This window comes from Streptomyces sp. L2 (genome assembly GCF_004124325.1).
Classification (GTDB): domain Bacteria; phylum Actinomycetota; class Actinomycetes; order Streptomycetales; family Streptomycetaceae; genus Streptomyces.
Window position 1 is genome coordinate 4322568 of record NZ_QBDT01000001.1, and the last position, 920586, is coordinate 5243153.

The window sequence follows — 920586 nt, forward strand, 5'->3', positions numbered from 1 at the left end:
ACACGCCACCGGCGCGAGCCGCGCACGACCACGACCGGCTCCGCCGGCATGGTCACGTGCGCGTACAGGGCACGCCTGAGGACCTCGGCCATCCGGGCGTCGCCCTTGACGATCGCGGCGGTCGCCTCGTCCGTGCCGCCCACCTCCACGTGCGCGACCAGGTCGTCGACGGTGGCCTGCCGCACGGTCAGCTCGCCCAGCGCGGGCAGGACCTGCTCGATGTAGTGCAGGAATGACTTGTTCGGCCCGATGACCAGCGTGCCGGTGCGGGCGAGCCGCTCCCGGTGCGCGTACAGCAGGTACGCCACCCGGTGCAGGCCGACCGCCGTCTTCCCGGTGCCGGGCCCTCCCTGCACGCAGACCGTGCCGGACAGGCCGGAGCGGACGATCTCGTCCTGCTCGGGCTGGATGGTGGCCACGATGTCCCGCATCGGGCCGACGCGCGGCCGCTCGATCTCCTGCTGGAGTAGCTTGCTGGTGGTGGCCGCCTCGGCCGGGTCGGACAGGTGCTCGTCCTCGTAGGCGGTGAGGTCGCCGCCGGTGTAGCCGAAGCGGCGGCGCAGCGCGATGTCCAGCGGGTCCTTCTTGGACGCCCGGTAGAACGGCTGGGAGACGGGCGCGCGCCAGTCGATGACCATGGGGTCGCCGTCGGCGTCGTGCACGTGCCGGCGCCCGATGTAGAACCTCTCCCCGTACGCCCCTTCCGCCTGCTCGGCGCCCGGTGCGTGCAGGTAGTCGAGGCGGCCGAAGAAGAGCGGGGTGTCGCTGAGGTCGGCGAGCGCCTTGATGCGGTCGTCGATCTGGCGGGCCAGGACCTCGGCGTTGACCCAGTTCGCGGTGACGTCCCTGATGTCCAGCGACTCGACGTCCTCACGCATGGCCCGCAGCGCGGAGCGGGACGCGGAGAGGTGGGAGCGTTCGCGCAGGAGGGGGTTGTCGTCGCCGTCCGCGAGGGGCGTGGCGACGGGGTCGTGGGCGGGCGTGGACAAGGGGGTGCCTCCGGTGACCTGCTGGCCTGTGGGCCTGCTGCGTGGGTTGCGTCGGTACGTCGGTGCCGTCCGGTTTCCGTCCGGGCGGCCGCGCTCCGCGGTGCGGGAGGCGGGCAAGAGAGGAGATTCTAGGTGGTGGGGCAGGATAGGGACCAATGGATTTACCGGCCGCCGGCCCTGTCCCCGTCCCGGCCCCCGTCCCTCACCGTCCCGGCGCCGTCCCCTAGGGGGTGGAGGCCCCCGGAGTAGGGGCCGGAGTCCACCCAGGGGTCTACTCGGAGGCCTCCGTGATTGGACCCGTGGGCCGATTCCGGATCGGTGTCCCAAGTCGGACCATGGGGACATGAGCGCAGCAACCATCTCTCCAGCCCCTGTCCGACCCCCCACCGGTGCCACGGCCGTGGACGGCCCCCACCGCCACCCGCTGGGCAACGCGCTGCGTGCCGTCAAGGTGTTCGCGGAGGCCGCCTTCGGCGTCGTGATCCTCGGTGAGTACGGCGAGGAAGCGGGCATACGCCGTAAGTGAGCGGGCTCGCGTGAGCCGGCCGTTGAGCGGTCTGCTCAGCCGTCGGCGAGGATCTCGTCGGCGTCCATGATCCGGTACGCGTAGCCCTGTTCGGCCAGGAACCGCTGGCGGTGCGCGGCGAAGTCCTGGTCGATGGTGTCCCGGGCGACCACCGAGTAGAAGTGGGCCTGGTGACCGTCGGCTTTGGGGCGCAGGACGCGGCCGAGGCGCTGTGCCTCCTCCTGGCGCGAGCCGAACGTGCCAGACACCTGGATGGCGACCGTGGCCTCCGGCAGGTCGATGGAGAAGTTCGCCACCTTCGACACCACGAGCACACTGATCTCGCCCTCACGGAACGCGTCGAACAGCTTCTCGCGCTGCGCGTTGGACGTCTCGCCCTTGATCACCGGCGCGTTCAGATGCTCGCCCAGCTCGTCCAGCTGGTCGATGTACTGGCCGATGACGAGGATCTGCTGGCCGGCGAACCGGCGCACCAGCGCCTCCGTGACCTTCCGCTTGGTCGCCGTCGTCGCACAGAAGCGGTACTTCTCCTCCGTCTCGGCGGTGGCGTAGGCGAGCCGCTCGGATTCGGTGAGGTTGACGCGGACCTCGACGCAGTCGGCGGGCGCGATGTAGCCCTGCGCCTCGATCTCCTTCCACGGCGCGTCGAACCGCTTGGGGCCGATGAGGGAGAACACGTCCGACTCGCGGCCGTCCTCGCGCACCAGCGTCGCGGTGAGACCGAGCCGGCGGCGGGCCTGCAGATCGGCGGTGAACTTGAAGACGGGAGCGGGCAGCAGATGGACCTCGTCGTAGACGATCAGACCCCAGTCGCGGGAGTCGAAGAGCTCCAGGTGCGGGTAGACGCCCTTCCGCCGGGTCGTCAGCACCTGGTAGGTGGCGATGGTGACCGGCCGGATCTCCTTGCGCGTCCCGCTGTACTCGCCGATCTCGTCCTCGGTCAGCGAGGTCCGCTTCACCAGCTCGTGCTTCCACTGCCGGGCGGAGACGGTGTTGGTGACGAGGATCAGCGTGGTCGACTTGGCCTGCGCCATGGAGCCGGCACCGACCAGCGTCTTCCCGGCGCCGCAGGGCAGTACGACGACGCCGCTGCCGCCGTGCCAGAAGTTCTCCACGGCCTGCTTCTGGTACGGCCGCAGCGCCCAGCCGTCCTCGGCCAGTTCGATGGGGTGCGCCTCGCCGTCCACGTACCCGGCGAGGTCCTCGGCCGGCCAGCCCAGCTTCAACAGGGTCTGCTTGATCTGCCCGCGTTCGGAGGGGTGCACGGCGACGGTGTCCGCGTCGATCCGGGCGCCGACCAGCGGGGCGATCCGCTTGGACTTCAGTACCTCCTCCAGCACCGGCCGGTCGGTGGTGGTGAGCACCAGTCCGTGCGCGGGGTGCTTGGACAGGGCCAGCCTGCCGTAGCGGTCCATGGTCTCGGCGATGTCGACGAGCAGCGCGTGCGGCACCGGGTAGCGGCTGTACTCCACCAGCGCGTCGACGACCTGTTCGGCGTCGTGCCCGGCGGCCCGCGCGTTCCACAGGCCCAGCGGGGTGACCCGGTAGGTGTGGATGTGCTCGGGCGCCCGCTCCAGTTCGGCGAAGGGCGCGATGGCCCGACGGCAGTCGTCGGCCCGCTCGTGGTCGACTTCCAGGAGCAGCGTCTTGTCGGACTGGACGATCAGCGGACCATTCACCTGCGTAATCCTTCCGCACGGCCTGAGACAGCGGCCAAACGTCCAGTGTGCCCTAAACCCCGGCGATCACGGGCAGGTCCGGGGTCCGGTCATCGGGCAGGTGCGGGTCCCGGTCATCGGGCAGGTGCGGGTCCCGGTCATGGGGCAGGTCCGGGTTCGGGTCATGGGGAGGCCGGGGAGGCCTCAGTCCTCCGCCAGTTCCGCGACGCCCGTGACGCGGTGCAGCGGGTACGTCCGCACCTCGTCCGCCGTGTGGTCGTACGCCGTCACGAAGCCGCCCTCGACCCGGATCGGCGCGATGACGCGCTGGCTGGCCGTGCCCTCGGCGTTGACGTAGCCGATCCACAGAGCCTCGCCGGTCAGGACGGCGGCCTGCATGGTGGCGAGCGTCTCCGCGGAGGAGGTGCGGGGCAGTTCCCCGCCGGCGAGCGGTGCACCGGCCCCGGCCGGCTTGCGGGGGGTGGTGGCGGCCAGGTCGCCGGCCCGGATCGCGCGGATCGCCGCCGCGAGCAGCGTGGTGTCGGGCGGCGGCGGGCCGTCCGGTACCGGCTCGGGCGCGGAGCGCGGCGGGGTGCGGTGCGCGTGGGCGCGGGTGATCACGACGTCGCCCTCGGCGGACTCGGCGGCCGGCGCGAACCCCATGGCGCGCAGCCCCTCCAGCAGCGCGGCCGGGTCGGACTGGGTGGCCAGCACCGTCGGGGCGAGCCGGCGCAGCCGCAGACCGGCGGCCCGTTTGTCGGCGAGGATCTCGTTCAGCAGGGCGTCGTCGTCACAGCGGACGTACGCCGAGGCGGTGCCCACCCGCAGGTGGCCGTGCTTGCGGGCCACGTCGTCGATCAGATACGCCAGCGGCTGCGGGACGGGCGTCCGCGAGTGCTCGGTGAGGAAGGCATGCAGGTCGGCGGCGGTCTGTCCGGCGTCCAGGGCGCGGCGGACCGAGGCCGGGGTGAAGCGGTACACCGTCGCGCCGCCCTTGGACTCGACGTTCGCGAGCACCCCCAGCATGTCGGCGAGCGGCCGCCGCAGCGGGCCGGGGGCCACCGCGGTCAGGTCCGCCTGCAACAGGACGTGGTCCAGCGGCTCGGGCAACAGGGGCGCGAGCAGCCGGGCGGCGGCGGCACCGGCGACGGCCTGCTCGGGCGGGGAGAGGGGGGCCGGGGGGTCGGTGCTGGTCGCGGGGGCGGGCGTGGCCGTGGCCGCCTGATGATGGACGGGGAGCTTGTCGCCGGGGCCGCCGTCGGCCTGTGTCCCTGCGGGCGCCGATGCCGGAACCTTGCCGGGGGCCGGCGCCCTGCCCGGGGCCGTGTCGGCGGGCGGTGTTCCGACGGAGTCCGGGGTGGTGTCGGTCGAGGCCGGTACGACGACGGCACTGCCCGGGGTTGCCGTCCGGCCGGGTGCCGAGGCCGGTGCCGGGGTGCCCAGGAGGGCGCGGCCCTGGGTGGACAGGGCGCCTCGGCCGGTCACGCCGAGGAGTTCCGCTTCCGAGAGGGTCCAGCGGGCGAGGCGGGAGCGCAGGTCGTCGTCGGTGCGGGGGCCGCGCAGCGGGCGTTCCCAGCGGAGCCGGGCCAGCACCGTGTCGGCCGCGGGGGCGGCGCCCTCGGGGAGCGCGGCGAGCAGGGCCAGCACCCGGTGGCGTACCTCCGGCGCGGCGGAGCGGTCCAGGCCCGGGCCCAGCGCGGACAGCGCGCGGTCCTTGGCGTCCCGGCCGCCCACCAGCCCGGCGGTCCGTGTCGCCGTGAGCCAGGCCGTCGCCAGCCGGGACCAGCGTTCGGCGGGGGGCTCTTCCAGCCACTCGTCGTAGGCGGGGGTGGCGGCGAACCGCTCGTCGGCCTCGCCGTCGGAGGCGAGGAGACCGGCGGCGTAGGCCAGTTCGACCCAGAAGGCGGCGACCGGTTCGGGCACGTCCAGGGCGACCGCCGTCCGCTTCAGGTCCCGCACGCTCAGCCCGCCGGCCCGCAGCACGGCCGGACCGCCCTCGTCCCAGTCCTTCAGCAGTTCCTCGACCGTGGCCAGCGCGGTGTACGCCTGCCCGGCGGCGGTGGCGTCCACGATCTGCGGGCGGTACGTGGCGGCGGCGTCCACGGCCGGCGGCAGCGGCTCCGGCTCGCGGTGGGCGCGGCCCGCGCGCAGGTGCAGGGCGACCTCGCGGGGCAGTACGACGGTGCCGGGCGCGGTCGGCAGCAGCAGGCCGCGGTCCAGCAGCCAGCGCAGATGGGCGGCCGGTTCGGGGGTGACGTGCCCGTACGGCGGCCCCCACACCAGCCGTTCCAGCACCTCGGCGGACGCCTCGGGGGCGGCCTTGAGCAGGGCGGCCATCTTCTTGCGGTGGGTGAACAGGGCGGTCAGCGCGGTGACGGCGGAGACCGAGTCGTGGGTCGTGGGCAGCCCGGCGGTGGTGACGATGTCCTGGATCCGGCCCGGCGACATGCCCGAGGTGGCCTCCTGGACGGTGGGGCCGAGGCCGGTCGGGGAGGGGTGCTGCGCGGACGGGGCGAGGAGTTCGCGGGCCGTGCGGACGAGGTGCAGGCGGTCGTCGCCGCCCCACACCAGGGCCTGTTCGCGCAGGGTGGCGAGGGCGTGCGGGAGCGCGGCGGTGGTCGCCTCGTCACCGGCGTCGCCCGCCATCAGACCGAGCAGCGCCTGGTACGACGCCGGGTCCGGGGCCACGGCCAGGGCCTCCGCGGTCTGCAGGGCGAAGCGGTCCAGCCGTTCGAGTGAGCGGAGCACGGAGGCGCGGGTGCCGGCGCGGGTGGCGAGCTGGGTGAGGTCGGTGGGGACGGGGGTGATGAGGTCGGGGCGGCTGCGCAGGAGTGCGGCCAGGGAGGCGTCGCCGCGTTCGCGGAGTGACTCCGCGAGCGAGCGGGGGGCTGCCGCCGGCTTCTCCTCGGTACTCATCCGAGTCACGGTACCGGGTGTCTCTGACGGTTTGGCCGAGACTGCCGTCCAGCGGGCGGTGCGGGGGCCGAGCGGGGGTGGGTCGGGTGCCCCGGTGCTGTCATCGTGCCGCCGCGCCCACCCGTGCCGCCCTTGCGGCACGCCTGCCCGCGGTTGGGGGGGCTGGGGGCGGCAGCCCCCGGGGGTACGGCAGCTCCGGGGGCCCTTCGGTTGGCGGTACCTTCGTGCAGGGACAACGCCGCACCCCCGGAGGGGCTTCGTGGGGATCGAGAGTGACCAAGTCGTCTACGAGTACCTGAGCCGTGTCGGCGACATCGCCCAGCAGCGGCAGTTGCCGTCGGGCACGCGGATGCGCCTCGTCTCGGAACTGCGCAACGAGATCGACCGCCGGCGCGCCAAGACTCCCGTGGACAGCCCCGCCGCCGTGCGCCGCATCATCGCCCGCCTGGGCAGCCCCGCCGAGGTGGTCGAGGCCGCCGGAGGAACCCCGGCCGCCCCGCAGCCGCCGGCCGCCTCCGTACCCGTACAACCGGAGCCCCGGCGCCGGGACCGGGCGGAACCGGAGCCCGAGGAGCGGCCCAAGGGGCTGCGCAGGGTCGTCCCGCGTCCGCGTCCCGAGGGACCGAAGGCCTCCGCCGTCCCCCCGGACGCCGCCTCCCCGCCCCACCTGGCGCCCGCGCACGAACTCGGGGACAGCGTCACGCAGCCCGACTGGATGGGGGTCCCCCCGGCCGAGCGGATTCGAGGCTGGGGGAGGGGGGAGGGCAGCCCGTTCGGACCCGGAGAGATGGACGCCGTACCGGGGTTCGTCGGGGGTGTGGAGATCCCCGAGCTGCTCAAGCGCCCCCCGAAGGAGACGGAACCCGAGGCGGGGGAGGGCGGGCCGCAGGAGGAAACGGGGCCGGGCGCCCTGGACGCCACGGACAGCCCCGCCCCCGCACGGCAGCGCAGTCGCCGGCTCCTGCCCCGCCCCGCGACCGGCTGGAGCAACCCCCTCCTGCTGCTCGCCGCGGCCGCGCTGGTCGCGGGCGCGGTGCTCGGGAACTGGTTGGCGCTGATTCTCGGCTGGCTGATCGCCTACGGCTCCCGTCGGCTGAGCCCCGCCGAGACCAAGTGGGCCGTGCTCGTCCTGCCCGGCGCCGCGCTCGCCGCCGGGCTGGTGTGGCTGTGGGGCCGCGACAACGGCCGCTGGGGCACCCCCATCGCCCAGGGCCACATGGGCGACGCGGTCTCCGCGACCTGGCCGTGGGTAGTCCGGGGCGCCGCCATCGCCTCGGCCCTCTACCTGACCTGGCGCTCCCAACGACGCAGCTGACGCGGGGCGCGGCGCATCCAATCACCCGGCGCTGAAGAGCGACGGTCTGACGCACGGCGGTCCCGACCGCCCGGCGTCGAAGCGCGATGGGATTGACGTCCGGGGGGCCAAGCCGCCCGGTGCCCGAGCGCTGCGGGCCGATGCACCGCGGATCAAGGCCCCCCGGCGTCAAACCGCGGCGAAGCCGAAGCGCGCCAGATCCAGGTGCCCCCGGCGTCCAAGCGCGGCGGGGCCGGCGGCGCTTGCCCGCGGTGGATTCAAGCCACCGGCGTCCTCGGGGTGCCGGAGGCCGTTCGGGTACCCGGCACAATGAGGGCCATGACCTCGCTGCTCACCGTCGGTTTCGACCTCGACATGACCCTCATCGACTCCCGGCCCGGCATTCGCGCCTGCTATCTGGCGATGTCGGAGCGGACGGGGACGTACATCGACGCCGACGCGGCGGTGACCCGGCTCGGGCCGCCGCTCGCGCTGGAGCTGGCGAACTGGTTCCCGCAGGAGGTGATCCCCGCGATGAGCGACCTGTACCGGGAGATATACCCGACGATGGCCATCGAGCCGACGCCCGCGATGGCCGGCGCCCGGGAGGCGATCGCGGCGGTGCGGGCGGCCGGCGGGCGGGCGCTCGTCGTCACGGCGAAGTACGAGTCCAACGCCAAGCTGCACCTGGCCCACCTCGGCATCGAGCCCGACGCGGTCGTGGGCGGCCTGTGGGCCGAGCGGAAGGCGGAGGCCCTGCGGGACTACGACGCGAGCGTGTACGTCGGCGACCACGTGGGCGACGTACGCGGGGCCCGCGCGGCAGGCGCGCTGTCGGTGGCCGTGGCCACCGGCCCGTGCGACGCGGAGGAGCTGCGCGCGGCCGGCGCGGACGTCGTCCTGGACGACCTCGGCGCCTTCCCGTCCTGGCTGGCCGGCTACCGGGAGGCGGAGCCGGCGGCCTCGCGCGCCTGACGCCGCCCCGCCGCGACCGACCGCAGCACACCCGCGCCGGCGACGAGGAACCCGACGGCCATGAGCATGCTCAGCCCGTACATGTACGTCGGGAACGGCGACGCACCGAGGAACAGCGGGAACACCGTGACGAGGGTGGCCACCGCCCCGGCGAAGAAGACGAGGGCACCGGCGCGGATCAGCCCGTCACCGGGCCCGGCGGAATCCGTCTGGGTTTTGTCACTCACCCGACCAGGGTAGTTCCCAGCGCGAGGGAACAAACCGGGGGACGTCTTGTCACCCGCCCGAAGACCATTAGCCTTGGTAGCGGCGGGCGGCGGGTCATGGTCGACCCGCTTCACTGCTATCAAGAGCCCGTCAAGCAGCCATTCCGAGCAGTTTTCCGACGAGTACGAGGACGAGGACAGACGTGCCCACCGGCAAGGTCAAGTGGTTCAACAGTGAGAAGGGCTTCGGCTTTCTCTCCCGTGACGACGGCGCTGACGTCTTCGTCCATTCCTCGGTTCTCCCCGCCGGAGTCGAAGCGCTCAAGCCGGGACAGCGGGTGGAGTTCGGTGTCGTCGCCGGTCAGCGCGGCGACCAGGCGCTGTCGGTGACCATCCTCGACCCCACCCCGTCGGTCGCCGCGGCGCAGCGGAAGAAGCCGGACGAGCTGGCCTCCATCGTGCAGGACCTGACGACCCTCCTCGAGAACATCACGCCGATGCTGGAGAAGGGCCGCTACCCCGAGAAGACCTCCGGGAAGAAGATCGCCGGTCTGCTGCGCGCCGTGGCCGACCAGCTGGACGTCTGATCGGGGCCGAATTCAGGGGAACGCGAGCGCGTCGGGGCCGACGGGCGGTACGAGTCCCTCGGCCGCCGCGCGCGTGAGCAGCCCGCGGATCGCCGCGTAGCCGTCCTCGCCGAGGTCCGAGGTGAACTCGTTGACGTACAGCCCGATGTGCTGGTCGGCGACGGCCGGGTCCATCTCCTGGGCGTGCTCCATGACGTAGGGCCGGGAGGCCTCGGGGTCGTCCCAGGCGGCGCGCACGGAGGCGCGGACGGAGTCCGCGAGCCGCCGCAGCGTGTCCGCGCCCAGCGACCGCTGGGCGATGATCGCGCCCAGCGGGATGGGCAGCCCGGTGGTGTCCTCCCAGTGTTCGCCCATGTCGGCGAGCTTGTGCAGCCCGTAGTTCTGGTACGTGAACCGGGCCTCGTGGATGACGAGTCCCGCGTCCACCTTGCCGTCCCGCACGGCCGGCATGATCTCGTGGAACGGCATGACGACGATCTCGCCCACGCCGCCCGGCAGGGTGTCCGCCGCCCACAGCCGGAACAGCAGGTAGGCGGTCGACTTCTCGCTCGGCACGGCGACCGTACGGCCCGTGAGGTCGGCGCCCGCCTCCCGGGTCAGCACCAGCGGCCCGCAGCCCCGCCCCAGCGCGCCGCCGCACGGCAGCAGGGTGTAGGTGCCGAGGACGTACGGCAGCACGGCGTACGACACCTTCAGCACGTCGAACTCGCCGCGCTCGGCCATGCCGTTGGTGATGTCGATGTCGGCGAAGGTCACGTTTAGCGCGGGCGCGCCGGGGACCCGGCCGTGGGCGAGGGCGTCGAAGACGAAGGTGTCGTTCGGGCAGGGGGAGTACGCGGTCCGCAGGGACCGCTGCCGCTCGCTGTTGTGCTCAGTGGTCGTCATGCCGTGTCCCAACTCTCCAGTACCGGTGCCAGCTTCCCGAAGCCGGCGGTGAGTGCGGCGAGGGCGTCGCCGATCCGCCAGGCGTCCCGGTCGCGCGGGCCCACCGGGTTCGACACCGCGCGGATCTCCAGCACGGGCACGTGGTGCAGGGCGGCCGCCTCGGCGACGCCGAAGCCCTCCATCCCCTCGGCGAGGGCCCCCGGGTGCCGGTCGCGCAGTGCGGCGGCGCGGGTGGCGGTGCCGGTCACGGTGGAGACGGTGAGGACGGTGCCGACCCGCGCCCCGGTGGCCCGCGACACGGCTCGTACGAGTGATTCCGGGGGCCGGTGGGTGACGCTGCCGAAGCCCAGCTCGGTCACGGGCAGGAACCCGTCGGCGGTCTCCGCGCCAAGGTCGGCCACGGTGACGGCGTCGGCGACGACCAGGGTCCCGAGCGGGGCCGCGGGCAGGAAGCCCCCGCCGATCCCGGCCGACACGACCAGGTCGTACGGCTCCCCGCGCAGCGCCCCCGCGGTCAGCGCACCGCCCACCGAGGCCCCGGCGAGCGCGGCCCCGACACCGGCGGCGACCAGATCGACGACCAGGCCGGCGGGGTCCGCCCCGCCCGGTGCCAGCCGGTCCAGCCGCGCCCCGGGGACGCCGACCTCCTCGGCCGGCCCCGCGAACCCCGCGGCCACCGCGTCCCGCTCGACGGGAACGGCGGTGGCCACCAGGATTCGTACCGGAACGCCGCTGATCAGGAGGCCTTCTTGAACTTGAAGGACCACACGCCCTTGGCGGTCTTCTCGCCCATCTTGATGGACACGACGTTGGTGCTGCCGCCGGTGCCGTACTGGGAGTTGAAGAACGCGCTGCCCGGGATCGTGCGGTAGGTCTTCTTGCTGTAGTCGGTGAACTGCTGACCGTTCACCAGGACCGCCCAGCCGCTGTCCGCGATCTTCGGGTCCACGCCGAAGCGGACCGTCTCGTCCGTGTCCACCTTGATCGACTTCGCGTCGGTCTTCTTGGCGCACTTCGTGAGCGACTTGGTGTCCAGCACCTTGCCGTCGTTGTAGCACATGGCCTCGGAGTGCACCGAGTCCTTGCCGACCGTGATCGTCGCGATCGGCGTCGGCTTGTCGCAGGCAGTCAGGACGAGCAGTCCGGCGGTAACGGCGCCGGCGGCAGCGACGGCGCGGCGGCGTCGCGGTGCGGATTGCAGCGTGGTCATGGCCGAAGGCTATCTGGCACCCCGAGCCGTCCGGCCACGTGGGGTACGGCGTGCCCGGTTCGTTACGCCACTCGCGCCCGGGCCTTGCCGCTGTGCCGGGCGGAGTCGAGCAGGCCGCGCAGCGTGCTCAGCCAGCCGGCGCCGACGATCGCGGCGGCCATCGCCAGGCCGAGGGTGCCGTTGAGCGGCATGACGATGCCGACGGCGCCGCCGAGCACCCACGCGACCTGCAGCATCGTCTCGGAGCGGGCGAACGCCGAGGTGCGCACCTGTTCGGGCACGTCCCGCTGGATCAGGGCGTCCAGCGACAGCTTGGCCAGCGCCTGCGCGAACCCGGCGACGGCGGCGAGGCAGGCGACGAGGAAGGCGCCGAAGAACAGGGCGGCGACGATCGCCGTACCGAGGGCCACGGCGACCACGGTGACGATGATGATCTCCGGGGCGCGGGATCTCAGCCAGGCGCCCACGGCGGTGCCGAGCGCGTTGCCGGCGCCCGCGGCGACGCCCACTATCCCGAGGGAGACGGCCGCGCTGGCGCCGGTCAGCGGGTGCTCGCGCAGGAGGAAGGCGAGGAAGAAGATCAGGAATCCGGAGAGGCAGCGCAGGGCGGCGTTGGCGCCGAGGGCGTGCGTGACGGCGGGGCCGACGGTGCGCAGCCCGGGCCGCTTGCCCTGCGGTTTCCCCTTGGCGTCGGCCTTCTCTTGTACCTGCTGGATCCGGCGCGGTCGGTGGAGGTGCTCCTCGTCCCGCGCCAGCAGGGCCCCCTCCTCGCCCTTGGCGGAGTCCACCTTGGGGGGCAGGGAGAACGAGAGGAACGTTCCCGCCACGAAGATCACGAAGGCGCCGTAGAGGGGCCAGGGGTCGCCGATGGCGTGCAGTCCGGCGCCGATCGGGGCGGCGACTCCGGTGGCCAGGAGGCCGGCGAGGGTGACCCGGGAGTTGGCCTTCACCAGGCTGATGGCGGGCGGCAGCAGGCGGGGCACGACGGCGCTGCGGACGACGCCGTACGCCTTGGAGGCCACCAGCACGCCGAGCGCGGCCGGATACAGCTCCAGGCCGCCGCTCGCCACGGCCCCCGAGATGATCAGCGCGAGCAGGGCGCGGGCCAGCATCGCGGCGGCCATGGCGGCGCGGCGGCCATGCGGCAGCCGGTCCAGCAGGGGGCCGATGACGGGGGCGAGGACGGTGAAGGGGGCCATCGTGATGGCGAGGTAGAGGGCGACCCGGCCGCGGGCCTCGTCCGTCGGCACCGAGAAGAACACGGTGGAGGCGAGGGCCACCGTGACCATGACGTCACCGGCGCCGTTCACGGCGTGCAGCTCGATCAGCTTGGCGAGCCCCGACTCGCCGGCGCCGTGCGCGTGCGTGGCCTTGCGGATGCCGCGGACGGTTCCGCGGACCGGAAGGTGCAGGGCATGCCCGACCGCGCGGACGGCACCGCCGACCCGGCCCGAACCGCCACCACCCCGCACACTCCCCCTGTCCCCGGCAGCCACGACGTTCATAGTGCCCCGAGAGGCCCCCTCATAGTGCGGTTTGCACGGAGGCGAGTCGCCCCGGGCTCCGTCCACACCCCCCCGTCCACCCCCGGACGAGCCCGCAGACGAAATCCGCACCGGCGGGGCAGCGCCCCGTCACGGGCGCGGGGCTGTATCAACATGCGGCTCCGCCGCGTGAGCGCGACAAGCCACAACGCACCCGCAGCCTCCCGGCCCGTCCCCGCACTGGCGGTCTTCCGGCCCGTCCCCGCGCTGGCGGTCTTCCGGCCCGTCCCCGCGCTGGCGGTCTTCCGGCCCGTCCCCGCGCTGGCGGTCTTCCGGCCCGTCCCCGCGCTGGCGGTCTTCCGGCCCGTCCCCGCGCTGGCGGTCTTCCGGCCCGTCCCCGCGCTGGCGGTCTTCCGGCCCGTCCCCGCGCTGGCGGCCTTGCGGCCCGTCCCCGCGCTGGCGGCCTTGCGGCCCGTCCCCGCGCTGGCGGCCTTGCGGTCCGTCCCCGCGCTGGCGGCCTTCCGGCCCGTCCCCGCGCTGGCGGTCTTGCGGCCCGTCCCCGCGCTGGCGGTCTTGCGGCCCGTCCCCGCGCTGGCGGTCTTGCGGCCCGTCCCCGCGCTGGCGGTCTTGCGGCCCGTCCCCGCGCTGGCGGTCTTGCGGCCCGTCCCCGCGCTGGCGGTCTTGCGGCCCGTCCCCGCGCTGGCGGTCTTGCGGCCCGTCCCCGCGCTGGCGGTCTTGCGGCCCGTCCCCGCACTGGCGGCCTTCCGGCCCGTCCCCGCACCCGTGGCCGGACCGGGGTGTGCTCCGGGCGCGCCGCAGGCGGGGTCCGCCCCGGGCAACACGGCTGTTCCGGGCCTCACTTCGTGGCCGGCCGAGCCGGATGGGCGGGCGGGAAAATCCGTCCCGACGCGGCCCACCCCCTCGCCGGTGTAGGCCAACCGCCGCCGACCGGGTAGCGTGCGTATCTCAGCCATAACGCAGAATGGATGGCAGAGGTGCGCCCGAGCGCGATCGGACGCGGACGTCGATGCGGCCCACAGGTCCGCTCCGTCCGCTCCACCGCCGGAGGCAGCTGGCCTCATTGAGACGGCGTAGGAGAGAAGCGATACCTGTGAGCGCAGCGACAACGCGAAGCCGCACCCCCGACCGTCTGTGCGCCGAGGCCGTCGACCTCGCCCGAGCCGCCGCCGAGGAGGCCGCCGCGCCCGGCGTGGTCGGCGAGCACGCCGGCCTCGTCTCGGAGGGTGACCGTGTTGTCACGCACTTCTTCGAGTGCAAGGAGATGGGCTACCGGGGCTGGCGCTGGGCGGCGACCGTGGCCCGCGCCTCCCGCGCCAAGGTGGTCACCCTCGACGAGGTGGTCCTGCTCCCCGGTTCCGACGCCCTCCTCGCCCCCGAGTGGGTGCCCTGGAGCGAGCGGCTGCGTCCCGGCGACATGGGCCCCGGCGACCTGCTCCCCACGGACCAGGAAGACCTCCGCCTGGAGCCCGGCTACACCGCGGAGGAGGTCCCGCCGCCGAACTCGGCCGTCTCCCCGGTCTCGCACGAGATGGCGGACCTGGCGGAGGCCGAGGACGCCGACGTCACCCCCGGCACCCCCGCGGCCCAGCCCACCGTGCCCAGCCGCGGCTCGATCGCGTCGGTGGCCGAGGAACTCGGCATGCGCCGCGCCCGCGTCCTGTCCCGCTACGGCCTGCACACCGCGGCCGACCGCTGGGAGGAGTCGTACGGCGCGAAGACGCCCATGGCCCAGGCGGCCCCCGCGTCCTGCGTGAGCTGCGGCTTCCTCAGCCCGATCGGCGGCTCCCTCGGCCAGGCCTTCGGCGTCTGCGCCAACGAGTTCTCCCCGGCCGACGGCCGCGTGGTCTCCCTCGCCTACGGCTGCGGCGGCCACTCCGAGGCCGCGGTCATGCCGAAGCCGCCCCAGCCGGCCCCGCCGGTCATCGACGAGACCCGCGTCGACCCCTTCCCCCTCCGCCCCGCCCGCGACTCGGGCTCGGTCCCGGAGGCGGGCGACGAGGCGACGGCGGACCTGGGCCACTCGTAGCGGAGGGATTTCACTCGTACCGGGGCAGACCCTTGGTCGAGACGGTCCATTCCGCGATGGTGACGTCCTCGCCGTACACGAAGTCCTTGCGGGTCGCGTAGCGCGGCCCGTCAGGGGTGGGGTGGATGTCGGTGAGGACGGCACCGGTGCCGGTCCGGGGATCGAAGATCGCGTACACGGGGACGCCCATCAGGGGATAGTCGCGCACCTTGCCCACCCAGTCGTTGTCCGGGTTGGTCCGGGACACCACTTCGACGGCCGCGATCAGGGTGCGGGGATCGAAGGTGCCGGGCACTTCCATGTCGTGCATGGCGATGACCATGATGTCCGGCCTGCGCATGATGCGTTCGGACTCGTTCTCGACATCGGGCTCTCCCGTGTGGGCCACGATCTCCTCAGGCATCCCGGTTTCGAGCCGTTTGCGCAGGTAGAGAGTGGTCAGTTCGTGTGGGCCGACAGGCGCCATCATGTCGTGGACGATCCCTTCCTTGGTGATCTCGAATTTCCCGGGCACGGTGTCGTCCGTGGACTGGACGAAGTCACGCATGGCCCGGTACCGGTGGGCGCCGCCCTGTGCGTTCTCGGGTGCGATGGTCATGGCGCTCGCTCCTCGTCTGTGCCCGGGGGCAAGGATCGTCGCCTTCATGCTAGGCGTCGTTCTGGAGCCGGGACCGGCACTCACGGCAGCGTCCCGGTGTGGGCGAGCGGAAGGGGCGCTCGCAGTCCTCGCAGGTGACGAAGGGGTGGATGACCTTGGGCGGAGGCGCCGGGGGCCGGAACGGGGGCGGTGGCGGCAGCTGCTCGGCGAGTCGGTGGGCCAGCAGGGCCGCCGGGCGGCAGATGGGTTCCTCGGGCAGGCCCGAGGTCAGGGCGTGCCGTACGGCCGACGGGCTGACCTCCCGCTCCAGCCAGGCGGCGACGCCGGGGGCCAGGTGGGCGGTGTCAGTCTCCGAGAGCAGCAACCGCCGGTCATGTGTGCGCAGCTCCGTGAGCAGTTCGACGGCCTGCTGAAGGAGGGCGGGAGCGGGGTACGCCGGACGCGGCACCGGCGGCAGGGCGGTCTTCTTCTTGCGCGGCGGCCCCGGTTGCTCCCGCCGCTTCCGCTTCGCCGACGCGTCCCCGGACGGGACGGCGCTACGGCCGCCGTGCCCCGGCTGATTGCAGGAGATCGTGCGGGAGACGATGCGGCCGTCCGCCGCCCGTTTCCGCTCCCGCCGCAGGTATCCCTCCGCCTCCAGCTCCCGCAGCGCGGCGGCGATCCGGGTGGCCCCCTCGGGGAAGCGGACGGTGAGGCTCTTGATGTCGACACTGGCACCGGCCGGAAGCGACTGGATGTGCACTCCTCCGAGGCCGATGGCGAGCGCCGAGAGCCTCGGGTGCTGGGCCAGGTGGTTGCCGATCACCGTGAACCGGGTGGTGTGCCGGGCGTTGTCGTGGACCAGCCCGCCGGAGCGGGGCCGCTGCCCCCGGTTCGGGTGGTTGTTGCCGCCAACTCGGGACTGGGCGCGCGAGGGCGCGCTAGGGTTCTGCGTATCCATCGGGAAGCTGTTCTCTTCCTGGGTGGTCAGGCCCTCGCACTGGGATTGCCCGTCCCGGCGGGGGCCGAACTATTTCTGGTGGTCTGTCGCGCTGAGCGTAGAGCCCACAACCGGTCGCCGCGCCAGCCAAGTTGGCAACATTCACCCACCCGAGTGATCACCCGTTCCCGGCGTCAGACGTGGTCAAACGCGTGGGCGGGAGGGGTGGGGCTTGGTGAGGTTCTTTCCCCCATCGTTCCTTTGGCAAAGAACGCACGCGTCACCGTGGCACGGAATTCCGCGTCACGGTGCCCGTGTGGGGCCCGGTGCGGAATGATGCCCCGGAGGTGGTTGACAGGGTGTCAACCCGGGCATCGTGCCCGGGCGGACGCGCAGACGTCGACGGGGGTGCGGTGTGCGAGTGGTGCTGACGGTGCATGACGACGCCGGATCGGAATCCGGTGGTGCCGCGCTGCGGAACTGGCTGACGGACGTGCCCGGGCTCAAGGGCAGGGTCGAGCGGGAGACGCGGGACGCGGTGCCCGCGGACGCCATGGGTGCGGCGGTCGACGCGCTGGTGGCCGTCCTGGAGCCGGGTGGTGTCGCGGCGGTGTTCGCCGGTGCGCTGGTGGCCTGGGTGCAGTCCCGGCGCGGTGACTGCACCGTCCGGGTGACGCGACCCGACGGCACCAGGATCGTCATCTCGTCCCGGCAGGCCCGGACGATGAGCCCGCAGGAGGCCGCCGAGCTGGCGGAGCGACTGGCCGGCGGGCCCGCGGGCGGTGACACCCCGGGCGCACCGGAGTCCGGGGAGTGACGGCGGACGGCCTCGCGGCGGGTGGCGCCCGCGCCGTCCTCTTCGGCACCGGCGGCCACGCTCCGGGTTCGGAGCTCCAGGACCTGCCCGCGGTCGACACGACACTCGACGACCTGCGGCGCACGCTGGTCACCGTGTGCGGCATGCGCCCCGGCCAGGTCACCCGCCTTCCCGCGGACGCCGGCCCGGCCGAGGTCGTCGCCGCCGTCGAGGAGGCCACCGCCGGGGCCGCCGACGGCCCCGTGCTGTTCTGCTACGTCGGGCACGGCCTCCTCGGTCCGGGAGACGAGCTGTACCTCGCCACCCACGCCACCCGGTCCACCCGGCACATCGCGCAGACCGTCTCCTACCGCACGCTCCGCGACCTGCTGAGCGAGTCACCCCGGGGCAGCCTCGTCGTCCTCGACTGCTGCTTCTCCGGACGCGCCGACACCCCGCCCGCCGGCGGCGGCACCCGCGGCCCCTTCGCCACCGCCCGCCCGCAGGGCAGCTTCCTGCTCACCTCCGCCTCGCACTACGCGCTCTCCTTCGCCCCGGAAGGGGAACGCCACACCCTGTTCACCGGGCGCCTGCTGCGCCTGCTCGACGAGGGCGACCCGGCCGGGCCGCCCCTGCTGACCGCCGACCGGCTGCACGCGGCCCTGGACCGCGCGTTCGCCGACGACCCCCGGGTCAGCCCCGCCCGCCGCAGCGACGGCACGCTGGGCTCGCTCGTCGTCGCCCGCAACCGCGCCTACCAGGCCGATCCATCCCGGCCCGAGGACACCGAACCGCCCGCGGACGTGACCTGCCCGTATCCGGGGATGGAGCCGTTCCACACCCAGGACAGCGGCTACTTCTTCGGCCGCGACCGGCTCGCCGACCGCCTGGCCGCCATGCTGACCGATACCGAGCAGTACGACGGGTACGACGGGCCCGTCATGCTCGTCGGCGCCTCCGGAGCCGGCAAGTCCTCCCTGCTGCGCGCCGGGCTGCTGGCCCGCCCCGGGACGGGCCCCGCGCTGCTCGTGCCCGCACCGGGCAGCCGTCCGATGCGCACCCTGGCCGAGGCGTGGGCACGCGCCACCGGGCGGAAGCCGCACAAGGTCCGGGCCGCCCTCGACCACGGCGAGTTCCCCGCGCCCCGGCACGGGCACGCCCCCTGCCGGCTGCTCGTCATCGACCAGTTCGAGGAGGTGTTCACCCGGTGCCGGGACACCCGCGAACGAGACGCCTTCATCACCCTCCTCACCGACGGCGCCGCACCCGGCCGTCGGCCCCGGATCGTGCTCGGCCTGCGCGCCGACCACTACGGCAACTGCCTCGACCACCCCGGCCTCGAACAGGCCCTCACCCACGCCCAGCTCACCGTCCCACCGCTGCGCGAGGAGGAGTTGCGCGCCGCCGTCGAAGGCCCGGCCGCCGCCGCCGGACTCACCGTCGAACCCGGACTGACCAGCCGGCTGCTCCAGGACCTCAAGGAAGGCCGCTCACCCGACGACGTCGGCACGCTGCCGTTCCTCGCCCACGCCCTGCGCGAGACCTGGCGCCTGCGCAGCGGAGCCCGGCTCACCCTCGCCGGCTACCAGGCCACCGGCGGTATCTGGCAGTCCGTCGCGGTCACCACCGAGGACCTCTACGGCTCCCTCGACGGCCAGGGGCAGGCGACGATGCGCGAGTTGCTGCTGCGCCTGGTGTTCCTGCCCCCGGACGGCGGTGCACCCGTGGTCCGCCACCAGGTGCCGCTCGCCGAACTGCCCCCGGGCGCCGAGGACATCCGCGACCGGCTGCTGGCCAAGCGGCTGCTGACCGTGGACCAGGACACCATGCAGATCGCCCACGAGTCGCTGCTGCGGGCCTGGCCCCGGCTGAGGCAGTGGACCGAGGAGAACACCGCCACGCTGATGCTGCGCCAGCGGCTCGGCGCGGACGCGGCCGAGTGGCACGCGGCGGGCCGCGACGCGACGTACCTCTACCGGGGCAGCCGCCTGCAAGCGGCCACGGACCTCGCACAGAGCCATCAACTACCCCCGGCCGAGACAGAGTTCATCAAGGCCGCACAGAAGGTGGCCGAGCAGGAGTCGCGGCGTGAGCGGCGCCGGGTCCAGGTGCTGCGCCGCTTCCTCACCGGCATCGCCGTGACCCTGTGCGTCGCGCTGGTGGCGGCCGTCCTCGCCGTACGGGAGCAGCGTGAGGCCAAGGCGCAGCAGCGCGCGGCCGTCGCCCGTGCCCTGGTGGCCGAGGCCGGCAATCTCAAGGCCGACGATCCGCGTACGTCGCTGCGGCTGGGCCTCGCCGCCCAGGCCCTCGACCCCGGCGCCGAGACCAGCCGGGCCCTGTTCACCACGCTGGCGGACAATCCGTTCCGGGGGGCGTCGAAGCTGACACGTTCGCAGGCGTTCCTGCACTCCTCGGTGTTCTCCGCGAGCGGACGGATGCTGGCCGTCGAGCAGGGCAGCCCCACGAGCGCGCTCGCCCTGTGGAACACCGGCGGCCCCTCCGTCGCGCACGCACCTGTGGCGAGGCTGGCGTGCCGGGGACGCAACGGCGTGTTCCCGGAGGCGTCCTTCGGCGGACCGCACGACCGGATGCTCGCGTCCCCGTGCGGCGACACCGACCTGAAGGTGTGGGACGTGGGTGACGTGCACCGGGGTGCGACACCCCCGCTCCTGGCCACACTGCGGGTGAAGGAGCTGGCCCACGGTCCGGAGGCGGTGTCCTTCAGCCGGGACGGGCGCCTGCTCGCCGCCGTCGGCTCGTCGGACTCCGGCCCGTCCGGCGTGCTGGTGCTCTGGGACCTCGCGGATCCGCGCCACCCCCGGGGGCTGAGTGTCGTCAAGGACCCCGACAGCCTGATGGACGCCGACGCGGTGAGGTTCAGCCCGGACGGCCGGCACCTCGTCACGGTCGGCCGAGACCTGCGCGTGTGGGACGTCTCCGACCCGGCCGCCCCACGCCCCGAAGGGGCCGTGGAGGACACCCGGGGCGTGGTCGCCCTCAGCCCGGACGGTGACCTGATCGCGACGGGTGACGCGTCCAACGACCGGGCGGTCAGACTGATCGACGTCAACTCGCCGGGGCACCCCAAGGTGGTCGGCGAGCAGTCCTCCGCCCACACGGACGGCATCTACTCGCTCGCCTTCTCCCCCGACGGCCGGACCCTGGCCAGCGCGGGGACGGACAGCCGCGTCGTCCTCTGGGACGTCGGCAGACCGAAGACCTTGTCCTCCGCCCACATTCTCACCGGGCACACCTGGGGTGTCGACGCGGTGGCGTTCGCGCCCGACGGCCGCTCGCTGGTGTCGGCGAGCAGCATCGGCAACGACGTCGTCCGGTGGGACATGGACGTCGTGAGCCAGCCGAACATCCTGAAGGGAATACCGTCGGCACGCAGGCTGGCGCTGGCGCCGAACGGCACGCTCCTCGCGGCGGCGACGAGAGGCCCGGTCCGCCTGTGGGACCTGTCCGAGCCCGCGGCACCCCGAAAGCTCGCCACGCTGACCGAGGTCCGGGACGGGAAGGCCGTCTCCGACAGCCTTGTCATCGACATCGCCTTCAACGCGGACGGCACCTTGCTCGCCGCTGTCACCGACGACGATCAGATCACGCTCTGGGACACCACCCACCCCACCCGCCCCCGCATCGTCGGCACGCTGGGGACGCACGTGAACGCGTTCAGCACCTCACTCGCCTTCGCTCCTCACAAGCCGTTGCTGGCCGTCGGGGTGCTGCGACGGATCCGCGTGTGGGACCTCGCCGATCCCACCCGCCCCCGCGAGAAGGCCGATACGGGAAGCACCCTGACGCCCAACACGGGCGAGGGCATCTCCTTCACGCCGGACGGAAAGCACATCCTCATACCCGGCCCACCCACCCTCTGGGACTACTCGTCGGGCGAGCGGAGAGAACTCCCCCGGCGGAGCCCGATCTCGTACTCGGCCGTCGCCGTGCCCTCCGCTCACGGAGACTTGGTGGCCGCCGCTCCGGGCATGGTCGGGGTAGGAGCCACCTGGTCGGGCGTGCAGTTGTGGAACGTCCGGGACACGCGCCGGCCGCGCGCCGCGGGCGAGGCGGAGGTGGCCGGCCCCCACCACCCGGAGTTCAACCAGCTGGCCTTCACCCCGGACGGTTCGCTGCTCGCCGGCGCCACCGAGGACGGGGCCGTACGGCTGTGGGGCGTCGGCGATCCCGAACGGCCCTACCTGGCGAAGTCGTTCCCGATCTTCGGAGACACGGTCGACGACGTGGTCATGAGCGGACCGCACGGCCGGTACATGGTCACCGCGAGCAAGGGGGTCGCCGCCGTCTGGGACCTGGGGGACATTCCGGAGATCGCCGCCGATCCCGTCGCCATGGCGTGCCGGGTCGCCGGCGGCGGCTTCGGCCCCGACGACTGGAAGAAGGAGGTGCCGGACATCCCCTACCGCCGGACCTGCCCGCAGGGCTGAACGACGTGGCATGCGCCTCCCGCCGCGCCACCCGCAGCGCCTCCCGCCGTCGAAGCGGAGCGGCGGAGCGGTACCTTCGTCCCACCAGGGATGAGGAGAATGAACGTGAGCAAGTTCGTGCGGCCCGCGGCCGAGGGCGCCGACCCCTTCGGTACGGCTCGGCTGCGTCGCGGGGTTCTCGACGCCTGGGCGACCAGCCCGGCCCGGTTCCGGGAGGACGCCAACGCCGAGGAGGACCTGGTCCTCGGCGGCTACCGGGACCGCCTCGTCGTGGAACTGGCGCAGAACGCCGCCGACGCGGCCGCCCGCGCGCACATGCCGGGCCGGCTCCGCCTCACCCTGCGCGACGGCGTGCTGGTCGCCGCCAACACCGGCGCCGGTCTGGACGCGGCCGGTGTCGAGTCGCTGTCCACGCTGCGGGCCTCCGCGAAGCGGGACGCGCAGGGCACCCAGGGTGCCGTGGGCCGGTTCGGGGTCGGGTTCGCCGCCGTCCTCGCCGTCACCGACGAACCCGCCGTCGTCGGGCGGCACGGCGGGGTGCGCTGGTCGCTCGGGGAGGCGCGGACGCTGGCCGCCGAGACCGCCCGGCACAGCCCCGGCCTCGGCGACGAGATCCGCCGCCGCGACGGACACGTGCCGCTGCTCCGGCTGCCGTTCGCCGCCGAGGGCTCCGCCCCGGAGCCGTACGACACCGTGGTCATCCTGCCGCTGCGGGACGCGGCTGCCGCCGACCTCGCCGAGCGGCTCCTGGAGGGCGTCGATGACGCCCTGCTGCTGGCCCTGCCGGGCCTGGAGGACGTCGTCGTCGAGATCGGCGACGCGGCGCCCCGGACCCTGCGGCGGCGCACCGAGGGCGCCTTCACCGTCGTGGAGGACTCGCGGGAGGGCACCACCCGGTGGCGTACGGCCCTGGCGCACGGGCCGCTCACCGGCGACCTGCTCGCCGACCGGCCCGTCGAGGAACGGCTGCGGCCGCACTGGTCGGTGACCTGGGCCGTACCGGCGGACGAGTCGGGAGCCCCGGTGCGGCCCCGCACCGCGCCCGTCGTGCACGCGCCCACCCCCAGCGACGAACCCCTCGGCGTGCCCGGACTGCTCATCGCCTCGTTCCCGCTGGACACCACCCGGCGGCATGCCGCGCCCGGCCCGCTGACCGACTTCCTGGTGCAGCGCGCGGCCGACGCCTACGCCGAACTCCTCGCCGCGTGGCGGCCCGTCACCGAGGGCGCCGTAGGACTCGTGCCCGGGCCGCTCGGGAAGGGCGAGCTGGACGGGGCACTGCGGCAGGCCATCCTGGAGCGGCTGCCCCGCACCGCGTTCCTGCCGCCGGCCGTCCAGCCGGCGGAGCAGGGCGCGCGGGACGAGCACGACGAGCAGGACGAGCAGGACAGCGGTCTGCCGGAAGCCCTGCGGCCGCGTGACGCCGAGATCGTGGAGGGGGCCGGGGCCGAGACCGTACGGGTGCTCGCCGAGGTGCTGCCCACGCTGCTGCCCGCCGGGCTGGAGCGGCGGGCCGAACTGCGCACCCTCGGGGTCGCCCGGCTGCCCCTCGCCGACGCCGTCGACCGGCTCGCCGGGCTGGAGAAGGACCCCGACTGGTGGTGGCGGCTGTACGACAGTCTCGCCGGCATCGACCCCGACCGGCTCTCCGGGCTGCCCGTGCCGCTGGCTGGGGGTACCTCCCAGGCTTTCGGCTCTGGGGGAGGGCGGACCACCATCGGGCCCCGGCAGGTGCTGCTGCCCGCGCCGGACGCGGCCCGCACCGACCCCGAGGTGCTGGCCCGGCTGGGCCTGAAGGTGGCCCACGAGGACGCGGCGCACCCGCTGCTGGAGAAGCTGGGCGCGCTGCCCGCCTCCCCGCGCGCGGTCCTCACCACCCCGCAGGTGCGCGCGGCCGTGGCGGCCTCGCTGGACGACGAGGGCGGCGCGCTGTGGGACGAGGACGCGCCGGACGCCGAGGAACTGGCCGACACCGTCCTCGCGTTGGTGCGGGACGCCGGTCTGGAGCCCGGTGACGAGCCGTGGCTCGGCGCGCTCGCGCTGCCCGACGAGGACGGCGAACTCGCGCCAGCCGGGGAGCTGGTGTTCCCCGGCAGCGCCTTCGCCCGCGTCATCCGCGACGGCGAACTGGCGGCCGTGGACGGCGAGCTGGCGGACAAGTGGGGCGAGCAGCCCCTGACCGCGTGCGGGGTCCTCGCGGACTTCGCACTGGTCCGCGCCACGGACGTCGTCCTCGACCCCGACGAACTGGAGCCCCGCGACGGGGACTTCGCCGAACCGGACGACGCCGGACTGCTGGACGCCGTCGACGTGTGGAGCGAGGACATCCTCGACCGCTTCCCGGACAGCCCGGTGCCCCCGGTGGCGACCGAACTGGTCGCCGTGCGGGACCTGGACCTCGTCGACGACGACCACTGGCCCGAGGCCCTCGCCCTGCTCGCCCGCCCGCCGCTGCGCGACGCGCTCACCCAGCCGGTGCGCGTCCTGCTGCACGACGGCACGCACGAGGTCGTACGGCCGTACACCGCCTGGTGGCTGCGCGGGCACCCGGTGCTCGACGGCCGCCGGCCCGCCGGTCTCCTCGCGGCCGGCGGCGACCCGCTGCTGCACGGGCTGTACGACGAGGCCGACGCCACCGGGTTCGAGGACGAGCAGGTCCTGCGGGCGCTGGGGGTACGGACCTCGGTGGCCGCGCTGCTGGACGAGCCGGGCGGCGCCGCCGAACTGCTCGACCGGCTCGCCGATCCGGAGCGGGCGGTAGGCCCCGCCCAACTGCACGGCCTCTACGGCGCGCTGGCGGACCTGGACCCCGAGCAGGTGACCCTGCCGGAGGAGCTGCGGGCCGTCGTCGACGGACGGGTGACGGTCGTGGACGCGGCCGACGCCGTCGTCGTCGACTCGCCCGACCTGCTGCCGTTCACCTCCGGTGTCCCGCTGCTGCCGGTCCGCCCGTCCCGGGCCGCCGAACTGGCCGAGCTGTTCCAGGTACGGCGGCTGAGCGAGTCCGTCACCGGCGAGGTGCACTCCGAGGGCGCCGAGCACGACGTACCGGAACCGGTGCGGGTGCTGCTGGGGGCGCGCACCCCGCGGACGTACGTCGAACACGAGGAACTCGTCGTCGACGGCGTGGAGATCGACTGGCGGCTCACCGACGACGGGGTGCTGCACGCGGCCACGCTGGAAGGCGTCGCCGCCGGCCTCGCCTGGGCGGCCGGCCAGTGGCCCCGCCGCTTCGAGGTCGCCGCGCTCCTGGAGGACCCGTCCAGGACCCAGGAACTGGCGCGCGACCGCTGGTTCGACTGACGGCGCCGCCGATCCCTCACGTCTGTGTCATGGGCGCGTAAACCAGCGTCAAAATCTGGCCCGCGGGGGCGGCTCGCCGTACAACCCGGTCCCCGCCGTCGTGTATCTGATCGGTGAGTCAACCGACTCACCGATCACTTCTCCCTCCTAGGGAACGCAACATGCGCATACGAGCCACTGTGGCCGCCGTTTCCGGCGCCCTGGCCCTTTCCGCCCTCGCCGTGCCGGCCGCACAGGCCACCGGGACCAGCGGAACGCCGTACACCCTGAACGCCGGCTTCTCCCAACTGAAGATCGCCTCGGCAGTCAAGGTCGGCACCACCAACGTGGTCCACACCACGTACACGTACACCCTGACGCACGGCGCCGACGTCGACATCAAGGCGGACGACTTCTTCAGCGACGCCTACCTCTACCGCGGTTCGCTGGACGACCCGACCAAGACGCTGGAGGGCGACGACTTCGCCACCTGTACGGCCACCACGTCGACCACCGCCACCTGCAAGGGCACCGTCGACCTCCACCCGGCCGACGGCGAGCTGAAGAACGCCGACGCCGGCACCTGGACCCTCGCTGCCGAGGCATTCGCCTTCAACGGGCAGGACCCGAGCAACCCCGACATGAGCAAGGTCGGCTTCAAGGACCAGGGAGGCATGGGCACCACCAAGGTGCAGCGCTTCTCACAGCTGACCGTCAACGCCTCGCCCGAGCCGGTCTACGCGGGCAAGACCCTCACCGTCACCGGCAAGCTCTCCCGTGCCAACTGGGAGGACAACCACTACCACGGCTACACCAAGCAGCCGGTCAAGCTCCAGTTCCGCAAGGCGGGTACGACCACGTACACCACCGTCAAGACGGTCTACACCGACGCGTACGGCGTCGCGAAGACCACGACGACCGCCCACTACGACGGCTACTGGCGCTACAGCTTCGCCGGCACGACCACGACCCCGGCGGTCAACGCCACGGGCGACTACGTGGACGTGAAGTAGGAGACGCGTTCCCCGTGCCCCGTAAGGGGCGCGGGGAAGTGCCGGTGTGCGGCTCCGCCGCGCGGGCGCGACCGGCCACGACGGACCCGCGGCCGAGCGGCGACCCTGTCTCGTCGGCTGGTGCCCAGCGCTAAGCGGATGCGCGGCGGTCCACCCACCTCCACGTGAGGTCCAGGGTGGCCGCCGCCACCGCCGCCACCGCGACCGCCGTCCACGGCATCGTGACGCCCACCAGCCGCAGCGCGAAGAAGCTCTGCAGGGCCGGTACGGCGAGCACGACGAGGAACGCGCCGAACATCGCGGCGACCAGCGCGACGCGCCACCAGGTGTAGGGGCGGGCGACGATCGCCAGCACCCACATCGAGATCAGGAACAGGGTGAGTGTCGCCGCGCTGGTCTCCGCGTCCAGGGAGCCGGGGCCGGTGTAGAAGTGGCGGGCGATCAGGTACATCACGAAGGTCGCCACCCCGGCCACCAGCCCGCCCGGCACCGCGTACCGCATCACCCGGCGCACGAAGTGCGGCCGCGCCCGCTCCGCGTTGGGCGCCAGCGCCAGGAAGAACGCCGGGACGCCGATCGTCAGCGTCGACAGCAGCGTCAGATGCCGGGGCAGGAACGGGTACGGCACCTGCCAGCACACCACCAGCACCGCCAGCAGCACCGAGTACACCGTCTTGACCAGGAACAGCGTCGCCACCCGCGTGATGTTGCCGATCACCCGGCGGCCCTCGGCGACCACCGACGGCAGCGTGGCGAAGCTGTTGTCCAGCAGCACGATCTGCGCCACCGCCCGCGTCGCCTCCGAACCCGAGCCCATCGAGACCCCGATGTCCGCGTCCTTCAGCGCCAGGACGTCGTTCACCCCGTCCCCGGTCATCGCGACCGTGTGCCCGCGCGACTGCAGCGCGCCCACCATGTCCCGCTTCTGCCGCGGGGTGACCCGGCCGAAGACGGTCGCCTCCTCCAGCGCGCCCGCCATGCCCTCGCGGTCGGCGGGCAGCCGGCGCGCGTCCACCGCCGCACCCGCGAGCCCCAGCTTCTCGGCGACCGCGCCGACGGACACCGCGTTGTCCCCGGAGACGACCTTGGCGCGGACGTTCTGCTCGGCGAAGTAGCGCAGGGTGTCGGCCGCGTCCGGGCGCAGCCGCTGCTCCAGTACGACGAGGGCGGCCGGGCGGGCGCCGCGCTGCGGCTCGGTGTCGTCGAGGTCGCGGGTGGCGCGGGCCAGGAGCAGGACCCGCAGCCCCTGCTCGTTGAGGCGCTCGGTCTCGGCGAGGGCCGGGTCGCCGCCGTGGTCACCGCGGTCGCTGGCGCTGTCACCCTCGCTGTCGCCGTCGCCGCCGAGCAGCACGTCCGGGGCGCCCAGCAGCCACGTGCTGGTCTCGCCGTCGCCCTCGCTGAACGTGGCGCCGCTGTACTTGCGGGCCGAGGAGAATGGCAGTGACTCCACGCACCGCCACTCCTCACTGTCCGGGTAGGCGTCGATGATGGCCTGGAGGGAGGCGTTGGGGCGTGGGTCGGACTCGCCGAGGGCGCCGAGCACGGTACGGACGTACGCCTCGTCGCTGTCGCCCAGGGTGTGCAGCGCGGTGACGTCCATGCCGCCCTCGGTGAGCGTGCCCGTCTTGTCCAGGCATACGGTGTCGACGCGGGCCAGGCCCTCGATCGCCGGGAGCTCCTGCACGAGGCACTGCTTGCGGCCCAGCCGGATCACCCCGATCGCGAAGGCGACCGAGGTCAGCAGCACCAGGCCCTCCGGGACCATGGGGATGATGCCGCCGACGGTGCGGGCGACCGCGTCCTTCGCGGCGTGGTGCTGGGCCACGAGCTGGGTGGCGACCAGACCGAGAGCGGCCGGGACCATCATCCAGGTGACGTACTTCAGGATCGTGGAGATGCCGGTGCGCAGCTCGGAGTGGACCAGCGTGAACCGGGACGCCTCCTCGGCGAGCTGGGCGGCGTAGGCCTCGCGGCCCACCTTGGTCGCGGTGAACGCGCCGGCGCCGGCGACGACGAAGCTGCCGGACATGACCGAGTCGCCGGGGTGTTTGACGACGGGGTCGGCCTCACCGGTCAGCAGTGACTCGTCGATCTCCAGACCGTCGGCCTCGGCGCACACGCCGTCCACGACGACCTTGTCGCCGGGGCCGATCTCGACGAGGTCGTCCAGCACGATCCCGCTGGTCGGCACCTCGGTGGCGGTGCCGTCCCGGCGGACCGTCGGCCGGGCCTCACCGATGACGGCGAGCGAGTCCAGGGTCTGCTTGGCCCGCCACTCCTGGACGATGCCGATGCCGGTGTTGGCGAGGATCACGAAGCCGAAGAGGCTGTCCTGGATGGGGGCGACGAGGAAGGTGATGATCCACAGGACGCCGATGATGGCGTTGAACCGGGTGAAGACGTTGGCCCGGACGATGTCCGTGAGGGAACGGCTGCTGCGCACCGGTACGTCGTTCACCTGGCCGCGTGCGACGCGCTGCGCTACCTCGGCGCCGGTCAGCCCCGCCGCCCGGCGCTCGGGCAGGGCGACCGGATGCACGGGGTCCAGCTCGGCCCCCGCGTCAATGTGGGCCATGCCTCGACGGTACGTGCGAACCCCCCCACCCGCCCACCCGGCAAAACCCCGGCCCACCCCGCTCGCCGCGCTCAGAGCTGCGGGCATGCGTGCCTCCCCCTGTGCCTTGAGGGCCTGGGGGGACCCCCAGGGCGGCACGGGTGGGCCCAGCGGAGGTGCGCTTTCAGCGGGCGGCGCCTCGGACTTCGCTGCGGCCGGCGGCGCCCCTTTCAGCGGGCGGGGTTTCCAGCGGGCCACGCAAAGACAGGGCTACTCAGCAGGCTCCCGAGGCGCAGACTCGGCCTCGCTCAGCGCGGCGTCCCTCTTGATCGCCGCGTCCCTCTTGCGGACGTACCAGATGCCGATGAGCCCCAGGCCCGCCCCGGCGAGGCAGGTCCACAGCCACCACAGGTGGTCGTGGGAGTCGAACCAGCCGTAGAAGGGGAGCTGGACCAGGAAGAGGACGAACCACAGGATCGTGCCACCGGTGATGGTGGCGACCACGGGCCCCTCCAGGGGTTCCGGCGCCTCGTGCTTCGCGGTCCACTTAGCCATGGAGCACAGCTTACGAGGCGGTCCCCGGCCACGGTGAGCCGCTGCCCGGCACCAAGCCGCACCAGGCCCCACCCCAGCCCCACCGGGCTCTACGCGCGGAGATAGCGATCTAGCCCTCATACGTTCATACTGAAACCGTTTGTCTAGGGCCAACTTCTGGCCAACTTCTGTCCGACTTTCTTTCGTCAGAAACTCCAACGGGGCTCGGGGGACCCCCGCTGGTGATGAGGTCCCGCATGTCCTCCACCTCGGCACCCGCCAAGGTCCCCACCCCCGGGAAGCCGGGCGGCGCCACCGGCTCCGGCGCCGTCGACCGCTACTTCCGCATCTCCGAGCGCGGCAGCTCCCTCGCCCGCGAGATCCGGGGCGGCTTCGCCACCTTCTTCGCGATGGCGTACATCATCGTGCTGAACCCGATCATCCTCGGCAGTGCGAAGGACATGTACGGGCACCACCTCGACCATGGTCAGCTGGTCACGGCCACCGCCGTCACCGCCGCCTTCACCACCCTCCTGATGGGCGTCATCGGCAACGTCCCGATCGCCCTCGCCGCCGGCCTCGGCGTCAACACGGTCGTCGCGCTCCAGCTCGCGCCCCGCATGTCCTGGCCGGACGCCATGGGCATGGTCGTCCTCGCCGGCTTCGTCGTCATGCTCCTGGTGGCCACCGGTCTGCGCGAGCGCGTGATGAACGCCGTGCCGTACAGCCTGCGCAAGGCGATCTCGATCGGCATCGGCCTCTTCATCATGCTGATCGGCCTCGTCGACTCCGGCTTCGTCAGCCGCATCCCGGACATCGCCCAGACCACCGTCCCGCTCCAGCTCGGCGCCGACGGTCACCTCAACGGCTGGCCGGTCCTCGTCTTCGTGCTCGGCTCCCTGCTCACCCTCGCGCTGATCGTGCGCAAGGTGTCCGGCGCCATCCTGATCTCCATCGTGTCGATGACCGTCCTCGCGGTGATCATCAACGCGGTCGCCAAGGTGCCCTCCTGGGGCCTGACCACCCCGAAGTGGCCCGGCAACCCGGTCGCCTCGCCCGACTTCGGGCTGATCGGCCAGGTCAGCCTGTTCGGCGGCTTCCACAAGGTCGGCATCCTGACCGGCGTCCTCTTCGTCTTCACCGTCCTGCTGTCCTGCTTCTTCGACGCCATGGGCACGATCATGGGCGTCAGCGACGAGGCCAAGCTGACCGACGCCGAGGGCCAGATGCCCGGCATCGGCAAGGTCCTCTTCATCGACGGCGTCGCGGTCGCGGTCGGCGGCGCCAGCTCCTCCTCGGCCACCACCTGCTTCGTGGAGTCCACGGCAGGCGTCGGCGAGGGGGCCAGGACCGGCCTCGCGAACGTCGTCACCGGCGCCCTGTTCGGCCTGGCGCTGTTCCTCACCCCGGTCGCCACGATGGTCCCGTCCCAGGCGGCCACCCCGGCGCTGCTCGCGGTCGGCTTCCTGATCCTGGCCGGCTCGGTCCGGGAGATCGACTGGACCGACTACACGCTGGCCGTCCCGGCCTTCGTGACCATGCTGATGATGCCGTTCACCTACTCGATCACCAACGGCATCGGCATGGGCTTCATCACCTTCGTGGTACTGCGCCTCGCGGCCGGCCGGGCGCGGGACATCCCGGTGCCGATGTACATCGTCTCGGCGGTGTTCACCTTCTACTACCTGATGCCGGCGTTCGGCCTCACCTGAGCCCGGCCGGTAGCCCTGCCGGTCACCCGACCCCGTAGAACCGCTCCGTCTCCTCCACGGCGGTCTGGAACCGCTCGTCGAAGTCATCGCGAACGAGCGTCCGGACGACATAGTCCTGGACGCTCATTCCCCTTTTGGCCGCATGGCGCCGGAGCCTTTCGAGCAGCTCCCCGTCTATCCGCAGGCTGAGCACGCTGGTCCCCATGCAGACGAGGGTCCCGGCACGCCCCGGCTCCGTGTGTCACGTTCCGCGCGGAGATCACCCATATGGGTGATGCGGCGCTTGAGTGGCCCGGATCACGGGCATTCTGGCGCGTTCCAGTGGTCTTTAGCGAGAGTAATGAGTTACGCTAAAGACCATGCCGGACCTTTCCCATGGCGACGACGCGGCCGCCGTGAACTCCCTCCGCTCCGCCGTGATGCGGTTGTCCCGTCGGCTCAAGCACCAGCGGGTCGACGAGTCGCTGAGCCCCACCGAGATGTCGGTGCTGGGCACCCTCTCCCGCTGCGGCCAGGCCACCCCCGGTGAGCTGGCCCGCAAGGAGCACGTGCAGCCGCCGTCGATGACCCGCATCGTCGCGCTGCTGGAGGCCAAGGGACTGGTCCGTCTGGAGCCGCATCCCGACGACCGGCGCCAGAAGGTCGTCACCCGGACCGAACAGGCCGAGGCGATGCTGGAGGAGAGCCGCCGCAAGCGCAACGCCTTCCTGGCCGGCCTCGTCGCCGACCTTGACGAGGACGAGTGGGCCAAACTGCGCGCCGCCGCCCCCGTCCTGGAGAAGCTCGCACATCTGTAAGAAGCACATCTGTAAGAAGCACGTCGAACGAGTCGACGCACCCAGAACACCAGGGAGGCGCATTTTCTTGAGTACGGGATCCGGAGCAGCTTCCGCCCCCGCACCGACCCCTACTACCCCCACCGCCCGCAAGTCCTCGATGTTCAGCTCGCTGAAGGTCCGGAACTACCGCCTGTTCTTCATAGGCCAGGTCGTGTCCAACACCGGCACCTGGATGCAGCGCATCGCCCAGGACTGGCTGGTGCTCAGCCTCACCGGCTCCTCCGCGGCCGTGGGCATCACCACGGCCCTGCAGTTCCTGCCGATGCTGCTGTTCGGCCTCTACGGCGGCGTCCTCGTCGACCGGCTGCCCAAGCGGCCCACCCTGCTCGTCACCCAGTCGTCCATGGCCCTCACCGGCCTGGCCCTCGCCGCCCTGACCCTGACCGGCCACGTCCAGGTCTGGCACGTGTACGTCGCCGCCTTCGCCGTCGGCCTCGCCACGGTCGTGGACAACCCGGCCCGCCAGTCCTTCGTCACCGAGATGGTCGGGACGGCGCAGCTGCAGAACGCGGTCAGCCTGAACTCGGCGAACTTCCAGTCCGCCCGCCTGGTCGGCCCGGCCGTCGCCGGTCTCCTGATCACCGGCGTGGGCACCGGTTGGGCGTTCCTCCTCAACGGCCTGTCCTTCGTCGCGCCCATCACCGGCCTGCTGCTGATGCGCGCGCGTGAACTGCACGTCATCGAGCGCGCGCCGCGGAGCAAGGGACAGCTGCGGGAGGGCCTGCGCTACGTCGCCGGGCGCCCCGACCTGATCTGGCCCATCGTCCTCGTCGGGTTCATCGGCACCTTCGGCTTCAACTTCCCGGTGTGGCTGTCCGCCTACGCCGACGACGTCTTCCACGCCGGCGCCGGCGCCTACAGCCTCTTCAACACGCTGATGGCCGTCGGCTCCCTGATCGGCGCCCTGCTCGCCGCCCGGCGCGGCACGGCCCGGATGCGGCTGCTGATCGCGGCCGCGGCGACCTTCGGCCTGCTGGAGGTCGTGGCCGCGCTGACCCCGTCGTACTGGCTGTTCGCGCTGTTCATGGTGCCGCTCGGGGTGTTCGGCATGACGGTCAACGTCACCGCGAACACCGCCGTGCAGATGTCCACCGACCCGGCCATGCGGGGGCGTGTGATGGCCCTGTTCATGATGGTCTTCGTCGGCGGTACGCCGCTGGGCGCGCCGCTCGTCGGCTGGGTCACCGACACCTACGGCGCCCACGTCGGCTTCGCCCTCGGCGGCATCGTCTCCGCCGCGGCCGCCGCCGCCATCGGCCTGGCCCTGGTCCGCATCGGCGGCCTCAAGGTCTCGGTCGGCTGGCACCGCGGCTACCCGCGCGTGCGGTTCGTCCCCAGGGAGCGGGAGCTGGCGACGGCGTAGTCGCGCCGCTACCGGAACCGGTAGCCGCGCCGTTGGCGCACCCGGCGGGCCAGCACCTGGCCCGGCCACTCGTCCGCACCGTGCAGGAAGGACTCGGTGCGGGTGAAGCCGTTGCGTTCGTAGAAGGCGACCAGCTTGCCATCGTCGCCCGCGTAGCAGTCGACGCGGAGCAGGGACACCCCGGCCCGCCGGGTCTCCTCGGCGGCGTGGGCGAGCAGCGCGGCTCCCGCGCCGTGGCCCTTGAAGCGGCGGTCGGAGGCGAGCAGGTGGATGTACCGCTCGGGCTCGTCGGCGCGGGCCAGGTAGGCGCCGGGGGCGTCGGTGAGGGTGAGGGTGGCGGCCGGGACGCCGTCCACCTCCGCGATGTACGGGGTGCCCTGGGCGACGTACCGCTCGACCATCGCCACCGCCTTCGGGTCCGTGGACCAGGGCTCGGTGCCCCACTGCCGGGTCCTGCCCTGTGCGACCAGCCATTCCACGGAGCTGTCCAGCATCCGGAGGACCGACGGAGCGTCTTCGGGGCCGCCTGCGCGGATCGTGAGCGTCATGCCGCTCATCCTGCCCACGCTCGTCGCGGCCTGGCCACGGCATTTCCGCCCGAACCGGCGGGGACGGTTCTGGGACAGTGACCGCATGAGACTCTTCGCCGCCGTGCTGCCCCCGGAAGGCATCACGGACGAACTCGCCGTCCAGGTCGCCCGGTTGAGGGAGCTGCCGGGGGCGGACCGGCTGCGGTGGACCGGTCGGCCCGGCTGGCACCTCACCCTCGCCTTCTACGGCGAGGTCGACGACGACCTCCTCCCCGCCCTCTCGGACCGCCTGGCCCGCGCGGCGCACCGCACCGCCCCCTTCCCGCTCGCCCTCTCCGGCGGCGGCCAGTTCGGCCACGGCAAGGCCCTCTGGACGGGCGCCGCCGGCGACGTGGAGGCACTGCGCGTGCTGGCCGGCCGCGCGGAGGCGGCGGCCCGCAAGGCCGGCCTCGCGCGGGACGAGCACCGCCGCTACAAGGCCCACCTGACCCTGGCCCGCGGCCGCGGCACGCTCGACACCCGGCCGTACCTCGACGCCCTCGCCGGCTTCCGCGGCGCCCAGTGGACCGTGTCCGAGCTGGCGCTGGTCCGCAGCCGGCTGCCGAGGTCCGGGGTGCCGGGGGAACAGCCCCGCTACGAGACGGTCGGCCGCTGGCCGTTCGAGGCGGCCGGTTAGGCTCGACGACGTGGACCCGAAGACCCGGAACCTGATCATGGCCGTCGTGCTGGTGCTGATGTTCGCGGTGGTGGCGGTGGCGGCGGCCCTGGGAAGGTGACCGGCCACCGCCCCGGCACGCCCCGCGGCGCCCGCCGGCGTGCCCCGCACCCCGCGGCTCGGCGAGCGAGCCGCTACCAGGCGAAGGCCTCCGGCGACGGACCCGGCCCCGGGAAGATCTCGTCCAGGCCGGCCAGCAGCTCCTCGCTCAGCTCCAGCTCGGCCGCCCGCAGCGCGGAGGCGAGTTGCCCGGCCGTGCGCGGGCCGACGATCGGGCCGGTCACGCCGGGCCGGGTGAGCAGCCAGGCCAGCGCGACCTCGCCGGGCTCCAGACCGTGCTTGTCGAGCAGGTCCTCGTACGCCTGGATCCGCGACCGTGCGGCCGGGTCGGCGAGGGTGTCGGCGGCCCGCCCGGAGGCGCGGCGCCCGCCCCGCACCTCCTTCTTGAGGATTCCGCCGAGCAGGCCCCCGTGCAGGGGCGACCACGGGATGACGCCGAGGCCGTAGTCCTGGGCGGCCGGGATGACCTCCATCTCGGCGCGCCGCTCGTACAGGTTGTAGAGGCACTGCTCGCTGACGAGCCCGATGGTGCCGGCCCGCCGGGCCGCGGCCTCGTTCGCCTGGGCGATCTTGTAGCCGGGGAAGTTGCTGGACCCCACGTAGAGGATCTTGCCCTGCTGCACGAGGACGTCGATCGCCTGCCAGATCTCGTCGAACGGCGTGCTGCGGTCGACGTGGTGGAACTGGTAGATGTCGATGTGGTCGGTCCGGAGCCGCTTGAGGCTGGCGTCGACGGCCCGGCGGATGTTCAGCGCGGAGAGCTTGTCGTGGTTGGGCCAGGCGTCGGTACTGGCGGCCATGTTCGCGTACACCTTGGTCGCGAGCACGACCTTGTCCCGCCGCCCCGGGTCCCCCGCGAACCAGTTGCCGATGATCGACTCGGTACGGCCCTTGTTCTCACCCCAGCCGTACACGTTCGCCGTGTCGAAGTAGTTGATGCCGGCGTCCAGCGCCGCGTCCATGATCGAGTGCGAGTCGGCTTCGTCGGTCTGCGGGCCGAAGTTCATGGTGCCGAGGACGAGTCGGCTGACCTTGAGTCCGGTGCGTCCTAGCTGCGTGTACTCCATGTCTCCCTAGCCAACGGCGTGGAGTGCGCTCGAAGCAAGCGATTACGGCGGCCCGGGGCGGACGATCCGATCGGCCGGGCGGCGGAAGGCGGTGCGGTAGGCGGTGGGGCGCCTGCCGGTGTGGGCGGTGAACAGGGCGGAGAAGGTGCCGGGGTCCTTGTAGCCGACGGCGGCGGCGATGGCGGCGACCGTGCGGTCCGTGGTCTCCAGCAGGTGGCGGGCCCGGCGGACGCGGGACCCCTGGAGGTAGCGCAGCGGGGTCTGGCCGGTCTCGGTGGTGAAGCGGCGCAGCAGGGTGCGGGTGCTGACGCCGAAGGCGGCCGAGAGGGCGGGGAGGTCGTAGGGGGCGGCCAGATGCTGGTCGAGCCGGCGCATGACCTGGTGGGAGAACGCGGCGCCGGGGCGGGGGAGCAGTCGCGCGTCCACGTAGGGGGTCTGGGAGGAGCGGGCGTCGTCGACGAGGGCCACGCGTGCCGTGGTGCGGGCCACGGCCGGGCCGCTGTGCCGGCGGATCAGGTCGAGGGCGAAGTCGTACATGGCGCTGAAGGCGGCCGTCGTCGTCACGCCGTCGTCCGTGACCACCAGGCGGTCCGGCCGGACGCGCGTGTGGGGGTGCAGGCGGGCCAGTTCGGGGGCGAACAGCCAGGCGGTGGTGGCCTCGCGGTGTCGGAGCAGGCCCGCCTCCCCGGCGAGGAACGCGCCCACGCAGATGGCGACGGTGGCGTTCCCCGTGGCCGCGTGGGCACGGATCGCCTCGGTCTCGGGGCGGAGGGCGGCCAATGCCGCCGGTATGTCGGTGGCGGGGAGGAGTGCGAAGCCGGGGACGATGAGGACGTCCACCTCACGCAGGGGCCTGACGGCGAGGGCCGTACCGCCGGACGCGGTCACGCGGCGGCGCGGGGAGACGACCGAGACCTCGTAGCCGGGGTGGTCCGGGCCGGCGATGTGCGTGGCCATGATGAGGAGGTCGGGGACGCCGAACACCTCCGAGGCGAAGCAGCCGGGGTAGGCGAGGACGCCGATCCGGAGTGCGGTCACGGGTGCCCCCTGGGGTGACGGTGGCGGCGGGACACCCCGAAGGGTGGTGGCGAGATTACCCCGGAGGGTGGCGATCCCGCCTCTCGTCGGGGGGTGGTCCGGGCCGTCACCGTAGGGCGCATGAGGCCCATGAGCGCTGCCGCTGACGACCGTCGTCCCGCCGACGGTGACCCCGCCGACCGTCATCCCGCCGACGACCCCATCACCGACTTCGTACGCTGGGAGGTGACGGTGAATGGGGTGGCGAAGGGCGTCCACGTAGCCGGGACCGGGCCCGCCGTCGTGCTGATGCCGGAGATGCCGGGCATCAGCCCGGACGTGCTCCGGCTGGCGCGCTGGGTCCGGGACGCGGGGTTCCGGGTGTACGTGCCGTCGCTGTTCGGGACCGACGGGGGGTATCCCACGGCCGAGCGGGGGGAGGTGGTGGTGCGGCGGGCGTGCGTGAGCGCGGAGTTCCGGGCGTTCGCCGGGGGCGGGACGAGTCCGGTGACGGCGTGGCTGCGGGGGCTCGCGCGGCAGGCGCACGCCGAGTGCGGCGGGCCGGGGGTCGGGGCGATCGGGCTGTGCTTCACGGGGAACTTCGCCCTCACGATGGCGCTGGAACCCGCCGTCATCGCCCCCGTGGTCAACCACCCCTCACTGCCGCTGGACGACCCGGCCGGGCTGGAGTTGAGCGCGGAGGACGCCGCCGCCGTACGGGAGCGGGTGGACCGGGACGGGCTGACGGTCCTCGCCTACCGCTTCGCGGGGGACCGCTGGTGCACCGGGCAGCGGTTCGCCGCGTACCGGTCCCTGCTGGGCGGGGCCTTCGACGGCCGCGTGCTGCCCGACGGCGCCGCGAACACCGATCCGCCGCCGTTCTTCCGGGACACGGTCGGCACTCCGCACAGCGTCGTCACCGCGCACTTCGTCGACGGGGAGGGGCATCCGACGGTGCGGGCGAGGGACGAGATCCTGGGGTTCCTGGCGGAGCGGCTGCGGCCCGAGTCCGCCGGGGCCTGAGGGCGGTCAGTCGTGAGGGAACTCGTCGGTCTTGAGAATGAGGCCCACGACGGTATGGGTGAGGTCCAGGTCGCTGCCGAAGGGGACCGTGGTCTCGATCTCGTAGTCGCCCTCTTTGGGCTGGGTGTAGATGTGGCACCGGCGCTGGTAGGGGTCGGCGATGACGAAGACGGGGACTTCGGCCGTGGCGTATGCGGTCTTCTTGGGGCCGTAGTCGTTGGCTGCCGTCCCCTTGGAGATGACCTCGGCGACGAACTCGACGTCCTGGTACCGCCAGTGTCCCGTCTCCGTCTTCTCGGCGCCCTCGACCATGACGGTCACGTCCGTCGCGAAGCCGTTGAGGTGGCCCGGGTAGTCGAGGCGGACGTCGGACTTGATGCGCTTGCGGGGGTACTTGGGCCGCAACTGCTCGACGATGTCCAGGATGATCTCCCAGTGGGTGTCCCGCTGCGGCGACATGTATACGGTCCCCTCGACGATCTCGACCTTGTATCCCTCGGGGACGGGCATCTTCTCGAGCCGGTCGAACATCTCGTCGAGCATGTTCTCGGTGTCGCTCTCGGCCATCGCGATCCTGTCTTCAAGGACGGTCATCGTGGCGCTCCTCCCCGGCCGCTCTGTGGACGAGTGCGACCGCGCTGTTCAACGATACGCACCGTGACCAAGAGACGCCGGAATTCGGCCAATACTGACAATCTGTTCAGGCCGCGTACGGATGTCCGATGTCCCAGGCCTCCCACATCGCCCCCGCGAAGGCCGCCGCGATCCGGTGCTCGCCGCTCGCGTTGGGATGCGTCCCGTCGTAGGTGTCGGTGTCGATGTCGTACGACTCCGGCGGCGAGGCCAGCAGCAGCGGCGAGCGGGGTTCGTCCAGGTCCGCGACCGTCTTGGCGAGCAGGTCGTTGAACTGCTCGACCTGGGCGGCGAAGGGCGCGTCCGTCAGGGCGCGGATGTTGGGGATCACCGGGAGCAGCACCATGCGGACGCGGGGCCGGGCCTCGCGGGCGGCGGCGACGAAGGCGCGGACGTTCGCCGCCGTCTGCTCGGCGTTGGTGTAGAAGCCCAGGTCGATCAGGCCGAGGGAGACCAGGAGCACGTCGGGCCGGTGCCGCCGTACCGCCTCGCCGATCAGCGGAGTCATCTGCTGCCAGCCCTCGCCCCAGCCGGCCAGGTGGGCGCGGGGAAAGTTTGGATCGGCGTAGGCGTACGAGGTCGGGGCCTCGGCGGACTTGTCGTACAGCTCCTCGCGCGGGCCGACGAACGTGAAGGGGCCGCCGTACGTCTCGCACAGGTGCCGCCACAGCCGGTAACGCCAGGTGTGTTCGCCCGCGCTCCCGATCGTCATGGAGTCACCTACGGGCATGAACCTGAGCATCCGCTCATGATGGTCGATCCCGGCGGCGGGTGGGGTGTGAGGCCCACCACGTCGGGCGCCGTGTCCCGGTGTCCTCGATGACAGGCTGGGCCGGGATGGCAGGCTGGGGGCATGCGCCGACCGTTCGCCCTGCTCGCCGGGGCCCTGCTAGCGGGTGCCTGCGCGCTGCCCGCCTCCGCCGCCGACGGCGGTGCCGGTGACCAGGGTTTCACGATCAAGGATCCGAGGATCACCGAGTCCAGCGGCCTGGCCGCGTCCCGTCTGCACCCCGGGATCTACTGGACGCACAACGACAGTGACGACGGGCCGTACATCTACGCCGTGGACAGCCGGACCGGGAAGACGGTCGCCCGGGTGACGCTGCGCGGCATCGGCGCCCCGCGTGACGTCGAGGCGATCTCCATCGGCCCGCACAACGAGATCTACGTCGGCGACATCGGCGACAACCTCGGCGGCACCTGGCCGTACGTATGGATCTACCGGCTGCCCGAGCCGAAGGAGCTGAAGGACCAGACGGTCACGGCCACGCAGTACGTCGTCAAGTACTCCAACGGCCCCCGGGACGCCGAGTCGTTGCTCGTCCACCCGAAGACCGGGCGCGTCTACATCATCGACAAGAAGCAGGACGGCGGCCACCTGTACGAGGGCCCGGCGCACCTGTCCGCCTCCGGCACGAATGTCTTCCACCCGGTCGCCCCCGTCGACCTGTGGGCCACCGACGCCGCCTTCTCCCCCGACGGCCGACAGCTCGCCGTACGCGGCTACTTCGGCGGCATCTACTACGACTGGAACGGCGGCAAGATCAAGCGCGAGGGCCGGCTCAACGTCCCCTTGCAGGGCCAGGGCGAGTCGGTCACCTACTCCATCGACGGCACCAAACTCCTGTACGGCAGCGAGGGCACCGACAGCCCGGTCGAGGCACAGACCGCACCGGGCGGCGGCTCGCCGACCTCTGCCAAGTCCCCCTCTTCCGGCGGAAGTTCGACCACATCGGGTGACAGCACCCCTGGCCTGAAGGTGGGCGCGATCGTCGTACTCCTGGGCGTGGCGGCCTTCTTCGGACTGCGGAGGGCGCGGCGGCGCGGGTGAGCATGACGGGCAGAGCGATGACACGGCGATGTGCGGCACCCATGCGGCATGGGGCATCTCCTTTCCCGAGTACCGCTCGATCGAGCCGCTGGACACCGACCTCACCGAGATCAGGCCGTTGGAACGGAGAGTCGACACGAGATCGGTCTGGGGAAAACCCCGGCCTGTGCCCTGTGGAGGCAACTGATGGCCGCATACACCCCGAACTTCCCCGGCGCCGGCACCGTGATGGAGGAAGCGTGGCTCCGGGTCCGCGCGGAGGACGCGCGGCGGGACGCGCCGAGGGCCGTGCTCAGGGTGAGGCTGAAGCCATCTTCCGTGTTCTCCGTGCGCGAGGTGTCGCGGTCTCCGAGTCAGTCCGCGAGCGGGTCATGGGCTGTGCCGACCTGGACGTACTGGGGACCTGGCTCGATCGCTCCGTGGCCGTGACGACGGCTGAGGAGCTGTTCGCCGGGGAGTGAGACGCACGGCGGGCCGGCCCGGTCTCTCCCGGGACGGCCCGCCGTCGTTCGCGTCCTCGCGGACGCGGTTACAGCTTCTCGATGACGTAGTCGACGCACTTCGTGAGTGCCTCGACGTCCGCGGGGTCGATCGCGGGGAACATGGCGATGCGGAGCTGGTTGCGGCCGAGCTTGCGGTAGGGCTCGGTGTCGACGATGCCGTTGGCGCGCAGAGCCTTGGCGACGGCGGCCGCGTCGATCTCGTCGGCGAAGTCGATCGTGCCGATGACCTGGGAGCGCTTGGTCGGGTCGGTGACGAACGGGGTGGCGTACTTGCTGTCCTCGGCCCAGGTGTAGAGGCGGGTGGAGGAGTCCTTCGTGCGGGCGGTGGAGAAGGACAGGCCGCCCTGTCCGTTCAGCCACTCCAACTGCTGGTTGAGCAGGAAGAGGGTGGCGAGGGCCGGGGTGTTGTACGTCTGGTTCTTGCGGGAGTTGTCGATCGCCGTCGGGAGCGAGAAGAACTCCGGGATGTGCCGGTTGGAGGCGTGGATGCGTTCGGCGCGCTCGATCGCGGCGGGGGAGAAGACGCCGATCCACAGGCCGCCGTCGGAGGCGAAGGACTTCTGCGGGGCGAAGTAGTAGACGTCGGTCTCGGAGATGTCGACCGGGAGGCCGCCGGCGCCGGAGGTGGCGTCCACCAGGACGAGGGCGCCCTCGTCGGCGCCCGCGACCCGCTTGATGGGCATCGCGACACCGGTCGAGGTCTCGTTGTGGGTGAGGGCGTAGACGTCGACGCCCGTCTCGGCCTTCGCCTCGGGGTGGGTGCCGGGGTCGGAGGCGATCACGGTGGGCTCGGCCAGCCAGGGGGCGAGCTTGGAGGCCTTGGCGAACTTGGAGGAGAACTCGCCGAAGGTGAGGTGCTGGGACTTGTTCTCGATCAGTCCGTGGGTGGCGATGTCCCAGAAGGCGGTGGAGCCGCCGTTGCCGAGGACGACCTCGTAGCCGTCGGGCAGGGAGAACAGGGAGCTGATGCCCTCGCGGACCTGGCCGACCAGGTTCTTGACCGGGGCCTGGCGGTGCGAGGTGCCGAGCAGGGAGCTGCCGGTCGCGGCGAGGGCGTCCAGCGCCTCGGTGCGCACCTTGGAGGGGCCTGCGCCGAAGCGTCCGTCGGCGGGCTTGATGTCAGCGGGAATCTCGATATCGGCCACGAAAGCGAGGTTAGCGGGTGCGGGGAACGCGCGTGGAGGGCTGTCCGTCGGATGAGACGGGATCTTGGGGTGGTGAACTTGTGCGGTTGTACGACGATACGGGCGGCCCTGTGGACAACTTTCGGTGACTGTCCGTGATCGGATGCATCCTGGACGCATGACGGATCTCACGACGGGTCTCACGACGGGTCTCACCGCTGGTCTCACGGATCCCGCGACGGATCTCGCGGATCTCGCGGGCCTCGAAGCAGAGCTGCGCGCCGCCGTCCGGGGCGAGGTCGGCTTCGACACCACCTCCCGGGCGCTCGTGACCATGGACGCCTCCAACTACCGGCGCGTCCCGGCCGGGGCCGTCGCACCACGGGACGCCGACGACGTGGCCGCCGTGCTGGAGGTGTGCCGGGCGCGCGGCGTGCCCGTGGTCCCGCGGGGCGGCGGCACGTCGATCGCCGGGCAGGCGACCGGCACCGGCGTGGTCCTGGACTTCACCCGGCACCTGAACCGGCTCCTCGACCTGGACCCCGGCACCCGTACGGCCGTCGTGCAGCCGGGGCTCGTCCTGGACCACCTCCAGGAGGCCGCCGCACCGCACGGGCTGCGGTTCGGCCCCGATCCGTCCACCCACAGCCGCTGCACGCTCGGCGGAATGATCGGCAACAACTCGTGCGGCTCCCACTCGGTGGCCTGGGGCACGACCGCCGACAGCGTGCGCGAACTGACCGTCGTCACCGCGCGCGGCCAGTGGCTCCGGCCCGGCCGGGACTGGGTCGGGGCACCAGAGGGGCTGCGCGCGCTGGTGGAGGCCGACCTGGCCCGGCTGCGCACCGGCTTCCCCGAACTGCCCCGCCGCATCTCCGGATACGCGCTGGACGCCCTGCTCCCCGAGAAGCATGCCGACGTCGCCCGCTCCTTCTGCGGCTCCGAGGGCACCCTCGGCGTGCTCACGGAAGCGGTCGTGGACCTCGTGGAGGCCCCCCGCGCGCGGGCCCTGGCCGTGCTGGGCTACGGCGACGAGAGCGCCGCCGCCGAGGCCGCCGCCGGACTCCTGGAGCACGGGCCGCTGACCGTGGAGGGCATGGCCGCCGACCTCGTGCGCTCCCCGGCCGGGCTGCCCAGGGGCGGCGCCTGGCTGTTCGTCGAGACGGGCGGACGGACCCGGGGCGAGGCACGCGCGCGTGCGGAGACGGTGGTGCGGGCCGCAGACGTCGTCGACTCCCTCGTGGTGACCGACCCCGGCCGGCAGCGGGCGCTGTGGCGGATCCGGGAGGACGCGAGCGGTACGGCGACCCGCATGCCCGACGGGAGTGAGGCCTGGCCCGGCTGGGAGGACTGCGCGGTGCCGCCCGCCCGGCTCGGCGCCTACCTGCGGGACTTCCGCGCCCTGCTCACCGACCACGGCCTGCGCGGCACTCCGTACGGCCACTTCGGCGACGGCTGCATCCACGTCCGCATCGACTTCGACCTCCTCACCCCGGCCGGCGTCGGCCGGTTCCGCAGGTTCTCCGAGGAACTGGCCGACCTGGTGGTGGCCCACGGCGGCTCACTGTCCGGGGAGCACGGGGACGGGCAGGCCCGCGCCGAACTGCTGCCCCGGATGTACGGCGCGGAGACGGTCGCGCTGTTCGAGCGGGCCAAGGCCGTCTGGGACCCCGACGACCTGCTCAACCCCGGCATGCTGGTCCGCCCCGCACCCCTCGACACCGGCCTCCGCTTCTCCGTGCTCCCGAGCCGCCCGGTCGACGTGGCCTTCGGCTACCCGGCCGACGGCGGCGACTTCCGAGCAGCCGTCCGCCGCTGCGTCGGCGTCGCCAAGTGCCGTACGACGACGGCGTCCGGGCCGGCCGTCATGTGCCCCTCCTTCCGGGCGACGGGCGAGGAGCAGCACTCCACGCGCGGGCGGGCCCGGCTGCTGCACGAGATGCTCGCGGGCGAGATCGTCACCGACGGCTGGCGCTCCACGGAGGTACGGGACGCCCTGGACCTGTGCCTGTCGTGCAAGGGCTGCCGCTCGGACTGCCCCGTCGGCGTCGACATGGCCACCTATAAGGCGGAGTTCCTGCACCACCACTACGCCGGCCGGCGCCGCCCCGCCGCCCACTACGCCATGGGATGGCTGCCCCTGTGGCTGCGCTGGGTCGCCCGCACCCACACCGCGCCTCTCGTCAACTACCTCAGCGCCATACGGCCGTTGGCCCGCACGGCGAAACGGCTCGGCGGTATCGCCCCCCAGCGGGAGATCCCCCGGCTGGCACCGGAGACGTTCACGGGGTGGTGGCGGGAACGCGTGCGCCGCAGGCGGGGCGGAGTGGGAGAGCTGGGCGGTGCGGGAGAACAGGGCGGTGCGGGAGAGCAGGGAAGGGCCGGAAAGTCCGGCGGTGCTGGAGAGCGGGGAGGTGCCGGGCAGTCAGGCGCGGCTGGACAGTCAGGTGCTGCCGGACAGTCTGGCGGTGCCGGGGGGCGGGCCGGTGCTGTGGAGCCCGGCGGTGCCGGAGAGCAGGCCGGTGCCGGACAGCCCGGCGGGGGACGGGACCGGGTGGTCCTGTGGCCCGACACCTTCACCGACCACCTGGCACCGTCGGTTGGCCGGGCGGCCGTCACCGTCCTGGAGGACGCCGGACTTGAGGTCGCCGTCGCACCGGCCAAGGTCTGCTGCGGCCTGACCTACGTCTCCACCGGCCAGCTCGACCGCGCCCGCGCCGTGCACCGCCGCACCCTGGACCTGATGGAACCGGCCCTGCGCACCGGCCTCCCGGTCGTGGTCCTGGAGCCGAGCTGTGCGGCGGCCCTCCGCACCGACCTATTGGAACTCCTCCCCGACGACCCGCGTGCCGGGCAACTGGCCTCCGCGGTCCTCACCTTCGCCGAGGCCCTGCGCCGACACGCCCCCGACTGGACCCCGCCCGCAGTGAACCGCCCGGTCACCGGCCAGACCCACTGCCACCAGCACGCGGTCCTCGGCGACACCGCAGACCGCGAACTGCGCGAGTCCGCCGGCCTCACCGGCGACCTGAGCGGCGGCTGCTGCGGCCTCGCGGGCAACTTCGGTTTCGAGAAGGGTCACTTCGAGGTGTCCCAGACCTGCGCGGAGGAACAGCTGCTGCCCGCGGTGCGGGACGCGGAGGACGGGACGGTGGTCCTGGCGGACGGCTTCTCCTGCCGCACCCAGCTGGAACAGCTCGCCGGGGTGCGCGGACGGCACCTGGCGGAGGTCCTGGCCGAGGCCCTCGACACCGAAAGATCGGGCGGCGGAGGGGAGCCTGGGTGAGCGGAGAACTGGCGGGGGCAGGGTGGGCTGGCGTTTCCTGGGGCAGCGCGCGAGCGGGAACCGGCGGCAGGGTGGGCCGGCGTTCCCGGGTCGGCCCGCGAGCGGGGAACCGGTGGGGCAGGCTGGTCCGGCGTTCTCGGGTCGGCTCGCGAGCGGGGAACCGGCGGGGCAGGGTGGGCCGGCGCTTCCAAGCCAGCCGCCACCCGCCCCCGACCCGATCAGCGGCCGGAGTCGGTGCCGGCCAGGGCGCGGTGTTCGGCCGGGCTGACCCCGCGGACCCGTTTGAACGCCGCGCTGAGCGCGAAGGCGCTGCCGTAGCCGACGTGACGGGCGACCGTGGTGAGGGTGGCGTCGGGCTCGGCCAGCAGGTCGGCGGCGAGAGCGAGGCGCCAGCCCGTGAGGTACGCCATCGGCGGCTCGCCGACCAGCTCGGTGAAGCGACGGGCGAGGGCGGCACGCGAGGCGCCCACCTCCGCGGCGAGATCGGCGACCGTCCAGGGCCGGCCCGGATCGGAGTGGAGCAGCGTCAGCGCGGGACCCACCACCGGGTCGCCGTGGGCCCGGTACCAGGCGGGTGCCTCGGAAGCGGACCGGGACAGCCACGTCCGCAGGGCGGTGATCAGCAGGAGGTCGAGCAGCCGGTCGAGGACCACCTGCTGTCCGGGCTCGTCGCGGCGCAACTCCGCCTCCAGCAGGGGCAGCAGAGGCGAGCGCCACTCCCCGGCCGTCAGCAGCAGCACGGTCGGCAGGGTGCGCAGGAGCCGTCCGCTGACCTCGCCGGGCAGCTGGTAGGTGCCGCTGATCAGCACGTGCTCGGCGTCGGGGCGTTCTCCCCACATGCGGACGCCCTGGTGCAGCTCCGCGCAGAGTTCGCCGCCGGCCGGGTCGGTCGACACCTGCCCGGGGTGGATCACCACCTGCGGTTCCCGGGCGGGGTCGTCCGCGACCAGGTACGGATCGGGGCCGCGCACGATGGCGAGGTCCCCGGGGCCGAGCCGCACGGCCGGCCGGTGATCGGGCACGATCCAGCCCTCGCCCCGGACCATCGTCAGCACGGTCAGCGGCGCCTCGTCCTGGATGCGTATAGCCCAGGGCGGGTCGAACATCGAGCGGAGCAGGAAGGCCCCGCGGGCGCGGGGACCTGTCAGGAGTGCGCCGAGTGCGTCCACACCCGGCAGCGTAGATCGTCGTGGACGGTCGCGTATGCGGCCGAGCGTCTCGACGATGGCCCGGGATCCGGCCGCTCGGTTGACTGAGGGCACACCACAGAAACGGGGGAATGCCGACATGCCCGCTCTTCGCACGGCCGTACTGTTCGGGGCGACGCTCACCACCGGACTCGGCGCCGGACTGTTCTACTCGTACTCGTGCTCGGTCATGCCGGGGCTGGCCCGCGCCGACGACCGGAGCTTCATCGAGGTGATGCAGCGGATCAACGTGGCCATCCTCAACGGCTGGTTCATGCTGTCCTTCCTGGGCGCGCTCGTGCTGATCGGCGTCGCCGGGGTGCTGGAGCTGCGCGGCGGCAGCCGTACGGTGCTGCTGTGGATCGGCGCGGCGGCGGTGTTCCAGCTGGCCATGCTGGTCATCACCGGGGCGGTCAGCGTGCCGCTCAACGACCGGCTGGCGGCGGCCGGTGCGCCGGGCCACATCGCCGATCCCGCCGCCGTCCGGGCGGCCTTCGAGGACACCTGGGTCCGCTGGAACCTGATCCGCGCCCTCACCTGCACGGCCGCGTTCGGCTGCATCGCCTGGGCCCTGCGGCTCTCGGCCCGCATACCGGAGGCGGGCTGAGCACGGGCTGCTGAGCCCGAGCCGAGCCCGAGCCGAGCCCGAGCTGGGCACGGGCTGAGCGCCGCAGCCCGCGCCGAGTGCACGGACACCCGGGTGCCACGGCAGGGAACGCGGGGGAGGGCGGGTGTTCGTAGGGTGGGGACGAGCCGCGATCCACAAGGAGCACAAGGAGCGAGCCTGCATGTCCCTCACCCTGCGGACCATCACCCGTGCCGAGCACCTCGCCTTCGTGGCGGCCCGCCCCTCCGCCAGCCATATGCAGGTGCCGTCCTGGGGGGACGTGAAGCCCGACTGGACGGCGGAGAGCCTCGGGTGGTTCGACGCGGAAGGCCGGCTGGTGGGCGTCGGGCTGGTCCTGCTGCGGCCGCTGCCGAAGGTGAAGCGGTACCTCGCCTACCTGCCGGAGGGCCCCGTCATCGACTGGCGCGCCCCCGACCTGGAGCAGTGGCTGACGCCGATGCTGGCCCACCTCAAGGCGCGCGGCGCGTTCTCGGTGAAGATGGGCCCGCCCGTGGTCGCCCGGCGCTGGAGCCCGGACGCGGTCAAGGCGGCCATCGCCGACCCGGGCCTGCGCCGGCTGGGGGACGCGGAGCCCACCTCGCACGAGCCGGGCGCCGCCGAACTGGCCGGCCGGCTGCGCGCCATGGGCTGGCGGCAGTCCGAGCCGGGCGGCGAGGACGGGTTCGCCGCCGGGCAGCCCCGGTACGTGTGCCAGGTGCCGTACGCCGGGCGGTCGCTGGAGGACATCCACCGGGGGCTCAACCAGCAGTGGCGGCGCAACATCAAGAAGGCGGAGAAGGCGGGCGTCAAGATCGTCCGCGGCGGCTACGAGGACCTCCCGGTGTTCTACGGCCTCTACAGCGAGACCGCGGAACGGGACAGGTTCATCCCGCGCCCGCTGCCGTACTTCCAGCGCATGTGGACCGCGCTCACCGCCGAACACCCCGACCGCATGCGCCTCTACCTCGCCCACCACGACGGCGAGGTGCTCGCCGCGGCCACCATGCTCGTCGTCGGCGGTCACGTCTGGTACTCCTACGGCGCCTCCACCAGCCGCAGGCGCGAGGCGCAGCCGAACAACGCCATGCAGTGGCGCATGATGTGCGACGCCCACGAACTCGGCGCGCACGTCTACGACTTCCGGGGCATCACCGACACCCTGGAGGAGTCCAACCACCTGCTCGGCCTGCTCCGCTTCAAGGTGGGCGCGGGCGGCGAGGCCGTCGAGTACCTGGGGGAGTGGGATTTTCCGCTGAACCGCCTCCTGCACAAGGCCCTCGACCTCTACATGGCCCGCCGCTGACCCACGTCCCACCCATCCGCCGTCCCGCACCCCGCCGTCTCGCCAACCCCGCCGTCTCGCCAACCCCGCCGTCTCGCCAACCCTCCGTCTCGCCATCCAGAACAGTCGCATAAGCGGTTCACACTCCTGACCTAGTCCATTACCCTGGACTCGGCAGTACATCGAGATGAACAAGATCGTCACCCGAGCCAGCCCCAGGACCGCCCGTGAGCACCGCCAGCACCTCCCGTGCCACCGCCCCTTCGACCACGGCGGCGGCTCCCGGCGAGCCCGGGCCGGGCCGGTTCGGATCGTTCGGACCCGTCGGGCTGGTGCTGGGCGGCTGTGTCTCGGTCCAGTTCGGCGGCGCGCTCGCGGTGACGCTGATGCCGCGCGCCGGCGCGCTCGGCGTGGTCACGCTGCGGCTCCTCGCGGCGGCCGTCGTACTGCTCCTGGTCTGCCGCCCCCGGCTGCGCGGCCACTCGCGCACCGACTGGGGCACGGTGATCGTCTTCGGCATCACCATGGGTGCGATGAACGGCCTGTTCTACGAGGCGGTCGACCGCATCCCGCTGGGCCCGGCCGTGACGCTGGAGGTCCTCGGCCCGCTCACCCTCTCCGTCCTGGCCTCGCGCCGCGCGATCAACGTGCTCTGGGCGGGGCTCGCCCTCGCCGGCGTCTTCCTGCTGGGCGGGGGCGGCTTCGACGGCCTGGACCCGGTGGGCGTCGCCTTCGCGCTGGGCGCCGGCGCGATGTGGGGGGCGTACATCGTGTTCAGCGCGCGCACCGGCCGCCGCTTCCCCCAGGCGGACGGCCTGGCGCTGGCCATGGCGGTGGCCGCCCTCCTCTTCCTGCCCCTGGGTATCGCCGACGCGGGCTCCCGCCTGCTGGACCCGACGACCGTCGCCCTCGGCTCGGCCGTGGCCGTGCTCTCCTCGGTCCTGCCCTACACCCTCGAACTCCTCGCCCTGCGCCGACTGCCCGCCTCCACCTTCGCCGTCATGATGAGCCTGGAACCGGCCATCGCCGCCACGGCCGGCTTCCTGGTCCTCGGCCAGTCCCTCTCCCTCCCGCAGGCGGCCGCGATCTCCCTGGTCATCGCCGCCAGCATCGGCGCGATCCGCACCCAGGTGGGCCGGCGCGGGAGCGTCGACCCGATGGTCACCGACTGAGAGCGGCGCGGTCCCGGACCGCACCCCACCGGCGCGGTCGCGGACGCAACCCCACCGGCGTGGTTACCAGCCGCATCCCTCCGGCGCGGTCGCGGACGCAACCCCACCGGCGTGGTTACCGGCCGCATCCCACCGGCGCAGCCGCCGCCGCACCCCGCCGACGCCGTCACCGGCCGCACCCCACCGACCCGGCCTGGCAGAAAATCATGCAAGCATGCTTGATTGTTTCTGCTTCCGCTGCCATGCTCCCCCCATGTCCGAGCCGACGCCCGTCATCGACGACCTGCGCGAGGAAAGCGACGCACTCGACCACCTCGTGGCCGCCCTGAGCGAGGAGCGCTGGGCCCTGCCGACGCCCGCGCCCCGCTGGACCGTCGCCCACCAGATCGCCCACCTGCACTGGACGGACCGCAGCGCCCTGCTCGCCGTCACCGACCCGGCCGGATTCGGCGAGGTCGTCGAGAAGGCGCTCAAGGCGCCCGACACCTTCGTCGACGAGGCGGCCGACGAGGGCGCCCGCCTCGCGCCCGGCGAACTGCTGGCACGCTGGCGGGAGGGGCGGGCCGCGCTGGACCGGGCGCTGCGGGCGGCCCCGCGCGGCGCCCGCTTCCCCTGGTTCGGGCCGCCCATGTCGGCCGCCTCCATGGCCACCGGCCGGCTCATGGAGACCTGGGCCCACGGCCAGGACGTGGCGGACACCCTGGGCGTGGTCCGCGCGCCCACCGACCGGCTGCGGCACATCGTCCGCATCGGGGTGCGCGCCCGGGACTTCGCCTTCGGGGCGCGGGGGCTTCCCGTGCCGGGGGAGGAGTTCCGGGTCGAGGTCACCTCCCCCTCGGGCGAGCTGTGGTCCCACGGCCCCGAGGACTCCCCGCAGCGCGTCACCGGCCCCACGCTCGACTTCTGCCTCCTCGTCACCCAGCGCGCCCACCGCGCCGACCTCGCCGTGCGGGCCGAGGGCCCCGACGCCGACCGCTGGCTCGACATCGCCCAGGCCTTCGCGGGCCCGCCCGGCACCGGCCGCCCGCCGAGAGGCTCGAAGGAGGACCGCGCGTGAGCGTGCTGCGGATCGGCAACTTCTCCGGCTTCTACGGCGACCGCTCCGACGCCCTGCGCGAGATGCTCACCGGCGGCGAACTCGACGTCCTCACCGGCGACTACCTCGCCGAACTCACCATGCTGATCCTCGCCCGCGACCGGCTGAAGGACCCCGCCGCCGGATACGCCCGCACCTTCCCACGCCAGCTGGAGGACTGCCTCGGCCTCGCCCACGAACGCGGGGTCCGCATCGTCACCAACGCGGGCGGCCTCAACCCGGCCGGACTGGCCGACGCCGTACGGCAACTGGCGGGGCGGCTGGGCATCCCGGTGCGCGTCGCGCACGTCGAGGGCGACGACCTGACCGCCGCCCACCCCGGTGCGCTGGCCGCCCACGCCTACCTCGGCGGCTTCGGCATCGCCGCGTGCCTGCGGGCCGGCGCCGACATCGTGATCACCGGCCGCGTCACGGACGCCGCCCTGGTCACCGGGACCGCCGCCGCCCACTTCGGCTGGGGACCAGGCGACCACGACCGGCTCGCCGGTGCCGTCGTCGCCGGGCACGTGCTGGAGTGCGGGACGCAGGCGACCGGCGGGAACTACGCGTTCTTCGGCGACGGTGACGTGCGCCGGCCCGGCTTCCCGCTCGCCGAGATCCACGCCGACGGCAGCAGCGTCATCACCAAGCACCCCGGCACCGGCGGCTTCGTCGACACCGGCACCGTCACCGCCCAGCTGCTCTACGAGACGTCCGGCGCCCGCTACCTCGGCCCCGACGCCACCGCCCGGCTGGACACCGTACGGCTGAGCCAGGACGGCCCGGACCGGGTGCGGATCGAAGGCGTGCAGGGGGAGGCGCCGCCCGGCACGCTCAAGGTCGGGCTCAACCGGCTCGGCGGCTTCCGGGGCGAGGTCGCCTTCGTCCTCACCGGGCTCGACATCGAGGCCAAGGCGGCCCTCGTGCGCGAGCAGATGACCGACGCGCTCGCCAAGTCGCCGCCCGCCGAGGTGCGCTGGGACCTCGTCCGCACCGACCGCGCCGACGCCGGCACCGAGGAGACGGCCAGCGCCCTGCTGCGGCTCGTCGTACGCGACCCCGACCAGCGTGCCGTCGGGCGGGCGATCGGCGAAGCCGCCGTCGAACTGGCCCTGGCCGGCTACCCAGGCTTCCACGTCCTGGCCCCGCCCGGGAAGGGCGCGCCGTACGGCGTCTTCGAGGCCGCGTACGTCCCGCAGGACGCCGTCGAGCACGTGGCGGTCCTGCACGACGGGCGCCGTGTCCCGGTGGCACCGCCGCAGGACACCCGGCCCCCGGACGCCGTACGGCAACCCCCGCTCCCCGAGCCGCTGCCGGCCGGTCCCACCCGCCGGGCGCCCCTCGGTCTCGTCGCCGGAGCGCGCAGCGGCGACAAGGGCGGGGACGCCAACGTCGGCGTGTGGGCGCGGACGGACGACGCGTGGCGCTGGCTCGCCCACGAGCTGACCGTGGACCGGTTCCGGGAGCTGATCCCCGAGGCCCGCGAACTGCCCGTCACCCGGCATCCACTGCCCAACCTGCGCGCCCTGAACTTCGTCGTGGAAGGCATCCTCGGCGCGGGCGTCGCCGCACAACACCGGTTCGACCCGCAGGCCAAGGCCCTCGGCGAATGGCTGCGCTCCCGCCACCTGGACATCCCGGAGGCCCTGTTGTGACCGTCCTGACCTCCGCCCTCGACACGGGCGGCCCCGACTACCGGGCCCACCGCGAGGCCATGCTCGCCAAGCTCGCCGACCTGGACGCCGAGCACGCGAAGGCGCTCGCGGGCGGCGGCCCCAAGTACGTCGAACGGCACCGGGGGCGCGGCAAGCTGCTCGCCCGCGAACGGATCGAACTGCTCCTCGACCCGGACACGCCGTTCCTGGAGCTGTCCCCGCTGGCCGCCTGGGGCAGCGACTACACCGTGGGCGCCTCCCTCGTCACCGGCATCGGCGTCGTGGAGGGCGTGGAGTGCCTGATCACCGCAAACGACCCGACCGTGCGCGGCGGAGCCAGCAACCCGTGGTCGCTGAAGAAGGCGCTGCGCGCCAACGACATCGCGCTCGCCAACCGGCTGCCCTGCATCAGCCTCGTCGAGTCCGGAGGCGCCGATCTGCCCTCCCAGAAGGAGATCTTCATCCCCGGGGGCGCCATCTTCCGCGACCTGACCCGGCTCTCGGCGGCCGGCATCCCCACCGTGGCCGTCGTCTTCGGCAACTCCACCGCCGGCGGGGCCTACATCCCCGGCATGTCCGACCACGTGATCATGGTCAAGGAGCGGGCCAAGGTGTTCCTCGGCGGGCCGCCGCTGGTGAAGATGGCGACCGGTGAGGAGAGCGACGACGAGTCGCTGGGCGGCGCGGAGATGCACGCGCGCGTGTCGGGCCTCGCCGACTACTTCGCCGCCGACGAACCGGACGCGCTCCGGCAGGCGCGCCGCGTCGTCGCCCGCCTCAACCACCGCAAGGCCCATGCCGATCCCCCCTTCGCAGAGCCACCCAAATACGACAACGAGGAGCTTCTCGGGATCGTTCCCGGCGATCTGAAGATCCCCTTCGACCCCCGCGAGGTCATCGCGCGCATCGTCGACGGCTCCGACTTCGACGAGTTCAAACCGCTGTACGGCATGAGTCTCGCCACCGGCTGGGCCCGCCTGCACGGCTACCCGGTCGGCATCCTCGCCAACGCCCAGGGCGTGTTGTTCAGCGCCGAGTCGCAGAAGGCCGCCCAGTTCATCCAGCTCGCCAACCAGCGCGACATCCCGCTGCTGTTCCTGCACAACACCACCGGCTACATGGTCGGCCGCGAGTACGAGCAGGGCGGCATCATCAAACACGGCGCCATGATGATCAACGCGGTCAGCAACAGCCGGGTTCCACACCTGTCCGTCCTCATGGGCGCCTCGTACGGCGCCGGGCACTACGGCATGTGCGGCCGCGCCTACCACCCGCGCTTCCTGTTCGCCTGGCCCAGCGCCAAGTCCGCCGTCATGGGCCCGCAACAGCTCGCCGGCGTCCTCTCCATCGTCGCCCGCCAGTCCGCCGCCGCGAAGGGACAGCCCTACGACGACGACGCGGACGCCGCCCTGCGCGCGATGGTGGAGCAGCAGATCGAGTCCGAGTCGCTGCCCATGTTCCTGTCCGGGCGGCTCTACGACGACGGCGTCATCGACCCGCGCGACACCCGCACCGTCCTCGGCATGTGCCTGTCCGCGATCCACACCGCCCCCTACGAGGGCGCCCGCGGCGGCTTCGGCGTCTTCCGGATGTGAGGCCCATGATCACCACCGTTCTCGTCGCCAACCGTGGCGAAATCGCCTGCCGTATCGCCCGCACCTGCGCCGAGCTGGGAATCCGGACGGTCGCCGTGCACTCCGACGCGGACGCCGGCGCCCTCCACACGCGCCTGGCCGACACCGCCGTACGACTGCCCGGGGTGACCCCCGCCGAGACGTACCTGCGCGGCGACCTCGTCGTGAAGGCCGCCCTCGCCGCCGGCGCGGACGCCGTCCACCCCGGCTACGGCTTCCTGTCCGAGAACCCCGACTTCGCCCGCGCCGTCCAGGACGCCGGCCTGACCTGGATCGGCCCGCCCCCGCAGGCGATCGAGGCCATGGCGTCCAAGACCCGCGCCAAGGAGCTGATGGGCGTGCAGCCCCTGCGCGAGGTCACCGAGGCGGACCTGCCCGTGCTGGTCAAGGCGGCCGCGGGCGGCGGCGGACGCGGGATGCGAATCGTACGGTGGCTCGCCGACCTGGACGCCGAACTGGCGGCCGCCCGCGCCGAGGCCGCCAGCGCCTTCGGCGACGGTGAGGTGTTCGTCGAGCCCTACATCGAGGACGGCCGCCACGTCGAGGTGCAGATCCTCGCCGACACCCACGGCACCGTCTGGACCCTCGGCACCCGCGACTGCTCCCTGCAGCGCCGCCACCAGAAGGTCGTCGAGGAAGCCCCCGCACCGGGTTTGACTTCCCAACTCACCGCGCAACTCCTCCGGCTCGCGGAACGCGCCGCCCGCTCCGTCTCCTACGTCGGCGCCGGCACCGTCGAGTTCCTCGTCGCCGGCGACCAGGCCCACTTCCTGGAGATGAACACCCGCCTCCAGGTCGAACACCCCGTCACGGAAGCGGTCTTCGGGCTCGACCTGGTCGCCGAACAGATCCGCGTCGCCGAGGGCCACGCCCTGCCCGTCACACCCCCACGCGCGCGTGGCCACGCCGTGGAGGCCCGGCTCTACGCCGAGGACCCCGCCCACGACTGGGCCCCGCAGACCGGCACCCTGCACCGCCTCGCCGTCCCCGACGGCGTCCGCCTCGACACCGGCTACACCGACGGCGATCGCATCGGCGTCCACTACGACCCCATGCTCGCCAAGATCGTCACGCACGCGCCCACGCGCGCGGAGGCGATCCGCACACTGGCGGGCGCCCTGACCGCCGCCGAGATCCACGGCCCCGTCACCAACCGCGACCTCCTCGTCCGCTCCCTGCGCCACGACGAGTTCACGACCGGCCGCATGGACACCGGCTTCTACGACCGTCACCTCACCGACCTGACCACCCCGGCCCCCGACCCGTACGCCCCGCTCGCCGCCGCCCTCGCCGACGCCCACGGCCGCTCCCGCTTCGGCGCCTGGCGCAACGTTCCGTCACAGCCGCAGACCAAGCGCTACGCGATGGCCGGCGAGGAGCACGAGGCCCACTACCAGCACACCAGGCAGGGCCTCACCGCCGACGGAGTACGCGTGGTGCACACCGACGCGCGCACGGTCGTCCTCGACGTGGACGGCGTGGAACGCCGCTACACGGTCTCGGCCTACGGCGACGAGATCCACGTCAACACCACCCGTCTCACCGCCCTGCCCCGCTTCCCCGACCCCACCACCCAACTCGCCCCGGGCTCCCTCCTCGCCCCCATGCCGGGCACGGTCGTCCGCATCGCCGACGACCTGGAACCAGGCTCCCCGGTCCAGGCCGGCCAGCCCCTGATCTGGCTGGAGGCCATGAAAATGCAACACCGCATCACAGCACCGACGACGGGCACACTCAGTGCCCTCCCGGTGACCCCGGGACAGCAAGTGGAGATGGGCGCCCTCCTGGCGGTGGTCGAGACAGACGCCCCCTAGGGGCGCGGGGAACTGCGCGACAAGCCACAACGGACCGAACCCCTCCACACGGCCGAACGCCCCCCTCTCTTAGGAGCCCCATGACTCCCGTCATCGAACCCGAAGAACACAAAGCTCTCCGCACCGCGGTCGCCGCCCTCGGCAACCGCTACGGCCGCGCCTACATGACCCGCACCATCGCCGAAGGCAACCCCCTCACCGAACTCTGGTCCGAGGCCGGCAAACTCGGCTACCTCGGCGTCAACCTCCCGGAGGAACACGGCGGCGGAGGCGGCGGCATCACCGAACTCTCCATCGTCCTCGAAGAACTCGGCGCCGCCGGCTCCCCCCTCCTCATGCTCATCGTCTCCCCGGCCATCTGCGGCACGGTGATCGCCCGCTTCGGCACCGAGGAGCAGAAGCGGACCTGGCTGCCCGGCCTCGCCGACGGCACCCGGACCATGGCCTTCGGCATCACCGAACCCGACGCCGGCTCCAACAGCCACCGCATCACCACCACTGCCCGCAGGGACGGCGCCGACTGGCTCCTCACCGGCCGCAAGGTGTTCGTCTCCGGGGTGGACCAGGCGGACGCCACCCTCATCGTCGGCCGCACCGAGGACGCCCGCACCGGCACCCTCAAGCCCTGCCTGTTCATCGTCCCGAGGGACGCCGAGGGCTTCTCACGGCGGCCCATCGACATGGAACTCACCGCCGCCGAAAAGCAGTTCGAGCTGGTCCTGGACGACGTACGGCTGCCCGCCGAGGCGCTCGTCGGCGACGAGGACGCCGGACTGCTCCAGCTGTTCGCCGGGCTCAACCCCGAGCGGATCATGACGGCCGCGTTCGCGATCGGCATGGGCCGCTACGCCCTCGCGAAGGCCGTCGAGTACGCCCGCGACCGTACCGTCTGGAAGGCCCCCATCGGCGCCCACCAGGCCATCGCCCATCCCCTCGCCCAGGCGCACATCGACCTGGAACTGGCCCGGCTGATGATGCAGAAGGCCGCCCACCTGTACGACGCCGGGGACGACGTCGGCGCGGGCGAGGCCGCCAACATGGCCAAGTACGCGGCCGGCGAGGCCTGTGTGAAGGCCGTCGACCAGGCCGTGCACACCCTCGGCGGCAACGGCCTCACCCGCGAATTCGGCCTCGCCTCTCTGATAACGGCCTCGCGCGTGGCTCGTATCGCACCGGTCAGCCGGGAGATGATTCTCAACTACGTCTCCCACCAGACCCTGGGCCTGCCCAAGTCGTACTGAGCCCGCACCGCCTGAGCCACCAACAGGCGACCGACCGCGACCGCACTGGAGGAACCGTGTTCCGCAGCGAGTACGCAGACGTTCCGCCCGTAGACCTGCCCATCCACGAGGCCGTGCTGGGCCGGGCGGCCGAGTTCGGGGAGCTGCCCGCCCTGATCGACGGCACGGACGGCACCACCCTCACGTACGAGCAGGTGGACCGGTTCCACCGGCGGCTGGCCGCCGCCCTCGCCGACGCCGGTGTCCGCAAGGGCGACGTCCTCGCCCTGCACAGCCCCAACACGATCGCCTTCCCGACCGCCTTCTACGCCGCCACGCGCGCGGGTGCCTCCGTGACCACCGTGCACCCCCTGGCCACCCCCGAGGAGTTCGCCAAGCAGCTCCGCGACAGCCGCGCCCGCTGGATCGTCACCGTCTCACCGCTGCTGGACTCCGCCCGCCGGGCCGCCGAACTCGCGGGCGGCGTCCAGGAGATCCTCGTCTGCGACAGCGCCCCCGGACACCGCTCGCTGATCGACATGCTGGCCTCGGCCGCCCCCGAACCCCGCGTGGACATCGACCCGGCCGAGGACATCGCCGCGCTGCCCTACTCGTCCGGGACCACCGGCGTGCCCAAGGGCGTGATGCTCACCCACCGGCAGATCGCCACCAACCTGGCCCAGCTCGACAGCGTCGTCCCGGCCGGCCCCGGCGACCGCATCCTCGCCGTCCTGCCGTTCTTCCACATCTACGGCCTGACCGCGCTGATGAACGCCCCGCTCCGCAAGGGCGCCACCGTCGTCGTGCTGCCCCGCTTCGACCTGGAGAAGTTCCTCGCCGCCATCCAGAACCACCGCATCACCGGCCTCTACGTCGCCCCGCCCATCGTCCTCGCCCTCGCCAAGCACCCGGCGGTCACCCAGTACGACCTGTCGTCCCTGAAGTACGTCATCAGCGCCGCCGCCCCGCTGGACGCCGCCCTCGCCCGCGCCTGCGCCGAACGCCTCGGCCTGCCCCCGCTCGGCCAGGCCTACGGCATGACGGAACTGTCCCCCGGCACCCACGTCGTCCCCCTCGACGCCCTCCACGAGGCACCCGCCGGCACCGTCGGCAAGCTCATCGCCGGCACCGAGATGCGGATCGTCTCCCTCGACGACCCCGGCAAGGACCTCGGCACCGGCGAGTCCGGCGAGATCCTCATCCGCGGCCCCCAGGTCATGAAGGGCTACCTCGGCCGCCCCGACGCCACCGCCGCCATGATCGACCCCGACGGCTGGCTGCACACCGGGGACGTCGGCCACACCGACCCCGACGGCTGGCTCTTCGTCGTCGACCGGGTCAAGGAACTCATCAAGTACAAGGGCTTCCAGGTGGCCCCCGCCGAACTCGAAGCCCTCCTGCTCACCCACCCCGGCATCGCCGACACCGCCGTCATCGGCGCCCGCGACGAGAACGGCAACGAGATCCCGCACGCCTTCGTCGTCCGCCGCACCGACACCACCGGCACCGAACTCACCGAGAACGAGATCATGCTCTACGTCGCCGAACGCGTCGCCCCCTACAAACGCGTCCGCAAGGTCACCTTCATCGACACCGTCCCCCGCGCGGTCTCCGGCAAGATCCTGCGCCGGCAGCTCAGGGAGCGCCCATGACCACCCTCATCGGCCGCACGCGCGCGCGTGCCGTCGACACCCTCAGCCTCGACGCCACCGGCACCCGCAACGCCCTCTCCGCCGCCCTCGTCACCGAACTCGCCGCCGCGCTCACCGACTGCGCCAAGGACCCGGACGTACGGGCCGTCGTCCTCACCCACACCGGCACCACCTTCTGCGCCGGCGCCGACCTGCGCGACCCGCCGCACCCCGACGCGCTGGTCGGCCTGCTGCGCCAGATCGTCGAACTCCCCAAGCCCGTCGTCGCCCGCGTCACCGGACACGTCCGCGCCGGCGGCCTCGGCCTCCTCGCCGCCTGCGACATCACGGCCGCCGCCACCACCGCCACCTTCGCCTTCACCGAGGTCCGCATCGGCGTCGCCCCCGCCGTGATCTCCCTGCCCGTCGTCCCGCGCGCCGACCCCCGCGCGCTGGCCCGCTACTACCTCACCGGCGAACGCTTCGACGCCGCCGAAGCCGTACGCCTCGGCCTGCTCACCACCACCGCCGACGACGTCGACGAAGCCCTCGCCCCCGTCCTCGACGGCCTGCGCCGCTCCTCACCCCAGGGCCTCGCCGAGACGAAACGGCTGCTCACGGCTAGGGTGCTGGAGACATTCGACCGGGACGCGGCCCACCTGACCGCGCTCTCGGCCCAGCTGTTCGCCTCCGCCCAGGCCAGGGAGGGGATGACAGCGTTCCTCGAACGACGGGAAGCGGCGTGGGTGGTGGCGTGAGTACGGCGGAACGCGACCGGGTTCCCAAACAGGACCGCAGCCGGGCCACCCGGCAGCGGCTCCTCGAAGCCGCCGTGGCCTGCCTCGCCGAACACGGCTGGGCGGGCTCCACGGTCACCGTCGTCGCCGAACGCGCCGGCGTCTCCCGCGGTGCCGCCCAGCACCACTTCCCCACCCGCGAGGACCTCTTCACCGCGGCCGTCGAATACGTCGCCGAGGAACGCTCCACCGCCCTGCGCGACCTCTTCCCCGACAGCCCCGGCGGCCCCGCCGACCGGCACGCCGTCCTCGCCGCCCTCGTCGACCTCTACACCGGCCCCCTCTTTCGCGCCGCGCTCCACCTCTGGGTCGCCGCCTCCAACGAGGACCAGCTCCGCACCCGCGTCACCGAACTGGAGGCCCGCGTCGGCCGCGAGACCCACCGCATCGCCGTGGAACTCCTCGGCGCCGACGAGACCCGTCCCGGCGCCCGCGAAACCGTGCAGGGCTTCCTCGACATGGCCCGCGGCCTCGGCCTCGCCAACCTCCTCACCGACGACACCACCCGCCGCGAACGCGTGGTGGCCCAGTGGGCGGCCCTGCTGGACGAGGCTCTCGGCTGACCCGCCCGCCGGGGCACCAGCCGGTGTGAACGGGACCACACGCATCCGACGCGCACCGCAGTACGCTGTCCGCATGCTTCCGATGCTCGTCCGCCGCCGCCACGTGGACTACGTGCGCGTCACGAGCATGGCCTGTCGGCGTCACACCGCCTGACCAGCCCCCTCGCATCTTTCTGCCTGCTTGACTTCCTTCCGGCACCGGGGGCCGCCCACCCCTCGCGGCCCACCCGTGCCCCGTAGACCCCGCGGACGCACCCCATGACGACGCACCTCGCGACGAACCCGTCGTACACCCAGCTCCCGATCATCGACCTGTCGGCCGCCGACCGCGGGCCCCAGGCCCGCGCGCTGCTCCACGCGCAGCTGCACAGCGCCGCCCACGACGTCGGCTTCTTCCAGCTCATCGGGCACGGCGTGACCCAGGCCCGCACCCAGGCGCTGCTCACCGCCATGCGCGCCTTCTTCGCCCTCCCCGAGGCCGACCGGCTCGCCCTGGACAACACCAACTCACCGCACTTCCGCGGCTACACCCGCACCGGCGACGAACGCACCGCCGGCGCCCGCGACTGGCGCGACCAGCTCGACATAGGCGCCGAACGCCCCGCCCACGTCCCCGCCCCCGGCGAACCCCCCTACTGGTGGCTGCAGGGCCCCAACCAGTGGCCCGCCGCCCTGCCCGAGCTGCGCACCGCAGCCCTCGACTGGATCGCCGAGCTCAGCGCCGTCGCCGAGCGCCTCCTGCACGAACTCCTGACGGCCATCGGCGCCCCCGCCGACTTCTACGACCCCGTCTTCGGCGCCCACGCCCACCCGCACCTCAAGCTCGTCCGCTACCCCGGCAGCGCGGGCGACGGCACCGACCAGGGCGTCGGCGCCCACAAGGACTACGGCTTCCTCACCCTGCTGCTCCAGGACACCGTCGGCGGCCTCCAGGTGCAGCGCGAGGACGGCCGCTTCCACGACGTCCCGCCGATCGACGGCGCCTTCGTCGTCAACCTCGGCGAACTCCTCGAAGTCGCCACCAACGGCTACCTCCTGGCCACCAACCACCGCGTGGTCAGCCCGCCCGGAGCCACCGAACGCTTCTCCGTCCCCTTCTTCTACAACCCCCGCCTCGACGCCCGGGTCCGGCCCCTGCCCTTCCCGCACGCCGCCACGGCCCCGGGCATCACCGACGATCCCGCCAACCCCCTGTACGCCGAGTACGGCTACAACGAGCTGAAGGGCAAGCTCCGCGCCCACCCCCTGGGCGCGGAACGCCATCACGCGGACTTGCTGACACCGGCCTGAGAAGCCGTGGGCCGGGGCGGTGTCCCTCTCAGTGCGCGATGTCCGCGTAGCCCTCGACGTCCTGCGGGCTGCGCGGACCCGGGCCCACGTACCGCGCCGAGGGCCGCACCAGGCGGCCCGTCCGCTTCTGCTCCAGGATGTGCGCCGACCAGCCCGCCGTACGGGCGCACGTGAACATCGAGGTGAACATGTGCGCCGGCACCTGGGCGAAGTCCAGCATGATCGCGGCCCAGAACTCCACGTTGGTGGCCAGCACCCGGTCGGGCCGCCGGTTGTGCAGCTCCTCCAGCGCCGCCTTCTCCAGCGCCTCCGCGATCTCGAAGCGGGGCGCGCCCAGCTCACGGGCCGTACGCCGCAGCACGCGCGCGCGGGGGTCCTCGGCCCTGTACACCCGGTGGCCGAAGCCCATGAGCCGCTCGCCGCGGTCCAGGGCCTGCCTGACGTAGCCTTCCGCGTCCCCGGTCCGCTCGATCTCCTCGATCATGTGCAGCACGCGCGAGGGGGCGCCGCCGTGCAGCGGACCGGACATCGCGCCGACCGCACCGGACAGCGCGGCGGCGACGTCCGCGCCCGTGGAGGCGATGACCCGGGCGGTGAACGTCGAGGCGTTCATACCGTGCTCGGCGGCCGACGACCAGTAGGCGTCCACGGCGGCCACGTGCTTCGGGTCCGGCTCGCCGCGCCAGCGGATCATGAACCGCTCGGTGATGGACTGCGCCTTGTCGATCTCCCGCTGCGGCACCATCGGCAGGCCCTGCCCGCGCGCGGACTGGGCGACGTACGACAGCGCCATCACGGCGGCGCGGGCCAGGTCCTCGCGGGCCTGCTCGACGTCGATGTCGAGCAGCGGTTTCAGGCCCCACACCGGGGCGAGCATGGCCAGCGCCGACTGCACGTCCACCCGGATGTCACCGGAGTGCACCGGGATCGGGAACGGCTCGGCGGGCGGCAGGCCGGGGTTGAAGGCGCCGTCGACGAGCAGCCCCCACACGTTGCCGAACGAGACGTGACCGACCAGGTCCTCGATGTCGACGCCCCGGTAGCGCAGGGCGCCGCCCTCCTTGTCCGGTTCGGCGATCTCCGTCTCGAACGCGATGACTCCTTCGAGCCCGGGTACGAAGTCGGACATCTGGCGGCTCCTCGTGATCAGTGGGCGGCGGTCACCCCGGTGATGCCCGGATCAGCCGGTGGTCACCCCACCGCGGGGGGAACCAGCACGATAACCCTCAGTGCCACTTTTGGGGAGACCACACGACACTCAGTGCCACCTACGTTCGATACGGCAGGATGACGCCGTGACCGACCGCGAACCGAGCCCCGACCCCGTGGTGGACCCCGCCGCCATGCGCAAGCAGTACCGCGCCCAGGGCCTGGACGAGCACGATCTCGCCGCCCACCCCATGGACCAGTTCGGCCGCTGGTTCGAGGAGGCCGCGCGGGCCGCCCTGCACGGAACGCTGTACGAGCCCAACGCCATGGTCGTCTCCACGGCCGACGCGACCGGCCGCCCCAGCACCCGCACGGTCCTGATGAAGCAGTTCGACACGGACGGCTTCGTCTTCTACACCAACTACGGCTCCCGCAAGGCCCTCGACCTGGCCGCCAACCCGTACGTCTCGCTGCTCTTCCCCTGGCACCCGGTCGCCCGCCAGGTCATCGTCACCGGCACCGCCCGCCGTACCGGACGCGACGAGACCGCCGCGTACTTCCGCACCCGCCCGCACGGCTCCCAGCTCGGCGCCTGGGCCAGCGCCCAGTCCTCGGTGATCGCCTCCCGCGCCGAACTCGACGCCGCCCACGCCGCGCTCGCCGCCCGCTACCCGGAGGGCGAGCAGGTCCCGGTCCCGCCGCACTGGGGCGGCTTCCGCATCGCCCCCGACACGGTCGAGTTCTGGCAGGGCCGCGAGAACCGCCTCCACGACCGCCTCCGCTACACGTCCCGCCCGGACGGCTCCTGGCAGGTGGAACGGCTCAGCCCCTGACCTCGCGCGGCATCTCAGGAACGCAGACGACCCGCGAGCTCGGGTTCCTCCGCCTTGCGGCGGGGGAGCCGGCCGGACGATACCGGCGAGCTCGCGGGTCGGGTGACTGCGTTGGATTCGGCCGGCTGCGTGCTTGGTACTCACGCTGGTCCGGCACCGCACTTCGTGTGGTGGCAGGCCGCTAGCCCGCAGCCACCTCGCGCGTCCGGGTGTAACTCATTAACCCGATCACCTCCCTTCGTACGTAGGACACAGCCTAAGAAGCGGTCGAGGGGGGTTCAACTGTTTTTCTTCATTGACGCGACGCGTGGCCGCCCTGTTCGCTGCCCGGTATGAACGATCTTCGAATCGAGCCCGTCGACGGCGACGTGATGCTGGAGGAGTGGCGGCACGTGCACAACGTGGTCGTGCCGCCCGCCGCCATGTCGCTGGAGGACGCGCGGGAGCGGGTGGGGCGGAACCGGATGGAGAACGCGTACCTGGGGGAGGTGCTCGTCGGGTGTTCCACCGTGCGGCCGCCGGTGGGGGCGGACGCGGTGGCGACGGTCATCGCGCGCGTGCTGCCCGAGTATCGGGGGCGGGGGTTCGGGCGGATCGTCTATGAGCGTGCACTCGCCCACGCGCGCGTGCTGGGCGCCGAGGTGATCGAGACCTGTGTCCTCGCGGCGAACCGGGAAGGGCTGCGGTTCGCGGAGCGGTTCGGGTTCGTGGAGGCCGACCGGTATGTGCTCGACGGCGAGAGCGACGAGTGGGTGGATCTGCGGCTGGCTCCCGCGCCGGTCAACTGACGGCGGCTGCCCGGAGCGGGTGAACGCCGGGCCGCGCGGGGGACAAGATTCCTTCAATCTTGCGGGAACATGGTGTGGGCTGTGTCACGTTCCAGTTGAATGAGGACCAGTGAGCGAAACACGCGCCGTACGTGCGCGGACGCAGCCTCCAGGGGGTCCAGGTGAGTGCTTCCCGGCGGAGTGGGACCACCGACGAGCTGGGGCCGGACGAGCCCGAGCCGGAGCGTCCCGAGGGCTCCGGCGCCATGGACGACAGCAGCGACCCCGGCGGGTCCGATCTGCTCGCCGCGCTGCTCGACGGCATGGACGCGGCCCTGTGCGCCTTCGACGCGGACGGGGTCGTCACCCACTGGAACCGCGAGGCCGAGCGGATCCTCGGCTGGAGCGCCACGGAGGCCGTCGGGCGGCACGGGTTCGCCGGGTGGGCGGTGCGCAGCGCCGACGCCGAGGAGGTCGAGACGCGGCTGATGGCCGCCATGCACGCGCCGGGCCGCCAGGTGCACGAGTTCGCGCTGGTGACGAAGGACGGCGGGCGGGTGCTCGTACGGACGCAGTCGGCGGCCGTGCGCGGGCCGGAGGGCAAGCCGGCGGGCGTGTACTGCGCCTTCAGCGAGGTGCACGCGCAGATCGACCTGGAACGGTCGATCGCGCTGAGCGAAGCCCTGTTCGAGGACGCGTCCTGGGGTGTCGTCCTGGTCGACGCGGATCTGCGGCCGGCCGTGGTCAACGCGTTCGCGGCACGGGCCCTGGGCATCGGGCGTACGGCCGTCCTCGGACGGCCGCTCGGTGAGCTGCTCGCGCGGGGCGTGGAGGAGCTGGAGAGCGCGTTCACACATGTCCTCGCGGAGGGCGCGCCGCCCGCGCCGGCCGAGATGTGGGTGGCGGTGCGTACGGCGGAGGGGGAGAAGCGGCGCTGCTGGCGCAGTGGCTTCCTGCGGCTGGCCTCGCCGCTCGCCGAGGAACCCGTGCCGCTCGGGGTGGGCTGGCTGTTCCAGGACGTGACCGACGCGAAGCAGGCGGAGCAGGAGGCGGCGCTGATCCGGTTCCGCAGCAATCAGCTGCACCGGGCCGCGCGGGCCGCCGCCGAGTGCGAGGACCCGGCGGAGGCGGCCACCGTTCATCTCGACTTCGCGCTCGCCGGGTTCGCCGACCACGCGCTGCTGGACCGGGTGGCCGCGCCCCCGCGCGCGGAGACCTCGGCCGGTGGTGAGGACGCGGGGGCGGTGCGGCTGGTGCGGATCGCCGCGACGCCCGCCGGCGCGCCGGGTCCGAGTCTGCTCAGCGGGGCCGCCGGGCTGCCCGCGCGGTACGAGGAGGGGCATCCGGCGTTGAGCTGCGTCGACCGGGCCGGCACCGTGCGGGCCGACGCGGGTTCGGTGCCGGCCGAGCGGGCACGGGAGTGGGCGCTGGCCCGGCAGTGGCCGCCGGACGCGGTGCACGTGCTGTGCGCGGTGCTGCGCAGCCGGGGCCGGACGCTGGGCGTGCTGACGTTCGTACGGGGGGCCGGGCGCAGCCGGTTCGAGCGGGCGGACGCGGCGTACGCGGAGGACGTGGCGGTACGGGTCGCGGCGGCGCTGGACCTGGCCGGGGTGGTCGGGGAGTAGGCCCGGCGGCCCGTTCGCGGCGGGGCCGGGCGGTCAGTGCCGGTAGAAGATCCGGTCGCCGTACTCCCGCATGACGCGGCTGTTCCACTCGTGGCCGCCGTCGACGTTGCCGGAGCGCAGCAGCGGTGGCTCGATGCCGCGGTCGGCCAGGGTGGCGGCGGCGGTGGCCGTCATCGCCTGCATCAGGGCGCTGGTGACGACCGTGGAGGCGGGGGCGAACGGCGCCGGGATCGTGTCGAGGGTCAGTTCGGCGTCGCCGACCGCGATCTTCGAGTCCAGGACGATGTCGCAGTGGTCCTTCAGGAACGTGCCCGAGGAATGCCGGGACGTGGTCTCCGAGGCGTACACGACCGAGGTCACACCGATGACCTTCACGCCGCGGGCGCGGGCGCCGAGGGCCATCTCGACGGGGAGGGCGTTGCGGCCGGAGAGGGAGATGATCACGAGGGCGTCGCCGGCGCGGAGGGGGGACGTGTCGAGGACGGCGCTCGCGAGGCCGTCGACGCGTTCGAGGGCGGAGCCGAGGGTGGCGGGGATGACGTCGACGCCGACGACGCCGGGGACGGCGAGGAGGTTCATGAGGGCGAGGCCGCCGGCGCGGTAGACGACGTCCTGGGCGGGGAGGGAGGAGTGGCCGGCGCCGAAGGCGAAGAGGCGGCCGCCGGCGGCGACGGTGTCGGCGAGGAGGGTGCCGGCCGCGGTGATGGCCTCCGCGTCCTCCTCGCGGACGCGGTGCAGGAGGTTGATGGCGGCGTCGAAGAACAGGTCGGCCGGCGTGCCGTCGCTCATGCGGAGCCCCTTCGCAGCGGTTGTGTCGTGGATCACCGTGAGGTCTGGACCACTGTGGTGTCAATACGGAGTCCGGGCGCGGTGTGCCGACTTGGTCACCGCCCGCTGCACCCGCCCGGGGGTGGCCGCACTCACCGGCGCTCGCGGGGTGCCGCCGCGCCCACCCGTGCCGCCCTGCGGCACGATTGCCCGCGGCTGGCAGGGCATGAGTGCCAGCGCAGCTCGGCTGGGGTGCAACCCCCCAGGGGCGCGGGGCGTTGTCGATACGCGGCTCCGCCGCGTGGGCGCGACGAGCCACAACGCACCCGCAGTCGAACTCGGCGCCGCACCCACCCCGTTTTCGCGGTGCCCCCCACTTGTCAGTGGGATCCGGCAGAATTGGTGGCAGGGCCAGCGCACGCGCCGGGTGAGGTTTCCGGCAGAGGTAATCGAGGGGCACGTATGTCCGGACTGATCGACACCACGGAGATGTATCTCCGCACCATCCTCGAACTCGAAGAGGAAGGCGTCGTCCCCATGCGCGCCCGCATCGCGGAGCGGCTCGACCAGAGCGGGCCGACGGTGAGCCAGACGGTCGCGCGGATGGAGCGGGACGGTCTGGTGTCCGTCGCCAGCGACCGCCACCTGGAGCTGACCGACGAGGGCCGCCGGCTGGCGACGCGCGTGATGCGCAAGCACCGGCTGGCCGAGTGCCTCCTCGTCGACGTGATCGGCCTGGAGTGGGAGCAGGTGCACGCGGAGGCCTGCCGCTGGGAGCACGTGATGAGCGAGGCCGTCGAGCGGCGGGTGCTGGAGCTGCTGCGGCACCCGACCGAGTCGCCGTACGGCAACCCGATCCCCGGGCTCGAGGAGCTGGGCGAGAAGGACGGCGCCGACCCGTTCCTGGACGCGGGCATGGTCTCGCTGGCCGACCTGGACCCGGGCTCCGACGGCAAGACGGTCGTCGTACGCCGGATCGGCGAGCCGATCCAGACGGACGCCCAGCTGATGTACACGCTGCGGCGGGCGGGCGTGCAGCCCGGCTCCGTGGTGAGTGTGACGGAGTCGGCCGGCGGGGTGCTGGTCGGCAGCGGCGGCGAGGCGGCCGAGCTGGAGGCGGACGTCGCCTCGCACGTGTTCGTCGCCAAGCGCTGACGGAGAGGGCCCCGGCACCTTGCGGCGCCGGGGCCTGTCCTCCCCTGTGCTGACCCGGAGCCCCGAGCTCTCAGGGTCATCCCCTCGGACCGGTTTCCCCGAGCGGTCCGCCTCCCGATGAAGAACTCCCCTCGGTGGCGGCGATCATTCCTCGGGCGGTGTCACCCGAAGGAGGGGTGTTGTCTCCGGATACAGCATTTTCGAATGCACATTCGATACTCTGCGGCGGTAGGCGGTAGGCGGTAGGCGGAGCGAGGGGGGCAAGGCCATGGCACGGCGGATCAACGTGACGGGAGCGGGCGGGGTGACCCTGGCCGCCTGGGAGTTCGCGGACCCCCCGAAGGCCGACCCACCCCCGCCCGCGGACGCCCGCCCGGCCGAGCCCCTCACCCCGGACGCCTGTTCGGTTCCGCCCGGCACGAAACCCTTGCCCTCGCCCCGGGCCGCACCCCCACTACCCGGCACGGCCCCCACACCGCCCGCGACCGCCGCGTCCGCCACCCCCGGTGTCCTGTTACTGCACGGCCTGATGGGTCGCGCCTCGCACTGGGCGTCCGCCGCCCGCTGGCTCTCCGCGCGCCACCGCGCCGTCGCGCTCGACCAGCGCGGCCACGGCCAGAGCGACAAGCCCCCGCAGGCCGCGTACACCCGCGAGGCCTACGTCGAGGACGCCGAGGCCGCGCTCGAACAGCTCGGTCTCGCCCCCGCCGTCCTCGTCGGCCACGCCATGGGCGCGCTGACCGCCTGGCAGCTCGCCGCGAGGCGCCCGGACCTGGTGTCCGGCCTTGTCATCTGCGACATGCGGGCCTCCGCGCTCGGCGCGGCCTCGCAGCGCGAGTGGGCCGACTGGTTCCGCTCCTGGCCCGTCCCCTTCGCCACGCTCGCCGACGTCCGCAAGTGGTTCGGCGAGGACGACCCCTGGGTGGAGCGCCCCCACCCGTCCCGCGGCGCCTTCTACGCCGAGGTCATGCACGAGTGTGCCGACGGCTGGCGCCCCGTCTTCGACCCCGACCAGATGCTCAGGACCCGCGAGACCTGGGTCCACGACGCCCATTGGGAGGAACTCGCCCAGGTCCGCTGCCCCACCCTGGTGGTCCGCGGCCTGGACGGCGAACTGGGCCGCGCGGAGGCCCAGGAGATGGTCCGCGTCCTGCCCCACGGCGAGTACGCGGAGATCGCCGACGCCGGCCACCTCATCCACTACGACCAGCCCACGGCCTGGCGCGCCGCGATCGAACCGTTCCTGAACCGCGTCCTGGTCCCCTGACCAGCGACCGACCACAGAAGGGCCCCGCCATGACCACCGCCGCCCAGGAAGCCTTCCTGAAGTCCTTCCACGCCGAGCGCCCGGCGGTGACGGCCGAGGCGTTCGCCGGCGCCCGGACCACCGACGGCCGGGCCTCCAGCTACGAACTCCTCGCCGAACGCGTCGCCGCCCACCGCGTCCTGGACCTCGGCTGCGGCGACGGCCACCTCCTCCACCTGCTGGCCCGCACCCCGGGCCGTACCCTCGCCGGCGCCGACATCTCCCCCCAGGCACTCGCCCTCGCCCGCCGGCGCCCGGAGGTCATACAGGCGGGTGCGGTGCTGGTGGAGGCCCGCGCCCAGCAACTCCCCTTCGCCGACGGCGCCTTCGACGCGGTCGCCTCCCACATGGCGCTGATGCTGATGGGGGACGTCGAGCAGGTCGCCGCCGAGATCGCGCGCGTGCTGGTGCCCGGCGGCGTGCTGGCGTTCGTCGTCGGCGCGGGCGGGCGGGGAACGGCGTACGAGGTGTTCCGCGAGCTGCTGGGGGAGGCGCTGGAACGCACCCCCGCCGAACGCCGGATACCCGTTCTCGGTGACCGCCGCACCCGCGACCGGGACGCCATGAGCGGACTGCTCGCCGCGGCCGGGTTCGACCCGGCACCGGACTGGGAGACGCTCACCCTCGACATCGGCGGACCGCCCGAGCGCGTCTGGACGGCCCTGTCCGGCCTGTACGCCCTCGCCGCCCTGGACGCCGGAACCCTCGCCGGCCTCCGCGCGGCCTTCCTCGCCCGGACCGGCGGACCGGACGACGACCTGCCCTGCCACTTCGGCATCCACCTCGCCACCGCCACGAATCGCTGACCGCTCGGGACCGCCGGGAATCGCTGACCGCTCGGGACCGCCGCGAAACGCTGACTCACCGTCGCGACCGCCGCGAAACGCTGACTCGCCCTCGGGACCGCCGCGAAACGCTGACTCGCCCTCGCGACCGCCGCGAAACCCTGGCTCGCCCTCGCGACGTCCGCGAAACGCTGACCCGCCCTCGCGACCGCCAGGAAACGCCGGCCCACGGCTGACCCGCGGCCGCCCTACCCCTTGCTGACCGCCGTGAGGATCTCCGGGAGCCGGGCCGCCGTACGGGGCGCGGCGAGGCGCAGGCCCGCCAGCGTGACCGCCGTGCCGTACACCGCGCCCACCGGCAGCAGCAGCCAGGTCCACGCGTCGCCGCCCGCGCTGACGTTGAGCGCGACGGCCAGGGCGATGACGGGGGCGCACAGCAGGGCGGCCGCGACCATGCCGCCGAAGATGGAGATCCACGCCAGCCCGGCCTGCCCGGCGGCCACGTTGCGGTGGCCCTCCTGCGGGATGGAGTACGGGAAGCGGGCCGAGGTCCACGCGCCGGTCGCCAGCATCGCCCCGAGCAGCGCGAAGGACAGCCCGAGCACCTCGGGCAGCCGCGCCCAGCCGCCGAGCAGCGCGGTCGTCACGACGGTGACGAGAGCGGCGTACGGCAGGGTGATCAGCAGCAACGCCAGGGCCCGGCCGCGCAGTTCGGCGTAGGCGTCCCGGGGTGAGGAGATCGTCAGGGCCACCATCCAGAAGGCGGAGGTGTCCTGTCCGAACTGGTTGTACATCTGGATGCCGAGCATGCCGGCCGCGAAGCACGCGAAGTACACCGACCCGGTGCCCTGCACCGCGTTGAACACGGGCACGATCAGCCCGATGGCCAGCGACGTCACCCACGCGGCCTTCGTCTTGGGGTCGCGCCAGATGTAGCGCAGGGCGCGTTCCATGACCGTGCCCGTGCGTCCGCCGGGCAGCAGACGGCCCAGCCCGGCGGAGGAGCGGTCCCGGGTGCCGGCGTCGGCAGCCTGCAGGGTGGAGCCGTCCGGCGCCGTCATCAGCCGGGTCAGACTGCGCGCCCACACGGCGATCAGCAGCGCCAACACGGCCAGCGACAGCAGCAGTTGCCCGGCCGCCACGCCGTACGCCCCCTCGCTCACCGACCACACCGCACCCACCGCCGACGCCGGCGGCAGCCAACGCACCACGTCCGCGGCCGGCCCCAGCTGCCCGAGCCCGGCCGAACCGAGCCGCTGGGCACCGAAGTTGACCAGCTGCGCCCCGACCGCGATCACCAGCCCGCTGAGCACCGCCAGATCGCGGCCCTTGCGGCTGGTCAGCAGCCGCACGTTCGCCGCGGCCACCGCCCGCGCCAGCGCCACGCACACCAGCAGCCCCAGGAGGACCGCGACCACCGTCACGGCGTACGCCGCCGCGCCGTGCGCCACCGACAGCGCGCACCCCGTCAGCAGCAGCACGGTGAACACCGGGCCGATGCCGACCAGGGAGGCCGCGAGCAGGGCCCGGACCAGCGGCCGGGGCCGCAGCGGCAGCATCACCAGCCGGGTCGGGTCCAGCGTCTCGTCGCCGGTCGGGAAGAACAGCGGCATGACCGCCCAGCCCGCCGCCAGCACGGCCGTGCCGAGGACGGCGACCGCGTCGGCGTGCGCGTGCCCGCGCAGCGCGATCAGGCCCAGCAGTTGCAGTGCGGCGACGAGGAGCGCGACGACCGCGGAGGCGACGAACGCGGCCCGCCGGCCCGTGGACTGCCGCAGCCCGTTCCTGAGCAGCGACAGCTTCAGCCGTATGAACGTGGAGGTCAGGTTGGTCATCGGGCAGCCCCGCCGCCCAGCCAGTCCAGGTCGGACCCGGCGTCCCGGCCCCGGGCGCCCACGAGTTCCAGGAACGCGGCCTGCAGTGTGGGATGCTCCCCGCGCACCTCGGCGAGCTCACCGGTCGCCCGGATCCGGCCCGCCGCCAGCACCGCCACCCAGTCGCACAGCGACTCGACCAGCTCCATCACGTGCGAGGAGAACACGACGGTGGCCCCGGAGGCGGTGTACCGCTCCAGCACGCCCCGGATGGTCTGCGCGGAGACGGGGTCGACGCCCTCGAACGGCTCGTCCAGGAAGAGGACCTCCGGGTTGTGCAGGAGAGCGGCCGCGAGCCCGATCTTCTTGCGCATGCCGGTGGAGTAGTCGACCACCAGCTTGTGCTGGGCGCCGGCCAGGTCGAGCACGTCCAGCAGCTGTGTGGCCCGCTTGTCGACCTCGTCACCGGGCAGTCCCCGCAGCCGCCCCGAGTACGCGAGCAGCTCCCGCCCCGACAGCCGCTCGAACAGCCTGAGCCCCTCGGGCAGCACCCCGATCCGCGCCTTGACGGCCACCGGATCCCGCCACACATCGTGCCCGACCACCTCGACCGATCCACCGTCCGGCCGCAACAACCCGGTCACCATGGACAGAGTCGTCGTCTTCCCCGCCCCATTGGGCCCCACCAGCCCGACGAACTTCCCAGCGGGCAGATCGAGATCAATCCCCCCAACGGCAACCTGCTCCCCGAACCGCTTCCACAACCCCCGCACCCGCACCGCAACATCGGTCATGCATGAAGGCTACGACCACACCGGCGCCCCGAAAGGGGCGCGGGGCTGTGCCTGATATGCGGCTTCGCCGCGTGGGCGCGAGCAACCACAACGCACCCGCACTCGCCAGTGCACCCAAGCCACGCACACGAACAGGCGACGGCTACCGATCCCTCCCGCACGCATACGCCAACGGCGAGATCAACTCCTCCGCATCCGGCAACCACCGATTCGCCGGAGTAGGCCGGCAGGCCCACTGCACGGCCCCCCGCGAAGCGAACCGCGTAGGAGGCGCGGCCACATACCCCCCCTCCCCCAACGGCACGAGATCCAGCGAAGCGACCGACCACCCCAGCTTCCGCACCAGCTCGGGCACCTTCACGGAAGCCCCCGGCAGCACGAAGAACTGCATCCGCCGGTCCGGCGTGAGCGTCACCGGCCCCAGCGTCAGCTCCATCCGCTCCATCCGGGCCAGCGCCAGGAACCCCGCGCTCTCCGGGACGGACAACGCGTCGAACGTCCGCCCCGTCGGCAGCAGGATCGACGCCGTGGGCTGCTTCTGCCACATGCGGCGGGCCACCGTCGCACTGCCGGTCGCCTGCGCGGCCCAGTCGGGGCGCGTGGGGTGCGCACCCGGCGCAGGACAGGTCGCGTCGCCGCAGGAGCAGTGCTGCACCCCGTCGACGGCTTCCAGCCAGGTGCCCGGGAACACGTCCCAGTGGCGCTCCTCGGCATAGCGCACGGCGGTTTCCAGCAGCGATTCGCCGCGCTGCTGCGGAATCTGAGCGGTTTCGGCGCCCGCGATCGTCTCTTCCACGCTCAACTCAACTCCCGCACCCACCTCCGGTTACGGTCCCGGCGCGCGCGGGGGAGGAGCATCGATCCCGCACCAGGGGCGCATGGGTGCACGGCCGGGGGCGCGCGGGGGGAAGCGGGCCCTGAGGTGGGTAGCCAGGGGTGGGGTCGGCGACAGCCTTTACCCCGGCAAACCGCATATGTCAGGCATTGACGCTATGTCAGCTGGGCAGTGATCTTCACGGCCGGAACCCTTCCGGCTGGATCTTTTCGCTCCAGGGGTTCGCAGGGGGTAGCACATGGCCGCAAGGCCTCTCGTGGCGAGGCAGCCCAACGAACGGCTGCAGGCGCTCATCCAGGAAGCGGGGTGCTCGAACGCCGGGCTGGCCCGGCGGGTCAACATGTGCGGGTCCGAGCACGGACTCGACCTGCGCTACGACAAGACGTCCGTGGCCCGCTGGCTGCGCGGCCAGCAGCCGCGGGGCCGGGCCCCCGCGATCATCGCGGAGGCGCTCGGGCGCAAGCTCGGCCGTACGGTCACGATCGACGAGATCGGCATGGCCAACGGCAAGAACCTAGCCTCGGGAGTGGGTCTCCAGTTCTCGCCGACGGTACTGGGGGCCATCGAGCAGGTCTGCGAGCTGTGGCGCAGCGACGTGGGGCGCCGGGACTTCCTGTCCGGCTCCTCCGTCGCCGCCTCCGCGCTGGTCGAACCCAGCCGCGACTGGCTGATCTCCGTGCCGGACGCCCAGGTGGCCCGGCAGGCGGGCCCGCGCGTGGGCCGCTCCGACGTGGCCGCCGTCCGCGCCATGACCCAGGCGCTCACCGGCCTCGACCACACCTACGGCAGCGGGCACGTCCGGCCCGTCGTCGTGCACTACCTCAACAGCGTCGTCTCCGGGCTGCTCGCGGGGTCGTACCGGGAGGCCGTCGGCCGGGAACTCTTCGCCGCCGTCGCCCGGTTGACCGAGCTGGCCGGCTACATGGCGGTGGACACCGGGCAACCGGGCCTGGCCCAGCGGTACTACATCCAGTCCCTGCGCCTCGCCCAGGCCGCCGGCGACCGTGGCTACGGCGGCTACGTCCTCGCCGCCTCCATGAGCCACCTCGCCGCCCAGCTCGGAAACCCGCGCGAGATCGCCCAGTTGGCGCGCGCGGCGCAGGAAGGGGCACGCGAGCGGGTCACCCCGCGCGTGGAGGCCATGTTCCACGCCGCCGAGGCCCGCGGGCACGCGCTGCTCGGCGACACCCGCGCCACCCAGGCCGCCTCCGGGCAGGCGCTGGCGGCGATGGAGCGGGCCGACGCGGCGAGCGGCGACGACCCGGTGTGGATCGCCCACTTCGACGAGGCCTACCTGGCCGACGAGTTGGCGCACTGCCACCGTGACCTGGGGCAGGCCGAGGCGGCGGCGCGGTGCGCCGAGCAGTCGCTGGCCGGACACCCCGAGTCCCGGGCCCGGCGCCGGGCGATCGGCTACGTGCTGCTCGCCACGGCCCAGGTGCAGCAGCGGGAGATCGAACAGGCCTGCTCCACCGGGATGAAGGCGGTCGAGCTGCTCGGCGGCCTGCGCTCCAACCGGGGCGCCGAGTACCTCGAAGACCTCCAGCAGCGCCTGGAGCCCTTCCGGGAGGAGGCGGTGGTACGGGAGTTCGGGGCACGGCTGGATCTTCAGCAGGCGGCCTGAACGACCACCCGAGGACCACCTCTGAAAGAGCCCCGCGGGCGCGAGATCGCGAAAGGTGCCGTAAACAGCGCATCGCGGGGCGGTTTTGTTACCGCGGTCACAGGGAAGAAGGTCGCGCCCAGTGCTGCGTGGCAACGGGCTCCGGGGACCCGGTAGCGTGAGCCGACGATTCCGAAGGTCCCCCATTCGTAGGAGTCCCGGTGACGCAGAGTGGACAGGGCGAGGAGCCCTCGGCGCGGCCCGCGCACGAAGGCATCGTGCTGCCCTCGGACGGAGGGGAGCCGTTGCTGCCGGGCATGTCCGCCGCGCCCGCGCCCGCTCCCGCCGCACCCGCCGGCGGGCAGGCCTGGGGCGGCCCCTGGGGCCCCGGGCAGCAGTCCCCGCAGCCCCAGCCGGGCCAGGGCTGGCCCCCGGCGGCCGCCCAGCAGTGGTCCCAGCCGGAACCCCCGCACACCACCGGCCCCGGCCCCCTGCCCCCCGAGGGCGCCCCGGCACCGCAGTACGACAGCCAGCCGTACGCCGGCGGCCGGCCGTACGGCGCCGCGGCCCCCGGCCACGAACTCCCGACCGGTACCGGCAACGGCACGGGCCCGCAGCCCTACGGCACCGGCGGCGACGCTCCCTCGTACGGTGCGCCCCAGCCGCAGCCCTCCTACGGCGCCCCCGACCCGTACCAGCAGCAGTACGCGCCCCACGGGCAGCACACGGGCGCGCAGGCCGCTCCGCTGCCGCAGGCCGCGCCCGGGATACCGGGGGCCCCGCCGGGCCCGGCCGGTGCCGGGAACGAGGCCGCGACCCAGTACCTCCCGCCCGTGCCACCCGTACAGACGGGCCCGGCGGGCCACGCCGCGGACGAGGGCGCGACCCAGTACCTGCCTCCGGTCCCCGCCGGTTTCGCGCCGATGCCGGCGCCCGGCGCCGGTGCCGGGCCCGCCGACGAGGGCGCCACCCAGTACATCCCCCCGGTCGCGCCGGGCGCGATGCCGCCCGCGTCCGCCGGGGACGTGAACGGCTACCCCGGCCAGGGCGTGCCGCCCCAGCACGGCGCGGGTCCGGCGCACCCGGACTCGCAGGCCACCCAGTACATCCCGCCGGTGGCCGGTGACCGGCAGCAGCCGCCGGCCGGGTTCGAGAACCTCTTCCGCAGCGAGCCGGGCGGTCCGGGACAGCCGGGTGGTCCGGGTCTCGGTGAGGGTCCGGCCGGGGCCACGCAGCAGCTGCCGGTGCAGCCCGCCGCCGGCTACCCGGGCGCCGGCCCGGCGCAGGTGCCGTACCGCCCGGTGAACGACGACGACGTCGACCAGGGCGGCCGCCGGGGCGGTCGTACCGGATCGCGGGTGCCGTTGATCGCGGCCATCGGCGTCGCCATCGCCGTGCTCGGCATCGGTGCCGGGGCGATGCTCAGCGGCGGCGGGGGCGACAAGCAGAGCGACGACAACAAGCCCGTCGCCGACTCCAGCCCGACCGCGGCCCAGAACTCGGCCTCGCCCGCCGCCGACCCCGGCAAGCAGCAGGCGATCGCCCTCGACAAGCTGCTCGCCGACAGCGGCAGCAGCCGGGCGTCGGTGATCAAGGCGGTGGCCGACGTGAAGGGGTGCGACAACCTGAGCCAGGCCTCCTCCGACCTGCGTGACGCGGCCAGGCAGCGCGGCGATCTGGTGACCCGGCTGGGCAAGCTGTCCGTGGACAAGCTGCCCGACCACGCGGCCCTGACCACCGCCCTGACCAAGGCCTGGCGGGCCTCCGCTGCCGCCGACAACCACTACGCGGCCTGGGCGCAGCAGGTCGGCGGCAAGAAGGGCTGCCACAAGGGGCACGCCCGTCCCACCGGCCAGACGCAGGCGGGCAACCGGGAGAGCGGTGTGGCCAGCGGGCAGAAGGTGAAGGCGTCCGCGCTGTGGAACACCATCGCGAAGAAGTACGGGCTGACCGAGCGGCAGCCGACCCAGCTCTGACGCGGGCGCGCCCGCGGGAGTAGGCCGGGGGTCAGCCCAGGTCGGCGCTGCGCAGGACCGCCGTCGTGTCGGTGGCCGTGTGGTCGTCGCGTGCGGCGACCAGGCGGCCGTCCCGGACCACCTGGAGGGTCACCTCGGCGTTGGCCAGGCGGGAGAGGCCGATCGTGGCGAGCCGGCCCTCGAAGGGCCAGCTCAGGGTGGGGGTGAGGCCGCCGGTGGAGACCTTCAGGCCGTCGTCCAGGGTGTGCCGCACGGCGGCGGCGGTCACGTCCCCCGAGCCGATCCGCTCCAGGACGGCCCGCAGCACGGTGTAGGCGATCCAGGTCGTCTGCACGCCCGCGTCGCCGGCGTCGACGCGGTTGTCGCCGAACGCCTCCTCGCTGATCACCTTCTTCATCGGGTCCCAGCGGGCGTCCGACGTCACCGGGTACCAGCCGGCGACGTACGCCCCCTCGTACGGCCCTGACGCCCCGCCCGTCGCGTTGATCACCGTCTGGTCGACGCTGCCGAGCACGGTCGCCGTCCGCACCGCGCGGGAACCCCGCCGCGGTCCGGCGGAGGCGTCGTCGCGGGAGGCGTCGTCGCGGGAGGCGTCGTCGCGGGCCCGCCGGAACGAGTCCATGAAGGTGTCGGTGTGGTCCCCGAGCGCGGGCACGACACAGCCGGCCTTCCCCAGCCCCGCGTCCGCGTCCGCGTGCCGCATCGCCCGCCGCGCCTGGCCGTCGTACTCGGTGGCGTCCTCGGCGGCGAGCTGGTCGGCCGCCGGGGCGTGCCCGCCCGCCTTCAGGCCGGCGTCGAGCAGCGGGGGCAGTTCGTCGCCCGCGATGCTGTCGGGACGGACCAGGGAGACCGGGCCGCAGGTGTCCGCGAGGGCCCGGCCAAGGCCCGCCAGCAGGGCGGGCTGACCGCCGTTGACGGGGTAGGAGTACATGTTGGTGAACTCGTCGTTGGTGACGCCGTAGCCGCCGAGGTAGGCGATGCCGGCGGACTCCAGCGGCGCCATGTAGGAGTCGGCGTACTGGCTGTACGACCCGACGACCGCGACCGCGCCCTCGCGCACCGCCCGCCGGGCACAGGCCGCCGCGCCCACGCTGTTGTCGTGGTCGTTGCAGGTCAGCACCCGCAGCCGATGTCCGGCGACGCCGCCGTGGGCGTTGACCCAGCGGGCGTAGGCGAGGGCGACGGCGGGCATGCCGGGCTTGTTGGTGGCGTCGGTGCCCTGCGGGGCCCAGGTCATGACGGTGACCGGGGCGCCGTCCCCGGAGCCCCCCGTGGCACCGAGGACGGTTCCGCACCCGGCGGTCAGCGACAGGCACGCTGCGAGCGCGCCCGCCGAGAGCGCGGCCCTGCGGACGCGCCGGGGAAGGGAGGGAAGGAACGTGCGCGTGCTGCGGGGGCGTCGCCTGCCGGTCATGGACACGGACGATCCCGCACCGGCTTCAACCCGGGGGTGACCGTGGGTCGACGCGAGGTGACAGCGAGGTGAATTACGGGGGCCGGTGCGGGCCTGGCGGTGCGGAACGTACGATCGATGACCGTGCAAGGTTCGGAGAACTCTTCCCGTCGTGGCCGTCGCTCCTCCACCATGGGCGGCATGCCTGTGAACGACATGCCGTGGTGGCGCTGGCGCAGCAACGTGCGCTCGGCGCTGCACATGCTCTCCGATCCGGCGTTCCAGCGGGACGTCTGGCTGGCCGGCGCCGACGGGTTCGGCGACGTCACCGACGCCGTGTACCGGCTGGTGGAGGACACCTGGCTGGACAACTGGTCCGCCGAGAAATACGTCGGCACGATCTTCCGGGACTCGCAGGAGGCGGCCCTCGTCGACACCGCCGTGCTGCGCGTGCTGCGGATCATGCACCAGGTCGGGCCGGACGCGCCGGTCGCCGCCTACCTCGAACACCAGGCGTGGCCCGAGGCGGTGCAGGCCGCCCGCGACGCCCATGTGCGGATGGCGGCGAGCGACGGGGAGGACCCGGACACGGCGCCGCGGAACCTGGAGGTCCTGCGGATCATGACGCGGTCCGCGTAGCCCGTCTGGAACGGCGGTTCGGGCGGGCGTCCGTCCTGCGGGACGGGCGGTCGTGGCCGTGGGCCCGTGTGGGACCCTGTGGTGCATGAACGAGCAGTCCACGTCAGCCGCGGCCGCCGCCGATCAGTACGTCCTCACCCTGTCCTGCCCGGACAAACAGGGCATCGTGCACGCCGTGTCGAGCTACCTGTTCATGACCGGCTGCAACATCGAGGACAGCCAGCAGTTCGGCGACCACGACACCGGTCTGTTCTTCATGCGGGTGCACTTCTCGGCGGAGGCGCCGGTGACCGTGGACAAGCTGCGGGCGAGCTTCGCGGCGATCGGTGACTCGTTCCACATGGACTGGCAGATCCACCGGGCCGACGAGCGGATGCGGATCGTCCTCATGGTCAGCAAGTTCGGGCACTGCCTGAACGACCTGCTGTTCCGGGCGCGGATCGGGGCGCTGCCGGTGGAGATCGCGGCGGTGGTGTCGAACCACACCGAGTTCGAGGAGCTGGTGGGGTCGTACAACGTGCCGTTCCACCACATCCCGGTGACGAGGGAGACCAAGGCGGACGCCGAGGCCCGGCTGCTGGAGATCGTCCGCGAGGAGCGGGTCGAACTGGTGGTGCTGGCGCGGTACATGCAGGTCCTCTCCGACGACCTGTGCAAGGCGCTGAGCGGGCGGATCATCAACATCCACCATTCGTTCCTGCCGAGCTTCAAGGGGGCGAAGCCGTATCACCAGGCGCATGCGCGGGGTGTGAAGCTGATCGGCGCCACCGCGCACTACGTCACCGCGGATCTCGACGAGGGGCCGATCATCGAGCAGGAGGTCGAGCGGGTGGGACACGACGTCACGCCGGACCAGCTGGTCGCGATCGGCCGTGACGTGGAGTGCCAGGCGCTGGCGCGCGCCGTGAAGTGGCACGCGGAGCGAAGGATTCTGCTCAACGGGCGCCGGACTGTGGTCTTCGCCTGAGGAGGCGGGACTTCCCGCCGCCGGCGACTGCGGGTGCGTGGTGGCTGGTCGCGCAGTTCCCCGCGCCCCTTACGGGGCGCTGTGCTTCCGCGGCGTTTTTGCCTGCGGGCGCCTGGTGGCTTGTCGCGCCCGCGCGGCGGAGCCGCACATCGATACAGTCCCGCGCCACTGGGGGGTTGTCGTGCCGTGGGCTGCCTGGCGCCCCCAGGCGACCGCGCGTGTCGTCCCACCCAGCCGCGGGCATGCGTGCCGCCAGGGGCGGCACGGGTGGGCGCGGCGGCACCTTGGCAGCGCCTGGAAGTTGAATGTGCCCCCGGCCCACTGTGGCAGCGGTGCGTTACATGCGGCTCAGCGCTGCCGCCGCGCAGAGCACGTCCCTGATGGCTGTGGCGTCGCCGTCCTGGCCGGCCGCGGCGTCGTCAGGCGGGATTCGGCCCGCGGCCAGGCGGCAGAACTCGATGTCGTCCAGGGCGACATGGGCCACGGTGACCTCGGCGGAGCCGGCCGCGGCGGGGGAGTCGAGGGGGATCAGCCACTCCCCGCCGCCCGCGCCCTCGATCTCCAGCCGCAGGCTCCGCCCCGGACGCCCCGCGGACACGAGGTGTGGGGCCGCCCCGGGCGCGGACAGTCCTGCCCGGCGCCGCTCGGCGAGCGCGGCCGGCAGCATGCGGGCGGCCAGGTCGATCATCCGGTGCAGGTGCGCCGGCGCGGGCGCCTCGTAGGGATAGTCCACCGCCTCCGCGATGTCCTCCGCGTGCACCCAGCACTCGAAGGCCCGGTCGACCATCGCGTCGTACAGCGGCAGCTCGAACTCGCCGTACGGCACCGTCAGTCCGCCGGCTCCGCTGCCGGTGAACGACACGGTCCGTACGAGGCCGTGGCTCTGCTCCCGCCAGGGTGCCCGCACCGAGGCGGTCGGCGGGAAGCGGGACCCCTCCCAGAACGCCTCGGTCCGCGCGGCCGGTCCCGCCTTCTCCGCCGCTCCGGCGACCTCCGTCAGCGGGTCGTCAAGTCCCAGCGCGACCGCGACCAGTCCGTCCACGGACAGCAGGTGGGCGATCACCCCGGCCACGGTGGTACGGCGGCTCGTCGCGGCCCCGCCCTCGAACCACCGCAACCGCACCGGCGCGTGCCACTCCGCGTCCCCGAAGTCCTGCAGCAGCGCGTCCAGTCGGGCGGTCTCGGCGTCGTACGGCGCCGCCCACTCGGGCACGGGGACGTGCGGCGGCCGGCGGTCCAGGCAGCTCTCCAGGACCCGGGCCCGCAGGGAGGGGTCCAGATCGAGGCTCTCGGGCCCGCGCAGCAGGCCCACCGCCTCCCGCAGCCGCAGCGCCTCCTCCGCGCAGGCCCCGCAGTCGCCCAGGTGGTCCTCCACGGCCGCCGTCTCCGCCGCCGAGCAGGCGGCCAGCGCCCAGGCGCCCAGCAGCGATTTCAGGACATCGTGCGAGAGGTCGAGCGGCACGGGCACCAGGTCTCCCGGGTCGGGCAGCGGCAGCCCACCGTCCTCGACGGAGGCCCGGGGCGTGGGTATGCGGGGCGGCCGGGGCGGCTCGCCGCCACCGGGCACGTGCGGTACGCCGCCCGAAGCGCCCCCATTTCCCCCGATTTCGCCGATGTCACCCGTTTCCTCCGAGAAGTCCCGTTCGGCGCCCGTGTTCTCGCTCACGCCGTACCCCCGTACCCCGGCGGTGTCCCGGTGTCGTGGGCGGTGGACAGGAGTTGCAGGCCGAGGCGGAGCCGGCGGCGGGCCTCCTCCTCGGTGACGCCGAGGTCGGCGGCGGTCTGGCGGTAGTCGCGCCGCTGGACGTACGCCAGTTCCAACGCGGCCCGCAGCGGGGCCGGCATGGAGTGGACGATGTAGTCGGCGCGGGCGGCGACCGAAGCGCGGCGCACGGTGCTCTCCAGTTCCTCAGCGTCGGCGTGCCCCGGCGGCAGTGCGGCGGTCGCGGTGGCCCGCAGCCGCTGTACGGCGAGCCGGTGGGTCACCGCGGCCACCCAGGAGCGCAGCGGGCCGTGCTTGGGGTCGTAGGTGTCGGGGTGTTCCCAGACGTGCGCGAAGACCTCGCGGGTGACGCCGTCGGCCGCCTGCTCGTCGTCGAGGACGCGGTGGGCGAGGCTGTGCACGAGCGAGGCGAACCGGTCGTACAGCTCGCCGAGGGCGGCCGCCTCGCCGCGCGCGAGCCGCTGCTGCATCTTGCGGTCCCAGCGGGGTGGTGCGTCCTTCGCCGGCATGTGACCCTCCCCTCGTCCTGTCCAGCCTGTCGGCACCGTCACCCCGAATGTAGTCGGCACGTCTGACAGTGCACGCCCCCATGTGTCAGTGTGCGCCCCCCGAAGCGCCGCAGGTGATAGTGCCCCCTCCACACAACCTTCACACAACAGGTGCGAACTTGCTGTGCATCTCTGATCGAACAGGATCGGTAGTGACCGAAACAAGACCCATGTCGATCGTCAACGGTTTGTCCTCCGGGGTTTCAGGGAACGGCCGCTGGGCAGCCGCGCGAAAAGAAGCGTAGGAACTGCTTCCGTTTCCGGACGGTTCCGGTTCCCGAGATCCGGCGAGCGGAGGGGCATGGCCGTGGCATTCAACGTGACCGGCGTCGACGGGGGCGAGTGGGCCGTGCTCCGGGTGTCGGGGGAACTGGACCTGATGACCTCGCCGGTGCTGCGCCAGCACGTGCACGACGTGGTCGCCGAGGGGCACCACCAACTCGTCGTGGACCTGTCCGACGTGTTCTTCTGCGACTCCAGCGGCGTCGGCGTGCTCATCGCCGCCCGCCGCCTCATCCGCTCCTGCCAGGGCCGGCTGCGGCTGATCCTGCCCGACCGGGGCGCGGACGACGGCTCGCACGTGAACCGGGTCCTCGGCGCGCTCGGCGTGCGTCGGCTGTTCGACGTCCACCCCGACATCGACTCCGCCACCGCCGACGAGATCGACCCCCTTTCGGCCTGATCCGCCCTGGACGTCAGCTGATCACCTCCACCCCGTCGCCGCGGCCCCGGCGGCGAGGTGGAGGCGTTCGTCACGGCCGGGGACCCGGTCCGGCTCGGCGGCCGGCTCGCCCTCGGAGCGGCCTACCCAGTCCACCTGGCCAGGGGCTCGCGTACAGCGCCTCCCGAAGGTGAGCCGGCCGGCCACGGGCCCCGTGGGCTCACCTCGTGAAGGTGAAGTACTTCCAAGCGCCGTGCGTCGTGGAGTTCACGTAGTCGCCGGACGAGTTGTTGACGTACGACGAGCGGACCCGGAAGCGCCAGCCGACGTCCTGGCCGTGGTCGCCGTTGATGCGGACCTTCGAGACCCCGTTTGAACCGAGCCTGAAGTAGGCGGAGTTGCCCGCGTACCAGTGGCCCTTGTAGTACACCTCCAGCTCCAGCCTCTGCGACCGGCCGAAGTAGTACGCCATCTTCGTCGTGATCAGCGGGTCCTTGGTCTTGTGGAAGAAGTAGTACCGGTGGCCCCACGTGGATCGGGCCTTGTAGTGGCCGCTGACCGAGGTGGATACGCTGACCCGGGCGCCGGCGGTGCTGGAGACCGACGCCGGCTTGTAGCGGGAGTCGCCCGCGAACTTGGCGGTGACCTTGGTGTCCCGCTTCATGTCCAGGGTGACCGACAGGTCGCCGTGGGAGTTGACCTTCCCGGTCTTCACACGCTTCTTCGGCTTGTCGGATCCGTAGGGGTCGGCCCAGATCTCCACCGTACGGTTCTTGTACGTCTTGCCCAGGTGGGCCGTGAACCTCACGTCCTTCCCGTAGGAGTAGACCTTGCCGTTGTTGCTCACCGACAGCTTCACCTTGGCGCGGGAGACGTCGACGGAGTCGGCGGCCTTCGCGGAGGTGTGGGCGGCGTCGCCCCCATACGTCACCGTGTACCGGACCTTGCCGCCGGCCGGCGGGGTGTCGGTGAAACTGAACGAGCCGCCACCGCCCAGGTGCTTGGTACCGAGGGACTTGCCCTTCGGGGACTCCATGTCGGTGCGGGTCACCTTCAGCGGGGTTCCCGCGGGCAGGGCCAGCCCGGAGGTGAGCTTGCCGGTGACCTTGAGGGACTTGGCGCGGGTGGCCTTCGCCGGCCCGTTGACCGTGAGGGTAGTGATGTACTTGCGGGGCTCGTCGACGCGGTGCAGGTCCATGGAGTCGCCGTAGCCGGTCTGCACGTAGAGCCGACTGCCGTCCGCGGACCAGCTCATCGCGTGCGCGCCGCCGCTCGGCATCCATTCGTGGGAGATGTTGCGGACGCTGGGCTTGCCGGGGCCGCCCGTGAAGACGTACGTGTCACCCATGTCGTCGGTGTCGAGGACGGTGGCCGCGACGGTGCCGTCCGGGGCGATGCTGACCGTCTCCGGCTGGTCCTTGACCGGGTAGGTGCGCACCTCGGTCAGGTCGGAGAGGCGGTATTCGGTGAGGGCGCGGTTGCCGGGGCCGGCGACGACGACGTTCTGCCCGTCGGGCGTGAGAGCCGCGTCCTGATAGAAGCCGCCCTTGTCAGCGCTGACCCGGATCGCCGGGGTGCCGGAGGACACGTCGTACACGATGATCGGGCCGGAGCTGATGCCCGCGTCCAGCGCGAGCAGCGTGCCCGGGTTGGCGGGATCCGCGTACAGCCTGGGCGGACTGGCGAAGTCGTGGTCCCCGGCCAGGTCCAGGGTGACCTTCGGGGCCTCGCCGGTCAGGTCGACCACACCGAGGCCCGAGTCCCACTGGTCGCCGTACCCGAACCAGATCCTGCCGTCGGCGTAGGCGAGGCGGGAGGGGGCGGTGCCGGCGCCGGTCGGGTACTCGGCGGTCTGCTTGAGATGCGCGGCGTCGAAGGCGACGATCTTGTCGGCGCCGGTGACCGCCGCGTACAGGGTGCTGCCGTCCGGGCTCAGCTCCAGGTCGCCGACCTGCGGCAGGCCGGTGAGGGTGGCGACCGTCCGGCCCGCGGCGTCGGTGACGACGATCTGGCCGTTGTAGCTGTCGGCCAGGAAGACGTGGGCGCCGTCCACCACGGTGTCGCCGGCGGCCCGCAGCGCGATCGGCCGGTCGACGTCGGCGTACGACGGCGCGGCGAGCGCCATCGAGCCGATGAGAGCGGCCAGTGCCGTGGCCGCGGGAATGCTGCGCATACGCACGCTGATTCGAACCCCCCGGAACGAATGAAACGAAATGAAACGAAAGGCAAAAGGAAATGCGGGAGCCACCGGGCACGGCATCGTGGGACCACCTGTGCAGGATTGGTGAACCTCGTGTGCCCCGTGTGGCGAGTGCACACAGCGTAGGTCATGTCACTGACAACAGGGTCATGACTTTCGCGTGCACCGGCGTGGGCCGGCGGTCGGCATCAGCGGCCGTGCCGCGTCACTGGCCTGAAAGCAGTTCCCTGAGGCGGTACTTGAGGACCTTGCGCAGGGTGTCGTTGCGGGGGAGTTCAGGCAGGACTTCGACGCGTTCGGGGAGCTTGTGTACCGAAAGGCCCAGCGAGCGCAGGTGGGCGACGATGCCCGGGAGCGTCAACTCCGCGGTGCCCGGACGCTGTTCCACCACCGCGCAGACCAGTTCCCCGCGTTCGGCGTCCGGCAGGCCGATCACCGCCGCGTCGGCCACCGACGGGTGCGTGGCGAGGAGGTCCTCGATCTCCTTCGCCGAGATGTTCTCGCCCTTGCGGATGATCACGTCCTTGCGGCGCCCGGTGAGCACCAGGTGCCCCGAGGCGGTCAGGTGGCCCAGGTCGCCGGTGCGCAGGAAGCCCTGCTCGTCGAAGGCGGCCGCCGACTGGCCGGGGTCGAGGTAGCCCCGGCAGACGGCCTCCCCCCGCAGCCGGACCTCGCCGTCGACGATCCGTATCTCCATGCCCTCGGGGGGCCGGCCCTCGGTGGCCGCCAGGTTCGCGGGGGTGTCCTCCGGGTCGCCCATGGTGATCATCGGGACCTCGGTCATGCCGTAGCCGTGGGTGAGCTGGACGCCCATCTCGCGGACGACAGCGTGGTACAGCTCGGGCGGCTTGGGGGCGCCGCCGCCGGCCAGCAGCCGTAGCGTCGGGACGACCTTGGCGCCCGGCTGCTTGCGCTGCTCGGTGAGGAACATCGAGTAGAACGCCGTGGAGCCGCCGGCCACCGTCACGCCGTGCCGCCGGTAGCCGTCGAGCGCGCCGGGCAGGGCGAAGTGCTCGAACAGGGCGGCCGGGAAGCCGTAGAGGAGCAGCATCACCGTGTAGTCGAGGCCGCCTATGTGGGCGTACGGGAACGCGATCGAGCCCACGTCGTCGGCCGTCAGGCGCAGCGCGTGCGCGAGGCAGGAGCCGCCCGCGATCAGTGAACGGTCGGTGTGCAGGACGCCCTTGGGGTCGGATGTGGTGCCCGAGGTCCAGTAGATCCAGCGGACCGGGGTGCCGTCGGCGGGCGGGGCGGGCAGGACGGCGGGGTCGCCGTCCGGGAGGTCGTCGTACGCCTCGAACACCCCGCGCGCGCCGAGCCGGCGGGCCATCTCCGTGTGGTCGTGGCCGCGCCAGACGCCCGGTACGGCGAAGTACTCCGCCTTGGCCTCGCGCAGCGCGAAGCCGACCTCGCGGTCCCGGTAGAAGGGGATGACGGGGGACTGTACGGCGCCCAGGCGGGCCAGCGCGAAGGACAGCAGGACCGTCTCGACGCGGGTGGGCAGCTGCCAGGCGACGACCGTGCCGGGGCGCACGCCCATGCCGTACAGGCCGGCCGCGACCCGCTCGGACCGGTCGCGCAGCTCCCCGAAGGTGAGCGTGCGGTCGTCCTGGAGGAGGACCGGGCGGTCGGGGGTGAGGCGGGCGCGGCGGGCGACCAGGTCCCACAGGGTGGGTGCGGAACCCAGGGAGTGCGGGGTCTCGTTCACGGGTGCCCCCTGCGTGGCTGACGACTGCTTGGCTGACGACTCGTCAGGTGCCATGCTATCTGACGGACCATCAGATGAGCAGGGTCCGGTCGCCACCCGAACCGGACACCTGCCGCGCCTGTCCGGCGGAGGGGACCCATGGCTACCGAACTGCCCCGCATCATCAGCGTCGACGATCACGTCATCGAGCCCGCCCACCTCTTCGACACCTGGCTGCCGGCCCGGTACCGGGACCGCGGGCCCCGCCCGCTGACCGCCGGGATCGGCGAACTCGCCTACGTCGGCGGGAAGTACCAGATCACCATGGACCCGGACGGCCCGCCGACGGACTGGTGGCTCTACGAGGACCTCAGGTTCCCGTACAAGCGCAACATCGCCGCCGTCGGCTTCGACCGGGACGAGATGACCCTGGAGGGCATCACCCGCGACCAGATGCGGCCCGGCTGCTGGGACCCCGCCGAGCGGCTCAAGGACATGGACCTCAACCACGTCGAGGCCAGCCTCTGCTTCCCCACCTTCCCGCGCTTCTGCGGCCAGACCTTCGCCGAGGCCCACGACAAGGAGGTCGCGCTCGCCTGCGTGCGCGCCTACAACGACTGGATGGTCGAGGAGTGGTGCGGCGACAGCGGCGGCCGGCTGATCCCGCTCTGCCTCATCCCGCTCTGGGACGTGGACCTGGCCGTCGCCGAGATCCGGCGCAACGCCGCGCGCGGGGTACGGGCGGTCACCTTCTCCGAGATCCCCACCCACCTCGGGCTGCCGTCCATCCACTCCGGGTACTGGGACCCGTTCTTCGCGGCCTGCGAGGAGACCGGAACCGTCGTCAACATGCACATCGGCAGCAGCTCGCAGATGCCCGCCGCCTCCCCGGACGCCCCGCCCGCCGTCCAGGCCTCGCTGAGCTTCAACAACGCCATGGCCTCCATGATGGACTTCCTGTTCAGCGGCGTCCTGGTGAAGTTCCCGGCGCTCAAGCTCGCCTACTCCGAAGGCCAGATGGGCTGGATCCCGTACGCGCTGGAACGCGCCGACGACGTCTGGCGGGAACACCGCGCCTGGGGCGGCGTCCGGGACCTGATCCCGGAACCGCCGTCGACGTACTACTACCGGCAGATCTTCTGCTGCTTCTTCCGCGACAAACACGGCGTCGCCTCGCTCGACGTCGTCGGCCGGGACAACGCCACCTTCGAGACCGACTACCCGCACGTCGACTCGACCTTCCCGCACACCAAGGACGTCGCCCTCGACCACGTGAAGGGCCTCGACGACGAGACGGTCCACAAGCTCATGCGGGGCAACGCCATCCGCATGCTGGACCTGGATCTCGACCGGGACCTCGACCGGGGCCTCGACACCTGATGGACCTCTCGTACACGCCGGCGGAAGAGGAGTTCCGGGCCCGGCTCGCCAAGTGGCTCGGCACGACGCTGCCCACCCTGCCGCCGAAGCCGTCTCCCGACGACTGGCCCGCGCGCAGGGCGTACGACACCGGCTGGCAGCGCATGCTGTACGACGCCGGGTACGGCGAGGTCCACTGGGACGCCTCCCCGACCCTGCGCCTCATCTTCCTGGAGGAGACCGAGAAGGCCGGCGCGCCCTACGTGGGCGCCAACTTCGTCGGCCTGCTGCACGCCGGACCCACCATCGCCGCCGAGGGCACCCCCGGCCAGCGGGAGCGCTGGCTGGGCCCGATCCTGCGCGGGGACGAGGTGTGGTGCCAGGGGTTCAGCGAACCCGGCGCCGGCTCCGACCTGGCCGCGCTGCGCACGCGCGCGTGGCGCGACGGCGACCACTACGTGGTCAGCGGGTCCAAGATCTGGACCTCGCACGCCGAGGTCGCCGACTGGTGCGAACTGCTGGTCCGCACCGACCCCGACGCCCCCAAGCACCGGGGCATCACCTGGCTCGCGATGCCCATGGACGCCGACGGCATCACCGTACGGCCCCTGCGCACGCTCGCCGGGTCCGCCGAGTTCGCCGAGGTGTTCCTGGACGAGGTGCGGGTGCCGGTCGCCAACCGGGTCGGCGCGGAGAACGACGGCTGGCGCGTCACCATGGTGACGCTGTCGTTCGAACGCGGCACCGCCTTCGTCGGCGAGGTCGTCGCCTGCCGCCGGGTGCTGGCCGAACTCGCCCGCACGGCACGCGACAACGGCCGCTGGGACGACCCCGGGCTGCGCCGCCGGCTCGGCCGCCTCAACGCCGAGTTCCGGGCGCTGTGGCGGCTCACCCAGTGGAACGTGAGCGAGGCCGAGGCGAGCGGCTCGGTGCCCGGAGTCGGCGGTTCGGTCTTCAAACTGAGGTACTCGCACGCCCGCCAGGAGCTGTACGACACCGCCGCCGACGTCCTCGGCACCGGCTGCCTGGACCTGGACCGCCCCTGGGTCGCCGACCGGCTCTCCTCGCTGTCGTACACCATCGCCGCGGGCACCTCGCAGATCCAGCGCAACATCGTCGCCGAGCGCATCCTCGGCCTGCCCAAGGGGCGGTGACCCGTGCGGTTCCGACTGACCGACGACCAGCGGGCGCTGAAGCAGGGCGTACGGGACGTACTCGCCCGGCTGTTCGGCCCCGGGGAACTCCGCGCGGCGGCCGACGCGGTGGGCCCGCCCCGCCTCGACCGGACCCGCTGGCGCGCCCTCGGCGAGGCAGGCCTGTTCGCCCTCTGCCTTCCCGAACGGGCCGGCGGCATCGGCCTGGGCCTCCCCGAAGCGGTCCTCGCCTTCGAGGAAGTCGGCCGCTCGCTCCTCCCCGGCCCCACCGTCGCCACCCACCTGGCCGCGGCCACGGTCCCCGGGGCCGCCACCGGAGAAACCGTCGTCACCTCGGTCGACGGCGACCTGGTGGAATGGCTGGAGGAGTCGGACGTCATACACGGAGACACGACCGGAGCCACGCCTCTACGCTCCATGGACCCACTCACGCCCTTGCACCGGAGGTACGTAGCTGCGGGCAGTCGTGCCGCTGGGGCGGCACGGGTGGGCGCAGCGGCACCTCTTCAGCGTGGGCAAGCGACCCCACCCCCGCCCAGCACCGACACCGCCGCACCGCATACCGACGGCACCGGCACCACCTCACCCCGCGTCGCAGACCTCCTCACCGCCGCCGAACAACTCGGCACCGCCCTCCGCGTCTGCGAACTCGCCGTGCAACACGCCCGGACCCGAGAACAGTTCGGCACCCCGATCGGCGCCTTCCAAGCCGTCAAACACCTCTGCGCCGACATGCTGGTCCGCGCCGAGACAGCCCGCGCCGCCGTCTACGCCGCCGCCCTCACCGCCACCCCGGAGGACATCGCCGCCGCCCGCCTCCTCGCCGACGAGGCCGCCGTACGCGGCGCCCGCGACTGCCTCCAGGTGCACGGCGGCATGGGCTTCACCTGGGAGGCGGACGTCCACCTCCACCTGAAGCGGGCCTGGGTGCGCGCCGCGCGCGGCGGCGGCAGCGCGGAGCACGAGGAGCTGCTGGCCGCCGATCTGCTGACCTGAGCGGCGCGCGATGTCGCCGATCGTGGCAACGCCGGAATCACGGAGCGTCGATACCGGGTTGTGTCCTCGACGTGACTCGTCACGGGCGGTCGCCGGGCGGCCCCTCCGGTACCTTGTCCGGTGTGCGAGTGGTTCCGAGCCAGTGCCGTGCCGGAGGCGCCCCGGGGGCCTCTCCGGGCCGTACGGTGCGCGCCGCTGCTCGCGGGGCGGTAAGGGCTTGCGCCACCGCCTGTTCGACTCCTCCGCTTGAGCGTCGCACAGTATGCCGTACGGGTACTCCTTCGCGCTGGAATATGCCTGAAGCGCTTGTTGGAGTGACTGTACGTCAACCATGCTGTCTCTCAAGGGAATCACGTTCCGTGACCCCTGCGCTGGCTGTTGTTCTGGTCATGCAGAAAATGGCTACGATCGTGGCCCTCGTCGTGATGCTCGTCGCGGCCTCTGCTGCGGCGTTCGCACGGCGTGCGGTCATGTGTCCGCCGGTTCGGATGGTGTGAGCGGTGCAGGTGCTTCAAGTGCAGCTGGAGATCCGGCCCGACCCCGCGGAGGTGGGGCGGGCCCGCAGGTGGGTCCGTTCCCGGCTCGCCGGATGGGGCGCGGGGGACGATGAACCCGTGGCCGAGACCCTGGTCCTGCTCGTCTCCGAACTGGTGACCAACGCCGTGGTGCACACCGGCCGTCCGGCCGTGCTGCGCCTCTCCCTGCCGGGAGCGGCGGCGGACCTCGGGGACGCGGCCGCCACGGCCACCGTCCGCCTGGAGGTCGCCGACACCAGCACCCGCGCGCCCGTCCCGCGCTGCGTCGGCGGCGACGCCACCGGCGGCCGGGGCCTCGCGCTCGTCGACTGCCTCGCCGACCGCTGGGGCTGGAGCTCCGACGACGCCGGCAAGAGCATCTGGTGCGAACTCGACCGGTGCGACGCCGCCGGGGAGGGCGCGGCGGTGGCGTACGGGGGCGGACGGTCCGCGTACGAGGATCTGGCGTACGAGGCGGTGTGACCGCCCGGTGCGGTGGTGCGCCGGGTGGTGCACCCGTGCGCGGGTCCTGCAAAAGGGATGTAAGTGATGAATCGCTCCACCCGTGTTGACGCCCGGTGACTGCTTGAACACGCTTGTGGGCAACGATTCGCCGCGAGGGGACGACGAGGGCAGGGGCCGAGGGGGGACGCCCTCGTCGAGAGTGGGTCGAGTCGGATGGCGGCGCGTGACGCATGCGTGGGGGCGTGTGCGTGGGGGGCGCGCCGCCAACCCGGCCGCGGGACGGGGTCGTTCAGAAAACGGCCACCGGGGCGACCGGAGTTCCAGTGGCTCCGACGAACGGCTCGGGCATCGCCGACAGCAGGAACGCGTACCGCCCCTCTTCTCCACAGGCTGTGGACAACTCTTCGAGGTTCCAGTTCTGGCCCTGGAGCATCCCCATCTCCACCAGGTCCAGGGCGTGCACCGGCAGCCACAGGTTCTCGATCTCCGGAGGGAAGATCTCGAACGTGAGGGTGTCGTTGGCGACCGCCGCCACATCGCGCGCGTGGAACCACTCCGGGCAGCGCACCGACAGCCCCGGCGACGGATAGCCGTACCCGTGCTTGTCCCCGGCCAGATACACCCGCACCTGGCCGGTCCGCACCAGCACGACGTCCCCGGCGCGCACCCGCACCCCGCCGAACTCCTCCGCCGCCGCCAGGTCCTCCGGCGTGACGGCGTGCCCGCCCGCCAGCCGGTCCACGCCCCGCGCTCGGGCCACGTCCAGCAGCACCCCGCGCGAGACGACGTGCCGCGCCTTGTCGATCCCGGCGAACTCCGCGCCCCCGTGCGCGGTGACGGTGCCGGCCGGGCGGCCGTTGTAGAGCCGCCCCGAGTGCGAGACATGCGTCAGCGCGTCCCAGTGGGTGCCGGCCTGCAGCCCCATGGTCACCACGTCGTCGCTGCACGCGACCGTGCCGGGGCCGAAGAGCTCCTGGTTGACCTGCACCATCGCGTGCAGCGGATTGACCCGCCCCGGGATCATCCCGGTCTGCACGCCGTCCTGCTTCAGCGGCAGCGCGAGGGGGACGCGGCGGCCGGTGCGCACGGTCGCTGCGGCCTCCCGCACCACCGCGTCCGTGATCAGGTTCAGGGTGCCGATCTCGTCGTCCGCCCCCCAACGCCCCCAGTTGTTCACCCGCTTGGCGATGTCGTGGAACTCGTCCGGCAGTGACATCCGGTGCCTCCCCGGGGCTTGTGTCCGACCGTCCGGCGCGCCATAAAATCTAACGGACCGTCAGAAACCGCGGGAAGGGGCCGGACGTGGGGAACTTCTTGGCAGGCAGGGTCGTCGCCGTGACGGGCGCCGGGCGGGGCATCGGCCGGGCGGTCGCGCGGGCGGCCGCCGCCGAGGGAGCGAAGGTCGTCGTCAACGACTACGGGGTCGCCGCCGACGGCACCGCGCCGGCGAGCGAGGTCGCCGACGCCGTCGTCAAGGAGATCGAGGCGGCCGGCGGGGAGGCGGTCGCCGTCGCCGACGACATCTCCACCATGGCGGGCGGGCGGCGGGTCGTGGACACCGCGCTCGAACGGTACGGGCGGATCGACGGGGCCGTGTGCGTCGCGGGCATCCTGCGCGAGCGGATGCTGTTCAACATGACCGAGGAGGAGTGGGATCCGGTGATCGCCACCCACCTCAAGGGCACCTTCACCGTCTTCCGCGCCGCGGCTGCCGTCATGCGCCGGCAGCGGTCGGGCACCCTGATCGGCTTCACCAGCGGCAACCATCAGGGGTCCGTCTCCCAGGCCAACTACAGCGCGGCCAAGGGCGGCGTCATCTCGCTCGTCCGCAGTGCGGCGCTGGGGCTGAACAAGTACGGGGTGACCGCGAACGCGGTCGCGCCCGTCGCCCGTACGCGGATGTCGGCGGGGGTGCCGATGGAGCTGAAGGAGATCGGTGAGCCGGAGGACGTGGCCGCGCTGGTCGTCTACCTCCTGTCCGGGGAGGCTGCCGCGCAGGGCATCACCGGGCAGGTCTACACCGTCGCCGGGCCGAAGATCGCGGTCTGGGCCCAGCCGAGGGAACTGCGTTCGGCTCACGTGGAGGGGGGGTGGACTCCGGCCCGGGTGGGGGAGGTGCTGGGGGGGAGCGTGGGGGCGGATCCCATGCCGATGCTGTCGCAACTGGCGGCGATGGAATCCGCGGCGCGCGGCGCGGCTCGACCGAACGCCTGATGACTCGGGCCGCGTTGTGGTCTGGCGAGCGCGGGTGCGTGGTGGTTTTTCGCGCAGTTCCCCGGCGCCCCTGGGGGTGGTGGCGGTGGTGGGGCACGTGCGGGTGCGTGGGGGCTTGTCGCGCAGTTCCCCGCGCCCCTGACGGGGCACTGGCCCCGGGGTCGGCTTCCCAGCCGCCCCAGCCGCGGGCATGCGTGCTGCTAGGGGCGGCACGGGTGGGCGCGGCGGCACCCTGTCAGCGCCGGTGAGCGGACCCACGCCCGGCCCGCTGTCCTTTCGGTAGCGATTGAGGTGGCTCGTATGGAGTTTGCGTTCAGTGGAGCGGACGAGGAGTTCAGGGGTGAAACCCGCGCCTGGCTCGGTGAGCACGGCACACCACGGGTCGACCGCCGGAGTTGGGAACGCACCCTCGGGAAAGGGGGGTGGATCGGGCTGGGGTGGGGTGAGGAGGGGTACGGGAACCGGGTCGTCGGGCTGACGCAGCAGGTCGTGTGGGCCGAGGAGTACGCGCGGGCCCAAGCGCCGCCCCGCTCCGGGCACATCGGAGAGAAACTGCTCGCGCCCACCCTCATCGCCCACGGCACCCAGGAGCAGAAGTCCCGCTTCCTTCCACCCATCGCCGCGGGCGAGGAACTCTGGTGCCAGGGCTACAGCGAACCCGGCGCCGGATCCGACCTCGCCGGCATCCGCACCACGGCGGTCCGGGACGGCACAGGCTCCGGCTACCGCATCAGCGGCCAGAAGATCTGGACCTCCCTCGCCCACGAGGCCGACTGGTGCTTCGTCCTCGCCCGCACCGACCCGGACTCCCGCCGCCACCACGGTCTGAGCTTCCTCCTCGTGCCCATGGACCAGCCCGGCCGGATCGACGTACGGCCCATCCGCCAGCTGACCGGCACCAGCGAGTTCAACGAGGTCTTCTTCGACGGGGCACACGCGCGTGCCGCGCACCTCGTCGGCGGCGAGGGCAACGGCTGGGCCGTCGCGATGAGCCTCCTCGGCTTCGAACGCGGCGTCTCCACCCTGGCCCAGCAGATCGGCTTCGCCGAGGAGCTGGCCCAGGTCGTGCGCACGGCCGTACGCACCGGAGCCGCCGACGACCCCGTCGTACGCGCCGCGCTCGTGCGCCAGTGGGCCGGACTCCGCGTCATGCGCTGGAACGCGCTGCGCACCCTCGGCGGTGACGCGGACCCGGCCGCGCCCAGCGTCGCCAAGCTGCTGTGGGGCAACTGGCACCAGCGGCTCGGCGAGCTGGCCGTACGGGTGCGGGGCGCCGAGGCGGCCGTAGGACCGAAGGACTGGTCGGCGGAGGCGCCGTACGAGGTCGACGCGGACCAGTACCTGTTCCTGTTCTCCCGGGCCGACACCATCTACGGCGGCTCGGACCAGGTGCAGCGCACAATCGTCGCCGAGCGGGTGCTCGGTCTGCCGAGGGAACCGAAGGGGGCCGTGTGATGCGTGGCGTGGTGTTCGACGGCGAGCGGGTCCAGGTGGTCGACGACCTGGACGTACGGGAGCCGGGGCCGGGCGAGGTGCTGGTCGCGATCGCGGCGGCCGGGCTGTGCCACAGCGACCTGTCGGTGGTGGACGGCACCATCCCGTTCCCGGCGCCCGTGGTGCTCGGCCACGAGGGCGCCGGGGTGGTGGAGGCGGTCGGCGCCGGCGTCGGCCATGTGGCGCCCGGCGACCACGTGGCCCTGTCCACGCTCGCCAACTGCGGCACCTGCCCGGAGTGCGACCGGGGCCGGCCGACCATGTGCCGGCAGGCGATCGGCCGGCCCGGCAGACCCTTCTCCCGGGCCGGCCGCCCGGTCCACCAGTTTGCCTCGAACTCGGCGTTCGCGGAACGCACGGTCGTCAAGGCGGTGCAGGCGGTACCGATCCCGAAGGACATCCCGCTGACCTCCGCCGCGCTGATCGGCTGCGGGGTGCTGACCGGGGTCGGCGCGGTGCTGAACCGGGCGCGGGTGGACCGCGGGGACAGCGTCGTCGTCATCGGGACGGGCGGCATCGGGCTGAACGTCCTCCAGGGCGCGCGGCTCGCGGGCGCCCTCCGGATCGTCGCCGTGGACGCCAACCCGGCCAAGGAGACGGTGGCCCGGCGGTTCGGCGCGACCGACTTCCTGACCTCGGCGGACGGCGTACGGGAGCTGCTGCCCACGGGCGCGGACCACGTCTTCGAGTGCGTGGGCCGCACCGAGCTGATCCGGCAGGCCGTCGACCTCCTCGACCGGCACGGCCAGGCCGTCCTCCTCGGCGTGCCCCCGGCCACGGCCGAGGCGTCCTTCCTGGTCTCCTCCATGTACCTGGACAAGTCCATCCTGGGCTGCCGCTACGGCTCCTCGCGCCCCCAGCGGGACATCGCCCTGTACGCCGGGCTGTACCGCCGAGGGCGCCTGCTGCTGGACGAGCTGGTGACCGAGACCTATCCGGTGGAGGACTTCGAGAAGGCCCGCGCGGACGCGGAGGCGGGCCGGGTGGCGCGCGGGGTGCTCACCTTCTGAGCGCATCCTGCCCCCGGCCTCCGTCCCCCCGTGCTCACATCCGCAGCGCGGTCGTCCGGAACGTCCGACGGTACGCCGTCGGCGTCACCCCGAGCGCCTGCTGCAGGTGCTGCCGCATCGACTGGGCCGTACCGAAGCCCGCTTCCTGGGCCACCTGGTCCACCGAGAGGTCGGTGGACTCCAGCAGGTGCCGGGCCCGTTCGACCCGCTGCCGGGTGAGCCACTGGCCGGGGCTGACGCCGGCCTCCTCGCGGAAGCGCCGGGTGAACGTGCGCACCGACATGGCCTCCTGCTCGGCCATGTCGCGCAGCTGGATCGGCTCGTGCAGCCGGCCGAGCGCCCAGGCGCGGGCCGCGGCGGTCGTGGCGAGCTGGGGGTCGGGGACCGGGCGGTGGATGTACTGGGCCTGGCCGCCGTCGCGGTGCGGCGGCACGACCGTGTGCCGGGCCACGTCGTTGGCGACGGCCGTGCCGTGGTCGCCGCGCACCATGTGCAGGCACAGGTCGATCCCGGCGGCCACCCCGGCCGAGGTCAGCACGTCACCGTCGTCGATGAACAGCACGTCCGCGTCGACCCGGACCTTCGGGAACAGCCGCTGGAAGCGGTCGGCGTCGGCCCAGTGCGTGGCCGCCGGGCGGCCGTCCAGGAGACCGGCGGCGGCGACGACGTACACGCCGGTGCAGATGGAGGCCAGCCGGGTGCCGGGCCGGATCAGGGCGAGCGCGGCGGCCAGCTCCCCGGTGAGCCTGCCCTCGTCGTAGACCGGCCCCATCTCGTACGACGCCGGGACGATCACGGTGTCGGCGGTGGCCAGGGCCTCCGGGCCGTGGGCCACGTGGATGGCGAAGTCGGCGTCCGTCTCGACCGGGCCGGGCGGCCGTACCGAGCAGGTCACGACCTCGTACAGCGGCCGGCCGTCCGCGTCCCTCGGGCGGCCGAAGATGCGGTGCGGGATGCCCAGCTCGAAGGGGAGCAGGCCGTCCAGGGCGAGGACGACGACGCGGTGCGGACGGTGCTTCCGGCCGGAAGAGGTCATGGCCCGATCCTAGCGAATGCTGTCCCTCGGGCCACTCGTTCGGAGGGTGCGGCTACCGCACCCTTTATGACGTGACTCAGACAAGCGAAGCCGCCGTCTCCCCCACCCGGCGCGGCCGGGCGCCCCTCGGGCGCCGGCGCGTGCACCGGGCCTGGTTCGTCGCCGCCATCACCTTCGTCACGATCATCGGCGCGGCGGCCTTCCGCTCCCTGCCGGGACTGCTCATCGACCCTTTGCACGGGGAGTTCGGCTGGTCGCGCGGCACGATCGGCGCGGCCGTCTCCATCAACCTCGCCCTGTACGGCCTCACCGCGCCGTTCGCGGCGGCGCTGATGGACCGCTTCGGCATCCGCCGCGTGGTCGCCGTCGCGCTGACCGTGATCGCGCTCGGCTCGGGCCTGACGGTGTGGATGACGGCGGCCTGGCAACTGCTGCTGTGCTGGGGCCTGCTGGTGGGCCTGGGCTCGGGCTCGATGGCCCTCGCCTTCGCCGCCACGGTCACCAACCGCTGGTTCACCGAGCGCCGGGGCCTGGTCACCGGCATCCTCACCGCGGCCTCCGCCTCCGGCCAGCTGATCTTCCTGCCGCTGCTGTCCTGGATGGTGGAGCACCACGGCTGGCGTCCGGCGGCCGTCACCGTGGCCCTGGCCGCGCTCGCCGTCGTCCCGTTCGTCTGGATCCTGCTGCGCGACCATCCGGCCGACGTCGGTCTGAAGCCGTACGGCGCCGAGGAGTTCGTGCCGAAGCCGCCGCCGGTGACCGGCGCCGCCCGCCGCACGGTCACCGTCCTCGGCTCCGCCGTGCGCACCGGGCCGTTCTGGCTGCTCGCCGGGACCTTCGCGATCTGCGGCGCCTCCACCAACGGCCTCGTCCAGACCCACTTCGTGCCGGCCGCCCACGACCACGGCATGCCGGTCACGGCGGCGGCCTCGCTGCTCGCGGTCATCGGTGTCTTCGACGTGGTCGGCACGGTCGCCTCCGGCTGGTTCACCGACCGCTTCGAGTCGCGCCGTCTGCTGGCCGTCTACTACGCCCTGCGCGGTGTCTCGCTCCTCTTCCTGCCCATGCTCCTGGCCCCCTCGGTCCACCCGCCGATGCTCTTCTTCATCGTCTTCTACGGCCTGGACTGGGTGGCCACCGTCCCGCCCACCCTGGCGCTGTGCCGGGAGCACTACGGCGAGGACAGCGCCATCGTGTTCGGCTGGGTCCTGGCCTCCCACCAGATCGGCGCGGCCGTCATCGCCTACCTCGGCGGCGTGGCCCGCGACGTCTTCGGCTCCTACGACGTCGTCTGGTACGCGTCCGGCACGCTGTGCGCGGCGGCGGCCCTGATGGCCCTGGTGATCAGGCGGACGACGCCACCGAAGCCCGTCCTGGCCGTCTCCTGAGGCCCGCGGGCACCCGTCTCCTGAGGCCCGCGGGAACCCGTCTCGGGCGGCACGCCGGCACCCGTCTCCTGAGGCCCGCGGGCACCCGTCTCGGGCGGCACGCGGGCACCCGTCTCCTGAGGCCCGCGGGCACCCGTCTCCTGAGGCCCGCGGGCACCCGTCTCCTGAGGCCCGCGGGCACCCGTCTCCTGAGGCCTGCGGGCACCCGTCTCCTGAGGCCTGCGGGCACCCGTCTCCTGAGGCCTGCGGGCACCCGTCTCCTGAGGCCTGCGGGCACCCGTCTCCTGAGGCCCGCGGGCACCCGTCTCCTGAGGCCCGCGGGCACCCGTCTCCTGAGGCCCGCGGGCACCCGTCTCGGGCGGCACGCCGGCACCCGTCTCCTGAGGCCCGCGGGCGCCCGTCTCCTGAGGCCCGCCGGCGCCCGCTCAGGCGCCGGACAGTCCGGTGAACCGCCCCCGGTGGAACACCAGCGGTGCGCCCTCCGCGTCGGCGTCGCCGAGGGCGTGCACCCGGCCGACGACGACGAGGTGGTCGCCGCCGGTGTGCACAGCGTGGACGGCGCAGTCCACCCAGGCGACGGCGCCGGCCAGCCGCGGCGCCCCGGAGACGGGCGCCGCGTCGTAGGCGACCCCGGCGAACTTGTCCGCGCCGCTCACCGCGAAGGCCCGGCACAACTCGCCCTGCCCGGCGCCGAGTACGTTGACGCAGAAGACGCCCGCGGCGGCGATGCGCGGCCAGGTCGAGGACGTACGGCCCACCATGAAGCAGATTAGGGGCGGATCGAGGGAGAGCGACGAGAAGGACTGACAGGCGAAGCCGGCCGGCGAGGGCGCGTCCCCGGTGCCGGGCGCGGTGACGACCGTCACGCCGGTCGCGAAGTTCCCGAGGACCCGGCGGAACTCGGCCGCCTCCACCGGCGCCCGCTCGTCCGCGCCGACACACCGCAACTCGGGCCGCGCCAACGCCTCCACCGGCCCCGCCGCCGGAGCCGACCTCAGATACCGGACAGCGGCGGCCGCCGCCCCTGCGTGACCCATCATCCCTCCATTGAAGTTGACGAACCGTCAGATGGGAAGAGCGGTGCCCGTCGCGGTGGGTGTCCGGCCAAGTACGGTTACGGAGTTCCGATGTCCGTGCCGCACGCTGGAGAAGTCCTCATGACCGTGATTCCCGAGTCCCACACCGACCTGCTCGAACGGCCCCTCTTCGGCCACCTCGGCACCCTGCGCCCGGACGGCGCCGTGCAGGTCAACCCGGTCTGGTTCCGCTGGGACGGCGAACTGCTGTGGTTCACCACGGAGAAGCGGCGCCACAAGTACCGCAATATCGTGAAGAACCCGCAGGCCACCCTCTCCGTCAACGACCCCGACAAGCCGTACCGCTACCTGGAGGTGCGCGGCACGATCGAGGAGATCGTCGACGACCCCTCCACCGACGGCTTCTTCACGCTCGCCGAGCGCTACGGCATGACCTTCGAGCGCCCCATCCCCGACGCCCCGCACCGCGTCCTGCTGGGCCTGCGCCCGCGGCACGCCACCTTCCAGTGACCCTGACCCCGCCGGTCACCGACGGCCTCACCGGCCGGTAAAGCCGGGGCTCCTGCGCTCCACGAAGGCCCGCAGTCCCTCCCCGGCGTCCCCGGTCGTCATGTTGATCTCCTGGGCGGCGGCCTCGGCGGCGAAGGCGCCGGCCCGGTCGCCGTCGAGGGAGGCGTTGACGAGCTGCTTGGTCAGCGCCAGGGCCCGGGTCGGCCCGGCGGCCAGACGAGCCGCCCACGCGCGGGACGTCTTCGCCAGATCGGCGTCCGGCACGACCCGGTTGACCAGGCCCAGGCGCTCCGCCTCCGCCGCCGGCAGCGCGTCCCCGAAGAGCATCAGCTCCTTCGCGCGCTGCGGGCCGGTCAGCCTGGGCAGCAGATAGGCCCCGCCGCCGTCCGGCACCAGCCCGCGCCGCACGAACACCTCGATGAACCGGGCCGACTCGGCGGCCAGCACCAGGTCGCAGGCGAGCGCGAGATGCGCGCCGAGCCCGGCCGCCGTGCCGTTCACGGCGGCGAGCACCGGCTTCTCGCAGTCCAGCACGGCCGAGACCAGCCGCTGGGCGCCCAGCCGGATCGTCCGGGCCACGTCCCCGGCGACCCGCTCCCCACCGCCTCCCGGGCCGCGCAGGTCGGCGCCCGCGCAGAACCCGCGCCCGGTCCCGGTGAGGACAACGGCCCGCACGTCCGGGTCCGCCGACGCCTGCTCCAGCAGCGCGGTCAACCGGTCCCGCAGCGCCGGCGTGAGCGCGTTCAGGGCTTCGGGACGGTCGAGGGTGAGGTACGCGACCTGGTCCCGCACCTCGTGCCGTACGGCACCGGCGGCGTGCTCCTCGCCGCTCACCGGCACATCACCAGCGCGTCCAGCGCCACCGCGCCCTGCCCCTGGGGCAGCACCAGCAGCGGGTTGATGTCCAGCTCCGCGATCCGGTCGCCCAGTTCCAGGGCCATGCGCTGCACCCGCAGCACGACCTCCACCAGGGCGTCCAGGTCGGCGGGGGGCCGCCCTCGCACCCCGTCGAGGAGGGCCCGGCCGCGCAGCTCGGCGCACATGTCCCGGGCCTGCCGCTCCCCGAACGGCGGCACGCGTACGGCGGTGTCGCGCAGCACCTCCACCAGCACCCCGCCCAGCCCCATCGTGACGGTCGGCCCGAACAGGTCGTCGTGGGTGACGCCGACGACCATCTCCACGCCCTGCTCGACCATCTGGCAGACCAGCACGCCGTCCAGCGGGACACCCTCGTAGCGGGCGATGTCGGTCAGCTCGCGGTAGGCGTCCCGGACCTGGCTGGCCGAGGTCAGGCCGATCTTCACCAGGCCCAGCTCGGTCTTGTGGGCGATCCGCGCGCCGGACGCCTTCATCACCACCGGGTAGCCGACCTGGGCGGCGGCCCGGACTGCGGCCGCCGCGCTGGTCACCAGCTGCTCGCGCGGCACCCGGATGCCGTAGGCGCGCAGCAGTTGCTTGGCCGCGTGTTCGCTGAGCTGCTGACCGGGCCGGATCAGTGCCTCCGCCTTGCGGTAGGAGGGGGAGAGGGCGCGCGGGGCCTCGTCGAAGGGGGAGCGGTAGTCGGCGGTGAAGCGGTGGTGGGCGAGCCAGGCGCCGACGGCGGTCAGGCAGTTGCCGACGGTGCGGAAGGTGGCCACCCGGGAGGAGCCCAGCAGGACGTCCCGGTACGCCGGCTCGGTGCCGACCGGCGATCCCCACACCACGCACACCAGCTTGTCGGTCTGCTCGGCCGCGTCCACCAGGTCCCGGACCAGCTTGTCGCTGAGCGGCGGGAAGGGGCCGGTGACCGGGCAGATCAGCACCCCGACCTCCGGGTCGGCGAGGATCGCGTCGATGATCTTCCGGCCGCGTTCGTCGCCGACCGGGTGGCCGCCGTTGTCGACCGGGTTGGCGACGCTCAGGTACTCGGGTATCCACTGGTGCAGCTCGGCCTGCTTCGGCTCCGAGAGCCGGGGGAGCCGCAGCCCCGCCCCGGCGGCCAGGTCGGCGACGTGGGCGCCGGTGCCGCCGGAGATGGAGTACACGACGACGCCCTCGGCGAGCGGCGCTCGCGCCCGCGCCAGCAGGGCGGCGGTGTCCTGGAGTTCGTCGAGGCCGTCGACGCGGACGACGCCGTACTGGCGCATGGCCGCGTCCACGACGTCGTCGGCGCCGGTGAGCTTGCCGGTGTGCGAGGCGGCCGTACGGGACCCGGCCTCGGTCCGGCCCACCTTCACCGCGACCACCGGCACCTTGCGGCGGGCGGCGCGGTCGGCGGCCAGCAGGAACGCGCGGCCGTCCTTCAGGCCCTCCACATAGGCGGCGATGGCACCGGTCTCCGGCTGCTCGGCGAAGTAGGAGATGAAGTCGGCGGTCTCCAGATCGGCCTCGTTGCCGGTCGGCGCCCAGTGCGAGAGGCGGATGCCCAGCTCCTGGAGGGCGAACACGGGCCGGCCCTGGTGCCCGGACTGGGTGATCAGCGCGATCGCCGGCCCGTCGAGGTCGTCCCGGAACCGCTCGAAGGCGTTGAGGTTGGTGTTCGGGCCGAGCAGCCGCAGCCCCGACCGCCGTACCGCCTCGGCGAGCCGCCGCTGGGCCTCGGCGCCCGCCGCGCCGGTCTCCGCGAACCCGGAGGCGAACGCGACCGCGAACTTCACCTTCGCCTCGGCGAGTTCCTCGATCACGGGCAGTGGATCGGCCACCAGCAGGACGGCCAGGTCGACCTGTTCGGGCAGTTCGGCGACCGACGGCCGGCACGGGATCCCGAACACCGACGGCCTGCTCGGGTGGACCGGGTGCACCCGGACCCCCACCCGCTCGGCCCAGGCCAGCAGTTGCCGCGTGATGCCCGTGTTGGGCCGCCCCTCGGTGTCGGAGGCGCCGATCACGGCGAGGGACTCGGGCCGGAAGAACCGCGCCAGATCGGGTACGTCCGCGTACAGGGGGCGTCCGCTGACGTCGAGGTCGTCGGCGTCGTCCGCGCGGCCGTGCACGACCGGTCCGGTCCGCTGCTCGCCGCAGGCGATGACCCGGGCCCGGCGGGCGTCGGTGGTGAGGGTGCCGTGGGTTGATCCAAGCATCGTTCCGCCCCGCCCTCTCGTGGTGGCAAATAGCTGACGCTCTGTCAGGTTACTTGAATTGACGGAGCGTCAGGAATGGGCTGGAACGGCAAAGTTACGACGACTACTGCTTCGTAGGGTCGAATGGGCAGGCGTGCGCACGCCGGTGTACGCGGACCGGCGTGTGACGGACGGGTGTACGCGGACGTGCCTGTGACGGACCGGTCTAAGCGGACCGGCGTGTGACGGACCGGTCTGCGCGGACCGGTCTGCACGGACCGGTCTGCACGGACCGGGCTACGCAGACTGGTGTGTGCGGACCGGTGTACGCAGGCCGGTGTACGGCTACCGCAGCCGGCGGGCCACCGCCTTGGCGATCCGCTCCGCGTCGAGCGCCAGCTCCCGGAACATCCCGCTGATGGGGTTGGTGAACCCGGTGAAGTACAGGCCGGGGGCCTCGGCCGGCGTCCGCTTCCCGTGTGCCACGGGCCGCCCGCGCTCGTCCAGTACGCCCAGGTGCCCGACGACCGGCTCCAGCGCCCGGACGTAGCCCGTCGCCGCGATCACCGCGTCCGGCGAGATCCGGCTCCCGTCCGTGAGGACCACCTTCCCGTCCTCGAACGACTCCACGGCGGCCGTGACCTCCACCGCCCCCGTGCGCACGGCGTCGATGATCCCCACGTCCTGCACCGGGATCGCGCCCGCCCGGGCCCGGGTGAGGCAGCCCTCGGTGGGCCGGGGAAGACCCTGGGCCGACAGATCCGGCACGCTGAGCCGGGCCAGCGCCCCGGCGAGCCGGTCGGCCAGACCCACCGGCACCCGCCGGATCAGCACCCCCGAGTACTGGGCGGCCCACCCGAAGGTCGAGCGGCGCACGATGTGCGGGGCCGTCCGCACGGCCAGCCGCACCCGCGCCGCCCCGCCCGCCACCAGGTCCACGGCGATCTCGGCGCCGGTGTTCCCGGCCCCGACGACCAGCACGTCCCGGCCCGCGTACGGCTCGGCGTCGCGGTAGTCACCGGCGTGCCGGAACTCACCGCCGTAGCCCTCCAGGCCCGGCCAGTCGGGGACGCGCGGGGTGTGGTTGTAGCCGGTGGCGACGACGACCGCGCTGCCGGTCAGCCGCCGTCCGCCGGAGGCGTGCAGCAGCCAGCCCTCGCCGTCCGCCGCCCGCTCGACGCGGAACACCTCCACGCCGGTGACGATCTCCAGCTCATGGTGCTCGGCGTACTTCTCCAGGTACCGCACCACGTCGTCCCGGGCCACCCAGCGCCCGAACCGGCGCGGGATCGCCAGCCCCGGCAGGGCGGACAGACGGCGGGTGGTGTGCAGCCGCAGCCGGTCGTAGTGCCCGCGCCAGGAGGCGCCCACCGCGTCGGACTTCTCCAGCACCACGGCCCGTATCCCGCGCGCCCGCAGCGCGTACGCGGCGGCCAGGCCACCGGGACCGGCACCGATGACGTACACCGGGCGGTCGTCGGTGGTCGGCGGGAGGAGCGCGGCGGAGGGACGGGAGACGGCCATGAGCGCGAGCGTAATCACATGCCCCGTTGATGGGTCTCGGTCAAGACCGGAATTGGTTGCGGATTGATCACGGCTGTGGAAGGTGTGCGCGCGGCCGGTGTCGCACCCGGGCCGGATGTGAGGGAAACCGTGCAGCCCCCTCGGCAAGGAGCGGCGAACTGACGTAGCGTCAGATTCATGCATGCGATCTGGCTCGACGGTGCACAGTGGCTCGCCGTGCTGCGGATCGGCCTCGGCCTGTGGTGGCTGGAGAGCTGGCGGCACAAGGACAAGAAGGCCTGGTTCGAGCGCGGGACCGGCATCGCGTGGGCGGCGGGCGTGGCCGCGGAACACCGCTGGGAAGCGGTCCGGGCCGGCTTCGACACGGTCGTGAAACCCCACCCGAAGGTGATGGCGTACGTCGTCGTCAACGCCGAACTCGCCCTCGGACTCGGCCTGGTCCTCGGCTTCCTGACCCCCGTGGCCCTGATCGCCGGGCTGCTGCTGAACGCCCTCTACTTCACCCTCATGATCCACGACTGGGCGGAGCAGGGCCAGAACACCATGATGGCGCTGATCTCCGCCGTCGCGTTCTTCGGCATGTCTTGGCAGGTGTGGTCGCTGGACGCGGCGGCGGGGTGGTTCGCGTGACCACCGCCCGCCACGACCTCCCCGAACCGGATGCCTTCACCCGCCCCTACTGGGACGCGGCCGCACAGGGCCGGCTCCTGCTGCGCCGCTGCGCGGCCTGCGCCCGCGCCCACCACTACCCGCGCGAGTTCTGCCCTCACTGCTGGAGCGAGGACGTCACCTGGGAGCGGGCGAGCGGCCGGGCCACCCTCTATACGTGGTCCACGGTCCACCGCAACGACCTGCCGCCCTTCGGCTCCCGCACCCCGTACGTGGCCGCCGTCGTGGACCTGGCCGAGGGGCCGCGCATGATGACGGAGCTGGTGGACTGCGGTGAGCCTCTGGCCGGAATGGAGCTGGAGGTGGCGTTCCGGGACGGAAATCCGGTGTTCAGACCGGCGAGCCGAGCGCGATCATGAGCGGATGGACGCTGACCGCCCCGCCGGCCCCGCTGACGCCCCTGACGCCGATGACTGGCAACTGACGGACGACCTGGACGACTTCCTGGGCCGCGCCGGGGACTTCCTGAGCTCCCGGCCCGCCCTGCACACCGTGCCCCTCACGGTGACGGACGCCCTGCGCCGCCGTGGTACGGGGATGTACGGCGACGAGCCTCCCCAGTACGGCATCCTCGGCGAACACACCGGCGGGGTGCGGGGCGTGTGGTTCCGGACACCGCCGTTCCCCGTCAACATCACCCCGCTCACGGCCGCCGACGCGGAGGCGCTGGCGGCCCACCTGGCCGAGCGCGGCCTGCCGGTCCCCGACGTCATGGCCGAGCGGGACACGGCGGAGGCCTTCGCCAAGGAGTGGGAGCGCCTGACCGGGGCGACGGCCGAGCTGCGGGAGCGCGAACGCCTGTACCGCCTCACCGAGCTGACGCCCCCGCGCCCCGCACCGGAGGGCCGCCCTCGCGTCGCCGGCCCCGCCGACCGGGACCTGCTCATCCGCTGGCACACGGAGTTCAAGGAAGCCGCGGGCCTGCGAGCGGGACAGCCCGCCGAGCAGTGGGCCGACGCCCGCATCGCCTACGGCGGCATCACCCTGTGGGAGACCCCCGACGGCACGCCCGTCTCCATGGCCGGGGCCACGCCGGAGATCGCCGGCCAGGTCCGCCTGGCCCCCGTCTACACCCTGGCCCACCTCAGGGGACGCGGATACGCGGGCGCGGTGACAGCCGCGGTGAGCGCGGCGGCCGTGGCGTCCGGGGTCACCGAGGTGCTCCTCTTCACCGACCTGGCCAACCCGACCAGCAACGCCCTGTACCAGCGCCTCGGCTACCGGGAGGTGGCCGACTTCGCGGTGTACGGGTTCGGGGAGTGAGGGGGCGGGGGCGCTACGGCCCCTGCGGGCTCGCCGCGGCCGCCGGCGGGTTCGCCAGGCCGCCAGAGGGTTTCGCCACGGCCACCGGCAGGTCCGCTACGGCCGCCTGGGTCCGCTACGGCCACAGCAGCCGCCGGTGCCAGTCCTCCCCCCTCCGCACGTACTCCAGCCGTACGTGGCGTCGCTCGGCGTCCCCCTGGAAGAACTCCACCGTCTCCGGGCGCAGCCGGTAGAGCGTCCACGTCGGGGACGGTTCCTGCGGGTTCCGCCGGGCTTGCTGCCAGGCGGCCTCCGACGTGCGGCGCAGCTCCTCCAGGGAGGGCAGCACCTCGCTCTGCCTGCCGGTCAGGGCCGCCGCCAGCGCGCCCGTCGACCGGGCGTGCAGGTCCGCCTGGCTCTCCGGTGAGGGCGCGGCGGTGACCGGGCCCCGCAGCCGGACCTGCCGGGCCAGCGCCGGCCAGTAGAAGACCAGGGCGGCGCGGGGGTGGGCGGCCAGGGCGCGTCCCTTGCGGCTCGTGGAGTGGGTCGCGAAGGACCAGCCCGACTCGTCGGCGCCGTGCAGCATCACGATCCGCACGTCCGGGTCGCCGTCCTCGTCGGTCGTGGCCAGGGACATGGTGTGCGGCTCCGGCTGCCCCGCGGCCACCGCCTCCGCGAACCATCTCGTGAACAGGCCGAGCGGCGCGTTCGGTGCCGTGTCCGGGTCGAACGGGCGCAGCTCGGTCACCTCGGGCGACCAGACCCGCAGTGTCCTCAGCAGTTCGTGGAGATCGGTGTGTGCCATGGGGGGAGTATCACCCGGCCCCCTGCCCCCGCCCCCGGTCCCGGTCGGGTGAGCGCGCAGCCGAGGATGCCGCGTCTCGTGGGGCCCTCAGTCCCGGCCCAGCACCACCGTCCCCGAGGAGCAGAACCAGCCCCCCGTACCGGAGGCCACGCCCAGGCGGGGCAACTCGCCGTCCCGCGCCCGCACTTGACGTTCACCGCCGTCGCCCCGCAGCTGCCTGACCGCCTCCACCAGCAAGAACAGGCCGCGCATGCCCGGGTGCTGGGCCGACAGTCCGCCCCCGTCCGTGTTCACCGGCAGCTCGCCGTCCCGCACCAGCAGCCGCCCCTTCTCGACGAAAGCCCCGCCCTCGCCCTTGGCGCAGAAGCCCAGGTCCTCCAGCGTCACCAGGGTCATGTAGGTGAAGGCGTCGTAGATCTCGGCGAAGTCCATCTCGGCCGGGCGCACCCCGGCCCGCTCGAAGGCGAGGCGGCCGCTGACCGCCGCCGGGGACACGGTGAAGTCGGGCCACTCCGACATGGCCGCGTGGGAGACGTGCTCGCCGGTGCCGAGGATCCAGACGGGGGCGGTGCGGCAGTCCCGTACGTACTCCTCGGCCGCCAGCAGGACCGCCGCCCCGCCGTCGGAGCGGAGGCAGCAGTGCAGCTTGGTGAACGGGTCGGCGATCATCGGCCCGGACAGGACGTCGTCGACCGTGACGGGCTCGCGGAACATGGCCTCGGGGTTCAGCGCCGCGTTGGCCCTGGCCTGTACGGCGATCTGGGCCAACTGTGCGACGGTCGTACCGTGTTCGATCATGTGGCGGCGGGCCGCCATCGCGTACTTGGCGATCAGGGTGTGGCCGTAGGGGACCTCGAACTGGAGGGGGCCGCGGGCGCCGAAGGACAGGTTGCCCGTCCTGCGGCCGGCCTTGATGTCCGCGCGCGCCGTCGAGCCGTAGACCAGCAGGACGGCGTTCGCGTGACCGGCGGCTATCGCGTCCGCCGCGTGCGCCGCCATGACCTCCCAGGTGGAGCCGCCGACCGAGGTGGAGTCCACCCAGGTGGGGCGCAGACCCAGGTACTCGGCCACCTCCACCGGGGCGAGCGTGCCCAGGCCGGCGGAGGCGAGGCCGTCGACCAGCGAGCGGTCCAGACCGGCGTCCGCGAGGGCCCGGCGGGCCGCCTGGGCGTGCAGGGTGTACGGGGTCGCGTCGTCCACCCGGCCGCAGTCGGAGAGGGCTGCACCCACCACCGCGACCTTTCGGCTCCCTCGGCTCATGGATCTGACGGTACATCAGATCTGGCGCGCCGCGTACCTCTGGGCATCCCTGCTCCCCGCCCCTAATATGACGGACCGTCAGATCAGGAGAGGACGGTACAGCCATGGACACGCGCCTCACCGCCGAGCAGGACGAGATCCGCCGTACCCTGCGCGAACTGCTGAGTGAACGCTGCGGGGCCGGGGAACTGCGGGCCGCCCTCGACACCCCGGCCGGCCACGACCCCGACCTGTGGGCGGCCCTCGCAGGCCGGCTCGGACTGCCGGGGCTCGCGCTCCCCGAGGCGTACGGCGGTGTCGGCTGCTCGGTCACCGAACTCGCCCTCGCCTGCGAGGAGGTGGGGCGCGCGCTCGTGCCCAGCCCGCTGTTCGCCACCGCCGTCCTCGCCGCCCCGCTGATCCTCGCCCTCGGCACCGAGGCCCAGCGGGCCGGACTGCTGCCCCGGCTGGCCGCCGGCACCCTCACCGCGGCCCTCGCCGTCCCCGGGCCGGCCGTCACCACCGCCCTCGCCCTGACGGGCGGGAACGGCGGGACCTGGGCCGGCGGCGGCCGGGCGGGAGGAGTCCAGGCCCGCCGGGGAACGGACGGCTGGCGGCTGTACGGGCAGGCCGACCAGGTACTGGACGGGCACAGCGCCGGCCTGCTCGTCGTCGCCGCGCACACCGGCGGGTTCGCCCGCTCGCGGACGCTGCTCTTCCTGGTGGCGGGGGACGCGCAGGGGGTCGTACGGACCCGGCAGACGGCACTCGACGCGACGCGCCCGCAGGGCCGGGTCCAACTGCGTGATGCGGCGGCGGAGTTGCTGGGAGAAACGGACGCCGACGCCGACGCCGACGCCGACGCCGACGCCGACGGTGACGTGCTGCGCGCGCTGGCCGCCGTGGGGGACACCGCCGCCGCCGTGCTCGCCGCCGAGGCCGTCGGGGCCGCCGACCGGGTGCTGGAGCGGACCGTGGAGTACGTCGGTCAGCGGGAGCAGTTCGGGCGGCCCGTCGGATCGTTCCAGGCCGTCAAGCACCGGCTGGCCGATGTGTACGTGGCCGTGCAGGCGGCCCGGTCGGCCGCCTGCTACGCGGCCTGGGCCGTCGCCCAGGGGGAGACCGTCGGCGGGCTCGCGCTCGCGCAGGCGCTGGAGGCGCTGCGGTGCGCGGCCGGGGAGGCGATCCAGCTGCACGGGGGCATCGGGTTCACCTGGGAGCACGAGGCCCACCTGTACTTCAAGCGCGCCGCCGGGGACGAGCTGCTCTTCGGGCCGGTGCACCGGCTGCGCGACCGGGCCGCCGAACGGGCCGGGCTGTTCACCCGCGAGGAGGTGGCGGTATGACGGGCGCCGTCGGTGTGCGGTTCGTGCAGAAGGTGTCGTCCACCCGGGGGTTCGCGAAGGTCGCCCCGCATGTGGTGCCCGCCCTGGACCGGGCCGTCCACCGGCTCACCCGGGGCCGGGTCCTGCTCAGCGCGCACATGCTGCCCGGGGTGATCCTCACCTCCACCGGCGCCCGCAGCGGGCAGCCCCGCCGGACCCCGCTGGCCTGCATGCCGGAGGACGGGGGCCGCGGCTGGCTGCTGGTCGGCTCCAACTTCGGCCGGACCGGCCACCCCGCCTGGACCCACAACCTGCTGGCCCACCCGGACGCCTCGATCAGCTGGAAGGGCGCCGACATCCCGGTCACGGCCCGGCCGCTGACGGGGGAGGAACGGGCGGCGGCCTGGCGGGCCCTGCTCGCGTTCTGGCCGCCGTACGCCATCTACCAGGCCCGGGTGGAGCGCGAGATCCGGGTGTTCCGGCTCACCCGGCGGTAGTGCCCTGACCTCCCGGTCGGTCTAGGTCCTGTCGTCAAATTCCCGCCGTCCGCCCGGAGGGCGGGCCCCGCGCCCGCCGCGATGGGGCACCTCCCGCGCGAGCGAAGCCGAGCGTGGGGGGAGGCTGATGTCGCCGTAGGCGCGTGCTCTGGGGGCCCCGGCCGGAGGCGGGGGGAGCGTGCATGGCGTCGCGGGGCTGGGGGCACTTCCCGGCCGAAGGCTGGGGGAGGGAATGTGACGACAGGGCCTAGAGGCGTTCCACCAGCAGCATCGCCCCGATGCCCAGCATGGCCGCCCCCGAGGTGCGGGTGACCGCGCGGGCCGCCGCGGGGCGGGCGGCGAGCAGGGCGCGCGCGAGGAGCCCGACGGTCAGGTAGACGGCGGCGCAGCAGGCCATGTGGAGCAGGCCGAGGGCCGCCGTCTGAGCGGGCACGGGCAGGTGGTGGCCGCGCAGGGTCAGGAACTGGGGGAGCACGGAGAAGTAGAGCAGCAGGCCCTTGGGGTTGAGGCCGCTGATCGTCGCGCCCCGCAGGAAGGGCCGGTCCTCGACCGGCTCGGCACCCCCGGGATCCCGGTCGGCCGCGGCGGCCGGGACCGCCGGGCGGCGCAGCACGCTCCAGCCCAGCCACAGCAGGTATCCGGCGCCCGCCACGGTCAGCGCGGTCAGCAGCCGGGGCGAGCCCGCCACCAGGACGGCGAGGCCCGCGGTCGCCAGGACCGTGTGGAGGGCGTAACCCGAGACCAGACCCGCCACCGCGCGCGGCACCGGGCTGCCGCGCAGGGCGGTCGCGATGACGTACGCCCAGTCGGCGCCCGGCACGCACACCAGCAGCAGGTCGAGCGCGAGGAAGGAGAGGAGGTGTGCCGAGTCCATACCGGCGACATTAGGCGTGAATGGCCCGAAAGTGTTGCCTAAGTTTGCTTCTGGGCGGCCTATGTGGGGGAAGATCTACCCCATGGACGACGTGGACCGGAAAATCCTTGCCGAGCTGCAGCAGGACGGGCGACTGACCGTGACCGAGCTGGCCGCGCGCGTGCGCCTGAGCGTCTCGCCCTGCCACCGCCGGCTGCGCGAGCTGGAGCGGTCCGGGGCGATCGAGGGCTACCGCGCGGTGGTGGACCCGACGGCGCTCGGCCTGAACTTCGAGGCGCTGGTCTTCGTCTCCATGCGCCAGGAGGACCGGGACACGGTCGCCGACTTCGAGCGGGCGGTCGGCGAGCTGGAGCACGTGCTGGACGCCCAGCGGCTCTTCGGTGAGCCCGACTACCTGCTGCGCGTCGCCACCGCCGACCTCACCGCCTTCCAGCGGCTGTACGACGACCGGCTGGCGACCCTGCCGGGCGTGCAGCGGCTCACCTCGACCCTGGTGATGAAACACGTCGTACGGGACCGGCCGCTGCCGGCGGGACGGCAGCCCTGAGCGCGGGCGAACCGGAGACGCGGCAGGCGGCGGTCCACTCGCGTGAACCACCGCCTGCCAGACAGGACTTGACTCCGGAGAACCGGAACGGGGAGGGAGGGAGGGGAAGAGGGGCCGGAGGCCTACCTCGTCGGCTTCTTGCCCGTCACGCCCAGGTGGACCAGCAGCGCCAGGTTGGGCTTGAGTTCGGCCTGCTTCACACCCCAGGAGGAGAAGCCCTTCTGGTGCGAGGCGACCGCCGCGAGCATCGCGACCAGCGAGCCGGCCACCGCCGCCGGGTTCACGTCCTTGTCGACCCTGCCCTTGGACTGCAGGTCCGCGATGGAGTCGGCGAGGGAGTTGTTCACCGAGTTCAGGATCTTCATCCGGATCTTGTAGAACCGTTTGTCCCCCTCGGCGGCACCGAGGTCGACCACGCGCAGGATCGCGTCGTTCTTGCGCCAGAACTCCAGGAACCCGTCCACGAGTTCCTGCGCGGTCTGCCAGCCCGCCTTGCCGGTCCACGTCCGGCCCGCCAGCAGCTCGGTCAACCCGGCGCCCTCGGCGGCCATTTGCTCGGCGATCTCCAGGACGGCGCCCTCGACGTCCGGGAAGTACTGGTAGAAGGTCGCGGGCGAAGTACCCGCCTTCCGGGCGACATCGATGACCTTGACGTCCCGGTAGGGGGAGGAGCTGAGCATCTCGCTGAGGCAGTCGAGCAGCTTCTGCCGGGTCGCCTGCCCACGCCGGCCGGCCACGCGGCCGTCGACGGTACGCACTTGTCCTGTCATGTCGTCAGCTTACCGAGGGGTGATCGGAGCGCTATTCGGCCGACTGCAAATGGGGTGCACGGGGGTATTGGGGGTGGTATGCCTGGTCTGCGGGGTGCGCGCGGCCCGGTTACTTTGACGACATGGCCGAAAACAGGGCATCGGGGAACGAAGAGGGGCAAGCGGCGACCGAGCCGGGCACCGGCACGCCGGCCGAGCCGGGCACGGAGACGCCCGCCGAGCCGTGTACGGAGGCGTCCGCCGGGTCGTCCACGGAGGCGCCCGCCGAGCCGTGTACGGAGGCGTCCGCCGGGTCGTCCACGGAGGCGTCCGCCGAGCCGTGTACGGAGGCGTCCGCCGGGTCGTCCACGGACGCGTCCGCCGAGCCGTGTACGGAGGCGTCCGCCGGGTCGTCCACGGACGCGTCCGCCGAGCCGTGTACGGAGGCGTCCGCCGGGTCGTCCACGGAGGCGCCCGCCGAGCCGTGTACGGAGGCGTCCGCCGGGTCGTCCACGGAGGCGCCCGCCGGGCCGCGTACGGAGGCGTCCGCCGGGCCGTCCGCCGCGACTCCCGCCGAGGCGTACCCCGAGGGTGTCCCCTGTTGGGTGGACGCCCAGCTCGCCGACGTGGAGGCGGGCCGGCGGTTCTACGGCGACCTCTTCGGCTGGTCCTTCGAGGAGGCGTACGGCACGTCCGTGTGGGCCCTGCTGGACGGTGAGCCCGTCGCCGCGCTCGCCCCCAAGACGGACGGCCGTATGCCCACCGTCTGGACCGTGTCCTTCGCGACGCCGGACGCGGCCGCCCTGAGCCGGCGGATCACCGCGGCCGGCGGACAGCTCGTGATCCCGCCGACACCGGTGGGCGAGCTGGGCACCGCCGTCCTCGCCACCGATCCCGAGGGCGCCGTGTTCGGCCTGTGGCAGGCGGGCGGCCACCCCGGATTCGGCCGCCGCCGCGAGGTGGGCACCTTCGTCTGGGCCGAGCTGTACACCCGGGACACCGCCGCGGCCAACGCCTTCTACGGCGACCTCTTCCACGACGCCCTCTTCGGCGAGGGCGCCCGGCCCGACTTCGGCCGCGCCGACGTCACGGACGTCTACCCGCCCGAGATGCCCCCGCACTTCCTCGCCCACTTCCGGGTCGCCGACCTCGACGAGGCCCTCGGTGCCGTCCAGCGGCTCGGCGGCCGGGTGCAGTCTCCGCCCTTCGAGACGTCGTACGGACTGGTGGCCGTCGTCACCGACAATCAGGGAGCATCGTTCGCACTCCTGCGACGGTGAGCGCGCGGGCGGCGGTGACGCACACCACCGCACCGGCGGTGCTATGACCGTATCCGTCCGGAGACACCCCGATTAATCACCGGGTTCGCAACCGGCGCCCCGGCCAGGAAGAATCGGGGTGCGTGCCGCCGGGGCGGTGCGGTGGTGAGACGCTGCACTCCGCTCGCGTACATATGTGGGTGGCGCGGCTCGTACGGGGAGGTGGCAGGCAAGTGGTGGATCAGCTGACGCAGCACGATCCGCGGCGGATCGGGCCGTTCGAGGTGCTGGGCCGGCTGGGCGCCGGCGGCATGGGGCTGGTCTATCTCGCACGCTCGGCATCCGGCCGGCGCGTGGCGATCAAGACGGTCCGCACCGAGCTGGCCGAGGACCAGCTGTTCCGCGTCCGCTTCACCCGCGAGGTGGAGGCGGCCCGCGCGGTCTCCGGGTTCTACACCGCGGCCGTGGTCGACGCCGACCCGCGCGCCGCCGTGCCCTGGCTCGCCACCGCGTACGTGCCCGCGCCCTCCCTCGAAGAGATAGTGAACGACTGCGGGCCGCTCCCGGCCCAGGCCGTGCGCTGGCTCGCGGCGGGCGTCGCCGAGGCCCTGCAGTCCATCCACGGCGCCGGCCTGGTCCACCGCGACCTCAAGCCGTCGAACGTGCTCGTCGTCGAGGACGGCCCCAGGGTCATCGACTTCGGCATCGCCTCCGGCGTGTCGAACACCCGTCTGACGATGACGAACGTCGCCGTCGGCACCCCCGCCTACATGTCGCCCGAGCAGGCCAAGGACTCCCGCAGCGTCACCGGCGCCAGCGACGTCTTCTCCCTCGGCTCCATGCTGGTCTTCGCCGCCACCGGACACCCGCCCTTCCACGGCGCCAACCCGGTCGAGACGGTGTTCATGCTGCTCCGCGAGGGCCCCGACCTCACCGGCCTGCCCGACGAACTGCGCCCGCTCATCGAGGTCTGCATGCAGATGGAGGCCACCGGACGCCCCAGCCCGGCCGACCTCCAGGCCCAGCTCGCCCCGCACCTCTTCGGCTCCGGCACCGACGACAGCGGCACCGCCTCCGCGTGGCTGCCCGAGAAGGCCGTCGCCCTCATCGAGGCCCGCCGCGGCGGCCGCCCCGCCGTGCGGCCCGCCCCGGCCGGCCCCACCGGCCCGCGCAGCGCCGGCCGGAACCCCGTCCCGCCGCCACCGTCGTACGACCCCGCCCCCGTCGGCGCCCCCGACACCGGGCCCGTCCACCTGGCCGGCGCCAAGGTGCCGATCGGCCCCGGCCCGCGCGTCGCCGACGCCCGCGCCGCCGCCGTCAAGGCACCCCCGCCGGAAGCCGGACTGGTCGCCAGCTGGTCCCGGCCCCGCCCCGGTGTGGGCGGCGCCGACCCGGCCGTGGCCGCGCCGCCGCCCCCGGAGACGGCGAGCGGCTGGCGCCCCTGGCGGTTCCGCATGTCCAACGACGTCTGGGGCACCCCGGCCGTCGACGGCGACCTCGTCTACGTCACCTCCTTCGAGGTGCACGCCCTGGACGTGGCCACCGGCCGGCGCCGCTTCAAGACCCGGGACGTCGCCTGGTCGATGGCGGTCGCGGACGGCCGTATCCACGCCTCCGACGGCCCCACCCTGTTCGCCCTGGACGCCCGCGAGGGCGGCGACCTGTGGCGGCTGAACACCGACGGCTGGGTGTACTCCCTGCAGGCCGACCGCGGCACCGTCGTCACCGGCACCCGGGGCGGCGGCGTCCAGGCCTGGGAGGCGTCCGGCGGACAGAAACTGTGGGAGATCAGCGGCTGCCAGACCGACTTCGAGTCCCCGGAGGCCGGTCCCGCCGTCCACGACGGCACCGTCTACGTCTGGCAGGACGCCCGGCTGCGCGCCCTGGAGGCCCGCACCGGCGAGGAGCGCTGGTCGTACCCCATCGGCGACGCGGCCTCCTGCGGCGGCGTCCCGGTACGCATCACCCCGGCCCCCGACGGCTACGTCTACGTCGCCGCCGGCACCCGGGCCCTCGCCGTCGACGTGGCCAGCGGCAGGGTGCGCTGGCACTTCGAGGCCCCCGCGGTCTTCCTGTGCCCGCCCACCTTCGCCCCCGGCCCGGCCGTGACCGGTGGCGGCATCTACCTCGCCGACTACCTCGGCACCGTCTACGCCCTCGACGCCACCGACGGCCGCGACCGCTGGCGCATCGCCACCGAGTCCCGCGCCTCGATCGAACCGGTGCTGGTGGCCGCCGGCCACGTCCACGTCGGCAGCGGCAAGGGCCTCTACACCCTGGACGCCGTCACCGGCACCCCCAAGTGGCGCTTCCAGGCCGGCGGAGACGTCGTCGGCGCCCCCTCGGTCGCCGAGGGCCGCATCCACTTCGGCTCCACCGACCACCTCCTCTACACCCTCAAGGCCGACGACGGCCGGCTCCGCTGGAAGCTCGCCACGGGCGGCGAGATCACCGGCTCGCCCGTCGTCCGGGACGGGGTCGTGTACGCGTGCAGCAAGGACCGCTGCGTGTACGCCCTGGACGCGGAGAAGGGCACGGGCACGGCACGCACGGCGTGACGCGGGGCCGGGGGGAGGCCGTACGACCGGCCTCCCCCCACCCCGGCCGGGCCGCGTACCCGATGGTCGCCGCGCGGTGACATGGCCGTGACACCCCGCCGCTAGCCTTCCCACATGCAACGACGTGGTCAGACTCTCAAGCTCGCAGCGGTGTCATCCCTGGTCGTCCTCGCCCTGACCGGCTTCACGAGCCGCCACCACAGCCACGGGCACGGCGGAGGCGGCTGCAGCAGCTCCCACCAGGACCACGACACCGTGACGCACCACCACTACTACGACGACGATGACGACGACGACTACACCGGCGGGAGCACCTCCTCCGGCACCGGCGGCTACGCCACCACCACACCGGTGCCGACCGCGACCGCCACGACCACGGACGTCACCGCGCAACTGATCAGCTGCGCCACGAAGAAGGCCCCGTACGCCACCGTCGAGGTCACCAACGCGGGCTCCACCGGCGGTGACTACACCGTGCACGTCGACTTCGACAACGCACAAGGAACGACCGTCGCCGAGAACGACGCCACCGTCACCGTGCCCGCCTACGACTCCGCCCGCGTGCGCGTGAAGCTCTCCGACACGGCCGGCGTCAGCACGGCCGGGCTCGCCGCGAAGGTCGACCACTGCGCGCTCGACCCGGAGGTACGGCCGGCCACCTGACCCTCGCCCGGTACGGCAGGTTGATGGTCACCGCGTCCGTCGCCGGGTCCGTCACCGGGTCCGTTCACCGCGTCCGGAAGCCGCCGCCCCGCCGCCGTCCGGCGAACAACTCTGCCTGCCGCTCGGCCGGCAGGTTCCCCAGCGCGATGAGCGCCGGGGCCTCGGCGAACCCCCGCTCCCGGGCCGCCCCCTTCGCGGCCCACAGCGCCCGCACGGTCCCCTGCACCCCCTCCGCCGGATACCCGGCGATCACCTCCGCGCAGCCGACCGCCGCCGCCAACGCACCGCCCGCCTCGGTCACTTCCGACACCAGCCCCACCTGATGCGCCCGCTCGGCCGTCATCCGCTCGGCGGTGCCCATCAGCACCATGCGGGCGACCTCCCCGTACGGCATCCGCTGGGCCATCAGCACCGACTCGTAGGCGGTGACCATGCCGTAGGTGGTGTGCGGATCGAAGAACGTGGCGGTGCTGTCGGCGACGACGAAGTCCGACTCCCCGAGGAGATAGAACGCGCCGCCGCAGGCCATCCCGCGCACGGCGGCCACCACCGGCTTCCACAGCCCGCACGCCTTCGGCCCGATCCCGAGCAGCGGATCGTCCGGCATGTACGGCGACGACGGCTGCGGCACGACCACGTCCCGGTCGATCCCCGTACAGAAGGCCCGCTCACCGGCGCCGGTGAGCACGACGGCCCGCACCCGGTCGTCGAACCGCAACGCGCCCCAGACCTCGCCGAGTTCGCGGACCATCTCCAGATCGACGGCGTTGAGCCGCCCGGGCCGGTCCAGGGTGACGACGGCGACACCGGAGTCCTCGTCGGCGTCCAGGCCAACCGTCTTCACGACAGCACCCATTGCGGCGTCCCGTCCGCGAACACCACATGCACCCGCGCCCCGATCCGGACCCGCTCCGGACCAACGGAGTCGAGCCCGGCCCCGGCCCGCTCCACCAGGTTCCCCACGAGCCGGATCCGGGGCGCGTCCTCCAGCTCCACGACGACCACGTGGTACGGCGCCTGCTCCGCGTACGCGGGCAGCAGCGGCGGATGCGGCACGACGTACGACCACACCCGGCCCCGCCCCGAGACCGGCCGCCACTCGCTCGCGAAGGACTGGCAGTGCGGGCAGCACGGCCGGGGCGGGAAGCGGGCCTCGCCGCAGTCGGCGCAGGTCTGGACGCGCAGTTCGCCCTGGGCGGCGTACTCCCAGAAGGGCGCGCCGTCGGCGTCGGTGACGGGCTTCAGCATGCGGCTCAGCTCCTCAGCAGCAGGGCGGAGGTGGGCACACCCTCGCCGGCGGTGACCAGACAGGTGGCGGCGTCCGGAACCTGCGCGGTACTCGTGCCGCGCAGTTGCTTCACGCCCTCGTTGATCAGGTTGAAGCCGTGCACGTACGCCTCGGACAGCCCGCCGCCCCCGGTATTGAGGGGCAGCCGGCCCCCGATCTCCAGCGCCCCCTGCTCGGTGAACGCCCCGCCCTCGCCCCGGCCGCAGAAGCCGTACCCCTCCAGGGAGAGCGGTATGAGGGCGGTGAAGGCGTCGTAGATCTGGGCCACGTCGACGTCGTCCGGGGTGAGGTCGGCGTGCTTCCACAGGTGCCGGGCGGCGGTCCAGGCGGGGCCGGTGAGGGGGTCGTCGTTCCAGTAGTTGACCATGCCGTGGTGCTGGGCGGGCAGCCCCTGGGCGGCGGAGTGGACGTACACGGGCCGCTGCCGGCAGTCCCGCGCCCGCTCCCGGCTGACGATCACGCAGGCCAGCGCGCCGTCAGTCTCCAGGCAGTTGTCGAAGAGGCAGAGCGGCTCGCTGATCCACCGGGAGGTCATGTACATCTCGCGGGTGAGCGGCCGTTCGTACATCACCGCCGCCGGGTTCTGGTTGGCGCGGTTGCGGCAGGCGAGGGCGACGTTGAAGAGGTGGTCGCGGGTGGCGCCGTACTCGTGCATGTAGCGGCGGGCCAGCATCGCTATCTCGTCGGCGGGCCGCAGCAGCCCGAACGGCCGAGTCCACTGTCCCGGAGTGGGCAGCTGCACCGCCGTGTTGGTCCACGGGCGGGCTCCGCTGCCCCGCTTCCGGGACCGCCAGGCGACCCCGACCGTGGCCTGCCCGGCGGCGATGGCCGCGGCGAGGTGGGCGACGGTGGCACACGAACCGCCGCCCCCGTAGCCGACCTTGCTGAAGAACGTGAGATCCCCGAACCCGACCGCCTTGGCCAGTTCGACCTCGTCCGTCTCCTCCATCGTGTAGGAGGCCAGGGCGTCGACCTCGCCGGGCGCGATCCCCGCGTCGTCCAGGGCGGCGAGCACGGCACGGCAGGCCAGGGCCCTCTCGTCCTCGGCCAGTCGCCTGGCGAACGCTGTCTGTCCGATCCCGACGATCGCGGTGGCGTCTTTGAGCCCCGGTCCGGCCATGGGTGCACCTGCCTTCCTCTCCTGACAGGCCGTCAGGTTACAGCTAATCTGACGGTCAGTCAGCTACACCGGAGGGGGCTGCGATGAACGACTGGGGCACCATCCCGGGCCTGGTACGGCACTCGGCCGAGCGGTACGGGGACGCCGAGGCGGTGGTCGACGGCCGCACGAGGATCACCTACGCCGAACTCGGCGCCCGCGTCGAACGCGCCACCGCGGCCTGCCTCGCCCACGGCGTACGGCTCGGCGACCGCGTCGCCGTCTGGGCCCCCAACTCCCTCGACTGGATCACCGCCGCCCTGGGCGCGGTCTGTGCCGGCGCCGTCCTCGTCCCGCTCAACACCCGCTTCAAGGGCGCCGAGGCGACCGACGTGCTGCGCAGGAGCGGGGCGCGGCTGCTGTTCGTGACGGGGACGTTCCTGGGCACGTCGTACGTGGCGGCGCTGCGGAGGGCGGCGGCGGGTTCACCGCAGGACCCCGGCGGACCGGGCCGCCCGCTGCCCGGACTCCCGGCCCTGGAACAGGTGGTGGTCCTCTCGGACGACGCCCCGCGGAACTTCCTCACCTGGAAGGACTTCCTGGCGGCGGGCGAGGGAGTCGAACCCGCCGAGGTACTGAGCCGCACCGGGTCCCTCACGCCGGACTCCCTCTCCGACATCATCTTCACCTCGGGCACGACCGGCCGCCCCAAGGGGGCGATGATCACGCACGGCCAGACGCTCAGGGCGTACGACATCTGGGCCGAGCTGGCGGGGCTGCGCGCCGACGACCGCTACCTCATCGTGAACCCGTTCTTCCACACCTTCGGCTACAAGGCGGGCGTCCTGGCCTGCCTGATGCGCGGGGCGACGATGATCCCGCAGCCGGTGTTCGACGTGGAGACGGCACTGGCGAACATCGCCGCCGAACGCGTCTCGGTCCTCCCCGGCCCCCCGACCCTCCACCAGTCCCTTCTGGACCACCCCTCCCGCGACGCCCACGACCTCTCGGCCCTGCGCCTGGTGGTGACCGGCGCCGCGGTCGTCCCGCTCCACCTGGTGGAACGCCTCCGCCACGAACTCGGTGTCGATACCGTCCTCACCGCCTACGGCCTCTCCGAGGCGAGCGGCATCGTCACGATGTGCCGGCGCGGCGACCCCGCGAAGGTGATCGCCTCCACGTCGGGCCGAGCGATCCCGGGCACGGAGCTACGCCTGGTCGACGGGGCAGGCCTTCCGGTACCCCCCGGCACCCCCGGCGAGATCCTCACCCGGGGCTTCACCGTCATGCGCGGCTACTACGAGGACGCCCCCGCGACAGCCGAGGTCGTCACCCCGGACGGCTGGCTGCACACCGGCGACGTCGGCGTCCTGGACGACGCGGGCAACCTGCGCGTCACCGACCGGATCAAGGACATGTTCATCGTCGGCGGCTTCAACGCCTACCCGGCGGAGATAGAGCAACTCCTCAGCACCCACCCCGACGTGGCCGACGTAGCGGTGGTGGGCATCCCCGACCCCCGCCTCGGCGAAGTGGCCAAGGCCTACGTCGTCCGCCGCCCCGGCTCCCTCCTCACCGCCCCCGACCTCACCGCCTGGTCCCGCCGCGAAATGGCCAACTACAAGGTCCCGAGAGCAGTGGAATTCGTCCCGGCCCTCCCGAGAAACGCGAGCGGCAAGGTCCTCAAGGGCGAGCTGAGGGGTGGGAGGGGAGGGGCGGTGAGGTGGGGAGGGTGAGGGAGCGGGCGCTGAGTTGAGGGGTGGCGGGGGTTGGTGCTGGGCGAGGGGGTTGCAGAAGAGGGTGTTGTGAGGTTGCCGTGGGGCCGCCCGCTTCTTCGGCCAGTGTCGGGCTTCCGCGAGGTGAGTCAAGGGCGCTGCGCGTCGGCTTCGCCGAGGACCCTCCGGGCCCCCCTTGACACACCTCGCTCCAGCCCGGGGGGAGAAGCGAGCGGGCAGCCCGGGAAAAGTGGCCGGCTGAGCGGCGTCCTCCCTTGGGCACGCTGCGTTCCGGACCGGGGAGGGGTGCGCGCTCGCGCCTCGCAACGACGCCGGGCGGGTTTGGCGGCTTGCGGTGGGTTGGGGGCGCCCTCCCCGTACTGGGGGCACGCCGGGCGAGCTAAGCGGCTTGCGGTGGGTTGGGGGCGCCCTCTCGGACTGGGGGCACGCCGGGTGGGCTAAGCGGCTTGCGGCGGGTGGGGCGGGCTCCCCCCTCGCAACGACGCCGGGTCGGCTTAGCGGCTTGCGGTGAGTGGGGGCAGAGTCGGTGGCCGCCAAAGCCTCGTCTCGGGGGCCGCTCCGCAGCAGGTCGGCGACGGTCCGGGTGGGGGAGGTGAGCCGCAGTCCCTGCCGCTCCACGACGTCCCGGTCGCCGAGTGCCACGCGGTGGACGTGTATGCCCTTGCCGAGGCGGCGGACGGTGAGCCCGGGGTCGGTGAACTCAAGCGGCGCGGCGCGGTGGTCGCCGAGTATCTCGATGCGCCAGAGTGTGGCCGCGGACCGGTGGCTGACGACGAGGCGGGGCTCGCGGAGCTGCTCGGCGCGGAGTCGGGTCAGTAGGGTCGGCTCGCGGCCCGGCTCGGCCCAGGCGCCGCACCGCAGCTGCGTCCAGCCGTCGGCCCGCAGGGCACGGGAGAGGCCGCGCCGGGGCCAGCCGGCGGCCACGGCGTGTGCGGTGAGGAGGACGCCCCCGTCGGCCAGTCTCCTCAAGTCCCTTGGGTCCACCCCGGCAAGATCGCAGAGTCCGTGAGCCGGCGCTCCCCCTGTGGACAACGGACGGTGGGGCCGGTCGCGACACAGCTCGGCCGCGGCGGCTCCCCCTCCGCGCCGCCGCGGCCGATCCCCCGTCGTTCGTGGAAGTGCGTGGACGTGCTACGCCTTCTCGGTGCCGGCGTGGTTCTCCAGGGTCTTGACGATGTTCTCCTGGAGGAGACCGGCGTGGTTCTCGAGCGGCTTTATGGTCCCGCCGTCCGTGGTGCCGCCGGCGTGGTTCTCCAGCGGGTCGACGGTGGAGCCGTCGTCCGGGCTGCCGGCGTGGTTCTCCAGCGTGCTGATCTTGTGCTTCGGCGAGGTCTCGCTCATCGTCGGCAACTTCCTTCGCGTCGTAAGGTGATGGGCCCGCCCGGCGACTCCCCCGAGGGCCTCCGGACGGGCGTCAAGGCCGTTCACCCTAACGGTGGGGCCGAGTGCCGGGACCGTCTGCCCCCCGACGCGACGGACCGGCACTGATGAGAATGACGGGCGGCGATAAACAAACAATGAACGGCGCCCTCCGGTGACCGTCAGGCCGCGGTGGCGGGGCGCAGCAGCGCCCTCACCTGCTCGGCCTCGGCCGCCCCGAACTTCTCGTGCACGCTCAGGGCCTCGCTCCAGCAGGCCCGGGCCCGGTCGGTCTGTCCGAGCCGGTCGAGGGCCTGGCCCAGCACGGTGAGGACGTTGGCCCGCATCCAGTCGCCCCCGATGACCTGGAGGGCCAGTGCCTGTTCGGCGTGGCGGGCCGCCTGCGCCGCCTGCCCGGCGCCGAGATGGGCCTCGGAGATGCGGAAGTTGGCCGTGCCCTCCCAGAGCCGCTGCCGGTTCTCCTGGAACAGCCGCAGGGCCTCGTGGAGTTGTTCGAGGGCCTCCGGTCGCCGGCCGGCGGCGCTCAGCGCGATGCCGAGGGCGAGCCGGGCGTTGGCGACCCGCAGGGTCAGGCCGAGCTGGTCGTATATCGCCAGGCCCCGCCTCGCCAGTTCGACGGCGCTGGTCAGCCGCCCGAGTTTGACGTGGATCCGGGACAGGTTGCACAGCGCGCTGGCCTCGCCCGGCAGGTTGCCGTCCGCGCGGTAGTTGGCGATGGCCTCCTGGAGGTGCCGTTCGCCGTCGTCGTTGCGCCCCTGGTAGAGGGCGATGATCCCGCGGTCGTTGGGAGCCCAGCAGCAGGGCGCGAGGTCTCCCGCCTCCTGTGCGCACAGGATGGCCAGCCGGGCCTCCTCGTCGGCCTGGGCGAACCTGTCGGAGACCAGGAGCGCGTTGGTCAGCGCGGTGCGTGCGCGGCCCTCGGCGCGGCGGTCGCCGGCCTCCTCGGCGGTGTCCCGCAGGGCGATCGCGGTGCTCTCGTACTGGTGGGAGTTGGCCCCGGACTCGGTGAGGTCCTTGGCGACCCACAGCAGGTCCACGGCCCGGCGCAGCATGCCGTGCCCCGCGCCTTGGCGCACGCAGGCCAGGAGGCAGTCGCCCTCCGCGTACAGCCAGTCCACGGCGGCCTTGGGGCCGGTGAAGGCCAGCCCCGGGTACTCGGTGCCCTCCAGGTGGTCCACCAGGCGGTCACCAGGTCGTTCGATCGCGTACACCCCCGCCGCCGTAGCCAGGTAGAAGTCCAGCAGTCGCGACAGTGCCGCGCCGCGCTCGCTGGGGGGCTGTTCGTCGCGTTCTGCGCAGGAGCGGGCGTAGAGGCGGACGAGGTCGTGGAAGCGGTAGCGGCCGGGGGCGGCGGACTCCAGGAGGGAGGTGTCGACGAGGGACTCCAGGAGGTCCTCGGTGTCCTCCGGGGGGAGGTCGAGGACGGCCGCGGCGGCGGCGAGGGACATGTCGGGGCCGTCGGCGAGGCCCAGCAGGCGGAAGGCGCGGGCCTGGGCCGGCTCCAGCTGGCCGTAGCCGAGTTCGAAGGTGGCCTTGACGGCGAGGTCGCCGGCCTGGAGTTCGTCGAGGCGGCGGCGTTCGTCGGCGAGCTTGGCGGCGAGGACGGAGACGGTCCAGGTGCGGCGGGCCGCGAGGCGGGAGGCGGCGATGCGGATGGCGAGGGGGAGGAAGCCGCAGGCGGCGACGACGTCGAGGGCGGCCTCGCGCTCGGCGGCGACCCGCTCCTCGCCGACGATCTTCGTGAAGAGGGCCAGCGCCTCGTCGGGGGACATCACGTCCAGGTCGACCAGGTGGGCGCCGGCCAGGTCCACCATGCGCACGCGGGAGGTGACCAGGGCCGCGCAGCCCTCCATGCCGGGCAGCAGGGGCCGTACCTGGGCGGCGTCCTTGGCGTTGTCCAGCAGGACCAGGACCCGGCGGCCGTCGAGGACCGAGCGGTACAGGGCGGCCCGCTCCTCCAGGGAGTCGGGTATCGCGGAGTCCGCGGTGCCGAGGGCGCGCAGGAACGAGCCGAGGACCGTCTCCGGTTCGGCGGGGCGGTGGCCCGCGCCCTGGAGGTCGACGTAAAGCTGGCCGTCGGGGAAGGCGGTGCGGGCCCGGTGGGCGACGTGCACGGCGAGGGTCGTCTTGCCGACGCCGCCGATCCCGGCGAGCGCGGACACGGCCATCACGCGGCCCTCCGCCTCGGAGGCCGACGCCAGCACCTCGCTCAGCTCGTCCACGACGGCGCTGCGGCCGGTGAAGTCGGGTACGGAGGCGGGGAGCTGGGCCGGGCGGACGGGGACCCGGGCGGGCTCCGCGACGGGCGCCGCGGGTGCGGCGAGGGCGGGGTCGGCCTGGAGGATGCGCTGCTGGAGTTCGCTCAGTCCGGGGCGCGGGTCGACGCCCAGCTCCTCGGCGAGCAGGCGGCGGGTGTCGGCGTAGACGGCGAGGGCCTCGGCCTGGCGGCCGCTGCGGTACAGCGCCAGCATGAGGAGTTCGCGCAGGCGCTCGCGCAGCGGCTGCGCGGCGGTCAGCGCCGTCAGTTCGGAGACCGCCTCGGCGTGGCAGCCCTGCTCCAGGTCCATGTCGAGGCGGGATTCGAGGAGCTGGAGCCGCCATTCCTCCAGGCGGACCCGCTGGGCGTCGGCGTACGGCCCGGGTATGCCGGCCAGGGCCTCGCCGTCCCACAGGCCGAGCGCACGGTTCAGCAGCTCCCGGGCGTGGGTCAGGTCCCCGGCGCCCCGCGCCTTCTCCGCCCCGGCCGCCAGCTCCTGCGCCGCCGCCAGGTCCAGCGCGTCCTCGCCGAGACCCCGGACCGCGTAGCCCCCGGACTCGCTGACCAGGACGCCGGGATCGAGCACCTTGCGCAGCCGGGAGGCGTACGTCCGCACCGCGGCCAGCGCCTGGGAGGGCGGCTCGGTGCCCCATAGGGCGTCGATCAGCTCGGCCGCCGTGGCCGTACGGCCCTCGCGCAGCAGCAGGGCGGCGAGCAGGGCACGCTGCTGGGGGGAGCCGGTGTTCAGCGCCTCCTCGCCGTGCCAGGCCCGCACCGGACCGAGCACGCTGAAGCGCGCCGCCACCGGATCCGTGGCGTTCACGGATCCGGGACGCCGCTGCTCCGGCACTCGCGGCCCATCGTCCATGCGTTCGCCCCCCTGGGTGTCACGAACAACTCCGCCAGTTTGCCTTGTTCACGGCGGTTGCGTCAGCCGTGCGAGACACCGATCACAGCCAGGCACACGGGAGTCCACAAGGCCCTCACACGCTCTCCGCACCCGCGGGGGCGGCCGGGAGGGCCGAACCCGCTAGCTGACGCCCCGTCAGATCAGCGCTACCGTGAGCGTCATGGACACCGACACCACCGGCACGGCCGACAGCTCCGCCTTCCCGCTGATCATCTCCGTCGACGACCACACCGTCGAGCCCGCCACCGTGTGGCAGGACCGGCTGCCGAAGAAGTACCTGGACACCGGGCCCCGCACGGTCCGCGCCCCGGTCCGGGAAATGACCTTCCTCGGCGGGCACTTCAGGCCCGTCATGGGCGACCCGGGCAGCACCGGTGACGGCCCCGTCGGCGACTGGTGGGTCTACGAGGACCTGCACCGCCCCCTCACCCGCCTCGACACCGCCGTCGGCTACAGCAGGGACGAGATCAAGCTGGAGGTCATCACCTACGAGCAGATGCGCCCGGGCTCGTACGACGTGCCGCGGCGCCTCGCCGACATGGACGTCAACCACGTCCAGTCCGCGCTCTGCTTCCCCACCTTCCCCCGGTTCTGCGGCCAGACCTTCACCGAGGCCCGGGACAAGGAGCTCGCGCTGCTGTGCGTGCGCGCCTACAACGACTGGATGGTGGAGGAGTGGTGCGGCCCCGAGGCGCGCGGCCGGCTCATCCCGCTCACCCTGATCCCCCTCTGGGACGCGGAGCTGGCCGCGGCCGAGGTCCGGCGCAACGCCGCGCGCGGGGTCCGGGCCGTCGCCTTCTCCGAGATACCCCCGCACCTGGGCCTGCCGTCCGTCCACGGCGACGACTGGGACCCCTTCCTCGCCGCCTGCGCCGAGACCGGCACGGTCGTCGCCATGCACATCGGCTCCAGCAGCCGCATGCCCAGCACCTCCCCGGACGCCCCGCCCGCCGTCGGCTCCACCATCACCTTCGCCAACTGCTGCTTCTCGATGGTCGACTGGCTGATGAGCGGCAAGTTCGAGCGCTTCCCGGGTCTGAAGGTGATGTACGCGGAGGGCCAGATCGGTTGGATCCCCTACATCCTGGAGCGCGCGGACGTGGTGTGGGAGGAGAACCGGGGCTGGGGCGGGGTCGCCGACAAGGTGCACCGGCCGCCGTCCGAGCTGTTCACCGACCATGTCTACGGCTGCTTCTTCGACGACGCCTTCGGGCTGCGCAACCTCGACGCGATCGGCGTCGGGAACGTCCTCTACGAGACCGACTACCCGCACTCCGACTCCACCTGGCCCAAGTCCCGCGAGGTCGGCGAGGCGCAGATGGGGCACCTGCCGGCGGACGTGGTGGAGCGGATCGTCCGGGGCAACGCCATCGACCTGCTCGGTCTCACCGAGGACGGCCTCTGGCAGGGGTCCCGGTGAGCCTGGCGTACGGCATCCAGCTGCCCGTGCAGTCCCAGAGCACCCTCTACACGGAGGGCTGGGAGGCCGCCGCCGGGGCCGCCGACCTGGTCGAGGTGGCCCGCGCCGTGGACCGGGCCGGCTTCGCCTACCTCGCGGTCTGCGACCACGTGGCCGTCCCGCGCCGGCTCGCCCCCGCGATGAGCACGGTCTGGTACGACCCCGTCGCCACCCTCGCCCACCTCGCGGCCGTGACCGGCCGGGTGCGGCTGCTCAGCCATGTGGCCGTCGTCGCCCTGCGGCACCCCCTCCTCACCGCCAAGCAGTACGCCACCCTCGACCACCTCTCCGGCGGCCGCCTGATCCTCGGGGTCGGGGCGGGGCACGTGCGCGAGGAGTTCGAGGTGCTCGGCGTCGACTTCGAGCGGCGCGGGGCCCTGCTGGACGAGACGATCGACGCGCTGCGCGCCGCCCTCGGAGAGGAGGAGTTCCCCGAACACCACGGGGACTTCTTCGACTTCGCCGGCCTCGGGCAGCGGCCCCGGCCCACGCAGACCGCCGTACCGGTGTGGGTGGGCGGTTCGTCCCCCGCGGCCGTGCGCCGGGCCGCGCTGAAGGGCGACGGCTGGCTGCCGCAGGGGGACCCGCGGGACCGGCTGCCCGGACAGATCGCGAAGCTGCGCGCGCTCCGCGAGGAGGCCGGCGTCAAGGAGCCCCTCACCGTCGGTGCGATCACCGAGCCCCTGTACGTCGGCACCGCCGGCTGGGACGTCGGGCGGCGCACCCTCACCGGGCCGCCGGAGGAGATCGCCGAGTCGCTGCGGGCGTACCGCGCGATGGGCGTGGACCAGATCCAGGTGCGGTTCCTCAGCCGGAGCCGTGACGAACTCATCGACCAGATCGCCGCGTTCGGGGCCGCAGTCGCACCCGAACTGGACTGAGGAGTCAGCATGGGCAAGTTGGACGGGCGGGTCGTCCTCATCACCGGGGCGGCACGCGGGCAGGGCGAGCAGGAGGCGCGGCTGTTCCGGCAGGAGGGCGCGCGGGTCGTCGTGGCGGACGTGCTGGACGACCTGGGGGAGGCGCTGGCCAAGGAGATCGGCGCGCTCTACATCCACCTCGACGTGGGCACGGAGGACGGCTGGCGGGAGGCCGTCGCGGCCGTCAAGGGGGGTTACGGCCGGATCGACGGGCTGGTCAACAACGCCGGCATCCTGCGCTTCAACGCCCTCGTCGACACCCCGCTGGACGAGTTCATGCAGGTCGTCCAGGTCAACCAGGTCGGCTGCTTCCTCGGGATGAAGACGGTGGCGCCCGAGATGGAGGACGGCGGCACGATCGTCAACACCGCCTCCTACACGGCGGTCACCGGGATGCCGGCCGTCGGCACCTACGCCGCGACCAAGCATGCCGTGCTCGGGCTGACCAGGGTCGCCGCGATGGAGCTGGCGGGCCGCCGCATCCGGGTCAACGCCGTGTGCCCGGGGGCCATCGACACCCCCATGTCCAACCCGGCCCGCCTCGACCCGGACGCCGACCCGGAGGAGATGAGCCGGGCCCTGGACCAGCTGTACCGCAAGCTCGTGCCGCTCGGCCGGGTCGGACAGCCGGAGGAGGTGGCCCGGCTCGCCCTGTTCCTCACCTCGGAGGACTCCTCGTACATCACCGGGCAGCCGTTCGTGATCGACGGGGGGTGGCTGGCGGGGGTCAGTGTCATCTGACTTCCAGTCAGCTATTGACGGTGACGGCGGCCGGTGCGACAGTCGGCCGACAGGCTGAATCTGACGGTACGTCAGAAACGCTGCTCGGAACGTCGAAACCCTCACTCGGGACGGTGAACCGCCTTGGAATTCGGGCTCTTTGTACAGGGATACGTGGGCAAGCGCGCCGAGACCGACCCGCTCGCCGAGCACAAGGCACTGATGGAGGAGACCGAGTACGTCATCCAGGCGGACAAGTCCGGCTTCAAGTACGCCTGGGCCTCCGAGCACCACTTCCTGGAGGAGTACTCGCACCTCTCCGCCAACGACGTCTTCCTCGGCTACCTCGCCCACGCCACCGAACGCATCCACCTCGGCTCCGGCATCTTCAACCCCCTCGCCCAGGTCAACCACCCCGTGAAGGTCGCCGAGAAGGTCGCCATGCTCGACCACCTCAGCGAGGGCCGCTTCGAGTTCGGCAGCGGGCGCGGCGCCGGCTCGCACGAGATCCTCGGGTTCCTCCCGGGCATCACCGACATGAACTACACCAAGGAGATCTGGGAAGAGACCATCGCCGAGTTCCCCAAGATGTGGCTCCAGGACGAGTACGCGGGCTTCCAGGGCAAGCACTGGCAGCTCCCGCCGAGGAAGGTCCTGCCCAAGCCGTACGGCAAGTCCCACCCCGCGATGTGGTACGCCGCCGGGTCCCCGCCCTCGTACGCCATGGCCGCGAAGAAGGGGCTCGGCGTCCTCGGCTTCAGCATCCAGAAGGTCTCCGACATGGAGTGGGTGCTGGAGCAGTACAAGACGGCCGTCGTCGACGCGGAGCCCGTCGGGGACTTCGTCAACGACAACGTCATGGTGACGACGACCGCGATCTGCGCGCCGACGCACGACGAGGCGATCGAGATCGCGGTCAACGGGGGGCTGCACTACCTGCCGTCGCTGGTCTTCCGGTACCACGACACGTTTCCTCGTCCCGAGGGGTTCCCGGTGTGGCCGGAGACGCTGCCGCAGTACACGCCGGAGTTCGTGGAGCTGCTCATCGAGGAGGAGCTGCTGATCTGCGGGGATCCTGACGAGGTGTTGCGGCAGTGCAAGAGGTGGGAGCAGGCCGGGGCGGATCAGTTGTCGTTCGGGTTGCCTGTAGGGGTGCCGAAGGAGGAGACGTTGCAGACGATTCGGTTGATCGGGGAGAAGGTTATTCCGGAGATCGATACGGATCCTGTGCATCGGACGTCCCGGTTCCGGGCGGCTGTGTGAGCACCGTTGCGGGGTGCGGGTGCGTTGTGGCTTGTCGCGCCCACGCGGCGGAGCCGCTCATCAGACACAGACCCGCGCCCCTTCAAGTCGGCCTTCGCACCGGAGTTGAGAGGGAGCTCCATGCTTGATCACCTCATCAGGGGCGTCACTGTCGTGGACGGCACCGGGACTACCCGCTACACCGCCGACGTCGGCATACGCGATGGCAGGATCGCCGCCATAGGGGAGATCGATGAGGACTCGCGGACCAGTGAGGACGCCCGTGGGCTCGTGCTCGCGCCCGGGTTCGTCGATCCGCATACGCATTACGACGCGCAGCTCTTCTGGGATCCGTATGCCACCCCCTCGCTCAATCACGGGGTGACCACGGTGGCCGCCGGAAACTGCGGGTTCACGCTGGCGCCGCTCAACCCGTCCCGGCCGGAGGACGCTGACTACACGCGGCGGATGCTGGCCCGGGTGGAGGGGATGTCGCTGGTGGCGCTGGAGGAGGGGGCGCCGTGGAGCTGGCGGTCGTTCGGGGAGTATCTGGACGCCCTGGAGGGGCGGATCGCCGTCAACGCCGGGTTCATGGTGGGGCACTGTGCGCTGCGACGGTATGTGATGGGCGAGGAGGCGGTGGGCGGGCAGCCCAGCGAGGAGCAGCTCGGGGAGATGCTGGGCCTGCTGCACGAGGCGATGGACGCCGGGGCCTGGGGGCTGTCCACCACCCAGTCGAGCACGCACGCGGACGGGGACGGGCGGCCCGTGGCCTCGCGGCATGCCCGGCCCGAGGAGCTGCTGGCGCTGTCGAGGGCCGTCGGGGAGCACGAGGGGACGCAGATCGAGGCGATCGTCGCCGGCTGTCTGGACCAGTTCAGCGACGACGAGATCGATCTGCTGGTGGAGATGAGCGTGGCGGCCGGGCGGCCGCTGAACTGGAACGTGCTGACCGTCGACGCCGCCGTACCGGAGCGGGTGCCCCGGCAGCTGAGCGCGAGTGAGCGGGCCCGGAAGGCCGGGGGCCGGGTGGTGGCGCTCACCATGCCGATCCTGACGCCGATGAACATGTCGCTCGGCACGTTCTGCGCGCTGAACCTCATTCCGGGCTGGGGCGAGGTGCTCGGGCTGCCCGTGCCCGAGCGGATCGCCCGCCTGCGGGACCCCGAGGTGCGGGCGGAGATGCTGCGCCGGGCCCGGTCCAAGGAGGCCGGGGTCTTCCGGCGGCTCGCGGACTTCGGGCGGTACGTCATCGGGGACACCTACAGCGAGGCCAACCAGGGGCTGACCGGCCGGGTGGTGCGGGACATCGCCGCCGAGCGCGGGCAGGACCCGTTCGCCTGCCTGGTGGAGATCTGCGCGGCCGACGACCTGCGCACGGTGCTGTGGCCGATGCCGACCGACAACGACCCCGGATCGTGGGCGCTGCGCGCCGAGACCTGGCAGCACGAGGACGTGCTCCTCGGCGGCTCCGACGCCGGCGCGCATCTGGACCGGATGTGCGGGGCGCCGTACACCACGCGGTTCCTCGGGGACTGTCTGCGCGGCCGGAGGCTGGTGGGGCCGGAACAGGCGGTGAAGATGCTGACGGACGACCCGGCGCGGCTGTTCGGGCTGCGTGAGCGCGGCCGGATCCAGGAGGGCTGGCATGCCGATCTGGTGCTGTTCGACCCGGAGCGGATCGACGCCGGCCAGGCCACCCTGGTGCACGACCTGCCGGGCGACAGCCCCCGGCTGGACGCGAAGGCGCTCGGCGTGCGGGCCGTCTGGGTCAACGGGGTCGAGGCGATCCGGGACGACGTGGTGAGCGGGGCCGTGCCGGGCCGCGTGCTGCGCTCGGGCCGCGACACCAGGACGGTGAGCACCAGGTGAGAGAGGACCGGAGCGACGGGCAGCGGCTGTTCGTCGGCGGGGAGTGGGTGGAGCCGGACGCCGGGCACTACGCGGTGACGGACCCGGCGACCGAGGAGACCGTCGGCTGGGCGCCCGAGGCCTCACCGGAGCAGGCACGGACGGCGTGCGCGGCGGCCCGGGAGGCGTTCGAGGACTGGTCGCGGACCCGGCCGGAGGAGCGGGCCGCGCTCCTGGGCCGGGCGGCGCGGATCATCCGCGAGAACCTGGTGCCGTACGCCGACCTCGCGCGCGCGGAGACCGGCGCGACGACCGGGACCGCGCGGGCGATGCAGGTCGGGGTGGCCGCGGCCCGGTTCCGCCGGTACGCCACCGTGGAGCCCGTCGAGTGGGCGATCGCGCCGCAGATCAACGAGGCCGGTCCGATGGGGCGGGCCGCGGTGATGGGCGCGCTGGCGGTACGGCAGCCCGTCGGTGTGGTCACCTGCGTCACCTCGTACAACAACCCGTGGGCCAACCCGGCCGGGAAGATGGCCCCGGCGCTGGCGATGGGCAACACGGTGGTGGTGAAGCCCGCCCCGCAGGACCCGCTGTCCGTGTACCGGATGGCCGAGGCGCTGGAGGCGGCCGGGGTGCCGCCGGGCGTCGTGAACGTCGTCTCCGCGCGGTCCGTGGCGGTCGGGGAGGCGGTGGTCGCGTCGGACGACGTCGACATGGTCAGCTTCACCGGGTCCACGGCCGTGGGGCGGCGCATCGCCGAGGTGTGCGGGCGGGACATGCGCCGCCAGCTGATGGAGCTGGGCGGCAAGGGCGCGGCCCTGGTCTTCGACGACGCCGACCTCGCCTCGGCGGTCGCCGGCATCGGCACGACGTTCTCCTTCTACAGCGGCCAGATCTGCACGGCCCCGACCCGGGTGCTGGCCCAACGGGGAATCTACGACCGCCTTGTCGACCAACTCGCGGCATACGCAGGCCGGTTGAAGGTCGGCGACCCCGGGGCTGCGGACACGGTCGTCGGACCGGTGATCTCACATGAGCACCGGGCGCGCGTGGAGTCCTACGTCGAACTCGGGCGGAAGGAGGGCGCGACGGTGGTGGCCGGCGGCGAACGGCCGCCGCTGGACCGGGGCTTCTACGTGGCGCCGACCCTGCTGGCCGACTGCGCCAACGACATGCGGGTGGCCCGCGAGGAGATCTTCGGGCCGGTCGTCGCGGTGATCCCCTTCGACGAGGAGGACGAGGGAGTGGCCCTCGCCAACGACAGCGACTACGGCCTCATCGACTACGTCTGGTCCGGCGACGTCGCCCGCGCCTTCCGCGTCGCCCGCCGCCTGCGCGCCGGCGGCGTCGGCATCAACACCGTCGGCCGCAACATGGAGGCACCCTTCGGCGGCTTCAAGAAGAGCGGAGTAGGCCGAGACGTGGGCTCCTACGCCCTGCACGCGTACAGCGAGGTCCAGTCGCTGGTGTGGCCGGGCTGAGCTGTTGAACGAGGCTCGGCGCCGCCAACCAAGGGGCGCGGGGCTTGTGTCGATGTGCGGCTCCGCCGCGTGGGCGCGACAAGCCACAACGAGCCCGCACCCGGCACTGAACAGACCCCCCCGAGCTCGACCCCGCCCCGGCCGACCCGGCGGAAGCCCAACCGTATGCTCAAGGGATGACGACCTCCGTGACCTCCGGAACCGGGCCGAGTGAGAACTCCATGCGTCGTGCCCTGAAGCGGGCCCGGGACGGTGTCGCCCTCGATGTGTCCGAGGCGGCCGTGCTGCTCCAGGCCCGCGGCGAGGCCCTGACCGACCTGGCCGCGTCGGCCGCGCGGGTGCGGGACGCCGGCCTGGAGGAGGCCGGCCGGCCCGGCGTCATCACCTACTCCAAGAGCGTGTTCGTCCCGCTCACCCGGCTGTGCCGGGACAAGTGCCACTACTGCACGTTCGTCACCGTCCCCGGCAAACTGAAGCGAGCCGGCCACGGGATGTTCATGTCCCCCGACGAGGTGCTGGACATCGCCCGCAAGGGCGCCCGGCTCGGCTGCAAGGAAGCCCTCATCACCCTCGGCGACAAGCCCGAGGACCGCTGGCCGGAAGCGCGCGAGTGGCTGCACGCGCACGGCTACGACGACACCATCGCCTACGTCCGCGCCGTCTCCATCCGCATCCTGGAGGAGACCGGCCTGCTGCCGCACCTCAACCCGGGCGTGCTGACCTGGACCGACTTCCAGCGGCTCAAGCCCGTCGCCCCGTCCATGGGCATGATGCTGGAGACGACGGCGACCCGCCTGTGGTCGGAGCCCGGCGGGCCCCACCACGGCTCCCCCGACAAGGAACCGGCCGTCCGGCTGCGGGTGCTGGAGGACGCCGGACGCTCCTCGGTGCCGTTCACCTCCGGTCTGCTCATCGGCATCGGCGAGACGTACGAGGAGCGCGCCGAGTCCCTGTTCGCGCTCCGCAAGGTCGCCCGCGCCCACCACGGCATCCAGGAACTGATCATCCAGAACTTCCGCGCCAAGCCGGACACTGCGATGCGCGGCATGCCCGACGCCGAACTCGACGAACTGGTCGCCACGGTCGCCGTCGCCCGGCACATCATGGGCCCCAGCGCCTGCCTCCAGGCCCCGCCCAACCTCGTCGACGGAGAGTACGCCCGCCTCATCGGCGCCGGCATCGACGACTGGGGCGGCGTGTCCCCCCTCACCATCGACCACGTCAACCCCGAGCGGCCGTGGCCACGGATCGAACAACTCGCCGCCCAGTCGGCCGCCGTCGGCTTCGAACTGCGCGAACGCCTCTGTGTGTACCCGGAGTTGGTCCGCCGCGGCGAACCCTGGCTCGACCCGCGCCTGCGCCCGCACGTGGACGCCCTCGCCGACCCGGAGACGGGACTGGCGCGCGAGGACGCCGTGGTCGAGGGCCACCCCTGGCAGGAACCGGAGGAGGCGTTCGTCCCCTCCGGCCGCACCGACCTGCACCGCACCATCGACACCGAGGGCCGTACGACCGACCGGCGGGACGACTTCGACGAGGTGTACGGCGACTGGGACGCCCTGCGCGAGGCGGCGGCGCCCGGCATGGTCCCGGAACGCATCGACACCGACGTACGGCAGGCGCTGCGCACGGCCGCCGACGACCCGACCCGGCTCACCGACGCCGAGGCGCTCGCCCTGCTGCACGCGGACGGCCCGGCGCTGGACGCGCTGTGCCAAGTGGCGGACGACGTACGGAAGTCGGCGGTCGGTGACGACGTCACCTACATCGTGACCCGCAACATCAACTTCACGAACGTCTGCTACACCGGCTGCCGGTTCTGCGCCTTCGCCCAGCGCCGCACGGACGCGGACGCCTACACGCTCTCCCTGGAGCAGGTCGCCGACCGCGCCCAGCAGGCGTGGGACGTCGGCGCGGTCGAGGTGTGCATGCAGGGCGGTATCCACCCCGACCTGCCGGGGACGGCGTACTTCGACATCGCGCGCGCGGTGAAGGAACGCGTCCCCGGGATGCATGTGCACGCCTTCTCCCCGATGGAGGTCGTCAACGGCGCGACCCGGACGGGCATGCCGATCCGGGAGTGGCTGGCCGCGGCGAAGGAGGCCGGCCTGGACTCCGTCCCGGGCACGGCGGCGGAGATCCTGGACGACGAGGTCCGCTGGGTGCTGACCAAGGGCAAACTGCCGACGGCCACCTGGACCGAGGTGATCGAGACGGCCCACGAGCTGGGCATCCGCTCCTCCTCGACGATGATGTACGGCCACGTCGACCAGCCCCGCCACTGGCTGGGCCACCTGCGCACCCTGGCCGGCATCCAGGAGCGCACCGGCGGTTTCACCGAGTTCGTGACGCTGCCGTTCATCCACACCAACGCCCCGGTGTACCTGGCCGGGATCGCCCGCCCGGGCCCCACCACCCGGGACAACCGGGCGGTGACGGCGATGGCCCGCCTCCTCCTGCACCCGCACATCCCCAACATCCAGACAAGCTGGGTCAAACTGGGCACGGAGGGGGCGGCGGAGATGCTCCGCTCCGGGGCGAACGATCTGGGCGGCACGCTGATGGAGGAGACGATCTCCCGCATGGCGGGCTCCTCCTACGGCTCGTACAAGTCGGTCCGCGACCTGGTCGCCGTGGCGGAGGCGGCCGGCCGCCCGGCGCGGCCCCGCACCACGCTGTACGGCGAGGTCCCCGAGGAGCGCCGGCGGGCGGCCGAGGCGTCCGACGGCCACCTGCCGGAACTGCTGCCGGTCCTGGACTGAGCAGCCCGCCTGTCCGGGACCGAGTGCGCCCGTCCTGGACTGAGCCCCGGCCCGGAACCGCGGCCGTACCGCCGGACTGAGTACGATGATCCGACCCCCGTGCTGAGGGGACCCGTAGCGGAGGAGATGCGTACCCGTGCCTGCCCGACTGCCCTCCTGGGTCTGGGTCTCCGGCCTGACGGCGGGGGCCACCGCGGCCGTCGTCGCCCTCGCCGTGCAGGCGGACAACGGCCCGCATCCCACGGCCGCGGTGAGCAAGCCCCGCCCCTCGGCGTCCGCGCCGGCGTCCCACAAGCCGTCCGGCCATCCCAAGCCGTCCCTGCCCGCGCTGCCGGACCTGTCCGGTACCGGCCGCCGGATCGTCTACTCGGTCGCCCTGGACCGGGTGTGGCTGGTGGACGCGACGGGCAGGACGATGCGCACGTTCAAGGTGTGGCCGGGCACGGTCGACCCCAGTCCCGGCCGCTACTCGGTGCTGTACCGCAAGGACGCCACCACCGGCTCGGACGGCGTCTCCGTCGAGCACATCCTGTACTTCACCGCGCGGTCCGGCGTGAACATAGGCTTCTCCAACGCCGTCGACGGCTCCTCGCCGCCGCCCGCCAAGGGCAAGCCGACCGGCGGCATCCGCCTGGGCAAGAAGGACGGCGCCGCCCTGTGGGCCTTCGGCGACACCGGGACCCGGGTGACGGTCGTCAAATAGCGTCCCGCCGGCTCACCGGCAACTGGTCGACGATCAGGACGACCCCGCTCATCAGGAAGATCCGGGTGGCCGCCTGCAGCCCGTTCCAGTCCTTCGACTGCCACATCGCGAACCACTCCCCGCCGATCGCGACGAACCCGGCGCCGAACAGCAGCATCAGCATCAGCAGGCCGTACGTGGAGACGCGCCGGGCCAGGTCGTACGACCGCCGGGCCCACAGGCAGGTGCCCGCGACGAGCACCAGCGCCGCCACCGACTCCCACACGATGATCGCGACGTAGGCGGCGTCCTGCACCCCCGTGTCCGTGATCGCCCGCCCCATCAGGTCGTCGTCCTTGAACGTCGTGTCCATCGCCAGCACATGCCGGACGAACGCCTGGTTCGTTCCGAAATCGGTGATGTTCCCGATGGCGACGAGTGTGATGTACAGCGCGAGCACGCCGGTGAGCACGCCGGCGGCGAGCGGCAGGGCGGTACGCGGCGCGGGCGTGGTGGCGGGGGCCGGGGTCTGGGTCATGGCTTGTTGCTGCCCGCCGGGTCGGGATTCTGACGTCGGGATCACGCCAGTCTCGGGCGGGATCCGGGCCCGGCGCGATAACGGGAAATGAGCGATCCCTGCGGAATTGCCCACCTGAACGGGCCGTTCCCGGTCGATTACAGTGCTGAGCGTCGTACGGGTGCACGGTCCGGGAGGAGGTTCGCGTGAGTGGCACGTCCGGCGCTGTCTGGGGCCGCGCCGAGCAGCAGGACTTCCGCAGCCGGGTGCGGGGCGCCCTGCTCGGCGCGGCCGTCGGGGACGCCCTCGGCGGACCGGCCGACGCGCTCGACCTGGAGGAGATCCGGGCCGCCTACGGCGCGGAGGGCCTCCTCGACCTCGCCTTCGCCCACGGCCGGCGCGGCGCCGTCACCCACCACACCCAGCTCACCCTGTTCACCGTGGACGGGCTGATCCGGGCCCAGGTGCGCCGCGACACCGGCGCCTGGCACCCGCCGACCGATCTGCACCGGGCGTACCGGCGGTGGGCGGCGACCCAGCGGGACTGGGGCCCCGACGAGCGGCGCGAGGACGACGGCTGGCTCGCCCGCGAGGAGTGGCTCTACGCCCGCCGCGACCCGAGCCGGGCGCTGCTCATCGGCTTCGGTGACGAGGTCATGGGCACGCTGGAGGCGCCCAAGAACCCGGGTGAGCTGGGGCCGGAGGCCGTCGCCCGGTCCGCGCCCTTCGGGCTGCTGGTCGGCTGGGAGCCGGAACTGGTGGCCCAGCTGGCCGTGGAGTGCGCGGCGCAGACGCACGGGCATCCGCTGGCCTACCTGTCGGCGGGCGCGTACGCCGTGATCATGCACGCGCTGGCGCGCGGGGAGAGCCTGGACGCCGCCGTGCAGCGGTCACTGGCGCTGCTCGCCGCCCGGCCCGGGCACCAGCCGGTGTCGGACGCGCTCCAGCACGCGCTGGGTGCGGTACGGCAGGGGATGCCGAGCCCCGCCCGGGTGGAGGAGCTGGCCGGCGACGGTACCGCTGACGGGCTACTGGCGGCGTCCGTGTACTGCGCGCTGGTGGGGGAGGACGTACGGCACGGGCTGTGCCTCGCGGTGAACCAGGGTGGGCCCTCCGCGGCGGCGGGTGCGCTCACCGGGGGGCTGCTGGGTGCCCTGCACGGCGAGACGGCCCTCCCGCCGGCGTGGCTCGCCGAGCTGGAAGGCCGCCCGACGATCCTCGAACTCGCCGACGACTTCGCCATGGAAATGACCCAGGGCCCGGCCCTGCACGGCCCGGCGGGCTCCTCCCCGGGCTGGCTGGCTCGGTACCCCCGGGCATAGCCCCGCCGGACGGGGCCGGGCACGGCCTCACTCACCGGCGCTGCGGCGGGCCGGGCCTGGATCCGCTCACCCGCGCTTACAGCGTGCCCCCGCGCCCACCCGTGCCGCCCTGCGGCACGCCTGCCCGCGGCGAGAAGGGGCCAGCCGCAAAGCCGCCGGGACTAACAGCGCCCCGTAAGGGGCGCGGGGAACTGCGCGACAAGCCACAGCGCACCCGCACTCGGCAAGGCGCCGGCACTCACTCGCGCACCCGCACCCGGCGACGGACCCTCAGCTCAACGGCGCCGCGCCCTCGCTCACCCCCGCCGCCGCCGCCACCGCCACCGCATCCCCGTCCGTGTTGACCTTCTCGATGACCGCCAGCCGCGCAGGCGTGTCCTCGGGCTTCACGTAGCCGATCAGGATGTACAGGATCAGGGAGACGGCCAGCGGGACGGACACCTGGTACTCCAGCGGGACGCCCCCGTCGACCTGCCAGTTGATGGGGTAGTTGACGAGCCAGAAGGCCAGCAGCCCCAGCCCCCAACTGGTGAGCGCGGCCGTGGGCCCGGACCGGCGGAACGGCCGCAGCAGACCCAGCATCATCGGGATCGCGATCGGCCCCATCAGACCGGCCACCCACTTGATGACCACCGTGATGATGTCCTTGAACGTGGGGGAGTCGACCTGCGTCGCCACCGCCATCGACAGCGCCAGGAACAGCACCGTCGTCACGCGCGCGGCGACCAGCCCGGACCGCTCGCCCCACGCCCGCGCCCGCCGCGACATCACCGGCGCCACGTCCCGCGTGAACACCGCCGCGATCGCGTTGGCGTCGGAGGAGCACATGGCCATGGTGTGCGAGAAGAACCCGACGACGACCAGCCCCAACAGCCCGTGCGGCAGCAGCTGTTCGGTCATCAGCGCGTAGGAGTCGGAGCCGTCCGGCTTGGCCGCGTGGACCAGCAGCGGGGACACCCACATCGGGAAGAACAGGACGACCGGCCAGACCAGCCACAGCACCGCCGACAGCCGGGCTCCGCGCTCCGCCTCCCGGGCGCTGCCCGTCGCCATGTAGCGCTGGGCCTGGTTGAGCATGCCGCCGTTGTACTCGAACAGCTTGATGAAGAGGAAGGCGAGCAGGAACACCGTGCCGTAGGGCCCGATCAGCGGCTTGCCGTGGCCGTGCAGGGCGGGCTCGTCCCACGCGCCGAAGAAGCCGATGTGCTTGTCGTTCAGCTTCAGCACGACCGCGACGAACATCGACACACCGGCCAGCAACTGGATGACGAACTGCCCCAGTTCGGTCAGCGCGTCCGCCCACAGGCCGCCGATCGTGCAGTACACGGCGGTGATCACACCGGTGATGAGGATGCCCTGGTTCAGCGAGATTCCGGTGAACACCGACAACAGGGTCGATATCGCGGCCCACTTGGCGCCGACGTCCACGATCTTCAGCAGCATCCCGGACCAGGCGAGCGCCTGCTGCGTGGTCAGGTCGTACCGGTTCTTGAGGTATTCGAGCGGCGACGCCACGTGCAGCCGTGAGCGCAGCCGGTTGATGCGCGGCGCGAACAGCCTGGAGCCGATGGCGACGCCGACGGCGATGGGGAGGGACCAGGTGACGAACGATGTGACACCGTAGGTGTAGGCGATGCCCGCGTACCCGGTGAACATCACCGCGCTGTAGCCCGACATGTGGTGCGAGATGCCGGAGAGCCACCACGGCATCTTGCCGCCGGCCGTGAAGAAGTCGCTGACATCGTCCACGCGCTTGTGCGACCAGACACCGATCGCGACCATCACACCGAAATAGCCGATCAGCACGGCCCAGTCGAGACTGTTCATGTGCCCGATCGTGGGTCTCGGCACATGAACACGACAAGCAAGAGTAGAGTCAAGTGACGGTAAAATCGTTCTGAGAGATGATCCTCGTTCATATACAGGAACGAGCGCAGTGTCTGCCCCGCACCCTCACCGCATCAGCTCCCCCGCGTTGACCAGCAACGACTGCCCCGTCACGGCCCGCGCCCGGTCCGACGCCAGGAACACCGCCGCGTCCGCCACATCCCCGTCCGTCGCCAGCTCCGGCAGTGCCATCCGCTCCGTCAGCCGCCCCAGCACCTCCGCCTCCGGCACCCCCTCCGTCTGCGCGGTGAACCGCACGAACGCCTGCACCGGCGGCCCCCACATCCAGCCCGGCAGCACCGTGTTCACGCGGATCCGGTACGGCCCCAGCTCCCGCGCCAGCGAGTACATCGCGCTCGTCAGCGCCCCCTTCGACGCCGCGTACGCGGCCTGACGCACCTGCGAGGGCGCCGCGACGGCCGACTGCGTCCCGATGAACACCACCGACCCGCCCCCGCCCTCCTTCAGTGCCGGCAGACAGGCCCGCGTCATCCGCAGCGTCCCCAGCAGGTTCACGTCGATGACCGACTGCCAGGTCGCGAAGTCCGCGTCCTCGACCCCGCCGAAGTAGGAGTCCCACGCCGCCACCTGTACCAGCGCGTCGATCCCGCCGAACCGCTCCCGGGCCAGCGCGGCCAGCGCCCCGCACTGCCCCTCGTCGGTGATGTCCGTCGCCCGGTACGCCGTACGCGCGCCGCCCGGATCGATCTCGGCCGCGCTCTTCGCGAGGTTCGCCTCGGTGCGCGCCCCCAGCACCGCGTTCCCGCCGTCCCGTACGACCGCCGCCGCCACCTGGTGACCCAGCCCGGCCCCGACCCCGGAGACGACGACGGTCTTGCCCGTGAGCAGTGACATGGAGTGCGGTGACATGGGACCTCCCGAACCCTGGCGCTTCATCTGACGGAGCGTCAGAGTATGGGCGAGCGCAGGAAAGGGGAACCGCATGAGCGACGACACCCGCAGCGAGCTGTACGCCGACCTGGCCGCCGTCGGCCCGTACGGCGTCCGCCCCGGACACGCCCTGATCACCCTGGTCGAACCGCACCCGGGCCACGAGTACGCGTACAACCGCTGGTACGAGGACGACCACTACTACGCCGGCGCGATGGCCATGCCCTGGATGTACGCCGGCCGCCGCTGGGTCGCCACCCGCGAACTCCAGCTCCTGCGCTACCCGGAGAAGTCCGCGGTCGCCCAGCCCGTCACGACCGGCTGCTACCTCTCCACGTACTGGATCACCGCCGGCCGCTACGACGACCACATGAAGTGGACGGTGGCCATCAACAAGCGCCTCAACCGGGACGCCCGCGTCTACCACGATCGCACCCACGTCTTCACCGCGTTCCAGGACCACGCGCTGACCGTCTACCGCGACGGCGCGGCCGGCCCCCGGGACAACCACGCCCTCGACCACCCCTACGCGGGCCTGGTGCTGGAGGTCGTCGACACCGAGTCCGCCGAGCAGCGCGACCGGCTCCTGCGGTGGCTGCACACCCGCCACCTCCCGGCGCGCCTGGCGGGCTCCCCGGCTGCCATGGCGACCGTCTTCCGCCCCACCCCCCTGCCCGGCGACCGCATGACCTACGTCAAACAGGTCGAGGGCGTCGGCACCCGGCTGACCCTGCTGTGGTTCCTGGAGAGCGACCCGAGGGAGTGCTGGGAGGAGCACTTCACCGGCCTGGACGGCGAGCTGGCCGCCACCGGCCTCGGCACGCTCCAGCTCATGGCCCCGTTCGTCCCGACCGTCCCGGGCACGGACCGGTACGTGACGGAGCTGCGCGGCTGAGCCGCGCGGCTCGGAGCGGATCCTGCTACTTCAGCTCGTCGGGACACGGTGTGCCCCGGTGCAGCTGGTACGGCGCGGCCAGCCGGTACGTCCCCGCCTTCGGCGCGAGCAGCATCGTCCACTTGTCGCCCTTGGCGTCCTCGGGCGTCTCGGCCAGACATCCGTTGACGTTGACGTACGTGTTCCCCTGCACCCGCTGCGGCGGCTTCAGGCTCTTGCCGTGCTCGTCGACGATGCTGAGCCACGGCGAGTACGGGATCCGGATCAGGATCCGCCCCGGCTTGCGCACGTCCAGTGTCATCTCGCCCTGCTCGGCCCGGTCCACCACCGTGTCGGGCTCGGCGAGCGGCGTCGGGTCGGTCACCTGGAACAGCTGCCAGTTGGCGTCGCCCCAGACCTGCTTCAGATACGGCATCCCGCGCTGCACCAGCGCCCGCTCGCGCTGGGCGCCGGTCGGGTCCGGCTCGCCCTTGGGCAGCACCACGAAGTGCACGGCCCAGCGCTGGAGCCACTCGTGGTAGTTCGCCGAGTTGAGGGTGTCGTCGTAGAAGAGGGGGTTGCGCTCCATGTCGGCCTGCCGGTTCCAGCCGCGGGCCAGGTTGACGTACGGCGCGAGCGCGGAGGCCTCGCGGTGCGAGCGCGCCGGGACCACCTCGACGCGCCCCCGCTCGGCGCCGCTCTTCTGCAGCTCGTGGACCAGCGGTGCCAGCTCCCGGGCCCAGGAGGCGGCCGGGGCGGAGTGGATGATGTCGTCGACGGACTTCACGCCGATCCAGCCGACGAAGCCCCAGAAGGCCAGCACGGCCACGTACCACTTGCGCGAGCGCGGCACCGTGTACGGCAGCACCGCGATCAGCGTCGCGCCCGCGAACAGCATCGGCAGCCGGGAGATGTTCGTGCCGATCTGGGAGCTGATCAGCCACACCAGGACGACGCCCACGCTGTAGACGGCGGCCGTCCACCGTACGGTGACCCATTCCTTCGGTACGAGGAACAGGCACAGCAGGCCGTACAGCAGCGGCAGGATCACCGAGCCGATCGTCATCGGCTGGGTGCCCGAGAACGGGAACAGCCACCACGACACGGCGACCACCGCAGCCGGGGCGAGACCCAGCGACCATGCGCCCGGCCGTCGCTTCTGCAGGAACAGGGCCACCGCGACCAGACCCACGAACAGCCCCGCGACCGGCGAGGCCATGGTGGCGAGCGCGGCCAGCGGGGCGGCGACCAGGCCCTTCGCCCAGCGCTTGTACCGCCACCGGTGCGGCCAGCAGAACACGGCGGCGACCGAGCCGAGGGCGAACATCGTGCCCAGGCCGAAGGTCACACGGCCGGACAGGGCGTTGCAGAGGAAGCCGAAGACGCCGGCGAGCGAGGCCCACAGGGGGTTCTTCACCGGTCGGCAGCGGATCAGGATCAGCGTCAGCAGGCCCGCCGAGACGGTCCCGGCGATCATCATCGTCGTACGGACACCGAGGAGCGACATCAGGTACGGGGAGACGACGCTGTACGACACCGGGTGCATGCCGCCGTACCAGGCGAGGTTGTACGCCGAGTCCGGGTGCCGGCCGACGAACTCCGCCCAGGCGTCCTGGGCGGCGAGGTCCCCGCCGCTGTTCGCGAACGTGAAGAACCAGACGATGTGCAGGACGCCCGACAGGGCGGTGACGGACAGCGCGGGGTGCACCAGCATCCGGCGGCGGAGGGGTTCGAGGGCGGCGAGGAACCGGGCACGCCTGCCCGGGCCCGGACGGGCGCCGTCCCCGGCGCCGGCGGTGACGCCTGCCGTGGCGGTCGGCGTGGCGCCGGGCCGGTCGGCGGTCCGGACCGTGGTCTGATGCGTGGTCCGGGCCGTGGTCCGGTCCGTGGTCCGGTTCTCGGCCGTGCGGGCGCCTGTGCCCGCGTCCCTGTCCGCGTCAGGCGCGGACAGGCTTATTCGCGGGCCGGATCCCGGGCCCGGTTCGGCGTCGTCGGCGCGTGTCGGCTCCGCTGTGGCCACCTGAAGGCACTCCCCGTGTCCCGTCTTCTGTTCTCGGCCGGGTTCCTCGGTGTTCCCGGCCGCTTCATGTCCAGTTCGCGGCCCTGTCCCCCCGACCGGCGAGCTGCCCCGATTCGTGACGCTAGCACGCACCCCGCCGCGGGGCTCCGTCGGCGGGGTGCGGTGGGGGCGGACCGGGCGGTCAGCCCAGGCGGGTCAGCTTGGCCGGGAAGCCCGGCTCGGTCAGGTCCTTCTCCAGGGCCACCGGCACCTGCACGGCACCGGCCGAGCCGTCGCCCACGGTGAGGTGGCCCACCTTGGTCCCGGCCTTCGCGGTGTGCGGCACGTCACCGGCGGTGAAGGACAGCTTCACCTTCAGGCCCGCCCAGCCGGCCGCGCTCACGTCCTGGGTGGCGACGACGGGCGTCCGGCCCCCGACACCGTCGTCCACGTACCCGACGACGGTGCCCTTCTTGATGATCGTCGCCGACTTCAGGGCGCCCTGCCCGGCCCGGATCAGCTTGTCCGCCGCGTTCGTCGCGCCCACGAGGATGGAGTGGTGCACCGGGTCCGGGGGCTGGCGCAGCACGGCGCCGATGACGGTCCGGGTCTCGCCGCCGACCTGCTGCTTCGCCGCGAAGACCAGGTTGCCCTGGGCGGAGGTGGTGGTGCCGGTCTTGATGCCGACGACGTTGTTCCGGCCGACCAGCGTGTTCCAGTTGGAGTGGTTGACGCCCTTGTAGTCGTCGTACGACATCATCGCCGCGACCTCGCGGAAGGCGGGCTCGGTCATCGCGGTCTTGGCCAGCTTCACCTGGTCCACGGCCGTGCTGACCGTGGTGTTCGTCAGACCGGACGGGTCGGTGTACGTCGTGTTGGTCATGCCCAGGTCCTTGGCGGTGGCGTTCATCTTCGCCACGAACGCCTTCTCGGAGTGGGCGTCCCAGCGGGCGAGGAGGCGGGCCACGTTGTTCGCGGACGCGATGAGGATGCCCTCCAGAGCCTCGCGCTCGCTGATCTGGTCACCGGCGGTGACGTGGACCGTGGACTCCTGACCCGCCTCCGACTGGTCCTCGGCCGCCTGGTCGATCTTGATCATCGGGCCCTTCGCGCCGCTCTTGAGCGGGTGGTCGCGCAGGATGATGTACGCGGTCATGACCTTGGCGACGCTGGCGATCGGCACGGGCTTCTGCGTGCCGGACGAGCCGAAGCTGCCGATGCCCTGGACGTCGAGCGCGGCCTGTCCCGTGTCCGGCCAGGGGATGTCGGGCTTGCTGCCGTCGAAGGTGTAGCTGTCCTCGGCGGTGAGGTCGAGGGTGGGCTGCGGCAGCGGGCGGAGGGTCTGTACGACCGCGAAGATGATCGCCAGGAGGAGGACCAGGGGGGTCCAGATCTTGATCCGGCGGACGATCGTGCGGACCGGGGTCTCCGGGGGCGGCGGCGTGTTCGTCAGCTCGGCCAGGAGGTCGAGCGGGGGCTTCGGGGGCAGCGGCTGCTGGGTCGTGCGCTCCGGGCCCACGTGGGGGGTGGGGGTGGTGGGGGCGGGGATGTCCGGCTTCAGCTCGACGAACTTGGAGGGGGCGCCGAGTTTGAGCATCGTCGTCGGCTGGTCGGGCTGGGGCTTCTTGGGGCGGAGGGTCTGGAAGACGGCGGTCGGCTGGTCGATCCCGTCCCGGGGGGTCGGGGGGGCCGCGGGTCCCTGCGGGGCGTCCGCCGGTTGCGCCTCGGCTTCGCCTTCGGCGTCCTCGTTCTCGCCCGCACCACCCGTGCGGGTCTCGTCGTCGGCTGACGGTGGCCCCTGTGGGGTGTCCTCGCCGTCGGCGGCTTGCGGGGCGTCGTCCGCCGGTTGCGCGTCGGCTTCGCCTTCGGCGTCCTCGTTCTCGCCCGCACCACCCGTGCGGGTCTCGTCGTCGGCTGACCGTGGCCCCTGTGGGGCGTCCTCGCCGTCGGCGGCGTGCGGGGCGTCGTCCGCCGGTGCCGCCTCGGCTTCGCCTTCGGCGTCCTCGTTCCCGCCCGCACCACCCGTGCGGGTCTCGTCGTCGGCTGACGGTGGCCCCTGTGGGGCGTCCTCGCCGTCGGCGGCGTGCGGGGCGTCGTCGTCCTCCGGTTCCGGCTTTGTGTCCGGGGTCGCGGGCTCCGCGGGGGCCTTCTCGGTCTCGTCCTCCTTGGCTGCCTCCGCGGAAGCGGGCTCGGCCTCGTCGGTCGTTTCCTCAGCGGCAGCGTCCTGCTTCGCGGAGCTGCGGACCCAGGCCGAGACTGCCTCGCGGAGGTCGGCGTCGTCGTCGGCGGACTTGGTGTCGCGGATCGAGAGGATCTTCGTCGAGGTGTCCGGGGTGCCCTCGGCGGAGTCCCGTTCGCGGGACACCGCCAGCCGGGGATCACGTGCCTCGGGAACCGATGGCCCGCTCCCCGGCGTCGGTTCTGCCGACGACTCGCGCTGCTTCGACCTGTCGGGGGACTCGCCCGCCACCGATGCCTCCTCCACCGCACGCCCCTGCGTGCGCGTCTGACCAACCGACCCACCGGACAGCACCGCACCGCCACTGTCCGAACCATGTACCAGTGTCCTGTGTGCGGGCTTGTCCCACGCGGTAGACGAGAACGACATACCTACCGGTTCCACTACGAACCGGTCACGCACCCTCGACAGATGAATGTGAGAGGGGTCACCCTGTCATTCATCCACGCGGGGAGGCATGGATGGGCAGGAGCCGCAGAACAATTCCGGAGGAGCTTCTGTTGCTCGCACTGGACCCGACCACGGGTACCACTGCGCAGCCGCAGTCGCTCGACCTCGGTCTGGCCGGAGCACAGCTAGTGGAGCTGGCGCTGGCCGGACGGATAGCCCCAGACGGGGATCGTATCGCCGTGGTGGTGCCACGGCCGACAGGAGATCCGACCCTGGACTGCGCGTTGGAGCTGCTGCGAAGGCGCGGCGCTCCGGTACGGGCCGTCCACTGGATCGGCGGGCCCCGGCTGGGGCTCCGGCAGACCTATCTGTCGCATCTGGAGCGGTGCGGCATGGTGCACGCCGTGGCCGGCCAGATGTGCGGGGTGCTGCCGACGACGCGCTACCAGGCGACGGACAACGCCATCAGCCGGGAGATCAGGGCCCGGCTGGACTCGGCGATCCGCACCGGCGTGCCGCCGGACCCGCGGACCGCGGCGCTGGCCGCGCTCGCGCACGCCGTCGGGCTCGGCAAGCACCTGTACCCGGGGAACGAGGGACGCTCGTCCCGCTCCCGGCTGCGGGACCTCATCCGGCACGACCCGATGGGCGGGCTGGTCGCGCACGCCGTGATGGACGTGCAGAACGGCGCCGGTGCCCAGACACGCCGAGGCGCCGCCTCGGCGGGCCGCCCGGCAGGGCCCGGCGGCCGCACCGCCGAACCCGCGCGCGGGGTGCCGATGCAGCCGCACCGGGGGTCGTCGCCCATAGCGGCCCGCGTCGTGGCCCACTGAGCGGCCCGGCCCCAGGCCCGCACCGCAGCCGTCCGTTCGAGCGGGGCGGCGGGACACGCATGGTCCCGCCGCCCCGCTCGACCGCGCCCGCACCCGGGGCCGACCGGGAACATCCGTGCCCGAACTGACGCGTACGCGCCGCATATCCACCGTTTCCCAGCGGTAGGAAGCACCTTGGTGGCAGTCTGCTCAACAGCAGATACGGAAAGTGTCAAGACAGCCATGCAGCCGGAGGTGCACGTCCCGTGGCGTCCAATGTCAACCCCACCGTCAGGCGACGCCGGCTGGGCCAGGAGCTGCGCAGGCTCCGCGAGCTCAAGGGCATGACGGCCGAGGAAGTGGCGGAACGACTGCTGGTGTCGCAGTCGAAGATCAGTCGGCTGGAGAACGGCCGCAGAAGCATCAGCCAGCGCGATGTGCGCGACCTGTGCGGGGTGTACGAGGTCGAGGACCAGCGGATCGTCGACTCCCTGATGGAGATGGCGCGCGACTCCCGGCAACAGGGCTGGTGGCACGCGTTCGGCGACATCCCGTACAGCGTCTACATCGGCCTGGAGACGGACGCGGAGTCCCTGCGGGTGTACGAACCGCAGCTGGTGACCGGCCTGTTGCAGACCAAGGCGTACGCGGAGGCCCTGGTGCAGGGCGCGTTGCCGGAGACGTCGGCGGCCGACATCGAGAAGCGCGTCAACGTGCGCATGCGCCGACAGGAACGTATCACCGCCGAGAACAACCCCCTTCGGCTCTGGGTCGTGCTCGACGAGGCCGCGCTGCGCCGCATCGTCGGCAGCAAGCTGGTGATGCGCGAGCAGCTGGAGCACCTCATCGAGATGTCCCAGCTGCCCCATGTCACCGTGCAGGTGCTGCCGTTCGAGGTGGGCGCGCATCCCGGGCTCAACGGGCAGTACGCGATCCTGGAGTTCTCCGACGCGGCCGACTCCAGCGTGGTCTACCTGGAGGGCGTCACCAGCGACCTGTACCTGGAGAAGGCGCAGGACGTGCAGAAGTACGCCGTGATGTACGAGCACTTGCGGGCACAGTCCCTCAATGTGGAGCAATCCCGGCAATACATCGCGAGGGTGGCCAAAGAGTACGCCGAGTAGGAGCGGTAAGGGTCCTGGGGCGTGTGGCGCCGGATCGTACACTGGCGTATCGCTCCCACGGAAGGCTCACCTGGAATATGCCATCCAGTTGAGTGAACGACTACTCCAGCGGAGGAAGTTGCCCGGTAGCGTCGATCACGCCAATCAGCCGACACGGTTGGCGTGAATCGCACCACCGCAACTCGCAACAGGAGTGGACATGGCACTGCTTCAGGGCGCCACCGAGACGTGGACGAAGTCCTCCTACTCCGCAGGGAACGGAGCCTGCGTCGAGGTCAAGTCGCCCACCACGGCTGAACTCGCCGTACGCGACTCCAAGGTCCCCCAGGGTCCGAACCTGGCCTTCCCGGCCGACGCCTGGAACGCCTTCGTGACCTCGGTCAAGGCCTAGGGGGCTCTCCCTGACCCACCGCCGTAGACACGCAGGACCGACAACTGCACCACAACCGCACAGGCATCACCCCAGAGCCCTCTCGACCAGTCGCCGTCCTTGCCGAGAGGGCTCCGGCGTTGCCGCCGGTACTCCGCTACTTCGTCCGCTTCACCGGGAACGCCACGTCACACACCGAGTCCTCGGCCCCCGCCGACGTCCAGTCGGCGAAGTAGACCTCCCGGCACGGACCGTCGTACTCCAGGCCCTCCCCGCCCATCCACTGCTCCACCGCCTCGAACGCGGCGAGGATCTGCGGCTGCGCCACCTGCGCCTTGGTGATCCGGGTGTACGCCAGCCTGCGCGCCGGCTCCACCCGCACCCTGGCCCCCCGCGGCCCCCCGTGCCGCTCCACCCAGGCGCGCGCCGCCGCCTCGTCCGCCACGGGCACGCACGACTCGGCGGGCCCGTCGCTCTCCATCGATACCTCGGAGTGGTAGACGACGAACGGCGGCCCGGCCATGCCCCCGCACTCCCGCGCGGCCTCCTCCAGCCGCCCCAGCGACGCGTCGATCCACGCGGGCAACTCGTCCGCCAGCGTGTGCCGCGACTCGCTGATCACCACCTGCGCCGGTACGTCCACCGTCTCGACCACGAACTCGCCGTACATCTCGGGGCTCCTCCCTGACAGTCGTCCACGGAGGTACGCGGCGAGCGCACGCTGCCCGGCCACCCTGGCCTCCACGTCCGCCCAGTAGGCGGCGAGCAGGCGGGCGGCCTCGGGGCCCCCTAGGCCCTGTCGTCAAATTCCCGCCTGCCCCGCGACGCCATGCACGCACTCTCGCCGCGCCGGGCCCTGACCCAAGTACGTCCAGTACGAGGATCAGGGCCCGGCGCGCCGAGAGCACGCACCTGACGCCGCGGGGCCCGCCCTCCGGGCGGACGGCGGGAATTTGACGACAGGACCTAGGCCGCGACCACCTCGGCGATCCGGGCGAGCGGCATGTCCAGCTGCCGCAGCAGAGCCACGAGCCGGGCACGCGCCACCTGGCCGGCGCGGTAGTAGCGGTAGCCGCTGGCCGCGTCGACGTGCGCGGGCGCCAGCAGACCGAGCCGGTCGTACAGCCGCAGGGCCTTGGCCGACAGCCGGGCCCGCGCCGCGAACGCGCCGATGGTGAGCAGGTCCTCGTCCACCGTGTCATCCTCCGTCACCGGACGGTTCCGCCGCCCGGTGACGAGAACGCTCGGCCCTGACCCAGGGACAAGGTCAACCGGCCGGCCGTCAGCCCGCCGGGTCAGCCGAGCTGGGCCTCGATCGCCGTGACGATTTCGGCGGACTCCGGTTCGGTCTGCGGGGAGAACCGGGCGACGACCGTGCCGTCGCGGCCGATCAGGAACTTCTCGAAGTTCCAGCGGATGTCCCCGCTGTGCCCCTCGGCGTCGGCGAACCCGACGAGCCGCCGGTACAGCTCGTGCCGGCCCTCGCCGTTCACCTCGGCCTTCTCGGTCAGCGGGAACGTCACGCCGTACGTCGCCGAACAGAACTCGGCGATCTCCTCGGCGCCGCCCGGCTCCTGCCCGGCGAACTGGTTGCAGGGGACGCCGAGCACGGTGAAGCCCTTCGCGGCGTAGCGGGCCTGGAGCTTCTCCAGGCCCGTGTACTGGGGGGTGAGGCCGCACTTGGACGCGACGTTCACGAGGAGGATCGCCTGGCCGGCGTATTGGGCGAGGTCTGCCGGGCCGCCCTGGAGGGAGTTGATCTGGACTCCGTCCAGGACGGGGGTGTTGTGGTCGGTGTGGTCGGTGTTCGTCATGTGCGGATGGTAGGCGCAGTGGGGTGGGGGCCGGTGCGGTGGCTCTTCGGCTGCGGCGCCGTTGTGGCTGGTCGCGCCCACGCGGCGGAGCCGCACATCGATACAGCCCCGCGCCCCTTGGGCGCGGATCAGCTGGCGTCTGTTGCAGGGTGCTCGGGGGAGAGGGCCGGAGTCTCCTCGGCCGGTGGCAGGGCCTCTGTGGCGATCTTGGTCAGGGCTTCCATCGCCGCGGTCATCGGGGTCTTCGTGCTGGTCGGCTCCGCGGGCTTGTCCAGGTTCTCCAGGTCGGCGTCGATGCGCTTTGTGGCGCGGTCGAAGTAGCGGAGGAGTTCTACGGGGAAGGGCATCACGAGGGTGGAGTTCTTCTCGGCGGCCACCTCGACGACGGTCTGGAGCAGCCTGAGCTGCATCGCCTCGGGGGAGTCGGACATGATCCGCGAGGCGTTGGCGAGCTGCTGCGCCGCCTGGAACTCGCCGTCGGCGGTGATGACGCGCGCCCGCCGCTCCCGTTCCGCCTCCGCCTGCCGGGACATGGACCGCTTCAGCGACTCGGGCAGCTGGACGTCCTTGATCTCGACGCGGTCGATGTGGACGCCCCACCCGGCGGCCGGGCTGTCGATCATCAGGGCGAGTCCCTCGTGCAGCCGCTCCCGGTCGGTCAGCAGGTCGTCCAGGTCGCTCTTGCCGATGATGGACCGCAGGGAGGACTGGGCGACCTGGCCGACGGCGAAGACGTAGTCCTGCACCTCGATGGCGGCGCGGGCCGGGTCGGTCACCCGGAAGTAGACGACGGCGTCGACCTTCACGGACACGTTGTCCTTGGTGATGCCCTCCTGCGTGGGCACCGGCATGGTCATCACCTGGGTGTTGACCTTGCGCATCCGGTCGGCGAACGGAATGAGGAAGGTGATGCCCGGCTGCCGGTAGCCCGGCAGCGCCTTGCCCCACCGGAACACGACCCCGCGCTCGACCTGGTTCACGACCCGCATCCCGCTCCGCAGCACGAGCAGCACGAGTACGGCCGCGATCACGACTGCGATGACAGCGCCTTCCATGGCACTCCATTCTCCAACGCGATGTCGGTCCGGTTCCGGACCGGCTCCGGACCCGCTTCTGACGGGTTCCGGACAAGGAGAAGGACACCGGCGCGGGGGCTTTGGATGCGAGGGCCGGCGTCAGGAATCCGTAAAGACGCCGGGCAGGATGACGGACCAACCTCCACGTCCCACCGGCCGTCTTCCCCATCGTCGTAGCGGCGTATGACCGTACGGCCGTATCGCCGTGCCAGCCGTGCCCGTCGAGTCGTCGGGGGAGCAGGAGACGTGGGAGAGCGGACACCTGGACCGGGGGCCACGGACGGCCCGCCGGAGGAGCACGAGACCGTCCGCCGCCGTGCCCTGCGGCTCGTCCGGCTGTCGTATCGGCTGCTGCTGTCCCTGCTGCCGTTCCTGTTTCCCGCCTGGACCGTTCTGAGTGTCTGGACCGCGGGCGACCGCGTGTCCTGGTTCGCGTCGATGGCCACTCTGACGGCCTTCTTCGTGGTGCTGGAGGGCCTGGGCGCACCGGCGCAGCACCCGCGCCTGGTCCGCCGTACGGTGGAGGGCGTGGGCCTGGCGGCCGTCCTCTCGGTGTGCCGCCTGCCGTCCCTCAGGGCGGGCCACGACCTGTCGTACCCGCTGGTCTCGCTGGTGCTCCTGGCGGTCGCGCTCGCCGCCGTCGCCCGGGCCCGGCTGCACCGCTGGGGCGCTCCGTTGTCGCGGCCGCTCCGCTTTCCGCTGGAGGGCACCTGGTACGTCGTCCATGGCGGGGGCCGCCTGATCAACCACCACGCCCCCTTCCCCGAGCAGCGCGGCGCCGTGGACCTGACGGGCCTGGGCCGCTACGGCACCCGCAGCGCCCGCGACCGCGCCGACGTGACGGCGTACGCCGCCTACGGGCGCCCGGTGTTCGCTCCCTGCCGGGGGCGTGTCGTCTCCGCCGGCGACGGCATCGAGGACCAGCGTCCGGGCGCCGTCCGCCGCCAACCCCTGTACGGCAACCACGTGTTCATCGACACCGGGCGGGAGATCGTCAAGCTGGCCCATCTGCGGCCGGGTTCGCTGAGGGTGCGCGCGGGCGACGAGGTCGAGGCGGGCCAACTCCTCGGCGAGGTGGGCAACAGCGGCAACTCCACCGAGCCCCACCTGCACCTGCACGCCGAACGCGACGGCGTGGGGCTGGACCTGGCGTTCAGTGACGTGCCGGGCCGGCTGTACCGGGGCCGGACGGTTCGAACGACACGGATGACTCGAACGGCCCGCCGGCGGGCGTCGGCCCGTCCCTGAGCCTGCTACGCGCGTATCCTCTCTTACCTGCATATTCGAGCGGAGAGTCACAGAAATGTTCTGGAAAGGTAATGGGGTCCGTAAATCCCCCAGAACCGGTCGCCCGGATTGCAGAGTGTGCGTGCGCGGTCATCCGGCCGCCACCCGCACAACGCACCACCGCCCGGTTGGCGGCGCTTCGGTGTCCGCAGCCACGTGGTGCTCTGGACCTCTGTAGGAGTTCCTCGTGACCGTTTCCGCTTCTGTGCGTCGCATGACCGCCGTCGCCGCCGTGGCGGCCGCCGCCATGGCCGTCACGGCCCTGCCGGCCGCGGCTGCCGGCCACCCGACGGCCCGGCCGCACCACAGCACCGTCCGCATCAGCGGCGTACACGCCGACTCCGGTCGCGGCGTCCGCGCCCTGAACCAGGAGTGGGTGGCCATCACCAACGACTCGCGGCGTGCGGTCAACCTCAGCGGCTGGAAGCTCTCCGACCGTGCCGGCCACACCTACACCTTCCACCACTACACCCTGGGCGGTCACGCCACGGTCCGCGTCCACACCGGCTACGGCCGCGACACCCGCCGTGACCTCTTCCAGGACCGCCGCAAGGCGGTCTGGGACAGCCGCGACACCGCGACCCTGCGCAACGAGCACGGCCGCTTCGTCGCCGATGCCTCCTGGGGCCACGACCGTCGCCACCACTGATCTGACCGCCCCCGGCGGCCACGTTTCCTGACACCACGCCCGAGGCCCACGACTCCGACCTGCTCGGAGTCGTGGGCCTCGGCCTTTGACCAGCCGCTGTCCGCCGGACAGCCGCTGATGTCCGCCCGGCCTAGGCCCTGTCGTCACATTCCCTCCCCCAGCCTTCGGCCGGGAGGTGCCCCCAGCCCCGCGACGCCATGCACGCTCCCCCCGCCTCCGGCCGGGAGGTGCCCCCACTCGCCGCACCGGGCCCTGACCCAAGTACGTCCAGTACGAGGATCAGGGCCCGGCACTCCCCCAGCCTCCGGCCGGGGGGACCCCCAGAGCACGCACCTACGGCGACATCGGCCTCCCCCGCGCTCGGCTTCGCTCGCGCGGGAGGTGCCCCCGTCGGAGGGCGGGCGCGAGGCCCGCCCTCCGGGCGGACGGCGGGAATTTGACGACAGGCCCTAGTCGACGTCCACCGGACCGTCGTCCGACTTGCGGCCCTTGGCGCCCGGCAGCTGGAGCATGCTGCCGTTGCTCTTGTTCTCCTCGGGGCGGTGACCGTCGGAGTCCGGGCCGCTCAGGTTCTGCCGCACCGAGTCGAGGATGGTCAGGCCCTGCGACACCAGGCCGGCGGCGATCTCGCCGAGGCCGTCCGCGCCGTTGAGGACGTTGACGTTGGCGCCCGCGAGGCCGCCGGCGGCCTCCTTGACGATCTGCGGGAGCTGGTCGATCAGCATCCGGTCGAGCGCCACCCGGTCGTACGACGCCGCCGCCTCCGCCTGGATCTTCATCCGCTGCGCCTCGGCGGCCGCGAGGATCCTGACCCGCTCGGCCTCGGCCTCCGCCGGCTTCACCACCTCGGCCACCAGCTGCTGCTGACGCAGCTTGGCCTGGCGCTGGGCCAGTTCCGTCTGGGCGGCCAGCACCTCCTGCTGGGCGTGGGCCTGCGCCAGCGGTCCGGCCTGCGCGGCCTGCGCCTGGGCGCGGTCCACCTCGGCCGAGTACTCCGCCTGGACGATGGCGGTCTGCCGGGCGTACTCCGCCTGGTTGCGCGCCGCGGCCTGCTCCGCCTCGACCGAGGCCTGGGTGGCCTGCGCCTGGGCGATCTGCGCCTGCCGCTGGATGGCCGCCTTGTGGGGTGCGGACATCGCGTCGATGTAGCCGGTGTCGCCGTCGTCGATCGACTGGATCTGCAGCGAGTCGACGATCAGGCCGATCTTCGCCATCTCCGTCTTGGAGGTGTCCAGGACCTCCGCGGCCAGCTTCTGCCGCTCGGTGACGATCTCCTCGACCGTCATCGAGCCGATGATGGCCCGCAGATGGCCGGCGAAGATCCGGCCGGTGAGCACCGACATCTGGTCCTGGTCGGAGAGGAACCGCTGGCCCGCGTTGATGATGCTCTCGTGGTCGTTGCCGACCTTGAAGGCGATGACCGCGCGGACGTGCAACGCGATGCCCTGCTTGGTCACACAGGTCTCGGTGACCTCGGACTCGCACATGGACAGGGTGAGGAAGCGGACCTTGCGGAAGACCGGGAGCACGAACTTGCCGTGCCCCGTCACCACCCGGAACGGCGCGCCCCCCAGTCCCCGCCTACCCCCCGAGATCAACATCGCCTCGTCGGGGGCGGGGACGCGATAACCGAACATGCTCGTACTCCTCAGCCGGCGCCGGCGGTGTTCTCGCCGAGCGCGTCCAATGGATCCACCCACTCGATGACGCCGACCTCCCGGCATCCACGAGATTCGATCACGAGGACCGCCGCGCCCAGGGGCAGGGGGTCCTCCGACCAGGCGAGGAAGGTCTCGGAGCCGCCCCTGACCCGCACCAGGACCTCGCCGGGGCCCGCGGATCCGCGGGTTCCGACGAGCAGCTTCCCCGTGCAGCCGATCACGGCCTCGTCCTGCGGCATCACCGGCCGTCCTCCTCGTCCTGGCCCCAGGTTTCCGACGATAGACCCACTCCGCCCCCCGACCAACGGGCAGGATCCCCTGGCCTGATCCGCGGGGGCGCGGCGATTCCCGGGACGAACGCCAGGGCGGTCAGGAGCGGGGATCTTCCCTGCTCCTGACCGCCCTGAGGTGGGGGTCTTCCATGGGGGGTGTTGCGAAGGGCGGTGAATGCCCTCAGTCGTACGTCAGTTGCAGAAGTTGAGGAGGTCGAGGAGGCCGTTGCCGCACTGGAAGTGCTCGCCGTCCCCGTCGCCGCCGCCGTGGCCGAGCGCCGGGGCGGCGGCCTTGGTGGTGACGTGGGTGACGGGCGTCGCCGCGACCGCGGAGGTGGCCGTCGCCAGGCCCGCGGCACAGGCGATGCCCAGGGCGGCGCTCACCACGAACGCGCGCGAGACACGGGAAACGGACTTCTTGGTGTGAGGTGTAGTGATCATGTGCTCACCCTGCACGCCTCCGCGACCCGCTGCCCGCCGAGCGCATCCGAGCGGGTGAGCACCCCGGGCGGGGGCCGTCGAAGTCCGTCGGCGCCGGGCGATGCCGCACGCCCAACTCGCCGTATTCAAAGGAGAATTGACGTGGCGCGACGGGCCGTACCCCACTCGCACCCGATCGGCGGCGCTCGGCCGAGGGAACGGTTCGGCGCCCGCCCGCGTCGTCCTTCTCCACAGCACGGAGGCTGTACCGGGGAGAGGACGGACGGGTGCGGACGAGTGACTTCGCCAAGTGGACCGCGCGGTTCGAGGACGAGCGCGAGCGCAGGCGCGAGCAGGGGGACCCGGACTGGGGGCGGGGCGCGGCGCTGCATCCGGCGGTGTGGGCCGGCATCCAGCGCTTCCAGGTCGGCGAGGACGGCGACGGGGCCAACCTCGTCGGGAAGGCGGACGCGGCCGGCGACCCCGACTACGCGCGGGCGGTCCGCCTCTTCGTGGCCGAGGAACAGAACCACGCCCGGCTGCTCGCCCGGCTCCTGGCAGCGGGCGGCGTACCGACCCTGACGGGCCACTGGAGCGACACCGTCTTCGTACGGCTGCGGCGGCTCATGGGCCTGCGGCTGGAACTGCTGGTGCTGATGATCGCGGAAGTGGTGGCCCTGCGGTACTACCGGGCCCTGCGCGACGGCACCGACGACATCCTCACCACGGAGGTGGCCGGACGCATCCTGGCCGACGAGGAGCGCCACGTGCCGTTCCACTGCGAGCGGCTGCACGCCTCGCTGGCGGAACTGCCCCGCGCGACGCGCCGCCCGGTGATGCTGCTGTGGCGGCTCCTCCTGCTCGCGGTCACCGCCGTCGTCGCCGTGGACCACGGCCCGGCGCTCCGCCGGCTCACCGTCGGCCGCGCGCGGTTCGTCGCCGACGTCATGGCCTCGTCCCGCGCCGTCGTCACCGCCGTACTGACGCCCCGTCCGGACGCGTGGACGAGCGCGGGCTGACAGCGGGAGGAGTGGGAGGGCGCGGGGTGCTCAGTCAGTCCGCCTGAGGGCGGGCCAGGCCGTGGTCGTAGGCGAAGATGACCGCCTGGATGCGGTCCCGGGCGCCGATCTTGGACAGGACGCGGCCGACATGCGTCTTCACCGTGGATTCCGACAGGACGAAACGGCCGGCGATCTCGCCGTTGGACCAGCCCTTGCCGATGGCGACGAGGATCTCGTGTTCGCGCTCGGTCAGGGAGGCCAGCCGCGGGTCCTCGGCGGAGCCGGCCGCACGGGCCGGCACGAGCCGCGCGAACTCGTGCAGCAGCCGGCGGGTGAGGGCGGGAGCGATCACCGCGTCGCCGCCCGCCACGGCACGGATGCCCGCGAGGAGTTCCTCGGGACGGGCGTCCTTGAGCAGGAAGCCGCTGGCCCCGGCGCGCAGGGCCGCGTGGACGTACTCGTCGAGGTCGAAGGTGGTCAGGACGAGGACCCGGGAGCGGTCACCGGCGGCGACGATGCGGCGGGTCGCCTCGATGCCGTCCATGCCGGGCATGCGTACGTCCATGAGGACGACGTCGGGACGCAGCTCGGCGGTCTTGCGGACGGCCTCCGTGCCGTGCGCGGCCTCGCCGACCACGTCCGTCTCGGGCACGGAGTCGAGGAGCATGCGGAAGCCGTAGCGCTGGAGCGGCTGGTCGTCCACGACGAGGACGGTGGTCATCGGCAGGCCCCGTTACCGGCCCCGGCCCCGTCCCGGTCCCTGGCCCCGGCCCCGTCCACGGCCCCGTCCCGGTCCGTGGCCCCGGCCCTGGCCCCGACCCGGTCCCTGTCCCCGTCCCGGTCCCTGGCCCTGTCCCCGTCCCGGTCCCGGTCCCGGTCCCGGTCCCTGGCCCCGACTCGGTCCCTGGCCCCGGCCCGGTCCCGGTCCCTGGCCCCGTCCCGGTCCCTGGCCCCGTCCCGGTCCCTGGCCCCGGCCTGGTCCCGGTCCCTGGCCCCGTCCCCGGCCCCGTCCCGGTCCGTGGCCCCGACTCGGTCCCTGGCCCCGGCCTGGTCCCGGTCCCTGGCCCCGTCCCCGGCCCCGTCCCGGTCCGTGGCCCCGACTCGGTCCCTGGCCCCGACTCGGTCCCTGGCCCCGACTCGGTCCCGGTCTCCGGCCCCGTCCCCAACCCCGGCCCCGGCCCCGTCCAGGTCCCCTTTCCCGGCTCCGTCCTCGGGAGTGAGATCGAGGGTGGCCCGCACCGTCCAGCCGGTGCCGGCGGGGCCCGCGCTGACGTGACCGCCGTAGAGCGCCGCGCGTTCTCTCATGCCCACCAGACCGTGTCCTTCCTCGTTCGCCGTACCGGCACGGACGCCCGGCTCGGGCGGCCCGGAATCCTGGACGGTGATGGTCAGCCGGCTGTCCTCGGCGACGATCGCCAGGTTCGCACGCGCCCCCGCGCCCGCGTGTTTGAGGGTGTTCGTCAGCGCCTCCTGCACGATCCGGTAGACCGTGAGCTGCACCCCGCTGTCGAGGGCGTCGACCTCGCCGGCGCTGCGGTAGACCACGTCCAGACCGGCCGCGCGTACCCCCTCGCACAGCGCGTCGACGTCCACCAGGCCCGGCTGCGGGGCCAGTTCGGGCTCGGTCCGCGGGCCGTCCGGCTCACGCAGGACGCCGAGCACCCGCCGTAGTTCGCTCAGCGCCTGACGGCCGGTGTCCCCGATGAGGCCGAGGGCCTCCTTCCCGCGCTCCGGGGCGGCGGCGGTGGCGTAGGCGCCCGCGTCGGCGAGGGTGATGATGACGGCCAGGTTGTGGCCGACGATGTCGTGCATCTCGCGGGCCACCCGCGCCCGCTCGGCCGCGACGGCGAGCCGCCCCCGCTGGTCGCGCTCCGTCTCCAGCCGGGCCGCGCGGTCCCGCAGCCCGGCCAGCTGGGCCCGCCGGATGCGGATCATCAGACCGAGCGCGAGGGCCGCAGTCGCCGTACTGAGCAGGAAGAACAGCGCGTCCCAGACCGACACGGCCGCCGAGACCCGCGCCGCGACCAGGCCCAGCGCGCCCGCCGTGGCCGCGCAGCCCCACGGCAGCTGCCGTAGCGGCGCGTGCAGGGCCAGGCTGTACAGGGCGACGAAGAGCGCGACGTCCGCACGGAGGGCGGCGCCCACGGACCACTGGACGACGAACACAGCCGTGACGGCGCCGAACGCGGCCGCGGGCGCCCGCCGCCGCCACAGCAGCGGCAGCACCAGACCGGCCTGCAGGAGCAGCATGCCGGCCGCGGGCAGCCGGGTGAACACCAGGCGGAGGCGGCGCGGCCCGTCGCCGTCCCCGTCCCCGCTGATCGCGCCGACCGCCTGCAGCAGGTCCGGCAGGCAGAACAGCAGGAAGACCAGCACCACCACCGCGGTGTCCAGCACCCAGGGACGGGCCCGGTCGGCATGCCGGAGCCGCTGGCCGGCCCGGCCCAGCCGGGCGACCAGCGGCCCCATCCCGCCGAGATCGTCCATGGTCGTGGTCATCGCGGTCGTGGTCATCGTGGTCATCTTGGTCGTGGGCATCGCACTCACCCGCCCATGATGCGCGCGGCCGCCGGGGCGGACGCGCTCAGACGTCGCTGCGCAGCAGCCGGTACGCCGCCCCGGCCAGCGCCAGTGCCGCCCAGGCGAGGAAGACCAGCAGACCGGCGGAGGGCGACAGGCTGGTCGAGTCGTGGGTCAGCGCGAAGACCGACTCGCCCGCGTTGCTCGGCAGGTAGGGGTCGATGTCCCCCCGCCACGAGGTGGGCAGCAGGGAGACGAGTCCGGGCACCAGCATGAGGGAGGCGACCAGGACCGAGATGCCTCCGGCGACCGACCGCAGCAGCGCGCCGAGGGCGGTGCCGATCACCCCGACCAGGCCGAGGTAGAGTCCGGCGCCCAGCAGGCTGCGTACGACACCGGCGTGACCGAGGCCCATGGCGGCGGGCGTGCCCGACACGACCTGGCCGCCGACGAGGAAGGCGGCGAACGCGCCGACGGTCCCGACCACCAGCGCGATCACGCCGAACACCGCCGCCTTGGACCACAGCACGGGCAGCCTGCGCGGTACGGCCGCGAGGGACGAGCGGATCATGCCGGTGGAGTACTCGCCCGCCGTGACCAGCACACCGAGCACGCCGAGCGCGAGCTGGGCGAAGTTCGTGCCGAACAGGGACAGGCTCACGGCCGTCGCGCCGGCGAAGTCGTGGTCCAGGTGGCGGCCCGAGTCGAGGCTCGACTTGTAGTGACTCGCGGCGATGACGCCGAACGCGACGAGGAAGAGCAGGCCGAGGCCGAGGGTGATCCAGGTGGAACGCAGGGACCACAGCTTGGCCCACTCCGAGGCGAGCACGCGCCGGCCGGTCACCCGGTAGGCGGGCCGGGCCGCCGGGGCGGCCGGGGCGGTTCCGGGGGTCCCGGGAGTTCCAGGGCTCTGGGGCGTTGCGGTGAGGGTGCTCATGCGGCGCTCCCAGGGGTCGTTGCGACAGTGGCCGTTTCGGCGTAGGCGTCGGCGTCGGCGTTGGTGTGGGTGGACCCGTGGTACTCGACGGCCTCCCGGGTCAGCTCCATGAACGCCTCCTCCAGCGACACCGCCTTGGTGGTCAGCTCGAACAACGGGATGCCGTGCTCGGCGGCCTTCAGCCCGATCTCCCGGGCGGACATCCCGGTGACCTGCAACTCCTCCGTGCCGATACGGCCGGTGATGTCGACGCCGGGCCCGGCCAGCACGTCCCGCAGCCGCGCGGGGTCGTCGGTGGAGACCTTCACGGAGTCGCCGCCGGCCTCGCGCACGAGGTCCCGTACGGTCGTGTCGGCCAGCAGCCGCCCGCGCCCCACGATGATCAGGTGATCGGCGACCAGGGACACCTCGCTCATCAGGTGCGAGGAGACGAACACCGTGCGCCCCTCCGCCGCGAGGGAGGTGAGCAGGTTCCGGATCCAGAGGACGCCCTCGGGGTCGAGGCCGTTGACGGGTTCGTCCAGCATCACGGTCTGCGGATCGCCGAGCAGGGCCGCCGCGATCCCCAGCCGCTGACCCATGCCGAGCGAGAACGCACCGGCCCGCTTCTTCGCGACGCTGCCCAGCCCGGCGAGGTCGACCACCTCGTCGACCCGGCGGCGCGGAATGCCGTGGGTCAGCGCGAGCGCGCGGAGATGGTTGTAGGCCGAGCGGCCCGGGTGGATCGACTTGGCCTCCAGCAGCGCCCCGACCTCCTGCAGCGGCGCCTGGTGGCGGGCGTAACGGCGTCCGTTCACCGTGACGGCCCCGTGGGTCGGCGCGTCCAGTCCGACGATCATGCGCATCGTCGTGGACTTGCCGGCGCCGTTGGGCCCCAGGAAGCCGGTCACCGTGCCCGGCTTCACGATGAAGTCCAGACCGTCGACGGCTGTCTTCTCCCCGTACCTCTTGGTGAGCCGCTGTGCCTCGATCATGGGCGTTCTCTCTCTTCGGACTCCGGCGCCCGAACCGCCTGACGCCTCCTCACTCACGCTAGGCGCGGCATCCCCCGGATCCGGTGGCACCGGGGGCTGAACGGCGGAGTCCGGGTGGTACCGCGGTACTACGACCCGGTGCGCGGTCAAGGAAAGAAAGCGAGCCGGCGGCCCCCGCCCCGACCGCCCGACACGCCATCTGACCAGCCACGCGACCCATTTCACCGGTCCTCTTGCCTTGCCCTGCCACGGTCGGAGACAGCGGCCGTCGCCGACGGCCGTCTCACGGCAAGGAGCGGGTCGCCAGCGTCGGCCGGCTCATCGCACAGGAGCGGGCCGCCACCGACGGCCGGCTCATCGCACAGGAGTGATCGGCTTGCAGCAACCTGAGGTCCTCACCGGCGTGAACGGCGTGAACGGCGTGAACGGCGCGAGTACGGTCGAGGGGACCCAGGCCCCGGCCCAGGCCCCGGCCAGATCGGTGATGAAGAAACTGCCCGAGGTCACCCTGGCGTTCTGGGTCATGAAGATCGCCGCCACGACCCTGGGCGAGACGGCGGGCGACCTCTTCTCGCAGACGCTGAAGCTCGGCTACTTCCTCACCACGGTCGCCCTGTTCCTGGTCTTCGTGGTGACGCTGGTGGTCCAGCTGCGCTCGTCCCGCTACCACCCGTTCTTCTACTGGACCGTGATCCTTTCGACCTCCATGGCCGGCACCACCATGTCCGACTTCATGAACCGCGACGCCAGCGCGGCCTACCTCACCCCGGGCGCGACAAAGCTCGGCTGGGGCCCACAAGGCCTGGGCCTGGGCTACCCGGCCGGCGCGGCGATCCTCGTCTCGCTCCTCCTGGCGATCTTCCTGGCCTGGAAGCTGAGCGGGCTGACGTTCCAGATCCAGGACATCGTCACGTTCCGGGGCGAGGCCTTCTTCTGGTCCGCGATCCTCGTCTCCAACACCCTGGGCACCTCCATGGGCGACTTCCTCTCGGACAGCTCCGGCCTGGGCTACGGCGGCGGCGCCCTGCTGGTCACCGCCGCACTCGCCGCGCTGCTGGCCCTGACGAGGGTGCCCGCCGTCCCCAACGTGCTCCTGTTCTGGATCGCCTTCGTCCTCACCCGCCCCCTGGGCGCCACCGCGGGCGACCTCCTCACCAAGCCGGCCGTCAAGGGCGGCCTGAACCTGGGGACGACCGGCTCGTCCGCCGTCCTCCTCGCAGTCCTGCTCGGCCTGATGGCCCACGCCCACGTACGGGAGTCGCGTGAGAGCCACCGGCTAACGTGACCTCATGGCGAGTCAGATCATCACCATAATCGGCGTCCTGCTGGGCGCGATCACCTCGTTCATCGCCACGACCCTGGCCGAACGCGCCAAGTTCCGCCAGGGCATGGCCACCCGGTGGGACGAGCGCAAACTCGACACCTACGTCGAGTACGTCGCCTGCGTCAAGGAAGCGTCCCGCGCCGCCTGGCGCGTAATCGAAGCTCGCGAACGCGGCGAGGACCCTGCCGAGGCGCTCGTGGAGATGGAGACGCTGGAGGCCCGCCGCTCGGTACTGTTCGAAGGGCTGGTCCTGCTGGCGGAGGACACGGCCGCGTCGGCGGCCGCCCACGCCAACGAGCGCCTCTGGGCCCTGCTCCGCTGCGCCCGGGAACCGGCCGCCACCCCCGCGGCCCGCCGCACCGAGCTCGGCCCCGCACTCATCGAGGCACTGAACACCCTGCACAGAGCGGCCCGGTCCGATCTGGCGATCAACAGGCCATCATTGTCAGGGCGATGAGGTGATCCCGCTGCGGAAGCCATGAGCCCGGAGAAGACGAAGCGCCCACCCCAGCCTTCCCGATGTGCCGACACCGCAGACCCAGTTGAGCCCGTCCGCTGCCGCAATCCCGGTCGCGGCGCGGACGACGCCAAAGACGATCTCTCCGCGGCGCAACCCTCCAGCGGGTCCGGCAGCCGTCTCAGGTGCTGTTCGCGCCGCCGAAGCGGAGCAAGCGGTCCCGCCCCGGGGCGGGACCGCTTGCTCCGCCGGACACGTCTCGGCCGGCATTCGTCCCGGACACCCCGGGGCCATCAGAGTGTGAACACGCTTATGCGTAAGCACGCCTTTGGTGTTCGCTGATCCAGCGGGCAGCGAGGAGGCCGGAGGCCGCGGTGAGGACGGCGGCGGCGATGACGGTGGCGTTCAGGCCGAAGGTGTCGGCGAGGACGCCGGCCACCAGGGCGCCCGCCGCGTAGCCGACGTCGCGCCAGAAGCGGTAGGTGCCGAGGGCGTTGGCGCGCCAGGCGGGGTGGGCGTGGTCGGAGACGGACGCGATCAGGGCCGGGTAGACCATGGCGGTGCCGATGCCGAGGAACACCGCGGAGAGGATTCCGGCGAGCAGGGGGCGGCCGAGGAGGGCGAGGGCGAGGACGAAACCGACGGCCTGGACGAGCATGCCGGACACGATGAGGGGTTTGCGTCCGACGCGGTCGGAGAGATGCCCGGTGTAGGTCTGCCCGAGGCCCCACAGGATCGGGTAGAGGCCCTTGATGAGACCGACGGCGGCCAGACCGAGGCCGTGATCGGTGAAGAGCAGGGGGAAAACGCCCCAGGTCAGACCGTCGTTGAGGTTGTTGACGAGTCCGGCCTGGCTGGCGCCGCGCAGGGAGCGGTCGTGCCAGGAGGTGCGGGCGAAGGTGGCCTTCAGGCCGGTGTCCTCGCCGGTGCTCAGGGGCTCGCTGTGCTGGGCGACTTCGAGAGCGACGTGGGCGGCGGTGTCGCGGACCACGAGGCACAGGGCGAGCCCGGCGGCGACGAAGACCACGCCGATGAGCTCCGGGACGGGGCGCAGGCCGTGGGTGGTGGCGAGGTAGCCGGTGAGGACGGCGGTGGCGCCCACGGCGGTGTAGCCGGCGGCTTCGTTGAGGCCGGTCGCCAAGCCTCGGCGAGCGGGGCCCACGAGGTCGATCTTCATGTTGACGGTCATCGACCAGGTCAGGCCCTGGTTGAGGCCGAGCAGGACGTTCGCGGCGACGATCAGGCCCCATGAGGGCGCCCAGGCCAGAGCGAAGGGGACGGGGATGCCGATCAGCCAGCCGGTGACGAGGAGCTGCTTGCGGCGGAACCGAGCGGTCAGCGCACCTGCGGCGAGGTTGGTCAGTGCCTTGCTGACGCCGAAGGCGATGATGAAGGAGAAGACGGCCAGGTCGCTGGTCAGGCCGAAGACGCGGCCGCCGATCAGGGGGACGGTGGTGCGTTCGAGGCCGACGAGGCCGCCGACGCAGATGTTGACCACGACGAGCAGGGTGAACTGGAGCCGGTTCTCCCGCAGACCCAGTCGGACGGGACGCCCGGCCGCGTCGGACGGTGCCGTGATCCCTGGTGGGGTGTTCACGCGACCCTGCCCTCGCCCTCGCCCTCGCCCTCGCCCTCGCCCTCGGTGCCCTCAGAGCCCTCAGCGCCCTCGGTGAGCCGCTGACCGTGGGCGGTGGCGTAGTCGGCCGGTCCGCCGTCGAGGACGGCGATACCGGTGTGGCCCGCGCGTTCCAGGAGGCTGGCGGCGGTCATGGCGCGCTCCCCGTGGCCGCAGGCCACGACCGGCCCCACGGGGGCTTCGGCGGCGCGATCGGCGAGGTCGCCGAGTTCGATGTGGACAGCGCCGGGGACGTGCCCGGCGGCGAACTCGGCTTCCTGTCGTACGTCGAGGTAGGGGCCGTCGCCGATGCGGTCGGCGGTGGCGAACGTGGTCGTGGATCGCTGGTTGCCGTCGGCCGGCCAGGCGGCCATGCCTCCGGCGAGGTGCCCCGCGAGACGCTCGTAGCCGATCTTGTACGCCTGCCAGACGATCTCGTTCAGGTCCTGGTCGTGGTCGGCGACGAAGACGAGCGGGGCGGTGTCGGGCAAAAGCCAGCCCAGCCAGGTGGCGAACTGGTCGCGAAGCGGGATGGACAGGGAGCCGGGGATGTGGCCGGCCGCGTAGTCGGCCGCCGGGCGCACGTCGACCACGTGACCGCCGTCGGCGAGCAGGGCCTTGACCTGACCGACGTCGAGGGCGGGCAACGGCCGGGTGGAGGTGAGAACGGCGGCGCCCCGCCGGTTCACCTCGGCGAGCCGGTCGAAGTAGGCGGGGTAGCTGCCCAGGCCGGCCAGCAGCCGTCCTACGAAGGTGTCCTCGTCCGGGGCGGCCAGCAGTGAGTTGGCCTTCCGCTGCTCGCCCACGGTGGAGGTGCGTTCGGCGCCGGGCGGGGCCGAGCAGAAGGAGCCTGCTCCGTGGGTGGGCCACACCCGGGTCTCGTCGGGCAGGGCGGCCAGCCGCCGCAACGAGCGGTACTGGGCGCGGGCGAGATCCTCGGTGCGCTCGGCGCCGAGCAGATCGGTGCGGGCGGCGGAATTCACGATCAGCGAGCCTCCGGTGAAGACGCCCAGTTCGCGGTGGTCGTCCAGGAGGAGGAAGGCGAGGTGCTCGTCCGTGTGGCCGGGGGTGGCCAGGGCACGCAGGGTCAGTCCGCCCAGGTCCACCTCGTCCCCCTCGGCCAGACCGCGGTGTGAGAAGGCGCGCCGCCCGGCGGCGGAGGCCAGGACGGTTGCTCCCTGGTCGTGCGCGAGCTGGAGGGCGCCGGAGAGGAAGTCCGCGTGCAGGTGCGTATCCGCCGCGTACGCCACCACGAGCCCGCGCCGCTCGGCGGCTACCCGCAGGTCGCGCAGGTCGCGGCTCGCATCCACGGCCAGGGCGCGGCCGTCGCCGAGGTCGACGAGGTAGGCACTGTTGCCCAGTCCGTTGTCGACCAGAGGTATCAGGTGATCGTCGGCGAAGCCCATCGGTCCTCCAGGGGGCGGATGCGGGAGGGCGTGTGGTCACGGCCTCCGGCTCCATCTACACTATTCCATGGATCTATGGAGGATGGCATGGCGGGAAACGGCAGGGCGGATGCGAAGACGCGGCTGTACGACGCGTTCGCGGCCAGCGGCAAGGCGCTGGCCAGCGGAAAACGCCTGGAGCTGCTCGACCTCCTGGCGCAGGGCGAGCGCACGGTGGACGCCCTGGCCAAGGCGGCGGGACTGAACCTGACGACGGCCTCGGCGCACCTGCAGACCCTCAAGCAGGCCGGGTTCGTCGCCACCCGCCGTGAGGGGGTGCGCATCCACTACCGGCTCGCCGGGGACGACGTGGCGCGGCTGTTCGCGCTGCTCCGCAAGGTCGCCGAGCGCCATCAGGCCGCCGTGCCCGCGGCGCGGGACGCCTACCTGGGCGACGACGGCACGGCCGAGGTCGGCCGCGAGGAACTGCGCGCCCGTGCGGCGGCGGGTGACGTGGTGGTGCTGGACGTGCGGCCGGCGGAGGAGTACCGGGCCGGGCACATCCCGGGGGCGGTCTCCATCCCGGTCGGGGAACTGGCCGACCGCATCGACGAGTTGCCCGAACAGACGGAGATCGTCGTCTACTGCCGAGGTGAGTACTGCGTGCTGGCCTACGACGCCGTACGGCTGCTGACCGATCGGGGGCGCCGGGCCATCCGCCTCGACGACGGCATGCTGGAGTGGCGCCTGGCCGAACTGACCGTCGATCCCGGGGATCCGGAGTGAGGCAGGGCGGGGCGCGTACGTCCGGAGCCGGGCGCTTGTCTCATCTCCGGGGACGGGCGTGTACGTCCGGAGCCGGAGACGTACGTCCGGACCCGGACGACGGGTCGGCCCACCTGGACCACACGCCCCGTCGATCCGCGGGTGGCCGACGTGATACGGCCGCCGCACCTGACGGACTTCTTCGGCCTCGCCGACGACCGTGCAGGCGACCTCGCCCCACCCTGTCCCCGGCAGTCACCTGACCGTCTGCCCGCCACCCGCTGCTCGCCGCCCACCACCCGTCAGCCGTCACCCGCCAGCCACCCGCCCACCCCCCGCCCGCCTCACGGCAACGCGGCCGGCCCTGGCCGCCCCTGACCATGGGAAGAGACATGACCAGCACCGCACCGTCCAGTACGACGGGCGCCATACCCGACGCCGCCCAAGCACAGCGCCGCATTCTGCGTGTCCTGGTCGCCTCCCAGATCCTCAGCGGAGCAGGTCTCGCCGCCGGCGTCACCGTCGGCGCCCTGCTGGCCCAGGACATGCTCGGCACGACCAGCCTCGCCGGGCTGCCCAGCGCCCTGTTCACCGCCGGGTCGGCGCTCACCGCGGTGGCCGTCGGCCGCGTCTCCCAGGCCCGGGGCCGCAGACCGGGCCTGGCCGCCGGCTATCTCACGGGAGCCATCGGCAGCGTCGGCGTCATCACCGCAGCCGTCCTGGACAACCCGGTCCTGCTGTTTCTCGCCTTGTTCGTCTACGGCGCGGGCACCGCCACCAACCTTCAGGCCCGGTACGCCGGAGCCGACCTCGCCGACCCCGCCCACCGCGCCCGCGCCGTTTCCACCGTCCTGGTCGCCACCACCCTCGGCGGCGTCGCGGGACCCAACCTCGCAGCCCCGGCCGGCCACCTCGCCGACGGCCTCGGCATCCCCAGCCTGGCAGGCCCGTTCCTGCTGTCCGGCGCCGCCTACGCCCTCGCCGCCCTCGTCCTGGCGACCTGCCTGCGCCCCGACCCGCTGCTGGTGGCCCGCAGCCTCGCCGCCACCGAGCAGAGCGCCACCACCGCCGACACAACCGCGTCCGCGCAGGCGGGTCGTGGCGGTGTCGTTCTGGGCGCGCTCGTCATGGTCCTCACCCAGCTGGTCATGGTCGCGATCATGACGATGACCCCGGTCCACATGCGCGACCACGGTCATGGCACCGCCGCCTCCGGCCTGGTCATCGCCGTCCACATCGGGGCCATGTACCTGCCGTCACCGCTGACCGGCTGGCTCGTCGACCGCTTCGGCCGCTTGAAGGTCGCCGCTGCCTCCGGCCTCACCCTCCTGGCCGCCGGCATCGTCGCCGCCGACGCACCAGGTGACTCCGTGGCGGTCCTCGCGCTCGCCCTGGCCCTGCTGGGCCTCGGCTGGAACTTCGGACTCGTGTCGGGCACGGCGATCATCACCGACACCGTGCCGCTCGCCACCCGTGCGAAGACCCAGGGCATGGTCGATGTGTCCATCGCGATCGCCGGCGCCGCCGGCGGCATCTCCTCCGGGATCGTGGTCGCCGCGACGAGCTACCCCGTCCTCGCCCTCACCGGCGGCGTCCTCGCCCTCGCCGTCCTGCCGGCCGTCGCAGCCACCGCCTATCGCCGATGAGTGCACGAGGCCCGGGGGAGAAGTCTCACCTCACCCAGCACCCCGGACGTCACCGGCGAAGCCATTCCCAGGAGCGCGCAGCGGCACTGGACCGCTTTGCATCGGGCGCCTGCTGGCAGACTCGGAACCTGCTGGAGCAGCCGTGGGAGACGAACGCGCGCACCGGTTCGCGCGACGAGGACGGTGGACATGACGAACGACCTGCGCATCCGCATCGACGCCACCGACCTGCCCGGCCTCGTCTGCCCGCCGGTGGCCTGCGCCGACGGCGCTGCGCAGGCCTACCGCAACATTCACGTCGCCGTACAACGCCGCGCCCGCCCCGGCGAACTCCTCGACCCCCAGCCGGGAAACGCCACCGCGGCGACCTGGACACTGCCGTGCACCGCGACCGCCGCGCCCAACGGCATCGACGTCAAGGGCCCGTACATCCAAGGCCGTTCCGGCGAACGCTTCATCTACCTCTCCTGGGGCACCGTCGAGGACACCGGCGCCTTCACCATGTTCCGCCGCGCCAAACTGCTCCTCGGCGCCGTACCCACCGACGTACTCGACGCCGCGACGCACACCGGTCTGCTCGTCGGACGCCTCGGCCTCACCGACGCGAACGGCAACCCGCTGTGCGCCCGCGTCGTCCCCCCGGCCATCACCTGGACCGCCGAACCCACGGGCTGAAGTCCATGCTCAGAAGCGTGCAGCGAGCCATGTGATCCGGCTCGTGTATCGGGCCATCCGCTCACGCATCGCTCACGCATCGCTCACGCGCTGCCGAGTGCAGAGCAGCGCCTGGTCAGACCTGCCCGAGGTCGATCTCCACCGGGAACGGGGCCACGACCTTGAGGACGCCGGTGAACACGTCTCCGTCCCGGTAGGTCTTCGTCGCGGGGTCGAGAACGTAGGTGTACACGAGAGGAACACCTGTCGCGGCCTGCTCGATCCGCCAGTAGAAGCCGATGCCTGCCTTGGCGTACTGGTCGACCTTCACGATCCGGTCGGTGGTCTCCGAGCCCGGCGACACCACCTCCGCGACCAGCAGTACGTGCTCGGGGCGGGTGGGGGTGACGTCGACCGTGTCCGCGCGGTACACGACGACGTCCGGGTGCCGATTGGTGAGCGGGACGTCCTGAAGCCTGACGTCGAAGTCCGTGTCGGCGTTCCACTCCGGGCCCGCGGTGGCATCCAAGGCGTTCGCCAGAATCCGAGCGAGCCGGTTGTGCCGCTTGGACGCGCTCGGACTCACGACGATCATCCCGTCCACGATCTCGATGCCGGCGCACTGCTCCGCGGACCAGGAGTCGTACTCCTCCGCCGTGATCTGCTCATGCATCCACGCCGGGGCCACCATCTCGGCCGTCATGAAGCACCTCCCGGACACTGGGCCGCGGGCCCGATCCCGCTGGGTTCAGCGTACTGTCTGTCGTCCGTCCGGCACGCCTGTCCCGCTCCGTATCCCCCCGGTCGCCGCCCTCCGACCAGCGCGCCCACGGCAAGAGTGAGGAACCGGCACGAGGGCCTCGTCACCAGGGGGCCCAACCGGATCTCGTCCCGTTCGGTACAACGTCTGCCGCCCGAGCGGATCGGGCGCCATGGGGGAGATCAACTTCCCGCCCCGCTCATGCAATCGGCTCCTGGAAGAGGGAGCCGAGGCCGAACATCGAGCCTCCCTGGGAAAGAAACCCAGGTGGCAGAGTGACGCGTTGTGCCCCCGGCAGGATTCGAACCTGCGACACCCGCTTTAGGAGAGCGGTGCTCTATCCCCTGAGCTACGAAGGCGGGGATCTGTCGGAAAGCGTGTCTAAAACCCAGCCCTGGTGAGCTGTGGGTTGCAGGCCTGCTGCCGACAGGTCGGGTGGGCCGTTTGGGTCCACCGCGGTCAGTGTAGCGGGTGGACCGGGATCCGCATCGTAGACATGATCCGGTCGCTCCTGCGCCGGTGGGCGAGGGGCGGGGCGGGCTGGGCTGGCAGCGCGTGAGCCGGAGGGCGGGGGCTGTCAGGGGGTGACGGGTTCCGGTTTGTGCAGGGCTCTGGTGACGGAGTTGCTCAGCCAGGCGTAGCCGATGTAGATGAGGAGGGCGCCTTTGGCTCCGTAGGCGGGGACTCGTTTGTGTGGGTAGCTCTGGTCGAACCGTGAGTGAGTCGATTCGCTGTCCTGGCGGAAGCCTTTGAGGCGGCGGCCTGCGGGTGTGTCCGGCGGGACCTGGCGGAGGTGTTCGGTGCGGTTGAAGCGCTTCCTGCCTGTGGTGGGGTCGATCTGGCGGTCGTCTTCGGTTTCGTCGACGCGGATGTGGAGGGTGTGGTCCTTGATGCCACAGGGGATGGTGAGGCGGTGGTAGAAGCGGGTCCGCTTTCCCTGCCGGTACTCGAGTTCTTCGACGGGGAGCGGGGTGTAGTGCGTCTGTCCGTCGATGGTGATGCGGCGCTCGCAGACTCGGGCCTCGGCGACGTAGAGGTCGTGTGTGCAGATCCCCTTCTGGTAGCGCTGCAGGGACTGGGGCTTGAGCCCTGAGTGCTGTGGGGTGAAGACGACCAGTCCCTCGGCGATCAGCGGGGCGCGGTGTTTGCCGCGTAGCGCGGCGTCGTAGGTGGCGGCCCTCAGTCCTGGTGCGCGGGTCAGGATGTACTTGACCATGTCGACGAAGGCGGCGCCCTCGCCCTCCCGGTCGGGGTCCTCTGCCTGGCTTCTGTGGCGGATGGATTCCAGGGCGAGGATGACGCGGCTGTGGGCTTTGTCGGCGAGGCGGACACCGACGGAGAGGAACTTGTTGCCGTAGACCTGCTTGTCACCGCCTTCTACGGTGATGCCGGCGTCGGGGTCAACGCGGTGGGTCCGGATTTCCCCGGTCGTCTTGTCGGCGGTTTCGTGTTCGGTGTGAGACGAGGGCGGGGCGGCGACGGTGGCGTCACCGTGCAGGACCTGCTGGCGCTCGGGGTAGATGCGGCTGACGCGTTTCGCGGACTGTTGCATCATTCCGTGGTCGAGAGCCTGTTGGATCCACAGGTCGCGGCTGGTGTCGCGGACGCGCGCGTTGGCGGGTTTGAGGTGCTTGCCGAAGTAGTGGTTCCAGTTGCTGCGGGAGGGGCCGACCGGTTTGAGGGCGTCGGCGGCCTCGTCGCCCTGGTGCCTGCGTACGGCGCGGCGGACCGTGTCCCACCACAGGGGCCGCTGGAGGTGGCTGGCGGTGGAGCGGGCAGACCCGAACAGGGAGATCGCACAGAGGAAGATCAAATAGATGACGGGAGGGTAGTGGGCGGGGCGTCCGACGTCGCTGGGGCCGGGTAGGGCTGCGGCGGCGGTGTAGAGGTCGGGGTTGTTCACGAGGTACTCGAACCGTTCGTCCTGGGTGAGGGCGGGGGCCTCGGGACCTTTGGGCGGCGGACGGTCCGTTGCGGCTCCGAAGGCGTCGTCGGGGATGGCGCCGTAGAGGTACTCGGTCTGGTCGCGTTGCTGCTTGGTTTTGGGCGCGGCTGTCCTTCTGCGCGGGCTCATCGGGCGGTGTCCTCGTTCCTCCACGCGAGACCGGCCAGACCGGCGGCGGCATCGAGGGAGGACAGGCCCAGGCGGCGGGCGACCTCGGAGAGTTGTCCCGTCTCGTGCAGGATCTGGCGGGCGACGTAGCGGGTGATGTCCCGGGGTTCGACCTTGCGCTTGGGCGTGGCCAGTCCGGCGTTGCGGGCGATGTCGTTGAAGCCGGCGCCGACACTGGCCTGGGCGCCGTACCGCGAGGACTTCGTGCTGGTGACCAACCGGTGCGGGCCGCACCCGGAGCGGTCCAGGCGGGCGGCACGCAGGCCCAGGACGTAGACGCCCCATTCGGTGAGGCGGCAGGTCCGGGGGTGGGTGCGGGTTGCACCGGCCGTGCTGACGCGGGCGTGCGCCAGGTCGAGGTCGGTGGTGTCGGCGGCGGCGGTCTCCGCGCTGTGCAACCCGGCGAGCAGCAGTGCGAGAAGAGCGGCGTGCCGGGTGGCGGGCATGCCGCGTTCGGCGTGGAACTGCAGGCTTTCGATGTCCCGCGCCGTGAGGCTGGCGCCGGGGCTGCGGGGACCGCGCTTGATCGGCGGGGAGTCGAGCAGCGGTGCGGCCTTCGTCATGCCCAGGGACCGGGCGTGGGCGAAGAAGGACGCGATCGCGGAACGGCGCTGGCGGCGGGTGCTGCCCGCCGGGTTCAGGGTGATGTTGTTACGGCGGTCGCGTCCGGGGGCGGCGATGAACGCGTGCGCCAGATCCTTGCTGACGTCGTCCATACGGCTGATGCCATGCGCTACGGCGTAGCGGTGCAGGCGCTCGCTGACCTGCATGTAAAGATCGGCGGTCTCGACGCTCATCCGGCCCGCGGCGGCCTCGTGCAGCCACAGACGGCTGACTTCCAGCAGTGCCTCTTTGATCGTCGCGCTATCCACGGCGGTCTGCCCGGACGAGCGGGTTCCGGACGGGTGAATCGCACGCGCCGCCGGCGGCGGCCACGCTACGGTAGGCGGTGTTCCTCGCCTTGTGTGAGGGCATGCCGAAGCCCCTTCCTGCGCGGCTGTGCCGCGCCGGTCGTGGTGACGGTGGGTCCGGCGGCGCCAACCCGGCCAAGGGATAGCGGGCGCCGCCGGACTGTTTGTTTCGGGAGCCTTATGAGACAGGGCGCCCCCGAAGCTTCGCGGTGAGTTGGTGCACGGCCCGCAAGTGACCGTGCAGAGCGACCACTTCCTGTTCGGTGAGGCGGGTCAGATCCGCCAGCAGCACCGGCGGCAGCAGCAGGGCGAGCAGATCGTCGTCGCCGCCGTAGGCGGATCGGGGCTGCTCGCCTGCCGCGGTTGCACGGCGCGGCGGCGGGACCGCTGAGGTCCCGGGCGTCTCCGGGGTCTTCGGCTCGGCAACGGGCGGGCAGACAGTTTCCGGTCCCGTCCGGCGGCCGATGCTTGAGGCGGGGCCGTCCGCCGTGGCGTCACTGGTGAGCGGGGACCGGGGCTCGAGGGTGACCGGGGCCGTGGGGTCAGCCGCGTCGGCCACGGGGGCAGGCGGCAGCACGTCCTGCAGGTGGGCGGCGCCCTCGTACCAGCTCAGGAATCCATCTCCGTCACGGACGATCATGCCCACGACGACGAGCAGGTCCAGGAGGACGTGTCTTGGCCGGGGACTCTCACATCGGTTATAGGCGGGGACGGATGCACTGACTTCATGCGAGCAACGCCGCGATGTCGCGAGCCGCTTCGCGTGCCGGGCGGCTGGCGCCGATGAGGGTGGCGGATGCCGGGCCGGTCCAGTCGCCGTAGCCGAGCAGGTGCAGGCGCGGCTCGTCCGCCGCGCGGGTGCCGTGTACGGCGATGTGGCCTTGGTGGTCTCGGAGTCGGAGCGGTGCCAGGTGGGTGAGGGCGGGGCGGAATCCGGTGCACCAGATGACCGTGTCGGCGTTCGCGTGGGTGCCGTCGGCCCATTGGACGCCCTTGTGGGTGAGCCGGGTGAACATCGGCTTGGCGTCGAGGAGTCCGGCGGCCCTGGCGGCGCAGGTGGTAGCCGGCGGCGAGCCCTGCCTGTCCGCCGCCGATCACGATGACGTCTGTGCGCCGGTCGGTCGACATGCCCCTGCCCACCCGTCAGCTTTCCAGGTCAGCGGTCGCCGACTGCCCGAAGGCCGTGAACTTGCGGCGCCAGGCGAGCGAGACGTAGACGAGGGCGACCAGGACCGGGACCTCGATGAGCGGGCCGACGACGCCCGAGAGGGCCTGGCCGCTGGTGACGCCGAAGGTGGCGATGGCGACCGCGATGGCGAGTTCGAAGTTGTTGCCGGCGGCGGTGAAGGCGAGCGTGGCGGTGCGGTCGTAGGCCAGACCGATCGCCTTGCCGAGGGCGAAGACGCCGAACCACATCACGGCGAAGTACGCCAGGAGCGGCAGCGCGATGCGGGCGACGTCCAGCGGTCGCGAGGTGATCGTCTTCCCCTGCAGGGCGAAGAGGACGACGATCGTGAAGAGCAGGCCGTACAGCGCCCACGGGCCGATCTTCGGGAGGAAGTTCGCCTCGTACGACGTGCGGCCCAGCTTCCGTTCGCCGATGCGGCGGGTGAGGAATCCGGCGATCAGCGGGACGCCGAGGAAGATGACGACGTTCAGCGCGATCTTCCACATCGAGATGTGCAGCTTCTGGCCGTCGCCCAGGTGCAGCCAGCCGGGCAGCAGGTCGAGGTAGAACCAGCCGAGCAGGCCGAACGCGAGGACCTGGAACACCGAGTTGAGGGCGACCAGCACGGCGGCCGCCTCTCGGTCGCCGCAGGCCAGGTCGTTCCAGATGATGACCATGGCGATGCAGCGGGCCAGGCCGACGATGATCAGGCCGGTGCGGTATTCGGGCAGGTCCGGGAGGAAGATCCAGGCCAGCGTGAACATGACCGCCGGGCCGACCAGCCAGTTGATGACGAGCGACGAGACCATGAGCTTCTTGTCGCTGGTGACGGCGTCGAGCCGGTCGTAGCGGACCTTGGCCAGGACCGGGTACATCATGATCAGCAGGCCGACGGCGATGGGCAGCGAGATGCCGCCGATCTCGACCTTCGCCAGCGCGTCGCCGAGACCGGGGATCGCGCGGCCGAGACCGAGGCCGAGGGCCATGGCGGCGAGGATCCACACGGCGAGGAAGCGGTCGAGCGTCGACAGCTTGGCGACGACCGACGACTCCTCAGCGGTCGCGGGTGCTTCGGTGCGGGTCACGGGCAGGACCTCTTGTTGTCGGCGGCGCTACGGGCGGACTCGGCCAGGGCGGCGAACTGGCCGGCGAGCGAGGCGATGACGTCCGGGCACAGCTTGTAGTACGTGTACCGGCCGCACGGCTCGGTCTCCACGACCCCGGCCTCGCGCAGCACCCGCAGGTGGTTGGAGAGGTTGGTCTGCTTCGCACCCGTCTCCTCCACCAGGTGCGTGGTGCACAGCGTCTCTTGGGCGAGCAGGGTGACGATCTGGAGCCTGAGGGGGTCTGCCAGAACCCGGATCAGATCAGTATCGACTGACGTCAGCATGGGCTGATACTCTCACATCATTCGTGGCTGACACCAGTCGGAGCTGACTTGTAGGCCCGGCCTGACGTGCTTCGCCGCTTCGCACCTCGCACCTCGTCCCGTCCCTCAGAAGGAAGAACGCCCGTGTCCTCCCGCCCGCTCGCCTCGGTGCTGTTCGTCTGCGTTCACAACGCCGGACGTTCGCAGATGGCCGCCGGATTCCTGCACCATCTCGCGGGTGACCGGATCGAGGTCCGCTCCGCCGGCTCCCTCCCCGGTGACCAGGTCAACCCCGCCGCCGTCGACGCCATGAACGAAGTGGGCATCGACATCTCCCGGGCCGTACCGAAGATCCTGACTGCCGAGGCCGTCCAGGCGTCCGACTACGTCATCACCATGGGCTGCGGCGACGCCTGCCCGTACTTCCCCGGAAAGACCTATCTCGACTGGCAGTTGGCCGATCCGGCCGGCCAGGGGCTGGACGCGGTGCGCCCGATCCGGGACGAGATCAGGGCGCTCATCGAGGGACTCATCGCCGAGATCGACGTGAAGAACCACAAGAAGCAGAGCAACCAGAAGAAGCTGGAGAGCTGAGCGCACATGACGAGCACCACGACAGGCGCCGAGGACGTGCGCGAGGTCATCATCATCGGCTCCGGGCCTGCTGGTTACACGGCGGCCCTTTACACCGCCCGTGCGCAGCTCAGGCCCCTGCTGTTCGGCAGTTCCATATTCGTCGGCGGTTCGCTCACCACGACCACCGAGGTCGAGAACTTCCCCGGCTTCCCAGGCGGCATCGACGGCCCCGACCTGATGGACAACATGAGGGCGCAGGCGGAGAGGTTCGGCGCCGAGCTGGTCGACGACGACATCGTCTCCGTGGACCTGACCGATGACATCAAGCTGCTGACGGACTCCAGCGGGACCGTGCACCGCGCCAAGGCCGTGATCATCGCCACCGGCTCCGGCTACCGCAAGCTCGACCTGCCGGGCGAGCAGGAGCTGTCCGGGCGCGGTGTGTCCTGGTGCGCCACGTGCGACGGGTTCTTCTTCCGTGACCGTGACATCGTCGTGGTCGGCGGCGGTGACACCGCCATGGAGGAGGCCACTTTCCTCACCCGCTTCGCCCGCTCCGTCACCGTCGTCCACCGCCGCTCCGCCCTGCGCGCCTCCAAGGCCATGCAGAACCGGGCCTTCGCCGACGAGAAGATCTACTTCGCCTTCGACAGCGAGATCGCCGAGATCAAGGACAGCGGCGGGATGCTGGCCGGCGTCGTCCTGCGTGACGTCCACACGGGCGCGATGCGTGACCTCGACGACGTGACGGGGTTGTTCATCGCCATCGGCCACGACCCGCGCACCGAGCTGTTCGCCGGCCAGCTGGAGCTGGACGGTGAGGGCTACCTCAAGACGCAGGCACCGACGACCCGTACGAGCCTGCCGGGCGTCTTCGGCGCCGGCGACGTGGTGGACCACATCTACCGGCAGGCCATCACCGCGGCCGGCTCCGGCTGCGCCGCTGCGCTGGACGCCGAGCGGTACCTGGCGGCGCTGGCCGACGTGCCCGCACAGGAGGACCTCGCGCCCGTCGGCTGACGGCCGCCGACGGCGCGGGTGCGGCACTTCGGCGCCGGTCACAACAGCCCCGGGCCCGGGCCGTCGTGTTTGCTTCACGACGGGCCGGGCCCGGCTCACCTGCTGCGTCTTGCGGTCGGCCTGCTGTGCTCAGGCGGCAGACTCGGCCAGTGCCAGTGTCTCCGGCAGCTCCAGTCGTACGGTGCGGTCGCACAGCCGCTCCACCTGTCCCGGGTCGTGGGAGACGAGGAGGACCGTGCGGTTGCCGCGCAGGGCTGCCACCGACTCCTCGACCGTGTCCCGGCTGCGTTCGTCCAGGGCGCTGGTGGGTTCGTCCAGCAGGAGAGCCGCCGGTTCCAGGGCCAGGGCGCGGGCCAGGCACAGCCGCTGGCGCTGCCCGGTGGAGAGGGAATGGGCGGAGTCGTCCAGCCGGTTGTGGACCTCGCTCCACAACCCCGCCTCGCGCAGCGCCTGTTCCATGCGGTCACGCAGGTCCGATTGGGAGGCGCGGACCAGGTGCCGGAGGCCGAAGAGGGCGTTGTCCATGATGCTTCCGCCGAAGACCACGGGTGTCTGCGGCACCAGGACCACCGTGCTTCGCAGGCCCGCGTCGCCCTTGCCGTAGCGGATGGCCCGTCCCTGGACCTCCACCTCGCCCTCGCGCTTCAGGCCGTGCGGCAGCAGGTCGACCAGGGCGCGCAGCACCGTGGACTTGCCGGCGCCGGAGGGACCGCACAGGCCCGTGGTGGAACCGGCCGGCAGCTCGAAGCTGACCGGACCGACCAGCGTTTTGCGGCCGTCGAGAACCCGCAGGTCGCGGATCGCTATCACGTTGTCCATCGTGCTCCTTCGAAGCGGTTGCGCAGGGCCACGGCCAGGCTGAGGAGTGCCGCGGTGATGAGGACCAGCACCAGGGCGCTGCCCCATGCCTGGTTCACGGCCTCCGGGGCGCCCGAGTCCTGGGACAGGGTGAAGATGTGCGTCGGCAGCGTCTGCACCGGCGAGTCGACGATCCCGCTGGGCAGCGCGGGCGCCCCGTAGAACACCGTCGCGGTGAAGAGCAGGGGGGCCGTCTCTCCCGCCGCGCGGGCCAGACCCAGCAGCAGACCCGTGAGCGTGGCCGGCCAGGTGTAGGGGATGACCACGGAGCGGATGTACTGGGAGCGGGTCAGGCCGAGGGCCAGGGCGCTCTCGGTGAGTTCCGCCGGCATGCTCCGGATGCGGCCCGCCGTGGTCAGCGCGATGACCGGTACGACCACGGGGACCAGCACGATGGCACCGGCCAGCCAGGAGCGGTCCCAGCCCATGGCCGTGCAGAAGAGGACGTATCCGGCCAGGCCCAGGAGGATGGTGGGGGTGCCGCCGACGGCGACCGTGATGGTCTCCATCACCCGTGCCGTCTTCGCGGTGGCGTGGACCCCCATCAGGATGCCCGCTCCGTAACCCAGGGGCAGTGCGATCAGGGCAGTGGTGGCCAGGAGCAGCAGGGTGCCGAGGATCTGGTCGCTCACACCGCCGCCGGCCGCGCCGGTGGAGGAGGTGAACCAGAAGGCCGGGTTGAACCCGGAGCTGCCCCGTGTCACGAGGATGGTGAGCATCCCGATGAGGAGCGTGCCCGGCAGCAGCAGGGCTCCCAGCCTGACCAGGGTCGCGAGCCGGTCCCGTTCGGTGCGCAGCCGGGCGCTGGGCCGGCGGGTGCGCTTGACCGCCTGGCCGTGCGTTCTGCGGGTGCCCCACACCGTGACCGCGCCCACCAGGGCGAACAGGATGATGCCGAGCGCGCAGAGCGCCGCGAAGTGCGGACCGGACGTTCCCGCGAGCGTGGGCTCGGGGCCGGCCAGTTTCGTGGTCAGGGTCTGACCGGGGTGCACCAGCGAGGAGACGAAGTCGCCGAACGAGCGCGGAAGCCGCCCGTCGGCCCGGCCGATCACGAGGAACACCGCGATCGCCTCGCCGAGGGACCTGGCCAGACCGAGCAGGACGGCGTTGCGCATGCCCGACCGGGCCTGCGGCAGCACCGCGGACCGTACGACTTCACGGCGGGTCAGACCCAGCGAGTAGGCCGCTTCCCGGTAGCGGCCGGGAACGGCGGCCAGGGCGTCCACGCTGACCGCGACGATCGTCGGCATGATCATCACGGCGAGGACGATGCCGGCGGCGAGCAGGCTGTCACCGCCCGGCACATCGCCCAGCGAACTGACGAACGGCCGGATCACCATGATCCCGATGAGGCCGTAGACGATGGACGGCACGGCGGCGAGGAGTTCGACGCTCAGCCGCAGAGGACGGGACAGGTGGGGCGGAAGGTACTCCGACAGCGCGATGGCCGCCGACCAGCCGACGGGGACGGCCAGGACGAGCGCGAGGACGCAGACGACGGCCGAGCCATAGATCATGGCCAGGGCGCCGAAGTCGCCGGTCGTCGGGCTCCAGACGGATTCACCGAGCAGGGAGGCCCAGTCGACGTGACCGCCGGCGAGACCAGTGGCGAGGTATCCGATCAGCACCGCCAGGGCTAGGGCCACGGAGAACGCCCCGGTGTACACCCACCCCCAGACCCATCTCGCCCGGCCGGGCCGGCCGCCCTCGACGGGCGGCCGCGGCGCAGCGGGTGCGGGCGCCTCGGCGCGGCGCTCCAGAGTGAGGCTCACGGTCAGAGCCCCATCTGCTTGCGGGTCAGGTAGCCGTGCTTGGGCAGCAGCTTCTGGCCCTGCGGGGAGAGGACGTAGTCGATGTACTTCTTCGCCTCGCCCTTCGCCTTGCCGTTGGTGATCATGAAGAGCGGGCGAGTCATCGGGTACTTGTCGGAGGCGATGTTCTTGATGGTCGGGGCGATGCCGTCCAGCGGTACCGCCACCAGGTCGTCGTGACCGGCGATGAAGCCGGTCGACAGCGGGGCGACGGAACCCTTGGTGGACTCCAGCTTGTTACGGGTCTCCAGGTTGCCGCCGACGATGGCGTAGTTGCCGGACTGCGGGGGCGCCGGGGCGTGGCCGTTCGCACCGTAGAGGTACTTGTCGAGCGCCTCGCGGGTGCCGCGGCCGGGCTCCTTGTCGTAGACGAAGACGGCCAGGTCCGGGCCGCCGACCTGCTTCCAGTTGGTGATCTTCCCTTCGAACAGGCCCTTCACCTGCTCCTTGTCCAGGCTCTTGACGCCGCCGTCGAAGACCTGCTTGGTGATGATGACGCCGACCGCGTCCGCGCCGATCTGCGTCGGCTGGAAGTCGGTGTTCGGGAACTGCTTGCGGTCCGCGTCGGCGACGGGCTTGGAGCTCAGGGCCACGTCGATCTGGCCCTGGCCGAGCTGGGAGATGCCGCCGGCGGAACCGCCCTGCGTCGCGACCGTGATCTTCTGGCCCTTGGCCTTCAGGGCCGCGGCGGCGTCCGACGCGACCGGGGCGACGGTGGTCGAACCGCTGGCTTCCAGCGCGTTGGAGTCGGCCTTGGCGGTGCCCGCGCAGCCCGTCAGCATGGACGAGAGGAGCAGCGCGGCGGACGCGGCGACGCCGCCCTGCACGAGCTTGCGCGTGCGCGGGTGCGGGGTGTGGCGGGGTTCGGTGGAGACGACAGACATGGGTGTGCCTTTGCTGGTGATGGTGGGATGAGAGAGAGCCGAGGGCTGGTCGACCGCCCTTGCGATCAAGAGTCTGCTCAGTGGAGGACCCGTACAGAAGGGGTTCCGGGTGGCAACAACCGCACGCGGCACCCACCTGCCTCGAAGTCCGGCCGAACACTCGAAGTCCGGCCGAACAACCGTCGAGAACCGTCTGAACAACAGGCCAACAAGCTGTGAACAGGCTGGTCGGCGGGAGCGAACGGTCCGGCGGCGGACCTAGGGTGATCACATGCCCGTAGAACAGGTGACCGGTCACTCCTCGGGGCGTCTGCCTCTCATCGACGAGGATCCGACCTGCGGGCCGCCCCTGGAGGTGGACCCGCTGCCCAGGGAACGGGCCGAGGCCCTCGCCAGGAACCTGAAGTGCGTCGTCGATCCGACCCGGCTGCAGATCCTCAGCGTTCTGCTCATGGCACCCGACGGTGAGGCGTGTGTCTGCGATCTGACGCCGCTTCTGGGGCTCGCCCAGCCCACCGTCAGCTACCACATGAAGCTCCTGGTGAAGGCCGGCCTGGTGAGCCGCCGCAAGCGCGGCACGTGGGCCTGGTACGCGGTCACGCCCCAACGCAGGGCCACTCTCCACGCGTTGATCTGGGGCGGGGACGAAGTCTCGGAGGCGAACGCGGCGGAGAGCACGGCTGAGAGCGCGGCGCCGCACGCGGCGGGGAACGCGTAGAGCCCCGTGCGGGCCATGGGAATCCATGGCCCGCACAGGGCTCGGCACAAGCGCGGCGGGGTCTTCGATGCGGGTGTCAGACGGTGACCGCCGCGTGCGCGATCACCTCCGCCGTGAACGCCTTGATCAGCTGGTGGACCTTGCCGGGCTCGGAGACCAGCTCCGGCTGGAAGAGCGTGCCGATGAAGAACGGGTGCCCGGGGACCTCGGCCGCTCGCGGGGCACCCTCCGTGTCCCAGCCGCTGAACAGCACCCCGGCACGGGCGAGTTGATCGACGAAGGTCGCATTGAGGCCGTACTTGCAGTGGTAGGTCTCCGTGGTGAGCTCGGCGCCGTCGTAGACGGCCGCGAGCCGGCTGCCCGCCGTGAGCAGCAGGGGTGCCTGTTCACCCGCCAGGCAGCAGGTGAGCGGCACGATCAGCGGGGTGGACGCCTCGGGGTCGTACTGGACGTCGTCGGCGTCGGTGAGACCGACGACGGTGCGGGCGTACTCGATCAGCGCGTGCTGGAAGCCGCCGCAGGTGCCCAGGTAGGGGATGCCGTTCTCGCGGGCGTGGCGTACGGCGGCCAGGACGCCGTTCTTGTTCTCGTACGGCGAGCCGGGGACGACCCAGATGCCGTCGAACCCGTCGAACGACGCCGCGCCGGTGATCGTCTCGGTGGGCACCCACTCGGTGTCCACGTCGAGTTCGGCGCGGAAGCGGTCGAGCCGGGCGTGCGCCGGGGACTTGCCGTGGTCCCCGATCAGGGCCACGCGTGGGCGCGGGCCGGTGGCGGTGGTCATGCGGTGTGCTCCTGGGAGGGGTCGAGGGCGCGTCCGAGCCGGACGAAGCCGTGCGGGTGGAGGTGGGCGACGAGGCGGCCGTCGCGCCGGTCGGTGGTGGAGGCGCCGCCGAGGAACAGCAGCGGTCCGTCGCCGTGCGGCAGGAGGGACTCGGGGAGCACCTCCTGCGGTTCGGCCGTGATGTTGGTGACGGTCAGTACGTGAACCGAGCCGTCGCGGCTGCTGCGGACCTCCGCCGTCAGGGCCGGTCCGGCGTCCAGTTCGCGGCGGGTGGCCTCGGCGGCGAAGGCGCCGGCGAACAGGGCGCCGCCGGGCGTGGTGGTTGTTGTAGGGCTGGGGGCGAGGGTCACAGCAAGCTCCGTCCGGTCATGGCGGGGCCGGCCGGGCGGCCCAGCAGGGCGAGCACGGTGGGGGCGATGTCCGCGAGGCTGCCGCCGTCCCGGAGGGTGCCGGGCAGCAGCTGTCCGGGGGCGGGGACCACGGCTGCCGGTACCGGGTTGGTGGTGTGGCCGCCGTACGCCAGCGGTGTGCCGTCGGGGCCCGGCTTGGACATCCGCTCGGCGTTCCCGTGGTCTCCGACGAGGAGCACCCAGCGTCCGGTGGCCGCGGCGGCGGTCAGGATCCGGTCGACCTGGCCGTCGGTGTGCTCGGCGGCTCGGACGGTCGCGTCGTGGTCGCCGGTGTGGCCGACCACGTCGATGTTGGCCAGGTTGGCCACCACCAGGGCGACGTCGTCCCGGCCGGCAGCCCGGGCGACCGCGTCGGTGACGAGGGCGAGGTTCATCTCGGGCCGTGCCGTGTAGTCGGGCGCCTCGTCCGCGAGGATCCGGACGTGCTCCTCGACCTCGCGGCGGCGGTCGTCGCGCCCGTTCAGGTAGTAGGTGACGTGCTCGAACTTCTCCTGCTCGGCGATCCGCACGGACCTCAGCCCCGCTTGCTCCAGCTGGTCCGCGAGTCCGCCGGAGGCGTCGGCGCGGCCCACCAGGGCGGGGATGGCGGCGGTGGTGTCGTACTGGGTCAGGGAGAGGACGCGTACGTCGCTGTCGGCCAGGTGCAGGACCAGGTCGTCGGCGAGCTGCTGGATGCGGTCGCTGCGGAAGTTGGTGAACAGGACGGCGTCGCCGTCGCGCACGGTCGTCAGCGGTTCGCCCGCCGCGTCGGTGAGTACGGTGGGGGTCACCCAGACGTCGCCGTCGCCGGCGCCCGCCAGGACCTGCCCGTGGTCGCGGGCCCGCGCTCCCCGGCCGTCGGCGACGGCCAGGGTGACCTTGGCGGTCAGCTCCAGGTCGCCGCTCTTGTCGAGGGCGTAGCCACGGCCGGAGACAGTGGCCAGCCGGCCCACGCCGGTGTCGGCGCAGAACTCCTCGACCCGGCGCAGGTAGTGGCCGGCCGTCCGGTCGGCGACGTCCCGGCCGTCGGTGACGGCGTGCACCCAGACCTTCCGGACGCCACGGGCGGCGGCGATCGACAGCAGTTCGTGGAGATGGTCGACATGGGCGTGGATCTGCCCGTCGGAGACCAGTCCGATCAGGTGCAGGGCGCCGCCCTGGGCCGCGAGCGCGTCGAGCGTCTCGGTCAGGCGCGGGTTGCCGCGCAGGACTCCGGTGTCGATCTGGCGCTGCACGAGGACGCTGTCGTAGTCCAGCGGCCGGCCGGCCCCGATGACCATGTGGCCGATCTCGGAGTTGCCGACGGTGCCGGGCAGCAGTCCGACGTGCTCACCGGACGCCTCGACCAGGGTGGCGGGGTGCTTGGCCCGGATGCCGTCGAGGACCGGGGTGCGGGCGGCGGCCAGGGCGTTGCCGGGGCCGGGCTCGGCGTGCCCCCATCCGTCGAGGACGAGCAGGATGCCGGGGGTGCCGGGGGTGGCTTCGCTCATCGCAGGGTGTCCAGGGTCTGCCAGAAGGCCGGGAAGGACTTGGCGACGCAGCCCGGGTCCTTGATGACGACGCCGGGGGTGCGCAGGCCCATCACCGCGAACGTCATGGCGATGCGGTGGTCGTCGTAGGTGTCGATGACCGCGGCGTGCGGTGTGCCGCCGTGGATGGTCATGGCGTCGTCGTACTCGTCGACCGTGATGCCCATCTTGCGCAGTTCGGTGGTGACGGCCGCGATGCGGTCGCACTCCTTGACCCGGAGGCTGGCGATGTTGGTGATGCGGGTCGGGCCCTCGGCGAAGGCGGCCACGGCGGCGAGCGAGGGGACGACGTCCGGCATGGCCTCCATGTCGACCTCGATGCCGTGCAGGTCCCCGCCCTTGACCGTGACGGTGTCCTCGGTCACCTCGGTCCGCGCGCCCATCCGGCCGAGCACCTCGACCAGGCCGACGTCGCCCTGGTGGGAGGTGGAGCCGATGCCCGGAATGGTGACCCGGCCACCGAGGATCGCGGCGGCCGCGATGAAGTACGACAGGCCCGAGGCGTCCGGCTCGACGATCGCGTGGCCGCCCTTGAAGGACTGCCCGGCCGGCACCTTGAACCAGCGGTAGCCGTCGCGTTCGACGGTGATGCCGTGCTCGGCGAGGGTGGCCAGGGTCATCTCGACGTACGGCTTGGAGACCAGCTCGTCGACGATCTCGATCTCGGTGTCCTGCTTCGCGAGCACGGAGCTGATCAGCAGCGAGGAGGTGTACTGCGAGGAGACCGCCCCGGAGATCCTCGTCCGGCCGCCGGCGAAGTTGCCCCCGGTGACACGGATCGGCGGGGAGCCGTTGCCGCGCACCGCGACCGCGTCGACGCCGAGGGCGGGCAGCGCGGCGAGCAGGTCGCCGAACGGCCGCTCCTGCATGCGGGTGTTGCCGGTGATGGTGGTGGTGCCCTCGGCGAGACCCGCCATGGAGATCAGGAACCGCAGGGGCGTGCCGGCGCCGCCGACGAAAATGTCCTCCTGCGGGGCCGTCATCGGCTTGCCGGTCGGGGTGAAGGTGATGCGGTGCGCGTCGTGGTCGATGTCGGCGCGGACATGACCGAAGGACTCGACGGCCCGGCTGAAGTAGACGGTGTCGTCGGAGACGAGGGCGCCGTCGATCACGCCCTCCTTGCCGGACAGGGCCGCGATGGCGATCTGCCGGTTCGTGTAGCTCTTGGAGCCGAGGACCTTCACGTCGTGGTCGATGCCGGCCAGCGTCTCGACGGTGAGCTCGCCGGCATTCAGGCGGGGGTCGTTGTTGCCGCTCATGAGGTGGATCTCCTCGCGAAGTGTGTGATCTGCGTCACGCGGGAACGGGGCCCGAGCCGGACGGGGCGTCGGGAAGCTGGGGGGTGGCGACGATGCGCCAGTGGGCCAGTGGAGGGCTCGAATTCAGTGCGCGCAGGCAGATTTCCCATGCGGCGGAAATCGCTGCGGAAGGGCTGCGTGTGCGGTGAAAGAAAGTCAGTTCGATGCGACCGGGCACGGCTTGAGCGTGGACATGCTCAAGGTCGTCGCTGGGCTTTGCAGACGCCCACACGATGTCGGTGACCGCGGCGGCCTCCAGTCTTCTGTGTGTGGCGGCGTCGGTCGCGACGAGGGTGGCGGTGGCCATGAGCATGGGCCCTCCCGGCCGGGCGGCGAGTCCTGGTACGGACCACACGTGCTGGTCGGCTTCGGCCTGGGTGACCTCGCCGTACAACCCGGTGTGACGGCATTTGGGGCCGCAGCCGTGCCCCCCGGCGGGCGAGAAGCCCAGGGCGATGGCGGCGGCCCTGTTGGCCAGGCGCAGGAGGCTGCGCGCAGCGGACATGGCTGTCCTCCGTGTGGTGGGTGGATGGGTTCCCTTGAGAAAAGGGGGTGGGTAGGGGGTGACTGGGGGCGGAATCCGTGGTGGTGGATTCCCGAACACCCTGTGATCACCAGTCTGGTGAGTCCGCCCGTACGGCGGAAGGGATATCCGCTGGCATGAACCGCGCACGGCAACCACCTGCCTGGGAGCGGCAATTTCCGGCCGCCCGGCGGTCCGCGCGAGGGGCGTGATCAAGCCTGCCCACACTGTGAGCGAGCCTTGTCGCAGAGTCACTGACCTGCAAAGATCGGCGCTCGCCAATGGGATGCCGAGCGTGTCTCGGCCATTGAGACGCTGACCGGGGGGTTCGCTGTGCTGGCGAGTTTGGGGCTCAACGCGGACGCGGAGGCTGTCTATCGGCTGATGCTCACACACCAGGACTGGGGGGTCACCGAGATCGCGTGCCACCTGTCCCGATCCGAGACGGAGGTACGCGAGGCGCTTGACCAGCTGGCCGAGCTCAACCTCCTGCGGCGCTCACTCCGGGCCCCGGGCGGGGTCCGACCGGTCAGCCCCAACCTGGGCTTCCAGCTTCTGCTCCAGCGCCAGCAGGCGGAGCTGCTCGCCCAGCAGCAGCAGTTCGCGGAGTCCCAGGCCGCCATCAGCAAACTGCTCGACGAGTACTCCGAGTTGCGCACCGGTGAGCGACACGGCGTGGAGTACCTCAAGGGCATCGACGCGATCCAGGCCCGCTTGGAGGAGCTGGCGCACCGCAGCACGAGCGAGTGCCTGTCCTTCATGCCGGGCGGTGCGCAGTCCGCGGCGAGCCTGGAGGCGAGCCGGCCCCTCGACGCGGACCTGATGCGGCGCGGCGTGCGCATGCTGACCGTCTACCTGGACAGCGTCCGCAACGACCCGGCCACGGTCGAATACGCGTACTGGCTGCACGACAACGGCGGCGAGGTGCGCACCGTGCCCGCTCTGCCGTTGCGCATGGTCCTCTTCGACCGCGAGGTCGCCCTGCTGCCGATCGACCCGGACAACACCAAGAAGGGTGCCGTGCAGTTGACCGGCCCTGGTGTGATGTCCGCTCTGGCGGCCCTGTTCGAGCAGGTCTGGGAGTGCGCGGCGCCGATCGGCAGCTCCCGCGACCGGGACGAGGCCGGCCTGACCGCGCAGGAGCGGGAGGTGCTGCGCCAGCTCACCTCGGGCGCCACCGACGAGATCGCGGCGAAGAAGCTCGGCATCGGACTGCGCACGGAGCGCCGGATCGTCTCCGAACTGATGGGCCGCCTGGGGGCACGCAGCCGGTTCGAGGCGGGGGTGCTCGCGGCCAGGGCAGGCTGGACCGACTGACCACCGTTCCACGGCGAAGGGCCGGCCCCCGGACCCCGCCAACGCGGCCGGTCCGGTGCGCGTGGGCGCACCGGACCGGCTCGTCGGGGCTGTGGAGTTGTGGCTCGGGCGGCAAGGGTCAGCCGCAGCAGCCGCCTTCGGGCTGCAGGGGCTTGATCGGCTCGTAGGCGGTGCCGCCCATCAGCTTCGCCTTCAGGCGGCCGATCGCGGTCGCCGGCTCCTCCTCGGCGCTCGCGCCCAGAGCCTCACGCCGCGCCTGCCCGAAGGCGGCGTGCAACTCCGCGACCGTCGGACGCAGTTCGGTGTCGGTCACCAGGACGACGGAACGGATCTGCCGTGGCCCGAAGCCGCGCAGCCGCTTGGCCTCGTCGACACCCGGACCGGCCTCGATGGACGTGATCCCCTCGGCGTAGGCCTCGCGCAGCGGCCGGTCGAGCACGATCTCGAAGTACACGCCGCTGCGCTCACCCAGGGCCTCGTAGTCGAACCCGGCCCACTTCACGAAGAGCCGCTTGCCCTGCTTGACGGTCACCGCGACCCCGGCCAGCAGGTCGTCCTTGTGCACGAGGTACGCGCGGACATCCGCACCGCCCTCGACCAGCGCGGTGAGAAGGGCGCCGATGTGCGCCTCGTCCTCGCCGCCGCCGTACTTCTGCCGGTTCTGCTTGATGAGTTCGGAGATACGGCCGATCAGCGGGCGCAGTTCCTCGCGGTCCTTGCGCTCGATGCGGGTCCCGGAGTTCGCCGCGCGATCCCTGTCCTCCTTGACCCGGCGCCGCTTGCGGGCGGGCAGCGAGGCCAGGTAGGCCTCGTAGCTGTCGTGCTGGAGTTCGAGGACGTTGTTCTGGCCGTGGAAGGCGATGTCACCTCCGTACGCCTGCAGCGCGAGGGCGAGCACGTCGCTGTACGCGTTTTCGTGCAGCCACGGCGCGGTGATCGAGCGGATGCCGGCCTCGACGGCGGCCGGGACGATCCGGTCGACGAGGTCGGCGACGAGCAGCGGGTCCTCGACGGACGCGGCCGCCTCGGAGCGGTAGCCGAGCGGCGAACCCAGCAGGAGGGAGGGGAAGAAGACGTCGGTGCCGAGCGCCTCGACCGTGTCGTTGGTGGAGTCGCAGCACGAGGTGGCCGAGCAGCAGGCGACGGCGCCGGACTTCGGCTGCCAGCCCAGGTAGGTACGGGGGTCGGCGTCCACGATCGGGGCGGCGTCGAAGACGTACCCCGGCAGGAAGGCGAGGTCTCCCTCGCCGCGGTCGGCGATCGTGTGCCAGGGCTTGGCGCCCTCCAGGCTGTCCGCGGTGGCCTTGAGCCAGTGCGCCTGCACGTAGGGACTGGGTTCGGTGGCCTGCGGGATCCCGCCGAGCGCCGCCACTGCCTCGTCCAGGGAGAGGCCGGTGCGGACCTCGGCCGGGGCGGCCTGCTCCTCCTGCGTCCCGCAGCAGCCGCTCTCGACGGCCGGCTCGGGGTTCGCGGTGCCGCAGCAGCTGGACTCGGCCGCCGGCGCCGTTTCCTCAGCCTTGGTGCCGCAGCAGGAGGATGCGGAGGCTTCCACGGGCCGGGGCTCGTCCGACTTGCTGCCGCAGCAGGCGGCGGCCGGTTCTTCGGTGCTTCCCTTGACCGGTTCGACCGGCCCGGCGGCCGAGCAGCATCCGGTGGAGGTGGTCTCGACGACCGGGAGGGCCGCGACGGGCGCCTCTTCGGCCGTGCTGCAGCAGGCGGCGGTGGTCATGGGGTGCTCTCCTTGTGGGTCAGCGGGGGTTCAGCGGCTGGTGCTCGGGGTGTCGTGTGCGGGAACGGCGGAGGGAGTCTCAGTCCCAGCCGGCGCCGGTGGTGGAGGGGGCGGCGGTGGCCGAGTCCCAGCCGGCGCCGTCGGTGGAGGAGGTGGCGACGGGCGAGTCCCAGCCGGCACCCGTGGTGGAGTCGGCGGCCACGGTGTCCCAGCCGGCGCCGTCGGACGGGGCGGTGGCGGTGGCCGAGCCGGAACCGGTGCCGTCGGTGGTCAGCGGAGCCACGTCCCAGCCGGCGCCGGCGAGCGAGGGACGGATGTCCGCGCCGAGGGCCGAGCCCGTGCCGAGTCCGATCACGGTGACCAGCGCGGCGGTGGCAAGACGCATCGAGGTACGCGAAAAAGACATGACTCTCCCCTGGCGATGACTGTGGTTCTTTGTGAACCGGCGGCCTCGGTGGCCTCCTCCGGTGGTCCCGGTGGCTTGTCGCCCTCCCGGTGTTCATGAGTCTGTCCGAGGTCACCCAGGGTGTGGAAGAGATCACGGGTGGCAGGAAATGCCTCCGGCACCCACCTGCCTGGGTGGCCGAAGGGCCGGTTCAGTCCGCGGCAACGCGCAGCGTGAACCGGCCCTTCGGCCGCGGGCGTTGGTCAGACGGCGACAGGCTGTCCGGCCGGGTCGAGCGCCTGGCAGAGCACGCTCATGCTCTCGGGCACGATCCGGTAGTAGGTCTGCCGGCCGCGCCGTTCACGGTCCAGGAAGCCCGCCTCGTAGAGCACCTTCAGGTGGTGCGTGACGGTCGGCTGGGCCAGGCCCAGCGGTTCGGTCAGATCGCAGGTGCATGCTTCGCCGCCGGGCTGGGTGCGGATGAGCCCGAGCAGACGGAGGCGGGTGGCGTCCGCGACCACCTTCAGGGCGGTGGCGAGGTCGTCGGCGGCCTCGGGAGTGAGGGGACCGGCGAGCACGGGGGAGCAGCACAGCTCCGAGATCGGCGTAGGCATATCTGATTCAACGACGTCCATCTATGAATTGTTCCACCAAACTCATTGACAGTCATCTATGAGTCGGGCAGTCTCTAATCCATCGACAGCCGTCTATGAATTGCTGGAGCCCTCCGTGATGGACAACGTCCTCGACGTCCTGTGGCGCACTGCCCAGGACGTCGGCAACTCCCTCTCCGCCAACTGGCCGTTCCTGCTGATCAGCGTGATCGTGGCCTCGGCCCTCCCGGTGTACGTGGGTGCCGACCGCCTCTCGTCGTGGATGCGCCGCAGGACCGTGGTCGCCGTCGTCGGCGCGATCATCCTGGCGACGTTCACGCCCTTCTGCTCCTGCGGCACGACGGCCGTCGTCCTCGGAGCCCTCGCGTCCAGCGTGCCGTGGACTCCCGTGGTGAGCTTCATGGTCTCCTCGCCGCTGACCAGCCCTGAGGAGTACGTCTATTCGACCGGCCTGTTCGGCTTCAACTTCGCCACCACCTTCTTCGTGGCCGCGATCGTGATCGGCCTCCTGGCGGGCGTCATCACCTGGCTCGTCGAGAAGACCGGCTGGCTGAAGGGCCAGGCGCGGCTCACGGCCAACCAGGCGGAGGAGAAGCAGTCCGAGAGCTGCTGCGGCGGCGACGAGACCGAGGGCCCCGTCGGCGGCGTCTCGGTGGGCGGTGTCACCGACGGCGGCGTCCCGTCCGGCGGCGGTCTGGCCCGTACGGCCCTCCTGACCCGCCCGGTCACTTCCGCACCCGCGCCGTCCCCCGCTCCGGTCGGCATCGTCGAACGCTGGAAGCTCGACGAGTTCGGCAAGGAGCTGATGACCACCAGCAAGCGCCTCGCCCTGTACTTCCTCGGCTTCGCCACCCTCGGATTCCTGGTCATCAACGCGATCCCGACCCACTACCTCACGAGCCTGCTGGGTGAGGGCAACGTCTTCGCGGTGCCGATCGCGGCACTGATCGGCATCCCCGTCTACCTGAACTCGGACGGCTCGCTCCCCCTGGTCGCCACCCTGATGCAGGGCGGCATGGGCCCCGGCCCGGCCCTCGCCTTCCTGATGACCGGTGCGGGCACCAGCGTCGGCGCCATCAGCGGCATGCTCCTCATCGCCCGCTGGCGCGTGGTCGCCCTCGTCGTCGGCATCCTCTTCGGCGGCGCGGTCGTCCTCGGCTACATCGCCCCCCTCTGGCTCTGACGCCGCGAGGCGCCTGACAGGCAACGCAACGCACAGACGGCAACGGCCCGCTCCCCGCAAGGGGGCGGGCCGCAGTCGCGCCCGGAGATCACTCGCAGCCGGACGTCCGGACCCTCGTCCGCATGCCGTCGAGCGGCCCCATCAGGTACTCGATGCGCTCCGGACGGACGTAGTAGTAGACCTCGGTCGCGCGCCGCTCCGAGGCAAGGATGCCAGCCTCCCTCAGCTTGCGCAGATGGTGGCTGATGGTCGGGCCCGTGAGGTCGAACTCCGCCGCGATCTCCCCCATGCAGACCTCGCCCGCAGGGCAGCAGGCCACAATGCTGGCGATCCGCAGCCGCACCGGATCCGCCAGCGCCTTGAACACGGCGGACAACTCCTCGGCCTGGTCGGGCGTGATGGGCGCGGAACAGCAGGATCCGGGCGGGCGGGATCCGGGCGGGGCGACGTCCGTGGTCAAGGGCTCGATCATGGCGCCCAATGTGACCGATGGCCGTGCGTTCCGTCCAGAGGCGGCGTGGCCGAGCACGTCGGTTCGCCACGTGAGTGCCGGGCGCAGGTGTCACCGCATAGACGCGTCGTGAGTTCCATCGCGGGGGCCACGAACCGTTGGTGAACAGGCTCCAGTACGCGCTCGGTCGGGCGATGTCAGTGGTGCTCCGTAGCCTGGTGAGGCAGGTACCACAGGGAGGGAAGCCCATGAGTGCCAGTTCTTACAGGAGCCAGCTGGACCGCAAAATGAGCGATCGGGCTGCGGCCGAGAAGAAGGTCGGCGAGTTCCGGACGAAGGAGGCCGATCGACGCGGCAAGGCCACCAGGGAGCGGTTGGCCGCGGACAAGACGAGCACGCCCAGCACCAAGGCGAGCAGACTGCGCTCAGCGCAGAGGTACGAGGACGAGGCCAACAAGGCAAGTCGTGACGCTGGCACTTGGAGCACCAAGGTCGGCAAGCTCAGCGAGGAGATCTCCGACCTGTCGGCGAAGCTGGCCAAGGCCGAGGCGGCGGAGCGAACGGCTGCCGAGAAGGCCCGCCAGCGCGCGTGGCAGCAGACCGAACGCCGTGCCGCGGCCGAACAGCGGAAGATCGAGAGCCGCCTGTCGGCGACAGAGGGGCAGGTGCACACGGTGCTGAGGAAACTGCGGGCCCCCAAGCCGGAAATGCTCCGGGTGCTTCTCCTGGGCGCCGCTTCCGACGGAAGCCTGCGCATCGGCCGTGAGCAGGAGCGGATCCGTACGATCGTGCAGCGGGCGACTCACCGGGATCTGGTCGAGCTGGAAGCCCACCCGGCTGCGACAGCGGACACCCTCCTCGACGCCCTTCCCCGGTTCCGTCCTCACATCGTCCACTTCTCCGGACACAGCGGGGAGGACCTGCTGGAGTTCGAGCAGGACGTCGACGGCTTCCACGACAGCGCCCTCGTCAGCGCCGGCGCCTTCGCCCGGGCCATCGCAGCCGTGGACGAGAAGCCGCTGCTCGTCATACTCAACTCCTGCCACTCCGCCGCGCAGGCGGAGGGTCTCGTCGAAATCGTCCCCTTCGCGATCGGCATGGCCGACTCCATCGGCGACATCGACGCCATCACGTACGCGGCACGGTTCTACGCCGCCATTGCCGAAGGACAGTCCGTCCAGGGCGCGCATCTGCTCGGCCGGGCGGCGGTCGAGATGAACGGGCTGCCGGATCACGAAGTACCCGTCCTCACCTGCACCCCGGACGTCGACGCCGGTGCGACGCAGTTGGTGACGCCGCCTCCGGCCTCGGAGACCGCGTAACTATCAGGAATGATGGTGCGCGACACGGATGCCCGGAGACTGGTGTGACTGGGCGCGTTGATTGGCCAGATGAGCCTGAGCTGATGGATCCTTGCGAGTAGTGAAGCGCCGTGCGACTTCGGCTGGCCAAGGTATACGGAAGTCAGGAGAGGATCTCCCCGTACTGAGCCAGCAGCGCCCGCAGCTGAAGCGCTTTGCCGTCGCTGAGGCCCTGGAGACGGTTCTTGTTGTTGCGCTTCCACCTGGCGAGCGCCTTCTCCTGCTCGTCGCCGAGAGTCAGGCTCGGCCGTATATGCCCCTGCGCCGACCCGAAATCCGCCAGCTGCTGGAGCATCGATGCCCACTGGTCTCCGCGTTGGTTCCAGGTCCATCCCGGCAACGCCTCGAGTTCGGCCTCCTGAGCGGCCGACAGCACACCGCGGCGGGTACGCCAGGAGTTCAACCACATGCCGACGGGGCAGCCTTTCCACTCATCGCGCTGTTTGATCTGCGAGACAGAGCGGCCGGTGGCGGCGCAGAACTGCCGGATCATTGCGACCTTCGTGTCGTGTGCGTCCTGGTAGGGGTCCCAGGACCAACCAGGCACCCTTTCCAAGGCCTCAAGCTGATCGCCAGGCAAGTCTTCTCCGCGGGCGATCAACTCTGCACGCCGTTCACGGAGATTGTTCGCCCAGACGGTCGCATCGCGGCGGGAGAGCACTTGCTCACGCTCGCTCAGGTTCGTCAGTTCGGCCCACCGCAGATAGCGGTCGTAGCCGGCCCAGAAGCCAGCCTCGTGCGCGGTCTGGGCCGACCAGCTGGCGATCGTCGCGATGCGCTCGGCCCGGTCACTTCGAAGGCGGTCGGTGCGCTGCAGATCCCGCTGCTTGCGACACCAACGCCCCAGACTCCGCCCAGCTACGCGGACCTCGTCCGAGGGGTAGCAGTCGCCGACGTCGGCCGCGTAGTCAACCAGGCCCTCAAACATGGAGTCCCACGCATCGTTCTGCGCCGAGTACTCCAGCCTTCGTGCTGCCTGCTCACCAAGGCGCGTGCGGATCCACATGCGGGCCGTCTCTTCCGCCTGCGGCGCGTTCAGGGCACGGTAGTGCTCGGCCATGGCCGGGGTCAGCAGGCCCAATATCGCCAGGTGGTCGAGGATGTCGGCTGCGGCGGCCTCCGGCTCGGCGAGAAATCCGACCTGCACGTCGAAGGTCGGGTCGAGGAGGTCGAGCGGTGCCTCCCTGATACGCACCACGGTCCAGCCGGCGTCGCGCAGCCGCCGGGACTTCGCGATGTCCGTAGCGCGCGACTTCTCGGTCCCATGGAAGTAGGACCCGTCGAACTCGAGAACCAGGCGGAGTCCTTCGGTATCTATCAGCATGTCAACCCGCTCGACCTGTCCGGTATGAACGGCATCACGGTCGACGTCGATCGGAAGGACGGTACTGAGTTCGGCCTTCAACCGCAGTTCCTGCGCCGATGTCTGGCGCAGGCGGCAGGTCGGGCAGCCGGTGCCGTAGCGCTTACGGAACCCTCCCGTACGGTTGTTCACCACGGCCTTCCACGGCTCGTGCTCGTCAGGGAAGTCCGGGCAGTTCCACCACACTCTCCGGTTGGCCCCGACAGTCAGCTCGTCCGCTGCGATGCCGGACCGATCGACGTTCAGCGTCGCGGCCAACTCCGGTTTCACCGTCGACAATCTGTTCGCATCCGTGATCGGGAATGCCCCCACCGCAACTTCCTTCCCCCAGGGTCGTCGAGGCCACCGTAGGTGCTACCCCTCGACACTCGGGCTGGGATAGTCGGGGCGCACTGGTCCATCCCGCTCAGTTGCCGTACGTGACGAGCAGGATGAAGCCGACGCCGAAAACCGCGAACAACAGCAGGCAGCCGAGCATCTGCCGACCCTGCGCCTCCGCTCGCGCGGCCTCATACCGCGCGATGCCTCGGGCCACTCCTCGCGCGATCTTCTCGTCGTCGTCCACGTCCGCCCCTGTATTGTCCGGCCGTATGTTGTGGCACCAAATTCAACCGGCAGTCGCTCGCGGGGTGCAAGCGTGATCACGCTGCAGGCCGTCCGGCCGGATGGTCACGAGGCGGCTGATTCGGAGCTGTGCTCAACTGGCCAAGTCAGCCGCTCACTGGCCCACTGAAGCGTTCAGTCACAACAGGAAGCCGTCGCGGTCACCCCAACTCATTGACGAGCATCTATGTGTTGCGTCATACTCCACTCATAGATGCTCATCTATGAGTGGAGGCGAGTCATGTCATCTCTCCGTACCTCGTTCCGCCGGCTCCTCAGCACGCGCCGGTCGGCGTACGTGGCCGGCGTTCAGTTCTGCGACGGCTGCGCGGGGGTGACCGACCGCGTCACCCGAGCGGCGGCCCACCACAGCAGCCAGAAGGTCAAGCTGACCTCCCGCACCATCCACATCTGACCGTGAGGACCCCCGTGAACCCGCTCCGCCCCGCCGCGCGCGCCGCCGCCGTCCCGCCCTCGGCGACCGCCGCGCTCGACGCCCACGCCAAGGCCCTCGCCGCCGCCGGAGCCCCGGTCATCAACCTCACCAGCGGCGAACCGGCGTTCGCCACCGTGGAACCCGCGGCCCGCGCGGCGGAGCAGGCCATAGCCGAGGACTTCACGCGCTACACCCCCGCCGCCGGCATCCCCGCCCTTCGTACCGCGATCGCCGCCCGTCTCAACCGCTACGGCACCGAGTGCGAAGCAGCGGAGGTCGTCGTCACCGCGGGCGCCAAGCAGGCCCTCCACTACGCGTTCACCGCCCTCCTCGAACCGGGCGACGAGGTTCTCGTCCCGGCCCCGTACTGGGTCAGCTACCCACACCTGATCACCCTGGCCGGCGGCAAGCCCGTACCGGTCCAGCCCGAAACCGGCAACGGCCTGAAGGTCACCCCGGAGCAACTGCGCGCCGCCGTCACCAGCCGCACGCGGGTCCTCCTCCTGAACAGCCCGGCCAACCCCTCGGGCGTCGTCTACAGCCGCATCGAACTGGCGGCCCTGGCCGAGGTCGCGGCCGACCACGACCTCGCCATCATCAGCGACGAGATCTGCGACCACTGGGTCTTCGGCGACGCACGGTTCGCCTCCGTCGCCTCCCTCGGACCCGAGATCGCGTCCCGCACCGTCACCATCGGCGGCGTCTCGAAGACCTTCGCGATGACCGGCTGGCGCATCGGATGGCTGGCCGCCCCCACCGAACTGACCACCGCCGTAGCCGCCCTGCAGAGTCACACCGCGTCAGCACCGTCCTCCATCTCCCAACGGGCAGCACTCGGCGCGCTGTCCGCTGACCTGGGAGCCGAGCTGGAGCGCCGCCGCGCCGAGCTGGACGCCCGGCGCCTCACCACCATCAAGGCCCTCGACGACACCCCCGGCCTGCAGGTCGCCGGCACCCCCGAGGGCGCCTTCTTCCTCCTCGCCGATGTCACCGGGCTGTACGGCAAGACCTACGGCGACCGTTCCATCACCTCCGCCGCCGACTTCGCCGAACTCCTCCTGGCCGAGGCCAACGTGGCAGTCGTCCCAGGCACCGATTTCGCCGCACCCAACCACGTCCGGATCTCCTACACAGTGCCGCCCGAGCTACTGAGAGAGGCGCTCGATCGCCTGGCCGACTTTGTCTCCGCCCTGAACTGACCGATGCGGCGAGCACCCGGCCGACGGATCGAGTGGAGGAGCGAGCCGCCCGCCCCATGGGTTAGTGCGTCACTAGGCCAGGCGGGTGAGTCATGAGCTTCTGCTGTCGCCCGAGCCGGATATGCGTGCGCCTGGCTCCCGGCTTCAGCCGCAGGAGCGACGACGTGCTTGACCTGCGGCGAAGGGACCGCGTTTTGAAATCGCGCCTCAGCCGTTTTGAGGGCTGCGGGGTGTCCTGCGCTGACATGCGCGAAGGTGGTTTTCGACAGATCCCACGAAGGCGGGGATCTGTCGGAAAACGTGTCTGGAACCCAGGCCCGGTGAGCTGTGGGTCGCAGGTCTGTCGCCGACAGGTTGTGTGGGCCGATTGGGTCCACCGCGGTCAGTGTAGCGGGTGGGCGGGGGCACGCATCGTAGACACCTGACGGAACCCTTTGAGGCGGGGCAGGGCCTGGCCGAGGGGTTCGGTGCGGTGAAGTGGTTCCTCGCTGCCTCAGTTCGGTCGGCGCCTGGCGGTGGCGCTGCCTTCGTCGGTTGGCCGGGTGGCGGACCCCGTGCCCTCGGCGAGTCCCGATCCCGCCGCCGGTACGGCCGCGAGGGCCGAGATCGCCGCGAGGGTGGTGAAGAGGGCTGGGTAGCCGCCGAGTTGCAGTGCGAGGGCGGCTCCGGCGAACGGGGCTACCGCGGAGGCGGCGGTGGCCGGTGCCCCCAGGAGGGCGGAGAGGTGGGCGTAGTGGGTGGTTCCCCAGCGGTCGCTGACGGCTGTGGCCTGGAGCAGGGGGAGGTTGCCGCGTACTGCTCCGGCGGCGACGGCGACGCCGAGGAGGAGGGGGAAGGGGCCGGGGGTCAGGGCGAGGGCCATGGTGGTGGCTCCGCCCAGGGCGATCAGGGTGACGGTGCGGGTGGTGACGCCGGTATGGCCGGCGAGGGTGGCGTACAGGGTGCGGCCCAGTGTCTGGCCCGCGCCTCCCAGGCCGAGGGCCCACGCGGCGGCTGCGGGGCTCGTGCCACGGCTGATCAGGAGCGGCACGAGGGCGATGACGACGGCGTACATGGCGAAGCTGTTCAGCGTGAGTGCGGCCGTGAGCATCAGGAAGGACCGGCTGCGGACCACGCGTCCGGGTGCGGTGGACGGGCCGGCGGACAGTGCGGGTGCGGGAGGCCAGGGTGCTCGCAGGGCGAAGGCGTGGGCCGGGACGGTCACGAGCGCCAGGATCAGTGCCAGGACCGTGTAGGTGGCGCGCCAGCCCAGGTGGCCGGCGAGTGCGGCGGTCAGCGGGGCGAAGGCGGTGGAGGCGAGTCCGCCCGCGAACGTGACGGTGGTCAGGGCTCGTACGCGCTGCTCGCCCCACCAGCGGGTGAGGGCGGCGAAGGCGGGCTGGTAGAAGGTGGCGGCCATGGAGACCCCGGCCAGCAGCCAGGCCGCCGTGAAGACCGGCAGGGTGGAGGCGTGGGCGACGGCCAGTACGGCCACGACGCCGATCAGGGAGCCCGCCGTCATCACGGCGCGTGGTCCTCGCCGGTCGATGACGCGGCCGACGAGGACGCCGGTGAGCGCCGAGACCAGGAGCGCGCCGGAGAAGGCGGCCGTCGTGGCGGTCGCCGGCCAGCCCGTGCCGGCGGTGATCCGCGGGTTCAGGACGGGGAAGGCGTAGTAGACGATTCCCCAGCCGGTGATCTGGGTGGCGCAGAGGGCTGGCAGGGCGGCGCGCGGCCGTGATCGGTCCCCCGCGCCGATCACGGCCCCGCCGGTCCGGAGATCCTTCATCGGCAGGGGCTGTTCAGCAGCCGCCGGTGGACGCCGGGGCCTGCGTGTCCGCGCCGATCTGGAGGACCGCCGGTGCGCCGCAGCAGCCGCCCGCTGCGCCGCTCTGGGTGGCGTCGGGGGTCTCGTAGAGGCCGGCGCCGCCGCACACGCCGGTTTCGGGGAGGGTCAGTTCCACGCGTTCGGCGGACTCGTGGTCGCCCGCGATCGCCGCGGTGATGGAGCGGGCCTGCTCGTAGCCGGTCAGGGCGAGGAACGTGGGGGCGCGGCCGTAGGACTTCATGCCGGCCAGGTGGACGCCCTGCTCGGGGTGGGCGAGTTCCTTGACGCCGTGCGGGTAGACCGTGCCGCAGGAGTGGACGTTGGGGTCGATGAGCGGGGCGAGCGCGGTCGGGGCCTGGAGGCGTTCGTCGAGGCCGAGGCGGAGCTCGGAGAGGAAGGAGAGGTCCGGGCGGAAGCCGGTCAGGACGATGACCTCGTCGACCGGGTCGAGGCGTCGGCCGTCCTCCGCGCGGAGGACCAGGCTGTCGCCGTCGGTGTCCACGGCCTGGGTGCGGAAGCCGGTGACCGCGCTCGCGTGGCCGGCCTCGACGGCAGCCTTCGCGCGCAGGCCGAGGGCCCCGCGGGCGGGAAGCTGGTCGGCCTCGCCGCCGCCGTAGGTCGAGCCGGTGATGCCGCGGCGCAGGATCCACACCGCGTGCGTGCCCGGCTCCCGCTCCGCCAGGTCGGCGAGGTACGCGAGGGCGGTGAAGGCGGAGGCCCCGGATCCGACGACGGCGGTGCGCCGGCCGGCGTAGCGGGCGCGCACAGCGGGGTCGGTGAGGTCGGGGACACGGTAGGAGATGTGGTCGGCGGCCGCCTTCTCCCCTACGGCGGGCAGGCCGTCGGCGCCCATCGGGCTCGGCGTGGACCAGGTGCCGGAGGCGTCGATGACGGCACGGGCGGCGATGCGCGCCTCCTGGCCGTCCGACGACTCCACGTGCACCGTGAAGGGCTGCTCGTCCCGGCCGGCGTCGACGACGCGGTCACGCCCCGCGCGGGCCACACCGGTCACCCTCGCGCCGTAGCGGACCTTGTCGCCCAGGGTGTCGGCCAGCGGCTGGAGGTACCGCTCGGCCCAGTCGCCACCCGTGGGGTACGCGGCACCGTCGGGCCGGGTCCAGCCGGTCGGAGCCAGCAGCTTCTCGGCGGCCGGGTCGATGACCTCCGCCCACGGCGAGAACAGCCGCACATGCGCCCACTCCCGTACGGCGGCACCGGCCGACGCACCTGCCTCCAGGACCAGCGGTTCGATACCGCGCTCGACGAGACGGGCGGCGGCGGCCAGCCCGATGGGGCCCGCACCGATGACGACAACAGGCAGCTGGTCGGTCCTGGCACTCACGGCATTCCCCTTTACTTCGACGATCGTCGATGGCTTGTGGGGTCAGCATGGCACCTGATTTGATAGACGTCAACATAGACGTTCATCGAATTATTGACACTCGCGTGAGGGGCGGCCGGCCGCGCCTGGGCGTTTTGATTCGATGTATGTCAACGTAGACGTATGTCGAACTCGAAGGCGCTGCCGCTGATCGAACCGGACTACGACGCCGCGGTGCCCTGTTGCCCGCCCCTCACCGAGCGGGCGTTCACGGCGGAGGAGGCCGAGACCGCCGCCCGGATGTTCAAGGCGCTCGGTGACCCCGTGCGGCTGCGGTTGTTCTCGGCGGTGGCCTCGCACGAGGGCGGCGAGGCGTGCGTGTGCGACATCTCCGACGTGGGCGTGTCCCAGCCGACCGTCTCCCACCACCTGAAGAAGCTCCGGGAGGCCGGCCTGCTCACCTCCGAGCGGCGCGGCACCTGGGTGTACTACCGCGTGGAGCCGTCCGTCCTGGCCGCGATGGGCCGGCTGCTGACGCTCGGCCCGACCGCGGCTTGAGCAGGGCGACGGCCTTCAGCTGAACAGGGCGACGGCCTTCACCCGAGCAGCGCCGTGATGTCGCGAGCCGCCTCGCGTGGGGCGGCCGGTGCCGATGAGGGTGGCGGACGCCGGGCCGGTCCAGTCGCCGTAGCCGAGCAGGTGCAGGCGCGGCTCGTCGGCCGAAGCCGTCATGTCCTGTGTACCGTCAGCCTTCCCGTGGCGCGGTCACCGGCTGCCGGGTGTCGGTGAATCTGCGCCGCCGGGCGAGGGAGACGTAGACGAGGGCGACCAGGACCGGGGCCTCGATGAGCGGGCCGACGACGCCCGAGAGGGCCTGGCCGCTGGTGACGCCGAAGGTGGCGATGGCGACGGCGATGGCGACGGCGAGTTCGAAGTCGCTGCCGGCGGCGGTGAAGGCGAGCGTGGCGGTGCGGTCGTGGGCCAGACCGATCGCCTTGCCGAGGGCGAAGACGCCGAACCACATCACGGCGAAGTACGCCAGCAGCGGGAGCGCGATGCGGGCGACGTCCAGCGGTCGCGAGGTGATCGTCTTCCCCTGCAGGGCGAAGAGGACGACGATCGCGGAGAGCAGGCCGTACAGCGCCCACGGGCCGATCTTCGAAAGGAAGGCCGTCTCGTACGACGTCCGGCCCAGCTTCCTTTCGCCGATGCGCCGGGTCAGGAAGCCCGCGAGCAGCGGGACACCGAGGAAGACGACGACGTTCGCCGCGGTCTTCCGACCGGTCTCCGCCTTGCCTGACCGGCTGTGCCCTTGAGGGTTGCTGAACAAGCGGGCCGGCGTGGGTCACTCTGGGGTGGTGCGCGCAAGTACCCGCTTGGCTGCGGCGATCCGCTCGGCGAGCCGCTGTGTGAAGCGGGTGAGTGCGGGGGTCGTGGCCGCGATGTACTGCTTGTCGTAGCCGCTCTGGACGGCGACGGCGGTTCCCATGAAGTTCGTGGATCGCTTGCAGGCCATGTCGGTGGTCGCGGTGTCGATCTCGGCTTTGCTGTGTGTCACGGAGCTGTTGGCGCTCGTCGCCTGGGTGCGCCAGCGTGAGTCCATGTAGGCGTCCGCGGGCGTCGCGTACGTGAAGCCGTGCGCCTTCATGCAGGCGCTCCATGCCCGGTCGGCTTCCACCACGCGCGGATCGTCCAGTGGCTCCTTGGGGCCCCCTCCCGGAAGCGCCGACGGGTCGGCTCCGAGGAGGGACGACGCTCCGGCCGTGTCGAGGCCCTCCTTCAGGCAGCCGCCTCGGGGTACGGCCTTGCCGTGAAAGACGGTGATCGTGGCACCGGTGTCGTCCCGGCCGAAGTAGACCCGCCGAACCGCAGTCGGTATCGCCGCCCGGGACCGGGGTACGGCGACGGCGTCGTAGCCCTTGGCCGCGATCTGGTCCGGGGCGGCGAAGTAGCCGTAGAGCGCGGACCGTACGTCTCGGCGTGCCGGGTCGCCCGGTGCCGGTTCCGGGCCGGGTGTCTGCGAGATGCCGAACCTTTTCAGGCACTTGACGCTCGACACGTAGGCGGCCCGCTCGACGATCTCGGTCTGTGCGGGGGTGGGGAGGTATGCGTCGATCGGCCGCACGACCTGGTCGACACGGGTGATGGCGGTGATCCTTCCGGTCGGTGGCAGTGTCGGCCGGCCGGCCGCCGTCGCGCCGCAGCCCGCGAGAGTGGTGACCAGTGTGGTGGTGGCCAGCGCCCGGGAGAGCTTCATTCGGGTCCTTCCAAGGAAAAGCGTCCGCCGCCGCGTTGCGAGCACACGGCGGCGGACGCCGGGTTCACGGACCGGGCCGGTCGGCGGTCACGTCCAGTTGGGGTTGTCGATCTCCAGCGCGAAGGTCATGTTGTTGTCGCCCAAGTAGGGGCTCCACTGACCAGGCCTCAGCTTGAGCGGCCCGTTCACGTTGTAGAAGCAGGCCCAGTTCCAGTTCGTGTGCTCGTAGACGGCGTGGGAGATCTGGTTCACGCCGAAGAGCTGGTGAGTGGTCTTGTAGCCGATGGAACCGGCGGCGCAGTAGTTCGTGCCGCCGGAGGTGACCACGGTGAGTCCGTTGGTCGGGCAGCCCGTGGCGCCGATCGCGTGGGCGGGCGCGGCCATCGCCACGCCGGCGCCTGCAAGGGCGAGGGCCGAGACGGCGATTCCGGCCTTCCTGCGGATACTCACACCGCCGGGGCGGGGGCTGGTCATGGAGCGAGGCATGTGGATGTTCCTTTCGTCGAGTCTCCGGTGCCGTGCCGTGCCGTGCCGTGCCGTGCCGTGCCGGTGCGCGGAAGCGCCGTTGTCGCGACTGGTGCGCCGCGTGGACGGGCGGCCGGCGTGCGGAGAAGGATGAGAGCTGGGCGAGCCGCTGTGACACTCGGCGTCGCGTCCGTGGTGCGTGCCCATCGTTACGGGCGGGACCGGACGCGGGCAGCTTTTACCCGGTACACGCAAAAGCCCTGATCAGGGCGTCAAGACCACTGGGGGCGACTTTGATACGCATTCATCTCGGGTCCGAGGGGTTAGGCAACGTGCGGCTCTGTGCCGTCCCCGACTTCGACGCCGAACTGTCGGCGGCGGGGGTGGCCCAAGCCCGGCGCGGGCGGCCCGATGAGCCGTTGGCGCAGCTGTACTCCCGAAGCACCCGCCCGGATCTCGCCGAAGGCGTCGGCCCGCAGTACCTGTCCCATTTGTTCGCCCGACGCTCTCCCATGCCCTTCACCAAGGCGCTCGCCGAAGGGGACGACCGGGCCCATGGCGTCCTGGCCGAGATCACCGGCCATCTGCGCAGCGTGGCTGTCGACGCGCGGCGTACGGGCATCAGTTCGGCGGTCTCGGCTCGGGTGGCTGACCTGTCGCACCTCTACGTCGGCAGGGGAGCCTCGGCGATGCTCCACCGACTCGGACACCGCATCAGGCTCCGACACGGCGTCCTGGAGGTGCCCACGGTCTTCGACGCCGACATGGAACTCGGCGACCGCGCCCTCCGGATCCAGGCGGTGGCGCTCGGCAGGCAGGTGGTGCTGGCCGAGCCGGCCCTCGACCACCTGACCGTCCGGATTCCGGCAGGAGCACCTCCGCAGCCCCATTCGGACCAACTGCTCGCTCTTCGTGCCCTGTTGGGTACCGGCCGGGCGGAGGCGCTTGAGGCCGTCGTCGTGTCCGGAGGCATCACAGGGCAGCAACTCGCCTCGCGGCTCGGCGTGTCGAACGCCGCGGCCAGTCGGTCCGCAGCGGTGCTACGCCGTACCGGTCTGATCCGGAGCCTGCGCATGGGCCAGTCCGTCAGGCACGTCGCGACCCCCCTGGGATATCACCTGGCACAGTCGGGGGCGGCGACGGGCCGGTGACCTTAGGAGGGGTATCGGCCCGCGGTTCCCGATCCCACCCATGAGGTCGAGAAGAACACGGCCTGGTCACGGCCATCCCTGTCCACGACCTAACCCCGCGTCACCCGGACCCGGTAGTTGCCGTCCATGTCGATGCCCAGGACCCGGACGGTCACCTTGTGCCGTACGTCCCTGAAGGACTCGCCCGGGGTGAAGGGGGCGTCGGAGAGTTCGGCCTGGACGTTGGGGCTGCGGGTGCAGCCGCCGCTGTTGGGGTGGGAGTCGTAGACCTTGACCGGGCCGCGGCCGGTGTCGACCGTGGAGTCGACCTTGTAGATGAGGATGCCCGGCCGGCACACGTCCTCGTCGTTGCCGCTCTGGGTGCGCAGTTCCAGGGCGTAGCCGGTGCGCCCGTCCAGCGGGACGAAGACGAGTTTGCCGCCGCCCGGCCGGGAGAGCGGGGTCAGGGTGTACTCGGTGGAGCCGGAGCGGGCGGCGCAGGCGACCTGGGAGGCGTCCAGCCAGCCGAGTTTCCACTTGTGCCAGGCGAGCATGTCGTTGTCGGCGCCCCAGTCCTCGCTCATGATGTCCCAGTGGCCGACGGAGCCGCCGCCCGCCTGGGTGTAGAGGTCGGGCAGGCCGAAGACGTGGCCGTTCTCGTGGGGCAGGACGCGGTAGCCGGTCTTGGCGTAGGAGCCGGAGCCGTCGTCCTGGCGGGAGTAGACGAAGGACGCGTTGGCGATGGGCACGCCGTCGGCGACCGGGGCCTCGCTGTTGCCCGCGAAGGTCACGGACAGGACCGTGTCGAGTGCGGAGGGGCCCGCGTTGGGCGTGACGAGCACGTTCAGCAGGTCGTACGAGCGGAAGTCCACCCTGGGATCGGCGGCGGCCACGATGTCCTGGACCAGCTGCCGGTACCCGGGGTCGAAGGGGGCGCCGCGCTCTATGCCGTAGGACCGGAAGGGTCTGGGCATGCGCAGCCAGGTGGGGATGGGGGTCTCGGGGCGGTAGTCGAGACGGCCGTACGACGCGGTCGCGAACCACTTGCGGGTCTGCGGGAAGAACTCGTGGAAGCGGTTGAGGGCGCTGCCCCGGCCCGGCGCGTCGGAGAAGTCGATCATCAGGGTGAGGGCGTGGACGGTCCCGGTGGAGGGGGCGTAGCCGCCCGGCGTGGGGATGCCCTCCGTCATCTGCACGCCGAGACCGCCGTTGATCATGCAGGAGGCGAGCGCGGGGGTGCGGGCCTGGCCGACGGGTCCCGCGGTGGACGGCGTCGCCAGGTGGCCGGTGCCGGCCGCGGTGCTCAGCGCGAAGGTCAGGGCGGTCACGAGGGCGAGGGCGGCCACACGGCGTGGGCGTATGAGACGGCGGTGCGGCTGCGGCTGCATGCATGGACCCTTCGCTCCACGGCAGCCGCCGGTCTCCGACTGCACCCATGCGCTCACCCTGTGTCGCGGGGGCGGGAGGCGCGCGCTGGAGGCGACCGATCGTGGGATTTACAGCCCGCAGGGGTGTGAAATAGGGGCGAAGTGGGGTGAGTCGGACGCCCGGAGGGCCGCTGGGTGCGCTGTGAGCCAGGTCACCGGAAATCTTTCCCGAGATGGGAAACAAACGGGGAGCCGTTCCCCGTTTAGCACTGTGTCCGAACGAAACGGGGAGAGCCTCCCCGGATCGTCACCAGCTTCGAGAAGGTCGCCGGCTGCAGCCGGTCGCCGGTCACCATCAGCCCAGCAGTCGAGGAGTCCGCCGTGCAGACCGCCACCCCCGTACAGCGCAAGGTGCCCCGGCCCCGCGCCGACGCCCTGCGCAACCGGGAGCGGATCGTCACCGCCGCCCAGGAGATGTTCGTCGAGCACGGCGCGGGGGTGCCGCTCGATGAGATCGCCCGCAGGGCCGGCGTCGGCAACGCCACGCTGTACCGGAACTTCCCCGACCGCGACGCCCTGGTCCGCGAGGTGGTCTGCACCGTCATGGACCGTACGTCCGAGGCGGCCGAGCGGGCCCTCGCGGAGGGGGACGCCTTCGCGGCGCTGGAACGCTTCGCGCACTCCGCCGCCGACGAGCGGATCAGCGCGCTGTGCCCGATGGTGTCCAGCACCTTCGACCAGCACCACCCCGACCTGGAAGCGGCCCGAACCCGGGTCGAACACCTCGTCGAGGAGGTCATGACCCGCGCCAAGTCGGCCGGCCAGCTCCGCCCCGATGTGGGCGTCGGTGACCTGCTGATAGGCGTCGCGCAGATCAGCCGGCCCCCGGCCGGCACGGACTGCCTGGTCGCCGACCGCTTCGTCCACCGTCATCTGCAGCTGTTCCTGGACGGGCTGCGGGCCCCGGCCCACACCGTCCTTCCGGGTACGGCCATCACCTTGGAGGAACTGCGTCAGTGCTGACCACGCGGACCGGCGGCCACTGAACCGCCCGGTCCGGCGGTCACCGAACCGAGTCCGGCCGCGGAACCGAGTCCGGTCACCGAATCGAGTCCGGCCGCGACCGACCGCGTCGTAGCCGATGAGTTCGGGGGACGGCACCAGTCTCCCCCTGTGCACGTGCCGCGCCCGGCGCCCACCGCCTCACTGACCCCTGCCCTCACCCGAACCTGCCCTCACCTGCTCTTTTCCGTCACGAAGTCCCGAAGTGGGTACCACCATGTCCGAAACAGCCCTCAAGGCTCCCGGCGTCACCGCCAACAGCGGTGACGCGAACCGCTGGAAAGCGCTCGTCTTCATCGCGCTCGCCCAGCTGATGGTCGTCCTCGACGCCACCATCGTGAACATCGCCCTGCCCTCCGCCCAGCAGGACCTCGGCATATCCGACGGCAACCGGCAGTGGGTCATCACGGCCTACGCCCTCGCCTTCGGCGGCCTGCTCCTGTTCGGCGGCCGGATCGCCGACCTGTGGGGCCGCAAGCGCGCCTTCGTCACCGGTCTGACCGGCTTCGCCGCGGCCTCCGCGCTCGGCGGCGCCGCCACCACCGGCGCGATGATGTTCGGCGCCCGCGCCCTCCAGGGTGTCTTCGGCGCCCTGCTCGCCCCGGCCGCGCTGTCCCTGCTCGCCGTGATGTTCACGGACGCCAAGGAGCGCGCCAAGGCCTTCGGCATCTACGGCGCGATCGCCGGCGGCGGCGGCGCCGTCGGCCTGATCCTCGGCGGCTTCCTCACCGAGTACCTGGACTGGCGCTGGACCTTCTTCGTGAACGTGCCGTTCGCGATCGTCGCCGCGCTCGGCGCCTACTTCGTCATCCGCGAGCCCAAGGGCGGCCGCAACCGCTCCCCGCTCGACATCCCCGGCGTGATCCTGTCCACCCTCGGCCTGGTCGCCCTGGTCTACGGCTTCACCCGCGCCGCGTCCGACGGCTGGGGCGACACCCTGACCGTCTCGATGTTCGTCGCCTCGGTGGTGCTGCTGCTCGCGTTCGTGCTGGTCGAGTCCCGGGTCAAGGCCCCGCTGCTGCCGCTGCGCGTGGTCCGCGACCGCAACCGCGGCGGTGTCTACCTCTCGCTCGGCCTCGCCATCATCGGCATGTTCGGCCTGTTCCTCTTCCTGACCTACTACCTGCAGATCGTGAAGGGCTACTCGCCGGTCAAGACCGGGTTCGCGTTCCTGCCGATGATCGTCGGCATGATCACGGGCTCCACCCAGATCGGTGCCCGCCTGATGACCCGGACCCCGGCCCGGCTGCTCATGGGCCCCGGCTTCCTGGTCGCCGGCATCGGCATGCTGCTGCTGACGCAGATGGAGATCGGTTCGTCGTACGCCGCGCTGCTGCTGCCCGCGATGCTGCTGCTCGGCCTCGGCATGGGTACGGCGTTCATGCCGGCCATGTCCCTGGCCACCACCGGAGTCGAGCCCCGGGACGCCGGTGTCGCCTCCGCGATGGTCAACACCTCGCAGCAGGTGGGCGGCGCGATCGGCACCGCCCTGCTGAACACGATCGCCGCGTCCGCGAAGACGTCGTACATCAAGGACCACATCGCCGGCGCCGCCTCCAAGCCGCAGCAGCAGCTGGTCGGGCTGCAGGGCATGGTGCACGGCTACACCACGGCGATCTGGTTCGCCGTCGGCATCCTCGGCCTGGCCGCGCTGATCGCCTTCACCTTCGTCAACGCCGGCCGCCCCGGCTCCACCACGGTGGCCACGGGCGACGGCCAGGGCGTCGAGGACGAGGTGCCGGTGCCGGTGGTGGCCCACTGACCGCCGGTGGTGCCCCACTGACCGGGCGTACGGCGACGGCTTAGCGGAGCCAGGGCAGGTCCGCACCCGCTTCGTTGGGCTGGAGGCCCTCGGCGACGATCTCCATGATCTCGCCGAGGGCTTTCTGCTGTTCCGGCGTCAGCCGCTCGAACATCGCCTGCCGTACGGCGGTCACATGGCCCGGCGCGGTGCGCCGCAGCACCTCCAGACCCTCCTCGGTGAGCACGGCGAACTGGCCCCGCTTGTCGCCCGGGCAGTCCTCGCGGCGCACCCAGCCGTTCTTCTCCAGGCGCGCGACGGCGTGCGACAGCCGGGAGCGGGTGATCTTCGACCTCATCGCCAGCTCGGTCATCCGCAGCCGGCGGCGCGGCGCCTCGGCGAGGGTGACGAGGAGGCCGTAGTAGATGTGCGGCATGCCCGCGTCCCGCTGGAGCTGCCGGTCGAGGTGGTCCTCCAGCAGGGTCGTGGCGTGCAGATAGGCGCGCCAGACGCGCTGTTCGTCGTCGGTGAGCCAGCGGTGCCGGTCGGCGGGGCCCGTTGCCGTGTTCATGGGATCCACTGTACGGGGCGGGTTCTTGAAACTTGAACTAGTTGCGGGCGGGGCGTACGGTGGAGAGGAAAGCTTGAGAGTTAAAGGACTTTTCCTGGGGAGCCGCCGCCATGTCGTCCGTCGCCGTCGAGGAACACCGCCCCGTCACCCCGGAGCGCATGCCCGCCCTGTACCTCAGCCACGGCGCCCCGCCGCTCGCCGACGACCCCGTCTGGCCCGGCCAGCTCGCCGCCTGGGCCGCCGGCCTGCCCCGCCCCCGGGCGATCCTCATGGTCTCCGCCCACTGGGAGGAGGCCCCGCTCGCCCTAGGCGCCACCGAAACCGTGCCCCTCGTGTACGACTTCTGGGGCTTCCCCGAGCACTACTACCGGGTCCGCTACGACGCCCCCGGCGCACCGGAGCTGGCCGACTCCGTCCGCAAGCTGCTGCGCGCCCCCGGCACCCCCGTCCAGGACATCCCCGACCGGGGCCTCGACCACGGCGCCTACGTCCCGCTCGTCGAGATGTTCCCGGCCGCCGACATCCCCGTCCTGCAGATCTCCATGCCCACGCTCGACCCCGCCCGCCTGATGGACATCGGCCGCAGGCTCGCCCCGCTGCGCGACGAGGGCGTGCTGATCGTCGGCTCCGGGTTCTTCACCCACAACCTGGCCGCCCTGCGCCACACCGGCGGCGGCGTCCCGAGCTGGTCCGCCGAGTTCGACGACTGGGGGCGGCGGGCGCTGGAGCACCGCGACTGGGACACCCTGCTGGACTTCATGGACAAGGCCCCGGCCGGCCGCTACGCCCACCCGCGCACCGAGCACTTCGCCCCGCTGTTCGTGACCATGGGCGCGGCCGAGGCCGCCGGCGAACTCGCCGACCAGAGGTCCGTGATCGACGGGTTCTGGATGGGGCTGGCGAAGCGGTCGGTGCAGTTCGGCTGAGAGGACGGTTGGGGACGGGTGAGGGCACGGTCCGCCGGCGCGGCAACCTTCCGGGGGAGTGGGCCGTCTACCGGGGTGGGAGAGCCGAGCAGCACAGTGGCGTGATGGGCGTCTCTTTCCGGCGGTGCCCACGGAGATCCGCGAGGGCGGCGGGGCGGGCGCGAATCACCGCCTGACCTGCGCTTCCGTACGGTCGGTGACCGAGCGCAGCCGACGTGGGGCGACAGGGTACTGCAAGATCAGAAAAATCGAGGGGCGGGTTGGGAATTCTGTCCGGATTCTAGTCGTTGTTTCCATCGGATGCAGGGCACTCGGTCAGAGTTCCGGCAGACAGACCGGAGACCGCCCCCGAAGTGCCGAGCGTTCGTCAGGATCACCCGCCAGTCCACCATCGCAAGGGAGCACGCATGGCAACCCGTGCCGTCGCCCGTCGTCAGTCCGCCACCGGCGAGACAGGCGGCTCGGCAGGCAGTGTTCGCGCCCACGCCGGCGAGATCGCCGACCGCGACCTGGTCGGCATGTACCTCGACGAGATCGCGCGTACACCGCTGCTGGACGCCGCCAAGGAGGTCGAGCTGTCCCAGACCATCGAGGCGGGCGTGTTCGCGCGGCAGGTTCTCGAAGGTGACGAGGAGACCAGGGCGGAAGCCTCCCGCGAGGAGCTGGAGGCGCTGGTCGCCGAGGGCGAGCGGGCCAAGGACGTCTTCATCCGCTCCAACCTCCGCCTCGTCGTGGCGGTGGCCCGGCGCTACCCGCGCAGCGGCCTGCCCCTGCTCGACCTGATCCAGGAGGGCAACGCGGGCCTGGTCCGCGCCGTCGAGAAGTTCGACTACCGCAAGGGCTTCAAGTTCTCGACGTACGCCACCTGGTGGATCCGTCAGGCCATCACCCGCTCCATCGCCGACCAGTCGCGCACGATCCGGCTCCCCGTCCACCTGGTGGAGGAGTTGGGCCGTATCCGCCGTGTCCAGCGGGAGTTCAACCGGGAGCACGGCCGGGAGCCGGAGCCGGCGGAGATCGCCGCCGAGCTGGGCTCGAACCCGGAGCGCGTCATCGACGTGCTCGACTGGGCCCGTGACCCGGTCTCGCTGAACATGTCCGTGGACGACGACGGCGACACGCAGTTCGGCGACCTGCTGGAGGACACCTCGGCGGTGTCTCCCGAGCAGTCGGTGCTCACGCTGCTGCGCAGCGAGGAACTGGACGACCTGATCGGCCGCCTCGACCAGCGCACGGCCTCCATCATCAAGATGCGGTACGGCATCGAGGACGGCCGGGAGCGCACGCTGACCGAGGTCGGCAAGGAGCACGGCCTCACCCGCGAGCGCATCCGCCAGATCGAGAAGCACGCCCTGCTGGAGCTGAAGAAGCTGGCCCGCGACACGGGGTTCGACGCGGCGGCGTAGGCGGTTCGCGGACCGGTCCGGTGCGGGGTGTCCGTTGGGACGGCCGGGTCCGGTCCTGGCCTACTCGGACGGATGCGGCCCTCGCTCACGCGCCGGGTGCGGTTCTGGCTTCGGGCGCGGTCCTCGCCCATGGGATCGGGTGCGGTCCTCGCCCACGCGGACGCGTGACTCGGGGAGTTCTTCGCCGTAGCAGCACAAGTGGATTGTGCCGTACCGGCGTACGCCGGGTGGCGAAAGACGGCGCAAACATGGCGTGGTACCGCCGCTTCAAGGCCGGGGTCCGGGGGAAAAACCCTCCAGGGCCCCGGAGTTGGGCCCTCACAGCACTCCCAGGACCGCACTCCCCCCACGGTTCACCAGCCTGACCCCAGCCCGCACCTCTGGTTCGACACCCCCACGCAGTACCGCACGCCCGGCCACATGGTGAAAGCCACGTCCCGACGCACATCCCCCCCGGCGTCGGGACCTCCCAGAGCCGGGCTTCGGCGCCTACCCCCCCCGGGCGCCGGAGCCCGGCTGTTCTTCGTGGGGGGGCGTGGACGCTCCTGCTCGCCGAGGCCGAGTGCCGAGTGCCGAATACGGCGGGCCACCCCGTACCTGAACGCCGGGGTGGCACCGCCGGATGCCAGATTCTGCCACATCGGCACAGCGTCTCCACCAGGCCCGGTGTCACCCGGCCGCCCGGCTCAGCCGTGCCCCCAACGCCCTTACCGAGTCGACGAGTTCGGTCGGTGACCGGACCGTGAACTCGTACCCCGTCATCGCCAGCCGCACCGCCAGCCACTCCACGGGGTCACCGGAGGTCCCGTGCAGCACGCAGCCGTCGGCGCCGTCCGCCTCCGGGGTGCCGAGCCAGCCCGGGACCCGTGCCGCGACCGACTCCACCGGTGCGGCGAACCGCACCTCGAACGCGTACGTCTCCTGCCGGCGATGGATGGACTGCCGGAGGAACTCCGCCGCGCTGCCCGTCGGCAGCTCCCGGGGCGTGAACCGGGCCCCGGTCGCGAACGGTTCGCTGACCCGGTCCACGCGGAACGTGCGCCAATCCTCGCGGTCGAGGTCGTACGCGACGAGGTACCAGCGGCGGCCCGTCGACACCAGCCGGTACGGCTCGGTCAGCCGGCGCGACTCGCTGCCGTCCTTCGCCCGGTAGGCGAACCGGAGCCGCTCCCCGCCGGCCACCGTGGACGCCATGACGGTCAGCGTCTCGGGCGCGATGGTCGCCCCGTCGCCGCTGGTCAGCGGGGTGGTCGCGGCCTGGAGTGTGGAGACCCGGTGGCGCAGCCGGGCCGGCAGCACCTGCTCCAGCTTGGCGAGCGCCCGCACCGAGGCCTCGTCGACGCCCTCCAGGGCGTGTCCGGCGCCGGCGCGCAGGCCGACGGCGATGGCCACGGCCTCCTCGTCGTCCAGCACGAGCGGTGGCATCGCCTTGCCCGCGACCAGCCGGTACCCGCCGTCGGCGCCCATCGTGGCCTGCACGGGATAGCCCAGTTCGCGCAGCCGGTCGACGTCCCGCCGCACGGTACGGCGGGACACCCCGAGCCGGTCGGCCAGCTCGCCGCCGGGCCACTCGCGCGGGGTCTGGAGGAGGGAGAGGAGCTGCAGCAGCCGTGCCGGAGTGTCCGTCGTCATGTCATCGAGGATGCCCCATATCTAGGACATGATCTGACCTACTGGGGTTCTAGCTTGTTCTCATGACCCCGAACGACAGCCACAACAGCTCGCGCCCGGCAGCCACCGCGCTTCCCGCACCCGCGGCGCTTCCCACACCCGCGGCCGACCGGAGGCGGTGGTTCGCGCTGGCCATCGTCATGACGGCGGCCTTCATGGACCTCGTCGACGTGACGATCGTCAACATCGCGATCCCCTCGATCCAGAAGGACGCGGGCGCGAGCTTCAGCCAGATCCAGTGGATCACCGCGGGATACGCGCTGGCGTTCGCCGCCGGACTGATCACCGGCGGGCGGCTGGGCGACATCCACGGCCGCCGCCGGCTGTTCCTGATCGGCATAGGCGGCTTCACCGTCGCCTCCGCGCTGTGCGGCTTCGCCGCGAACCCGGAGATGCTGGTCGCGTCCCGCATCCTCCAGGGCGCCATGGCCGCGCTGATGGTGCCGCAGGTGCTGTCGATCGTGCACGCCACCTTCCCGCCGCACGAGCGCGGCAAGGTGTTCGGCATGTTCGGCGCGATCATCGGCCTCGGCGCGGTCTCCGGACCGCTGCTCGGCGCGCTGCTGACGGAGTGGAACCTGTTCGGGCTCGAATGGCGGCCGATCTTCCTGATCAACCTGCCGGTCGGCGTCGTCGCCTTCCTCCTCGGCCGCCGCTTCATCACCGAGTCCAAGGCCCCCAAGGCCCTCAAGCTGGACCTGGTCGGCGTGGCCCTGGTGACGCTGGGCCTGCTGATGCTGCTCTACCCGCTCACCCGCGGCCGCGAGCTGCACTGGCCGCTGTGGGGATACCTCTCGATGGGCGGCGCGGTCGTGGTGTTCGCGGCGCTGGTGGCGTACGAGCGGCGCAAGGCCGGCCGGGACGGCTCCCCGCTGATCGAACTGTCCCTGTTCCGGGTCAAGAGCTTCGCCGCCGGCATCGCCGTACAGACCGTCTTCGGTGTCGCGCTCGGCGTCTTCTTCCTGGTGTGGACGCTGTACATGCAGATCGGCCTCGGCTGGTCCCCGCTGCGCGCCGGACTGACCGGGGTGCCGTTCTCGATCGCGGTGTCGACGGCGGCCGGGATGAGCGTGCAGAAGCTGGTGCCGAGGTTCGGCCGGAAGGTGCTCCAGGCGGGCGCGCTGGTGATGGCGGCGGGCGTCCTCGTCTACATCTGGGAGGCGCACCGGTACGGCCAGTCCATCGCCTCCTGGCAGATGGCGCTGCCGCTGGTCGTGATGGGCGCCGGGATGGGCCTGATCGTCGCCCCGCTGACCGACGCGGTGCTCTCCGAGGTGCCGCGCGAGCACGCCGGGTCCGCGTCCGGGCTGATCAACACCGTGCAGCAGATGGGCAACGCGCTCGGCCTCGGCCTGGTGTCGGTGGTGTTCTTCGGGAGCGTCGGTGAACGGCTCACCCGCGACCAGGTCGGACCGGCCTTCGTGCACGCCTTCCAGCACGCCCTGTGGTGGGTGGCAGCGATCATGGGCGTCATCTTCCTGCTGATGTCCGCGCTGCCGAAGCGTCCGGCGCAGCACGTGGAGGGCGGGGCGGCCGAGGAGCCCGCCTCCGCCGGGGCGGAGGAGCGGGAGCGGGAACTGGTGTCCTGAGCGGGGGATTCGCGGGGCCCGTGGCCCGGCACCGAGCGGCGGTGCCGGGCTTCGCGCTGTCCGGCACCGAGCGGCGGTGCCGGACTTCGTGCTGTCCGCGGGCCGGATCCCTTCCGGGCGGGGGCCGGGGAGGGGAGTCTGATCGTGCCCGGTTCGTTTCCGAACCTGTTTACTTTCCGGGCCGACGGGCGTAGCCTCCGGGAAAACCACACGTTCGGGCATGAGGCGGAGGCAAACGGACATGTACGCACCGGAGCGGCAGCAGGAGATCCTCCGGATCGCCCGTGACGGCGGCCGGGTGGACGTGCTGTCGCTGGCCGCGGAGTTCCAGGTGACGGCGGAGACCATCCGCCGCGACCTGAAGGCCCTGGACCGCGCCGGTCTCGTCCGCCGGGTGCACGGCGGCGCCATCCCGGTCGGCCGTCTCGACTTCGAGCCGGACCTCGCCGAGCGCGAGGGCACCGCCGCCGACGAGAAGGACCGCATCGCCAAGGCGGCCCTCGCCGAGCTGCCCGCCGAGGGCACGATGGTCCTCGACGCCGGTACGACGGTGGCGCGGCTGTCCGCGGCCATCCCGCTGGAGGCCTCCCTCACCGTCGTCACGCACAGCCTGCCGATCGCCGCCCGCCTCGCCGACCACCCCGGTATCCAGCTCCATCTCGTCGGGGGGCGCGTACGGCACCGTACGCGCGCCGCCGTGGACGCGTGGGCGCTCCGCGCGTACGGCGAGATCCGCGCCGACGTCCTGTTCGTCGCCGCCAACGGCTTCTCCGCCGAGCACGGTCTGACCACGCCCGACCTCGCCGAGGCCGCGGTCAAGCGGGCCGCGATCGCCGCCGCCCGCCGCGTGGTGCTCCTCGCCGACTCCACCAAGCACGGCCAGGAGCACTTCGCCCGCTTCGGTGACCTGAGCGACGTGGACCTGCTGATCACCGACAGCGGGCTGAGCCCGGAAGACGCCGCCGTCATCGAGCGCGGCGGCACGGAAGTAGTGCGCGCATGATTCTCACCGTCACCCCCAACCCGTCCCTCGACCGCACCTACGAGGTCCCCTCCCTGGAGCGCGGCGAGGTCGTCCGCGCCACCGGGGAGCGCGTCGACCCCGGAGGCAAGGGCGTGAACGTGTCGCGCGCCGTCGCGGCGGCCGGGCGGCGCACGGTGGCCGTCCTGCCGCTCGGCGGGGCACCGGGCGCACTCGTCGCCGGCCTGCTCGACGCCCAGGGCATCGAGGTCGCCCCCGTCCCGGTCGCCGGGGCCACCCGCTCCAACATCGCCCTCGCGGAGGCCGACGGAGTCCTCACGAAGATCAACGCGCCCGGCCCGGAACTCACCCCGGCCGAGCAGGAACGGCTCCTGGAGACCGTGCGCGAGCAGTCGCCCGACGCCGACTGGATCGCCTGCTGCGGCAGCCTGCCCCGGGGGCTCGCCCCGGCCTGGTACGCCGATGTCGTCACCCGGGCGCACGCCGGGGGCGCACGCATCGCGCTGGACACGTCGGGGCGTGCGCTCCTGGAGGCGCTGCGCGCCCGGCCCGACGTGGTGAAGCCCAACGCCGGGGAGCTCGCGGAGGCCGTCGGGCGCACCCTGGCCACCGTGGGCGACGCTGTGAAGGCGGCCGAGGAACTGCGCGGAATGGGCGCGCGTGCGGTGCTGGCCAGCCTCGGCGCCGACGGGCAGCTGCTCGTGGACGAGGCGGGCGTCTGGTTCGGCAGCGCGCGCGTGGACGCCGTACGCAGCAACGTGGGCGCCGGCGACGCGGCGCTGGCCGGCTTCCTCATCGCCGGCGGCAGCGGCCCCGAGGCACTCGCCTCCGCAGTGGCCCACGGCGCCGCCGCCGTCCGGCTCCCCGGCAGCGTCATGCCCACCCCGGCCGACCTGGACCCGGCCGCGGTCACCGTCACGGCGGACATCCCCGCCGACCGCGAACTGACGGAGCCGGCGCCGTGAACGGGCGCGATGTGGTGGCGGGAGGCACCGGCGGTGTGGATCCCCGCGCCTTCCGGGGGCCGGTCACCGGTGCCGTGAGCGGCCTGGCGTGTCATGGGGTGCGTGCGGGCGTCGTGGGCGGCCTTGTGTCACTGGCACGTCCGCGCGGCGCGAGCGGCTTCGCGATGAATGGGGCGCGTGCGCGCGTTCCGGGTGCGCCTGTGTCCGAGTGGGCGCGTCCGGACGTCGCCGCGGGCGGGTTCGCGTCCGAAGGGGTGCGGGCCGGTGGCGGCGGCGGACTCCCGGTTCCGGCGGCGCGTCCTGGTCTTGGGAGCGTCTTCTGGTGTCGTGCGGCGCGTCCCGGGATCAGGCGGCTCGGTGGCAACGCCGGGGCTCCTCGGCCGGACGTCCCCTCCCCACCGGACGTCCCCTCACCACCGGACCCGGAACGGCGAGGCTCCTCGATACTCGCCGCACCGGCGGGCCCGCAGGGCACCCCGAGCCGCCCCGCCCGCCCCAGGAGGCGGGGTCTGCCCGGCCCCGCCTCCGGCCACCCGCCGGGTCACTCCCCGCTCCACCCCGCTGTTCCGCCGAGCACCCCCGTCCCCACCCCCGCCCACTCCACTCTCCGGGCGACACGCGTGCAGAGGAGCCCGCGATGAGCGACATGATCACCGCGGACCTGGTCGATCTCGACCTGTCCGCCGACACCAAGGAAGCGGCGGCGCGCGCCCTCGCCGAGCGCATGGTGAGCCTGCGCCGGGTCACCGACCTGGAGGGCTTCCTCGCCGACGTGGCCGCCCGTGAGGCCCAGATGCCGACCGGCCTCGACGGCGGCATCGGCATCCCCCACTGCCGCAGCACCCACGTCACCGAGCCGACGCTCGCCTTCGGACGCAGCGCCCTCGGCGTCGACTTCGGTGCGGCGGACGGCCCGGCCGACCTCATCTTCCTGATCGCGGCCCCCGCGGGCGCCGACGACGCCCACCTGACCATCCTGTCCTCCCTCGCCCGCCAGCTGATGAACACCGAGTTCACGGCAGCCCTGCGTTCCGTGGCCGACGCGGCCGCGGCCGCGGCGCTGATCCGCGGCGAGCAGGCGCCCCCGGCGGCGGGTGCGGCGGATCCGGGTGCCGCGAGCGCCTCCCCCGACTCCGCTGCGGCACCGGTGGCGGCCTCCGCCGGCGCCGCAGCGGACAACCCGGCCGCGGCTACCGGGCCCGCGGCGGGCGGTACGGCTCCTGCCGCCGGTCCCGCTGTGGACGGCAGGGCCCCTGCCACCGGGCCCGCGGCGGACGGCGCGGCCCCCGCGGCAGGCGTCGGCGGGGCGTCCGGGCGGCCCTTCCGGATCGTCGCCGTCACCTCCTGCCCCACCGGGATCGCCCACACCTACATGGCGGCCGAGTCCCTGGAGAACGCCGGGCGGGAGGTGGGCGTCGAGCTGGTCGTGGAGACGCAGGGCTCGGCCGGCTTCACCCGGCTCGACCCGGCGGTGATCCAGGCGGCGGACGCCGTGATCTTCGCGCACGACGTCCCCGTACGGGACAAGGACCGCTTCGCCGGCAAGCCGACCGTTGACGCCGGTGTGAAGGCGGGCATCAACCGGCCCGCCGAACTCATCGAAGAGGTCCGCGGGAAGGCGGCGCGCGGCGAGGTGACCTCCGGCGCCGCCCCCACCCCGGTGGACCGGGCGGGCGACGCCTCCGAGGGCTACGGCACCAAGCTCCGCACCTGGCTGATGTCCGGCGTGAGCTACATGGTCCCGTTCGTCGCGGCCGGCGGTCTCCTCATCGCCCTCGGCTTCGCGATCGGCGGCTACGAGATCAAGTCCGCGCCGTCCGTCCTGCACCACTTCGTGTGGACCCAGTCCGACAGCTGGGGCGCCCTGCTCTTCCAGATCGGCGGCGTCGCCTTCGGCTTCCTCGTCCCGGTCCTGGCCGGCTACATCGCCTACGGTATGGCCGACCGGCCCGGCCTCGTCCCCGGCTTCGTCGGCGGTGCGATCGCCCTCACCATCAACGCCGGGTTCCTGGGCGGGCTCACGGCCGGCCTGATCGCCGGTGGCGTGGTGATGGCCATCCAGAAGGTCCGCGTCCCGGCGGCCATGCGCGGCATCATGCCGGTGGTGGTGATCCCGCTGATCTCCTCGGCGGTGGTCGGCTTCCTGATGTTCGTCGTCATCGGCAAGCCCATCGCCACCGGACAGAAGGGCATGACCGACTGGCTGAACGGCCTCACCGGCACCAACGCCGTCCTGCTCGGCGCCCTGCTCGGCCTGATGATGTGCTTCGACCTGGGCGGCCCGGTCAACAAGGTGGCCTACACCTTCGCCACGGCCGGTATCGCGGTGTCCGACCCCAGCGACTCCGCGATGAAGATCATGGCCGCGGTGATGGCGGCCGGCATGGTCCCGCCGCTGGCGATGGCCCTGGCCACCACCGTGCGCGGCAGGCTGTTCACCCACACCGAGCGGGAGAACGGCAAGGCCGCCTGGATCCTGGGCGCCTCCTTCATCTCGGAGGGCGCGATCCCGTTCGCGGCGGCCGACCCGTTGCGGGTCATCCCGTCCTCCATGGTCGGCGGCGCGCTCACCGGCGCCCTGTCGATGGCCTTCGGCGCAACGCTGCGCGCCCCGCACGGCGGTGTCTTCGTGGTGCCGTTGATCGGCAACCCGTTCCTCTACCTGCTCGCCATCGCCGCCGGCATGTGTGTCACGGCGGGACTGGTGGTCGTCCTCAAGGGCATGCGCGGGGTGCCGCGGGAAGCAGTGGCCGGCGACGCGGCCGTGGACTCCGGGGCGGCGGCGAGGGAGGCCCAGCAGCCGGTCGCGGCCTGACCCGGGCCGGCCCGCCTCTTGTCCCTTTGGCGTGCTGTGAGTTGTTCACGGCACCTGCGAGATACGTCACGGTCCGGGACCAAAGTCCCGGGCCGTGGTGTGTACTGGGGGCTATGCCTGAGCATGTCTCGACTCTCCAGCTGGCCGGCGTGGTCTTTCTCGCCGTCGCGTCCCTGGCCTGGCTGATCGGGCTGACCCGCCTGGTCCGCCAGCTGTGCCGTCCCGGCGTCGAGTCCGCGGCGGGGTACCGCGCCGGTGCGCTCATGGGCCTGCCCCACCAGCGGCAGGCGGGGCCGCCGAGAGAGGTGGTCGAACTGACTCCGGCCGAGCAGGACGCGTTCGCTGGATTGGTTCGGCGGCTCGGGCACGGTTAGTTTTTGGGCGGCGGAGTGGTCCAGGGGGCTTGAGGTCGTTCTTCGGCCGCGGGTGCGTCGTGGCTGGTCGCGCCCGCGCGGCGGAGCCGCAGATCGACACAGCCCCGCGCCCTTTCGGGGCGCGTCGCCCTGGCCCCCTTCGGGGCGCGGGCCGTTTCTGCCTCGGTCAGGGCTGGCGGGTCGCTCGGTGTTCCATTGCTGTGCGGGCTGCCGTTTCTGTGGTGTAGACCTCGCACATGTGGCGGCCGTCGGGGGTGGCCGTGTGCTCGACCTCCCACAGGGAGACCTCGCTGCCGTCGGGGAGCAGGAAGGCGTGCTCGTACAGGGCGAGGCTCAGGTTAGTGTGGCCGGTGCGGGCCGGGCGGCCGAACGCCTGGGTGATCTGGTGGCCCGCCGCGGTGGCCAGCAGGGCCGCCGTCTCGCGGTCCGGCCGGTCCGTGTTCTCCGCCCGGCGCAGCAGCCGGCGCACGTGGTCCGCCGAGTCCTCCGGCGCGTACACGTGCCGGGGCTCGGGGATCGCCGACAGCTGCGTGAGGGCCGGGAGCTCGAAGTCCGGTGTGTGCGGGGGCAGCCCGAGCCGGCTCGTGGCCGTGTGCAGCTCCTCCTCGTCGACGTACACCTCGTGCTCGGTGCCGCCGCCCGGGGCGGTGTTGTGGACCAGCTCCCACAGGGTGACCGCCGAGCCGTCGGCGAGCAGCCAGGTGTGCCGGTACGTCTCCCGGTGCAGGCCCGCGCTGTGGTGAGCGGAGTGCAGCGAACTGTCGTGCGCCAGCGCGCAGTCCAGCCGTCGCAGCACCTCGTCGGGCAGCTCGAAGGAGTTCAGGGCCCGGCCGAGCAGTCGCGCGAGGTGCTCCTCCGGAGACTCCGGCGACTCGGCGGGTTCGTACGCTGCCGTCTCGTACGGAACGCTCAAGGTTTCTCCCGGCATCGCTGCATGTCACCTTGTGGGTGCATACCGTAGCCCCTCGGTCGGACATCGTGCTCGGGAACCGGGAAAACGTCTGCCCGGAAAACGCGCGGGCCGCGCGAGGAGTTCCCGCGCGACCCGGCCCCGCCGTCAAACCCTGCCGGTCAGGTGGCACTTCCGGCGACCCAGGCGCTCCAGGACATGTTCCAGCCGTTGAGGCCGTTGTCCGGGTCCACCGTCTTGTCGTGGGAGTTCTTCACGACGACGACGTCCCCGATGAGCGAGTTGTCGTAGAACCACTTGGCGTTGGTGGCGCCCTGGCCGCCCTTCACGTCCGCCATGCCGACGCAGCCGTGGCTGGTGCCCTCACGGCCGAAGGGCGGATTGCTCCGGCTGTACCAGTAATTGCCGTGGATGAACGTGCCGGACCGCGTCAGGCGCATCGCGTGCGGCACGTCGGGGATGTCGTACTCGCCGCCGAGGTTGACCGTCCTGCTGTCCATCCGGGTCTGCTGGAACTTCTCGGAGATCACCATCTGCCCGTTGTACGTCGTGTGCTGCGGGCTGCCCGTGGAGACGGGCACGGTCTTGATCGTCCTGCCGTCCCGGACCACCGTCATGGTCTGGGTGCTGACGTCGACCGTGGACACCTGCGAGCGTCCGACGGTGAAGGACACCGTCTTCTTCTGCACGCCGGTGACGCCCTTCGCGCCTTGCACGCCCTCCAGGTCGATGTTCACCGTGACCTTGGAGCCGGCCTTCCAGTAGTGCTCGGGACGGAAGTCCAGCCGGTTGTTCCCGAACCAGTGGCCCACCACCTGCTGGCCGCTGCTGGAGTCGACCGTGATGTGCGACTGCACGGCCTTCTTGTCGGTGATCGCCTTGTCGAAGTCGAACCGCACCGGCATGCCCACGCCGACGGTCGTGCCGTTGTCCGGAGTGAACGTGCCGATGAAGCTGTTCGCCCGGGTGACGGTGGTGAAGATGGAGTTGGCGGCGGCGGTGAGCCCGTGCGCGTCCTTCGCGGTCGCCGCGATCTGGTACTTCGTGCCGCGCTCCAGCTGGGCCTTCGGCTTCCAGCTGGTGCCGTCCGCCGATATCGCCCCCGCCACGGCCTGTCCCGACCCGGCGACCGTCATCTTCACATCGGTCAGCTTGCCGCCGCTGACCTTCACACCGGTCGCGTTGATGGACGCGTTGGTCGCCCCGTCCTCGGACGAGATGACGATCTTCGCCGTCGACGTCTTCGGGGTGCTCTCCTTGTGACTGCCGGTGGCCTTGCCGTCGTCGCTGGCGCTGGCGTTGCCGCCACAGGCGGTCAGGGTGAGGGCGCCGACCATCAGGGCGGCACAGGCCACCAGTGTGCGCCGCGCTGCGGTGTCCGGCGTTGTCACGGGCTGCTCCAGGTTGGTGTGATGTGCGTGGTCCGTCCAGGCGTCAGGAGAGAGGGCCGGGACACCGGGGCAGGTTCCCGCCGGTGACCGTCAGCGCCCTGACGTGACAGAACCGCGACAATTCACGGTCTGGAGCCGTACAACTCGCCGTACGACGGCCACACTCCACCGGGTCCGTCCACCGGCTCGGCCGCCCGGACCGCCTGGACGATCGCGCGGGTCACCAGGTCCGCGCCGGCCGCGAGGATCTCGTTGAGGGCCAGGGGGTGGCCGTCGAGCGGGAGGTCACCGGTCGCCAGGGCGAACACGGTGTCGCCGTCGTGCAGGAGGTGCACCGGTCGTACGGCGCGGGCGATGCCGTCGTGTGCCGTGCCCGCCAGTTTCTGCGCCTGCGCCTTGGACAGGTCCGCGTCGGTCGCGACCACCGCGAGCGTGGTGTTGAGCGGTGGCGGCGCGTTCCGGGCGGCGGCCTCGTCGAGCCGCCGCCGCGCGGCCTCGTGCACCGCCGCCCGCGGGTACTCCACCCGTCCCTGGAAGAACTCCCCGTACAGGGCGCCCGTTTCGGGGTCCAGGACCGACCCGGCGGCGTTGGCCACGACCAGGGCGGCCACGGTGATCCCCGAGCCGAGCAGCGTGCTCGCGCTGCCCACCCCGCCCTTGAGCCGCCCCGCCACGGCTCCCGTGCCGGCGCCCACGCAGCCCTCCCGCACCGGCGCGCCGGGCTCGCTCGCCGCGGCCGCCTCCACCGCCGCACGCCCCAGCGCGGCATCCGGACGGGCGCCGAAGTCCCCGCCCCGGCCGAGGTCGAAGACGCACGCGGCGGGCACCACCGGCACGACGTGCGCCGGGTCCGCGCCGACCGGCACCCCGCGCCCCCGCTCCTCCAGCCAGGCCATCACCCCGGACGCAGCGTCCAGTCCGTACGCGCTGCCCCCGGTCAGCACCACCGCGTCCACGCGTCGCACCACGTTGCGCGGGTCGAGCGCGTCGGTCTCCTTGGTGCCGGGACCGCCGCCGCGCACGTCCACCGAGGCCACCGCGCCGCCCTCCGGGGCGAGGACCACGGTCGTGCCGGTGAGCCAGCCGTCCCCACGGCGATCGGCGTGTCCCACGCGCAGCCCGGCCACATCCGTCAATGCGTCCACTGTCATGGGGGCCAGTCTGGCGCAGCGGCGACGGACGACGGCGGCTCCGTGGCGGGCCGCCGCTCCACGGCTTGCCGGCGTCGCCCGGACCCGCGGACCCCGTCGGGTCAGGCCGCCGGTGTGGTGGGCAGGGTCCGGTCCCGGGAGGCCATGCGGGCCGTCAGGGTGGTGCCGGTCGCGACCGCCGCGGCCGACACGAGGCCCGCCGCGAGGACCGCCCAGGTGCCGAGGAAGGTGCAGCAGATCACCAGCAGCGCCGTGCCCGGCAGCACCAGCTGCTGGGCGATGCCCACCTTGAAGTGCCGTGAGTGCAGCACCCACACGGTCAGCAGGTACAGCGCCGTCGGCAGGGTCACCGCGGCCGAGGCGGACAGCGTGGAGATGTGCGCGGCGCCGACCGCCTGCTCCACCGCCACCTCCAGGCCCGCCCCGATCGCCGCGGCCGACGCGAAGATCAGGTAGTGGCCGTAGCCCCACAGGAACGCCTGTCCGTTGGAGCGCAGGTGCCCGTGGATCGGCACCACGAAGTAGATCCACCACGCGGCGAACACGATCAGCAGCCCGCCCGCCGCGATCGGCAGCAGTTCGCCCAGCGCGTCGTGGTCGTCCACCGCGGACTTCACGGCGACCGTGGCCCCGGCGACGCTCTCCCCGAGCACGATGATCGTGAACAGGCCGTACCGCTCGGCGATGTGGTGCGGGTGCCAGGGCGTCTCCTGGGCCCGCTCGGCGAACACCGGCACCGCCAGCTCCACGATCACCATCACCAGGAACGCCCAGGGCCGGGCCGGTTCCGGCAGCAGCACCAGGCCCAGCCAGCCGACCTGGCACAGCAGCACCCCGGCCGCGTACCTGAGCGCCACGGTCCGTTCCGCGCCGGCCGCCGACCTCGCGGCCCTCAGCCACTGCGCTGCCATCGCCACGCGCATGATCAGGTAGCCCAGCCAGACCAGCAGGAAGTCGTGGTGGTCGAACGCACGGGACACCCCGGCCGCCAGCACCAGTACGCCGGCGATCTGCACCAGGGTGACGACCCGGTAGAGCGCGTCGTCGTTGTCGTACGCCGACGCGAACCAGGTGAAGTTGACCCACGCCCACCAGATGGAGAAGAACACCATCGCGTAGTTGAGGATCCCCGCCCCCGCGTGGCCCTCGGCGACGGCGTGCACCAGCTGCACACCCGCCTGGGCGATCGCCACGACGAAGCACAGGTCGAAGAAGAGCTCCAGCGGGGACGAGACGCGGTGCGGCTCGTCGCGCCCGCGTGCGGTCAGTCGGCGCAGGGGTCCCTGGCGCTGGGGTGCGCTCGGTGAGGCGGAGGCTGCAGCGGAACTCGACGTCATGCCCCCAGGACAGCAGAAATCCGGGCCGAAATCCTGTTGCCAGATTCACAAGTGCACAAGCGGATGGGCTGTCCTGGACCCCCGGTCGGCGGTCCCGTGCCCCCGGTGGGCCGGAGGGAGGGCCGTACCCTGGAGGCATGAGTACCGCCCCCGAGCCCGCGCCCCGCGACCCGAAGGCCGCGCTGATCTTCGACGACCCGCTGAACCAGCAGTCGTCGGACGACACCGACCGCGGGTGGGGCGAGCGCGGGGACGCCGACAGCGCGGCCGACCTGAAGCGCTTCCTCGACGAGAAGCCGCCCCACCACCTCTGAGCGACCGCCCGGAGAGCGCTCAGCGGGCGTCGTGCCGGGGACCCCGCTGGTTGATGATCGCGTCGTGCTGCCCGCCGCGCTGGGCGACCAGCGCGTCCCGGATCTCCTTGAGGACCTCCAGCTCGGTCACCTCGACGCCCTCCTCCGTCGCCGGAACGCCCTCGCGGGCCTTGCGGCGGGCCTCCTGCCGGGCCAGGTACTTCGCCATCGGCAGGACCATCAGGAAGTAGACCACCGACGCGGTCACCAGGAACGTCAGCGTCGCGCCGAGCACGGAGCCCCACATCAGCTGGATGCCGTGCGTCCCCTTGCACGAGCTGCTGAGACACGTGCTGTAGTTGTCCAGGTTCTGCGTGCCGACCGCGCCGACCAGCGGGTTGATGAGTCCCTTCACCACCGAGTTCACGATGTTCGTGAACGCGGCGCCGATGACCACCGCGACCGCCAGATCGACGACGTTGCCGCGCATCAGGAAGGCCTTGAAGCCCTGCAAGACGCTCGGTTCCGTCTTCTCCTTCTTCGCGCTCACCTCGGGGACTCTCCTCGTATCGACAGGGTGTGGAACAAAGCGCTCCGCAACATACGGCACCGAGCGGCCGTCGTGTCCAATCCTGTAGCTCGATCGTGGGGCCGATCGTGGGGCCGATCGTGGGGCCGATCGTGGGACCGGTCGTGGGAGCGATCGGGAGGCTGATCGCGGGTCCGGCCGGGGGGCCGTCGAGCGGACGGGGCCGTGGGGTCGGGGTCAGCACAGGGTCACCGCCAGCCGCGCCGTCGCGCTCGCGCCCACCAGACGGGCCGCCGCACCGCGCGGCACCGACAGCACGACCAGCGCGCCGTCCCCCTCCGTGTCCGCCAGGGGCTCGGGGACCTGCGCCACCCGCACCCCGCGCGCGAGCACCCGCGCCCGGCCTCCGGTCGCCGGGTCCTCCGCCGCGATCACATCCACCCGGTCGCCGGGGCGCAGCAGCCGGACGGTCGCCGCGTCCGCGATCCGCACCGGCGCCGTCACCATCCGTGCGCCGGCGGTAGCGACGGCCGCTCCCGGAGGGCCGGGCCGCTGTGCGGGCCGGGCCAGGGGACGCCCACGGGCATGCTCGGCAGGGTGCGGGTCCGCGGCGGTCCGCGGCCCGGCCGCCACCAGCGCCGCCGCGGTCACGACGAGGCCGGCCGCCACGGCCCGCCCGCGCCGCCGTACGAGGCGTTGCAGCCGGTACCGCCCGCCGCGCACCCGCACGGGCGCGAAGTCCGGGACCTCGCGGGTCGCGGGCGCGTCCGTGCCGAGCGGACGCGGGAGGCGGACCGGCGGCCCGGCGGGCGAGTGCGGCAAGGCTGAGGAGGACCAGGACGGGGAGGAGAGCGAGGAGAGCGAGGGGACGGAGGGGACGGAGGAGAGGGAGGAGGGCGAGGACATGACGGGCATGGGGGTCACCGCCTGCGACGAGGGATCCGGTTGGCCCTGCCACGATGACGCCTCGCGCCGAAGTCCGCCGGAGCCCGTGGACTACCGACGGGTTGTGGACAACTCGCTCACCCGAACGCGGAGTTCCGCCCTCGCAACGCCCAACACCCCTCAGGGCAGCTCGAACCCAGGATCCATCCCGCCGAGCGAGTCCACGCACAGGCAGTCCCGCGCCGCCGTCTCCGGCAGGGCCGCCACCGCGTCGAAGAGAACACCCCGCAGCCGGTCCACGTTGGCGGCGAAGACGCGCAGCACCTCCTCGTGGGAGACGCCCTCGCCGGTCTCGGCGCCCGCGTCGAGGTCGGTCACCAGGGTCAGCGAGGTGTAGCAGAGCTGGAGCTCACGGGCGAGGGCCGCTTCCGGGTGGCCGGTCATGCCCACCACCGACCAGCCCTGCGCCTGGTGCCACAGCGATTCGGCGCGGGTCGAGAAGCGCGGCCCCTCGACCACGACCAGCGTGCCGCCGTCCACCGCCTCCCAGTCCCGGCCCCGGGCCGCCTTCAGCGCGGCGGCGCGGCCGTTCGGGCAGTACGGGTCGGCCATGGACACGTGCACCACGTTCGGCAGGCCGCCGCCGGGCAGCGGCAGCCCGTCGAAGTAGGTCTGCTCGCGGGATTTCGTACGGTCGACCATCTGGTCCGGCACCAGCAGCGTGCCCGGCCCGTACTCGGCGCGCAGGCCGCCCACGGCGCACGGGCCGAGGACCTGGCGGACGCCGACGGAGCGCAGCGCCCACAGGTTGGCCCGGTAGTTGATGCGGTGCGGCGGCAGATGGTGGCCGCGGCCGTGCCGGGGCAGGAAGGCGACCCGCCGGCCGGCGATCTCGCCGAGGAAGAGGGAGTCGCTGGGCGGCCCGTAGGGGGTGTCCACCCGGACCTCGGTCACGTCGTCGAGGAACGAGTAGAAACCCGAGCCGCCGATTACGCCGATCTCTGCGTTCGCCATGACAAGCACATTAGACGAGCGTGCGAGCCCGCGAGACGCCCCCACGGGGACGCGGGAGGCCGGTGCCGGGAGACCGGCGCCGGAAGACCGGTGCCGGGCTGGCCGGTGCCCCAGACCGGTGCCGGACAACGCCGAAGACCCTGCCGTCGTACGACGGCAGGGTCCCCGGAAAAGATCTCAGGCGGCCGAGCTGCTCGCGGAACCCGTCGAGGAGGAGGACGACGAGGACGTCGACGAGGAAGACGTCGAAGAGGAGGAGGACGAGGCCGACGAGGACGACTTGGCGTCGGACGACGACGAGCTCGACGCGGCCGGCTTCGACGCCGAGCTGCTGCTCGACGAGGAGCCGCGGGAGTCGTTGCGGTAGAAGCCGGAGCCCTTGAAGACGATGCCGACCGCGGAGAACACCTTCTTCAGGCGTCCCTGGCAGCTGGGGCACTCGGTCAGGGCGTCGTCGGTGAACTTCTGCACCGCCTCAAGGCCCTCGCCGCACGCGGTGCACTGGTACTGGTAGGTCGGCACTGTCTTCCTCCTGGCACTCTCACTCAATGAGTGCTAACGACGGTCCATAGTGACGTATTCCGTGGGATCAGTCCACTGTCACCGGCACGCGGTGACCGACGCCACGTGCGACGGTGCGGTTCCGCGCGCGGGGCGCGAGCCGCGAGCGCAGCGCCAGCAGGGTCGCCAGCGCCAGGACCGTGCCGCCCATCGGCACCAGGAACCCGGCACCGCCCCACAGCCGGTCCTCCAGCTGGCCGGCGACGGTGACGGCGGCGGCCTGGCCCAGCGCGACGGCACCGGTCAGCCAGGTGAACGCCTCGGTGCGGGCGCCGGCCGGGACCAGCCCCTCGACCAGGGTGTAGCCGGTGATCAGCGCCGGGGCGATGCACATGCCGACCAGGAGGCCGAGCCCCGCCAGCAGCAGCGCGGAGTGCGCCGTCCACAGGGCGGACGCGGTGAGCGCGAGCGCGACGTAGCCGATCACCAGGCGCCGCTGCGGGGCGACCTTCCAGGCGATGGCTCCGCAGGCGATGCCGGACAGCATGTTGCCGGCGGCGAAGGTGCCGTACAGGACGCCGTTCAGGCCGGGCTCGCCGATCGACTCGGTGAAGGCCGCCAGGGCGACCTGCATGCCGCCGAAGACCGAGCCGATGCCCAGGAAGGTCACGGCCAGCACGCGCACGCCCGGGATGCGCAGCGCGGAGACGTGCTCCGCGCGCGCGTGGCCGGCCGGGGGCGTCACCGACGGCTGCGTGCCCTTCTGGGCGGCGAACAGCAGGCCGCCGACGAGGGTCAGCCCGGCCTCGGTGACCAGGCCGGCGGCCGGGGTGACGGAGGTGCACAGGGCGGTGGCCAGCAGCGGGCCGAAGACGAAGGTCAGCTCGTCGGTGACGGACTCGAACGCGGCGGCGGTGGTCATCAGCGGCGAGTTCCGCAGCTTCACCCCCCAGCGGGCCCGCACCATGGGGCTGATCTGCGGCACCGAGGCGCCGGTCGGGACGGCCGCGACGAACAGTGCCCACAGGGGTGCGTGCGCGAGGGCGAGCGCCGTCAGCGTCAGCCCGGACAGGGTGTGCACCAGGACGCCGGGGAGCAGGACGGCGCGCTGCCCGTAGCGGTCGGCGAGACGGCCGCTGTACGGCGCGAACAGGGCCATGGCCACGCCGGTGACGGCCGCGGCGGCGCCGGCGGCGCCGTACGAGCCGGTGGTGTGCTGGACGAGCAGCACGATGGAGATGGTGAGCATCGCGAACGGCTGGCGTGCCGCGAAGCCGGGGAGCAGGAACGTCCAGGCGCCGCGGGTGCGCAGCAGCCGGCCGTATCCCGGTCGGGGCGGAGCGGGCGAGTTCGCCGCCTGCTCGCTGGTGACCGTGGACGCCACGGCCCGTGCCTTTCTTCGGCCTGGTAGCGCGCCCGTCGTGGGGGCGCCGAAAGCTGTCCTCTCGCGCGGAACTGCGGTAGATACCGGAGCCTCTGCGATAAGGGTGTCCCGGCCGCCATACGGTCGCGCCAGCTCTGCGTCAGGCGGAGTTGGTTCGATCAGTGTGCCTTTATCCTACAGGGATCAAGGGCTTGTGTGCCTGTGAAAGCGAGCACGTCAGGGACGTATGCCTGGGATTGAGCGGCTCCCTAGGGGCGTGTTGGGGCGCATTTAAACCGAAATGAACCCCTGCGGCCGCTAGCGCGTCCCGTTCGTGCCCAGCCAGCCCGCCAGCTTGCCGCCGTGGGCGACCGCCCGCAGCCGGCGTTCCGCCGCGTCGCGGACCGGGTCGGTGGCGACCACGAGGAGTTCGTCCCCGTGCCGCAGCACCGTCGACGGCAGCGGAACGAACGATTCTCCTCCGCGCACGACGAGGGTGACCGCGGAGCCGGCGGGCAGCCGCAGTTCGGCCACCTCGACGCCGTGCATCCGCGAGCCCTCGGGGATGGAGATGGACAGCAGGTGCCCGCTGAGCCGCTCCAGGGGCGCCGACTCGATGCCGAGGTCGGCCGCCTCGCCCTTCTCGCCGAGCCGCAGGGTCCGCGCCAGCCAGGGCAGGGTCGGCCCCTGGAGCAGCGTGTAGACGACGACCAGGACGAAGACGATGTTGAAGATGCGGTGGCTGCCCGCGACGCCGTTCACCATCGGGATCGTCGCCAGGATGATGGGCACCGCGCCCCGCAGTCCCGCCCAGGACATCAGCGCCTGCTCCGCCCACGGCACCCGGAACGGCGCGAGGCTGAACACCACGCTCAGCGGGCGGGCCACCATGGTGAGCACAAGGCCGGTCACCAGGGCGGGCCAGACGTCGTCGCCCAGTTCGTGCGGGGTGACCAGCAGACCGAGCAGGACGAACATGCCGATCTGGGCGATCCAGCCCAGCCCCTCGGCGAAGCCGCGCGTGGCCGGCCAGTGCGGGAGCTTGGCGTTGCCGAGCATCATCGAGGCCAGGTAGACGGCCAGGAAGCCGCTGCCGTGCGCCAGGGAGCCGGCCGCGTAGGCGGTGACGGCGATCGCCATGACGGCGATCGGGTAGAGACCGGAGGCCGGCAGGGCCACGTGCTTCAGCCCCCAGGAGCCGAACCAGCCGACCGCGAGCCCGATCGCGGCGCCGATGGCCAGCTCCAGGGCTATCTCGCCCAGCAGGACGTACCAGTGGTCGACCGGGCCGGCCGTGGAGAAGGCGACGACCAGGATGACCACCGGGGCGTCGTTGAAGCCGGACTCCGCCTCCAGCGTGCCCGTCACGCGCGCGGGGAGGGGGATCCTGCGCAGCACCGAGAACACCGCCGCCGCGTCCGTGGAGGACACCACGGCCCCGATGATGAGGGCCTGCCGCCACTCCAGCCCCACCAGCAGATGCGCGCCCGCCGCCGTGACCCCGACGCTCACCGCGACGCCCGCCGTGGCCAGCACGGAGGCGGACGGCAGCACCGGCCGGACCTCTTTCCACTTGGTGCCCAGACCGCCCTCGGCGAGGATCACGACCAGGGCCGCGTATCCCATGACCTGGGTCAGTTCGGCGTTGTCGAAGTGGATGTGCCCCACGCCGTCCTGGCCCATGAGGATGCCGATGCCCAGGTAGACGAGCAGGCTGGGGAGCCCGCTGCGGGACGAGAGCCGTACGGCCGCCACGGCGACGAGCAGGACGATTGAGCCGACGAGCAGAAGCTGGTTGAGGTGGTGAACAGTCAGCGGCGCTTCCTCCCCTGAGTACTTTCACGGCAGTGCTGGCGCGGTCCCGGTACGTGCGTGCGCGGTCCCGTTACTTCGTTACCTTACCTAACTCTTGACGCTTTCTTGACGCTCGGCCGGGCAAGATCGAACGTCCGTGCGTGCTTGTTCCCGACTCCGCGTCAAGTGGCACGGAGCCCTGCGCCTATGGTTGCTCCAGCACTCCAGTACCGCCTGCCGCTCGCGTTAGGACAGCAAGGACAGCGATGCCCCCCAACACCACCGCCACAACGGGTGACAAGCCCGGCAAGTCCGGCAGGAAGAAGGGGCGAAAAGCCCGACTCGTCGTGCTGGTGCTGGTCCTGGCCATCATCGGCGGCATCGCCTACGGGGCGTACTGGTCGATCAGCACCGTCCGCGCCTCCTTCCCGCAGACCACGGGAACCATCACGCTCGACGGCCTGTCAGGCCCGGTCGACGTGAAGCGGGACGGCTACGGCATCCCGCAGATCTACGCCTCCTCGCCCCAGGACCTCTTCATGGCGCAGGGGTACGTCCAGGCGCAGGACAGGTTCTACGAGATGGACGTGCGCCGCCACATGACCTCCGGGCGCCTGTCGGAGATGTTCGGCAAGAGCCAGGTCAAGAACGACGAGTTCCTGCGGACCCTCGGCTGGGACCGGGTGGCGAAGAAGGAGTACGACACCAAGCTGTCGGCCTCCACCAAGAAGTACCTCCAGGCGTACGCCAAGGGAGTCAACGCCTACCTGCACGGCAGGAGCGGCAAGGACATCTCCCTGGAGTACGCGGCCCTCGGGTTCACCAACGACTACAAGCCGGTCCAGTGGACCCCGGTCGACTCGGTCTCCTGGCTCAAGGCCATGGCCTGGGACCTGCGGGGCAACATGCAGGACGAGATCGACCGCGCCCTGATGACCAGCCGTCTCGGCCCGCAGCAGATCGCCGACCTGTACCCGGAGTACCCGTACGGCCGGAACAAGCCGATCGTGCGCGAGGGCCAGTACGACACGCTGACCAAGAGCTTCCAGCAGGGCGGCTCGCAGAGCGGCTCCCAAGGCACGTCGGGCACGACCGGCACGGCGAACGGCTCCGGCACGGGCGGCTCCGGCACCTCCGGCTCGGCCCTCACGTCCCAGCTGACCAGCCTCAACAAGGTCCTCGACAACGTCCCCACCGCCGTCGGCGTCAACGGCCACGGCATCGGCTCGAACTCCTGGGTCGTCGCCGGCAACTACACGATCACCGGCAAGCCCCTGCTCGCCAACGACCCGCACCTCTCCCCGTCGCTGCCGTCCGTCTGGTACCAGATGGGCCTGCACTGCCGCACGGTCTCCAGCGCCTGCCCGTACGACGTCACCGGCTACACCTTCGCCGGCATGCCCGGCGTGGTCATCGGCCACAACGCCGACATCGCCTGGGGCATGACCAACTCCGGGGTCGACGTCACCGACCTCTACCTGGAGAAGCTCACCGGCGACGGCTACCTGTACGACGGCAAGGTGCGCCCGTTCACCAACCGCGAGGAGACCATCGAGGTCGCCGGCGGCAAGGCCAAGAAGATCGTCGTCCGCCAGACCGCCGACGGCATGCCGCTGCTGTCGGACCGCGACGACGAACTCGTCGAGGTCGGCAAGAAGGCGAGCGTCGCGTCCGCCGCCCCCGACCGCGGGGACGGCTACGGCATCGCCCTGCGCTGGACCGCCCTCGACGCCGGCACCACCATGGACGCCGTCTTCGCGATGGACCGGGCGACCGACTGGAAGGACTTCCGCGCCGCCGCCGCCCTGTTCGACGTGCCCTCGCAGAACCTGGTGTACGCGGACAAGAAGAACATCGGCTACACCCTGCCGGGCAAGATCCCCACGCGCTCCGCGTCGGACGACGGCTCCATCCCCGCGCCGGGCTGGGACAAGAAGTACCGCTGGACCGGCTTCATCCACGAGGACGAACTGCCGTACGAGTTCAACCCGAAGCAGGGGTACATCGTCACCGCCAACCAGGCCGTGATCGACAAGGACAAGTACCCGTACACCCTCACCACCGACTGGGGCTACGGCACCCGCAGCCAGCGCATCACCGACCTGATCGAGTCCAAGATCAAGGACGGCGGCAGGATCTCGCCCGACGACATGCGGCAGATGCAGCTGGACAACAGCAGCGAGATCGCCAGAATGCTGACGCCCTACCTGCTGAAGATCGACCTGAAGGACCCCGACGTCCGCCAGGCGCAGAAGCTCCTGGAGGGCTGGGACTACACCCAGACCTCCGACTCCGCGGCCGCCGCCTACTTCAACGCCGTCTGGCGCAACATCCTCAAGCTCGCCTTCGGCAACAAGCTGCCCAAGGAGCTGCGGGTCAAGGGCCAGTGCCTATGGGTCGACAAGATCGACAGCACCGGACCGCTGGACGACGACACCAAGGTGCGCGAGTGCGGCGAGCGCGACGCCGACCAGGCCCAGCCCGACGGCGGCGACCGCTGGTTCGAGGTGGTCCGCGACCTGCTGGACAAGCCGGACAGCGACTGGTGGAAGACCCCCGCCTCGCGCGCCAACGCCCGCCCCGGCGCCGTCAACCGCGACCAGCTCTTCGCCCGCGCCATGATCGACGCCCGCTGGGAGCTGACCGCCAAGCTCGGCAAGGACATCGACACCTGGAGCTGGGGCCGGCTGCACCGGCTGTTCCTGAAGAACCAGACCCTCGGCACCGAGGGCCCCGGAATCCTGCAGTACGTCCTCAACCGCGGCCCCTGGAAGCTCGGCGGCGGCGAGGCCGCGGTCGACGCGACCGGCTGGAACGCGGCCGGCGGCTACGGCGTGGAATGGGTGCCGTCGATGCGGATGGTCGTCAACATGGCCGACCTCGACAAGTCGAAGTGGATCAACCTGACCGGCGCCTCCGGGCACGCGTACAGCGCCCACTACACCGACCAGACCGACAAATGGGTCAAGGGTGAGCTGCTGCCCTGGTCGTTCTCGACGAAGGCGGTCGACGACAGCACGAGCGACACGCTGGTTCTCAAGCCCTGAGGCCCGGCCCCGCCCGGCACACGGCCCCTCCACGCGCGCGTGGAGGGGCCGTTCGTCCTCCCTACGGGATGCAGGGCGTCACGCGCGGAAGCGGCGCACGCCCGACGGCGTCACCACGGCGTGCACGGGGCGGTCGTGCGCCTCGGCCGGCACCCGGTCGACGACCTCCGTGTCGTAGAGCAGCACCACCAGGGCCGGATGCGCGCCCGCGCGGTCCAGGCGGGCCAGGACACGGTCGTACGACCCTCCGCCGCGGCCCAGCCGCATCCCGCGCCCGTCCACCGCGAGACCGGGCAGCAGCACGCAGTCCGCCGATGTCACGGCGTCCGGGCCGAGACGCTCGCCCGACGGCTCGAACAGCGCCATTTTTCCGCCATGCTGAATCCGCGCCAGCGAGTCCGGACCGCCGTACTCGCCCCAGTCCAGGTCGTTGTCCGGCAGCAGCGCGGGCAGCAGGACCCGCGCGCCCCGCGCGCGGAGCGCGTCCAGCAGCGCGCGCGTGGGGGGTTCGCTCCCGACGGAGACGTACGCCGCCACCGTGCGCGCACGCGCCAGTTCGGGCAGGTCCCGCGCGCGTTCCGCCAGCGTGCGGCCCGTCCCCGCGACGACATCCGCCGTCAACCCGTTCCTCACCGCGAGGAACTCGCGCCGCAACCTCCGCTTGTCAGGCTCGGCCGTCCGTCCGACGTTTTCCACAGGCCGTTCTCTTACCCTTCTCAATATGCTCAGATGAGGGCTCTCTCATCAGAACCACAGATTCCCAGCAAACACACCGGATAAGGTTGCGGGCATGACTCAGTCCCCCCACCCCAGGATCAGCAAGGCTGTCATTCCCGCGGCAGGCCTCGGCACCCGGTTCCTGCCCGCGACCAAGGCCACTCCCAAGGAGATGCTGCCGGTCGTGGACAAGCCGGCGATCCAGTACGTGGTCGAGGAGGCCGTGGCGGCCGGACTGGACGACGTCCTCATGGTCACCGGGCGGAACAAGCGCCCCCTGGAGGACCACTTCGACCGCAACTACGAGCTGGAATCTGCGCTCGGCAGGAAGGGCGACGCCGCGCGGCTCGCGAAGGTGCAGGAGTCCAGCGATCTCGCCACGATGCACTACGTGCGCCAGGGTGACCCCCGGGGGCTCGGCCACGCCGTGCTGTGCGCCGCCCCGCACGTCGGGCAGGAGCCCTTCGCCGTCCTGCTGGGCGACGACCTGATCGACCCCAGGGACCCCCTGCTCCAGCGCATGATCGATGTTCAGGAGCAGCACGGCGGCAGCGTGATCGCGCTCATGGAGGTCGCCCCCGAGCAGATCCACCTCTACGGCTGTGCCGCCGTGGACGGCATGGTCGACAACGACGTCGTCAGGGTGACGGGCCTGGTCGAGAAGCCGGACGCGGCGGACGCCCCGTCGAACTACGCGGTCATCGGCCGCTATGTGCTGGACGCGGGCATCTTCGACGTGCTGCGCAAGACCGAGCCGGGCCGCGGCGGCGAGATCCAGCTCACCGACGCCCTCCAGCAGATCGCCCAGGAGGACAAGGCGGGCGGCCCGGTGCACGGCGTCGTCTTCAAGGGCCGGCGCTACGACACCGGGGACCGGGGCGACTATCTGCGTGCCATTGTCAGACTCGCGTGCGAACGTGAAGACCTGGGCCCGGACTTCCGTGCCTGGCTTCGCAGTTACGTAGCCGAGGAGATGTAGCACGTTGAGCAGCACCGCGACCCGTTCCGCCGGCCAGGACCACCTGTGGTCGGTGGACGAGCACCTGGAGGACATCCTCAGCACCGTCCGCCCCCTCGACCCGATCGAGCTGCAGCTGCTCGACGCCCAGGGCTGCGTCCTGGTCGAGGACGTCACGGTGCCGCTCTCCCTGCCGCCCTTCGACAACAGCTCCATGGACGGCTACGCGGTGCGGGTCACGGACGTCGCGGGGGCCAGTGAGGAGTACCCGGCCGTCCTGGAGGTCGTCGGGGACGTCGCGGCGGGCGCGGCCGACCTCGTCCGGGTCGGCCCTGGCCAGGCCGCCCGGATCATGACCGGCGCCCCGCTGCCCCCGGGCGCCGAGGCCGTCGTACCCGTCGAGTGGACCGACGGCGGGCTCGGCGAGGGGCCGGTCAGCGGGATGCGGGCGCGCAGCCTGTCACCCGAGGGCGCCGAGGGCCAGGTGCGGGTGCACCGCCCCGCGGAGGCACGCGCGCACGTGCGTGCCAAGGGCAGCGACGTCAAGGCCGGCGCCCTCGCGCTGGAGGCCGGGACGGTCCTCGGCCCGCCGCAGATCGCGCTGCTCTCCGCGATCGGCCGCGGCACGGTGCGGGTGCGCCCGCGCCCGCGCGTGGTCGTCATGTCCACCGGCAGCGAGCTCGTCCAGCCCGGCGAGTCCCTGGCCACCGGGCAGATCTACGACTCCAACAGCTTCGCCCTGACCGCCGCCGCCCGGGACGCGGGAGCCATCGCCTACCGGGTGGGTGCCGTCGCCGACGACGCCGACACCCTGCGCTCCACCATCGAGGACCAACTCGTCCGCGCCGACCTGATGGTGACCACGGGCGGCGTGAGTGTCGGGGCGTACGACGTCGTCAAGGAGGCGCTGTCCCACGTCGGGGACGAGGACGAGCCGGGTGCGGGCGTGGAGTTCCGCAAGCTCGCCATGCAGCCCGGCAAGCCGCAGGGCTTCGGCTCCGTCGGCCCCGAGCACACCCCGCTGCTGGCCCTGCCCGGCAACCCGGTGTCGTCGTACGTGTCCTTCGAGCTGTTCGTCCGGCCCGCGATCCGCACCCTGATGGGCCTGCCGGACGTACAAAGGCCGACGACCCGGGCGACGCTCGCCGGGGACAAGTCCCTGACCTCGCCGAAGGGCCGCAGACAGTTCCTGCGGGGCAGCTTCGCCGACGGTGCGGTGACCCCGGTCGGCGGCGCCGGCTCCCACCTGATCGCGGCCCTCGCGCAGGCCGACGCGCTGATCGTCGTACCCGAGGACACCGAGTCGGTGGAGCCGGGCGCCGAGGTCGAGGTGGTCCTGCTCGGCTGAGCGGCCCGGCTTGGCGGTACCGTGTCGCGCACAGAGCAGGTCCGTGCACCGCACCGCGACGGGCCAGGACCGGGAGCGCCACACAGCATGACTGAGCCTTCCCGGGGGGAGACCCCCGGAGCCCCTGCGCAGGACCGACTGACGCACATCGACGACGCGGGCGCGGCCCGCATGGTCGACGTGTCCGGCAAGGACGTCACCGCGCGCACCGCCCGCGCGAGCGGCCGGGTCCTCGTCTCGCCCCGGGTGGTCGAGCTGCTGCGCGGCGAGGGGATGCCCAAGGGCGACGCCCTGGCCACCGCGCGCATCGCGGGCATCATGGGGGCCAAGCGGACACCGGATCTGATCCCGCTGTGCCACCCGTTGTCGGTGTCCGGTGTGAAACTGGACCTGTCGGTCGCGGACGACGCCGTGGAGATCCGGGCCACTGTGAAGACGACGGACCGTACGGGCGTCGAGATGGAGGCCCTCACCGCGGTGAGCGTCGCCGCGCTCACCGTGATCGACATGGTCAAGGCGGTCGACAAGGGAGCGGTCATCACGGACGTACGGGTGGAGGAGAAGACGGGCGGCAAGTCGGGCGACTGGAGCCGGGCATGACACAGGACGCGTCGGCCGGGGGCACGGACCGCCGCGCCCTGGTGGTGACGGCCTCCAACCGGGCCGCCGCCGGGGTCTACGAGGACCGCGGCGGCCCGCTGATCGCCGACGCCCTGAAGCGCTTCGGGTTCGCCGTGGACGGCCCCCGGGTCGTGCCCGACGGCGACCCCGTGGAGGCCGCCCTGCGCGCCGCCGTGGAGGCGGGCTACGACGTGGTCGTCACCACCGGCGGCACGGGCATCTCGCCCACCGACCGCACCCCGGAGGCCACCTGCGCGGTCCTGGACCGGGAGGTGCCGGGCATCGCGGAGGCGATCCGCGCGTACGGCCGCGACAAGGTGCCGACCGCCGCGCTCTCCCGGGGCCTGGCCGGGGTGGCCGGCGGCACGCTGATCGTCAACCTGCCCGGGTCCACCGGCGGGGTCCGCGACGGCCTCGCCGTCCTGGAGCCGCTGCTGGTCCATGCCGTCGAGCAGATCCGCGGCGGGGACCACCCCGGGCCCGGCACCGGGGGTGCGAGCTGAACACCCCCTCCTGGCCGGTCGTGCTGGCGGACGCGGGAGTCGTCCTCCGGCCGATAAGGCTGCGCGACCAGCGGGTCTGGCGCGAGGTGAACCGGCGCAACCGGGACTGGCTGCGCCCCTGGGAGGCGACGATCCCGCCGCCCACGCCGAGCGGGCCGATCGCGCACCGGCCGACCTACCGCCAGATGGTCCGCCACCTGCGCTCGGAGGCCAACTCCGGCCGGATGCTGCCCTTCGTCATCGAGTACGAGGGGCGGCTGGTCGGCCAGTTGACGGTCGCCGGGATCACCTGGGGGTCGATGTGCTCCGGGCACGTCGGCTACTGGGTGGACGAGTCGGTGGCCGGGCGCGGGGTGATGCCGACGGCCGTCGCGCTCGCCGTGGACCACTGTTTCCGTGCCGTCGGGCTGCACCGCATCGAGGTCTGCATTCGCCCCGAGAACCGGCCGAGCCGCCGGGTGGTGGAGAAACTCGGATTCCGCGAGGAGGGGCTGCGGCCGCGCTATCTGCACATCGACGGTGCCTGGCGCGACCACATGGTCTTCGCGCTCACCGCGGAAGAGGTGCCCGACGGTTTGCTCACCCGCTGGCAGCGGGCACGCTCCGAGAGGGCCGCGCGGCATACGAGCGGCAGGGCACCGGGCAATCCCGAGCAGCTCAAGTGACCCCGCTCTCGAATTGAATATGCGTTCGAAATTGATCGCCTGATGACCGTCTCTTGGCATTGAATTCGCGGGTTCGGGCAGTCCGCTGATCGCATCGGTCGCAAAAAAAGTTCGAAATATCAGCCAGATCGTGCGACACACCGGCCCAATTGGCAGATGGCCTCACGCAAACCCCTCTACCGTGTGAGGCGTGAGCAGCAGCGGCCTCATCTACGCAGTAATCGTCGGGGCCTGGGCCGCCTACTTGGTGCCGATGTGGCTCCGTAGGCAGGACGAGCTGAACGAGGCCCGTCCGACGGAACGCTTCAGCACCGCCATCCGGCTGCTGTCCGGACGGGCGGGTATGGAGCGCCGGTACGCCAAGGACCTGCGGACGCGCTCCGCCCAGGAGGGGGAGCCGGATTCCGGCGAACCGGGCGCGGTCACCGACTCGGTGGACGTCCGGGCCTTCGCCATGCGCCCGACCCGCCGTCAGGTACGGGCGGACGCGGACCTGCCTCCGGTTCGCCGTCAGGCGCGGGCGGACACGGATCTGCCTCCGGTTCGCCGTCAGGCGCGGGCGGACACGGATCTGCCTCCGGTTCGCCGTCAGGCGCGGGCGGACACGGATCTGCCTCCGGTTCGCCGTCAGGCGCGGGCGGACACGGATCTGCCTCCGGCTCGCCGTCAGGCGCGGGCGGACACCGACCCCAAGGGGTCCGCGCGCCCGGAGCCGGCCCAGGACGAGACCGGCGCCCCGGCGCCGGCGGCCCCTCAAGCCCCGTCCGTCCCGGCGCAGCAGCGCGGGCCGACCCCGCGGCGCGCGCCCTCGGCGCAGTCGGCGGCAGCACGCGCCCGGCGCTCGAAGGTGCTCGCGCGCCGTCGGCGTACCACCGTGCTGCTCTTCCTCGGCTTCACGGTCGGCGCGGTCGTCGCCGCCGTCGGCGGACTCGCCTTCCTCTGGGCGCCCGGCGTCCCCGCCGCCCTGCTCAGCGCGTACATCGTCTACCTGCGCTCCCAGGAGCGCCGCCGCTTCGCCTACCAGATGGACCGCCGCCGCGCCGAGGTCGCGGCCCAGCGGCTGCGCGAGCGCCAGCCGCGCCGGCGCACGGCCGCGGCCGCGGCCGTCGAGGCGGAACTCGGCGCCGACGAACCGGACGAGGGCCCAGCCACCGAGACCCACCACACCGGCACCGGCATGTCCGCGCTCGCCGCCGACCGCCGCGCCCTCGTCGAGCAGACCGACCACGCCGAGTGGGTCGACCAGCAGCGCGAGCGGCAGCGCCGGCCCGGCCACGGCGACAGCTGGGACCCGGTACCGGTGCCGCTGCCGACGTACGTGACCGCGCCGGTCGCCCCGCGCGCCACCTCCGACGTCGACCTCGGCGCGCCCGGCACCTGGAGCTCGGCCCGCTCCAGCGCGGTCATCCCGGAACAGGACGCGGCGGCGCCGCCCGCGGCAGAGCAGCCCGCCGCCTCCGCCGCCGAGGACCGCCCGGCGGACGGCCTCCCGCACGCCCGCACCCGCCCTCGCGGCGGCGCCTCCTCCGCGTCCCCGGCCGCCTCGGCCCGCCGCTCACGCGAGCGCGGCCGTACCCCCCTCTTCGACCAGTACGAGGACGGCGACCGCCCCCGCGCCGCCAACGAGTGACCCCGGTCACGGCCCCCGCATCCCGCCCCTGACCAGTCCGCCAACGGATTTCCGAGCACTGTCCCCGGGATGCTAGAGTTTCACTCGTTGCAAGGGCCTGTGGCGCAGTCCGGTAGCGCACCTCGTTCGCATCGAGGGGGCCAGGGGTTCAAATCCCCTCAGGTCCACGCACATGAGATCCCGTCCGATCGCAAGATCGGGCGGGATCTTCGTATGTCGAGGTCTTCGTATGTCGGGGGCTTTGCATGTCGGGATCTTCGGAGGTGCCGGGGATCGTCACGACACGGTGGCCGGGCTCTCCGGGGCGGGTTCCTCGGGTGCCGGGTGGTTCGGGGTGCTGGTCGTGGTGGCGGTGCGCAGGGCCGCTTCGACTCGGCGGTTGTTGGTCATGGATGCCGTGACGGCCGTCATCGCGAGGAGGAGGCCGGCGGCGGTGTAGAGCGGTGTGCGGATGTCGTAGCCGGTGGCCAGCCAGCCGCCGAGGAAGGCCCCGAGGGGGGCGGCGCACATGGCCAGCATGCGGGAGGTGGAGGCGACCCGGCCCATGAGGTGGGGCGGGACGACGGCCTGCCGGAGGGAGGGGCCGAGCACCATCGTGGCGCCCATGGCGGCTCCGCAGACGGCGAGCGCCAGCCCGGCCGCGTACGGGTTCGGGGCAGCGGCGAGGCCCAGGATGGCGAGCCCCTCGACGGCGGCCGTGCAGGTCAGTGCCGTGCCGGTGCCGAGTCGTCGGCCGAGCCGGGAGGCGATGCCCGCGCCGAGCAGGCCGCCGGTGGCCTCCGCCGTGAGGAGCAGGCCGAAGCCGTAGGTGTCGATGCCGAGGCGGTCGTGCGCGAAGAGGGCGAGGACGGTCTCCACCGCGAGGAAGGCGATGTTCCCGACCGCCGGGCGGAGCGCGAGCCCGAGCAGCAGCCGGTCCCGGAAGACGTACGAGGCCCCGGCGCGCGCCTGCCGGAGCAGCGACTCCCGGACCTCCGGCACGGGCCGGGGGGTGGCGGGAAGCGACCGTACGAGTAGCGCGGAGAGCAGGAACGACACCGCGTCGGTGAGCAGCGGAACCGACCGTCCGAGTGCGAGCAGCGCACTGCCCGCGGGTGGCCCCGCGAAGCCGGACATGGCGGTCTGGGCTCCGCGCAGACGCGAGTTGGCCCGCTCCAGGAGCTCGGGGTCGCGGCCGAGCAGCTCCGGCAGATAGGCCGTGGCGGCCGTGTCGAAGAAGAGTCCACCGAGGCCGAGCAGGAAGGCGACGGCCGTGAGCAGCGGAATGCTCAGGCCGTCGAGCGCCGCGGCCGCCGCGGGTATCGCGAGCAGCACCGCACGCGCCGCGTCCATGACCCACATCGTGCGCCGGCGGTCCCAGCGGTCCACCAGTGCGCCGCCGAGCACCCCGAAGAGCAGCCACGGCAGCGTCCCGGCGGCCGTGACGACGGCGAGCGCCATGGGATCCCGCGTCAGCGCCAGCGCGAGCAGCGGCAGCGCGGCGTGCGACACCCCGTCACCGAGTGAGGACACCGTCTGCGCGGTCCACAGGCGTGCGAACCCGGTCGGCAACTTCCCGGGAGTGGAGGTCACTTGGCGTCCCCCTCGGTCCGCCCGCGCGATGCCGGGTGGAACAGCGCGAAGACGAGTGACGTGTCCGGCAGGGACGGATCGGACAGCTCCCGGTACTCGTCCGCCAGCGCGTGCAGCCGGGCCTTCAGCTCCGCGAACTGCTCGTCGGTGAGCCGCAGATGCGCCATCCGTACGAGCCGGTCGGCATCCGCCAGCGACTCCTCCAGGTCCGCGACCGCGTGCCGCATCAGCACGTCCGGCCCGCCCTCGCCCGGGTCCGGCAGCACGATGGACCGCGCGGCCATCGCGTAGTACCGCTCGGTGACACCCCGCACCTTCCGCGTCCGTACGACCTTCACCAGGCCGGCCCGCTCCAGCAGCCGCACGTGGTAGCTGGAACTCCCCTTCGCGAGGCCCACGCGCTCGGCGATCTGCGTGATCGTCGCCGGCTCGAAACGCAGCACGGCCATGATCCGGTGGCGCGTCAGATTGGAGACGGCGCGCAGTTGTTCGTCCGTCGTGACGTGAAACGTCTCGGGGGGATCAGGGAGATCCGGGAGATCAGGGAGATCGTCGGTCGGCATGCGAGTAATGGTCAACGATTCTTGACCATTGCGCAAGGGGATGGGCGCGAGTCGCGCGACCGGCACGGCGAGGCCCCCGCCGGGCCGGTCGGCCGGACGGGGGCTTCACCGGTGGTGGGGTGTCAGGGGTTGATCGTGCCCAGGAACTCGGTCGCCGAGGTGAGGAACGTGTTCTTGGACGGGGTGGCGAAGAGGATGTCCAGGTGGGTCATCGACTCGTCCGTGGTGACGTCCACGCGGGGGATGCGGGTGTCGGAGGCCAGGTCGCGGGCGGCCTGGCCGGCCGTGCCGTGGGTGAGGTCGGACTGGAAGACGTAGAGCGGGATGTCGATGTCCTTGGTGTGGAACAGGCGCAGGCCCTGGGCGCGGGCCACCGCGTCGTCGGTGAAGGCGGCGCCGGCGAAGTAGTCGAGGGCCAGGCGGTTGGGGGAGTACCACTCCCAGGCCGCGAGCTGCGGGTCGGCGAACGCGCGGGCGACCGAGGCGAGCGGGGTCTTGCCGTCGTCGACCCAGTCGCCCTGGTCGTCGAGGTGGCCGGAGTGCACGGAGTAGCCGGGCAGCGGGGCGTGCTGGTCCACCATCCAGCCGAGCAGCCCGGCGTTGGTGACGGGCCGGTCGGGGCGGTGGGCGGCGGGCACCTTGTCGGCGAGGACGGACGGGCCGTGCGGGTCCTGCAGGGCCCACTTGGCGGCCAGCTGGTACCACAGGGCGGCGCCCTCGGGGGAGTCGCCGAAGCCGGTGTAGACGCTGGTGGCGTTGTCGAAGACGGCGCCGTCGGTGATCTGCTGCCGCCAGGTGTCCTCCTGGTCCTTGGTGAGGCTGAAGTCGATGCCGGCGCCGCTGAGCGCGTTGCGCACGCCGCCGTCGATGACCATCAGGCCGGACAGGTCCCGGTAGCCGGGGGTGCCGTCGAAGTCCCAGGCCGCGTAGTCGAGTACGGCGGTGGCGCCCAGCGAGTGACCCCCCAGGATCACCTTGCGGCGGCCGTCGTCGGAGGCCCGCTTCACCACCCGGCGGACGTCGTTCAGCTCGGTCGCCAGGCCCCAGTCGGCCTCGTACGAGGCGGTGGCGGAGGTCTGGGCGCGGTAGCGGCCGGAGAGGTAGTAGTCGGTCGCGGAGGCCGCGTCGCCCTTGAAGCCGCTGAGGTCGGCCAGGCCCTGTTCGCGGCGGTCGATCACCCACACCTGGAGTCCGGGCACGGTGCGGGACAGGTGCTCGGCGTCCTGGCGCAGGCCGCCCGCTGCCTCGCCCCGGCCGGGGATCAGCACCAGGACCCGGCCGGCGTCGGCGGGGCCGACCTCCAGCACGTGCAGTTCCTTGGTGCTCTTGGGGCCGGGGGCGGGGCTGGCGGGGACGGTGACGACCTTCTCGTGCCAGCGGCCGTGCGAGGCGGCGGTGGCGTGCGGGGTGGCCGAGGCGGTCTGGGCCGACAGGGCGACCAGGAGGGAGGCGGCAGCCGTCACGGTGGCGGTGCGCAGACGGGAGGTGCGCTGGGCGGGCATGGTTCCTCGTTCCGTTCCGGGGTGGGCGGGTTGGGCAGGGCGGGGTGGGGGTGACGGGAGTGTTCCCGGCGACGGCTGTGCCGCCTCCTGCTCCGTGGCTTGATCCTGTCAGTTATCAGAGGTCTTATGCAAGAGGTCTGATACAACTGAGGGTATGGATTCCGCACGGAGAGCACAGTCGTCCCCGAGTGGGACCGGAGCCCCCCACAGCCCCGTCACCCGCGTCCCCCGGAGCCGCCGGAACCGCCGCCCGGCGGCCCCGCTAGGCCGCCTTCACCGGGTCCAGACCCAGCCGGTCGAAGACCTGCTTCGCCACCGCCAGCGCGGCGTTCGCGCGCGGGTGCCCGACGATCAGACTGAGGTGGAACATCGTCTCCACGATCTCCCGCGGCGAGGTGCCGAGCGACAGCGCGGCCTCCAGGTGCCGCTCCAGCTGCCCGTCCAGACCGCCCAGCGAGGTCAGCGCGATGACGTTCACGACTTCGCGGCGCCGCTGGTCGATCGCCTCACGGCCGTACACGTCACCGAAGCAGGCCTCGACCAGGTACCGCGAGTAGTCGGGGCTGAGGGTGTCGAGGTAGGCCACCGTCTGCTCGGTCGCCTCGGCGCCGTAGGCGTTGGTGAGCAGTTCGATGCCGCGGTCGTAGCGGGCGGTGCCGGACTGGGCGGGCTGGTCGGCCTGCGGGGCCTGGGCGGTCGCGGTGGTCTCGGTCGTCTGCGTGGTCATGGGGTCGTCCTCCTGGGTGCGGTGACGCGTGCGTCGGGCAAGGGCAAGGGCAAGCGCATGGGGAAGGGAGCTGTGGTGGAGCCTGCGGACGGTCTCGCCGTACGGCCGTCCGGTGCCGGCTGCGAGACCAAGCCTGCCCGGAGGGGTAGGGGTTCAGGGAGTACCCCGGTCTGCCTGGGAACCCCTCGCCCGGTCATCGCCGACCTGGTTCTCGCAGGCCCCCCTTCAGCCATGTCGGACCGGGTGGGAGTCGACTCATGATGAACTTCATGGACCGAGGCCGAGAACTCTCCGAATTCCTGCGCACCCGGCGCGAACGCCTGCAGCCGGAGGACGTCGGGCTGCCCCGCACCGGCCGGCGCCGCGCCGCCGGGCTGCGCCGCTCGGAGGTGGCCCAGCTCTCCGGCGTGAGCGTCGACTACTACGTGCGCATCGAGCAGGGCAGGGGCCGTAACCCCTCCCCGGAGGTGCTCACCGCGATCGGCCGGGCGCTCCGCCTCGACGAGCACGAACTGCGCCACCTGCTCACCCTGGCCGACGCCCCGGTCCCCGCCCCGCGCGGGCGGCAGCGGACCGAGGAACGGGTACGGCCCGGTGTGCAGCGGCTGCTGGAGGCGCTGTCGCAGACGACGCCCGCGCTGGTACTGGGCCACCGGATGGACGTGCTCGCCTTCAACCCCCTGGCCGCCGCCCTGCTCAAGGACGTCGGCGCTCTCGTGCCCGGCCGGCGGAACATGCTGCGGACCGTCTTCCTCGATCCGCGCTCGCGCACGTTCTACCGGGAGTGGGACCGCATCGCCCGTGAGTCCATCGCCCGGCTGCGGGTGATCTGCGGCGCCTACCCCGACGATCCGCAACTCGCCGCCCTCGTCGGTGAACTCGCCGTCAAGAGCGAGGAGTTCCGGCAGCTGTGGTCGCGCTACGACGTGAGCGGAAAGCTGTTCGGCCGCAAGGAGTTCCAGCACTCGGACGTCGGCCCGCTCACCCTCGACTTCGAGGCGCTCACCCTCCCCGACGGCGCCGACCAGCAACTGGTCACGTACACGGCGGAGCCGGGCAGCGACTCGGCCCAGGGGCTGCGGCTGCTCGCCGTGGTCGCCGCCGAGCTGGTGGTGGACGTGCGCGAGGAGCGGGGGGAGCGGGAGGAGCGGGAGGTGGCGGGCGGCTGAGGGCGGTGCCCCGGCCGAGCGCGGTACGACGAGACCGGCGCCGGTGGACCTGGTAAGTCCACCGGCGCCGGTCTCGTCGTACGGCGTCGTCGTGCGCGTCGTGCGCGTCGTCCGCTCAGACGGTGATCTCCTCCTTCTCGCTCACCGCCGGCTGCTCGGCCACCGCGACCGTGGGCTGCGGGCGCGGGCGCAGCAGGCGGGCGATCGGGGCGGCGCTGAGCAGGCAGATGCCGCTGAGCACCCACAGGGTCAGGTGCAGGGCGCCGGTGTAGCCGCCGGCGAGGAAGGAGGTGAAGGCGTCGCGGTCCGCGCGCGGGGCGAGGGACAGCGCGCCGGACAGGTCGCCGCCGACCAGCTTGTCGGCGAGGCTGCCGCTGTCCGCCGTGGTGAAGCGGCCGGCGCCGGACGAGAGCCGGTTGCCGGTGGAGGTGACCAGGAAGGCGCTCATGATGACGATCGCCAGGGTCTCCCCGGAGAGCCGCATGGTGTTGAACATGCCCGCGGCCATGCCGGCCCGCTCCGGCTCCACCGACGACACGGCGGCCGCGTCGAGCAGTCCGGCGGAGACGCCCATGCCGCTGCCGATGAGCAGCAGCGGGCCCGCGAGGACGGCGGTGGAGACGCCCGGGTGGATCACGGTGAGCCACGCGGTGCCGCCCGCCATCAGCAGCAGGCTCAGGCCGAGCAGCACCCGGGCCGGGATCCGCTGGGCCAGGTGGCCGGCGACGGCGGGGAGCAGCAGCACCGGCAGGGTGAGCGCCATCATCGTCACACCGACGCGGGTGGTGCTGTAGCCGCCGGCGGTGACGAACCAGGACGGCAGCAGGACCAGCAGGCTGACGAAGCCGAAGGCGAGGACGACCGGCATCAGGCAGACGGCGACGAAGGAGCGGTTGCGGAACAGGGTGAGGTCGAACATCGGGTCCCGGCGCCGGCGCTCCACGACGGCGAACGCGGCCAGCAGGACGACGCTGCCGACGATCATCGCGGGTACGACGCCGCCGCTCAGCCAGCCGGTCTGCGGACCCTCGACCAGGGCGAAGGTAAGCAGGAACAGGGCGCCGGTGAAGGTGAGGGTGCCGGGCCAGTCGACGCGGCCGCCCGCGGGTGCCTGGTGCTCGCCCGGCATCAGCGGGATGGCGAGCATCGCGACGGCGGTCACGGCGAGGTGGGACAGGAACACGCCGCGCCAGCCGAAGCCGCTGACGAGGAGGCCGGCTGTGGACGGGCCGAGGGCGAGTCCGGCGCCGAAGGCTGAGCCGAGGATGCCGAACGCCCGGCCGAGGGCGGGGCCTTCGAACACGGTGGCCAGCATGGCGCTGCCGGAGGTGAGGACGGCGGCGGCGCCGACGCCGGCCAGGGCGCGGGCGGCGTCGAGCAGGTAGATGTTTCCGGCGAGTGCGCTGATCAGGGAGCAGAGGGCGAACAGGGCGGTGCCGAAGGTGAACATGCGGCGGCGGCCGAAGCGGTCGGCGAGGGAGCCGGTGGCGAGCATGAACGCGCCGAAGGTGAGGTTGTAGGCGTTGACGACCCACTGGAGGGTGGCGAGGGAGGGGGTGAGGGCGTGGCCTATGCCGGGGAGGGCTACGGAGGAGCCGGTGAGGGAGGCGGGGAGGATGCCTCCGGCCAGGCAGACTGAGGTGAGGATCAGTCCCTTGCGCATGTGGTTGCTCCTTGTTCGGGGTCGGGTGCGCCTAGGGGGGGGATGGGGGTGTGCTGGGTGCGCGGGTGCGGGTGTGTGGTGGGTTTTTGCGCAGTTCCCCGCGCCCTTTGGGGGTGCCCCGTGGGCGGTGTCTGCGGGTGCGGGGGCGTCGTGGTTGCTCGCGCAGTTCCCCGCGCCCCTTTGGGGCGCTGGCCCCTGGGGCGTCGTTTGCGGGTGCGGGTGCGGGTGCGTCGTGGTTGCTCGCGCCCGCGCGGCGGAGCCGCATATCGATACAGTCCCGCGCCCCTTGGGGGGCGCGTTGGGGCGGGTCGGGGTCAGTCCGTTTCTGGTTGGGCTACTGACCAGGCGAAGGGGTCCTGGTCGGCCGGGTCCTCGGAGGGCGGGGCCGGATGGGGCTGGAAGGCGTGGGTTATCAGGGTCGTCAGGGAGGCGGGGGAGCAGCCGCCTGGGCCGGTTTGGCGGACGAAGCGGACCTGGGCGTCATAGGGGGCCGGTTCGTCCAGGAGGAGCGGGGGGCGCAGGGGGGCCGGGGTGCGGGCGATGACGAGGTCGGAGTCGTCGAAGAAGCGGAGGCCGCGGGCGCGCAGGTCCTCGGGGAGCCAGTCGAGTTGGGGGATGCCCAGTTCCCCTATGCCGCCGGTGCCCTCGGGGAACGTGGCCAGGGAGCGCAGCTCGGGCGGGGCCTGGGACATCTCCTCCTGGGTGACGGTGACACCGGCCTCGCGTTCACCGAGCACGATCAGGACGGGGTCGCCGCGGTCGAACCGGGCGGTGATCTCCCTCAGCTCCTCAGGACTGGGCCACAGCCCCGTCGGCGTCCACTGGGTCAGGCTCTGCCACTGCCACTTCAGGCGGGGCGCGCCCTCGAAGACGACGAGCGCGTTGCCGACGGCAAGGGTGGTGGACTGCTGCATGGCGCTTGCCTTTCTGTCGCTGCTGGTGTGCGGGCCTGTGCTGTGCGTGCCGTCCACGCCCGCAGGGCCCACGGGGGGAGCGTGGGCCCTGCGGGGTGGGGCGCCCCGGGGGAGGGGGCGGGTCAGACGAGTTCCTTGTCCTTCGCCGGGGCCTCGGCGGCGTCCTGGGCGGAGGTGACCACGGCGGAGGCGGTGGCCGGCTTCTTCTCCCGCAGGAGGGCGAAGATGCCCACCGCGCCCACCGCGCAGACCGCGGCCAGCAGCCACAGCGCGGAGTGCAGGGCGCTGGTGTAGCCGCCGGAGGCGAAGGTCTCGAAGGCGCCGCGGGCGCCGGAGCCGACCTTGCCGGCCTCGCTCGGCAGTGTGCCCTGGACCAGGGTGTTGGCGAGGGAGGACGCGGAGCCGTCGTAGGCGCCGGAGAACCGGCCGATGCCGCCGGAGACCTCGTTCTGCGTGAAGGAGACCAGCAGCGAGCCCATCGCGGCGATGGCGACGACCTCACCGGCCAGGCGCATGGTGTTGAACATGCCCGCGGCCATGCCGGCCCGCTCGGCCTCGACGGTGGAGACGGCCGCGCCGTCCAGGATGCCCAGCGAGATGCCGAAGCCGACGCCGATGGTGATCAGCGGGCCGGCGAGCAGCGCCATGGAGGCGTGCGGCGCGATGACCGTCAGCCAGGCCGCGCCGATGGCGGTGACCAGCAGGGACAGGGTCATCAGGGCGCGGTTGGACAGGTACTTGGTGAGGGTGCCGGCGATCATCGGCAGGAACAGGGTGGGCACGGTCAGGAAGAGCAGGATCAGACCGGCCGTGGAGGCGGACACGCCGTCCACCGACATGAAGTACGACGGCAGGAACATCAGGACGGCGGTGAAGCCGAAGGCGAGGACCACCGGGACCAGCGAGACGGACACGAAGCGCGGGTTGGCGAACAGCGTGATGTCGAACATCGGGCGGGCCTGGCGCTTCTCGACCACCGCGAAGGCGGCCAGCAGGACGGCGCAGCCGATCAGCGAGCCGATGATGACCGGGTTGCCCCAGCCCCACTGCGGGCCCTGCACCAGCGCGAGGATGAACAGGAACAGGCTCGCGGTGAAGGTGAGCGTGCCGGGCCAGTCCACCTTGCCGGCCTCGCCGGCCTTGGACTCCTTGATGTGACGTACGAGGAAGAGGAGTACGGCGGTGCCGACGGCCGCGTGGCTGAGGAACATGCCGCGCCAGCCGAGGGTGTTGACCTCGAAGCCGGAGAGCACCGGGCCGAAGGAGATGCCCACGCCGAAGGCCGTGCCGAGGACGGCGAACGCCTTGGCCCTGGCCTGGCCCTGGAAGGTCTGGGCGAGGATCGCGGAGCCCGCGGTGAGCACGCCCGCCGCGCCGACGCCGGCGACGGCCCGCAGGATGTCGAGGACGAGGACGTTGGGGGAGAAGGCCGCGAGCAGCGCGGTCAGCGTGAAGATGATGAGCCCGCCGCGGAACATCCGCTTGCGGCCGAAGAGGTCGGCGAGCGAGCCGGCCGCCAGCATCAGGCTGGCGAAGGTGAGGTCGTAGCCGTTGACGACCCACTGGGCGGCGGGCAGCGAGCTGCCGAGGTCGTCGCTGATGCCGGGCAGCGCCACGGAGGCGCCGGTGAGGGAGATGGGGAGCAGGGCGCCGGCGAAGACAACGGCGGCGAGAACGGCTCCCGTACGGGTGCGGGGTGTGCGCTCCGTGGAGGCGCGAGTGGACATGGGAAGGCACTCCTTCGTAGCTCTGCGAGAGGGATCTGTCGATCTCGTCCAGCCGAGGCCGGTACGAGGAGTCTGGCATGTATCAGTGTTCTGATGCAAGCAAGTAGGCGATATTCGGGTTCGAGTGTCCGTCGAGCAGGGCTCTTTGCATAAGGCGTATACGTATTTGCATCAGAGTTCTGATACTGTGGGCCGGTCCCCGCGGCCGAGCGAAGGAGGCATCATGGCCGTGACCGTCATCGGACTCGCCGGCCGGTTCCCGCTGTACGGGGCCGAGCGGTTCGACGCGGAGTTCTTCGGGGTACGGGCCGCGCGGGCCCGGACCCTCGACCCCCAGCACCGGGCGCTGCTGACCTGTCTGTGGCAGGCCCTGGACAGCGCCGGACCACCCCTGGGGCCCGCCGTACGCGTCGGCGTCTTCGTCGCCGCCGCCCCGAGCGGGTACCTGGAGCACCGGCTGGCCAAGGACCCGGTGCTCGGCGCGCGCGGGCTCGATCCCCGGCTGCTGCTCGACAACGACCGCGACTACCTGGCGACCCGGGCCGGCCTGTGGCTGACCGGGCGCGGCGCACGCGTGACCGTCGAGCACAGCGCTCCGGACGCCCTCGCCGCACTGCGCGCCGCACGCGCCGCCCTGGAGGCCGGCGAATGCGACCTCGCGGTGACCGGCGCGGTCCGCATCGACATCGCACCCGACGGAACGCCGTCGTCGGCGCCTTCGCCTTCGCCCTCGTCGGCGTCGGTGCCCGTGACCGCGCCTGTGACTGCGCCCGGTCACGCCGACGGCTGCGGTGTCGTGCTCCTGCAACGCGAGGAGGACGCCCGCCGCGAGGGCGCACCCCTGCTGGCCCTCCTCCGCGAGCAGCTGCCGCACACCCTGCACGGCACCGACACCGGCGCCGACACCAGCACCGGCAGCGACGCCGGGGAGCGGGACGTGGCGGCCGGGATGGCGCGCCTGCTGGCCGAGGTAGCCGGGCTGGAGCGCGGGGAGCGCACCGAGGCCCGCCTCGTGCGCCTCGCGCCCCCCGCGCCGCCCCGGCCCAGCACTCCCGCCGGGCCCTGGCGGTTCGTGCTGTCGGCCCGGGAGCACGGGCTGTTGCGGCGGGCCGCCGAGGAACTGATCGGGGTGCTGCGGGCGCGGCCCGGGATCCGGGCCGACGATCTCGCCCGCACGCTGGCCGAACGAGAACGGCAGCGCGTCGCCGTCGAGTTCACGGCCCGCGACCTGGGTGAAGTGCGCGCGGCACTCACGGAGTTCCTCATCACCGGAACCGTGGAGGCCGACCCCGCACAGGGCACCCCCGACCCCGTCGCGCTGCGGCACGCCCGGCGCGTCACCCTCCCCCCGCGGCCACTCGACGAGACCCGGTACTGGGCCAGCCCCCTGCCGCTGCCCACCGGACCGCGACCCGCGCCCGAGGACGCGCCCATCGAGGTCCTGCGCACCCTGCGCACCCAGCTGGGAGACGGCGACCTCGGCATGCACGACGAGTTCGAAGCGGTCGGCGGCGATCCGGCACTCGCCGCCCAGGCCGCGGCCGCCCTCTCCGCCCGCTTCTCGGCCCCCCTCACCGGCCCCGACGTGCTCACCCTCGGCTCCGCCGCCCGGATCGCCGCCCACCTCGAACCCGACGCGCCCCGCGTGCCGCGCCGCGTGTCCGTGCTCACCCGGCTGCGGGCCGGCACCCCGGGCCGGGACGTCTTCCTCGTCCACCCGGCCGGCGGGAACGTCTTCTGCTACCACAACCTGCTGCGCCACAGCCGGGAACCGGGCACCGTGTGGGGCCTCGGCTTCCCCGTCGACCGGCTGCGCGAGCTGCGCACCGTGCCGGCGCTCACCCGGGCCTACGTGCAGGCGATCCGCCGGGTCCGGCCGCGCGGACCGTACCTGCTGGGCGGCTACTCCTTCGGCGGCGTCGTCGCCTTCGAGATGGCCCGCACCCTCCAGGCGCAGGGCGAGCGTGTCGACAACTTGCTGCTGATGGACGTACCGCAGCCGGTGACCCGCCCGCCGGCCGGTGAACGGGAGTTCCTGGCCGCCGTACCCGAACTCGCGCGCTGCGTCCTGAACCTGGAGCCCGCCGCCGTGGAGCCGCCCGCCGACTTCGACGCGGCCGTCGAACTGCTGCGGCGCCCCGAGTGGAGCGAGACCGTCGCCGAGGAGTACCGCAGGGTGCTGCGGATCCTCTGGCTCAACTACCGTGCGCTGTCCGGGTACCGCTGGCGCGACGACGGCGCGCTGCGGGCGCCGGCCACCCTGCTGCGGGCCGGGGAACCGACCCCGGCGCCGCTGCGCGGGCTGGGCGTGGAGACCGGGCGCACCGACCTGTGGGCCGAGCGGTTCGAACCGGCCCCGCGCCTGCTGGACGTGCCCGGCGACCACTACAGCATGTTCCACGACGCCGCCCACCTGCGCACGCTCGCCGCCCGCTTCGACGAGGCGCTGGCGCTGCGGCCGGTGGCGGTTTCCCCGGTCCGATGAGCGACACCCCGGCCCGCCCCGCCCCACGTGAGCATCCGACTTATCCCACCCCATAAAACGCAGGAGGCAGCAGATGACGTACGGCAGTGGCAGCGACGGTGGTGAGCGGGTCGCCCTGGTCTTTCCCGGGCAGGGCGCCCAGCGGCCCGCGATGGGCGAGCCCTGGCGGGACACCCCGTACTGGGGCGTGGTCGAGTCCTTGTCCGAGGCCGTCGGACGGGACCTCGCGGCGCTGCTCACGACGGCGGACGCGGAGGAGCTGCGCCGCACGGACAACGCCCAACTCGCCACGTTCACCCTGGAGATGGTCGTCCTCGCGGCGGTCCGGGACCGGGCCGGCGAGCTGCCCGTCGCCCGCACCGCCGGGCACAGCCTCGGCGAGTACAGCGCCCTGGTCGCGGCCGGGGTGCTCGGGGCCGAGGAGGCCGGGCGGGTGGTGGCCGAGCGGGGTGCCGCGATGGCGGACGCGGCGCGGCGGGCCCCCGGCACCATGGCGGTCCTGCTCGGCGGCGACACCGACGGGCTGCGCGCGCTGGTCGAGGAGGAGCGGGCGGCGGGCCGCCAGGTCTGGGTGGCCAACCTCAACGCGCCCGGCCAGACGGTGATCTCCGGGACGGTGGAGGGCGTGGACGCGGTCGCCGCGCGCGCCGGTGAGCAGGGGGCGCGGGTCGCCCGGATCCCCGTCGGCGGCGCCTTCCACAGCCCCCTGATGGACTCCGCCCAGCCCCGGCTGGCGGCGGCCTGGGCCGCGGTGACTCCGGGACCGGGCCGCGTGCCGGTGGTCACCAACGTCGACGGCACCGCGCACCGGGGACCCGACGTGGACTGGCGTGACCTGGCCGTACGGCAGCTGACGGCGCCCGTGCGGTGGGAGCACACGGTCCGCACCCTGGCCGACGCCGGGTGCACCCGCTTCGTCGAACTCGGTCCGGGCCAGGTGCTGACCGGGCTGGCTCGTCGTATCGCGCCCGCGGTGTCCACGGTGTCTGTATCCACTCCGGATCAACTCACCGCCGTGGGGAGAGAATTGGTCTCGGCCTGACCGTGCGCGGGGCCGGTTTCCCGCGACACGAAGGCGCCCCCGGTACGGCATCCGTACCGGGGGCGCCCGCATGTCGTCCGAGGCCGTCATACGGCGAGTCGCCGGCCCCCGTGCGTCCGTATGTGCCGGAGCAGTACGGGGTCGTCGCCGACCGCGACCGGGTGGCCGACCTGGGCCAGCAGGGGCAGGTCGGAGGAGTGGTCGCCGTAGGCGTGGCAGGCGGCGGGGGAGAGGCCGAGGCGGCCCATCAGGGAGCGGGCGGCGGTGCCCTTGGCGTCGCCGATCATCGGGGTCGCCAGCCGGCCGGTGTAGTGGCCGTCGGCGATCTCGGGCTCCGAGCAGAGCACGGTGTGGGCGCCGAGGGCGCGGGCCAGCGGGTCGAGGCAGGGCCGGAAGGAACCCGAGACCAGCACGGTGTGGTGTCCGGCCGCGAGGTGCCGGCGGAACGCCTCGACACCGGCCCGCTGCCAGAAGCCGGGCCGCGCGGACTCCGCCGCGAACCACTCCCGGCCGTGCCGCGCCACCTCCTCCGCCCGGTCCCCGGCGAACAGCCGGTAGAAGCGCCGATTGGACTCCTCCCGGGTGACCCCCTGCGCGGGCAGCCCGGCGAACTCCGCCGCCACCCCCTCGTACCGCCCGGACGGCTGCCCGGTCGCCGCCCAGTAGTACGCCAGGAAGCGGAACATGCTCTTGACGGTGACGAGGGTCTCATCGACGTCGAAGAAGGCACCGACGGGGGTGCCGGGTTCGCCAGGGCCGGGTTGGGGCGGGGGCGCCGATGCGGGTGCGGGCGCGGGTGGGGAGTAGAGCGCGGCCGCGGGCGCGGTGGGGGATGCGGTTGCCGAGGCGGCGAGGGACGCCGGTGCGGCGTCGGCGACCGAGGTGGTCGCGGCCGGGGCAGTGACGACAGGCGTAGTGGCCGACGCCCACGAGCTGATGGGAGCCGGACCGCCGACGCGTGCCGGCCTGTTGGCGGGCGTCGGCCTGCCGGTGGGAGTCGGCGCGTGGACCGGCGTCGGGGCGTGCACCGCCGCCGGCACTTCGGTGGGCTTCGGCACGTGGACCGGCGTAGGTGCATGAACCGGTGCGGACGTACCGGCTGCCGCAGAGTTCGCGGGCACAGGTGTAGGCATGGCTGGGTCCTCCTGGCGTTGGTGTGGGCTGGGCGGACTGACGCGCGCGGGTTCAGTGGCCCGTCGCGGGGTGGGAAGTGTGGCGCGGGTTCAGCGGCCGGGCGCCGGGCGGGAAGGTGGTTGCGGGTTCAGCGGCCCGTCGCGGGACGGAGAGTCTGGCGCGGGTTCAGCGGCCCGTTGCGGGGCGGGAAGTGTGGCGCGGGTTCAGCGGCCCGTTGCGGGGTGGGAAGTGTGGCGCGGGTTCAGCGGCCCGTTGCGGGGTGGGAAGTGCGGCGCGGGTTCAGCGGCCCGTCGCGGGGTGGGAAGTGTGGCGCGGGTTCAGCGGCCCGTTGCGGGGTGGGAAGTGCGGCGCGGGTTCAGCGGCCCGGCGCCGGGCGGGAAGGTGGTTGCGGGTTCAGCGGCCCGTCGCGGGCCGGGGAGTCGGGGACGGGTTCGGGTGCCCTTCGCTCGGCGGAGACACCGGGGCGGCTCAGTGGCCCATGCCGAGGCCGCCGTCGACCGGGAGGATCGCGCCGGTGACGTAGCCGGCGCGGTCGCTCGCGAGGTAGCGGACCGCCTCCGCGACGTCCTCGGGGTCGGCGAGGCGGCCCAGCGGCACCTGGGCGGTGATGCCCGACAGGAACTCCTCGGAGAGCGCGGCGGTCATGTCGGTGCGGGCGTACCCGGGGGCGACGACGTTCGCGGTGATGCCGCGCGGGCCCAGCTCGCGGGCGAGGGAGCGGGCGAGGCCGACCAGACCCGCCTTGGAGGCCGCGTAGTTGGCCTGGCCGGCGTTGCCGCGCAGCCCGTTGACGGAGGAGATGAAGACGATACGGCCGCCCCGCGTGCGCAGCATCGAGCGCGCGGCGCGGCGGGCCACCCGGAAGGCGCCGGAGAGGTTGGTCTCCAGCACGGAGTCGAACTGCTCGTCGGCCATGGCCAGCGAGAGTCCGTCCTTGGTGATGCCGGCACTGGCGACGAGGACCTGCACGGGCCCGTGCGCCTCCTCCGCCTCCTTGAACGCGGCCTCGACGGACGCGCTGTCGGTGACGTCGCAGTGCACGCCGAGCAGGCCCTCGGGGGCCGGCCCGCTGCGGTGGGTGACGGCGACGCGGTCGCCGTCGGCGGCCAGGGCGCGGGCGATGGCCAGGCCCAGGCCGCGGTTTCCGCCGGTCACGAGGACGGAGCGGGACATGTCTGCCTCCAGTGGAGTCGGTGGGGCGGGGGTGTGCGGTCGGTGTGTGACGGGCCGGATTGGCGGAAACCTTGCGCCGCCCGGCTCTCGTGTGTAGCGTACTGCATCGAATCAGGGTTCTGATACAAATTCGAGGGCGGATATTCCGGCCGGATGTATGTCATCGGCGGACCGCCCGACACGGAACCCTCGGACCTGCAACGTCACCGGATGCGCGAGGAGTTGCCATGCCGCCCCTGACCGAGGGCACGGTCGACCAGCTGACCGGCATCGACGACCTGGAGTACCTGCGGACCGTCGACCGCACCCTGCTGCACCGCTGGGCGCTGAGCGAGGTCTTCCTCACCGACGCCCGGCGCGTCGACGACACCCGGTTCCTGGCCGCCGCCCAGCTGCCGCCGACGCACCCCTACTACACCGACCACCTGGTCCACGACGGCCGCGTGCCGGACCCGCTGCTGCTGATCGAGTGCTGCCGGCAGGCCGAGACGTACGCCGCCCACGTCTTCCACGACGTCCCCCGCGACGCCAAGTTCATCCTGCGCTCCTGGTCCTGGCGCGGCCTCGGCCCGGCGGCCGTGCTGCCGCCCGGACCGGCCCGCCTCGCCGTCCAGGTGTCCACCGTCCGGCCCCAGTACCGCGGCAGCGAACTGCGCGGCCTGGAGTACCACATGGACCTCTGGCTCGGCGGCGCCCCCGTCGGCGCCGTGCGGCTGGAGGCGAGCTATCTGTCGGCGCCGATGTACGAGGCCGCGCGCAGCCACGTCCGCGGCCGCACCCCGGCGCCCCGCTCCGACACGCACGTGGCGCCGGACGCCGGCCCCGAGGTCGCCCCGCACCTGGTGGGCCGTACCGACCCGCGCAACGTCGTGCTCGGCGACGCCCGGACCGACGGCCGGGGCGGCGCGACCGCCCGGCTGCGGGTGCCGGCCGACCACCCCAGCATGTTCGACCACCCGCTGGACCACGTGCCCGGCATGGTGCTGATGGAAGCCGCCCGCCAGCTCGCCCTGTTCACGGCGAACGACCGCCGCGGCTCCCTGTCCCGGCAGGCCGTCACCGCCTTCTCCGCCACCTTCACCACCTACGTCGAACTGGACGCGCCGGTCTCCCTGGAGGCCGTCCCGGTCGACGCGGACCCGGCCGGCGGCACCGCCGTACGCGTGTCGGTACGGCAGAACGGCGTCGAGGCCGCCGCCGTCACCGTCGAACTGGGCGACGCGCTGCCCGCCGGGGAGTGAGCGGCATGGACCTGCGTGACGGCATCGGCATCCGGGCGGTGACGACCTGGCTGCCGCACGAGCGGTCCACCGCGGCCGACGCCCTCGCCGAGGGCCTGCTCTCCCCGGACGACCTGGCCAAGCTCGGCACCCGCGAGCTGCCCGTCTCCGGACTCGCCCCGCCCGAGATGGCGGTGCGCGCGGCCCGGCAGACCCTGGGCGCGGCCGGCGCCGACGCCGACGGGATCGACGTATTGGTGCACTCCTGGCTCTATCACCAGGGCCACGACTTCTGGTCGCCGCCGCACCACATCGCCGACCGGCTCGGCGCCTGCCGTGCGGTGCCCTTCGGGGTGCAGCAGATGTGCAACGGCGGCGCCCTGGCCCTGCAGACCGCGGCCGCCTGGCTGCTCGCCGGGAAGGGTGGGGAACAGGCCCTCGTCACCACCGCCGACCGGTTCGCCGAGCCCGCGTTCCGACGCTGGAACGGCGACTACGGCGTGGTCTACGGCGACGCCGCCACCGCCGTCCTGCTGCACCGCGAGCCGCGCCCGGACGACGCCCTGCACCTGCGGGCGCTGGCCACGGCCGCCGCACCGGACCTGGAGACCGTGCACCGCGGTGAGGACGAGTTCAGCCCCGCGCCGCTGACGCACACGCCGTACGTGGACGTGCGCCGGACCAAGAAGGCCTTCCTCGCGGAGCACGGCCCCGACCGGCTCACCGAGGCCACCCTGCGGTCGGTGCGCTCACTGGTGCGGCGCGTGCTGGACGCGGCCGGACTGGCCCCGGGCGACCCGCGGCTGCGGTACGTCGCACTGCCCCGGCTCGGCCAGACCGCCCTCGACACCGCCTACCGCCCCGCCCTCACCGACGTGGCGCACGCCGACACCCTCGACCTGGCCCCCGACACCGGCCACCTGGGGACCGGCGACGGCGCCGCCAACCTGGCCACCCTCGCCGAGGGCCGGCTCCTCGACCCCGGCCGCTACGCCCTGGTGATCAGCGGCGGCGGCGGCTTCACCTGGTCAGCCCTGCTGGTCCAGGCCCCGCCCCGGCCGGCCGGACCCGCCGACTCCGCAACAGCTGACCCGACCACCACCGCCGACACGACAAGGACGCAACCGATGCACGAGCACACCGGACACGGCCGCCAGGAGGGCCGCCGTGGATAGGCCGACCGCCGGCAGGGCCGCCGTCATCGCCGGGCTCGGGGCCTACGTTCCCGAACGCGTCGTCACCAACGACATGCTGGCCGAGCACCTGGACACCTCCGACGAGTGGATCCGGACCCGGACCGGCATCTCCACCCGGCACGTGGTGGAGCCCGGCACCGCCACCTCCGACCTGGCCGTCGAGGCGGGCGCGCGGGCGCTGAAGTCGGCCGGCGGCCTCACCCCGGACGTGCTGGTGCTGGCCACGACGACACCGGACCGGCCGTGCCCCGGCACCGCCCCGGACGTCGCCGCCCGGCTCGGCCTCGGCCGCATCCCCGCCTTCGACGTCTCCGCCGTGTGCACCGGCTTCCTCTACGCCCTCGCCACCGGCGCCGGTTTTATCGCCTCCGGGCTGGCCGAACGCGTCCTGGTGGTGGCCGCCGAGGCGTTCACCACCATCCTGAACCCGGCCGACCGCACCACCAGCGTCATCTTCGGCGACGGCGCCGGAGCGGTGCTGCTGCGGGCCGGGGACCCGGCCGAGCCGGGCGCCGTCAAGGCGCTCGACCTCGGCAGCGACGGCACGGGCCGGGACCTGATCACCGTCCCGGCCGGCGGCTCCGCGCAACGCTCCACCGGGCTCCCGGCCAAGCCGGCGGACACGTACTTCCAGATGGACGGCAAGCCGGTGTTCATGAACGCCGTCCTGCACATGACGGCCTCGTCGAAGAAGGTCCTTGACGAGATCGGCTGGCAGGTGTCCGACGTGGACGCCTTCGTCGGCCACCAGGCCAACCTGCGCATCCTGCACGCCGTCGCCGACCGGCTCAAGATCCCCCGCGAGAAGGCCGTGGTCAACGTCGACCGCGTCGCCAACACCGCGGGTGCCTCCATCCCGCTCGCCCTCGCCGACGCGGCCGCCGACGGCACGCTGCGGCCCGGCGACCGGGTCCTGATGACCGCCTTCGGCGGCGGGCTCACCTGGGGCTCGACCGCCGTCGAGTGGCCCGGCATCGAGGCCGGCTGACCCCACGACGGCCCGCGGCCTCCTCCCCCCACGAACACCGCCCGCACCGGGCACCGCCCCCTCGGGGCACCGCCAGAACACCCGGCACCACCACCCCACCAGTTGAGGAGATCACCATGAGCGCCACCCACGACCGCGTCGTGTCCATCCTGACCTCGAAGTTCGGCGTCGCGGCCGACCAGCTGCGCGGCGACACCCAGCTCGGCGACCTGCGCTTCGACTCGCTGGCCCTGCTGGAACTCGCCCTCACGATCAGCGAGGAGTTCGGGATATTCGTCGCTCACGACGAGCTCTCGCTGACCCACACGCTGACGGACGCCGTGAAGGTCGTCGAGGAGAAGGGTGTGACGGTCTGATGGCCGCCCTGGACAAGGCCCGCGCACGCACGGACACCCGCGGCCACACACCCCGCTTCGACGTCGCCGTCACCGGACTCGGACTCATCACCCCGGCGGGCATCGGCGTCGAGGCGAACTGGGAGCGCGTCTGCTCCGGCGTCTCGGCCGCCGCGGCCGACCCGACCCTCGGCGGCGGACCGGTCCGGATCTCCTGCCGGGTGCCCGGGTTCGACCCGATGGAGCTGCTCGGCCGGGAGAACGCCTGGCGGCTGGACCGGTTCGTCCAGCTCGCCATGGTCGCCGCCCGGCAGGCCGTCGACGACGCCGGCCTCGACCGCGGCACCTGGGACGGGGCCCGCGTCGGCGTCGTCCTCGGCAACTCCCTCGGCGGCACCGGCACGTTCGAGCAGCAGCACCGCCGCCTGGTGGACCACGGGCCGCAGCGCGTCTCGCCGCTGCTGATCCCTATGTCGATGATGAACATGGTCTCCGGCTACGTCGCCATCGACCTCGGGGCCCGCGGCCCCAACCTGGTCACGGCCACCGCCTGCGCGTCCGGGGCCACCGCCATCGGCATCGCCCGGGAACTGCTGCGCTCGCACGCCTGCGACATCGTCATCGCCGGTGCCAGCGAGTCGGCGCTGTCCCCGACCGTGATGGCCGGGCTCAACCAGATGGGCGCCCTGTCGGGGAGGCAGGACGACCCGCTGCGGGCCTCCCGCCCCTTCGACGCCGACCGGGACGGCTTCGTCGCCGCCGAGGGCGCCGGCGTCCTCGTCCTGGAACGGGTCGAGGACGCCCGGGCCCGTGGCGCCCGGATCCGCGCCAACATCAGCGGATACGGCTCCTCCGCGGACGCCTACCACGCCACCGCGCCCGATCCGTCCGGCGTCGGTGTCTCCCAGGCCGTCAACGCGGCCCTGGACGACGCCGGCCTCGGCGCCTCGGACGTCGCGCACATCAACGCGCACGGCACCTCCACCAAGCTCAACGACGAGACGGAGGCCAAGGTCGTGCACCGGCTGTTCGGCGAGAACCCGGCGGTGACCTCCACCAAGGGCGTCACCGGGCACACCCTCGGCGCGGCCGGCGCGATCGAGGCGGCGTACACGGTGCTGGCGGTCGAACGCGGCACGGTGCCGCCGACGGCCAACCTCACCAAGGCCGACGACGTGGTGCGCATCGACGTCGTACGCGACCGGGCGCGCACGCGGCGGATCGAGGTCGCCACGAGCAACTCGTTCGGCTTCGGCGGCCACAACGCGGTCCTGGTGGTGACCGCGGCCTGACGCTTTGACCACCACCGCCTGAACCGGTCGTGGCGGGCCGGAGAGCACACTCCCGGTCCGCCACGGCCCCCACTGCTCCGCCCCGGATCCTCTCGTCCATTCCCCCGCCAACGGATCCGGGGCGGTCTTTCGTGCGTTCTCCCAGACAGATTCACCGGCCCCCTGCTCACCACGAGGAACCCCATGACACCCACCCCCTCCACCACCCCCTTCGGCCCCGCGGTCGGCCCCGTCGGGCTCGGCTGCATGGGCATGAGCTGGCTCTACCGGGAGGACGAGCGCGACGACACCGCCTCCGCCGCCGTGCTCCACGAGGCACTCGGCCTGGGCGTGAACCTCCTGGACACCGCCGACATCTACGGGGACGGCCACAACGAGGAACTGGTCGGCCGGGCGCTCGCCGGCCGCCGTGAGGAGGCGTTCGTCGCCACCAAGGGCGGCCTCGTCGTGGACGACCTGGCCGGCCGGCGCCTCCACCGCGACGGCTCACCCGCCCATCTGCGTACGGCACTGGAGGCGAGCCTGCGCCGGCTCGGCACCGAGAGCGTCGACCTGTACTACCTGCACCGGCCCGACCCGGACGTGCCCCTGCTGGAGAGCTGGGGCGCGCTCGCCGAACTCGTCGCCGAGGGCAAGGCGCGCCGGATCGGGCTGTCCGAGGTCGGCCCCGAGGAGGCGGCCGCCGCGCACGCCGTGCACCCGGTCGCCGCGATCCAGTCGGAGCTGTCGCTGTGGACGCGGGACGCGCTGGAGAACGGCACGGTGGAGTGGTGCGCGCGCAACGGTGCCGCGTTCGTGCCGTTCGCCCCGCTCGGGCGCGGCTTCCTGACCGGCACCATCACCGGCGCCGACTTCGACGCCACCGACTTCCGCGCGCACAACGGGCGGTTCACCGCCGACGCGGTCGACGCCAACGGGGCCATCGTCGGCCGGGTCCGCGAGGTCGCCGACCGGCACGGGGCGACCTGCGCCCAGGTCGCCCTCGCCTGGACCCTGGCCCAGGGCCCGCACGTCCTGCCGATCCCGGGCACCAAGAAGCCGGCCTACCTGCGCGAGAACGCGGCGGCGGCCGGGCTGACGCTGAGCGCGCAGGACGTACGCCTGCTGAACGGGCTGCCGGCCGCGGTTGGCGCCCGGTACTGATCCGCACGCGCGAGGGGCGGGCCCCGGACCGGTCGACGCCGGTCGGGGCCCGCCCCTTCGCGTGTCTGCAACACCCTTTAGGCGGCCACCGGCACCCGCTCCCCGTCCCGGGCCGGCGCCGGGGCGAGCCGGGTCAGGGCCGCGAGGATCTCGTGGGCGTCGGCCGCCCGGCGGGCCAGGGCTATGTGCTGGTCGGGGCGGACCAGGAGCAGCAGCGGGCCACGGCCGAGCGGACGCGGGCGCGGACGGCCGTACGCGGCGGGGGCCGGGGCCGTGTCGGTCAGGTCCTGCCGAGTGGTGTCCAGGTACCGCACCCCGACGAGGCCGGTGAGCCGCTCGGCGGAGCGGACCGCGCGGGCCGTGGCGGCCGGCAGCGGACGGCCGTCGCTCACGACGAGCAGCGTGTAGCGGTCGTCGTCCAGGGCCGTGCGCAGCGGGCGGCGGCGGGCGGTGCGCGCGTCCCACACCTCGCGGTCCGTGAGCAGGCCCCCGTCGGCGTGGCCCCCGATACGGCGGCGGGGGCCGGTCCGGTCGCCGTAGACCAGGCGCAGGCCCGCCAGCCAGGGTACGTAGGCGAGGTCGGCGATCCGGGCGGCGGAGCCGAGGCGGACGAGCAGGTCGCGCAGCGCCGTCTGGTACGGCTTGCGCACCATCCACAGCTTGGTCTGCACGTCGGCCTGGCGTACGACGGCCTCGGCGACCTGGTGGCGTTCGGCGGCGGCGGTGTCTAGGAGGCCGGGTGCGGCCGCGCCGCGCAGCACGAGGGCGAGCTTCCAGGCGAGGTTGTGGGCGTCGCCGACACCGGTGTTGAGTCCCTGCCCGCCGGCGGGGGAGTGGATGTGGGCGGCGTCGCCGAGGAGGAACACCCGGCCCTCGCGGGTGCGTTCGGCGCGGCGGGCGTGAACGGAGAAGGCGCTGATCCACACCGGGTCGCTCAACGTCAGGCCACCGGGGCCGCGTTCGTCGACCAGGCGCTGCACCTGCTCCAGGGTGATGTGGTCGCGGTCGAGGTCGGCGGGCGCCGAAGTGAACACACGGAACCGGCCGTTGGGGAGTCCACAGGTGACCAGGACGCCCTGGGGGGAGCAGTAGTAGTGGCTGGTGTCGTGTTCGAGTGGGCCCTCCATGTCGATGTCGGCGACGACGAACGTGGCCGGGTACGTCGCCCCGTCGAAGGGGATGCCGAGCAGCTCGCGCACCCGGCTGGAGGCGCCGTCGCAGCCGACCGCGTACGCGAACTCCTCGGTGTGCGAGGCTCCGTCGGGGCCGCGCAGCACGGCCCGTACGCCGGTGTCGTCCTGTTCGACGCCGAGCAGCTCGGTGGACCAGGCGACCGTGCCGCCCGCGTCCGTCAGCGCGTCGTGCAGCAGCGCCTCGACGTCCGGCTGCGGCAGGATGACCGGCTTGGTACGGGGGCGGAAGCGCAGGGTGCCGACGGGGGCGCCGGAGGAGTAGTAGCGGAACGCGTTCAGCGGCATGCCGCGGGCGGCGATGTGCGCGTCACCGCCGAGGCGCCGCAGGATCTCCAGCGTGCGCGGCCACACGAGCAGGGCCTTGCTGAGCGGGGATGCGCCGGCGGCCTTGTCGACGATCCGCACCGGGACACCGCGACGCAGCAGCTCGGTGGCGGTGGTGAGGCCGACCGGGCCGGCGCCGACGACCAGGACGGGCTTGCTGATCTCGGACACGACTGTCTCCTGACATCACTCGAATACCTATCCTGATTTATATCAGTGTTCTGATAGTCGGGCGAGGGTGCGGGCGGGACGGGGACGGGGATGGCAGCAAGCTGCCGCCACCCGGCAGCTTCCTGGCGGCCCGTACGGCCGTCCGGGGCCCCGCCGAGGAGCAGTCTGGACAAGGCCACCCCGCCCACCGGCTGACCCGCAGCCTCGTCGAGTCATCGAAGGGACCACCGACATGAGCACCGCACCCACGGGCACCGACGCCCTGCTGAACCCCGGCGACGCCGTCCCCACCGTCCTGGTCATGGGCACGGGCCGCCGCCAGTTCCGTGAGTACGCCCTGGCCGCCCTGGCCGAGCGGGCGCTGCTCGTCGCCGTGGACCTCCAGGTCCCCAGCTGGCAGTCCCGCTACGTCGAGGACTTCGCCACCACCACGCCGGCCGTCACCGCGCAGCTCGCGGCCGGCCGGGACCTCGCCCGCCAGTACCCCGTGGACGGCGTCGTCTGCCTCGACGAGCGGTTCGCCGAGGCCGCCGCCGTCCTCGCCGAGGACCTGGCGCTGCCCGGCCCCGGCTCCGCCCTGGTGCGCACCGCCCAGGACCGGCTGCGGGTGCGCGAACTGCTCAACGCGGCCGGCGTCGGCGTCGTCCGCGCCCGCCCGGCGACCGGCGTGCGGGCCGCCGAGGAGGCCGCCGCCGAGCTGGGCCTGCCCGTCACCGTCCGCGCCCGGCACCGCGGCGCGGGCGCCGCCGGCCACCGCGTCGACCGGCTCGACGAGGTCGAGCAGGCCTTCCTCGCCGCCGTCGCCGGCGCCCCGCTCGGCACCGGGGCCGGCGTGACGGGCCGCACCGGTGAGGCCATCGTCGAGGAGTGCCTGGAGGGCCCCGAACTGGTCGTCTGCTCCACGGTGAGCGCGGGCCGGGTGCGGATCTGGTTCACCGCCCGGCGCGACGGCGAGCTGACCGCCGTACGGGAGACCAAGAGCTACGTCGTCGACGCCACCGATCCCCTCGACCCCGAGGTGTCCGACGTGGTGGTCCGGGCGCACCGCGCGCTCGGCATCCTGCACGGCGTGACCCACCTCGACCTGGTGCTGACCGCCGACGGCCCCCGCGTCACCCAGGTCGGCACCTGGGTCCCCGGCGACCTGCTGCCGCTCATCGGCTACATGGCGACCGGCGCCGACCTGCCCACCGCGGCCGTCGAACTCGCCCTCGGCCAGGAGGTCGGCGAGCGCATCCTGCACCGCCGCTCGGCCGGCGTGCGCTTCGTCCGCCCCGTCGACGGCTCCGGCGTGCGCGACGGCGTCCTGCACCACGCCGGCGGCACCGGGCTGACCCGCGTCGTCTCCGAGTCGGAGACGGAACTGTCCGCCCCGGCCGGCGAGCTGACCCCGATCGCCGTCCTGACGGCCACCGCCGCCGACGGCCCCGGCTGCGCGGCGGTCCTGCACGCGGCGACGGAGGCCGCGGCGGCCGTCCCCGCGCCGGCCCAGGGCGCCGTACCGCTCCGAGCGGGCCGATGACTCCCGTGAGGGGGGCCTTGGCGAGCCGCACCCCGCTCGCCTACAGTCAAGATCCACTACTCAACGGTGAGAGCCCTCATGACCGCACGGACCCTGGACATCACCCTCAGCACCGAGGACCCCGACGCCGCCGCACGCGCCGCCCTGAGCGTCGCCCGGCTGATGGCCTACCTGCCCGCGTCCTGCGAGGTCGACTACACGGTGACCGACCACCACCTCGCCCTCACCATCAGCACCCCGGCCCAGCACGCCGACCACCCCACGGTGGAGCAGGCAGTATCCCGCTCCTTGAAGGACCCAGCATTGGGAGCCTGGCGTCGCACCTGAAAACCCGGGCTCCTGCAGCGCCCCGTAAGGGGCGCGGGGAACTGCGCGACCAGCCACGACGGCGCAGCACCTGAAACATGACCTATCGGGGCAGGGCCCCCCTCAGGGGCACGGGGAACTGCGCAAAACCCACAACGCACCCGCACCCGACAACGCACCCCCGCCGCCCCCTACCTCTCCAACACCTCCACCGCCCGCTCCAACAGCCCATGCAACTGCCCCCGCTCCCGAACCCCGAACCCCTCGGCCAACCGCTGCTCCACCCCCTGCACCCGCCCGTCCGCCTTCTTCAGCACCGCCCGCCCCGACCGGCTCAGCCGAGTCACCAGCACCTTGGCGTGAATCTCGGACGGCTCCCGCTCCACCCACCCCTTCTGCTCCAGATTCCCCAGAATCGTGGCCATCGTCTGCGGCGTCACCCCGCACAGCCGCGCCAGCTGCGCCCCCGACAGCCCACTGGACTGGGACAGCCCGAGCAGGGTGGCGTGCTGCGGCACGGTCAGGTCGAACTCCCTGAGCGCCTCGCTCTTGTGCGCGGCCAGCAACTGCTCCGCCCGCTTGATCAGCTGCCCCAGCGACCAGTCCGTCCGGTCCACCGACTTGCCAGTGCTCGCACTCACCACAATCTCCGTATCCCTGTCAGCCCTTTGATTCTTGCGTGACCCATCATGGCACGACGAAAGGCAGAACATGACCCTCCTGGCGGAGAACCCCCCGGTCCGCACCGACCTGGCGCCCACCGACCCGGCCCCCACAGACCTGCTCACCGCCTCGGCACCCCCGGAGTCGACGGCCCCCTCACCCCCCTCACCCCCCTCACCCCCCGCGCCCCCGTCCCCGCCCACCATGGCCGAGCGCCGCGCCGAACTCGCCGAGCTGCGCCGCCGTGTCGCCCGGGGCCCCAGCGCCCGCGCGACCGAGGCGCAGCACGCCAAGGGCAAGCTGACGGCACCCGAGCGCCTCGCCCTCCTCTTCGACGAGGGCACCTTCACGGAGATCGAGCCCCTGCGCCGGCACCGCGCCACCGGTTTCGGCCTGGAGGCGAAAAGGCCGCACACCGACGGTGTCCTGATCGGCTGGGGCAAGGTGTACGGCCGTACCGTCTTCTCCTACGCCCACGACTTCCGGATCTTCGGCGGCGCCCTGGGCGAGGCCCACGCCGCCAAGATCCACAAGGTGATGGATCTCGCGGAGGCGGCGGGCGCGCCCCTGGTGGGCCTGTGCGACGGGGCCGGAGCCCGTATCCAGGAGGGCGTGACGGCCCTCGCAGGCTATGGCGGCATCTTCCAGCGAAACGTCCGCAACTCCGGGGTTATCCCCCAGATCTCGGTGATGCTGGGCCCTTGCGCGGGCGGCGCCGCCTACTCCCCGGCGCTCACCGACTTCGTGTTCATGGTGCGCGGCATCGCCCAGATGTTCATCACCGGCCCCGATGTCGTCCAGGCGGTCACCGGCGAGCGCATCACCCAGGACGCCCTCGGCGGTGCCGACGCCCACGCCACGGTCTCGGGTGTCGCCGGCTTCGCGTACGACACGGAGGAGGAGTGCCTCGACGACGTACGCCACCTGCTGTCCCTGCTCCCGGCCAACAACCGCGAACTGCCCCCGGCCGTCGTCCCGGACGACCTCCCCGACCGCCCCACGGACCGGCTCGCCGACCTGGTCCCGGCCGACCCCAGCCGGGCGTACGACATCCGGCCGGTGATCGAGGAGATCGTCGACGACGGGGATTACTTCGAGGTGCACGAGCGGTGGGCCACCAACGTGGTCTGCGCCCTGGCCCGCCTCGACGGCCACGTCGTCGGCATCGTCGCCAACCAGCCTCTCGCCCAGGCCGGCGTGCTCGACATCCACGCCAGCGAGAAGGCGGCCCGCTTCGTCGCCACGTGCGACGCCTTCAACGTCCCCCTCGTCACCCTGGTCGACGTACCCGGCTTCCTGCCCGGCGTGGACCAGGAGCACGGAGGCATCATCCGGCACGGCGCGAAACTCCTGTACGCCTACTGCAACGCCACCGTGCCCCGCGTCCAGGTCATCCTCCGCAAGGCCTACGGCGGCGCCTACATCGTCATGGACTCCCGCTCCATCGGCTGCGACGTGTCCTTCGCCTGGCCCACCAACGAGATCGCGGTGATGGGCGCGGAGGGCGCCGCGAACGTCGTCTTCCGCCGGGAGATCGCCGCCTCCGACGACCCGGACGCCGAGCGCGCCCGCCTGGTCGAGGCGTACAGGAGCGAGCTGATGCACCCGTACTACGCGGCCGAGCGCGGCCTCGTCGACGACGTCATCGACCCCGCCGAGACCCGCGCGCGCCTCGTCGACGCCCTCGCGGTGCTGCGCGCCAAGCACGCCCCGCTGCCGGGCCGCAAGCACGGGAACCAGCCCCAGTGAGCGCGGTCCCGGCCGGCCGTCCTCTCCTGGACGCCGAAGCCGTCCTCAGGATCGTCCGTGGCCGCCCCGACGCCCATGAACTCGCCGCCCTGACCGCGCTGTTGCTGTCCCGGCCACCCCAGCCGGACCGCGCCCCGCCGCCCCGGAGCCCGGCACCCTGGTCCCGCGCACCCGAGACCGCGCCGGTGTGGCGCCGGCACCCCCGGCCCACCTGGCACAGCCCGTCGTGACCGGACGGCCCCGGCCCCGCCCGATGGGATCATGTGCCCATGGGCAGGGACACGGAGCCGGGAATCGAGACGATCGCCGTACCGCCGGGATGGGTGACCCTGTCGGACCGGCGGACGGACCGCAGGTGGTCCGTCGAGGTCGGGCCGTTCCGCCTCGGACGGTTCCAGGTCACCCAGGCACTGTACGAACAACTCACCGGCGAGCGGCCGGGAAGCGCCCACGGGGACGGGCTGCCCGTCGAGGGCGTCTCCTGGTGGGACGCCGTCCGGTTCTGCAACGCCCTTTCGGAGCGGGCCCGGTTCACACCCGCCTACCGCTTCCCGGCCGGGGACGAGACCGTCGAGTGGGACCGGTCGGCCGACGGCTACCGCCTGCCGACCGAGGCCGAGTGGGAGCACGCCTGCCGCTCCGGCACGACCGGCCCCCGCTACGGCCCGCTCGACGAGATCGCCTGGCACCGCGCCAACTCGCAGGACAGGGTCCACGAGGTGGGCGGCAGACAGCCGAACCCGTGGGGCCTGTACGACATGCTCGGCAACGTCTGGGAGTGGTGCTGGGACCTCTACGACCCCGACGTCTACGGCACCTACCGCGTCCTGCGCGGCGGCGGCTGGTTCGACGAACACTGGAGCTGCCGAGCCTCCGTACGCCGCCGCAGCCACCCCACGTTCCGAGTCGACGACGTGGGCTTCCGCGTCGCCCGGTCGGCTGGGCGCTGACCGCCCGCCGCCGGGAGATCTACACAGGGCTCGGCGCGTCGCGGTCGTCCTCGACGTGGATGACACGCAGTTCGGTGCCGTCCCGGTCGCGCTTGCCGCGCCCGTACATCCCGACGGCTGTCTGCGACCGATCACCGGGCTCGCCGGGTGCGACGTAGGTGAGGACGTCACGATGGTGCCCGGTGACGACCCAGCCCTCGGCCGCGCTGGGCTCGATCACTCCGAAGTCCCCCGCCGGCGACCCCACACGCACCGGTCCGAACGCCGTACGTCGACGAGCATCTCGGTGTCCATGGCGATCATCCTGCCCCAAGGCACTGACAGCGCCCCGGGAGTCGGGACCACGGTTCACAGCCAGCCTCGCTCCTTGGCGATGACCGCTGCCTGGAAGCGGTTGGAGGCGCCGAGGCGGGTCATGAGGTCGGCGACGTAGCGGCGGAAGGTGCGCAGGGAGACGCCCATGCGGCGGGCGCCGACCTCGTCCTTCTCCACCTCGCACAGCACGCGCAGCACCTCGCGTTCGGCCTCGCTCAGCGTCTCCTGCGCGGCGCCGGCCCCGCTCACGCAGCGGGCGCCCGCCCAGACCTGTTCGAAGAGGTTCACCATGCCCTGGACGACCCCGGCCTGCCGTACGACGAGGGCGCCGCGGGCGCTGTCGGCGGGGTCGACGGGGAGGACGGCGAGACTGCCGTCGTAGATGATGAGGCGTTCCACGGACTGGTCGGTGTAGCGGACCTGCGCGCCCTGGGCCACGATCTCGCGCAGGTAGGCCAGGGTCAGCGGGTCCTCCACGGCCTCCCGGCTGACGATCGTGCGCAGGGTCAGCCCGCGCCGCAGGCAGCGCAGGTCCAGCGGGCGGCACGCGGCGATCATCTCCGGCTCGAACGCGCCGCCCGGCTGCAGGCCCAGCACCTCGTTGTGGGCGAAGAAGGCCAGGTCGTCCAGGCGTTCACGGATCTCCCGCAGGCCGGTCAGCCGCTCGATGTCCAGCGGGGTGTCCCGGGCGCTGCCCTGCCGGAAGCTCTCGGCGAGGGCACTGATGCTGCCCCGGGCGGAGGAGACGCGGCGCAGTTCGTCGTTCAGCTCGGCGAACCGCTGCTCGACGAGCCGTTCGATGCCGATGACCGGATCGACCGCCTTGAGCGAGCCGTCCTCGTCGGCGCGCAGCAGCCCGAACTCCGTCAGCCGGCCCAGGACGGCCTGTGCCTGGTCCGGCTCGGTGCCGAGCGCCTCGGCCGTGGACTCGGCGGTGCTGCGCGGATGCTTGAGGCAGCACTCGTAGGCACGTACGTCCTCGGTGCTCAGTCCGAGGCAGGACAGATCCAACATGGCTTCGTTCTCCCCCTGGGGCCGGCCCGTGGGGCGGACCGGACCAGAAATATACGTTCTGGAAGGAATGTTTTGACGCCGCGTCGTGATGCGGTGCGCCGTGCTCCGGTGGCGCGTGCGGTGGGGGGTGCGGTGGCGTGCGGGTGCGGGCGGAGTCAGGTGCGGGCGGACTCGGGTGCGGTATACGTGGCGACGGGCCGCCGCTCGGGGTGCAGGACGTCGCGCAGGGTGTTCCAGATCTTCTCCAGCCACTCCACCGGGCTGATGCCGGCCGCCGAGAGGGTGGCGGACTGCACGGCGGAGACGAGGGCGAGCAGCACTTCCACGACATCCGAGGCGGGGCAGCAGGGGTTGATCTCTCCCTCGCGCCGGGCCAGTTCGACCAGGTCGGTCATGTGGCCCTGGATGTCCAGCAGCAGGTTCTCCTGTCGGTCGCCCGCCAGTAGCCGCTCCTCCACGAGCCGGAACGCCGCCCGCAGCCGGATGCCCTCGTGCAGTTCCCGGGCCAGGGTGCGGACGACCGTGCCGAGCCGGGTCATCGGTGAGTCCCCGGAGGCCTCGGCCTTCGCCGCCGCCGACTGCCAGAACTCCCGCCCGGACTCGACCAGCGCGTCGGCGAGGTCGTCCTTCGACGAGAAGTGGCCGTACAGCGCGCCCTTCGTCATGCCGATGCGGTCGGCGACCGCGTTCATCGTCGTGTGGGCGTAACCGTGCGCCGCGAACTCCAGCGCGGCGGCGTCCAGCACGTGCTGCCGGGTGCGACGGGCGCGCTCCTGCTTCACGACTTTGGCCATGGCCCACCTTCTGTCATCGTCCAGGCTGTGCCCACAAAGATACCATCCCGAAGGAATGTTTCTAAGCCCTGCGGCTGGTCCGGAGAGCACGGGTTCCGGCCGGTTCCGCGGGCCCGCCTCCTCCCTCCCGTCGGCGTGGGGCGGGGAGGGGAGGGGGAGGCGGGCCGGTGTCCGTCAGCGGTGCGGACCGCCGATGTGGTGCGGACCGCCCAAGTGGTGCGGACCGCCGGCGCGCGGCAACGGGCCCGGGGCGTACGGCAGTACGTCCCACCCCTCGTCCCGCGCCCGCCGGGCCAGCTCCGGGTCACGCGCGACGACCGCCGGGTGCCCGACCGAGCGCAGCATGGGCAGGTCGCTCACGTGGTCGCCGTAGGCGTGGCAGCCGGTGGGGTCCATGCCCCACGCGGTGAGCACGCGCCGCACGGCGAGCGCCTTGGCCGGTCCGATCAGCGGGGCGTCCACCTCACCGGTGAGGACGCCGCCGACGACCGTCTGCCGGGCGCACAGCACCAGGTCGGCCCCGAAGTCCCGGGCCGGACCGGCCAGCAGGGCCCCCGCCGAGCCCGACACCAGGACCACGGCGTCGCCGCGCCCCCGGTGCCGGCGCAGGGCCGTCACGGTGGCGGGCACGGCCGTCCGCGCACCGCTCCGCGCGCGGGCGTACCACTCGTCGGCCACCTCCTCGAACCGGGCGAGCGGAACCCCGGCGAACAGCCGGTAGTACGCCCGGTTCGCCTCGGCACGCGGTAACCCGTCCCGCATCCGGTGCAGCAACGCCCGGAACTCGTCGGCGCGTTGGCTTCCCTCCGGTGTCCGCTCCCACAGGGCCCAGAAGCCGACCAGCGACTTCACGCCGAGCAAGGTCTCGTCCACGTCGAAGAAGGCGGCCCGCCGGGCACCGGCGGGCGCCGGCGGAAGCGCGTCGGAGTCCGGGGAGTCGGGGGCAGGCGTGTGAGCCCCGACTCCGGCGGCAGGCGCGGTGGCTGTGCCGTTCACGCGCGCTCCCCGGCCGGTCCGGAGTGAGGGTGCGGGGTGGTCGCCCCAGCCGGCGCGGTCGTCCCGGTCATCCCGGTCGGGGTGGTCGTCCCGGTCCGCGCGAGCCCCGGCGTCTCCGCCAGGACCGCTCGCGTGTACGTCGCCGACGCCGCCTCGAAGTCGAGGGTCGCGTGGCTCGCCGCCGCCGTCACATCGCGCCAGCGCCGCTGGAGCGGGTGGTCCTCGGACTGGACCGCCGTACCGGACGCCGCCAGCAGGCGGTCCACGGCGGAACGGCACAGGCGGATCGCGGTCGCGCCGTCCCGGATGTTCTCGGCCACCGCGAGCGGCGCCGGATGCCCCCGGTCGGCCCGCCAGGCGGCCTTCTCCAGCAGCAGGTCGGCCATGTGGACGTCCGCTCCCGCACACGTCAACACGTCTTGCACGGAAGCGAGTTCATGCCGGGGGCGGCCGTCGGGCAGCGGTCGGCCGGCGAGGTCCGCGGTGAAGTCGCGCAGCGCGCCGCGGGCCGCGCCGAGCGCCGGGGCGACGAACTGGAGCGCGGCCACCATCGCGGCCGGCACCCGGTGGCAGCGCTCCGGGCCGGTCGGCCGGCCCAGGTCGGCCAGGGTGAAGGTGCGGTGCGCCGGGACGAACACCCCTTCCACGCCGACGCTGTTGCTACCGGTGCCGCGCAGCCCGAGCGTGCGCCACGTGTCGTACACCGTGCACCGCTCGCGCGGCACCGCGAACACCCGGTGCTCCCGGCCGCCCTCGGCGCCGGTCGAGCAGGCGAGCAGGACCCAGTCGGCGTGGTCGACGCCGCTCGCGTACCGCCAGCGGCCGGTCAGCCGCCAGCCGCCCGGCACGTCGGCCGCCTCGCCGGACGGCGGGAAGATCGCGGCCGCGACCAGCACGTCGGGGCCCGCGCCCCACAGGTCCGCCTGCCCTTCCTCGGGCAGGTAGGAGGCGAGCCGGCCGTGTGCGGCGTACAGGGCGGCGCACCAGGCCGTCGCCGCGCACTCCTCGCCGACGGCGGCCGTGGCGGCCAGCGCCGTGGCGAACGTGCCCGCGCTGCCGCCCCGGCGCCGGGGCACGAAGTGCCGGGCGAAGCCGGACTGACGTATGGACTCGGCGAGTTCGGGCGTCAGCCGGCGGCTCTCGTCGAGCGTGGGCGCGCTCGTGCGGGCCAGTTCACGCAGGGCGGCGAGACCGCCCGGCAGGTCCATCGGGGTCCGGGGCGCGGCCGGACCGGCGCCCCACGGGGCGCGCGGCTGCGGCACCCGCGCCTGCAACCGGACCGGCTGAACCTGCGGCCGGGGATGGTCCGCCGGGCGTCTCTCCTCCATCCAGGTCGTCACGCCGCACCGCCCGCGGACGTGAGGGTGCGGGGCCGGTGTCCGGAGACGGGCAGGGCCCGGCCGGTCAGGCGGCCGGTCGCCAGCGAGCGGCCGTCCTGCGTGGCGGCCACCTCGAACGCGCGCTCCCCGTCAGCGGTCTCGGCACCGCCGGCCCGCGTGGCGTCCACCGTGGCCGGCGCGTCGAGTTCGGCGAAGCTGTGGAAGGCGAGAAGGCCGGAGGTCAGCGCCCACAGCCGGGGTGCCGGGTCCGGCGCCCCCTGCCGGCTGCTGGCCAGCGCGGTCGCCTGCCGGAACGCCTCGACCAGGGCCATGCCCGGGACGTGGTCCAGCGCGTGGTCGAAGAAGACCAGGTGCGAGTCGTCCAGCTGCAACTGCCAGCGGTCGCCGTCTCCCGGCGGCGCGGCCAGCAGGACGTTCGCCTCGTGCCTGCGCCCGACGGCCGCCGGGAGCACCGGCACCGCCGACGGGGCCAGGGTGCTCCGGTCGGCGCCGGTCCCCGACATCACCGGCGCCCCACCGCGCCGCCTGCGCAGCGTGTCGTAGCGACGGCGGTCCACGGCCTGCCAGGTCAGCGTGGCCGTACCGCGCCGGACGCCGCCGATGGAGACGACCGCCTCCAGCGAGGCCGCTAGCCGGCGCGCGTCCCGCGCCTGGACGTCGACGCTGACGTCCAGGGTCACGGCGAGCGGGGCGGCGCTGGGCCGCGGCGGCTGCGGGTCGTCGATGACGAAGCCGGTGTCGATCAGGATGAACTGGTTGCCGTGCGGGACACCGTAGAAGCGGTGGGAGAGGTAGATGCTGATCTGGCGTACCGTCTCGATCCACAGCAGCGGGTCACCGCAGCCGTCCGCGCCCGGCTGGAAGAACACGTGGTCGCGGGGCCACTGGGCCGCGACGGCGAACCGGTCCCGGTCGCGGTCGCGGGCGAGTACGTCGGTGAGGAAGACCTCGGCGACGGCCTGCTTGTGGACCAGGTTCCTGGGTACACAGCTGTCGAAGGACAACTCCCGGTCAGGGCCTTGGAGTTCGTTCTCGCCGAGTGCGTCGGCCGCGACGGGCGCGGCCGGTATGCCGGCGAGCTGTATCGGCTGGTGCGTTGCGTGCATGTTTACGTCCCCCCAGAACGTCAGCGGCATGCAGAAGCCTTTGCCGGAGCGGGCGTTGGAGCGCCGCGCTCATCGGCGGATCGAAAATATACCGCCGGGAAGGTATATTGCAATGACAGTTCGGTCGGAGGTCTCGTCCCACCCGGCCACACCGGCGTCCGGCCCGTATCCCGCGGCCGGGCGGCACGTACGAGAGAGGCAGCCGCCATGGCAGCGTCGTCGACGCCCGCATCCTGGGCGAAGCCCGCGGAGTCCGCGGTGGCCCGCGGTCCCGAACCCCGTCAGGACCGGGCCATCAGGACCCGCAACCTCGTCCTGCTCAAGGCCGCCGAGCTGTTCGCCGAGCACGGCTTCAAGGACACCTCGATGAAGGACGTGGCCGAGCGGGCCGGGATGACCAAGGGCGCCGTCTACCACCACTACCCGTCCAAGGAGTCCCTCGCGGTGGCGGTCGTCGAGGCCCACTACGGCCGCTGGCCCACCCTGCTGGAGGAAGCCCAGCGCCGGGGGCTCGGGCCCATGGACACGCTGGTGGCGATGTTCGACGGGTGCGCGGAGGCGTTCCACGGGGACACCATCGTGCAGGGCGGGGCGCGGCTGCAGATCGAGCGGTCCCTGATCGACGTGCCGCTGCCGACGCCGTACGTCGGCTGGACGGAGCTGGCGACCGACCTGTTCGGCAAGGCCGCGCAGGCCGGCGAACTGCGCGAGGGCGTCGACCCGGGGTCGGCGGCCCGCACCCTGGTGGCCGCCTTCTTCGGTCTCCAGCACATCTCCGACACCCTCACCCGCCGCCGGGACCTGCTCGAACGCTGGGCGGAGATGCGGGAGTTGCTGCTTTACGCCGTCCGTGCCTGAGCTGCCGGCGCCCGGTACGGCTGCTGCGCCCGCACCGGCTCACGATGACCCGTACCCCCCGAGAGGACGTCCCGGACCATGATCGTCGGAGTCGGCATCGACGTGGCCGACACAGCGCGCTTCGAGGAGTCGCTGGGCCGTACGCCGGGCCTGCTGACCCGCGTCTTCACGCCCGCCGAACGGCTCACCCCGCACGGCGAGCCGCGCGGCCCCGCCTCGCTCGCCGCGCGCTTCGCCGCCAAGGAGGCGGTGTCCAAGGCCCTCGGGGCGCCTCCCGGGCTGCTCTGGACGGACGCGGAGGTGCTCACCGACGACACCGGCCGGCCCCGGCTCGCCGTCCGCGGCACCGTCGCCGCCCGCGCCGCGGAACTCGGCGTCACCGGCTGGCACCTCTCGCTCAGCCACGACGCGGGTATCGCCTCGGCGGTGGTGATAGCGGAGGGCTGAACTCCACGAGGCGCTGACGCGGTGCTGACGCGGTGCCGACGCCGGACCGACTGACGCCGGACTGACCCGTCGCTGACACGATGCTGACGCGGGCGTGCAGCAAGGTGGCGGCGGAGCGAACGATTCCGGCCATGCGGTGGTGAGAGATTCATGGCGTCGGGGAGAACGCCCCGGCCGCCGGGGCAACCCGGACCCACCCCTGCCGAACCCCAGTCGAACCGGAGTCATCGCCATGTCCGTTCGTGCCAAGCAGAACGTCGCCGCCGCGCTCATCGGTCTCGTCGCCGCCACCGCCGTGGCCACCACCGCACACTTCCAGCCGTCCCTCGCGTCCCACTTGAGCGGCGCCTCCGCCACGGCGACCCCGGACAGCAACGGCTGGCAGCTCACCCCCGACAGCAACGGCTGGCAGACCCTCGCCGACGGCAACGGCTGGCAGACGGCGCCGGGCGCCAGCAACGGCTGGCAGGCCACCCCGGCCGCCGGCAACGGCTGGCAGTGAGCGCTCGCCCTGGCTCCCTTGCCGAGGCCGAGGGTCCGTCTACGCGTCAAGCTCTGGCCGACAGCGGCACGGCCGTCGCGCGCACCACGAGTGGATGGGCTGGGCACGCCGCTGACGCCGGAGCGCACGGCAAGGGACATGACCCTTCACCGAATCCGGCACCTGGTCCGAAGCGAGCCCAGGCCGCCCACGAGCAGGGGCTCGGGTCCAGGACCCGTGCGGGCTCACTCCCGCCCGATGGGATCATGTGCCCGTGGGGGGCGGGGCCGGGGAGCGGGACATGCCTTCCGCGGTCCCTACCGGATCTTCCCTACAGCCCCTTCGCGAAGCAGCGGCTGTCCTCGTGGAAGCGGTAGTACCCGAACTTCACGCAGGGCTCGTAGCCGCAGGACTCGTACAGGGCGATGGCCTCCGGCTGTTTGGTGCCGGTCTCCAGGACCATGCGGGCCCGGCCCGCCGCGCGGGCGTCCTCCTCCAGTGCGGCCAGCATCCGCCGGGCGAGACCCCGGCCGCGCATGTCGGCGACGACGTACATGCGCTTCAGCTCGGCGTCGCCGTCCTCGTTGCCCTCGTCGTTCGCGTCCTGCCGGCGCCAGCCGCCCGTGGCGACGGGCCGGTCGGCCTCGTCGTAGGCGATCAGATACGTCCCGTTCGGCGCCTGGAAGTCCGACGGGTCCAGCTCGGTGGCGTCGCCGCCGTCGCCGTACCGCTCGTGGTACTCGGCCTGTACCTCGTCGTTGAGCTTGACGGCGTCGGGGTGGTCGAAGGGGACACGGCGAAAGTTCACGCCGTTCATCGTACGTATCCGTGGGCACTGCCTTCTCCGGGGCCGGGTGGCCGCCGTGCCCCCGCTTCCCGAGGGAGAAGGGAGACACGGCGGGCGGCCGGCTACCGCTTCCTGTGGCGTGCGCAGCGGGGGCAGCGGCAGGGTGGCCACGACAGTGGGTCCAGAAGCCAGTCAGGAGCGCCGTCGCCGTCGTAGGAGCGTTCCTCGGTTCTGCCGACCTGACGCCCGTCAGTGGTGATCCGGTAGGTGCTGATCGTCAGGCGGGACGTGCCCGGTTCGGGCGGGATTCCGGCGTTCACGCCTCGCCTCCCCCGGGCCGGTGACACGGGCAGCCGCAGCGGGCTGTCAACAGCGGGCGCGTGGAGTCGAACTTCGCGCGCCCGGGTGAGGCGCGCATCAGGCGGCCCTCCTCGCGCCGATCACGTGCCGGTCCAGGTCGATGCCGAAGTCGGCGGCGATGACGAGGGTGAGCCGCCGGCGACGCTGCCGTGCGCGTTCTCGTGCGTGCTCGCAAGCGAGGACGTAGGGGCGTACGAGGGCTGCCGCCGTACCGTCGAGCGGGGTGTCCGCGCCGTAGGGGGAGCGCGGGAGGGAGAGCATGGCGGTACCGGCGTGGACGTCGGCGGCGTACGGGGTGTGGGCGCGGGTGGTTGCTCGTCGCTGCCCGGTACCGGGCAGCAGCAGGTTCAGCGCCCATAGAAGGAACGCGTGGATAATGCTCACTGTCGTCAGCTCCTCTGAAGCTGGTGGCCATGCCCCCGGGCCGTTCCAGCGGCCGCGGGGGTCCTTGCTTTCACGCTAGCCCTCTGCGGGAGCCCTTGTCTACCTATGTATAGGAGACTGCCCTGTATGTAGGTGGACAAGCGTGCCTGTCCCTGGATGCATACGGTCAGGTGTATGGGTGAGATCGACTACGGCTCGTACATCCCGCCGTACCAGCAGATCGCGGCGGAGATCATTGCTGACATCAAGCGTGGGGTGCTTCAGCCGGGCCGGGCGATTCCGTCCGAACCTCAGCTCGTGCAGCGCTATGGCGTAGCCCGCGCGACGGCCCGCCGCGCCGTGGCCTACCTCCGTGACCAAGGGTACGTATTCACGATCGCGCATCGGGGCAGTTACGTTTCCCTCGACCTCGACGAGCGTGGCCTGCTCGGAGACTCGGCGAAGGGCGACTAGCCCGCGCTTCACCGCCCTGTGTCCAGGGGGCGGCTTCCCCGGCCGGTATCGTGCCCGGGTGCTGACTGTGACCTCTGTGAACGTGAATGGGCTGCGGGCCGCCGCGAAGAAGGGCTTCGTGGAGTGGCTGGCGACGACGCAGGCCGGCGTGGTGTGCCTGCAGGAGGTCCGCGCGGAGCCGCACCAGCTGCCCGAGGGCGTGCGGCAGCCCGACGGCTGGCACGTCGTGCACGCGCCCGCCGCCGCCAAGGGCCGGGCCGGCGTCTCCCTCTACACCCGCCGCGAGCCCGACCGCGTCCGGGTAGGCTTCGGCTCGCCTGAGTTCGACGGCAGCGGCCGCTACGTCGAGGCCGACCTGCCGGGTGTGACGGTCGCCTCCCTCTACCTGCCCTCCGGCGAGGTCGGCACCGAGCGGCAGGACGAGAAGGTCCGCTTCATGGACGCCTTCCTCGTCCACCTGAAGGAGCTGCGCGCACGCGCCGCCGCCGACGGCCGCGAGGTCGTGGTCTGCGGCGACTGGAACATCGCCCACCAGCAGGCCGACCTGAAGAACTGGCGCGGCAACACCAAGAACTCCGGGTTCCTCCCCGAGGAGCGCGCCTGGCTGAGCCGCGTCCTCGACCCCGCGGACGGCGGCTACGTCGACGTCGTACGCGCCCTGCACCCGGACACGGAGGGGCCGTACACGTGGTGGTCGTACCGGGGGCGCGCCTTCGACAACGACGCGGGTTGGCGGATCGACCTCGCCGTGGCGACCCCCGGGCTCGCCGGCCGGGCGGTGAAGGCGGTCGTCGAGCGGGCCGCCACGCATGCCGAGCGCTGGTCGGACCACGCTCCGGTGACGGTCGTCTACGACCGGCCTTGAGGCCCCGGGATTCAGTCCCGCTTGCTCAGGCGGCGGTCCAGGGCCAGGGAGATCTCCGCCTCGACCACGCTGCGGGCCAGGGGGCGCAGGCGTTGGAGGTCCTCCTCGGGGGAGTGGCGGAGAATGAGGTCGGCGAAGAGGGCGGCCATCGCGTCGGCGTGTTCGCGGACGCGGGCGCCGGCCGTGAGGACCTCGGCGAGCGGGATGCCCTCGCGGACGAGTGCGGAGGAGACGTCCAGCAGGCGGCGGCTGATGTGGACGATCTCGTCGCCGTCGGTGCCCAGGTACCCCAGCTCCATCGCGGCGGCCAGGTTCTCCGGGGTGACCTCGCCCTCGAAGCGGGCGGCGAGTTCCTCGGGGGTGAGGCGGACCGGCTCCTCCTCGGTGGGGGTGCCGACGCCGAGCAGGTCGGCGACGTCGCGGCCCTGGTCGAGGGCCTCCGCCAGCTCGGCGATGCCGTTCAGGGTGTGGCCGCGCTCCAGCAGGGCGGCGATGGTGCGCAGGCGGGCCAGGTGATGCTCGTCGTACCAGGCGATACGGCCCTCGCGGCGGGGCGGCGGGATCAGCTTGCGCTCGCGGTAGAAGCGCAGGGTGCGCACGGTGATGCCGGCCAGGCGGGCCAGTTCCTCCATGCGGTACTCGCGCCGGGCCTCGGGACGTCCTGCCTCTTCTGCCACGCCCGAAGCCTATGTTGTACCGCCGGTAACTTCTGTGCCGCACCCCCTACCGCTCGGTACGCCGCTGCTCTACAGTCCCATTGCGCCAGTGTTCACTGGCAGAGTCCTAGTGAGGCGTGGAGGCTTCGGCATGGCCCAGCACGAGCATGTACGGGTGGCGGTGATCGGGTCCGGATTCGGCGGGCTGGGAGCCGCCGTGCGGCTGCGCCGCGAGGGGATCACCGACTTCGTCGTCCTGGAGCGGGCCGACAGCGTCGGCGGCACCTGGCGTGACAACAGCTACCCCGGGTGCGCCTGCGACGTACCCTCCCACCTGTACTCCTTCTCCTTCGCGCCCAACCCCGAGTGGCCCCGCACGTTCTCCGGGCAGCGGCACATCCGCGCCTACCTGGAGCACGTCGCCGACGTCTTCGGGCTGCGCCCGCACATCCGCTTCGACTCCGAGGTCAAGCTGATGCGCTGGGACGCCGAGCAGCTGCGCTGGGAGATCGAGACCGCGAGCGGGTCCCTCACCGCCGATGTCGTCGTCTCCGCGACCGGGCCGCTGTCCGATCCGAAGGTCCCCGAGATCCCCGGCCTGGACTCCTTCCCCGGCAAGGTGTTCCACTCCGCCCGCTGGGACCACGACTACGACCTCGCCGGCAAGCGCGTCGCCATGGTCGGCACCGGCGCCTCCGCCATCCAGATCGTGCCCGCCATCCAGCCCGAGGTCGGCCGCCTCACCCTCTTCCAGCGCACCCCGCCCTGGGTGATGCCCCGCGCGGACCGCGCCATCAGCGGCGGCGAGCGGTGGCTGCACCGCACGGTGCCCTTCACCACCCAGGCCCGGCGCGGACTGCTCTGGGGCATCCGCGAACTCCAGGTGCAGGCGTTCACCAAGCGCCCCGACGAACTCGGCCTCATCGAGAAGCTCGCCCTGCGCAACATGGGCCGCGCGATCAAGGACCCGGCCCTGCGCGCCAAGCTGACCCCGGACTACCGCATCGGCTGCAAGCGGATCCTGCTCTCCAGCACCTACTACCCGGCGCTGGCCAGGCCCAACGTGGACGTCGTCGCGAGCGGGCTCAGCGAGATCCGCGGCTCGACCGTCGTCGCCGCCGACGGCACCGAGGCCGAGGTCGACGCGATCATCTTCGGCACCGGCTTCCACGTCACGGACATGCCGATCGCCGAGCGCGTGGTCGGCGCCGACGACAGCACCCTCGCCGAGTCCTGGAAGGGCGGCATGCAGGCGCTGCGCGGCGCCTCGGCCGCCGGGTTCCCGAACTGGATGACGATCATCGGGCCCAACACCGGCCTCGGGAACTCCTCCATGATCCTGATGATCGAGTCCCAGCTGAACTACATGGCCGACTATCTGCGGCAACTGGACGTTCTCGGCGGTCGTACGGCCCTCGATGCCCGGCCGGCGGCCGTCGAGGACTGGAACCACCGGGTGCAGGAGCGGATGAAGCGGACCGTGTGGAACACCGGCGGCTGCACCAGCTGGTACCTCGACGCCAGCGGCCGCAACACCACCATCTGGCCCGGTACGACGACGGAGTTCCGGCGCGCGACCCGGAGGGTGGACCTGGCGGAGTACGAGGTGATCCGGCGGCCCGCCGAGCAGCCGAAGCCGAAGTCGAAGCCGAGTGCCAAGGCGAGTGTGAAGAAGGCCGAGTCGAAGAGCGAGGCCGCCGCATGAGCAGGAGCAGCAGCAGCCGTACCGCATCCGTCACCAGCGGTCCCTACGCCCCGCCCACCCCCGCCCGGGTCCTGACCGTCGAGTCCGTCGACGGCGCCCGGCTGCACGTCGAGGAGCACGGACCCGACGACGCGCCCCCGGTCGTCCTCTCCCACGGCTGGACCTGTTCCACCGCGTTCTGGGCCGCGCAGATCAGGGGCCTGGCGGCCGACCACCGGGTCATCGCCTACGACCAGCGGGGCCACGGACGCAGCCCCGTGAGCCACGCCTGCACCACCGAGGCCCTGGCCGACGACCTGGAGGCCGTGCTCGCCGCGACCCTCACCCCCGGCGAGAAGGCCCTGGTCGTCGGGCACTCCATGGGCGGCATGACCGTCATGGCCGCCGCCGAACGCCCCCTGTTCCGGTCCCACGCCGCCGCCGTCCTGCTGTGCAGCACCGGCAGTTCGCGGCTGGTCGCCGAGTCCCGGGTCGTCCCGCTGCCGGCCGGGCGGGCGCGCACCTGGATCACCGAGCGCATCCTCGGCTCGCGCGCCCCGCTCGGCCCGGTCACGCCCGTCGCACTGCGCGTCCTGAAGTACGGGACCATGGGCGCGGGTTCGGCCCCGCACATGGTGGAGGCCTGCGCGCGGATCGTGCACGCCTGCCCGCGCGCCGCGCGCCACGCCTGGTCGCGGGTGCTCTCCGCGCTCGATCTCGACCACGGCGTACGGGAGTTGCGCGTGCCGACGGCGATCGTGCACGGCGCGGTCGACCGGCTGACGCCCCCGGTGCACGCCCGCGCCCTGGCCGCCGCGCTGCCCCAGTGCGTCGGCCTGACCGAGCTGACCGGCGTCGGCCACATGACGCCGGTCGAGGCTCCCGAGAAGGTGACCGGCCGGATCCGGGAACTCGTCACCACATACGTCACGGGGGGCACCCCCGCGCAGATCAAGGAGGGCGCATGAGCACGGTCAGCCTCGAAGGGCAGGTCGCCGTCGTCACCGGAGCGGCCCGCGGAGTCGGCGAACTGCTGGCACGCAAGCTCTCCGCTCGCGGCGCGAAGGTGGCGCTGGTCGGACTGGAGGAGGAGCAGCTCAAGGAGGTCTCCGGGCGGCTGCACAGCGACAGCGCGTACTGGTACGCCGACGTCACCGAGCACGAGGCGATGAGCCGGGTCGCGGCCGAGGTCAAGGAGCGGTTCGGGAAGGTCGACATCGTCGTCGCCAACGCCGGTGTGGCGACCGGCGGCCCGTTCATCGACTCCGACCCGCAGGCCTGGCGGCGGGTCATCGAGGTCAACCTGATCGGCTCGGCGGTGACCGCGCGCGCGTTCCTGCCGGTGCTGGTGGAGAGCCGGGGCTACCTGCTCCAGATCGCCTCGCTCGCCGCGATCACGCCGGCGCCGATGATGACGGCGTACTGCGCGTCCAAGTCGGGCGTGGAGGCGTACGCGCACAGCCTGCGCGCCGAGGTCGGATACCAGGGTGTGCGGGTGGGCGTCGGCTATCTGTCGTGGACCGACACCGACATGGTGCGCGGGGCCGACCAGGACGACGTCATGAAGGAACTCCGGCAGCGGCTGCCGTGGCCGTCCAACAAGACGTACCCGCTGGGGCCGGCCGTCGACCGGATCGTCGCCGGGATCGAGCGCCGCTCCGCGCACGTGTACGGGCAGTGGTGGCTGCGCGGGATGCAGGGCGTGCGCGGGTACCTGCCGGGGCTCATCGGAACGGTCGGCCAGCGTGAGATGCGGCGGTTCGGGTCCCGTTTGCAGGGGATGCGTTCCGGGCTCGTCGGCGCAGGTGGGGCGGCGGATGAGGCGGCACGGGCTACGGACCGTGACTGATCGAAATGCGTAGCGTGGTGGGCCGTGTGAATCTGGTCGAGGCCCCACGGAGGGGCCGATTCCCCACCCTCACCCACTACGGGAGTGAACCCACATGGGTATGAAGGACAAGTCCAACGAGTGGCAGAACCAGGCCGAGGACGAGATGGGCGAGGCCCGTGAGCGTCTTGGCCAGGAGGGCCGGCAGCGGGGCCAGCAGCAGGGGCAGCAGCGGGGCCAGCAGGGTCAGGAGCAGGGCCGTCCTGGTCAGCAGCCGCCTGAGCGGGGTCGCGAGGGTATGCGTGACATGGACGACACGGCGGAGCAGGAGATGGGGGAGCGGTTCGACCGCGACTACGACGTGTAGGTCGCTTGGCTCTGCCGAGTGAACTGGCGTGGGGCGCCCTTCTTTTGAGGGGTGCCCTGCGTTGTTGTCGCGGGGTGCGGTGCGTTGATTCGTGCGGGTGCGTCGTGGCTTGTCGCGCAGTTCCCCGCGCCCCTGGGGAGTGGCCCCGCCCCATGTTGGAAGCGTCCCGGACGCCTGGGGGTGCGGTGTGTGGTGTGTGTGCGGGTGCGTTGTGGCTTGTCGCGCAGTTCCCCGCGCCCCTAGGACTGGCGCGGCGGGAGTTCCGGGCGGGAGCGGTTGGGGACGTTGGTGTAGTCGGGGGGTGTGGCCGCGGGGGTGGTCTGGAGGAGTTCCAGGGCTAGTTGGACCGCGTCGTCGAGTTGGGCGTAGCGGCCCTCGGCCCAGTCGAGGGGGGTGCGGAGGGCTTCGAGGTCGGGGGTGACGCCGTGGTTCTCGACGGACCAGCCGTAGGCGTCGAACCAGGCCGCGTTCATGGGGACAGTGATGACCGTGCCGTCGCCGAGGCGGTGGCGGCCGGTCATTCCGACGACGCCGCCCCAGGTGCGCTGGCCGACCACCGGGCCGAGTTTGAGCAGCTTGAACGCGGCGGTGATCATGTCGCCGTCGGAGGAGGTCGCCTCGTCGGCGAGGGCCACCACCGGGCCCCGGGGGGCGTTGGAGGTGTACGACACCGGTTCCGCGTCCCGGGTGAGGTCCCAGCCGAGGATGGTCCGGGTCAGCTTCTCGATGACGAGTTCGCTGATGTGCCCGCCGGCGTTGCCGCGCACGTCGACGATCAGGGCGGGCCGGGAGACTTCGAGGCGCAGGTCGCGGTTGAACTGGGCCCAGCCCGAGCCGCCCATGTCGGGGATGTGCAGGTAGCCGCACTTGCCGTCGCTCAACTCCCGTACCACTCCCCGGCGTTTGGCCACCCAGTCCTGGTAGCGCAGCGGCCGTTCGTCGATGAGCGGGACGACCGCGACCCGCCGGGCCCGCCCGGTCTCGCCGGCCGGGGCGAACGTCAGCTCCGTGGTCGTACCGCCGGAGCCGGCCAGGAGCGGGTACGGTCCGGTGGCCGGGTCGACGGGGCGGCCGTCGACGTGGGTGAGGACGGCGCCCTCGCGGATGCCGGTGCCGGCCAGCGGTGAGCGGGCCTTGGAGTCGGAGGAGTCGCCGGGCAGGATGCGCTTGACCGTCCAACGGCCTTCGCGGCAGGCCAGGTTGGCGCCGAGCAGGCCCTGCCAGCGCTGGTAGTGGGGCGGGCCCTCGTTGCGGCGGGCGGCGGTGACGTAGGCGTGCGAGGTGCCCAGTTCGCCGAGGACCTCGCGCAGCAGGTCGGCGAACTCGTCCGGGGAGGCGACCCGTTCGACCAGCGGGCGGTACTGGTCGAGGATCGCGTCCCAGTCGATGCCGCACATCCCGGGGTCCCAGAAGTAGGCCCGGATGAGCCTGCCCGCCTCGTCGTAGGACTGGCGCCACTCGGCGGCCGGGTCGACCCGGTGGATGATCCGGCGCAGGTCGATCCAGACGGTGGAGTCGCCGTCGCCGGGCTCGGCCGACGGCACCGCGCGCAGTTCGCCCTCGTCGACGACGACGAGCCGGCTGGCGTCGCCGCTCACCGCGAACCAGTCGAGGTGGTCGACGAGTTCGGACTTCTTCGCCTTGGCGATGTTGAAGTACTCCAGGGTGGGGCGTCCGCTGATGTCGGCGGGGTTGGCGAAGGTCTCGCCGAGCGCCCCGGAGATCGGCCAGCGCAGCCAGACCAGGCCGCCGCCCGCGACCGGGCAGAGCCGCGAGTACTTGGAGGCGACGACGGGGAAGGGGGTGACCCTGTTCTCCAGGCCCTCCACCTCCACGGTCACCGTGCCCGCCTCGCCGGTGTCCTCGTCCTGGAGCGGGTCGAGCCCCCCGGCGGCCGGACGGCCCTCGGGGTTGAGCGCGAACGGGGACGGGGTCGCCGAGGACAGCGGGACCAGGTAGGGGCGGCAGCCGAGCGGGAAGGAGAGGTCGCCGGTGTGGACGTCGTACACCGGGTCGAAGCCGCGCCAGGACAGGAAGGCGAGGTAGCGGCCGTCGCGGGTGAAGACGGGGTTCTCGTCCTCGAAGCGGCCGTTGGTGACGTCGACGATGTGCCGGTCCTTGATGCGGGCCAGCTTGATCTGGCGCAGCGAGCGGCCGATGAACGGGTGCGACCAGGTCAGCCAGGAGCCGTCGGGGGAGAAGGCGAGGTCGCGGACGGGGCCGTTGGCGGACCGGATGAGTTCGGTGACCGTCCCGTCGGCCGCCCCCGCCGCCCCCGCCGCCCCCGCCGTCTCCGCCTCCGTATCAGGGGCCGCCGGCTCCTCCTCGGCCGTCGCGCCCGTGTCGATCAGCAGCAGGCGGCCGTCGTGGGAGGCGACGGCGAGGCGTTCGCCGACGGGGTCGCTGATCATCTCCAGGACCCGGCCCAGCTGCCCCGAGGCCAGCCGGCGGGGGGCGCGGGCGCCGGTGGCGCGGGGGAGGTGGGCGATCTCGATCGCGTCGTCGCCCTCGGCGTCGGTGACGTACGCGACCTGCCCGGTGGTGCCCAGCATCTCCGGGAGGCGGACCCGGACGCCGGGGGTGTCGAAGAGGGTGCGGGCGGGGCCGTCGCGGTGGGTGAGCCAGTACAGGCCGTTGCGTACGACGACGGCGCTGGCCCGCCCGGTCTCGTCGACGGAGATGCCGTCCACGTGCTGCGCGGCCGGCACCTGGTAGGTGCGCCGGCCCGCGCGCTGCCCGCCGAGCCGGATGTCGAGCTTGCGCGGCCGGGCACCGGCGGACAGGTCGTCGACCAGCCACAGGTCGCCGGCGCACTGGTAGACCACCCGGGTGCCGTCGCTCGCGGCGTGCCGGGCGTAGAAGGCGTCGTGGTCGGTGTGGCGGCGCAGGCCGGTGCCGTCGTAGGCGCAGGAGTAGAGGTTGCCGACGCCCTCGTGGTCGGAGAGGAAGGCGATCCGGCCGCCGACGAACATGGGCGAGTGCAGGTGCCCGCCGAGGTCGGGCAGCAGCCGCCGGCCGTGCAGCCACAGCCGGCCCATGGCGCCGCCCCGGTACCGCTTCCAGGCGGCCGGTTCGTGCGGTGGGGTGCCGGTGAGCAGCAGGGTCTGGTGGCTGCCGTCGAGGTCGGCGACCTGGAGATCGCAGACGGGGCCCCAGGGCAGTTTGCGGCCGGGGTCGCCGTCGCTGCCGACCTTGTAGGCCCAGGTGAAGTAGGAGAACGGCTCGCCGTGCGAGGCGACGGCCAGGATCTCGCTGTGCCCGTCCTCGTCGGGCGGGGTCCAGCCGCAGACCTGGGTGTCGGTGCTTCCCCAGTACGTCAGCTGCCGCGCGGGCCCGCCGTCGACGTCGACGAGGTGGATCTCGGGGACGAGGCTGCGCCAGGTCGTGTACGCGATCCGGCGGCCGTCGGGCGAGAAGCGGGGGTGGCCCGCCTTGGTGCGGTCGACGGTGAGCCGCCAGGCGCGGCCGGGGGCGTCGAGGGGGGCCAGCCAGAGGTCGTCCTCGGCCACGAAGCACAGCAGGTCGCCGTTGAGGTGGGGCAGGCGCAGATAGCTCACCTCCCCATGCTTTTCCGGGTGGCGGGGGCCAGCAACTTATGCGGGTCTGACACTCGTGACCGACGACACGTACGAAACGGTTTCGTTTCGTAGCGGGCTGCGGTACATTCATCATGTACGGAACCGGGAAGGGAGAGGCGGATGACCGAGGTCGCCACCGGGCGCCGCAGTCGCATCACGCCCGAGCGCGAGGCCGAGCTGTACGCGGCCGTGCTCGACCTGCTCCGGGAAGTCGGCTACGACGCCCTCACCATGGACGCCGTCGCCGCCCGCACCCGCTCCAGCAAGGCCACGCTCTACCGCCAGTGGGGCGGCAAGGCGCAGCTGGTCGTCCGGGCGCTGCGGCACATGAAGCGGGGCCACGCCGACGAGATCGACACCGGCTCCCTGCGCGGCGACCTGCACGCCCTCGTGGCGCAGGAGGACGACTGCGCGATGGAGCAGAACTCCGCGCTCATGCGGGGCGTCGCCATGGCGATGCACCACAACGACGACCTGCGCCAGGCCTTCCGTGAGCAGATCATCGACCCCGAGATGGGCGGCTTCCGCCAGGTCCTGCGGCGGGCGGTCGACCGGGGCGAGGTCCGCCCCGACTGCCCGGCGCTGGACTTCATGGTGCACATGATGGTCGGCGGTTTCGCCACCCGGTCGCTGCTCGACGACCAGCCGCCCACCCAGCGGTTCCTCATCTCGTACATCGACGCCGTCGTCCTCCCCGCCCTCGGCGTCCCCGCCTCGTAGAGTCCTTCCCCGAGAAGGCCTCTCCCCAGTTCCCCAGCAAGCCCACCACCTGACGTCACCGCTCACGTCGCCGGGCTGATCACCCCTGCCCAGAAGAACCCCACGACCTGACCGGGAGTACGCCCTCGTGGCCACGTTCCTCTACAAACTCGGCCGGCTCGCCTTCAGGCGACGGCACTTCGTCGCGCTGCTGTGGGTCGCGCTGCTCACCCTGGCCGGGGTGGGCGCCGCCACCGCGCCGACCGCCGGCAACACGTCCTTCTCCATCCCCGGCACGGAGGCCCAGAAGGCCTTCGACCTGCTGGAACAGCGCTTCCCGGGGGCCAGCGCCGACGGCGCCACCGCACGGGTCGTCTTCAAGGCGCCGAGCGGCGAGAAGATGACCGACCACGCCAACAAGGCGGCCGTCGAGAAGACCGTGAAGGAGCTGAAGGCCGGCTCCGAGGTCGTCTCCGTCGCCGACCCCTACGCCGGGCACGCCGTCAGCAAGGACGGCACCATCGCCTACGCCTCGGTGAAGTACAAGGTCTCCGGCATGGAGCTGAAGGACTCCTCCCGCGACGCCCTGAAGGACGCGGCGCAGGACGCCCGGCACGACGGGCTCACCGTGGAGGTCGGCGGCGACGCGCTGAACGCCACGCCCGAGACCGGCTCCAGCGAGGTCATCGGCATCGCGATCGCCGCCGTCGTCCTCGTCATCACCTTCGGCTCACTGATCGCGGCCGGACTGCCGCTGCTGACCGCGCTCATCGGCGTCGGCATCGGCGTCTCCACCATCACCGCGCTCGCCAAGGTCCTGGACCTGGGCTCGACCACGTCCACCCTGGCCTCGATGATCGGCCTGGCCGTCGGCATCGACTACGCCCTGTTCATCGTCTCCCGCTACCGCGCCGAACTCGCCGAGGGCCGCGAACGCGAGGAGGCGGCCGGGCGCGCCGTCGGCACCGCCGGCTCCGCCGTGGTGTTCGCCGGGCTCACCGTCGTCATCGCCCTCGTCGGCCTGTCCGTCGTCAACATCCCGATGCTGACCAAGATGGGCATCGCCGCCGCCGGCACGGTCGCCGTCGCCGTGCTCATCGCGCTCACCCTGATCCCGGCGCTCCTCGGCTACGTGGGCCGCAGGGTCAAGCCGGCCGGTGAGAAGAGCAGACTGCTCGGCGGCGGCCGGGCGCCCAAGCGGCCGGGCAGGCCCAACATGGGCACCCGCTGGGCGAGCTTCGTGGTCCGCCGCCCGGTCGCCGTCCTCCTGCTGGGCGTCCTCGGCCTCGGCGCCGCCGCCGTGCCCGCCGCCTCCCTCGAACTGGGCCTGCCCGACGACGGCTCCCAGCCGGTCTCCACCACCCAGCGCCGCGCCTACGACCTCCTCTCCGACGGCTTCGGACCCGGCTTCAACGGGCCCCTGATGGTCGTCGTCGACGCCAAGGACAGCGCCCACCCCAAGGCGGACTTCACCAAGGTCCGCGACGAGATCAAGGGCCTCGGGGACGTCGTCAGCGTCACCCCGCCGGCGTCGAACAAGGCGGGCGACACCGCGACCATCACCGTCGTACCGAAGTCCAAGCCGTCCTCCACCACCACCGAGGACCTGGTCCACTCGATCCGCGACAAGGGCCGGGACATCGCGGCCACGACCGACTCCGAGGTCCTCGTCACCGGCTCCACGGCGATGAACATCGACGTCTCCCAGCGCCTGAACGACGCCCTGCTGCCCTACCTGGCGCTGGTCGTCGGCCTGGCCTTCCTCCTGCTCATCGTGGTCTTCCGCTCCGTCCTCGTCCCGCTGAAGGCGGCCCTCGGCTTCCTGCTCAGTGTGCTCGCGGCCCTCGGTGCCGTCGTCGCGGTCTTCCAGTGGGGCTGGCTGTCGGGCCTGATGAACGTCGAGCAGACCGGCCCGGTGATGTCGATGATGCCGATCTTCATGGTCGGCGTGGTCTTCGGACTCGCCATGGACTACGAGGTGTTCCTCGTGACCCGCATGCGGGAGGCGTACGTCCACGGCGAGAAGCCGACCCAGGCCGTCGTGACCGGCTTCCGGCACGGTGCCCGGGTGGTCACCGCGGCCGCCGTCATCATGATCGCCGTGTTCTCCGGCTTCATCGGCTCCAGCGAGGCCATGGTCAAGATGATCGGCTTCGGCCTCGCCATCGCGGTCTTCTTCGACGCGTTCATCGTCCGCATGGCCATAGTCCCGGCCGTCCTCGCCCTCCTCGGCAAGCGGGCCTGGTGGCTGCCGAAGTGGCTGGACCGCGCCCTGCCCAACGTCGACGTCGAGGGCGAGGGGCTGCGCGTCCCGGGCCCGGCCGACGGTCAGGACAGCGGCTCCGGCTCGGGCTCGGACTCCGGCGGGGAGCGGGAGCTCGTGCGGGCCTGACCGGTTCCGCCACACCTGTGGGGCGAGCGCGTGCGGCGCTCGCCCCACAGGCGTGTCCGCACACCGATCCCGCAGGTCGAGACGGGCTCAAGGGCAGCTCCGGGGGGCGGTCCTAGCGTCGGGGAGCCAGCCGCCGTATGCGAGGAGACCGCACGAGATGCGCATCCTGTTCTCAACCTACGCCGCGCGCCCCCACGTCTATCCGCTCGTGCCGACCGCATGGTCCGCGATCGCGGCGGGCCACGAGGTGCGGATCGCCAGTACGCCCGCGCTCGCCGACGCCGCCGAGCGCACCGGAATCCCCTCCGTCACGGTGGGCCGGGACATCGACGCGGCCGCGTGGTACGCCCGGGACGTCTTCCGGCCCCGGAAGGCGCACCAGGACGAGCCGGACGACGCCGCCTGGGTGCGGGTCACCGACCAGCTCGCCCTCAAGCAGTTCAGCGTCGCCGAACACATGGTCGACGGGCTGCTGGAGTACGCCCGCGCCTGGCGGCCCGACGTCATCGTGCACGACCCGGTGACCTTCGCCGGGCCGATCGTCGCCCAGGTGCTCGGCATCCCCAGCGTCTCCCACCTCTACGGCATGGCCCGCCTGCTGCGCCTGGAGATCGCCGACCGCACCGGCACCGAGCCCAACCCCGAGTACCTGCGCCTCTTCGAACGGCACGGGGTGGAACCCCGCGTGGACCCCACGCTGTGGATCGACCCCTGCCCGCCCAGCCTGCGCTGGCCCGGACAGCGCGACATCGCCCGGCAGCAGATCCGGTACGTCCCCTACAACGGCCCCGGCGCCGAGCCCGACTGGCTGCTGCGCCCCGCGCGCCGCCCCCGGGTCTGCGTCACCTGGGGCACCTCGCAGCAGAAGAAGATGGGCGTCGGCGTCATCGAGACGTTCGGGCGGGTCGTACGGGCCGTGGCCGACCTCGACGTGGAGGTGCTGCTCACCGTCGGCGCCACCGAACAGGACCACCTGCGCCACCTCGGGGAACTCCCCGAGAACGTGCGGCCCGTCGGCTGGGTGCCGCTGAGCATGCTCCTCGACGGCTGCGACGCCATCGTGCACACCGGCGGCACCGGCGTGATGATGACGGCCGCCGCGCAGGGCGTGCCGCAGGTCGGCATCACCAAGATCCCCGAGGGACGGTTCAACGTCGACCGGCTCGAAGCCGTCGGCGCCGGCCTGCAGATCGACCAGGACCTCTTCGACGCCGGCCGCGAGGACGGCGGACGGGCCGGGTCCGACGCCGTGCGCGAGGCGGTCGCCCGGATCCTGGACGAGCCGGGCCCGCGCAAGGGCGCCGCCGCCCTGCGCGCCGACATCGAGGCCCAGCCGCTGCCGGCGAGCGTCGTACCGGTCATCGAGGGACTGACGTCCGATGCCCGCGGCTGAGACGGCGCCGGCCTTGGCTGAGACGGTGCCGGCCCCGGCGGGGATGGCGCCTGTCCCGGCGGGGATGGTGCCGGCCACGGCTGCGACGGTGCCGGCCACGGCCGAGACGGCGACGGCCCCGGTCGGGAGGACGCCCGCCCCCGGGGCCGTACGCGAGGCGCTCGCCCTGTCCGCGCTGGCCGAGGACAGCGCGGTCATGCCCAACGCCGCCTTCGAGCGGTGGTTCGCCGAACGGCAGGCCCGTGAGGGGTTCACCGTGCGGCGGATCCCGCTGGAGGCGATGGACGGCTGGCACTTCGCGCCGGACACCGGGGACCTGCGGCACGACAGCGGCCACTTCTTCGCCGTCGAGGGACTGCGGGTGCGCACCGGCGACGGCGGGCCCGGCGCATGCTGGGAACAGCCGGTGATCAGCCAGCGGGAGATCGGCGTCCTCGGCTTCCTCGTCGCCGAGTTCGACGGCGTGTGGCACTTCCTGGTGCAGGCGAAGACCGAACCGGGCAACGTCAACACCGTCCACCTCGCACCCACCGTGCAGGCCACCCGGTCCAACCTGATGGGCGTCCACCAGGGGCGCGGACCGCACCACGCCGAGCACTTCGTCGCGCCGTCGGCCGGCCGGGTCCTCGTGGACAGCCTGCAGTCCGAGCGGGGCTCCTGGTTCCTGCGCAAGCGCAACCGGCACATGGTCGTCGTCGCCGACCCGCGCGACGTCGCCGGCCACGAGGACTTCTGCTGGCTCACCCTCGGCCAGATCCGCCGGCTGCTCGGACGCGACAACCTCGTGTCGATGGAGGCGAGTTCCGTGCTGGCCTGCCTGTCGTACGAGGTGGACGAGGCGGCCGCCCGGGACCGCTACGGCGCCGCCCTGCTGCGCTCGCTCGCCCCCGCCGCCCCCACCGTGCACAGCACAGCCGAGCTCGTCAGCGCCGTCAACGAGATCAAGGCCCGCACCCGCGTCGAGCAGCAGAGCATCCCGCTGGCCGAGGTCGGCGGGGGCTGGCGGCGGGCCGACGGCGCCCTCGGCCGGGCCGACGGACGGTACTTCGGCATCACCGGCGCCGAGGTGTGGGCGGCCAGCCGCGAAGTCGGCCACTGGGCCCAGCCGTTGCTGGTCCCGGCGCCGGGCGGCGTCTGCGCCCTGCTGACCCGGGTCGTCGACGGTGTCCTCCACGTGCTGCTGCACGCCCGCAGCGAGGCCGGACTGCTCGACGTGGTGGAGCTGTGCCCCACCGTGCAGTGCACCCCCTCCAACCACCTGCACCGGCCCGAGCGGCAGCGCCCCCGCTTCCTGCGCGAGGTGCTCGGCGCACCGCCCTCGCGGGTGCGGTACGACGTGATGGTCTCGGAGGAGGGCGCCCGCTTCGACCGGGCCGAGAACCGCTACCTCGTCGTCGAGACGCCGGACGACCTCGGCGACGTACCCGACGACTACGTGTGGGTCTCCCTCGCCCAGGCCGGTGAACTCCTCGGCCGCGGCTACTTCCTGAACATGCAGGCCCGCACGCTGCTGGCCGCCCTGCACGCCGTCTGGTGACCCCAGCCCCCCACGACCTTCGACCTCGCCCCTCTGCCGCGGAAGGACCGACCACCGCCATGCGCGCACTCCTCGTCACCTGGGCCGCCCCCGGGCACCTCTTTCCCATGGTGCCGCTGGCCTGGGCCCTCACGGCCGCGGGCCACGACGTGCGGATCGCGGCGCCGCCCGCCTGCACGGACGCGATCGTCGCGGCCGGGCTGCCGGCCGTCGCCGTCGGCCGGCCCGTCGACCTCAAGTCGGCCGGGAACAGGGAGGACTTCAAGGCCTGGTACGAGGGCACCTGGCCGGCCGGCTGGGCGACCCGCCCGGAGCTGCTGAACGACGCCCAGGCGCGCACCCTGCGCGCCGCGACCACCCGGCAGACACTCGTCGCCGACGCCATGCTCGACGACCTCGTCGCGTTCACCGGCACCTGGCGGCCCGACCTCGTCGTCCACGACCCGCTGTGCCTGGCCGGCCCGGTGATCGCCGCCGTGTGCGGGGTGCCGAGCCTCGCCCACGGGTGGGAGGTCGGCACGGTCACCGGCACCGACCGCGACCCCCGGAGCGGCGAACAACTCCCGGAGTATCTACGCCTGTTCGAGAAGTACGGGGTGGAGCCGCGGCCCGCGACCGGCACCCTCATCGACCCCGCGCCGCCCAGCACCTCGCTCGGCGACTCCCTGCCCGTGCGCCGCGTCCCGGTGCGCCACGTCCCCTACAACGGGCCCGGCGCCGTACCCCCCGCCCCCACCGGACCGCGCACGGCACCCCGCATCGTCTTCACCACCGGGGTCGCCCTCAGCCGCACCGACACCGCCGCCGTCACCCGGGCCCTCGCCGACATGCTGGAGACGACCCGCGGCATGGACGCCGACATCGTCCTCGCCGTCGGCGCCGGACAGCGGGCCCTGCTGCCCCCACTGCCGGACCGGGTCGAGGTCGCCGAGGCCGTACCCATGCATCTGCTGCTCGCGGGGGCGGACGCGGTCGTGCACCACGGCGGCGCCGGGACCGCCCTGGCCGCCGTGCACTGCGGCGTCCCCCAACTGGTGTTGCCGCGCTCCCCGATCTACTCGGAGACCGGCCACCGGATCGCCGCGAGCGGCGCCGGCACCGTCCTCGTCGGCGACGACCAGCACCCCGTGACAGCGGCCCCGGCGCTGGCCGGCCTGCTGGGCGACGGTCCGCACCGCACCGCCCTCACCGCGCTGCGCGCCGAACTCGACGCCCTGCCCAGCCCCGCCGAAGTCGCCCTCCACATCGAGGACCTGCTCCGCATCCCCGCCGCCGTATGACGACCTCCCCTCCTCCTCCGCACCGAAAGACAGGTCCCGGCATGAACGCCACCTCGTATCTGATCGCCGCCGCGGGCATCCCCAACTACGGCGACGAGGCCATCGCCGCGGGCTGGCTGCGGCACCTCGCCCGCACCGCCCCCGACCGGAACGTCGTCCTCGACTGCGTCGACCCCGCACGCGCCCGGCGCACACTCGGCGGTCTGCACCCGCGCGCCACGTTCACCGACACCCTGTGGCGGCTCTCCCGCGCCCCCGGCCGCCCCGGCCCCGCCGAGGCGGTGGCCCGGGTCGAGCGAGCCGTCCTCGCCGCCGACGCCGAACAGGACCCAGGGCTACGGCAGTTGCTCGCCGCCGACGTCGTCCACCTGCTCGGCGGCGGCTACGTCAACGGGCTCTGCCCCCAGCACCTCGGCCTCGTCGCCGGGGCCGGCGCGGCCGTCCGCCGCTCGGGCGGGCGCGCCGCGCTCACCGGACTCGGCCTGTGGCCCGCCTTCGACGACGACGGCAGCGCGCTGCGGCACGCCGTGGAACCGTTCACCGTGCTCGACGTGCGCGACGAGGTCTCCCTGCGGGCGCTGGCCCGCACCGACGCCCGCTGCACCGGCGACGACCTCTTCCTCGACGCCGGGCCGCAGCTGTACCGGACGGACGGGGAGGAGCTGCCGCCGGTGATGGTCTGCGCGCAGACCGTGGAACTCCTCGACCTCGCCGTCAAGACCGTCGAGGCGTGGGGGGAGGGCGGCGGCGACGGCGAGCGGATCGGCCTCGTCGAGTGCGACCCCGGCGACGACCACGAGGTGTTCGCCGAGGCCGCCCGGCGCTGGCCCGCCGCCCGCACCTACAGCGCCGCATCACTGCTGACGGACGGGTTCCCGGCCACCGCCGGGCAGACCTGGATCACCTCCCGCTTCCACCCGCACCTGGTCGCCGCCGCAGCCGGAGCCGCCGGTGTCGCCCTCGACCACGGGCCCGCCGGGTACTACGCCGTCAAGCACCGCTCCCTCGTCGAGTGCGGCTCCGGCTGGCGGATCAGCGGGGGCGCCGACATCCCGGAACGACCCGAGGGCAAGGGCTTCTCCCCGGCCCGCCAGGAGGAACTGCGCACCATCAAGCAGCGCATCGCAGCGGAGATCCACTCGTGACAGCCGTTTCCGACCACGCTTCCGTGACAGCCGCCGTTCCCGCCGATGCCGGCCTGACGGGCGCGGCCGACGCCGGGGCCGGGCTGGAGCGGCGGCTCGGGGACCCCTGGGACCAGGCGAACCCGTACGGATTCCGGGCGCTGCTCCAGGCGGAGGAGCGGTCCGAACTCCTCGGCCCGGCCGAGGAGGCGCTCACCGCGTCCGGTTTCGGCGCGCACCTGGTGCCGGCCGCCCTCGGCGGGCGACTGACCCGCGCCGACGAACTGGCGCGGGCGGTGCGGCCCGTGTTCCGCCGGGACCTGGCGCTCGGGTTCGGGCACGGCATCACGTCCCTGTTCGCCGCGTCCGCCGTATGGGCGGCCGGGTCCCAGGCGCAGCGCGCCCACCTGGCCGGCCTGCTGTGCGGCGGCGGCCGCGTGGCCATCGTGCACCACAACCTCGCCCACGGCAGCGCCGTCCTGCGCGGCGAACTCGCCGCGCGACCACACCGATCAGGCGGGTACACCCTGAGCGGGCGCAAGGACATGGTGATCAACGCCGAACGCGCCGACGCCCTCGTCGTCTACGCCCGCACCGCCGACGCCCCGGCCCCCGGCCGCGGCAGCCACTCCGTGCTCCTCGTCGACCCGGCGGCGCTCCCGGAGGGCGCCGTGCGCGCTCTGCCCCGCAAGGTCACCGGAGGCATGCGCGGCTGCCACTTCTCGGGCTTCGACTTCGACGACTGCCCGGTCCCGGACGACGCCCTGATCGGCGCCGAGGGCGACGGCGTCCGGCTCGCCCTGCGCACCTTCCAGCTCAACCGCGCCCTCATCCCGGCCGCCGCGATCGCCTCCGTCGACACCGCGCTGCGCGGCGCCGTACGGGCCCAACTAGGCCGTGGCCGCGAAGACTTCGGACGGCACGGTCCGCTGCTCGCCGGGGTCTTCGCGGACCTGCTGGCCTGCGACGCGTTCGCCTCCGCGACGCTGCGTTCGCTCCACCTGCTCCCGGACAGCGCCCACCTGGCCGCCGCGGCGGTCAAGTACCTGGTGCCCGAACTGCTGCGGGACGACGTCGAGGCCCTCACCACGGTGCTCGCCGCCGACAGCACGGACCCGGCGCTGCCGCTCACCCGGGCGCTGACCGCGAAGCTGCTGCGCGACCTGCCGGCCGCCGGCCTCGGCCACGCGGGCACCGCCGCCTGCCAGGCCGTCATCGCGCCCCAGCTCCCGCTGCTCGCCCGCACGTCCTGGTTCCGGGCGGCCGAACCGCCCGACGCCGTACTGCGGCCGGGGGGCGAGCTGCCCCCGCTCGACCTGGGCGCCCTCGCCGTGGCCGGCGGCGACGACTTCCTCGCCGCCGCCCTGAACGCCACCGCGGGACGGCTGCGCGACCGCCGCGACCAGGGGGCCTACGAGCGGACGCTCGCCGCGTACGCGCGCGGCTTCACCGCCGAACTCTGGGCGCTGCACGACCGCTGCGCCGCCCTGCCGGCCGGCGCCCGGCCCGACCTGAGCAGCCCCGAGTGGTGCGCGCTCGTCGACCGGTACGCGCTGCTCTCGGCGGCCGGCGCGGTGGTCGCCCTGTGGGAACGCCGCCGTGACGACGGCACGTTCACCGGCGACCCGGCCTGGGCCCTGCTCGCCCTGAGCAGGCTCGCGGGCCGCCTCGGACTCGACCTGCCGGAACCACCGGAAGGTTGCGTGGCCCGGGTGCTGGCGGAGGTGGTGGCGCGGCTCCGTGCGGGGACCGGCTACGACCTGCACCGCACGCCCCTGGCGGAAGGAGAGGACCTCCCATGACCGACACTGCCCTGACCGATGTTGCGATCACTGACGCTGCCATCACCGACACCGGCAGCACCGGCACCACCGCGCCCGCCCTCACGGTGGGCGAGCCCCTGTACGTCCCCGGCATCGAGGGCCCCTGGGCCCCCGTCCGGCAGGCCCTTCGCTGGCACGGGCACGCGGTCGTGCACGGGCACTGGCAGCGCTGGCTGCCCGCCGCCCTCGCCGACCCCGATCTGCGCAATCTGCTGGGCGGCCGGGACTGGGAGCGGTTCAGCGGGCTGACCGACCCCACGGCCCGTTCCCGGTTCGCCGCGTCCCGGCTGCTGGTGCGGCACGCGGTCGGCGCGGCCCTGAGCGTCGACCCGGGGTCCGTCGAGCTGAGCTACAAACCGGGCGGTCGGCCCTACATTCGCGGCTGCGGTCAGATCGAGCTGAGCCTCAGCCACACCCGGGACCTGATCGTCGTCGCCCTCAGCGGGCGCGGCCGGATCGGCGTCGACACCGAACTGTCCGACCGGCGCGTCCGCTACGCCGCCGTCGAGCGCAGCCTGTGCAGCCCGGCCGAACGCGCCCGGCTGGCCCACCTGGACGAGGCCGCCCGCAACCGGGAACTCCTGCGCATCTGGACCCTCAAGGAGGCCTACACCAAGGCGCTCGGGCAGGGCATGCGGCTCGGCTTCCACCAGTTCGGCTTCGGCTCCGACGGCGAGCTGTGCGGCCCCGACGGCCGGCCGGCCGGCCACGGCGAATGGGGATTCGGCACGCACTGGCTGCCCGACGGCTATCTCATCAGCGTGGCCCGCCAGGACGCCGGACTCGGCGACAGCGGCGGGGTCGACGGCGCCGACACCGGCGTCGCCACGATGCTCGACGAGGGGTTCATGGGCGAGATCGTGGAACTGCTCGGACCGGCGAACCGCCCGGCGCACGGCGGGGCGACCTGAGCGGCGACCTGCGCGGCGACCTGAGCGCCGAACGGCCCGGCGAACGGCCCGGCCGACGGCTCGGCGGCGAACTTCCCGCGAGATGGCGGGCCCGTGCGGACGCAGGTGCATAATCGGATCCCTGAACGCCGTCCACATGGCCGAGAATGACTCCTCGGCTCCATCGCGCCGAGTGGGGGACTCGACATGATCCGCATTCTCATCGCCGAAGACATGCACATGCTGCGTCGTGCCCTGGTCTCTCTGCTCGAACTGGAGGACGACCTGGAGGTCGTCGCCGAGCTGGCCTCCGGGGCGGAGATCGTGCCGACGGCGCAGAAGCTGCGGCCGGACGTCGCGGTCCTGGACATCGACCTGCCCGGCACCGACGGCATCACGGCGGCCGAGGCCCTGCACTCGACCGTGCCCGACTGCAGGGTGCTGATCCTCACCAGCCTGGGCCGCCCGGGCAACCTGCGCCGGGCCCTGTCCGCGCACGCCTCCGGCTTCATGCTGAAGGACGCCGAGCCGGAGCAGCTGTCCGAGGCGGTGCGCAAGGTGGCGGCCGGGGAGCGGGTGATCGACCCGCAGCTCGCGCTGTCCGCCCTGGACGCGGGGGCGTCGCCGCTGACCGAGCGGGAGGCGGAGGTGCTGCGGCTCGCCGCCGACGGCGAGGAGCCCGCCCAGATCGCGCACAAGCTGTACCTGTCGGCGGGCACGGTCCGCAACTATCTGACGACGGTCGTGACCAAGCTCGGCGCCCGCAACCGCGTCGACGCGATCCGTATCGCCCGGGACTCCGGCTGGCTGTGACCTCACGCCGCGACCGCCTCGCGGCCGAGGTCCAGGTCGAGACCGAGGTCGTCGGCGTCGTCCCGGGCGGGCGCGTGCCGCGCGTCGTGCGGCACCCGCGCCGTGAGGGTGAACGTTCCGCCGCTGTGCGCGACGTCCAGGGTGCCGCCGAGCCGGCGCAGCCGGGTGGTGAGGTTGCCGATCCCGGAACCGGCGTCGTCCGGGCGCGGATCGCCCATGGCCGCACCGTCGTTGGCCAGGCACAGCACGACGGTGCCGTCCGCGCCGTTCGAGCCGTCCGCCGTGGAGATGCGGCACTCCTGCGGCTGGCTGTGCCGCAGCGCGTTCGTCAGGGCCTCGCGCAGCACGGTCGCCAGCACCGTGTCGGCGGCGGGGCTCAGCGGGGCCGTGTGGCCGAGGCCGAGGCTCGCGCGGATTCCGGCCGCCGTCAGCATCGAACGGGCCGAACTCGCCTCGTCCGCCAGTGACATGGGGCGGTAGCCGCGAGCCACCGTCCGTACGTCGGCGAGCGCCTGCCGGCTCGTCGTCAGCACGTCCCCGATCTCCGCGCGCGCCTGCTCCGGCCGGCGCACGGCGAGCCGCTTCGCCAGCTCGCACTTCAGCGTGATCGTCGACAGGCTGTACCCCAGCAGGTCGTGCAGGTCCCGCGCGAAGCGCAGCCGCTCACTGACGACGGCGAGCCTGGCCTGCTCGGCCCGGGTCCGATGCGCCTCCTCGACGAGGTCCCGCAGGCGGGAGAGGCCGTAGACGACGAGGCCGGTCATGGCGGTCATGAAGAGCTGGTAGGAGAACTGGGCGATGTCGTGGAGGCCGAGTTCGTAGAGGATCACCTGGTTGCCGAGGACGACGCCTGTGTACGTCAGCCAGGAGAGGGGTCTGGGGAGGACGAGCAGGGCGGTGCCGGCGGCCAGGCCGGCCGCGTCGGCCCAGGCGTCCCCGTAGTACGCGTAGGGCACGAAGGCAAGCAGCAACTGGACCACTAGCAGTACGCGCCGCAGCGCGCTGCTCTTGGCCGCCGCGGAGAAGATCTGCCAGGCCAGTAGCAGCACGCCGGCGGTGACGATGGCGGCCGCGAGCGCGAGGCGGCCGCCGGTGACACCGCTGCCGGAAGTGTTGGTGACGCCCTGCATGAGATAGAAGGCCAAAATCGCGATGGTCAGGGCCGAGGCGGTCCGCACGGCGGGCACGGTCGCACGGGTGACGCTCCACAGGCCGGTGCCGGCCGGGCGCTCCACGAGACCGGGGTCCGAGGCAGCGGGGACCCGGACGACGAGATGGAACCAGTCACCCCTGCGGCGCGCGACGAGCGTGCCGGAAAGACGTTCGACGCGGTCGGCCAGGACGGCGAGGGTACCCGCGTCCTCCCTGCCGTGGTCCTGCTCAGCGCGCACGCCGTCGTTGAGGATTTTGAGAGTGATGGTGCCGCCGCCGTCGGATACGGCCAGGGAGATGGTGCAACGCTCCGCCACGCTGTGCCGCAGCACGTTGGTGAGGCCCTCGCGCAACACCGACGCCAGCGCGGTCTCGGTCGCAGGCGCCAGCCGCGGGAGTTCGCTCAGGCGCAGGTTCGCGGTGATGCCGTCCGCGGTGAGTACTGAGCGTGCCGACTCCAGGGCCTCGGTGAGCGAAAGGGGCCGGTAGCTGCGAGCCACGGAGCGGACGTCGGACAATGCCTTGCGGCTGGTGGCGAGCATTTCGGTGATCTCGTCGCGGGCCTCTTGGGGGCGGTCCGGAAGGAGCCGTGCCGAGAGCTCGGACTTCAGGGTGATGGTGGAGAGGCTGATCCCGAGCAGGTCGTCAAGATCGCGGGCGAAGCGCAAGCGTTCGGCCGAGACGGCTTGACGGGCGAGGTCGACACGGGCGCGGTGGACGGCGGCGATAAGACCGCTGTACCGGGAGAAGCCGTAGAGGATCGTGGCGTTGAGGGCCATCTCCGCCGCGTCGTACCACAAGTCGCCGCCATCACCCACGAGTACGACCACCCACAGGTTGCCGGCGATCGCCAGTGTGCTTACTGGCCAGGCGACGGCCGGGGACAGCATCAGGAGGGCCGACGCGGCGAAGAGTTGGGGCATGCCGAGGAACGCCTGACCGAAGAGGAGGTCGGGTGCGAAGGAGAGGACGGCCTGCACGGTCAGCGTCACGTACCGGGCCCCGTAGGGCAGCCGGAACAGGTCAGGGAAGGAATGGCACAGCTGGAGGCAGAAGAGCATGACGAAGCAGGCTCCGGCGAACAGGAGGCGGCCTGCAGGAGGATGCTCGTCGAGGACGAACGTCATGTCGATGGCGCAGAACCCGAAGGCCAGCGCGGCGGTGCCGGCCATCGACAGACGTACCGGCGTGTCCTCACGCACCGTCCGGATCAGATCCGCGGCCCTGTCGGCCGTGGTCGTGCGGCTCAAAGTTCCCCCCGCATGTGCTCTTCGAGCGGACTGGTCACTCCGCCCAGGCTGTGCCAGCCTAGCTGGGCACTTTGCCGAGTTGAATTACTGGAATCGGCCTTGACCTGTGGTTTAGAGTCCCACAACAGAAACTTTGCTGCATGCAAATAGGCCACCGCGGCGCTTGCCACCGGCGTGGTGGGCAGCGCGTCGCGATGGCGGAGGCGGGCGAGTAAGGCCAGGGCGTGCGGACCGTGGAACTGCGCGCGATAGCGCGAGGCCGCCGATTCCAGGGACGCGCCGTAGGGGCGGCGGAGCGCTGTGCCCACGAGCCTGAGCGATTGTCCTGGCACGCCGTCCAGCGGTCGCGGGACGAGTCTGGCGTCCGGGCGGACGGGAACGAAGGAGAGCAGCGGCCTGCCGCCCGCGTCGAGGGTGCGTACCGTCATACCGCCCAGCTTCTGCAGATCCGCGACGAGCTGACGGGCCGTGGTGCCGGGCTTGGCCTCCGGGGTGTCGTACTCCGGGAAGTCGGGCACCACGTTGCGCAGTGTGACGGCGCCGAGTTGCATCCGTCGTACCGCCTCGCGCAGCAGCTTGCCGGGTGCGTCGATGTGCAGCCGCTGCCCTGGCCGGCTCAGGACCAGAGGGCCGCCGGGGCCGGTGCCGAGGTCGACCTCGACATCCTCCAGCAGGGACCAGTACTCGGCGAGTTGCGGAGCGCCGAGGCTGCTGATGCTCATGGTGACCTCCTTCCGGAGCTGGACGGTGGACGATTGCCCGGTGGGCTCAGAGGAACAAGGGGTACGGGTTGAGGTCGTCGTAGGCGGTCGGCCGGGCGAGCAGTCCCCGGGCCACCGGCGCGTCGTAGAGCCGGCCGGGGGCGAACCGCGGCCAGTGCGGGCGCAGGCCCGGCACCACCACCTTCACCACCGGCAGGCCCACGTCCGGCCGGGTCTGGTCGAGGACGAGCATCTCCAGGCCGTGGCCGCCGAGCAGGTCGCGCAGCGCCTCCACGTCGTCGAGCAGGTCGGCGCGGGGGGCGTAGGCGTGGGTGCCGGGGGCGGTGACCGGGCGGGCCGGGTCCGCGGTGACGTACGGCTGGTTCCCGGTGGTCGCGGAGCGCAGCCAGTCCAGGGTGAGCGGGTCGCGTACGTCGTATCCGGTGCCGTCGGGAGCGGCGAGGGCCACCGGGGGCAGCAGCTGGTTCAGCTCGGTCAGCGCGCGCCGTAGCGCGACGCGCGGGTCGAGGTGGGCGCCGAAGCCGAACATCAGGTCCTGCGCGGGCTTGTCGGTGCGCCGCGAGACCGCCGCGAACACCGGCACGCCCAGGTCGCTGGTGAGGTCGAGCGCCCACACGTCCCGGTTCAACGAGGCGTGCACCGAACGCATTTCGCGCGTCCAGTCGTCAGCGAACGCGTCCAGGTCGACGCCGGGCATGCGCAACCGGTTGTACCACCACTGCGCCACCGCGTCCCGCTCGATCAGCTCCAGCGTGCCCTGGAGCACGGCGTCCTCCAGGGTGCCGCCGGCCGCGGCGCCGTTGGAGGTGCCCATGCAGTAGGCGGCGCCCTCGCGCTGCGGGACGTCGTAGTAGAGGAACGCGGTCGGCAGCAGCTTGTGCCGCCGCTCGGTCAGCGACCACACCGGCGTCCAGTCGATCTCGGCGTCCTCGGGCAGCGGGTCGCAGATCTGCTGCGCGGGGGCGTGCGTCGCGTTCCACTCGGCGCGGTGGGCGAACTGCCGTGGGTCGTAGAGCTGTACGGCGTCCGGGTGGATCGCGTCCGCGCCGAGCGAGCGGTAACTGCCGTGCACGGTCGGCTCGTCACCCTGGAAGTAGCCGGAGCAGCGTTCCAGTGCCTCCGCGAGCGCACCCGTGCGGGCCTGAAGAGCGGTGGTGCCCTTGCCGCCGCAGGTGGTGCGCAGGCCGGCCCGCAGCCCGACGGTTCCGCCGTTCGGCGCGGCGACCGGATTGAGCCCCGCGTGGAAGGAGTTGAGGAAGGCGGGGCCGCGGGAGTCCTGTTGTATGTCCTTGACCAGTCCGGTGACGTCGTCCACCAAATGGCCGTAGCGCGCCTGAAGTTGCTCGGGCGTGAGGGCGCGGTGACCGCCGCCGGTGGTATCCGTCTTCGTGCGTTTTTGCAGCCCCAGGGGCGCCGTCACGCGCGCGGCGACCAGGTTGGGGTCGCCGCATGACGGGCACTGAGGGCGGCGCGGCACCGGATGATGCGCGGCCTCCATCGTCAGCGTGTTCAGAATCCACAGGGATCGCTGCCCGGGGTGCCGATGACCGGCAAGCCATTTGGCGGCCTCCAGTGCGGCCAGGCCGAGGCCCGATCGACTCGCGGCGGGCAGTGCACAGTCGGGACGCGACAGTGGGCCGGTGCGCCCGAGCGCACGCTGGATGTGTGCCTCGATCTGCCGACCGCGCCAGAGCCGGTCCGCGAGACAGGACCAGCAGGCGCGCTCCGGCACACCTAGGAAGGGCCCCACACGAACTTCCGTGCCGTGGACGAGAATGGGGAGCCAGGGGCGCCCGGCCGCGCGGTGCTCCTCGTCCACGGCCCGCAACTCCGGGTCGAGGTAGTCGTCGCACAGGACGACGCTGAGATCGGCGGCCGCTGCGGTCTCCGCGTCGCTCACCCTCAGCCCCGCGTCCGCGAGAGCCAGGTGCAGGGAGCTCCGCGTCGCCGCGGAGGAGGCGGTGCCCACGGCCAGGACACGCACGGTGGCCGTGGCGCGCGCCCGGGCAGCCTGCACACCGTCCACGCCGGCCGATTCCCAGTACGCCACCTCAGCCTGGCAGCATCGGGCAGCCTCAGGAACGCGGCTCGTCACGAGCCCGGCTGTGCGGAGCCGGTCGACGAGCCTGCGCGTCTGCTCGGCACCCAGGGCGCCCTCCGTCTGGCGGACCAGCTCGGCCATGTCCCGTGTCCCGTCGAGGAGCGGGGCGAGCCGGGCGATGTGCTGGCCGTGCAGAGCCGTGGCCTTTGATCCGGCGAGGACGTAGACGGCCTCACCCGGTACGTGTTCCACCCGCAGGTGCGGGCGGAACCCCAGCAGTACGGTGTCGCTTCCCCCTGAGGCGTTCATGGTCAGGCGGTCACATCCGCGGCCGCCGACTGTGCTGCGGGCAGCACGCTCACCGTGCAGCCGCAGCTCACGGCTTCTGCACGGGCCAGTGCCGCCGGGTCCAGTGTCAGCTCCTCTATGACGAGGTCGTCGCATATCCAACTCGCGGCGTTCTGAATCAAGTTCATCGCTGTCCCCCATCGAGTGATGCAGCTGTGTATGCCGCCGCGTTGCCCCGCGGCGACTGACTCGATCCTGTCGATCCGCCCCGCCCGGCGGCCAGTGCCGCCGTCACGAGGCGCACATGAAAAATTCACGCTTCGAAGCGGGGAAACCTCACCCCTGGTTCGGGATGACCGCACTGTCGAAACGACGCAGGTCAGGGGAGTCTCGATGACGCAGTGGACCCGGACCGAACCGCTCGGTCCGCCCGGCAGCCCGCCGGCCCACTGCGTAACGGGAGGAACCGATGGACATCAAGCTCTTGGGGCCGCTCAGCGCACACCTGGGCGGGGTCTCGATCGTGCCGAGCGCGGGCAAGCCCCGGCAGATCCTCGCGCTGCTCGCCGGCTGTGCGGGCCAGGTGCTGCCGGTGCCCACGCTGATGGAGGAGATCTGGGGCGCCGACATGCCGCGCAGCGCGTCGACCACCCTGCAGACGTACATCCTGCAGCTGCGCCGCAAGCTCACCGAGGCGCTCGGCCCCGACGCCGACCGTACGGCCAAGGACATCCTGGCCACCGAGTACGGCGGGTACACGCTGCGGGTCGCCCCCGAGTCCGTCGACGTCCACGCCTACGACCAGCTGGTGTCCCGCAGCCGCACCGCCGCCGACCGGGGTGACGCGGCGGCCGTCGCCGACCTGTGCCAGCAGGCGCTCGCCCTGTGGAGCGGGCCCGCCCTGGTCGACGTCAAGGTGGGGCCGATGCTGGAGGTGGAGCTGGTCCGGCTGGAGGAGAGCCGGCTCGCGACCCTGGAGCGGCGCATCGACGCCGAGCTGGCCCTCGGCCGGCACAGCGCGCTCGTCGCGGAGCTGCGGGCGCTGATCGCCCGGCACCCGCTGCACGAGGGGCTGCACGCGCAGTGCATGCTCGCGCTGCACCGCTCGGGGCGCCGCGGCCAGGCCCTCGACGTCTTCCAGGACCTGCGCAACCACCTCGTCGACGAACTGGGTGTGGACCCCTCCGACCGGCTGCAGCGGCTGCACCGGGCGGTGCTCAACGGCGACCCGGCCCTGGACCTGGCCGGCCGGGAGGAGCGGCACGCCCCTTTCCTGGAGCGGCTCGCGGTCTGACCCGGAAGCGGACTCTTCTGGCCCGCCCGCCGGTGTCCGGCGGTGGCCGGGTGCCCCGACCCGGGCCGGGCGATGGCGGCGTGCCCGGACCCCTTCCGGGTGGTGGTCGGGTGCCCCGACCCGGGCCGGGCGATGGCGGCGTGCCCGGACCCCTTCCGGGTGGTGGTCGGGTGCCGCGATCCGTGCTGGGTGGTGGTCGGGTGCCTCGACCTGTGCTGTGCGACGGCTGGATGCCGCGACCTGGGCTGGGCGATGGCGGCGTGCCCGGACCCCTGCTGGGTGGTGGTCGGGTGCCTGGATCCGGGCTGGGCGACGGCTGGATGCCGCGACCTGGGCTGGGCGATGGCGGCGTGCCCGGACCCCTGCCGGGCGATGACTGGATGCCTCGGCCCGTGACCGGCGATGGCCGGGTGCCGCGATCCGTGCTGGGTGGTGGCCGGGTGCCGGGACCCCTGCCGGGTGATGGCCGACCGCTCAGGAAGCCCCGCCGGGCACGGCGCCGCACGGGACAGGCCGTCCGGCGTGCCTGCCGCGGCGTGCTCCGCGTGCCGGTGTCCAGGGATGGCCGGGTACCCCGGCCGGCCCCGTCGGCCGACAACCGCCGGCCCGTGTCCAGTGGCGCCGTGGCCGGTCTCGATCACGGATCGAGCGGCCGCGGCGATGGTTGCCCCATCAACGGCCGCGTTCCGCCCCGCCCAGCGGTGGACGGGCCAACAGGACTGTGTCCGTGGGGAGTTCACTGTGACTGTGACCGTGACAGAAGCGGCGCCAGCGGCAGCACCGGCAGGTGCGGCGAAGGCGCCCCGGATCATCGACCTGTCCCAGGCGGTCGACGCCGCGGCCTGGGAGCCGGACCCGATCGTGCACGAGGTGATGACGCCCGCGGAGGGCGCCCGGCACATGGCCGACGAGATGAAGCTGCACTTCGGCCTCGACTTCGATCCGGCCGACCTGCCCGGCGGTGAGCTGCTGTCCCTGGACACGCTCACCCTCACCAGCCACACCGGGACGCACGTCGACGCCCCCTCGCACTACGGCTCGCGCGGCGACTACGGCACCCCCCGGCACATCGACGCGATGCCGCTCGACTGGTTCCACCGGCCCGGACTGCTGCTGGACGTGCGGGACGTGGGCACCGGAGTGATCGGCAGGGAGCGCATCGAGCGCGCCCTCGACGAGGCGGGCCGTACGCCGGACCCGCTCGACATCGTCATCCTGCGCACCGGCGCCGACCGGCACGCGGGCACCGCACGCTACTTCACCGACTTCGCCGGCCTCGACGGCCCCGCCACCGACCACCTGCTCGACCTCGGCGTCCGCGTCATCGGCACCGACGCCTGGAGCCTGGACGCACCGTTCGGCGACATGATCCGGCGCTTCCAGGAGAGCGGCGACCGCTCCGTCCTGTGGCCCGCCCACTTCGCCGGCCGGCGCCGCGAGTACTGCCAGATCGAGCGCCTGACCAACCTGGACGCCCTGCCGGGACCGAGCGGCTTCACCGTCACCTGCTTCCCCGTGAAGATCGCGGGGGCAGGGGCCGGCTGGACCCGGGCCGTCGCCCTGGTGGACGCGTGACCGGCGAGGCGCGCCCGCCCTGGCTGGTCTGCTTCCACCACGCGGGCGCCGGCATCTCCTGCTTCGCCCCCTGGCAGGGCGTCGTCGGCGACGCCGCCGAGGTCGTGCCGGTGCTGCTGCCCGGCCGGGAGACCCGTATCCGCGAGGCCCGCATCACCGACCCCGGTGAACTGGTCGCCGAACTGGAAGGGCTGCTGGGCCCGCTGCTGGAGGACCGGCCCTACCTGCTGTACGGGCACAGCCTCGGCGGTCTCGTCGCCTACACCTTCGCCCGGGCCCGCGAACGCGCCGGGCTGGCCGGGCCCGCCCTGGTCGCCGTCGGCGCCGTACAGCCGCCGCACCTGCGCTCCCCGGTGCTGCGCTCGGCGGAACTGCCCGACCGGGAGCTGCTGCGCGTCCTCGTCGCCTACGGGGCGCTGCCGCCGCAGGCCGCGGCGGGCGGGCACGTGTGGGAGCGGCGGGTGCTGCCCGCGCTCCGCGACGACCTGCGGCTGGCCGCCGCGCTGTGCGAGACCGAACAGACCCCGCTGCGGGCGCCGATGCTGGCGCTCGCCGCCCGCAACGACCCGATCTCGCCGCTCGTCGGCATGGCCGAGTGGGCGGACTACGCGCCCGCCGGGTTCGGGCTGCGCACCGTCGCCGGCGACCACTTCTTCGTCCGGGGCAAGGAGGCACCGCGCACCCTGCGGGCAGCCGCGCTCGGCCTGCGTCAGACCGACGGTCGGCAGCAGGCCCACTCTCCGTGCGCGGCGGACGGCACGCACCGGGGGGACGGCACGCTCCGGGCGGACGGCCTGCACCTGGCGGAAGGCACGCACCTGGCGGAAGGCACGCACCTGGCGGAAGGCACGCACCTGGCGGAAGGCACGCACCTGGCGGAAGGCACGCATCAGGCAGACGGTACGCACCATGCCGACCGTCCCCAGTCGGAGGCTCTCCAGACGGCGGCGGTCCTCCAACCAGCCGTTCTCCGGGCCGGGTTGAGCCGGGCGCGAGAGGCGGGCGGCACAGTCGGGACAGCGGTGAACGGTCCCACCGCGGCCGTCCTGCCCAGACAGCGGACCGAAGAACTCAAGTGCACGAGCGAGAGGTGACAGGGCGATGCAGCTGACCAGGAAGCGCGACCGCGCCATGCGGTCCGGGGCGCGGCGGTGGGCCGGGAGGCAGCGATGACACGGCGCGTGGTCATCACCGGCATCGGAGTGGTGGCACCCGGCGGAGTGGGCACCAAGGAGTTCTGGTCCCTGCTCACCGAGGGCCGCACCGCGACCCGGGCCATCTCCCTCTTCGACGCCGCCCAGTTCCGGTCCAGGATCGCCGCCGAGGCCGACTTCGACCCGTGGGCGGCCGGGCTGAACGCCCGCGAGATCCGCCGCATGGACCGGGCCGCCCAGTTCGCCGTGGTCAGCGCCCGCGAGGCGCTCGCCGACAGCGGCATCGACCTGTCCGGCGCCGACCCGGTGCGCACCGGCGTCACCATCGGCAGCGCGGTCGGCGCCACCACCGGCCTGGACACCGAGTACCGGATCGTCAGCGGCGACGGCGCCGACTGGCACGTCGACCACCGGTACGCCGTTCCCCACCTGTTCGACTACTACGTGCCGGCGTCCTTCGCCAAGGAGGTCGCCTGGACCGCCGGCGCCCAGGGGCCCACCGCCGTCGTCTCCACCGGCTGCACCTCCGGCCTCGACGCGGTCGGCCACGCCGTGGAACTCATCCGCGAGGGCAGCGCCGACACGATGATCGCCGGTGCCACCGAGGCGCCGATCTCACCGATCTCCGTCGCCTGCTTCGACGCCATCAAGGCGACCTCGCCGCGCAACGACGACCCGGCGCACGCCTCCCGCCCGTTCGACGCCAGCCGCAACGGCTTCGTCCTCGGCGAGGGCAGCGCCGTCTTCGTCCTGGAGGAGCGCGAGCAGGCCCTCGCCCGCGGCGCCCACATCTACGCGGAGATCTCCGGGTTCGCCTCGCGCAGCAACGCGTACCACATGACCGGGCTGCGCCCCGACGGCAAGGAGATGGCGGAGGCGATCCGCGTCGCCCTCGACGAGGCCCGCCTCGACGCCACCGCCGTCGACTACATCAACGCGCACGGCTCCGGCACCAAGCAGAACGACCGGCACGAGACCGCCGCGTTCAAGCGAAGCCTCGGCGAGCACGCCTACCGCACGCCCGTCAGCTCCATCAAGTCGATGATCGGGCACTCGCTCGGTGCCATCGGCTCCCTGGAGATCGCGGCCTGCGCCCTCGCCATCGAGCACGGCGTGCTGCCGCCCACCGCCAACCTGCACGACCCCGACCCCGAGTGCGACCTGGACTACATCCCGCTGACCGCCCGCGAGCAGCGCACCGACACCGTGCTGACGGTGGGCAGCGGATTCGGCGGGTTCCAGAGCGCGATGGTCCTCACCGGCCCGGAACGGAAGGCAGCATGAGTACGTCAACGGACCTCCTTCAGCGGCCCGCCGAGGCGCCGGTCACCGGCTCCGTCTTCACCGGCATCGGCGTCGCCGCCCCCAACGGGCTCGGCACCGAGGCCTGGTGGGCGGCCACCCTCGCCGGGCAGAGCGGCATCGGACCGGTCACCCGGTTCGACGCCTCCGGCTACCCGGCCACCCTGGCCGGCGAGGTCCCCGGCTTCGAGGCGGCCGAGCACATCCCGTCCCGGCTGATGCCGCAGACCGACCACATGACACGGCTCGCCCTGACCGCCGCCCAGGAGGCCATCGACGACGCCGGCGTCACCCCGAAGGAACTCCCCGAGTTCGCCGCGGGCGTGGTCACCGCCAGCTCGGCCGGCGGCTTCGAGTTCGGGCAGCGCGAGCTGGAGGCGCTGTGGAGCAAGGGCGGCAAGTACGTCTCCGCCTACCAGTCCTTCGCCTGGTTCTACGCCGTCAACAGCGGCCAGATCTCCATCCGGCACGGCATGCGCGGCCCCAGCGGCGTCCTCGTCACCGAGCAGGCCGGCGGCCTCGACGCCATCGGCCAGGCCCGGCGGCAGCTGCGCAAGGGCAGCGGCCTCATCGTCACCGGCGGTGTCGACGGCGCGATCTGCCCCTGGGGCTGGACCGCCCAGCTGGCCGGCGGCCGGCTCAGCACCGGCACCGACCCCGCCTGCGCGTACGTCCCCTTCGACGAGCGGGCCGGCGGCCACGTGCCCGGTGAGGGCGGCGCCCTGCTCGTCCTGGAGGAGGAGAATGCGGCCCGCGAGCGCGGCGCCCGGATCTACGGGCGGCTCACCGGATACGCTGCGACCTTCGACCCGGCACCCGACAGCGGCGCGCCCTCCACCCTGCACCGTGCGATCGAACTCGCGCTCGCCGACGCCGGGTTGGCGCCCGGTGACGTCGACGTCGTGTTCGCCGACGCGGCCGGGGTGCCCGAGCTGGACCGTGCGGAGGCCGACGCGCTCGCCGCCGTCTTCGCCTCCGAGGCCGTACCGGTCACCGTGCCCAAGACCATGACGGGCCGGCTCGCCGCGGGCGGCGCCTCGCTCGACGTGGCCGCCGCGCTGCTCGCCCTGCGCGACGGCGTGATCCCGCCCACCGTGGGCACCACCCGCCCGGCCGACGGCATCCGCCTCGACCTGGTCACCGAGGCCAGGCCGGCGCCCCTGCGCAACGCCCTGGTGGTGGCGCGCGGACAGGGCGGGTTCAACGCGGCCCTGGTGGTCTCTGCGGCCTGATGCCCGCGGCACCTCCCCCCGGTCCCCTTCACGTCCCCTTTCACCGACCCCACGACCCACGAGAACGCGAAGAAAGGCACTGCCATGACGCTGAACGAACTGACCGCCCTGCTCCGTGAGTGCGCCGGCGAGGCCGAGGGCGTCGACCTCGACGGCGACGTCCTCGACGTCCCGCTCGCCGAACTCGGCTACGACTCCCTCGCCGTGCTCCAGACCACCGGTCACATCGAGCGCGAGTACGACATACAGCTCTCCGACGACACCCTCGCCGAGGCGGACACCCCGCGTCTGCTGCTGGCGTACATCAACGAGAGCCTGGCCGGCAGCCGTACGCAGGTCGCCGCCTGACGCCCACGCGGACCGGCCCCCCGACACGGCGCCCCGGCACGACAGCCTCCCCGCTGCCCGTGCCGGGGCGCCGTGACCTTTCTGTCCTCCTACGACAGCTTTCCCGACTGCCTTCCCGACTGCCTTCACGACATCCTTCACGACAGCCTTCTGAGACGGAGCCCGAATGCGCGTCCTGCTCGTGGTGACCCCCGTCAACAGTCACCTGCTTCCCATCGTGCCGCTGGCCTGGGCCCTGTCCGCCGCGGGCCACCAGGTGCTGCTGTGCGGCGAACCCGTCGCCGTGGCGACCGCGCGGGCGGCCGGCCTGCACGCGGTGGAGGTCGACGCCCCGCCTCCCGCCCCTCCCGCGCCGCCGGCGCCCCGGCCGAAGCAGGCGCCCTCCCGGGCCGCCGCGCCCGGTCCGGGCTGGCAGCCCGACTGGGACAAGCTGGCGGCGAACTGGCAGCGCAGGGTGGGCCGCGTCATCGACGGCTACCTGGCGCTGGCCCGCGACTTCCGGCCCGACGTGGTCGTGTCCGACCCGCTGGAGTTCTCCGGGCCGATCGTCGCGGGCGCCCTCGGCGTGCCGTGCGTGGTGCACCGCTGGGGCCCCGACCTGCTCACGACCCAGGCCCGCGAGCCCGCCCGCCGCGCCCTGAAGTCCCTCGCGGAACAGGTGGGTTCACTCGGCGGACTGCCCGACCCCGCCCTGCTGCTCGACCCCTGCCCGCCGAGCCTCGTCGCCCCCGGCACCGACCCCGGTCGGCCGGTGCGCTTCGTGGCGTACAACGGGCCGGGCGGCTACCCCGGCCGGCGTGCGGCGGCGACCGGGCAGACGGTCTGCGTCTCGTACAGCACCCGGACGGTCGACGAGTGCGGCCTCGACGGCATCGCGGCCCTCGCGGAGGCGTTCGACGGCCTCGACGGCGTACACGCCCTGATCACGCTCACCCCCGAGCACGCGGCCGCCCTCGGCCCGGTCCCCGCGAACGTCGAGGTCGTCGACCCCGCCCCGCTGTCCCTGCTCCTCGACGGCTGCACGGCCCTGATCCACCACGGCGGCGCCGGCACCGGCCTCACCGCCCTCGCCCACGGCCTCCCCCAACTGGTCCTGCCCCAGGCACTGCCCGCCCTCGACGTGTACGGCGAACGGCTCGCCGCGCGCGGGGCGGGGATGCGGGTCGCCCTGGACGGGCAGTCGGACTCTGGGGTGCTGCGGGAGGCGGTGACGTCCCTGCTGGGTGATCCGGGGTTCGCGTCGGCGGCGCGGGATGTGGCGACCGAGATCGCGTCGATGCCGTTGCCGGCGCGCATGGTCCCGCAGATCGAGGAACTGGCGCGGCGCTGAGCCCCGCCAGGGGCGCGGCGAACGGCGCGAGCACCCCACGACGGCGGTCGTTTGGCCACGGCCTGGGCCCCTGCAAGGGGCGCGGGGAACCGCGCGAGCAACCGGCGACGGCCGTGGGCCCGAGACGATTGCCCAGCCCGGCAGACGCGACCGTACCGGGGTTGCAGCTCAGGCACATGATGGACGTGCCCGGCGTCGGGTGCCGCCTTGCCCACCCTGCCGCCCCAGGCGGCAGACTGCCCAAGGCGGGGGCGGGTTGCCCAAGGCTGGGGGCGGGCGTCGGCCCCGAGGCGGGGGCGGGTTGCCCAAGGCTGGGGGCGGGCGACGGCCCCGAGGCGGGGGCGGGTTGCCCGAGGCCGGTCGGGGTTTGGCACGGGGAGAGGGCCACCGGAAGTGAATCCGGTGGCCCTCAGTGGGGTGCGGGGACGCTACGCCGCCAGGTCGTCCCGGGAGATCAGGCGGTGGCGGACCAGCCAGCGGCCGTTCTCGCGGACCAGTTCGTCCTCGCAGGTGGTGGACGCCTTGATGAAGGGGGCCTGGCCCCGGGGCGTCTCGATGACCAGGGCGTAGGAGCGGGCCCGTACGACCTCGCCGCGGGCCTCGTCGACCGCGACCATGCCCATCCAGTGCCGGCGCTGGATGCCGTCCCGCTCGTACTGGGCGACGACCTGGCCGGCGACGGCGGCGATGGTGTCCCGGCCGACGGTCGGCTCCGGCTTGGCGTTGGCCGCGAAGACGCCGTCCTCGGTGAACGTCGCCGCCCACTCCTCGACCCGCCCGGAGTCGAGCAGCTGCATCTGCTGCGCGTAGAACTGCTGCACCTGCTGGTACAGCTCGGCGAAGCCGGCGCCCTGCGCGTACTCCGTCTCCGTCACGGTCATGGCGGTTCCTCCTGATGGGCCTGGGGTGTCGCCGCCGACTCTGGGCCGCTCCCCTCGCGCCCCGCTCGACACGGGACGGAGCACCACCCGTCCCCGCTCCTTCCAGCACCGCTCCATCGCATCCCGAGTCCACCCCTGCACCGTGGCGCCGTCCGGGTCCGGACCTGCAACAGCGACACCACCAGCGTTAGGGGAGCGCCCGAGATGGCGAACAACGAGCAGAAAGTCGCCCTGGTCACCGGGGCCACCAGCGGAATCGGCCTGGCGGCGGCCCGGGCCCTCGGCGCCGCCGGACACGCGGTGTTCGTGTGCGCCCGCACCGCCGAGAGCGTCGAACTGACCGTCAAGGAACTGCGCGCCGAGGGCTACGAGGCGAACGGCACCACCGCGGACGTACGCGACCCGGAGTCCGTGCGCGCGCTGGTGGCCGCGGCCGTCGGGACGTACGGGCGGATCGACGTCCTCGTCAACAACGCGGGCCGTTCGGGCGGCGGCGTCACCGCCGACCTCGACGACGAGCTGTGGGACGACGTGATCGCCACCAACCTCACCTCCGTGTTCCTGCTGACCCGCGCGTTCCTGCGCGAGGGCGGGGCGCGCGAGCGCGGCTGGGGCCGCGTCATCAACGTGGCGTCCACGGCCGGCAAGCAGGGCGTCGTCCTCGGCGCCCCGTACTCCGCCTCCAAGCACGGCGTCGTCGGGTTCACCAAGGCGCTCGGCAACGAGCTGGCGCCGACCGGCATCACCGTCAACGCGGTCTGCCCCGGCTACGTCGAGACGCCGATGGCCCAGCGCGTCCGCCAGGGCTACGCGGCCGCCTACGACACCAGCGAGGACGCGATCCTGCAGAAGTTCCAGGCGAAGATCCCGCTCGGCCGCTACTCGACCCCGGAGGAGGTCGCGGGCCTGATCGGCTACCTCGCCACCGACACCGCCGCCTCCATCACCGCGCAGGCCCTCAACGTCTGCGGCGGCCTCGGCAACTTCTGATCCACCCGCCGCTCCCGCCAACCCCGAACCCCGTCATCAGATCAACGCAGATCAACGCAGATCAACGCATATCAACGCAGATTCACGCTTGGAGGCGTTCGCCATGGCAGTACCGGTCCAGCAGCCGGTGACGTACGAGACCACGCACGCGGTCGAGGTGGCCGCCGACGCGGAGGCGGTGTACGCGGTCGTCGCGGACGCCCGCTCCTGGCCGCTGCGGTTCCTTCCCAACGTCCACGTGGAGCACCTGGAGGAGTCCGACGGCTTCGAGCGCATCCGCATCTGGGCCACCGCCAACGGCGCGGTCAAGTCCTGGACCTCGGTGCGCACCCTCGACCCGGAGGCGCTGCGCGTCACCTTCCGCCAGGAGGTGTCCACGCCGCCGGTGGCCGCGATGGGCGGCGAGTGGATCGTCACTCGGCTCGCTCCCGGCCGCTCCCGGCTGGAACTCAGGCACGACTTCAGCGCCGTCGACGACGCCCCCGAGAACGTCGAGTGGATACGGGCCGCCCTCGACCGCAACAGCGGCCAGGAACTGGACAACATCCGCCAGGTCGCCGAACTGGGCGGCCGGCTCGCCGAGTTGGAGTTCTCGTTCACCGACACCGTGCACATCGAGGGCGACGGCACCGACGTCTTCGACTTCCTGAACCGCGCCGACCTGTGGCCCGAGCGGCTGCCGCACGTCGCCGCCCTCGACCTCACCGAGGACGAGCCGGGCGTGCAGGTGATGCGCATGGACACCAGCACCAAGGACGGCTCCGTGCACACCACTGAGTCGATCCGCGTCTGCTTCCCCGACGCGGCGGGCGGCCGCATCGTCTACAAGCAGACCACCGTGCCACTGCTGATGACCGCCCACACCGGGGCCTGGACCATCAAGGCGTCCGGCACCGGCGTCGACGTCTCCTCGCGGCACGACGTGCGGCTGCGCACCGACACCGTCGAGCGGATCCTCGGCGAGGGCGCCACCGTCGCGGACGCCCGCGCCTACGTCCACAAGGCGCTCAGCACCAACAGCACCGCCACCATGAACCTCGCCCGCGCGTACGCGGAGGAACGCCGTGGCTGACGTGGAACTCACCGTGCCCACCCGGGTCGACGGGCTGCTCGCCGAGACGGCCCGCCGGTACCCGGACCGGACCGCGCTGATCGCCGAGGGCACCGGGACCACGTTCGGCGCCCTGGAGCAGCGCACCCGGGCCGTCGCCGCCGCGCTGCGGGACCTGCTGCCGCAGCCCGGCGAGCGGATCGCCGTCGCCGCCGTCCTGCACCCGGACTTCCCCGTCGCCTACTACGCGACGATGCGCGCCGGGCACGTGGCGGCCGTCGTCAACCCGCTGCTGCGCGAGGAGGGCCTCCTCCACGTGCTCGGCACCTGCGAGGCACGCGTGGCGTTCGTCGACGCCGCGCTGTACGCGCGGATCGGCGCCCTGCGCGACCGCCTGCCGCACCTGGAGCGCGTCGTCCTCATCGGCGGCGCGTCCCCCGCCGGCCCGGCCGACACCACGCTGGAGGCGCTCGCCGAGACCGCGCCGGCCGGCACCCCGTACGAGGGCGGCGACGACGTCGCCTGCCTGCACTTCACCAGCGGCACCACCGGACTGCCCAAGGCGGTCCGGCTCACCCACCGCAACCTCACGGTGAACGCCGCGCAGATCACGTACGCGCACCGCCTGGACGCGGCCTCGGTCACCCTCAACCACCTGCCGACGTACCACCCGATGCACCTCAACTCGGCCGTCCACGCGGGCGCTCCGCAGATCCTCTTCGCGGGCCCCGACCCGGCCGAGGCGCTGGCCGCCGCCGACCGCTACGGCGCCACCCACTACTACAGCCTCCCCGTCCGCCTGGCCCGCCTCGCCGACGCCGCCGAGCCCGCGGGGCCCGCCCCGCGCGCCCTGCGGTACGTCGCCTCGGGCGGCTCCGCGCTGCCCCCGCACGCCGCGGCACGGCTCGGCGAACGGCTCGGCGTGCCCGTCTTCCAGGGCTACGGCCTCGCCGAGACCTCCCCGCTCACCCACAGCGACGACGCCGACGCCCCCGTGCACGGCAGCGTCGGCCGCCCCGTCCTCGGTACCGAGTGCCGGATCGTCGACGTCGACACGCGTGCCGTGCTGGCGCCGGGCGAGGCCGGCGAGGTGGAGGTGCGCGGGCCGCAGGTGATGGCCGGCTACCTGGGCGGCGGCGGGGTCGGCGCGGACGGCTGGTTCGCCACCGGCGACGTCGGCCGCGTCGACACCGGCGGGCGGCTGTTCCTCGTCGACCGCCTCAAGGACGTCTTCAAGTGCGACAACTTCCTCGTCGCCCCCTCCGACGTGGAGCGCGCCCTGCTCGACCACCCGGCGGTCGCCGAGGCCGTCGTCGTCGACCTGCCGCACCCGTACTCGTCGGCGGTCGCGGGCGCCCTGCTCGTGCTGGCCGACCCGGCGGCGACGCCCGAGGCCGTCCTCGCCGACGTCAACCCCCGGCTCCCGTACTACCAGCGGGTCCAGGACGCCGTCGCCGTCCCCGCGATCCCGCGCAACGGCAACGGCAAGATCCAGCGCCGCGACCTGCGCACCCGGCTCCTCGACCTGACACGGGGTCCGTCCTCGCAGCCCCGGCCCACCCCGAACGGAAAGGCTCCCGCCATGGCCCCCGAGTTCACCGTCGTCAACACCTTCACCCTCAAGGACCCCGCCGAGGCGGCCCACTTCGAGGAGCACTTCGGCTCCCACGTCCAGTGGATGCGCGCCCAGGGCGGCTTCCGCGCCCACCAGGCCGTCCGCGACCTGGACACCCCGGGGACGTACGTCAACATCGGCTGGTGGGCGACCCCGCAGGACTTCAAGGCCGTCCTCGGCTCGGAGACCTTCCAGGCGCACGCCGCCGAGTTCCACCGGATCGTCGACGTCGAGGCCGATCCCTCCATGGGCGTCCTGCGGGTCGCCGAGAACGAGGGCGGCCAGGCCCAGTACGTCACCGTCGCCGACGTCACCGGCGACGCGGGCGAGTTCGAGACCGCCTACCGCGCCTACGCCGAGGCCGCCCGCGCCCTCGACGGCTTCGCCTGGCTCGACCTGGCCCGCTCCCTGCCCCGCCCCGGCCGCTACACCGCCGTCGAGAGCTGGCGCGACGCGGACGCCGCCCGGCGCGCCCGTGAACTGCCCGAGTACGCGGCGCTGGCCGCGCTCACCACCTCGCGCACGGTGACGGCGGCCCCCGTCATCGGCACCCGATGAGCACCGCGGGGCCAGGAGCCGTCCCCGCCGCCGACGCACCGGACACCGACGTCTGCGTGGTCGGCGGCGGCCCCGCCGGCCTGGTCCTCGCCCTGCTCCTGCTGAAGTCCGGGGTGCGGGTCACCCTGGTCGAGCGCTCCCGGGCGCACCACCGGGAGTTCCGGGGCGAGATCCTCCAGCCCGGCGCCATGCGGCTGCTCGACGAGCTCGGTGTGCTCGCCGGGGCGCGGGCCCGCGGCTGCCACGAGCACGACCGGTTCCGGCTCGTCGAGGGTGAACGCGTCCTGCTCGACATCGACTACCGCACCCTGCCCGCCCCCTACGACCACCTGCTGAGCATCCCGCAGCCCCACCTCCTGGACGAACTCGTCCTGCACTGCGCCAAGTTCGACGCCTTCACCCACCTCGAAGGACATCGGGCGAGCGCCCTGCTGCACGGCCCCGGCGGGGAGATCACCGGGGTGTGCGCCGACGGACCCGAGGGCCGGCGCGAGATCCGCGCGCACGTCACCGTCGCCGCCGACGGCCGCTTCTCCAAGCTGCGCCGGCTCGCCGGCATCGAGGCGGGCCGCAGCGACGTGTTCGACCTGGACGTGCTGTGGTTCAAACTGTCCGTCCCGGACAGCGCGCCCGGGCGCCGTGACGTGCGCGTCTTCCGGCACGGCGCGAGCCCCGTCCTCGCCTACGACTCCTACCCCGACAAGGTGCAGATCGGCTGGACCCTGCCGCACGGCGGCTACGCCGACCTCGCGGGCCGGGGCGTCGAGCACCTCAAGGACCAACTGGCCGCGGCGGCACCGCCGTACGCGGAGCTGATCCGCGAGCAGATCACCTCCTTCAAGGACGTGAGCCTGCTCGACGTGTTCTCCGGCCGCGCCGACCGGTGGGCGGTCGACGGCCTCGTCTGCATCGGCGACGCCGCCCACACCCACAGCCCGATCGGCGCCCAGGGCATCAACCTGGCCGTGCAGGACGCCGTCGCCCTGCACCCGCTGCTGATCACCGCCCTGGCCGAGGGGGACGCGAGCGCCGCGTTCCTCGGCACGTTCGAGGCGCGCCGGGCACCGGACATCGCGGCCGTCATGCGCACCCAGCGCGTGCAGAGCGCGGCCATGCTCGGCCGGGGCGTCGTCGCCACCCGCGTCCGCCCCGCGCTCGCCGCGCTGCTGCGGCGCACCCCGCTGTACGGCAAGGTGCTGCGGCACATCGCGTACGGCAATCCGGACATCCGGGTGGCGAAGGAGCTGTTCACGGACGGCGCCTGAGCGCCCACGACGACGGAGGGCCGGACCCCGACCTGGGGTCCGGCCCTCCGTCGTGTGCGTCACACCAGCCGGGCGAGGTCCCGGGCCACCTGCCCCGGCGACGGCATCGCGGCGATCGCGCCGGCGAGTCCACCGGCGGCCGAGCCGTAGGACGGGTCGTCCAGCAACTTCCGTACGGCAGCGGCCACCTGCCCCGGGTCGTCCTGGTCGGCGGCCTCCGTCAGCGTCAGGCCCGCGGCCGCCGAGGCCAGCGCGTCGCCGTGCGGGAACTGGTCCATGATCTGCGGCAGCACCAGCTGGGGCAGGCCCGCGTCGGTCGCCGTGAACAGCGTGCCGGCGCCGCCGTGGTGGACGACGGCCGCGCAGCTGTCGAGCAGCGGGCGCAGCGGAACCGGGTCGATGAGGCGCACGTTGGGCGGCAGCCCGGTGAGTGATTCCCGCAGCCGGCCCGGCACGGTCGCCAGGGCTTCGGTGTCCGGCAGGTCGGCGAAGGCGCGCAGGACGTGGACGAGCAGCGGCAGGCCGCCGAGGTCGAGGGTGCTGGTGCCGAGCGAGACGACGACCCGGCGCCGGTCCGCGGCGGGCCCGTCGTACAGCCAGTCCGGCAGGACCGCGGGCCCGTTGGAGGGGACGTAGCGGATGGGGGAGCCCGGCGAGGTGTCCGGCAGCCGCAGCGCGGCGGGGGAGGGGTCGAGCACGACGTCCGGGTCGGGCAGGCCGGGCAGGCCCAGGCGCCGGCACAGCGGGCCCAGCGCCTCGCGTGCGGCGGCCCGGGCGCCCGTGGTGAACGGGTCCAGGCCCCAGCGGTGGTGGACGACCGGGACGCCGAGCACACCGCCGACGATCAGCGACGAGTACTCCATCATGTCGGCGACGATCAGGTCCGGGCGGTAGCGGCGGGCGAACGCCAGGTGCTCCTCCACCAGGTACTTGGCGTGCATCTGCCACACCTTCGCGCCGCCCGCGAGCCCGGCCGCGTCGGGCCGCGGGCGCACCTCGCGGGGCCGTTTGCCCGGCGGCAGTCCGCCGGAGAGCAGGTCCTCCACGTGGTACGGGTCGCCGATCGACACCGTGTGCAGACCCGCCGTCAGCGCGGTGTCCACGACGTCGGGCTGTACGGCGGCGACCACCTCGTGCCCCTCGCCGCGCAACGCCCAGGCGAGCGGCAGGAGCGGGGAGAAGTGGGTGGGGACCGGGGTGTTGAGCATGAGGACGCGCATGGGGCCTCCTGTCGGCCGGGCGTGGGAAGGGGTGGGTGCGGGCATGGGCGACGCCCCGCGCGGAGGGGGGCCGGGCGGGGCGTCGCGGGCTGGCGGTGCGGGGTCAGGCCGCCTGAACGGCCGGTTCCGTACGGTCGTGCGGTGCGGCGGAGCCGACGGGCTGCTCCGCGGCCCCCGAGGCGTCCCCGGCCGGCGCGTCGGCGCTGTCGGCATCGTCGGCGCCGTCGGACGCGTCGAAGGCGACGTCCGGCATCGCGAGCGCGAGCAGCAGGCCGAGCACCATCACACCGGCCGCGACCAGGAACGTCGTGGACGTGGCGGACGCGTACACCTGGTTCCGGGCGTGTCCCGGACCCGGCATGCCGCCGGGAGCGAGCGCGGTGAGCCGGTGCGACAGCACCTCGCCCAGGAGGGCCGTACCGAAGGCGCTGCCCAGCGTCATGAAGAACCGGGTGCCCGAGGTGACCACCCCGAGCCGGTCCTCCGGTGCCGCGGCCTGCGCCGTCTGCAGCACCACCTGGACCACGCCGCCGAGGCCGAAGCCGAGCGGGATCAGCAGCAGGCCCACCGTCAGGCTCGTGGTGTCCGCGCGGATCAGACCGAACAGGGCGAGCGCGACCACCGCGACGGAGGCGTTGACGACGAGCACCGGCTTGAACCGGCCGAATCGGGGGATCAGCCGCCCCGACACCATCATCACCACGAGCACCCCGATCGCCATCGGGGCCAGCCGGATGCCGGAGGCCTGCGCGCTCACGCCGCGGGCGACCTGGAGATAGGTGACCACGAACACCGGCACGGCGAGCACGGTGAAACCGCCGACGAACTGCAGGGGCGCCGCCACCCGGAACACCGGGTCGGTGAACAGGGACATCGGCAGGATCGGGTCGGCGGCCCGCGTCTGCCACCAGCAGAACACCACGACGAGCAGCACCGCGGCCGCGCCCAGCGTGAGGATCACCGGCGACGTCCAGGCGTAGGTGCCGCCGCCCCAGCGGGCCAGCAGCAGCAGCGCCGTCGCACCGGCGGTGACCAGGGCGGCGCCGAGCACGTCGACCCGCTGCTCACCGCGCTCGCGCTCCGGCATCCGCAGGCCGAACACCGTGCCCACGATGGTCATCAGGCCGAGCGGCAGGTTGACGTAGAAGATCCAGCGCCACGACAGGTACTGGCACAGGAACCCGCCGAGCAGCGGTCCGGCGACGATGCCGAGGGCGACCAGGCCACCGCCGAGGCCGGCGCCCGAGGTGCGGCTCCGGGCGGGCAGCAGGGTCGCGATGATGATCAGCGTGACCGACATCAGGCCGCCGCCGCCCAGCCCCTGCACCGCGCGGAAGGCGATCAACTCGCCCATGGACTGGGCGAGTCCGCAGGCCGAGCTGCCGAGCAGGAAGACACAGACGGCGAACAGGTAGACCGGCTTGGGCCCGTACAGGTCGCAGAACTTGCCGTACAGCGGCTGGCTCGCGGTGGCCGCGAGGACGTACGCGGTGACGAGCCACGGCAGCCGGTCCAGGCCGTGGGCCGGATCGAGGTGCCGGGTGATCTGCCAGGCGGCGCTCGTGACGATGTTCTCGTCGAGGAACGACAGCAGCATGGCGGCGAGGGCGCCCGCGACGAACAGGCGGACTTGCTTGCCGTTCATACCGGGCCGCCCGGCGGGCAGGCGGGATGGGTCCAGGTCATGCGGGAGTCCTCCGTGGGGTGTGCTGCGAGGCCGGCCGCTCCAGTACAGCGACGAGACGGCCGGGCTCCTCGTCGGCGGACAGCAGGTGCGGCACGGGCAGGGCGCTCAGCCCGGCCCGCCGGCACAGGCCGCCGAGGAAGAACGCGGCGACCCCGCGCAGCGAGTCGCCGAGCGCGTCGGCGGCCGGGTCGGGATCGCGCTGGTGCGCGACGGGGACGCCCAGCGCCCCCGCCACGACGAGCGACGCGTACTCCAGGCGGGAGCCGACGATCAGGTCGGGCCGCCAGTCGCGGGCCGTCTCCAGGTAGCGGGGGGTCAGGTAACGGGCGTGCCCCACCAGGGGTTTGGGGTCGGTGGCCAGGTCGGGATGGTCCTCGGGGTGGAACCGGCCGCCGACGACGGCCAGTTCGAGCCCGGCCGCCTCGGCGACCTCCCGCACGTCCGGCTGCCCGGCCACCAGGACCTGATGGCCGGCGCCCCGCAGGGCCCGCGCGAGCGGCACCAGCCGCGCCAGGTGCGCGGGCACCGGTGTGGTGGTCATCAGGACACGCATGGCGGTTACCGCTTGTTGCGGCGCACGAGCTTGACGGCGCCCGCGAGGATGAACACGACGACGAGGGCGATGCCGGTGTGCACGAAGTTGATGCCCATGAGATCTCTCCTGTGGGGGGTGTCGGACGATTCGGCCGGGTCGGACGATTCGGTCGGGTTGTTCGGGTTGTTGGGTCGGTCCGGACGGTCGGTGGGTCAGGCGTGGGCGGCCGGGGCGGCGCCGTACCGGGTGAGGGTCTCCCAGAGCGCGGCCGGCGTCGCGAACGTGGCGCTGTTCAGGGCCGCTTCGGGCAGCTCGACGCCGTACTCCTCCTCCAGCGAGACGAGCAATTCGACGGTCGCCAGGGAGTCCAGGCCCGCCTTCTTCAGTTCGAGGCCGGGGGCGAGCCGCGTGTCGCGGGCGGTGCCGGGCAGGACGGCGGCCAGCAGCCGCTCGAAGCGGGCGTCCCAGGCCGGTGCGGCGGTGGTGGTCATGACGTCTCCTGGTCGGTCGGTTCGGGGGCCGCGGCGCGGGCGCGCAGCAGCTGCCGGTCGGTCTTGCCGTTGGGGGTCAGCGGGAGCGCGGCCAGCACCCGGCACTCGCCGGGCACCTTGGCGTCCTCCAGCCGTTCGGCCAGCCGCTCCGCCAGCTCGGCGGGGGACAGCCGGGTCACGGCGAACAGCGTCAGGTCGAAGCCGTCGCCGGGCGGTACCGCGCAGGCCGCCTCGACGCCGGGCACGTCCAGTGCGGCACTCTCGATCTCCAGGACGCTCATCCGGTTGCCGCGCCGCTTGAACAGGTCGTCGCGGCGGCCCTGGAAGTACAGGTGCCCGTCGGTGTCGAGGTGCCCGTAGTCGCCGGTGTGCAGGGTGACCTCGCCGGTCACCGGGTCGGGGCGGAAGCGCTGCGCGGTGATCTCCGGGGCCTGCCAGTAGCCGGCCATGACGTGCGGTCCGCGCACCGCGATCTCGCCGACCTCGCCGGCCGGCAGGGCCCGCCCGTCCTCGTCGAGGATCAGCACCTCGGTGCCCGGCAGCGCGGGGCCCACCGAACCGGGCTTCGCGAGGTCGCCGTCCGGTTCCAGGACGGTGATGCGCTTGCACTCGGTGGTGCCGAACATCGGCGACACCCGGGCGTGCGGGAAGGTGCGGCGCAGGGCGGCGATGACCGGCTGGGTCAGCGCCGCGCCGGTGTTGGTGAACAGCCGCACCGGCAGCGGGTCGGCGCCCTTGTCGCGTCCGGCCAGCCGCAGCAGCATCTCGGCGAGCGAGGGCACCACCGGTACGACGGTCACGCCGTGCTCGCGCAGGGTGCCCAGCAGCTTCAACTGGCGCCGCGGGGACGTCAGGACGACCTGGGCGCGGGCCAGCACGGACAGGAAGATCTGGTAGAGGCCGTAGTCGAAGGAGAGGGGGATCGCCACCAGCACGACGTCGTCGGCGCGGTACCGCAGCACCTCGGCGATGGCGCGGGCCGCGAACACGCACGGCGCGTGCGGACTGACCACCGCCTTGGGCGCGGACGTCGAGCCGGACGTGTAGATCAGCAGGGCGAGGTCGTCGGGGGAGGGATCCTGGTCCCGGGTGGGGGCTTCGGCCGGGTCCAGGCCGGCGTGGACCTCCTCCAGGTCGTGCACCGGCCGGTCGGTCAGCTCAGCGAGCAGCGCCAGGTCCTCGCCGCGCCCGAGGAGCAGCACCGGGGCGCTGTCGGCGACCACCGACGACAGATGGAACCGCTTCATCGCCGGGTTCACCGGCACGCACACAGCGCCGTGCCGCAGGATGCCGAACAGGGCCGCCACGAACGCGCGGGTGTTGCCCGCCCGCACCAGCACCCGCTCCCCGCGCCGCACCCCGCGCGCCGTGAGCCAGGCGGCGAACGCCCGGCTGTGCGCGTCGAGTTCGGCGTACGTCCAGCCGCCGGTCTCGTCCCGGACGGCGGGCGCCGACGGGCACTCGGCGACGGCCGCGGCGAGCAGGCCGGGCAGCGTGCCGGACGCCTCGCCCCCGGCTGCGGCGCCTGCGGTGACTGCGGTGGTCTGCGGCTCCAGGGCGGTCACCACTGGGGCACCTCCGTGATCTCCAGGACGGCCGCCGTGCAGGTGTAGCCCGCACCGCCGCCGAACAGCATGACGTGGTCGCCGGGCGCGACCGCCCGGGTGTCGATCAGATGGGCGAGGCCCGCGGCCCAGTCGCCGCCGCCGACATGGCCGGTGGTGCGCCCGTACGACCAGGTGGTCTGCTCCTCGGTGACGCCGAGCAGGTGGTGCACCTGGTGGTCGCCCTTGCGGCGGCCCGTCGCGGGCGTGACGACCTTCGCCAGATCGGCCGTGGTCAGCCCGGCGTCGGCGAGCGCCTCCTTCTTGGCCCGCAGCATCGTCCGGGCGATCCGCATGGTCAGCTCGGCCTCGTCGTGCCGGGCGGCGTACGCGGCCGAGCGTGCCGTCAGGTCGACCGGGGTCCCGGCTGCCGGGGACGCCGTACGGAACGGTTCGTCGCCCCGCGTCAGGCCCTCCAGCGAGTTGTCCGCCGCGGTGGCCGTGGCGAGCAGCCGGGCGAAACCGCCGCGCCGGGACACGACGACCGCGGTGCCGCCGTCGCCGTACGCGCTCATGTCGTGCAGACCCCAGCGGTTGACCGCGGGCCCGCTCCACCGGTCGGCGGTCGTCAGCATCACCGCGCTGCCGCCGCGCAGCCCCGACGTGAGATGGGCGGCGGCCAGCTCGATGCCGCTCACCCCGATGTTGCAGCGCTGCTGCACGTCCATCGCCGGCACGTGCCGGCCCACGGTGCGCTGCGCGATGTAACTGGCGGCCGGCCAGATGTCCAGGCCCTGGAACCAGAGGCTGCCGTGCAGCAGCAGACTGAACTCGGACGGGTCGACACCCGACCGCTTCAGTGCCGTCTCCGCGGCGAACACGGCCATGTCGGGCGGCGCCACGTCCTCGCTGCGCAGCACGGACGCGTAGTCGAAGGTCTCGTACCGCTCCTTCGTGTACCGGCCCTCGCGCACCGCGTCCGCCGCTTGGACGGGCTCGGGCAGCCAGGTGCCCACCGCGGCGACGTGCATGTCGTCCCAGCGCATGAACTCTCCTCCCGTTGGCTGTTGGCCGTTGGCCGTCCCGCAGGACTGCAACGGGAGTGTCGCGGCACCCGCTCGAACCGCCCTTGAGCCGTTCCGCACGGGTGTACGGCCCGATCTGCGGTCCAGCGGCCGTCGAGGTGACGGCGCCACGGTGGGCGCATCCGTTCCACGGGCCACCGGCGGCCCTTCCAGAGGGAGGCAATCTGTGAACGCGAGCCACCGGCGCCCGGGTGGGCCGCTCGACTTCGGCGTGTTCTTCTTCGCGGCGCTCGGCGACCGGGTCCGCGAGACCTACGACCTCATGCTCGACTGCGCCCGCCGCGCCGACGCGCTCGGCCTGGGGTTCGTCTCCACGCCCGAGCGCCACTTCCACCGCTTCGGCGGCGCCTTCCCGAACCCCGCCGTCACCTCCGCCGCGATCGCCGCGGTCACCGAGCGCGTGCAGATCAGGGCGGGCAGCGTCGTCACCCCGCTGCACCCCACCGCCCGGGTCGCCGAGGACTTCGCGATGGTCGACGGCCTGTCCGGCGGCCGCGCGGCGATCTCGGTCGGCTCCGGCTGGAACGTCAACGACTTCGTGCTCGCCCCGCAGGAGTACCACGGCCGGCGCGCCCGCATGATCAGCGACGTGCACGCCCTGCGCGAGGCCTGGCGCACCGGTGTCTGGCACGGCACCGACCCGTTCGGCAAGGACGTCGACATCGACATCTACCCGCGGCCCGTCCAGCGCGAGCTGGAGATCTGGGTCACCGCCTCCCGCAGCGAGGACACCTTCAGGGAGGCGGGCCGGATGGGCTGCAACGTGCTGACCCACCTGGAGAACCAGGACCCGGAGTCCCTCACCGAGAAGGTCGCCCTCTACCGGGAGGCGCGCGCCGCCTCATCGGTCCCCGGCCGCGGCAAGGTCACCGTGATGATGCACACCTACCTCGCCGACGACGCCGAGGAGGCGCGCAGCACCGGCGGGGCCTGGCTGCGCGACTACCTGCTCACCGCGATCGACCTGGAGTCCCGCGCGGTCAGCGCCGGCGGCCGGATGAGCGGGGGGAAGCAGGGGCGTGCGGTGCTGGCCGGTGACGCCGCTCAGCGCAAGTTGGCCGACCTCGGCGTCAACCGGTATCTCGACGGCAACTCGTTGATCGGGTCCGTGGAGGAGGCGGCGGTGACGGCGGAGAGGGTTCGGGCGGCCGGGGCCGATGAGATTGCGTGTCTTGTCGACTTCGTGGGGGAGCCGCAGCAGGTTCTCGCGTCGCTGGAGCATGTCGGGGCGTTGCAGGCGCGGTTCGCTGGGGCGCTGGCCTCGGCTGCGTGATGCGGCAGAGGGTGCCCCGTTCTGCCGTTGCGCGGCTGCGGGCCGTGGGGGCTTCTCGCGCCCACGCGGCGGAGCCGCAAATCGACACGGCCCCGCGCCCCTCACGGGGCGCTGCCCTCGGCCCGGTTTTCTGGCTAGGAAAGGAAGTTCAGCATGCCGACCATTCTTGCCGTGTCCGGTAGTCCATCGGTCGGGTCGTTCACCCATGAGGTGCTCGGGCTGGCCGCCGACGGTCTGGTGGCGGCCGGGTGCCGGGTGGAGACTCTTGTCGTGCGGGAGTTGCCGGCCGCCGCGCTGCTCGGTGGGGACACCGGTGATCCGGAGTTGCGGGACGCGCTGCGGCGGGTCGCCGCCGCCGATGCCGTGGTCGTGGCGACCCCCGTGTACAAGGCCGCGTACTCCGGTCTGCTGAAGGCGTTCCTCGACGTGCTGCCGCAGTACGCGCTGCGCGGCAAGCCGGTGCTGCCGCTGGCGTCCGGCGGGTCGATGGCCCACGCCCTCGCCCTGGACTACGGGCTGCGCCCGGTCCTCGCCTCCATGCGGCCCGCCGCCATCACCGACGCCGTGTTCGTGCCGGCCGACACCGCGCACACCGACCCGGTGACCGGCGCCCGCCGCCCCGGCCCCGCCGCGCTGGAACGCCTCGACGAGGCCGTGGCCCAGCTGACCGCGCTGCTCGCCGCGCCCGCCCCGCGCGTCCCGCTGACGGTCGCTGCCTGAGATGCGCTCAGACCCGCTTGAGACTCCCGCACTGAAACCCCCCGCACTGAAACCCATCCACTCCCCACAAGAGGAGCCCCGATGAAGGCACTTGTGCTGGCCGGAGGAACGGGCACCCGGTTGCGCCCCTTCAGCCACTCCATGCCCAAACAGCTCATCCCCATCGCCAACAAGCCGGTCCTGGAGCACGTCCTGTCCGGCATCAAGGACCTCGGCGTCACCGAGATCGGTCTGATCGTCGGCGACCGCGAACCCGACATCGTCGACGCGCTCGGCGACGGCGCCGGACTCGGCCTGTCCCTGACGTATCTGCGGCAGGACGCGCCGCGCGGCCTCGCGCACGCGGTGCAGGTCGCCCGCGGCTTCCTCGGCGACGACGACTTCGTGATGTACCTGGGCGACAACATGCTGCCCGACGGCGTCGTGGAGGCCGCCGAGCAGTTCCGTACGCACCGGCCCGCCGCGCAGGTCGTCGTGCAGAAGGTCGCCGACCCGCGCGCCTTCGGCGTCGCCGAGCTGGACGCCGAGGGGAGGGTGACCCGCCTCGTGGAGAAGCCGCAGGAACCGCGCAGCGACCTCGCCATGATCGGCGTCTACTTCTTCACCTCCGCCGTCCACGAGGCGGTGGACTCCATCGAGCCCAGCGCCCGCGGCGAACTGGAGATCACCGACGCCGTGCAGTGGCTGGTCGCCCGCGGCTCGGAGGTGCGCGCCACCGAGTACACCGGCTACTGGAAGGACACCGGCCGCGTCGAGGACGTCCTGGACTGCAACCGGCAGCTCCTGGACCAGCTCGTGCGCAGCGTCGACGGAGAGGTCGACGAGGAGAGCGTCCTGATCGGCCCGGTCTCGGTCGCGCCAGGCGCCCGGATCGTCCGCTCCTTCATCGAGGGGCCGGCGGTCATCGGACCGGGCAGTGTCATCGAGGACAGCAACGTCGGCCCGCACACCTCCATCGGCGGCGACGTCACCCTCAGTTCCACCCACATCTCGTACTCCATCGCCCTCGACGGCGCCTCGGTCAGCGGGGTGCACGCCGTGCACGGCTCGGTCATCGGCCGCTCGGCCGCCGTCAGCAGCGGCGACCTGGTCACGCGCCGGCACCGTCTGGTCGTCGGCGATCACACCCGGATAGAGGTCGCGGCATGAAGATCCTGGTCACCGGCGGCGCCGGTTTCATCGGCTCGCACTACGTGCGCACGCTCCTGAACGACGGCTACGACGGCTACGACGGCTACGACGCACCCGAGGCGGACGGCGGCACGCCCGACGCCTACGCCGGCGCCGACGTCACCGTCCTCGACAAGCTGACCTACGCGGGCAACCGGGAGAACCTGCCGGCCGCCCACCCCCGGCTCACCTTCGTCCGCGGCGACATCTGCGACGCGGCGCTCCTGGACGACCTGCTGCCGGGCCACGACGCCGTCGTGCACTTCGCGGCCGAGTCCCACGTGGACCGCTCCGTCGCCTCCGGCGCCGAGTTCGTCCGGACGAACGTGCTGGGCACCCAGACCCTGCTGGAGGCCTGCCTGCGGGCCGGCGTCCAGCGGTTCGTGCACGTCTCCACGGACGAGGTGTACGGCTCCATCGACGAGGGCTCGTGGACCGAGACCTGGCCGCTGGCCCCCAACTCGCCGTACGCCGCCTCCAAGGCGTCCTCCGACCTGGTGGCCCGCGCCTACTGGCGGACCCACGGCCTGAACGTCTCCATCACCCGCTGCTCCAACAACTACGGCCCCTACCAGCACCCCGAGAAGCTCATCCCGCTGTTCGTCACCAACCTCCTCGAAGGCGAGAGCGTCCCGCTGTACGGGGAGGGCGCCAACATCCGGGAGTGGCTGCACGTGGACGACCACTGCCGGGCCATCCACCTCGTCCTGAACCGGGGCCGGGCCGGCGAGATCTACAACGTCGGCGGCGGCAACGAGCGCACCAACCGGCAGATCACCGAGCAGCTGCTCGAACTGACCGGCAGCGACTGGTCCAGCGTCCGCCGCGTCGCCGACCGCAAGGGCCACGACCTGCGCTACTCCCTCGACGAGTCGAAGATCCGCGACGAGCTGGGCTACGCCCCCCGCATCCCCTTCGAGCAAGGCATCGCCGAGACCGTCGCCTGGTACCGGGACAACCCCGGCTGGTGGAAGGCCGTCAAGTCGGCGTCGGCCACGGCGCCTTCCCAGCCCGCGCGGACACAGGAGCCGGTGGCATGAGCGGAACCGACACCGGCACGACCACCCTCGACGTCCTGATCGTCGGGGCCGGCCCCGTCGGCCTCACCGCCGCCCACGAACTGGCCCGGCACGGCCTCACCGTCCGGCTGGTCGACGCCGCGCACGGCCCCGCCGTCACCTCCCGGGCGCTCGCCACGCACGCCCGCACCCTGGAGACGTACGACCAGATGGGCGTGATCGACGAGCTGCTGCCGCGCGGCCGGCGCGTCGAGCACTTCACGCTGCACCAGCACGGCCGCCGCCTCATCCGCTTCGACACCGACTACAGCCGGCTGCCCACCCGCTTCCCGTACACCCTCATGGTCGACCAGGCCGTCACCGAGGACGTGCTGCGCACGGCGGCCGAGCGGCGCGGCGTCCCGGTCGAGTGGGACACCCGGCTGACCGGGTTCGAGGACACCGGCGACGGTGTGACGGCCACGCTCCGGCATGAGAGCGGTGAGACCGAGACCGTGCGGGCCAGTTGGCTGCTCGGCACCGACGGCGGCCACTCCACCGTGCGCAAGCAGCTCGGTCTGCGACTGGTCGGCGACTCCAGCGAGACCTGGCTGATCGCCGACGCCGTCGTCCACACCGACCTGCCGGCCGACAGCATCCACTGGATGCGCACCCGGGAGGGCACGGTGATGCTGGTGCCGTTCCCCGACGAGGGCAAGTGGCGCCTGCTCGACACCCGGGACGCGACGTACGACGGCGACGACGAGGCCGTCGCCCGCCGGTTCGCCCGCAAGATCAGCGCGGGCACCGGCCGTACGGTCACCGTCGAACCACCGAGCTGGGTGTCGGTGTTCACGATCCAGCAGCGCATGATCCCGACCATGCGCTCGGGCCGCTGCTTCGTCGCCGGCGACGCCGCTCACGTGCACAGCCCCGCCTCCGGACAGGGCATGAACACCGGTGTGCAGGACGCCTACAACCTCGCCTGGAAGCTCGCCCTGGTCCAACGGGGCGCGTCCGAGGAGGCGTTGCTGGACACCTACAGCGCCGAGCGGGTCCCGGTCGGCGCGGGCCTGCTCGCCTCCACCCGGTTCGCCACGATCCTCGTACAGCTCAAGAACCGCTACGCGGCGGCCGCGCTGCGGGCCATGTTCACCGTCGTACGCACCGTCCGCCCGCTCAAGTCGAAGATCGAACGCAAGATCATGGGCGGCATGTCGGCCCTCGACCTGCGCTACGAGGACTCCCCGCTCACCACCCCGGACACCACGGCGTCCACCGCCGTCCCGGCCGGTTCGCGCGCCTCCCGGGTCACGGCCGGACGGTACGACGGCTCGGCGGCCTGGCGCGCGTTCCTCGCGGAACTGCGCACCCCCGAACCCACCCTGCTGTGCGCGGCCCGTCCCCAGGACGGACCGGCCCTGCACGCCCTCCAGGACGCCTACGGCCCGGTCCTCAACGTCCGTACCGCCGCCGAACTGTACGACCACAAGGGCGACTTGAGGGAGGACCTCGGTCTCGCCGACGGCGCCTGGCTGCTGCTTCGCCCCGACGGCTACGTGGCCGCGACCGGCGACGACGTCACGGGCACCGCCCCGCGCGAGGCCCTGCACCGCCTGGGACTGAGGGCGACCGCCCCGGCGGCCCGGACCGAAGCCGACGCCCCCGACGCCGACGCTCCGGAGGCCGACCCCGCCGAGCCCGCCGACCCCGCCGTAGACCCCGTCGCCGCCCTCGCCACCCTCGCCGCAGGGGCTGCCGCGTGCGCCGACATGGCCACCGCGGCGGCCGTCGCCATGGCGGTGCGGGCGCTGTCCCCGCCGGCCGCGCGGACCGCGACGATCCCCGCGCCGCGGCGGCCCGCTCGGGCCACGACCTGAGCGGCCTCCGCCTTCCGCCGCCGCGACCCACCACCGCCCCGGCCCGCCGCCGCACCCGCCCTCGCACCCGCCCCGTGACCACCGTCTCCTCGCAGATCAGGACCGAGCCATGCACATCGTGGGAAACGGGTTTCTCGCCCGGAACCTAGCCCCTCTGGCCGCCCGGCACCCCGACACCGTCGTCCTGGCGGCCGGGGTGTCCTGGGCCGACGGAACCTCGGACGCCGACTTCCGCCGCGAGCTCGACCTCGTCCTCACCTGGGCCCGCAGATGCGCGGCGGACGGGCGCCGCCTGGTGTTCTTCTCCACCGCGTCCACCGGCATGTACGGGCGGGTCGCCGGCCCCGGCCGCGAGGACGTCCCCGTCGAGCCCTGCACCCCGTACGGCCGGCACAAACTCCACCTGGAGGAGCGGCTCGCCGCGTCCGGGGCGGACTGTCTCGTGCTCCGCCTGGGACACCTGGTCGGCCCCGGGCAGCCCGCCCACCAGCTCCTGCCGATGCTGGCTCGGCAGGTGGCCGAGGGCCGGGTCCGGGTCCACCGGGGCGCGAGCCGCGATCTGATCGCCGTGGCCGACGCGGTGACCGTCGTCGACCGGCTCCTCGCGGGCGGTCTGCGCGGCGAGACGGTCAACGTGGCCTCGGGCAACGCCGTCCCCGTCGAGCGGATCGTGGACTGGCTGGAGCGGCGCCTCGGCGTGCGGGCCCACCGCGAACTCCACGACACGGGCGGCCAGCACACCATCTCCACCGACAAGCTGCGCCGGCTGGTGCCGGAGGTCGCCGACCTCGGCTTCGGCACCGACGGCTACCACCTGCGGGCCCTGGAGTCGTTCCCGCTGGACGTGCCCCCGGCGGCTCCGGCGGCCCCGGCGGACGGCCTCCCGGGCTCAAGCGCGACTCAAGTACCGGTGGGGACCCTTGGCAGTACGACATGAAGGAGAACCCTGACATGACCCCCCACGCCGGCCCGCAAGCGAGTCCTCCGTTGAACTCTCCCGCCACCCCGCAGTCCAGTGCCCCCCGGCCGAGCGCGCCGGGCTCCGCGCTGCGCCCCCTGCTCATCGACGTGGCCGTCCCCCTCGTTCTCTACTACGTGCTGAACAAGGGCGCCCACCTGAACACGGTGGACTCCCTCGTGCTCAGCGGTGCCGTGCCCGCCGTGCGGACGGTGTACGGCCTGGTGCGCGACCGCCGGGTCAACGGGCTGGCCCTGCTCATGCTGGTCGTCACCCTCGTCGGCGCCGCGATCAGCCTGATCAGCGGCGACGCCCGGCTGATGCTGGCCAAGGAGTCCCTGGGCACCGGCCTGATCGGCGGGTCCATCCTGGTGTCCGCTTTCACCTCGCAGCCGCTGATGGCGAGCGCGATGCGCCCGTTCATGACGAAGGGCAAGCCGGAGCGCGAGGCGGCCTGGGAGCACCTGCGCGCGACCGAGCCCAGGTTCCGCGCCGGCATCACCCGCACCACGCAACTGTGGGGCGCGGGCCTGCTCGCCGACTGCGTCCTGCGCGTCGTCGGCGCCTACACCCTGCCCGTGCACACCATGGTGTGGATGTCGACGGTCATCCTGGTCGGCGCGATCGCCGTCCTGATGCTCGGCACCGGCAAGACGTCCGACGAGGCCGAGAAGCTCCTGGAGGCCGAGGTCGCCCGGCGGCAGGACACGGCATGACGCTCCCCGCGCGGGGCGCGGGTCCGGTGGTGGTGCTCGGCGGCACGGGGTTCGCCGGGCGCCACTGTCGTACGGCCCTGGAGGCGAACGGCGTCCCCACCGTGGACGTCTCCCGCTCCACCCCCGGCCCCCACCGCCTGGACCTCGCCGACGTCACCCCCGGCACGCTCGCCGGGCTGCTGCACGAGACCGGCGCCGCCGCAGTCGTCAACGCGGCCGGCGCCGTCTGGGCGTGCGGCGACGACGCCATGCACGCCCTGAACGCCCGCCTGCCCGCCGTGCTCGCCGAGGCGGTCACCCAGCTGCCGCCCGGACTACGGCCCCCGGTCGTCCAGTTGGGCACGGTCTACGAATACGGTCCCGCGCCCGACGGTATGCCGGAGCAGACCGAGGACACACCGTGCCGGCCCGTCGGCACCTACGGCGTCACCAAGCTGCGCGGCACCCGTGCCCTGCTCGGCGCCGCCGACGCCGCACGGTTCGGCGCCGTCGTCCTGCGCGTGTCCAACATGCTCGGCCCCGGCGCCCCCACCGCCAGCCTGCCCGGCCTCGTCGCCGCCCACCTCGCCGACGCGGCCCGCGACCCGGACGGCCCCGCCCCGCTGCACCTCGCCCCGCTCACCGCCCACCGCGACTACATCGACGTACGCGACGTCGCCGACGCCGCGCTCGCCGCCCTGGACCACGCCCGGCACCACCCCGGCGGCCGGGTGTTCAACATCGGCAGCGGCGGCACCGTGCCCGTCCGCGGGCTCGTGCGGCGCATGGTCGAACGCTCCGGGCTGCCCGTGGAACTGGTCGAGGAGGGCAGGGCCGCCCTGTCCCGCGGCGACGCAGGACGGCAGCGGCTGTCCGTGCGGGCCGCCGCCCGCGACCTCGGCCGGCGGCCCCGCCGCACCCTCGACGAGAGCATCGACGACCTGCTGCGGCAGGCGTCCGGCGGCACGCTCCCGCGCACCCCGATCGGGGATCGAGGAGCGTTCGAGCAGGGCCGAGCAGGATCCGACGTGACGACGGGCGCGGAATCCGTGCCGAACCGATCACGGAGGTGACGGAGAGATGAGCGACCACCGAGAGCTCGTGCTCGACGCGGTGCGCAAGTACCACCAGGACCAGCAGGAGGCCCGCCCGTTCGTGCCGGGCACCACCGAGATCTGGCCGTCGGGCGCCGTGCTCGACGAGGACGACCGGGTGGCGCTCGTGGAGGCCGCGCTCGATCTGCGGATCGCGGCCGGCACCAGCTCCCGCAAGTTCGAGTCGCGGTTCGCCCGCCGCCTGAAGCGGCGCAAGGCGCACCTGACCAACTCGGGGTCCTCCGCCAACCTGCTGGCGCTGACCGCCCTGACCTCGCCCCACCTGGAGGAGCGCAGGCTGCGCCCCGGCGACGAGGTCATCACCGTGGCGGCGGGCTTCCCGACCACGGTCAACCCGATCCTGCAGAACGGCCTCGTGCCCGTCTTCGTCGACGTCGACCTGAAGACGTACAACACGACCGCCGACCGGGTCGCCGCCGCCATCGGCCCCAAGACGAAGGCGATCATCATCGCCCACGCCCTCGGCAACCCCTTCCCGGTCGCCGAGATAGCCCAACTCGCCGAAGAGCACGACCTGTTCCTCATCGAGGACAACTGCGACGCCGTCGGCTCCCTCTACAACGGGCAGCTCACCGGCACCTTCGGCGACCTGGCCACCGTCAGCTTCTACCCGGCGCACCACCTGACGATGGGCGAGGGCGGCTGCGTCCTCACCTCGAACCTGGCGCTCGCCCGGATCGTGGAGTCGCTGCGCGACTGGGGCCGGGACTGCTGGTGCGAGCCGGGCGAGTCCAACAAGTGCCTCAAGCGGTTCCGCTACCAGATGGGCACGCTGCCCGCCGGGTACGACCACAAGTACATTTTCTCGCACGTCGGTTACAACCTGAAGGCCACCGACCTCCAGGCCGCGCTCGGGCTGACCCAGCTGGACAAGCTGGACTCGTTCATCGACGCCCGCAAGAGCAACTGGCAGCGGCTGCGCGACGGCCTGCTGGACGTGCCGCACCTGATCCTCCCGGAGGCCACCCCGGGCAGCGACCCGAGCTGGTTCGGCTTCGTGCTCACCGTCGAACCCAGCGCGCCCTTCAGCCGGGCCGAGCTGGTCGGCTTCCTGGAGGACCGCAAGATCGGCACCCGTCGGCTGTTCGCCGGGAACCTCACCCGCCAGCCGGCCTACGTCGACCAGCCGCACCGCGTCGTCGGCTCCCTGACCAACAGCGACATCATCACGGAGCACACGTTCTGGGTGGGCATCTACCCGGGGCTCACCGAGGAGATGGTCGACTACATAGCCGCCTCCGTCCGCGAGTTCGTCGCCTCCCGGCTCTGACCAAGCGGGCACGTCCCGCACCGTCACCTCAGCCCCGTCCCGTCCCGAAAGGACCCCCCGTCTCATGGACCTCGGACTGAGCGGCCGCGCCGTCCTGGTCACCGGCGCCACCGGAGGCATCGGCCGTGCCACGGCCCGCGCCTTCGCCCGGGAGGGCGCCCGAGTCGCCGTGGCGCACCACACCGACCGGGAGGGCGCCGAGAAGCTCGCCGCCGAACTCGGCGCCCACGACGACCGGGCGTTCGCGCTGCCCTACGACCTCGCCGACCCCGAGGCGCCGCGCACCGCGACCGCCGCCGTCGAGCGCCGCTGGGGCGCACTCGACGTCCTCGTCGTCAACGCCGTCCGCTACGGCGCCCGCCGCGCCCCCGGCACCCACTTCGAGGACGTCCCCGAGGACGAATGGCGCCCGGTCGTCGAGGGCAACCTGACGCCCGCGCTGCGGACCGTGCAGCACGCCGTCGCCGGCATGCGGCGGCGCGGCTTCGGCCGCATCGTCCTGATGTCCTCGCACAACGCGCTCGGCGGCAACCGCGGCCAGGAGTTCTACGGCGCCGCCAAGGCCGCCCTGCACGGCCTCACCCGCAGCCTGATGTGGGACCTGGCCGACAGCGGCGTCCTGGTGAACGTCGTCTGCCCCGGGCTCACCACCACCGACCGCGTGCTGGCCGCGCTCCCCGAGACGGTCCGCGAACGCGAACGCACCGCGACCCCCACCGGTCGCCTGACCACCCCGGAAGAAGTGGCGGACGCCGTCGTGTTCCTGAGTTCCCCGGCCAACGGCAACATCACCGGCGAGGCCCTCACGGTGGGAGGCGGCCGATGACCGCGCCCGCAGCCGCCGTACCCGCTGTCCCGGCGCCCACCGAGCCGGCGCCCGCTGCCCTCACGCCCACCGTCCCCCGTGCCGACCGGGACCTGCCGGACCGGTTCGCCCGGTCGGCCGCCGCCGCCGAAGGCGTCCAGCTGGCCACCGCCGACGTCCCGCACTGGATCCGGCGGCGCGAGCGGGCCGGGAGGTTCAGCGTCGAACGCGTCCCCTTCGACGCCCTCGACGGCTGGACGTTCGCCCCGGACAGCGGCGACCTCGTGCACCGCAGCGGACGCTTCTTCTCCGTCACCGGAGTCCACGCCACCAGCGACAGCGGCCCGTACCGCGACTGGCAGCAGCCCCTCATCGACCAGCCCGAGGTCGGCGTACTCGGCATCCTCGTCAAGGAGTTCGACGGCGTCCTGCACTTCCTGATGCAGGCCAAGATGGAGCCCGGCAACCCCGCCTCCCAGCTCGTCCAGCTCTCCCCGACCGTGCAGGCCACCCGCTCCAACTACACCCAGGCCCACCAGGGCCGGAGCGTCCGCTACATCGAGTACTTCCTGGACCCCGCGCGCGGCCGCGTCCTCACCGACGTCCTGCAGTCCGAACACGGCTCCTGGTTCTGGCGCAAGACCAACCGCAACATGATCGTCGAGGCCGTCGGCGACGTCGAACTCCACGACGACTTCTGCTGGCTCACCCTCGGCCAGCTGGCGCGGCTCCTCCACCTCGACAACGTCGTGAACATGGACGCCCGCACGGTCCTCGCCACCGCCCCCAGCCCCTACGCCCACGACCGCGCCCCGCACTCCGACACCGAGCTGGTCTCCTGGTTCACCGAGCGCCGCGCCCGCCGTGACCTGGCCACCCGCCGCGTCCCCCTCGCCACCCTGCCCGACTGGCACCGCACCCTCGACCGGGTGGGCCGGGACGACGGCCGGTTCTTCGACGTCGTCGGCGTCCGCGTGCGCGCCGCCAGCCGCGAGGTCACCCAGTGGACCCAGCCCCTGATCGCCCCGGCCGGACGCGGAGTCTGCGCCTTCCTCACCCGCACCGTCGACGGTGTGCCGCACGTCCTGGTCAGCGCCCGCGCCGAGGCCGGCCTGTGCGACACCGTCGAGCTGGGACCGACCGTGCAGTGCACCCCCGGAAACCACGACGAGCCACCGCCGTTCCTCACCGAGGTGCTGACGGCCCCGCCCGAGCGCGTCCGGTACTCCGCCGTGCACGCCGAGGAGGGCGGCCGCTTCCTCGAAGCCGAGGCCCGCTACCTCCTGGTGGAGACCGACGACCCGCTCACCCCGGAACCGGACGGCTTCCTGTGGGCCGGTCCCGCCCAGCTCAGTGACCTCGTCCGGCACGGCCACTACCTCAACGTCCAGGCCCGCACCCTGCTGGCCTGCCTCAACGCCCTGGCCGCCGTGCCGCGAGAAGGAGGGCACGACCGTGCCGCATGAGACCGACGATCGCATGGTCGACATCAGTGACCGCCCGGTGCGTTTCGGGGTGCTGGGCAGTGCCGACATCGCGCGCCGCCGGATGCTCCCGGCCTTCGCCGCCGGTGCCGGCTCCGCGCTCACGGCGGTCGCCAGCCGCGACCTCGGCCGGGCCCGTGAGTGCGCCGCGCCCTACCCGGGCTGCACCCCCGTCGGCGGCTACGAGGAACTCCTCGCCCGCGACGACGTCGACGCCGTCTACGTACCGCTGCCCCTGGCCCTGCACGCCCAGTGGGCCGAGGCGGCGCTGCGCGCCGGCAAGCACGTCCTCGCCGAGAAGCCGCTGGCCGCCGACCCCGCCACCGCCCGCCGCCTGATGACGCTCGCGGCCGACCGCGGACTGGTGCTGATGGAGAACGTCATGTTCGTCCACCACCCCCAGCACGCCGCCGTCCGCAAACTGGTCGCCGACGGCGAGATCGGCACCCTGCGCTCGGTCAGCGCCTCCTTCGCCATCCCCGAACTGCCCCGCGCCGACATCCGCTACCGCGCCGACCTCGGCGGCGGCGCCCTGCGGGAGGTCGGCCTCTACCCGGTGCGGGCCGCCCTGCACCTCCTCGGCGGCGGTCTGCGCGTCGCCGGCGCGGCCCTGCACCGCGACGAGGGACACGACGTGGAGACCTCCGGCGCCGCCCTGCTCCAGGCCCCCGACGGGGTGATCGCCGAGGTCACCTTCGGCATCGGGCACGCCTACCGCTCCGCCTACGAACTGTGGGGCAGCCGGGGCCGCATCCGCGTCGAGAACGCCTTCACCCCGCCCGCCGACCACCACCCGGTGCTCCTCGTCGAGCACGCCACCGGCACCGCACCCGTCGTCCTCGACGCGCACGACCAGGTCGCCGCGACCGTCGCCGAGTTCGTCACGGCCGTGCGCACCCACGCGGGCCCCGTCGACGCCGACGTGGTCCTGGAACAGGCCGGACTCCTCGCCGCCATCGCGGAGTTCGCCCCCGCACCGGAAGGAAGCTGAACAGGCCCATGAGCATCCTGGACGACCGCCCCCGCACCGCCCCCGCCGCCTTCCTCGCGTCCCCCGTGCCGCCCTCGCCGCCGGCGCCTCCCACGCCGCCCTCGCCTCCGGCACGTCCCACGCCGCCGAGTCCGCCCCGTGCACCCGATATCCACGAACTGACGGAGCAGCTCAACGAGTTGCGTGAGAAGGTCCGCGGCGGGCCCGGTGAGCGCGCCACCGAGGTCCAGCACGCCAAGGGCAAACTCACCGCCCGCGAACGCCTGGAACTCCTCTTCGACGAGGGCACGTTCACCGAACTCGAAGCGCTGCGCCGGCATCGCGCCACCGGTTTCGGGCTGGAGGCGAAGAAGCCGCACACCGACGGTGTCCTGATCGGCTGGGGCAAGGTGTACGGCCGTACCGTCTTCGCCTACGCCCACGACTTCCGGATCTTCGGCGGCGCCCTGGGCGAGGCCCACGCCGCCAAGATCCACAAGGTGATGGATCTCGCGGAGGCGGCGGGCGCGCCCCTGGTGGGCCTGTGCGACGGGGCCGGAGCCCGTATCCAGGAGGGCGTGACCGCGCTCGCCGGCTATGGCGGCATCTTCCAGCGAAACGTCCGCAACTCCGGAGTGATCCCCCAGATCTCCGTCATGCTGGGCCCCTGCGCGGGCGGCGCCGCCTACTCCCCGGCGCTCACCGACTTCGTGTTCATGGTGCGCGGCACCTCGCAGATGTTCATCACCGGCCCCGACGTCGTCCAGGCCGTCACCGGCGAGCAGATCAGCCACGAGGGGCTGGGCGGCGCCGACACCCACGCCACCGTCTCGGGTGTCGCCGGCTTCGCCTACGACACGGAGGAGGAGTGCCTCGACGACGTACGCCACCTGCTGTCCCTGCTCCCGGCCAACAACCGCGAACTGCCGCCCCGGGCACCGGCCGACGACCCGGCCGACCGGCTCGGCGAGGCCCTCCTCGACCTCGTCCCCGCCGACGGCAACCGCTCCTACGACATGCGCCGGGTCATCGAAGAGGTCGTCGACGACGGGGACTTCTTCGAGGTGCACGAGCAGTGGGCGCCGAACCTGGTGTGCGCCCTGGCCCGCCTCGACGGCCACGTCGTCGGCATCGTCGCCAACCAGCCCGCCGCCCTGGCCGGGGTGCTCGACATCCACGCCTCGGAGAAGGGAGCGCGGTTCGTCCAGTTCTGCGACTCGTTCAACATTCCGCTGGTCACCCTGGTCGACGTACCCGGGTTCCTGCCGGGCGTGGACCAGGAGCACGGCGGCGTCATCCGGCACGGTGCGAAGCTGCTGTACGCCTACTGCAACGCCACCGTGCCCCGCGTGCAGGTCATCCTCCGCAAGGCCTACGGGGGCGCGTACATCGTGATGGACTCGCGTTCCATCGGCTGCGACGTGTCCTTCGCCTGGCCCACCAACGAGATCGCGGTGATGGGCGCGGAGGGGGCCGCGGGCGTGGTCTTCCGGCGGGAGATCGCCGCCTCCGACGATCCCGAGCGCACCCGGGCCGAGCGGATCGCCGAGTACCGGCGCGAGCTGATGCACCCGTACTACGCGGCCGAGCGCGGCCTCGTCGACGACGTCATCGACCCGGCGGAGACCCGACCGCGTCTGATCGCTGCCCTGGAGATGCTGCGCGCCAAGCACGCCCCGGTCCCCAGCCGCAAGCACGGGAACCAGCCGACATGATCAGGGTCGTGAGGGGAAACCCCGACGCGGCGGAACTGGCGGCGCTCACCGTGGTCCTGACCCGGCTGACGGCCCCTGCCGGGGCCGGGCCGGACGACCTTCAGCCGCCCGCCGGCCCGCGCTGGCCGAGCGACGGCCGCGCCCCGGCGGGCGCGGGGGCCTGGGCGACGGCAGCGCCCCCGAGCTGGCGGGACGAGGTTTGAGGCGGGACGCGGCCTGAGGGCGGCCGGCACCGGTGTCCGCACTGCGGACAAACCCGTTCGCCTGTGCCGTGCACCGACCGATAGCGTGCGTGCCATGGCGACGAGGTCCGAGAAGAACGGAGCCAGCGATTCCGGGGTGCACCCCCGGTTCGCCGAGGCTCTCCAAGGGCTGGGCATCGGGGACCTGACAGCGCGGGTACGGCGGTTTCCGGACGGTACGCGTACCGCCGTGGAGGCCGCCGCCGCCGTCGGCTGCGAGCTGAGCCAGATCTGCAAGTCGCTGATCTTCGCCGCCGACGGCGTGCCGGTGCTCGTGCTGATGGACGGCGCGTCCCGGGTCGACGTGGAGCGGGTCAGGGAGGAACTGGCGGCCGGCAAGGTGACCCGGGCCGACGCCGGGATCGTCCGGGAGACCACCGGGTACGCCATCGGAGGCGTCCCGCCCTTCGGGCACCGCACCCGCACCCGGGTCCTCGCCGACCGCTCCCTCCTCGCGCACGACGTGGTCTGGGCGGCGGCCGGAACGCCCTACGCGGTCTTCCCGATCGAGCCCGGGGAACTGGTCCGGCACGCCGGCGCCACCGTGGTGGACCTGCGCGAGAGGACCGCGTGACCCCGCTCGTCGCCACCGCGGTCCTGTTCGCCGCCGTCACGCACGCCAGCTGGAACGCCATCGCCCACCGGATCACCGACAAGCTCGTCGGCTTCACCCTGATATCCGGCGGCGGGCTGCTGATCGGCCTGGCCCTGGCCGTCTTCGTCCCGTTTCCGGCGGGCGGCGCCTGGCCCTACCTCCTGACCTCCTCCTGCGTCCACGTCGCCTACTACGCCCTGCTGATGACGTCCTTCCGGCTCGGCGACTTCGGGCAGGCCTATCCCATCGCCCGCGGCACCGCGCCCCTGGTGGTCACCGTGCTCGCCGCCGTCTTCGCCCACGAGGTGCCCGGCGTCTGGGCGGCCGCCGGCATCGCGGTCTCCTGCGTCGGCCTGACCGGCGTCAGCCTCTGGGGCATGCGGGGCCGCCGCCCGAACTGGCCCGCGATCGGCGCCGCCGCCGCGACCGGCCTCACCATCGCCACCTACACGGTGATCGACGGCCTCGGCGTCCGCGTCTCCCACACCCCGCTCGGCTACATCGCCTGGCTGATGGCCGTCCAGGGCGTGGTCATCCCGGCCTACATGTACGCCCGGAGGCGCGGCGAGATGATCCGTCAACTCCGCCCCTATGTTTGGCTCGGCCTCTTCGGTGCCGCCCTGTCCGTCACTGCCTACGCCCTCGTCCTGTGGGCCCAGACCCGCGCCGAACTCGCCCCGATCGCCGCCCTGCGCGAATCCTCCATCATCGTCGGCGCGGCCATCGGCGCCGTCTTCTTCAAGGAACGCTTCGGCGCCCCTCGGATAGCGGCGGCGGGGTTGCTGGTTGTGGGCATCGGGCTGATGCTGCACGCCGGGTAGGGACTGTTTCTCAACGTAGGGACTGTTCCTCACCCACGTATTCCTCACCCACGCCACGAAGTGACCGTGGGGCCACTCGCGCCAGCCCGGGGAAGAAGCGAGCGAGCGGCCCGGAAAGCCGGGGGCTCCGACCGGGGTTTGCGGTCGACTGTGGGCTGCGTCCGCTTCGTTGGTTGGCGGGCGCGTCCGCGCTTCACATGCACGCCGGGAGGGGTTGGCGGCTTGCGGTGGGTGGGGGTGGTGGGGGGCGTGGGGCGGGGGCTGCGGCCCTGAAGGGGGTGTTGGATGGTTTGGGCGCTTGTGGAGGCTGTGGGCGGCTGTGTGCTGGTGATGGCGTGGCCCAAAGCTTCCAATGGGGCTCGTTGCGGGGCGGGGGGTGGGGTCAGGGGCGTTCGAGGAGACGCGCCAGCTGGGCCGTGTCCCGTAGGTATCGCTCGTAGGGGAAGTCGGCGGCGAGTAGGGCTTCGCGTAGTTCGTCGTAGAGGGGCTTTCCGCTGTCGTGGAACGTTTTGCGGCCCGCGTCGGTGATGCGGACCAGGCGGCGCCGGGCGTGCTCCGGGTCGGGGCGGACCTGTACCAGGCCGGCCGCCTCCAGGGGGCGTAGCGCCCGGCTGATCGCGGGGTCGGACACCGAGAGTGCCTGTGCCAGTTGGTGCTGGGTCACGGGCTGGATGTCCTCCAGCGTTCCCAGCAGGCGCATCTGGCTGTAGCTCAGGCCGTCGGCACCCTCGCGGCGCTGTCTTGTGGCCTCGCCCAGCAGGAACACCACGCGATGCAGAAGGTCAGCCAGTCCGTCGTCCATGGTCTGAGCATACCCGAGTGTTGCGCAGTTAATATTAACCATGCAAGACTCGGGGTATGGACACGATTTCTTACGTCTCGCAGTCCGCCTTTCCGCTGGTGTGGATCCTGGTGGCCGTCGTCGGCGCGTTCGTCCGCACCCGGCACAGTCCCTCCCGTCGGGCGGCCCTGGAGACCTGGCAGCGGTGGTGGGCCGTCGCCGCGCTCGGGTGCGGGAGTCTCTGGCTTACGGTCGCCTTCATCGCTGTGCCGGACGTGATGGCCACCGCGATCGGTTTCGAGCGGACTCCGTTCGAGTTCGAGATCGCCTTCGCCAATCTCGGGCTCGCCGTCATGGGCTTTCGGGCTGCCTCTGGGTCGGCCACGCCCCGTGAGCGCGTCACCGTCGGGCTCGGGGCCGGCATGTTCCTCTGGGGCGCCGTGATCGGGCACTTCGTCCAGTGGTTCGGGCATGGCGACCATGCGCCGGGCAACGGGGGCGGGGTTCTCGTCTGCGATGTGCTCTTCCCCGCCGTCATGATCCTTCTGGCCCGGCGTTCGGAGCGGCTGGCCTCGGGGCACGCGAAGAGCGGGCACGAGGCGGGTCCTCGTACGAAGATGGCCCCGGAGACGACAGCAGGGAGCAGCGCATGACCGACCAGCCCACCGTCAGTGTTCTCGGTACCGGCATCATGGGCGCCGCCATGGCCCGGAACCTGTGCCGGGCCGGGATGTCCGTCCAGGTGTGGAACCGGACCCGGGAGAAGGCCGAGCCGCTGGCCGCCGACGGGGCGCGCGTCGCCGGGACGCCCGCCGAGGCCGTCGAGGGTGCCGACGTGGTGCTGACGATGCTCTACGACGGGCACACGGTGATGGGTGTCATGCGGGAGGCCGTGCCCGGGCTGCGGCCGGGGACGGTGTGGGCGCAGAGTACGACCGCGGGGACCGAGCTGGCCGGTGATCTCGCCGCCTTCGCCCGTGAGCACGGGCTCGTGTTCTACGACGCCCCTGTTCTCGGTACCCGGCAGCCCGCCGAGGACGGAAAGCTCACCGTGCTGGCCGCCGGGCCGGACGCCGGGCGGGAGACGGTCGCGCCCGTGTTCGACGCCGTCGGGGCCAAGACGTTGTGGACCGGTGACGACGGGGGAGCGGGCAGCGCCAGCCGGCTGAAGCTCGTCGCCAACAGCTGGGTGCTGGCGGCCACCGCCGCGACCGGTGAGGTGCTGGCGCTGGCCAAGGCGCTCGGCGTCGATCCCGAGAGGTTCTTCGAGCTGATCGGGGGTGGGCCGCTCGACATGGGGTACCTGCGCGCCAAGTCCGCGCTGGTGCTGGAGGACCGGCTGACCCCGGCGCAGTTCGCCGTGGGGACCGCCGAGAAGGACGCCCGGCTCATCGTCGAGGCCGGTGAGCGGGGTGGCGTACGGCTCGACGTCGCGGCGGCCGCTGCCGAGCGGTTCGCGCGCGCTGCCGCGCTCGGGCACGGTGACGAGGACATGGTCGCCGCCTACTTCGCCAGCTTCGAGAACGAGGACGAGCACTGAGTCGTAGACGAGCACAGTCGTAGAGGAGAAGTACTTTGTCCAAACCGCCGCTGCCTGCCGAGGCCGTCGCCATGCTGGGCCGGGCCAACCCCTGTGTGATGGCCACCGTCCGCTCCGACGGGGCGCCCGTGTCCACCGCCACCTGGTACCTGTGGGAGGACGGGCGGGTGCTGGTCAACCTGGACGCCGGGCGGGTGCGGCTGAAGCATCTGCGGCGGGATCCGCGCGTCACGCTGACGGTGCTCTCCGGGGACAGCTGGTACCACCACGTCACCCTGATCGGGCGGGTCGGTGAGATCTACGACGACTCGGATCTCGCCGACATCGACCGGCTCTCCCGGCATTACACCGGCGAGCCGTATCCGCAGCGGAAACGGCCCCGGGTCAGTGCCTGGGTGGACGTGGAGCGCTGGCACGGCTGGGGCGAGTTCAAGGACCGGGGCGCCGGCTCGTCGACGTGAGGGGCGTGTCCTCCTCGACGTGACGTCCGCCGTGCCTGGGAGCACCCTGGAACCGAGGGATTCCAGGGATTTCCGGAGGTGTTCGTCATGATGCACACCGCTGTGGGATGGCACATCGAGCTGGAGTTCGAGGAGGATGCCGGGCACACGCGCGCGGTCGCGATGGTGCGCCTGGGCGACGGCACCGAGGTCCGCGCGCACGGCCGTGCCACCCGGCACAGCGTGGACGCCAACCAGCCCCGGGTCGGTGAGGAGATCGCGGGCGCCCGCGCCCTCAACGAGCTGGCCATGCGATTGCTCACCAAGGCCCACGACGAGATCGACGCGGATTCCGGGCGGACCTCGCACCCGATCCACGTCTGACACGTCCGACTCTCGTCTGATACGTCAGACCTCGCGAAGGTCAGGGCAGTACCCCGCGCACCGCCCGCACCAGTGCCTGCGCGCGCGGGTCCGCCGTCACGCTCTTGCGGAACCCGTTGGTGACGTAGCCGAACGCGATGCCGCTCTCCGGGTCGGCGAACCCGAGGGCGCCGCCCCGGCCGGGGTGCCCGAAGGAGCCCGGGGAGAGCAGCGGGGACGCGCTGCCGTGCAGCATGTAGCCGAGGCCGAAGCGGGTCCCCACGACCAGGACCCGGTCCGGCCCGGCGGACTGCTCCGCGCGGGCGAGGTCCACCGTGTCCGGGGTGAAGAGGCGCGCTCCGCCGTCCACTTCGCCGATGAGGGAGGCGTAGACGCGGGCCAGGCCGTCGGCGGTGGCGATGCCGTTGGAGGCGGGCAGGACGGCGGCGCGGTGCGCGGGCGCGTTCTCGTCGGGCGCCGGGGTGATCGCGGCGAACGCGCGGCGGGTGAGGGAGCCGGGGTCGGCGTAGGCCTCGGAGACCGCCCGCTTGGGGCGCGTCCTCAGGGCTCCGGCCGCCTCCGGGCCTTCCAGGGGACCGACGCGGCCCACGTGTGCCTGCTCCGACTCCGGCAGGCCGAGCCAGAGGTCCGCGCCGAGCGGCCCGGCGATCTCCGCCGCGATCCACTCGCCCATGTCCCGCCCGGTGATCCGGCGGACCAGTTCGCCGGTGAGCCAGCCGTAGGTGTGGGCGTGGTAGCCGTGGTCCGTGCCCGGCTCCCAGAACGGGGCCTGAGCGGCCACGGCGGCTGCCGCGAGGTCCGGGTCGGCGGCCTCCGCCGGGGTCAGCGGCCGGTCCAGCGCGGGTATGCCGGCGCGGTGCGCGAGCAGGTGCCGTACGAGGGTGTGCTCCTTGCCGGCCGCCTTGTACTCGGGCCAGTAGGCGCCCACCGGGGCGTCCAGGTCCAGCTCGCCGCGCTGGTGCAGCAGCAGGAGTACGGCGGCGGCGACGCCCTTGGTCGCGGAGCGGACGATCTGCGCGGTGCCGCGCTCCCAGGGGGCCGGACCGTCGACGTCCCGGGTGCCCGCCCACAGGTCGACGACCCGGTGCCCGTCCCGGTACACGGCGACGGCGGCGCCCCGCTCGCCGAGGAGCGTGAAGTTCGCGGCGAACGCCTCCGCGACCGGCTCGAAGCCCTCGGCCACCGTGCCGCGCACGGCCACGTCTGCGTCCACGTCCACTGCCCCTCCATGCGCCTGCGACAGTGTGTGCAACACCGGGCAGAAGCCTGCGATTCCTCAGGCCCCCATGATGACGGACGTCGGATCGAAGCCGAACGGCAGCTCCAGTCGGTGGGCCCGCATCAGCTCCGCGTCGGACAGCAGCCCGCCCGTGGGCCCGTCGGCGGCGATGACGCCCTCGCTGAGGACCAGCGCGCGCGGGCACAGCTCCAGGGCGTACGGCAGGTCGTGCGTGACCATGAGGACGGTGACGTCGAGGGAGCGCAGGATGTCGGCCAGTTCCCGCCGGGAGGCCGGGTCCAGGTTGGAGGAGGGCTCGTCCAGGACCAGGATCTCCGGCTCCATCGCGAGGACCGTGGCGACGGCGACCCGGCGGCGCTGCCCGAAGGACAGGTGGTGCGGGGGCCGGTCGGCGAAGTCCGCCATGCCGACCAGCTCCAGGGCGTGCCGGACGCGCTCCTCCAGCGCGGCCCCCTTGATCCCGGCCGCCGCCGGGCCGAACGCCACGTCCTCACGGACCGTCGGCATGAACAGCTGGTCGTCGGGGTCCTGGAAGACGATGCCGACCTTCTGCCGGATCTCGGCCATGTGCCGCTTGCCGACGGGCAGCCCGGCCACCGTCACCGTCCCGGCGCCGCCGCCCAGGATGCCGTTGAGGTGCAGTACCAGGGTCGTCTTCCCGGCGCCGTTCGGGCCGAGCAGCGCGACCCGTTCGCCGCGCTCGATTCTGAAGTCCACGCCGAACAGGGCCTGATGCCCGTCGGGGTAGGCGAAGGCGAGGCCGGAGACCTCCAGCGAAGCGGTCACAGCATCCATCCCAGCAGGCAGACGACGAGGGCGGCGGCGGGCAGGGCGAGGGCGTACGACCACTGCGCCCGGGACGCGGTCACCTCGTCGATCACGGGCATCGAACCGGCGTAGCCCCGGCTCACCATGGCCAGGTGCACCCGTTCCCCGCGTTCGTAGGAGCGGATGAACAGGGCGCCGGCCGACTTCGCCAGCACCCCCCAGTGGCGGACGCCGCGCGCCTCGAAGCCCCGGGACTCGCGGGCGATCCGCATCCGGCGCATCTCGTCGGTGATGACGTCGCCGTAGCGGATCATGAAGGAGGCGATCTGCACGAGCAGCGGGGGGAGCTTCAGCCGCTGGAGTCCCAGCAGCAGTTCGCGCAGTTCGGTGGTGGCGGCCAGCAGCACGGACGCGGCGACCCCCAGGGTGCCCTTGGCGAGCACGTTCCAGGCGCCCCACAGTCCGTTGACACTCAGGGACAGCCCCAGCACGTGCACCCGGTCGCCCTCGGCGACGAACGGCATGAGGACGGCGAACGCCACGAACGGGATCTCGATCAGCAGCCGCTTGAGCAGGAAGGCAGCGGGCACGCGCGAGAGCCGGGCGACGCCGGCGAGCAGGACGGCGTACAGGGCGAACGCCCACATCGCCTCGCGTGGCGTCGACACCACGACGACCACGAAGACGAACACGGCGGCCAGTTTGGTGTGCGGCGGCAGACCGTGCACGGGCGAGTGCCCGCGCCGGTACAGCCGGTGCGCGTGTCCGGCCCCCACCTCAGGCGGCCTCGGCGGGTTCGCCGGTCCGGCGCCGGCGGGAGACCGCCCAGAACACCGTGCTGCCCGCGACGACCGTGACGCCGACGCCGATCACGCCCGCGAGGCCGCCGGACAGCCGGGCGTCGGCGATGTCCTTCACGCCGTAGCCGGCCAGGGGGGAGTCCTCGGAGGCGTGCGCCCGCTCCTTCTGGTCGATGCCCTTGTCGTGGGCGACCTTCTCCAGCCCGTCCGGGTTGGCGGAGGCGTAGAAGCTGACGAATCCGGCGAGCAGCAGGGAGGTGAGCAGGCCCGCCGCCCACAGCCGGCGCCGCGAGGTGCGGGCGGCGACGGGCGCGGTGCCGGTCGCCGGGTCGGCGGGCGCGTCCACCAGCTCGCCGTTCACCCGCAGCTTGAGCCGCTGGTGCAGCCCGCGCGCGCCGTGCACCAGGTCTGGCCGTACGGCGATGACGGCGCCCACCGTGAGCGCGGTGATCACGGCCTCGCCGATGCCGATCAGCACGTGGACGCCGATCATCGCGGTCGCCACCTTGCCGAGGGAGACGTCGGTGGTGCCGCCGACCGCGTAGATGAGGGTGAAGGCGACGGCGGCGGCCGGCACCGACACCAGCGCGGCGACGAAGGAGGCGACAGTCACCGACCGCCGGCCCCGGGGCAGCACCGCGAGGAGCGCGCGGAAGACGGCGTACGACACCACGGTGGTGACGAGCGCCATGTCGGTGATGTTCACGCCGAGCGCGGTCAGCCCGCCGTCGGCGAACAGCACCCCCTGCATGAGCAGCACCACCGACACGCACAGCACACCGGTGTACGGGCCGACGAGGATCGCGGCCAGCGCCCCGCCGAGCAGATGGCCGCTCGTGCCTGCGGCGACCGGGAAGTTGAGCATCTGGACGGCGAAGATGAACGCGGCCACGAGCCCGGCCAGCGGGGCCGTGCGCTCGTCGAGTTCCCGCCGGGCGCCGCGCAGGCTCACCGCGAGGGCGCCGGCGGCGACCACTCCGGTGACCGCGGACGTGGGGGCGTCGATGAATCCGTCAGGTACATGCACCCGACGATTTTAGGGCCTTGTTGCGAATGCTTTGCAAGAGAGAGGGAGTCTCACCGCTCGCGGAGGCATGAGCCGCGGAATATGGGACATTGGATGGGAAGCGGATGCACAGCTTTCGCATCGGTCACACAGCGTGAGAGGGCGGTCCGATGTCGGTAGTCGAACAGTACGCGCGCGCCCATATCGTCACGGACGAGGAGGACCCGGGAACCGTACCGGTGGTGCTCCGGTACGACCCAGACAGCGATCCACGCTCGGTCCGGGTCGGCCTGCCCGGTCCGCACGAGTGGACCTTCTCACGCACCCTGCTCGAACGGGGGCTGCGGGCCCCGGCCGCCAGCGGGGACGTGCGGGTCTGGCCGTGCGGACGCGTCCAGGCCGTCCTCGAATTCCATTCGGACGACGGTGTCGAGGTCGTGCAGTTCGAGTCGAAGGCCCTGATCAGATTCCTCCGCCGGACCTACACCGCCGAACCCGTGCACACCTGACCGAGCGCTCGCGGGCCGGGGCGTGGTTCAGCCGCCACCGGCCGGGCTCCGCTCAGCCGCCCATCTTGAGCAGCGCCGCCACCATCGGACCGGCCGTGTCGCCGCCGTGACCGCCCGCCTGCACCACACCGGCGGCGGCGAGATCACCCCGGTAGGCCGTGAACCAGCCGTTCGGCTTCTTCTGCCCGTCGACCTCCGCCGACCCCGTCTTCGCACCGGAGTCCGGGCCGAGGCCCGCCATCGGCTTCGCCGCCGTGCCGTACGCCGCCGTGTACCGCATGACCTCCTTCAACTGGCTCTGCGTCTTCGCCGACATCGTGCGCGCGGCCTTCGCCAGCGTGCGGTGGTCCACGTCCGGCGACACCAGGTACGGCTGGTGGAAGACACCCGACGCCACCGTCGCCGACACCGACGCCATGTTCAGCGGGTTCATCCGCACCCCGCCCTGCCCGATCAGCGAGGCACCCATCTGCGCCCCGCTCTGCACCGGCACCGAGCCGTCGAAGGACGGCACCCCGATGGACCAGTTGTTCATCCCGAGGCCGTAGACCTGCTGCGCCTCCTTCGTCAGGTCGCTGTTCGACAGCTTCGGCGCGAAGTCGATGAACGCGTTGTTGCAGGACGCCCCAAAGCTCAGCTTGAACGAGCCGTGCTTGATCTCGGAGTCCGCGTCGTTGTGGAACGTCCAGCCGGCCAGCTTGTACGTCTTGGGGCAGGGGTGCTCGGCCTCCGGCGTGACCAGCCCCTTCTCGAACAGCATCGTCGACGTCACGATCTTCATCGTGGAGCCGGGCGCCAGGGAGCCCTGGAAGCCGACGTTGAAACCGTGGCCGTGGTTCGCGACGGCCAGGATCTCCCCGGTCGACGGGCGCACCACGACCACCGACGAGCGGTCCTGCTTCGCCACCTGCTGCTCGGCCGCCGCCTGGTAGACCGGGCTGAGCGTCGTCTGCACGGTGCCCGGCGTGCCCTTGCTCAGCTCCACCAGCGTCTTGTCGGACAGCTTGGCCGCCTTCGACGCCTTGCCGCGCACCACGCGCAGCTCCACGCCCGCCTTGCCGCCGGCCTTCTTGCCGTACTTCTCCCGCAGCCCGTCCAGGACCGTGCCCAGCGACGGGTACTTGGCCGCCGTCAGCTCCCCGCCGTGCCGGTCCAGCGCCTTGACCGGCGGGGTGCCGGACTCGCCGGTGACGAGCGTGTCGCCGTCCTTCAGCTCGGGGTGGACGACGGAGGCGTGCCAGTCGACCAGCGGCCTGCCGTCGCTCGCGCGCCGCACCACGGTGAGGGAACTGCCGTACGCCAGCGGCTTGCTGTGCCCCTGGTACGACACCGTCGCCCGGACGGAGAACGGCACCTTCGCGCCGGCCGCGGGCTTCGCGGTGACGGTGACGTCCTTGATGTGGGCGTCCTTGGTATAGCCGGTGAGCAGGGCCTGGGCGGCGGCGGTGTCGTCGGTGGCGGCGGCCGCGTCGGCGGCCTTGCCCTGCTGCCAGGCGGTGAGGAAGCGGGTGGAGGCCGTGCGGATCTCGGAGGCCGTCAACGGGCCGGTCTTCACGGCCCGGTGACCGGCCGTGGTCGCCGTCCGCGCGTCGGCCGCGGCCCCGCCGTCGTACAGCAGGTAGGCGCCGAGCCCGGCGCCCACCGCGACCACGGCGGTCATTGCGCCGAGTACGGCGGGTCTGTTCGTCCGTCGCTCGGCGACGCGCCTTCTCTTGCCCACAGCCTCAGTTCCTCCGCACCTTCCCCAGGCCCCCCGCCACCTTCACACACACCCCAACGACGGCCCTCACCCTAAGGTCCCTGCCCTCCTGGGTGACGTCAGCCGGCGGTCCGTAGCACGCTTGCGACAATCAGAACCCGCGCTCAGTACGCCGGACGGCGTGGCCCGGCCCGAGCGCGTCGCGGGGACACCCCCTACACCCACGTATCCAGCCACATCCGCGACCGTGCCGGGTGTTGACGGGCGTGGGCGTCCGTGGCGGGATCACCGGCAGGTGATCAACGGGGATCAGACAGGTCCTAGGCGAACGTGCTCGCCGGGGCTGGATAGAGTGGCCCGAGCGGAGGGGAACGGCCCACCCTCTGACTGCGGATCTAATGGGCCCGCTATCAAATTACCGGACTCGATAGTTGCGCCGTCTGGTGAGGTATTCTGTCCAGCCAAACCTGTACCTGAAGCCATATCCGCGAGCGCCCGGAGAATAGGGGTCCGAATATCCGAGTGCAGCGGCCAGGCGAAGGCGAACATTCCGCCTGGGTGAGCGTGTCCTACTCACCCAGGCTGAACTCATTCCCTTGCCTAGTGCATGTTAGGGAAATATAACGTTCCCGAAGATTTGGTTAGATTGGTTGGTGGCGTGATTTATGAAGGCATTCTGATGACCGCTCCCCGATACGACGGTGTTGCTTGAGAACAAGATTACACCGTTTCCGTCGAGCTGTGCGCCGATTGTGGGAGATGAGATGTCGTTACCCGTGATGGTCACCTTGGCGCCGCCGTTGACATGGAGTCCGATTCCGCTGTTCCGCACCTGAATTTCGGACCCTGAAATCGTCACATAGTAAGCGCTGTGGATGTCGACTGCCGATCCGACGTTCGAGCGGAAGTGACCGCCTGACACGTTGATCCAACTGTCTCCGTCGATCCAGAGAGCGGTGATGAGGCTCTGGTTGGTCGTGTTCGTAAGGGTAACCAGGGTCTTGTCTTGGCTGACGATGCCGAGATTGCAGAAGTCCGTGGTGAGGCCGTCGATCGTCCCCCAGGTACGGCCCTGGTCGGTCCCTGACAGGAGAACCCCCCAATCCGCACCAAAGATGAAAGCACCGCTCATGTGGAACGCGTCGAGGTGGTTGAGCGCGATGCCGACGCCGCCATTCTGTAAAAATGACCCTTTGTAAAGGTTGTTAGGCGTCCAGACTTCCACATTTGAGATCGTCGTTACATCCCATCCGGTATCGATACGCATGCCCAGCTTGGCGACCGCCGAGATGAACACGTCCTGGATCACCGCGCGCCCCGTGTTGTCGGCAGCCGATTGGATTCCGATCCAAGCGTGCGCGATCTTCACGTCGCTCACTCGGGTTCCCACCCCGTTGAGGAGGATGGTTGTGGCGTACTGTGTGGGTGTGGCGGAGCCTTCGTCCTGTACGTAGTCGAATACCAGGCCGCTCACTGCGCCACCTTCTAGGAGGCTGATCGCGCTGCGTGAGGGGTTTGTCGCGAGGATGGTCGGTAGCGAATCCCAGTCGGAGGTGTAGCTTCCGTTGGGCTGCCCGAACATCAGCTGCTTTGTCAGTGTCAGGGTGTCGGTGATCTTGTAGGTTCCATACGGGACGTAGACCGGGGCCCTCCGGGCGGTCGACTGCGCGATAGCGCACTTGAAGGCGTTGGTGTCATCGGTGGTGCCGTCACCGACGGCACCACAGTCCCGGACGTTCTCGACCTCTATACCGGTTTTGACGACCTTCCCCTTGCGCACAGTGAGCTGCTTGGGAGGCCCTGCCGGCATGGTGATCGCGGTGCGCTCCGCCCCTTTGGCTGCGGCTGCTGGCGATATTCCGCCAAACCCGTTGAGGCCGCAGGCTATGAGTATGAGAGCCAGTAATCGACCAAGCTGTCGACACATGCGTCTTCCTTCTCTCGTTCAGCAGTAGCGCGTAGAGTGGCTGCTATACCGGAATAAGTGAGCAAGTCAAGCCGACCCGATGTCAGGCAAACTATCCCACAACGCAGCAAAGACGGACTTCACGCGCAACGCAATCGGACGTTAAGAAAGACTGCTTTTCTGTCGACCGTATGACGTCAGTCTCTCAAACGGGACCCATCTTTCACCCGGACGGGTCAAGAGCGTCGTCGAGCGGATCCTGTGCGCGATCACACTGGTAGAGGCTGGAGGGCACCTCGGGGGCCGTCTTCGGGCCGTCCGATGGGGGCCAACGACGACCTCATGGGGTGAGGGGGTCCTACCCCCGCTCTGACGGCATCAGCCCAGCTAGACCCACGTATCCAGCCACATCCGCGACCGCCACTGGTCGATCGGGATGGCCGTTCCCGTGTACAGCGGCCAGAAGTAGACGAAGTCTGCGTGATCCGGCCCTGTAGCGCCCCGACCAGGGCGTTAACCTCTGGCCGGGGCCGGATCAGGCGGCTTGGGCCGTCTCTGGGCCGTGATCTTGAGGATTCGACGCCAGATAGAGGCTGTCGACGGCCTTTCGGGTGCGCCCTTCACCGCTCGGCATGAGGTGCGTGCAGGTCCGGAGCGTGAACCCCGGAGCGCTACCGCACCGCTCGGCGGGAGGCCGGCGAAAGCCGTGGCGCCTTTGAGACCGAGATCAAGCGACTCGGGGGCACCCCGCGCGTGGAAACGGCGATCCGTCGCGACACCGCACCCGCCTACGTCGCTGAGCTTCTCGACATCACGACCTCCGACCAGACCGTCATCCGCGCCCGGCACATGTACGACGGTGAGCGCCTGGTGCAGCTCGCCGACTCGTACGTCCCTGTGGACGTGGCGGAGGCCGCCGGGGTCGAGAACCCCGACCCTGGTCTCGGCGGCATCATCAGCCGGATGCGCGACGCGGGGTTCGAGCAGACCGAAGCAATTGAAGAGATCACGCAGTACCCGGCAACCTCGGTCGAAGCAGAGGCGTTCGGGGTCGAGGTCGGCAGCCAACTGCTTCAGATCACGCACACCGGTTACACGAAGACCGGTCGTGCGGTTGAGGTCACCGTTCCCGCCCGTGCTCCAGCAGGCCGGCGGGGCGCTTACCTCAGGCTCCAGGTGGCAAAGGCAGCGGAAGACTCGAACCCGTCACCTTCTCCAGCTGGCCCTCCCCTCACACGCGAGTCCCGCTGTGCTCGCGCTTTGAGGTGGCGGTCTTGATGGGCCTGACCATCGCCCGTCCAGTCACGGTCGGCGTGGACGATCCCGCCGCGAAGGGTGAGCTTGCCCCACCCCCTCCTTGGCAAGTGGCACTGCGAAGCGGTCAATCCAACCGCTTCGGCGGGGCGCATAGCGGCGTAGTACAGGCACCCGAAGAACGCCTCAAGGTGTGCACCGCGCTCGCCTTGCCCCCCGCACGCCCTCAAGCAGAGCCCGCACCTGACGAGGGTTGGCGACGCTCGCCGGGTCAACCTCCTCGGTCGACTTCGGCGCGGACCACTTCACGGTGGACAGTGGGTTGACTGGAACGCTGAAGTAGCGCCGTTCGACCGCGAGCCCCAAGACGTCGCTGAGGCATGCCCGGCGGACAATCGTCCGTCGAAGGCGCCGAGGGCGGCCTTCCAGCGCTGTGACCAGCGTTTGCGTCCTGCCCGGTGGGATCGACCCGTGCAACTATTCACAAGCGCACAACTTTGTACCATGTGCCCGCGATTGCCGATCTGCGGCTATATGCGGGCGCGGAGCGAGGAGGTTTACTCCAGGTAGGCACTGGTTTCAGTGGTTGATAAGTGCCTGCCTGCGGTCGGGTTGTTCAGCCCTGGGGAGCTAGCGCCTGGCTGTGGTTCATTGCATAGGCAGCGAATGAGTACCAGTGATGGGCTGAATCGTCGATGTTCGGACCGGTGGCACTCAGGTATCTCGTGGCCGTTACGGTGGATTCGCAAGTCTACTCAGGGAGCAGCGGTAGAAACTCCTGCTAGAGGGTCTTGTGCCGTCCATGGCTCGACAATTCATATCAATTCTGACTGACGGCTCATCAAGATGCTGCCATATTCTGATGAGCTGTCGTAGCCGGATAACTCTGAAAACCATGTCGCTAGGAGGGTGGATGGCCACCGCCACGATCACTGCCATTGAAGGCGCCTATCCGGAGCTACTCCCCCTGACTGACATTGCGAAACTAACTGAGAACGATACTGGAGGTGAAATCGTCGCTGAGACCATTCAAGCCTCGGCTATCACGACGAAAGCCTTCGCTATCAATCCGCTCGCGAACGATCCTCGCACTTGGACCAACACGCGTCGGATGAAGTCGGCCATGGACATCTGTCTGACTTACGGATTCGAGGCCGCCCGCAACGCCCTGCAGGCGTGCGGCCTTGGCTCGCGTGATGTTGGTGCCGTGATTGCCAACACGTCATCCGCCTATCACGTCAAGGGGCTCAGCGAGATCGCCCTCCGGCTCGGCGTGCGTTCCGACACCACTCTTTACACGCTCGGCCCCATGGGCTGCTATGGGGCCCTCCCTACTCTTGATATCGCCCGTACCTGGGTCGAGCGGCACCAACGCCCCGCTGTCGCGGTATGCGCCGAGGTCATGTCCCCTCACCTCCAGCCACCCCCGTACGACAAAGAGCAGGCAGTCGTCCACGCTCTCTTCGGCGACGGTGCGGCTGCTGTCGTCCTCACCCCCACTGGCACAACAGCCGGCCAGAAGATCCTCGACGTCGCGTCCCACATAGCACCGCTGGGAGACAACGATCTCGTTATCGCCCCCACCGACAGAGGCCTCCACGTTCGTATCCCCCACGACATACCTGAATTCCTGGCCACCCATGTCGATGCGCTAATCGACCCCCTGCTGACCCGGAACCATCTCACACGCTCCGACATCACCTGGTGGGCCCTTCACCCCGGCGGCCGCCGAATCATCGACCGCGTCGCCGAGACCCTCGGCTTCGACGATCTGTCCACCCAGGCTGCCCGTGACGAAATGGCCGAACACGGCAACACCATTAGCGTCGGTGCCCTCATGGTCCTCCGCCGCATCCGCAGCGAACGCCCCCTTGCGCACGGCGAATATGGCATTGCCGTTTCTTTCGGCCCCGGCGCCGTCCTGTGGGCCGCTCTTCTCACCGGCAGTTCCTGATCGATTTGGGAGGGCCATCATGGCCACATTGCATGGAAACTTTCAGTACGACCTTGCCCGATCCGACTACGAAACTCTCTACAATGGCGGAACTCTCGATGGCCTCGACGTCAAGGGAGCCCCCTGGGAGATTGGTCGCCCCCAGAACTTCCTGATCGCTCTGTATAAAGCGGGTCGCATCAACGCTCCCGTTCTGGATGCGGGGTGCGGCTCTGGTGTGCATGCTGCCTATCTAGCTGAACATGGCCTGCCCGTCACCGGCTTCGACTTCTCTGCGGCAGCTCTGGCCCAAGCTCGTGAGCGTGCCAGCCAGCTTGGAACTGGGCACCCCCAGCCCCACTTCATCTACTCTGATGCCACCGCTCTGACCCTCCCCACTGCCTATCGCACGCTCATCGACTCCGCTCTTTACCATTGCCTGCCCTCCAAACAACGCCGCGTCTATCTCGCCAGCCTCACTCAACACGCTCTTGATGACGCTCGTCTCTTCGTGGCTTGCTTCCGTCCGGACAGCATGCCCGGCCTTCCAGGGCCGTTTCGTATCAGCCGTGATGAGCTAACAGACGACCTTAATGCCACGGGATGGAACCTAGTCGACCTTACGAACAGTATCTACGATTCCACCTACACCCGTACCGCTCTCCAGCGCGTCGCTGCTGCTATCAACGTGCCGCTGGCGGTCGATGACCTCGACTTCACTGCCGAGGGATTCCTCCGCGTCCCCATATGGATCGCTGAAGCTGAACTCGCCTGAATGACCCAGCGTGTCGGGGAGCCGGAGCGAGTTTCCGCCCGAGGGATCGAACCGCGCTACGTCCCCGGCGGGACGACCAGAAAGGTACGCATCGTGACCCACACCAGCAGTGCTGTCCTCGGCACCTTTCGTGACTACATCCTCGGGCCCACCAGGTTCATGAACCTGATGAGTTGCTTCGAACTCGGAATCATCACGAACCTGACTAGGTTCCACCCCGCCGGACTGACCGCACAACAGATCGCGGACGCCACCGGCACCACCGCGCACAATGTGGAACAGCTAATGCAACTACCAGTCAAGGACGGATTCCTCTCCTACAACGAGAAGACCGGCACCTACGCCCTGGAGGGCCTCGGCCGCCTCTCGGAAGCCGAGCTCGACCGTGTTCTTCCATGGATGTCCGTAGTTAAGGAAGTGTGCCTGCGCCAGCTCTACTACCTCACCGACAGCGTCAGGACAGGGAAGATCGTCGGGCTTGAGCAACTCTACGGTGTCACGGGCAACTTCTACGCGGCCGGTGAAGCCCTACCGGACCTTCATGTCGCATGGGCGAAGACCATGTCGCAAGTCAGCGCGTTCATCGACCCCTGGTTCTTCAATCAGCTCGATCTCCCCGAGAACGCAAAGGTCCTCGACCTTGCGGGCAACACCGGTCAAGGCGCGCTTCTCGCCCATCAACATCACCCGGGAAAGAACCTCCATGTCACATGCTTCGACCTCCCGGAGAAAGAAGCCGAGACGCTGGAAAACTTCCGCACTCACGGAGTGGAGGAGCACTGCTCCTTCATCGGCGGCGATGCCTTCGCCGAGGTTCCACGCGGCTTCGACATCATCATGATCAAGCACTTCCTCGATATGTGGGACAGGGACTCCGCCCGCCGAATCCTAGACAACGTCTTCGAAAGTCTCGACGTCGGCGGAAAGGTGATCGCCTTGTCACTGACCTACCCCGAAGACACCATCGCAGACGCCGTCGCGGACTTCTTCCCAGCCTACTTTCTCGGCTGCACGATGGCTCAGGGCGGGCCCCAAAAGCTCACCACCTACACAACATGGCTGAAGGAAAGCGGCTTCGATATCACAAATACAATCACTCAAGACCCGGCCACACTGACACCGGACACCATCCCCATCCACAGCATCATCTGTGCCACTAAGAAGAGCCGCTAGGCACCCGACTGAACCCGTCGTGGTCCAGGCCGTAGAACAGCGACGGCGCCTACATAGGGCGGGGTCTGAGTCTGGCAGGCCACGGCCAGTGCCCAGCAGAGAGTCGCTCTGGGAGCCGTCGTGATCGCGTGTCCGTTGGTGGTGCGCATGGGACCTGCTCAAGAAGGGGGATAGGTACCAGGTCGGTTCCCTTGCTGGTGCCGCGGTGCATACCGAACATATGTCCCCTGAGGAGGCCCGAGCAGCGTTGCCTCCGGAGGTCAAGGGCGCCGCTTCCCTCATGTGTCCCCCGGATGGCTCAACAAAGAGGGAAGTGCCTGCTCAGGCTGTGCGGAGCAAGCCCGCTGTAAGTCTGCCGAGGCCCAGCGCGGGGCCGTCCCCGGGCCGTCCGAGGGGGCCAATGACAGCCACTAATGACCAACAACGACCATGAGGGCACGGCTGTCTGCCGCGCCCTCATGGTGTGTCTGCCCAGCTAGACCCACGTATCCAGCCACATCCGCGACCGCCACTGGTCGATCGGGATGGCCGTTCCCGTGTACAGCGGCCAGAAGTAGACGAAGTTCCAGGCGATCAGCAGGACCAGCACGCCCGCCGCCGACGCGCCGACGACCCGGCGGGTGTCGCTCGAACCCGGCGGGCCGATGACCGCCCCGAGCAGCATCGCCACCGCCAGGCACAGGAACGGCACGAAGACGACCGCGTAGAACAGGAAGATCGTCCGCTCCTGGTACATGAACCACGGCAGGTAGCCGGCCGCGATGCCGCACGCGATGGCCCCGGCCCGCCAGTCCCGGCGGAACGCCCAGCGCCACAGCACGTACACGATCGCGATGCAGGCCAGCCACCACAGCACCGGCGTGCCGATGGCCAGCACCTCCCGCGCGCACTTCTCCCCGGCGTCCGACGGGCAGCCGTCCGTACCGGGGGAGGGGGACTCGTAGAAGTACGACACCGGGCGGCCCAGCACGATCCAGCTCCACGGATTGGACTGGTACGTGTGCGGCTGGGTCAGCCCGATGTGGAACTCGTACACCTGGTGCTCGTAGTGCCACAGACTGCGCAGCCAGTCCGGCAGGACCGTCCAGCGGCCGCCCTTGCCGGCGGTCGCCGCCCAGTCCCGGAAGTAGCCACCGGTGCCGTCCGCCGGGGAGAGGATCCAGCCGATCCACGACAGCAGGTACACCGCGATCGCCACCGGCACCGTCGCCAGGAACGCCAGCCCCGTGTCGTACTTCAGCACGGCGGCGTACGGCTGCCGGGCACCCGCCACCTTGCGGGCACCGACGTCCCACAGCACCGCCATCACACAGAACGCGGCCAGGATGTACAGGCCGTTCCACTTCGTGCCGCACGCCAGGCCCAGCATCAGCCCCGCCGCCCAGCGCCACGGCCGCCACCCGAACCGGAAGGTGTCGGCGACGTCCGCGTCCGGCCGGACCCGCCCGTCCCCCTGCACCGGCAGCGCGGCGGCCAGTCTCTCCCGCGCCTTGTCCCGGTCGATGACCAGACAGCCGAACGCGGCCACCACGAAGAACATCAGCACACCGTCGAGCAGCGACGTCCGGCTCATCACGAAGTGCAGCCCGTCCACCGCCATCAGCGCGCCCGCCAGACAGCCGAGGAACGTCGAACGGAACATCCGCCGCCCGATCCGGCACAGCAGCAGCACGCTGAGCGTCCCCAGCAGCGCCGTCATGAACCGCCAGCCGAACGGGTTGAACCCGAAGATCAGCTCACCGATCCCGATGACGTACTTGCCGACCGGCGGATGCACCACGTACGACGCGTCCGTGGGAATCGCCAGGTGCCCGTGCGTCTGCAGCACCAGGTCGTTGACGTTCTTGCCGTCCCAGTTCACCGGGAAGCCCCGGTGCACCAGCGCCCACGCGTCCTTCGCGTAGTACGTCTCGTCGAATATGACCGCCCGTGGGCTGCCCAGGTTCCAGAACCGCATCAGGCCCGCCATCAGTGTCACCAGCAGCGGCCCGCCCCACCCCGACCAGCGCGTGAGCCGGTCCGCGAGCACCGGCGGCACCCCGAGGGCCTGCCACAGGCGCGCACCGGGCCGCGCGTACGGCGGCACCAGCTGATCGCGTACGTCGCCCCCCGGCACCGTGCCGTGGGGCGTGGCCGGCCGGTAGCCGAACCGGCGCAGCCGCTGCTGCCACGACGGCCGCTCGTCGTGCGGTGCCTGGCCCTGCCGGAGGTCCGTGGAGGACGCGGTACTGGTCACCGCGCCATCGTAGGGAACCCTTCTGTGTGAGTCCCGCGCATGGCCCTACCCGTCGGCATGCCGGTCGTTTTCCCCCGGTCCCCGGGGCCCTGGGAGTATGGGGGGCGTGACTGGAACCCTTGTCCTGGCAGGTACCCCCATCGGCGACGTCGCGGACGCGCCGCCCCGGCTCGCCGAGGAGCTGGCGGCCGCCGACGTCGTCGCCGCCGAGGACACCCGGCGGCTGCGCCGGCTCACCCAGGCGCTGGGCGTGACCCCCAAGGGCCGGGTGGTGTCCTACTTCGAGGGCAACGAGTCCGCCCGCACCCCCGAACTCGTCGGGGAACTGCTCGGCGGGGCCCGCGTGCTCCTGGTCACCGACGCCGGGATGCCGTCCGTCTCCGACCCCGGGTACCGGCTGGTCGCCGCCGCCGTGGAGCAGGACGTCCGGGTCACCGCCGTACCCGGCCCGTCCGCCGTGCTCACCGCGCTCGCGCTGTCCGGGCTGCCCGTCGACCGCTTCTGCTTCGAGGGGTTCCTGCCGCGCAAGACCGGCGAGCGGCTGTCCCGGCTCCGCGAGGTGGCCGCCGAGCGGCGCACCCTCGTGTACTTCGAGTCCCCGCACCGGTTGGACGCCACCCTCGCCGCGATGACCGAGGTCTTCGGCGCGGAGCGGCGGGCCGCCGTCTGCCGCGAGCTGACCAAGACGTACGAGGAGGTACGGCGCGGTCCGCTCGCCGAGCTGGCGGCGTGGGCCGCGGAGGGGGTGCGGGGGGAGATCACCGTGGTCGTCGAGGGCGCGCCGGACTCCGGGCCCGAGGAGATCGACGCGGAGGAGATGGTGCGGAGGGTGCGGGTGCGGGAGGAGGCGGGGGAGCGGCGCAAGGAGGCGATCGCCGCTGTCGCTGTGGAGGTGGGGGTGCCCAAGAGGGTGGTTTTTGACGCGGTTGTTTCTTCGAAACGGGCTTGAGTTTCGCGGGTGCGGTGCGTTGTTCGGTGCTGGTGCGTTGTGGCTGGTCGCGCCCACGCGGCGGAGCCGCATATCGACACAGCCCCGCGCCCCTTCGGGGCGCTCCTGCGGGGGCCCCCTGCCAGGCCGCTCTGTGGGGCAAAGCGGAGTAAAATTGCCCGTGCTGTAGGCAAAGATCGGGTCCCCTGGATGGGGGGCTCGGGGCAAGGAACGTCCAAATCGCCTCCAATACTCGACAGGGCGGATGCATTCGCGCTGGTTGAGGCGTCCACTTGTCGTAGGGGCGCACCCGTCCCTCGCCCCCTCGGGTTCCGGGGGAACCCTCGCCGGGGGTGCTTGTCCAGCGGACAAGAGGAGCAGCTGGCATGAGTGAGATCGCAGGGCAGACCGGCCTGAGCGGCACGGCCACAGCCGTCGTACACGAGTCGTACTCGTTCGCCTGCATGCGGTGCGGGCACGGCTGGGAGCAGTCGTACGCGATTGAGCACCACACCGACGTCGACGGCCACCAGTACGTCACCTACGTGGCCGACGGAAGGGTCGTGCCCTCGCCGCTGACCCGGCCCACGTGCCAGAACTGTGACGGCCACGAGGTGCGGATCATGCGGCCGGGCCGTGTCTCCTCCGTGCGCAGCGCCGAGGAGCAGTACCAGCACCACGTGCCGGAGCCCGTGCTCCCGGAGAAGCCGGAGGGGACCCGGCTGCGGGAGGCGCCCGAGTCCCGCAGGGCGCGGGACGGCGAGCAGCACCACTGGCACCTGTCCGACCTGCTGCACCTCTTCCACCACCGCAAGGCCGGCTGACCGGGCCGGAGGCCGGGGCATGCCCCTTTCGTAGGATCGGGGCATGCCTTCGAACAGCCAGGACGCCACCGGCGGCGGCAAGAACGACAGGACCGACAAGAACGCCGCTCCTCCCGCGCCGGCGCCCCTCAGGGTGCCCGTCGCCGACTCGCACACCCACCTCGACATGCAGTCCGGCACGGTGGCCGAGGCGCTGGCGAAGGCGGCGTCGGTGGGGGTGACGACCGTCGTCCAGGTCGGCTGCGACCTCAAGGGCTCACGCTGGGCCGCCGAGACCGCGGCCGCGTACGGACACGTCCACGCGGCCGTCGCCCTGCACCCCAACGAGGCCCCGCGCATCGTCCACGGGGACCCTGGGGGCACCTCCCAGCCCCCCAGGGCTGGGGGAGGCTGGTCGCGGCAGGGCGCGCGGGACGGCGGGGGCGAGGCCGCGCTGGACGAGGCGCTCGCCGAGATCGACCGGCTGGCCGCGCTCGCTCACGTCAAGGCCGTCGGCGAGACGGGACTGGACCACTTCCGCACCGGGCCCGAGGGCATGGAGGCGCAGGAGCGGTCCTTCCGCGCCCACATCGAGATCGCCAAGCGGCACGGCAAGGCCCTCGTGATCCACGACCGGGACGCCCACGCCGACGTGCTGCGCGTGCTGAAGGAGGAGGGCGCCCCCGAGCGCACCGTCTTCCACTGCTACTCCGGCGACGCCGACATGGCCGCGATCTGCGCCCGCGAGGGCTACTTCATGTCCTTCGCCGGCAACGTCACCTTCAAGAACGCCCAGAACCTCCGGGACGCCCTCGCCGTCGCCCCGCTGGAGCTGGTCCTGGTGGAGACCGACGCGCCCTTCCTCACCCCGGCGCCCTACCGCGGCCGGCCGAACGCGCCCTACCTCGTGCCGGTCACCGTGCGCGCGATGGCCGCCGTACGGGGCGTCGACGAGGACACCCTGGCGACGGCGCTGGGCGCGAACACCGCTCGCGCGTTCGGGTACTGAGCGGTACTGGGCGCACGTTCACCAGGACAACTGTCCGTAGCCGCGTCGCTTTGGAGAGTGACGCCCGCTCCGCTAGGTTCTGGGGGCCCGATCCAGACCCCTGAGGATCCCCCTGGAGCGTGTCGGCGTGAGCAAGTCGCAGTACGAGACCCACGAGGCGTACGAGGCGTACGGCCCGTACGGCCAGGACACCTCCGTGCACACCGCGGAGACCCTGCCGTACGGGCTGTACGAGGACACCTACCGGCCCGCCTACGAGGCCCAGGCGTACTTCGTCACCGAGCCGGCGCTGCCGGTGCCGAGGCAGTCGGCCGAGGCCGTGACGGAACCCCTGGTGATGATCTCGCAGCACGAGGCGCCCGCGGGGACCGGCGGGCGCGCCGCGCGCCGGCGCGGGACGCACGGCGCCGAGCGTCCGGAGTCCGGCGGCCCGTCCGCTGTGCGCCGGCTGCTGCCGCAGGCCCTGGTCGTCGCCTTCCTCGCCGGCGGCACCACCGCGTTCGTCGCCAAGGACAAGGCGGTCGAGCTGAACGTCGACGGCCACACGCGCACCCTGCACACCTTCGCCGACGACGTCTCCGAACTCCTCGCCGAGCAGGGCGTGGACGTCGGCGCGCACGACATGGTCGCCCCCACCGGCGGCACGGACCTCGCCAGCGGCGACGAGGTCGCGGTGCGCTACGGCCGTCCGGTCCGGCTCACCCTGGACGGCGAGCGGCGCGAGGTCTGGACGACGGCGCACACCGTCGACGGGGCGCTCAGACAACTGGGGGTGCGGGCGGAGGGCGCGTACGTGTCGACCTCGCGGTCCCAGCCGATCGGGCGCGCCGGGCTCGCGCTGGACGTGCGCACCGAGCGGGCCGTCAACGTCATGGCCGACGGCCGCACCCGCACCGTCCGCACCAACGCGGCGACCGTCCGCCGGGCCGTCGAGGAGGCGGGGGTCACCCTGCACGGCCAGGACACCACCTCCGTGCCGCTCGACAGCTTCCCGCGCGACGGGCAGACGGTGACCGTGCTGCGGGTGCGGGGGCACCGGGAGGTCCGCGAGGAGCAGATCCCGTTCGCCGTGGAACGGGTGGAGGACTCGACGCTGTTCAAGGGCACGGAGGTCGTCGAACGGCCGGGCCGGCCGGGGCTGCGCCGGGTCACCTATCTGGTCCGCACGGTCAACGGGGTGCGGGAGAAACCGCGGCAGGAGGGGGAGGAGGTCGTGCGCAAGCCGCGGCGGCAGATCGTCAAGGTGGGCACCAAGCCGCTGCCGCCGTCCGTGCACGGCGCGGACCACCTCGACTGGCACGGGCTCGCCGCGTGCGAGTCGGGAGGCCGACCGCACGCGGTCGACCCGTCCGGGACGTACGGCGGGCTCTACCAGTTCGACGCCCACACCTGGCACAGCCTCGGCGGCACGGGACGCCCCCAGGACGCGTCCCCCTCGGAACAGACCTACCGCGCCAAAAAGCTGTACATCCGCCGAGGCACCACCCCTTGGCCCCACTGCGGCCCCCGCCTCCACGGCTAGCACCCGCCGCCCGTCCCCAGCCCGCGGACCCGCTGTGGCTCGTCGCGCAGTTCCCCGCGCCCCTGACGGGGCACGTACGCACTAGCTGCGGGCATGCGTGCCGCTAAGGGCGGCACGGGTGGGCGCAGCGGCACCCCGTTAGCGCCGGTGAGCGTGGACCTCCCCCGGCCCGCTGCAGCGCAGGGCACCCGGGCAGCGCCGGTGAGGGTGGCCTTCCCCCGCCCGCTGCAGTGCGCGGGACCTTGGCGGCACCGGTGAGTACACCCCCGTACCCTTGTCGGGTGAGCAGCCCGCAGACCGACCCCCTCCTCGGCCCCGCCGACATCCGCGAACTCGCCGCCGCCCTCGGCGTCCGCCCCACCAAGCAACGCGGCCAGAACTTCGTGATCGACGCCAACACGGTCCGCCGTATCGTCCGCACCGCGGAAGTCCGCCCCGGCGACGTCGTCGTGGAGGTCGGCCCGGGCCTCGGCTCCCTCACCCTCGCCCTGCTGGACACCGCCGACCGGGTCACCGCGGTCGAGATCGACGACGTACTCGCCGCCGCCCTCCCCGCCACCATCACCGCCCGCATGCCCACCCGCGCCGACCGGTTCGCCCTCGTCCACTCCGACGCCATGCACGTCACCGAGCTCCCCGGCCCCCCGCCGACCGCACTCGTCGCGAACCTGCCCTACAACGTCGCCGTCCCCGTACTGCTGCACATGCTCGACACCTTCCCCAGCATCGAGCGCACCCTCGTCATGGTGCAGTCCGAGGTCGCCGACCGCCTCGCCGCCGCCCCCGGCAACAAGGTGTACGGCGTGCCCTCCGTGAAGGCCAACTGGTACGCCGACGTGAAGCGCGCCGGCGCCATCGGCCGCAACGTCTTCTGGCCCGCCCCGAACGTAGACAGCGGCCTCGTCTCCCTGGTCCGGCGGACCGAGCCGGTCAAGACGACCGCCTCGAAGCGCGAGGTGTTCGCGGTCGTCGACGCGGCCTTCGCGCAGCGCCGCAAGACCCTGCGCGCCGCCCTCGCCGGCTGGGCCGGTTCCGCCGCCGCCGCGGAGGCGGCCCTGGTCGCCGCCGGCGTCTCCCCGCAGGCGCGCGGCGAGTCGCTGACCGTCGAGGAGTTCGCGCGCATCGCCGAGCACAAGGAGCCCGCAGCCCAGTGAGCGTCACCCCGGTGAGCGTCACCGTCCGCGTCCCCGCCAAGGTCAACGTCCAGCTCGCGGTCGGCGCCGCCCGCCCCGACGGCTTCCACGACCTCGCCAACGTCTTCCTCGCTGTCGGCCTCCACGACGAGGTCACCGTCACCCCCGCCGACGATCTCCGGATCACCTGCGAGGGCCCGGACGCCGCCCAGGTCCCCCTGGACCACACCAACCTCGCCGCCCGCGCGGCCCTCGCCCTCGCCGCGCGCCGGGGCATCGAGCCGAACGTGCACGTCCACATCGCCAAGGACATCCCGGTCGCCGGCGGCATGGCGGGCGGCAGCGCCGACGGCGCCGGCGCGCTGCTGGCCTGCGACACCCTGTGGGGCACGGGCGCCTCTCGCGCCGAACTCCTCACGATCTGCGCCGACCTGGGCAGCGACGTCCCCTTCAGCCTGGTCGGCGGTGCCGCGCTCGGCGTCGGCCGCGGTGAGCAGCTGACGGCCCTGGAGACCGGCGGCACCTTCCACTGGGTGTTCGCGATGGCCGGGCGGGGGCTGTCCACCCCGGCGGTGTTCCGGGAGTTCGACCGGCTCGCCGAGGGACGGGAAATCGCCGAGCCGGTGGCCTCGCGGGACCTGCTCGACGCGCTGGCCAAGGGCGACGTGGAGGCACTGGCCGCCACCGTCTCCAACGACCTCCAGCCCGCGGCCCTCTCCCTCTTCCCCGAGCTGGCGGACACCCTGGAGGCGGGCCGCGCCGCCGGCGCCCTCGCCACCCTGGTCTCCGGCTCCGGGCCGACCACGGCCTTCCTGGCGCGCGACGCCGAGTCGGCGGAGAAGGTGGCGGCGGCCCTGCGGACGTCCGGCACGTGCAGGACCGTGCGGACGGCGGCGGGGCCGGTGCCGGGGGCGACGGTGGTGTGAGCCGGCTCAGAGAGCGTCGATGGCGGTCAGATCGATGTCGATGTCGTAGGGAACGCTGACCTTGAGCCGGTCGTGGTAGATGCCGGTCAGGGCGTACGTGCCCGTGGCCTCGCCGCGTTCGTAGACCTGGACCACCGGGTGCTTGTCCTGGCCGGCCATGTCGACCAGCCAGAAGTGCGGAATGCCCGCCGCCGCGTACTTGTGCGGCTTGTAGTCTCGGTCACGCGCCTCGGAGTCGGGCGACACCACCTCGACGGCGAGCAGGACATCGGCGACCTGGTAGTACGTCTGCTCCGGGCCCTTGACGGCTTCCGCGCGGATGACCGAGACGTCCGGCTCCGGGCCGTTGCGGCGGTCGATGACCACGGTCATCTCACGGCGCACCCTCAGGTCCTGCGGTGCGGTGCGGCGCAACCCGCTCACGAGCAGGTCAATGACGACACTGCGAAAGTCCCGCTGGGCACTCACGAAAACCAGGCTCCCGTCGATCAACTCGGTGTGCGGCGGGAGATTGGGCAGCGTGAACAGGTCGTCCACGGTGTAGCCGTCCTGCGGCGGCACCGGCCACTCGGTGCGGTGCTCTACGGACTCGGCGGTCATGGTTCCTCCCATGGACGGGATCCTGCTGCCTGCCCTCCACCGTAGCGGCCCCTTCCCGATCACGTCATCACAAAGAGTGACAACACTCCCACGCCCCGCCCCACCCCCCGCAGGGCCTACGCTTGAAGGCTGATCCATCCCCCCGGGCAGGAGTGAAATGGCCGTCAACCTGGTCAATGTCGAGAACGTCAGCAAGGTGTACGGCACCCGTGCCCTGCTGGACGGTGTGTCACTCGGCGTGTCCGAAGGGGACCGGATCGGGGTCGTCGGGCGCAACGGCGACGGGAAGACGACCCTCATCCGGATGCTGGCCAAGGCGGAGGAGGCCGACACCGGGCGGGTCACCCACTCCGGCGGCCTGCGGCTCGGCGTGCTCACCCAGCACGACTCGCTCGACCCGGAGGCGACCGTCCGCCACGAGGTCATCGGGGACATGGCCGACCACGAGTGGGCCGGGAACGCCAAGGTCAGGGACGTACTGACCGGGCTGTTCGGCGGCCTGGACCTGCCCGGGTTCCCCAAGGGCCTGGACACGGTCATCGGGCCGCTGTCCGGTGGTGAGCGGCGCCGGATCGCGCTCGCCAAGCTGCTCATCGAGGACCAGGACCTGCTCGTCCTGGACGAGCCCACCAACCACCTCGACGTCGAGGGCATCGCCTGGCTCGCCCGGCACCTGCGGGAGCGGCGCTCGGCGCTCGTCTGCGTCACCCACGACCGCTGGTTCCTGGACCAGGTCTGCACCCGCATGTGGGACGTGCAGCGCGGCGATGTCTACGAGTACGAGGGCGGCTACTCCGACTACGTCTTCGCCCGCGCCGAGCGCGAGCGGATCGCGGCCACCGAGGAGACCAAGCGGCAGAACCTGGTCAGGAAGGAGCTGGCCTGGCTGCGCCGCGGTGCCCCCGCCCGCACCTCCAAGCCGCGCTTCCGCGTCGAGGCCGCCAACGAGCTGATCGCGGACGTGCCAGCGCCCCGGGACAGCTCCGAGCTGATGAAGTTCGCGTCCTCCCGGCTCGGCAAGACGGTGTTCGACCTGGAGGACGTCACCGTGCAGGCCGGGCCGAAGGTGCTGCTCAAGCACGTCACCTGGCAGCTCGGCCCCGGCGACCGCATCGGCCTCGTCGGCGTCAACGGCGCCGGGAAGACCTCCCTGCTGCGGGCCATGGCGGAGGCCGCCCGCAGCGAGGGCGAGGCGCAGCCGGCGGGCGGCCGGGTCGCCGTCGGCAAGACCGTCAAGCTCGCCTACCTCTCCCAGGAGGTCGCCGAGATCGACCCCGACTGGCGGGTCCTGGAGGCCGTGCAGCGGGTCCGGGAGCGCGTCGACCTCGGCAAGGGCCGCGAGATGACCGCCGGCCAGCTCTGCGAGACGTTCGGCTTCGGCAAGGAGAAGCAGTGGACGCCCGTCGGCGACCTGTCCGGCGGTGAGCGGCGGCGGCTGCAGCTGCTGCGCCTCCTCATGGACGAGCCCAACGTCCTCTTCCTCGACGAGCCCACCAACGACCTCGACATCGAGACCCTGACCCAGCTGGAGGACCTCCTCGACGGCTGGCCCGGCTCGATGATCGTCATCTCCCACGACCGGTTCTTCGTCGAGCGCACCACCGACCGCGTGTTCGCCCTCCTCGGCGACGCCACGCTGCGGATGCTGCCGCGCGGCATCGACGAGTACCTGGAGCGGCGGCAGCGGATGGAGGAGGCGGTCGCCGCGCAGGCCGCCGCCACCGCGCCCAAGCCGGCCGTCCCCGAGAAGAGCGCCGCCGACCAGCGCGCCGCCAAGAAGGAACTCCAGAGGATCGAGCGGCAGCTGGACAAGGTCTCCGAGAAGGAGTCCAAGCTCCACACGCAGATCGCCGACAACGCCACGGACTTCGCGAAGGTCGCCGAACTGGACGCCCAGCTCCGCGACTTGGCGGGCGAGCGCGAGGAACTGGAACTGCGCTGGCTGGAACTGGCGGAGGACGCGTAGGGCCTGCCGGTCGGATCAGGCTGGGCGGTGGCGCGCGCGGCGCCGGTTGCGCGCGGCGCGTGAAGGGGGCGTGAAGGCGCGTAACGAGGGCATCACGGGCCGGTTCTCCCTTGGGAACAGGGGCGGAACCGGCCCCCTTCGCTGTCGGCGGCGGGTGATAGAAAGGGCCGTCTGAGAACTGTCGATACGCGGCCTTGGGTCGGTCACGACCCTCGGGGCGTGGCGAGAAATCAGTGAAACGGGGGAGAGCGCTGATGAGTCAGCCACCCAGCCAGCCGCCGCAGGGCGGGTTCGGACCGCCGCCGGAGCAGCCGCCGCAGCAGCCGCAGGGCGGAGGATTCGGGGCACCGCAGACCCCGCCCGCGCAGGGCGGCTTCGGCGCACCCCCGCCGCCCGCCCAGCCGCCCCAGGGCCCCCCGCCGCAACAGCCCGGCTACGGCTACCCGCAGGCGCCCCAGCAGCCGCCCGGCCAGGCCGCCCAGCCCGGTCAGCCGACGCAGCCCGGTCCGTACGGCGCCCCGGCCGCGCCCGGCCAGGCCGCCCAGCCCGGTCAGCCGACGCAGCCCGGTCCGTACGGCGCCCCGGCCGCGCCCGGCGCCCCCGGCCCGTACGGCTATCCGCAGCAGCCGGGCCCGTACGCCCAGCAGCCCCGGCAGGGCTACGGCTACCCGCAGCAGCCCGGTTACCCGGGCGGCCCCGGCGTGCCCGGCGGTCCCGGCGGCGGGAAGAGCGGACTGAAGGGCAAGCCGGCCCTGATCATCGGCGCCGCGGTCGCCGCGCTGCTCGTCATCGGCGGCACCGTGTACGCGGTCACCAGCGGTGGCGACGACGGCGGCAAGAAGAAGCCGGTCGCCGGGAAGAGCCACGACGACAAGCCCTCCGCGTCCGGCGCGCCCGCCAACCCCGGTGACGGCAGCGGCGACGGCGGCAAGGACCCGGAGAACCTCAACGACGGCCGGCAGCCCGGCGAGGCCAAGGTCCTCTGGTACAAGTCGGCGCCGGACGCGCCCGGTTCCGGCGCGGACGCCCCCGGCATGTGGATCACCGGCAAGACGGCGGTGAAGGCGGCGTACAAGCAGGTCTTCGCGTACAACGTCGGCGACGGCGACCCGGCCTGGTCCCCGATCACCTTCCCGCAGAAGATCTGCGCGGTCACCTCGCAGAAGTCGGCCGACGACAAGGTCGTCATCGCCTACATGAGCGGCACCAGCGACCGCGCCAAGTGCAACCAACTCCAGCAGATCGACCTGAACACCGGTAAGAAGGGCTGGAGCGGCACGGTCGCCGACGGTGGCCTGTTCGACAGCGCGCTCAGCGTCGAGCTGACCATCAGCGGCAAGACCCTGATGGTGGGCCGCTCCCAGTCGGGCACGGCGTACGACCTGGCCGGCGGCAAGAAGCTGTACGACAAGAAGAAGTACGGCGACAGCTGCTTCCCGACCGCCTTCGCCGGCGGCCCGAACCGGCTGATCCAGGTCGCCTCCTGCGACGCCATGGGCAGCAACGAGCACGACGAGATCCAGGAGCTGGACCCGGCGACCGGAAAGGTCCGCTGGACCCAGAAGGTGAAGAAGGGCTGGCAGGTCGCGCGGACGTACTCCCTGAACCCGCTCGTGATCTACCTGACGAACGAGAAGAAGAAGGCATGGAACATCTCCATGCTCAGCGGCACGGGCAAGTTCACCTCCCAGGTCACCGTCAACGAGAAGTTCGCCCCGCAGTGCGGCTGGGCGATCCTCGAACGCGACCTGCAGGGCTGCTCGGGCGTCGCCGTCGACTCCTCCACGCTGTACCTGCCCACGGACAAGACGGGCTCGGCCAACGAGATCGTCGCGATCAGCCTGTCCAGCGGCAAGGAGAAGTGGCGGGTCAAGTCGCCCTCGGACGAGTCGATGTCGCCGATGAAGATCGAGAACGGCAAGCTCATCGCCTACGTGAGCCCGTCGTACGACGCGGGCGGCCAGGTCGTGGCGATCCCGACGACCGGCTCCTCGCACCAGCCGGCCAAGCTGCTGCAGAACCCGGCGGGCACGGCGGAGATCGAGAACGGCTTCTTCGACGGTGACACGGACTACGTCGACGGCCGCTTCTACATCTCCTCCACCCGGCTGACCGGCAACGACGACTCGAAGGAGAAGCTGATGATGGCCTTCGGCAAGTGAGCCCCGGCCCGGCCCCGTCCATCGCCCCCGGCCCGTCCGTCGTACGCCTTCCGCCGTCCGGCCCTTCGAGCTTCACCGAGGTACCTCCGTCATGACCCAGCCGCCCCCTCCGCCGCCCAACCAGCCCCCGCAGCAGGGCGGTTTCGGCCCGCCCCAGGACCAGCCGGCCCCGCCGCCGGCGGCCCCGGCGACCCCGCCGCCCCCTGCTCCGGCGACCCCGCCGAGCCTGCAGAAGGGCCCGGAGTCCCAGCCGCAGCCGCCCCAGCCGCAGCCCGGTTACGGCTACCCGCAGCAACCCGGCGAGCAGACACCGCCGCCGCCGGCCCCGCCGCAGCAGCCCCAGCCCGGCTACGGCTACCCCCAGGCGCCCCAGCCGCCCCAGCCCCCGGCGGGCTACGGCTACCCGGGCGGCCAGCCGCAGAACCCGTACGGCGCCCCGGCCACCCCCGCCTACGGCCAGCCGCCCACCCCGGCGTACGGTCAGCCGCCGACGCCGGCCTACGGCCAGCCCACGCAGCCCGGTTACGGCTACCCGGGCGGCCCGAACATGCCGATGCAGCCGCAGCCCGGACAGCCCGGCGGCGGCCGCAACAACACGGCGCTGATCATCGTCGTCGCGGCGGTCGCCGCCATCGCGCTGATCATCGGCGGCGGCGTCTGGTACGCCAAGTCCTCCGGCGGCGACGACAACAAGACGCACAACACCGCGAGCTCCAGCGGCGGCAAAAGCGGCGGCAAGAACGGCACGGGCGGCGGCTCCGGGGGCACGTCCTCCGGCGGCAAGGAGAAGGCGCCGTCCGACCCGTCCGCCAAGACGCTCTTCCAGGTCGACATGCCCAAGGTCAAGGACACCGTCGTCACCGACGGCTCCTGGCTGACCGACAAGGTGTACGCCAAGAGCGGCGTCGCCGAGATCAACGGCTACGACCCGGCCAAGGGCACCAAGCTGTGGACGATCAAGCTGCCCGGCCCGGTGTGCGCGGCCAGCCAGCACGTCACCGCGGACAACAAGACGGCGGTCGCCTTCCAGCCGAAGATGCCCGCCGCGCACTCCTCCGCTGGCTGCAGCAAGGTCGCGGCGATCGACCTCGACAACGGCACCAAGCTGTGGACGAAGTCGGTCAACTCCGGTGACTACCCGATCAACTTCAGCAATGTGACGGTCTCGCAACACACCGTCGCCGTCGGCAGCACCAGCGGCGGCGCCGCCTGGAACATCGACTCCGGCAAGCAGCTGTGGCAGCCCAAGCCGGACGACACCTGCTACGACGCCGGGTACGGCGGCGGTGCCAAGCTGGTCGCGGTCCGCAAGTGCGGCGACTACGACAGCCGCCAGCTGCACATCCAGACCATCGACCCGAACTCCGGGAAGGTGATCTCCGAGTACAAGATGACCTCCGGCATCGAGTACGCGTCCGTGGTCTCCACCGACCCGCTGGTCGTCGCGGCCGACGTCGGTGACAGCGCCGGCGACGGCAGCGGCATCTCCGACTACTTCTCCATCGACAACAAGACCGGCAAGCTGCTCACCCGCATCTCCGCGCCCGGCAAGCAGTACGGCGGCGACTGCGACGGCATCACCCAGGTCGAGGGCTGCAAGCAGATCGTCGTCGGCAACGGCAAGCTGTATGTGCCGACCGAGGAGCACGACGGCAGCGGCGACAGCTACAGCCAGACCAACGAGATCATCGCCTTCGACCTCAGCACCGGCAAGCAGACCGGCCAGCGCGCCGACGCCGGCGACGGCTACACGATCTCCCCGCTGCGCATGGACGGCACCAACCTGCTCGCCTACAAGCAGCCGCCCTACGACAAGGGCGCCCAGGCCGTCAGCATCGACGGCGGCTCCTTCAAGGAGACCACGCTGCTGGAGACCGCCGCCACGGAGGCGGTGCAGCACATCGAGATCAGCATGCAGCCGGACTTCGCGGAGATCCTCTTCGGGAACGGCCGGCTGTACATGTCGGCGGTGTACGCCGACAAGCCGGACTCCGTGAGCAAGGACAAGGACTACCTCGCGGCCGCCTTCGGCGTGGACGGCTGATCGCGCGCCCCCTGAATGCGCGTGTGACCTGGAAGTGCCCCGGATTTCATCGATCCGGGGCACTTCTCGTCGGTACGGGCAGCGCGACGTCGAACAAGCGTGTAGCTTCCGGGGGCATGAGGGGCGGGTGCCGGGGGGCGCTCTGTCCTTGTGCACAGGTGGGCGTCCATAGTTGGGGCATCCATGGGGGGGGGACTGGGGGGTTGCTCTATGGGAGTGCGGCTGATGGTCGTCGACGACCACCGCCTGCTCGCGGAGGCGCTGGCCTCGGCGCTGAAACTGCGCGGGCACCGGGTGCTCGCGGCGGCCGCTCCGGCCGCGGGGGCGGCCGAGCTGGTGATCGCGCGGGCGCCGGAGGTGTGCCTGCTGGGCACGGCGGCACCGGCCGAGGCGGGGGCGTTCGACCCGGTGGTGCGGATCAAGAGTGAGCGGCCGCAGATCGCGGTGCTGGTCCTCGGCCCCGTGCCGTCCCCGCGCGGCATCGCGGCGGCCTTCGCGGCCGGGGCGTCCGGGTACGTCCGTCACGACGAGCGGATCGAGGGCGTCGAGCGGGCCATCATCAAGGCCCGGGCCGGCGAGGCGGCGGTCGCCCCGCAACTCCTCCAGGGCGCCTTCGCCGACCTGCTCAACCCGGCGGCCCAGCCGGACGACGAGGGCCAGCGGCTGCTGGAGGCGCTGACCCCGAGAGAGGTGGAGGTCCTCCTCCGCGTCGCCGACGGCGAGGACACCCGCCTCATCGCCGCCGGCATGCACATAGCCCCCAGCACGGCCCGCACCCACGTCCAACGAGTCCTCATGAAACTCGGCGTAGGCTCCCGCCTGGAAGCGGCAGCGCTGGCCGCGCGAACGGGCTTGCTGGACCGAGCGGGCCCCCTCCCATAAGCCCGGGCCCGACCGCACCGGGCCGGGGCATCTCCCACTCACCGGCGCTTGCAAGGTGCTGCCGCGCCCACCCGTGCCGCCCTGCGGCACGATTGCCCGCGGCTGGGGTGGCGGCCCGAGGCAGCGGTGCCCAACGGCCGACGGGACGGCAACTCCCCAAAGGGGCGCGGGGCGGTGTAGATCTGCGGCTCCGCCGCGTGGGCGCGACCAGCCACGATGGACCCGCGGCCGTAAGGCGGCCCGAGGCAGCGGTGCCCAACGGCCGACGGGACGGCAACTCCCCAAAGGGGGCGCGGGAACTGCGCGACCAGCCACCACGGGCCCGCACTCGAAAGCCGGCCCTGCCTACTCCCCCTCTTCCGGCGACCTCCCCGGAGTGGGGCGCAGCTTCAGCCAGGCCAGGAAGAAGACGCCCAGCAGCAGCATGCCGATACCGGTCCACAGGTTGATATTGACCCCCTGCGCCTTGTCGATCGCGGACTGCGAATCCGTGATCCCGGCGACCGTCACGATGACGCCGTACAGCACGAACAGCCCACCGATGATCCGCCGCAGATCGAAGATGCGCGCGGCCGTCGCGGACCTCGCCTCCAGCTCGGACACCTCGCGCTGGACATCGTCCTCCGAGTAACCGGAAGAGTGGAAGGACTCGTGGTCGGGACGTTCACTCATGGTTTCCTCATCCCCCCGCTCAGAACGAGAACGGGATGTAGCAGGCGGCGGCCAGAACAACCGCGCCCCAGCCCAGCAGGGCCGGCTTGCGGTACCACGCGTCGTCGCCGGCGGCCGGCGGCTCGGACATGCCGGGGGACCGCGTGCCGTAGACCAGCCCGCGCAACTCCCGCTCCGGCTTGGCCTTGGTGAACAGCGACACCGCGACCATCACGACCGCCCCGGCGACGAACCCGGCGATCGCGGAGACGAAGTTGGCGCCCTGGTCGGTGGGGATGGAGATGATCCCCTTCTTGTAGAACAGGAAGTAGTTGACCATCGCGGCGACCGTGCCCGCGAGCAGCCCCCAGAACCCGGACTTCGCGGACGCCCGCCGCCAGAACATGCCGACGACGAACACCACGAACATCGGCACGTTGAAGAAGGAGAACAGCGTCTGCAGGTAGCTCATGATGTTCGAGAACGACGACGCCAGGAACGCCGTACCGACCGAGGCGAGCACCCCGACCACGGTGATGAGCCGGCCGAACCGGACGTAGTACGCGTCCTCACGCCCCCGCACCACGTACCGCGCCCAGATGTCGTTGGTGAACACCGTGTTGAACGAGGACACGTTGGCCGCCATGCCCGCCATGAACGCGGCCAGCAGACCGGTGACGGCGATGCCGAGCACGCCGTTGGGCAGCAGCTCCTGCATCAGGTACGGGATGGCGTCGTTGTACTGGTAACCCGAGGCCGGCGTACCGAATTTCGGCACGATCGCGGCGGCGACCAGCCCCGGGATCATCACCAGGAAGACGATGAAGATCTTCGGGTAGGCGGCGATCAGCGGCGTGCGCCGCCCCGCGGAGAGGTTCTTCGCGGACAGCGCGCGCTGCACCTCGGCGAAGTTGGTGGTCCAGTACCCGAAGGACAGCACGAAGCCGAGCCCGAGCACGATGGTCAGCCAGTTCGCGCCGAGCGGGTTGGCGTGGCCGATGCCGGTCCCGCCCCACGCGGTGGTGAAGTCGGCCCCGTGGCTCGCGGTGAGCTTGTCGGTCAGCCCGCCCCAGCCGCCCACCTTCTTCAGGCCCAGCACGGTGATCGGGATCAGCGCGGCCAGGATCACGAAGAACTGCAGCACCTCGTTGTAGATCGCCGAGGACAGCCCGCCGAGCGTGATGTACGCCAGCACGAACGCGCCCGCGACCACGATGGCCACCCACTGCGGCCAGCCGAGCAGCGCCTGGACGACGATCGCGAGGGCGTAGAGGTTGACGCCGGCGATCAGGATCGCGGCCAGGGCGAACAGGATCGAACTGAGCAGGTGCGCGCCCCGGTCGAAGCGCAGCAGCAGGAACTCGGGGACCGAGCGGACCTTGCTGCCGTAGTAGAAGGGCATCATCACCAGGCCTAGGAAGACCATGGCCGGGATGGCGCCGATCCAGTACCAGTGCACGGTGTACGCGCCGTACTGCGCGCTGTTCGCGGCCATGCCGAGGATCTCGGTGGCGGCGAGGTTCGCGGAGATGAAGGCCAGGCCGGTGATCCAGGCGGGCAGTGAGCGTCCGGAGAGGAAGAAGTCGAGACTGGTCTTCACCGAGCGGCGGGCCGCGAAACCGATGCCGAGGACGACGACGAAGTAGATCGCCAGGATCGCGTAGTCCAGCCCGTTGGTGGGGAGCCGTAGCCCCGCCGCCAGCTCGATGGGGACGTATGGGGGGGTTTGCATGCGTACTCGCTTCGTCGGGCGAACTGATCCACGGCGGAACCTACGCCTCCGCGTTCAGCAATTGAACAGTTCTGTTGGTGTTCTTTGTTTGATTGTGATGATCCAGGGTGTTGTCGAGTTGTGGTTTGTTATGTTTGTTTGTGTTGAGTGATTGGGTGCGGACACACCTCTCGGATCCCCCTCGGATCCCTGGCGAGCGGTGTGCTGAACAAGGAGTCCCGGTGAAGAAGACCTCGACGCGGCTGGCCGACGGCCGTGAGCTGATCTACTACGACCTGCGGGACGACACCGTGCGCGACACGGTGGACCGGCGCCCGCTGGACCGTACGGTCACCACGTCCGAGGTCCGCCGGGACGTGCTGCTCGGCGACTCGATCGCCGTCGCCTCGCACCGCCAGGGCCGGATCTACCACCCCCCGGCCGACGAGTGCCCGCTGTGCCCCACCCGGGGCGAGCGGCTCAGCGAGATCCCGGAACCGTCGTACGACGTCGTCGTCTTCGAGAACCGCTTCCCTTCGCTCGCCGGGGACTCCGGCCGCTGCGAGGTCGTCTGCTTCACCTCCGACCACGACGCGTCCTTCGCCGACCTCGGCGAGGAACAGGCCGGCCTGGTCCTGGACGCCTGGACCGACCGCACCGCCGAACTGTCCCATCTGCCCTCCATCGAGCAGGTGTTCTGCTTCGAGAACCGGGGCGCCGAGATCGGCGTCACCCTCGGCCACCCGCACGGCCAGATCTACGGCTACCCCTTCACCACCCCGCGCACCGCCCTCATGCTCCGCTCGCTCGCCGCGCACCAGGAGGCGACCGGCGGCGCGAACCTCTTCGACACCGTCCTGGAACGCGAACTCGCCGGAGACCGGGTCGTCCTTGCGGGTGAACACTGGGTGGCGTTCGTGCCGTACGCGGCGCACTGGCCGTACGAGGTCCACCTGTACCCGAGGCGGCGCGTCCCCGACCTCCTCGCGCTCGACGAGGCGGCACGCACAGAATTCCCCCAGATCTATCTGGAACTCTTGAGGCGCTTCGACCGGATCTTCGGCACCGGTGAGCCTCCGACGCCGTACATCGCGGCCTGGCACCAGGCCCCGTTCGGCGCGCTGGAGGCGTTCGACGGGGTGAGCCGCGACGACTTCGCGCTCCACCTAGAGCTTTTCACCATCCGCCGTACTTCCGGCAAGCTGAAGTTTCTCGCGGGTTCCGAGTCCGGCATGAGCGTGTTCATCAACGACGTGCCGCCGGAGCGCGCGGCCGAGCGACTGCGAGAGGTAGCGAGTTCATGAAGTACCTGGTGACGGGTGGCGCGGGTTACGTCGGCGGGGTCGTGGCCCAGCACCTGCTGGAGGCCGGCCACGAGGTGACCGTCCTCGACAACCTCTCCACCGGCTTCCGCGAGGGCGTGCCCGCCGGGGCCGCGTTCATCGAGGGCGACATCCGCGACGCCGCCAAATGGCTCGACGCCTCCTACGACGGCGTCTTGCACTTCGCCGCGTTCTCCCAGGTCGGCGAGTCGGTGACGAAGCCGGAGAAGTACTGGGAGAACAACGTCGGCGGCAGCCTGGCCCTCATCGCCGCGATGCGCGAGGCGGGAATCGGCCGCCTCGTCTTCTCCTCCACGGCGGCGACGTACGGCGAACCCGAGCAGAGCCCCATCGCCGAGACCGCCCCGACACGCCCCACCAGCCCCTACGGCGCCACCAAGCTCGCCGTCGACCACATGATCACCAGCGAGGCGCACGCCCACGGCCTGGCCGCCGTATCGCTGCGCTACTTCAACGTCGCGGGCGCCTACGGCCGCTGCGGCGAACGGCACGACCCCGAGTCGCACCTCATCCCGCTGGTCCTCCAGGTCGCCCAGGGCCGCCGCGCGTCGATCTCCGTCTACGGCGACGACTACCCGACCCCCGACGGCACCTGCGTCCGCGACTACATCCACGTCGCCGACCTCGCCGAGGCCCACCTGCTGGCCCTGGACGCCGCCGCACCGGGCACGCACCTGATCTGCAACCTCGGCAACGGCAACGGCTTCTCCGTCCGCGAGGTCGTCGAAACGGTCCGCGAGGTCACCGGCCACCCGATCCCCGAGGTGATCGCCCCGCGCCGGCCCGGCGACCCGGCCGTCCTGGTCGCCTCGGCGGACACGGCCCGCGAAAGGCTCGGCTGGACCCCGTCCCGCGCGGACCTCAAGGAAATCGTCGCCGACGCCTGGGAGTTCACCCGGCACAACACGAGGGAGCGGTAGTGGCCAAACAGCAGGCCGCACAGCAGGTCGCGGACCATTTCACCGAACTGTACGGCTCGGCGCCCGAGGGCGTCTGGGCGGCGCCGGGCCGGGTCAACCTGATCGGCGAACACACCGACTACAACGACGGTTTCGTCATGCCGTTCGCCCTGCCGCACCGGGCGACCGCCGCGGTCTCCCGCCGCACGGACGGCGTCGTGCGCCTGCACTCGGCGGACATCGACTCCGGCGTCACCGAACTCCGCCTCGACTCCCTCGCCCCCGGCACGGACTCCACCTGGACCGCCTACCCCGCCGGCGTCCTGTGGGCCCTGCGCGAGGCGGGCCACACCGTGACCGGCGCCGACATCCACCTGTCCTCCACGGTCCCCACCGGCGCGGGCCTGTCCTCCTCGGCGGCCATCGAGGTGGTGACCGCGCTGGCCCTGAACGACCTGTACGGACTCGCCGTACCCGGCAGCCGGTTGGCCCGCCTCTGCCAACGGGCGGAGAACATCTACGTGGGCGCCCCCACGGGCATCATGGACCAGACCGCCTCCGCCTGCTGCGAGCCGGGCCACGCCCTGTTCCTCGACACCCGGGACCTCTCCCAGCAGCAGATCCCGTTCGACCTGGCCGCCGCGGGCCTGCGCCTGCTGGTCGTCGACACCCAGGTCACCCACGCCCACAGCGGCGGCGAGTACGGCAAGCGCCGCGCCGGCTGCGAGAAGGCCGCGAGCCTCCTCGGCGTGCACGCCCTGCGCGACATCCCGCACCCGGACCTCACCCCGGCCCTGTCCCGCCTGGCCGAGAAGGCCCGACGCACCGGGACGGCCGACGCCGAGGAACTGGTCCGCCTGGTCCGCCACGTCGTCACCGAGAACCACCGGGTGGAACGGACCGTCTCCCTCCTCCGCTCCGGCGACCCCCGGGCCATCGGCCCGATCCTCACCGAGGGCCACGCCTCCCTCCGCGACGACTTCCGCGTCTCCTGCCCGGAACTGGACCTCACCGTCGACACGGCCCTCACCGCCGGCGCCCTCGGCGCCCGCATGACCGGCGGCGGCTTCGGCGGCTCGGCGATCGTCCTCACGGCCGAGCCCGACGTCCCCCTGATCACCAAGGCCGTCGAAGAGGCCTTCACGACAGCGGGACACAAGCCACCCCGCGTCTTCGAGGCGGTGCCTTCGGCGGGAGCCCGGCGCCTGAACTGAGGCACGCGGGCGGCACTGCGCGGGGCTGGGCTGACCGTCTGGGCAGAGCTGTTCGTGCACCCGGTCGGGACGAGCAGGACGCGTAGCATCCTCCTGTTCCGGGGGAGCGCTCCGTCAGAGGATCGGTGGATGGACGACGGCGACATACGTTCGAGGTTCGACGGCCGGGGGCTGGTCGAGATCGAGGGCTACGCGGCGGTGAAGGAGCGGGCCGAGGAGATCGCGTACGCGCTCGGGTACGAGCTGATCCACACGGAGCGTCGCGGGGGAGCCGCCGTCCCCCTGGCGATGGGCGGGGCGTACCGCCGGCCGGCGCGGGTGCGTCTGGTCTTCCGGCGTGACGACGATCCGCGGGCCCGCCGGCGTGCCGAGCAGGCCATCGAACGGCTGCGCGCGGGCGGCCCGTTGCTGACGGACGCCGAGCTCACACCGCCCCCGCCGCCTCCGTCCCCTCCGCCGCCGTACACGCCCCGGCCGCCCGCGCCCCGCCCCCGGCGATCGCTGGAGCCGCAGCCGCCCCCGCCGCCGCGCCCACCCGGGCCACGGATCCCGCCCCGGCCGCTCCACCCGCCGCTTCCCCCGGCCCCGCCGGCGCCGTCTGCCGAGTAGGGCCAGCACCGCGGGTGCATACGATCGGACCCGTGGTGTCCAGGGTGGGGAGTGGTGAGGGGTGACCGGCACTGTTTCGCCGGCTGCGACGGTCGTCGGGCTGCGTTCCGTGCGGCTGCTGAGCCGGTGTGAGGACGGGGAGCGGTTGGGGGCGCTGGTGTGGGCGCCCGGGCCGGGGTGGCGGATGGTGAGCAGCGCTGTGCTGGGCGGGGGGATCGGGGAGCGGGGCTGGGTGGTCAACGCGCAGGTGTCGCACGGGTACCGGCGTACCGATCCCGAGCGGCATCTGGACGAGCTGGCCGCGGGGGCGGGGCTGGCTGGGCCGGGGGTGGGGCTGATGACCGCCGCCGATGTGTCCCGGTACGGGCACGCGGCCGACGGGGGCGCGGAGGCACTGGTCACGGCCGGGATAGGGGTGCGGGGGTGGGCCGCCTCCCCGGTGGAGGGCAGCGCACGTCCCGGGAGGCCGGGCACGATCAACATCGTCGTCCGTGTGCCCGTGGCGTTCACCGACGCCGCCCTGGTCAACGCCGTGGCCACCGCCACCGAGGCCAAGGTGCAGGCCCTGCTCGACGCCGGTCACGACTGTTCCGGCACGCCGACGGACGCGGTGTGCGTCGCCGCCCGCGTCCCGGCACCCGGCGACGAGGTGCACGCCTTCGCCGGGCCCCGGTCGCTGTGGGGCGCCCGGCTGGCGCGTGCCGTGCACGGGGCCGTGCGGTCCGCGATCGACGCCGGGGGCCGAGAAGTCAGCGCAGCGGCTTCAGCAGCGTGTACTCCGTGATCCCCGGCGGGTAGTCCGGGATCGCGCAGACCACCTTGTAGCCGTGCCGGCGGTAGAACTCCGGAGCCTGGAAGTCCCAGGTCTCCAGGCGGGAGGCGGTGCACCCGCGCTCGGTGCGGGCGATGCGTTCCGCGCTGCGCAGCAGGCGGCTGCCGAGGCCCGCGTCGCGGTGGGGGGCGGCCACCCAGAGGTAGGTGACGTGCAGCCAGGTCGTCCAGGTGTGGCCGACCAGGCCGCCGGCCAGGGCCCCGGTCTCGGTCATCGCCCACACGTGGAGGGGCGATTCGTGCTCGCCCGGGGTTCCGCGCAGGGCCGCCAGGACCGGGGAGGCCGCCGTATTGGTGTCCCGCAGCCGGGAACGGAGAAGATCGCGCCTCGCCTTGTCGACTTCCGCCTCAATACGAAACATGCGGCACACGATAAACGCCTCTGGCAGCCAGTTCTGCGCTTTGCCTTCCCCTCTCGCGCACCGTCCGTAAGCTGAGAAACGGTGTCGGCGGGGGGCCGGTGCCGTTCAGGGGGCGAACCGGGCGGGTACGGCGCCCGCGGTGGGGGTAGAGGTGTCCGCACGGTGGTTGCCGTGCGGTGCGCGCACTCCTGTCCGGGAGGCCGTGACCGCGCGACGCCGTCGCCTTCTGGGACCTTGATCGTCCCCCGCTCCGCGAGGAGCACGGGGGAAGGGGGTTTCGTGGTTCGTATCCGAGTCCTGGTCGTCGACGATCACCGCATCTTCGCCGAGTCGCTCGCCGCCGCCCTGGCCGCCGAGCCCGACGTCGACGTGTCCGCCGCCGGCAGCGGCCCGGCCGCGCTGCGCTGCATGGAGCGCGCCGCCGGCGAGGGCCGCCGCTACGACGTCCTGCTCGTCGACGCCGACCTGGGCGGCCGACTGCCCGGCACCGGCCTGTCCGGCATCGGGCTGCCCGGCACCCGGCCGGCCGTGCCGGTGCAGGCGGGCGACGAGGACGGCCTGGTCGACGGGATCTCCCTGGTCGCGGGGGTCAGAACCGCCCAGCCCGGGGTGCGGATCGTGGTCCTCGCCGAGAAGGACGACCCCCGGCGCGCCGCCCTCGCGCTGCAGGCCGGGGCGTGCGGCTGGGTCGCCAAGGACTGCTCGCTGTCCCGGCTGCTGACCGTGATCCGGGGTGTCCTGCGCGACGAGACCCACCTGCCGCCCGCCCTGCTCACCGGCGTCCTGAAGGAACTCACGGCAGCGCGCAAACACCGCACCGAGAGCGAGCGCCTGGTGCAGTCCCTCACCCCGAGGGAACGGGAAGTGCTGCGCTGCATGGTCGCCGGGCTCGGCAGGAAGGCCGTCGCCGAACGGCTGTTCCTGTCCCCGCACACCGTCCGCACCCACATGCAGAACGTCCTCGGCAAGCTCGGCGTCCACTCCACCCTCGCCGCCGTGGCCCTGGCCAGGAGGGCCGGGGTCGGCCCGGTGGAGCTGGAGACCCTAACCCGGGATGTTGTCGAACGGGGCGGTCAACTGGCGTAGCAGCCCCGCCAGTTCCGCACGCTGGGCGCGCGACAGCTCGGCGAGGATCGCCCGCTCCTGCGCCAGCAGTCCGGCCAGCGACTGGTCCGCGCGGTCGCGCCCCGCGTCCGTCAGCCGGACCAGCACACCGCGCCGGTCACTCGGATCCGGCAACCGCTCCACCAGGCCCTTCTTCGCCAGCCGGTCGATGCGGTTGGTCATCGTGCCCGACGTGACCAGGGTCTGCGTCAGGAGCTGGCCGGGGGAGAGCTGATACGGCACTCCCGCGCGCCTGAGCGCGGTCAGCACGTCGAACTCCCAGGGCTCCAGCTGGTGCTCGGCGAACGCGAGCCGACGCGCCCGGTCCAGGTGCCGGGCCAGCCTGCTCACCCGGCTGAGCACCTCGAGCGGCTCCACGTCGAGGTCCGGGCGCTCCCGGCGCCACGCTGCGACCAGCCGATCGACCTCGTCCTCCATGGAGATCAGTGTAGTGGTTGTGTCGACATGAAGTCTCTTGATGTCGAGTCTCTTGACGTCGAGAGAATTGATGGGGGACAGTGGGATCATGAACTCGCCGATCTGGGACCCCGGCCAGTACCTCCGCCACGCCGGTCACCGTGCCCGCCCCTTCACCGACCTCCTCGCCCGCGTGCCCGCCCTGCCGGCGGCCCGCCCCCGCATCGCCGACCTCGGCTGCGGCCCCGGCAACGTCACCGTCCTCCTCGCCGAACGCTGGCCCGACGCCCACATCACCGGCTACGACAACTCGCCCGAGATGCTCGACAAGGCGCACGTCGACCACGGGGGACCCACGAGCGGTGCCGGGCGGCTCGACTTCACCCACGCCGACCTGCGTACCTGGACCCCCGCGGAACCGCAGTCGTACGACCTGGTCATCACCAACGCCACCCTGCAGTGGGTGCCCGGCCACACCGACCGCTTTCCCGACTGGATCGCCGGCCTCAAACCCGGCGGGACCTTCGCCCTCCAGGTGCCGGACAACATCGACGCACCCCTGCACGCCCTGATGCGCGAACTCGCCGCCACTCCCCGCTGGAAGAGCCGCCTCGCCGACGTCCTGCGCCGCCCCGACTCCGTGCCCGCCCCCGGCGTCTACCTGGACCACCTCGCCCGCCTCGGCTGCACGCCCGACGTGTGGCAGACGACGTACCACCACGTCCTGGCCGGCGAGGACCCCGTCCTGGACTGGGTCAAGGGCACCGGGCTGCGGCCCGCCCTCACCGTCCTCGCCGACGACCCCGACGCCCGGGACGCCTTCCTCACCGAGTACCGGGACCTGCTCCGCCAGGCCTACCCGGCCACCCCGTACGGCACGGTCCTCCCGTTCCGCCGCCTGTTCGCCGCCGCCGTGAAGGAGGCCTGAGCATGATCGCCGCACTCGACCACGTCCAGCTCGCCGCCCCACCCGGCTCCGAGGACACCCTGCGCGCCTACTACACCGGCGCGCTCGGCATGACGGAGATCCCCAAGCCGCCCGTCCTCGCCGCCCGCGGCGGCTGCTGGTTCCAGGCCGGGGCCGTCCAGCTCCACCTGGGCGTCGAGGAGGACTTCCACCCGGCGAAGAAGGCCCACCCCGGGCTCCGGGTCACCGGCATCGACGCCTACGCCGCCCGGCTCGCCGCCCACGGAGCACCCGTCACCTGGGACGACAACCTCCCCGGCCACCGCCGCTTCTACTCCGAGGATCCGGCCGGCAACCGCCTGGAGTTCCTGGAGCCGGTCAGGCCGTCCGGCCCAGGTGGTGATGAGGATGCGCACCACAGTGCGTCGACGGCTTCGTAGAGAAGCGGGTCCGGAAGCCGTGGGTCACGATGCCGTAGGACCCGGGCGCAACCCCAGGATGCACCTGACCTCCGCATGGGGAACGCCCTCCCCCAGCGTGCCCTCCGCCTTGCGTCGCCGGTAGTCGGCGACCGCCAGGGCGTCTTCGAGATCCTCGATCACCTGCGGCGGGACCAGGAGCGCGGCGACATGGCCCTGATCGGCGAGCGCGATGATCTCCCGGCCGTCCTTCACACGCCGCACGAGGTCATCGAGCTCGGAGCGGGCGGCGCTGATCTCGATCTCCGTCACGCCGGCAGACTGCCAGGAGACGAACCTCACGGTCCACAAGTCCCACCCCTGCGGGTGAACCTCAGCTCTTCCGGTGGCCTATCAGCCGCGGCTTCGGCTCCAGGCCGTCCAGGCCGTGCCAGGCCAGGTTCACCAGGTGCGCCGCCACCTCGGCCTTCTTCGGGCGGCGCACGTCCAGCCACCACTGCCCGGTCAGCGCGACCATGCCGACCAGAGCCTGCGCGTACAGCGGGGCGAGCTTGGAGTCGAAACCGCGGTTCTTGAACTCGCGGCCCAGGATGTCCTCCACCTGGGTCGCGATGTCCGAGATCAGCGACGCGAACGTACCCGTCGACTGCGGGATGGGGGAGTCCCGGACCAGGATGCGGAAACCGTCCGTGTACTCCTCGATGTAGTCCAGCAGCGCGAACGCCGCCTGCTCGCACAGCTCCCGGGGGTGCCCGGCGGTCAGCGAGGACGTCACCATGTCCAGCAGCCGCCGCATCTCACGGTCCACGACGACCGCGTACAGGCCCTCCTTGCCGCCGAAGTGCTCGTACACCACCGGCTTGGACACCCCGGCCTTCGCCGCGATCTCCTCCACCGACGTGCCCTCGAAACCCTTCGCCGCGAACAGCGTGCGACCGATCTCCAGCAACTGCTGGCGGCGCTCGGCACCGGTCATACGGGTCCGGCGCGCGCGCCGCGGTTTCTCGCTGCTGGAGGTACTGGAGTCGGTCGCCACGGCGTCAATCATGCCGCCTCGGCGCTCTCCTTCCCGCGCTGGGAGCCGCCTTCCCCGGTGTTACGGCGGGAATCGATACGCGAGCGTGACGGCCAGCGCACGTCGTACGCCCAGCCGGCCACCTCGAACCAGCGGATGAACCGGGCCGAGGAGTCGATCTGCCCGCGCATCACCCCGTGCCGCGCCGACGTCGGGTCCGCGTGATGCAGGTTGTGCCAGGACTCGCCGCACGACAGCACCGCCAGCCACCACACGTTGCCCGAACGGTCCCGTGACTTGAACGGACGCTTGCCCACCGCATGGCAGATCGAGTTGATCGACCACGTCACATGGTGCAGCAAAGCCACTCGTACGAGTGAACCCCAGAAGAAGCCGGTGAACGCCCCCCACCAGGACATCGTCACCAGGCCGCCGATCAGCCCCGGCAGCGCCAGCGACAGCACCGTCCACAGCACGAACTGCCGGGACACCGCCCGGATGGCCGGATCCTTGATCAGATCCGGCGCGTACTTGTCCTGCGGAGTCTGCTCCTCATCGAACATCCACGCGATGTGCGCCCACCACAGGCCCTTCATCAGCGCCGGAAGCGTCTCACCGAACCGCCACGGCGAATGCGGGTCGCCCTCCGCGTCGGAGAACTTGTGGTGCCGGCGGTGGTCCGCCACCCAGCGCACCAGCGGCCCCTCCACCGCCATCGACCCGATCACCGCCAGCGCGATCCGCAACGGCCGCTTCGCCTTGAACGAACCGTGCGTGAAGTACCGGTGGTACCCGATCGTCACGCCGTGACAGGACAGGAAGTAGAAGAACACCAGCAGGCCCAGGTCGAGCCAGCTCACCCCCCAGCCCCAGGCCAGCGGCACCGCCCCCACCAGCGCCACGAACGGCACGATGATGAACACCAGCAGCGCGATCTGCTCGATCGAACGCTTCTTCTCACCACCCAGCGTGGCGGATGCGGCTGTGCCGGCGGCCTCGCGGGCTTCGTCGATCACATCGGAACTAGAGGTCATGCGCGTCCCCTGTGGGGTCGAGGGTTGAGACAGATACCCGGTCTGCGGCACCGGACAGGAAGCGAGCGGTACTTCCCTACGGTTCCGTAACCTACGGCGTCGTAAGTATGGCAGCGAGTCGTCCCGCGGCAAGAGCCCCACAGCCTGCGCGTCCGCATGGACACCTATCCTTGGAGTCGGTCGGACAGCGCGGTCCGCTCTGAATCCTTCCCGGACGCCCCGGCCGGTATGCGGCACCCCGCCGCGCGGCCAAACGCCCGGGTTCCCTCCAGACCAGCTTCCACACTGCAAGGAGCCGCACCCGTGAGCAGTGCCGACGACCAGACCACCACGACCAGCACCGAGCTGCGAGCCGACATCCGCCGGCTGGGCGACCTCCTCGGCGAGACCCTCGTACGGCAGGAAGGCCCCGAGCTCCTCGACCTGGTCGAGAAGGTCCGCCGCCTCACCCGCGAGGACGGCGAGGCCGCCGCCGAACTGCTGCGCGGCACCGAACTGCAGACCGCCGCCCAACTGGTCCGCGCCTTCTCCACCTACTTCCACCTCGCCAACGTCACCGAACAGGTCCACCGAGGCCGCGAACTGCGCGCCCGCCGCGCCGCCGAGGGCGGCCTGCTCTCCCGCACCGCCGACCGGCTCAAGGACGCCGACCCCGAGCACCTGCGCCAGAGCGTCGCCAACCTCAACGTCCGCCCCGTCTTCACCGCCCACCCCACCGAGGCCGCACGCCGCTCCGTCCTCAACAAGCTGCGCCGCATCGCCGCACTCCTGGACACCCCCGTCCTCGAATCCGACCGCCGCCGCCACGACGTCCGGCTCGCCGAGAACATCGACCTCGTCTGGCAGACCGACGAACTCCGCGTCGTCCGCCCCGAACCCGCCGACGAGGCCCGCAACGCCATCTACTACCTCGACGAACTCCACGCCGAAGCCGTCGGAGACGTCCTCGAAGACCTCACCGCCGAACTGGAACGCGTCGGCGTCAAGCTCCCCGACGCCACCCGCCCCCTCACCTTCGGCACCTGGATCGGCGGCGACCGCGACGGCAACCCCAACGTCACCCCCCAGGTCACCTGGGACATCCTCATCCTCCAGCACGAACACGGCATCAACGACGCCCTGGAGACGATCGACGAACTACGCGGATACCTCTCCAACTCCATCCGCTACAGCGGCGCCACCGAGGAACTCCTCACCTCCCTGAAGGCCGACCTCGACAACCTCCCCGAGATCAGCCCCCGCTACAAGCGCCTCAACGCCGAGGAGCCCTACCGGCTCAAGGCCACCTGCATCCGGCAGAAGCTGGAGAACACCAAGCAGCGCCTCGCCAAGGGCACCCCCCACGAGAACGGCCACGACTACCTCGGCACCGCCGAGCTCCTCACCGACCTGCGGATCATGCAGAACTCCCTGCGCGAACACCGCGGCGGCCTCTTCGCCGACGGCCGCCTCGGCCGCACCATCCGCACCCTCGCCGCCTTCGGCCTCCAGCTCGCCACCATGGACGTCCGCGAACACGCCGACGCCCACCACCACGCCCTCGGCCAGCTGTTCGACCGCCTCGGCGAGGAATCCTGGCGCTACGCCGACATGCCTCGCGACTACCGGGCCAAGCTCCTCGCCAAGGAACTCCGCTCCAGAAGGCCCCTCGCCCCCGTCCCGGCCCCCGTCGACGCCGCCGGACAGAAGACCCTCGGCGTCTTCGAGACCATCAAGCGCGCCCTCGACGTCTTCGGCCCCGAAGTCATCGAGTCCTACATCATCTCCATGTGCCAGGGCGCCGACGACGTCTTCGCCGCCGCCGTCCTCGCCCGCGAAGCCGGCCTCCTCGACCTCCACGCCGGCTGGGCCAAGATCGGCATCGTCCCCCTCCTGGAGACCACCGACGAACTCCGCGCCGCCGACACCATCCTGGAGGAGATGCTCTCCGACCCCTCCTACCGGCGCCTCGTCGCCCTGCGCGGAGACGTCCAGGAAGTCATGCTCGGCTACTCCGACTCCTCCAAGTTCGGCGGCATCACCACCAGCCAGTGGGAGATCCACCGCGCCCAGCGCCGCCTCCGCGACGTCGCCCACCGCTACGGCGTCCGCCTGCGCCTCTTCCACGGCCGCGGCGGCACCGTCGGCCGCGGCGGCGGCCCCTCCCACGACGCCATCCTCGCCCAGCCCTGGGGCACCCTCGAAGGCGAGATCAAGGTCACCGAACAGGGCGAGGTCATCTCCGACAAGTACCTCATCCCGTCCCTGGCCAGGGAAAACCTCGAACTGACCGTCGCGGCCACCCTGCAGGCCTCCGCCCTGCACACCGCACCCCGCCAGTCCGACGAGGCCCTCGCCCGCTGGGACGCCGCCATGGACGTCGCCTCCCAAGCCGCCCACGCCGCCTACCGCCGGCTCGTCGAGGACCCCGACCTGCCGACCTACTTCCTCGCCTCCACCCCCGTCGACCAGCTCGCCGACCTGCACCTCGGCTCACGGCCCTCCCGCCGCCCCGGCTCCGGCGTCTCCCTCGACGGCCTGCGCGCCATCCCCTGGGTGTTCGGCTGGACCCAGTCCCGGCAGATCGTCCCCGGCTGGTACGGCGTCGGCTCCGGCCTCAAGGCCCTGCGCGAAGCCGGCCTCGACACCGTGCTCGCCGAGATGCACGAACAGTGGCACTTCTTCCGCAACTTCATCTCCAACGTCGAGATGACCCTCGCCAAGACCGACCTGCGGATCGCCCAGCACTACGTCGACACCCTCGTCCCCGGCGAACTCAAGCACGTGTTCGACACCATCAAGGCCGAACACGAACTCACCGTCCGCGAAGTCCTGCGCGTCACCGGCGAGAAGGAACTCCTCGACGCCCAGCCCGTCCTCAAGCAGACCTTCACCATCCGCGACGCCTACCTCGACCCGATCTCCTACCTCCAGGTCACCCTCCTCAAGCGCCAGCGCGACGAGGCCGCCGCCGGCGCCGACCCCGACCCGCTGCTCTCCCGCGCCCTCCTCCTCACCGTCAACGGCGTGGCGGCGGGCCTGCGCAACACCGGCTGATCCGCCGGCCACGACACACGAAGGGTGCCCCCGAGGCCGTACGACCCCGGGGGCACCCTCATGCGCTACAGCCGGTTCAGCCCCGCACGGCCTTCCGGCGCCGGGCCACCAGATAGCCGCCCGCACCGACCAGCACCGCCGCGGCACCCGACACCAGACCCACCGGAACACCGTTACCGGTCTCGGCCAGCCCACCACCCGGCGCGGACGGCGACACGGACGGCACCGCACCCGGGGACGAGGACGACACGGACGGCACCGGCGACGACGAGGACGGCGCCGAGGACGACGGCGACGGGGCCGGCGCGGAACCGGACGGCCTGCCCGACGGCGTACCGCCGCCCCCGCCCTGCGATCCGGAGCAGTCCGTCCAGAACACCTTGTGCTTCGCCGACCCCTTCTCCCCGTCGAAGTTCCAGAACAGCTTGTAGTGCCCGTCCGGCAGCGACATGTCCGCCGTACGGCCATGACCGTCGCCGTCCAGCGTGATCGCACCGGACTTCACGGTCTCGCCCTTCGTGTGGGCCGTCGGCGCCCAGGCCTCGATGTGCCAGTCCACCTGCTGCACCGCGTCAAAACCGAACGCGTCCAGATAGAACGTGCACACGTGCGGCTCGTTCCGGCGCGGCACCTCGCCGGTCTTCGCGTCATGGATCTTCACGGTGCCGTTGTCACCGTGGGGAGCGGCCTGGGCGGCCGGCGCGCACAGCAGCGCCGCCGAGAGACCGGCGCCGAGCACGCCGGCGCGGATGAGGGTACGCATGGGGCAGTTCCATCTTCGTGTGGCGAACGGGGAAGATGTGGAGGGGGCGGTTCAGCTTCCGGCGCCCACTGACCTGCGGTCAATCACGAAGACGCAACACTCAGGCCCCGCACACACGTGAAGAACGGCCCAACACCGCAGAGCCCCCCAAACCCCATCCCCTCACAGGGCCAGAAACGTCCCCGTCAGCAACACGGCACCCGAACCCGCCAGCACCCACGCCACCCGGGTCAGCCGCATCCCGCCCGCGACCACCACCGACGCCAGCAGCAGCGCACCGCCCAACGGCACCCACGCGTACAGGATCCCCGCCGGCCCCGACCGCACCACCCGGTCCGTCCCCGGCTCCACCACCACGTCGTACGTCCGCCCCCGGCGCACCGCGACCGCCTGGTCGATCACCACCCGGTCCCGCGCCCGCGCCCCCGCCGACACCGGCCGGAACGCACCCGTACAACCGTCCCCCGCACAGCGCACCACCTTCACCGTGCCGCGCTCACGCCCCTTCGTCAGCATCACGTACTGCGCGGTCCCCCAGGAACCCCACACCCCCGCGAACAGAATCAGCACGGCGAGCGCGCCCATCACCGACACCCGCCCCCACCGCAACGCGGAGACGGACGCCTGGCGGGCACGGATGGCTGTGGCAGGCATGGCCGGGATCATTGGCCATACCGCTACGATCGGTCAACTCCGCTGGGCGCCAACACAGGACAAGTCAGGAGTTGTACGCCCAGACCTCAGGACTGGTTACGCACACAGCTCAGGAGTTGTACGCACTCTGCGCCCGCTCCAGCCCCTCCGCCAGCAGACACTCCACCGCATCCGCAGCCCGGTCCACGAAATAGCCCAGCTCCTTGCGCTCCGCCGAACCGAAGTCCTTCAGCACGAAGTCCGCCACCTGCATCCGCCCCGGCGGCCGACCGATCCCGAACCGCACCCGGTGGTACTCCGCGCCCATCGCCTTCGTCATCGACTTCAGCCCGTTGTGCCCGTTGTCACCACCACCCAGCTTCAGCCGCAACGTGCCGTAGTCGATGTCCAGCTCGTCATGCACGGCCACGACATTCGACAGCGGCACCTTGTAGAAGTCCCGCAGCGCGTTCACCGGACCACCCGACAGGTTCATGTACGACATCGGCTTCGCCAGCACCACCCGACGGTTGGCCGGCCCCACCGGACCGATCCGCCCCTCCAGCACCTGCGCCTGGGCCTTCCCGGCCCGCTTGAACTTCCCCCCGATCCGCTCCGCGAGCAGATCCACCACCATGAACCCGACGTTGTGCCGGTTCATGGCGTACTCCGGCCCGGGATTCCCGAGCCCGACCACCAGCCAGGGGGCATTGACGGGGGCACTCACGTCCACGACTCCTCACGAAGGCAGCCGCTGCCTCCAGAAAGGAAGCAGCGGCTGATCCACAACTGCGTTGATCCGCTGTGGGCAATCGTTCCACAGGGTGATGGGGGTCCCCCCGCCCGAGCGAAGCCGAGGGTGGGGGAGGGTAGGCACAGCCGACAGCGCCGGGCACCGATCAAAACGCCGCCCAGCCCTGCCAAGGCCGAACCGCCGGCGGCTCAGGCCTCGGCGACCTCTTCGGCGCCCTCTTCGCCCTCACCCTCGGCGGCCTCCTCGGCCTGCGCCGCGAGCACCTGGAGGACGACCGCGTCCTCCTCGACCGCCAGCGAGACGCCCGACGGCAGCGTGATGTCCTTCGCGTGGATCGAGGCACCCGCCTCCAGCCCCTCCACGGACACCGTCACGGCCTCCGGGATGTGCGTCGCCTCGGCCTCGACCGGCAGCGCGTTCAGCACGTGCTCAAGCAGGTTGCCACCCGGGGCCAGCTCGCCCTCGGTGTGCACCGGAATCTCGACGTTGACCTTCTCGCCGCGCTTGACCAGCAGCAGGTCGACGTGCTCCAGGAAGCCCTTCAGCGGGTCGCGCTGCACGGCCTTCGGGATCGCCAGCTCGTTGGTCTTGCCGTCGATGTCCAGGGAGATCAGGACGTTCGGCGTACGCAGCGCCAGCAGCAGCTCGTGGCCCGGCAGGGTCAGGTGCAGGGGCTCGGTACCGTGGCCGTACAGCACGGCGGGGACCTTGCTGGCGCGGCGGACACGGCGGGCCGCACCCTTGCCGAACTCGGTGCGGGTCTCGGCGGAAAGCTTGACCTCGGACATGGGGATCAACTCCTCGTAGAACTAGTCGGCGGACGTGGTCACCCGGCCACGAACGGCCTGCTACGAAGAGCGCGTCGATAACGGACCACCGGACCCCGCACCAGCACCCGCCGGAAACGGAGCACGGCCTCCCTCGCCGAGCAACTCCAGCAGTCTACTCGGCGGGAAGGCCGCACCCAAAAGGATCTTCGGCTAACGCCGGAACGTGAGCCGCGACGCGGTGTGCAGAAACCTCACTGCTCGTCGAAGAGCGAGGTCACCGACCCGTCCTCGAACACCTCACGCACCGCGCTCGCGATCGTCGGAGCGATCGACAGCACCTTGATCTTGTCCAGATCCGCAGCCAGCTCACCCGGCGTCGGCAGCGTGTCCGTGAACACGAACTCACTCACCCGCGAGTTCTTCAACCGGTCCGCCGCCGGACCCGACAGCACACCGTGCGTCGCCGTCACGATCACGTCCTCCGCCCCATGGGCGAACAACGCGTCCGCGGCGGCACAGATCGTCCCACCCGTGTCGATCATGTCGTCCACCAGGACACACACCCGACCCTTGACCTCACCCACGACCTCGTGGACCGTCACCTGGTTCGCCACGTCCTTGTCCCGGCGCTTGTGCACGATCGCCAGCGGCGCACCCAGCCGGTCACACCACCGGTCCGCCACCCGCACCCGGCCCGCGTCCGGCGACACGATCGTCAGCTTGTCCCGGTCCACCTTGCCGCCCACGTAGTCCGCCAGCAGCGGCAACGCGAACAGGTGATCCACCGGACCGTCGAAGAAGCCCTGGATCTGATCCGTGTGCAGGTCCACCGTCAGGATCCGGTCCGCACCCGCCGTCTTCATCAGATCCGCGATCAGACGCGCCGAGATCGGCTCACGCCCACGGTGCTTCTTGTCCTGCCGCGCGTAACCGTAGAACGGCACGATCACCGTGATCGAACGCGCCGACGCACGCTTCAACGCGTCGATCATGATCAACTGCTCCATGATCCACTTGTTGATCGGCGCCGTGTGGCTCTGGATCAGGAAACAGTCCGCACCACGCGCCGACTCCTGATACCGCACATAGATCTCACCATTGGCGAAGTCGAAGGCCTTCGTCGGGACGACCCCGACACCCAGCTTCTGGGCGACCTCCTCGGCAAGCTCGGGGTGGGCGCGGCCGGAGAAGAACATCAACTTCTTCTCGCCGGTCGTCTTGATCCCGGTCACAGCACTGTCTCCTCAGAGGTTCTCAGCCGGCCGACTGCTCAAACGGCCCCACGACTCCACGCGCGAGACCGAATCGGCTGGTAGGGGTGCGGGTATGCACTCGTGCGGATGTGCACTTATCACGGTACGCCGTGTTTGGCGCACCCGTTTCCGGTCAGGCCTCGCCCCCACCCCGCCCGGACGCCACCTCGGCCGCCTTCGCCGCCGCGCTCCCCGGACGCTTCCGAGCCACCCAACCCTCGATATTCCGCTGCTGACCGCGTGCCACAGCCAGCGAACCAGGCGGCACATCCTTCGTGATCACCGACCCGGCAGCGGTGTAAGCACCGTCCCCCACCGTGACAGGCGCCACAAACATGTTGTCCGATCCCGTCTTGCAGTGCGACCCGACAGTGGTGTGATGCTTGCTCTCCCCGTCGTAGTTCACGAACACACTCGCCGCCCCGATGTTCGTGAAATCACCGATCGTCGCATCCCCCACATACGACAGATGCGGAACCTTCGTCCCCTCACCGATCGACGAGTTCTTCGTCTCCACATACGTACCGATCTTCGCCTTCACACCCAGCCGCGTCCCCGGCCGCAGATACGCGTACGGCCCCACCGACGCCAGCTCACCCACCCGCGCACCATCCGCCACCGTGTTGTCCACCCGCGCCCCCGCACCCACCACGGTGTCATTCAGCCGGCTGTTCGGACCCACCTCGGCACCCGCACCCACCCGCGTCGAACCCGTCAGCAACGTGTTCGGATGCACCACGGCGTCCTGCCCGAACTCCACCGACACATCCACCCACGTCGACGCCGGATCCACCACCGTCACACCGTCCAGCATCGCCCGCGTCAGCAACCGGTCGTTCAGAATCCGACGCGCCTCCGCCAACTGCACCCGGTTGTTGATCCCCGCGATCTCCCGGTGATCCCCCGCCACCGACGCACCCACCCGGTGCCCCGCCTCCCGCAGAATCCCCAGCACATCCGTCAGGTACTCCTCACCCTGACTGTTGTCCGTCCGCACCCTCTTCAGCGCGTCCGCCAGCAACGCCCCGTCGAACGCGAACACCCCACTGTTGATCTCCCGGATCGACCGCTGCGCGTCCGAGGCGTCCTTGTGCTCCACGATCGCGGTCACAGCACCCGTCACCTCGTCCCGCACGATCCGCCCGTAACCGGTCGCGTCCGGCACCTCGGCCGTCAGCACCGTCACCGCGTTGCCGTCCGCCTCATGCGTCCCGGCGAGCCGCGCCAGCGTGTCCCCGGTCAGCAGCGGGGTGTCGCCGCACACCACGACGACGGTCCCCTCGACCGCACCGCCCAGCTCCTCCAGCCCCATCCGCACGGCGTGCCCGGTCCCGTTCTGCTCCGCCTGTACGGCCGTACGCACACCGGGGTCGATCTCGGCGAGGTGCGCGGCGACCTGCTCACGCGCGTGGCCCACCACGACGACGAGGTTCCGCGGCTCCAACTCCCCGGCGGCGGCCAGCACGTGGCCCACGAGGGAACGGCCGCAGATCTGATGCAGGACCTTCGGCGTGGCCGACTTCATACGGGTGCCCTCACCCGCTGCGAGAACGACGACGGCTGCCGGGCGAATGGCGCTCACGGGATGCCCTTCGGCTTTGGGTGGGGTTGGACATCCCGCAGGATACCGGTGGCACTTCGGGGGGACATGAGAGCGGGGCCTGGCTGTACGGCCAGGCCCCGCCGAGTATGTGCTCCCCTGCCAGGACTCGAACCTGGAACAAATCATCCAAAGTGACCCGTGTTGCCCATTACACCACAGGGGACTATATAAGCTGCCTAAACGGACATTTCATCAGTCCGTTGAGGTCGCGGCACCTACTATGCCGTACCAAGCGCCCTCCATGCGACGGTACAGGTGTGCGCTCTGCCGGACGTAGATCACCAGGCATCCCCGGTACTCGTCACCCGTGTTCTTGCGGACCGTCCGAGGGTTGTGCTTCTTCAGCGTGGCCTTGCTGAACGCACTTACGTCGATGCCCACGACGTCGGCCCAGTACCTCTCGGCGGCCTCCACGTCAGCGGTCTCGTGGATGCTCACGCGGAGCGTCAAGCGGTCGTGTGACACGTCCAGTAGTTCCAGCCATCGCAGGAAGAGCCTGATCACGTTGGCGTCGCTGTTGATGAAATGCAGGACTTCGGAGCGGCGGTAGGGCTTGTCCTTGGAGCCTTCGGCCCAATAGAGGGCGACGCCCGCGAGGAAGAGCTCGCGATCCGAGAGCTCCCCGACGGCTGCCGCTGCCGCTTCCTTGGTCGCTACCCTCTCGCGATCCCTTGATGCCCGCAGCTCCGCCAGCCCCGCGTTCATGCGCGCCCGTTGCTCCTCCGGTGTGAGCTTGGGCTCGGGCCGGGGCAAATCCCTCACCCACAGGGAAACCGAACTCTTGGAGCATTTGAGCTCAGCTTGGATTTCGTTGTACGTCCACCCCTGCCTGCGCAGCTCCCGTGCCCTCTCCCGCATGTCGTCCTTGGCGCGTGGACGCTTTGTCCACTCCGGGGGCGGCTCACCCTCGACCAGGCGCTGAAGAATCTCCTTGTTGCGGACCTGCAGCTCGTCCTGAATCTGCCGAAGGCTGTACCCGTCCCGCCGCAAGGCGACCGCTCGTTCGCGCAGTGTTTCGAAGTCGGCGTATTTGCCGTTCGTGTGTGTCACAGGCATACCGTCCAGCCGGAATGGTTGGTTCCGGTCGTGAACGGGTGACGTTCAGCAGTTCGAGGGATATCGGAAGGTTTCGACGGCGTTCGAGGGCGGCGCGTGCTGCGGGCCGGTAGGCGAAACTCACCGGAACAGGTGTAGTCCTCGCCCGTAGGCTGGGTGCATGACCACGACGGGGGAAGACCGCGCCAGGGGGCTGACCGGCCCCTGGTGGTGGGTGCGGCGGCGCGGGGCGGTGCTGGACGGGTGTCTGGCGCTGGTGTCCGCGGTGGAGTGCGGTGCGGAGGGGGTTCCGTTCGCGCGGGACGCGGGGATTCCGGTGTGGGTGGGGGTCCTGTTCGGGGTGCTCGCGGGGTCGGTGCTGCTGGTGCGGCGGCAGTGGCCGATCGCGGTGGTGCTGGTCGCGATCGCGATCACGCCGGCCGAGATGGGCTTCCTGATGGGCATCGTGGGCCTGTACACGCTGGCGTCGTGCGAGGTGCCGCGGCGGATCATCGCGGCGTTGGCGGGGATGTCGCTGCTGGGGACGATGATCGTGTCGTTCGTGCGGGTGCGGCAGGACATGGCGCGGGGGGATCTGGCGCTGGGTGACTGGTTCGTGCCGTTCGCGTCGATCACGACGTCGGTGGGGCTGACGGCTCCGCCGTTGCTGCTGGGGCTGTACGTGGGGGCGCGGCGGCGTTTGATGGAGAGCTTGCGGGAGCGGGCGGACAGTCTGGAGCGGGAGCTTCAGTTGCTGGCGGAGCGGGCGGAGGAGCGGGCCGAGTGGGCGCGTAACGAGGAGCGGACGCGGATCGCGCGGGAGATGCATGACGTGGTGGCGCACCGGGTGTCGTTGATGGTGGTGCATGCGGCGGCGTTGCAGGCGGTGGCGCGGAAGGATCCGGAGAAGGCGGTGCGGAATGCCGCGCTGGTGGGGGACATGGGTCGGCAGGCTTTGACGGAGTTGCGGGAGATGCTCGGGGTGCTGCGGGCGGGGGAGGGTGCGGGGGGCCGGGGTGCTGTGGCTGTGCCGTTGGCCGCGGTGGGGGTGGCCGCGGCTGCGGCGGCCGATGCTTCGCGGATGGCTGATGAGGAGGGCGGGCCTTGTCTGTCGGAGCTGGGGGAACTGGTGGGGCAGTCGGCCGCCGCGGGGATGGTGGTGGATCTGTCCGTGGAGGGGGAGGTGCGGGTGTATGCGGCGGAGGTGGAGCAGACGGCGTACCGGGTGGTGCAGGAGGCGTTGACGAACGTGCACAAGCATGCGGCGGGGGCGAAGACGCATGTGCGGTTGGCGCATCGGGGGTCGGAGATCGCGATGCAGGTGGAGAACGAGCCGCCGGGTGAGCCGGCGTCGGCGTCGGCGGTGGGGTTGCCGTCGGGTGGGAACGGTCTGGTGGGGATGCGGGAGCGGGTGCTGGCGTTGGGCGGGGTGTTCGTGTCGGGGCCGACGGATGCGGGGGGTTTTCGGGTGTCGGCGGTGATTCCGGCGGTCGGGTAGGGGGCGGATGTCGTCTCCGGGGCCGTCGTCTCAGGGGGTGGCGGTGAGGCGTACGGGTTCGATGCCGGCGATGAGGGTGGCGAGGGCGTGGTCGATGTCGGGGCCGGCGTACCAGTCGCCGGTGTGGTCGAGGGTGTAGACGCGGCCTTCGGTGTCGATGGCGAGGAGGGCGTCGGTGTCGGTTTCCTCGCCGAGGGGGCAGACCTCGGTGCTGAGGGCGCGGCCGAGGTCGCCGAGGGTGCGGGCGTGGTGGAGGCCGTGTAGGGGGTCGAGGTGGAGGGTGGCGGGGGCGATCTGGCGGCCGGGGCCGGTGGGGGTGATGTGCAGGGCGCCGAATTCGGCCCAGGCTTCGACTGCGGCGGGGAAGACGGTGTGCTGGTGGCCGGCGGGTGAGGTGTGTTCGCGGAGGGTGTCGGCCCAGATCTCGGCTTGTTTGATGTCCCAGCGTCCGGGGTGCCAGCCGGCGGCGCGCAGGGCGGCGTCGACGGGCACGGGGAAGCGTGTGGTGGAGCTGCGGTCGGGGTGCATCTGCTCTTCGCTCGTCGGGTGTGCTGGTGGTTCGCGGGGTGCGGTGGTTTAGGGGACGGTTGCTTCCGGTGACGGGTGCTTCCGGGGGCGGGACGCCGGGGGGTCAGTCGCCGGTTGCGGTGGGGTCGACGATGCGGACGCCGAAGTGGGCGCTGAGCGCGATGCAGGTGCGGCAGGGGGTGGCGAAGCTGCCGTGGAGGGGGTCGCCGTCCTCGCGTATGCGGCGGGTGGTGAGTTTGGCCTGCTTGAGGGCCTTGCGGGCCTCGCTGTTGCTCATGGGTTTGCGGGCGGCGCGTTTGCTGCGGGCGGCGTCGGCGGCGCTGATGTGGCGGGAGATGAGGATGGTCTCGGCGCAGCGGCCGGTGAAGCGGTCGCGTTGGGCGCTGGTGAGGGTGTCGAGGAAGTCCTGGACGAGGGGGTGCAGGGGTGGGGGTTCCTCGCCGCGGGCGGGGGTGCCGGTGAGGGTGGCGCCGCGGACGGAGAGGGCGGCGGCGACGGTGGGCAGGATGCCGTCGCGGCGGTGCAGGAGGGTGGGTGCGGGGGGTGTGTCGGTGCCGCTCCAGCCGATGCGGGGGTCGCCGGCCGCCCGCATGTCGGTTCCTCCGGTCTGTGCCGTGTTCATGGTCGTCTTCCCCTCCCGGGTGTCCCCCGAAGGACACAGAGTGCCAAATGCCGTGGCTGGTGCGGAAGCTGGGGCGGCGCGACACGCCAGGAGCGGGGCGGGCTGTCACGGCGGGGTGACGGCTGGTCACGGTGGGGGAGTGGCGGTTGTCTCGTGGATGTGGTGGGCCGGTGACCGGGGTGCGGGTAGCGCTTAGGCTGTCGGCATCCGCGATCGATACCGCCGTTCAGGCCAGAGATGACGCCGCAGGGGGCAACCGCCATGACGACAGGTCGGCTCGGGCAGCAAGCCGCGCCGCCGAACGCGGCCTATGCCGGGCAGGTCGTGCACTTCCCGGATCCGGTGCGGGCGGCACGTCACCCGAGAGGGGTACGGGTCGATGACGGCGGTTACCCCGATTTCTCTCCGTATGCGCGTGCGGCGGCGGAGATCGCCGAGCCGCCGGAGGGTTTCGGGGTCGACGAGTTGCGGCTGACGGACTATGTGTCGGCGAACGCGGCTCTGGCGGCGACGGGGCACGAGTTGTGGGACACGGTGCCGGATGTGGCGACGCCGCACGGCTGGACGTGGCATCACGTGGTGGGGTCGCGTCGGCTGGAGCTGGTGCCGGTCGAGGTGAAGGCGTTGCTGCGGCATCACGGTGGGGTGGCGACGGCTCGGGTGGAGCACGGCAAGCGGGGGACGCGGCCGTTGCAGGAGACGCGTCCGGCGCATTTCGGTTTGCCGAAGTCGGGTGTGGCGGTGTCGGAGGCGCAGGTGCTGGGGGTCGAGGAGGATCTCGGGTACCGGCTGCCGGGTGCGTACCGGTCGTTCTTGAAGGCGGCGGGTGGGTGTGCTCCGGTGGGTGCGGCGCTGGACGCCGAGTTGGGTCTGCTGGTGGACCAGCCGTTCTTCACGGTGCGTGAGGAGGCGGCGGTCAATGACCTGGTGTATGTCAACAAGTGTCTGCGGGACCATCTGACGAAGGACTATCTGTGCGTGGGTTTCGTGCAGGGTGGTCTGCTCGCGGTGAAGGTGAAGGGCGAGCGGCTGGGTTCGGTGTGGTTCTGCGCGTACGACGATGTGCGGGACGTGGATCCGTCGTGTCCGCCGGCGGAGCGGGTGGAGCGGTTGCTGTTGCCGTGCGGTGAGGACTTCGACGGGTTCCTGTCGCGGCTGGCGGGTAATCCGCCGGAGCTGGAGACGGTGGCGAATCTGATGGTGGACGGCGGTTTCGCGCGTGCCGTTCCGGTGTCGTCCGGGTCGGGGTCGTCCGTGCCGGTGGGGGAGTGAGCGTTCAGCGATGGTGACTTTCGCGCAGGCGCAGGAGCGCGCCGAGGAGTGGATCAACGGGGACGTCCCGTCGTACCAGCATCGTGAGGTGCGGGTGCGGGAGTTCGAGCTGGGTTTCGTGGTGTGGGGCGAGGACCGTGCGGACGGTCCGCGTTCGGACGCGGGCGGGCAGCGGCTGGTGCTGGCCCGGGACACGGGTGAGGCGACGCTGTGGCCCGCGCTGCCGGTGGGTGAGGTGATCCGCCGGTACGAGGAGGAGTACGGCCGTCCGGACGAGGCCGGGGCGCCGGTTCCGGCGCCGGCCGCGGCCCGGGTGGACCTGAACCAGACGTCGTTCCTGCTGAGTCCGCCGGAGTGGTTGCAGGAGGCGGCGGACAAGCTGGGTATCCCGGACCGCCGGTCGGGTGAGGGTGCCGCGGATGCCGTGTCGTCGTCTTCCGGTGGGCTGGCCGAGACGCAGGCCGGGGTGCCTGCGCCTGCGTCCGCGCCTGCGCCTGCGCCTGCGTCCGCACCCGCGCCCGCGCCCGCGCCCGCGCCTGCGTCCGCGCCCGAGCCTGCGTCCGCGGCGGCGGCCGTTCCGGCCGGTTCCGCTGCGGCGGCGAGTGGCGTGGACGCGTCCGCCGGGGCGACGCCGTGGGCCGGTACGGACACGAACGCCGATGCCGGGGAGGATCGTTCGGTGCCGTTGCCTGCGACGGTGTTCGCGCCGCCGTTGAGCGAGCAGTCCGCCGAGCCCCCGCGTCCGCCGGCGGCCGCGCCGGACGCGAAGACGGCGTTGATGTCGGGGGGCAGCCAGTTGCCCCGCACGAAGGTCTCGCGGGCGCTCGACGACTCGTCCGGGCCGGGGGCGCCGTCGGCTCCGGAGGCTCCCGGGGCTCGGCAGGGGAGTACGCCCCCGCCGGGCCCGGCGTCGTACGGCTACCCGGAGGCCCCGGCGGCCCAGGCGGCACCGGGTACGCCCCCGCCGGGCACACCGGCGTACGCTCCGGCGCACGGCACCCCGCCCGCGCCCCCGGTTCCGGGGAGTGGTGCACCGCAGGGCAGCACCCCTCCGCCGTACGGCTATCCGCCGGCGTCGGGCGGTGACCCGAACGCGGCGCAGTCGCCGTCGGGTTCGGCCGCTCCGGGGCGGCCGCTCGCGCCGAACGCCGGGGACATCGCGGACGCCGCGACGAGCAAGGCCGCGCCGCCGCCGCGGAAGGGCCGTGCCGGGGCGGGCGCGCCGCCGCCTCCGCCGGGTGCGCCGGGCGCACGCCCGGGGAGTACGCCCCCGCCGCCCGCGCCTGCCGAGCCGGGTACGCCTCCGGGCGGCTACGTCCGCACCCAGTTGGTGTCGGCGCTCGGACCGGACGGGCAGCCCGAGGTGCCGGCCGCTCCGGGCGCTCCCAACCCGGCCAACCCGCCCGGCGCGCCGGGTACCCCGGGCGGTATTCCGGCGGGCAACGTCCACCACGCGGCCACGGTGTTCGCCGACCCGAGCCTGCTGGGCGGACCCGGCCCGGTGCCGCCGCCGAGCGCCCCCGGTGCTCCCGGGGCCCCAGGCACCCCGCCTCCGCCCCCGCCCGCGCCGGGCATGCCGAACCCGCCCGGCGTCCCGGGGACCCCGGGCATGCCCGCCGCCCCTGGCGCGCCGCAGCCGCCGGGTGCCCCGGGTGCTCCCGGCGCGCGGGGTGCCGTACACCACGCGGAGACCGTCCTGGCCGCGCCGCCGGTGGCCGGTCCGGGCGTACCCCCGCCGCCCGCGGCCCCGGGTGCTCCCGGAATGCCGCCGGGTGCTCCGGGCGGTCCGGGTGCTCCAGGTGTTCCCGGTGTCCCGGGCATGCCGCCCGGCCCCGGTGCTCCGGGCGGGCCCGGTATGCCGCCGCCGGTGCCGGGTGCTCCCGGGATGGCGCAGCCCATGCCTCCCGGTGCGATGCCGCCGCCCGGTGTCCCGCTGCCGGGGCAGCCGGGGGCGTACGGGTATCCGCCGCAGGGGCAGCCGACGGTCGGCCCCGGTTACCAGGCGGTCCTGCGTTACCGCGCGCAGGACGGTTCGGAGCAGCAGCTGATCCGGCGTTCGGCGCCGGGTACGCCGCACCCGGAGTGGCAGATCTTCCACGAGTTGCGGGCGATGAACGTGCCCGCCGACCAAGTGCTGGAGCTGCACACGGAGTTGGAGTCGTGTGAGCTGCCGGGCGCGTACTGTGCGCGGATGATCCGGGAGCAGTGGCCGCAGGCGCGGATCACGAGCATCGCGCCGTACGGCACCGATCACGCGAGCCGGCAGCAGGGTATGCGGCAACTGCTGGCACATCAGGGTGAGTTGCACCAGGTCGCGGACGGTCCCGCGCGGCCGGCGCCGGTGCGGGCGCCGCTGCCGCCGGTGCAGCCCGTGCCGCCGGTGCCGCCGGAGGCGATCGGGCAGGAGCTGGCGGCGGTGTTCGGGCCGGGTGTGTTCCGGTTCGAGCAGCAGGCGGTGTCGCGGCAGGGTGTGCCGCCGGTCGTGGCGCACACGCTGCTGGCGGCTGGGCTGCCGGTGGACCTCGGTCCGTTCTTCTGGGCGCAGGCCCAGCCGGGTCGTCCGGTGCCGACACTGGCGGAGCTGGCGGCCGAGCGCGGCGTGCAGCCGGCGCCGGACGCGGGGTCGTACCTTGTGATGGGGACGGACTTCGGCCGGGCCCTGTGTGTGCAGTACGGCACCGCGAACATCGTGGCCGTGCCGGTGGAGGCGGGGCCGGGCGGTGCGCCGGTGGCGCCGCAGTTCGTGAACTCGGGGCTGCCGGAGTTCGCGCGCTGTCTGGCGCTGCTGGGCCGGATGTGGCGGCTGAGGTACGGGCTGAACCAGGAGCAGGCGGGCCGCTGGACGGTGGATTTCCAGGCCCAGTTGTCCGCCCTGGATCCGGCGGCGCTGGCTTCGCCGGAGAGCTGGTGGTCGGTGCTGCTGGAGCAGATGTGGGACGGGCTGCTGTAGGAGTCCGCGGGGGCGGCGACGTCCCAGCCCACAGGGGTTGAACGGCCGGAGGGCCGGGTCCGGTCGGATGATCGGGCCCGGCCCTCCGGCGTGCCCCGCGCCACCGTCGTGCACGAACTCGTGCCGGCTTCGACCGCGACATGCCTGCGGAGTGTCGCGTTATGAACACTTACGTCCGATCCATCAAGATATGCGCGAAATCATCCTGTCGTGTATGTCCGGTGGAGAGGGGTTCCCAGGGTGAGCAGCGCATCGGTGCCGCCGCATGGCTTCGTGACCATCCGGGGGCGCGGCTACCGCCCCGCACAGGTCGACGCGTACCTGGAGGCCCTGTCGCGGGACCGGGACGCCGCGTGGGAGCGCGCCGCGCGGCTGACCGTGCTCGCCAGGGAGATGGAGGCGGAGGCCGTCGCGCTGCGCGAGGCCGTCGCCCAGCTCGCCCCGCAGACGTACGAGTCGCTCGGCGAGAGCGCCCGGCGCCTCTACCAGCTGGTGCTCGACGAGGCGGCGGACGTGCGGGTGCGGGCGCGGCGCGCGGCGGAGAAGCAGGTCGCGCAGGCCGAGGCGAGCGCCCAGGCGGTGCGCCGGGAGGCGCGGGAGGCCGCGGACGCGCTCCGCGCGGAGGCCGATGACCGTGCCCGCCAGCGGCTCCTGGCGGCCCAGGCCGAGGCCGACGACCTGCGCGTCGGCGCCCGGCGCGAGGTGAAGGAGCGGCGCGGTGAGGCGCTCGCCGCGCTGCGCGAGGTACGGCAGCGCACCACGGGCATGCTCGCCGAGCAGGCGCGGGAGCATGCCGAGAGGCTGGCCGAGGTGGAGGCCGGCCTCGACGCCCAGTGCGTGGTCGCGTCGGGCGCGGACGCCGGGGAGGGGGCCGCGGCGCAGGTGTCGCCGGACGAGCGGGTGGCCCGCGCGGAGGCCACCCTGGCCGAGGTGGAACGGGAGTTCACGGACGCGGAGGAGGCGGCCCGCCGCTGCGTGGAGGAGGCGGAGGTGCGTGCCGCCGAGATCGTCGCGGAGGCGCGGGTGCGCGAGGAGCGCGTCGCCCGGCAGACCGAACGGGTGCTGCGCGGGCACAAGGAGACGCGCAACGACCTGCAGGCCCACATGGACCACGTGCGCAACAGCCTGATCACCCTCACGGGCCGCGCCCCGGCCGAGTGACCGGCCGGCGCACCAGTGCCCCGCCCCAGGGGCGTCAGGTTCAGGTTCCCTTCCGTACCGCCCCCGCCAGGATGCGGCCCTCCACCCCCTCGTACTGGCGGCGCTGTTCCTCCGCCTGTCCGCGGCCGGAGAGGACCGTGCCCAGCCAGCCGAGGAGGAAGCCGGCCGGGATGGAGACGATGCCCGTGGTGGTGAACGGGAACCAGTTGAAGTCGGCGTGCGGGAACGCCGAGGCGGGTGAGCCGGAGACGAGGTTGGTGCCCGGCATGAGCAGCAGCACGGTCAGTGAGCCGCCGAGCAGGGTGGCCAGCAGTCCGGTGCGGGTGTAGCGGCGCCAGAAGAGGCCGTACACCAGGGCCGGGGCGATCGCCGAGGCGCCCAGGCAGAAGGAGAGTGTGACCAGTGGCTGCAGGCTGTGGTGCTGCACCAGGGTCGCCAGCAGGATCGTCGGCACGCCGATGGCCAGCGCGGACAGCCGGGCCAGGGTCATCTCGCGGCGGGCCGGCATCTCCCGGCCGCGGGCGGCGAACACGTCGTGGGCCAGGGAGTTGGCGCAGGCGAGGATCATGCCGGCGACCGAGGCGAGCAGGGTCAGGAAGATCGCCGTGGTGACCATGGTGAACAGGACCGTCTCCACCGTGGACACGTCGGTGCCGAACACCGCGCGCGTGCCCAGCAGATACGCCGTGTTGCCCTGCGGGTCGGCCAGCCCGATCGCCGTACGGCCGAGCAGGGCCGTGGCGCCGAACCCGACGACGGTGATGACCAGGACGAACGCGGCGACGATGGACACCGCCCAGGACATCGAGCGGCGCACCTGGCGGGCGCTGGACGCGGTGTACATGCGCATCGTGACGTGCGGCAGCACGCCGCCGCCGAGGACGATGGTCAGCTCCGAGGTGATCATGTCCAGGCGGGGGGTGGCCGAGCCGCCGAACTGGAGGCCGGAGTGCAGGAACGCCGTTCCGGCGCTGCTCTGCCGGGCGGCGGTGTGGAAGAGCGCGCCGGGGTCCCAGTCGAAGCGGCGCAGCATCAGTACGGCGATGACGGCGCCGGAGCCGAGCAGCATCACTATCTTCAGGATCTGGATGAGGGCGGTGCCCTTCATGCCGCCGATCGCCGCGTAGCTGATCATCAAGACGCCGAGTCCGATGACGCAGCCCGTCTGCAGGGTCTCGCTGGAGAAGCCGAGGATGAACGCCATCAGCTGGCCGGTGCCGGCGAGCTGGACCAGCATCAGCGGCAGCAGCGCGGCGATGGTGACCGCGCAGGCGGAGATCCGCACCGCACGGCCCGGCATGCGGCGGGCGAGCGCGTCGCCCATGGTGAACCGGCCCGCGTTGCGCAGGGGTTCGGCCAGCAGGAACATCAGCAGGAGCAGGGACAGGGCCGTGCTGAGGGCGAGGACGACACCGTCGTAGCCGCACAGGGCGACCACGCCGCCGGTGCCGAGGACGGTGGCGGCGGAGATGTAGTCGCCGGCGATGGCGAGGCCGTTGCGCAGCGGGGACAGGGAGCCGTAGCCGGTGTAGAACTCGTCGAGGTCGTCCTCGCGGTCGGGGCCGGTCATCACGCACAGCAGCAGGGTGACGGTGGCCACGGCGGAGAAGGCGACCAGGGACATCGTCTGCCCGGAGCCGCTGAACCCGGTGAAGCCGGCCGGGTCGGGCGGCCCGGCGGCGAGCGTGCTCAAGGGGGCGCCGAGGGCGGCGGTCAGGGGGGTGCTCATCGGCTCGCTCCTCGGCGTGCGTCCACTTCGGCCTCTTTGCGGATGCGGTCCGCGAGGGGGTCGACGTGACGGCGCGCGGTGTGCTCGTACAGGGCGATCGCCAGCCAGGTGACGGGGAGTTGGAGGAGGGCGAGCAGCAGTCCGGCGGGGATGCCGTCGGCGACGGTGCTCGTCATGACGTCCGGGGCGAACGCGGACAGCACCAGGAACAGGGTGAAGTAGCCGAGCGCGGTGACCGTGGCGGTGCGCCGCTGCAGCCGGTAGGCGCCGCGCAGGACGCGCAGGTCGCTGTGGTGGCCGAGGGGTTCGCGCGGCGGCTGCGGCCGGGGCGGGCCGGGCGGCATGGGCGGTGGGGGCTGCCAGGGATAGGTGAGGTGCGGCGGGTGGTCGTGGGACATCCCGGGCTCCTTGCGTGGTTCGGGTCCGCGGCGGCGGACCGCAGGGAGGTGGGGGTGGGAGTGGAGACGCACGTTACTCGCAGGTAGCCGCGATGCGCGAGGGTTTCACCGAACTGGACGGTCGGTATGCGCTTGCCCGTTGACCCTCACGCGGCGGAAGGGTGCAGGCTGGGGGCTCCAACCGGTTCTAAACGGGGCGCCGTCGGAGGGCCGGGGGGTGGAGCCGACCCCTAGGCGGACTCCACCCGTCGGTGGACAGCCCCTAGGGGTTCCTCCGTACTACGGGTCGGGGAGGGTTCGTCCCCCCGGAGGACGAGAAGGGCCCCGAGCGGTCCTTAACCTGGCTTTACGCCGCCGGGGGGTGGCTGACCGAACCAGCGGGGGTGGGGATTTCCCCCGGAGAAGAGGGGGCTCCGCACCAGCGCGCGGCACCACTGTCGCCCGCGAGACTCGTCGACGTACGAAGGCGCCGTACGAGGGCGTCGTACGAAGGCGCTATACGAACACACCGTACGGACGCGCTGTGCGAAAGCACCGTACGCCGCACCACCAGGACGCACCGCTTCGGCGGGACGCCGACACCGACTGGCTGACCGACATAGGAGATATACCGTGACTTCGGCTGTGACTGTTCCCAGGCACGGGGGTACTGGAGGGACTACGGCCGTCGCCGCGCGGGCGCGGCAGGTCGTGAAGGCGTACGGCGCCGGGGAGACCCGTGTCGTCGCCCTGGACCACGTCGACGTGGACATCGCCCGCGGCCAGTTCACCGCGATCATGGGCCCCTCGGGGTCCGGCAAGTCCACGCTGATGCACTGCCTCGCCGGGCTCGACACCGTGACCAGCGGTCAGATCTACCTGGACGAGACCGAGATCACCGGCCTGAAGGACAAGAAGCTCACCAAGCTGCGCCGGGACCGGATCGGGTTCATCTTCCAGGCGTTCAACCTGCTGCCCACGCTGAACGCGCTGGAGAACATCACGCTGCCGATGGACATCGCCGGCCGCAAGCCGGACCGGGGCTGGCTGGACCAGGTCGTGGAGACCGTCGGCCTCGCCGGACGCCTCAAGCACCGGCCGACCCAGCTCTCCGGCGGCCAGCAGCAGCGCGTCGCCGTGGCCCGCGCGCTCGCCGCCCGCCCCGAGATCATCTTCGGTGACGAGCCGACCGGAAACCTCGACTCGCGCGCCGGCGCCGAAGTCCTGGGCTTCCTGCGCCGCTCGGTCGACGAACTCGGCCAGACCATCGTGATGGTCACCCACGACCCCGTCGCCGCCTCCTACGCCGACCGCGTGCTGTACCTCGCCGACGGCAGGATCGTCGACGAGATGTACCAGCCGACGGCCGACCAGGTCCTGGACCGGATGAAGGACTTCGACGCCCGGGGGCGTACGTCATGACCGTCATGAAGACCTCCATGCGCAACTTCTTCGCGCACAAGGGCCGGATGGCGCTGTCCGCCGTCGCGGTGCTGCTGTCGGTGGCGTTCGTCTGCGGGACGCTCGTCTTCACCGACACGATGAACACCACGTTCGACAAGCTGTTCCAGGCCACCTCCTCCGACGTGCAGGTCAGCGCCAAGGGCTCCTCCGACACCGGCGAGACCACCTCCAGCACCGGCAAGCCGCCGGTCATGCCGGCCTCCGTGGTCGACCGGGTGCGCCACACGCCGGGCGTCGAGAAGGCCGAGGGGACGGTGTTCTCCACCTCGGTGACCGTCGTCGACAGCAAGCTCGACAAGCTCTCGCCCACCAGCGGCGCCCCGACCATCGTCGGCAGCTGGAACGGCAACGACGCCCGCACCATGAAGGTGACCACCGGTACGGCGCCCAAGGGCCCCGACCAGGTCATGGTCGACGCCGACACCGCCAAGAAGCACCACCTCGGGCTCGGCGACGACATCGGCATCCTCACCGCCCTCGGCACGCACCACGCGCGCGTGTCCGGCATCGCCACCTTCACCGTCACCAACCCGGGTGCGGCGATCTTCTACCTCGACACGAAGACCGCCCAGCAGACCCTCGTCGGCAGGACGGGCGTCTACACCAACGTCAACGTCACCGCCGCCAAGGGCGTCAGCGACGTCCAGCTGAAGAAGAACGTGACCGCCGCGCTCGGCGGCCACGCCTACAAGGTGCAGACCGCCAAGGAGGTCGCCGACGCCAACCAGAAGCAGATCAGCGGCTTCCTGAACGTCATGAAGTACGCGATGCTCGGCTTCGCCGGGATCGCCTTCCTCGTCGGCATCTTCCTGATCATCAACACCTTCTCGATGCTGGTCGCCCAGCGCACCCGCGAGATCGGACTGATGCGGGCCATCGGCTCCTCCCGCAAGCAGGTCAACCGGTCCGTGCTCGTCGAGGCCCTGCTGCTCGGCCTGATCGGCTCCGCGCTCGGCGTCGGCGCCGGCGTCGGCATCGCGGTCGGCCTGATGAAGCTCATGGGCAAGATGGGCATGCACCTGTCCACCGACGATCTGACGATCGCCTGGACGACCCCCGTCCTCGGCGTGGTCCTCGGCGTCGTCGTCACCGTCCTCGCCGCCTACCTGCCCGCCCGCCGCGCCGGCAAGGTCTCGCCGATGGCCGCGCTGCGCGACTCCGGCGCGCCCACCGACGCCAAGGCCGGTGTCGTACGCGCCCTGATCGGCCTGGTCCTGACCGGCGCCGGCACCGCGAGCCTCTTCGCCGCGGCGAACGCCGACAAGGCCAAGGCCGGCTCCGGCTGGCTGGGCCTCGGCGTGGTGCTCACCCTGATCGGGTTCGTCGTCATCGGCCCGCTGCTCGCCGGCGGCCTGGTGCGCGTCCTCGGCGCGGTCATCCTGCGCGTCTTCGGCCCCGTCGGCCGGATGGCGGAGCGCAACGCGCTGCGCAACCCGCGCCGCACCGGCGCCACCGGCGCCGCCCTGATGATCGGCCTCGCCCTCGTCGCCTGCCTGTCGGTCGTCGGCTCCTCGATGGTCGCCTCGGCCACCGACCAGCTCGACAAGACCGTCGGCACGGACTTCATCGTCATGGGCGACAACGGCCAGCGCATCAAGCCGCAGGACGTCCAGGCCATCAAGGACACCCCGGGCCTGACGCACGTCACCGAGTACCGGCCGATCCAGGCCGAACTCACCACCCCCGACGGCAAGACACTCAAGAAGCAGGACGTCACCGGCGCCGACCCGACCTACGCCACCGACCTGCACAAGAAGACCGTCGCCGGCGACCTGAAGGACGCCTACCTGCCCGGCTCGATGTCGGTCGACGAGAAGTTCGCCAAGGCCCACGGCATCCACCTCGGCTCGAAGATCACCGTCAGCTTCGACCAGGGGGCCACCGCCCACCTCACGGTCCGCGCCATCACCAACAGCAAGGACCTGATCGACCAGGGCGCCAAGTACACCTCCCTGGCCACGCTGAAGAAGTACGTGCCCGCCGGCAGCATGCCGCTCGACCAGCTGGTCTTCGCCAGCGCCAAGGACGGGCAGCAGGACGCCGCCTACACGGCCCTGAAGACGGCCCTGCACAAGGACCCGAGCGTGACGGTCCGCGACCAGACCGACTACAAGCAGGAGCTGAAGGACCAGATCGGCCAGCTGCTCAACATGATCTACGGCCTGCTCGCCCTCGCGATCATCGTCGCGGTCCTCGGCGTCGTGAACACCCTCGCCCTGTCGGTGGTGGAGCGGACCCGGGAGATCGGCCTCATGCGGGCCATCGGCCTCTCCCGACGCCAGCTGCGCCGCATGATCCGCCTGGAGTCCGTGGTGATCGCCGTCTTCGGCGCGCTCCTCGGCCTCGGCCTGGGCATGGGCTGGGGCGCCACCGCCCAGCAGCTCCTCGCCCTTCAGGGCCTGAAGATCCTGGACATCCCCTGGCCGACGATCATCGGCGTCTTCATCGGCTCCGCCTTCGTGGGCCTCTTCGCCGCCCTGATCCCGGCGTTCCGGGCGGGCCGCATGAACGTCCTGAACGCCATCGCCACGGACTGACCCCACCACCCCACCAGCCACCGCACACGGGGGTTGCGGAGGAGCCCGGCGCCGAAAGCCACCAGACTTCCGGCGCCGGGCATTGGCGTACCCGGCGCGGCCCACTCTTCAGCCGACCGAACCCCGATCCCGGCGGGCCACTTCTCGGCCCCCCGAGCCCCAGCCCCGGGTGGGTCACTGCCGGCCCCACCGAGCTCCCACCCGCGCGCGGGCCACTTCTCGGCCCCCTGAGCCCCCACCCCCGCGCGGGCCACTTCTCGGCCCCCGAGCCCCGACCCCGCGCGGGCCACTGTTCGACCCCTGAGTCCCGACCCCGCGCGGGCCACTGTTCGACCCACCGAGCCCCGACCCGGGTGGGCCATTTCTCGGCCCCCCCCGAGCCCCAACCCCAGCGGGTCACTTCTGGACCTACCGAGTCGGGTGGTGGGTGGGCGAGGTCGGGGGTCCAGGGGGCGGAGCCCCTTGGGAGGGTCACCGCAGCCCGGCCGCCGCACACACCCCGGAGTTATCCACAGCCCCCGACACCGAACCCGACGGAGTCGTACGCTGGACACCCCCCGGCCGCCCCCCGCGTCGGGGCACTCGCGTTGCCCACCCCCGCGCCCCCCGGACGGAAAAACCCCTCATGAGCCTGCACGGTCTACTGGACGTCGTCCTCAAGGACCCCACCCTCGCGGAAGCGATCAAGGCCGCCGCGGACGGCAACCGCACGCACGTCGACCTCGTAGGCCCCCCCGCCGCCCGCCCCCTCGCCATCGCCGCCCTCGCCCGCGACTCCGGCCGCCCCGTCCTCGCCGTCACCGCGACCGGCCGCGAGGCCGAGGACCTGGCGGCCGCCCTGCGCACGCTGCTCCCCCCAGAGGGCGTCGTGGAGTACCCCTCCTGGGAGACGCTGCCGCACGAGCGGCTCAGCCCGCGCAGCGACACCGTCGGCCGCCGCCTCGCCGTCCTGCGCCGCCTCGCCCACCCCCGCCTCGACGACCCCGAGACCGGCCCCGTCTCCGTCGTCGTAGCGCCCGTACGATCCGTGCTGCAGCCGCAGGTCAAGGGCCTCGGCGACCTGGAACCGGTCGCCCTGCGCACCGGCCAGACCGCCGACCTGAACGAGATCGTCGAAGCCCTCGCTGCCGCCGCCTACGCGCGCGTGGAGCTCGTCGAGAAGCGCGGCGAGTTCGCCGTACGCGGCGGCATCCTGGACGTGTTCCCGCCCACCGAGGAACACCCCCTGCGCATCGAGTTCTGGGGCGACGACGTCGAGGAGATCCGCTACTTCAAGGTCGCCGACCAGCGTTCCCTGGAGGTCGCCGAACACGGCGTGTGGGCCCCGCCCTGCCGCGAGCTGCTGCTGACGGACGACGTCCGCGCCCGCGCGCGTGCCCTCGCCGAACAGCACCCCGAGCTGGGCGAACTGCTCGGCAAGATCGCCGAGGGCATCGCCGTCGAGGGCATGGAGTCCCTCGCCCCGGTCCTCGTCGACGACATGGAGCTGCTGCTCGACGTGCTGCCCAAGGGCGCCATGGCCGTCGTGTGCGACCCGGAGCGGGTGCGCACCCGCGCCACCGACCTGGTGGCGACCTCCCAGGAGTTCCTCCAGGCGTCCTGGGCCGCCACCGCGGGCGGCGGGGAGGCGCCGATCGATGTCGGCGCGGCCTCCCTGTGGTCCATCGCCGACATCCGCGAGCGCGCGCGCGAGCTGGACATGCTGTGGTGGTCCGTCTCCCCGTTCGCCGCCGACGAGGAACTCGACGGGGACACCCTCAAGCTCGGCATGCACGCCCCCGAGACCTACCGCGGCGACACCGCCAAGGCCCTCGCCGACACCAAGGGCTGGCTCGCCGACGGCTGGCGCACCGTCTTCGTCACCGAGGGCCACGGCCCGGCCGCCCGCACCGTCGAGGTCCTCGGCGGCGAGGGCATCCCCGCCCGCCTCACCATCGACCTGGACGAGCCGACCCCGTCGGTCGTCCACGTGGCCTGCGGCTGCATCGAGTACGGCTTCGTCGACCCCGCCCTCAAGCTCGCCGTCCTCACCGAGACCGACCTGACCGGGCAGAAGACCGCCGGCCGCGACGGCGCCCGCATGCCGGCCCGCCGCCGCAAGACCATCGACCCGCTCACCCTCGAAGCGGGCGACTACATCGTCCACGAGCAGCACGGTGTCGGCCGCTACATCGAGATGGTGCAGCGCACCGTCCAGGGCGCCACCCGCGAGTACCTGGTCGTGGAGTACGCCCCCGCCAAGCGCGGCCAGCCCGGCGACCGCCTCTACATCCCCACCGACCAGCTGGAGCAGATCACCAAGTACGTCGGTGGCGAGGCACCAACCCTGCACCGGCTCGGCGGCGCCGACTGGACGAAGACCAAGGCGCGCGCGAAGAAGGCCGTCAAGGAGATCGCCGCCGACCTGATCAAGCTGTACTCGGCCCGCATGGCCGCCCCCGGGCACGCCTTCGGCGCCGACACGCCCTGGCAGCGCGAGCTGGAGGACGCCTTCCCCTACGCCGAGACCCCCGACCAGCTGACCACCATCGCCGAGGTCAAGGACGACATGGAGAAGTCGGTCCCGATGGACCGCCTGATCTGCGGCGACGTCGGCTACGGCAAGACCGAGATCGCGGTGCGGGCCGCGTTCAAGGCCGTACAGGACGGCAAACAGGTCGCCGTCCTCGTCCCCACCACCCTGCTGGTGCAGCAGCACTTCGGCACGTTCTCCGAGCGCTACGGCCAGTTCCCGGTGAACGTGCGCGCCCTGTCCCGCTTCCAGACCGACACCGAGGCGAAGGCCGTCCTGGAGGGGCTGAAGGAGGGCTCGGTCGACATCGTCATCGGCACCCACCGGCTGTTCTCCTCCGAGACCAAGTTCAAGGACCTCGGCCTGGTCATCGTCGACGAGGAGCAGCGCTTCGGCGTCGAGCACAAGGAGCAGCTGAAGAAGCTCCGCGCCAACGTCGACGTCCTGACGATGTCCGCCACCCCGATCCCGCGCACCCTGGAGATGGCGGTCACCGGCATCCGCGAGATGTCCACCATCACCACCCCGCCGGAGGAACGGCACCCGGTGCTCACCTTCGTCGGGCCGTACGAGGAGAAGCAGATCGGCGCCGCCGTCCGCCGCGAACTGCTGCGCGAGGGCCAGGTCTTCTACATCCACAACCGGGTCGAGTCCATCGACCGCGCCGCCGCCCGCCTGCGCGACATCGTCCCCGAGGCCCGCATCGCCACCGCTCACGGCCAGATGTCGGAGTCGGCGCTGGAACAGGTCGTCGTCGACTTCTGGGAGAAGAAGTTCGACGTCCTCGTCTCCACGACGATCGTCGAGTCCGGCATCGACATCTCCAACGCCAACACCCTGATCGTGGAGCGCGGCGACAACTTCGGCCTCTCCCAGCTGCACCAGCTGCGCGGCCGCGTCGGCCGCGGCCGCGAACGCGGCTACGCCTACTTCCTCTACCCGCCGGAGAAGCCCCTCACCGAGACCGCGCACGAACGCCTCGCCACCATCGCCCAGCACACCGAGATGGGCGCCGGCATGTACGTCGCCATGAAGGACCTGGAGATCCGCGGCGCCGGAAATCTGCTCGGCGGCGAGCAGTCCGGGCACATCGCGGGCGTCGGCTTCGACCTGTACGTCCGCATGGTCGGCGAGGCCGTCGCGGACTACCGCCGCCAGCTGGAGACCGGCGAGATCGAGGAGGAGGCCCCGCTGGAGGTCAAGATCGAGCTGCCCGTCGACGCGCACGTCCCGCACGACTACGCGCCCGGCGAGCGGCTGCGCCTCCAGGCCTACCGCTCGATCGCCTCCGCCAACTCGGAAGAGGACATCAAGGCCGTCCGCGAGGAACTCACCGACCGTTACGGCAAGTTGCCCGATCCGGTGGAGAACCTGCTGCTGGTCGCCGGACTGCGGATGCTCGCCCGCGCCTGCGGGGTCGGCGAGATCGTGCTCCAGGGCACCAACATCCGCTTCGCGCCGGTGGAACTGCGCGAGTCCCAGGAGCTGCGCCTCAAGCGCCTCTACCCCGGCACCGTCATCAAGCCCGCCGCACACCAGATCCTCGTCCCCCGCCCGAAGACCGCGAAGGTGGGCGGCAAACCGCTGGTCGGCCGCGAACTGCTGGGCTGGGTAGGCGAGTTCCTGGCCTCGATCCTGGGGTCGTAGGCCCCCGGCCTCCCCGGGGGCCTTCGCCTACCACCCCCCGTCGCCAACCCGCCGACCCGCGCACCCGCACCGGACGGACGCCGTTACCGTAAGGAGGGAACGATTCCGCCCGGTGCGAGGGCGGCCAGGGTGAGGGAGGGGGACGTAGCGTGGCGCGTCTGAGGGGCGGGGCCGTCGCCGCCGTGGTCGTACTGGCCGCGGTGGCCGGCTGCAAGCCGGGGCAGGACACGGGGGCCGCGGGCCCGGAGAAGGCCGGGGGCGGTGGCGGGAGCGGGGGTGCGGTCCTGGCCGCCGTCGACTCACTCACCGTCAAGGGCCGGGCGCCGAAGACCGGCTACGCCCGGGAGCGCTTCGGCACCGCCTGGGCGGACACCGACTCCAACTCCTGCGACACCCGCGACGACATCCTCAAACGGGACCTGACGGACGTGCGGTTCACCGGGGGCGGCTGCAAGGTCTCCTACGGCCTGCTCGACCCCGATCCCTACTCCGGCAAGGACATCACCTACCGGCGCGGCCGCAGCCAGGTCGACATCGACCATGTCGTCCCCCTCTCGGACGCCTGGCAGAAGGGCGCCAAGTACTGGGACGCGAGCAAGCGGATAGCCCTGGCCAACGATCCGCTGAACCTCATCGCGGTCGACGCGAGCACCAACCGGGGTAAGGGGGACGGTGACGCGGCCACCTGGCTCCCGCCCAACAAGGCGTACCGCTGCACCTATGTGGCCGACCAGGTCGCGGTGAAGAAGAAGTACGGCCTGTGGGTCACCGCCGCCGAGAAGGCCGCGATGAAGAAGGTCCTCGCCGCCTGCCCGCAGCAGAAACTCCCCACGGGGGGCAACCCGACCAAGGCGCCGGAACGTTTCCACGCCCGCTGAGCGGACGCCGGGGCCGGCCCGAGCGGAGGCTGGGGCCGGCCGGGGGTCCGCGCAGTGCGCGTCGCCCCGGCCGGCCCCGGCGCTCCCCGGATCAACACCCGGTGGATCAGGCGGCCTTCAGGCCCTTGAGGGACGCGAGGACCTCGGTCGTCACCTTCTTCGCGGCGGCGGCGCCGTTGTTCCCGCCGGCCGTGGACAGCACCGTGACGACGGACTTGCCGGAGCGGGCCGCGATCAGCGTCTGGCCGTTCTCCCAGTGGCTGCTCGTCAGCGTCATCGTGTAGGCCTCGTCACCGAGGCTGCCGGTGGCCGCGCCGGTGACCTTCACCTGGGCGTGGTCGTCGGTGTTCGTGTACGTGGCGCACTCGGCGGCCACCGCCCGCAGGTCCTTCATCACCGTGGCCGCCGTGGTGCCCTGGAAGGAGTCGATCTCCTGGGCCACCAGCGAGGTCTGGTCCTTGTTCGCGTAGTCGTTCTGTGCGAACGACACGCCTCCCTTGAAGCCGCTCACCTGGATCCAGGAAGTGGTCTCGAGCCTTCCGCAGTCCGGCTTGCCGGCCTTCCTGGCCGACGGGTCGAGGAAGGTGCCGCCGCTGTCCGAGGAACCGTCCGCCTCCAGGGTGAGCCCGGCCGGTATCGCCGACGCGGGTGCCAGTGCCGTCTTCAGCCGTGCACCGGTGGCGAGTCCGGCGTTCGGGTCCGCCGCCTTGGCCGGCTTGGCGCTCACGCCCCCGTCGTCGTGGGACGCACCCGAGGAGCAGGCGGTGAGGGCCAGCGGAAGCGCCGCGACGGCGAACAGCGTGGCGACACGGGGGGACAGACGCATGACGGTCCTTCGAGTGTGAGTAGTACGGGGGTGAAGTGGTGCGAGGGTGGTACGGAGGTGAAGTGGTGCGGGGGTGAGCGGTGTGGGGGTGAGCGGGCGGGGAGACGTGTCCGTCAGGCCGTCTTCTTCCAGTCGCCGCAGCCGGTCGTCTTGAAGTAGGCGTCCGAGGAACGGATGGTGACGACGGCCGAGCCGGTCACGTTGTCGTTCGCGATGATCGAGTTCAGCCCGTGCGCGGCGTCCTTGGTGCGCTCCCAGTAGCAGGAGTCGTCGGCGTTGCCGGTGGACTTGTAGGTGCCCGGGGCGATGTCCGTGCCGACCTTGAACATGCCGCCGTCGCCGTCCATGGAGGTGGCGGGGGAGCCCTTCGTCTTCGGGTCGACGGCCTCCCAGTCCGCGCAGCCGCTGGACTTGAACAGCTTGTCGGAGGCCTTGATCGTCACGTAGCTCGTGCCGGTCACGTTGTCGTTGGCGAGGATCGAGTCCATCTTGTGCTCGGCGTCCTTGGCCCGCTCCCAGTAGCACATGCCGTCGGTGTTGCCGCTCGTGCGGTAGGTGCCGGGCTTGATGTCGGAGCCGACGACGAAGTTGCCGTCCCCGTCGAAGGCGGCCTTCTTCTCCTTGGCGCCGCCGGTGTCCTTCGAGCCGTTCTTGGCGCCGGGCTGGTGCGCGGCGGAGGCCGAGGAGCCCTTGTCGCCGCCGTCCTTGCCGTCGCTCCCGGAGTTCGCCGAGACGACCCCGATGACGACGATCCCCGCGACGGCGCCCAGCGCGATCTTGCCCTTCATGCCCATGACGGAACCCCTCCCCAAAGCGGCGACCACCCCCTCCGGTTGGTCGCTCGTTCGCTGGGTCAATAAGAGCAGAGCTTGTGAACCGAGTCAACACGGTTCACATGAAGAGGCGAGTACACGAGCGTGAATGCATCGATCCTGTGTATGCCGGTAGGCTCGGCGCACACGGGATGAGGGGAGCGAGCCGGTGCAGGACAACGCGACAGAGGTGACCGCAGCCGGTATCGCGCGGCTCGCCGGGGTGGGCCGGGCCGCCGTCAGCAACTGGCGCCGCCGGCACGCCGACTTCCCCAAGCCGGTCGGCGGCACCGAGACCAGCCCGTCCTTCGCCCTCGCCGAGGTGGAGTCCTGGCTGCGTGAGCAGGGGAAACTCGCCGAAGTCCCCCTGCGTGAGCGGGTCTGGCAGCAGGTCGCCGGACACCCCGAGGGGCCGGTCACGGCGCTGGTGCACGCGGGCTGCGCCCTGCTCCTCATCCATGAGCGGCCGACGGTCTGGCTGGAGGTGGGCGCCGGCTCCGACGAACGCCTGGCCGCGATGCTGCCGGCGGCGCTGGACCAGGTGCTCGTCCCCCGCTTCGGCGCGGCGCCGGGCCGCCGAGTTCACAGGAGGCAGGCGGCACAGGGGACGGAGGCTGTGAACTCGCCGCTTTCTGTGAACGCCGGCGCGCAGGTTCACGCCCCCGACGCGGCGGACAAGGACGGCGCTGTGAACACCCCGGCCCCACTCGGCACCCCGCCGTCAGTTCACACACCGAGTCCGGTCGACACCCCGGTCGCGCCCACCACCGAGCCCGCGGTTCACAGCGCCACCCCGGTTCACACCCCGCAGCCCCCGCACGCCACCCCCATCCCCGCCCCCACCCCCATCCCCGCCCCCTCCCCCATCCCCGCCCCCACCCCCGCCGTCCACACCCCCACCGGCCCCCAGCTCTACGCCTCCGCCCCCCTCCTGCGCGGCGCCGCCGAACTCGCCGCCGACGCCGGCGCCCGGCAGGCCTTCGAGTTCCTCCTCGGACGGCACCTGGACGCCAACCCGCGCCAGTACACGCTCACCCCCGCCGAACTCGCCCGCCTCATGGCCGACCTCGCCGGCCTCGCGCGCACCCTCCTCGACCCCGCCTGCGGCACCGGCGCCCTGCTGCGGGCCGTCGACGCCCGCCCCGGCCAGGAGCTGTACGCCCAGGACAGCGCCCCCGACCTCGCCGCGCTGACCGCGCTGCGGCTCGCGCTGCATGCCCGCGGCACCGTGCGCGGCGCGGTCGGCGACACCCTGCGCGCCGACGCCTACCCGGAGCTGCGCGCCGACGCCGTCCTGTGCCACCCGCCGTTCAACGAGCGCAACTGGGGCCACGACGAACTCGCCTACGACGCCCGCTGGGAGTACGGCTTCCCGGCCCGCACCGAGTCCGAGCTGGCCTGGGTGCAGCACGCCCTCGCCCGCCTCACCGACGGCGGCACCGCCGTGCTGCTCATGCCCCCGGCGACCGCGTCCCGGCGTTCCGGGCGCCGGATCCGGGCCGACCTGCTGCGCCGGGGAGCACTGCGCGCCGTGGTCGCGCTGCCGGTCGGGGCCGCGCCGCCGTACAACATCCCGCTGCACCTGTGGGTGCTGCGCCGGCCCGGCAAGGCCCCCGCGGCGCCCGCCGTCCTGCTCGTGGACAGCGGGCGGTTCGCCGGCGAGGGGCGCGGCGGGCCGGACTGGCGGGCGGTGCGGGACGCCGTCCTGGACGCCTGGCGTGCCTTCGAGCGCGACGGGCGGCTGGAGGAGCGGCCGGGGCTGGCGCGTTCCGTGCCGGTCATCGACCTCCTCGACGACGACGTGGACCTCGCGCCCGCCCGCCACCTGCCGCCGCCGGCCGTGGCCGACGGCGCGGAGCAGCTCGCGGTGGTGCGCGAACGCCTCGGCGCGACCCTGCGGCTGAGCGCCGACCTCACCCCGCCGCCCGCCGAGCCGGCCCCGCCGGCCCGCTGGCCGCTCACCTCCGTCGGCGAACTCGCGCGCGGCGGCGCGCTGCTGATGCGCACCGGCGGGAACGGCGGCCACGCGCGCGTGCCGGTCCTCACGGACCACGACGTCCTCGCCGGGACGGCGCCCTCCGGGACGCTCCCGGAGAGCGACGAGGAGGCGGTGCTGACGCAGCCCGGCGACGTCGTCGTACCGGTGCTCGGCGGCGGCTCGATGGCGCGCGTGATCGACGACGTGACGCGGGGCGCCGCCCTGGGGCGCAGCCTGGTGCTGCTGCGCCCCGACCCCACCGCGCTCGACTCCTGGTTCCTCGCCGGTTTCCTGCGCGGCACCGCCAACCACCGCCAGGCCAGCAGCTACGCCTCCACCGCCACCCGCCTGGACGTGCGCCGCCTGCAACTGCCCCGCCTCCCGCTGGACGAGCAGCGGCGCTACGGCGCCCGGTTCCGCGCGCTGGACGAGTTCGAGCGGGAGCTCCGGCACGCGAGCCGGCTGGGGGAGCAGCTGGTGCGGGGGATGTACGACGGGCTCACGGACGGCACGGTGCCGGCCGGCGGGGACGGCGGGGACACCCGGGCGGAGTGACAACGGTTCGGTACACCTTGGACCGGTTGTCCGTGCCGGGCCATATGCTCGAAGCGACAATCGCACGACCGGCGTTGCCCGCGACGGGCGGCGCCGGTCGGATGTACGCCCTCCTCAGGCATCAGGAGCAGCCATGCAAGGCCACGGCTACGCACAGCCGGTGAAGCAGCCGCCGCACCCCGCGTGGCTGGTCATCCTGCGCGTGCTGTTCGTCGCGGTCGGGGTCTTCACCATCGGCTTCCTGTCCTGGCCGATGATGCTGCGGCTGGCGGTCGTCACCCGTAAGTCGCTGGACTGGGGCCTGTTCGTGGCGGCGCTGGTGGCCGATGTCCTCGCCATCGTGCTGCTGGGCACCGAGCCCGGCGACGAGATCCACACCACCGGCGGCTACGTCGGCCTCTTCCTGCTCCTGGGCACACTGGTGGCCGCCATCGCCTACTACCTGACCGCGGAGATACGGCACTTCCAGCTGCGGCAGCAGGCGTACGCCGCGAGCGGGACGGCCGGGTACGGCTATCCGGGGCCGGCGTCGCCGTCGCCGTTCACGTCGACGACCGTACCGACGATGCGGCCCGGGCCCACGGCGCACAGCGCGCCCGTCATGCCGCACACGCCGCCCCCCGCGCACACGCCGCCCCCCGCGCACACGCCCGTGCCGCAGCGGCCCACGCCGTCGACGCCGCCGCAGCGCCCGGCGCCCGTACGGATCGACCAGGTCCGCGCCGAGCTGGACGAGTTGAGCGACTACCTGCGCAAGCACGACGGGCATGCCGACGGGCAGCAGGGCGCCGGGAACGAGGGCGGAAGGTGACCGTGGCGGCGACGGGACGGGTGGTCGCCGGCCGCTACGCGCTGTCCACGCTCATCGGGCAGGGCGGCATGGGCCAGGTGTGGACGGCCTACGACCAGCGGCTGGACCGGCGGGTGGCGGTGAAGCTGCTGCGCCCCGACAAGGTGGCCGGGCAGGAGGCCGACGAGCTGCGCCGCCGGTTCGTGCGCGAGTGCCGGGTGACCGCGCAGGTCGACCACCCCGGCCTGGTCACCGTGCACGACGCGGGCAGCGAGGGAGAGGAGCTGTTCCTCGTCATGCAGTACGTCGACGGCGCGGACCTCTCCGACCACCTCGCCGAGCACGACCCGTACCCGTGGCAGTGGGCGGTCGCGGTGGCCGCGCAGCTGTGCGCCGTGCTGAGCGCCGTGCACGCCGTGCCGATCGTGCACCGCGACCTCAAGCCGCGCAACGTGATGGTGAAGCAGGACGGCACGGTCACCGTCCTCGACCTGGGCGTGGCGTCCGTGATGGACAGCGACACCACCCGCCTCACGCACACCGGCTCACCCATCGGCTCGCCCGCCTACATGGCCCCGGAGCAGGCGATGGGCGGCGCGGTCGGCCCGTACACCGACCTGTACGCGCTCGGCGTCCTGCTGCACGAACTGCTCAGCGGGGACGTGCCGTTCGCCGGCTCCACCGCGCTCGGCGTGCTGCACCGGCACCTGTACGAGCCGCCGCTGCCCGTGCGCCGTATCCGGCCGGAGGTGCCCGAGGCGCTGGAGACCCTGGTGCTGAGCCTGCTCGCCAAGGACCCGCAGGCTCGCCCGGCGTCCGCGCAGGAGGTGTACGAGCACCTGGCGCTGCTCCTGCCAGCGCGCGGGACGCCCACCGGCGCGCCCCTGGACCCCACGCGCCCCTTCCTGCGTCCGCACGCCCCCTGGCCGGACCGCGCGCGCACGCCCGCACCCCAGCCGGCCCCCGTCGCGCCCGCGCCGCCCGCCGCCGAGAAGCCCGATGTCGCGGCCGCGGTCGACGAGGTCAAGCGGCTGCTCGGCGAGGGCCGCATCACCCAGGCCGTCGACATCCTCGGCGCGATCCTGCCCGCCGCCGCCGAACAGCACGGCGAGCACTCCCCGGTGGTGCGGACGCTGCGCAAGCAGTACGCGGCCACCCTCATGGACGACGGCCAGTACCGGCGCGCGATGCCCGAACTGCGCCGCCTCGCCGACGAACGCGCCGCCGAGGCGGGCCAGGCCGACCCGCAGTCCCTGCGCTTCCGCTACGAGGCCGCGCAGTGCCTGGAGCAGCTCGGCGAACCCGCGGCGGCGCTCGCCGAGTACCGCGCGCTGCTGCCGTACTACGAGAACCAGTACGTCTCCGGCGACCCGCAGCTCGCCCACGACGTGCGCCGCCGCATCGGGCACCTGCTGCTCGCCGTGGGCGACCGCCCGGCCGCCCACGACACGCTCGTACGGCTCCTGATGGACGTCGAACGGCTGCACGGCCCCGGGCATCCGCTCGTGGCCGACATCCGACGCACCCTGCAATGGCTGGGACAGGTGCGCGGATAGATCTTTTACGTTTCCCTGGCCCAAACTTGTGATCTTCCAGGGGGGATGTTTTCCGAACACGGGAACGGCGCGGGATACGGTGCGCTCCGTTTCAGCCAAGCACGCGCGTGTACCGCCGCGCACAACAGGGGTGGGGTTCTCATGGCCGGCCATCGGCAGTCGAAGAGGCGCAGATACATCACGTGGGGCGTGGCGGGCGCCGCCGTCGTCGCCGGGGCCGGCATCGCCGCGCAGACCTCCATGGCCGCCACGTCCTGGCCCGCGCAGCGGACGTACACCGGGCGCGCCTTCGACACCTGCACCGCCCCCTCCAAGTCCACGATGCAGCACTGGCACACCGGCTACTACGGCGCCGCCGCCGTCTACATAGGCGGCAAGAACCGCGGTTGCGGCCAGCCCAACCTGACCTCCTCCTGGGTGTCCTACGTCAGCCACCTGGGCTGGAAGCTCATCCCGATCTACGTCGGCGCCCAGCCGCCCTGCCAGACCGGCAGCAACCCGGAGAAGATCAGCGCCTCCACCGCCTCCTCCCTCGGCACCAGCGACGCCAAGGACGCGGTGGCCAAGGCCTCCGCCCTGGGGATGAAGGCCGGCAGCGCGATCTACCTCGACATGGAGCCGTACGACATCAAGAACACGTCGTGCAACAACGCCGTGCTCACCTATGTGCGCGCGTTCGACAAGGAGCTGCGCGCCAAGACGTATCGCGCGGGCTACTACGGCTTCACCAGCTCCAGCGCCAAGGCCATCGCCACCGCGAGCAACAAGACGGACCTGCCGGGCAACCTCTGGTACGCGCTGTGGGACAAGACCAACACCACCACCAAGGACTGGCCGTGGGGCGCCACCCAGTTCACCCAGCACAGCCGCGCCCACCAGTACATGGTCAACAGCAAGGAGACCCACGGCGGGGTCACCCTGACCATCGACCGTGACGCCTGGGACGGCCCGGTGGCGATCACCGGCTGACCCGGCGGCCCCGGGGAGCGGCGCGGCGGTGCCCGAAGCCGGTGCGAATCGTTGGTCGGATGGGTTGGCCACAGCCTGCCCACTGCCTACCATCGATCACCGCAAGACTTTGTGCGCCCGCCCGTCGCCCGACCACCACCCCTGGCGGAGGCGCTGGCGCGCCGCACCTGTCATTGCAATCTCCCCCTGGAGGTTTCCTTGCACCGCCCTCGTCGTACCGCGCTCGTCCTCTCCGCCGCGATCGTCGCCGCGGGCCCCCTCCTCACCGCGTGCGGAAACGATGCGCACCCTGGCGCGGCGGCCGTCGTCGGAGGGCAGCGAATCACCGTCTCGCAGCTGCAGGACCGCGTCGACGAGGTGCGGCAGGCGCAGCGCGCGGCGGTGTCGGACCCGGCGCAGTACCAGCAGGTGCTCACCTCCACCAGCAGCCTCACCCGGGACACCCTGCACAACATGGTCCTGGACCGGGTCCTGCACCGCGCCGCCCAGGACGAGGACATCTCCGTGACCCGCAACGAGGTGCAGAAGATGCGCGCCGGCCTGGAGCAGCAGGCCGGGGGAGCCAAGGGCCTGGAGATGGCCTGGCTGCAGAAGTTCGGCATCGCCCCGAGCCGCCTCGACGACAACCTGCGCCTCCAGCTGGAGGCGCAGAAGCTGGCCGCCAAGCTGGGCACGGACACCACCCAGCCCGCCTTCTGGAACGCCCTGTCCCAGGCGTCGAAGGAGCTGCACATCGACCTCAACCCGCGCTACGGCTCGTGGAACGTGCAGAAGAGCGGTCGCGTGGACGCGAAGACACCGTGGGTGCGAGAGGTCACCTCGGCGGGGTCGCAGCAGCAGACGGCGTAGGCGGCGACCAGCCGGTCACATGATCTGTTGATCCCCTCGCCCCTGTGGACAACCCGGGCCGTCCGTCCTCGCGGTGGGTTACGTTCGGATTGTGAACGACATCAGTCCCGCACCCGCCGCCACCACCCCGGCCGACGACCCCGGCCGTGTCGTCCTGCTCACCACCAGCCACCGCGTCGCGCCCGGCCTGCTGTCCTGGCCCGCCTGGCAGGCGCTGCGCGACGCCGACCGCGTGCTGTGCGCGGACGGCGCGCATCCGCAGCTGCCGTACCTGCGCGACGCCGGGATAGCGGTGGAGGGGGCGTCCCCCACCGCGCGGGAGCTGGTCGACGCCTGCGCCGGCGGGCGGACGGTGGCCGTCGTGGCGACCGGCGAGGGCGAGCCGGCCCTCACCGACGGGCTGGCCCGGCTGGCCGGCTCCGGCCGCGTGCGGATGCCCGAGCTGGAGCTGCTGCCCGCCTCCTACGACCTGCCCGGCGCCCGGCTCCTCGACCTCGTCCAGGTCATGGACCGCATCCGCGCCGAGTGCCCCTGGTCGTCCCGGCAGACCCACCTCGGCCTGGCGAAGTACGGCATCGAGGAGGCGTACGAACTCGTCGAGGCGATCGAGGCCGGCGATCGCGACGAACTCCGCGAGGAGCTGGGTGACGTCCTCCTCCAGGTCGTCTTCCACTCCCGGATCGCCGAGGAGGACCCCGACGCGCCGTTCTCGATCGACGACGTGGCCGGCGGCATCGTCGCCAAGCTGATCCACCGCCACCCGCACGTCTTCGGGGAGGAGACGGCCGAGACGCCCGAGGAGGTCAAGGCGCACTGGCTGCGCACCAAGGCCGAGGAGAAGCGCCGCACCTCGGTGACGGAGGGCGTGCCGCTCGGCCAGCCCGGCCTCGCCCTCACCGCCAAACTGGCCTCCCGCGCCCGCACGGCGCACCTGGACGTGCCGCTCCCCCAGGGGGAGGGCATCGGCTACGAACTGCTGGCCCTGGCGGCCCGCGCCGAGGCCGAGGGCGTCGACCCGGAGGCGGCCCTGCGGGCGGCGGCCCGGGTGTACCGGGACGCGATACGGGCCGCCGAAGGCGGAGGGGCCGAGGGGCCGAAGTGCAGGGACTGACGGAGGGTCCGCGGGTAGGCTGAATCGCACCGCTGGGTGTTCTGCGTGGGGGGTGCATGAACCAGGAGCTGGACTGGCTGGTCGACACGATCCTGAAGTTACCTGTCCCGGAACGTCGATCACTCATCTGGGGATACTCGAACCGGGACTCGATCCGCGCCCATCTCCGCAGCCTCCAGGCAGACGATCCCGCCGTCTTCCAGGACATCCGGAGCCGGGCGATGCGGGCCGGTGCGGCGGCCCGTCCGTCGTCCGGCCCCACAGCGCCCCCGGCCCCCTCGCCGGGGACCACGGCCAGGGCGAAGGACGACCCTGCCGGTGCCCCGGGCAGGCGAGCGAGGCGCACCCCTTCCCCGGCCGCCCCGCAGCCGAGCCCGGCCCCTCCCCAGGGCGACCACGTCGACTTCCGGCACGGCACGTTCTACGGCCCCGTCTCGGGGGCGGAGCACCACTACTACAACGGCGGCGAACGCCCCGCCCGCTCCGACCCCGCCGGCTGGCCCACGCTCGCCGACGCCGACCCGATCGCGCTGGGCGTGCGGCGGACCCGGCGGTTCGACGGGGAGAGCCGGCTGCCGCCGTACGTCGCGCGGGAGGCCGACGCCGGGCTCGCCGAGCGCGTCCGGGCCGGCGGGCCGGTCGTGGTCACCGGTGAACCGCTCGCCGGCAAGAGCCGCACGGCATGGGAGGCGCTGCGGGCCGTACTGCCGCCCACGGCCCGGGTGTACGCGCCCTCGCCCGGCGCGGACCTGAGCGGACTGCCCGACGCCGTGCGGGGACGCCCGGGCCGGTACGCCCTCTGGCTGGACGAACTGGACGGTTATCTCGGCGAACACGGCCTGGACGCGGGCCTGCTCGCCCAACTGGCCGCGCTCCGGGTGCCCGTGGTGGCGACGATGAGCGACGAGGCGTACGACAAACACCGCTTCGGCGGGGGGCGCGCCTCGAAGGCGCTCGGCGGGGTCCCCACCGTGGACCTGCCCCGCCACTGGACCGGGACGGAGCTGACCGCGCTCGCCGGAGCCGGCGACCCGCGACTGCGCGACGCCCTGGAGCGGCGCGGCGACTGCGGGGTCACCGAGTACCTGGCGGTCGCACCGGAGTTGTGGGACGTCTGGCGGCGCGCGGACCGGGCGCACCGCGCGGGCGGCCACCCGCTGGGACACCTCCTCGTGCGGGCCGCCGTCGACGCGGCCCGCTGCGGGATATCCGGGCCCGTTCCGGAGGGAATGATCAGCGAGATACTGGAGGCCTACGAGACCGAGGGGTCCGAGCCGGACTGGGAGTCGGACGACGAGGCGCTCGCCTGGGCCACGGAGAAGCGCCACGGGGTGGCGGCGCTGCTGGAGAAGCACGAGGACGAGAGCATGTCCGCGTTCGGGTCGCTGATCGCGGACACGGAGGCCGCCCCCGGACCGCCGGAGATACCCGTACCGGTGTGGCTCGTGGTGACCGAGCACGCCGTCCCGGAGGACGACGAGCCGTTCCCGGCGGCCGTGTCGAGGGCGATGCGCGCGTACTACACGCCCCGCGCCGAGGCGGGGGACGGTGAAGCCATGGCGATGCTCGGAGCGCTCGCCCGGAATGAGAACGACCGGGCCGGAGCCCTCCACTGGCTGCGGATGGCGGCCGGAAGCGAGATACGCGACGCGCAGATGGCCTGCGTCGTGCTGTGCGGCCTCGGCGAGCTCCTGGTCGAGGCCGGTGAGCACGACGAGGCCGCCCGGCATCTGCGCCGAGCGGCCGAGTGGGGCGACGCCGACGCCGCGTACGACTTGAGCCGCCTGATGCGCGACCGGGCCGACCACTGGCTACGGCAGGCCGCCGACGCCGGGCACACCACGGCGAAGGCGGAGCTGGCAGGGGGCGCCGAGCCCGACGGGTCCGAAGCGCCCGACTCCACCCATGTCGATACCGTCTAGGAGTGACCCACCAGCCCCACCAGCCCCACCAGCCCCACCAGCCCCACCCCCCGGCCCCCGGCGGCCCCGCCCCCGACCTCTTCACCTGGGAGTTCGCCACCGACCCCTACCCGGCCTACGCCTGGCTGCGCGAGCACGCCCCCGTGCACCGCACCCGGCTGCCCAGCGGCGTGGAGGCCTGGCTGGTCACGCGGTACGCCGACGCCAAGCAGGCCCTCGCCGACCAGCGGCTGAGCAAGAACCCGGCGCACCACGACGAACCCGCGCACGCCAAGGGCAAGACCGGCATCCCGGGGGAGCGCAAGGCCGAGCTGATGACGCATCTGCTGAACATCGACCCGCCGGACCACACCCGGCTCAGGCGGCTGGTCAGCAAGGCGTTCACCCCGCGCCGGGTCGCCGAGTTCGCGCCGCGCGTGCAGGAGCTGACCGACCGGCTCATCGACGGGTTCGCCGCGACGGGCTCCGCCGACCTCATCCACGAGTTCGCGTTCCCCCTCCCCATCTACGCCATCTGCGACCTGCTCGGCGTCCCGCGCGAGGACCAGGACGACTTCCGCGACTGGGCCGGCATGATGATCCGGCACGGCGGAGGACCCCGCGGCGGCGTCGCGCGGTCGGTGAAGAAGATGCGCGGCTACCTCGCCGAGCTGATCCACAAGAAGCGCGAGGCGCTGCCCGCCGAACCCGCCCCGGGCGAGGACCTGATCTCCGGCCTCATCCGCGCCTCCGACCACGGCGAGCACCTCACCGAGAACGAGGCCGCCGCCATGGCCTTCATCCTCCTCTTCGCCGGCTTCGAGACCACCGTCAACCTCATCGGCAACGGCACCTACGCCCTGCTCACCCACCCCGGACAGCGCCGGCGGCTCCAGGACTCCCTGGCCCGTGGCGAATCGGGACTGCTGGAGACCGGCATCGAGGAACTCCTGCGCTACGACGGCCCCGTGGAGCTGGCGACCTGGCGGTTCGCGACCCGGCCGCTCAGCATCGGCGGGGAGGACATCGCCGCCGGCGACCCGGTCCTCGTCGTGCTGGCCGCCGCCGACCGGGACCCGGAGCGGTTCGCCGACCCGGACGTCCTCGACCTCTCCCGTGCCGACAACCAGCACCTCGGCTACGGCCACGGCATCCACTACTGTCTCGGCGCCCCGCTCGCCCGGCTGGAGGGCCGGGCCGCGCTCGCCACCCTCCTCACCCGCCTCCCCGACCTGCGGCTCGCCGCCGATCCGGCCGAGTTGCGCTGGCGCGGCGGGCTCATCATGCGCGGACTGCGCACGCTGCCCGTGGAGTTCACGTCGGCCTCGTGAACTCGGGGGCACGACACCGCCGTAGCGCAAACATGACGCGCGCTCACCTCTGTGATCTTCACGTGATCTGCGCGGCATTAACTTGTGACAAGTGATCGTATGCCGATACGTTCACCCCTCAGCGTGGCGCCCCAGCTTCACCGCCGCGCCGCTCCTGTTGTCACCCGAAAGGCTCCCGCATGCTCTCCGGGAACGGTCGTCACCGTCGCCCCCGTCAGGCTCCGGCCATCCTCGTCGCGGCAGGAGTGACCGGCTCCGCCCTCGCCCTCCCGCTGCTCGGCGCCGCGAGCGCCCACGCGGCGGACGGCACCACGTGGGACAAGGTGGCCGAGTGCGAGAGCGGCGGTTCCTGGAGCGCGAACCCGGGCAACGGCTACTACGGCGGGCTGCAGATGTCCCAGGAGGACTGGGACAAGTACGGCGGCGACCAGTACGCCTCCAGCCCCGACCTGGCCAGCCGCTCGCAGCAGATCGCCGTCGCCGAGAAGATCCTCGACGACCAGGGCACCACTCCCTGGGCCACCTGCGCCCTGCTCTCCGGGCTGACCTCCGACTCCGGTTCGGTGACCGTGGACCCGGGGAGCGGCGGCTCCGGCGGCTCCGCCGACGCGGGCGACTCGTCCGGAACAACCGGTTCCGGTGATTCAGCCGGTACCTCCGATTCATCCGGCCTGCCGGATTCGCCGTCCTCGTCCGACTCCGGCTCCCCGGCCACCCCCGGCTCGGGCACGGGCACGGGCTCGGACGCCGGCTCCGGAACGGGCTCCTCCACCACGCCGTCCCCCGACGCGGGCAAGGACTCGGGGACGGGCTCGGACGCCGACTCCGGCTCCGGTACGCCGTCCGCGTCCGACGGGGCCGGCGGGAGCGACGGCGACAACGGCGGGACCAACACCCCGAAGTCCGACAAGTCGGCATCGTCCGACCCGGGGACGTCGCAGGGTGATGACAGTGCGTCCACCGCCACGCCTGGAAGCGGCGACTCGGACAATTCATGGCAGAGTGGCAGCTCTTGGAGCCTGGTCGACACCGGCGCGCTCAGCAGTGGTGGACGTCACCGCGGGGACAGTGCGGACGAAAGCGTGACAAACGGTCAGGATGACGCCTCGTCCGGCCGGCACGCCTCCCGTGACGCGAGCACCTACACCGTCCGCGAAGGGGACACGCTCGCCTCCATCGCCGACTCCCTTGACGTCGACGGCGGATGGCACGCTCTCTACGCGACCAATAAGAAGGCGATCGGAACCGACCCGAACCACATCGCCCCCGGTCAGACCCTGCGAGTCGGGGCGTAAGCGGACGCGGGGCAGGGGCAGTTGGCGCCCCGCTTCGCCCGGTGATGTCCGTTTTGGTGAAAGTGTGGGATGAGTCTCAGAAGCCCTGATCGTCTTTGAAATTCCCCGGATCGCGTGTCTACGGTCAGGACCGCTCGTCACCACGAGCCCCGGCAGTCGCAACGCCGAATCCTGCCAGCGGTTGCCCGGGAACAGTCGTCGCGTCATGCGCCGCAGGCAGGAGCGGGGGACCCAAGGTAAGTGCCGGGCCCAGCAGTTGAGCTGGGACCGGCTGGGGGTGAAGCCGCACGCCGCGAAAGCGGGCGTGCGGCCGGGCAACTCAACCGGCCCGAACCCGACAGCTCACCTCGCAGGCGTCGGTGAGGGGATCGATCCATGCTGTTCTCCAGCAAGGGCAAGCACCGTCGTCCGTCCAAGGCCACCCGCGCCATCGCTCTCGCCGGGGTCACCGGCGCCGCCGTCGCCGCCCCGCTCATGGCCGCCGGTAACGCCTCCGCCGCCACGGCCTCCCAGTGGGACGCGGTCGCCCAGTGCGAGTCCGGCGGCAACTGGTCCATCAACACCGGCAACGGCTACTACGGCGGCCTGCAGTTCTCCGCCTCCACCTGGGCCGCGTACGGCGGCACGCAGTACGCCGCGCAGGCCAACCAGGCCGGCAAGGCCCAGCAGATAGCCGTCGCCGAGAAGGTCCTCGCCGCCCAGGGCAAGGGCGCCTGGCCGGTGTGCGGCACGGGTCTGACGAGCACCCCCTACAACGGCTCCGCCCCGAGCACGTCGTCGAGCAGCTCCTCGAACAGCACCTCGTCGAGCGGCACCACCAGCCGCTCCAGCGACCAGCAGGCCGCCTCCCGCTCCGCCGAGCGTCCGGCCGCCAAGAGCGAGAAGACCGTCACCACCCCGACCGGCAAGAAGGTCAAGAAGGGCGACGGCGAGTACAAGGTCGTCAAGGGTGACACCCTCAGCTCCATCGCCGCGAAGCACCACGTCGACGGCGGCTGGGAGAAGCTGTTCAAGCTGAACAAGGACATCGTCGACGACGCCGACCTCATCTTCCCGGGCCAGCAGCTGCACCTGAAGTAGGCAGCGGCCCGCCCCCGTCCCCACGGGTTCCCCGCCCCGGTGCGTCTTCCCCCGTACGCACCGGGGCGGGGTCTGTTCTGTTCGCCCCGGTCTCCCGCCCGCCCGGCCGCCTGCCCGACCGCCCGGCCGTCTCCCCGGCCGACCATCCGCCGGCCGTCTGCGCGACCGACCGCCCGCCGGCCGTCTGCGCGACCGACCGTCCGTCGGCCGTCTGCGCGACCGTCCGTCCGTCGGCCGTCTCCCCGGCCGACCATCCGCCGGCCGTCTGCGCGACCGACCGTCGGCCGCCTGCCCGCCCCTTTCCCGTGCCCCGTGCACCGACCCTTTGTTCCGGTGGTGAACAATGGGTACGGTCTCCCTGTCCACGGGACGGTCGGTCGGTGGCCGACGCGCCCGGGACGGTTAGGCTCTAGTCGCAAGGCACCGCCGTAAGGCACCGCGCCCCGCACTTTCAGCGTCACATCCCAGAAGGAGATGCTCGTGCCGTCCATCGACGTCGTCGTAGCCCGGGAAATCCTGGACTCCCGAGGCAACCCCACGGTCGAGGTCGAGGTCGGCCTCGACGACGGCAGCACGGGTCGTGCCGCCGTCCCGTCCGGCGCCTCCACCGGTGCCTTCGAGGCCATCGAGCTGCGTGACGGCGACCCCAACCGCTACCAGGGCAAGGGCGTGGAGAACGCCGTCCTCGCCGTCATGGACCAGATCGGCCCGGAGCTCGTCGGCTACGACGCCACCGAGCAGCGCCTGATCGACCAGGCCATGTTCGACCTGGACGCCACCGACAACAAGGGCGCCCTCGGCGCCAACGCCATCCTCGGTGTCTCCCTCGCCGTCGCCCACGCCGCCTCCGAGGCGTCCGACCTGCCCCTCTTCCGCTACCTGGGCGGCCCGAACGCGCACGTGCTGCCGGTGCCGATGATGAACATCCTGAACGGCGGGTCGCACGCCGACTCCAACGTGGACATCCAGGAGTTCATGATCGCCCCGATCGGCGCGGAGACCTTCTCCGAGGCCCTGCGCTGGGGCGCCGAGGTCTACCACACCCTCAAGAAGGTGCTGAAGACCAAGGGCCTGTCCACCGGCCTCGGCGACGAGGGCGGCTTCGCCCCGAACCTGGAGTCCAACCGCGCCGCGCTCGACCTCATCCTCGAGGCCATCAAGCAGGCCGGCTACGTCCCCGGCGAGCAGATCGCGCTCGCGCTCGACGTCGCCGCGTCCGAGTTCTACAAGGACGGCGCCTACGAGTTCGAGGGCAAGTCCCGCTCGGCCGCCGAGATGACCGAGTACTACGAGGAGCTGGTCGCCGCCTACCCGCTCGTCTCCATCGAGGACCCGCTGTTCGAGGACGACTGGGCCGGCTGGAAGGTCATCACCGACAAGCTCGGTGACAAGGTCCAGCTCGTCGGCGACGACCTGTTCGTCACCAACCCCGAGCGCCTCGCCCGCGGCATCGAGGAGGGCTCCGCCAACGCCCTGCTCGTCAAGGTCAACCAGATCGGCTCGCTCACCGAGACCCTGGACGCCGTCGAGATGGCCCAGCGCAACGGCTTCAAGTGCATGATGTCCCACCGCTCCGGCGAGACCGAGGACGTCACCATCGCCGACCTGGCCGTCGCCACCAACTGCGGCCAGATCAAGACCGGCGCCCCGGCCCGCTCCGAGCGCGTCGCCAAGTACAACCAGCTGCTGCGCATCGAGGAGATCCTCGACGACGCCGCGGTGTACGCGGGCCGCAGCGCGTTCCCGCGCTTCCGCGGCAGCGCGGAGATCTCCAAGGGCTGAGCCCGGGCCGAACAACGCGCCCGGGCCACCCGTCCGGGAAACCCGGCGCGAGGCTTAGCCAGTCGTCCGTACGTCCCCGGACCCGGTCCCGTACCGTGTCCGGGGACGTACGTACGTGTGAAAGGGGAGGCGGAGAGCGAGATGCCCACCAAGGACCGGGACCGTTTCTCCACCGCGACCAGGCTGCGGGTGCTCGGCGAGCAGACGGCGGCCCGGGTCTACCGCTCCCAGACCAAGCGGCAGGCCCGGCGCTCCCGGCTCACCGGCCGCGCGGCTCTGCTCGCCCTGGTGCTCTGCTCGATGATCGTCGCCCTGGCCTATCCGATGCGGCAGTACGTCTCCCAGCGCGCCGAGATCGCCGACGTGCAGAAGCAGCAGGACCAGGCCCGGGAACGCGTCGAGCAGCTGCGCGACCTCAAGGCCCGCTGGCAGGACGACGCCTACGCCGAGCAGCAGATCCGCAAGCGGCTGCACTACGTGCGGCCCGGGGAGACCGGGTACACGGTCGCCGGCCAGGGCGCGGCCCAGCAGTCCCGCACCGACCTCAGGGCCGCCCGCCGGCCCTGGTACGCGAACGTCTGGGACGGGGTCGACCGGTCCGACGCCTCCGACCGGTGACCCGGCCCGCCCCGGCCGGCGTCCCGCACAGCAACCCGTAGAAAGCCATCCGAAAGCAGTCATGGACACCCCTCCGCCGCCCACCGGGCGCACCGAACCGACCGACGCGGACGTCGCGGCCTTCCAGCAGCAGCTCGGCCGTCCGCCACGGGGCCTCAGGGCGATCGCCCACCGCTGCCCCTGCGGCCAACCGGACGTCGTCGAGACGGCGCCCCGCCTGCCCGACGGCACGCCGTTCCCGACGACGTACTACCTGACCTGCCCGCGCGCCGCCTCGGCCATCGGCACGCTGGAGGCGAACGGGGTCATGAAGGAGATGACGGAACGGCTCCAGAGCGACCCGGAGCTGGCCGCCGCCTACCGCGCCGCGCACGAGGACTACATCCGGCGCCGGGACGAGATCGAGGTGCTGGCCGGCTTCCCGAGCGCGGGCGGCATGCCCGACCGGGTGAAGTGCCTGCACGTCCTGGTGGCCCACTCGCTGGCCGCCGGGCCGGGCGTGAACCCGCTCGGCGACGAGGCGATCGCGATGCTGCCCGAGTGGTGGGCGAAGGGCGCTTGCGTGACGCTCCCCGAGGACGACCGGAAGGAGACCGACCGGTGACCCGGGTCGCCGCCGTCGACTGCGGTACGAACTCCATCCGGCTCCTCGTCGCCGACGCCAACCCGGAGACGGGCGAACTCGTCGACCTGGACCGGCGCATGACGATCGTGCGGCTCGGCCAGGGCGTCGACCGCACCGGGCGGCTCGCCCCCGAGGCCCTGGAGCGCACCTTCGCCGCCTGCCGCGAGTACGCGCGGATCATCAAGGAGCACGGCGCCGAACGCCTCCGCTTCGTCGCCACCTCCGCCTCCCGCGACGCCGAGAACCGGGACGACTTCGTGCGCGGGGTCCTCGACATCCTCGGCGTCGAGCCCGAGGTCATCACCGGCGACCAGGAGGCCGAGTTCTCCTTCACCGGCGCCACCAAGGAACTCACCGGCCGCACCGACCTGGCCACGCCCTACCTGGTCGTCGACATCGGCGGCGGCTCCACCGAGTTCGTCGTCGGCGACGAGCACGTGCGCGCCGCCCGCTCCGTGGACGTCGGCTGCGTCCGCATGACCGAACGGCACCTCGTGCACGAGGGCGCCGTGACCGACCCGCCCACCGAGGAGCAGATCGCCGCCATGAAGGCGGACATCGAGGCCGCCCTCGACCTCGCCGAGCGGACCGTCCCGCTGCGCGAGGCCCGCACCCTGGTCGGCCTGGCCGGCTCGGTCACCACGGTCTCCGCGATCGCCCAGGACCTCCCCGAGTACGACTCCGAGCGCATCCACCACTCCCGCGTCTCCCGCGACCGCGTCCGCGAGATCACCGACTGGCTCCTGCGCTCCACCCACGCCGAGCGTTCCGCCGTCCCGTCCATGCACCCGGGCCGGGTCGACGTCATCGGCGCGGGCGCCCTGGTCCTGCTGACCATCATGGAACGCACCGGCGCCGAAGAGGTCGTCGTCAGCGAACACGACATCCTGGACGGCATCGCCTGGTCCGTGGCCCGGCAGACGCCCTGAGCGGGGCGCCGGACTCAGGGTCGGTGTCCACCTGAGGTATGACACGGCGGGCTTCTGTCCGACCCGAGTCGCCCCCCGGAACCGGAACTGCGGCTGACTTCACGGGCGGTTGCGGCCGGGACGATGGAACGGTCCCCAGGAACCGCGTCGTCCCGACAGGAGCACCCGCCCGTGACCACCACCCCCACCGCCGGCCGGACCATCACCGTGGCCGCCCGAGCCACGGAGCTGTCGAAGATCTACGGGCAGGGCGAGACCCAGGTCGTCGCCCTGGACCGGGTCTCCGTCGACTTCCGGCAGGCCGAGTTCACCGCGATCATGGGCCCCTCCGGTTCCGGCAAGTCCACGCTGATGCACTGCGTGGCCGGACTGGACAGCTTCTCCTCCGGTTCCGTGCGCATCGGCGAGACCGAACTGGGCTCCCTGAAGGACAAGCAGCTGACCAAGCTGCGCCGGGACAAGATCGGGTTCATCTTCCAGGCGTTCAACCTGCTGCCGACCCTGACCGCCCTGGAGAACATCACCCTCCCCATGGACATCGCGGGCCGCAAGCCCGACAAGGCCTGGCTGGACCAGGTGATCGCCATGATCGGGCTGTCCGACCGGCTCGGACACCGACCGTCCCAGCTGTCCGGCGGCCAGCAGCAGCGCGTGGCCGTCGCCCGCGCCCTCGCCTCCCGGCCCGAGATCATCTTCGGTGACGAGCCGACCGGAAACCTCGACTCCCGCTCCGGCGCCGAGGTCCTCGGCTTCCTGCGCAACTCCGTGCGCGAACTGGGCCAGACGGTCGTCATGGTGACCCACGACCCGGTGGCGGCGGCGTACGCCGACCGCGTGGTGTTCCTCGCGGACGGCCGGATCGTCGACGAGGTCTTCGAACCGACCTCGGAGGCGGTGCTGGACCGCATGAAGCGGTTCGACGCCAAGGGCCGTACGAGCTGACGCCGGACCGAGCCCCCCCCGGTCGCGACCTCCCGAAAGCAGACACCCCATGTTCCGCACAGCCCTGCGCAACGTCCTCGCGCACAAGGCCCGGCTCCTGATGACCGTGCTCGCCGTCATGCTCGGCGTGGCCTTCGTCTCCGGGACGCTCGTCTTCACCAACACCATCTCCGACGCCTACCAGAAGAGCTCCGCCAAGGGCTTCGACCGCGTCGACGTCGCCGTACAGCCCCGGTACCAGGACTCCAAGGGCGACAAGGTCGGCAAGGAGGCCGAGCTGACCCAGGCGCTCCTGAAGAAGAGCGAGCGGGTCCCCGGCGCCGCCTCCGCCACCGGCGTCGTCACCGGCTTCACCGCCATCGCCGACAAGCACGGCAAGCTGATCGGCGGCGGCTGGCAGTCCGAGGGCGGCAACTACTGGGGTGCGAACGACCCCCGCTACCCCCTGACCGAGGGCCACGCCCCGCACGGCCGGAACCAGGTCCTGATCGACTCCAGGACCGCCGAACGGGCCGGGTACAAGGTCGGCGACACCGTGCGCATCTCCGTCGACGGCCCCGTCCTCACGCCGGTCATCAGCGGCATCTTCACCACCGACGACGGCAACGTGGCCGCGGGCGGCAGCCTCGCCCTGTTCGACACGCCGACGGCGCAGTCCCTGTTCGGCAAGAAGGGCACGTACGACGAGATCGACGTGACCGCGAAGGCGGGCACCGGCCAGTCCGCCCTCAAGTCCCAGCTGGACCAGGCGCTGCCGCACCGGCTCGTGGAGACCACCACCGGGCAGAAGCTCGCCGACGACCAGGCGACCGCCATCGCCCAGGGCATGAGCAGCATGAAGCAGGGACTGCTGGTGTTCGCCGGCATCGCCCTGTTCGTCGGCACGTTCATCATCGCCAACACCTTCACCATGCTGGTCGCCCAGCGCACCCGCGAACTGGCCCTGCTGCGCGCCGTCGGCGCCTCCCGCCGGCAGGTCACCCGCTCCGTCCTCGTCGAGGCGTTCGTGGTCGGCGCGGTCGCCGGCGTGGCCGGCCTGGCCGCTGGCATCGGCATCGGCGCGGGCCTGCGGAGCCTGCTGGGCTCGTTCGGCGCGACCGTCCCCGACGGACCCCTGGTGATCACGTCCGGCACGGTCGCCACCGCCCTCGCCGTCGGCATCGTCATCACCGTGCTGGCCGCCTGGCTGCCCGGCCGCCGCGCCGCGAAGATCCCGCCGGTGGCCGCGATGAGCAGCGTGCACGCCAAGGCCACCACCAAGTCGCTGGTGCTGCGCAACACGATCGGCGCCCTGTTCTCGGCGGCCGGCGTCGCCGTCATCCTCGCCGCCACCACGATGAACGGCTCGGACGGTGAGGCCCCGATGGGCCTGGGCGCCGTCCTGCTGATCATCGGCGTGTTCGTCCTGACCCCGCTGCTGTCCCGCCCGCTGATCGCGGCCGCCGCCCCCGTGCTCCGCGTCTTCGGCGTCTCCGGAAAGCTGGCCCGGCAGAACTCGGTCCGCAACCCGCGCCGCACGGCGGCCACCGCGTCGGCGCTGATGATCGGCCTGACCCTGATCACCGGGATGACGGTGATGGCGGGCAGCCTGCAGAAGTCCATCGACAAGATGGCCAGTTCGGCGATCCGCGCGGACTACGTCGTCTCCATGGCCAACGGCAACCCGCTCTCCCCGGACGTGGCCAGGAAGGTCGCCGCCACCGACGGCGTCACCGCCAGCAGCCCGCTGCGCAACGCGCCCTCCCGCATCGGCGGCGAGACCGAGTACCTGACCGGCGTGACCGGCGCCGCGATCGGCGAGCTCACCGACCTCAAGGTCGACCAGGGCACCTTCACCGTGTCCGGTACCAAGGCCGTCGTCGACGAGGACACCGCCAAGTCCCACCACTGGAAGGCCGGTTCCCACTTCACCGCGCACTTCCAGGACGGCGAGAAGGCCACGCTGACCGTCGCCGGGATCTACGAGGGCAATGAACTGATCCGCGGCATCATGCTCGACGACAGGACGCTCTCCCCGCACCTGAGCGACCCGGCCGACATGCAGGTCATGGTCAAGACGGCGGACGGCGCCTCGGCGGCCGCCAAGGACAAGCTGGTCACGGCCCTCGGCGCCAACCCGGCCATCAAGGTCCAGGACAAGCAGGACCTGTCCGACGACATCGCGAAGATGTTCACCCTGATGCTGAACATGGTCTACGGCCTCCTCGGCATGGCCGTGATCGTCGCGGTCCTCGGCGTCATCAACACCCTGGCCATGTCCGTCTTCGAGCGCTCCCAGGAGATCGGCATGCTCCGCGCGATCGGCCTGGACCGCACGTCCGTGAAGCGGATGGTCCGCCTGGAGTCCCTGGTGATCTCCCTGTTCGGCGGTGTCCTCGGCATCGGTCTCGGCGTGTTCTTCGGCTGGGCGGCCGGCGAACTCCTCGGCACGAAGATGCCCACCTACGAACTCGTCCTCCCCTGGACCCGCATGGCCCTCTTCCTCCTCCTCGCGGGCCTGGTCGGCATCCTGGCCGCCCTCTGGCCGGCCCGCCGCGCCGCCCGCCTGAACATGCTGACGGCGATCAAGGCCGAGTAGCGGCGGGGAAGCGGTAGGCGTGAGGCCCCGCCGGGCGGTACGGCCCGGCGGGGCCTCACGCGTCGCGTACCGCGTCTCAGCCGTGCCAGGTGCGCGGGCGCAGGGTGAGGCCCGAGGGGCCGGCCTCCGGGGTGCGGACGGCCAGGACCTGGTTGACGCCGATGCGGTTGTGCTCGAAGGCGAGGGCGCTGGCGGCCATGTAGAGGCGCCAGACCCGGGCCCGGCCGGGGCTGGTGAGGCGGACCGCGCGGTCCCAGCCGGCCTCCAGGTTGGTCACCCACTGGCGCAGGGTGCGGGCGTAGTGCTCGCGCAGCGCCTCCACGTCCCGGACCTCGAACCCGGCCCGCTCCAGCTGGGTGACGGTGGTGCCGACGGGGGCGAGTTCGCCGTCGGGGAAGACGTAGGCGTCGATGAACCGGTCCACCTCGTACGCCGTCTCGTCGCCCTGGGGGCGGCGGCCGATCTGGTGGTTGAGGAGCCGGCCGCCGGGCTTCAGCAGGGCGTACAGGTCGCCGGCGTACTCCAGGTAGCGTTCGGCGCCGACGTGTTCGGCCATGCCGATGGAGGAGATGGCGTCGTAAGGTCCGTCCACGACGTCCCGGTAGTCCTGGACGCGGATCTCCACGCGGTCCGTCAGCCCCTCGTCGGCGACGCGCTTACGGCCGTACGCGGCCTGTTCCTGGGACAGGGTGACGCCGACGACGCTCACCCCGTGCTCACGGGCCGCGTGGATCGCCATCGAGCCCCAGCCGCAGCCCACGTCGAGCAGGCGCTGACCGGCGGTCAGGCCGAGCTTGCGGCAGACCAGTTCGAGCTTGTCGCGCTGGGCCGACTCCAGGGTGCCGCCCGGTTCCCAGTAGGCGCACGAGTACACCATGGAGGGGCCGAGGACCAGCTCGTAGAAGTCGTTGCCGACGTCGTAGTGGTGGCTGATGGCCCGCTTGTCGGTGCGCCGCGTGTGCAGGTGGCGGACTCTGCGGACCTCTTCGGCGGGCGGCGCCGGCGGGATCGGCGGCCCGGCGAGCTTCAGCAGGTCGCGGACCGCGGCCCGGACGTCGGGGTCGCGCAGCGACCGGACGAGGCCGCGGGCGTCCTCGTCCCGCTCCCAGACGAGCCCGGCCATCGCGTCGAGGGCCGCGTACAGATCGCCCTCGATCTCCAGGTCTCCGGCGACCCAGGCGCGGGCCAGGCCCAGCTCCCCGGGCTTGAACAGGATGCGGCGCAGGGCGCGGCGGTTGCGCAGGACGAGCGCCGGCGCGTCCGGCGGCCCGTCCTGCGAGCCGTCCCAGGCCCGCACCCGCACCGGGAGCGGCACTCCCAGCAACTGTTCGGCAAGACTCCTCAGCCGCGACGCGGCGTCGGCCATGGCGCACACCTCCAAGACGACGATCCCGGACGTCCGTTCACCTGGTGAACACCCGAGGGGGCCGGTGGCAGTCCCGTCCGGGGGTTACAGGTGGGCAAACATCGTCTACCCAGTGCGACCGTGGCTCACAACGCCGAGGGACCTCCCGCACCACGGATGGCGGGAGGTCCCTCGGACGGTTCAGTGACGGGACGTCAGGAAGCCTTGGCCCCGGTCTTGCTCGCCGCGGCGACCGGCGCCGGCTTGGCGGCCTCGTAGAACTCCTCGCGGGGGTTCTCCATGGCGCCCAGGGAGACGACCTCGCGCTTGAGGAACATGCCCAGGGTCCAGTCCGCGAAGATGCGGATCTTCCGGTTCCAGGTCGGCATGGCCAGACCGTGGTAGCCGCGGTGCATGTACCAGGCGAGACGGCCCTTGAGCTTGATCTTCATCTTGCCCATGACGATCATCGCGACGCCCTTGTGCAGGCCGAGGCCCGCGACCGCGCCCTTGTTGGCGTGGCTGTACTCCTTCTGCGGGAAGCCCCGCACGCCGGAGATCACGTTGTCGCCGAGGGCCTTGGCCTGGCGCAGCGCGTGCTGGGCGTTCGGCGGGCACCAGGCGTTCTCGTTGCCCGCCTTGCGGCCGACGAGGTCCGGCACCTGGGCGTTGTCGCCGGCGGCCCAGATGTAGTCGGTGCCCTTGACCTGGAGGGTGGGCTCGCAGTCGACGTGGCCGCGCGGGCCCAGCGGCAGGCCGAAGCGGGCGAGCGCCGGGTTGGGCTTGACGCCGGCCGTCCACACGATCGTGCTGGAGTCGACCTCCAGGCCGTTCTTCAGCACGACGTGGCCGTCGACGCAGGAGTCCATGGAGGTGGAGAGGTAGATCTCCACGCCACGGCTCTCCAGGTGCTCCTTGCCGTACAGGCCGAGCTTCGGGCCGACCTCGGGCAGGATCTTGTCCGCGGCGTCGACGAGGATGAAGCGCATGTCGTCGCGGGAGACGTTGGTGTAGTACTTGGCCGCGTCCCGGGCCATGTCCTCGACCTCGCCGATGGTCTCCGCGCCCGCGAAGCCACCGCCGACGAAGACGAAGGTGAGCGCCTTGCGGCGGATCTCCTCGTCGGTCGTGGAGTCGGCCTTGTCCAGCTGCTCCAGCACGTGGTTGCGCAGGCCGATGGACTCCTCGATGCCCTTCATGCCGATGCCCTGCTCGGCGAGGCCGGGGATCGGGAAGGTGCGGGAGACCGCGCCCATCGCGATGACCAGGTAGTCGAAGGGCAGCTCGTACGCCTCGCCGACGAGCGGGGCGATCGAGGCGACCTTGCGGTCCTGGTCGATGGTGGTGACCCGGCCGGTGAGGACCTCCGCCTTGGGAAGCACGCGCCGCAGCGGGACGACGACGTGGCGCGGGGAGATGCTGCCGGCGGCGGCTTCGGGGAGGAAGGGCTGGTAGGTCATGTACGACCGGGGGTCGACGACCGTGACGGTCGCCTCGCCGTAGCGCATCTTCTTGAGAATGCGCCGAGCTGCGTACAGGCCTACGTACCCACCGCCTACTACGAGGATCCTGGGACGCTCCGTGGTGCTCATGCCATCGAGTATCCACCTGCCTCAGGGGGGGTGCTCGTGCGCCCCTTCACAAGGTCAGGCAGGGCCTGTGTTAATATCCGCGACCACGTCCACGGCGGTCGTGCCGGCGAGGGGCGGCCCCGGGGTGGTTCGCCCCGTTGTCAAGGCCGCGTGAGCTGCCTCTCTGGCTTCTGGACGCCCCTGTGAGGGGCCGCTCCGGCCGCCGTACGGCGCCCTTCCGGAGACCCTCGCAGACGCTCGCCCGAGCGTTCCTCAGGACCCGTTGAGCCCCCGAACGGGCCAACGGAGGCCGTTTGGTGCCCCACCAGGGCCGAAATCCTTGTGAAGAACTTCACGAACTTTTCCGCCGGGGTGCCCCGGGGGTGCCCCGAACGGCTCGCTCACACGTTATCCAACCTGCTCAGCAGAGGCTACTGATGAGTAGCAAAGGGGCTGGAAAGAGACCGGGGTCACGGGCACGGTGAGGCGCCGGCAACCCTCTTCGGGGTGCCGGCGCGCAGGGTTCTCGTGGTGGCCGGGAAGCCGGGCGACGCTAGGTCAGCCCGCCCCGGGTGTCACGTCCGCCGCGGGTGTCGGGTCCGCGCGGGTCGCCTCGGCGTGTGCCGCGGATCCCGCCCGGCTCGTCCTCCGTGACCTCCGCGTCGCCCTCGATGCGCTCCTTGCGCACCTGACCGCGGACCGTCTCCTGCTCGACGTGCTCCTCGGTGGTCAGGCGGACCCGCTCCACCGGTACGGCCTCGGTCTCCACGACCGGGCGCTCCTCGTGCAGGATGACCTCGTGGTCCGCCTCGCCGATCTCGGGGCCGGAGAGTGCCGCGTCCCGGTTCGCGTCGGTGATGGGCTCCCGCTCGATGCGCACCTCCTCGTGCCGCAGCGGCACGGTGTGCTCCTCCTCCTCCGTGACGACGTACTTGTGCAGCCGTGCGCGGCCGACCTCGCGGCGCTCGACACCGACGTGCATGTGCTCCTCGGAGAGCGTCATGGCGTCGTCGCGGTCCTGGAGGCGCCCGTCCCCGGCCCGCGCCCGGCCTTCACGGCCGGCGGTCCCGGCGGTCCCCGCCGTCCCCGCGGTGCCTGCCGTCCCGGCGGTGCCTGCCGTCCCGGTTGTGCCTGCCGTCCCCGCCGCACCCGCTGCACCCGCCGCACCGGCGGTACCCGCGGCCCAGCCGCCCTCGCCGGGACGGTTGGCCTGCGCCCAGGACGCGTCCCAGTCGATGCCGTAGTAGTCGTACAGGTTGTGCTCCTCGGTCTCGGAGAGGTGGCCGCCGGAGTCGACGTCCACGTGCGGCGCGTCCTTGACCTTGGACTTGGAGAACGGGACCTCCATGTGGTCGCCCGCCATCGCGGCGTCCCGCAGGGGTATGAACGACTCGCTGCTGCCGAACAGCCCCGTCTTCACCGTCACCCACTCCGGGCGGCCGGTCGCGTCGTCGAGGAAGACGTGCTTGGCATCGCCGATCTTCTTCCCGCCCGCGTCCAGAACCGGGCGGTCCAGAACAGTCGGGATCTGCTCTCTGGTGATCATGTGCGTTCACCTTTCTCTCAGAGCGGTCCCCTGCCGGGTCACCGTCACAAAAGGTGCAAAACGGAACGCGAACACCTTGGGTGCACCCACTTTTCGTAATTACCTACCGATTCTCACGCGCCTCGGGCAGGAGCGGCTCGAACAGCTCGACGGGATTGCCGGACGGATCCTCGACGAGCACCTGCTTGCCGCCGACCCCGGTGACGACCTCGTTCCGCAACCGGACACCGGCCGCGCGCAGCCGCCGGGCGTCGGCCTCCACGTCCGCGACCTCCAGGGAGATCCGGTTCCAGCCGCCCGGCCGGGGCAGGGTGCCGTCGGGCATGGCCTGGCCGCCGCCCGGCCCGCCCCCGGGGCGGCTCAGGGCGAGCCGGAGGTCGTCCCGGACCAGCAGGGCGAACGCCGGTGCCGGGTGCATGATCTCGCGGAACCCGAGGTGGGTGCGGTAGAAGGCGATCGCCGCGTCGACGTCGTCGACGATGTAGCGGACCATGGCCATGTCGCGCCTCGCAGAGCTGTGTCAACGGCCCCTCGGGCAGCGTAACTCCGCCGTCGCCGCGTGGGGCGCCGACGCGGTTGTCGAGAACGGGTGGAGCACCCTCGTTCGTACGGTGAAATTCCGTCATTCCGCGTGCGCGAGCACGCACGACGGGTCACGCTGTTGGCAAGTGTGGATGGCGCGTTCCGTGTGCTGATGCACCCTCAGACGTCAATAAAATAAGACAACATCGGTCCGCCCTTCCGCTGTTCGGGGGACGCGTCCCGATAGGCTCGGACCGCTCGAAGCGGAGCCCATGGCCTGCCCGGATGGTGGAATGCAGACACGGCGAGCTTAAACCTCGCTGCCCCTCGCGGGCGTACCGGTTCAAGTCCGGTTCCGGGCACCACCGCGTCCACGGGGCGGTGGCCTCCCCGAGCCCCCGCCCCGCGCGGACCCCCCCGGCCCCACGCGCACCGCGCGCGGCCCTCACCCCTCGTACACCGTCAGCACGGCGCCGTGCACCTCCACGCGGCGGCCCGCGCGCATGCCGGTCGTGCGCAGGGTGCGCAGGCAGGTGTGGAACAGGGGCAGCTCCTCCTCGTCGAGGATGGCGGCGGCCAGGTCCAGCAGTTCGCCGACCGCCTCTTCCGTGAGCACCTCGGGCAGTTCTCCGGACAGGAGCACGACCGACTCACCAGCGGGACCCCGGACCACCGCCGTGGCCGGGCCGCCATGCACGAACAACACGTTCCCCCCAAGGAGCCCGGGGTCGTGCGGCTCTCGCTCCTCGGGCAGGACGAGAGACTAGCGGGGGATCTCGGCGGTTACGGGCGGTGTTGGATTCTTTTTCCGAGTTGGCGAAAGAGAGCGCGTCCGCGGTCAGTTCTCGGGTGCCGGCTGCGCGGACCGGCCCAGCAGGGACTCCACGAGGGCGGCGACGTGCCGCCGGTCGTCGGCCGACAGCTGCTGCACGCTCGCGATGAGCAGGTCCACCTCGGGGTCGCCCGAGCGGGCCGCCGCGTTCTCGGGGACGGGGGCGGACGGGGTGCCGTAGACGTGGATGCCGCAGGCCTCGGCCGCGGCGCGGCGCACGGTGTCGAGCGGCAGGTCCAGGCCCTTGGCCAGGCCCTCCAGGGTGGCCGGCTGGGGCATGCGGACGACGCGGTCGGTGGTGGCCAGGTGGTGCACGGTGGAGCGCGGTACGCCGCCGCGGCGCGCGACGTCGCCGTAGGACCAGCCACCCCGGTCGAGTCGCTCGCGGATCAACTGCTGCAGTGCGTTGGCCACCGATGGTCACTTCCTGCTCGCCGTCGGGCCGGACCTCCCCTGTCGAGGGCGATTCTACGGTCGGGTAGGCGGGGTGCCGAAAGGGTGATTCACCGATCGGGTTGCGCGGCGGTGCCGCGAGGCCCTAGTGTCCAATCTCGTTGGACAGCTCGTCCGACCAAGTTGGACAGAGTCGGGGGGGAACCTGACTCGGTTCGACCGGACATGCCTATTTCCCGAGGGGGAAACGAACATGATGAACGCCCACGAGCTCGAGGCCGAGACCGCGGAGCTGCTGCCGGGCCGCGAGGCCCTCGGCCGGCTGAAGTTCAGCTTCGGCAAGTCGGTCAACGTCACCAAGCACGTCGCGAACATCTCCGCCCACAACGAGTCCGCCGCCCTGAACGACCACTCCGCGTGGTCCGTGGCCGACTCCGGCGCCGGCCAGACCATCAGCGTCAGCCAGTAACCCTCGCGCACCACCCCATCCGCACCACCACCACACCGAAAGGGAAACGAACATGAGCATGGACATGCGCGAGCTGGACGGCGAGACCGCGGAGCTGCTGCCGGGCCGTGAGGCCCTCGGCCGGCTGAAGTTCAGCTTCGGCAAGTCGGTCAACGTCACCAAGCACGTCGCGAACATCTCCGCCCACAACGAGTCGGCCGCCCTGAACGACCACTCCCTGTGGTCGGACGCCGAGTCGCAGGCCGTCCAGACGATCACCGTCAAGCAGTAACGGCACCACCGCGACGACGGCCGCCGGGGCGGTCCGCACCCGTCAGCGGTGCGGTCCGCCCCGGCGGCCCTTCCGGGGGGAAGCGGCGCCAAGGTGGGGGGAGACCACAGATGACGGTGCTCGGAGACGGCACCACGACGCTCTACGACACCGGTCCGGTCCCCGGCCCCGGTGGCTGGCCGGTGACGTACGAGCAGGTGGCGACGGGCAGCCTGCCGGTCGTCGGAACACCGGCCGGACCGGTCCCGCGGCTCAGCGCGGGACTGCGGCTGCACGGCGAGTACCAGGGGTCGGGCTTCACCGACCCCCGCTACATCGCCCGTCGGGGGGACGGGCAGGTCGTGCAGCTGACCCGGCTGCTGTACCTGGTGGCGTCGTCCGTCGACGGCGTCCGCGACGTCGACACGATCGCCCACCGGGTCAGCGCCCGCTTCGGCCGTGAGGTCAGCGGCGAGAACATCCGCTACCTGGTCGAGAACAAGCTCGAACCACTCGGCGTCACCGTGCCCGAGGGCCAGGAGGACGACGAGGTCGACGCCCCGCGCTCCGACCTGCTGCTCGCCCTCAAGGGCCACCGGGTCGTGTTCGATGAACGCCGGACGGCCCGCATCGCCCGGGCCCTGGCCTGGCTGCACCGGCCTGCCGTCGTCACCGCCGTGCTGCTGACGGCCGTCGCCATGGACGTCTGGCTGTTCGGCTTCTTCGGCGCGATCGCCCCGGTCCTGGAAGTCCTCGACCAGCCGGTGCTGATCCTCATCGTCTTCGTCCTCACCGTGGCCTCGCTCGTGTTCCACGAGTTCGGACACGCCTCCGCCTGCCGCTACGGCGGCGGCCGGCCCGGCTGCATCGGCTGCGGGCTGTTCCTCATCTGGCCGTCGATGTACACCGACGTCACCGACGTCTACCGGATCTCCCGCGGCGGCCGGATCCGCACCGACCTGGGCGGCGTGTACTTCAACGTCGTCTTCATGCTGGCCATGGCCGGCGCCTACTTCGCCACCGGCGCGCAGTTCTTCCTGGCCGCCGTCTACCTCGGCCACTTCGAGATCCTGGAACAGCTGATGCCGGCCGTCCGGCTGGACGGCTACTACATCCTCGGCGACCTCGCCGGGGTGCCCGACCTCTACGGCAAGATCAAACCGATCCTGCTCTCGCTCGCCCCCGGCGACAAGGGCCGGGCCGCGCGCACCCAGGTCGCCGGGCTGAAGAAGTCGGCGCGCGCCATCGTCGCCACCTGGGTGCTGACCATGGTGCCCCTGCTCGTCGGCGAACTCGGCTACGCCCTGTGGAACCTGCCGCGGATCCTCACCACCATGATCCGCTCGCTGACCGAGCAGGTCCTCGGCACCGGATCGGCGTTCCTGCACGGCCAGGTCGTCTCCGGGCTCGTCGGGGTGATCGGCACCGTCATGCTGCTGTGCCCGATGGCCGGTGTCGTCTACCTCTCCGTCAAGATCGGCGGCCGCCTGCTCAGGGCCGCCAAGCGCGCCACCACCGGCCGGCCCCGGCTGCAGGTGGCGCTCTGCGCGCTCGTCCTGGCCGGACTCTTCGGGCTCAGCTACGCCTGGGTGTCCGGGGTGACCCCGCGTCCCCTGCCGAAGAGGCCGCCGATCGCGCCGGTCCTGCAGCCCGGGGTGCCCACCCAGGAGCCTGCCACGGGCGGTACGACGACACCGGGGCCGGGCGGGGGAGGAGCCCCCGGCACCAGGGGCGGCGGGTCGGCCTCACCGTCGGCCGTACCCGGGGCGCCGGCGCCGACGGCGGGCCCGAGCGCGTCCGCCACGGCGTCGGGCAGCGCCTCGCCGTCCGCTCCGGCGCCGTCGGCCACGGCTCCGGCGTCCGGCAAGCCGGCCGGGAAGCCGTCCGGCGGCAAGTCCCACGGGACCGGCCCCGCCACGGGCGGGTCCGGCGGCCAGGATCCGGCGCCGTCGGCCACCGCCACGGACCCCGGGGTGCCCGCCTCACCGACCCCGTCGGAGAGCGTGCCCGCGTCACCGACCGGGGAGCCGCCCTCCCCGACCCCGGGCGACTCGGGCGCACCGGCGTCGTCCTGAGCGGCCTGCTCGTCCTGCACGCCGGTTCACGCGCGTCGTCATGAGCGCCCGCGGGTCCCGAGCGCTCGCCTCGTCCTGGGGCGCCCGGCCCCGTCCCACCAGCCCCCTTCCACGACGGAGGGGGTTCCTGACCCGTTCCTGACCCACAAGGAGACTTCATGAGCAGCCACCGCAAGGCACGCTCCCGCACCAATCCGATCTCCCAGCGCGCCCTCCGCCTGGGCCTGCTCGCCGCCGGTGTCGCCGGAGTGGCCACCGCCGTACCGGCACAGGCGGCGACCGGCACCGGCGTGTCCCACGCCGCCTTCGCCTCCGACCACGTGTTCAGCCACGCCGACCGGGCCCATCACACCCAGGCCAGGGACTCCTTCACCGTCCGGCAGTTCGGCCAGGTGAACGCCACCGCCGTCCGCAACCAGGCCAACGCCGTCTCCGCGGGCTGCTCGGCCGACGACCACTGCCGTTCGGTCGCGCTGTCCTTCCAGATCGTCACGGTCGCCGGGGAGCACACGCACCTCAACGCCGTGAACCTCAGCGACGCCGCCAACAAGAAGTGCACCGGCTGCCAGACCCTGGCCGGCGCCTACCAGTTCGTCGTCTCCACACCCACCGCGTTCAGCCTCGACTCCGCGACCCGGCGGCGCCTGGACGACATCCACCACCGGCTGGACGCGCTCACCCGCTCCACCCTGCCGGCCGCCGAGCTGAAGACCCGCGTGGACGGACTCGCCGCCGAGGTCACCCAGGTGCTCGACAACGCCGTGGCGCACGCCCCGAAGGCGCCCGCCGGGAAGCCCGCCGTCACCCTGCACCGCCACCTGGACGGCTGGCCGGGCCACTGACCGAGCCACCGCCGTCCGACACGGCCGCCCGTCCGCCCGCGTCCCCCAGACGCGGGCGGGCGGGCGGCCTGCCGTGCGCCCACACCTGGCCGGGAACAAGATTTCCGTCGTAGCGTGGGGGCCGACCCGGCAGGGGAAAGATCCTCCTCAAGTAGCAGGACCGATCCTTTGCCAATCCATTACTCTTGAGCCAAGGTCCACACTCGGTGGCCCATGGAGGAGTGAAATGAGGAGCAGTAACCCGGTCTTCTCGCGACGGGGGTTCAGCCGCGACAACGGCTACGCCGGCTTCAACACCGCACCGCAGGCCGGGTACGCACAGGGCAACCCGTACGCGCAGGGCAACCCGTTCGCACAGAACCCGCAGACCCAGAACCCGTACGGCCAGAACCCCTACGGGCAGAACCCGTACGCCCCGCAGGACGCGCAGCACGGCACCGTGCCGCAGGCCCCGGCCACCACCGACCGGATGACGATGGACGACGTCGTCGTCCGTACGGCCATCACGCTCGGCACGGTCGCCGTCGGCGCCGTCGTCGCCTGGGCCGTACTGCCGGTGTCCAACACCAGCTTCGGGCTCGCCTTCGGCGCCGCGATCATCGCCATGGTCCTGGCGCTCGTGCAGAGCTTCAAGCGCACCCCGGTGCCCGCGCTGATCCTCGGATACGCCGCCTTCGAGGGCGTCTTCCTCGGCGTCATCAGCGAGATGTACAACAGCCGCTGGAGCGGCGCCCCGTTCCAGGCGGTCCTCGGCACCATGGCGGTCTCGGCCGCGACCCTGCTCGTCTACAAGGCCGGCTGGATCCGCGTCACCGCCCGGTACGCCCGCATCGGCATGGCCATCGCCATCGCCTTCGTACTCGTCATGGCCGTCAACCTGCTGCTGGTCGCGTTCGGCGCCGCAGACGGCGGCGGCCTGCGCAGCTTCGGCCCGCTCGGCGCGCTCGTCGGCATCCTCGCGATCCTGATCGGCGCCTTCTTCCTGACGCTCGACTTCAAGCAGATCGAGGACGGCATCGCCTACGGCGCCCCGCGCAACGAGTCCTGGCTCGCCGCGTTCGGCCTCACCCTGACCCTGGTGTGGATCTACGTGGAGATGCTGCGACTGGTGGCGATCTTCACCAACAACGACTAGCACGGCCGCCGCGACGCGGAGGAGGGCCCCGGGTGTTCGCACCCGGGGCCCTCTTCGTCGTAGGAGTGGTGCGGTGGTGCGCGCTAGAGCAGTTTGCGCGCGGCCCTCCTCAGGTCGTACTCGTGGACGATCGCCTTCGCGTGGCCGTACGCGAGGTTGTGCTCACTGCGGAGCCAGCTGACCTTCTCCTCGAAGCGGAAGAGTGCGGGACCTTCGTCGACGGTGCGCAGCCAGTCGGCGATGTCACGACCGGTGCAGTGCGGGATGCGGGCGAGCAGATTGCGATGGGTCTCCTCGGAGAAGACTTGGGACATCGGCGCCTCCGAATGGGAAAGGGATGTAAGCCGGTCCTTCACGCCACGGTGCCTGAGCGGCCGCGCGTTGGCAACAGTCCCGCCCCGACGCGTTACGCTCACCGCGTGGTTGATACGACGCCCCTGACCCGAGCGGTGGATCACTTCGCGGACCGGTTGCGTGCGGCACCCCAGAGTCGCTTGCAGCGAAGCGGAGCCGCGGAGGCTCTGGCGCTGGCCCGGGAGTTGGCCCGGTGGGCCCAGCGGATCGAGGAGCCGGCGCGGGAGCCGCGGGAGATGCCGGATGCGGGGATGTTCGCCGCCGCGGACCAAGTGATGGTCGCCGGACATGACTTGGCGGTTGTCCTGGGGACGGACAGCGAGGTCGCCGAGGCGGTTCGGGTGGTGGAGGCTGCGCGGGAGCGGGCGGGGGTTTGAGGGCGTCGCACGAGGGGCGGTGCGTTGTGGCTTGTCGCGCCCACGCGGCGGAGCCGCACATCGATACAGCCCCGCGCCCCTTAAGGGGCGCTGCAGTCGGCCGGCGCTATCAGTCCTACACGGACGCGATGACCCGGTCCGCCAGGATGTAGATCATGTCCTCGCCGCAGGCGAAGGTGAGGGTGTAGGCGCCGGAGATGCCTGAGCCGCCCAGGAGGTAGGGGGTGTCGCCGGACTTGACCGCCGAGGCCAGGCGTTCCGCGGTCTCGCGGTGGCCCGGGGTCATGCAGAGGGTGGTGCCGTCGGCGAAGACGTAGACGTCGAGGGTGCCGAGCGGACCGGGACGGACGTCGGAGAGCTCCACGCGGTCGGTGGCGAGCTGCTCCAGTGCGGTCACGGTGCGCTCGTGCTCGTTCACGGCCGGCGACTGCACCGGGACGAAGTCCGGGTGGGAGGGGTGGCGGCGCCGGGCGGCGGCCAGCTCCGGGGAGTCGCCGGCGAACTCGTCGGCCTCGGCGGCCTGCTCGGTGACCGGCTCCAGGCCGATGAAGTCGGCCTGCCGGGGCAGGAACAGGTCGGCCTCGGGAAGGCCCAGCAGCGTGGGGGCGTCGGAGGCGTCACGGGTCTCCTGGGCGGCCCAGAAGGCGCGTGCCTCGGCCAGCTCGCGCTCCCGCTCCTCCGCGAGCGCCTCGGCCACGGCCGCGCGTATCTCCTCGGTGTCGGACGTGGTGCGGGCGGCGGGCAGCAGGGCCCGCATGGCGGCGGCCTGGTTCTCGGCGAGCTGGCTCTGCAGCTCCGCGAGCTGACGGCGCAGCTTCAGAACGGTGCGCAGAACGGCGACGCCCACGGCGCCCGTGGCGGCCGTGGTGAGCAGCAGGGCGATCGGCATGGCGCTCACTGACATACTCCCAGGTTCAAAGTCGACCCCCGACTTCCTACATCAGCTTGAAGGGTGGACTAACCAGCTGTCAGTGCGTAACGTCACGAATCGGACAGGGCTTTGGCCTTGATGTTTATCGTGGAACCGCTCTGACCTGCATGGATGTATCCGCCGAGGGATATAGGTCACATCCTGAGGACGACTGAATCACGAAATGGCCCGGAACCCTGGGGTTTCCCGGGTTCCGGGCCGTTTTCTGACGTAGCGTGTACGGCTCGCTACTGACGGTGGATCAACTGAGGCGCTCGATGACCATCGCCATGCCCTGGCCGCCGCCGACGCACATCGTCTCCAGACCGAACTGCTTGTCGTGGAACTGGAGCGAGTTGATCAGCGTGCCGGTGATGCGGGCGCCGGTCATGCCGAAGGGGTGGCCGACGGCGATGGCGCCGCCGTTGACGTTCAGCCGGTCCAGGTCGATGCCGAGGTCCTGGTAGGACGGGATGACCTGGGCGGCGAACGCCTCGTTGATCTCGACGAGGTCGATGTCGCCGACGGACAGCCCGGCCCGCTTCAGCGCCTGCTTGCTCGCCTCGACCGGGCCGAGGCCCATGATCTCGGGGGAGAGGCCGGAGACGCCGGTGGACACGATCCGGGCGAGCGGCGTCAGGCCGAGCTCGCGGGCCTTGGTGTCGGACATGATGACGAGCGCGGCGGCGCCGTCGTTCAGGGGGCAGCAGTTGGCGGCCGTGACCAGGCCGTCGGGGCGGAACACCGGCTTCAGCCCGGCCACGCCCTCCATGGTCACGCCGGCGCGCGGGCCGTCGTCCTCCGAGACGACCGTGCCGTCCGGCAGCGTCACCGGGGTGATCTCGCGCTCCCAGAAGCCGTTCTTGATGGCCTGCTCGGCGAGGTTCTGCGAGCGGACGCCGAACTCGTCCATCTCCTGGCGGCTGATGCCCTTCCAGCGGGCCAGGTTCTCGGCGGTCTGGCCCATCGCGATGTAGGCGTCGGGCAGCAGGCCGTCCTCGCGCGGGTCGTGCCAGGTCGAGCCCTCGGACCCGGCGACGGCGGCGGTACGCGCCTCCGCCTCGGCGAACAGCGGGTTGTGCGTGTCCGGGAGGCCGTCGGAGCTGCCCTTGCCGAACCGCGAGACGGTCTCCACACCGGCCGAGATGAAGACGTCGCCCTCACCGGCCTTGATGGCGTGGAGGGCCATGCGGGAGGTCTGCAGGGAGGAGGAGCAGTACCGGGTGATGGTGCAGCCCGGCAGGTGGTCCATGCCCATCTGCACGGCGACGATCCGGCCCAGGTTGTGGCCCTGCTCGCCGCCGGGGAGGCCGCAGCCCAGCATCAGGTCGTCGATGTCCCGCGGGTCGAGCTCGGGGACCTTGGCGAGCGCCGCCTGGACGATGGTCGCGGTCAGGTCGTCGGGGCGCAGGTCCTTGAGGGAACCCTTGCCGGCGCGGCCGATGGGGGAGCGGGCGGTCGAGACGATGACGGCTTCGGGCATCACGGCTCCAGAGGGAAGATTGCAGGGCCGGTTGGGAAATTACCCGCCCGTACGGGAGAGGTCATCCGTGTCGCGGTGTGACGCTGACCGCAATTTACTAAGCGCTTGCTTTGCGCGTCCCTCGCGGGCCCGGTCGCCGGGTCCTCGTCTGGCCCGGTCCTCAGGGCGACGGCGCCGCCGGTTCGGCCTCCGGGACCCGGCGCCGGCGCCGCCGCTTGAGCAGCGCCCAGGGGCCGCGCGGCCCCGTCGGCATCGCCGCCGTGACCTCCGTGCCCGCCTCCGACGCCGCCTCCGCGGCGGCGCGGGCCACCGGCAGGAACCCCTCGCGGCGGAACACGTCCGGCCGCTCCTCCTCGGCCGGCCACAGCCCCAGCGCCGCGCACACCGTCGGCAGGACGGCCATCGCGGCGGTCGCGTACCCCTCCGCCGAGGGGTGGTAGTTGTCCGGCCCGAACAGCTCCCGCGGATTCGCCTCGAACTCCGGGCCCAGCAGATCGCCGAGGGACACCGTTCGTCCCCCCTGCTCCACCACCCCGATCGTCTGCGCCGCCGCCAACTGCCGCGAGGTCCGCCGGGCCAGCCAGCGCAGCGGCTGCTGCACCGGCTCGATGGTGCCGAGATCGGGGCAGGTGCCGACCACCACCTCCGCACCGGCCGTGCGCAGCCGTCGTACCGCCGCCGACAGGTGCCGTACCGAACGGGTCGGCGGCATCCGGTGGGTCACGTCGTTCGCCCCGACCATGATCACGCAGATGTCGGGGACGGGCGTCGGCGCCGCGAGGGCCAGCGCCACCTGCCGGTCCAGGTCGTCCGACTGGGCCCCCGGCAGCGCCACGTTCCGCAGCTCCACCGGCCGCTCCGCCACCGCCGCGAGACCCGACGCCAGCAGCGCCCCCGGGGTCTGCCCGGACCGGTGCACCCCCTGCCCGGCGGCCGTGGAGTCGCCCAGCATGGTCAGCCGGAGGGGAGGTTCGCCGGGGATGTCGTACGCGTGGCCGTACACCCCGTCGGCGACCGGCACCCGCCCGCCGCTGCCGTTGCCCACATGGCGCCGGGCCAGCCGCACCTCGGCCAGCAGCAGACCCACGGCGGCCGCACCGACCAGCCCCGCCCCGCCACCGCCGTACGCCGCCCCGGCCGCGATACGCCGGGCCACTCTCGCCCTCGACATGCTCGTCATGCGCCGCCGCCACCTCCTCGTAGCCGTACACCCACTCCTTGCCCCGTACAGGCCGTGCGCCAATCTCGACAGGGAGTGAACGCCAGCCCCGCCCCACCCGCGGGCCGTAGGCTGGCGGAACCACTGACGACCAATGTTTTTGCAAGCAACCGGAGACAACGGTGCAATTCCACGACTCGATGATCAGCCTCGTCGGCAACACCCCGCTGCTGCGGCTCAACAACGTGACCAAGGGCATCCGGGCGACCGTCCTGGCCAAGGTGGAGTACTTCAACCCGGGCGGTTCCGTGAAGGACCGCATCGCCCTGCGCATGATCGAGGCCGCCGAGCAGAGCGGCGAGCTGAAGCCGGGCGGCACGATCGTCGAGCCGACCAGTGGGAACACCGGCGTCGGGCTCGCCATCGTGGCCCAGCAGAAGGGCTACAAGTGCATCTTCGTCTGCCCGGACAAGGTGAGCACCGACAAGATCAACGTGCTGCGCGCGTACGGGGCGGAGGTCGTGGTCTGCCCGACGGCCGTCGACCCCGAGCACCCGGACTCGTACTACAACGTCTCCGACCGGCTCGTCCGTGAGACCCCGGGCGCCTGGAAGCCCGACCAGTACTCCAACCCCAACAACCCGCTCTCCCACTATCACTCGACCGGCCCCGAGCTGTGGGAGCAGACCGAGGGGAAGATCACCCACTTCGTGGCGGGCGTCGGCACCGGCGGCACCATCTCCGGTACCGGCCGCTACCTGAAGGACGCCAGCGACGGCACCGTCAAGGTCATCGGCGCCGACCCGGAGGGCTCCGTCTACTCCGGCGGCTCCGGCCGTCCCTACCTCGTGGAGGGCGTCGGCGAGGACTTCTGGCCGACCGCCTACGACCGGACCGTCGCCGACGAGATCGTCGCCGTCTCCGACAAGGACTCCTTCCAGATGACCCGCCGCCTCGCCAAGGAGGAGGGCCTCCTGGTCGGCGGCTCCTGTGGCATGGCCGTCGTCGCCGCCCTGAAGGTCGCCGAACGCCTCACCGAGAACGACGTCGTCGTCGTCCTCCTCCCGGACAGCGGCCGGGGCTACCTCAGTAAGATTTTCAATGATGAATGGATGGCCGACTACGGCTTCCTGGACGACGAGGGCTCCAGCTCCCGCGTCGGCGACGTCCTGAACGACAAGGCGGGCGGCCACATCCCGTCCCTGGTGCACATGCACCCGGAGGAGACCGTCGGGCAGGCCATCGAGGTGCTGCGCGAGTACGGCGTCTCGCAGATGCCCGTCGTCAAGCCGGGCGCCGGCCACCCGGACGTGATGGCCGCCGAGGTCGTCGGCTCGGTCGTGGAACGCGAGCTGCTGGACGCCCTGTTCAGCAAGCGGGCCTCGCTGGAGGACCCGCTGGAGAAGCACATGTCCGCCCCGCTGCCGCAGGTCGGCTCCGGCGAGCCGGTCGGCGACCTGATGACGGTGCTGGGCTCGGCGGACGCGGCGATCGTCCTGGTCGAGGGCAAGCCGACCGGCGTGGTCAGCCGCCAGGACCTGCTGGCCTTCCTCGCCAAGGGCGGCAACAAGTAGCGGACGCCCCGGAACGCCCGCCCGCGTCAGGCTTCTGAGCCGGGCGGGTGCTCAGCGGTCGTCGTCCTTGGCGGAGCGGCGGCCGCGGGTGGTGAGGAGTTCGGGGTTGGCGCGGACCGCCTGGGCCGCGTTGACGCCGACGACGCCGATCCAGGTGGCGACGATGCCGGACATGCCCCCGAAGGCGCCGCCGATCGCGGACAGGGGGATCGCCAGGACCAGGGAGACCAGCGCGAAACCGAAGCGCTCGGCCCAGGAGTCGGCGGACCGGGAGGGCCGGCCGCCGCGCGCGGCCGCCATCTGCTGCTCGGCCAGGTGGCGGCGGACCCGGCGGTCCACGGTGTCGTCGATGCGCTGCTCGACCTTCTCCAGGAAGGAGTCCACGAGCGCGGAGTCGTAGTCCTCGCCCAGTTCTCTGCGTGCCCGCACGGTGGCGTCGAGGTCCTTCCCGAGGTCGGCGCCACGCGAGTCCAGTGTGCTCATGCGGACACCATAGGAAGCGGGCCCGTCCGGTGCACTGGGGACAGCCCCCCTGTCCGGCGTGCCGTTCTCCCCCCTCCCGCTGTATAACGGTATGCAGAGACACCTTGTCTGAATACGAAGGTGGGAGGCGGACCCCGGCGCTGTACTCTCCCGGGGCGGCGAGACATCTTGAGGGGGAGTACGCCATGAGCGCGACCGACAGCCCTGCGACCCGGTTGCAGGCGCTCTTCGAGGGGCACCGGCTCACGCCCACCCAGCGCCGTATCGCGCACAGCATGGTGCGGCGGGCCGCCGACGTGCCCTTCCTGTCCAGCGTGGAGCTCGCCGACCTGGCCGGGGTCAGCCAGCCGTCGGTGACCCGGTTCGCGGTCGCGCTCGGCTTCGACGGCTACCCGGCGCTGCGTAAGCACCTGCGCGAGGTCGTGCCGGCGGAACCGGCCGCCGAGGCAGGCGTGTTCAACGAGTACCAGCAGGCCGTCGAGGCCGAGATCGAGAACCTCCGGCACCTCGCGGAGGTCCTCGCCGACCCGCGGCCCGTGCAGAAGGCCGGCCGGATCCTGGCCGCCTCCCGCCCGCTGCCGGTGCTCGGCCTGCGCGCCGCCGCCTCGCAGGCGTACGGCTTCTCCTACTTCGCCGCCAAGGTCCATCCCGACGTCCGGCTGCTCCACGAGGGCGGCACGATGATCGAGGACCGCATCGACGCCGCCGTCCGCGCCGGCGCCACCGCCCTGCTCTGCTTCGCCCTGCCCCGGCACCCGCGCGAGGTCGTCGACACCCTCGCCTACGCCAAGGAGGCCGGGCTGACCGTCGTCACGGTCGCGGACTCCGCGTTCGCGCCGGTCGCCAAGTACTCCGACCTGCTGCTGCCCGCCGCCGTGGGCACCGGGCTCGCCTTCGACACCGCGTGCGCGCCGATGCTGCTCGGCCGGGTGCTGCTGGAGGCGCTCTGCGACGACCTGCCGCAGGCGCAGGCCCGGCTGGAGGAGTTCGACGCGAACGCGGCCGCCCGCGGGCTCTTCGTCGACTGACGGGATGTGAGGCGCGGGGCCGGGGCGGGCCCGCTCTCAGACTCGTCTCAGGTTCTCCCCCTAGCGTGCTCCCGCACACGTTCACAGGCGCATTGCGGACAACGTGACACGGGAGGCTGACGTGGCGCGCGGAGGACAGGGACTGGCCAGGGTGGCCGTCGTCGTACGGGCGGGCGCCGCCCCGCTGTGGTGGTGCGGGGTGTTCGCCGCCGCGATCGGGGTGCTGCCGCCCGGGGTGACCGGGCGGCGGATCGGGGTCCTGGGCGGAGCCGCGCTGTTCCTCGTCTCCGCCGCCGTCGTCACGCTGCTGCGCCGCGGCCGGTACGCCGCCCTCGCGCGCGGGGCCGCCCGCGCGGGCAAGTACGACACCCTGCAGGACCGTGCGGTCACCGTGCGCGCCTGGCGCCGGGGCCACCGCTGGTGGCTGCTGCTGGCGTTCGCCGCCGCGCTCGGCAGTTCCTTCGCCGTGCCCGCGGCCGGCGGCATGCTGCTCGCCGGGACCGGTGCCGGGCTGCGGCTGAAGGCCGCGTGGCTCGGGCGGCGCGAGCGGGCGGAGCAGACCCTGCTGTGGGTGCGCGTGGACTGGCTCGACGGGCGCGGCGGCAATCCGGCGGGTACGGCGGTCAAGGCCCTGCGCGGCACGGGCGTCGCGGCCGGCGACGCCGCCCCGGGAGGCGCCCGCCGCCGTACCGCCGCTCTCGCCTGATCGAGGGTCCGTAGCTCCGGATCGCGGGTTCCTGGACCTCCGGCGAGGGTTCCTAGACCTCCAGTTCCGCCTCGATCCGCTTCAGCTGGTGGCGGGCCATGGCCAGGTTGGCGCGGGCCGCGTCCAGGACGAGGTAGAGGAAGAGGCCGTTGCCACCGCGGCCCTTGAGCAGGCGGACCAGGTGGTACTGGTCCGTCAGCGTGATCAGGATGTCCTCGATCTCGGCGTTGAGGCCCAGGTGTTCCATGGTGCGCATCTTGGCGCGGATCACGTCGGTGTTGCCGGCGGCGGCCACGTTCAGGTCGAAGTCCTTGCTGCCGCCGATCGTGCCCAGCGCCATGCCGCTGGTGTAGTCGACGAGCGCGGCGCCGGTCGCTCCCTCGATGGAGGTGAGTGCTTCCTTCAGCGCGGTCTCGGTGTTGGCCATGATGCCCTCTCAGTTCTCGGTTGTGGTGTGTGCCTCGACGGCGGTGGTGGTGGTCGTGCGGGGTGTGCGGGGGGTCCGGGTGCGCGTCGTGGGGGCGCGGGAGGTGCTCCTGGCGGTGCGTGGCGGTGGGGGTGCGGCGGCCTCGGCCGCGTCCAGCAGCTCACCGATGCGGGCGCCGGCCCGGCGGCCCTCCAGGTGCAGCCGGCCGACGTTGACCCGGTCCTGGGCGAGCAGCGTCAGTACGGCGGTGCGGCCGGCCGCGTAGGTGGCGACGTAGCCGTGCTCGCCGCGCACCAGCAGCTCCCGGAAGCCGCCGTTGCCGGTGGCGTCGGCGACGCGTACGGCGACGCCGAGCGCGGCGGCGGTGAGCGCGGCCAGGCCCTCCGGGTCGACTCCGGGGGTGTCCTCGGCCACGACGAGTCCGTCGACTCCGGCCGCGAGGGCGCCGGTGAGCTGCGGTACGCGGGTGCGCAGCCGGCGCAGTTCGTCCCGGACGGTCTCCAGGTCCTGTTGGGGCACCATCAGCTGTCTCCTCTCGGCGGGGCGGTGCCGTTCAAAGTGCCTCCAGCGCATCCCTGAGCCTCTTCAGCAGCGCGATGTCGGGGTCGGTGACCGGGGGTGGGGGCGGCGCCGGGACGGGTGCCGCGAGCACCGGCCGGAGGTGTCCGGCGGCCGCGAGCCGGCGGACGTCCACAAGGGTGTGGAACGCCTGCCGGCCCAGGTCGCGGGCGATCTCGGGGGCGGTGCGGACGCCGTCGACCCGGTCCAGGACCGCCCGCCGGCGCGCGGTGACCGGCGGCGCGGCGACGGGGTCGGCGCGGATCAGTGGGACGCTGTCGGCCGCCGGGTCCGGCCAGAGGCGGTGCAGCAGCGCCCGGCGGCGCAGCGTCTCCCGCTCCAGCGCGGTGACCGGCACGGAGGGCAGGGAGCCGGGGTGGGCCGGGCCAGGCTGGGCCGTAGCAAGGTGGCCAGGACCCGTGCGGTGCGCGTCGGGGTGCGGCGGGCCGGGGTGGCCCGGGCCGGGGCTCGGTGCGCCGGGGTATGCCGCGTCGGGATGTGCCGGGCCGAGGTCGGCTGGGCCGGAGCTCGGTGCGCCGGGGTACGCCGCGTCGGGATGTGCCGAGTCGGGATAGGGCCGGCCGGGGTGGCCAGGACCCGTGCGGTGCGCGTCGGGGTGCGGTGCGTCCGTGTAGCGGAAGCGGCCCGGCGTGCTGCTCGGCGCCAGCGCGAAGTACGCGGCGTCGTACAGCGCGTCCAGGTGGCACAGTTCCAGCGCGCCCGTCGGCAGCAGCCCGGCGTCGAGCAGCAGCGCGGCGGCGTCCAGGGGGCCGGCGGAGCGTGCGGCCGCCCGCTGCCAGGCGGTCGCGGCCAGGGTGCCGTGGGCGGTGAGGAGCACGTCGAGGCCGGGTGCGAGGGGGCTCTCGGCGTAGACCACCCGGCCCTCGGCCAGGTGCAGGGTGCCGTGCTCGCGGACCAGGACGCCGGTGGCCCGCTCCTCGGCGAGCCGGGTGAGCATCGGCGAGAGCCCGTGCCCGGCGCCGCCGGCCCCCGGGGCCCGTACGGCCGCCCGGTGCCGCACCGGTAACGGCGGTGTCGTCCCGACCACGGTCATCCCAGCACCAGCCGGGCGGCCATCTCGCCGAGCCGGATCCGCGCGAGTGCGAGGTTGCCCTCTTCGCGGCCGAGCCACAGGTGCAGGAAGACGCTGCTGTCGAAGGACGTGTCGACGAACCGCAGCAGGTGGTAGTTCTCGTGGTTGCAGACGATCACGTCTTCGACGGCCGGCCGTCCGTCCGTGGTCTCCCCGAGCGTGAACGCGCCGTGTTCGGCGGCCATGCGGGCGAGTTCGGCGGCCTCGGCGGCGGTGGTCTCGTGGTCCCCGCCGGGGGCCTCGCCGACCGTGCCGAGGGCCAGTCCGCTCGTCCAGTCCACCAGCGCGGCTCCCCGGGCGCCGGGCAGCCGCATCGCCTCCAGGAGGCACTCGTCGATTCCGGGCACCGTGGATCCCCTCCCCCCTCGTCATCCGGATGAGTGACGTTGACACTACGCACCGTGTACGCGAGGGGTGAGGGCTTTGGCATTTTCCGGTGGAACATGCGTCCGGCGTACTAGTGTTGGCCGATTGAAGTGTCTCCAGCGCGAGACGACCGCCGTACGACCCTTTTGTGGTCCGGCGCCGCCGGCGCGCGTCAACGACTCCCGGGCGTGCCCAGGGTGGTGAGCGCGTCGGTGTGCGCCCCGCCGGACTCCGCCACCACCTGGGCCACCGTCTGCGGTTCGCGCACCGTCGCGAACGCCACCCCGCCCGGGCCGTCCGCGCGGAAGCCGTAAATGCCCGGCCGGGCCAGGGAGTTGTACGCGTAGTGGTGCGCGAAGTAGTACGCCCCCGTGTCCAGCGCCGCCGCGTAGTCCCCCTGCTCCAGCAGCGGCAGCGCGCGCCCCTCGGCGAGCAGGTCGCCCGAGAAACAGGCCGGGCCCGCCACGTCCTGCACCACGTCCGGGCCCGGCTTCGGGTGCCCCTTGGCGTCGTACGCGGCGATGCGCAGCGGCCAGGCGCCCGGCGCGTACACCGTCCGCGTCGCCACCTGCACGCCCGCGTGGGTCACCGCGATCCGCCGCCCGCCGGCACTCTTGGCGTACTCCACCCGGGCCACCACCGTCCCGTGCCGGGCCAGCAGCGACCGCCCGAACTCCGTCACCAGCCCGTACCGCCCGTCGAACAGCCCCGGCACCTCCTCGGCCAGCACGCGCGCGTACCGCTCGTACGTCGGCGCCGCCACCTCCGACGCGAAGTCCACCGACAGCCCGCCGCCGATGTCGAGCGTGTCGACCTGCCGCCGCCCGGCGCGCGCGTTGATCTCCTCCGCGAGCGCGTACGCCTCCGCCACGCCCCGCGCCAGCAGCGGCAGCGGGATGCCCTGCGAGCCGGTGTGCGCGTGCAGCCGGGTCAGCCACGGCCGGTCCAGGAACGCCTGGACGACCCACTCGTGCGCCCCCTCGTCGCGCAGCGCCACCCCGAACTTCGAGGTCGCGGTCGCGGTGGAGGTCGCGCCGATCGTGCCGCCGCCGATCTGCGGGTTGACCCGGAGACCGAGCGGGGAGCGGGTGGGGGCCGGGGCGGACCGGACGAGGGCGTCCAGGCGGGCCAGCTCCTGCGGGTTGTCCGCGTTGACGGCGATGCCCAGGTCCAGCGCCTCGCGCAGCTCCGCCGGGGTCTTGGCGGGCGCGTCCAGCACGGTCCGGGACGTCGGCAGCCCGGCCGCGCGGGCCAGCGCCAGCTCGCCGGGGCTGGCCACCTCGGCGCCGATGCCCGCCTCGTGCAGCAGACGCAGCACCGGCACCAGCGGGGTGGCCTTCACCGCGAAGGCGTGCAGCACCGGGGTGCCGGGGGCGGCCACCGCGTCGAACGCCGCCCGCAGCGCCGCCGCCGACCGCCGGATGCCGGTGACGTCCAGCAGGCCCACCACGGCCGCGTCCGGGCCCAGCAGGCCCTGCTCCACCGCCCCGCGCACCGCGTCGTCCCGCCGGCCGGCGCGCTCGCGTGCCTCGGTCTCGATGTCCCGCTCCACGGCTTTTCCCCTCGCGTCCGCGTCGGAGACGCCCGTGCGCGCCCCGGCTGCATCCAGCCAAACACCGACGGCGCGGGAACGGGACCGGGACGCCGTATTGACTAGTTCTATTCAGAGAGACAGGATGTGAATAGACATAGGCACAGGAGGAGGCAGACGATGTCCGGACCCCGCCCCGTACGAGCACCGCGCGGCACGGAACTGAGCGCGCTCGGCTGGCAGCAGGAGGCCGCCCTGCGGATGCTCCAGAACAACCTCGACCCCGAGGTCGCCGAGCACCCGGACAAGCTCGTCGTCTACGGCGGCACGGGCAAGGCCGCCCGCGACTGGCGCTCCTTCGACGCCATGGTCCGCACGCTGCGCACCCTCAAGCAGGACGAGACCATGCTGGTCCAGTCCGGCCGCCCGGTCGGCGTGATGCAGACCCACGAGTGGGCGCCGCGCGTCCTCATCGCCAACTCCAACCTCGTCGGCGACTGGGCCAACTGGGAGGAGTTCCGCCGCCTGGAGGCCCTCGGCCTGACCATGTACGGCCAGATGACCGCCGGCTCCTGGATCTACATCGGCACCCAGGGCATCCTCCAGGGCACCTACGAGACCTTCGCCGCCGTCGCCGCGAAGAAGTTCGGCGGCACCCTGGCCGGAACCATCACCCTCACCGCCGGCCTCGGTGGCATGGGCGGCGCCCAGCCGCTCGCCGTCACCATGAACGACGGCGTCGCCATCTGCGTCGACTGCGACCCGCGCGCCATCGAGCGCCGCATCGAGCACCGCTACCTGGACGTCAGGGCCGACTCCCTCGACCACGCGCTCCAGCTGGCCACCGAGGCCCGCGACCAGCGCAAGCCGCTGTCCATCGGCGTCCTCGGCAACGCTGCCGAACTGGTCCCGCGGCTGCTGGCCATGGGCGCGCCCATCGACATCGTCACCGACCAGACCTCCGCCCACGACCCGCTGGCCTACCTGCCGCTCGGCGTGGCCTTCGAGGACATGGCCGACGCCGCCGCGAAGGACCCGGCCGGCTTCACCACCCGCGCGCGGGAGGCCATGGCCCAGCACGTCGAGGCCATGGTCGGCTTCATGGACGCGGGCGCCGAGGTCTTCGACTACGGCAACTCCATCCGCGGCGAGGCCCAGCTGGCCGGCTACGACCGGGCGTTCGCCTTCCCCGGCTTCGTCCCCGCCTACATCCGCCCGCTGTTCTGCGAGGGCAAGGGCCCCTTCCGCTGGGCGGCCCTGTCCGGCGACCCCGCCGACATCGCCAAGACCGACAAGGCCATCCTCGACCTCTTCCCGGAGAACGAGTCCCTGGCCCGCTGGATCAAGATGGCCGGCGAGCGCGTCCACTTCCAGGGCCTGCCCGCGCGCATCTGCTGGCTCGGCTACGGCGAGCGGGACAAGGCCGGCGAGCGGTTCAACGACATGGTCGCGAGCGGTGAGCTGGCCGCTCCACTGGCCATCGGACGCGACCACCTGGACTGCGGGTCCGTCGCCTCGCCGTACCGCGAGACCGAGGCGATGCTCGACGGGTCCGACGCGATCGCCGACTGGCCGCTGCTGAACGCGATGGTGAACGTGGCGTCCGGGGCGTCGTGGGTGTCCCTCCACCACGGTGGCGGTGTGGGCATGGGGCGGTCCATCCACGCGGGGCAGGTGACGGTCGCCGACGGTACGAAGCTGGGGGGCGAGAAGATCCGGCGTGTGCTGACCAATGACCCCGGGATGGGTGTCATCCGGCATGTGGACGCGGGGTACGACATCGCGGAGTCCGTCGCGGGTGAGCGGGGGGTTCGGGTGCCTATGCGTGAGGGTGGCGACGCGTGAGCGTGGGGAGGGGCGGGGACGGCGACTCCCCGGTGGGGGCGGGCGTTCCGTCGCCGTCTGCGGGTTCGGCTGTGCCCACCCGTTCCGCCCTGCGGAACGATTGCCCACAGCCGATACGGCCTGACGCTGCTTCCTCCTTTCAGGAGATGTGGGCCGAGTTGTTGCCCGTCGGGCGGCATGCCGAGTCCGGGGGGTATCGGCGGTTCGCCTGGTCCGGGGCCGATGCCGAGTGCCGGAGTTGGTTCGAGGAGCAGGCCCGGGGGCGGGGGCTGGCGTACGAGGTGGACCGGAACGGGAACCAGTGGGCCTGGCTGGGGGATCCCGCTGACGGGGATGCCGTGGTCACCGGGTCGCACCTGGACTCCGTGCCGGACGGAGGGGCCTTCGACGGGCCCCTCGGGGTCGTGTCCTCCTTCGCCGCACTGGACGAACTGCGCGGCAGAGGCTCGGAGTTCACGAGGCCCCTGGGCATCGTGAACTTCGGGGACGAGGAGGGGGCCCGGTTCGGGCTCGCCTGTGTCGGTTCCCGGCTCACCGCCGGGGAGCTGACCGTCGAGCAGGCGCACCGCCTGACCGACGGCGACGGCCTGAGCCTCCCGAGGGCCATGGAGGCCGCCGGGTACGACCCCGAGGCGATCGGTGCCGACCCCGAGCGGCTCTCCCGGATCGGCGCCTTCGTCGAACTCCACGTCGAACAGGGGCGGGCCCTGGACCTCTCCGGGGACCGGGTCGGCATCGCCAGCTCCATCTGGCCGCACGGCCGCTGGCGGTTCGACTTCCGGGGCGAGGCCAACCACGCCGGCACCACCCGGCTGGTCGACCGGCACGACCCGATGCTGTCGTACGCCGAGACCGTCCTCGCCGCCCGCCGCGAGGCCGAACTCGCCGGTGCCGTCGCCACCTTCGGCAAGATCTCGGTCGAACCCAACGGCGTCAACGCCATCCCCTCACTGGTGCGTGGCTGGCTCGACTCCCGCGCCGCCGACCAGGAGACCCTCGACACCGTCGTCGGCGGCATCGAGAAGGCGGCCCGGGAGTACGCGGACGCCCACGGCATCGACCTCGGCGTCGTCCGGGAGTCCTTCACCCCCGTCGTCGAGTTCGACCACGCCCTGCGTGACGAACTCGCCCGCATCCTCGGCCGGGACACCGAACTGAAGGTGCCCGTGCTCGGAACCGGCGCCGGACACGACGCCGGAATCCTCTCCGGGCGCGTCCCGACCGCCATGCTGTTCGTGCGCAACCCCACCGGCGTCTCGCACTCCCCGGCCGAGTTCGCGGCCGAGGACGACTGCGTGGCCGGTGTCCACGCGCTCGCCGACGTACTGGAAGGACTGGCCTGCAGGTGACTCAGGGAACCTACTGGTTGGAGCACGCCTGGCTCGGCGGGAACACCGAGCCGGGCGTGGCCCTGGAGGTGCGCGACGGCCGGATCGCCGCCGTCCGCACCGGCACGCCCGCCCCGCCGCCCGGCGCGGAGGTGCTGCGCGGCCTCACGCTGCCGGGCCTCGCCGACGCGCACAGCCACGCCTTCCACCGGGCGCTGCGCGGCACCGTGCAGGTCGGCTCCGGCACCTTCTGGACCTGGCGCGAGGTGATGTACTCGGTCGCCGACCGGCTGACCCCGGACACCTACCACGCGCTGGCCCGCGCGGTGTACGCCGAGATGGCCCTCGCCGGCGTCACCTGCGTCGGCGAGTTCCACTACCTGCACCACGCCCCCGGCGGCACCTCCTACGCCGACCCGAACGCGATGGGCGAGGCGCTGATCGCGGCCGCCGCCGAGGCAGGCATCCGCATCACCCTCCTCGACACCGCCTACCTCTCCGCGGGCTTCGGGCAGCCGCCCAACGACCACCAGCTGCGCTTCTGCGACGGCAGCGCGGCGGCCTGGGCCGAACGCTGTTCAGTTCTCAAGGAACGGGATCACGCGCGGATCGGAGCGGCCGTCCACTCTGTACGGGCCGTGCCCGCCGACCAGTTGGCGACCGTCGCGGGCTGGGCCGAGGAGCGGCGGGCCCCGCTCCATGTGCACCTGTCCGAGCAGACCGCCGAGAACGACGCCTGCCTGGAGGCCCACGGCTGCACGCCGACCCGGCTGCTCGCCGACCACGGCGTCCTCGGGCCGCGCACCACCGGCGTGCACAACACCCACCTCACCGGCGAGGACATCGCCCTGCTCGGCGGCTCCGGCACCGGCACCTGCATGTGCCCGACGACCGAGCGCGACCTGGCCGACGGCATCGGACCGGCGGTCGCCCTCCAGCAGGCCGGCTCCCCGCTCTCCCTCGGCTCCGACAGCCACGCCGTCATCGACCTGCTCGAAGAGGCGCGCGCGATGGAGCTGAACGAGCGGCTGCGCACCCGCACCCGGGGCCACTGGACGGCCGCGGCCCTGCTGCGCGCCGCGTCCGCGGACGGTCACGCCGCCCTGGGCTGGCAGGACGCGGGCGCCCTGCGCGCGGGGGCACTCGCCGACTTCACGACGATCGCCCTCGACTCGGTCAGGACAGCGGGCCCGGAGCCCAGGCTCGGCGCCGAGACGGCCGTATTCGCGGCGACCGCGGCGGACGTGCGCCACACGGTCGTGGGCGGACGGCACGTCGTGCGCGACGGAGCGCACGCGCTCGTGCCGGACGTCCCGCGGGCACTGTCGGACGCCGTCGCAGCCCTGCGCGACTGAACCCCACCGCCACCCACGAGGACACCATGAGCAGCAGCACCGTCATCACCAACATCGCCACGCTGGTCACCAACGATCCCTCCCTCGGCGACAACTCTCCCCTCGGTCTGATCCAGGACGCGGCCGTCGTCATCGAGGGCGACCGCGTCGCGTGGACCGGTGAATCAAGCAAAGCACCCGCCACTGACAACCGGGTCGACGCGGGCGGCCGGGCGGTGCTGCCGGGCTTCGTGGACTCCCACTCCCACCTGGTCTTCGCCGGCGACCGCACACAGGAGTTCAACGCCCGCATGTCGGGCCGCTCCTACACGGCGGGCGGCATCCGCACGACCGTCGCGGCCACCCGCGCCGCGAGCGACGCGGAACTGGAGGCCAACCTCACCCGTTACCTCGGTGAGGCGCTCCGCCAGGGCACGACCACGTTCGAGACGAAGTCCGGCTACGGGCTCACCGTCGAGGACGAGGCCCGCGCCCTGCGTATCGCCGCCGCCCACACCGACGAGGTGACGTACCTCGGCGCGCACATCGTCTCGCCCGACTACGCCGACGACCCGGCGGCCTACGTCGCCCTCGTCACCGGCGAGATGCTGGACGCCTGCGCGCCGCACGCCCGCTGGATCGACGTCTTCTGCGAGAAGGGCGCCTTCGACGGCGACCAGGCCCGCGCGATCCTCACCGCCGGCAAGGCGAGGGGCCTGCACCCGCGCATCCACGCCAACCAGCTGTCCTACGGCCCCGGCGTCCAGCTCGCCGTCGAACTGGACGCGGCCAGCGCCGACCACTGCACCCACCTCACGGACGCCGACGTCGACGCCCTGGCGAGCGGCGACACCGTCGCCACCCTCCTCCCCGGCGCCGAGTTCTCCACCCGCGCCGAGTGGCCCGACGCGCGCCGCCTGCTGGACGCGGGCGTCACCGTCGCCCTCTCCACCGACTGCAACCCGGGCTCCTCCTTCACCTCCTCGGTCCCCTTCTGCATCGCGCTGGCCGTCCGCGACATGCGGATGACCCCGGACGAGGCGGTCTGGGCGGCCACGGCGGGCGGCGCGGCGGCCCTGCGCCGGACCGACATCGGCCGCCTGACCCCCGGCGCCCGCGCCGACCTCACCCTCCTCGACGCCCCCAGCCACGTCCACCTGGCCTACCGCCCGGGCGTCCCGCTGGTCAGCGGGGTGTGGCGGGCAGGAGAGCGGCGGCTCTGACCCGGCGGTCGCGGCGGTCACGGAGGTCGCGCCGTTATGTGGGCGGAGCCGCATAGCGGTGGAGGCACGGGGTACCCAGCAACCGGACCTCTGCCCGAACACGGAGAAGCGGTCCGGCGTCGTGACGCCGGACCGCTTCAACAGGGAGGACAGGGCCGCGTGGGCGGCCGGCGGTCACTCCTCCAGGGTCAGGCCCCTGCGCAGCCGTACCAGGGTGCGCGACAGCAGCCGGGACACATGCATTTGTGAGATGCCGAGTTCCTCGCCGATCTCCGACTGGGTCATGCCCCCGACGAACCGCAGCGAGAGGATCTTCCGGTCCCGGGCCGGCAGTCCGGCGATCAGCGGCTTGAGCGACTCGACGTACTCGATGCCCTCCAGCCCGTGGTCCTCGTACCCGATGCGGTCCGCGAGCGCGCCCTCGGTCTCGTCCTCCTCGGGCTGGGCGTCCAGGGAGGAGGCGGTGTAGGCGTTCGAGGCGGCCATGCCCTCGACGACCTCGTCGTTGGAGATGCCGAGGCGCTCGGCCAGTTCCGCCACGGTGGGCGCGCGGTCCAGCTGCTGGGCCAGCTCGTCGCCGGCCTTGGCCAGGTCGAGCCGCAGCTCCTGCAGCCGGCGCGGTACGCGCACGGACCACGACGTGTCGCGGAAGAAGCGCTTGATCTCGCCGATGATGGTCGGCATCGCGAAGGTGGGGAATTCCACACCCCGCGCGAGTTCGAAGCGGTCGATCGCCTTGATCAGGCCGATGGTGCCGACCTGGATGATGTCCTCCATCGGCTCGCTGCGGGAGCGGAAGCGGGAGGCGGCGAACTTCACGAGCGCGAGGTTCAGCTCGACGAGCGTGTTGCGGACGTACGAGTACTCGTGCGTCCCCTCCTCCAGCGATTCGAGCCGCTCGAAGAGGGTCTTGGACAGGGCCCTCGCGTCCACCGGGCCGATCTCGTCGTACGGGGGGATCTCCGGGAGGCCCTCGAAGGGGTCGAGGGAATGGATGGGATCCAGCTGTTCCGGTGGGGGTGTCGACGTCGCCGTATGGGTATGCGATGCGTCGAGCCGGGGTGACATGGTGTCCTCCATCGTTCTCGGCATATGGCTGCCGAAGCCAGTACGTGCACTGCGGTGTGCGGCGCCTCCAAAGCCGGCGTGTAGCGGAAGGTGTTCCTACTAGCCCTATCGGCTCCACCAGCGTGTTGCAAGTGCGTTACATGGTGTTATGTCCGATTGTGAGAGGTTGTTCGGGTGTCGGAGTGCGGATCGAAGGCGTAATGTTCGAGGGCATCGACAGCCACGGCCTCGGGAGAGAGAGACGGCATGGACCACGGGACGGTCGGCAGCGCACAGTCTGGCCGGCTTCTGGTGGAGGTACGGGAAGAGGGTTCCAGCGCCGTTGTGACACCGGCTGGTGAGCTCGATCACCACACCGCCGATCTTCTGCGCGAGCCGCTCGACGACCTCCTGTCCAAGGGATTCTCCCGGCTGGTGGTGGACTGCTCGCGCCTGGAGTTCTGCGACTCCACGGGGCTGAACGTCCTCCTGGGGGCCCGGCTGAAGGCGGATGCCGCGGGCGGCGGGGTGCACCTGGCGGGGATGCTCCCGGTGGTGGCCCGCGTGTTCGAGATCACGGGGGCGGAGGCGGTCTTCACCGTCCACGACTCCGTCGAGGCGGCCCTGGCCGACGAGACCGGCTGAGGCCCCGCCCGGCCCGCTCCGGGTGACCTCCCCCGCGGACGCCTCCGCGCGCCGCTCCGGCCCCGCCGGAACATGGGGGGTGTTCCACAGGATCGGTCGGGCAGGAGAGATCCTGAAACACGTCGGACGCCCGGCCGGGACGCGCTCGGGTACCGACGGAAGCTGATGTGAATCGTGAACTGGTGAATCGGTGAGGTGAAGCGCTGATGAGCACCACCCGGCCTTACTCGCCGGGCGACCGCGGCCCGGAGCCGAGCGGCGCTTCCGGGGCGTCCGAGGGGGGTGCGCCGGGCGACGGCGCGTCCACGGGGGCAGCCGCGCCGTCCGTGCCCGGCGCGCCGACCGCGCCGTCCGAGGGTGCGCAGGCCGTCCGGGGGCGGCAGATCCGCCGGCTGCGGCTGGACGGCGAGAGCGGGGTCGTTCCCATGGCCCGCGACTTCGCCCGCCAGGCGCTGTACGCGTGGGGCTGGCTGCCGGCCGCCTCCGCGGACCAGCGGGCCGCCGCGGAGGACGTGCTGCTCGTCGTCTCCGAACTGGTCACCAACGCGTGTCTGCATGCCGAGGGGCCCGAGGAGCTGTTCCTCGCCCAGGACAAGAAGGTCATCCGGGTGGAGGTGTCCGACCGGGGTACCGGGCGGCCTGCCCCTCGCACCCCGCACCGCGCGGGGCGGCCCGGCGGCCACGGCATGTTCATCGTGCAGCGGCTCTGTCTCGACTGGGGGGTCGTGCGGACGCCGGGGGAGTCGGGCAAGACGGTCTGGGCGGAGCTGGGGGCGCCGGCCTAGGGCGGCGCGCCTGCCTGGGCGGCGCCTTTGCGGGGTGCGGTGCGTTGTCGTCCACCCGGCCGGTGGGGGCTTGTCGCGCACACGCGGCGGAGCCGCATGTCGATACAGCCCCGCGCCCCTTCGGGGCGCGTCCCCACCCACAATCGCCACAACTCTCGTGTGTGATGTGTCTTCCTTCCTCATGGGCCCCGGCGTACCTTGACGGCCAAATCTGATGTGCCGTCAGGAATGAATGGGGTGGACCGACCGTGTCGTACCCGAAGCGAACCGCCGCGCTCGTGTCCGCCGCGGCACTGGCCGGTCCGGTGCTGTTGCTGGCCGCGCCGGCCGCACATGCCACCGTCGTCGACGTCAACTACCAGTGCAAGACGCCGATCGGGGCCAAGAGTGCCGTCTCGCCGATCGACATCAAGGGTGTCAAGAGCGGCAGCGGCTACACGATCACCATGTCCTGGCAGAAGGGCGTCTCCTCCAGCCCCGTCGAGCTGGGCAAGGGTGCGATGAAGCCGAGTGCCACCATCAGGCTCGGCGGCGCCGACAGCGGCACCCTCGCCGTCAGCGGGCCCGCCAACTCGGCCGCGATTCCCGCCAACACCCCCATCAAGATCAGCGACTTGAGCGGCACCTACACGCCGAAGAGGACCGGCAAGGTCACCTTCACGCCCGCGACGCTCACCATCAAGGCGCTCGGCACGACCACGACCTGCACTCCGGCCAACAACCCCGCGCCGGCCCTGACCCTGGACGTGACGGCGGCCGGCGGCGGCTCCGCCAACGGCAACGCGCGGTCCCCCTCCGGCTCCTCCGGTTCTTCGGGCCAGACCGACGGCGGGCAGCTCCCGCAGACCGGCCCCGAGGACTCCACCATCGCCCTGGGCACCCTCGGCGGCACCGTCCTCCTCGCGGGAGCCGCCGGTGCGCTGTGGCTGACCCGGCGGAACCAGCCCGTACGCCGCTGACCCGCAGCCGACGACCGCTGGAGCCGCCGATGCCGTCCGCCTCCGCCCGCGCCCCCGGCGCCCTCGCGCTCGCCCTGTCCCCGCTCCTGTTGCCGCTCCTGGTCCTGCTGGCCTCCGCCGCCCCGGCTGCCGCAGCCGCGCCGGGCTGGTCCCTCGCACCCGCCGGCAACGGACGCCCCACCTTCTATGCCGAGGGCGCCCCCGGCGCGGTCCTGCAGGACACGCTGTCCGTGACCAACCGGGCCCACGAGCCGCTCACCGTACGGCTGTCGGGCAGCGGCGTGCCGGTCAGGTTCGCGCGGACGCGGCTGACGGTGCCCGCCCGGACCCGCGCGGACGTGCCGTTCACGGTGACCGTGCCGTCGGGTGCGGCGCCCGGCGACCGCTCGGGCACGCTCGCGGCCCGGGACGCGCACGGGCGTACGGCGAGGGTACGGCTCCGGCTGCGCGTCGGCGGTCCCGCGCTGTCCGCGCTGACCGTCGAACACGTCGCCGTGCACGGCGACCGCATCACCTACGAGCTGGTCAACCGCGGTACGACCGTCCTCGTCCCGAAGCTCGCGGTACGCGCCGACGGCCTGTTCGGCCCGGTCCTGGACCGTCCCGCGCGCACCCTGCCCGTCCACCTCGCCCCCGGCCGCAGGCTCGCCCTCAGCGAACCGTGGCCCGGCCGGCCGGCGCTGGACGCGGTCGACGTGACGCTGACGGTCACGGCGGCCGGCGGCGCCCACCACAGCGCGGGCACGTCGGTCACCTTCGTGCCCTGGGGTGTTCTGGGCGCGGCCGGCGCGGCGGCGGCCGTGCTGGCCGCCGGACTGTGGCGCCTGCGCGGGCTCCGCACCACTGAACGAACGCCTGAACGGGCGGAGTTGATGGGAGCGGTGACGTGACGCGCAAGCTGCGGATCCCGGCGCTGACGGCGCTCACGGCGGTGCTCGCGCTGGTTCTCCTGCCCTGCTCGGGTGCGGGCACGGCGAGCGCGGCGGACGGCAAGCCCGCCGTGAAACTCTCCACCTCCCAGGCGGGAACCGGCGGTTCGGTCACCGTGAGCGGCAGCGGATGGCGGCCGCACACGCTGCTGATGCTGCTGGTCTGCGGACGCGCCACCCCGGCGCGGGGCGTGATCGGCGGCACCAACTCCTGCGCCAATGGCGACGGCCGGGCCGTGACCACGGACGCCCACGGCGGTTTCACCAGGAAGCTGCCGGTCGCCGAGCCGCCCGTGCCCTGTCCCTGCGTGGTGCACGTGGCCACGGTGACCGGCGCCGAAGCGGAGGCGGACGCCGTCCTCGACGTCGCCGGGCACCCCGTCGCCCCGCTGCCCTCCGCCCCCGCCGACGGCCGCCTGTCGGTCATCTCCGACACCCGGCTCGCCGGTTCGAGCGGCCTGCTGACCTGGTTCGGCGCGCCGCCGTCCCGCACCCTCGTCTTCACCGTCGGCAACACCGGCACCGGCAGCATCAAGGACCCCGTCTTCCAGGTCGGCACCGCGCACGGCGTCTTCGCCCCCGAGTGGGACGACCAGCAGTGGCACGGCACCCTCGGACCCGGCAGGAAGGCACAGGTCAGGCTGCCGGTAGAGCTGTCGGCCGGGGCGCACGGCGACTACACCGTCTCCCTGAAGTACGACGGCACGGTCCTCGCCGAGGAGCCCTGGGGCGTGGGCCGGCCCTGGGGCGTGACGCTGTTCTGGATCCTGCTCTGCCTGGTCGTCCCGGCCGCGGTCTTCCGCGCCGGGATGGCCGTCGTCGACCGCGTACGGCCGCGCCGCCCGGGCGGTGTCCGCCACCGCGGCCTGCCCCGCCCGGCCCTCTCGCCCGGTCGTCCGACCCCGCGGCTCGCCCGCCCCGCGGCCCTGCGGCTGCTGGACCGGTCCCGGCGTACGGCCCCGGAGGCGGCCACCCCACCGACGTCGACCCTGCCGTGGTTCACCCCGGACTCCGCTCCGGGCGGCCCGGCCGGGCGGCTCTCCGCACCGCACGACGACAGCCCCACGAGTCCGACGACTCCCACCCCGAAGGGACCCACGTGAGCATGCGAAGGAGAGTCACCCCGGCCCGCCGCACGGGAGCCGCGGGCACCGCCCTGCTCCTCGGCTCGGCGGGCATCCTGCTGGGCCTGGCGGCGGCGCCCGCGCAGGCCGCCCAGGTGTCGTTCGCCACCCACTGCGTGCCGCCCGCCGGCATCAGCCCCGTCGACGGCACCACCGAGGTCGCGGTCACCGCGCCGGCCACCGCGAAGGTGGGCGACACCGTGGACATCGTGTGGAAGTTCCTCCAGGCCGCCTCGAAGAACCCGGACATCATCGACCTGCCCGCCAACTCGGTCCAGCCGTCCGGGGTGCTGAAGGCGGCCGGCGCGCAGACCGGTGACATCGACCTGCAAGGGCCCCGGCAGAACCCGCCGATCCCCAAGGGCGCCCCCATGGTGCTGTCCGACATGAAGGGCACGCTGAAGCTGACGGCGCCGGGGGAGGTGACGCTGACGCCGGACGCGTACACGGTCAACGCGATGTCGACGGACACGAAGTGCACGCCGAAGGAGACCGTCCAGAAGGCGGCGACGATCCAGGTGACGGCGGGCGGCGGCGGTTCGCCGAGCCCGAGTCCGAGTCCGAGCCCGAGTCCCTCGCCCTCACCGAGCCCCTCCACGTCGGCCCCGACCTCACCCGCGCCCAGCACGAGCGCGTCCGGCGGCAGCGGGCAGACCGTCTTCACCGGCAAGGAGGTGCAGGTGCCGTACGCCTGCAAGACCCCCATCGGTGACAAGAGCGCGACCTCGCCGGTGCAGATCAACGCCCGGAAGAACGGCGGGAGTTACGACCTCATCGTGCAGTTCAAGAAGTCCGTGATGGACAGCCCCGTCGACATCCCCAAGGACTCCGTGAAACCGTCCATGGAGGTGGTCGTCGGCGGCGCCGACAAGGGCACGGTGCATGTGGAGGGGCCGACCAACGCCCAGCCCGTCAAGTCCGGCACCCCGATCGAGATCCCCGACCTCACCGGCACCTACAAGCCCGGTGCGAGCGGTACCTCGACCCTGGCACCGGGCGTCCTGACCATCAAGGCCCTCGGCACGACCACCACCTGCACGCCGGCCAAGTCGGAGGTCTCCCTCACCCTCGACACCACCGGCCAGCCGGGCGGCACGGCGGGCGGCACGTCTTCCTCCGGAGGCACGGCGGCGGGCGGCACCACCGGCGACGCCGGCGGCCTCGCCGACACCGGCTCCACCACCCACGGCCCCCTGAAGGCCCTCGGCCTGGTCGCCGGCACGGCGATCCTCCTGGGAGCAGCGGTCTTCACGTTCATGCCGGGCCGCAGGACCCGCTGAGCCGGCACAGTCGAACGGCCGCCCGCCGACACCCCGCTGATCACGGGTACGCCGGTCCCCGGAATCCGCCGCGACGGCGAGCAACCACCACGCGGCGGCCCGGCGGTGCCGAACCCACCGAAGCCCCCAGAACGCCCGGAGGGTCACCGCACCCGGAATCGGATGCGGTGACCCTCCGGCCAAGCCCAAGCGGCAAGCGTCTAGTTGACGCTGCCCATCATCGACTTCACCTTGTCGCGGTACATCCAGACCGCGAAGCCGGCGACGACCGCGAGGGCCGCCTCCAGGGCGACGAAGCCCATCTTGTCCAGGTTGACCCCGCCGACGGCCGGGTTGGACAGCAGCGCGGTGACCGAGTCGCCCGCGGTGACCGCGAGGAACCAGACGCCCATCATCTGCGAGGCGTACTTCTTCGGCGCCATCTTCGTCGTGACCGACAGACCCACCGGCGACAGCGTCAGCTCACCGACGGTCTGGACGAAGTACACCGCGACCAGCCACAGCGCCGCCGCCTTGTGACCGTCCTGAGCGATCGACAGCGGGGCGAGGAACAGGAAGAACGAGGCACCGACCAGCACGAGACCGGAAGAGAACTTCACGATCGTGCTCGGCTCCTTGCCGCGCTTGTTCAGCCACAGCCAGGCCCACGCGAACACCGGCGCCAGCGCCATGATCATGACCGGGTTGACCGACTGGTACCAGGAGACCGGGAAGCCCCAGCCGAACACCGAGTTGTGGGCCGAGCTGTCGGCGAACAGCGACAGGGTCGAACCACCCTGGTCGTAGATCATCCAGAAGACGGCGGCGGCCACGAAGAACCAGACGTACGCCGACACCTTCGTGCGCTCGGCCGGCTCCAGGTCCTTGTCCCGGCGGATGCGGGCGATGACCAGGATCGGCACGATCAGACCGATCAGGGTGAGCGGGATCAGCGCCCAGTTCAGCGTGAAGTGACCGGAGAAGCCGACGATGCCGTAGAACACCGCGGCGACGGCCAGCCAGATCAGGCCCTTGCGCAGGGTGGCGGACTTCTCCTCGGCGGACATCGGGGTGGGGACGACGTCGCTCTGGGTGCTCAGGTGGCGGCTGCCGAGCAGGTACTGGGCGAGGCCCAGGCCCATGCCGACCGCGGCCAGCGCGAAGCCGAAGTGCCAGTTGACGTTCTCACCGACGGTGCCGATGACCAGCGGAGCGGCGAACGCGCCCACGTTGATGCCGATGTAGAAGAGGGTGAAGCCACCGTCGCGGCGCGGGTCCTCGGGACCGCGGTAGAGGTGGCCGACCATCGTGGAGATGTTGGCCTTCAGCAGACCGGAGCCGATGGCCACGAGGCCGAGGCCGACGAAGAAGCTCGGAGCCGCGGGCAGCGCCAGGCACAGGTGGCCGATCATGATGATCAGACCGGAGACGGCCACCGTCTTGCGGGGGCCGAGGAGACGGTCCGCGACCCAGCCGCCGGGAAGGGCGAGCAGGTACACGAGCGACACGTACACCGAGTAGATCGCGGTCGCCGTGCCCGCGCTCAGGTGCAGGCCACCAGGGGCCACCAGGTACAGCGGGAGCAGGGCCCTCATGCCGTAGTAGGAGAAACGCTCCCACATCTCGGTCATGAACAGTGTGGCCAGTCCGCGGGGGTGGCCGAAGAAGGTCTTCTCGGAACCGGGGGTGCCCGGACGGACCGAGTCCTTCGTCAGGCTGGACGCCATGGTCGTTCCTTGCTGGTCGGGACGCGCGCTGGAGCGTTGCGCGCCCGTGGGGGGAGTGGCCGGCACCGGCAGGTCGGTCGTCCGCCCCCACGCCCGAGGGGAGTCCGCCCCGGATCACGGAGCGGTGGACGGCGACCACCGGGATCCACGCCCCGACGCTTTGTTCGCGTCCGGGGCCCGGCCAGAGGTCATTCCTTTCAAGGCCGGTCGAGGCGACCGGCCCGCACACAAAACAGACCCTCAGCGTCAACTGCTTGCCAAAGGTCCCCGGTGTACTACAGGCGTTCAGGTCACCATACGGCAGGACAGTGCCGGATATGGAAGGACTTGAGACGCGGATCACAGGTGTCGAGGGAACCGCGCGACCGGTTTCGAAGGTCTCCCCTACGATCGCATCCCCAGGCCAGAGGTTCGTACACCTGTGAGCGAAGGTAAGAATCCCGGCGGTCGATCACACCACGGCCCGATGCGCGGGCGGTCTACCATCACTGCATGACCCGTGTACTGCTCGCCGAGGACGACGCGTCCATCTCGGAGCCGCTGGCCCGCGCCCTGCGCCGGGAAGGTTACGAGGTCGAGGTGCGCGAGGACGGACCCACCGCGCTCGACGCCGGAATGCAGGGCGGCGTCGACCTGGTCGTGCTGGACCTCGGGCTGCCCGGCATGGACGGCCTGGAGGTCGCCCGCCGGCTGCGCGCCGAGGGCCACACCGTGCCGATCCTCATCCTGACCGCGCGGGCCGACGAGGTGGACACCGTCGTCGGCCTGGACGCGGGCGCCGACGACTACGTCACCAAGCCGTTCCGGCTCGCCGAACTGCTCGCCCGGGTACGGGCCCTGCTGCGGCGCGGGGCGGCGGAACCGCAGCAGCCGCCGGCCACGCACGGGGTGCGGATCGACGTGGAGTCGCACCGGGCGTGGATGGGGGACGAGGAACTGCAGCTGACCGCGAAGGAGTTCGATCTGCTGCGGGTGCTGGTGCGGGACGCCGGCCGGGTGGTTACCCGGGACCAGTTGATGCGGGAAGTGTGGGACACGACGTGGTGGTCGTCGACCAAGACCCTCGATATGCATATTTCCTGGCTGCGCAAGAAGCTGGGGGATGACGCGGCCAACCCGAGGTACATCGCCACGGTGCGTGGAGTCGGGTTCCGGTTCGAGAAGAGCTGAGCGCCGCAGGGGCCGATGCGGGTAAGCGGCCGCGGGCACGTTGTGGCTGGTCGCGCAGTTCCCCGCGCCCCTGAGGGGGTTGCCACACTGGTAGTCGTATAGCCACCCGCCCCGGAGGGCCCCTGTGCGTCGTCGTCTTATTCAGTCCACGCTGGCTGTCGTGCTCGTGGTGATCGCTGTGTTCGGGGTTTCCCTGGTGATCGTGGAGACGCGGACGATCAGCAACAGTGCGCAGGAGCGGGTGGACTCGGAGGCGGTGCGGCTGTCCAGCATCGTGGACAGCCGGGTGCTCGCCGGGGACACCGTCACCGAGGACATGCTGCGCAACCCGGTCAGCAAGGACCAGTACGCGATCGTGCGGGTCCCCGGGCAGCGGACGATCACGATCGGTACGAAGCCCGAGGGCGACGTCATCCACGCCACGCACGCCGGTGAGGAGGGCGAGACGGTCACCGTGCAGGAGCCGCGCTCCGCGGTGACCCGTGAGGTCGGCCGGACCCTGCTGATCATCGGGCTGGTGGCGCTGCTCGCCGTGATCGCGGCCGTACTGCTCGCCGTACGGCAGGCGAACCGGCTCGCGTCCCCGCTGACCGACCTCGCCGAGACCGCCGAACGCCTCGGCTCCGGTGATCCGCGCCCCCGGCACAAGCGGTACGGAGTTCCGGAGCTGGACCGGGTCGCCGATGTGCTGGACTCCTCCGCCGAGCGGATCGGGCGCATGCTGACCGCCGAGCGGCGGCTGGCCGCCGACGCCTCCCACCAGTTGCGAACCCCGCTCACCGCACTGTCCATGCGGCTGGAGGAGATCACCCTCACCGACGACCCGGACACGGTGAAGGAGGAGGCGAACGTCGCGCTGACGCAGGTGGAGCGGCTGACGGACGTCGTGGAGCGGCTGCTGACCAACGCGCGGGACCCGCGCACCGGCTCCGCCGTCACCTTCGACCTGGACGAGGTCATCCAGCAGCAGCTCGCCGAGTGGAGGCCCGCCTACCGCAGCTCGGGCCGGGCCGTCGTCAGCTCCGGGAAACGGCACCTGCAGGCCGTCGGCACACCGGGCGCGGTCGCGCAGGTGCTGGCGGCGCTGATCGAGAACTCCCTGATGCACGGCGGCGGCACCGTCGCCCTGCGCACCCGGGTCACCGGCAACCAGGCCGTGGTCGAGATCACCGACGAGGGTCCCGGCGTTCCGGCCGACCTCGGCGCGCGGATCTTCGAGCGGACCATCAGCGGCCGCAACTCCACCGGTATCGGCCTCGCCGTCGCCCGGGACCTCGCCGAGGCCGACGGCGGCCGGCTGGAGCTGCTCCAGGCCCAGCCGCCCGTGTTCGGCCTGTTCCTGTCCCGCACACCGCCCGCCCGCAAGCCGGACGAGGAACAGCCGCCCACCGTGCGCTGAGGCCCACAGAGGGGCCCAGGGGGGTTACGGGACCCGCTGGCGGGGCTTGTCCGGCTCGGTACCCGGCTTCTTCGCCGGTTCACCCGGCTTCGCCCCCGGCTCGTGCCGCAGCACCGGCTCCGTGCCCTCCGCCGCGCTCTCGCGGGCCGGCATCGCCCGGAACACCCACGAGCGGTAGGACCAGAAGCGGAACAGGGTCGCGACGCCGATGCCGACGAACTTGAAGATGTTGTTCTGCAGCGGGGTGTCCCAGCCGAACCCGTACGTCGCCAGGTAGAGCACGCCGTTCTCGATCACCAGGCCGACCGCGCTGAACAGCAGGAACAGCGTGAGTTCCCGGGTACGGCCGCTCTTGTCGGCGTCCCGGTACGTCCAGTAGCGGAAGCCCACGTAGTTGAAGGCGATCGCGACGACGGTCGCGATGATGCTGGCGCGTACGACCTGGAGGTCGGACACGTGCCGGACCAGGTTGAAGACGCCGAGATTGACAAGGACGCCGGCTCCGCCGACCGCCCCGAACTTGGCCACCTCGCGCACGAGTCGTCGCAGCCCGGAGGAACGATGTTCCATGGCTGTCACAGCCCCCGTCCGTAGGTTTCGTCAACCCAGCCATGCTAACCAGGCGGCACCGCCGACGCTCCCGGACCGGGCCACAGCCGGGAAACAGGTCGGAAAGAAGCCGGTAAGAGGGGGTGCCCGGGGCGGAAAACCGACCCGGTCGGCGCGGCCGATACCCTGGGTGTGTGACGTTCCCGGTAGTCGGCATGATCGGCGGTGGCCAGCTCGCTCGTATGACACACGAGTCGGGCATCCCGCTGGGCATCAGGTTCAAGCTTCTCAGTGACACCCCTCAGGATTCCGCGGCGCAGGTCGTCAGCGATGTCGTCATCGGCGACTATCGCGACCTGGACACGCTGCGTGAGTTCGCGCGCGGGTGCGATGTGATCACCTTCGATCACGAACATGTACCCACCGAGCACCTTCGGGCGCTGGAGGCGGACGGCATTCCCGTGCGCCCCGGTCCCGACGCACTCGTGCACGCCCAGGACAAGGGCTTGATGCGGGCGCGGCTCGACGCGATCGGCGTGCCCTGCCCACGGCACCGGATCGTGAGCGATCCCGAGGACGTGGCGGCGTTCGCGGCGGAGGGCGAGGGCTTCCCCGTCGTCCTGAAGACCGTGCGCGGCGGCTACGACGGCAAGGGCGTGTGGGTCGTCGACTCCGCCGAGGAGGCCGCCGATCCGTTCCGCGCGGGCGTCCCCGTGCTCGCCGAGGAGAAGGTCGACTACGTCCGCGAGCTCGCCGCCAACGTCGTCCGCTCCCCGCACGGCCAGGCCGTCGCCTACCCGGTCGTCGAATCGCAGCAGGTCGACGGCGTCTGCGACACGGTCATAGCCCCGGCGCCCGGCCTGGACGAGGACCTCGCCCTGCGCGCCGAGGAGATGGCCCTGACCATCGCCAAGGAACTCGGCGTCGTCGGACACCTCGCCGTCGAGCTGTTCCAGACCCGCGACGGCCGCATCCTCGTCAACGAACTGGCGATGCGCCCGCACAACTCGGGCCACTGGTCGATGGACGGCGCGATCACCTCGCAGTTCGCCAACCACCTGCGCGCGGTCCTCGACCTGCCCCTCGGCGACCCCCGCCCGCGCGCGAAGTGGACCGTCATGGTCAACGTCCTCGGCGGCGACTTCCCGGACATGTACTCCGCGTACTTGCACTGCATGGCCCGCGACCCCAAGCTCAAGATCCACATGTACGGCAAGGACGTGAAGCCGGGCCGCAAGGTCGGACACGTCAACACCTACGGCGACGACCTGGACGACGTGCTGGAACGCGCCCGTCACGCAGCCGCATACCTGAGAGGCACGATCACCGAATGAGCCCCCTAGTTGGCATCGTCATGGGGTCGGACTCCGACTGGCCCGTCATGGAGGCCGCCGCCAAGGCGCTCGACGAGTTCGAGATCGCGTACGAGGTCGACGTCGTCTCCGCGCACCGCATGCCGCGCGAGATGATCGCCTACGGTGAGCACGCGGCCGACCGCGGACTGAAGGCGATCATCGCCGGCGCCGGCGGCGCCGCCCACCTGCCGGGCATGCTCGCCTCCGTCACCCCGCTGCCCGTCATCGGCGTCCCGGTGCCCCTGAAGTACCTCGACGGCATGGACTCCCTGCTGTCGATCGTGCAGATGCCGGCCGGTGTCCCCGTCGCCACCGTCTCCGTCGCCGGCGCCCGCAACGCCGGCCTGCTCGCCGCCCGCATCCTCGCCACGCACGACGAGGACCTGCTGCACCGCATGCGGGACTTCCAGCAGGAGCTGAACGACCAGGCCACCGAGAAGGGCAAGCGGCTGCGCTCCAAGGTCGAGGGCGCCGGCGGCTTCGGCTTCGGGAAGTGAGGCCCGTGACCTCCCTCGAAGACGCCCGCGCCCTGCTGCGCGAGTTCCCCGTCGTCGACGGCCACAACGACCTGCCGTACGCGCTGCGCGAGCAGGTCCGCTACGACCTCGCCGCCCGCGACATCGCCGGCGACCAGGGCGCCCACCTGCACACCGACCTGCCCCGCCTGCGCGAGGGCGGCGTCGGCGCGCAGTACTGGTCGGTGTACGTCCGCTCCGACCTGCCCGACGCGGTCCCCGCCACTCTGGAACAGATCGACTGCGTACGGCAGTTGCTCGCCCGCTACCCCGAGCACCTGGCGCCCGCGCTCACGGCCGCCGACATGGAGTCGGCCCGCGCCGAGGGCCGCATCGCCTCCCTCATGGGCGCCGAGGGCGGCCACTCGATCGCGGGCTCCCTCGGCACGCTCCGCGGGTTGTACGGGCTCGGCGTGCGCTACATGACGCTCACCCACAACGACAACGTGGCCTGGGCGGACTCCGCGACCGACGAACCGAACGTCGGCGGCCTGTCGGCGTTCGGCCGCGAGGTCGTCCGCGAGATGAACCGGCTCGGCATGCTCGTCGACCTCTCCCACGTGGCGGCGACGACCATGCGGGACGCGCTCGACACCTCCGTCGCGCCGGTGATCTTCTCCCACTCCTCCGCCCGGGCCGTCTGCGACCACCCCCGCAACATCCCGGACGACGTCCTCGAACGCCTCCCCGCCAACGGCGGCGTCGCCATGGTCACCTTCGTGCCGAAGTTCGTGCTCCAGGCCGCCGTCGACTGGACGGCAGCGGCCGACGAGAACATGCGCGCCCACGGCTTCCACCACCTCGACACCACCGAGGAGGCGATGAAGGTCCACCGCGCCTTCGAGGAGCACACTCCGCGCCCGGTCGCCACCACCGCGACGGTCGCCGACCACCTCGACCACATGCGCGAGGTCGCCGGCATCGACCACCTCGGCATCGGCGGCGACTACGACGGCACCGCGTTCACCCCGGACGGCCTGAACGACGTCTCCGGCTACCCCAACCTGATCGCCGAACTGCTGGACCGCGGCTGGTCCAAGCCCGACCTGGCCAAGCTGACCTGGCAGAACGCGGTACGCGTCCTGGGTGCCGCCGAGGACACCGCCCGCGACCTCCAGGCACGGCACGCCCCGTCCAACGCGACGATCGACGCACTGGACGGCTGAACCGGCGAGGCGCCGAGGGGGGTACGGGCCGGGCCGGGCGCCGTACCCCCGAACGCCCCACTCACCAGGAAGTCCCCCTTCGCTCCGTGCGACGGTGGCCGTACGCCACCCGCAGAGATGACGCCGTAGCAGCAGACGACGTACGGAGCCCGCCATGGCCGACCTCCAGGACGACCCGCCCGCCACGACCGAGGTCGCGGCGGCCGGCGGACTGCCGGACGACCCATTCCCCGAGGAGCCGTACCTTCCCGAGGAGCCGCGCTTCCCCGAGGGCGAAGCCCTGGAACGCGCCCGCGCCCTGCTCGCCTCCCATCCCGTCGCCGACGGCCACAACGCACTGCCCCGGGCGCTGCGCCACCTGCCCTGGTACGACCTCGAACTCGGCGAGAGTGCCGTCGCCACCGACCTGCCCCGGCTCCGCGAGGGCCACGTCGGCGCCCTGTTCTGGTCCCTGCACCTGCCCGAGGACCTCGCCGGCGACCGGGCGGTGGCCGCCGCCCTGGAACAGCTCGACCTCGCCCGCACCGTGATCGCCGCCCACCCGGAGGGGCTGCGCCTGGCACGCACCGCCGGGCAGGTCATCGACGCCCACCACTGCGGCCGGGTCGCCGTCGTCCTCGGCCCCGCCCAGGCCGCCGTGCTCGACGGCTCCCTCGGCATCCTGCGCATCCTGCACGCCCTCGGCGTACGCCTCCTCACCCTCACCGGCACCCCCTGGGCCGGTGAGGCCGGGCTGACCCGGTTCGGCGAGGAGGTCGTGCGCGAGATGAACCGGCTCGGCGTGCTCGCCGACCTCTCCGGCGCCGGTGAGGCCGTCGTCCGGCGGGTCACCGTCCTGTCCAGGACGCCGGTGCTGTGCACCCGCTCCGCCGCCCGCGCGCTGCGGCCGCACCCCGCCAACCTGACCGACGACCTGCTGGCCGCACTGGGGGAGGCCAAGGGGCTGTGCATGGTGCCGCTGAGCGCGGAACAGACCGGGCCGACGGTGCGGGACGTCGCCGATCACCTCGACCGTGTGCGGGCGGTGGCGGGGGCCGAGTGTGTGGGGCTGGCCGGTATGTACGACTGCGGGGCGGCGCATCCGCAGGGGCTGGCCGACACCTCCCGATATCCCCACCTCATCGCCGAGCTGGTCCGGCGGGGGTGGTCCGATACGGAGGTGTCCCTGTTGGCCTGGGGGAATGTGCAGAGGGTTTTGCGGGCGGCGGATTTCGTCGCGAAGGCGAGCCGGGCACGCCGTTGAGGGTGGGGCGCCCCTGGACGTCGATGGAGAGTTACCCCTCGATCCTGCACAGGCAGAACGGGTGGCCCGCCGGGTCCGCGTAGACCTGGAAGTCCTTTTTCTCGCGGTCGGTGAGGTCCAGGGGGCGGGCGCCGAGGGCGAGGACGCGTTCGTGGGCGGTGTCGATGTCGGCCCAGGTGGGGCCGGCGTCGAAGTCGAGGTGGAACTGCTGGGAGTCGTGGTCGGCGTGCGGCCACTGGGGCGGGGTGTGGCCCTCGGCCCGCTGGAAGGCGAGCCGGGGGCCGTCCGGGACCTGGAGGACCACCCAGTCGTCGTCCTCGGCCTCCGGGGTGCCGCCCGCCACCGCCGAGTAGAACGCGGCGAGTGCGTGCGGGTCGGGGCAGTCGAGTACGACGGAACGGAGTCGAGCGACGGACGCCATGGTGTCCTCCCGGTCTGTTCAGCAGGCGCAGAGACAGAAGGGGTGCCCCGCGGGGTCGGCGTACACACGCCAGTTCCGCGAACGGTCCTCGGTGTCCAGCGGACGCGCCCCACGTTCCAGTACCCCCTTCTCGGCCGCGTCCAGGTCCTGCACCTTCAGGTCCAGGTGGAACTGCTGCGAGGCGTCCGGCGCGGGCCAGCTCGGCGGCACGAACCCCGGTGCCTGCTGGAAGGCCAGCGAGGTGCCGCCCGGCAGCTTCAGGTCCACCCACTCCCCGTCCCCCTCGACGCTGCCGCCCAGCACCTCGGCGTAGAACCCGGCGAGCGCGCGCGGGTCGGGGCAGTCCAGGACGACGACATCCATCGTGGCCAGAGCCATGACTTCCTCCTCGGAGAACACTGCGAAGCCGGAGTTACCCTCAGATGAGGACTACCGGTAACCGTTACCGCATGCTGCCCCATAGGTGGTTACCCTGGCAACCGATATACGGGAGGTACGGTGCGGACATGAGTGAGAGAGCGCCCGCGCCGGGAGGCCTGGCCCTGGTCGAGTCCCTGCTGAACACCGTGGACTTCGCCTCGGGAGCGGACGCGCTGGACACCGCGGAATGCAGGGCCCGCCTCGGGCTCACCGACGATCCGGAGCGGCTGGAAGAGGCACGGGAACTGCGCGAGTCCCTGCGCGCGACCCTGCTGGCGCACGCCGGGCACCCGCCGCACCGCGCGGTCACCCCCCTCGGGGACCTGCTCGCCCGCGTCCCGCTGCACGTCACCGTCGATCCGGCGGACGGCTCCGCGGCCCTCGCCCCGGCCGACCCCGAGCCTCTGCCGGCCCGGATCGCCGCAGCCGTCGCCGAGGCGCTCGTGGCCGGCACGTGGACCCGGCTCAAGGCCTGCGAGTCCCCCACCTGCCACTGGGCGTACTACGACCGCAGCCCCGCCGGACGCGGCCGCTGGTGCTCCATGCAGGTGTGCGGGGCCCGCGCCAAGATGCGCCGCTACCGGGCCAAGGAGCCCAGGCAGGCCGGTCAGCCCGGGCAGCCCGAGCAGTCCAGCAGGACCAAGGAGACGTAAACCCCACGGGCGTTCATCGGCCACGGATGTGTCCGTGGTGCAGAATGCGGAAAGACGCCGGTTCGGCCGACTGAGCCTCGGCCGAACCGGCGTCCTTCCGAGTGCCGGTGAGGGAAACGGGTCAGGCCGTCGGCCGCCCCATCGCCCGGTACGTCCACCCCGCCCGCCGCCACAGCTCCGGGTCCAGCGCGTTGCGCCCGTCCAGCATCAACCGTACCGACGCGACCTCGCCCAGCGCGGCCGGGTCCAGCTCACGGAACTCCCGCCACTCGGTCAGGTGCAGGACCACGTCGGCACCCCGGACCGCCTCCCGCGCCGAGTCGGCGTACCCCAGCGTCGGGAACAGCCGCCTGGCGTTCTCCATGCCCTTCGGGTCGTACACGGTCACCTGACCGCCCTGGAGGTGGATCTGACCGGCCACGTTCAGCGCGGGCGAGTCCCGGACGTCGTCCGAGTCCGGCTTGAAGGTGGCGCCGAGCACCGCGACCCGCTTGCCCAGGAACGAACCGCCGCCCAGCGCCTCCCGCGCCATCTCGACCATCTGCCCGCGCCGGCGCATGTTGATGGAGTCGATCTCCCGCAGGAACGTCAGCGCCTGGTCCGCGCCCAGCTCACCGGCGCGCGCCATGAAGGCCCGGATGTCCTTGGGCAGACAGCCACCGCCGAACCCGATCCCGGCGCGCAGGAACTTCCGCCCGATCCGGTCGTCGTAGCCGATGGCCTCGGCCAGCTTCGCCACGTCACCGCCGGCCGCCTCGCACACCTCCGCCATCGCGTTGATGAACGAGATCTTGGTCGCCAGGAAGGAGTTCGCGGCCGTCTTCACCAGCTCGGCCGTCGGGAAGTCGGTCACCACGAACGGCGTGCCCTCGCCGACCGGGGTCGCGTACACCTCCCGCAGCAGCTTCTCGGCCCGCTCGCCGCGCACGCCGACCACGATCCGGTCCGGGTGCAGCGTGTCCTCGACGGCGAAGCCCTCCCGCAGGAACTCCGGGTTCCAGGCCAGCTCGGCGTCGGCGCCGGCCGGCGCGTGCTCGGCGAGGTAGGCGGCGAGCCGGTCCGCCGACCCGACGGGCACGGTCGACTTGCCGACGACCAGCGCGGGACCCGTCAGGTGCGGGGCGAGCGAGGCGATGGCGGAGTCGACGTACGACATGTCGCACGCGTACTCGCCGTGCTTCTGCGGGGTGTTCACGCACACGAAGTGCACATCGCCGAACTCCGCCACCTCGGCCCAGTCGGTGGTGAACCGAAGCCGCCCGGAGGAACCCTCGATCCCGGCCACGTGCCGGCGCAGCAGCTCGTCGAGCCCCGGCTCGTACATGGGGGTCTCGCCGCGCTCCAGCATCGCGATCTTCTCGGGCACGACGTCCAGGCCCAGCACCTCGAAACCGAGCTCGGCCATGGCCGCGGCGTGCGTGGCGCCGAGGTAACCGGTGCCGATCACGGTGATCTTGAGGCTCATGGGTGCTCCCCCTCGGTGACGTCGGTGATGCGGTGCCTGAGCATAGTCGGGCCGTGGGCCGGGCAGTTTTCCCGCTGTCGTCAAGGTCACGTAGGCGGGTCCCGGCCGACGTTTTAAAATTGGGTTACTTAACGGTAATTAGCGTCACTGCGTCTTTGGAGCGTGAGAGACCTTGGCCGGATCGGCTGACTTCGACCTGTACCGCCCGTCCGAGGAGCACGACATGCTCCGTGACGCCGTCCGCTCGCTGGTCGAGGCGAAGATCGCGCCGTTCGCGGCAGCGGTGGACGAAGAGGCCCGCTTCCCGCAGGAGGCGCTCGACGCCCTGGTCGCGAACGACCTGCACGCCGTGCACGTCCCCGAGGAGTACGGCGGCGCCGGCGCCGACGCCCTCGCCACGGTCATCGTGATCGAGGAGGTGGCCCGCGCCTGCGTGTCCTCCTCCCTCATCCCGGCCGTGAACAAGCTGGGCTCGCTCCCCGTGATCCTCTCCGGCGGCGAGGACATCAAGAAGAAGTACCTGACCCCGCTCGCCCAGGGCGAGGCGATGTTCTCGTACTGCCTCTCCGAGCCGGACGCCGGCTCGGACGCGGCCGGCATGAAGACGAAGGCGGTCCGCGACGGCGACCACTACGTCCTCAACGGCGTGAAGCGCTGGATCACCAACGCGGGCGTCTCCGAGTACTACACGGTGATGGCGGTCACCGACCCCACCAAGCGCTCCAAGGGCATCTCGGCGTTCGTCGTCGAGAAGTCCGACGAGGGCGTCTCCTTCGGCGCGCCCGAGAAGAAGCTCGGCATCAAGGGCTCCCCGACCCGCGAGGTCTACTTCGACAACGTCCGCATCCCCGCCGACCGCATGATCGGCGAGGAGGGCACCGGCTTCGCCACGGCGATGAAGACCCTGGACCACACCCGCATCACCATCGCCGCCCAGGCCCTCGGCGTCGCCCAGGGCGCCCTCGACTACGCCAAGGGCTACGTCCAGGAGCGCAAGCAGTTCGGCAAGCCGATCGCCGACTTCCAGGGCATCCAGTTCATGCTCGCCGACATGGCCATGAAGATCGAGGCCGCCCGCCAGCTGACCTACGCGGCCGCCGCCAAGTCCGAGCGCGGCGACAAGGACCTCACCTTCCAGGGCGCCGCCGCCAAGTGCTTCGCCTCCGACGTCGCCATGGAGGTCACCACCGACGCCGTCCAGCTCCTCGGCGGTTACGGCTACACCCGCGACTACCCGGTGGAGCGCATGATGCGCGATGCCAAGATCACGCAGATTTATGAGGGCACGAACCAAGTCCAGCGGATCGTGATGGCCCGCAACCTGCCGTAGGGCGTGAACGCGGCGGTGCCGGCATCCCCTAGGGGTGCCGGCACCGCCGTACGTCCGGGGTGGTGCGGGTGGTTCAGTCCCGCGCCAGCGGCTCTTCTTCCGCCACCACCGCCGGGCGGCGGGAGGCGATGACCTTGCGGGCCAGGGCCTTCGGGCTGGTCAGGAAGCCGTAGCCCCAGGACATGTGCATCGTGGCCAGGGCAACGGGGATCTGGAGACGGGCCTTCAGCGGCAGCCCCCTGCCCGCCGGGAGGGAGCCCGCGGCGATCGCCGCGAGGTAGCCGCCCGGGACGACGAGGGCCCACGGGGTCAGGGCCGCGCCCGCCACCAGGCCCGCGGCTATCGCGCAGACCGCCGTGGGCGGGGCGAGGTAGCGCAGGTTGATCGAGCCGGAGTGGTAGCGGGCGACGACGTGGCGCCAGCGGCCGTAGTCCTTGTACTGCTTGGCGAGCGCCTTCACGCTCGGCCGCGGGCGGTACGACACCCTCAGCTCGGGCGAGAACCAGATCAGGCCGCCCGCCTCACGGATGCGGAAGTTCAGCTCCCAGTCCTGGGCGCGGATGAACTCCTCGTTGTAGCCGCCCTGCCGTTCCAGGGCCTCGCGGCGGAAGACGCCGAGGTAGACCGTCTCGGCCGGGCCCGCCTGGCCGCCCGTGTGGAAGGCCGCGTTGCCCACGCCGATCTTCGACGTCATCGCGGCCGCGACGGCGTCCTCCCAGGCGTTCTCGCCCTCGGCGTGCATGACGCCGCCGACGTTCTGCGCGCCGGTCTCCTCCAGCAGCCGTACCGCCGTCGCGATGTAGTTCGGCGAGAGGATGCCGTGGCCGTCGACGCGGACGACGACCGGATGCCGGGACGCCTTGATCGCGGCGTTCAGGGCGGCCGGAGTGCGCCCGGTCGGATTCGGGACCGTGTGGACGCGCGGATCGTCGGACACGAGCTCGGCGGCGATCTCGTCCGTGCGGTCCGTGGACGGACCGAGGGCGATCACGACCTCCATCTCGCCGGCGTACTCCTGCGCGAGGATCGCTTGGACGGCCCCGCGCAGATGCCGTTCCTCGTTGAGGACGGGCATGATCACGGACACAGCGGGGAGCCGCACGTCGGGCTTGGCGTTCATAGGGGGCTCACGTTACCGCGAACGGGGGACAGCTATGCGCGCCACCGGGGCGTGAACGCGGGATGAGGATCGTATCGGCCTACGGTGCTCACGATCCCACGTACGGCCGTCGCCTGGAGGTGTCCCTTGCCCAGCCCGCCACGGTCCCCTGCCCGGCCACAGCGCCGTCCGCAGCCCGCCCGCCGCGTGCCCAGACCGCCGGCACCCCCCGTCCGGCGCCGACGGCCGCGCTGGGCGATGCGCGCGGCGACCACGCTGTCCGTGGTGGTGCTCGCGGCCGCCGGGATCGGGCACGCGGTCGTCAGCAGCCTGGACGCGGGGATTGCCCGGGTCGACGCCTTCAAGGACATGAAGAACCGCCCGCGCGCCGGCCACGGCATGAACATCCTGCTGGTCGGCACGGACGGGCGCGACAAGATCAGCGAGCAGCAGCGGCAGGCGTACCACCTCGGCGGGGCGCCCTGCCACTGCACCGACACGATCATGATCGTGCACATCTCGGAGGACCGGAACCGGGCCACCGTGGTCAGCCTGCCCCGCGATTCCTACGTCGAGGTGCCCGCGCACGTCGACCTGAACTCCGGACAGCGGCACGGCCCGCACCCGCTCAAGCTGAACGCGGCATACGCGGAGGGCGGCCCCCAGCTGACCGTGCGCACCGTCGAGGGCATGACCCACCTGAAGATCGACCACTACCTGGAGGTCGACTTCACCAGCTTCATGAAGACCGTCGACGTCCTCGGCGGGGTCACCATCTGCACGCCGACGCCTTTGAAGGACTCCTACACCGGCCTCGACCTGACGGCCGGCACGCACACCCTGATGGGCGGACAGGCCCTGCAGTACGTACGCTCCCGGCACCTGGACGCGGCCAGCGACCTGGGCCGGATGAAGCGGCAGCAGAAGTTCCTGGCCGCGCTGATCGGCCGGGCCACCTCCTCCGGTGTCCTGCTGAACCCGATCAAGTTCCGGGACGTCACCCGGGCGGTGCTCGGCTCGGTCCGCGCGGACGAGGGCTTCGGTGCCGATGAACTGCTCGACCTCGGGCGGGCGATGCGCAACTTCTCGCCCTCCTCCTCCGAGTTCACCACCGTGCCCATCGGCCAGATGAACTTCCCCGTCAAGGGCATCGGTTCGACCCTGAAGTGGAACCAGCCGGCCGCCGACAAGCTGTTCCAGTCCCTGCGCGACGACAAACCGCTCACCACCGACCGCCCGAAGAGCGCGCCCGCACCGGCGCCGGTGGAGGTGGACCCGCACCAGATCAAGGTGCAGGTGGAGAACGGCACGGCCACGAGCGGCCTCGGCAAGCGCGTCGACGCGGCGCTGGCGGCGGCCGGATTCGCCACCACCCGACTGCCGGTGGCGGCGGCCGACCACGCCGTCAAGCGCACGGTCGTCTCCTACGACCCCCGCTGGGACCGCTCGGCCCGCTCCCTCGCGGCGGCCCTGCCGGGCAGCGAGCTGCGGGCGGTGCCGGGGCTGGGGGCCGTGCTGAAGGTCACGGCGGGCGCCGACTTCACGGCGGTGCGCAAGGTGCGGGTCGCGAACCCGGCCGAGCCGGAGCCGAGTCCCAGTGTGGTGCGGGGGGACGAGGAGCTGTGCTCCGGTACGTAGTGGGTCTGGTGCGGGTGCGTTGTGGCTTGTCGCGCCCACGCGGCGGAGCCGCACGTCAGACACAGCCCCGCGCCCCTTGGGGGCGCACCGGTGAACCGGCGTGACAAAGCGAAGCGTCAGTCCTCGAACCCTTCGGCCACCCTCTGCTCCCGCAGCTCGCGAATTTCGCGGCGGCGCGCCAGCCGGTGGGTGCGGCGGATCTGGGCCTCCTGGTACCGGCGCCGGTCGCGGTCGGTCTCCGGGACCACCGGCGGCACCCGGCGCGGCTTCCCGTCCGCGTCGACGGCCGCGAACACCAGGTAGGCCGAGCCGACCTGGGTGGGCGGGGAGGACTCGTTCCAGCGCTCGGCCAGGACCCGGACACCGACCTCCATCGAGGTGCGGCCGGTCCAGTTGACCTGTGCCTTCACATGGACCAGGTCACCGACGCGCACCGGCTCCAGGAAGGCCATCTCGTCCATGGACGCGGTGACGGCGGGACCGCCGGAGTGCCGCCCGGCCACGGCCCCCGCCGCGTCGTCGACCAGCTTCATGATCACCCCGCCGTGCACCGTCCCCAGCAGGTTGGTGTCGTTGTGGGTCATGATGTGGCTGAGCGTGGTGCGGGACGCGGACGTGGGCTTGCCCGGGATGTCCGAGTCCGTGTCCGCCACCGGATCCGTGGCCTGGTCTGTCATGACCCCCACCTTATGCCGAAGCGACATTCGCGGAATTTGTGTCGGGTTCGCAACAGCACCGCCCTGATTTTCCGACAGCTCTTGTAAGGCACATACCAGCGCCCTGCACACTGGGGCGCATGAATGACTGGCCCGAGGGATGGTCCGACGACAACCGCGGCTCCCGCTCCCGCTACGGACACGGCAGCGCAGGCGAGCAGCCGGAGGGCGCCCGCGTGATGCGCCAGGTGCCGCGGCGCGGCCCGGTGCCGCCCGGGCAGCGCTCGTACGGCAACCCCGGTCCGTCGGCGCCGCCGTACGGCGCCGGCGTCCCGCAGCAGCCGTCGTACGTCGACGGCCAGGGCTACGACGACGGTTACGGCGAGTACGACAGCGGCTACAACACCGGCCAGGTCTACGGCGGTCACGGGCACGGCGGTCATGGCGGTGACGGCCCGGCCGGCGCCCCCGTCCGGTCGGCCCGGCCCGCGCCGAACTGGCGGCGGCGGATCAAGTGGACCGCCCTCACGCTGGTGACCGTGCTGATCGTCACATCGGTGGCGACCTATTTCTGGGCCGACTCCAAGCTGCGCCGCGAGGTCGACCTCTCCAAGGTCATCGACCGGCCGGAGACGGGTCAGGGCACGAACTACCTGATCGTCGGCTCGGACAGCCGCGAGGGCATGACCAAGGCGGACGAGAAGAAGCTGCACACGGGCTCCGCCGAGGGCAAGCGCACCGACTCGATGATGATCCTGCACGTCGGCGACAACGGGGACACGCTGATCTCGCTGCCGCGTGACTCGAACGTGGAGATCCCGTCGTACAAGGGCTCGCAGTCCGGGAAGGTCTACCCGGACACCGGCCGGCACACGAAGCTGAACGCGGCGTACGCCGAGGACGGTCCGACCCTCCTGGTGCGCACCATCGAGTTCAACACCGGTCTGCACATCGACCACTACGTGGAGATCGGCTTCCAGGGCTTCGCGAAGATCGTGGACGCGGTCGGCGGTGTGACCCTCACCATCGACAAGGGCTTCAAGGACTCCTACTCCGGTGCCGACTTCAAGGCCGGCAAGCAGACCCTGAACGGCGAGCAGGCCCTGGCCTTCGTCCGCACCCGGCACGCCTTCGCGGCGTCCGACCTGCAGCGGACGAAGAACCAGCAGAAGTTCCTCGCGGCCCTCGCCCACCAGGTGGCGACCCCGTCGACGCTCCTGAACCCCTTCACGTTCTACCCGACCATGGGCGCCGGCCTGGACTCCCTGATCGTCGACAAGGACATGTCCCTGTGGGACCTGGCGTCGATGTTCTGGGCCATGAAGAACGTCAACAGCGGTGGCGGCACCTCGATGAACATGCCGATCTCCGGCTCCACGGGCGGCAACCTGGTCTGGGACAAGGCCAAGGTCAAGACGCTGGTGGACGAGCTGAAGAACGACCAGAAGGTCACGGTCAGCGGCAACTGAGAACGCTCGGGCCGCCTCGGGTTCAGGCGGTCGCCGAGCCGAGCAGTGCCACATGGGGAAGGGCCAGGCGCCCTTCCCCATCGGCGTCCCCGTCGCGGTCCCCGTCGCCTTCCCCTTCGCGGTCCCCGGCGGTGAACTCGGCGCACAGCCGCTCGTACTCCCGCCGGATCCGTACGACCGTCTCCGCGTCCTGCGAGGTCACGACCAGCCCGACGGTGGCGACCCCGCCGGTCGCGCCGCCCCACCACTCCTCGACGGTCGTCCGGTGGTCCCAGGCCGACTCGACGGCCTCGGCACCGGTGAACCCGGCCCCGGTGAGCAGGTCCGCGAGCCCGGCCGTCGTCCGCGGGAAGTCCTCGTCCGCCGCCAGCTTCGGCAGGTACGACGGCGGTACGGCACCGCCCGCCGCGCAGGCCCGCCCGAGCAGGTCCTGCCCGGCCCCGCGCCGGCCGCTCCACAGGGTGAGCGCGAGCCGCCCACCGGGCCGCAGCACCCGCCGCAGCTCGGCGAGCGCGGCGCGGGGCCGGCCGACGTGGTTGAGCACGAAGTTGGCGATGACGGCGTCGAACTCACCGTCCGCGAAGGGCAGTCGGGGCAGCACGGCGACCTCGGCCGGCACGCCCCGCGCCTGGGCGGCCGCGACCATCCCGGGGTCGGCGTCCACGGCCCGTACCCGCGCACCCCGCTCCAGAGCGGCCAGGGCGGCCGTCCCCGGGCCCGTGCCGACGTCCAGGACCCGGGTACCGGCGGACACCCGGGCGGCGTCGAGCAATTCCGGCACCGGGTGCGCGCACAACAGGGCGAAGCTGTCGGCGTACACCCGCGCCCGCCCGTCCCACATGGCCCGCTCGGCGGAGTCGAAGGCCTCGGTCGCATCCATGATCGTCATGGCAGCAGCTTGCCTTAGCGGGACGTCGGTGCGCCCCGCAGGGGCGCGGGGCTGTATTCACCTGTGTCTCCGCCGTGTGGGCGCGCCCAGCCACGACGGCGTCGCAGCTGACCCGACGGCATCCACGCCCCCTCTCCAGCGGAGCGCTACCCCTTCCTGCCCACCCCGCCGAAGTGGGTGACCTCCACCGGCTCGGCGGTGCCCGGCTCGGGGCGCCAGCGGGAGCAGGAGACGAGGCCGGGCTCCAGCAGGTCGACCCGGTCGAAGAGGCGGCTCAGGTCGGCGCGGCTGCGCAGCGTCATCAGGGCCGAGCCCTGGCTGTTCCAGTACTCCACGGCCTGCGTCATGGCCTCGCCGTCGACCTCGGTCGTGGGGTGGGAGATCACCAGGTGGCTGCCGGCGGGCACGGCGTCCAGCAGCCGGTGCACGATGGAGACGGCCTCGTCGGTGTCCATCACGAAGTTGAGGATGCCCAGCATGGTGATGGCCACCGGCCGGTCGAAGTCCAGCGTCTCGGCCGCGCCCCGGATGATCTTCTCGGGGTCCTGGACGTCGGCCTCGATGTAGTCGGTGCCGCCTTCGCGGGTGCTGGTGAGCAGGGCGTGTGCGTGGGTGAGGACCAGCGGGTCGTTGTCGACGTAGACGATCCGGCAGGAGGGGTCGACGCGCTGGGCGACCTCGTGCGTGTTGTCGGCGGTCGGCAGCCCGGTGCCGATGTCCAGGAACTGCCGGATCCCCTCCTGCCCGGCGAGATGCCGTACGGCACGGGACAGGAACGCCCGGTCGGCGACGGCCGAGCGGGGGAGCGCCGGCACGAAGCCGAGGATCTGGTCCCCGACCTCCTCGTCCACCGGGTAGTGGTCCTTGCCGCCCAGCCAGTAGTTCCAGATCCGCGCCGAGTGCGACACATCGGTCCGCAGCCGCGCCACCCGCGCGATGCCCTCGTCCCCCGCTGCTGTGGTGTCATCCGCCATGACGTCTGCTCTCCTCGGCGTGCGCGCTGTTCGCTGTTCAGGACGCGACCAACATAAACAAGAAGGCGCCCCGGAGGGCGCCTTCCTGCAAAACCCCGGCCGCTACCAGCGGTAGGGCCCGTACACGTCCATGCACTGCGAGGTGTCGCCGCCGTTGATCGCGTCCGAGTTGCTCGGCAGGTCACCGGCCTTCGGCGGGGCCTGCTTGGGGTAGGTGTTCCCGGTCCGCCAGTCCGAGCCGACGACGACCGTGACGCCGGAGACGCCGGTCGACTTCTTCACCGAACTCATCGGGATGCCCAGGGACTTCGCCACGGCCTGCGCGTCGCCCTCCAGCTCCGCGCTCGGGTACTGGACGACCGTCTGGTCCTCCGACAGCGTCTCCGAGGTGTCGGAGGTCGCCCGGGTGTAGCCCTGCTGCGCGAGCAGATCGGCGATCGACCCGGCCCGGTGCGGCACCGCCGCGTCGGTGGAGGTCTGGGTGGCGTTCTGCACCAGCACGCCCAGCCGGGCCGCGTCGGTCGACGGCTTCTTGGCAGGCTCGTCCTTGGACTTGCCGTCGTCCTTCGCCGCGGACTTCTTGCCGTTCTTGTCGAAGGCCACGTCGTCGCGGAGCAGCTGCCACATCTTGTCCGCGTTGGGCTTGTCGGGGACGACGTGTTCCTTGTTCAGCGGGTCCTGCACGTTCGGCATCGTCACCGACGTGATGCGGTTCGACGGCACCGACTTCAGCTCCATGCCCAGGTCGTAGAGCTTCTTGACCGTGCCGATCTCCTTGGACACCGACAGCGACTTGACGGCCGCCTCGGCGAGGTCCATCAGATGCCCGGTGTCGGTGAAGACGTTCTGGCTCCTCAGCTTGCGCATCATCGAGTTCAGGTACATGTGCTGTGCGCGGGCGCGCATCAGGTCACTGCCCCAGGCGTGCCGGGTGCGCAGCCACTGCAGGGCCTGCTCGCCCTTCACCTGGTGGGTGCCGGCCGTCAGCTTCAGGCCGGAGCCGCCGTGCACCATCGGGGTGGAGTGGTCCCACACGTTCTGCTTCACGCAGACGTCGACGCCGCCGATGGCGTCCGCCATCCGCACCACGCCCGAGAAGTCGATCGTCATCCAGTGGTCGATGTAGACCCCGGTGAGGTTCTCCCAGGTGGACAGCGTGCAGCCGGCCCCGCCACGGGCCAGCGTGGTGTTGATGATGTCGTCCGTCGCCGGATACACCTTGCCGGTCTTCGGGTCCTTGCACTCGGGGATGTGCACCCGGGTGTCGCGCGGGACGGAGACCATGGCGGCGCTCTTGCGGTCCGCGGAGAGGTGGATGAGCATCTGCACGTCGGCGAGCGGCGGGGCGCCGACGCTCTCCTTGGAGCCGCCGAGCTTCAGGTCCTCCGCGGAGTTACGGCTGTCGGAGCCGATCAGCAGGATGTTCAGCGGCGTCTGGCCGGCCGCGTTCGGCGCCGTCTTGCGGGCCTTGGAGTCACCGGCGGAACGTTCACCCTTGCGGATGCTGTCGTTCAGGTGCCGGTAGTAGAGGTATCCGGCGCCGGCCGTGCCGAGTATGACCACCGCCAGCACGGTCGCCGACCAGCGCAGGACGCGTCGTCTGCGCCGCCGGCGTTCGGTCTTCTGCCCTCCCCGCCGCCGTCCGCCGCCGTGCCGTCCGGACCCGCCTGACGGACCCGAGGTCTGCGGCGCGAGCGACATCGTGTCCTCGACCGCAGGAGCCTTCCCCCGCACACCGCTCTGCGTCAAACTCGCTGCCCTCCCCACCTTGCGCCCCACCACGGGTCCGTCCCGCGTCCACTTAGACGCACGAGGGGCCCCTTGGGTTACCTACGAAGCGCACTTCACCTTGTCCGCAGTGGACTTGTCGACGTCCGGCGCCTTCGTCGGAGCGGTGAGGGACACGCCCGCACCCTTGAAGTCCTTGCCCAGGGTCAGCGTCATCGCCGGCACCCCCTGGGAGTTGATGACGCTCTTGCCCGGCTTGAGTGCCGTACCGGGCAGGCCCATCAGATCGGCCAGCCGGCGCGCCTGGGGCGCCTGGTCGGGCGAGTACTCCAGCGTGGTCCTGCTCAGCTCCGCCGGAGCGTTGCCCGAGTTCTCCGACTTCAGGACGCCCTCCTGGTTCTGCAGCCACTCCAGCGTCTGCTGCGCGCTGCCGGCGACGGCGCCGCCGTTGAGGATCCGCACCCTGACGTCGGAGGCCGGCGCCTTGGAGCCCTTCAGCCGGGCCGCCGCCGCGTCCTTGGCCGCCTTTTTCTTCTTCTTCACCTCGGTGAAGGAGACGTCGTTCTTGATCGCGTCGAACACCGCTGGGGCCGTCGCGTTGTTGAGGACGACCGTCGCGTGGACCTTCTCCGCCGGGTTGTCCACGACCGGCACCGTGGTGAAGGTCAGGTTCTTCGGGTTGAGCTTGCCCAGCTCCAGACCCAGGTCCTTCAGCTTGCCGATGCTGTCCAGCTTGTCGTCGACCGTCAGCGCCTTGGTGCCCGCCTCGGCCAGTTTCAGCATCTTCGTGGGGCTGGTGAGCGTGGAGTTGCCCTTCAGCTTGCGCATCAGCGCGCTCAGGAACTGCTGCTGCAGGGTGATCCGGCTCAGGTCGCCGCCGAAGCCGACGGAGTGCCGGGTGCGCACGAACGCCAGCGCCTGGTCGCCGGAGATGTTGTGCGTGCCCTTGGAGAGCTTCAGGTGCGAGTCGGGGTCGTCGATGTTGTGGGCCAGACACACCTCGACGCCTCCGACGGCCTCGGTCAGCGTCTTGACCGCGTTGAAGTCGGCGACCATGAAGTCGTCCGCCCTGATCCCGGTCAGCTCGGTCACCGTGCGCACGGTGCAGCTCGGCGTCCGGCCGTCCTGGCCGAGGCTCGTGTTGAAACGGACGTTCTGGGTGCCGGGGATGACCTTCGTGGATCCGTCGGGCTGGGTCGTCGGGCAGTCCGGCACGTTCACGATCAGGTCGCGCGGGATGCTCAGCGCCGTCGCGTTCGTGCGGTCCTGGGAGAGGTGCAGCAGGATCGTGGTGTCCGCGTGGCCGACGCTGCCCTTGTCGCCGTAGCCCTCGTTGCCCTTGCCGGTGCGCTTGTCCGTGCCCATCAGCAGGATGTTGATGGCCTGGTCCTTGTGGAAGCCACCGGTGCTCGCGCCGTCGTCGGAGACGGACGTGATGTTGTTGTTCAGGTGCCTGATGTAGAGGTAGCCCGCCGCGCTGACGGCGACCAGCACGAACGCCATGGACCCACCGGTCCACAGCAGTGCCTTCTTGACCTTCGACTTCTTCTTCACCGGCCGGTGCCCGCGCCGCCCCGGCGGCACCTCCGGCTCACCGCCGCGCCGGGCCCGGCGCGGTCCGGGCACGTCGGCGCGCGCCGGGCCCGGCTCCTGCGGGTGCCCGCTGTGCGGTGCCGTACGGGCACGCGGCACACCGGCGTTGTCCCGGGGACCCGGTCTGCGGGGTCCGGGCACCGGTGACTGCGGTGCGGAAGGGCTCAGTCGCAGTTCGTATTCGCCGGTGACCGGATTGCGTACCCACTGGTCTGCGGGGTCGACCTCGTCCGCCCGCCCACGGCCTTGCGCGTCCACGGTTGTCCGATCCTCCGTCGGGGCACGCGGCGCCTTCCCCCTCAAAGGCGCCCGGTTCTCGGTGAAACAGTGCTCGACCGCAGAGAGGACCTCGTGGCCGGGTGCACCGGACCGCTCACACTATCCGGCCAGTTCAGGGAAGAGCGACGCCGGTGACGAATTCCACCTCCCTACAACCGGGCAATCCCTCTCATACCCCTGAACACAGGTTCGTCGCCTTGGCGCTCGTTTTACGAGAAGACTGCTCCCGGGTTACCCGCAGGCCCGCCCGGCGGCCGTGCTGCCGCGGAAGACCGGCACGGGGGAGGGGTCGTCGGACGGCCCGTTCGTCCCCTCTTCGCGCGGAATGTCCTTCGCGACGGCCACCGGCCGGTCCGCGCGCAGCCGCGCGAACAGCGTCCGCGCCCGGTCCTCCACCAACTGGTCGCGGTCGGCGTTCGCGGCGTACGGCTCCCTCGGCACCGTCAGGAACTGCACATGTTCGGTGGGGATCTTCCGCAGCCCCCGCACCAACTGGTACAAACCGCCCAGACTTGCCAGTTCCGGATCCGTGGTCAGCGACGAGGTGGCCGCCTCCAGCACCGGATACAGCTTCACCGGGTTCAGCAGCACGTCGTCGCCGCGCACCTTGTCGACCAGCGCGGCCAGGAACATCTGCTGCCGGTCCATCCGCTCGGTGTCGCTGCCGTCACCGAGCGACTTGCGGGCCCGTACGAACCCGAGCGCCTGCTCCCCGTCGAGCGTCACCGGGCCCGCCGGCAGCTTCAGCTTCGCCGCCTTGTCGTCGATGGGCTCCTTCAGGCACACCCGCACCCCGTCGACGGCGTCCACCATGTCCTTGAACCCGCTGAAGTCGACCACCATGTGATGGTCGACCCGGATGTCGGTCAGCTTCTCCACGGTGCGGATCGTGCACGCCGAGCCGCCCGTCTCGAAGGCGTGGTTGAACATGGTGAACGCGGGCGCACTGCGGCTGCCGTCCGGCCGCCTGCAGCCCGGCACGGCCACCATCAGGTCCCGGGGTATGGACACGGCGGTGGCGCTGCGCCGGTCGGCCGCCAGATGCAGCAGGATCGTCGTGTCGGACCGCTCGGTGCCCGAGTCCCGCCCGTACGCGCCGTTGCCGTCCCCGGCCCGCGTGTCGGACCCGATCAACAGGATGTTCTGCGCGCCCCGCACCAGCGCGGTCGGCCGCTCCCGCTCGTACCGGGCGAGTTCGGCGGCCGCCGCGTCATCGGCGGTGATGTTGCCGCTGAGCCGGGCATACAGCGCCCACCCCACCCCGGCGCCCCCCGCCACGAGCATGACAGCCCCGAGCACCCCACCCTTGACCCACCGCCGCCGCCGCCGACGCCGCCGCGCTTCCTCCTCCACGATGCGGCCCCCTCACGACGACGTACGAGCGTTCGGTTCCTGCTCCTACGACGATCACCCGGAGACCGGGGCAAGGCGGATAGTTACTACTCCACCCGGGTGACTGCAGCGCGCCCCGTCAGGGGCGCGGGGAACTGCGCGAACAACCACGACGCACCCGCACCGGCCAACGCGCCCCAGGCACCCCCCACAGGGGCGCGGGGAACTGCGCGAACAACCACGACGCACCCGCACCGGCCAACGCGCCCCAGACCCCTCTCACAGGGGCGCGGGGAACTGCGCGAACAACCACGACGCACCCGCACCGGCCAACGCGCCCCAGGCACCCCACAGGGGCGCGGGGAACTGCGCGAACAACCACGACGCACCCGCACCGGCCAACGCGCCCCAGACCCCTCTCACAGGGGCGCGGGGAACTGCGCGAACAACCACGACGCACCCGCACCGGCCAACGCGCCCCAGGCACCCCACAGGGGCGCGGGGAACTGCGCGAACAACCACGACGCACCCGCACCGGCCAACGCGCCCCAGGCCCCCCTTAGCGGCGCACAACCCCCACCCGCTCACTCTCGATCCGCCGAGCCACAACCCCCTCGTCTCCCACCGGCAGGTTCCTGCACAGCACGACAGACCCCCCGACAGCCAACGGCGCGAACAGCCCCGCGCTCAACCCCTCCCACGTGTCGTACGGCAGCCCCGACAGCAGCCGGGCCCCCGGCCCCGCAAGACCCAGCGCGCCCGCGTCCGAGGCCGCCCGCTCCACGACCTCCGCCGCGCTGTACTCCGCCCCGGCGACGATCAGCGCCGGCTCCTCGGGATCGACCGGGGCGAACGGGACGAACCGGTCACCCTGGCCCGGCACTTCCACCGCGTAGTCGACGAACCCGGCCGGGGTCTGCGGGAAGCGCCCGCCCAACGGCCGTAGCGCGAGGGCGACCCGCTCGCCGCGGCAGGCCCGCGCCGCCTCCAGGTCGTCCGGGCCGCTGACGACGACGTCCGCCACGGACGGATCCCCGGCCATGTCCGCGATCACGCCGACCGACGAACAGGCCAGCAGCCACACCGCCGTCTGCCAGTGCGCCGGCAGCAGCAGGGCGACCCGGTCGCCGGGTGCGGCGGACAGTTCGCCCTGGAGGAGGTTCGCGGTCTTGGCCACCCAATTGGCGAAGGTGGCCACGGACAGTTCGACGCGTTCGCCCGTGGCATCGTCGTAGAAGGTCACCAAGGGGCGTCCGGGATCCGCGGCGAGCGCGGATCGCAGCAGGTCGGCAGGGGTGTGGTCGGTGGCGTTCACCCGCGCAAGGGTACGCCGGGCCCCGGGCGGGCGGCGGGTGGCTCGGCCACCGGTTCGGCGGAACGGTTTCCCGACGGACCGTCAGTTCGCGGCCGGCTCCCGATGGACAGATTTGTACGACTATGCCCAGGATCATGGGCATGCGTGGATTCCTCACTACCTCGATCGGCGTCACGTGCGCGGCCGTTCTCGCGCTGCCGCTGACGCCGCCCGCGACCGCCGGGACCGTACGGGCGGAACGCACCACCACCACCGCCGCGCTGACGGCACATGAGAAGCCGGACGCGGCGGCGCTCCCCGGCAGCACCCGGTCGCTGCCCCTCGTGCCCCTCTCCCGCGCACGCGTCCTGGGCGCCGCCCCCGAGCAGGGCCTGTACCGCGCGGGCGTACGGCGGTTCTCCCTCGTCGGTGTCATCTGGGACGACCCGGACACCGCCCTGCACGGCCGGGTCCAGGTGCGCACCCGGTCCACCGCGACCGGCACCTGGTCCGGCTGGCAGGACATCGACACGCACAACGACGACCACGGCGCCGACCCCGGAACAGCCGAGCGGACCTCCGGCCTGGTGCGCGGCGCCACGGCACCGCTGTGGGTGGGCGATTCGGACGGCGTCGACCTGCGGGTCCGGGCCGCCGCGGCGGAGGGACCGGACAGGAGCCGTGCCGGAGCCGGGCGTTCACCCCTGCCCGCCGGACTGCGGCTGCAACTCGTCGACCCCGGCGAGCGGGCGCCGCTCCCGGGCCCGCCCGCCGGCGCTCCGCGCGTCGCCGCCGGCACCCGCGGCGACGCGGTGGTCGCGGCCTCCGCCGCCAACACCGACCTGGTCCCGTACGGCGCCACCGAGATCCCGGCGCTCAGCAAGAGCGCCACCGAGCGGGAACTCGCCCGGCGCGAGGGCGGCGGCCTGCGGGCGAAGCCGTACGTCGGACCCCGGCCGCGCATCGTGACGCGCCGCGGCTGGGGCGCGAACGAGTCACTGCGCAGGGGCGGCTTCGTCTACACGAAGAGGGTCAAGGCGGCCTTCGTGCACCACACGGCCACCGGCAACACGTACACCTGCGCGCAGGCGCCCTCCGTCATCCGGGGTATCTACCGCTACCACGTCAAGAGCATGGGCTGGCGGGACATCGGCTACAACTTCCTCGTCGACAAGTGCGGAACCGTCTACGAGGGCCGGGCCGGAGGAGTGGCGAAGGCGGTCTACGGCGCGCACACCCGCGGGTTCAACACCGACAGCATGGGCATCGCCGTGATCGGCAGCTATGGCTCCGCCAAGCCGTCCCGTGCCGTCGTGCAGGCCGTCGCGCGGCTCGCCGCATGGAAACTCGGCCTCTATGGAGCCGATCCGCGCGGAAAGACGTCTCTCACGTCGGGGGGTGGCAATCTCTACGCAAAAGGGAAGATCGTACGACTGAACGTGATCTCCGGTCATCGGGACGGGTTCGCCACGTCATGCCCGGGCAAACGGCTCTACGCCAAGCTCGGCACGGCCCGCTCCACGGCGGCCCGCTACCAGGGGCGCTGAGGCCGGGGCGCGCGTCCACCGCCGTCGGGGGAGGACGCGGCGAGGCGAAGTGAGGGCGGCACGGGTGAAAGCGCGTGCCGATCCCTCGGGTCGCCGCGCGGCCGACGGGGGCACCGTCGCACGGTCTGCATACACTGGCCGGCCGAAAAGAGAAGTTCGGCCGGTCCCGGCAGGAAGCAGAGACGACAGGTGACAGAAGCGATCCTCCTGGTCGGCGGCAAAGGAACCCGGCTGCGTCCGCTCACGGTGCACACACCCAAGCCCATGGTCCCGGCGGCCGGCGTGCCGTTCCTCACGCACCAGCTGGCCCGGGCCAGAGCGGCGGGCGTGGATCACATCGTCCTCGCGACGAGCTATCTGGCCGAGGTCTTCGAACCGTACTTCGGCGACGGCTCCGCGCTCGGCCTGCACATCGAGTACGTCACCGAGGACGAGCCCCTCGGCACCGGCGGCGCCATCCGCAACGTCGCCGGGCGCCTGCACTCCGGGCCGGAGGACCCCGTCCTCGTCTTCAACGGCGACATCCTCACGGGGCTCGACATCCGCCGGCTCGTCCACACGCACGCCTCGACCGGCGCGGACGTCTCCCTGCACCTGACCCAGGTGACCGACCCGAGGGCGTACGGCCTCGTCCCCACCGACGACACCGGGCGCGTCCTCGCCTTCCTGGAGAAGCCGCAGACGCCGGAGGAGATCGTCACCGACCAGATCAACGCGGGGGCGTACGTCTTCCGCCGCTCCGTCATCGACACCATCCCGGCGGGCCGCCCCGTCTCGGTCGAACGCGAGACCTTCCCCGACCTCCTCTCCGCCGGAGCGCACCTCCAGGGCATGGTCGACTCCACCTACTGGCTGGACCTCGGCACCCCGGCCGCGTTCGTCCGCGGCTCGGCCGACCTGGTCATGGGGCGCGCCCCGTCCCCGGCGGTCCCGGGCCGCTGCGGCGACCGGCTCGTCCTTCCCACGGCACGGGTCGCGCCGGACGCCAAGCTGACGGGCGGCACGGTGGTCGGCGAGGGCGCGTTCGTCGCCGAGGGCGTGCGGGTCTTCGGCTCGACCATCCTGCCGGGCGCGGTCATCGAGCCGGGCGCGGTCATCACCGACTCCCTCATCGGCAGCCGGGCCCGCGTCGGCGAACGCAGCGTGCTGACCGGGACGGTCATCGGCGACGGCGCGGTCGTCGGCGCGGACAACGAACTCCGGACCGGTGCGAGGGTCTGGTGCGACGCGAACATCCCCCCGGCAGCCCTCCGCTTCTCCTCGGACCAGTAGCCCGCCCCGAACCCCACTCACGTGGGCTGCGCCCCCGCGCCCCCTCCAGGGCACTGCCCCGCCCGGGCCGCCGTTCGCCTGCGGGCGCGTGGTGGCCGCTCGCGCGGTTCCCCGCGTCCCTTCGGGGGGCTGCCCGGCCGGGGCTGTCGTTCGCTTGCGGGCGCGTTGTGGCTGGTCGCGCAGTTCCCCGCGCCCCTTCGGGGGCCGCCCGGCCGGGGCTGTTGTTCGCCTGCGGGTGTGTGGTGGCTGGTCGCGCAGTTCCCCGTGTCCCTTCGGGGGGCTGCCCGGCCGGGGCTGTTGTTCGCCTGCGGGTGTGTGGTGGCTGGTCGCGCGGTTCCCCGCGTCCCTGACGGGGCACGTTGTAGCCCTGCGGCTTCGCAGCCGCAGGCAGCCGCGGGCATCGAGCCGTACCTAGCCGCGGGCATGCGTGCCTCCCCCAGTGCCTTAAGGGCCTGGGGGGACTCCCAGGGCGGCACGGGTGGGCGCAGCGGCACCCCGTTGGCGCGGGTAAGTGGGACCCACCCCCGGGGCAGCTGAGGTGCAGGGTGGCTACAAGTGGCCGATGTCGCCGACAGGCATGCGGGGGGCCCGGCGCGCCGGAGTCCGCCCGCTCAGCAGGATCAACCGCACGGCCCGATGCCGCTGCCCCGCATACGCCTCCAGCAACCGCAGCATCACCGCGTCATCGGCCCCCCGATCACCCGCCAGCGCCCACCCCACGATCCCCGGCAGATGCAGATCCCCGACCGTCACCGCGTCCGCCGCCCCATGACTGCGCTGCACGACCTCCGCCGACGTCCACGGCCCCACCCCCGGCACGACCTCCAACCGCGCCTGCGCGGCCTCCGCCGGCATCCCCACCGCCTGCTCCAGCCGCGCGGCGACCCGCACGGCCCGCAGGATCGTCGAGGCCCGCTTGTCGTCGACCCCGGCCCGGTGCCACTCCCAGGACGGGATCAGCGCCCAGGTCCGCGCGTCCGGCATCACGAACATCCGCGGCTCACCCGCGGCGCCCACTCCCGCAGGCCCCGGCGCCGGCTCCCCGAACCTCCGCACCAGCGACCGCCACGCCCGGTACGCCTCCACGGTCGTCACCTTCTGCTCCAGCACCGACGGAATCAGCGACTCCAGCACCAGCCCGGTCCGCGTCAGCCGCAGCCCCGGCCGCCGGTGCCGAGTGACCGCCACCAGCCGGTGCCGGGGCACGAACGCGGCGGGATCGTCGGCGGCGCCCAGCAGCTCGGGCAGCCGCTCCAGCAGCCACTCGGCGCCGGGACCCCACGCCTCACCGCGCACCTCACCGCCGTACACGCGCACCCGCAGGGTTCCCGGGCCGGCCGGTGTCCGGCTGGCGCGCCAGACGGAACCGTCGGCCGCCGCCCGGAACGTCGGGTCGCCGGGCCCGCGCCGCAGCGGCCCGAGCACCAGCCCCAGATCCAGCGGCCCGTCGGACACATACGTCCGCGCCCGCGCCGGCCCGGCACCCGCACCCGCCTGCCGCGGTATGCCCCCGGACCCGCCCGCTCCGCCGGGCACGGCGACATGGCCCCCGCGCACCGTCGTACGCGTGGGCCGCGGAGCGAAACGTCCTGCCACGGATGAGTCCCAGGGGTGGGTAGAGGTGTTGCCAGACTAGCGAGACCGCGCGCCGCGCCCGCACCGCTTCACCGCACCTCGATGAACACCCCCGGGTCCCGCTCCGCGCGCGGCCGCGGCTCCTCGGCCGGGTGACCGACCGCCACCGCGCCCATCGGGTCCCAGTCCGCCGGCAGCCGGAGGACCTCGCGCACCACGTCACGGCAGAACATCGTCGACGACACCCACGCCGAGCCGAGCCGCTCGCCGGCGAGGGCGACCAGCAGGTTCTGCACGCCCGCGCCCGCCGCGACCACGAACATCTCCCGCTCGGCGCCGTCCCGCCGCGCGTCCCCGTACGTGTGCGCGCCGTCCATGACGAGGCAGGGCACGACCAGGTACGGCGCGTGGCGCAGCACGTCGCCGCGCCGGACGCGCTTGGCGACGGCCTCCTCGCTCTTGCCGTCCCGCCGCAGGTCCGCGATCCATGCGTCCCGCATCGCGTCGAGCAGCCGTACGCGGGACTCCTCGGACTCCAGGAGGACGAACCGCCACGGAGTGGTGTGGTGCGGGGCGGGCGCGGTCACGGCGGCGGACACGGCCCGGCGTACGGCGCCGGGGTCGACGGGCTGGTCGGTGAACGTCCGTACGGTCCGCCGCTGGGCGACCGCCTCCCGGACCGCCTCGGAGGTGCCGAGCCGGAACATGTCGCCCCGCGCGGAGCGCACGAGGGCCCGCGCCCCCTCGTCGTCGGCCCCGTCCTGCGCGACCACGTGGGGCAGGCCGCGCACCACGGCCACCGGCCGCCCGGTCGCCTTGCCCTTGACGAGGTCCCCGGCGGCGGCCAGCTCGTCCGCGGTGGCGACGATGGTGGCGCTCAGCGGATTGCCGTACGCGTCCGTGCCGCCGCGCAGGTCGTCCAGCACGCGCACGCCCGCGGCGCCGATCGCCACGTCGGTGAGGCCCGCGCGCCAGGGCCGCCCGAAGGTGTCGGTGACGACGACGCCGACGCGCACCCCGAGGATGTCCCGCAGGCCGTCGCGGATCGCGCGCGCGGAGGCGTCAGGTTCCTCGGGCAGCAGCAGCACGGTGCCGGCCGGGGTGTTGGAGGCGTCGACCCCGGCGGCGGCCATGACCAGGCCCTGCCGGTTCTCGACGATGCGCAGCGTGCCGCGCCGGGCCACCACCCGCACCGTCTCGGCGTCGATCGCGGCCTCCCGGTCGGCGGCCTCGACGATCCGGCCCTCCGCCTTGGACACGATCTTGGACGTGACCAGCACCACGTCCCCGTCGGCGAGGCCGGGCTCGGCCCCGGCGATCAGCTTGGCAAGGTCGTCCCCGGGCCGCACCTCGGGCAGCCCGGCCGGGGCCCAGACCCGGTACTCGGGCTGCTCGCCCGCCCCGCTGGTGGCCGCCGTGCTCATACGCCCCGTACCTCCTCGGCCAGCGCCAGCGCCTCGCGGGCCATCTGCGCGGTCGCGTCCACGTCGGTCATCATCAGCGGAACGGCCCGGCAGCGGATGCCGTCCGCCTCGACCCGCTCGACCACGCCCGCGTCGACGGTGTCGACGAGCCAGCCGTCCAGCAGCCCGGAGCCGTAGTGCTCGGCCACCGCCGCGGCCGTGGACTCCACGCCGACGGCGGCGAGCACCTTGTCGGCCATGCCGCGCACCGGGGCGTCCCCGACGATGGGGGACAGGCCGACGACCGGGACGCCCGCCTCGGCGATGGCCTCCCGGATGCCGGGCACGGCGAGGATGGTGCCGACGGAGACGACCGGGTTGGACGGCGGGAAGAGGATGACGTCCGCGGCGGCGATGGCCTCCAGCACGCCGGGCGCCGGCTTGGACTGCTCCGCGCCGACCGGTACGACGGCCTCGGCCGGCACCGAGGCCCGCAGCCGGACCCAGTACTCCTGGAAGTGGACGGCCTTGCGCTCCCCGTCCACCTCGACCGCCACGTGCGTCTCCACGCGGTCGTCGGTCATCGGGATCAGCTTCACGCCCGGCTTCCAGCGGTCGCACAGCGCCTCGGTGACCGCGCTCAGCGGATATCCGGCGCCCAGCATCTGCGTGCGCACGATGTGCGTGGCGAAGTCCCGGTCGCCGAGCCCGAACCAGTCCGGGCCGGCCCCGTAGGCCGCCAGCTCCTCCTTGAGGTGGAAGGTCTCCTCCGCCCGCCCCCAGCCCTGCTCCTCGTTGATGCCGTCGCCCAGCGTGTACATCACCGTGTCGAGGTCCGGGCATACCTTCAGCCCGAAGAGGTGGATGTCGTCGCCGGTGTTGCCGATGACCGTGACGTCCGCGTCCGGCACGGCCCGCTTCAGACCGCGCAGGAAACGGGCACCGCCGATGCCGCCTGCCAGAACCACAATGCGCATGGCCCCAAGTCTGGCAGGCGGGTACGACAACGTGTCAGGCGGACACCGGCCGCGCCGGGGCGCCGGGCGCGGTGCGGGCCTCGCAGTGCGGGGAGGTGTGCATCGGCATCTCGGTCAGGCCCGGGTAGTACACGTGCAGGCTGACGGCCGGCTCCAGCGAGTCGTTCACCACCTCGTGCACGTACCCCGGCGCGAACACGCGCTGGGCGCCGGCCGCCAACGCGCGCGTGCCGCGTTCGGTGCGCTCGGTGAGCGTGCCCTCCAGGACGGTGAGGACACCGGAGGAGCGGCCGTGGTCGTGGAGCCCGCTGCCCTGCCCCGGCACCCAGGACAGCAGCCACACCTCGTAGCCGGGGCCGGTGCGCAGCCGGTGGTACCAGCGCGTGGTGGCGTCGTACTGGACGAGGTGCGCCCACTGGGCGCGGTCGGCGGCGACGGCGCGGGCCAGTCCGGCGAACTCGGCCACGGTGGCCGGATGCTCGCGCGGGGGCTGGAGCAGGTGCGGGACTTCGAGGATGTCGCCGGCGATCTGAAGGTCGTTGTCGCTGTTCATGGGGTGCTGTGATTCCTCGGCGGAGAGCGGGGCCCCGGGGCGGCGGGTTCTGCGGGGGCCGGACGGAGGGTTCTGCGAAGGAGGGAACGACCGAGTCACGCAACAGGACTCGGGGACGGCCGGAGCGGTTCGCTCAACAGCCGGTACAGCGACAACACAGACAGCGCGACCGGGCAGCACCGTGGGACCCGGCGGTGCGGGTCGAGGTGAGTGCCAAGTTCGCGAGCATGCCCACTAGGACAGCGGTTCACACCCGCACTGTCAACTCCACGCCGGGATGTGGGACAGGGTTCACCTCATCAGGTTCATCTGTCAGGTGAAAGGTTTGTTCACTCGCCGACCGGGACACATGGCGTCCATCCGAGCGCTCATGCCTCGCGGAACGTGATCGAACGCGCGGGCGTCCTTCTTCGTACAGAGATCTGTGCGAGGACCGGTGGCCCTGCGGGCCACGGCTGCGTGTCAGGGTTTATGGCGATTTGAACACTTTCCGCATGGCCTTGGTTCCGCAGAGTGAATAACGGGCCCAATAGCAGATCTCGGCTTGACTCGCCCGGAGCAGCACACTTGTAATTTCACTCGTGTCGTTCAGCCGAAATCGGTAACGGCCAGGCACGGGGACGCGAAAGACAGACGAGGGGCGCACATGACCGAGCTGGTGCAGCAACTGCTGGTCGACGACGCGGACGAGGAACTCGGCTGGCAGGAGCGCGCGCTGTGCGCCCAGACCGACCCCGAGTCCTTCTTCCCCGAGAAGGGCGGCTCCACCAGAGAGGCGAAGAAGGTCTGCCTCGCCTGCGAGGTGCGCTCCGAATGCCTCGAGTACGCCCTCGCCAACGACGAGCGGTTCGGCATCTGGGGCGGTCTGTCCGAGCGGGAGCGCCGCCGGCTGAAGAAGGCGGCCGTCTGAGCCGCCGACCGGCACAAACTTCGCGAACAGCCCGTCGCCCATGGGTTATCCACAGGCGGCGGGCTGTTGTCGTGCGCGGCCGATAGTGTGGTCGCTCGTCCGAGACGCCTCACCGTCCCCTCGACGCACACGCACGACGCACGAGGAGAGGGAACGCGTCCACCGCAGTCCAGCGAACCGGGGCCCGTACCTCGATGTCCGTGCACAGCCAAGCGGCCGCCCATGACGGAGCCGCCACCCCAGAGTCCCCGCGTCATGTGGTGACCGCGGTCCTCGTCGCGCACGACGGCGCCCGCTGGCTCCCCGACGCGCTCGCCGGGCTGCTCGCCCAGGAGCGCCCCGTCCAGCACGCGGTCGCGGCCGACACCGGCAGCGCGGACGACTCCGCCCAGCGGCTCACCGAAGCCCTCGGCGACGGCAACGTGCTGCACCTGGCCCGGCGCACCGGCTTCGGCCAGGCCGTCGAGGAGGCCAACCGCACGGCACCCCTCCTCACCCCGGAGGAACTGCCGTACCTCAAGCGCCCCAGCGGCTGGGACCCCGTCACCCGCTCCTGGCGCGACGACGCCTACGACATGCCCGAACTGCCGTACGGCGAACCCATCCAGTGGCTCTGGCTGCTGCACGACGACTGCGCCCCCGAACCCGACGCCCTCGCCCAGCTGCTCCGGGTCGTCGACACCGAACTCGAACTCGGCCGCGACGACGTGGCCGTCGTCGGCCCCAAACTGCGCGGCTGGTACGACCGGCGGCAGCTGCTGGAGGTCGGCGTCTCCATCGCCAACTCCGGCCGCCGCTGGACCGGCCTGGACCGCCGCGAACAGGACCAGGGCCAGCACGACCACGTCCGCAGCGTGCTGTCCGTCTCCACCGCCGGCATGCTCGTCCGCCGCGACGTCTTCGAACAACTCGGCGGCTTCGACCGCCGGCTGCCCCTCATGCGCGACGACGTCGACCTGTGCTGGCGCGCCCACGCGGCCGGCCATCGCGTCCTCATCGCCCCCGACGCCGTCGTCCGGCACGCCGAGGCCGCCTCCCGCGAGCGCCGCACCGTCGACTGCGTCGGCCGCACGGCGGCCTCCCCGCACAAGGTCGACAAGGCCGGCGCCGTCTACACCCTCCTCGTCAACGCCCGTACGGCCGCCCTGCCCTGGACGCTGTTCCGGATCGTCGTCGGCACCCTCCTGCGGACCGTCGCCTACCTCGTCGGCAAGGTCCCCGGACAGGCCGTCGACGAGATCCGCGGCCTGCTCGGCACCCTGCTGCGGCCCGAACGCGTCATCGCCGGACGGCGCAGCCGCGGCACCCCCCAGATCGACAAGGACGAACTGCGGCAGCTGTTCCCGCCGCCCGGCGCGACCATCCGCGCCACCGTCGAACAGGCCGCCGGCAGCCTCTTCGGCGGCTCCGACACCGAACTGGCCGCGGCCGGCCGGCACGGCGGCGCCATCGAGTCCGGGCCCGGCGGCGACGACGCCGACTTCCTGGAGATCGAACAGTTCGCCCGGCTCAAGCGGATCGCCCGCAAACCCGGCCCCGTGCTGTTCCTCACCCTGCTGCTCATCTCGCTCGTCGCCTGCCGCGCCCTGCTCGGCGGCGGCGCGCTCGCGGGCGGCGCCCTGCTGCCCGCCCCGGCCGGCGCCGGCGACCTGTGGTCCCGCTACCTGGACGCCTGGCACCCCGTCGGCGCCGGCGGCACCCCCTCCGCGCCCCCGTACCTGGCCGTCGTGGCCGCCCTCGCCTCGCTGCTGTTCGGCTCCACGGGACTCGCGGTCACGGTCCTGCTGGTCTGCTCGGTGCCCCTGGCCGGCTGCACCGCCTACTTCGCCTCCCGGCCGCTCGTCACCTCCCGGCTGCTGCGCGCGTGGGCGGCCATCGCCTACGCCTTCCTGCCCGCCACCACCGGCGCCCTCGCCGACGGCCGCATCGGCACCGCCGTCCTCGCCGTCCTGCTGCCGCTCGTCGCCCGCGCGGGCATCGCCGCCGCCGGACTCACCCGCTCCTCCGGAGGCCGCGGCAGCTGGCGCGCCACCTGGGCGTACGCGCTGCTGCTGACCATCACCACCGCGTTCACCCCGATCGTCTGGCCCCTCGCGCTGCTCCTCGGCCTCGGCGTCCTCGTGCTGCGCCGCACCGACCCCGTCGCCCACGGCCTGCGGTTCCTCGCCCAGCTCGGCACCCCGCTGCTGATCCTCGCGCCCTGGTCGCTGACCCTGCTGCCGTTCGGCTTCTTCGAGCAGGCCGGCCTGGAGTACGGCTCCTCGGCCGCCTCCGCCACCGACCTGCTCGGCGCCAGCCCCGGCGGCCCGGGCACCGTCCACGGCCTGATGCTCATCGGCATCGTCCTCGCCGCCCTGGCCGCACTCCTGCGCTCCGAACGGCAGCGGGCCGTGCGGACCGCCTGGGCCGTCGCCCTGAGCGGCCTGGTCTTCGCCGTCCTGTCCAACCACTCCACGTGGGCCGGACCCGCCACCCTCGTCTACGGCATCGCCCTGCTGGCCGCCGCCGCGCTCGGCGCCGACGGGGCCCGCTCACGCGTCGCCGAGCAGAGCTTCGGCTGGCGGCAGCCGGTGGCCGCGCTGATCGCCTTCGCCTCGGCCGCGGGCCCGCTGCTCGTCGCCGCCGGCTGGATGCTCGGCGGCGCCGACGGCCCCCTGGAGCGCCGCGACCCCTCCCAGGTGCCCGCCTTCGTCGCCGAGGACTCCACCACCGCCGACCGGGCCCGCACCCTCATCCTCGACAGCGACTCCACCGCGCGCGTGCGCTACAGCCTCGTCCGCGGCTCCGGCGCCCGCATGGGAGACGCCGAACTCGCCGCCGCCGACGGGCGGAACGCCAGACTCGACAAGATCGTCGCCAACCTCGTCGCCGGCTCCGGCGCCGACCAGGCCGGCCAGCTCGGCGGCTTCGCCGTGCGCTACGTCCTCGTCCACAAGGGCGCGCCCCGCGACATCACCCGCGTCCTGGACGCCACCCCCGGCCTCAGCCGGCTCAGCCAGCAGCGCGGCGGCGCCCTGTGGCGCGTCGACCAGCAGGTGTCCCGCGCGACCATCGTGCCCGCCGGCGGCTCCGGCACCGCCCGGTCCGTCGCGGCCGGGCCCGTCGCGATCCACACGACGATCCCGGCCGGCGCGAACGGCCGCGTCCTGCGGCTCGCCGACAGCGCCGCCCCCGGCTGGACCGCCACCCTCGACGGCAAGCCCCTGCCCCGCACCACCGTCGACGGCTGGGCCCAGGGCTTCGAACTGCCCGCGAACGGCGGCACCCTGGACATCTCCTACGACGACCCGATCGGCCACACCGCCTGGCTGTGGGCGCAAGGCGCGCTCGCCGTCGTCCTCGTCGTCCTCGCCCTGCCCGGCCGGCGCCGCGACATCGACGACGACCTGCCCGAGGAGCAGCCGCTGCCCGCCCAGGCGACCGAGGGCGAGGGCCGCCGCGCCCGCCGTCTGCGCGCCCAGGCCGAGGAGACGGCCGTGCCGGAGCAGCCCACGGAGGCGCCCGAGGGCGGCCCCGCCCCCGCCGAGCAGGAGGCCCCGGCCGCCGCCGTCCCGCAGCAACAGCAGTACGGCGACTGGGACACGAGCGGCTACTACGACAGGTACGGCACCGGCCAGTACCCGGCCGCGGGCCAGTACGAGAACAGCGGCCAGTACGAGAACACCGGCCGCTACGAGAACACCGGCCAGTACCAGGACGCCGGGCAGTACCAGCCCCAGGGCGGCTACGACCAGCAGGCGTACCAGGCCGATCCCTACCAGGCCGACCCGTACCAGGCGGGCTCCTACGACCCGTACGCCTACGGCGGCACGGCCGGGCAGCCGCCGTACGGCCCCGCGGCCTACCAGCAGGGCTACGACCCGGAGTACGACCCCGCCCAGCACCCCCACGGCACCGGCCAGCGCCCCGACGGGAGCCAGCAGTGAACCGCACGACCCTGTCCCTGATCGCCGGCACCGCCGCGCTGGCCGCCGTCACCGCGTTCGCCGCGCTCGACCCGCCCGCCGCGTCCGGCGCGGCCCCCGCGGCGGCCGCCCGGCTCCCCGTGGAACGCACCAGCCTGCTCTGCCCGGCGCCCAGCATCTCCGACATCGCCGAGACCGCGTACACCTCGTTCACGCCCGACACCTTGGGCACGGACAGCAGCGGCAAGGCCGAACTCCAGGCCGCCGCCGAGCAGTCCGCGGACGGCACGGGCAACTCCCGGAAGGACAAGGGCGGCAAGGGGAAGGCGGACAAGCCGGTCCTCGCTCCGAAGAAGCCCGGCACCCCGGCCACCGGTGACAGCTCCGGCTCCGACGCGCCCGCGCTCCTCGGCACCGCCGACGGGAAGTTCGCGCCCGGCTGGACCGTCCAGGAGACCACCGAGGTCGCCGCCGGCACCGGCCGCGGCCTCCTCGGCGTCAACTGCACCGAGCCGGACACCGAGTTCTGGTTCCCCGGCGCCAGCACCTCGGCCGACCGCACCGACTACGTGCACCTCACCAACCCCGACGACTCCGCCGCCGTCGTCGACATCGAGCTGTACGGCAAGGACGGCGCGATCAAGTCCCCGGTGGCGGAGGGCCTCACCGTCCAGCCGCACAGCAGCGAGCCGGTCCTGCTCTCCACGCTCACCGACGAGAAGCAGACCGACCTCACCGTGCACGTGAGCGTGCGCAGCGGGCGCGTCGGCGCGTCCGTGCAGGCCCTGGACGACAAGGGCGGCGGCGACTGGCTGGCCGCCGCGGCGGACCCGTCCCCCGACCTGGTGCTGCCCGGCATCCCCAAGGACGCCACCGACGTCCGGCTGATCGCCTTCACGCCCGGCGACGCCGACGCCGACCTGAAGGTCCGCCTCGCCTCGTCCGACGGCCTGCTCACCCCGGCGGGCAACGAGACCCTGCACGTCAAGTCCGGTATGACAACAGCGGTCGACCTCCACGACCTCACCCGCGGCGAACCGGGCTCCCTGGTGCTCGCCCCGACCGACCAGGACGTGCCGGTGGTGGCCGCGCTGCGCGTCGTCCGGGGCAAGGGCGCCAAGCAGGAGACCGCCTACATCCCCGCCACCGCGCCCGTCGGCGCCCGCGCCACGGTGGCCGACAACAGCGCCAAGGGCTCGACCCTGTCGCTGACGGCCCCCACCGGCACGGCCCGGGTCAAGGTGACGGCGTCGGCGGGCAGCGAGGGCGGCACACCGGTCAGCAGGACGTACACGATCAAACCCGGTACCACGCAGAACATCGACGCCCCGTCCCCGGCCTCTCTCAAGGGCACCTACGCCCTCACCGTGGAACCTCTGACAGCGACTCCCGTCTACGGCGCCCGCACCCTGTCGGCGACGGAGGAGGGCGTGCCGGGCTTCACCATCCAGACCCTGCCCAGCGACCGGGGGACGGTCGCGGTGCCGAAGGCGGAGGAGGATCTCTCGGTGCTGCAGAAGTAGGCCCGCGCGAATGGGGGAGGGGGCTCAGTCCTCGCCGTAGCGCGGGTCCACGGTCTCCGGAGTGAGCCCCAGCAGCTCGGCGACCTGCTCCACGACGACCTCGTGCACCAACGCGGCCCGCTCGTCCCGCCCCTTGGTCCGGATCTCCACCGGCCGCCGGTACACGACCACCCGCGCCCGCCGGCCCTCCCGCGCGGGCACCACCCCGCCGAGCGGCACGGCCTCGTCGCTCCAGGTCTCCGACCCCCGGCCGGCCGGCCGGGGCACCTCCAGCACCACGAAATCGATGTCGGCGAGCTGCGGCCAGTGACGTTCCAGGCGCTCCACGGAGTCCTGGACCAGGTCGGCGAACACCTCGGCCCTGCTGGCCGCCAGCGGCACCTGCGGCGGCGCGATCGGCCCCCGCATGCCCCGCCCGTGGCGATCACGGCGGCGGGGCCCCGGGCCGGCGGGAGGGGGCGGTACACGGTTGTCCATCACTGGTGAAGCGTAGTCCCCGAGCGGTCCGCCCGCCCGGCTGCACACGGCGACGCGCCCCGGTCCGCACGGCGACCGACCGCTGCTCAGCTCTGTCATGAGATGACCATTCCGGCCAACGTCTGGCTCGTTTCCGTAACCCTCCCAGACCGGCAACCTCAAGGCAATTGACGGGATTTGTACCGGATCATGACCGAAGGCAGCCCCGTACGAGATCCCGCACAATCCCGTAGACGCAGGTCAGCAGGGCGTGTTGGGGGCTGTGTGTGGGCCGTTTCACAGGGCGACACGGTGGAGTGACCTGGTGGAGAGTCGTCGCGGCCCGCTCAAGAGTGCGGTACCGTCCAACGTCGTGAGCCCTGTACGTCGCTGTTCGCGCACCGCCTGCGGCCGACCCGCCGTCGCGACGCTGACGTACGTCTACGCCGACTCGACCGCGGTCCTCGGCCCGCTCGCCACCTACGCCGAACCCCACTGCTACGACCTGTGCGCCGATCATTCCGAGCGCCTCACCGCCCCCCGCGGCTGGGAAGTCGTACGGCTCCTCGACGGCTCGGCGCCGGCCCGGCCCACCGGCGACGACCTGGAGGCGCTCGCCAACGCCGTGCGCGAGGCGGCCCGCCCCCAGGAGCGGGTGGCCGAGGCGGGCGGCGGCGGACGCGGCGCGGACCCCATGGAGGTGGCCCGCCGCGGCCACCTGCGCGTCCTGCGCTCCCCGGACAACTGAGACCGGACGACTGAGACCGGGCAACCGGGACCGGACAACCGACCGGACACCGCACCACGGTGGTCCCTCCGCCGCGCTCTTACCCCTTGCGGGTAGTTTGTGGGCACCCATAGGACATTCAGGAGGGTTGGCCGTGGCTGCAGATCTGTCGCAGATCGTGAAGGCGTACGACGTGCGCGGAGTGGTCCCGGACCAGTGGGACGAGTCACTGGCCGCACTCTTCGGAGCCGCCTTCGCGCAGGTGACCGGAGCGGCGGCGATCGTCGTCGGCCACGACATGCGGCCCTCCTCGCCCGGCCTGACCCGCGCCTTCGCGCGCGGCGCGGCGGAGCGGGGCGTCGACGTCACCGAGATCGGCCTCTGCTCGACCGACCAGCTCTACTACGCGTCGGGCGCGCTGAACCTCCCGGGCGCCATGTTCACCGCCTCCCACAACCCCGCCCGGTACAACGGCATCAAGATGTGCCGCGCCGGCGCGGCCCCCGTCGGCCAGGACACCGGCCTCGCCGAGATCCGCGAACTGGTCGAGGGCTGGCTGGAGTCGGGCGCCCCCGAGCCGGCCGCGGAACCCGGAACGCTCACCACCCGCGAGACGTTGAACGACTACGCGGAGCACCTCCGCTCCCTCGTCGACCTGACGTCCGTCCGCCCCCTGAAGGTCGTGGTCGACGCGGGCAACGGCATGGGCGGCCACACGGTGCCCACGGTCTTCGTCGGCCTGCCCCTGACCCTCGTCCCGATGTACTTCGAACTGGACGGCACCTTCCCCAACCACGAGGCCAACCCGCTGGACCCGGCCAACCTCGTCGACCTGCAGAAGCGGGTTCCGGCGGTGGGCGCCGACCTGGGCATCGCCTTCGACGGCGACGCCGACCGCTGCTTCGTCGTCGACGAGCACGGCGACCCGGTGTCCCCGTCCGCGATCACCGCGCTCGTGGCCGCGCGCGAACTGGCCCGCAACGGCGGCTCCGGCACGGTCATCCACAACCTGATCACCTCGCGCACCGTCCCCGAGGTCGTCAGGGAGAACGGCGGCACCCCGGCCCGCACCCGCGTCGGCCACTCGTTCATCAAGGCCGAGATGGCCCGCACCGGCGCGATCTTCGGCGGCGAGCACTCCGCCCACTACTACTTCAAGGACTTCTGGAACGCCGACACGGGCATGCTGGCCGCCCTCCACGTCCTCGCGGCCCTCGGCGGCCAGGACGGCCCCCTGTCCGCCCTCGTCGCCCAGTACGACCGCTACGCCGGCTCCGGCGAGATCAACTCCACCGTCGCCGACCAGGCGTCCCGCCTCGCCGCGATCCGCGCGGCCTACGAGAACCGCGCCGACGTCACCCTGGACGACCTGGACGGCCTCACCGTCTCCGCCCCCGACTGGTGGTTCAACGTCCGCCCCTCCAACACCGAGCCCCTCCTCCGCCTCAACGCGGAAGCCAAGGACGAGGCCACAATGACCAAGATCCGAGACGAAGCCCTCACGATCATCAGATCCTGACCCAGGCCCCCCTCCGAGCCGCCCCCGGGCGTTTCAGCACCTCTCGACCCACCGAGCCGCCCCCGGGCGTTTCAGCACCTCTCGACCCTCCGAGCCGCCCCCCGGGCGTTTCAGCACCTCTCGACCCACCGAGCCACCCCCCGGGCGTTTCAGCACCTCTCGACCCTCCGAGCCGCCCCCCGGGCGTTTCAGCACCTCTCGACCCTCCGAGCTGCCCCCCGGGCGTTTCAGCACCTCTCGACCCACCGAGCCGCCCCGCCCCCGGCCTTTCAGTGCCTCTCGACCCACCGAGCCACCCCGCCCCCCGTCCTTTCGGCACCTCTCAGCCCATCGAGTCGCCCACCCACCCCGCTTTTCGGCACCTCTCGACCCACCGAGTCGGGTGGTGGGTGGGCACAGGTCGGGGGTCCAGGGGGCGGAGCCCCCTGGTGGGGGAGCGGAGTCCGCCGAGCCCGACCGCACCGGCCCCGCCCAACCCCGCCGCCCCACCCCCACCAGCGGTACGCTGACCAGCACATCCGCACGACAACGCCGTACGCCCCGAAGGGACCCCTCATGCCGCTCGAAGCCGGCCTCCTGGAGATCCTGGCCTGCCCGGCCTGCCACGCCCCCCTGAAGGAGCAGGACACGGAGCTGATCTGCACCGCCCAGGACTGCGGCCTGGCATACCCCGTCCGCGACGGCATCCCCGTCCTCCTCGTCGACGAGGCCCGCCGCCCCGCGTAAGCGGAGACGCCCGCCGCAGCCCCGCAGGGGGCCGCCCGCGAACCGACGACGCACTCAGGATCCCGGCGACCGGAGGCTGCCGCCCATGCTCGACGAATCGCTGCTCGACACCCCGGACGACCTCGCCGAGGCCGACCGCCGAGGTCTCCTGCGAGGCGCCGCGGAGGCCGGCGCCCGCGTCCGCACCGCCGCCCGGCACGCCACCGAGGCCGGCGTCGGCAGCCTGAAGCCCGACGGCCGCCCCCGCGCCGTCCTGATCGCCGGCCCCGGCGCCGCCGCCACCCACACCGCCGACCTCCTCGGCACCCTCGCCGGCCCCGGCAGCCCCGTCACCCGTCTGGCCCCCACCGGCGTCGCCCCGGCCGCGGGCGCCCTGCGCTGGGAACTCCCCGGCTGGGCCGGCTCCGTCGACCTCCTCCTGATCGCCACCCCCGACGGCACCGAACCCAGCCTCGGCCTGCTCGCCGAGCAGGCCTACCGCCGCGGCTGCTCCGTCGCCGCCGTGGCCCCGGCCGGCACCCCGCTCGCCGAGGCCGTCGCCGGCGCGCACGGACTCTTCGTACCGATGGCGACGGCGCCGTACGACCACGAGGAGCCCCTCGCCGCCTCCTCACCCGGAGTCTTCTGGGCCCTGCTCACCCCGCTCCTCGCCCTCCTCGACCGCATCGGCCTGCTCACTGCTCCGCCCGAGGCGCTGGAGAGGGTCGCCGACCGCCTGGACCACATCGCCGAGGGCTGCGGCCCCGCGATCGCGACGTACAGCAACGCGGCCAAGACCCTCGCCGCCGAACTCGCCGACGCGCTCCCCCTCGTGTGGACCGAAGGCGCCTCGGCCGGCCCCGCCGGCCGCCGGTTCGCCGACGCCCTCGCCGAACTCGCCGGCCGCCCCGCCGTCGTCGCCGAACTCCCCGAAGCCCTCGCCGCGCACGGCGCCCTGCTCGCCGGCCACCTGGCCGCCAGCGCCGACCCCGACGACTTCTTCCGCGACCGCGTGGAGGAGGCGCCGGCGCTGCACGCGCGCGTGGTGCTGCTGCGCGACCGCCCGATCAGCGGCCTCACCGCCGCCTCCGCCGCCCGCGAACTGGCCCTCAGCCACGACACACCGGTCAGCGAACTCGAACCGGAGGAGGGCGGCGAACTGGAGACCCTCGCCGAACTGATCGCCGTCACCGATTTCGCCGCCGTTTACCTGGCGCTCGCCTCAAGGGCCTGACCTGGCTCCGGGCGACCGGCACCGGCGCCCGCCGAGCACCGTACGTACGGAGACTGAGAAGCCACATGGACCGCCTCGACAACACCGTCCGCCCCTACGCCTGGGGTTCCCCCACCGCCATCCCGCAGCTCCTCGGCGTCGAGCCGACCGGCGAACCGCAGGCGGAGATGTGGCTGGGCGCGCACCCGGGCGCACCCTCCCGCACCGCGCGCGGGACGCTCGTCGAGGTCATCGAAGCCGATCCCGAGCGCGAACTCGGCGCGGCCGCGGTCGCGAAGTTCGGCCCGCACCTGCCGTTCCTGTTCAAGATCCTCGCCGCCGGCGCCCCCCTCTCCCTCCAGGTGCATCCCGACCTGGAACAGGCCAAGGAGGGCTACGCCGAGGAGGAGCGGCGCGGCATCCCCGTGGACGCACCGCACCGCAACTACAAGGACGTCAACCACAAACCCGAACTGATCTGCGCCCTCACCGAGTTCGACGGCCTGTGCGGCTTCCGCGACCCGCTGGCGACGGCCGCCCTGCTCGACGGACTCGGCGTGGCCTCCCTCAAGCCGTACGCCGACCTGCTGCACGCGCACCCCGAGGAGGCGGCCCTGCGGGAGGTCCTCACCGCCGTCCTCACCGCCGACTCCGCCGAGATGGCCCGAACGGTCACCGAGACCACCGCCGCCTGTGCGCGCCTCGGCGGCGACTACGCCCCGTACGCAGACCTGGCCCACCACTACCCGGGCGACCCCGGCGTCATCGCGGCCATGCTCCTCAACCATGTCCGCCTCCAGCCCGGCGAGGCCCTCTTCCTCGGCGCCGGCATCCCGCACGCCTACCTCACCGGACTCGGCGTCGAGATCATGGCCAACTCCGACAACGTCCTACGCTGCGGCCTGACCCCCAAGCACGTCGACGTGCCCGAACTCCTGCGCGTCGTCCGCTTCGAGGCGAGCGACCCGGGCGTGCTGCGCCCGGAGGCCTCCCCGGACGGGGAGGAGGTCTACGAGACGCCGATCGACGAGTTCCGGCTCTCCCGGTACGTCCTCCCCGCGGGCGGCACCACCCACGACGTCACCCTGGACACCCCACAGATCCTGCTCTGCACCGCCGGTGCCGTCCGGGCCGGCGAACACGACCTGACGCCGGGCCGGTCGGTGTTCGTCCCCGCCGGTGAGAAGGCCGAGGTGTCGGGCGAGGGCACGGTCTTCCGCGCCACTGTGATCGTATGACCGGGGTTGTGGACACCTGACGCCCCGCGGGCCGGCCGGGCTGCAAGAATGGCCCACCGGCCCCGGCAAAGGCTGGGCAAAGACGACCGCCGCACGGCGTGGACGGACGAGGCGAAGGGACAACGCGGACAGATGAGCGCGTCAGGCGGTACCAGGGCGATCGTGGCGGCACTCGGCGCCAACCTCGCGATCGCGGCATCGAAGTTCGTGGCGTTCGCGTTCAGCGGCTCCTCGTCGATGCTCGCCGAGGGCGTCCACTCGCTCGCCGACTCCGGCAACCAGTTCCTGCTGCTCATCGGCGGCAAGAAGGCCCAGCGCGAGGCGACCCCCCAACACCCCTTCGGCTACGGCCGCGAGCGCTACATCTACGCCTTCCTCGTCTCGATCGTCCTCTTCTCCATCGGCGGCATGTTCGCCGTGTACGAGGGCTTCGAGAAGATCCGCCACCCGCACGAACTGGAGCACTGGTACTGGCCGGTGGGCGTCCTCGCCTTCGCGATCATCGCCGAGGGCTTCTCGTTCCGCACCGCCATCAAGGAGTCCAACGAGCTGCGCGGCAAGCTGTCCTGGGCGCAGTTCATCCGCCGCGCCAAGGCACCCGAGCTGCCCGTCGTCCTGCTGGAGGACTTCGGCGCCCTCATCGGTCTCGTCCTCGCCTTCGGCGGCGTGGGCCTGTCCCTGCTGACCGGCGACGGCGTCTGGGACGGCATCGGCACCGTCTGCATCGGCGTCCTGCTCGTGCTCATCGCCCTCGTCCTCGCCGCCGAGACCAAGTCCCTGCTGCTCGGCGAGGCCGCCGGCGCCGACGTGGTCCAGCAGATCGAGACCGCGATGGTCGACGGCGACACGGTCACCCGCATCATCCACATGCGCACGCTCCACCTCGGCCCCGAGGAGCTGCTCATCGCCGCCAAGATCGCCGTCCGGCACGACGACACCGCCACCGAGGTCGCCCAGGCCATCGACGCGGCCGAGGCGCGCGTCCGGGCCGCCGTCCCCATCGCCCGCGTCATCTACCTGGAACCGGACATCTACAGCGAGGCCGAGGCCGCCAAGGGCCCCGACCCGGAGGCCACCCCGGGCGGCCCGGTCCCGCACCCGGCCGACCACTGAGCCCCGACCCCGGCCCCCGCTCCGCCGATCCCGAGCCCGATGCCGGTGAGGACCAGCACCCCACCGCCGAGCAGCCCCACGACCAGCAACAGCACGGGCCCGTGGCCGTCCGTCACCTTCCCCCGCACCGCCGACACGGGCACCGTCCCACCGTGATCGGACGCGAAGAAAGTAGCGGCAGTCCACCTGGAAGCCGGCGCGGACCCTCGCTCGATCGGTGGGAACTGTCCGGAGGCGGACTGGGGGCGTCGGCGTTGTCCGGTGTAGCTTGGGACGGAGCCAGACGTCGCTGCTGATGGCGGTCGGGCGGTCCCGGTGCGGACCGGCCGAGGGAGAGAGGGCCTCCGACGGACTGCGCTGCGCGTACGTGGGCATGCCTGTGTCCTCTTCCCGGGCACCCCTGTGTCCGCCGCCGCGCAGACCAGCCGTACCCACCTCGCCCCAATCCCGAGGAGCAGCTCGCAATGACGACTGTCGACAGCCGACAGGACTTCAAGGTCGCCGACCTCTCCCTGGCCGCGTTCGGCCGCAAGGAGATCACCCTCGCCGAGCACGAGATGCCCGGCCTGATGGCGATCCGCAAGGAGTACGCCGAGGCCCAGCCCCTTGCCGGCGCCCGCATCACCGGCTCCCTGCACATGACCGTGCAGACCGCCGTACTCATCGAGACCCTGGTCGCGCTCGGCGCCCGCGTCCGCTGGGCCTCCTGCAACATCTTCTCCACCCAGGACCACGCGGCCGCCGCCATCGCCGTCGGCCCGAACGGCACCCCGGACAACCCGCAGGGCATCCCGGTCTTCGCCTGGAAGGGCGAAACCCTGGAGGAGTACTGGTGGTGCACGGAGCAGGCGCTGACCTGGCCCGACAGCGCCACCGGCGGCCCGAACATGATCCTGGACGACGGCGGTGACGCCACCCTCCTCGTCCACCAGGGCGTCGAGTACGAGAAGGCCGGCGAGGTCCCCTCCGTGGACACCGCCGAGTCCGACGAGCACCGCGTCATCCTCCAGCTCCTCCACCGCACCCTGGGCGAGAACCCCCAGAAATGGACCCAGCTGTCCTCCGAGATCCGTGGGGTGACGGAGGAGACGACGACGGGTGTGCACCGCCTGTACGAGATGCAGCGTGACGGCGTCCTGCTGTTCCCGGCGATCAATGTCAACGACTCGGTGACGAAGTCGAAGTTCGACAACAAGTACGGCTGCCGGCACTCCCTGGTGGACGGCATCAACCGTGCGACGGACGTCCTGATCGGCGGCAAGACGGCCGTGGTGTGCGGGTACGGCGATGTCGGCAAGGGCTGTGCGGAGTCGCTGCGGGGTCAGGGCGCCCGGGTGATCATCACGGAGATCGACCCGATCTGCGCGCTGCAGGCGGCGATGGACGGCTACCAGGTGACCACGCTGGACGAGGTCGTGGAGACGGCCGACATCTTCGTGACCACGACGGGCAACAAGGACATCATCCTGGCGTCGGACATGGCGCGGATGAAGCACCAGGCGATCGTGGGCAACATCGGTCACTTCGACAACGAGATCGACATGGCCGGCCTGGCGAAGATCGACGGGATCGTGAAGGACGAGGTCAAGCCGCAGGTCCACACGTGGACGTTCCCGGACGGCAAGGTGCTCATCGTGCTGTCGGAGGGGCGTCTGCTGAACCTGGGCAACGCGACCGGTCATCCGTCGTTCGTGATGTCGAACTCGTTCGCGGACCAGACGCTGGCGCAGATCGAGCTGTTCACCAAGCCCGACGAGTACCCGATCGGTGTGTACGTGCTGCCCAAGCACCTGGACGAGAAGGTCGCCCGGCTCCACCTGGACGCACTCGGCGTCAAGCTGACCCGGCTCCGCCCGGAGCAGGCGTCGTACATCGGCGTCGAGGTCGACGGCCCCTACAAGGCGGACCACTACCGCTACTGAGCAGCCGTTCCGAGACAGGCCCCCGCACCCCCGTGCCGGGGGCCTGTCCCGTTGGCCGGACCGACAGCCCCGTCAGAACCCAGGACCCCCATGCCCCGCGGCCGCTATTCGCTCTACGATCCGCACGATCACACCCCCTTCGCAGAAGAGCACTTCCAGTGCGCCCCCGGCCCGTCCGGCTGGCGCTACGTCTCGAAGCTGACCACTCCCGCGGGCGACCACCGCGGCTCCGTCGACCTCGCCCTCGACGACCTCGGCCGCCCCATCCGCCTCGAACTGCACGCGGGAGGCTGGCAGGTCCGAGGCGCCGCCCTCGACGGCGTCACCTGGGTCCGCACCGACCCCACCGGCACGGATGCCACGGAAGGCAATGTGCGCGCCCACGCCTTCACCGGCACCTCCCCCGCGTTCCTCGTCGCCACCGCCCGTCTTCTGCGCCTCACCTCCTCCTCCGCCGCGACCCGCGTCCGCCTCGTCGCCTTCACGGACCCCGTCCTCGCCCCCCGCACCGTGGACCAGTCCTGGGCTCTGGTGGACAGCGAAGCACACGCCACTGACAACGCCCCCCTGACCGTGGATGAATACCAGGTCACAGCCCTGGACACGGGCGAACGGCACACCGTCCACATCGCCGGGGACGTGGTCCTGTCGGCTCCCGGAATCGAGCTGGAGGACCTCGAGTCACCACCGTCGGGACTCACCTGAGCCCAGGCGACCCGCCTGCCCGCAGGTCGCCGGGCCGCACCCGCCTACGCCGGCGGCACGAACCCGGTCGCCGGGCGCCCGGACACCGACTCGTCAGGCGCCGCCGACTCGGCCCCGGCCATCGGGAGAGGAGAGGGGGCCGGCTGGTGCTCTGTGGGCGCCGGTTGCACCGGCGGCGCTTGCGGCACCTGGGGCATTTGCGGCGCGTAGGCAGGGGGCTGCGCGGGATGAGGGGGCTGCGCGGGATGGACAGGAACCGCCGGAGCCATCCCCGCGACGGCCGGGCCCACGCCCGTGCCGAACGTCCGCCGGACCTCACGGGCCTGCCGCTCCTGCACGACGGCCGCGAGGAAGGCGGCGGGATGCTCACCCTGCGGCACCTGGGCACCGGTGCGTGCCGCGAGATCCGCGGCGAACCGCTGGGCCATGCCCCACGCCACCTGCGGATCCAGCTGCCCCATCCGTGTCAGGTACTGCCGGACGGCCAGCCACAACCCGTCCGGCACCGCCGACAGGTCCAGTTGGGAGTAGCGCCCGGCGAGCCACGGCGGGGGAGGAGGAACGAACGCCGCCGGCCCGACGGGAATCCGCTCACGCACCACCAGGGTGCCGGCGAAGACGTCCCCCAGCCGGCGCCCGCGCGCCGACACCAAGGAGGCGATGGAGGCCACGACGCCGAACGTCATGACGATCTCCACCATGCCGATCGCACCCCGCACCAGCGCATGACGGAAGCGGATCGGCCCGCCGTCGTCCCGCACCACGCGCAGGCCACAGGCCACCTTTCCCAGCGAGCGCCCATGGCTGAGCGTCTCCACGGCGATGGGCCCGCCCACCAGGACCAGCAGGAAGGCGGCGATCGACACCGCGATCTGGGCGGCGTCGTCCAGGGACGCGGTGGCCGCCAACAGGCCCACACTCACGGCGATGTACGCGAGCACGGTCACGATCAGATCGAGCAGGATCGCCAACGCCCTGCTCGGAAACTGGGCAGGCCTCAGTTCGAGCGCCACCGCCTCGCCCGTCACCAGCTCGCTCACGCCCGCCCGCCCTTCCCCTGGTATGCCCCGAGAACCGCAAGTCTGCCAAGCTGAGGGCGCACCGCGCGCCGGTGCGACAAGCTGACAGCACCACAAGCATCCACGACGAGCAGTCGAAGACAGCCGAGGAGCAGGCAGACCCCATGGACCTGGACGTCTTCGTCTCCGCACACCGAGCCGAATGGGACCGCCTGGACGCCCTGCTCCAGCGGCAGCGCCGGCTCAACGGCGCGGAAGCCGACGAACTCGTCACCCTGTACCAGCGCACCGCGACCCACCTGTCCCTCGTCCAGTCCAGCGCGCCCGACCCGCAGCTCACCGGGCGGCTCAGCCAACTCGTGGCCCGCGCGCGGAGCGCCGTCACCGGCACCCGGCGCGCCTCATGGCGCGACGTGACGCGCTTCCTGGGGCACGGCTTCCCCGCCGCGGTCTACCGCGCGCGCCACTGGTGGGTGCCGACGGCGCTGATATCCACGGCCCTCGCGATCCTCCTGGGCTGGTGGATCGGTGCCCACCCCGAAGTGCAGTCGTCGATCGCCGCGCCCAGCCAGCTGCGCGACCTGACCCGTCCCGGTGGCGAGTACGAGACGTACTACTCCAGCCACCCCGCGGCCTCGTTCGCCGCACAGGTGTGGACGAACAACGCGCGCGCGGCCGCGATGTGCCTCGTCCTCGGCGTCTTCCTGGGGCTGCCCGTCCTCTGGATCCTCTTCGAGAACATCCTCAACCTGGGGGTCGGCTTCGGCCTGATGTCGTCCGCGGGCCGGCTCGACACCTTCCTGGGACTGGTAGTGCCGCACGGCCTGCTCGAACTGACCGCCGTCTTCGTGGCCGCCGGCACGGGCCTGCGACTCGGCTGGACCCTCGTCGATCCCGGTCCGCGCACCCGCCGAACCGCCCTCGCCGAAGAGGGCAGGGCAGCCGTCGGCATGGCCATCGGACTCGCCCTGGTCCTGTTCGTCTCGGGCGCCATCGAAGGCTTCGTCACACCGTCCGGCCTGCCCACCTGGGCCCGCATCAGCATCGGAATCGCCGCCGAGCTGGCTTTCCTGGCCTACGTCTTCGTCCTGGGCGGACGCGCCACCCGCGCCGGCGAGACCGGCGACCTCGCGTCGGCCGAGCGCAGTTCCACCGTGCCGTCGGCCGCCTGATGTGCATCGGGCCGCTGTGAGCTGCTAGTGTCCTCTTCGCCCCACAAGAACCGTTGACACGGATCGAGTGGGGAGGTAGATTCAAACAGTTGCCTAGAACTGGACACGGTCCGGCGGCAATCGCTAGGATCTATCAGCTTCCTAAGAAGCCCTGAATGGCGCTTCGAGAAGCAACCTCCCGATTACTCAGAAATGAGTGGCTGGTCAGACCGGTCAAGAACTTCTGATAAAGTCGGAACCGCCGGAAAGGAAACCGCGAGAGCGGAAACCTGGAAAGCACCGAGGAAATCGGATCGGAAAGATCTGATAGAGTCGGAAACGCAAGACCGAAGGGAAGCGCCCGGAGGAAAGCCGCGAGAGAGTCTCTCGGGTGAGTACAAAGGAAGCGACCGTTCCTTGAGAACTCAACAGCGTGCCAAAAATCAACGCCAGATATGTTGATACCCCGTCTCCGGTCATCACGACCGGGACGAGGTTCCTTTGAAATACACAGCGAGGACGCTGTGAACGGTCGGATCATTCCTCCGACCGTTCCGCTCTCGTGGTGCTCACCGGCTGAATTAATTTTCTGGCCGAGTAAACATTCACGGAGAGTTTGATCCTGGCTCAGGACGAACGCTGGCGGCGTGCTTAACACATGCAAGTCGAACGATGAACCTCCTTCGGGAGGGGATTAGTGGCGAACGGGTGAGTAACACGTGGGCAATCTGCCCTTCACTCTGGGACAAGCCCTGGAAACGGGGTCTAATACCGGATACGAGGTTCGGAGGCATCTTCGAACTTGGAAAGCTCCGGCGGTGAAGGATGAGCCCGCGGCCTATCAGCTTGTTGGTGAGGTAGTGGCTCACCAAGGCGACGACGGGTAGCCGGCCTGAGAGGGCGACCGGCCACACTGGGACTGAGACACGGCCCAGACTCCTACGGGAGGCAGCAGTGGGGAATATTGCACAATGGGCGAAAGCCTGATGCAGCGACGCCGCGTGAGGGATGACGGCCTTCGGGTTGTAAACCTCTTTCAGCAGGGAAGAAGCGAAAGTGACGGTACCTGCAGAAGAAGCGCCGGCTAACTACGTGCCAGCAGCCGCGGTAATACGTAGGGCGCAAGCGTTGTCCGGAATTATTGGGCGTAAAGAGCTCGTAGGCGGCTTGTCACGTCGATTGTGAAAGCCCGAGGCTTAACCTCGGGTCTGCAGTCGATACGGGCTAGCTAGAGTGTGGTAGGGGAGATCGGAATTCCTGGTGTAGCGGTGAAATGCGCAGATATCAGGAGGAACACCGGTGGCGAAGGCGGATCTCTGGGCCATTACTGACGCTGAGGAGCGAAAGCGTGGGGAGCGAACAGGATTAGATACCCTGGTAGTCCACGCCGTAAACGGTGGGAACTAGGTGTTGGCGACATTCCACGTCGTCGGTGCCGCAGCTAACGCATTAAGTTCCCCGCCTGGGGAGTACGGCCGCAAGGCTAAAACTCAAAGGAATTGACGGGGGCCCGCACAAGCGGCGGAGCATGTGGCTTAATTCGACGCAACGCGAAGAACCTTACCAAGGCTTGACATATACCGGAAACATCCAGAGATGGGTGCCCCCTTGTGGTCGGTATACAGGTGGTGCATGGCTGTCGTCAGCTCGTGTCGTGAGATGTTGGGTTAAGTCCCGCAACGAGCGCAACCCTTGTTCTGTGTTGCCAGCATGCCCTTCGGGGTGATGGGGACTCACAGGAGACCGCCGGGGTCAACTCGGAGGAAGGTGGGGACGACGTCAAGTCATCATGCCCCTTATGTCTTGGGCTGCACACGTGCTACAATGGCCGGTACAATGAGCTGCGATACCGTGAGGTGGAGCGAATCTCAAAAAGCCGGTCTCAGTTCGGATTGGGGTCTGCAACTCGACCCCATGAAGTCGGAGTCGCTAGTAATCGCAGATCAGCATTGCTGCGGTGAATACGTTCCCGGGCCTTGTACACACCGCCCGTCACGTCACGAAAGTCGGTAACACCCGAAGCCGGTGGCCCAACCCCTTGTGGGAGGGAGCTGTCGAAGGTGGGACTGGCGATTGGGACGAAGTCGTAACAAGGTAGCCGTACCGGAAGGTGCGGCTGGATCACCTCCTTTCTAAGGAGCACATAGCCGACTGCAAGCAAATGTCTTGCACGGTTGCTCATGGGTGGAACGTTGATTATTCGGCCGGTACCAGGGTCGAAGGCTTGCCAGTACTGCTCTCCGGAGCGTGGAACGCATGATCTTCGGACAGGGACCGGCCGGGCACGCTGTTGGGTATCTGAGGGTACGGCCGAATGCGGCTGCCTTCAGTTGCCGGCCCCGGTGAAGCATCGCGTAAGTGGTGTGTGACGGGTGGCTGGTCGTTGTTTGAGAACTGCACAGTGAACGCGAGCATCTGTGGCCAAGTTTTTAAGGGCGCACGGTGGATGCCTTGGCACCAGGAACCGATGAAGGACGTGGGAGGCCGCGATAGTCCCCGGGGAGTCGTCAACCAGGCTTTGATCCGGGGGTTTCCGAATGGGGAAACCCGGCAGTCGTCATGGGCTGTCACCCACTGCTGAACACATAGGCAGTGTGGAGGGAACGAGGGGAAGTGAAACATCTCAGTACCCTCAGGAAGAGAAAACAACCGTGATTCCGGGAGTAGTGGCGAGCGAAACCGGATGAGGCCAAACCGTATGCGTGTGAGACCCGGCAGGGGTTGCGCGTGCGGGGTTGTGGGATCTCTCTTCTGTCGTCTGCCGGCGGCAGGACGAGTCAGAAACCGTTGATGTAGGCGAAGGACATGCGAAAGGTCCGGCGTAGAGGGTAAGACCCCCGTAGTCGAAACGTCAGCGGCTCGTTTGAGAGACACCCAAGTAGCACGGGGCCCGAGAAATCCCGTGTGAATCTGGCGGGACCACCCGCTAAGCCTAAATATTCCCTGGTGACCGATAGCGGATAGTACCGTGAGGGAATGGTGAAAAGTACCGCGGGAGCGGAGTGAAATAGTACCTGAAACCGTGTGCCTACAAGCCGTGGGAGCGTCGGAATGTGCTTGCACATTCTCGTGACTGCGTGCCTTTTGAAGAATGAGCCTGCGAGTTTGCGGTGTGTTGCGAGGTTAACCCGGGTGGGGAAGCCGTAGCGAAAGCGAGTCCGAACAGGGCGCCGTCTTTAATTAGACACTGAGTAGCACGCTCAAGACCCGAAGCGGAGTGATCTAGCCATGGGCAGGTTGAAGCGGAGGTAAGACTTCGTGGAGGACCGAACCCACCAGGGTTGAAAACCTGGGGGATGACCTGTGGTTAGGGGTGAAAGGCCAATCAAACTCCGTGATAGCTGGTTCTCCCCGAAATGCATTTAGGTGCAGCGTCGTGTGTTTCTTGCCGGAGGTAGAGCACTGGATAGGCGATGGGCCCTACCGGGTTACTGACCTTAGCCAAACTCCGAATGCCGGTAAGTGAGAGCGCGGCAGTGAGACTGTGGGGGATAAGCTCCATGGTCGAGAGGGAAACAGCCCAGAGCATCGACTAAGGCCCCTAAGCGTACGCTAAGTGGGAAAGGATGTGGAGTCGCAGAGACAACCAGGAGGTTGGCTTAGAAGCAGCCACCCTTGAAAGAGTGCGTAATAGCTCACTGGTCTAGTGATTCCGCGCCGACAATGTAGCGGGGCTCAAGCGTACCGCCGAAGTCGTGTCATTGCAGCATATACGCCCAACGGCGGCTGTGATGGGTAGGGGAGCGTCGTCTGCCGGGTGAAGCAGCACCGGAAGGTAGTTGTGGACGGTTGACGAGTGAGAATGCAGGCATGAGTAGCGATACAAACGTGAGAAACGTTTGCGCCGATTGACTAAGGGTTCCTGGGTCAAGCTGATCTGCCCAGGGTAAGTCGGGACCTAAGGCGAGGCCGACAGGCGTAGTCGATGGATAACCGGTTGATATTCCGGTACCCGCTGTGAAGCGTCAAACATCGAGCATCGTGATGCTAAGGCCGTGAAGCCGCCCTTGATCTCTTCGGAGTGATGGGGAGTGGTGGAGCCGCTGAACCAAGCGGTTAGTAGGTGAGTGATGGGGTGACGCAGGAAGGTAGTCCATCCCGGGCGGTGGTTGTCCCGGGGTAAGGGTGTAGGACGGTGTGTAGGCAAATCCGCACATCATTAAGTCTGAGACCTGATGCCGAGCCGATTGTGGTGAAGTGGATGATCCTATGCTGTCGAGAAAAGCCTCTAGCGAGTTTCATGGCGGCCCGTACCCTAAACCGACTCAGGTGGTCAGGTAGAGAATACCGAGGCGTTCGGGTGAACTATGGTTAAGGAACTCGGCAAAATGCCCCCGTAACTTCGGGAGAAGGGGGGCCACATCCGGTGACGAGTCTTGCACTCCGAGCTGGGGGTGGCCGCAGAGACCAGCGAGAAGCGACTGTTTACTAAAAACACAGGTCCGTGCGAAGCCGTAAGGCGATGTATACGGACTGACGCCTGCCCGGTGCTGGAACGTTAAGGGGACCGGTTAGCTCACTTTCGGGTGGGCGAAGCTGAGAACTTAAGCGCCAGTAAACGGCGGTGGTAACTATAACCATCCTAAGGTAGCGAAATTCCTTGTCGGGTAAGTTCCGACCTGCACGAATGGCGTAACGACTTCTCGACTGTCTCAACCATAGGCCCGGTGAAATTGCACTACGAGTAAAGATGCTCGTTTCGCGCAGCAGGACGGAAAGACCCCGGGACCTTTACTACAGTTTGATATTGGTGTTCGGTTCGGCTTGTGTAGGATAGCTGGGAGACTTTGAAGTTCACACGCCAGTGTGGGTGGAGTCGTCGTTGAAATACCAGTCTGGTCGTGCTGGATGTCTAACCTGGGTCCGTGATCCGGATCAGGGACAGTGTCTGATGGGTAGTTTAACTGGGGCGGTTGCCTCCTAAAGGGTAACGGAGGCGCCCAAAGGTTCCCTCAGCCTGGTTGGCAATCAGGTGTTGAGTGTAAGTGCACAAGGGAGCTTGACTGTGAGACCGACGGGTCGAGCAGGGACGAAAGTCGGGACTAGTGATCCGGCGGTGGCTTGTGGAAGCGCCGTCGCTCAACGGATAAAAGGTACCCCGGGGATAACAGGCTGATCTTCCCCAAGAGTCCATATCGACGGGATGGTTTGGCACCTCGATGTCGGCTCGTCGCATCCTGGGGCTGGAGTCGGTCCCAAGGGTTGGGCTGTTCGCCCATTAAAGCGGTACGCGAGCTGGGTTTAGAACGTCGTGAGACAGTTCGGTCCCTATCCGCTGTGCGCGTAGGAGTCTTGAGAAGGGCTGTCCCTAGTACGAGAGGACCGGGACGGACGAACCTCTGGTGTGCCAGTTGTTCTGCCAAGGGCATGGCTGGTTGGCTACGTTCGGGAGGGATAACCGCTGAAAGCATCTAAGCGGGAAGCCTGCTTCGAGATGAGGACTCCCACCCACTTGATGGGGTAAGGCTCCCAGTAGACGACTGGGTTGATAGGCCAGATATGGAAGCACCGTGAGGTGTGGAGTTGACTGGTACTAATAGGCCGAGGGCTTGTCCTCAGACGCTCGCGTTCACTGTGTTGGTTCTGAAACCACGAACAGCCCCATACCCGCACGAGGGTGTGGTGTGGCGTTCACAGTTTCATAGTGTTTCGGTGGTCATAGCGTGAGGGAAACGCCCGGTTACATTCCGAACCCGGAAGCTAAGCCTCACAGCGCCGATGGTACTGCAGGGGGGACCCTGTGGGAGAGTAGGACACCGCCGAACAAACTTTAAGAAAACCCCCGCATCGAAAGATGCGGGGGTTTTCTGCGTTTCAGGGCAGGCCTCCGGGAAAGCCCCCAGGGAGGGGTCGGAGAGGCCGCGAAATCAGAGCCGGCCCGCCGCCTTCAGTGCGAGATAGGCGTCCGCCAACGCGGGTGCCAGGTTCGCCGGCGTCGCGTCCACCACGGTCACCCCATGCCGACGCAACTGTTCGGCGGTCCGGTGCCGTTCCTCCTGTGCCTGTGCCGCGGCAGCCGCCTCGTACACCGCCTCCGCGTCGCCACGGGCCCGCGCCATGCGAGCGACGTGTGGATCGGCGACCGCGGCCAGCAGAACGGTGTGGCGCTGCGTGAGCTGCGGCAGCACCGGCAGCAGGCCCTCCTCGACCGGGGCCGCGTCCAGTGTCGTCAGCAGGACGATCAGGGAGCGTCGAGGGGCCGTACGGACGGCGGTGGCCGTGAGACCACGGGCGTCGGTCTCGACCAACTCGGGTTCCAGCGTGGCCATCGCGGTGACGAGGGACGGCAGTACGTCTCCGGCGGAGCGGCCCTGGACGAGAGCCCGTACCCGGCGGTCGTAGGCGAGCAGGTCCACGCGGTCGCCCGCGCGGGAGGCCAGTGCCGCGAGGAGCAGGGCCGCGTCCAGCGAGGCGTCCAGGCGGGGGACGTCGCCCACGCGGCCGGCCGACGTGCGGCCGGTGTCCAGGACCAGGAGGATGTGGCGGTCCCGTTCCGGGCGCCAGGTGCGGACCGCGACCGTGGAGTGGCGGGCGGTGGCACGCCAGTCGATGGAACGAGTGTCGTCGCCGGGGACGTACTCGCGCAGGCTGTCGAACTCGGTTCCCTCGCCGCGGGTCAGCACGGACGTGCGGCCGTCGAGTTCACGCAATCGTGCGAGTTTCGACGGCAGGTGCTTCCGGCTCGTGAACGGGGGCAGAACTCTCACCGTCCAGGGCACGCGGTGGGTGCCCTGGCGGGAGAACAGGCCGAGAGGGCCGTAGGAGCGGATGGTGACGCGGTCGGCGACACGGTCGCCGCGGCGCGTGGGCCGCAGGCGGGTCGTGACCCGGCGGCGCTCCCCCGGGGGCACGGTGAGGCGGTGCCGGGAGGCCTCGATCTCCGTGCCGGGCTGCCAGCTGCTGGGCGGCCAGGCGTCCCGCAGCTGCGCCTTGAGCGGGCGGCGGGAGGGGTTGGCGACCGTGAGGGTGACGTCGGCGGTCTCGTCGAGACGGGTGGAGGTGTCACCGGAGCGGTTCAGGACGAGGTGTCGTACGGGCGCCGCGAGTGCGAAGTCGCAGGCGCAGGCCAGGGCCACGGAACCGTTGACGGCGAGGATGCCCGCCCAGCCGGGTTCCAGGATGCCGACGGGGAGCGAGCCGAGGGCCGCGATGAGGGCGGCGCGACCGGTGAGGGCCATCAGCGGGGCACCGGTACGTGGGCCAGGATGGCGTTGATGACGGAGTCCGCGGTGACGCCCTCCATCTCGGCCTCGGGGCGGAGTTGGATCCGGTGGCGCAGTGTCGGCAGGGCGAGCGCCTTCACGTCGTCGGGGATGACGTAGTCGCGGCCCGTGAGCCAGGCCCAGGCGCGTGACGTGGCGAGGAGGGCGGTGGCGCCGCGCGGGGACACGCCCAGGCTGAGGGACGGCGATTCGCGGGTGGCGCGGCAGATGTCGACGACGTAGGCCGTGATCTCGGGGGAGACGGTCGTCTTGGCGACGGCGGCGCGGGCCGCTTCGAGGTCGGCGGGACCGGCGACGGGGCGTACGCCGGCGGAGTGCAGGTCGCGCGGGTTGAAGCCGGCGGCGTGGCGGGTGAGGACGTCGATCTCGTCCTGGCGTGAGGGCAGCGGGACCGTCAGTTTCACGAGGAAACGGTCCAGTTGGGCTTCGGGGAGGGGGTAGGTGCCCTCGTACTCGACGGGGTTCTGCGTCGCGGCGACGAGGAACGGCTCGGGGAGCAGGCGCGGGGTGCCGTCGACCGTGACCTGGCGTTCCTCCATGGCTTCCAGGAGGGCGGACTGGGTCTTGGGCGGGGTGCGGTTGATCTCGTCGGCGAGGAGGAGGTTGGTGAAGACCGGGCCCGGCTGGAAGGAGAACTCGGCGGTGCGGGTGTCGTAGACGAGGGAGCCGGTGATGTCGCTCGGCATCAGGTCCGGGGTGAACTGGACGCGTTTGGTGTCGAGTTCGAGCGCGGACGCGAGGGCGCGGACGAGCAACGTTTTGGCGACTCCGGGGACTCCTTCAAGGAGAACGTGTCCGCGGCAGAGGAGGGCGACGACGAGGCCGGTTACGGCGGGGTCCTGGCCGACCACGGCTTTGGCGATCTCGGCGCGCAGGGCTTCCAGCGAGGCGCGGGCGGTGCCCGCGTCCCCGGTCCGCCCGGCGTTGTCAGTGGTCGGGTCCATCATGAACGGCGTACCTCTCTTTCGAGGGCGTCGAGTTGGTCGGTGAGTGCGATGAGGGCCGCGTCGTCGCCGGGCGGCGGTCCGAAGAGGAGGGATTGCAGGGTCTGTCCGTCGCTGTGGAGGTGGGCGGACAGAGCGGGGAGCAGGGCTTCGGGCGCGTGCGCCTGGCTGACGGGTACTCCGACGAGGGGGGCGAGGCGCGTGCGGGTGGTGGAGCGCAGAGCGGCGGCCGCGCGGTCGCGGGCGCTCGCCTTGCGGTAGAGGCGGGCGCGGCCTTCGACGGTTTCGGAGGCGCGGATCGCGACGGGGAGTTTCTCGGGTACGAGGGGGCCGAGTCGGCGTGCCCGCCAGAAGGCGGCGAGGGCGGCGGCGATGAACAGCTGGAGTGTGCCCCAGAGCCAGCCGGAGGGGATGAGGTCGAGGAAGCTTTCGCGGTCGCCGGTGTCGGCGGCGGAGGAGGCGTCGGAGAGCGAGGGGAGGTACCAGACCAGATGGGGGCGCGAGCCGAGGAGTTGAAGGGCGAGCGAGGCGTTGCCCTGTTTGTCGAGGCGGTTGTTGAAGAGGATGTCGGGCGCGCCGAGGACGACGGTGTCGCCCCCGGAGGCCGCGGGGACCCGGATCAGTCCGGCGAGGCGCTGGCTGGGGTAGCAGGAGTCGGCGTCCAGGCGGACGGTGGTGTAGCGGATCCCGCCGGTGTCGGCGGTGCCCGCCCGCTGTGCCTCGGGCAGGGTGCAGTCGGGTGCGAGTGCCGAGCCGAAGCTGGTCGCGGGGTCCGCGGTGACGCCGGGGGCGAGCCGTTCGACGGACCAGCTGCCGGCCGCGACGAGGACGGTGCGCCCTCCGGAGGAGGCGGTCGCGGCGTGCAGCCGGTTCTGCTGGCGGTGCGTGAGCCGGTCGGGGACGGCGACGAGGAGGGTGGTGTCCGGGCCGGCCGCGGCTCGCGCCGCGCCGAGGGTGGTGACCACGCGCGTGGAGACCCCCCGGTCGGCGAGGAGTTCGGCGACGGCGCGGCTGCCGTAGGGGTCGGCGGAGCGCGGGTCGAGTTCGCCGTGTCGGGCGGTGGAGCGGACGGCGGCCATGGCGACGGCGGCGGCGAGGATCAGCACGACGGCGAGGACGATGCCCCGGGTGCGGGTCCAGATCTGGCGGGGGGTGGCGGAGACCGAGGTGGTCGGCGGCGTGGTGGTGCCCGTGGTCATCCGGCGGCCCCCTGGCGGGTGCTGTGGGCCGTGCTGCTGATGGTCTGCGCGAGGATCGGCCTGGTGCGTTCCAGGGCGCGGTCGAGTTCGGCGACGCGCTGGTACGACTCCTGGCTCGCCCTGCGTCCGCCGTATGTGACGTCGTCGAAGTGCCGGGCCGCCGCGTGCAGCCGGTCGGCGTGCGAGGTGAGGGTGCGGCCGGCTTCGGCGGCCGCCTCGTCGGCGGTGCGGCCGGGGTGGATGTCGAGCAGGGTCCGCTCCTCCAGGGAGCGGACGATGGCCCGCACGCGTTCCTGGACGGCTTGGTTCCAGTGGCCCTGGGCGGCGTGTGCCTCGGCGGCCGCGCGGTGCTCGGCGGCGCTGCGCGGCCGGTCGTCGAAGAGGGCCGCGGACGAGGTGGGCCGGCGCCGTGGTGTGCCCAGGCGCCACCAGAGGGCGGCAGCGACGGCGAGGACGCACAGGACCACGACGACGAGGCCGAGCGTGCCGCCGGGGGTCGCGGACGACGCGGAGTCGAACAGCGGCCTGAGCCAGTCCCAGAATGCCTTCAGCGCGCGCTGGATCCAGCTCGGGTCGTTCTCGTGGTACATCCGTTTGGACAGTTCGCGCCGCGCCGCCTCACGCGCGGGATCCCGGTCGATGGTCACGGGCGGTCCGTCGCCGGAGCCGCTCAGTGCGAGCAGCGCCGTGTCCGGGGCGCGCAGCAGGTGCCGTGCGGCCGTGGTGACGGCACCGGGCAGGGCCGGCGCCGTGCTGAGAACTCCCCCCGTCAGGCTCACCCCGTCAGCTCCCCGGTACGGCGCCGGGGGCGGGGGCGCCGTAGTCCTGGACGCCGGCGGCGCGGGCCAGTTCGAGGTCGAGGGCCTCGCGGCGGATGCGCTGGTCGATGTAGAGGAGCACGGTGACGCCCGCGTTGACGGGCATCGTGACCATGGCGCCGATGACCGAGCCGATGCCGCTGATGACGAGGAACGTCCAGCCGACGTGTCCGGGGGTGGTGCTCAGGAAGGCCTGCATGCCGTCACCGCTGACCACGGCGGCGAGGATGACGAAGGGCAGTCCGACGAGCGAGGCCATGATGTTGGCGATGATCCCGGCGAGCAGCTGGATGCCGAGGACGCGCCACCAGGAGCCGCTCACGAGCTTGGTGGAGCGGCTCATCGACTTCCGGATGCCCTGCTTCTCCAGCATGAGCGCGGGGGAGGCGAGGGAGAAGCGGATCATCAGCCAGAGCAGCACGGGGACGGCCGCGAGGACGCCGAGGACGATCAGCGCGATGCTGAGGCCGGTGTTGCCGCCGGTGACGGCGACGAGGATGCCGGGCAGGGTGGCGCCGGCCACCACGCCGACCGAGATGAGTCCGAGCAGCAGGAGCAGCCCGAACAGTCCGGGGACCTGGGGGCGGGCGTCGCGCCATGCCTGGCCGGCGGTGATCTGCTTGCCGAGGACGGCACGGCTGGTGACGGTCGTCAGCAGGGCGGTGGCGACGATGGTGCCGATCACCGAGACCAGGGCGACGACGCCGGTGCCGGCCATCAGTTCGGCGAAGGCCCGGCCGACCTCGCCCGCGGTGGCGCTGGGGTCGTCGAAGGCGGCGGTGGTCTCGGTGTCGTTCAGGACGAGGCCCTGCAGCAGGATCACGGCGATCTGGGTGACCAGCGCGACGCTGAGGGAGATGCCGAGGACCGTGCGCCAGTAGGTGCGCATGGTGGAGACGGCGCCGTCGAGGATCTCGCCGACGCCGAGCGGGCGCAGTGGGATGACGCCGGGCTTGGCGGCGGGCGGGGGGCCTCCCCAGCCGCCGCCCCAGGCTCCGTAGCCGCCGGGGACGCCGTAACCACCCGGGCCGCCGGGTCCCCCCGGGCCGTGGCCTCCGGGGCCGCCGGGAGCGCCGTAGCCGCCCGCGCCCGGGTAGCCGGCCGGGCCGCCGGGCTGCGGGCCGCCCCAGCCCGGGCCGGGCGGTGGGGGCGGCGGTGCCTGGCCGGGGCTCGGGGGGCCCGTGGGGGCGGACCACTGTCCGGCCGGCGGCTGCTCGGCGGACCACTTCGCGCCTGGTGCCTGCGGCTGTGCGCCCGGCTGCGCGGCGGGTTCCGCCGGGGCGTCGGGGCCGGGGCGGTCGGCGGCGGGGTCGGCGGGGGCGGACGCGCCGGGTTCCCGCCCGTCGGACGACGGGGCGGATCCGGGCGAGGCCCAGCCCGGAGTGTCAGTCATCGAAGCTCCTTCACGGTGCCCGTCCGCGGTCGCGGCGGCAGGTTGGCAGCCATCGTGCCATGGGGTGCCGACAGGGCGACCTGCCGCGGTAGGGGCCGGACGCCTTCACGGGACGCCTTCAATTGTCCGGCGGAAAGAGGGCAGACTGATCGCATGGCTGATCAGCAGGCGCGAACCGGCGGTGACAGGCGGCCGGGAGAGATACCGGTGATCCGATGGGAGGAACCGCCCGAGGGCCCCGTACTGGTCCTCCTCGACCAGACGCGGCTCCCCGCCGAGGAGAGCGAGCTGGTGTGCACGGACGCGCCCGCCCTGGTGGAGGCGATCCGTTCGCTTGCCGTCCGGGGGGCGCCGCTGCTCGGCATCGCCGGGGCGTACGGCGTCGCGCTCGCCGCCGCTCGGGGCTATGACGTCGACGAGGCGGCGCAGGCGCTGGAGGCCGCCCGGCCGACCGCGGTAAACCTGTCCGTCGGCGTGCGCCGGGCCCGGGAGGCGTACCGGGCCGCGCTCGCCGGGACCGGTGACGCCGCCGGCGCGGCCGAGGCGGCCCTGGGTGCCGCGCGTGCCCTGCACCGCCAGGACGCCGAGGCCAGCGCCCGGATGGCCGCCCACGGCCTGGCGCTGCTGGACGAGCTGCTGCCCGGTGGCGGGCACCGCGTTCTCACGCACTGCAACACCGGATCGCTGGTGTCGGGCGGGGAGGGTACGGCGTTCGCGGTGGCGCTGGCCGCGCACCGGGCGGGGCGGCTGCGGAGGCTGTGGGTGGACGAAACGCGTCCGTTGCTGCAAGGTGCTCGCCTGACGGCGTACGAAGCGGCCCGCAACGGAATGGCGTACACCTTGCTCACTGACAACGCGGCGGGATCGCTGTTCGCGGCGGGGGAGGTGGACGCGGTGCTGATCGGGGCGGACCGGATCGCGGCCGACGGCTCGGTGGCGAACAAGGTGGGGAGCTATCCGCTCGCGGTGCTCGCGCGGTACCACCATGTGCCGTTCATCGTGGTGGCGCCGGTGACGACGGTGGACCCGGGCACCCCGGACGGGGCGTCCGTCGAGGTCGAGCAGCGTCCCGGCTTCGAAGTGACGGAGATCACTGCGCCACAGGCGCAGGCGACGGGAGCGGGAGGCGGGATCGCGGTGGCACCCCTGGGAACCCAGGCGTACAACCCGGCGTTCGACGTGACGCCGCCCGAGCTGGTGACGGCCGTCGTCACCGAAGAAGGAGCCGTTTCACCAGTGACGGCCGAGGCTCTGGCCGAGCTGTGTGCCAGGTCACGCCAGGTAACGATTAGCTAATGGGATGATGTCGTTTATGAAGGGACGAGTCCTTGTCGTCGACGACGACACCGCACTGGCCGAGATGCTCGGCATCGTGCTGCGTGGTGAAGGTTTTGAGCCGTCTTTCGTAGCCGACGGCGACAAGGCGCTGGCCGCTTTCCGGGAGACCAAGCCCGACCTGGTGCTGCTGGACCTGATGCTGCCCGGCCGGGACGGCATCGAGGTGTGCCGCCTGATCAGGGCGGAGTCCGGGGTGCCGATCGTGATGCTCACCGCCAAGAGCGACACGGTCGACGTCGTCGTGGGCCTGGAGTCGGGCGCCGACGACTACATCGTCAAGCCGTTCAAGCCCAAGGAGCTGGTGGCCCGCATCCGGGCGCGGCTGCGGCGGTCGGAGGAACCGGCACCGGAGCAGCTCACCATAGGTGACCTGGTGATCGACGTGGCCGGGCACTCCGTGAAGCGGGACGGGCAGTCGATCGCGCTGACCCCGCTGGAGTTCGACCTGCTGGTCGCCCTCGCGCGCAAGCCCTGGCAGGTGTTCACCCGTGAGGTGCTGCTGGAGCAGGTGTGGGGCTACCGGCACGCCGCCGACACCCGCCTGGTCAACGTGCACGTCCAGCGGCTGCGCTCCAAGGTCGAGAAGGACCCCGAGCGGCCCGAGATCGTCGTGACCGTCCGTGGTGTCGGTTACAAGGCCGGACCGAGCTGACATGCCCGGGGACAGCGCCGCCTCGGCTCCCGGCAGGTCCGGGTCCCGTCCGGGGCGGCCTGTCGGCCGGAAGACGGCGGGCACGAAGACGGCGGGCACACGCTGGGCGCGCCTGGTGGAGGGCGGCCTGCTGCAGGGCGGGGTGCAGGGCAGCCCGGTCCTGCGGCTGTTCATGCGCTGGGTGCGCCGCCCGCTGCTGCCCGTCATGCGGCTGTGGCGGCGCAACATCCAGCTGCGGGTCGTCGCCACGACCCTGCTGATGTCGCTGGGCGTGGTCCTGCTGCTCGGCTTCGTCGTGATCGGGCAGGTGCGCAACGGCCTGCTGGACGCGAAGGTGAGGGCGTCGCAGAGCCAGGCCACCGGCGGCTTCGCGGTGGCCAAACAGAAGGCCGACGAGGCCGCCGGCGGTACCGGCAGCGGCACCGGCGACGGCTCCACCACGGCCGACGGACGGCAGGCGCAGAACGTCATCCAGTGGATGAGCGACCTCGTGGAGTCGCTGTCCAGCGGTGGCGCGGGCGCCTTCGACGTCGTGACGCTGCCCTCCGGCGACGACAGCGGCGGCGGACGCAGCCCGCGCGGTTCCGGAAACGTCGACCCGACCACCAGCGTCCCCGGCGACCTGCGGGACCGCGTCAACAGCAGCACGACGGCCGCCCAGAGCTACACCAGGATCATCTACAAGGACGGCAAGGAGTCCCAGCCGGCGCTGGTCATCGGCAAGCAGCTCAACGACCCCAACAACCACTCCTACGAGCTGTACTACCTCTTCCCGCTCACCCAGGAGGAGAAGTCCCTCAACGTCGTCAAGGGCACCCTCGCGACCGCCGGGCTCTTCGTCGTCGTCCTGCTGGGCGCCATCGCCTGGCTGGTGGTGCGGCAGGTCGTCACGCCCGTGCGGATGGCCGCGGGGATCGCGGAGCGGCTGTCGGCCGGCCGGCTGCAGGAGCGGATGAAGGTCACCGGCGAGGACGACATCGCCCGTCTGGGCGAGGCGTTCAACAAGATGGCGCAGAACCTCCAGGTGAAGATCCAGCAGATGGAGGACCTCTCCCGGATGCAGCGCCGGTTCGTCTCCGACGTCTCGCACGAGCTGCGGACGCCGCTGACCACCGTACGGATGGCGGCCGACGTCATCCACGAGGCCCGCGAGGACTTCGATCCGGTGACCGCGCGGTCGGCCGAACTGCTCGCCGACCAGCTGGACCGCTTCGAGTCGTTGCTCGCCGACCTGCTGGAGATCAGCCGCTTCGACGCGGGCGCGGCGGCGCTGGAGGCGGAGCCGATAGACCTGCGGGAGGTCGTCCGGCGCGTCGTCGGCGGCGCCGAGCCGCTTGCCGAACGCAAGGGCACACGCATACGCGTGCTCGGCGACCAGCAGCCGGTCGTCGCCGAGGCCGACGCCCGGCGCGTCGAGCGCGTGCTGCGCAACCTCGTCGTCAACGCCGTCGAGCACGGCGACGGCAAGGACGTCGTCGTGAAACTGGCCGCCGCGGGCGGCGCCGTCGCCATCGCGGTGCGCGACTACGGCGTCGGACTCAAGCCCGGCGAGGCCACCCGCGTCTTCAGCCGCTTCTGGCGGGCCGACCCGGCACGCGCGCGTACCACCGGTGGAACCGGCCTGGGCCTGTCGATCGCCCTGGAGGACGCCCGGCTGCACGGCGGCTGGCTGCAGGCCTGGGGCGAACCGGGCGGCGGCTCGCAGTTCCGGCTGACGCTGCCCAGGACCGCGGACGAGCCGCTGCGGGGCTCGCCGATACCGCTGGAACCCAAGGACTCGCGCCGCAACCGGGGCCTCGACGACGCGGGACTGCCCCGCGGGGGCGGCGACAAGCGGGCCACCGTACCGGTGCAGCCGGCCGTGGGCCCGGTGCAGCCGCTGCCGCCGCGCGCCCCGCGGCTGTCCGCCGGCACCCCCGCCGCCGACCCGACCGCGCTGCCCGGCAACGGCAACGCGCGCGTGGTGTCCCGGCCGGCCGGGGGCGCCCCGCGCCCGGACACCCGGCCCGCCGCCGCTCCCGCGCGCGAGAACGGCACGGACCGACCGCGCCCGGCCGCCGGACCGGAGGACTCGACCGAGCCAGGGGAGGCATTTCGTGGGCGCTGACCGCGAGGGGGGCGCCCGGCGCAGGCCGGGGCGCGCGGTGGCGTACGCCGCCTGTGGGGCCGTCCTGCTGGCCGGGTGCGCCTCGATGCCCGACAGCGGCGATCTGCGGAACGTGGAGTCCACGCCGCGACAGGACACCCAGGTCCGGGTCTTCGCCATGCCGCCGCAGGACGGCGCCGGCGCCACCGAGATCGTGCAGGGCTTCCTGGAGGCGCTGACCAGCGACGACCCGAACTACGACACGGCACGCAAGTACCTGACCGCCGACGCCGCGCACGCCTGGCACCCCGAGAAGTCGGCGACCGTGCTCGCCAACGGGCCGAGCATCATGACCGCGCGGACGACGGGCGGCCGCGAGGAACCCGAGAAGGACCCCGACAGCGTCACCTACGTGCTGTCGGGCAGCCGGGTCGCCACGCTGGACGCGCAGCAGGCGTACACGCCCGCCGCCGGGCCGTACGACAAGAAGGTGCACCTCTCGCGGGACGCCAAGACCAAGCAGTGGCGCATCGACGCGCTCCCGCAGGGCGTCGTCATGGCCAAGTCGGACTTCCAGCGCAACTACATGTCCGTCGACAAGTACTACTTCGCCTCGAACACGACGGTCGGGGCGACCGCGCAGCCGGTGGCCGTCGCCGACCCGGTCTTCATCCGCAGCCGGGTGGACCCCATGACCCAGATGGTCCGTTCCTTGCTGAGCGGCCCGACGCGCTGGCTCGGACAGGTGGTCAGGACGAGCTTCCCGTCCGATTCGGCCCTGCAGGCCGACGTGTCGGGGCTGCAACCGGACGACCAGAACAAGCTGACGGTGCCGGTGAACGACAAGGCCGCCCGGGTCGGTCGGGCCAAGTGCGCCGAGATGGCGACCCAGTTGCTGTTCACCCTGCGTAACCTGACCCCGACGCTGGACTCGATCGCGCTGCGGGGGCCCGGCGACCGCCCGCTGTGCGACCTCACCGAGCAGCGGGCCGAGGACCTCGCCTGGCGAGGCTCGGCCAAGCGCCCCGAGTACCTGTACTTCCTGGACAGCCGGCACCGCCTGGTGCGGATGGCGACCGGATCCACCGGCACCAGCGGTACGGCGGTGCCGGGCGCGCTGGGCGAGGGCGGCAAGGCGCTGCGGTCGGTCGCGGTCTCGCGGGACGAGCAGACGGCCGCGGGGGTCGGCGCCGACGGCCGCACGCTGTACGTGACCTCACTGGCCGCCGGCGGTTCGCTCGGCGACCCCGTCGTCACCAGCCAGGGACCGGACCCGGACGACCGGCTGACCAAGCCCAGCTGGGACGCACGGGGCGACCTGTGGGTGGCCGACCGCGACCCGGCCCACAGCGGGCTGTACGTGCTGGCGCAGGGCGGAGGCAGGCCGGTGAAGGTCGCCGTACCGGAGCTGGACGGGCGGATCCGCGACGTGCGGGTGGCCGCCGACGGGGTGCGGATCGCGCTGGTCGTGGAGAAGGACGGCAAGCAGTCCCTGCTCATCGGCCGGATCGAACGGGCGGACAGGTCCACGTCCGGGCCCGCCGTCTCGGTCCTCGGGCTGCGCTCCGCCACGCCCGACCTGGAAGAGGTCACGGCCATGTCCTGGGCCGGGGACAGCCGGCTCGTCGTGGTGGGCAGCGAGCAGGGCGGCGTGCAGCAGATGCGGTACGTCCAGGTCGACGGCTCCACGCTGGACGGCCCGGCGCCCGCCGCGCTGCCGGGTGCCAAGTCGATCGCCGCGTCCGAGGGCGAGCGGGTGCCTCTGGTGGCCTACTCCTCTGAGGACGGGATCGTACGGCTGCCGACCGGGGCGCAGTGGCAGAAGGTGGACAAGGCCGGTACCGGGCCCGTCTACCCGGGCTGACGAGGCCGTTCCGCCGGTTCCCAGCCAGGCTTGGTCAGCTCTGTCGGGACTGTCCGCGCACGGCCGTCACTCGCAGGGGTGAGCGCTGGTACCGGCCGGGTCTGGTTGTCCACAGGCCCTTGTCCACAGGGCTGGTCCGGCGTCCGGGGCCTTGGCACAGTGGTGGCCATGCGGGGGTGGTGGCAGGACTTCGCCGACCTGGTGCTTCCGGCCGAGTGCGGCGGCTGCGGGGCACCTCGTACGGTGCTCTGCCCGGAGTGCCGGGCCGCGCTCTCCGGCGCCGGGGCGCGGCGGGTGAGGCCGGTGCCCGAGCCGGCGGGGCTGCCGGTGGTGCACGCGGCGGCTCCGTACGGCGACGCGGTGCGGGCGGTCCTCCTCGCGCACAAGGAGCGCGGTGCGCTGGCGCTCGCAGGGGCTCTGGGCGCGGCTCTGGCGGGCGCGGTGCGGGCGGGACTCCGCGCGGAGAAGCCCGCCGCGGACGCCGGGCCCAGCGGGGACGCCGGGCCCGCGGGGAGTCCGTCGCCTCCGGGCCGCAGGGCCGGGCCCGTGCTGCTCGTCCCCGTGCCCTCCGCCCGGTGGGCCGTGCGGGCGCGTGGGCACGATCCGGTGCGCCGGCTGGCGCTCGCCGCGGCCGGGGAACTACGGCGCACTGGCACCCCCGCCCGGGTGGCCGCGGTGCTGCGGCAGCGGCGGGCCGTGGCCGACCAGGCGGGGCTCGACTCGCGGCACCGCCTGGCGAACCTCGCGGGAGCGCTGGAGGTGACGGCCGTCGGCGCCCGGCTGCTCGGCACGGGCCGCGCCGTGCTCGTCGATGACCTGCTGACGACCGGCGCCACCCTCGCGGAAGCCGCCCGCGCTCTGCGTGAGCCGGCCGGTGGGCACAGCGGCGGAGAAACGGTCGTGTACGAGCGCGCAACTCGGGAAGGTAGGGGGAAACGACGGGAAGGGGGAGCTCGGGAGCACGGTAACTGGGTGCACAGTGCAGCTGAATTGACGGCGGTGAACCCCGCCGTGCCGAGGCCGCGCGCGGCCGTGGTCGCCGCCCCCGTGGATTCTTTCGAAATAAACAGGAACTGACTGTGAACGTGCATCGTTGCAGGTAGTGAGAGGGGTAATTCACCTGAATGGAGGTACGCGCCGGTAGAGGGTGACGACATCCGTCCGGGCGAGATATGTTCGGTTGTGAGGAAAGGCGCAGGCCACCACCTCTCATATCCGAATGCCGCGCCGTGGGTTTCGCCAATCACCCGCGCCGGTGGGGTGGAGATCTTGCCCACGGGGGAGGAGGAGGTGGAAGTCACCGAGTCCGAGGTTCCGGACCTGACCGGAACCTGGTGCGAAAGGGAGATGCTCCGCCGCCGAGCGGAGCGATCCGGGAACGGAGTTCTGCGTGGACATCGTCGTCAAGGGCCGCAAGACCGAGGTGCCCGAGCGGTTCCGCAAGCACGTGGCCGAGAAGCTGAATCTGGAGAAGATCCAGAAGCTCGATGGCAAGGTGATCAGCCTCGACGTCGAGGTGTCCAAGGAGCCCAACCCCCGCCAGGCCGACCGCTGTGAACGAGTGGAGATCACCCTCCGCTCCCGCGGTCCGGTCATCCGCGCGGAGGCGGCCGCCAGCGATCCGTACGCGGCACTCGACCTGGCGGCGGAGAAGCTCGGTGCCCGGCTGCGCAAGCAGCACGACAAGCGTTTCTCGCGCCGCGGCGCGCGCCGGATCTCGGCAGCCGAGGTCCCCGACCACGTCCCGGGCGCGGCGACGCTCAGCGGGAACGGCCTGCCCGTCCAGGACGAGGAGACGGACGGGGTGCCGACCAAGAAGATCGGCTCGCTGGAGGTCAAGGGCGAAGGCCCCCTCGTCGTCCGCGAGAAGACCCACGTCGCCTCCCCGATGAGCCTCGACCAGGCGCTCTACGAGATGGAACTGGTCGGCCACGACTTCTACTTGTTCGTCGACTCCGAGACCAAGGAACCGAGTGTCGTCTACCGGCGGCACGCCTACGACTACGGCGTCATCCACCTCAGCACCGACCCGATGGTTGCCGAGGCGCAGCCCCCCGCGGCGGGCGGCACGCTCGGCGGCTGACCGGCCGGGACGAAGCGGAACCGGTGCCCCTTGGAGCGCGCTGTGTGCGCCCCCAGGGGCACCGGTGTGCGACCACTTCGCGCCCCGTGCGTCACTCCGGGACGGCCCCGGCATGAAATCATGGCCGGACCGGCCCAACCGGTGGGCCGCTGCCTTGGGTTGGCGATGGCACAGGACCACAGGCCACAGCCTTCAGGGGGAGGAACGATGGCGGACACCTTCGGACCGATGCGGGACGCGGACACCGACGACGGTGTCATCGGCATGGGCTCCGACGCCGGCTCTCCGCGCGAGGAGCCGATCAGGGTCCTCGTCGTCGACGACCACGCCCTGTTCCGCCGTGGCCTGGAGATCGTGCTCGCCGCCGAGGAGGACATCCAGGTCGTCGGCGAGGCCGGCGACGGCGCCGAGGCCGTGGACAAGGCCGCCGACCTGCTGCCCGACATCGTGCTGATGGACGTGCGGATGCCCCGGCGCGGCGGGATCGAGGCCTGCACCTCCATCAAGGAGGTCGCCCCCAGCGCGAAGATCATTATGCTGACGATCAGCGACGAGGAGGCCGACCTCTACGAGGCGATCAAGGCGGGCGCGACCGGATACCTCCTGAAGGAGATCTCGACCGACGAGGTGGCCACGGCCATTCGCGCGGTGGCCGACGGGCAGTCGCAGATCAGCCCGTCCATGGCGTCCAAGCTCCTCACCGAGTTCAAGTCCATGATCCAGCGCACCGACGAGCGGCGGCTGGTGCCCGCGCCGCGGCTGACCGACCGTGAGCTGGAGGTCCTCAAGCTCGTCGCCACGGGGATGAACAACCGGGACATCGCCAAGGAACTGTTCATCTCCGAGAACACGGTGAAGAACCACGTCCGCAACATCCTGGAGAAGCTGCAGCTGCACTCCCGGATGGAGGCGGTCGTCTACGCGATGCGCGAGAAGATCCTGGAGATCCGCTGAGCCCTCTCAGCGCAGCGCCGCGACCATCGCCCGGGGCACCTCCCGGACGAGCGCGTCGCGCAGCTCCGGTGAGTCCACCCGCTCCACCCGGATGTCCATGACACCCACCCAGCTCGCCGCGTGGACCAGCGCGCTCGCCACCGCGGGGACCGCCCTCGGTCCCTCCAGGGCGACCTGCCGGGCCACCAGCGTGTCGCCCTCCCGCGCGGGATCGACCCGCCCGACCAGACGCCCGCCCGCCAGCACCGGCATCGCGAAATAGCCGTACACGCGCTTGGGCCTGGGGACGTACGCCTCCAGGCGGTGGGTGAAGCCGAAGATCCGCTCGGTGCGTGCCCGGTCCCAGATCAGCGAGTCGAACGGGGACAGCAGGGTGGTGCGGTGCCGGCCGCGCGGCGGTGTCGCCACGGCCACCGGGTCGGCCCACGCGGGCCTGCCCCAGCCCTCCACCGTCACCGGGACCAGACCCGAGTCGGCGATCACCGCGTCGACCTGCTCGGCCTTCAGCCGGTGGTAGTCGGCGATGTCCGCGCGCGTGCCGACGCCGAGGGACTCGCCGGCCAGCCGGACCAGCCGGCGCAGGCACTCGGCGTCGTCCAGCTCGTCGTGCAGCAGCACGCCCGGGATCGCGCGCTCGGCCAGGTCGTACACCCGCTTCCAGCCGCGGCGCTCCACGCAGACCACCTCGCCGTACATCAGCGCGCGCTCCACGGCGACCTTGGCGCCGGACCAGTCCCACCAGTCGCTGGTCCTCTTCGCGCCGCCCAACTCGGTCGCGGTGAGCGGGCCTTCCGCGCGCAGTTGCCCGATCACCTGCTCGTAGGCCCCGTCGGGGAGCTGGTGGTTCCAGTGCGGGCGGTCGCGGTAGGCGCGGCGGCGGAAGGCGAAGTGCGGCCACTCCTCGACGGGCAGCAGGCAGGCGGCGTGCGACCAGTACTCGAAGGCGTGCGCGTCCTTCCAGTAGGCGGACTCGACGGTCTTGCGGCCGACCGCGCCGAGACGGGCGTACGGCACCAGCTCGTGGCTGCGGGCGAGCACCGAGATGGTGTCGAGCTGGACCGCGCCGAGGTGCCGCAGGACGCCGCGGACTCCGGCCCTGCGGTCGGGCGCGCCCAGCAGGCCCTGGGCCCGCAGGGCTATCCGCCGGGCTTCGTCCGCGGAGAGGGCGAGTTCGGGGCGCGGAAGGGTCGTCATGACACCGGACGATAGAGCGTGCCACTGACAGCGGGGCACGACCTGCGGTTCCGCACGAGGACGCCTGCCCGCGCGCGGGCAGGGGATGGGACGGCTACCCGCGCGCGGGCAGGTACGGGGCGGCCGAGGGCAGGCCCAGGTCCGAGGGGAGCAGGGAGCCCACCCAGCAGTCCCGTCGTACGCCCTTGTTGTTGATGGCGGAGCGCAGGGTGCCCTCGACGGTGAAGCCGGCCCGCTCGGCGACCGCGCGGGAGGCGTGGTTGCCGACCTCTGCGCGCCATTCCACGCGGTCGACGGACATCGCGGTGAACGCCCAGCGGGAGGCGGCGAGGGCGGCCTCGGTGACGTAGCCGCGGCCACGGTGCTCCTTGGTGGCCCAGAAGCCGATCTCGGCCATCCCCAGGGAGCGCATCGTGAGGGCGAGCATGCCGGCGAGTTCCCCGCCCGGGAGGAACACGCCGAAGGTGAACAGCGAGGACTCCGCCCAGCCATCGGGCACCATCTGCTCCGTGAAGCTCCGCGCGTGCTCGGGCAGGTAGGGCGAGGGGATCGTGGTCCAGCGCTGGATGTCGGGGTCCTGGGCGGCCGCGTACACCGCGTCGGTGTCCGCCGGGCCGACCGCGCGCAGCACGAGACGGTCGGTGGTGAGCGTCACGGGTTCCATCGCCCGATTCTGCTCGGCCGGACCCCTGTACGCCATCACTTTTCGCCCAGTGTGAGGAGGTGATCACAATTCGCGTAAATCCCCGCGCCGGTGCGGCACCATCCGCGCTTCCCGTCCGTTGTCCAGGGTGAAGCAGCCGTCGGGCCGCCAGGCCTCCCGGCACGGCCGGGTCCTCGCATACGATGGCCGTCGCTCAGTATGTCCAATGGAAAACCGACCGTCCCAGGCCCGACCGGCAAGGAGACCAGCCCCCGTGTCCGTCCTCTCGAAGATCATGCGTGCAGGCGAAGGCAAGATCCTGCGCAAGCTGCACCGCATCGCGGACCAGGTCAACTCCATCGAAGAGGACTTCGTCGGCCTCTCCGACGCCGAGCTGCGTGCCCTCACCGAGGAGTACAAGCAGCGGTACGCCGATGGGGAGACCCTGGACGACCTCCTCCCCGAGGCGTTCGCCACGGTCCGCGAGGCCGCCAAGCGTGTCCTCGGCCAGCGCCACTACGACGTGCAGATGATGGGCGGTGCCGCCCTCCACCTCGGCTACGTGGCCGAGATGAAGACCGGTGAGGGCAAGACCCTCGTCGGCACCCTGCCCGCGTACCTGAACGCGCTCTCCGGCGACGGCGTCCACCTCATCACGGTCAACGACTACCTGGCCGAGCGCGACTCCGAGATGATGGGCCGCGTCCACAAGTTCCTGGGCCTGACCGTCGGCTGCATCCTCGCCAACATGACCCCGGCCGAGCGGCGCGAGCAGTACAACTGCGACATCACCTACGGCACGAACAACGAGTTCGGCTTCGACTACCTGCGCGACAACATGGCGTGGTCGCAGGACGAGCTGGTCCAGCGGGGCCACAACTTCGCCATCGTCGACGAGGTCGACTCCATCCTCGTCGACGAGGCCCGTACGCCGCTGATCATCTCCGGCCCCGCCGACCAGGCCACCAAGTGGTACGGCGACTTCGCCAAGCTGGTCCTGCGCCTCAAGCGCGGCGAGGCGGGCAACCCGCTCAAGGGCGTCGAGGAGACCGGCGACTACGACGTCGACGAGAAGAAGCGCACGGTCGCCATCCACGAGTCCGGTGTCACCAAGGTCGAGGACTGGCTGGGCATCGACAACCTCTACGAGTCGGTGAACACCCCGCTCGTGGGCTACCTGAACAACGCCATCAAGGCGAAGGAACTCTTCAAGAACGACAAGGACTACGTCGTCCTCGACGGCGAAGTCATGATCGTCGACGAGCACACCGGCCGTATCCTCGCCGGCCGCCGCTACAACGAGGGCATGCACCAGGCGATCGAGGCGAAGGAAGGGGTGGACATCAAGGACGAGAACCAGACGCTCGCCACGATCACCCTGCAGAACTTCTTCCGCCTCTACAACAAGCTCTCCGGCATGACCGGTACGGCGATGACCGAGGCCGCCGAGTTCCACCAGATCTACAAGCTCGGCGTGGTCCCGATCCCCACCAACCGGCCGATGGTCCGCAAGGACCAGGCGGACCTGATCTACCGCACCGAGGTGGCCAAGTTCGAGGCGGTCGTCGACGACATCGCCGAGAAGCACGAGATCGGCCAGCCGATCCTCGTCGGCACGACGTCCGTCGAGAAGTCGGAGTACCTGTCCCAGCAGCTCAGCAAGCGCGGCATCCAGCACGAGGTGCTGAACGCCAAGCACCACGAGCGTGAGGCGTCGATCGTCGCCCAGGCCGGCCGCAAGGGCGCCGTCACGGTGGCCACCAACATGGCCGGCCGCGGTACCGACATCAAGCTCGGCGGCAACCCCGAGGACCTCGCTGAGGCGGAGCTGCGCCAGCGCGGCCTCGACCCCGAGGAGCACATCGAGGAGTGGGCCGCCGCGCTGCCCGCCGCCCTGGAGAAGGCCGAGCAGGCCGTGAAGGCGGAGAAGGAAGAGGTCGAGGAGGCCGGCGGCCTGTACGTGCTGGGCACCGAGCGGCACGAGTCGCGCCGTATCGACAACCAGCTGCGCGGTCGTTCCGGCCGTCAGGGCGACCCCGGCGAGTCCCGCTTCTACCTCTCCCTCGGCGACGACCTGATGCGGCTGTTCAAGGCCCAGATGGTCGAGCGCGTGATGTCCATGGCGAACGTGCCGGACGACGTGCCGATCGAGAACAAGATGGTCACGCGCGCGATCGCGTCCGCGCAGTCCCAGGTCGAGCAGCAGAACTTCGAGACGCGTAAGAACGTCCTGAAGTACGACGAGGTGCTCAACCGGCAGCGCGAGGTCATCTACGGCGAGCGCCGGCGTGTCCTGGAGGGCGAGGACCTGCACGAGCAGGTGCAGCACTTCATGGACGACACGATCGACGCCTACATCGGCGCCGAGACCGCCGAGGGCTTCCCCGAGGACTGGGACCTGGACCGGCTGTGGGGCGCGTTCAAGCAGCTCTACCCGGTGAAGGTCACCGTCGAGGAGCTGGAGGACGCGGCCGGCGACCGGGCCGGTCTGACCGCCGAGTTCATCTCCGAGTCCATCAAGGACGACATCCACGAGCAGTACGAGTCCCGTGAGGCGCAGCTCGGCTCCGAGATCATGCGTGAGCTGGAGCGGCGCGTCGTGCTGTCGGTGCTGGACCGCAAGTGGCGCGAGCACCTGTACGAGATGGACTACCTCCAGGAGGGCATCGGCCTGCGCGCGATGGCGCAGAAGGACCCGCTGGTCGAGTACCAGCGCGAGGGCTTCGACATGTTCACCGCGATGATGGAGGGCATCAAGGAGGAGTCCGTCGGCTACCTGTTCAACCTGGAGGTCCAGGTCGAGCAGCAGGTCGAGGAGGTCCCGGTGGAGGACGCCCAGCCGGTGCCGGAGGGTGTCCAGGACACGGTGCCCGCGCAGGCGGGTGCGCGGCCGGAGATCCGGGCCAAGGGGCTGGACGTTCCGCAGCGGCGGGACCTGCACTTCTCCGCGCCGAGCGTGGACGGGGAGGGCGGGATCGTCGAGCGGGATCTCGCGGACGAGGACGCGGTGCGGTCGGAGGCCGATGGGTTGACTCGGGCTGAGCGTCGTAAGCAGGCGAAGGGTGGGCGGCGCCGCAAGAAGTAGCCCGCGGGGCGTTTGCCAAGTGTTCTGGGCCGGGTCTCCTTTCGGGGGGGCCCGGCCCAGGTGCGTGTCCGGTGCTGGTGCTGGTGCTGGTGCTGGGCGGGGGTGGGTTTCACTTGCCCGCGCCTGCGGGGTGCCGCTGCGCCCACCCGTGCCGCCCTTAGCGGCACGCATGCCCGCAGCTACGTGCGGGGGGAGGGGAGCGCGGGCTGCGTCTGCCCGCAGCTGCGTACGGGGGGCGTGGTCAGCGGGTTTCTACTGCTGTGCAGCGCCAGCGGAGGTCGGGGGATTGTTCCAGGCGGAAGGCGAGGGCGCGTAGTTGGGGGCCGGCGGCGATGCGGGCGAAGACCTCGAGGGCGCCGGAGCGGGGGACGTAGTAGCCGATGTCGTGGATGACGGGGTGGGTGCCGCGGGTGCGCAGGGGGCTGCGCTCGGCCAGGCGGACCAGGTCGTCGTAGCCGCGTCCCGCCGTGTGCCGCAGCATCCAGTGGACGGGGCGCCGGCCGCTCAGGACGGCCAGCAGGCGGTCGGCGAAGAGGTCGGTGGGGCGCTGGCGGGGGGCGGGGGCCGCAGGGGCCGTACGGACCCGCTCCGGGCTCGTACGGACCGCGCGGGTGAGGGGCCTCCGGGGCGGCGCGGTGGTGGGGCGGCGGGTGTCGTGACGCGTTGGGGGGCGGTGGCGGGGGCGGGGGTGCGTGGTGCGGCTCATGACCTTGTTCATGGGGGTCCCCGTTCGGCGGCTCGGGTCGTACCGGGCGGTAACTCGTGGTGGGGATCTTGTACGGGGACGGGACCGGGCAAGGCAAGGAAGGCCAGGCGGCGGCCGAGCGGCCGGGAAGTTCACTTATCCGGGTGAATCGAGGAGGGGTGCGGCCCGTGACGTACGGGCGGGCCCGGGTGACTCCGCGGCCTGAGGTGGACGCCGCCGACGGCACCTGCGGGGACTCGAAAGGGGACACCCGGCACGTATCCTGAAGGCCCTCCGGGCGACGCGCGAGTTGCTGGCCCCGAGGATCCAGCGAACGCCTCTGACCAGGAAAGAGCGGCGAGCCATGCGCGTCTACGTCCCCCTGACCCTCCCCGGTCTCGCCGAGGCGCACCAGACGGGCCGGCTGGGGACGGGACCGTTCGTCGCGTACGCCGTCACGCCCGCGCTGCGCGAGTGGTACGTCTCCGAGGACACCGAGGAACTGGAGTACGCGGCGCTCGGCCGGGCCGCGCTGGCCTCCCTGCGGCTGCTCGCGGCGGACGCCAGGGCGGCGCGGCGCCGGGTCGTGGTCGCCGCCGACGTACCCGACGGGGCCGCCGCACCGGATCCGGAGCGTGGGCCGGACGCGGCCGAGCCCGGCGAGGTGACGGTGACCGTGAGCGTGCCGCTGGGCAAGGCGGCCGCGGTGCACGTCGACGCCGGCGACGCCGAGGCGGACGTGGCCGCTGCGGCGGAGGCGCTTCAGGCGGCCGACGGCGGGGACGGCGACGCGCAGTCCGTGGTGGACGCGGCCGAGGACCACGAGTTGCTCTGGTACGCCACGCAGGAGGTCCCGAACCTGGTGGGGAGCGCCTGAGCCTCGTCTGCGTATGGTCTGACCTGCGTCGATGAACGGTCTGCCGTGATTGTCAGTGGCGGCGGGTACGGTTTTCGGCATGGGGATGCACACAGGGACGCACATTGTGTGGGACTGGAACGGGACGCTGTTCCACGACAATGAGGCGATCATCGGGGCGACGAACGCGGCCTTCGCCGAGCTGGGGCTCGCGGCGATCACGCTGGAGCAGTACCGGGCGCTGTACTGCGTCCCGGTGCCGAAGTTCTACGAGCGGCTGCTGGGCCGGCTGCCGACGGACGCCGAGTGGGAGCTGATGGACGGCGTCTTCCACCGGTACTACACGGAGCACCGGGTGCGGTGCGGGCTGACCGAGGGGGCGGCCGAGCTGCTCGCGGGGTGGCGGTCGGCCGGGCACAGTCAGTCGCTGCTGAGCATGTACGGGCACGAGGAACTGGTGCCCTTGGTGCGTGGCTTCGGGATCGAGGGGCACTTCATACGGGTGGACGGGCGGACCGGTCCGTCCGGCGGGAGCAAGGCCGAGCACATGGTGCGGCACCTGACGGCCCTCGGCGGCGTGGTGGATCCGGCCCGGACCGTGGTGATCGGGGACGCGGCTGACGACGCGGTCGCGGCCCGGCAGGTGGGCGCGCGGGCCGTGCTGTACACCGGCGGATCGCACAGCAGGGCCAGCCTGGAGGCGGCCGGCGTGCCCGTGGTGGACACGCTCCGCGAGGCTGTCGCCGAGGCGGAGAGAGCGGCGGCCGCGTAGGGCCCGGTGAACGGTCCGAGGGCGGTGGACGTACCTGATGGGGTGGAGCTGTTTACGCCACCTGTCCCGTTCCCGCCCCTGTGCAGAACGTCAAAGTTCTACCCCCGGTTTTGTACACATACGGCTCATGACGGGCCCCCCGGGAGGAGCGATAGCCTTGTGGCGTGATCAGCGCGATAGCTCGCGGGGACGCCGTCGTCCCTGCCCTGCGCCCGGGCCGCACGGAACACCTCCGTGGCCGGGCGGCGGTCGCTGGTCTTCGCGGGCGGGACGGGGGCGGCAGGCCCCCCAGGACGCCGAGGGCACCCCAGGACACGACGGTGCCGAGGGCGGCGTCACATCCCGTGGGTACGCCGATCATGGCCGAATACCCCCCGCTCTTCACACCTCGCGGCATAGCGTCTGAACGGACCGGACATCCCGGGCCGTGGCGTCATTCCGGAGGGGAAGAGACCGTACTTCCTTCTACGTCACGCAACGGCGCGCGACAGGAGTCAGAGGACAATGCAGACCAAGCTGGACGAAGCCAAGGCCGAGCTGCTCGATCGGGCCGCCCGGGTAGCTGAGAACAGCCCGGTCGGGGGGCACCTACCGACTGGGACGACGAGCGAGGGCACCCCGGACATTCCGGACGGCGAGTCCGTGCTCGCGTTCCTCCAGCGCTACTACCTGCACACCGCACCCGAGGACCTCGCCGACCGCGACCCGGTCGACGTCTTCGGCGCCGCGGTCTCGCACTACCGGCTCGCCGAGAACCGCCCCCAGGGCACGGCCAACGTCCGGGTCCACACCCCGACGGTCGAGGAGAACGGCTGGACCTGCAGCCACACCGTCGTCGAGGTCGTCACCGACGACATGCCCTTCCTCGTCGACTCGGTCACCAACGAGCTGACCCGGCAGGGACGCGGCATCCACGTCGTCATCCACCCCCAGTTCGTGGTGCGGCGCGACGTCACCGGCAAGCTGATCGAGGTCCTGCCCCACCGGCCCAGCGGTGACCTGCCGCACGACGCGCACTTCGAGTCCTGGATCCACGTCGAGATCGACCGGGAGACCGACCGCTCCGACCTCAAGCAGATCACCGCCGACCTGCTGCGCGTCCTCTCCGACGTCCGCGAGGCCGTCGAGGACTGGGAGAAGATGCGGGACACGGCGGTCCGCACCGCCGAGGGCCTCAGCAGCGAGCCCGTGCCCGGCGACCTGACCGAGCCGGAGGTCGAGGAGGCCTGCGAGCTGCTGCGCTGGCTGTCGGCCGACCACTTCACCTTCCTCGGCTACCGCGAGTACCAGCTGCGCGAGGACGACACCCTCGCCGCCGTGCCCGGCACCGGCCTCGGCATCCTGCGCTCCGACCCGCACCACTCCGAGGACGACCAGCACCCGGTCAGCCCCTCCTTCGAACGGCTCCCGGCCGACGCCCGCGCCAAGGCCCGCGAACACAAGCTGCTCGTGCTGACCAAGGCCAACAGCCGGTCCACCGTGCACCGGCCGTCCTACCTGGACTACATCGGCGTCAAGAAGTTCGACGCCGAGGGCAACGTGGTCGGCGAGCGCCGCTTCCTCGGCCTGTTCTCCTCCGCCGCCTACACCGAGTCCGTCCGCCGCGTGCCGGTCATCCGCCGCAAAGTCGACGAGGTCCTCGACCGCGCCGGCTTCTCGCCCAACAGCCACGACGGCCGCGACCTGCTCCAGATCCTGGAGACCTACCCGCGCGACGAGCTGTTCCAGACCCCGCCCGCCGAACTGCAGTCGATCGCGACCAGCGTCCTCTACCTCCAGGAACGCCGCCGGCTGCGGCTCTACCTGCGCCAGGACGAGTACGGCCGCTACTACTCCGCGCTGGTCTACCTCCCGCGCGACCGCTACACCACCGGCGTCCGGCTGCGGATCATCGACATCCTCAAGGAGGAGCTCGGCGGCACCAGCGTCGACTTCACCGCGTGGAACACCGAGTCGATCCTGTCCCGGCTGCACTTCGTCATCCGCGTCCCGCAGGGCACCGAGCTGCCCGAGCTGTCCGACGCCGACCGGGAGCGCATCGAGGCCCGCCTGGTCGAGGCGGCCCGCTCCTGGGCCGACGGGTTCGCCGAGGCGCTCAACGCCGAGCTGGGCGAGGAGCGCGCCGCCGAACTGCTGCGCCGCTACCACAACGCCTTCACCGAGGGCTACAAGGCGGACCACAGCCCGCGCGCGGCGGTCGCCGACCTGATCCACCTGGAGCGGCTCAGCCGGGAGGCGGGCAACGACTTCGCGCTCAGCCTGTACGAGCCGGTGGGCGCCGCCCCCGACGAGCGCCGCTTCAAGATCTACCGCAAGGGCGAGGCCGTCTCGCTGACCGCGGTGCTCCCGGTGCTCCAGCGCCTCGGCGTCGAGGTGGTCGACGAGCGGCCGTACGAGCTGCGCTGCACGGACCGCACCACCGCCTGGATCTACGACTTCGGCCTGCGCATGCCCAAGGCGCAGGGCAGCACCAACGGCGACTACCTGGGCGACGACGGCCGCGAGCGGTTCCAGGAGGCCTTCGCCGCGAGCTGGACCGGGCACGCGGAGAACGACGGCTTCAACACCCTCGTGCTGGGCGCCGGGCTGACCTGGCGGCAGGCCATGGTGCTGCGCGCGTACGCGAAGTACCTGCGGCAGGCCGGCTCCACCTTCAGCCAGGACTACATGGAGGACACCCTCCGCAACAACGTCCACACCACCCGGCTCCTCGTCTCCCTGTTCGAGGCGCGGATGTCCCCGGACCGGCAGAACGCCGGCCTGGAGCTGATCGACGCCCTCCTGGAGGAGCTGGACGCCGCCCTGGACCAGGTGGCGAGCCTGGACGAGGACCGCATCCTGCGCTCCTTCCTGACCGTCATCAAGGCCACCCTGCGCACGAACTTCTTCCAGGAGGCGCTGGGCGGCAAGCCGCACGACTACGTGTCGATGAAGTTCGACCCGCAGGCCATCCCGGACCTGCCGGCGCCCCGCCCGGCGTACGAGATCTGGGTGTACTCGCCGCGCGTCGAGGGCGTGCACCTGCGCTTCGGCAAGGTCGCGCGCGGTGGCCTGCGCTGGTCCGACCGCCGTGAGGACTTCCGCACGGAGATCCTCGGCCTGGTCAAGGCGCAGATGGTGAAGAACACCGTCATCGTGCCGGTCGGCGCCAAGGGCGGCTTCGTCGCCAAGCAGCTCCCCGACCCGAGCGTGGACCGGGACGCCTGGCTGGCCGAGGGCATCGCCAGCTACAAGACGTTCATCTCGGCGCTGCTCGACATCACCGACAACATGGTCGCGGGCGAGGTCGTCCCGCCCCAGGACGTGGTGCGGCACGACGGGGACGACACCTACCTGGTGGTCGCCGCCGACAAGGGCACCGCGACGTTCTCCGACATCGCCAACGAGGTCGCGGAGTCGTACAACTTCTGGCTCGGCGACGCCTTCGCCTCCGGCGGCAGCGCCGGCTACGACCACAAGGGCATGGGCATCACCGCGCGCGGCGCCTGGGAGTCCGTCAAGCGGCACTTCCGCGAGCTGGGCGTGGACACGCAGACCGAGGACTTCACGGTCGTCGGCATCGGCGACATGTCCGGTGACGTGTTCGGCAACGGCATGCTGCTCTCCGAGCACATCCGCCTGGTCGCCGCCTTCGACCACCGGCACATCGTCATCGACCCGGTGCCGGACGCGGCCACCTCCTACGCCGAGCGCCGCCGCCTGTTCGAACTGCCCCGCTCCAGCTGGGCCGACTACAACACCGAGCTGCTGTCGGCGGGCGGCGGGATCTTCCCGCGCAGCGCCAAGTCGATCCCGCTCAACAGCCACATCCGCGAGGCCCTCGGCATCGAGGACAAGGTCGCCAAGATGACCCCGGCCGACCTGATGAAGGCGATCCTCCAGGCGCCGGTCGACCTGCTGTGGAACGGCGGCATCGGCACGTACGTGAAGGCGTCCACCGAGTCGCACGCGGACGTCGGCGACAAGGCCAACGACGCCATCCGCGTCGACGGCGACAACCTGCGGGTCAAGGTCGTCGGCGAGGGCGGCAACCTGGGCCTGACCCAGCTCGGCCGGATCGAGTTCGCCCTGCACGGCGGGCGGATCAACACCGACGCCATCGACAACAGCGCGGGCGTGGACACCTCCGACCACGAGGTGAACATCAAGATCCTGCTGAACGGCCTGGTCACCGACGGCGACATGACGGTCAAGCAGCGCAACAAGCTGCTCGCCGAGATGACCGACGAGGTCGGCGCCCTGGTCCTGCGCAACAACTACGCGCAGAACACCGCGATCGCCAACGCGCTCGCCCAGTCCAACGACATGATGCACGCGCAGCAGCGCTTCATCCGTCACCTGGTCCGCGAGGGCCACCTGGACCGGGCGCTGGAGTTCCTGCCGACCGACCGCCAGATCCGCGAACGCCTGAACCAGGGCAAGGGACTGACCGGGCCGGAGACGGCCGTCCTGCTGGCGTACACGAAGATCACGGTCGCCGAGGAGCTGCTGCACACCACGCTGCCCGACGACCCGTACCTGCGCGGCCTGCTGCACGCGTACTTCCCGACCGCCCTGCGCGAGAAGTTCGCCGACCGCATCCTCAGCCACCCGCTGCACCGCGAGATCACCACGACCGTGCTGGTCAACGACACGGTCAACACGGGCGGTACGACGTATCTGCACCGCCTGCGCGAGGAGACGGGCGCCTCGCTGGAGGAGATCGTCCGCGCGCAGACCGCGGCGCGCAGGGTCTTCTGCTCGGCGCCCGTGTGGGACGCGGTCGAGGCCCTCGACAACCAGGTCGAGGCCGCCGTCCAGACCCGCATCCGGCTGCACTCGCGCCGCCTCGTCGAGCGTGGCACGCGCTGGCTGCTCAACAACCGGCCGCAGCCGCTGCAGCTCGCCGAGACGGTCGAGTTCTTCGCCGAGCGGGTCGAGCACGTCTGGCAGCAGCTGCCGAAGCTGCTGCGCGGCGCGGACCTGGAGTGGTACCAGCACGTGTACGACGAGCTGTCCGCCGCCGGCGTCCCGGAGGAACTCGCCACCCGTGTGGCCGGCTTCTCCTCCGCCTTCCCGGCGCTCGACATCGTCTCGGTGGCCGACCGCATGGGCAAGGAGCCGCTGGACGTCGCCGAGGTGTACTACGACCTCGCCGACCGGCTCAGCATCACCCAGCTGATGGACCGCATCATCGAGCTGCCCCGCAACGACCGCTGGCAGTCGATGGCCCGCGCCTCCATCCGCGAGGACCTGTACGCGGCCCACGCGGCGCTCACCGCGGACGTCCTCGCCGTCGGCAACGGCACGTCGACGCCCCAGGAGCGGTTCGAGGACTGGGAGCGGAAGAACGCGCCCATCCTGGCCCGCGCGCGCACCACCCTGGAGGAGATCCGCGGCTCGGACTCCTTCGACCTCGCCAACCTGTCGGTGGCGATGCGCACGATGCGGACGCTGCTGCGCACGCATTCGTGACGCCCGCGCCGCGCACGCGGTCACGGCACTGAAGGCGCCCCGGGCCGGAACGGCCCGGGGCGCCTCGCGTTTCACCCCGTGCCGGGCACAGGGTTCTTGCCGCCGTCTAGAGAAAAGCGATCTTTGAATTTACCGTTTCCTGCTAATCGGTACGTTTCGGCTAGGGTCGGCGATGTGACTGCGACCTCATCGAGAGCCGGCCGGCCGTCGTCCCCGGACCGCGGGACGCGTGCCACGCCGCCCCGGGTGGTCACCGCCGGCCGGGTGCTGCCGCAGGTCGCCGCCGGTGCCGTCCTCGTCCTGATGCTGCTGGTGATCGTCCGGCTGCCCTGGGCGGGCGACCTCGGTATGCACGCGGCCACCGTGCAGCGCCTGCGGCACAGCCTGCTGCACCCCGGCAATCCGCTGGTCGACGCGGACACGCCGAGCCCGTACTACTCGCCGTGGATGCTAGTGCTGGGCTGTGTCGCCAAGCTGAGCGGGCTGTCGGTGTTCGTCGTGCTGCGGATCGCCGCGGTCGTCGGGCTCGGGCTGTTCGCCACCGGCGTGTGGCGGTACGTCCGTACGCTCGGCGCCCATCGGGCAGCGCCCGCACTGGCCCTGCTCAGCCTGCTCTTCCTGTGGGGCACCACGCTCTTCAACTGGAGCGGCTTCGTCGGCCTCAACTCCCTGGCGCTGACGGTGGCGTACCCCAGCGTGTTCGCGCTCGGGCTGTCCTTCCACTTCTGGGCGTGGCTGACCCGCGCGGTGCGGGACGGCGCCGGTTGGGGCGTCTGGCTCGGCCTGGGTGTCCTGTGGTCGCTGATCCTGCTGAGCCACCAGTTCACCGGGGTGGTGGCCTCGCTCGGCGCGCTGGCGACGGTGGTCGCCGCCCGTCCCGGGCGGGCGGTGCTGCTGCGACTCGGTGCCGCGCTCGTGCTGGGGCTGGCGGTGCTGTGGCTGTGGCCGTACTACGACTTCTTCTCGCTGTTCTCGGCGGGCGCGGACCTGGAGGCGATCCACCGGCCGCTGTACGACGACCTCGCCGGGCGGTTCGGCCTGGTCCTGCTCGGAGTCGCGGCGCTGGTGCTCCGCTGGCGCAGGGACCGCTGGGACCCGCTTGCCCTCTTCTTCGTGTTCGGGGCGCTGGTGTTCGCGGCGGGCGGGCTGTCGGGGCACTACTCGTGGGGCCGCGCCCTGCCGGCCGCGCTGATCCCGGCGCAGCTCGCGGCGGCGCTGGAGGTGGCGGCGGCGGGGGCGCGGTCCGTGCGGGTGGCGTGGGCGTGCGTGCTGGGCGCTGCGCTGGCTGTGGGGGCGTGGACGCAGGTGGGGACGGCGGGGTACGTGGTGGACCGGGGTGCGCTGCCGTCCGTGGTCGCGTCGAAGTACCACACGCCGTGGGTGGGGTACCACTGGATCACCCCGTGGGTGAAGTACGGGGACGTGGTGATGGCGACGACGTACCCCTCCCGGCAGATCCCGGCGTACGGTCCGTACACGGTCGCCCCGGGCTACCCCGACATCTTCCTCCCGGACGAGGCCGCGCGGGACACGGCGGTACGCGACTATTTCGACGCGAGCACCCCGGCCGCCGCGCGCCGCGACATCCTCCGGCGGTACGACGTCCACTGGGTCGTGGCCGGCCGGTCCGCAGCTGAGCCCTGGCTGAAAAGGGTGACCTCCGGCCCGGCCAACCAGGTCCTCTACAGGGTCCTCCCCTGAACCAGCCCGGCCTGCGGCGCACCACCCCGACGTCCTGCCCATAGGCGCGGGCCGCCTGTGGCTGATCGCGCAGTTCCCCGCGCCCCTGGGGAGTTGCTCTGCCCCGGGCTGGATTGGCGCTCCGAGCTGGTGGTGCCGTCTGGCCGCGGGCCGTGTGTGGCTGATCGCGCAGTTCCCCGCGCCCCTGAGGGGTTGCCCTGCCCTGGGCTGGATTGCCATCCCGGCTGGTGGTGCCGTCTGGCTGCGGGTCCTGGGTGGCTGGTCGCGCAGTTCCCCGCGCCCCTGGGTGGGCTGCGCCGCCCTGGGTTGTCTCGGCGCCGACCGCGCCTCTGTGGGGGTTGTACCGCCCTGGGGAAGCGCTCCGAAGGGGCGCGGGGAACTGCGCGAGGAACCACAGGCGGCCCGCACGCAGAGAACGGCCTCGGCCGGGCGGTGCCCATGCAGCCCACGGCAGGACAGCCAACCCAGGGGCGCGGGGAACTGCGCGACCAGCCAGGCACAACCCGCAGCCGAAGACACGACCCGGAGCCACCACCGCGCCCCGGCCGAAGCCCAGCGCTAGCGCATCGCGCTGGAGATGAGTTGGGCGGCCCGTCGGACGCGCGGTACGGCCAGTTTGCGGACCGTGGGCCGGATGACGCGCGCCGTCATGCCGATCGGGCGCCAGCGGAGCTGGAGGCGGCCGGGGTTGCGGGACTCGGGTTCGACCGTGACGGCGTGGTTGTCGACGCGGGCGGTGGTGCGCGGGAAGTCCAGCGGGGCCAGCAGGAGGCCGGCGTGGGACAGGCCCTGCTGCTGGAGGCGGAGCAGCGGGTGCCGGATGCCCTCGAAGCCCTGCAACGGCAGCGACGCCGACGCGAGGTCCACCACGACCCGCCCCTCGAACACCCCGGGCCGCACCGGGTCCAGCCGGAACGGCACCGTCATCCGGCGCCGGGCCGGTGTCAGCAGCAGCGCGGCCCGCTGCGGGCCGACGGGCAGCCGCAGACCGGGGTCGTAGGTGCGGACCGCGAGCGTGAGGCGGGGCCCGGGACCCGGCGTCAGCTCGGTGATCTCGTGCCGGAACTGCGCGCTCGGGAACGGCCGGGTGTCCAGCTCCAGGTCGGTCAAATCCAGTTCACGGCGGGCCGGCTCGGAGTCGGGCACCCGGTCGCCCCAGTACGGCGTGCCGTCCGCGTCGGTGGTGACCTGCCTCGGCGCGACCCCGTGCCCGAGCCCCCGCGCCGCCTGCCGGACGTCGTCCAGCCGGCCCTCGCGGAGGAGCCTGAGGACGACCCGCTCGGGCCGAGGCAGCCGCTCGTACGCGCCCGGCGACAGCGTCTCCAGGTACGGGTTCATGATCTCGGCGAACGACTCCAGCCACTCCGCGTCCCGGAACGGCAGATCACCCGCGTACATTCGGAAGTCGTGCTTGAGGAACTTGAAGTCCTTGTCCTCCCGGAGCGCGCCGTGCCCGCTCTCCACCAGGAAGTCGTCGATCAGCCGCTGCACGTGCACCCGGTCGCGGACATTGGAGATCTTGTGCCGCTGGTTGGAGATGGACGCCGAGGCGGCCGCGGCGAACGGCTCGATGTACCAGACGTACACCGGGTCCGGGATGACCGTGAACGCCGTGGCCAGGCAGTACGCCTGCGCCGAGAACAACTGGTCCTCGTAGTGGATGCCCTCGGGGAACCGCAGCTGGTGGCGGTCCAGGAACGCCCGCGCGTACATCTTGCTGGTGGACAGGTGCTCGAACAGCAGCCGGGGGTCGGCCTCGATGCCGTCCAGCGTGCGGCGCTCGGACACCAGGTGCGGCATCCACGTCGAGCGGCGCCCGCTGTCCACCCGTACCCGCCGCACCGCGCCCATCGCGAAGTCCACTTCGCGCTCGCGGTGCGCGGCGAGCAGCAACTCGACCGCGTTCGGCGGCAGTTCGTCGTCGCTGTCGAGGAACATCAGGTACGGCGCGCGGGCGATCTCGATGGCCCGGTTGCGCGGGGCGCTGCAGCCGCCGCTGTTCTCCGGCAGCCGCAGGTAGTGGATGCGGTGGTCCTGGGCGGCCAACTCCCGTGCCACGGACGGCGTGTCGTCGGTGGAGTGGTCGTCGCTGATGACGATCTCGATGTTGGAGTGCGTCTGCGCGCGCAGCGAGGCCACCGCCCGGGGCAGCCGTGCCGCGTCATTGTAGACGATGACGGTGACGGTCACGTCGGGGGTGGTCATGCCGTGGCCTCCTCGGGGGTCGGGGCGGGGGTGCGGTCCTCGATCGGGAGCACCGGGGGCAGCGCGTCCTCCGGCTCGCCCAGGAACACCCGCCGTACGACCCGTTCGGCCGCGCGTCCGTCGTCGTACTCGCAGAACCGGCGCCGGAACGCGGCCCGTGCCTTGGCGGCGCTCTCGTTGCGCCAGGCGCCGGAGGTGAGGATCTCCGTCAGCTCCTCCTGGGTGCGGGCGACCTGGCCGGGGTGTTCGGTCATCAGGTCGAAGTAGACGCCGCGGGTGGTGCGGTACGTCTCCCAGTCGTCGGCGTAGACGATGATCGGGCGGTCGAGGTTGGCGTAGTCGAACATGATCGACGAGTAGTCCGTGACCAGTGCGTCGGCGGCCAGGCACAGCTCCTCGACGGGGTCGTAGGAGGAGACGTCGATGATCCGGCCGGTGCGGCGCAGGCCGGTCAGCGGGGAGGCGGCGCCGCCGTAGAAGTAGTGGGCGCGGACCAGCAGGACGGTGTCGTCGCCGAGCCGGTCGGCGAGCGCGGCGAGGTCGAGGCGGGGGGTGAACCCGGCCTCGTAGTCGCGGTGCGTGGGGGCGTACAGCACGGCGCGGCGGCCGGGGGCGATGCCGAGGCGCTCGCGGGCGGCCCGGACCTCGGCGGCGCCGGCCGTGTAGAAGACGTCGTTGCGCGGGTAGCCGTGGTCGAGGGAGGTGTAGCGGGCCGGGTAGGCGCGTTCCCACATGCGGGTGGAGTGGCTGTTGGCGCTGACGCTGTAGTCCCACTTGTCGATACGGGCCAGCAGCGCGGCGAAGTCCAGGCCCTTGGCGGCGGCCGGGTGGTCCATCTGGTCCAGGCCCATCCGCTTGAGCGGGGTGCCGTGGTGGGTCTGCACGTGGATCGCGTCGGGCCGTTTGACCACCGCGTTGGGGAAGTTGACGTTGTTGACGAGGTACTTGGCGGTGGCCAGCGTCTCCCAGTAGCGGCGGGTGCCGGGGACCACGTGGTCCGTGCCGGGCGGCAGCAGGGCGGCGTTGTCCTTGGCGACCACCCACACCGGGTGGATGTGCGGGGCGAGTTCGGCGAGCTTCGCGGCGATCGCGGCCGGGTTGCAGGCCACCCCGCGCTCCCAGTAGGCCGCGAACACCGCGAGGTCGGGGTCGACGGGCCGGCTGAGCGCCTTGCGGTACTGCCGGTCGCGCAGCATCGTGCCGGCCTGGCGCTTACGGGTGCGTACGGCCTTCCGGGCGGCGCGGCGGGTGCGGTTGGCGGCCTGGAACGCGCGGTACTTGGTGTAGGCGCCCTCTTCGAGCAGGGCGTGCCGGACGCCCTCGACACCGGCCGGGCGCTGATGGCCCTCGGGCCGCCAGCGGACCGCCGCCAGGGAGGCGCGCCGGAAGAACTCCCGGGCCACCGGCTCGGGCAGGTCCTCGCGGGCGAAGGTGCGGACCAGGTCGCGGACCATCAGGTCGTACAGCACCCCGCGGGCGGCGCGGCGGTCCTTGGCGAGGGGGAGCAGGGACTCGTAGCGCTCGATGAGCGCGAACCGGTCCTGGTGGGTGAGCGGCGGCAGGCTCTCCGGGCGCAGCCGCCGGTCGTCGTACGCCACCTGGTTCAGGCAGGCGACGCGGCCGGCGCGCAGCAGGGCCGCCTGGGCGGCGTACGGCTCGTCGTCCGAGGCCAGTTGTTCCTGGTGGGCCTGCCAGAAGCCGGCGCGCAGGACGCGGGTGCCGAGCAGGGGGGTGAGGCGCAGCAGGTCGGGTGCCTCGTCGAGGGCGAGGGTGGCGCGGCCCGCGGCGGCGAGGAGGCGGCCGTCGCGGGCGGGGACGGCGGCGCTCTGCCAGGTGGTGGTGACGCGGTCGAGCAGGAGGACGTCCACCGTGTCGTCGAGTTCCGCGAGGCGCTCGGCGATCAGGCGGGGCGCACCGGCCGGCAGGCCGTCCTTGGCGTGCACGAAGTGCAGCCACCGGCCGGTGGCGCGGGCGGCGCCGGCGGCCCGGGCGGCCGCGTCACCGGTGCCGTCCGGCAGGGGCACGACGACCGTCTGCGGGTCGTGGCCCTCGGCCGTCTCGCGCGCCCAGTCGCCGACCGCGGCGACCACCACCTCGGCGTCGGGGAGGGGGCGGGCCTCCAGGCCGTCGAGGAGTTCGGTCAGATGCCCCTGGGTGTTCTGTCCGTAGACGATGACGCTGAGACGGGGCATCGCGGCATGACTCCTTGAGGTCGGCGGCTCGGGCGGCACCTTTCATAACATACTGTCACTAGAGGGATGAAAGGGATAACCACGCCTTAGGTAAGAACACGCACTGGGGAAGATGGACTTTCGGCTTCTATGGTTGCGTAACGACGGTCTTCTTGGCCGGATTCCTCTGTGTCTTGCCTGCATTGTCACTCTTGTCCCCGGTGAAGGCCTCGTACTCCTTCAGTACGTCCTCCGTCGGACCGTCCATCCGCAACTCGCCGCGCTCCAGCCACAGGACCCGCTCGCAGGTGTCGCGGATCGACTTGTTGTTGTGGCTGACCAGGAAGACCGTACCGGCCTCCTTGCGCAGCTCGCGGATCCGTTCCTCGGAACGCGTCTGAAAAGCGCGGTCGCCGGTGGCCAGGGCCTCGTCGATGAGCAGCACGTCGTGGTCCTTGGCCGCGGCGATGGAGAACCGCAGCCGGGCCGCCATGCCGGAGGAGTACGTCCGCATCGGAAGGGTGATGAAGTCGCCCTTCTCGTTGATCCCGGAGAACTCGACGATGTCGTCGTAGCGCTGCCGGATCTCCTCACGGGACATGCCCATGGCGAGGCCGCCGAGGTGGACGTTGCGTTCACCCGTGAGGTCGTTCATGAGGGCCGCGTTGACGCCGAGCAGGGAGGGCTGGCCGTCGGTGTAGATGTGGCCGTTCTCCACGGGGAGCAGGCCCGCGACCGCCTTGAGCAGCGTCGACTTGCCGGAGCCGTTGGTGCCGATCAGGCCGATCGCCTCGCCCTTGTAGGCGACGAACGACACCTTCTTCACGGCGTGCACCGTGCGGACGCCCGCCGCCTGCTCGGCCTTGCCGCGGCGCAGGATGCGGTGGAGCGCGGCGGTGGCGGAGCCGCGGCCCGCGCCGGTGCCGTTGACCCGGTAGACGATGTCGACGCGGTCGGCGACGACGGTGGGGACGGCGCTCTTCTCGTCGCGGTTCTTCTCGTCGGGGTTCTTCTTGCCGGGGTTCTTCTTGCCGGGGTTCGTCCCGTCGGTGTTCTCAGCCACGGCCGTACGTCTCCTCAGCCTTCCAGAAGTAGATGAAGCCGCCGGCGCCCGCGACCAGCGCCCAGCCGGCCGCCAGCGCCCACACGTGCGGGGGCAGCTGGGCGGCGTGGAAGCTGTCGATCAGCGCGAACCGCATGAGGTCGAGGTAGACGGCGGCCGGGTTGCACTGCAGCAGGAGCGTGACGATGTGCGCGTCCTTCCTGGTGACCGTGCCGATGCTCCACATCACGCCGGACACGTACATCCAGGTGCGCAGCACGAACGGCATCAGCTGGGCGATGTCGGGGGTCTTGGCGCCGGCCCGCGCCATGATCATCGACATGCCCGCGTTGAACACGAACTGCAGGAACAGCGCGGGCAGGGCCAGCAGCCAGGAGGCCGAGACCGGGACGCCGAAGCAGAGCAGGATGACGACCAGCGCGGCCATCGAGAACAGCAGCTGCTGGAGCTGCTGGAGGCAGAAGGAGATCGGCAGCGCGGCGCGCGGGAAGTGCAGGGCGCGGACCAGGCCGAGGTTGCCGGAGATCGCCCGGGTGCCCGCCATGATCGAGCTCTGCGTGAACGTCCAGATGAACACGCCCGTGACCAGGAAGGGGACGTAGTCCGGGACGCCCTTCTTGGTCTTCAGGAGCATGCCGAAGATGAAGTAGTAGACCGCCGCGTTCAGCAGCGGGGTCATGACCTGCCAGACCTGGCCCAGCTTCGCCTGGCTGTACTGGGCGGTCAGCTTGGCGGTGGCGAAGGCGGCGATGAAGTGGCGCCGCGCCCACAGCTGACGGACGTACTGGGGCAGGGTCGGGCGGGCCCCGCTGACCGAGAGGCCGTGTCGGGCGGCGAGCGCCGCGAGGTCGGGGGCGGCCGGGGTCTGGGTCGGGGGCGGTGTGTCGAGGACCTGGCTCACATCCGCTGCTTTCGCTCGGGTTTCACTCGGAAGGGGGTCCGGTCGTGACCGGCCGGGGGCGAGTCCGTCGCCCGCCGTTTCCTTACGCTTCTCTTCACGTTCTCTTACGTCGGAACGGGACCGTATCGTCGCAACGTGAGCGTAGGCCCATTCCGCGTCGGGACGCAACCGTTTCGTCGTAACGGCCTATGCTGGTCGGCATGACGACGAACGCCGGTGAGGCCCCGAAGCGTCCGCGCCGCCGCGCTCCGGCCGGGGCCGCCGTGCTCCGGGAGGACGTGACCGAGGCCATCCGGGCCGCCGTGTTCGAGGAACTGGCGGCCGTCGGGTACGCGCGCATGTCCATCGAGGGGATCGCGCGCCGCGCCGGCGTCGGCAAGACGGCGGTCTACCGCCGCTGGCGCTCCAAGCTGCACCTGGTCCTGGACGTGGTCTCGGCGATGGCCGTCATGGGCTTGCCGGCCCCCGACACCGGCTCACTGGAGGGCGATCTGCGCCTGCTCTACGAGGTGACGTCCCGCGCGCTGCGGCACCCGGTCGCCTCCCAGATCATCCCCGACCTCCAGGCCGAGGCCGCGCGCAACGCGGACATCGCCGAGGCACTGCAGAAGGCGCTGCGGGACGGGCAGGAGGGGGTGGCGAGCAAGGTCGTCGCGGCGGCGGAACAGCGGGGCGAGGTGCGGGCCGGAGTGGACCCGGACCTGGCGCTGGACCTCATCTCCGGGCCGCTGTACTGGCGCTCGGTCGTCATCCGCGGCGGGGGGCTGCCGCGGGGCTACCTGGATGATCTGGCCCGGGCTACGGCGGGGGCGTTGCGGGCGCTGTAGCGCTGCGCGCGGCTGGGCCGGGGGTCGGGGGCGTTCTGTTGGGTGGGATGCGCGGGTGGGTGGGGGTTTTCGCGCAGTTCCCCGCGCCCCTGCGGGTGGGTGGGGCTTTTCGCGCAGTTCCCCGCGCCCCTGGCGGGGCTTGTCAGGGGTGGTGGGGGAGTTGGGTCAGGGTTTTCAGGATTTGGGTCCAGGCGGCCTTCGATGCCTCGGGGTCGTGGGTTTCGGGGCGGTCCTCGCAGAGGAAGCCGTGGGCGGCGTGTAGGTAGGCGGTCAGTTCGTGGGTCACGCCGGCCTGGTCGAGCCGTTGGCCGAGGCGCTGCCACTCGTCGGCCGAGATCAGGAAGTCCTGGCCGCCGACCAGGCCGAGGAACGTGGTGCCGTGTCCGGCGAGGGCGGCGGCGCCGGCCGGGGACAGCGGCGGCTCGGGTTCGGCCAGCGGGATCCCGCCGTCCAGCGTCCAGCCGCCATAGCAGCTGACGACCAGGTCCAGGGGCAGCCGGGTGGCGGCGAGGACGCCCAGGTGCCCGCCGACGGAGAAGCCCACGAAGGCCCGCCCGCCCCCGGCCCCCCGCTCGGCGCCCGCCGCCAGCGCGGCCGCGGTGTCCGCGGTGACACCCTCGGCGCTCAGCCCGCCCAGCAGCCGGAAGCCCGCCTCGCGGCCCGCGTCGTCGTAGCCCAGCTCGGCGCGGCGCGCCCGGCGCCAGTAGAAGTCCGGCGCCACGGCGAGGAAGCCGGCGCCCGCCAGCCGCCGGCACACCTTCTCCACCCAGGAAGTGACGCCGAACAGCTCCATGCCCACCACCACGGTGGCCGCGGGAACTTCTTCCGAGGGCTGGGCGAAATACGCGTCCGCGCCCTCCGGCAAGCGCGTCCAACCGGCGGAGACAGGTACGGCGTCCGACATGGTTACCCCCCGAGCGATCACGAACCGGAGCACGGCGGTGCTCCGCAACGGGCAAGGGTACGCCGCCGTCACGGCCGTGACACAGGGCCCTCGTCGAGCAACCGCCCTGCCTGTTCGGCGAGTTCAGGAGCGCGGAGCGTCCGGCCGGTGAAGCCCGGCAGGGGTACGTGCAGGGCGGACGTCCAGCGTTCCGGGACGGCACGGGCGCCGTACAGCGCTCCGGCCAGGGTGCCTGTCACCGCCGCCACGGTGTCGGTGTCTCCGCCGAGGTCGATCGCCGTGCGGATCGCGTCTTCGTAGGACGTCGTCGTGCGCAGGGACCAGACCGCCGAGCCGAGGCAGGGCCAGACCGCGCCGTTGAACTCCGTGGCCAGGCCGGGATGCCAGCCGGGGGACAGGACGGCGGCGTACCGGGCGCGGTGGTCGCGGTGCAGGAACCGCAGGGTGTCCGGTACGGCGGCCACGGGGTCGCCGCCCGCCAGGGCCACCCGGACCAGCTCGTGCAGGGCGGCCGTGCCCTCCCAGGCCGCGGGGTCGCCGTGGGTGAGCGCGGAGAGCCGGCGGGCGGCGTCCATCGTGGCGTCGCGGCCCGCGCGGGCGAAGTACACGGCCGACGGTGCCGCCCGCATCAACGCCCCGTTGCCCGCGCCCCGCTGGTTCACCCGGAAGTGCCGCTCCGCCGCCGTGTCCCAGGGGTCGCCGGAGCCCAGCACCGCCTCCGTCTGCAGGCCGATGTCCTTCGGTTCGGCCGCCGCCCAGCGCTGGAAGCGGCGGAACACGTCAGGCAGATCGAGTCCGCCCCGCTCCAGCAGGGACTCGGCGACCAGGACCGCCATCTGCGTGTCGTCGGTCGCCTCCCCGGGGTCCCAGCCGCCGCCCCCGCACATCTCGCCGCCGTGCCCGGCCGTGGGGAAGCGCGCCGAGAACGCCCCCTCCGGGCCGAACTCGAAGGGCGCCCCCAGGGCGTCCCCGACGGCCGACCCCACCACGGCCCCCACGGCCCGCTCGACAACCCCCGGATCGCTCATCCGCGCAGACTACGACCCCGTACTCGTGCCTTCTGCATTCCTAGGCGCGGGCCGCTTCCGGGTGGAGGCGTACCCAGCCCTCCCAGGCCGAGCTGATCATGTCGTGGACGTCGTGGCGGGCCTTCCAGCCGAGTTCCGTGGCGATGCGGTCGGCGGAGGCGACCACGCGGGGCGGGTCGCCGGGGCGGCGGGGCGTGACGGTGGGGGCGCGGTCGTAGCCGGTGACCGCGTTGATCTGGTCCATCATCTCGCGGACGGAGACGCCCTCGCCGCGGCCGATGTTGAAGGTGAGGTCGGCGCCCGGGGCGGAGCGCAGCGCGCGGGCGACGGCCACGTGGGCGTCGGCCAGGTCGGCCACGTGGATGTAGTCCCGGATGCCGGTGCCGTCCGGGGTCGGGTAGTCGTCGCCGAAGATGCGGGGGGCCGCGCCCTCCGTGAGCTTCTCGAAGACCATCGGGACCAGGTTGAACACCCCCGTGTCGGCCAGCTCGGGCGAGGCCGACCCCGCCACGTTGAAGTAGCGCAGGGAGGCCGTCGCCAGGCCCGTGGCCCGGCCGGTCGCGCGGACCAGCCACTCACCGGCCAGCTTGGTCTCGCCGTACGGCGACATTGGCACGCACGGCGTCTCCTCGGTCACCAGCTCCACGTCGGGCATGCCGTAGACCGCGGCGGACGAGGAGAACAGGAAGGACGCCACACCGGCGTCGGTCACGGCCTCCAGCAGGACGCGCAGGCCCTCCACGTTCTGCCGGTAGTAGTGCAGCGGCAGCTCCACCGACTCGCCCACTTGCTTCTTGGCCGCCAGGTGCACGACCCCGGTGACCTCGTGCTCGGCGAGCACCCGCGCCACCCGCTCGGCGTCCAGGGTCGAGCCCTCCACCAGCGGGACGTCCTCGGGCAGCCGGGCGGCGATACCGGTGGACAGGTCGTCGTAGACCACCGTCCGCTCGCCCGCCTCGGCCATCGCCCGTACGACGTGCGCCCCGATGTAGCCGGCGCCGCCGGTGATCAGCCAGGTCATGTGCGGTCGTCTCCTCGTCGTTCGCCAGGCCGGTCGATCGCCAGACCGGTCCCTCACCAGACCGGTCCTTCACCAGGCCGGTCCGTCACCGTGCTCCTACCAGTGGTCCTGCCCAGCGGTCCTGCCCAGCGGTCCTGCCCAGCGGTCCTGCCCAGTGGTCCTGCCCAGTGGTCCTGCCCAGTCGTCTTCTCAGTGAAGCAGTCGCCGCAGGCGTCCGAGGGCCACCTTCAGCACTCCTCGGAGGCCCGGCGCCAGCCGCAGCGCCAGCGCGCCGGAGTGGGTGGCGTAGGGCTGGGCCAGCAGGACACCGTGCAGGACGCTGGGCAGGGCCCGCCTGCCCAGCCGGCCGGCGCCGGTGAGCGCGTGTGCCGTCGCCTCGCGGCACTCGCCGTCCGCGAAGTGGACGGAGACCCGCAGGTCCCAGGTGCCCGCCCCGAGCGCGGCGAGGTCCGTGGGCGCCTCGCCCGACCAGATCCCCTCGGCCGCGGCCGTCAGGGGGACCGTACGGGTCCCGGCGGCGTGCCCGTCGTCCCGGGACCTCCACTCCACGGTGACCTCGCGCGGTCCCGCCTCGGCCACCCGGCCGTACAGCTCGTGCAGGCGCAGCAGAAGCCGGCCGCCCCGCGCCCGGGGGCGCAGCTCGGCGTCCACGGCGAGCGGGAGGAGCCCGGCGGGGCGGGACAGCAGCGGGGCGAGGGAGATCTGGGGGAGGCCCGCCGACCAGACGGGGCTGCCGTCCTCGGCGCGGGCGTACGGCGGGAGCAGCCGGGCCGGACGGGCGGAGAGTTCCCGCACGCGGGGCAGGTCCCGAGGCTCGGGGGACTCCAGGATCAGCGACGCGAGCAGCCGGCCGGGCGCCCCCGCGTCGATCTCCCAGTCGCCGGCGTCGTAGCGGGCGAGATAGTCGCGGGCCTGCGTCCACCAGGCGCGCTGGTACGCCGGGTCGCGCAGCCCCAGTTCGCGGGCGTACATGCGCAGTTCGTGATCGAGGAACTTGGCCCGCGCCGCCCGGGCCAGCTCCTTCTGCCCGGCGCTCAGCAGGATGTCGTACGCCTGGGCGCACGCTTCGAGGCGCGCCTTCCAGTTCTCTATGCGCCCCCGGTCCAGGGACAGCGACAACTGCTCGGCGGTGCGCCGGACATGCCACAGGTACACGCGGTCCGGGACCAGTGCGATGCGCGGCCCGGCGGCCAGGACGCGCGCGGTGAAGACGAAGTCCTCGTAGAGGAAGCGTCCTTCGAGGAAGCGGATGCCGTTCTCGCGCAGGAAGCCGGTCCGGTACAGCTTGTTGACGCACAGCGTGTCGTGGACCAGGCGGGGCAGCCGGGACGGGTGCGCGACCGTGCTGTGCTCCGTGTAGAGGGACGCCTGCCAGGGCTGTTCGATCCCCGAGGGCAGCTCCCGGCGCACGCACAGCCCGCTCGCCACCTCGGCGCCCGTCCGCGTCGCCGCGTCCAGCAGCGCGTCCACCGCGCCGGGCGGCAGCACGTCGTCGCTGTCCAGGAACATCACGTACGGCGCCGTCACCGCGTCGATCCCGGTGTTGCGCGGGGTGCCGCAGCCGCCGCTGTTGGTCTCCCGGCGCACCACCCGCAGCCGGGGCTCGTCGGCCGCCAGGCGGTCCAGCAGGTCTGCGCTGCCGTCGGTCGAACAGTCGTCCACCGCGATGACCTCGGCCACGGCAGGTCCCTGCGCGAGCGCCGAGCGTACGGCCTCGGTCACATGGGCGGCGTCGTTGTAGCCGATGACGACGACACCGGCCCGGGGCTTCTCGTGCGGTTCGCTCAGCATGGGGTCCACAGGACGGAAGGTAGATTCGTTCGGTAATACTCTGTTAAGAGCCACTTGCCGCTCGTTCTTGAAGACGGTCGGAAACGGCCAGTGGTTGTGCCGCGGGTCCTGTCTTTACGGTCGCAGCGCGTGTCGAGCGCCACAACCGGACGAAGGACAGCACGGCTGCCGCCGCCAGCAGCCCGTTGCGGGCCAGCATCAGCAGACAGCCGGTCCAGGTGCCGGCGACCACCTCGCCGTAGGACATCGGATAGGCGAGCGTGCTCAGCGCGCTCGCCGCCAGGACCAGCACGGCCACGGGCCGCTGGCCGGTGACCCGCGAGGTCAGGCAGACGGCGGCCAGCCCGAGCAGCCAGACCAGGTACTGCGGGCTGATGACCCTGCTGGTCACCGTGAACAGCAGCACGGCGCACAGGGCCGCGTCGTACGGTGTCGCCTCGTCCCACCGCCGGGCCCGCAGCCGCCACACCACCAGCAGGACGAAGGCGACGGCCGTCAGCGCGACGGAGACCGCGCCGACGGCGGACACGTACGGACCGGTCAGCTCCATCGCGCCGTACCGGTAGCGGACCGTGCCCGGCCAGCCGGCGTGCCGCGCGAGGTTCAGGGCCGTACCACCGAGCGACTCGATCTGCACGCCCCGGCCGCCCTGTTCCCGCAGGAAGGCCAGCGGATCGCTGAACAGGACCGCGAACATCTCGAGCGAGACGGCCCCGGCCGCCGTCGCCCACGTCCACGCCGTCCGTGTCGCCCGCCCCCGGGGCATCCCCAGCAGCACCAGGGCCGGCCACACCTTCACCAGCGCGCCGAGCGCCCCGAGCACGCCGCCCACGCGCGGGAAGCGCGCCAGCGTCAACAGGGAGAGGACGGCGAACGCGGTGACCTGCACGTCGTAGCGCGCGAGCGGCAGGTGCAGCAGGAGCGGCAGGCCGCCTGTCCACAGGGCGGCGCCGAGCAGACTCCGGCGGCGCCCGCAACCCGCGCGGACCAGGGCCACCGCGATCAGCGCGTCCGCGGCCAGCGCCAGCGCGACGAACGCCTGAAAGTACGTCAACTCCGGCAGCAGGCCGGGCGCCATCAGCACCGCACCGGCGCCGGGCGGGTACTGCCACCGCGTGTCGTGCGCCGGGAACGCGCCCTGGGCCAGGACGCCGTACCAGTGGAAGTACAGCCGCCACACCTCCCGCCCCACCGAACCCCCGCCCACCAGCGGCGCGCTGTCGTGCGCGAGCAGCCACAGCATCAGCGCACGGGTGGCGAGCCAGCAGGCCGAGAGCGCGAGGACGGGCCGGGGGCGGGACGGGCGGACGGGGGCGGAGGCGGGGGCGCGCGGATCGGGCTCGTGGAGGCGGCGATTCATCACGTGCGAGCCTAAGCCGGGCGGATGGTGTATCTCTGCTGATACGCCATCAATAACCGCAAAAGGTTGGCTAATCGCAAAAGATCGGGCCGTGGTGAACATCGGGCTTCTCGTCACACAGCAGCCGCGCCGGCCGAGCGGGCAGGCGAGCCCGGAGCCGGGTGCCCGCCGGCCGCCGCCGCACACGCGGTCCGCCCTGGCCTCCGCGCGCGGGCGGCACGCCGCCGCCGTGGGCGTGCCGGCGCTGGTGATGGCCGGGCTCGGGCTGTGGGGGCTCGACCGGGGGGCGATGTGGCGCGACGAAGCGGTGTCCTTCCAGGTCGCGCGGCGTACGGTGCCGCAGATCTGGCGGCTGCTGCACGGTGTCGACGCCGTGCACGGCCTGTACTACCTCCTCATGCACGCCGTCCTCACCGTCCACCCCGGTGAGGTGGTGCTGCGGCTGCCCTCGGTGTGCGCGGCGGCGGTCACGGCGGGGCTGGTCGCCGAACTCGGCACCCGGCTGGTCCGGCCGCGGGTGGGGCTGTGGGCCGGCCTGCTGTACGCCGTCACGCCGATGGCCGGGCACTACGCGCAGGAGGGCCGCTCCTACGCCCTCGTCGCCGCCGGGGCGACCGGGGCGACGCTGCTGTTCGTCCGCGCGGTGCGTGGGGGCGGGGGGCGGCTGTGGTGGGGGTACGGCGCTGTCCTCGGACTCACCTGCTGGCTGCACGAGTTCGCCGTCCTGCTGCTGCTCGCCCACGCGGGGTCGCTGGCGCTGGCCCGGGCCGGGGCGCGGGTGTGGCGGGGGTGGGGGTGTGCGGCGGGGGCGGTGGCGGCCGGGCTGGTGCCGATGGTGGTGGTGTCGTGGGGGCAGTCGGCGCAGGTGGCGTGGTTGCGGCCGCCGACGTGGGGGACGGCGGGTGCGCTGCTGCGGGCGTTTCTGGGGCCGACGGATCTGGTGTTCGGGGTGTGTCTGTCGCTCGCGGTGCTGGGGGTGGGGGGTGTCGTGGGGCGGCGGGGGGAACTGAGCTGTGCGGGGGTGGCGTTGCCGCTGGTGGTGGTGGCGCCGGGGGTGCTGATGGTCGCTTCGCTGTTCTCGCCGCTGTATGTGGACCGGTACGTGCTGTTTGCGCTGAGCGGGGCGCCGTTGCTGGTGGCGGCGGGGGCGGAGAAGGTGGTGACGGTAGTGGCCCGACTGCGGCCCGGTGGTCGTCGCGTGCGGGGGCGCTCCGCTGGTTCGGGGGCGGTGGGGGCTGGTGCCGTCGGCCGGGTGCGGCCCGGTGGTCGTCGTGTGCCCACCCTCCCCCACTCTCGGCTTCGCTCGAGCGGGGGGACCCCCATCGCCCTGCGGAACGCCTGCCCACACGACGACGGGAGACTGCACGGGCGACCGGTGCGGCAGGCACACGACGACGGCGTGTTGGGAGGGCGGCCGGCGCGGCAGGTCGACGACGGCTTGTTGGGGGGGTGGCCGGTGGTGAGGGGGAGCCTGCTCGCTCTGGTTGGTGTGGTGTTTGTCGGGGCTGGGCTTGTTCATCAGTTGCCCCTGCTCGAAGAGGATCGGTTGCCTGGGGGGCGGGCTGATGATTTGGGTGGGGTTTCTCGGGTGGCTGGGCGGGAGGTGCGGGCGGGGGACGCGGTGTTGTTCGTGCCCGGGGCCGGGCGGAACGCGGCGCTGGCGTATCCGGGGGCGTTCAAGGGGGTGCGGGATGTCGCGCTGGCGCGGGGCGCTGCCGTGTCCGGGACCCTGTACGGGCGGGAGGTGGGGGCCGCCGAGCTGCTCGGACGGATGCGGCGCCTCGACCGGGTGTGGGTGGTGGGCGACCCGAAGCTGCTGGCGGGGCGGTACCCGGCCGAGACCCCTGTCGAGCGGGCCGAGGTGGCGGCGCTCGGCGCACACTTCGTGGGGGTCGCCCAGGCCAGGTCCGGCGAGGTGACCGTACGGCTGTACGTGCGGTGGGACGGGGCCCCGGCTAGCGGGAGCCCGGTGCCGCCGCGGCCGCGTCCAGAGCGGTGGTGAGCCGGTCCAGCCGCTCGCGCAGCTCGGTGATCTCGTCAACCTGGAAGCCCGTGGCCGACATGATGCGGCGCGGCACCTCCAGCGCCCGCTCCCGCAGGGCCGCCCCCTCCTCGGTGAGCAGCACCCGCACCGACCGCTCGTCCAGCGCGCTGCGCTCCCGCCGCACCAGGCCCGCCGCCTCCAGCCGCTTGACCAGCGGGGACAGCGTGCCGGAGTCGAGGCGCAGATGCTCGCCGAGCTTCTTGACCGGCAGCTCGCCCTGCTCCCAGAGCACCAGCATCACCAGGTACTGCGGGTAGGTGAGCCCGAGGTCCTTGAGGAGTACGCGGTACACGCCGTTGAAGGCGCGGGACGCCGCGTGCAGGGAGAAGCAGATCTGGCGGTCCAGGCGGAGCCACTCCGTGTCGGTCATGTCCCCAGGGTAACTCCCCGGGCCATTCAGTTGTGTGCAATTTAATTGTGTGCTCTACTTGTGGTCGCAAGGAACCCGCGCGGAACCCGCGTGATCACACCGAACTCACACCCGAGAGGGATGGTCCCCCATGGACGCGCTCTACACCGCTGTCGCCACCGCAACCCACGGCCGCGAGGGCCGCGCCGTCTCCTCCGACGGCCGGATCGACCTCGCCCTGGCCATGCCGGTGGAGCTGGGCGGCAACGGCCAGGGCAGCAACCCCGAGCAGCTGTTCGCCGCCGGTTACGCCGCCTGCTTCGGCAGCGCCCTCGGCCTCGTCGGCCGCCAGGCCAAGGTGGACGTCAGCGACGCGGCCGTCACCGCCGAGGTCGGCATAGGCAAGCAGGGCGAGGGCTTCGGCCTGAAGGTGACGCTGCGCGTCGAGCTGCCCGGGACCGTGGACGAGGAGACCGGCCGCAAGCTCGTCGAGGCCGCCCACCAGGTGTGCCCCTACTCCAACGCCACCCGCGGCAACATCGAGGTCGACCTCGTCATCGAGTGACACAGGGATGAGTGCGGGGTGCCGGTCCCAGGAGACGGGACCGGCACCCCGCACCGCGTCTACGCCGACGCCAGCGCGTCCCGCTCCGGCGCCCGGCCCTGCCCCGGGATCCGTACGTGCGGCGGACTCTCCATCGGCTCACCCAGCAGCAGGGTCCGTACGACCCGCTCCGCCGCGCGCCCGTCGTCGTAGGCGCAGAACCGCGTCCGGAAGTCCGCCCGCAGCCGCGCCGACTCCTCGTCCCGCCACGAACCGGAGGTGAACAGCCAGGCCAGCTCCCGGTAGGAGCGGGAGACATGGCCGGGTGCCTCGGCCGTGATGTCGAGGTAGGTGCCGCGGCTCGCGGTGTACGCCTCCCAGTCGTCGGCGTGCACGACGACCGGCCGGTCCAGGTCGGCGTAGTCGAACATGATCGACGAGTAGTCGGTGACCAGCGCGTCCGAGGCGAGCATGACCTCCTCGGCGTGCGGTTCGTCGGTCGCGTCGACCACGATCCCGCGCCGCGCCAGCTCACTCAGCCCCATCCCGCGCGCCGGCCCCGCCGCCAGCGTCGGATGCAGCCGGACGACCAGCGTGTGCCCCTCGCCGAGGTCGGCCGCGAACCGGGCCAGGTCGAACCGGTCGGCGTGCCCGCCACGCCGGTAGTCCCGGCGGGTCGGCGCGTACAGCACCACCGTGTGGTCCTCCGGGATGCCGTGCCGCAGCCGGAACGACGCCCCGGCCGCCGGGTCGGTGCGCGAGGTCACCAGCACGTCGTTGCGGGGGCTGCCGGTGCGCACCGAGGTGAAGTGGCAGGGGTAGGCCCGCTCCCACACCAACTCGGAGTGCTGGTTGGCGACCAGGCTGTAGTCCCACCGGTCGGCCCGGCGCAGCATCTGCGGCACGTCGAAGCCGAGCCGGGCGCCGGGCTTGCCCAGCAGGTCCGCGCCCATGTACTTCAGCGGCGTGCCCTGGTGGGTGTGGATGTACACGCTGCCGGGCCGCTTGGCCGGCGTGGCGGGCCAGTTGACGTCGTTGACGAAGAACTTCGCCCGCGCGGCCAGTTCCAGACAGCGCCGGGAGTCCACGAGCACGTGCTCCACACCAGGCGGCAGCTGCTCGGCCGCCTCCTCGTCCCGGACCACCCACACCCCGCGCAACTGCGGGGCGATCTCCTGCGCCTTGTAGTAGACGGCCGCCGGATCGCCCAGCAGACCCCGGTGCGAGGACGCCGAGTACAGCACCAGGTGCTCGTCCAGCGGGCGGCGCGCGTGCAGGGCGGCCCAGCCCCGCCGGCCCCGCGCGGCCGCCGTCCGGCGTGCCTGCGCGGCCCGCCGCCCGGCCTCCCGCCCCGCGCGGCCGGCCTGCCGGCGCAGCCGGTACATCGCGTACGTGCCCTCCAGCACCGCGACCTCGCCCTCGGCCCGGACACCCTCGGGCCGGTGCGCGCGGAACATCTCGGCGGTACGGCGGAAGAACTCGGCCTTGTCGCCGGGCGGCAGCCGGTCCGGCTTGGCGAGGATGTCCAGGCAGTGCTCACCCATCTTGCGGTGCAGGTACGGCCGCCACGTCCACAGCTCCTCGTACGCGTCGACGAACGCGAACACCCGCGCGTACTGGTCGTGGATGTCGAAGTGCTTGCGGCTGGTCGTGGACAGGATGTTGCCCTGCCGGCGCTGCCGGTAGTTCAGGCAGATCCGGTCCAGGGTGGCGATCCGGCCGGCGCTGAGCAGCACCGGGAACGTCCACGGGGTGTCCTCGTAGTAGCCGGGCGGGAACTCGAAGCCGTGGGCCTCGGTGAAGTCCCGCCGGTACACCTTGTTCCACACCACCATCAGCAGGTCGAGGATCTCCGGGTACTCGCCCACCGTGAACGTGCCGTCGCCGGCCTCCGCGAGGATGTGCGCGAGGACGTTGCGCCGGGTGCCGCCCCACCAGTAGGTGCGCGCGTAGTCGAAGACCAGCACGTCCGGGTCGCCGGCCTCGCCGAGCCGGTCGGCCATGGCCCGCAGCGCGCCCGGGGTGAGAGTGTCGTCGCTGTCCAGGAAGAACAGGTAGTCGCCGGTGGCGTGCGGCATCCCGGCGTTGCGGGCACGGCCCAGCCCGACGTTCTCCGGCAGGTGCAGCACCTTCACGCGCGGGTCACGGGCCGCGTACTCGTCGAGGATCGCGCCGCAGCCGTCCGGGGAGCAGTCGTCGACGGCGATCAGCTCGATGTCCTCGTAGGACTGCCCGAGCACCGAGTCGAGGCATTCGCGCAGGAAGCCCTGCACCTTGAAGCAGGGGACGATGACGCTGAAACGGGGCACGGCTTCAGTCAGCTCCTCACGAGGGACGCGGCTGCGGGGGCGGGGACGCGCTCCGCGAGCGGGATCACGGGCGGGATCGCCTCCGGCGGTTCGCCGAGCAGCACCCGCCGTACGACACGTTCGGCGGCCAGACCGTCGTCGAACTGGCAGAACCGCTCCCGGAACGCGGCCCTGAGCGCTCTCGACTCCGCGCCCGCGTGCTCGCCGTCGCGGAAGATCCGGGCCAGCTCCTCCGGGGTGCGGGCCACCGGTCCGGGCGGCTCGGCCATCAGGTCGAAGTACACGCCGCGGGTCTCCTGGTAGACCTCCCAGTCGTCGGCGTACACGACGATCGGCCGGTCCAGGTTGGCGTAGTCGAACATGATCGACGAGTAGTCGGTGACCAGCGCGTCCGCGGCCAGGCACACGTCCTCCGAGGAACGGTGCCCGGTGACGTCGATGATCCGGCCGGAGCTGCGGGCGCGGCCCCGGTCGTAGAAGTAGTGGGCGCGCAGCAGGACGACGACGTCCTCGCCGGCCGCCGCGCAGAACGCCTCCAGGTCCAGGCCCGTCTCGAAGCCGGTGTGGTGGTCGCGGTGGGTCGGGGCGTACAGCACGGCCGTCTTGCCCTCGGGCACGCCCAGCTCGCGCCGGATCCGGGCCACGTCCTCGCCGGTCGCCGTGCAGTACACGTCGTTGCGCGGATAGCCGTACTCCAGGTGCTCGTAGGAGCCGGGGAAGGCCCGCTCCCACATCTGCGTGGAGTGGCGGTTGGAGGACAGGTTGAAGTCCCAGCGGTCCACCCGGCCGAGCAGCTTGGTGAAGCTGCCGGACCGCGCGGCCACCACCGGGTGCGTCGACTGGTCCACGCCCATGTGCTTCAGCGGGGTGCCGTGCTGCGTCTGCACGTGCACGCTGCCGCGCCGCTTGACGACACCCTCGGCGAAGTTGGCGTTGTTGAACAGGTAGGTGGCGCGGGCCAGCACCTCCCAGTAGCGGCGCGAGCCGATCACCACGTGCTCCACGTCCCGAGGCATCGCGTGCGCCTGGTCCGCCTCGACCAGGAACACCGAGCGGATGTGCGGGGCGAGTTCGCGGGCCTTGGCGTGGATCGCCGCCGGGTTGCAGGCGTAGCCCCGGCCCCAATAGGCGCAGAACACCGCCAGGTGGGGATCCAGCGGGCGGCGCAGGTCACGGGCGTAGCGCAGCCGGGTGCGCAGCATGCGGGGGCGGGGCAGCCGCTCGGCGGCGCGGGCGGCGACCCGGTTGGCGCCGCGCAGCGCCCGGAACGCGGTGTACGCGCCGGTGGCGAGCAGCCGGTGCTGGACACCCAGGCTGCCGCCCGGCACCCGGTGCCCGGCCGGCCGGTGCCGCCGGTACAGCCGTCCGGCGCGGCGGAAGAACGCGCGGTGCCCGGACGGCAGCCGCTCCGGGCGGGACGCCGTCTTCAGTACCTGCGTGAAGAGCTGCTCGAACAGCGGCCCGGTCCGCTCGGCGGGCAGCGCGCGCTCGGCGGCCCGGGTCAGCACCAGCTCCACCTGGTCCAGCAGGGCGTGCTGCTGCGGGCCCGGCAGGTTCAGCCGGCTGCCCTGCCGCCGCAGCCGGTGCCGTACGACCGCCGAGCGCAGCACCGCGACCCGCTGGGCGGCGATCGTCACCAGGCCGCCCCAGCCCAGGTCCGTGAAGTGGCTGTCGGGGAACGTCAGTTCGTGCTCGGTGAGGAAGGTGCGGCGGTAGACGGCGCTCCACGCGGGGAACTGCACACCCGTCAGCCCCGGCAGCGCGGCCGGTGCGAAAGCCCCCTTCGGCGCGGTGGCCAGCAGCGGGGCGAGCGGGTTCGTCGGCTCGCCCTCCCACCACGGGGCCCGCTCGTGCTCGGTGTACAGCACGTCCACCCCGGCGGTCTCGGTCAGCCGCGCGTCCAGCGCCGCCAGGGAGCCCGGCAGCAGGACGTCGTCGCCGTCCAGGAACAGCAGGTACGCGCCGGTCGCCGTCCGCATCCCGGCGTTGCGCGCCCCGCCGAGTCCGGCGCTGGGCGGCGAGTCGACCGGGGTCACCCGGGAGTCCCGCTCGGCGTAGCCGGCGGCCACGGCGGCGGCCGGGGTGCCGGGGCTGTCGCAGACCGGGATCAGCTGCAGGTCGCCGAAGGACTGGCCGAGGACGGAGTCCAGCGCCTGGGACAGCCGGCCGGCGACCCCGTGGGACGGGACGATGATGCTGAAGCGGGGCATTCTGTTCTCTCTGTTGTCATGCCTGTTGTCGTGCGTGTCGTCATGCGTTTCGTCATGCGGGAACGGCCGGGCCGTCCTGCCGGACGCCAGGTGGACGGCCGGGTCGGCGTGGGCCGGGACGTGTTGCGGGGCACGGGAACTCCCGGAAGGTCAAACGGCGTTCAGCGGCTCTCGGTGACGGTCGGCGAACCGGAAGCTTGCGGTGAGGCGCCCGGCCGGCTGTCGTACGGCTGCTCCACCGCACCCGTCCGGGTGCCCGGGGGACGCTCCGCCATGCCCGGCCGCGACCCGGAACAAGGCTCGTCCGGACGGACCCCGGGGGGCTGCTCCACCGTGGTCAGCGGGGCACGCGCCGCCCCGGACGCGGCCGCCGGCACCGGCCGCCGCTCCGCGAGCGGCACCACCGCCGGCAGCCCCTCCCGCTCGCCCAGCACGACATGCCGTACGACGCGTTCGGCGGCGCTCCCGTCGTCGTACGGGCAGAACCGCTCGCGGAACGCGGTCCGCAGCTGGGCGGAGCGCGAGCCGCGCCAGTGCCCGGTGGCGAAGATGTCGATCAGCTCGTCCTCGCTGCGGGCCACCGCCCCCGGCGGGCAGGCCCGCAGGTCGAGGTAGGTGCCCCGGGACGCCTCGTAGGCCTCCCAGTCCTCGGTGTGCACCACGATCGGCCGGTCCAGGTTGGCGTAGTCGAACATGATCGACGCGTAGTCGGTGACGAGCGCGTCCGAGGCGAGGCACAGGGACTCCACGCTCGGGTGCCCGGTGACGTCGATGATCCGGATGCCCGCGTCGGCCGGACCGTCCTGCGTCGCGTGCGTGCGGGCCAGGATCACGTAGCGCGGGCCCAGCCGGCGCACGATCCGCTCCAGGTCGAGCAGCGGGCGCTGGGTGCGCCGGTGGTCGCGGTACGCGGGCGCGTACAGGATCGCCACCGCGTCCTCGGGGATGCCGAGGGACGCGCGCAGCCGGGCCACGTCCGCCGAGGTGGCCCGCTGGAAGACGTCGTCGCGGGGGTGGCCGTACTCCAGGGTGGTGTAGCGGCCGGGCAGGACCCGCTCCCAGGTCAGGGTGGAGTGCCGGTTGCCGGAGAGCAGGTGGTCCCACGTGTCGGCGGCGTCCAGGAGGCGCGCGAAGTCCGTGTCCCGGGCGGCCGCCGGACGCTCCTGGAGGTCGAGGCCCTGGTGCCCCAGCGGGGTGCCGTCCGGCGTCCGCACGAACACCTGGCCGGGGCGCTTGCGCAGCCGGGCGTCGATGTCGCCGTCGCTCACCAGGTACCGGGAACGGGCCAGCGCCGTCCAGTAGGCGGCCGTACCCGGACGCAGCCGGCGCGGGCCCGGCGGGACCATGCGCTGGAACTCGGGGCGGGCGATCCAGGCGGTGCGCACGTGCGGGGCGTGCGCCCGGAACGCCTCCTCCAGCGCGCCCGGGTCACCGCCGTGCCCCTGTCCGTCCCGGACGGCGAACACCGCCCGGTCGGCGCGCACAGGCAGCCGCGACTGGACCCGGTAGTGCAGCCGGAGCACGGCGGTGCGCAGCGCGCGGGCCGACGTGACGGCGGCCTTGACCGTACGACGGCGCAGGGCCGAGGCGAGCCGCAGCGCGCGGAAGGTGCGGTGCAGGCCGAAGCGGATCAGGGCGTGCCGCAGCCGGGAGTGCCGCGGGGCCGTGACCCCGGGCACCCGGTAGCGGCGGTAGTGCGCGCGGGCGGTGCGCAGGAACCTGGCGCGGCTGCCGCGCGGCAGCCGGTCCCGGCGGGTGAACACCGTCGCGTAGTGGTCCACCATCCGGCGGAACAACTCCGGCCGCCACCGGTCCAGTTCGGGATGCCCGTCGACGTACGCGAACACCCGGTCGTACTGGGCGAACACGTCGAAGTGCCTGTCGCTGGTGGTGCGCAGGATGTTGCCCTGCCGGCGCTGCCGGTAGTGCACGCACACCCGGTCCAGGGTGGCGATCGACTCCGCCGCCATCAGCACCGGGAACGTCCACGGGGTGTCCTCGTAGTAGCCCGGCGGGAACGTGAACCCCTCCCGCTCGACGAACTCCCGCCGGTACGCCTTGTTCCAGGCGACCATCAGCACCCGCAGCAGCGCCGGCCGGTCCGCCAGCCGGAACGGCGCCGGGCCCTGCTCGGTCAGCAGACCGGAGAGCTGGTTGCGGACCGCCTCGCCCGTCCAGAAGGTGCGCGCGTAGTCGTGGACCAGCACGTCCGGCTCACCGGTCTCCTTGATCCGGTCGGCGATCGCGCCGAGCGCGCCCGGGGTGAGCGTGTCGTCGCTGTCCAGGAAGAGCAGGTAGTCGCCCGTCGCCTGCGCCATCCCGGCGTTGCGGGCCCGGCCCAGGCCCTGGTTCTCCGCCAGGTGCAGCGGCTTCACGCGGGCGTCGCGGGCGGCGTACTCGTCGATCAGCGCGCCGCAGGCGTCCGGCGAACGGTCGTCGACGGCGATGAGTTCCAGATCCGGGTACGACTGGGACAGCACCGAGTCCAGGCACTCGGACAGGTACGCCTGGACCTTGTACGCGGGGACGATGACACTGAACCTGGGCAAGGGACATCCATGGGGTCGGCTCGGCGCGGGCGTTCTGCCCGGGAACGGCCGATGGAGTGACTTGGTTACGGCTCGTACGTCATGTGGGGGACAGCGGGCACGGCGAAGGGGACAGACCCGGTGCGGCCCGCCCCCTTGAAAAAGCCCTGTTCGGCGGCTACTTGACGGCTCCCGCCATCACGCCGGACACGAACTGCCGCTGGAACGCGAAGAACACGGCCAGCGGGATCACCATGGAGATGAACGCACCGGGTGCCAGCACGTCGATGTTGCTGCCGAACTGCCGTACCTGCGTCTGCAGGGCGACCGTGATCGGCTGCGAGCCGGACTTGGTGAACACCAGCGCGACCAGCATGTCGTTCCACACCCACAGGAACTGGAAGATGCCGAGGCTCGCGATCGCGGGCCCGCCGAGCGGCATCACCACCCGGGCGAACAGCCGCAGTTCACCGGCCCCGTCCAGGCGGGCCGCCTCCAGCAGTTCGCGGGGGATCTCCGCGAAGAAGTTGCGCAGCAGGAACACCGCGAAGGGCAGACCGAACCCGGTGTGGAACAGCACCACACCCAAGATCGTCCCGAACAGGCCGATCTTGCCGAACAGTTCGGCGATCGGGATCAGCGCCACCTGCACGGGCACCACCAGCAGGCTGACCACGCCCAGGAACCACCAGTCCCGCCCCGGGAACTCCATCCAGGCGAACGCGTAACCGGCGAGCGAGCCGATCACCACGACCAGCAGCGTGGCCGGAACCGTGATCAGCACGGTGTTCAGCAGCGAGTTGGTGATGTCGCTGTTCTCCAGCAGCTTCTGGTAGCTGTCGAAGGTCAGCTGGGACGGCTTGGTGAACACGTTCCACCAGCCGTTCGCGCTCATCTCCGCCGGGGCGCGCAGCGAGGAGATCAGCAGGCCGATGGTCGGCACCAGCCAGAACAGCCCGACGACGATCAGGAAGACGCGGACCAGCCCGCCGCTCAGCTTCTCGGTGATCCTCGCTCCGAGCGACTGCCGCGCCTTCACGGGCGCCCCGGCGGCCGCCACCTTCCCGACACTCGAAGCGGTAGCCGTCATCGCCTGACCTCCCGCCTGAGCCGACGGTTGTTCCTGTGCTCACCCGGGGGGCGGCCCCCGGGCGCCCGGCGGGGCAGGGGTGCGTGTGGCTTCATCGCCTGACCTCCCGCCTGAGCCGACGGTTGTTCCTGTGCTCACCCGGGGGGCGGCCCCCGGGCGCCCGGCGGGGCAGGGGTGCGTGTGGCTTCATCGCCTGACCTCCCGCCGCAGCCTGCGAATGTTGAACAGCATCACCGGGATCACCAGGAGCAGCAGGAACACCGCGATGGCGCTGGCGACGCCCGGCCGGCCCTCCGAGAAGCCCTTGCGGTACAGCTCCAGCGCGAGCACGTTCGCGTCGTCCTGGGAGGAGCCCGGCGCGATGATGTAGACGAGGTCGAACACCTTCAGCACGTTGATCATCAGGGTGACCACGACCACCGCCAGCACCGGTGCCAGCAGCGGCACCGTGACCTTCCGGAACACCTGCCACTCGTTGGCCCCGTCCACGCGCGCCGCCTCCAGCAACTCCCGCGGCACGCCCGCCAGCCCGGCCGCGATCAGCACCATCGCGAAGCCCGCCCACATCCACACGTACGAGCCGATGATCGCCGGCGTGACCAGCGTCGGCCCCAGCCAGTCGACCCCGTTGTACGGCTCCCTGAAGTTGCTCGCCGGAAGCCGCAGTCGAGCCCCGTCGGCCGTACCGGGCAGCGTGAAGGTGCCGTCGTCCGCGGCCGTCGTCGAGGCCACGACCTTGCCGTCCCTCACCGCCTCGATCCGCATCCCGGCGTAGCCCAGCTCGGACGGGTCGGGCGCGCCCAGCCGGCCCACGCCCTTGCCGCGCGTGAAGTCCTGCCAGGTCGTGCCGGTGACCTTCCCCGGCTCCGGCTTCGCCGCGACCGCCTTCTTCGCGTCGCCCGGCATCTGGTCGGGTGCGACACCGACCAGAGGCAGCCGCACCACCTGCCCGGTGTGCACCGGTGAGGCGGTGAGGAAGCTGCCCGCGTCCGGCTTCAGTGGCGACTGGCGGCCCGGGTGCGCCTTGGGGAACGCCGACGACTGCGCGAACGTGTCGTGCACCCCCACCCACACCGCGTTGGCGACCCCCTTGTCCGGGCTCTGGTCGTACACCAGCCGGAAGATGATCCCGGCCGCCAGCATCGAGATCGCCATCGGCATGAAGACGACCAGCTTGAACGCCGTGCCCCAGCGCACCCGTTCGGTCAGCACCGCGAAGACCAGACCGAGCGCGGTGGACACCGTAGGCGCGAACACCACCCAGATGACGTTGTTCTTCAGCGCCGTACGGATGCCGTCGTCCGTGAAGATCGCCTTGTAGTTGTCGAAGCCCGCGAACCCGCCACCCGAGTCGGCGGAGAAACTGCGGACGAGCGAGTACCCGATCGGGTAGACCACGAGCGCGCCCAGCAGCACCAGCGCGGGCAACAGGAACAGCGCTGCCACCGCCTTGCGGGTGCCGGTCACGCTCTTGCGACCGCGGGGCGCGGCGGGGCCCGGTGGGGCCCCGGCCGCCGCTGCCGACGCCATGGCCGGACTACCGCCCGGTCCCGTACGCGGCCGCCGCGTCCTTCTCCAGCTTCGCCTGCGTCCCCGCCACGTCCTTCGGGTTCTTCAGGAAGTCCTGCAGGTCCTTCCACTCGCCCTTGCCGGGGGTGCCGCCGAACGCCTGCGGGGCCTGGTCGGACATGTCGAACCGGAAGTCGTCGCCGGAGGCGATCAGCGCCTTCGCGATCGTCTGCTGGACCGTGTTCGGGTACGCCGAGACCGGCACGTTCTTGTTCGGCGAGAGATAGCCGCCGAGCTTCGCCTGGATCGTCGCCGCGTCCGGCGAGGCCAGGAACGTGGCCAGCGCCTGCGCCGCCTTGGAGTCCTTCAGGATGACGGCCGCGTCACCACCGGAGACCACCGGCGCGGTCGAACCGACCGCCGGGAACGGGAACACCTTCGCGTCCGTGCCCACCTTCGCCTTGGTGTCGCCGATGTTGACCTGCGCGAAGTCACCCTCGTAGACCATCGCCGCCTTCGGCTGGTCGCCACCGGTGAACGTCTGCGTCACCGACGCGGGGAACTCCGTCTGCAGCGCGCCGTCCGCGCCGCCCGCCACATAGTCCTTCTTGCCCCAGACCTGCGCGAGCGTCGTCAGGGCCTGCTTCACCGACGGATCGGTCCACTTGATCTTGTGCTGGGCGAGCTGGTCGTACTTCTCCGGACCCGCCTGGGACAGATAGACGTTCTCGAACCAGTCCGTCAGCGTCCAGCCGTCCGCGCCGCCCACCGAGAACGGCGTCACCCCCGAGTCGTACACGGCTTGCGCCGTCTTCATCAGGTCCTGCCAGGTCTTGGGCTCCTTGGCGCCCGCGTTCTCGAAGACCTTGGCGTTGTACCAGATCAGCGACTTGTTGGCCGCCTTGTAGTACACGCCGTACTGCTTGCCGCCGACCTTGCCGATGTCCTGCCAGCCCTGCGAGTAGTTCTTCCGCAACTCCTTCAGGGCGTCCGGGCCGAGCGGCTTGGCCCAGTTCTTCTGCACCGCCTGCTTGATGGCGCCCGGCTGCGGCAGCATCGCCACGTCCGGCGGCTGACCGCCGGCGATCTTCGAGCCGAGGAAGTTGATGATCGGGTCCTGCGCCGGCACGAAGGTCACCTTCGCCCCGGTGCGCTTCTCGAACTCCGCGAGGACCTTCTTGAAGTTGGCCTGCTCGGTGCCGGTCCAGACGGCGGCGACCTCCAGGTGCGCGCCGTCCAGCTTCGGCAGCGAGACCGTCGAACCGCCGCCGCCCGGCCCGCTGCTCTTCCCGCCGTCGTCCTTCTTGTCACTGCTGCCCGAGCAGGCGGTGAGCGCGAGGGCTCCCGCGAGGAGGGCGGCGAGTGCCGTGGCGGCCCTGTGTGTCCGGATGGTGTCGCTCTTGCTGCGCATCACTGCCCCGTTCTTCGTTCGCCGTTGAACGTCCGAGCGCTTCCGTGCGCTCCGGTCTACGCCGGGCCCCTTAAGGGCGGCAAGAGCGCCTGCGGCACCGACCGGGTGATCGTGACCGGCTCGTGACCGGGGGCGCATGCGCGTGTATTTCGGACGCGTCAGACGGGGGGAGCGGCGCGGGGACCCCTTCGTGTACGGCAGCGGGAGCGGTACGGAGGACCTTTCGCGTACGACGGCGGGCCCCGCGTCTCCGGTCCAGGAGCGGCAGTGGGCCCCGCGCCGCCCGGATCCGGGAGCGAGGTCTGTCGTACACGGGGGGCCTTCGCGTACGGGAGCGGGCCGCGCGCCCTCGGGTCCGGGAACGAGGCCGCTGTCGTACAGGGGCCCTTCGTGTACGACAGCGGGTCCCGCGCCGCCCTGATCAGAGGAGCGAGGCCGCTGTCGTCGCCGAGACCTCGCGGGCCGCCCGTTCCACCGCGCTGGCCAGCAGGGCCAGGTCGGTGGGGCCGTTGCCCAGTTCCCGCACCGGCCGGCGGGTCGGCGGGTCGCCCATGCGCTGCCACTCCAGCGGGACCACCGTGGGCCGTTGCGTCGCGGTGCGCGGGATACGGCCGGTCACCCGGCCGGACTGGAACCCGCTCCATCGTCCGTCGGCGTGGGCGAGCCGGCCCCGCCCGGGCGCGGGCTCGTCCGGCCCGGAGACCGGCGGGTCCAGGACGACGCGCAGGGTGGCCCTCCGTGCCGGCTCCGTCTCGGCCGTACGACCGCCCACGCCGGCCGCCGCCACCAGGTGCACACCCAGTCGCGCGCCGTCCCGGGCCACCGCTTCCAGCGCCCGCAGCACCGATCCGGCGGCGGGCCGGCCCGGTGAGCCGAGCGCGGGGGAGACCAGCGCGTCCAGGTCGTCGGCGACCACCACGAGCCGGGGCAGCGGCGGCACCACGGCCGCGCTCCGCCGGGCCGCTCCGCCGGGCCGCAGCCGCATCGTGGAACTGGGCGCCGCCTCAAGGTCACCGGCACCGGCCACGCCACCGTCCAGCGCGCCGGTCCCGTCCGCACCGCCCCCAGCCCCGGCGCCGTCACCGGCCGCCGTGCCCGGGCGTCCCACCGGCCGGCGCTGGGCGACGATCCGGCCCGACACCTCGCGCCCCGCATGCCACTGGGCGAAGTCGGAACGGCCCAGCAGCTCCGCGCGCCGCTTCAGCTCCGCGCTCAGCGACTGGGCGAACTCCCGCATCCGCACTGGATCGTTGGCGATCAGATGGGTCGTCACATGCGGTATGTCCGTGCAGACCCGCAGCCCCTCGCCGCCGCGTCCGGCACCGGTGCCGATGCCGTCCCGGCCGTCTATGAGCACCATGCCCAGCCGGTCGGGCCGCTCGGCGGCGGCCAGCGAGGCCACCACGGCCCGCAGCAACTCCGTACGGCCGCTGCCGGGCGGCCCCTCGATCAGCAGATGCGGTCCCTCGGCCACCAGGTCGGCGACCAGCGGACCGTGCGCCCCGGCGCCGAGCACCGCCCGGGCCCGGCCGCCCAGCGACTCCGTGTCGTCGCCCGCGTCCGCCCAACGGGCCATCAGCGAGGCCGGGGTGGCCCGCGCGAGCCCCAGCTCGTCCAGCAGCCGCGCCGACTGCGGCAAGGGTGCCGCCACGCGCGCGTGCCGCTTCCCGGAGGGGCCGTCCGGCCGCAGCGGCGCCAGCGCCCGCGCGACCCGCTCGGCCCAGGCACCGGACACGGCGTCCACGGAGGCGAGCGTCCCCGGGCTCACGGGACCGCTCGGGGCGACGCGCATCAGATGCAGCGCGGTGGCGACGTCGCCGCCCAGCAGGGCGACGGCACCGCAGTGCCGGAACGTGGGCACGAACTCGCAGGCCGCCTCGTACGTCTGCGTCACCGGCGAGTCGGGGGACGAGGGCGCCGTCTCGGCGAGACACAGCACGTGCACCCCGGCCCGGGGCCCGGCCACGGCCAGCCGCCCGAGGACGTCCCGCAGCGCGCCCCCACCGGGATCCCCGTCCACGACGACCACCGTGTACGGCCCCGAAAACCCGCCACCCCCGCCCGGCCCGACATCGGCACGCGCCCACGAAGGCCGACGCCCCCCATCACCGGCCCCCGCGAACTCCCCCCGCCCCGGCCCCGCACCCGGACCCGGATCCGCCCAGACGTCGGCGCCGCCCGCCTGATCCGACATGGCCGACACGGCTGCCACATCCGTCCCGGACCCGCTGCGGGCATGCTCCACCGGCCCAGCGGCCCACGGGCCGGCCGGAGGGCCGGGAACACCCGGGACCGGCGGGGTCGCGTCAGCGGCTTGGCTTGAGTTGCCGCCATCGCCCGGCGGCGTCGAGTGGTCCGCGGCGCCGTGGCCCGGGTACCGAAGGTCGGCCGGGGCCCCGGTGACCGGGCCCGTGGACCACGCCGGGCCGGTGCCGCCGCTCTGCGGTGCGGAGTCCTCCGCGGCGCCGTGGCCCGGCCGGCCGGGGCCAGAGGGGGTGTGCGGCGGGGTGGGGTGGACGCTTCGCGGATCGGCTTCCGCCGTCGTGGTGTGGCCCGCCGGCGTCTGCCCGTCGCCGGAGGGCCGGCCGCCGGACCGGCGCGCCGGGCTCGGCGGCGCGGGGAGTCGGGCGGTGCCCGGGTGGGCCGCGGTCCGGCCCGTCGTGGCGTGGGTCTCGACCCGGCGCAGCAGTTCCTCCGCGCGGGCCGCCGCCTGTTCGCGGTCGTAGGCCAGCAGCAGCCGGCAGTCCTGGCCGTGGCCCGGACGGACGTGCGGCAGCCAGCCCAGCCACGACCACTCGGCCGTGCGCTCCTCCACCGGCCGCGACCGGTCCGCACTGATCAGCACGATCTCCAGCTGGTCGGGGGAGTGCAGCGCGGCCAGCTGGGCCAGCACCGCGCGGGCCAGCCCGGACAGCCGGGGACGCGGACCGGCCAGACCGAGCGCGCCCGCCTCCCGGAGGTCGGCGGTGACCGGCACGGCCGGCAGCAGCCCCGAGCCGTCCGGCGCGCTCCGGTCGGCCGTGCCGAGCCGCACGGTCAGCGTCTCCGCGTGACCCGGCGTCCGCTCCCACAGCCGGGGACCGGGACCCAGCGCCGTCAGCAGCACCGCGGCCGGGTCGGGCCAGGCCTCGGGCTGCTGCGGCACGCCCGCGACGGGGGCGTCGGCCGCACCGCCGCCCTCCTCGCCGTACGCCTCCGGAACGGCCGCCGGCTGCTCCCCGCGCCCGCCGGCCAACCGCCGCGCCCACGCTCCGAGGCCGCCCCGGCGCCGCACCCCGGGCGGCACGTCGGGTCCCCTGAGCGGGGTGCCCTTGCGGCCGTCCGGGGCGGGTCCGTCTTCCTCCGCCGACGTACGGGCCGGGCCACCCGCCGCTCCGAACCGGCCGACGTGCGTGTCCCCGCCCCCGGAATCCGCGGCTGCCGCCGCCCCCCGGGGCCCCCGGTGCTCGATCCCCGGCGCCCCGGCCTGCTCCGGCACCACGGGCCGCGCCGTACGCCGGTGCTCCTGGCCGCCCGGGCCGGCGGCCGCCTCCCAGCCCCCACGGCCCCCGTCACCGCCGTACGCGTGGTGCCCGCCACCGGCACCGCCCGTCCCGGCACCCTCACCGTCGTACCCGTACTGCACGCCACCGGCACCGGCCGCCCCCGCAGCCCCGGCGCCGCCGCCCCGCTCCACGCGCGCGTGCCCGCCACCGGCGCTCCCCGCCGGACCCGGCCCGCCGATCGCCTCGGCCGCCCGCGCCACATCCGCCACGTCCATGTCCGCGCCGGCACCCCCCGCGGCCCCGGCTCCGACGCGCACGCACCCCTCTCCGTCCGGAACCCCGCGCATCCGGGCCCCCGGACCCCCGGACGGCGTAAGCCTCAAGGTCGACTCTCCGATCCTCAGGAGGGCTCCCGCGGGGAAGCGGACCGGGTGGTCGCCGACGCGCGCGCCCGCGAGGACCGTGCCGTTCGTGGAGTTCAGGTCGGCGACCGCGACACGGCCGTCGGCCGAGACGGTGACCGCGCAGTGCAGGCGGGAGACGTCGGGGTCGTCCAGCGGGACGTCCGCCTCGGCGGAGCGGCCCACGGTGATCCGGCCGCCGTGCAGCAGATGGACCCCGCCCGCGTCCGGCCCCGCGACCACGTGCAGCTGGGTCGGCGCGTCGTCCAGCTCGGGATGCGGCTCGGGGGCGGGCGGGGCGCCCAGGGCCAGCACGGCCCCGTCGACCAGCGGCGGCTCGCCCAGCACACACCGGCGGGCGTCCAGCCGCTCCGCGCCCGCGTACAGCACGACCGCCGCGCCAGAGGACTCCCGGCCCGCGCCCGCGTCCCCGGTGACCGCCGAGGCCAGCGCCGACGCCACCGCGGCCAGGTCCGTGCCCGTGGGCGCCGTGACCAGCACGTCGCGGCTCGCGGCACGCCCCCGCTGCGGAGACGGGCCCAGCGGGTCTACGACGGTCAGCCGGATCTGCATCGCCGTCAGCGGTCCCTTCTGCGCGAACCCGCCCCGCGGGGACGAAGCCGCCCAGCGGTCCCCGCCGCAGGCTTCCCCCACCGCCGCACGAGCACGTCGGCCAGTACTCCCCGCATCCTCGCACCTGTCACTGACAACACGCCCGCGCCCCCGGAACAAGTGATCTTGTTTGGTCAGCTCTGCCCCCAAAAATGCCTGACGAGGACCGCCCCGGCGATCACTTGAGATCGGTCACGTCCACTCCTCGGCAACCACGGGACCGGGGTACGCGTCTTTCCTTCGAAACTTTCCTTCGTCCCGCCCCCGGCCGTCCGGCCGGACTTCGGTCGAACAGGGACCGGAACGCTTACGTAGTGCCTTTCGTAGCGGCACTACAGTGGGGCGGAACACTCGGAACACCAGCAAGCGAGCAGGGAGCGCACGTGCGGCCGGTAGGCAGCAAGTACCTCCTGGAGGAGCCGCTCGGACGCGGCGCCACCGGGACCGTCTGGCGAGCCCGCCAGCGAGAGGCCGCGGGCGCCGAGGCGGCCGTGGCCGGCCAGCCCGGCGAGACGGTCGCGATCAAGGTCCTCAAAGAGGAGCTGGCGAGCGACCCCGACATCGTGATGCGCTTCCTGCGGGAGCGCTCCGTCCTGCTGCGCCTCACCCACCCGAACGTCGTCCGGGTCCGCGACCTGGTCGTCGAGGGTGACCTGCTCGCGCTCGTCATGGACCTGGTCGACGGCCCCGACCTGCACCGCTACCTGCGCGAGAACGGCCCCTTCACCCCGGTCGCCGCCGCCCTGCTGACCGCCCAGATCGCCGACGCCCTCGCCGCGAGCCACGCCGACGGCGTCGTCCACCGCGACCTGAAGCCCGCGAACGTCCTGCTCAAGCAGGACAGCGGCCAGATGCACCCGATGCTGACCGACTTCGGCATCGCCCGCCTCGCCGACTCCCCGGGCCTGACCCGCACGCACGAGTTCGTCGGCACGCCCGCGTACGTCGCGCCGGAGTCCGCCGAGGGCCGCCCGCAGACCTCCGCCGTCGACATCTACGGCGCCGGCATCCTGCTGTACGAGCTGGTCACCGGCCGCCCGCCGTTCTCCGGCGGCAGCGCGCTCGAAGTCCTGCACCAGCACCTCAGCGCCGAGCCGCGCCGCCCCTCCACCGTCCCCGACCCGCTGTGGACGGTCATAGAACGCTGCCTGCGCAAGAACCCGGAGGAACGGCCCAGCGCCGAGAACCTCGCGCGCGGGCTGCGCGTCGTCGCCGAGGGCGTCGGCGTGCACGCCAACCCCGCGCAGATCGCCGCCGCCGAGGGCGTGGGCGCCCTGCTCGCCCCCGACCCGGCCCCCGCCGCCGTCCCGGGAGCGCCCGGCGCCGCCGACCCCACCCAGGTGCTGCCCACCGGCGCGCCCCAGGGGTCGTACGACCCGAACGCCGCCACCAGCTTCCTGCCGCACACCGGCGGCCCGGCCGGAGCCGCCGACCCCACCGCGGTCCTGCCGAACACCGGCGCCGCCGACCCGACGGCCGTCATGCCGCCGATGCCGCAGGGCGCCCCCGGACAACAGGGGCAGCACGACCCGTACGGCCAGCAGGGGCAGCCTGAGCAGCCGCACCCGTGGCAGACCCAGCTGCGCGCCGCCCGCGACCGCAACGAGCAGACCCAGATCCAGTACCTGGACCCGGACGAGGACCCGCTGCGCCGCCGCCCCCAGCGGCAGGTCGCCCGCCCCCAGCAGCAGCCCCGCCAGGCCCCGCAGGGACGCGCGCAGCAGCCGCAGCCGCGCGGCGCCCGGCAGCGCCCCCCGGCCGGGTACGGCTACCCGCAGCAGCAGCCCCAGCAGTACGCCCCCCAGCAGTACGCACCGCAGCAGCAGCCCCAGCGGTACGCGCCCCCGGCCCCGGAGCCCCAGCGGCCCATGCGCGAGCCCCGGGCGCCGCGGCAGCGCAGCGCCAACCCGATGAAGATCCCGGGCCTCGGCTGCCTCAAGGGCTGCCTGTTCACGATCGTCATCCTGATCGTCGCCAGCTGGCTGATCTGGGAACTGACCCCGCTGCACACCTGGGTCGGCGAGGGCAGGGGCTACTGGCACGAGGTGCGCAACCTCGTCCACACCGTGTCCGGCTGGGTCAAGGACATCGGCAGCGCCACCGGCAACTGACCGCAGGGTTGGGGATTTGTCGACATCCAGCGGGTGATTTCCGTCTCCGCGGTGAAGGTTGGCTCTTTCGGCGCGTAGTTTTGTCGACCGGGGTTCCCGGTCCGTCGGCCGGGGCCCGGGGGCACGCGGCGTCAGCGCTTGACGCCGGCGCCCCGGAATGACGCAGCACCGACAACACGCGTCTGTGGGAGCAGCCTTGGCACGGAAGATCGGCAGCCGGTACACCGCGAACCAGATCCTGGGGCGGGGCAGCGCCGGCACGGTGTGGCTGGGCGAGGGACCGGACGGCCCCGTCGCCGTCAAGCTGCTGCGTGAGGACCTCGCCTCCGACCAGGAACTCGTCGGGCGCTTCGTCCAGGAGCGCACCGCCCTGCTCGGCCTGGAGCACCCGCGCATCGTCTCCGTGCGCGACCTGGTCGTCGACGGCAACGACCTGGCCCTCGTCATGGACCTGGTCCGCGGCACCGACCTGCGCACCCGCCTGGAGCGCGAGCGGCGCCTCGCCCCCGAGGCCGCCGTCGCCGTCGTCGCCGACATCGCCGACGCCCTCGCCGCGGCCCACGCGGCCGGCGTCGTCCACCGGGACGTCAAGCCGGAGAACGTGCTCCTCGACATGCAGGGCCCCCTCGGCCCCGGCGGCGCCCACCCCGCGCTGCTCACCGACTTCGGCGTGGCCAAGCTGATCGACTCCCCGAAGCGCACCCGCGCCACGAAGATCATCGGCACCCCGGACTACCTGGCCCCCGAGATCGTCGAGGGCCTGCCGCCCCGGGCCGCCGTCGACATCTACGCCCTCGCCACGGTCCTGTACGAACTCCTCGCCGGCTTCACCCCCTTCGGCGGCGGCCACCCCGGAGCCGTCCTGCGCCGCCACGTCACCGAGACCGTCGCCCCCCTGCCCGGCATCCCCGACGAGCTCTGGCAGCTGCTCGTGCAGTGCCTCGCCAAGGCCCCGGCCTCCCGGCTGCGCGCCTCGGAACTCGGCGCCCGGCTGCGCGAGCAGCTCCCCACCCTCGCCGGCATGCCTCCGCTCGACGTGGACGAGCCGGACCCGGAACTCGCCGAGGACGGCACCGACGAGGCCACGGCGCCAACCGGCTCCGGGTCCGCCACCGCCGAGCAGGTACGACGCCGGGGCGCGGTCTCCCTCGTCCCGGGCGCCAAGCCGGACTCCAACCGCGACACCCACACCTCGATGCGGGTGCCCGCCCCCGACGAACTGGCCGGCGGCGCCCGCGGCACCGCCCGCGTCCCCCGCCCCGCCGGCGCCCCCCGCCCCGGCTCGGCCCGCCACCGCGCCCAGGCCCGCCGCCGCCGGATCACCCTGGGCGTGGCCGGAGTGGTCCTCGCCGCGGCCATCGGCGCCGGGACCTGGGCGGCCCTGTCCGGCGACGGCGACGGCACGCCCCCCGACGGCACGAACTCCTCGTCCTCCTCGTCGACACCCTGACCCCGGGCGGTGCGGGCGGCGTACGGCCTCCACCGGCCCGGCCGGGCGGCCCTGCCGTCGCCGCCCGGCGGAGCCGTTACGCTGGAGGCGTGGCAGTCGTCGATGTATCCGAAGAGCTGAAGTCCCTCTCCTCGACCATGGAGTCGATCGAGGCCGTCCTGGACCTCGATGGCCTGAGGGCCCAAATCGCCGTGCTTGAGGAGCAGGCCGCGGTGCCCTCCCTGTGGGACAACCCGGACGAGGCGCAGAAGATCACCAGCAGGCTCTCCCACCTCCAGGCCGAGGTCAGGAAGGCGGAGGCGCTGCGCGGCCGGATCGACGATCTCGCCGTGCTCTTCGAGATGGCCGAGGAGGAGGACGACCCGGACACCCGCGCCGAGGCCGAGTCCGAGCTGGCCGCGGTGCGCAAGGCGCTGGACGAGATGGAGGTCCGCACCCTGCTCAGCGGCGAGTACGACGCTCGCGAGGCCCTCGTCAACATCCGCGCCGAGGCCGGTGGCGTCGACGCCGCCGACTTCGCCGAGAAGCTCCAGCGCATGTACCTGCGCTGGGCGGAGCAGCGCGGCTACAAGACCGAGGTGTACGAGACGTCGTACGCGGAGGAGGCGGGCATCAAGTCCACCACCTTCGCCGTCCAGGCGCCCTACGCCTACGGCACCCTCTCCGTCGAGCAGGGCACGCACCGCCTGGTCCGCATCTCGCCCTTCGACAACCAGGGCCGCCGCCAGACGTCCTTCGCGGGCGTCGAGGTGCTGCCGGTCGTCGAGCAGACCGACCACATCGAGATCGACGAGTCCGAGCTGCGGGTCGACGTGTACCGCTCCTCCGGCCCCGGCGGCCAGGGCGTCAACACCACCGACTCCGCGGTGCGCCTGACCCACCTCCCCACCGGCATCGTCGTCTCCTGCCAGAACGAGCGGTCGCAGATCCAGAACAAGGCGACCGCGATGAACGTCCTCCAGGCCAAGCTGCTGGAGCGGCGCCGCCAGGAGGAGCAGGCCAAGATGGACGCCCTCAAGGGCGACGGCGGCAACTCCTGGGGCAACCAGATGCGTTCGTACGTCCTGCATCCGTACCAGATGGTCAAGGACCTGCGCACCGAGCACGAAGTCGGCAACCCGGAGGCCGTGTTCAACGGTGAGATCGACGGTTTCCTGGAAGCCGGAATTCGCTGGCGCAAGCAGCAGGAGAAGTAAGTAGCCCAGTGAATTTGTCGACATGACAACTGCCGTCCTTGGGGCGGCAGTTCTCACATGTCTGGGTTTTACATCACACTCACGAGCTGTAAGTCATGGCAAACGCCGCCCCATCGGACATTGCACTCGGAACGGCCTTGACGTGCCTTTGACCCATGGGCAAGGGTGAGCTTGGCATGCGCATTTCCGGGGTGCATGTGAACCGGGGGAGAGGAACGGCTCGGGCGTCGACGTCCGAATCCGTCAGCTGCCTCCGTCGATCACGGCACACCCTGCGCGCGGCCTCATTGACGACCAGCTACTGGGGGTAGCAACCATATGACGAAGAAGACGCGCGTCCGGGTCGCGCGCATAGCCGCCGGCGCGGTCATCGCGGCCGGCGCCTCGCTGACGGCGGCGGGCGCGGCCTCGGCCATGGACGCGAATGTCCAGCTGGGCCCGATCACGGTGGACGCGAAGACGGCTCCGGGCGACACCAACGGTGGTGACGGCTGCGACCCTCTGGGCGTGTGCACCACGACCGGCGGTGACCCGTCCACGACCGGCGGCGACCCGTCCACGACCGGTGGGGACCCGTCCACCACGGGCGGCGACCCGTCTACCACTGGTGGGGACCCCTCCACCACGGGCGGCGACCCGTCTACCACTGGTGGGGACCCCTCCACCACGGGCGGCGACCCGTCGACGACGGGCGGTGACCCCTCCACCACGGGTGGCGACCCGTCCACGACCGGCGGCGACCCCTCCACCACAGGTGGCGACCCGTCGACGACGGGCGGTGACCCGTCCACCACGGGTGGCGACCCGTCTACCACCGGTGGGGACCCCTCCACCACGGGTGGGGACCCGTCCACGACCGGCGGCGACCCCTCCACCACCGGTGGGAACGGCTCGTCCGGCGGTAACTCCGGCGGTAACGGCACGGGCGGTGACCACGGCAACTCCGGCGGCAACGGCTCCGGTGGTGACCATGGCACGGCCGGTGGGAACTCCACCGGCGGCGGTTCCAGCACCGGCGGCTCCGACACCACCGGTGGCACCACTCCCGACGGCGGCGGCAACAACACCGTCCCGCAGGAGCAGGGCTCCTCGGCCCTCACCGACACCGGCTCCGACACCACGGCCAAGGGCGGTGGCAAGCAGCTCGCCGAGACCGGTGCCGGCCAGACCGCGTTCCTGCTCATCGGCGCGGCCACGATGATCGCCGGCGGCATCGGCTTCCGCGTGCTGCCGCGTCTCGCGGCCGGCCGGGGCGGCGCTGCGGCCTGACCGTAGCCCCACGGGTACGGAACGTACTCACCAGGCATGACGAAGGGCCCGGAGCCTCACGCTCCGGGCCCTTCGGCCTGTCTGTGGGGGACCTTCGTCAGACGGTCTGGTGCGCCAGCAGCACCACCGCGGCGATCAGCACCGCGAGCAGCGCGATCAGCGCGGCGGGGTTCAGTCCGGCGAAGAAGCCCTCCTGCTGCAGCCGCTCGCGGTTGGCACGGCACACCGGGCACCGGCCCTCACTCACGGGCGCCGCGCAGTTCGCGCACACCAACCGGTCGTACGTCATGCGCTCGCCCTCCTCGCACCGGCCATCACACACAACAACGTCTGCGGGAACGAGAACGTTCCCCTTACCACTGTGCCAGGTTCCTCCGGAGCGTGCGCGGGGCCCCGTCAAAGCGCCGGCACCACAAGCTGCTGCACAAAAGCGCACAAGCCACCCGGAACCCGGTAGGGCCCTGCGCTTGCGCGCCCGGGTCGCGTATGGTCACGCTCATCTACCCCCGGCGACCCGTGGTGCATCCGTGATCCGATTCGACAACGTCTCCAAGGTCTACCCCAAACAGACCCGCCCAGCCCTCAGGGATGTCTCCCTGGAGGTGGAGAAGGGCGAGTTCGTGTTCCTGGTGGGGTCCTCCGGCTCCGGAAAGTCCACCTTCCTGCGGCTCGTCCTCCGCGAGGAGCGGTGCAGCCACGGCCAGGTGCACGTGCTCGGCAAGGACCTCGCGCGCCTGTCCAACTGGAAGGTGCCGCAGATGCGCCGCCAGCTCGGGACGGTGTTCCAGGACTTCCGGCTGCTGCCCAACAAGACGGTCGCCGAGAACGTCGCCTTCGCCCAGGAGGTGATCGGCAAGTCCAAGGGCGAGATCCGCAAGTCCGTGCCGCAGGTCCTCGACCTCGTCGGGCTCGGCGGCAAGGAGGACCGCAGGCCGGGCGAGCTGTCCGGCGGTGAGCAGCAGCGCGTCGCCATCGCGCGGGCCTTCGTCAACCGGCCCAAGCTGCTGATCGCCGACGAGCCCACCGGCAACCTCGACCCGCAGACCTCCGTCGGCATCATGAAGCTGCTCGACCGCATCAACCGGACGGGCACCACCGTCATCATGGCGACGCACGACCAGAACATCGTGGACCAGATGCGCAAGCGCGTCATCGAGCTGGAGAAGGGCCGCCTCGTCCGCGACCAGGCCCGCGGCGTCTACGGCTACCAGCACTGAAGAACGCACTGACGCACGCAGTGAAGCACGTTCACGACGGAAAGGCTTGACCAGACGCCATGCGCGCCCAGTTCGTCCTGTCGGAGATCGGAGTCGGTCTCCGCCGCAATCTGACGATGACCTTCGCGGTCATCGTCTCCGTCGCCCTGTCCCTGGCCCTGTTCGGCGGCTCTCTGCTGATGAGCGACCAGGTGAGCACCATGAAGGGCTACTGGTACGACAAGGTCAACGTCTCGATCTTCCTGTGCAACAAGCACGACGCCCAATCGGACGCCAACTGCGCCAAGGGCGCGGTCACCGAGGACCAGAAGAAGCAGATCCTCTCCGACCTGCACAAGATGAGCATCGTCGAGAAGGTGTCGTACGAATCGCAAGACCAGGCGTACAAGCACTACAAGGAGCAGTTCGGCAACTCCCCGCTGGCCAGCTCCCTCACGCCGGACCAGATGCAGGAGTCGTACCGGATCAAGCTCAAGGACCCGCAGAAGTACCAGGTCATCGCCACCGCGTTCAACGGGCGCGACGGCGTGCAGTCCGTGCAGGACCAGAAGGGCATCCTGGACAACCTCTTCGGGCTGCTCAACCTGATGAACCGGGCGGCGCTCGGCGTGATGGCGCTGATGCTCGTCGTCGCGCTGCTGCTGATCGTCAACACCGTGCGGGTGTCCGCGTTCAGCCGGCGGCGCGAAACCGGGATCATGCGCCTGGTCGGTGCCTCGGGCTTCTACATCCAGGCCCCGTTCATCGCCGAGGCCGCGGTCGCCGGGCTCATCGGCGGCGGCCTCGCCTGCGTGTTCCTCGTCGTCGGCCGGTACTTCACCATCGACCACGGCATGGCCCTGTCCAGCAAGCTGACACTGATCAACTTCGTAGGCTGGGAAGCGGTGTTGACCAAGCTCCCGCTGATCCTCGCGACGAGTGTGCTGATGCCGGCGCTGGCAGCGTTCTTCGCGTTGCGCAAGTACCTGAAGGTGTGACGCACGCCAAGAGGGCCGTACGGTCAACCGTGCGTACGGCCCTCCGTGTTGTCCTAGACTCACCGCCATGTCAGGCCGTGACCCCCTCTGTCCGCCCCGCCGTGCCCACCGCGGGGCAGCCCTGACCCTGGTCTTCGTCGGCGTCCTCGTCGCCGGGGCCGCCACCGGCTCCTTCCCGGACACCGCCGCGGAGGGCCGGACGGGCGCCGCCGGAGACAAGTCCGCCGCCGGACCGGCCCGCACGGCCTCCGGACCCGTCCGCAAGACCGCCCGGCACGAGGCCGTCCAGAAGGCCGCCGCCGAGGCCATGGCCGACGGCAAGTCCCCCATGGAGGCCGCCGAACGGGCCGTCAGCCGCAGCGGCGACCGCTGGGGCGCCGTCTACTCCCAGGGCGAGTACCAGGAGTTCCAGGAGGCCCTCGACGGCGAGTACACCGGCGTCGGCCTGTGGGCGCGGCGCGGGCGGGACGGCCGTATCGAGGTCAGCAAGGTGCAGTCCGGCTCGCCCGCCGCGGACGCCGGCATCCGCGCGGGCGACCGGCTGCGCAGCGTCGACGGCACCCGGGTCGAGGGCCGGCCCGTCACCGAGACCGTCGCCCTGCTCCGCGGCGACGCCGACGACGCCGCGGCCGGGACCACCGTCACCGTCGGCCTCCAGCGCGGCACGCGCGCGTGGACGGAGACGTTGCGCCGGGCCCGCCTGTCGACCGACTCCGTGACCGTCCGCAGGCTGTCGGGCCAGGTCACCGTGATCAAGGTGGCCGCCTTCACCAAGGGCGTCGGCGACACCGTCCGCGCCGCCGTCCGCCAGGCCCCGGCCGGCGCCGGGATCATTTTGGACCTGCGCGGCAACTCGGGCGGACTGGTCACCGAGGCGACCGCCACCGCCTCCGCCTTCCTCGACGGCGGCCTCGTCGCCACGTACGACGTCGACGGCGCCCAGCGCTCCCTGCACGCCGACCCCGGCGGCGACACCGCCCGGCCCCTGGTCGCCCTGGTCGACGGCGGCACGATGAGCGCGGCCGAGATGCTCACCGGCGCCCTCCAGGACCGGGGCCGCGCCGTCGTCATCGGTTCCCGCACCTTCGGCAAGGGCTCCATCCAGATGCCGACCGACCTGCCCGACGGCTCGGTCGCCGAGCTGACCGTCGGCCACTACCGCACCCCGTCCGGCCACGCCGTCGACGGCCGGGGCATCACCCCGGACCTGGAGGTCGCGCCGGGCCCCGAGGCGTTGGAGCGGGCGGAACGGGTCCTCACGGGCCTGGGCGACCCGTCGTGACGCATCCGGCGGCCCGCCCTTAATCCGCTTCCCTCCCACCCCCTCCGTGGTGCGAAAATGGGCGGCACTATGGCTAAGGAAAAAGGGCGCAAGCTGATCGCGCAGAACAAGAAGGCGCGGCACGACTACCACATCCTCGACACCTACGAGGCCGGTCTGGTGCTCATGGGGACCGAGGTGAAGTCGCTGCGCCAGGGGCGGGCCTCACTGGTCGACGGCTTCGTGCAACTGGACGGTCACGAAGCGTGGCTGCACAACGTGCACGTGCCCGAGTACAGCCAGGGCACCTGGACCAACCACAGCGCCCGCCGCAAGCGGAAGCTGCTGCTGCACCGCGACGAGATCGACAAGCTGGAGTCGAAGTCCCAGGAGACGGGTCACACCATCGTGCCCCTCGCCCTGTACTTCAAGGACGGCCGCGCGAAGGTCGAGATCGCGCTGGCGAAGGGCAAGAAGGAGTACGACAAGCGGCAGACCCTGCGGGAGAAGCAGGACCGCCGTGAGGCCGATCGGGCGATGTCGGCGGTACGGCGCAAGCAGCGGGCCTGAGCGGATGCCTGCCCGGCGGGTCTGCCGGTGGGAATACGCTGGCACCGACCCGCGTTGGTCACGTACGATGGCACTGCACCTCACCGAGGGTGCGCGCCCCCTCTCCGGAGGGTTTGAAAAAACAACATGGGGATGATCGGTTTCGACAGCGGATGTCGAAGCAGGGGAAGCGTGTCGAGGAAGCGGCCATGATCTCGTAAACCACAGGCCGAAAAAAACAATCGCCAATACCAAGCGCGATTCCTCCCACTTCGCCCTCGCTGCCTAATCAGCAGCTAAGCGAAGCTCTCACGGGAGTGTCAGCCCGGGGCTGTTCCCGACCCGGATCCTGGCATCAGCTAGGGGACTAAACCTTGATCCCGGTCACGGGGTGAAGAGGGAAACCAAACAGTGACTGGGCCCGTCGGCGACTTGTTCGCGTGATCGCCGGGGCCGAGAAAAGCGAAGCGAACTGCACACGGAGAAGCCCTGGTTCCGCACCGTTGGACGCGGGTTCGATTCCCGCCATCTCCACGAGCCCCCTCCCGGGGGGTACCCCATGTGGGCAACGGCCCCGTCGCTTGTGCGGCGGGGCCGTTGCCGTGGAAGCTCGTGCTCGTGCGCTGTCGCCTGCGGGCGCGTCGTGGCTGGTCGCGCAGTTCCCCGCGCCCCTAAGGGGCGCTCTTGACTGCGGGCAGTCGTGCTGCTGGGGCGGCACGGGTGGGCGCAGGCGGCACCCTGCCAGCGCCGGTAAGCGCAGCCACCCCCAGCGCAAGCAGAGCCGCGCCCGCCGGCACCGCGTACCCGACCGCCGCGGACAGGTGCTCCACCACCCACCCTCCCACCGCCGACCCGCACGCGATGCCCCCCAGCAGCCCGGTCACCACCAGACTCATCCCCTCGTTGACCCGGTCCTCCGGCGTCCGCCGCTGGACCACCGTCATCGCCGTCACCATCGTCGGCGCCGTCGCCATCCCCGCCACCAGCAGCGCCCCCGCCAGCACCCACAGCGACCCGGTGAGACCGGCCGCCGCCCACGGCAAGGTCATCAGCACCGCCATCCCGGCCAGGCAGTGCTCCAGCCGTACGTCCGTCGGCCGTACCGCGCCGTACACCAGACCCGCCGCACACGACCCGGCGGCCTGCAACGCGAGCACGGCACCGGCGGCCGAGCGATGCCCGTGCGCGTCGGCGAAGGCGATCGTCACGACCTCCATCGACCCGAACACCGCCCCGGTCGCGGCGAAGCACGCCAGCAGGGGCGGAATCCCGGGACTGCGCAGCGGCGAGGGCGCGGCCGACCGCCCCCGCACCGGTGGCTCGGTACCCCGCTGCGCGGCGAACACCAGCATCCCGCCGAGCAGCAGGACCGCCCCCGCGAGCGTGCCCGCTTCGGGGAAGAAGGCACCCGTCAGAAACGACGCCAGCACCGGCCCGAGCATGAAGCACAGCTCGTCGGCGGCCTGCTCGAAGGAGTTGGCGGTGTGCAGCGCGTCCGGGTCGTCCCGGAGCAGATGGGCCCAGCGCGCGCGGGACAGCCCGCCGATGTTGGGGGTGCACGCGGTGGCGCCGTACGCGACGAACAGACTCCAACTCGGCGCCCCGTACCGCACGCACACCAGCAGCCCCACACTCCCCAGCACGGCCACGACCGTGGCCGGCACGGCGACCCGGGCCTGCCCGAACCGGTCGACGAGCCGTGCGACCCACGGCCCGAGGACGCCGGTCGCCGCGAGCCCGGTGGCGGTGACGGCACCGGCGAGGGCGTACGACCCCCGGGCCCCGGCGATCATCACGACGGCACTCACACTGAACATGCCCATGGGCAGCCGGGCGAGCAGGTTGCCGACGGTGAAGGCGAGGGTGCCGGGCCGGGCGAAGAGCCGCAGGTAAGCACGGGCGCGCCCACGGGAGACGGTGATCTCGGACATGCCTACACACTCACCCGGACCGAAGGACGGGGTCCAACACCTACTACGAACCCATCAACACACCGGCGTTGTAAATTCGGCGCATGCCCGCCGCCCCCACAGACCCCCGACTCCTCCGCGCCTTCCTCACCGTGGCCGAGGAGCTGCATTTCACGAGGGCGGCGGCGCGCCTCCACGTCGCTCAACAAGCACTCAGCCGAGACGTACGGCGCCTCGAACGCGACCTGGGAGCGGACCTGTTCGTCCGTACGACCCGCCAGGTGACCCTGACCCCCGACGGTGAACGCCTCCTCCCGCACGCCCGCAGGGTCCTCGCCGCCCACGACGACCTCCTCGCCGCCTTCGGCCAGGCCCGCCCCCTCCTGGTCGACCTCAACTCACCCGGCCCCACCACCGGCCGCCGAGTCCTGCACCGCGCCCGCGAACTCGCCCCCGGCCACGAGCTGATGGCCCGCTACGAAAGCGGCCTGACCGGAGCGGCCACCGAGATCCTCGCCGGCCGCCTGGACGCCTCCTTCGGCCGCTACGCCGGCCTGGACCCCACCCTCCGCGCCGGCCTCGACCACCACCCGGTCCGCTACGAACAGATGGCGATCCTCCTCCCCGAGGCCCACCCCCTGTCCTCCCGTGAGTCCATCGCCCTCCCCTCCCTCTCCGGCGAGACGGTCTACGCGGGCGCCGGCAACCCCCGCACCCCGGAATGGACCGCCCTCGCCGAGGACCTCTTCTCCGCCCACTCGATCCACCTGGCCCCGCCCCTGCCCCTGGCCGTGGGGGACGAGGAGTTCGAACGCATCATGGCCAAGACGGGCCACCCGGTCCTCGCGGTCCAGAACTTCCCCACCCTCCCCGGCACAGTCCTCCGCCCGCTCATTTCCCCCATCCCCCTCTCCCCCCTCTCCCTGGTCTGGCGCAAGCACCTGTCCCACCCGGCCCTGACAGCCCTCCGCCGAGCGGCAACGGAACTGGGGGAGACGGAGGGTTGGCTTCGGAGGCCGCCGGGGAGCTGGATTCCCTCGGCGGACGAGGAGGCGATGAGCGGAGGCCCCACACTCCCTTTGCGAGGGCCAACACCCCGCTGACCGTTGGTCATGGCGGCGTCATGGAACAGCAACCGAACGCCGACTTCCGCGCCCACTCATCCCCATGTGTGAACTTTGTGCCACTGGGGCGACCGGCCCGCCCTTTTGCCCCCGCAGCCGACCTCGATACCGTAACGGCTGCTCAGCAAATGCCAACCGCCCCCACAGGAGCCAGCCGTGACCCGCCCCTCCCGCCTGCTCACCACAGCGACCGCCGGCGCCATGGCCGCACTCCTGCTCGCCGGCTGCGGGGGAGGGGGCGGCAGCGACACGAACTCGAACGGCAAGATCAAGGGGGCGGACACGGGGGGTCCGACTTCGGCTTCGCCGAGTGCGTCAGCGTCCACGGCTCCGGGCCGTCCGAACCTCGACATGCCAGCTGATCTGTCTTACACCTTTGACTGGCCCAAGACGGGTGACAAGGACAAGGACGCCGTCCTCTTCGACAGCGAACAGTCGATCAAGGCGGTCGACCTCGCGATCGTGCACCAGGACCCGCTCGACAAGGCGTACCGCTTCTACTACGACGGTGAAGCCGCAGCTCAGACGCAGCAGTTCATCAAGGCCTATGTGAAGGCCAAGGCGCGAACGACCGGCAGTTACCGCTACTACAACCCTGTGGTGAATCTCAGCGGGTCGAACGAGGCGTCTTTGGTGTACTGCGAGGATCAGGGCAAGGCCTACGACTTGTACTTGAAGACGAAGAGGGTCGACAAGACACCCGTCACCAAGAACAGCTATGTCCTGTACAGCTCGCAGATGCACAAGAACGACAAGGGCGTGTGGGTCATCCAGAAGCTCATGTCTGTGAGGGGGAGTTCGAAGTGTCAGCCCTGAGCACCGGTTCGCGGTCGCTGGTGGTGCTTTCGCTGATCGGGGTGATCCTCGTGGGAGCGTCACCTGCGGTGGCGGACAACAAGATCGGCGGCGGCGCCCAGACCCCTCCGACACCTGGAGAGAAGACGTCGGGCTCGGCATCCGATGACGGCACCCTGTCCTCCACAGCCGGCGTCATCGTCTACGACCGCTCGAAGAACGGCTCCGGCCCCACCACGGGCCCGGTCACCCCCACCACCTCCTGGACCCCGCCCGCCTGCTGGTACGCCCCGAAGTACACCCCCGCGCAGCTGAAGGCCTACCTGGAGCCGATCTGGGAGGCCGAGTCGACGGGCTCGCAGTGGGACCTCGAGCAGCGGAATCGCTACGTCAAGGGCAAGCCTTACAAGGACTTCAACAAGGACAAGGCCGGCAAGGGCTACTGGTGGGACTCGTACGTCAACGAGGACTTCCCGCCCGGCTGGGACAAGTGTGATAAGCCCATCTTCTGGGTCGACAAGGGTGACGCTCCGCCCGCGGACATCCCGAACGCCGTAACCCCCGAGATCCTGGCCGAGCTCGCCTACAACGAGATCCGCGTCCCCACCACGAAGGTGTCCCTCGCCCCCGCCGACAGGACCAAGGTCAACCTCCCTACCTGGGCCTGGCTGGACGGTGTCCGCTTCAAGCCGGTGTCGGTGACCGCCTCGGTACCCGTGCTCGGTATCTCGGCCACGACCACCGCGGAACCGGTGTCCCTCAAGATCGACCCGGGCACCCCGGACGCGGAGACCTACCCCGCATCGGGCGCCTGCGAGATCAAGAACGGCAGCATCGGGGAGAAGTTCACCCACGGCAAGGCCGACGAGACACCCCCCTGCGGAGTCACATACCTCCACTCCTCCGGCAACGGCTCCTTCCCCCTGAAGGCCACCATCACCTGGAAGATCCACTGGACCGGCACAGGCATCACCGGTGACCAGCCACTTCCCGACGGCACCTTCGGCAACACCCAGGACGTCGTCGTACAGGAAATCCAGGCGGTCAACCGCTGAGGGACAGGAAGTGCCACTGCCCTCTTCCCCGGCCGCCCGCACGCCCGCTGAGCGGTCCGACGACTCCGTGCCGCGAGTGGAAGCTTTGGGCCACACCTGATGGCCTTGACCAGGGCAGACCCAGCGCTCGATCCGCCCATACCGTCCAATCGATCCGCCGGAGCCAGCCTTGATCCGCTGCTCTCGCCTGCTGGCCGGCTGTGGGGGAAGGGAGCCCAGGGCGCCGCGACGAACGAACCTCGGGCTTGGTCGCCGGTACGACGGCCTCCTGACGCTCGCCAGGCGCCGAACGCAGGCGAGGGAACCAACCCTTGTCACGGGTCAAGGGATCGCTTGTGCAGCGGACAGCCCGGTCCCCGGTGCCACGGCTGCGCTGTCAGTCCCCTGAAGTACTCTTCCCGCCGATACACGCACACCGACCGTGAGGATCAGAAGAGTTGACCGGCTTGTCTGCCTTCCCGCTGCCGTTTCAAGCGTCCCGTTCCATATCGTTCGCGAAGCCCCGAACCCTCCGGGAACTCGAGATGATGCAGTGCAGCGCACTCATCCGGTCGAAGCCGCGGTGGTTCGAGAAGATGAACGACGCCGAGATCGTCGCCAGGTGGACGCGGGAGGCGGTGGCCCAGGGCCTCACCGAGGCACAGGTCCGCTACGTGCTCGCCGAACTCCACCACTACGCCGCGCTGCGGGACGCGGGTACCGGCATCGAGGTCTCCGCCGTCGACGGGGTGTGGCAGTCGGACACCCTGATCGACGACCAGCTCCGATCCCGGCTGCGCGAGGCGGTCCGGGTGCTGGAGCAGGTCCCTGAAGCAGAGCAGGACTGGCATCCCGGCTCCGACGGCCAGGTGCTGGACCTGGTTCACCCCTCACTGTTCTGCCTGGTGAGGGAGGCGAGCGGCGCACCCGAGAGGGCGTGGCAGAACCCGACGGACCGCTACTCGAAGCACGAGTTCTCGGAGAAGTTCCAGTGGCTGCCCACGGACGTCGACGTCAGCGAGGACGGTGACGTCACCTTCCGCTCGTACGTCAACAACGTCCACCCCGAGACGCATCGCGAACTCGCCTCCGTCCTACCGGATTTGTTCGCCCGCCTGCGCCCGCTCCTTGAGAACGTCCTCACCGACCTGTGCCACCCGCGCCCCCCGCGGATCGAGGCCGATCCCTGGGGTTGGTACGGCGACTCGGAGCCGGAGTATCCGCAAAAGGCTTCCTTCAGCGAAGACCAGGCCTACAAGGACGCCCTGGACGCATGGGAAGAGGCCCACGACGACTGGTGGGAGAACCGCCGCCCGGCCGTCCCGGACGCCCCCGCCTTCACCGCGCCCGAGCTGCCCGGTGAATCCGCCCGAGTCGATCTGCGCGGCCGCAGCCTCCAGGTCATCGTCAAGCTCGCCACGATTCACCTGACCCCGGACAAGCCCGAGTACGCCGGGGGTTCCTGGCACGTCGAGGGCATGCTGAACGAGCGGATCGTCTCGACCGGCATCTACTACTGGGACAGCGAGAACATCACCGAGAGCCGGCTCAGCTTCAGAGCGGCCCTCGACGACCCGGACTACGAGCAGAACGACGACAACGGCATGCGGGACGTCTACGGTCTGGAGGACGAAGACGCACTGAACCAGGTGCTGGGATCGGCATCCACCCCGGCCGGCCGCTGCCTGGCCTTCCCGAACATCCTGCAACACCGCGTCGGCTCGTTCCGCCTCGCGGACCCCACCCGCCCGGGCCACCGCAAAATACTCGCGTTCTTCCTGGTCGACCCGTCGGAAAAGATCGTCTCGACCTCCGACGTGCCCCCGCAGCAGCCCTGGTCCGACACCTCGACCATGACCCTCGACCAGGCCAAGCGCTACCGCGAACAACTCATGCAGGAACGCAAGTTCTTCGTCGACGAACACAACGAGCAGCTCTACGAACGGGAGTTCTCGCTCTGTGAGCACTGAACTCCAACTGCGCTATGCGAGCCGGCCAGCCACATAGGTGGCCCCATTTCGATCCGCACGAGATGATCGCGGCAACACTCGTACAGCACCCCCGCTACGTGGACTGCGCCGACAGCCGCTGGGACGAGAACGCCGCGTTCATTGCCATGGCCAGGGAAGCGGTGCCCAAGCTGGTGCCGGAGGTCAAGTACTTGCGGGAACTCCTGTCCGAGGGACACGACCTCCGAAAGAAGCACGAACGGAGGCCGCCGAATCAACCACCTGCGTCAGAAAGCCCTGCTGCCCTGGACGACCTGCGCGCAGCGACGGAATGAGCCAGCTTCATGTCTTCTCGACCCGCACCCGACTGGGAGACCGGCGAGGGAGTGTTCGGCATCAGCGATCCCGCTGAGGTGGATGCCGCCTTCGCGCGCGATGAGAACCACCTCGGCACTGCCGTGATCTCCTTGGCGCTCACCTGTTCGCTGGAGGAGGCCTCGCCCCGGATCGTCAGGGCCATGCAATTGCCTGACCTCCACCAGCGGATCTACGCGTTCACGGCAGCGGGCGACGCCGCGCGACTCAACCAGGGACTGACGCCCGAGCTGTACGCCGCCCTTCGCACGGAGGGGATCAAGGGCCTCGCCGAGGACGCCATCCGGGACACACTGACGTTCGTACCGCACCGGGACCTGCCGCCATGGCTCAAGCGGCTGCGTGTCTATCTGAGGGTGCGGGACAAGCTCGAATACTGGTGGATGCTGTGCACGGACGCGGTCGAGGACGCTCGGCGCGTCCTACGGCGGCGTCGCTGAGGCGGCTGACAGGCAGCGACGGCCCAGCCGAGCCAACCGGAATTCCTATCCGACCAGCTCGCCGAGGAGCACCGGCAGCTTGCGCATGTCGTCGAAGACCCTCGTGCCGGGGCCTTCGAGGCGGGCGGCCGGTGTCAGCCCGCCCGCGTAGCCGAGGGCTCGCATGCCGGCCGCGCGGGCCGCCCGTACGCCGGGCTCGCTGTCCTCGACCACCACGCAGGCGGCGGGGTCCACGCCCATCTGCCGGGCCGCGTGCAGGAACAGGTCGGGTGCGGGTTTGCCGTGGGCGACTTCGGTGGAGCTGTAGATGCGGCCGGCGAAGTGGTCGTAGAGGCCGGTACGGCCCAGGGTGTGCCGCATCTTCTCGTGCGAGCCGCTGGAGGCCACGCACGTCGACAGGGTGATCGAGGCGAGCGCCTCCGGGAGCCCCTCGACAGGGGCGAGGTCCGCGTCCACGGCCTCCCGGTGCAGCTGCTCGAACCGCTCCGCCCACACCCCGGCGGTCTCCTCACCGAGCCGGGCCGCTATCTGCTCCCGGATCGCGGCGTGCGAGCGTCCGATGAACCGCTCGACGACCTCCGCCTCGGTCAGCGGCCAGCCGAGCTGCGCGCCCAGGGCCACCTGGACCCGGGCGGCGATGCGTTCGCTGTCGACCAGGACGCCGTCACAGTCGAAGATGACGAGTTCAATCGGCTTGATCATCCTCGCAGCGTAGATGGTGGCGGGGGCCGGTCACCGGCTCTCGGTGAGTTCCGCGACCTCGGACTCCGGGGGTACGGATGGAGCATTTCGGTGAGGAGTGTTTCGCTCGTCTCCGGGCCGTAGCAGCCGGCGGTGTCGAAGAGGACGCCTCACTCCACCGGCTCAGGGGAGAGGGAGCTGAGGAAGGCGGCCCAGGTGGCTGGGGGGAGTGTGAGGTGGGGGTGGGCCGGGCACTTGGAGTCGCGGATGTGGATCGTGGTGGGGGTGGTGGCGACCTCGACACAGTTGGAAGCGTCAGGGCTGTAGGAGGACTTCCTCCACTGGTGTTCGGACACGGCTACCTCTCAGACGCTCTGCGCGATGCGGTTGATCAGGTCTCGGGACTCTGCGGGTTTGAGTGCGTTCTCCTCCATGCGATCCAGGACGAGTCGGTACTTCTCCAACTGCGCCTCGGCGTCCAGGAACTCGCAGCCGTGGTGAGCGTCCAACTGGACGGTGTCGAGCTGCGGAACTGGTCCTACGAGGTAGTCGATGGACTGCCCGGTGCCGGGGAACGAACCCTTTCCGAAGGGGATGACCCTCATCGTCACATGGCTCAACTCGCTCATGTCCAGGAGGTGGTGGAGTTGCGCCCTAACCGTGGCTGGACCGCCGTAACCCATATGCAGGGCACACTCGTGGATGACCGCCGAGTAAGGGGGCGGATCATCGCGATGGAGGACTTCCTGCCGCTTGATCCGGTGGCTGATCCGGTGCTCGATCTCGTACGGCCGCAGTGCGGGTACCGACTCCCTGAACAGAGCTCGGGCGTGATCGGTGGTCTGGAGCAGGGCGGGGATGTGAACGACAAGGGCGACCCGCAGCGCTGAGGCGTTGTACTCCAACTCGGCGAGGTCGATGAGCCCCACGGGGAGATAGTCACGGTAGGTGTCCCACCAGCCGTGTGTCTGGCTCCCGGCCATCGCGGCAAGAGCGTCCACGAGGTCGGCGTCAGCGCAATCGTAGGCAAGTGCGAGCGAGCGGACGCGTTCGGCGCTGACGGGGCTTCGTCCCGTCTCGATCATGCTCACACGCCCTTGGTTGACGCCGAGCCGTGCGGCTGCCGCGGTCGCCGTAAGACCCGCGCGCTCGCGCAGCTTCCGCAGTTCAGCCCCCAGGCGCCGTTGACGCAGGCTAGGCGTGCCGACGGGTGGCAACCCGACTCCTCTCCGACCGCGAGCAGACGCCCGGGTACCTCACACGAGCTAATCCGATGATGAATTTCCCTGTATCTACTGAGAAGTATCTCTGTATCGCGCTAGCGTACAGGTCATCGCTCAACTTCCCCCGCTCATCAGCCGGAAGAGCATCTCCACAGGCAAAGCCACCGCACGTCGGACCAGTTGAGCGAAGCGCATCCCTTCTCTCCCCGGAGGTTTCCATGGGCACCGTATCCCTGCCCGACACCTGGGTGTACGCCCTCCGTCTGCCTCACGACCCGCGCGCGGCACGTGTCGCACGTATGACCGTACGGGCGGCGCTGAGCAGTCATGGGAGGGAGGAAATCCTCGACACTGTCGAGCTGTTGACGTCGGAGCTGGTGACGAACGCGTACCGGCACACCAACGGCCCCGCCTCCCTCCGCCTGACCGCGCTCACCGACGGCCGGTTGCGGGTCGGCGTCTGGGACAGCCATCCCCGCGTCCCCGCCCCCTTCGGTGAGCCGCCCTGGGACCACGTATCCACCACCCCCTCGGACTCCGAACGAGGTCGCGGACTGCACCTCGTCCAGCAGTGCGCCGACACCTGGGGAGGCTGGCCGCTCAGCGAGGGCCGGCTGGAACGCGGCGCGGGCAAATTGCTCTGGTTCGAGGTGGGCCGGACCAGGGACACTCGTACCCCCACCTGAAAGCACAGCTCAGCAGGAGGCTCGATGTCGATTCGCCGGGTCATGCCCGACATCCGCTCGGAGGCCATGGAGGAGAGCCGGGACTTCTACGGCCTCCTGGGCTTCGAGGAGGTCATGAACCTCGGCTGGGTCATGACGCTCGCCTCTCCAGCCAACCCCACCGCCCAGGTGACCTTCATGAGCCAGGACGAGACGGCGCCCGTCGTACCCGACATGAGCGTCGAGGTGGACGACGTGGACGCGGTCTACGCGGCGGTGCGCGAGAGCGGCGCCGAGATCGTGCACCCCTTGAGGGACGAGGAGTGGGGCGTACGGCGGTTCTTCGTCCGGGACCCGAACGGGCGCGTGGTCAACGTGCTGAGCCACCGCTGACTGAAGCCGAACGAGGGGTCAGTCGCTCGCCGGCCGCCCGTCCGCCTCCGCCACCGGATCCAGCGCCAGCCGGTACCCCCGTTTGACCACCGTCTGGATCAACTTCGGGGCCCCCAAGGCCGTACGCAGCCGGGCCATCGCCGTCTCCACGGCGTGCTCGTCCCGGCCCGCGCCCGGCAGCGCGCGCAACAGCTCGGGGCGGCCGACCACCCACCCGGGGCGCCGCGCGAGAGCCCGCAGCAACGCCATGCCGGCCGGCGGCACGGGCTTCAGGTCACCGTCCACCAGCACCGCGTGTCCGCGGATCTCCACCCGATGTCCGGACAGGGACAACGCCGGTGACCGGCCCGGCAGTTCGGTGCACAGCAACTGCACCAGCGGGCCGAGCCGGAACCGTTCCGGCTGAACGGTCTCCACCCCGCGCTCCCGCAACGGCAGCGCGGTGACCGAGCCGACGCACGCGGGCAGCACGTCGGGGCCGAGGGCGGCGAGCAGGTCGTCGAGCAGTCCCCGTTCCTCGGCACGCGACAAGAGGGACGCCGCCGCGGGCGCGCTGGTGAAGGTGATGGCGTCCAGGCCGCGTGACACCGCAGCGTCGAGGAGGCGGTCCAGGGGGCCGATGTCCTCCGGCGGCATCCACCGGTACACCGGCACCGGCACGACCTCCGCGCCCCCGTCCCGCAGAGTCTCCAGGAAGCCCGGCATCAGCTCCCCGTGCAGCTGTACGGCGATCCGGCGGCCGTCGACACCCTCCGCCAGCAGCCGGTCCAGCACCTCCGCGAGCGACTCGCTCTCCGGCGACCACTCTTCCGTCAGCCCCGCGGCCCGTACGGCACCTTTCACCTTCGGCCCACGGGCCAGCAGCTCGACCCCCCGCATCCGCCCGAGGAGTGCCTCGCCCAGGCCCCATCCCTCCGCGGCCTCCACCCACCCCCGGAACCCGATGGCGGTCGTGGCGACCACGACGTCCGGGGCGTGATCGATGATCTCCTTGGTGGCGGCGAGGAGTTCGGCGTCGTCGGCGAGCGGCACGATGCGCAGGGCGGGCGCGTACACGACCGAGGCACCGCGCCGCTGGAGCAGCGCCCCCAGCTCCTCGGCCCGGCGCGCGGCGGTCACCCCGACGGTGAATCCCGCGAGGGGCCCGTGCGGCTGCCCCCCGGACTTGGGCCGTCGCTGTCCTGCGTGTTGCTGTTCGTCGTCCATGGTTCTCCTAGCTCACCACCCGCATGCCGAACGAGCCTGTCAACGCCGCGTGACAGGCTCGGTTCGGCTTGATGTCGCCGGTGTTACGTCACACCTTGGCATAGCTGAGCTGCGGGTTTTCCTCTGCAGCGAGATTGTCCGGGGCCGGCGCCACCGGTCGGCGAACGTATACGGCCCAGGTGACCGCGAAGCAGGCGCCGTAGAAGACGAGGAACGCGACGAAGGCGCCGGTGCCGGAGCCGTACGACAGGAAGGACTGCCGGAAGGCCAGGTTGATCCCGACTCCGCCGAGCGCGCCGACAGCGCCGATGAGGCCCATGGCGGCGCCGGCCAGCCGCCGCCCGTCGGCAGCCGCTTCCTCTCCGCGCAGGCCCTTCGACAGGGCCTTGGCGTGGAAGATCCCGGGGATCATCTTGTACGTCGATCCGTTCCCGACCCCGCTCAGCACGAACAGGACGACGAAGACGGACACGAAGAGCGGCAGCGACCTGCGCATGCTGACCACCAGGAGGAACGCGGTGGCGGCAGCCATGCCGACATAGTTCCAGAGGGTGATGAGGGCGCCGCCGTACCGGTCGGCGAGGTGGCCGCCGAGGGGGCGGACGAGGGAGCCGAGCAGCGGGCCGAGGAAGGCGAGGTAGGCGGCCTGGAGGGGCGTACGGCCGAACTGGTTCGTCAGGACCTGGCCGAACGCGAAGCTGTAGCCGATGAACGAGCCGAACGTGCCGACGTAGAGGAAGGACATGATCCAGGTGTGTCCGTCCCTGGCGGCGTCCTTCGCGGCGCCGGTGTCGTTCTGGAGGGACGCCAGGTTGTCCATGTAGAGGGCGGCGAGGACGGCGGCCAGGACGATCAGGGGGATGTAGATCCCGAGGAGTACGCGCGGGCCGCCGCCGTAACCGATGATCGCGAGCGCGACGAGCTGGATGACGGGGACGCCGGCGTTCCCGCCGCCGGCGTTGAGCCCGAGCGCCCACCCCTTCTTCCGCAGCGGGAAGAACGCGTTGATGTTGGTCATGCTGGAGGCGAAGTTGCCGCCGCCGATGCCGGCGAGGAGCCCGACGAGGAGGAAGGTCGAGAAGGACGTCCCCGGCTCCATGACGACGAACGCCGCCACGGTCGGCACGAGCAGCAGACTGGCCGAGACGATCGTCCAGTTCCGCCCGCCGAACAGGGCAACCGCGAAGGTGTACGGCACCCGGACCACGGCACCGACCAGTGTGACCACCGAGGTGAGCAGGAACTTGTCCGCCGGGGTGAGCCCGTACTCGGGGCCCATGAACAGCACCAGCACCGACCACAGGGCCCACACCGAGAACCCGATGTGCTCGGAGAACACCGACAACCACAGATTCCGCCGAGCCGTCCGCTCCCCGGTCTCCCTCCAGAAGACCTCGTCCTCCGGGTCCCAGCGCTCGATCCAGCGCCAGCCGGTACGAGGGGGCGGGGGTGCGGACGGATTTGGGGTTGGCGCGGGGATTGGGGTAGGGCCGGTCATGACGCCTCCACGGTGCTCCGAATGCCGGTGCCGGTGCTGGTCCCGGGTCCGACAGCGAGTGACTGAGCTTGTGAAGGTAGGAACACCGGGTTTCGGCACGGGGAGGCGTCGAGTCACCGGGAGGGAACTTCGGTCTCACTCGGGGGGTTGGGTGGGGGTGAGGGGTGCTGGGGCCAAGGCAAGGGTGAGGGCCATTACTCCGTACCGCCGCACCCCCGGGCATCCTCCATGTCCTCAGCCCCCTGGGTGTGGAACCTGGAGCGATGCCGGAAGGGGGGAGGGGTGCGGCGGCGTTGACGGGAAAGACGGCCTTCGATTGGTGACCGTGGTTCGAGGAGTGAGTCGGGGCCTGCGCGGGGGATTGGTTCACGGAAGCTCAGGGATCAAGGGCCTCGCGGTTGGCCCCGACACATGCACGTTTAAATTTCGCCGCATTAGGCCCGTCGGATCGGCCTGGTTAGTTTGGCCATGGCTTCGTCGGGTGTGGGGGCGAAAAGGGTGGCCGAATCCATTCCGCTATAGACTGCCCCATCCTCCGTCATGGCCAGGTAATTGTTCCTGCGGTCGACCATGCCGAGGGGGTAGAGATCTGCTCCTGCCTGCTCACCGAGATCATCGATAATCTCGGCGTCCCACATCGCCATGAGCGGATCCAGCCGGAACTCGATCCAGGGCATTGTGCCCGCCGGAGCGCGGAAGGGGATCCCGAGGTAGCCGAACTCCGCCAGGAACGTACGGGCGGCGCTGTGCATCTCGTACTCGCCGGTTTGGCGGAGAACGGTCTCCCACGTCCCGGTGGGCACCGACCTACCGGGGTACCAGCCGGCCGCCCGCAACACGCGGTCTGTCTCCATGGGCCAGCGGTGTCCGGAGCCTACTTCACCCCCGGTGGCACCGAGTCGGCTCCAGAAGGCGTGCGTATTCACAACTTCGGGGCAGGTGAGCGAGGCAGTTCCCTGAGACGACACAAGTCGGTCGAGCGCCTGATCGGTTTCATCGGCCAGTAGTTCGACACTCTCGTGGACCAGGAACAGTGCGCCGCTCTCGGCGATGCCCAGAAAGCTGCGTTCCTCATCGGCCGTACCCACCGGATACAGCGGTGCCCCGGCGCACCGGCTCATCACCGCGAACGTCTCTTGCATCCACTCCGCCGGGAGGGGATCGAACCTGATGGCTGCCCGGGTTGTGACCTGATCGGCGGGCCAGCCGTAGGTCACCAGACCGCCGAACTCGGCGAGGAAGCGCAGAGCAGCTGGGTGCGGCACGAACCCGCCGCGCTCTCGCAGGACGTACTCCCAGGTCTCCGTCGGTACCGAACGACCGGGCCGCCACCCGGCCGCGCGCAGCACCTCACCGGTCCGCGAGGACCAACGTTGCCGTTCATCAGTACTCATCACACCACCGCCCGAACACCCAGTTGATCAAGGACGTGCTGACAGGATGCACATGGTGGTTTGGGCGTGCCGTGCATGGGGTTACCGGGCGCGCGAACATTGACCGCTGCCATCACTCCACCCCTTGGATCCGCTCCCGCCCTCATGGCATCCGACAGTGCTTCGGCCTCACCGCACTTCGAGTGGGCTCCTCCGACGCTTTCCTTGATGGCTTCTGGGACACGATCATATGCAGCCTGCACGTCCGGGTGCAGATTGTGACCCGCGCCCCCTTTGATGCTCGCACCGTCGAACGTGCCATGTCCCGGCACCGACAGGCCTGCTGTGCTGGTGGGCCTGGTCTTCTTGCTGGCTCCTGGACGCTGCTGCTCCACGTCTGCCCGTTGCCGAGCGGCGTCCCGAGCCGCGTCCTCGCACGAGGGTGCCAGTCCGAACGGATCGACAGCCGTGAAGGGGTTGGGCACATAAGAGCGCGGGTTCGGTCCAGGGGCCAGCCCAAGCGGGTCCAAGGAGACATATTGCCCGGTTTCCGGGTCGTAGTGGCGGTGGTAGTTGTAACTGAGGGCGGATTCCCGGTCGCGGTATTGCCCCGGGAGGCCCCACGGGCACTGTGGCCCATTCGGTATGTGGTCCGTGACTGGCGCACCCCAGACCGTGGTCCGGGCCTGCCAGGCGAGTCCACCTGTCTCGTCGACAAGTTCGCTGGGCGAACCCACCAGGTCGGTGACGATGGAGTAGAACCTGTCGTCCACCCACTCCTGGGGGGAGTCGGGCGACGGGGTCCGTTCCACCTGCGTGACGGGGCTGAAGCGGTCCTGCTCCCAGTCCCACACCGTGCAGGTGGGTACCTCCCCGTCCACCGTCGTGACCTGCTCGGCCAGCACGAAGCCGTCCCAGACAAAGGTCACCTCCTCGACTACGGTCACCCCGTCCGCGGCGAGGCGCCGTTTGGCGATGCGACGGCCGAACGGGTCATACTCGTACACCCATTGGGTGCCGTCCGGCGTGGTCACTCCGACCAGGCGGTCCTGGCTGTCCCAGCGGTAACGCCACGTGTCGGGTTTGCGGGACAAACGCTTCTTCCGCCGGACGACCGCGCGGCCCTGGGCGTCGTATTCGTAGGAAACATCGCCCATTCTGCGCAAAGGCGTGTCATCGGGCGCGGGGTGAGCAGGCGTCGCACTCCGCCACTCACCTTCGGTGATGTCGCCGGCCGCGTCATACGCGTAGCGCTCCGACCATGTCGCCGCCTCTACGCCGGTGACACGCCCCGAGTCATCACAGCGGACGAGGCGGTCGCCGCTGAGGCGGTCACCGATGGACGCGAGGGTCCCGTCGGGTCGATAGCGGTAGGCGCGCTGCTGAATGAGCCGCGCTCCGTCCATCGCGTCGATTCCAGTGCTCGGCCCGCTTGAAGTCAGTGTCTGGGAGCTCAGCCTGCCGGCGGTGTCCCACACCTGATGCAGAGCGACACCGCCGACGTGGCGCTCGGTTTCCCGTCCTGCATCGTCATATGCGAATGTGACAGTCCGCCCGGCTGTTCGCAGCAGCACAGGACGGTCGCATCCGTCGTACTCCCACATGCTTTCGGCATGTGAGGGGGTGAGCCGCCGGATGCGGCGACCGAGCACGTCGTACTCCGATCGGACAACGGCGCCATTGCAGTTCTCCGCGAGCACTCGGCCTCGGGCGTCCCGTTCGTAGACGAGCTCTGTCCCGGCATTGACCACCCGGCGCACTTGGCCAATGGCGTCGTACTCGTAATGTGTGACGCCTTCAAGTGTGCCTAGCTGCGTGATCTTGCCGAGGTGGTTACGGACGTAATCGATCGACTCGCCTGCACCATTGGTCTGCCCCACGAGCCGACCGGCGGCGTCGAAGCGATAGCTCTGCCCACGACCGTTGAAGTCCTGCTCTCGGATCAGCCGCCCTGCGGCGTCGTAGAAGTAGTTCCACGTGTCGCCTCGCTGGTTGATGACCGAGGCAACCCGCAACTGGCTGTCGTAGACGAACTCCAGGCGTGAGCCGTCGGGATCCGTGCGAGAAACGGGAGTGTCGAAGCCGCTGTACTCGAAGCGGGTTGTCCGCCCTTCTACGTCCGTATGTTCAACGAGGTTCCCCTCGCCGTCGTATACGCGTCGTTCCGCGCTTCCGCCAAGGAGTATCCGCCGAACGGGTCGGCCCTCCGGTGTCCAGCTCAGGCGGGTGACGGCACCGTCTGGTCCGATCCGTTCGGTGATCCTGCCGAATGCGTCGCGTGCGTATCGGGTGGTGTTGCCTTCGGCGTCGGAGAACGCAGTGGTCAGTCCCGCCGCGTCGGCTTCCAGAACGGCGGTACGGCCGGCGGCGTCGATCACTGCGGCAAGCGCGCCGTTGTTCTCGTACTGGTAGGCGACTTGGGCGCCTGTGGGATCCGTTTCGGCGATCAGGTTTCCGCGGGCGTCGTATTCCATGCGCCAGACATGGCCGTCGGCCTGGGTGACGGACGTCGGTTGGCCGAAAGCGTTGTTCCGGGCGCATTCTTCTGTGCCGTCTGGCCGGACGACGGCTGTCGGCGCGCCCAGCTCGTCATACAGGTACCGGGTCGTGCGTCCCAGCCGGTCTGTCCGAGACACAAGCCGGTCGACACGATCCCATTCGGAGTGCTCGGTGTGGCCGAGTGGATCGGTCACGCTCACGAGTTGGTACAGCTCGTTGTGGCGGTACGTCGTCGTGTGGCCGAGCGCGTCCGTGTACCGCGTCTCCCGGTTCTCGGTGTCGTACTCGATCGTGCACGAGAGTGTGCCGTCGGCACCCTCGCCGCGCACGCAGCGGTCCAGAGCGTCGTAGGTGAAGCGGTACCAGTAGCCGTTGCGGTCGGTCCAGGACGTGATGCGACCACGGTCGTCGTAGGTCAGTTTCAGCGGCAGACCACTGGAGTTATAGATCTCGGTCAGGTCGCCCGCGGGGCTGTATCCGAAGCGCCTCAGCATCGTGCCCTCGGGCCCGTCTTCCGGGTTGCTCAGGCGCAGGGCGGTGACATGCTCTCCGTCGGTGTCCACGTGGATGTGCCGGCCGCCGGAATCGCGTACAGCGGTGGGGAGTCCGCGGGAGTCGCGGTCGAAGTCGATCCGGTAGCCGTTGCGGTCGGTCAGCGCGGCCAGAGGGAGTGTGAACGCCTCGTCGACCGCGGCGGCCTGCCTCGGGGGAGAGAAGTGGCGGGTGATCCCGGTGAGCGGATCGGTGATGCGCAGCGGTGCGCCGGGGGTCCCGTCCCAGTCCAGTGGCCAGCGCGGGCCTTCCTGCGGCAGAACTGAAGCGCCCGGCTTCGGCACCGGATAGAAGAGGATCATTCCGTCTTCGGTGGCGAAGGCAGCACCCTCTTCGTCCAGCTCCAGGCGTTCGTCGAGAGTGGATGCCCAGGAAGGCCCGAAGGCGCGGCCCGCGCCGTAGGAGGACACGTGGGTGCGACGCAACGCCAAGGGCAGTAGCCCGGGCAGTTCCACGTCGGTCTCGGCCATGAGCATCTCGCCGGACACCATGTCGATGGGGTCGCCGTTCAGGCAGCGGCCCTTGCCCGGCTTGCTCTTGGCCAGCGCCTCGTCGGCCTCCTTGCGCAGTCCCTTCCTGCCCAGGTTCTTCGCCATGGCCTTGAGGCCGCCCTTGCCGAGGGCCTTCATGCCCTTGGCGAGCTTCCCCACCGAGGTGATCCCCTTGCCGCCCGGTATGCAGTCCATCGCGGCGAAGGCGACGTCCCAGAGGGAGGCTTGGCCTTTTCTGTATTTGTTGAGGGTGTCGGCGAGGACGACGAGGGCGGCGACCAGGACGATCGCGCCGAGGATGGGGCCGCCGATGATCATGGCGACGATGCCGACGACCGTGACGACGACTTTGCAGACCGCGACGATCGTGTCCCAGTGGTCCTCGATCCAGTGGCCGACGTCCTGCCACCAGTGACGGTTCTGGATGCCGGCGTCGGAGGCGTCGTCGATCTTGCGTTTGGCCTCGCCCGCCGCGTCGTCGCGCATCTTGCGGGCGTCGGCGGCCATCTTCTTCGCCGCGGCCAGGGCGTTCTGGGCGTGGGTGACGTCCGTCTGGGCCTTGGTGTGCGCCGACTTGGCGTGCTGGACGTCCTTCGTGGCGGTCCGGACCTTGGACTCGTCCGGCTTGTCGGCGTCCGACTTGCTGCCCGTCGGGTCGTCCTTGTACTTGTCCGCCTCCTTGGTGGCCCGGGTGACCCACGAGTCCGCCGAGGACAGACGGGACTTGGCCGAGGACAGGTCGGACTGGGCCTCCTTGGCCTTGGTCAGGGCCTTGTCCGCCAGATGCTGGGCGCGCTCCAGTTTGGGCCAGAAGTCGGCGAGGGCGTCCCCGCACATCTCGTACGACTTCTTCAGCTTCTTCAGGTTCTTCGGTACGTCCTTGAACTGGTCCTTGAAGACTGCCGCCGACTTGCCCGCCCACTGCAGCATCGTGTCGTCGCCGGCCATCGCGTGGACCATGCGCAGCGCGTCCGAGACGTCGTCGGCGAAGTCGTGGAGCTGCTTGGCGAGCGTGCGGACCCGTTGCGGGTCACCCGGTGTGGGGTCCTTGTCCAAGTCCAGTGGATGCCAGTCCGCCGGCCTGTGTCCCGCCATCTGCCTGCAACCCCCGTCGCGTGTGCAGCCCCTCAACAGCCTCTGTGCACACGCGAACCTACCTGGAACGCGCGTTCGGCGGGAAGTTCGACCCGGCGCCGGAGACCTCCGCCGCCGGAGAGGGGGAGTCTCCGGCGGCGGCCGAACAGGGGCCAGGGAGTCAGGAGATCCAGTCCCAGCGGGTGTTGCTTCCGCTGTTCACGTAGCAGGAGGCCCATGTGTCGCCCGAGGAGTAGTGGCCCACGTAGCACGGCTCGGGGGAGCCGATGGGGTAGTTGGACGCCACGCCGAAGGAGAACACCTGGTTGTAGGCGGTGTTCCCGCAGACCGCCGTGTCGACGTCGTGCGCGAAGTCACCCTTCGGGCTCTTCGGGATGCTGAGGCAGATCTGGCTGTTGTAGCTGCCGTTGCGCACCATCTCGATCCTGCCGGCGCTCGCGCCCCACCAGATGGAGCTGTTGGAGCGGTTGCAGGGCACCATCTTGACCGCGTGGGCGTACGTGGTGCCGTTGTCCGTGCCCTGGAGGCACTTGCCCGTCGCGTGGTTCCTGATCATGTGGCCTACGGCGGCGGAGGACGGCTGCGCCGTGAGGACGACCTGCGTGCCGGCGGCCAGGGCGCACGCCGTGAGCACGATTCCGAGCTTCCGCTTCATGGGGGGGGCTCCGATCGGACCTTGTGAGGCCGCCTCCGGTGACGGGGCCTCGTGTCGTCCGCGGTCGGCCGACCGCGGCGTCGCATCGAAGCTACGAGCGTCAAGTGCCCGCTGACGTCGGCTCCGTGAACGAGTCGCCTCCCCCGGTCGGGCGAGGGGGCGTACGCCTGCGGCGGGACCCGGAGGAGGAGAGGGCGGTCAGGACGTGAAGCGGAACGTCGACGTCACCGCGTCGAAGATGTCGAAGAACGCGTCGGCGAGGTCCAGCACCTGGCTGCTGCCGGACACCAGCGCGACCTTGCCCTCCTGACCGGGCACGGGGATGTACGTCTGCATCAGGACGGCGCGGATCGTGCGGTTGAGGGCGTCGTCGGGGACCGGGATGTCCTCGATGCCGTACGTGCGGGCTGCCGGGCCGACGCCGGGGATGTCGACCGTGGTCACCTTGCGCCAGGAATCGCCCTCGTCGCGGGCCTCCTTCACCGCGAGTTGGGCGGCGATGGCGGCCGGGTCGGTGGAGAGGGGTGCGCCCTCGCGGGTGCGGCCGCCCACCAGGGAGACGGTGACCGACCCGGTGACCGTCGTGTCGCCGCCGAAGCTCTCCGCCATGCAACCGCAGTACATCGCGCCCGACTTCCACGCGTCCGCCGCCGACTTCCGCAAGAAGGCGGTGAACGTCTCGCGGTACGGCGCCAGTTCCGGGTGCTGCTCGATCCGCTCGCGCACCATGCGGTGGATGGCGTCGTTCCGCGACTCCGGGCGGATGTCGAACTCCCACCACGACTCCGGCACCTTGATCCGGAAGCCGCCGCGCTCGACGGTGAGGGGTTCCGTGTAGCGGGCCATGGTGTCGGTCGTCCCCGTTCCTTCGGTCTCGGTCACTCGTGCGTACTGATGTACGGTGCCGCCAGGGTACGAGACCGGGAGACGGGGGAGTCACTCGTGGGCAAGGGCAAGCCTGATCTCGCGCTTCCGCTCAGCGAGCTGGAGGGCTACGGCAAGCAGATCCGGTCGATCAAGAGCCGGCTCAACCACACCAAGAACCTCTTCGAGTCCTACGCGGACGACATCGCCGAGGGGACGGTCAACGACGCCCTCGACGACTTCGAGTCCAACTGGAAGGACGGCCGCGGCGACATCTCCAAGCAGCTCGACTCGCTCGCTGGGATGGCGGACACGGTGGTGCGCGAGTTCAAGAAGCTGGACGTCGACCTGGAGAAGAAGGCCAAGGACACGGTGAAGAGCGAGGGGGCGCCGGGCTCCGGGCACGGTCAGGGGCCGGCGCCGAAGAAGGAGTGAAGAAGGAGTAGGGCACGCGGTACGGGGGGTTCCGGGCGGCCCCCGGGGCGGGCACTGTGAAGAGGAGCGACGGAACGCTTCCCCTGCCTAGGCGGTGACAGGCACATGGCACTGGGTACGGCCACGCCCCCTCACGAGCCGCGGTTCGACGCCGGTCGGATCTGCCTCGACCTCCTCGCGACCGCGCACCCGAACGAACGGCTGCATGCCGTCGAGCCGCTGTGCGGCTGGATCGCCGGCGCCGGGCTCGTGCCGCCCGGGACCCTGCTGGCGCACGCCGACGCCTCCTGGCCGGACCGATTCCGGGAACTGCGGGGGTGCGTGGGGCGGTTGGTGCGGCGGAACGCGCTTTCCCCGGCGCAATCCATCGCGCCTTCCCTCGTGCTTTCCCCCGCGCATCTCCCCGTGCTTTCCCCCGACCCGGTGTCGTACGACCTCGCGCTCCGCCGGCTCAACGAACTCGCCAGACCCGCGCCCCCCGCCCCCCGCGCCGCCCGTGCCCAGGACGGGACCCTCGTGCGGGAGCTGGCCGGCCCGCCCGAGTGCGCCGCGCTGCTCGCGGTCGTCGCCCGGGACGCCGTAGAACTGCTGACCGATCCCGTGGCCCGGGCGGCCGTACGCGAATGCGAGGGGGACAACTGCTCCCTCGTGTATCTGGACACCTCCCGCGGGCGCCGCCGGCGCTGGTGCTCCAGCGAGGTCTGCGGGAACCGGGAGCGGGTCGCCCGGCACCGGCGCCGGGCGGCGGCCCTCGCCCGCGCCTGAGGTCGCGTACGCCGGTGTTGTGCGGCGGCCTTCGCCCGCGCCTGAGGTCGCGTACGCCGGCGCAGGGTGGCGGCCCTCGTCCGCGCCCTGAGGTCCGGTACATGCCGTAAGCGCCGGGAATGATACGGAACCGCCCAAGGCGGCGGGGGGCCGCCGTCCCGCGTGATTTCCGTAACACCAGGTTTGCTCCCGGTCCGGCGCGGGCAGCTCGGTCCACCTCCCGGCCGCCTTGGCAGTGTGTCGGAAATGTGAAAACCATACGGTGGGAATGTGACCCCATGTCCCGCTCGTCACGTCAGCCCACAGAAAACCGTCCCCTCACGTTGAACATCTCCCCGCTTCCGTCCGTACGGGTGGGCGAGCGACCGACTGGGGGAACCCCCGGACACCGGAGGTGGGCGTGCGCAAGGATGCGGCCGTGGCCAATGAACGTGGATCGAGGGCCCGACATCGCATGTCCTCACAGCCCTCGGAACCCGATGAGGAGCTGATGCGTGCCCTGTACCGCGAGCACGCCGGACCTCTGCTCGCGTACGTCCTCAGGCTGGTCGCCGGAGACCGGCAGCGCGCCGAGGACGTCGTACAGGAAACGCTCATCCGTGCCTGGAAGAACGCCGGTCAGCTCAACCGGGCGACCGGATCGGTACGCCCCTGGCTGGTGACGGTCGCGCGCCGCATCGTCATCGACGGCCACCGCAGCCGGCAGGCCCGGCCGCAGGAGGTCGATCCGTCGCCGCTGGAGGTCATCCCCGCGGAGGACGAGATCGACAAGGCGCTGTGGCTGATGACGCTGTCGGACGCGCTCGACGACCTGACCCCGGCCCACCGGGAGGTGCTCGTCGAGACGTACTTCAAGGGACGTACCGTCAATGAGGCGGCCGAGACGCTGGGCATCCCGAGCGGCACGGTCCGCTCCCGGGTGTTCTACGCCCTTCGGTCGATGAAGCTGGCACTGGAGGAGCGGGGGGTGACGGCGTGATGAGCGGATACGGGGGACACAGCGGATTCAGCACGGGTGGTCCGGGTATGTCTGGACCCATGGGACCGATGGGACCGGTGAGCCCGAGCAGCGAGGGATCATCCCTGCCCAACGAGCACGAGACCGTCGGCGCGTACGCCCTCGGGATTCTCGATGACGCCGAGGCAACCGCTTTCGAGGCGCACCTCGCCGGCTGCGAATGGTGCGCCCAGCAGCTCGACGAACTGGCCGGCATGGAACCGATGCTCGCCGCGCTCGCCGACCTGCCCGGCTCGGGCAGCACCCCCTCGATCGGCGAGTCGCTGTCGGCCCGGCCCAGCCCGCGGCTGGCGGAGAAGCTGGTCGTCGAGGTCGGTGACCAGCGGGCCCGCAAGCGCCGCCGCAGTATGTACATGATCGCGGCGGCGGCCGTGCTGATCGTCGGCAGCCCCCTGGCGATCCTCGCGGCGACCGGCGGTTCCGACGGCGGTACGAGTCGGCAGGCGCTCACCCCGGCGCAGACCACCTTCCAGGCGATGCCCGAGAAGAAGTCGGCCACCGACCCGACGAGCCACGTCAGCGCCACCGTCGGCATGGAGCAGAAGGACTGGGGCACCCAGGCCGTCCTGGAGCTCAAGAACGTCAAGGGCCCCCTGAAGTGCTCCCTGATCCTCGTCGCCAAGAACGGCGAGCGGGTGACCATGTCCTCCTGGTCCGTCCCGAACTGGGGCTACGGCGTGCCGAACGCCAAGACGGAGGAGGCGAAGAAGCCGCTCTACATCGGCGGGGCCGCGGCCTTCAAGCCGAACGAGATCGACCACTTCGAGGTTTCCACGTTCGACGGCAAGAAGCTCGTGCAGGTGCAGGCGTAGCCGCCGTAGCTTTGCCGGGTCTCCTTCGCGTACGGTTGACGGCTGCCCAGCACGTCAGAAGGGGGCCCGGTGGCCGCTCAGGTTCAGCAGTCCGCGGTCGGATCGGTGCGCGACGACCACGGGGCGCGTGATGCCCACGAGGCGCATGACGCCCACGAGGCGCCCGACGCGCGCGACTCCGTGCGCGACCGGGAGATCCGTGTCGAGCAGGAACACCTGGACCGGGTGTACCGGCGGCTCGAGGAGAAGATCCACGAGGCCGAGTTCCTGATGAACGACGCCGCCCAGCGCGGCCAGGTCGGCACGCCCGGCGCGCTCGCCGAGCGGGACGCGCAGGTCTTCCGGGCCGGTATCCACCTCAACCGGCTCAACAACGAGTTCGAGGACTTCCTCTTCGGCCGGATCGACCTGCTGCTCGGCAAGGACGGCAAGAAGGGGCCCGACGGGGCGTACACCGCCGTCGAGCCCGCCGAGGGCGCGGTCCGCGACGACAACACCGCCGACATCGCCGAGACCCTGCACATCGGCCGTATCGGCGTGCTCGACGCCGAGTACGCGCCGCTGGTCATCGACTGGCGCGCCCCGGCCGCCGCGCCCTTCTACCGCTCCACCCCGGTCGATCCCGGACGGGTCGTACGACGCCGGGTCATCCGCTCCAAGGGGCGCCGGGTGCTCGGCGTCGAGGACGACCTGATGCGCCCCGAGCTGACGGCCCGGCTCGACGGCCGCGAGCTGCCCGTCATCGGCGACGGGGCACTGATGGCCGCGCTCGGCCAGGCCCGCGGCCACACCATGCGGGACATCGTGGCCTCCATCCAGGCCGAGCAGGACCTGGTGATCCGCGCCCCCGCCGCCTCCGTGACGTACGTCGAGGGCGGCCCGGGCACCGGCAAGACCGCCGTCGCCCTGCACCGCGCCGCCTACCTGCTCTACCAGGACCGCAGACGCTACGCGGGCGGCATCCTGATCGTCTCGCCCACCCCGCTGCTGGTGGCCTACACCGAGGGCGTGCTGCCCTCCCTCGGCGAGGAGGGGCAGGTCGCCATCCGCGCGATCGGCTCGCTCGCCGTGGACGCCGTCGGCGCCGAGGCCACGCTGTACGACTCCCCGTCCGCGGCCCGCGCCAAGGGCTCCGCGCGGATGCTGCGCGTGCTGCGCAAGGCCGCGCGCGGAGCACTGGAGCTGAACGATTCGCCGGACCGGCTCCGGGTGGTCGCCTTCGGGCGCCGACTGGAGCTGGAGGGGGAGGAACTGGAGCGGATCCGCCGCACCGCCCTCGGCGGCACCGCGCCCGTCAACCTGCTGCGCCCGCGCGCCCGCAAGCTGCTCCTGGACGCCCTGTGGGAGAAGTCCGGCGCCGGCGCCCGCCACACCGACCCGGAGCTGGCGGCCGAGCTGCGGTCCTCCTTCGACGAGGACATCACCTCCGAGGACCCCTTCGTCGCGTTCCTCGACGCCTGGTGGCCCGAGCTGACCCCGAAGGGCGTCCTCGCCGCCATGGCCGACGAACGGCGGCTGGGCCGCTGGGCCCGCCGGGTGCTCAACCCTGGCGAGGTCCGCAAGGTGGCCCGGTCCCTGAAGCGGGACGGGTACTCCGTGCACGACATCGCCCTGCTCGACGAGCTCCACGCCGTGCTCGGCGCCCCGGCCCGGCCCCGCAAGAAGCGCGAGCTGGACCCGCTGGACCAGCTCACCGGCCTTGAGGAGCTGATGCCGGTGCGCGAGGAGACGCAGTGGGAACGGGCGGAGCGGCTGGCGCAGGAGCGCGTGGAGTACGCGCACGTCATCGTGGACGAGGCACAGGACCTGACGCCGATGCAGTGGCGCATGGTCGGCCGGCGGGGCCGGCACGTCACGTGGACGGTCGTCGGGGACCCGGCCCAGTCCTCCTGGTCCGACCCGGACGAGGCCGCCGAGGCCCGTGACGAGGCCCTCGGCAGCCGGCCCCGGCGCCGGTTCCGGCTCACCGTCAACTACCGCAACCCCGCGGAGATCGCCGAGCTGGCCGCCAAGGTGCTCGCCCTCGCCATGCCCGGCTCCGAGTCGCCTTCCGCCGTACGGTCCACCGGTGTCCAGCCGCGGTTCGAGGTGGCCGGGGAATCGCTGGCCGACACCGTGCGGGCGGAGGCCGAGCGGCTGCTGGGGCTGGTCGACGGCACGGTCGGCGTCGTCGTCGCCATGAGCCGGCGGGGCGAGGCGCGGCGGTGGCTGGCGGGGCTGGGGGACCGGGTGGTCGCGCTGGGCAGTCTGGAGGCGAAGGGTCTGGAGTACGACGCGACGGTCGTCGTGTCGCCGGCGGAGATCGCCGACGAGTCGCCTGCGGGGCTGCGGGTGCTGTACGTCGCGTTGACGCGGGCGACTCAGCAGTTGACGGTGGTGTCGGGGGAGCGGGACGAGCCGGATGCGGGCGGGGTGCCGGATCTGCTGCGGGACTGAGGGGGCGCCGGCCGCGCGGGGGAGCCGGGCTGCTGGGCGGGGTGGGTGCGGGCCGGGGGTGGGGTCGCTTGCCGGCGCTTGGCGGGTGCCTCCCCCACTCTCGGCTTCGCGCGAGCGGGGGGACCCCCACCGCCCACCCGTGCCGCCCTGGGGGTCTCCCCAGGCCCTTAAGGCACTGGGGGAGGCACGACTGCCCGCAGCTGGGTCGGATCGGTAAAGAAGGGGTCGTGGGGGAATGGCCTTGTGGGATCTGTTTGTTAGCCTTGGTGTGGCACCGGCCCGATCCAAGCCCCCGGGCCCAACCTTCGTCCCTTCGAGGGACCACTTGCCGCGAGGCGAGCATGGCGGGTCGGTGTCATGAGCGTGTGGGAGGCCCACGTCACGGATGTGACGTGGGCCTCCTTCTTTGCCCCGACGGCGCCCCTTCCCCTCGGCAGATCATTTCTCGTATGGTGGAAGTCGTTTTCCGAAAATGCCGTCGTCGTCAGTGGCCCCCCGTGAACACAACGTCCGCAATCCAGGGCGACTACCACGTACTCAGGGGTAGGTGCGACGATCGGACGGCACAACTCGCGACACGGTGAAAGCAGAGGAAGTCGGCCATGGCAACGGCGCCCAGCGTCTCCTACTCGATGACGGTCCGGCTGGAGGTGCCCGCGAGCGGAACCGCCGTCTCGCAGCTCACCAACGCCGTGGAGTCCTCCGGAGGCTCCGTGACCGGCCTCGACGTCACCGCCTCCGGCCACGAGAAGCTCCGTATCGACGTGACCATCGCGGCCACCTCCACGGCCCACGCCGAGGAGATCGTGGAGAAGCTCCGCGGCATCGAGGGCGTCACGCTCGGCAAGGTCTCCGACCGTACGTTCCTGATGCACCTCGGCGGCAAGATCGAGATGGCGTCGAAACACCCCATCCGCAACCGTGACGACCTGTCCATGGTCTACACGCCCGGCGTGGCCCGCGTCTGCATGGCCATCGCCGAGAACCCCGAGGACGCCCGCCGCCTCACCATCAAGCGCAACTCCGTTGCGGTCGTGACGGACGGCTCCGCCGTGCTCGGCCTCGGCAACATCGGCCCCAAGGCCGCCCTGCCGGTCATGGAGGGCAAGGCGGCCCTCTTCAAGCGGTTCGCCGGCATCGACGCCTGGCCGATCTGCCTCGACACCCAGGACTCCGACGCCATCGTCGAGATCGTCAAGGCCATCGCCCCCGGGTTCGCGGGCATCAACCTGGAGGACATCTCCGCACCCCGCTGCTTCGAGATCGAGGCCCGGCTGCGCGAGGCCCTCGACATCCCCGTCTTCCACGACGACCAGCACGGCACCGCGATCGTCGTCCTCGCCTCCCTCACCAACGCCCTGCGCGTCACGGGCAAGGCCATCGAGAACATCCGCGTGGTCATGTCCGGCGCCGGCGCGGCCGGCACCGCCATCCTCAAGCTGCTCATCGCCGCGGGCGTGAAGAACGCGGTCGTCGCCGACATCCACGGCGTCGTGCACGCCGGCCGCGAGGACCTGGTGGGCGCCTCCGCCGACTCGCCGCTGCGCTGGATCGCCGACAACACCAACCCCGAGGGACTGACGGGCACGCTGAAGGAGGCCGTGCGCGGCGCCGACGTCTTCATCGGCGTCTCCGCCCCGAACGTCCTCGACGGCGACGACGTGGCCGCCATGGCGGACGGCGCGATCGTGTTCGCGCTCGCGAATCCCGACCCCGAGGTCGACCCGGCGATCGCGCGTCAGACCGCGGCTGTCGTGGCCACCGGCCGCTCCGACTTCCCGAACCAGATCAACAACGTGCTGGTCTTCCCGGGTGTCTTCCGCGGTCTGCTGGACGCGCAGTCCCGCACCGTCAACACGGAGATGATGCTCGCCGCCGCGCAGGCCCTCGCGGACGTGGTGACCGAGGACGAGCTGAACCCGAACTACATCATCCCCAGCGTCTTCAACGACAAGGTGGCCGGTGCGGTGGCCGGCGCGGTCCGCGAGGCCGCGAAGCCGGCCCCGGCCGAGCAGTAGACGTCAGCGGCGCGCGGGGGGAGTGAACAGTGTCCCGTGCGCCGTCACCATGCTGTGAGGATCACCACGGCGGCACGCCGCACCGGCGCGTCGCGGAACCTCCGGATGCCGGGCGCACTCTAGGGTGACGGCCGGGCAGCGCTATTCGTGTGACTCCCCAGGGTGCTCTCACGACTCCTACGGGTGCCGGATTGGCTTTCCCGCAGCAGGTAGGGGCAGGATGCGTCCCTGGGCGCGAGCGCATCGGCATCGCAGTGCCTCACATGCGGCTCCGCCGCGTGGCACACCCCAACGGCAAGAAAACACGGGAGTAACAACATGAACCGCAGTGAGCTGGTGGCCGCGCTGGCCGACCGTGCCGAGGTGACCCGCAAGGACGCCGACGCCGTGCTGGCCGCTTTCGCCGAGGTCGTCGGCGACGTCGTCTCCAAGGGCGACGAGAAGGTCACCGTCCCTGGCTTCCTGACCTTCGAGCGCACCCACCGTGCCGCTCGTACCGCGCGCAACCCGCAGACCGGTGAGCCGATCAACATCCCGGCCGGGTACAGCGTCAAGGTTTCGGCGGGCTCCAAGCTCAAGGAAGCGGCCAAGGGCAAGTAAGCGCTCCGCTTTGTGGCGCCGGTTCACCAAAGCGCCGCAGAGCTTCAGCGCCGTGGGTGGCTGTCGGCCTGTCGTGGCTGGTCGCGCAGTTCCCCGCGCCCCTTTCGGGGCGCTTCACTGGACGAAGTGGAAATGGGCGGCCCCCCTGTCACAGGGGGGCCGCCCATTCGTGTGGGCGGCGGCTAGCCGAGGGCCTTGCCCGGGAGTTCTACCTTTGCTCCCAGTTCCACGAGCTTCTCCATGAAGTTCTCGTAGCCCCGGTTGATGAGGTCGATGCCGTGGACGCGGGAGGTGCCCTGGGCGGCGAGGGCGGCGATGAGGTAGGAGAAGCCGCCGCGGAGGTCGGGGATGACCAGGTCGGCGCCCTGGAGGCGGGTGGGGCCGGAGACGACCGCCGAGTGCAGGAAGTTGCGCTGGCCGAAGCGGCAGTCGGAGCCGCCCAGGCACTCGCGGTACAGCTGGATGTGGGCGCCCATCTGGTTCAGCGCGGAGGTGAAGCCGAGCCGGGACTCGTAGACCGTCTCGTGGATGATGGAGAGGCCGGTGGCCTGGGTCAGGGCGACCACCAGGGGCTGCTGCCAGTCGGTCTGGAAGCCCGGGTGGACGTCGGTCTCCAGGGCGATGGACTTCAGCTGGCCGCCGGGGTGCCAGAAGCGGATGCCCTCGTCGTCGATCTCGAAGGCGCCGCCCACCTTCCGGAAGGTGTTCAGGAACGTCATCATCGAGCGCTGCTGGGCGCCGTGGACGTAGATGTTGCCCTCGGTCGCCAGCGCCGCGGACGCCCACGAGGCGGCCTCCAGGCGGTCCGCGAGGGCGCGGTGGGTGTAGCCGCCGAGCTTGTCCACACCGGTGATGCGGATGGTGCGGTCGGTGTCCATCGCGATGATCGCGCCCATCTTCTGCAGCACGCAGATGAGGTCCTCGATCTCCGGCTCCACGGCCGCGTTGGACAACTCGGTGACGCCCTCGGCGAGTACGGCCGTCAGCAGCACCTGCTCGGTCGCGCCGACCGACGGGTACGGCAGCCGGATCTTCGTACCGCGCAGCCGCTGGGGCGCCTCCAGGTACTGGCCGTCGGCGCGCTTCTCGATGGTCGCGCCGAACTGGCGCAGCACGTCGAAGTGGAAGTCGATGGGCCGGCCGCCGATGTCGCAGCCGCCCAGGCCCGGGATGAACGCGTGGCCGAGCCGGTGCAGCAGCGGGCCGCAGAACAGGATCGGGATCCGGCTCGATCCGGCGTGGGCATCGATGTCAGCGACGTTCGCGCTCTCCACGTGCGTCGGGTCCAGCACCAGTTCGCCGGGCTCCTCGCCCGGACGGACCGTCACCCCGTGCAACTGCAGCAGGCCGCGCACGACACGCACGTCACGGATGTCCGGAACATTGCGCAGCCGGCTCGGCTCGCTGCCCAGCAGGGCGGCGACCATGGCCTTCGGCACGAGGTTCTTCGCACCGCGGACACGGATCTCGCCCTCCAGCGGGGTTCCGCCGTGGACAAGCAGGACATCGTCGTTGACGGTCATGAATCTCGCGTTCCGATGAAGTGGGACAGGGGCCGGCCGATCACTTGGACAGGGGCCGAGAGAGACAGGGTAATCGCGGATCACCCCCCTCCCGTAAGCCCGCGGACGGCCCAGTCGCGTCATAGCTGTGTCACAACACGAACCGTTGGGCGCCGGGCACATGCGGTCACCGCCGCCCGGAATGCCGGGCACCTCTCTGAGCTGCGTTCACCGGCGTCGGCGGATTGGTGCCCCACGCCGGGGCAAGATGCGGGATCATGTCTGGCATGACCGAGGTGTCCTCGCTCACAGGGCGACTGCTCGTGGCCACGCCCGCCCTGGCGGACCCGAACTTCGACCGTGCCGTCGTGCTCCTTCTCGACCACGACGAGGAGGGCTCCCTCGGCGTCGTCCTCAACCGGCCCACCCCGGTGGACGTCGGCGACATCCTGGAGGGCTGGGCCGACCTCGCCGACGCGCCGGGGGTGGTGTTCCAGGGCGGGCCCGTCTCGCTCGACTCCGCGCTGGGCGTCGCCGTCATCCCGGGCGGCGCGAGCGGTGACCGGGTGCCGCTCGGCTGGCGCCGGGTGCACGGCGCGATCGGCCTCGTCGACCTGGAGGCCCCGCCGGAACTCCTCGCCTCGGCCCTCGGCTCCCTGCGGATCTTCGCCGGGTACGCCGGCTGGGGACCCGGCCAGCTGGAGGACGAGCTGGCGGAGGGCGCCTGGTACGTCGTGGAGTCCGAGCCCGGCGACGTCTCCTCACCGGAGCCGGAGCGGCTGTGGCGCGAGGTGCTGCGCCGCCAGCGCGGGGAGCTGGCGATGGTGGCCACGTACCCGGACGACCCTTCGCTCAACTGAAGGGTGTGAGCTTCAGTACCCTGGGGCTTATGAGCACTCTTGAGCCCGAGCGCGGGACTGGTACCGGGACCCTCGTCGAGCCGACGCCGCAGGTGTCCCACGGCGACGGTGACCACGAGCGCTTCGCCCACTACGTCCAGAAGGACAAGATCATGGCGAGCGCCCTCGACGGCACGCCCGTCGTGGCGCTGTGCGGCAAGGTGTGGGTGCCCGGCCGCGACCCGAAGAAGTATCCCGTCTGCCCCATGTGCAAGGAGATCTACGAGTCCATGGGCAGCGGAGGCGACGAGGGCAAGGGCGGCGACAAGTAGCGCTGCCGCCGGTACGGGCTCACCAGGTCCCCGGAGCGCCCCGGCGGGCGCCCCGGGGACCTGTGCCGCTTTCCGGCCGGTAAGTGGTCCAGACCTCTTGTCGGGCGGCGGGGGTCCTGCTTAGCCTCCTGGGGTGGATCTGATTCCCGCGCCCCAGCGCGCCGCCCGGAACGCCGACGGTCATCTGAGCCTGGACAGCGGGACGGGGCTGGAGGCGGGGCCCGGCACGGAGGGGGTCGCCCACTGGCTGCGGGCCACGCTCGGAGCGGCGACCGGCCTGCCCTTTTCCGAGGCGCGCGACCACGACCGCCGCATCGTGCTCGGCATCGAACCCGGCCTGCCCGCCGAGGGCTACCGGCTCGCCGTCACCCCCACCGGCGCCGAACTGGCCGGCGGCGGCCCCGCGGGACTGTTCTGGGCGGCCCAGACGCTACGGCAACTGCTCGGACCGGACGCCTTCCGGCGCGCCCCGCTGCCCGGCCGGCACTGGCGGCTGCCCCTCGCCCGGATCGAGGACGCGCCCCGCTTCCGCTGGCGCGGCCTCCTCCTCGACGTGGCCCGGCACTTCATGCCCAAGGACGGCGTCCTGCGCTACCTGGACCTGATGGCCGCGCACAAACTGAACGTCCTCCACCTCCACCTGACGGACGACCAGGGCTGGCGCGTCGAGATCCAGCGGTACCCGCGGCTCACCGAGGTCGGGTCCTGGCGGGCGCGGACGAAATTCGGCCACCGCGCCTCACCGCTGTGGGAGGAGAAACCGCACGGCGGCTTCTACACCCAGGACGACATCCGGGAGATCGTCGCCTACGCCGCCGAGCGGCATATCACCGTCGTCCCGGAGATCGACGTACCCGGGCATTCGCAGGCCGCCATCGCCGCGTACCCGGAGCTCGGCAACACCGACGTCATCGACACCACCACCCTCTCCGTCTGGGACACCTGGGGCGTCAATCCCAACGTACTCGCCCCCACCGACACCACCCTCCGCTTCTACGAGGGCGTCCTGGAGGAGGTACTCGCCCTCTTCCCCTCGCGGTTCGTCCACATCGGCGGCGACGAGTGCCCCAAGGACCAGTGGCGGCGGTCCCCGCGCGCCCAGGCCCGGATCGCCGAACTGGGCCTCGCCGACGAGGACGAGCTGCAGTCCTGGTTCGTCCGGCACTTCGACACGTGGCTCTCCGCGCGCGGGCGCAGGCTCATCGGCTGGGACGAGATCCTGGAAGGCGGCCTCGCCGACGGCGCCGCCGTCTCCTCCTGGCGCGGCTACGGCGGCGGGGTCGCGGCCGCGCGCGCGGGGCACGACGTGGTCATGTGCCCGGAGCAGCAGGTGTACCTGGACCACCGTCAGGACCCGGGCGCGGACGAGCCCGTGCCGATCGGCTTCGTCCGCACCCTGGAGGACGTGTACCGGTTCGAACCCGTTCCACCCCAACTCACCGATGACGAGGCCCGGCACGTGCTGGGCACCCAGGCCAACGTCTGGACCGAGGTGCTGGAAGACCAAGCACGCGTGGACTACCAGACCTTCCCCCGCCTCGCCGCCTTCGCCGAGGTCGCCTGGAGCCGTCTCCCGGCCCCGGCGGAACGGGACTTCGCCGGCTTCGAACGCCGTATGGCCGCCCACTACCGCCGGCTCGACGCCCTCGGCGTCGCCTACCGGCCACCCGCCGGCCCCCGCCCGTGGCAGCGGCGCCCCGGCGTGCTCGGCCGCCCGGTCGACGGACCGCCCCCGAACAAGTAAGGGAACAAGGAAGGGAAAACAGCATCAAGGGTCACCGAAGAGTGTCAATCGCCCCACGCTGGTGATGCTGTACGAAATCGGACCATCCCCCTGGTGAAGTGGGCGAATGCCTCCTAGCGGACCCCCGGGTCCGGGTCTTGCGAAGATGTGCCAGAGTTGCCACGTCCGCCCTGTGAGCACGTACCGTACGGCCACACAGGTGGGACCAGGTGGGGCAGCGGGAAGGGGCAGCCGGTTTTGACCACGCACGCACCGCGGACGGCGCAGGCCGTCACGTTGCCCACGACGCTGGACGAGGCCGTGGCGGCCCTCACGGCCATGCCCACCGCCGTCCCCGTCGCGGGCGGCACCGACCTGATGGCCGCCGTCAACTCCGGTCAGCTCAGGCCCGCCGCCCTGGTCGGCCTCGGACGGATCAGCGAGATCCGCGGCTGGCAGTACCAGGACGGCCACGCCCTGCTCGGCGCCGGCCTCACCCACGCGCGCATGGGCCGCCCCGACTTCGCGGCCCTCATCCCCGCGCTCGCCGCCGCCGCGCGCGCCGCGGGCCCGCCGCACATCCGCAACGCCGGCACCCTCGGCGGCAACATCGCCTCCGCCGCCCCCACCGGGGACGCGCTGCCGGTGCTGGCCGCCCTGGAGGCGACCCTGATCATCGCGGGGCCGGGCGGCGCCCGCCGGGAGATCCCGGTGTCGCACCTGCTGGCCGGGGTGGAGATGCTGCGCGGCGGAGAACTCATCGGCTACGTGCGCGTGCCGCTGCTGCACGCCCCGCAGGTCTTCCTGAAGGCGACCGGCCGGACCGGACCGGGCCGGGCGGTCGGCTCGGTGGCCGTCGTCCTGGACCCCGCCCGGCGCGGGGTGCGCTGCGCGGTCGGCGCCATAGCGCCGATGCCGCTGCGGCCCCTGGAGGCCGAGCAGTGGGTCGCCCGGCTCATCGACTGGGACAACGACCGCGCGCTCGTCCCGGAGGCCCTGCACGCCTTCGGCGAGTACGTCGCCGCGGCCTGCATCCCCGACCCGGCCCCGGAACCCGACGGCTCGGTGACCCCGCTGCCACCCGCCGTACTGCACCTGCGGCGCACCGTCGCCGCGCTGGCCCGACGAGCACTGGGGAGGGCGCTGTCGTGACCGACGACCCGTACGCAGAGGGCGCCGCCCCGCAGGGCGCCGGCCGCTGGGACCCGCTGCCCCAGGGCGACTACGACGACGGCGCCACCGCCTTCGTCAAGCTCCCCGAGGGCGGCATCGACGCGCTGCTGTCCGGCGACAGCCCGCTGGCCGCGCCAGGGCACGGCTACGTGCCGCCGCGGATAACGGCGGACTCCGGCGAGTCCGCCGCGGGCACCGCCGGCCCGGAGCAGGCGTGGCCCGCGCCCGGCGGACAGTGGCCCGACCCGAACGCCGTACCCCACGAGCAGGGCGCGGGCGCGGACGACCGGTTCACGTACCAGCCCGCCGCGACGCAGCAGTGGACCTACGAGGAGCCCGCCGCGCCGCCGGCCCCCGGTCACGACGTCACCGGGCAGTGGTCCATCCCGGTCGCCGGGGGCGACCTCCCGGACGAATCGGGCGAGTTCACCACGTCCTCGCTGGTCGAGCAGTGGGGCGGCGGCACCCCGCCGGCCACCCTCCCCGGCGGCGCCCCCGCCCCCTGGGCCACGGAAGGCGCGGGCCGTCCGTGGGGCCGACCGCAGCAGGACCAGCAGGCCGGCGAAGGCCAGCCAGTCGACACGGCCACGCCCCACACCGGCCCGACTCCGGCCCACGGCCGGGCGCACCCGGGGGAGACGGGCGGTACCGGTGCCCTTCCGGTGGACGGCCCCGCCCCCACCGACGCGTACGCCGACGGCCGGACCTACCCGGAGGGACTTCCGGCCGACGCCCCGGGACAGCCCGGCCGGCGTCCGGCGGACGGCCCGGCCTCCGGGGGCGGGCGCTCCCCTGACGGCTCGGGCACGACGGACGCACGCCCTGCCGACGGCTCGGCGTACGCGGGCGTACCCGCGACCGACGACCCGGCTCACACCGGGTCGTACCCGGCCGGCGGCCCGGAGGACCCGGACGGTTCCCGCACGGCCGGCGCCCAGCACCACACCGGTGCCCCAGGCCGCGTCGACGGCCACGCGGACGCCGCTCACGTGACCGGTGGCAGCCACGCGGGACCCGGCGTGCCCGACGGGAGCGGCCCCGGGTACCCGGCGGACTCCGCGCGGCCCGCGCCCGCCTCGGGGCACTCCGCTGCCGACGACGCCGGCGAGGACGTCGGCGCGGCGGTACCGGCCGACGGCCGCACCGGGGCGGACGGGTACGGCCCCGCGCAGGGGCCTGGAGCGTCCGCCGACGTCCCGGCGGCCCACACCCCGGACGGGGTGAGCGGGCCCGCGCCACAGGCCGGGACACGGCCCGCCACGGCCGCCGGTGTGGTCGCCGCCGGCGAGCACACCGCGGCCACCGGTCCGGCGGGCTCGGCGGACGCCACCGGCGCGATCGACGCGGCCGGAGCGGCGGACACGCCGGCTCCCGCCGGGTCCGCAGGGTCCGCCGCCGACGGCCCGGACGCGCCCGGGACGCAGGCCGACGCGGACCGCGGGGCGACGGCCGACGCGGACCGCCGGGAGACGGCCGATGAGCACGGCGCCGCCGACGGTCCGGACGCCGGGGACCTCGCGCCCGTCCCGCCGCACGACGACCACCCCCTCGCCTCTTACGTCCTGCGTGTCAACGGCGGCGAACGGCCCGTCACCGACGCCTGGATCGGCGAGTCCCTGCTGTATGTCCTGCGGGAGCGGCTCGGTCTCGCGGGCGCCAAGGACGGCTGCTCGCAGGGCGAGTGCGGCGCGTGCAACGTGCAGGTCGACGGGCGGCTCGTGGCTTCCTGCCTGGTTCCGGCGGTCACCGCGGCCGGCAGCGAGGTCCGTACGGTCGAGGGCCTCGCCGTCGACGGGCAGTCCTCCGACGTGCAGCGGGCGCTCGCCCGGTGCGGGGCCGTGCAGTGCGGTTTCTGCGTGCCGGGCATGGCGATGACCCTGCACGACCTGCTGGAGGGCAATCCGGCGCCGACCGAACTGGAGACCCGCCAGGCGCTGTGCGGCAACCTGTGCCGCTGCACCGGCTACCGGGGCGTCCTGGAGGCCGTCAAGGAGGTCGTCGCCGAGCGCGAGACGCAGGCCGGCGCGGACACCGAGTCGGACGGGGACGAGGCACGTATCCCCCATCAGGCCGGGCCGGGCTCCGGAGGCGTCAACCCGTCGGCGTTCGACGCGCCGGGCGTGTTCGACCCGCCGGGCGGCTTCGGCGCACCCGGAACCATGCCCGGACAGTCCCACGGCCCCGGACCGGCACAGGGGCACGGGCAGGGCCCGCACGAGCAGACGTACGGCCAGGACGGAGGCCAGCGTTGAGCAACGAAGCCGCCACCGCGACCACGACCGCGACCACCGCCGCGGAAGCGGCCCCCGTCCCGGAGCCGTTGCCGCACGGCCTCGGCGCCTCCCTGCCGCACGCCGACGCCCGCGCCAAGACCGAGGGCACGTTCCCGTACGCCGCCGACCTGTGGGCCGAGGGCCTGCTGTGGGCGGCCGTCCTGCGCTCCCCGCACGCGCACGCGCGCATCGTGTCCATCGACACCTCCCACGCGCGCGAGATGCCCGGGGTCCGCGCCGTCGTCACCCACGAGGACGTCCCCGGCACCCCCCGGTACGGGCGCGGCATCCCCGACCGGCCGGTGTTCGCCTCCGAGGTCGTACGCCACCACGGCGAGCCCATCGCCGCCGTCGCCGCCGACCACCCGGACACCGCGCGGATGGCCGCCGCGGCCGTCATCGTCGAGTACGAGGTGCTCGAACCGGTCACCGACCCCGAGCAGTCCTTCGAGGCCGAGCCGCTGCACCCCGACGGCAACCTGATCCGGCACATCCCGCTGCGCCACGGCGACCCGGACGCGGTCGGCGAGGTCGTCGTCGAGGGCCAGTACCGCATCGGCCGCCAGGACCCGGCCCCGATCGGCGCCGAGGCCGGCCTCGCGGTCCCCCGGCCGGACGGCGGGGTGGAGCTGTACCTGGCCTCCACCGACCCGCACGCCGACCGGAACACGGCCGCGGCCTGCTACGGCTTGTCCCCCGATCAGGTGAAGATCGTCGTCACCGGGGTGCCGGGCGCCACCGCCGACCGCGAGGACCAGGGCTTCCAGCTCCCGCTCGGCCTGCTCGCGCTGCGCACCGGATGCCCGGTGAAGCTCACGGCGACCCGCGAGGAGTCCTTCCTCGGCCACGCCCACCGCCACCCGACCCTGCTGCGCTACCGCCACCACGCCGACGCCGACGGCCGGCTCGTCAAGGTCGAGGCGCAGATCCTGCTGGACGGGGGCGCGTACGCCGACACCTCGGCGGAGTCGCTGGCCGCCGCCGTCTCGTTCGCGTGCGGGCCGTACGTCGTCCCGAACGCGTTCATCGAGGGCTGGGCCGTCCGCACCAACAACCCGCCCTCCGGCCATGTGCGCGGCGAGGGCGCCATGCAGGTGTGCGCCGCATACGAGGCGCAGATGGACAAGCTGGCGAAGAAGCTCGGCGTGGACCCGGCCGAACTGCGGCTGCGCAACGTCCTCGCCACCGGTGACGTCCTGCCGATCGGGCAGACCGTGACCTGTCCGGCGCCGGTGGCCGAACTCCTCCAGGCCGTGCAGGAGTTCCCGCTGCCCGCCCTGCCCAAGGACACGCCCGAGGAGGACTGGCTGCTGCCCGGCGGCCCCGAGGGCGCGGGCGAACCGGGCGCGGTGCGCCGGGGCGTCGGCTACGGGCTCGGCATGGTGCACATGCTCGGCGCGGAGGGCGCCGACGAGGTCTCCACCGCCACGGTGAAGGTGCACGACGGCATCGCCACCGTGCTGTGCGCGGCGGTCGAGACCGGCCAGGGCTTCACGACGCTCGCCCGGCAGATCGTGCAGGAGACCCTCGGCATCGACGAGGTGCACGTGGCGCCCGTCGACACCGACCAGCCGCCGGCCGGCGCGGGCTGCCGCAGCCGGCACACCTGGGTGTCGGGCGGCGCGGTCGAACGGGCCGCCAAGATGGTCCGCACGCAACTGCTGCAGCCCCTCGCGCACAAGTTCGGCATGTCCACCGAGCTGCTCCAGATCACCGACGGCAAGATCACCTCGTACGACGGCGTGCTGTCGACGACCGTCACCGAGGCGATGGAGGGCAAGGAGCTGTGGGCCACGGCCCAGTGCCGCCCGCACCCCACCGAGCCGCTGGACGGAGCCGGGCAGGGCGACGCCTTCGTGGGCCTCGCGTTCTGCGCGATCCGCGCGGTGGTCGACGTCGACATCGAGCTGGGCTCGGTCCGTGTGGTGGAGCTGGCGGTCGCCCAGGACGTGGGCCGGATCCTGAACCCGACGCAGCTCGCGGCCCGGATCGAGGCGGGCGTCACCCAGGGTGTGGGCATCGCGCTCACCGAGAACCTGCGCACGCCCCGCGGCCTGGTCCGCCACCCCGACCTGACCGGCTACGCCCTGCCGACCGCCCTGGACGCACCGGACATCCGGATCGTCCGGCTGGTCGAGGAACGGGACGTGGTCGCGCCGTTCGGCGCCAAGTCGGTCAGCGCGGTGCCCGTGGTGACCTCCCCGGCGGCGATCGCCTCCGCGGTGCGCGCGGCGACGGGCCGCCCGGTCAACCGCCTCCCGATCCGCCCCCAGGCGGCGGTCGTCACCGACCGGTGAGCGGATCCGCCGACGGGGGCAAGGCCGTCGGCGAGGAGCCGGCACTCGGCGTTCGGCGGGCCGCTGGTGCGCGGTCCGGCCCGGTGTGAGGGAGGGCGTTCGCAGGGGGCCGCCTGCGCCCACCCGTGCCGCCCCTTGCGGCACGCCTGCCCGCAGGCTGGTGCGCGGGGCCGTACCGCTGCGGGCGGATTGCCGGACGGGCGGAACGCGGGCGGGGCCGCCGGCGTCCTTCTCCGGGGGCGTTGTCAGTGGTGCGGCGTAGTGTTCCGAGCAGTGGGGGACGGCCGCTCCCGGCACACCGCCGGGCGACGGCCGGGCGCGCCCTGACCGGACACTGTGCAGCACGCGGGGGAACCATGAGCACCACCGACGCCGGGTCCACGGCGATCACGCTGACCGAGGCCGAGCTGGCCGGTCTCGTCACGCACGCGCCGACGCGCGGCCTGCTCACCGGCCCCGGACTGCCCGCCGGCACCGACCTGCTGACGTTCTCTCCGCTGCGCACGCACGGGCTGCGCAGACTGGGGGACGCGGCGGACGGTCCGCTGCGGGTGGCGGAGGAGCTGCGGGACCGCCTGGTGATCGGTGAACTCCTCAGCCCGGCGGACATGGAGCGCGAGTCCATCCTCCTCGACGGCAGCACGGGCGAGGTGACGACGGCCTACCTGTTCCACCCGTGCGACGCCCGCCCCTTCGCCCCCTCCCTGGAGACGCTCCTGCGCTTCGCCGCCGTCACAGAGGAACTGGCGGGCCTGCGCGGCCGGTTCGCCGCGCTGGCGGGGCGGTACGGCCCGCAGGTGGTCGCCGACGCCTCCCGCAGCCTCCTCGCGCTGTTCGAGGAGGGTGCCGGCGGTGAGGTCCCGCCCTACTGGAAGGCGGCGGCCCTGATCCGTCCGCTCTCCCTCGTCGCCGGTCCGGGTACGGCGTCCGGGCTGACGCTGGACGTCCAGGCCCGCCTGCTGGAGCAGGAGTTCGGGCCCGGCCGGGTCACCCGCTTCGAGGAGGTCGACTTCCCCGGCACGCTCACCCACGAGCCGACCCGCCGCTTCCTGCGCGAGACGGGCCTGCCCGAGGAGGCCGTCCTCTTCCACCTCGACACGGACGTCCTCCTGCCGACCCTCACCGACTACTACGCCGCCGAGCGTCCCGACTTCCCGCTGTCCGAACTCCCCGCCCACGCCAGCCACTTGATCCGCCTCGGGGACCTGGTCGCCGACAACAGCCTGGTGGTCGACGGCAGAACGGGCGCCGTCCTGAACTTCAGCGAGCCGGAGGCCACGCTCTACCCCCTGAACACCGACCTCTCCACCCTCGCCTTCACGCTCTGGCTGCTGCACCACGAGCGCACCATCGACGAGCACCTGGGCAACGAGCTGACGACCGAGGCGTACGAGCAGCTCGCGGCGGCGATGATCCACACCCTGGGGGCCGTCGACCCGACGGGCACGTACCCGCACACCGACTGGCACTACTGGACGGAGCTGTTCCAGGACGAGGCGGGCGGGGTCCTGTGACCCCGCCCGCCTCGCCGCTCCTCTTCGCTGTTCCTGCGGCGCCTACTCCTCGGCCGCCTGTCCGCTCAGACCGCCGCGGATGGCGTCCATCACCGAGGAGTCGGTCAGGGTGGTGACGTCGCCCAGGGCACGCCGGTCGGCCACGTCACGCAGCAGACGGCGCATGATCTTCCCGGAGCGGGTCTTGGGCAGTTCCGCCACGACCAGGATCTGCCGCGGTCGCGCGATCGGCCCGATCTCCCGGGCCACGTGGTCGCGCAGTTCCTTGGCGAGCGCGGCGCCGTCGCCGCCCTCCGCCGCGTCGGAGCGCAGGATCACGAAGGCCACGATGCCCTGCCCGGTGACCGCGTCCTCGGCGCCGACCACGGCCGCCTCGGCCACCCCCGGGTGGGACACGAGAGCCGACTCCACCTCCGTGGTGGAGATCCGGTGCCCGGAGACGTTCATGACGTCGTCCACCCGGCCCAGCAGCCAGATGTCGCCGTCCTCGTCCTTCTTGGCCCCGTCACCGGCGAAGTACCAGCCGGGGAAGCGCGACCAGTAGGTGTCGATGTAGCGCTGCTCGTCGCCCCAGATGGTGCGCAGCATCGCCGGCCACGGCTCGGTGAGCACCAGGTAGCCGCCGGAGCCGTTGGGCACCGGGACGCCCTTGTCGTCCACGACCTCGGCCTTGATGCCGGGCAGCGGGCGCAGCGCCGAACCCGGCTTGAGGACGCTCACCCCGGGCAGCGGGCTGATCATCTGGGCGCCGGTCTCCGTCTGCCACCAGGTGTCCACCACCGGGCAGCGGTCGCCGCCGATCACCCTCCGGTACCAGATCCACGCCTCCGGGTTGATGGGCTCGCCCACCGAGCCGATCAGCCGCAGCGAGGTGAGGTCGAACCCCTCGGGGATGTCGCTGCCCCACTTCATGAAGGTGCGGATCGCGGTGGGCGCGCAGTAGAGGATGGTGACGCCGTACTTCTCCACCAGCTCCCACCAGCGGCCCTGGTGCGGGGTGTCCGGGGTGCCCTCGTAGAGCACCGACGTCGCCCCGTTCGCGAGGGGGCCGTAGACGATGTAGGAGTGGCCGGTGACCCAGCCGATGTCGGCGGCCGTCCAGAACACGTCGGTCTCGGGCTTGAGGTCGAACACCGCCCAGTGCGACCAGGCGACCTGGGCGAGGTAGCCGCCCGAGGTGTGCAGGATGCCCTTCGGCTGGGCCGTCGTACCCGAGGTGTACATGATGTACAGCGGGTGCTCGCTGTCGAACGCCTCGCAGGTGTGCTCGGCCGGCTGCGCGTCGACCAGGTCGTGCCACCAGACGTCGCGGCCGTCCTGCCAGTCCACGTCCTGACCGGTCCGGCGGACGACGAGCACCGAGCGCACGTCGGGGCAGTCGCGGACCGCCTCGTCCACCGCGGGCTTCAGCGCGGACGGGTTGCCCCTGCGGTAGCCGCCGTCCGCGGTGATGACGACGCGGGCGTCGCAGTCCTGGATGCGGCTGCGCAGCGCGTCCGCGGAGAAGCCGCCGAAGACCACGGTGTGCGGGGCGCCGATGCGGGCGCAGGCCAGCATCGCGATCACCGTCTCGGGGATCATCGGCATGTAGAGGGCGACCCGGTCGCCGGTCCCCACGCCGAGGGAGAGCAGGGCGTTCGCGGCCCGGCACACCTCCTCGGTCAGCTGGGCGTAGGTGAGCGTGCGGGTGTCGCCCGGCTCGCCCTCCCAGTGGAACGCCACGTGGTCGCCGTGCCCGGCGGCGACGTGCCGGTCCAGGCAGTTGTACGCCACGTTGAGCCGCCCGCCGGTGAACCAGCGGGCGAAGGGCGCCTTGCTCCAGTCGCGGACGGCGGTCCACGGCTCGGCCCAGTCCAGCCGGTTCGCCGCGGCGGCCCAGAAGGCGTCCGGGTCCGCGTCCGCCTCGGCGTACGCGGACTCCGGGACGTTGGCCGTGGCGGCCAGGTCGCCCGGGGGCGGGAAACGGCGCTCCTCGCGGAGCAGGTTGGCCAGGGTTGCGTCGGTGCCGTTCGCGCCCGCCGTGCCGCCCGTGCCCGCTGTGCCGTCCGACGAGGTCATGGCCGTACCCTTTCCCGCCCGGACAGCGGCATCACCGGGACGACCTGCCGCTTCCAGGTGGCGTTGACGACGCCGGCGAAGGACGCGTACCAGGCGGCGACCGCGGTGATCAGGCCCAGCCAGCCGCCGATCTTCGCGGTGGTCGTGGAGGACGAGAACTCGGCGATGGTCAGCACGATGTAGGTGGCCGACAGCAGGCCCAGCACGACGACGAGCGCGCCGCTGGTGCGCAGCGCGGCGACCGTCATGTAGACGGTGAAGATCGACCAGACCAGCAGGTACAGCCCGGTCGCCTGGTGTGCGGTGGCGGGCGGCAGGTGCACGAACCTGACGTACGCGGCGTACGACAGCCAGAACGAGGCGTACGAGCAGAACGCGGTCGCGCCGAAGGTGTTGCCCTTGCGGAACTCCCACATGCCCGCGAGGAGTTGGGCCAGCCCGCCGTAGAACAGGGCGAGCGGCAGGACGACGCCGCTGAGCGTGGCGTCGATGAGGTCCGCGTTGAAGGCGCTCAGTACGAACGTGGTCGCGGCGAATCCGGCCAGGCCGAGCGGGCCGGGGTCGGCGATGGGCTGTTCGGCGGCCGGTGTGACGGCGCCGGTCTGTGGGGTGCTCATGTGTGCGCTTGCCCTCCTCGTCGAGGAACAGCGGTCCGTCACCGGAGAGGCGTCGACACGTCACCGGACCGGTTCGCGGAACAGATACCTCCAACCCACGCTAGGCCGGTCCCGGCGGCACCACCAGACAACGCGCACGACCGTGCCCCGGTCGGCCCAGGGCGGTACGCCGCCGGTGTGAGACCGGCGGGCGGCCGTCCCGTGCGGCCGCCCGCCGCCGGTGCCGTACCGCATGCGCTTTCCTGTGATGTGGGTCCCACCCGCGGGTGACCCGGGCTCGGGTGCGCGTTGACGTCGGGGGTGCGCCGGTAGGGTGGCCCGGTTGTCCGACGTAGCCGCCCGACCCCCCCACGGAGACCGTGACTACCACCGCCGCCGCCACCTCCCACCACCTCTCGCCCGCCTTCCCCGGCCGCGCCCCCTGGGGCACAGCCAACAAGCTGCGTGCCTGGCAGCAGGGGGCGATGGAGAGGTACGTCCAGGAGCAGCCGCGTGACTTCCTCGCCGTCGCGACGCCCGGCGCCGGGAAGACGACGTTCGCGCTGACCCTCGCGTCCTGGCTGCTGCACCACCACGTCGTGCAGCAGGTGACCGTGGTCGCGCCGACCGAACACTTGAAGAAGCAGTGGGCCGAGGCCGCGGCGCGGATAGGCATCAAGCTCGACCCCGAGTACAGCGCGGGCCCGCTCGGCAAGGACTACCACGGCGTCGCCGTGACCTACGCGGGCGTCGGCGTGAGGCCCATGCTGCACCGCAACCGCGTCGAGCAGCGCAAGACCCTCGTCATCCTCGACGAGATCCACCACGCCGGTGACTCCAAGTCCTGGGGCGAGGCCTGCCTGGAGGCGTTCGAGCCCGCCACCCGCCGGCTCGCCCTCACCGGCACGCCGTTCCGCTCGGACACCAACCCCATCCCCTTCGTCACGTACGAGGAGGGCAACGACGGGATCCGGCGCTCGGCCGCCGACTACACCTACGGCTACGGCAACGCCCTCGCCGACCACGTCGTCCGGCCGGTCATCTTCCTCTCCTACAGCGGCAACATGCGCTGGCGCACCAAGGCCGGCGACGAGATCGCCGCCCGGCTCGGCGAGCCGATGACGAAGGACGCGATCAGCCAGGCCTGGCGTACGGCCCTCGACCCGCGCGGCGAATGGATGCCCAGCGTGCTGCGCGCCGCCGACCAGCGGCTGACCGAGGTCAGGAAGGGCATCCCGGACGCCGGCGCCCTCGTCATCGCTTCCGACCAGGACTCGGCCCGCGCCTACGCCAAGCTGATCCGCGAGATCACCGGCAGCAAGGCCACCCTCGTGCTCTCCGACGACGCCGGCGCCTCGAAGCGGATCGACGAGTTCAGCCAGGGCGACGACCGCTGGATGGTCGCGGTGCGGATGGTGTCCGAGGGCGTCGACGTGCCCCGGCTCGCGGTCGGCGTGTACGCCACCACCATCTCCACTCCTCTCTTCTTCGCCCAGGCCGTGGGTCGTTTCGTACGGTCCCGGCGGCGCGGCGAGACCGCGTCCGTGTTCCTGCCGACCGTGCCCGACCTGCTGACCTTCGCCAATGAGATGGAGAAGGAACGGGACCACGCCCTCGACAAGCCGAAGAAGGAGGGCGAGGAGGATCCGTACGCCGAGTCCGAGAAGGAGATGGACGAGGCGAACAAGCAGCAGGACGAGGACACCGGCGAGCAGGAGCAGTTCTCCTTCGAGGCGCTGGAGTCCGAGGCCGTCTTCGACCGGGTCCTCTACGACGGCGCCGAGTTCGGCATGCAGGCGCACCCGGGCAGCGAGGAGGAACAGGACTACCTGGGCATCCCGGGACTCCTGGAACCCGACCAGGTGCAGATGCTGCTGCAGAAGCGGCAGGCCCGGCAGATCGCGCACAGCCGCAAGAAGCCGGACTCCGAGGCCGACCTGCTGGAACTGCCCGCCGAGCGGCGGCCCGTCGTCTCCCACAAGGAGATGATGGAACTGCGCAAGCAGCTGAACACGATGGTCAGCGCCTACGTCCACCAGAGCGGCAAGCCGCACGGGGTGATCCACACCGAGCTGCGGCGGGTGTGCGGGGGGCCGGCCAGCGCGGAGGCGACGGCGGGGCAGTTGCGGCAGCGGATCGCGAAGATGGGGGAGTGGGCCACGCGGATGCGGTGACGCTCCGCTGGTCTACCGTCTTCTTTGCCCACCCGCCCGCCCGACTCGGTTGGTCCAGCAGTGGCCGTCGCGGGGCTCCGCCCCGGACCCCGTGCCGCGCGGCCGCCCGGCGCGTATCAGGACGAATACTGCCAGGGCGGATCTTGTTGTGCCCGGATTCTGGACGAAGGCTTCCGCTCAGCGAACTCCCTTCGCTACTGTCCCGCTACGCAACGCCCCGTGGCAGCGCCGCCGCGGAGCGCAGCCGTGAAGCGACACGGCCCGGAGCCGCCGGGCCGTCCTGCCGATCGGCGGCCTCTGAAGCGCGTCGCCGACGGGACTCGACGACGCACCTCCCGCTCCGTTGGCTGCCGACCTCACCACTGAAGGAGTGGGCGTCGTGACCGCGGAGACCTCTCAGACGCTCGACCGGGGACTGCGCGTCCTCAAGCTGCTGGCCGACACGGACCACGGGCTGACCGTCACCGAGCTTTCCAACAAACTGGGCGTGAACCGGACCGTGGTGTACCGGCTGCTCGCCACGCTGGAGCAGCACGCCCTCGTACGGCGTGATCTCGGTGGCCGGGCCCGCGTGGGCCTCGGGGTGCTGCGGCTGGGCCGCCAGGTGCATCCGCTGGTACGGGAGGCCGCGCTGCCGGCGCTGCGCTCGCTCGCGGAGGACATCGGGGCGACGGCGCACCTGACGCTGGTGGACGGGACGGAGGCGCTGGCCGTCGCCGTGGTCGAGCCGACCTGGACGGACTACCACGTGGCCTACCGGGCCGGGTTCCGGCACCCCCTGGACCGGGGTGCGGCGGGCCGGGCCATCCTCGCCGCCCGGCAGGCGCCCCTGTCCGAGCCGGGGTACACGCTCACGCACGGTGAGCTGGAGGCGGGGGCGAGTGGGGCCGCGGCGGCGCTGATCGGGGTGACCGGCGTCGAGGGCAGCGTCGGCGTCGTCATGCTCGCGGACTCCGTCCCGGAGAGGGTCGGCCCCCGAGTCGTCGACGCGGCCCGAGAGGTGGCGGAGGCCCTCCGCTGAACCGGGTCCCCCTTTCGCTCACCGGCGCCGGCCGGCAGCCGCCGCGCCCACCCGTGCCGCCCTGGGGGTCCCCCCCAGGCCCTTAAGGCACTGGGGGAGGCACGCATGCCCGCAGCTGGGTGGGTACGGCCGCCGCCGGGTGGGCGCGAGCAACCACGACGGGCCCGCGGCCGAACACGGCGCAGTTGGGGCAGCGTCCCATCAGGGGCGCGGGGAACTGCGCGACAAGCCACGACGTGTCCGCACCCGGCGAACGGGCCCGTGCCCGGGGCCGGTGAACCCCGCGGAACAGCTCCGTTAGATTGTGGGCGTGCTCTCACGTCTCACGCGGCCCCAGGCCCTCCTCGTCTGTGTCCTGCCCGTCGTGGCCCTGCTGGCGACCGCCGCGTTCGCGCCGCTGCCGTTCACCGTGGCGCAGCCGGGGCTGACCGCCGATGTGCTGGGGAAGAACAAGGGCACCCAGGTGATCACCATCTCGGGGGCGCCGGTCCGCGCGACCAAGGGCCAGCTGCGGATGGTGACCATCGAGGCGACCGGCCCGGACACCCCCGTCCACCTCGGCGACGTGCTGGGCAACTGGTTCCGGACCGACCGGGCCGTCATGCCCCACGACTCGGTCTACCCGAGCGGCGGCACCGTCAAGGAGATCGAGAAGCACAACACCCAGCAGATGCGGCAGTCGCAGGACGCGGCGACACAGGCCGCGCTGAACTACCTGCACCTGAGCGGCGACGACGTCAAGGTCAAGCTGCGGCTCGCCGACGTGGGCGGCCCCAGCGCGGGCCTGCTGTTCACCCTCGGCATCATCGACAAGCTGGACGGCGACGGCAGCGGCGGCGACCTGACGGGCGGCCGCGCCATCGCCGGTACGGGGACGATCGACGCCCACGGCGCGGTCGGCGCGGTCGGCGGGGTGGCCCTGAAGACGCAGGCCGCCCGCCGGGACGGCGCGACCGTCTTCCTGGTCCCGAAGGACGAGTGCTCCGACGCCCAGTCCGAGCTGCCGAAGGGCCTGCGACTGGTCCCGGTCAGCACCCTGAAGGGCACGGTCACCGCCCTGAAGGCCCTTCAGACGGGCAAGGGCTCCGTACCGAGCTGTTAGACGGCGGCCGGCGACGGGACCGCGCCGGCGGTCAGGCGCAGGCCCAGTTCGACGAGGGTCCAGCCGAGGCGGGCGCGCAGGGCGGCGCGCGGCACGGTGGGGCCGGCCTGGCCGGCGAGCCGGTGCGCGTCGGCCTCGGCGCGCAGGGCGGCGGTGTGCTGCTGGGCGAGCTGCTGGATGTCCGTGTGCATGGCGGGGCCTCTCAGTCCGTCTCGATGGGGAACAGGTGCGTGTGGATCCGTACGTGCTCGGCACCGGGCGCGTCGGTGGCGCGGTCGCGGTAGCCGTCGATCAGGGCGTGCATCTTCTGGATCAGCTCGGCGGCCAGCTCGGCGTCGAGCCGTAGCGTCGCGTCGCTCATGTCGGTGGCGCTGGACCAGTCCGCGGACCAGTGGTCCCGGTTGCCGAGCCAGGTCGACAGCTCACGGGCGTGGTTCGCGGCGACCTCGTGCAGGAAGGCCTCGGCCAGTCCCCGCACCTCCGGTCCCGCCCCCTCGAATTCGGCGGTGTCGAAGACCAGGCCCTGGTCCACCGCCCGCCACCACCGCTCCCGGCCCTTGCCGTGTTCCGGGGCGTCCTCCACGAAGCCGTGGGCGGCGAGCTGGCGCAGGTGGTAGCTGGTCGCGCCGCTGGACTCGCCGAGCCGGTCGCCCAGTTGGGAGGCGGTGGCCGGTCCGTTGTGCCGCAGGGCGTCCAGCAGCCGCATCCGCAGGGGATGGGCGAGCCCCCGCAGCGAGCGGGCGTCCAGTCGGCGCTGCGGCCGTTCCTCGTGCTCCGTCATGCCTACAAAGATAGCTATGCAAAGACTTCCTTGCAACTGTTTCTTTGCAACGAATTCTTTGGACCGTGTGGGGGCTCTCCGGACCGCACCGCGCCGCCCGTCGGCGGCTACTTCACGAACCCCTCCTGCTTCATCCAGTCCAGCGCCACCTGGTGCGGGTCCTCGCCGTCGACGTCCACCTTGGCGTTCAGGGTCTGGGCCACCGTGTTGTCCAGCTTCTTGGTGACGGGGTCGATGACGCGGGCGAGGGCCGGCCACTTCTTCAGGACCTTGGTGTTGATCACGGGCGCCGCGTTGTAGTTGGGGAAGAAGTGCTTGTCGTCGGCCATCACCACCAGGTGCATGGACTTGATGCGGCCGTCGGTGGTGAAGACTTCCCCGTACGTGCAACTCCCCTTCGCCACCTGGGTGTAGATGATCCCGGTGTCCATCTGGGTGATGTTCCGCGTCGGGATGTGCATCCCGTACGCCTTCTCCATGCCGGGCAGCCCGTCGGCCCGGTTGGCGAACTCGCCCTCCACGCACAGGGTCACCGCGCCGGGGTCCTTCTTCGCCAGCGCCGCCACCTGGGACAGGTTCCGGGTGCCGTACTTCTTGAAGTTGTCCTGGTTCATGGCCAGCGCGTAGGTGTTGTTCAGCCGCGAGGGCGGCAGCCAGGTCAGTCCGTTCTTCAGGTCGGCGTCCCGGACCGCCTGCCACTGCTTCTCGGGGTCCGGGATCGGCTTGCTCTTGCCGAGGTAGGTGATCCAGCCCGTGCCGGTGTACTCGTAGAGGGCGTCCGCGTCGCCGCTCTTGACCGCCTCCCGCGATCCGATGGATCCCTGGATACCGGTCCGGTCCAGCACGTCCGCGCCGGCCGCCTCGAAGGCGATCCCCATGATCGCGCCGAGGATCAGCTGCTCGGTGAACTCCTTGGAGGTGACCGTGAGGTGCGCCCCCTTCAGCGGCTTCCCGGCGCCGATCGAGCCGGGCTCCACGTCGTCCACCATCGGCGAACCGCTGGTCAGGCCGCAGCCGGAGGGCAGGGCCAGGGCGAGCAGCAGCAGCGCGGCGGCGGGGAGGGCCGTATGGCGTCCCGTGCGCCGCATGCACATCAGATGACCCGTGCGCCCCGTGCGCCTCACGCGCCCACCTCCAGACCGCGCGGCCGGAGCAGGATCTCCGTGAGGGCGGCCAGCCAGTCCACCAGGAGGGCCAGCGCCACGGTGAGGACCGAGCCCAGCACCAGGACCGGCATGCGCTGCGTGGTGATGCCCGTGGTGATCAGCGTCCCCAGACCGCCGCCCCCGCCGAAGGTCGCCAGCGTCGCCGTACCCACGTTGAGCACCAGGGCCGTCCGGACGCCCGCGAGGATCAGCGGTACGGCGAGGGGGAGTTCGATACGGGTGAGCACGCCGAACGGGGACATGCCGATGCCGCGGGCCGCCTCCAGCAGCGTGGGGTCGTTGGCCTTCAGCCCGGCGATGGTGTTGGACAGCACGGGCAGCACGGCGTAGATGATGATGCCGATCAGCGGCGCCTTCGTCCCCGTGCCCAGCCAGATCACCAGCAGGGCGAGCAGGCCGATCGCCGGGGTCGCCTGGCCCATGTTGGCGAACGCCACGGCGACCGGGGTGGCCTTGCGGAACGCCCGCCGGGTGAGCACGATGCCCAGCGGGATCGCGATGATCAGCACGAAGAACGTCGAGATCACCGTCAGCTTCACGTGCTGCCACAGCGCCTTGGAGACCTTGCCGTCCGAGAGGGCGTTCTCCGAGATCGTGTCCAGGTGCGCCTGCTGAAACCACAGCCAGGTGGCCAGCAGGACGGCGACGAGGAACGCGGGCCGGACGGTCAGCTGCTGCCAGGTCAGCCGCCGGGCCGGCGGGCGCTGCCGCGGGGGAGGGGCCTCCTGCCCGGCCTCGTCCGGGAGTGCGAGCCCACCGCCCTCGTCGCGGAACGCGCTCCCCTCGCCCTCGTCGCGGAACGCGAGCCCCTCGACCTCGTGCTCGCCCTCGGGGCGCCGCCGCGGGGACGTGCTCATGCCTTCCCCGTCCCGCCGGGAGCCCCGCCCCCGCCCACCACACCCTCCTGCTCCAGATGGGTCTGCTGGGAGCGGGCCTCCTCCAGGTCGTGCTGGTGCTCCATCGCCTCCAGCCGGTCCTCCTCCAGCAGTTCGTGCACCGAGTTCATGAGGGTCTCCATGTCGACGACGCCGAGGTACTCCCCGCGCCGACCGGTCACCGCGACCCGGCCCGCGTTGTCCGTGAGCACCGCCTCCAGCGCGTCCCGCAGGGTCGCGTCCCGGGTCACCGTGTCGTGCACCAGCGTGCCCGCGCGGGCCAGCGAGCCCCGCGCCCGCATCAGGTCGCCGCGCCGGAGCCACTTGTAGGGGCGGCGGCGCCGGTCCAGCAGCAGGATCTCGTTGGTGCCGCTGCTCCGCAGGAACCCGAAGATCTGCTGCAGCGGGGTGTCCACGGTCACCGTCGGGTAGTCCCGCATCTCCACGTCCCGCACCCGGGTGAGGTTCAGCCGCTTCAGCGCCGCGCCCGCGCCGACGAAGCCGGAGACGAAGTCGTCCGCCGGGTTGGTGAGGATCGCCTCCGGGGTGTCGAACTGGGCGATGTGCGAGCGCTCGCGCAGTACGGCGATCCGGTCGCCCAGTTTGATCGCCTCGTCGAAGTCGTGGGTGACGAAGACGATCGTCTTGTGCAGCTCGTGCTGGAGCCGGATCAGCTCGTCCTGGAGGTGGTCGCGGGTGATCGGGTCGACCGCGCCGAACGGCTCGTCCATGAGCAGCACCGGGGGGTCGGCGGCGAGCGCGCGGGCCACGCCGACGCGCTGCTGCTGGCCGCCGGAGAGCTGGCGCGGATAACGGCCGTGGAACTCACCGGGGTCGAGCCCCACGAGGTCCAGCATCTCCTCGACCCGCGATCTGATCCGCGGCCTGGACCAGCCGATCATCTTCGGCACCAGCGCGATGTTCTGGGCGACGGTCATGTGCGGGAACAGGCCCGAGGACTGGATGGCGTAGCCGACCTTGCGGCGCAGCTTCACCGCGTCGATGCCGGTGACGTCCTCGCCGCCGATGCGGATGCGGCCGCCGGTCGGCTCGATCAGCCGGTTGATCATCTTCAGGGTGGTGGACTTCCCGCAGCCCGACGGGCCCACGAAGATCACCGTCTCGCCCGCCCCGATCTCCATGGTGACGTTCTCCACGGCCGGCTGCGGGTTCCCCGGGTACAGCTTGGTGAGGTTCTCCAGCTCGATGGTCGCCCCCGCCACCGACGACGACTGCGATGACGACTCAGACGGCTCAGACGGCTCAGACACGGATCCCCCTCGGAATGGTCAGCCGCCCGATCAGCACGTACGCGGCGTCGAACAGAAGGGCGAGGATGATGATCCCCAGCGTGCCCGCGAGCACCTGGTTCAGCGCGTTCTTGCTGCCCAGCGAGCCGATCCCGCGGAAGATCTCGTTGCCGAGGCCGGGCCCGGACGCGTAGGCGGCGATGGCGGCGATGCCCATCAGCATCTGCGTGGAGACCCGGATGCCGGTCAGGATCGGCGGCCAGGCCAGCGGCAGCTCGACCCGCACCAGCCGGGCGAGCCGGGACATGCCGATACCGCGGGCCGCGTCCACCAGCGTCGGGTCCACCCCGCGCAGGCCCACGATGGAGTTCCGCACGATGGGCAGCAGCCCGTACAGGGTCAGCGAGACGACGGTCGGCGGCACACCCAGGCCCACGACCGGGATGAGCAGACCGATCATGGCCAGGGAGGGGATGGTCAGGATGGTGGACGTGGCGATGGTGGCGAGGTTGCCCGCCCAGGTGCTGCGGTAGGTGACGACCCCGATCAGCACGCCGAGGACGGTCGCCACGACCATGCACTGGAACACCGCGCTGGCGTGCTGGTAGGCGTCGGCGAGCAGCTGCTGGTGACGGGCGGTCAGATAGTCCCAGAAGTTCACGCGCTCACCCCCGCTCCGGGTCGCCGCGCTGCCCGTCCAGCAGCGATCAAGTCCCTTCCGTGTCCGCCGCCGCCTGTTCCACCAGCGGGATGATCCGCAGCGGGACGGGGTTCTCCATGACGATCGCCGTGGAGGCCCGGACGATGCCATCAAAACCGACAACCCGGTCGATCACCCGCTGGAGATCGGCGTTCGAGCGGGCCACCAGCCGGCACAGCATGTCCCCGGTGCCGGTCGTGGTCAGCAGTTCCAGCACCTCGGGAACCGTCGCCAAGTGCGCCCGGACATCGGCCCCTTGGCCCTGCCGGATCTGCAGCGTGGCGAACGCGGTGACCGGGTAGCCGAGGGCCGCCGGGTCCACCTGGGGGCCGAATCCTCGGATGACGCCATTCGACTGAAGCCGGTCGAGGCGGGCCTGCGCCGTGCCCCGCGCCACCCCCAGCCTGCGGGACATCTCCAGCACCCCGATACGCGGCTCCCGTGCCAGCAGCACCAGGATCCGGCCGTCCAGATGATCGATCGCCACAGCGCCTCCAGGGGTGGTCATCCTGTACAGAAAGGCCGATGGTACGGCTGTACCACTGAACAAAATGCTCAGCGATTACGCGAACTATTGCGCACCTTGCAGAGTCGAGTCACCCTTCCGCTATGACGCAGACCACAGACCACACTCCCGACACCGCCCGGCAGGCCGACCCCTTCCCGGTCAAGGGAATGGACGCCGTCGTCTTCGCCGTGGGCAACGCCAAGCAGGCCGCGCACTACTACTCGACGGCCTTCGGCATGCGGCTCGTCGCCTACTCCGGACCGGAGAACGGCAGCCGCGAGACCGCCAGCTATGTGCTGGAGAACGGCTCGGCGCGGTTCGTGTTCACCTCGGTGATCAAGCCCTCCACCACGTGGGGCACCTTCCTCGCCGAGCACGTCGCCGAGCACGGCGACGGCGTCGTCGACCTGGCCATCGAGGTCCCGGACGCCCGTGCCGCCCACGCGTACGCCGTCGAGCACGGCGCGAAGAGCGTCGCCGAGCCGTACGAGGTCAAGGACGAGCACGGCACCGTCGTCCTCGCCGCCATCGCCACCTACGGCGAGACCCGCCACACCCTCGTCGACCGCTCCGGCTACGACGGCCCGTACCTGCCCGGCTTCGTGGCCGCCAAGCCCATCGTCGAGCCGCCCGCCCAGCGCACCTTCCAGGCCGTCGACCACTGCGTCGGCAACGTCGAACTCGGCAAGATGAACGAGTGGGTGTCGTTCTACAACAACGTCATGGGCTTCACGAACATGAAGGAGTTCGTGGGCGACGACATCGCCACCGAGTACTCGGCGCTGATGTCGAAGGTCGTCGCGGACGGCACCCTCAAGGTGAAGTTCCCGCTCAACGAGCCGGCCATCGCCAAGAAGAAGTCCCAGATCGACGAGTACCTGGAGTTCTACAACGGCCCGGGCTGCCAGCACATCGCGCTGAACACCAACGACATCGTGCAGACGGTCCGCACGATGCGCGCGGCCGGCGTCGAGTTCCTCGACACCCCGGACTCCTACTACGACACCCTCGGCGAGTGGGCCGGCGAGACCCGCGTGCCCGTCGAGACGCTGCGCGAGCTGAAGATCCTCGTCGACCGCGACGAGGACGGCTACCTGCTGCAGATCTTCACCAAGCCGGTCCAGGACAAGCCGACCGTCTTCTTCGAGATGATCGAGCGGCACGGCTCCATGGGCTTCGGCAAGGGCAACTTCAAGGCCCTGTTCGAGGCGATCGAGCGCGAGCAGGAGAAGCGCGGCAACCTGTAGTCCACGGCGGCCTGCGACCCACAGGGTTCAGGAGGTCTCGTCGGAATCCTCGGACGGCAGCGGTTCGTCCGGTACGGGGCCCAGCGCGGCAAGCGCCCGCTGGGCCTCCGGCGCGTCCAGGGGCGAGAACCACGGGTTGATCCGCAGCGCCTCCTCAAGGTGCCGGCGGGCGGACGCGGCCAGCCCCAGGCCCTGCTCGATCATCCCCCGGTGGAACGCGTACGGCGCACTGCGCACCCCGCCGCCCTTCGCCGCGTCCGTCGCGATCGACGCGTACGTCAGCGCCTCCTCGTCGGCGCCCGCGCGGTGCAGCGCCCAGCCCAGCGCGTCGGCCACCGCGAGGCCGGGCTGGCGCGCCCACTCCGCCCGCAGCCGCGCCACCGCGTCCGTGGCGTCCCCGTGGTCCGCCTCGAACCGCCCGGTCAGCAGGTCCTCGTCGACCCCGCCGGACTCCGCCTGCCGCAGCCGCTCCCGCAGCAGCGCGTACTGCTCCCCGGCCTGCTCGCCCCGGCGCAGCGACTCGTACAGCTCGCCCAGGTCCAGCAGGTCCTCGGGGCGCGGCCGCGTCGCCACGGCCGTCGCGTACGCGTCCAGCGCCTCGTCGGTGCGGCCCAGCGCGGCCAGCGCCCGGCCCTGCCCCGCGAGGGCCTCCCGCCGGTCCGGATCCAGGCGTACGGCCGCCCGGTAGTGCCGCAGCGCGTCCTCGCGGTCCCCGCGCTCCCAGGCCAGCCGGCCCGCGTCCGCCAGGTACGCGGCCCGTTCGGCGGGCGTACCGGCGGCGGCCGCAGCGTCGGCGAGCTGGGCCTCGGCGTCCTCGCGCCAGCCCCGGTCCCGGTACACCTGCGACGCCCGCGCCATCACCGCCGGCCGCGCGGCGGCACCGGTGTGCAGCTCCAGCAGCTTCTCCAGGGTGGAGCGGGCCCGCTTGTAGTCACCGAGCCCGGTGTAGGCGTCGATCAGCGGCGGATACGCGGACCACTCCTTCGGCGTCAGCTTCCGCGCCTGCTCGCCGTACCGTTTCGCCGCCGGGAAGTCCCGGCGCGCGTTCGCCAGCGCGGCCAGCGCGCCGAGCGCCTGGGCGTTCCCCTCGGCCTTCACCTTCAGCGACGTCCGAAGCGCCTGCTCCGCCCGCGGGAAGTCCGCGGCGTCCGCCTCCCGCCGGCCCCGCGCCACGTACGCGGACCCGAGCACCGCCCACGCGCGCGCGTCCCGCGGCCGCGCCCGCACCAGGCTCTCCTGCCGCCCGATGAGCACCGCCAGATCCGGCAGCGCGGCCGGCCGCCCGGACGTGACCGCCGTCAGCGCGAGCGCCCGCGCGCGGGGCCCCGGTGCGGGCGCCACGGCCCCGTGCCCCGACACTTCCGGCAGCAGCACCAGCGCCGCGCCGGCCAACAGCCCGCCCGCGGCCAGGCCCGCCGCCAGGCCCACCAGCGCCCGCCGCGAAATCCGCCACCCCTGGCGCCGCACCGGCGGCCGCACGGAAGGCTGCGGCGGGACGGCACCCGACGGCGGGACCGAACCCGGCGCGCCCACGGAACCCGGCGCTCCCGCCGAACCCGGCGCGCCCGCGGCACCCGTGTCGGGACGGTCGTCGTACGGTCGGATCTCCATGCCGCTCACTGTGCGTCAACGCGGCGACCGCGTCCGGGTGGCCCAAGGACGGTGCGGACGGGTTCACACGGATGGCGGCGAGTGCGAAGGTGTGATCATGAGCCGTACCGAAGCGCAGCGCACCGCGGAGACCGGTGAGCCCGGGAGCCTCACCGGCCGGCTCCTGGCCGGGCTGCCGCCCGAGGCCGTGCTGACCGACCCCGACGTCACCGCCTCCTACGCCAACGACATGGCGAGCTTCTGCCCGGCGGGCGCCCCGGCCGTCGTCGTGCTGCCGCGCACCGTGGAACAGGTCCAGCACGTCCTGCGCACCGCCACCGAGCTGGGCGTCCCCGTCGTCCCGCAGGGCGCCCGCACCGGCCTGTCCGGCGGGGCCAACGCCGTCGACGGCTGCATCGCGCTGTCCCTCACGCGGATGAACCGCATCCTGGAGATCAGCCCCGTCGACCGGATCGCCGTCGTCGAACCCGGCGTCGTCAACGCCACGCTCTCCCGCGCCGTCGGGGAACACGGCCTGTACTACCCGCCCGACCCGTCCAGCTGGGAGACCTGCACGATCGGCGGGAACATCGGCACCGCCTCCGGCGGGCTGTGCTGCGTCAAGTACGGCGTGACCGCCGAGTACGTCCTCGGTCTGGACGTCGTCCTCGCCGACGGCCGCCTGATGTCCACCGGCCGCCGTACCGCGAAGGGCGTCGCGGGCTACGACCTCACCCGGCTGTTCGTCGGCTCCGAGGGCTCCCTCGGCATCGTCGTACGGGCCGTGCTCGCGCTGCGGCCCAAGCCGCCCCAGCAGCTCGTGCTCGCCGCCGAGTTCGGCTCCGCGACCGCCGCGTGCGACGCGATCTGCCGGATCATGGAGGGCGGGCACGTCCCGTCCCTCCTCGAACTGATGGACCGTACGACCGTCAAGGCGGTCAACGCCCTCGCCCACATGGGTCTGCCCGAGTCCACCGAGGCGCTGCTGCTGGCCGCCTTCGACACCCCGGACCCCGCCGCCGACCTCGCCGCCGTCGGCGCGCTCTGCGAGGCCGCCGGCGCCACCCAGGTGGTGCCCGCCGACGACGCCGCCGAGTCCGAACTGCTGCTCCAGGCCCGGCGGCTCGCGCTGACCGCGCTGGAGGCGGTCGCGGGCACGACGATGATCGACGACGTGTGCGTGCCCCGCTCCCGGCTCGGCGCGATGCTCGACGGGATCGAGCGGATCGCCGCCACGTACGACCTGACGATCGGCGTCTGCGCGCACGCGGGCGACGGCAACACCCACCCCACCGTCTGCTTCGACGCCCGCGACCCCGACGAGACCCGGAGGGCCCGCGAGTCCTTCGACGAGATCATGGCCCTCGGTCTGGAACTCGGCGGGACCATCACCGGCGAACACGGGGTGGGCGTGCTGAAGAAGGAGTGGCTGGCCCGCGAGATCGGCCCGGTCGGCCTGGAGATGCAGCGCGCGGTGAAGCAGGTCTTCGACCCGCTCGGCATCCTCAACCCGGGCAAACTGTTCTGACCGGCCGCACCGGCTCACCCATACCGCGCTCACTGCGCCAGCAGCTGGTCGAGCGCGTCGTCGATGCCCAGCCGCGCGGCCTCCGTCCCCGGTGCCACCACCCGCAGCGTCCGCTCCAGCCACGCCGACACCTGCGCGGAGGGCGCCTCCAGCAGGGCGTCGCCGTCGGGCGAACTCAGCGCCATCAGCACCACGCTGCGCCCGTCGGCCTTCGTCGGCCACACCCGCACGTCCCCCTGCCCGCACGGCCGGAACACCCCCTCCACCAGGAGTTCCCTCGCGAACGTCCAGTTGACGGGATGCTCGGAGTTGATGTGGAAGGTGACGTGCACGGCGTACGGGTCGTCGGTGCGGTAGCTCAGCCGCGCCGGGACCGGGACGCTCCGCTCCGGCGACAGGACGAGGTTCAGCTCCAGCTCGCGCTCCACCACGGTGTGCTCCATGACCTGCGTTTCCTCTCTCCCGGGGGCCGCCCGGACGCGGCCCCGCACGAGGGAGAGGCGGCGGGGGCGCGGGCATTACGCGGGTTCGGGAAAGTTTTTTCGCCGCCTCTCCGTGTACGACGGCGCTCCCTCGTCCCGGTATGGCGGAGCAGTGCACGGAGTTGCCCGTAAAGGTGCGGGTACGGCGGGACTGGCGGTGGGGGCTCCGCGCGTCTGATAGATGTGGAGGCTCGCATCCCACCTCCGAGCAGATACGGGACGACGGACATGAGCGCCCCAACCCCGGCCCCCGGCGACGACAGGCCCCGCGAGGGCTACTACCCGGACCCGTCCATCCCCGGCTACGTCCGGTACTGGAACGGCGCCTCCTGGGTGCCGGGCACCAGCAGGCCGGCGCCGAGGGACGGCGAACCGCTCAGCCCGCCGCCGGGCGCCGCCCCGGCGGCTCCGACTCCACAGGCTCCTGCGGCCCCGGCCGCCCCCGCAGCCCCGATGGCTCCCGTGCCGCCGGCGGCTTCGGCGATGGAGGAGACGGGCCCACACTTCTTCGACGAGGACCCGCAGCCCACGCCGTCCGGCCCGCAGCGGCAGGCGCCCGCCGCATGGGCGGCCGACCCCAGGGTTCCGGCGGACACCCCGGCCCAGCCGTCCGGCCACGCCATGAGCGCCGACGGCACGGCCTCCATCCCCCCGGCCGAGCCGGACACCCCCGACGCGGGCGGCACCTTCATCTTCCGCCGCCCGGTCCCGGGTCCGGCGGCGGTCCAGGACGAGGGCACGATGACGTTCCGCCCGGTGCGGGACACCTCCGGTCCGGGGTCGAGCGGGGCACGCGCGCGTGGGACGAGTGGGCCGGCGAGCGGCGGTTCCGCCACCCCCGGTGCGGGCGGCCCCGGCCTCCAGGGCCCCGTCGGAGCGGCCCCCGCCTCCGCCTCAACCGCCGCCCCCGCCACCCCGTCCGCCGGTCCCGCCGCCACGCCGGTCACCGGTGCCGGTTTCGGAGCCGGGAAGGCGGCCGCCGCACGCGCCGCCGCACCGGCCCCCTTCGCACCGAACGCCGCCGCACCCGCCCCCTCCGTGCCGCACCAGGCCGCCGCTCCGGCACCGCAGCCGGCGCCCGCCCCGGTGACCAGCGGTCCCGGGGGAGGGCAGGCCTCCTGGGCGCAGCAGGTGCACCAGCTGGCCGGGGCCGGGGACGAGCAGCCCGTCGCGCCGTGGAAGCCGCCGGTGGACGACATCTTCCAGGCGGCGGCGCGCCGGCAGGCCGCGGCCCGGCCCGCCGGACTCGGCAGGCGGTTCCTCGCCCGGCTCGTCGACAACCTGGTCATCGGCGCCGTCACTGGCGTCGCGGCCGTCCCGTTCGGCACCAGGGCCGTCGACCACATCCAGGACAAGATCGACGCGGCGAAGCTGTCCGGCCGTACCGTCACCGTCTGGCTGCTCGACGGCACCACCGGCACCTGCCTCGCCATCGTGCTGGCCGTCCTGCTCGTCTTCGGCGTCCTCTACGAGGTGCTGCCCACCGCCAAGTGGGGCCGCACCCTGGGCAAGAAGCTGTGCGGGCTCGACGTGCGGGACATCGAGGGCCACGAGCCTCCCGCCTTCGGCGCGGCGCTGCGCCGCTGGCTGGTGTACAGCGTTCCCGGCCTCCTCGGCATCGGCGTCCTCGGCGTGCTGTGGTGCCTGTTCGACCGTCCCTGGCACCAGTGCTGGCACGACAAGGCGGCGCACACCTTCGTCGCGGGCTGACCGCCGGCCGCGCGACGGCGCCGAAGGGCTGGCGCCGGTACTCCGTACGGCGGTCTGCCGGATGCGGAGCCGGGGCGTTCGGGATGCACTCGGGCCATGAGCAGCGAACCGCCCCACGGCTCCGGACCGCAGCCGCCCGACGACGATCCGCTCCGCAAGCGGCCCCCGTCGCAAGAGGGCGCGGGCTCGCCGTACGACCCGCCGTACGGCGCCCAGCAGCCCCCACCCCCGGGCGGCGACCAGGGCGGCGGCCAGCCACCCCCGTACGGGGGCCAGCAGCCTCCGCCCTACGGCGGCGGCCAGCCTCCTCCGCACGGCGGCGGCCCCTACGGCGGCGGTCAGCCTCCCCCGCCGGGAGGCGGCCCCTACGGTGGTGGCGGCCCGTACGGCGGTGACCCCTACGGCGGCAGCGGCTACCCCGCCGACCCGCTCGCCGGAATGCCCCCGCTCGCCGACAGCGGCAAGCGGACCCTCGCCCGCATCATCGACATGATCCTGGTGGGGATCGTCGTCGGCCTGCTCACCTGGGCGTTCGGGGTCAGCGCGTGGGAGATGAACGACAACGGCATCCAGGCCGGCCGGTCGGCGGCCGAGGGCGTCATCGCCGCCGTCCTCTACATCGCCTACGACACGTTCATGATGTCCCGGACCGGCCAGACGCTCGGCAAGAAGTGGCTGCACCTGCGCGTGGCCAACCTGGACAACGGTGCCACGCCCTCCCCGCAGACCCTGCTGATCCGCTCCCTGGTGCTGTGGATTCCGTTCGCGTTCTGCTGCGCCTGCATCTGGACTGCCATCTCGGGCGGTTGGAGCTTCTTCGACAAGCCGTACAAACAGGGCCTGCACGACAAAGCGGCCAAGACGGTGGTCGTCAGCACGCGTTGAGCCCGGTGTCCGCCGGTCAGAGCCGGCTGGGCACCCGCTCCTCCTCGGCCGCGGGCTCCGTCCGCGCTGCGACGGTGTGGGCGCCGGGTAGCGGCACCGTCATGGCCACGAAGACGCCCAGCGCGAGTGCGGCGAGTGCGATGACGGCGATCCCGAGGACGGAAGTCGCCTGCGAGAGCAGCAGCATGGCGAGGGTCGAGAAGACCACGGTGCAGAAACCGTAGACGAGCTGTGCGGCAGTCGGACGAGGCATGGCAATCGTGTCCTCGGGAGGGTCGGGGGGTGCCGTTTCGACTCTATTCGGCTGCATGCCCGGGACGGACGATGGGTAAGCGTGACCTAACCCACGGTGCCGGTGCACAGGGGGCGCACGGAGTCATGGGGCCCCGGCATGTGCCGGTATCACGCGCCCGTTGGCCGGGATTCCCCTACGGCGCGCCCGGGGACCGAGGGTTAACCCTGTTCGTAAAGCGGACGTCAGCTCCGCATAGTGCACTTGTCCTGGGCAAGTCAAGATCTGTCTTTTCTTCTAAACCTCTAGTCAAATGACGTCACTTGACACACGCGTTGAACGTGCGCGCACGGATCCATCCATGACCCGGGACCCCCTGTTCGTGCGCGCGGCGCGGGGGAGGAACTCAAGTGACCAGCAGACCCTGGACGTTCAGAGCCGCCGCCATCGGCGTTGTGCTCGCCACCGCCTCGGCCGGATTCGCGACCTTCGCCGTCGCGCAGGCCGCGACCGGCGCGGACAAGGCCCCGTCGGCTGCCGCGAACCGGCACGACCCGGCCCTGAAGCAGCAGTCGCACAACCTCGACGGTCCGATGAGCAAGACGCAGCGGGCGCAGCGCCAGGAGGCCCTGAACCAGCTCATATCGGGCAAGACGAAGGTCAAGGAGCGCAACGGCTCCAAGGTCGTCCAGCTCAAGAGCAAGAAGGGCGACAGCAAGTACGTCGAGCTCGGCCGGGAGAAGACCGACAAGATCTTCACGATCCTGGTGGAGTTCGGCGACCAGACGGACCCCAAGTTCGGCGGCACCCCCGGCCCGCTGCACAACACGATCGCCCAGCCCGACCGCCGCAAGGACAACTCGACGGCCTGGCAGGCGGACTACAACCAGAAGCACTACCAGGACCTGTACTTCGGCACCGGCAAGAAGACCGAGTCGCTGAAGAAGTACTACGAGAAGCAGTCCTCGGGCCGCTACTCGGTCGACGGTGAGGTCTCCGACTGGGTCAAGGTGCCCTACAACGAGGCCCGCTACGGCAACGACGCCTGCGGCCAGACGAACTGCACCGACGTGTGGAACGTGGTCCGCGACGGCCTGAACGCCTGGGTCGCCGACCAGAAGAAGGCCGGCAAGTCCGACGCCACCATCAAGGCGGACCTGGCCAAGTACGACCAGTGGGACCGCTACGACTACGACGGCGACGGCAACTTCAACGAGCCCGACGGTTACATCGACCACTTCCAGCTCGTGCACGCCGGTGAGGACGAGTCCGCGGGCGGCGGCGCCCAGGGCACGGACGCGATCTGGGCCCACCGCTGGTACGCCTTCGGCACCGACGCGGGCGCGACCGGTCCGGCCGACAACAAGCTCGGCGGCACCCAGGTCGGCGACACCGGCGTCTGGGTCGGCGACTACACCATCCAGCCGGAGAACGGCGGCCTCGGTGTCTTCGCCCACGAGTACGGCCACGACCTCGGCCTGCCGGACGAGTACGACACCGCGGGCGGCGACAACGGCACCGGCTTCTGGACGCTGATGTCCGCCGGCTCCTGGCTGGGCACCGGCAAGGAGGCCATCGGCGACATGCCGGGCGACCTCAACGCCTGGGACAAGATGCAGCTGGGCTGGCTGAACTACGACACCGCCAAGGCGGGCGTCACCTCCTGGCACAAGCTGGGTCTCGCCGAGTACAACACCAAGTACCACCAGGCGCTCGTCGTCTCGCTGCCGGACAAGGCGGTCAAGACCACGATCGTCAACCCGGCGCAGGGTGCCACCCAGTGGTGGAGCGGCATGGGTGACAACCTCAAGAACACCCTGACCCGTTCGGTGGACCTGACCGGCAAGACGTCCGCGAAGCTGGACCTCGACGGCTGGTACGACATCGAGAAGGACTACGACTACCTCTACACCGAGGTGTCGACCGACGGCGGCGCCAACTGGACCGCCCTCGACGGCACGGTGGACGGCCAGGCCATCCCGCGCGACGGCAGCGACAAGCCGGCCCTGACCGGTTCGGTCGACGGCTACAAGAAGCTGTCGTACTCCCTCGACGCCTACGCGGGCCAGAAGATCCAGCTGCGCTTCCGCTACCAGTCCGACGGCGGCGTCGCCCTGAAGGGCTTCGCGGCGGACGACATCACGCTGACCGCCGACGGTGCCCCGGTGTTCTCGGACAACGCCGAGAGCGCGGACAACGCGTGGACGGCCTCCGGCTTCTCCCGCATCGGCGCGTCCTTCACCAAGGACTACAAGCAGTACTACATCGCCGAGAACCGGCAGTACGAGTCGTACGACAAGACCCTCAAGGTCGGCCCGTACAACTTCGGTTCGGCCAAGCGCACGGGCTGGGTGGAGCACTACCCGTACCAGAACGGCCTGCTGATCTGGAAGTGGGACACCTCCCAGGCTGACAACAACACCAGCGTCCACCCGGGCGTCGGCCAGATCCTGCCGGTCGACGCGCACGCCAAGGCCCTGAAGTGGTCCGACGGCACGCTGATGCGCAACAAGATCCAGACGTACGACTCGACGTTCACGATCGGTCGCACCGACGCCCTCACCCTGCACAAGGCGGACGTGAAGACCAAGATCAAGTCGCAGAAGGGCGTGCGGACGTTCAACGACCACACGAACACCTACTACGACCCGGAGAACCCCTCCGCGAGCGTCAAGATCACTGACACCAACACCAAGATCAGGATCCTGAAGCAGGGCAAGGGTGGCTCGACCGTGGAGCTGCTGGTTGGTCCCGCGGTGAAGTAAGCGGGCATTTCCGCAGGTCAGAAGCGTATCGGCGGCAACCCCCTGGCGGGTTGCCGCCGATCGTGTTTAGGTGCGACCTGTGGCTCGCTTATTGACACCGACCGGAACGGGGATGTGACCACATGGCCGCAGGAGGTTTCTGCAAGCTGCCGAACGGCACGGTGGTGGTGGCGCTCAACCTGCCCAGCCCGGGCCCTGCGGGCGGCCCTGGCGGGGTACGGGTGCTGGTCCACGCCCAGAACCGGGCCCGAGCCCTGACCAGGCTCCGCAACCTGGGGTTGCGCGCGATATACCTGCGGGGCAACACCGCGCCGCCCACCCCGGACGAGGTGACGGCGGTCCTCCACCACCCCGACGGCCTCCTCTGGCGCACGTCCCCGGACAACGGTGTCATCCCGAACGAACTCTGGCACCCCATCCGAGCCCTTCTCCGCAGACCGGTGCCTCAGGGGTGAGACCGAGGGCGGCCGGGGCCGTACGTCATCCGCCGGCCGGCTGTGGCCGCTCGCGCAGTTCCCCGCGCCCCTGAGGGGCGCGCTGTACCGGGCGGCGCTTTCCAGCACTGGCCCGGGCAGCTCGCCCAGGGGGCGCGGGGAACTGCGCGACGAGCCCCCGCCGACCCGCAGGCGAAACGCGACCCCCAGCCACCCCTGAGGGGCGCGCTGTGCTGGGCGGCGCCTTCCAGTGCCGGCCCGCGCAGCTCACCCAAGGGGCGCGGGGAACTTTGCGAGCGGCCACAGCCGGGCAGCAGGTGACGTACGAGTTCAGTGCGGGCTAGTTGTTCAGGACTGGTTTGCCGGTGAGGGTTATGCCTGCTGAGCGGAGTGCTTCGAGGGCGCGGTCGGTGCTGTCGGCGGAGACCCCCGCCGTGAGGTCGAGCAGCACCTGCGTCCGAAACCCCTCCTCCGCGGCATCCAGCGCCGTAGCCCGCACGCAGTGATCCGTCGCGATCCCGACCACGTCGACCTCGTCGATGTGCCGCGCCCGCAGCCACGCCGCCAGCGACACCCCGTTCTCGTCGGCCCCCTCGAACCCGCTGTACGCGGCCGAGTAGGCCCCCTTGTCGAACACCGCGTCCACCGCCCCCGAGGCGACGGCCGGCGCGAAGTTGGGGTGGAACCCCACCCCCTCCGTGCCCGCGACGCAGTGCGCCGGCCAGGAGTGGACGTAGTCGGGGTCGTCCGCGAAGTGGCCGCCCGGCGCGATGTGGTGGTCGCGGGTGGCCACCACGTGCCGGTAGCCCGCGCCGCCCGCCGCCTGCCCGATCAGTTCGGTGATCGCGGCGGCGACATCGGCACCCCCCGCCACCGCGAGGCTGCCGCCCTCGCAGAAGTCGTTCTGGACGTCTACGACGATCAAGGCGCGGCGCATGGCGGGTGTCCTTCGACTGGATGGATGGGTGGGTGGGCGGTGGAGGAGAGGCGCGTACCGGTCCCGGATTAGCTACCCGAGCGCCCGTGCACGTACTCCGTCGGCAGGACGGGTTCCCCGCGCGAGAGCTGCGTCGCGGACAGCGGCAGGTTCCCCCGCGCGGCGATGTGCCGGTCCCGTACGACGTCCAGCGGCTCGCGCGCGACGACCTGGCCGCCCTTGACCAGCTCGACCAGCAACTGCCGGTCGGCCAGCTCGGCGGGGACGGATCCGGTGCCGACGACCTCGGCCTCCGCCACCCCGTCCGCGTCCAGCCGCCGTGCCGCCCACTTGCGGCCCCCCACGGACGTCTTGCCCCCGCTGGACTTCTTCGCGACCGGCACCAGCGGCGCCGCCGGGTCCGCGGACTCGGCGCGCGCGACCAGCTTGTAGACCATCGAGCAGGTCGGGTGCCCGGAGCCGGTCACCAGCTGGGTGCCGACGCCGTACGCGTCCACGGGCGCCGCCGCCAGCGAGGCGATGGCGTACTCGTCGAGGTCGGAGGTGACGATGATCCTCGTGCGGGTCGCGCCCAGCTCGTCCAGCTGCTGCCGCACCCGGTGCGCGACCAGCAGCAGGTCCCCGGAGTCGATGCGCACCGCGCCCAGCTCGGGACCGGCCACCTCCACCGCCGTACGGACCGCCTCGGCGACGTCGTACGTGTCCACCAGCAGCGTCGTGCCCCGGCCCAGCGAGTCCACCTGGGCCCGGAAGGCGTCCCGCTCGTGGTCGTGCAGCAGGGTGAAGGCGTGCGCGGAGGTGCCGACCGTCGGAATGCCGTACCGGAAGCCGGCCGCCAGGTCGGAGGTGGTCGCGAACCCGCCGACGTACGCGGCGCGCGCGGCGGCGACCGCGGCCAGCTCGTGGGTGCGGCGGGCGCCCATCTCGACCAGCGGCCGGCCGCCCGCGGCGGACGCCATCCGGGAGGCGGCGGCCGCGATCGCCGAGTCGTGGTTGAGGATGGAGAGGATCACGGTCTCCAGCAGCACGCACTCGGCGAAGGAGCCCTCCACCCGCAGGATCGGCGAGCCCGGGAAGTACACCTCGCCCTCGGGGTAGCCCCAGATGTCCCCGCTGAAGCGGTAGCCGGCGAGCCACTCCAGCGTCCGCTCGTCGGTGATCTCCCGCTCGCGCAGGAACGCCAGGACGGCGTCGTCGAAGCGGAAGTTCTCGACGGCGTCCAGGACGCGCCCGGTGCCGGCCACCACGCCGTAGCGCCGCCCGTGCGGCAGCCGCCGGGTGAAGACCTCGAACACACTGCGCCGCTCGGCGGTACCGCCCGCCAGCGCGGCCTGCAGCATGGTCAGCTCGTACTGGTCCGTGAAGAGCGCGGTAGAGGGAACATCCACCGGCAGCCCAAGGTCCGCTACTCCCACTGTCCTCACCTAGCTCGTTCCGCTCAGAGCCCCCCAGGCACGGCCGGGGGTCCGGGGGTTGTCCCCCGGTGTGTGCGGCATGGCAGGGATCGTACCCCCATTTCGTCAGTGTGACGAATACTGATCGGCGTGGCAGCATGGACCGTGTGACGTCACCCGCGCCCGCAGAGATCGAACGCACCGAGTCGGCGGAGGAGGTCTTCGCCGTACCCGAGCCCGACGTCCCCTGGATCACCATCGTCCACAATGATCCGGTCAACCTCATGAGCTACGTGACGTACGTCTTCCAGGCGTACTTCGGCTACTCCAAGGACAAGGCCACCAAGCTCATGCTCGACGTCCACCACAAGGGCCGGGCGGTCGTCTCCAGCGGCAGCCGCGAGGAGATGGAACGCGACGTGCAGGCCATGCACGGCTACGGTCTGTGGGCCACCCTCCAGCAGGACCGGAAGTAGCGAATCGCCTCCATGCCAGGAACCTTCGAACCGCTCCCCGGCGGCGGCGCGGCCGTCGCGCTCGACGACGTCGAGATCTCCATCCTCCGCTCGCTCGCCGCCCAGCTGCTGGAACGCATCGGCCCCGGTCCCGCCGAGGACGCCCCGGACGACCCGCTCGCCGAGCTGTTCGCCGAGGGCCCCAGCGAGCCGCCCTCCGACCCGGTGCTCAGACGGCTCTTCCCGGACGCCTACAGCGACCCCGCCAAGGCGCCCGAGTCCCTCGGCCAGGCGGAGGAATGGCAGGAGTACTCCGCCGAGTTCCGCCGCTACACCGAGAACGACCTGCGGGCCGGCAAGCGGGACAACGCCCTCGCGGTGATCCGCACCCTGGACGCCCTCGCCCCCCTGGACGACGACGGCGGCGCGGTCCTCAAGCTGTCCCCGGCGGAGTCCCGGCAGTGGCTCGGCTCCCTCAACGACCTGCGCCTCGCCATCGGCACGACGCTGGACATCACCGACGAGGACGACACCGACCTGCTCTACCGGCTCCCCGACGAGGACCCGCGCAAGCCGATGGTGCTGGCCTACCTCTGGCTCGGCGGCCTCCAGGAGACCCTCGTCGGCACGCTCATGCCGTGACGAGCCTGATGTCCCGATGGCCGTCATGCCTTGACGGCCATCATGCCGCGATGTCCTGATTCATTCCCATTTCGCGTTCGCTCAGAGGACGCTCAAATCCGGATAACGATCACGTCACCGATGTGGCCGGTATTGCCGCCTTCGGTCACCCTTTGTCCGGTTCTCCCTGTGCTGTGCGTCACATCGCCACCCTGTGATCAGCGGTCCGGCGTGGTAAATCTTCACGATCGCCCGGCCGACACCACCCATGTACGGCCGGGTGCGCCACCGAGCCGGCGACCGCCGGCCAGGCACGGGCGGGCCGTTCGAAAGCCCGCCCAGCTCCATCAGTCCGGGGGGATCGAAACCCGATCCGGAGGCCGACGACAGGCCCGGGTCGGAAATGGAGAAAGGCGCACCACACATGGCCTCTGAGAAGGTCACCGCAGCCCCTGAGGAGGGGTACGAGCGCGGGCTCGGCAGCCGCCAGGTCCAGATGATCGCCATCGGCGGCGCGATCGGTGTCGGACTGTTCCTGAAGGCCGGGGCCAACATCGAGAAGGCCGGCCCCAGCCTCATCCTGATGTACGCCCTCGCCGGCGTGATCATCTTCTTCATCATGCGGGCCCTGGGCGAACTGCTGCTCTACCGCCCCGTCTCCGGCTCCTTCGCCGACTACTCGCGCGAGTTCCTCGGCCCGTTCTTCGGCTACTTCACCGGCTGGACGTACTGGCTGATGTGGGTGGTCACCGGCATGGCCGAGCTGACGGCCGCCGCGATCTACATCAACTACTGGTTCCCCTCGGTGCCGCAGTGGGTGACCGCGCTCGTCTTCCTGGTGATCCTCTTCGGGGTCAACCTGATCTCCGTCAAGCTCTTCGGCGAGCTGGAGTTCTGGTTCTCCATGGTCAAGGTCACCGCGCTGATCGGCATGATCGTGATCGGCGTCGGCGTGCTCACCTTCGGCTTCAGCGCCGCCGGTGACACCGCGCACGTGTCGAACCTCTGGCAGTTCGACGGCTTCTTCCCCAAGGGCATCGGCTCCTCCCTGATGACCCTGCAGGGCGTGATGTTCGCCTACCTCGCCGTCGAACTCGTCGGCGTCACCGCGGGGGAGTCCGAGAACCCGGAGAAGACCCTCCCGAAGGCCATCAACACCCTGCCCTGGCGGATCGGCCTGTTCTACGTCGGTGCCCTCACCGTCATCCTGTGCGTGGTCAAGTGGACCGAGTTCCACGCGAACGTCAGCCCCTTCGTGAAGGCGTTCGCGATGATCGGCATCCCGGCCGGCGCCGGCATCGTCAACTTCGTGGTGCTCACCGCCGCCCTGTCCTCCTGCAACTCGGGCATGTACTCCACCGGCCGCATGCTGCGCACCCTCGCCGACAACCGCGAGGCCCCGCAGGCCTTCTCCAAGCTGTCGGTCACCAAGACCCCGGCGCTCGGCATCACCGTCTCCGTGCTGTTCATGGGCATCGGCGTGGTCCTCAACTACGTCGTCCCGGAGAAGGCGTTCGGCTACGTCACCTCCGTCGCCACCGCGGCCGGCATCTGGACCTGGCTGATGATCCTGATCAGCCACGTCCGGTACCGCCGCGCGGTCGCCGCCGGCCGGCTGCCCGCCTCGCCCTTCCCGGCTCCCGGCGGCGCGGTGTCGTCGTACATCGCCATCGCGTTCCTGCTCTTCGTCACCGGTCTGATCGCCTACGACGCCGACTCCAGGGTCTGCCTCTACGTGATGGCCGTCTGGGCGGCAGCGCTCGGCATCGGCTGGCTGGTGCTGAAGAACCGCACCCCGGACATCACCGAACGCCGCGAGCCGGAACTGGAGCAGGTGGGCTGACCGCACCCGCCAGAACCAGGAGCCGGCCCCGCCGTGCCGGCCTCCCCGAAGGACGTCAGGCGACCGGGAACACTCGTGGATTCCCGGCGGCCACCCGCTCACGACGTCCGGCATGTGGGCCCCTCCGTACCATCCCTCGGTACGGAGTGGGCCCTCTGCTTATCCTGAGCCCCATGCTGACCATCACCCAGGCCCTCCACGACCGGATCGTCGCCCACGCGCGCGAGGACCACCCCGACGAGGCGTGCGGCGTGGTCGCCGGTCCCGTGGGCGCCGGCCGTCCCGAGCGCTTCATCCCGATGCTGAACGCGGCCCGCTCGCCCACCTTCTACGAGTTCGACTCGCAGGACCTGCTGAAGCTCTACCGCGAGATGGACGACCGCGACGAGGAGCCGGTGATCATCTACCACTCCCACACCGCGACCGAGGCCTACCCCTCCCGCACAGACATCGGCTACGCCAACGAGCCCGGCGCCCACTACGTCCTCGTCTCCACCGCGGACGCCGACGGCCTCGGCGAGTTCCAGTTCCGCTCCTTCCGCATCCTCGACGGGCAGGTCACCGAGGAGGACGTGAAGATCGTCGAGGCCTACTGAGCGCCCACTGAGCACCCACCGGGCCCCGCACCGAGCACCCACCGGGCCCCGCACGGAGCCCCCGCCGAGTCGTACCGTCTCACCCCTCGACCGTCACGCGTCCGCCATCTGGGATCACATTCCAGAACCCGGACCGGGAATCGATACGATGAGCCCATGGTTCTTCACGACGTGAGCGATGAGACGCCGGGCATGCTGCTCGTGGCGCGGCTGCACGTCGACCTGTGCAGGTTGAACAGCGCCATCTGTTGACGTTCCCTGCCGCCGTACGGCCGTGGGCCACGCGGTGAGCCGCCGCGCGCGCAGCCTCCGCGGCATCCGCGCCACCTTCGACGACATCGACGACCCGACATCGACGACTTAAACCCTGACAGGAGCCCGCGACCATGGCCATCGAGGTCCGCATCCCGACCATCCTCCGCACCTACACCGACGGCCAGAAGGCGGTGGACGGCTCCGGGAACACCCTCGCCGAGCTGTTCGCCGACCTCGAGACCCGGCACGGTGGCATCAAGGCGCGCATCGTGGACGGCGACCAGCTGCGCCGCTTCGTCAATGTGTACCTGAACGACGAGGACGTCCGCTTCCTGGACGGCATCAACACCAAGCTGTCCGACGGCGACAACGTGACGATCCTGCCGGCCGTGGCCGGCGGCATGCGCTGACGGCGCCGGCAGCGATGCGCTACGACTCCCCGCTGGCCGCGGTGGGCAACACCCCCCTGGTGCGCCTGCCGCGGCTGTCGCCGTCCCCCGAGGTCCGCATCTGGGCCAAGCTGGAGGACCGCAACCCGACCGGCTCGGTCAAGGACCGCCCGGCCCTGCACATGATCGAGCAGGCCGAGAAGGACGGCCGGCTGACCCCCGGCTGCACGATCCTCGAACCCACCTCCGGCAACACCGGCATCTCGCTCGCCATGGCGGCCAAGCTCAAGGGCTACCGCATGGTGTGCGTGATGCCCGAGAACACCTCGCAGGAACGCCGGGACCTGCTCGGCATGTGGGGCGCGGAGATCATCTCCTCCCCGGCGGCGGGCGGCTCCAACACCGCCGTGCGCGTCGCCAAGGAGCTGGCCGCCGAGCACCCCGACTGGGTGATGCTCTACCAGTACGGCAACCCGGACAACGCCGGCGCGCACTACGCGACCACGGGCCCGGAGCTGCTCGCCGACCTGCCCTCCATCACCCACTTCGTCGCGGGCCTCGGCACGACCGGCACCCTGATGGGCGTCGGCCGCTACCTGCGCGAGAACAAGCCGGACGTCAGAATCGTCGCCGCGGAACCGCGCTACGACGACCTGGTGTACGGCCTGCGCAACCTCGACGAGGGCTTCGTCCCCGAGCTGTACGACGCCTCGGTCCTCACCACCCGCTACTCCGTGGGCTCCGCGGACGCGGTCACCCGCACCCGTGAACTCCTCCAGCAGGAGGGCATCTTCGCGGGCGTCTCCACCGGTGCCGCCCTGCACGCGGCGATCGGCGTCGGCAACAAGGCGCTGAAGGCCGGCGAGAGCGCCGACATCGCCTTCGTCGTCGCCGACGGCGGCTGGAAGTACCTCTCCACCGGCGTCTACACGGCCGCCACGACGGAAGAGGCCATCGAGACCCTCCAGGGCCAGCTCTGGGCGTAGGGGCTCGGGTGCAGCAGCTGCGGGCGTAGCACCGCAGCCGCAGTGCCTCGGGCGTAGTTCTCGGTTCTCGCCAACCCCCTCCAATGAGGGGGTCACGCGAATCCTATGGCCGGGCAAAGAATTGCGTCCGGTACTGCCGGTAACGCTCGGGCCAGGGCTACGTTCCTCCCGCACCCTGTCATGTCACCCTCACTCCACGAGGTCGGCGGGCAGGGGCCTGTGAGTGTCATGCTCATGACCTGCGCGGTCTCGCCGCCGCTACGCGCGTGTCACGGGCTGCCCTTCCAGCTGCGAATCCCCACTTCCACGGAGGCAGTACCCCATGCGTGAGTCACGCCCGAGCGGGCGCAGACCCCGTCTGCGCAAGCTCGTCGCCGTCGCCGTCCCGGCCCTCGGTCTCACCGTCGCCGGTTTCGCCGCCGCACCCGTAGCGGGTGCCACGCCGGTCACGGCACAGACCGCCGCCCACACCACCACGCACGCGGCGCAGAACGCGAAGGCCCTGACCGACCCCAAGCGTCAGACCTTCCACACCACGGGCAAGGCCGGCCAGAAGGTGCCCACCCAGCACCTGTGCGCCACCGCCGAGCCCGGCCACGCGTCCTGCTTCGCGCAGCGCCGCACCGACATCAAGCAGCACCTCGCCTCGGCGCTCGCCGCCGCGGCCGCCACCCCCTCCGGGCTCTCCCCGGCCAACCTGCACGACGCCTACAAGCTGCCCTCCACGGGTGGTTCGGGCATGACGGTCGCGATCGTCGACGCCTACAACGACCCCAACGCGGAGTCGGACCTGGCGACGTACCGCTCGACCTACGGCCTGTCCTCCTGCACCAAGGCCAACGGCTGCTTCAAGCAGGTCAGCCAGACCGGCTCCACCACCAACCTCCCCACCAACGACTCGGGTTGGGCCGGTGAGGAGGCGCTCGACCTCGACATGGTCAGCGCCACCTGCCCGAACTGCCACATCGTCCTGGTCGAGGCCGACTCGGCGAACGACACGGACCTCGGCATCGCCGAGAACCAGGCCGTCTCGCAGGGCGCCAAGATCGTCTCCAACAGCTGGGGCGGCGACGAGGCGTCCAGCCAGACGTCCGAGGACCAGCAGTACTTCAACCACCCGGGCGTGGCCATCACGGTCTCCGCGGGCGACTCCGCCTACGGCGCCGAGTACCCGGCGACCTCCCAGTACGTGACCGCCGTCGGCGGCACCGCGCTGAGCACCGCTTCGAACTCCCGCGGCTGGTCGGAGTCCGTCTGGCACACCAACTCCACCGAGGGCACCGGCTCCGGCTGCTCCGCCTACGACCCGAAGCCGAGCTGGCAGACGGACACGGGCTGCTCCAAGCGCATGGAGGCCGACGTCTCCGCGGTCGCCGACCCGGCGACCGGTGTGGCGGTCTACGACACCTACGGCGGCTCCGGCTGGGCGGTCTACGGCGGCACCAGCGCCTCCGCCCCGCTCGTCGCCGGCGTCTACGCCCTCGCGGGCACCCCGGGCAGCAGCGACTACCCGGCGAAGTACCCCTACGCCCACACCAGCAACCTGTTCGACGTGACGAGCGGCAACAACGGCTCCTGCTCCACGTCCTACTTCTGCACCGCCCGCACCGGCTACGACGGCCCGACCGGCTGGGGCACCCCCAACGGCACCGCCGCCTTCACCGCCGGCGGCGGCAGCACGGGCAACACGGTCTCCGTGACCAACCCGGGCAGCCAGTCCACCACCACGGGCGGCTCCGCCAGCCTGCAGATCCACGCCAGCGACAGCGCCGGCGCGGCCCTGACCTACAGCGCCACCGGCCTGCCGACCGGCCTGTCCATCAACAGCTCCACCGGCCTGATCTCCGGCACCGCCTCCACCGCCGGCACCTACCAGGTCACTGTCACCGCGAAGGACTCCACCGGCGCCACCGGCGCGACCTCCTTCACCTGGACCGTCGGCACCTCGGGCGGCACCTGCACCTCCGCCCAGCTGCTCACCAACCCGGGCTTCGAGTCCGGCAGCACCGGCTGGAGCGCCACCAGCGGCGTCATCACCAACGACTCCGGTGAGGCCGCCCACAGCGGCTCCTACAAGGCGTGGATGGACGGCTACGGCAGCACCCACACCGACACCGTGTCCCAGTCGGTGACGATCCCGGCCGGCTGCACCGCCAAGGTGACGTTCTACCTGCACATCGACACCAACGAGTCGACCTCCGGCAGCGCGTACGACAAGCTGAAGGTCACCGCCGGTTCGACCACTCTGGCGACCTACTCCAACCTGGACGCCGCCTCCGGTTACGCGCAGAAGTCCTTCGACCTGTCCGCCTTCGCGGGCCAGACGGTCACCCTGAAGTTCAGCGGGACCGAGGACTCCTCCCTGCAGACCAGCTTCGTCGTCGACGACACCGCCGTCACGACCAGCTGACCCGCACCACCCGGTGATCCCGCGCGCGGAGGCCTTCCGCGCGCGGGATCATTCCGTTTCGGGGGCTGTGAGCGGGATCCGCCGGCGCCGCTGACACGTCACATCAGCACCAGGCCGGTCGTCCGGCCCTGTACCGAAAGGCGGTCCCCATGCGCCGTACGACACGGACAGCGCTCCCCGTCGGCACCACCGCCGTCGCCCTCGCGGCGACGCTCCTCCTGGCCGGCTGCGGCTCCGAGAAGTCCGGCACGTCCGCGGGCCACTCCGGTAACGGCGGCACGGTGTCCTCCACCCCGACCGGCTGTACCGCCAAGGGACAGCTGACGGCCGCCGACAACGGCCGTACCGTTTGCCTGTCCAAGGGCGACGAGCTGCGCCTCACCCTCGACGGCACCAAGGCCCGCCCCTGGAAGCCGGTCTCCGTGCAGGGCAAGGGCCTGGAAGCCATCAACGCCGGCATCGTCCTCCGACCGGGCGACGCCTCCGGCGCCTGGCGCGCGACGGCCTCCGGCACGGTGAAACTGGAGTCCTCCCGCCCCCTGTGCGCCCAGCCCACGACACCGGGCGCGGTCTCCTGCAAGGGCATCCAGAACTGGACGGTGACAGTGAGGGTGAGCTGAGCGCCCGAAGGGGCGCGGGGAACTGCGCGACAAGCCACGATGCAGCCGCAGACAAACAAATACCGCTCACCCGGCCAGGTGTCGCACCTGATCCCACAAAACCGGATCAACCACACCCACCCGCCGACGGAAGTCCCCGACAGGGACCTCGCGCAGCTCGTCGGTGCGCAGGAAGCTGGGGCGGCCCTGGGCGTCACCGACCGCGCCGGGCGGCAACGGGATCACCCCCGAGCGCTCGTCGTGGTACTTGCTCGTGATCTTCGCGACCGTCGCCCGGTTGCCACGCACCGCCAGCACCAGGCAGGGCCGGTCCTTGGCGACACCCACGTGGTCCTCGTAGGGCACGTTCGCCCACCAGATGTCACCCGGATGGGGCCGTGCCGCCGCCTCGGCCCCCTCGGACCGCCCGTGCCGCCGGCGCCACCGCCGGGACCGCCGGTGCCCGCGCCCCCAGCCGTCCACGAGCGTGGCGACCAGGGCGAGCAGCACCACCGCCGCGAGCGCCAGCCACCATGACGTGTCCATACGGACGACGGTACCGGCGCACGCCGCGCATTGCGCGCCCTCCTTCAATCCTGTTGCGCCCCCGGTCCAGCCGAACCGGTGACAGCACAGGTGAGTTCGCCCACAACGGCCCCTGGCAGAGGAGCGACCGGCCCTTTTGCGCCTTACGCTCGACGAACCCCGTACGACCCCTCGTCACCCCCGCCCCGCTCCCTTCGCACCACTTGTCGCGCACCGCGCCCAATGGTTTCCGCCACGGAGGTTTCTGCTTCATGAAGCTCACCGTCGTCGGCTGCTCGGGGTCGTTCCCGTCCGCGGAATCGGCCTGCTCGAGCTACCTCGTCGAGGCCGACGGCTTCCGGCTGCTGCTCGACATGGGCAACGGCGCCCTCGGCGAGCTCCAGCGCCACTGCGGTCTCTACGACCTCGACGCGATCTTCCTCAGCCATCTGCACGCCGATCACTGCATCGACATGCTCGGGTACTTCGTCGCCCGCTACTACCGCCACGACGGCGGCCCCTGCGACCCCCTCCCTGTCTACGGCCCCGAGGGCACCGAGCACCGCCTCACCACGGCCTACGCCGACACCCCCAGCGCCTCCTCGATGAGCGAGGTCTTCGACTTCCACACGGTCAAGCCGTCGACGTTCGAGATCGGCCCGTTCACGGTGCACACCGAGCGGGTCCGCCACCCCGTGGAGGCGTACGGCATCCGGGTCGAGCACGGCGGGAAGTCCCTCGCCTACTCCGGCGACACGGGGGTCACCGAGGCGCTGGGGACGCTGGCCCGCGACACGGACCTGTTCCTGTGCGAGGCCGCGTTCACGCACGGCAAGGAGAACATCCCCGACCTGCATCTCAACGGCCGCGAGGCGGGTGAGGCGGCGGCCCGCGCGGGCGCCCGCCGCCTGGTCCTCACCCACATCCCCCCGTGGACCGACCCGCGGGTCAACCTCCGCGACGCCCGCGAGGTCTTCGCCGGCCCGGTGGACCTGGCGGCACCGAGGCAGTCGTACGAGATCTGAGTCCGGCCCCCGTCCTGCGACGGCGAAGGCCCCGGAGCCCGACGCACTCGGGTTCCGGGGCCTTGCTTCTGCCCTGCGGCGGTACCTCACGCCTTGGTGAGGTCCTCGACCTCCTCCTCGGGCTCCCGGCCCGGGGTGGGGATGTTGAACTTGACGATGGCGAACCGGAAGACGACGTAGTAGATGACGCCGAAGACCAGGCCCACCGGGATCATCAGCCACGGCTTGGTGGAGATACCCCAGTTGATGAGCACGTCGGTCAGACCGGCGGAGAAGCTGAAGCCCATGTGGATGCCGAGGGCCCAGGTGACCGCCATGGACAGCGCGGTGAGGACCGCGTGGATCGCGTAGAGCAGCGGCGCGATGAACATGAACGAGAACTCGATCGGCTCGGTCACGCCGGTGATGAACGAGGTCAGGGCCAGCGACGTCATCATGCCGAGGACGGCCTTGCGGCGCTCGGGCCGGGCGGAGTGGGCCATGGCGAGGGCCGCCGCCGGCAGACCGAACATCATGATCGGGAAGAAGCCGGTCATGAACATGCCCGCGTGCGGGTCGCCCGCGAAGAAGCGCGGCAGGTCGCCGTGGAAGACGGTGCCGGCGGAGTTGGTGTAGTCGCCGATCTGGAACCAGGCCACGGAGTTGACGAACTGGTGCATGCCGATGGGGATCAGCGCGCGGTTGATGAGACCGAAGAGGGCCGCGCCGACGGAGCCGAGGCCGGTCATCCACTCGCCGAAGTTGGTGATCACGTCACCGATGGGCTGCCAGCCGAGGACGACCAGGACACCGAGGGCGGCACCGACGGCGGCCGTGATGATCGGGACCAGACGGCGGCCGTTGAAGAAGCCCAGCCAGTCGACGAGCTTCTTGCGGTGGTAGCGCTGCCACAGCACGGCGGTCAGCAGACCGATGATGATGCCGCCGAGCACACCCGGGTTCTGGAACGTGGCGGCCGTGGCGGCCTCGTGCCCCTTCTGCCAGAACCCTCCGAAGGGTGCGACGGGCGTGTACGTCGCGCCCTCGTGACCCTCCTTGATGGGGAACTGGTGGATCACGGCATAGTAGGTGAGGAACGCGACCACGGCCGCGAGCGCCGTCGAGCCGTCGGCCTTCTTCGCGAAGCCGATGGCCACGCCTATGCAGAACAGGAGGGGGAGCCCGAAGGAGCTGTCGAACAGGATGCCGCCGGCCCCGGCGAACACCTTCGCGACGTCGGTGGGCAGGTGCAGCTTCGCCTGGACGTCGGGCTGGCCGAGCCGCATCAGGATGCCCGCCGCCGGCAGCACGGCGATCGGGAGCTGCAGGCTGCGGCCGACCTTCTGCAGGCCCTGGAACAGGCCGGATCCCCTCTTCTTCTGAGGGGCCGCCGTGGACGGCGCGGTGGCGGTGGTCATACGTCCTCCATCGGGTGGTGGTCTACACCACTCAGTGGTGTAGACCTGTTGTAGCACGATGAAGGTGGCATAAGGAACCCACGATTCCTGCGACGGAATCGCTACTTTTCGTGTCGGTCCGAGGCCCGCTCAAGGGGCCCGCGAGGGCCCGGAGATCAGCTCTTGGTGACGTCCTCGACCTCGTCCCGCGGCTCCCGCCCGGGCGTCTTCAGATCGAACTTCGTGATCGCGAACCGGAACACCGCGTAGTAGACGACGGCGAAGCACAGCCCGATCGGGACGATGGCCCAGGGCTTGGTCGCCAGGTTCCAGTTGATGACGTAGTCGATGAGCCCGGCGGAGAAGCTGAACCCGTCGTGCACCCCGAGCGCCCAGGTCACCGCCATCGACACCCCCGTGAGCACGGCGTGGACGGCGTACAGCAGCGGTGCGATGAACAGGAACGAGTACTCGATCGGCTCGGTGATGCCGGTCACGAACGAGGTCAGGGCCACCGAGAGCATCAGCCCGCCGACCTCCTTGCGCCGGTCCGGGCGCGCACAGTGCGTGATCGCCAGCGCGGCCGCCGGCAGCGCGAACATCATGATCGGGAAGAACCCCGAGGTGAACTGCCCGGCGTGCGGGTCGCCCGCCAGGAACATGTTGATGTCGCCGTGCACCGGCTTGCCGCCCGGCGGCGTGTACGTGCCGAACTGGAACCAGATGGGCACGTTCAGGAACTGGTGCAGCCCGATGACGAGCAGCGCGCGGTTGGCGACGCCGAAGATGCCGGCCCCCCAGGCGCCCGCGTCCCGCAGCCACTTGCTGAAGCTCTCCAGGCCGTCGCCGATCGGCGGCCACACCCACAGGCACAGCGCGGCGAACGCGATCGCGACGAACGCCATGATGATCGGGACCAGTCGGCGGCCGTTGAAGAAGCCGAGCCAGTCCACCAGCCGGGTCCGGTGGAAACGGGCCCAGAAGAAGGCCGACAGCAGCCCCATGACGATGCCGCCGAACACCCCGGGATTCTGGAACGTGAACGGCGTCACCGCGCCGATGCCCGCGCCGACGCTGACCTGGCAGCCGATGTCCGGCACCGCCTGCGACCCGCCCGGGCAGGCCTCCGGGAACTGGTGCAGGACGTTGTAGTAGACGAGGAAGCCCACCACCGCCGCGAGCGCCGTCGAGCCGTCCGCCTTGCGGGCCATGCCGATCGCGACACCTACGCAGAAGAGCAGGGGCAGGCCGAGGGAACCGTCGAGCAGCGCGCCGCCCGCGCCCTTCATCACCCGGGACACGTCGGTCCAGCCCAGCCCGTCCGACCCGAACACGTCGGGCTGGCCCAGCCGGTTCAGGATGCCCGCCGCCGGCAGCACCGCGATGGGCAGCTGCAGGCTCCGGCCCATCTTCTGCAGCCCCTGGAACCAGCGGTTCCAGTGCTCCCGCAGGGGACCGGCCGGGCGGCCGGCCGCTCCGGCGTCGGCGCTGTCGGCGCTCATGGGTGTCCTCCCGACCCGCTCGGCCCGGACGCGGTTTGGCGACCGTCCCCACGGTGGTGTAGACCAGTCGGCGGACGGTTCCACTGCTGTGATCGCCTGTGATCGCCATCATGCGGCGCGTACGGCACGACCGCTCGCAAAGTTGGGCCAACTGTGGGTTACTGCCACAAACCGGTTCGGACCAGGGAGAAGGAACATGGCCAGCAAGGCTGAGAAGATCGTCGCCGGGCTCGGCGGACTCGACAACATCGAAGAGGTCGAGGGCTGCATCACCCGGCTCCGCACCGAGGTCAAGGACCCCTCGCTGGTCGACGACGCCGCCCTGAAGGCGGCCGGCGCCCACGGCGTCGTCAAGATGGGCACCGCCATCCAGGTCGTCATCGGCACCGACGCCGACCCGATCGCGGCGGACATCGAAGACATGATGTGAGCTTCGCCGGTTCACCATGCCGGTTCACCACGCCGCTTCACTTTGGAGGGGCTCTTCCCGATGCGGGAGGAGCCCCTTCCGGCACTCCCTATAGGCTCGGCACCATGTCTCGAATCGACGGCCGCACCCCCGAACAGCTCCGCCCCGTCACCATCGAACGCGGCTGGAGCAAGCACGCCGAGGGCTCCGTCCTCGTCTCCTTCGGCGACACGAAGGTCTTCTGCACCGCCTCCGTCACCGAAGGCGTCCCGCGCTGGCGCAAGGGCAGCGGCGAGGGCTGGGTCACCGCCGAGTACGCCATGCTGCCCCGCTCCACCAACACCCGCGGCGACCGCGAGTCCGTCCGCGGCAAGATCGGGGGCCGCACCCACGAGATCTCCCGCCTCATCGGCCGCTCCCTGCGCGCCGTCATCGACTACAAGGCGCTCGGCGAGAACACCATCGTCCTCGACTGCGACGTCCTCCAGGCCGACGGCGGCACCCGCACGGCCGCCATCACCGGCGCGTACGTCGCCCTCGCCGACGCCGTCGCCTGGGCCCGCGGCAAGAAGCTGATCAAGGCCTCCCGGCAGCCCCTCACCGGCACCGTCTCCGCCGTCTCCGTCGGCATCGTCGGCGGCGTCCCGCTGCTCGACCTCTGCTACGAGGAGGACGTGCGCGCCGACACCGACATGAACGTCGTCTGCACCGGTGACGGCCGCTTCGTCGAGGTCCAGGGCACCGCCGAGGCCGAGCCGTTCGCCCGCGACGAACTCAACTCCCTGCTGGACCTCGCCGTGGCCGGCTGCACCGACCTGGCCACCATCCAGCAGGCGGCCCTGGCGGCCACGCTCGAAAAGTAAAGGGCGCCCCAAAGAGGCGGGTGGGCGGGGGCAACCCCGCCGACTTCCCCGGCGTCCTATGGATACGGGCGCACGGACCACCACCGTGCGCCCTGCCATCCGTTGTCAGGGGAGGAACACCACCATGGCCGCCATCCGACGCCGACGCCGAGGCCGTACGACCGCCATCGCCGCCGCAGCGGCCGCCGCCGTCCTCAGCATCGGCCTCACGGCCGGCTGCGACAGCGTCAACAAGGCCCTGGACTGCGTCCAGACCGCCGACTCGATAGCCGACAGCGTCACCAGCCTCCAGCAGGCGGTGGAGAACGCGGCGAACGATCCGTCCCAGACGGACGCGTCGCTCGACGACATCGAGCACAACCTCAAGAAGATCAGCGACAAGACGGACGACGCGGACGTCAACAAGGCGGTCGACCACGTCCAGCAGGCCGTCTCCCACGTCCGCACGGCCGTCCGCAACGGCGACAAAACCCCCGACGTAGGCCCAGTAACAGACGCCGCAGGCGAACTAACAAAGGTCTGCACCCCCTGACCGCAGTCAGCTCCGCCCAACTGACCTTTTCGCGCAGTTCCCCGCGCCCCTGAGGGGCGCGACCACCCCTGGGTCACGGCGCACCCGCGGATGGCGACGGCGCTCAGCCAGGCACCTGCTCAGGGGCGCGGGGAACTGCGCGAAAGGCCACGGCGCGCCCGCGGATGGCGACGGTGCTCAGCCAGGCACCTGCTCAGGGGCGCGGGGAACTGCGCGACAAGGCACCACGTACCCGCACCCCGCAGCGCGCCCTCAGTACCCCCGGCGCCGGCGTCGCTCCTCGCGTCGCTCCTCGCGAAGCTCGCGGTGCTCATGCCGGTCGTACCGTCGCTCATGCCGGGAGGCAAACAGCTCGGGGCGAGGGGACCCGGCGTCCAGCCCCTCCTGCCGGCGCAACTCCTTCAGCCGCTGCCGCTCCGCCCGCGTGACCTTCCGGTCGACCCCGACCCCGCCCCAGAAGGCGAACCCCCCGATGATGACCCGCGGAGCGCCCGGACCGGCCTGATCGTCCCCGCCGGGATGGTCGAACCCGCCCATCACCCCGAACCCGCGCACCACGACCTCGACCCCCGGCGGCACGATCACCTGCATCCCGCCCATGATCGAGATGCAGTTGATCTCGACCTCCCGGTCCACGAAGTCCGCCTCGCGCAGATCGATCTCCCCGCCGCCCCAGAACGCGAAGCACGTGAACCGCTTCGGAACCGTCCAGCGCCCCTTCCGCTGGAACCCCGACATGATCGCGACCGCCCCCGAGGACGACCCCTCGCCGCCGACGATCCGCCCCGTCCACCCACCCCGCACCGCGGGCTCCGCCGGCTCCTTCACGAAGGACACCGCCGGCGTGGACCCCGCCCCGGACACCGGCAGATCACGCGTGAGCGGCGCCAACTCCCCGTACGTACGCGCCCGGTACGCCCCCTCCAGCCGCTCCTCGAACTCCGCCATGTCCAGCCGCCCCTCGGCGAGGGCGTCCCTGAGCACCTCGGCGACCCGCTCCCGGTCGGCGTCGGAGGCTCGGAGGTCGGGGTTCGCGTCGTCGGTCATGACAGCAGCCTAGCCATCACCGACGGCCGCGGCCCAGCCTCGACCACCCCTACGGCACCGATACCGCACCGCTACCGCACCGCCTGCCCCGCGTACATCCGCGCGATGACCGCCTCGATGTCCGGCTCCCGCACCGAAAGGTCCACCAGGGGATACCCGGCCGCCACCGCCGCCACCACCGGCGCCGCCGACTGCCCCGCCGGGAACGCCAGCCACTGCCGCGCCCCCTCCACCCGCACCACCCGCGCCGACGGCACCTCGATCGGCGGCAACTCCCGCTCCAGGTCCACCACCAGCGTCCGCTCGCTCTCCCCGGCCTCGTGCAGCCCCGCGAGCGGACCGTCGTACACCAGCCGGCCGTGGTCGATGACCATCACCCGCGAGCACAACTGCTCGATGTCCTGCAGATCATGAGTGGTCAGCAGCACCGTCGTACCCCGCTCGGCGTTCAACTCCCGCAGGAAGTCCCGCACCCGCACCTTCGACACCACGTCGAGCCCGATCGTCGGCTCGTCCAGGTACAGCACCTCCGGATCGTGCAGCAGCGCCGCCGCGATGTCCCCCCGCATCCGCTGCCCCAACGACAACTGCCGCACCGGCACGTCCAACAGCCCGCCCAGGTCCAGCAGTTCGACCAGCCGCTCCAGGTTCGCGCGGTAACGGGCGTCCGGGATGCGGTACATGCGGTGCGCCAGCCGGTAGGAGTCGATCAACGGCAGGTCCCACCACAGCGTCGTACGCTGCCCGAACACCACCCCGATCCGGTGCGCCAGCCGCACCCGCTCCCGCGACGGGTCGATCCCCGCCACCCGCACCCGGCCACCGCTCGGCGTCAGGATCCCCGTCAGCATCTTGATCGTCGTCGACTTCCCCGCGCCGTTCGGCCCGATGTACCCCACCATCTCGCCGCGCGGCACCGCGAACGAGATCGAGTCCACCGCCCGCACCTCGCGCCGCTCCCGCTTCAGGAACCCGGTCTTCTTGCGCACCTCGAAGACCTTCTCCACCCCGTCCAGCTCGATGAACCCGCCGCCGTCCGCCACCTCCGCGACACCGGCCACATCCGCCACGTCCGTCACCCGTCAGCTCCCTGTACTCCGGTAAGAACGAAGACCCGCGCGCCACGCCAGCCCCGCCAGCGCCCCGCACACCACCGCGACCAGCGGAGAGGTGAACGCCGCCCACCCCGGCAGCCCCAGCGGATACGGCCGCCCCAGCACGTACGCCGCCGGCAGCCAGTTGACGAAGGCCAGCGGCAGCACGAACGTCACCCCGCGCACCAGCTCCTTGGCGAACAGCGTCGGCGGATACTGCAACAGCGTCGTACCCCCGTACGTGAACGCGTTCTGCACCTCCGAGGCGTCCTGCGCCGCGAACTGGAACGCCGCGCCCGCCACGAACACCGCGCAGAAGATCCCGCAGCCGCTCAGCAGCATCACCGGCATCAGCAGCACCTTCGACGCCGTCCAGTCGATGTCCACGTGCGCCAGCGACCAGCCCAGCACCAGCGACCCCTGCGTCAGCCGCCCCAGCCTGCGCAGCGCGAACCGGTCCGCGGCCACCTGCGCCAGCACCGGCGCCGGCCGCACCAGCAGCGTGTCCAGCGTGCCGTCCCGCACCCGCCGCCCCAGCCGCTCCATCGACCCGATCACCAGATCCGCCAGCCCGAACGACACCCCCGACAGCCCGTACAGGAACGCCACCTCCGGCAGCGAGTAGCCACCGAGCGCGTCGACCCGCGAGAACATCAGCATGATCGCCACGAAGTCCAGGAACGTCGCCGTGAAGTTCCCGAACGTGGTCATGGCGAAAGAGGCCCGGTAGGTCATCGTCGACCGGATCCACATCCCCGCGATCAGCACATAGGCACGGACCCCGTCCCGCACCCCGCCGCCCGCCCGGGCCCCGCCGGCCTCAGCCACCCTGCACCACCACCCTGCGCGTCGCCACCGACTGCAGCAGCCGCCCGGCACCCAGCAGCGCCACCGCCCACACCCCCTGGAACACCACCGTCCCCACCGGATCCGCCCGCCCCAGCAGCACGTCCGCCGGCCCCTGCAGCAGCGACGACCACGGCAGCAGCCGTACGACGTCCCCCAGCGCGCCCGGGAACACGTTCAGCGGGAGCAGCATGCCCGAGCAGAAATATCCGGTGAACCATGCGATATGCGTCACTCCCGACCCGTCCAGCAACCAGAACGTGCTCAGCGCCACCAGATACCGGATGCCGAAACCGACCAGCATCGCCAGCAGCACCGTGACGGCGAACGCCGCCCACCTGCCGGGGGCCGTCGGCAGGGACACCGGGAAGCACAGCGACCCGAACACGAAGGGGATCAGACCCCGGCCCAGCAGCTGGAAGAACGCCCGCCCCAGATCGGCCGCCAGCCACCACAGTTGCAGGTCGGCCGGGCGATACAGGTCGATCGCCACGTCCCCCGTACGGATGCGTTCCATCAGCTCGTCCTCGACGCCACCGCCGCCGATCGCCAGCGTCGACAGGAACGCCTGCCCCAGCCACACGTACGTCACGGCCTGCGCCTCGTCGTACCCGCCGAGGTGCGGCCGGGTGTCCCACAGAGCGAGATAGACGTACACGAGGATCAGCCCGAACACCGTGTTGGTGAACACCCCTGCCGCCGTCGCCACCCGATACGTCGCGTACCGTCGGAATCCCCCCGCAGCGACGGCCACGTACAACCGTCCCGCACCCACGCCAACCGACCTCCAGGACCGCTCGACACCGAAGCGCAGGAGCCTAGTCCCCGGGCCGGCCGGCGGGCCACGCGTTTTCCGTTGCCGAAGCGTGCCCGAATCCGGGAACGGAACGCCGGGTGCGAGAGTCTCTAACTGGGGGCGCAGAAGGCGTACGAGGCGTACCGGAACGTACGACGCGAAACAGGAGTCCGTGCACGACATGACCGACGAGCCGCAGCCGCAGCACCAGAGCGGCCCGCCGACGGAACCGCAGGCCGCCGAGGGGCCCGGGGGAGCGGGGGCCCACGAGCAGAGCACGCCCGCGCCGGCCTCGCCCGGGAGCGGGGACGTCGAGCTGCGCCGAACGGGTGAAAAGGGCGAGGGGCAGGGCCCGGACCGGGCTTCGGCCCAGGCTCCGGGCAAGGACGCCGCACAGGCCCCGGGCAAGGGCTCCGGCACCGCCCCGGGCAAGCACCCCGGCCCGGCCCCTGAGACGACCCAGGTGCTTCGGCGGGTCGACGCCGGGGACGGCACGGGCGCGCAGTCCGCGCAGTCCGCGCAGTCCGCGAAGCCCCCGAAGTCCCCGAAGGACGCCAAGGCCGCGAAGCCCGGCGAGGAGGCCCCGGCGGCCGAGTCGACACAGGTGCTGCGGCGGATCAAGGACACGGACGCGCCGTCGGCCACGCCGGGCGCGCAAGCTCCCGCGGCCGAGACCACGCATGTCCTCGGGCGCGTCAAGGACGCCTCAGCCGCCGCCGGCCTCGCGAGTCCCGCCGCCGCGCGCGCGGCCCGCGCGGCCGCGGCCCGGAGCACCCGCAACACCACGGGCACCCCCGAACACGCCCCCGGGCAGAACCCGAACGCGAACCGGAACGGGAACCCGAACGCGAATGCGAGCCGGAACGGGAACCCGGCGGACCCCGCAGCCCCCGCCCCCGCACCCGCCTCCGCCGGCGGCGGCAAGGGGCCCAAGAAGCCCAAGCGGCGCAAGCGCACCGGCTGGCGGCGCATCATCCCCACCTGGCGCATGGTCCTCGGCACCTTCGTCATCGGCGTCATGCTGGTCATCGGCCTGTTCTTCCTCGGCTACTCCCTCGTGAAGATCCCGACCGCCAACGCCCTCGCCACCAAGCAGAGCAACGTCTACCTCTACGCCGACGGCTCCCAGCTCGCCCGCGACACCCGCGACAGCCAGGTCAACCGCGAGAACGTCGGCCTCGCCGAGATCTCCAAGGACGCCCAGCACGCCGTACTGGCCGCCGAGGACCGCGACTTCTACACCGAGTCCGCCGTCGACCCCAAGGCCATGCTCCGCGCCGGCTGGAACACCGCCACCGGCAAGGGCAAGCAGTCCGGCTCGACGATCACCCAGCAGTACGTGAAGAACTACTACCTGGGCCAGGAGCAGACCCTCACCCGCAAGGCCAAGGAATTCTTCATCGCGATCAAGCTCGACCGCGAGAAGTCCAAGGACGAGATCCTCGAGGGCTACCTCAACACCAGCTACTTCGGCCGCGGCGCCTACGGCATCCAGGCCGCCGCCCAGGCCTACTACGGCAAGGACGCCGCCGACCTCGACCCGGCCCGCGCCGCCTACCTCGCGGCCCTCGTCAACGCGCCGAGCGAGTACGACGTCATCGCCCACCCCGAGAACAAGGCCGCCGCCGTCGCCCGCTGGAACTACGTCCTGGACGGCATGGTCAAGAAGAACTGGCTCAGCCCCTCCCAGCGGGCCGGCATGAAGTTCCCCATGCCCAAGGAGCAGACACTCTCCACCAACCTGTCCGGCCAGCGCGGCTACCTCGTCGACGCGGTCAAGAACTACCTGATCAGCAACAAGATCGTCACCGCCGACGAGCTGGAGGCCGGCGGCTACCGCATCACCACCACCTTCCAGAAGGACAAGCAGAACGCCTTCGTCAAGGCGGTCGACGACCAGCTGATGTCCAAGCTGGACAAGAAGAACAACCAGGCCGACAAGTACGTCCGCGCGGGCGGCGCCTCCGTCGACCCCAAGACCGGCCAGGTCGTCGCCATGTACGGCGGCATCGACTACGTGAAGCAGTACACGAACGGCGCGACCCGCGAGGACTTCCAGGTCGGCTCCACCTTCAAGCCGATCGTGCTCGCCTCCGCCCTGCAGAACGGCTCGACCACGCAGGACGGGCAGACGATCACCCCGAACACCTACTACGACGGCACCAACAAGCGCGTGGTCCAGGGCTGGAGCGGTACACCGTACGGCCCTGAGAACGAGGACCAGCAGTCGTACGGCGACATCACCGTCCGCAAGGCCACCGACCTGTCGGTCAACGCGGTGTACGCGCAGATGGCAGCCGACGTCGGCCCCGACAAGGTCAAGCAGACCGCCGTGGACCTCGGCATCCCCGCCGACACCCAGGACCTCTACCCGTCCCCGTCGATCGCGCTCGGCACCAACACCGCCGGCGTCCTGCACATGGCCGAGGCCTACGCCACGCTCGCCAACCACGGCAGGCACGGCACGTACACCATGGTCAAGAAGGTCACCAAGGAGGGCAGCATCGTCCAGCTGCCCCAGCGGACGGACAAGCAGGCCGTCAGCCGCGAGGCCGCCGACACCACCACCAACGTCCTCAAGAGCGTCGTCGACAACGGCACCGCCACCGCCGCCCAGGCCGTCGGCCGCCCCGCCGCGGGCAAGACCGGCACCGCCGAGGAGGACAAGGCCGCCTGGTTCGCGGGCTACACCCCCGACCTCGCGACCGTCGTCTCCGTCATGGGCCAGGACCCGGTGACCGCCCAGCACAAGTCGCTGTACCACGTCATGGGCGTACCCCGGATGAACGGCGGCGGCCCGCCCACCCAGATCTGGGCCCAGTACACCCGCGCCGCGCTCAAGAACAAGCCGGTCACCGACTTCGACCTGCAGCTCCAGCCCGGCGCCGAACAGACCGCGCCGCCCACCTCCCAGCCCCCGGCCCAGCCCGGCACCGCCGGCCAGGACAACGGCGGCACCACCGGCACGCCCTCCACCGGCGGCACGCCCAGCGCCCCCACCACCGGCGGCACCCCGCCGGCGAACGGCGGGACCACCGGAGGCCAGGACACCACCGGCGGCACCACCACGGGCCAGGGCACCACCGGCGGCACCACCACCGGCCAGGGCGACGCCGCGGGCGGCACCACCCAGGGCAACGGCAACGGCGGAACGACCGGCGGCCCCACCACCGGAGGAGACACCACCGGCGGCAACCTGCCCAGCGGCGGCAACACAGACGCCGGCAACGACACCGCCGGAGGCCAGCTGCCCACGGGCTAGTGACCCGAGGTCGCCTTCAGACCGACCACGGCGACCAGCAGCAGGCACACGAAGAACACGCGGGCGGCGGTGACCGGCTCACCGAGTACCACCATGCCGAGCACCGCCGCTCCGGCCGCGCCGATGCCCACCCACACGCCGTAGGCCGTACCGATGGGCAGGGACCTGGCGGCGTACGACAGCAGGACCATGCTCGCGACGATCCCGGCACCGGTGAGCACGCTCGGCACCAGCCGCGTGAACCCGTCCGAGTACTTCATCCCTATCGACCAGCCGACTTCCAGCAAACCGGCGACGACCAGCAGAACCCAGGCCACGGAAACCTCCGAGACGAACGACGGCCAACTCTTCTGGTCGCGTCGTCTTTGCCTGCGTCCGCGGTGTCCGCGGCATCCCGGTACGGCGCGTCTCGTCGGGCTCCTTCGAACCTAGCAAACGAACGGCAAAGGGGCTGGTGACAACCGTCACCAGCCCCTCACCACCACCGCTTACAGATACAGGCCGGTGGAGTCCTCCGAGCCCTCGAAGCGGTCCGCGGCCACCGCGTGCAGATCGCGCTCGCGCATCAGCACGTACGCCACACCGCGCACCTCGACCTCCGCCCGGTCTTCCGGGTCGAACAACACCCGGTCACCGGGCTCCACCGTCCGCACGTTCTGCCCCACCGCGACGACCTCGGCCCAGGCCAGCCGGCGGCCGACCGCAGCGGTCGCGGGAATCAGAATGCCGCCCCCCGACCTCCGCTCGCCCTCACCGGTCTCCGTCCGCACGAGAACCCGGTCGTGCAGCATCCGGATGGGCAGCTTGTCGTGATGGGGGGTGCTGTTTCTGTTGGCGCTCACGCCCCGAACCTACCTGCCCGGCCGCCGTCCACGGACGACCGGGTCACCACCGACGCCACCGACGTCAGCCCCTGCGCCGCCGGGACCCCAGGGCGAGCAGACCCACCACGCCCACGACCATGAGCGCGACCGGCACGACCCGCTCCATCCTCGGCGCGCCCTCCTCGTCCACGAACTGCGCCCTGACCTCACTCACCACCCGGTTGACCTGCACATACGCGCGCCCAACCGTGTGGTCGACATTGGCGACGACCTTCGCCTTGACGTCCCCGGCGATCGTCTTCGGGTGCACCCGCACCCCGATCTCGTCGAGCGTCTCGGCCAGCACTTCACGGCGGCGCCTGATGTCCGCCTCGATCTGCGCCGGTGTTCTGGTGTCCGACGTCTCCGCCACCGCACGGCCTCCGAAGTCTCTGCTGCTGTTGACGAACAGTCTGTCAGTTCCCCGCCCCACCGCATCGCAAGGCCCCCCGGTCGACCCGGTTACCCTGGCCGGATGAGCGAGCGACTCCAGCCCGGGGACGTGGCCCCGGCCTTCACCCTCCCCGACGCCGACGGCAACGAGGTGTCCCTGTCGGACCACAAGGGCCGCAAGGTCATCGTCTACTTCTACCCCGCGGCCCTCACCCCGGGCTGCACCAAGCAGGCCTGCGACTTCACCGACAACCTCCAGCTCCTGGCCTCCGCCGGCTACGACGTCATCGGCATCTCCCCGGACGCCCCTGAGAAACTGGCGAAGTTCCGCGACAAGGAATCCCTCCGCATCACCCTCCTCGCCGATCCCGAGAAGACGGTCACCGAGTCCTACGGCGCCTACGGCGAGAAGAAGAACTACGGCAAGACCTACCTCGGCGTCATCCGCTCCACGATCATCGTCGACGAGGAGGGCAAGATCTCCCACGCCCTCTACAACGTCCGAGCAACCGGCCACGTAGCCAAACTGATCAAGGACTTGGGGATCTGATCCCCACGGTTCCCGACTCCCGGTACGATGTCAGGCGCTGGCGGCGGTGGCGCAATGGCGACGCAGCAGACTTAGGATCTGTGGCCCCTGACCGGGCTTGAGGGTTCGAATCCCTTCCGCCGCACATGAACGGCCTGCGAATCGAAAGATCGATGCGCAGGCCGTTTTCGTGTGAGCCCTTGTGGCCCCTGGAGGCCCGTGTGGGTGGGCCTCAGCCCAGCAGTTCCCGCACCGCTGGTACCAGGGCTCGGAAGGCCTTGCCGCGGTGGCTGATCGCGTTCTTTTCCTCCGGGGTCAGTTCCGCGCAGGTGCGCATCTCGCCGTCGGGCTGGAGGATCGGGTCGTAGCCGAAGCCGTTCGTGCCGGTGGGGGCGTGGCGGAGGGTGCCGCGGAGCCGGCCCTCGACGACGCGTTCCGTGCCGTCCGGGAGGGCGAGGGCCGCCGCGCAGGCGAAGTGGGCCGCGCGGTGGAGGTCGGCGATGTCGGAGAGCTGGGCGAGGAGCAGGTCGAGGTTGGCCTTGTCGTCGCCGTGCCGGCCGGCCCAGCGGGCGGAGAAGATGCCGGGGGCGCCGTTCAGGACGTCCACGCAGAGGCCGGAGTCGTCCGCGACCGCGGGCAGGCCGGTCGCCTGGGCGAGGGCGTGGGCCTTGAGCAGCGCGTTCTCGGCGAACGTGACGCCGGTTTCCTTGACGTCGGGGATGTCGGGGAAGGCGTCGGCGCCGATCAGCTCGTGCGGCAGGCCTGCGTCGGCGAGGATGGCCCTCAGCTCGGTGATCTTTCCGGCGTTGCGGGTGGCGAGGATCAAACGCGTCATGCGGGCCAGTATCCCGTGTCACGGCGTGCTGCCGGCCGGGGGTGCCGTGGGGCCGCCGGACCTGGTGCCGGGGCGGGCGGCCTTGGTCGCGGCCTTCGCCTTGCCGGCCGCCGCCGTGAGGGGGCGGGCGATGTCCTCCAGGGAGCGGCGTTCGGCCTTGACCGCGAGGGCCGCCGCGACCAGCCCGGCCGCGCACATGAGGGCCGCGCCGATGGAGAAGGCGAGGACGGTGTCGCCGGTCTTGCCGGTGCTGGTGAGGTCGGCGAAGAGCAGAGGGCCGCTGATGCCGCCGGCGGCGGTGCCGAGGGCGTAGAAGAAGGCGATGGACATGGCCCTGGTCTCCATCGGGAAGATCTCGGAGACCGTGAGGTAGGCGCTGGAGGCGCCGGCGGACGCGAAGAACAGGACGGCGCACCAGCAGGCGGTCATGGTGGTGGCGTTGAGCGTGCCCTGGCCGAACAGCCAGGCGGTGATGAAGAGCAGGACGCCCGACAGCAGGTAGGTCGAGGAGATCATCACGCGGCGGCCGACCGTGTCGAAGAGGCGCCCGAGCAGCAGGGGGCCGCAGAAGTTGCCGATGGCGATGACGGCGAAGTAGTAGCCGGTGTGGTCGGAGGGCACGTCGAAGAACTTGGTGAGGATGGCGCCGAAGCCGAAGGTGATGGCGTTGTAGAGGAAGGCCTGGCCGATGAAGAGGGAGAAGCCGAGGACGGCGCGCTTGGGGTAGGTGCGGAAGATCGTGCTCGCGATCTCCATGAAGCTGATGCTGTGGCGCTGGTGGATCTCCAGTTCGCCCTCGGGCGCGGGCAGCCGTTCCCCCTTCGCCTCCTCGACCTGGCGTTCGATGTCGGTGACGATCTCCTCGGCCTCCCGGTCCCTGCCGTGGATCAGCAGCCACCGTGGGCTCTCGGGCACATGGCGTCGTACGAGGAGGATGACGGAGGCGAGGACGGCGCCGAGGGCGAACGTCAGGCGCCAGCCGAGGTTCTCGGCGAGCAGGTCGGTGTTGAGGGCGACGATGGAGAGCAGGGAGCCGCCGACGGCGCCGAGCCAGAAGCTGCCGTTGATGATGAGGTCGACCCGGCCGCGGTAGTTCGCCGGGATCAGTTCGTCGATCGCGGAGTTGATCGCCGCGTACTCGCCGCCGATGCCGAAGCCGGTGAGGAACCGGAACAGGAAGAACCACCAGGCCGTCCACGAGATCGCGGTGAGCGCGGTCGCCGCGAGGTACGCCGCCAGGGTGATCATGAACAGCTTCTTGCGGCCGAACCGGTCGGTGAGGCGCCCCCAGAAGAGGGCGCCGATGCAGGCGCCGGCGACGTAGAGCGCGGCGGCGATGCCGGTGACCTGGCCGGAGGAGATGGACAGCCCGCTGCCGGGCTCGGACAGCCGGCTGGCGATGTTCCCGACGACCGTGACCTCCAGGCCGTCCAGGATCCATACGGTGCCCAGCCCGATGACGATCGTCCAGTGCCAGCGGGACCAGGGCAGTCGGTCGAGTCTGGCGGGGATGTCCGTGGTGATGGTCCGGCCGGTCGCGGCCTCGGCAGCGCTCATGGGCTCCCTCCTCGTCGAGGATCGGCACATCGGAACAATGGGAACCGGGTGCCCTGAACCGCCCGTGATCAGTCGTGGATCACGCGCCGACCACCCGGGAGAGGGCGTAGATCACCAGTCCGGCCAGCGAGCCGACGACCGTGCCGTTGATCCGGATGAACTGCAGGTCCCGGCCGATGTGAGCCTCGATCTTGCGGGTGGTGTGCTCGGCGTCCCAGCCGGCCACGGTGTCGGTGATGAGGGAGGTGATCTCCTTGCGGTAGGTGCCGACGACGTGCACGGCGGCGCCCTCGACCCAGCTGTCGACCTTCTCCTGCACCTTCGGCTCGGTCGCCATCCGCGCGCCCAGCGACAGCAGCGCGGCCCGCACCCGCAGCCGTAGCTCACTGCGCTCGTCGTCCGCCGCCGCGACGATCATGGATCGCACGGCGGTCCAGGCGGACGCGATCAGGTCCTGCACCTCGCCGCGCCCCAGCACCTCCCGCTTGAGCCGTTCGACGCGCGCGCGGGTGTCGGTGTCGGACTGGAGGTCGGCGGCGAAGTCGGTGAGGAAGCGGTCCAGGGCGCCGCGCGCGGGGTGCGAGGGCATGTCGCGCATCTCGGTGACGAAGCGGAGCAGTTCCTTGTAGACGCGTTCGCCGACCCTCTTGTCGACGAAGCGCGGGGTCCAGCCGGGGGCGCCGCCCTGCACGGCGTCCATCACGTTGTCCTGGTGCAGCACGAGCCAGTCGTGGGCGCGGGCCACGACGAGGTCGACGACCCGCCGGTGCCCGCCGTCGGCGACGATCCGGTCCAGCAGCTTGCCGATGCCGGGGGCGATCTCCTGCGCGTCGGCCCGCCGGGTGATCGCCTCGCCGACGACGGCCTGTACGTCGGAGTCGCGCAGCACGGTCAGGGCGCCGCGCAGCGCGGTGGCGAGTTCGGCGGTGACCCGGTCGGCGTGCTCGGGCTCGGCGAGCCAGGCGCCGAGCCGGCTGCCGATGCCGACGGCGCGCAGCCGCTGCCGTACGACGTCCTGGGACAGGAAGTTCTCGCCGACGAACTCGCCGAGGGAGACGCCGAGAGCGTCCTTCTTGGTGGGGATGATCGCGGTGTGGGGGATGGGCAGGCCGAGGGGGTGGCGGAAGAGGGCGGTGACGGCGAACCAGTCGGCGAGGGCGCCGACCATGCCGGCCTCGGCGGCGGCGGCCACGTAGCCGGCCCAGGGTCCGGCGCCGGAGTGGGAGGCCCAGGTGGCGAGGACGTAGACCACGGCGACGAAGAGCAGCATGCCGGTCGCGGTGAGCTTCATCCGGCGCACGCCGCGCCGGCGCTCCTCGTCGGCGGGGGTGAAGGCGGTCATGGTGCGATAGGAGGGGGTGCGGTAGGAGGGGGTGCGGGCGGCGGCGGCGCTCGCTTCCGGCCCTCGTCCCCCCGGTTCCGGCCCTGGTCCGGTTCCGGGCGCGGCGGCGTCGGCCTCCGCGCGCGCGGGCTCCATGCGCGCGGAGTCCATGCCGCCGTCGGACCGCGTGTGGCCGGACCCCGTGCCGCCGTCGGGCCCCGTGTGGCCGGACCCCGTGTCGCCGGACCGCGTGTCGCCGGACTCCGTGCCCTCGGGCCCGTCGCTCCCGGCTCCCGTGGCGTTGCTCCCGCTCTCCATCCGTCCCCGTCCCATCCGCTCCACCGTTCGGTGACCCCGTCGGTGATCCTTCCAGGGACCCCGGCGGTGACCCGGCCGGTGACCCTGTAAGCGATCCCGTCGGTGATCCCGCGCACAATTGTCCCTTCCTGACCGACTCCCGGAACGGAACGGGAGTTCCCGGCGTCTGTCTCTACGGGGAATCTGGGCGCGCGTGTCGGCCCCGCCGCCTGCCCGCCCCGGCCCATGCCGCATCATGGGCTCACCGGATCGGAGCCTCGGGCTCCCATCGCCCGAGGAGAACAACACAAGAGTGAGCAAGCGTCATGACGGGGGTGCGGGACCCACTGCGCAGCAGCCGGGGCCCGTGGCCGCCACGAAACACCATGTCGTACTCAGCGCGCTCGTCGCCCTGGTCGTAGCCCTGTCGGCGGGCATCTACGTCGTCGCGTCGGCCGGCGGGGGAGCCGCCGGCGGCACCGTGGACGATGCCCGCCCGCACCGGGGCGCGAACGTCGCCCCGGTGTCCACCGGCACCTGGCTCGGTTCCTGGGCGGCGTCCCCCGTCGGCGGCGAACCCGGTACCGAGACGGCCGGCCTGGCGGGCCGCTCCGTGCGCAACGTCGTTCACGCGAGCACGGCGGGGACGAGCGCCCGTGTCACCCTGTCCAACCTGTACGGTCAGGCGCCGCTGACGATCACGCACGCCTCGATCGCCCTCTCCGCGGGGGACGGCACGGCGGCGGCCGACGCGCGTACGATGCGCCGGCTCACCTTCAACGGCGCGACGAGCGTGGTGATACCGGCCGGCCGGGAGATCGTCACCGACGCCGTACGCCTCACCGTCCCGCACGGCGCGGACGTCCTGGTCACCACCTTCTCGCCGACCCCGTCCGGACCGGTCACCTATCATCCGTACGCGCGGCAGATGTCGTACGTCGCCCAGGGCGACCGCACCGAGGACGCGACGGGAACGCCGTACACCGAACAGACGCCGTACTGGCGGTATCTGACGGCGCTGGACGTGCTCAGCAACGAGGCGAACGGCACGGTCGTCGTGTTCGGCGACTCCATCACGGACGGCATCACCTCCACCGTGGACGCCAACCACCGTTGGACCGACATCCTGACGGACCGGCTGCACACGGCGCTGGAGAGCGGCGTCCAACTGCCCCGCTACGGCATCGTCAACGAGGGCATCAGCGGCAACCAGATCCTCGCCGACGGCCTCGGCCGGCCCGCCGAGAACCAGAGCGGCCTCGGCCGCTTCGGCCGCGACGTCCTCTCGCGCACGAACGTCAAGGCCGTCGTCGTCGACCTCGGCATCAACGACATCCTGCGCGACCCCAGGCTCGCCGACCCCAACAAGATCACCGAGGGCCTGCGCACCCTGGTCCGCGAGGCCCACGCCCGCGGCCTGCGGGTCGTCGGCGCCACCCTGATGCCGTTCAAGGGCCACCGGGGCTGGACCCCGGCCCGGGAGGCGGTACGGCAGCAGGTCAACGCGCAGATCAGGGCGGGCCGGGTGTTCGACGGCGTCGTCGACTTCGACAAGGCCCTCAGGGACCCGTACGACCCGAGCCGCCTGCGCGCCGACTACGACTCCGGCGACCACCTCCACCCCAGCGACCTGGGCTACCAGAAGATGGGCGACGTCTTCGACCTGCGCGCGCTGAAGGGGGCGGCGGGACAGGCAGAGTTGTAGTGCTCGGCCCGGGCGTTTCCCCGACCGACCGTCAGGAACGCCCTCCCCGGACGACAGTGCCGGTGTCGCTGTCGGTGTCGCTGCCGGTGCCGGCACCCGCGCCGTACGCCGCCCACGCCCCGAGGGCGAACCCCTCGCCCTCCTTCCGGACCTCCACCGCGCCCGCCCCGCCGAAGTGCGCGGGGACGACCAGTTCGCGGTCGGTGGCGGCCCGTTCGAGAATCCTGCGACGGCTCGCCGCGGCCTGTGCCGGGTCGAGACAGAAGCAGCTGTTCCAGCAGGGCTGGAGGATCTGTACGGGGCTGTGCACCAGATCACCGACGAACACGGCACGGTCGCCCGCCGATTCGAGCCGGAGCACGCTGGATCCCGGTGTGTGGCCGGGTGCCGACTCCAGGGTGAGGTGTTCGTCGATACGGTGGGCGCCGTCCCACAGCACGGCCTGGCCGGACCGGTGGACCGGCGCGATGCTGTCCTGGTAGATCAGCCGGTCGTCCACGCGGACGCCGCTCCCGTACGCGTTGTCCGGCCCGTAGTGGAAGTCGTCGGCAGCCGGAATGAGGTATCGGGCGTTGGGGAACGTCGGCACCCAGTGCCCGTCGACATCCCGGGTGTTCCAGCCGACGTGATCGCCGTGGACGTGGGTGTTCACGACGACGTCGACATCCTGCGGGGAGATGCCGGCCCGTGCGAGCAGACCGAGGAAGTCGCCGTGCCAGTGGTGGAACCGCGGCGAGCCGGGCCGCTCGCGCCCATTGCCGACCGAGGTGTCGACCAGGACCGTCCGCCCGTTGCTGTGCAAAACCCAGGTCTGCAGCGCGACCACGGCCTCGCCGCCGTCCGGGGCCCAGTGGTCCGGCGCCAGCCAGTCCGCGTTGTCCGTCCAGACCTCGTCGGTCGACTCGGGGACGAGGCCGCGCGCCGGAACGTACGGCGCCTGCCACTCGACGAGCCGGATGACCTCGACGTCCCCCAGCATGATGCGCTGTGCGCTCCCGCTCGGGGAGTTCTCGTTGTCCATGTCCTCGACCTTAGGCGGCGCCGCAGAGCATCCCAATGCCTGCCAGCCTCATCTGAATACGCGTGCGTCTCAGTCCGCGCTGTCCCGGATAGCCTGGCGCAATGGACGTGGTGAGTGACGCGATCGCCGCCGTACGCATCGGGCAGCCCTCCTCCAACCGGGTGCGGGTGAGCGGCAGCTGGTGCGCACGGTTCGCCGGGTACGACGGGGCGGGCTTCCACGTCGTCCTGAAGGGGGCCTGCTGGCTGCTGCCCGAGGGCGGCCCTGCGGTCTCGCTCCGCGCCGGAGACGCGGTACTGCTCCCGCACGGCACCGGGCACGTGCTCGCCGACTCCCCTGCCGACGCCGCGGCCGTACGACACGCGGTGCCGTTCGAGCGCTGGTCGGAGGAGCCGCGGCCGCCTCAAGGGGGCGGCGGCGAGGCGGAGTTGCTCTGCGGGAAGTACCGGCTCGACCGCAGCCGCGCGCATCCGCTGATGAGCGAGCTGCCCGAGGTCGTCCTCCTGGAGAACCGCGTGGGCAGCCACCTCGAACTCCGGTCCGCCATCGACCTGCTGGGCCGTGAGCTGGAGGCGCGGCAGCCGGGCTCGTGCATCGCGGTCCCCAGCCTGCTCGATCTGCTCCTCGTCTACATGATCCGTTCCTGGATGGCCGAGGCCGCGACCGGCGCCTGGCCGGCCGTACTGAGCGACCCGGTGACGACCGCCGCGCTACGAGCGCTGCACTCGGACCCGGCCGCCGCGTGGACCAACGACCGCCTCGCCGCCGAGGCCGGCGTCTCCCGCCCCACACTGGCCCGCCGCTTCACGAGCCTCGTGGGCCGCCCTCCGATGGCGTACCTCACCTGGTGGCGCCTGACCCTGGCCGCGACCATGCTCCGCGAGACCGAGGATCCCCTGACCACCATCGCCCACCGCGTCGGCTACGGCACCCCCTACGCCCTCTCCCACGCCTTCAAGCGACAGTTCGCCACGACGCCTGGCCGGTACCGCGCACAGGCGGGGGAGCAGTCGGTGGGCTGACGCCCTCTGCCCGGCAGGCGCGCCGCCCATGCCGACCGGGGACTGGCTACCAGCCCCGTCAAAGTCGCGTCGCGAAGTGGGGTGGTGAGGCATGCATCGCGGGATTGGCAGATCTGGGACAACGGCAGGCTCGACAACACCCGGTCGGAACCACCGCCGCCGGCCCAGATCGACCAATCGCACAACGTCAGGCAGGGGTGCCGGATCCCGGCGCGGGATCCGGCTCGGGCGCGCCGGTCGGGGAGTGCCGGGCGCGTCGGTCGTCCAGGGCTCAGCTCAGCCGCGCCGGTCGGGGAGTGTCGGGCGCGCGCCGGTCGTGCAGGGCTCAGTCGCGCCGGCCGGGGAGTGCCGGGCGCGTCGGTCGTCCAGGGCTCAGCTCAGCCGCGTCGGTCGTCCAGGGCTCAGCTCAGCCGCGCCGGTCGGCGACGGCCCAGGACGCCAGGGCCACCGCCCCGGCGACGCCGAACACCGACGGCCAGGCGCCGACCTTCTTGGCCAGCGGATGCGACCCGGCGAACGCGGCGACGTAGGCGGCGGTCAGTGCCCCCGCGGCCTTCCCGCCGGCCTGCTTGCGCCACTGCTGCGCGGCGGCCCCGCCCGCGACGGCCAGGACGACCCCGCCGAGCTGCCGCTTCTTGGTCCAGCGGGCAACGCCGTACCCCCCGACAAGACCACCGGCGGCAACCACCGCGCTGGGAACCCTGGCCATTGAGCGCCTCCTCGTACCTCTTCGTGTCTCTGACCCGAGGCTAACCCCGCACCAACCCGGACGGACGTGGGGGCGGCCTCGACGACCGCAGTCAGCGCAGCGCGCTGCGTACGGCGTCGACGAGCGCCCCCGCGCGAGGGTCCTCGGCGCCTTCGATCACGTGGTTCATCACATAGCCGAAGCCGACCCGGTGCACGGGGTCGGCGAAGGCGAGCGATCCGCCCCGGCCGGGGTGGCCGAAGGCGCTGGACCCGGTCAGCGGAGCGCCGTCGGTGGGCAGCATGTACCCGGCGCCGAAACGGGACGGCATCACCAGCACCTGGTCCTTCCCGGAGGCCTGTTCCTCGGTCGCCGCCGCAAGCGTCTCCGGGCTGAACAGCCGTACGCCGTCCACCTCGCCGATCAGCGCGGCGTACATGCGGGCCAGTCCGCGCGCGGTGCCGATGCCGTTGGAGGCCGGCAGCTCCGCGGCCTGCACCTCGGGCGAGTTGAAGTCGATCTCGGCCGGATCGGTGACCGCGAACGCCCTGTTCGTCAGCGAGTCCGGGTCACCCAGGGCGGCGACCATCTCGCGGAACTCCTCGGGGACCGACTCCAGCGGTACGGCACCGAGGTCCGTGTCCGGCTTCTTGTACACCATGCGGCTGACGCGACCGCGCTCTGCTTCGGGCAGCCCGATGAAGAAGTCCACCCCGAGAGGAGCGGCGACCTCTTCCGCGAAGAACTGGCCGGGGGTACGACCGGACACCCGCCGTATCACTTCACCGACCAGCCAGCCCCAGGTCCGCCCGTGGTACCCGTGCGCAGTCCCCGGAGTCCACTGCGGCTGCTGAGCGGCCAGCGCGTCCACGATCGGCGTCCAGGCCAAGGCCTCACCCAGCGGCACCGGTCGGTCCAGCGCGACCACCCCGGCCTGGTGGGACAACAGCCACCGCAGAGGTATCTCCCCCTTGCCGCCCGCGGCGAACTCGGGCCAGTACCGGGCCACCGGCGCGTCCAGGTCCAGCAGACCGCGCTGCACCAGCAGATGCGCGGCGGTCGCGGTGACCCCCTTCGTCGCCGAGTACACCAGTTGCAACGTGTCCCGCTCCCAGGGCCGCTGGTTGCCGTTGCCGTTCCCGGGATCGGCGACCCCGCCCCACAGATCCACCACCGGCCGCCCGTCCACGTACACGCACACCGCGGCCCCGATGTCCCCGTGCCGCGCGAAGTTCTCCGCGAACGCCTCCCGCACACCCTCGAACCCGCCGGCGACCTCACCCTTGATCATCGTCATGCAGCCCATCGTGGCACTTGTCGCAACGGGAATGTCGGCTCTTGCGGATGCCGGCCAAGGCGGCCGAGATCCGCCGCTCAGGGGTCGGGCCACGCAGCCGCCGCAAAGGCCCGAAGATCCGGAACCCGGGAACCCGAGACACCCTCCGAGGCCGACTCGTCATGGACCCAGCACACTTGCTCCGGTGCACCGTCCCCCGTGTCGAAGAGGCAGCACACCGCACCACTGGCGGCAGCGAGCCCGGTGAACGTCTCCCTGATGCGCCCTGACCGCGCGAACAAGCGGCTCATCCCCGACGTCGCCGCCCAGAACTCCATCTCCGTGTAACGAGGGTGCGCCCAGGACGCGAACCGGATCGTCAGGTAGACGTACCCGATCTGGACCCGTCCGTCCTCCCCGGGATCGGGGCCGGACGTCTCGCAGTACTCGCGCAGTGCGTCATCGAGGTCGAACATGATGGACGTATCGAGCTCGACCGTCTCGCCTGCGGAGCAGTCGACGGGATCGCTCTTGAAGCCGGATGTGAACGGGAGCGAGACCCGATCACCACCGGGCAGCGCGACCTCCAGCGACGGCCGCCGGCCCGGTGGCGCCAGCCTGGCCAGCCGGACGAGCGCCCCGGCGACGTTCCGGGGAGGCAGATAGATGCTGTAGCTGTAGATCAGCCCCATGTTCCCCTCTACGGGTAGCTCGACAGAATCGCAGCACCTGCCCACGCCCCGGCCCGAGGCGCCTGCCGATTTCGGCGCACCAGCATCCGGTACGGCTCCGGAAGGACGACACCGTTCTCCGCCTCCCACGCCGCAGTGGCCTCACGTGTTGGTCATGCCGGCATCGGGTTTATGCGAGTACACGCATAGTCGCGTTCATGCATGGACGATGCGTGCAGTCCCCTCTAGCGTCTTGTACAGACGGCCCAATCGTGGCCAGGGCAAGGGGGTTTGGCATGTCCGAGCGTTCGGCTCTCACCCGACTCACGGGCAACGGTAACGGCAACGGAGAGTGCGGAGAGAAGGACTGCCCGAACGTGTACCGCACGGGGACCGGTTCGTTCGTTGTGCAGGGCGACGTGTCCGACGCCTTCACCCCGCCCGCAGGCGAAGGGATCGTGGAAATCCCCGAGTCGGTCCTCAGGGAGGCTTTCCGTGCACTTGGATGGTGACGTGTGGAACGAATGTTTCGACTCCATGGAGCGAGAGGCCTGGCGGCTCGAAACACTGCCCGCCTACACGATGCCTCAGGAAGCGGAGAGACTGAAGCGATTTCTCGCGGGGGAAAAGTCGCCTGACGACTACAACTCGGTCTGGATGGACGAGGTGCGACAGTGGACCTCGGTTGGAAAGAGGGTGGGCAGGGTTCATGTCGTGACCCGTCCCCTCTCCGATTACCTTCGGTTCGAGTTCGAGTACTACTACCGCCACCACGTGAAGGCAGGCGAGGACATTCGCATTCTCGACCTCACTGACCGCGAGAACCCGGGGCTGCCCGATCAGGACTTCTGGATTTTCGACGAGTCCAAGGTGGTCCTGATGAACTATCGGGCGGATGGCAGTCAGATGAACCGCGAGTTGTATGAGGGAAACCCCGATCCGTACCGGCAGTGGAAGCAGATCGCCATGACGGAAGCCGTCCCGTTCCTGGAGTACGTGAGCGGGTGACGATCGACCCACAGCGGCAGGGGCGGCCGGGACAGGAACTGGCAGCCCTGCTGAAAGATCTACGCAAGCGAGCCGGCCTCACCGGGGACCGGCTCGCTCGACGTTGCAACATGTCCCAGTCGAAGATCAGCCGGATCGAGAACGGAAAGGCACAACCCACACTTGTCGATCTGGAGCGGATCCTCCGGGCGGTCGTCGCTCCACCGGAGGTCATCGAGGAGGTCGCTGCCCTCGCGAGGCTGGCCAACACCGAATGGCAGGATCTTCGGTCGCTTCGCCGCAAGGGCCTGGAGAAGAAGCAGAGTGAGCTGGCCGCTCTGGAATCCTCATGTACCGAGTTCCGGTTCTTCTTGCTGTCCATGATTACCGGGTTGCTGTCGACTCCTGAGTACATCCGGGCAAGCCTTGCCAACTCGCCGACTGATGTGAGCAAGACGATCACCAGGAAGCTGGAGCGACAAGAGGTTCTTTACGACACGAGGAAGCGGTTCACCTTCATTCTCACTGAACAGGCGGTGAGGTGGCCGCTGTTGCCTCCGGCTGCAATGGCGTTGCAGATCGACCGGCTGGCCTCCCTCACTCGCATGACCAACGTGAAGCTCGGAGTTATCCCGATGGCGGGATACAAGCCGATGGCTCCGATGGACACTTTCACCATCTATGACAACATTCTGACCACCGTGGAGAACACCACAGGTGTCGTCGTTCTGAGAGACCCGCGCGACATCTCAATGCACCTGGAACTCTTTTCCACACTGAGAAGTTATGCGGTGTTCGAGGATGAAGCCAGAGAACTGTTGGCGGAGTGGTCCGCTGCCTTTCGCGCATGATCTTTAGTCCATGACAAGCATAAACCAGACAAACGCCGACTCTCGGGTCAATGATTCTCTCCATGGCGGCGACAGCAGGACCCAGAAAGCTGCTTCCCGCCCAGATCGCAGTGGGAGTTCCCGAGAAGAGAGAGGCAACTCGATGATGGAAGAACGCACCGGTGCGACGGCCCCCCAGGAGGGCGGCCTGATCGTCGCGAAGCGCAGGATCGTAGCCGCGCGGACGCGTGCCGAGCAGGAGTCAGACGTCAGCAGCGGCCGTTCCGACGGCAACGACTGACGGGAGCGCCCGCGATGCTTGACGCAGCCTCGTGGGCGGGGCGCCTGGGCGGGGACAGGTTCCTCGCCCAGACGTACCACCGCTCCTACGCGCACTTTGCCGGTGCCGCCGACGCGGCAGCCCTGTTCTCCTGGGACGACCTGAACCGGATCATCGCCACGCAGCGCCTGGAACCGCCTCGACTGCGTCTGTCGGCCGACGGAGAGATGGTCCCCCTTCAGCGTTACGCGGTGCCGACCACGAACCGGCGTGCGGTCACCTGGTCCCGTATTCAGCCGACCGAACTCCACGCCCAACTCAAGGCCGGAGCATCTCTCGTTCTTGACGCGGTGGAAAAGATCCATCCAGCCGTGAGCGTGGCGGCCGTGGGACTTGAACGGTTTCTCGGAACCTCGGTGCAGGCCAACGTGTACGCGTCGTGGACCGAGCGAGAGGGCTTCGGCATGCATTGGGACGACCACGACGTGATCGTGGTTCAGGTGCACGGTTCCAAGCGCTGGCGTCTGTACGGCACGACTCGTGAGGCTCCCACATTCCGGGATGTCGAATCGCCCGAGCAGCCTGAGGGAGACCCGATGGCCGACCTCGTTCTAGCTCCCGGTGATGTGCTCTACTTGCCACGAGGCTGGTGGCACGCGGTCACCGCCGATCAAGGAACCGAATCGCTTCACCTGACCTTCGGGCTGGTCCCGCAAACCGGGGCCGATCTACTGCTCTGGGCGGTGGATCAACTCCGGTCGTCCCTGACGCTGCGGAAGGACGTTCCGCGCTTCGGCTCGCTCACGGAACGGTCGGTCTTCCTTGATGCGCTCCGCGGTGAGGTGGCCGGGAAGCTGGAGGACCCTCATCTGGTCGAGAGGTGGGCCGAATCGACCGACACCACCGACCTCGGCCATGCGATTCCCTCCCTCCCGTACGTGGACGGGGTCCCCGCGCGGAGGGAGATCACGGTCAGACTCACTGCTCCGCGGGGCCGCCTCTCGGCGAACAGTGCTCAGGGCACGGTGACCTTCTCGGCAGCAGGTACGGCGTGGGACCTGTCCGAGTCGGCGGCACCCCTGCTGGGTGCCCTGCTGACGAATCAGCCGGCCACCCTGGGAGAGCTCGCGGACTCGGCCGGACTGGAATTGAAGGACGTGGCCGAGTTGGTCACCGCCCTGATCGAGGGGCAGGCGGTCGCCGTCGTGGGGACGGCGCTGTGACCGCCTCGTTGTCCCTGGGGACCTACCGTGTGCGTGCCGTCAGCGTGGCGGCGCGCACGGCCCTGTCCGCCGACAGTCCCTGGCTGGACACGGCGCCCAACTACGCGCGTGGGCGGGCTCATGAGGTGCTGCGCCCGGTCCTGGAGGAGTACCCGACTGCCCGGGTCGCCACGAAGACCGGGTTCTTTACGGGAGAAGAGGGCCGTGCTGCCCGGGCCGCCGGCATGCTCAACCACGAGGTCGTGTCCGGTGGCCACAGCCTTGAGCCGGGCTTCGTCCGTTGGCAGACGGAGCGTTCGCTGGCCACGCTCGGTCGCGCCGAACTGGTTTTCGTGCACAACCCCGAGCAGCAGATGCACGGCCGTGACCGAGCCGCCCTCCATCGACGTACGCGGGAAGCCTTTGCCGTGCTGGAAGAATTCGCCCGAGAGGACCGGATCGATGGGTACGGCGTCGCCACATGGTCCGGCCTGCGTTCCGGGGCGTTCGACGTGGCCGACTTGATCGCTCTGGCCAGGGAAGCGGCGGGTTCCGACGAACATCACTTCACTGGGTTGCAGATGCCGGTGAGCCTGGTCAGGGCCGAGCCCATCACACAGGCGCTCAAAGGCTGCGGGCCGCTGGTGCAGGCGAAGGACGCAGGACTGATCACGTTCGGCTCAGCACCTCTGCACGGTGGTGAGCTGCTGGAGGCCATGACGCCTGAACTGGTCGACTTCATCCGTCCTGGTCTGTCGGCCGCGGCCGCATGCGTCCTGGCCGCGGGATCATGTCCCGCCCTTGACGTCGTTCTTGCCTCCGCGAGCAGCCGCGAGCACTGGGACGATCTGGTCAATGCCCTGGCCGAGCCTTTGGCGGCCAGTGATCTCAGGAAGGTGACGGATGGACTCGCCTTTGAATGACGACGTGCGAACCCTGATGGAGAGAGCCCACTACCGAGCGGCCAATGCCCTGGGCCTTTCGTGCACCGGTCCACCTGTGTGGGGCTTCCTCGGAGTCACTCTCGGACGGCGCGCGGGGAACCGGTGGCTGAGAGTGAGCCGTACGGTCAGAGCCAACGCAGGCAGGAGGCCGGGGGAAGGCACTGTCGGAGCGGCTGATCTGGTGCCCGAGGGTGTTCCGCGCCCCCGTCTGCACGCTGTCCACGACTGGACCGAAGGGGAGTGGGCGTTCGAGGCCGAAGTCCTTGATTACGTGGCCCAGTCCGTCGTGTCCCCGACCCGCGCCGACCTTGCTCACGATCCGCAGTTGCCGGACGGCTGGTGGGCTGACCTGCGCCAAGCCCTTGACCTGCTCGCTCAAGCGGAGGGCGTTAAGACCACGGTCCGGGACAGCTGGATCGAGCGTGCCTTCCCTCAGTTCCTCGGCATCCCGGCTCCGGCCGCAGTCGAACGTGTCACTGGCCATGGCGACCTGCATTGGGGCAATCTCACGACCGCGCCGCTGACCCTGCTGGACTGGGAGCGATGGGGCATGGTCCCGTTCGGCTACGATGCGGGCCTCCTGCATGCGAACAGCCTGCTCGTCCCGGACGCCGCAGCCCGCATCCGTGCCGAGTTCGAGGAGACCCTCGACACACCCGCCGGACGAATCGGGGAACTGTCCGCCCTTGCGGAGATGCTCCAAGCCGTAGCCCGTGGCTGGTACCCCGAGCTGGCCCCGTGCCTCGTCCACCGCGCGGAGGCTCTGACCGGCGTCCACCCACCCCTTCCGGCGTACTCCGAAGTCACCGCGTGACAGTTTTGCCCCCACTGGGCTCACCACTCCGAAGCCGCGCGCGGCCTGGCTCAGCCTGCCCCGGTCAGGGCCGCCGGCTGGGGGCAGGCTGAGCACCACGAAGGAACCTCCAGGGCCGTCGGCCGGGGGCAGACTGAGCACCACGAAGGACCCTCTGACACCGCCCGACCGAATGAATCGCCCGTCAATTGCCCGCGCCGTAGCGGCAGCCGCTCTCAAACTCGGCCCGTGCGGCGCCCGAGGGTACGGCTTCCAGTCTGAATTCGAGGGGTCCGAGGCCGGGTGCACGGGGCGGATGAAGCGGGGTTCGCGCCAATGTCAGGGGTCAGTGCTGGTGGGGCGATCGGGGTTCAGCCAAGCCTGCGAGGCGCGTCTCCTGCGCCCTGATATCGAACTAGAGTTCCCCTGTTGCCGGATCGACCGACCGGCATCACAACGGGAGGGAACACCTATGCGCACAGCAAGTCCCTTGTCCGTCATAAGCGTTGGCCTGGCCACGGCCGCCGTCCTGGGGTTCAGCACGTCGGCCTCCGCGATGCCGTCACACGCCTCGGAGCACTCGCACCCCTCAGTCGGGCACGTGATGGTGGACGGACACCGTGTGGTGACGGGGACCACCGTCGGGGAGTGGGGCAGGACGGCGAACGGTGAGCTGTACTCCTTCACCTACAAGGCCGGCGAGGCCAAACCCGCCGGGCACGCTGTTCCGGCCGCGGCGAGCTGCTCGGTGTACATATCCGATGTCTCGTTCCACGGGGCGGGCGCCGGAGCGTGGTTTCAGTGGGAGACCTCGCAGGCGTGCAGCGGCTCGTTCGGATCTCAGAAGCTGCAGACGCAGATGTGGCGTAGCTCGTGGAGCGGGCCGCGTGGCTACAACAACTGGCACGGCACGGGGCTGACCTCGAACAACTTCATCGACTACGGGTGGTCGACGGACTGTAACGACGGCGGCGGCACCTACACCTACTACCCTGTAATGCAGGGCTACGCCAGCGGGATCGGCTGGGGCCCGAAGACCCGCTCCAACAACGATCTACGCAAAGGATGCGGGACCAGGTCTCCGAATCCGTAGGAGAGACGTATGGTCGAGCAACCCCCCGCGCGGTACTCGCCCGAAGGCACCCCCCTGGGGCGTACGGCGGAAGCCATCCGATTCAGCACCAGCTACTCCACCGAGACCCCACGGGCCCGCAAGCTGTGGTGGCGAGTCCGGGACGCGCTTCGTCGGCCGGTGAGGAACGGCACGTAGAGCCACTGGTCATACGCGAGCGCCGAGCGCGATGGTGCCCTCTCCGCGGGAACGCCTCGCGGGGAGGGCCCGCCGTTGGGAGAGAATCCGTCGAGTGATTGTTAACTCCCGTGGATCAGTTGAGAGGTTGAAGGCGGGACCACCCTCACGAGCGCATGACGCAGAACTCGTTGCCATCGGGGTCGTACATTGTGATCTAGCCCTCACGCTCAGCCTGAACCGTTGCCCCGAGTGCGCGTAGCCGCTTGACCTCTGCGGTTGCGTCGCTCGTGCTCAGGTCGAGGTGGACCCGGTTCTTGACCTGCTTGGCCTCTGACACCAGTTGGAAAAAGATGCGTGGCAGCTTGCCGTCCGTGCCGACCAGCGGGACCGTAGGGTCGTTTTCCGGATCGTCGATGCCCAAGGAGCGCAGCCGGCTCAGCTCCTCCTCGTCGTATGGCGCGATTTCATAGTCATCCAGGGCCTGGGCCCAGAACCGGGCGGCCGATGCCGGATGAGGGCTGTCGAAGACGATGTCCTTGATGGATGCCACAGGATCTCCTTCGGGAACGGATGAAAGCGGTGAGCTACCTTCGTCGGCGGAGCCTCGCGATCGTCCGTCGCGGCCCGAACCTAGCTGCCACTCACTGTCCACGATTCGAGAAGAAGTCCTCACTGGAGCAGGTGGTCGGCCTTGCCTGCCTTGATGTTGAGGATCATGGTCCGTAGGGCCTCTCGGCTGTCTGTGATGAACCGGTCCTCCTGGCCGCGGACAGCTATGTAGGCACTGCCGGTCTCGTCCACCCCGATCCGGAAGCAGGAGTTGCCCTCCCCACAGAACGGCTCTTCCCACTGGATCTCGGACATGAAGCCTCCTAGAGTTCGCGTGCGATGGCTCGAATGAAGTCTCTCGAGTCGTCGGGGGACAGGGCGAGATCCTCCATGCGATCCAGGTGGGCACGGTACTTCGCCAACTCGGCCTCCGCGTAGAGGAAGTCCGGACCGTGGGAATTGTCGATCTGCACGGTGTCGAGTTGGCTTGTCGCCCCTTCCGCGTACAGAACGGTCTGCCCGGCACCGGGGAAAGCTCCGTGGGCGAACGGGACGATCACTACGGTGACGCCGTCCATTTCGGCCTGGGCCACCAGATGGTCGAGCTGCTCTCGGGCGACCAGAGGCCCGCCGAACTGCATACGAAGTGCCGCCTCATGGACGATGCCGGTGAAAGGGGGAGCGGCCCCGGTGCACAACACCTCTTGGCGGCGGCTGCGATGGGCCGCCCTCATTGTCACTTCGTGTTCTGGTAGATGAGGCAGTACGGCGCGGAACACGGCCATCGCGTACGCCGTGGTCTGCAAAAGCCCGGGAATGTGCACCGTGCACGCAGCACGCATGCGGGTGGCACGCGCCTCCAACTCCGCGATGTCCAAAAGCCCTTGGGGCAGCGCATCCCGGTACTGTTCCCACCAGCCCCGGCTTCTGGCCGTGGCCATCTCGACCAGCGCCGTCACATACGTGTCGTCGTCGCAGCGACAGTGTTTGGCCAGGGCCCGCAAGCGCTCTTCGCTCACGTTCCGGGTCCCTGACTCCATGTACGAGATCTTGCCGCGGTCGACCCGCAGCAGCTTGGCCGCCTCCTCTGCGGAGACGCCTGCGGCCACGCGCATCCTGCGCAGCTCGTGACCGAGGCGCTTCTGACGTTGAGTTGGAACTGCCGTCACGGCCATGTCGCTCCTTCCGAGTGGGCTCGGACGGCAGTCTGCCAGCCGTCCCTTCAACTCCACGATCGAGCTAATTTGCCGGAGTGGATGGCAAATTTGCCGAATCGTCTTCTAGCTTGGACGCCATGCCGCTGATGCGCGGCGAGCAGAAATGCATCGCGCACGCCTGCCTGGTCTCTCCTGCCCTGGGAGTGGCGGGCCTGCGCCGGGGTGACAGGCCACTGCTTGCGAGCGTCGCCGGCCTACGAGTGGGAGAGAGGGTTGAGACATGGATTGCAACGCGTGTTCACCAAGACGCCCTTGGGAGCTGCCGTTTCTGGCGGAGCCCGAGGCCGTGGCGGCACTCCGCCGTCTGCTGCGGATCCACTTGGGCCTCTGGGGCCTGCCGGAGTTGACCGACACGGTCCAACTCTGCGTCAGCGAACTCGTCGGCAACGTGATCGCGCACGTGGGACCGGGGACGCCGGCGACCCTGGCTGTCTCCATGAGGGGCACGCGCCTGCGCATCGAGGTATGGGACCCTGACACACGCGCCTTACCGACATTGGTCGATGCGATCGACGAAGCGGAATCAGGACGCGGCATGGTGCTCGTCGCCGCATGCTCCGACCGTTGGGGTGTCCAACTCCTGCCCGAGCACAAGGTCACCTGGGTCGAACTGACAACCACTTTGGCTTCGCCGAACGGCCACAGCAAGAGCGTGCATGTCTCAAGAGCCGAGCGCGTCGTTCCCCTCTATGACACAAGCGGGGCGGGAAGCCCCGGCGGAGCGAGCAGGCTGAGTGTCACCACTACGGACCAACTGGTCATTGTGGCCATCGCCGATCTTTTGCACTGGCTTCGAGTGCATGGCCGCGATGCGGACGAAGCTCTGGATCGGGCTCAAGCGCGGTTCGAAGCGGAGGGGTGGCAGGTCACTCACTGAGAGCCTTCCGACTTCACGGGCGCCAAGGTGGATCCTTCGGCGCCCGACGGTGTGACGCGCCGGGCACAGACGGTCGGCTCCCCTGGTTACGCTGCCTGGCGTACGACTCCGTCGTGGGTGTGGGGGTTGCCTGTGTGTGAGGGAATCGAATGGCTCGCCGGCCGGGACGAGGGGGTGGACGGTGTGGTGTTCGCCCGCGACGTCACCGCGGAGGACCTGGCGGTGCGGATGGGTGGTAGGCCCGGCGCCGCAGTGGAGTTGACCGGCCCCGAAGTCTCCTTCCTCCTCGATCGCTCGGGCACCGGGGACAACGACGTGGTGCGGGTCGCGGCGTGTGGCGCCTGGTCGTACGCGGTGCTGCACCTCGCCGACCCCACGAGCGACAACCCAGCAGTCCTGGCCTCAGGCGGTGGGGTCGAAGTCATCCACTACGTGGCCATGCCGGATCACCCGCCCGCACAGTTCCGCTATATGCATGACGGTCGAGTTCTGTGCGGCTTTGGCATCGGAGAGGAAGCACATCGCTGGGGCCGGGATCCGGACATTCTTCTGCCGGTGCTCGTCGCAGCCGGCGTCCTGGCCCCTGGTGGGTCGAAAGAGCGGGCTGCGCCTGCGGGCTCAGTCGGGAGCAGCCACCGTCTCACCCTTTCGGCTCTCGAGCGGCACTTCGGTTTGTGCTTGCCCCGAAGCAGCGTGATGGGCGCACCGCTCGCCGCATATACGGTCCGCGGCCGGCTCCTACTGGGCCCCGACTCCGATGTCGAGGCTGTCCGCAGTTGGGCCGCCGAGCACGGCTATCCGCTGAACTGGGGCCGCAGCGGTCATGTACCGGCCGCCGTCCGTGACGCGTACGCCCACGCCACCGGTACGCGCTCAAACTGAGGCGGGAACGGGGTGGCCTACGCGGTGGTTTTTCAGGGACGTCGAATCATCAACCGCGAAGATATTCGTATATCGATGCGGCGATAGCCTTGCCGAGGGGGATGGGGACCGCGTTTCCGATCTGTGTGGCGATCTCTGTCTTCGACCCGCACCAGCGGAAGTCCAGCGGGAATCCCTGGATCCGGGCTGCCTCGTAGTGTGTGATGGGGCGGGCCTCAGTCGGATGCAGGTAACGCCCCTTTTCCGGCTTGAAGAATTCGGTGCGGATGGTGACTGACGGATGCCCCTTTCTGAGTCGTCCCATCACGTCACCCGTGCCCGTATTGTGGCGGTCCCAACTCTTGGTAGATAGGTACTCGACAGGTGTACGCACGCCCGCGGGGTTGTCGGTGTCGAAGACGTGCACGTCCCCGAACTCGTCCAACGTGTACCACTTGTCACGCAGATCTTTCCTGTTACCGCCCGGAGGAATCGCGAGGTAGCGAGCTCTCGATAGGGGCTCGGGGTTACGTCCGAAGTGTAGATCCGGCGTGGTGAAGATTCCTGGAAGCACAGAGTTCACTTCCGGGATGAATTCCTTCCCGTCGGGAAGTTCGGTTCCTCGGATCGTGCGACTCTTCGACTCGTTGAAGATGCTGTCGACCGCCTGCCAGTACGACATTCCCGTCTCCAACCCGTCAAACGGTCGGTTACCTGTGGGGGCAGGGTTTCGAGGCCGGCGAAGGTGGGTCTTCGCTGGGTACGCCAGCATTCGGTCGTTGGAGACGTCGCGGCGGACACCCATGACGATGGCCCGACGTCGAGCCTGAGCCGCACCGTAATCGGCCGAGTTGAGCAGGTACCGCTTGTTCCTTTCGGTGTCGGTGTCCGAAGGCTCGTGGCCGGGAGGGTCGACCAGCCGGTATTCTGCCAGCTGCCCACCTTTATCGACCTGGCTCAGCAGGTTATGGAACTCACCCGACTTGAGAAAGCGATCGACGTTCTCAATGACGAACACCTTGGGACGAATAGCGGCGACGATTCTGACGTACTCTTCCCAGAGGCGGTTGCGCTCGCTGCCCGTCTTGTTGCGGTTCAGGGCCGAGAAACCCTGGCAGGGTGGGCCTCCTACGACCACGTCCGCGTGAAGTGCTTCCGGGGTCGGTCGCCAGGCTTCGATGTCACCGACGTGCACCCGAGCCGCCGGGATCTTCTCGTTGGTCCGAAGGTCGCCGAAGTTGACCGCGTACGTAGCAGCCGCGGCGACGTTGTGCTCGACGGCCGCGATGCTGTGGAAGACGGGGCCGTCGGTGCCCGTCCCGGAAGGGCGAAACTCGTGGAACCCCTGGGTGAATCCGCCGCAGCCGCTGAACAGGTCAACGACAGTGATCGGATGAGGAGCAACGGGACGGGGTTTGGGCATGGTGCGATCTTAGCCTCGGAGCGCGGTTGCGATGGCCAGGCCGACGGCAGTGGCCAGCGGTGGTGGCATGGCATGGCCGACTTGACGATACCTGGACGTCTTGCCACCCGAGAACCTCCACGTAGTGGGGAAGGCCTGGATCAGAGCCGCTTGTTCGACGGTCAGCCTGGGGTCCTCGTCGACGGGGAAGTCCGGCCCCGGCGGGCTGTCGCCGAGGCTGGTGCCGTTGACCCCGAGTGCGGCCCAGGCCCTCTTGCTCCCCGTGGGCCCGAGGTCGGCTCCGCCGCGCCGGTCCGAGCCACCGACAAGCGCGGGAGCGAGCCGATCGGCCCTCTCGATCCAACGGGGGGCGCCCGGCCAGCCGTCCGCGAGCATGGAGGGCCCGAGCACCTGCCCCACGGTGGGAGCCGGCGATCCGCTCGGCTCGGGCCACGAGAACCGGGAGAAATAGGGTTCCCGGAGTGCTACCAGAAATCCACTCTTTCGGTTCTGGGGCACGCTGAAGTCTCCGGCATTGAGGACCTTCCAAGTCGAGCGCAGGCCAACCTGACCCAGTTCCCTTTCTATCCAGGCGCGATCGGCTTGAAATTCAGTGCCTGCTACGAGATCGGGAACGTTCTCGAACAAGACTGCCTTCGGCTTGATTTCACATGCCAAGGTCACTGCCGCACGCAGAACTCGACGTTCATCGGTGTCCTCCGTACGACCGACCGTCGCCAGAGATTTCACGCGTGGCAAGCCACCGCTGACGAGATCGACACCCGACACATCGGGACGCAGGTTCGGTCGGAACTGGACCACGTCCATACAGATGACGTCCCACCCCGGACGATTGAGGTCGATTGTGAAACAGGCATCGGCCTTGCTGTCGATGAGCACCACCGGGTCGAAACCGGCTCGTTCGAGTCCCAGGGCCTGAGCTCCCGCGCCGGCGCAGATCTCCAGAGAGCTGAAACGCCCGGTGTGGGTGCCCGCTGGTGGAGCGCTTGCATTTGGCTGGCTCTGCTCTGTGGAGACAGGAGAAGGGGCCCTGACGGGCCTCGGCTCTGCGGGCACCTTCGAGGCGGCTTCCGGCGGTGACGAGCGGAGGCGCTGAGCGTCCACGCATTCTTGGGCGACCGAGCGCAACTCCTCGTCCAGCGCCCGCTCCTCGATACCGTCGAACAGAACGAAAGGCGCCAGGCGAAGAAGTCGTTTGAGGAAATCGCGAAGGGTGTCGCGTTCATGCAGACCGGCGAGATCCAGGTCCTTCCAGACACGCAGAATCGCGCGGACGAGGTGGGGACTCCCGCCGAGTGCGGCGCGGCGAGCATAGATCTGGTCGAACGCGGCCTCGCCAAGAATCTCGAGAGCTGCGTACGGTTCTGAATCGTCGGGCGAACGAACGAGCTGCGCACGCCACCACAACCGGCCGAAGACGTGACGGGTGAGGTCGGTCCCGAGAACGCGATCCCCGGGTGGCTGCGGGTAGCGCCAGAACGCCACGTCGGGGAGGAGAACCAGTGCGAGGAAGGCCCACACGTCCCGGGACGCGGCTTCTGCGGGCACCATGCCCATCTCGGCGTGCAGCAGGGCGGCCAACCGTAGATCGAACTCCGCGTTGCGCCCTCGGTCGGAGTCGTCGGGGAACCCGGCCTGCTTTGCCAGGTCCAGCACGCCTTCCCGCAGCTCGCGGAGCTGAGCAGCGGCGATACGGTCACCACCGGTGGCCACGTAGACCGCGGAGTCATGGCTGAGGGCGACGCGGCGAGACAGTTCACCGATCGGGAGCCGTCTGTACTCCTCGAAGAGCGGCTTGGCCTGCTCCGCGAGCAGGCGAGGATAGAGGAAGCTCATCACGGAACCTCGAAGATCTTTACAGCCGCTTGCAGGTCGGATGCGAACAAGGCGGGCGATTGCCTGTGGCGAAGGCGTACGTCGGTGATCGACTGTCCCGGAAAGAGTTGGTCGAACAGACTGAGCAGAGTCGCTCCCAGGGAGCCGTCCGGGAAGTCGGCGTCCTCGACGAAGTCGTCGTGTGTCAGGGCATGCTCGATCATGGTTCGGGCGGCGTCCGCGTAGACGGCGGACAGCACCACGCGATCGATGGGCCGGGGCCTTGCCGCGTTTTGCAGGGCGGTGGCGGTGACGGTGTTCTGCTCGTTGACGAGGAGAAGCAGCGCGCCCATCGTGGCGTGTTCGAGACCTCCGCTGATCTGAAGATGCCATGCGGCGTTCTCGGGGAACGACGTCCGCGCGAAGTCGATCACCGCCATCGGGAACTGGGGGGCATCGCCCTGAAGGCGTAGCTCCACTCGGTCACTCCACAGGATGGAACCTGCGCGCCGTGGAGACGAAGGCCGAGCATTGCTCCTCCGCTCGGCGAGAACCAGTGCGGTGTCCAGGAGGAGCAGACCCCCGAGGCCGGTGCCGCGGAGCAGGATGTCGAACTCCGCCGTGTCGTCACCGCCCGCGGCGAGACGCACGTGCTGCGCGGGGCCGCTCAGGTTGGACCCGGTGGCGGTCCACACCGTAGAGAGCAGGAGCGGGGCATCCGCCGGAAGGCCGGACTGTCGGCGAACCCTCTCCACGTCGATGCGCACCGTTCTGCGCAGCCGCAGGTCCATTTGGTAGTCCCAGTCCGGCAACGCCTCCGGGAGAGCTACCTCGCCTTCCTCGACGACCAGACACCACGGCTCGGCTACGACGACGTCGTCCGTGGGGACACGATAGGGAAGGACGCGCCGAGTCACGGGGTCTTCACCGCCTCGACCTTGATCCCGATCTCTGTCATGGTGTCCGGCGCCGGACGCACGACCGCACGCCAGACCGTTTCGCCGCCCACGAGTTCCTGCGGGTCCGACACGAAGAGGTTCCCGACGCCGTCCTCCCAACCGATCAGCTCGGGCATGCCGGCGCCGATGGGCGGATCGGTCTCACGCCCACCGGTTCCGGGAAGCGTGACGGCGAGGTCGATGCGCACGCGCTGTGGTCCCGGCACGGGAAGTCGGAATTCCTGAACCAGGACGGAGTCGCTCCCGCGGTCGTCGAAGTAGGGATCGCCGAGGTACTGCACCCGGAGCCGGCGGACGCCCGTGGCGACAGCGTCCGAACCACTCGTGAACGGAGGGCCGTCCGCACCGTTCGTCCCGGAGCCGGTGACCGGTGACTCGAGCGGCCGAGAAGCGCGGTCTGTACGATCTCGGTTCCGAACACCCGTTGGTTCATTGGTGTCCGCCTTGGCACCGGGCCTCGCGGTGCTCCCGGGTTTGGAATAGGCCGTGGCACCACCGATGCCCCAGGCACCGCCTACGAGACCCGAGAACATAGAACTCGCTGCACCGAGCGCCACACTGCTCGCCCCCGCGCGAGCCACGCCGTTGAGAGACAACAAATTGTCCAGCGCTTCGCTGATGCGTCGGAACGTTGTCTGTACGTAGGTACTCTCGGGCCGTTCGAGGGATTGGGGATTCCAGGCGTCGTGAGTGGGTGGTTCCGCCTTGGCGTAGACGTCGTCCATTGTCTCGGCGGCACGGAAGACCCCGGCGTAGCCCTGGTTCGCGCTGGGTGGCTTGGGCCCTGCGTGATAGGTGACGACGAGTTCTGCCGGACGCATCAGACAGACGTGGTGGATCAGGTCGTCGATGTCCAGCATGAGTGACGCGCGTGTCGGTTCGAGAGCGGGCATGATGCGCTTCACAAGCCCCAAGCGCCCCAAGTGCCGCTTGGGCCGGTGGCAGTCGAGGTCACGTCCGTCGGGACCCGCCATCTCCTCGTACGCCGCGACGAACATGTTGAGTGGACGCGTGCCACGGGGGTCCGGGACAGGATGCTCAACTCCGTCGCAGGTCACGGAGAAGCGCATGGACGGTGCCTCGCCGGCCGCGGAAATCATCTTGGGCCACAGGTGCCAGGCGATAGTCTCGCCCAGGTAGTCGGCCGCCGCTGGTGCTTCGAGGTCGTCGAGGTGGGGGTCGACGACGAGGACGGTGGTCCCGGTCTCGTGCGCCCCGAACGATTTGAGGCCGAGGCGTTGCGCGACTTTCTCGGCCTCTTCACCCACGAAAGGTTCGACGACGGAGCCGGAAGTATCGCCCCACCAGTGCCGGCCTGTGTATCGACACGGACCATCGGCCTCGCTCACCGCGTAACTCTTCCACAGCGCACAGCCGATGAGACGGGTCTCGTACGAACCCCCCGGAGTGCGGCACCGCGAATGGACCAGGATCGTTCCCGGCTGGGACAGCAGGTAGAAGATGCCCTTGCCGAAGCCGTAGGTACCGCCCCCCAGCGCCGTTTCGCGCGGTTCGCCGATGTTGCGGATGAAAGACACGAAATCGCGGTCGGGACCCACAGCATGGTCTGCGCGCGTTGGCCCTCCGAGGCCCCGGGTACCGCGATCGGACACCGCCAGAACTCGGATCGTGCTGTGCCTGAGCGAGTCGCGCAAGGGGAAATTGTCTCCGCCGGGAGCACCGGCGAGCAGAAGTTCCCGCCACGCCCCGGTGTGAGCGGGGCCGACGGCCCACATGTCGATGCGGTAGTCGACCGGCACCGTGGAATCAGGGAGCCGGGCGTCCCAACTGTTCTGGGCGGATTCGCGCACCAGGATGGTGAGCAGATCCAACTCCGGACGGCCCAGCTGGTTGCGGATGCCTTCGGCGGCACTCGCGCCTTCCGGCGGGTACTGCTGGGAGAACCACTGCGGGCTGGTCACACGGACTCCCTGATCATTCGGTCGAGGACCTCGACCACGCCGTCCTGGGGAAGGGAAGCCGGTGGGTCCTTGGGGAGGTCGATCGTGTACTCCACGTCCTGCACGGAAATCGGTACGCCTGCTTCGAGAAGGGCGCGGGTGGTCAGGCGGGGGAAGTCGGACGTCACGCGATACCACCTCTCCTCACCGATCGCAAAGCGAACGTTCTGGTACTTGTCGGCGTCCGTCGCCAGGTAGCCCGTCGCGGCCAACATGCCGCTGAGGGCGCTCTCGTCGTCGCAAAGACGGAGAGCCCGCTCAATCAACTCCAGGAACCCGAGCCCGGGACCGCTTCGTGGAGACGGATCCAATCGGAACCATGCAAGGAACAGGGCACCGCCCGGCGGAGCGTCCAACTGGTCGAGACCGTGGATCCTGGCGGTTCTGCTTCCGCCCACAGAACTTGTCTTGACCTCGATGGCGTCCGCTCCGCCCAGGAAGTCATGGTGGTGCCCCTCGGGTCCTCGCCAGAGACGATGCGCGCTGGAGTCGCGTTCCAGGAGTCGACTCAGCACGAGTAGTTCACCGAACAGGCCCGCGATCTGTTCGGGTCCGAGCGCGGTGTGCTGCGACTGGAAGAGAGCCTTCCAACGGTCCAGCACTCTGTACAGCGCCTTGACCGGGTTCTCGGGCAGCGCCGCGACCGCCCTCAACACGTCAACGCACAACCCGGTGAACAAGTCATTCAGATCTGTGCGGAGGCAGGAGAGGTCGGCGTACGTCTGGTAGGTCTCGGCGTCCTCCAACGGGCGTTTGATCAGTCGGAGCACTGGGCCGTCGAGACCGGTTCGTATCTTCCGGTGCGAGTGCACCGGTATCAGGATGTGACGGATTCCTTCGTGATCCATCCCTGCGATCAGCCGGCCCTGCGCGGTCGCCGTGGGGAGTTGTGCCACGCGCATGCGGCGTGCGCCGGTTGGCTGCTCGACCTCCAGCGCCGCCCAGTGCTCCTCGAGCAGTTCCCTGACGGCGTCCTCGCTCACGAGTCTTCGCCTTCGACGAGCAGGCTGTAGTCCTCGTCCTCGATGCTCACCCCGGAGAGGTCGGCGGAGATGTACTTTTCCACCGTGCTGTCCCCTGCACGCGGCTCGGGGAAGACGAGCCCGACACCCATCACGTGCTCCTCGGCGTTCAGGGGGGCACGGAGCTTCTTCGCCGGACTCGGCGCGGAGACCTTGTCGATCGGGTAGAGAACGAGCAGTCCGGTGTCCGGGAGGAGTTCACGGCGCTTGTCCATGATCCCCTTTTCCGTCAGTTTCGCGGTGTCTTCGTCCAGGTCCACGGCTGCGTCCCGACGACTCATCAGGGTCTTGATGTCGGCGAAGTGAGGGTCGGTACCGCCCGTGGTGAGACGAGCACGCATGTTCCGACCGACACGGACACCCGGAGCGAAGTCGAACGGCTCTCCCTGGGGGTTTCCGACCAGTGCCACGTTCCACCGGCGCAGGGAGCCAGCTGCCGTAACTCGCTTGCGAATGTAGTCAGTGATGAGGTCGGCGTCATTCTCGGGCGACTTTTCGTGGAACTTGTAGAGGCTCAAGAAGTCAGTCACGACGTCATGGGGGACGTCACGGAAAACGTAACGCCCTTCGGCCGACCGGTCCTCGATCCGGACGCAATTCGCCACGGAAGCGTCCACCAGATTGCGTGCCGCGTTGATGTTGCTCCTGAGCCACTCGGCATCCGTGCGGAAGTAGTGCGTCTGAACCCGCTTGCCGCCGTAGGAGGAAGCCGCCGTGACGGCGTCGCGCATCTTGGCTGCCGCGGTGACCCGTAGTGCCGGGTGCGTGCGGAGACGAACGGCGAAGGTCAGCGGGGTTTCTGCTTCGGTCATGTAGATGTCGATGTCGCGGCGCATCTCGGTCTCTACCGTGGCGAGATGCCGGAACCAGTCGGCCAGTTCGTCGGTCATCCAGATACGCGGCAGATCGGCATAGCCGTTTCTGAAACCGAACCACCTACCCATCTGCAACAGTGTGTCGTAGGCGGAGACAGCTCGCACGAAGTAGCTGACCGACAGACCTTCGAGGGTGAGACCGCGGGAGAGAGTGTTGCCCCCTACCGCTATTGCCACAACAGGCCCGTTCTCGTAGTCGAGACGGTCCTCGCTGCTGGAGTTGTCCATGATGACGCGACAGCTACGGAGTACGCCGGGCAACTCCCCGACCAACGCTTCGAACGCCATCTTCTCCTCACCGAACTCGTCGGCGGGGACGCGTTTGGTCTCCTCGTCCCAGATGCCCCGAAGCCGAGAGAGGAACGCCACGTCGGCGAGGGACTGTGCCGCCTCGTCCAGCAGGCGTCGCAACGGGCGCTTGAAGCTGTTATGCACGGACGTATTGACGCTGGTGTGTATGAGCATCGTGCTGTGCGGATTCCCACTGCGGCGTACCCGGCGAGCCGCCGTGACGAGCCAGAAGTATTCGACGGCCCTACGGAGGGCGTCGGTGACGACGGGCTCGAAGCCCTCGATGTCGGCCTTGGTGGCAGGGCGGACGCACGGCACGTCGTCGTCGGGGACCGAACGGATCATGTCGTATCCGTCGTCAACCTGCTCGGGGTCCTCGCCGTCCAGTGCGTAGCGACCGAACAAAACCTCTGTTCCGAAGTGGCCCTGCGGTTTCGGCAGGTTCACAACGAAGTCTCGGGGGTAGAGGTCCTGGGCGCTCGGATCGATGAGCAGGTTGGCGAAGGGCGACGCCGTGTATCCCACGTAGGCGGACCGCGGCAGGCTACTCATGATGCTGAGGATCAGCGGATTGATGGACTTCGTGGCCACCGTCGCCTGGTCGGCCTCGTCATCGATGATCAACGCAGGGCAGTCCTGCAGGTAGTCGGCCGCCTTGTTGAGCCAACGGGCGAGCTTCCGCAGGACCGTGGCGTTCTTCTTGACCACGCACAGCACGTGCGTCTTGTTGCTCTTGCCGAAGTACCCAGCCGGGTTCTCGGTCGGGGTGAAGTCCTTGTCCAGGCCGGTCAACTGGGACCACATGGACGGGTTCGGCTCCACGAGCTGCTGGATCAGACGTGCCTGGGTCTGGCGGCGGAGTCCGTTGTGAATGCCGGCCAGGACGATGAAGAGCTTGTAGCCGCGATCCGCCGCCTTGGCCATGACAGAGGTGAAGTTCGTGGTCTTGCCGGACTGCACGTAGCCGACGACCAGGCCCCGAGTGGAGAACGACTTCTCCTTGGGATGGTTCAGGAGCGAGACCACGCGGGTCGAGGAGTCGTCGAGCTGGCGAATGGCGGGTTCCTCGGGCCAGCCGTCCTTGCGCAAGAGTCCGACGATGGCCGGCCAGCACTTGTCCTTGTCCTGAGGACCGGTGTACCAGGTGTCACGGTTGCCGAGAACGACGGCGTGCGGTTCTTCGAGTTCCTTGATGCGTATCGTCTGCTGCTCGTGATGGTCACGGATCTGCTGGACGATCTCGGGGCTGACGCCGAGCAGTTCCAGTCGCTTGACGGCTTCGGACGGAGGGAAGGCGTCCAGGACTGCCTTGAACGTCTCGTACATGCCGTCGAATTCGTCGGTCATAGGACCCGACCGCCCCCGTTCTGCTCGCCCAAGGTCTGGACTGTTCTGTCACGATTTCCGCTGAACCGCTGCCAGCTGTTGGATGGCATCAGCATGTAGTTGTAGCCGGTACGGGCTCATCTTTACACCGTCTCCACATTATTCTGTCAGGGCGATCCGTCCGCCGGCCGAGCCCTCCCCGGTCCGTGTGCGTACGAACATCACCAATGTGGCGATTCGCTGTGCGACATCGTCGGGGCGCTCGTGCTCCCAGAAGCGCAACACCGTCCACCCGGTAGCGGTCAGGTGCTCCGTTGTCTCCACGTCTCGCGCCATGTTCTTGTCGAGCTTGGCGCGCCACCACTCAGCGTTGGATTTCGGATGCGTAGCGTGTTCGGGGCACCCGTGCCAGAAGCAGCCGTCCAGGAAGACGGCGATCTTCACCCGGGGAAAGACGATGTCGATGGTGCGGCGGGCCATGCCGGGAACCGGCGCGTTCACGCGGTAGCGCAGACCGGCGGCGTGCAGGAGTCTCCGGACGGCGATCTCTGGAGCCGTGTCGCGAGAGCCCTGCTTGCTCATACGGGCAGAGACGGCGGCTGATGATGGAACTGCGTCCGGCACACAAGCATTCTGCCGGCGTGGTCGTGCGGACCGGAACGCCCTGCTGGCCAAGCACAGGGGGAGGTGCTCATTTCTGGCCGTACACGCAACGTATGACAGCGACGCGCAGAAGTGCAGGGCCACCCAAGACCCGGGCCGCTCCAGCACGGGGAAGAAACGAGTGGGCGGCCCGGAAGGAAGAGGGTGACCAGTGAGGCGCGGGCCGTAAGGTGCCCGCCCGGGTCACGCCCCGTGGCAGACCTCGTAGCTATCCGGTGATCCGCACCAGCACACAGCCCCCCGCTGCGGCGGCCAGGCTACCGCTCGTCCGCGGGCCGCCAGTGTCGTCGCGTACTGGGGGAGCAGGGTGGGGTCGGACGGGGTGGAGCCCTCGGAGGCTGCGAAGGCCTCGTAGGAGGGGACCGTGCCTGTGACGATGCCCAGGTTGGGGGTGCCGGAGGTGGCGAGTTCGCGGAGGGAGGACTCTATGGTCGAGAGGTGGGCCTCGTGGGAGGGGTACTCCGTGGCGAGGGCCGGGTAGGCCGCCAGGAGTTCGGTGAGTTCGGGGGCCGGCCAGTGGAGGACCGCCACCGGGAAGGGGCGGGAGAGGGCCTCTCGGTAGGCGCCCAGTTCCGCGCGGAGGCGGGAGATCTCGGCCAGGAGTTCCGCCGGGTTCTCGGAGCCGAGGGACCAGACGCGTTTGGGGTCGTGGAGTTCGTCCAGGCTGACCGGGGACGTGTGGAGGGTGTCCGCGAGGGTGTCCCAGTCGTCGTGGGCCAGGCCCAGCATGCGGCGGACGCGGTGGCGGCCGTAGAGGAGGGGGTGGGCCGCGTACGGGGGTTCCGTCGAGTCGGGGAGGAGCAGGCGGGCGGCCTGGGTGAACGTCTCCTCCGCCGCCTCCAACTCGTCGTGTGACTCCAGGGCCTCGGCGATGATCACCCAGGGCGCCGGGTCGGCCGGGGTGGTGGCGCGCAGGCCGTCGATGATCGCCCGGGCCTCGGCCTCGTGGCCGTACTCCCAGAGGTTGGACGCCTTCAGGGCGCGGACCAGGGACGGGCTGTCCAGGGAGTCGGCGGACAGCAGCAGGCGGTCGTAGAGCGCGGTCGCGGCGGGGCGGTCGCCGGACAGTTCCAGGTGGGCCGCAGCGCGCAGGAGGAGGGTCTCGGCGTCCTCGGGGTAGAGGCCGGCGGTCCGCTCCAGGCGTGCCGCTTCCGCGGTGTGGTCGACGTTTTCGGCGGGCGTGTCGGGGCGCATGGGTGACACCGTACTGCCGGGCGCCCGGATTGGTGAGGCCGGTGCAGGTCAGGGGAGGGGGGACGGGGTGAGCGTGGGGTGCCCGTTCGGGGGCGCGGGCCCCAGCCGCTATCTTCGGTCCGGCATCGATCGGGTGGAGTCGGCATGCGGAAGACGGCGGGTGGGCTCGTCCCGGGAGCGGGAGCGGGAGCGGGAGCGGGAGCGGGAGCGGCAGCGGGAGCAGGGGCAGGGGCAGGGGCAGGGGCAACGGCAGGGGTGGGGGCAACGGCAGGGGCAGGGGCAACGGCAGGGGTGGGGGATGAGGCGGTGGGCGGTGCGGCCGTCGAAAGTGGTGTCGAGGGTGCGGGCAGCGCGGCCCTCGACCGTGGCGTCGAGGGTGCCGGCGGTGCGGCGCGCGAACTGCCCCGGCACTGGGCGCTGCTGCTGATCACTGCGGCCGTTGTGCCCGGTACGCTCCTTTTCGTCCTGGGACGTTGGGGGGACACCCCCGCGATGCAGGCCTGGCGGACGGTGTGTCTGGCCATCACCGTGCAGGCCACACCCTTCCTGCTGCTCGGCACGGTGCTGTCCGGCGCCATCAACGCCTTCGTTCCGGAGCGGGTGTTCACCCGGCTGTTGCCTCGCCGGGCCGGGCTCGCGGTGCCCGTCGCCGGAGTCGCGGGCGTGGTGCTGCCCGGCTGCGAGTGCGCCTCGGTGCCCGTGGCGAACAGCCTGATCGGGCGCGGCGTGCCGCCGGCCGCCGCCTTCGCGTTCCTGCTGTCCGCGCCGGCCGTCAACCCGGTCGTGCTCACCGCGACCGCCATCGCCTTCCCCGGCCATCCGGAGATGGTGCTCGCCCGGCTCGCCGCCTCGCTCCTCACCGCCGTCGTCATGGGGTGGCTGTGGCTCTGCTTCGGCCGGGCGAAGTGGCTGCGGCCGGCGGTACGGCACAGCGGACACCAGCACGGGCGCAGCCGCTGGGAGGAGTTCCGGCTCGGCTTCCAGCACGACTTCCTGCAGACCGCAGGGTTCCTCGTCCTCGGCGCCATGGCGGCGGCCACCTTCAACGTGGCCGTACCGAGGTCCGTGCTCGACACCTTCGCCGGGGCGCCCTGGCTGTCCATCGCGTTCCTGGCCGCGCTCGCCATCCTGCTCGCCGTCTGCTCCGAGGCCGACGCGTTCCTCGCCGCGTCCCTCACCGGGTTCTCGCCGGCCGCACGGCTGGCGTTCATGGTGGTGGGGCCGATGGTCGACCTGAAGCTCATCGCCCTCCAGGCGGGCACGTTCGGGCGGGCCTTCGCCGTACGGTTCTCCGCCGCGACCGTCGTCGTCGCCGTCCTGTCCAGCGCGCTGATCGGAGGCGTCCTGCTGTGAAGCGGTCCCTGCAGGCGGTCCTGCTCGTCCTCTCCGGCGTGGCCCTGCTGCGCATCTCACTCTTCAGCGACGTTTGCCTGCGCTACGTCAAGGAAGGCATGCGGCCACTCCTCATCGCCTCCGGGGTGGTGCTGCTCCTGCTGGGCGCGGCGAGCGCCGTCCTCGATCGCCGGGGGCGAGGGCGAGAAGAGCCCGCGGAGCACCATGACCAGGCCCGGCAAGAGGAAGGGCACGGGCATGACCACTCCGGCGTTCCCCGTGTCGCCTGGCTGCTGCTCCTCCCCGCGCTCAGCCTCCTCTTCTACGCCCCGCCCGCCCTCGGTGCCTACACCGCCTCCCGGCAGCCGCCGAAGGCGGTCGTCGCGCAGGACGACGACTTCGGTCCGCTGCCGCGCACCTCGCCGCTGCCCATGACCCTCTCCCACTTCACGGAGCGGGTGCGGCAGGACCGGCGACAGGCCATCCGGGGGCGCGACATCGAGATGACCGGGTTCGTCACCCCGGCGCCGGCGGGGGGCTCCTGGGACCTGACCCGGATCATCATCAACTGCTGTGCGGCGGACGCCCAGTCGGTGAAGGTACGGATCTACAGCGGCCAGGTCCCGCCCGCCGACACCTGGGTGACCGTCACCGGGAACTGGCACCCGGGCGGGCGGCTGGGCACCGGGTCCGCGCCGGTCGCGCTGGACGCGCACACCGTCAAGAAGGTCGCCAAGCCCGTGAACGCCTACTCCGACGCCCTTCCGCTGCCCTGACGGGTCTTGCCGGCCCTCGGCTCTGGTGAGTTGAAGACCCTGCCCTTATCGTGCGGGCGGTGCGGGCGGCCCTCACGGCGACGCGGCGGAGGTGGGCGCGTGCGGGTACGGGCAGGGGACCGGGTACGGGCAGGAGACCGGGTACGGGTACGGGCGCGGGTACGAGTCGTAGGGCACCAGGACCGCCGCCGGCGCGCCCGGCGGAGGCAGGCCCTGTGGGCCGGGGGCGAGCTGCTGGTCACCGCCGGCGTCGTGCTGATGCTGCTCGTCGTGCACCAGCTGTGGTGGACCAACCGGGAGGCGCGGCGCGGAGCAGAGCGGCAGGTGGAGGCACTGGAGCGGCAGTGGGCCGGGGATGGGGCCGGGGGCGGTGACGGTTCCGGCTCCCCTTCCACCGGTACGGCGCCCGCGTCCACGCCGACGCCGGCCGTCGGGAAGGCACCGCTCCGCCCCCAGGGCTCGTACGTCTCGCAACACATCACCCCTCCGCACCGCTCGCAGGCGTACGCGATCCTCGTCGTCCCGCGCCTGGGCCTGCGGGTGCCGGTCGCGGAGGGCGTGAGCAAGCGGGACGTCCTCGACAAGGGATACGTCGGCCACTATCCCGGCACCGGGCAGCCCGGCCAGGCGGGCAACTTCGCTCTCGCGGGGCACCGGAACACGCACGGGGAGCCGTTCCGTCACCTGCCCCGGCTGCGGCGCGGGGACACGGTGGAGGTCGAGACGCGGTCGGCGACGTACACGTACCGGGTCGACCGGATCCTGCCGCAGACGTCGCCCCGTGACTCGGGCGTCATCCGTCCTGTCCCCCGCTCCCTCACCCGGCCCTCCTACGGCTACGCCGAGCCCGGTCACTACATCACCCTGACTACCTGCACCCCCGACTTCACCTCGCGCTACCGGATGGCGGTGTGGGGAAAGCTGGTGTCCGGGGAACCTCGGGCGTAGCCGGACCCGTCCTGTATAAGTGACTGGAGTGGCCGACAGGGGTCACAGCAGACATCGGCAGGAGAGGGGAGGGGAGTCCATGGTGGGCAGCCGGATCGGTGTGCGTCCCGCCGCCGTGCTCTTCCTCGTCCTCCTCAACCTCGCCCTGCTCGACACCGGCACGCTCACCGCGACCGTCGCCCTCGCCGCCACCGCGGCGGCCGGGGCCGCGCTCGCCGTCTGCGCGCTCATCGCCGCGCGCTGCGTCCCCGCCGTGCCGCCCACCCGGGTCCGTACGGCCATCAGGGACCGGGACCGACGTACGGCGTTCCTGCCCCAACGCGATCCCGACGCCTCCGGCCGGCCGCGGCCCAGGGCACCCGGACACGCCCTCCCGGCGACCACCGCGTAGGGCACGCACGCGTACGTACGTAAGCGCACGTACGGACGTGAGCGTCAGCATCCCCTGTCTTCCCTGACCACGGGCCCGCGCGGGTCGTCATGCCGTCACGCACCTCCCTGACCCCGGCACGACGAGACCCCCCGGAGGGCTCACCCATGTCCGTTTTCGCCAGCCTGGTCGAGCAGCTCGCCGACCTGCTCCAGCCGCTGTTCCACACCTCGGCGGCCGCCGCCGCGATCGTCCTGTTCACCGCGCTCGTACGACTGCTCGTGCATCCCCTGTCCCGGGCCGCCGCCCGCGGCCAGCGCGCCCAGGCCGCACTGCGGCCCCGGATCGCCGAACTGCGCGAGAAGCACGCCAAGAATCCGGAGCGGTTGCAGAAGGCGGTGATGGAACTGCACGCCGAGGAGAAGGTGTCCCCGCTGTCCGGCTGCCTGCCGAGCCTGCTCCAGATCCCGGCCTTCTTCCTCCTCTACCACCTGTTCTCCAACACCACGATCGGCGGCCACGCCAACGGGCTGCTGTCGCACCAGCTGTTCGCCGCCCCGCTCGGCGGGCGGTGGGCCGACGCGCTGGGGGCCGGCGGCGCGTTCGGCGGGGCCGGGCTGGTCTACCTCGGGCTGTTCGCCCTCGTCGCGGCCGTCGCGTCGTTCAATTTCGTCCGCACCCGGCGGCGGATCGCCGGCGGCGGCCTGATGCCGGTGGGCGGGGCGCCGATGGGCGCAGGCTCGATGGGCGGGGCGTCGGCAGGCACGGCGCCGGTGGCGGGGCTCGGGGCCCTCAACAAGGTCATGCCCTTCATGTCCTTCTTCACCCTCGTCACCGTGGCGGTGGTGCCGCTCGCCGCCGCGCTGTACGTCGTCACCAGCACGACGTGGAGCGCGGTGGAACGGGCCGTGCTGTACCCGTAGGTGCCCGCAGGGGAGCGCGCCGGCCGGGTTACGGTCCAGTACGTGAACAGGGTCTTGCCCGGTGGACCGGCTGATTGGAGGATCGGCCAAGTCCACCGGTGGCTGCACCCATCGGCCCGGGCGCCCGCGATCGAGGGAGATGGTGACCATGAAGCTGCTGCGTGTCGGTACGGCGGGGGCGGAGCGGCCCGCGCTGCTGGACGCCGACGGGACGTTGCGGGACCTGTCCGGGCTGGTCTACGACATCGACGGGGCGCTCCTCGCCGACGACACCGCCCTCGACCGGGTACGGGCCGCCGCCGCGAGCGGTGAGCTGCCCGTACTGGACGCCACCGGGCTGCGCATCGGGCCGCCGGTGGGCCGCATCGGCAAGATCGTGTGCATCGGGCTCAACTACCACGACCACGCCCGCGAGACCGGGGCCGAGCCGCCCGCCGAGCCGGTGATCTTCTTCAAGGCGCCGGACACGGTCGTCGGCCCGAACGACACGGTGCTCGTGCCGCGCGGGTCCACCAAGACCGACTGGGAGGTGGAGCTGGCCGTCGTCATCGGGCGTACGGCCCGCTACCTGGAGTCGGCGGAGGAGGCGCTCGCGCACGTCGCCGGGTACGCCGTGGCGCACGACGTGTCCGAGCGGGAGTTCCAGATCGAGCGCGGCGGGACGTGGGACAAGGGCAAGAACTGCGAGACGTTCAACCCGCTCGGGCCGTGGCTGGTCACCGCGGACGAGGTGCCCGATCCGCAGCGGCTGCCGCTGAAGCTGTGGGTCAACGGCGAGCTGAAGCAGGACGGTACGACCGCGGAGCAGATCTTCTCCGTGGCCGAAGTCGTGCGGTACGTCAGCCAGTTCATGACTCTGTATCCCGGGGACGTCATCAACACGGGGACGCCGGCGGGGGTGGCTATGGGCCAGCCCGAGCCGAAGCCCTATCTTCGGGGCGGGGATGTGGTCGAGCTGGAGGTCGGGGGGTTGGGGCGGCAGCGGCAGGAGCTCAAGAACGCGTAGGCGTTCCACTGGGTTGCCGGGTAACTGCGGTCGTGTGTCGGGCGCGGGTGCGTCGTGGTTTCTCGCGCCCGCGCGGCGGAGCCGCAATTCGATACAGCCCCGCGCCCCTTGGGTGGGTGTGTGGCCCCGGCGCTACAAAGTCACCGTTGCTTCAGTGCTTGCTGACTTGCGGGCCGCCTCCAGTACGTCCAGGGTTGCCGCCGCCTCCAGGGCCGTTACCGGGTTGGGGCCCGTGCCCGTGAGGGCGTGGGCCACTGCCGTGTAGTAGGCCGGGTAGTCGCCGGGGGTGGTGGGGACCGGGGTGCCGCCGTTGGTGAGGGGGGACTCTCCGGAGCCCAGGGCGCCCCAGAGGGACTCGGGTTCCGTGCCCCAGTCGGGGGTTTCGGGGCGCAGGCCCTCGCGGAGGGCCGCCTCCTGGGGGTCGAGGCCGTACTTGACGTAGCCGGCCTGTGAGCCCAGTACCCGGAAGCGGGGGCCGAGTTGGGCCGCCGTCGCCGAGACGTAGAGGTGGGAGCGGACGCCGGAGGCGTGGGTGATCGCGATGAACGTGTCGTCGTCGGTCTCGGCGCCCGGGCGGCGGATGTCCGTCTCGGCGTACACCTGGGCGGCCGGGCCGAAGAGGAGCAGGGCCTGGTCGACGACGTGGCTGCCGAGGTCGTAGAGGAGGCCGCCGATCTCCGCCGGGTCGCCGGACTCGCGCCAGCCGCCCTTGGGGCGCGGGCGCCAGCGCTCGAAGCGGGACTCGAACCGCCATACGTCGCCCAGCGCGCCCTCGGCGAGGAGCCGGCGGAGCGTGAGGAAGTCGTTGTCCCAGCGCCGGTTCTGGAAGACGGAGAGGAGCAGGCCCCGGTCGTCGGCCAGGGCCGCCAGGGCGCGGGCCTCGGCGGCCGTCCCGGAGACCGGTTTGTCGACCACGACCGGCAGGCCCGCTTCCAGGGAGGCGGTGGCCAGCGGGACGTGGGTCTTGTTCGGGGAGGCGACGACGACCAGGTCCAGCTCGTCGGCGCGGTCGAACAGCTCCTCGGGCGTGGCGGCGAGCCGGACGTCCGGGAACTCGGCGAGGGCCTGCTTCCGTCGCTCGGGGTTCGCGGTGACCACCGTGTCCAGGGCGAGGCCCTCGGTGGCGGCGATCAGCGGGGCGTGGAAGACGGAGCCTGCGAGGCCGTAGCCGACCAGGCCGACGCGGAGGGGGATGGCAGTCATGGGCCCCACTTTGGCAACGCTGTTGCCAAAGTGCAAGCGGGGGGCACAATGGACAGGTGAACAGGACGAGGAGCGGGTCCGCCGGGGCGAACCTGCCGAGGGTGCGCCATCACAACACCGCGCTGGTGCTGGAGCTGCTGCGGGCGGCCGGCGGGGAGGGGATCAGCCGGCTCGAACTGGCCGAGCGCACCGGGCTCACTCCGCAGGCCGTCAGCAAGATCACCGCACGGCTGCGCGAGGAGGGCCTGGCGGCGGAGGCCGGGCACCGGGCGTCGACCGGGGGCAAGCCGAGGACCGTGCTGCGGCTGGTGCCCGGGGCAGGGCGCGCGGTCGGCGTCCAGCTGGACCGGGACGAACTGCGTCTGGTGCTCGTCGAGTTGGACGGGACGGTGGTGGGGCGGCGGTGCGCCGCGCTGAACCTGGGGGCCGGTTCGCAGACCGTGCTCGGGGTGGTGCACCGGGAGGTCGCAGCACTGATCGCCGAAGAGCTGGGCCCCGAAGGGCTGGGAGGGGGAGGGCTTGGCGGACTTGCCGCTGAGGAGCCGGGCGGCGGGGAAGAGGCGGGGGCAGAGGCGGAAGACGGGTTCGGCGGGGTCCGGTCGCTGCTCGGGGTCGGCGTCGCGCTGCCGGGGCCGCTCGATCACGCCCAGGGCGTGCTGCACCGGGTCACCGGCTTCCCGGAGTGGGACGGGTTCCCGCTGCGGGACGCGCTGACGGAGCGGCTCGGGGTCCCGGTCGTCGTCGACAAGGACACCAACGCGGCCACGCTGGGGCTGGCGGTACGGGGGGTCGGCTCGTCCTTCGCGTATCTGCACCTCGGTACGGGACTCGGGGCCGGGCTCGCCGTCGGCGGTGCCGTGCACCGGGGCGCGCGCAACCGGGCGGGGGAGTTCGGCCACCAGGTGATCCAGCTCGACGGCCCGCTGTGCGGGTGCGGCGATCGGGGGTGCGTCGAGGCGCTGTGCCTGGCGGCGGTGGCCCGCGGTGACCTGGTCGAGGCGGCCCGGGTGCTGGGGGTCGCGGCCGGGAACCTGGTGGGACTGCTGGACATCGACCGCGTCCTGCTCGGCGGGCGGACGGTCGCCACGGCACCTGACGTCTTCGTGACCGGCGTCGCCGGCGTCCTTGACGCCCGCACCTGGCGCGAGGGAGGCATGCGCGAGTCGGTACCGGTCGCCGTCGCGCCGGGCGGGGAGTGGGGCGTCGCCGAGGGCGCGGCCCAACTGCTGCTCGCACCGGTGTTCGGCCGGGAGGACGGCTGAGGGGACGCCCGGGGGGGGCGATCAAGGACGGCTGAGGGCGCCCTGAGGTCGGCTGGCGGAGGCCGTGGGCCGGCTGCGGGTGAGCGAGGGTCGGCCTCGACCGCGTCTGGGGGGGGAGGGAGGGGGCCCGGGGGCAGGCCGGATCCGCCCGGAACGATCACCAGCGGCTGCCCTGGGCATGGGTGGCGGCACGGGCCGTGGCGCGTGGCGCCGGGCGCAAGCGTGGCGCCGGGCGCAAGCGTGGCGCCGGGCGCAAGCCGTGACCCTGGGCATGGGTGGCGGCCCCCGGCCAGGCCGCAGCTCCGGCCAGGCCGCAGCCCCGGCCAGGCCGCAGCCCGGGCACCAGCCGCGGCCCCGGGCACAATGGCCGCGTGGATGCGAACGCCCGGATCATCGTCGCCCTGGACTGCGACAGTCGTGCGGCCGCCGAGGGTGTCGTCGACCGGATCGGTGACGGGTGCCGGTTCTACAAGGTGGGCCTGGAACTCCTCACGGCGGGCGGACCCGAGGTCGTGCGGGGGCTCGTCGCCCGGGGCAAGGAGGTCTTCCTGGATCTCAAGCTCTTCGAGATCCCCACCTCCGTCGCCGGCGCGGTGCGTGCCGCGGGTGAGCTGGGGGTGTCGATGGTGACCGTGCACGGCATGGGCGGTACGGGCATCATGTCGGCCGCCGTCGACGCGGCCCGCGACTACCCCGGCCTGCGGATCCTCGCGCTCACCGTCGTCACCAGCATGACCGACGGCGACCTCGCGGACATCGGTGTCGGCAGCCCCGTCGACGAACAGGTGCTGCGGCTGGCGGGGCTGGCGCGCGAGGCGGGATGCCACGGGGTCATCGCCTCGCCCCGGGACGTCGCGGCACTGCGCGGCACGCTGGGCGCCGGCGCGCTCGTCGTCACCCCGGGCGTCACGCTGCCCGGCGAGTCCCCGGCCGAGCACGCCCGCCCCGGCACCCCGCGGGCCGCCGTCGACGCCGGTGCGTCCCATGTCGTGGTCGGCCGTGCGGTCACTCGTGCCGCCGATCCGGCGGCCGCCTTCGAGCGCGTACGCGACGACCTCGTACGTCCGTAGGCGGTACGGCGGGACCGTGCGGCCGTACCGTCGGCCCTGCGCTGATCGAGCGGACTTGGGGCCCGTCCCCGGAGTGGCGGCCCCGGCGCCCCACCCCGACCCGGCATGGTCATGTGTTCATGCGATTGTCGGTCTCCTTGTCCCCGCCGCCGTCCGTGTCCTCCGCTCACCGTTCCCTCCCCTCCGGCCGCCTCCGCCGCCACCTCACCGCCGCGGTCGCCGCTGCCGTCGTGGTCCTGCCCGGCGTCCCCGCCGCGGCCCTCGCCGCCACCACCGTGCCGTCCTGTGCCCCGCCCGGCGACCACGCCTTCCCGCTGGCCACCCGCATCCGCGGCGGTCCGGCGTCGTACGAGGCGGGCGGCGGCTACGGCACCTGGTACATCGACCTCACCAACACCACGCGCCGGACCTGCACCGACGTACACCCGGTCGTCGTGCTGGTCGACGACCACCACGTGCTCCGGCCGTCCCAGCCGAAGCTGGACTTCTACGACGGCTCGCGTGCCCGGAACGTCCGGTTCCGGCGGACCGACGAGGACGAGCTGGTTGGCGTGCTCGACGGCGCGGGGTTCGCCGGGTTCACGGTCGGCCCCGGCAAGACCGTCTCCGTCCGGGTCAGGTTCTCCGTCACCTCCGACGCCGTACCCGACCGTGTCACCGTCAACGCCGCCGTGGTCCAGCGGCGCGGTGCCGACGGCGACTGGATCGGGGAGTCCAACGACTACGCGTTCGGCATCGGGGACGGGGGCGGGGACAGCACGGCCTCCGCCCCGCCCTCCTCCACCTCCACCGGCTCCGCGCGGCCCGCCCTGCCGTCCCCGGGCGCCACCGACGAGACCGGTCAGCCGGCCTGGGAGCTGGCCGGCACGGGGATCGGGCTCGCCGAGGGGCTGCTCGCGGCCACCGCGGCCCTGCTCGCCGCCGGCGCCACCGCGTTCGTCGTGGCCCGCGGCCGCCGCTGAGCCACCACATCTCCGTACGGGCTCACGTCTGCTCCCGTGCGGGTTCACGGCACGTGTGCTCCGCCGCGGGCTCACGAGTGCTCCTGCGGGCCCACCTGCCCACCCGCTCACCTGCCGAACGACCGGGGTCGAGATCAGCGTCTCCTGATTACGCTGGGGGCGTCGGTACGCCGTGGTTCCGGCGCCCCCGCTCTGACCGTTACGCACGCAGGAGACGCACAGCACATGGCAGACCGCAAGCCCGTCGAGTCGTGGCTCACCGACATGGACGGCGTCCTGATCCACGAGGGCGTCCCGATCCCCGGCGCCGACGCCTTCCTGAAGAAGCTCCGTGACTCCGGGCGGCCCTTCCTGGTCCTCACCAACAATTCCATCTACACCGCCCGCGACCTGCACGCCCGGCTTCGCCGGATGGGTCTCGACGTGCCCGTGGACAACATCTGGACCTCGGCCCTGGCCACCGCCCAGTTCCTGGACGACCAGCGGCCCGGCGGCAGCGCCTACGTCATCGGCGAGGCCGGCCTGACCACCGCGCTGCACGACATCGGCTACATCCTCACCGACCACGAGCCCGACTTCGTGATCCTCGGCGAGACCCGTACGTATTCCTTCGAGGCCCTGACGAAGGCCGTGCGGCTCATCAACGACGGCGCCCGCTTCATCGCCACCAATCCCGACAACGTCGGCCCCTCCGCCGAGGGCGACCTGCCCGCCACCGGCTCGGTCGCCGCCCTGATCACTGCCGCGACCGGCAAGAAGCCGTACTTCGTCGGCAAGCCCAACCCGCTGATGATGCGGGCCGGGCTGAACGCGATCGGCGCGCACTCGGAGACCTCCGCGATGATCGGCGACCGCATGGACACCGACGTCCTCGCGGGCCTGGAGGCCGGCATGCGGACCTTCCTGGTCCTCACCGGCGTCACCCAGCCCAAGGACGTCGACCGCTACCCCTTCCGGCCGTCCCAGGTCGTCGACTCCATCGCGGACCTCGTCGACCTGATTTGAGACCTGAGCTGAGACCTGAGCTGAGACCTGATCCGAGGCAGGTGCCTGAGTCGCCACGGACGGGATAAACGCCCCCCGACCACCCGTCACCCGAGTGGAGCAATCCGGGCGTCGCCGAGGATGCGGCGGCGCCCCGCCCGGGGGAGCCTCCTGGTATCTGGAGGTTCACGATGGGCTCACTACGCCTCACTCTCTGTACCGGGCTCCTGGTCGCGGCGGCACTCACCCCGGCCGCGTACGCGGCGGACGCCGGCCGGGACGTCTCCGTGACCCCCGCCTCGCCGGCCCCGGGCGCCGACGTCACCCTGCAGGTGCGCGGCTGCTCGGGCCGGCAGGGCACCGCCGCCTCGGCCGTGTTCGTCTCCGACGCGCGGCTCACCGGCACCCAGGGCACGCTTGCCGGCGACACCCGGGTCCGCTCCACGGCCCGGCCGGGCGCCTACGACGTCCAGATCACCTGCGCCGACTACGTGATCAAGGGCAAGATCACCGTCGTGGCGAAGGCCGCGCGCGGGAACTCCGGACACTCCACCGTGCCCGCCCCGGCCGCACCGACCGTCCCGTCGGCACCGTCCGCCGCGCCCGCGAGCCCCGTCGCCCCGGTCGACGCGGGCGGTGGCGGTGCCTACTTCGCCACCGTGGACACCAGCAGCACCGGCCCCGGCACCGGTCAGGCCGTGACCGGGCTCGTGCTCGCCGCCGTCGCCGCCGTGTCCGTCGCACTGCTCGGCGCCCGGCGCCGGCGCAACGGCACCCACTGACCGTGGCGGACGACGCCGGGCGCTCCTCCGGCGCCGCACGCCTCCTCACCGGCCTGGCCTGGGCGGTCCTGCTGCTCGGGCTGTGGCTGTGGGGGCGCGGGGTGAGCGACGTGGAGCACCACACGGCCGGGCCGGTCACGGGTGACGTGGCCGGCCTCGGCCGTCCCGCCGAGGAGGTGCGCCTGCCGGCCCCGGCCGAGCCGCTGTCCGCCGCCCGGCCGCAGCGCATCGACATCCCCGCACTCGGCGTCCAGGCCCCCGTGGTGAACCGGGGTCTCGACAGCCGGGGTGCCCTCGACCCGCCGCCCTACGATCAGCCGGGCGTGGTCGGCTGGTACGGCTCCGGAGCGACCCCCGGCGCCCCCGGCGCCGCTCTGATGGTGGGACACGTGGACACCAGGACCCGGCCCGCCGTCTTCTACAAGCTGAGCACCCTCAAGGCCGGCGCGACGATCCGCGTGGTCCGCGCCGACGGCAAGGTCGCCGAGTTCACCGTCGACGACGTCCGCGTGCTGCTCCGCGACCACTTCGACGCCCGCGCGGCCTACGGCCCCCGCAGGCCCGGCCGCGCCGAACTCCGCCTCCTGACCTGCGGCGGCACCTTCGACCGGACCAGGAACACCTACACGGCCAACGTGGTCGTCTCGGCGTACCTCACTGGCCGTGGACTGTGAGTGAACCGGGGCCCCTGGTTCGACGGCATCCCGGGGGCCCCGGAACCCCCCCTTTTTCGGGGTCGCTGGTTCGCCGCGGGCCGGTGGGGGCTGGTCGCGCAGTTCCCCGCGCCCCTTTCAGGGGCGTGATTCCCGCGTTCCTTCAGGGGTGCGGGGAAGCCGCGTGGAAACAGAGATGGCGAGGCCGGTTCGCGGATTCGCGAACGTGCCTCGCCATCGTCATCGTGCGCCGCCAGGGACTCGAACCCCGGACCCGCTGATTAAGAGTCAGCTGCTCTAACCAACTGAGCTAGCGGCGCCTGCTGACATCGAGAACTCTACCGGACGGTCCGGGGTGCTCCTGACCACCCGCACCGGCGTGCACCCCCTGGGGGTGGGTGCCGTACATCATTCGGACCGTCAGCATGCGCGTCCCGACCACAGTTGTGAAACTGATCAACGTGACAATCACGGACATTTCCACCCTGAAGGTGAGTGACGTCGTATGACCGCTCCGGTGTTCGAGGAGTTCGACCCGGCGAGCGACTGCGACTGCGCCGGCTGCGTCCACCGGCGGCGGGTGAGTCCCCGCCCGCTGCCGGGCCGCTTCGGCGGCCACCCGGCGGCCCGGGGGATCGTGATCGTGGCCGCCGCCACGTCCGCCGCGCTCGGCGCGGCACCGGCGGCGACCGCCGCCGTCCGGTCCCCTTCCGGCCCCGATTCCCCCGATGCTCCCGGTCACCAGGACGGCCGGGGTGCCCGGGCCGTCCCCGTCCACCCGGAGCCCGCCACCCCGCAGGGCCGCAGGTCCCCGCTGCACGGCCGCGGCGCGGAACCGGCCGCGCCGGGGGACGTCGAGCCCCCGGCCACCACCCGCGCTGCGATCATCAACCGGGCCAAGGTCTGGGTGGCCGCGCAGGTGCCGTACAGCATGGACGAGTACTGGTCCGACGGGTACCGGCAGGACTGTTCCGGTTATGTGTCCATGGCCTGGGGCCTGCCCGGCAACGAGTGGACCGGCAGCCTGGACCAGTTCGGGGTGCGGATCACCAAGGAGGAACTGGAGCCGGGCGACATCCTGCTCTACCACAACCCCGACAACCCGGAATCGGGCTCGCACGTGGTGATCTTCGGCGGCTGGACGGACTACACGCGCACCTACTACCTGGTCTACGAGCAGACGCCGCCGCACACCCGAAGTAGGCCCACCCCCTATTCGTACTGGAGCAACGCCGACAAGTACGTGCCCTACCGGTACAAGGGCGTGACCCCGGAGAAGGCGCGTACGAAGGCGCATGCGATGCCGGGTGCGAAGGCGCGCGGGGTGACGGGCGTGAAGGCGGTCTTCGGCGCGGTCGCCGGTTCGGCCGGCCCCTCCCCGCAGCCCGCCTCGCACGGCGTGTCCGGCTATCCCGGCCGCAACCTCTTCCGCCCGGGCGCGGAGAACCCCTACGTCACCCAACTCGGCCGGCGCCTCGTGGAGAAAGGATTCGGCAGGTTCTACGCCACCGCACCCAGGCCCCGCTGGAGCGAGGCCGACCGGCGGGCCGTGGAGGCGTTCCAGCGCCGCCAGGGCTGGCGCGGCGGCGCGGCCGACGGCTACCCCGGACCGGAGACCTGGCGCCGGCTGTTCTCGTGAGCCGCCCACCGGACCCTCACATCCACCCACGTTCATGACGCATCTGGCGCGGAGGCTGGAGCACGCATGAGTACGACGACGTCACACACGCCCGAGTCCGAGGAGCATCCGGAGACCACGGCCACCCGACCGGCCCGGCTGATCCAGAACGAGGCGACCACCGAGATCCCCGTCCACCTGCTGTTCCGCGACGACCCCGACCCGGTGGCCGTCCCACTGCGGCCCGCCGTGGTGGCCCGCCGGCAGGGCACCGGTGAACAGCCCCGCCTCCGACGCCCGGCCCCGGCCCGCCGGATCGCCGTACCGCAGCTGGACCCGGAGCTGACCGAACGGCCGGGGCGGGCGCTGCCGGGCGCGGCCGGGGTGCTCGCCGGGGTCGGCGGGCTGACCGGCTGCCTGGCCACCTGCTGGTGGGCCGGCGTGCTGCCGCCGCTCGCCGCCCAGGCGCTGCACCTGCCGGCGTACGCGGGCGCGGGCCTCGGACCGGCGCAGTGGGCGGCGTACGCCGGGGCCGGGGCGCTCGGCCTGGCCGGGTTCGGCGGGCTGGCCCGGGGCACAACCGGCCGGGCCTGGGTGCTCGGCCTGTTCGGCCGCTACCGGGGCACGGTACGGCGCACCGGCCTGCTCTGGGTGAACCCGCTGCTGCGCCGCCGCCGGGTGGACGTACGGCTGCGGCACTGGCGCAGCGAGACCATGCCGGCGGCGGACTCCAGCGGGGTGGCGCTGCGGGTGGTGGTGCTGGTGGTGTGGCGGGTACGGGACACCGCGCGGGCCGCGCTCGGCATCGAGGACCACGAGTCCTATCTGCGCGAGTGCGTGGAGGCGGCACTGGCCCGGGTCCCGGTGGACATGCCGGGCGGGGCGCGGGGCGCGGGCGCGGCGGAGGCGGCCGGCGAGGCGCTGACCCGGCTGGTGGCGTCGGAGGCGGCGCCGGTGGGCGTGGAGGTGTTCTCGGTACGGCCGGTGCGCATGGAGTACGCCCCGGAGGTGGCCGCCGCGATGAACCGCCGCCGCATCGCCGCCCTGGACGCGGCGCAGCGGGCCACCATGCTCACCTCGGTCGTCGACTCGGTGGAGGACACGGTGACCCGCCTGACCATGCGCGGTCTGGTCGAACTGGACGACTACGAACGCAAGGTGCTGGTCCGGGACCTGACGGTGGCGTTCTGCGCGGGCCGCGAACCGTCGTCCTGACCGGGCCGAGAGCCGGGTTCCGGCCCGGGCCGTGAGTCGGCGTTCTGACCGGGCTGCGAGCGCGCGTCCTGGCCGGGCCGGGAGTCGTCGCCCAGGCCGGTCAGTGAACCTGCGTCCTGACCGGACCGGGAGTCGTCGCCCAGGCCGGTCAGTGAGCCTACGTCCTGGCCCGGCCGGGAGTCGGGTTCCTGGCCGGGTCGGGAGTCATCGCCCTGGCCGGGTCCGGAGTCGTCGCCCTGGCCGGTCAGTGAGCCTGCGTCCTGACCGGGCCGGGAGTCGTCGCCCAGGCCGGTCAGTGAGCCTACGTCCTGGCCCGGCCGGGAGTCGTCGCCCTGGCCGGGTCCGGAGCCATCGTCCTGGCCGGTCAGTGAGCCTGCGCCCTGACCGGGCCGGGAGTCGTCGCCCAGGCCGGTCAGTGAGCCTGCGCCCTGGCCGGCGCGGAAGTTGTCGCCCGGCCCGTGCCGGTCAAGGCGAGCAGCCGCCGTGCGGCCACCGTGGCGCCGTCCGTGCGGATCGTGCCGGCGACCGTCCTCGCGCGGGCGCGTGTCTCGGGGGTCAGGCAGCCGGCCAGTGCCGCGGTCAGGGAGGCGACGGTGGGGACCGGGCCGTCGTGGGCCGTGCCGATGCCGAGTCCGGCGACGCGGCCGGCCCAGAACGGCTGGTCGGCGATCTGCGGGACGATCACCTGGGGTGCGCCGGCCCGGGTCGCCGTCGTCGTCGTACCGGCGCCGCCGTGGTGCACGACGGCGGCGACCCGGCGGAACAGGGCCTGCTGGTTGACCTCGCCGACGACGAAGCAGTCGTCGCCGTCGTCGACGCGGTCCAGGGCGGCCCAGCCGCGGCCGAGGAGGACGCGGTGGCCGTGTGCGCGGACGGCCTCGACGGCCACCCGGGCGGCGTCCTTCGCGGTGTGCATGGCCATCGAGCCGAAGCCCACGTACACCGGTGGCGCGCCGGCGTCCAGGAACGCCTCCAGGTCCTCGGGGAGAGGACGGCTGTCGGGCAGGATCCACGCGCCGGTCTGCACGAGGTCGAGGTCGGTCGTCTCCCGCCCCGGCAGCAGGACCGGGTCGGCGGCCAGCCAGGGCCGGTCCGTGAACACATGGTCACGGACGTTGTCCACCGGCGGCAGCCCGAGCGCCTCCCGGTGCTCGGCCAGCGCCCCGCCGTAGAGGGAGTTGACGCGCTGGGCGTCCTGTTCCCACAGCACCTTGTTGTCGGTCTCGTCGTCCGGCGACGGCGTACCCGGCCGCCTCGGCGGACGGGAGCGGTGCGAGGGCAGCCCGAGGGTGTGGAAGCACCCGTACACGTAGGGGATGCCCAGCTTCTCGGCCACCGAGCGCGCGCCGGCCGGCATCAGGCCGGTCGCCAGCAGCGCGTCGGCGCCCTCGGCCGCCTCGGGGAGCGTCGCGAACCGCGCGGCGACCAGCTCGGGCGCGAGCCGGAACGCGTCCGCCGCCGACGGCGGACGCGTTCCGGTCACCACCGAGCGCACCGACGGCCCGAGCGGCACCATCGGCACCCCGGCACCGTCCAGCAGCGCCTCGAACTCCTCGTCCGGAGGCACGCACACCCGTGCCTCCGCGCCGAGTTCCCGCAGCGCCACCGCCAGCCCCGCCAGTGGTTCCACGTCCCCACGCGAGCCCCATGACGTCAATACCACACGCATGCCGCAATTCCCCCAATACCTCAGGTTCCGGTCTCGGCCGCCCATCCTGAGGTATGAGGGGGGTCTTGCCGCAAGCCCCCCGGTGCGCTATAGGTTGATAGTGGCAAGGAGTATCGATTCGACCTCCTTGCCTTTTGTTCTGCCGGCGGCCGTCAGCGGCAGGTGCCGCGCTTCCAGCCGGGCCAGGAGTGGCCATTGAAGACGTTCTTCCAGACGCCCGCGCCGTTGGCCACCACGGAGACACAGCGGTGGCTGCCGTTCTTGCTCCAGTCGTAGATCTTGTCGCCGCGCCCGTTGCCGGGCATCTCCTTCCAGCCGCCGGCGTTGGCCCACACGTGCCAGATCTCGCGGTTGGGCGCGATGACGAAGACCTCGTCCGTGCTGCCGCTGTGGTTCCAGTCGATGGCCTTGTAGTGGCCCCCGCCGCACATCCGGTAGCCGGTGTAACCCCACGCCTTGACCTTCACCTTGCAGGCGGCGGCGCTCCGAACCCCGTGATCGGCCGTCCCCGTCGCCCCTGTCGCCGCCGTCGCCGGGGCGATGCCGGCGACCAGCGCCCCGGCCGCGACCACCGCGGCCAGGCCGGTCCTGCGCGTGCTGCTGCTTCGCATGGTTGTTCCCCCTGTCACTGAAGTGCCTCCGAAGAGGCGGTCAGTGGAGACCGTACGGGCCGCCGGCGGGCCCGGTCGTCCCACGACGGTTGGAACTCGGGGCTACGGCGACGGGGGCACGGCCGGTAAACCCTCGCGGTAGGGCGGTGGTTCCACGCCTGCTCGGAGGACGGCACCCTCCGGCGTCCGCCCGATGCCTGCCCGAGGCTCGTCCGGCGCTCGCCCGGGGTAGGGTCCGCGTGCGCCGCCGACGGCCTTTCCGTCGGCGGCGCACATGAGTACCGACGACCGACGACATACGGGGGAACCGCTCGCCATGGACGCCATGTTCGACATAACCATGCTCGCGCTGCTCGCCATCTTCGTCTGCTGCGGTGTGGCCCTGGTCCGCCGGACCCGGCAGCGGCGCGAGGCCTGGGCGAGCGGCATGACCGCGCAGGCGCGGGTGTTACGTGCCTGGGTCACCACGCGTATGGTCAACAGCGTGGTCCAGCGCGTCCAGTGGCACGAGTACGACTACACCACGGCGGACGGCCGGGCCGTCCGCTTCGAGGAGTCCGGCGGCCCCCGCGACCAAGCCGCGGGCGACACCGTCCTCGTCCACTACGCCCCGAACGCCCCCGAACGGGCCACCACCTCCGAGCCGCAGCCCGGCAAGGACATGACGGCCACCGCGATCTGGCTGGCCGTCATGGCGGCCTGCGCGATCTACCTGATCCACGAGTGGGTGGAGCTCTCGCGGTTCTGAGCTTCGCTTGAGGCCGATCGCCGTGCGGCGCGGGTAAGTTCCCCGCACGCCGATCACCTGGCCGGCGTACCGGACCACGGGGGCCTCGATGGAACTGATCTTCTACGTTCTGCCCATTTTTATGATCGTCGGCATGGTGGCCATGGCGACCGTCATGCTCCGCCGCTCGCAGCAGATCGGCCGCGCCTGGGAGAACGGGCTGACCGCGCAGGGCCGTTGTCTGCGGACGTACACCACGACAAGCGGAGGCGGCAGCACGTCGGTGAGCACCAGCCTGCACCACGTGTACGAGTTCACGACGCTGGACGGCCGTCCGGTCCGCTTCGACGAGGCGCACGGACCGGCCACCGTCGTGGAGGGCGACCTCGTCACCGTCCACTACCTGCCCGACCACCCCGAGCAGGCCACCGCCCACGCCCCGGCCCGGGGCAAGCTCGCCGCGTCCACGGGCTGCGTGGTGGCCTTCTTCGGCGTCGGCATCGCCTTCTGCCTGGGCTTCATGGCCGTCGTCCACATCGTCTTCGCGGAGTCGTCGAGCCTGATGCCGTAGGCGGGACGGCTCTGGAGGCCGGGGCTGCGGACGCTTTTCGGCCTGCTCCGAAAAGCCTTCACGGGCGCTCCCCGCGGGGGCCAGTCTGGCCCCGGCCGGAGCGGGGAGCGCCGAGCCCGGCCGGCCGGACCAGAGGACCAACCGAACGGGGAGACGTACGTGACCAAGACACGCACCTCACGCAGCACCTCACGCAGCATCGCCTGTGGCATCGCCGCCCTCGCCGTCGTCGTCGGCAGCGCGTCGGCGGCCAGCGCGCAGCCGCCCGGCGGCACCCACCCGACGTCGAAGTGGGTGCACGGCTACCAGTTCCACACGGAGCCCTACGGCATGAACGGCGCCTGGTGCGGACCGGCCGCCACCCGGCTCGCGCTCACCGCACAGGGCAAGAAGCCGTGGCAGAAGACGCTGGCGGCCGAACAGCACGCCGGTGACTCCAGGACCGGCCCCGGCACCGACAACATCACCCTGATCACCAGGTCGCTCAACAAGCACCTGGGCAGCGGCTTCTACCAGAGCAAGTCCGCGAAGAGCCTGTCCAAGCTCAAGAGCGACCTCTTCTACGACATCCCGCACGGGTACGTCATCGTCGCGAACGTCAAGGGCAGCGCGAAGGACACCAAGGGACACACGCACAACTACGGCGGCGGCCACTACCTCGACGTCGTCGGCTACTACGGCGACGGAGCCCACGTGACCATCGAGGACATCGCCTACGCCCGCTCGGACTCGCACCGCCGGTACAACATGAGCACCGCGACGTTCCTCAAGTGGATCCACTTCATCCCCGGCAAGGGCGGCTACTCCGCCTGACCCGGCCCCGGCGTGCCACGGCCCCCGCCCACGGGGGCCGTGGTTCGGTGGTGGGCGCAGGGTGTTCGACCCGTGCGCCCGTCCGAGGAGGTCCGATGGAACCCAGCGGCATCACACCGAACCTGCGCGTCACCGACATCGGCGCCGCCCGGGACTTCTACACCGGCTATCTCGGCCTGAGCGTCGAGTCGTTGAACATGGGATGGGTGGCGCGGTACGAGTCGCCCGACGGCCGGGCGCGGCTGCAACTGGTCACGCGGGACGCCACCGCGCCCGTGGACTCGGTGGTCTCGGTCATGGCCGGGGCGGCCGTCGGCGAGGCGTACGCCGAGGCGCGCCGGCGCGGGTACGAGATCGTGTATCCGCTCACCGAGGAACCCTGGGGCCTGCGCCGGTTCTTCGTCCGCGACCCCGCCGGCAACGTCCTGAACATCGTCAGCCACCCGGACGACTGAGGGCCACCAGCCCCGCGCCACTGTCCATCTGATGGCCCGTCAATTACCGTGCCCGCCATGGACTCCAAGGCGCGCACGGTCGCCGAGCTGGTCGCCGCCCGGTGGGACGACCACCGTCCGCGGTTGTGGTGCGAGGAGCGGGTGCTCAGCGGGCACGAGGTGGCCGCCGGTGCCGCCGCCCGGGCCGCGCTGCTCGGCGACCTGCTGCCCGCCGGTGCCGTACCGCACCTCGGGGTGCTCCTCGACAACACCGAGGAGTTCCCGCTGTGGCTGGGCGCCGCCGCGCTCGCCGGGGCCGCCGTCGCCGGGATCAACCCGACCCGGCGCGGTGCCGAGCTGGCGCGGGACATCCTGCACACCGAGTGCGCCCTGCTGGTCACCGAGCGGGCCCACCTGTCGCTGCTGGACGGACTGGAGCTGCCCGGCGTGCGGCTGCTCGTCACGGACACGCCCGGGTACGGCGAGCTGCTCGCGCCGTACGCCGGTGCCGTGCCCGACCCGGGGCGGGCCGCGCCCCGCGACCGGCTGCTGCTCTACTTCACCTCCGGGTCCACCGGCGCGCCCAAGGCCGCGATCTGCACCCAGGGCCGGCTCGCCGCCGCCGGGTACGCGCTGGCCGGGCAGTTCGGGGTGCGGCCCGACGACGTGCACTACGTCTGCATGCCGATGTTCCACGGCAACGCGGTGATCGCGGACTGGGCGCCGGCGCTGGCCGCCGGGGCCGGGGTGGCGCTGCGGCGGCGGTTCTCGGCCTCCGGGTTCCTCGCGGATGTCCGCGGGTACGGGGCGACGTACTTCACCTACGTGGGGCGGGCCGTCCAGTACATCCTGGCCACCGAGGAGCGCGACGACGACCGGGACAATCCGCTCCGGGTCGGTTTCGGCACCGAGGCGGGCGCGGTGGACGCGGCGGCCTTCGAGCGGCGGTTCGGGGTGCGGCTGGTGGAGGGCTACGGCTCCTCCGAGGGCGGGGCGGCCGTGCAGTGGTCGCCGGGCACCCCGGCCGGGGCCGTGGGGCGGGCGGCGCCCGGTCTCGTCGTACTCGACCAGGAGACCCGCGCCGAGTGCCCGCGCGCCGTCTTCGACCGGGCGGGCCGGTTGCTGAACGGGGACGAGGCGATAGGGGAGCTGGTCAATCGGGGGCCGAACCCCTTCGAGGGGTACTGGCGCAACCCGGAGGCGGAGCGGGAGCGGCGGCGCGACGACGGGTACTGGACGGGCGACCTGTTCTACCGGGACCCCGACGGCTACCTCTACTTCGCCGGCCGCACCGACGACCGGATCCGGGTCGACGGCGAGAACCTGGCCGCCGCGATGATCGAGAACATCCTCGCCCGGTACGACGGTGCCGACGCGGTCGCCGTCTACGCGGTGCCGGACCCGGTGACCGGGGACCAGGTGATGGCGACGATCGCCGGGAGGTTCGAGCCGGCGGCCTTCGCGGAGTTCCTGGGCGCACAGCCGGACCTCGGGACGAAGATGGCGCCCCGGTTCGTGCGGGTGGTCGAGCGGATGCCGGTCACGGCGACGAACAAGATCCAGCGGGGGCGGCTGCGGAGGGAGGGGGTGCGGTGCGGGGATCCGGTGTGGTGGTGTCCGCCGGAGGAGGGGGTGTATCGGGTGCTGGGGGTGGAGGACGTCGAAGGGCCCCTCGTCCCGGGGGATGAGGGGCCCTTCTGTGCTGTGCGCCGCCAGGGACTCGAACCCCGGACCCGCTGATTAAGAGTCAGCTGCTCTAACCAACTGAGCTAGCGGCGCGTGACTCTCGCCGTCCGCGGTGTTTCGCGGGCGGCGACGAAGAAAATAGTACCTGGTCCTGAGGGGTGCTTCTGACCAGGGCGGGGTGCGTGGGGGCGGGGGCGGTTATGGGCGCCGCACACTGGGTGGTGCGGCTGCGCCCACCCGTGCCGCCCCTTGCGGCACGCATGCCCGCAGCTACGTCGCTCAGATCGTCAGTGACAGGAGTACCGGGGTTGCGCATTTGTTCAGGGTGTTCGCCGCCGCCTTCAGGCGGTGGGCGTGTTCCAGGGGGAGGGAGAGGGCCAGGCAGCCGACTGTGGTGCCGGCGGTGATGGGGACGGCGGCGCAGACCGTGCCGATCGCGTACTCCTGCAGGTCCAGGACGGGCACCGAGGACGGCTGGGAGTCGAGGCGGGAGAGGAGCAGCTTGTCGCTGGTGATGGTGCGCGAGGTGAGGCGGGCCATCTTGTGCCGGGACAGGTGGTCGCGGCGGGCGCCCGGGTCCAGCTGGGTGAGCAGGCTCTTGCCGACGGCGGTGGCGTGGGCGCAGGAGCGGAAGTCGACCCACTCGTTGACCGCCGGGGTGGCCGGGCCGTCGGCGTACTGGGTGACGCTGACCTCGCCGTCGACGTACCGGCTCAGGTAGACGGCCGCGCCGACCGAGTCGCGCAGCCGGTCCAGGGTCTGCTGGAGCTTCTCGCGTACGGCACCCTCGCGGCCGTGGGCCGAGGCGAGGCGGCGCAGGGTCTCGCCGGTGACGTACGCCCGGTCGGTGAGCTGGGTGACGTACCCCTCGCGGCGCAGCATGCGCAGCAGCGCGGTCAGCCGCTCGGGCCGCAGGCGGGTGCGGCGGGCCAGCTCGGTGTCGGTGACGCCGGCGGAGTGCCGGGCCACGGTCTCCAGCACGCGCAGCGCGTCCTGGGCGGAGTGGTACGGGGTGGTCGGCTCGTTCGTCAGCGCCACGGTGCTTCCCCTTGCGCTCGCCTGTCCGGCCGCGGGATCCGGCCGGCGGACGGTGTCGTGGAACAAGTGGAACGGGTGTCCGGAACGGTGTCCGGAACGGGTTTCGTGGAACGGGTCCACGATAGCGGTCAAGGCGGCCGGGGGGAGGGGGTGTTGGCGAGATTGTGGTCCTCGCCCACACCCCTCAGCAGGGACGCAGGCCTGTTGGCATATGCCAGCAGTACCATCTGGCGACCCGACCTCCCCCTTTTCGGCCGACTGCGGTCCGGAGTCCGTCGCACACGTTCCGTGACTACAGGACCGCGCCGAGGAACTCCCGGGTGCGGTCCTGCTCCGGGTCGCTGAAGATCTTCTCCGGGGGCCCGGACTCGATGATCCGCCCCGAGTCGAACATCAGGACCTGGTCGGAGATGTCCCGGGCGAAGTTCATCTCGTGGGTCACGCACAGCATCGTGATGTCCGTGCTGCGGGCGATGTCCCGGAGCAGGTCCAGCACGCCCGCGACCAGCTCGGGGTCGAGCGCCGAGGTGACCTCGTCCAGCAGCAGCACCCGCGGCCGCATCGCCAGCGCCCGGGCGATCGCCACCCGCTGCTGCTGGCCGCCGGACAGCTGGGTCGGCCGCGCGTCGCACTTGTCGGCCAGACCCACCAGGTCCAGCAGACCGCGGGCGCGCTCCTCGGCCTCGTCCTTGGACAGGCCCAGCACGGTCACCGGCGCCTCGGTGATGTTCCGCAGCACGCTCATGTTCGGGAACAGGTTGAACTGCTGGAACACCATTCCGATCTTCTTGCGCACCTCCCGGCACTGCTTCTCCGACGCCGGGAACAACTGCTCCCCGTCGACGGTGATCGTGCCCTCGTCGGGCTTGGTCAGCGTCATCAGGAGTCTGAGGATCGTCGTCTTGCCCGATCCGGACGGCCCGATGAGCGTGACGTGTTTGCCCGCGTCCACGGAGAAGTCGAGGTGGTCCAGGACCGTGTTGTCCCCGAACCGCTTGGTCACCTGGTCCAGGCGGACCAGCGGGCTGCCCTGCGTGGCGGGGTCGGTCGGCTGCTTGCTGGTGTCAACGGACAAGGCGTCGCTCCAGGGTGCGAAGGAGAAGGGAGGCGAGGTAGGACAGGACGATGAAGGCGACACCGATCACGGTCACCGGCTCGGTGAACTGGAAGTGCTGCTGGGAGAAGAGCCGGGCCTGGCCCATCATGTCCAGCACGGTGATCACCATCAGCAGCGGCGTGTCCTTGAGCATGGCGATCACGTAGTTGCCGAGCACCGGCACCACGCGGCGGATCGCCTGCGGCAGGATCACCGTCGTCCAGGTCCGCCGCCGCGGCAGGTTCAGCGCGGTCGCCGCCTCCCACTGGCCCACGGGCACGGCCTCGATGCCGGCCCGGTAGACCTGCATCGTGTACGTCGAGTAGTGCAGGCCGATCGCGACGACACCGGTGGTCAGCGCCGAGAACGTCAGCCCCCACTCCGGCAGCACGTAGAAGAGGAAGAACAGCTGCACCAGCAGCGGGGTGTTGCGCACGAACTCGGTGACGATCCCGACCGGCCAGCGCACCAGCCGGGTCGGCGTGCGCATCAGCAGCGTCCACACCAGGCCCAGCCCGAACGAGATCAGCGAACCCAGCGCCAGCGCCTCCAGGGTGACCAGCAGGCCGTCCCAGAAGTGCGGCATGAAGTCGCTCACGGCGTTCCAGTCCCACTTCACGACGCACCTCCGGCGACACCCGCGACACCCGCGCCGGTGGTCTCGGCGCGCTTCGGCTCACGCGCGGACACCGCGCGCTCCGGTCCCCTGCCGACCCCGGCCTTCAGCCGCCGCTCCAGCGCCCGCATCAGCCGGGTGAGGACGAAGGCGATCACGAAGTAGATCAGCAGGATGTACGTGTAGATCTCCGCGCTCTCCTGCAGCGCGAGCCGCACCAGCTTGCCGCTGAACGTCAGGTCGCCCATGCCCATCACCGACACCAGCGCGGTGCCCTTGAGCAGTTCCACCAGCAGGTTGCTGAACGGCGGGATCATCTCCGGCACCGCCTGCGGCAGCAGGATCTTGCGCAGCCGCTGGCCCGGGGTGAAACCGAGCGCGACCCCGCCCTCCTGCTGCGCCGGGTCCACCGCCTTCAGGGCGCCGCGCACGATCTCCGCGCCGTACGCCCCGTACGTCATGCCGAGCGCCAGCGTGCCCGCCCACATCGGGACCAGCTGCCAGCCGAAGGCCAGCGGCAGCACGAAGAACACCCAGAAGATCATCACCAGCGCCGAGGTCCCGCGGAACACCTCGGTGTAGAAGCCCGCGACGAAGCGGACGATCCACAGCCGGCTGGTGCGCGCGATCCCCACGCCGAACGACACCGCGGCCCCCAGCAGCGCGCTGAAGAACAGCAGTTGGAGCGTGACCCACACGCCCCTCAGTACGAGTTCCCACAGTCCCGAGGTCATCCGCCGCACAGCTCCTTCGCGGTCAGATCCGTCATCTCGGCCTCGGTGAACCCGAACGGCTTGAGGATCCGGAAGAGTTCACCGCTCTTCTTCAGCTTGCGCAGCTCGACGTTGAAGGCGTCCCGCAGGTTCGTCTCGGTCGGCCGGAACGCGAACGCGCCCCCGTCGACGTGCCGTTTGCCGTCCACGATCGGCGCGAACGCCTTCGTCGCCTCCGCCTTCGAGGACTTCTTCACCACCTCGCGGACGGTCAGCGCCGTCCCCGAGAAGACGTCCGCGCGTCCCGCCTCGACCGCGTTCAGGCCCGCGACCTGGTCCGGGACGATCAGGATGTCGCTCTGCTTGTAGCCCGCGTCGATCGCGTACTGGATCTCCGCGTAACCGGTGCCCGTCGCGAACTTCGCCTTCTTCGCGACGATGTCCTGGTAGTTGTGCAGGCCCTTCGGATTGCCCTTGCGCACGATGAACGCGTCGAGCATCTGGTAGTCCGGATCGGCGAAGATCACCTGCGCGCAGCGGTCCGGATTGACGTACATCCCGGCCGCGACGACGTCGAACTGCTGCGAGTTGAGGCCGGGGATCAGCGAGCCGAACTCGGTCGGCACGGGCTGCACCCGGTCCACCCCGAGCCGTTTGAAGATCACCCTGGCGAGTTCGGGCGCCTCACCGGTCAGGTCGCCGTTCTTGTCGATGTACCCGAACGGTATCTCGCCGGCGATCCCGAGCCGTACGACCCCCTGGGCGCGCAGGCGCCGCAGCAGGTCACCACCCTTGACCGTGGAGGCGGAGGCCACCCGGGAGCACCCGGCGGCACCCAGGGCACCGAGCGCCGCCACCCCCGCGAGCAGCGACCGGCGAGAGGGTCCGTTTGTGTGCACGCCATGACGTGAATGTCTGTGTGGTGGAGCCATGGCGGCGCGGCTACCCAACCGCTTGCGATGTATGCACCATGGAATTCATGACGGACCGCTACCTGGAAGTGTCCCTGGTCAAGCGCGGAATCACGTGCACGGCACGGCTCCTCGACGAACGCGCGCCCCGCACCTGCGCCGCGGTGTGGGACGCGCTGCCGCTCGCCGGCGACGTCTACCACGCCAAGTACGCGCGCAACGAGATCTACGCCCTCTTCCCGCCGTTCGCGGCGACGGAGCCGCCGCTGGAGAACCCGACCGTCACCCCGATCCCCGGAGACCTCTGCTACTTCTCCTTCGCCGGCGCCGAACTCGGCACGCGGGCCTACGGCTACGACCGCGAGGTACGCCCCGGCACCACCGTCGTCGACCTCGCCCTCTTCTACGAGCGCAACAACCTCCTCCTCAACGCCGACGTCGGCTGGGTCCCCGGCACGGTCTGGGGCCAGATCACCGACAACCTCGACGCCCTGGCCGAAGCCTGCAACGACCTGTGGCGCACGGGAGCGGCAGGGGAGACGCTGAGCTTCCGCAGGGCCTGACGCGCCGGGGCCCGCCGAGCTTGACCTCTGCGGGTCCGTCGGGTGTGGCCCTTGCGGGTCCGTCGGGCGTGGCCCTTGCGGGTCCGCCGAGCTCGACTCCTGCGGGTCCGCCGGGCCTGACCCGCTGGGGCCCCGGCCGGGCGGACCCGATGCCGGCCCGCCGGGCCTGCTCCGATGTCGGCCCGCCGAGCCCGCCCGCGCACCTCATTTCCGCCGCGACGGTGCTCAGCCGTCGCGGCGGTGTTCGCGGTGCCGGGGGTATCTCAGGTCGCGGGGGCCGGGGGCGAGGTCGCGAGCCCCGCTTCGTACAGGGCGTGGGCCGTGCGCAGGACCAGGGGGTCCTGGTGGCGGGCGGCGATGATCTGGAGGCCGACCGGGAGGCCGTCGGCGTCCGTGCCGACGGGGACCGTGGCCGCGGGCTGCTGAGTGAGGTTGAAGGGGTAGGTGAACGGCGTCCAGCCGGTCCAGCGGCGCAGCCCCGAGCCCGGCGGCACCTCCACGCCCGCCCCGAACGCCGTGAGCGGCAGCGTCGGCGTGACCAGCAGGTCGTACGACTCGTGGAAGCGGCCCATCCGGCGCCCGAGATCCATCCGGACGTCCACCGCGGCCAGATAGTCCAGCGCGCTCAGCCGCCCGCCCAGCACGCACACCTCCCGCAACCCCGGGTCCAGCAGCTGCCGCTTGTGCGCGGACAGCCGCTGGGTGACGCGGGCCGCGCCGCTGAACCACAGCGTGTGGAACGCCTCCAGCGGATCACTGAAGTCCGGGTCGGTCTCCTCGACGAACGCCCCGAGGTCCGCGAGCCCCGCCACCGCCCGCCGTACCGCCGACGCGACCGCCGGGCGTACGGCCACCTGCCCGCCCAGCGACGGCGAGTACGCCACCCGTAGCCCCCGCACCCCGCCCTCCAGGCCCGTCACATACGACTCCGGCGCCGGCGGCAGCGCCGACCAGTCGCGGGCGTCGGCGCCGCCGATGACGTCCATCATCAGCGCCGCGTCCGCCGCGTCCCGGCTCATCGGCCCGACGTGCGCCAGCGTGCCGAACGCGCTCGCCGGATACAGCGGCACCCTGCCGTACGTCGGTTTCAGCCCGAAGATCCCGCAGAAGGACGCCGGGATGCGCACGCTGCCCCCGCCGTCCGTGCCCAGCGACAGCGGACCCGCGCCGAGCGCGACGGCCGCCGCGCTGCCCCCGCTGGAGCCGCCCGCCGTACGCGACGGGTCGTGCGGGTTGCGGGTGACCCCGGACAGCGGCGAGTCGGTGACCGCCTTCCAGCCGAACTCCGGAGTCGTCGTCTTCCCGATGAACACCGCGCCGTGCTCCCGCAGCCGGGCCACGGACGGCGCGTCCTCCTCCCAACTCCCCTGCTCAGGGATCGTCCTGGAACCGCGCAGGGTGGGCAGCCCGCGCTGCAGCAGGATGTCCTTCACCGTCACCGGCACCCCGTCCAGCAGCCCCTCCGGCTCGCCGCGCCGCCAGCGTGCCTCCGACTCCCGCGCGCGGGCGAGGGCGTCCTCCTCGGTGAGCCGCACGAACGCGTTCACCTCCGGCTGGATGCTCCGTGCCCGCTCCAGGGCCTCGCCGGTGGCCTCCACCGGACTGAACTCGGCCTTGCGGTAGCCGTCGAGGAGCTGGACGGCGGTGAGGTCGGTGAGCTGCATGCACCCTCCCGGGGGTCAGTGACCGGGTACGTATCCGCGCTTCTTGTCCACCACGTTCACCAGTGATCTGCCCAGCGCCCACCGCTCGTACAACTCCACGAACTGATGACCCAGTTCATCCCGCCAGCCGACCGTGTCACCGCTCATGTGCGGGGACACGATGAGCCCCTCCAGCTCCCACAACGGACTGTCCGCGGGCAGCGGTTCCGCGGTGAACACGTCCAGCGCGGCGCCCGCGATCCAGCGCCGCCGCAGCGCCTCGGCGAGGGCCTCCTCGTCGACGAGCTGCCCGCGGCCGACGTTCACGAAGAACGCCGACGGCTGCATCACGCCGAAACGCCGGGCGTCGAACATGCCGTACGTCTGCTCGGTCAGCGGGGCCGCGGCGATCACCCAGTCCGCGCGGGACAGCAGCCGGTCCAGGTCCTCCGGGCCGTGCACGCCGTCCCGGGCGGACCGCCCGACCAGGGCGGTCGTCACGTCCAGGGCGCCGAGGGTGCGGGCGATCGCCCGGCCGATCGGCCCGGAGCCCACCACGCACGCGCGCGTGCCCGCCACCCGCCTGCTCTCCCGGTGCCGCCAGGTCCGCTCCCGCTGGAGGGCCAGGGTGCGCGGCAGGTCCTTCGCGGCGGCCAGCACCAGGGCGGCCACGTACTCGGCGATCGGCTGGTCGAAGATCCCGCGCGCGTTGGTCACCACCGTGTCCGAGGCGGCCAGCTCCGGGCACATCAGATGGTCCACGCCCGCGCTCGCCGAGTGCACCCAGCCCGGCCGCGGCCCGTCGCCCGGCCAGGCCTCACGGACCGCGTGCGAGGTGAAGTCCCACACCAGCAGGACGTCCGCCTCGGGCAGCCGTCCGGCCAGCCCGGCCGCGTCGGTGTGCACGATCCGGGCCCGCCCGGTGAGCCGGCCGAGCCGGGGCGGCGGGTCGGCGTCCAGGACGAGGAGGGTGGGACGGTCGGCGAGGGGAGCCTGCAAGCCGGTCCTCCGAAAGTCGGACACGCACGGACGGGAACAGTCTGGGGCACACGGCGGCACCCGATCGGAAAGTGTCTGAGATGCGCGGATTGACCACGCTCGCACCCGAACCTACCGTCGTCAACACGGGCGTACCCACGATCCGTTGCCCAGCCCTCTTTCGAGCGTGAGGCCGGTGTCTGCCATGGACATCTCCTTTCTCGGCGGCCCCCGCCCCCAGCGCGGCGTCGGCGTCGTGGCGCCCTTCGACTTCGCGCTCGACCGCGAGCTGTGGCGCTGGGTCCCCGACGACGTGTCCCTGCACCTGACCCGGACGCCGTACGTGCCCGTCGAGGTCAGCCTGGACCTGGCCCGGCTGGTCAGCGAGCACGAGACCCTCGGTGACGCCGTCCGCGCCCTGACCGCCGTAGCACCCGAGGTCGTCGCCTACGCCTGCACCTCCGGCAGCTTCGTCGGCGGCATCGCCGGCGAGCGGGCCATGTGCGAGGCGATGACCCGGTCCGGCGCGCTGCCCTCGGTCACCACCTCCGGGGCGCTGCTGGAGGCCTTCGAAGAGCTGCGGATACGCCGGGTCGCGCTGGTCACGCCGTACACCGTGTCCGTGACGCGGGTGCTGGAGGAGTACGTCGCCGAGGCCGGCGTCCAGGTCACGGGCTGCGCCTTCATGGGGCTGACCCGGCACATCTGGCGGGTGCCGTACCGGGACGTCGTCGACATGGCCCGGCACGCGGTCCGGCCCGGCGCCGCCGACGCGCTCTTCATCTCCTGCACGAACCTGCCGACGTACGACGTCATCCCGCAGCTGGAGGCCGAACTGCGCATCCCGGTCCTCTCGGCCAACCAGGTCACGATGTGGGCGGCGCTGCGCCGGCTGGGTACCCGAGCGGTGGGGCCCTATCAGGCGCTGCTGGACGAGGCCGCGCGGGCGTGGCCCCCCGTACTGCCCGAAGAGACGCAGGAAGGCTGGACATGACAGCACTCGGATTCCTTTACCCGGGCCACTCCGGCGAGGACGACTATCCGCGCATCGAGCAGCTCCTGGGCAGCGACATCCGGGTGGACCTGGTCCACACCGACATCGGCGAGGACGCGCACCGCGTGGACGCGCTGCGCGAGATGGGCTCCGCGGAGCGGCTCGCCGGCGGCATGGAGGGGCTGCGGCTGGCCGGCGCCGAGACGGTGGTGTGGGCGTGCACCAGCGGCAGCTTCGTCTACGGCTGGGAGGGCGCCCAGGAGCAGGTGCGCGGGCTGGCCCGGCTGGCCGGGATGCCGGCGTCCTCGACGTCCTTCGCGTTCGTGCAGTCGGCGCGGGAGCTGGGGGTACGGCGGGTGGCCGTGGGGGCGACGTACCCGGAGGACGTGGCCGCCCTGTTCGCGGAGTTCCTGCGAGCCGGCGGGCTGGAGGTCACCGGGGTCCGGTCGTCGGGGATCATCACGGCGGCGGAGGTCGGGACGTGGGGCGAGGAGGAGGTCCTGACCTTGGCGCGCTCCGCGGACTCGCCCGAGGCGGAGGCCGTCCTCCTGCCGGACACGGCCCTGCATACGGCGGCGCACGTACCGGCCCTGGAGAAGGCCCTCTCCAAGCCGGTCCTCACGGCCAACCAGGTCACGGTCTGGGAGGGCCTGAGGCTGGCCGACCGCCGAGTGAACGCGCCGGCACTGGGGGCGCTGTTCACTCGGGAGCCGTTGGTCCAGGCGTGAGCGAAAGATCGAGGCTAACCGGTATGCACCTGTCCACTCTTCGAGACTGTGTAATAGTCGGGTGCGGTAAGTTCGAGTTTGAACACCATGCCGTATCGTTTACGGATGGCTGTCACTGATTGCATTTCGCGTTCTCGCACACACCTGCGCACGGGCGGGTCACTTCCGACGCACTGATCCGGCTCCGTGATGGTCAGAGATGGGCGGTCGTCACGCACCGGGTCCCACGACAGGGTATGCGATGGAAGGGAAAGTTGTGGAACTTCCGCATGGCCGTCGGTATGCCGGTAGTAGTTGACGAACTGCCCATTGGCTTGATGGGTAAACGGAATGGCAGATCCGCTTTTATCGCCAGCGGCCAGTACGCCGTCAAGCACGGAAACGATTTTCTTGGGATCAGCTCCGTAATATGCGGTGACCTGTATTGAGCAGCGAATCTTATAGGTGTCGGCCCCGTTTGAGTCGATCCACTGTTTTGCTCGGCCACCGATGCAGTTGTCTCGCAGAACGAGCATACCGAGTTTGAGGGGGGTTCGGTCGGCATAGGCGTGCACAACGTCTCGGAGTCGGCTCTCGGTTTTCTGTCGAGCTTGGGCCGCCTGAGCGCTGCCAGCGAGCCTTCGGACCTCTTTCGGGCTGGTGGCGCGGACCTGAGATGAGCATGCAGAGAGGGCCACCACGATGATGGTGGCGACGGTGCCCCACATGGTCTTTCGAGAGCCCGGCATGTTCCTGTCCTCTCTCGGTGCGCGCCCTCGGCGCCCTTCTTGCAACTGTCCCGCATCGCGGGCAGGTTGCGCCTGAGTACCCGTACCTATGTGCGGCCGCTCCGGGGCAGCACGCGTTCGCGCTGCCCCGGAGCTCTCGCTAGAGACTCATGCCGGCCATGACGCGCTCGAGCGCGTTGGCGTAGAGACGCGCTCCACCGATCTTCGGGTGGAACGACTCAGCAGACAGTCCGTAGTTACGGAGAATCGGCCAGTCTCGCAGAGGATTGTCCGAGGTGGTGAGGGTCTTGACGATGCCGTGGACCTGTTCTGGGTCCCCGCATACCCCCTTGCCCGCGAAGTCGGTCGCCGGGTTGGAGTACCAGGCGAACTGACCCTGTTGGTTCACGTCGTCGACCGCAGCCTGCATGGCCGTAGCCAGCGTGCCGGCGGTGTTGTTGAGCCAGTTCGTGGAGTCCGCGGACAGTCCGAGCTGAGCGGCTCCGACCCCGACCCGCAGACAGGACCCGCTGTCGGAGATCAGGGGAGGGTAGCCCATGAGAACGACTTTCGCGTCTGGGGCGTTGATGTGGATCTCTTTCAGCGTCTTCACGATGTCTGGGCGAACAATTTCGTTGATGATGCCTGGCACGGCCGTTTTCAACGGTTGCCCGATGAACTTGTCGTCCCGTTGATTGACATACGGGTCCGTGTCGCCGGCACCGAACGTCTTGTCGCCACAGTTGCCGACTCCGAATGAGATCAGGCACTTTTGCACGATGTCGCCGAACCGCGCATCGTTGCCGCCGATGGAAATCGTGACCAAGGTCGTGTTGTTGTCGAGGTAGCCTTGATCGATCTGTGGTATCTCCCCACCATTTTTCTGTGTTACTCCCAGGACATTATAAGTTCGAGCACCAGAACAGGCGATGAGGTGGTAATCCATGCGCGCGCTCCACGAGTCGTCCAGGTCTGAAGTCGGAAGTTCTTCTCCTGGCAGCTTCGCTTGCCTGGACCAGGCTTGACGGGAGCGGTGACAGGCATCACGCGTATTGTCGTCCCGGTAGTTACTCTCCGGGTAGTAGTCCTTGTTGCCCTCTGAGGCTCCTTCGCCGGATGAGTAGGAGTCGCCCATGGCGACGACCGAGTGGTTCGGTTTTCCGGGGAGTGCCTGGAAGGCGACGGTGTCCCAGGCGATGTCCTCGTCTGCTGTGCCGTCGTCGGTGGCGTTGGTCAGTGTGACACTGGGGGTTCCGGTGAAGTGGAAGGCGCCGAGGCTGACCCAGCGGTTCCCGCGCTGCTCCACGATGCGCTGGCTGGAAGTGCTGTCGGAGCCGCCGACTACGTATGCCGCTTGTCTCGTCTGCGCTCCGGTGTCGGGGAGGTGTACGAGGACACGTGCCCAGGACACCCTCTGGTTGAGCTTCCAAATCCCTCTGATGGTCATCAGTCCGCTGTCCCCGCCGAGATGGGCGATGTTGCGGGCGTGGGCGTACCAGAAGTGGCCGCCGTAGCCTCCGCCGACCTGGTGGAGGTCTGCTTTGGCTTCGTAGTGGTTGCTGGTGTCAGATGTGAAGCTGAGTTTGAAGCTCCCCGCGGACTTGAGTTTGTCGCAGTCGTTGTTCCCGGTCCATGTCGGGGTGCCGTCGGGTAGGGAGGTGATGATCATCCAGGAGGCCGGGGCTCCGGTGCATTGGGGGGTGCCGTATTGGAGGCGGGTTCCGCGTCCTGGTTCCTGGACGAGCGTCTTGTATTTGATGAGTTCGTGGCCGCAGCTGGTGTCGCAGTCGCTCTTCCAGGTCGCGTTGGGGGCGTGCCACCAGTACTGGGCGTAGCAGTCTGTGGTGTGGCAGTCGGGTGGGTTGGTGGAGTTGCAGTTGTTGTAGCCGTTGCAGAAGGTGTTGATCGGTGGGGAGACCTGGCTGCGCTGTTTGGTGTAGAGCCACCAGGCGGGCCGGAAGCCGGCGGAGGAGTAACCGGATTCGCCGGGCCAGTCCTGGCGGCCGGAGGTGGCGTAGGAGTAGCCGGTGTCGATGGACCAGGCGGACCAGCCCATCACCTTTTCCTCGTACGGCCAGTCCTGGGGGTGGGCGGCGTCGTGGTTGGCGTTGGTGCCGTCCACGTCGGTGTCCATGAAGGGGTGGTTCCAGCTCTTCTTGTAGATGGGGTTGGCGGGGTTGTTGTACCAGCCGAGGCCCCAGGGGCCGCTGGAGTGGGGGGCAGGGGGGTTGAAGCCGAGGTTGTAGTTCCACACGGCGGTGAACCAGTTCTCCACCCGTGAGGGGTCGTCGTTGTTGACGGTGACTTTCTGGCCGGGCTTGTGGACCTCGTTCCACTTGTCGGCGAGGATCTTCATGGACGCGGCGATGTTCGTCGCGTAGTCGATGGCGACGGCTTTCTGCAGCTGCGGCGACAGGCTGGTCTCGCCGGTCTTTTCGTGTCCGGCCAGGCGCATGCCGTCGGTGACCTGTCCGACGCCGTAGCCGCAGTCGGAGTTGGTCCAGTCGATCTTCCAGTAGGAGTCCGGGTTGTCCGGGTCGGTCTTGTGCCCGTAGTAGCCGTCCACCGCGGCGAGCGGGTTGCCCATCTGACCGGGGATGACGCCGCGTTCGGCCTGCCAGAGGTTGGATTCCTGGGCCATGATGCCCAGCATCACGTTCGCGGGGATTCTGCCTCCGCCGAGCAGGGTGGGCGGTTTGAACAGGCCCTGCGGGTCGATGGTGAGCAGGCCCGTCTGGAGGCGGTAGCCGCCCTGGCGGAGGTAGCCGCCACGGAGATCACCGCGGATGGCCATGTCGACGGCCCATTCGACCTGGTTGGGAGTCGGCTGCAAGGCTTGGGCGTGGACATCGTTGCGGGAGACGGCGCACCAGCGGTCGGGGTCGGTCGGGTCGTTCGAGACGGCCGTCGCGGTCCGCGTCAGCGGCGATGTTCCTCCTGCGGCTGCCTTGTGACCGGCGGTCAGGGCGGGTGAGATCCGGCTGTGCCCTGTGGGTGCCGTGCTGCTGGTGAGTGACTGGCTGATCCTGGTACCGGTGGTGGTCGCGGTGGACGTCACAGTCACCGGAGCGGAGCTGTCCAGCGTGCCCGGGGCCTGCGCCGACGTGGGGTGCGAGCCTTCGGTCTTGGTGAATCCCCGGCCCGCGTTCTTGATCCTTGCGATGCCTGCGCGCATGCCGGGCGTGAGGACCGGGTCGACGGCCAGACGCCCCTGGCTGGAGATGTCCGTGTCGGCCGAGGCGCTGATCGGGGTGATTCCGCTGCCTTCGACCTGGGGGGTGCCGGTGGGATGCCCCGTGAGGAACACCTTCGTGGACCCGCTGCGCTTCAGGTCGAGATCGCCGAGCGTGCCCGTGGCGATCGTGACCGTCGTGCCATGCCGCTTCCAAACTCTGGCGCGGGCTTTCGTGGTTCCGTCGCGCTCGACGAAGGCGACGTTCCCGTCGCCGATGGGGTGGATGTCGAAGGGCACACCACCGGTCGTGAGAAGGTTCTTGACCTTGCCGGAACGGCCGAGGTGTACCAGATGGTGGCCCAGGGAGGCGACCGTGCCGTCCTTGACGGGGACGGCGCTGGTGACCTCACCCTTGGCCGCCGCCTGGCCCAGAACCTTCCCAGAGGTGTTCACGCTCACCACACGGGTCCTCGTGTGGCCGGCGTCGTTCATGTCGCGGAAGGCGGTGAACGCGGCGGTGCGGGTCGCCGGGTTGCAGGCCGGGTCGAAGTAGGCCAGTGACGCGGTGAACGGCAGCTTCGTCACACGGCCGGTGGCCAGGTCGACGACGGCCGCGAAAGCACCGCCCTGCATGAGATCCGGCTTGTTCTGGAACGTACGCGGCGCGTACACGACGGCAGCGTGGTCGTGATCCATGACGCACTGGTTGCCGATCCACGAATCCGCAGGCATTCCCGGCTCGTTGAGGACGGCGGCCGTCTTCCAGGAGTACGCCTTGCTGCTGTCGGCGACGAGGATCTTCAGGCCGTCGGCGTCGGCGGCAGCGGTCACCGCCCGGTCGTCGCTCGCCTTCCACCCCTTGCCAAGCTTCTTGTCCGGATCACTGACCCGGACGGGAGAGGCCGGCTGGCCATGTCCCGGCGCCGGCTTGCCCCCATGCCCCGGGGTGGGACTCGTCCGCGACGCCGCAAGAGCTGGCGCGGAATGCATGAAGCCGCATGTCAGTGCGGCGCAAGTGACCAGAGCGGCCGCATGCGCGCGCGTTCGTCTGAGTACCAAGAGAGCGTTCCCCGTTTCTCATCGAGGTATCCGTGCTTTTAAAGGCACGGCTCCACCCGCGCACTGCCAACGCAGAGATTGAGAGTTACCGGGCGGAAGTTCGGGTGGCCGGGCGGTGGTGCCGCACGAACCGTTTCCGACGCGGAAGTTACGTCTGCAAGTTGGTCCGGCCGCATCAGTGCATCGGGGGCTAATTGCGCAACACGACCACCGTGTCGGCTTTGATGTGAAGCATCGGGTGGCGCTTCGACTCTGACTTACCGGGTCATGGCCGCGGGCTCTGCTGCTGGCGCGCGCAATTGGGCCCCTTCTGCTCTCCCGCCAGGCCCGTCGGATGCGCAGGCCAATGAGCAACAGCACTGGGTGAGGAGGCTATGTACGACTGCGGCAGGGCCCGGCCGATATGGCTCTGCCGCAGCACGAACATCATCAGTGTGAAGTGGTCAAATCCTCACAATGAGTCAGGAACGTTTGACCTGGAAGACGTCGACCTTGTCATTCCAGTTACCACCGCCGGGGTAGTTCATGTTCTTAAAGTTCGACCAGCCATGCGGCGGTATGAGGTCACGCTGCCGATCGTGGAGCGGCCATGAACGAGAATCCCAGATCGTCGCGATGCCGTAGTTGAGGGGCCACCGGAGGACCCAATAGTAGACAGAGCTGAGTCTGTCACGGAAACCATAGTCCGCGAGGTCCTTCTTACCGCTGCTGGAGAACTGGAGACGCCGGCCTTTGTAGTTGGCGTCCTGATACAAGCACCAGTAGTCAGCGGCACAGTTGTGGTGTGAGTCAGACGCTTGCTGCAGAGAGGCCTTGCGGGTGTCTTTGCGGACTTGGGTGGGCAGGTCCGGGTCGGCCAGAGACTCCTCGTCCGTGTCGTAGCAGTGAACCTCACCGGTGGGAAGTTCGGTGCAGACGTTGGCGCCTTCCCACGATTTGGCGAGGTTGATCTTCCTTCCGTCGTAGTCCGCGATCACCGGGTTCGACGGGACCATCGCCGATGGTTCTGCTGTCGGTTCGGTGGTGGGATCCAAGGTGGTCGTGGCCGACGGCGCTGGGGTAGCCTCCGCCGCGTGCACCAGTGAGCCCGTGCTGAGTACGAGGGCTCCTGCAGCGGTCACGGCTAACAGGCCGGATACAAATGGTCTGCGTATCAAGAGGTTCTCTCCACACTCGTGTCGAAGTGGTGCAACCTGGTCCCGTCCGGGCTGTAGACGTTCAGCACGTAGCCCCGATCGAGACTGACGCCTTGTTGCGCAAGAAAGGACGTCAATGTCTTGGCGAAGTGGTCGAAACTGCTTCCATAGCCAGACTGTTTGTGAGTCCACACAGTCAGCCTGAGCACGCCTTCGTGGTTCTTTGCATACTTGAGCCCGTATACGCTGGGGTCGCCGCCGGCGTGCCGGTAGCGTCCCGCCAAGTCGCCGTCCACGTTGGACGGCGATGTGCTCATGGACGGCGAGGTATTGCCGTGGCTCGAATGGCCCGCACTGCAACCAGACAGTAGAACGACTGCGGTCAACAGGAGGGCGGAAAGAGTCCGTTTCATGGACTCAGTGTGCCAACTACTCCGCTTCAGAGTAGAAGTGGGGCCGGATTAATGAGTTCCGGTACGTTGTTTATCGGACACGGCCCAACGAGGCGCAATCTGCACCAAGTTGGCGTACATGCCAAAGAAGTGGCGCATGGTCATGATGTAGCCCTTCCCCCGCGGCGACACCGTTCCCCCGTCGCCCGATTGACTGGCGTGCACGGCGACGGAGTGGTCATTCCGTCGCGTCTGGCTCTCACGATAGGCACTGGTGGGAGTGGTGTGGCAAGCGGAAATCCCGGACTCTCGATCCACTTGACGAGAAATAGGCCTTCTGTGGCCACATCTGAACCGGCTCGGCACAGGTGCGGCCAACTCAAGTTCATCTTCGGTGCCTGGAAGTGAGCAGGTCGTTCAGGAGCAGCCGTGAAGAGGGGCCAGCAAGGACCACCTGAGTCAAGGGCGCAGGAGGCCGGTCAGGGCGTCCGCGTCGGCCGCCACACCGACCTGAGATCCTCGTCCGCGCGGTGCATGAAGGTGATGGTCAGGAGGTGGCTGGCGAGGAGTGCTGGTGACTCGGTCGACAGAGTAGCCAGGAGGTGTCCTGACGGCCTTCTGCCCCCGGCGAGATGCCTGACGCGACGCCCCCGCGCTTCCTGTCCGGACCAGGGTGGGTGTTCGGCCGTGTGAACGAAGAGGCAGCCAATGTCCGGCCGGGCCGGTTCCTGGGCGGCGCGTGGATGGGCTCGGTGGAGGCGCCGGGCACCGGAATACGGCGGGCGTTTTCCCTGTTGAGCGAGGGCAGGAACGTTTCGGCTGGAGCAGGAGGCCCGTACCGTGGCGGTTGAGGAGATACGCGGAGTCGTGCGGGGCACCGCGCCCGTGCCGTTGTCCGTGCTGGATCTGGTGACCGTCGGCGCCGGGAGCACCGCGTCGGACGCGCTGCGGACCAGCGTGGCGCTGGCCCGGCGGGCGGAGGCGCGTGGGTTCCACCGGTACTGGGTGGCCGAGCACCACTCGATGCCGGGCGTGGCCTCCTCCTCGCCGGCCGTGATCCTCGCCCACCTCGCCGCCCACACCGACCGCATCCGGCTCGGCTCGGGCGGGGTCATGCTGCCCAACCACGCGCCGCTGGTGATCGCCGAGCAGTTCGGGACGCTGGAGGCGATGGCGCCCGGGCGGATCGACCTCGGGCTCGGGCGGGCGCCCGGGACCGACGGGGCGACGGCCGCCGCGCTGCGCCGTACCGACAGGCTCCCCGACGGGGCCGACGACTTTCCGGAGCAGCTCGCCGAGCTGACCAGGTTCCTGGACGACGACTTCCCCGACGGGCACCCCTACGGGCGGATCCATGCCATCCCCGGCCCGGTGCAGGGCAGCAGCCCCGGCGGCGTGCAGTCGCCGCACCGCCCGCCGGTCTGGCTGCTCGGCTCCTCCGGGTTCAGCGCCCGGCTGGCCGGTCTGCTGGGCCTGCCCTTCGCCTTCGCGCACCACTTCTCCGCGCAGAACACCATCCCGGCCCTCGACCTCTACCGGGAGACCTTCCGGCCCTCCACGGTGCTCGACGAGCCGTACGCCCTCATCGGCGTCTCCGCGCTCGCCACGGACGACGAGCGCGAGGCCCGGCGCCAGGTGCGGGCCGCGGCGCTGAACATGATCCGGCTGCGCACCGGCCGGCCCGGCCTCTTCCCCGACCCGGAGGAGGCGGAGCGCTACGAACTCAGCCCCATGGAGGAGGAGTTCACCGCCTCCTGGACCAATAACATCGTGCACGGCACCGCCGACGAGGTCCGCAGCGGCCTGGACGACCTGCACAAGCGCACCGGCGCCGACGAGTTGATGCTCACCTCGCACGCCCACCGGGGCGAGCTGCGCCTGCGCTCCTACGAACTCATCGCCGACGCCTACGGCTTGCCCACCGCGTAGGCCTCCACCAGCAGCTCGGAGATACGATCCGGCGGCACCGGACGGGAGTACAGCCAGCCCTGCCCGGTGTCGCAGCCGATCCGCCGCAGCCGGGTGGCCTGCGCCGAGGTCTCCACGCACTCGGCGGTGACGGTCAGCCCCAGCCGGTGGGCGAGCTGGATCATCGCCTCGACGATCACCTCGTCGGCCGGGTTGGGCGTGATCTCCGGGCTCTTGTCTGCCTCGTACTGGAAGCCCCGGACGAACGACCCGTCGAGCTTCAGTGCCGACACCGGCAGCCTGCTGAGGTAGGCGAGGTTCGAGTAGCCGGTGCCGAAGTCGTCGATGGCGATGCGGACACCCATGTCGCTGAGGGCCTGGAGGGCCTGGATGGGGCGGCCCGCCGAGCCCATCACCGCCGACTCGGTCAGCTCCAACTGGAGCAGATGCGGGGCCAGTCCGGTCTCCGCGAGGGTCTCCGCCACGTCCGCCACCAGGTCGGAGTCCCACACCTGCCGTACGGCGACGTTGACGCTGACGAAGATCGGCGGTCCGTCGGGGTTGTCCACCTGCCAGCGGCGGGCCTGCCGGCACGCGGTCACCAGCGCCCAGCGGCCGAGCTGGACGATCGAACCGTCCTCCTCCGCCAGTCCGATGAACCGATTCGGCGTCAGTGTGCCGAACTGAGGATGATTCCAGCGGACCAACGCCTCGACCCCGCTGAGCCGTCCGTCCTCCATGCCGACCAACGGCTGGTAGTCCAGGATGAATTCACCGCGCTCGATGGCGGGGCGCAGGGTGGAGGACAGTGCCTGGCGGGTCATGCGGTGCGCGTTGCGCTCGGGGTCGAACAGGGTCCAGCGGCCCTTGCCGTCGGCCTTCGCCCAGTACAGCGTCGTGTCGGCGGCCTGCATCAGACCGGTCGCCGTCGTGCCCGCCGCGTGCCGCTCGACGACCCCGATCGACGCCGTCAACGACAGCCGCTGACCGGCCAGTTCGAAGGGGTCCTCCAGGGCCTTCAGCGCGGACTCGGCGAGGTCGGAGAGCTGCTCGGTGCCGGTGGAGTCCTCAACGAGCAGCGCGAACTCGTCGCCGCCGAGCCGGGCCACCAGGGGTGTGCCGGAGCGGGCGTACCCGGCCTCGTCGGCGACCCGGGTCAGCCGCTCGGCGACGGCGGCCAGCAGCCGGTCGCCCACCCGGTGCCCGAGGGTGTCGTTGACGGCCTTGAACCCGTCCAGGTCCAGGTAGCACAGGCCGATCCGGCCGGTGCCGCTGCGCTCGTACGACTCCGCCTCCAGCGCGGCCGTCAGCCGCTCGAAGAACAGCGTCCGGTTGGGCAGCCGGGTCACCGGGTCGTGCATCTGCAAGTGCCGCAGCCGGGCCTGGAGTTCGCGGCGGGCGCTGATGTCGGCCGCCGACACCAGCACCCCGGGCGCGCCGTCGGCCAGTGGGGTGACCGTGACCTGCACCCACACCGAGTGGCCCTCGGGATGCTTCAGCCGGCGCGTGCAGCGCAGCTTCGCCTGCCGGCCGCGCAGCACCTCGCGGTACGAGTGCCAGGTACGGGCGTCCGAGGCGAGGTCGACCAGGTCGGCGGCGACCTGTCCGGCCAGTGTCTCGGAGCCGGTGCCGAGCAGCTCGCCGAGGGCGGCGTTGGCGCCGACGACCAGGCCCTCACGGTCGACGACGGCCATGGCGAGCGGGGAGGCCGCGAAGCCACGGTGATAGGTGATGTGGTCACTGTCTGTGACGGCTGACCGGTCGAGGTCTGCCGCGGGCGTCGGCCCTTCGGACGTTGCGCTCACCGCTCGCTCCCGCAGTGCACTCGATCTCTGTCCGTGCCGGAAAGTGTGCCGATCATAGAGGCTGGCCCCCCGCCCTTCCAGCCGTATGGCCGGTGTCCCGGACCGTACGGCCACTCTGGCAGATCGTTTCTGCCCACGCCTGGACGGGTTCTTCAGGCCCTCGACCAGTTGTGACGTTCCGTGAGTGTTTCGGGGTGTCGCCCGTCGAGACACGTCGTCGCGCAAATGGGCGTACTCACCCTTCTGGTTCAGGCAAACAAGGCAAACAGCACAAAATTCACACAGGCTGGGGGCGGTGTCCCGCGAACCGCATCCGGAGGTCCTTCCGTGCCGCGTCCCCAGCTGCGCAGCACCGCCGCCGTGTTCACCACGCTGTCGGCGATCGCCGCGACCTCGATCCTGAGCGGTCAGTCGGTCGCCGAACCCTTCTCCACGGCACCCTGCGCCCTGCACCGGACCGCGGCCCACCACTCGGAGGGCGTGGACACCTGGAACGCCGCCTACGCCCGCCCGCGCGGCGCGGTCGACGCCGTCATGATCTTCCTGTCGTTCCCGGACAACACCCCGAGCACCACCCCCACCGAGCTGACCGCCGACCACTTCCCGGCCACGAGCCGCTTCTTCGAACGCGCCTCCTACGGCAGGTTCACCCTGCGCGTGCACCCGCTGAAGCGCTGGCTGCGCATGCCGCGCCCGTCGTCGGCGTACGCCATAAGACGTGACTGGAGCGCCCCCGACCGGGCCGCCTACCTGCGCGACGCGTTCGCCGCGGCCGACCCGGACGTCGACTTCTCCCGCTACGACGTCGTGTACTTCGTCGCCGACCCGGACGCGCCCGGCGTGGACTCGGACGCCACGAAGGTCGTCAACCTCGACACCCCGGTGCACCTGGACGGCACGGACGTCCGCCGGGTCGTCACCGTGTTCGAGAAGCATCCCCCGGACCGCCTGGTCCTCGCCCACGAGACCGGCCACGTCTTCGACCTGCCCGACCTCTACCACCGCCCGGTCGACGGCAAGGGCGACTGGGACACCTACGTCGGCGACTGGGACCTGATGGGCAGCCAGTTCGGTCTCTCCCCGGACCTGTTCGCCTGGCACAAGTGGCGCCTCGGCTGGCTGGATCCCCGGCAGGTGGTGTGCGTCCGGGGCGACGGGACGACCCGGCTCACCCTGGAGCCCCTGGAGGCCGGCCCGGACACCCCGACCCAGGGCCTGGCGGGCGCCCCGGCGTTCGGCCTCGGCCACGGCACCAAGCTGGCGGTCGTGCGCACCGGCCCGGACAGCGTCCTCGCCTTCGAGGCGCGCGACTCCGCGGGCAACGACCGGTCGGGCTGCCGGGAGGGCATCCTCGTCTACCGCGTCCGCGGCGCCGCCGAGTCGGGCGGCGGCCCGGTGGAGGTGATCGACGCCCACCCGCACACCGAGGCCTGCTGGGAGACCTCGGTCTACCCCCCACTGGCCGACGCCCCGGTCTCCCTCGGCGAGAGCTTCACCGTCCCCGGCGACGGCGTCAAGATCGAGGTGGAGGGCCGCACGGCCTCCGGCGCCTGGACGGTAGCGATCACCCCGACCCTGAAGGACTGATCCGCCGGCTCTGAAGACCGACGCCGACGACTGACGGCCGACGACCCACGTCCGACGGCCACGGGAAGCCCCGCGCCGAGCTGGCAACCATGCCAGAGGCCCCCACTGAGGCGCCGCACCATGACGATGGCCGACGGCCACGCGAGCTTCAAGCCGAGCGGGCGACCCCATGCCAGCAAGCGTGTGAAAGGGGCCCGCTGAGTTCCCGCACCATGACGATGGCCGACGGCCACGCGAGCTTCAAGCCGAGCGGGCGACCCCATGCCGGCAACCGTGTGAAAGGGGCCCGCTGAGTTCCCGCACCATGACGATGGCCGACGGCCACGCGAGCCCCAAGCCGAGCGGGCAACCCCATGCGGGCAGCTGTGTGAAGAGGCACCGCTGAGGCGCCGCACCATGACGACGGCCGCACCCCCGCCGCACTTCCCAGCCGGCGTCCACTGAACCCACGTGAAAGGGGGGTGTGGGTGGCGAAGCCCCCACAACGCGCGGCGAAGCCGCGCAAAAACAGAGATGGCGAGACCGGTTCGCGCATTCCGCGAACATGCCTCGCCATCGCCATCGTGCGCCGCCAGGGACTCGAACCCCGGACCCGCTGATTAAGAGTCAGCTGCTCTAACCAACTGAGCTAGCGGCGCCTGCTGACGTCGTAGACCTTAGCATCATGGTCGGCGGCAGGAAAAATCGATATCCGCACCGCCGAGCGGGCCGCCCGGACGGCCGCCCAGAGCAGGATCTCGGGGCCGGGGAGCCAGGGGTGCCGGGTGTCGGGGGCGACCAGCCAGCGGGAATGCGCGGGGGTGCCGGTCCCGGCGCCGTACAGCGCGGGGACGGTCACCGCGTCGCCGGTGCCGTGGCACAGCAGCGGCGGTACGCCCTCCGTGCGGCTGTCGGCGCGGTTCGTCCCCCACTCCTCCCAGTCCAGCAGCGAGGGCAGCCGCTGGGCCGTGCCCGGGGCGGCGAAGAGCAGCACGCGGCCCCGGTGCACCGCGACCGGCCCGGAGCCGGGCCCCTCGTCCCATAACCGGTCCAGCATGCGGCGGCCGAAGATCGCGGGGGCGTTGACCACGTCGAAGGCGGACCCGCACGGCAGGACCAGCGGGGCCTCGGGCCGCTCCTCCCAGAGGGCGAGCGTGCTGCGCGGGTACGCGCCCGCCGAGGCCAGCCAGGCGGCGCCGTCCGAGGTGACCGAGGTGACGTTCCAGGTGCTGCTGCTCATGCCACCTAGATGTACCCGCGGTGAACGAACGGTTCTGCTGAGTTGCCGAAAACCGGGACAGGGGAGGGCGGGAGGAGTATCTTGCCCACCTGGCATATGCCGCCTGAACGAACCGAAGCGAATCGAATCGCACCGGTCCGGCCCGGCCGGCCTGACCCGGCCCGGTCCGGGTCAGAGCGACTCGGGCCCCTCCGCGTGCGCACCACGCAGCAGGTCCCGCCCGAACTCGACCATCCTCTTCGCGTAGTCCTCGGTCCACTCCGCGCGCGCGGCGATGTCCGCCGCCGTCAGCCGGTCGAACCGGCGCGGATCGGCGAGCTGGGCCGCGGCCACGGCCTGGAACTCCACGGCACGGTCGGCGGCCGCACGGAACGCCTGCGCCAGCTCCGTCGCCCGCGTGAGCAGCTCCCGCGGATCCTCTACCGACTCCAGGTCGAAGAAGTGCTCCGGATCGCCGGCCGCCTCCGCGGGCTCGAAGAGCAGGGGCGCGGGGCGTAGCCGCGGGTCGTTCCGACGCGGCGTGGGCTCCGCCATGTCTGGTCTCCTCCTCGTCCGGTCCGACGGCACCACCGTCGGGTGGGCCACCCCCCATTGTCCCGCGTGGGCGCAAGAGGGCCCTCGGGGAAAGCCCGGACCCTCATGCCCGGGGCGTCCTCATGCTCATGCCCGAGGCGTCCTCATGCCCGAGGCGTCCCGGCTCCGCCGTGGGACGGCTATCCGGCGAGGTGCCCCACGTCGTTCCAGTTCTCGATCGCGGGCTCGCCGTAGGCCCAGCCCAGGACCGAGACGGACGTCGGGTTGAGCCGCAGTCGCGCGCCGAAGCCGACGGGGAAGCCCAGCCAGCGGGCGCCGATCGAGCGCAGGATGTGGCCGTGGGCGAAGACGAGGACGTCACGGTCGGCGGAGCGGGCCCAGGCGACCACCTCGTCCGCGCGGGCGGAGATCTCGGCGAGGCTCTCGCCCTCGGGGGCGCCGTCGCGCCACAGCAGCCAGCCGGGCCGTACCGCCTGGATCTCGGCCGGCGTCAGACCCTCGTGCGCGCCGTAGTCGCACTCCATCAGGGTGTCCCAGGTGGACGCGCGGTCGCCGAAGCCGGCCAGGTCGCACGTCTCACGCGCGCGTGCCAGCGGGCTGGTGCGCACCTCCACCCCGGGCAGCCCGTCGAACGGGGCCCGGTGCAGCCGCTCGCCGAGCAGCTTGGCGCCGTGCCGGCCCTCCTCCAGGAGCGGTATGTCGGTCCTGCCGGTGTGCTTTCCGGCCAGGGACCACTCGGTCTGTCCGTGCCGGGCCAGCAGGATGCGCGGTGCCATGAGAGACCTTTCGGGGCAAAAAACGGGACCCTGCCATCATCGCTCACCCCTGGCTGACCCCCCGCTCGCCCTTGGCTGACGCCCGGCTCACCCCTTGCTCGGCTGTGCGGGCAACCCGGTGGGCGGTGCCGGCGTCTTTGAGGGCTGGAGTGCCCGCGCGGGTCGATCCGTGGACCCCGTAAGGTGGCACGGTCGCCCGGCCGGGCGCCGCGAAGCAGAAGGGGGAGGGCGATCGGATGCCGCAGACCGAGACACCGGGCACCGAGGTGGTCCCGCGAACCCGGCTGCGCTGGTGGACGGAACTGCCGCTGATCCTCCTGGTCTACGGCTGCTACGAGGCCGGCCGGCTGCTCGTCCGCGGTGACGTCGCCTCCGCCGTCGACCACGGCCTGGCGATCCTGCGCATCGAGAAGGTGCTGCACCTCAACGCCGAGCACCCGCTGAACCGGCTGTTCACCCGGGAGGCGTGGCTCGGCGTACCGGCCGACTTCTGGTACGGCTCGCTGCACTACGTGATCACGCCCGCCGTGCTGATCTGGCTGTTCCGGTCCCGTGCCGAGATCTACCGGGTGGCCCGCACCTGGCTGATGACGTCCACGATGATCGGCCTGATCGGCTTCACCCTGCTGCCCACCTGCCCGCCCCGGCTGCTCTCCCAGGGCCACGGCTTCGTCGACACCATGGCCCAGTACAGCTCGTACGGCTGGTGGGGCGCGGACGCCAGCGCCCCGCGGGGCATGGGCGGTATGACGAACCAGTACGCGGCCATGCCGAGCCTGCACGTCGGCTGGGCGCTGTGGTGCGGCGTCATGGTGTGGCGGCACTCGCGCACGCGCGCGGGGAAGGTCTTCGGCGTCGCCTACCCGCTGCTGACCGCGCTCGTCGTCATGGGCACCGCCAACCACTACCTCCTGGACGCGGTCGCGGGCGTCGCCGTGATGGGCGTCGGCCTGTTGCTCGCCCCGCACGTGGTGCGCGCGTTCGCCCTGCTGCAGGCCCGCGTCGGCCTCGGCGCGACCGGGGATGCGAGCGGCGACGCGACGGCCGACGTGACCGCGGACGCGGACGCGACCGCGGACGCGGACGCGACCGGACGCGCGGCGGAGCCGGTGGGCGCGGGCTCCCCGATTGTCAGTGGCGGATGCCAGACTTCCGCGGGTGAGCGAATTCCACGGCAGCGCGAGCAGCGCGAGCCGCGGCCCGGTGCCGCGGCCGAACCCGACGCCTCCGCCGCCGACGCGGGCGAAGGGGCTCCGGCAGCGGCTCGCTGAGCTGCGCGGCCCCGACGTACCGGCCAAGGCACTGGACGCGCGCGCCCTCGCGGCGCTCGCCGCCAACCCCGGCTGCCGCAGACGGGCGATCCTGGATGGCGCGGGGGTGGACAAGGCGGCGCTCGCCGGTGCGCTGGGCGCCCCCGCCGGCACCGGGCAGTCGCAGTTCGCGCTGATCCGGGGCAACACGTTCGAGGCACGCGTCAAGGCGGACGGCGGCGCGGAGCTGCTGCGCCTGGCCCACACGCGGCTCGACCCGGGCGCCGAACCGCCCGACGGAGCCGCCGCCGTACCCGACCTGACCGCGATCGGCCCCGAGGGGCGTACGGCCCGTACGGCGCTGGCGCTGCGGGAGGCCACCGGCGTGGGCGGCTGGACGCTGCTGGACCACCCGATGGTGGCGCTGGACGTGGCCGGCTCGCTCGCGTTCCTGGAACCGGACGCCGTGGTGGTGCACCCGGACGGCAGCTGGACCGTCGTGGAGATCAAGTCGTTCCCCATGCTGGACGGCTCCGCCGACCCGGCGAAGGTCGGCGCGGCGGCCCGCCAGTCCGCGGTGTACGTGCTGGCCCTGGAGGAGGTCGCCGCCCGCCTCGACCCCGCGCCGGTCGTCCGGCACCAGGTGCTGCTGGTGTGCCCGAAGGACTTCTCCAACCTGCCCACCGGCTCCGCCGTGGACGTCCGCAAGCAGCGCGCAGTCACCGCCCGCCAGCTGACCCGGCTCACCCGCATCGAGGAGATCGCCGACTCCCTGCCCGAGGGCGCCTGCTTCTCCCCGGCCCTGCCGGCCGAGGAACTGACGGCCGCGGTCGAGGCGGTTCCGGCGACCTACGCGCCCGAGTGCCTGTCCGCCTGCGAATTGGCCCTCCACTGCCGCGACCGCTGCGGCGCGGCCGGCGAGGTGACCCGCCTCGGCCGCCCCCTGCGCGCCGAACTGGGCGGCCTGACCACCGTCGACGAGGTCCTCGCAGCCGCCCACGGCGAAACCGGCGACCCCACGGACCCGACGGTCACCGCCCTACGCCGCGCGGCGGAACTCCGCACGGAGGCGCTGGCGCAGTCCGCCCGAGAACACGCCGGGTCCGAGTCCGAGGCCGGGTACGCGCGTGTGTCCGGGGAGGGGCGGGGGACCGGGTCCGTGCCCGCCCCCGACGGCCAGCGGGGCCGGACCCCCACCGTCTCGCCCGACCGCACACCGGCCGTCCCGCAGGGCCGGGCACCCGACGACCCGCATCGCCCCGCCTCCGCCGATCGGTCCGGGCTCACCTCCGGTGACGTCGATCGGTCGGATCCCCGTGCGGCGGTGACGGCGGCCGATACCGGGCCCGCCGACCCGAAGGGGGCGTCGTGTCTCTGATCGCCACCCTCGCCCGGCTGGAAGCCGTCCGCAGTGGGCGGGCGCAGGCCGTCGCGACCGTGCGGCATCGGCATCTGTCCGGGCGGCCGCTGGTGTTCGTGCCGTTGACCACGGCGGGTGAGGCCGGGGCACCGCTCGGTGCGCTGGTCGGCACCGACCGGGACGCGCCGCGTCTGCTGGTCGTGCCGCAGCCGCGCGACCGTGAGCTGCGGTTCGCGTTCCTCGCCGAACTGGCCGGCGTGATCCTGCCGTACATCGAGGACCACACCGCGTCCGTGGAGGCGGCCGAGCGCACCGAGACCGACCCGGAGACCGGCAAACGGGTGAAGGTCGAGGTCGAGCTGTGCGCGGACGCGGCCCAGCTGATCGTGCCCAGCCGCGCCGGCCTGGAGTTCGTACGGCTGCTCGGCCGGTCCATGCGGTTCCGGCGCACCGCCGAGCAGGACCCGGAGACGCCGTACCCGGCGCCGCCCCGCGTGCCGCTGCTCGGCCGCTGGCTGACCCACTACGGCGAGCGGGCCCGCGTGCCCGGCTCCTCGCTGCTGCTGGCCCTCACCGACGTGCTGTCCCGGCACTGGACGACCGGCCAGTCCAGCGTCGAGGACCAGCACCTCGGCGCCCTGCTCGCCTGGATCGACCCGCCGGAGGGCAGCACCGGCGCCGAGGCCGCACGGCAGGCGGAACTCGCGCGCGACCCGGCCGGGCAACTGCTGCTGCCGCCCGCCGGCCCGGCGACCGACCCGGCGTTCGACAACCGGCTGCTGGCCCCCGCCATCGAGCGCTACGACCAGGCCCGTACCGCGCTGGCCGCCGCCGAGGACGCCCTGGAGGCGGACGACCGGCTCGCCGCGCTCACCGGGGCCGAGCGGGAGATCCGCGCGCTGGTCGAGAGCCGCACCCGGCCCACCTGGGACGCGGTGTGGCGGGGCCTGGACCTGCTGCGGGAGCTGCCCGAGGGCGCGCACGCCGAGGAGCGCTGGACCCGCGACCGCTGGTCGTTCACCGGCCACCGCGACCGGGTCCTGGCCGGCGAGCCTCCGCAGCCGCGCCGGGACGACGCGGTGACGGCGGCGAACAAGCTGGCCACGCGCGAGCGGGAACAGGCCCGGCTGGACGCGCAGGAGGCGCTGGACGACCCGCTAGTGATGGCCGCGCGGCGGCTGGCCGGGGAGGCGTTCACCGGCGAGGTGACCGACGTCGTGATGGCGTACAGCGAGGGCAAGCGGCCCAGCCCGCGCCCGCTGGTGACCGTCCGCACGGACGACCGGCCGCATCTCGCCGAACGGGCGAAGGTGTACCGCGCGCTGGGCGGCAGACCGCAGACGGCGGAGTTCGTCGGGTACGAGGGCACCCCTGAGGAGGGCGTGCTGGTCCTGCGGATCACCGACAAGATGGGCCGGGGCAAGGAGCCCGAGCCGGGTTCGGTGCCGGAGAAGGGCGACCGGATCTGCTGCACGCTGTTCGAGCACGAGCAGCGCGGCGGCGCGAAACTGCCCGACCCGGAACAGACCCCGTGGACGCACGGCGGCCCGCCCGGCGAGGCCGCACCAGAGGCCGCGGACGCGGTCACCCAGGAGGACGTCCTGTGACGACCGTCGGCTTCGACCCCTCGGCCGCGGCGGCCCGCGCCACCGAGGCGATCCTCCACGACACCCTGCACGGCACCGACCGCGGCGTGGTCGTCGACTCCCCGCCGGGCGCCGGCAAGTCCACGCTGGTGGTGCGCGCGGCCCTGGAACTCGCCGACGCGGGCCGCCCGCTGATGGTGGTCGCGCAGACCAACGCGCAGGTCGACGACCTGGTCGTCCGGCTCGCCGAGAAGAACCCCGACCTGCCGGTGGGCCGCCTGCACAGCAGCGACGCCGACGCCTACGACAAGGCGCTCGACGACCTGCCGGGCGTTCGTACGTCCGCGAAGGCCGCCGACCTGAACGGCCTCCCGGTCGTCCTGTCCACCGCCGCGAAGTGGGCGCACGTCACGGTGGACGAGCCGTGGCGGCACGCGATCGTCGACGAGGCGTACCAGATGCGCTCGGACTCTTTGCTGGCCGTGGCGGGGCTGTTCGAGCGGGCGCTGTTCGTGGGCGACCCGGGCCAGCTGGACCCGTTCGCGATCGTCGGCAGCGAGCAGTGGGCGGGACTGTCGTACGACCCCTCGGCCTCGGCGGTGACGACGCTGCTGGCCCACAACCCGGCCCTGCCGCAGCACCGCCTCCCCGTCTCCTGGCGCCTGCCGGCCTCCGCCGCCCCCCTGGTCTCGGACGCCTTCTACCCGTTCACCCCGTTCCGCAGCGGCACCGGCCACGGCGACCGCCGCCTCGCCTTCGCCGTCCCCTCCGACGGCTCCGGCCCGGACCGGGTGATCGACGAGGCCGCGGAATCCGGCTGGGGCCTGCTGGAACTGCCCGCCCGCCACACCCCGCGCACGGACCCGGAGGCGGTGCGCGCGGTCGCGACGGTCGTACGGCGCCTGCTGGACCGCGGCGGCGCGGCCACCTCGGAACGCGCGCCGGACCCCGCCCCGCTGGCCGTCGACCGGATCGCCGTCGGCACGGCCCACCGGGACCAGGCGGCGGCCGTCCGCGCGGCGCTGACCGAACTGGGCGTCACGGACGTCACGGTCGACACCGCCAACCGCCTCCAGGGCCGCGAGTACGACGTCACGGTCGTCCTGCACCCGCTCTCCGGCCGCCCCGACGCCACCGCCTTCCACCTGGAGACCGGCCGCCTCTGCGTCCTGGCCTCCCGCCACCGCCACGCCTGCATCGTCGTCTGCCGAGCCGGCGTCACCGACCTCCTGGACGACTACCCCTCCACGGAACCCGTCCAGCTGGGCACCCTGGTCAAATTTCCGGATGGCTGGGAAGCGAACCACGCGGTGCTGGCGAGGCTGGGGGAGCACCGGGTGGTCTGGCGTCCCTGACCGTCGCTCCGTCACCCGCCCGGCGGGCGATCGGCGCAGCTCGGCCAATCCGCCGGACGGAGTCCGGCACGCCGCCGGAGGCGGCCGATGGTTACAGCCCCGGATGGCTGGGAAGCGAACCACGCGGTGCTGGCGAAACTGGGGGAGCACCGGGTGGTCTGGCGTCCCTGACCGTCGCTCCGTCACCCGCCCGGCGGGCGATCGGCGCAGCTCGGCCAATCCGCCGGACGGAGTCCGGCACGCCGCCGGAGGCGGCCGATGGTTACAGCCCCGGATGGCTGGGAAGCGAACCACGCGGTGCTGGCGAAACTGGGGGAGCACCGGGTGGTCTGGCGTCCCTGACCGCCACTTCGTCACCCGCCGGCGGGCGATCAGCGCAGGTCCGGCCAGTCCGCCGGACGGAGTCCGGCACGCCGGCGGAGGCGGCCGATGGTTACAGCCTCAGTCCTCGCTCTTCAGGGCCCCCTTCAGCTCTCCCCTTCGGCGTATCCCCAGCTTTCGGTAGGTGCTGGTCAGGTGGGTTTCCACGGTGCGGCGGGCCAAATGGAGCAGGTCTGCTATCTCCGGGTTCGTATGGCCCTCCGCCGCCAGTTCCGCTATGCGGCGTTCGCTGCCCGTGAGGGCGCCCGAGCCCGTGCGGTCCGTTGCCGGGCGGCGGGCGCCGCCCTCGCGCAGGGCCCGTTCGGCCTGGCCGCGCAGGTGGAGGGCGCCCGCGCGTTCGGCGTGTTCCGCCGCCTCGCGCAGGCAGTCGCGGGCCCTGGACCGTTCGCCCGCCGCCGTGAGGGACCGGCCCTGCCGGATCAGGGCCCGGGACAGCTCCGTGGGGGACGGCGCCCCCCGGAGCAGCTCGGTCGCCTCCGCCGCCAGATCCAGGCCCCTGCGGCCCCCCGTCGCGGCCGCCACCACCGACAGCGCGCGGCCCACCGTTCTCGGGGTGTTCCAGATCCTGGCCAGGCGCAGTTCCTCCGCTGCCAGCGTCAGCGCCTCGCGAGGGCTGCCCAGGGCCAGGCGGCACTCCGCCGCCGCCGTGCGCCACGGGGTGACCACCGGGCTGACCACGTCCCTGGACGACTGGCGGCGGCCGCACTCCAGGAAGTCGTGCAGGGCGGCCGCCGGGTCGCCCGACGCGGCCCGGAGGGTGCCCCGGGCGTACAGGAACCGGTTGAACTCCCAGTTGTCCGGGGCCTCGCGGGGATCCAGGGCATCCGCCAGCCGGCGGGCCTCCGCGACGCGGCCCGTGTGGACCAGCGCCGTCAGTGCGTGGGCGTGCCGGTTGCCCGGGACCGTGCCGGGGGGCGGGCTCCGCCACACCCCGGGGTCGGCCAGCGCGGCCTCGTGGTCGTCGCGGGCCGCCGCTATGTCGCCCCGGGTGTTCAGCAGGGCCCGGCGCATGGGGTGCAGGACCGCGGGACGCAGACCCGTCAGACCCCGGTTCACCAGACGGTCCGCCTCGTCCAGCTCGTCCGCCCACTGGGCTATCGCCGCCGCCGTGCCCACCAGGAAGGGATCCGACAGGGGGTCCGCCGGTTCGGCCAGCAGCACGCGGACCTGGCGCATCGCCTCCTCCGCCGACGTCAGGCCGCCCGTCGCCGCGTGGCGCACCAGGAGCGACTGGCCCGCCGCGCCCAGGAGTTCGGGGGAGTGCGCGGCGGTGTCGGCCGTCAGCCGGTACACCTCGCGCCGTACCGCCTGGTCCTCCTCGGACAGCATCGCGGAAGCCGTCCTGAGCGTGCGCAACAGGTCCGGCTGGCCGTTCAGCTGGCCGCCGACCTCACGCAGCACGTGCACCGCAGACCGGGCCTTGCCGCGTCCCGCGAGCGCCGTGCCCAGGGCCATGGCCGCCCGGACCCGGTCGTGCGGTTCCGCCGCCAGGCGCACGGCCTCCGACAGGCGGGGGAGGCCCGCGGGTGAGCCCTGCAACGTGTGTTCCAGGGAGCCCAATTCGGTCAGCAGGCGCTGCCGGTGGGGCTCGGGCAGGGGCTCGGCCAGGGCCCGGCGCAGATAGGTCACGGCGTCGTCGGTCCGGGCGTCCCCGACGGCCAGTTCCGCCGCGTCCCGGAGGACGGCGAAGGCCCACGAGGGTGCCGTCTCCTCGGCTGTGCCGTCGGCCGCCAGGAGCCTGCGGGCCACAGACTCCGTGGGCGCGCCGCGCTGCAGCATGGCGCGGGCCGCCGCCCGGTGCGCGGCGCTCCGCCGAGCCGTCGGCACGCCGGTGAGGATCGCGTCCCGCAGCAGGCGGTGGGCGTAGTGCGGGCGGCCCGCGCGGTCCCGGCGCAGCAGGCCGAAGCCGGTCATGGCGGTCAGCCAGCCGCTCACCCGGGCCGGGTCCGTGCCGGTCAGCTCTCCCAGCAGACCGGGCAGTCCGGCGGCGTGACAGTGCGGGGCGAGGGCGCCGTCGTACGGGGACAGCCCCGCCGCGCGGGCGTCCAGGCCCTCGTCCAGGATGGCCAGGATGCGCGCGACCTCGGTCGTGGCCGGGCCCGCGCTGTCCAGCCACCACGAGACGGCCGCCGGGTACGCCCCCGGGTACAGCGCGGCGGACGCCTCCGGCACCCGCTCCGGTGCGGACGTCTGGCGGCCGTCGGCACCGAGGTCGTCGAGCAACGCGCGGATCAGCAGAGGATTGTTGGCTCCCGCCCGTACACAACCGGCCAGCACGTCGGCTACGGTTCCGTCCGGAAGCGCCGAACGCACCAGTTCCTCGGCGGCGTTCGTGCTCAGCGGAGACAGGGTGTGCGTGTGCACGAGGGCCGGAGACAGGGTGTGCGCGAAGCCCGTCGCGGGCGGATCTATGTCGTACTGGCTGCGTTCGGTGACCGCGATGAGCAGCGGCAGCGTCAGTCCGCCCACGTGGCGCGCCGATTCCACCAGCCAGCGGTGCGACGGCGCGTCGGCCAGGTGCACGTCGTCCACGGCGACGAGGAGCGGCGCCTCGGCGGCGTACGACCGCAGGGTCTGCCACAGTTCCTCGCCACGGGCCCGCTCGTCACCCTCCCCGAGCGCGGGCGCGGGCGGGGACCCCGGCACGGAACCGAGGAGCTGGAGCACCGTACCGAAGGGCACCCCAGCGTTCTCCGCGAAGCAGCGGGCCCGCAGCACGCGCATGCCACGCGCCGCGGCGTCCTCGGCGGCGGCCTCCAGGACCGTGGTGCGGCCGGTGCCGGTCGCACCGCGGACGAGGACGACCCGGCCGGAGCCGGCCCGCGCCCGCTCCGCCTGCTCGGCCAGCAGGGCGAGCGCCTCCCGGTGTTCGGGCATCGGCTCGACGGGGGGCATTACAACGCCTAACGGTCCGGACATCGCAGCCTCCTTTCACGGACGTGACTCCTCGCAGTGCAGGACGGTCCCCACCGGGATGTGGTTGGCGTGACGAGTCCCACGAGGCTCGATCGCGTCGCCGGCACCACGTCGCCGCCGGCTCTGCCCCGGCGGGCACCCGCCCCGCGATGACGCTCCCGTCGTGGTCGCGGCCGCCCGATCTCGTGGTCCCTCTCGTGGTGCTCCACGATTGCGCGCCGCGCTCTTCCCCGGGGAGGGTGGATCAGGCACACACGCCACCCGGCCAGGTGGCGCGCGCGTGAAGGACATGGGGGAGACGGTTGCTCGGCACACACCGCACCACAGGCACCGGAACGGTCCCGGCGGAGCGGATACCGGTGGTGGTGCACGCCCCGGACCCGATCTCCCGGGAGGGCGCGCTCAGCCAGTTGCGCAGACACCCGGAGATCGATCTGCGCCAGGACGAGGACGGCGGACCCGGCACGGTCGCGCTCCTCATCAGCGACGCGCTCGACGAACCCGCGCTGACCCGGCTGCGCCGCGTCGTGCGCAGCGAGGGCGGCCGGGCCGTCCTCGTCGTGGCCGCGCTGCGCGAGACCGAACTGCTCGAAGTGATCGAGTGCGGGGTCGGTGCCATCGTGTGGCGCCACGAGGCCACCGGCCACCGTCTGGTGCAGGCCGTGCTCGCCGCCGCCCGCGGTGACGGGGACCTGCCCTCCGACCTGCTCGGCCGGCTCATCAGCCAGGTGGGAACGCTGCACCGCAGTGCGGCCGGCCGCCCCGGCGGACCGTCCTCGGGCCTCGGGCCGCGCGAGGTGGACGTGCTGCGTCTGGTGGCCGAGGGTCTCGACACCGGGGAGATCGCAAGCAAACTGTCCTACTCCGAACGCACAGTCAAGAACGTCATGCACGGGCTGACCACACGGCTGCGTCTTCGCAACCGCGCACATGCCGTGGCCCATGCCCTCAGAGAAGGCTACATCTGACCGAACGGGCACTTGAACAGCACCTATGGGCCAACACGCCTGCCCCGCCGTGCCTGGCGCGGCAGGGTGGAGTGAACGGCAGGATGGACACACGACCGGCCCATCGATGACGGCCGCGACGGTTCGGGAGCGTGACGGTGATCCACGAGGTGGACGAGGTGCTCAAGCGCCTGCTGTCCGGCGGCGCGCTCGCGGGCTCCGGCGTCGACGTGACCCTGGACGCGCCGACCCGCGACTGGGCCGCGCGCCGCAACGCGCCCACCATCAACTGCTACCTGTACGACATCCGTGAGGACACCCACCGGCGCCAGCGCGGCCACCAGCAGATCCGCGACGAACGGGACGTCGTCGTCAAACGCCGCCAGCCACCGCGCTGGTTCCGGCTGTCGTACCTGGTGACCGCGTGGACGAAGCAGCCGCAGGACGAACACCGGCTGCTGTCCGCCGTGATGGCGACCCTGCTGCCCCAGGAACTGCTGCCCGCGAGTGAACTGCCCGGCGCGCTCGGGGAGCTGGGCCTGGCCGTGCCGCTGTCGGTGGCCGGAATCCAGTCGGAGGCCAAGTCCCTCGCGGAGATCTGGTCCGCGCTCGGCGGCGAGCTCAAGCCGTCCCTGGACCTCGTGGTCACCGCCCCGTTCCCCGCGTTCCCCGAGTACGACGCCGGCCCGCCCGTCACCGAGGGCGCCGTGGTCCGGGGCCGCAGGCTCGACGGCCCGCCGGAGGCCACGGAAGCGCGCGGGCACCGGACCCGCCAGGTCGAGGCGGCCAAGGCGGCCCGGGAGGCCCGGAGCACGACCGGTCCGATCTCCGAGTCCGGCGGAGGCAGGGCGCGTTGAGCGGCACCACCCCTGACCCCGGCGCCCCCGCCGACGCCCTGCTCGCCCGGCTCGACGAACTGCGCGCCCGCGCCGGCGCGCTCGTGGACCAGCGCTCCGCCGACGACCCGACGGCCGGTGACCCGCTGCGCGGCCTGTATCTGTCCGAGGACGCCGTACGGCACCTGCTGCACCGCCCGCCCCACCAGGGGCCGCCGAACGAGCAGACGCCCACAGAGCAGCCGCCCACCGAGCAGACGCCCACCGCGGCCCGCGACGACCGGCTCACCCGGCTCGCCCGGCGGCTCCGCCTGACCGAACTCGACGCCACCGTCCTGCTCATCGCCCTCGCCCCCGACCTGGACCGCGGCTTCGAGCCGCTGTACGGCTACCTCAACGACGACGTCAGCCGCCGCCGCGCCACCGTGGGCCTCGCCCTCGACCTGTGCGGGCTGCCGGCCCACCTGGCGGGCGCGCGAGCCCGCTTCCATCCGGCGGCGCCGCTGACCGCGCTCGGGCTGCTCACCGTGGAGGAGCCCGAACGCCCCTTCCTCTCCCGCGCCCTGCGGGTGCCCGACCGGCTCCTCGCCCACCTCCTCGGCGACGACACCCCGGACCCGGCCCTGGCGGGGCAGGTGAGCGACCTCCTGCCCGGGACGGAGGCGGCGGCCGGCGGCGACTTCGTCCAGCGGCTCGCGGCGCGGCTCGCCACCGACCCGCCCACCGTCGTCTACCTGCACGAACGCCGCGAGGGCGACGGGCTGGCCGCCGTACGTGCCGCGCTCGGCGCCGCGGGCCTGGCCGCCCTGCACTTCACCGGCCCCGAGGACCACGTCCCCGGCCTGCTGCGCGAGGCCCGGCTGGGCGGGCGTGCGGTGGTGCTGTCCTCGCTGCCGGAGCGACCGGCGGAGCTGTTGCGGACGCTGACCGCCGTCCCGGACCTCCCCGTGGTCCTCGTCGCGCCCCGCCCCTACGACCCGCAGTGGTGCGAGAACGACCCGCTGGTCCTGGAGGCGCCCCGGCAGCACGCGGGCGCGGCGCGCGCCTGGGCGAGCGGACTGAGCCAAGACGGCGGTCCAGAAGAGGAGTTGGGCTTCGATCTGGCGGCCACCGTGGCGCCGTACCGGCTCGGCGGCGACCGGATCGCCCGGGCGGCGCGGGCCGCGCGGGGCCTCGCCGGGTTCGACGGCGCCCCGCTCACCGCCGCCCACCTGCGGCTGGCCGCCCGCCAGCAGGGGGCCTCGGGGCTCGAACGGCACGCCCGCCGGATCAGCCCCGACGTCGACTGGGGCGACCTGGTCCTGCCCGACAAGCCCCTCACCCAGTTGCGGGAACTCGCCCTGCGCGCCCGCCACCGCGACCGTGTCCTCGGCGACTGGCGGCTGAGCGCGGGCGGCGGGCGCGGCCGGGGTGTGCTCGGCCTGTTCGCGGGCGAGTCCGGCACCGGAAAGACCCTGTCCGCGGAGGTCGTCGCCGCCGAACTCGGCCTGGACCTCTACGTCGTCCAGCTGTCGTCGGTGGTCGACAAATACGTCGGCGAGACCGAGAAGAACCTGGAACGGATCTTCACCGAGGCCGACCGCACCGACGCCGTGCTGCTCTTCGACGAGGCCGACGCGGTGTTCGGCAAGCGGTCCGAGGTCAAGGACGCCCACGACCGCTACGCCAACATGGAGAGCGCCTACCTGCTCCAGCGCCTGGAGTCCTTCGACGGCATCGCGCTGCTCACCACGAACCTGCGCGCCAACATCGACGAGGCGTTCACGCGCCGGCTCGACCTCGTCGTCGACTTCCCCTTCCCCGACATGGAGCAGCGCAGCGCCCTGTGGCGGCACAGCCTCTCCCACGTGCCCGGCGGCGTCGAGGCGGGGCGCGACATCGCCGGGCTCTCGCGGGAGTTCGAGCTGGCGGGCGGCACGATCCGATCCGCGGTGGTCACCGCGGCCTACCTGGCGGCCGGCCGGGGGGAGACGGTGACGACGGCGGACCTCCTGGAGGGGGCCCGCCGCGAGTACCGCAAGGCCGGGCGGCTGGTGCCCGGCGAGGGCACCTGGTAGCCGGACCGGTCAGCCCTGTTCGGGGTGCACGATCTTCCACCCCTGGTCCTCGTAGTTGGTGCAGCCGTCGAGGACCAGGTCGGTGTCGTCGCCCCCGTTGGAATCGCCGTCCACACCGATGCAGAGCTGGTTGCTGGCGAAGTTGCGGATCCAGTACTCGCCGTTCTTCTGCTTGTCGGCCCAGTACAGCTGGTTGTCCTGCTTGGTGCCGTCGCAGTCGAACTCGGTGATCTTGTATCCGACGGGCTGCGCCCCGTAGTAGCCCAGGTCCAGGCAGAGTCCGTCCTTGACGTTGCGGATCAGGAACAGGGGCGCGCCGCCGGGGCCGCCGTGCTTGAGCGTCACGTCGAGGTCGAAGAGCTGGTTGTCGTTGCCGGAGCCGTCGCAGACGTACTCCCGGACGGGACCGTTGACCGTGCCCTTCTCGTAGCCCGGGATATCCACGCACTTCTTGGTGGTCGCGTTGTAGAGCAGGACGTTGCTCGCGGGCACCACGGGGGCGGGCTTCTTGTGCTTCGGGGTGGACGGCGCCCCGCCGCCGCCCGGTCCGGCCCCGGTGCTGGGCTGCTGCTCCGGTTGCGTCTGCACGGGATCGGGGGCCGTGCTGTGGCTGGGCGGGGGCGACGGGGTCGGCTGGAGCGTCGCACCGGCCTCGGCGGCGTTGACCTCGGTGGCGGCGGTGGTCACGCCCGGCTTGTGGGTGAACCAGAACATCGCGAACGCGACGGCGAGGGCCGTCAGCAGTCCGAAGAAGGTCGCCAGCCACCGGGGCAGGAAGCCGGGCTGCAGATAGGTGCCCTCCGCCGCGAGGGGCTGGGACCCCGACCGGAGCACGGAGAGCTTGTACGGGTGGCGCTCCTTCGTCCCGAACCAGATGATCCGGCGCGGCTTGAGCGTGGCGTCGACGAACGCGGCCCGGCCGGGCTCGATCTGTACGTTGCTCGGGGAGACGTCGTACGACAACTGGTCACTGTTGTCCGCCCCGTTGACGGTGGCGGTGAGCCTGGTGTTGCCCAGGTTGTCGACGGCGAGCTTCGGGCGGCCCCGGAAGCGGCCCTTGACGGTGGGCGGCACCAGTTCGGCGCGCACCTCGGTGAACGGCGTGATGGTGAGGTTTCCCTCGGGGACGGTGGTCGCCTCGGGGTGCTCGGTGGGCGTGATCCGCACGGCGTACGGGTTGGGGCCGGCCGTCGCGTCCGGGGTGCGCGGGGGCGCGAAGGTCAGCTCGACGGTGCCCGTGGTGCCTGGATAGAGCCGCAGGGACGGTGGCTCGACCGTCGTCCAGGGGGCGACCGGGCCCACCGGTTCGAAGCGGTACTCGTCGACGACGTCACCGGTGTTGCGCAGCCGCAGCCGCACGCGGGTGGTGCTGCCCGGATCGACGGTGGCGGAGGCGGGTTCGAGGGATGTCCACAGGCTCACGCGTGCACGTTAGGCGGCGGGAGAGGGCCGGGACAGGAGCGCCGGGGCAGGCTTGCTGCGCGAAAGTGCACGGGCGGGGGCGCGCGCGGGCCTGCCCGTGCGGCCTCCGGGGCAGCGTCGTCCGAGATGCCCTCAGGGGCAGCGGCGGGGGCAACCGGCCTGCCCCGTACCTGGCCCCCGGGGCCGTTTCCCGGTCGCCCCGCGCGCGTGAGGCTGGGGTGGTTCCTGGCTCGTACCACGAGGAGAGCAGAGCATGCCGTCCTACCTGTCACCCGGCGTCTACGTCGAGGAGGTGGCCAGCGGCTCGCGCCCGATCGAGGGAGTGGGGACGTCGGTGGCGGCCTTCGTGGGCCTTGCCCCGAGCGGTCCGCTGAACGAGCCGACCCTGGTGACCAACTGGACCCAGTACGTCGCCCACTTCGGTGAGTTCACCGACGGGTACTACCTGGCGCACTCCGTCTACGGCTTCTTCAACAACGGCGGTACGGCCGCCTACGTGGTCCGCGTCGGCGGCTCCGCCGAGGGCGCCCCCCTGGACCGGGCGAACGCCGGCGGCACGTCCGCCCCGGCGGTCGGCGCCGCATCCCGGGCCGCGCTGTCCGCGGGCGAACCGGCACAGCTGGGCACCTTCTCGGTGTCCGCGACCGGCTCCGCCCCCAGCGGCGGCCGGCTGAGCGTGGAGGTCGCCGACGCGGACGGCGACGGGCCGGCCGAACGCTTCAAGCTGAACGTCAAGGACGGCGACCAGACCGTCGAGAGTTTCGACGTGACCGCCAAGAAGGGCGGCCGGAACTACGTCGTCACCCAGGTGAAGGAGCGGTCCAAGCTCATCACCGTCACCGAGGCCACGCCCGCCGCCCAGCTGGCCCGCCCCGGCAACCAGACGCTGGCCCTGGCCGCGCCGGCGCCCGCCCCCGCGCCGGTCCCCGCCGCCAAGGGCCAGGACGACGCGCACCCCGGTCCGGCCGAGTACCTCGGTGACTCGGCGGACCGTACCGGCTTCGGTGGTCTGGAGGCCGTCGACGAGGTCTCCATGGTCGCCGTCCCCGACCTGATGGCCGCCTACCAGCGCGGCGCGATCGACCTGGAGGCCGTCAAGGCCGTCCAGCTGGGCCTGATCGCGCACTGCGAGCTGATGGGCGACCGCGTCGCGGTGATCGACCCGCCACCGGGCCTGAACGCCCGCCAGATCCGGGTCTGGCGCCAGGAGACCGCCGGCTACGACTCCAAGTACGCGGCCCTGTACTACCCGTGGATCAAGTCCTTCGACCCGTCCACCGGCGCCGCCCGCATCATCCCGCCCAGCGGCCACATCGCCGGCATCTGGGCCCGCAGCGACTCCGAGCGCGGCGTGCACAAGGCGCCCGCCAACGAGGTCGTACGCGGCGCGGTCGACCTGGAGTACCAGGTCACCCGCGGCGAACAGGACCTGCTCAACCCGATCGGCGTCAACTGCATCCGCTCCTTCCCCGGCCGTGGCATCCGGGTGTGGGGGGCGCGCACCCTCTCCTCGGACCCGGCCTGGCGCTACCTGAACATCCGCCGGTACTTCAACTACCTGGAGGAGTCGATCCTGATCGGCACCCAGTGGGTGGTGTTCGAGCCGAACGACCACAACCTGTGGGCGCGGATCCGGCGCAACATCTCGGCGTTCCTGGTCAACGAGTGGCGCGAGGGCGCCCTGTTCGGCCAGCGCGCCGAGGACGCCTACTACGTCAAGTGCGACGAGGAGACCAACACCCCGGAGTCGGTGGACCTCGGCCGGGTCATCTGCGAGATCGGCATCGCGCCGGTCAAGCCCGCCGAGTTCGTGATCTTCCGGCTGGCCCAGTTCTCCAGCGGCAGCGGGGAGCTGGAGGAGTAGCCCGCCCGGCCCCCGCCCCTCGCAGGTCACCACCACCACGCCCTCGGACCGCTCCAGAAGGACAGCGAACACATGAGTCTCCAGCCGGGTGACAGCCTCACCTCACACAATTTCGCCCTGCAGATCGACGGGGTCATGGTCGAGTACCTCGCCGAGGTCAGCGGCCTGTCCATCGAGCAGGACGTCATCACCTACCAGCAGAACGCCGGGACCACCGGCCTCAACACGGTCAAGAACCTGCCCGGCGTGAAGAAGAACGGCACCTGCACGGTCGTACGCGGCATGACCCAGTCGGCCTCGTTCACCCAGTGGATCAACGAGTCGATCCAGGGGCAGATGGGCACGGCCCGCAAGAACGCCACGATCATCTTCATGGACTTCGTCAACAGCCCCACCAAGCGCTACCACCTGCGCAACGCGTGGTGCAGCAAGATCGACGCGAGTGCCGTGAAGGCGGGTGAGGCGTCCGCGCTCACCGAGACCGTGACCATCACCTTCGAAGAACTGGTCATCGAATAATGCGGCGTTCGCCCGCCAGGGCCGGGGGCGCCGCCGTCACCTACCCCGGCGCGGACCCGGCCGCGCCGGACGCGGCGGCGGGGGCTGCCGGGGCGGAGACGGCGAGCGGTTCCGGGGCGGTCCAGGCCGTGGCACCGGCGCCGGCCCCGCAGCCACCGCCCCAGCAACAGCATGTGCTGCGCACGGAGTTCCCCTTCCAGCTGCCGCGCGGATACGTCGACGAGTCGGGCGCCGTCCACCGGGACGGCGTGATGCGTCTGGCGACCGCGCGGGACGAGCTGATCCCGCTGCGGGACGTCCGGGTGCAGGAGAACCCGGCCTTCCTGTCGGTGGTGCTGCTCGGCCGGGTCATCACCCGGCTCGGCACGCTGCCCCTGGTGCACGACGGGACGGTGGAGAACATGTTCGCCTCCGACCTGGCGTTCCTCCAGGACTTCTACCGCCAGATCAACGCGGAGGGCCACACCCGCGCCGCCGTGCAGTGCCCGCACTGCTCGGAGTCCTTCGAGGTGGAACTCGGCGGGAGCCGCCTGGGGGAATCGTGACGTACGCGACCGACCGACTGCACGAGGAGATCGCGTACGTCGCCTACCACTTCCACTGGGGCCTGGACCAGATCCTGGACCTGGAACACCACGACCGCCGCCGGTACGCGCAGGAGATCGCGTCCCTGGTGACGCGCGGCGAAGCGGGGGACTGAGCTGTGGGGTTGTTGGATCGGTGGCGGGGTCGTTCCCCGGCGGGGGCGTCGGCAGCACCGGAGCCGGGTGCCGCCGCTACCGGGGACGGTACGGCTACGTCGTCCGAGGGCTCGGCGGCACCGACGCGTGCGGCGGCGGCCGGGTGGACCGGGCTGCCGCCCCTTCAGCGTGCCCTCGCCCCGCGCACGGGGTCCCGCGCGGAAGCGGGCGTCGCCGACGCGCGCTTCGGCGGCTCCCTGCCCACCTGGCAGAACCCGTCCTTCATGAACACGCGGTCGCACGCGGTCCTCGACGGCACGACGAGCGCGATGCTCGCGAGCTCCCTCTCGACGCCGGGGGCTGCGCGGCCGGGGCTCGAAGGGGCCACCGAAGCACTGCCCTTGAGGGCGCCCGGGCAGGCTCCGGGTGCGGACGCCGGGCTCCCGCCGGCACAGCGCAGGCGCGCTGTGCCGTTGCGCCGCATTCCCGTGGCGGAACCGGCTCCGGCGGCTACGGCCGCCCCCTCGCCGGCTCCGCTGGTCCCGGTCGAGCCCGTCGAGCCGGCGGCGCGTCCCGTGAACGCCCCGCGTCCGGTGGGCGGTGTCCGCGCGACCCCGGTGCCCGCGTCCTCGGTTCCGGCGCGTCGACCGTCCCTGACGCAGGCGCGGCTGGCCCCTACGGCCGTACAGCGGCGCGCGTTGCCGACGGCGGCCCGGCGGGAGACCACGCCCGCACCGACTCCGGGCGGTGACGGCCCGGACGGTGGTTCCGGCGGAGCCGGCTCCCCTGCGGGGGCCGGAGGTCCGGCCGCACCGGCGACACCGAGCAACCGTCCGACGGGCCTCGGTCAACCGGTGCGACGAGGGGCGGCCCAGCCGCCCACGCCTTCGCCGCGCCCGCCCGCGTCCCCCCTCCCGCCGCCTCCGGTCCAGGCGCCTGCGACGCACACCCCGGGACGCGCGGAGGCGGCAAACGTGCCGGACGGCCTGCCGACCACCAGGCCTTCGGCCGCGGCGCCTTCGGCCGCGGCGCCTTCGGCCGCGGCGCCTTCGGCCGCGGCGCCTTCGGCCGCGGCGCCTTCGGCCGCGGCGCCTTCGGCCGCGGGCTCCTCGGCCCGGGGTTCTTCGGCTGTGGGTTCTTCGGCGGCGGGGGGTTCCGTCTTGGGGTCGCCGGTCGTGGGTTCTCCCGGTGTGGGTTCTTCGGCTGGGGGGTCTTTGGCTGCGGGTTCTTCGGCGGCGGCGGGTTCCGCCTTGGGGCCGCCGGTCGTGGGTTCCCCCGGTGTGGGTTCTTCGGCTGGGGGGTCTTTGGCTGCGGGTTCTTCGGCGGCGGCGGGTTCCGCCTTGGGGCCGCCGGTCGTGGGTTCCCCCGGTGTGGGTTCTTCGGCTGGGGGGTCTTTGGCTGCGGGTTCTTCGGCGGCGGCGGGTTCCGCCTTGGGGCCGCCGGTCGTGGGTTCCCCCGCCTCGGGTTCCCCCGCCTTGGGTTCCTCGGCTGCGGGTTCTTCGGCGGCGGGGACCCCCGCCATCAGCTCTTCCGCTGCGGGCACTTCACCCAGGGGCACTTCTGCCGTGGGCTCCTCTGCCGTGGGCTCCTCGGGCACGGGCTCCTCGCGGGCGGGCTCCTCGGGCACGGGCTCCTCGGGCGGCGCGGGTTCCTCGGGTACGGGTTCCTCCGGGCCCGGAGCCGCGGGCACGGGGCCCTCTGGTGCGCGGAGTTCGTCCGCTCGCGGCGGGTCCGCCGCTTCCGCCAGTGGTTCTTCCTCCGGTGCCTCTCAGGGAGCGCAGGCTCCGGTCCAGCGCTCGGCGGTAGCCGGCAGGACGGCATCCCATGCGGGCCGGGGCGGCCCCGGGGCGCCGGCGCCGTCCACTCCCGGCGGTGTCACCGCACCGTCGTCGGCGTCCTCGGCGCTGCCCGGTCGGGCCGAGGAAGCGAGCCGTACGCCGTTCACTCCCGTGCAGCCCGCCGAAGCCTCCGGCTCGGCCATCGCGAGCCCAGCCGGTCCCGTCGCTCCTCACGGGCCGCGAGTCCCGCAGACCCAGCCGGCCCCGCAGGCGCCGCAGACCCAGCCAGCCCCGCAGGCCCCGCAGACACCTCGGCACGCCGGGCAGCCGCCCGTCGTCGCTGTCCAGCGGTCCGCGCCGTCCGGTGCGCGCCCGAAGGCCGCCGAAGCGAGCGCGCCGGCCCCGGCCGCGCGGACCGCCGACGCCCCCGCCACCGCGGAGCCCCGGGGAGCCGCGGCCCCGCCCGCATCGACGCCCCCCGCTCCAGGGCCCCGCAGCGCACCCATTCCCGCGTCCCCGACGGGGGCTGAAGGCGCTTCCACGCCGCCGCCGGTTCAGGGCGCGGCTGTGCGTTCCGCAGGAACCCGTCCCTCGTCGGCGGGGGACGCCGGTGCGCCGCGTACGCCCATCGGCTCCGCGCGCGTGGCCACGCCCGCGTCCGCCGCCTCGGCGCAGCCGTCGACTCCCGCGTCGTCTTCTCCCTCGACCCCGTCCCCGGATCAGCGGCCGGCCCCCGGTTTCGCCTCGCCACCGGCCCCCACGGGCACCCCGCGCCCGGCCGCGCCGCCCTCCGCCCTGCCCCAGGTCCAGCGCACCGCCAATGGCAACCCACCGCGGCTCGGCCTCGGCGCCCCGACTTCCGTACGCTCCGGCGCGGGCCCGGCGCCCGTGGCCGTAGCCCCGCCGGCCTCGCCGCCAACCGGCACGCCCGCGCCGCCTCCTCAGCCATCCCCGATCTCGGCTGCCCCTCCTCCCGTTCAGCGCAAGCAGGCAGCGCCGCCGGTCACCTCTACGCCCGCGCCGCCCCCTCAGCCCTCCTCGATGTCGGCCGCCCCTCCTCCCGTTCAGCGCCAGCAGGCCGCGGCCCCGGTCGCGGCCGCCCGGCGGACCTCTGCCATCGGCGCCCCCCTCTCCGCCGCGCCCGTGAACGCCACCCGCCTCTCCGCACCCACCGTCCGGCGCGGCGCCGCCCGACCGGCTCGCGTCCCGATCGCCGCCCCCGCCCCGACCGCCGCGCGCCCCGCACCCCCCGCACGGTCCCAGCCCTCCGCCCCGACGGCTCCCGCGCCCTGGCCTCCCCCCTTCGTATCGGCCCCCTCCGGCCCCACCCCCACGGTCCAGCGCACCCCCGCCGCGACCGGCACGGCCGCCGCCCCACTGCGCCGCCCCGCCCCCGGTGCCCCCCTGCCCGTCGCCCCGCTGGCCGCGCCCACCGTGCAGCCGCCGTTGCCGCTGCCCGCGGCCCCCGGCGGCGGGTCCGGGGCGCCGACCGGCCCGAGCGGTCCACCCCCGGTGCTGAGCCGCCCGCCCGTCCTCCCGAGCAGCCCCCCGTCGCCCCCGGACCGGGCCCCGGTGCAGCGCGCCCTGTCCTCCTCCGGAGCCATCGGCACCCTCGCCGCCTCCGCCGCCTCGACCGTCTCCTCCACGCTGGGCCGGATGCGCCGTACCCGCAGGAGTACCTCGGCCGGCTCCGGTGGCGACGCACCGCCCCCGTACACGGCGTCCGGTGACGCCCCGCCGCCGTACGCCGCGGGCCCGGGAGGCGCCGGCGGGCTGCCGGCGTACTCGGAGAATCCCGGCAACGGGTTCGCCCCCCGCGCCCTCACCGAGCATCAGCTCGACCAGTTGGTGCGACTGATCATTCCCAGGGTCACACGGCTGATCCGCACCGAACTCCGCATGGACCGCGAGCGGATCGGCCGGCTCCGCGACCCGAGGCACTGAGCAGCACACCGGCCGGCGGCAGCCACCGCCGCCGTATCGCCACCGCCGTACCACCCCAGCCGTACCACCACAGCCATACCGAACAGCCCCTCAAGAAAGGCCCTCTCGATGTCCAGAATGGACCCGGGCTCCACCATCTGGTTCTCCCTGTCCATCGACGGTGAGGACCTCGGCTACTTCAACGGGTGCGAGGGGCTGTCCTCCCAGGTCGAGGTCGAGCAGCGGCAGGAGGGCGGCAACAACGGCTTCGTGTGGCAGCTGCCGACCCGGGTGACCTTCTCCAACATCCGGCTCACCCGGCCGATCACACCGGAGACCGCGAAGGTCGCCGCGTGGATCTCCTCCATCCAGACCGGGATCTCGCGGCCCACCGGGCAGATCCGGGCGCTGCGGGCCGACGGGTCCGAGGTGGCCACCTGGGGTCTGCTCGACGTGCTCCCGGTCAGCTGGCAGGGCCCCTCCTTCGATCCCGCCAGCCCGGCCGTGGCCACGGAGGTCCTGGAGATCACCCACCACGGTTTCACGGACTGAAACGGACTGAAACGGACGGAACCGGAAGGAGATCTCCGACCATGGTCAGCATTCCCCACATCGGCAGCAGCCTCGTCCGGGCCACGCTCGCGATCCACGAACCGCCCCTGGGCGAGGGCAGCACCACGCCCGGCGCGCTCATGAAGACGTTCAAGTTCGAGTACAACCCCGCACAGTTGCAGCTGAGCCGCCGCGCCCAGTGGGGCGTCACCCCGGTCAAGGCCGAACGCAAGGGGCCCACACCGGAGTTCATGGGCGTGGAGCCCACGGAGATGAGCCTGGAGATCTTCCTGGACCGCTCCGACGACCCCGACAGCAACGACGTCATGAAGATGGTCGAATCGCTGCTGCTGTGCCTGGAGGTGACCTCGACGTCCATCGCGGCGAACAAGCCCTCGCCGCCGTGGGTGGTCTTCCAGTGGGGGTCCTTCTCCACCGCGCGCTTCACGGCGTACGTGTCCTCGCTGTCCAGCACCTACTCCCTGTTCGGCACGAGCGGCATGCCCATCCGGGCCGCCGTCCAGCTCCAGCTGACCGAGATCCCCAGCAGGACGGCCGGGCAGAACCCGACGTCCGGGGCGCTCACGGGGCAGCGCGTGCACCGGGTCGTCGCCGGGGACTCGCTGCAGTCGCTGGCCTGGCGGGAGTACGGCGACGCGAACGCCTGGCGGACGATCGCCGAGGCCAACGGCATCGACAACCCGGCCCACGTGTTCCCGGGCACGCAGCTCATCCTGCCCGCCGCATCGGAGGTGCGAGGCTGATGGTGCGTCCAGCGACGTCCGCCGTACTCAGGGTCGAGATCGACGGCAGGAAGCTGCCCGACACGGCGGCCCGCGCGCTCGTCGAGGGCCGGGTCGACCAGGGCGCCGGGGTGCCGGCCGCCTTCCAGCTCAGCTTCCGCGACCCGTTCCGGATCATGACGCACCAGCTGAACGCCGACTTCGGCAGCCGCGTCACCATCTCGACCGTCGCCGACGGCAAGGGCGTCGGCGACACCCTGCTGACCGGCGAGATCACCGGGTTCGAGGCCGACTACGACGGCACCGGCACGTACACCGTCATCCGGGGCTACGACTTCGGGCACCGGCTCATGCGCCAGCGCCGGGTCGCCGCGTACCGGAACCAGTCCGCGTCCGACATCGCCCGCAAGCTCGCCGCCAAGGACGGCGTGCCGGTCGGCAGGGTCGAGGCGACGAAGACGGTGTACGAGTTCATCAGCCAGTCCAACGTCACCGACTGGGACTTCCTCGCGCGGCTCGCCGACGAGAACGAGATGGTCATGTCCGTCGACGCGGACGGCATGTTCCAGTTCGTGCGGGCGAAGCCGGCCTCGGGGGCACCCGCGACGAGCACGGAGGGCGACAAGAGCCCGTTCGTCCTCCAGGCCGGGCACGACATCCTGCGGCTGAGGGCGGCGGTGACCGCGTCCGACCAGATCGGGAAGGTCGAGGCGCGCGGCTGGGACGTCACCCAGAAGAAGGCGCTCAGCTCCGTCTCGCCCGCCACCGCCAACACGGAGTTCGCCATCGGCAGCTCGCCGGCCAAGGCGGCGGCCAAGTTCAAGCCGGGCACACTCGTCGAGACCTCCGTCCCGTACGACAAGTCGGCCGAGGTGAGGTACGCCTCCGACGCCCTCGCCGACGACGTCACCGCCTCCTTCGCCGAGGTGGAGGTGATCGCCCGGGGCAACCCGAAGCTGCGGCCGGGCGTCCCCGTGACGCTCACGCGCACCGGCAAGCCCTTCGAGGGCAAGTACACGGCCACCTCCGTACGGCACGTCTTCGACGACGGCAAGCACTACGAGTCGTGGGTGACCGTCAGCGGCCGGCAGTGGCGCTCCCTGTTCGGGCTGACCTCCGGCGGGGGCGGCACCGGCACCGGGGCCAAGCTGCCGGGCGTCGCCAACGCTCTCGTCACCGACGTGAACGACCCGCTCAAGCAGGGCCGGGTCCGGCTCAAGTTCCCCTGGCTGGACGACACGTACGTCAGCGACTGGACGCGCACGGTGCAGATGGGCGGCCTGGGCGGCGGCGGGGTGTTCCCGATGGACGTCAACGACGAGGTGCTCGTCGCGTTCGACCGGGGCGCCCTCGACCACCCGTTCGTGATCGGCGGGCTCTACAACGGCAAGGACAGGCCGACCACCGTCGGGGACGTGCCGCTGATCGACGCCGTGCGCAAGAAGGCGGCCCGGCACACCGTCTCCGACCGCGACGGCAACCGCATGGACCTGCTCAGCCAGAAGACCGCCCTGCGCAAGCAGGGAGTCCGGCTGGTCACCGGTGACCGGCAGCTGACCATCAACATGGACCGCACCAACACCGAGATCACCATCGACAGCAAGGGCTCGGTGAGCATCAAGGGCAGCCGCTCGGTGAGCGTCACCGCGGGCGCCGACCTGTCCCTGACCGGCGGGCGCAGCGTGAACATCAAGAGCGGCGGCGCGGTCAGCATCGAGGGCGGCGGCATGGTCAACGTGAAGGCCGGCGGCGAGATCGGGCTGGTCGCGGGCGGCGCCCTCAACGTGAACGCCGTCGGTCTGCTGTCCCTCAGCGGTGAGGGCACGGTGCAGATCAACTCGGTCGCCAACACGACGATCAAGGCGATGTCGACGGCGATCGCCAGCGAGCTGTTCGTCGTCACCACGTTCCCGATCGTGGGGGTGGTGCCGTGAGGGGCGGCGGCGTCCGGGCGGTGGACGGTGGCCCCCGCCGCCGTGAGTGCAGGGTTCGTGTCCCCCGAAGGCGGGTGTGGTTCTGATGTCCGAACAGTTCGTCGGCTCCGGGTGGTCGTTCCCGCTGCGCATCGGGCCGACCGGCGGCATCGCCCTGGTCAGCGGCGAGCGGGAGATCGAGGAGTCGATCCGGCTCGTGCTGTCGACCGCGCCGGGGGAGCGGCCCATGCGGCCCGAGTTCGGCTGCGCCATCCACGACCTGGTGTTCGCCCCGGTCAACGAGCAGACCGCGGGCCGCATCCAGCACGAGGTGGCCACCACCCTCGACCGCTGGGAGCCGCGCATCGAGGTCACCGACGTCGCGGTCACCGCGGGCACCGACCGCAGCGTCCTCTACATCGACGTCCGCTACGAGATCCGCGGCACCAACAACCCGCGCAGCCTCGTCTTCCCGTTCTACGTCATCCCCTCCCACGAGGAGGACGGCGCCGGCGGCCCCTTCGGCGACGGCCCCGGCAGCGACTCCCCCGAAAGCGACCGCTGATGCCCCTGCCCTCCCCGAACCTCGACGACCGCCGCTTCCAGCAGTTCGTCGACGACGCCAAGCGCTACATCCAGCAGCGCGCCCCGGAGTGGACCGACCACAACGTCTCCGACCCCGGTGTCACCCTCGTCGAGACGGTCGCGCACATGGCCGACCAGATCGTCTACCGGCTCAACCGGGTGCCGGAGAAGAACCACCTCGCGTTCCTCGACCTCGTCGGCATCACCCTCTTCCCGCCGGCCGCCGCCCGTACCGACGTCACGTTCTGGCTGTCGGCGCCTCAGGAGGACGTCGTACACGTGCCCCTCGGGGCGGAAGTCGCCACGCTGCGCACCGAGAGCGAGGACGCGGTCGTCTTCGCCACCGAGCGGGAACTGGCCGTCGTACCGTGCGAGGTGCGGTTCCTGCTGACGCAGGCGAGCGGCCAGGCCGTCACCGACCTGACGGCGGACCTCGCCGAGGCCAAGGACCTCATGGTGTTCGCCGAGTCGCCGCACCCCGGCGACTGCATGCTCATCGGCCTCAGCGCGGCCGTCCCGCACTGCGCGGTCGTCCTCGAACTCGACTCCCGCGTAGACGGCGTCGGCGTCGACCCGCGCCAGCCGCCGCTGGAGTGGGAGGCGTGGACCGCGGACGGCTGGCAGCCCTGCGAGGTGGACCGCGACGGCACCGGCGGCCTCAACCGGCCGGGCGAGGTCGTCCTGCACGTGCCCGGCGGCCACGTCCTGTCCCGCAACGGCGGCCAGGAGGCGGGCTGGCTGCGCTGCCGCGTCACCGAACCGCACCCCGCCCAGCCGTTCTACACGACCTCCCCGACCGTCCGCTCCGCCGAGGGCTACACGATGGGCGGCACCACCCCCGCCGTCCACGCCGAGACCGTCCACGACGAAGCACTCGGCGAGTCCACCGGCCTGCCCGGGCAGCGGCTCCGCCTCCAGCACGCGCCCGTCGTCGGCGACCACCCGCCGCTGCTGCTGCAGAGCGCCGAGTACGAGGAGGGCTGGACCGACTGGCAGGTCGTCCCGCACTTCGCCGCCTCCGGACCCGGGGACCGGCACATCACCCTGGACGCCACCACCGGGGAGATCGCCTTCGGCCCCGCCGTCCGCGAACCCGACGGCACACTGCGGCAGTTCGGTGCCGTCGCACCCAAGGGCGCGGTCCTCCGCGCCCGCCGCTACCGCACCGGCGGCGGCCGCGCCGGCAACGTCGCCCGCGGCGCCGTGCAGATCCTGCGCACCTCCATCCCGTACATCGCCGAGGTCACCAACCGCGAGGCCGCGCGCGGCGGCGTCGACGGCGAGACCGTCGAGGAGGCCAAGGTCCGCGCGCCCATCACCCTGCGCGCCCAGGAACGGGCCGTCACCCTGCGGGACTACGAGGAGCTGGCCCGCCGGGCCGCCCCCGAGACCGCCCGCATCACCTGCCTGGAGGGCGAGGAGAGCGAGCACGGCGCCTACGCGGTGCGGGTGCTGGTGGTGCCGCAGGCGGTACCGGACCCCGGTGGACGGCTCAGATTCGAGCAACTCGTCCCCGGGGACAGCCTGTTGGAGCGCATCACCCGCCATCTCGACGAACGGCGGCTGATCGGCACCCGGCTGGCGGTCGGACCGCCCTTCTACCAGGGCGTCACGGTGGTCGCCACGGTGCACGCCTTCAAGGGCGTCGACACCGACCGGGTACGCCGCGAGGCCCACGACGCGCTCTACCGCCACATCGACCCGCTGACCGGCGGCGCGGACGGCAGGGGCTGGCCGTTCGGACGGCCCGTGCAGTCCGGCGAGATCTTCGCGGTGCTGCAACGGGTGCCCGGCGTGGAACTGGTCGACCAGGTGATCCTGCACGCGGCCGACCCGCTCACCGGCAAACGCGGCGAGGCCACCGACCGCATCGACCTGGACGCGCCGTCCCTGGTGTTCTCCTTCGACCACCGCGTCCGCGTCATCGGGGAGGGCTCGTGAGCAGGTCCGTCCAGCGCGCCGGGGGGTGGCACGGATGAGGGGCGCGATCGACGGGCTCGGTTCGTCCGCGCCCATCGGCCCGATGCTGCCGGCCGTGTTCGCCGACGACGACCTCGCACAGCGGTTCGTCGGCGGCCTCGACGACACCGTCGCGCCGATCCTCAACGTGCTCGACTGCGTCGACGCCTACTTCACGCCGTCGCTCGCACCACTCGACTTCACCCAGTACCTCGGGGCGTGGATCGGCGCCGAGACCGACGGCAGCGAACCGGAGGACAGGCTGCGCGCCGCCGTGGCCGCCGCCGCCCGTCTCCACCGGGTCCGCGGCACCCGGCGCGGACTCGCCGAGGCGGTGCGGCTCGCCTTCGGCGTCGAACCGGAGATCACGGAGAGCGGGGCCGCCGACTGGAGCGGCCGTCCGCTCGGCCCCGTCCCCGGCGAGACGCGGCCCAGGCTGCACGTGCACATCCGGCTGCCCCACCCCACCCGTGCGGACGAACACCGCCTGGACACCCTCGTGTCCGCCGCCCGCCCCGCCCACATGCCGTACACGGTCCAGGTGACCCGGGCCGCGGGGCGGGTTCGTCCCGCGCCCGCAGGGTCGCCGGACGAACCCGCCGAAAGGACCCAGGAGAGATGACGACCACCCAGAACTGCGCCGAGTGCGGCACCCGCGCGGAGCCTGGCCAGTCGTTCTGCGACGCCTGCGGTGCCGTACTGAGCTGGGCGGGGGCCTCCGGCGGTTCGGCCGGGCATACGGGGGCTTCCGGCGCCGCGACCGGTGGTACCGCTTCGGGCGCGGGAGCCACGGTTCCCGCCGCCGCAGGCGACGCCGGCGGCCCCGGCCGGGGCGCTCACGCGCGGACCGACGGGGGTGCGGGTCCCGCCACCCGCGCGGCGTACGACGGGCCCGGTGCCGCCGCCGCAGCGGGGTCGGCGGCCGTCCCGGGCTCCGGCTCCGCCGCGCGGTCGGTGCCGCAGCGGACCCCGGGCGTGGGGCCCGTACCGGGCGCCGCCTCAGGTACGGCGCCTACGGGCTCCGGCCGCCGGGATCCCGCCGCCGATACGGCCGACGCCGGCGGGGCCGGCGGGGCAGACGAGACCGGCGGGGCGGGCCGAACGGGCGGGACGGGCTACGCCCCCGACGCGGACCTGCGCGACCGCCCGAACACGGTCCCGGGCGCGGCCCCCCTGGGCGGCCCGCGCTCGGTCGAGGACACCGCCCCCACGGAACCGATACCGCACGCGGGTCCCGTGCCGGGCTCGGGTCCGGTACCGCACGCAGGGTCGATGCCGGCACCCGGTCCCGTACCGGACTTCGGCTCGGCACCGGACGCCGAACCGGGTGGCCCGAACCCGCCCCTGGCCGCTCAGGGGGCCGGCGGCGACGACCTGAACGACCGTGCCCGGCAGTTGCTGGTCCCGGTCCAGGACCCGGAGCCCCGGCCCGCCGCCACCCCGTCCGTCGTCCCCGTACTGCCCGGCCGTCCCACACCCCAGCGCCCCCAGTCGGTGCGCGCCCCCGGCGAGGAACTCGGCATCGGCGGCGGTGTCGCCTGCCCTTGGTGCGCCACGCCCAACCGGCCCGACCGCCACTACTGCACCCGGTGTGCGATGCCGATGGCCGGCGGTTCCGAGCCACCGTCGCCGCGCCCCTGGTGGCGGCGGCTGCTCGACGGACGGCGCGGCGAGACCCCGTGGGCGGGCGACCGGCCGCGGCTGCGCCGCACCTTCGGGCGGATCCTGAGCTGGGCCGGCTACGCGATCGTCCTGGCCGCACTGATCGTCGCCGCCGTCAATCTGCCGAAGGGCATCCAGGCGACCAAGGACCACTTCGCCAAGCGCTCCGAGGTCACGCCGGACGCCATCAGCGCGTCCAGGACCTTCCCGGGCCACAAACCGCTGCTGGTCATCGACAAGAAGAGCAACACGTGGTGGGGGCCGGGCATCACGGGGCCCGGCGAAGGCCAGTGGATCGAGGCGAAGTTCGACCAGCCGACCAGGCTGCTCGACCTGCTCATCACCCCGGGCGTGTCCGCGCACGCCGACAAGAACACCACGTCGGCGCTCCCGCACCGCGTCAAGGCGACGATCACCCGGGACGACGGCACGGTCGTCGACCGGGAGATCACCCTGGACCAGAGTTCGGGCGCGCAACCAGTCCAGTTCCGTGTCGGCGAGGTCACCAAGGTCCGCTTCACCATCGAGTCGTCGTTCCTGACGTCGTCGAAGAAGCAGGTCGCCATCGCGGAGATCGAGTTCTTCGGCCCGAGCGGCAACACGTCCTGACGGGCCGGAACCGATAGCTGAGGGGGTGGGTCAGGTCCGCACCCCGCGCGGCAGCGAGGCGTGCCGCTCCAGGAATTCCGAGACGCCGGAGGCCCGTCGGTGCGGCAGGAGCACCCGGGCCGTGCCCGCCAGCATCGTCTGGATGCGGGAGGACTGGACCTGGTCCAGGAGCGAGAGGACGCGCAGGGCCGCCGTCGCCGACTCGTCGGGGCGGCCGTCGCGGGCCAGGTCGTCGGCGAGTTCGGCGGTGTAGAGGGCGATGTTCCGGGTGAAGTGCGGGTTCTGGAGGGCGGTGGCCCGGCGGGCGTGGCGGGTCGCGCGGCGCCAGTCGCCGAGGGTGGACCAGCACTGCGCCTGCAGTCCCTCCAGTTCGGCCTCCCCGTAGAAGCTCATCCACTCGGGGTCGGCGTCGCAGTGGCCCCGGTCGAACAGGGCCCGCGCGCGGGCGAGGGCCTGCTCGCAGCCGGTGCGGTCGGCGAGCCCCGCCCAGCCGCCGGCCTCGCGCAGGGCGAGCAGGGACATCAGGCGGGCGGAGCCCACGGGGCGGCCCACGCGCTGGGCGGCCTGCGCGGCGCGGACCGCCTCCCGGGGCCGGCCGGCGTCCCGGGCGAGGAACGCGGTGTTGCAGAAGGCGTGCGCCTCCAGCGCCGGGTCGCCGGTGACCCGGGCGGTGGCCAGGGCCTCGGCGTAGTGCGAGCGGGCGTCGTCGAAGCGGCCCGAGTCGTGGGCCAGCCAGCCGACGGAGATGGCGAGTTCACCGGCGCCCGAGTGCAGCCGCTCCGCGGTCGTCTGCCGGGTCGCGCCGGCGTCCAGGAGCGCGTAGGCGGCGCGCAGGGGCGCCGCCGCGCGCTGGTACAGGCCGTCCGCGCCGTGCCGGTCGTCGAGCAGCCGGATGCGGCGGACGGCCTCCTCCAGAGCGGAGGCCTCACCGGTACCGGCGCGCCGCGGGGGCCGGACGGCCGCCGCGGCGTCGGTGGCGAACCCGAGCGGGCCCAGAGTGGCGGCGGCGACGGTGGCGCCGGTGCCGGACATGAATGCGCGACGCAGCACGTCGCTCTCCTCGTGGTTCAGGTGGTCGTTCTCGTACGGCTCGTGCGGGTCGTACGGCTCGTGCGGTTCGCCGTACGGCTCGTACGGCTCATACGGCTCGCACGCCCCCCACGTCTCAAGCGGGCCCGGTGACCTCGGCGGGGGCACGACCGGGTCGTCCGGCGCCGGACGTGCCGCGCGTCCGCGGACGGACGAGCGCGGCGCGAACCCGAGGTCGGTGAGCGTGCGGCCGGGGAACATGTGCAGGAACACCCGTTCGTAGGCGTAGTTGGGGCAGCGGATCTCACCCGCCTCGACCCTGCCGACGTAGCGCGCGTCGCAGCTGACCCGCTCACCGATCTCGCAGGCGGCGCGCCGTACCAGCGCGGCGAACTCCGCCGGTGAACGGTGGCCGCGCAACCGCCGGAAGGCGAAGTTGGGCCGGGGTGGCTGGTCGGGCTGTGACGAGGTCTCGGTTGACAGCGCCATGGCCGGGTCCTCTCGTGCGAACCGTCGAACCATGCCGGAGCCGGGGCGGATTCGGACGAGTTGCCCGCAAGACGCCCTGGTTCCGGCGGGCAAGAACGTACCTGCTGTACCGGACCCGCTACGCGGTGTTTGGCTACAAACCGGATATCTCATCCACGATCTGCCATGAACTGCCATCCTTTGCGGCGCACTTCCGCCGTAGCCGTTGACGCGCTCGCGCGTTGGACTCCATGGACCGCAACAAGGCAGTGTGGTGGAGGCCGGCATGGAGACCAGCCAGAGCAACGATCCTTGTATGTCGTTGTCGTGGGCGCGTGGGACGGGGGCGCCCGGCGGCCCGCCGCTGTGCGACCTGGTGACGGTGCCGACCCGGCAGGGTCTCGAGGCGGTCGACATCCTGCGCCGCGGCATCGGGGAGACCGTCGGGCCCGTGCTGCACGACGACGGCTGCGACACCCTCGGCTTCCTGGTGCCGGCCGGTACGGCCGCCGGCTGGGACGTGCCCGGCAGCACCTGCACCAGGACCGACGGGCGCGGACTGCGGCTGGACCCCGAACCCCCGGTCGAGGGCTCCGACTGGCTGCTGCCGCCCGGCGGCGCCCACCCCGCCACCGACCCCGCGGTGCTGCGCCGGGCCCTCGGCGAGGCGGCCCGCATGATCGAGGCCGCGGACAGCTGCCGCTGAGGTCCGGCACGCACGGCCGAGGTCCGGCACGTGTCGTTCACCGCCCCGCTCGTACCGCCGAGGTCCCGCACGGCGCGCCTCCCCGGTGCCTGCGAAAATGGTCCGATGGGCAGGTCCAGGAACACCCGGCGCGGCGCGGCGGCCGCCGAGGCCGTGGCGGAAGAGGTCGACGGCGGACTCGCGCAACTCATACCCGACCGGGACCGCCCCCGGGCCTGGACGCTGCTGATCGACGGCGCGCCGCAGTCGCACGTCGACCTCGACGACCCGGCGCACCTGTCCTTCGAGTACCAGCGCCGCCTCGGCCATGTCATCGACCTCGCCGCCCCGCCCGGCAGACCGCTGCGGGCCCTGCACCTGGGCGGCGGCGCCTTCACCCTCGCCCGGTATGTGGCCGCCACCCGGCCCCGCTCCACCCAGCAGGTCGTCGAGCGGGACGCGGCCCTCGTCCAGCTGGTCCGCCGCGCCCTTCCGTTGGACCCGGGCGCCCGCATCCGGGTGCGGACGGCCGACGCCCGCGAGGGCCTGGCCAAGGTGCCGGACGGCTGGGCCGACCTGGTCGTCGCCGACGTCTTCAGCGGCGCCCGGACCCCCGCCCACCTCACCTCCACCGAGTTCCTCGACGAGGTCCGCCGGACCCTCGCCCCCGGCGGTCTCTACGCCGCCAACCTCGCCGACGGCCCGCCGCTCGCCCATCTGCGCGGCCAGATCGCCACCGCCGCCGCCCGCTTCACCGACCTCGCGCTGATCGCGGACGCGCCCGTACTGCGCGGCAAACGCTTCGGCAACGCGATCCTCGTCGCCGCCGACCGGCCCCTCCCGCTCGCCGACCTCACCCGACGGGCCGCCTCCGACCCCCACCCCGGCCGGCTCGAACACGGCAGGCCCCTCATCGACTTCACCGGCGGCGCGACCCCCGTCACGGACGCCGCGGCCACGGCCTCCCCGGCCCCACCGGCGTCCGTCTTCCGCGACGCGCGGTGAACGGGATGAGCGCGGTGAACGCGTTGCCCCGGAGCGGTCAGTAGGTGCCCACGTCCACGTGCGGCGGGCCGTCGTGCCAGTCGCAGAAGACCGACACCCGGTCCGCGCCCCGGCTGAACTCCACCCGGATCCAGGTCTCCGTCTTCCACACCTGCATCGACCAGCCCGTCCCCGGCGTCGCCGAGACGAGGGTGGCGTCCGCCGACGCCAGCGCGAAGACGACATGGCCGCCGTCGGTGTCGTACGCCTTGACCCGGCCGGACGCCGACGCCGAGGGAGAGGGGGAGTGCGACGGCCGGTGGCTCGGCGGCGCGGACGTGCGCGAGGTGGGGGAGGGAGCGGGCGAACCGCTGTGCGACGGCGGTGGGGGCGGCGGCGGTGACGAGGGCGCCCCGGAGCGCTGCGCCGACACCTCGGCCGCGGTGATGGGCAGGGCGCGCGGCGGGTCGTACGCCGTGCCGGTCATCACCGTGTGGACACCCCACCACGACAGCGTGACCGCCGCGCCCGTCGCGAGCAGCCAGGCCAGTACGTGAACGAGTCCTCTGCGCATCGTCGGGCCATACTGCCCCACCTGTCCCACGGGTGTCCCGCGTCCCGTCGATGAGGGAGAGGTTTTCCACAACCGCCGAGTTGTCCACAGGCCCGGATGCGGCTCGCGCGGATGGCGTACGGTGCGGCGCATGGCAAGTGTGCTCGTGGTCGAGGACGACCAGTTCGTACGCTCGGCGCTCATCCGGCACCTGACCGACGCCTCGCACACCGTGCGCAGCGTCGGTACGGCACTGGAGGCGCTGCGCGAGGTCGCCCATCTCCGTTTCGACGTCGTCATCCTGGACCTCGGACTGCCCGACCTGGACGGCTCCGAGGCCCTGAAGATGCTGCGCGGCATCACCGACGTGCCGGTCATCATCGCCACCGCGCGCGACGACGAGTCGGAGGTCGTCCGGCTGCTGAACGCGGGCGCGGACGACTACCTGACCAAGCCGTTCTCCGTCGAGCACCTGTCCGCGCGCATCGCCGCCGTGCTGCGCCGGGCCCGGTCCGGCGGCGGCGAGGCCCCGCCCTCGCCCGTGCTGCGCGTCGGCGGCCTGACCGTCGACCCGCTGCGCCGGCAGGCCGACCTGGACGGCGCGCGACTGGACCTGACCCGCCGCGAGTTCGACCTGCTCGCCTTCCTCGCCGGCCGCCCCGGCGTCGTCGTCCCGCGCAAGGAACTCCTCGCCGAGGTGTGGCAGCAGTCCTACGGCGACGACCAGACCATCGACGTCCATCTGTCCTGGCTGCGCCGCAAGCTGGGGGAGACCGCCGCCCGGCCCCGCTACCTGCACACCCTCCGGGGTGTCGGGGTGAAGCTGGAGCCGCCCGCACCGGGGGAGCCGCCACGATGAGATGGGCCCTGGTCAAGGTCTGCCTGGCGGTCACCACGATGGTCGTGGTCGCCTTCGCCGTCCCGCTCGGACTCGTGGTCAAGGAGATGGCCCGCGACCGCGCCTTCTCCAATGCCGAGCGGGAGGCCGCAGCCGTCGCCCCCGCGCTGTCCATCACCACCGACCGGGACAAACTGGAGCGGGTCGTCGCCTCCGCCGGCGCAGGTTCCGGGATGGCCGTCCACCTGCCCGCCGACGGCTCCGGACCGGCCGTCGACATCGGCCGGCAGCGCGCCGCCGGCCGTGACGTGACCGCCGTACGGAACATGGGCCGCGCCTCCACCACCTCGGTCAGCGGCGGCTTCACCCTGCTGCAGCCGGTCGCGCTCGGCTCCGGCGCGATCGCCGTCGTCGAGGTGTACGTGCCCGAGTCCGAGGTGAGCAACGGCGTCGGCACGGCGTGGGCGGTGCTCGCCGCCGTCGGCCTGGCGCTGATCGTCGGCTCGGTCGCCGTCGCCGACCGGCTCGGGGTGCGCATGGTGCGGCCCGCGCGGCGGCTGGTCGAGGGCGCCCACGAACTGGGGGAGGGCCGGCTCGGGGCCAGGGTCCCGGAGGACGGTCCGACCGAACTCAGACTGGCGGCGGTCGCGTTCAACTCCATGGCCGACCAGGTCGTGCAGCTCCTCGCCAACGAGCGGGAACTGGCCGCCGACCTCTCGCACCGGCTGCGCACCCCGCTGACGGTGCTCCGGCTGAACGCGGCCTCCCTCGGCGCCGGTCCCGCCGCCGAGCAGACCAGGGCGGCCGTCGCCCAGCTGGAGCGGGAGGTCGACACGATCATCCGGACCGCGCGCGACGCCAAGCCGCAGACCGTGGCGGCCGGCGCCGGAGCCGGCTGCGACGCCGCCGAAGTGGTCCGCGAACGCATGAAGTTCTGGTCGGCGCTCGCCGAGGACGAGGGCCGCACGTGGCGGGTGGCCGGTGTGGACCGTCCGGTGCGCATACCCGTGGCCCGCGCCGACCTGGCCGCCTCCCTCGACGCCCTGCTCGGCAACGTGTTCCGGCACACCGCCGAGGGCACCGCCTTCGCCGTCGACGTGCACAACGGCGAGGACGCGGTGATCGTGCTGGTCTCCGACGCGGGCCCCGGCATACCCGACCCCGAGGCGGCGATGGCCCGCGGGCGCGGATCCGGCAGCGACGGCTCGACCGGCCTCGGCCTGGACATCGTGCGCCGCCTCGCCGAATCCACCGGCGGGGACGTCCGCATCGGCTCCTCGGTGCTGGGCGGGACCGAGGTGCGGATCTGGTTCCAGCTCGACGGACGGCGCCCGGCGCGCCTCGGACACCGCGTCCGCAGACGCCGTACGGGCAAACTGGTCTCTACCTTTAACCGCCCCCGATCCCTTCCTTAAGCGCACCCTAAGGACGCCAACCGCCGTCCGCATCAAGCCGATTGTCCGATTCCGTATCGCTAACGTGCTGCCGCACCCCACAGGGCTGTGACATCCCCTGTTACCCCCCTCCAGTGAGCAGTGAAGGCAGGCACGCGCATGAGCACGCACCGGCGCAGGATCAGCGGCAGGAACAAGGCGATAGGCGGCGTGGTCGCCGCGGCGGTGGTCGGCGGCGGCGCCCTCCTGCTCACCGGGACCGCCAACGCGGCCGGGGTGAACGCCGCGTACACGAAGACCAGCAGCTGGTCGACCGGCTACACCGCGCAGTACGTCGTCACCAACAACAGCGGCCAGGCCGAGAAGGACTGGACGCTGGAGTTCGACCTGCCGGCCGGCACCAAGCTCAGCTCGCTGTGGAACGGCGAGTCGAGCGTCAGCGGCCAGCACGTCACCGTCAAGCCCGCCACGTGGGACACCGCCGGCCTCGCCCCCGGCAAGTCCGTCACCGTCGGCTTCGTCGTCAGCGGCACCGGCGACCCGGCCCACTGCCTCGTCGACGACACCAAGTGCTCCGCGGACGACGGCCCCACCCCCGAACCGAGCGGCCGCCCCACCGACGCCCCGACGCCCACCCCGACCCCCAGCCACAGCGCGACCCCCACCCCCACGCCCTCCCACAGCACCGGCACGGGGACCGGCACCACCTCCTCGGCCGGCTTCTCCCCCTACGTCGACACCTCCCTCTACCCGGCGTTCGACCTGCTCGGCTCCGCCGACGCCACCGGCGTGAAGAACTACAACCTCGCCTTCATCACCGACGGCGGCGGCTGCACCCCCAAGTGGGGCGGCGTGACCGACCTGAACAGCGACGGCGTGGCCTCCCAGATCGGCGCCCTGCGCGCCAAGGGCGGTGACGTCCGCGTCTCCTTCGGCGGTGCCTCCGGCTCCGAACTGGGCACCACCTGCTCCTCCGCCGACCAGCTCGCCGCGGCCTACGGCAAGGTCATCGACGCCTACAAGCTGACCAAGGTCGACTTCGACATCGAGGGCGGCGCGCTGCCCAACACCGCCGCCAACACGCGCCGCGCCCAGGCCATCGCCAAGCTCCAGGCGCAGCACCCCGGCCTGGACGTCTCTTTCACCCTCCCCGTGATGCCCCAGGGCCTCACCCAGGACGGCGTCAACCTGCTGTCCAACGCCAAGGCGAACGGTGTGAAGACGAGCGCCGTCAACATCATGGCCATGGACTACGGCGCCTCCTTCAACGGCGACATGGGCGACTACGCCATCCAGGCCGCCACCGCCACCCAGGCCCAGGTCAAGAGCGTGCTCGGGCTGTCCGACAGCGCCGCCTGGAAGGCGGTCGCGGTCACCCCGATGATCGGCGTCAACGACGTCTCCGCCGAGGTCTTCAAGGTCGACGACGCCACCCAGCTGGTGAACTTCGCCAAGTCCAAGGGCCTCGGCTGGCTGGCCATGTGGTCCGCGACCCGCGACAAGGCCTGCGCCGGCGGCACCAAGCCCACCGCCGACGCCACGTGCAGCTCCATCAACCAGGACAAGTTCGCCTTCTCCAAGGCGTTCGGAGCCTTCAACTGAGCTGAAGGACACAGCAGACGGGGCGCGGCACTCCCCTAGGGTGCCGCGCCCCGCCCCCCCGTTCGGGCGCCCGTCAGGCGGCGCAGGTCAGGCCGTGCCCCTCAGGCCGTCTCCACCGCGGGCAGCACCCCGGTGCGGGCGGCCCCGGAGTACCAGCGGGCGCTCGACTTGGGCGTCCGCTCCAGCGTCGCGTAGTCCACGTAGACCGCGCCGAACCGCTTGTCGTAGCCGTACGCCCACTCGAAGTTGTCCATCAGAGACCACAGGTAGTAGCCCCGCACGTCGGCGCCGTCCGTGATGGCCCGGCGGACGGCCGCGAGGTGGCCGTGCAGATAGGCGATGCGCTCGGGGTCGTGGACCTGGCCGTCGGCGTCCGGCTTGTCGTCGTAGGCGGCGCCGTTCTCGGTGATGTAGAGGGGCAGACCCGGAGCCTCCCGGGTGTAGCGCATGATCAGCTCGTGCAGGCCCGACGGGTCGATCGTCCAGCCCATCTCCGTGCGCTCACCCGGCGTCTGGTGGAACAGCACGTCGTCGGCGCCGGGCCACGGGGAGTGCTCGCTGGCGCCGTGCCCGTCCGCGCGCGGGCCGGTCAGCCGCTCCGAGGCCGCCGAGACGAGCGCCGGGGTGTAGTAGTTCAGGCCCAGCGCGTCCAGCGGCACGTGGATGGTGTCCAGGTCGCCGTCCCTCACGTACGACCAGTCGGTGAGCTGGGCCGTCGCGGCGAGCAGCGACTCGGGGTACGCCCCGTGCAGCATCGGGCCGTGGAAGACGCCGTTGGCCAGGTCGTCGATCCGGCGGGCCGCCGCCAGGTCGGCCGGCTCCTGCGAAAGGGGCCGTACGACCGAGGAGTTGAGGCTGACCGCCACCTGGTTGCGGGCCGGCATCACCGACCGCAGGGCCGTCGCGCCCAGTCCGTGCGCCAGGTTGAGGTGGTGGGCGGCGCGCAGGGTGGCGGCCGGTTCGGTGCGGCCGGGGGCGTGCACACCGGAGCCGTAGCCCAGGAAGGCGCTGCACCAGGGCTCGTTGAGGGTGATCCAGTTCTCCACCCGGTCGCCGAGGGCCTCGCCGACGATCTGCGCGTACTCGGCGAACCGCAGGGCGGTGTCCCGCTCCGGCCAGCCGCCCGCGTCCTCCAGTTCCTGCGGCAGGTCCCAGTGGTAGAGGGTGACGGCCGGCTTGATGCCGTGGGCGAGCAGCTCGTCCACCAGCCGGCGGTAGAAGTCGAGGCCCACCTGGACCGCCGGGCCCCGGCCGGTCGGCTGCACCCGGGACCAGGACACGGAGAAGCGGTAGGCGTTCAGGCCCAGGTCCGCCATCAGCGCCACGTCGTCGCGGTAGCGGTGGTAGTGGTCGACGGCGACGTCACCGGTCTGGCCGCCGGCGGTCTTGCCGGGCGTATGGCTGAAGGTGTCCCAGATCGAGGGGGTACGGCCGTCCTCCCGCACCGCCCCCTCGATCTGGTACGCGGAGGTCGCCGCGCCCCAGAGAAAGGCGGGAGGGAAGGTCACGGGGGTAACGGGCTCAGGCATGGAAGCGCTCCCATTGGGGGTCGTGAAGACCGACGAGAAGAAGAAGGGGGTGAGGTGGGGGAGGGGGAAGGGGGCCGGAGCGGTGGTGGACCGGCGGCCCCTGAGGTCGTCGTACCGGGCCGGTCAGCCCTTGATCGCGCCCTGCATGATCCCGCCCACGATCTGCTTGCCGAACAGCAGGAAGGCGATCAGCAGCGGCAGCGTGCCGAGCAGCGCGCCCGCCATGATCACCGCCTGGTCCGGGACGTAGCCGGTGCCGAGGGCGTTGAGGGCCACCTGCACGGTCGGGTTCTGCTGGTTCAGGGCGATGATCGGCCACAGGAAGTCGTTCCAGGCGAACACGAACGTCAGCAGGCCCAGCACGGCCATCGCGGGCCGCGCCGCCGGGAACACCACGTGCCAGACGACGCGCAGGCTGCTCGCCCCGTCCACCCGGGCCGCCTCGATCAGCTCCGTCGGCAGCGCCTGCACCAGGTACTGCCGCATGAAGAACGTGCCGAACGCGGTCACCAGACTCGGCAGGATCACCGTCTGCAGCTGGTTGGACCAGCCCAGGTCGGACATCCACAGGTACAGCGGCACGACGGCCAGCTGCGGCGGGATCATCATCGTGCCGATCGTCAGCAGCAGCAGGAGTCCGGAGAACCTGAACCGCAGCTTGGCGAAGGCGAACCCGGCCAGCGTGGAGAACAGCACCGTGCTGACGGTGATCGTGCCGGCGACGATCACCGAGTTCAGCATCGCCGTGCCGAGACCGGCCTGGTCCCAGGCGGCCTGGAGGTTCTTGAACAGGTTGCCGCCGAACCACAGCGGCGGCGGGGTCTCGGCGAGCCGCCGGTCGGTGCGCGAGGCGGCGATCGCCGTCCACACCAGCGGGGCCAGCGACACCAGCGCGAACACGGTCAGCACGACGTACGTCACCGGGCCGGCGTGCAGCTGCTTGCCCGCGCCCGTCGCCCGGCGCCGCCCGGGCTTCTCCGTCGCCGCCTTGGGCAGGGTGAGTTCACTGGTGGTCATTGGGACTTCCTCAGCCGTCGGGTGAGCAGCAGATTGACCGCGGCGATGATCAGCAGGAGCAGGAACATCGTCCAGGCGATCGCGGACGCCTTGCCGAGGTTGCCGATGACCCAGCCCTGGTCGTACATGTACAGACCGAGCGTCTGGTACTGGTGCTCGGAGCCGCCCTTGGACCCGCTCACCCCGCCGAACAGCAGCGGTTCACCGAACAGCTGCGTGGCGCCGATGGTGGAGACGACGACCGTGAACAGGATCGTCGGCCGCAGCTGCGGGATCGTCACGTGCCGGAACTGCTGCCAGCGGTTGGCGCCGTCGATCGCCGCCGACTCGTACAGGTCGGCCGGGATCGCCTGCATCGCCGCCAGGTAGATCAGCGCGTTGTAGCCGGTCCACCGCCAGATCACGATGGACGACACCGCGAACTGCGAACCCCAGTCCGACTCACGCCAGTTGACCGGGTCCACGCCGAAGAAGTGGAGCACCCAGTTGACCATGCCGCCGTCCCACGAGTACAGCAGCGTGAACACCAGGGTCGCGGCCGCCACCGAGGTGGCGTACGGCGTCAGCATCACCACGCGCCACGCGGTGGAGCCCCGCAGCTTGTAGTTCAGCAGATGGGCGAGCCCCAGCGCCGCGAGCAACTGCGGCACGGTCGAGATCAGTCCGATGGTGAACGTGTTCTTCAGGGCGTTCCAGAAGAAGTCCGAGGACAGCAGGCGCTGGTAGTTGCCCAGCCCCGCCCATGTCTGGTGGTCCAGCGAGGACAGCTGCACGTCGTGCAGCGAGTACCAGGCCGTGTAGAGCAGCGGGATCAGCGAGAAGGCGCCGAAGAGGATGAAGAAGGGGGCCACGAACGCGTACGGCGCGGCCTTCATGTCCCAGCGGTACAGCCGGCGGCGCCACGAGTCGTCGCCCGCCGGAGCACCAGGACCGTGAGCGCCCCGGGCCGCGCCCGGCGGGGTGCCGGGCGCGGAGTCGGCGCTCGTCGCGGGGCGCGCGAGAGCCTGCTTGGAGCTGGTCACTGGCCGAGCACGTCCTTGATCTCGTTCTTCGCGGCGTCCCAGCCCTGCGAGGGCGACTTGCCCTTCTGCTCGACCTGGAGGATGCCGACGTCCGTCAGGGCGGAGTTGATCGGCTGGTCCTTGGTGCCGAAGTACTGCACCGGGATGGTCTTGGCCGAGGCGGCGAAGATCTGGGTGATCGGCGCGTTCGAGAAGTACGCCGTGGTGTCCGCGGCCGGCTTCAGGCTCGCGTACGCCGACGGGGTCGACGGGAAGCTGGCCTGCTTGGCGAAGACCTTGGCCTGCTGGGCCGGCGCGGTCAGCCACTTGGCCAGGGCGATGGCCTCCTTCTGGTGCTTGCCCGCCTTCGGCACACCGATGAACGAGCCGCCCCAGTTGGCCGCGGTCGGCGCCGCCGCCACGTCCCAGTTGCCCTTGCCCGAGTCACCGGACTTCTGCTCGATGTAGCCGATCATCCAGGCCGGGCAGGCCACGGTGGCGAACTTGGCGTTGGCGAAGCCCTGGTCCCACGGCTTGTCGAACTGCTTTAGCTTGGCCGACATGTCACTGGTGGCCACGCTCATCGCGACGTCCCAGGCCTTCTTCACGCCGGAGGACTTGTCCCAGATGACGTTGCCGTCCTTGTCGTAGTACCGCTCGCTGCCGCCACCGAGGGCCGCGTTGTAGACGGAGGAGGCCGAGTCCACGAACTTGGTGCCGTCGGGCGCCTTCTTCATGTACTGCTTGCCGACGTCGACGTACTTCGCCCAGTCGCCCTTCCACTCCTTGGCGAGCGTCTCCCGGTCGGTGGGCAGCCCGGCCTTCTTGAACAGGTCCTTGCGGTAGCAGATGGCCATCGGGCCGACGTCGGTGCCGAGCCCGATGAGCTTGCCGTCCTTGGTGGTGGCCTGGGCGTTCTTCCAGTCCAGCCACTGGGACTTGTCGACCTCCTTGCCGAGGTCGACGAACTTGTCCGCCTGCGTCTGCACGGCCTCGGTGATGTTGCCGACCTCGATGGCCTGGATGTCGTCCGTGCCGGAGCCGGCCTGGAGGCGGGTGAGGACCTTGGGCCAGTAGACGTCGGTACGGGTGGTGACGTTCTCCTTGATGTTGATGTCCGGGTGGAGCTTCATGTACTCGTCGTAGAGGCCGGACTGCTTGTAGCCGAAGACGCCGAAGGTCCCGACGGTCAGCGTGATCTTGCCCTTGCCGTTGCCGCCCGAGGCGTCCGACGAGCCGTCGTCCGAGTCGTTGGCGCAGCCGGCCAGCAGCCCCGTGGCCAGAGCGGCCACGGCCGTGAAGGCCACCAGCCGGTGGGACCGGCGGATGCTCGTGCGCATTGCGTCCTCCTGTTGCCTGACGTGCCGACCCCCCGGCCAACTGCGTGGAATTGGGCCCGTTCGTGCTGGCTGCGGCTCGGGCGGGGAACGTGCGGGTTGTGTATGTGCCAGGGTCTGTGGGAGCGCTCCCACAAGTGATGTGTTGAAGAGTCGCCGGTCCGGGACGGGGTGTCAAGGGAGGGAACGCGGCGATATCTCTTCGAGACTTTTCCTCGCGCGGCCTCCGGCTCGGGTGTCCGGCACCGACTCTGCCCGCTCGGGGCGGGGTGGGGTAAGGGGCGTTCACGGGCTCGTGCCGACTCGTCGCTGATAGGGCTTCCCGCCCGATGGAGTACGGTCCGCATGACCAGGTGGAGCGCGACGTGCCAAGGGTGCCGTTCCAGCAGCTCGCGGGGATCTTGCGCGCACGCGTGAAGCGGGGCGACTCGAGACCAGACCCGACCGCGCCATGCCCAGCAAGAACACCCTCGCCGACGCGTACGGGCTGTCCCGCCACCACCGTCCGCCGCGCGATCGCCGCACTCACCGAGGAAGGACTCGTCTACGCCGTATCAGGGCGTGGGACGTGCGTCGTCGGGCAGCCACCCGGAGCGCCGGCCCCGGACGCGTGAGGAAGCCCCGCCCGTCCGCCACGGGGGAACGACGGACAGACGGGGCGGCATTGGATGTCAGCCCACGGTCACACCCAGGTGAGGCGTTGCCCGTCGGGGCCTACGTACAGCCGCATACGGTCGGCAGGCGGGCGCCCGTCCGCCTGCCACTGCGTGACGCGCCTGGTGATGTCGTCCCACAGACGCGCCGTGCCACCCTGCCGGACCATCCACCGCGCGCCGTCGCGGAAGACGACCGCCCACGCGTCGGCGTCCACGTCGATCACGACGTGTTCCGTCCGGCCGTCCCGTTCCAGCGTGAACCGCTGTGCGCGGGGCGCGGCGAACTGCGCGACGAACCGGGCCGTCCAGTCGTCGAGCGCATCCGCGCCCAGTTCGGCGGGCGCCGCGTCGCCCTCGCCGAGGTTCGGCAGGACACCCAGCGGGGGCGGGAGGTGGGGACGGGCCAGCATGAACGAGACCTGTCCGCCGAGAACCGGGCCGCTCGCCGTGCCGTCGTCGGCGACCGTGAGCCGGACGAGTTCGGACGCGTGCATCCAGCCGCCGACCGTGACCAGGACCTCACCGCCGGGCCGGGTCTGCGCGAGCCAGTCGGCCGGCACCGTGAGCACGCCGCACGTAGCGATCACGCGGTCATACGGGCCGCCCTCTTTGTAGCCGGCCAGTCCGTCACCGACCACGCGGGCAGGCCAATACCCTGCGCCCGAGAGGGCCATTCCGGCGCGGGCGGACACCTCCGGGTCGACCTCGACCGTGGTCACGTTGTCCTCGCCGACGACATGGCACAGCAGCGCGGTGGAGTAGCCCGTGCCCGTGCCGATCTCCAGCACGCGCGTCCCCTCGGTCGCCCGCAGGTCTTCGAGCATCCGCACGACCAGACTCGGCAGGGTGGACGACGACGAGGGGGCGGCGGAGACGCGTCCCTCGACCTGGTCGGGGAAGACGCCCCCGGCCACCTGTGTCACGAGGGTGTCGTCTTCGTAGATCCGGGCGAGTCCGTCCGGGCCGTCCCCGGACTCCGGGCGGTACCAGCCGCCCTCTTCGTACTCGAACCAGCCGTGCGCGAGGAACGCCTCGCGGGGTACCGACATGACGGCCGCTTCCCATTCGGGGCCGCGCAGGATGCCGGACCTGGACAGACGCCGCGCGAGGACGGCCCGTAGACGTTCCGACGGCAGGGGGTCACTCATGCTGACTCGCTCCGTTCTCCAACAGGTCTGCGATTGCGTGTGTGATCGGCAGTCCGGCCGCGTCTTCGAGCCACGCCCATTGGCCGTTGGGGTTGCACTCCAGAAACCACCATTCGCCGTCGCCGGTCACGGCGAAGTCGAACGCGCCGAAGTTCAGTCCGAAGGCGGCCAGGAACCGCAGCAGCGCCCCGTGTATCTCCTCCGGGCAGGCGACCGGCTCATAGACGAGGCTCTGGTACTCGGCCCGCCAGTCCACGACTCCGGGCGGCGCGGTGATCCGGGCGCTGAACACCCGCTCGCCGACGACGACGGCCCGCACGTCCGCCGCCTTGGGCACCTGCGCTTGGAACAGGTGCGCGCTGCGGCTCACCGCGCTGTCGATCTCGCCCGCCTCGACCGGGGCGGCCCAGATGCCGGCGGGCTCGCCCCCGACCTCGTACGCCCCCGCGTGCAACGGCTTGTAGATCGTGGGGTGGCCGGCGCAGAACGCCTTGGCCTCCCCCGGGTCGTTCGTGATGAGGGTGGCCGGGACCGTGAGCCCGACCCGGGTTGCCACGTCGAGCTGCGCGGGCTTGTACTCCGTCCGCGCGATGGCCTGCGGGTGGCTCAGGTACAGGCACCCCGGCAGCGCGCCCAGCACGCCGCCCAGGCCGCGCCGGTTCTCCTGCGCGGCGAACCGGGCCGCCTGTTCGCCGCTCCTCGTCGGGTAGGGACTCGGCCGACGGTGGTACAGGGCGCGTACGGCGGACAGGTCGGCCGTGCGTTCCCCGACCGTCAGCCGGCCACCCCATCCTTCCCCAGACCCCGTCCGGGAGGTGTCCCCAGCCCCCACATGCGCGGCGAGAGCCACGCGCGCGGGGAAGTCGCGCCCCGGATCGAACCGGAGGACGGGCACCCGGCGCCGGTTCAGTTCCGCGATGACCAGATCAGCGGTCGCGTCCTCGTACTCCGTGCAGACCAGCACCGGGCGCCCGTTCATGGCGCTACCCCCTAATCCTGTGTCGCGTCGTGGCCGGAGTCGGCATCCACCTTGCCGTCCTTCCCGACCTGCGTGGGCGGGTAGGTGTTCACGCTCGTACCGTGCTTGCCGAGTTCGGCCGGCGTCATCGCTCCGCCCTCCCCGACCCATCGGCCGGTCTGGGTGGCCGGGTCGATGCCCGCGTACCGCCATGGCGAGGGAGCACCGTTGCGCAGCGGTGTCATACGGCGCAGCCCCCATGGGGCCGGCGTGGTGCTCTCCGTAATTGCGAGGCTCGTCTGCAAGTCTCCTCCTTGGTCGCTTCCTACGGTGGTGTCGTCGTGCGGACCCCACCCCGGCCGGCGCTCGACCTGTCCAAGGGTTGCGGGCGGATGATCCAGCCGGGGCGGGGGTGGTGCCCGCCCCTACCGGGGGTGGTGTGGGAAAACCGTGAACAGGTCATCCCCGGCAGGGGCGGAGTCTTCACAGGTAGAGCTGTCGTTTGCAGCCCCGGCAGTACGTCTTGTCGTCGCGCTTCTCGGTCTGCCGGTGCTCGCACGCCATGGTCTTTGTCTCGGTCATCGCGCCTTCCCGGCGGACAGGCTCAGGGGGTACGGGTCCCGCTCGCGGCGCGGTTGCCGGTGACGGCCGCCGGAACCGCCCCCGGGCAACGCGTGCGGCGGGGGCACGTGGGCGGGAACGGCGAGAGCACCGGACCGCACGGCGCGGTCGCGCCTGTCCCGGTCGTGTGTCTGCGTTCGCACCATGTGGTCAAGCTCCGCCATACACGGGCCGCAGGCGTACACGTCGCCCGTCGCCCCGGGCGTGGCCACGGAGCCGACCCACAGCACGGCCACGCCCTCACGGCGGCAGTACAGCCAGCACGCCCCCGTCAGCCACGCGTTCCCGTCGCCGACCTGTGCGACCAGGGGCCACGCGTCACGCCACGGGCGCTCTGAGGACGGGGCGAACATCACGCCGTACCCCCGTCCGCTTCCACCGGTTCGGCCAGTTCCGCCGGGGGCCGCATCACCGCGTAGTCGCCGAAGTTCCTGCGGTAGTGCCGGTGCCCGGTCTCCTGCGTGTGCTTGCGCTGCCACTCCTCGACCGGCCCCGGGCCGCTCTGCGTGCCGGACTCGGCCCCGCACTCGGATTCGTCGCCGGCCACGCAGCGCGCTTCGTATTCCGGCTCTGCCGTCTGGTCCTGCTCGATGGTGAACGGGATATAGCGGAACACGCGCAAGATCACCGTGCCGCCCCCTGCTGCTCGCCCGCGTTCGCCCGAAGCGCGGCGGCCAAGGCGCGTGCCGTGGCCACGTTGCAGCGCCCCAAGTCGATCAACGCGAGCGGCGCAGACCCGGCGCACGAAACGGCGTCGAGCCCGAGGGAGGGCAGTCGCACCCCCGTCGACTTGAGCGCGTCGCGCAGTTCGTCGCGCGCCCGTTCGGCGTCTCTGACCTTGTCCGTGGCCGTCTGCTGACTGCCTGCCGTCGTCATGTCTGCCACTCCGTACACCGTTGGTCGCTCGTCCCTCATGCGGGGCGAGTACTTACGTTGTGTAGTCCCAGCATCACCGGCGCGACGTACTCTCAACAGGTCAAAAGGGTTTCCAAACCACATGGAAAGAAGGGGAGTTGAACGCATGTCCGAACCATCACCCGACCTGATTGGTGAGCCCGCGAACGGCCTTGAGTGGTTCGGACGTGAGGTGGAGGCGGCGCTGGCTCACAAAGGCGCCAGCCAGCGCCAACTGGCCGACGCCACGGGCTACAAGGAGCCGTACGTATCCAAGGTCAAGAACGGCAAGGCGCTGCCGTCGACTCACTTCGCCGAATGGTGTGACCGGTTCTTCAACACGTCCGGCTACTTCGCCCGCCTGCTGGTCCGGGTCAGCGAGCGCGGACACCCCGGCTGGTTCGTGCCGTACATCAACCTGGAGAAGCAGGCCAGCCGGATCGAGGACTACTCCAACGCCCTGATCATGGGCATCTTGCAGACGTGGGAGTACGCGGAAGCGACGTTCCGGGCCACGCACCCGCGGGAGGCCGACGACCAGATCAAGGCCAGGGTCGAGGCCAGGCTGGCCCGTCGAGCGGTCATGGAGCGCGACGCACCGCCCCTGCTCTGGGTGATCCTGCACGAATCGACGCTGCGCACAGTGGTGGGCAGCCGGGCCGTCATGGCCGACCAGCTCCGCCACCTTGCCTCAGAGGGGGGAAACCCCCACATCACGCTTCAGGTTCTTCGCTTCGACGCGGGTGCCCCCGCGTCGTCCCTACCGTTTAACCTGCTGACATCAGACGATGGGGCGACAGTCCTGTACTCGGAGAGCAGGGGGCAGGGGCACGTGACGGACTCCGCCACGGCGGTGGACACGGCGCGCACGGCGTACGAGCGTCTGCGGGCGTCGGCTCGCGACCCCGAGGAGTCCCTTGCTCTGATTCGAGAGATCGCGGAGGAGTACGCCAGATGAGCAGCACGCACGGCCCCCGGCCCCTGCGGTGGGTCAAGAGCACGTACAGCGGTGGCGAAGGCGGCAACTGCATCGAGTGGGCGTGGGTCAAGAGCACGTACAGCGGTGGCGAAGGTGGCCAGTGCATCGAGTGGGCGCCGGAGCACGCGGCGGCCACGGGTGAGTTCCTGGTCCGTGACAGCAAGGACCCGAACGGCCCGCACCTGGCCCTGACCCGTGGGGGGTTCGCCGGGCTCGTGGAGTTCGCCAAGCAGCACGGATGACCCGCGCCCCCACCAGCCCTGAGTAACCCGGCCCTCGCCACGCGGCGGGGGCCGGTGCCTATCGGTACCGAGGGGCGTGATCCGCGCGCCTGCCTACCTCGGTCGCTCGTCGGCGCCGAGGGGGTGACCAAGACGAGTTGGCACAGACGCAGCATGGTTGACCCGCGCGTTTCCGTCTGCCAATACCGAGGGGTCGCGCAAGATGGTGAGAAACGGGAAACGTCGCGTGCCGGGACACAAGTTCGACAGACGTGGTCTGTTCGCCTGCACGCGCGGTCCGGGAGCTCTGCTGGGCACCGCCGGGCGAGGCGGGTTGCCGGTACCCAGCGGGGCGCGTAGAGGTGGGACCGGGTCGCGCGGGTCCGGCGGGCGAGCGCGCGAGACCGGGCTTCGGGCCGGGCGTGGGGCCCGGCTCCCGTACGGGGCAGCCCTCGCACCGGCCGGGGCTGTTAGATTCCAGGCCAGCCGGGATGCAGGTGCCGGTGTTGGTGTCGAGGGAGGCGGAACCCATGGCAAGCCACGGGGTGCGGGGCCGGAGCGGGGGGCGGCCGACGCTCGAAGAGGTCGCCGCCCGTGCCGGGGTCGGCCGGGGCACGGTCTCGCGGGTGATCAACGGCTCGCCCCGGGTCAGCGACGCGACCCGCGCGGCCGTCGAGGCGGCCGTCGAGGAACTCGGCTACGTCCCGAACACCGCCGCCCGCGCCCTCGCCGCCAACCGCACCGACGCCATCGCCCTGGTCGTCCCCGAGCCGGAGACCCGGTTCTTCGCGGAACCGTACTTCTCGGACATGCTGCGCGGCGTCGGCGCCGGACTGTCCGACACCGAGATGCAGCTGCTGCTGATCTTCGCGGGCAGCGACCGGGAGCGGCAGCGGCTGGCCCAGTACCTGGCAGCGCACCGCGTCGACGGCGTCCTGCTGGTCTCGGTCCACGCCGACGACCCGCTCCCCGACATGCTGGCCCAGCTGGAGATCCCGGCGGTCATCAGCGGCCCCCGCTCGGGCGGGGAGACGCTCACGTCGGTCGACTCCGACAACTACGGCGGCGGCCGGTCGGCGGTGGAGCACCTGCTGAGCCGGGGCCGGCGCACGGTCGCGCACATCACCGGGCGCCTCGACGTGTACGGTGCCCAGCGCCGCGTCGACGGCTACCGCGACGCCCTGCGGGACGCCGGCCACCGGGTCGACGAACAGCTCATCGAGCAGGGGGACTTCACCGAGGAGGGCGGCCGCCGCGCGATGACCACCCTGCTGGAGCGCCACCCCGGCCTGGACGCGGTCTTCGCCGGCTCCGACGTGATGGCGGCGGGCGCCCGCCAGGTGCTGCGCGAGCGCGGCCGCCGCATCCCGGACGACGTCGCCCTCGTCGGCTACGACGACTCCGCCATCGCCCGCCACATGGACCCGCCCCTCACCAGCGTCCGTCAGCCCATCGAAGAAATGGGCCGCGCGATGATCGACCTCCTCCTCGCCGAGGTCGCCGACCGCCGCCCGGCGGCCTCGCGCGGCTTGGAGCGCCGGCACGCGGTGCTGCCCACGGAACTGGTACCACGGGCGTCGTCGTAGAGGGTGCGCTACTCGCGGTGGCAGCGGGCCCGGACGAGGACCCTGCCTTCCCCGACTGCCGAAACGGACGTGCCTCACCCGTCCTCGCCCTCTGTTGCGAGAGCGGACAGCTCCTCCATGCTCCTGGTGATGAGCTCGCTTCCTTCGCGGACGCGTTCGGCGGCGGCGAGCAGCCGGGCAGCGTTGGCGGGAGAGCGGAACAGGTAGGCGGTCTCCTCCACGGATCCCCAGTCGTCGGCCACCATGGCACGGTACCGGCCGCCGGAGTTGCGCCGGCACAAGGGACCGGGGTGCGCGCGGTGTTCAACGTGCCTTTTGCCGCCTGGGTGCACTCCTGACCGTTACGCTCGCCCGGCATGAGCACCGAAGAGATGCGTGACGCCTCCGTGGTTGTGGCCCGCGACGCGAACGGCCTGGTGGCCGTGCTGAGCGCCGACTTTCCCCGCCACGGGGGTGACTTCCTCTTCCTCCCCGGGGGCCGTTTCGAACCCGGCGAGTCCCCGCTTGAGTGCGCCCGCCGCGAACTGCGCGAGGAAGCGGGAGTCACCGCCGAGCGGTGGCGTCCCCTCGGCGCGTACGCGATCTGCCTAGGTTCGACGGCCAGAGTCCATCTCTTCGAGGCCTGCGAGCTCACCCTCGGTGCCCAGGAGCTGACCGAGACGGAGCAGGACTTCAAGCTCATGTGGTGGCCGATGGATCACGCTGTCCAGGCCGCCCACGAGGGACGGTTCCTCCTGCCCGCCGGCCCGCTGGCTCTTCTCCTGGTCTACGACGCCTGTGTGCGGCGACCGGCAGGGTGACTGTGCACCCGCGTCACTGACATTCATGTTAGTGACATTGATGTCAGTAACATGAGGGGACCGCCGCTGTCGGGTCGCCGACCCGTACGTGCGTTTCTGGCTGCGTGGGTACTGCACGCGCATCGACGACGTCGAGATCGACATCGTCGGTGCGGACCGTCACATGGTGGCCAAGGAGATCCGCTTCGTCGGTTCGGTGAAGTGGCTGGAGAATTCCTCGTTCGGTCGGCACGACCTCGCGGCCCTGTACGCCCACCGGGCACCTCTGACGTCTGAGCCGGTCCCGGAGGGGGAGCCGGAGCGTCGTGCTCCCGCGCAGGCGCAAAGATCAAGCCCCTGACCTGTTCCCAGGTCAGGGGCTTGATCATTCAGGGTGAGTGACGGGACTCGAACCCGCGACATCCTGGACCACAACCAGGTGCTCTACCATCTGAGCTACACCCACCACGACCGGCGCTGGAAACTTTCGTTTCCCCGACCGGCCGAGAAAAAGTGTACAGGGTCCGAAGGGGTGCTCGCGCACGGCTTTTCGGTGGGCCGGCGGGCAGGGCCCGGGGGGCCTTATCGGGCAGGCAGGACGTGCCGCGCGGCGATCGACTTCGCCGTCTCGGAGTCGGGGCCGGGCTGGGGGACGAAGACGGCCTCGCGGTAGTAGCGCAGCTCGGCGATCGACTCGCGGATGTCGGCGAGTGCGCGGTGGTTGCCGTTCTTCTCCGGGCTGTTGAAATAGGCGCGCGGGTACCAGCGGCGGGCCAGTTCCTTGATGGAGGAGACGTCGACGATCCGGTAGTGGAGGTAGTCCTCCAGGGTCGGCATGTCCCGCAGCAGGAAGCCGCGGTCGGTGCCGACGGAGTTGCCGCACAGCGGGGCCTTGCCGGGTTCCTTCACGTGCTCCCGCACATAGGCGAGGACCTGCTCCTCGGCGTCGGCCAGCGTGGTGCCGCCGGCCAGCTCGGCCAGCAGCCCGGAGGAGGTGTGCATCTGGCGCACCACCTCCGGCATCGTTTCCAGCGCCCGGTCAGGCGGGCGGATAACGATGTCCACACCCTCGCCGAGCACGTTCAGCTCGGAGTCCGTGACGAGGGCGGCCACCTCGATGAGAGCGTCGTCGGACAGCGAGAGGCCGGTCATCTCGCAGTCGATCCACACCATGCGATCGTTCATGCGACCACCCTAAGGCTGACGTTCGCATTTGTGGCTCCCCCTGCCGGCCCCGGCATCGCGACGAGGGGGCGGGCAGATGCCCGCCCCCTCGCTCAGGGCCGTTGTCCGGTCAGCTCGCGGTGCGCGGTCCCGGCAGCAGGCTCACCGCGCCCGCCGCCTGCCGCCGGCTCTGCAGCGGCACCCCCGCGTCGGGGTGCAGCAGGGCCGGAACCGGGCCCACCGGACCGGGGCCGCCCAGACCGGGCGGGGCCGACGGGCCGGGCGACGGCACCGGTGCGTCCGCCTCACCGTGCCGGTCACCCTGCGGACGACGCGCCCGGTAGGCGGCCCGGTACGCCGCCGGGGACGAGCCGAGCTGGCGGCGGAAGTGCCCGCGCAGCGCGACCGGTGAACGGAAGCCGCACCGCCCCGCCACCTCGTCCACCGAGTAGTCCGACGTCTCCAGCAGGCGCTGCGCCTGCAGAACCCGCTGGGTGATCAGCCACTGCAGCGGCGCACTGCCCGTCAGCGAACGGAACCGGCGGTCGAACGTACGGCGGCTCATGTAGGCGCGTGCCGCCAGGGTCTCCACGTCGAACTGCTCGTGGAGGTGTTCCAGCGCCCAGGCGACGACCTCGGCCAGCGGGTCGGCGCCGATCTCCTCTGGTAAAGACCTGTCGAGGTAGCGCTCCTGACCGCCACTGCGGCGCGGCGGGACCACCAGGCGCCGGGCGAGCGCGCCGGCCGCCTCGTTGCCGTGGTCCGTGCGCACGATGTGCAGACACAGGTCGATGCCCGCCGCCGTACCGGCCGACGTCAGCACGTCGCCGTCGTCGACGAACAGTTCCCGCGGGTCCACGTGCACCGACGGATAGCGCTTGGCCAGCGTCGGCGCGTACATCCAGTGGGTGGTCGCCGGACGGCCGTCCAGCAGGCCCGCCGCCGCGAGGACGAACGCGCCCGTGCACAGCCCGACGATGCGGGCACCCTCCTCGTGCGCCCGGCGCAGCGCGTCGAGCGCCTCCTCCGGTGGCGGCGAGGTGATCGATCGCCAGGCCGGCACGACGACCGTCCCGGCGCGCGATATCGCCTCCAGTCCGTGCGGCGCGGTGAGTTCCAGGCCCCCTGTGGTCCGCAGCGGGCCTTCCTCACCGGCGCACACCAGCAGTCGGTAGCGCGGTACTCCGGCGTCCTGGCGGTCGATCCCGAACACCGAAAGTGGTATGGAGCTCTCGAAAATGGGGCCGCCGCTGAACAGCAGCACCGCGACGATCTCCTTGCGGCGTCGCCCGGAGAGTTTCCGGGCCGCGGCGTCCGGCACGGCAGTGGAGTCGTGGCTCATCCTGCTAAGCCCCCCTCGGTGGTCGCGGCTCCTCGGTTGTGTCGCACCTGCACGTTTCCCCTCGGTCCTGCACGAGTCCCCCGCCGTAAAGAAAGTCAAGATCGAATCTACTGGTTCCCGCGGTCCCGCGGTGACCAGTTCCGCACGCGGCACATTGTCGACATGACAACTTGGCGTGAAGCATTCGATCACGAAGCGTTGCACTCGCGGGGCCCGCAGGGAAGTACGCCTTGTCGCCGTGGCCAAACCGCGTAGGGTGCGCAGGGCCCCGCAGACCCTTTCCGTGCAGGTGGAACGGGGGTTGGGGGGTGGTTGGGGCGCTTCCCGGCCGGTATCGAGAAGTTGGCTGAAAAGATGCGTTCGAGGGTGCGGAAACCGGTCAGTCGACCGGTGTACGGCCCCTGGTGTGACGTCCGCCTCTTTGCGTGGCGCAACGCTCCGAGCGGCGCAGCAGCACCCGGCACACGGCGGTGACGGCGGCCAGTCCGAGGGCGGCGCCGGCCGCTCCGGCGAGCGAGGTGCCGTACCAGACGAGGACCAGCGGGACGAGGACGCAGCTGAAGGCGGCCCAGCGGATCACGTCGCTCACGGTGTCCGGCGCGGACTGCGGTTCGCGGGTGGATCCGGGTCCGGTCATCTCGTACTCCCTCGGCGGCGGCACACCGGGTTCAACGCCGGTTCGATCAGTCGGTCACCGCCGCATCAGCGAATCCTGTGCAAACCGCCTGTACGGGGCAGCAACCATTGCGTTACGTGCGCCTCTCGTGCATGCTCCGGTGAACCCCTGCGACACGGGGGCGTCCCGTCACGGAGCGTGCGCGGGATCTGGGCCGAGGAGGCGTGCCGCCGTACCCTTGGGGGTATGGGCTTGGGAAGATGTTTCCCGGACACAGCTCCTGTGCACACTGTCGTCCGTCCCGACAACAAGGATCACAACGCCGAGACAGCCATGGCCGGTCACGAATTCTTCGAACCCGCGGACCGCAAGCGACCGGTCGCCGATCCCACGGCGGCCGAGCCCCTGGCGGCGGAAGCGACGCGCCCTTCCTGCGATCCCGCCTTCAAGCACGGAGTCGTCGTCGGCTTCGACGGTTCCACCTCCAGTGAGCGTGCCCTGGCCTACGCGATCGGCGTGGCCCACCGCACCCGCTCGGGTCTGATCATCGTGCACGTGGCCAACCGGCTGCCCACCACGGTGTGGGCCGGCTGCGAACCCCCGGTGTTCGTGGACGTGCCGGACCACCGCACCGAGGTGCTCGGGCTGGAACTGGCGTGCGCGGACTATCTGGCCGAGGTGCCCTGGATCCTGGTCGAGCGCGGTGGCGACATCTGCCACGAACTCGAAGAGGTGGGGCGGGAGTACGAGGCGGACGCGATCGTCGTCGGGTCCACCCACGGCATCGTCGGCCGCATCTTCGGCTCCGTCGCGGGCCGGCTGGCCAAGCGGGCGCAGCGGCCCGTGATCGTCATTCCCTGAATGGTCGTCATTCCCTGAGCGCCGCGTCCCGCGGTTCGGCCCAACTCCCTTTGTGCAGCGTAAAACTACTCACCGGTAGAGGTGGTTTGTGCTCTTGTGAAGGGCATATATCGGTCACCGCGCAAAGCACATGCATGAAGGGAGCCCGCCGTGGACAACGACGTCTCTGCGGGAAGCGCAAGCACTACCGTGGTCGGCCGACTCGCCCTGGGAATCACCCTGTTGGCGTTCGGCATCGGTACGACCGGCGTGATCGACGGCGTGACGGCGTCCGACTCGGTTTCGCTGGCCCGCTATGTGGGCGGCGTCGCCCTGTTCCTCATAGGCCTGTTGGCCTTCCGCCTCGGTGACGGCGGGTCCGGTACGGGCTATGTGGCGCTCGGCGCCCTGTGGTTCACCTGGGCCGTCGCGGCCGGCGGCACCATGTCGGACAACGGGGCCGGCCTGTTCCTGGTCCTGTTCGCCCTCGTGGCCCTGACGTTGACCATGGCCGGCGGGGACAGCCTCGGCCAGCTGACGCACGGGCTGCTGTTCCTGGCGATGCTGGTGCTGGCCGTCGCGGCCTTCGCCGACAGCTCCACGCTGACGAAGGTGGGGGGCTGGGTCGCCGCGGTGGCCGGGGCGGCGGCGTGGTACGCGGCGACTGCGGCGTACGCGCACTGGCCGACGGCCCTGCCGGGGCGTGCGGCTCGGGGGGTGACGGCGGCCGGCTGAAGTACCGCACGTTGAAAGGACCCCCGCGTGTGTGGTGGCGACACGTGGGGGTCCCCTCTTTGCGCCTAAACCGGCGCCGCTCTCGCGGACCTGGTTGCTCGCCGTCGGGGTGCTCAATTGCGGCTTCGGCCGTAGGGCGGAAAAATTCCTACTCGACCGTTACCGACTTGGCCAGGTTCCTCGGCTTGTCGATGTCCCTGCCCAAGGTCAACGCCGTGTGGTAGGCCAGGAGTTGGAGGGGGATGCCCATGAGGATGGGGTCGAGTTCGTCCTCGTTCTTGGGGACGACGATCGTCTCGTCGGCCTTCTCCTGGTGGCGGTGGGCGACCGCGAGGATCTTGCCGCTGCGGGCCTTGATCTCTTCCAGGGCGGCGCGGTTCTTCTCCAGCAGGTCGTCGTCGGGGACGATCGCGACCGTGGGCAGGGCGGGCTCGATCAGGGCCAGCGGACCGTGCTTCAGCTCGGAGGCCGGGTAGGCCTCGGCGTGGATGTAGGAGACCTCCTTGAGCTTCAGGGAGGCCTCGCGGGCCACCGGGTAGCCCCGGACGCGGCCGATGAAGAGCATCGAGCGTGCCTGGGCGTAGCTCTCGGCCAGCTTCTTGATCTCGTCCTCCTGCTGGAGGATCTCGGTGATCTGCGCGGGCAGCTTGCGCAGGCCCTCGATGATCCGCTTGCCGTCGCGCACCGAGAGGTCGCGGGTGCGGCCGAGGTGCAGCGCCAGCAGGGCGAAGGCGACCGTGGTGTTGGTGAAGCACTTGGTGGAGACCACGCAGACCTCGGGGCCCGCGTGCACGTAGATGCCGCCGTCCGCCTCGCGGGCGATCGCCGAGCCGACCACGTTGACCACGCCGAGGACCCGGGCGCCCTTGCGCTTCAGCTCCTGCACGGCGGCGAGGACGTCGTACGTCTCACCGGACTGGGAGACGGCGACGTACAGGGTGTCGGGGTCGACGACCGCGTTGCGGTAGCGGAACTCGGAGGCGGGCTCGGCGTCCGCGGGGATGCGGGCCAGCTCCTCGATCATCTGGGCGCCGATCATGCCCGCGTGGTACGAGGTGCCGCAGCCGAGGATCTTCACGCGGCGGATCTGCCGGGCCTCGCGGGCGTCCAGGTTGAGGCCGCCGAGGTGCACGGTGGAGAAGCGGTCGTCGATGCGGCCGCGCAGCACGCGGTCCACGGCGTCGGCCTGCTCGTGGATCTCCTTGTGCATGTAGGTGTCGTGGCCGCCCATGTCGTACGACTCCGCCTCCCACTCCACGGTGGTGGGCTCGGCGGTGGTGCGGGTGCCCTCGGTGGTGTAGGTGCGGAAGTCGTCGGCCTTGAGGGTGGCCATCTCGCCGTCGTCGAGGGTCACTATCTGCCGGGTGTGCGTGACCAGCGCGGCCACGTCGGAGGCGACGAACATCTCCTTCTCGCCGATGCCGAGGACCACCGGGGAGCCGTTGCGGGCCACGACGATGCGGTCGTTGAAGTCGGCGTGCATCACCGCGATGCCGTACGTGCCCTCGACCAGGCGGAGCGCGGCGCGGACCTTCTCCTCCAGCGTCTCGGCCTCGGAGCGGGCGATCAGGTGGGTGAGGACCTCGGTGTCGGTTTCGGAGAGGAACTCGACGCCGTCCGCCTCCAGCTTGCGGCGCAGGTCGTCGGCGTTGTCGATGATGCCGTTGTGGACGACGGCGACCGTGGAGCCGGCCGACATGTGCGGGTGGGCGTTCAGGTCGGACGGGGCGCCGTGCGTGGCCCAGCGGGTGTGGGCGATGCCGGTCGTGCCCTTGAAGCGGGCCGGGACCTTGGCCTCCAGGTCGCGCACCCGGCCCTTGGCCTTCACCATCTTCAGGCCGGCCGTCTTCGGGGAGGTGACGACCAGGCCCGCGGAGTCGTAGCCCCGGTACTCCAGGCGCTGCAGCCCCTCCAGGAGCAGCGGCGCCACATCACGCTTCCCGATGTATCCGACAATTCCGCACATATAGAGGTATCCCCAAGTGTTCGGTTCGGCCGCGCCGTGACGGCGCGGTCAGCCGTAGACGATGCGCCGCAGTTGCCGGAGGGTCAGCTCCGGCGGTGCGACGGCCCGGTATTTCAGGTCCGCCCCGATCTGTTCGAAGATCGTCGCGTTCACCAGGCCCTGGGCCTGGAGCTCGCGGTGGCGGCGACGGACGTATTCCTCGGTCGTCTCGTCGAAGTAGGCGAGCACGTCCTGGACCACCCGCAGCGCCTCGCCCCGGCTGAGGGGCGTGGAGCGCGTCAGATGATCAACGAGTTCGTCGTGCACCCGGTAGATCCTGGGGTACTGGACGCCTCTTCGCAAGAATCCTGCCCGATATCGGGCAGTGGTGCGCTGATGTGGGACCGGGATGGGGTAGAGCGTCCCTTTCGTGCCGGTTTTTTCGCACGCTCACATCCGCTTGAGCACCGCCTGCTTGGCCATCGCGAACTCGTCCTCCGTCAGCACCCCGTCCCGGCGGAGCTCGCCCAGTTCCCGCAGCCGTCGCAGCAGTGCGTCGTGGGTGTCCTCGGCGGCGGGGCCCTCGACGGGGGCCGCCTTCGCGAGCGGCACCCGCTCGGGTTCCAGGTCCGTCCCGCCGGCCGGGGCCGAGGGGTGCGGTAGCCGGGCCTGGACGGCCGCCGCGACCAGGGCCATCAGCGGGTCCTTCTTGAAGCCCCACAACTCCACCGCGTGGGGGTCGAACTTCGGCGGTGCCGTCACGGTCGCGCCGCGCACGGTGAAGCGCAGGTGCCCGTTCTCCAGCCCCACCGCCGGCTGCCACTGGACGCCGGTGATCTCCGTGAGCGGGACGGTCCGGGGCCCGGCGGCGGCCTTGGCGTCCTCCGTCTTCCAGTTCCACTCCAGCAGCACCCGCTCGCCGTCGAAGGACGCGGTGCCGTCCCCGGCCGAGGCGGACAGCGGGACCGGCGGGCCGGGCAGCAGGTACTCGGTCACCGGCGCGGGGGAGACGGAGTCCAGCAGCAGAGCGGCGCGCACCTCTTCCGCGAGGTACTCGGCGACGCCGTACCGGTCGGACTCCACAGCCAGCTGATAGGGGTCCTGGGAGTCGGTGAGGCGGCCGGCCGTGGCCTGCAGCAGCGGATCGGCACCGGCGCGCAGCCGCAGGCGCAGCCGGCCCGCCCGGCGGCCCTGCTCGAACGACACCCCGGCCAACGCCCCGAGCGGTACGACGAGTTCGCCCAGCTCCGCGCGCAGCGGTCCGGTGTTCCGGTCCCGGCCGGGCGTCAGCCGCAGGGCGTCGCCGTCGAACGCCCAGGTGCCGTCCTTCTGGATGATTTCCGCCATGCGGGGATTGTTCCACCGGTTCTGCGGGAGAGTGGTCTCTACCACTTCTGAAGGGAGCGCATGTGACACGGCATCACCGCACGACTCCCCGAACGACTTCCCGCGCGACATCTCGTCCGACCGCTCGCGCGACGTCTCGTACGACCCCCCGTATGACCCGCCTCCTCGGGTCGCTGCTGCTCATGGCGGCCGCCGGCGCCACCACGCTGGGCGCCGCGCCCGCGCCGGCCCACGCGGCGGCCACGCCCCTGGACCGGGTGGTCCCCGCGCCCGCCTCGGTCACGCCCGGCGGATCGCCGTACCGCATCACGCGCGGCACCCGCGTCCGCGTCGACGCCTCCGGTTCCGGCTCCGCGTCGGGTTCCGGTGAGGTCCGGCGGATCGCCGAGTACCTCACCGGCGTGCTGCGGCCCTCCACCGGATACCGGCTGCCGATCACCGACCACGGCACCGGCGGCATCCGGCTCCGGCTCGCCGAGGGGCCGTTCGGCGCCGAGGGCTACCGCCTGCACAGCGGCTCGGCCGGGATCACGCTGACCGCGAGCGCGCCCGCCGGGCTCTTCCACGGAGTCCAGACCCTGCGCCAGCTGCTCCCGGCGGCCGTCGAGAAGAGGACCGTCCAGCCCGGCCCGTGGACCGTCGCGGGCGGCACCGTCGAGGACCGTCCGCGCTACGGCTACCGGGGCGCCATGCTGGACGTCTCCCGGCACTTCTTCGGTGTCGCCCAGGTCAAGCGCTACATCGACCAGCTGGCCCTGTACAAGATCAACGAACTCCACCTCCACCTCAGCGACGACCAGGGCTGGCGCATCGCCGTCGACTCCTGGCCGCGACTGGCGCCGTACGGCGGCTCCACCGAGGTCGGCGGCGGTCCTGGCGGGTACTACACCAAGGCCGACTACCGGGAGATCGTCCGCTACGCGGCCGCGCGGTATGTCGAGGTCGTCCCCGAGATCGACATGCCCGGCCACACCAACGCGGCCCTCGCCTCCTACCCCGAACTCAACTGCGACGGCACAGCGCCCCCGCTCTACACCGGCACCGACGTCGGTTTCAGCTCGCTGTGCGTGCCGAAGCAGGTGACGTACGACTTCGTGGACGACGTCATCCGCGAACTGGCGGCGCTCACCCCCGGCCGCTACCTGCACATCGGCGGCGACGAGGCGCACTCCACCAGCCACGCCGACTACGTCACCTTCATGAACAGGGTCCAGCCGATCGTCACCAAGTACGGCAAGACGGTCATCGGCTGGCACCAGCTGACCGGCGCCACCCCCGTGCCGGGCGCGCTCGCCCAGTACTGGGGACTGGACGGCACCAGCGCGGCGGAGAAGGCCCAGGTGGCGAAGGCCGCCCAGCACGGCACCGGGCTGATCCTCTCCCCGGCCGACCGGGTGTACCTGGACATGAAGTACTCCAAGGACACCAAGCTCGGCCTGGACTGGGCGGGCCTGGTCAGCGTGAAGCGGTCGTACGACTGGGACCCGGGCAGCTACCTCCCCGGCGCCCCGGAGTCGGCGGTCAAGGGCGTGGAGGCGCCCCTCTGGTCGGAGACCCTGACCACGTCCGCCGACATCGAGTACATGGCGTTCCCCCGCCTCGCGGGCGCGGCCGAGCTGGGCTGGTCCCCGGCGGCCACCCACGACTGGGACACCTACAAGGTGCGCCTCGCCGCGCAGGGCCCCCGCTGGGACGCCCTCGGCATCGGCTACTTCCGCTCGCCGGAGGTCCCCTGGCAGGGCTAGAGACACAGCGGTGACGGGCACCCCGGAGGACCGTACTCCGGGGTGCCCGTCCGTCCGTTCCCTCAGAACCCGGCGATCAGAACCCGGCGATCGGGTTCCGCAGGGTGCCGGCCAGCTGGAGCGCGCCGGACGGGTCGGTGAGGTCGACCATCTGCCGGTTGTCGCGCAACTGGAGCCGGTTCAGGCAGGACAGGGCGAACTCGGGGGTGAAGAGGTCGTACCGCCGGAACTTCTCCGCCAGTTCGGGCACCGTCTCCTGGTACTCGCGGGTGACCTCGGCGACCGTGCGCCAGAAGTCGTCCTCCGCCAGGACGCCCTCGGCGGCGAGCCGGGCCGCGAGGAAGCGGAAGAAGCAGTCGAAGACGTCGGTGAACAGGGACAGCAGTTTCCTGTCGTCGGGGACGTCGACGCGGACGCGCCGCACCTCCGGCGGCAGGACGGCGTCCGGGTCCATCACCGCGATCTCCTCGGCGATGTCCTTGAAGACCGCACGCCGTACCGCACCGTCCTCCAGCACGAGGATCACGTTCTCGCCGTGCGGCATGAAGACCAGGTCGTAGGCGTAGAAGCAGTGCAGGAGCGGGGTGTAGTAGGCCCGCAGGTACTGGCGCAGCCACTCGGCCGGGGCCTGACCCGAGCGCTCGATCAGGGCGCCCGCGAAGGACGCGCCCTCGTGGTCGACGTGCAGCAGCGAGGCCATGGTGGCGAGCGACTCGCCCTCCGCGAGCGTGGGGACGGGGCTCTCCCGCCACAGTGCGGCGAGCATCTTGCGGTACGGGGAGTGGCGGTCGGTGGCCCGCTCGTACTCCAGGTGCCGGTAGCCGACGGCCGCCCGCTCGCGGATGACCGCCAGGCCGGTCGACTTGAGCACGGGGTCACCGTCGATCAGCTGGGCGAGCCAGTCGTTGATGGCCGGGGTGGCCTCCATGTAGGCGGCGGAGAGGCCGCGCATGAAGCCCATGTTGAGCACGGACAGGGCCGTCTTCACATAGTGCTTCTCCGGGTGCGAGGTGTTGAAGAACGTCCGGATGGACTGCTGGGCCAGGTATTCGTCGTCGCCCTCGCCCAGGCACACCAGGTTGCGGCGGGCGACCTCGGCGGCGAACGTCACGCTGAGCTTGTTCCACCACTGCCAGGGGTGGACGGGGATGAACAGGTAGTCGGCGGGGACGAGGCCCTGTCCGGTGAGGACGGCGTGGAACCGGCGGACCGTGTCCCCGCCCAGCTCCTGCCGGACGAACGACTCGTAGGCGATGCCGGCGCCCGCCGTGAACGCGGCCCGCGAGCGGTGCGCGGCCAGCCACACCAGCCGTACGGGGCTCGCGGTCTCGGGGGCGTACGACAGGTACTCGTGGACGCCGAACCCGAGCCGCCCGTTGTTGGCGACGAAGCAGGGGTGCCCCTCCGTCATCCCGGTCTCGACGTCCTGGAACCCGGCCCGGACCAGCTCGGCGGCCGGGACGGGCGGCTTGGTGAGCTTGTAGCAGGTGCCGGACAGGGTGGAGGAGATCTCCTCCAGGTAGACGGGCAGGACCTCGTCGCCCAGCCCGAGCGACCGCCGCAGCTCGACGACGAAGTCCAGTGCGGCGAGGGGCAGTTCGGTGCCGGCGCGGTGCCGGGTGAGGGAGTCGGCGTCGATGTCCCAGTGGTTGAGGGCGCGCCGGGTGGCGGTGAAGCGGTACGTGGTGAGCCCGTCGTCGCTGCGGACGAGGTACCCCTCGCCGTCCGCCTCGGGTGTGATCAGCCGCTCGTGCGCGAGCTCCGCGAGGGCCTTGCGGACCAGGAGCCGGTTGGCGGTGTCCCAGCGCTCGGGGGAGAGGTGGGCCACGGCGTCGGCGTGGGGCGTGGGGAGGGGCGTAGGGAGGGGCGTGGGAAGGGGAGTGGGGAGGGTCATATGGAGACCGCCTTCTCGAACTGCTCGCGCGTGCAGAAGCTCAGCAACGCGGTCTTCTCCGGTTTGTGGACCTCCCGCTCGGGCACGAACCCGACGGCCGCGTTCAGGGCGTGTACGGCGGTGTTGCGGACGTCCGGCTCGACGACGACCCGGTGTGTCGCCGGATCCTCGAACAGGTGGGCCATGACGGCGGTGATGACGGCCCGGGTGAAGCCGTGCACGGGCGTGCCGGTGGCCGGGACGAGGAAGTGCATGCCGGTGTCGCCGGGCTGCGGCTCGTACAGGCCGACCAGTTCGCGCCGGGCGGGGTCGTAGCGCTCCATGAGGAAGGCCGGTGTGCCGTCCCGCAGGCCGAGGAGGGCGTGGTGGTGGTCGTCGGCGGCGATCTCCATGTAGGCGCGTTCGACGTCCTCCAGGCGGGCGTCCCCCATCATCCAGAACGCGGCCTTGGGGTGGGTGACCCAGGAGTGCAGCAGCTCGGCGTCGCTGAGCGGGTCGACGGGCCGGAACGCGAAGGCGGGCGGCGCGGCGGCGGGGCCGGTGTGGGCGGGGGTCATGCGGCGAACTCCTGGAAGGCGATGGACTTCTCGACCGGGTAGTACTCCGTGCCGAGCAGCTCGCGGATGATGCAGCTGTTGCGGTACGCGCCCATGCCCAGGTCGGGACTGGTGACGCTGTGGGTGTGCACGCCGGCGTTCTGCAGGAAGACGCCCCGGCCGGTGACGTCGATCGCGTAGTTGCGGGCGATGTCGAAGTTGCCGTGGGAGTCGCGGCGCAGCCGGTCGCGGACGGGGGCGAGGAACTCCGGCTCGGTGTACCGGTAGCCGGTGGCGAGGATCAGCCCCTGCGACGCGATCTCGTAGTCCTTCTCCTGCTCCTCCTGCCGGAAGGAGAGCGTGTACGTGCCGTTCTCGTGACGGGCTCCGGTGAGCGCCGAGTTGGTGAGCAGCCGGGTGGGCACCGGACCGGCGAGGTTCTTCTGGTACAGCAGGTCGAAGATGGCGTCGATCAGGTCGCCGTCGATGCCCTTGAACAGGCCCTTCTGCCGTTCGGTGAGCCGGTAGCGGGTGGCCTCGGGCAGGGCGTGGAAGTAGTCGGCGTACTCGGGGCTCGTCATCTCCAGGGTGAGCTTGGTGTATTCGAGCGGGAAGAAGCGCGGGGAGCGGGTGACCCAGTTCAGCCGGTAGCCGTGGACGTCGATCTCGCTCAGCAGGTCGTAGTAGATCTCGGCCGCCGACTGGCCGCTGCCGACCAGCGTGATGGACTCCTTGCGCTGCAGCTCCGCCTTGCCCCGCGCATAGCGGGAGTTGTGCAGGAAGTCGCCGCCGAGGCCCCGGCAGGCTTCGGGGACGTAGGGCGGGGTGCCGGTGCCGAGGACCAGGTGCCGGCCGCGGTAGGTGTCACCCGTGGCGGTCCGCACCACGTAGACCCCGTCCTCGTACGTCACCTCGGTGACCGTCGAGCCGAACCGGACGCTGCTCAGCTTCCCGGCCGCCCAGCGGCAGTAGGCGTCGTACTCCACGCGGAGCGGATAGAAGTTCTCACGGATGTAGAACGAGTACAGCCGGCCCTGCTCCTTCAGGTAGGCGAGGAAGGAGTACGGCGAGGTCGGGTCGGCGAGGGTGACCAGGTCGGACAGGAACGGGGTCTGGAGGTGGGCGCCGTCCAGGAACATGCCCGCGTGCCACTCGAAGCCGGGTTTGCTCTCCAGGAACACGCCGTCCAGCCCGTCGATCGGCTCGGTGAGGCAGGCGAGGCCGAGGTTGAAGGGGCCGAGGCCGATCCCCACGAAGTCGTGGGTGCGCGGGCTCGTTTCAGGACGCGCGGTCAAGGGACTCTCCCAGGTACTGCTCGGCGTGGCTGGCGATGAGGTCGAGGACGGCGGCGATGTCGTCCGTGGTCGTCTCGGGGTTGAGCAGGGTGAACTTCAGATAGTGGCGGCCGCCCGCCTTGGTACCCGCGACGACGGCGTCACCGGAGGCGAACAGGGCCTTGCGGGCGTACAGGTTGGCGCGGTCGATCTCCGCCGGGTCGGTGACGGCCGCCGGGATGTAGCGGAAGACCAGGGTGGAGAGCGCGGGTTCGACGATGACGTCGTAGCGCGGGTCGGCGGCGAGCATCCGCCAGCCCTCCCGGGCCAGGGCGCACACCTCGTCGAACAGCGCGCCGACGCCCTCGGCGCCCATGGTGCGCAGCGTCAGCCACAGCTTCAGCGCGTCGAAGCGGCGGGTGGTCTGCAGGGACTTGTCGACCTGGTTGGGGATGCGCTCGCGCGTCATGCGGCGCGGGTTGAGGTACTCGGCGTGATAGGTGGCGTGCCGCAGGGTGGCCGCGTCCCGGACCAGCACGGCGGACGAACTCACCGGCTGGAAGAAGGACTTGTGGAAGTCGACGGTGACCGAGTCGGCGCGCTCGATGCCGTCGAGGAGGTCGCGCCGGGTCGGGGAGACCAGCAGCCCGCAGCCGTAGGCGGCGTCCACGTGCATCCAGACGCCGTACCGGTCGCAGAGTTCGGCGATCCCGGGCAGGGGGTCGACGGAGCCGAAGTCGGTCGTCCCGGCGGTGGCGACGACGGCCATCGGAACCAGCCCCTCGGCACGGCACCGCTCCAGCTCGCGTGCCAGCGCGACGGTCCGCATCCTCTTGTCCCGCCCGACGGGCACGGAGACGACCGAGTCCTCCCCGAGCCCCAGCAGTCTGGCGGACTTCCGCACGCTGAAGTGGCTGACCTCGGAGGCGAAGACGCGCAGCCGGTCCGTCGCCTCCGCCTTGGCCTCCTCCCGCGCGAGGAGCAGCGCCTGGAGGTTGGACTGGGTGCCACCGGAGGTGAACACGCCGTCGGCGGCGGGGCCGAGGCCGATGCGGTCGGCCGTCCAGTCGATGAGCCGTCGCTCGATCAGGGTGCCGCCGGCCGACTGGTCCCAGGTGTCCAGCGAGGAGTTGACCGCCGACAGGACGGCCTCTGCCAGGACGGCCGGGATGACGACCGGGCAGTTGAGGTGGGCGAGGTAGCGGGGGTGGTGGAAGTACACCGCGTCCCGCAGGTAGACCTCCTCCAGCTCGTCGAGGACGGCGGCGGTGTCGCCGAGCGGCCGGTCGAGGTCGACGCGGTCGATGCGCGGGGCGAGGGCGTCGACGGTGACACCGGTGAACGGCCGGTCGGTGGTGGCGAGTCTGGCCGCCACCCGCTCGACTCCTTCGGTCACGGAGCGGCGGTAGTGCTCCGCGGTGAGGCCATTGAGCAGGTGAGAGCGCATGTGGGGGTCCTCCGAAGTGGGCTTCGACGGCTTTAACTTAGGTTAGCCTAACCTAAGTTTCTGATTCATGGGCATGCGTATGCCCCGACCGCCGTGCGGCCGGGGCCGGTTACTCGCCGGCCGCCCGCAACTGCTCCTCGGTCATCCCCTGCCGCCAGTACCCGACGAAGGTGACCCGGCGGCGGTCGACGCCCCGCTCGCCGACGAAGTGCCGGCGCAGTGCCTTCACCCGCCCGGACTCGCCCGCGATCCACACGTACGGCCGCTCGGCGTGCGGCAGCCGCGCCGCCCGTACCGGGTCGACGGCCATGGGGGCCCCGTCGTGCCGTACCAGCCAGGTGATCTCCGCGTCCGCCCTCGTCGCCACGTCCTGGATGTCCCCGGCGCGCGGCACCTCCAGCCAGGCACGCACCCGCGTCCCGGCGGGCAGGGCCTCAAGGATCGCGGTCGCCGCGGGTACGGCGGTCTCGTCACCCCACATCACCACCAGATCGGTCCCCTCCGGCGGCCGGAACCGGATCGCCCGGTTGTCGGCCACCACCGGACCGAGCACCAGCACCCGGTCCCCGGCGCCGGCCCGCCCGGCCCACGAGGACGCGGGCCCCACCCCGTGCAGCGCGAAGTCGACGTCGATCTCGTCCGGCTCCCGCCGCAACGCCCGCAAGGTGTACGACCGCATCACAGCCCGCACCCCCTCAGGCAACTCCCGCCACGCCTGCCACCACCCGTCCCCGAGATCGAGGGGAACGACGGGTTCGACCTGCCCCGGCTGCGGCAGAAAGAGCGACAGCGACTGATCGCACCCGAGCGACTGGAACGCTTCCAACTCCGGTCCACCGAAAGTAACCCGAACGAGAGAAGGTCCGAGCCGCAGAGTGCGGACCACGTGAAGCGAGAAGAACCGGTACGGCGATGCAACGGCGGTAGTCATAAGGGCTCCTGAATGGGCGGTGCATTTCAAGTACGGCGGCTACGGCGCGCCCCGAAGGGGCGCGGGGAACTGCGCGACAAGCCCCCACGCACCCGCAGAAATCAACGAACCTTCTTCGCCTTCTCCAGCGCTGCGGCCAACTCCGTAAGCAACGGAACACACTTGTCGTAAGACAAGATGGGCTCGGGCGACCGCCCGATAACCTGCCCCGCCCGCACCGCAGGCAACTTCCTCCACGTCCCCTTACTGATATCAGCGGGCTGAATCGCAGAGGACCGGTCATCCATCATGATGATGTCCGCCCGGTACTTGTCCACGTTCTCCCAGCTCAGCGACTCATACCACCCACCCCCCCGCTTCTTCGCACTCTCCGGCGGCTCCACGAAGTTCACCCCGAGCGCCTTGAAGTACTCCAGGTCGATGGACAGATGGGTACCGGACACATAAAAGAGCTGGTCGCTCGCGGACCCGGCCATCACCCTGATATCCGGCTTGGCCTTGGCCGCCGCCCGCAGCCGCCCCGCCGCCTCCTCGAACCGCTTCTTCGCGTCGACCGCCTTCGCCGCCTTCATGTCGCCGCCGAGCGACTCGGCCAGTGCCCACATGCGCTGGAGCGGCTGGGTGAGCTGACGGTCGTAGACGGAGATGCCGACGCTGGGCGCGAGTTGGGCGATCTTCTTCTTCGACTCCTCCGGGACGTACCAGAGGGTTCCGGCGTCGTCGAACATCGTGGAGATCAGCACGTCCGGCGCGAGGGAGGCGTACTTCTCGATGTTGAACTGCCCCCAGCTGTTGCCGAGGACGGTCACCTTGCTGACGTCCATGTCGCCGGCCTGGACGTCGGGCTTGCCGTCCTTGGTCGTCGTCGGGCCGAAGACGCCCTTGACCTGGACGCCGTAATCATGGAGGGCCGCGCCGACGCCGGTGAAGGCGACGATGTTCGCCGGGACCTTGTCCAGCTTCACCGTCGTACCGCGGTCGTCCTTGAAGCTCCAGGGGCCGGACGGCCCGCCCTTGGCCGCGGTCCCGGCACCGCCGCTGCCGCTTTTCTCGTCCCCGCAGGCGGCGAGCGCGGCGCCGAGTCCGAGGGCGCCGCCCGCGGCGAGGAGGCCGCGACGGGTGAGGGAGGGGGCAGGGCTACGGAACATGGGCATGGCTGCTTTCGACCGGGGCGGGACGCCCGCCGGACACGTTGAAGATAGGTTAGCCTAACCTCACTAAACGTCCAGAGGGTGTGGCGGCGATGTCGGCGCCCGGTGCCAGGATGATGTCCATGACGATCATCGAAGTGGCCGGCCACGAGGTGAGTGAGCGGCGGATCGAGCAGGCGCTGGAGGGCATCGAGCGGCGGGTGCACAGCCGCTGGCACACGATGCGCTACGACTGCTACGCGGACGAGGAACTGCGGGCCACGCGGGACGACCTCCTGGACCACGTCGGCGCCCGCACGCGGACGGACCCCCAGCTCGGCGCCGGCCCCTCGCGCCTCGCGCTGCGCACCGCGGCGGAGTGCGCCCTGGGCTACCTGGACCTCGGCTCCTTTCCCGACGGAGACCAGGAGATCCCGTTCCCCCTCATCCAAGAGAGCCTCAGCAGCGAGGATCTGGCTTTGGGCGAGGTGGTGGAGCACGCGTCCACCGCCGGGGGCTGGCTGGACGCCTTCGCGCTGTGCGTGGTCAGCGGCCTGGTCCGGGAAGGCGACCGCGCCATCGGGCTCGTCCTGCGGAACGACCACGCGCCCGCCATCCGCGACGGGGTGCCCTACTCGAAGCTGGACTCCGTCTCGGACCCGGGTGAGCTGGCGGAGATGGACACCCTCGCCTGCTATCTGACCGAAGCGTCCGGGCACCTGCCCCGGGACTGGCCGGCGCGGACGCTGTGCATGCCGGAGGTCGACGAACGCCTCGACGGCGCGCTGCTGCTGAACGCCCTCGGTGAACTGAAGCCGGACCAGCGGCTGTTGCGGGTGCTCCTGGAGGACAACCAGCCGGCGTTCGAGCAGGCGCTGGAGCGGCGTCTCGTCCAGCACCGGGAGAGCGTGCCCCCGGACGCGCCGCCCCGGAGCCTGCTCCCGCTGAAGACCATTGCCCTGGCGGCGCTGGCGGTCCAGGTGCACGGCTGGGACCTGAACGTCCGTTCGGCCTACCTGCCGCAGGGCCTGCTGAACGCCCCGGACGAGCTGGCCTCCGCCGGCTGACGGCGCCGACCGCCCGGGCGGTCCGGGCGGTCAGCCCGGTTCGGCGTGCCGGCTCGGCTCAGCCCGCGAGCCCCAGCTCGCGGGCGATCAGCATCCGCTGGACCTCGCTCGTGCCCTCGCCGATCTCCAGGATCTTGGAGTCGCGCCACATGCGGGCCACCGGGTACTCGTTCATGAAGCCGTAGCCGCCGTGGACCTGGGTGGCCTCGCGGGCGTTGTCGACGGCGACCGTGGAGGAGTACAGCTTGGCCATCGCCGCCTCCTTCTTGAACGGCTCGCCGGCCACCAGCCGGTACGCGGCGTCGCGCCAGGCGAGCCGGGCCGTGTGGGCCTTCAGCTCCATGTCGGCGATCTTGAACTGGATCGCCTGGTTGGCGCCGATCGGCTTGCCGAAGGCGTGCCGCTCCTGGGCGTACTTGACCGACTCGTCCACACAGCCCTGGGCCAGACCCGTGGCGAGGGCGGCGATGGCGATGCGGCCCTCGTCCAGGATGCGCAGGAACTGCGCGTAGCCACGGCCCTCCTCGCCGAGCAGGTTGGCCGCCGGGACGCGGACGTCCTGGAAGGACAGCTCTCGGGTGTCGGAGGCGTTCCAGCCGACCTTGGAGTAGGGCGCGGCGACCGTGAAGCCCGGAGTGCCGGACGGGACGATGATCGCCGAGATCCGCGGGCGGCCGTCGGGCTTGCGGCCGGTGACGGCGGTGACCGTGACCAGGCCGGTGATGTCGGTGCCCGAATTGGTGATGAAGCACTTGGTGCCGTTGATCACCCATTCGTTGGTGTCCGGGGCGAGGCGGGCCGTGGTGCGGGTGGCGCCCGCGTCGCTGCCGCCGTCCGGCTCGGTCAGGCCGAACGCGCCCAGCATCTCGCCCGAGCACAGGCGGGGCAGCCACTCGCGCTTCTGCTCCTCGGTGCCGAACAGGTGCAGCGGCATCGCGCCGAGGGAGACGCCGGCCTCCAGAGTGATCGCCACCGAGGAGTCCACCCGGGCCAGTTCCTCCAGGGCGATGCCGAGGGCCAGGTAGTCGCCGCCCATGCCGCCGTACTCCTCGGGGAACGGCAGGCCGAACAGGCCCATGCGGCCCATCTCGCGGACGATCTCGTAGGGGAACTCGTGGCGCTCGTAGAAGTCGCCGATCTTCGGCGCCACGACGTCGTGCGCGAACGCCTCCACCGTGCGGCGGAGTTCCTCCAGCTCGGGGCTGAGACGGTGGTCCATGCTGATCACTTGTCCTTGTGGGGCTGTGTCGTTGTGCCGAGGGCGCGGACGGTGCGGGACGGGCTGGGCCGGCCCAGCTGTTCGGCCATCCACACGCTCGTGGCGGTCAGACGGCCGAGGTCGACCCCGGTCTCGATGCCGAGGCCGTGCAGCATCCAGACGAGGTCTTCGGTGGCGAGGTTGCCGGTGGCGGACTTGGCGTACGGGCAGCCGCCGAGGCCGCCGGCGGAGGCGTCGACCGTGGTCACGCCGTGCTGCAGGGCCGCGTACGTGTTGGCGAGCGCCTGGCCGTACGTGTCGTGGAAGTGGACGCCGATCGTGTCCGTGCCCACGCCCGCCTCGTTCAACTGCCCGAGCAGCGCGCGCACATGGCCCGGGGTGGCCACGCCGATCGTGTCGCCGAGGCTCAGTTCGTCGCAGCCCATGTCGCGCAGGGCCGTGCAGACGCGGACCACCTGGGGGAGGGGGACGCCGCCCTCCCAGGGGTCGCCGAAGCACATCGAGACGTAGCCGCGCACACGTACCCCGGCGTCCTTGGCCTGGCGGACCACTGGCTCGAACACGGCGAGGGACTCCTCCAGCGTCCGATTGAGGTTGGCCTTGGCGAAGGACTCGGTGGCGCTGGCGAACACCGCGATGCCGCGGGCGCCCAGCGCGAGGGCCCGGTCCAGGCCGCGCTGGTTGGGGACGAGGACCGGCAGGTCCGCGTCGAGGCCGGAGACCTGCGGGAACAGGTCCTCGGCATCGGCCAGTTGGGGCACCCACTTGGGGTGGACGAAGCTCGTCGCCTCGATCGTCGTCAGGCCCGCGTCGGCCAGCCGGCGGATGAACTCCGCCTTCACCGGCGTCGGCACGGCCCCCTTCTCGTTCTGCAGCCCGTCGCGCGCGCCGACCTCGTAGATCCGCACCCGGGCGGGGAGGTCCGGGGCCGGGACGGTCATCGGCAGTCCGTCGGTGCTCACTGCGCCGCCTCCTCGGTGGGTGCGATGACGGCCAGCACCTGGTCCATCGCGACCGTCGAACCCGGGGTCACGTCCAGTTCGGCGACCGTGCCGGCGTGCGGCGCGGAGATGACGTGCTCCATCTTCATCGCCTCCACGACCAGCAGGCTCTGCCCGGCGGCCACCTCGTCGCCGACGGCGACCTTCACCACCGTCACCGTGCCGGGCATCGGCGCGGTGAGGGAGTCGGCGCCCGCGTGCGCGGCGCCGGTGAGGGACGCGGCCACCGGATCGTGGTCGCGGACCTGCCAGGCGTCGCCGTCCCGGCCCAGCCAGTCGGCGGCCCGGTGGAAGGTGTGCCGGACGCCGTCCAGGGTGACGGTCACCCGGTCGCCGGTGACGGTGTGCGCGCCGCGCGGGGTGTACGCCACCGGGTCCTGCGCCCGCAGGTGGAAGACGGGCGGCTTCGGGGTGCCGCCGAGACGGAAGCCGCTCGGCACCGAGAACGGGTCGGTCCAGCCCGCCGTGCTCGGCTGGAGGGCGTCCAGGCGGACGGCCGCCGCCGCCTCGTACACCTCCTCCGGTACGTCCGTGGAGACCAGGTCGTCCACCACCCGCTCGACCAGGCCGGTGTCCAGCGCGCCCGCCACGACCGCCGGATGGGCCAGCAGCCGGCGCAGGAAGCCCGCGTTGGTCTGCACGCCCAGCGTGACCGTGGCCGCGAGGGCCGACCGGAGCTTGCGCAGCGCGGTCTCGCGGTCGGGGCCGTAGGCGATCACCTTGGACAGCATCGGGTCGTACAGGCTGCCGACCTCGGTGCCCTCGCTGAGCCCGGAGTCGGTGCGGACACCGTCGCCCTGCGGCTCGGCCAGCGCCAGCACCGTGCCGCCGGACGGCAGGAAGCCGCGCGCGGGGTCCTCCGCGCAGATGCGGGCCTCCACCGCGTGCCCGGTGAGGGTGATGTCCTCCTGGGCGAAGCCCAGATGCTGCCCGGCCGCCACCCGCAGCTGCCACTCCACCAGGTCGACGCCGGTGACCAGCTCGGTGACCGGGTGCTCCACCTGGAGACGGGTGTTCATCTCCATGAAGTAGAACGACGACACGGGGGGTTCGGGGGGTGTCCCCCCGACAGGCACAGTGCCGCCCGGCACGATGAACTCCACCGTGCCCGCGCCCCGGTACCCGCAGGAGCGGGCCGCCTGCACGGCCGCCTCGCCCATCGCGGCCCGGATCTCCTCGTCGAGGAGCACACTGGGCGCCTCCTCGATGATCTTCTGGTGGCGGCGCTGCAGCGAGCACTCGCGCTCGCCCAGGTGGACCACGTTGCCGTGGCCGTCCGCCAGCACCTGGATCTCGATGTGCCGGGGGGTGTCCACCCAGCGCTCGACCAGGAGCGTGTCGTCGCCGAAGGAGGCGCGGGCCTCGCGGCGGGCGGCGGCGATCTCCTGCGCCAGCTTCTCGGCATCCCGCACCAGGCGCATGCCCTTGCCGCCACCGCCGGCCGACGGCTTCAGCAGCACCGGCGTCCCGATCTCGCGGGCCGCCTCGGCGAGCTGCTCGTCCGTCAGCCCGCTGCCGCTGGAGCCGGGCACGACCGGGACCCCGGCCGCCTTCACCGTCTCCTTGGCGCGGATCTTGTCACCCATCAGGGTGATCGCGTCCGCCGACGGGCCGATGAACACCAGCCCGGCCTCCTCGCACGCCCGCGCGAAGGCCGCGTTCTCGGCGAGGAACCCGTACCCCGGGTGGACGGCCTGCGCGCCGGAACGGGCGGCGGCCTGAAGGATGTTGTCGATGGACAGATAGCTCTCCGTCGCGGACGGCGGGCCGATCCGGACCGCCGTGTCGGCCTCGCGCACGTGCCGTGCGTCGGCGTCGGCGTCGGAGAAGACCGCCACCGAACGCACGCCCATGGCACGCAGCGTCCGCATCACCCGGACGGCGATCTCGCCCCGGTTGGCGACCAGCACTGTGTCGAACACGGTTCCTGTCCTCACATCCGGAAGACGCCGAACTGGGGGTCTCCCAGAGGCGCGTTGGCACAGGCGGTCAGGGCGAGCCCGAGCACCTGACGGGTTTCCAGGGGGTCGATCACGCCGTCGTCCCACAGCCGGGCGGTGGCGTAGTAGGCGTTGCCCTGCCGCTCGTACTGGGCGCGGATCGGCGCCTTGAAGGCGTCCTCGTCCTGAGCCGCCCACTCCTCGCCGCGCGCCTCCAACTGGTCGCGCTTGACGGTGGCGAGGACGGAGGCGGCCTGCTCGCCGCCCATGACGGAGATCTTGGCGTTGGGCCACATCCACAGGAATCGGGGGGAGTAGGCCCGGCCGCACATCGAGTAGTTGCCCGCGCCGTACGACCCGCCGACGACGACGGTCAGCTTCGGCACGCGCGTGCACGCCACCGCCGTCACCATCTTGGCGCCGTGCTTGGCGATGCCGCCCGCCTCGTAGTCCTTGCCGACCATGAAGCCGGAGATGTTCTGCAGGAACACCAGCGGGATGCCGCGCTGGTCGCACAGCTCGATGAAGTGGGCGCCCTTCTGGGCGGACTCGCCGAACAGGATGCCGTTGTTGGCGACGATTCCCACCGGGTGTCCGTGGATCCGGGCGAAGCCGGTGATCAGCGTCTGCCCGAACTCGCTCTTGAACTCGGCGAACCGCGAGCCGTCGACCACGCGCGCGATGACCTCCCGCACGTCGTAGGGGGTGCGGGAGTCCACCGGCACCGCGCCGTACAGCCCGGCCGGGTCCACCTTCGGCTCGACGGCCGGCACGACCTCCCAGGGCAGGGACCGCCGGGCCGGGAGCGTGGCGACGATGTTCCGGACGATCCTGAGCGCGTGCGCGTCGTCCTCGGCGAGGTGGTCGGTGACGCCCGAGGTGCGGGAGTGCACCTCGCCGCCGCCCAGCTCCTCGGCGGTCACGACCTCGCCGGTGGCCGCCTTCACCAGGGGTGGGCCGCCCAGGAAGATCGTGCCCTGGTTGCGGACGATCACGGCCTCGTCGCTCATCGCCGGCACGTACGCCCCGCCGGCCGTGCAGGAGCCGAGGACCGCCGCGATCTGCGGGATGCCGGCGCCCGACATGCGGGCCTGGTTGTAGAAGATCCGCCCGAAGTGCTCGCGGTCGGGGAAGACCTCGTCCTGCATCGGCAGGAACGCGCCGCCGGAGTCGACCAGGTACAGGCAGGGGAGGCGGTTCTCCAGGGCCACCTCCTGGGCGCGCAGGTGCTTCTTCACCGTCATCGGGTAGTACGTGCCGCCCTTGACGGTGGCGTCGTTCGCGACGATCACGCACTCGCGCCCGCTGACCCGCCCGATACCGGCGATCACACCGGCGGCCGGGGCCTGGCCGTCGTACATCCCGTCGGCGGCCAGCGGCGCCAGTTCCAGGAACGGCGAGCCCTGGTCGAGCAGGGTGTCCACCCTGTCCCTCGGCAGCAGCTTGCCGCGCGCGGTGTGCCTGGACCTCGCCCGCTCGCCGCCGCCGAGCGCCACCGCGGCCAGCTTGCCGCGCAGCTCCTCGACGAGGGCGAGGTGGGCCTTTTCATTGCCCCGCCAGGCCTCCGACGCGGGATCAGCCGCGCTGTGAAGCTCCGGTGCCTCGTGCATCCTGCGGTACCCCTCACCCAGTGGTCGACTGTTAATGAGCGTTAACCATTCCTCACAGGTTAACGACCGCTAACCTCCCTGTCTAGAATTGGCGGCATGGTCACCAGAACCGACGCCCCCACCCGGCGCGAGCAGATCCTGAAGGAGGCCGCCCGGCTGTTCGCCGAGCGCGGCTTCCACGGTGTCGGGGTCGACGAGATAGGCGCCGCCGTCGGCATCAGCGGCCCCGGCCTCTACCGGCACTTCCCCGGCAAGGACGCCATGCTCGCCGAGCTGCTCGTGGGCATCAGCGGGCAGCTCCTGACGGGCGCGAAGCGGCGCCTTGCGGAGGCGGAGGCGGCGGCCGGGGCGGAGGCCGACGGTGCGGCGGACCCCGCCGCGGTGCTCGACTCCCTCATTGAGGGCCACATCGACTTCGCCCTCGACGACCGCCCCCTCATCACCCTGCACGACCGCGAGCTGGATCGCCTGCGCGACAGCGACCGGAAGCTGGTGCGGCAGTTGCAGCGGCAGTACGTCGAGCTGTGGGTGCAGGTGGTGCGGGAGGTGTATCCCGGGCTGCGGGAGCCTGCGGCGCGGTCGGCCGTGCATTCGGTGTTCGGGCTGCTGAACTCGACGCCACACCTTGGTCGTGCCGGCACGATCCCTGGGCGGGGGGCCATGGCGGGGTTGCTGCACCGGATGGCGCGGGGTGCGTTCGCTGCGGCGGGCTGAGCCGGGAGGGGTGCGGGGCTTCGCCCCGTGCCCCCCTTTCGCCTTCCGGGTGGGGTGGCTGGTCTGTCGTCGGCGGCTGCGGGTGGGTCGTGGTTCTCGCGCAGTTCCCCGCGCCCCTGGGGGGTGTGCGTGACCGGGGTTACGAGGATCGGTTCTTTACTCCTTGTACTACTCGCCGGTACCTTTGTGTGAGCAAGCGCTTAGACAGGGGCTGTCCAGCCAAGGTACGTGGAGGTGGGCGTCAGTGCGCCGTACGGTTTTCAACGAGGATCACGAGGCGTTCCGGGAGACCCTTCGCGCCTTCATCGAGGCCGAGGTCGTTCCCGTCTACGACGAGTGGTTCGCGGCCGGGCAGGCCCCGCGCGACTTCTACTACAAGCTCGGTGAGCTGGGCATCTTCGGCATCAACGTGCCCGAGGAGTTCGGTGGCGCCGGCATGGACAGCCACAAGTTCGAGGCCGTCCTGTACGAGGAGACCGCGCGCGCGGGTGTGCAGTTCGGCGGCTCCGGTGTGCACGTGCTGCTCGCCCTGCCGTACATCAAGATGCTGGCCACGGACGAGCAGAAGAAGCGGTTCCTGCCGAAGTTCGTCACCGGCGAGGAGATGTGGGCCATCGCGATGACGGAGCCGGGCACCGGCTCCGACCTCGCGGGCATGAAGACCACCGCCAAGCTCTCCGAGGACGGCACGCACTACGTCCTCAACGGCGCCAAGACCTTCATCACCGGCGGTGTGCACGCCGACAAGGTCATCGTCTGCGCCCGGACCTCCGCGCCGACCGCCGAGGACCGCCGCCACGGCATCTCCCTGTTCGCCGTGGACACCAAGTCCGAGGGCTACTCCATCGGCCGCAAGCTGGACAAGCTGGGCCTGCGCACCTCCGACACCGCCGAGCTGGCGTTCGTCGACGTGAAGGTGCCGGTCGAGGACCTGCTGGGCGAGGAGAACAAGGGCTTCTACTACCTCGGCCACAACCTGGCGTCCGAGCGCTGGGGCATCGCCTTCGGCGCCTACGCGCAGGCCAAGGCCGCCGTCCGCTTCGCCAAGGAGTACGTGCGGGAGCGCACCGTCTTCGGCAAGCCGGTCGCCCACTTCCAGAACACCAAGTTCGAGCTGGCTGCCTGCCAGGCCGAGGTGGACGCCGCCGAGGCCGTCGCCGACCGCGCGACCGAGGCGCTGGACGCCGGTGAGCTGACCCCCGCCGAGGCCGCCTCCGCGAAGCTGTTCTGCACCGAGGTCGCCCACCGCGTCATCGACCGCTGCCTCCAGCTGCACGGCGGCTACGGCTACATGAACGAGTACCCGATCGCCCGCCTGTACGCGGACAACCGCGTCAACCGCATCTACGGCGGCACCAGCGAAATCATGAAGACGATCATCGCGAAGGACATGGGCCTGTAGGACCACGGGTCATCGCTGGCCTGTACAACTAGATCCCATGAGCCAGGCACTCCAGGATCTCCTCGATCTGCTCGACCTGGAGCAGATCGAGGAGAACATCTTCCGCGGCCAGTCCCGCTCCGCCGTCGTACCCCGCGTCTTCGGCGGGCAGGTCGCGGCGCAGGCGCTGGTCGCCGCCGGGCGCACGGTCCCCGCCGACCGGCCCGCCCACTCGTTGCACGCCTACTTCCTGCGCCCCGGCGACCCGGGCGCGCCGATCGTCTACACGGTCGACCGCATCCGCGACGGCCGCTCGTTCACCACGCGCCGCGTCGTCGCCGTCCAGCACGGCAAGCCGATCTTCCACCTCTCGGCGTCCTTCCAGACGTACGAGGAGGGCCTGGACCACCAGGCGCCGATGCCGGCCTCACCCGACCCGGCGACCCTGCCCACCTCGCAGGAACGCCTGCGCGGCTACGGCCACCTCGGCCCCGAGGTCGTCGAACGTTTCCTGGAGGCGCGCGAGGCGATCGACCTGCGCTACGTCGACGAGCCGCCGTACGGCAGCTTCGGCGAGCCGCGCGAGCCGCACTCGCAGGTGTGGTTCCGCACCAACGGCAAGCTCGACGACGACCCCTTGCTGCACGTCGTCCTCGCCACCTACGTCTCCGACATGACCCTGCTCGACTCGGTCCTGCTCGCGCACGGGCGCGGCGGCTGGGCCGTCGGCGACGTGGTCGGCGCCTCCCTGGACCACGCTATGTGGTTCCACCGCCCGTTCCGCGCCGACGAGTGGCTCCTGTACGACCAGGAGTCCCCGTCGGCCCACGGCGGCCGCGGCCTCGGCCAGGCCCGCATCTACACCCAGGACGGCCGCCTCGCCATCACGGTCATCCAGGAGGGCGTGGTCCGCGTCCCCCGCTGACCACACCGTCCAGGAGGGCATGGCCGGCGTCCCCCGCCGACCACCCCCTCCCCCGGGGGGCTTCAGTCCCTGCGGATCAGCTCCGGGTCGATGCGCCTGCCCACCAGAGGCAGGGTGCCCAGCGTCGCCGCGACCACCACGCCCAGTGCCGCGCACGCCAGCAGCGGGATCCCGGCGAAGTCCCAGCGGACCGCGCCGCCCCCGGTGACGAGATAGCCGGACTCGGCGAGCTTGCCGCTCACCAGGGCGAGGACCAGGCCGATGGTCAGCGGGAGCACCACCTGGGTGCTCTGCACCGCCCGGAGGGTGCGGGTCCGGGCCCCGATGAGGGTGATCGCCGTGATCTGCGCCCGGCGTTCGACGGCCCGGTCCGTCACGGAGACCAGGAACGCCCCGACGCCGATCACCATTCCCATGATCATGCCGAGGACCAGCAGCGTCTCGATGACCGCGATCTGCTGGAGGCTGTCGACGTTGACGCCGACCGGCTCCACGGCGACGGTGGGCGCGACCGCGCCGATGCCGTCGAGGACCGAGCGGACCGTGCCCGGGTCGGAGGTGCTGTCCAGGACGAACGCACCCGACTGCGGCCGGGCGCGCGCGGGCAGCGCCGACGGCGGCAGGATCACCGACGCGCCGCCCACCGCGGAGGGGTCGTAGGGGCGGAAAACGACCGTGGCGGCCGGGATCGTGAGCTTCAGGGACACCTGGCGCCGTCCCTCACGCAGGTGGAACGGGAACGCGGCTCCCGGGCGGATGTCCGGGTCGGCGGCGCTGTTCGGATCGACCAGGCGCATGACCCGCCCCTCCTCGCAGCCGTCGGCCCGCTCGACCAGCCGGGACAACTGGGCGCAGGTGGCGATCAGCGCGGTGGCCTGGGTCGGCACGTCCGATGCCCGGGGGTCGGTCCAGGAGTCCATCGTGACGGCGTGGGCGCGTACCCCCGGCAGTCCGGTCAGCCGGCTCTGCTCCTGCCCGGTGACGGCCGAGAGCGGCAGGGAGTAGTCCTGGACGGGATTGCTCGGCCTGCTGACCTCCTCGAACTCGATCAGCACGCCCTGGGCGAGGGACGCGGCGAACACGAGCAGCACGAGTCCGGTGACGACGCGCATGGTGCTGCCCGGTTCGACCTCGGTGCGGCGCATCGCCAGATTCAGCGTCAGGGACTGCGTGGTGCCGGCCACCTTCCGGGCGAGCAGGTACGACAGCCACGGGAGGGTCAGGACGAGTCCGGCGCCGGTGAGCAGCACGCCGGCCACGACGAGGAGCCCGTTCACGCCGTCGCTCGTGGCGGGGTGGCTCGTGAGCCCGGTCGCGCAGTAGCCCGTGACGACGCCGAGCCCGGTGACCAGCAGCAGGCCGCCCCACCTGCGCGGCGGCTTCGGTACGGCCGTCCGCCGTACCGCCAGCGGATCCGCCGCGGCCTTGCGGGCGCTCGCCCGGCCGGTGAACCAGGCCAGCGCCGGGCAGCCGAGGAGGCAGAGGGCGACAGTCGTCCAGGACAGGGCGCCGTCGGCCGGATACCAGCGCAGGGCGGGCAGGCCGGAGCGGGACATGACCTGGTTGAGGATCCAGTACTCCCCGAGTCCGACGAGTGAGCCGAGCAGCGCCGCGGCGACGGTCTCGGCGGCGTTCACGCGCTGGGTGCCCCGGGTGCTCAGGCCCAGCAGGCGCAGCGAGGCGAGCCGGCGGGTGCGGCTGGCCGCGGAGAGCCGGGCGCAGACCGAGAGGAAGACGGCCAGCGGGAGCAGGACCAGGGTGGCCAGGGCGAAGCGGAGGTTGGTGAGGGTGGAGGGGTCGACGACGGGGACCGGGGCGTAGGGGTAGCCGAAGGATTTCAGGGCCGCGGTGTCGGGATCGCCGGTGATCCGGGACCGGGTCGTGCCGACGTAGGCGTACAGCTCGTCGGGATCCGCGAGGCCGGCCGGGCCGATGAGGCCCTTCTCGCGGCCCGGCAGGAGTCCCTTGAGGGCGGGTTCGGAGCGCAGCAGGACGTGCAGCCGCGGGGAGACGAACAGCTGTCCGGGGCCGGGGAGTTCGCCGAGCCCGGGCGGCGGGGTCCGGTCGCCGTGGCTGCCCGCGGCGATGAAGACCCGGGTGAACGGACTGGATCCGTGCGGGTCCGTCCGCTCCAGGACGAGCGTGGCGCCGGGCCCCGCGTGCCGGGCCGACGTCGTCCGGGGCTCGCGGGCCGCGGCCCGGCCGTCGTGCGCGTCGAGGATCGCCGGGATGGTCAGGACGAGGGCGAGGCAGCACACACCGAGCGAACTGCCCGCCGCCATCAGGAAGAAGCGGACGCGGTTGCCCCGGCCGGCACCGGACAGCAGGCGCAGGCCGAGCAGGAGCTCCCTCACACCGCCTCCCGCGGGGTGAGGACGCCGTCGGCCATCGTGTAACGGCTGTCGGCCCGCGCGGCGACCGCAGGGTCATGCGTCACCAGGACGACGGCGGTGCCCTGGGAGCGTGCCAGGTCCAGGAACTCCTCCAGCACGGCGGAGGCGTTGGCGCTGTCCAGCGAGCCCGTCGGCTCGTCGGCGAAGACGACGGCCGGGCGGTGGACCAGCGCCCGGGCCACGGCGACGCGCTGGCTCTGGCCGCCGGACACCTGTGAGGGCCGCCGTTCCCGCAGCTCGCCGAGTCCGAGACGGTCCAGCACCACGCCTGCCGCCGCCAGTGCGGGCTTCTTGCGCTGCCCCGCGAGGCGGAGGGGGAGCGCGGTGTTCTCCTCGATGGTCAGTTCGGGCAGCAATTCCCCGTACTGGAACACGAATCCGAAGCTCTCCCGGCGCAGCGAACTGATCTGCTCGTCGTCGAGGTCCGCGAGCACCCGCCCCTTGAAACACACCCGCCCCCGCCCCGCCGGCAGAACTCCGGCCAGGCAGTAGAGCAGCGACGACTTCCCCGACCCACTCTGCCCGGTGATCGCGACCACTTCCCCTCGCGCGACCGACAGATGCGCATCGCGCACGGCGAGGTGACTGCCGTAGGAGAGGTCAACTCCCGTGGCAGACAGAATTTCTGACGTAGTGATGACTTCCCCCAAGAAGCGGATGGGCCCAGGTTCGCACCTGGGCCCCATGGTCTCACCGGTGGATCGCCGCTACCGCTTGTAGTGCTTGGTCACGGAGCAGTTGTCCGGGTGGAAGGAACCCTTGTCCCGGCACACGCGTATGTAGGCGTCCTCGGTGTACTGCTCGGCGCCGTCCCAGTTGTAGTAGTCCAGCGGCACGGTCTTCTTCTGCTTGCCGTTGTACCGGCTCCAGCTGTGGCCCTCGACCTTCACCTGCATGTACACGTTGTGCCCGTCACCCTTGTCGGTGTCCTGGAGCTTGCCCTTCCACTCGAAAGCACCGTGGTGCTGGCCCGACGGCCAGAACTTGTACTGCCCGGCGTAGAACTTGCCACCCCCGGTCGACAGGGTCGGAATGGTGTGCCAAGAGGCGGCGAACGCGGTTCCTGCCCCCGCAGCGAAGAGGGCCGCCGTGATGGCGCCCACTGCCAGCTTCCGCATGGTTTCTCCCGTTTTGTGTTCTGTTGTGGGCCCTGGCGGTCATGTCAGGGCCGCGTCGAAACTAGTCGACTCCCAGCAGAACAAGAGAGGAATTGCTGGTCCGTAGAGACCATTTTGAGGGGGTTCGCCGCCCAGAACTTTGCGATGATCTTGCTTGTTGTTGGGGTAGATCTGATCTTGAACCGAGCAGAGCCCGGGGCGGTCAGGCCAGGCCCGCCTCCGACAGGAGGTAGGCGGTCATCGGGTCGTAGTAGCGGGGGCTGACGACGTGGTCGTCCAGGGGGACGGCGACCTGGAGGGTGCCCTCGGACTCGGCGAGGAAGAGTGCCGGGTCGTTGCAGTCGGCGTAGCCGGCGGCGTCGACGCCGTGCTGGGCCGCGTATCCCGCCCAGCCGTGGTCGGCGACCACGAGGTCCGGCAGCGGGCGGCCCTCGCGCTCAAGTGCCGTCAGAATGGCGCGCATCGGCTCACCGGAGTGCGTGTGCCAGAGGCTGGCGCCGTGCTCCAGGACGGCCACGTCGGCGAACTGCATGACGTACCCCTCGTCCGTCTGCAGCCGGTCCGGGATGACGACGATCTCGCAGCCGGCGGTGCGCAGCGCGGCGGCCGTGGCGCGGTGCACGTCCAGCAGGCCGCCGGGGTGGCCGGTGGCGAACAGCACCCGCTGCCGGGCGTCGGCCGCCTTGCGCAGTCGGCGCCCGAGCCGCTCCAGGGCGTCGACCGTCAGCTCCGGGTCGATGGTGTCCTGCCCGTACCGGTGCTCCGGGTCGTCGCTGACACCCACCCGCTCCGCCATCACCGCGAGCACGTCCTGCTCGTCCGTCCAGCGCTCACCCAGCTCCAGGCCGAGCCAGAAGTTCCGGTCGCCGTTGGCCAGCCTGCGGTAGTGGGAGAGGTTGTTCTCGCGGGGCGTGGCGACGTCGCCCGCGATACGGGTCCTCACCAGGTGGTCGACGAGCTGGGCGCGGCTGGGTGTCCCGGATATCGGCATGCCTCCCATTGTGAGGCAGCCCACGGGGGCGCGTCTCCGCCATATCGAGCGCTGGGACACGACTCACTCGGCTCAGCACTCAGTGTTTCCGCAGCGCGAACCACAGTTCCATCCGTACGTCCGGATCGTCCAGGTCGGCGTCCAGCAGCGCCGCACAGCGGGCGATCCGCTGCCGCACGGTGTTGCGGTGCACCTGGAGCGCCACCGCCGTACGGTCCCAACTGCCGTGCAGCGACAGCCAGGTGCGCAGCGTCCCGGGCAGCGCCGGGTGGCCTGCGAGGGGTGCGAGGAGCGCCTGGGCGTGCGCCTCCGCGTCGGCCCCCGGCACCAGGTCGTCCAGGGCCGTGCGGTCGCCGTGCCGGACCAGGGGGGCGCGGGTGGCGCGGGCGCGGGCCAGGGCGTGCGCCGCCTGGGTGTCGGCCGCCGGCCACTCCGGCGGCTCGACGGCCGAGCTGACCCCGAGGGTCCAGCCGGGCTGCGGGCCGTTCGGCCGCCGCTCGGCCGGCACCAGGAGCCGTACGACGTCGTGCGCGAGGTCGAGCAGCGGGGAGCCCAGCGCCGCGCCCAGGGCGGAGGCGGCCACCGCGTCCGGGAGCCGGCGCTCCGGGCGGGCGTGCACGACGACCCACCGGCCCGCTCCGAGCAAGGGGGCGACCTCCTCGGGCGGCGCCCCGAGCAGCAGCCGTACGAGCGCCGAGGAGCGCGCCGTACCGGCCCCGCTGTGGTGCTCGCCGGTGAGGAGGGAGAGCAGCACGGCGGCGACGGAGGCGATGGTGTGGTCGCCGGGGTCCCGGTGGACGGTCGCCACGCCGAGGACGAAGCCGTCCCCGGCACCGAGGGCGTAGGCCGAGAGGTGGGTCTCGGCGAGGGTGTCGGTCGCGGAGGCGGGGGGCTGCGGGTGGTCCGGGCGGGGCCGGACGACCGCCGTCAGCTCCGCCAGGGCCGCGCCCACCTCCTCCGCCGGCTCCCGGCCCGCGCTCGCGACCTCCGTGCCGTCGGGGCCGTACAGGACCGCGCGGCCCGTAAGACGCTGGGCGAGCCGGCGCAGGACCGAGGGGACCGGGTCGGGCCGGGCGGCGGCCGCCGCGAGGCCCTGCTGGGCGTCGGTGACCCGGCGCAGTTCCGCCATGCGGGCGCGGGCCATCAGCTGCCAGACCGCGCGGGCCACCCCCGAGAACGTCGTCTGCGGCGGGACCTCCAGCAGCGGCAGGCCGTACGCCTCGCAGGCCGCGACGAGCGCGGGCGGCACCGTGTCGTGGAGCGGTGCGAGCCCGAAGCCGAGGGCGGCGCCACCGGCGGCGACGATCCGGGAGACGTAGGTGTCGAAGTACGACCCCGGGCCCGGGGCATCCGGGCTCGGGGCATCCGGGGCGGTGGCGTCCGGGCCTGGGGCGTCCGGGGCGGTGGCGTCCGGGCCCAGGGCATCCTGGGCGGCCGCTCTCGTCTCGGCGGTCCCCGTCCTGGCCGCTCCCGTCCCGGTCGCCCGCGTCCCGGTCGCCCCCGCCCAGGTCGCCCCAGGCCCGGTCGTTCTCGTCTCGGCCGGCCCCCCGACCGCCGCCCCCGTCCCGGTCGGCTCCCGGACCGCCGTGTCCGGGACGTGCACCCCCGCCGTCAGCAGCAGCTCGCCGCCCAGCAGGTACGGGTACGGGTCGGCCATCTCCGAGGCGTGGGCCGCGTGGATCACCAGGTCCGGGCCGGTGGGCCCGGCGATCTGCCGCAGCGCGAGGTCCTCCCGGCCCAGCAGCGCCGACAGCGGGATCCCCGGCGTGGGCGGGACGACAGGAGAGGCCGGGGAGGTCGGGGAGGCAGGATCCGGCATGGTGTGCGTTTCCTCCATCCGATACGGCTCGAATGGATGAAACGTACACTTCGCAGCCGCTTTCCGGCCACCTAGTCTCGTCGTCGAAGGCCCGACGGACGGGCCCGGCCGGCCAGAACACCCCGGCGCCCAGCGGCCCGGCGGCCCAGCGGCTAGGCGGCCCATCCGCCCGCCGGTCCGAACGCGCGTCCGAGCCGACACCGGCGGCTCACCAGTAGGGTCGGAACGAAGCAGCACAAGCGCGACGAAGCGCAAGAAAGAAGGCACACCCCATGAGCAGCAACGAGACGCCCCGCGGCCCCGTCGACTCCTCCCGCGTCCCGCGGTACGCCGGCCCGGCCACCTTCGCCCGGCTGCCCCGCCTCGACGAGGTCGGCACCGCTGACGTCGCCGTCGTGGGCGTGCCGTTCGACTCGGGCGTCTCGTACCGGCCCGGCGCCCGCTTCGGCGGCAACGCCATCCGCGAGGCCTCCCGTCTGCTGCGCCCCTACAACCCCGCGCAGGACGCCTCCCCCTTCGCCCTCGCGCAGGTCGCGGACGGCGGCGACATCGCCGTCAACCCGTTCAACATCAACGAGGCCGTGGACACCATCGAGGCCGCCGCCGACGACCTCCTCGGCACCGGCGCCCGCCTGATGACCCTCGGCGGCGACCACACCATCGCCCTGCCCCTGCTCCGCTCGGTCGCGAAGAAGCACGGCCCGGTCGCGCTGCTCCACTTCGACGCCCACCTCGACACCTGGGACACCTACTTCGGCGCCGAGTACACGCACGGCACCCCGTTCCGCCGGGCGGTGGAGGAGGGCATCCTCGACACCTCGGCCCTCTCCCACGTCGGCACCCGCGGCCCGCTGTACGGCAAGCAGGACCTCACCGACGACGAGAAGATGGGCTTCGGCATCGTCACCTCCGCCGACGTCTACCGCCGGGGCGCCGACGAGGTCGCCGACCAGCTGCGCCAGCGCATCGGCGACCGCCCGCTGTACATCTCCATCGACATCGACTGCCTCGACCCGGCCCACGCCCCCGGCACCGGCACCCCGGAGGCCGGCGGCATGACCTCCCGCGAGCTGCTGGAGATCCTGCGCGGGCTGGCCTCGTGCAACCTGGTGTCGGCGGACGTCGTCGAGGTCGCCCCCGCGTACGACCACGCGGAGATCACCTCGGTGGCGGCCTCCCACACCGCCTACGAACTGACCACGATCATGAGCCGACAGATTGCCGAGGCGCGCGAGAAGTGACGCACGACCACGACCTGGAACTCCGCCCGACGCCCGCCCAGACGGCCGCCGCCCTGAATCCACCCCCGGGGCGCATCGGCGGAGACCTGGTCGTGGAGACCCTGGCCGGGCTGGGCGCGACGACCGTCTTCGGCCTGCCCGGCCAGCACGCGCTCGGCATGTTCGACGCCCTCGGCCGCTCCCCCCTGCGCTACATCGGCCTGCGGGTGGAGAACAACGCGGGCTTCGCGGCGGACGCGTACGGCCGTGTCACCGGCGAGGCCGCGCCCCTGCTCCTCTCCACGGGCCCCGGCGCGCTCACCTCGCTCGCCGCGCTCCAGGAGGCGGCGGCCGCCTCCGCCCCCGTGCTGGCGATCAGCAGCCAGGTCCCGACGGCCGGCCTGGGCGGCGGCCGCCACGGCTACCTGCACGAACTCCCCGACCAGGCGGCCTCGTTCCGGGGCGTCGTCAAGTCGGTCCACACGGCCCGCACCCAGTCCCAGATCCCCTCCGCGATCGCCGAGGCCTGGAAGTCGGCGCTCACGGCACCGCACGGCCCGGTGTGGGTGGAGATCCCCCAGGACGTCCTGCTCGCACCGACGGAGCTTCCCGTCGTCACAGCCCCCGACGCCCTTCCGGACGACCTGGTCCCACGCCCCGAACTCACGGCCCTGGCAGCCCATTTGCTGTCTTCATCCTCCCGCCCGGCGATCATCGCGGGCGGCGGAGTGGTCCGCGCGGACGCCTCGGGCAAGCTGCGCGCACTGGCCGAGCGTCTGTCGGCCCCGGTGGTCACCACCTTCGGCGGCAAGGGCGCGTTCCCCTGGAACCACCCCCTGTCCCTCCAGTCCTGGCTGGAGGACCGCCACACCACGGACTTCCTGGAGGACGCCGACGTCCTGCTCGTGGTGGGCTCCGGCCTGGGCGAACTCTCCTCCAACTACCACACGTTCAAGCCCCGCGGCCGGGTCATCCAGATCGAGGCCGACCTCGGCAAACTGGAGTCCAACCACCCGGCCCTGGGCATCCACGCCGACGCCCGCCTGGCCCTCCAGGCCCTGCTGGAAACGGTCGACGAACGCGACGACCCGACCGCCCCCGACCGGGCCCAGGAGGTCCTGACCCGGGTCCACGCCCGCATCGAGGCCCAGGACCTCACCCTCGAACAGGCGGTCCTCGCCTCGGTCCGCCGTGCCCTGCCCGCCGCCTCCCCGTCCTTCTGGGACATGACGATCCTGTCCTACTGGGCCTGGTCGGCCTTCGACCCCCGGGGCGCCAACACCATGCACTCGGCCCAGGGCGCCGGCGGCCTCGGCTACGGCTTCCCCGCGGCCCTCGGCGCCGCCGCGGCCGACCCCACCCGCCCCGTCCTCGCCGTCTCCGGCGACGGCGGCGCCCTCTACTCCATCGCCGAACTCGCCACCGCCCGCCAGTACGACCTCCCCGTCACCTGGCTCATCATCGACGACGGCGGCTACGGCATCCTCCGCGAGTACATGACCGACGCCTTCGGCCGCCCCACGGCAACAGAGCTGACCCGCCCCGACTACGCGGCCCTCGCCGAGTCCTTCGGCGTCCCGGGCATCCGCACGACCCCGGACACCCTGGAATCCGACCTGGCGAAGGCCCTGGCATCCCCCGGTCCCTCGGTGGTCGTACTCCCGGCGGTGCTACGGATGTTCGCGGCTACGCATCTGGACCGGGGAGTTCCGGGCTGACGTGCCCAACAGCGGTCGTACGATCACCACATGACTACGGACGCGCGCATCGAGCAGGCCGGTCTCCTCTACGAACGCGCCGTCTTCGGTGGTGACAGCAGTGCGCCGGCGGCCGCGGAGGCCGGTCTCGACGCGGTCGAGGCCGACCTCGCTCTGGCGCGTGGCCGCCTGATCCACGCCCGCTTCCTGCAGGAGCGGGTGGAGAACGCACGAGAGCTGGAGCTGTTCGAGCGCGCGGCGGAGCTGTACGGGGCGCTCGGTGACGTGCGGGGGGAAGGAGAGGCCCTCTTCTGGATCGGCGCCTTCCATCAAGTCGTCCGGGACGACATGGAAGCCGCGGTAGCCGCTTTCCGACGCTCACTCGACCTCGCCAACCAGGCCGGGGACCGGCTGACGGCGTCCTACGCACTGCGGCACCTGGGCTTCACCGAGCACATGGCCGGCCGGCTGGAGGAGGCCCGGGGACACCTTGAGGAGTCCACGCGGCTGCGCCGGGAGCTCCAGTTCCTGCCGGGCGTCGCGGCGAACCTCATCGGCCTGGCCTACCTCGCCGCCCGACAGGACCGCCGAGCCGACGCGGCATCCCTCCTGAAGGAGGCCACAGAACTGGCCGAGGCCACGGATTCCGCCGGGGTACTGCACTGGGCGAGCGAAGCCCGCGAGGAACTCGACCTGGCGTGAGCCGCTGTCCGGCGCCAGGGGCCTCATTCTGCTCACCTTCGCCGCACGAGCTGGGCGGGCCATGGCGTATAATATCTGAGCCATATAACATTGAAGCTATGGCCGGTGAGCGGTACACCATCGAGATCGAGCCCGAGGTCCGCCTCTGGCTGGAGAACCTACCCGCCCACCACTACGTCATGGCCGAGCAGAAGGTCGACCGTCTCGCGGAGAACGCGACCACCCTCGCAGAGCCCTACTCCCGCCACCTCGGCGGCAAGCTCCGTGAATTGCGCTTCGACCTCGGCGACAACGCCCAGCGCATCACCTACTGGCTCGCGCCCGACCGGCGGGTCGTTCTGCTGACCGTCTTCCGCAAGTCGAAGATGCGGGAGGACGCGGAGGTCAAGCGCGCCCATGCCGTGCAGGCCGCCTGCGAGGCCGGCCACGTGCCGGCGAGCGAACACGACATCTACAGCCGCCCGATCAAGGAGGAGCTGTCATGAATCACGCCGAGTGGAAGACTCGCCGCCACCGCAAGCTCCTCAATGAAGCGGTGGAGGAGAACACGGAGTACGACCGCCTGTACGAGGAAGCCGAACTCGCTCACGACCTCGGCCAGTTGATCTACGATCGACGCACCGCCCTGGGCCTGTCCCAGACCGAACTCGCCGAACGCTGCGGCATGAAGCAGCCCCAGATCTCCCGGATCGAAGGCGGCGGTACCGTACCCACCATCCCGCTCCTGCGGCGTTTGGCGCGCGCCCTCGACGCCGACCTGACCATCGAACTCACTCCGCACCACCAGGCCGCTTGAACGCCCCCTGACAGCCGAAGTCCGGCGGACCTGGACGGATCGAGCGCGCCCCTGGTTTCAGCGCGTGCCGGGCTTGACCGCCGTGGTGAACGCCGACCAGTCGGTGGTGTTGAAGAGCAGCGCCGGGCCCTGGGGGGGCCTGGAGTCGCGGACCGGGACGCCGGCGGGGTGGTTGTGGAGGACTTCTAGGCGGCTGTTCGACTCGGTGCCGCTGTAGGACGACTTCCGCCAACCACTCAGGGCTCTCGCTTTCGGGATCGTGTGCTCAGTCATTGGTGTCCGTGGTCTTCGCCGTCTGAGGGGCGGCGTCATGGGTGCCCACGGTATGAGTGGCCCGCGGCTGCTGCCCTGGGCGGGCGAGGGCGGCAAGCCCTGTTATCTCATCGGCGATGGCGCCGGGTACCTCTCCCGCGTCGCCGACGGAGTCGAGAGCGTGCAACTCGCCATGACCCTGCCCGACGGTTCCGGTCGGCCGGTCTGACCGCGAGGCGTGCCGGCTCTCGTACCTGTGTATGCTCCCTCGAACTTCCGCTCGTGCGACGCGCGTGCAACCTTCTCGGTGCGCGGCGGGTCGAGGGAGGCGCAGGACCAAGCGCCGACCAGCGTTCATAGGGGGAACTTCGTGACATATCGGATATCGGGCCGTACGCGAGTGCTCGCGGCCACTGTTGGCACGGCGGCGCTCATACCCGCCCTGGCCGTCGCCGCCGCCACCCCGGCCTCCGCCGTGGCGGCCGTCAGTTGCACCTCTGCCAAAGCAGGCCTCGCGGCCAAGCTGCAGAAGGACATCACCGCCGCCATCGCCCATCGCTCCGGGACGATAGCCGTCGGGCTCTACGACCGGTCGACCAAGACCACCTGCACCCTGCAAGGCACCAGCTCCTTCGACTCGGCCAGCACCGTCAAGGTCACCGTCCTCGCCACGCTGCTGTGGGACGCCAAGAAGCACAACCGGTACCTGACGGACACCGAGGCCGACCTCGCCAAGGCGATGATCACCCAGTCGGACAACGACGCCACCAGCAAGCTCTGGAAGCAGCTGGGCATGACGAAGATCAAGGGCTTCCTCGCCGCCGCCGGCATGACGAAGACCGTGCCCGGCGCCGACGGCTACTGGGGGCTCACCCAGGAGAACGTCAACGACGAGCAGAAGCTGCTCAAGCTCGTCACCGCCAAGAACAGCGTGCTGAGCGACAACTCCCGCGCCTACATCCTGAAGTTGATGGGCCAGGTCGAGGCCGACCAGCGCTGGGGTACCCCGTACGGCGCCCCCTCCGGCGTCTCCGTGCACGTCAAGAACGGCTGGCTGCAGCGCTCCACGCACGGCTGGCGCGTACACAGCCTCGGCACGTTCACCGGCCACGGCCACGACTACATGATGAGCGTCCTCACCCACGGCAACAGCACCATGAGCTACGGCATCTCCACCATCCAGGGCATCGCCAAGGTCATCCACCGGGATCTCGCGGCCAGTTGAGCCCCACGGGTCAGGGTGCCGTCTACCCGGCGTCCACCCGCCCGATCTACGGTGGCGCCCATGCGCCTGAGAACCGTACTCGCCACCCTCACCGCCGGACTGGCGGCGGCCACCTGCCTGACCGCCGCCGGACCGGCCGCCGCATCCGACAATTCCCTTACAGGGCACTCCTGTTCCGCCGCCGTCCGCATCGACCGCTTCTCCGACGCGCTCGACAAGACGACGTACGACGGCACCTTCGTCGGCAACTTCTCCGCCCTCGCCGTGGACCAGGACGGCTCCCTCGCCGCCCTGGCCGACCGCTCCTCCCTCTTCAGCCTCGACCCGAGGACGCTGCGGCCCACCGCCGTCGTGCCGCTCGCCGACGAGCAGGGCGCGGCCCTCGACTCCGAGGGGCTCGCCATCGACCGGGACGGCACCCGGCTGATCACCTCCGAGACCGAGCCGTCCGTCCGCCGCTACTCACGCGACGGCACGATCCTCGACCGTCTCCCGGTGCCGTCCGACCTCCGGGTCGCCCCGGCCGGCCGCGCCACCGCCAACGAGACCTTCGAGGGGCTGACCCTCCTGCCCGGCGGGCACACCCTGCTCGCCTCCATGGAGGACGCGCTCGCCGGGGACAGCGACGGCATCGTCCGCTTCCAGACCTGGACCCGGCACCACGGCCACTTCCGGCTCGCCGCCCAGTACGCCTACCGCACCGACCCCGGCCTCGGCGTCCCCGAGGTGCAGGCCACCCCCGACGGCCGCCTCCTCGTCCTGGAACGCGGCTTCACCGCCGGCGTCGGCAACACCGTCCGCCTCTACCTGGCCGACCCCCGGCACGCCACCGACACCAGCGGCATCGAGAACCTGACCGGCCAGCCGGGCGTCCGTCTCGTCCACAAGCGGCTCCTCGCCGACATCGCCGACTGCCCCACCCTCGGCGCCACGGCGAAGCAGCCCCAGCCGAACCCCCTCCTCGACAACATCGAGGGCATGGCCGTCACGGGCCGTGACCGTACGGGCGGTCTCCGGGTCCTGCTGGTCAGCGACGACAACCAGAACCCGGCCCAGACCACACGGTTCTATAGCCTCCGGGTGCTGACAGCCCCGTAAGGGGCGCGGGGAACTGCGCGACCAGCCACAACAAACCCGCACCCGGAATACGGCCGAACCCGCGGAGCGTTGGCTCTTCCGGAAGACCAGGTCAAACGGAGGGCGCCAGCGTGACACCGCAACGGGGATGGGCGAGACGACTCGCGGGATACGCCTGGCGCTACCCCACGGACGTGATCCTCGCCCTCGGCTCCTCCCTCGCCGGCATGGCCGTCATGGCCGTGGTCCCGCTGCTCACCAAGGTGATCATCGACGACGTCATCGGCGCGCACACCCGTTCGATGGCTCCGTGGGCGGGCGCCCTGATCGGCGCCGCCGTCCTCGTCTACGCCGCCACCTACATACGCCGCTACTACGGCGGCCGGCTCGCCCTCGACGTGCAGCACGACCTGCGCACCGAGATGTACGGCACGATCACGCGGCTGGACGGGCGCCGGCAGGACGAGCTGTCCACGGGGCAGGTCGTCGGCCGCGCCACCAGTGACCTCCAGCTGATCCAGGGCCTGCTCTTCATGCTCCCGATGACCATCGGGAACCTGCTGCTCTTCCTGATATCCCTGGTGATCATGGCGTGGCTGTCCTGGCCGCTGACCCTGGTCGCCCTAGCCGTCGCCCCCGCGCTCGGCTACATAGCCAAGCGCAGCCGCAGCCGGCTGCACCCCGCGACCTGGTACGCGCAGGCGCAGGCCGCCGCCGTCGCCGGAGTGGTGGACGGCGCGGTCGGCGGGGTCCGGGTCGTGAAGGGCTTCGGCCAGGAGGAGCAGGAGACCGGGAAGCTCAGGGAGGTCGGCCGACGGCTCTTCGCGGGACGCCTGCGCACGATCCGGCTGAACAGCAAGTACACCCCGGCCCTCCAGGCCGTCCCCGCCCTCGGGCAGGTCGCCATGCTGGCGCTCGGCGGCTGGCTGGCCGTGCGCGGGCACATCACGCTCGGCACGTTCGTCGCGTTCTCCACCTACCTGGCCCAGCTGGTCGGCCCGGTCCGCATGCTCGCCATGGTCCTCACCGTCGGCCAGCAGGCCCGCGCCGGCACCGAGCGGGTCCTGGAGCTGATCGACACCGAGCCGACCATGGCCGACGGCACCCGGACCCTGCCGGCCGACGCGCCCGCGACCGTCGAGTTCGACTCCGTGTCCTTCGGCTACGACGACGAGCGGCCCGTGCTCGACGGGCTGAGCTTCGAGATACGGCAGGGCGAGACCCTGGCCGTCGTCGGCTCCTCCGGTTCCGGCAAGTCCACCGTCTCGCTGCTGCTCCCGCGCTTCTACGACGTCACCCACGGCGCGGTGCTGGTCGGCGGGCACGACGTCCGCGAGCTGACCTTGGAGTCCCTGCGCGCCGCGATCGGGCTGGTGCCCGAGGACTCCTTCCTCTTCTCCGACACCGTCCGCAGCAACATCGCCTACGGCCGCCCCGACGCCACCGACGAGCAGATCGAGGCCGCCGCCCGCGCCGCCCAGGCCGACCGGTTCATCCGCGAGCTGCCCGAGGGCTACGACACCAAGGTCGGCGAGCACGGCCTGACCCTCTCCGGCGGCCAGCGCCAGCGCGTCGCCCTCGCCCGCGCCATCCTCACCGACCCACGGCTGCTGGTCCTGGACGACGCCACCTCCGCCGTGGACGCCCGCGTGGAGCACGAGATCCACGAGGCGCTCAAGGAGGTGATGGAGGGCCGTACGACCCTCCTCATCGCGCACCGCCGCTCCACCCTGAACCTCGCCGACCGCATCGCCGTACTCGACGGCGGCCGGCTCGCCGACATCGGCACGCACGAGGAACTGCAGGAACGCTCGGCCCTCTACCGCCGGCTGCTCACCGACCCGGACGAGCTGGGCGGGGTCTCGCCCGGCCACACCCCGCCGGCCGAGCCGCGCGAGGACACCTCGGTGCGCGACGAGCTGGACGCCGAGTTCGACGCCGAACGCGGTCTCACTCCCCGGCTGTGGACCGGCGACCGGGCACCCAAGGACACCGCCCTCAGCGGCACCCCGGCCACGCCCGAGCTGCTGGCCCAGGTCGACGCCCTGCCGCCGGCCACCGACACCCCCGACGTCGACGAGACCGAGGCGGTCCGGCCCGAGGAGTCGTACGGCCTGCGCCGGCTGCTGCGCGGCTTCGGCCGGCCCCTGCTGCTCAGCCTGCTGCTGGTCGCCGTGGACGCGGGCGCCGGCCTGCTGCTGCCGGTGCTCATCCGGCACGGCATCGACCAGGGCGTCAGCAAGCTCGCCCTCGGCGCGGTCTGGACGGCGTCCCTGCTCGGACTGGTCACGGTGCTCGTGCAGTGGACGGCTCAGGTCGGCGAGACCCGGATGACCGGCCGGACCGGCGAGCGGGTGCTGTACGCGCTCCGCCTGAAGATCTTCGCCCAGTTCCAGCGGCTCGGCCTGGACTACTACGAGCGCGAGCTGACCGGCCGCATCATGACCCGGATGACCACGGACGTCGACGCGCTGTCCACGTTCCTGCAGACCGGCCTGGTCACCGCGTTCGTCGCGGTCGTCACCTTCTTCGGGATCATGGTCGCGCTCCTGGTCCTCGACGTGCAGCTCGCGCTCGTCGTCTTCGCCACCCTGCCCCCGCTGGTCGTCGGCACCTTCTTCTTCCGCCGGGCCAGCGTCAAAGCGTACGAACTCGCCCGTGAGCGGGTGTCCGTGGTCAACGCCGACCTCCAGGAGTCAGTGTCCGGGCTGCGGATCGTGCAGGCGTTCGGGCGCGAGGCGGACGGCGGCCGGCGGTTCGCGGAGCGCAGCGACAGCTACCGCGCGGCCCGCATCCGGGGCCAGTGGCTGATCTCGGTGTACTTCCCGTTCGTGCAGCTGCTGTCGTCGGTCGCGGCGGCCGCGGTCCTCGTGGCGGGCGCGCACCGCATCGAGGCGGCCACCCTGACCACCGGCGCCCTGGTCGCCTACCTCCTCTACATCGACCTGTTCTTCGCCCCCGTCCAGCAGCTCTCCCAGGTCTTCGACGGCTACCAGCAGGCCACCGTCTCGCTGGGCCGCATCCAGGAGCTGCTGCGCGAGCCGACGTCGACGAAGGCGGCCGAGCAGCCCCGCGACGTGCGCTCGCTCAGCGGGAACATCGCCTTCGAGGACGTGCACTTCGCCTACGGCGACGACGAGAACGCCCTGACCGGCATCGACCTGACGATCCCGGCCGGGCAGACCGTCGCCTTCGTCGGCGAGACCGGCGCCGGCAAGTCGACCCTGGTCAAGCTGGTGGCCCGGTTCTACGACCCCACCGCCGGGCGGGTCACCGTCGACGGCACCGACCTGCGCACCCTGGACCTGACCGCGTACCGGCACCGCCTCGGGGTCGTCCCGCAGGAGGCGTACCTCTTCCCGGGCACGGTCCGCGACGCCATCGCCTACGGCCGCCCCGACGCCACCGACGCCGAGGTGGAGGCCGCGGCCCGCGCGGTCGGCGCGCACGAGATGATCGCCACGCTCGACGGCGGCTACCTGCACGAGGTCGCCGAACGCGGCCGCAACCTGTCGGCCGGCCAGCGGCAGCTCATCGCGCTCGCCCGCGCCGAACTCGTCGACCCCGACGTCCTGCTCCTCGACGAGGCGACGGCCGCCCTCGACCTGGCCACGGAGGCCCAGGTCAACCAGGCCACCGACCGCCTGGCGGGCCGCCGTACGACGCTGGTCGTCGCGCACCGGCTGACCACCGCGGCCCGCGCCGACCGGGTGGTCGTGATGGACCACGGGCGGGTCGCCGAGGACGGCACCCACGAGGAGCTGCTGGCGCGCGGCGGCCGGTACGCGGAGCTGTGGCGGACCTTCGTCGGCGAGGCCGAACCGGAGGAGCCGGTCGGAGTGACCCGCTGAGGGCCGTGCAACCATCGGGAAGGGTGGGGCGTCCGTACATCTGTACGCGCGTCAGATACGCGCACGGCGGTGAGGGGCGGGAGACTGTGGACAGTGGTGCGATACGCCGGCGCCTCGCGCTCGGCGTGGCCGTCCTGACCGCCGCCGGCGCGCTCGCCCTCGCCGCCCCCGGCAGCGCCGAGGCCGCCAGCGGCTGCGCCGGGCGCCAGGTGCGGACCCTGTCCCTCGGCGGCGGCAGCGTGCACGTCTACAAGCGGGACAGCTACGTCTGCGCGGTCACCGTCGCCACGAAGCCCGGCGCGCGGCGCACCATGTCGGTCAGCATCCAGGCCCGCGGCAACCGGGCGGTCGTCGACCGGGGCCGGTACAAACTCCTCGCGGGCCCGGTCACCGTCCACGCCGGGCACCGCTGCGTCCGGGTCAAGGGGACGATCGGGAGCCGGTCGGTCAGCTCGGGGTGGATCCTCTGCTGAGGCCAGGGGTAATTGCGTTGAGCGGGACGGCGTGCGGGCTGGAGCCCTAGCCCGACGGCGCGACTCGGATGCTGTCGGCGGTTGGCGCCATCCGCAAGGCGTAACGACCGGCATCGTGGTCCGGGCTTGGACCTCCTCGTGGTGGCCTTATAGGGAGCATGATGAGTGGAAGATCGACGTGATGCGTCGGCAAGCCCATGGCCCGCTTGTCTTGCTCACACCGAACACCCGTACTGTGCTGCACTATTCTGGGTGGCGATGTAGGGCATCTCGCCCGTGGCGGCCCGGAGTGCGAAGTGGCGTGGCTAAAATTTGCTCGCCCGTCGATAGAGTTCGTCGGGCCTACCGCCGGGCGGGCGGGAAGTGAGGCCTGTGGAGGCCGTGTAAGACCGACCCTCACCGGTCGGCAGTGGCCTGTGAAGCAGGAACCCGAGGTGGTACCGCGCAGCGGTGCGGACCGGAATCTCTTGCCCTCGGCAGGAGAGGACGTCAAAACGCCCACATCGCCGAACGGGCCGTACCCGAATGGCGGCCCGTTCTGGAAGCGCTCCAGGAACTGCCGGAGATCGGCCCCGGCGGATCGGTCGGCTATTCGGGCTCAACATGGGCACCGCGATCGGCGTGCCCCTCGCCGCGGCCGAACCCCGTATCGCCGCCGCCGTGTTCGGCCTCTTCTGGCCCGACACCGTCGCCGAGACGGCGAGGCGGATCACCATCCCGGTCGAGTTCGCCATGCAGTGGGACGACCAGCACATCCCGCGCGCGTCCGCCCTCGCGCTGTTCGACGCCTTCGCCTCCAAGGAGAAGACCCTGCACGCCAACAGCGGCGCCCACAAGGAGATGCCCCGCTTCGAGGCGGACAGCGCGGTCCGCTTCTTCACACGGCACCTGGGGCCGGGGGCGGCGACGGCGGCCTGACGCCTGGTCCGTATGCGGCTCGCGGTTCCTGTGCGGTCCCTTGACGGAAAGAAACTTCCCGGATATTCGTGATCCCTGGAAGTTTCCTTCAGCGGTTCTCCTCCGGAAGGAGCGCACGTGCACGACACCAGCACGGGAAGAACGAGAACAACGGGAAGCACGGGAAGTACGGGCACGGGAGGCACGGGAAAGACCGGTCGGCCGTCCAGGCGCAGCGTCCTCGCCGCGACGGCCGGCCTCACCACCGCACTCGCCCTGCCCGCGAGCGCCCACGCCGCCGCCCCGAACGACCGCGAACTGCGCGCCCGGATCGCCCGGATGACGCTGGAGGAGAAGGTCGGCCAGCTGTTCGTGATGCGGGTCTACGGCGACTCGGCCACCGACCCGGACCAGGCCGACATCGATGCCAACCTCGACGAGATCGGCGTCCGCACGGCCGCCGAGCTGATCGCCAGGTACCGGGTCGGCGGCATCATCTACTTCACCTGGGCTCACAACACCCGCGACCCCCAGCAGATCGCCGCCCTCTCCAACGGCATCCAGCGGGCGTCCCTCGGTCTGCCGCGCGGTCTGCCGGTGCTCATCACCACCGACCAGGAGCACGGCATCGTGTGCCGGGTCGGCGAGCCGGCCACGCTGTTCCCGGGCGCGATGGCCATGGGCGCCGGGGGCTCGCGGTCCGACGCCCGCACGCTCGGCCGTATCTCCGGCGCCGAACTGCGGGCGATGGGCATCAACCAGGACTACTCCCCGGACGCCGACGTCAACGTCAACCCGGCCAACCCGGTCATCGGCGTACGGTCGTTCGGGGCCGACCCGGACGCGGTCGCCGGGATGGTCGCCGCCGAGGTGAAGGGCTACCAGGCGTCCCGGGTCGCGGCGACCGCCAAGCACTTCCCCGGGCACGGCGACACCGCCACCGACAGCCACACCGACTTCCCGGTGATCACGCACAGCCGGGAGCTGTGGGAGAAGCTGGACGCGGTGCCCTTCCGGGCGGCGGTCCGGGCCGGCATCGACGCGATCATGACCGCGCACATCCAGTTCCCGGCCCTGGACGACTCCGGTGACCCGGCGACCCTCTCCCACCCGATCCTCACCGGCATCCTGCGCGGCGAACTCGGCTACGACGGCGTCGTCGTCACCGACTCCCTCGGGATGGAGGGCGTGCGCACCAAGTACGGCGACGACCGGGTGCCGGTGCTGGCGCTGAAGGCCGGCGTCGACCAGCTGCTCAACCCGCCCTCGCTGGACGTGGCGTGGCACGCCGTGCTGAAGGCCGTCCAGGACGGCGAGCTGACCGAACAGCGACTCGACGAATCGATCCTGCGGATCCTGCGGCTGAAGGCGCGCCTCGGCCTCTTCCACCGGCCGTACGCGAGCAGCGCCGGCGTCGAGCGGACCGTCGGCACCCGTGCCCATCTGGCCGCCGCCGACCGGATCGCCGAGCGGACCACGACCCTGCTGGTCAACGAGGACGGCATCCTGCCGTTCGACCGCCGCACCCGGCGCAAGGTCCTCGTCGTCGGTGCCGACCCGGCCTCCCCGTCCGGCACCACCGGCCCGCCCACCGGTGTCCTGGCCGCCGCCCTCACCGAACTGGGCTTCACCGCGACCGCCCTGTCCACCGGTACGGCACCCTCCGCCGCGACGATCACCCAGGCGGTCGACGCGGCAGGGGACGCGGACGCGGTCGTCGTCGCCACGTACAACGTGACGGCGGGCAGCACGCAGCGGACCCTCGTCGAGCGGCTGACCGCGACCGGCCGTCCGGTCGTGGCGATCGCCGTCCGCAACCCGTACGACGTGGCCCAGCTCCCTGCGGTGAAGGGCTACCTGGCGTCGTACTCCTGGACCGACGTCGAACTGCGCGCCGCCGCGCGGGTGATCGCCGGACGCGTGTCGCCGCGCGGCACCCTGCCGGTGCCGGTACAGCGGGCGGACGATCCGGCGCAGGTGCTGTATCCCATCGGCCACGGGTTGACGTACTAGATGTACGCCCTACCTGGTCCGTAACGCCCCAAAAGGCGGAAATCGCCGCTCATGTCTGGCGTGGCCCGGCCACCGCGGGCCACGCTGGGCGGGGGTGAGTGGGGGATGGCGATGCGCGGGACCGCGGCGGACCGTCGCCCGCCGGCCGCGCCCGTCCTGGCGGGCTTCCCGCCGGCGGGCCCCGTCCTGGTCGCGGTCCTCGCCGTCGCGGCGCTCCTCCTGACCGGCTGCCGCAGCCCGGTGGGCGGCAGCCGCCCCGCGTCCCCGGCGTCCACCGCACCCGCCGGCTACGGCGCCCGGTTCCTCGCGGTCGGCGAGTGCAGCTCCTTCGGCACCACCAGCTTCACCGAGGTGCCCTGCGCGGGCGAGCGGGCCGCCGCCAGGGTCGTCGCCCGCTACGACGGCACGACCACCGACGGCCCACGCTGCCCGCCGACCACCGACTTCGTCCTGCACATCGGCGCACAGCGGACCTCCGGCACGACCCGCATCCCCCAGGGCTACGCCTGCATGCGCAACCTGGAACCACCGCACCCCGGCGACCCGGGCCACGGCGGGGGGCCGCGCACGATCGCCGGGGACTGCGTCTACGGCGCGGGCCGCGGCGCGGTACGCGAGACGGCGTGCGACGGCTCGGGGCGCCACCGGCCCCAGTACAAGGTCACCACCGCGACCACCACGCGCTCCCGCTGCCCGGCCGGCACGGTCCTGTACGTCGAACTCGGCGGCGCCCAGCCGGTGGGCTGCGCGCGCCGCATCGGCTGAACCGACGGCTACGCGGCCTCGCCCAGCAGCCGTACGAGGTGATCGCGACCGCCGGCCAGCAGTCCCGGGAGCGGGGCGGCGGCCTCGTACCACCGCTTCTCGTACTCCCAGCACAGCCAGCCGTCCCAGCCGTGCCGGGACAAAACGTCCACGCACTCGGTGAGCGGCAGCACGCCCGCGCCGAGCGGCAGCGGGGTGGTGTCCTCGGCGGAGGCGATGTCCTTGACCTGGACGTACCCGAGGTGCGGGGCGAGCGCCGCGTACGTCTCCGACGGCTGCTCCCCGCCCAGCCAGGTGTGCATCACGTCCCACAGGGCGCCCACGTGCGCGTGCCCGACGGGCCCGAGGACCCGGATCGCGTCGGCGCCGGTGCGGTGCGAGTCGTGGGTCTCCAGCAGGACGCGGACACCGAGCGCGGCGGCGTCCTCGGCGGCGGTACCCAGCCGCCGGGCCGCGATGGCGTCCGACTCCTCGCGCGGCCGCCCGAGGTCCGCGCCGGGGAACACCCGCACGTACGGGGCGCCCAGGTCGTGCGCCAGCCGGACGAGCTCCCGGATCTCACCGAGTACGCCGCCGTCGTCCCCGGGCGCGGCCACCCGCGCGTATCCGGCGACCCCCAGCACCTCCACCCCGGCCGCCCTGAACTGCCCTGCCACATCGGCACGTTCGGCTACCGCCAGCCCCGGATGCACCGCCTCCTCCGCGTGCGCCCGGATCTCGACACCGTGATACCCGTGCCCGGCCGCCAGAGCCACGACGTCCGCGACCGGCAGCCCGGGCACCCCCAGAGTGGAAAACGCCAGCTTCATGCAGAGCGACCCTACTCGCCGGCCGGGGCATCCGGAGTGATCGCCTGCCGCGCGGCGACGGCGTCCACACCGGTGGCCCGCAGCCGCCGTACGAGCAACTCGGCCTCGGGAAGCGCGCCGCCCGGCTCCCCTTCCCGTACCTGCTCCAGGAGGCCCTTCACCTCCGCGGGCCCGACCGGGAAACGGTGCCGCGGCACCCGCATGACGGCGACCCGGTCGACCTCGCCTCGTACCCGCACCACGGCCCGTCCCCGCTCGGCGAGCATCCGCTCCCGCGTCGCGTCCGGCAGCTCGCCACCGCACACGGCCATCCCCTCCCCGCACGCCGGGCACATCACTTCGGTGTCCCACCGCAGCGAGTCGTCGTCGCCCAGCACCTGCGTGCCGCATCACTCGGCCAGGGCCCCGCAGCGGGCGCAGGGCACCGGGCCGCTGATCGATTCGAGGATCACGGGACCCGTACCTCCCGGGCCGCCCGGAGGAGGGCGCCCTCGCCGCAGTCGAAGGGGATGCCCTGGAAGGAGGGGCCGCGGCGGAGTTCGTGGAAGCCGAGGGCGTGGTGGAGGTCGAGGGAGGCGGGGTTGCGGGCCGAGACGAAGCACCAGATCTCGGGGGCCCGGGCGAAGACCCGGGTCATGCGGGCGCGGGTGAGGGCCCGGCCGATCCGGCGCCGGCGCCACGACGGGGCCACGGTCACACCGGTCAGGTACCAGCCGCCGGGGGCGCCGTCCGCGGGGTGCGGAGGGAGGAGGGCGGCACTGCCGAAGCCGACGGTCTCCCCGTCCATGTCCGCCCGTACGACGACCGCATCCGTCCCCTCGACGAGTCGTCGCAGCCGGTCGGCCCACTGCTCCGCCGTGCCTCCTCTGACCTGTGCCTGGAGGGCGGCGAGGCGGGGGACGTCGGCTGGGGTCGCCTCGCTGAGCGCGGCGGTGACCGGAACGGGACGGGACGCGGGGCGGGGGACGTAGGGAGCGAAGGGGTCGGTCACGTCGACGGGCCTTCCTCGGCGGGGTGGGTGGTGTCGGGGGGCGCGGGAGTGCCCTGGGTCTTGGTGCCTTACCCGGTGCGGTGGGTGGCGTCGAGGGCGCGGGAGTGCGGTGGGCCCTTGTGCCTTCCTGGGCGGAGTGGGCGGGGTCAGGTGTCCTCGTGGCTTTCTCGGCGCAGCCGATGTCCCCGTCAGGCGCGCGGGAGCGCCGTGGGCCCTCGTGCCGTCGTCGGTGCGGCGGACGCTCCCTTACACGCGCGGGACCGCCGTCGACCCCCGGACCATCAGCTCGCCCGGGACCGTGGCGGTCCCGCCCAGGGGAGGTTCCTCGCGGTTCATGGCGATGCGGCCCGCGCGGGCGCCCGCCTCGGCGAGGGGCAGCCGTACCGTCGTCAGGGCGGGGACGGCGTCGACGCTGAAGGGCAGGTCGTCGAAGCCGGCCACCGAGACGTCGTCCGGGACGCGCCGGCCGGACTCGCGGAGCGCGGCGCAGGCGCCGAGCGCGACGGAGTCGTTCGCGGCCACCACAGCCGTCAGCGAGGGGTCCCGGCGCAGCAGCTCCAGCGTGGCCTCGTACCCGGACCGCCGGTCGTAGCGGCCGTGCACGGTCCAGCGGGCGTCCTCCTCGATGCCGGCCGCCTCCAGGGCCTGGCGGTGTCCCTCCAGCCGGTCCCGGGTCGTGGTCCGCTCCTCGGGGCCGGCGATGTAGCCGAGCCGCCGGTGCCCGAGGCCGGTCAGGTGCTCGGTGAGCTGCCGCGCCCCGCCCCGGTTGTCGAAGGCCAGCGCGACCGCGCCGGTGTCCGGCACCGGGGGCCGCCCGCACAGCACCACCCGGGTGCCGGCGTCCGCCAGCTTCCGCAGCTTCGCCGCGACGGCCGCCGCGTGCGGCTCGTCCTCCACGGCCCCGCCGGTCAGCACCACGGCCGCCGCCCGCTGCCGCTGCAGCAGCGTCAGATAGGTCAGTTCGCGCTCCGGCGACCCGCCCGTGTTGCAGACGACCGCCAGCCGTTCCCCGCCGGCCCGGCCGCCCGGCCCGCCGATCTCGCCCTGGATCGCGCTGGCCATGATCCCGAAGAACGGGTCGGCGATGTCGTTGACGAGGATGCCGACCAGGTCGGAGGTGGCGGCGGCGAGGGCGCTCGCGGGACCGTTGAGGACGTAGTCCAGCTCGTCGACCGCGCGCAGCACCCGGTCACGCGTGGACGCGGCCACCGGATAGTTGCCGTTCAGCACGCGCGACACCGTCGCGGGCGAGACCTGCGCGCGGGCCGCCACGTCCGCCAGGGTCACCGTCATGTCGTCGTCCTCCGGTCGCGCATGTTCGTCGTACGGGTCGTACGTCTTCCTGGACACGCCCGTCCCGGCCCCGGTTCCGCGGGCGCCGGCGGGGCGTGCCGAGCAGACCATACGGCCAACCACCCGGGTTGTTCGCCCCCTCGAACAACCTTGACTCGACCGGCCCTTGTCGGGACTGCTGCCGAGAGGCTAGCTTCGACAGTGATAGAAAGCGCTTGCTGCACGGCTGGAAGGGGCTCCATGTGACACGCGAGACGGTGCGTATCGCCATGAACGGCGTGACCGGACGCATGGGGTACCGCCAGCACCTCGTCCGGTCGATCCTGGCCCTGCGCGAACAGGGCGGCCTCGCCCTCGGCGACGGCACCGTGCTGTGGCCCGAACCGATCCTTCTCGGCCGCCGCGAGCACGCCCTGCGGGAGATCGCCCGCCGGCACGGCCTGGAGCACGTCTCCACCGACCTGGACGCCGTCCTCGCCGACCCCACCGTCCACGTCTACTTCGACGCCCAGGTCACCTCCGCCCGCGAGGAGGCCCTCAGGAAGGCGATCGCGGCCGGCAAGCACGTCTACACCGAGAAGCCGACCGCGACCGGCCTGGACGGAGCCCTGGAACTGGCCCGCCTGGCCCACGCCGGGGGCGTCCGGCACGGAGTCGTCCAGGACAAGCTCTTCCTGCCCGGCCTGCTGAAGCTGCGGCGCCTCGTCGACGGCGGCTTCTTCGGCCGGATCCTCTCCGTCCGCGGCGAGTTCGGCTACTGGGTGTTCGAGGGCGACTGGCAGCAGGCCCAGCGGCCCTCGTGGAACTACCGCGCCGAGGACGGCGGCGGCATCGTCGCCGACATGTTCCCGCACTGGGAGTACGTCCTGCGCGAACTGTTCGGCCGCGTCACCTCCGTCCAGGCCCTCACCGCCACCCACATCCCGCGCCGCCGGGACGAGCGAGGCAGGCCGTACGACGCCACCGCCGACGACGCGGCCTACGGCGTCTTCGAACTCGAAGGCGGCGCCGTCGCCCAGATCAACTCCTCCTGGGCGGTCCGCGTCCACCGCGACGAACTCGTCGAGTTCCAGGTCGACGGCACCGAGGGCTCGGCGGTCGCGGGCCTGCGCGGCTGCCGCGCCCAGCACCGCTCGGCGACCTCCAGACCGGTCTGGGACCCGGACGTCCCGGCCGCCGAGGTCTTCCGCGACCAGTGGCAGGACGTCCCGGACAACGGCACCTTCGACAACGCCTTCAAGGTCCAGTGGGAGCTGTTCCTGCGGCACGTTCACGCCGGCACCCCGTACCACTGGGACCTGCTGGCCGGCGCACGCGGCGTCCAACTCGCCGAGCTGGGCCTGAGATCCGCCGCCGAAGGCCGCCGTATCGAGGTCCCGGAGGTCACGCTGTGAGCATCCGGCTCCCGGACGGCACCGGCGCATGGCGCGCCTACGAGCCGCGCGGCGCACCCCTCGCCCTCACCCCCGGCGCCCCCCTCACCTCCCGTACGGTCTTCGCGGCGGCCCACGTCGTGGCCGACCCGTACGCCGACACCACCCCCGACGGCCCCGCCGCCGTCGACTGGGACGCCACCCTCGCCTTCCGCCGCCACCTGTGGTCCCACGGGCTCGGCGTCGCGGAGGCGATGGACACCGCCCAGCGCGGCATGGGCCTGGACTGGGCCGGCGCGGCCGAGTTGATCCGGCGCAGCGCCGCCGAGGCCGCCGCCGTGGGCGGCCGTATCGCCTGCGGAGCCGGCACCGACCAGATCACGTCGGGCTCGACGGCCGAGGTCCGCGCCGCCTACGAGGAACAGCTCGCCGTCGTCGAGGAGTCGGGCGCGCAGGCCGTCCTGCTGGCCTCCCGCGCCCTGGCCCGCGCCGCCACCGGCCCCGACGAGTACCTGGAGGTCTACGGCCACCTCCTGCGCCAGGCCGCCAGGCCGGTCGTCCTGCACTGGCTGGGACCGATGTTCGACCCGGCGCTGGAGGGCTACTGGGGCTCGCCAGACCTGGACGCGGCGACCGGCACCGTCCTGGACCTCATCGACGCGCACCCCGGCAAGGTCGACGGGATCAAGATGTCCCTGCTGGACGCCCGGCGCGAGACCGACCTGCGCCGGCGCCTCCCCGAGGGCGTGCGCTGCTACACCGGCGACGACTTCCACTACCCCGAGCTGATCGCGGGCGACGACCAGGGCTTCAGCCACGCCCTGCTCGGCGTCTTCGACCCACTGGGCCCCCTGGCGGCCGGGGCCGTACGCGCCCTGGACACCGGCGACACCGCGACCTTCCGGGAACTCCTCGACCCCACAGTCGAGTTGTCCCGGCACCTGTTCCGGGCACCGACCCGCTACTACAAGACGGGCGTGGTCCTCCTGGCCTGGCTGGCCGGCCACCAGGGCCACTTCACGATGATCGGCGGCCTGCAGTCGGCGCGCTCGCTGCCCCACCTCGCCCGGGCGTACGAACTCGCCGACACCCTGGGCCTGTTCCCGGATCCGGACCTGGCCGAGGCCCGGATGAGGATCCTGCTGTCGCTGTACGGAGGGATGTGATGAGTGCGGACCCGGCACCGGAGCGCTTCTCCGTCAACCAGATGACGGTGAAGCAGCTCTCCCTCCCCGAACTCGCCGACGCCTGCGCCGAGTCCGGCGTACGCGGGGTCGGCCTGTGGCGCGAGCCGGTCCGGCGCTACGGCGTCGAGGCGGCGGCCGAGCTGATGCGGGACTCCGGTCTGACCGTCACCACCCTGTGCCGGGGCGGCTTCCTCACCGCGGACGACCCCGTGGAGCGGCAGGAGGCCCTCGGCGACAACCACGCGGCGATCGACGAGGCCGCCACCCTCGGGACCGGCACCCTGATCCTGGTCTCCGGCGGCCTGCCCGTGTTCGGCAAGGACCTCCACGGAGCCCGTGAACGCGTCGCCGACGCGCTCGCCGTCCTCGCGCCGTACGCCGCGGACCGCGGGGTCCGCCTCGCGATCGAGCCGCTGCACCCGATGTACGCCGCCGACCGCTGCGTCGTCTCCACCCTCGCCCAGGCCCTGGACCTCGCGGAACGCTTCCCCGCCGGCCAGGTCGGCGTCGCCGTCGACACCTACCACGTCTGGTGGGACGACCGGGCCCCCGCCCAGATCGCCCGCGCCGGTGCGGCGGGCCGCATCCACGCCTTCCAACTCGCCGACTGGACCGTCCCCCTGCCCGCGGGCGTCCTCAACGGCCGCGGTCAGCTCGGCGACGGCACGATCGACCTGCGCGCGTGGAAGGAGCACGTGGACGCCGCCGGCTACACCGGCCCCATCGAAGTCGAACTGTTCAACGAGGAGTTGTGGACCCGCGACGGCAGGGAGGTCCTGACGGAAACGGTCGAGCGGTACGTGACGCACGTGGGCCGACGATGACGTGGAGGGCACCGTGGCGGCATGCAGGCCCGCCCCACGGGACGCACGTGGGCCGGTGATGACGTGGAGGGCACCGTGGCGGCATGTAGGCCCGCCTCATGGGACGGACGTGGGCCGGTGATGGCGTGGAGGGGGCTGTGGCGGCACGCCGGCCCGTCCCGACCGGCGCGGGAACCGCTGGTTCAGCGCAGCTTCTCGACCTCGGCCGCCGTCGGGTACGACTCCTGCGCGCCCCGCTTCGTGACCGCCGCCGCACCCACCCGGGCCGCGTAGCCGGCCGCCTCCCGGAGCGGGGCCCCCGCGCCCAGGCGCCAGGCCAGGGCGGCCGTGAACGCGTCGCCCGCACCCGTGGTGTCCACCGCGTCCACCTCCGGCGACGGCACCCGGGTCACCTCGGCGCCGTCGCAGACCAGCGCGCCCCGTGCGCCCAGTGTGACGACCACCGAACGCGGGCCCTTGGCGAGCAGCAGCCGGGCCCAGTCCGCCGGGTCCTCGCTGACGAGGGCCCCGCCGAGGATCACCCGGGCCTCGTGCTCGTTGACGACCAGCGGATCGCAGGCGGCCAGCACTTCGGTGGGGAGCGGGCGGGGCGGGGAGGGGTTCAGCACGAACCGGCTGTCCTCGGGCAGGTTCCGCACGACCTCGACGACCGTCTCCAGCGGGATCTCCAGCTGCGCGGAGATGACGTGGGAGGCGTACAGCAGGCTGCCCGCCACCCGGATGTCCTCCGGCGCGAGGCGGGCGTTGGCGCCGGGCGACACCACGATGCTGTTGTCGCCGGAGGGGTCGACGGTGATGAGGGCGACGCCCGTCGGCACGCCGCCCACCAGGACGCCCACCGTGTCCGCCCCGGCCGAGCGGAGCGAGTCGAGCAGCAGCCGGCCGTGGTCGTCGTCGCCGACCCGGGCCAGCAGCGCCGTACGCGCCCCGAGGCGGGCGGCGGCGACGGCCTGGTTGGCGCCCTTCCCGCCCGCGTGCACGGCCAGGTCCCCACCGAGCACGGTCTCACCGGCACCCGGCCGCCGCTCGACACCCACCACCAGGTCCGCATTGGCCGACCCGACGACCAACAGGTCGTAGTCGAACATGCACCCACCCACTCCCGTCACCGCCGAAGCCGGCCCGACCATCAGATCAGGAACACGAAGGCCAGGGCCAGCAGTGTGCCGAGGGCGACGAGCCCGCCGACGATCCCGGCAGCGATCGCGCCCTTCACAACGGCCGGCCTCGCCTCGCGCCAGCCCAGCTCGCGGGCCACGCCCCGGATCAGGCGGTGGCCGTCGGCGGACGAGAAACGGTACGGCTCGCCGCCGTCCGCGCCGCGGGAGGTGACGACGACGTACACGCTCCGCCCGGAGGTCACCTTCGTGGTCCGCTGCTGCCCGTCCGGGCCGGCCACCCGGCGGCCGGACGACCGGACGACGTCGGTCATCGTGAAGTCCCGCTCCCGCGGGCGCAGCACGACGCGGTACGTGTGCGTCTGCGGATACCGGCCGCGGACGCCGACGACGAGGTCGAACCCCTGGCCCGTCCGGGTCATGCGGTACGGCGTGTTCGCGACGGCCGTCTCGACGCGGGACTGGAACTCCCGGACGGTGTCGGCGCTGTTGGCTGCGGTCACGGGCACGCACAGTAACAGTGCTCGTTGTCAGTCCTCGCCGGTACCGTCGGATCATGGCTCAGGAGGCGGGGAGTTCCACGGGTGGCGAGCGGCGGTTCGCGGTGCTCGAAGGTGTGCTGGAGAGAGTCACCTACGCCAATGAGGAGAACGGGTACACCGTCGCCCGGGTGGACACGGGGAGGGGCGGCGGGGATCTGCTCACCGTCGTCGGGGCGCTGCTGGGCGCGCAGGTGGGGGAGTCGCTGCGGATGGAGGGGCGCTGGGGCTCCCACCCGCAGTACGGCAAGCAGTTCCTGGTGGAGAACTACACGACGGTGCTGCCCGCCACCGTGCAGGGCATCCGGCGCTATCTCGGCTCCGGGCTGGTCAAGGGCATCGGGCCGGTCTTCGCCGACCGCATCACCCAGCACTTCGGGCTGGACACCCTGCGGATCATCGAGGAGGAGCCCAAGCGGCTCATCGAGGTGCCGGGGCTCGGGCCGAAGCGCACGAAGAAGATCGCCGACGCCTGGGAGGAGCAGAAGGCGATCAAGGAGGTCATGCTCTTCCTGCAGACCGTGGAGGTGTCGACCTCCATCGCCGTGCGCATCTACAAGAAGTACGGAGACGCCTCCATCTCCGTCGTGAAGAACCAGCCGTACCGGCTCGCGGCCGACGTCTGGGGCATCGGCTTCCTCACCGCCGACAAGATCGCCCAGTCGGTGGGGATTCCTCACGACAGCTCCGAGCGGGTCAAGGCCGGGCTCCAGTACGCCCTGTCGCAGGCCACCGACCAGGGGCACTGCTACCTCCCCGAGGAGCGGCTGATCGCCGACGCGGTGAAGCTGCTCCAGGTCGACACCGGTCTGGTCATCGAGTGCCTCGCTGCGCTGGCCGAGCCGGGGGAGGAGGGGGAGGAGCCGGGGGTCGTACGGGAGAAGGTGCCGGGCGGCGACGGGGGAGAGCCGGTCACGGCCGTGTACCTCGTGCCGTTCCACCGGGCCGAGCTGTCCCTGGCCGGGCAGGTGCTGCGGCTGCTGCGTACCGGCGAGGACCGGATGCCCGCCTTCCGGGACGTGGACTGGAGCAAGGCGCTCGGCTGGCTGAAGTCCCGTACCGGCGCCGACCTCGCCCCGGAGCAGGAGGCGGCCGTACGGCTGGCGCTGAGCGAGAAGGTGGCCGTGCTGACCGGCGGGCCCGGCTGCGGCAAGTCCTTCACCGTGCGCTCGATCGTGGAGCTGGCCCGCGCCAAGCGCGCCAAGGTGCTGCTCGCCGCGCCCACCGGCCGCGCCGCCAAGCGGCTGGCCGAGCTGACCGGCGCCGAGGCGTCCACCGTGCACCGGCTGCTGGAGCTGAAGCCCGGCGGGGACGCGGCCTACGACCGGGACCGGCCGCTGGAGGCCGACCTGGTGGTCGTCGACGAGGCGTCCATGCTGGACCTGCTGCTCGCCAACAAGCTGGTCAAGGCCATACCGCCGGGCGCGCACCTGCTGTTCGTGGGGGACGTGGACCAGCTGCCCAGCGTCGGGGCGGGGGAGGTGCTGCGGGACCTGCTCGCCGAGGGCGGCCCGGTGCCGGCGGTCCGGCTGACGCGGGTGTTCCGGCAGGCCCAGCAGTCGGGCGTGGTGACCAACGCGCACCGGATCAACGCCGGTCACCATCCGCTCACCGACGGACTGAAGGACTTCTTCCTCTTCGTCGAGGACGACACCGAGGAGGCCGGCCGGCTCACCGTGGACGTGGCCGCGCGGCGGCTGCCCGCCCGGTTCGGGCTCGACCCGCGCCGCGACGTGCAGGTACTCGCGCCCATGCACCGCGGCCCGGCCGGCGCCGGTACCCTCAACGGCCTGCTCCAGCAGGCCATCACCCCGGGCCGGCCGGACGTCCCGGAGAAGCGGTTCGGCGGGCGCGTCTTCCGTGTCGGCGACAAGGTCACCCAGATCCGTAACAATTACGAGAAAGGGACGAACGGTGTCTTCAACGGCACCGTGGGCGTGGTCACCTCGCTCGACCAGTTCGAGCAGCGCCTGACCGTGCTGACGGACGAGGACGAGGAGGTGCCGTACGAGTTCGATGAACTGGACGAACTGGCGCACGCGTACGCGGTGACCATCCACCGCTCGCAGGGCAGCGAGTACCCGGCGGTGGTCATCCCGGTCACCACGGGCGCGTGGATGATGCTGCAGCGGAACCTGCTGTACACGGCGGTCACCCGGGCGAAACAGCTCGTCGTGCTCGTCGGTTCGCGCAAGGCGATCGGGCAGGCGGTGCGCACGGTGTCGGCCGGACGGCGCTGCACGGCCCTCGACTTCAGGCTCATCGCGAAAAATGATCGATCAAACGAGTCATGAAGGTCACAGAGCACTTCCGGTAGCCCCGCAAAGGGGGCAGGATGAGCAGGTTGGCGGCACTGAGTGCCGCCAATAGGCCCAATGGTCGACCCCGAGTGCACTCTCCTGAGCCAAATGGGGGATGGTAGAGACAGTCAGGGCACCTCGAAGATGAGGCACTACGTCGGTGAGGGAAGACGTGAGCGACAACTCTGTAGTACTGCGGTACGGCGACGGCGAGTACACCTACCCGGTGGTCGACAGCACCGTCGGTGACAAGGGCTTCGACATCGGGAAGCTCCGCGCCCAGACCGGTCTGGTGACGCTGGACAGCGGTTACGGCAACACGGCCGCCTATAAATCCGCCGTCACCTACCTCGACGGCGAGGCGGGCATCCTCCGCTACCGCGGCTACCCGATCGAGCAGCTGGCCGAGCGCTCCACCTTCCTGGAGGTGGCCTACCTGCTGATCAACGGTGAGCTGCCCACCGTCGACGAGCTCTCCACGTTCAAGGGCGAGATCACGCGGCACACCCTGCTGCACGAGGACGTCAAGAACTTCTACAAGGGCTTCCCGCGCGACGCCCACCCGATGGCCATGCTGTCCTCGGTCGTCTCCGCGCTGTCCACCTTCTACCAGGACAGCCACAACCCCTTCGACGAGAAGCAGCGGAACCTCTCCACGATCCGCCTGCTCGCCAAGCTTCCGACGATCGCGGCGTACGCGTACAAGAAGTCGATCGGTCACCCGTTCGTCTACCCGCGCAACGACCTCGGCTACGTCGAGAACTTCCTGCGCATGACGTTCTCGGTCCCCGCGGACGACTTCGAGCTGGACCCGATCGTCGTCTCGGCCCTGGACAAGCTGCTGATCCTGCACGCCGACCACGAGCAGAACTGCTCGACGTCGACGGTCCGCCTGGTCGGCTCCTCGCAGGCCAACATGTTCGCCTCGATCTCCGCCGGCATCAACGCCCTGTGGGGCCCGCTGCACGGCGGCGCCAACCAGTCCGTGCTGGAGATGCTGGAGGGCATCCGCGACTCCGGCGGCGACGTGGACTCCTTCATCCGCAAGGTGAAGAACAAGGAGGACGGCGTCCGTCTGATGGGCTTCGGCCACCGGGTCTACAAGAACTTCGACCCGCGCGCCAAGATCATCAAGGCCGCCGCGCACGACGTGCTGTCCGCCCTCGGTAAGTCCGACGAACTGCTGGACATCGCGCTGAAGCTGGAGGAGCACGCGCTCTCCGACGACTACTTCGTCTCGCGCAGCCTCTACCCGAACGTGGACTTCTACACCGGCCTGATCTACCGGGCCATGGGCTTCCCGACCGAGATGTTCACGGTCCTGTTCGCCCTCGGCCGGCTGCCGGGCTGGATCGCCCAGTGGCACGAGATGATCAAGGAGCCGGGCTCCCGCATCGGCCGTCCCCGCCAGATCTACACGGGCGTCGTCGAGCGCGATTTCGTGCCGGTCGAGGCCCGCTGAGCCTCGCTGGTCGAGGTTTGCTGACCGTCGCCGGTCGGGGCCCCTGGCCCTTGCCGGTCGAGGCCCGCCGACCTTCGGGTCGGCGCACACAGCGAAAAGAAGAAGGCGCCCCGGTCGCCAGTCCCCCCACGGGCCGACGACAGGGGCGCCTTCCCATGTCCCGGTACGGATTCCCCCCACGGGATCCGGCCGGGCGCTCGGAGAGGACAGCGCCTGAATTCGCTGTCTGAGCACGACGGGCGGACCCGCCGTGCTCCAGTGATGCGGTGCGAGGTGCCGGGACAGCGCACGCAGGGAGGGCCGCTCAAAGCTTCCCGGTGTACGTGCCCCGGCAACGCATCTCTGAGGAAGTCCCCCAAGACATCCCCAGATGCCAGTCAGCGCCCCCCAAGACGCCGAACTGACATCGCCAACTTAGACCTTCGAACCCCTTCGATGGTTACGTTCGCATCACTGTGATCTGCGTCTCTTGCATGTGTCCGTTAGATACGCAAGAGCCCCGATACGGTGATCAGGGCTCCCAGCGTAAGGATGATGCGCGAGCCTTGTGAAGAGCTTATGTGAGGCGCGCGCAGGACTCTAGGGGGACTCTTACATCGCCTGGGACGAACTCGGGAAGTCCTCCGGGCGATTCGGGCGATTTCAGCGGAACGTGCGCAGCCGCAGGCTGTTCGACACCACGAACACCGAGGAGAAGGCCATCGCCGCCCCCGCGATCATCGGGTTCAGCAGTCCCGCGGCGGCCAGCGGCAGCGCGGCCACGTTGTAGCCGAACGCCCAGACCAGGTTCCCCTTGATGGTGCCGAGCGTGCGCCGGGAGAGCCGGATGGCGTCCGCCGCCACCCGCAGGTCCCCGCGCACCAGGGTCAGGTCGCCGGCCTCGATCGCCGCGTCCGTGCCGGTCCCCATGGCCAGCCCCAGATCGGCGGTGGCGAGCGCCGCGGCGTCGTTCACGCCGTCGCCGACCATGGCCACGGTCCGCCCCTCGTCCCGCAGCCGCCGTACGACGTCCACCTTCTCCTCGGGGAGGACCTCGGCGATCACCTCGTCGATGCCGACGGCCCGGGCGACCGACTCGGCGACCGTCTGGTTGTCCCCGGTCAGCAGCACCGGCGTGAGCCCCAGGGCGCGCAGCTCGCGCACCGCCTCGGCGCTGGTCTCCTTGACCGCGTCGGCGACGGCGAGCACCCCGCGCGCCCGCCCGTCCCAGCCGGCGACGACAGCCGTACGGCCGTTCCGCTCGGCCTCCTCGGCGGCGCGGGCCAGCTCCGGCGGCAGCTCGTCGTACAGACCGCGCCCCACGGCCACCTCGCGGCCGCCCACGCGCCCGCGTACGCCCCGCCCGGGGACGTTCTCGAAGAGCTCGACCGGGGCGAGGGCCCCGGTGCGCTCCTCGGCGCCGGCCGCGACCGCGCGGGCCACCGGGTGCTCGGAGGCGTGCTCCAGGGCGCCCGCGAGCCGCAGCACCTCCGTCTCGTCGGTGCCGTCGGCGGCGTACACCTCCTGGAGGGTCATGCGGCCGGTGGTGACGGTGCCGGTCTTGTCCAGGACGACCGTGTCGACGCGGCGCGTGGACTCCAGCACCTCCGGGCCCTTGATGAGGATGCCGAGCTGGGCGCCCCGCCCGGTGCCGACCATGAGCGCGGTCGGCGTGGCCAGGCCCAGCGCGCAGGGGCAGGCGATGATCAGTACGGCGACGGCGGCGGTGAACGCGGCGACGGTGTCCCCGGTGACGCCGAGCCACACCCCGAACGTGCCGAGCGCGATCAGGATGACCACGGGCACGAACACGGCGGAGATCCGGTCGGCGAGCCGCTGCACCTCGGCCTTGCCGTTCTGCGCGTCCTCCACCAGCCGGGCCATCCGGGCCAGCTGGGTGTCGGCGCCGACCCGGGTCGCCTCGACGACGAGCCGGCCGCCGGCGTTGACCGTGGCGCCGGTGACCTTCGCGCCGGGGCCGACGTCCACGGGGACGGACTCACCGGTCAGCATGGAGGCGTCCACGGCGGAGACGCCCTCGACGACGGTGCCGTCGGTGGCGACTTTCTCGCCGGGCCGTACGACGAACCGGTCGCCCACGGCCAGCGCGGACACCGGTACCCGCACCTCGCGCCCCTCGCGCAGGACGGCGACGTCCTTGGCGCCCAGTTCCATCAGGGCCCTGAGCGCGGCGCCCGCGCGGCGCTTGGAGCGGGCCTCCAGGAAGCGGCCGAGCAGGATCAGCGCGACGACTCCGGCGGCGACCTCCAGGTAGACGGTGGACGAGCCGTCCATCCGCGAGACAGTGAAGCGGAACTCGTCGTGCAGGCCGGGCCGGCCCGCGTCACCGAAGAACAGCGCCCACAGCGACCAGCCGAACGCGGCCAGCGTGCCCACGGAGACCAGGGTGTCCATGGTCGCGGCGCCGTGCCGGGCGTTGGTCCAGGCGGCCCGGTGGAACGGCGCCCCGCCCCAGACCACGGCCGGCGCGGCCAAGGTCAGCGACAGCCACTGCCAGTTGTCGAACTGCAGCGCGGGCACCATGGCGAGCAGCACCACGGGGACGGCGAGCAGGGCGGAGACGAGCAGCCGGTGCCGCAGGGCGCCCAGCTCGCGGTCCTCGGCTGGTGTTCCGTCGCCCGGGGCCTCCGGTTCGGGTTCGGGCTGCGGCGGCGGGGGTTCCTCGGCCGTGTAGCCGGTCTTCACCACGGTGGCGATCAGGTCGGCGACCTGGACGCCGTCGCCGTAGCTGACCTTCGCCTTCTCCGTCGCGTAGTTCACGGTGGCGCTCACGCCGTCCATGCGGTTGAGCTTCTTCTCCACGCGCGCGGCACAGGAGGCGCAGGTCATCCCGCCGATGAGCAGTTCCACCTCGGAGGAGGGGGCTATCGCGCTCTCGGTGGCCGGCTGGGTGGTGGTGCTGGACATGTCCGGACTCCAGACATCGGACCGGGGCGTACGGAATCCAGTATGAGCTGGTCGGTACGGCCCGGTCGGGGAAAGGTTTCCGTCCGGGACCGGTCGCGGGCCGGACCCGGGAAGTGCGGGGCCTGCTCTCAGACCGTGCCGACGAGCTCGAAGCCGGCCTCGTCGACGGCGGCGCGGACGGCCTCCTCGTCGAGCGGGGCCTGGGACACGACGGTGACCTCGCCGCTCGCGGCCACGGCCTGGACGGAGGTGACACCGGGCAGCTGGGAGATCTCGCCGGACACGGAGCCCTCGCAGTGGCCGCAGCTCATGCCGCTCACTTTGTAGACGGCGGTGACGGAGCCGGGGGTGTCGGTCTGGGCGCTCATGTCGTTCTCCTCGTCGAGGCAGGTGGAGCTGATGGGGCTGCCGGGGTCCGCGAGGGAACCCCACGCTCCTCAGGTTATACCCCTAGGGGGTATTTCTCAAAGAGCGGTCCCCGGCGCTCGGCGAGCCGTACCGGGGCGGGGCGGACCCGCCCGCCAGGGCTCAGCCCTGGCTGAGGCGGTCGCCGACGAGGGGGTCGAGGTAGCGGACCAAAACGTCCTTGATCTCCTGGACGTACGCCTCGCGCTCGGCTCCCTCGTGGCGGACGACCAACTCCAGGCCGGCCTTGTAGATGCCCAGACAGACGTGGGCCGTACGGGTGATGTCGGCCGGGGGCGCGTCGGGCAGGAGCGAGGTGAGCAGGGCCTCGACGCGGCCGACCAGCGTCGCGTGCAGCTGGTCGTGGGCCTCGGCGATCCGGCCCGGGATGTCGGGGCCGTGCATCAGTGCGAAGAACACCGGGTGCTCGGTGTTGAAGGCCATGAACCGGTCGACGGCCGCGCCGACGGCCTCCTCCAGCGGGGTGACGGGGTCGACCGGCGCGAGCGCCTCGCCGTAGGCGTCCCGCATCTCGTGCATGAGCCGGTCACCCAGCTCGACCGCGATCGCCTCCTTGTTCGGGAAGAACTGGTAGAGCGTGCCCGGCGAGACCCCCGCCTCGCGGGCGATCGCGTTGGTGCTGGCGGCCGTGTAACCGGTCGTGCAGAAGACGGACGCGGCGGCCTCCAGCAACTGGGCGATGCGCCGCTCGCCGCGGGCCTGGCGGCGGCGCGGCTGCTCCTTCTCCGAGGTGTCGGACACGTTTGTCCCCAGCTCTCCGAACGCGATTGACAAATACGAGTGCCCACTCGCATTCTTGAGAAACGCGAGCGATCACTCGTGTTTGCCAGTCTATGTGGCAATGGACGACCCATGCTGCCCTGCGCCGCCGTGCGCGCGTACGGCGATCGCACTGGTCACGGTGAAGGGGACACCGCACGATGACCGAAGTCAACGAGGCACAGCCCGCCGGGCAGAGCCCCGCGCCGCCCCGTGGCTGGACCCGGTTCGTGACCGCCCGGCCCCGGCTGTCACTGCTCGTCGCCCTGGTGCTCACCGCTCTCGCGGTGCTGGCCGGCAGCGGCGTCGCCGACCATCTGGGCAGCGGCGGCTGGGAGGACCCGGCCGCCGAGTCGACCTACGCGACCAAGGCGCTGGAGCGCCAGTTCCCCGCCTCCCAGCCCAACCTCGTCCTCCTCGTCGACTCCGGTGGGGCCTCGGTCGACGACCCGGCGGTGGCCGCCGAGGGCCGCGCTCTCGCCGGGCGGCTGGCCAAGGAGAAGGGCGTGACCGGCGTCGGCTCCTACTGGCAGACCCATTCGCCCGCCCTGCGGGCCGAGGACGGCCACGAGGCGCTGATCGCCGCCCGCATCACCGGCGACGACAACGCGACCGGCAGGACCCTGGACCGCATCGCCCCTCGGCTCCGGGGTGTCCACGGGCCGGTGCGGGTGAAGGTCGGCGGCATCGTCGCGGTACGGCACGAGATGCAGACGACCATCAAAGAGGACCTGACCCGCGCCGAGATGATCGCCCTGCCGATCACCCTGGTCCTGCTGGTGATGGTCTTCGGCAGCGCCGTCGCGGCACTGCTGCCCCTGGGCATCGGCATCGTCGCGATCCTCGGCACCAACGCGGTGCTGCGCGGCCTGACGGCGTTCACCGACGTCTCCGTCTTCGCCCTCAACCTCACCACGGCCCTGGGCCTCGGCCTCGCCATCGACTACGCCCTGTTCATCGTCCGCCGCTACCGCGAGGAACTGGCCACCGGCGCCGACCCGCTGACCGCCGTCGGCACGACCCTGCGCACGGCCGGGCGCACCGTGCTGTTCTCCGCCCTCACCGTCGCCGTGTCCCTGGCCGCGATGATGGTCTTCCCGCAGTACTTCCTGCGCTCCTTCGCCTACGCGGGCATCGCGGTGGTGCTGCTCGCCGCCGCGGCCGCCCTCATCCTCCTGCCGGCCGCCCTGATCCTGCTCGGCCACCGGGTCAACTCCCTCGACCTGCGGCGCCTGTTCCGTCGCGGTCGCGCGCCGAAGCCTTCCGGCGCCGAGGGCACGGCCTGGGCGGGGGCCGCCTCCCTGGTGATGCGTCGCGCCCCGCTCTTCGCCCTCGGCACCACCGCCCTGCTGGTCCTCCTCGGACTGCCGTTCCTGGGCGTGAAGTTCGGTACCGCCGACGACCGTCAGCTGCCCGCGGGCGCCGAGTCGCACGTGGTGCAGCAGCATCTGCGCCAGGACTTCCCGGGCAGTCCCGGCGGCGGCCTCGACGTCCTCGCCGAGGGCCGGGCGACGAAGGCGCAGTACGCCGCGTACAAGCAGCGGGTGGCCGCCCTGCCCGAGGTGGTCCGCGTCGACGGCCCGCTGGTCAGGGGCGACTCCGCCTACTTCACCGTGCAGCCGAGGGGCGAGTCCGTGGACGGCCCCGCGCAGCGCCTGGTCGGCGACCTGCGCGCGCTGGACGCCCCGTTCGACACGAAGGTGACCGGTACGGCGGCCGTCCTGGTCGACTCCAAGCACGCCATAGCCGAACACCTGCCGTGGGCCGGGGCGTTCATCGCCGTCGTCACCCTGCTGCTGGTCTTCCTGCTCACGGGCAGCGTGGTGATACCCCTGCAGGCCGTCGTGCTCAACGCGCTCAGCCTGACGGCGATGTTCGGCGCGGTGGTCTGGGTCTTCCAGGACGGCCACTTCTCGGGCGCCCTCGGCTTCACCAGCCCCGGCTCCATCGAGACCACCCTGCCCGTGCTGATGTTCTGCGTGGCCTTCGGTCTCTCCATGGACTACGGCGTGTTCCTGCTGTCCCGCATCAAGGAGGAGTACGACCGCACGGGCGACCACAGCGAGGCGGTGCGCCACGGCCTGCAGCGCACGGGAGGGCTGATCACCGCCGCGGCGGTCATCCTCGCGGTGGTGATGGTGGCCATCGGCACCTCCCGGGTCACCAACACCAAGATGCTCGGACTCGGCATCGCACTCGCGGTGCTGATGGACGCGATGGTCGTACGAAGCCTGCTGGTCCCGGCGATCATGCGCCTCACCGGCCGCGCCACCTGGTGGGCACCGGCCCCCCTGCGCCGCTTCCACCAGCGCTTCGGCCTCAGCGAGGGCGAGAGGCCGACGGCGGCTCCGGCGAGGGAACGGGAGACGGCGGGGGTGTGAGGCCGCGGGGCAGCCGTCCGGTGTCGGGCTGTACGCCGGGTACTGGAGGGTGGGGGAGGGGCCATGGAGGAGCGGCCGCCGGGAAGGCCTCCGGTGTCCCCCTGCTCCACGGTCCCCCTCCCCTCCGATCCGCCGCCCCGGTGCTCGGCCGTGGCGGCGGAAGTCCAAGCGGGGGTCTGGGCCCCTGTGGGGACAGGGGAGAGGTCCCGGAAGGTGCCGGGCCGGTCTCGGACCTCCCCGGCCCGGCCCGGGCTCCCGGGACCTCTCCCCACTGGCGTGCGGACGGTGTGTGGGGTCACCGCCGTTCGCACATCCCCCCGTCGGATCGCGACCGGTCAGGTCATCGCGATCCGAGACCTTGCCGCAGGCGCAGGCCGAGGCGGCGGCGTCCGGCGAAGCCGAGCGCCAGGGCGAGCGCGGCACCCGCCGCACCCAGGCCCGCCACGGTGCCGGTGTCGGTGCCGCCGGCGGACGTGCCCGGCGTGCCCGACGCGACGGTGGACGTCTGCGCGCCGGCCGCCCGTGCGGCGGCCCGGCCGGACGCCTTGCCGAAGCCGCCCGCGTAGCCGTCGCGGTCGTACGCCGAGCCGGCCAGCCGGGAGCCGTACGCCTTGTGGACGTGGTGCTGGTACGCGGTCACGGAGGTGCCGTGGGCGCCGATCGCGGCCCGCGCCTCGGTGTTGAGCGGCAGCACCCGGTTGCCGCGCAGCACGTACCAGGCGTTGACCTGCGGCTCGCGGAAGACGGTGCCGTCGCCGTGCGCCTTGGCGGCGTACGAGGTCTCGTCGGCTCCGCTGGCGATGTTGACGACCTGCCAGCCCTTCGCGGTGGGCACGCTCCACACCGAGGCCCGCTGGCCGGTCGCCGAGACGGCCTCCGTGGCGACGAACGCCGGCTTGGCGACCGGTGCGTTCGCGCGGCCCGCGACGAAGTCGGCGTTCAGCGTGTACACGGTGGTGCCGGCGCCGGTGAGCCGCGGCGCGGCGGGCTTGCCGCCGACCAGGTCCGGGGTGGCGGCGTGGCTGCCGTGGTCCGGGTCGTGGGCGAAGAACCGCGTGAGCACGCCGAGCGTGGTGTCGTCGCCGGCGGCGGCCCGCGCGGAGGCGAGCTGGCCGGCGCTGTAGGCGTGCGGGACGGCCGGAGGCGTGGGGGCGGCGGTGGCCGTGGCCGCGCCGGTCAGCACGAGCGCGGCGGCGGCCAGCGTCCCGACTGCGGCCGGGCGGATCAGGGTGCGGGTCCGGTTCTGCTGCATGGCGCTCACGCCCCTATTCCGTAGAGCGTGTGGGTCCAGGAGAAGTCGGAGTTGCCGGCGTAGTAGCTGTACGTCGCCCAGTTGTAGCGGTAGTCGTCGGGCCACGGGTCGCCCCAGTACACCCAGCTCTTGGAGGTGTCGTAGCCGTACAGCACCTCCATGTGGCCGCCGCCGGAGCTCCACTGGATGCGGGTCTGCACCGGGCGGCCGGCGTTGATCTCGTTCTGCAGGCCGCTGTAGCTGATCCGGCCCTGGATGTAGCGGCCGGGGTTCAGGCCCATCCAGTCGTACGCCGTCTGGTCGTCGCCGAGGGTGGCCTGGTTGTTGGGGCAGTTCACACCCTGGCTGTAGCCGAACGCCGCGTCGCAGAAGGAGTTCTGGCTGTAGTCGTAGCCGAACCACGAGGCGATGGTGGCGCCGCTGGCCGCCCAGCACCAGTTGGTCTTCTGCTGCGACTGCATGCTGATGTCGAGCTGCTGGGCACCGCCGGTGGCGTACGCGGCGGTGGTGCCGGCGGGCTGGGCGGGGGCGGCGGAAGCCGTGCTCCCCGTGGCGAGCGACAGGGCGGTGGCCAGCAGACAGCCGGCCAGGGCGAGCCCGCGTCTGCGGCCGCGGCGCGGCGGGTGTGGGGTGGTGGAAGACATGGGGCGGTCCTCCCTGGTGAGGGGTTCGGCGGAAGGAGCGCGTCCGGACGCTTGAGGATGAGCATTCAACCAGTGGCGGTGTACGGTCAACGTCCGCCGTCCTGGGCTCGGCGCCGGTGTGAACAAGGGGCGTACGGGTGTGAACGGCACAGGTCTTACCGCTGGTAGCGTCGCGCCGCGGCAGGCCCGGCCGCAGTACCGGAAGTGAACATTCACGTCGCGCCGGAACGCGTGACGCCGCGGAGGGGAGGGCGCGCATGGCGCAGACGCCGAGCGACGGACGGGACACCTCCCGCCCCGCCGTCGAACCCGCGCCTGGCGCCGAACCCGCGCCCGCCGTGCCCGCTTCTCGGGCCGTGGCGCCCGCCCCCCGGACCGGTGCGCACCATCCCGCCCCGGCGGCCGGCTCCCGCGCGGCGGCCGAGGCGCGGCTCGCCGAGGCGCTGCGCACCGGCCCGTTCCCGGAGGCGCTGCGGGCCGCGCTCGCCGCCCGCGGCCTGGCCCTGCACCGGGTGCGGCACCGGCTGGCCCAGCGCGGCATCCACGTCGGCGTGACCAGCCTCAGTTACTGGCAGCGCGGTATCCGCCGGCCGGACCGGCCCGAGTCGCTGCGCGCGGTGAGCGCCCTGGAGGAGGTGCTGGAGCTGCCGGAGCACTCCCTGACCCGGCTGCTCGGCCCGCGCGCCGCCGCCGACCACCCGGTGGGCCGGCCGTTCCGGGTGCTGGTCGGGCCGGGCTCGGCCGTGGAGCGGCTGCTCGCCGAGCTGGAGGCACCCCGCGACGTCGGGCTGCACACCGTGCTGCAGTACGAGCGGGTGGAGATCGACGCCCGGCGACGGCTCGCCGCGCGGGAGGCGCAGCACGTCGTACGGGCCCACCGGGACGGCATCGACCGCTATGTGGCGATCCACTGCGGCGAACCCGGCTCCGACACCGGGGCGGTCCGCGTGCTGGGCCTGGACAGCTGCCGGGTCGGCCGGGTGCGGCGGGCACCGGACGCCGGGGTGGTCGTGGCGGAGCTGCTGTTCGACGCGCGGCTGGCGGTGGGGGAGACGGCGGTGCTGCGGTACCGGTTCGAGGACGGCACGGGTGAGCCGAGCAACGAGTACTTCCGCGGGTTCACGTACGCCGGGGGCAGTTACGCGCTGCAGATCGCCTTCGACCGGGCGGCCCTGCCCGTGCGGTGCCGGCGGTTCGGCCGGCCGTCGGCGCAGGTGCCGCCGGAGTACATCGCCGATCTGACGCTGAACGCGTACGGGACGGTGCACGTGATGGAACCCGCGGTTCGGCCCGGGCATGTGGGGGTGGGGTGGGACTGGGAGTAGGGGAGGGCGGGCCCGGCGGGAGTGTCGGGTGCGGGCCGGTGGGGGTTCTCGCGCCCACGCGGCGGAGCCGCACATCAGACACGCCCCGCGCCCCCAGACGGCGCGGAGACTCGGCCGGAGTTATCTGCGGCCCCTGTTGCCCGGCCGGGAGGCCACCCACGCTCGGACTGTGTCGGCGTACCAGTACGGCTTGCCGGATTCGACGTGGTCGGGCGGGGGCAGCAGGCCGTGCTTGCGGTAGGACCGTACGGTGTCCGGCTGCACCTTGATGTGTGCCGCGATCTCCTTGTACGACCAGAGCCTTCGGTCGGTCATCGGTTGCACCTCCCCGCGCGCGCCGCGGCGGCGGCCGGGGGATGGCCGTCGGGGGGCCGGGCGCTGCGCTGGCGATCACTACGCTGTTGCCCGGTGAACGACGCTGAGTGACCGCGGGGAAGCGGCTGTTGACCGGGTGTGACGCAGGAGCCGCGTATATGTGACACCTGTGACAGGAGGGGCGATTTTGTGACGCCGCTGCCGAAAAGCAGCGCCGGTCGCGTCTACGCCCCGCAGGACCGCAGGAAGGCGCGCGTACGCTGGGCGATCGGCAGCGGCCGGTCCGGCTCGCACGGGTACATGTCCTGCTCGACGATCGCGAACAGGTCGGTGTCCAGCCGCTGGGCCGCCTCCAGGACGGGACCCAGCGCGGGCACCCCGCCGGGCGGCTCGCACATCACGCCCTGCGCGACGGCCGGCCCGAACGGGGTGCCGTTCGCCCGCACGTCGGCCAGGATCTCGGGGTCGACCTGCTTGAGGTGCAGGTAGCCGATCCGCTCGCCGTAGGTCTCGATCAGCTTGACGCTGTCGCCGCCGCAGTAGGCGTAGTGCCCGGTGTCCAGGCACAGCGAGACCGAGTCGGAGTCGGTGCCGTCGAGGAAGCGGGTGACGTTCTCCTCGCTGTCGATGTGGGTGTCGGCGTGCGGGTGGACGACGATCGTCAGGCCGTAGCGCTCGCGCACCTCCCGGCCGAGGCGTTCGGTCTGCGAGGTGAGGTCGCGCCACTGCCCGGCGGTCAGTTCGGACGGCTCCAGCACCCGGCCGGTCTTGTCGTCCCGCCAGAAGGACGGGATGACGACGAGGTGGCGGCCGCCCATCGCCTGGGTCAGCGCGGCGATGTCGGAGACGTGCGCCCAGGTCTCGTCCCAGACCGCGGGGCCGTGGTGCAGGCCCGTGAACACCGTGCCGGCCGACACCTTCAGGCCCCGGCGGGCGGTCTCGTCGGCGAGGACGGCCGGATCGCTCGGGAGGTAGCCGTACGGGCCGAGTTCGATCCACTCGTAGCCCGAGGCGGCCACCTCGTCGAGGAAGCGCTGCCACGGGACCTGCTGCGGATCGTCGGGGAACCAGACGCCCCAGGAGTCGGGCGCCGATCCGATCCGGATACGGGACAGTGAGGAGGAAGGCGGCATCGACGTCATGGCCGTCAGCGTGCGGTCCGGCGGAGAGCGGTGTCAAGGGCTAGTCCGAATGTCCGGACAAAATATTGACAGGGTGGTGAGGGCAGGACTACAAACCGGGGGAGAGCCGTGACGAAGGGAAGCCGATGGCGTACGACCTGATCACCATGGGACGGATCGGAGTGGACCTCTACCCGCTGCAGACCGGTGTCCCACTCGCGCAGGTGTCGACCTTCGGCAAGTTCCTGGGAGGGTCGGCCACCAACGTCGCGGTGGCCGCCGCCCGCCTGGGCCGGAGCACCGCCGTGATCACCCGCACCGGGGCCGACGCCTTCGGTGACTATCTCCACGAGGCCCTGCGCGGCTTCGGTGTCGACGACCGCTGGGTCACCCCCGTGCCCGGACTGCCCACCCCGGTCACCTTCTGCGAGGTCTTCCCGCCGGACGACTTCCCGCTGTACTTCTACCGGCGGCCCAAGGCTCCCGACCTGGAGATCGACGCCGGCGACCTGGACCTGGCCGCCGTCCGCGAGGCCGGTGTCTTCTGGGTCACCGGTACCGGCCTGAGCGAGGAGCCCAGCCGGACGGCGACCCTCGCCGCCCTCACCCACCGCGCCAAGTCCGGAACGACGGTCTTCGACCTCGACTGGCGGCCCGATCTCTGGAGCAGCACAGCCCGGCCGGACCAGGATCAGGCCCGCTCCCTCTACGCCGAGGCCCTGCGCCACACCACCGTCGCCGTCGGCAACCTCGACGAGGTGGAGGTGGCCACCGGGGTCCGCGAGCCCCACGCGGCGGCCCGTGCGCTGCTGGACGCCGGCGTCGAACTCGCCGTCGTCAAACAGGGACCCAAGGGCGTCCTGGCCGTCCACCGGGACGGCGACTCGGCCGAGGTCCCCCCGCTGCCCGTCACCGTCCTCAACGGGCTCGGCGCGGGTGACGCCTTCGGCGGCTCCCTCTGCCACGGCCTGCTGGCCGGCTGGGACCTGGAGACCGTCGTGCGGCACGCCAACGCGGCCGGCGCCATCGTCGCCTCCCGGCTGGAGTGCTCCTCCGCGATGCCCACCCCCGACGAGGTGGCCGCCGCGCTCGACGCCGGAGCGGTCCGGTGAGGGCCGGCAAGGTCGCGGGCACGCACCGCCAGGGCGGGGACGGCGTGCGGCACGCGCGCGTGGACGTCGCCGAACTCGTCCGCATCCGCACCCACCACCCCGAGGCCATCGCCGAGGCCGCCGCCCGCCGGGCGCGCCGGCCGCTGCTGAACGAGGACGGCCGGCTGATGATCGTCGCCGCCGACCACCCCGCCCGCGGCGCCCTCGGCGTCGGCGACCGCGGGTTCGCCATGGCCAACCGGGCCGGCCTGCTGGAGCGGCTGTGCCTGGCACTGTCCCGGCCCGGCGTCGACGGCGTCCTCGCCACCGCCGACATCCTCGACGACCTGCTGCTGCTCGGCGCCCTCGACCACAAGGTCGTCATGGGCTCCATGAACCGCGGCGGACTGCAGGGCGCCCGCTTCGAACTGGACGACCGCTTCACCGGCCACCGCCCCGCGGACCTCCAGCGCCTCGGGTTCGACGCGGGGAAGCTGCTGCTCCGCGTCGACTACGACGACCCCGGCTCCCTGACCACCCTGGAGTCCACCGCCCGCGCCATCGACGACATGGCCGCGCGCCGGCTGCCCGTCTTCGTCGAACCGTTCCTCAGCCACCGCACCCCAGACGGGAAGCTGCGCAACGACCTGTCCGCCGGGGCCGTCACCAAGTCCATCGCCATCGCCTCCGGACTCGGCGGCTCCTCCGCCTACACCTGGCTGAAGGTGCCGGTCACCGAGAACCCCGACGACATGGCCCGGGTGATGGAGACCTCCACCCTGCCGGCCGTGCTGCTCGGCGGCGACATAGGGGACTCCCCCGAGGACCAGGACGCCGCCTACGAGAAGTGGCGCGGCGCGCTCCGACTCCCCACCGTGCGCGGCCTGGTCGTCGGCCGCTCGCTGCTGTACCCGGCGGACGGCGACGTGGCCGCCGCCGTGGACACCGCCGTAGGACTGCTGTGAGGGCCGCCCGTATGACCACCACCCACCCGCACCTGCCCCGCGGCGCCACCGCGAACGAGCGGTACGCCGTCGACATCGGCCCCGAACGGGCCGGCTGGGCCCACAGCAGCCTGCGCGTCGTGGAGTTGGCGCCCGGGGGTACTCATACGTTCGCCACCGGTGACAGCGAGTGGATCGTGCTTCCGCTCGAAGGCGCCTGTACCGTGCGAGTCGACGGAACGGAGGAAGGGCAGTCACCGCCGCCGGGAGAGTTCCAACTCCGGGGCCGCACCAGCGTGTTCGCGTCCGCGACCGACTTCGCGTACGCCCCCCGGGACGCCCGGGTCCAGATCGCCTCCGGCGCGGGAGGCCGCTTCGCCCTGGCAGGAGCGAAGTGCGAGCGACGACTCCCCGCCCGCTACGGCCCCGCGCCGGAGGTTCCCGTCGAGCAGCGCGGCAGCGGCAACTGCGCCCGTCAGGTGCGGGGCTTCGCCGCAGCCGACGCCTTCGACTGCGACAAGCTGATCGCCGTCGAGGTGATCACCCCCGGCGGCAACTGGTCCTCGTACCCGCCGCACAAGCACGACGAGCACCGGCCGGGCGAGGAGTCCGAGCTGGAGGAGATCTACTACTTTGAGATCGAGGGCCCGAACGGCCTCGGCTATCAGCGGGTGTTCCCGTCCCGAGAGGGCGGCACCGACGTCCTCGCGGAAGTCCGCTCCGGCGACGCGGTCCTCGTCCCCGACGGCTGGCACGGTCCGTCCATCGCCCAGCCCGGCCACGCCATGTACTACCTCAACGTCATGGCCGGGCCCGGGAAGACCCGGGAGTGGCGGATCCGCTTCCACCCCGACCACACCGAGACCACAGGGGGCTACCGATGACGATCCGGCTGACCGTCGCCCAGGCGCTGCTGCGCTTCCTCACCGTCCAGCACACCGAACGCGACGGCGAACGGCAGCGGCTGATCAGCGCCACCTGGGGCATCTTCGGGCACGGCAACGTCGCCGGAATCGGCCAGGCCCTCGTCGAGTACGCGGCCGAGATGCCGTACCACCAGGGCCGTAACGAACAGGCCATGGTGCACGCGGCGGTCGGCTACGCCCGCCAGTCCAACCGCCTGTCCACGCACGCGGTGACCACCTCCATCGGCCCCGGCGCCACCAACCTGGTCACCGGCGCCGCCCTGGCCACCATCAACCACCTCCCGGTCCTGCTGCTGCCCGGCGACGTGTTCGCGACCCGCCCCGCCGACCCGGTGCTCCAGCAGCTGGAGGTGCCGTACGCGGGCGACGTCTCCGTGAACGACACCCTGCGCCCGGTGTCGAGGTACTTCGACCGGATCACCCGCCCCGAGGCGCTGATCCCGGGCGCGCTCCAGGCGATGCGCGTGCTCACCGACCCCGTCGAGACCGGCGCCGTCACCCTCGCGCTCCCGCAGGACGTGCAGGCCGAGGCGTACGACTGGCCCGAGGAGTTCTTCGCGCCCCGCGTGTGGACCGTACGGCGGCCGGGCGCGGACCCCGCCGAACTCGCCGGGGCCGTCCGGGCGGTCCGGGCCGCCCGCCGCCCCCTCGTCATCGCCGGCGGCGGCGTCCACCACAGCCGCGCCGAACAGGCCCTCGCCGCGTTCGCCGGGGCCACCGGCATCCCGGTCGCCTCCACCCAGGCCGGCAAGGGCTCGCTGCGCCACGACCACCCCCAGGACGTCGGCGGCATCGGCCACACCGGCACCGCCACCGCCGACGAGCTGGCCCGCACCGCCGACCTGGTGATCGGCGTCGGCACCCGCTACACCGACTTCACCACCGCCTCCGGCACCCTCTTCCAGAACCCGGACGTCCGCTTCCTCAACCTCAACATCGCGCCGCACGACGGCCACAAACTGGCCGGGCTCCCGCTGGTCGCCGACGCCCGGAGCGGCCTGGACCGGCTCACCGAGGCCCTGGCGGCGCACGGCCACCGGGTTGCCGACGCCTACGTCGGCGAGTACACCGAGGACAAGGAGCGCTGGGAGCAGCGCGTGGACGCCTGCTACGAGGCCGGGGAGCCGGACGTCCGGCCCTCCCAGCCGCAGGTGCTCGGCGCCCTCGACGCGATCGTGGACGACTCCGACATCATCGTCAACGCGGCCGGCTCCCTCCCCGGCGACCTGCACAAGCTGTGGCGGGCCCGCTCCCGGGACCAGTACCACCTGGAGTACGGCTACTCCTGCATGGGCTACGAGATCCCGGCCGCCGTCGGCGTGAAACTGGCCGCGCCGGACCGGCCCGTGTGGGCGCTGGTCGGCGACGGCACGTATCTGATGATGCCGACGGAGATCGTGACCGCCGTACAGGAAGGCGTCGCGATCAAGGTGCTGCTGGTGCAGAACCACGGGTACGCCTCCATCGGCGGACTGTCGGAGTCGGTCGGCGGCGAGCGGTTCGGCACGGCGTACCGCTACACCTCGGCGGACGGCACCTTCACCGGTGCCCCGCTGCCCGTCGACCTGGCCGCCAACGCGGCCAGCCTCGGCATGCGCGTCCTGCGCGCCAAGACCGTCGGGGACCTGCGCGCGGCGCTCGCCGAGGCGCGGGCCGCCGACACTCCCACATGTGTCTACGTGGAGACCGAAACGTCCGACACTGTGTCGGGCGCGCCCGAAGCGCAGGCCTGGTGGGATGTTCCTGTGGCCGAGACCGCGACACGGTCGTCCGCGGTCAAGGCCCGTGAGCTGTACGAACGGCACGTCTCGACCCGACGCCGCCATCTGTGAGCAAGGAGTATCTGGGCATGACGAAGATCGTCAACCACTGGATCGGCGGCAAGACCGCCGAAGGCGCGTCGGGTTCGTACGGGCCGGTCACGGACCCGGCGACCGGCGCGGTCACCACGAAGGTCGCCTTCGCCTCCGTTGAGGAGGTGGACGCGGCGGTCGCCTCCGCCAAGGACGCCTACGCCTCCTGGAGCCGGACCTCGCTGGCCAAGCGCACGGAGGTGCTGTTCCGCTTCCGCGCGCTGCTGGACGCCCACCGTGACGAGATCGCCGAGCTGATCACCGCCGAGCACGGCAAGGTGCACTCCGACGCCCTCGGCGAGGTCGCGCGCGGCCTGGAGATCGTCGACCTCGCCTGCGGCATCAACGTGCAGCTCAAGGGCGAGCTGTCCACGGAGGTCGCCACGCGCGTGGACGTCTCCTCCATCCGGCAGCCGCTCGGTGTCGTCGCCGGCATCACGCCGTTCAACTTCCCGGCGATGGTCCCGCTGTGGATGTTCCCGATCGCCATCGCCTGCGGCAACACCTTCGTGCTGAAGCCGAGCGAGAAGGACCCGTCGGCCTCGGTGAAGCTCGGTGAGCTGCTGAGCGAGGCCGGGCTGCCCGACGGCGTGTTCAACGTCGTCCAGGGCGACAAGGTGGCCGTCGACCGGCTGCTGGAGCACCCGGACGTCAAGGCGGTCTCCTTCGTCGGCTCCACGCCGATCGCCCGCTACATCCACACCACCGCCTCCGCGCACGGCAAGCGGGTGCAGGCGCTCGGCGGTGCCAAGAACCACATGCTGGTCCTGCCCGACGCCGACCTGGACGCGGCGGCCGACGCGGCCGTGAGCGCCGCCTACGGCTCGGCCGGCGAGCGCTGCATGGCGATCTCGGCGATCGTGGCGGTCGGCTCCATCGGCGACACGCTGGTGGAGAAGATCCGCGAGCGCGCCGAGAAGATCAAGATCGGCCCCGGCACCGACCCGGCCTCCGAGATGGGCCCGCTGATCACCGCCGCCCACCGCGACAAGGTCGCCTCCTACGTGAAGGGCGCGGCCGACGAGGGCTGCGAGGTGGTCCTGGACGGCACCGGCTACACGGTTGAGGGCTACGAGGACGGCCACTGGATCGGCCTGTCGCTGCTGGACCGGGTGCCGATCACCGCGAAGGCCTACCAGGACGAGATCTTCGGCCCGGTGCTGTGCGTGCTGCGCGTGGACACGTACGAGGAGGGCGTGGCGCTGATGAACGCCTCGCCGTTCGGCAACGGGACCGCGATCTTCACCCGGGACGGCGGCGCCGCCCGCCGCTTCCAGCTGGAGATCGAGGCCGGCATGGTCGGCGTGAACGTCCCGATCCCGGTGCCGGTGGGCTACCACTCCTTCGGCGGCTGGAAGGACTCCCTCTTCGGCGACCACCACATCTACGGCAACGACGGCACGCACTTCTACACCCGCGGCAAGGTCGTCACCACCCGCTGGCCCGACCCGGCGGACGCCCCGGCGGGCGTCGACCTGGGCTTCCCGCGCAACCACTGAGTCGGTCGGCAGCACCTCTGCCGCTCTCCGTCAGGCCGTCCGGTATACGGACGGCCTGATTTTTTTCGCGAGCCAGCCTACGGTTCCCGTTTTCGGGGATGAAACGGATGATGAAGGCGTTTCGCGACCATGACCTTCGAAAACAAGGTCAGTTATCGCAATGGCTTGATGGATGCCCAAATAGCGTCTCGACGCCTGGGAAAGTGATGCGGTGAGCGAGGTGTCTGTACTGCGGATTCCGAAGGTAAACGGCCATTGACGCGATGGTTTTCGTCGGGGTTCCCTAAGGCTGCCGGGAGCGGACGAGACGACCGTACGACGAGCCGCCGGAGGCGATAGCGCTCCCGACCCCACCCTCACCCTCACCAGCCGATCGGACCCTGACGCATGACCGACACGCTCCGCCCTGTCGAGACCGGCCTCCCCGAGACCCCCGGCAGTCCCAAGACGCTCAAGCGCTCCATCGGCGTCGTCGGCGGCACCCTGCTCACGCTGTCCTGCGTCACCCCGGCCTCCACCCTCTTCGTGGTGGTCCCCGACCTGTTCGGCTCCCTCGGCACCGCGACCGCCCTCACGATCGCCATCGGCTCCCTCCTCTGTATCGCCGTGGCGTTCTGCTACTCGGAACTGGGCACCCTGATCCCCAGCGCCGGCGGCGAGTACGCCATGGTCTCCACGATGGCCGGGCGGCTCGCGGGCTGGCTGGTCTTCGTGCTCTCCCTGCTGGTCGTCATGATCGTGCCGCCGGTGATCGCGATGGGCACCGCCGACTACCTGGCGCCCCTCGTGCACCTCGACCCGGCGGCGACCGGCGCCGGCGTGATGCTGCTCGCCACCCTCGCCGGCCTGCTCGACCTGCGCGCCAACGCCTGGATCACCGGCATCTTCCTGGTCCTGGAGGTCATCGCCGCCGGTGTCGTCGCCCTGCTGGGCTTCACGCACAGCCACCGCGGCGCCGGAAGCCTGGTCTCCATGCAGGTGAGCGGCGCGCACGGCCACACGGACACCGTGACCGCCATGCTCGTCATCTCCGGCCTCGCCATCGCCCTCTTCGCCACCCAGGGCTTCTCGACCGCCGTCTACCTCTCCGAGGAGCTGGAGAACCCGCGCCGCAACGTCGCCCGCACGGTCCTCGCCACCCTCGCGATCTCCTCCGTGGTCATCCTCGTGCCGGTCGTCGCCATCACCATGGGCGCCTCCGACATCAAGGAGCTGACCAACGGCGACCTCAGCTCCATGGTCACCGCCTGGTCCAACAGCGCCGTCGGCACGTTCGTCAGCCTCTGCGTGGCTCTCGCGATCATCAACGCGGGCATCGTCATGGTCATCCAGAACTCCCGCGTGCTGTTCGCCTCCGCCCGCGACAAGGCCTGGCCCGAGCCGGTCAACAACGTCTTCTCCAAGCTCGGCCGCTTCGGCTCCCCCTGGGTCGCCACCCTCGCCGTCGGCGTCCCCGGCGCGCTGCTCTGCTTCGTCAACCTGGACACCCTGTACGGCGTCACGGGCGTCTCGGTGACCGGCATGTACCTGCTGGTCGCGATCGCCGCCCTGCTGTGCCGCCGCGGCTCCCACAAGCACACGCCCGCCTGGCGGATGCCCCTGTGGCCCGCGATGCCGATCCTGCTGATCGTCGTCCTCACCTACATCCTCACCCAGCAGGAGGCCACCTACCTCTGGTGGACCGGCGGCATCACCGCGGTCGCCACCCTCTACTGGGCCCTCTACCTCCGCCCCCGCCGCGAAACCCGCTGGCTGGTCTCCATCCCGGAAGACGCCCAGGCGTAACAACGGGGGGCGCCCCGTCAGGGGCGCCCGAAGGGGCGCGGGGAACTGCGCGACCAGCCACGAGGCACCCGCAGCCGGCAAAGCACGTGACCGACCGAGCTCTCATCCGCCCCCCCCCCAACTGTCAGAGACTCCCCGTACCGTTGAGGCATGGATCTTCGCCCGCGCCTGCCGCAAGGCCTGCTGAACGCGCCGCGCAGGCTACTCGCCGCCGCGGCAGCAGCCATCGTGCTCGGCGGCGCCGGCACCTGGACGGCCGCCGTCGCCTCCGACGACCCGCCCCCCGTCCACCGCACCGACCGGGTGATGGCCATGGACGGGGCCCGCATCGACACCTCGTACTTCACCACCCCCACGGCCGGCCGCCGCCCCGCCGTCCTGCTGGCGCACGGCTTCGGCGGCAGCAAGAACGACATGCGGCAGCAGGCCGAGGGCCTGGCCCGCGACGGATACGCGGTGCTGACCTGGTCCGCGCGCGGCTTCGGCAGGTCCACCGGGAAGATCGGCCTCAACGACCCCCGGCACGAGGTCGCCGACGTCTCCCGCCTCATCGACTGGCTGGCCGAGCAGCCCCAGGTCCGCCTCGACAAGCCCGGCGACCCGCGCGTGGGCGTCGCAGGCGGCTCCTACGGCGGCGCGATCTCCCTGCTGGCCGCCGGATACGACCACCGGGTCGACGCCATCGCCCCGGCCATCACCTACTGGAACCTGGCCGACGCCCTCTTCCCGAACGGCGTGTTCAAGAAGCTGTGGGCCGGGATCTTCTTCAACAACGGCGGCGGCTGCGCCCGCTTCGAACCCGCGCTGTGCCGGATGTACGACCGGGTCGCCGAGTCCGGGAAGCCGGACGCCGCCGCCCGGAAACTCCTGGAGGAGCGCTCGCCGTCCGCCGTCGCCGACCGCATCAAGGTGCCCACCCTGCTGCTGCAGGGCCAGACCGACTCCCTGTTCACCCTCGCCCAGTCGGACGCCGCCGAGAAGGCGATCCACGCGAACGGAGCCCCCGTCGACGTCGACTGGATCGCCGGCGGACACGACGGCGGTGACCTGGAGACCGGCCGCCTGCGGGCCCGGACGGCGGCCTGGTTCGACCGCTACCTCAAGGGCGACCAGAGCGCCGGCACCGGCCCCGCCTTCCGCATCACCCGCACCGGAGGCGTCGACTCCACCGACGGCGCCGCCCAGCTGCGCGGCGCGAGCGCCGACAGCTACCCCGGCCTGTCCGGCCACCCGAAGTCCATCGCCCTGTCCGGCGGCACCCAGCACATCACCAACCCGGCCGGCGCCAGCCCGCCCGCCATCTCCGCGCTGCCCGGCCTCGGCGGCTCCGGCGGGCTCACCCAGCTCTCCGCCCTCGGCATCGGCGTCTCCCTGGACTTCCCCGGGCAGTACGCCAGGTTCGACTCCGCACCCCTCACCCACGGCCTGCGGATCACCGGCTCACCGACCGCCACCGTCCACCTCACCTCCACCGCCGCCGACGCCGTCCTCTTCGGCAAGGTCTACGACGTCGGCCCCGGCGGCACCCGGGAGGTCCTGCCCTCGCAGCTCGTCGCGCCCCTGCGGGTCACCGGCGCCACGTCCGGCAAGGACGTCACCGTCACCCTCCCGGCCATCGACCACGACGTGCAGAAGGGCCACCGGCTCCGCCTGGTCCTCGCCTCCACCGACCTCGGCTACGCGTCCCCGGCCGCCCCGGCGACCTACACCGTCACCCTCAAGGGCGACCTGCGCGTCCCCACGGCCCCCGGCGTCAGCACCGCCGCCGCCCCGCTGCCCGCCTGGATCTGGTGGCTGCCCGGCGGCGGCGCCGTCCTCGCACTCGCCCTGCTGCTCACCGGCCGCCGCCGCACGGCGGCACCCGCACCCGACGCCGGCCTCGCCGACGTCCCGCTGCGGATAAGCGGCCTCAGCAAGCGCTACGCCCGCACCGGCGACCGGTACGCGGTGCGCGAGCTGTCCTTCCGCGTGGACAAGGGCCAGGTCCTCGGCCTGCTCGGACCCAACGGCGCCGGCAAGACCACCACCCTGCGCATGCTCATGGGCCTGATCACCCCGGACGACGGCGAGATCCGCGTCTTCGGACACGCGATCCGGCCCGGCGCCCCCGTCCTGTCCCGCGTGGGCGCCTTCGTGGAGGGCGCCGGCTTCCTGCCGCACCTGACCGGCCGGGAGAACCTGGAGCTGTACTGGAAGGCCACCGGCCGCCCGGCCGAGGACGCCCACCTCGACGAGGCCCTGGAGATCGCCGGCCTCGGCGACGCGCTGGCCCGCGCGGTGCGCACCTACTCCCAGGGCATGCGCCAGCGCCTCGCCCTCGCCCAGGCCATGCTGGGCCTGCCCGACCTGCTCATACTGGACGAGCCCACCAACGGCCTCGACCCGCCGCAGATCCGCGAGATGCGCGAGGTGATGATCCGCTACGCGGCCGGCGGCCGTACGGTCATCGTCTCCAGCCACCTCCTCGCCGAGGTCGAACAGTCCTGCACCCACCTCGTGGTGATGGACCGCGGCCGGCTCGTCCAGGCCGGACCCGTCGGGGAGATCATCGGCTCCGGCGACACCCTGCTCGTCGGCACCGGCACCCCCGTCGGCGACCCGGTGGTGGAGAAGGTGGCCGCGCTGCCCGGCATCGCCTCCGCCGTGCGCGCCGAGGACGGGCTCCTCGTCCGCCTCGACGCCGGTACCGGCGCCGCCCGCCTGGTCGCCGAACTCGTCCGGCTCGACGTCCCCGTCGCCTCGGTCGGCCCCCACCGCCGCCTGGAGGACGCCTTCCTCACCCTGATCGGAGGCTCCGCATGAGCACGCTCACCGAGCACACCGCCGGCGCCTCCGGCTACCGCGCCGGCCACACCCTGCCGCCGCGCGTGGAGCTGGTCCGCCAGCTCAAGCGGCGCCGCACCCTGGTCATGGGCGCCGTCCTCGCCGCCCTGCCCTTCGTGCTGCTGATCGCCTTCGCCGTCGGCGGCGACCCCGGCTCGCGCAACGGCCAGGTCACGCTGATGGACACGGCCACCGCGTCCGGCGCCAACTTCGCCGCCGTGAACCTGTTCGTCTCCGCCGGCTTCCTGCTGGTGATCCCGGTCGCCCTGTTCTGCGGGGACACCGTCGCGTCCGAGGCGAGCTGGTCCTCGCTGCGCTACCTGCTCGCCGCGCCCGTGCCCCGCGCCCGGCTGCTGGCCTCCAAGCTGCTCGTCGGCCTCGGGCTCAGCCTCGCCGCGATGGTCCTGCTCCCCGTGGTGGCCCTCGCCGTCGGTACGGCCGCCTACGGCTGGGGGCCGCTGCAGATCCCCACCGGCGGCGCGCTCGACTCCGGTACGGCGGCCCAGCGGCTGCTCGTCGTGGTGGCGTACGTCTTCGTGTCCCAACTGGTCACCGCCGGCCTCGCGTTCTGGCTGTCCACGAAGACGGACGCCCCGCTCGGCGCGGTCGGCGGCGCGGTCGGCCTGACCATCGTCGGCAACGTCCTGGACGCCGTCACCGCCCTCGGCCACTGGCGCGACTTCCTGCCCGCGCACTGGCAGTTCGCCTGGGCCGACGCCGTCCAGCCGCACCCCGAGTGGTCCGGCATGATCCAGGGCACGGCGGTCTCGGTGACGTACGCCGTGGTGCTGATCGCCCTGGCCTTCCGCGGCTTCGCCCGCAAGGACATCGTCTCCTAGGGGTCACGCCCCATTGACCTTTCCTTACTTGTGAGTAAGTTGACCCGGCGGTAAGCACCTTCGCCTCAGCCGCACCGGGGAGCCGTCATGGGCGTACGCAAGGACCTGAAACGGGCACGAAGGCGCACGGACCTGGCGGACCGGGGCGCCCCCGAGATCCTCCGGGACACCGACGGCACCGTGCGCGAGGTGCGCGCCGCGCCCCTGGCCCGGCCCCTCACCACCGGCTCCCTGGCCGACCTGCCGTTCGCGCACGCCGCCGAGACCCCGGACGCCGTACTGCTGCGCCGCCGTACCGCGGACGGCTGGCGCCCCGTCACCGCCGCCGCCTTCGCCGCCGAGGTCACCGCCGTCGCCAAGGGACTCATCGCCGCCGGACTCCAACCGGGCGGACGGGTCGCCGTGATGTCCCGCACCCGCTACGAGTGGACCGTCCTGGACTTCGCGATCTGGGCCGCCGGCGGCCAGACCGTGCCCGTCTACCCCACCTCCTCCGCCGAGCAGGTGGAGTGGATCGTCCGCGACTCCGGCGCCCGGTACGTCGTCACCGAGACGGCGGAGAACGCCGCCACCGTCACCACCGGCACCGCCGGCCACCCGGAACGGCCCCGCCTCTGGCAGATCACACCGGCACCGGACGCCGCCGCGCCGGCCGCAGGCACCCTCGCCGGTCTCACCGCCCTCGGCCGACACCTCTCCGACGAGGAGGTCGCCAAGCGCCGCGCCGCACTCGCTCCCGGCACCATCGCCACCGTCTGCTACACCTCCGGCACCACCGGACAGCCCAAGGGCTGCGTCCTCACCCACGCCAACCTGCACACCGAGGCCGCCAACACCGTCGAACTGCTGCACCCGGTGTTCCAGGCGGTCACCGGCCAGGCCGCCTCCACCCTGCTGTTCCTGCCGCTCGCCCACATCCTCGGCCGCGCCCTGCAGATCGCCTGCCTGATGGCCCGCATCGAGACCGGCCACTTCCCCAGCCTCAAGCCCGACGAACTGCGGCCCGCGCTCAAGGAGTTCCGGCCGACCTTCCTCGTCGGCGTGCCGTACCTCTTCGAGAAGATCCACGACACCGGGCGGGCGACCGCCGAGAAGATCGGCCGCGGCGCCTCCTTCGACCGCGCCGAGCGGATCGCCGTCCGCTTCGGTGAGGCGTACCTGAGGAAGTTCCTCGGCACCGGCAAGGGCCCCGGCCCCGGCCTGTACGCGGCCTGGGCGCTGTACGACCTGCTGGTCTACCGGCGCATCCGCAAGGAACTGGGCGGCCGCATGCGGTACGCCATCAGCGGTGGCTCCCCGCTCGACCGCGACCTCAACCTGTTCTTCTACGCCGCGGGCATCCTCGTCTACGAGGGCTACGGCCTGACCGAGACCACCGCCGCGGCCACCGTCGTACCCCCGCTCCGCCCCCGCCCCGGCACGGTCGGCCGGCCCGTTCCCGGCGCCGCCGTACGCATCGCCGACGACGGTGAGGTGCTGATCAAGGGCGGGATCGTCTTCGAGTCGTACTGGAAGAACCCGGCCGCCACGAAGGCCGCCCACACCGACGGCTGGTTCGCCACCGGCGACCTCGGCGCCCTCGACGACGACGGCTACCTCACCATCACCGGCCGCAAGAAGGACATCCTCGTCACCTCCGGCGGCAAGAACGTCTCCCCGGCCGTGCTGGAGGACCGGCTGCGCAGCCGCGCGCCCATCGGCCAGTGCGTGGTGGTCGGCGACAACCGGCCCTTCGTCGCGGCCCTGATCACCCTCGACCCGGAGGCCGTCGCCCACTGGCTCGCCGTCCACCGGCTGCCCGCCGGCACGCCCATGTCCGAACTGGTCCAGGACGACCGGCTGCGGGCCGCCGTACAGAAGGCCGTCGACTACGCCAACCAGGCCGTCTCGCGCGCCGAGTCCATCCGCGCCTTCGCGCTCGTCGAGGGGGAGTTCACCGAGGACAACGGGCTGCTCACACCGTCCCTGAAGGTGAAGCGGCACGCGGTGACCGCCGCCTACGCGGACCGCATCGAGGCGCTGTACCGGCGCTGAGCGCGAAAGGCGCACACACGACGGCGGCGGGTCACCGGAGGAACCGGTGACCCGCCGCCGCGGAGTACTCGCTCAGCCGTTGGCGGTGCCGTTGGCCGACAGCGCGGAGATGTCGTCCAGGATGTGCGAGAGCGAGTCGTCGCCCTTGGCCTGGGTGGAGTTCTCGGTGCACTGCTGGTTCTGCGGGTTGGACAGGACCGGGATGTCCTGCACGCCGACGTTGACCAGGGCCAGGATCGACTGGGCGTTGACCTTGGCGGGCAGGCCCACGCACGGCTTGTTCAGCGAACCCTGGACCAGCGAGAGCTGCGGGCTCTGGTCGCCGAGCGTGGCCGAGTTGCCGAACGACTGCGAGGCGCCGTTGCCGCTGAGCGCGGTCGTGCCGTGGTCGTCACCCAGGGCCAGGGCCTGGGGGGCGGCCACACCGGCGAGGCCGGCTACGGAGGCGGCGACAGCGGCGGTTGCCCACAGCTTCTTCATGTTCGTTCCCTTTCGAAAGGCGGACTCCGGGGAGGAGCTGCGTGATCGTCAACGGCCCGGGGGCCGGGCGGGTTGCGGGCTGTGCCCCGTTCGGCTCAGCGCAGTCCGATCAGTGCACAAGCGCCCCGGTGGGAGGGGCGACGGCCGGACCGGGGCAGGCCGACGGGCCGCCGGGAAGCCGGCGGCCCGTCGGCGTGAACCCGTGCGGGGCTCCGGAGGACCGGCAGGTCAGCCGTTGGCGGTGCCGTTGCCGGACAGCGCGGAGATGTCGTCCAGGATGTGCGAGAGCGAGTCGTCGCCCTTGGCCTGGGTGGAGTTCTCGGTGCACTGCTGGTTCTGCGGCGAGGACAAGACCGGGATGTCCTGCACGCCGACGTTGACGAGACCGACCAGCGACTGCAGGTTGGCCTTCGCCGGCAGGCCGATGCAGGGCTTGTTGAACGAGCCCTGGATGAGCGCCAGCTGCGGGCTCATGTTGCCGTACGTGGCGGAGTTGCCGAACGCCTGCGTGGCGCCGTTGCCGCTGAGCGCGGTCGTGCCGGTGTCGTTTCCGAGGGCCAGGGCCGGCGCGGCGGCCGCGGCCGAGACGCCGACGACGGAGGCGGCGACCGCGGCGGCGGCCAGAACCTTCTTGATCACGTGCTATTTCCCTTCAGGAGAAACCCCGTCCACCGGAGCGCCCGGATCAACTGTCCCGCGCCCCGAAGAGTTGCTGCCGTTCACTCCAACGGCCCACACGGGATGCGGAACCGATGGCGTGCGGCGGTCCCTTCCTTCCACCTTTTTCGCGGCGCCCAACGATCCGATCGGGTGATGACCCGAAACCAATCGGCCGCACCGCGGTTGATGCGGAGGCAAGAACGTGCGTCTTGGCGAGAAGCCGAGGAGCCAGGAAAGGAAAGCGAAATGCTGAAGAAGGCAATGGCCGCGGCCGCGGTCGCCGCGTCCCTCTGCGGTGTGTCGGCGGCGGCAGCCCCCCAGGCGCTTGCCCTCGGAAACGACACGGGCACGACCGCGCTCAGCGGCAACGGCGCCCACGAGACGTTCGGCAGCAACGTGACCAAGGGCGACATGAGCCCGCAGGGCACGCTGGTGCAGAGCTCGCTGAACAAGCTGTGCGTCGGCCTGCCGGCGAAGGGCAACGTCCAGTCCGTGCTCGCCGCGGTCAACGTCGGCGTCCAGGACATCCCGGTCCTGTCCGCGCCGCAGAACCAGCAGTGCGCCGAGAACGGCACGCAGGCGAAGAACGACGACCCGGCCTCGCACATCCTGGACGACATCTCCGTCCTGGCGGGCAACGGCACGGCCAACGGCTGACCCGACGCCCCGGGAGCACCGTCCGGGCGGCGTGCCGGTACACGCACCGCCGTCCGGGCGGCTTTTCCTTTGTCTCCACAGAACCGTTTCTTTGCAAACTCCGCCATCATGTCAATTCCCTGATGGCGTTCGAGTGAATTCCAGGACGACGCGCGTTCCTCGGTTTCTTCGTTTGTCTATCCCTCGTTCTACAGCCTGCCGGTCATGGTGCGAGCCGTTCCAGTTGTGCTCGCTCGGTTTCGGCCGTCATAGGGCATGACCGCGGAGAAGGGAACTTTCATGAAGAAGAGCGCTGCTGTCGTCGCCGGCGCCATCCTCGCCCTGGGCGGGGCCCTCCCGGCCTTCGCCGACGCCGGGGCCGACGGTGCCGCCGTCAAGTCCCCGGGTGTCGTCTCGGGCAACGTGGTCCAGGTCCCGGTCCACATCCCCGTCAACGTCTGCGGCAACACGGTCAACGTCATCGCCGCGCTGAACCCGGCGTTCGGCAACACCTGCGTCAACGACTGACGACGCGGCTGCACCACCAGCCCACCGGCTGACGGCCGGCCCTGGACCGACGATCCCCCCGATCCCGTGTTCCAGGGCCGGCCTTTCCACTTCTCCGAGCAGGAAGACAACGATGCGACAGACCCTCAGAAGGGGCATGGTCGCGGCCGCCGCTGCCGCGACCGGTGTGCTGTCCCTGTACGCCAACCCCGCGCTCGCCGACTCGGACGCGCACAGCCCCGCCCAGGCCCCGGCCGCCGCCGTGTCCGGCACCACCGCCCAGGCCCAGGCCCAGGCCCCGGCCGTCGCGCCGGCGAACACCGGCGCCGGCTCCGCCGCCGCGGACACCGCGCCGAACCCGGCCTCGGGCAACTCCGCCGCCGACCGGCCCGGTTCGACGGACAACGACGCCGGCCGCGCCCCCGACCGGCAAGAGCCCGCCGCGGACAACGCCCAGGGCGGCGACAACACGCAGAGCGTCGACCGTGCGCAGAGTGGTGGCGACCGGGCGCAGGGCGCCGAGCGCGGCACCCCTGCCGATCGGGCGCAGGGCGCGCGGCCCGGGACCACGGACGGCCGCGCCCAGGGGGACGGGCGGGAGAACGGTGGTGACCGCGCGCCGGCCGGTGAGCCCGAGAACGGTGGCCACCACGCGCCCGCAGGCCCGCGTGACAACGGTGGCGACCGCGCGCACGATGACCAACTCGGTGGCCCCGTTCGCACCGCTGACGAGTCGGAACACGGCGATCACCACGGAACCGGCGCCCGGACGCCGTCTTCGCGCGGCGCCACCGCCACACCGCCCCCCTACGGCGGCGAGGAGACGACCCCGCCCCCGTACGGTGGCGAGGAGACCACACCGCCCCCGTACGGCGGTGAGGAGACGCCCCCGCCCCCCTACGGCGGCGAGGAGACCCCGCCGCCGTACGGCGGTGAAGAGACGCCGCCCCCCGGTGGCCACGAGCACCACCGGCCGCCGAGCATGGCGCACACCGGTGGGCAGGGGCCGGCCATGCTGGCGACGTCGGCGGTGAGCGCCGCGCTGATCGCCGGCGGCGTGATGCTGTACCGCAGGGGCCGGCGGGCCACCCGTCACTAGCCGGTCCACGCCGCACACTCAGCCCTCCACCGCGTGCGGGACGTCCCGCGTCGCACGCGTACGGGCCGGTGGGACGGGCCATCCCGCCGGCCCCGTGTGGAGGCGGCGGCGCACCCCTCGAACCAGGGTGGCCGCCGTGAACGCGGCGCCCTGGACCGAGCGCATCGCCGGGCCGAACCCGGCGCACGTGACGGGACCGGCCAGGAACAGACCGGGGTACGACGACGCGAAGTCCGGGCCGGCCTCGGGCGCGCCGTCGGCCCCCGTGGCCAGCAGTGCGCGCAGGTCGGGGGAGAGCGGCCGGAGCCGGTCCCGGGTGGCGCGGAAGCCGGTCGCGGCGATGACGTGCCCCGTGTCCAGGACGCGTACGGCGCCGTCCCGGGACGCCGTTTTCAGGCGCAGGCCGCCCGGAACCTCGTACGCGGCGAGGACGTCGTGGCCGAGCAGCACCTCCACCCCCCGCTCCACCCGCTCGCGCAGCCACCAGGCGCCCCTCGGCCCGGACGCGGTGGCCGCGAGACGGGAGCGGGCCCCTTCGGGCAGGCGCCGGTGGAGACCGGGATACCCGGCGTGGAACCGGTTCAGCCGGCCGGGGCCCAGTGCGCTGCGCGGGGAGCGGGCCGCGCGCCACCAGGGCCGTTCCAGCGGCGCGGGCACATCGTCCCAGCGCAACCGGCCGGCCCGCGCCAGCAGCCGTACCCGGGTGCCCTGTTCGGCGAGGAGCGCGGCGGTCTCCAGGGACGACTGACCGGCGCCGACGACCGTGACGTCCCGGTCGCGGAAGCCGTCGAGGGCGGCGTGGTCACCGCTGTGCGAGACCAGCGCGGGCGGCAGGCCCCGCAGCGCCGCCGGGATCTGAGCGAACGGCAGCAGACCCACGGCCGGCGCGACCGTCCGCGCGGCCCGTGACCGCCCGTCCTCGGTGACGACCTCGAAGCCGCCCGCGCGGGGAGCCACCCGGGTCACGGTCCGCTCGTCGAGCACCGGCACCGCGTTCCGGGCGAACCACGTGCCGTACTCGGCGAACACCTCCAGCGGCAGCGGCTCGCCGTGCCGGGCGGTGACGCCCCGGAACGCGCAGAACACGTCGAGCCGCCAACGGCCCCCCCGGGTCGGACAGGTTGGACGTCCAGGGCTCCGACGTCAAAAACATGCCCGGGGGCGTGTGGTCGCGCCAGGTCGCCATGGGGCGCCCGAACACACGGACTTTCCCGGCGGCCGCCGCGTGCGACGCGATGGACAGGCCGTACGGGCCGGCCCCCACCACCAGCAGGTCGTCCATCAGCGACTGCTCGCTCTCTTCACTCGCGCGGGCCCTCGGGGGACCCGAAAGCGGTAACCGAGCTGGCGGAATTCATATTGATATGACTGAGTGTCAGTAGCCGGTATGGACCGGAATGTCGAAAGGTGAGTGGAGAAGGGAGCGGGAATGGCGACACGACAGCGCGGGGCCCGGTCCGGGCGGTCGGCGGTGGTGGTCGCGGCGGTCGTCGCGACGGCCGCGCTGGCGATCGGCCCCGGATTCGCCGTGAGCGCGGAGCCGGCCACCGGCCCGGCTCCCACACCGACACCGACACCGGCGGCCCAGGCCACCCCGGTACCGGCCACGACGACCCCGGCTCCCACGACCCCGGTTCCCACCACCCCGGCTCCCACGACTCCGGCCCCCGCCGAGAAGGCGCTCCCGCCCTTCGGTGCCTTCCTCGACTCCGGTCCGCTCGGCGTGGCCCGGATGGCCCAGCTGAGCCACTGGCTCGGCGGCACCGAACTGAAGGTCGCGCACACCTATCTGCCCGGCAACCGCTGGCGCGACATCGAGGGGGCGCCCGGCTTCCTGGACGTCTGGGCGCACTGGCGGCGCGAGAAGGCCGACCGGATGCTGGTGCTCAACGTGCCCATGCAGGAACGGAACGAGGACAACGTCCCCGACGGCCAGGTCCGCATGCTGCTCCGGCAGGGCGCCGCCGGGGACTTCGACCAGCACTTCCGCACCCTGGCCCAGCGGCTGGTAAACCTGAAGGTGCCGGACACGGTGATCGTGCTCGGCTGGGAGATGAACGGCACCACGTACACCCATCGCTGCGGACCGGATCCCGAGGCGTGGAAGACGTACTGGAGGCGGATCGTCACCACGATGCGCTCGGTACCGGGACAGAAGTTCCGGTTCGACTTCGCGCCGAGCCGGGGCCGGGACGCCGTCCCCTGGACCGACTGCTACCCCGGTGACGACACGGTCGACATCATCGGCATGGATTCCTACGACCAGCCGACGGGGCTGTCGTTCGACGAACAGGTGAAGGAGCCGTACGGCCTCCAGCGGCAGGTGGACTTCGCGAAGGCCCACGGAAAACCCATCTCCTATCCGGAATGGGGGCTCTTCCGCAACGGTGACAACGCCGAGTACATGCGGCGCATGCTCGCCTGGATGGACGCGCACAAGCCGGTCTACAACACGCTGACCGACTACTGCCCGCACGGCGTCTGGACCTGCGCGCAGAACCCGAGATCGTCCCAGGTCTACCGGTCCGCCCTCTACGGCCGCACCGAACTGCCCGCCACCGTCACGCCCGTTCCGACGCCGACGTCCAAGCCGGCTCCGGCCACCCCGACCCCCACCCCGAAGCCCCCGGCGAACTGCACGCCGATGGACCTCGGCGACTGGGTCGAGTACTGGCTCGGCGGCAAGCTCTGCTTCCGCGTCGACTGGTGGTCCCGCGACGACTAGTGCGCCTCCTTCTCGGGGCGCTGGTCCTGCCGGCGTTCGCGCCACCGGTGCAGCACCTCCTTGCCCCGTTGCCGGGCGGCCGCTTCGCACAACGCGGCCGACAGCAGCGGGGCGGTGCGCCGCCTGGCCAGCAACAGCCGTCGGCTGACGACCGGTTCGGGACGCCAGTGGTGCTTGTACGGCTCGTCGCCGCGCAGCAGGCTCAGCACCCGGGGCGGGCCGCCGCCGGTGTGCGCCGCGTTCTCGGCGCAGGCGTCCAGCAGCATCACGGCGACGTCCGCCCTGCGTTCCCGGAGCCCGGGGTGGGCGCCGTACAGATAGCCGCCCGCCAGGCTCCGGGAGAGCAGGGTCAGGTCGACGGCCGTCACCTCGTCGCCGATCAGGAACTCGGTGACGACCGCGCTCCCGGCGCGGACCATCGGTCCGACCGCACGGACCAGATGCTCCTGGAACCGGGGCCGCAGGTGCTCGGTCGTCACCTTCCGGTCCGCCCACTGCAGCCGGTGCAGTTCCAGCAGTCGCCGCAGGGCCGCGTCCACCTCCTCGGGTCCGGCTACCCGCCGTTCGACGCCCAGCGCGGACAGCTTGCGCAGCTTGGCCCGCACCCGCTGGGCCTTGTTCGACGGCAGCCGGGCGACCAGGCCGGCCATGGGCACGGCCGGCAGTTCCAGGCACAGCGAGTCCGGCAGCGCGTGGCGGGGGCCGAGCCAGGTGTCGTAGACCCGTTCGACGGCGGCGCCCGGCCGCACCTCGCGGAAGTCGATCAAAGCCGTGCGCGCCGCCTCCGCGAGGGCCCCGGTGAGCGCGGTGAGCGCAGGGCCGCCGCGGCCGGCGTCGCCGTCGTCGACGAGGACGTCCCCGAAGTCGGAGATCGCCCCGCCTAGCGGCACCAGCGCGGGCAGGGGACGCCGGACCAGCATCAGGGGTGCGGCGGCGAGCAGTTCACCACCGGAGCGGACCAGCAGCAGCCGCAGCCGGCCCGGCCTGCCGTACGACAGCCACCACGAGTGCAGCCAGGAGTGGCTCTGGAACGGGGTCGCGGCGGCACACCGCCCGTACAGCCGGGCCCACTCCGGAGCGAGCGCGGCGAACGCGGCCTCGTCGGTGACGAGTTCGGTGACAAGGCCGACGTCGGCGGGGTCTGCGGTGGTGCGCGGCGCGCCGGCCCGCGCGCCGGGTACGGCACGCCCCGAACGGGTGGCCGTCACAGCTGACCGTGGCTGTCGGCGGCGATGGCCGGGCCGGGCACGGAGGCGGCCCGCACCGGCTCCTCCTCGGGCCGCCGGGGCCGGACCAGCAGCACGAGCCCGCCGAGCAGCCCGCCCGCGCTCGCCCCGACCAGGCCGGTCACCGTGGGCGAGGCCGAGGCCGGCTCGGTCGGCTTCACCGCACGGGAGAACTGCAGGAGTTCGACGTGGGTGTCGGCCTTGGTGTCGTTGGCGTGCTCGGTGAGCGCGCGGGCGACCGCGTTGGCCATGGCGGCGGCCTGCGCGGGGTGGGCGGAGGTGGCGGTGACGGAGACCATCGGGGCGTCCGGCGAGGTCGCCGTGCGCACGCTGTCGCGCAGTGTGGCGACCGGCACCCCGGCCCGCACCTGCGCGTCGTCGAGCACCGCGAGCTGGGTGGCGACCCGGCCGTAGGCCTGCGCGAAGCCGAGCGCGGTGGCCGTGTCGGACTTCTCGGTGGGTACGGCGACGACATAGCTGGTGGCCGTGTACGCCGGTGGCTTGAGCACCCCGTACCCGCCGCCGAGCAGCCCGCCCGCGAGGACGCCGGCCGCGACCAGCGACCAGGGGGGCAGCGCGCGGAGACGGGCGAAACGGGTGCTGTGGTGGTGCTTGTTGTCGGTCATGACGGACTGACTCCCTCGGAGGATCGGGACGAAGGGACCGGGCGGGCGAGCGCCGTCGCGTAGACGTCCATGAGCCGGGCGGCGCTGGTGGCGATGCTGTAGTGGCGGGCCGCCTCGGGCACGGCGCGCGGGCCCGGACCGGCGGCCCGGACGGCGGCGAGCGCGCGGGCGTAGGCGTCGGCCCCGCCCCGCACCCGTACGGCGTGCGGGGTGGCCGCGGGCGGCAGATCCTCGATGGCGGGGCAGCAGGCGTACCGCACCGGCAGCCCGGCCGCGAGCCCCTCGACCACCGCCAGCCCGAAGGCCTCCTCCGCGGAGGGCGAGGCGAGGACGTCCATGGCGGAGGTCAGCGCGGGCAGATCGAGGTGGGGGGCGAGGGAGGGGGCGTGCGCGGCGGGGCGCCTGGTGAGCTGCTCCGGGGGGCCGGGTGCGAGGGGGGCGGGGACCCGGCCGGGCGGGGTGTCGAGCCGGTCCGGGCCAGGGGAAGTCCCCGTGCGGTCGATGCCGCAGAAGCCGCCGAAGCCGCCGGTGCCGTCGACGGCTCCGTAGGTGCTGCCCTCGGGTCCTGCGTCCGCCGGGGCCGCCTCCGTGAAGTAGGGCCGCTCGCCCGCGAACAGCACGCGGTCGGTGACGCCCGCTTCGCACGCGAGGCGGCGCAGGGCGGACTCCTCGGGGCCCCCGCCGACCAGCAGCAGGTGGCTGTCGGAGGGGAGTTGGGCGAGGGCGCGGATCAGGACGCCGAAGCGTTTGCCGGGGGCGAGGCGGCCGATGCCGCCGACGACGAAGGCGTCGTCGGGCAGCCCGAGGGCGGCCCGGGCGCGCCGCCTGCGCCCGGGGTCGTGACGGAACCGGTCCAGGTCGATGCCGTTGGGCACCACCTCGATGCGTGGCGCGGGCACGCCCCACCGGCCGAGGCGGGCGGCGACCGTGGGCGAGACGGCGACCGTGGCCCGGCCCAGCCGCTCCCCGGCCAGGTACAGCGCCCGCACCCCGGCGGTGAGCGGCCGGCCCTCCATCTGCGAGTCGCCCAGGGAGTGTTCGGTGGCGACGACGGCCCGGACCCCGGCGATCCGGGCGGCGATCCTGCCGTACAGGCACGCCCGGTAGAGGTGGGTGTGCACGAGGTCGTAGCGGCCCCGCCGGATGATGCGGACCAGGCGGGGCAGTGCGGCCAGGTCGCGGTTGCCGGCCATGCCGAGGTGCGTCACCCGTACCCCGTCGGCGGCGAGCCCGTCCGCCACCGGCCCCGGGTTGGTCAGCGTCACCACGTCGCAGTCGACCGGCAAGTGGCGTAGCAGCAGCCGCAGTTGCTGCTCGGCACCGCCGATGCCCAGCCCGGTGATGATGTGCAGCGCCTTCACCGCAGCCCCTCGACGGGACGGCGGCGCAACCGGTGCAGCCGGTACTTCAGGAACAGGCGCGGGGCGGTGTCGCTCTGCCCGACGTGCACCCGGGGCAGGGCGTACGGGCCGGTCAGCGGGCCGGGGTCGATGGCGCACGCGTACCGGTAGCCGGCCGCCCGTACGGCGGTCATGGCGCGCGGGTCGAGGGTGCCGTAGGGATAGCAGAAGCCGGTCACCGGGGCGCCGGTCAACTCGCTGAGCAGCGCCCGGCTCTCGGCGGTCTCGGCCGTGAGGGTGGCCTCGTCGGCGCGGGTGAGGTCGACGTGGGTGAGGCCGTGCGAGCCGATCTCCACGCCCGCCTCGGCGACCCGGCGGACACCGTCGGCGCTGAGCAGTGGCTTGCGCGGGCCCAGCGGGTCCCAGGCGTTGGCGCCGCCGAGCCGGCCGGGCAGCACGAACAGGGTGGCGGTGCACTGCCAGCGGGTCAGCAGGGGCAGGGCGTTGCCGAGGAAGTCGGCGTAGCCGTCGTCGAAGGTGAGCCCCACCAGGCCGCGTCCCTCGCCCCGGCCCCGGGCGGCGAGCAGTTCGGTCACCGACACGCCCTTGAGGCCCCGCGTCCGCAGCCACCGCAGTTGCCGCTCCAGTCTGCCGGGCGTGACCGTGATGCGGTACGGGTCGTCGGTGCGGTCGCCCACCGAGTGGTACATGGCGATCCACGGGACGGGGCCGGGCCGCGTCAGGGGCGCGGAGCCGGCGCACGAGGCGGACTCAACGGAGGACGGCATGGGCGAGCCTTCGGGTGCGGGTGCGGACGAATCGGAGTGCGGGAGCGAAGCCGTGGGCGCCCAGCGCCAGGCCGAGGAGGACGAACACGACGGTCACCGTGGCGGCCCCGGCGGCCAGGCCCGCGAGGGGTGCCGCGAACCGGCCCGCCACGAACGCCCCGGCGAGGCCGGCCACGGCGGCGGCCCGCAGCGGCCGGCTCAGCTCGCGCAGCACGCCCCGGACCCGGACCGGCACGCTGCGCGGGCCCATGCCGGCCAGCAGCAGACCGGCGGTGACGCTGATGCCGGCGGCGTTGGCGGCGGCGACTCCGGTGACCCCCCAGGGGCCGATCGTCCAGGCGCCGATCCAGGAGGTCACGATGATGCCGACGGTCATGGCGCCGACCGGGTACCAGGTGGCGCGGCCGGCCGAGAAGTAGGAGCGGACCAGCACGCCCGTGAGGGTCTGGCCCAGCAGACCGAGGGCGTACACCCGCATGACCCCGGCCGTCGCCGCAGTGTCCCGTGCGGTGAACTCGCCGCGCTGGAAGAGCAGTTCGACGAGCTGCGGGGCGCAGGCCACGACCGCCGCCGTGCCGAGCAGCACCAGGCAGGAGGCCAGCGCCAGGTCGCGCTCCACCCGGCCGCGGGCCCGCTCGGTGTCGCCGTCGGCCAGCGCGCGGGCCACCACCGGGAAGGTGACGGTGCACAGCATCATCGACAGCGTCATCGGGATCTGGGCGATCTTCTGGGCGTAGTTGAGGTGCGAGATGGCCCCGGAGGGCAGGTGGGAGGCGAGGAACCGCTCGATGAGGACCTGCGACTGCCGGCACAGCGCGAACAACAGCACGGTCGCCAGCAGGTTGACGTTCACGGGCCGCGTCCCGGCGTCGGCGGCGGCCGGCCCTTCGGCGCCCTTGCGCCGCAACTGCCGTACGAGCGACGGCAGCTGTACGAGAACCATCAGCACACCGCCCGCCGCCACCCCGAACGCCGCCGAGCGCACGCCCCAGTGGCCGCCGAGGGTGAACATCGCGGTGACGATGCCGACGTTGTAGGCGACGTAGATGGCGGCCGGTGCCAGGAAGCGGCGGTGGGCGCGCAGGGCCGCGCTGCAGAAGCCGGCGAGGCCGAAGCTGAGGACGCAGGTCGCGGTGAGCCGGGTGCAGTCGACCGCGAGGCCCGGGTCGGGCAGGCCGGGCGCGAGCACCTCGACCACCTGCCGGGCGCAGATGGCGAGCAGCGCGCCCACCGCGGCGAAGGCGAGCGCGAGGCGGGGCAGGATGCCGGCCACGAGGGAGCGCACGGGGTCGCCGGGGGCGCCCTGGGCCCGCCGGGCCAGCGCCCCGCTGAACGCGGGGATCAGCGCGAACGCCAGCCCGTCCTCGATCAGCAGCGTCGCCGCGAACTCCGGCACGGTCCAGGCCACCAGGAACGCGTCGGTATCCTCCCCGGCCCCGAACAACCGGGCGAGCGACTGGTCCCGCACCAGCCCCAGCACCGCCCCCGCGACCGACAGCGCGGCCGTGACAAGCGTCGCCCTGGCGAGGAAACCCCGGGTGAGCGGCTCGTGTTCGGGCCCGGCCGATTCCGGTGGCACGGAGGCCGGGGGCAGCGACGGCACCGCGGAGGCGGCGAGAGGCGGCGGGGCGGGCACGGACGCGACGAGCCCGCCGGCGGGCGCCGGCCCGGCCGGACGCACGACCGCGCGACCGGGCGTCGCACCCCGCGAACCGGGCGACGTGTCTCCCGGGCCGGTCCGCCCGACTCCCTTCGGACGGGTCCGCGCGTCTCCCCTGGGACCGGGCAGCGACTCTCCGGGCGGCCGGGTCGGGTCGGTGCGGGCCGGTGCGGGTGGCCCTTCGGGACCGTGGCCGGAACTGGCACCGGGGCCGGGACCGGAGCCGGTACGGGCGAAGGGACTTCGGCCGCGGCCAAGGTCGGCCACGGCACCGGAACGGGAACCGGCACCCGAACGGGAACCGGCACCGGCACTGGCACTGGCACCGGCATCGTGTCCATGGCCGCGACCGGAACCCGCACCGGTCCCGTGGCCGTGGCCGGGACCAGACTCGGCACCGGCACCAGCGCCAGCGCCAGCACCAGCACCAGCACCGGCACCGGCATCGTGTCCATGGCCGGGACCGGAACCCGCACCGGTCCCGTGGCCGTGGCCGGGACCAGACTCGGCACCGGCACCAGCGCCGGAAGCCGCACCGGTACCGGTACCCGCACCGGAAGCCGCTCCAGGGCGGGGTTCCGGTACCGGTTCGCGTCGGTTTCGGGAGGGCCTCACCCTCATCGGGTCACGGCCTTCCCGGGGCCGGGGACCGGGACGGGGGCGGTGTCCGGTCCGGGCGGGTCGGCGTGGGTGCCGCCGATCAGGGACCACCAGGCGATCAGGCCGAAGCAGACCGCGGTGAGCACGGTGGAGGGGCCGCCGATGTCGGCGTAGACGAAGTCGATCAGCTGCCAGGTGAGCAGGCCGCAGGCCACCAGCGCGCAGTCCAGGGCGGGGACGCGGGACCGCCGGGTGCGCCACAGGCCGCGCAGGGCGCACACCAAGAGGGCCAGCCAGGCGCCCCCGAGGCAGAGGAGGCCGATCAGTCCCTGCTCGCTGAGGACCAGCAGGTACATGTTGTGCGGGGAGAGCAGCGGCTGCTTGCGGAAGGCCGCGCCCGCGCCCCCCGTGTCGCTGCCGGAGGACAGCGCGAGCGAGGCGTGCCCGTCCCGGTACTCGGGGAAGCCCTTGAGGCCGACCCCGGTGAGCGGGTGCTGCCGCCACATGTCCGTCGCCGCCGCCCACATGGTGTACCGGTCGGTGACGGACTGGTCGGGCGCGTCGGTGACCTGGGTGATGCTGTCGATCCGCTCCTGCAGCATCGCCGTACCCACCCCGAGGCCGCCCACCAGCAGCACCCCGGCCGCGACGACGGCCGCCCCGATCTTCAGCGCCCGCCGCACCCCGGCCAGCACCAGCTGGACGGCGAGGGTCGCGGCGGTGGCGATCCAGGCGCCCCGGCTGAAGGACAGGGCCAGCGGCAGCAGCAGCGCGACGGCGCAGACCGCGGCGATCGTCCGTTCACGCGCCGGGGTACGGCCCAGCGCCAGGCCGACCGCGCACACCAGCCCGAACGACACGACGGTCGCCATGCCCATGACGTCCTGCGCGCCGAACGTGCCGACCGCCCGGATGTCCTCGCCCTGGTAGGAGGCGCCGGTGCCGGTGAGGTACTGGTGCACGCCGACCGCGCCCTCCCAGCCGGCGAGCGCGACGAACGCCCAGGCCAGCAGCCGGAAGTCGCGCCGGTCGCGGATGAGGAGCACGACGGCGGCGGGCACGAGGACGAAGATCTGCAGATAGCGGCCGAGGCCGTTGATCCCGGCCCCCGGCGAGACCGCGTCCATGGCGGCGAGCGCGAGTCCGGCCACCGGCAGGCCCAGCACGACGGCGGCGGTCCGGGGCAGCGGACGCCGCCGCGCACGCAGCAGCCGTACGACGGTGAAGGCGACCACCAGCGCGGACAGCGCGTCGGCGGGACCCGCGCCGCCCTCGCCTGCGGGCGCGACCGGCAGTGCCAGGAGCACGAGCACGGCGACCGCCGCCAGGACGGGGGAGAGGCGCGGGGGGAGGCGCAGGGGCGGTGACGGGGGCGGGGGCGGGGGCAGTGACGGGGGCGGGACCAGGCTCATCGGTCAGCTCCCCGTCGAGCGCACGAGCGCGGTCGCGGTGCGCAGCAGGATGCAGACGTCCTGCCAGAGGGACCAGTTGTCGATGTAGGCGTTGTCGAACCGCGCCCGGTCCTCGATCGAGGTGTCCCCGCGCAGCCCGTGGATCTGGGCGAGCCCGGTGATGCCGGTCCGCATCCGGTGGCGGGCCGCGTATCCCGGGTGGGCCTGGCTGAACTGGCCGACGAAGTAGGGCCGTTCGGGGCGCGGGCCGACCAGGCTCATGTCACCCGACAAAACGTTCCACAGCTGCGGCAGCTCGTCCAGCGACGTCGTGCGCAGGAACCGGCAGAAGCGGCCCATCCGGTGCTCGCCCGCCACGCTCCACCGGGTCGCCGACTCGTGCTCGTCGACCGGGCGGTGCGTGCGGAACTTCAGCAGCGTGAAGGGGCGCCCGCCCCTGCCGATGCGCTCCTGCCGGAACACCACCCCGGGGCCGTCGATGATGCGCAGGGCCGCCGCGCAGACCAGCAGCACCGGGCTGACCAGCATCAGCAGCGTCCCGGACACCAGGACGTCCAGCAGCCGCTTCCCGGCGCTGCCGTACCGCCGGGCGCCCAGGTCGACGCGGCGCACCGAGAACCCGGCGAGCTGGTGGTGCGTCTCGTACGCCGGGCGCTCCGGGCCGACCTCCCACAGCGTGCACCCCGACTCGGCGAGCGCCCGCAGCAGCGGCGCCTTCTCGCTCCGCACGGCCGGGTCCACGGTGAGCACCACGCGCACCCCGTTCTGGATGAGCGCCCGCTCCACCTCTTCGCCGCTGGTGAGGACGGGCAGCCCGAGGTCGTCCAGGCTGTTGGGGTGCTCGGCGACGACACCGACCGGGCGTACCCCGCAGCGCGGGTGCCGCAGCAGGGCGGCGCCGACCCGCTGCGCGGTCGCGGCCGGGCCGATGACGAGCGCGGTGCGCGGCCGGCGCAGCAGCGCGAGGCGGCGCCGCCAGTGCACCACACCCCGGCCGGCCGAGGCCGCCACGGCGTGCAGGGTCCAGCCGAGCAGCAGGGTCCGGGCGGACAGCGCGCGCCCGGGGTCGTAGGCGCCGAGCAGGGCGGCCACGGCCAGCCAGACGACCGCGATCCGGCCGCAGACGGACGGCAGTTCGTCGAGCACGCCGGACACCGGCCGCGCGCCGCGCGGGCGCAGCAGCAGCACCCCGGCCACCAGGACGGCGGCCGGCAGCGGATGGCGTACGGCGGTGTCGGCCGCCGCGGCGCCGGCCAGGGCGGCCGCCGCGGCCAGCAGGTCGGCGGCGAGCAGCGGCAGCGGTGACGCGGGCCGCGCGGGCGGGCGCCGCAGGGGGAGCCGGAAGCCGCGGGCGGGGCGGGTCGGCATGACCGAGACGGGCGAGAGTCCGTGGTCCCAGGGGTGGGCGCCGGGCGTGCCGGGGGAGGGGATGCTTTCCGCAGTCACGAGTGGATGGACTCCCTGCGCTCGGTGGGCACGGACGGCCGGGCGCCGAGGAGTTCGCGGTAGAGGTCCGCGACCCGCTGGGCGGTGTGCCGCACGTCGTGCGTGGACAGGACGTGCCGGCGGCCCTGGCCGGCGAGCGAGGCGCGCAGCGCCGCGTCGGGCAGCAGCCCGGTGACGGCCGAAGCCAGCGTCGCCGGATCGCCGGGCGGGACCAGGCAGCGCGCGGCGAGGGCGGACGGCAGGCTCTCGCGGGCGCCGTCGACGTCGGTGAGGACGACGGGCCGCTCGCAGGCCAGCGCCTCCAGCGGGGCGAGGGCCATGCCCTCCCACCGCGAGGGCAGCACCACCAGATCGGCCGCCCGGTACCAGGGCACGGTGTCGGCGACGGCCCCGGCGAACAGCACGGAGGGGTGGGCGTGGGCGCGCAGCGCGTCGTGGTCCGGGCCGTCGCCGACCAGCACCAGCCGGGCGTCCGGCACCTCGGCGAGCACCCGCGGCCAGGCCCGCAGCAGCACGTCCTGGCCCTTCTGCCGGCACAGCCGGCCGACGCAGACGACGAGCGGGGCGGCCGGGTCGAGGTCCGGCAGCAGCGCGGACCGGACGGGAGCGGCGGGCGCGGGGGAGAAGCGTTCGGGGTCGATGCCGTTGGGGATTACGGCGTAGCGGGCGCGCACCCCGGCGCAGACGCCGGTCGCGCGCTCCGCCTCGCTGACGCACACCACGCGGTCGGCCCAGCGCGCCCCCCACCGCTCCCAGCGCAGGGCGAGCGCCGCGGTGGCCCCGCCGACCGCCTCGAACGACCAGGCGTGCGGCTGGAACACGGTCGGGATCCGCCCGCGTACGGCGAGCCGGGCGGCGAGTCCCGCCTTCGCGCTGTGGGCGTGCACCAGTTCGGGCCGGACGTCCTCGATCAGCCGTGCCAGCCGCCGTACCTCGCCCGGCAGGCCCGGCCCCGGTGACCGGCCGGCCCGCCACAGGCGTACCTCGGTGCCCCGGTCCCGCAGGTCCGCGGCCAGGTCGCCCCCGGGGCAGGCCGCCGTGACCCGGAATCCGGCCGCGAGCTGGGCCTCCGCCAGGTCCAGGACGACCCGGGCGACACCGCCGTCGACCGGTTGTGCGAGGTGCAGGACCCGTGGCCGGGGGTCGGGTGCTGGCTGGTGCATTCGCGGATTACCTCGCTCACGGGGCGCACGGGACGGCGGTCGGGACGCGCTGCTACCGGGCGTCCACGGCGGCGAAGAGCGCGCCGGCCCACGCCGCGTCCCGGTGGGAAACGAGCCGTGGGCCCGGCTGGTCACCACCAGTCCGCGGGGCCGCCCGGAGATCGGACACGTCACACGTGCGGCGGAGGCGGCCGACGCGGGCCGGGCGTGCGGCGCCGGACGGGTGAACGGGGGGCGTGCTCCGGTGGCCGACCCCTCCGGCGTAGTCCGGCATCCGCCGTACGGGTGCCGTGGCCGGTGCGGTGATCGGGGGGCCGGGTACGCCGTCCGGCGTAGCGGGGGCGGCGCTCAGGGGGACGGGAACCGGCGGGAGGGCGAAGGGGGCGTCCGTCAGGGCGCGTTCACCGTCGTACGACACCGGGGCGCGCCCGGGGGCGGTCCGGGCGCCGGTACGAGCGCCGGTACGCGTGCCGTTACGGGCGCCGTTCCGGGCGCGGGCGTGGAGCGCGGTGCGGGCCGGAGCGGGGTCGGTGCGCGTCGTCCTGCGGGGGAGCGGACCAGGGGGAGTGCGCATGACCGGCGGTGCCCTTTCGCACGGGGCTGGAGAGGTCGGCAACTCTAGTGGCTATATGGACCAATCCGGAGAAACCGGGCAAGTGTGTCGGATCCGTGAAGGGGCCGATTCACGGTTCACCCCGTTGGCGGCACAACCCCGGAGCGCCCCACGCGTTGACACAACGCCGGGCACCCCGCCCGGATGTTTGTGTCGATCCCAAGGAGCACCTCTCCATGTCGCGTATCGCGAAGGGCCTGGTCCTGACCTCCGCCGCTGTCGCGGCCGTCGCCGGCGCCGCCGGTGTCGCCGCCGCCGACTCCAGCGCGAACGGCGCCGCCGCCCACTCGCCGGGCGTGCTGTCGGGCAACGTCGTTCAGGTCCCGGTCCACGTTCCGGTCAACGTCTGCGGCAACACCGTCGACGTCATCGGCCTGCTGAACCCGGCGTTCGGCAACACCTGCGTCAACGACTGACGTCGGGACGCGCCCCTTCCGCCGGCCGTCCGTCCGCGCCACTGCTGCGGACGGGCGGCCGGTCGCATGCGCGGGCCTGTCCGGCACAGGCCCTCCCCCCGGATGGATCACGCCGATTGCGGTCGACCGCTGGTGATCCCACGGTGGGCTCAGGTCCCCTGTGCTCATCGAAAGGAACACCCCATGCGTGGTCTGCCCGCGCGGCGTCTCGCGTCCAGCGCCCTCAGCGCCGCCCTCCTGGTCGGCATCACCGGCCCTGCCGCCCTCGCCGCCGACTCGGCCCGGGAGCGCGACCATGCCGTCTCCCGCGCGCCCGCTCACGGCGCGGACGCGCTGCTCGCCCAGGTCAGAGCCCATCTCGCCGCACAGCTGGGCCAGGCCAAGGTCCGCGCCGCGGTGCTCCGGGCGAAGGCCGCGGCCACCGCCAGGGCCCGCGGCACGGCCGTGGCCAAGGCGGGACCACTGGACGACCTGGACACCTTCCTCGACCAACTCGGCACCACGGTCGACGACCTGGTCGCCCAGGCGCTCAAGAACGGTGACCTGAGCGACGCCCAGACGCAGGCCTTCGTCGACGACCTGAACGCCGCCATCGGCAAGATCACCGCGTCGATCCCGGACGCCACCGACTCGGCGGACACGACGGACGCCACGGACACCACGACGTCCACGGCCTCCGGCACCGCGACCCTGACCGTGCCCGGCAAGAACGGCGACAGCCGCACCGCGCGCACCCCCCGGGACACCGGCTCCGACCTCCTCGGCTCGCTGCAGGACGCGCTGAACAACCTGCTCGGCGCCCTCACCTCCGGCAGCCTCGGCGGGCTGCTGTCCGCGGTCACCGGCCTGATCGGCGGCGTCGTCGGCCTGCTCACCTCGGCCCTCGGCTCGCTGACCGGCGGACTCCTCGGCGGTCTGACCAGCGGCCTGCCGTCCACGCTGCCCACCACCGTCCCCACCACCCTGCCCACCATGCCCTCACTGCCGGCGCTGCCGACGGGGTGACGCGCGGACCTCAGGGATTTCATATGTCTTGTCGGCAACGGGGTTTCCCGCCCGCCCGGAACTCGTTGGGCAC

The 920586-nt window shown here is 71.9% G+C and carries 791 protein-coding genes, 9 tRNA genes, 3 rRNA genes, 1 other RNA gene, 10 pseudogenes and 1 riboswitch (1 of these 815 cut by a window edge); of the genes and pseudogenes, 447 read left to right on the plus strand and 367 right to left on the minus strand.

The features are described 5' to 3' along the window. A protein-coding gene (locus DBP14_RS19320; protein ID WP_129308409.1) for a UvrD-helicase domain-containing protein crosses the window boundary here: on the minus strand, positions 1 to 989 show its start. 1090 nt of this gene lie to the left of the window's left edge; the window shows 989 of its 2079 coding nt (coding positions 1-989); it begins with the start codon at positions 987 to 989; its stop codon lies off the left edge, out of view. Between the two features lie 343 nt (positions 990 to 1332). On the opposite strand from DBP14_RS19320, the gene DBP14_RS19325 reads away from it, so the two are divergent. Then, positions 1333 to 1515 carry a hypothetical protein gene (locus DBP14_RS19325; RefSeq protein ID WP_129308410.1) on the plus strand — a complete coding sequence of 61 codons (183 nt, stop codon included), beginning with the start codon at positions 1333 to 1335 and terminating at the stop codon, positions 1513 to 1515. A 35-nt stretch (positions 1516 to 1550) separates the two neighbouring features. Here DBP14_RS19325 and DBP14_RS19330 read toward each other — a convergent pair whose 3' ends face one another. Further along, positions 1551 to 3194 carry a DNA repair helicase XPB gene (locus DBP14_RS19330; RefSeq protein ID WP_129308411.1) on the minus strand — a complete coding sequence of 548 codons (1644 nt, stop codon included), beginning with the start codon at positions 3192 to 3194 and terminating at the stop codon, positions 1551 to 1553. Positions 3195 to 3377: 183 nt separating this feature from the next. Then, complete coding sequence (locus DBP14_RS19335) at positions 3378 to 6089, minus strand: helicase C-terminal domain-containing protein (RefSeq protein WP_129308412.1); 2712 nt, start codon at positions 6087 to 6089, stop codon at positions 3378 to 3380. A 259-nt stretch (positions 6090 to 6348) separates the two neighbouring features. Here DBP14_RS19335 and DBP14_RS19340 point away from each other — a divergent pair, with 259 nt between their 5' ends. Together DBP14_RS19340 and DBP14_RS19345 are read left to right on the plus strand one after the other, a co-directional pair. Then, on the plus strand, positions 6349 to 7404 hold the full coding sequence (locus tag DBP14_RS19340; RefSeq protein ID WP_129308413.1) for a hypothetical protein: 1056 nt from the start codon (positions 6349 to 6351) through the stop codon (positions 7402 to 7404). A gap of 318 nt (positions 7405 to 7722) precedes the next feature. Further along, positions 7723 to 8358 (plus strand): haloacid dehalogenase-like hydrolase, encoded by a 636-nt coding sequence (locus tag DBP14_RS19345; protein WP_241740974.1) that lies wholly within the window; start codon positions 7723 to 7725, stop codon positions 8356 to 8358. Here the strand turns inward: DBP14_RS19345 and DBP14_RS19350 are convergent. Beyond that, on the minus strand, positions 8322 to 8585 hold the full coding sequence (locus DBP14_RS19350; RefSeq protein ID WP_129308415.1) for a hypothetical protein: 264 nt from the start codon (positions 8583 to 8585) through the stop codon (positions 8322 to 8324). The genes DBP14_RS19345 and DBP14_RS19350 overlap by 37 nt on opposite strands. A gap of 182 nt (positions 8586 to 8767) precedes the next feature. Between DBP14_RS19350 and DBP14_RS37320 the strand changes: the two genes are divergently transcribed. Beyond that, entirely contained in the window at positions 8768 to 9151 is a 384-nt protein-coding gene (locus tag DBP14_RS37320) for a cold-shock protein (RefSeq protein WP_129308416.1), read from the plus strand. Positions 9152 to 9163: 12 nt separating this feature from the next. On the opposite strand, the gene DBP14_RS19360 is transcribed toward DBP14_RS37320, so the two are convergent. From DBP14_RS19360 to DBP14_RS19375, 4 genes are all read right to left on the minus strand, one after another. After that, positions 9164 to 10036 carry a 1,4-dihydroxy-6-naphthoate synthase gene (locus DBP14_RS19360; protein WP_129308417.1) on the minus strand — a complete coding sequence of 291 codons (873 nt, stop codon included), beginning with the start codon at positions 10034 to 10036 and terminating at the stop codon, positions 9164 to 9166. Further along, positions 10033 to 10746 (minus strand): futalosine hydrolase, encoded by a 714-nt coding sequence (locus tag DBP14_RS19365; RefSeq protein ID WP_129308418.1) that lies wholly within the window; start codon positions 10744 to 10746, stop codon positions 10033 to 10035. Before DBP14_RS19365 ends, DBP14_RS19360 begins: the two co-directional genes overlap by 4 nt. Positions 10747 to 10772: 26 nt before the next feature. Next, complete coding sequence (locus DBP14_RS19370; protein ID WP_129308419.1) at positions 10773 to 11246, minus strand: DUF2771 domain-containing protein; 474 nt, start codon at positions 11244 to 11246, stop codon at positions 10773 to 10775. Between the two features lie 62 nt (positions 11247 to 11308). Further along, positions 11309 to 12751: an MFS transporter gene (locus tag DBP14_RS19375; RefSeq protein ID WP_129308420.1), complete on the minus strand. Its 1443-nt coding sequence runs from the start codon at positions 12749 to 12751 to the stop codon at positions 11309 to 11311. 168 nt (positions 12752 to 12919) lie between these two features. On the opposite strand from DBP14_RS19375, the gene DBP14_RS19380 reads away from it, so the two are divergent. Both DBP14_RS19380 and DBP14_RS19385 read left to right on the plus strand, forming a co-directional pair. Next, entirely contained in the window at positions 12920 to 13663 is a 744-nt protein-coding gene (locus tag DBP14_RS19380; RefSeq protein ID WP_129308421.1) for a hypothetical protein, read from the plus strand. A gap of 178 nt (positions 13664 to 13841) precedes the next feature. After that, a complete protein-coding gene (locus DBP14_RS19385; protein ID WP_129308422.1) occupies positions 13842 to 14777 on the plus strand; it encodes a DUF3027 domain-containing protein in 936 nt (311 codons plus the stop codon). A 10-nt stretch (positions 14778 to 14787) separates the two neighbouring features. Here the strand turns inward: DBP14_RS19385 and DBP14_RS19390 are convergent, their stop codons facing one another. Both DBP14_RS19390 and DBP14_RS19395 read right to left on the minus strand, forming a co-directional pair. Continuing rightward, the gene (locus DBP14_RS19390) at positions 14788 to 15375 is read right to left on the minus strand and encodes a Uma2 family endonuclease (protein ID WP_129308423.1); all 588 of its coding nucleotides are present in this window, start codon (positions 15373 to 15375) and stop codon (positions 14788 to 14790) included. Between the two features lie 49 nt (positions 15376 to 15424). Next, positions 15425 to 16315: a helix-turn-helix domain-containing protein gene (locus DBP14_RS19395; protein ID WP_129308424.1), complete on the minus strand. Its 891-nt coding sequence runs from the start codon at positions 16313 to 16315 to the stop codon at positions 15425 to 15427. Between the two features lie 403 nt (positions 16316 to 16718). On the opposite strand from DBP14_RS19395, the gene DBP14_RS19400 reads away from it, so the two are divergent. From DBP14_RS19400 to DBP14_RS19415, 4 genes are all read left to right on the plus strand, one after another. Beyond that, positions 16719 to 17111, plus strand: a complete 393-nt coding sequence (locus tag DBP14_RS19400; protein ID WP_164992363.1) for a hypothetical protein — start codon at positions 16719 to 16721, stop codon at positions 17109 to 17111. Next, complete coding sequence (locus DBP14_RS19405; protein WP_129308426.1) at positions 17108 to 21538, plus strand: caspase family protein; 4431 nt, start codon at positions 17108 to 17110, stop codon at positions 21536 to 21538. Before DBP14_RS19400 ends, DBP14_RS19405 begins: the two co-directional genes overlap by 4 nt. A 105-nt stretch (positions 21539 to 21643) precedes the next feature. After that, positions 21644 to 24841, plus strand: a complete 3198-nt coding sequence (locus DBP14_RS19410) for a molecular chaperone Hsp90 (protein WP_129308427.1) — start codon at positions 21644 to 21646, stop codon at positions 24839 to 24841. 161 nt (positions 24842 to 25002) lie between these two features. Continuing rightward, the gene (locus DBP14_RS19415; RefSeq protein WP_129308428.1) at positions 25003 to 25833 is read left to right on the plus strand and encodes a hypothetical protein; all 831 of its coding nucleotides are present in this window, start codon (positions 25003 to 25005) and stop codon (positions 25831 to 25833) included. A gap of 130 nt (positions 25834 to 25963) precedes the next feature. Here DBP14_RS19415 and DBP14_RS19420 read toward each other — a convergent pair whose 3' ends face one another. Together DBP14_RS19420 and DBP14_RS19425 are read right to left on the minus strand one after the other, a co-directional pair. Continuing rightward, a complete protein-coding gene (locus DBP14_RS19420; RefSeq protein WP_129308429.1) occupies positions 25964 to 28408 on the minus strand; it encodes an HAD-IC family P-type ATPase in 2445 nt (814 codons plus the stop codon). A 249-nt stretch (positions 28409 to 28657) separates the two neighbouring features. Beyond that, positions 28658 to 28942: a DUF2530 domain-containing protein gene (locus tag DBP14_RS19425; protein ID WP_129308430.1), complete on the minus strand. Its 285-nt coding sequence runs from the start codon at positions 28940 to 28942 to the stop codon at positions 28658 to 28660. Positions 28943 to 29178: 236 nt separating this feature from the next. Between DBP14_RS19425 and DBP14_RS19430 the strand changes: the two genes are divergently transcribed. Further along, complete coding sequence (locus DBP14_RS19430; RefSeq protein ID WP_129308431.1) at positions 29179 to 30633, plus strand: NCS2 family permease; 1455 nt, start codon at positions 29179 to 29181, stop codon at positions 30631 to 30633. Between the two features lie 22 nt (positions 30634 to 30655). Here DBP14_RS19430 and DBP14_RS19435 read toward each other — a convergent pair whose 3' ends face one another. Next, positions 30656 to 30838 (minus strand): ribbon-helix-helix protein, CopG family, encoded by a 183-nt coding sequence (locus tag DBP14_RS19435; RefSeq protein WP_129308432.1) that lies wholly within the window; start codon positions 30836 to 30838, stop codon positions 30656 to 30658. A gap of 154 nt (positions 30839 to 30992) precedes the next feature. Between DBP14_RS19435 and DBP14_RS19440 the strand changes: the two genes are divergently transcribed. Together DBP14_RS19440 and DBP14_RS19445 are read left to right on the plus strand one after the other, a co-directional pair. Then, entirely contained in the window at positions 30993 to 31430 is a 438-nt protein-coding gene (locus DBP14_RS19440; protein WP_129308433.1) for a MarR family transcriptional regulator, read from the plus strand. A gap of 67 nt (positions 31431 to 31497) precedes the next feature. Further along, the gene (locus DBP14_RS19445; RefSeq protein WP_129308434.1) at positions 31498 to 32835 is read left to right on the plus strand and encodes an MFS transporter; all 1338 of its coding nucleotides are present in this window, start codon (positions 31498 to 31500) and stop codon (positions 32833 to 32835) included. A gap of 8 nt (positions 32836 to 32843) precedes the next feature. Here the strand turns inward: DBP14_RS19445 and DBP14_RS19450 are convergent, their stop codons facing one another. Further along, positions 32844 to 33383, minus strand: a complete 540-nt coding sequence (locus DBP14_RS19450) for a GNAT family N-acetyltransferase (RefSeq protein ID WP_129308435.1) — start codon at positions 33381 to 33383, stop codon at positions 32844 to 32846. An 85-nt stretch (positions 33384 to 33468) separates the two neighbouring features. On the opposite strand from DBP14_RS19450, the gene thpR reads away from it, so the two are divergent. Next, complete coding sequence (gene thpR, locus DBP14_RS19455; protein WP_129308436.1) at positions 33469 to 34041, plus strand: RNA 2',3'-cyclic phosphodiesterase; 573 nt, start codon at positions 33469 to 33471, stop codon at positions 34039 to 34041. Between the two features lie 173 nt (positions 34042 to 34214). Here thpR and DBP14_RS19460 read toward each other — a convergent pair whose 3' ends face one another. Further along, positions 34215 to 35207: an aldo/keto reductase gene (locus DBP14_RS19460; RefSeq protein WP_129308437.1), complete on the minus strand. Its 993-nt coding sequence runs from the start codon at positions 35205 to 35207 to the stop codon at positions 34215 to 34217. A gap of 42 nt (positions 35208 to 35249) precedes the next feature. Next, positions 35250 to 36245, minus strand: coding sequence for a helix-turn-helix domain-containing protein (locus tag DBP14_RS19465; protein WP_241740975.1), 996 nt, complete (start codon positions 36243 to 36245; stop codon positions 35250 to 35252). 129 nt (positions 36246 to 36374) lie between these two features. Here DBP14_RS19465 and DBP14_RS19470 point away from each other — a divergent pair, with 129 nt between their 5' ends. Continuing rightward, positions 36375 to 37247 carry a dienelactone hydrolase family protein gene (locus DBP14_RS19470; RefSeq protein ID WP_129308438.1) on the plus strand — a complete coding sequence of 291 codons (873 nt, stop codon included), beginning with the start codon at positions 36375 to 36377 and terminating at the stop codon, positions 37245 to 37247. Between the two features lie 6 nt (positions 37248 to 37253). On the opposite strand, the gene DBP14_RS19475 is transcribed toward DBP14_RS19470, so the two are convergent. Together DBP14_RS19475 and DBP14_RS19480 are read right to left on the minus strand one after the other, a co-directional pair. Next, entirely contained in the window at positions 37254 to 37841 is a 588-nt protein-coding gene (locus tag DBP14_RS19475; RefSeq protein ID WP_129308439.1) for a Uma2 family endonuclease, read from the minus strand. Between the two features lie 106 nt (positions 37842 to 37947). After that, the gene (locus tag DBP14_RS19480) at positions 37948 to 38622 is read right to left on the minus strand and encodes an SGNH/GDSL hydrolase family protein (RefSeq protein WP_129308440.1); all 675 of its coding nucleotides are present in this window, start codon (positions 38620 to 38622) and stop codon (positions 37948 to 37950) included. A 111-nt stretch (positions 38623 to 38733) separates the two neighbouring features. Here DBP14_RS19480 and DBP14_RS19485 point away from each other — a divergent pair, with 111 nt between their 5' ends. Next, complete coding sequence (locus tag DBP14_RS19485) at positions 38734 to 39711, plus strand: WD40 repeat domain-containing protein (protein WP_129308441.1); 978 nt, start codon at positions 38734 to 38736, stop codon at positions 39709 to 39711. A 529-nt stretch (positions 39712 to 40240) separates the two neighbouring features. Here the strand turns inward: DBP14_RS19485 and serC are convergent. Beyond that, positions 40241 to 41359: a phosphoserine transaminase gene (serC, locus tag DBP14_RS19490; RefSeq protein ID WP_129308442.1), complete on the minus strand. Its 1119-nt coding sequence runs from the start codon at positions 41357 to 41359 to the stop codon at positions 40241 to 40243. 157 nt (positions 41360 to 41516) lie between these two features. Here serC and DBP14_RS19495 point away from each other — a divergent pair, with 157 nt between their 5' ends. Further along, positions 41517 to 44624 carry an FAD-binding and (Fe-S)-binding domain-containing protein gene (locus tag DBP14_RS19495; protein ID WP_129308443.1) on the plus strand — a complete coding sequence of 1036 codons (3108 nt, stop codon included), beginning with the start codon at positions 41517 to 41519 and terminating at the stop codon, positions 44622 to 44624. Positions 44625 to 44842: 218 nt separating this feature from the next. Here the strand turns inward: DBP14_RS19495 and DBP14_RS19500 are convergent, their stop codons facing one another. Next, positions 44843 to 45793, minus strand: coding sequence for an AraC family transcriptional regulator (locus DBP14_RS19500; RefSeq protein ID WP_129308444.1), 951 nt, complete (start codon positions 45791 to 45793; stop codon positions 44843 to 44845). Between the two features lie 118 nt (positions 45794 to 45911). On the opposite strand from DBP14_RS19500, the gene DBP14_RS19505 reads away from it, so the two are divergent. The 12 genes from DBP14_RS19505 (at position 45912) to DBP14_RS19560 (ending at position 60551) form a co-directional block, all read left to right on the plus strand. After that, on the plus strand, positions 45912 to 46418 hold the full coding sequence (locus DBP14_RS19505) for an anthrone oxygenase family protein (RefSeq protein WP_129308445.1): 507 nt from the start codon (positions 45912 to 45914) through the stop codon (positions 46416 to 46418). A gap of 181 nt (positions 46419 to 46599) precedes the next feature. Beyond that, the gene (locus DBP14_RS19510; protein ID WP_129308446.1) at positions 46600 to 47721 is read left to right on the plus strand and encodes a peptidoglycan bridge formation glycyltransferase FemA/FemB family protein; all 1122 of its coding nucleotides are present in this window, start codon (positions 46600 to 46602) and stop codon (positions 47719 to 47721) included. Positions 47722 to 47927: 206 nt separating this feature from the next. Continuing rightward, complete coding sequence (locus DBP14_RS19515; RefSeq protein WP_129308447.1) at positions 47928 to 48872, plus strand: EamA family transporter; 945 nt, start codon at positions 47928 to 47930, stop codon at positions 48870 to 48872. Positions 48873 to 49125: 253 nt separating this feature from the next. Further along, on the plus strand, positions 49126 to 49929 hold the full coding sequence (locus DBP14_RS19520) for a TIGR03084 family metal-binding protein (RefSeq protein WP_129308448.1): 804 nt from the start codon (positions 49126 to 49128) through the stop codon (positions 49927 to 49929). Beyond that, complete coding sequence (locus DBP14_RS19525) at positions 49926 to 51602, plus strand: acyclic terpene utilization AtuA family protein (RefSeq protein WP_129308449.1); 1677 nt, start codon at positions 49926 to 49928, stop codon at positions 51600 to 51602. The genes DBP14_RS19520 and DBP14_RS19525 overlap by 4 nt, the downstream gene beginning before the upstream one ends. Further along, a complete protein-coding gene (locus tag DBP14_RS19530; protein ID WP_129308450.1) occupies positions 51599 to 53197 on the plus strand; it encodes a carboxyl transferase domain-containing protein in 1599 nt (532 codons plus the stop codon). Before DBP14_RS19525 ends, DBP14_RS19530 begins: the two co-directional genes overlap by 4 nt. A 5-nt stretch (positions 53198 to 53202) precedes the next feature. Next, the gene (locus tag DBP14_RS19535) at positions 53203 to 55050 is read left to right on the plus strand and encodes a biotin carboxylase N-terminal domain-containing protein (protein WP_129308451.1); all 1848 of its coding nucleotides are present in this window, start codon (positions 53203 to 53205) and stop codon (positions 55048 to 55050) included. Between the two features lie 80 nt (positions 55051 to 55130). After that, positions 55131 to 56291 (plus strand): acyl-CoA dehydrogenase family protein, encoded by a 1161-nt coding sequence (locus DBP14_RS19540; RefSeq protein WP_129308452.1) that lies wholly within the window; start codon positions 55131 to 55133, stop codon positions 56289 to 56291. Positions 56292 to 56347: 56 nt separating this feature from the next. Continuing rightward, entirely contained in the window at positions 56348 to 57922 is a 1575-nt protein-coding gene (locus tag DBP14_RS19545) for a 4-coumarate--CoA ligase family protein (protein WP_129308453.1), read from the plus strand. After that, positions 57919 to 58659, plus strand: a complete 741-nt coding sequence (locus DBP14_RS19550) for an enoyl-CoA hydratase family protein (RefSeq protein ID WP_129308454.1) — start codon at positions 57919 to 57921, stop codon at positions 58657 to 58659. Before DBP14_RS19545 ends, DBP14_RS19550 begins: the two co-directional genes overlap by 4 nt. Then, the gene (locus DBP14_RS19555) at positions 58656 to 59261 is read left to right on the plus strand and encodes a TetR/AcrR family transcriptional regulator (RefSeq protein WP_241740976.1); all 606 of its coding nucleotides are present in this window, start codon (positions 58656 to 58658) and stop codon (positions 59259 to 59261) included. Before DBP14_RS19550 ends, DBP14_RS19555 begins: the two co-directional genes overlap by 4 nt. A 258-nt stretch (positions 59262 to 59519) precedes the next feature. After that, entirely contained in the window at positions 59520 to 60551 is a 1032-nt protein-coding gene (locus tag DBP14_RS19560; protein ID WP_129308456.1) for a 2-oxoglutarate and iron-dependent oxygenase domain-containing protein, read from the plus strand. Positions 60552 to 60579: 28 nt separating this feature from the next. Here the strand turns inward: DBP14_RS19560 and DBP14_RS19565 are convergent, their stop codons facing one another. Further along, a complete protein-coding gene (locus tag DBP14_RS19565) occupies positions 60580 to 61680 on the minus strand; it encodes a citrate synthase 2 (RefSeq protein ID WP_129308457.1) in 1101 nt (366 codons plus the stop codon). 166 nt (positions 61681 to 61846) lie between these two features. On the opposite strand from DBP14_RS19565, the gene pdxH reads away from it, so the two are divergent. The 3 genes from pdxH to DBP14_RS19580 all read left to right on the plus strand — a co-directional run bounded on the left by pdxH (position 61847) and on the right by DBP14_RS19580 (position 64925). After that, on the plus strand, positions 61847 to 62533 hold the full coding sequence (gene pdxH / locus DBP14_RS19570; protein WP_129308458.1) for a pyridoxamine 5'-phosphate oxidase: 687 nt from the start codon (positions 61847 to 61849) through the stop codon (positions 62531 to 62533). Between the two features lie 332 nt (positions 62534 to 62865). Next, the gene (locus DBP14_RS19575; RefSeq protein ID WP_129308459.1) at positions 62866 to 63321 is read left to right on the plus strand and encodes a GNAT family N-acetyltransferase; all 456 of its coding nucleotides are present in this window, start codon (positions 62866 to 62868) and stop codon (positions 63319 to 63321) included. 161 nt (positions 63322 to 63482) lie between these two features. Further along, positions 63483 to 64925, plus strand: a complete 1443-nt coding sequence (locus tag DBP14_RS19580) for a PAS domain S-box protein (protein ID WP_129308460.1) — start codon at positions 63483 to 63485, stop codon at positions 64923 to 64925. 33 nt (positions 64926 to 64958) lie between these two features. On the opposite strand, the gene DBP14_RS19585 is transcribed toward DBP14_RS19580, so the two are convergent. Then, entirely contained in the window at positions 64959 to 65714 is a 756-nt protein-coding gene (locus DBP14_RS19585; protein ID WP_129308461.1) for an SIS domain-containing protein, read from the minus strand. A 441-nt stretch (positions 65715 to 66155) separates the two neighbouring features. Here DBP14_RS19585 and DBP14_RS19590 point away from each other — a divergent pair, with 441 nt between their 5' ends. From DBP14_RS19590 to DBP14_RS19600, 3 genes are all read left to right on the plus strand, one after another. After that, on the plus strand, positions 66156 to 66848 hold the full coding sequence (locus DBP14_RS19590) for a metal-dependent transcriptional regulator (RefSeq protein ID WP_129308462.1): 693 nt from the start codon (positions 66156 to 66158) through the stop codon (positions 66846 to 66848). 268 nt (positions 66849 to 67116) lie between these two features. Beyond that, entirely contained in the window at positions 67117 to 68115 is a 999-nt protein-coding gene (locus tag DBP14_RS19595; protein ID WP_129308463.1) for an alpha/beta hydrolase, read from the plus strand. Positions 68116 to 68144: 29 nt separating this feature from the next. After that, on the plus strand, positions 68145 to 68960 hold the full coding sequence (locus tag DBP14_RS19600; protein WP_129308464.1) for a class I SAM-dependent methyltransferase: 816 nt from the start codon (positions 68145 to 68147) through the stop codon (positions 68958 to 68960). A 227-nt stretch (positions 68961 to 69187) separates the two neighbouring features. On the opposite strand, the gene DBP14_RS19605 is transcribed toward DBP14_RS19600, so the two are convergent. From DBP14_RS19605 to DBP14_RS19615, 3 genes are all read right to left on the minus strand, one after another. Beyond that, complete coding sequence (locus DBP14_RS19605; protein WP_129308465.1) at positions 69188 to 70774, minus strand: transporter; 1587 nt, start codon at positions 70772 to 70774, stop codon at positions 69188 to 69190. Next, positions 70771 to 71547 (minus strand): ABC transporter ATP-binding protein, encoded by a 777-nt coding sequence (locus tag DBP14_RS19610; RefSeq protein ID WP_129308466.1) that lies wholly within the window; start codon positions 71545 to 71547, stop codon positions 70771 to 70773. The genes DBP14_RS19605 and DBP14_RS19610 overlap by 4 nt, the downstream gene beginning before the upstream one ends. 142 nt (positions 71548 to 71689) lie before the next feature. Next, the gene (locus tag DBP14_RS19615; protein ID WP_129308467.1) at positions 71690 to 72343 is read right to left on the minus strand and encodes a bifunctional DNA primase/polymerase; all 654 of its coding nucleotides are present in this window, start codon (positions 72341 to 72343) and stop codon (positions 71690 to 71692) included. A 277-nt stretch (positions 72344 to 72620) separates the two neighbouring features. Here DBP14_RS19615 and DBP14_RS19620 point away from each other — a divergent pair, with 277 nt between their 5' ends. Both DBP14_RS19620 and DBP14_RS19625 read left to right on the plus strand, forming a co-directional pair. Continuing rightward, positions 72621 to 74006 (plus strand): transcriptional regulator, encoded by a 1386-nt coding sequence (locus tag DBP14_RS19620; RefSeq protein ID WP_129308468.1) that lies wholly within the window; start codon positions 72621 to 72623, stop codon positions 74004 to 74006. 200 nt (positions 74007 to 74206) lie between these two features. Then, a complete protein-coding gene (locus DBP14_RS19625) occupies positions 74207 to 75961 on the plus strand; it encodes a hypothetical protein (protein WP_129308469.1) in 1755 nt (584 codons plus the stop codon). Positions 75962 to 75992: 31 nt separating this feature from the next. Here DBP14_RS19625 and DBP14_RS19630 read toward each other — a convergent pair whose 3' ends face one another. After that, a complete protein-coding gene (locus tag DBP14_RS19630) occupies positions 75993 to 77375 on the minus strand; it encodes an ABC transporter substrate-binding protein (RefSeq protein WP_129308470.1) in 1383 nt (460 codons plus the stop codon). Positions 77376 to 77492: 117 nt separating this feature from the next. On the opposite strand from DBP14_RS19630, the gene DBP14_RS19640 reads away from it, so the two are divergent. Beyond that, positions 77493 to 77993: a hypothetical protein gene (locus tag DBP14_RS19640; protein WP_129308472.1), complete on the plus strand. Its 501-nt coding sequence runs from the start codon at positions 77493 to 77495 to the stop codon at positions 77991 to 77993. An 85-nt stretch (positions 77994 to 78078) separates the two neighbouring features. Then, positions 78079 to 78960 (plus strand): formyltetrahydrofolate deformylase, encoded by an 882-nt coding sequence (gene purU / locus DBP14_RS19645; RefSeq protein ID WP_129308473.1) that lies wholly within the window; start codon positions 78079 to 78081, stop codon positions 78958 to 78960. A gap of 337 nt (positions 78961 to 79297) precedes the next feature. Here the strand turns inward: purU and DBP14_RS19650 are convergent, their stop codons facing one another. Both DBP14_RS19650 and DBP14_RS19655 read right to left on the minus strand, forming a co-directional pair. Beyond that, a complete protein-coding gene (locus DBP14_RS19650) occupies positions 79298 to 80626 on the minus strand; it encodes a maleylpyruvate isomerase N-terminal domain-containing protein (RefSeq protein ID WP_206739305.1) in 1329 nt (442 codons plus the stop codon). Next, complete coding sequence (locus DBP14_RS19655; protein ID WP_129308474.1) at positions 80623 to 81192, minus strand: sigma-70 family RNA polymerase sigma factor; 570 nt, start codon at positions 81190 to 81192, stop codon at positions 80623 to 80625. Before DBP14_RS19655 ends, DBP14_RS19650 begins: the two co-directional genes overlap by 4 nt. 340 nt (positions 81193 to 81532) lie before the next feature. On the opposite strand from DBP14_RS19655, the gene DBP14_RS19660 reads away from it, so the two are divergent. Then, a complete protein-coding gene (locus DBP14_RS19660) occupies positions 81533 to 81913 on the plus strand; it encodes an STAS domain-containing protein (protein ID WP_129308475.1) in 381 nt (126 codons plus the stop codon). A 199-nt stretch (positions 81914 to 82112) separates the two neighbouring features. Here the strand turns inward: DBP14_RS19660 and DBP14_RS19665 are convergent, their stop codons facing one another. Together DBP14_RS19665 and DBP14_RS19670 are read right to left on the minus strand one after the other, a co-directional pair. After that, positions 82113 to 84065 (minus strand): Ig-like domain repeat protein, encoded by a 1953-nt coding sequence (locus tag DBP14_RS19665; protein WP_241740977.1) that lies wholly within the window; start codon positions 84063 to 84065, stop codon positions 82113 to 82115. Between the two features lie 232 nt (positions 84066 to 84297). After that, positions 84298 to 85800 carry an AMP-binding protein gene (locus DBP14_RS19670; protein ID WP_129308477.1) on the minus strand — a complete coding sequence of 501 codons (1503 nt, stop codon included), beginning with the start codon at positions 85798 to 85800 and terminating at the stop codon, positions 84298 to 84300. Positions 85801 to 85938: 138 nt separating this feature from the next. Here DBP14_RS19670 and DBP14_RS19675 point away from each other — a divergent pair, with 138 nt between their 5' ends. From DBP14_RS19675 to DBP14_RS19695, 5 genes are all read left to right on the plus strand, one after another. After that, on the plus strand, positions 85939 to 87159 hold the full coding sequence (locus DBP14_RS19675; protein ID WP_129308478.1) for an amidohydrolase family protein: 1221 nt from the start codon (positions 85939 to 85941) through the stop codon (positions 87157 to 87159). After that, positions 87159 to 88292, plus strand: a complete 1134-nt coding sequence (locus DBP14_RS19680; protein ID WP_129308479.1) for an acyl-CoA dehydrogenase family protein — start codon at positions 87159 to 87161, stop codon at positions 88290 to 88292. Before DBP14_RS19675 ends, DBP14_RS19680 begins: the two co-directional genes overlap by 1 nt. Before the next feature lie 3 nt (positions 88293 to 88295). Then, positions 88296 to 89288 carry an acyl-CoA dehydrogenase family protein gene (locus DBP14_RS19685; protein ID WP_129308480.1) on the plus strand — a complete coding sequence of 331 codons (993 nt, stop codon included), beginning with the start codon at positions 88296 to 88298 and terminating at the stop codon, positions 89286 to 89288. Positions 89289 to 89647: 359 nt separating this feature from the next. Further along, positions 89648 to 89785 carry a hypothetical protein gene (locus DBP14_RS36120; RefSeq protein ID WP_164992364.1) on the plus strand — a complete coding sequence of 46 codons (138 nt, stop codon included), beginning with the start codon at positions 89648 to 89650 and terminating at the stop codon, positions 89783 to 89785. Between the two features lie 18 nt (positions 89786 to 89803). Further along, positions 89804 to 90286 (plus strand): ATP-binding protein, encoded by a 483-nt coding sequence (locus DBP14_RS19695; protein ID WP_129311968.1) that lies wholly within the window; start codon positions 89804 to 89806, stop codon positions 90284 to 90286. Positions 90287 to 90557: 271 nt separating this feature from the next. On the opposite strand, the gene DBP14_RS19700 is transcribed toward DBP14_RS19695, so the two are convergent. Then, positions 90558 to 91484 carry a cyclase family protein gene (locus DBP14_RS19700; RefSeq protein WP_129308481.1) on the minus strand — a complete coding sequence of 309 codons (927 nt, stop codon included), beginning with the start codon at positions 91482 to 91484 and terminating at the stop codon, positions 90558 to 90560. 86 nt (positions 91485 to 91570) lie between these two features. Between DBP14_RS19700 and DBP14_RS19705 the strand changes: the two genes are divergently transcribed. The 3 genes from DBP14_RS19705 to DBP14_RS19715 all read left to right on the plus strand — a co-directional run bounded on the left by DBP14_RS19705 (position 91571) and on the right by DBP14_RS19715 (position 94986). Further along, positions 91571 to 92482, plus strand: coding sequence for an SDR family oxidoreductase (locus DBP14_RS19705; protein WP_129308482.1), 912 nt, complete (start codon positions 91571 to 91573; stop codon positions 92480 to 92482). A gap of 300 nt (positions 92483 to 92782) precedes the next feature. Beyond that, positions 92783 to 93937 carry an acyl-CoA dehydrogenase family protein gene (locus DBP14_RS19710; RefSeq protein WP_129308483.1) on the plus strand — a complete coding sequence of 385 codons (1155 nt, stop codon included), beginning with the start codon at positions 92783 to 92785 and terminating at the stop codon, positions 93935 to 93937. Continuing rightward, positions 93937 to 94986, plus strand: coding sequence for a Zn-dependent alcohol dehydrogenase (locus tag DBP14_RS19715; protein WP_129308484.1), 1050 nt, complete (start codon positions 93937 to 93939; stop codon positions 94984 to 94986). Before DBP14_RS19710 ends, DBP14_RS19715 begins: the two co-directional genes overlap by 1 nt. A 34-nt stretch (positions 94987 to 95020) precedes the next feature. Here DBP14_RS19715 and DBP14_RS19720 read toward each other — a convergent pair whose 3' ends face one another. After that, on the minus strand, positions 95021 to 96022 hold the full coding sequence (locus tag DBP14_RS19720) for a helix-turn-helix domain-containing protein (RefSeq protein WP_129308485.1): 1002 nt from the start codon (positions 96020 to 96022) through the stop codon (positions 95021 to 95023). A gap of 71 nt (positions 96023 to 96093) precedes the next feature. Here DBP14_RS19720 and DBP14_RS19725 point away from each other — a divergent pair, with 71 nt between their 5' ends. Then, complete coding sequence (locus DBP14_RS19725) at positions 96094 to 97410, plus strand: MFS transporter (protein WP_206739306.1); 1317 nt, start codon at positions 96094 to 96096, stop codon at positions 97408 to 97410. 425 nt (positions 97411 to 97835) lie between these two features. On the opposite strand, the gene DBP14_RS19730 is transcribed toward DBP14_RS19725, so the two are convergent. Then, positions 97836 to 98447, minus strand: a complete 612-nt coding sequence (locus DBP14_RS19730; protein ID WP_129311970.1) for a flavin reductase family protein — start codon at positions 98445 to 98447, stop codon at positions 97836 to 97838. A 120-nt stretch (positions 98448 to 98567) separates the two neighbouring features. Here DBP14_RS19730 and DBP14_RS19735 point away from each other — a divergent pair, with 120 nt between their 5' ends. Further along, positions 98568 to 98957 carry a PPOX class F420-dependent oxidoreductase gene (locus DBP14_RS19735; protein WP_129308486.1) on the plus strand — a complete coding sequence of 130 codons (390 nt, stop codon included), beginning with the start codon at positions 98568 to 98570 and terminating at the stop codon, positions 98955 to 98957. A gap of 27 nt (positions 98958 to 98984) precedes the next feature. On the opposite strand, the gene DBP14_RS19740 is transcribed toward DBP14_RS19735, so the two are convergent. From DBP14_RS19740 to DBP14_RS19750, 3 genes are all read right to left on the minus strand, one after another. After that, positions 98985 to 99791, minus strand: a complete 807-nt coding sequence (locus DBP14_RS19740) for an enoyl-CoA hydratase-related protein (RefSeq protein ID WP_129308487.1) — start codon at positions 99789 to 99791, stop codon at positions 98985 to 98987. Then, positions 99788 to 102016 carry an acetate--CoA ligase family protein gene (locus DBP14_RS19745; RefSeq protein ID WP_129308488.1) on the minus strand — a complete coding sequence of 743 codons (2229 nt, stop codon included), beginning with the start codon at positions 102014 to 102016 and terminating at the stop codon, positions 99788 to 99790. The genes DBP14_RS19740 and DBP14_RS19745 overlap by 4 nt, the downstream gene beginning before the upstream one ends. 324 nt (positions 102017 to 102340) lie before the next feature. Beyond that, positions 102341 to 103519, minus strand: coding sequence for an NAD(P)/FAD-dependent oxidoreductase (locus DBP14_RS19750; RefSeq protein ID WP_129308489.1), 1179 nt, complete (start codon positions 103517 to 103519; stop codon positions 102341 to 102343). A 177-nt stretch (positions 103520 to 103696) separates the two neighbouring features. Here DBP14_RS19750 and DBP14_RS19755 point away from each other — a divergent pair, with 177 nt between their 5' ends. Genes DBP14_RS19755 through DBP14_RS19765 form a run of 3 tightly spaced genes read left to right on the plus strand, consistent with a single transcriptional unit; the run spans position 103697 to position 105451 of the window. After that, entirely contained in the window at positions 103697 to 104149 is a 453-nt protein-coding gene (locus DBP14_RS19755; RefSeq protein ID WP_129308490.1) for a DoxX family membrane protein, read from the plus strand. Continuing rightward, on the plus strand, positions 104146 to 104547 hold the full coding sequence (locus tag DBP14_RS19760; protein WP_129308491.1) for a Zn-ribbon domain-containing OB-fold protein: 402 nt from the start codon (positions 104146 to 104148) through the stop codon (positions 104545 to 104547). The genes DBP14_RS19755 and DBP14_RS19760 overlap by 4 nt, the downstream gene beginning before the upstream one ends. Positions 104548 to 104551: 4 nt before the next feature. After that, a complete protein-coding gene (locus DBP14_RS19765) occupies positions 104552 to 105451 on the plus strand; it encodes a GNAT family N-acetyltransferase (protein ID WP_129308492.1) in 900 nt (299 codons plus the stop codon). Between the two features lie 115 nt (positions 105452 to 105566). Here DBP14_RS19765 and DBP14_RS19770 read toward each other — a convergent pair whose 3' ends face one another. Next, positions 105567 to 106235 (minus strand): pyridoxal 5'-phosphate synthase, encoded by a 669-nt coding sequence (locus tag DBP14_RS19770; RefSeq protein ID WP_129308493.1) that lies wholly within the window; start codon positions 106233 to 106235, stop codon positions 105567 to 105569. An 87-nt stretch (positions 106236 to 106322) separates the two neighbouring features. Continuing rightward, a complete protein-coding gene (locus DBP14_RS19775; RefSeq protein WP_129308494.1) occupies positions 106323 to 107495 on the minus strand; it encodes an acetyl-CoA acetyltransferase in 1173 nt (390 codons plus the stop codon). A 104-nt stretch (positions 107496 to 107599) separates the two neighbouring features. Between DBP14_RS19775 and DBP14_RS19780 the strand changes: the two genes are divergently transcribed. Together DBP14_RS19780 and DBP14_RS19785 are read left to right on the plus strand one after the other, a co-directional pair. Next, complete coding sequence (locus DBP14_RS19780; protein WP_129308495.1) at positions 107600 to 108820, plus strand: acyl-CoA dehydrogenase family protein; 1221 nt, start codon at positions 107600 to 107602, stop codon at positions 108818 to 108820. Beyond that, complete coding sequence (locus tag DBP14_RS19785) at positions 108817 to 109296, plus strand: nitroreductase family deazaflavin-dependent oxidoreductase (RefSeq protein ID WP_129308496.1); 480 nt, start codon at positions 108817 to 108819, stop codon at positions 109294 to 109296. Before DBP14_RS19780 ends, DBP14_RS19785 begins: the two co-directional genes overlap by 4 nt. A 247-nt stretch (positions 109297 to 109543) precedes the next feature. Here DBP14_RS19785 and DBP14_RS19790 read toward each other — a convergent pair whose 3' ends face one another. After that, positions 109544 to 110170 (minus strand): LysE family translocator, encoded by a 627-nt coding sequence (locus tag DBP14_RS19790; protein WP_129308497.1) that lies wholly within the window; start codon positions 110168 to 110170, stop codon positions 109544 to 109546. Positions 110171 to 110252: 82 nt separating this feature from the next. Between DBP14_RS19790 and DBP14_RS19795 the strand changes: the two genes are divergently transcribed. Next, on the plus strand, positions 110253 to 110717 hold the full coding sequence (locus DBP14_RS19795) for an Lrp/AsnC family transcriptional regulator (RefSeq protein WP_129308498.1): 465 nt from the start codon (positions 110253 to 110255) through the stop codon (positions 110715 to 110717). A gap of 122 nt (positions 110718 to 110839) precedes the next feature. Here DBP14_RS19795 and DBP14_RS19800 read toward each other — a convergent pair whose 3' ends face one another. Together DBP14_RS19800 and DBP14_RS19805 are read right to left on the minus strand one after the other, a co-directional pair. After that, positions 110840 to 111487, minus strand: a complete 648-nt coding sequence (locus tag DBP14_RS19800; protein WP_206739307.1) for a TetR family transcriptional regulator — start codon at positions 111485 to 111487, stop codon at positions 110840 to 110842. A 109-nt stretch (positions 111488 to 111596) separates the two neighbouring features. Next, positions 111597 to 111980 (minus strand): hypothetical protein, encoded by a 384-nt coding sequence (locus DBP14_RS19805; RefSeq protein WP_129308499.1) that lies wholly within the window; start codon positions 111978 to 111980, stop codon positions 111597 to 111599. Between the two features lie 91 nt (positions 111981 to 112071). Here DBP14_RS19805 and DBP14_RS19810 point away from each other — a divergent pair, with 91 nt between their 5' ends. From DBP14_RS19810 to DBP14_RS19820, 3 genes are all read left to right on the plus strand, one after another. After that, positions 112072 to 112746: a VOC family protein gene (locus DBP14_RS19810; protein WP_129308500.1), complete on the plus strand. Its 675-nt coding sequence runs from the start codon at positions 112072 to 112074 to the stop codon at positions 112744 to 112746. 212 nt (positions 112747 to 112958) lie between these two features. Next, entirely contained in the window at positions 112959 to 115283 is a 2325-nt protein-coding gene (locus DBP14_RS19815) for a serine/threonine-protein kinase (protein WP_129308501.1), read from the plus strand. Between the two features lie 114 nt (positions 115284 to 115397). Continuing rightward, positions 115398 to 115946 (plus strand): hypothetical protein, encoded by a 549-nt coding sequence (locus tag DBP14_RS19820; RefSeq protein WP_129308502.1) that lies wholly within the window; start codon positions 115398 to 115400, stop codon positions 115944 to 115946. 64 nt (positions 115947 to 116010) lie between these two features. On the opposite strand, the gene DBP14_RS19825 is transcribed toward DBP14_RS19820, so the two are convergent. The 3 genes from DBP14_RS19825 to DBP14_RS19835 are packed head-to-tail and all read right to left on the minus strand — an operon-like array spanning position 116011 to position 118354. After that, entirely contained in the window at positions 116011 to 116802 is a 792-nt protein-coding gene (locus tag DBP14_RS19825; protein ID WP_129308503.1) for an enoyl-CoA hydratase/isomerase family protein, read from the minus strand. Continuing rightward, positions 116787 to 117194 carry an OB-fold domain-containing protein gene (locus tag DBP14_RS19830; RefSeq protein ID WP_129308504.1) on the minus strand — a complete coding sequence of 136 codons (408 nt, stop codon included), beginning with the start codon at positions 117192 to 117194 and terminating at the stop codon, positions 116787 to 116789. Before DBP14_RS19830 ends, DBP14_RS19825 begins: the two co-directional genes overlap by 16 nt. Before the next feature lie 5 nt (positions 117195 to 117199). Continuing rightward, the gene (locus tag DBP14_RS19835) at positions 117200 to 118354 is read right to left on the minus strand and encodes a lipid-transfer protein (RefSeq protein WP_129308505.1); all 1155 of its coding nucleotides are present in this window, start codon (positions 118352 to 118354) and stop codon (positions 117200 to 117202) included. Between the two features lie 83 nt (positions 118355 to 118437). On the opposite strand from DBP14_RS19835, the gene DBP14_RS19840 reads away from it, so the two are divergent. Together DBP14_RS19840 and DBP14_RS19845 are read left to right on the plus strand one after the other, a co-directional pair. Then, complete coding sequence (locus DBP14_RS19840; RefSeq protein WP_129308506.1) at positions 118438 to 120069, plus strand: FadD3 family acyl-CoA ligase; 1632 nt, start codon at positions 118438 to 118440, stop codon at positions 120067 to 120069. A 507-nt stretch (positions 120070 to 120576) separates the two neighbouring features. After that, the gene (locus DBP14_RS19845) at positions 120577 to 120888 is read left to right on the plus strand and encodes a hypothetical protein (RefSeq protein WP_129308507.1); all 312 of its coding nucleotides are present in this window, start codon (positions 120577 to 120579) and stop codon (positions 120886 to 120888) included. 312 nt (positions 120889 to 121200) lie between these two features. On the opposite strand, the gene DBP14_RS19850 is transcribed toward DBP14_RS19845, so the two are convergent. Together DBP14_RS19850 and DBP14_RS19855 are read right to left on the minus strand one after the other, a co-directional pair. After that, on the minus strand, positions 121201 to 121410 hold the full coding sequence (locus DBP14_RS19850) for a hypothetical protein (protein WP_129308508.1): 210 nt from the start codon (positions 121408 to 121410) through the stop codon (positions 121201 to 121203). Positions 121411 to 121610: 200 nt separating this feature from the next. Then, positions 121611 to 124574, minus strand: coding sequence for a BTAD domain-containing putative transcriptional regulator (locus DBP14_RS19855; RefSeq protein ID WP_129308509.1), 2964 nt, complete (start codon positions 124572 to 124574; stop codon positions 121611 to 121613). A gap of 202 nt (positions 124575 to 124776) precedes the next feature. Between DBP14_RS19855 and DBP14_RS19865 the strand changes: the two genes are divergently transcribed. The 8 genes from DBP14_RS19865 (at position 124777) to DBP14_RS19900 (ending at position 135754) form a co-directional block, all read left to right on the plus strand. Next, on the plus strand, positions 124777 to 126036 hold the full coding sequence (locus DBP14_RS19865) for an amidohydrolase family protein (RefSeq protein ID WP_129308510.1): 1260 nt from the start codon (positions 124777 to 124779) through the stop codon (positions 126034 to 126036). Then, complete coding sequence (locus DBP14_RS19870; protein WP_347239656.1) at positions 126033 to 126956, plus strand: LLM class F420-dependent oxidoreductase; 924 nt, start codon at positions 126033 to 126035, stop codon at positions 126954 to 126956. Before DBP14_RS19865 ends, DBP14_RS19870 begins: the two co-directional genes overlap by 4 nt. A 9-nt stretch (positions 126957 to 126965) precedes the next feature. Beyond that, positions 126966 to 127736 (plus strand): SDR family oxidoreductase, encoded by a 771-nt coding sequence (locus tag DBP14_RS19875; protein ID WP_129308511.1) that lies wholly within the window; start codon positions 126966 to 126968, stop codon positions 127734 to 127736. A gap of 123 nt (positions 127737 to 127859) precedes the next feature. Then, on the plus strand, positions 127860 to 128978 hold the full coding sequence (locus DBP14_RS19880) for an LLM class flavin-dependent oxidoreductase (protein ID WP_129308512.1): 1119 nt from the start codon (positions 127860 to 127862) through the stop codon (positions 128976 to 128978). 120 nt (positions 128979 to 129098) lie between these two features. Then, positions 129099 to 130829, plus strand: a complete 1731-nt coding sequence (locus tag DBP14_RS19885) for a D-aminoacylase (RefSeq protein WP_129308513.1) — start codon at positions 129099 to 129101, stop codon at positions 130827 to 130829. Beyond that, positions 130826 to 132289, plus strand: coding sequence for an aldehyde dehydrogenase family protein (locus DBP14_RS19890; RefSeq protein ID WP_241740979.1), 1464 nt, complete (start codon positions 130826 to 130828; stop codon positions 132287 to 132289). The genes DBP14_RS19885 and DBP14_RS19890 overlap by 4 nt, the downstream gene beginning before the upstream one ends. A 176-nt stretch (positions 132290 to 132465) precedes the next feature. Then, the gene (locus DBP14_RS19895) at positions 132466 to 135051 is read left to right on the plus strand and encodes a bifunctional FO biosynthesis protein CofGH (protein WP_129308514.1); all 2586 of its coding nucleotides are present in this window, start codon (positions 132466 to 132468) and stop codon (positions 135049 to 135051) included. A gap of 136 nt (positions 135052 to 135187) precedes the next feature. Continuing rightward, complete coding sequence (locus DBP14_RS19900) at positions 135188 to 135754, plus strand: hypothetical protein (RefSeq protein ID WP_129308515.1); 567 nt, start codon at positions 135188 to 135190, stop codon at positions 135752 to 135754. Here the strand turns inward: DBP14_RS19900 and DBP14_RS19905 are convergent. After that, positions 135747 to 136271 (minus strand): DUF2165 domain-containing protein, encoded by a 525-nt coding sequence (locus tag DBP14_RS19905; RefSeq protein WP_129308516.1) that lies wholly within the window; start codon positions 136269 to 136271, stop codon positions 135747 to 135749. The two genes, DBP14_RS19900 and DBP14_RS19905, sit on opposite strands and share 8 nt — an antisense overlap. 185 nt (positions 136272 to 136456) lie before the next feature. On the opposite strand from DBP14_RS19905, the gene DBP14_RS19910 reads away from it, so the two are divergent. Then, a complete protein-coding gene (locus DBP14_RS19910; RefSeq protein ID WP_129308517.1) occupies positions 136457 to 137572 on the plus strand; it encodes an ADP-ribosylglycohydrolase family protein in 1116 nt (371 codons plus the stop codon). Between the two features lie 270 nt (positions 137573 to 137842). Here the strand turns inward: DBP14_RS19910 and DBP14_RS19915 are convergent, their stop codons facing one another. Next, entirely contained in the window at positions 137843 to 139399 is a 1557-nt protein-coding gene (locus DBP14_RS19915; RefSeq protein ID WP_129308518.1) for a sodium:solute symporter family protein, read from the minus strand. Between the two features lie 126 nt (positions 139400 to 139525). Then, positions 139526 to 140314 (minus strand): SDR family oxidoreductase, encoded by a 789-nt coding sequence (locus DBP14_RS19920; RefSeq protein ID WP_129311974.1) that lies wholly within the window; start codon positions 140312 to 140314, stop codon positions 139526 to 139528. An 88-nt stretch (positions 140315 to 140402) separates the two neighbouring features. Between DBP14_RS19920 and DBP14_RS19925 the strand changes: the two genes are divergently transcribed. Continuing rightward, positions 140403 to 141245, plus strand: a complete 843-nt coding sequence (locus DBP14_RS19925; protein WP_129308519.1) for a hypothetical protein — start codon at positions 140403 to 140405, stop codon at positions 141243 to 141245. Between the two features lie 25 nt (positions 141246 to 141270). On the opposite strand, the gene DBP14_RS19930 is transcribed toward DBP14_RS19925, so the two are convergent. Together DBP14_RS19930 and DBP14_RS19935 are read right to left on the minus strand one after the other, a co-directional pair. After that, entirely contained in the window at positions 141271 to 143244 is a 1974-nt protein-coding gene (locus DBP14_RS19930) for an MFS transporter (RefSeq protein ID WP_206739308.1), read from the minus strand. A gap of 181 nt (positions 143245 to 143425) precedes the next feature. Next, positions 143426 to 145693, minus strand: a complete 2268-nt coding sequence (locus DBP14_RS19935) for a D-alanyl-D-alanine carboxypeptidase (protein ID WP_164992528.1) — start codon at positions 145691 to 145693, stop codon at positions 143426 to 143428. A gap of 230 nt (positions 145694 to 145923) precedes the next feature. Here DBP14_RS19935 and DBP14_RS19940 point away from each other — a divergent pair, with 230 nt between their 5' ends. The 3 genes from DBP14_RS19940 (at position 145924) to DBP14_RS19950 (ending at position 148179) form a co-directional block, all read left to right on the plus strand. Then, positions 145924 to 146685: a GPP34 family phosphoprotein gene (locus tag DBP14_RS19940; RefSeq protein WP_129308521.1), complete on the plus strand. Its 762-nt coding sequence runs from the start codon at positions 145924 to 145926 to the stop codon at positions 146683 to 146685. Positions 146686 to 146930: 245 nt separating this feature from the next. Next, entirely contained in the window at positions 146931 to 147788 is an 858-nt protein-coding gene (locus tag DBP14_RS19945; RefSeq protein ID WP_129308522.1) for a helix-turn-helix transcriptional regulator, read from the plus strand. Positions 147789 to 147987: 199 nt separating this feature from the next. Next, positions 147988 to 148179 (plus strand): DUF397 domain-containing protein, encoded by a 192-nt coding sequence (locus tag DBP14_RS19950; RefSeq protein WP_129308523.1) that lies wholly within the window; start codon positions 147988 to 147990, stop codon positions 148177 to 148179. Between the two features lie 136 nt (positions 148180 to 148315). On the opposite strand, the pseudogene DBP14_RS19955 reads toward DBP14_RS19950, so the two are convergent. The 4 genes and pseudogenes from DBP14_RS19955 to DBP14_RS19975 all read right to left on the minus strand — a co-directional run. Continuing rightward, positions 148316 to 148936 (minus strand): annotated as a pseudogene (locus DBP14_RS19955) (GyrI-like domain-containing protein); the annotation flags it as partial. Between the two features lie 191 nt (positions 148937 to 149127). Next, a pseudogene (locus DBP14_RS19965) lies at positions 149128 to 149370 on the minus strand (MerR family transcriptional regulator); the annotation flags it as partial. A gap of 83 nt (positions 149371 to 149453) precedes the next feature. Next, complete coding sequence (locus DBP14_RS19970) at positions 149454 to 149972, minus strand: glutathione peroxidase (RefSeq protein ID WP_129308524.1); 519 nt, start codon at positions 149970 to 149972, stop codon at positions 149454 to 149456. A 128-nt stretch (positions 149973 to 150100) separates the two neighbouring features. Continuing rightward, the gene (locus DBP14_RS19975) at positions 150101 to 151027 is read right to left on the minus strand and encodes a slipin family protein (protein ID WP_129308525.1); all 927 of its coding nucleotides are present in this window, start codon (positions 151025 to 151027) and stop codon (positions 150101 to 150103) included. Between the two features lie 267 nt (positions 151028 to 151294). Between DBP14_RS19975 and DBP14_RS19980 the strand changes: the two genes are divergently transcribed. Continuing rightward, the gene (locus DBP14_RS19980) at positions 151295 to 152296 is read left to right on the plus strand and encodes a M23 family metallopeptidase (RefSeq protein ID WP_164992365.1); all 1002 of its coding nucleotides are present in this window, start codon (positions 151295 to 151297) and stop codon (positions 152294 to 152296) included. Between the two features lie 253 nt (positions 152297 to 152549). After that, positions 152550 to 152984 (plus strand): lamin tail domain-containing protein, encoded by a 435-nt coding sequence (locus DBP14_RS19985; protein WP_129308527.1) that lies wholly within the window; start codon positions 152550 to 152552, stop codon positions 152982 to 152984. A 449-nt stretch (positions 152985 to 153433) separates the two neighbouring features. Here the strand turns inward: DBP14_RS19985 and DBP14_RS19990 are convergent, their stop codons facing one another. The 3 genes from DBP14_RS19990 to DBP14_RS20000 all read right to left on the minus strand — a co-directional run bounded on the left by DBP14_RS19990 (position 153434) and on the right by DBP14_RS20000 (position 155358). Next, on the minus strand, positions 153434 to 154621 hold the full coding sequence (locus DBP14_RS19990; RefSeq protein ID WP_129308528.1) for a flotillin family protein: 1188 nt from the start codon (positions 154619 to 154621) through the stop codon (positions 153434 to 153436). 11 nt (positions 154622 to 154632) lie between these two features. Continuing rightward, positions 154633 to 154884 (minus strand): hypothetical protein, encoded by a 252-nt coding sequence (locus tag DBP14_RS19995; RefSeq protein WP_129308529.1) that lies wholly within the window; start codon positions 154882 to 154884, stop codon positions 154633 to 154635. A 225-nt stretch (positions 154885 to 155109) separates the two neighbouring features. Further along, positions 155110 to 155358, minus strand: coding sequence for a hypothetical protein (locus DBP14_RS20000; protein ID WP_129308530.1), 249 nt, complete (start codon positions 155356 to 155358; stop codon positions 155110 to 155112). 266 nt (positions 155359 to 155624) lie between these two features. On the opposite strand from DBP14_RS20000, the gene DBP14_RS20005 reads away from it, so the two are divergent. After that, positions 155625 to 156356 (plus strand): ferritin-like domain-containing protein, encoded by a 732-nt coding sequence (locus DBP14_RS20005; protein ID WP_129308531.1) that lies wholly within the window; start codon positions 155625 to 155627, stop codon positions 156354 to 156356. Positions 156357 to 156390: 34 nt separating this feature from the next. Here the strand turns inward: DBP14_RS20005 and DBP14_RS20010 are convergent, their stop codons facing one another. From DBP14_RS20010 to DBP14_RS20025, 4 genes and pseudogenes are all read right to left on the minus strand, one after another. Then, positions 156391 to 157059, minus strand: coding sequence for a response regulator transcription factor (locus DBP14_RS20010; protein ID WP_129308532.1), 669 nt, complete (start codon positions 157057 to 157059; stop codon positions 156391 to 156393). Between the two features lie 482 nt (positions 157060 to 157541). Beyond that, positions 157542 to 158861, minus strand: a pseudogene (locus DBP14_RS20015) (histidine kinase); the annotation flags it as partial. Positions 158862 to 158922: 61 nt separating this feature from the next. After that, the gene (locus DBP14_RS20020; RefSeq protein WP_129308533.1) at positions 158923 to 159795 is read right to left on the minus strand and encodes an ABC transporter permease; all 873 of its coding nucleotides are present in this window, start codon (positions 159793 to 159795) and stop codon (positions 158923 to 158925) included. After that, on the minus strand, positions 159792 to 160769 hold the full coding sequence (locus DBP14_RS20025) for an ATP-binding cassette domain-containing protein (RefSeq protein ID WP_129308534.1): 978 nt from the start codon (positions 160767 to 160769) through the stop codon (positions 159792 to 159794). The genes DBP14_RS20020 and DBP14_RS20025 overlap by 4 nt, the downstream gene beginning before the upstream one ends. A 376-nt stretch (positions 160770 to 161145) precedes the next feature. On the opposite strand from DBP14_RS20025, the gene DBP14_RS20030 reads away from it, so the two are divergent. Next, on the plus strand, positions 161146 to 162054 hold the full coding sequence (locus DBP14_RS20030; RefSeq protein WP_241740980.1) for a hypothetical protein: 909 nt from the start codon (positions 161146 to 161148) through the stop codon (positions 162052 to 162054). A 4-nt stretch (positions 162055 to 162058) separates the two neighbouring features. After that, entirely contained in the window at positions 162059 to 162550 is a 492-nt protein-coding gene (locus DBP14_RS20035; protein ID WP_129308535.1) for a hypothetical protein, read from the plus strand. 310 nt (positions 162551 to 162860) lie between these two features. Here DBP14_RS20035 and DBP14_RS20040 read toward each other — a convergent pair whose 3' ends face one another. Beyond that, on the minus strand, positions 162861 to 164147 hold the full coding sequence (locus DBP14_RS20040) for an MFS transporter (RefSeq protein ID WP_129308536.1): 1287 nt from the start codon (positions 164145 to 164147) through the stop codon (positions 162861 to 162863). Further along, entirely contained in the window at positions 164144 to 165571 is a 1428-nt protein-coding gene (locus tag DBP14_RS20045) for an MBL fold metallo-hydrolase (RefSeq protein ID WP_129308537.1), read from the minus strand. Before DBP14_RS20045 ends, DBP14_RS20040 begins: the two co-directional genes overlap by 4 nt. Before the next feature lie 87 nt (positions 165572 to 165658). On the opposite strand from DBP14_RS20045, the gene DBP14_RS20050 reads away from it, so the two are divergent. The 3 genes from DBP14_RS20050 (at position 165659) to DBP14_RS20060 (ending at position 168636) form a co-directional block, all read left to right on the plus strand. Continuing rightward, on the plus strand, positions 165659 to 166336 hold the full coding sequence (locus DBP14_RS20050; protein ID WP_129308538.1) for a metalloregulator ArsR/SmtB family transcription factor: 678 nt from the start codon (positions 165659 to 165661) through the stop codon (positions 166334 to 166336). A 371-nt stretch (positions 166337 to 166707) separates the two neighbouring features. Further along, the gene (locus tag DBP14_RS20055) at positions 166708 to 167961 is read left to right on the plus strand and encodes an MFS transporter (RefSeq protein WP_129308539.1); all 1254 of its coding nucleotides are present in this window, start codon (positions 166708 to 166710) and stop codon (positions 167959 to 167961) included. 189 nt (positions 167962 to 168150) lie between these two features. Further along, positions 168151 to 168636 (plus strand): DUF5990 family protein, encoded by a 486-nt coding sequence (locus DBP14_RS20060; RefSeq protein ID WP_129308540.1) that lies wholly within the window; start codon positions 168151 to 168153, stop codon positions 168634 to 168636. A gap of 115 nt (positions 168637 to 168751) precedes the next feature. Here DBP14_RS20060 and DBP14_RS20065 read toward each other — a convergent pair whose 3' ends face one another. From DBP14_RS20065 to DBP14_RS20080, 4 genes are all read right to left on the minus strand, one after another. After that, positions 168752 to 169318 (minus strand): Uma2 family endonuclease, encoded by a 567-nt coding sequence (locus DBP14_RS20065; RefSeq protein WP_129308541.1) that lies wholly within the window; start codon positions 169316 to 169318, stop codon positions 168752 to 168754. Between the two features lie 343 nt (positions 169319 to 169661). After that, positions 169662 to 169734: transfer RNA gene (locus tag DBP14_RS20070), tRNA-Arg, on the minus strand. A 218-nt stretch (positions 169735 to 169952) separates the two neighbouring features. Beyond that, entirely contained in the window at positions 169953 to 171449 is a 1497-nt protein-coding gene (locus DBP14_RS20075; protein ID WP_241740981.1) for a hypothetical protein, read from the minus strand. Next, the gene (locus DBP14_RS20080; protein WP_129308542.1) at positions 171446 to 172360 is read right to left on the minus strand and encodes a hypothetical protein; all 915 of its coding nucleotides are present in this window, start codon (positions 172358 to 172360) and stop codon (positions 171446 to 171448) included. Before DBP14_RS20080 ends, DBP14_RS20075 begins: the two co-directional genes overlap by 4 nt. A gap of 271 nt (positions 172361 to 172631) precedes the next feature. On the opposite strand from DBP14_RS20080, the gene DBP14_RS36125 reads away from it, so the two are divergent. Continuing rightward, positions 172632 to 172790, plus strand: a complete 159-nt coding sequence (locus tag DBP14_RS36125) for a hypothetical protein (RefSeq protein ID WP_164992366.1) — start codon at positions 172632 to 172634, stop codon at positions 172788 to 172790. A gap of 334 nt (positions 172791 to 173124) precedes the next feature. On the opposite strand, the pseudogene DBP14_RS20085 reads toward DBP14_RS36125, so the two are convergent. The 3 genes and pseudogenes from DBP14_RS20085 to DBP14_RS20095 form a co-directional block, all read right to left on the minus strand. Beyond that, positions 173125 to 173448 (minus strand): annotated as a pseudogene (locus DBP14_RS20085) (pyridine nucleotide-disulfide oxidoreductase); the annotation flags it as partial. Between the two features lie 94 nt (positions 173449 to 173542). After that, a complete protein-coding gene (arsB, locus tag DBP14_RS20090) occupies positions 173543 to 174652 on the minus strand; it encodes an ACR3 family arsenite efflux transporter (protein WP_129308544.1) in 1110 nt (369 codons plus the stop codon). After that, positions 174649 to 174957 carry a metalloregulator ArsR/SmtB family transcription factor gene (locus tag DBP14_RS20095; RefSeq protein ID WP_129308545.1) on the minus strand — a complete coding sequence of 103 codons (309 nt, stop codon included), beginning with the start codon at positions 174955 to 174957 and terminating at the stop codon, positions 174649 to 174651. Before DBP14_RS20095 ends, arsB begins: the two co-directional genes overlap by 4 nt. 123 nt (positions 174958 to 175080) lie before the next feature. On the opposite strand from DBP14_RS20095, the gene DBP14_RS20100 reads away from it, so the two are divergent. Together DBP14_RS20100 and trxB are read left to right on the plus strand one after the other, a co-directional pair. Then, on the plus strand, positions 175081 to 175530 hold the full coding sequence (locus DBP14_RS20100; protein WP_129308546.1) for an arsenate reductase ArsC: 450 nt from the start codon (positions 175081 to 175083) through the stop codon (positions 175528 to 175530). A 6-nt stretch (positions 175531 to 175536) separates the two neighbouring features. Further along, positions 175537 to 176532, plus strand: a complete 996-nt coding sequence (gene trxB, locus DBP14_RS20105; RefSeq protein ID WP_129308547.1) for a thioredoxin-disulfide reductase — start codon at positions 175537 to 175539, stop codon at positions 176530 to 176532. A 129-nt stretch (positions 176533 to 176661) separates the two neighbouring features. On the opposite strand, the gene DBP14_RS20110 is transcribed toward trxB, so the two are convergent. Genes DBP14_RS20110 through DBP14_RS20120 form a run of 3 tightly spaced genes read right to left on the minus strand, consistent with a single transcriptional unit; the run spans position 176662 to position 180085 of the window. After that, positions 176662 to 177351, minus strand: coding sequence for an ATP-binding cassette domain-containing protein (locus tag DBP14_RS20110; RefSeq protein ID WP_164992367.1), 690 nt, complete (start codon positions 177349 to 177351; stop codon positions 176662 to 176664). Further along, positions 177339 to 179162 carry a phosphate ABC transporter permease subunit PstC gene (pstC, locus tag DBP14_RS20115; RefSeq protein ID WP_241740982.1) on the minus strand — a complete coding sequence of 608 codons (1824 nt, stop codon included), beginning with the start codon at positions 179160 to 179162 and terminating at the stop codon, positions 177339 to 177341. Before pstC ends, DBP14_RS20110 begins: the two co-directional genes overlap by 13 nt. Positions 179163 to 179164: 2 nt before the next feature. Further along, a complete protein-coding gene (locus DBP14_RS20120) occupies positions 179165 to 180085 on the minus strand; it encodes a phosphate ABC transporter substrate-binding protein (protein WP_129308548.1) in 921 nt (306 codons plus the stop codon). Between the two features lie 271 nt (positions 180086 to 180356). Between DBP14_RS20120 and DBP14_RS20125 the strand changes: the two genes are divergently transcribed. Next, entirely contained in the window at positions 180357 to 180803 is a 447-nt protein-coding gene (locus DBP14_RS20125; RefSeq protein ID WP_206739309.1) for a metalloregulator ArsR/SmtB family transcription factor, read from the plus strand. 76 nt (positions 180804 to 180879) lie between these two features. On the opposite strand, the gene DBP14_RS20130 is transcribed toward DBP14_RS20125, so the two are convergent. From DBP14_RS20130 to DBP14_RS20150, 5 genes are read right to left on the minus strand one after another with little or no spacing between them, the layout of a single operon-like run. After that, entirely contained in the window at positions 180880 to 181587 is a 708-nt protein-coding gene (locus tag DBP14_RS20130; protein ID WP_129308549.1) for a hypothetical protein, read from the minus strand. Continuing rightward, positions 181584 to 181937 (minus strand): hypothetical protein, encoded by a 354-nt coding sequence (locus DBP14_RS20135; RefSeq protein WP_129308550.1) that lies wholly within the window; start codon positions 181935 to 181937, stop codon positions 181584 to 181586. The genes DBP14_RS20130 and DBP14_RS20135 overlap by 4 nt, the downstream gene beginning before the upstream one ends. Further along, entirely contained in the window at positions 181934 to 183466 is a 1533-nt protein-coding gene (gpmI, locus tag DBP14_RS20140) for a 2,3-bisphosphoglycerate-independent phosphoglycerate mutase (RefSeq protein WP_129308551.1), read from the minus strand. Before gpmI ends, DBP14_RS20135 begins: the two co-directional genes overlap by 4 nt. Continuing rightward, a complete protein-coding gene (gene aroA, locus DBP14_RS20145) occupies positions 183463 to 184764 on the minus strand; it encodes a 3-phosphoshikimate 1-carboxyvinyltransferase (RefSeq protein ID WP_129308552.1) in 1302 nt (433 codons plus the stop codon). The genes gpmI and aroA overlap by 4 nt, the downstream gene beginning before the upstream one ends. A gap of 34 nt (positions 184765 to 184798) precedes the next feature. After that, on the minus strand, positions 184799 to 185308 hold the full coding sequence (locus DBP14_RS20150; RefSeq protein WP_129308553.1) for a hypothetical protein: 510 nt from the start codon (positions 185306 to 185308) through the stop codon (positions 184799 to 184801). A 402-nt stretch (positions 185309 to 185710) separates the two neighbouring features. Between DBP14_RS20150 and DBP14_RS20155 the strand changes: the two genes are divergently transcribed. After that, positions 185711 to 186643, plus strand: a complete 933-nt coding sequence (locus DBP14_RS20155) for a helix-turn-helix transcriptional regulator (protein ID WP_129308554.1) — start codon at positions 185711 to 185713, stop codon at positions 186641 to 186643. A 118-nt stretch (positions 186644 to 186761) separates the two neighbouring features. Here the strand turns inward: DBP14_RS20155 and DBP14_RS20160 are convergent, their stop codons facing one another. The 3 genes from DBP14_RS20160 to DBP14_RS20170 all read right to left on the minus strand — a co-directional run bounded on the left by DBP14_RS20160 (position 186762) and on the right by DBP14_RS20170 (position 189371). Beyond that, complete coding sequence (locus DBP14_RS20160; protein ID WP_129308555.1) at positions 186762 to 188372, minus strand: GNAT family N-acetyltransferase; 1611 nt, start codon at positions 188370 to 188372, stop codon at positions 186762 to 186764. 79 nt (positions 188373 to 188451) lie between these two features. Next, on the minus strand, positions 188452 to 188757 hold the full coding sequence (locus DBP14_RS20165) for a hypothetical protein (RefSeq protein WP_129308556.1): 306 nt from the start codon (positions 188755 to 188757) through the stop codon (positions 188452 to 188454). A gap of 263 nt (positions 188758 to 189020) precedes the next feature. Further along, the gene (locus DBP14_RS20170; protein WP_129308557.1) at positions 189021 to 189371 is read right to left on the minus strand and encodes a metalloregulator ArsR/SmtB family transcription factor; all 351 of its coding nucleotides are present in this window, start codon (positions 189369 to 189371) and stop codon (positions 189021 to 189023) included. Positions 189372 to 189489: 118 nt separating this feature from the next. Between DBP14_RS20170 and DBP14_RS20175 the strand changes: the two genes are divergently transcribed. Beyond that, positions 189490 to 190554: a permease gene (locus DBP14_RS20175; protein WP_241741263.1), complete on the plus strand. Its 1065-nt coding sequence runs from the start codon at positions 189490 to 189492 to the stop codon at positions 190552 to 190554. An 88-nt stretch (positions 190555 to 190642) separates the two neighbouring features. Here DBP14_RS20175 and DBP14_RS20180 read toward each other — a convergent pair whose 3' ends face one another. Beyond that, positions 190643 to 191026 (minus strand): metalloregulator ArsR/SmtB family transcription factor, encoded by a 384-nt coding sequence (locus tag DBP14_RS20180; protein ID WP_129308559.1) that lies wholly within the window; start codon positions 191024 to 191026, stop codon positions 190643 to 190645. A 227-nt stretch (positions 191027 to 191253) separates the two neighbouring features. Between DBP14_RS20180 and DBP14_RS20185 the strand changes: the two genes are divergently transcribed. Further along, positions 191254 to 192327 (plus strand): hypothetical protein, encoded by a 1074-nt coding sequence (locus DBP14_RS20185; protein WP_129308560.1) that lies wholly within the window; start codon positions 191254 to 191256, stop codon positions 192325 to 192327. Positions 192328 to 192469: 142 nt separating this feature from the next. Here DBP14_RS20185 and DBP14_RS20190 read toward each other — a convergent pair whose 3' ends face one another. Further along, on the minus strand, positions 192470 to 194041 hold the full coding sequence (locus DBP14_RS20190; RefSeq protein ID WP_129308561.1) for a Helicase associated domain protein: 1572 nt from the start codon (positions 194039 to 194041) through the stop codon (positions 192470 to 192472). A 94-nt stretch (positions 194042 to 194135) separates the two neighbouring features. Then, positions 194136 to 194294: a hypothetical protein gene (locus tag DBP14_RS36130; protein ID WP_164992368.1), complete on the minus strand. Its 159-nt coding sequence runs from the start codon at positions 194292 to 194294 to the stop codon at positions 194136 to 194138. 279 nt (positions 194295 to 194573) lie between these two features. Between DBP14_RS36130 and DBP14_RS36135 the strand changes: the two genes are divergently transcribed. Both DBP14_RS36135 and DBP14_RS20195 read left to right on the plus strand, forming a co-directional pair. After that, positions 194574 to 194747, plus strand: coding sequence for a hypothetical protein (locus tag DBP14_RS36135; RefSeq protein ID WP_164992369.1), 174 nt, complete (start codon positions 194574 to 194576; stop codon positions 194745 to 194747). 2 nt (positions 194748 to 194749) lie between these two features. Further along, positions 194750 to 195967 carry a pyridoxal phosphate-dependent aminotransferase gene (locus DBP14_RS20195; protein WP_241740983.1) on the plus strand — a complete coding sequence of 406 codons (1218 nt, stop codon included), beginning with the start codon at positions 194750 to 194752 and terminating at the stop codon, positions 195965 to 195967. A gap of 493 nt (positions 195968 to 196460) precedes the next feature. On the opposite strand, the gene DBP14_RS20200 is transcribed toward DBP14_RS20195, so the two are convergent. Together DBP14_RS20200 and DBP14_RS20205 are read right to left on the minus strand one after the other, a co-directional pair. After that, positions 196461 to 197735, minus strand: a complete 1275-nt coding sequence (locus DBP14_RS20200; RefSeq protein WP_129308563.1) for an MFS transporter — start codon at positions 197733 to 197735, stop codon at positions 196461 to 196463. 13 nt (positions 197736 to 197748) lie between these two features. Further along, the gene (locus DBP14_RS20205; protein WP_129308564.1) at positions 197749 to 199116 is read right to left on the minus strand and encodes an NAD(P)-binding domain-containing protein; all 1368 of its coding nucleotides are present in this window, start codon (positions 199114 to 199116) and stop codon (positions 197749 to 197751) included. Positions 199117 to 199278: 162 nt separating this feature from the next. Here DBP14_RS20205 and DBP14_RS20210 point away from each other — a divergent pair, with 162 nt between their 5' ends. After that, positions 199279 to 199653 carry a metalloregulator ArsR/SmtB family transcription factor gene (locus DBP14_RS20210; RefSeq protein WP_129308565.1) on the plus strand — a complete coding sequence of 125 codons (375 nt, stop codon included), beginning with the start codon at positions 199279 to 199281 and terminating at the stop codon, positions 199651 to 199653. A gap of 15 nt (positions 199654 to 199668) precedes the next feature. Here DBP14_RS20210 and DBP14_RS36140 read toward each other — a convergent pair whose 3' ends face one another. The 4 genes and pseudogenes from DBP14_RS36140 to DBP14_RS20225 all read right to left on the minus strand — a co-directional run bounded on the left by DBP14_RS36140 (position 199669) and on the right by DBP14_RS20225 (position 201838). Further along, a complete protein-coding gene (locus tag DBP14_RS36140) occupies positions 199669 to 199827 on the minus strand; it encodes a hypothetical protein (protein ID WP_164992211.1) in 159 nt (52 codons plus the stop codon). A gap of 13 nt (positions 199828 to 199840) precedes the next feature. Then, positions 199841 to 200371: pseudogene (locus DBP14_RS20215) on the minus strand (arsenical-resistance protein); the annotation flags it as partial. Between the two features lie 69 nt (positions 200372 to 200440). Then, positions 200441 to 201352, minus strand: coding sequence for a hypothetical protein (locus DBP14_RS20220; RefSeq protein WP_129308566.1), 912 nt, complete (start codon positions 201350 to 201352; stop codon positions 200441 to 200443). 87 nt (positions 201353 to 201439) lie between these two features. Next, positions 201440 to 201838, minus strand: coding sequence for a hypothetical protein (locus tag DBP14_RS20225; protein WP_129308567.1), 399 nt, complete (start codon positions 201836 to 201838; stop codon positions 201440 to 201442). 311 nt (positions 201839 to 202149) lie between these two features. Here DBP14_RS20225 and DBP14_RS20230 point away from each other — a divergent pair, with 311 nt between their 5' ends. Continuing rightward, positions 202150 to 202968 (plus strand): ArsR family transcriptional regulator, encoded by an 819-nt coding sequence (locus DBP14_RS20230; RefSeq protein ID WP_241740984.1) that lies wholly within the window; start codon positions 202150 to 202152, stop codon positions 202966 to 202968. Positions 202969 to 203057: 89 nt separating this feature from the next. Here the strand turns inward: DBP14_RS20230 and DBP14_RS20235 are convergent, their stop codons facing one another. Continuing rightward, positions 203058 to 204335, minus strand: a complete 1278-nt coding sequence (locus DBP14_RS20235; RefSeq protein ID WP_129308569.1) for a M6 family metalloprotease domain-containing protein — start codon at positions 204333 to 204335, stop codon at positions 203058 to 203060. Between the two features lie 360 nt (positions 204336 to 204695). On the opposite strand from DBP14_RS20235, the gene DBP14_RS20240 reads away from it, so the two are divergent. Then, entirely contained in the window at positions 204696 to 205337 is a 642-nt protein-coding gene (locus DBP14_RS20240; RefSeq protein WP_129308570.1) for a TetR/AcrR family transcriptional regulator, read from the plus strand. 256 nt (positions 205338 to 205593) lie between these two features. Next, entirely contained in the window at positions 205594 to 207138 is a 1545-nt protein-coding gene (locus DBP14_RS20245; RefSeq protein WP_129308571.1) for an MFS transporter, read from the plus strand. 40 nt (positions 207139 to 207178) lie between these two features. On the opposite strand, the gene DBP14_RS20250 is transcribed toward DBP14_RS20245, so the two are convergent. Beyond that, positions 207179 to 207688, minus strand: coding sequence for a MarR family transcriptional regulator (locus DBP14_RS20250; protein WP_129308572.1), 510 nt, complete (start codon positions 207686 to 207688; stop codon positions 207179 to 207181). A gap of 158 nt (positions 207689 to 207846) precedes the next feature. On the opposite strand from DBP14_RS20250, the gene DBP14_RS20255 reads away from it, so the two are divergent. Then, positions 207847 to 208614 (plus strand): class III extradiol ring-cleavage dioxygenase, encoded by a 768-nt coding sequence (locus DBP14_RS20255; RefSeq protein ID WP_129311981.1) that lies wholly within the window; start codon positions 207847 to 207849, stop codon positions 208612 to 208614. Between the two features lie 407 nt (positions 208615 to 209021). Next, positions 209022 to 210020, plus strand: a complete 999-nt coding sequence (locus DBP14_RS20260; protein WP_129308573.1) for a sigma-70 family RNA polymerase sigma factor — start codon at positions 209022 to 209024, stop codon at positions 210018 to 210020. 669 nt (positions 210021 to 210689) lie between these two features. Here DBP14_RS20260 and DBP14_RS20265 read toward each other — a convergent pair. Then, entirely contained in the window at positions 210690 to 211652 is a 963-nt protein-coding gene (locus DBP14_RS20265; RefSeq protein WP_129308574.1) for a WYL domain-containing protein, read from the minus strand. Positions 211653 to 211831: 179 nt separating this feature from the next. Between DBP14_RS20265 and DBP14_RS20270 the strand changes: the two genes are divergently transcribed. From DBP14_RS20270 to DBP14_RS20290, 5 genes are all read left to right on the plus strand, one after another. Then, complete coding sequence (locus DBP14_RS20270; RefSeq protein ID WP_129311982.1) at positions 211832 to 213280, plus strand: MFS transporter; 1449 nt, start codon at positions 211832 to 211834, stop codon at positions 213278 to 213280. A gap of 241 nt (positions 213281 to 213521) precedes the next feature. Next, on the plus strand, positions 213522 to 214283 hold the full coding sequence (locus DBP14_RS20275) for a DeoR/GlpR family DNA-binding transcription regulator (RefSeq protein ID WP_129308575.1): 762 nt from the start codon (positions 213522 to 213524) through the stop codon (positions 214281 to 214283). Then, entirely contained in the window at positions 214280 to 215227 is a 948-nt protein-coding gene (gene pfkB / locus DBP14_RS20280) for a 1-phosphofructokinase (RefSeq protein WP_129308576.1), read from the plus strand. Before DBP14_RS20275 ends, pfkB begins: the two co-directional genes overlap by 4 nt. A 637-nt stretch (positions 215228 to 215864) precedes the next feature. After that, on the plus strand, positions 215865 to 218042 hold the full coding sequence (locus DBP14_RS20285) for a fructose-specific PTS transporter subunit EIIC (protein ID WP_129308577.1): 2178 nt from the start codon (positions 215865 to 215867) through the stop codon (positions 218040 to 218042). 113 nt (positions 218043 to 218155) lie between these two features. Continuing rightward, the gene (locus DBP14_RS20290) at positions 218156 to 218416 is read left to right on the plus strand and encodes a hypothetical protein (RefSeq protein WP_129308578.1); all 261 of its coding nucleotides are present in this window, start codon (positions 218156 to 218158) and stop codon (positions 218414 to 218416) included. A 166-nt stretch (positions 218417 to 218582) separates the two neighbouring features. Here the strand turns inward: DBP14_RS20290 and DBP14_RS20295 are convergent, their stop codons facing one another. The 4 genes from DBP14_RS20295 to DBP14_RS20310 all read right to left on the minus strand — a co-directional run bounded on the left by DBP14_RS20295 (position 218583) and on the right by DBP14_RS20310 (position 223205). Beyond that, positions 218583 to 219329: a DUF6227 family protein gene (locus tag DBP14_RS20295; RefSeq protein ID WP_129308579.1), complete on the minus strand. Its 747-nt coding sequence runs from the start codon at positions 219327 to 219329 to the stop codon at positions 218583 to 218585. A 158-nt stretch (positions 219330 to 219487) separates the two neighbouring features. Further along, positions 219488 to 220717, minus strand: a complete 1230-nt coding sequence (locus DBP14_RS20300) for an Ig-like domain-containing protein (RefSeq protein ID WP_206739312.1) — start codon at positions 220715 to 220717, stop codon at positions 219488 to 219490. Between the two features lie 122 nt (positions 220718 to 220839). Beyond that, positions 220840 to 221868 (minus strand): P1 family peptidase, encoded by a 1029-nt coding sequence (locus tag DBP14_RS20305; protein ID WP_129308580.1) that lies wholly within the window; start codon positions 221866 to 221868, stop codon positions 220840 to 220842. 101 nt (positions 221869 to 221969) lie between these two features. Next, positions 221970 to 223205: a low temperature requirement protein A gene (locus DBP14_RS20310; protein WP_129308581.1), complete on the minus strand. Its 1236-nt coding sequence runs from the start codon at positions 223203 to 223205 to the stop codon at positions 221970 to 221972. 137 nt (positions 223206 to 223342) lie between these two features. Between DBP14_RS20310 and DBP14_RS36145 the strand changes: the two genes are divergently transcribed. Next, positions 223343 to 223519 carry a hypothetical protein gene (locus tag DBP14_RS36145; protein ID WP_164992370.1) on the plus strand — a complete coding sequence of 59 codons (177 nt, stop codon included), beginning with the start codon at positions 223343 to 223345 and terminating at the stop codon, positions 223517 to 223519. A 19-nt stretch (positions 223520 to 223538) separates the two neighbouring features. Here the strand turns inward: DBP14_RS36145 and mscL are convergent, their stop codons facing one another. The 6 genes from mscL to DBP14_RS20345 all read right to left on the minus strand — a co-directional run bounded on the left by mscL (position 223539) and on the right by DBP14_RS20345 (position 229605). Further along, positions 223539 to 224048 (minus strand): large conductance mechanosensitive channel protein MscL, encoded by a 510-nt coding sequence (gene mscL, locus DBP14_RS20315; protein WP_277752717.1) that lies wholly within the window; start codon positions 224046 to 224048, stop codon positions 223539 to 223541. A gap of 216 nt (positions 224049 to 224264) precedes the next feature. Next, a complete protein-coding gene (locus tag DBP14_RS20320; RefSeq protein WP_241740985.1) occupies positions 224265 to 224933 on the minus strand; it encodes a hypothetical protein in 669 nt (222 codons plus the stop codon). Positions 224934 to 225092: 159 nt separating this feature from the next. After that, positions 225093 to 225926 (minus strand): S-methyl-5'-thioadenosine phosphorylase, encoded by an 834-nt coding sequence (locus DBP14_RS20325; RefSeq protein ID WP_129308583.1) that lies wholly within the window; start codon positions 225924 to 225926, stop codon positions 225093 to 225095. A gap of 177 nt (positions 225927 to 226103) precedes the next feature. Continuing rightward, positions 226104 to 226448 (minus strand): FmdB family zinc ribbon protein, encoded by a 345-nt coding sequence (locus tag DBP14_RS20330; RefSeq protein WP_129308584.1) that lies wholly within the window; start codon positions 226446 to 226448, stop codon positions 226104 to 226106. Between the two features lie 67 nt (positions 226449 to 226515). Then, positions 226516 to 227811, minus strand: a complete 1296-nt coding sequence (locus tag DBP14_RS20335) for an MFS transporter (RefSeq protein WP_129308585.1) — start codon at positions 227809 to 227811, stop codon at positions 226516 to 226518. A gap of 297 nt (positions 227812 to 228108) precedes the next feature. Further along, the gene (locus tag DBP14_RS20345; RefSeq protein ID WP_129308586.1) at positions 228109 to 229605 is read right to left on the minus strand and encodes a potassium/proton antiporter; all 1497 of its coding nucleotides are present in this window, start codon (positions 229603 to 229605) and stop codon (positions 228109 to 228111) included. A 245-nt stretch (positions 229606 to 229850) separates the two neighbouring features. Here DBP14_RS20345 and DBP14_RS20350 point away from each other — a divergent pair, with 245 nt between their 5' ends. Then, a complete protein-coding gene (locus tag DBP14_RS20350) occupies positions 229851 to 232631 on the plus strand; it encodes a penicillin acylase family protein (protein ID WP_129308587.1) in 2781 nt (926 codons plus the stop codon). Between the two features lie 78 nt (positions 232632 to 232709). Here DBP14_RS20350 and DBP14_RS20355 read toward each other — a convergent pair whose 3' ends face one another. Continuing rightward, positions 232710 to 233327: a 5-formyltetrahydrofolate cyclo-ligase gene (locus DBP14_RS20355; RefSeq protein WP_129308588.1), complete on the minus strand. Its 618-nt coding sequence runs from the start codon at positions 233325 to 233327 to the stop codon at positions 232710 to 232712. Between the two features lie 94 nt (positions 233328 to 233421). Here DBP14_RS20355 and galU point away from each other — a divergent pair, with 94 nt between their 5' ends. The 7 genes from galU (at position 233422) to DBP14_RS20390 (ending at position 239240) form a co-directional block, all read left to right on the plus strand. Continuing rightward, positions 233422 to 234327: a UTP--glucose-1-phosphate uridylyltransferase GalU gene (gene galU, locus DBP14_RS20360; protein WP_129308589.1), complete on the plus strand. Its 906-nt coding sequence runs from the start codon at positions 233422 to 233424 to the stop codon at positions 234325 to 234327. A gap of 4 nt (positions 234328 to 234331) precedes the next feature. Then, complete coding sequence (glp, locus tag DBP14_RS20365) at positions 234332 to 235654, plus strand: gephyrin-like molybdotransferase Glp (protein ID WP_129308590.1); 1323 nt, start codon at positions 234332 to 234334, stop codon at positions 235652 to 235654. 87 nt (positions 235655 to 235741) lie between these two features. Next, the gene (gene moaC / locus DBP14_RS20370) at positions 235742 to 236254 is read left to right on the plus strand and encodes a cyclic pyranopterin monophosphate synthase MoaC (protein WP_129308591.1); all 513 of its coding nucleotides are present in this window, start codon (positions 235742 to 235744) and stop codon (positions 236252 to 236254) included. Continuing rightward, positions 236251 to 236778: a MogA/MoaB family molybdenum cofactor biosynthesis protein gene (locus DBP14_RS20375; RefSeq protein WP_129308592.1), complete on the plus strand. Its 528-nt coding sequence runs from the start codon at positions 236251 to 236253 to the stop codon at positions 236776 to 236778. The genes moaC and DBP14_RS20375 overlap by 4 nt, the downstream gene beginning before the upstream one ends. Positions 236779 to 236798: 20 nt before the next feature. Next, the gene (locus tag DBP14_RS20380) at positions 236799 to 237443 is read left to right on the plus strand and encodes a GNAT family protein (RefSeq protein ID WP_129308593.1); all 645 of its coding nucleotides are present in this window, start codon (positions 236799 to 236801) and stop codon (positions 237441 to 237443) included. 190 nt (positions 237444 to 237633) lie between these two features. Beyond that, a complete protein-coding gene (gene glpR, locus DBP14_RS20385) occupies positions 237634 to 239073 on the plus strand; it encodes a gephyrin-like molybdotransferase receptor GlpR (protein WP_129308594.1) in 1440 nt (479 codons plus the stop codon). A 93-nt stretch (positions 239074 to 239166) separates the two neighbouring features. Then, positions 239167 to 239240 (plus strand) — tRNA-Ala (locus DBP14_RS20390). A gap of 109 nt (positions 239241 to 239349) precedes the next feature. On the opposite strand, the gene DBP14_RS20395 is transcribed toward DBP14_RS20390, so the two are convergent. From DBP14_RS20395 to DBP14_RS20410, 4 genes are all read right to left on the minus strand, one after another. After that, on the minus strand, positions 239350 to 240645 hold the full coding sequence (locus DBP14_RS20395; protein WP_129308595.1) for an MFS transporter: 1296 nt from the start codon (positions 240643 to 240645) through the stop codon (positions 239350 to 239352). Further along, positions 240642 to 241208, minus strand: a complete 567-nt coding sequence (locus DBP14_RS20400; RefSeq protein WP_129308596.1) for a winged helix-turn-helix domain-containing protein — start codon at positions 241206 to 241208, stop codon at positions 240642 to 240644. The genes DBP14_RS20395 and DBP14_RS20400 overlap by 4 nt, the downstream gene beginning before the upstream one ends. A 122-nt stretch (positions 241209 to 241330) precedes the next feature. Next, a complete protein-coding gene (locus tag DBP14_RS20405) occupies positions 241331 to 242710 on the minus strand; it encodes an alpha/beta hydrolase (RefSeq protein ID WP_129308597.1) in 1380 nt (459 codons plus the stop codon). Positions 242711 to 242972: 262 nt separating this feature from the next. Then, complete coding sequence (locus DBP14_RS20410; RefSeq protein WP_129308598.1) at positions 242973 to 243437, minus strand: carboxymuconolactone decarboxylase family protein; 465 nt, start codon at positions 243435 to 243437, stop codon at positions 242973 to 242975. A 269-nt stretch (positions 243438 to 243706) separates the two neighbouring features. Between DBP14_RS20410 and DBP14_RS20415 the strand changes: the two genes are divergently transcribed. Next, positions 243707 to 244606 carry a helix-turn-helix transcriptional regulator gene (locus DBP14_RS20415; protein WP_129308599.1) on the plus strand — a complete coding sequence of 300 codons (900 nt, stop codon included), beginning with the start codon at positions 243707 to 243709 and terminating at the stop codon, positions 244604 to 244606. Between the two features lie 115 nt (positions 244607 to 244721). Here DBP14_RS20415 and DBP14_RS20420 read toward each other — a convergent pair whose 3' ends face one another. From DBP14_RS20420 to DBP14_RS20430, 3 genes are all read right to left on the minus strand, one after another. Further along, a complete protein-coding gene (locus tag DBP14_RS20420) occupies positions 244722 to 246269 on the minus strand; it encodes an MFS transporter (protein WP_129308600.1) in 1548 nt (515 codons plus the stop codon). Positions 246270 to 246583: 314 nt separating this feature from the next. Next, the gene (locus DBP14_RS20425; RefSeq protein ID WP_129308601.1) at positions 246584 to 247183 is read right to left on the minus strand and encodes a hypothetical protein; all 600 of its coding nucleotides are present in this window, start codon (positions 247181 to 247183) and stop codon (positions 246584 to 246586) included. 122 nt (positions 247184 to 247305) lie between these two features. Next, positions 247306 to 248910, minus strand: coding sequence for an MFS transporter (locus DBP14_RS20430; RefSeq protein WP_129308602.1), 1605 nt, complete (start codon positions 248908 to 248910; stop codon positions 247306 to 247308). Between the two features lie 223 nt (positions 248911 to 249133). On the opposite strand from DBP14_RS20430, the gene DBP14_RS20435 reads away from it, so the two are divergent. Together DBP14_RS20435 and DBP14_RS20440 are read left to right on the plus strand one after the other, a co-directional pair. Beyond that, a complete protein-coding gene (locus DBP14_RS20435; RefSeq protein WP_129308603.1) occupies positions 249134 to 251395 on the plus strand; it encodes a thioesterase domain-containing protein in 2262 nt (753 codons plus the stop codon). 73 nt (positions 251396 to 251468) lie between these two features. Next, positions 251469 to 252437, plus strand: a complete 969-nt coding sequence (locus tag DBP14_RS20440) for an ACP S-malonyltransferase (protein ID WP_129308604.1) — start codon at positions 251469 to 251471, stop codon at positions 252435 to 252437. Between the two features lie 86 nt (positions 252438 to 252523). Here the strand turns inward: DBP14_RS20440 and DBP14_RS20445 are convergent, their stop codons facing one another. Both DBP14_RS20445 and fabG (DBP14_RS20450) read right to left on the minus strand, forming a co-directional pair. Beyond that, positions 252524 to 253495 (minus strand): HAD-IB family hydrolase, encoded by a 972-nt coding sequence (locus tag DBP14_RS20445; RefSeq protein ID WP_129308605.1) that lies wholly within the window; start codon positions 253493 to 253495, stop codon positions 252524 to 252526. Between the two features lie 544 nt (positions 253496 to 254039). Beyond that, on the minus strand, positions 254040 to 254744 hold the full coding sequence (gene fabG / locus DBP14_RS20450) for a 3-oxoacyl-ACP reductase FabG (RefSeq protein WP_129308606.1): 705 nt from the start codon (positions 254742 to 254744) through the stop codon (positions 254040 to 254042). Positions 254745 to 254971: 227 nt separating this feature from the next. Here fabG (DBP14_RS20450) and DBP14_RS20455 point away from each other — a divergent pair, with 227 nt between their 5' ends. From DBP14_RS20455 to DBP14_RS20480, 6 genes are all read left to right on the plus strand, one after another. After that, positions 254972 to 255985 carry a ScbA/BarX family gamma-butyrolactone biosynthesis protein gene (locus DBP14_RS20455; protein ID WP_129308607.1) on the plus strand — a complete coding sequence of 338 codons (1014 nt, stop codon included), beginning with the start codon at positions 254972 to 254974 and terminating at the stop codon, positions 255983 to 255985. 5 nt (positions 255986 to 255990) lie between these two features. Further along, positions 255991 to 257139 carry a ketoacyl-ACP synthase III family protein gene (locus DBP14_RS20460; protein ID WP_129308608.1) on the plus strand — a complete coding sequence of 383 codons (1149 nt, stop codon included), beginning with the start codon at positions 255991 to 255993 and terminating at the stop codon, positions 257137 to 257139. Continuing rightward, entirely contained in the window at positions 257132 to 258148 is a 1017-nt protein-coding gene (locus DBP14_RS20465; RefSeq protein WP_129308609.1) for a beta-ketoacyl-ACP synthase III, read from the plus strand. Before DBP14_RS20460 ends, DBP14_RS20465 begins: the two co-directional genes overlap by 8 nt. Positions 258149 to 258264: 116 nt before the next feature. Next, positions 258265 to 258504, plus strand: coding sequence for a phosphopantetheine-binding protein (locus tag DBP14_RS20470; protein ID WP_129308610.1), 240 nt, complete (start codon positions 258265 to 258267; stop codon positions 258502 to 258504). After that, positions 258504 to 259775, plus strand: coding sequence for a beta-ketoacyl-[acyl-carrier-protein] synthase family protein (locus DBP14_RS20475; RefSeq protein ID WP_129308611.1), 1272 nt, complete (start codon positions 258504 to 258506; stop codon positions 259773 to 259775). Before DBP14_RS20470 ends, DBP14_RS20475 begins: the two co-directional genes overlap by 1 nt. Before the next feature lie 183 nt (positions 259776 to 259958). Next, positions 259959 to 260918, plus strand: coding sequence for an aldo/keto reductase (locus DBP14_RS20480; RefSeq protein ID WP_129308612.1), 960 nt, complete (start codon positions 259959 to 259961; stop codon positions 260916 to 260918). Between the two features lie 77 nt (positions 260919 to 260995). On the opposite strand, the gene DBP14_RS20485 is transcribed toward DBP14_RS20480, so the two are convergent. Continuing rightward, complete coding sequence (locus tag DBP14_RS20485) at positions 260996 to 262606, minus strand: FAD-dependent monooxygenase (protein WP_129308613.1); 1611 nt, start codon at positions 262604 to 262606, stop codon at positions 260996 to 260998. A gap of 232 nt (positions 262607 to 262838) precedes the next feature. On the opposite strand from DBP14_RS20485, the gene DBP14_RS20490 reads away from it, so the two are divergent. Further along, the gene (locus tag DBP14_RS20490) at positions 262839 to 264128 is read left to right on the plus strand and encodes a hypothetical protein (protein WP_129308614.1); all 1290 of its coding nucleotides are present in this window, start codon (positions 262839 to 262841) and stop codon (positions 264126 to 264128) included. Positions 264129 to 264206: 78 nt separating this feature from the next. Then, positions 264207 to 264455, plus strand: a complete 249-nt coding sequence (locus tag DBP14_RS20495; protein WP_129308615.1) for a hypothetical protein — start codon at positions 264207 to 264209, stop codon at positions 264453 to 264455. Between the two features lie 170 nt (positions 264456 to 264625). Here DBP14_RS20495 and DBP14_RS20500 read toward each other — a convergent pair whose 3' ends face one another. Beyond that, complete coding sequence (locus tag DBP14_RS20500; protein ID WP_241740986.1) at positions 264626 to 265075, minus strand: MarR family transcriptional regulator; 450 nt, start codon at positions 265073 to 265075, stop codon at positions 264626 to 264628. Positions 265076 to 265301: 226 nt separating this feature from the next. Between DBP14_RS20500 and DBP14_RS20505 the strand changes: the two genes are divergently transcribed. The 3 genes from DBP14_RS20505 to DBP14_RS20515 are packed head-to-tail and all read left to right on the plus strand — an operon-like array spanning position 265302 to position 267796. Next, a complete protein-coding gene (locus DBP14_RS20505; RefSeq protein ID WP_129311985.1) occupies positions 265302 to 266846 on the plus strand; it encodes an acyl-CoA carboxylase subunit beta in 1545 nt (514 codons plus the stop codon). After that, the gene (locus DBP14_RS20510) at positions 266843 to 267076 is read left to right on the plus strand and encodes an acyl-CoA carboxylase epsilon subunit (RefSeq protein WP_129308617.1); all 234 of its coding nucleotides are present in this window, start codon (positions 266843 to 266845) and stop codon (positions 267074 to 267076) included. The genes DBP14_RS20505 and DBP14_RS20510 overlap by 4 nt, the downstream gene beginning before the upstream one ends. A gap of 39 nt (positions 267077 to 267115) precedes the next feature. Continuing rightward, complete coding sequence (locus DBP14_RS20515; protein ID WP_129308618.1) at positions 267116 to 267796, plus strand: SUMF1/EgtB/PvdO family nonheme iron enzyme; 681 nt, start codon at positions 267116 to 267118, stop codon at positions 267794 to 267796. 19 nt (positions 267797 to 267815) lie between these two features. Here DBP14_RS20515 and DBP14_RS20520 read toward each other — a convergent pair whose 3' ends face one another. From DBP14_RS20520 to DBP14_RS20545, 6 genes are all read right to left on the minus strand, one after another. Next, complete coding sequence (locus DBP14_RS20520) at positions 267816 to 268016, minus strand: hypothetical protein (RefSeq protein WP_129308619.1); 201 nt, start codon at positions 268014 to 268016, stop codon at positions 267816 to 267818. 128 nt (positions 268017 to 268144) lie between these two features. Beyond that, entirely contained in the window at positions 268145 to 269125 is a 981-nt protein-coding gene (locus DBP14_RS20525) for a LuxR family transcriptional regulator (protein ID WP_129308620.1), read from the minus strand. A gap of 155 nt (positions 269126 to 269280) precedes the next feature. Then, the gene (locus DBP14_RS20530) at positions 269281 to 269919 is read right to left on the minus strand and encodes a TetR/AcrR family transcriptional regulator (protein ID WP_129308621.1); all 639 of its coding nucleotides are present in this window, start codon (positions 269917 to 269919) and stop codon (positions 269281 to 269283) included. 174 nt (positions 269920 to 270093) lie between these two features. After that, the gene (locus DBP14_RS20535; protein ID WP_164992372.1) at positions 270094 to 270915 is read right to left on the minus strand and encodes an HAD-IB family hydrolase; all 822 of its coding nucleotides are present in this window, start codon (positions 270913 to 270915) and stop codon (positions 270094 to 270096) included. Next, on the minus strand, positions 270912 to 272255 hold the full coding sequence (locus DBP14_RS20540) for an acyl-CoA dehydrogenase family protein (RefSeq protein WP_129308623.1): 1344 nt from the start codon (positions 272253 to 272255) through the stop codon (positions 270912 to 270914). Before DBP14_RS20540 ends, DBP14_RS20535 begins: the two co-directional genes overlap by 4 nt. After that, positions 272252 to 273361: a ScbA/BarX family gamma-butyrolactone biosynthesis protein gene (locus DBP14_RS20545; RefSeq protein WP_164992373.1), complete on the minus strand. Its 1110-nt coding sequence runs from the start codon at positions 273359 to 273361 to the stop codon at positions 272252 to 272254. Before DBP14_RS20545 ends, DBP14_RS20540 begins: the two co-directional genes overlap by 4 nt. A 207-nt stretch (positions 273362 to 273568) precedes the next feature. On the opposite strand from DBP14_RS20545, the gene DBP14_RS20550 reads away from it, so the two are divergent. From DBP14_RS20550 to DBP14_RS20560, 3 genes are all read left to right on the plus strand, one after another. Next, complete coding sequence (locus tag DBP14_RS20550; protein WP_129308625.1) at positions 273569 to 274219, plus strand: ScbR family autoregulator-binding transcription factor; 651 nt, start codon at positions 273569 to 273571, stop codon at positions 274217 to 274219. Between the two features lie 78 nt (positions 274220 to 274297). Continuing rightward, positions 274298 to 274666, plus strand: coding sequence for a holo-ACP synthase (locus DBP14_RS20555; protein WP_129308626.1), 369 nt, complete (start codon positions 274298 to 274300; stop codon positions 274664 to 274666). A gap of 232 nt (positions 274667 to 274898) precedes the next feature. Then, complete coding sequence (locus DBP14_RS20560; protein ID WP_129308627.1) at positions 274899 to 275168, plus strand: hypothetical protein; 270 nt, start codon at positions 274899 to 274901, stop codon at positions 275166 to 275168. Positions 275169 to 275478: 310 nt separating this feature from the next. Here DBP14_RS20560 and DBP14_RS20565 read toward each other — a convergent pair whose 3' ends face one another. Together DBP14_RS20565 and DBP14_RS20570 are read right to left on the minus strand one after the other, a co-directional pair. Beyond that, complete coding sequence (locus DBP14_RS20565; RefSeq protein WP_129308628.1) at positions 275479 to 275955, minus strand: GNAT family N-acetyltransferase; 477 nt, start codon at positions 275953 to 275955, stop codon at positions 275479 to 275481. Positions 275956 to 276351: 396 nt separating this feature from the next. Next, positions 276352 to 276678: a hypothetical protein gene (locus DBP14_RS20570; protein WP_129308629.1), complete on the minus strand. Its 327-nt coding sequence runs from the start codon at positions 276676 to 276678 to the stop codon at positions 276352 to 276354. A gap of 174 nt (positions 276679 to 276852) precedes the next feature. Between DBP14_RS20570 and DBP14_RS20575 the strand changes: the two genes are divergently transcribed. After that, the gene (locus tag DBP14_RS20575) at positions 276853 to 277131 is read left to right on the plus strand and encodes a GntR family transcriptional regulator (RefSeq protein WP_129308630.1); all 279 of its coding nucleotides are present in this window, start codon (positions 276853 to 276855) and stop codon (positions 277129 to 277131) included. A gap of 58 nt (positions 277132 to 277189) precedes the next feature. Next, a complete protein-coding gene (locus DBP14_RS20580; protein WP_129308631.1) occupies positions 277190 to 277996 on the plus strand; it encodes an exodeoxyribonuclease III in 807 nt (268 codons plus the stop codon). Between the two features lie 11 nt (positions 277997 to 278007). On the opposite strand, the gene DBP14_RS20585 is transcribed toward DBP14_RS20580, so the two are convergent. Beyond that, positions 278008 to 278628, minus strand: coding sequence for a MerR family transcriptional regulator (locus DBP14_RS20585; protein ID WP_129311986.1), 621 nt, complete (start codon positions 278626 to 278628; stop codon positions 278008 to 278010). 175 nt (positions 278629 to 278803) lie between these two features. On the opposite strand from DBP14_RS20585, the gene DBP14_RS20590 reads away from it, so the two are divergent. The 4 genes from DBP14_RS20590 (at position 278804) to DBP14_RS20605 (ending at position 282531) form a co-directional block, all read left to right on the plus strand. Next, positions 278804 to 280357: an NAD(P)/FAD-dependent oxidoreductase gene (locus DBP14_RS20590; protein ID WP_241740987.1), complete on the plus strand. Its 1554-nt coding sequence runs from the start codon at positions 278804 to 278806 to the stop codon at positions 280355 to 280357. Beyond that, positions 280354 to 281304 (plus strand): alpha/beta hydrolase, encoded by a 951-nt coding sequence (locus DBP14_RS20595; protein ID WP_129308632.1) that lies wholly within the window; start codon positions 280354 to 280356, stop codon positions 281302 to 281304. The genes DBP14_RS20590 and DBP14_RS20595 overlap by 4 nt, the downstream gene beginning before the upstream one ends. Next, the gene (locus tag DBP14_RS20600) at positions 281301 to 282185 is read left to right on the plus strand and encodes an SDR family oxidoreductase (protein ID WP_129308633.1); all 885 of its coding nucleotides are present in this window, start codon (positions 281301 to 281303) and stop codon (positions 282183 to 282185) included. Before DBP14_RS20595 ends, DBP14_RS20600 begins: the two co-directional genes overlap by 4 nt. 94 nt (positions 282186 to 282279) lie before the next feature. Next, a complete protein-coding gene (locus DBP14_RS20605; RefSeq protein WP_129308634.1) occupies positions 282280 to 282531 on the plus strand; it encodes a hypothetical protein in 252 nt (83 codons plus the stop codon). Positions 282532 to 282770: 239 nt separating this feature from the next. Here DBP14_RS20605 and DBP14_RS20610 read toward each other — a convergent pair whose 3' ends face one another. Then, the gene (locus tag DBP14_RS20610; protein ID WP_129308635.1) at positions 282771 to 286088 is read right to left on the minus strand and encodes a S41 family peptidase; all 3318 of its coding nucleotides are present in this window, start codon (positions 286086 to 286088) and stop codon (positions 282771 to 282773) included. A gap of 141 nt (positions 286089 to 286229) precedes the next feature. On the opposite strand from DBP14_RS20610, the gene DBP14_RS20615 reads away from it, so the two are divergent. The 9 genes from DBP14_RS20615 to DBP14_RS20655 all read left to right on the plus strand — a co-directional run bounded on the left by DBP14_RS20615 (position 286230) and on the right by DBP14_RS20655 (position 298060). Further along, positions 286230 to 286829: a TetR/AcrR family transcriptional regulator gene (locus tag DBP14_RS20615; protein WP_129308636.1), complete on the plus strand. Its 600-nt coding sequence runs from the start codon at positions 286230 to 286232 to the stop codon at positions 286827 to 286829. A gap of 127 nt (positions 286830 to 286956) precedes the next feature. Then, the gene (locus DBP14_RS20620; RefSeq protein ID WP_129308637.1) at positions 286957 to 289200 is read left to right on the plus strand and encodes an MMPL family transporter; all 2244 of its coding nucleotides are present in this window, start codon (positions 286957 to 286959) and stop codon (positions 289198 to 289200) included. 157 nt (positions 289201 to 289357) lie between these two features. After that, positions 289358 to 290593 carry a nucleotide disphospho-sugar-binding domain-containing protein gene (locus DBP14_RS20625; RefSeq protein WP_129308638.1) on the plus strand — a complete coding sequence of 412 codons (1236 nt, stop codon included), beginning with the start codon at positions 289358 to 289360 and terminating at the stop codon, positions 290591 to 290593. A gap of 88 nt (positions 290594 to 290681) precedes the next feature. Next, positions 290682 to 292130, plus strand: a complete 1449-nt coding sequence (locus tag DBP14_RS20630; protein WP_241740988.1) for an NDP-hexose 2,3-dehydratase family protein — start codon at positions 290682 to 290684, stop codon at positions 292128 to 292130. A gap of 59 nt (positions 292131 to 292189) precedes the next feature. Then, on the plus strand, positions 292190 to 293410 hold the full coding sequence (locus tag DBP14_RS20635) for a nucleotide disphospho-sugar-binding domain-containing protein (protein ID WP_129308639.1): 1221 nt from the start codon (positions 292190 to 292192) through the stop codon (positions 293408 to 293410). Positions 293411 to 293451: 41 nt separating this feature from the next. Further along, positions 293452 to 294555, plus strand: coding sequence for a polysaccharide pyruvyl transferase family protein (locus tag DBP14_RS20640; RefSeq protein ID WP_129308640.1), 1104 nt, complete (start codon positions 293452 to 293454; stop codon positions 294553 to 294555). Between the two features lie 23 nt (positions 294556 to 294578). Beyond that, entirely contained in the window at positions 294579 to 296336 is a 1758-nt protein-coding gene (locus tag DBP14_RS20645) for an acyl-CoA dehydrogenase (protein ID WP_164992374.1), read from the plus strand. Continuing rightward, positions 296333 to 297268, plus strand: coding sequence for a 4'-phosphopantetheinyl transferase superfamily protein (locus DBP14_RS20650; RefSeq protein WP_129308642.1), 936 nt, complete (start codon positions 296333 to 296335; stop codon positions 297266 to 297268). Before DBP14_RS20645 ends, DBP14_RS20650 begins: the two co-directional genes overlap by 4 nt. Before the next feature lie 186 nt (positions 297269 to 297454). Next, positions 297455 to 298060: a response regulator transcription factor gene (locus DBP14_RS20655; RefSeq protein WP_129308643.1), complete on the plus strand. Its 606-nt coding sequence runs from the start codon at positions 297455 to 297457 to the stop codon at positions 298058 to 298060. A gap of 2 nt (positions 298061 to 298062) precedes the next feature. Here DBP14_RS20655 and DBP14_RS20660 read toward each other — a convergent pair whose 3' ends face one another. The 4 genes from DBP14_RS20660 to DBP14_RS36150 are packed head-to-tail and all read right to left on the minus strand — an operon-like array spanning position 298063 to position 303701. Next, on the minus strand, positions 298063 to 300414 hold the full coding sequence (locus tag DBP14_RS20660; protein ID WP_129308644.1) for a histidine kinase: 2352 nt from the start codon (positions 300412 to 300414) through the stop codon (positions 298063 to 298065). Positions 300415 to 300458: 44 nt separating this feature from the next. Further along, positions 300459 to 301184 carry a hypothetical protein gene (locus tag DBP14_RS20665; RefSeq protein ID WP_129308645.1) on the minus strand — a complete coding sequence of 242 codons (726 nt, stop codon included), beginning with the start codon at positions 301182 to 301184 and terminating at the stop codon, positions 300459 to 300461. Positions 301185 to 301230: 46 nt separating this feature from the next. After that, a complete protein-coding gene (locus tag DBP14_RS20670; protein ID WP_129308646.1) occupies positions 301231 to 303534 on the minus strand; it encodes a TOMM precursor leader peptide-binding protein in 2304 nt (767 codons plus the stop codon). A gap of 2 nt (positions 303535 to 303536) precedes the next feature. Beyond that, positions 303537 to 303701 (minus strand): hypothetical protein, encoded by a 165-nt coding sequence (locus DBP14_RS36150; RefSeq protein WP_164992375.1) that lies wholly within the window; start codon positions 303699 to 303701, stop codon positions 303537 to 303539. A gap of 281 nt (positions 303702 to 303982) precedes the next feature. Between DBP14_RS36150 and DBP14_RS20675 the strand changes: the two genes are divergently transcribed. From DBP14_RS20675 to DBP14_RS20705, 7 genes are all read left to right on the plus strand, one after another. After that, positions 303983 to 304807 (plus strand): AfsR/SARP family transcriptional regulator, encoded by an 825-nt coding sequence (locus DBP14_RS20675; RefSeq protein ID WP_129308647.1) that lies wholly within the window; start codon positions 303983 to 303985, stop codon positions 304805 to 304807. 747 nt (positions 304808 to 305554) lie between these two features. Continuing rightward, the gene (locus tag DBP14_RS20680) at positions 305555 to 306382 is read left to right on the plus strand and encodes a cyclase family protein (RefSeq protein ID WP_241740989.1); all 828 of its coding nucleotides are present in this window, start codon (positions 305555 to 305557) and stop codon (positions 306380 to 306382) included. After that, the gene (locus DBP14_RS20685; RefSeq protein WP_164992376.1) at positions 306379 to 307476 is read left to right on the plus strand and encodes a thioesterase; all 1098 of its coding nucleotides are present in this window, start codon (positions 306379 to 306381) and stop codon (positions 307474 to 307476) included. The genes DBP14_RS20680 and DBP14_RS20685 overlap by 4 nt, the downstream gene beginning before the upstream one ends. 75 nt (positions 307477 to 307551) lie before the next feature. Continuing rightward, on the plus strand, positions 307552 to 308820 hold the full coding sequence (locus tag DBP14_RS20690) for a beta-ketoacyl-[acyl-carrier-protein] synthase family protein (protein ID WP_129308650.1): 1269 nt from the start codon (positions 307552 to 307554) through the stop codon (positions 308818 to 308820). Beyond that, the gene (locus tag DBP14_RS20695; protein WP_129308651.1) at positions 308817 to 310070 is read left to right on the plus strand and encodes a ketosynthase chain-length factor; all 1254 of its coding nucleotides are present in this window, start codon (positions 308817 to 308819) and stop codon (positions 310068 to 310070) included. Before DBP14_RS20690 ends, DBP14_RS20695 begins: the two co-directional genes overlap by 4 nt. A gap of 84 nt (positions 310071 to 310154) precedes the next feature. After that, complete coding sequence (locus DBP14_RS20700; protein ID WP_129308652.1) at positions 310155 to 310418, plus strand: acyl carrier protein; 264 nt, start codon at positions 310155 to 310157, stop codon at positions 310416 to 310418. A 166-nt stretch (positions 310419 to 310584) separates the two neighbouring features. Continuing rightward, positions 310585 to 311748, plus strand: a complete 1164-nt coding sequence (locus DBP14_RS20705; RefSeq protein WP_129308653.1) for a nucleotide disphospho-sugar-binding domain-containing protein — start codon at positions 310585 to 310587, stop codon at positions 311746 to 311748. 428 nt (positions 311749 to 312176) lie between these two features. Here the strand turns inward: DBP14_RS20705 and DBP14_RS20715 are convergent, their stop codons facing one another. Then, the gene (locus tag DBP14_RS20715; RefSeq protein ID WP_129308655.1) at positions 312177 to 312629 is read right to left on the minus strand and encodes a nuclear transport factor 2 family protein; all 453 of its coding nucleotides are present in this window, start codon (positions 312627 to 312629) and stop codon (positions 312177 to 312179) included. 204 nt (positions 312630 to 312833) lie between these two features. Between DBP14_RS20715 and fabG (DBP14_RS20720) the strand changes: the two genes are divergently transcribed. The 4 genes from fabG (DBP14_RS20720) (at position 312834) to DBP14_RS20735 (ending at position 318108) form a co-directional block, all read left to right on the plus strand. After that, positions 312834 to 313619 (plus strand): 3-oxoacyl-ACP reductase FabG, encoded by a 786-nt coding sequence (fabG, locus tag DBP14_RS20720; RefSeq protein ID WP_129308656.1) that lies wholly within the window; start codon positions 312834 to 312836, stop codon positions 313617 to 313619. 103 nt (positions 313620 to 313722) lie between these two features. Beyond that, positions 313723 to 314691 (plus strand): aromatase/cyclase, encoded by a 969-nt coding sequence (locus tag DBP14_RS20725; RefSeq protein WP_129308657.1) that lies wholly within the window; start codon positions 313723 to 313725, stop codon positions 314689 to 314691. After that, positions 314684 to 316843 (plus strand): AMP-binding protein, encoded by a 2160-nt coding sequence (locus DBP14_RS20730; RefSeq protein WP_129308658.1) that lies wholly within the window; start codon positions 314684 to 314686, stop codon positions 316841 to 316843. The genes DBP14_RS20725 and DBP14_RS20730 overlap by 8 nt, the downstream gene beginning before the upstream one ends. Then, positions 316840 to 318108, plus strand: coding sequence for an FAD-dependent monooxygenase (locus DBP14_RS20735; RefSeq protein ID WP_129308659.1), 1269 nt, complete (start codon positions 316840 to 316842; stop codon positions 318106 to 318108). Before DBP14_RS20730 ends, DBP14_RS20735 begins: the two co-directional genes overlap by 4 nt. A gap of 59 nt (positions 318109 to 318167) precedes the next feature. Here the strand turns inward: DBP14_RS20735 and DBP14_RS20740 are convergent, their stop codons facing one another. The 6 genes from DBP14_RS20740 to DBP14_RS20765 form a co-directional block, all read right to left on the minus strand. Then, positions 318168 to 319328 carry a nucleotide disphospho-sugar-binding domain-containing protein gene (locus DBP14_RS20740; protein WP_129308660.1) on the minus strand — a complete coding sequence of 387 codons (1161 nt, stop codon included), beginning with the start codon at positions 319326 to 319328 and terminating at the stop codon, positions 318168 to 318170. Between the two features lie 103 nt (positions 319329 to 319431). After that, entirely contained in the window at positions 319432 to 320973 is a 1542-nt protein-coding gene (locus tag DBP14_RS20745; protein ID WP_129308661.1) for an MFS transporter, read from the minus strand. A 37-nt stretch (positions 320974 to 321010) separates the two neighbouring features. Then, a complete protein-coding gene (locus DBP14_RS20750; RefSeq protein ID WP_129308662.1) occupies positions 321011 to 321556 on the minus strand; it encodes a hypothetical protein in 546 nt (181 codons plus the stop codon). Between the two features lie 206 nt (positions 321557 to 321762). Further along, positions 321763 to 322041, minus strand: coding sequence for a phosphopantetheine-binding protein (locus DBP14_RS20755; RefSeq protein WP_129308663.1), 279 nt, complete (start codon positions 322039 to 322041; stop codon positions 321763 to 321765). Continuing rightward, on the minus strand, positions 322038 to 323534 hold the full coding sequence (locus DBP14_RS20760; protein WP_129311988.1) for a class I adenylate-forming enzyme family protein: 1497 nt from the start codon (positions 323532 to 323534) through the stop codon (positions 322038 to 322040). The genes DBP14_RS20755 and DBP14_RS20760 overlap by 4 nt, the downstream gene beginning before the upstream one ends. Before the next feature lie 68 nt (positions 323535 to 323602). Further along, positions 323603 to 324631 (minus strand): ketoacyl-ACP synthase III family protein, encoded by a 1029-nt coding sequence (locus DBP14_RS20765; RefSeq protein WP_129308664.1) that lies wholly within the window; start codon positions 324629 to 324631, stop codon positions 323603 to 323605. A 205-nt stretch (positions 324632 to 324836) separates the two neighbouring features. Between DBP14_RS20765 and DBP14_RS20770 the strand changes: the two genes are divergently transcribed. From DBP14_RS20770 to DBP14_RS20845, 16 genes are all read left to right on the plus strand, one after another. After that, positions 324837 to 325943: a MupA/Atu3671 family FMN-dependent luciferase-like monooxygenase gene (locus tag DBP14_RS20770; protein WP_241740990.1), complete on the plus strand. Its 1107-nt coding sequence runs from the start codon at positions 324837 to 324839 to the stop codon at positions 325941 to 325943. A 153-nt stretch (positions 325944 to 326096) separates the two neighbouring features. Beyond that, positions 326097 to 326663 carry an NADPH-dependent FMN reductase gene (gene ssuE, locus DBP14_RS20775; protein ID WP_129308666.1) on the plus strand — a complete coding sequence of 189 codons (567 nt, stop codon included), beginning with the start codon at positions 326097 to 326099 and terminating at the stop codon, positions 326661 to 326663. 81 nt (positions 326664 to 326744) lie between these two features. Then, the gene (locus tag DBP14_RS20780; RefSeq protein ID WP_129308667.1) at positions 326745 to 327812 is read left to right on the plus strand and encodes a glucose-1-phosphate thymidylyltransferase; all 1068 of its coding nucleotides are present in this window, start codon (positions 326745 to 326747) and stop codon (positions 327810 to 327812) included. After that, positions 327809 to 328873 carry a dTDP-glucose 4,6-dehydratase gene (gene rfbB / locus DBP14_RS20785; RefSeq protein ID WP_129308668.1) on the plus strand — a complete coding sequence of 355 codons (1065 nt, stop codon included), beginning with the start codon at positions 327809 to 327811 and terminating at the stop codon, positions 328871 to 328873. Before DBP14_RS20780 ends, rfbB begins: the two co-directional genes overlap by 4 nt. Next, positions 328870 to 330711, plus strand: a complete 1842-nt coding sequence (locus tag DBP14_RS20790) for an FAD-dependent oxidoreductase (RefSeq protein ID WP_206739313.1) — start codon at positions 328870 to 328872, stop codon at positions 330709 to 330711. The genes rfbB and DBP14_RS20790 overlap by 4 nt, the downstream gene beginning before the upstream one ends. A 109-nt stretch (positions 330712 to 330820) precedes the next feature. Continuing rightward, complete coding sequence (locus tag DBP14_RS20795; protein ID WP_129308669.1) at positions 330821 to 331648, plus strand: NAD-dependent epimerase/dehydratase family protein; 828 nt, start codon at positions 330821 to 330823, stop codon at positions 331646 to 331648. A gap of 14 nt (positions 331649 to 331662) precedes the next feature. Further along, entirely contained in the window at positions 331663 to 332385 is a 723-nt protein-coding gene (locus tag DBP14_RS20800) for a VC0807 family protein (RefSeq protein WP_241740991.1), read from the plus strand. After that, a complete protein-coding gene (locus tag DBP14_RS20805; RefSeq protein ID WP_129308670.1) occupies positions 332382 to 333437 on the plus strand; it encodes an NAD(P)-dependent oxidoreductase in 1056 nt (351 codons plus the stop codon). The genes DBP14_RS20800 and DBP14_RS20805 overlap by 4 nt, the downstream gene beginning before the upstream one ends. A 7-nt stretch (positions 333438 to 333444) precedes the next feature. After that, positions 333445 to 334749, plus strand: coding sequence for a lipopolysaccharide biosynthesis protein RfbH (rfbH, locus tag DBP14_RS20810; RefSeq protein WP_129308671.1), 1305 nt, complete (start codon positions 333445 to 333447; stop codon positions 334747 to 334749). Between the two features lie 64 nt (positions 334750 to 334813). Continuing rightward, a complete protein-coding gene (locus DBP14_RS20815; protein WP_129308672.1) occupies positions 334814 to 335575 on the plus strand; it encodes an SDR family NAD(P)-dependent oxidoreductase in 762 nt (253 codons plus the stop codon). Next, positions 335572 to 337020 carry an NDP-hexose 2,3-dehydratase family protein gene (locus DBP14_RS20820; RefSeq protein ID WP_129308673.1) on the plus strand — a complete coding sequence of 483 codons (1449 nt, stop codon included), beginning with the start codon at positions 335572 to 335574 and terminating at the stop codon, positions 337018 to 337020. The genes DBP14_RS20815 and DBP14_RS20820 overlap by 4 nt, the downstream gene beginning before the upstream one ends. Next, positions 337010 to 338029, plus strand: coding sequence for a Gfo/Idh/MocA family oxidoreductase (locus tag DBP14_RS20825; RefSeq protein WP_347239657.1), 1020 nt, complete (start codon positions 337010 to 337012; stop codon positions 338027 to 338029). The genes DBP14_RS20820 and DBP14_RS20825 overlap by 11 nt, the downstream gene beginning before the upstream one ends. Positions 338030 to 338037: 8 nt before the next feature. Further along, entirely contained in the window at positions 338038 to 339723 is a 1686-nt protein-coding gene (locus tag DBP14_RS20830) for an acyl-CoA carboxylase subunit beta (RefSeq protein ID WP_129308674.1), read from the plus strand. An 8-nt stretch (positions 339724 to 339731) separates the two neighbouring features. Further along, complete coding sequence (locus tag DBP14_RS20835) at positions 339732 to 339926, plus strand: acyl-CoA carboxylase subunit epsilon (RefSeq protein WP_164992377.1); 195 nt, start codon at positions 339732 to 339734, stop codon at positions 339924 to 339926. Between the two features lie 94 nt (positions 339927 to 340020). Then, entirely contained in the window at positions 340021 to 340539 is a 519-nt protein-coding gene (locus DBP14_RS20840) for a YbaK/EbsC family protein (RefSeq protein WP_129308676.1), read from the plus strand. Continuing rightward, complete coding sequence (locus tag DBP14_RS20845) at positions 340536 to 341381, plus strand: DMT family transporter (RefSeq protein ID WP_129308677.1); 846 nt, start codon at positions 340536 to 340538, stop codon at positions 341379 to 341381. Before DBP14_RS20840 ends, DBP14_RS20845 begins: the two co-directional genes overlap by 4 nt. A gap of 382 nt (positions 341382 to 341763) precedes the next feature. On the opposite strand, the gene DBP14_RS20850 is transcribed toward DBP14_RS20845, so the two are convergent. After that, on the minus strand, positions 341764 to 342183 hold the full coding sequence (locus DBP14_RS20850) for a MarR family transcriptional regulator (protein WP_129308678.1): 420 nt from the start codon (positions 342181 to 342183) through the stop codon (positions 341764 to 341766). Positions 342184 to 342239: 56 nt separating this feature from the next. Here DBP14_RS20850 and DBP14_RS20855 point away from each other — a divergent pair, with 56 nt between their 5' ends. The 4 genes from DBP14_RS20855 to DBP14_RS20870 all read left to right on the plus strand — a co-directional run bounded on the left by DBP14_RS20855 (position 342240) and on the right by DBP14_RS20870 (position 344526). Further along, on the plus strand, positions 342240 to 342815 hold the full coding sequence (locus DBP14_RS20855; protein WP_241740992.1) for a DUF6790 family protein: 576 nt from the start codon (positions 342240 to 342242) through the stop codon (positions 342813 to 342815). Then, a complete protein-coding gene (locus DBP14_RS20860; protein ID WP_129308679.1) occupies positions 342812 to 343702 on the plus strand; it encodes an NAD(P)-dependent oxidoreductase in 891 nt (296 codons plus the stop codon). The genes DBP14_RS20855 and DBP14_RS20860 overlap by 4 nt, the downstream gene beginning before the upstream one ends. A 35-nt stretch (positions 343703 to 343737) precedes the next feature. Beyond that, positions 343738 to 344163: a PPOX class F420-dependent oxidoreductase gene (locus tag DBP14_RS20865; protein WP_129308680.1), complete on the plus strand. Its 426-nt coding sequence runs from the start codon at positions 343738 to 343740 to the stop codon at positions 344161 to 344163. Positions 344164 to 344250: 87 nt separating this feature from the next. Next, complete coding sequence (locus DBP14_RS20870) at positions 344251 to 344526, plus strand: DUF1876 domain-containing protein (RefSeq protein WP_129308681.1); 276 nt, start codon at positions 344251 to 344253, stop codon at positions 344524 to 344526. Between the two features lie 40 nt (positions 344527 to 344566). Here DBP14_RS20870 and DBP14_RS20875 read toward each other — a convergent pair whose 3' ends face one another. The 4 genes from DBP14_RS20875 to DBP14_RS20890 all read right to left on the minus strand — a co-directional run bounded on the left by DBP14_RS20875 (position 344567) and on the right by DBP14_RS20890 (position 348361). Further along, the gene (locus DBP14_RS20875; protein WP_129311991.1) at positions 344567 to 345727 is read right to left on the minus strand and encodes a serine hydrolase domain-containing protein; all 1161 of its coding nucleotides are present in this window, start codon (positions 345725 to 345727) and stop codon (positions 344567 to 344569) included. 75 nt (positions 345728 to 345802) lie between these two features. Continuing rightward, positions 345803 to 346561 (minus strand): ABC transporter ATP-binding protein, encoded by a 759-nt coding sequence (locus DBP14_RS20880; protein ID WP_129308682.1) that lies wholly within the window; start codon positions 346559 to 346561, stop codon positions 345803 to 345805. After that, the gene (cbiQ, locus tag DBP14_RS20885) at positions 346549 to 347310 is read right to left on the minus strand and encodes a cobalt ECF transporter T component CbiQ (RefSeq protein ID WP_129308683.1); all 762 of its coding nucleotides are present in this window, start codon (positions 347308 to 347310) and stop codon (positions 346549 to 346551) included. Before cbiQ ends, DBP14_RS20880 begins: the two co-directional genes overlap by 13 nt. 1 nt (position 347311) lies before the next feature. Beyond that, positions 347312 to 348361 (minus strand): energy-coupling factor ABC transporter permease, encoded by a 1050-nt coding sequence (locus DBP14_RS20890; protein WP_129308684.1) that lies wholly within the window; start codon positions 348359 to 348361, stop codon positions 347312 to 347314. A gap of 149 nt (positions 348362 to 348510) precedes the next feature. Between DBP14_RS20890 and DBP14_RS20895 the strand changes: the two genes are divergently transcribed. Beyond that, on the plus strand, positions 348511 to 348849 hold the full coding sequence (locus DBP14_RS20895) for an SsgA family sporulation/cell division regulator (protein ID WP_129308685.1): 339 nt from the start codon (positions 348511 to 348513) through the stop codon (positions 348847 to 348849). A gap of 52 nt (positions 348850 to 348901) precedes the next feature. Here the strand turns inward: DBP14_RS20895 and DBP14_RS20900 are convergent, their stop codons facing one another. Together DBP14_RS20900 and DBP14_RS20905 are read right to left on the minus strand one after the other, a co-directional pair. After that, positions 348902 to 350569: a penicillin-binding transpeptidase domain-containing protein gene (locus DBP14_RS20900; protein ID WP_129308686.1), complete on the minus strand. Its 1668-nt coding sequence runs from the start codon at positions 350567 to 350569 to the stop codon at positions 348902 to 348904. A gap of 589 nt (positions 350570 to 351158) precedes the next feature. Beyond that, positions 351159 to 352475, minus strand: a complete 1317-nt coding sequence (locus DBP14_RS20905; protein WP_129308687.1) for a right-handed parallel beta-helix repeat-containing protein — start codon at positions 352473 to 352475, stop codon at positions 351159 to 351161. A gap of 732 nt (positions 352476 to 353207) precedes the next feature. Between DBP14_RS20905 and DBP14_RS20915 the strand changes: the two genes are divergently transcribed. Then, positions 353208 to 353732: a UTRA domain-containing protein gene (locus DBP14_RS20915; protein WP_241740993.1), complete on the plus strand. Its 525-nt coding sequence runs from the start codon at positions 353208 to 353210 to the stop codon at positions 353730 to 353732. On the opposite strand, the pseudogene DBP14_RS36950 reads toward DBP14_RS20915, so the two are convergent. Continuing rightward, positions 353690 to 354098 (minus strand): annotated as a pseudogene (locus tag DBP14_RS36950) (site-specific integrase); the annotation flags it as partial. The gene DBP14_RS20915 and the pseudogene DBP14_RS36950 overlap by 43 nt on opposite strands. Before the next feature lie 523 nt (positions 354099 to 354621). On the opposite strand from DBP14_RS36950, the gene DBP14_RS20930 reads away from it, so the two are divergent. Genes DBP14_RS20930 through DBP14_RS20940 form a run of 3 tightly spaced genes read left to right on the plus strand, consistent with a single transcriptional unit; the run spans position 354622 to position 357589 of the window. Beyond that, entirely contained in the window at positions 354622 to 355662 is a 1041-nt protein-coding gene (locus DBP14_RS20930) for a 3-oxoacyl-[acyl-carrier-protein] synthase III C-terminal domain-containing protein (protein ID WP_164992378.1), read from the plus strand. 19 nt (positions 355663 to 355681) lie between these two features. Then, complete coding sequence (locus DBP14_RS20935) at positions 355682 to 356416, plus strand: class I SAM-dependent methyltransferase (protein ID WP_164992379.1); 735 nt, start codon at positions 355682 to 355684, stop codon at positions 356414 to 356416. Then, a complete protein-coding gene (locus DBP14_RS20940; RefSeq protein ID WP_241740994.1) occupies positions 356417 to 357589 on the plus strand; it encodes a methyltransferase in 1173 nt (390 codons plus the stop codon). 475 nt (positions 357590 to 358064) lie between these two features. On the opposite strand, the gene DBP14_RS20945 is transcribed toward DBP14_RS20940, so the two are convergent. Then, positions 358065 to 359825, minus strand: a complete 1761-nt coding sequence (locus DBP14_RS20945) for a phospholipid carrier-dependent glycosyltransferase (protein ID WP_129308691.1) — start codon at positions 359823 to 359825, stop codon at positions 358065 to 358067. Positions 359826 to 359931: 106 nt separating this feature from the next. Between DBP14_RS20945 and rsmI the strand changes: the two genes are divergently transcribed. From rsmI to DBP14_RS20975, 6 genes are all read left to right on the plus strand, one after another. Beyond that, positions 359932 to 360774, plus strand: a complete 843-nt coding sequence (gene rsmI, locus DBP14_RS20950) for a 16S rRNA (cytidine(1402)-2'-O)-methyltransferase (RefSeq protein ID WP_129308692.1) — start codon at positions 359932 to 359934, stop codon at positions 360772 to 360774. Positions 360775 to 361139: 365 nt separating this feature from the next. Next, positions 361140 to 361577: a hypothetical protein gene (locus DBP14_RS20955; protein ID WP_129308693.1), complete on the plus strand. Its 438-nt coding sequence runs from the start codon at positions 361140 to 361142 to the stop codon at positions 361575 to 361577. A gap of 43 nt (positions 361578 to 361620) precedes the next feature. Beyond that, positions 361621 to 362565 (plus strand): TatD family hydrolase, encoded by a 945-nt coding sequence (locus tag DBP14_RS20960; protein WP_129308694.1) that lies wholly within the window; start codon positions 361621 to 361623, stop codon positions 362563 to 362565. A gap of 127 nt (positions 362566 to 362692) precedes the next feature. Further along, positions 362693 to 364087: a resuscitation-promoting factor gene (locus tag DBP14_RS20965; RefSeq protein WP_129308695.1), complete on the plus strand. Its 1395-nt coding sequence runs from the start codon at positions 362693 to 362695 to the stop codon at positions 364085 to 364087. 281 nt (positions 364088 to 364368) lie between these two features. Then, positions 364369 to 365241, plus strand: a complete 873-nt coding sequence (gene rsmA / locus DBP14_RS20970) for a 16S rRNA (adenine(1518)-N(6)/adenine(1519)-N(6))-dimethyltransferase RsmA (RefSeq protein WP_129308696.1) — start codon at positions 364369 to 364371, stop codon at positions 365239 to 365241. Between the two features lie 11 nt (positions 365242 to 365252). Beyond that, complete coding sequence (locus DBP14_RS20975; protein ID WP_129311993.1) at positions 365253 to 366146, plus strand: 4-(cytidine 5'-diphospho)-2-C-methyl-D-erythritol kinase; 894 nt, start codon at positions 365253 to 365255, stop codon at positions 366144 to 366146. A 6-nt stretch (positions 366147 to 366152) separates the two neighbouring features. Here the strand turns inward: DBP14_RS20975 and DBP14_RS20980 are convergent, their stop codons facing one another. Next, positions 366153 to 366746, minus strand: coding sequence for a Uma2 family endonuclease (locus tag DBP14_RS20980; protein WP_129311994.1), 594 nt, complete (start codon positions 366744 to 366746; stop codon positions 366153 to 366155). 157 nt (positions 366747 to 366903) lie between these two features. Here DBP14_RS20980 and DBP14_RS20985 point away from each other — a divergent pair, with 157 nt between their 5' ends. The 4 genes from DBP14_RS20985 (at position 366904) to DBP14_RS21000 (ending at position 373800) form a co-directional block, all read left to right on the plus strand. Then, complete coding sequence (locus DBP14_RS20985) at positions 366904 to 368712, plus strand: ABC-F family ATP-binding cassette domain-containing protein (protein ID WP_129308697.1); 1809 nt, start codon at positions 366904 to 366906, stop codon at positions 368710 to 368712. A gap of 254 nt (positions 368713 to 368966) precedes the next feature. After that, positions 368967 to 370874 carry a PQQ-binding-like beta-propeller repeat protein gene (locus DBP14_RS20990; RefSeq protein WP_129308698.1) on the plus strand — a complete coding sequence of 636 codons (1908 nt, stop codon included), beginning with the start codon at positions 368967 to 368969 and terminating at the stop codon, positions 370872 to 370874. Positions 370875 to 370965: 91 nt separating this feature from the next. Then, complete coding sequence (locus tag DBP14_RS20995; protein WP_129308699.1) at positions 370966 to 372918, plus strand: PQQ-binding-like beta-propeller repeat protein; 1953 nt, start codon at positions 370966 to 370968, stop codon at positions 372916 to 372918. A gap of 210 nt (positions 372919 to 373128) precedes the next feature. Continuing rightward, the gene (locus tag DBP14_RS21000) at positions 373129 to 373800 is read left to right on the plus strand and encodes a LuxR C-terminal-related transcriptional regulator (protein WP_129308700.1); all 672 of its coding nucleotides are present in this window, start codon (positions 373129 to 373131) and stop codon (positions 373798 to 373800) included. Positions 373801 to 374145: 345 nt separating this feature from the next. Here the strand turns inward: DBP14_RS21000 and DBP14_RS21005 are convergent, their stop codons facing one another. Both DBP14_RS21005 and DBP14_RS21010 read right to left on the minus strand, forming a co-directional pair. Continuing rightward, positions 374146 to 374472: a hypothetical protein gene (locus tag DBP14_RS21005; RefSeq protein WP_129308701.1), complete on the minus strand. Its 327-nt coding sequence runs from the start codon at positions 374470 to 374472 to the stop codon at positions 374146 to 374148. A 19-nt stretch (positions 374473 to 374491) separates the two neighbouring features. Beyond that, positions 374492 to 376183, minus strand: a complete 1692-nt coding sequence (locus DBP14_RS21010; RefSeq protein ID WP_129308702.1) for a sodium:solute symporter family protein — start codon at positions 376181 to 376183, stop codon at positions 374492 to 374494. 221 nt (positions 376184 to 376404) lie between these two features. Between DBP14_RS21010 and galT the strand changes: the two genes are divergently transcribed. The 5 genes from galT to DBP14_RS21035 all read left to right on the plus strand — a co-directional run bounded on the left by galT (position 376405) and on the right by DBP14_RS21035 (position 381011). Next, complete coding sequence (gene galT, locus DBP14_RS21015; RefSeq protein WP_129308703.1) at positions 376405 to 377466, plus strand: galactose-1-phosphate uridylyltransferase; 1062 nt, start codon at positions 376405 to 376407, stop codon at positions 377464 to 377466. Further along, a complete protein-coding gene (galE, locus tag DBP14_RS21020; RefSeq protein WP_129308704.1) occupies positions 377463 to 378425 on the plus strand; it encodes a UDP-glucose 4-epimerase GalE in 963 nt (320 codons plus the stop codon). The genes galT and galE (DBP14_RS21020) overlap by 4 nt, the downstream gene beginning before the upstream one ends. Further along, positions 378425 to 379618 carry a galactokinase gene (gene galK, locus DBP14_RS21025; RefSeq protein WP_129308705.1) on the plus strand — a complete coding sequence of 398 codons (1194 nt, stop codon included), beginning with the start codon at positions 378425 to 378427 and terminating at the stop codon, positions 379616 to 379618. The genes galE (DBP14_RS21020) and galK overlap by 1 nt, the downstream gene beginning before the upstream one ends. A gap of 129 nt (positions 379619 to 379747) precedes the next feature. Next, complete coding sequence (locus tag DBP14_RS21030; protein WP_129308706.1) at positions 379748 to 380227, plus strand: hypothetical protein; 480 nt, start codon at positions 379748 to 379750, stop codon at positions 380225 to 380227. Between the two features lie 100 nt (positions 380228 to 380327). After that, positions 380328 to 381011, plus strand: coding sequence for an adenosylcobinamide amidohydrolase (locus DBP14_RS21035; RefSeq protein WP_241741264.1), 684 nt, complete (start codon positions 380328 to 380330; stop codon positions 381009 to 381011). Here the strand turns inward: DBP14_RS21035 and DBP14_RS21040 are convergent. After that, entirely contained in the window at positions 380977 to 381420 is a 444-nt protein-coding gene (locus tag DBP14_RS21040; protein ID WP_129308707.1) for an N-acetyltransferase, read from the minus strand. The genes DBP14_RS21035 and DBP14_RS21040 overlap by 35 nt on opposite strands. A gap of 279 nt (positions 381421 to 381699) precedes the next feature. Here DBP14_RS21040 and DBP14_RS21045 point away from each other — a divergent pair, with 279 nt between their 5' ends. Then, the gene (locus tag DBP14_RS21045) at positions 381700 to 382506 is read left to right on the plus strand and encodes a response regulator transcription factor (protein ID WP_164992380.1); all 807 of its coding nucleotides are present in this window, start codon (positions 381700 to 381702) and stop codon (positions 382504 to 382506) included. Here DBP14_RS21045 and tamR read toward each other — a convergent pair. Continuing rightward, positions 382465 to 382962, minus strand: coding sequence for a MarR family transcriptional regulator TamR (gene tamR / locus DBP14_RS21050; protein WP_129308709.1), 498 nt, complete (start codon positions 382960 to 382962; stop codon positions 382465 to 382467). The two genes, DBP14_RS21045 and tamR, sit on opposite strands and share 42 nt — an antisense overlap. 88 nt (positions 382963 to 383050) lie before the next feature. Here tamR and DBP14_RS21055 point away from each other — a divergent pair, with 88 nt between their 5' ends. Next, on the plus strand, positions 383051 to 383869 hold the full coding sequence (locus DBP14_RS21055; protein WP_129308710.1) for a trans-aconitate 2-methyltransferase: 819 nt from the start codon (positions 383051 to 383053) through the stop codon (positions 383867 to 383869). Positions 383870 to 383871: 2 nt separating this feature from the next. After that, on the plus strand, positions 383872 to 384288 hold the full coding sequence (locus DBP14_RS21060) for a VOC family protein (protein WP_129308711.1): 417 nt from the start codon (positions 383872 to 383874) through the stop codon (positions 384286 to 384288). Between the two features lie 24 nt (positions 384289 to 384312). Here DBP14_RS21060 and DBP14_RS21065 read toward each other — a convergent pair whose 3' ends face one another. The 3 genes from DBP14_RS21065 to DBP14_RS21075 all read right to left on the minus strand — a co-directional run bounded on the left by DBP14_RS21065 (position 384313) and on the right by DBP14_RS21075 (position 386316). Beyond that, positions 384313 to 384579, minus strand: a complete 267-nt coding sequence (locus DBP14_RS21065) for a type II toxin-antitoxin system Phd/YefM family antitoxin (protein ID WP_129308712.1) — start codon at positions 384577 to 384579, stop codon at positions 384313 to 384315. Positions 384580 to 384640: 61 nt separating this feature from the next. Continuing rightward, positions 384641 to 385315 carry a TetR/AcrR family transcriptional regulator gene (locus DBP14_RS21070; protein ID WP_129308713.1) on the minus strand — a complete coding sequence of 225 codons (675 nt, stop codon included), beginning with the start codon at positions 385313 to 385315 and terminating at the stop codon, positions 384641 to 384643. Then, positions 385312 to 386316: a fatty acid desaturase gene (locus DBP14_RS21075; protein WP_129311996.1), complete on the minus strand. Its 1005-nt coding sequence runs from the start codon at positions 386314 to 386316 to the stop codon at positions 385312 to 385314. Before DBP14_RS21075 ends, DBP14_RS21070 begins: the two co-directional genes overlap by 4 nt. Positions 386317 to 386619: 303 nt before the next feature. On the opposite strand from DBP14_RS21075, the gene ppc reads away from it, so the two are divergent. Further along, positions 386620 to 389352: a phosphoenolpyruvate carboxylase gene (gene ppc / locus DBP14_RS21080; protein ID WP_129308714.1), complete on the plus strand. Its 2733-nt coding sequence runs from the start codon at positions 386620 to 386622 to the stop codon at positions 389350 to 389352. A gap of 76 nt (positions 389353 to 389428) precedes the next feature. Here the strand turns inward: ppc and DBP14_RS21085 are convergent, their stop codons facing one another. The 8 genes from DBP14_RS21085 to DBP14_RS21120 form a co-directional block, all read right to left on the minus strand. Then, on the minus strand, positions 389429 to 390115 hold the full coding sequence (locus DBP14_RS21085) for an LPXTG cell wall anchor domain-containing protein (RefSeq protein ID WP_129308715.1): 687 nt from the start codon (positions 390113 to 390115) through the stop codon (positions 389429 to 389431). 162 nt (positions 390116 to 390277) lie between these two features. Next, positions 390278 to 390781: a hypothetical protein gene (locus DBP14_RS21090; RefSeq protein ID WP_129308716.1), complete on the minus strand. Its 504-nt coding sequence runs from the start codon at positions 390779 to 390781 to the stop codon at positions 390278 to 390280. 97 nt (positions 390782 to 390878) lie between these two features. Further along, entirely contained in the window at positions 390879 to 391481 is a 603-nt protein-coding gene (gene pth / locus DBP14_RS21095) for an aminoacyl-tRNA hydrolase (RefSeq protein WP_129308717.1), read from the minus strand. A 209-nt stretch (positions 391482 to 391690) separates the two neighbouring features. Continuing rightward, positions 391691 to 392290, minus strand: coding sequence for a 50S ribosomal protein L25/general stress protein Ctc (locus DBP14_RS21100; RefSeq protein ID WP_129308718.1), 600 nt, complete (start codon positions 392288 to 392290; stop codon positions 391691 to 391693). 233 nt (positions 392291 to 392523) lie between these two features. Next, complete coding sequence (locus DBP14_RS21105; RefSeq protein ID WP_129308719.1) at positions 392524 to 393504, minus strand: ribose-phosphate diphosphokinase; 981 nt, start codon at positions 393502 to 393504, stop codon at positions 392524 to 392526. A 154-nt stretch (positions 393505 to 393658) separates the two neighbouring features. After that, entirely contained in the window at positions 393659 to 395107 is a 1449-nt protein-coding gene (gene glmU, locus DBP14_RS21110; RefSeq protein ID WP_129308720.1) for a bifunctional UDP-N-acetylglucosamine diphosphorylase/glucosamine-1-phosphate N-acetyltransferase GlmU, read from the minus strand. Between the two features lie 112 nt (positions 395108 to 395219). After that, a tRNA-Gln gene (locus tag DBP14_RS21115) sits at positions 395220 to 395291 on the minus strand. 29 nt (positions 395292 to 395320) lie between these two features. Next, on the minus strand, positions 395321 to 396178 hold the full coding sequence (locus DBP14_RS21120) for a hypothetical protein (protein WP_129308721.1): 858 nt from the start codon (positions 396176 to 396178) through the stop codon (positions 395321 to 395323). Positions 396179 to 396344: 166 nt separating this feature from the next. Between DBP14_RS21120 and DBP14_RS21125 the strand changes: the two genes are divergently transcribed. After that, entirely contained in the window at positions 396345 to 397661 is a 1317-nt protein-coding gene (locus tag DBP14_RS21125; RefSeq protein ID WP_129308722.1) for a histidine kinase, read from the plus strand. 30 nt (positions 397662 to 397691) lie between these two features. On the opposite strand, the gene DBP14_RS21130 is transcribed toward DBP14_RS21125, so the two are convergent. Both DBP14_RS21130 and DBP14_RS21135 read right to left on the minus strand, forming a co-directional pair. Beyond that, complete coding sequence (locus DBP14_RS21130) at positions 397692 to 398189, minus strand: SUKH-3 domain-containing protein (protein WP_129308723.1); 498 nt, start codon at positions 398187 to 398189, stop codon at positions 397692 to 397694. Positions 398190 to 398292: 103 nt separating this feature from the next. Next, positions 398293 to 398811 (minus strand): YwqJ-related putative deaminase, encoded by a 519-nt coding sequence (locus tag DBP14_RS21135; RefSeq protein WP_241740995.1) that lies wholly within the window; start codon positions 398809 to 398811, stop codon positions 398293 to 398295. A gap of 261 nt (positions 398812 to 399072) precedes the next feature. Here DBP14_RS21135 and DBP14_RS21140 point away from each other — a divergent pair, with 261 nt between their 5' ends. From DBP14_RS21140 to DBP14_RS21150, 3 genes are all read left to right on the plus strand, one after another. Then, positions 399073 to 400083: an SMI1/KNR4 family protein gene (locus DBP14_RS21140; protein ID WP_129308724.1), complete on the plus strand. Its 1011-nt coding sequence runs from the start codon at positions 399073 to 399075 to the stop codon at positions 400081 to 400083. A gap of 10 nt (positions 400084 to 400093) precedes the next feature. After that, positions 400094 to 403033: an SUKH-4 family immunity protein gene (locus DBP14_RS21145; protein WP_129308725.1), complete on the plus strand. Its 2940-nt coding sequence runs from the start codon at positions 400094 to 400096 to the stop codon at positions 403031 to 403033. 240 nt (positions 403034 to 403273) lie between these two features. After that, on the plus strand, positions 403274 to 404194 hold the full coding sequence (locus DBP14_RS21150; RefSeq protein ID WP_164992381.1) for a cellulose-binding protein: 921 nt from the start codon (positions 403274 to 403276) through the stop codon (positions 404192 to 404194). 40 nt (positions 404195 to 404234) lie between these two features. Here the strand turns inward: DBP14_RS21150 and DBP14_RS21155 are convergent, their stop codons facing one another. After that, positions 404235 to 405818, minus strand: a complete 1584-nt coding sequence (locus DBP14_RS21155) for a cation acetate symporter (protein WP_241741265.1) — start codon at positions 405816 to 405818, stop codon at positions 404235 to 404237. Positions 405819 to 405919: 101 nt separating this feature from the next. After that, complete coding sequence (locus DBP14_RS21160) at positions 405920 to 406321, minus strand: DUF485 domain-containing protein (protein ID WP_129308727.1); 402 nt, start codon at positions 406319 to 406321, stop codon at positions 405920 to 405922. 612 nt (positions 406322 to 406933) lie between these two features. Between DBP14_RS21160 and DBP14_RS21165 the strand changes: the two genes are divergently transcribed. From DBP14_RS21165 to DBP14_RS21180, 4 genes are all read left to right on the plus strand, one after another. Then, on the plus strand, positions 406934 to 407722 hold the full coding sequence (locus tag DBP14_RS21165; RefSeq protein WP_129308728.1) for an ABC transporter ATP-binding protein: 789 nt from the start codon (positions 406934 to 406936) through the stop codon (positions 407720 to 407722). Further along, on the plus strand, positions 407719 to 410301 hold the full coding sequence (locus tag DBP14_RS21170; protein ID WP_129308729.1) for an ABC transporter permease: 2583 nt from the start codon (positions 407719 to 407721) through the stop codon (positions 410299 to 410301). Before DBP14_RS21165 ends, DBP14_RS21170 begins: the two co-directional genes overlap by 4 nt. A gap of 625 nt (positions 410302 to 410926) precedes the next feature. Further along, positions 410927 to 414460, plus strand: coding sequence for a transcription-repair coupling factor (mfd, locus tag DBP14_RS21175; protein WP_129308730.1), 3534 nt, complete (start codon positions 410927 to 410929; stop codon positions 414458 to 414460). A gap of 149 nt (positions 414461 to 414609) precedes the next feature. Further along, positions 414610 to 415338, plus strand: a complete 729-nt coding sequence (locus tag DBP14_RS21180; RefSeq protein ID WP_129308731.1) for an HNH endonuclease family protein — start codon at positions 414610 to 414612, stop codon at positions 415336 to 415338. Positions 415339 to 415444: 106 nt separating this feature from the next. On the opposite strand, the gene DBP14_RS21185 is transcribed toward DBP14_RS21180, so the two are convergent. Together DBP14_RS21185 and DBP14_RS21190 are read right to left on the minus strand one after the other, a co-directional pair. Beyond that, positions 415445 to 416164, minus strand: coding sequence for a hypothetical protein (locus DBP14_RS21185; RefSeq protein WP_129308732.1), 720 nt, complete (start codon positions 416162 to 416164; stop codon positions 415445 to 415447). Between the two features lie 113 nt (positions 416165 to 416277). After that, positions 416278 to 416958: a hypothetical protein gene (locus tag DBP14_RS21190; protein ID WP_129308733.1), complete on the minus strand. Its 681-nt coding sequence runs from the start codon at positions 416956 to 416958 to the stop codon at positions 416278 to 416280. 187 nt (positions 416959 to 417145) lie between these two features. On the opposite strand from DBP14_RS21190, the gene DBP14_RS21195 reads away from it, so the two are divergent. The 16 genes from DBP14_RS21195 (at position 417146) to DBP14_RS21275 (ending at position 437865) form a co-directional block, all read left to right on the plus strand. Next, positions 417146 to 419509 carry an N-6 DNA methylase gene (locus tag DBP14_RS21195; protein ID WP_129308734.1) on the plus strand — a complete coding sequence of 788 codons (2364 nt, stop codon included), beginning with the start codon at positions 417146 to 417148 and terminating at the stop codon, positions 419507 to 419509. A 133-nt stretch (positions 419510 to 419642) separates the two neighbouring features. Further along, a complete protein-coding gene (locus DBP14_RS21200; protein WP_129308735.1) occupies positions 419643 to 420320 on the plus strand; it encodes a hypothetical protein in 678 nt (225 codons plus the stop codon). 41 nt (positions 420321 to 420361) lie between these two features. Then, positions 420362 to 421855: a serine/threonine-protein kinase gene (locus tag DBP14_RS21205; RefSeq protein ID WP_277752755.1), complete on the plus strand. Its 1494-nt coding sequence runs from the start codon at positions 420362 to 420364 to the stop codon at positions 421853 to 421855. A gap of 141 nt (positions 421856 to 421996) precedes the next feature. Beyond that, entirely contained in the window at positions 421997 to 422824 is an 828-nt protein-coding gene (locus tag DBP14_RS21210) for a glycoside hydrolase domain-containing protein (protein ID WP_129308736.1), read from the plus strand. A 198-nt stretch (positions 422825 to 423022) separates the two neighbouring features. Beyond that, positions 423023 to 423673, plus strand: coding sequence for a SurA N-terminal domain-containing protein (locus DBP14_RS21215; RefSeq protein WP_129308737.1), 651 nt, complete (start codon positions 423023 to 423025; stop codon positions 423671 to 423673). Between the two features lie 100 nt (positions 423674 to 423773). Further along, positions 423774 to 424784, plus strand: coding sequence for a nucleoside triphosphate pyrophosphohydrolase (locus tag DBP14_RS21220; RefSeq protein WP_129312000.1), 1011 nt, complete (start codon positions 423774 to 423776; stop codon positions 424782 to 424784). Positions 424785 to 424840: 56 nt separating this feature from the next. After that, positions 424841 to 426706: a sel1 repeat family protein gene (locus tag DBP14_RS21225; RefSeq protein WP_129308738.1), complete on the plus strand. Its 1866-nt coding sequence runs from the start codon at positions 424841 to 424843 to the stop codon at positions 426704 to 426706. A gap of 2 nt (positions 426707 to 426708) precedes the next feature. Beyond that, on the plus strand, positions 426709 to 428016 hold the full coding sequence (locus tag DBP14_RS21230) for a cytochrome P450 (RefSeq protein WP_129308739.1): 1308 nt from the start codon (positions 426709 to 426711) through the stop codon (positions 428014 to 428016). Between the two features lie 179 nt (positions 428017 to 428195). After that, entirely contained in the window at positions 428196 to 429311 is a 1116-nt protein-coding gene (locus DBP14_RS21235; RefSeq protein WP_129308740.1) for a transglycosylase family protein, read from the plus strand. 198 nt (positions 429312 to 429509) lie between these two features. Then, a riboswitch (cyclic di-AMP (ydaO/yuaA leader) is annotated at positions 429510 to 429682 on the plus strand. A 4-nt stretch (positions 429683 to 429686) separates the two neighbouring features. Then, positions 429687 to 430391, plus strand: a complete 705-nt coding sequence (locus tag DBP14_RS21240) for a transglycosylase family protein (protein ID WP_129308741.1) — start codon at positions 429687 to 429689, stop codon at positions 430389 to 430391. 474 nt (positions 430392 to 430865) lie between these two features. Continuing rightward, complete coding sequence (gene eno, locus DBP14_RS21250) at positions 430866 to 432173, plus strand: phosphopyruvate hydratase (protein WP_129308742.1); 1308 nt, start codon at positions 430866 to 430868, stop codon at positions 432171 to 432173. Positions 432174 to 432314: 141 nt separating this feature from the next. Beyond that, positions 432315 to 432791 carry a septum formation initiator family protein gene (locus DBP14_RS21255; RefSeq protein ID WP_129308743.1) on the plus strand — a complete coding sequence of 159 codons (477 nt, stop codon included), beginning with the start codon at positions 432315 to 432317 and terminating at the stop codon, positions 432789 to 432791. A gap of 61 nt (positions 432792 to 432852) precedes the next feature. Then, positions 432853 to 433395 (plus strand): DUF501 domain-containing protein, encoded by a 543-nt coding sequence (locus tag DBP14_RS21260; RefSeq protein ID WP_129308744.1) that lies wholly within the window; start codon positions 432853 to 432855, stop codon positions 433393 to 433395. Next, positions 433392 to 434345 carry a Ppx/GppA phosphatase family protein gene (locus DBP14_RS21265; RefSeq protein WP_129308745.1) on the plus strand — a complete coding sequence of 318 codons (954 nt, stop codon included), beginning with the start codon at positions 433392 to 433394 and terminating at the stop codon, positions 434343 to 434345. Before DBP14_RS21260 ends, DBP14_RS21265 begins: the two co-directional genes overlap by 4 nt. Before the next feature lie 171 nt (positions 434346 to 434516). Then, positions 434517 to 435287, plus strand: coding sequence for an ABC transporter ATP-binding protein (locus DBP14_RS21270; RefSeq protein WP_129308746.1), 771 nt, complete (start codon positions 434517 to 434519; stop codon positions 435285 to 435287). 49 nt (positions 435288 to 435336) lie between these two features. After that, the gene (locus tag DBP14_RS21275) at positions 435337 to 437865 is read left to right on the plus strand and encodes an ABC transporter permease (protein ID WP_129308747.1); all 2529 of its coding nucleotides are present in this window, start codon (positions 435337 to 435339) and stop codon (positions 437863 to 437865) included. Positions 437866 to 437941: 76 nt separating this feature from the next. On the opposite strand, the gene DBP14_RS21280 is transcribed toward DBP14_RS21275, so the two are convergent. The 4 genes from DBP14_RS21280 to DBP14_RS21295 form a co-directional block, all read right to left on the minus strand. Next, a complete protein-coding gene (locus DBP14_RS21280; RefSeq protein ID WP_129308748.1) occupies positions 437942 to 439231 on the minus strand; it encodes a cyclopropane-fatty-acyl-phospholipid synthase family protein in 1290 nt (429 codons plus the stop codon). A 194-nt stretch (positions 439232 to 439425) separates the two neighbouring features. Next, entirely contained in the window at positions 439426 to 440802 is a 1377-nt protein-coding gene (locus DBP14_RS21285) for an NAD(P)/FAD-dependent oxidoreductase (protein ID WP_129308749.1), read from the minus strand. Positions 440803 to 441334: 532 nt separating this feature from the next. After that, positions 441335 to 442327 carry a PRC and DUF2382 domain-containing protein gene (locus DBP14_RS21290; RefSeq protein ID WP_129308750.1) on the minus strand — a complete coding sequence of 331 codons (993 nt, stop codon included), beginning with the start codon at positions 442325 to 442327 and terminating at the stop codon, positions 441335 to 441337. A gap of 103 nt (positions 442328 to 442430) precedes the next feature. Then, the gene (locus tag DBP14_RS21295; protein ID WP_129308751.1) at positions 442431 to 442826 is read right to left on the minus strand and encodes a VOC family protein; all 396 of its coding nucleotides are present in this window, start codon (positions 442824 to 442826) and stop codon (positions 442431 to 442433) included. A 302-nt stretch (positions 442827 to 443128) separates the two neighbouring features. Here DBP14_RS21295 and DBP14_RS21300 point away from each other — a divergent pair. Continuing rightward, positions 443129 to 443214: transfer RNA gene (locus DBP14_RS21300), tRNA-Leu, on the plus strand. Positions 443215 to 443294: 80 nt separating this feature from the next. On the opposite strand, the gene DBP14_RS21305 is transcribed toward DBP14_RS21300, so the two are convergent. Both DBP14_RS21305 and DBP14_RS21310 read right to left on the minus strand, forming a co-directional pair. Further along, a complete protein-coding gene (locus DBP14_RS21305) occupies positions 443295 to 443492 on the minus strand; it encodes a hypothetical protein (RefSeq protein WP_241740996.1) in 198 nt (65 codons plus the stop codon). A 195-nt stretch (positions 443493 to 443687) separates the two neighbouring features. Beyond that, positions 443688 to 444095 carry a helix-turn-helix transcriptional regulator gene (locus DBP14_RS21310; RefSeq protein WP_129308752.1) on the minus strand — a complete coding sequence of 136 codons (408 nt, stop codon included), beginning with the start codon at positions 444093 to 444095 and terminating at the stop codon, positions 443688 to 443690. Positions 444096 to 444327: 232 nt separating this feature from the next. Between DBP14_RS21310 and DBP14_RS21315 the strand changes: the two genes are divergently transcribed. The 5 genes from DBP14_RS21315 to DBP14_RS21335 all read left to right on the plus strand — a co-directional run bounded on the left by DBP14_RS21315 (position 444328) and on the right by DBP14_RS21335 (position 448845). Next, entirely contained in the window at positions 444328 to 444543 is a 216-nt protein-coding gene (locus DBP14_RS21315) for a hypothetical protein (RefSeq protein ID WP_129308753.1), read from the plus strand. 52 nt (positions 444544 to 444595) lie between these two features. Continuing rightward, positions 444596 to 444814 (plus strand): hypothetical protein, encoded by a 219-nt coding sequence (locus tag DBP14_RS21320; RefSeq protein ID WP_129308754.1) that lies wholly within the window; start codon positions 444596 to 444598, stop codon positions 444812 to 444814. Between the two features lie 110 nt (positions 444815 to 444924). Then, positions 444925 to 446868, plus strand: a complete 1944-nt coding sequence (locus DBP14_RS21325; protein WP_129308755.1) for a hypothetical protein — start codon at positions 444925 to 444927, stop codon at positions 446866 to 446868. Between the two features lie 158 nt (positions 446869 to 447026). After that, complete coding sequence (locus tag DBP14_RS21330; RefSeq protein WP_129308756.1) at positions 447027 to 447710, plus strand: hypothetical protein; 684 nt, start codon at positions 447027 to 447029, stop codon at positions 447708 to 447710. A gap of 226 nt (positions 447711 to 447936) precedes the next feature. Next, on the plus strand, positions 447937 to 448845 hold the full coding sequence (locus tag DBP14_RS21335) for a Bax inhibitor-1/YccA family protein (RefSeq protein ID WP_129308757.1): 909 nt from the start codon (positions 447937 to 447939) through the stop codon (positions 448843 to 448845). An 83-nt stretch (positions 448846 to 448928) separates the two neighbouring features. Here DBP14_RS21335 and DBP14_RS21340 read toward each other — a convergent pair whose 3' ends face one another. Then, a complete protein-coding gene (locus tag DBP14_RS21340; protein ID WP_129308758.1) occupies positions 448929 to 449159 on the minus strand; it encodes a DUF4287 domain-containing protein in 231 nt (76 codons plus the stop codon). Between the two features lie 105 nt (positions 449160 to 449264). Here DBP14_RS21340 and DBP14_RS21345 point away from each other — a divergent pair, with 105 nt between their 5' ends. After that, complete coding sequence (locus tag DBP14_RS21345) at positions 449265 to 449576, plus strand: hypothetical protein (protein WP_129308759.1); 312 nt, start codon at positions 449265 to 449267, stop codon at positions 449574 to 449576. A gap of 115 nt (positions 449577 to 449691) precedes the next feature. Here DBP14_RS21345 and DBP14_RS21350 read toward each other — a convergent pair whose 3' ends face one another. From DBP14_RS21350 to DBP14_RS21360, 3 genes are all read right to left on the minus strand, one after another. Continuing rightward, positions 449692 to 450474, minus strand: a complete 783-nt coding sequence (locus DBP14_RS21350; RefSeq protein ID WP_129308760.1) for a hypothetical protein — start codon at positions 450472 to 450474, stop codon at positions 449692 to 449694. A 274-nt stretch (positions 450475 to 450748) separates the two neighbouring features. After that, complete coding sequence (locus tag DBP14_RS21355) at positions 450749 to 451969, minus strand: acetyl-CoA C-acetyltransferase (RefSeq protein ID WP_129308761.1); 1221 nt, start codon at positions 451967 to 451969, stop codon at positions 450749 to 450751. A 160-nt stretch (positions 451970 to 452129) separates the two neighbouring features. Then, a complete protein-coding gene (locus DBP14_RS21360) occupies positions 452130 to 453149 on the minus strand; it encodes an SGNH/GDSL hydrolase family protein (protein WP_206739314.1) in 1020 nt (339 codons plus the stop codon). A gap of 161 nt (positions 453150 to 453310) precedes the next feature. On the opposite strand from DBP14_RS21360, the gene DBP14_RS21365 reads away from it, so the two are divergent. Further along, positions 453311 to 454702 (plus strand): cystathionine beta-synthase, encoded by a 1392-nt coding sequence (locus DBP14_RS21365; RefSeq protein ID WP_129308762.1) that lies wholly within the window; start codon positions 453311 to 453313, stop codon positions 454700 to 454702. 51 nt (positions 454703 to 454753) lie between these two features. Here the strand turns inward: DBP14_RS21365 and DBP14_RS21370 are convergent, their stop codons facing one another. Further along, on the minus strand, positions 454754 to 455185 hold the full coding sequence (locus DBP14_RS21370) for a hypothetical protein (protein ID WP_129308763.1): 432 nt from the start codon (positions 455183 to 455185) through the stop codon (positions 454754 to 454756). A 185-nt stretch (positions 455186 to 455370) separates the two neighbouring features. On the opposite strand from DBP14_RS21370, the gene DBP14_RS21375 reads away from it, so the two are divergent. Together DBP14_RS21375 and DBP14_RS21380 are read left to right on the plus strand one after the other, a co-directional pair. Then, entirely contained in the window at positions 455371 to 456213 is an 843-nt protein-coding gene (locus DBP14_RS21375) for a MurR/RpiR family transcriptional regulator (RefSeq protein WP_129308764.1), read from the plus strand. Between the two features lie 121 nt (positions 456214 to 456334). Further along, positions 456335 to 456919, plus strand: coding sequence for a hypothetical protein (locus tag DBP14_RS21380; RefSeq protein ID WP_129308765.1), 585 nt, complete (start codon positions 456335 to 456337; stop codon positions 456917 to 456919). A 52-nt stretch (positions 456920 to 456971) separates the two neighbouring features. Here the strand turns inward: DBP14_RS21380 and DBP14_RS21385 are convergent, their stop codons facing one another. The 5 genes from DBP14_RS21385 to DBP14_RS21405 all read right to left on the minus strand — a co-directional run bounded on the left by DBP14_RS21385 (position 456972) and on the right by DBP14_RS21405 (position 460915). Then, positions 456972 to 457346 carry a hypothetical protein gene (locus DBP14_RS21385; RefSeq protein ID WP_129308766.1) on the minus strand — a complete coding sequence of 125 codons (375 nt, stop codon included), beginning with the start codon at positions 457344 to 457346 and terminating at the stop codon, positions 456972 to 456974. Positions 457347 to 457355: 9 nt separating this feature from the next. Continuing rightward, complete coding sequence (locus DBP14_RS21390; RefSeq protein WP_129308767.1) at positions 457356 to 457868, minus strand: roadblock/LC7 domain-containing protein; 513 nt, start codon at positions 457866 to 457868, stop codon at positions 457356 to 457358. A 31-nt stretch (positions 457869 to 457899) separates the two neighbouring features. Then, a complete protein-coding gene (locus tag DBP14_RS21395) occupies positions 457900 to 458958 on the minus strand; it encodes a transcriptional regulator (RefSeq protein ID WP_129308768.1) in 1059 nt (352 codons plus the stop codon). Further along, a complete protein-coding gene (locus DBP14_RS21400; RefSeq protein WP_129308769.1) occupies positions 458955 to 459344 on the minus strand; it encodes a hypothetical protein in 390 nt (129 codons plus the stop codon). The genes DBP14_RS21395 and DBP14_RS21400 overlap by 4 nt, the downstream gene beginning before the upstream one ends. A 191-nt stretch (positions 459345 to 459535) precedes the next feature. Then, positions 459536 to 460915 carry a diaminopimelate decarboxylase gene (locus DBP14_RS21405; protein ID WP_129308770.1) on the minus strand — a complete coding sequence of 460 codons (1380 nt, stop codon included), beginning with the start codon at positions 460913 to 460915 and terminating at the stop codon, positions 459536 to 459538. A 159-nt stretch (positions 460916 to 461074) separates the two neighbouring features. Here DBP14_RS21405 and hutU point away from each other — a divergent pair, with 159 nt between their 5' ends. The 4 genes from hutU (at position 461075) to hutI (ending at position 466624) form a co-directional block, all read left to right on the plus strand. Continuing rightward, on the plus strand, positions 461075 to 462739 hold the full coding sequence (gene hutU, locus DBP14_RS21410; protein ID WP_129308771.1) for a urocanate hydratase: 1665 nt from the start codon (positions 461075 to 461077) through the stop codon (positions 462737 to 462739). 146 nt (positions 462740 to 462885) lie between these two features. Continuing rightward, the gene (locus tag DBP14_RS21415) at positions 462886 to 464088 is read left to right on the plus strand and encodes an allantoate amidohydrolase (protein ID WP_129308772.1); all 1203 of its coding nucleotides are present in this window, start codon (positions 462886 to 462888) and stop codon (positions 464086 to 464088) included. Then, positions 464085 to 465422, plus strand: coding sequence for a formimidoylglutamate deiminase (locus tag DBP14_RS21420; RefSeq protein WP_129308773.1), 1338 nt, complete (start codon positions 464085 to 464087; stop codon positions 465420 to 465422). The genes DBP14_RS21415 and DBP14_RS21420 overlap by 4 nt, the downstream gene beginning before the upstream one ends. Before the next feature lie 26 nt (positions 465423 to 465448). Continuing rightward, positions 465449 to 466624, plus strand: a complete 1176-nt coding sequence (hutI, locus tag DBP14_RS21425) for an imidazolonepropionase (RefSeq protein WP_129308774.1) — start codon at positions 465449 to 465451, stop codon at positions 466622 to 466624. A gap of 174 nt (positions 466625 to 466798) precedes the next feature. Here the strand turns inward: hutI and DBP14_RS21430 are convergent, their stop codons facing one another. Beyond that, positions 466799 to 467692 (minus strand): RNA polymerase sigma factor SigF, encoded by an 894-nt coding sequence (locus DBP14_RS21430; protein WP_129312003.1) that lies wholly within the window; start codon positions 467690 to 467692, stop codon positions 466799 to 466801. 246 nt (positions 467693 to 467938) lie between these two features. On the opposite strand from DBP14_RS21430, the gene DBP14_RS21435 reads away from it, so the two are divergent. From DBP14_RS21435 to DBP14_RS21460, 6 genes are all read left to right on the plus strand, one after another. Continuing rightward, positions 467939 to 468316 (plus strand): STAS domain-containing protein, encoded by a 378-nt coding sequence (locus DBP14_RS21435; RefSeq protein WP_129308775.1) that lies wholly within the window; start codon positions 467939 to 467941, stop codon positions 468314 to 468316. Between the two features lie 206 nt (positions 468317 to 468522). Next, entirely contained in the window at positions 468523 to 469101 is a 579-nt protein-coding gene (locus DBP14_RS21440; RefSeq protein ID WP_129308776.1) for an ATP-binding protein, read from the plus strand. Positions 469102 to 469349: 248 nt separating this feature from the next. Then, positions 469350 to 470060, plus strand: a complete 711-nt coding sequence (locus DBP14_RS21445) for an LPXTG cell wall anchor domain-containing protein (RefSeq protein WP_129308777.1) — start codon at positions 469350 to 469352, stop codon at positions 470058 to 470060. A gap of 29 nt (positions 470061 to 470089) precedes the next feature. Beyond that, entirely contained in the window at positions 470090 to 470950 is an 861-nt protein-coding gene (locus DBP14_RS21450; RefSeq protein WP_129308778.1) for a hypothetical protein, read from the plus strand. Beyond that, on the plus strand, positions 470947 to 472092 hold the full coding sequence (locus DBP14_RS21455; RefSeq protein WP_206739315.1) for a hypothetical protein: 1146 nt from the start codon (positions 470947 to 470949) through the stop codon (positions 472090 to 472092). The genes DBP14_RS21450 and DBP14_RS21455 overlap by 4 nt, the downstream gene beginning before the upstream one ends. 2 nt (positions 472093 to 472094) lie before the next feature. Beyond that, entirely contained in the window at positions 472095 to 473393 is a 1299-nt protein-coding gene (locus DBP14_RS21460; RefSeq protein ID WP_129308779.1) for a hypothetical protein, read from the plus strand. 200 nt (positions 473394 to 473593) lie between these two features. On the opposite strand, the gene DBP14_RS21465 is transcribed toward DBP14_RS21460, so the two are convergent. Further along, positions 473594 to 475099, minus strand: a complete 1506-nt coding sequence (locus DBP14_RS21465; protein WP_129308780.1) for an oligopeptide:H+ symporter — start codon at positions 475097 to 475099, stop codon at positions 473594 to 473596. A gap of 492 nt (positions 475100 to 475591) precedes the next feature. On the opposite strand from DBP14_RS21465, the gene DBP14_RS21470 reads away from it, so the two are divergent. Both DBP14_RS21470 and DBP14_RS21475 read left to right on the plus strand, forming a co-directional pair. After that, on the plus strand, positions 475592 to 476269 hold the full coding sequence (locus DBP14_RS21470; protein WP_018566970.1) for a response regulator transcription factor: 678 nt from the start codon (positions 475592 to 475594) through the stop codon (positions 476267 to 476269). A 124-nt stretch (positions 476270 to 476393) separates the two neighbouring features. After that, positions 476394 to 477668, plus strand: coding sequence for an ATP-binding protein (locus DBP14_RS21475; RefSeq protein ID WP_129308781.1), 1275 nt, complete (start codon positions 476394 to 476396; stop codon positions 477666 to 477668). A 24-nt stretch (positions 477669 to 477692) separates the two neighbouring features. Here the strand turns inward: DBP14_RS21475 and DBP14_RS21480 are convergent, their stop codons facing one another. After that, positions 477693 to 478238: a GtrA family protein gene (locus tag DBP14_RS21480; RefSeq protein ID WP_241740997.1), complete on the minus strand. Its 546-nt coding sequence runs from the start codon at positions 478236 to 478238 to the stop codon at positions 477693 to 477695. A 173-nt stretch (positions 478239 to 478411) separates the two neighbouring features. On the opposite strand from DBP14_RS21480, the gene DBP14_RS21485 reads away from it, so the two are divergent. The 4 genes from DBP14_RS21485 (at position 478412) to DBP14_RS21500 (ending at position 482496) form a co-directional block, all read left to right on the plus strand. Next, entirely contained in the window at positions 478412 to 479551 is a 1140-nt protein-coding gene (locus DBP14_RS21485) for a 5-(carboxyamino)imidazole ribonucleotide synthase (RefSeq protein ID WP_129308782.1), read from the plus strand. Beyond that, a complete protein-coding gene (gene purE / locus DBP14_RS21490) occupies positions 479548 to 480069 on the plus strand; it encodes a 5-(carboxyamino)imidazole ribonucleotide mutase (RefSeq protein WP_129308783.1) in 522 nt (173 codons plus the stop codon). The genes DBP14_RS21485 and purE overlap by 4 nt, the downstream gene beginning before the upstream one ends. A 5-nt stretch (positions 480070 to 480074) precedes the next feature. Next, positions 480075 to 481253, plus strand: a complete 1179-nt coding sequence (locus tag DBP14_RS21495; protein ID WP_129308784.1) for a dipeptidase — start codon at positions 480075 to 480077, stop codon at positions 481251 to 481253. A gap of 154 nt (positions 481254 to 481407) precedes the next feature. Beyond that, positions 481408 to 482496, plus strand: a complete 1089-nt coding sequence (locus tag DBP14_RS21500) for a dipeptidase (protein ID WP_129308785.1) — start codon at positions 481408 to 481410, stop codon at positions 482494 to 482496. Positions 482497 to 482527: 31 nt separating this feature from the next. On the opposite strand, the gene DBP14_RS21505 is transcribed toward DBP14_RS21500, so the two are convergent. Next, positions 482528 to 482917, minus strand: coding sequence for a VOC family protein (locus tag DBP14_RS21505; RefSeq protein ID WP_129308786.1), 390 nt, complete (start codon positions 482915 to 482917; stop codon positions 482528 to 482530). An 18-nt stretch (positions 482918 to 482935) separates the two neighbouring features. Beyond that, a complete protein-coding gene (locus DBP14_RS21510) occupies positions 482936 to 483295 on the minus strand; it encodes a VOC family protein (protein ID WP_129308787.1) in 360 nt (119 codons plus the stop codon). 128 nt (positions 483296 to 483423) lie between these two features. On the opposite strand from DBP14_RS21510, the gene DBP14_RS21515 reads away from it, so the two are divergent. After that, positions 483424 to 483990: a CGNR zinc finger domain-containing protein gene (locus DBP14_RS21515; RefSeq protein ID WP_129308788.1), complete on the plus strand. Its 567-nt coding sequence runs from the start codon at positions 483424 to 483426 to the stop codon at positions 483988 to 483990. A gap of 121 nt (positions 483991 to 484111) precedes the next feature. Here the strand turns inward: DBP14_RS21515 and DBP14_RS21520 are convergent, their stop codons facing one another. Continuing rightward, positions 484112 to 485455, minus strand: a complete 1344-nt coding sequence (locus DBP14_RS21520) for a UDP-glucose/GDP-mannose dehydrogenase family protein (RefSeq protein ID WP_129308789.1) — start codon at positions 485453 to 485455, stop codon at positions 484112 to 484114. 172 nt (positions 485456 to 485627) lie between these two features. Here DBP14_RS21520 and DBP14_RS21525 point away from each other — a divergent pair, with 172 nt between their 5' ends. Beyond that, on the plus strand, positions 485628 to 486785 hold the full coding sequence (locus tag DBP14_RS21525) for an acyl-CoA dehydrogenase (RefSeq protein ID WP_129308790.1): 1158 nt from the start codon (positions 485628 to 485630) through the stop codon (positions 486783 to 486785). 73 nt (positions 486786 to 486858) lie between these two features. On the opposite strand, the gene DBP14_RS21530 is transcribed toward DBP14_RS21525, so the two are convergent. Then, the gene (locus DBP14_RS21530) at positions 486859 to 487905 is read right to left on the minus strand and encodes a glycosyltransferase family 2 protein (protein WP_129308791.1); all 1047 of its coding nucleotides are present in this window, start codon (positions 487903 to 487905) and stop codon (positions 486859 to 486861) included. Between the two features lie 237 nt (positions 487906 to 488142). Here DBP14_RS21530 and DBP14_RS21535 point away from each other — a divergent pair, with 237 nt between their 5' ends. Beyond that, positions 488143 to 489522 carry an LCP family protein gene (locus DBP14_RS21535; protein WP_164992382.1) on the plus strand — a complete coding sequence of 460 codons (1380 nt, stop codon included), beginning with the start codon at positions 488143 to 488145 and terminating at the stop codon, positions 489520 to 489522. A gap of 116 nt (positions 489523 to 489638) precedes the next feature. On the opposite strand, the gene DBP14_RS21540 is transcribed toward DBP14_RS21535, so the two are convergent. Next, entirely contained in the window at positions 489639 to 490199 is a 561-nt protein-coding gene (locus tag DBP14_RS21540) for an acyl-CoA thioesterase (RefSeq protein WP_206739317.1), read from the minus strand. Positions 490200 to 490318: 119 nt separating this feature from the next. On the opposite strand from DBP14_RS21540, the gene DBP14_RS21545 reads away from it, so the two are divergent. After that, a complete protein-coding gene (locus DBP14_RS21545; RefSeq protein ID WP_206739318.1) occupies positions 490319 to 491647 on the plus strand; it encodes an LCP family protein in 1329 nt (442 codons plus the stop codon). Between the two features lie 22 nt (positions 491648 to 491669). On the opposite strand, the gene DBP14_RS21550 is transcribed toward DBP14_RS21545, so the two are convergent. The 6 genes from DBP14_RS21550 to DBP14_RS21575 all read right to left on the minus strand — a co-directional run bounded on the left by DBP14_RS21550 (position 491670) and on the right by DBP14_RS21575 (position 499757). Then, positions 491670 to 492536, minus strand: coding sequence for a class I SAM-dependent methyltransferase (locus DBP14_RS21550; protein ID WP_129308794.1), 867 nt, complete (start codon positions 492534 to 492536; stop codon positions 491670 to 491672). A gap of 146 nt (positions 492537 to 492682) precedes the next feature. Continuing rightward, the gene (locus DBP14_RS21555) at positions 492683 to 493510 is read right to left on the minus strand and encodes an SAM-dependent methyltransferase (protein WP_129308795.1); all 828 of its coding nucleotides are present in this window, start codon (positions 493508 to 493510) and stop codon (positions 492683 to 492685) included. 102 nt (positions 493511 to 493612) lie between these two features. After that, entirely contained in the window at positions 493613 to 495211 is a 1599-nt protein-coding gene (locus tag DBP14_RS21560) for an LCP family protein (RefSeq protein ID WP_129312006.1), read from the minus strand. Positions 495212 to 495340: 129 nt separating this feature from the next. Next, the gene (locus DBP14_RS21565) at positions 495341 to 497089 is read right to left on the minus strand and encodes an LCP family protein (protein ID WP_129308796.1); all 1749 of its coding nucleotides are present in this window, start codon (positions 497087 to 497089) and stop codon (positions 495341 to 495343) included. Between the two features lie 252 nt (positions 497090 to 497341). Further along, positions 497342 to 498394, minus strand: a complete 1053-nt coding sequence (locus tag DBP14_RS21570) for an LCP family protein (RefSeq protein ID WP_129308797.1) — start codon at positions 498392 to 498394, stop codon at positions 497342 to 497344. A gap of 607 nt (positions 498395 to 499001) precedes the next feature. Further along, the gene (locus DBP14_RS21575; RefSeq protein WP_129308798.1) at positions 499002 to 499757 is read right to left on the minus strand and encodes a TIGR03089 family protein; all 756 of its coding nucleotides are present in this window, start codon (positions 499755 to 499757) and stop codon (positions 499002 to 499004) included. A gap of 140 nt (positions 499758 to 499897) precedes the next feature. Between DBP14_RS21575 and DBP14_RS21580 the strand changes: the two genes are divergently transcribed. Both DBP14_RS21580 and DBP14_RS21585 read left to right on the plus strand, forming a co-directional pair. Next, complete coding sequence (locus DBP14_RS21580) at positions 499898 to 501283, plus strand: peptidoglycan recognition protein (RefSeq protein WP_241740998.1); 1386 nt, start codon at positions 499898 to 499900, stop codon at positions 501281 to 501283. 189 nt (positions 501284 to 501472) lie between these two features. Continuing rightward, a complete protein-coding gene (locus tag DBP14_RS21585; RefSeq protein ID WP_129308800.1) occupies positions 501473 to 502555 on the plus strand; it encodes an NDP-sugar synthase in 1083 nt (360 codons plus the stop codon). Positions 502556 to 503104: 549 nt separating this feature from the next. On the opposite strand, the gene DBP14_RS21590 is transcribed toward DBP14_RS21585, so the two are convergent. The 4 genes from DBP14_RS21590 to DBP14_RS21605 all read right to left on the minus strand — a co-directional run bounded on the left by DBP14_RS21590 (position 503105) and on the right by DBP14_RS21605 (position 507063). After that, complete coding sequence (locus tag DBP14_RS21590; RefSeq protein ID WP_129308801.1) at positions 503105 to 504151, minus strand: DNA-3-methyladenine glycosylase; 1047 nt, start codon at positions 504149 to 504151, stop codon at positions 503105 to 503107. Between the two features lie 68 nt (positions 504152 to 504219). Next, positions 504220 to 505554, minus strand: a complete 1335-nt coding sequence (locus DBP14_RS21595; RefSeq protein WP_129308802.1) for a coenzyme F420-0:L-glutamate ligase — start codon at positions 505552 to 505554, stop codon at positions 504220 to 504222. Next, positions 505551 to 506510 (minus strand): 2-phospho-L-lactate transferase, encoded by a 960-nt coding sequence (cofD, locus tag DBP14_RS21600; RefSeq protein WP_129308803.1) that lies wholly within the window; start codon positions 506508 to 506510, stop codon positions 505551 to 505553. The genes DBP14_RS21595 and cofD overlap by 4 nt, the downstream gene beginning before the upstream one ends. Positions 506511 to 506544: 34 nt before the next feature. Further along, positions 506545 to 507063 carry a cysteine dioxygenase family protein gene (locus tag DBP14_RS21605; RefSeq protein ID WP_129308804.1) on the minus strand — a complete coding sequence of 173 codons (519 nt, stop codon included), beginning with the start codon at positions 507061 to 507063 and terminating at the stop codon, positions 506545 to 506547. 646 nt (positions 507064 to 507709) lie between these two features. Here DBP14_RS21605 and DBP14_RS21620 point away from each other — a divergent pair. From DBP14_RS21620 to DBP14_RS21630, 3 genes are all read left to right on the plus strand, one after another. Further along, a complete protein-coding gene (locus DBP14_RS21620; protein ID WP_003975777.1) occupies positions 507710 to 507973 on the plus strand; it encodes a WhiB family transcriptional regulator in 264 nt (87 codons plus the stop codon). A 194-nt stretch (positions 507974 to 508167) separates the two neighbouring features. Continuing rightward, positions 508168 to 511899, plus strand: coding sequence for a glycosyltransferase (locus tag DBP14_RS21625; protein WP_129308806.1), 3732 nt, complete (start codon positions 508168 to 508170; stop codon positions 511897 to 511899). Further along, on the plus strand, positions 511896 to 513401 hold the full coding sequence (locus tag DBP14_RS21630; protein WP_129308807.1) for a DUF5719 family protein: 1506 nt from the start codon (positions 511896 to 511898) through the stop codon (positions 513399 to 513401). Before DBP14_RS21625 ends, DBP14_RS21630 begins: the two co-directional genes overlap by 4 nt. A gap of 24 nt (positions 513402 to 513425) precedes the next feature. Here the strand turns inward: DBP14_RS21630 and DBP14_RS21635 are convergent, their stop codons facing one another. After that, positions 513426 to 513878 carry a metallopeptidase family protein gene (locus tag DBP14_RS21635; RefSeq protein ID WP_129312007.1) on the minus strand — a complete coding sequence of 151 codons (453 nt, stop codon included), beginning with the start codon at positions 513876 to 513878 and terminating at the stop codon, positions 513426 to 513428. Positions 513879 to 514182: 304 nt separating this feature from the next. Here DBP14_RS21635 and DBP14_RS21640 point away from each other — a divergent pair, with 304 nt between their 5' ends. From DBP14_RS21640 to DBP14_RS21675, 8 genes are all read left to right on the plus strand, one after another. Further along, positions 514183 to 514605 carry a DUF3499 domain-containing protein gene (locus tag DBP14_RS21640; protein WP_129308808.1) on the plus strand — a complete coding sequence of 141 codons (423 nt, stop codon included), beginning with the start codon at positions 514183 to 514185 and terminating at the stop codon, positions 514603 to 514605. 133 nt (positions 514606 to 514738) lie between these two features. Continuing rightward, the gene (locus DBP14_RS21645) at positions 514739 to 516103 is read left to right on the plus strand and encodes a phosphomannomutase/phosphoglucomutase (protein ID WP_129308809.1); all 1365 of its coding nucleotides are present in this window, start codon (positions 514739 to 514741) and stop codon (positions 516101 to 516103) included. 555 nt (positions 516104 to 516658) lie between these two features. Beyond that, positions 516659 to 516829 carry a Trm112 family protein gene (locus DBP14_RS21650; RefSeq protein WP_129308810.1) on the plus strand — a complete coding sequence of 57 codons (171 nt, stop codon included), beginning with the start codon at positions 516659 to 516661 and terminating at the stop codon, positions 516827 to 516829. An 85-nt stretch (positions 516830 to 516914) separates the two neighbouring features. Continuing rightward, positions 516915 to 518042 carry an SIS domain-containing protein gene (locus tag DBP14_RS21655; RefSeq protein WP_129308811.1) on the plus strand — a complete coding sequence of 376 codons (1128 nt, stop codon included), beginning with the start codon at positions 516915 to 516917 and terminating at the stop codon, positions 518040 to 518042. A 65-nt stretch (positions 518043 to 518107) separates the two neighbouring features. Further along, positions 518108 to 519259: a mannose-6-phosphate isomerase, class I gene (gene manA / locus DBP14_RS21660; protein ID WP_129308812.1), complete on the plus strand. Its 1152-nt coding sequence runs from the start codon at positions 518108 to 518110 to the stop codon at positions 519257 to 519259. 132 nt (positions 519260 to 519391) lie between these two features. Further along, a complete protein-coding gene (locus DBP14_RS21665) occupies positions 519392 to 520372 on the plus strand; it encodes a cation diffusion facilitator family transporter (RefSeq protein ID WP_129308813.1) in 981 nt (326 codons plus the stop codon). Between the two features lie 464 nt (positions 520373 to 520836). Continuing rightward, positions 520837 to 522294, plus strand: a complete 1458-nt coding sequence (ahcY, locus tag DBP14_RS21670) for an adenosylhomocysteinase (RefSeq protein ID WP_129308814.1) — start codon at positions 520837 to 520839, stop codon at positions 522292 to 522294. A 90-nt stretch (positions 522295 to 522384) separates the two neighbouring features. Continuing rightward, positions 522385 to 522999 (plus strand): hypothetical protein, encoded by a 615-nt coding sequence (locus DBP14_RS21675; protein WP_129308815.1) that lies wholly within the window; start codon positions 522385 to 522387, stop codon positions 522997 to 522999. A 44-nt stretch (positions 523000 to 523043) separates the two neighbouring features. On the opposite strand, the gene DBP14_RS21680 is transcribed toward DBP14_RS21675, so the two are convergent. After that, a complete protein-coding gene (locus tag DBP14_RS21680; RefSeq protein ID WP_129308816.1) occupies positions 523044 to 524039 on the minus strand; it encodes an RDD family protein in 996 nt (331 codons plus the stop codon). Positions 524040 to 524182: 143 nt separating this feature from the next. Here DBP14_RS21680 and DBP14_RS21685 point away from each other — a divergent pair, with 143 nt between their 5' ends. The 4 genes from DBP14_RS21685 to rrf all read left to right on the plus strand — a co-directional run bounded on the left by DBP14_RS21685 (position 524183) and on the right by rrf (position 530934). After that, complete coding sequence (locus DBP14_RS21685; RefSeq protein WP_129312008.1) at positions 524183 to 525190, plus strand: stage II sporulation protein M; 1008 nt, start codon at positions 524183 to 524185, stop codon at positions 525188 to 525190. A 583-nt stretch (positions 525191 to 525773) separates the two neighbouring features. Continuing rightward, positions 525774 to 527301: ribosomal RNA gene (locus DBP14_RS21695) — 16S ribosomal RNA — on the plus strand. A gap of 287 nt (positions 527302 to 527588) precedes the next feature. Further along, positions 527589 to 530726, plus strand: a 23S ribosomal RNA gene (locus DBP14_RS21700). Between the two features lie 91 nt (positions 530727 to 530817). Further along, a 5S ribosomal RNA gene (gene rrf, locus DBP14_RS21705) occupies positions 530818 to 530934 on the plus strand. The 16S, 23S and 5S rRNA genes sit together here, the layout of an rRNA operon. 102 nt (positions 530935 to 531036) lie before the next feature. On the opposite strand, the gene DBP14_RS21710 is transcribed toward rrf, so the two are convergent. From DBP14_RS21710 to DBP14_RS36155, 5 genes are read right to left on the minus strand one after another with little or no spacing between them, the layout of a single operon-like run. Further along, positions 531037 to 532347: a DUF58 domain-containing protein gene (locus DBP14_RS21710; protein ID WP_129308817.1), complete on the minus strand. Its 1311-nt coding sequence runs from the start codon at positions 532345 to 532347 to the stop codon at positions 531037 to 531039. Further along, positions 532347 to 533336, minus strand: a complete 990-nt coding sequence (locus tag DBP14_RS21715; RefSeq protein WP_129312009.1) for a MoxR family ATPase — start codon at positions 533334 to 533336, stop codon at positions 532347 to 532349. The genes DBP14_RS21710 and DBP14_RS21715 overlap by 1 nt, the downstream gene beginning before the upstream one ends. Beyond that, positions 533336 to 534535: a DUF4350 domain-containing protein gene (locus tag DBP14_RS21720; RefSeq protein ID WP_129308818.1), complete on the minus strand. Its 1200-nt coding sequence runs from the start codon at positions 534533 to 534535 to the stop codon at positions 533336 to 533338. The genes DBP14_RS21715 and DBP14_RS21720 overlap by 1 nt, the downstream gene beginning before the upstream one ends. Continuing rightward, positions 534532 to 535314, minus strand: a complete 783-nt coding sequence (locus DBP14_RS21725) for a DUF4129 domain-containing protein (protein ID WP_129308819.1) — start codon at positions 535312 to 535314, stop codon at positions 534532 to 534534. The genes DBP14_RS21720 and DBP14_RS21725 overlap by 4 nt, the downstream gene beginning before the upstream one ends. Positions 535315 to 535318: 4 nt before the next feature. Then, on the minus strand, positions 535319 to 536746 hold the full coding sequence (locus DBP14_RS36155; RefSeq protein WP_164992384.1) for a hypothetical protein: 1428 nt from the start codon (positions 536744 to 536746) through the stop codon (positions 535319 to 535321). A 153-nt stretch (positions 536747 to 536899) separates the two neighbouring features. Between DBP14_RS36155 and mtnA the strand changes: the two genes are divergently transcribed. From mtnA to DBP14_RS21770, 7 genes are all read left to right on the plus strand, one after another. Continuing rightward, positions 536900 to 538042 (plus strand): S-methyl-5-thioribose-1-phosphate isomerase, encoded by a 1143-nt coding sequence (mtnA, locus tag DBP14_RS21740; protein ID WP_129308822.1) that lies wholly within the window; start codon positions 536900 to 536902, stop codon positions 538040 to 538042. Positions 538043 to 538046: 4 nt separating this feature from the next. Continuing rightward, positions 538047 to 538736, plus strand: coding sequence for a two-component system response regulator MtrA (gene mtrA, locus DBP14_RS21745; RefSeq protein ID WP_191870552.1), 690 nt, complete (start codon positions 538047 to 538049; stop codon positions 538734 to 538736). A gap of 1 nt (position 538737) precedes the next feature. Continuing rightward, on the plus strand, positions 538738 to 540843 hold the full coding sequence (gene mtrB / locus DBP14_RS21750) for an MtrAB system histidine kinase MtrB (RefSeq protein ID WP_206739319.1): 2106 nt from the start codon (positions 538738 to 538740) through the stop codon (positions 540841 to 540843). Then, a complete protein-coding gene (locus tag DBP14_RS21755) occupies positions 540833 to 542686 on the plus strand; it encodes an LpqB family beta-propeller domain-containing protein (RefSeq protein WP_129308823.1) in 1854 nt (617 codons plus the stop codon). The genes mtrB and DBP14_RS21755 overlap by 11 nt, the downstream gene beginning before the upstream one ends. A 168-nt stretch (positions 542687 to 542854) precedes the next feature. Further along, positions 542855 to 543763: a ComF family protein gene (locus tag DBP14_RS21760; RefSeq protein WP_129308824.1), complete on the plus strand. Its 909-nt coding sequence runs from the start codon at positions 542855 to 542857 to the stop codon at positions 543761 to 543763. Positions 543764 to 544076: 313 nt separating this feature from the next. Beyond that, the gene (gene raiA / locus DBP14_RS21765; RefSeq protein WP_129308825.1) at positions 544077 to 544769 is read left to right on the plus strand and encodes a ribosome-associated translation inhibitor RaiA; all 693 of its coding nucleotides are present in this window, start codon (positions 544077 to 544079) and stop codon (positions 544767 to 544769) included. 207 nt (positions 544770 to 544976) lie between these two features. Then, entirely contained in the window at positions 544977 to 545723 is a 747-nt protein-coding gene (locus DBP14_RS21770; protein WP_129308826.1) for a response regulator transcription factor, read from the plus strand. A gap of 6 nt (positions 545724 to 545729) precedes the next feature. Here the strand turns inward: DBP14_RS21770 and DBP14_RS21775 are convergent, their stop codons facing one another. Together DBP14_RS21775 and DBP14_RS21780 are read right to left on the minus strand one after the other, a co-directional pair. Continuing rightward, positions 545730 to 546917 (minus strand): crosslink repair DNA glycosylase YcaQ family protein, encoded by a 1188-nt coding sequence (locus DBP14_RS21775; protein ID WP_129308827.1) that lies wholly within the window; start codon positions 546915 to 546917, stop codon positions 545730 to 545732. A gap of 94 nt (positions 546918 to 547011) precedes the next feature. Continuing rightward, on the minus strand, positions 547012 to 547581 hold the full coding sequence (locus tag DBP14_RS21780) for a GNAT family N-acetyltransferase (protein ID WP_129308828.1): 570 nt from the start codon (positions 547579 to 547581) through the stop codon (positions 547012 to 547014). Positions 547582 to 547834: 253 nt separating this feature from the next. On the opposite strand from DBP14_RS21780, the gene secA reads away from it, so the two are divergent. Beyond that, complete coding sequence (gene secA, locus DBP14_RS21785) at positions 547835 to 550645, plus strand: preprotein translocase subunit SecA (RefSeq protein ID WP_129308829.1); 2811 nt, start codon at positions 547835 to 547837, stop codon at positions 550643 to 550645. A gap of 241 nt (positions 550646 to 550886) precedes the next feature. Here the strand turns inward: secA and DBP14_RS21790 are convergent, their stop codons facing one another. Continuing rightward, the gene (locus tag DBP14_RS21790) at positions 550887 to 551363 is read right to left on the minus strand and encodes an Rv3235 family protein (RefSeq protein WP_129308830.1); all 477 of its coding nucleotides are present in this window, start codon (positions 551361 to 551363) and stop codon (positions 550887 to 550889) included. Between the two features lie 331 nt (positions 551364 to 551694). Between DBP14_RS21790 and DBP14_RS21795 the strand changes: the two genes are divergently transcribed. The 4 genes from DBP14_RS21795 (at position 551695) to DBP14_RS21810 (ending at position 560113) form a co-directional block, all read left to right on the plus strand. After that, positions 551695 to 552207 (plus strand): hypothetical protein, encoded by a 513-nt coding sequence (locus DBP14_RS21795; RefSeq protein WP_129308831.1) that lies wholly within the window; start codon positions 551695 to 551697, stop codon positions 552205 to 552207. Positions 552208 to 552286: 79 nt separating this feature from the next. After that, positions 552287 to 552958 carry an HAD family hydrolase gene (locus DBP14_RS21800; RefSeq protein WP_129308832.1) on the plus strand — a complete coding sequence of 224 codons (672 nt, stop codon included), beginning with the start codon at positions 552287 to 552289 and terminating at the stop codon, positions 552956 to 552958. Positions 552959 to 553462: 504 nt separating this feature from the next. After that, the gene (locus DBP14_RS21805; RefSeq protein WP_129308833.1) at positions 553463 to 558412 is read left to right on the plus strand and encodes an NAD-glutamate dehydrogenase; all 4950 of its coding nucleotides are present in this window, start codon (positions 553463 to 553465) and stop codon (positions 558410 to 558412) included. 303 nt (positions 558413 to 558715) lie between these two features. After that, a complete protein-coding gene (locus DBP14_RS21810; RefSeq protein WP_129312011.1) occupies positions 558716 to 560113 on the plus strand; it encodes a hypothetical protein in 1398 nt (465 codons plus the stop codon). A gap of 558 nt (positions 560114 to 560671) precedes the next feature. Here the strand turns inward: DBP14_RS21810 and DBP14_RS21815 are convergent. The 4 genes from DBP14_RS21815 to DBP14_RS21830 form a co-directional block, all read right to left on the minus strand. Further along, a complete protein-coding gene (locus DBP14_RS21815) occupies positions 560672 to 562318 on the minus strand; it encodes a glycosyltransferase family 2 protein (protein ID WP_129308834.1) in 1647 nt (548 codons plus the stop codon). Beyond that, a complete protein-coding gene (locus tag DBP14_RS21820) occupies positions 562315 to 564510 on the minus strand; it encodes a CDP-glycerol glycerophosphotransferase family protein (RefSeq protein ID WP_129308835.1) in 2196 nt (731 codons plus the stop codon). Before DBP14_RS21820 ends, DBP14_RS21815 begins: the two co-directional genes overlap by 4 nt. Positions 564511 to 564637: 127 nt before the next feature. After that, positions 564638 to 565432: an ABC transporter ATP-binding protein gene (locus DBP14_RS21825; RefSeq protein ID WP_129312012.1), complete on the minus strand. Its 795-nt coding sequence runs from the start codon at positions 565430 to 565432 to the stop codon at positions 564638 to 564640. A gap of 112 nt (positions 565433 to 565544) precedes the next feature. After that, positions 565545 to 566453: an ABC transporter permease gene (locus tag DBP14_RS21830; protein ID WP_129308836.1), complete on the minus strand. Its 909-nt coding sequence runs from the start codon at positions 566451 to 566453 to the stop codon at positions 565545 to 565547. A gap of 200 nt (positions 566454 to 566653) precedes the next feature. Here DBP14_RS21830 and DBP14_RS21835 point away from each other — a divergent pair, with 200 nt between their 5' ends. After that, entirely contained in the window at positions 566654 to 567280 is a 627-nt protein-coding gene (locus DBP14_RS21835) for a TetR/AcrR family transcriptional regulator (RefSeq protein ID WP_129308837.1), read from the plus strand. A 142-nt stretch (positions 567281 to 567422) separates the two neighbouring features. Here the strand turns inward: DBP14_RS21835 and DBP14_RS21840 are convergent, their stop codons facing one another. The 5 genes from DBP14_RS21840 to DBP14_RS21860 form a co-directional block, all read right to left on the minus strand. Then, positions 567423 to 568184: a dienelactone hydrolase family protein gene (locus tag DBP14_RS21840; protein ID WP_129308838.1), complete on the minus strand. Its 762-nt coding sequence runs from the start codon at positions 568182 to 568184 to the stop codon at positions 567423 to 567425. Between the two features lie 68 nt (positions 568185 to 568252). Then, positions 568253 to 569212, minus strand: coding sequence for an ADP-ribosylglycohydrolase family protein (locus tag DBP14_RS21845; RefSeq protein ID WP_129308839.1), 960 nt, complete (start codon positions 569210 to 569212; stop codon positions 568253 to 568255). Positions 569213 to 569252: 40 nt separating this feature from the next. Continuing rightward, positions 569253 to 570233, minus strand: coding sequence for a UDP-glucose 4-epimerase GalE (gene galE / locus DBP14_RS21850; protein WP_129308840.1), 981 nt, complete (start codon positions 570231 to 570233; stop codon positions 569253 to 569255). Positions 570234 to 570422: 189 nt separating this feature from the next. Further along, on the minus strand, positions 570423 to 572024 hold the full coding sequence (locus DBP14_RS21855; protein WP_129312013.1) for a glycosyltransferase family 2 protein: 1602 nt from the start codon (positions 572022 to 572024) through the stop codon (positions 570423 to 570425). Positions 572025 to 572067: 43 nt separating this feature from the next. After that, positions 572068 to 573267 (minus strand): glycosyltransferase 87 family protein, encoded by a 1200-nt coding sequence (locus DBP14_RS21860; protein WP_241741267.1) that lies wholly within the window; start codon positions 573265 to 573267, stop codon positions 572068 to 572070. Between the two features lie 208 nt (positions 573268 to 573475). On the opposite strand from DBP14_RS21860, the gene DBP14_RS36955 reads away from it, so the two are divergent. Continuing rightward, positions 573476 to 575386: a glycosyltransferase family 39 protein gene (locus DBP14_RS36955; protein ID WP_347239658.1), complete on the plus strand. Its 1911-nt coding sequence runs from the start codon at positions 573476 to 573478 to the stop codon at positions 575384 to 575386. On the opposite strand, the gene DBP14_RS21870 is transcribed toward DBP14_RS36955, so the two are convergent. Next, positions 575340 to 575798 (minus strand): MarR family transcriptional regulator, encoded by a 459-nt coding sequence (locus DBP14_RS21870; protein WP_129308842.1) that lies wholly within the window; start codon positions 575796 to 575798, stop codon positions 575340 to 575342. The two genes, DBP14_RS36955 and DBP14_RS21870, sit on opposite strands and share 47 nt — an antisense overlap. Positions 575799 to 575928: 130 nt before the next feature. On the opposite strand from DBP14_RS21870, the gene DBP14_RS21875 reads away from it, so the two are divergent. Further along, entirely contained in the window at positions 575929 to 576342 is a 414-nt protein-coding gene (locus tag DBP14_RS21875) for an organic hydroperoxide resistance protein (protein WP_129308843.1), read from the plus strand. A 59-nt stretch (positions 576343 to 576401) separates the two neighbouring features. Here the strand turns inward: DBP14_RS21875 and DBP14_RS21880 are convergent, their stop codons facing one another. The 7 genes from DBP14_RS21880 to DBP14_RS21910 form a co-directional block, all read right to left on the minus strand. Then, entirely contained in the window at positions 576402 to 578630 is a 2229-nt protein-coding gene (locus DBP14_RS21880) for a bifunctional glycosyltransferase family 2 protein/CDP-glycerol:glycerophosphate glycerophosphotransferase (RefSeq protein WP_129308844.1), read from the minus strand. A gap of 8 nt (positions 578631 to 578638) precedes the next feature. Further along, on the minus strand, positions 578639 to 580840 hold the full coding sequence (locus DBP14_RS21885; RefSeq protein ID WP_129308845.1) for a bifunctional glycosyltransferase family 2 protein/CDP-glycerol:glycerophosphate glycerophosphotransferase: 2202 nt from the start codon (positions 580838 to 580840) through the stop codon (positions 578639 to 578641). Positions 580841 to 581001: 161 nt separating this feature from the next. Further along, positions 581002 to 583389 (minus strand): CDP-glycerol glycerophosphotransferase family protein, encoded by a 2388-nt coding sequence (locus DBP14_RS21890; protein WP_129308846.1) that lies wholly within the window; start codon positions 583387 to 583389, stop codon positions 581002 to 581004. Between the two features lie 157 nt (positions 583390 to 583546). Beyond that, positions 583547 to 584458 (minus strand): carbohydrate ABC transporter permease, encoded by a 912-nt coding sequence (locus tag DBP14_RS21895; protein ID WP_129308847.1) that lies wholly within the window; start codon positions 584456 to 584458, stop codon positions 583547 to 583549. Between the two features lie 186 nt (positions 584459 to 584644). Further along, positions 584645 to 585988 (minus strand): sugar ABC transporter permease, encoded by a 1344-nt coding sequence (locus tag DBP14_RS21900; RefSeq protein ID WP_129308848.1) that lies wholly within the window; start codon positions 585986 to 585988, stop codon positions 584645 to 584647. 7 nt (positions 585989 to 585995) lie between these two features. Next, entirely contained in the window at positions 585996 to 587378 is a 1383-nt protein-coding gene (locus DBP14_RS21905) for an ABC transporter substrate-binding protein (RefSeq protein ID WP_129308849.1), read from the minus strand. A 421-nt stretch (positions 587379 to 587799) separates the two neighbouring features. Further along, a complete protein-coding gene (locus DBP14_RS21910; RefSeq protein WP_129308850.1) occupies positions 587800 to 591837 on the minus strand; it encodes an FHA domain-containing protein in 4038 nt (1345 codons plus the stop codon). Between the two features lie 422 nt (positions 591838 to 592259). Here DBP14_RS21910 and DBP14_RS21915 point away from each other — a divergent pair, with 422 nt between their 5' ends. The 4 genes from DBP14_RS21915 (at position 592260) to DBP14_RS21930 (ending at position 597902) form a co-directional block, all read left to right on the plus strand. Beyond that, positions 592260 to 593987: a serine/threonine-protein kinase gene (locus DBP14_RS21915; protein WP_129308851.1), complete on the plus strand. Its 1728-nt coding sequence runs from the start codon at positions 592260 to 592262 to the stop codon at positions 593985 to 593987. 196 nt (positions 593988 to 594183) lie between these two features. Next, on the plus strand, positions 594184 to 595437 hold the full coding sequence (locus tag DBP14_RS21920) for a serine/threonine-protein kinase (RefSeq protein WP_129308852.1): 1254 nt from the start codon (positions 594184 to 594186) through the stop codon (positions 595435 to 595437). Between the two features lie 89 nt (positions 595438 to 595526). Further along, entirely contained in the window at positions 595527 to 596633 is a 1107-nt protein-coding gene (prfB, locus tag DBP14_RS21925) for a peptide chain release factor 2 (protein WP_129308853.1), read from the plus strand. A gap of 318 nt (positions 596634 to 596951) precedes the next feature. Continuing rightward, on the plus strand, positions 596952 to 597902 hold the full coding sequence (locus tag DBP14_RS21930; protein WP_129308854.1) for a hypothetical protein: 951 nt from the start codon (positions 596952 to 596954) through the stop codon (positions 597900 to 597902). Between the two features lie 97 nt (positions 597903 to 597999). On the opposite strand, the gene DBP14_RS21935 is transcribed toward DBP14_RS21930, so the two are convergent. Further along, complete coding sequence (locus DBP14_RS21935; RefSeq protein ID WP_129308855.1) at positions 598000 to 598191, minus strand: hypothetical protein; 192 nt, start codon at positions 598189 to 598191, stop codon at positions 598000 to 598002. Positions 598192 to 598429: 238 nt separating this feature from the next. On the opposite strand from DBP14_RS21935, the gene ftsE reads away from it, so the two are divergent. From ftsE to ssrA, 5 genes are all read left to right on the plus strand, one after another. After that, positions 598430 to 599119 (plus strand): cell division ATP-binding protein FtsE, encoded by a 690-nt coding sequence (ftsE, locus tag DBP14_RS21940; RefSeq protein WP_129308856.1) that lies wholly within the window; start codon positions 598430 to 598432, stop codon positions 599117 to 599119. A 59-nt stretch (positions 599120 to 599178) separates the two neighbouring features. Next, a complete protein-coding gene (ftsX, locus tag DBP14_RS21945; RefSeq protein ID WP_129308857.1) occupies positions 599179 to 600096 on the plus strand; it encodes a permease-like cell division protein FtsX in 918 nt (305 codons plus the stop codon). Between the two features lie 67 nt (positions 600097 to 600163). Continuing rightward, the gene (locus DBP14_RS21950) at positions 600164 to 601378 is read left to right on the plus strand and encodes a S41 family peptidase (protein WP_129308858.1); all 1215 of its coding nucleotides are present in this window, start codon (positions 600164 to 600166) and stop codon (positions 601376 to 601378) included. 69 nt (positions 601379 to 601447) lie between these two features. Next, complete coding sequence (smpB, locus tag DBP14_RS21955; RefSeq protein ID WP_129308859.1) at positions 601448 to 601927, plus strand: SsrA-binding protein SmpB; 480 nt, start codon at positions 601448 to 601450, stop codon at positions 601925 to 601927. Between the two features lie 128 nt (positions 601928 to 602055). Then, positions 602056 to 602443: a transfer-messenger RNA gene (ssrA, locus tag DBP14_RS21960) on the plus strand. A 134-nt stretch (positions 602444 to 602577) separates the two neighbouring features. Here the strand turns inward: ssrA and DBP14_RS21965 are convergent. After that, positions 602578 to 603837: an MFS transporter gene (locus DBP14_RS21965; protein ID WP_129308860.1), complete on the minus strand. Its 1260-nt coding sequence runs from the start codon at positions 603835 to 603837 to the stop codon at positions 602578 to 602580. An 83-nt stretch (positions 603838 to 603920) separates the two neighbouring features. Here DBP14_RS21965 and DBP14_RS21970 point away from each other — a divergent pair, with 83 nt between their 5' ends. The 6 genes from DBP14_RS21970 to DBP14_RS21995 all read left to right on the plus strand — a co-directional run bounded on the left by DBP14_RS21970 (position 603921) and on the right by DBP14_RS21995 (position 609533). Continuing rightward, entirely contained in the window at positions 603921 to 604919 is a 999-nt protein-coding gene (locus tag DBP14_RS21970) for a LysR family transcriptional regulator (RefSeq protein ID WP_129308861.1), read from the plus strand. A gap of 177 nt (positions 604920 to 605096) precedes the next feature. Beyond that, positions 605097 to 605756 carry a hypothetical protein gene (locus tag DBP14_RS21975; RefSeq protein WP_241740999.1) on the plus strand — a complete coding sequence of 220 codons (660 nt, stop codon included), beginning with the start codon at positions 605097 to 605099 and terminating at the stop codon, positions 605754 to 605756. Continuing rightward, the gene (locus DBP14_RS21980; RefSeq protein ID WP_129312014.1) at positions 605753 to 606790 is read left to right on the plus strand and encodes a hypothetical protein; all 1038 of its coding nucleotides are present in this window, start codon (positions 605753 to 605755) and stop codon (positions 606788 to 606790) included. Before DBP14_RS21975 ends, DBP14_RS21980 begins: the two co-directional genes overlap by 4 nt. Positions 606791 to 607227: 437 nt before the next feature. Beyond that, positions 607228 to 608739, plus strand: a complete 1512-nt coding sequence (locus tag DBP14_RS21985) for a DUF4246 domain-containing protein (RefSeq protein WP_129308862.1) — start codon at positions 607228 to 607230, stop codon at positions 608737 to 608739. A gap of 62 nt (positions 608740 to 608801) precedes the next feature. Beyond that, entirely contained in the window at positions 608802 to 609053 is a 252-nt protein-coding gene (locus DBP14_RS21990) for a hypothetical protein (protein WP_164992212.1), read from the plus strand. Between the two features lie 9 nt (positions 609054 to 609062). After that, positions 609063 to 609533, plus strand: coding sequence for a hypothetical protein (locus DBP14_RS21995; protein ID WP_129308864.1), 471 nt, complete (start codon positions 609063 to 609065; stop codon positions 609531 to 609533). Positions 609534 to 609578: 45 nt separating this feature from the next. Here the strand turns inward: DBP14_RS21995 and DBP14_RS22000 are convergent, their stop codons facing one another. The 3 genes from DBP14_RS22000 to DBP14_RS22010 all read right to left on the minus strand — a co-directional run bounded on the left by DBP14_RS22000 (position 609579) and on the right by DBP14_RS22010 (position 611431). Next, the gene (locus DBP14_RS22000) at positions 609579 to 610235 is read right to left on the minus strand and encodes an HAD family hydrolase (RefSeq protein WP_129308865.1); all 657 of its coding nucleotides are present in this window, start codon (positions 610233 to 610235) and stop codon (positions 609579 to 609581) included. Positions 610236 to 610384: 149 nt separating this feature from the next. Further along, positions 610385 to 610570: a DUF397 domain-containing protein gene (locus DBP14_RS22005; protein WP_129308866.1), complete on the minus strand. Its 186-nt coding sequence runs from the start codon at positions 610568 to 610570 to the stop codon at positions 610385 to 610387. A 9-nt stretch (positions 610571 to 610579) separates the two neighbouring features. Continuing rightward, entirely contained in the window at positions 610580 to 611431 is an 852-nt protein-coding gene (locus DBP14_RS22010) for a DUF5753 domain-containing protein (RefSeq protein WP_129308867.1), read from the minus strand. 224 nt (positions 611432 to 611655) lie between these two features. On the opposite strand from DBP14_RS22010, the gene DBP14_RS22015 reads away from it, so the two are divergent. Next, complete coding sequence (locus DBP14_RS22015; RefSeq protein ID WP_129308868.1) at positions 611656 to 612123, plus strand: ATP-binding protein; 468 nt, start codon at positions 611656 to 611658, stop codon at positions 612121 to 612123. A 24-nt stretch (positions 612124 to 612147) separates the two neighbouring features. Next, positions 612148 to 612495: a VOC family protein gene (locus tag DBP14_RS22020; RefSeq protein WP_129308869.1), complete on the plus strand. Its 348-nt coding sequence runs from the start codon at positions 612148 to 612150 to the stop codon at positions 612493 to 612495. A gap of 18 nt (positions 612496 to 612513) precedes the next feature. On the opposite strand, the gene DBP14_RS22025 is transcribed toward DBP14_RS22020, so the two are convergent. The 6 genes from DBP14_RS22025 to DBP14_RS22050 form a co-directional block, all read right to left on the minus strand. Next, a complete protein-coding gene (locus tag DBP14_RS22025; protein ID WP_129308870.1) occupies positions 612514 to 613701 on the minus strand; it encodes a uroporphyrinogen-III synthase in 1188 nt (395 codons plus the stop codon). 88 nt (positions 613702 to 613789) lie between these two features. Continuing rightward, positions 613790 to 615199 (minus strand): nitrate/nitrite transporter, encoded by a 1410-nt coding sequence (locus DBP14_RS22030; protein WP_129308871.1) that lies wholly within the window; start codon positions 615197 to 615199, stop codon positions 613790 to 613792. Positions 615200 to 615633: 434 nt separating this feature from the next. Then, positions 615634 to 616593 (minus strand): SUKH-3 domain-containing protein, encoded by a 960-nt coding sequence (locus DBP14_RS22035; protein WP_129308872.1) that lies wholly within the window; start codon positions 616591 to 616593, stop codon positions 615634 to 615636. Further along, the gene (locus DBP14_RS22040) at positions 616593 to 621170 is read right to left on the minus strand and encodes a DUF6531 domain-containing protein (RefSeq protein WP_129308873.1); all 4578 of its coding nucleotides are present in this window, start codon (positions 621168 to 621170) and stop codon (positions 616593 to 616595) included. The genes DBP14_RS22035 and DBP14_RS22040 overlap by 1 nt, the downstream gene beginning before the upstream one ends. Before the next feature lie 199 nt (positions 621171 to 621369). Beyond that, entirely contained in the window at positions 621370 to 621864 is a 495-nt protein-coding gene (locus DBP14_RS22045; RefSeq protein WP_129308874.1) for a ricin-type beta-trefoil lectin domain protein, read from the minus strand. Between the two features lie 198 nt (positions 621865 to 622062). After that, positions 622063 to 622710 (minus strand): hypothetical protein, encoded by a 648-nt coding sequence (locus DBP14_RS22050; protein WP_129312016.1) that lies wholly within the window; start codon positions 622708 to 622710, stop codon positions 622063 to 622065. Positions 622711 to 622806: 96 nt separating this feature from the next. Here DBP14_RS22050 and DBP14_RS22055 point away from each other — a divergent pair, with 96 nt between their 5' ends. The 7 genes from DBP14_RS22055 to DBP14_RS22090 all read left to right on the plus strand — a co-directional run bounded on the left by DBP14_RS22055 (position 622807) and on the right by DBP14_RS22090 (position 630812). Beyond that, positions 622807 to 623163 (plus strand): hypothetical protein, encoded by a 357-nt coding sequence (locus DBP14_RS22055; RefSeq protein ID WP_206739320.1) that lies wholly within the window; start codon positions 622807 to 622809, stop codon positions 623161 to 623163. Between the two features lie 105 nt (positions 623164 to 623268). Beyond that, positions 623269 to 623928, plus strand: coding sequence for a CGNR zinc finger domain-containing protein (locus tag DBP14_RS22060; protein WP_129308876.1), 660 nt, complete (start codon positions 623269 to 623271; stop codon positions 623926 to 623928). 394 nt (positions 623929 to 624322) lie between these two features. Continuing rightward, positions 624323 to 624907, plus strand: coding sequence for a sigma-70 family RNA polymerase sigma factor (locus DBP14_RS22065; RefSeq protein ID WP_030167252.1), 585 nt, complete (start codon positions 624323 to 624325; stop codon positions 624905 to 624907). 47 nt (positions 624908 to 624954) lie between these two features. After that, positions 624955 to 625758, plus strand: a complete 804-nt coding sequence (locus DBP14_RS22070; RefSeq protein WP_277752723.1) for a zf-HC2 domain-containing protein — start codon at positions 624955 to 624957, stop codon at positions 625756 to 625758. A gap of 180 nt (positions 625759 to 625938) precedes the next feature. Beyond that, the gene (locus DBP14_RS22080; protein ID WP_129308878.1) at positions 625939 to 628194 is read left to right on the plus strand and encodes a UvrD-helicase domain-containing protein; all 2256 of its coding nucleotides are present in this window, start codon (positions 625939 to 625941) and stop codon (positions 628192 to 628194) included. Between the two features lie 602 nt (positions 628195 to 628796). Then, on the plus strand, positions 628797 to 630212 hold the full coding sequence (locus DBP14_RS22085) for an NAD-dependent malic enzyme (RefSeq protein ID WP_129308879.1): 1416 nt from the start codon (positions 628797 to 628799) through the stop codon (positions 630210 to 630212). Positions 630213 to 630530: 318 nt separating this feature from the next. Continuing rightward, on the plus strand, positions 630531 to 630812 hold the full coding sequence (locus DBP14_RS22090) for an HU family DNA-binding protein (protein WP_129308880.1): 282 nt from the start codon (positions 630531 to 630533) through the stop codon (positions 630810 to 630812). A gap of 182 nt (positions 630813 to 630994) precedes the next feature. Here the strand turns inward: DBP14_RS22090 and murA are convergent, their stop codons facing one another. Beyond that, the gene (gene murA, locus DBP14_RS22095) at positions 630995 to 632335 is read right to left on the minus strand and encodes a UDP-N-acetylglucosamine 1-carboxyvinyltransferase (protein ID WP_129308881.1); all 1341 of its coding nucleotides are present in this window, start codon (positions 632333 to 632335) and stop codon (positions 630995 to 630997) included. Between the two features lie 266 nt (positions 632336 to 632601). Here murA and DBP14_RS22100 point away from each other — a divergent pair, with 266 nt between their 5' ends. The 7 genes from DBP14_RS22100 to DBP14_RS22130 all read left to right on the plus strand — a co-directional run bounded on the left by DBP14_RS22100 (position 632602) and on the right by DBP14_RS22130 (position 642465). Beyond that, complete coding sequence (locus DBP14_RS22100) at positions 632602 to 633174, plus strand: YqgE/AlgH family protein (RefSeq protein ID WP_164992385.1); 573 nt, start codon at positions 632602 to 632604, stop codon at positions 633172 to 633174. 29 nt (positions 633175 to 633203) lie between these two features. Next, the gene (locus DBP14_RS22105) at positions 633204 to 633485 is read left to right on the plus strand and encodes a DUF3039 domain-containing protein (RefSeq protein ID WP_030651613.1); all 282 of its coding nucleotides are present in this window, start codon (positions 633204 to 633206) and stop codon (positions 633483 to 633485) included. 142 nt (positions 633486 to 633627) lie between these two features. Beyond that, entirely contained in the window at positions 633628 to 635229 is a 1602-nt protein-coding gene (locus DBP14_RS22110) for a beta-N-acetylhexosaminidase (protein WP_277752756.1), read from the plus strand. A gap of 237 nt (positions 635230 to 635466) precedes the next feature. Next, a complete protein-coding gene (locus DBP14_RS22115; RefSeq protein ID WP_129308884.1) occupies positions 635467 to 636360 on the plus strand; it encodes an FAD binding domain-containing protein in 894 nt (297 codons plus the stop codon). Then, positions 636357 to 638633, plus strand: coding sequence for a 2Fe-2S iron-sulfur cluster-binding protein (locus tag DBP14_RS22120; protein WP_129308885.1), 2277 nt, complete (start codon positions 636357 to 636359; stop codon positions 638631 to 638633). The genes DBP14_RS22115 and DBP14_RS22120 overlap by 4 nt, the downstream gene beginning before the upstream one ends. Next, a complete protein-coding gene (locus tag DBP14_RS22125; protein ID WP_129308886.1) occupies positions 638630 to 640951 on the plus strand; it encodes a molybdopterin cofactor-binding domain-containing protein in 2322 nt (773 codons plus the stop codon). Before DBP14_RS22120 ends, DBP14_RS22125 begins: the two co-directional genes overlap by 4 nt. A gap of 356 nt (positions 640952 to 641307) precedes the next feature. Next, complete coding sequence (locus tag DBP14_RS22130; protein WP_129308887.1) at positions 641308 to 642465, plus strand: SUKH-4 family immunity protein; 1158 nt, start codon at positions 641308 to 641310, stop codon at positions 642463 to 642465. A 42-nt stretch (positions 642466 to 642507) separates the two neighbouring features. Here DBP14_RS22130 and acs read toward each other — a convergent pair whose 3' ends face one another. After that, positions 642508 to 644523, minus strand: a complete 2016-nt coding sequence (gene acs / locus DBP14_RS22135) for an acetate--CoA ligase (RefSeq protein WP_129308888.1) — start codon at positions 644521 to 644523, stop codon at positions 642508 to 642510. Next, complete coding sequence (locus tag DBP14_RS22140) at positions 644520 to 645140, minus strand: acetate uptake transporter family protein (RefSeq protein ID WP_129308889.1); 621 nt, start codon at positions 645138 to 645140, stop codon at positions 644520 to 644522. Before DBP14_RS22140 ends, acs begins: the two co-directional genes overlap by 4 nt. A gap of 359 nt (positions 645141 to 645499) precedes the next feature. On the opposite strand from DBP14_RS22140, the gene DBP14_RS22145 reads away from it, so the two are divergent. The 3 genes from DBP14_RS22145 to DBP14_RS22155 all read left to right on the plus strand — a co-directional run bounded on the left by DBP14_RS22145 (position 645500) and on the right by DBP14_RS22155 (position 649416). Beyond that, the gene (locus DBP14_RS22145) at positions 645500 to 647293 is read left to right on the plus strand and encodes a DEAD/DEAH box helicase (protein WP_129308890.1); all 1794 of its coding nucleotides are present in this window, start codon (positions 645500 to 645502) and stop codon (positions 647291 to 647293) included. Between the two features lie 379 nt (positions 647294 to 647672). Next, a complete protein-coding gene (locus DBP14_RS22150) occupies positions 647673 to 648314 on the plus strand; it encodes a helix-turn-helix domain-containing protein (protein ID WP_129308891.1) in 642 nt (213 codons plus the stop codon). Between the two features lie 310 nt (positions 648315 to 648624). Further along, complete coding sequence (locus DBP14_RS22155; protein ID WP_129308892.1) at positions 648625 to 649416, plus strand: S16 family serine protease; 792 nt, start codon at positions 648625 to 648627, stop codon at positions 649414 to 649416. On the opposite strand, the gene DBP14_RS22160 is transcribed toward DBP14_RS22155, so the two are convergent. The 7 genes from DBP14_RS22160 to DBP14_RS22190 form a co-directional block, all read right to left on the minus strand. Beyond that, the gene (locus DBP14_RS22160; RefSeq protein ID WP_129308893.1) at positions 649413 to 649607 is read right to left on the minus strand and encodes a hypothetical protein; all 195 of its coding nucleotides are present in this window, start codon (positions 649605 to 649607) and stop codon (positions 649413 to 649415) included. The genes DBP14_RS22155 and DBP14_RS22160 overlap by 4 nt on opposite strands. 11 nt (positions 649608 to 649618) lie before the next feature. After that, the gene (locus DBP14_RS22165; RefSeq protein ID WP_129308894.1) at positions 649619 to 650197 is read right to left on the minus strand and encodes a helix-turn-helix domain-containing protein; all 579 of its coding nucleotides are present in this window, start codon (positions 650195 to 650197) and stop codon (positions 649619 to 649621) included. 107 nt (positions 650198 to 650304) lie between these two features. Then, positions 650305 to 651285 carry a glycine betaine ABC transporter substrate-binding protein gene (locus DBP14_RS22170; protein WP_129312019.1) on the minus strand — a complete coding sequence of 327 codons (981 nt, stop codon included), beginning with the start codon at positions 651283 to 651285 and terminating at the stop codon, positions 650305 to 650307. A gap of 32 nt (positions 651286 to 651317) precedes the next feature. Beyond that, positions 651318 to 652220, minus strand: coding sequence for an ABC transporter permease (locus DBP14_RS22175; protein ID WP_129308895.1), 903 nt, complete (start codon positions 652218 to 652220; stop codon positions 651318 to 651320). Then, the gene (locus DBP14_RS22180) at positions 652217 to 653509 is read right to left on the minus strand and encodes a betaine/proline/choline family ABC transporter ATP-binding protein (protein ID WP_129308896.1); all 1293 of its coding nucleotides are present in this window, start codon (positions 653507 to 653509) and stop codon (positions 652217 to 652219) included. The genes DBP14_RS22175 and DBP14_RS22180 overlap by 4 nt, the downstream gene beginning before the upstream one ends. Then, positions 653502 to 654149: an ABC transporter permease gene (locus DBP14_RS22185; protein WP_129308897.1), complete on the minus strand. Its 648-nt coding sequence runs from the start codon at positions 654147 to 654149 to the stop codon at positions 653502 to 653504. Before DBP14_RS22185 ends, DBP14_RS22180 begins: the two co-directional genes overlap by 8 nt. A 46-nt stretch (positions 654150 to 654195) precedes the next feature. Continuing rightward, a complete protein-coding gene (locus tag DBP14_RS22190) occupies positions 654196 to 654675 on the minus strand; it encodes an Lrp/AsnC family transcriptional regulator (RefSeq protein WP_129308898.1) in 480 nt (159 codons plus the stop codon). Positions 654676 to 654797: 122 nt separating this feature from the next. On the opposite strand from DBP14_RS22190, the gene hppD reads away from it, so the two are divergent. Continuing rightward, a complete protein-coding gene (gene hppD / locus DBP14_RS22195; RefSeq protein WP_129308899.1) occupies positions 654798 to 655943 on the plus strand; it encodes a 4-hydroxyphenylpyruvate dioxygenase in 1146 nt (381 codons plus the stop codon). A 27-nt stretch (positions 655944 to 655970) separates the two neighbouring features. Here hppD and DBP14_RS22200 read toward each other — a convergent pair whose 3' ends face one another. Beyond that, complete coding sequence (locus DBP14_RS22200) at positions 655971 to 657554, minus strand: tetratricopeptide repeat protein (RefSeq protein WP_129308900.1); 1584 nt, start codon at positions 657552 to 657554, stop codon at positions 655971 to 655973. 97 nt (positions 657555 to 657651) lie between these two features. On the opposite strand from DBP14_RS22200, the gene DBP14_RS22205 reads away from it, so the two are divergent. After that, entirely contained in the window at positions 657652 to 659061 is a 1410-nt protein-coding gene (locus DBP14_RS22205; RefSeq protein WP_129308901.1) for an FAD-linked oxidase C-terminal domain-containing protein, read from the plus strand. A gap of 29 nt (positions 659062 to 659090) precedes the next feature. Here the strand turns inward: DBP14_RS22205 and DBP14_RS22210 are convergent, their stop codons facing one another. Further along, entirely contained in the window at positions 659091 to 659504 is a 414-nt protein-coding gene (locus tag DBP14_RS22210) for an SsgA family sporulation/cell division regulator (protein ID WP_129308902.1), read from the minus strand. 267 nt (positions 659505 to 659771) lie between these two features. On the opposite strand from DBP14_RS22210, the gene DBP14_RS22215 reads away from it, so the two are divergent. Further along, a complete protein-coding gene (locus DBP14_RS22215) occupies positions 659772 to 661253 on the plus strand; it encodes an RDD family protein (protein WP_129308903.1) in 1482 nt (493 codons plus the stop codon). 96 nt (positions 661254 to 661349) lie between these two features. Next, complete coding sequence (locus tag DBP14_RS22220; RefSeq protein WP_129308904.1) at positions 661350 to 662138, plus strand: RDD family protein; 789 nt, start codon at positions 661350 to 661352, stop codon at positions 662136 to 662138. A gap of 16 nt (positions 662139 to 662154) precedes the next feature. Here DBP14_RS22220 and DBP14_RS22225 read toward each other — a convergent pair whose 3' ends face one another. Continuing rightward, complete coding sequence (locus tag DBP14_RS22225) at positions 662155 to 662391, minus strand: hypothetical protein (RefSeq protein ID WP_129308905.1); 237 nt, start codon at positions 662389 to 662391, stop codon at positions 662155 to 662157. 389 nt (positions 662392 to 662780) lie between these two features. Here DBP14_RS22225 and DBP14_RS22230 point away from each other — a divergent pair, with 389 nt between their 5' ends. Together DBP14_RS22230 and DBP14_RS22235 are read left to right on the plus strand one after the other, a co-directional pair. Then, positions 662781 to 665135 carry an immune inhibitor A domain-containing protein gene (locus DBP14_RS22230; protein ID WP_129308906.1) on the plus strand — a complete coding sequence of 785 codons (2355 nt, stop codon included), beginning with the start codon at positions 662781 to 662783 and terminating at the stop codon, positions 665133 to 665135. Between the two features lie 122 nt (positions 665136 to 665257). Further along, the gene (locus tag DBP14_RS22235) at positions 665258 to 665590 is read left to right on the plus strand and encodes a hypothetical protein (protein ID WP_129308907.1); all 333 of its coding nucleotides are present in this window, start codon (positions 665258 to 665260) and stop codon (positions 665588 to 665590) included. Positions 665591 to 665909: 319 nt separating this feature from the next. Here the strand turns inward: DBP14_RS22235 and DBP14_RS22240 are convergent, their stop codons facing one another. Beyond that, positions 665910 to 666506, minus strand: coding sequence for an isochorismatase family protein (locus DBP14_RS22240; protein WP_129308908.1), 597 nt, complete (start codon positions 666504 to 666506; stop codon positions 665910 to 665912). Positions 666507 to 666574: 68 nt separating this feature from the next. Continuing rightward, entirely contained in the window at positions 666575 to 667921 is a 1347-nt protein-coding gene (locus tag DBP14_RS22245) for a nicotinate phosphoribosyltransferase (RefSeq protein WP_129308909.1), read from the minus strand. A gap of 137 nt (positions 667922 to 668058) precedes the next feature. On the opposite strand from DBP14_RS22245, the gene clpS reads away from it, so the two are divergent. From clpS to DBP14_RS22295, 9 genes are all read left to right on the plus strand, one after another. Next, positions 668059 to 668376 carry an ATP-dependent Clp protease adapter ClpS gene (clpS, locus tag DBP14_RS22250; protein ID WP_129308910.1) on the plus strand — a complete coding sequence of 106 codons (318 nt, stop codon included), beginning with the start codon at positions 668059 to 668061 and terminating at the stop codon, positions 668374 to 668376. A 12-nt stretch (positions 668377 to 668388) separates the two neighbouring features. Then, positions 668389 to 668997 (plus strand): DUF2017 domain-containing protein, encoded by a 609-nt coding sequence (locus DBP14_RS22255; RefSeq protein ID WP_129308911.1) that lies wholly within the window; start codon positions 668389 to 668391, stop codon positions 668995 to 668997. A gap of 403 nt (positions 668998 to 669400) precedes the next feature. Beyond that, positions 669401 to 670819: an amino acid permease gene (locus DBP14_RS22265; protein WP_129308912.1), complete on the plus strand. Its 1419-nt coding sequence runs from the start codon at positions 669401 to 669403 to the stop codon at positions 670817 to 670819. A 173-nt stretch (positions 670820 to 670992) separates the two neighbouring features. Further along, positions 670993 to 671415, plus strand: coding sequence for a M67 family metallopeptidase (locus DBP14_RS22270; RefSeq protein WP_129308913.1), 423 nt, complete (start codon positions 670993 to 670995; stop codon positions 671413 to 671415). 156 nt (positions 671416 to 671571) lie between these two features. After that, on the plus strand, positions 671572 to 671667 hold the full coding sequence (locus DBP14_RS37460; protein WP_347239660.1) for a putative leader peptide: 96 nt from the start codon (positions 671572 to 671574) through the stop codon (positions 671665 to 671667). Between the two features lie 134 nt (positions 671668 to 671801). Further along, the gene (locus tag DBP14_RS22280) at positions 671802 to 672080 is read left to right on the plus strand and encodes a MoaD/ThiS family protein (RefSeq protein ID WP_129308915.1); all 279 of its coding nucleotides are present in this window, start codon (positions 671802 to 671804) and stop codon (positions 672078 to 672080) included. 14 nt (positions 672081 to 672094) lie between these two features. After that, the gene (locus DBP14_RS22285) at positions 672095 to 673045 is read left to right on the plus strand and encodes a cysteine synthase (RefSeq protein WP_129308916.1); all 951 of its coding nucleotides are present in this window, start codon (positions 672095 to 672097) and stop codon (positions 673043 to 673045) included. A gap of 322 nt (positions 673046 to 673367) precedes the next feature. Continuing rightward, positions 673368 to 675455 carry a putative Ig domain-containing protein gene (locus DBP14_RS22290; RefSeq protein WP_129308917.1) on the plus strand — a complete coding sequence of 696 codons (2088 nt, stop codon included), beginning with the start codon at positions 673368 to 673370 and terminating at the stop codon, positions 675453 to 675455. 149 nt (positions 675456 to 675604) lie between these two features. Further along, on the plus strand, positions 675605 to 676075 hold the full coding sequence (locus tag DBP14_RS22295; protein ID WP_129308918.1) for a hypothetical protein: 471 nt from the start codon (positions 675605 to 675607) through the stop codon (positions 676073 to 676075). A gap of 66 nt (positions 676076 to 676141) precedes the next feature. Here the strand turns inward: DBP14_RS22295 and DBP14_RS22300 are convergent, their stop codons facing one another. Further along, positions 676142 to 676600, minus strand: a complete 459-nt coding sequence (locus DBP14_RS22300) for a type II toxin-antitoxin system PemK/MazF family toxin (RefSeq protein ID WP_129308919.1) — start codon at positions 676598 to 676600, stop codon at positions 676142 to 676144. 251 nt (positions 676601 to 676851) lie between these two features. Here DBP14_RS22300 and DBP14_RS22305 point away from each other — a divergent pair, with 251 nt between their 5' ends. After that, positions 676852 to 677604 carry an MBL fold metallo-hydrolase gene (locus DBP14_RS22305; protein WP_129308920.1) on the plus strand — a complete coding sequence of 251 codons (753 nt, stop codon included), beginning with the start codon at positions 676852 to 676854 and terminating at the stop codon, positions 677602 to 677604. Between the two features lie 86 nt (positions 677605 to 677690). Here the strand turns inward: DBP14_RS22305 and DBP14_RS22310 are convergent, their stop codons facing one another. Together DBP14_RS22310 and DBP14_RS22315 are read right to left on the minus strand one after the other, a co-directional pair. Beyond that, the gene (locus DBP14_RS22310; RefSeq protein ID WP_129308921.1) at positions 677691 to 679001 is read right to left on the minus strand and encodes a PTS transporter subunit EIIC; all 1311 of its coding nucleotides are present in this window, start codon (positions 678999 to 679001) and stop codon (positions 677691 to 677693) included. 155 nt (positions 679002 to 679156) lie between these two features. Beyond that, entirely contained in the window at positions 679157 to 680389 is a 1233-nt protein-coding gene (locus tag DBP14_RS22315; RefSeq protein WP_241741271.1) for a PTS transporter subunit EIIC, read from the minus strand. A 289-nt stretch (positions 680390 to 680678) separates the two neighbouring features. Between DBP14_RS22315 and DBP14_RS22320 the strand changes: the two genes are divergently transcribed. The 3 genes from DBP14_RS22320 (at position 680679) to DBP14_RS22330 (ending at position 682286) form a co-directional block, all read left to right on the plus strand. Continuing rightward, a complete protein-coding gene (locus tag DBP14_RS22320; protein WP_129308923.1) occupies positions 680679 to 680912 on the plus strand; it encodes a PTS glucose/sucrose transporter subunit IIB in 234 nt (77 codons plus the stop codon). Positions 680913 to 681016: 104 nt separating this feature from the next. Next, complete coding sequence (rph, locus tag DBP14_RS22325) at positions 681017 to 681754, plus strand: ribonuclease PH (RefSeq protein ID WP_129308924.1); 738 nt, start codon at positions 681017 to 681019, stop codon at positions 681752 to 681754. 124 nt (positions 681755 to 681878) lie between these two features. Next, a complete protein-coding gene (locus DBP14_RS22330; RefSeq protein ID WP_129308925.1) occupies positions 681879 to 682286 on the plus strand; it encodes a hypothetical protein in 408 nt (135 codons plus the stop codon). 252 nt (positions 682287 to 682538) lie between these two features. Here the strand turns inward: DBP14_RS22330 and DBP14_RS22335 are convergent, their stop codons facing one another. From DBP14_RS22335 to DBP14_RS22350, 4 genes are all read right to left on the minus strand, one after another. Beyond that, positions 682539 to 683333, minus strand: coding sequence for a DUF1707 domain-containing protein (locus DBP14_RS22335; protein ID WP_129308926.1), 795 nt, complete (start codon positions 683331 to 683333; stop codon positions 682539 to 682541). A 71-nt stretch (positions 683334 to 683404) separates the two neighbouring features. Continuing rightward, positions 683405 to 684412, minus strand: coding sequence for an ATP-binding cassette domain-containing protein (locus DBP14_RS22340; RefSeq protein WP_129308927.1), 1008 nt, complete (start codon positions 684410 to 684412; stop codon positions 683405 to 683407). Positions 684413 to 684415: 3 nt separating this feature from the next. Beyond that, complete coding sequence (locus DBP14_RS22345; RefSeq protein ID WP_241741000.1) at positions 684416 to 685255, minus strand: ABC transporter permease; 840 nt, start codon at positions 685253 to 685255, stop codon at positions 684416 to 684418. Then, entirely contained in the window at positions 685248 to 686048 is an 801-nt protein-coding gene (locus DBP14_RS22350; RefSeq protein WP_129308928.1) for an ABC-2 family transporter protein, read from the minus strand. The genes DBP14_RS22345 and DBP14_RS22350 overlap by 8 nt, the downstream gene beginning before the upstream one ends. A 484-nt stretch (positions 686049 to 686532) precedes the next feature. On the opposite strand from DBP14_RS22350, the gene DBP14_RS22355 reads away from it, so the two are divergent. Beyond that, a complete protein-coding gene (locus tag DBP14_RS22355) occupies positions 686533 to 689331 on the plus strand; it encodes a transglycosylase domain-containing protein (RefSeq protein ID WP_277752757.1) in 2799 nt (932 codons plus the stop codon). Here the strand turns inward: DBP14_RS22355 and DBP14_RS22360 are convergent. The 3 genes from DBP14_RS22360 to DBP14_RS22370 form a co-directional block, all read right to left on the minus strand. Next, a complete protein-coding gene (locus DBP14_RS22360; RefSeq protein WP_129308930.1) occupies positions 689328 to 689648 on the minus strand; it encodes a multidrug efflux SMR transporter in 321 nt (106 codons plus the stop codon). The genes DBP14_RS22355 and DBP14_RS22360 overlap by 4 nt on opposite strands. A gap of 171 nt (positions 689649 to 689819) precedes the next feature. Further along, a complete protein-coding gene (locus DBP14_RS22365) occupies positions 689820 to 690173 on the minus strand; it encodes a co-chaperone GroES (RefSeq protein WP_129308931.1) in 354 nt (117 codons plus the stop codon). A 64-nt stretch (positions 690174 to 690237) separates the two neighbouring features. Further along, positions 690238 to 690567 (minus strand): DUF3618 domain-containing protein, encoded by a 330-nt coding sequence (locus DBP14_RS22370; RefSeq protein ID WP_129308932.1) that lies wholly within the window; start codon positions 690565 to 690567, stop codon positions 690238 to 690240. A 102-nt stretch (positions 690568 to 690669) separates the two neighbouring features. On the opposite strand from DBP14_RS22370, the gene bcp reads away from it, so the two are divergent. Both bcp and DBP14_RS22380 read left to right on the plus strand, forming a co-directional pair. Continuing rightward, a complete protein-coding gene (bcp, locus tag DBP14_RS22375) occupies positions 690670 to 691137 on the plus strand; it encodes a thioredoxin-dependent thiol peroxidase (RefSeq protein ID WP_129308933.1) in 468 nt (155 codons plus the stop codon). A gap of 40 nt (positions 691138 to 691177) precedes the next feature. Continuing rightward, a tRNA-Leu gene (locus DBP14_RS22380) sits at positions 691178 to 691261 on the plus strand. An 87-nt stretch (positions 691262 to 691348) separates the two neighbouring features. Here DBP14_RS22380 and rdgB read toward each other — a convergent pair. From rdgB to DBP14_RS22395, 3 genes are all read right to left on the minus strand, one after another. After that, positions 691349 to 691951: an RdgB/HAM1 family non-canonical purine NTP pyrophosphatase gene (gene rdgB / locus DBP14_RS22385; protein WP_129308934.1), complete on the minus strand. Its 603-nt coding sequence runs from the start codon at positions 691949 to 691951 to the stop codon at positions 691349 to 691351. Between the two features lie 18 nt (positions 691952 to 691969). Further along, entirely contained in the window at positions 691970 to 693508 is a 1539-nt protein-coding gene (locus DBP14_RS22390; RefSeq protein WP_129308935.1) for an MFS transporter, read from the minus strand. 79 nt (positions 693509 to 693587) lie between these two features. Continuing rightward, a complete protein-coding gene (locus tag DBP14_RS22395) occupies positions 693588 to 694850 on the minus strand; it encodes a DUF445 domain-containing protein (protein WP_129312021.1) in 1263 nt (420 codons plus the stop codon). 643 nt (positions 694851 to 695493) lie between these two features. On the opposite strand from DBP14_RS22395, the gene DBP14_RS22400 reads away from it, so the two are divergent. Then, positions 695494 to 696831, plus strand: coding sequence for an SGNH/GDSL hydrolase family protein (locus DBP14_RS22400; RefSeq protein ID WP_241741001.1), 1338 nt, complete (start codon positions 695494 to 695496; stop codon positions 696829 to 696831). 31 nt (positions 696832 to 696862) lie between these two features. Here DBP14_RS22400 and DBP14_RS22405 read toward each other — a convergent pair whose 3' ends face one another. Next, on the minus strand, positions 696863 to 697852 hold the full coding sequence (locus tag DBP14_RS22405) for an MBL fold metallo-hydrolase (protein WP_129308937.1): 990 nt from the start codon (positions 697850 to 697852) through the stop codon (positions 696863 to 696865). A 101-nt stretch (positions 697853 to 697953) separates the two neighbouring features. On the opposite strand from DBP14_RS22405, the gene DBP14_RS22410 reads away from it, so the two are divergent. After that, a complete protein-coding gene (locus DBP14_RS22410; RefSeq protein ID WP_129308938.1) occupies positions 697954 to 698874 on the plus strand; it encodes an AraC family transcriptional regulator in 921 nt (306 codons plus the stop codon). Between the two features lie 406 nt (positions 698875 to 699280). On the opposite strand, the gene DBP14_RS22415 is transcribed toward DBP14_RS22410, so the two are convergent. The 3 genes from DBP14_RS22415 to DBP14_RS22425 all read right to left on the minus strand — a co-directional run bounded on the left by DBP14_RS22415 (position 699281) and on the right by DBP14_RS22425 (position 701530). Beyond that, a complete protein-coding gene (locus DBP14_RS22415) occupies positions 699281 to 699583 on the minus strand; it encodes a hypothetical protein (protein WP_129308939.1) in 303 nt (100 codons plus the stop codon). Positions 699584 to 699674: 91 nt separating this feature from the next. Continuing rightward, positions 699675 to 700859: a serine hydrolase domain-containing protein gene (locus DBP14_RS22420; RefSeq protein ID WP_129308940.1), complete on the minus strand. Its 1185-nt coding sequence runs from the start codon at positions 700857 to 700859 to the stop codon at positions 699675 to 699677. Between the two features lie 77 nt (positions 700860 to 700936). Continuing rightward, entirely contained in the window at positions 700937 to 701530 is a 594-nt protein-coding gene (locus DBP14_RS22425; protein WP_129308941.1) for a hypothetical protein, read from the minus strand. Positions 701531 to 701805: 275 nt separating this feature from the next. Here DBP14_RS22425 and DBP14_RS22430 point away from each other — a divergent pair, with 275 nt between their 5' ends. From DBP14_RS22430 to DBP14_RS22460, 8 genes are all read left to right on the plus strand, one after another. Next, positions 701806 to 702021 carry a hypothetical protein gene (locus DBP14_RS22430; protein ID WP_129308942.1) on the plus strand — a complete coding sequence of 72 codons (216 nt, stop codon included), beginning with the start codon at positions 701806 to 701808 and terminating at the stop codon, positions 702019 to 702021. Continuing rightward, positions 702005 to 702517, plus strand: a complete 513-nt coding sequence (locus tag DBP14_RS22435) for a DUF6879 family protein (RefSeq protein ID WP_206739322.1) — start codon at positions 702005 to 702007, stop codon at positions 702515 to 702517. Before DBP14_RS22430 ends, DBP14_RS22435 begins: the two co-directional genes overlap by 17 nt. Then, positions 702514 to 703347 carry a helix-turn-helix transcriptional regulator gene (locus tag DBP14_RS22440; protein WP_129308944.1) on the plus strand — a complete coding sequence of 278 codons (834 nt, stop codon included), beginning with the start codon at positions 702514 to 702516 and terminating at the stop codon, positions 703345 to 703347. Before DBP14_RS22435 ends, DBP14_RS22440 begins: the two co-directional genes overlap by 4 nt. Before the next feature lie 142 nt (positions 703348 to 703489). Next, positions 703490 to 703627 (plus strand): hypothetical protein, encoded by a 138-nt coding sequence (locus DBP14_RS36160; protein WP_164992386.1) that lies wholly within the window; start codon positions 703490 to 703492, stop codon positions 703625 to 703627. Between the two features lie 14 nt (positions 703628 to 703641). Beyond that, the gene (locus tag DBP14_RS22445; protein WP_129308945.1) at positions 703642 to 704829 is read left to right on the plus strand and encodes a cupin domain-containing protein; all 1188 of its coding nucleotides are present in this window, start codon (positions 703642 to 703644) and stop codon (positions 704827 to 704829) included. A gap of 29 nt (positions 704830 to 704858) precedes the next feature. Continuing rightward, positions 704859 to 705731: an aldo/keto reductase gene (locus DBP14_RS22450; RefSeq protein WP_241741002.1), complete on the plus strand. Its 873-nt coding sequence runs from the start codon at positions 704859 to 704861 to the stop codon at positions 705729 to 705731. A 202-nt stretch (positions 705732 to 705933) separates the two neighbouring features. Further along, positions 705934 to 706566 carry a hypothetical protein gene (locus DBP14_RS22455; protein ID WP_241741003.1) on the plus strand — a complete coding sequence of 211 codons (633 nt, stop codon included), beginning with the start codon at positions 705934 to 705936 and terminating at the stop codon, positions 706564 to 706566. Between the two features lie 580 nt (positions 706567 to 707146). Further along, positions 707147 to 707638, plus strand: a complete 492-nt coding sequence (locus DBP14_RS22460; protein WP_129308948.1) for a hypothetical protein — start codon at positions 707147 to 707149, stop codon at positions 707636 to 707638. A 373-nt stretch (positions 707639 to 708011) separates the two neighbouring features. On the opposite strand, the gene DBP14_RS22465 is transcribed toward DBP14_RS22460, so the two are convergent. From DBP14_RS22465 to DBP14_RS22475, 3 genes are all read right to left on the minus strand, one after another. Next, entirely contained in the window at positions 708012 to 708347 is a 336-nt protein-coding gene (locus DBP14_RS22465; protein ID WP_129308949.1) for a VOC family protein, read from the minus strand. A 119-nt stretch (positions 708348 to 708466) separates the two neighbouring features. Continuing rightward, a complete protein-coding gene (locus tag DBP14_RS22470) occupies positions 708467 to 708661 on the minus strand; it encodes a hypothetical protein (RefSeq protein WP_129308950.1) in 195 nt (64 codons plus the stop codon). Between the two features lie 8 nt (positions 708662 to 708669). Then, the gene (locus tag DBP14_RS22475; RefSeq protein WP_129308951.1) at positions 708670 to 709521 is read right to left on the minus strand and encodes a helix-turn-helix transcriptional regulator; all 852 of its coding nucleotides are present in this window, start codon (positions 709519 to 709521) and stop codon (positions 708670 to 708672) included. A 262-nt stretch (positions 709522 to 709783) separates the two neighbouring features. Here DBP14_RS22475 and DBP14_RS22480 point away from each other — a divergent pair, with 262 nt between their 5' ends. Further along, positions 709784 to 710440: an ATP-binding protein gene (locus DBP14_RS22480; protein WP_129308952.1), complete on the plus strand. Its 657-nt coding sequence runs from the start codon at positions 709784 to 709786 to the stop codon at positions 710438 to 710440. A 132-nt stretch (positions 710441 to 710572) separates the two neighbouring features. Further along, on the plus strand, positions 710573 to 711322 hold the full coding sequence (locus DBP14_RS22485; RefSeq protein WP_129308953.1) for a hypothetical protein: 750 nt from the start codon (positions 710573 to 710575) through the stop codon (positions 711320 to 711322). A gap of 49 nt (positions 711323 to 711371) precedes the next feature. Here the strand turns inward: DBP14_RS22485 and DBP14_RS22490 are convergent, their stop codons facing one another. From DBP14_RS22490 to DBP14_RS22525, 8 genes are all read right to left on the minus strand, one after another. Continuing rightward, positions 711372 to 712724 (minus strand): DNA cytosine methyltransferase, encoded by a 1353-nt coding sequence (locus DBP14_RS22490; protein WP_129308954.1) that lies wholly within the window; start codon positions 712722 to 712724, stop codon positions 711372 to 711374. Positions 712725 to 712733: 9 nt separating this feature from the next. Next, positions 712734 to 714560 (minus strand): DUF6339 family protein, encoded by a 1827-nt coding sequence (locus tag DBP14_RS37465; RefSeq protein ID WP_347239661.1) that lies wholly within the window; start codon positions 714558 to 714560, stop codon positions 712734 to 712736. Then, positions 714560 to 715456 (minus strand): hypothetical protein, encoded by an 897-nt coding sequence (locus DBP14_RS36425; protein ID WP_206739323.1) that lies wholly within the window; start codon positions 715454 to 715456, stop codon positions 714560 to 714562. The genes DBP14_RS37465 and DBP14_RS36425 overlap by 1 nt, the downstream gene beginning before the upstream one ends. Then, complete coding sequence (locus DBP14_RS22505; RefSeq protein WP_129308955.1) at positions 715453 to 717420, minus strand: hypothetical protein; 1968 nt, start codon at positions 717418 to 717420, stop codon at positions 715453 to 715455. The genes DBP14_RS36425 and DBP14_RS22505 overlap by 4 nt, the downstream gene beginning before the upstream one ends. Next, positions 717417 to 718442, minus strand: coding sequence for a PD-(D/E)XK motif protein (locus DBP14_RS22510; RefSeq protein WP_129308956.1), 1026 nt, complete (start codon positions 718440 to 718442; stop codon positions 717417 to 717419). Before DBP14_RS22510 ends, DBP14_RS22505 begins: the two co-directional genes overlap by 4 nt. Next, positions 718439 to 720994: a Z1 domain-containing protein gene (locus DBP14_RS22515; protein WP_129308957.1), complete on the minus strand. Its 2556-nt coding sequence runs from the start codon at positions 720992 to 720994 to the stop codon at positions 718439 to 718441. The genes DBP14_RS22510 and DBP14_RS22515 overlap by 4 nt, the downstream gene beginning before the upstream one ends. 138 nt (positions 720995 to 721132) lie before the next feature. Beyond that, a complete protein-coding gene (locus tag DBP14_RS22520; RefSeq protein ID WP_277752725.1) occupies positions 721133 to 721597 on the minus strand; it encodes a very short patch repair endonuclease in 465 nt (154 codons plus the stop codon). Between the two features lie 222 nt (positions 721598 to 721819). Continuing rightward, positions 721820 to 722830, minus strand: a complete 1011-nt coding sequence (locus DBP14_RS22525) for a hypothetical protein (protein ID WP_129308959.1) — start codon at positions 722828 to 722830, stop codon at positions 721820 to 721822. Between the two features lie 399 nt (positions 722831 to 723229). Here DBP14_RS22525 and DBP14_RS22530 point away from each other — a divergent pair, with 399 nt between their 5' ends. From DBP14_RS22530 to DBP14_RS22555, 6 genes are all read left to right on the plus strand, one after another. Next, positions 723230 to 724183, plus strand: a complete 954-nt coding sequence (locus DBP14_RS22530; protein ID WP_241741274.1) for a permease — start codon at positions 723230 to 723232, stop codon at positions 724181 to 724183. Next, positions 724180 to 724938 carry a TIGR03943 family protein gene (locus DBP14_RS22535; protein WP_129308961.1) on the plus strand — a complete coding sequence of 253 codons (759 nt, stop codon included), beginning with the start codon at positions 724180 to 724182 and terminating at the stop codon, positions 724936 to 724938. The genes DBP14_RS22530 and DBP14_RS22535 overlap by 4 nt, the downstream gene beginning before the upstream one ends. A gap of 99 nt (positions 724939 to 725037) precedes the next feature. Next, complete coding sequence (locus DBP14_RS22540) at positions 725038 to 725886, plus strand: class E sortase (RefSeq protein ID WP_129308962.1); 849 nt, start codon at positions 725038 to 725040, stop codon at positions 725884 to 725886. 79 nt (positions 725887 to 725965) lie between these two features. Beyond that, on the plus strand, positions 725966 to 726277 hold the full coding sequence (locus DBP14_RS22545) for a DUF6412 domain-containing protein (RefSeq protein WP_129308963.1): 312 nt from the start codon (positions 725966 to 725968) through the stop codon (positions 726275 to 726277). A gap of 146 nt (positions 726278 to 726423) precedes the next feature. Continuing rightward, positions 726424 to 727179, plus strand: a complete 756-nt coding sequence (locus tag DBP14_RS22550) for a YidC/Oxa1 family membrane protein insertase (RefSeq protein WP_129308964.1) — start codon at positions 726424 to 726426, stop codon at positions 727177 to 727179. 148 nt (positions 727180 to 727327) lie between these two features. Then, a complete protein-coding gene (locus DBP14_RS22555) occupies positions 727328 to 728185 on the plus strand; it encodes a fumarylacetoacetate hydrolase family protein (RefSeq protein ID WP_129308965.1) in 858 nt (285 codons plus the stop codon). 132 nt (positions 728186 to 728317) lie between these two features. Here DBP14_RS22555 and DBP14_RS22560 read toward each other — a convergent pair whose 3' ends face one another. Then, on the minus strand, positions 728318 to 729388 hold the full coding sequence (locus tag DBP14_RS22560) for a Gfo/Idh/MocA family oxidoreductase (RefSeq protein ID WP_129308966.1): 1071 nt from the start codon (positions 729386 to 729388) through the stop codon (positions 728318 to 728320). Positions 729389 to 729444: 56 nt separating this feature from the next. Here DBP14_RS22560 and DBP14_RS22565 point away from each other — a divergent pair, with 56 nt between their 5' ends. The 6 genes from DBP14_RS22565 (at position 729445) to DBP14_RS22590 (ending at position 735122) form a co-directional block, all read left to right on the plus strand. Next, a complete protein-coding gene (locus tag DBP14_RS22565; RefSeq protein ID WP_129308967.1) occupies positions 729445 to 730650 on the plus strand; it encodes an ROK family transcriptional regulator in 1206 nt (401 codons plus the stop codon). Between the two features lie 371 nt (positions 730651 to 731021). Then, on the plus strand, positions 731022 to 731720 hold the full coding sequence (pyrF, locus tag DBP14_RS22570; protein WP_129308968.1) for an orotidine-5'-phosphate decarboxylase: 699 nt from the start codon (positions 731022 to 731024) through the stop codon (positions 731718 to 731720). Between the two features lie 119 nt (positions 731721 to 731839). Next, positions 731840 to 732682, plus strand: coding sequence for a hypothetical protein (locus DBP14_RS22575; RefSeq protein ID WP_241741004.1), 843 nt, complete (start codon positions 731840 to 731842; stop codon positions 732680 to 732682). Positions 732683 to 732907: 225 nt separating this feature from the next. Further along, entirely contained in the window at positions 732908 to 733687 is a 780-nt protein-coding gene (locus DBP14_RS22580) for an HAD-IIA family hydrolase (RefSeq protein ID WP_129308969.1), read from the plus strand. Between the two features lie 170 nt (positions 733688 to 733857). Continuing rightward, a complete protein-coding gene (locus DBP14_RS22585; RefSeq protein ID WP_129308970.1) occupies positions 733858 to 734448 on the plus strand; it encodes a hypothetical protein in 591 nt (196 codons plus the stop codon). Positions 734449 to 734450: 2 nt separating this feature from the next. Next, positions 734451 to 735122 (plus strand): class F sortase, encoded by a 672-nt coding sequence (locus DBP14_RS22590; protein WP_129308971.1) that lies wholly within the window; start codon positions 734451 to 734453, stop codon positions 735120 to 735122. A gap of 225 nt (positions 735123 to 735347) precedes the next feature. On the opposite strand, the gene DBP14_RS22595 is transcribed toward DBP14_RS22590, so the two are convergent. After that, positions 735348 to 735421: transfer RNA gene (locus tag DBP14_RS22595), tRNA-Lys, on the minus strand. 185 nt (positions 735422 to 735606) lie between these two features. Here DBP14_RS22595 and DBP14_RS22600 point away from each other — a divergent pair. Further along, positions 735607 to 736740: a peptidoglycan-binding protein gene (locus DBP14_RS22600; RefSeq protein WP_129308972.1), complete on the plus strand. Its 1134-nt coding sequence runs from the start codon at positions 735607 to 735609 to the stop codon at positions 736738 to 736740. A 66-nt stretch (positions 736741 to 736806) separates the two neighbouring features. Next, a complete protein-coding gene (locus DBP14_RS22605; RefSeq protein ID WP_129308973.1) occupies positions 736807 to 737934 on the plus strand; it encodes an SPFH domain-containing protein in 1128 nt (375 codons plus the stop codon). A 412-nt stretch (positions 737935 to 738346) separates the two neighbouring features. Here the strand turns inward: DBP14_RS22605 and DBP14_RS22610 are convergent, their stop codons facing one another. Further along, positions 738347 to 739603 (minus strand): glycosyltransferase, encoded by a 1257-nt coding sequence (locus DBP14_RS22610; protein WP_129308974.1) that lies wholly within the window; start codon positions 739601 to 739603, stop codon positions 738347 to 738349. Positions 739604 to 739755: 152 nt separating this feature from the next. After that, a complete protein-coding gene (locus DBP14_RS22615) occupies positions 739756 to 740214 on the minus strand; it encodes a hypothetical protein (RefSeq protein ID WP_129308975.1) in 459 nt (152 codons plus the stop codon). Between the two features lie 325 nt (positions 740215 to 740539). Here DBP14_RS22615 and DBP14_RS22620 point away from each other — a divergent pair, with 325 nt between their 5' ends. From DBP14_RS22620 to DBP14_RS22640, 5 genes are all read left to right on the plus strand, one after another. Next, on the plus strand, positions 740540 to 740962 hold the full coding sequence (locus DBP14_RS22620; protein ID WP_241741005.1) for a DUF3592 domain-containing protein: 423 nt from the start codon (positions 740540 to 740542) through the stop codon (positions 740960 to 740962). An 88-nt stretch (positions 740963 to 741050) separates the two neighbouring features. After that, positions 741051 to 741512 (plus strand): DUF3592 domain-containing protein, encoded by a 462-nt coding sequence (locus DBP14_RS22625; protein WP_129308976.1) that lies wholly within the window; start codon positions 741051 to 741053, stop codon positions 741510 to 741512. 159 nt (positions 741513 to 741671) lie between these two features. After that, entirely contained in the window at positions 741672 to 742325 is a 654-nt protein-coding gene (locus DBP14_RS22630) for a C39 family peptidase (RefSeq protein WP_129308977.1), read from the plus strand. 95 nt (positions 742326 to 742420) lie between these two features. After that, a complete protein-coding gene (locus tag DBP14_RS22635; protein WP_129308978.1) occupies positions 742421 to 742780 on the plus strand; it encodes a VOC family protein in 360 nt (119 codons plus the stop codon). 57 nt (positions 742781 to 742837) lie between these two features. Then, positions 742838 to 744499, plus strand: coding sequence for an AMP-binding protein (locus tag DBP14_RS22640; RefSeq protein ID WP_129308979.1), 1662 nt, complete (start codon positions 742838 to 742840; stop codon positions 744497 to 744499). Here the strand turns inward: DBP14_RS22640 and DBP14_RS22645 are convergent. The 6 genes from DBP14_RS22645 to ehuB all read right to left on the minus strand — a co-directional run bounded on the left by DBP14_RS22645 (position 744465) and on the right by ehuB (position 748840). Beyond that, positions 744465 to 744538, minus strand: a tRNA-Lys gene (locus DBP14_RS22645). The genes DBP14_RS22640 and DBP14_RS22645 overlap by 35 nt on opposite strands. A 186-nt stretch (positions 744539 to 744724) precedes the next feature. Next, the gene (locus DBP14_RS22650; RefSeq protein WP_129308980.1) at positions 744725 to 745483 is read right to left on the minus strand and encodes an IclR family transcriptional regulator C-terminal domain-containing protein; all 759 of its coding nucleotides are present in this window, start codon (positions 745481 to 745483) and stop codon (positions 744725 to 744727) included. A 292-nt stretch (positions 745484 to 745775) separates the two neighbouring features. Continuing rightward, positions 745776 to 746558, minus strand: a complete 783-nt coding sequence (gene ehuA, locus DBP14_RS22655) for an ectoine/hydroxyectoine ABC transporter ATP-binding protein EhuA (RefSeq protein WP_129308981.1) — start codon at positions 746556 to 746558, stop codon at positions 745776 to 745778. Further along, positions 746548 to 747198, minus strand: a complete 651-nt coding sequence (gene ehuD, locus DBP14_RS22660) for an ectoine/hydroxyectoine ABC transporter permease subunit EhuD (protein ID WP_129308982.1) — start codon at positions 747196 to 747198, stop codon at positions 746548 to 746550. Before ehuD ends, ehuA begins: the two co-directional genes overlap by 11 nt. Continuing rightward, positions 747195 to 747929, minus strand: coding sequence for an ectoine/hydroxyectoine ABC transporter permease subunit EhuC (gene ehuC / locus DBP14_RS22665; protein WP_129308983.1), 735 nt, complete (start codon positions 747927 to 747929; stop codon positions 747195 to 747197). The genes ehuD and ehuC overlap by 4 nt, the downstream gene beginning before the upstream one ends. Beyond that, positions 747926 to 748840, minus strand: coding sequence for an ectoine/hydroxyectoine ABC transporter substrate-binding protein EhuB (gene ehuB, locus DBP14_RS22670; protein WP_129308984.1), 915 nt, complete (start codon positions 748838 to 748840; stop codon positions 747926 to 747928). The genes ehuC and ehuB overlap by 4 nt, the downstream gene beginning before the upstream one ends. Before the next feature lie 47 nt (positions 748841 to 748887). Between ehuB and DBP14_RS22675 the strand changes: the two genes are divergently transcribed. Then, positions 748888 to 749382: a DUF3830 family protein gene (locus DBP14_RS22675; protein WP_164992387.1), complete on the plus strand. Its 495-nt coding sequence runs from the start codon at positions 748888 to 748890 to the stop codon at positions 749380 to 749382. A 263-nt stretch (positions 749383 to 749645) separates the two neighbouring features. Here DBP14_RS22675 and DBP14_RS22680 read toward each other — a convergent pair whose 3' ends face one another. Then, positions 749646 to 751046, minus strand: a complete 1401-nt coding sequence (locus DBP14_RS22680) for an amidase (RefSeq protein ID WP_129308986.1) — start codon at positions 751044 to 751046, stop codon at positions 749646 to 749648. Positions 751047 to 751061: 15 nt separating this feature from the next. Beyond that, positions 751062 to 752024, minus strand: coding sequence for a D-2-hydroxyacid dehydrogenase (locus DBP14_RS22685; RefSeq protein ID WP_129308987.1), 963 nt, complete (start codon positions 752022 to 752024; stop codon positions 751062 to 751064). Between the two features lie 184 nt (positions 752025 to 752208). Between DBP14_RS22685 and DBP14_RS22690 the strand changes: the two genes are divergently transcribed. Beyond that, positions 752209 to 752997 (plus strand): aspartate/glutamate racemase family protein, encoded by a 789-nt coding sequence (locus tag DBP14_RS22690; RefSeq protein ID WP_129308988.1) that lies wholly within the window; start codon positions 752209 to 752211, stop codon positions 752995 to 752997. Continuing rightward, on the plus strand, positions 752994 to 753725 hold the full coding sequence (locus tag DBP14_RS22695; protein ID WP_129308989.1) for an aspartate/glutamate racemase family protein: 732 nt from the start codon (positions 752994 to 752996) through the stop codon (positions 753723 to 753725). Before DBP14_RS22690 ends, DBP14_RS22695 begins: the two co-directional genes overlap by 4 nt. 14 nt (positions 753726 to 753739) lie before the next feature. Here the strand turns inward: DBP14_RS22695 and DBP14_RS22700 are convergent, their stop codons facing one another. The 4 genes from DBP14_RS22700 to DBP14_RS22715 form a co-directional block, all read right to left on the minus strand. Next, positions 753740 to 754432: a hypothetical protein gene (locus DBP14_RS22700; RefSeq protein ID WP_129308990.1), complete on the minus strand. Its 693-nt coding sequence runs from the start codon at positions 754430 to 754432 to the stop codon at positions 753740 to 753742. A 160-nt stretch (positions 754433 to 754592) separates the two neighbouring features. Further along, positions 754593 to 758438: an SGNH/GDSL hydrolase family protein gene (locus tag DBP14_RS22705; protein ID WP_241741006.1), complete on the minus strand. Its 3846-nt coding sequence runs from the start codon at positions 758436 to 758438 to the stop codon at positions 754593 to 754595. 689 nt (positions 758439 to 759127) lie between these two features. Next, positions 759128 to 759787 carry a peptidase inhibitor family I36 protein gene (locus DBP14_RS22710; protein WP_129308992.1) on the minus strand — a complete coding sequence of 220 codons (660 nt, stop codon included), beginning with the start codon at positions 759785 to 759787 and terminating at the stop codon, positions 759128 to 759130. A gap of 32 nt (positions 759788 to 759819) precedes the next feature. Then, complete coding sequence (locus tag DBP14_RS22715) at positions 759820 to 760119, minus strand: hypothetical protein (RefSeq protein WP_129308993.1); 300 nt, start codon at positions 760117 to 760119, stop codon at positions 759820 to 759822. 915 nt (positions 760120 to 761034) lie between these two features. Between DBP14_RS22715 and DBP14_RS22720 the strand changes: the two genes are divergently transcribed. After that, positions 761035 to 762123 carry an LLM class flavin-dependent oxidoreductase gene (locus DBP14_RS22720; protein ID WP_129308994.1) on the plus strand — a complete coding sequence of 363 codons (1089 nt, stop codon included), beginning with the start codon at positions 761035 to 761037 and terminating at the stop codon, positions 762121 to 762123. On the opposite strand, the gene DBP14_RS22725 is transcribed toward DBP14_RS22720, so the two are convergent. Beyond that, positions 762102 to 763907, minus strand: a complete 1806-nt coding sequence (locus DBP14_RS22725; RefSeq protein ID WP_129308995.1) for an EAL domain-containing protein — start codon at positions 763905 to 763907, stop codon at positions 762102 to 762104. The two genes, DBP14_RS22720 and DBP14_RS22725, sit on opposite strands and share 22 nt — an antisense overlap. 327 nt (positions 763908 to 764234) lie before the next feature. On the opposite strand from DBP14_RS22725, the gene DBP14_RS22730 reads away from it, so the two are divergent. Beyond that, positions 764235 to 765494 (plus strand): M6 family metalloprotease domain-containing protein, encoded by a 1260-nt coding sequence (locus DBP14_RS22730; RefSeq protein WP_241741007.1) that lies wholly within the window; start codon positions 764235 to 764237, stop codon positions 765492 to 765494. Positions 765495 to 766058: 564 nt separating this feature from the next. Here the strand turns inward: DBP14_RS22730 and DBP14_RS22735 are convergent. The 4 genes from DBP14_RS22735 to DBP14_RS22750 form a co-directional block, all read right to left on the minus strand. Then, positions 766059 to 766132, minus strand: a tRNA-Lys gene (locus DBP14_RS22735). After that, positions 766123 to 766713 (minus strand): bifunctional DNA primase/polymerase, encoded by a 591-nt coding sequence (locus DBP14_RS22740; RefSeq protein ID WP_129308997.1) that lies wholly within the window; start codon positions 766711 to 766713, stop codon positions 766123 to 766125. Before DBP14_RS22740 ends, DBP14_RS22735 begins: the two co-directional genes overlap by 10 nt. 171 nt (positions 766714 to 766884) lie before the next feature. Beyond that, positions 766885 to 767247 carry a hypothetical protein gene (locus DBP14_RS22745; protein ID WP_129308998.1) on the minus strand — a complete coding sequence of 121 codons (363 nt, stop codon included), beginning with the start codon at positions 767245 to 767247 and terminating at the stop codon, positions 766885 to 766887. Between the two features lie 179 nt (positions 767248 to 767426). After that, complete coding sequence (locus tag DBP14_RS22750) at positions 767427 to 768023, minus strand: histidine phosphatase family protein (protein WP_129308999.1); 597 nt, start codon at positions 768021 to 768023, stop codon at positions 767427 to 767429. Between the two features lie 236 nt (positions 768024 to 768259). Between DBP14_RS22750 and DBP14_RS22755 the strand changes: the two genes are divergently transcribed. From DBP14_RS22755 to DBP14_RS22770, 4 genes and pseudogenes are all read left to right on the plus strand, one after another. Then, positions 768260 to 769294 carry a phosphatase PAP2 family protein gene (locus DBP14_RS22755; RefSeq protein WP_129309000.1) on the plus strand — a complete coding sequence of 345 codons (1035 nt, stop codon included), beginning with the start codon at positions 768260 to 768262 and terminating at the stop codon, positions 769292 to 769294. After that, positions 769227 to 770357 (plus strand): annotated as a pseudogene (locus tag DBP14_RS22760) (hypothetical protein); the annotation flags it as partial. The gene DBP14_RS22755 and the pseudogene DBP14_RS22760, both read left to right, overlap by 68 nt. A 284-nt stretch (positions 770358 to 770641) precedes the next feature. Further along, positions 770642 to 772240, plus strand: a complete 1599-nt coding sequence (locus tag DBP14_RS22765; protein WP_129309001.1) for a hypothetical protein — start codon at positions 770642 to 770644, stop codon at positions 772238 to 772240. Continuing rightward, positions 772237 to 773574 carry an AAA family ATPase gene (locus DBP14_RS22770; protein WP_129309002.1) on the plus strand — a complete coding sequence of 446 codons (1338 nt, stop codon included), beginning with the start codon at positions 772237 to 772239 and terminating at the stop codon, positions 773572 to 773574. Before DBP14_RS22765 ends, DBP14_RS22770 begins: the two co-directional genes overlap by 4 nt. A 441-nt stretch (positions 773575 to 774015) precedes the next feature. Here DBP14_RS22770 and DBP14_RS22775 read toward each other — a convergent pair whose 3' ends face one another. Continuing rightward, positions 774016 to 776832, minus strand: coding sequence for an AAA family ATPase (locus DBP14_RS22775; RefSeq protein ID WP_129312026.1), 2817 nt, complete (start codon positions 776830 to 776832; stop codon positions 774016 to 774018). 341 nt (positions 776833 to 777173) lie between these two features. Between DBP14_RS22775 and DBP14_RS22780 the strand changes: the two genes are divergently transcribed. From DBP14_RS22780 to DBP14_RS22790, 3 genes are all read left to right on the plus strand, one after another. After that, positions 777174 to 777839, plus strand: a complete 666-nt coding sequence (locus DBP14_RS22780; RefSeq protein WP_129309003.1) for a LuxR C-terminal-related transcriptional regulator — start codon at positions 777174 to 777176, stop codon at positions 777837 to 777839. Positions 777840 to 777976: 137 nt separating this feature from the next. After that, positions 777977 to 778675: a DUF4255 domain-containing protein gene (locus tag DBP14_RS22785; protein WP_129312027.1), complete on the plus strand. Its 699-nt coding sequence runs from the start codon at positions 777977 to 777979 to the stop codon at positions 778673 to 778675. After that, positions 778672 to 780711, plus strand: a complete 2040-nt coding sequence (locus DBP14_RS22790) for an ATP-binding protein (protein WP_129309004.1) — start codon at positions 778672 to 778674, stop codon at positions 780709 to 780711. The genes DBP14_RS22785 and DBP14_RS22790 overlap by 4 nt, the downstream gene beginning before the upstream one ends. 9 nt (positions 780712 to 780720) lie before the next feature. Here the strand turns inward: DBP14_RS22790 and DBP14_RS22795 are convergent, their stop codons facing one another. Beyond that, the gene (locus DBP14_RS22795; protein ID WP_129309005.1) at positions 780721 to 782133 is read right to left on the minus strand and encodes an RICIN domain-containing protein; all 1413 of its coding nucleotides are present in this window, start codon (positions 782131 to 782133) and stop codon (positions 780721 to 780723) included. 253 nt (positions 782134 to 782386) lie between these two features. Here DBP14_RS22795 and DBP14_RS22800 point away from each other — a divergent pair, with 253 nt between their 5' ends. From DBP14_RS22800 to DBP14_RS36165, 4 genes are all read left to right on the plus strand, one after another. Next, a complete protein-coding gene (locus DBP14_RS22800) occupies positions 782387 to 783997 on the plus strand; it encodes a phage tail sheath subtilisin-like domain-containing protein (RefSeq protein ID WP_129309006.1) in 1611 nt (536 codons plus the stop codon). Between the two features lie 72 nt (positions 783998 to 784069). Beyond that, on the plus strand, positions 784070 to 784516 hold the full coding sequence (locus DBP14_RS22805; RefSeq protein ID WP_129309007.1) for a phage tail protein: 447 nt from the start codon (positions 784070 to 784072) through the stop codon (positions 784514 to 784516). Next, entirely contained in the window at positions 784516 to 785061 is a 546-nt protein-coding gene (locus DBP14_RS22810) for a hypothetical protein (protein ID WP_129309008.1), read from the plus strand. Before DBP14_RS22805 ends, DBP14_RS22810 begins: the two co-directional genes overlap by 1 nt. Further along, positions 785058 to 785216 (plus strand): DUF6760 family protein, encoded by a 159-nt coding sequence (locus tag DBP14_RS36165; RefSeq protein ID WP_164992388.1) that lies wholly within the window; start codon positions 785058 to 785060, stop codon positions 785214 to 785216. The genes DBP14_RS22810 and DBP14_RS36165 overlap by 4 nt, the downstream gene beginning before the upstream one ends. An 827-nt stretch (positions 785217 to 786043) precedes the next feature. On the opposite strand, the gene DBP14_RS22815 is transcribed toward DBP14_RS36165, so the two are convergent. Beyond that, the gene (locus tag DBP14_RS22815) at positions 786044 to 786823 is read right to left on the minus strand and encodes a hypothetical protein (protein WP_129309009.1); all 780 of its coding nucleotides are present in this window, start codon (positions 786821 to 786823) and stop codon (positions 786044 to 786046) included. Positions 786824 to 788117: 1294 nt separating this feature from the next. Between DBP14_RS22815 and DBP14_RS37330 the strand changes: the two genes are divergently transcribed. From DBP14_RS37330 to DBP14_RS22860, 8 genes are all read left to right on the plus strand, one after another. Beyond that, on the plus strand, positions 788118 to 788918 hold the full coding sequence (locus tag DBP14_RS37330; RefSeq protein WP_129309011.1) for a hypothetical protein: 801 nt from the start codon (positions 788118 to 788120) through the stop codon (positions 788916 to 788918). A 108-nt stretch (positions 788919 to 789026) separates the two neighbouring features. Continuing rightward, positions 789027 to 789449: a phage tail protein gene (locus DBP14_RS22830; protein WP_129309012.1), complete on the plus strand. Its 423-nt coding sequence runs from the start codon at positions 789027 to 789029 to the stop codon at positions 789447 to 789449. A 41-nt stretch (positions 789450 to 789490) separates the two neighbouring features. Further along, entirely contained in the window at positions 789491 to 790213 is a 723-nt protein-coding gene (locus tag DBP14_RS22835) for a LysM peptidoglycan-binding domain-containing protein (RefSeq protein WP_129309013.1), read from the plus strand. Continuing rightward, the gene (locus DBP14_RS22840; RefSeq protein WP_129309014.1) at positions 790213 to 792126 is read left to right on the plus strand and encodes a VgrG-related protein; all 1914 of its coding nucleotides are present in this window, start codon (positions 790213 to 790215) and stop codon (positions 792124 to 792126) included. Before DBP14_RS22835 ends, DBP14_RS22840 begins: the two co-directional genes overlap by 1 nt. An 85-nt stretch (positions 792127 to 792211) precedes the next feature. Continuing rightward, a complete protein-coding gene (locus DBP14_RS22845) occupies positions 792212 to 792670 on the plus strand; it encodes a GPW/gp25 family protein (RefSeq protein WP_129309015.1) in 459 nt (152 codons plus the stop codon). Beyond that, positions 792670 to 794631, plus strand: a complete 1962-nt coding sequence (locus DBP14_RS22850) for a putative baseplate assembly protein (protein ID WP_129309016.1) — start codon at positions 792670 to 792672, stop codon at positions 794629 to 794631. The genes DBP14_RS22845 and DBP14_RS22850 overlap by 1 nt, the downstream gene beginning before the upstream one ends. A 34-nt stretch (positions 794632 to 794665) precedes the next feature. Continuing rightward, positions 794666 to 795271: a phage tail protein gene (locus tag DBP14_RS22855; protein WP_129309017.1), complete on the plus strand. Its 606-nt coding sequence runs from the start codon at positions 794666 to 794668 to the stop codon at positions 795269 to 795271. Next, positions 795268 to 796920, plus strand: coding sequence for a zinc ribbon domain-containing protein (locus DBP14_RS22860; protein WP_129309018.1), 1653 nt, complete (start codon positions 795268 to 795270; stop codon positions 796918 to 796920). Before DBP14_RS22855 ends, DBP14_RS22860 begins: the two co-directional genes overlap by 4 nt. Before the next feature lie 30 nt (positions 796921 to 796950). On the opposite strand, the gene DBP14_RS22865 is transcribed toward DBP14_RS22860, so the two are convergent. Further along, the gene (locus DBP14_RS22865) at positions 796951 to 798438 is read right to left on the minus strand and encodes a hypothetical protein (RefSeq protein ID WP_129309019.1); all 1488 of its coding nucleotides are present in this window, start codon (positions 798436 to 798438) and stop codon (positions 796951 to 796953) included. Positions 798439 to 798703: 265 nt separating this feature from the next. On the opposite strand from DBP14_RS22865, the gene DBP14_RS22870 reads away from it, so the two are divergent. Together DBP14_RS22870 and DBP14_RS22875 are read left to right on the plus strand one after the other, a co-directional pair. After that, positions 798704 to 799123, plus strand: coding sequence for a hypothetical protein (locus DBP14_RS22870; protein ID WP_129309020.1), 420 nt, complete (start codon positions 798704 to 798706; stop codon positions 799121 to 799123). Between the two features lie 105 nt (positions 799124 to 799228). Next, complete coding sequence (locus DBP14_RS22875; protein WP_129309021.1) at positions 799229 to 800107, plus strand: fused MFS/spermidine synthase; 879 nt, start codon at positions 799229 to 799231, stop codon at positions 800105 to 800107. Positions 800108 to 800144: 37 nt separating this feature from the next. Here the strand turns inward: DBP14_RS22875 and DBP14_RS22880 are convergent, their stop codons facing one another. Beyond that, positions 800145 to 800660, minus strand: a complete 516-nt coding sequence (locus DBP14_RS22880) for a hypothetical protein (RefSeq protein ID WP_129309022.1) — start codon at positions 800658 to 800660, stop codon at positions 800145 to 800147. A gap of 130 nt (positions 800661 to 800790) precedes the next feature. Here DBP14_RS22880 and DBP14_RS22885 point away from each other — a divergent pair, with 130 nt between their 5' ends. The 3 genes from DBP14_RS22885 to DBP14_RS22895 all read left to right on the plus strand — a co-directional run bounded on the left by DBP14_RS22885 (position 800791) and on the right by DBP14_RS22895 (position 804473). Next, positions 800791 to 801498: a response regulator transcription factor gene (locus tag DBP14_RS22885; protein ID WP_129309023.1), complete on the plus strand. Its 708-nt coding sequence runs from the start codon at positions 800791 to 800793 to the stop codon at positions 801496 to 801498. Next, positions 801495 to 802892, plus strand: a complete 1398-nt coding sequence (locus tag DBP14_RS22890) for a HAMP domain-containing sensor histidine kinase (RefSeq protein WP_129309024.1) — start codon at positions 801495 to 801497, stop codon at positions 802890 to 802892. Before DBP14_RS22885 ends, DBP14_RS22890 begins: the two co-directional genes overlap by 4 nt. Positions 802893 to 803030: 138 nt before the next feature. After that, complete coding sequence (locus tag DBP14_RS22895) at positions 803031 to 804473, plus strand: cellulose binding domain-containing protein (protein WP_129309025.1); 1443 nt, start codon at positions 803031 to 803033, stop codon at positions 804471 to 804473. 101 nt (positions 804474 to 804574) lie between these two features. Here DBP14_RS22895 and DBP14_RS22900 read toward each other — a convergent pair whose 3' ends face one another. The 9 genes from DBP14_RS22900 to DBP14_RS22950 form a co-directional block, all read right to left on the minus strand. After that, positions 804575 to 806002 carry a GH1 family beta-glucosidase gene (locus DBP14_RS22900; protein WP_129309026.1) on the minus strand — a complete coding sequence of 476 codons (1428 nt, stop codon included), beginning with the start codon at positions 806000 to 806002 and terminating at the stop codon, positions 804575 to 804577. 123 nt (positions 806003 to 806125) lie between these two features. Beyond that, a complete protein-coding gene (locus DBP14_RS22905) occupies positions 806126 to 807019 on the minus strand; it encodes a carbohydrate ABC transporter permease (protein WP_129309027.1) in 894 nt (297 codons plus the stop codon). Then, the gene (locus DBP14_RS22910; RefSeq protein WP_129309028.1) at positions 807016 to 808041 is read right to left on the minus strand and encodes a sugar ABC transporter permease; all 1026 of its coding nucleotides are present in this window, start codon (positions 808039 to 808041) and stop codon (positions 807016 to 807018) included. Before DBP14_RS22910 ends, DBP14_RS22905 begins: the two co-directional genes overlap by 4 nt. Further along, on the minus strand, positions 808038 to 809360 hold the full coding sequence (locus tag DBP14_RS22915; RefSeq protein ID WP_129309029.1) for an ABC transporter substrate-binding protein: 1323 nt from the start codon (positions 809358 to 809360) through the stop codon (positions 808038 to 808040). The genes DBP14_RS22910 and DBP14_RS22915 overlap by 4 nt, the downstream gene beginning before the upstream one ends. 679 nt (positions 809361 to 810039) lie before the next feature. After that, complete coding sequence (gene tgmC / locus DBP14_RS22925) at positions 810040 to 811161, minus strand: ATP-grasp peptide maturase system methyltransferase (protein ID WP_129309031.1); 1122 nt, start codon at positions 811159 to 811161, stop codon at positions 810040 to 810042. Further along, on the minus strand, positions 811154 to 812140 hold the full coding sequence (gene tgmB, locus DBP14_RS22930) for an ATP-grasp ribosomal peptide maturase (RefSeq protein ID WP_129309032.1): 987 nt from the start codon (positions 812138 to 812140) through the stop codon (positions 811154 to 811156). Before tgmB ends, tgmC begins: the two co-directional genes overlap by 8 nt. Before the next feature lie 11 nt (positions 812141 to 812151). Next, complete coding sequence (gene tgmA, locus DBP14_RS22935; protein WP_241741008.1) at positions 812152 to 812424, minus strand: putative ATP-grasp-modified RiPP; 273 nt, start codon at positions 812422 to 812424, stop codon at positions 812152 to 812154. A gap of 668 nt (positions 812425 to 813092) precedes the next feature. Next, on the minus strand, positions 813093 to 813368 hold the full coding sequence (locus DBP14_RS22945) for a hypothetical protein (protein ID WP_129309033.1): 276 nt from the start codon (positions 813366 to 813368) through the stop codon (positions 813093 to 813095). Further along, entirely contained in the window at positions 813365 to 813616 is a 252-nt protein-coding gene (locus DBP14_RS22950; RefSeq protein ID WP_129309034.1) for a hypothetical protein, read from the minus strand. The genes DBP14_RS22945 and DBP14_RS22950 overlap by 4 nt, the downstream gene beginning before the upstream one ends. 145 nt (positions 813617 to 813761) lie before the next feature. Here DBP14_RS22950 and DBP14_RS22955 point away from each other — a divergent pair, with 145 nt between their 5' ends. From DBP14_RS22955 to DBP14_RS22965, 3 genes are all read left to right on the plus strand, one after another. Beyond that, positions 813762 to 814592: a helix-turn-helix transcriptional regulator gene (locus DBP14_RS22955; RefSeq protein WP_129309035.1), complete on the plus strand. Its 831-nt coding sequence runs from the start codon at positions 813762 to 813764 to the stop codon at positions 814590 to 814592. Further along, positions 814589 to 814855 carry a DUF397 domain-containing protein gene (locus DBP14_RS22960; RefSeq protein WP_129309036.1) on the plus strand — a complete coding sequence of 89 codons (267 nt, stop codon included), beginning with the start codon at positions 814589 to 814591 and terminating at the stop codon, positions 814853 to 814855. The genes DBP14_RS22955 and DBP14_RS22960 overlap by 4 nt, the downstream gene beginning before the upstream one ends. 509 nt (positions 814856 to 815364) lie before the next feature. Then, positions 815365 to 816420 (plus strand): LacI family DNA-binding transcriptional regulator, encoded by a 1056-nt coding sequence (locus DBP14_RS22965; RefSeq protein WP_129309037.1) that lies wholly within the window; start codon positions 815365 to 815367, stop codon positions 816418 to 816420. Between the two features lie 74 nt (positions 816421 to 816494). On the opposite strand, the gene DBP14_RS36170 is transcribed toward DBP14_RS22965, so the two are convergent. Continuing rightward, positions 816495 to 816665 (minus strand): hypothetical protein, encoded by a 171-nt coding sequence (locus DBP14_RS36170; RefSeq protein WP_164992389.1) that lies wholly within the window; start codon positions 816663 to 816665, stop codon positions 816495 to 816497. Between the two features lie 111 nt (positions 816666 to 816776). Here DBP14_RS36170 and DBP14_RS22970 point away from each other — a divergent pair, with 111 nt between their 5' ends. Together DBP14_RS22970 and DBP14_RS22975 are read left to right on the plus strand one after the other, a co-directional pair. Beyond that, on the plus strand, positions 816777 to 817220 hold the full coding sequence (locus tag DBP14_RS22970; protein WP_241741009.1) for an NUDIX hydrolase: 444 nt from the start codon (positions 816777 to 816779) through the stop codon (positions 817218 to 817220). A gap of 58 nt (positions 817221 to 817278) precedes the next feature. Further along, a pseudogene (locus DBP14_RS22975) lies at positions 817279 to 817506 on the plus strand (hypothetical protein); the annotation flags it as partial. Between the two features lie 86 nt (positions 817507 to 817592). On the opposite strand, the gene DBP14_RS22980 reads toward DBP14_RS22975, so the two are convergent. The 4 genes from DBP14_RS22980 to DBP14_RS22995 all read right to left on the minus strand — a co-directional run bounded on the left by DBP14_RS22980 (position 817593) and on the right by DBP14_RS22995 (position 820342). Beyond that, positions 817593 to 817665: transfer RNA gene (locus DBP14_RS22980), tRNA-His, on the minus strand. Between the two features lie 116 nt (positions 817666 to 817781). After that, positions 817782 to 818384 (minus strand): oligoribonuclease, encoded by a 603-nt coding sequence (orn, locus tag DBP14_RS22985; RefSeq protein ID WP_129309038.1) that lies wholly within the window; start codon positions 818382 to 818384, stop codon positions 817782 to 817784. 109 nt (positions 818385 to 818493) lie between these two features. Beyond that, entirely contained in the window at positions 818494 to 819705 is a 1212-nt protein-coding gene (locus DBP14_RS22990; RefSeq protein ID WP_129309039.1) for a helix-turn-helix domain-containing protein, read from the minus strand. 379 nt (positions 819706 to 820084) lie between these two features. Beyond that, positions 820085 to 820342 (minus strand): hypothetical protein, encoded by a 258-nt coding sequence (locus DBP14_RS22995; protein WP_206739324.1) that lies wholly within the window; start codon positions 820340 to 820342, stop codon positions 820085 to 820087. 312 nt (positions 820343 to 820654) lie between these two features. Between DBP14_RS22995 and DBP14_RS23000 the strand changes: the two genes are divergently transcribed. Both DBP14_RS23000 and DBP14_RS23005 read left to right on the plus strand, forming a co-directional pair. Further along, positions 820655 to 821182 carry a universal stress protein gene (locus DBP14_RS23000; RefSeq protein ID WP_129312031.1) on the plus strand — a complete coding sequence of 176 codons (528 nt, stop codon included), beginning with the start codon at positions 820655 to 820657 and terminating at the stop codon, positions 821180 to 821182. 150 nt (positions 821183 to 821332) lie between these two features. After that, positions 821333 to 821896 (plus strand): GPR1/FUN34/YaaH family transporter, encoded by a 564-nt coding sequence (locus DBP14_RS23005; RefSeq protein WP_129309040.1) that lies wholly within the window; start codon positions 821333 to 821335, stop codon positions 821894 to 821896. 148 nt (positions 821897 to 822044) lie between these two features. On the opposite strand, the gene glmS is transcribed toward DBP14_RS23005, so the two are convergent. The 3 genes from glmS to DBP14_RS23020 all read right to left on the minus strand — a co-directional run bounded on the left by glmS (position 822045) and on the right by DBP14_RS23020 (position 825188). After that, on the minus strand, positions 822045 to 823862 hold the full coding sequence (gene glmS, locus DBP14_RS23010) for a glutamine--fructose-6-phosphate transaminase (isomerizing) (protein ID WP_129309041.1): 1818 nt from the start codon (positions 823860 to 823862) through the stop codon (positions 822045 to 822047). Positions 823863 to 823910: 48 nt separating this feature from the next. Next, the gene (locus tag DBP14_RS23015) at positions 823911 to 824168 is read right to left on the minus strand and encodes a hypothetical protein (protein WP_129312032.1); all 258 of its coding nucleotides are present in this window, start codon (positions 824166 to 824168) and stop codon (positions 823911 to 823913) included. Between the two features lie 123 nt (positions 824169 to 824291). Continuing rightward, positions 824292 to 825188 carry a DUF4429 domain-containing protein gene (locus DBP14_RS23020; protein ID WP_129309042.1) on the minus strand — a complete coding sequence of 299 codons (897 nt, stop codon included), beginning with the start codon at positions 825186 to 825188 and terminating at the stop codon, positions 824292 to 824294. A gap of 152 nt (positions 825189 to 825340) precedes the next feature. On the opposite strand from DBP14_RS23020, the gene DBP14_RS23025 reads away from it, so the two are divergent. Beyond that, a complete protein-coding gene (locus tag DBP14_RS23025) occupies positions 825341 to 826933 on the plus strand; it encodes a beta-N-acetylhexosaminidase (protein ID WP_129309043.1) in 1593 nt (530 codons plus the stop codon). A 76-nt stretch (positions 826934 to 827009) separates the two neighbouring features. Here DBP14_RS23025 and DBP14_RS23030 read toward each other — a convergent pair whose 3' ends face one another. From DBP14_RS23030 to DBP14_RS23055, 6 genes are all read right to left on the minus strand, one after another. Beyond that, the gene (locus DBP14_RS23030; RefSeq protein WP_129309044.1) at positions 827010 to 828827 is read right to left on the minus strand and encodes an IucA/IucC family siderophore biosynthesis protein; all 1818 of its coding nucleotides are present in this window, start codon (positions 828825 to 828827) and stop codon (positions 827010 to 827012) included. Beyond that, entirely contained in the window at positions 828824 to 829384 is a 561-nt protein-coding gene (locus DBP14_RS23035; RefSeq protein ID WP_129309045.1) for a GNAT family N-acetyltransferase, read from the minus strand. The genes DBP14_RS23030 and DBP14_RS23035 overlap by 4 nt, the downstream gene beginning before the upstream one ends. Then, positions 829381 to 830658 (minus strand): SidA/IucD/PvdA family monooxygenase, encoded by a 1278-nt coding sequence (locus DBP14_RS23040; protein WP_129309046.1) that lies wholly within the window; start codon positions 830656 to 830658, stop codon positions 829381 to 829383. The genes DBP14_RS23035 and DBP14_RS23040 overlap by 4 nt, the downstream gene beginning before the upstream one ends. Then, positions 830642 to 832084 carry a lysine decarboxylase DesA gene (desA, locus tag DBP14_RS23045; RefSeq protein ID WP_129309047.1) on the minus strand — a complete coding sequence of 481 codons (1443 nt, stop codon included), beginning with the start codon at positions 832082 to 832084 and terminating at the stop codon, positions 830642 to 830644. The genes DBP14_RS23040 and desA overlap by 17 nt, the downstream gene beginning before the upstream one ends. Before the next feature lie 109 nt (positions 832085 to 832193). Beyond that, positions 832194 to 833015: a siderophore-interacting protein gene (locus DBP14_RS23050; protein WP_129309048.1), complete on the minus strand. Its 822-nt coding sequence runs from the start codon at positions 833013 to 833015 to the stop codon at positions 832194 to 832196. A gap of 101 nt (positions 833016 to 833116) precedes the next feature. Next, entirely contained in the window at positions 833117 to 834169 is a 1053-nt protein-coding gene (locus DBP14_RS23055) for an ABC transporter substrate-binding protein (protein ID WP_277752729.1), read from the minus strand. A 119-nt stretch (positions 834170 to 834288) separates the two neighbouring features. Between DBP14_RS23055 and DBP14_RS23060 the strand changes: the two genes are divergently transcribed. Continuing rightward, the gene (locus DBP14_RS23060) at positions 834289 to 835212 is read left to right on the plus strand and encodes an immunity 49 family protein (protein ID WP_347239663.1); all 924 of its coding nucleotides are present in this window, start codon (positions 834289 to 834291) and stop codon (positions 835210 to 835212) included. A 58-nt stretch (positions 835213 to 835270) separates the two neighbouring features. Here the strand turns inward: DBP14_RS23060 and DBP14_RS23065 are convergent, their stop codons facing one another. Genes DBP14_RS23065 through DBP14_RS23080 form a run of 4 tightly spaced genes read right to left on the minus strand, consistent with a single transcriptional unit; the run spans position 835271 to position 840982 of the window. Next, the gene (locus DBP14_RS23065; protein ID WP_129309050.1) at positions 835271 to 836431 is read right to left on the minus strand and encodes an acyl-CoA dehydrogenase family protein; all 1161 of its coding nucleotides are present in this window, start codon (positions 836429 to 836431) and stop codon (positions 835271 to 835273) included. Positions 836432 to 836436: 5 nt separating this feature from the next. Continuing rightward, the gene (locus DBP14_RS23070) at positions 836437 to 837393 is read right to left on the minus strand and encodes a hydroxymethylglutaryl-CoA lyase (RefSeq protein WP_129309051.1); all 957 of its coding nucleotides are present in this window, start codon (positions 837391 to 837393) and stop codon (positions 836437 to 836439) included. Further along, the gene (locus DBP14_RS23075; protein WP_129309052.1) at positions 837390 to 839354 is read right to left on the minus strand and encodes an acetyl/propionyl/methylcrotonyl-CoA carboxylase subunit alpha; all 1965 of its coding nucleotides are present in this window, start codon (positions 839352 to 839354) and stop codon (positions 837390 to 837392) included. Before DBP14_RS23075 ends, DBP14_RS23070 begins: the two co-directional genes overlap by 4 nt. An 11-nt stretch (positions 839355 to 839365) precedes the next feature. After that, on the minus strand, positions 839366 to 840982 hold the full coding sequence (locus tag DBP14_RS23080) for a carboxyl transferase domain-containing protein (RefSeq protein WP_129309053.1): 1617 nt from the start codon (positions 840980 to 840982) through the stop codon (positions 839366 to 839368). Positions 840983 to 841078: 96 nt separating this feature from the next. Here DBP14_RS23080 and DBP14_RS23085 point away from each other — a divergent pair, with 96 nt between their 5' ends. The 3 genes from DBP14_RS23085 (at position 841079) to tesB (ending at position 844002) form a co-directional block, all read left to right on the plus strand. Next, entirely contained in the window at positions 841079 to 841696 is a 618-nt protein-coding gene (locus tag DBP14_RS23085) for a TetR/AcrR family transcriptional regulator (protein WP_129309054.1), read from the plus strand. A gap of 244 nt (positions 841697 to 841940) precedes the next feature. Further along, positions 841941 to 843098: an acyl-CoA dehydrogenase family protein gene (locus DBP14_RS23090; protein WP_129309055.1), complete on the plus strand. Its 1158-nt coding sequence runs from the start codon at positions 841941 to 841943 to the stop codon at positions 843096 to 843098. A gap of 37 nt (positions 843099 to 843135) precedes the next feature. Continuing rightward, positions 843136 to 844002: an acyl-CoA thioesterase II gene (gene tesB / locus DBP14_RS23095; RefSeq protein ID WP_129309056.1), complete on the plus strand. Its 867-nt coding sequence runs from the start codon at positions 843136 to 843138 to the stop codon at positions 844000 to 844002. A gap of 62 nt (positions 844003 to 844064) precedes the next feature. Here tesB and DBP14_RS23100 read toward each other — a convergent pair whose 3' ends face one another. The 5 genes from DBP14_RS23100 to DBP14_RS23120 form a co-directional block, all read right to left on the minus strand. Next, positions 844065 to 846356, minus strand: coding sequence for an ABC transporter permease (locus DBP14_RS23100; protein WP_129309057.1), 2292 nt, complete (start codon positions 846354 to 846356; stop codon positions 844065 to 844067). After that, positions 846353 to 846970: an ABC transporter ATP-binding protein gene (locus tag DBP14_RS23105; protein ID WP_241741010.1), complete on the minus strand. Its 618-nt coding sequence runs from the start codon at positions 846968 to 846970 to the stop codon at positions 846353 to 846355. The genes DBP14_RS23100 and DBP14_RS23105 overlap by 4 nt, the downstream gene beginning before the upstream one ends. 132 nt (positions 846971 to 847102) lie before the next feature. Continuing rightward, positions 847103 to 847513 (minus strand): hypothetical protein, encoded by a 411-nt coding sequence (locus tag DBP14_RS23110; RefSeq protein WP_241741011.1) that lies wholly within the window; start codon positions 847511 to 847513, stop codon positions 847103 to 847105. Between the two features lie 202 nt (positions 847514 to 847715). Beyond that, the gene (locus DBP14_RS23115) at positions 847716 to 848504 is read right to left on the minus strand and encodes a phosphatase (protein WP_129309059.1); all 789 of its coding nucleotides are present in this window, start codon (positions 848502 to 848504) and stop codon (positions 847716 to 847718) included. Between the two features lie 79 nt (positions 848505 to 848583). Next, positions 848584 to 850323, minus strand: a complete 1740-nt coding sequence (locus DBP14_RS23120; RefSeq protein ID WP_129309060.1) for a PucR family transcriptional regulator — start codon at positions 850321 to 850323, stop codon at positions 848584 to 848586. A gap of 272 nt (positions 850324 to 850595) precedes the next feature. Between DBP14_RS23120 and speB the strand changes: the two genes are divergently transcribed. The 5 genes from speB (at position 850596) to DBP14_RS23145 (ending at position 854738) form a co-directional block, all read left to right on the plus strand. After that, a complete protein-coding gene (gene speB / locus DBP14_RS23125; RefSeq protein ID WP_129309061.1) occupies positions 850596 to 851564 on the plus strand; it encodes an agmatinase in 969 nt (322 codons plus the stop codon). Then, the gene (locus DBP14_RS23130) at positions 851561 to 853261 is read left to right on the plus strand and encodes a thiamine pyrophosphate-binding protein (protein ID WP_129309062.1); all 1701 of its coding nucleotides are present in this window, start codon (positions 851561 to 851563) and stop codon (positions 853259 to 853261) included. Before speB ends, DBP14_RS23130 begins: the two co-directional genes overlap by 4 nt. A gap of 30 nt (positions 853262 to 853291) precedes the next feature. Further along, positions 853292 to 853942, plus strand: a complete 651-nt coding sequence (locus DBP14_RS23135) for a tetratricopeptide repeat protein (RefSeq protein ID WP_129309063.1) — start codon at positions 853292 to 853294, stop codon at positions 853940 to 853942. A gap of 98 nt (positions 853943 to 854040) precedes the next feature. After that, a complete protein-coding gene (locus tag DBP14_RS23140; RefSeq protein WP_129309064.1) occupies positions 854041 to 854427 on the plus strand; it encodes a type II toxin-antitoxin system RelE/ParE family toxin in 387 nt (128 codons plus the stop codon). Continuing rightward, positions 854424 to 854738 (plus strand): helix-turn-helix transcriptional regulator, encoded by a 315-nt coding sequence (locus tag DBP14_RS23145; protein ID WP_129309065.1) that lies wholly within the window; start codon positions 854424 to 854426, stop codon positions 854736 to 854738. The genes DBP14_RS23140 and DBP14_RS23145 overlap by 4 nt, the downstream gene beginning before the upstream one ends. A gap of 57 nt (positions 854739 to 854795) precedes the next feature. Here DBP14_RS23145 and DBP14_RS23150 read toward each other — a convergent pair whose 3' ends face one another. Further along, positions 854796 to 855011, minus strand: coding sequence for a DUF397 domain-containing protein (locus DBP14_RS23150; protein ID WP_129309066.1), 216 nt, complete (start codon positions 855009 to 855011; stop codon positions 854796 to 854798). Between the two features lie 37 nt (positions 855012 to 855048). Between DBP14_RS23150 and DBP14_RS36175 the strand changes: the two genes are divergently transcribed. The 8 genes and pseudogenes from DBP14_RS36175 to DBP14_RS23185 all read left to right on the plus strand — a co-directional run bounded on the left by DBP14_RS36175 (position 855049) and on the right by DBP14_RS23185 (position 865291). Continuing rightward, entirely contained in the window at positions 855049 to 855219 is a 171-nt protein-coding gene (locus DBP14_RS36175; RefSeq protein WP_164992213.1) for a hypothetical protein, read from the plus strand. Positions 855220 to 855390: 171 nt separating this feature from the next. Continuing rightward, positions 855391 to 856215 carry a serine hydrolase gene (locus tag DBP14_RS23155; protein WP_241741275.1) on the plus strand — a complete coding sequence of 275 codons (825 nt, stop codon included), beginning with the start codon at positions 855391 to 855393 and terminating at the stop codon, positions 856213 to 856215. A 60-nt stretch (positions 856216 to 856275) separates the two neighbouring features. Continuing rightward, positions 856276 to 857313 carry an esterase-like activity of phytase family protein gene (locus DBP14_RS23160; protein ID WP_129309068.1) on the plus strand — a complete coding sequence of 346 codons (1038 nt, stop codon included), beginning with the start codon at positions 856276 to 856278 and terminating at the stop codon, positions 857311 to 857313. 110 nt (positions 857314 to 857423) lie between these two features. Continuing rightward, complete coding sequence (locus DBP14_RS23165) at positions 857424 to 861143, plus strand: ABC transporter ATP-binding protein (RefSeq protein ID WP_129309069.1); 3720 nt, start codon at positions 857424 to 857426, stop codon at positions 861141 to 861143. 86 nt (positions 861144 to 861229) lie between these two features. Next, positions 861230 to 861616, plus strand: a complete 387-nt coding sequence (locus DBP14_RS23170) for a hypothetical protein (RefSeq protein ID WP_129309070.1) — start codon at positions 861230 to 861232, stop codon at positions 861614 to 861616. Positions 861617 to 862103: 487 nt separating this feature from the next. Next, positions 862104 to 862534, plus strand: a pseudogene (locus DBP14_RS23175) (alpha/beta hydrolase); the annotation flags it as partial. A 117-nt stretch (positions 862535 to 862651) separates the two neighbouring features. Beyond that, entirely contained in the window at positions 862652 to 864526 is a 1875-nt protein-coding gene (locus DBP14_RS23180; RefSeq protein WP_129309071.1) for a glycoside hydrolase family 3 protein, read from the plus strand. 186 nt (positions 864527 to 864712) lie between these two features. Then, on the plus strand, positions 864713 to 865291 hold the full coding sequence (locus tag DBP14_RS23185) for a hypothetical protein (RefSeq protein ID WP_129312035.1): 579 nt from the start codon (positions 864713 to 864715) through the stop codon (positions 865289 to 865291). Positions 865292 to 865299: 8 nt separating this feature from the next. Here DBP14_RS23185 and DBP14_RS23190 read toward each other — a convergent pair whose 3' ends face one another. The 4 genes from DBP14_RS23190 to DBP14_RS23205 form a co-directional block, all read right to left on the minus strand. Then, a complete protein-coding gene (locus DBP14_RS23190; protein ID WP_129309072.1) occupies positions 865300 to 866100 on the minus strand; it encodes a sugar phosphate isomerase/epimerase family protein in 801 nt (266 codons plus the stop codon). An 11-nt stretch (positions 866101 to 866111) separates the two neighbouring features. Continuing rightward, positions 866112 to 866477 (minus strand): hypothetical protein, encoded by a 366-nt coding sequence (locus tag DBP14_RS23195; RefSeq protein ID WP_129309073.1) that lies wholly within the window; start codon positions 866475 to 866477, stop codon positions 866112 to 866114. A 71-nt stretch (positions 866478 to 866548) separates the two neighbouring features. Next, positions 866549 to 867091, minus strand: coding sequence for an N-acetyltransferase (locus DBP14_RS23200; RefSeq protein ID WP_129309074.1), 543 nt, complete (start codon positions 867089 to 867091; stop codon positions 866549 to 866551). A gap of 246 nt (positions 867092 to 867337) precedes the next feature. Next, positions 867338 to 868384, minus strand: coding sequence for a LacI family DNA-binding transcriptional regulator (locus DBP14_RS23205; protein ID WP_129312036.1), 1047 nt, complete (start codon positions 868382 to 868384; stop codon positions 867338 to 867340). A gap of 242 nt (positions 868385 to 868626) precedes the next feature. Between DBP14_RS23205 and DBP14_RS23210 the strand changes: the two genes are divergently transcribed. Genes DBP14_RS23210 through DBP14_RS23220 form a run of 3 tightly spaced genes read left to right on the plus strand, consistent with a single transcriptional unit; the run spans position 868627 to position 871768 of the window. Next, the gene (locus DBP14_RS23210; RefSeq protein WP_129309075.1) at positions 868627 to 869778 is read left to right on the plus strand and encodes a Gfo/Idh/MocA family oxidoreductase; all 1152 of its coding nucleotides are present in this window, start codon (positions 868627 to 868629) and stop codon (positions 869776 to 869778) included. Next, the gene (locus tag DBP14_RS23215; protein ID WP_129309076.1) at positions 869775 to 870923 is read left to right on the plus strand and encodes a dihydrodipicolinate synthase family protein; all 1149 of its coding nucleotides are present in this window, start codon (positions 869775 to 869777) and stop codon (positions 870921 to 870923) included. The genes DBP14_RS23210 and DBP14_RS23215 overlap by 4 nt, the downstream gene beginning before the upstream one ends. Next, positions 870923 to 871768, plus strand: a complete 846-nt coding sequence (locus tag DBP14_RS23220) for a sugar phosphate isomerase/epimerase family protein (RefSeq protein ID WP_206739326.1) — start codon at positions 870923 to 870925, stop codon at positions 871766 to 871768. Before DBP14_RS23215 ends, DBP14_RS23220 begins: the two co-directional genes overlap by 1 nt. A 182-nt stretch (positions 871769 to 871950) precedes the next feature. Here DBP14_RS23220 and DBP14_RS23225 read toward each other — a convergent pair whose 3' ends face one another. After that, positions 871951 to 872856 carry a ribokinase gene (locus DBP14_RS23225; protein ID WP_129309078.1) on the minus strand — a complete coding sequence of 302 codons (906 nt, stop codon included), beginning with the start codon at positions 872854 to 872856 and terminating at the stop codon, positions 871951 to 871953. A gap of 41 nt (positions 872857 to 872897) precedes the next feature. After that, the gene (locus DBP14_RS23230) at positions 872898 to 873389 is read right to left on the minus strand and encodes a hypothetical protein (RefSeq protein ID WP_129309079.1); all 492 of its coding nucleotides are present in this window, start codon (positions 873387 to 873389) and stop codon (positions 872898 to 872900) included. 53 nt (positions 873390 to 873442) lie between these two features. On the opposite strand from DBP14_RS23230, the gene DBP14_RS23235 reads away from it, so the two are divergent. Together DBP14_RS23235 and DBP14_RS23240 are read left to right on the plus strand one after the other, a co-directional pair. Then, positions 873443 to 875719, plus strand: coding sequence for an ATP-dependent RecD-like DNA helicase (locus DBP14_RS23235; protein ID WP_129309080.1), 2277 nt, complete (start codon positions 873443 to 873445; stop codon positions 875717 to 875719). A 178-nt stretch (positions 875720 to 875897) separates the two neighbouring features. Further along, positions 875898 to 877187: a citrate synthase gene (locus tag DBP14_RS23240; RefSeq protein ID WP_129309081.1), complete on the plus strand. Its 1290-nt coding sequence runs from the start codon at positions 875898 to 875900 to the stop codon at positions 877185 to 877187. A 642-nt stretch (positions 877188 to 877829) separates the two neighbouring features. Here DBP14_RS23240 and DBP14_RS23245 read toward each other — a convergent pair. From DBP14_RS23245 to DBP14_RS23255, 3 genes are all read right to left on the minus strand, one after another. After that, entirely contained in the window at positions 877830 to 880094 is a 2265-nt protein-coding gene (locus DBP14_RS23245) for a heavy metal translocating P-type ATPase (protein WP_129309082.1), read from the minus strand. 128 nt (positions 880095 to 880222) lie between these two features. After that, on the minus strand, positions 880223 to 880462 hold the full coding sequence (locus tag DBP14_RS23250; RefSeq protein WP_129309083.1) for a heavy-metal-associated domain-containing protein: 240 nt from the start codon (positions 880460 to 880462) through the stop codon (positions 880223 to 880225). 160 nt (positions 880463 to 880622) lie between these two features. Continuing rightward, positions 880623 to 881261 carry a TetR family transcriptional regulator gene (locus DBP14_RS23255; protein ID WP_129309084.1) on the minus strand — a complete coding sequence of 213 codons (639 nt, stop codon included), beginning with the start codon at positions 881259 to 881261 and terminating at the stop codon, positions 880623 to 880625. Between the two features lie 179 nt (positions 881262 to 881440). On the opposite strand from DBP14_RS23255, the gene DBP14_RS23260 reads away from it, so the two are divergent. Continuing rightward, complete coding sequence (locus tag DBP14_RS23260) at positions 881441 to 883660, plus strand: MMPL family transporter (RefSeq protein WP_129309085.1); 2220 nt, start codon at positions 881441 to 881443, stop codon at positions 883658 to 883660. Positions 883661 to 884000: 340 nt separating this feature from the next. Here DBP14_RS23260 and DBP14_RS23265 read toward each other — a convergent pair whose 3' ends face one another. Together DBP14_RS23265 and DBP14_RS23270 are read right to left on the minus strand one after the other, a co-directional pair. Beyond that, complete coding sequence (locus DBP14_RS23265) at positions 884001 to 884912, minus strand: hypothetical protein (RefSeq protein WP_241741276.1); 912 nt, start codon at positions 884910 to 884912, stop codon at positions 884001 to 884003. Positions 884913 to 884917: 5 nt separating this feature from the next. Beyond that, on the minus strand, positions 884918 to 885556 hold the full coding sequence (locus DBP14_RS23270) for a papain-like cysteine protease family protein (protein WP_129309087.1): 639 nt from the start codon (positions 885554 to 885556) through the stop codon (positions 884918 to 884920). A 257-nt stretch (positions 885557 to 885813) separates the two neighbouring features. On the opposite strand from DBP14_RS23270, the gene DBP14_RS23275 reads away from it, so the two are divergent. Beyond that, positions 885814 to 886881, plus strand: coding sequence for a hypothetical protein (locus tag DBP14_RS23275; RefSeq protein WP_241741012.1), 1068 nt, complete (start codon positions 885814 to 885816; stop codon positions 886879 to 886881). A gap of 120 nt (positions 886882 to 887001) precedes the next feature. On the opposite strand, the gene DBP14_RS23280 is transcribed toward DBP14_RS23275, so the two are convergent. After that, complete coding sequence (locus DBP14_RS23280) at positions 887002 to 887196, minus strand: MerR family transcriptional regulator (RefSeq protein WP_129309088.1); 195 nt, start codon at positions 887194 to 887196, stop codon at positions 887002 to 887004. A gap of 224 nt (positions 887197 to 887420) precedes the next feature. Then, positions 887421 to 888338 (minus strand): sugar phosphate isomerase/epimerase, encoded by a 918-nt coding sequence (locus tag DBP14_RS23285; protein WP_129309089.1) that lies wholly within the window; start codon positions 888336 to 888338, stop codon positions 887421 to 887423. A 125-nt stretch (positions 888339 to 888463) separates the two neighbouring features. Here DBP14_RS23285 and iolC point away from each other — a divergent pair, with 125 nt between their 5' ends. The 9 genes from iolC to DBP14_RS23330 all read left to right on the plus strand — a co-directional run bounded on the left by iolC (position 888464) and on the right by DBP14_RS23330 (position 902111). Next, positions 888464 to 889429 (plus strand): 5-dehydro-2-deoxygluconokinase, encoded by a 966-nt coding sequence (gene iolC, locus DBP14_RS23290; RefSeq protein ID WP_129309090.1) that lies wholly within the window; start codon positions 888464 to 888466, stop codon positions 889427 to 889429. 44 nt (positions 889430 to 889473) lie between these two features. Then, positions 889474 to 890373 carry a deoxyribose-phosphate aldolase gene (locus DBP14_RS23295; RefSeq protein WP_129312038.1) on the plus strand — a complete coding sequence of 300 codons (900 nt, stop codon included), beginning with the start codon at positions 889474 to 889476 and terminating at the stop codon, positions 890371 to 890373. An 11-nt stretch (positions 890374 to 890384) separates the two neighbouring features. After that, positions 890385 to 891236 carry a 5-deoxy-glucuronate isomerase gene (gene iolB / locus DBP14_RS23300; protein ID WP_129309091.1) on the plus strand — a complete coding sequence of 284 codons (852 nt, stop codon included), beginning with the start codon at positions 890385 to 890387 and terminating at the stop codon, positions 891234 to 891236. Beyond that, positions 891233 to 893110 carry a 3D-(3,5/4)-trihydroxycyclohexane-1,2-dione acylhydrolase (decyclizing) gene (gene iolD / locus DBP14_RS23305; protein WP_129309092.1) on the plus strand — a complete coding sequence of 626 codons (1878 nt, stop codon included), beginning with the start codon at positions 891233 to 891235 and terminating at the stop codon, positions 893108 to 893110. The genes iolB and iolD overlap by 4 nt, the downstream gene beginning before the upstream one ends. A gap of 17 nt (positions 893111 to 893127) precedes the next feature. Beyond that, the gene (gene mmsA, locus DBP14_RS23310) at positions 893128 to 894630 is read left to right on the plus strand and encodes a CoA-acylating methylmalonate-semialdehyde dehydrogenase (protein ID WP_129309093.1); all 1503 of its coding nucleotides are present in this window, start codon (positions 893128 to 893130) and stop codon (positions 894628 to 894630) included. Positions 894631 to 895017: 387 nt separating this feature from the next. Beyond that, the gene (locus tag DBP14_RS23315) at positions 895018 to 896415 is read left to right on the plus strand and encodes an APC family permease (RefSeq protein ID WP_129309094.1); all 1398 of its coding nucleotides are present in this window, start codon (positions 895018 to 895020) and stop codon (positions 896413 to 896415) included. Positions 896416 to 896565: 150 nt separating this feature from the next. After that, positions 896566 to 899217, plus strand: coding sequence for an alpha/beta fold hydrolase (locus DBP14_RS23320; RefSeq protein WP_129309095.1), 2652 nt, complete (start codon positions 896566 to 896568; stop codon positions 899215 to 899217). Next, positions 899214 to 900077: an ABC transporter permease gene (locus tag DBP14_RS23325; protein ID WP_129309096.1), complete on the plus strand. Its 864-nt coding sequence runs from the start codon at positions 899214 to 899216 to the stop codon at positions 900075 to 900077. The genes DBP14_RS23320 and DBP14_RS23325 overlap by 4 nt, the downstream gene beginning before the upstream one ends. An 87-nt stretch (positions 900078 to 900164) precedes the next feature. Beyond that, the gene (locus DBP14_RS23330) at positions 900165 to 902111 is read left to right on the plus strand and encodes an AMP-dependent synthetase/ligase (protein ID WP_129309097.1); all 1947 of its coding nucleotides are present in this window, start codon (positions 900165 to 900167) and stop codon (positions 902109 to 902111) included. Positions 902112 to 902183: 72 nt separating this feature from the next. Here DBP14_RS23330 and DBP14_RS23335 read toward each other — a convergent pair whose 3' ends face one another. Continuing rightward, positions 902184 to 902591 carry a rodlin gene (locus DBP14_RS23335; RefSeq protein ID WP_129309098.1) on the minus strand — a complete coding sequence of 136 codons (408 nt, stop codon included), beginning with the start codon at positions 902589 to 902591 and terminating at the stop codon, positions 902184 to 902186. 228 nt (positions 902592 to 902819) lie between these two features. Beyond that, positions 902820 to 903230 (minus strand): rodlin, encoded by a 411-nt coding sequence (locus DBP14_RS23340; RefSeq protein ID WP_129309099.1) that lies wholly within the window; start codon positions 903228 to 903230, stop codon positions 902820 to 902822. Between the two features lie 267 nt (positions 903231 to 903497). Here DBP14_RS23340 and DBP14_RS23345 point away from each other — a divergent pair, with 267 nt between their 5' ends. The 3 genes from DBP14_RS23345 to DBP14_RS23355 all read left to right on the plus strand — a co-directional run bounded on the left by DBP14_RS23345 (position 903498) and on the right by DBP14_RS23355 (position 905493). Continuing rightward, positions 903498 to 903908 (plus strand): rodlin, encoded by a 411-nt coding sequence (locus DBP14_RS23345; protein ID WP_129309100.1) that lies wholly within the window; start codon positions 903498 to 903500, stop codon positions 903906 to 903908. Between the two features lie 279 nt (positions 903909 to 904187). Further along, complete coding sequence (locus DBP14_RS23350) at positions 904188 to 904415, plus strand: chaplin (RefSeq protein ID WP_129309101.1); 228 nt, start codon at positions 904188 to 904190, stop codon at positions 904413 to 904415. A gap of 112 nt (positions 904416 to 904527) precedes the next feature. Then, positions 904528 to 905493 (plus strand): hypothetical protein, encoded by a 966-nt coding sequence (locus tag DBP14_RS23355; protein WP_129309102.1) that lies wholly within the window; start codon positions 904528 to 904530, stop codon positions 905491 to 905493. Positions 905494 to 905511: 18 nt separating this feature from the next. Here DBP14_RS23355 and DBP14_RS23360 read toward each other — a convergent pair. Beyond that, positions 905512 to 906775: pseudogene (locus DBP14_RS23360) on the minus strand (NAD(P)-binding domain-containing protein). A gap of 147 nt (positions 906776 to 906922) precedes the next feature. Here DBP14_RS23360 and DBP14_RS23365 point away from each other — a divergent pair. Continuing rightward, a complete protein-coding gene (locus tag DBP14_RS23365) occupies positions 906923 to 908218 on the plus strand; it encodes a glycosyl hydrolase (protein WP_129309103.1) in 1296 nt (431 codons plus the stop codon). Here DBP14_RS23365 and DBP14_RS23370 read toward each other — a convergent pair. From DBP14_RS23370 to DBP14_RS23410, 9 genes are all read right to left on the minus strand, one after another. Then, entirely contained in the window at positions 908215 to 909426 is a 1212-nt protein-coding gene (locus DBP14_RS23370) for a GNAT family N-acetyltransferase (RefSeq protein ID WP_129309104.1), read from the minus strand. The two genes, DBP14_RS23365 and DBP14_RS23370, sit on opposite strands and share 4 nt — an antisense overlap. Then, positions 909423 to 910070, minus strand: a complete 648-nt coding sequence (locus tag DBP14_RS23375; RefSeq protein WP_129309105.1) for a lipopolysaccharide biosynthesis protein — start codon at positions 910068 to 910070, stop codon at positions 909423 to 909425. Before DBP14_RS23375 ends, DBP14_RS23370 begins: the two co-directional genes overlap by 4 nt. Continuing rightward, positions 910067 to 911431, minus strand: a complete 1365-nt coding sequence (locus tag DBP14_RS23380; protein ID WP_129309106.1) for a glycosyltransferase — start codon at positions 911429 to 911431, stop codon at positions 910067 to 910069. The genes DBP14_RS23375 and DBP14_RS23380 overlap by 4 nt, the downstream gene beginning before the upstream one ends. Beyond that, positions 911428 to 912198, minus strand: coding sequence for a polysaccharide deacetylase family protein (locus DBP14_RS23385; protein WP_206739327.1), 771 nt, complete (start codon positions 912196 to 912198; stop codon positions 911428 to 911430). Before DBP14_RS23385 ends, DBP14_RS23380 begins: the two co-directional genes overlap by 4 nt. Continuing rightward, positions 912182 to 913792: a lipid II flippase MurJ gene (locus DBP14_RS23390; RefSeq protein WP_241741277.1), complete on the minus strand. Its 1611-nt coding sequence runs from the start codon at positions 913790 to 913792 to the stop codon at positions 912182 to 912184. Before DBP14_RS23390 ends, DBP14_RS23385 begins: the two co-directional genes overlap by 17 nt. A gap of 683 nt (positions 913793 to 914475) precedes the next feature. Then, positions 914476 to 915870, minus strand: a complete 1395-nt coding sequence (locus tag DBP14_RS23395; RefSeq protein WP_129309108.1) for an O-antigen ligase family protein — start codon at positions 915868 to 915870, stop codon at positions 914476 to 914478. 3 nt (positions 915871 to 915873) lie between these two features. After that, on the minus strand, positions 915874 to 917316 hold the full coding sequence (locus DBP14_RS23400) for a sugar transferase (RefSeq protein WP_206739329.1): 1443 nt from the start codon (positions 917314 to 917316) through the stop codon (positions 915874 to 915876). Beyond that, a complete protein-coding gene (locus DBP14_RS23405) occupies positions 917313 to 918479 on the minus strand; it encodes a glycosyltransferase (RefSeq protein WP_129309109.1) in 1167 nt (388 codons plus the stop codon). Before DBP14_RS23405 ends, DBP14_RS23400 begins: the two co-directional genes overlap by 4 nt. Before the next feature lie 52 nt (positions 918480 to 918531). Continuing rightward, positions 918532 to 919053: a hypothetical protein gene (locus tag DBP14_RS23410; protein WP_129309110.1), complete on the minus strand. Its 522-nt coding sequence runs from the start codon at positions 919051 to 919053 to the stop codon at positions 918532 to 918534. Between the two features lie 215 nt (positions 919054 to 919268). Here DBP14_RS23410 and chpG point away from each other — a divergent pair, with 215 nt between their 5' ends. Continuing rightward, a complete protein-coding gene (chpG, locus tag DBP14_RS23415; RefSeq protein WP_129309111.1) occupies positions 919269 to 919508 on the plus strand; it encodes a chaplin ChpG in 240 nt (79 codons plus the stop codon). A 183-nt stretch (positions 919509 to 919691) separates the two neighbouring features. Continuing rightward, positions 919692 to 920513 carry a hypothetical protein gene (locus DBP14_RS23420; RefSeq protein WP_129309112.1) on the plus strand — a complete coding sequence of 274 codons (822 nt, stop codon included), beginning with the start codon at positions 919692 to 919694 and terminating at the stop codon, positions 920511 to 920513. Positions 920514 to 920586 lie beyond the last annotated feature (73 nt).

Excerpts from the sequence above, each read along its gene's own strand:
- DBP14_RS22480 (WP_129308952.1), top strand. The coding sequence starts at position 709,784 with ATGGATTGCAACGCGTGTTCACCAAGACGCCCTTGGGAGCTGCCGTTT.
- DBP14_RS20420 (WP_129308600.1), bottom strand. The coding sequence starts at position 246,269 with ATGCGCAAGGGACTGATCCTCACCTCAGTCTGCCTGGCCGGAGGCATC.
- DBP14_RS21905 (WP_129308849.1), bottom strand. The coding sequence starts at position 587,378 with ATGCGCAGCAAGAGCGACACCATCCGGACACACAGGGCCGCCACGGCA.
- DBP14_RS20275 (WP_129308575.1), top strand. The coding sequence starts at position 213,522 with ATGTACGCACCGGAGCGGCAGCAGGAGATCCTCCGGATCGCCCGTGAC.
- DBP14_RS22390 (WP_129308935.1), bottom strand. The coding sequence starts at position 693,508 with ATGAGCGCTGCCGAGGCCGCGACCGGCCGGACCATCACCACGGACATC.
- DBP14_RS19915 (WP_129308518.1), bottom strand. The coding sequence starts at position 139,399 with ATGAACAGTCTCGACTGGGCCGTGCTGATCGGCTATTTCGGTGTGATG.
- DBP14_RS19390 (WP_129308423.1), bottom strand. The coding sequence starts at position 15,375 with ATGACCATCGCACCCGAGAACGCACAGGGCGGCGCCCACCGGTACCGG.
- DBP14_RS19360 (WP_129308417.1), bottom strand. The coding sequence starts at position 10,036 with ATGACGACCACTGAGCACAACAGCGAGCGGCAGCGGTCCCTGCGGACC.
- DBP14_RS22240 (WP_129308908.1), bottom strand. The coding sequence starts at position 666,506 with ATGCGCCGCGCCTTGATCGTCGTAGACGTCCAGAACGACTTCTGCGAG.
- DBP14_RS22960 (WP_129309036.1), top strand. The coding sequence starts at position 814,589 with ATGAGCAGCACGCACGGCCCCCGGCCCCTGCGGTGGGTCAAGAGCACG.
- DBP14_RS22755 (WP_129309000.1), top strand. The coding sequence starts at position 768,260 with ATGCCGCAGACCGAGACACCGGGCACCGAGGTGGTCCCGCGAACCCGG.
- DBP14_RS20120 (WP_129308548.1), bottom strand. The coding sequence starts at position 180,085 with ATGTCTGTCGTCTCCACCGAACCCCGCCACACCCCGCACCCGCGCACG.
- DBP14_RS22220 (WP_129308904.1), top strand. The coding sequence starts at position 661,350 with ATGAGCAGCGAACCGCCCCACGGCTCCGGACCGCAGCCGCCCGACGAC.
- DBP14_RS23055 (WP_277752729.1), bottom strand. The coding sequence starts at position 834,169 with ATGCCCATGTTCCGTAGCCCTGCCCCCTCCCTCACCCGTCGCGGCCTC.
- DBP14_RS20715 (WP_129308655.1), bottom strand. The coding sequence starts at position 312,629 with ATGACCGTGACGGAGACGGAGTACGCGCAGGGCGCCGGCTTCGCCGAG.
- DBP14_RS20440 (WP_129308604.1), top strand. The coding sequence starts at position 251,469 with ATGACGTACGGCAGTGGCAGCGACGGTGGTGAGCGGGTCGCCCTGGTC.
- DBP14_RS20790 (WP_206739313.1), top strand. The coding sequence starts at position 328,870 with ATGAGCGGAACCGACACCGGCACGACCACCCTCGACGTCCTGATCGTC.
- DBP14_RS22835 (WP_129309013.1), top strand. The coding sequence starts at position 789,491 with ATGGTCAGCATTCCCCACATCGGCAGCAGCCTCGTCCGGGCCACGCTC.
- DBP14_RS19950 (WP_129308523.1), top strand. The coding sequence starts at position 147,988 with ATGGCACTGCTTCAGGGCGCCACCGAGACGTGGACGAAGTCCTCCTAC.
- DBP14_RS21370 (WP_129308763.1), bottom strand. The coding sequence starts at position 455,185 with ATGAGCACACTGGACTCGCGTGGCGCCGACCTCGGGAAGGACCTCGAC.
- DBP14_RS22430 (WP_129308942.1), top strand. The coding sequence starts at position 701,806 with ATGTCCGAGCGTTCGGCTCTCACCCGACTCACGGGCAACGGTAACGGC.
- DBP14_RS20740 (WP_129308660.1), bottom strand. The coding sequence starts at position 319,328 with ATGCGCGTCCTCATGCTCAACACCCCGGTCCCCACCCACTTCTCCCCG.
- DBP14_RS19415 (WP_129308428.1), top strand. The coding sequence starts at position 25,003 with ATGCGCATACGAGCCACTGTGGCCGCCGTTTCCGGCGCCCTGGCCCTT.
- DBP14_RS20700 (WP_129308652.1), top strand. The coding sequence starts at position 310,155 with ATGACGCTGAACGAACTGACCGCCCTGCTCCGTGAGTGCGCCGGCGAG.
- purE (WP_129308783.1), top strand. The coding sequence starts at position 479,548 with ATGAGCCCCCTAGTTGGCATCGTCATGGGGTCGGACTCCGACTGGCCC.
- DBP14_RS22335 (WP_129308926.1), bottom strand. The coding sequence starts at position 683,333 with ATGACCGACGACGCGAACCCCGACCTCCGAGCCTCCGACGCCGACCGG.
- DBP14_RS22295 (WP_129308918.1), top strand. The coding sequence starts at position 675,605 with ATGCGCCGTACGACACGGACAGCGCTCCCCGTCGGCACCACCGCCGTC.
- DBP14_RS21190 (WP_129308733.1), bottom strand. The coding sequence starts at position 416,958 with ATGGGCATGAAGGGCAAGATCGCGCTGGGCGCCGTCGCGGGGATCGTC.
- hutI (WP_129308774.1), top strand. The coding sequence starts at position 465,449 with ATGAGCAGCAGCACCGTCATCACCAACATCGCCACGCTGGTCACCAAC.
- DBP14_RS21760 (WP_129308824.1), top strand. The coding sequence starts at position 542,855 with ATGCGGGGGTGGTGGCAGGACTTCGCCGACCTGGTGCTTCCGGCCGAG.
- DBP14_RS21855 (WP_129312013.1), bottom strand. The coding sequence starts at position 572,024 with ATGCTGAGCGAACCGCACGAGAAGCCCCGGGCCGGTGTCGTCGTCATC.
- DBP14_RS20615 (WP_129308636.1), top strand. The coding sequence starts at position 286,230 with ATGACCGAGGTCGCCACCGGGCGCCGCAGTCGCATCACGCCCGAGCGC.
- chpG (WP_129309111.1), top strand. The coding sequence starts at position 919,269 with ATGTCGCGTATCGCGAAGGGCCTGGTCCTGACCTCCGCCGCTGTCGCG.
- DBP14_RS22675 (WP_164992387.1), top strand. The coding sequence starts at position 748,888 with ATGACGGACCGCTACCTGGAAGTGTCCCTGGTCAAGCGCGGAATCACG.
- mfd (WP_129308730.1), top strand. The coding sequence starts at position 410,927 with ATGAGCCTGCACGGTCTACTGGACGTCGTCCTCAAGGACCCCACCCTC.
- DBP14_RS22490 (WP_129308954.1), bottom strand. The coding sequence starts at position 712,724 with ATGCCCAAACCCCGTCCCGTTGCTCCTCATCCGATCACTGTCGTTGAC.
- DBP14_RS19440 (WP_129308433.1), top strand. The coding sequence starts at position 30,993 with ATGCCGGACCTTTCCCATGGCGACGACGCGGCCGCCGTGAACTCCCTC.
- DBP14_RS21910 (WP_129308850.1), bottom strand. The coding sequence starts at position 591,837 with ATGCAGATCCGGCTGACCGTCGTAGACCCGCTGGGCCCGTCTCCGCAG.
- DBP14_RS20480 (WP_129308612.1), top strand. The coding sequence starts at position 259,959 with ATGACACCCACCCCCTCCACCACCCCCTTCGGCCCCGCGGTCGGCCCC.
- DBP14_RS23245 (WP_129309082.1), bottom strand. The coding sequence starts at position 880,094 with ATGTCCAGCACCACCACCCAGCCGGCCACCGAGAGCGCGATAGCCCCC.
- DBP14_RS19780 (WP_129308495.1), top strand. The coding sequence starts at position 107,600 with ATGGACACGCGCCTCACCGCCGAGCAGGACGAGATCCGCCGTACCCTG.
- rdgB (WP_129308934.1), bottom strand. The coding sequence starts at position 691,951 with ATGACGCGTTTGATCCTCGCCACCCGCAACGCCGGAAAGATCACCGAG.
- DBP14_RS20020 (WP_129308533.1), bottom strand. The coding sequence starts at position 159,795 with ATGAGCACCCTCACCGCAACGCCCCAGAGCCCTGGAACTCCCGGGACC.
- DBP14_RS20290 (WP_129308578.1), top strand. The coding sequence starts at position 218,156 with ATGCCTGAGCATGTCTCGACTCTCCAGCTGGCCGGCGTGGTCTTTCTC.
- DBP14_RS21145 (WP_129308725.1), top strand. The coding sequence starts at position 400,094 with ATGGTGACTTTCGCGCAGGCGCAGGAGCGCGCCGAGGAGTGGATCAAC.
- DBP14_RS22420 (WP_129308940.1), bottom strand. The coding sequence starts at position 700,859 with ATGACGATGATCAAGGGTGAGGTCGCCGGCGGGTTCGAGGGTGTGCGG.
- DBP14_RS21140 (WP_129308724.1), top strand. The coding sequence starts at position 399,073 with ATGACGACAGGTCGGCTCGGGCAGCAAGCCGCGCCGCCGAACGCGGCC.
- DBP14_RS20995 (WP_129308699.1), top strand. The coding sequence starts at position 370,966 with ATGACCCAGCCGCCCCCTCCGCCGCCCAACCAGCCCCCGCAGCAGGGC.
- DBP14_RS22395 (WP_129312021.1), bottom strand. The coding sequence starts at position 694,850 with ATGACCGCCTTCACCCCCGCCGACGAGGAGCGCCGGCGCGGCGTGCGC.
- DBP14_RS21225 (WP_129308738.1), top strand. The coding sequence starts at position 424,841 with ATGAACCAGGAGCTGGACTGGCTGGTCGACACGATCCTGAAGTTACCT.
- DBP14_RS20990 (WP_129308698.1), top strand. The coding sequence starts at position 368,967 with ATGAGTCAGCCACCCAGCCAGCCGCCGCAGGGCGGGTTCGGACCGCCG.
- DBP14_RS21460 (WP_129308779.1), top strand. The coding sequence starts at position 472,095 with ATGCGAAGGAGAGTCACCCCGGCCCGCCGCACGGGAGCCGCGGGCACC.
- DBP14_RS21315 (WP_129308753.1), top strand. The coding sequence starts at position 444,328 with ATGATGAACGCCCACGAGCTCGAGGCCGAGACCGCGGAGCTGCTGCCG.
- DBP14_RS21360 (WP_206739314.1), bottom strand. The coding sequence starts at position 453,149 with ATGACGAGCATGTCGAGGGCGAGAGTGGCCCGGCGTATCGCGGCCGGG.
- DBP14_RS21390 (WP_129308767.1), bottom strand. The coding sequence starts at position 457,868 with ATGGTGCCCCAACAGGACCTGGAGACCGTCCGGGACGAACTGCGCCGG.
- DBP14_RS22525 (WP_129308959.1), bottom strand. The coding sequence starts at position 722,830 with ATGCGCCCCGACACGCCCGCCGAAAACGTCGACCACACCGCGGAAGCG.
- rph (WP_129308924.1), top strand. The coding sequence starts at position 681,017 with ATGTCTCGAATCGACGGCCGCACCCCCGAACAGCTCCGCCCCGTCACC.
- DBP14_RS19865 (WP_129308510.1), top strand. The coding sequence starts at position 124,777 with ATGGACACCGACACCACCGGCACGGCCGACAGCTCCGCCTTCCCGCTG.
- DBP14_RS22050 (WP_129312016.1), bottom strand. The coding sequence starts at position 622,710 with ATGGCCCGCTACACGGAACCCCTCACCGTCGAGCGCGGCGGCTTCCGG.
- DBP14_RS22330 (WP_129308925.1), top strand. The coding sequence starts at position 681,879 with ATGGCCGCCATCCGACGCCGACGCCGAGGCCGTACGACCGCCATCGCC.
- DBP14_RS23205 (WP_129312036.1), bottom strand. The coding sequence starts at position 868,384 with ATGACGGTGACCCTGGCGGACGTGGCGGCCCGCGCGCAGGTCTCGCCC.
- DBP14_RS21770 (WP_129308826.1), top strand. The coding sequence starts at position 544,977 with ATGGCGGACACCTTCGGACCGATGCGGGACGCGGACACCGACGACGGT.
- DBP14_RS22000 (WP_129308865.1), bottom strand. The coding sequence starts at position 610,235 with ATGATCAAGCCGATTGAACTCGTCATCTTCGACTGTGACGGCGTCCTG.
- ftsX (WP_129308857.1), top strand. The coding sequence starts at position 599,179 with ATGCGCGCCCAGTTCGTCCTGTCGGAGATCGGAGTCGGTCTCCGCCGC.
- DBP14_RS19800 (WP_206739307.1), bottom strand. The coding sequence starts at position 111,487 with ATGACAGGACAAGTGCGTACCGTCGACGGCCGCGTGGCCGGCCGGCGT.
- DBP14_RS21135 (WP_241740995.1), bottom strand. The coding sequence starts at position 398,811 with ATGAACACGGCACAGACCGGAGGAACCGACATGCGGGCGGCCGGCGAC.
- DBP14_RS22070 (WP_277752723.1), top strand. The coding sequence starts at position 624,955 with ATGTCTGGACCCATGGGACCGATGGGACCGGTGAGCCCGAGCAGCGAG.
- DBP14_RS37460 (WP_347239660.1), top strand. The coding sequence starts at position 671,572 with ATGGTTCTTCACGACGTGAGCGATGAGACGCCGGGCATGCTGCTCGTG.
- DBP14_RS21285 (WP_129308749.1), bottom strand. The coding sequence starts at position 440,802 with ATGAGCACCACGGAGCGTCCCAGGATCCTCGTAGTAGGCGGTGGGTAC.
- DBP14_RS23160 (WP_129309068.1), top strand. The coding sequence starts at position 856,276 with ATGCGCCTGAGAACCGTACTCGCCACCCTCACCGCCGGACTGGCGGCG.
- DBP14_RS23150 (WP_129309066.1), bottom strand. The coding sequence starts at position 855,011 with ATGACTGAGCACACGATCCCGAAAGCGAGAGCCCTGAGTGGTTGGCGG.
- DBP14_RS21235 (WP_129308740.1), top strand. The coding sequence starts at position 428,196 with ATGCTCTCCGGGAACGGTCGTCACCGTCGCCCCCGTCAGGCTCCGGCC.
- DBP14_RS20765 (WP_129308664.1), bottom strand. The coding sequence starts at position 324,631 with ATGCGCTGGGACGACATGCACGTCGCCGCGGTGGGCACCTGGCTGCCC.
- DBP14_RS22865 (WP_129309019.1), bottom strand. The coding sequence starts at position 798,438 with ATGGCGCTGTCAACCGAGACCTCGTCACAGCCCGACCAGCCACCCCGG.
- DBP14_RS22965 (WP_129309037.1), top strand. The coding sequence starts at position 815,365 with ATGGCAAGCCACGGGGTGCGGGGCCGGAGCGGGGGGCGGCCGACGCTC.
- DBP14_RS21130 (WP_129308723.1), bottom strand. The coding sequence starts at position 398,189 with ATGCACCCCGACCGCAGCTCCACCACACGCTTCCCCGTGCCCGTCGAC.
- DBP14_RS21950 (WP_129308858.1), top strand. The coding sequence starts at position 600,164 with ATGTCAGGCCGTGACCCCCTCTGTCCGCCCCGCCGTGCCCACCGCGGG.
- DBP14_RS20980 (WP_129311994.1), bottom strand. The coding sequence starts at position 366,746 with ATGACCGCCGAGTCCGTAGAGCACCGCACCGAGTGGCCGGTGCCGCCG.
- tgmC (WP_129309031.1), bottom strand. The coding sequence starts at position 811,161 with ATGAGTGACCCCCTGCCGTCGGAACGTCTACGGGCCGTCCTCGCGCGG.
- DBP14_RS20210 (WP_129308565.1), top strand. The coding sequence starts at position 199,279 with ATGTCGAACTCGAAGGCGCTGCCGCTGATCGAACCGGACTACGACGCC.
- DBP14_RS20010 (WP_129308532.1), bottom strand. The coding sequence starts at position 157,059 with ATGACCACCGTCCTCGTCGTGGACGACCAGCCGCTCCAGCGCTACGGC.
- DBP14_RS22560 (WP_129308966.1), bottom strand. The coding sequence starts at position 729,388 with ATGACTGCCATCCCCCTCCGCGTCGGCCTGGTCGGCTACGGCCTCGCA.
- DBP14_RS22885 (WP_129309023.1), top strand. The coding sequence starts at position 800,791 with ATGGCAAGTGTGCTCGTGGTCGAGGACGACCAGTTCGTACGCTCGGCG.
- DBP14_RS22575 (WP_241741004.1), top strand. The coding sequence starts at position 731,840 with ATGCGATTGTCGGTCTCCTTGTCCCCGCCGCCGTCCGTGTCCTCCGCT.
- DBP14_RS20590 (WP_241740987.1), top strand. The coding sequence starts at position 278,804 with ATGGCCCAGCACGAGCATGTACGGGTGGCGGTGATCGGGTCCGGATTC.
- DBP14_RS23345 (WP_129309100.1), top strand. The coding sequence starts at position 903,498 with ATGCTGAAGAAGGCAATGGCCGCGGCCGCGGTCGCCGCGTCCCTCTGC.
- DBP14_RS21530 (WP_129308791.1), bottom strand. The coding sequence starts at position 487,905 with ATGAACGCCAAGCCCGACGTGCGGCTCCCCGCTGTGTCCGTGATCATG.
- DBP14_RS21805 (WP_129308833.1), top strand. The coding sequence starts at position 553,463 with ATGCAGACCAAGCTGGACGAAGCCAAGGCCGAGCTGCTCGATCGGGCC.
- DBP14_RS23140 (WP_129309064.1), top strand. The coding sequence starts at position 854,041 with ATGGCCGGTGAGCGGTACACCATCGAGATCGAGCCCGAGGTCCGCCTC.
- DBP14_RS21290 (WP_129308750.1), bottom strand. The coding sequence starts at position 442,327 with ATGATCACCAGAGAGCAGATCCCGACTGTTCTGGACCGCCCGGTTCTG.
- DBP14_RS21170 (WP_129308729.1), top strand. The coding sequence starts at position 407,719 with ATGACCGTCATGAAGACCTCCATGCGCAACTTCTTCGCGCACAAGGGC.
- rfbB (WP_129308668.1), top strand. The coding sequence starts at position 327,809 with ATGAAGATCCTGGTCACCGGCGGCGCCGGTTTCATCGGCTCGCACTAC.
- DBP14_RS21835 (WP_129308837.1), top strand. The coding sequence starts at position 566,654 with ATGACGACGAACGCCGGTGAGGCCCCGAAGCGTCCGCGCCGCCGCGCT.
- orn (WP_129309038.1), bottom strand. The coding sequence starts at position 818,384 with ATGAACGATCGCATGGTGTGGATCGACTGCGAGATGACCGGCCTCTCG.
- DBP14_RS23285 (WP_129309089.1), bottom strand. The coding sequence starts at position 888,338 with ATGACGTCGATGCCGCCTTCCTCCTCACTGTCCCGTATCCGGATCGGA.
- DBP14_RS19475 (WP_129308439.1), bottom strand. The coding sequence starts at position 37,841 with ATGACCGTCCTTGAAGACAGGATCGCGATGGCCGAGAGCGACACCGAG.
- DBP14_RS21870 (WP_129308842.1), bottom strand. The coding sequence starts at position 575,798 with ATGACCGACACGGAGTGGCTCCGCCTGGACCGCCAGATCTGCTTCTCC.
- DBP14_RS22600 (WP_129308972.1), top strand. The coding sequence starts at position 735,607 with ATGACCGCTCCGGTGTTCGAGGAGTTCGACCCGGCGAGCGACTGCGAC.
- DBP14_RS20060 (WP_129308540.1), top strand. The coding sequence starts at position 168,151 with ATGACGAACGACCTGCGCATCCGCATCGACGCCACCGACCTGCCCGGC.
- DBP14_RS19605 (WP_129308465.1), bottom strand. The coding sequence starts at position 70,774 with ATGACCAACCTGACCTCCACGTTCATACGGCTGAAGCTGTCGCTGCTC.
- DBP14_RS21355 (WP_129308761.1), bottom strand. The coding sequence starts at position 451,969 with ATGCCCGAAGCCGTCATCGTCTCGACCGCCCGCTCCCCCATCGGCCGC.
- DBP14_RS36150 (WP_164992375.1), bottom strand. The coding sequence starts at position 303,701 with ATGAACTTGATTCAGAACGCCGCGAGTTGGATATGCGACGACCTCGTC.
- DBP14_RS20470 (WP_129308610.1), top strand. The coding sequence starts at position 258,265 with ATGAGCGCCACCCACGACCGCGTCGTGTCCATCCTGACCTCGAAGTTC.
- DBP14_RS22890 (WP_129309024.1), top strand. The coding sequence starts at position 801,495 with ATGAGATGGGCCCTGGTCAAGGTCTGCCTGGCGGTCACCACGATGGTC.
- DBP14_RS21500 (WP_129308785.1), top strand. The coding sequence starts at position 481,408 with ATGGCCGACCTCCAGGACGACCCGCCCGCCACGACCGAGGTCGCGGCG.
- DBP14_RS21465 (WP_129308780.1), bottom strand. The coding sequence starts at position 475,099 with ATGGCGTCCAGCCTGACGAAGGACTCGGTCCGTCCGGGCACCCCCGGT.
- DBP14_RS22950 (WP_129309034.1), bottom strand. The coding sequence starts at position 813,616 with ATGACGACGGCAGGCAGTCAGCAGACGGCCACGGACAAGGTCAGAGAC.
- DBP14_RS22740 (WP_129308997.1), bottom strand. The coding sequence starts at position 766,713 with ATGAGCAGCAGCACCTGGAACGTCACCTCGGTCACCTCGGACGGCGCC.
- DBP14_RS20000 (WP_129308530.1), bottom strand. The coding sequence starts at position 155,358 with ATGATCACTACACCTCACACCAAGAAGTCCGTTTCCCGTGTCTCGCGC.
- DBP14_RS22915 (WP_129309029.1), bottom strand. The coding sequence starts at position 809,360 with ATGCGCACGAGCATCCGCCGGTCCCACCGGCTGGTGGCCTTCACGGCC.
- ahcY (WP_129308814.1), top strand. The coding sequence starts at position 520,837 with ATGACGACTGTCGACAGCCGACAGGACTTCAAGGTCGCCGACCTCTCC.
- DBP14_RS21535 (WP_164992382.1), top strand. The coding sequence starts at position 488,143 with ATGCGCGCGGCGACCACGCTGTCCGTGGTGGTGCTCGCGGCCGCCGGG.
- DBP14_RS19680 (WP_129308479.1), top strand. The coding sequence starts at position 87,159 with ATGGACCTCTCGTACACGCCGGCGGAAGAGGAGTTCCGGGCCCGGCTC.
- DBP14_RS22475 (WP_129308951.1), bottom strand. The coding sequence starts at position 709,521 with ATGGCCGTGACGGCAGTTCCAACTCAACGTCAGAAGCGCCTCGGTCAC.
- DBP14_RS19850 (WP_129308508.1), bottom strand. The coding sequence starts at position 121,410 with ATGAGCGAGACCTCGCCGAAGCACAAGATCAGCACGCTGGAGAACCAC.
- DBP14_RS19970 (WP_129308524.1), bottom strand. The coding sequence starts at position 149,972 with ATGACGAACACCGACCACACCGACCACAACACCCCCGTCCTGGACGGA.
- DBP14_RS22025 (WP_129308870.1), bottom strand. The coding sequence starts at position 613,701 with ATGGACGACGAACAGCAACACGCAGGACAGCGACGGCCCAAGTCCGGG.
- DBP14_RS22800 (WP_129309006.1), top strand. The coding sequence starts at position 782,387 with ATGCCGTCCTACCTGTCACCCGGCGTCTACGTCGAGGAGGTGGCCAGC.
- DBP14_RS20855 (WP_241740992.1), top strand. The coding sequence starts at position 342,240 with ATGGACACGATTTCTTACGTCTCGCAGTCCGCCTTTCCGCTGGTGTGG.
- glmS (WP_129309041.1), bottom strand. The coding sequence starts at position 823,862 with ATGTGCGGAATTGTCGGATACATCGGGAAGCGTGATGTGGCGCCGCTG.
- DBP14_RS20405 (WP_129308597.1), bottom strand. The coding sequence starts at position 242,710 with ATGCCCGCCCAGCGCACCTCCCGTCTGCGCACCGCCACCGTGACGGCT.
- DBP14_RS19435 (WP_129308432.1), bottom strand. The coding sequence starts at position 30,838 with ATGGGGACCAGCGTGCTCAGCCTGCGGATAGACGGGGAGCTGCTCGAA.
- DBP14_RS23350 (WP_129309101.1), top strand. The coding sequence starts at position 904,188 with ATGAAGAAGAGCGCTGCTGTCGTCGCCGGCGCCATCCTCGCCCTGGGC.
- DBP14_RS21675 (WP_129308815.1), top strand. The coding sequence starts at position 522,385 with ATGCCCCGCGGCCGCTATTCGCTCTACGATCCGCACGATCACACCCCC.
- DBP14_RS21320 (WP_129308754.1), top strand. The coding sequence starts at position 444,596 with ATGAGCATGGACATGCGCGAGCTGGACGGCGAGACCGCGGAGCTGCTG.
- DBP14_RS20560 (WP_129308627.1), top strand. The coding sequence starts at position 274,899 with ATGTCCGTTCGTGCCAAGCAGAACGTCGCCGCCGCGCTCATCGGTCTC.
- DBP14_RS19820 (WP_129308502.1), top strand. The coding sequence starts at position 115,398 with ATGCAACGACGTGGTCAGACTCTCAAGCTCGCAGCGGTGTCATCCCTG.
- DBP14_RS36170 (WP_164992389.1), bottom strand. The coding sequence starts at position 816,665 with ATGGTGGCCGACGACTGGGGATCCGTGGAGGAGACCGCCTACCTGTTC.
- DBP14_RS20320 (WP_241740985.1), bottom strand. The coding sequence starts at position 224,933 with ATGTCCTCGCCCTCCTCCCTCTCCTCCGTCCCCTCCGTCCCCTCGCTC.
- DBP14_RS19325 (WP_129308410.1), top strand. The coding sequence starts at position 1,333 with ATGAGCGCAGCAACCATCTCTCCAGCCCCTGTCCGACCCCCCACCGGT.
- mtnA (WP_129308822.1), top strand. The coding sequence starts at position 536,900 with ATGGCTGATCAGCAGGCGCGAACCGGCGGTGACAGGCGGCCGGGAGAG.
- DBP14_RS20200 (WP_129308563.1), bottom strand. The coding sequence starts at position 197,735 with ATGAAGGATCTCCGGACCGGCGGGGCCGTGATCGGCGCGGGGGACCGA.
- DBP14_RS20305 (WP_129308580.1), bottom strand. The coding sequence starts at position 221,868 with ATGACAGTGGACGCATTGACGGATGTGGCCGGGCTGCGCGTGGGACAC.
- DBP14_RS19565 (WP_129308457.1), bottom strand. The coding sequence starts at position 61,680 with ATGTCCGACTTCGTACCCGGGCTCGAAGGAGTCATCGCGTTCGAGACG.
- DBP14_RS20045 (WP_129308537.1), bottom strand. The coding sequence starts at position 165,571 with ATGGGCTTCGCCGACGATCACCTGATACCTCTGGTCGACAACGGACTG.
- DBP14_RS22550 (WP_129308964.1), top strand. The coding sequence starts at position 726,424 with ATGTCCGTTTTCGCCAGCCTGGTCGAGCAGCTCGCCGACCTGCTCCAG.
- DBP14_RS22100 (WP_164992385.1), top strand. The coding sequence starts at position 632,602 with ATGACCGAGGTGTCCTCGCTCACAGGGCGACTGCTCGTGGCCACGCCC.
- DBP14_RS22605 (WP_129308973.1), top strand. The coding sequence starts at position 736,807 with ATGAGTACGACGACGTCACACACGCCCGAGTCCGAGGAGCATCCGGAG.
- DBP14_RS23420 (WP_129309112.1), top strand. The coding sequence starts at position 919,692 with ATGCGTGGTCTGCCCGCGCGGCGTCTCGCGTCCAGCGCCCTCAGCGCC.
- tesB (WP_129309056.1), top strand. The coding sequence starts at position 843,136 with ATGAGCCAGGCACTCCAGGATCTCCTCGATCTGCTCGACCTGGAGCAG.
- DBP14_RS22020 (WP_129308869.1), top strand. The coding sequence starts at position 612,148 with ATGTCGATTCGCCGGGTCATGCCCGACATCCGCTCGGAGGCCATGGAG.
- DBP14_RS19795 (WP_129308498.1), top strand. The coding sequence starts at position 110,253 with ATGGACGACGTGGACCGGAAAATCCTTGCCGAGCTGCAGCAGGACGGG.
- DBP14_RS19460 (WP_129308437.1), bottom strand. The coding sequence starts at position 35,207 with ATGGAGTACACGCAGCTAGGACGCACCGGACTCAAGGTCAGCCGACTC.
- DBP14_RS21570 (WP_129308797.1), bottom strand. The coding sequence starts at position 498,394 with ATGCTCGTGGCGGGGGGCGCCGGGGTGGGGTGGGCGCTGTATGCCCGG.
- DBP14_RS20675 (WP_129308647.1), top strand. The coding sequence starts at position 303,983 with ATGGACATCAAGCTCTTGGGGCCGCTCAGCGCACACCTGGGCGGGGTC.
- DBP14_RS19420 (WP_129308429.1), bottom strand. The coding sequence starts at position 28,408 with ATGGCCCACATTGACGCGGGGGCCGAGCTGGACCCCGTGCATCCGGTC.
- DBP14_RS19590 (WP_129308462.1), top strand. The coding sequence starts at position 66,156 with ATGTCCGGACTGATCGACACCACGGAGATGTATCTCCGCACCATCCTC.
- DBP14_RS21935 (WP_129308855.1), bottom strand. The coding sequence starts at position 598,191 with ATGACGTACGACCGGTTGGTGTGCGCGAACTGCGCGGCGCCCGTGAGT.
- purU (WP_129308473.1), top strand. The coding sequence starts at position 78,079 with ATGAACGAGCAGTCCACGTCAGCCGCGGCCGCCGCCGATCAGTACGTC.
- DBP14_RS23325 (WP_129309096.1), top strand. The coding sequence starts at position 899,214 with ATGAGCACGCTCACCGAGCACACCGCCGGCGCCTCCGGCTACCGCGCC.
- DBP14_RS20805 (WP_129308670.1), top strand. The coding sequence starts at position 332,382 with ATGACGCTCCCCGCGCGGGGCGCGGGTCCGGTGGTGGTGCTCGGCGGC.
- DBP14_RS20150 (WP_129308553.1), bottom strand. The coding sequence starts at position 185,308 with ATGTCCGCTGCGCGCAGCCTCCTGCGCCTGGCCAACAGGGCCGCCGCC.
- DBP14_RS20425 (WP_129308601.1), bottom strand. The coding sequence starts at position 247,183 with ATGCAGCAGTCCACCACCCTTGCCGTCGGCAACGCGCTCGTCGTCTTC.
- DBP14_RS21710 (WP_129308817.1), bottom strand. The coding sequence starts at position 532,347 with ATGGCCCTCACCGGTCGCGCCGCCCTCATCGCGGCCCTCGGCTCGCTC.
- DBP14_RS22315 (WP_241741271.1), bottom strand. The coding sequence starts at position 680,389 with ATGGGCCGGAGCCTGCAGCTGCCCATCGCGGTGCTGCCGGCGGCGGGC.
- eno (WP_129308742.1), top strand. The coding sequence starts at position 430,866 with ATGCTCGTGCCGTCCATCGACGTCGTCGTAGCCCGGGAAATCCTGGAC.
- DBP14_RS22410 (WP_129308938.1), top strand. The coding sequence starts at position 697,954 with ATGGACGTGGTGAGTGACGCGATCGCCGCCGTACGCATCGGGCAGCCC.
- DBP14_RS20325 (WP_129308583.1), bottom strand. The coding sequence starts at position 225,926 with ATGGCGAACGCAGAGATCGGCGTAATCGGCGGCTCGGGTTTCTACTCG.
- DBP14_RS22030 (WP_129308871.1), bottom strand. The coding sequence starts at position 615,199 with ATGACCGGCCCTACCCCAATCCCCGCGCCAACCCCAAATCCGTCCGCA.
- DBP14_RS19575 (WP_129308459.1), top strand. The coding sequence starts at position 62,866 with ATGAACGATCTTCGAATCGAGCCCGTCGACGGCGACGTGATGCTGGAG.
- DBP14_RS19430 (WP_129308431.1), top strand. The coding sequence starts at position 29,179 with ATGTCCTCCACCTCGGCACCCGCCAAGGTCCCCACCCCCGGGAAGCCG.
- DBP14_RS20050 (WP_129308538.1), top strand. The coding sequence starts at position 165,659 with ATGGCGGGAAACGGCAGGGCGGATGCGAAGACGCGGCTGTACGACGCG.
- DBP14_RS21340 (WP_129308758.1), bottom strand. The coding sequence starts at position 449,159 with ATGTCCCAAGTCTTCTCCGAGGAGACCCATCGCAATCTGCTCGCCCGC.
- DBP14_RS23315 (WP_129309094.1), top strand. The coding sequence starts at position 895,018 with ATGACCGACACGCTCCGCCCTGTCGAGACCGGCCTCCCCGAGACCCCC.
- galE (WP_129308840.1), bottom strand. The coding sequence starts at position 570,233 with ATGACCTGGCTGATCACCGGCGGCGCCGGCTACATCGGGGCGCACGTC.
- DBP14_RS20665 (WP_129308645.1), bottom strand. The coding sequence starts at position 301,184 with ATGAGCATCAGCAGCCTCGGCGCTCCGCAACTCGCCGAGTACTGGTCC.
- DBP14_RS23410 (WP_129309110.1), bottom strand. The coding sequence starts at position 919,053 with ATGCGCACTCCCCCTGGTCCGCTCCCCCGCAGGACGACGCGCACCGAC.
- DBP14_RS20235 (WP_129308569.1), bottom strand. The coding sequence starts at position 204,335 with ATGCAGCCGCAGCCGCACCGCCGTCTCATACGCCCACGCCGTGTGGCC.
- DBP14_RS20255 (WP_129311981.1), top strand. The coding sequence starts at position 207,847 with ATGCCCGCCCTGTACCTCAGCCACGGCGCCCCGCCGCTCGCCGACGAC.
- DBP14_RS20750 (WP_129308662.1), bottom strand. The coding sequence starts at position 321,556 with ATGACCACCACACCGGTGCCCGCGCACCTGGCGCGGCTGGTGCCGCTC.
- DBP14_RS23375 (WP_129309105.1), bottom strand. The coding sequence starts at position 910,070 with ATGACCGACAACAAGCACCACCACAGCACCCGTTTCGCCCGTCTCCGC.
- galE (WP_129308704.1), top strand. The coding sequence starts at position 377,463 with ATGAAGTACCTGGTGACGGGTGGCGCGGGTTACGTCGGCGGGGTCGTG.
- DBP14_RS21900 (WP_129308848.1), bottom strand. The coding sequence starts at position 585,988 with ATGGCGTCGGCAGCGGCGGCCGGGGCCCCACCGGGCCCCGCCGCGCCC.
- DBP14_RS23135 (WP_129309063.1), top strand. The coding sequence starts at position 853,292 with ATGACTACGGACGCGCGCATCGAGCAGGCCGGTCTCCTCTACGAACGC.
- DBP14_RS23000 (WP_129312031.1), top strand. The coding sequence starts at position 820,655 with ATGGCCGGTCACGAATTCTTCGAACCCGCGGACCGCAAGCGACCGGTC.
- DBP14_RS20695 (WP_129308651.1), top strand. The coding sequence starts at position 308,817 with ATGAGTACGTCAACGGACCTCCTTCAGCGGCCCGCCGAGGCGCCGGTC.
- DBP14_RS21470 (WP_018566970.1), top strand. The coding sequence starts at position 475,592 with ATGACCCGTGTACTGCTCGCCGAGGACGACGCGTCCATCTCGGAGCCG.
- DBP14_RS21275 (WP_129308747.1), top strand. The coding sequence starts at position 435,337 with ATGTTCCGCACAGCCCTGCGCAACGTCCTCGCGCACAAGGCCCGGCTC.
- DBP14_RS19925 (WP_129308519.1), top strand. The coding sequence starts at position 140,403 with ATGAGCGACGACACCCGCAGCGAGCTGTACGCCGACCTGGCCGCCGTC.
- DBP14_RS21160 (WP_129308727.1), bottom strand. The coding sequence starts at position 406,321 with ATGTCCCACGACCACCCGCCGCACCTCACCTATCCCTGGCAGCCCCCA.
- DBP14_RS22445 (WP_129308945.1), top strand. The coding sequence starts at position 703,642 with ATGCTTGACGCAGCCTCGTGGGCGGGGCGCCTGGGCGGGGACAGGTTC.
- DBP14_RS21075 (WP_129311996.1), bottom strand. The coding sequence starts at position 386,316 with ATGACCTCTAGTTCCGATGTGATCGACGAAGCCCGCGAGGCCGCCGGC.
- DBP14_RS20155 (WP_129308554.1), top strand. The coding sequence starts at position 185,711 with ATGCTCACACACCAGGACTGGGGGGTCACCGAGATCGCGTGCCACCTG.
- DBP14_RS36145 (WP_164992370.1), top strand. The coding sequence starts at position 223,343 with ATGAGTACCGCCCCCGAGCCCGCGCCCCGCGACCCGAAGGCCGCGCTG.
- DBP14_RS23355 (WP_129309102.1), top strand. The coding sequence starts at position 904,528 with ATGCGACAGACCCTCAGAAGGGGCATGGTCGCGGCCGCCGCTGCCGCG.
- DBP14_RS19595 (WP_129308463.1), top strand. The coding sequence starts at position 67,117 with ATGGCACGGCGGATCAACGTGACGGGAGCGGGCGGGGTGACCCTGGCC.
- DBP14_RS21820 (WP_129308835.1), bottom strand. The coding sequence starts at position 564,510 with ATGCCCCGTCTCAGCGTCATCGTCTACGGACAGAACACCCAGGGGCAT.
- DBP14_RS21435 (WP_129308775.1), top strand. The coding sequence starts at position 467,939 with ATGGACCACGGGACGGTCGGCAGCGCACAGTCTGGCCGGCTTCTGGTG.
- DBP14_RS20895 (WP_129308685.1), top strand. The coding sequence starts at position 348,511 with ATGTCGGTAGTCGAACAGTACGCGCGCGCCCATATCGTCACGGACGAG.
- DBP14_RS21885 (WP_129308845.1), bottom strand. The coding sequence starts at position 580,840 with ATGCCCCGCTTCAGCATCATCGTCCCGTCCCACGGGGTCGCCGGCCGG.
- DBP14_RS20595 (WP_129308632.1), top strand. The coding sequence starts at position 280,354 with ATGAGCAGGAGCAGCAGCAGCCGTACCGCATCCGTCACCAGCGGTCCC.
- DBP14_RS20490 (WP_129308614.1), top strand. The coding sequence starts at position 262,839 with ATGAGCACCGCACCCACGGGCACCGACGCCCTGCTGAACCCCGGCGAC.
- DBP14_RS22425 (WP_129308941.1), bottom strand. The coding sequence starts at position 701,530 with ATGGGGCTGATCTACAGCTACAGCATCTATCTGCCTCCCCGGAACGTC.
- DBP14_RS23225 (WP_129309078.1), bottom strand. The coding sequence starts at position 872,856 with ATGTTCGACTACGACCTGTTGGTCGTCGGGTCGGCCAATGCGGACCTG.
- DBP14_RS22415 (WP_129308939.1), bottom strand. The coding sequence starts at position 699,583 with ATGGCCAGGGTTCCCAGCGCGGTGGTTGCCGCCGGTGGTCTTGTCGGG.
- DBP14_RS20600 (WP_129308633.1), top strand. The coding sequence starts at position 281,301 with ATGAGCACGGTCAGCCTCGAAGGGCAGGTCGCCGTCGTCACCGGAGCG.
- DBP14_RS19665 (WP_241740977.1), bottom strand. The coding sequence starts at position 84,065 with ATGCGCAGCATTCCCGCGGCCACGGCACTGGCCGCTCTCATCGGCTCG.
- DBP14_RS23335 (WP_129309098.1), bottom strand. The coding sequence starts at position 902,591 with ATGAAGAAGCTGTGGGCAACCGCCGCTGTCGCCGCCTCCGTAGCCGGC.
- DBP14_RS23235 (WP_129309080.1), top strand. The coding sequence starts at position 873,443 with ATGGCTCAGGAGGCGGGGAGTTCCACGGGTGGCGAGCGGCGGTTCGCG.
- DBP14_RS21415 (WP_129308772.1), top strand. The coding sequence starts at position 462,886 with ATGTGGGCCGAGTTGTTGCCCGTCGGGCGGCATGCCGAGTCCGGGGGG.
- DBP14_RS36160 (WP_164992386.1), top strand. The coding sequence starts at position 703,490 with ATGATGGAAGAACGCACCGGTGCGACGGCCCCCCAGGAGGGCGGCCTG.
- DBP14_RS22895 (WP_129309025.1), top strand. The coding sequence starts at position 803,031 with ATGAGCACGCACCGGCGCAGGATCAGCGGCAGGAACAAGGCGATAGGC.
- DBP14_RS21480 (WP_241740997.1), bottom strand. The coding sequence starts at position 478,238 with ATGGAACATCGTTCCTCCGGGCTGCGACGACTCGTGCGCGAGGTGGCC.
- DBP14_RS20495 (WP_129308615.1), top strand. The coding sequence starts at position 264,207 with ATGACCGCACGGACCCTGGACATCACCCTCAGCACCGAGGACCCCGAC.
- DBP14_RS22970 (WP_241741009.1), top strand. The coding sequence starts at position 816,777 with ATGAGCACCGAAGAGATGCGTGACGCCTCCGTGGTTGTGGCCCGCGAC.
- DBP14_RS19755 (WP_129308490.1), top strand. The coding sequence starts at position 103,697 with ATGCATGCGATCTGGCTCGACGGTGCACAGTGGCTCGCCGTGCTGCGG.
- thpR (WP_129308436.1), top strand. The coding sequence starts at position 33,469 with ATGAGACTCTTCGCCGCCGTGCTGCCCCCGGAAGGCATCACGGACGAA.
- DBP14_RS20670 (WP_129308646.1), bottom strand. The coding sequence starts at position 303,534 with ATGAACGCCTCAGGGGGAAGCGACACCGTACTGCTGGGGTTCCGCCCG.
- DBP14_RS19335 (WP_129308412.1), bottom strand. The coding sequence starts at position 6,089 with ATGAGTACCGAGGAGAAGCCGGCGGCAGCCCCCCGCTCGCTCGCGGAG.
- DBP14_RS21090 (WP_129308716.1), bottom strand. The coding sequence starts at position 390,781 with ATGATCCCGGCCATGCCTGCCACAGCCATCCGTGCCCGCCAGGCGTCC.
- DBP14_RS22305 (WP_129308920.1), top strand. The coding sequence starts at position 676,852 with ATGAAGCTCACCGTCGTCGGCTGCTCGGGGTCGTTCCCGTCCGCGGAA.
- DBP14_RS20815 (WP_129308672.1), top strand. The coding sequence starts at position 334,814 with ATGGACCTCGGACTGAGCGGCCGCGCCGTCCTGGTCACCGGCGCCACC.
- DBP14_RS22165 (WP_129308894.1), bottom strand. The coding sequence starts at position 650,197 with ATGACGGAGCACGAGGAACGGCCGCAGCGCCGACTGGACGCCCGCTCG.
- DBP14_RS22955 (WP_129309035.1), top strand. The coding sequence starts at position 813,762 with ATGTCCGAACCATCACCCGACCTGATTGGTGAGCCCGCGAACGGCCTT.
- DBP14_RS20850 (WP_129308678.1), bottom strand. The coding sequence starts at position 342,183 with ATGGACGACGGACTGGCTGACCTTCTGCATCGCGTGGTGTTCCTGCTG.
- DBP14_RS36155 (WP_164992384.1), bottom strand. The coding sequence starts at position 536,746 with ATGACTGACACTCCGGGCTGGGCCTCGCCCGGATCCGCCCCGTCGTCC.
- DBP14_RS21560 (WP_129312006.1), bottom strand. The coding sequence starts at position 495,211 with ATGTCGCTCGCGCCGCAGACCTCGGGTCCGTCAGGCGGGTCCGGACGG.
- DBP14_RS20170 (WP_129308557.1), bottom strand. The coding sequence starts at position 189,371 with ATGCCTACGCCGATCTCGGAGCTGTGCTGCTCCCCCGTGCTCGCCGGT.
- DBP14_RS19505 (WP_129308445.1), top strand. The coding sequence starts at position 45,912 with ATGCCCGCTCTTCGCACGGCCGTACTGTTCGGGGCGACGCTCACCACC.
- DBP14_RS20075 (WP_241740981.1), bottom strand. The coding sequence starts at position 171,449 with ATGAGCCCGCGCAGAAGGACAGCCGCGCCCAAAACCAAGCAGCAACGC.
- fabG (WP_129308656.1), top strand. The coding sequence starts at position 312,834 with ATGGCGAACAACGAGCAGAAAGTCGCCCTGGTCACCGGGGCCACCAGC.
- DBP14_RS19895 (WP_129308514.1), top strand. The coding sequence starts at position 132,466 with ATGACGACCTCCGTGACCTCCGGAACCGGGCCGAGTGAGAACTCCATG.
- DBP14_RS23060 (WP_347239663.1), top strand. The coding sequence starts at position 834,289 with ATGACGATCATCGAAGTGGCCGGCCACGAGGTGAGTGAGCGGCGGATC.
- DBP14_RS23085 (WP_129309054.1), top strand. The coding sequence starts at position 841,079 with ATGGTCACCAGAACCGACGCCCCCACCCGGCGCGAGCAGATCCTGAAG.
- DBP14_RS22775 (WP_129312026.1), bottom strand. The coding sequence starts at position 776,832 with ATGCCCGAACACCGGGAGGCGCTCGCCCTGCTGGCCGAGCAGGCGGAG.
- DBP14_RS22255 (WP_129308911.1), top strand. The coding sequence starts at position 668,389 with ATGCCAGGAACCTTCGAACCGCTCCCCGGCGGCGGCGCGGCCGTCGCG.
- DBP14_RS19975 (WP_129308525.1), bottom strand. The coding sequence starts at position 151,027 with ATGGAAGGCGCTGTCATCGCAGTCGTGATCGCGGCCGTACTCGTGCTG.
- DBP14_RS22830 (WP_129309012.1), top strand. The coding sequence starts at position 789,027 with ATGTCCAGAATGGACCCGGGCTCCACCATCTGGTTCTCCCTGTCCATC.
- DBP14_RS20840 (WP_129308676.1), top strand. The coding sequence starts at position 340,021 with ATGGCGACGAGGTCCGAGAAGAACGGAGCCAGCGATTCCGGGGTGCAC.
- DBP14_RS21800 (WP_129308832.1), top strand. The coding sequence starts at position 552,287 with ATGGGGATGCACACAGGGACGCACATTGTGTGGGACTGGAACGGGACG.
- DBP14_RS21155 (WP_241741265.1), bottom strand. The coding sequence starts at position 405,818 with ATGTCCCTGGTCGCCTTCTCCGCCGTGGCCACCGTCACCCTGCTGCTG.
- DBP14_RS19620 (WP_129308468.1), top strand. The coding sequence starts at position 72,621 with ATGGCCGCAAGGCCTCTCGTGGCGAGGCAGCCCAACGAACGGCTGCAG.
- DBP14_RS22205 (WP_129308901.1), top strand. The coding sequence starts at position 657,652 with ATGAGCCGTACCGAAGCGCAGCGCACCGCGGAGACCGGTGAGCCCGGG.
- DBP14_RS22750 (WP_129308999.1), bottom strand. The coding sequence starts at position 768,023 with ATGGCACCGCGCATCCTGCTGGCCCGGCACGGACAGACCGAGTGGTCC.
- DBP14_RS20460 (WP_129308608.1), top strand. The coding sequence starts at position 255,991 with ATGGACCTGCGTGACGGCATCGGCATCCGGGCGGTGACGACCTGGCTG.
- DBP14_RS20755 (WP_129308663.1), bottom strand. The coding sequence starts at position 322,041 with ATGACCACCACCGCCGCACCGGCCTGGGACGCCCGCTTCGAGCGGCTG.
- DBP14_RS21330 (WP_129308756.1), top strand. The coding sequence starts at position 447,027 with ATGAGCAGCCACCGCAAGGCACGCTCCCGCACCAATCCGATCTCCCAG.
- moaC (WP_129308591.1), top strand. The coding sequence starts at position 235,742 with ATGACTGAGCCTTCCCGGGGGGAGACCCCCGGAGCCCCTGCGCAGGAC.
- DBP14_RS21655 (WP_129308811.1), top strand. The coding sequence starts at position 516,915 with ATGCTCGACGAATCGCTGCTCGACACCCCGGACGACCTCGCCGAGGCC.
- DBP14_RS22045 (WP_129308874.1), bottom strand. The coding sequence starts at position 621,864 with ATGAAGCGGAAGCTCGGAATCGTGCTCACGGCGTGCGCCCTGGCCGCC.
- DBP14_RS22290 (WP_129308917.1), top strand. The coding sequence starts at position 673,368 with ATGCGTGAGTCACGCCCGAGCGGGCGCAGACCCCGTCTGCGCAAGCTC.
- DBP14_RS23270 (WP_129309087.1), bottom strand. The coding sequence starts at position 885,556 with ATGTCTTCCACCACCCCACACCCGCCGCGCCGCGGCCGCAGACGCGGG.
- DBP14_RS22855 (WP_129309017.1), top strand. The coding sequence starts at position 794,666 with ATGAGGGGCGCGATCGACGGGCTCGGTTCGTCCGCGCCCATCGGCCCG.
- DBP14_RS23020 (WP_129309042.1), bottom strand. The coding sequence starts at position 825,188 with ATGGCGGAAATCATCCAGAAGGACGGCACCTGGGCGTTCGACGGCGAC.
- DBP14_RS19770 (WP_129308493.1), bottom strand. The coding sequence starts at position 106,235 with ATGGCACACACCGATCTCCACGAACTGCTGAGGACACTGCGGGTCTGG.
- DBP14_RS22130 (WP_129308887.1), top strand. The coding sequence starts at position 641,308 with ATGAGCACCACCGACGCCGGGTCCACGGCGATCACGCTGACCGAGGCC.
- DBP14_RS21895 (WP_129308847.1), bottom strand. The coding sequence starts at position 584,458 with ATGACGGCTACCGCTTCGAGTGTCGGGAAGGTGGCGGCCGCCGGGGCG.
- DBP14_RS19485 (WP_129308441.1), top strand. The coding sequence starts at position 38,734 with ATGCGCCGACCGTTCGCCCTGCTCGCCGGGGCCCTGCTAGCGGGTGCC.
- DBP14_RS19520 (WP_129308448.1), top strand. The coding sequence starts at position 49,126 with ATGTCCGAGCCGACGCCCGTCATCGACGACCTGCGCGAGGAAAGCGAC.
- DBP14_RS21550 (WP_129308794.1), bottom strand. The coding sequence starts at position 492,536 with ATGACGATCATGGATGCGACCGAGGCCTTCGACTCCGCCGAGCGGGCC.
- DBP14_RS22845 (WP_129309015.1), top strand. The coding sequence starts at position 792,212 with ATGTCCGAACAGTTCGTCGGCTCCGGGTGGTCGTTCCCGCTGCGCATC.
- DBP14_RS20705 (WP_129308653.1), top strand. The coding sequence starts at position 310,585 with ATGCGCGTCCTGCTCGTGGTGACCCCCGTCAACAGTCACCTGCTTCCC.
- DBP14_RS19630 (WP_129308470.1), bottom strand. The coding sequence starts at position 77,375 with ATGACCGGCAGGCGACGCCCCCGCAGCACGCGCACGTTCCTTCCCTCC.
- DBP14_RS22405 (WP_129308937.1), bottom strand. The coding sequence starts at position 697,852 with ATGGACAACGAGAACTCCCCGAGCGGGAGCGCACAGCGCATCATGCTG.
- DBP14_RS37465 (WP_347239661.1), bottom strand. The coding sequence starts at position 714,560 with ATGAGCTTCCTCTATCCTCGCCTGCTCGCGGAGCAGGCCAAGCCGCTC.
- DBP14_RS21620 (WP_003975777.1), top strand. The coding sequence starts at position 507,710 with ATGACCGAGCTGGTGCAGCAACTGCTGGTCGACGACGCGGACGAGGAA.
- smpB (WP_129308859.1), top strand. The coding sequence starts at position 601,448 with ATGGCTAAGGAAAAAGGGCGCAAGCTGATCGCGCAGAACAAGAAGGCG.
- DBP14_RS21005 (WP_129308701.1), bottom strand. The coding sequence starts at position 374,472 with ATGAGTGAACGTCCCGACCACGAGTCCTTCCACTCTTCCGGTTACTCG.
- DBP14_RS22900 (WP_129309026.1), bottom strand. The coding sequence starts at position 806,002 with ATGCCTGAGCCCGTTACCCCCGTGACCTTCCCTCCCGCCTTTCTCTGG.
- DBP14_RS23220 (WP_206739326.1), top strand. The coding sequence starts at position 870,923 with ATGAGTGCGGACCCGGCACCGGAGCGCTTCTCCGTCAACCAGATGACG.
- DBP14_RS23115 (WP_129309059.1), bottom strand. The coding sequence starts at position 848,504 with ATGCCGATATCCGGGACACCCAGCCGCGCCCAGCTCGTCGACCACCTG.
- DBP14_RS22990 (WP_129309039.1), bottom strand. The coding sequence starts at position 819,705 with ATGAGCCACGACTCCACTGCCGTGCCGGACGCCGCGGCCCGGAAACTC.
- DBP14_RS21395 (WP_129308768.1), bottom strand. The coding sequence starts at position 458,958 with ATGACCGTGGTCGGGACGACACCGCCGTTACCGGTGCGGCACCGGGCG.
- DBP14_RS20260 (WP_129308573.1), top strand. The coding sequence starts at position 209,022 with ATGGCAACCCGTGCCGTCGCCCGTCGTCAGTCCGCCACCGGCGAGACA.
- DBP14_RS21000 (WP_129308700.1), top strand. The coding sequence starts at position 373,129 with ATGGGAGTGCGGCTGATGGTCGTCGACGACCACCGCCTGCTCGCGGAG.
- mtrA (WP_191870552.1), top strand. The coding sequence starts at position 538,047 with ATGATGTCGTTTATGAAGGGACGAGTCCTTGTCGTCGACGACGACACC.
- DBP14_RS22160 (WP_129308893.1), bottom strand. The coding sequence starts at position 649,607 with ATGCACACGGACATCCAGCAGCTCGCCCAGCAGCACACCGCCGCCCTG.
- DBP14_RS19640 (WP_129308472.1), top strand. The coding sequence starts at position 77,493 with ATGACCGTGCAAGGTTCGGAGAACTCTTCCCGTCGTGGCCGTCGCTCC.
- DBP14_RS19715 (WP_129308484.1), top strand. The coding sequence starts at position 93,937 with ATGCGTGGCGTGGTGTTCGACGGCGAGCGGGTCCAGGTGGTCGACGAC.
- DBP14_RS19495 (WP_129308443.1), top strand. The coding sequence starts at position 41,517 with ATGACGGATCTCACGACGGGTCTCACGACGGGTCTCACCGCTGGTCTC.
- DBP14_RS20055 (WP_129308539.1), top strand. The coding sequence starts at position 166,708 with ATGACCAGCACCGCACCGTCCAGTACGACGGGCGCCATACCCGACGCC.
- DBP14_RS21665 (WP_129308813.1), top strand. The coding sequence starts at position 519,392 with ATGAGCGCGTCAGGCGGTACCAGGGCGATCGTGGCGGCACTCGGCGCC.
- DBP14_RS19480 (WP_129308440.1), bottom strand. The coding sequence starts at position 38,622 with ATGCTCAGGTTCATGCCCGTAGGTGACTCCATGACGATCGGGAGCGCG.
- DBP14_RS20955 (WP_129308693.1), top strand. The coding sequence starts at position 361,140 with ATGAGTGAGATCGCAGGGCAGACCGGCCTGAGCGGCACGGCCACAGCC.
- DBP14_RS21515 (WP_129308788.1), top strand. The coding sequence starts at position 483,424 with ATGAGTGAGAGAGCGCCCGCGCCGGGAGGCCTGGCCCTGGTCGAGTCC.
- DBP14_RS21815 (WP_129308834.1), bottom strand. The coding sequence starts at position 562,318 with ATGACCACCCCCGACGTGACCGTCACCGTCATCGTCTACAATGACGCG.
- DBP14_RS20165 (WP_129308556.1), bottom strand. The coding sequence starts at position 188,757 with ATGCGTCTTGCCACCGCCGCGCTGGTCACCGTGATCGGACTCGGCACG.
- DBP14_RS20250 (WP_129308572.1), bottom strand. The coding sequence starts at position 207,688 with ATGAACACGGCAACGGGCCCCGCCGACCGGCACCGCTGGCTCACCGAC.
- DBP14_RS20690 (WP_129308650.1), top strand. The coding sequence starts at position 307,552 with ATGACACGGCGCGTGGTCATCACCGGCATCGGAGTGGTGGCACCCGGC.
- DBP14_RS21255 (WP_129308743.1), top strand. The coding sequence starts at position 432,315 with ATGCCCACCAAGGACCGGGACCGTTTCTCCACCGCGACCAGGCTGCGG.
- gpmI (WP_129308551.1), bottom strand. The coding sequence starts at position 183,466 with ATGAGCGAAGCCACCCCCGGCACCCCCGGCATCCTGCTCGTCCTCGAC.
- DBP14_RS21125 (WP_129308722.1), top strand. The coding sequence starts at position 396,345 with ATGACCACGACGGGGGAAGACCGCGCCAGGGGGCTGACCGGCCCCTGG.
- cofD (WP_129308803.1), bottom strand. The coding sequence starts at position 506,510 with ATGCGCATTGTGGTTCTGGCAGGCGGCATCGGCGGTGCCCGTTTCCTG.
- DBP14_RS36175 (WP_164992213.1), top strand. The coding sequence starts at position 855,049 with ATGGGTGCCCACGGTATGAGTGGCCCGCGGCTGCTGCCCTGGGCGGGC.
- DBP14_RS21970 (WP_129308861.1), top strand. The coding sequence starts at position 603,921 with ATGCCCGCCGCCCCCACAGACCCCCGACTCCTCCGCGCCTTCCTCACC.
- DBP14_RS20985 (WP_129308697.1), top strand. The coding sequence starts at position 366,904 with ATGGCCGTCAACCTGGTCAATGTCGAGAACGTCAGCAAGGTGTACGGC.
- DBP14_RS19995 (WP_129308529.1), bottom strand. The coding sequence starts at position 154,884 with ATGCCGCAGGACGAGGCCGTGATCGGCTGCACGGGGAAGCTGCTCGTC.
- hppD (WP_129308899.1), top strand. The coding sequence starts at position 654,798 with ATGACGCAGACCACAGACCACACTCCCGACACCGCCCGGCAGGCCGAC.
- DBP14_RS22280 (WP_129308915.1), top strand. The coding sequence starts at position 671,802 with ATGGCCATCGAGGTCCGCATCCCGACCATCCTCCGCACCTACACCGAC.
- DBP14_RS20285 (WP_129308577.1), top strand. The coding sequence starts at position 215,865 with ATGAGCGACATGATCACCGCGGACCTGGTCGATCTCGACCTGTCCGCC.
- DBP14_RS20175 (WP_241741263.1), top strand. The coding sequence starts at position 189,490 with ATGGACAACGTCCTCGACGTCCTGTGGCGCACTGCCCAGGACGTCGGC.
- DBP14_RS19785 (WP_129308496.1), top strand. The coding sequence starts at position 108,817 with ATGACGGGCGCCGTCGGTGTGCGGTTCGTGCAGAAGGTGTCGTCCACC.
- manA (WP_129308812.1), top strand. The coding sequence starts at position 518,108 with ATGGACCGCCTCGACAACACCGTCCGCCCCTACGCCTGGGGTTCCCCC.
- DBP14_RS22640 (WP_129308979.1), top strand. The coding sequence starts at position 742,838 with ATGGACTCCAAGGCGCGCACGGTCGCCGAGCTGGTCGCCGCCCGGTGG.
- DBP14_RS19425 (WP_129308430.1), bottom strand. The coding sequence starts at position 28,942 with ATGGCTAAGTGGACCGCGAAGCACGAGGCGCCGGAACCCCTGGAGGGG.
- DBP14_RS22625 (WP_129308976.1), top strand. The coding sequence starts at position 741,051 with ATGGAACTGATCTTCTACGTTCTGCCCATTTTTATGATCGTCGGCATG.
- DBP14_RS20735 (WP_129308659.1), top strand. The coding sequence starts at position 316,840 with ATGAGCACCGCGGGGCCAGGAGCCGTCCCCGCCGCCGACGCACCGGAC.
- DBP14_RS20265 (WP_129308574.1), bottom strand. The coding sequence starts at position 211,652 with ATGACGACGGACACTCCGGCACGGCTGCTGCAGCTCCTCTCCCTCCTC.
- DBP14_RS21325 (WP_129308755.1), top strand. The coding sequence starts at position 444,925 with ATGACGGTGCTCGGAGACGGCACCACGACGCTCTACGACACCGGTCCG.
- galU (WP_129308589.1), top strand. The coding sequence starts at position 233,422 with ATGACTCAGTCCCCCCACCCCAGGATCAGCAAGGCTGTCATTCCCGCG.
- DBP14_RS23260 (WP_129309085.1), top strand. The coding sequence starts at position 881,441 with ATGACCGAAGTCAACGAGGCACAGCCCGCCGGGCAGAGCCCCGCGCCG.
- DBP14_RS20455 (WP_129308607.1), top strand. The coding sequence starts at position 254,972 with ATGCCGCCCCTGACCGAGGGCACGGTCGACCAGCTGACCGGCATCGAC.
- DBP14_RS23265 (WP_241741276.1), bottom strand. The coding sequence starts at position 884,912 with ATGCAGCAGAACCGGACCCGCACCCTGATCCGCCCGGCCGCAGTCGGG.
- DBP14_RS21200 (WP_129308735.1), top strand. The coding sequence starts at position 419,643 with ATGCAAGGCCACGGCTACGCACAGCCGGTGAAGCAGCCGCCGCACCCC.
- DBP14_RS19395 (WP_129308424.1), bottom strand. The coding sequence starts at position 16,315 with ATGGATACGCAGAACCCTAGCGCGCCCTCGCGCGCCCAGTCCCGAGTT.
- DBP14_RS22035 (WP_129308872.1), bottom strand. The coding sequence starts at position 616,593 with ATGAGTACTGATGAACGGCAACGTTGGTCCTCGCGGACCGGTGAGGTG.
- DBP14_RS21605 (WP_129308804.1), bottom strand. The coding sequence starts at position 507,063 with ATGAACAGCGACAACGACCTTCAGATCGCCGGCGACATCCTCGAAGTC.
- DBP14_RS20780 (WP_129308667.1), top strand. The coding sequence starts at position 326,745 with ATGAAGGCACTTGTGCTGGCCGGAGGAACGGGCACCCGGTTGCGCCCC.
- clpS (WP_129308910.1), top strand. The coding sequence starts at position 668,059 with ATGGACCGTGTGACGTCACCCGCGCCCGCAGAGATCGAACGCACCGAG.
- DBP14_RS23275 (WP_241741012.1), top strand. The coding sequence starts at position 885,814 with ATGGCGCAGACGCCGAGCGACGGACGGGACACCTCCCGCCCCGCCGTC.
- DBP14_RS19790 (WP_129308497.1), bottom strand. The coding sequence starts at position 110,170 with ATGGACTCGGCACACCTCCTCTCCTTCCTCGCGCTCGACCTGCTGCTG.
- DBP14_RS19730 (WP_129311970.1), bottom strand. The coding sequence starts at position 98,447 with ATGGGTCACGCAGGGGCGGCGGCCGCCGCTGTCCGGTATCTGAGGTCG.
- DBP14_RS20605 (WP_129308634.1), top strand. The coding sequence starts at position 282,280 with ATGGGTATGAAGGACAAGTCCAACGAGTGGCAGAACCAGGCCGAGGAC.
- DBP14_RS21840 (WP_129308838.1), bottom strand. The coding sequence starts at position 568,184 with ATGTCGGACGCCGTACCTGTCTCCGCCGGTTGGACGCGCTTGCCGGAG.
- DBP14_RS23035 (WP_129309045.1), bottom strand. The coding sequence starts at position 829,384 with ATGACCCCCGCCCACACCGGCCCCGCCGCCGCGCCGCCCGCCTTCGCG.
- DBP14_RS19375 (WP_129308420.1), bottom strand. The coding sequence starts at position 12,751 with ATGAACGTCGTGGCTGCCGGGGACAGGGGGAGTGTGCGGGGTGGTGGC.
- DBP14_RS19875 (WP_129308511.1), top strand. The coding sequence starts at position 126,966 with ATGGGCAAGTTGGACGGGCGGGTCGTCCTCATCACCGGGGCGGCACGC.
- DBP14_RS20745 (WP_129308661.1), bottom strand. The coding sequence starts at position 320,973 with ATGAACGGCAAGCAAGTCCGCCTGTTCGTCGCGGGCGCCCTCGCCGCC.
- DBP14_RS21070 (WP_129308713.1), bottom strand. The coding sequence starts at position 385,315 with ATGATTGACGCCGTGGCGACCGACTCCAGTACCTCCAGCAGCGAGAAA.
- iolC (WP_129309090.1), top strand. The coding sequence starts at position 888,464 with ATGGCGTACGACCTGATCACCATGGGACGGATCGGAGTGGACCTCTAC.
- DBP14_RS20880 (WP_129308682.1), bottom strand. The coding sequence starts at position 346,561 with ATGGATGCTGTGACCGCTTCGCTGGAGGTCTCCGGCCTCGCCTTCGCC.
- DBP14_RS22545 (WP_129308963.1), top strand. The coding sequence starts at position 725,966 with ATGGTGGGCAGCCGGATCGGTGTGCGTCCCGCCGCCGTGCTCTTCCTC.
- DBP14_RS21085 (WP_129308715.1), bottom strand. The coding sequence starts at position 390,115 with ATGCGTACCCTCATCCGCGCCGGCGTGCTCGGCGCCGGTCTCTCGGCG.
- DBP14_RS22810 (WP_129309008.1), top strand. The coding sequence starts at position 784,516 with ATGCGGCGTTCGCCCGCCAGGGCCGGGGGCGCCGCCGTCACCTACCCC.
- DBP14_RS22235 (WP_129308907.1), top strand. The coding sequence starts at position 665,258 with ATGGCCGCAGGAGGTTTCTGCAAGCTGCCGAACGGCACGGTGGTGGTG.
- DBP14_RS19855 (WP_129308509.1), bottom strand. The coding sequence starts at position 124,574 with ATGGACGATGGGCCGCGAGTGCCGGAGCAGCGGCGTCCCGGATCCGTG.
- DBP14_RS20930 (WP_164992378.1), top strand. The coding sequence starts at position 354,622 with ATGGCCACCGCCACGATCACTGCCATTGAAGGCGCCTATCCGGAGCTA.
- DBP14_RS22270 (WP_129308913.1), top strand. The coding sequence starts at position 670,993 with ATGCTGACCATCACCCAGGCCCTCCACGACCGGATCGTCGCCCACGCG.
- DBP14_RS23120 (WP_129309060.1), bottom strand. The coding sequence starts at position 850,323 with ATGCCGGATCCTGCCTCCCCGACCTCCCCGGCCTCTCCTGTCGTCCCG.
- DBP14_RS19735 (WP_129308486.1), top strand. The coding sequence starts at position 98,568 with ATGACCGTGATTCCCGAGTCCCACACCGACCTGCTCGAACGGCCCCTC.
- DBP14_RS22870 (WP_129309020.1), top strand. The coding sequence starts at position 798,704 with ATGGAGACCAGCCAGAGCAACGATCCTTGTATGTCGTTGTCGTGGGCG.
- pfkB (WP_129308576.1), top strand. The coding sequence starts at position 214,280 with ATGATTCTCACCGTCACCCCCAACCCGTCCCTCGACCGCACCTACGAG.
- DBP14_RS19765 (WP_129308492.1), top strand. The coding sequence starts at position 104,552 with ATGGACGCTGACCGCCCCGCCGGCCCCGCTGACGCCCCTGACGCCGAT.
- DBP14_RS23395 (WP_129309108.1), bottom strand. The coding sequence starts at position 915,870 with ATGAGCCTGGTCCCGCCCCCGTCACTGCCCCCGCCCCCGCCCCCGTCA.
- aroA (WP_129308552.1), bottom strand. The coding sequence starts at position 184,764 with ATGAGCGGCAACAACGACCCCCGCCTGAATGCCGGCGAGCTCACCGTC.
- DBP14_RS21510 (WP_129308787.1), bottom strand. The coding sequence starts at position 483,295 with ATGGCTCTGGCCACGATGGATGTCGTCGTCCTGGACTGCCCCGACCCG.
- DBP14_RS21720 (WP_129308818.1), bottom strand. The coding sequence starts at position 534,535 with ATGACCACGGGCACCACCACGCCGCCGACCACCTCGGTCTCCGCCACC.
- DBP14_RS19450 (WP_129308435.1), bottom strand. The coding sequence starts at position 33,383 with ATGACGCTCACGATCCGCGCAGGCGGCCCCGAAGACGCTCCGTCGGTC.
- ssuE (WP_129308666.1), top strand. The coding sequence starts at position 326,097 with ATGCCGACCATTCTTGCCGTGTCCGGTAGTCCATCGGTCGGGTCGTTC.
- DBP14_RS21625 (WP_129308806.1), top strand. The coding sequence starts at position 508,168 with ATGTCCGTGCACAGCCAAGCGGCCGCCCATGACGGAGCCGCCACCCCA.
- DBP14_RS21240 (WP_129308741.1), top strand. The coding sequence starts at position 429,687 with ATGCTGTTCTCCAGCAAGGGCAAGCACCGTCGTCCGTCCAAGGCCACC.
- DBP14_RS19940 (WP_129308521.1), top strand. The coding sequence starts at position 145,924 with ATGGGCAGGAGCCGCAGAACAATTCCGGAGGAGCTTCTGTTGCTCGCA.
- DBP14_RS19720 (WP_129308485.1), bottom strand. The coding sequence starts at position 96,022 with ATGACCTCTTCCGGCCGGAAGCACCGTCCGCACCGCGTCGTCGTCCTC.
- DBP14_RS21210 (WP_129308736.1), top strand. The coding sequence starts at position 421,997 with ATGGCCGGCCATCGGCAGTCGAAGAGGCGCAGATACATCACGTGGGGC.
- DBP14_RS20350 (WP_129308587.1), top strand. The coding sequence starts at position 229,851 with ATGCCCCCCAACACCACCGCCACAACGGGTGACAAGCCCGGCAAGTCC.
- fabG (WP_129308606.1), bottom strand. The coding sequence starts at position 254,744 with ATGTCCCGCTCCGTCCTCGTGACCGGCGGAAACCGCGGCCTGGGCCTG.
- DBP14_RS22580 (WP_129308969.1), top strand. The coding sequence starts at position 732,908 with ATGGCAGACCGCAAGCCCGTCGAGTCGTGGCTCACCGACATGGACGGC.
- DBP14_RS23110 (WP_241741011.1), bottom strand. The coding sequence starts at position 847,513 with ATGCGGAAGCTGGCAGTGGGCGCCATCACGGCGGCCCTCTTCGCTGCG.
- DBP14_RS20125 (WP_206739309.1), top strand. The coding sequence starts at position 180,357 with ATGCCCGTAGAACAGGTGACCGGTCACTCCTCGGGGCGTCTGCCTCTC.
- DBP14_RS19675 (WP_129308478.1), top strand. The coding sequence starts at position 85,939 with ATGGCTACCGAACTGCCCCGCATCATCAGCGTCGACGATCACGTCATC.
- DBP14_RS20795 (WP_129308669.1), top strand. The coding sequence starts at position 330,821 with ATGCACATCGTGGGAAACGGGTTTCTCGCCCGGAACCTAGCCCCTCTG.
- DBP14_RS23030 (WP_129309044.1), bottom strand. The coding sequence starts at position 828,827 with ATGACCCTCCCCACTCCCCTTCCCACGCCCCTCCCTACGCCCCTCCCC.
- DBP14_RS20310 (WP_129308581.1), bottom strand. The coding sequence starts at position 223,205 with ATGACGTCGAGTTCCGCTGCAGCCTCCGCCTCACCGAGCGCACCCCAG.
- DBP14_RS21990 (WP_164992212.1), top strand. The coding sequence starts at position 608,802 with ATGATCGCGGCAACACTCGTACAGCACCCCCGCTACGTGGACTGCGCC.
- speB (WP_129309061.1), top strand. The coding sequence starts at position 850,596 with ATGAGCAGCAACGAGACGCCCCGCGGCCCCGTCGACTCCTCCCGCGTC.
- iolD (WP_129309092.1), top strand. The coding sequence starts at position 891,233 with ATGACGATCCGGCTGACCGTCGCCCAGGCGCTGCTGCGCTTCCTCACC.
- DBP14_RS20185 (WP_129308560.1), top strand. The coding sequence starts at position 191,254 with ATGAGTGCCAGTTCTTACAGGAGCCAGCTGGACCGCAAAATGAGCGAT.
- DBP14_RS19560 (WP_129308456.1), top strand. The coding sequence starts at position 59,520 with ATGACGACGCACCTCGCGACGAACCCGTCGTACACCCAGCTCCCGATC.
- DBP14_RS20545 (WP_164992373.1), bottom strand. The coding sequence starts at position 273,361 with ATGCACGCAACGCACCAGCCGATACAGCTCGCCGGCATACCGGCCGCG.
- DBP14_RS22015 (WP_129308868.1), top strand. The coding sequence starts at position 611,656 with ATGGGCACCGTATCCCTGCCCGACACCTGGGTGTACGCCCTCCGTCTG.
- DBP14_RS21650 (WP_129308810.1), top strand. The coding sequence starts at position 516,659 with ATGCCGCTCGAAGCCGGCCTCCTGGAGATCCTGGCCTGCCCGGCCTGC.
- DBP14_RS21715 (WP_129312009.1), bottom strand. The coding sequence starts at position 533,336 with ATGGACCCGACCACTGACAACGCCGGGCGGACCGGGGACGCGGGCACC.
- DBP14_RS19585 (WP_129308461.1), bottom strand. The coding sequence starts at position 65,714 with ATGAGCGACGGCACGCCGGCCGACCTGTTCTTCGACGCCGCCATCAAC.
- DBP14_RS21060 (WP_129308711.1), top strand. The coding sequence starts at position 383,872 with ATGATCGCCGCACTCGACCACGTCCAGCTCGCCGCCCCACCCGGCTCC.
- hutU (WP_129308771.1), top strand. The coding sequence starts at position 461,075 with ATGTCCGGACCCCGCCCCGTACGAGCACCGCGCGGCACGGAACTGAGC.
- DBP14_RS21385 (WP_129308766.1), bottom strand. The coding sequence starts at position 457,346 with ATGGCCAACACCGAGACCGCGCTGAAGGAAGCACTCACCTCCATCGAG.
- DBP14_RS19610 (WP_129308466.1), bottom strand. The coding sequence starts at position 71,547 with ATGACCGATGTTGCGGTGCGGGTGCGGGGGTTGTGGAAGCGGTTCGGG.
- DBP14_RS22615 (WP_129308975.1), bottom strand. The coding sequence starts at position 740,214 with ATGCGAAGCAGCAGCACGCGCAGGACCGGCCTGGCCGCGGTGGTCGCG.
- DBP14_RS20130 (WP_129308549.1), bottom strand. The coding sequence starts at position 181,587 with ATGACCACCGCCACCGGCCCGCGCCCACGCGTGGCCCTGATCGGGGAC.
- DBP14_RS20430 (WP_129308602.1), bottom strand. The coding sequence starts at position 248,910 with ATGTCCACTCGCGCCTCCACGGAGCGCACACCCCGCACCCGTACGGGA.
- DBP14_RS23025 (WP_129309043.1), top strand. The coding sequence starts at position 825,341 with ATGACCCGCCTCCTCGGGTCGCTGCTGCTCATGGCGGCCGCCGGCGCC.
- DBP14_RS20375 (WP_129308592.1), top strand. The coding sequence starts at position 236,251 with ATGACACAGGACGCGTCGGCCGGGGGCACGGACCGCCGCGCCCTGGTG.
- DBP14_RS21685 (WP_129312008.1), top strand. The coding sequence starts at position 524,183 with ATGGACCTGGACGTCTTCGTCTCCGCACACCGAGCCGAATGGGACCGC.
- DBP14_RS22285 (WP_129308916.1), top strand. The coding sequence starts at position 672,095 with ATGCGCTACGACTCCCCGCTGGCCGCGGTGGGCAACACCCCCCTGGTG.
- DBP14_RS22840 (WP_129309014.1), top strand. The coding sequence starts at position 790,213 with ATGGTGCGTCCAGCGACGTCCGCCGTACTCAGGGTCGAGATCGACGGC.
- DBP14_RS21795 (WP_129308831.1), top strand. The coding sequence starts at position 551,695 with ATGCGCGTCTACGTCCCCCTGACCCTCCCCGGTCTCGCCGAGGCGCAC.
- DBP14_RS21965 (WP_129308860.1), bottom strand. The coding sequence starts at position 603,837 with ATGTCCGAGATCACCGTCTCCCGTGGGCGCGCCCGTGCTTACCTGCGG.
- DBP14_RS22860 (WP_129309018.1), top strand. The coding sequence starts at position 795,268 with ATGACGACCACCCAGAACTGCGCCGAGTGCGGCACCCGCGCGGAGCCT.
- DBP14_RS21280 (WP_129308748.1), bottom strand. The coding sequence starts at position 439,231 with ATGGCCGACGCCGCGTCGCGGCTGAGGAGTCTTGCCGAACAGTTGCTG.
- DBP14_RS23050 (WP_129309048.1), bottom strand. The coding sequence starts at position 833,015 with ATGACTACCGCCGTTGCATCGCCGTACCGGTTCTTCTCGCTTCACGTG.
- DBP14_RS22310 (WP_129308921.1), bottom strand. The coding sequence starts at position 679,001 with ATGACCACCGCCACCGCGCCGTCCACGGCGGCCCCTCAGAAGAAGAGG.
- DBP14_RS20530 (WP_129308621.1), bottom strand. The coding sequence starts at position 269,919 with ATGGCCAAAGTCGTGAAGCAGGAGCGCGCCCGTCGCACCCGGCAGCAC.
- DBP14_RS21595 (WP_129308802.1), bottom strand. The coding sequence starts at position 505,554 with ATGAGCACGGCGGCCACCAGCGGGGCGGGCGAGCAGCCCGAGTACCGG.
- DBP14_RS20940 (WP_241740994.1), top strand. The coding sequence starts at position 356,417 with ATGACCCAGCGTGTCGGGGAGCCGGAGCGAGTTTCCGCCCGAGGGATC.
- DBP14_RS20585 (WP_129311986.1), bottom strand. The coding sequence starts at position 278,628 with ATGGAGGAACTGGCCCGCCTGGCCGGCATCACCGTGCGCACCCTGCGC.
- DBP14_RS20550 (WP_129308625.1), top strand. The coding sequence starts at position 273,569 with ATGGCAGCGTCGTCGACGCCCGCATCCTGGGCGAAGCCCGCGGAGTCC.
- DBP14_RS22875 (WP_129309021.1), top strand. The coding sequence starts at position 799,229 with ATGGGCAGGTCCAGGAACACCCGGCGCGGCGCGGCGGCCGCCGAGGCC.
- DBP14_RS22715 (WP_129308993.1), bottom strand. The coding sequence starts at position 760,119 with ATGAGCACATCGCCGTCCAACGTGGACGGCGACTTGGCGGGACGCTAC.
- DBP14_RS23405 (WP_129309109.1), bottom strand. The coding sequence starts at position 918,479 with ATGCACCAGCCAGCACCCGACCCCCGGCCACGGGTCCTGCACCTCGCA.
- DBP14_RS21775 (WP_129308827.1), bottom strand. The coding sequence starts at position 546,917 with ATGACGACCCTTCCGCGCCCCGAACTCGCCCTCTCCGCGGACGAAGCC.
- DBP14_RS23330 (WP_129309097.1), top strand. The coding sequence starts at position 900,165 with ATGGGCGTACGCAAGGACCTGAAACGGGCACGAAGGCGCACGGACCTG.
- DBP14_RS21790 (WP_129308830.1), bottom strand. The coding sequence starts at position 551,363 with ATGAACAAGGTCATGAGCCGCACCACGCACCCCCGCCCCCGCCACCGC.
- DBP14_RS21055 (WP_129308710.1), top strand. The coding sequence starts at position 383,051 with ATGAACTCGCCGATCTGGGACCCCGGCCAGTACCTCCGCCACGCCGGT.
- DBP14_RS21040 (WP_129308707.1), bottom strand. The coding sequence starts at position 381,420 with ATGTTTCGTATTGAGGCGGAAGTCGACAAGGCGAGGCGCGATCTTCTC.
- DBP14_RS22880 (WP_129309022.1), bottom strand. The coding sequence starts at position 800,660 with ATGCGCAGAGGACTCGTTCACGTACTGGCCTGGCTGCTCGCGACGGGC.
- DBP14_RS20270 (WP_129311982.1), top strand. The coding sequence starts at position 211,832 with ATGACGGCGGCCTTCATGGACCTCGTCGACGTGACGATCGTCAACATC.
- DBP14_RS21295 (WP_129308751.1), bottom strand. The coding sequence starts at position 442,826 with ATGGCCATGGTCCGCTACATCGTCGACGACGTCGACGCGGCGATCGCC.
- DBP14_RS20935 (WP_164992379.1), top strand. The coding sequence starts at position 355,682 with ATGGCCACATTGCATGGAAACTTTCAGTACGACCTTGCCCGATCCGAC.
- DBP14_RS19745 (WP_129308488.1), bottom strand. The coding sequence starts at position 102,016 with ATGCTTGGATCAACCCACGGCACCCTCACCACCGACGCCCGCCGGGCC.
- DBP14_RS19510 (WP_129308446.1), top strand. The coding sequence starts at position 46,600 with ATGTCCCTCACCCTGCGGACCATCACCCGTGCCGAGCACCTCGCCTTC.
- DBP14_RS21555 (WP_129308795.1), bottom strand. The coding sequence starts at position 493,510 with ATGGCGGATGACACCACAGCAGCGGGGGACGAGGGCATCGCGCGGGTG.
- DBP14_RS20410 (WP_129308598.1), bottom strand. The coding sequence starts at position 243,437 with ATGACCACGCAGACGACCGAGACCACCGCGACCGCCCAGGCCCCGCAG.
- DBP14_RS22320 (WP_129308923.1), top strand. The coding sequence starts at position 680,679 with ATGGCCAGCAAGGCTGAGAAGATCGTCGCCGGGCTCGGCGGACTCGAC.
- DBP14_RS20220 (WP_129308566.1), bottom strand. The coding sequence starts at position 201,352 with ATGAAGCTCTCCCGGGCGCTGGCCACCACCACACTGGTCACCACTCTC.
- DBP14_RS21375 (WP_129308764.1), top strand. The coding sequence starts at position 455,371 with ATGAGCGCGACCGACAGCCCTGCGACCCGGTTGCAGGCGCTCTTCGAG.
- DBP14_RS19370 (WP_129308419.1), bottom strand. The coding sequence starts at position 11,246 with ATGACCACGCTGCAATCCGCACCGCGACGCCGCCGCGCCGTCGCTGCC.
- DBP14_RS20180 (WP_129308559.1), bottom strand. The coding sequence starts at position 191,026 with ATGATCGAGCCCTTGACCACGGACGTCGCCCCGCCCGGATCCCGCCCG.
- DBP14_RS21335 (WP_129308757.1), top strand. The coding sequence starts at position 447,937 with ATGAGGAGCAGTAACCCGGTCTTCTCGCGACGGGGGTTCAGCCGCGAC.
- DBP14_RS22470 (WP_129308950.1), bottom strand. The coding sequence starts at position 708,661 with ATGTCCGAGATCCAGTGGGAAGAGCCGTTCTGTGGGGAGGGCAACTCC.
- DBP14_RS21030 (WP_129308706.1), top strand. The coding sequence starts at position 379,748 with ATGGACGACGGCGACATACGTTCGAGGTTCGACGGCCGGGGGCTGGTC.
- DBP14_RS21845 (WP_129308839.1), bottom strand. The coding sequence starts at position 569,212 with ATGAGCGATCCGGGGGTTGTCGAGCGGGCCGTGGGGGCCGTGGTGGGG.
- DBP14_RS21580 (WP_241740998.1), top strand. The coding sequence starts at position 499,898 with ATGCGTGGATTCCTCACTACCTCGATCGGCGTCACGTGCGCGGCCGTT.
- DBP14_RS21450 (WP_129308778.1), top strand. The coding sequence starts at position 470,090 with ATGCCGTCCGCCTCCGCCCGCGCCCCCGGCGCCCTCGCGCTCGCCCTG.
- murA (WP_129308881.1), bottom strand. The coding sequence starts at position 632,335 with ATGACCGTCAACGACGATGTCCTGCTTGTCCACGGCGGAACCCCGCTG.
- DBP14_RS22060 (WP_129308876.1), top strand. The coding sequence starts at position 623,269 with ATGGCACTGGGTACGGCCACGCCCCCTCACGAGCCGCGGTTCGACGCC.
- DBP14_RS21780 (WP_129308828.1), bottom strand. The coding sequence starts at position 547,581 with ATGGAACCCGTGACGCTCACCACCGACCGTCTCGTGCTGCGCGCGGTC.
- DBP14_RS22745 (WP_129308998.1), bottom strand. The coding sequence starts at position 767,247 with ATGGCGGAGCCCACGCCGCGTCGGAACGACCCGCGGCTACGCCCCGCG.
- DBP14_RS22105 (WP_030651613.1), top strand. The coding sequence starts at position 633,204 with ATGAGCACTCTTGAGCCCGAGCGCGGGACTGGTACCGGGACCCTCGTC.
- DBP14_RS22215 (WP_129308903.1), top strand. The coding sequence starts at position 659,772 with ATGAGCGCCCCAACCCCGGCCCCCGGCGACGACAGGCCCCGCGAGGGC.
- DBP14_RS21505 (WP_129308786.1), bottom strand. The coding sequence starts at position 482,917 with ATGGCGTCCGTCGCTCGACTCCGTTCCGTCGTACTCGACTGCCCCGAC.
- DBP14_RS19655 (WP_129308474.1), bottom strand. The coding sequence starts at position 81,192 with ATGCCGGCGAAGGACGCACCACCCCGCTGGGACCGCAAGATGCAGCAG.
- mmsA (WP_129309093.1), top strand. The coding sequence starts at position 893,128 with ATGACGAAGATCGTCAACCACTGGATCGGCGGCAAGACCGCCGAAGGC.
- DBP14_RS23250 (WP_129309083.1), bottom strand. The coding sequence starts at position 880,462 with ATGAGCGCCCAGACCGACACCCCCGGCTCCGTCACCGCCGTCTACAAA.
- DBP14_RS20400 (WP_129308596.1), bottom strand. The coding sequence starts at position 241,208 with ATGCCGACCGACGATCTCCCTGATCTCCCGGATCTCCCTGATCCCCCC.
- DBP14_RS19660 (WP_129308475.1), top strand. The coding sequence starts at position 81,533 with ATGGCCGTGGCATTCAACGTGACCGGCGTCGACGGGGGCGAGTGGGCC.
- DBP14_RS22140 (WP_129308889.1), bottom strand. The coding sequence starts at position 645,140 with ATGAGCACCCCACAGACCGGCGCCGTCACACCGGCCGCCGAACAGCCC.
- DBP14_RS22515 (WP_129308957.1), bottom strand. The coding sequence starts at position 720,994 with ATGACCGACGAATTCGACGGCATGTACGAGACGTTCAAGGCAGTCCTG.
- DBP14_RS23065 (WP_129309050.1), bottom strand. The coding sequence starts at position 836,431 with ATGGACCACCGTCTCAGCCCCGAGCTGGAGGAACTCCGCCGCACGGTG.
- DBP14_RS20515 (WP_129308618.1), top strand. The coding sequence starts at position 267,116 with ATGGGCAGGGACACGGAGCCGGGAATCGAGACGATCGCCGTACCGCCG.
- DBP14_RS20245 (WP_129308571.1), top strand. The coding sequence starts at position 205,594 with ATGTCCGAAACAGCCCTCAAGGCTCCCGGCGTCACCGCCAACAGCGGT.
- DBP14_RS23280 (WP_129309088.1), bottom strand. The coding sequence starts at position 887,196 with ATGACCGACCGAAGGCTCTGGTCGTACAAGGAGATCGCGGCACACATC.
- DBP14_RS19345 (WP_241740974.1), top strand. The coding sequence starts at position 7,723 with ATGACCTCGCTGCTCACCGTCGGTTTCGACCTCGACATGACCCTCATC.
- DBP14_RS20655 (WP_129308643.1), top strand. The coding sequence starts at position 297,455 with ATGATCCGCATTCTCATCGCCGAAGACATGCACATGCTGCGTCGTGCC.
- DBP14_RS22905 (WP_129309027.1), bottom strand. The coding sequence starts at position 807,019 with ATGACCACCAGTGAACTCACCCTGCCCAAGGCGGCGACGGAGAAGCCC.
- DBP14_RS36140 (WP_164992211.1), bottom strand. The coding sequence starts at position 199,827 with ATGACGGCTTCGGCCGACGAGCCGCGCCTGCACCTGCTCGGCTACGGC.
- DBP14_RS22995 (WP_206739324.1), bottom strand. The coding sequence starts at position 820,342 with ATGACCGGACCCGGATCCACCCGCGAACCGCAGTCCGCGCCGGACACC.
- DBP14_RS21545 (WP_206739318.1), top strand. The coding sequence starts at position 490,319 with ATGAATGACTGGCCCGAGGGATGGTCCGACGACAACCGCGGCTCCCGC.
- DBP14_RS22850 (WP_129309016.1), top strand. The coding sequence starts at position 792,670 with ATGCCCCTGCCCTCCCCGAACCTCGACGACCGCCGCTTCCAGCAGTTC.
- DBP14_RS20095 (WP_129308545.1), bottom strand. The coding sequence starts at position 174,957 with ATGCTGACGTCAGTCGATACTGATCTGATCCGGGTTCTGGCAGACCCC.
- DBP14_RS20415 (WP_129308599.1), top strand. The coding sequence starts at position 243,707 with ATGGACCGAGGCCGAGAACTCTCCGAATTCCTGCGCACCCGGCGCGAA.
- DBP14_RS19750 (WP_129308489.1), bottom strand. The coding sequence starts at position 103,519 with ATGGCCGTCTCCCGTCCCTCCGCCGCGCTCCTCCCGCCGACCACCGAC.
- DBP14_RS22805 (WP_129309007.1), top strand. The coding sequence starts at position 784,070 with ATGAGTCTCCAGCCGGGTGACAGCCTCACCTCACACAATTTCGCCCTG.
- DBP14_RS21520 (WP_129308789.1), bottom strand. The coding sequence starts at position 485,455 with ATGAGCCTCAAGATCACCGTGATCGGCACCGGTTACCTCGGCGCCACG.
- DBP14_RS19885 (WP_129308513.1), top strand. The coding sequence starts at position 129,099 with ATGCTTGATCACCTCATCAGGGGCGTCACTGTCGTGGACGGCACCGGG.
- DBP14_RS22680 (WP_129308986.1), bottom strand. The coding sequence starts at position 751,046 with ATGCAGCTCACCGACCTCACCGCCGTCCAGCTCCTCGACGGCTACCGC.
- DBP14_RS21930 (WP_129308854.1), top strand. The coding sequence starts at position 596,952 with ATGACGAAGAAGACGCGCGTCCGGGTCGCGCGCATAGCCGCCGGCGCG.
- DBP14_RS19825 (WP_129308503.1), bottom strand. The coding sequence starts at position 116,802 with ATGGGTGCTGTCGTGAAGACGGTTGGCCTGGACGCCGACGAGGACTCC.
- DBP14_RS20065 (WP_129308541.1), bottom strand. The coding sequence starts at position 169,318 with ATGACGGCCGAGATGGTGGCCCCGGCGTGGATGCATGAGCAGATCACG.
- DBP14_RS22300 (WP_129308919.1), bottom strand. The coding sequence starts at position 676,600 with ATGGACACGTCATGGTGGCTGGCGCTCGCGGCGGTGGTGCTGCTCGCC.
- DBP14_RS22200 (WP_129308900.1), bottom strand. The coding sequence starts at position 657,554 with ATGGAGATCCGACCGTACGACGACCGTCCCGACACGGGTGCCGCGGGC.
- DBP14_RS20800 (WP_241740991.1), top strand. The coding sequence starts at position 331,663 with ATGACCCCCCACGCCGGCCCGCAAGCGAGTCCTCCGTTGAACTCTCCC.
- DBP14_RS21635 (WP_129312007.1), bottom strand. The coding sequence starts at position 513,878 with ATGGACAACCGTGTACCGCCCCCTCCCGCCGGCCCGGGGCCCCGCCGC.
- DBP14_RS20860 (WP_129308679.1), top strand. The coding sequence starts at position 342,812 with ATGACCGACCAGCCCACCGTCAGTGTTCTCGGTACCGGCATCATGGGC.
- DBP14_RS20555 (WP_129308626.1), top strand. The coding sequence starts at position 274,298 with ATGATCGTCGGAGTCGGCATCGACGTGGCCGACACAGCGCGCTTCGAG.
- DBP14_RS20870 (WP_129308681.1), top strand. The coding sequence starts at position 344,251 with ATGATGCACACCGCTGTGGGATGGCACATCGAGCTGGAGTTCGAGGAG.
- DBP14_RS20160 (WP_129308555.1), bottom strand. The coding sequence starts at position 188,372 with ATGACCACCGCCGCCTGCTGCAGCACGGCCGAAGAGGCGCCCGTCGCG.
- DBP14_RS19985 (WP_129308527.1), top strand. The coding sequence starts at position 152,550 with ATGACCGCCGTCGCCGCCGTGGCGGCCGCCGCCATGGCCGTCACGGCC.
- DBP14_RS23145 (WP_129309065.1), top strand. The coding sequence starts at position 854,424 with ATGAATCACGCCGAGTGGAAGACTCGCCGCCACCGCAAGCTCCTCAAT.
- DBP14_RS21100 (WP_129308718.1), bottom strand. The coding sequence starts at position 392,290 with ATGTCCGAGGTCAAGCTTTCCGCCGAGACCCGCACCGAGTTCGGCAAG.
- DBP14_RS20225 (WP_129308567.1), bottom strand. The coding sequence starts at position 201,838 with ATGCCTCGCTCCATGACCAGCCCCCGCCCCGGCGGTGTGAGTATCCGC.
- DBP14_RS19600 (WP_129308464.1), top strand. The coding sequence starts at position 68,145 with ATGACCACCGCCGCCCAGGAAGCCTTCCTGAAGTCCTTCCACGCCGAG.
- ehuB (WP_129308984.1), bottom strand. The coding sequence starts at position 748,840 with ATGGCTCCACCACACAGACATTCACGTCATGGCGTGCACACAAACGGA.
- DBP14_RS21995 (WP_129308864.1), top strand. The coding sequence starts at position 609,063 with ATGTCTTCTCGACCCGCACCCGACTGGGAGACCGGCGAGGGAGTGTTC.
- DBP14_RS19835 (WP_129308505.1), bottom strand. The coding sequence starts at position 118,354 with ATGGCCGGACCGGGGCTCAAAGACGCCACCGCGATCGTCGGGATCGGA.
- DBP14_RS23080 (WP_129309053.1), bottom strand. The coding sequence starts at position 840,982 with ATGCACGAGGCACCGGAGCTTCACAGCGCGGCTGATCCCGCGTCGGAG.
- DBP14_RS20505 (WP_129311985.1), top strand. The coding sequence starts at position 265,302 with ATGGCCGAGCGCCGCGCCGAACTCGCCGAGCTGCGCCGCCGTGTCGCC.
- DBP14_RS20960 (WP_129308694.1), top strand. The coding sequence starts at position 361,621 with ATGCCTTCGAACAGCCAGGACGCCACCGGCGGCGGCAAGAACGACAGG.
- desA (WP_129309047.1), bottom strand. The coding sequence starts at position 832,084 with ATGCGCTCTCACCTGCTCAATGGCCTCACCGCGGAGCACTACCGCCGC.
- DBP14_RS20575 (WP_129308630.1), top strand. The coding sequence starts at position 276,853 with ATGGGTGAGATCGACTACGGCTCGTACATCCCGCCGTACCAGCAGATC.
- DBP14_RS23320 (WP_129309095.1), top strand. The coding sequence starts at position 896,566 with ATGGATCTTCGCCCGCGCCTGCCGCAAGGCCTGCTGAACGCGCCGCGC.
- DBP14_RS20820 (WP_129308673.1), top strand. The coding sequence starts at position 335,572 with ATGACCGCGCCCGCAGCCGCCGTACCCGCTGTCCCGGCGCCCACCGAG.
- DBP14_RS22085 (WP_129308879.1), top strand. The coding sequence starts at position 628,797 with ATGGCAACGGCGCCCAGCGTCTCCTACTCGATGACGGTCCGGCTGGAG.
- DBP14_RS36135 (WP_164992369.1), top strand. The coding sequence starts at position 194,574 with ATGTCATCTCTCCGTACCTCGTTCCGCCGGCTCCTCAGCACGCGCCGG.
- DBP14_RS21810 (WP_129312011.1), top strand. The coding sequence starts at position 558,716 with ATGCTGCTGGTGATCGTCCGGCTGCCCTGGGCGGGCGACCTCGGTATG.
- DBP14_RS23385 (WP_206739327.1), bottom strand. The coding sequence starts at position 912,198 with ATGCCGTCCTCCGTTGAGTCCGCCTCGTGCGCCGGCTCCGCGCCCCTG.
- DBP14_RS19990 (WP_129308528.1), bottom strand. The coding sequence starts at position 154,621 with ATGTTCGGTTATCGCGTCCCCGCCCCCGACGAGGCGATGTTGATCTCG.
- DBP14_RS20025 (WP_129308534.1), bottom strand. The coding sequence starts at position 160,769 with ATGATCGAGGCACAGCGGCTCACCAAGAGGTACGGGGAGAAGACAGCC.
- ehuC (WP_129308983.1), bottom strand. The coding sequence starts at position 747,929 with ATGACCTCGGGACTGTGGGAACTCGTACTGAGGGGCGTGTGGGTCACG.
- DBP14_RS19905 (WP_129308516.1), bottom strand. The coding sequence starts at position 136,271 with ATGACCCAGACCCCGGCCCCCGCCACCACGCCCGCGCCGCGTACCGCC.
- DBP14_RS20435 (WP_129308603.1), top strand. The coding sequence starts at position 249,134 with ATGGCCGTGACCGTCATCGGACTCGCCGGCCGGTTCCCGCTGTACGGG.
- DBP14_RS19540 (WP_129308452.1), top strand. The coding sequence starts at position 55,131 with ATGACTCCCGTCATCGAACCCGAAGAACACAAAGCTCTCCGCACCGCG.
- trxB (WP_129308547.1), top strand. The coding sequence starts at position 175,537 with ATGACGAGCACCACGACAGGCGCCGAGGACGTGCGCGAGGTCATCATC.
- DBP14_RS20635 (WP_129308639.1), top strand. The coding sequence starts at position 292,190 with ATGCGCGCACTCCTCGTCACCTGGGCCGCCCCCGGGCACCTCTTTCCC.
- DBP14_RS21185 (WP_129308732.1), bottom strand. The coding sequence starts at position 416,164 with ATGCGTCTGTCCCCCCGTGTCGCCACGCTGTTCGCCGTCGCGGCGCTT.
- DBP14_RS23190 (WP_129309072.1), bottom strand. The coding sequence starts at position 866,100 with ATGAAGCTGGCGTTTTCCACTCTGGGGGTGCCCGGGCTGCCGGTCGCG.
- DBP14_RS21440 (WP_129308776.1), top strand. The coding sequence starts at position 468,523 with ATGAGCACCACCCGGCCTTACTCGCCGGGCGACCGCGGCCCGGAGCCG.
- bcp (WP_129308933.1), top strand. The coding sequence starts at position 690,670 with ATGAGCGAGCGACTCCAGCCCGGGGACGTGGCCCCGGCCTTCACCCTC.
- DBP14_RS21430 (WP_129312003.1), bottom strand. The coding sequence starts at position 467,692 with ATGTCACCCCGGCTCGACGCATCGCATACCCATACGGCGACGTCGACA.
- DBP14_RS22265 (WP_129308912.1), top strand. The coding sequence starts at position 669,401 with ATGGCCTCTGAGAAGGTCACCGCAGCCCCTGAGGAGGGGTACGAGCGC.
- DBP14_RS19710 (WP_129308483.1), top strand. The coding sequence starts at position 92,783 with ATGGAGTTTGCGTTCAGTGGAGCGGACGAGGAGTTCAGGGGTGAAACC.
- DBP14_RS22175 (WP_129308895.1), bottom strand. The coding sequence starts at position 652,220 with ATGAGCACGTCCCCGCGGCGGCGCCCCGAGGGCGAGCACGAGGTCGAG.
- DBP14_RS22585 (WP_129308970.1), top strand. The coding sequence starts at position 733,858 with ATGGGCTCACTACGCCTCACTCTCTGTACCGGGCTCCTGGTCGCGGCG.
- DBP14_RS19920 (WP_129311974.1), bottom strand. The coding sequence starts at position 140,314 with ATGTCACTGCTCACGGGCAAGACCGTCGTCGTCTCCGGGGTCGGGGCC.
- DBP14_RS20525 (WP_129308620.1), bottom strand. The coding sequence starts at position 269,125 with ATGTTGGATCTGTCCTGCCTCGGACTGAGCACCGAGGACGTACGTGCC.
- DBP14_RS22555 (WP_129308965.1), top strand. The coding sequence starts at position 727,328 with ATGAAGCTGCTGCGTGTCGGTACGGCGGGGGCGGAGCGGCCCGCGCTG.
- rfbH (WP_129308671.1), top strand. The coding sequence starts at position 333,445 with ATGAGCGACCACCGAGAGCTCGTGCTCGACGCGGTGCGCAAGTACCAC.
- DBP14_RS21010 (WP_129308702.1), bottom strand. The coding sequence starts at position 376,183 with ATGCAAACCCCCCCATACGTCCCCATCGAGCTGGCGGCGGGGCTACGG.
- DBP14_RS22690 (WP_129308988.1), top strand. The coding sequence starts at position 752,209 with ATGGACATCTCCTTTCTCGGCGGCCCCCGCCCCCAGCGCGGCGTCGGC.
- DBP14_RS22700 (WP_129308990.1), bottom strand. The coding sequence starts at position 754,432 with ATGTGGGGCACCGTCGCCACCATCATCGTGGTGGCCCTCTCTGCATGC.
- DBP14_RS23365 (WP_129309103.1), top strand. The coding sequence starts at position 906,923 with ATGGCGACACGACAGCGCGGGGCCCGGTCCGGGCGGTCGGCGGTGGTG.
- DBP14_RS19470 (WP_129308438.1), top strand. The coding sequence starts at position 36,375 with ATGAGCGCTGCCGCTGACGACCGTCGTCCCGCCGACGGTGACCCCGCC.
- DBP14_RS22695 (WP_129308989.1), top strand. The coding sequence starts at position 752,994 with ATGACAGCACTCGGATTCCTTTACCCGGGCCACTCCGGCGAGGACGAC.
- DBP14_RS22090 (WP_129308880.1), top strand. The coding sequence starts at position 630,531 with ATGAACCGCAGTGAGCTGGTGGCCGCGCTGGCCGACCGTGCCGAGGTG.
- DBP14_RS20830 (WP_129308674.1), top strand. The coding sequence starts at position 338,038 with ATGAGCATCCTGGACGACCGCCCCCGCACCGCCCCCGCCGCCTTCCTC.
- DBP14_RS20035 (WP_129308535.1), top strand. The coding sequence starts at position 162,059 with ATGGCGAGTCAGATCATCACCATAATCGGCGTCCTGCTGGGCGCGATC.
- DBP14_RS22170 (WP_129312019.1), bottom strand. The coding sequence starts at position 651,285 with ATGCGGCGCACGGGACGCCATACGGCCCTCCCCGCCGCCGCGCTGCTG.
- DBP14_RS22635 (WP_129308978.1), top strand. The coding sequence starts at position 742,421 with ATGGAACCCAGCGGCATCACACCGAACCTGCGCGTCACCGACATCGGC.
- DBP14_RS21875 (WP_129308843.1), top strand. The coding sequence starts at position 575,929 with ATGGACGCGCTCTACACCGCTGTCGCCACCGCAACCCACGGCCGCGAG.
- DBP14_RS20640 (WP_129308640.1), top strand. The coding sequence starts at position 293,452 with ATGAACGCCACCTCGTATCTGATCGCCGCCGCGGGCATCCCCAACTAC.
- DBP14_RS19830 (WP_129308504.1), bottom strand. The coding sequence starts at position 117,194 with ATGCTGAAGCCCGTCACCGACGCCGACGGCGCGCCCTTCTGGGAGTAC.
- mtrB (WP_206739319.1), top strand. The coding sequence starts at position 538,738 with ATGCCCGGGGACAGCGCCGCCTCGGCTCCCGGCAGGTCCGGGTCCCGT.
- DBP14_RS22610 (WP_129308974.1), bottom strand. The coding sequence starts at position 739,603 with ATGCGTGTGGTATTGACGTCATGGGGCTCGCGTGGGGACGTGGAACCA.
- DBP14_RS22620 (WP_241741005.1), top strand. The coding sequence starts at position 740,540 with ATGTTCGACATAACCATGCTCGCGCTGCTCGCCATCTTCGTCTGCTGC.
- DBP14_RS21260 (WP_129308744.1), top strand. The coding sequence starts at position 432,853 with ATGGACACCCCTCCGCCGCCCACCGGGCGCACCGAACCGACCGACGCG.
- DBP14_RS21540 (WP_206739317.1), bottom strand. The coding sequence starts at position 490,199 with ATGACAGACCAGGCCACGGATCCGGTGGCGGACACGGACTCGGACATC.
- DBP14_RS19535 (WP_129308451.1), top strand. The coding sequence starts at position 53,203 with ATGATCACCACCGTTCTCGTCGCCAACCGTGGCGAAATCGCCTGCCGT.
- iolB (WP_129309091.1), top strand. The coding sequence starts at position 890,385 with ATGACCACCACCCACCCGCACCTGCCCCGCGGCGCCACCGCGAACGAG.
- acs (WP_129308888.1), bottom strand. The coding sequence starts at position 644,523 with ATGACCTCGTCGGACGGCACAGCGGGCACGGGCGGCACGGCGGGCGCG.
- DBP14_RS20110 (WP_164992367.1), bottom strand. The coding sequence starts at position 177,351 with ATGGACAACGTGATAGCGATCCGCGACCTGCGGGTTCTCGACGGCCGC.
- DBP14_RS20475 (WP_129308611.1), top strand. The coding sequence starts at position 258,504 with ATGGCCGCCCTGGACAAGGCCCGCGCACGCACGGACACCCGCGGCCAC.
- DBP14_RS22210 (WP_129308902.1), bottom strand. The coding sequence starts at position 659,504 with ATGGAGCACACCGTGGTGGAGCGCGAGCTGGAGCTGAACCTCGTCCTG.
- DBP14_RS20905 (WP_129308687.1), bottom strand. The coding sequence starts at position 352,475 with ATGTGTCGACAGCTTGGTCGATTACTGGCTCTCATACTCATAGCCTGC.
- DBP14_RS22225 (WP_129308905.1), bottom strand. The coding sequence starts at position 662,391 with ATGCCTCGTCCGACTGCCGCACAGCTCGTCTACGGTTTCTGCACCGTG.
- tgmB (WP_129309032.1), bottom strand. The coding sequence starts at position 812,140 with ATGAACGGGCGCCCGGTGCTGGTCTGCACGGAGTACGAGGACGCGACC.
- DBP14_RS20650 (WP_129308642.1), top strand. The coding sequence starts at position 296,333 with ATGACCGACACTGCCCTGACCGATGTTGCGATCACTGACGCTGCCATC.
- DBP14_RS20725 (WP_129308657.1), top strand. The coding sequence starts at position 313,723 with ATGGCAGTACCGGTCCAGCAGCCGGTGACGTACGAGACCACGCACGCG.
- DBP14_RS19775 (WP_129308494.1), bottom strand. The coding sequence starts at position 107,495 with ATGAGCCGAGGGAGCCGAAAGGTCGCGGTGGTGGGTGCAGCCCTCTCC.
- DBP14_RS20625 (WP_129308638.1), top strand. The coding sequence starts at position 289,358 with ATGCGCATCCTGTTCTCAACCTACGCCGCGCGCCCCCACGTCTATCCG.
- DBP14_RS19840 (WP_129308506.1), top strand. The coding sequence starts at position 118,438 with ATGAACGACTGGGGCACCATCCCGGGCCTGGTACGGCACTCGGCCGAG.
- DBP14_RS21860 (WP_241741267.1), bottom strand. The coding sequence starts at position 573,267 with ATGCTGTGGCTGCTCGCGCACGACAGCGCGCCGCTGGTGGGCGGGGGT.
- tamR (WP_129308709.1), bottom strand. The coding sequence starts at position 382,962 with ATGGAGGACGAGGTCGATCGGCTGGTCGCAGCGTGGCGCCGGGAGCGC.
- DBP14_RS19550 (WP_129308454.1), top strand. The coding sequence starts at position 57,919 with ATGACCACCCTCATCGGCCGCACGCGCGCGCGTGCCGTCGACACCCTC.
- DBP14_RS19700 (WP_129308481.1), bottom strand. The coding sequence starts at position 91,484 with ATGTCACTGCCGGACGAGTTCCACGACATCGCCAAGCGGGTGAACAAC.